This window comes from Mycobacterium spongiae (assembly GCF_018278905.1).
Lineage (GTDB): Bacteria > Actinomycetota > Actinomycetes > Mycobacteriales > Mycobacteriaceae > Mycobacterium > Mycobacterium spongiae.
Genome location: NZ_CP046600.1, coordinates 863568 through 1786313 on the forward strand (window position 1 = coordinate 863568; position 922746 = coordinate 1786313).

Here is a 922746-nt window from a genome sequence, read left to right on the forward strand (position 1 = left end):
TTCGGCGTCCCGCGCGACGAGGATAAGGACGGTTCTGGGTCGGCGGGTACGGACCATGATGGCATCCTGAACGCCGCGCTTCGCGACCTTGCCAAGGATCTTGGTGAGGCGACGGTATTGATGGCGGACACCTGTCTGGACGAGTTCACCGACCACGGGCACTGCGGGGTTCTCGATGATCGGGGCCGAGTCGACAACGATGCCACCCTGGCCCGCTATATCGAACTTGCAGTGGCTCAGGCCGAAGCTGGCGCCCATGTCGTTGGGCCGAGCGGGATGATGGATGGCCAGGTGGGCGCGATCCGTGACGGCCTGGACGCGGCCGGCTATACCGACGTAGTGATCATGGCCTATGCGGCCAAGTTTGCCTCGGCGTTCTACGGTCCATTCCGCGAGGCAGTGAGTTCGAGCCTGTCGGGTGACCGTCGTGCCTATCAGCAGGACCCAGGAAACGTCGCCGAAGCACGGCGCGAGATCGCGCTGGATCTTGAGGAAGGCGCCGACATCGTGATGGTCAAACCCGCGATGGGGTATCTCGATGTCGTCGCTGCGGCGGCCGAGATCTCGAGTGTGCCGGTCGCCGCCTATCAGGTCTCGGGGGAGTACGCGATGGTGTGCGCGGCGGCGGCGCATGACTGGATTGATGAGCGCGCGACGGTGCTCGAGTTACTCACCAGCATCCGCCGTGCCGGGGCGGACATCGTGCTTACCTATTGGGCGGTGGCTGCGGCGAATTGGCTCGGGTGATGGAGGCTTGACATGACACCGGAGAGGGATACGAGGTCCGAGACATTGTTCTATGAACCCGGCGCCAGCTGGTATTGGGTGCTGACCGGGCCGCTGGCTGCGGTGTCGATGCTTCTGATCGAGATGTCCAGCGGCGCCGGGACGGGGTTGGTGACTCCGGCGATATTTCTGGTGATGGTGTCGGCGTTCGTGGGTCTACAGGTGAAGGCGGCGCGGATCCACGCGTCGGTCGAGCTCACCGAAGATGCGCTGCGCCAGGGCACCGAGACGATCTTGGTGGCCGAAATCGTCAAAATCTATCCAGAGGCACAGAATTCGGTGGATTCCGGGATGCCGGTGGAGAAGTGGCAATCGGCGCGCGCGCTTGGCGAACTGGTCGGAGTACCGCGCGGCCGGGTCGGGATCGGCTTAAGGCTGTCGCAGGGCCGAACCGCACAGGCCTGGGCGCGCCGCCATCGCCAGCTGCGCGCGGCGCTGACCCCGCTGGTTCAAGAACGGGTCGGGCCCGCCCGATCGGATATCGCCGAGACTGACAATGACGGCGAAACCGGGTCAGACCGGTGACCGCGCGCTACCGGGCTCTCGTCGAAATCGCTCTGGCGATTGCCGCGCTGGTGTGCGTTGGGCTGAGCTGGTCGCGGACCCGTTCTACGGTGGCGGTCGCGCCCGTCGCGGACGGGGAGCCGGTCACCCTGTCGGTGGTCTACCACCCGCAGCAGCTGGTGCTGACATTGCTCCTGGCCACCGTGGCCGGGGTGTTGGCGGTGGTCGCGATGGCGCGACTGCGGCGGGCCCGGTCTGGACCGAATCCGATCGATGCTGTGCACTCAAGCGCGGACCCGACCTGAGTTGCCGCTTGCCGCAACGGGTTCAGCGGCTCAATCTTCAGCGTGCCGTTCGGTAACTCATTTGGCGTTCCTGCATAGTTCATTCGCTAAGACCTGACTTGGCTCACGTTGGAGTCTGTTCGCGTCGTTGCGGGTCGTTGCCCTGGGTTTTGTTCTCGGTCGGGGCGAAATTGGACCACTAAGATCAGGCCGTAGGCTGCCCGGGTGGCTTACGTGCGCACCGTGAAGACGTCCTCGGGGGCGACGGCGGTGCAGGTCGTGTATCCGTTGGCGCAAAGGGTCCCGCTCGATCGAGTACATCGATTCCGCCCACGATGACGTTGGGTTGGCGGCCTGAAGGCCGCCGCGGCGAGCGGTTGGCGGCTGGGCAGACCGAGTGGATCTGGGGTTGTCGCGCGGTGTCGGGTCGGGCGCGTTGCCGATCGCTTGCTCTGCGGTCGCTGAACGGCAAGCATCGCTCGGATTGCGCACAGATCTTCGCGAGCGTACGCGAGTTGCCGGCGGCGGCTGGCGGCGACGGTGTAATGATCAACTACACTGGCGAGGCGTTGGTGGCCTCAGCGCTCGCATAGGAGCCGGCGCCCGCGGTCAACGTTTTTACGAATTGCTCATGAAACCCTGCCGCCTGGGCGCAGGTTGCCTGATGGGCTTGCGCGTACTGCCCGAACAACGCCGCGATGGCCGCCGACACTTCATCGGAGCCGGCTGGCGCCACCGCTGTGGTCGGGGCCGCCGCAGCGGTGTTGGCAGCGTTGATCATCGACCCAATGCCGGCCAAATCCGAGGCAACAGCAACGAGCGCCTCCGGCGCCGCGATCACAAACGACATTGGATACCTCCCTAAACGGGGACCGAACCGATAGTCGTGGCCAAACCAAGAGGCCACCACAATCCCGTCGCATCGAGTGTGTGGCTTTGATCGGGTGAAATCCATCCGTCGGTTCGCGTATGTATGCGCCGCCGGGGGTCGTAGACTTGCGCCATAGGCGGGGTGGTGGTAGCCGCGGGCGCTGACTGGTTATTGCGGCTTCTTGCCAGCTCAGGGCGGCTATTGGTCCTGGGGGCGTACGCACCGCCGATGAATTGGAGCTGGTGCGCGTGACTGAACCGCTGACGACGGGAACGGTGACGCTTCTTCTCGCGGATGTTGACTGCTCCGCACGCCTGTGGCACACCCAACCCAGCGAGATGGCGGCCGCCAGCGCTCGTCTAGATGACGCAGTGGCCGACCTCGTCGGGGTCCATGGGGGAGTACGGCTAGTCGAACAAGGTGAACAGGACAGATTCGTGGCCGCGTTCACCCGTGCCAGCGACGCGGTGGCGTGTGCATTGGAGTTGCAGCAGGCGCCGTTGGCGCCGATCCGGTTGCGCATCGCGGTGCATACCGGCCAAGCGCGGTCACGCGACGAAGCTATCTACGCTGGTCTGGCCACCAACCGGACCGGGTGCCTGAGAGATCTGGCTCATGGTGGCCAGACACTGCTGTCAGGTACGACAGAGCAGCTAGTCGCTGACTGGCTACCGGATGATGCCTGGCTGATCGACCTGGGCAGCCATCAACTGCCCAACGTACCCCGGCCAGAACGGGTGGTGCAGCTATGCCATCCCAGCCTAGGTGACAAGTTCCCGCCCTTGCGGACCGGTAAAAGTGGTGACACGCACAATCTTCCGGTGCACCTGACCAGTTTTGTGGGCCGCGGCCCGCAAATGACTGCAGTGCGAAACCTGTTGGTCGACAACCGGCTTGTGACGCTCACAGGCGCCGGTGGTATTGGCAAGACACGCCTTGGCGCCGAGATAGCCGTGCGCACCTTGACCGAGTTTCCCGACGGTGTCTGGTTTGTCGATCTGGCGAGGACTACCGATCCCGCCCTTGTTTCGGTCGCGGTGGCGCGTGCTCTAGGCCTTCCCGATCGGCCGGGCATGACAATGATCGAGGCGCTGGTCGGGTTCGTGGGCGAGCGCCAGATGTTGCTGGTGCTGGATAACTGCGAACATCTGCTCGCCGCGGCTGCATCCCTGTCGGTCGACTTTTTGGGCGCTTGTCCTGGGTTGAAGCTGTTGGCAACCAGCCGGGAGCCCCTGAGCGTGCCCGGCGAAGCAACGTTTGTGGTGCCATCGCTATCGCTGGCCGACGAGGCCATGGAATTGTTCGCCGATCGGGTTCGCCGCGTTCGCCCCGATTTCGCAGTGACCGAGGACAACGAGGCTGCCGTGTCGGAGATCTGCCGGCGGCTCGACGGCATGCCGCTGGCGATCGAACTGGCAGCCGCGCGGGTGCGGGCGTTGTCGCTCGAGGAGATTGTCGCCAGCCTCGATGATCGGTTCCGTCTCCTGACTGGAGGTGCGCGCACCGCCTTGCGCCGCCATCAGACGTTGCGCGCCTCGGTCGATTGGTCGCATGCGTTGCTGACCGAGGACGAGCGCATCGTGATGCGTCGGCTGGCGGTGTCTGTGGGTGGGTTCGATCTGGATGCGGCGCAGGCAGTCGCCAGCGGCACCCACATCGAGGATTATCAAATTCTCGATCAGCTGGTCTTGCTCGTCGATAAGTCTTTGGTCGTTGCCGAAACCACTAGCGGCCCTACGCGCTATCGGTTCCTGGAGACGGTGCGACACTACGCATTGGAGAAACTGAGCGAGGCCGGTGAAGCCGACGAGGTGCGAAACCGTCACCGCGATTACTACACCTCTCTGGCGGGCTTACTCGTTGCCCCAGCACAAAGTGACTACGAACAACGCGTGGCGCGCGCGTGGAATGAGATGGACAACTTCCGTAGCGCATTTGGGTGGAGCCTCGAGACCGGCGCGATTGGGCGGGCGTTGGAGCTTGCGTCCTCGCTGGAGCCGCTGTGGCAGTCGCACGGCGGGATCCAGGAAGGGCTGGGCTGGCTGGACACTGCGCTCGCCGAAATGGATGCGCCTAATGTGGTCCCGGAAGTCCGTGTGCAAGCACTGGCCAGCCGGGCAACACTCCTCTCTTTGGTGGGCGTAGCGGCAAACGTTGAGGAAACCGAAGAGGCCCTGACCATCGCCCGAACCCTGGATGACAGGGTCTCGTTGGTGCGGGCGCTGATGGCCCGCGGCTGCGCCTCCATTGATGACGCCGACGCGGCCGGGCCGTACTTCGCCGAGGCGGTCAACATTGCCCGGGAAGTAGGCCATTCGTGGCTGCTCAGCCAAGCGCTCTTCCGGCAGACCACGCCAGGGGTAATCACCGGCGACTTGGCCGCAACGGTCAAGGCCGCCGAGAAAGCGCTCGATGCCGCGGAGGCGACGGGCGATCGATTCGCTGCCCGTCATTGCCGCTTGCTCGAGGGAATCGAGATGTTCCAGCAAGGTGATTTGGCAGCGGCGTTGGCGCCGCTCGGCGAGGTGATCGACGAAGCGACCGCGGCGCAAGACGAGATGTTCCGGGTTTATAGCCTGGCAGTCCAGGCCATCGTGCGGGCGTTTCAAGGCGACGCGGGCAGTGCTCGGGCTTGTGCCGACGCCGCCCTGGACGGCGGCGCCGAACTTCTCGAGTTCCACAAGGGCGCGGCGCATGCGGGTGTTGCGGTCGCGTGCCTGGCCGCCGGCGATGCGGTTGCGGCAGCGCGGGCCTGCGAAGAAGCTCGGCAGCTCACCGGGCTGGAGCCGGTGACGGTCGGACTTTACGTGTGGGCGGCCCTGGGGCCGCTGGGCTGTGGCGACCTTGCCGCGGCCCGTCGCTGGGCCAACGATGTCGTGCAGGCGACACAGGGCTCGTTTCTGGCTTTGGCGCTGTCGACCCGTTCGCGCGTCGCGATGGCCCAACGTGACCTGAAGCAAGCCGAACACGACGCCCTTGATGCGCTCGCAATCGCAGCCCGTATTCGGGGGGGTACCCTTGTCGTTCCGGACGCTCTCGAATGTCTTGCCGATTTCGCGTGCGATGTCGGCAATCACCACGACGCGGCGAGGCTGTGCGGCGCGGCCGCCACCGCCCGGCTGGGCATGGACGCGGTGCGGTTCAAGACACTTGGCGAAAGCTATGCGGCCATGGTGCGAACAGTGCGTGAGGAATTGGGAAACGACGACTTTGACATCGCGTGGGCTGAGGGCGCAGCCTTGTCGACGGAGGAAGCCATCGCCTACGCCCAGCGCGGTCGCGGCCCACGCGAACGCAACCGTCCGGCCAACGGTTGGGCGGCGCTAACTCCGACCGAAGTCCAAGTGGTGCGGCTCGTCGGTGAAGGGCTGGCCAACAAAGACATCGCCACCCGGCTCTTCGTTTCACACCGGACCGTCCAGGCGCACCTCACGCACGTATACGCAAAGCTCAAGCTGACCTCGCGTATGGGGCTCGTCCAAGAGGCAGCGCGCCACGCCTGACCGTCGGTGCAAGATTGGGTTGCTGCGGATTTGGTGGCTCGGCAGGATGGCCGCGCGGGTCGCTGCCACACAGCCGTAGCTGTCTGCCGCCACAACCGAGCCCGCCGCAATCACCGATCACGTGGCCCACATCCGACGGTCCTCGCGACTCCTGCTGGCCAGTGCGGCAATGCCGACGCCTGCTGCCGAGGCGCACTGTGATGGCCCGCGATCGTGGCCGCATCCGCAGCGCTGATCTCCTGGTAGTTGCCCTCAGCAGCTGCAATCGTCGGCGCGTTGTGCCCTAGCACATTAGACAGCTCGGACGAATCAGCTCCACTCGAGGCGGCTCTGATGTGACGGCGCGGCCAGCCAAGACCCGCTCGCGGACTAGTCGGACAAGTCGCTTCCCGACCGCACCAGCAGCCAACCTACGACCGCTCGAACCCTGCACTTGGCCCGGAAAAACGCCACGTCAGAGACCGCGACCGAGGCCAAGATAGGACAAAGGTCCTATTCAATATCGCAAATCAACGACGTAGAACTTGATGGCACAACCTGGATTACAGCAGGCTCGGCCACAGTCGACGCCGTGGCCTGCGGCACGTCCGGGCGGACAACCGCGTGGCCAAGACCCGGGACGAGCAAGACCCGGGACGAGAAGGGGTTGGGGCGTTGAATTTTTCGGTATTGCCACCCGAGATCAACTCAGCCAGGATCTTCGCGGGTGCGGGCACGGGACCGATGCTGGCGGCGGCGGCGGCCTGGGATGGGGTGGCTGTCGAATTGGCTTCGGCGGCCAGTTCCTTTAGGTCGCTGACTTCTTGGCTGGCAGGGGAGGCGTGGCAGGGTCCGGCGGCGGCGGCGATGGCGGCGGCGGCGGCCCCGTATGCGGGATGGCTGGCTGCGTCGGCGGCGCAGGCTGAGCAAACGGCCCTACAGGCCCGCACGATTACGGATGTGTTTGAGGCGGTGCGCGCGGCGACGGTGAATCCGGCGATGATCGCAGCCAACCGTTCCCAGCTGGTGTCGCTGGTGATGTCGAATCTGTTTGGGCACAACGCGCCGGCGATCGCCGCCGCCGAGGCCGCTTACGAGCAGATGTGGGCACAGGATGTGGCCGCGATGGTTGGCTATCACGCCGGGGCCTCCTCGGTCGCCTCGGCATTGACGAACGTTGCTCAGCCGCTGAAGAACCTGGCCGGTCTGCCGGCCCAGATGGCCAGCGCGATTGGCAGCGCGCCCGTGGCCGGCGCGGCCGTGAGAAGTGCGGCTGCGGCCAGCCCGATTGCGGCGCCCGCAGCGGCGGTCGCCGCCGCGGCGGCGGGCTCGTCCAGATCGCTCGGCTTCAGCCTGGGTGTGGCCAACCTCGGCGTCGCCAACGTGGGTAGCGGCAACGTCGGCGTCCTCAACTTCGGCGCCGGAAGCTTCGGTAGCAACAATGTGGGATCTGGAAACTTCGGCAGCAACAATATCGGCGCTGGAAACTTGGGCAGCGTCAACTTCGGCCCGGCAAACCTCGGCAATTCTAACCTGGGTTTTGCGAACATCGGCAGCGGGAACATCGGCTTTGCGAACACCGGCAACAACAATATTGGCATTGGGTTGACCGGCAATAACCAGGTCGGCATCGGTGGCCTGAATTTCGGTGGCGGCAATATCCTGAATTCGGGTGCCAATAATATCGGGTTGTTTAACTCGGGCACCGGGAATATCGGCTTCTTTAACTCCGGCAACGGAAACTTTGGTATCGGGAACGCGGGCAACAACAACGCGGGCTGGTGGAACACCGGATCGGCGAACAGCGGATTCTTGAACGCGGGCTCCTTCAACACGGGCACCTTCAATGTGGGTGACGCCAACACCGGAAGCATGAACACCGGTAGCTACAACACCGGTGATGTCAACCCGGGCTCCTTTAACACCGGTAGTTTCAACACCGGTGACACCAATACCGGGTTGTTGAATTCAGGCAATATCAACACCGGTGCCTTCAACGCGGGCAACATGAATAACGGGTTCTTCTGGGTTGGTAATGGCCAGGGCGGTCTCACGTTCGCACTTAATTCGCCGGCCATGACCTTGCCTGCTGTGGAGATACCGGGGATTAGTATCCCGGCCCTCGACCTGCCGGAGATTGCGATACCGTCGCTGTCTCTTCCGGCGGCAACGACGCCCGCTGATATCATTGTGGGCGGATTTGGATTTCCCGAAATAACGATACCTTCGATAACAATACCGGAAGTCAGCATACCGCCGATAGCTGTCAACGGGTTTGCGTCGCCCACAATAGTGGTGCCCGAAATAACTATTCCGTCGGCTAACATAGTTGGCAGCGGCATTGTGGATTCGTTTACGACGCCCGAAATTACGGTCCCTGCGATCAACATTCCACAATTTACGATCGGCGGAACTGGCAGCGTGGGCGGGTTTACCGGACCCGCGATTACAATCCCCGAGATAACTATGCCCCCTATATCGTTCGGCACCTTCACGACACCTACGATAACGATGCCGAAGCTCGATTTTCCCAATGCCACTTTGCCCGCAATCAATTTCCCCGGCGACCCATTCTCTGACGGCGTCCCGAACACCACCATCGGCCCCGGATCGATCTTCGTAGCGAATATGGATTTCGGGGGTGGTGCTGGTGATACCTTCATCTACATCGTGCCATTTTCTTTTGACCCAACTGTGCTTACGCTTGGCGCGATCGGCGCGGGCCCTTTGCCCCAATTCACCATCACTGACATCGAGCTGCCCAACGTCACATTCTCATCCTTTTCTATTGGCGGCATTGAGATCGGAACTTTCGGATTGCCGACAATCGTGACCCCTCAGATCTCTACGCAAGAGTTGACCATTCCCTCCATCGCTGTCAGCGACTTCCTCACGCCCCTCATGCGGACACCTGCGATTAGCACTCCCCAAGTTGTCATCGACAGCATCAATGTCGGTGCGTTTGCTTTGCCGGCAATCGGCATTCCGGAGATCACGACGCCCGAGTTGACGATTCCCTCGGTTGGTGTCGGTCAGCTTGCCTTGCCGCAAATCGGCATTCCCGAGATCACGACGCCGGAGTTGACCCTTCCGTCGGTTGGGGTTGGTGGTTTTAGCACTCCTGGGCTCACCATCCCCGGTGCCACGTTGGCCGCTACCAACATCGCGCAGTTGGTCATCCCGCCGACGCCGGGCTTTTTCAACTCGAGCGACGCACCATCGTCGGGCTTTTTCAATACGGGCACCGGCAACAGTTCGGGCTTCGGCAACAGCGGTGCCGGCCTCTCGGGTTGGTTTAACGAGAGTCCGATCGGGCTGGCCTTCGGCTCGGGATACCAAAACGTCGGCGCCGCCTTCTCGGGGTTCTCCAACCTCGGCAACAGCGTCTCGGGACTTGGTAACCTGGGCACCCTCCCGTTCGCCAATAACCTGGGTCTGGCCAACCTCGGCGTCGCCAACTTGGGCAACGGAAACGCCGGCGTCTTCAACTTCGGCAGCGGAAACCTTGGTAGCAACAACTTCGGTTTGGGAAACTTCGGCGGCAACAATGTCGGTTCCGGAAACTTGGGGAGCCTCAACTTCGGTCCGGCAAACCTCGGCGATTCCAACCTGGGTTTTGCGAACATCGGCAGCGGAAATATCGGCTTTGCGAACATCGGAAACAACAATATTGGCATTGGGTTGGCGGGCGACAATCAGGTCGGCATCGGTGGCCTGAATTTCGGCGGCGGTAATATCCTGAATTCGGGTGCCAATAATATCGGGTTGTTTAACTCGGGCAACGGGAATATCGGCTTCTTTAACTCCGGCAACGGAAACTTTGGTATCGGGAACGCGGGCAGCTTCAACACGGGTTGGTGGAACACCGGAGAAGTGAACACTGGATTCTTGAACGCGGGCTCCTTCAACACGGGCAACGTAAACCCGGGCTCCTTTAATACGGGTGACTTCAACACCGGTGACACCAACACCGGGTGGTTGAATTCGGGCAATATCAACACCGGTGCGTTCAACGCGGGCAACATGAATAACGGGTTCTTCTGGGTTGGCAATGGCCAGGGCGGCCTCACGTTCGCACTTAATTCGCCGGCCATGACCTTGCCCGCTATCAACATACCAGGGATCAGTGTCCCGGCCCTCGACCTGCCGGAGATCACGATACCGTCGCTGTCTCTTCCGGCGGCAACGACGCCCGCCGATATCATTGTGGGCGGATTTGGCTTGCCCGAAATAACGATACCTTCGATAACAACTCCGGAATTCAGCATACCACCGATAGCTGTCAACGGTTTTGGGTTGTCCACAATAGTGACGCCGCCAATAAGCATTCCGCCGACGCAAATAATTGGTGACGGCAGCATTGTGGCTCCGTTTACTGGGCCGCAAATTAGGGTCCCTGCGATTTCTATTCCGTCGTTTTCGCTCTTCGGCGGCTCTGTGAGCGAGTTTACCGGACCCGCGATTACAACGCCCGAGATAACTACGCCCGCTATATTATTCGGTAACTTCCATACACCTACGATAGCGATGGCGAAGTTCGATTTTCCCGCAATCGATTTGCCCAGAATACACTTTGTCGGCGACCCATCATTCCCAGGCGTTCCAGACGAAGGCATCCCTGCGGGCTCGGTTCGTGTATCTGCTTTCGATGGCGGCGGCGTTGTTGGTGATGGAGACATCTACCTGACCCCATTTATCTTCGCCCCAACTCAGCTTCAGTTTGGCGCGATCTCCGCGTTCACTTTCCCCGACGTCGCCATCAGTGACTTCGGGCTGCCCAGCGCCACAATCCCATCCTTTACTATTCCCGGAATTACGTTCGGATCCTTCTCCTTCCCGACCATCACGTCCCCTCCTGTCATTACGCCGGAGTTGATCATTAGCCGGTTTGGGGTTGGTGGGGTTGATGGGTTCGCGTTGCCGGATATCAGCATTCCTTCGATCACAGCGCCAGGGTTGACCATTCCCCCCATCGGTGTCGGTCCGTTCGCGTTACCGCAAATCGGCATTCCGGAGATCACGACGCCCGAGTTGACGATTCCCTCGGTTGGTGTCGGTCAGCTTGCCTTGCCGCAAATCGGCATTCCCGAGATCACGACGCCGGAGTTGACCCTTCCGTCGGTTGGGGTTGGTGGTTTTAGCACTCCTGGGCTCACCATCCCCGGTGCCACGTTGGCCGCTACCAACATCGCGCAGTTGGTCATCCCGCCGACGCCGGGCTTTTTCAACTCGAGCGACGCACCATCGTCGGGCTTTTTCAATACGGGCACCGGCAACAGTTCGGGCTTCGGCAACAGCGGTGCCGGCCTCTCGGGTTGGTTTAACGAGAGTCCGATCGGGCTGGCCTTCGGCTCGGGATACCAAAACGTCGGCGCCGCCTTCTCGGGGTTCTCCAACCTCGGCAACAGCGTCTCGGGACTTGGTAACCTGGGCACCCTCCCGTTCGCCAATAACCTGGGTCTGGCCAACCTCGGCGTCGCCAACTTGGGCAACGGAAACGCCGGCGTCTTCAACTTCGGCAGCGGAAACCTTGGTAGCAACAACTTCGGTTTGGGAAACTTCGGCGGCAACAATGTCGGTTCCGGAAACTTGGGGAGCCTCAACTTCGGTCCGGCAAACCTCGGCGATTCCAACCTGGGTTTTGCGAACATCGGCAGCGGAAATATCGGCTTTGCGAACATCGGAAACAACAATATTGGCATTGGGTTGGCGGGCGACAATCAGGTCGGCATCGGTGGCCTGAATTTCGGCGGCGGTAATATCCTGAATTCGGGTGCCAATAATATCGGGTTGTTTAACTCGGGCAACGGGAATATCGGCTTCTTTAACTCCGGCAACGGAAACTTTGGTATCGGGAACGCGGGCAGCTTCAACACGGGTTGGTGGAACACCGGAGAAGTGAACACTGGATTCTTGAACGCGGGCTCCTTCAACACGGGCAACGTAAACCCGGGCTCCTTTAATACGGGTGACTTCAACACCGGTGACACCAACACCGGGTGGTTGAATTCGGGCAATATCAACACCGGTGCGTTCAACGCGGGCAACATGAATAACGGGTTCTTCTGGGTTGGCAATGGCCAGGGCGGCCTCACGTTCGCACTTAATTCGCCGGCCATGACCTTGCCCGCTATCAACATACCAGGGATCAGTGTCCCGGCCCTCGACCTGCCGGAGATCACGATACCGTCGCTGTCTCTTCCGGCGGCAACGACGCCCGCCGATATCATTGTGGGCGGATTTGGCTTGCCCGAAATAACGATACCTTCGATAACAACTCCGGAATTCAGCATACCACCGATAGCTGTCGACGCGTTTACGTTGCCCTCAATATTGACGCCGCCAATAAGCATTCCGCCGGCTGTCATAGGTGCCGGCAGTGTGGGTTCGTTTGCGACGCCCGAAATTACGGTCCCTTCGATTTTCATTCCGTCGTTTGAGATCGCCCCAGCTAACTTTGCTGGCGCAGTGTTCGGGTTTACCGGGCCCGAGATTACAACGCCCGAGATAACTATACCCCCTATATCGGTCGGCGGCTTCACTGGACCTGCGATAACGGTGTCGGCGTTCGTTTTCCCCAATATCGATACGCCGTCTATTACTGTTAATGTCCCCCCCAATACTCCTGGGGTTAAAATAGTTGCCGCCGATGTGGGCGGTCTTGTTGGCAATTTTGACATTCTCATCCAGCAATTTACGCTGCCCGCAACTCAGCTAAGGGGGGGCGGGTTCGACGCGTTCACTCTCGGCGGCCTCAACATCGGTGACATCGCGCTGCCCAGCGCCACAATCCCATCCTTTACTATTGGCAGCATTGAGACCGGTGCATTCGGACTGCCGCTCATCACAACCCCGGTGATCCAAACGCCATCGTTCACCATTCCCTCCATCGATATCGGCGACTTCGTCACGCCCGGCATTGAGACACCTCCGATTCTCGCTCCGTCGTTTACCATCAACAACATCGGTGTCGGTGCGTTCGCGTTACCGCAAATCGGCATTCCCGCGATCACCACGCCCCAGTTGACCATTCCCTCGGTTGGGGTTGGTGGGTTCGCGTTGCCGCAAATCAGCATTCCGGAGATCACCACGCCGCCGTTGACCATGCCGTCGGTTGGGGTTGGTGGTTTCAGCACTCCTGGGCTCAGCATCCCCAGCGCCACGTTGGCCGCCACCAACATCGCGAACGTGGTCGTCCCGCCGACGCCGGGCTTTTTCAACTCGAGCGACGCACCATCGTCGGGCTTTTTCAATACGGGCACCGGCAACAGTTCGGGCTTCGGCAATAACGGCGCCGGCCTCTCGGGTTGGTTTAACGAGAGTGCGATCGGGCTGGCCTTCGGCTCGGGATACCAAAACGTCGGCGCCGGCGTCTCGGGGTTCTCCAACCTCGGCATCGGCCTTTCGGGGCTCCGCAGCATCGGCCACCGGTTCGCCGGGTGGTTCTTGTAGGCCACCGCGCCATAGCCGGTCAGGGCGTGGCGCCCGCCGTGGGCTGCTGCGGGCACGGCGGGAGCGCCCGGACCGCCACCGCAGCGTCGGTGCCGTGTGGGGCCACTGGCCCCCGGCCGGGTGTTGGCGGCCGACGGACAACGCGACCCGGATCACGATGGCGCCCGTGTGGCGGTTGCTACCCACCCCACCCGATGGGTGCCGTCGCGGCAGCGGCGCCAGCAGCACGACGGTTGCTGGAGGCAGTACACCGGGAAGAGGGCCGCAGCAGGTCCGGCCCGGGCTACCGCGAAATCCTTCGCGTCGACGTCACCACCGCGGAGGACCGCGCCGGCTGGCTGACCTTCCCAGCGGTCGGTGACCGCGCGCGGCCCGTCCGGCTTCAAGCTCGTCACCGGGGACGCCCACGCCGGGCTGATCAACGCGAGCCGCGCAGCCGTGCCCGGCGCGGCTTGGCACGGTGTCGCACCCACCACGCAACCACGTTGATGGCGACCACTCCCAACGTGGCCGGTCGGGTGCACCTTACTGAACTCGGTATTCGATCAAACATGAAGCGCAATCCGTTGCCGCCCAGCATGATCAGATCGATCGACGCACTTGCCGACATGCTACCGAAGGCGCTGCACACCTCGAGGATGCCTGCAGCGGTCTGTTGGCGTTCACGACGTTCCCCCAACAAGTCTGGCGCCAGATCTGGTCGAACAACCCTCAACAAACGGGCCTAATCGGGCCGCTACTTCGCCCTCGGCCTCCTCAGGAAATCATGCGCTGCCCCAACGCACCGACCGAACACGAGGTCAGCCCGGCGGCACGGACCGCCTGACCCAGAAAGTCGAAGAATCCCACGACGACGGGCCGACCCACTACCCGACGACCTCCGTGAAGCGCTCAGCAGAATCAGCAGCCAACGTGAACACTGATTTGACCGAAGTCCGGCCGAGGGTGCGCACTCACGTTCGGACCTGACCTGAGTTACCGCCTCCCGCAACGGGTTTAGCGGCTCAATCCTCAGCGTGCCGTTCGTAGTCCCAGCGTTCCAAGCGCGCTTGTAATTGCAGCAGGCCAAGTCCGGCGATGGGTGTGGCCGCCATCAGGACGACCAACAACATCTGGTTCATCTCAACCTCCCGGACTCTTCATTGGTAACACGTTTGGCGTTTCTTCGTGGTTCATTTGGTGATATGTCTCACCTCCACTCGCGTCATTGATCGGAACTCGACGTCATTGATCGGACAGGGCACCATCGACGAGCGCACCGATCGCTGGTGCCAGCAGCTGCGCGTATTCGGTCGTGAGGTGATTGTCATCACGGAACACCAGCGTGTCGCCGACAATGACTGGGCAGCGGTCCGGAGTGCAGAACAAGTCGGTCAGATCCGCATAGTGGCCGCCGCCGGCCGTCGTCGCCGCCTGCTCGGCGGCGATGCCGCCGCTGTCGGCCGCGGCCGATCTGGGTGCCGCGCACGCAGTGGCATCGTCGAGATGCGCGGACAAGCAGTTAGGCACCGGCATCTGTGGGTCTGCAACCGGTCCGAGGACGAGGACGTCGGATCCGATGCTGTGCAGCAATGTCACGGTACGCGAAAGAGTTTCGATCCACGCCGGGTCGTAGGACGCGAAGCTGAAGTCCGGACGGTAGCGCCGGCTCATGCTGAGCACCACTAGTCGCGGCGGTTCGGCCCGCAAATGCGCGATGATCTGGCCGCGCCATTGCTCACATTCGGTGTAGTGACGGCCCAGATACGGGCTGTCGATCGGCAGATCCTGCATAGGGCAGGTGACTTTGGCCAGCGTCTGCAGCCGCCAGTGGCGTTGCTCGGCGATCCGCTGCAATGCCGGGTCCCACATGGCGGCGTGCGAGTCGCCGATCAGGGCCACCGTCGTCGGTGAGGCGGTGTCGCCGCTCACGCACCCGTCGTGGCCGAGCTCGTGGAGCACTTGGCGAAAGGAACGCATGCACCCGTTGACGAAGACGGCCGCCTTGTCGGCCGGAGCTTCGGCAAGCGACGGCTTCAGGTTGGACGGGACGGCTCGCGGCCCCGCCGACGCGGCGACCGCCGCACGCACCTGCGCGAAGGCGCTAGGAACCGGGTCGTGACGTGGATCTGCGGTCGGGTTGGTCGGTGGCAGCGTGACCATGTTGGCGGCCTGGGCGGCAACTCCGTGTCCCCGTGGCACCGGAATCACGATGAGCAGCAGTACGCATACGCTGGCGATGGCCGCGCTCGCTGCGCCAGCCAGCGCCAGACTGGCCTTCGCGGAACGGCGCAAAGCGGTGGCAAACCGACCGGGGTTCTCGACGAGATACATGGTGAGTACCGCCAGTCCCGCCGAGACGATCGTCGCGGCGAGCCGGCTTGGCAGGCCTGCGGGCGAGCCCAACAGTGGGGGCAGGAGCAGCAGTACTGGCCAGTGCCAGAGATACCACGAGTACGACACTCGGCCGACCGCCCGCATGATGGGTCGGCACAGCAGCCGACCGGCTCCCAGGCTCCCGGTGACGCAGCCTGCGCCGATGACCAGCGCAGTGCCCAGCACCGGCAGCAGCGCTGCCGTGCTGGGGTACGGCGTGTTCGGGCCCAGCTGGGTGCTGGTCAGCAGGATCAGAACCAGGCCGCCCCAGCCGGCGATCGCCGCGGGCAGCAGCGGCAGGCGGCGCCATTGTTGGACGCTCAGGGCTACGAGACCGCCGGCGGCCAGCTCCCAGGCGCGCGTCGGCAAGGAGAAGAAAGCCCATGGCGGCGACGTGCGGGTCCATATGATGGCGGTCGCCAACGATGCCGCACCAATCAGACCGAGGACCACCACATACGGCGCCCGTTGTGGCGAGGGGTTGCTGCCGACGGGTCGACCGGCACGGCGGGCGAGCCACGCGGTGGCGATGATCAGCGCCGGCCACACCAGATAGAACTGCTCCTCTACCCCCAGTGACCAGTAGTGCTGAAACGGCGAGGGCGGCAGGTCGGAAGCTAGGTAGTCGGTGCCCTGGTTGGCGAATCGGTAGTTGCCGACATAGAGGGCGCTGGCGATACCGTCCACGAAGATGCTTCTGGCCTGCAACGGCGGCAGCACGACGGCGGAGCCGATAGCGGTTGCGACGCCGACAGCAGCCGCGGCCGGTAGCAGGCGGCGGGCCCTGGCGCCGTAGAAGCGGCCGAGTCGGACGGTAGTTGTGGTGGTGACCTCCCGCCAGAGCATCCCGGTGATGAGGAAGCCGGAGATGACGAAGAAGACGTCCACGCCGATGAAGCCGCCCGCAATCCCGGGGATGCCCGCGTGGCAGAGGACGACCGCGACCACCGCGACGGCGCGCAGGCCCTCGATGTCGGGGCGGAACGCGGTCGCCGATGTCCGTGGTTCCCGGTCGCCGGGACCGCCCTTGGTGTCGAGCTGGCGTGCGGTCATCGACGCCGTCGGCGGTACCGGGTCTGGTGAGTCCTCATGTCGCCCGGCTAGGACGCCATCCAGGTCAGCTCGCGGGGGAGCTGCTTGCGCCAATACGTCACGTCGTGACCGCCGGGGGAGAACCCGCCCGCCGGGGGTGTCTGCAGTTGGTTAACGAACTGGCGTGTGGCGAAATAGAAGCGGTCGCTGGTTCCGCAATCGACACGCAGTGGAATCGAGTTCAGCGCCGGGCGGCCCAGCACCCGGTTGCGCATCCAATCCTCGTAGCTGTCGAACGCACCAGGGGCACTCCCGGTAAACGACGTGAACAACGCCGGGCTGATCGCACAGATCCCCGCGGTCCGTGCGGGGCCCAGGCGGGCACCCAGCAGCAGTGCCCCATATCCCCCCATGGACCACCCCAGGAATCCCACCCGGGAGGTGTCCATACCCATCGCGGTCAGCATCGGCAGCAGCTCGTCGAGCACCATCGCGCCGGAGTCTGCGCCGGATGCCCTTCGGTGCCAGTAGGTATTGCCGCCGTCGACACCCACCACCGCGAACGGTTGCTTGCCGGAGCTGGCCAGCTGCGCTAGGCCGGCCTCGACTCCGAGGTCCACCATCATGCCGGCGTTGCCGTCCTTGCCGTGCAAGGCGATCACCGGTCGCAAGAATTCGGCCTTGCCGGGCGGCAAGGCGATGACCCAATTGGTCTTGATGCCGCCGCGAGCTGCCGAGACGAACGACCCGGCGAGCTTCGTTCCCAGGGTGCTGCCGGCTGTCGGGGGTTCGAACGGGGAGGGAGCCTGCGGCGCTGCCTGGGGCCTCGGCGGGTCCAGCACGCTGCTCAATGCCCACACGCCCGCGGCTCCTGCGCTCGCAGCAGCGCCCATCCGTAGCGCGGTACGGCGGTTGAGGTCTCCCACGAGCGCCATCCTGCCGCGGTGAGCGGTGTCGCTGGCACAGCCACGCCGTAGCGCTGAGCAATCGTGATTCTGAGCGCACGCCCGATGCTTATGCGACCGCGCGATGGGCTTCGCAAGGCTGCTCCCACACCCAGCTGAGGTCGCCCAATCTGTGCCGTGACCAGGTCACTTCTGACCTAGGCGCACCGTCGTGTGCGACTACCACTAAACTAGTACGACGGTGCGGGAGTAACGTCGCCGTACGGCAACCCCGTTGGGGCGTGTCTGGGCGTGACGTGTTCGAGCCCAGCCCTGGTGGCGGAGCTCTCGTGCGAGGGATGCAGCGCAGGTACGAGTTCGCCCCGGGCCCGCGGGTGAGCTGGGCGCATTCCTTGGCAATGGGTGCACCGTGCGCCTGGCGAGCTTTTTGCTCGCGTGCGGGCGAAGGGAAAGAGAGGTTATGTCGAGTCTATCGATCTCGCAGGACAATGCTGATCTTCAATTGCACGATCAAATTTATGGAGATGACCCATTGTCGGACCGTGAGACTGGTCTTTATCGCGCCGAATACGTCATGAGTTTCGTGGAGAAATGGGATGAATTGATTGATTGGGACGCCCGTACCCAGTCCGAGGGACGGTTCTTCGTTGACGTCCTGCGCGCCCGCGATAAGCAACAAATTCTCGACGTCGCCACCGGCACCGGCTTTCATTCCGTTCGGCTGACCGAGGCGGGCTTCGACGTGACGAGTGCCGATGGCTCGGCGGCAATGCTCGCCAAGGCTTTCGCCAACGGCACAAAGCGAGGCCTCATCCTGAGGACGGTGCAAGCCGATTGGCGACAGCTGAACCGCGACATTCATGGCAAGTACGACGCCATCATCTGCCTCGGCAACTCCTTCACCCACCTACATAACGAGCATGATCGCCGTCGGGCACTGGCCGAATTCTATGCCGCCTTGCGCCACGACGGAATTCTGATTCTCGACCAACGAAATTATGACGAGATACTCGATCACGGGTTCAAATCAAAGCATAAATACTATTACTGCGGTGATAAGGTAAGCGCCGAGCCGGAGTACGTTGACGACGGCCTCGCGCGTTTCAAGTACACGTTCCCGGACGGCTCCGAATACACGCTGAACATGTTTCCGTTGCGGAAGGCCTATGTTCGCCGCCTAATGCACGAAGCGGGCTTTGAAACAGTACGGACATACGGCGATTTCCAGGAAACATACGAGGAGACCGAGCCCGATTTCTTTGTCCATGTGGCGGAGAAGTCGCTGAACCGCGATGCGAGTTCTGAGGCCAGCCCCCACCAGGGCCTCGTGGCCGGAGCCGGCAGCAAAAGCGAGCCTGAAGCCTATTACGACAGCGGCGACGCGGACGCCTTCTACTCGATGATTTGGGGCGGCGAAGATATTCACGTCGGGTGCTACGAGCGCACTGATGACATCAGGGCCGCCGGCATCGAGACCGTGGACCGGATGATTCGCCAGCTCTCGACGCTCGATGGCAGCGCGGCGGTCTTGGACCTCGGGTCCGGTTACGGCGGATCCGCTCGGCGCATTGCCGAGCAATGCGGTGCCACGGTCACCTGCGTGAACATCTCCGATGTCCAAAACCAGACCAACCGCGACAAGAACCGTCGGGCCGGGCTTGACCAGAGGATCCGGGTGATCCATGGCAGTTTCGACGACGTTCCCGAGCCGGACAACTGCTACGACGTCGTGTGGTCCCAGGACGCGATCCTGCACGCGCCTGATCGGCGCAAGGTCCTTGAGGAGGCGTTCCGGGTCTTGCGGCCGGGCGGGCAACTGATCTTCACCGATCCGATGCAGGCCGACGATGCGCCAGACGGCGTGCTGCAGCCGGTCTACGATCGGCTCAACCTGCGTGACCTGGGTTCGATGCGCTTTTATCGGGAGGCGGCACAGGCGCTCGGTTTCGAGGTTCTTGATCAAAGTGACCTCGTCGGCAACCTGCGCACGCACTACAGCCGGGTGCTCGAGGCGCTTGAGGCCCGGCGCGGTGAGCTCGAGCGGAAGTCCTCGCCGGAATACCTCACCAAAATGTGCGTAGGACTGAAGAACTGGGTAGATGCTGCCGATAGCGGCTACCTGGCCTGGGGTATCCAGCACTTCAGAAAGCCCGCCTGACTCGAGTCGCGGGCTCCGGTGTCCGCGATCGGTTCGACGGGTGTTGGTTGTCGGTATCGTTGATGCCACGGCCGGCGTGATGGTCGTGGCATCAACGCCTACTCGGCGACGCCAGTACTGCCCTCGACGAACCGGAAGGCAGACGCGATAGATACCACCCCGGGACTCCGCCCTGGGCTGTCGCAGCGACAGCTCAATATGATCGCCATCGGCGGTGTCATCGGCGCTGGGCTGTTCGTGGGGTCTGGGGTGGTCATCCGGGCGACCGGTCCCGCTGCGTTTCTGACCTATGCGCTATGCGGGGGCTTGATCGTTCTCGTGATGCGGATGTTGGCGGAGATGGCCGCCGCGAACCCGTCGACCGGGGCATTCGCCGACTACGCGACAAGCGCTCTCGGTGGCTGGGCGGGGTTCTCGGTCGGCTGGCTGTATTGGTACTTCTGGGTCATTGTCGTGGGATTCGAGGCGGTTGCGGGCGCGAAGGTGCTCACGTACTGGATCCATGCGCCGCTGTGGGTGCTGTCACTGGTCCTCATGGTGATGATGACTGCGACGAACCTGGTCTCGGTGTCGTCCTTCGGCGAGTTCGAGTTCTGGTTCGCCGGGATCAAGGTCGCTACCATCGTGGTCTTCCTGGTCCTTGGGATGGCGTTCGCTGTGGGCCTGGTACCGGGCCATGGGGCGGATTTCAGCAACCTCACCTCTCATGGCGGGTTCTTTCCTCAGGGGGTGGGGGCCGTCTTCGCCGCCATCGTGGTCTCGATCTTTTCCATGACTGGCACGGAAGTCGTCACGATCGCCGCGGCGGAAACGCCCGACCCGCAGCGGGCTGTGCAGCGGGCGATGAGCACAGTCGTCATCCGCATAGCGACCTTTTTTGTCGGTTCAGTGTTTCTGCTTGCCGTGATCTTGCCGTGGAATTCGATTGAGCCGGGAACCTCGCCGTACGTCGACGCCTTCCATCACATGGGCATTTCGGGCGCGGATCAAGTCATGAATGCGGTGGTACTCACCGCGGTACTCTCCTGCCTGAACTCGGGCTTGTACACCTCGTCGCGAATGCTGTTCGTACTCGCCGCTCGACGCGAAGCGCCGGCCTACTTGGTCAAGCTCAGCGCTCGTGGGGTCCCGCACCTCGCGATCATGGTCTCCTCTGGAGTGGGTTTCCTGTGTGTGATCGTGGCCTGGCTCTCCCCGGAAATGGTGTTCATTTTCTTGCTCAACTCTTCGGGCGCCATAATTCTGTTTGTCTATCTGTTGATCGCACTGTCGCAGATCGTCTTGCGCCGGCGGACACCTCCGGAGGCCCTGCGGGTGCGGATGTGGTTATTCCCCGGACTGTCGATCCTTGCGGTCACCGGCATCGTCGCCGTGCTCGTGCGGATGGCGTTCGACGACACCGCACGCAGCCAGCTCTGGCTCAGTTTGCTGTCCTGGGCGGTGGTGATTGCGTTCTATTTCGGCGCCAAATATGCAAGGCGTAACAGCCATGGAGACAGCCGAATTGGGCCGGCGCAACCGACGTGACCACCGTCTGCGCCCGTCGATGCATTTAGCCCGTCTGGCTAGGGGTACCGCGCTCTCCGATGGCACGCGCGGTAAGACTGGCCGCCATCCCGTCGGTCGTGTCACCGGGCTGACAATTCGCATGTTGCGGCCGCCCGACATAGTGCAATATCGGAAGTGAGTTTCGAGGAGGTGGGCGAGGGTGATCCGTGCCGTGTGGAACGGGACCGTGCTGGCCGAGACGCCGCGAACCGTGAGGGTTGAGGGCAATCATTACTTCCCACCTGAATCGGTACATCGCGAGCACCTGAACGACAGCAAGACCACGTCGATATGCCTGTGGAAGGGCGTTGCGCACTACTACGGGATCGCAGTGGACGGCTGCGGGGCTCTTGCTAATCCGGATGCTGCCTGGTTCTACCCGCGGCCGAGCCCGCTGGCCCGTCGCATCAAGAACCATGTCGCTTTCGGCAACGGGGTTGTCGTCGAAGGACAGCCCGAAGGCGAACGACATGGGTGGCCGTCACGCGCGGTGTCATGGCTGGGTGCCAAGGTTGCGCGATGAACCCGAACCCGATTGCGCCCGGTCGCAGGTCGGCTGAACGCCGGCTGCCGATGTGGCGTATCGGAATCGCTGGGGGGTTCGTTGGCATCCTGTGCTGTGTCGGCCCAACGATCCTTGCTCTTCTCGGAATCATCAGCGCGACAACAGCACTCGCTTGGTCTACCGATCTCTATGACAATTACGCGTGGTGGTTCCGGCTGGGCGGGCTGGCGGTTCTCGCGCTGTTGGTATGGGTCGCGTTGCGCCGGCGCAATCAGTGCAGCATCGACGGGATCCGGCGGCTGCGGTGGCGGTTGGTTACCGTCTTGGCGATCGCGGTTGGCACTTACGCCGCGCTATATGCGTTCACGACGTGGCTCGAAAGGTTTGCTTAGGTCACGCGAGTCATCCCGCGCGAGTGCGCAACCCGCTCAATCCCGAGAATTTTCATTGGTTCTCGTTGTTCACACCGTGAGACATTGTGGGATTCACGGGTGGGTTCGCGCTGCTCCTCAACGCAGGGCGAGGCAGTGCGCGATATCGAAAATTTGTATTTATCTTGATCCATCGAATCGCTTGACAACGTTGATGAGGTATAGAAGCATTCGGGACGTGCCAGCCGATTTAGTTGTCGCACTGCTTGAACCGGAGTTCTTGGACCGCCTTCTCCTGGCCCAAGGTTGACTCTATGATGACTTCATCTAGGCGTATGGACCCCCGCGCGGTCGGGGCTATAACTGCGGCTTACGTCGTTAGGCACGGTCGCCGGAAATAGCGAGCCGCAGCCCTCATGGTCGGGCTTGGGGGGAGTGATGAATCTGGATACGACTGATCGCGACACCCTTGCTGATCTTGGGCTGGCGTCGTTGCGATGGGCTCGCAGACTTTGTGATCCGGTGCTGCGCAGAGCCGTCGGGTCCATACGCGAGCCGTTGGCCACGAGGGCCGGATATCACCTCGGTTGGTGGGGAGTCGATCGATCATCGGCGGTGGGCGGTTCGGCGGGCAAAGCGCTTCGCGGCGCCCTTGTCTTGGCGGCCGCAACGGCCTGCGCCGGTGATGATTCCGGTGATGCTGCCCGGGTTGCGGCGGCCGTCGAGTTGATGCACAACTTCACGTTGCTGCATGACGACGTGATGGATGGCGATCGGACCCGCAGGGGAAGACCGACGGTGTGGAGCGTGTGGGGCGTTGACGACGCGATCGTCTTGGGCGACGCGCTGCATGCTGCGGCGATTCAGATACTGACCGACATGCGCGACCAGTCCGTTGCGATGCAGGCGATCATGCGGTTGGAGCGGGCTTGCGTGGAGCTGTGCGTCGGTCAAAGTGAGGATTGCTCTCTTGGTGGGCGCATGCGGGTGACGGTCGATGACTACACACGCATGGCAGCAGGCGAGACCGCATCCCTGATCGGTTGTTGTTGCGCCCTAGGAGCTTTGAGTGCCCACGCGGATGATGCGATCATCGCGGCGTTGGAGCGGTTTGGCCGTGAGTTAGGTCTTGCGTTTCAATTCGTGGACGACCTGATTGGCATCTGGGGTGACCCCCGTGTGACGGGAAAACCGGTCGGCCGCGATCTTGCCCGGCGTAAGGCAACGCTGCCGGTTGTCGCCGCGCTCAATTCGGGATCTGAGGCAGCTATCGAATTGGCGGCGCTGTATGCAGGCGGCGCCGAGTTAACCCAGAGCGACATCGATCGGGCTGCCGAGCTTGTGGAGGTCGCCGGAGGCCGGCGGGCTGCGCAACGGTTTGCCGATGAACGACTCCAAGCCGCCGTGAGTGCACTGCCCGATGCGGTGGGATCCGAAGAGCTTGTGGCGCTGTCGCAACTGGTTCGCCGATGGCAGCGCTGATGGCGACGGTGCCCAGGGGAAGGCGGTCAACCCCAATGGCGATCCTTCGTGACACCGACGCCTTAGACATTGGTGTGGGCAGTGCTGTGGGAACGGCGCAGCAGCGTGGGCATAACCCTTCAGCTAGCCTCGGGCTGCGGGGTCAAAGCCAAGCCTTCTCCCCGCGAGCGATTCCTGAGGGGGCTGCTGGCAGCTACCTGGCCGACCTTCGTGGTGATGAGCCGCTCGTTCGAGAGTTGCAGCGAGTAGTGATGGCAGAAATCACCTTGTCGGAGAATGTCAACGGCTGGGTTGAGCGGTTCAGCCAGGTGAACCGCCGCGATCCCTATCTCTGGATCTGGTGCCGAGCGGCCGCCGAGATGGCCTCGCTGCCCAGCATCGACGCCGAGCTGTACGACCATGTGATCGACTCGGTGATCCTGATGGTCATCATCAATGCCGTGATCGATGACGTCGCGGATCACCATGGCCGTCAAGGATTCCTGGACGCCCTCCTTGACATCGTCGAGGGTCGCGGCGGTGCGACGGCGATCGATCCAGCCCTAACGCGCAAAGCCGTGAGCCCTTTGGAGGCAACGACTTTAGAAACGTTGTGGTTCTTCTACTCGACCTTGATGCAGCGGGCACGAAGCTATCCGCGCTGCGCGGAGTTTGCCGACATCTTCGCCTACGATTGCAGGGTCTGGGCCAACATGTACCGGCTCTCTCATCTTTTTAACGATCACCCCGATATGATGAGCATGGTCGAGCACGATCTCGTCATGCCGTACAACATGGGCATGGTGATGTATACCGACCTGCAGCTGATGTGTTCTTCTCGGTTCGAGATGACCGATCTTGGGGCAGTGCGGGCCGCCGCTATTCTCGCTCAATACATGGGCCGGATTGGCAATCTGACCACGACGTGGCGCCGTGAGATCGACGAGCACGACTACACGAGCGGGGTCTTCGCCTACGCAGTGGATAAGGGGTTTGTCGATATCGAGTGGCTCAAGCATCCCGACGCGACAGGCTGTCGCCAAAGATTATCGAGGGGATTGTCCGGGGCAACTGCGAAGAGTTCTTCTTCGGGAAATGGTTCGCGAACCGCGATGAGATCCTCCGGCTCGGCGAAACAATCAAGAGTTTCGATGTTCGCTACTGGATTGATGGCCTGTCCCGACTGATCTGCCTGCATCTGGGTAGCCGTGGCAAGAAGTAAGCGAGCGGGCGGCAGCACTGTTACGACCTAGACATGAGGCAACCATTGGCGATCACTCAGCGGAGTCGGGCTCGCTGAGTTCGTCGAGATCTGGCAACGGCCGACGGCAGATTTCTGCCGCCTCGTCGGAAGGTAGGCCGAACATGATCAACAGATCGCGAGTGGCGTGGTCGGCCGTCTCGGCGTCGTTGCGTTCAGGCTGGTCGTGCAGCAGCTGACCAAGTCCCATCAGCGCGCCGCCCGCTATGGACATTGCGAGCGCCGGATCGTCGACGGTGAACCTGCCGGCGTCTGCTGCGACGCTGATGTCGCGCAGGGCCCGTGGTGCTAGGCCGCGGTCAGCAGAGATCAACGTCAACCCGGTGTTAAGCAGTACCCGGAATATCTCGGGCCGCCGCCTGAACACCCGCCCGACCAACCGGAAACTTCGAGCGAATGTCTCTGCAGGGTCCTCGCCTTCCGCGGTGAGCTTGTCGAGGATCGTGCCGAGATCGTCGAGGACCTCGTTGACGGCCGCCTGGAACAGCTCGTCCTTGCTGCGGAAGTGGTTGTAGAACGACCCCATCCCGATGTCGGCCGCCTGGGTGATCTCGAGTACGGGCACGTTGAGTTTGCCGGCCGCGACGAAGGTCTGCGCGGCCCGGATCAGCGCGGCGCGGGTCCGCATCTTGCGTCGCTCCAAGCGGTTGTCTGCGGCTGGTTCGGCAGCGGGCATGCGCTGATGCTAGCAGAAAGCATCAATACTGAGGATTTCGTCAGAAAGTCTTGACACCGGCCCGGCGGGTAAGTGACGATATCGTCAGTCAATCGAGGAGACGCCAGTGAACACCCAGGTCGACGTCCATAGGGACCTGCACAGCGAGCAGGGTGCCAGGCGTGCAGAGCACCCCGGCCGCTCTGCGAACCCGCTGATCAAGGTTCGTGATCTCGCGTGGCTGGAATTCGAGAAGCCGGACCTGGTCCGCGCCGAAGCCTTTGCGCGAGCGTTCGGGTTCAGCACCGTGCTGCACACCGCGGACGAGTTGCACCTCCGCGGAACGGACACCGGCTCGCCCTGTGTGATCATCCGTCGCGGACCGCACTCACGGTTCGTGGGCCCCGCCTTCGCCGCAGCAGACAAAGTCGATGTCGAACGGCTAGCCAGCGCGACCGGAACCAAGACCCGTAAGCTGCCGGAGGCCATCGGCGGCGTGGCGGTGGATCTGACCGACCCCAGCGGAACTCCGGTCCGCGTCGCGGCCGATACGCACATCTTGGCCGAACTGCCCGCGCAACGGCCGCACACCTTCAACTTTGGTCACGAGGTGCGTCGCGCGAACACCACGCAGCGGCCGCCGTGCGAGCCGGCCCGCGTGCAGAGGTTGGGCCACGTCGTGCTCCAGTCCACCAAGTACATGGAGTCGCTCAACTGGTACCTCGACCACTTCGGCCTGATTGTCAGCGACTTTCTGTATTACCCGGGTCAGCGTGAGCGCGGGCCCACGATGAGCTTCATCCGCTGTGACCGCGGAGCGACGCCGGCCGACCATCACACGCTGGCCATGGTGCTGGGGCCCGCCAATCGCTATGTGCACTCGGCCTACCAGGTTTGCGACCTGGACGCGATCGCCGCGGGCGGAGAATACCTGCGCGAGTCCGGGTACGACCGGTCGTGGGGGATCGGCCGACACGTTCAGGGCAGCCAGATCTTCGACTACTGGCGTGATCCCGACGGGTTCATGGTCGAGCACTACAGCGACGGCGACATGTTCGACAACACGCTGGAGCCCGGATGGGCGCCGTTGACGGCGTCAGGCCTCGCGCAATGGGGTCCACCCGCGACAAAGGACTTCCTGGGGATGGCTCCGGGCAGAGAAGCAGTTCGCGAACTTCGGTCGATGCTGACCGCGGTCCGCGACGACAACGAATTCGGCATCACCCGCCTGCGCGGACTCCTGAAAGTGGCACGGTCATGAGCATCTCGATCTATCGCACCTCTGGCACCTGGTGGGCGGGCACCGCCGACACCGCGGCCAAAGTCGACACGTCGGCGACGACGACGGCGCAGTTGTTGGCCGACCGGGCGGTGCTGGAACGAGCCGCCGCCGGTCTAGAGACCGCAACGGTCGACGGTCTGGACCTGATCTCGCCGGTGACCGCGCCATGCCGGGTGGTCGCTCAGATGACGAACTTCGCGTCGCACATCGAGGACACAGGCGGAAACCCGAAGACGGTGCCGCTCACGTTCTTCCGCAAATCCTCGGCGTCGATCACTGGCCCGGTGGCCGACATCGTCAAACCCACACACGTTCGCCTGCTCGACTACGAGGTGGAGATCGGTCTGGTGATCGGACGCGGCATTGCAGTGGGTACAACGGTCACCGCTGACAACCTGGCCGACTACGTCTGCGGGCTGACGGTGACGAACGACGTGTCGGCTCGCGATGTGCAACTGACGAAAACCCAGTTCTACGAATCCAAGTCGTACCCGACGTTCACGCCGGCAGGCCCGGCACTGGTGCTGCTGGATGCCGACGAGTTGGGTCGCTTCGGCGACCTGCGCCTGCGGACGCGGGTCAATGGCGAACTGCGGCAGAACAGCACGGTGGACAACGACATGATCTACCGGCCAGCCGAGGCGCTCACCGCGTTGGCTCGGTTCCAGCAGCTGTCGCCCGGCGACCTGGTGATGACGGGCACGCCGGTGGGCACGGCGCTGTCGGCGCCGCCGAAGGCGGTTCACAAGGTCGTATCGCTGTTGCCTGACGACGTCAAGTGGAAGATGTTCTTCGCCGGTCAGGCCAGAAACAGCAAGTACCTGCACGACGGCGACGTCGTCGAGGCCAGCATCGCAACAGACGACGGCAAGATCGATCTCGGCGCACAGCGCAATGTGGTGAGGTACGCATGAACGTCGAATTCGACGTCGCGATCGTGGGCTACGGTCCGGTGGGCGCACTCACTGCACTGCAGTTGGCCGAGGCGGGTTTGCGGGTGGTCATCCTCGAGCGCGACACGCGGCCGGTCGTGCTGCCGCGTGCAGTCGCCCTGGACGGCGAGTCCGTGCGCGCCTTCCAGCGGCTTGGGTTCGGCGAGACGGTCGCAGCCATCCTGCAGCCGCCGCGGGAGAAGGACGAAGCCTGCTTCACCAACTCCAAGCGCGAGCGGCTTTTCGGGCTGGAGATACCCCCTGTCGGCGACAGCGGCTGGCGTGACGTCGCCTTCTTCGACCAACCGGAGCTCGAGGCGCTGCTACGCGAGCTGGTGGGCCGCCAGGAGCGCATTGAGGTGCTGCTGGGCCACGAGGTCACGGCGATTCAGCAGGACGGCGACGGCGTGCGTGTGCGAAGCGTGGTGCGGCCGGATGGCGCTGAAGTCGAGCTGCATGCCTCATGGCTGGTGGGCTGCGACGGCGCCTGCAGCTTCGTGCGCCGGACGTGCGGGATCGGCTGGGAGAGCCTCGGTTACGACCAGGACTGGCTGGTGGTGGACGTCATCGCCGGCCCGCAGGCCGAACTGCCGCTGGTCACCATGCAAGTCTGCGACCCGCAGCGCATCGCGACTTACCTCTGCGGGAAGGACCCGTACCGCCGCTGGGAGTTCCAGCTCGCCGAGGGTGAGACACGCGAGGAGATGCTGGCGCCCGAGAAGATCCGCGAGCTGCTGGATCGATGGCTTCCGCCCGAGCACTACGAGATTCGCCGCGCCGCGGTCTACCAGTTCCATGCGGCCACCGCGGACCGCTGGCGGGACGGCCGTATCTTCCTGGCCGGGGACGCGGCCCACCAGACCCCGCCCTTCCTGGGGCAGGGCCTGAACGCCGGATTCCGGGACGCGGTAAACCTCGGCTGGAAACTTCCCTTGGTCCACCGCGGCCTGTGCGAGGCGGGATTGCTCGAGACTTACGCCGGTGAGCGCGACGCGCACGCCCGCGAATTGGTGGAGTGGGCCGTGGCCATCGGAAAGCTGATCGAGACGCTGGCAGCTCGGGAAGCCGGCTTGCCCGATCCGCATCCCGCGATCGATCTGAGCGCGGGCTACGGCCAAGGTCGCGCGGCGCCGCCTTTGCGCGACGGCGTGCTGATGACGGATCAGGCCGAGCGTGGCCTGCCCGTCGGCGTTCAGCTGCTCCAGCCGACAGTGCGGGTCGCCGGCGGCGAGCCGGTGCGCCTTGACGAACTTCTCGGACCCGGATTTGCGGTGGTCGGGCGCACACAGGCCGATGTGGCGCTCGGCGCCCACGCGCGGGCCGTGCTGGAAATGCTGGATGGGCGAGCCGTCGGCCTGGAGGGACTCACTGCGGTCGAGGGCGCCTGCGATCCGGTCTTCGACACTCACGCCGCTGTCGTGCTGCGACCGGATCGCTACGTTTTCGGCGTGGTGGACGACGAGTACAACCTCGACGCGCTGCTGATCAGGCTGGCGCAACAACTCGCGCTTCGAAGAAAGGAGGGTCGAGCAGTGACCATCGAAGCGCCAGAGGGATCGACGAACCACGACGGGGAGGTGGAGCGGCTCTGGACCGGAGCGGACGTGACCCACCGCTTTGTCAAGGGCGGCGACATCACGTTCCACGTTGTGACGGCTGGGGACCCGTCCAACCCAGTCGTCGTCTTCGCCCACGGCTTTCCCGAGAGCTGGTACGCGTGGCACCACCAGATGACGGCGCTTGCCGCAGAATTCCACTGCGTGGCGTTCGACCTCAAAGGCTACGGACAGTCAGCCCACCCGACCCGTCATGACTCGAACTACGACTACGCCCACTGCGCACGTGAATGGGTCGACCTGTTCGACGCGCTTGGTCTCGACCGCTTCGTCCTCATTGCGCACGACCGTGGCGTTGTCATCGCCGACCACTTCTGTGCGATCGAGGGCATTGCCGGCCGCCTACAGGGCTATGTTCGCGTGCAGCAGTCGGGCAACCGCCCCCACAGCGAGCCACGCCCGCCCCACGAGTTCCTCCGCAGCCCAGAAGCCGTGCCCCTCCTCGAGTCGGGCCCGCTCGTCGACATGGCCTACGGGCTGATCGAACGAATCGACGGAGGTGAATCGCTCGTCCATACCCCGATCGCCGACGAAGACATCGAGCGGATGCGGACCGAGGTCCGACACCCGGGTGCAGCCGAGGGTATGTCGGCCAGCTTCGTGTCCGCCGGCTTCGATGGCGAACTCGAGGACCGCATGGATGGGCTATTCGCCGCGATGACGATGCCGGTGCTGTTCCTCCAAGGCCGCTACGACCCCGGTCAACAGCCACACGAATACGAGACGATCACCTGCGAAGTGCCTGACGGGCGACTCGAGTTCGTCGATGCCGGGCACTTCGCCCACCTCGAGAAACCAGCAGCGGTCACAGCAGCGATCCGCGGCTTCCTGGGAGCGATCGAAGTGGACACGCAGCCGCCGACGCCCGCACGCCGCAACACACGCACGCCCGGACCCAGTCCCAAGGATGGCGTGGCACCAACACACGCGCGATAGCATTTGAGCGTTGCCATTTCTTCGACGCTGCCAGTTTTGGGCTCTGCCAGTTTTTGGGCTCTGCCAGTCTTCGGCGAGGACCAGGCGATGGCCGAAGCGTGGCGGCGGCTGGCTAGCGTTCGGCAGACGACAGGCGACCAACGGCGAGCGTGATACACCCCGCCACGAAAGGGCCTCGAAAGGACCTCGAAAGGGATTGTGGTGATTAATTTTTCGGCGTTCCCGCCGGAGGTTAATTCGGCGCGGATGTTTCTCGGGGCGGGTTCGGGTTCAATCCTGGCGGCCGCGGTGGCCTGGGATGGGTTGGCTGCGGAGCTGGGTTCAGCGGCAACCTCGTTCGCCTCGGTGACCTCGGGGCTCGCCGGTGGGTCGTGGCAGGGCCCGGCATCGCTGGCGATGGTGCGGGCCGCGGCCCCTTATCTCGGTTGGCTGAACGCTGCGGTATCCCAGGCTGAGCAGGCGGCCTCACAAGCCAGGGTAGCGGCGGCCGCATTTGACGCGGCGCGAGCGGCGACCGTGCATCCGGCGATGGTCGCGGCCAACCGCGCCCAGCGGATGTCGCTGGTGTTGTCAAACCTGTTGGGCCAGAATGCCCCGGCGATCGCGGCCACCGAAGCCGCCTATGAGCAGATGTGGGCACAGGATGTGTCCGCGATGTTTGGTTATCACGCGGGGGCCTCAGCGGTCGCCTCGGCATTGGCACCGTTGGCCCGACCGCTGCAGCACCTGCCGGTGTTCGGCGCGGGCGGCGCCGGCCCAAAGGTGGCCGGTGCCGCGATGGTCCGCCCTGATGCCGGCGTGTCGTCGGTCGCCGCCGCCAGCGCGGCCGGCATTAGCCCCATTGTGTCGAGCCTGCGGAACCTCGGCTTGGCGAACTTCGGGGGTGCCAGCTTAGGGTTGCCCAGCGCGGCTTCCCTGGTGCCGTTTGGCAACATCGGATTCGCCAACACCGGCAGCAACAACGTTGGCTTCGCGAACACCGGCGACGGGAATTTCGGCCTGGCTAACACGGGCAACGGAAACATCGGTATCGGGGTGACCGGCGACAACCAAGTGGGTATCGGTGTCCTGAACACCGGCGCTGGCAATATCGGCCTGTTCAACTCGGGCAGTCAAAACATCGGCTTTTTCAACTCGGGTACGGGAAACGTCGGCATCGCGAACTCGGGCGCGATCAACACCGGCATCGCGAACCCGAATATTGGCAATTGGGGCATCGCGAACTTAGGTAGCTACAACACGGGTCTCGGCAACTTAGGCAGCGTCAACACGGGCTACTTCAACTCCGGCATAGCCAACACCGGTATTGGCAACTCCGGCAACTACAACACGGGGATGGGCAATTCGGGTAACACCAACACAGGCAGCTTCAACCCCGGCAGCTACAACACCGGCTACCTGAATTACGGCGACTACAACACCGGTCTCGCCAACTTCGGCAATGTCAACACTGGTGCATTCATCACCGGTAGCTTCAGCAATGGCCTCTTCTGGCGGGGCTTTTACCAGGGTCTATTCGGCATCGACATCGGGTTTGATGTCCCGGGCATCGGGCGCGTCACAATCATCCACGTCCCGGCGACGCCGGGCTTCTTCAACTCGACCGCAGACCCCTCGTCGGGTTTCTTCAACAGTGGGGCTGGCAGCGCCTCGGGCTTTTTCAACGTCGGAGCCAACAATTCCGGCTTCCAGAATTTCTCGCTGGGAAGCATTGGCAACTCAGGTGCCAACAACTACGGCGTGATGATTTCGGGCTGGGTCAACCGGGGCGACACCATCTCGGGCTTTTTCACCTCGGGTCCGCTGCCCTGACTCCCTCAGGCGGCCTTGGTGAGCAGCACCGCCTCGTCGAACGGGAGTCTGGCGAAGATCGGCCGCCATCGGCCGACGACGTACGGCGCGGCCTCGGCTTTCGTCAGTCGCCGGGGGTCGGTGACATCAAATGTCTTGCCGTAGCGTCGCATCCGGCCGCCATCGGCGGCGACAAGGTTCTTGAGCCAGTCGCGGTCCGGTCCATAGGTAAGCAGAATCGCGACGCCGGGCGCTCCGTCGACCTCCGCGCTGAACACGGTCAACGGGGTGCGGTACCGCTTGCCGGACTTGCGTCCCAGGTGCTCGAGAATCGCCATGGTCGGGAGCCAGCCGGCCCACAGCCGCTGAATCGGGTTGGTGACGTAGCGGTTGAATCGGGCCAGCCACTGCGGAAGTTGCATGTCGTCATCTAACTCGCAGAGCGGCTTGGCCAGCAAGCAACAACGGCGGGCCGCGCAGACTCTTACACCCTGTAGTTGGGCGGGGCGCTTGGGCTGGGACACTGGTTTCCATGGTGAGCACTGGCCAGACCGCCGCCCAGGCTAGGGGCGTGGGCACCTCGGCTCGGCTGTTCGAGGATGCCTGCGCGGTTATTCCTGGCGGGGTGAATTCGCCAGTGCGCGCATTTACGGCGGTCGGCGGAACCCCTCGTTTCATCACCGAAGCTCACGGCTGCTGGCTCACCGACGCTGACGGCAACAGATACGTCGATCTGGTCTGCTCGTGGGGGCCGATGATCCTCGGGCACGCGCACCCGGCTGTTGTCGAAGCTGTCACCCTGGCCGCGTCCCGAAGCCTGTCTTTCGGGGCGCCGACGCCGACAGAGACTCAACTGGCCACCGAGATCATCGAGCGGGTAGCGCCGGTCGAACGCATCCGGCTGGTGAACTCCGGTACCGAGGCCACGATGAGCGCTATTCGGCTGGCCCGGGGTTTCACTGGCCGGGCCAAGGTCGTCAAGTTCTCCGGTTGCTATCACGGGCATGTGGACGCGTTGCTGGCGGACGCGGGTTCGGGCGTGGCCACGCTGGGTCTGCCGTCTTCTCCCGGGGTCACAGGAGCGGCCGCGGCTGACACGATCGTGCTGCCCTACAACGACATTGATGCGGTGGTGGGGACCTTCGCCCGGTTCGGAGACCAGATCGCTGCCGTGATCACCGAGGCCAGTCCGGGGAACATGGGCGTCGTCCCGCCTGGGTCGGGTTACAACGCGGCGCTGCGTGCCATCACAGCCGACCACGGCGCGTTGCTGATCGTCGACGAGGTGATGACGGGGTTCCGGGTCAGCCGAAGTGGTTGGTACGGAATCGATCCGGTCCCCGCGGACCTATTCACGTTCGGCAAGGTCATGAGCGGCGGATTGCCCGCCGCGGCCTTTGGTGGGCGGGCCGAGGTGATGCAACGTTTGGCGCCGCTCGGCCCGGTGTATCAAGCCGGGACCCTGTCGGGCAACCCGGTGGCCATGGCCTCCGGGCTGGCGACGCTGCGAGCCGCCGACGATGAGGTCTACGCCGCGCTGGACGCCAACGCTGATCGCCTCGCCGGGCTGCTCGGTGAGGCGTTAACGGGTGCGGGTGTAGCGCATCAGATCTCGCGCGGCGGCAACATGCTGAGCGTGTTCTTTACCGACACCCCGGTGACCGATTTCGCGTCCGCGCGGGCCAGCGAAACGTGGCGTTATGCCCCGTTCTTTCATGCGCTGCTGGATGCGGGCGTCTATCCGCCGTGTAGCGCTTTCGAGGCGTGGTTCGTCTCGGCCGCCCTCGATGACACGGCGTTCGATCGCATCGCGGGGGCCGTGGGCGTTGCGGCCGCGGCAGCTGCCGCGGCCCAGGAGGGGGAATCCCGATGAGCGAGCAGACCCGGGTGCACGTGGTGCGGCACGGCGAGGTGCACAACCCCACCGGCGTGCTCTACGGGCGGATGCCCGGGTTCCATCTGTCCGAGGTCGGTCGGGGACAAGCGGTCGCGGTGGCCGCGGCGCTGGCAGAGCGCGACATCGTCGCGGTGATCGCCTCTCCACTGCAGCGGGCTCAGGAAACCGCCGCTCCCATTGCCGCGCGGCACGATCTCTCGGTGGACACCGATCCGGACCTCATCGAGTCGGCCAACTCCTTCGAGGGAAGGCGCATCGGCCCCGGCGACGGGGCCTGGCGTGACCCTCGGGTGTGGTGGCGCCTGCGTAATCCGTTCACGCCCTCGTGGGGCGAGCCGTATACCCAGATCGCGGACCGAATGACGACGGCGGTGGACAAGGCGCGCGCTCGCGCCGCCGGTCGCGAGGTCGTGTGTGTCAGCCACCAGCTGCCGGTGTGGACGCTGCGGCTGCATCTGACCGGCAGGCGGCTGTGGCACGACCCGCGCCGCCGGGACTGTGCCCTGGCGTCGGTGACCTCGCTGCTCTACGACGGTGACCGACTGGTCGACGTGGTGTATTCGCAGCCGGCGGGCGGTTGACCATGAGGGGGCTGCTGATCACCGTGGCGGTGTGTGCAACGGTCGTGACCGGACTGCTCGCCGGCTGTTCCGGTCGCGACGCCGTCGCTCAGGGTGGCACGTTTGAATTCGTCTCACCCGGTGGCAAAACCGACATCTTCTACGATCCGCCCGCGGACCGCGGGCGCCCCGGGCCACTGGCCGGCCCGGACCTGATGGATCCATCCCGCACGCTCTCGCTCGACGATTTTGGTGGCCAGGTGGTCGTCGTCAACGTGTGGGGGCAATGGTGCGGGCCATGCCGTGCCGAGGTTAGCCAACTCCAGCAGGTGTACGAAGCCACCCGCGGCCTCGGGGTTTCTTTCCTGGGGATCGATGTCCGCGACACCCGTCAGGCAGCCCAGGACTTTGTCACTGACCGCCACGTAACTTTCCCTTCGATTTTCGACCCGGCGATGCGCACCCTCATCGCGTTCGGCGGCAAGTACCCGACCACCGTCATTCCGTCCACGTTGGTGCTGGACCGCCAGCACCGAGTGGCGGCGGTGTTTTTGCGCGAATTGCTGGCCGAAGACCTGCTGCCGGTCATAGACCGGGTGGCGGCAGAGACCGGGCAACCTGAGGCGGGCCACACTCCGCCTGGACCCCAATGAGAGGGTTCACCGAGATCGCCGCCACGGGACCGTTGCTGGTGGCATTGGCAGCGTGCGCGTTGGCGGGGTTGGTGTCGTTCGCGTCGCCTTGCGTGATCCCGCTGGTGCCGGGGTACCTGTCGTATTTGGCTGCTGTTGTCGGGGTCGACGTTGTCGGCGAGGCTGGCCGCGCGCGATCCGATGCGCCATCCGATGGCCAGGCGGGGTCGGGTGCCCTCAAGGCTCCGCCGGCCGCGCGGTGGCGGGTTGCCGGATCGGCCGTTCTTTTCGTGGCGGGCTTCACCACGGTGTTCGTGCTCGGCACTGTCGCCGTGCTGGGGATGACCACCACGCTGATTACCAACCAGCTGGTGCTGCAGCGAGCCGGCGGGGTGCTGACCATCGTCATGGGGCTGGCGTTCGTGGGCCTGATACCGGCCCTGCAGCGTCAAGCGCGGTTCACCCCGCGGCAGGTGACGACGGTGGCGGGGGCGCCGCTGCTTGGTGCGGTCTTCGCGCTCGGCTGGACACCGTGCTTGGGGCCGACGCTGACGGGGGTGATCACCGTCGCTTCGGCCACCGAGGGGGCCAACGTGGCGCGGGGGATCGTGCTGGTAATCGCCTACTGCCTTGGGTTGGGGATACCGTTCGTGCTGCTCGCGTTCGGTTCGGCGACGGCGGTGACGGGCGTGGGCTGGCTGCGCCGACACACGAGGGCCATCCAGGTCTTCGGTGGTGCCTTGCTGATCGCCGTGGGCGTGGCCCTGGTCACCGGGGTGTGGAACGAGTTCGTTTCGTGGCTGCGGGACGCGTTCGTGACCGACGTGAGGTTGCCGATTTGAGCCCGCGAGAAGTGGCGCGTCTGCTCGCGCAGAGGGCGCGCAATACCTGGCGCACGTTGACGTCGATGGGCACCGCGCTCGTGCTGTTGTTTCTGCTTGCGCTCGGCGCGATACCCGGGGCGCTACTCCCGCAGCGCAGCCTCAACGCCGGCAAGGTCGCCGACTACCTCGCCGCCCATCGGCGGATCGGCCCGTGGCTGGACAGGCTGGGGTTTTTCGACGTGTTCTCCAGTTTTTGGTTCACCGCAATCTATGTACTGCTGTTCGTATCCCTTGTCGGTTGTCTGACACCACGGATGGTGGAGCACGCCCGCAGCTTGCGAACCAAACCGGTCGCAGCTCCGCGCAACCTGACCCGGCTGCCCAAGCACAGCCACACACACATCGCCGGCGAGCCCGCCGCGCTGGCGGCAACGATCGCCGGTCGACTGCGAGGTTGGCGCACGATCGTCCGGGACGACTCCGCGTCGGTGCCGCCAACCATAGAAGTGTCCGCCGAGAAGGGCTACCTGCGCGAATTCGGCAACCTGGTGTTCCACTTCTCGCTGCTGGGTCTGCTCGTCGCGGTAGCGGCCGGCAAACTCTTCGGCTACGAGGGCAATGTGATCGTCATCGCCGACGGTGGCCCCGGTTTCTGCTCGGCGTCGCCGGCCGCCTTTGACTCATTCCGCGCCGGCAACACCGTGGACGGCACGTCCCTGCGCCCGATCTGCATCCGGGTCAACGACTTTACGGCGCACTACTTGCCGTCGGGCCAGGCCACCTCGTTCGCCGCGGACATCGACTATCAGGTTGGACGCGATCTGGCCGCCAACACGTGGCGTCCGTACCGTCTGGAGGTCAACCACCCGCTGCGGCTCGGTGGTGATCGGGTGTACCTGCAAGGTCATGGTTACGCACCCACTTTCACGGTGACGTTCCCGGACGGACAGAACCGCACGTCGACCGTGCAATGGCGCCCCGACAACCCGCAGACGCTGCTGTCCTCGGGTGTGGTGCGCGTCGACCCGCCCGCCGGCAGCTACCCGGACCCCGGCGAGCGTCGAAAGCGCCAGATCGCGATCCAGGGCTTGCTGGCGCCCACCGAGCAGCTCGATGGCACCCTGCTCTCGTCGGGCTTCCCAGCGCTCAACGACCCGGCGGTGGCTGTCGATATCTACCGTGGCGACACCGGCCTCGACAGCGGGCGACCCCAGTCGCTGTTCACCCTGGATCCCCGCATGATCGAGCAGGGCCGGCTGATCAAGGAGACGCGGGTGAACCTGCGTGCCGGCGAGCAAGTGCGGCTCGAGCAGGGTCCGGCGGCAGGCACCGCGATCCGTTTCGACGGTGCCGTGCCCTTTGTCAATCTGCAGGTCTCCCACGACCCCGGGCAGGTCTGGGTGCTGGTCTTCGCCATGACGATGATGGCCGGACTGTTGGTGTCGCTGGTGGTGCGCCGCCGCCGCGTGTGGGTTCGGCTGGCGCCGGCGCCAGAATCGGCAGGTACGGTGAACGTCGAGCTGGGCGGCCTGGCGCGCACCGACAACTCTGGGTGGGGTGACGAGTTCGAGCGGTTGGCTGAACGCCTGCTGGCTGGGCTCGGCGAGTCGGATGCGACCTCAGCCGACGAGTCGGCCGCCATCAGCGTACGAAGGAGTTCTGCGGTGGACGTCACATGAACACGCTGCACATCAACGTCGGGCTAGCCCGGTACTCGGACCTGGCGTTCACGTCGGCCGTCGTGGCGCTGGTGGTCGCGCTGGTGCTGTTGGCTTTCGAGCTCGCATACGTCCGCGACCGCAAGCTGGCAGCGGTGGCGGCACCAGCCGGATCGGTGAGCAACGACAGCTCCAGACCAGGCGTCGTGGCTGATGATTCGCCGCGACCGTTCGACGAACGCGTCGGACGCGCCGGGCTGGCCGTGGCCTACCTAGGCATCGGGCTACTGCTGGCGTGCATTGTGCTGCGGGGCCTGGCCACGCTGCGGGCGCCCTGGGGCAACATGTATGAGTTCATCAACCTAACGTGCTTGTCCGGGCTGGTCGCCGGTGCCGTGGTGCTGCGCCGCCCGCAGTATCGGCCGTTGTGGGTGTTTGTTCTGGTCCCGGTGCTGGTCCTGCTCACGGTGTCCGGACGCTGGCTCTACGCCAACGCTGCACCCGTCATGCCGGCGCTGCAGTCGTACTGGCTGCCGATTCACGTATCGGTGGTGAGCCTCGGTTCGGGCGTGTTCCTGATCGCTGGTGTTGCCAGCATTCTGTTCCTGCTACGCACCTCACGGTTGGCGGATCGCGAGCAGGGCCAGGGCGCTGCGGGCGCGCTAGCACGGGTCGTCGACCGGCTGCCGGATGCCCAGACCCTGGACCGGCTCGCCTACCGGACCACGATCTTCGCGTTCCCGGTGTTCGGTTTCGGCGTGATATTCGGTGCGATCTGGGCCGAAGAGGCCTGGGGCAGGTATTGGGGCTGGGATCCCAAAGAGACGGTGTCCTTCGTCGCATGGGTGGTGTACGCGGCTTATCTGCATGCCCGGTCAACGGCGGGATGGCGGGATCGGAAGGCGGCCTGGATCAATGTTGCTGGATTCGTCGCCATGGTCTTCAACTTGTTCTTCGTTAACCTGGTGACTGTCGGCCTGCATTCCTACGCGGGGGTTGGCTGACAGTTCGCCAGCGATCGACCGGAGTAGTTGCAGCATGAGGCCGCAAAAGGGGCGTGCGCGTGTCTGAGCATCCAACGACGGGGGCGCCCCGGCGCTCCCCGGATGGCGAAGGTGCGGCGGATCATCCGACTGTGCAGTTGCCGCGTCAGCAATACTGCGCTGATCCGCCCGCAGAAACCGGTGACTCAACACCGAGCGGATCTTTTGCGGCATTTCGCACCGAGCAGCAGGCCCCTGCTCCCGGGGACGACGCGACGGGCGCGGTCCCGCAGACGGCATCCGCCGAATCGCCGCCCTGGGATTCGGAACAGGCTACCGGGCCGGTAGCCGGCCTTCCGCGAGTCGACCCGACCGCATTCGGCGCGTATTACGGCGGCCCGACCGACCCGCCCCCGCAGCCGCCACACCGCCCGGAGCCAGCGTCACATTCGCGCTACCCCGAACTGTCCACCAGCATGCTGCTCCGCCAGCCCAAACCACCCCCCTCGGAGGGGTGGCGGCGGTTGCTCTACATGCTGTCCGGACAGCTGGTCAACTTGGGCGAGGGTCCCCGCGCCACTCACTACAACGATCTGGTGGCACGCGTGAACCGGCCGTTGCGGGGTTGCTACCGCATCGCGCTGCTATCGCTGAAGGGTGGTGTTGGCAAGACCACCATCACCGCGACGCTGGGAGCCACGTTCGCGTCGCTGCGCGGTGACCGGGTAATAGCCGTGGACGCCAACCCGGAGCGTGGCAACCTGGGCGAGAAGGTCCCGGTGGAGACGCTGGCGACCGTGCGGCACCTGCTGCGCGATGCCGATGACATCGAGCGCTACAGCGATGTCCGCGGCTACACGTCGCAGGACTCGAGCGGACTGGAAGTGCTGGCTTCGGACCCCGACCCGGCTGTTTCGGAGGCTTTCAGCGCCGACGACTATACGCGGGCTCTGGAAATGCTGGAGCGGTACTACGGCCTGCTGCTCAGCGACTGCGGCACCGGGCTGCTGCATTCGGCGATGTCGGCGGTATTGGCCAAGTCCGATGTGCTTGTCGTGGTCAGTTCGGCTTCTATCGATGGCGCGCGCAGCGCCTCGGCGACGCTGGACTGGCTGGAGGAGCACGGCCACGAAGACTTGGTGCGTAACTCCGTCGCCGTCGTCAACGCGGTGCGGCCCAGCTCCGGCAAGGTCGACCTGCAAAAACTGATCGAGCACTTCTCCCGGCGTTGCCGCGCGGTCCACCTGGTGCCATTCGACCCGCACCTTGAGGAAGGCGCCGAGATCACTTTGGAGCGGCTCAAGCGAGAGACCCGACTAGCGCTCACCGAACTGGCGGCCGTGGTGGCCGAGGGCCTCCCCAGTGACTAGCAACGGTGCGGCTAACGCGGGTTGTTGTCGCCGTGCCCCAAGCGCCACAAGAACTCCGGATCGTCGTCGGGTCCGATAACGCGTGTCTTCGGGCGGGCGAGCTGGGACCGTGCAGCGCGCCAGCCAATGTAGATCAGCGTCCCCAGGACCAGGATCAGGAGCAGGTAGAGCACTCAACACCTCCTGAGATCGAATATACCCGCGCCGTAGGCTCTGACTGTGTCCGAAGCGCCCAGGGGCAAGACCGCCCGGAGCCGTGTTGTTGTCGATGTAGTGGTCTACGCGGTGGCCAGGCTGCTGCTGGTGGCGGTGCTCAGCGCCGCGATCTATGGGATTGGGCGACTCGTCGGAGTGACGGAATTCCCGCTGGTCGTTGCGGTGCTTTTCGCCCTGATCATTGCGATGCCACTGGGTATCTGGCTCTTTAGCCCCCTGCGTCGGCGCGCTACGGACGCGCTCGCGGTCGCCGGCGAGCGCCGGCGTACCGAGCGTGACCGGCTCCGGGCGCGACTGCGTGGTGAGCCGGCACCGGACGAGGGGTCCGACGAGGTCGTTGACGGGGAGTGAAACCGCTGGCTGCGCCTTTCGGCGCCACCGTCACGAGCCGGGCGGCATCCTGACGACTTGGGCGGCGTAGCTCAGGCCGGCACCGTAACCGATCAGCAGAGCCAGGTCGCCGGGTGTTGCTGTGCCGGTTTCCAGCAGTTGGGCCATCGCCAACGGGATGGAAGCCGCTGACGTGTTGCCCGTGTGCTCGATATCGTTGGCGACAACGGCATCCGGTCGTAGTTCGAGGTTCTTGGCCAGCACTTCGTTGATTCGGCTATTGGCCTGGTGGGGGATGAAGACGTCGATCTCGTCAGGCCTGACCCCTGCCGCGTCCAGGGCCGCGCGCCCGACTTTGCCCATCTCGAACGCGGCCCAGCGGAAGACGGCGGTACCTTCAAGCCGCAGAAATGGGCGCGGGCCCGTCGGGTTGTCGGTATAGGAGATCCAGTCGATGTCCTGGCGAATGGCGTCGGCCTGGCTACCGTCGCTGCCCCAGACGGCCGGCCCGATTCCTTGCGTCGGCGTGGTGCCTATCACGACGGCAGCGGCGCCGTCGGCGAAAATGAAGCAGTTGCTGCGGTCCTGCATGTCCACAGTGGGGGATAGTTTCTCGGTGCCGATCACCAGCATCGTGCCGGCGCTGCCGCCCCGGATCATGTCGGCAGCGACGCCAAGCGCGTACCCGAATCCCGCGCACCCCGCTGCCAGATCGAATGCGGGTACGGCCGTTGCGCCCAGTGCCGCTGCGACCATCGGGGCCGACGCGGGGGTCTGCAGGAAATGGGTGCTGGTGGCGACGATCACACCGTCGACGCCGGAACCATCGAGTGAGGCGCTCGCCAGCGCTCGCTGACTGGCCTCGACCGCCATCGACGTTGCGGACTCGTCGTCGGCAGCGAACCTGCGGGTCTTGATACCGGTTCTCGAGTAGATCCACTCATCGGACGAGTCGATGTTTAGGCAAATCTCGTCGTTGGTGACCACCCGCTTGGGGCGGTACGCCCCGATACTGAGCAATCCGACGCTCTTGGCGCCGCTGGTTGTGGCGATCTCCGTCATAGCCTTCCTCGGTTGGTTATTCAGGCTTGTCGGACCTGATCGACTGTAGACGCGGTCGGCGTGGCCGGTGGCCGCAGGTCGCTACCTTCAGTGTGCAATCCCGGCGCCATCCTGCCCAGGGCATACCGACGGTTGCTCTTGTCGGGTAGGTGGCCTTGTTTCCGTTAGGTGGCCGTGTTTCCGTTAGGTGGTCAGAGCCAATGCCCCCGCCACCGCGATCGCCCACACGAGCATCGCCAACCCGGTGTCGCGCAGTACCGGAATCAACTCACGCCCGCCGCGACCGGATCGAACCGGGCCGAGGGCCCGCAGCGCCAGCGGCGCCGCCAGTAATCCGGCCGCGCACCATGGCGCCGCGATCATCAGCACCCCGGTCGCGATTGTGGCGGTGGCCAGCAGTGCCTGGTACAGCACCCGGGTGCGTGCGTCGCCAAGCCGCACCGCCAGCGTGATCTTGCCCGATAGCGCGTCTGTCGGGATATCCCGCAGGTTGTTGGCCACCAGTACTGATGACGACAACGCACCGGTGGCAACCGCCAGCACCAGCCCTACCCAGTCGACGCGCAGCGCCTGGGTGTACTGGGTACCGAGGACAGCGACGAGGCCGAAGAACACGAAAACCGCGACCTCGCCAAAGCCCGAATAGCCGTAGGGTTTCGACCCGCCGGTGTACAGCCAGGCGCCGGCAATGCACACGGCTCCGACCGCGATCAGCCACGGCGCGCTGAGCAGGGCGAGCGCGCAGCCGGCCGCGGCACCGACCGCCAGTGCCACCATTGCCGCGGCCAGCACCGTTCGGGCGGGGGCCAGGCGTGAGCCCACCAACCGCGCCGGGCCAGTCCGGTCGTCGTCGGTGCCCCGGATCCCGTCGGAGTAGTCGTTGGCGTAATTGACCCCGATAGTCAGTGCGATCGCGACAGCCATGGCCAGCAGCGCCCTCCACCACACCGCCGCGTCCAGCCAGGCGGCGGCGCCGGTGCCCGCGACAACGGGTGCCACTGCGTTGGGGAGGGTCCGCGGCCGCGCGCCGGAGATCCACTGGCCGAAACTTGCCATCAGGCCATCCTGCCAGGATGGCCGCGCAGCCCCGTGCCTGCGACCAAACGTGCGGCATGAATGACAATGAGCGGATGCTCGGAGTGATCGGCGGTAGCGGCTTCTATACGTTCTTTGAGCCCTCGGGGTCGTCGGATACCGTCAATCCGCCCACGCCGTATGGTCAACCCAGCGCCCCTATCACGATGGGCACGATTGGGGAGCACGAGGTCGCGTTTCTGCCCCGGCACGGTGCACATCATCAATACTCGGCGCATACCGTCCCGTACCGGGCCAACATGTGGGCGCTGCGTGCGCTCGGGGTGCGGCGGGTTTTCGCGCCGTGCGCGGTGGGTAGCCTGACCCGCGAGCTCGGTGCCGGCGTGGTCGTGGTGCCCGACCAACTGGTCGATCGCACCAGCGGCCGGGCCGACACGTATTTCGATTCCGGCGGTGTGCACGCCACTTTTGCCGATCCCTACTGCCCCGCGCTGCGGGCAGCGGTCACCGACCTGCCCGGGGTGGTCGACGGCGGGACCATGGTGGTGATCCAGGGTCCGCGCTTTTCCACCCGCGCGGAAAGCCAGTGGTATGCCAGCGCCGGGTTCAGTCTGGTCAACATGACCGGCTATCCCGAGGCGGCGCTCGCTCGTGAGCTCGAACTATGCTATGCGGCAATCGCTTTGGTGACCGATGTGGACGCAGGTGTTGCCGCGGGAGACGGTGTGAAGGCCGCCGACGTATTCGCTGCGTTCGAGGAGAATATGAAACTGCTCAAGACGCTGGTGCGCGGCGCGATCGATCGGGTTGGGTCCGAGCCCACCTGCACGCACTGTCTGCGGCACGCGGGTGTCACGTTGCCGTTCGAGTTGCCATGAGAGTCCTCGTGACCGGAGCGGCCGGTTTCATCGGGTCGCGGGTCGGCGAGGTGCTGCGCGCCGCGGGTCATGACGTTGTTGGCGTCGATGTGTTGTTGCCTGCCGCCCACGGTCCGAACCCCGTGATGCCGCCGGGATGCCACCGGGTTGATGTCGGCGATCCCGGCGCGCTGGGTCCGATGTTGGCCGGTGTCGACGTGGTGGTTCATCAGGCGGCGATGGTGGGTGCCGGCGTGGACGCCGCAGACGCACCCGCTTACGGCGGGCATAACGACTTCGCGACCACCGTGTTGCTGGCGCAGATGTTCGCTGCGGGGGTCCGCCGGCTTGTGCTGGCGTCCTCGATGGTCGTCTACGGGCAAGGCAGGTACCGCTGCCCGGCGCACGGTCTCGTTGATCCGCTGCCGCGACGGCGCGCGGACCTTGATGCCGGGAATTTCGAGCACCGCTGTCCGCTCTGTGACGAGGCACTGCGGTGGCAGCTCGTCGATGAGGACGCCGCGCTACGGCCACGCAGCTTGTATGCGGCTAGCAAGACCGCGCAAGAGCACTACGCGCTGGCCTGGTCGGAGTCGACCGGCGGATCGGTAGTGGCGCTGCGGTACCACAACGTTTACGGTCCCGGCATGCCGCGTGACACGCCGTACTCGGGTGTGGCGGCGATCTTTCGTTCGGCGTTGGAAAAAAACGAGCCACCGAGGGTCTTCGAAGACGGCGGTCAAATGCGTGATTTCGTTCATGTCGACGACGTGGCCGCGGCTAACCTCGCCGCGGCACACCTGATTGAATCCGACCATCACGGTTTTGCCGCGGCCAACGTGTGTTCCGGCCGGCCCATCTCGATCCTGGACGTGGCGACCGCGCTCTGCGACGCGCGTGGTCGCTCGGTGTCGCCCGTCATCACCGGCCAATACCGCAGCGGCGACGTGCGTCACATTGTCGCCGATCCTGCACGCGCGACCAATCTGTTGGGGTTTCGTGCGGGCGTCGATCCGCAGGCAGGGCTCCACGAATTCGCGTTCGCGCCTCTTCGCTGACCCGAAGCCTGTCACCGAAATCGAGGTCGGTGCGGTGTCGTGTCGACCTTTGACGGGCGGCTGTCGATCTCGACGTCGCTAAGGCCGGTAGATCTTCGGGCTCACGTGTGGCGTCGGCTCGGTTGACCGAAAGATCCGTGGCGATGCGGCCGGTCCGGCGTCGGGATCGGGAGCCGTTTGGCGCTGTCGGCTCGCCGGGTGTCGTGGGCTTTCCGACGTCCGGCGAAGCCGGCCGATGATGATGGCAGCCGCGAGGACGCCGATCGCGAGGCCGCACAGCACCACGTCGAAGATGCTGGTGATCTGTTGGGCGAGATTGTTTCCATAGACCGGGTTAGCTGGCGCGCCAGGCGATGTTTCGAAGCGCGGAGCCAAGACGATGCCGACGATGATCCGCGACGCGCTGAGAGTGACGAGGAGTCCAAACAGGGATGAGATCAGCCGCGCGGGCGCCGCCTCCGCGGCCAGGTAAAAGCGCAACCATAGCGCCAGGGCCGCTGTGGCGAGATCGAACGCGACCAGCGTCATGGTGTCGTAGCGCGAGTAGGGGAAGTTCAACATCACCGCGGTGATCAGGTCGGTGACCCTCATTGCGACTGAACTCAGGCACCACACGGCGATAAGCGTCAGGGAGCTCCGCGCCGCCGCCTGCCAGACGCTCTTGGCGATCGGTGGTGCGTTGGAGGATCTGAATAATGTCAGCGGCGCGAACAACGCCGCGCCCGCCGCCCACACCAGATAACCCTCGTACCCGACCCCGGCCGTCGACGTGTTCTGGGCAATGCCGTGAAAGGCGTCGATTTCGCGGCCGATGGGAAGAACCCACACCAGGATCCCGGCGACCAGAGTCGACGCTCCGAGCCAGATCACCGCGACTCGGTTGGCCTCGGTGGCTCGAAGTAGCCAGCGGGAGGCAACCAGGACCGCGATCAGCGCTACCACACCGTAGACGACCGCGGTGCTGATGACCGCGATGTTCTGCCGGCCGAATCCGGACCCACTCGCGGAGGGCTGCAACGCGTAGCGCACTCGCCAGCACAGGTTGAAGCCGGTGTTGAGCGCGGCGGCGAACATCGAGCCGTAGCCGATAACCTGCGCCGCGCCCAGCCAACGGGTGTATTTGTCATCGCGAGCAGCTGTGTCAGTGATCACCGGTTGGGCGCTCAAGAGTGCGCCGGTGATGCCGAGCCACGCTCCTGGCCCGACGCCACCGGGTACGTGGACGGTCCCGCCGGAACGGATCGTCTGCACTGAGTCGAAGACGACGAAGGCGGCCACCAGGACGATGTAGGGCAGGTTGAGCGCGAGACGCAGCCGGCCGGCGAGGACAGGGTTCGATTGCGAGCCCGAGGGTCGCCCGGGCCCGGCGTATGTGACGACGAGAGACAGCAACGACAGCAGCGTCACCGCCAACAGAAGCCCCGACACCGACCTGCTGGTGTTCGGGATGCGGAAACCGAAGTACAGGTTCCACGGGAAAAACAACGCGGCGACGACCAAGGCGCCCGCGGTCAGGTCGCGGGCGGTGTTGCGGCGGCGCCCCGAGTCCCGAGCGGGGTCCGTATGGTGGTCCGGTCCGGTCGGGTCGGGAGGCTGCTGTTGCACCTCCTCACCCGCGATGGGGCCGGTGGGTGGGTCGTCGGTGCTCTGGCTCACGATCTCCCCGTACGCTTGGGTCGGCTTGGGTCGGCTTGGGTCGGCTTGGGTCGGCTAGGGTCGGGTACTGCTGATAGCGGTTCGCCGGGAGCGAAACTCTGCAGGAGCGACCGCGCTGCTCGTAGCGACACATTCTCCGTTCGACGCGGCTTCGTGCTGGCTATCCTGCAGTTTTTGAATCCGATTAGGCTGCGCTCGTACCGGAACCTCGTCGCGCGAACGACGAATACTGTCGACGGTATCCCAGTGTAGTGATGCCGGACATTGCTGGTTACGGGGTGGCCAGCCGAAAGTGAGCGGAAAATTGGACGTCGTTTTGGGGGTGGCGGTCGCGGGTGGGGTCGCGCGCCTGGCCCTTGTCGAGTCGGGCGCGGCGGACTCCAGCGTGATCGACCAATCCTCGGTCGACGTGGCGGAGAATCCTGTCCAGATATTGACCGAGACGGTGGTGGGCACGGATCGGTTGTTGGCGCAGGAGAGCCACCGGCTGGTCGCCACCGGGCTGTGCTGGTCGGATCAGGATAAGGCTGACGAGCTGCGCCAGGCGCTAGACAACTCCGGTGTCGCTGACGTCGAGGCACTATCGGAGGCACAGGCCGCCACAGCGCTCTTAGGGTCGGGACGTGCCGGTTCGGCCGTGCTGGTGGTCGGCGATGAGACGGCAACGCTGTCGGTACCGGGTGAACTATCGGCAGCGGGTGAGCAGCACGCGCCGCCGACCGTTTTGGCTGCCGCTCTGGTGGAGGGCGCCGACGCCGAGGCCGTTGATGAGGCGACGTTCGATACCTTGATGGCCCCGCTGCGCGACCAGCCCCCCGGTGATGTCGTACTGGTGGGCACCTCCGCCGAGCACACCGCGGTTCTTGCCGATCAACTTCGTGCGATGTCGGCCATGCGGGTGCAGATCCCCGACGATCCCACGTTCGCGCTGGCGCGCGGCGCCGCGATGGCGGCCGGCGCGGCGGCTGGTTCGGCGACGATTTCTCAGCCGGTCTCGGGTGACGACGCCACCACCTTCCTGCCCCAAGTCGAGGCCGGGCAATCCAGCGCAGAAGACGATCAGCTGGCATATTCGCAGGCCGGCGACGACGAACTGCTTCCCGTTGAGCCGATGGACGACTACGGCGATGATGGCGATGGCGATGGGGATGCTGAGACGGGGCCGGCCCGCCTCAGCACACGGTCGCTGCTCATCGGTAACGCTGTCGTCGCGTTCGCGGTGATCGGATTCGCTTCGCTGGCGGTCGCGGTGGCTGTCACCATCCGCCCGACAGCGGCGTCGGCGCCGGTGGAAGGCCACCAAAACGCCCAGCCGGGGAAGTTCTTGCCCCTGTTGCCGACACAGCAACAGGCGCCGGTACCGCCACCCCCGCTGGATGACCCCACCGCGGGATTCCAGGGCGGCACCATTCCGGTTGTCCAGGGGGTGGTTCCTCGGCCGGGAGCCGGGACGCCGCAGGCTCCGGCCCCCGCGGTTCCCGGCGTTGTGCCCGTTCCGGTGCCCCTCCCGGTTCCGGGCTTTCCGTTTCCGGGTTTGCGGCCAGGGCTACCAATACCGCCGACCGCGACAGTGACGAGGCCGACGAGGCCGACGAGGCCGACCAGGCCGACGACGCCGCCGACCACGCCGCCGACTACGGCGACGACGAAGCCCCCGACAACGACGAAGCCCCCGACGACGACGAAGCCGCCGACGACGACGAAGCCGCCGACGACGACGAAGCCGCCGACGACGACGAAGCCGCCGACGACGACGAAGCCGCCGACGACGACGAAGCCGCCGACGACGACTGCGAAGCCCGTCACACCGACGACGGTTGCGCCGACGACGGTTGCGCCGACGACGGTTGCGCCGACGACGGTTGCGCCGACGGCTGCACCGACCACGGTTGCGCCTACGGTTGCGCCGCAGCCGACACAGACTGTGGCTCCCCAGCCCATACAAACTGTGGCTCCCCAGCCAACACAGACTGTGGCTCCCCAGCCGATACAAACTGTGGCCCCGCAACCGACGCAGCCGGCTCCGCAGCCCCCCTCGGGCGGTGGTTCTGCCGGTGGTGGTTTGCCCAGTGGCGGTTCGCCCAGTGGTGGTTCGCCCGGTGGTGGGTCACTGGGTGGTGGTTCGCCCGGTGGTGGGTCACTGGGTGGCGGTTCGCCCGGTGGTGGGTCACTGGGTGGTGGTTCGTCGAGTGGCGGGTCACCGGGCGGTGGTTCGTCGAGCGGTGGTTCGCTCGGTGGTGGTTCCTCAGGCGGTAGTTCCTCGCGCGGCGGTTCGTCAGGTGGTAGTTCCTCGGGCGGCAGCTCCTCGAGAGGTGGCTCATCGGGTGGTAGTTCGTCAGGCGGTAGTTCGTCGCGCGGTAGTTCCTCTGGTGGCGGTTCGTCGCGCGGCGGTTCGTCGAGCGGCGGTGGCCACTCCTCGGGGCGCTGACACCCCCTAAGGTCGCTGTATGTCCAGCGATGCGGTGACGGTGGTCTTGCCCTGTCTGAACGAAGAAGAGTCCCTACCGGGGGTGCTGGCCGCGATTCCGGCCTGCTACCGGGCGCTGGTGGTGGACAACAGGAGCACGGACAACACCACCGCAGTAGCCGAGCGCCACGGTGCCCGGGTAGTGGCGGAACCGCGGGCCGGGTACGGCTCGGCTGTACACGCCGGCGTCGTCGCGGCGAGGACGCCCATCGTTGCGGTGATCGATGCCGATGGGTCGATGGATCCCGGTGACTTGCCCCGATTGGTCGCCGAACTCGAAAGGGGCGCGGACATGGTGACCGGCCGCCGGCGTCCGGTGCCCGGCTTGCACTGGCCGTGGGTCGCCCGCCTGGGAACCGTGGTGATGAGCTGGCGATTGCGTTCCCGTCACGGCCTGCCGGTGCACGACATCGCGCCCATGCGGGTTGCCCGCCGGGAAGCACTGCTGAATCTGGGGGTCACGGATCGACGGTCCGGGTACCCGCTGGAACTTCTAGTTCGCGCCGCAGCCTCGGGCTGGCGCGTCGTCGAGCTGGACATCGCCTACGGTCCCAGGACCGGCGGCAAGTCCAAGGTCAGCGGCTCGCTGCGCGGCAGCATCATCGCCATCCTGGACTTTTGGAAGGTGATCTCGTGAGCTGCCTGCCAGTGACCGTGCTGGTGGTCGCCAAAGCCCCGGAACCCGGCCTGGCCAAAACACGGCTCGCCGCAGCGGTTGGCGAGCAGGTCGCCGCTGATATCGCCGCCGCTGCGCTGCTCGATACGTTGGACGCGGTCGCCGCGGCGCCGGTGACCGCGCGGGTGGTCGCGCTGACGGGTGACCTGGATAGCGCCGCTTGCGCCCCCGAGATCCGCCGCCGGCTGCAATGTTTCACGGTAGTTGGCCAGCGCGGTGACAGCTTTGCCGACCGGCTTGCCAATGCGCATGCCGATGCCGCTGACGGGAATCCGGTGCTGCAAATCGGGATGGACACGCCACAGGTGACACCCGAGTTACTGGCCGAATGCGCGAGTCGCCTGCTCACTGCGCCGGCCCTGCTCGGGTTGGCCTGTGACGGCGGCTGGTGGGTACTTGGGGTACGCACTGCAGCGATGGCGGAGTGTCTGCGCACCGTCCCGATGTCGCAGCCGGACACTGGGCGACTCACGCTAAAAGCTCTGTCTGACAGAGGCATTGATGTATCTACCGTACAGATACTGGCTGATTTCGACCGCGTTGGCGACCTCGCCGGGGTCCGCGACGCCTGCCATCCCGAGAGTCGCTTCGCCCGAGCGACCTGGGCGGCCGGGCTCTGAGTCCTGCGTCGATGCCACCCTCGCGGTGAGCACGCCGCGCTACCAATTCGTGAAGATGATGCTGTTCAGGAGCAGGGCTCCGGCCGTGTTGACGGCCAGCCAGAACCGGTGCGACCGTGTCGGCAGTAGGGCTGGCGCGGCGGTCAGCCAGATGGTGAAGGGCAGCCAGATCCGCTCTGTCTCGGCTTTGCTCAGCATGCTCAAGTCGGCGAACGCAATGGCTGCCAGCATGGCCAGCAGCAGTAGGTGGAACCCGGACCGACGGCGGATAGCGGCCCGGTCGAACAGCCAACTGATGCCGGCCATGCTGCCCAACCCGATGGCGCATACGACGCACGCCAGGTTGGCCCAGACCCAGTATTGGAACGGTCGATCCTTGGCAATTCCCTGCCAATAACGCTGCTGTACCAGGGTATAGCCCTCGAACCAGACAAACCCCGCTACAGCAAACGCCACCGCCACCGCCGCTGCCGCCAGCACAGCGGGCCCGAGTGCCCGCAGAACCGGGCGCCAATCTGCCGCCGCGAACAACACGGCAACCGCAGGCAGCCCCATCAGTACCAGGCCATAGTTGAGAAAGACGGCCCAACCGAGCAGCAAGCCCGCCGCCGCGCCCGTCAGCGCCGGGAACCGGACTTTGCCATGTACCGCCAACGTGAGCAGCGCGATACCCCAGGCCGCGACCCCGGCAAAATATCCGTCGGCCGAGACGGCGACCCAAATCGCGGTCGGCGCGACGGCGACGAACGGTGCGGCCAACCGCGCGGTGTGCTCCCCAGCCAGTGCCCGGACGGCGATGATCACCGCGGCCGTCGCACTGGAGCCAACCAGCAGGCACAACAGGCCGGCCCAGGCGCCGCCCCCCAGGCCGATCCGGTCCAGCCACACGAACGTCAACAGCGCGCCGGGTGGGTGACCCGAGACGTGGGTGACCCACGAGTTGGGTTGAAAGTCGACAATCCGGCTGGAGAACGTCCGCACAGTGGCCGGGATGTCGGCGATGCCCGGTACCTGCCACAGATACTCGTCTCTGCTGGTCAGCCGGCCGACAAAGCCGCGTTGCCACCCGTCGATCATCGCCAGCGCAAACGCCCATGCCCCAGCGGTAGCCCAGGTGCCCAGGGTCAGCACTCGCCATGAGACCCGTTGCGCCACAATCGGCCCCCACAGCACCGCGGCCATGGCAATAAGGATTGCCGGTGCGGTTCCCCACCCGACGTGAGCGTCCCAATAGCCGAAGATCGGTGCTGCGCCGGCGTGCGCCCCGAAACGCTCCAGGCCGATGTCTCGCCGCGGTCTGACCCCGATATTGAGCCGCGGCAGCACGAACGCAGCTGCTACCAGGATCAGCCCGACCGCTACCCCCCAGACCTCCCGGCGCCCCGTCCTCACGATCGTCCAGCCTATTGACCGGGCCGGCTCAGGGATGGCGACGGGCCGCCTCAGCTCTCGGCGCTGGCGGTAAATCGCCGCTGCAACGCGGACCGATCGACCTTGCCGATACCGCGCAGCGGGAGCTCGGTCACGCAATGCAGTTCCCGGGGCGCCGCGGTGATATCGAGAGTCCGCGCGGCGTGTGCGCGCATGGCGTCGAGCGTCGGTGGTAGGTGGCCCGCGGCGACCACCACCGCGGCGACCACTCGCTGACCCAATCGGTCGTCGGCAAGTCCGAAGACCGCACACTCACGCACCGCCGGGTGGCTGCACAATGCGGTCTCGACGAGCTGGGGGAGGACGGTCAACCCGCCGGTGCTGATCGCGTCGTCGGCACGGCCTGCCACGGTCAGGACACCTGAATCATCGAGGTCACCGACATCGTCGGTGTGGAACCAGCCCGGGTCGGCGAACGGGTCGGGATCGACCGGGTTGCGATAGCCCTTCGCGAGTGTCACGCCGCCGATCGCGATGCGCGCGTCGGGTAGCACCCGCAACCGGACTCCGGCCAACGGGACGCCATCGTAGACGCAGCCCCCGGCGGTCTCGCTCATCCCGTAGGTGCGGACCACCGCGATTCCCGCTGACGCGGCGGCCCGCAGAACCGGGCGTGGCGCCGGTCCGCCACCGATCAATACCGCGTCCAACTCGGCCAAAGCCGCCGCCGCGGCAGAGTCGTCGAGCGCCTTGGCCAACTGGGCGGAGACGAGCGACGCGTACCGTCGCCCGGGCCCCAATCGTGCTACCGCGCTCGGCAGCTCGGTAACGTCGAAGCCACCCGAGACATCCAACTCGACGGGCGTGGAACCGGCCACCACGCTGCGCACCAGCACCTGTAGGCCGGCGATGTGATGCGGCGGCAACGCCAAGAGCCAGCTGCCCGGACCGCCGAGTCGGTCGTGGGTGGCCACCGCGCTGGCCGTCAGCGCGGCGGCGGTCAGCATCGCCCCCTTGGGCGAGCCGGTGGTTCCCGACGTCGTCACTACCAGGGCGACGTCGTCGTCGATGCTCTCTCCTACTCGCAACGCACGCAACACGGGACTGTCGCGCTCGGGGACCGGAACCACTGCCGAGTCAGCACCGTCCAGAACCCGGCGCAACGCGGGCAACAGCAACGAGGCCGCAGAACCCCCTTGGACCGCAAGCGCGCGCAGGACTGCTATGGGTGGTCCTCGCCGTCGCGCACGTCATCGAGGGGCCAGCCTTTGGCGGCCAACCGGGTGCGCACCCGCTGCATGTCCTCTGGTGACGGCAAGTTGTCGGTGACGTGGGTGATCACTACGCCAACGTCGATCCGGTCGAACTCGCCGCGCCGCATCAGTTGGGCGGCCACCGCCTTGACCTCGTCGTTGCTCAGTCGCCGGGAGAGTAGGGCCAGCACCGCGAAGTAGTCGGTCGGCGGAATCCCCTCGGGGTAGCCCGCGCGCAGCCAAGAGACGATCGAGGTAAGAAACCGGTTCACGCCATACAACTTCCCGTCAGGACTGTCTGCAGACCTCTCAAAACCTATGTCAGGGACATGTTTGACACTACGTCGGATCGGCGCCGAGAAAGGCCCAACCGGTGTGATGCGCGATGTAGTCACGGGCGATGTAGAGCACCCCCAGGATGACCACCGCGACGACCAGCGCATAGATTGCCCAGGCGAGCGCGATCAGCACTGGGTTGCGGTGGGGTGTCGCGCCGCCTGTGCCGATTTCGCCGACGCCAGCGGCATGCAGCCGCACTCCGAGCGCGAACACCCCCGGCAGCGCGGCTCCGGCAAGCAGGCTGAAGACCAAGATCTTGAGGGTGGCCTCGTAGTTGAACCACTCGCTCATCAGCTGTTCCTCGCGGTCGTCACCGCGCCGTCCGTGCCCACCTTCGGTGCGCGACCATCGGGTTGCGGCATCGGAGGTGCGGGCGGCTTTCCATTCGAAGTCGGCTCCTGAGCGTTGTCGAGACCGGCGGTCAAGCTGCCCTCCCATTCGGCGTTGACGTTCTTGTGGTCGACTTTCGCCTTGCGGGATTGCTGGTAGATGGCGGCCGCTACCGCGACCAACAGGGAAAAGCCGATGATCGCGCCGGGGTATCCGCCGATGAGGTGCACGATCCAGTAGGTGATCGCGCCGACGAGCCCAGCCAACGGAAGCGTGACCAGCCAAGCGACCGCCATCCGCCCGGCTATCCCCCAGCGCACCTCGGCGCCGGGCTTGCCCACTCCGCTGCCCAGCACCGAACCGGTGCAGACCTGCGTCGTGGACAACGCGTAGCCGAAGTGCGCGGACAGCAGAATCACCGCGGCCGATGACGACTCAGCCGCCATTCCTTGCGGGGACTGGATCTCGACGAGCCCCTTGCCCAGGGTGCGGATGATGCGCCACCCGCCCAGGTAGGTGCCGAATGCGATGGCTACCGCGCAGGACACGACAACCCATAGCGGCGGAACGCTGGCTGAAGTGCTGACTGCTCCGTAGGACATCAGCGCCAGGAAGATCACGCCCATCGTCTTTTGGGCGTCGTTGGTGCCGTGCGCGAGCGAGACCAAGGAGGCTGAACCCCACTGGCCGTACCGGAAGCCAGCGTTGGTGCGTTTCTCCGGGACACCACGGGCCAGCCGGTAGACCAGCGAGGTGGAAATCGCCGAGATGGCGACGGCCAGCACCGCGGCAATGACAGCCGGGATGAGCACTTTGGAGGTGATGCCCCTCCAGATCACCCCGTGCAAGCCCACGGCGGCGATGGTGGCCCCGACGATGCCGCCGACCAGAGCGTGCGAGGAACTCGACGGAATGCCGAGCAGCCAGGTCAACAGGTTCCAGACGATGCCGCCCACCAGGCCGGCGAAGACCAGTTCGAGTGTGACCAGGTTCGCGTCGATCAGACCCTTGGCAATCGTCGCCGCGACCGCTGTCGACAGGAACGCACCCACCAGGTTGAGTACGGCTGACAGTGTCACCGCGGCCTTGGGCGCGAGCGCGCCGCTGGCGATGGAGGTCGCCATGGCGTTGCCGGTGTCGTGGAAGCCGTTGGTGAAGTCAAACACCAATGCGGTGATGACGACAACGATCAAGAGGAACAACTGGAGGTTCACAGCGCCCAATTCTGCTGGTCGGGGTGTTCCGTTGTCGAACGCACGAGTTCGCGAATTGCAGGTCCCTGGCACTCGTTGCCAGATGTTACCTAGCAGTTAACCAGATGTTCCCCGACGTTCACCTCGGGTGTCCCGGCGCAGCGGGTGATCGGGGGGCACCTCGATGAAGATCAACGTGACGCCATCCGGGTCGGTTACGTGCATCTCGTGCAGGCCCCAAGGTTCGCGCCGCGCCTCGCGCGCGATCGACACCCCCCGAGCTATCAGCTCGGACTGGGTGGCCTCCAGGTCACGCACCTGCAGCCACAGCGCGCCGGGGAATGGCCCGCGGGAGTGATCGGGTGTCCCGAATCCGGCCAGTTCGAGGAGCGACTGGCCGGCGAAAAACACTGTGCCCGCACCGTAGTCACGAGCGATCGCCAACCCGATCTCGTCGCGGTAGAAGCTCAACGACCGCTGATAGTCAGCCGGCCGAAGCAGCATCCGACTGGCCAGAATCTCCATGACCTCGTGTTTATCACGACGGGCACCGGCGGCGCAGGGTCTCCGCACCGGGACCGGTGAGGTCGTCGCACGCCGCGCCGCGGCCGGTCATGGCCAGCAGTAGGGACAGGAGGGGGCCCTCGACTCCGGCTGTTTTGGGGTCACCCTGCCCGTGTTGCCATGCGTCGTCGGTGGCGTTCAAGGTGAGTCCGGCGACTCGGCTCTTCGAGCCGATGAGCAGGTTGGAGCCCTTGTAGAAGTCGATCACCTGCCGAACCGCTTCGGTGGGGTAGGTGTGCGAGATACCCAAGGGACGACGGATGTCCTCGCCGTGGATCATGACCTCGCCGAGCCAGGAGATCTTCGGGCCCGGAGGTGCGGAGGTGGAATGCTGCAAGCCGCCGAACGTGCTGAGGGTGACGGCAGCATCGGGGCCGCGCTGCTTCGCGATCTGTGCATTCGCGAACCGGTCGAAGTTGAACCCCGCCCTGGCCATACCGAGGAAGAACTTGGGTGGGTTCAGCGAGGCGGTCGCCGACAGATGCGCGACGACGTCGCGGACCGTCCAGCGCGTGCACAGTGACGGCGCGTCCCATTGCGATGACGTCAGGTTGGCGAGGTCTGCGGCGAGTGCGCCGCGCTCGGCAGAGATCGTGCTCCAGACATCAGACATGACAAACTCCCGTCGGTCGGATCAACTGTCCAATCGGTTGCTGCGCCGCTGCATGAGTGCGTTCACCCACCGCGGGCCAATGCTGTCCAACGCGTTGACGGCGACGGCGACCCGCGGCGCGATTCGTACCGGCCGGGTGCGCGCGGCGGTCACCATCCAACCGGCCGCTTCGGCAGGGCTGAGCGCGGGCATCCCGTCGTAGGCCTTCGTGGGTTTGATCATCGGCGTGTCCACCAGCGGGTAGTACAGCGTCGTCGAATGCACGCCCCGACCTCCCCATTCGGTTTCGACAACCCGGCTGACCGACGCCAGCGCGGCCTTCGATGCGTTGTACACCGAAAACAGCGGCGACGCCTCTGACAGCACCCCCCAGGTCGCGACGTTGATGATGTGACCGTCGCCGCGCTCGAGCATGCCCGGTGCAAGTCCGCGGATCAGCCGCAACGGAGCGTAGTAGTTGAGGATCATCGTTCGCTCGACGTCGTGCCAGCGTTCCAACGATGCGGCCAGCGGTCGACGAATGGACCGACCGGCGTTGTTGATGAGGATGTCCACCCCGCCGATGCGCTCGTCCACGTCGGCAACCAGCGCGTCGATTGCGTCCATATCCGAAAGGTCGCATGGCACCGACATTGCTCTGCCGCCTGCCCTCGTGATCCGGTCGGCCAGGGCGTCCAGCAGCTCCGGGCGCCTGGCGACCGCAACCACCGTGGCGCCGTGGCGGGCGAACTGCTCTGCCGCGGCGGCTCCGATGCCCGACGAAGCGCCCGTGAGCAGGATGCGCTTGCCGTCGAGGCCGACCGGCGTCATCGCGGGCCGATTGATCAACAGCTGCGGTGAGATCGGCGGCCGCATACCCGTCAGCGCAATGTGTTCGGTCAACCGGCGAAGCGGGCTCTTGCTCACAGGTGGGGAGTCTAGGCCGACGCCGGCGGCCACTAGAAATACCGGGGATAGTTGCTCCAGTCCGGTGCGCGCTTTTCCAGGAATGCGTCGCGGCCCTCTACGGCTTCGTCGGTCATGTAGGCCAGCCGGGTTGCCTCACCGGCGAACAACTGCTGACCTACCAGACCATCGTCCAGCAGGTTGAACGCGAACTTCAACATCCGTTGGGCCTGCGGCGATTTGGCGTTGACCTCGGCCGCCCATTCCAGTGCTACGGTTTCCAGCTGTGCGTGGTCGACAACCGCATTGACCGCGCCCATCTGGTGCATCTGCTCGGCGGTGTAGGACCGGCCCAGGAAGAAGATCTCCCGGGCGAACTTCTGCCCTACCTGACGGGCCAAGTATGCGCTGCCATACCCGCCGTCGAAGCTGCCGACATCGGCGTCGGTCTGCTTGAAGCGAGCATGCTCGCGACTGGCCAGGGTGAGGTCGCACACCACGTGCAGGCTGTGGCCGCCGCCCGCCGCCCAGCCGTTCACCAGGCAGATGACCACCTTGGGCATGAACCGAATCAGCCGTTGCACCTCCAGGATGTGCAACCGGCCTGCGCGAGCCGCATCAACGGTATCCGCGGTCTCGCCGGACGCGTACTGGTACCCGGACCGCCCGCGAATTCGCTGATCGCCGCCAGAGCAGAACGCCCACCCGCCGTCGCGCGGGCTGGGCCCGTTGCCGGTCAGCAGGACCACTCCGACGTCGGGGGACATGCGGGCGTGGTCGAGCACCCGATACAGCTCGTCGACGGTGTGCGGGCGAAAAGCGTTGCGCACCTCCGGACGGTTGAAGGCCACCCGCACCGTCGCGTCGTCGACGTGGCGGTGATAGGTGATATCGGTCAGATCGTCGAAGCCGTCAACGAGCTGCCACGCCCGTGCGTCGAATGGGTTGTTGGTCACGGCTGTTGAGCTCCATCCTGGTTGATCACCGCCGATTGTGACGCCACCGTCACGTTGGGTCGCAAATGTGGCTGTGGCGTCACGCTCGGCGGGCGGTCACCCCACGGCGCGGCCGGAGCCCTCCCAAAACCGTGCCCGGACGGCCTTCTTGTCTGGCTTGCCCAAACCGGTCAACGGTAGCGAGTCGACGACGACCACACGCTTGGGCGACTGTACCGAGCCCTTGCGTTCCTTGACCGCGGCCTGGATCTCGGCGGTCATGGCCTCAATGGACGCATCATCGCGCGCCGCGTCGGAGCGCAGCACCACCACCGCGGTGACAGCCTCGCCCCATTTCTCGTCCGGGGCACCCACCACGCACACTTGGGCAACGGCGGCATGTTCGGCGACGACGTCTTCGACTTCGCGCGGGAACACGTTGAATCCGCCAGTGACAATCATGTCCTTGACTCGGTCGACGATGTAGTAGAAGCCGTCCTCGTCTTCCCGGGCCATGTCGCCGGTGTGCAGCCATCCGTCTTTAAAGGTCTGCGACGTCTCGTCAGGTAAGTTCCAGTAACCGCCAGCCAGCAGCGGCCCACCGACACAGATTTCGCCCGGCTCGCCCAGTGGCACCGGCTGGCCATCCTCGCCGAGCAACGCGACGCGCGCGAAGAGAGTGGGCCGCCCGCATGAGGTCAGTCGTTTGTCGTCGTGGTCCGTCTTGGCGAGATAGGTGATCACCATCGGCGCTTCGGACTGCCCGTAATACTGGGCGAAGATCGGACCGAACCGGCGAATCGCCTCGGCCAGCCGCACCGGGTTGATCGCCGAGGCGCCGTAGTACACGGTCTGCAGCGATGACAGGTCCCGGGTGTGCGAATCCGGGTGGTCCATCAGCGCATACAACATCGACGGCACCAACATCGTCGCCGTAATGCGTTGATCTTCAATCACTTTGAGCACCTCGGCGGGATCAAACTTGGCCAGCACGATCATCTCGCCGCCTTTGATCAAAGTGGGGGTGAAAAACGCCGCACCGGCATGTGAGAGCGGCGTGCACATCAAGAACCGGGGGTTGGCCGGCCACTCCCACTCGGCCAGCTGGATTGAGGTCATCGTGGAGATCGATTGCGCGGTGCCCATCACCCCCTTGGGTTTGCCGGTGGTGCCGCCGGTGTAGGTCAGGCCGATGATCTGCTCCGGCGGCAGATCGGCGGCGACCAGCGGCTGTGGCTGATACTTAGCCGCTTCGGCCGCCAGATCGACAGCCACATCCTGCAGCGAATCGGGCACCGGGCCGATCGTCAGAATCTGTTTGAGCGAGTCGACCTTTTCCAACAACCCCAACGCGCGCTCGACGAACATCGGGTTGGGGTCGATAACCAAGGAACTGATGCCGGCATCGGACAGCACATACGCGTGATCGTCCAGCGAACCCAGCGGGTGCAGCGCGGTGCGTCGGAAACCCCGGGCCTGGCCGGCGCCAATGATCATCAGCACTTCGGGACGGTTGAGCGACAGCAAACCGACCGCGACCCCGGTGCCGGCGCCCAGCGCCTCGAACGCCTGGATGTACTGGCTGATCCGGTCGGCCAGCTGACCGCCGGTCAGCGTGGTGTCGCCGAGGAACAGCACCGGCTTGTTCTTGTGGCGCTTGAGGGCGCCCACCAGCAGGTGGCCGTTGTGGGTCGGATTGCGCAACAGCTCGTCAGTCATAGTGCAAGACTAGAACGTGTTGCAATTCGGTTTCTGCCGTGTCCGTGGTTTTGGGCGCTGAGCAGTTGAAATCCCCCGCGGTGGCCCGGTGATGATGTCAAGCAGCGGGCGGCCGAGACCGTGACCACCCAATCCGAATCTAGGCTTGCCAACCGGGAGCGGTTTGACATAGGAGAGACACATGGCCGATGCGCACGATGCGGACGTTGTTATCACCGGAACTGTGCTTACCGTCAACGAGGCCCGGCCAACGGCCGAAGCGATCGCCGTCGCCGACGGCAGGATCATCGCCGTCGGCGACCAAGCTGACATCGCCGGTCTCGTTGGCGAGGCTACCCGCACCATAGACCTGGGTTCCGGCTGCGTCATGCCGGGATTCGTTGAGGCGCACGGTCATCCGTTGCTGGAAGCTCTCGTGCTTTCGGACCGAATCGTGGACATTCGCCCGGTGACGATCCGCGACGCCGCTGCTGTCGTCGAAGCTATCGGTGCCGAGGCGGCCAAGCGGGGGCCCGCCGGCGCCTACGCCCTCGGCTGGGATCCACTACTGCAAAACGGGCTTCCGGAGCCGACGCTGACCTGGCTCGACACCATTGCGCCCGATGGTCCTCTGGTGATCTTCCACAACTCCGGGCACAAGGCCTACTTCAACTCGGCGGCCGCCCGACGGAGTGGTCTCGACCGCGACACACCCGATCCCAAGGGCGCCAAGTACGGCCGCGACGCCGATGGTGAACTCGACGGCACTGCCGAAGAAACTGGCGCGGTGATCCCGCTGCTGACGGAGGCAGCCGATCCCAGCGACTATCCGGCAATGTTGGTTGCCGAGTGTGCCCGGCTCAACCGCGCCGGGCTCACTACATGTTCGGAGATGGCGTTCGATCCGGGGTTTCGGCCCTTGGTCGAAGGGCTCCGCGGTGAGCTCACGGTCCGGCTGCGTACCTACGAGATTTCCAATGCGCATCTGTCCACCGACGCGACGCCGGGTGAGGGCGATGACATGCTGCGCCAGGTGGGCATCAAAATCTGGGTGGACGGCTCTCCCTGGATCGGCAACATTGATCTGACATTTCCGTACTTGGACACCGCGGCCACCCGCACTATCGGTGTGCCGCCGGGATCTTGCGGGCACGCCAACTACACGCGTGAACAGCTGGCAGAGATCGTCGGCGCGTACTTTCCATTGGGGTGGCCGATTGCCTGTCACGTGCACGGCGACGCCGGCGTCGACACCATCCTCGACGTGTACGAAGAGGCGCTGCGTCGACATCCGCGCGACGATCACCGATTGCGACTCGAACACGTCGGCGCTATCCAACCGGAGCAACTTCGGCGGGCCGCCGAGCTTGGCGTCACCTGCAGCATCTTCGTCGACCAGATTCACTACTGGGGTGACGTTGTCGTCGACGGCCTGTTCGGGCCCGAGCGCGGGTCCCGCTGGATGCCGGCAGGGTCGGCAGTCGCCGCGGGCATGCGCATTTCCTTGCACAACGACCCACCGGTCACACCGGAAGAACCACTGCGCAACATCAGTGTGGCCGCGACCCGGGTAGCACCCAGCGGGCGGGTGCTGGCCCCGGAGGAGCGGTTGACGGTCGAGCAGGCGATCCGGGCACAGACCATCGACGCCGCCTGGCAACTGTTTGCCGACGACGTGATCGGCTCGTTGGAGGTCGGCAAGTACGCCGACATGGTGGTGCTGTCGGCAGACCCGCGGACGGTGCCTCCCGAGGAGATCGCCGACCTCGAGGTGTGTGCGACGTTCTTGGCGGGTCGTCAGGTTTACTCCACGTGATACCCGAGTTGCCCACTCTCGACGACCTGCTGGACCGCTTGCATGTTGTGGCACTTCCGATGCGGGTGCGTTTCCGCGGCATCACCACCCGCGAGATTGCCCTGATTGACGGCCCGGCGGGGTGGGGCGAGTTCAGCGCGTTCGTGGAGTATGAGCCCGCGGAAGCGTCGGCGTGGTTGGCGTCGGGGATCGAAGCCGCCTACCGCGACCCGCCCCCGTTGCGACGTGACCGGGTCCCCATCAACGCCACCGTGCCGGCGGTCGGCGCCGACCGGGTGGGCGGGGTGCTGGCCCGGTTTCCTGGTGCCCGTACCGCCAAGGTAAAGGTCGCCGAGCCAGGACAGAACCTCGCTGACGACGTGGATCGGGTCAACGTCGTGCGGGAAACGGTGCCGATCGTCCGAGTGGACGCCAACGGCGGCTGGAGTGTCGAACAGGCTGTGGCCGCGACCGCCGCTCTCACTGCCGACGGTCCGCTCGAATACCTCGAACAGCCGTGTGCGACCGTCGACGAGCTTGCTGAGCTGCGCCGGCGCATTGACGTGCCGATCGCTGCCGATGAAAGCATCCGCAAGGCTGCCGACCCACTAGCCGTGGTGTGTGCCGAGGCCGCCGATATCGCGGTGCTCAAGGTCGCTCCGCTGGGTGGTGTCCGGGCTTTGCTCGAGATCGCTTCACGCATTGATATCCCGGTGGTGGTCTCCAGCGCACTCGATTCGGCCGTCGGGATCGCCGCCGGGCTCACCGCCGCCGCCGCCCTACCTGAACTCCGATACGCCTGCGGACTGGGCACCGGCGGGCTGTTCATCGACGATGTCACCTCGAACTCGGAGTCCACCGCGGCTGTGGACGGATTTCTGCCGGTCGTGCCCGCGATGCCGGACCCCGCGCGGCTGGCGGCACTGAGTGCCACCCAAGGACGGCGGCAATGGTGGATCGACCGGGTCAAGACCTGCTATCCGCTGCTTGTACCGTCGTTCGGGTGATCAACCTGGCTTACGACGACAAGGGGACCGGCGAGCCCGTTCTCTTCATCGCCGGTCGCGGTGGCGCCGGACGCACGTGGCAACCGCATCAGGTCCCGGCGTTCCTGGCGGCCGGATACCGGTGCGTTACCTTCGACAACCGCGGCATCGGCGCGACCGAAAACGCCGAAGGTTTCACGACCCAAACCATGGTCGCCGACACCGTCGCGCTGATCGAATCCCTGGGCATCGGTCCGGCTCGCATCGTCGCTGTGTCGATGGGCGCTTTCATCGCCCAGGAACTCATGGTCGTCCGGCCCGAGTTGGTCAGCTCGGCGGTGCTGATGGCTACTCGCGGTCGCTTGGACCGTGCCCGGCATTTCTTCGGTGAAGCGGAAGCCGAACTCTTTGAGTCCGACATCGAGCTGCCATCCACATATGACGCGAAAGTGCGGTTGTTGGAAAACTTCTCCCGCAAGACGCTCAACGATGACGCGGCTGTCGGTGACTGGATCGAGATGTTTCGCATGTGGCCGATCAAGCAGACCCCAGGACTGCGCTGTCAACTGGACGTAGCGCCGCGGGACAACCGCTTGCCGGCCTACCGAAACGTTGCCGCGCCGGTCCTGGTGCTCGGGTTCGCCGACGATGTTGTGACCCCGCCGTACCTGGGGCGCGAGGTCGCCGATGCGCTGCCCAACGGTCGCTACCTGCAGATCCCGGATGCCGGTCATCTGGGTTTCTTCGAGCGGCCGGAAGCCGTGAATGCGGCGATCCTGAAGTTCTTCGCCGGCACGAAGGCCTAGCGCGAAGGCCTAGGCGAACCCGAAACGGATCGCTCGCGCGGCGGCGCTGATATGGCTGATATGGCTGATATGGCAGCGCAGCCGGCCGTGATGGCCGGTTGTGACACCCTGTACTGGTGAACCCCTCGACGACACAGGCCCGAGTCGTCGTTGACGAGCTGATCCGCGGCGGCGTCCGCGACGTGGTGTTGTGCCCCGGTTCCCGGAACGCGCCGTTGGCATTCGCGCTACACGACGCCGACCGATCCGGCCGGATTCGGTTGCACGTTCGCATCGACGAACGCACCGCCGGCTACTTGGCCATCGGGCTGGCCATCGGGGCCGGCGCGCCGGTCTGCATAGCGATGACGTCGGGCACCGCGGTGGCCAACTTGGGCCCGGCCGTGGTCGAGGCGAACTACGCTCGAGTGCCGCTGATCGTGCTCTCGGCCAACCGGCCCTACGAGCTGCTGGGCACCGGGGCCAATCAGACCATGGAGCAGCTGGGCTACTTCGGCTCTCAGGTGCGCGCCACGATCAGCCTGGGCCTGGCCGAGGACGCTGGAGAGCGGATGGCCGAGCTCAACGCGACTTGGCGATCGGCGACGTGCCGAGTGTTGGTCGCAGCCACCGGTTTTCGCAGCGCCAATGCCGGCCCGGTGCATTTCGACATCCCGCTGCGCGAACCGCTGGTGCCGGATCCGCAACCCGTCGGCGCCGCTGCCCCGCCCGGTAGACCCGACGGCACACCGTGGACATACACGCCGCCGGTCACCTTCGACCAGCCCCTGGACATCGATCTCACGCCAGACACCGTCGTCATTGCCGGACACGGTGCGGGCGCGCACCCCAACCTGGCGGGCTTGCCCACGGTCGCCGAGCCGACGGCATTGTGCGGGCAGTCGCGGCCACACCCGTTACATCCACTGGCGCTGCCCTTGCTGCGGCCGCAGCAGGTCATCATGCTGGGCCGACCGACCCTGCACCGTCCGGTGTCGGCGTTGCTGGCCGATCCGAATGTGCCGGTGTACGCGCTCACGACCGGGCCACGCTGGCCGGACGTCTCGGGCAACTCGCAGGCCACCGGCACCCGGGCGGTTACCACGGGGGCGCCGAACCCCGCATGGCTGCACCGCTGCGACCAGATGAACCGCCACGCGGTCACGGCGGTGCGGGAGCAGCTCACCGAGCACCCGTTGACCACCGGCCTGCACGTCGCAGCGGCTGTGGTCGATGCGGTGCGGCCCGGCGACCAGTTGGTGCTCGGGGCCTCCAATCCGGTTCGAGACGTGGCCCTGGCCGGTTTGAACACTGCTGGCATCCGCGTGCGATCCAACCGTGGCGTCGCCGGCATCGATGGCACCGTGTCCACCGCGGTCGGTGTAGCCATGGCCCACGAGATGGCTCACGAGATGGCCCACGAGGGGGCCGCTATGGCGCCCGGTGAGGGCATCGCCCGCCCGGACGGCCCGCCCCGGACCATCGCGCTGATCGGCGACCTCACTTTCGTGCACGACAGTTCCGGGCTGCTGATCGGGCCCACCGAGCCGACGCCGCAGCGGCTGACAATCGTGGTATCCAACGACAACGGCGGCGGCATTTTTGAACTGCTCGAACAGGGCGACCCGCGGTTCTCGGACGTGTCATCGCGGGTCTTCGGTACCCCGCACGACGTCGATGTGGGAGCCCTGTGTCGTGCCTACCATGTCGATAGCCGCCAGATCGAGGTCGAGGAGCTGGAAACGGCTCTCGACGAGCCATTTACCGGCATGCGGGTGCTGGAGGTCAAAGCGGACCGATCCTCCTTGCGACAATTGCATGCCGCGATCAAGGCGGCCTTGTGAGGACCTTGATGAGGACCGCGTGATATCGCCGAAGTCGATCCTGCGAATTCTCGTCCACGGCACGACCGAAGAACTGCCGCAGACACGTGCGCGGATCGTCGTGCGGTGGGTGCGAATCACGATCCTGATTGTGACCTGTCTGGTCACCCTGCAGTCGTTATTGCTGGTAGCGGGAGCCTGGCGCAACGACCTGGCGATCCAGCACAACATGGGAGTCGCGCAGGCGCGGGTGCTCAGCGCGGGGCCGCGACGCTCAACCATCGAGTTCGTCACGCCCGAGCGCATCACCTATCGCCCCGAACTCGGTGTGCTGTATCCCTCCGAACTGGCCACCGGCATGCGGATTTACGTCGAGTACAACAAGAATGATCCCGACCTCGTCCGGGTGCAGCACCGTAATGCCGGGCTGGCCATCATCCCGGCGGGGTCCATCGCTGTGGTGGCCTGGCTGTCTGCCACCGTCGCGCTGGTCGGTCTGGCAGTCCTGGACAAACGGTTGAACAGGCGTGCCGAGTCAGTGAGCGTGACCGGCCAATCGGAGCCTGCCAGCCGCGGCTGACACCGGCCGGCTGACAGCGGTTCGCGCAGCGTTCGAGCAGGCCGGGGCGCTAGGTGAGCTCCGAGAACAGATTTCGTGTCGCGTACGTCCGCTGGCAACCTTCCCGACAGCCGCCGCTGACAGCTTGGCGAGTGTGCGGGTTGTTGTTGTCGCCGAGTCGTTTCTTCCCTATGTAAACGGCGTGAGCAACTCGGTCGTCCGGGTGCTCGAACATCTGCGTGGCAATGGTCACGAGGCGCTGGTCATCGCACCCGACACGCCGCCTGGACAACCTCGCGCGGAGCGACTGCATAACGGTATCCGGGTGCATCGCGTGCCGTCTCGAATGTTCCCGAAAGTCACCACGTTGCCACTAGGGGTCCCGTTGCCTCGATTGGTCGGCGTATTACGCGGATTCGATCCGGACGTGGTGCATCTCGCGTCACCCGCGTTGCTGGGCTACGGGGCGTTGCGGGCCGCGCGCCGGTTGCGGGTACCCACCGTCGCGGTATACCAAACCGACGTCCCGGGTTTCGCGTCGAGCTACGGCATTCCGATGGCGACGCGGGCAGCGTGGGCATGGTTCCGCCACCTGCACGGCCTCGCGGACCGCACTCTCGTGCCGTCGTCGGCGACCATGGAAGCTCTTGTTGCCCAAAATATCCCGCGAGTGCACCGATGGGCGCGCGGAGTCGACTTGTTCGGTTTCGCGCCGTCGGCGCGGGACGCGGCACTGCGGCGTCAATGGTCACCCGATGGCAAGCCGATCGTAGGCTTTGTCGGCCGGCTGGCCCCGGAGAAACACGTCGATCGCCTCGCGGTCCTCGCTGCCAACGACGCGGTACAGGTCGTGATAGTCGGGGATGGGCTGGACCAGGCGAAGCTTCAATCCGCAATGCCCACAGCGGTATTCACCGGCGCACTATACGGTAGGGAGCTCGCCGCGGCCTATTCCAGTATGGACGTTTTCGTGCATACCGGTGAACACGAGACGTTTTGTCAAGTCGTGCAGGAAGCGCTGGCGTCGGGGCTGCCGGTGATTGCCCCCGACGCCGGCGGCCCGCGCGATCTCGTGATCCCCCAACGTAGCGGGCTGCTCTTGCCGGTTGCCGAGTTCGAGGCCCGGTTGCCCGCCGCGGTCGCCCACCTGCTGGCCGAACGGCATCGCTACTCGCTCGCCGCCCGGCGCAGCGTTCTTGGCCGGCGCTGGTCTGTGATCTGCGATGAGCTGCTCGGCCACTACGAAGCGGTGCTGGGGAGTCGGCGGGTTCGAGCGGCCTGAGGCAGGTAGCGTCTGGGTCGTGAGTCGCGCGGCCCTGGACAAGGATCCCCGGGACGTCGCGGCGATGTTCGATGGCGTCGCGCGTCGCTATGACCTGACCAACACCGTGCTGTCGTTGGGCCAGGACAGGTACTGGCGGCGTGCCACCCGATCGGCGCTCCGGATTGGTCCGGGCGACAAGGTACTGGACCTTGCGGCCGGTACCGCGGTCTCCACGGTGGAGCTCGCAAGGTCCGGAGCGTGGTCTGTGGCTGTCGATTTCTCTGTCGGGATGCTCGCCGCGGGCGGTGCACGACATGTGCCCAAAGTCGCCGGCGACGCCACTCGGCTGCCGTTTGACGACGAGGTATTCGACGCGGTAACCATCAGCTTCGGGTTGCGCAACGTAGCCGACTTTCCGGCTGCCCTGCGTGAAATGGCGCGCGTCACCAGGCCCGGCGGTCGGTTGGTGGTGTGCGAGTTCGCCACGCCCACAAGCGCGTTGTTCGCCACCCTCTATAAGGAATACCTGATGCAGGCGTTGCCGCGGGTGGCGCGGGCGGTATCCAGCAATCCTGACGCTTACGTCTACCTCGCGGAGTCGATCAGGGCATGGCCGGACCAGACGACGCTGGCGCGCCAGATAGCCGGAGCCGGGTGGTCAGCAGTGCGGTGGCGCAACCTCACCGGCGGCATCGTGGCGTTGCATGCCGGCTACAAGCCCCTCAGGCGGGCCAAGTCGACGGGTTAGCGGCTACCGGCCCGTTGGAGAACCCCGATCTGGTCGGGGCAGTAGTGGTCGATCGCCGCTCCAAGGAACTGCAAGGACTGTCCCTGTGTGGTTCCCTTGGGCAGGTTGCGCTGCAAGAACGTCGCTGACTTGTGAGCGTCCCCGTCAACCCCACGGATCAGCCGTTCGCAGCTGATCTTGGCGAGCCACGCGTTGTAGTCTTGCGGGCCGTAGATCCCGTAGCCATGCAGGGTGTCGTTGAATGGGGCATCGTAGTCGTCGGCGTGTGCCGGCGCCGCCAGGCCGGCGGCGGCGATCGCCATGGCCGCGGTAATAGCCAGCTGTCGTGCCTTCATTAGCCGGACTATACGCCTCGACTGCGCGATCCCAGACCGATGGGCCGAGAGCAGCGAGCGGCCGCGGCCTGGTGCTGGGATGAAGAACGCACTGCGATCGGTCGTCGGCCTAGCTGAATGGCGGTCGGCGGTCGATCAGCCGTGACGCCCGTCCGCCGGCGCGCCACAGCCGCGCTACCCAGTCGGCGTCATCGTCGGTGACCAGGTTCGCCATCACTCGCACCGCGATCGTCATCAGCGCCGTGGAGCGCATCGCGACGGGTCCGGTCGCCGGTAGGAAACGCTGGAAGGTGAGTAGCAGCGCCAGCCTGCGCGCCACGGAAAAACCGCGGCCGTAGTGATCCCGCAACTGCGACGGCCACAGCCGCGTCAGATCACGAGAGTCCAGGAGCTCGGCGGCCAGCCGTCCGGTCTCGAGCCCGTAGTCGATGCCTTCCCCGTTGAGCGGGTTGACGCAGGCTGCGGCATCGCCGATCAGCATCCAGTTCGGCCCGGCCACCCCGGAAACCGCACCGCCCATCGGCAACAGCGCCGAGGACACCGCGCGCGGTTCGCCGGTGAAGCCCCACTCGTCGCGCCGCAGGTCGGTGTAATAGGACATCAGTGGGCGCAGCGCCAGATCCGCCCGCCGTTTCGACGTTGACAATGCCCCGATGCCGATGTTCACCTCGCCGTTGCCCAGCGGGAAGATCCAGCCATAGCCAGGCAACACCGCCCCGTCGGGGGAGCGCAGCTCCAGGTGCGACGTCAACCAGGGGTCGTCGTCGTGGGCCGTCGTCAAATATCCCCGCGCGGCGACGCCGTACACCGTTTCCTGGTGCCATCGCCGCCCGAGTTTGCGGCCCAGCGAGGAGCGGGCTCCGTCAGCCACGATCAGCCGCCGGCAGCTCACTTCGGTGCCGTCGGCCAATGTCACCGATACCACCCGCCTCGACGAGTCATGATGGACAGCAACGGCTTTTGCCCCCAGCAGCATGCGCGCGCCGCAGTCCTCGGCGACCTTGCGAATCCGGTCGTCCAACTCGAGTCGGGCGACGGCACTACCATGGGCAGGAAACGACGGGCCTGGCCAGTCCACATCGACGTGGCCGCCGTAGCCGCTCATTCGCAATCCGCGGTGCCGGATGCGGCCTGCCAGCCACTCGCCGAGGCCCAGCCTCTCCAGCTCGATGACCGCACGCGGCGTCAGCCCGTCACCACAGGCCTTGTCGCGCGGGAAGGTGGCTGAGTCGATGACCAGCACGTCGCGGCCCGCGCGGGCGGCCCAGGCGGCCGCCGCCGATCCGGCCGGTCCGGCACCCACAACTACCACGTCGGCTCTGGTCTGCACGATCACCAGTATGTTGGTCGGATGGAAACCCCGCAGACGGTGGTTGCGGGCATCGACTTCGGCGACGCCCACTTCGCCGCGACGGTGCGTGCCGATCTCGCGCGAATCGAACAGCTCATGGATGCCGAGCTGCGCAGCGCTGACGAGGTGATGACGGATTCGTTGCTGCACTTGTTCAAGGCCGGCGGCAAACGGTTCCGCCCGCTGTTCACGGTGTTGGCCGGGCATACCGGGCCACATCCGGACAATCCCGAAGTGACGCTCGCCGGCGCCGTGATCGAGCTGATCCACCTTGCGACGCTCTACCACGACGACGTGATGGACGAGGCGGAAGTCCGCCGCGGGGCACCCAGCGCCAACGCGCGCTGGGGCAACAACGTCGCGATTCTGGCCGGCGACTACCTCCTGGCCACGGCGTCCCGATTGGTATCACGGCTAGGGCCTGAAGCCGTCCGGATAGTCGCCGACACGTTCGCCGAGCTGGTAACCGGCCAGATGCGCGAGATGCGCGGCACACCCGAGGGAGCGGACGCGATCGAGCAGTATCTGAAGGTGGTCGATGAGAAGACGGGCTGCCTGATTCAAGCCGCAGGCCGGTTCGGCGGGATGTTCTCCGGCGCCGACAGCGATCAAATTGAGCGGCTAAGTCGTCTCGGCGGCATTGTAGGCACGGCGTTTCAGATCGCCGACGACATCATCGACATCGACAGCGACTCCGACGAGTCCGGCAAGCTGCCCGGCACCGATGTGCGTGAGGGGGTGCACACCCTGCCGATGCTCTATGCGCTGGCCGAACCGGGTGCGGACAGCGCGCGACTGCGCGTGTTGCTGGCCGGACCGGTCCACGACGAATCAGACGTCCATGAGGCGCTGACGCTATTGCGGGCCTCGCCCGGCATGGCCAAAGCGAAGGATGTCGTGGCGCAGTACGCGGCCGAGGCGCGCCGTGAGCTGGCGCTGTTGCCGGACGGTGCCGGCCAGCGCGCCTTAGCGGCACTGGTCGATTACACCGTCAAGCGACACGGCTAGGGCGGCCCTCGGAACCCGCAGAGCCGTGTCGTGCGTTGAATCAGCAGCTATCCCCCGAGCTGGGTGTTCCTAGGAGGACACATACTGATGACCTGGCATCCGCACGCCAACAGGCTCAAGACCTTCCTGCTGTTGGTCGGTATGTCCACGATGATCGTGGCCGTCGGCGCGTTGTTCGGCCGGACCGCCCTAGTCCTGGCGGCGCTGTTTGCCGTTGGGATGAACGTCTATGTCTACTTCAACAGCGACAAGCTGGCCTTGCGGGCGATGCGCGCGCAGCCGGTGTCCGAGCTGCAAGCACCGGTGATGTATCGGATCGTGCGCGAGTTGGCGACCAGCGCTCACCAGCCGATGCCGCGGCTATACATCAGCGACACGACCGCGCCCAACGCGTTCGCTACCGGCCGCAACCCGCGCAATGCCGCGGTGTGCTGCACCACCGGCATCCTCGGCATCCTCAGCGAGCGGGAGTTACGTGCCGTGCTGGGCCACGAACTGTCCCATGTCTACAACCGTGACATCCTGATTTCGTGTGTGGCGGGCGCGTTGGCGTCAGTGATCACCGCGCTGGCCAACATGGCTATGTTCGCCGGTCTGTTCGGGGGCAACCGGGACAACGGCAATCCCTTCGCCCTATTGCTCGTCGCGTTGCTGGGTCCGATAGCGGCGACGGTGGTGCGGATGGCCGTGTCACGGTCCCGGGAATATCAGGCCGACGAATCGGGCGCCGTCCTGACCGGCGATCCCTTGGCGCTGGCGTCGGCGTTGCGCAAGATCTCCGGCGGCGTGCAGATGGCGCCGCTGCCGCCAGAGCCGCAGCTGGCCAGCCAGGCCCACCTGATGATCGCCAACCCATTCCGTGCCGGTGAGCGGATCGGGTCGCTGTTTTCGACGCATCCGCCCATCGAGGACCGGATTCGCCGGCTGGAGGCGATGGCGCGGGGCTGAGACGGGCCGCTGGGACGGGCCGCCGTGAGGGCACTAGGCAGCTGGTTCGGGGTCGGGCTTGATACGGTCGACGGCTCCGCGACGAGACCGGTGGCCGCGCTCCAGAACACCGTGAACCCGCACTGTGCCCCCACGGGTGCGGTGCCGCCGTTGCCAGTCGGTAATCGCCTGGTGTGCGGCGTGATCGAGGTAGGTCACCGCGATATGAAGCGTGACGGTGGCGCTTTCCGGGACCGAAGCCAGCACGCGCGTAAGTCGGGGCAGGGTGAGAAAGGTGCATACCCCTTCGACGACCACGCGCCATTCGTCGTCCACGGGATGGGCCTCCACCCTGGCCCGCATGACGCGCCAGCCGGTCATCGCCACCGCCAGGGCCAACCCGATCATCACCCCATGGAGGAGACTGAGGAAGACGACGGCGAGTACGGTCACCAGGTAGATGGCGAAATCCCCGCTTCGCAGGGCGGTCTCGATGTACGCGGGCCGCAGCAGCTTCAGCCCGATGACGACGAGCAGGCCCGCGAGTGCGGCGTAGGGAATCTGGTCGATCAAGCCCGCGAAGGGGAGGGCGAACAGTAGAACCCAGAAGCCGTGCAAGATCGTTGCGGCGCGGGTTTTCGCTCCTGCCCTCAGATTCGCTGAACTGCGCACAATGACACCGGCGATGGGTAGCCCCCCGATCGCTCCCGACACGATGTTCGAAGCGCCCTGCCCGATCAACTCCCGGTTGAGTTCGGTCCGTGGTCCACTATGCATCCGGTCAGTCGCGACCGCAGTCAGCAGACTCTGGACGCTGGCGACAAGGGTGACCGTGATGACGCCGATCGCGACGGCGCCCCAATTGCCGTGCGGAATGGCCGGCAACTGCAGCGCGTCCACGACCGAACCCTCGAGCGCGATCCGTGACACCTGGAACGGAAATACCACCGAGACAACGGTCGCCACCACGATGGCAACCAACGGACCGGGAATGGGAGCCAACCTCGGCGGTGCCCAACGCCACGCGCCCATGATGGCGATGACGAGCAGGCCCAGAAAGACCCCTGGCTTGTGGGCGCCGACGATTTGTGCAGGCAGCTCGATGACGTCGGCCCACGCCGAGCTGTGGGACTCTCCACCCAGTAAGACGTGAGTTTGTTGAAGTGCGATAGTGATCCCGATGCCGGCCAGCATCGCGTGCACCACCACCGGTGACATGGCCAGCACCGCTCGCGCAACGCGACTGAGCCCCAATAGCAGCTGCACGACGCCGGCCATGACGGTGATGAAACAGGTTATTCCCCAACCGAACTCGGCGATAAGATCGGCGACGACGATCGTTAGCCCCGCCGCGGGGCCACTGACCTGCAGTGCCGATCCACCCAGTGCCCCGCCGACGATCCCGCCGACGATCGCGGCGATCAGCCCGGCGAGCACGGGCGCGTCTGAGGCGATCGCGATCCCCACCGACAGAGGTAGTGCGACGAGAAAAACGACCAGCGACGAAGGCAAGTCGTGCCGGATGAGCGATCGCAGCCGATCGGTCCGCCGCACCGCCGGGCTCTGATCGACCTGATGAGGGCTCGGTGTGCTGAGCCGGTCGGTGTCTGGCATCAATGGTTCCCCTACGAGGGTTGAGCAACGGCCTTCTTGATGATCCCGCCCCAGCTGCGCTGCGCAACGTTGGTGTAACTCGGTGGCGTTCAGGCTATTGCGTTTGTTCCCAGCCATCTTGCTCTAAGCCGGAATGCCTGACGACCCGTTCGACGGTATTGATGCGGTTCGGCAACGGCAACCGCACGCGCCGCGCACATAGCAAACACAAATATTTTCGCGGCGACACCGCCAACAACCCCGTACGCGGCGTATTACCGCACGTGGGCAGCGATAATCTAGCCTCAGCTTGAATTTCTCGTAGCCGTAGTTCGAATTCCTCGCTAACTAAGCAGCCGCTTCAGGTTCTTGCGGCTCGACGAGGTCGTCCATCGCCCGGCGAGCACGGTGGCCCGTATGGATTCCACCGTGGATGTGAACCGTCCCTCCGGTAGCGCGATAGTGCCGTTGCCAATCGGCAATCGCCTCGTGCGCAGCGTGATCGAGGTAGATGACCGACATGATGAGCGTGACCTTCTCGCCTGCGGGAATGGATGCCAACACCCGCGTCAGCTTGGGCAGCGAAAGGAAGGTACACGTTCCTTCGACGACCACGTGCCACTGGTCATCGGCATGCTCGGCGTGGATCCTGGTCCACATCACCCGCCATGCGGTGAGCGCGATGGCCAGGGCGAGTCCGATCAGTACACCCTTCATGAGATTGAGGAAGATGACGGCGACGATGGTGACCAGATAGACAGCCAAGTCCCCGTTGCGCATGGCGGTTTCCACATGGGCCGGCTGCAGCAGCCTAATGCCGACGAAAACGAGCAGGCCGGCTAGCGCCGCGGTGGGGATCTGTTCGATCAACCCTGCGAATACCAGGGTGAAGACCAGGATCCACACACCGTGCAGGATTGTTGAGGCGCGGCTCTTGGCGCCTGCCTGGATGTTGGCCGAGCTGCGAACGATCGCGGCGGCGATCGGAAGTCCGCCGATCATCCCGGATGTCATGTTGGCGACGCCCTGTCCGGCCAGCTCGCGGTCGAGGTTGGTGGGTGTCCCGTCATGCAACCTGTCGATCGAAACCGCTGACAAGAGACCCTCGACGCTAGTGATGAGAGCGACCGTGACCACGCTGATCGCGACGGCGCCCCAATCTCCGTCGGGAAGCCCCGGCAGCTGGAACGCGTCTACCAGCGACCCTTGAAGCTTGATCCGGGCCACATCGAAGGGGAACACCACCGAGATGGTGGTTGCCACGACGATGGCGACCAGGGGGCCAGGTATTCGTGCCACCCGCTTCGGGACCCACCGCCACGCGATCAGTATGGCGATCACCGTCAGGCCGAGAGCAGTGTTGCCGCCATGCGCGTTCATGATCTGTCCGGGAAGCTCAACGACGTTACGCCAGGACGTGCTCTTGGACGACCCGCCCAGCAACACGTGCGTCTGTTGCAATGCGATCGTGATGCCGATGCCGGCCAGCATCGCGTGCACGACGACGGGTGAGATCGCCAGCACCGCTCGCGCAATCCGGCTGAGCCCGAAAATCAGCTGCAAAACGCCCGCCGCGACCGTGATCAAACACGTGACTCGCCAACCGAACTGGGCGACGAGGCCGACGGTGATCACCATCATCCCGTTCGCCGGACCACTGACCGCCAGTGGCGCCCCGCCGATGAATCCAGCGACGATGCCTCCGACTGCTGCCGCGATCAGCCCGGAGAGCACCGGTGCGTCCGACGCGATCGCGATCCCCACCGATAGTGGCAGTGCCACCAGAAAAACCACGATCGACGCCGGTAGGTCGTGCTGGACGACCGATCGTAGGTGGCGAGCTAGAGACGCTGGTGGATCGTGCTCGCGGGCTTGACTGCCGCCTGGTTCGCTGCCGGGCATCGGTGATTCCCTCGCTTAGTCATCGCGGGACGGTCCGACACGCCGCCCGCATTGCCGTGGTTTGCGCTGGTAACTATTGGCGCGCAGGAAAATACCGTCGCCCCAGGTTGTGGGGTGGAGCCTGGTTACTGCCCCGACAGTATTGGTGCCGCCAAACCGGGTCAAGCCATGGGCCGCTCTCATATCCATCGCAGATTTCAGTGCTATGGGCGCCCACGCTACCGTTAGAACCCTGAGCCGTGAACCTCGTGTCCGGGTACTTCGGCGGCTAAGCCACGGTAGGCCTGTTCGACCGTCGCACCGTGATTGATTACTGCGTCGACTTCGCGTGCGATCGGCATGTTGAGCCCAAATTCGTCCGCGAACTCCATGATCACGCTAGCTGCCTTGACGCCCTCGGCGACCTGGTTCATCGACGCGATGATCTCATCGATGCGCTTGCCTGCTCCGAGCTGTTCACCCACATGACGATTGCGGCTGCGCTGGCTGGTACAGGTAACGATCAGGTCGCCGAGACCCGCCAATCCAGGGAACGTATCGGTGTTCCCACCCATTGCGACACCTAACTTGGTCATTTCACGCAGCGAGCGCGCAATCACCAGCGCGCGGGTGTTTTCGCCGATGCCTAACGAATAACCCATTCCGACCGCGATGGCGAAGACGTTCTTCAGCGCGCCGGCCATCTCGACGCCGACCACATCGTCGGTGGTATAGACGCGGAAGCGCCGGGTACGGAACAACGCTGCCAGCCGGGTTGCCAGATATTGGTCCGGCATTGCCAGCACCGCGGCTGCCGCATATCCCTCGGCCACCTCGCGGGCGATGTTCGGGCCGGCCAGGATGCCGGCCGGGTGGCCGGGGAGTATTTCCTCGATAATCTGCGACATCCGCATGTTCGTGCCTTGCTCGAGCCCCTTGACCAGGGACACCACCGGCACCCAGGGCCGCAGTTCTTTGCTCAGTTCGGTCAGCACACCCCGGAAACCGTGGGAGGGCACGCCCATGACGACAACGTCGGCGCAGTTGGCGGCTTCGGCGAAGTCGGTGGTGGCGCGCAGACTCTGACTGAGGTGAACATCCGTGCCCAGGTAGCGGCTGTTGTGATGGTTCTCGTTGATGTCGCTGGCGGTTGCCTCTGAACGCACCCATTGCAGTGTCGGCCCCCGGCGTGCGCAAATTGATGCCACGGTCGTGCCCCAGGAACCGCCGCCGAGGACAACGACCGTGGGTTCGCGTTGAGCTGCTGCCATGGGATCAGCGTATTGCCGGCACTCGACATTGAGAAGCGGTTCCGGGGGGTCGCGTCGTTGTTGGGCGCCTATCCCGCCAGTGGTGCCCGGTCGACGGCGCGGCCGAACACCATCGACTCCTCAATGCGGTCGAACCGGTAGTCGATGGCGTCGGCGAAGTAGTTCTGCCGGACATTCCAGGGCCGTTTGGTGCCCGACCTCGGTAGTGCGTGCACGGACCGCTTCACATAGCCGGCCTGGAGATCCCACGTCGGCTTCTCGACCATCGGCTCGTTGCCGCGGTGTGGGTAGGCGTGAGTATAGCCATGAGAATCCATGTGCGCCAATAACTTTGACGTTGCCCGGGCGGTCATGTCGGCGCGCAGCGTCCAGGACGCGTTCGTATAGCCGATGCACCAGAACAGGTTCGGCACGTCTTCGAGCATGTGCGCCTTGTACACGAAGCGATCCCGCGGATTGATCTGGGCGCCGTCGAGGCTGATCGTGGCGCCGCCAAGCGCCTGCAGCTGCAGGCCGGTGGCTGTCACGATGATGTCCGCATCCAGGTGACCACCGGACTCGAGGACGATACCGGTGGCGTCGAAATGGTCAATATGGTCGGTGACGACATCCGCGCGGCCCTCGGCGACGGCGCAATACAGATCGGCGTCGGGGATCAGGCACAACCTTTGATCCCACGGGTTGTACCGGGGCTTGAAGTGGGTGTCGACGTCGTAGCCAGCGGGCAGGTTGTTGATCGCCGTACGCCGCAGCAGCCGCTTCATCAGCCGCGGTAGCTTGCGGGCCACGAACCAGACGACCGCCTCGATCAACGCGTTGTACATGCGGACGACCACGTGGGCGGCCCGGCGGGGCAACACTTTACGAACGACAGCCGCGAACGTGCTGTACTTGGACGCCGAGACGAGGTAGGTCGGAGAGCGCTGCAGCATGGTTACCCTGTTCGCCCGCTCGGCCAGCGCCGGGATGAGCGTCACGGCGGTGGCACCACTGCCGATCACGACGACGTTCTTGCCACTGTGGTCGAGGTCCTCCGGCCAATGCTGCGGATGCACGACAGTACCGCCGAATTGGTCGATACCGGGCAAGTCGGGGGTGTAGCCCTCGTCGTAGTTGTAATAGCCGCTGCCGAAAAACACGAACCGGCTGCGGCAGCGCTTGCGTACACCGTCTTGCTCGAACACCACGGTCCAGGTATCGGTGGTCGAATCCCAGTCCGCCTCGCGAACGTAGCAGTGGAACCGGATGTGGCGGTCGATGCCGTACTTGTGGGCCATGTCGGTGAGGTACTCGCGGATGTGGGCGCCGTCGGCGACGCCTTCTTCGCGGGTCCACGGTTCGAACGGAAAGGACAGCGTGAAGATGCTGCTGTCGGAGCGCACGCCCGGGTACCGGAACAGATCCCACGTGCCGCCGATCCGCTCACGACGCTCCAGGATGGTGTAGGTCAGCTGGGGGTTGCGCTGGATGATCCGATAGGCGGCGCCTAGTCCCGAGATGCCGGCACCGACGATGAGGACATCCACATACTCGATGTGGGGGTCGGAGTCGGCTGGGATTTGGTCGGCGGATTGCTCGGGAGTTGCCGTCATCTGAGAACCTCGCTTGACTTCTGGGATCCGTCACCAGAGTAGGTCTGAATGCTTGCCGAGCGTGACGTCACTGCGAGAACGGACGCGCGATTTCGCAGTGACGTCACGCTGGCGCGGCTACCGGTAGTTGACGAACTGCAGCGCGACGTCAAGATCGGCCTTCTTCAGCATTGAGATGACGGCTTGCAGGTCGTCACGTTTTTTGCTGGTTACCCGCACCTCGTCGCCCTGGATCTGGGTCTTGACGTTCTTCGGGCCCTCGTCGCGGACGAGCTTGGTGATCTTCTTCGCATTTTCGCTGCTGATGCCCTGTTTCAGGGTCCCGGCGACCTTGTAGGTCTTGCCGGAGGCTTGTGGCTCGCCGACGTCGAACGCCTTCATCGAGATGTCGCGGCGGATCAATTTCTCCTTGAAGACATCGACGGCAGCCTTGACCCGCTCTTCGGTCGAGGACGTCAGCTCCACGCCCTCCTCGCCCTTCCACGCGATGCTGGTGTCGGTCCCACGGAAATCGAAGCGCGTCGCCAACTCCTTGGCAGCCTGGTTGAGCGCATTGTCGACTTCCTGCCGGTCGACCTTGCTCACAATGTCGAACGATGAGTCCGCCATTCGATCCGTCCCTTCTCATCGGTAATAGCCGTTTGTGCTCTGTCTACCCGCTCGTTGTACCCTGCTAGGCGGCAGGTTGCCCGAGCGGCCAATGGGAGCGGACTGTAAATCCGTCGGCGTATGCCTACACAGGTTCGAATCCTGTACCTGCCACCAGTATCGTGGCAGTTCAGCGGCTATTCGGCGCCTTCACAACCGTGTTGAGCGACGCCCGCCACCGTGTTGACAGGTGGCGGGCGTCGGGTCGGCGCCTACCGGCGGGGGAGTAGCCCGAGTAGCCGCGAGTCCTCCGGGGACGCGTCTTTGCCGCCAAGGCGGCCATCGTCATCGCCACGGACGTGGACGCAACACGTTTGCGAGTCCTCCCGCGATGATTGTTCAGGTGGCTGCGCCACCGCGGTCCCAGCGCCCAGGACGCCGAGGCCGGTCAGGGCGGCACCGACGGTGACAACCTTCCAGGTTGCTGGTCGTTTCACGATCTGTGGTCCTTTCGTCTAGGCAACGCGTATTTCGCGATCATTGTCAGAATGCCGCGCCGACGTGAGCGCTGGGGGAGATGAGGATGAGCGGTCCCTCACGCCGGGCTGGCTGGTTCCTATCGGCGGTGTGGACCTGAGCCGCCCAACTACACTTTCCTCGGGGGTTCCATGCGACCCATCCTTGGTGGAGGTGAGCAACCTGGTGAGTTCGCTCCCCGATACCGCCACGCTCGAGGCCGTGCTGGACATGGCCGCGGCCGCGCCGTCGGCCCGGAATTCGCAGCCCTGGCGGTGGCGGGTGGGCGGTGATGGGGTAGGTCTCTACGCCGACTGGGGTCGTCAACTCGATGACAGCGATTTCGCCCGCCGCGATGTCCTTCTTAGCTGCGGCGCCGTACTCGATCATTGCGTGGTGGCGCTGGCCGCAGCGGGTTGGTCTCCCCGGGTCCGCCGGTTGCCGGATTCTGACGACGCCAGATATCTGGCTCTGATCGAAGTGGTGGAATCGCCAGCCAGTCAGGACAGCGTCGAACTGTCGGCGGCCATCCCACGACGACGGGCCGACCGCCGCCGCTACGACACGAGAGCGATTCCGGCCGGCACGTTGGAGTGGTTCTACATCCAAGCGGCGCGCGCTGCCGTGAGGCTGGGTGTGGTTCCCAAAATTCGGTGGGTCCGAGCTGACGACGGCTCGGTCATGCTTCGGTACGGCAAGGGGCCCCGCGGTGCGGGGGGGCCGCCTGCCGACGACGCCGCGATGATGGTGCTGGGCACCGACACCGACAGCGATCTCGACCGGCTGCGCGCCGGCGAGACGCTCAGCCGACTGGTTCTGTCGGCCACGTCGGTGGGATTGGCGACATGCCCACTGACGGAGCCGCTGCAGAACACCCGTGATCGGCTGACGCTGGCCTGTGAGGTCTTCGACGGAGAGGCGTACCCGCAAACCCTCATCCGGGTGGGATGGGCACCCCGCGACGGCGACGCCCTGGCGCCGGTCGGGCGACGTCCCGCACGCGAGATCACCATCTGGGACCCAGACGTGCGCTCCGCCCACTGAGTCCTGCACACCTGCCCCGCGTCCGGCCGCCGCACCCGAGCCTGCGGCTCGGGGTCGACGCCGGCACTTTGTCCTCGGGCCGAGGCCTGCCGTACCGCTCGGAGTCTACGGCGACGGAGTCACCAGTTCGTGTTGGGCGGTACCGGTTTCCACCTGGGGCTCGACGGCGGACGGTTCGGCTTCAGGCAGCGGTTCAACACGGTAGCGGCGAAGGCGGTTGGCATTGCCCACCACCGACAGCGACGACAGCGCCATCGCGGCGGCTGCGATCATCGGCGAGAGCCGCAGCCCGATCAGCGGATACAGGACCCCGGCCGCAAGCGGGATGCCGACGGCGTTGTAGATCAAGGCAAAGAACAGGTTCTGCCGAATGTTGCGCATGGTGGCGCGGGACAAGCTGATGGCGGTGACCACTCCGGCCAGCGACCCCGAAATCAGGGTGATGTCAGCGGCTTCGATGGCCACGTCGGTGCCGGTGCCGATCGCCAGTCCGACATCGGCGTGGGCGAGGGCGGGTGCGTCGTTAATTCCGTCGCCGACCATGCCGACGCGCCGTCCCTCGGCTTGCAGCCGTCGGATCTCGTCGGCTTTGTGGTCGGGCAGGACTTCGGCGAGCACCCGCTCCACCCCGACCTGCCGGGCGATCGCGGCGGCGGTTCGGGCGTTGTCGCCGGTGATCATCACGACCTGGAGGCCCAGCTTGCGCAGGGCTGCGATCGCCGCGACCGAGTCGTCCTTGACGGTATCGGCGACGGCGAGTGCCCCCGCTGGTTCGCCGTCGACGGCGGCGAGGATCGGCGTTTTGCCAGCGCCCGCGAGATCGGCGCTGAGGTGCTCGAGTTCGGCTGTGTCGACGCCGTTTTCGGCCAACAACGTTGCGGTGCCCACCAGCACCGAGTGGCCGGAAATAGTGGCCCGGACCCCTTTGCCGGTCAGGGACTCGAACTCTGTCGCAGCGGGTATGTCGATGCCGCGATCTCGGGCGCCTGCGACCACAGCACTGGCGATGGGGTGTTCGCTGTCGGATTCGGCGGCAGCTACCAGGGTGAGCAGTTCTTTTTCCGGAAGTGTCCCGGTCACCTGGACGTCGGTGAGTGCCGGCTTGCCGGCAGTGATGGTGCCGGTCTTGTCCAGAACGATGGTGTCGAGTTTGTGTGCGGTTTCGAGGGCTTCGGCCGAGCGGATCAGGATGCCCGCGCGGGCGCCTTTGCCGGTGCCGACCATGATCGACAGGGGTGTGGCCAGACCCAGGGCGCAGGGGCAGGCGATGATCAACACCGCTACGGCCGATACCAAGGCCTGCGTCAACGCGGGTGTCGGGCCGGCGACGAACCAGATCGCGAAGCTGGCGATGGCGATGGCGATGACGACCGGCACGAAGTAGGCGGAAATCGCGTCGGCGAGCCGCTGAATCGGGGCTCGGGATGCCTGCGCCTGCTGCACCATGCGGATGATTTGGGCGAGCATGGTGTCGGCTCCGACCTTGGCGGCCCGCACCCGCAACGACCCGGTGGTGTTCACGGTCGCGCCGATGACGGTGTCGCCTGGGTATTTGGTGACCGGGATGGATTCGCCAGTCACCATGGACTCGTCGACCGCGGATTGTCCGGACATGACGGTGGCGTCGACGGGGATTTTCTCTCCTGGCCGGATCACGATTTCGTCGTCGACGGCGACCTCATCGACGGGGACTTCGACTTCGGCGCCGTCACGCAGGACTCGGGCAGTGCGGGCCTGCAAGCCGAGCAGGGCGCGGATGGCTTCGCCGGTGCCCGCCTTGGCGCGGGACTCCAGCAGCCGGCCCAGCATGATCAAAGTCAGGATCACCCCGACGGCTTCGTAATACACGTCTCGCACTTCGGGCGGCAGGGCGTCGGCGGCGACCGTAGCGAGCAGGCTGTATCCATAGGCGGCGACCGTTCCGAGGGTGATGAGGCTGTTCATGTCGGCGCTCCGATGAGCCAGGGCCAGCCAGCCGGAACGATGGATTGGCCATCCGACGTAGAGCATCACCGGGGTGATCAGGGCCAACTGCACCCAATTGTTGAGCAATAGCGCCGGCACCCACCTGGTGCCCCATGGTTCTGTCATCACCGCATACAGCACCGGGGCGGTGAGGACTGCGCCGATCACCACTCGACGGGTCAGATCGGCGATCTCGCTGCGCCGCTCGTCGGCCTGCGCAGCTTCCACATCCGCGGCGGCCGGCTCGGCGCCGACGTCGGTTGCCTCCTGCTCGGCGGCGTTGGGTCCCTCGGGTGCGGCCGACCCTGCCTCGGCGCCGTTGGGGGTCACGAGGAGCGTGCCGCTGATCATGTTCATGCTGCAGGTAAATCCGAAGGACCCCGCCTCGTGCGGGGTGAACCTTACGGTCGTGCGCTGATGGGCGGGCAGCGCCGCGGACAGCTGATGTTCCGGGAAGATCACCCGTGAGCTGCAATCACCGGATTCCTGTCGGTCGAACTCGATCTCGACGGGAATGCCCTGGCGCACTTCGACGACGCGGGGGCTGTAGCCGCCCCGGACCGTCACCTGCACCCGCTGCACCCCATGGTCGATCGCGGCGGCGTGGGCGCGGCGCGGCGCAAAGAAGTACCACGTCAACCCGGCGATCGCCAGGACCGCAGCTGTCAGGGTCGCAACCTCAACGCTCGACACGATGTACTCCTCTGACCGTCTCCGACATTGCCGCAACGTCGATGGCTCGACGCGGTCGACCCCATCGTAGCATACCCCCAGGGGGTATGGTAGTGACTCCGGACGGACCAACCTTTAGCCTACGGTCGGTAGACATCGGCACGACAGGCGTGCCGGAGCGATTCAGGGAGGTTGCCGCGATGAATCGGTTGAGTCCCGATCGAATCATGGGGATCGGTGCCGGATATTGCGCAGCAAAGGTATTGCAGAGCGCGGTTGGGCTCGGGCTATTCACCGAACTCGGCGACCGTGAGATGACAGCGGAGGCCATCGCCGAACGGTTCGGGCTGGTGCTGCGGCCGGCGACTGACTTTCTCGACGCTTTGGTGTCACTGGATTTGTTGGCGCGCAACGGGGACGGACCCGGGGCCGGCTACCGCAACACGGAAGAAACCGCGCACTTCCTCGATGAAACCAGCCCCGCGTACCAGGGCGGCCTGCTGAAGATTTGGGACCAACGCAACTATCGGTTCTGGGCGGATCTGACCGAGGCACTGCAGACAGGAAAGCCGCAAAACGAGGTCAAGCAAACCGGACGCCCGATGTTCGAGTCGCTGTACGCAGATCCGCGGCGACTCGAGGTGTTCATGTCCGCGATGGATTCGGCGTCGAGTCGCAACATTGAGCTCCTTGCCGAACGGTTTCCGTTCGAGCGCTACCGGAGCCTCTGTGATGTGGGCGGCGCCAGCGGCCTCCTGTCGCGGATCGTCGCCAGGGCGCATCCGCACCTAGAGTGTGTCAGCTGGGACCTGCCAGCAGTGACCGAGATCGCACAGCACAAGCTGGCCGAGGAGGGCTTGGGAGATCGCGTGCGCGCGGTCAGCGGTGATTTCCTCGCTGACCCGCTGCCGGTCGCGGACATCATCACGATGGGCCAGATCCTGCACGACTGGAACCTCGAGCACAAACAACGATTGATCGCGAAAGCCTACGAGGCACTCCCCGAGGACGGGGCCTTCATCGTGGTCGAGACCTTGATCGACGACGCGCGACGGGAAAACACATCCGGTCTGATGATGTCGCTCAACATGCTGATCGAGTTCGGCGATGCATTCGACTACTCGGCTGCCGACTTCCGGAAGTGGTGCAGTGCGGCCGGATTCCGGTCGTTCGACGTGATCCCGCTCGCTGCGGGTTCCAGCGCGGCCGTCGCCTACAAGTAGCCGACAGAGTCGCGATCACCCTGGAGCCGCGATCACTATGGAGCCGCCCGAATTCACCATCGCCGACGCCCAGACTGCCTTCGATCGGGGCGAGTGGACCGCCGCCGGCCTGGTTGACCGCTATCTGACGCGAATCCGGCAGATCGATCGTTCCGGTCCCACGCTGCGGTCGATGATCGAAGTGAACCCCGACGCTGTGGCCATCGCTGAAGCGCTAGACGCCGAACGCGCACGGGGACGAACCCGCGGTCCGCTCCACGGCGTCCCCATCGTCGTCAAAGACAACATCGACACCGGCGACACGATGGCCACGACCGCCGGATCATTGGCTCTGGAAGGCAACATCGCATCACGAGATGCGTTTGTGGCCAGGAAATTACGCGACACCGGCGCCGTAATCCTCGGAAAAACGAACATGAGCGAGTGGGGCTATTTGCGTTCCACCCGGCCGTGCAGTGGGTGGAGCAGTCGCGGCGGCCAGGTGCGCAACGCCTATGTGTTGGACCGAAGCCCGCTCGGCTCCAGCTCGGGGTCGGCGGTTGCGGTGGCGGCCAACCTGTGCATCGGCGCAATTGGAGCCGAGGTCGATGGCTCCATCGTGCGTCCAGCGTCGAGCAGCTCGATCGTTGGTCTCAAGCCCACGGTCGGGCTGGTAAGTCGTGCCGGCGCCATCGGGGTCGCGGCGCCGCAGGACACGTTGGGCCCGATGGCGCGCACGGTCGCCGACGTGGCGACCGTCCTGACGGCGCTGACGGGCTTCGACGAGCACGACCCGGCAACTCGCGACGGTGCCAAGCACGCAGCGCCTGACTATCGCCGATTCCTCGACCCGGTGGCCTTGCGCGGAGCCCGCCTCGGAGTGGCCCGGGAGTGCTTCGGACAGCACGAGGGAACCGACGCACTGGTCGACGATGCTGTCGCCCGGCTCGCGGAACTGGGCGCGCAGATTGTGGACCCGGTTCGGGCGAGCTCATTGCCCTTCTTCGGAGACCTCGAAGTCGAACTCTTCAGCTATGGCCTCAAGGCGAGTCTCAACGGCTATCTCGGCAGCCATCCTGGTGCCGGGGTGCGAAGCCTCGAAGAATTGATCGCGTTCAACGAGCAGAACGCCTCTCGGGTGATGCCGTACTTCGGCCAGGAGTTTCTCGAGCAGGCCCAATCCAAGGGCGATCTGACTGATGCGAACTACCTTCGGGTCGCGGCCGAGCTGCGTCGTCGCGGGCGCGACGAGGGAATCGACAAGGCGATGCGTGAACACCGACTCGACGCGATCGTCGCACCCACTGAAGGCTCGCCGGCTTTCGTCATCGACCCCGTGGTCGGTGACAATATTCTTCCGGGCGGTTGCTCGACACCGCCGGCGGTCGCCGGATACCCGCACATCTCCGTTCCCGCCGGCTATGTCCGCGGTCTGCCGGTCGGGCTGTCATTCTTCGCTGGTGCGTTCCAGGAACCGAAGATCATCGCCTACGCCTATGCCTTCGAGCAGGCAACCCAAGTTCGGAGGCCACCGGACTTTGCACCAACATTGCCCAGCTGACAGTCCGTCCGGCCCGGTGGTGACGAAAGTCGGTCAAATACCGCTTATTTGGCCTGCGGCCAGGGTGTTCCCGCCACAAACCGGGCTGCGGATAAGGGCATTCATTCTTCCCGCGGTGGCCCGCAACGGCGATCGTCGTCGTTTGTCGGAACCGGTCACAGCGCGCGATGCGGCCGTAGAATCGTTGTTATGACTAACACCGCGCCTACCACGCTGCCTCCCGGACCTCGCTGGCCTCGGTCGGTGCAGGCCGCAGCGATGTTGCGGAACGCCCCGGGTTTTCTGGCCGGCTGCAGACGCAGGTATGGGGCCGTTTTCACGATCCGCGTCGCGGGCATCGGCACGATGGTGTATCTGACTGATCCGGCCGATGTCAAGAAGGTATTCGCCGGAAACCCGAGCGTGTTTCACGCCGGCGAAGCCAACACGATGCTGAGCGGGATTCTCGGTGAGAGCTCGTTGTTGGTCGTCGACGACGACGTGCACCGGGACCGGCGACGACTCATGCTGGCGCCATTCCACCGCGATGCCGTTGCGCGCCAAGCCGAATTGATGAGCGAGATCGCCGCGGCAAACATCGCGGGTTGGCCGGTCGGAAAAAGGTTCGCGGTGGCGCCCAAGATGGCGGAGATCACGCTCGAGGTGATCCTGCGGACGGTGATCGGCGCCACCGACCCGGCTCGGCTGGCCGCACTGCGCAACGTGATGCCGCGGCTGCTCGACGTGGGTCCATGGGAGACGCTGGCCATTGCCAAGCCGGACTTGCTGAATCGGCGCCTGTGGCGGCGGCTGCGTCGCCGCCTCGCGGAGGCAGACGAATTGCTCTATGCGGAGATCGCTGATCGGCGCGCCGACCCTGACGTCGCCGCACGCACCGATGTGCTCGCCATGCTGGTCCGAGCCGCAGACGAGGACACCTCAACACCGGCGAGCACCATGACCGACCGCGAGTTGCGAGACCAGCTGATGACGTTGTTGGCCGCCGGTCACGACACCACGGCCACCGGCCTGTCCTGGGCACTGGAGCGACTGACCCGCCATCCCGCGATACTGGACAAAGCTGTGGATGCGGCCCATGCCAGTGCGGCGGGCGATCCGGCGGGCGACGAGTACCTCGACGCGCTGGCAAAGGAGACGCTGCGGATCCGTCCCGTGGTGTTCGATGTGGGCCGGATTCTCACCGAGCCGATTGAGCTGGCCGGCTATCGCCTGCCTGCCGGGATCATGGTGGCCCCGACCATCGGGCTGATCCATTCGAGCGCCGCGGTGTACCCGGATCCCGACCGGTTCGATCCGGATCGGATGCTTGGTGCGAGCCTCGGTCCGACCACCTGGTTACCGTTCGGTGGCGGGAATCGACGCTGCCTCGGCGCTACCTTTGCCATGGCCGAAATGCGGTTAGTCCTCAGGGAAATCCTGCGCCGCGTCCAATTGACCACCACAACCGCGGCCGACGAACGAACCAGGTTGCGTCACGTCACCATCGTGCCCAGCGGGGGCGCGGTGATCCACGTCCGCTCGATCACCGATGTCGCGTCAGCGGCGCAACCGGCGGCTCAGCCGGGGGGCTGCCCCGTCGCTGAACACAGCACTGCACCAACGGGCGCTCCCGCACCCCGGTAGGAGCTGGTGTGTAAGCACCGGCCCGATGAACCCTCGAATCAGAGGCAGCCGGCGCTCGCCGGTTTACGGTTGTCGGCCGAGTTCCTGCTCGACCATCGGCAACACCTCGTGCGCCAGCAGGGTGATTGTCCGACACACGACCTGCTGCTGCATGCCCATCCACTGGACCCTGGCGACCAGCCGAGTGAACCCGGTTGCCCGCGCCAGGCGTACCAGGTCCTCGGCGCAGTTCTCGGGTGACCCGATGATCACTCGGCCCGCGAGCAATTCGTCGACGCCGTTTGGCGCCGTTGGATCGCCAACGACGTCGTTGAACAACCCCCATTGGTCAAAGACTTGATAGCTGGCTTGCAGGTAGGGCGCCGCCTCGCGGATCGCGGTAGATCGATCTTCGGCGACCACGATATTGCGCAGCAACGGAAAATCGGCCGGCTGCGGCTTGCCCAGTACCCCGAGTCGGGCGCGGAAAGCTTGCGCCTGGTCGACGATGACCGACTCGGCAAGGTGCGACGAGGCTACCCAGGTGTCGCCGATGGCGGTGTCGGCGAGTTCGGCGGCTCGCTCCACAGACCGAATAGCACTGCCGCCCAACCATATCGGCGGCCGGGGACGCTGAACGGGCCGCAGCGCGAGCGCACCGTCGTCGACACGATAGTAAGTGCCGTGGAAGCTGACCCGATCCTGCGACCACAGCCGAGTAATCAAGTCCAGCGACTCGGTAAACCGCCCGACGCGTTCCCTGCGGTCGATGCCCAGCAGCGCAAACTCGTCACGGGCCCAGCCCGCCGCCACGCCGAGGGTAAACCGGCCGCCGGACACGGCATCGAGAAACGCTCCATCCGCCGCGACGTGTAAGGGGTGATGGTGAGGCAGCACGAGAACGCAGGTCGACAGTGACATCCCGGCAGCGGCCGGTGCGAGGTGGGTCAGAGTCTGAAACGGTGGGAGCCATGCCGCCGAGCCGTAGGGCAGATGCGACCCGATGGCAACGCCGTCATAGCCTGCAGCTCGAGCTGTCGTCACCTGCTCCACGTGCTCGGCCAACCGGACATCGAGAGGATCGCCAGGCCGGTGCTCGGGGTTGATGAATAGCGTCAACCGCACGACGTCAAATGCCGTAGTCGGGAAGGTCGAAGTCGTCGCGCATGCTGGGGGCGAACACGGTGGCCAGCGGCCCGAAGTTCATCATGCGAATCGCGATGTTGCGGAACCATAGGCCGAATCGGGTTTTGGTGGCGAAGAACCCGATGAACCGCGTCGCGCCGGCCTGCTTGCGCTGGATGAGTGGATGCAGCAGCTTCTCGTAGGCAGCGAAGGCCTGCTGGTGGTCGCCGCCGGCGCGGTTGAGTTCGCCGGCCAGGACGTAGGCTTCGGTCATCGCCAGGCCTGTGCCCTCTCCGCCCAGTAGGGAGATGCACCCGGCCGCGTCGCCGATCAGCAACACCCGCCCGCGCGACCACCGGTCCATCCGGATCTGGCTGACGACGTCGAAGTACAGGTCATCCACGTCGTCAAGCGTTGCCAGGATCTGCGGGCACTCCCAGCCGCTGTCGTGGAACTGGTTGCGCAACTGATCTTTTGGCGGTATGCCGGGGCTGTCATGGTCGGCCCGGAAGACGAAGAGGAACAGGGTGCGGTCGCCGCGCAGTGCAACGCGCGCCACCTGCTGGCCGGGAGTGTTGTAGGTGACGTAGGTCAGCTCGTCGCGGGGGTGGTAGCCGTCGACCACGCAGGCCGCGACCTTGCAGCCGAGGTAGTGCTCGAACTCCCCCTCTGGTCCAAAGATGAGATTGCGTACGTTCGAATGCAGCCCGTCGGCCCCGATGACCAGGTCGAATTCGCGCGGCGCGGCATTGTCGAAAGTGAGGTGGACACCGTCGGCATGCTCGTCGATGGCCGTGATGCTGTCGCCGTAGATCGTTTCGACGCGATCTTCGATGGTGGCGTAGACCGCCGCGGCCAGGTCACCGCGCGGCAAGCTGGTGAAGTCGCCGTCGATCATGCGGCGCACCACTTCGACGCCGAGCTCCGCTTTGACCTCGCCCCGCGGGCCGATGGAGCGGATGTGTTGAACCTGATACCCGTCGCCTCGGACCCGGTCCTCGATGCCCATGCGTTTGGCGACTTCGTATCCGGTTCCCCAGAAGTCGATCATGTAGCCGCCGGTACGAAACTTTGGCGCCTGCTCGATGAGGGTCGGGGTGTGCCCGGTGCGGTGCAGCCAGTGGGCGAGCGCCGCGCCGGCCACGCCGGCGCCGCTGATTGCGATTCTCACACTCCGATTCTGCCCTGAGCTCGACCCCGGAGAGGCACCGGCCGGGACTTCCGGCAACTCCTAGTGGGGCATTCCGCTGAGGGCATTGATCAATACGTTAGCAATGGCTAACGTATTGATGTGTGCTCGACATGTTGGAGGTCGCAGCTGAGCCAACCCGGCGCCGGCTGCTCCAACTTCTGGCCCTCGGCGAGCGCACCGTCACCCAGCTCGCGTCGCAATTTCCGGTTACCCGTTCGGCGATATCGCAGCACCTTGCGGTCCTGGCCGAGGTGGGGCTGGTGGCTGCCCGCAAGCAGGGGCGGGAACGGTACTACCGGCTCGACGAGCGCGGGATGCTGCAGCTGCGCGCGCACTTCGAGTCGTTCTGGAGCGACGAGCTCGACCGTCTCGTCGTCGACGCAGCCCACTACACACCCGCACAAGGAGAGTTCGTCATGCCGTTCGAAAAAACAGTCGTCCTGCCCTTGGATCCGGCCGAGACCTTCGCGCTCATCACCCGAACCGATCGGCTTCGCCGCTGGATGACCGTCGCCGGCCGCGTGGAGCTGCGAAACGGTGGCGCCTATCGGTGGACGGTGACTCCCGGGCACACGGCGGCGGGCACCGTCGTCGACATCGAACCGGGCAAGAAGGTCGTCTTCAGCTGGGGGTGGGAGGACGACGGTGATCCGCCGCCAGGCGGGTCGACGGTGACCATCACGCTGCACCCAGTCGATGGCGGCACCGAGGTGAAGCTGGTCCACGACGGATTGACCCAGGAGCAGGCCGCCCGTCACGCCGAAGGCTGGAATCACTTCCTCGACCGGTTGGTCCTTGCGGGACACCACGGTGACGCTGGCCCCGACGACTGGGGGGCGGCACCGGACCCGCTCGACGAATTATCCTGCGCTGAAGCAACATTGGCTGCTCTTCAGCATGTGTTGCGGGGGTTCGATGCCGCCGCGCTGTCGGCGCAGACACCGTGCGCCAAGTACGACGTGACGCAACTCGCCGATCACTTGATGGGATCGACGACGGCGATCGGTGCCGCCGCGGGCGCGCAGGTGCCGCCCCGCGACAAGGACGCACCCCTGGAAACTCAAGTCGCCGACGCGGCGCAGGTGGTACTGGAGGCATGGCGTCGACGCGGGTTGGACGGCACCGTCGAGCTCAACTCGAACCCCGTGCCGGCGGTCGTGCCCATTAGCATCCTAAGCCTTGAATTCCTGGTTCACGCTTGGGATTTCGCTCACAGTGCCGGGCGCCAGGTGGTCGTTTCCGATCCGGTGGCGGACTTCGTGCTGGGGGTGGCCCGCCAGTTCATCACCCCCGAAGCTCGCAGCGGTGTGGGTTTCGCCGAGCCCGTCGCGATCGGGGACGACGCCGGAGTCCTTGATCAGCTGATTGCGTTTACCGGCCGTCAAGCGATTGTCGCGCACGTATCCGCCAAGTAACGAAAGGTTAATCATGCCGAAGAGAACCGAATACTCGCAGGGCACCCCCAACTGGGTCGACCTGCAGACCACTGATCATCCTGCCGCCAAAGAGTTCTACTCGTCGTTGTTCGGCTGGAGTTACGACGACACCCCGACGCCCGACGGTGCCAGCGTGTACTCCATGGCCACGCTCAACGGAGAAACCGTGGCCGCCGTCGCGCCGATGCCTCCCGGCGCTCCCGAAGGCAGGCCACCGGCCTGGAACACCTACATCGCCGTCGACGATGTCGACGCTGCCGTAGACAAAGTGGTGCCCGCAGGTGGGCAGGTTCTGATGCCGGGCTTCGACATCGACGATGCCGGGCGGATGGCTTTCATTGCCGATCCGACTGGCGCGGTCGTCGGGTTGTGGCAGGCCAATCAGCATATCGGCGCGACTTTGGTCAACGAGGCGGGCGCGGTGATGTGGAACGAATTGATCACGGACAAACCCGATTTGGCGCTGGCCTTCTACGAATCCGTCGTTGGTCTGACCCATACAACGATGGAGATGGCTCCTGGCCAGCACTACCGCGTGCTCAAAGCCGGCGCCGCCGATGTCGGCGGCTGCATGGAACCGCCGATGCCGGGGATGCCGAACCATTGGCATGTGTACTTCGAGGTCGACGACGCCGACGCGACGGCGGCCAAGGCGGCGGCATCCGGCGGCCAGATCACCGTGGAACCATTCGACATTCCCTCGGTGGGGCGGTCCGCTGTCCTGTCGGATCCCCAGGGCGGCGTATTCAGTGTGCTGAAGCCCGCGCAGCAGCAATAGGAGCAACGGGAGCGCGGTCGCGACTGACGCCCGCGGCATCATGGCCGCGGGCGTCAGCCGTTGGGTTCGTCTCAGTGCCGCACGGTGTCGCCCAGCCGGTCGCCCCAGGCTCGGTAGGCGGCGGCGACAACCGGGTCGTCAGGGTCGCCGGGGGCGTTCTTCTCGGCAATCGACACGAGCGCATCGGCCAACTCCATCGGGGCGACGTTGTGCCGCTTGGCCGTGTGCACGATGTCGGTGAATGCCTCGTCGAGAGTGCACCCGAGCAAGGCCACCAGTACGCCTTCGGCGGCGCCGAGCCTGCGCTGCCCAGCGCGGCGCGGAATCCCCGGGTGCGCGTTCTGTCGTCGTGTCACCGTGGGCTCCCTTGCTGTGCGACGGCATCGATATTCTCCCATGACGGCACGACGCAGGCAGGGCCGTAAGTCCCATCCATCCGGGCTGAAGGGCATCCACATGAGCGGATCAACGGTGGACTGCGGGGCAACCTCCAGGAGACCGTCGGCCGAGCCCGGCTATGTCGATGTCCGCGCCTACGCAGAACTCAACGACTTCGTGGCGCCAGAGTCGCGCGGAGCGTCGGTGCGCCGGCCGTTCCGGAGTCATCAGACGGTCAAGGATGTTCTCGAGGCGATGGGTATTCCGCATACCGAGGTCGATCTCATCCTGGCCAATGGCGATCCTGTCGACATTGGCCGCCGGCCGGCCAACGGGGAGCGTTTTGCCGCCTACCCCATGTTCGAAGCGCTCGACATCGGGTCGACGGCAAGGCTGCGGCCCGTGCCGCTCCGCAATCCCCGCTTCGTCGTCGATGTGAACTTCGGCCGACTGGCGCGGCTGCTTCGGCTCCCAGCATCCGCAGGCGCAGACGATTGAGGTCATGCGGCGCCTGGAGCTGCGGCAATGGTTTGTGGGCGGATCTACTGGGCGGGGTCACACCACGCGAGGTTGATCCGGCTCGTCGAGCAATTGCGTGACCAGCTTTGATGGGCGCCCGGGGCGGCTGGCTAGGGTTTGACCACCGGAAGGCTGAAAGTCGTGACGGCGGTTGTCGGGATGCAGGACCGATCGACGTTTCGGTGCGGGTCGTCGATGAATGCGGTCATGATCGCCTGGGCGCAGGCCGAATTCGGCACCACGGGATGGCCCACCCCGGGAAACCGCAGCGCGGTGGAGTTGCTGAGTCCCGGGGTGACTGCGCGAACCCACCGCGGCGCCGTGCTCGAATCGAATGTGCCCGACAGGATGAGCGCGGGAACCCCGCTGCTGGTTGGCAACCGATCAATGGTGTCGGACCTGCCTAGGCCCCAGGCGTCGCACTCACGAAAAATCCAGCTGCCGGTCGGCATTATTCGCAGGACCGAATCGGGCAGTCCCGGCATCGCCGCCTGCGCTCGGGACAGGGAGCGTTCCGGCGTGGTCCAGTTCGCCATCTCCTGGCAGTACGTCCCCAACGCCAGTCCGGCGCCCACGAGTCCTCGCTGCGCCTGCGACGGGATACTCGCGGCAATCGCGGCGGCTGTCAGGCTGGCATCACCGTTGGCGAGCGCGAAGATCATCCGTGGAATGTCGGCGACCTTGGCAGGGTCGGCACTCCACTCGAGAACCAAAGGCACCAGCTTGAAACCGTCGATGACGACCCTTACCGCTTCCCCGCGGGGACCGGCCGTAGTGACTTCCACCGGTGACTGACTCAACTCGTTGACGGTGTGCAAGAAGACCGCGGGTAGGTTCGGGTATGCCGCCGCACAGGCGGATTGTTCGGCACACGCTCGAAAGATGGCGGCCAGGCCGCTAGCAGGGGCTTCCCACCAGCGCTCGACGATGTTCTGATTGGGCGGCACCACCGAGTCCAAGACCACCGACCGTATTCCTTCGGGATGTGTGCGTAGCAGGTGCATGGCTAGATCGGTGCCGTAGGAGACGCCATAGACGTTCCATTGATCGATGCCTAGCTGCACTCGCAGATCGGCGATATCGGCCGCGTTCTCCCTGGAGCTGTACGCCGCGAAGTCGACATCCGCCGCATCCAGCCGCTCCCGGCAAGCTGCGACCGCAGCCGCGTCAAGGTCCGCGGTGGACGGAGCCTCGAAGGCCAACCCCACTGCTCGAGTGGCGAACTCGTCGAGTTCCGGGCAGCCCAGGTGCGGATCGTTGTGCAGGGTGCCCCGCTGGTTGACGAAGATGACATCGCGATCAGCGTTCATCCCGCCGGCGACCACACCGGGCGCGCTCAGTGTGCCGGCCGTGCCGGGACCCCCGGCCAGGTAGACAATGGGGTCGGGCCGCGGCTTGTCGCTGACCGCTTTCACCCGGGCAACCAGCACCCGGATGGTGCGACTTTGGGGATCGAGGCGGTTCTCCGGAACGGAGAGATATCCGCACGTGTAGGCCGAGTCCAGATTGGCCTGCGGCAGGCCTGGGACGTTGGGTTCTGGACACGGCGCTGGGCTGTACGAGGCTGATGCTGTGGGTGCTCTGGGTCCTAGGGGGGACGCGCAACCGACCAGCGATGCGACGACCATCACCGCCGAGAGCAGGAAGGACACCGCGGCGTGCGTGTTCGAGCTACCGAATATGCTTGTGCGCAAGGAGGTTCAGCGATATCGGCGCAAAGCCTAGTCGGCCGGAGTCAACCGAATGGCTGCCAACTGGAGCCGGTCGACAGCTTCGGTGAATTCTTCCAGGGTCGGGACGCGTCCGTCGCGGAACTTCAATCCCATCATGCGTTGAGCGCGCTTCAGGTCGTAGGACTGGGCGCACCGCAGGCATAGATCGGCGACGACAGCCCGGTCGCGGATGAGCTCGCCGCGCATCGGGGTCGTTGTCCCGTTGTAGAGCACGTGCGTGGCGGCGCCGCCGGCAAAGTTGTGCTTCCAGCCAACAGCGCCGGTCAACGCGTAGAGATCGTTGTCGATCACGTGGGCGCTCAAGGGAATCGAGAACTGTCGTCCCGTCTTGCGGCCCGTGAAGCTCATCACCATCAGTTGCTTGCGAAGCGAGCCGGCCAGCGGAGTGCCGAGCAGGACCCCAAGCATCGGGTTGACCAGACGGAGGAGGGCCGATGGCGGGTGCCCGACGTCGACGGCATAGGACTGTTCTGTCATGCCAACACCGTAGGACTAATCGGAGTTCGCGGCTACGACCACATCGATGTCGACACCGCTTTCGAAGCCTGATAAGGCGGCTTTGGTCGGTGGCTGGGTAGCCCCCGACCCAGCTTTGTCGTGGTCTCGGGAGTGTTTGTCGTGCCGTCAGGGAGTGATGGTGGTCTGGTCGTCGATAATGCCGGTGGCGTCCATTAATTCGATTGTCTCGTCATCGAGAGAGTCGGCGTCGAGTTGCAGAACGTAGAGGGCGTCCGGGGTCGGAATCACCACCGTCTTCTGTGCGATCGTTCGTAACTGGCCGTTCTTCGTGTAAGAGCCACCGAGTTGCCAGGCCTCGAAGCCATCGAGCGTGGACTCGGTTCCGTCATCGCCGTCGAATCCGGGCAGATTCTGCAATTCGCCAGGGGCGAATTCGAGAATCTTCGCCGGGTCGACGTCACCGGTGAGTCTGGAGAGAATCGCAATGATGGTGGGTGGATCGTTGGGATCTGCGGCCTCGGTGTAGACGATGCCGCCATAGGGGGCGTTGGAGCTTTCGGGTAGCAGCCGCCAGTCATCCGGAACCGGCAAGTCGATGGTCGGGGAGCCGGGATCGCCGTGGTGGACGAGGGTCTCCTCGATATCGTTGTCGTTGATGTAGTCGGCGATGGTGTAGTTGGGGCCACCCTCAGCCTCGGCGGAGGTGGTTTCCGACGACGTCGTCGAGGTCGGCGAGGTCGGGGTCGAGGTCGCTGACGACGCACCCGTTGTCGTCGGGGATGATTTGCTGTCTGTCTTGAAACTGAAGCTGCAACCAGCCAGTGCCAGGCCCATCAATATCGTCGCAATTGCCGCCGTGAAGTGCTTCATTGGTCGCCTTCCCGAACATTGGGCCGGCACTTCCGGCCGGTCAAGTCGGATTGAGACTAGCCCAATTGGCACCAAGCGCGGCCAGCATGGCACGGCCCCAGCGGTCCATTTCATCTCGAATCGCCTCCGTTTTTGTCTCGAATCGACTCGAAACACCGCGGGAAGACACGGTTATGCAGTAAGAGACAGCTATGCGGTCACGGTGGCTGTTCAGAGTGCTTGCCGCAACCATCGCTGCGATAGGCCTCTTCGTTCCGTTCCTTATCGGGTCGCCGACGGCTTACGACGGGGAGCCGGTTTTCGTCACCTACCCGGTCGAGCACGTCGACACGCTTATCGGTACCGGGACCGGAGGCGAGATAGTGGGGGAGATCAACAACTTCCCCGGGGCCTCGGTTCCGTTCGGCATGGTGCAGTACTCGCCGGACACCGTCAACAACTACGCCGGCTACGACTACGACAACCCGCGGTCCACCGGGTTCAGCATGACCCATGCCTCGGTGGGCTGCCCGGCATTCGGTGACATCTCGATGCTGCCGACGACCACTCCGATCAGCTCGCAGCCGTGGAACGCCTGGGAGGAGATCGCTCACGACGACACCGAAGCGGGCGTACCCGGTTACTACACCGTGCGATTCCCCGGTACGGGAGTGGTCGCCGAGCTCACCGCCACCACGCGCACCGGCGTTGGCCGATTCCGATACCCGCACAATGACTGGCCCGCGCTGTTCCATGTGCGCTCGGGCGCATCGCTCGCGGGCAACTACGCCGCAACTCTGCACATCGAGGACACCACCACGATCACCGGTTCGGCGACCAGCGGAGGGTTTTGCGGCAGGAACAACGTGTACACCGTCTACTTCGCCATGAAGTTCAGCCAGCCGTTCAGTATGTGGGGCACCTGGGACGGCTACGCGGTCTCCCCCGGCAGGGATACCGCCGATTCCCGGTACAGCGGCGGCTACGTCGGCTTTCCGCCCGGCTCGGTGATCGAGGTCCGGACCGCGCTCTCCTACGTCAGCGTGGACGGGGCGCGCGCCAACCTCGCCGCCGAAGGAGACACGAGCTTTGATGCCATTCGCACGGCAGCGTCGGCCGAATGGAATGCCGCGCTATCGCGAATCGCGGTGGCGAGCAAGGACGACGGCGACCTGCAGACCTTCTACACGTCGCTCTACCGATCGCTGTTGCACCCCAACACATTCAACGACGCGGACGGACGCTACCCCGGCTTCGATGGCACCGTCCACCGCGTCGCGGATGGGCGCACGCAATATGCCAACTTCTCCGACTGGGACACCTACCGCAGCCTTGCGCCATTGCAAGGCCTGCTGTTCCCCGAGCGGGCCAGTGACATGGCCCAATCGTTGGTGAACGCCGCCGAGCAGAGCGGTGCCTATCCGCGCTGGGCGATCGCGAATTCCCCGACCGGGATGATGACCGGGGACAATGTGGTACCGCTCATCGTGAACCTCTACGCGTACGGGGCGAAGGACTTCGACCTCAAGACGGCGTTGCGCTACATGGTGAGCGCGGCGACCCAGGGCGGTATCGGCCGCGACGGTTATGTTGAGCGGCGCGGCGTCGAAGCCTACCTGGAACTTGGCTACCGGCCACAGACGCCGGGGTTTCGTGCGGGCGCGTCCGTCACGCTGGAATGGTCGATCGACGACTTCGCCATCTCGCGATTCGCCGAAGCGCTGGGCGACACCGCGACCGCGGCCGAATTCCAGCGCCGGTCCCAGTATTGGCAGAACCTGTTCAACCCGACGACGGGCTACATCTCGCCGCGTAGCACGGCCGGGTTCTTCCCCGAAGGCCCCGGGTTCGTGGAGTTTGGGTCGGGCTTCGGCCAAGACGGATACGACGAGGGCAACGCCGAGCAGTACCTCTGGTCGGTGCCCCACAACGTAGCCGGGCTGGTGACCGCTCTGGGCGGGCGCGAGGCCGTGATCAAACGGCTCGACCGCTTCACGAAGAAGCTCAATGTGGGCCCCAAAGAACCGTATCTCTGGGCGGGCAACGAGCCGAGTTTCGGGGTGCCGTGGCTGTACAACTACGTCGGTCAACCGTGGAAAACTCAACAGACGGTTGATCGGGTGCGGGGACTGTTTGGCCCTACACCGGACGGCGCGCCCGGCAACGACGACCTCGGTGCCCTTGCCAGCTGGTATGTCTGGGCCGCCCTCGGTTTGTATCCGAGCATCCCGGGAACATCGATCCTGACCGTGAACACGCCCATCTTCGATCGTGCGATCATCGCGCTTCCGTCCGGAAAGTCCATCCGGATCACCGCACCGGGCGCGTCGGGGCGTAACCGCCTGAAGTACATCAATGCCCTTGCTATCGACGGCCAACCGACCGATAGAACCTTCCTCCCGGGGTCGATCGTGCACACCGGCGCCGACCTCGTGTTCTCGCTCGCGGACAAACCCAACAAGGATTGGGGCACTGCGCCCTCCGCCGCACCGCCGTCCTTCGGGGTGGGCAGCACGGCGGTCACCATGAATATCGCCTTTCCCATTGTCGAAATCGCGCCTGGTGCTACCGGGACCGTCACCGTGGACGCACAACGGATGATCGAGGGCGTCAGCGACTACACCATCACGGGTGCGTCCTCCGGCGCAGGAATCACGGCCGAACCCATACATGGACAGTTCGACCGTGACGGATCCGCAACCGTTCCGGTCGCGATTACCGCAGCCCGATCGGTTCCGGTGGGTTACTACCCGATGTACCTCGCGATCACGGCCGGGGAGAGCGCACAGACGCTGATCGTGCTGGTCGTGGTTGCAGACGTCCTAGAGTGACTGCTAGATCATCTCGTTTCTGGTCAGCCAGCGCATGACCTGCCAGCCGACGAATACCGGAAGCCAGCACGTGAGTATCCGGTACAGCAGCACTGACGGCACGCCCTCGGCCGCGGGCACGCCGAAGGCGGCGAGCCCACCGATCAACGCCGCCTCCACTGCGCCGACGCCGCCCGGGGTGGGGGCGGCCGACGCGAGGGTCCCGCCGACCATTGTCACCACGGTCACGGTGACGAACGTGGTGCCACCACCAAAGGCTTCGATGCTGGCCCACAGCGCCAACGCCGCTCCGAGAGTCGTTCCAGCGCAGCCAAGGACGATCAAGGCCAGCCGCCTCGGTTCCCGGGCAAGCGCAATGAGGTCGGTCGCTACTTCCTGGAGCCTCGGGCGCACCGCCGTTGCCAGCCAGCGCCGCAATCGTGGCACAAAAAGGAATGTGCCGACGATGCCCAGCGTCACTCCGGCGATGAGATAGAGCACGTTGGCATTCGGAACGAAGTGCGACAGGTCGGTCGACGTCCCGGCCACGGCGCTGAAGGTGATCAGCAACGCGAGGTGCACGATCACCTGCACTGATTGCTGAAGCGCTACGGCGGCCGTGGCCCGCAATGCGCTGAGTCCGCCCTTCTGCAGGAACCGCGTGCTCAGCGCGAGCCCCCCGACACCGGCCGGAGTGGTCGTTGCGGCAAAGGTGTTTGCTACCTGCATGATGGTTAGTTTCCAAAAGCCCACCAGCCCGTCGGCGCAGGCCCACAACGACGCTGCGGCACCGACATACGTCAGCGCCGACACCGCCAAGCCCAGCAGTGCCCACCACCAGTTCGCGGTTCGCAGCTCGGAAAAGAAGGTCGGCACAGTGCTGATGAAGGGGTACGCGACATAGACCAGGGCACCGATCAGCACCAGTTGAATGATCTGGCTACGGCTGAAGCGGGTGATGGTTTCGGTCTTGATCTGATCCGCACCGGTCTGGCGTTTGACTTCCGCGCGTGCGCTGGAGATGACTTCGCCCGGTTCGGTAACCGATTCGCGGACTCGTTTTGGCACAGCGGACTTGGTCAGTCGCCGCGACGCGGTGAGGACTCTTTCTTTGCCGAACGCGTCGATGGCCGCACCCACGGCCGACTTGGCGTCGTACAGCGCTGCCGTCGTCACCAGGAGTTGGGCCAGGTCGGATTGGAGTTGGGCTTCGGTGGCACCGTATTCGGCGCCGCCGAAGCCGCCGAATAGCACGGTGCCGTCGTCGACCGTGATCTCGCTGCTGCACAAATCGCCGTGGGAGATCTGCTGATCGTGCAGTATCCGCAGCGAGTCCCACACCAAGGCAACCGGTGTCGTCGGCGCGGCTTCACGGATGCCAATTCCACGAGCTGGCTTGTGTGCGTAAAGAGTCCAGCCCCGGTCGAGCGGGGAAACGCCGATCACCTCTGCATTGGCGACGCCCGCGGCTGAGATGGCGATGGCCATCAGGGCCTGATGCTCGACCGCGCGGCGCATGGAGGCGTGCAACGGCGCGGTCTCCGAGCCGCGCAGTCTCAGCTTTCGCCAGAGCTGGCGTAGCACCCCTCCGCCGCGTTGATGTGGGCCGTACAACTCGATCAAAGCCCCGGCGTGGGGATCATCGGATGCGGCCGAGAGGACCAGTGGTCCACGTCCACCGGGCCGCAGCACCGTGAGCCCGGACACCGTGAATCCGCGTCTGGACAACGCGCGAACCGCGCCGTCGAGCGGCACCTCCAGCGCGGGAGTGCCGACCGCGAGGACTACTACCGCGCCGACGAGCCATCCGACCGCCAGGCCCAGTAGAGATCGGGCGGGCACGATGGCGCTGACAACGAGATGGATCGGCACGAAAGCCAGCAGCAGAGCCCACCACCGGTGTCGCCAGCGGGAGGGTAGCCACGGGCCCGAGACGGTCAGCACCGCGGCGAGCATGGCGATCCAGCGCGGGTCGTCGAGCAATTGGGCGGGCAGTGTGGTGAGCCGATCCGACAGGTCGAAGTGCCATTGCGGTGCAGCGATGCGATTGCTGGTGATGGACAGCGGCAGGATGGCCAGTACCCCTGCGGCCGCATATGCGCCGAGCAGTTTCCACTGCCGGTAGAAAATCAGGCCAACAAGGATTGCGAACGGCAATGCCACAATTGCCAGGCCGTACGCCAGGTACACCAGATCCGATTGAGCGGGGGATAGGACCCCGACGATCTGGGAGATGGATTTCTCCAGTGCCTCCCATTGCGGGCGCGTGATGAGGGAACTCGTGACGACGGCGATGAGGAAAACCACCGCGAGGACCAGCCGGATGATGTCGTTGGTGCGCCGGGCTAGCGGTTGCAGCAAGCTGCCGGACACGCTGATCTCGCGCCCGTCAACTCGCATATTCGCAGATCCTTCGGATCAGGTCAGGGCCGCGTCGGTTAGCGGCCCGCAGACAACTTAACCGGATGCCTGCGTCGCAGGTGTGGTCGCAGGGGCGATGGTTGCGACGCGAACAAGCCCCGGCTCCGACACGGTCGGGCGCCATGATGGCCTGACCACTTGACCTCTGATCATTTTGGGAGCACACTGAGCGCATGGCGCTGCAGCCAGTAATTCGCCGATCGGTGCCTGAAGAGGTTTTTGAGCAGATCGCAACGGATGTGCTCAGCGGTGAGATGCAACCCGGCGCGGCGTTGCCGAGCGAGCGCCGGTTGGCCGAGGTGTTCGGCGTATCTCGGCCCGCTGTCCGCGAGGCGATGAAGCGGCTGTCGGCCGCCGGCCTCGTCGAGGTGCGCCAGGGCGACGTCACCACTGTGCGTGATTTCCGGCGGTACGCCGGCCTGGACCTGCTGCCCCGGTTGCTGTTTCGCAATGGTGAGTTGGACAGCTCGGTTGTGCGCAGCATGTTGGAGGCGCGGCTGCGCAACGGCCCAAAGGTCGCCGAGCTGGCGGCCGAACGGCACGAGTCGACATTGGCGCAAGTCCTTGAGGATTCGCTGCGGTCAATGGAGGCCGAGGAAGATCCCGTTGAGTGGCAACGTCACGCCCTCAAGTTTTGGGACCATGTGGTCGACAGTTCTGGTTCGATCGTTTATCGGTTGATGTACAACGAATTTCGCGGCGCCTACGAGCTAGCTCTAGCCGCTCTGGCCGGCACGGTGACCGCCGACTTCAAGCGGCCGAACGACTACCGGATCGTGGCGGATGCGATCTGCTCCGGTGATCCCGCGGCAGCAAAAAAAGCTGCCCAAGATTTGCTGGAGCAAACGAACGCGTCGCTGCTAGCCGCGCTGGACAGCTCGGGAATTCGGCAATGAACTCGGCGCGCACTGTGTTGGGGCAGCGGCGCAGGGACTCTGTCGATCCTCAGGGGCTGTGCAGATGACCACCCGCACCGCGATCACGACCTATGTTCGCGGCCAGACGCAGCCGGCGATCGATGCGGTCGGCGGGTTCTACCGCACCTGCGTGCTGACCGGCAAGGCGTTGTTTCGCCGGCCGTTTCAGTGGCGTGAGGCGATCGAACAGGGTTGGTTCATCACGAGCGTCTCCTTGCTGCCGACTCTGGCCGTCTCGATTCCGTTGACCGTGCTGATCATCTTCACGCTCAACATCCTGTTAGCGGAATTCGGCGCCGCCGATATCTCCGGCGCCGGCGCGGCACTCGGCGCGGTCACCCAGCTCGGTCCGCTGACCACGGTGCTGGTGATAGCCGGTGCCGGAGCGACGGCCATCTGCGCAGACCTTGGCGCCCGCACCATTCGCGAGGAGATCGATGCGATGGAGGTTCTCGGCATCGACCCCATTCACCGGCTGGTGGTGCCGCGCGTTGTCGCCGCGACGATCGTCGCCGCGCTCCTCAATGGCGCGGTGATCACCATCGGCCTGGTCGGCGGGTTCATCTTCGGTGTCTTCATTCAGCATGTTTCCGCCGGCGCGTACGTCGGCACGCTCACGCTCGTGACGGGTCTGCCCGAGGTCCTTATCTCGATTGTCAAGTCGGCCACGTTCGGTCTGATCGCAGGCCTGGTCGGCTGCTACCGCGGGTTGACCACCAAGGGCGGTCCCAAGGGCGTCGGCACCGCCGTCAACGAAACGTTGGTCCTGTGCGTCATTGCGCTGTTCGCGGTCAACGTGGTGTTGACCACGATCGGCGTGCGGTTCGGAACGGGACGCTAGGCATGGCGAAGACATCGGCGGCAACTGTCCTGCGCGGCCGCTACCCTCGCACGGCGGCAAATATCTCCCGCTACGGCGGCGGCACGGCCCAAAGATTTGAGCAGTTAGGGATTTTCGCCAGGTTCACCCGCCTCAGCGTCATCCAGATCGGGTGGGCGCTGCGCCACTACCGCAGGGAGACGCTGCGGCTCACCGCCGAGATCGGCATGGGCACCGGCGCGATGGCTGTCATTGGGGGCACGGTGGCGATCATCGGCTTTGTGACGCTGTCCGGCGGCTCGTTGATCGCGATTCAAGGGTTCGCTTCGCTGGGCAACATCGGGGTCGAGGCCTTCACCGGTTTTTTTGCCGCACTGGCCAACACGCGCGTCGCCGCGCCGATCGTCGCCGGTGTCGCGCTGGCCGCCACCGTCGGCGCGGGCGCCACGGCCCAACTCGGCGCCATGCGGATCAGTGAGGAGATCGACGCACTGGAAGTCATGGGCATCAAGTCGATCTCGTTCCTCGTCTCCACCCGGATCCTCGGAGGGCTGGCGGTGATCTTGCCGCTCTACGCACTCGCCCTCGACATGGCATTCACGTCCGGGCAGGTGGTCACCACCGTGTTCTACGGACAGTCGAACGGAACCTATGATCACTACTTCCGCACCTTTCTACGCCCCGAAGACGTGGGCTGGTCGGTAGTCGAAGTCGTGATCATCGCGGTGGTGGTGATGATCACCCACTGCTACTACGGCTATACCGCCAGCGGTGGCCCGGTCGGCGTCGGTCAAGCCGTCGGACGGTCGATGCGGTTGTCGCTGGTCTCGGTTGTGATTGTGGTCCTGCTGGCTGAGTTGGCGCTCTACGGCGTCGACCCGAACTTCAATCTCACGGTGTAGCCGCTGTGACGACGGTGGTGACGCGCAAGCATCGACGGGTGTGGCTGTACCTCGAGGGCGTTGTTGTGCTGCTCGTCGGCGCCTTGGTTCTCGTATTGGTGTACTTACAGTTTCGCGGACACTTCACGCCGAAGACCGAGCTGACCCTGGTGGCGTCGCGGGCGGGATTGGTGATGGAACCAGGCTCCAAGGTCACGTACAACGGGGTGGACATCGGGCGGGTGGCGAGCATCTCGGAGATCGAGCGGGACGGCAGGCCGGCGGCGGAGCTGTTGCTGCATGTCAATCCGCGCTACATCGAGCTGATTCCGGTCAACGTCGCGGCAAGTATTGAGGCAGCGACCCTGTTCGGCAACAAGTATGTTTCCCTGACCTCTCCGGAAAAGCCCGACCAACAGCGGATTTCGCCCCAAGACGTGATCGACGTGCGGTCGGTGACCACGGAGTTCGATACGCTGTTCGAGACCATCACCTCGCTTGCCGAGAAGGTGGATCCGATCGAGTTGAACGTCACGTTGTCCGCGCTCGCACAGGCGCTGGACGGGCTAGGTGGCAAGTTCGGAGAGTCGATCGCCAGCGGCAATGAGATTCTGGCGCAGTTGAACCCGCGGATGCCTCAGATCCGCTACGACGTGCGAAGGCTTGCCGATCTCGGCGATGTCTATACCAGCGCGTCCCCAGATCTGTGGGCTTTCCTGCAGAACGCGGTGATCACCGCGCGCTCGCTCACCAAGCAGCAGGGCGATCTGGATGCCGCACTGTTGGCGGCGGTGGGAGCGGGCAACACCGGCGAAGATATCCTGAGCAGGGGCGGGCCGTTCCTGGCCCGCGGCGCCGCCGATCTGGTACCCACCGCTGCGTTGCTCGACACCTATAGTCCCGAACTGTTCTGCACGATCCGCAACTTCCACGATGCTGCGCCGAAAGTCGCGAACGCCGTTGGCGGGAATGGCTATTCACTAGCTGCGGCAGGCACCATCATCGGAGCTCCCAACCCCTACGTTTACCCGGACAATCTGCCGCGTATCAACGCTCATGGGGGACCGGGTGGACGCCCAGGGTGTTGGCATCCGATCACCCGGGACTTGTGGCCGGCGCCGTATCTGGTGATGGACACCGGCGCCAGTTTGGCGCCGTACAACCACTTGGAGCTGGGCCAGCCGATGTTTACCGAGTATGTGTGGGGACGCCAATTCGGGGAGAACACGATCAACCCATGAGGACCACATCAACGGCGATCAAACTCGGCATCTTCTGGTTGGTGCTGTTGATGTTCACCGTGATGATCATCGTGGTGTTCGGCCAGGTGCGTTTCAACCGCACAGCTGGGTATTCCGCGGTGTTCACCAACGTGAGCGGGCTGCGGGCCGGGCAATTCGTCCGCGCCGCCGGGGTAGAGGTCGGCAAAGTATCCGACGTGGTGCTGATCGATGGCGACACCAGGGTCTTGGTGAAGTTCACCGTCGATCGCTCGGTACAGCTGGATCTAGCGACAACGGCCTCGATCCGATACCTCAACCTGATCGGCGACCGCTACCTGGAGCTACGTCGTGGCGACAGCGGCCGCCCGCTGGCGCCGGGCGGAACTATCCCGCTCGCGCGCACCCAGCCGGCCTTGGATCTCGACGCTCTGCTCGGCGGGTTTCGTCCGCTGTTCAAGACGTTGGATCCAGATCAGGTCAACAGCATCGCGTCGTCGCTCATCACGGTGTTTCAGGGTCAAGGCGCCACCATCAACGACATCCTCGATCAGACCGCGACACTGACAGCGACGCTTGCCGACCGCGACCGGGCGATCGGCGAGGTTGTCCGCAACCTCAACACCGTGCTGGCCACCGCGGTCAAGCACGAAAAGGAGTTCGACCAGACGGTCGACCGGCTCGAGGTACTGATCACCGGATTGAAGAACCGGGCCGATCCGCTGGCAGCGGCAGCGGCGCATATCAGCAGCGCCGCAGGAACCCTGGCTGACCTGCTGGCTGCGGACCGCCCATTGCTGAGCGACAGCGTCGGACACCTCGAGCGCATTCAGGGGCCGCTGATCGAGGATTTGTCGTCTCTGGACGAGGTCTTGGAGAAGCTGCCGGACGCGTATCGCATCATCGGCCGTTCCGGTGGGATATACGGCGACTTCTTCAACTTCTATCTGTGCGACATCGAGTTGAGAGTCAACGGATTACAGCCCGGCGGACCGGTACGCACCATCAAGCTCTTCGGGCAGCCCACGGGGAGGTGTACGCCGCAATGAGGACGCTGACGGAATTCAACCGGGGGCGGATCGGCGTGATGGGAATCGTGGTCACGCTGCTGGTCGTTGGCGTGGCGCAAACCTTTACCAGCGTGCCGATGCTGTTCGCCACTCCTACGTACTACGCACAGTTCGCCGACACGGGCGGCATCAGCGCGGGTGACAAGGTGGAAATCGCCGGGGTGAATGTCGGGCGGGTTCTCTCGCTGTCGATCCGCGGCGACCGGGTCATGATCGGATTCTCGTTGGTGGGCCGAACTATCGGAATGCAAAGCCGAGCGGCGATCCGTACCGACACCATCCTGGGCCGCAAGAACATGGAGATCGAACCCCATGGTTGGAAGCCGTTGCAGCCCAACGGATTCCTGCCGCTGGCGCAGACCACAACGCCCTATCAGGTCTACGATGCATTCGTCGATGTGACAAAGGCGGCGACTGGATGGGACATCGGCGCCGTCAAACGCTCGCTCAACGTGTTGTCGGAGACATTCGATGAGACGGCTCCCCACCTCAGTGCCGCCCTCGATGGTGTCAAGGCATTCTCCGACACCGTCGGCAAGCGCGGTGAGCAGATCGAACGACTTCTGGGCAACGCCAGCAAGATAGCGCACGTCTTGGGGCACCGCAGCGAACAGGTCAACGGGTTGCTGGTCAATGCCAAGACGCTGCTGGCCGCGCTGACACAACGCAGCCAGGAGCTGAGCATTCTGCTGAGCAACGTGTCGGACGTATCGACCCAGGTGTCCGGGTTCATCAACGAGAATCCCAACGTCAATCACGTGTTGGGTCAATTGCGCACGGTCAGTGATGAGCTGGTCTTACGCAAGACAGAGTTGGGTGACGTGTTGGTGCTGCTCAGTAGATACACGGCGGCCCTGACAGAGGCAGTCGGCTCGGGACCGTACTTCAAGGCGGTGGTGGTTAATCTGCTGCCCTACCAGATTCTTCAGCCCTGGGTTGACGCGGCGTTCAAGAAGCGCGGCATCGACCCGGAAAACTTCTGGCGCAGCGCCGGGTTACCGGAAGCCCGATGGCCTGACCCCAATGGCACCCGATTGCCGAACGGTGCCCCGCCGCCGGCACCGGAGCTGATGGAGGGCACGCCCGAGCATCCGATGCCGGCAGTCCCGCCCGGTGCGCCGTGCTCCTACACGCCGGCGGCGGATTCGTCTCCGCGGCCCGACAATCCACTCCCCTGTGCCGGCGCGACCACGGGCCCGTTCGGCGGCCCCATCTTCCCGGCGCCGCTGGACGTCGCCGCCTCGCCGCCGAACCCGGATGGCCTGCCGCCGACACCGGGCATCCCGAGTGCTGGCCGACCGGGCGATCCGCCGCCGGATGTTCCCGGCATACCGGTGCCGTTGTCCCCGAACGCGCCGCGCGGTGCGCGCACCGAACCGGTAGCACCGACCGGTCCGATGCCGCCACTACCGCCCTTTGCTCCCGGGCCACCCGCGGCACCCGGCCCCGGGCCGGCGCTGCCCGCCCCGTTCGTCACGCCCGACGGGACGGGAGGTAGCAGCCAGTGAGCACGATCTTCGACATCCGCAACCTCCGACTGCCACACGTCTCCCGCAGGGCGATCATCGGCGGAGTGCTGGTGGTGGTCTTGGCCGTCGTCGGGGTCGTCGTCGGCGTGCAGCTCTACCGAAAGCTCACCACCAATACCGTAGTCGCATATTTTCCTGAGGCGCTGGCGCTGTACCCCGGCGACAAGGTCCAGATCATGGGTGTGCGGGTCGGTTCGATCGACACGATCGAGCCGGTCGGCGACAAGATGCGCGTGACTTTTCACTACAGCAATAAGTACGACGTGCCCGCCACCGCCACCGCGTCGATCCTCAACCCCAGCCTGGTGGCGTCGCGCACCGTGCAGCTGTCACCGCCCTACACGGGCGGTCCGGTGCTGAAAGACGGCGCCGTGATCCCGATCGAGCGGACCCAGGTGCCCGTCGAATGGGATGAACTGCGCGATTCGATCAACGGCATCATCCGGCAGCTCGGCCCGACGGAGGAGCAGCCTAGAGGGCCGTTCGGCGATCTCATCGAATCGGCCGCGGACAACCTGGCCGGTAAGGGCAAGCAGGTCAACGAAACACTCAACAGTCTGTCGCAAGCACTGACCGCGCTCAACGAGGGTCGCGGGGACTTCGTCGCGATCACCCGAAGCCTGGCGTTGTTCGTCAGCGCGCTGTATCAGAACGATCGACAGTTCGTGGCCCTCAACGACAACCTGGCCGAAATCACTGACTGGTTCACCAAATCCGACCATGACGTGGCCGATACGGTCAGCCACGTTGATGGCGTGCTGACCGACGTACGAAAGTTCCTCGACGACAACGGGCCTGTGCTCGCCGCTGATATCGACAACCTTTCCGAGGTGACTACCACAATCCTGCAGCCCGAGCCGCGCGACGGCCTGGAAACCGCCTTACACGTGCTGCCCACCTATGCGAGCAACTTCAACAACCTCTACTACCCGCTGCACGGCTCAATAACGAGTCTTTTGGTGGCCCCGAACTTCGCGAACCCCATCCAGTTCATCTGCAGCGCCATCCAGGCGGGCAGCAGACTCGGCTATCAGGACTCCGCCGAGTTGTGCGCCCAGTACCTGGCGCCGGTTCTGGACGCCATCAAGTTCAATTACCTGCCGTTCGGCTCCAACCCGTTCACCTCGGCGGCCACCCTGCCCAAGGAGGTGGCCTACTCAGAGGAGCGGCTGCGGCCGCCGCCCGGGTACAAGGACACCACCGTCCCCGGGATCTTCTCGCCGGACACACCGTTTTCGCACCGCAACTCTGAACCGGGCTGGGTTGTCGCGCCCGGTATGCAGGGCACGCGGGTTCAGTCGTTTACCGCCACCATGCTGACCCCGGAGTCGTTGGCCGAGCTACTCGGCGGACCTGACATCGCCCCTCCGCCACCGGGAACCAACTTGCCGGGACCGCCCAACGCCTACGACGAGGTCAATCCGTTGCCGCCGCCGTGGTATCCGCAACCCGCGCCGCCGCCAGTACCGCCGGCGAGCTTGCCTGCGGAAAGCGTTGCGGGACAGACAGGCCCGGGCCAGTGAGCGCGGTGAGCTCGAGCGGTAGCCGCCCGAACCGTCGGCCCCTGAGCGCGGGTCGTCGTGGACTGGTCTTTGCGCTGGCGCTGTTGCTAATCCCGATGGTATTGACTTCGTGCACCTGGCGTGGGATTGCCAATGTACCGCTGCCGGTCGGGAGGGGCACCGGTCCCCATCACATGACGATCTATGTGCAGATGCCGGACACGCTGGCGCTGAACACCAATAGCCGGGTCAGGGTTGCCGACGTATGGGTCGGCACGGTGCGTGACATCAGCCTGAAGAACTGGATCGCGACCCTGACGCTGGACCTCGATCCGACTGTGCAGCTACCGGCAAATGCGACCGCGAAGATTGGCCAGACCAGCCTGTTGGGTACACAGCATGTCGAGCTGGCTGCGCCGGCACATCCGTCGCGGCAGCCGTTGGAGACCGGCGACACAATCCCACTGAAGAACTCCTCGGCTTACCCCACCGTCGAACGGACGTTGGCGAGCATCGCGGTCATCCTCTCCGGCGGCGGCATCCCCAACCTCGAAGTGATCCAAGCCGAGATCCTCAACATCCTTGGCGGCCACGCGGACCAGGTGCGCGAATTCCTCGGTCGCCTAGACACATTCGTCACCGAACTCAATCGCCAGCGTGACGACCTTACTCGGGCGATCGACTCGACCAACGAGCTGGTGACGATCATCGCGAATCGCAACGACACGCTGGACCGGGTGCTCACCGAATTTCCGCCGCTGGTAGCGCATTTCGCTGATACGCGGGATCTGTTCGCCGACGCCACCGAGTCTCTGGGGCGGTTCAGTGACGTCGCCAACCGGGTTCTGTCCGACACCCGGCCCAGTCTGCACGAGAACCTGAATTCGTTGCAGCGACCGCTCTATCAGCTTGAGCGGGCCGCGCCGTATGTGGTCGGGGGGCTGAAGCTGGGCCTCACAGCGCCGTACAACATCGACGAGGTGTCCAAGGTGATCCGCGGCGACTACGTCAATGTGTCCGGCACGTTCGACGTGACGCTCTCCGCCCTTGATGGCGCGCTGCTGAGCGGAACGGGCGTGTCGGGGATGTTGCGAGCGCTGGAGCAGGCGTGGGGACGGGATCCGGACACCATGGTTCCGGACATTCGCTACACGCCGAACCCGAACAGCGTCCCTGGGGGACCGCTCGTGGAAAGGGCCGAGTGAGAGATGCTTACTCGCGCCATCAAGATACAGCTGCTGTTGTTGAGCGTGCTGGCGGTCGCCGCGGTGGTGGTCCTCGTCTGGTACTTCCTGCGGATACCCAGTTTGGTCGGGATTGGGCGATACACCCTCTATGCCGAATTGCCGCAGTCCGGCGGCCTGTACCGAACAGCCAATGTCACCTATCGGGGCATCACGATCGGGAAGGTTGCCGGCGTCGAACCAACCGATCGCGGCGCGCGAGCGCGGATGAGCATTGACGACGGCTACCAGATCCCGACCGATGCGACGGCCAATGTGCACTCGGTGTCGGCGGTTGGCGAACAGTATCTCGACTTGGTATCCGACCGCAGCGAAGGTCCGTACCTGCGCAATGGTCAGACGATCACCAAGACTACGGTTCCCAGCCGGATCGGTCCCGCGCTTGACGCCGCGAACCGCGGATTGGCGATGCTCCCCAAGGACAAGGTCGCATCCCTGCTGCATGAGACGGCGCAGGCTTTGGGGGGCATGGGGCCTTCGCTTCAGCGCTTGGTCGACGCAACCCAGGCGATCGCTCATGATTTCCGGGACAGCATCGACGACATTGACGACATCATTGAGCGTTCGGCGCCCATCATCGACAGCCAGGTCGACTCTGGGGACGAGATCGCCCGCTGGGCTACCAATCTCAACATGTTGGCCGCGCAGACCGCGCAGCAGGACGAAGCGGTGCGACGCATTCTGGCCGACGCGGCGCCAACGGTGGATCAGGTCAACGCCACGTTCGACGATGTGCGAGAGTCGTTGCCGCAGACGTTGGCCAATCTTGAGGTCGTGCTCGACATGCTCAAGCGCTACAACGCCGGGGTTGAGCAAGCGTTGGTGTTCTTGCCGCAGTCCGGCGCGATTGCCCAGACGGTTACCTCAGCATTTCCCGGAGAAGCTGGACTTGGCGTCGGCGCTATCGCGTTCAACCAACCGCCGCCCTGCTTGACCGGATTTCTGCCGGCATCGCAGTGGCGATCGCCGGCTGACACCAGCACCGCGCCGCTGCCGAAGGGCACCTACTGCAAGATCCCCATGGACGCGACGAATGTTGTTCGTGGAGCACGCAACAACCCGTGCGCGGACGTGCCCGGCAGGCGGGCCGCCACGCCACGAGAGTGCCGTAGCAAGGAGCCGTACGTGCCGCTGGGTACCAATCCCTGGTACGGGGACCCGAACCAGATTCTGACCTGCCCAGCTCCCGCAGCGAGATGTGATCAGCCGGTGAAACCCGGCCAGGTGATCCCGGCGCCGACGGTCAACAATGGTGTCAATCCGCTACCCGCCGATCGGCTGCCCGGAACGCCGCCCCCGGTCAGCGATCCGGTGCAAAGACCCGGTTCGGGCACCGTCCAGTGCAATGGGCAGCAACCCAACCCCTGCGTCTATACCCCGAGCGCGTTGCCCACAACGATTTACGATGTGCGCAGCGGCAAAGTCGTCACCCCGGACGGTGTGGTGTACTCCGTCGAGAACTCGGCCCATGTCGGATCCGATGGGTGGAAAGAAATGCTGACACCGGCGGGTTAGTCGAGAGTCCGAGCCGCCCCCAGTCCCGGCCCGGGCCCTATTCGTTGGTCCAGGTCTCGGTGAGCATCGTGGCGCGGGGAAGCAGGGACCGCGCCGACGCGCCGACGGACCATGTGCGCCACTCGGTGTCGTCGATCAGGTCGAGTCCTCGCATGATCGGTGACTGCTCGCCGATCGCGATCTGTACGTCGCGCTCAGTGACGGCATCGCCACCGGGGTGCGATCTCGGGCCGAGTCGCTCGTGCACCCGCGCCGCGAGTTCGGGGCGGGTCAAGGAACCGTGGACCGCCAGCACGCCGATCGTCAGTTCGGTGATTTCGGTGGCAAGGGTGTCGGGTTCGAATGCCGACCTAATTCGGCGTACCACCGCGAGATCATCCCCGGCCGCCCGGGTGGACGCGAGCACGCCGCGGTGTAGGCGCAGCAACCCGACGCCGCGCAGCAGCCGGTGCAGCGCCACCAGCGGCCGCAGGTCGTCCTCGATGGCCGTGGGCGAGCCCAGCGGATGCCACTGCGGACGGTGTTCCTGCATGCCGAGGACAACCGCAGTGGGCAGCCGCCCGCCCGAGGTGAGTTTTATTCCGTCGGCGGTGAAGTCAAGCAGCAGCCGCACGCTGGCGGGCACCGCGCCAACCACGCGGCGCACCCACTGGTCGGTGGCGGCATGGTTGAAGGGGTGCAACCGGTTGCCCACCCAGTCGCGCATCCGGTGGTGCTCGGGATTTGTCGGGTCGCCGAGCACGTCGAGCAATTCGGCGTAGCCAGACGGTCCACCGCAATCCTCCGGCGGGCAGGAGCCGTCGCCCCTCACACAACCCGGGGTCGCGTCACCGCGCCCGAGCACCGTGACGTCATGGATCCAGCCGTCGCCCATGTCGTAGTGATACTCAAATCCCAGCCCCAGGTCCGTTAGCCGAGCGTCGTTCTCATCGCGCTGATACTCCGGCGCTGCGTCCGCGGGCGGCTCGCTTCCGTATCTCACGTGCTGCGTCACGAACTGGTGCAGATGCGAGTCGGTCCAGCCGACCGCGGCCTGCAGTAGATCGTGCAGCTCCGGAAGTGTCGCCGACGCGGGCACATCGATCACCCGGGTGACCGCCGGCTCCACCCCGCGCAGCACGACCTGTAGTCGCGTGGTCTTCACGATTGCCGCCCGCTCTTGGTGGATGTCGGCGCCGCACAGCACTTCTTGTACTTGCGCCGCGAACCGCACCAGCACGGCTCGTTGCGGCCGGGCGGCCAGGTAACCACGCTCGGGTCGCTGTCGGCGGCCAAGCGATCGGCATAACTGGCCCGGGCGTTCGAATCGGGAGGGCGCCCCTGCTCGGCGCACCACGCGGTAAACGGCGCCACTCGCACCGGCGCGATCGCCAGCGTGGCGATTCCTCGCTCTGAGAGCTCGTGGAGCTGTCGCTGAAATGCTCTGCAGTACAACGCATGCGGCAGTGGTCCGTCCGGGCCGGCCGCCAGATCACCCTCGGCCAGCTCCGGCCACAGCGCGACCGCCTCCTCGTAGTCACCGGAGGGCACCCAGGCCAACGTCATCGTGGCCGGCGCACCCGGGTCGCAACTGTCGGCGGGTGGCGGCTGCGTTTCCTGCGGACCCGTCGGCCGGTCCTGTTGCCCGTCCAGGAACGCCCAAGCCTGCTCCTGCAGCGCGTCGGCTGGCCGGCCCACGCTGTCCATGCTGTCTTGTCGCAGTCCTGCGAGTTGCTCGACCAGCTGCTCGGGATCGCCGGTGCGCACCGCCAGCTGCAGGCCCTCGGTCAACCACTCCAGCGCCACATCATGGCGACCGGCGTAGGCGTATGCCAGCCCGGCGTTGTTGTAGAGCCACACATCCTCGGCCGTGTCGGCGCGAACCTCCGCCCAGATCCGTTCGGCCTCGGCAACTCGGTCGGCCCGCATCAGAATCTCAGCCCGCAGACACCGCGGGTCCGGCCGCATGTCGAGACCGGCATCGACGGCGGAATCCGCCGCGGCCAGCGCATCCTCGTAGCGTTCGAGCCCCTGGTATTCCGTCGCCAAATCGAGATACAGATCGGCCAGGTCGAGCGCCTCGGCCGCCTCTGGATCGTTCGTACACGTCCGCACCGCTCGCTCCAATACCGCCGCGTAGCGAACCGAATCCCGCGGGTTCGAGGTGGCTGCCGCATGCAACTCCCGCTCTAGCCGTTCGGCCAGACTCGCCATGCTCGGTATCCTCCCCCATTGCCGTGATACATCCGGGGCGGGGTGCAACCGGCCCGCTGCTGGCCGGCGTTGCCATTGTGCTGCGGGGAGCGTAGTTTGCAGATACCATCGAAATATCAAAGAAATATCATTGTTATTTGACGGTGTCCGGGCCTCCCATGAGTCGTTGGCTGGGTGCTGATACGGGAGGTATGCAGTGTCGTTGGTGGTGGCGGTGCCAGAGGTGTTGGCCTCGGCGGCAGTGCAGTTGGCGGGTGTGGGGTCGCTGGTCGGTGACGCCAATGCGGCCGCGGCGGCGTCGACGACGGCGATAGTGGCTGCAGCCGACGACGAGGTGTCGGCGGCGATCGCGGCATTGTTCTCCGCCCATGGGCAGGCCTATCAGGCCGCCAGTGCGCAGGCGGCAGCGTTTCACGCCCAGTTCGCCCAGGCGCTGACCGCCGGTGCGGATGCCTACGCCAGTGCTGAGGCGGCGAGTGCGACGTCGATCGCTGATCCGTTGTTGGCTGCGGTTAATGCGCCGGTGCTGGCGATGACGGGTCGGCCGTTGATTGGCAATGGCGCTAACGGGGCTCCGGGCACGGGGGCCGCGGGGGCGCCGGGGGGCTGGCTGCTGGGTAACGGCGGTGCGGGTGGTTCCGGCGCGCCCGGCCAGGCCGGGGGCGCTGGTGGTGCGGCGGGGTTGATCGGCGCTGGCGGTGCCGGTGGCGCCGGCGGGGCCGGTACGGCGGGTACCGCCGGTGCCGGTGGTGTTGGTGGGGCTGGTGGCTGGTTGTGGGGTACCGGCGGTGCCGGTGGTGCCGGAGGCGCTACCGGCACGGCTGCGGTTGGCGGTGTTGGCGGTGCCGGTGGGGCCGGAGGCCTGCTCGGCGGCGGCGGGGCCGGGGGGACCGGCGGAGGATCCCTCCTTCTTACGACGGTGGGTGGCACTGGTGGGGCCGGCGGATCCGGTGGGTTGCTAGCGGGCTTTGTAGGCGCTGGCGGCGGTGACGGCGGCGACGGCGGTGTCGGTGGGAGCGGGGGCGCCGGCGGGGCCGGGGGCAATGCTGGGCTGTTGGCCGGTCCCGGTGGTGCCGGTGGGTCCGGCGGTCTCGGCTTTGGCGCTGGTGGCGCTGGTGGCGCTGGCGGGGCCGGCGGCGATGGTGGTGTGTTGTTCAGCAGTGGCGGGGCCGGCGGGACCGGCGGCCCCAGCCACGGTACTGGTGCTGGCGGGGCTGGTGGGTCTGGTGGTGACGGCGGCTGGTCCGGCAGCGGTGGCGTCGGTGGGAGCGGCGGGGCCAGCCTTGGCGGTGTCGGGGGCGACGGGGGGACCGGCGGCACCGGCGGGGTGTTCGGTAACGGCGGGACCGGCGGGACCGGCGGCGCCAGCCTTGCTGACGTCGGAGGCGCTGGTGGCGCTGGGGGCCAAGGTGGGCTATTGATCGGAAATGGCGGGGCCGGCGGCGCGGGCGGGGAGGCGGAGCCCTCATTAGGGGGTACCGATGGCGGTACCGGTGGGGTCGGGGGCAATGCGGTGTTGATTGGCAACGGCGGCAATGGCGGTATCGGCGGCATCGGAATGACGTTGGGCGCCGATGGCCTCGGCGGTGTCAGTGGGCTGCTGGTGGGGTTGGATGGTTTCAACGCCCCAGCGAGCACCTCGGTGTTCCATACACTGCAGCAGCAAGTGATCGGCGCGATCAACGCACCTGTTCAGGATCTGACGGGTCGGCCGTTGATCGGTAACGGCACTCCCGGGGCGGCAGGCAGCGGGGACAACGGTGGGGCTGGGGGCTGGCTGCTCGGTGACGGCGGTGCCGGTGGTTCTGGCGCTATCGGCGCCAGCGTTGACGGTGGGACTGGTGGGGCTGCAGGGTTGTGGGGCACGGGCGGGGCCGGTGGGGCCGGTGCTGCTGCGTTGGGCTTCTCTGGTGGGGATGGCGGTGCCGGTGGGGCTGGCGGTTTTCTGGCGGGCGATGGCGGTGCCGGTGGGGCCGGCGGGGCGGCACGTGTCGGCGTCGGCGGGGATGGCGGTGCCGGTGGGGTCGGGGGATTGTTGAGCGCCGGCGGTGCGGGCGGCGTCGGCGGGATAACTTCCGACGCCGCTGCCTTGAACGTTGGCGCGGGCGGGGCTGGCGGTGCCGGCGGGTTGCTCGGCGGGCTGTTCGCTGCTGGCGGCGGTGCCGGCGGGGACGGCGGATCCGCTCTGCGCAGCGACGGCGGTGTCGGTGGGGCCGGCGGCAACGCGGGGGCGCTGGGCGGTCCTGGCGGCTCCGGCGGTTCCGGCGGCTTCAGCTTCAGTGATGCCGGTGGCGCCGGTGGGGCCGGCGGTAACGCCGGGTCGCTATTCGGTGCGGGCGGGGTCGGCGGGACCGGCGGCACTAGCGCCGGCATCGGCCATTCCGGCGGGGATGGTGGGGCTGGGGGCGGTGCGGGGCTGCTGTTCTCCAGCGGCGGTGCTGGCGGTGCCGGCGGCGCCTCCGGCCTCATCGGCCGGGTAGGCGTCAACGCTGGTGGGAATGGTGGTGCCGGGGGCAACGCGGGCTGGCTGGGCGGCGGTGGGGCCGGAGGTGCCGGCGGCGACGGCAATGGCGCCGGTGGTGGTGCCGGTGGGGTCGGCGGGCTTGGCGGGCAAGTGATCGGCAACGGCGGCGCTGGTGGCGCCGGCGGGCAAGACGACAACGGTGGGGCCGGTGGCCCCGGCGGGGCCGGGGGTAATGCGGTGGTGATCGGCACTGGCGGCAACGGCGGCAACAGCGGCATCGGCACCCCCGACGGTGCCCCGGGCTCAGGCGGCACCGGTGGGCTGTTGGTGGGCTCGGACGGAATTAACGGGTCGACCTAACCGGCGAGCGGGACCGGTTGGAGAGTTGCCGGGTTAGCGTTCAACCCGAAGCGACACAACGATGGTCGTTGCTAGGAGTGCTCACGGGTCGTCTCCGTCGTTGGTGTTGTCGCCGAGCAGGTCTTGAGGGTGGAAGTATCTGTTTGTCCGGGGTTGGCCGTGGTCGAGGTGGGGTGGTGGGATCCATTCGGTGGTGCCGTCTCGGCGTTTGCGGGTCGTCCAGTTGCCGGTGGTGATGAGTTTGTGGTGGGGGCCGCAGCCGAAGGTGAGGTCGTTGATGTTGGTGTGGTTGGTTTCGGCGTAGTCGGTGACGTGGTGGACTTCGGTGAGGTAGCCGGGAACGTCGCAGTTGGGGAAGGTGCAGCCGCGGTCTTTGGCGTGCAGCACGATTCGTTGCCCCGGTGAGGCCAGGCGCTTGGTGTGATACAGGCCGAGTTCTCGGCCCTGGTCGAAGATGCGCAGGTAATGATGGGCGTGACGGGCTAGCCGGATCACATCGCTGATTGGTAGCAGGGTGCCCCCGGCGGTCAAAGCGTTTCCGGCGCCGGATTCGAGCTCGGCCAGCGTGGTGGACACGATGATGGCCGCGGGTAGCCCATTGTGTTGTCCGAGATCGCCGGAGCAGAGTAGGGCTCGCATGGCGGCGTTGAGGCCGTCGTGGTTGCGCTGGCTGGTGCTGCGGGTGTCGGACTCGATGGCGGTTTGCGGCGGGGTGCCGCTGACACACGGGGTCGCGTCGTTGGGGTTGGACATGCCGGGGGCGGCGAGTTTGGCCAGGACTGCGTCGAGGGTGGCGCGGGCTTCGGGGGTGAGGTAGCCGGTGATGGGGGACATGCCGTCGGCGTCTTGTTTGCCGAGGGTGATGCCGCGGCGGCGGGCGCGGTCGGCGTCGGTGTAGGTGCCGTCGGGGTTGAGGCAGTCGGTGAGTTTGGCGGCAAGCTTGGACAGCTCGTCGGGGCGGTACTGGCGTCCCAGCTTTGCTAGGTCGGTTTCGGCTTGTTGTCGAGTCGTCGGGTCGACGACGCTGGGGAGTTGGTGGAAGAAGGTTCGGATGACGCGTACGTGGTCTGCTCCGATGTGCCCGGTGCGTTGGGCTTCGGCGGTGGCCGTCAACAACGGTGGCAACGGTTGGCCGGTGAGTGCGCGGCGGTGCCCGAGATCGGTTGCGTCGCCGATGCGGCGGGAGGCGTCGGCGCGGGTGATGTGTAGTCGCTGAGCCAGCGCGAAGGCCAGCTTGCCGCCTAGCTCGTTGGCATCGGCGTGGTGGGCGAGTGTGTTGATTAGCGGGTGTTCGGCGGCCGGTAGCCGGCGTCGCACTGCTTCGCTGCGTTGCAGCAGCGTCAGGCATTCCGGGGTGGTCAGCTCGTCGCACGAGAGCTCGAGCACCCGGTCAAGGGCTGCGTCGAGCGCGTCGTAAGCCGCAACGATCGCCTCCCGGATACTAGAACGCATGTTCGAATAATACTCTCGCCACCGACATTGATGCTGTTAAGGCGGCCGGTTGAGGATGGTCGTGGCAACCGCTGCCGGTAGTGACCCGGCCACCGACGGACGCCTTTTTGGGTCGTCTTCCAATTGATCTGTCCCACCGGTGCGCGGCTGCCGATCAAGAGCCCCGGCGGGGCGGACATGACTTGATCGGGAGCCTGGCAGTTTCCTCATCAATGTCTTGTCTGCCCGCTCTGGCCAGGACGTCGTCCGCTCCACCGGTTGATATCAGCAGAACAGGAGACACCACCATCGTGACAGCATCACGCGTCGTGGTCATCGCCGCCGACACCCATCTAGACACCGTCCATCTAGGAGCTGTCGTGGCTCCGGTGGGCACCGCAGGTGGCCCCGACCGGACCCACCGGCCAGGCATCTTTGGCTGGGTATTGATACGGGAGGTATGCGGTGTCGTTGGTGGTGGCGGTGCCCGGGGGTGTTGGTCTCGGCGGCCGTGCAGTTGGCTGGTGTGGGGTCGCTGGTCGGTGGGGCGAATGCGGGCGCGGCGGCGTCGACAACGGTGATTGTCGTGTCAGCCCAGGACGCCGGGGTTGATCGGCGCTGGCGTTGCTGATGGCGCCAGGGGAGCTACGGGCGCCGCTGCGGTTGGCGGGGTTGGCGGGGTTGGCGGTGTTGGGGTGGCGGGGGGCTGGCGGGGGGTCTCGGTTTGCTGGAACGTCGGGTAGTGCTGGTGATGCTGGCAGATCCGGTGGGTTGTTAGCCGGTTTGGTGGGTGTGGCTGCGATGGCGGCGCCTATGAGAGCGGGGGTGCGGGCGGAGCCGGGGGTAATGCTGGGTTGTTGGCCGGTCCGGGTTGCGCCGGTGGGTCTGCTGGTCACGGCTTCGGAACCGGCATTGGTTGGTCGGCTGGCGCCGGCGGCGATGGTGGTCTGTTGTTCGAGATCAGTGAAGTTCTCATAAGTAGTGGGTCAGATCAGCGGGGCCAGCTGCGGGTGCAGCTAAACCAACAAATGAGTTAACCCGCGGCGAAATATCTTCAGAAATAACGCACGCAACAATACTTGTGGGTATGCGTTCTTACACTGCTGCTACGCACTACCGAGGGGCTTCTCGTGTCGTTTTTCTCCATAACTCCCGACCTGCTGAACGCCTCGATCGGCGATTTGGCGCGTATCGGTTCGACCTTGGAGGCCGCGAACTCGGCGGCGGCTGCGGCGACTACGGAGGTGTTGGCTGCCGGTGCTGATGAGGTCTCGGGGCGTATTGCGGCGTTGTTCGGCATGTACGGCCAGGAGTATCAGGCGATCAGCGCCCAAGTCGCCGCCTATCACGAGCAGTTCGTGCAGACGCTGCAGGGCGGCGCGGCGTCGTATGCGGTCGCGGAGGCCACCAACGTCGAGCAGACCCTGCTCAACTTGATCAACGGCCCCACCCTGGGGTTGTTGGGGCGTCCACTGATCGGCAATGGAGCGAATGCGACCACTGCTGGTGGCGCCGGTGGTGATGGTGGGTTGCTGTGGGGCAGCGGCGGCAGTGGCGCCGCTGGGGCAGCCGGGCAGGCCGGGGGGGCCGGCGGGTCGGCCGGGTTGTTGGGCAACGGCGGCAACGGCGGTGCGGGCGGTATCGGCGCTAGCGGTGGCGCCGGTGGCTCTGGTGGGTGGCTGTATGGCAGTGGGGGTAACGGGGGGTCCGGCGGGATCGGTGGCGGCAGCGGTGGTGCGGGCGGACACGCTTGGTTGTTCGGTAATGGCGGTATCGGCGGTGCTGGGGGCACCGGTGGCACTGGCGGCCGTGGGGGCCTGGTGTTCGGCGATGGCGGCACCGGCGGTGCTGGCGGCGGACGCGGTGGTGATGGCGGCTGGGTGTTCGGTGACGGCGGTGCGGGCGGTGCCGGCGGTGGCGGTGGTGTCGGCGGCGGGGCTGGCGGTAACGGGGCCTTGTTGTTCGGCGATGGCGGGGCCGGCGGATTCGGTGGCACTGATGGTGGAGCTGGGGGTGCTGGCGGCAACAGCGGCCTGATTATTGGTGACGGCGGTCACGGCGGCGTGGGTGGTATCGGCGGCGGTACGGGCGGCAATGGTGGTCAAGCGGCACAGTTGTTCGGATTTGGCGGCACCGGCGGCGCCGGCGGCATCGGCGATCCTGGCAGCGCCGGGGGCGATGGCGGCGCCGGGGGCAACCCAGGGTGGCTGTTCGGCACCGGTGGCGCCGGCGGTGCCGGCGGCGCGGGTGGCACTGCGACCAGCATCGGTACCGCTGGCGGTGATGGCGGCGCTGGCGGCGCAGGCGCGCGTGGCGGGCTATTCATGCGCGGCGGTGATGGCGGGGCCGGCGGGGCCGGAGGCGCGGGTAAGGCCGGCAGCGACGGCATCGGGGACGGCGGCTCCGGTGGTGACGGCGGCGCAGGCGGTAGCGGCGGCGATGGCGGTGCCGGGGGTCGGGCCGCGTTGTTGTTCGGCCCGGGCGGCGCCGGCGGAGCCGGCGGTATCGGAGGCACCGGCGGGGCCGGGGGCTTGGGGGCCGACAGCCTCACCGGAATCGGCGGTGACGGTGGTGCTGGGGGTACTGGCGGCGATGCCGGTCAAGCCGGCACCGCGGGCGCCCGCCACCTGTTCAGCCAGGCCGGGTCGGCCGGTGCCATCGGTTTCGGTGGCGCTGGTGGCGAAGGTGGTCACGGTGGTACCGGCGCGGCCGGCACCGACGCCACCGTCGCTGGGGCAACGGGCGGCACTGGGTTTGCGGGCGGAGCCGGTGGGGCCGGCGGCGACGGTGGCGGCACCGGTGCCTTCCAAGGTGCGGGCGGTGACGGTGGGGCCGGTGGGATCGGTGGGACTGGCGGGCAAGGCGGCACCGGCGCTGATGGTGCGGGCTCGGGTGGCGCCGGTGATGCTGGTGGTATCGGTGGGGTCGGCGGGCAGGGCGGCGAGGCCGGTATCGGCGGCACTGGCTCGGCGATGGGGGCTGCCGGGACCGCCGGTGACGGCGGTGCGGGAGGTCTCGGTGGTGATGGTGGCAGCGGTGCGGACAACACCGATATCGCCGCGGCCGGCGCGCAAGGCGGCACCGGTGGGGCTGGTGGGGCCGGCGGTCAAGGCGGTACCGGTGGTTTGGCTGGTGCGACCAACGGTGGTACCGCGGGCACTCAAGGTGTGGGTGGCCAGGGTGGGGTCGGTGGGATCGGTGGGACTGGCGGGCAAGGCGGCACCGGCGCTGATGGTGCGGGCTCGGGTGGCGCCGGTGATGCTGGTGGTATCGGTGGGGTCGGCGGGCAGGGCGGCGAGGCCGGTATCGGCGGCACTGGCTCGGCGATGGGGGCTGCCGGGACCGCCGGTGACGGCGGTGCGGGAGGTCTCGGTGGTGATGGTGGCAGCGGTGCGGACAACACCGATATCGCCGCGGCCGGCGCGCAAGGCGGCACCGGTGGGGCTGGTGGGGCCGGCGGTCAAGGCGGTACCGGTGGTTTGGCTGGTGCGACCAACGGTGGTACCGCGGGCACTCAAGGTGTGGGTGGCCAGGGTGGGGTCGGTGGGATCGGTGGGACTGGCGGGCAAGGCGGCACCGGCGCTGATGGTGCGGGCTCGGGTGGCGCCGGTGATGCTGGTGGTATCGGTGGGGTCGGCGGGCAGGGCGGCGAGGCCGGTATCGGCGGCACTGGCTCGGCGATGGGGGCTGCCGGGACCGCCGGTGACGGCGGTGCGGGAGGTCTCGGTGGTGATGGTGGCAGCGGTGCGGACAACACCGATATCGCCGCGGCCGGCGCGCAAGGCGGCACCGGTGGGGCTGGTGGGGCCGGCGGTCAAGGCGGTACCGGTGGTTTGGCTGGTGCGACCAACGGTGGTACCGCGGGCACTCAAGGTGTGGGTGGCCAGGGTGGGGTCGGTGGGATCGGTGGGACTGGCGGGCAAGGCGGCACCGGCGCTGATGGTGCGGGCTCGGGTGGCGCCGGTGATGCTGGTGGTATCGGTGGGGTCGGCGGGCAGGGCGGCGAGGCCGGTATCGGCGGCACTGGCTCGGCGATGGGGGCTGCCGGGACCGCCGGTGACGGCGGTGCGGGAGGTCTCGGTGGTGATGGTGGCAGCGGTGCGGACAACACCGATATCGCCGCGGCCGGCGCGCAAGGCGGCACCGGTGGGGCTGGTGGGGCCGGCGGTCAAGGCGGTACCGGTGGTTTGGCTGGTGCGACCAACGGTGGTACCGCGGGCACTCAAGGTGTGGGTGGCCAGGGTGGGGTCGGTGGGATCGGTGGGACTGGCGGGCAAGGCGGCACCGGCGCTGATGGTGTGGGCTCGGGTGGCGCCGGTGATGCTGGTGGTATCGGTGGGGTCGGCGGGCAGGGCGGCGAGGCCGGTATCGGCGGCACTGGCTCGGCGATGGGGGCTGCCGGGACCGCCGGTGACGGCGGTGCGGGAGGTCTCGGTGGTGATGGTGGCAGCGGTGCGGACAACACCGATATCGCCGCGGCCGGCGCGCAAGGCGGCACCGGTGGGGCTGGTGGGGCCGGCGGTCAAGGCGGTACCGGTGGTTTGGCTGGTGCGACCAACGGTGGTACCGCGGGCACTCAAGGTGTGGGTGGCCAGGGTGGGGTCGGTGGGATCGGTGGGACTGGCGGGCAAGGCGGCACCGGCGCTGATGGTGCGGGCTCGGGTGGCGCCGGTGATGCTGGTGGTATCGGTGGGGTCGGCGGGCAGGGCGGCGAGGCCGGTATCGGCGGCACTGGCTCGGCGATGGGGGCTGCCGGGACCGCCGGTGACGGCGGTGCGGGAGGTCTCGGTGGTGATGGTGGCAGCGGTGCGGACAACACCGATATCGCCGCGGCCGGCGCGCAAGGCGGCACCGGTGGGGCTGGTGGGGCCGGCGGTCAAGGCGGTACCGGTGGTTTGGCTGGTGCGACCAACGGTGGTACCGCGGGCACTCAAGGTGTGGGTGGCCAGGGTGGGGTCGGTGGGATCGGTGGGACTGGCGGGCAAGGCGGCACCGGCGCTGATGGTGCGGGCTCGGGTGGCGCCGGTGATGCTGGTGGTATCGGTGGGGTCGGCGGGCAGGGCGGCGAGGCCGGTATCGGCGGCACTGGCTCGGCGATGGGGGCTGCCGGGACCGCCGGTGACGGCGGTGCGGGAGGTCTCGGTGGTGATGGTGGCAGCGGTGCGGACAACACCGATATCGCCGCGGCCGGCGCGCAAGGCGGCACCGGTGGGGCTGGTGGGGCCGGCGGTCAAGGCGGTACCGGTGGTTTGGCTGGTGCGACCAACGGTGGTACCGCGGGCACTCAAGGTATGGGTGGCCAGGGTGGGGTCGGTGGGATCGGTGGGACTGGCGGGCAAGGCGGCACCGGCGCTGATGGTGCGGGCTCGGGTGGCGCCGGTGATGCTGGTGGTATCGGTGGGGTCGGCGGGCAGGGCGGCGAGGCCGGTATCGGCGGCACTGGCTCGGCGATGGGGGCTGCCGGGACCGCCGGTGACGGCGGTGCGGGAGGTCTCGGTGGTGATGGTGGCAGCGGTGCGGACAACACCGATATCGCCGCGGCCGGCGCGCAAGGCGGCACCGGTGGGGCTGGTGGGGCCGGCGGTCAAGGCGGTACCGGTGGTTTGGCTGGTGCGACCAACGGTGGTACCGCGGGCACTCAAGGTGTGGGTGGCCAGGGTGGGGTCGGTGGGATCGGTGGGACTGGCGGGCAAGGCGGCACCGGCGCTGATGGTGCGGGCTCGGGTGGCGCCGGTGATGCTGGTGGTATCGGTGGGGTCGGCGGGCAGGGCGGCGAGGCCGGTATCGGCGGCACTGGCTCGGCGATGGGGGCTGCCGGGACCGCCGGTGACGGCGGTGCGGGAGGTCTCGGTGGTGATGGTGGCAGCGGTGCGGACAACACCGATATCGCCGCGGCCGGCGCGCAAGGCGGCACCGGTGGGGCTGGTGGGGCCGGCGGTCAAGGCGGTACCGGTGGTTTGGCTGGTGCGACCAACGGTGGTACCGCGGGCACTCAAGGTGTGGGTGGCCAGGGTGGGGTCGGTGGGATCGGTGGGACTGGCGGGCAAGGCGGCACCGGCGCTGATGGTGCGGGCTCGGGTGGCGCCGGTGATGCTGGTGGTATCGGTGGGGTCGGCGGGCAGGGCGGCGAGGCCGGTATCGGCGGCACTGGCTCGGCGATGGGGGCTGCCGGGACCGCCGGTGACGGCGGTGCGGGAGGTCTCGGCGGTGATGGTGGCAGCGGTGCGGACAACACCGATATCGCCGCGGCCGGCGCGCAAGGCGGCACCGGTGGGGCTGGTGGGGCCGGCGGTCAAGGCGGTACCGGTGGTTTGGCTGGTGCGACCAACGGTGGTACCGCGGGCACTCAAGGTGTGGGTGGCCAGGGTGGGGTCGGTGGGATCGGTGGGACTGGCGGGCAAGGCGGCACCGGCGCTGATGGTGCGGGCTCGGGTGGCGCCGGTGATGCTGGTGGTATCGGTGGGGTCGGCGGGCAGGGCGGCGAGGCCGGTATCGGCGGCACTGGCTCGGCGATGGGGGCTGCCGGGACCGCCGGTGACGGCGGTGCGGGAGGTCTCGGTGGTGATGGTGGCAGCGGTGCGGACAACACCGATATCGCCGCGGCCGGCGCGCAAGGCGGCACCGGTGGGGCTGGTGGGGCCGGCGGTCAAGGCGGTACCGGTGGTTTGGCTGGTGCGACCAACGGTGGTACCGCGGGCACTCAAGGTGTGGGTGGCCAGGGTGGGGTCGGTGGGATCGGTGGGACTGGCGGGCAAGGCGGCACCGGCGCTGATGGTGCGGGCTCGGGTGGCGCCGGTGATGCTGGTGGTATCGGTGGGGTCGGCGGGCAGGGCGGCGAGGCCGGTATCGGCGGCACTGGCTCGGCGATGGGGGCTGCCGGGACCGCCGGTGACGGCGGTGCGGGAGGTCTCGGTGGTGATGGTGGCAGCGGTGCGGACAACACCGATATCGCCGCGGCCGGCGCGCAAGGCGGCACCGGTGGGGCTGGTGGGGCCGGCGGTCAAGGCGGTACCGGTGGTTTGGCTGGTGCGACCAACGGTGGTACCGCGGGCACTCAAGGTATGGGTGGCCAGGGTGGGGTCGGTGGGATCGGTGGGACTGGCGGGCAAGGCGGCACCGGCGCTGATGGTGCGGGCTCGGGTGGCGCCGGTGATGCTGGTGGTATCGGTGGGGTCGGCGGGCAGGGCGGCGAGGCCGGTATCGGCGGCACTGGCTCGGCGATGGGGGCTGCCGGGACCGCCGGTGACGGCGGTGCGGGAGGTCTCGGTGGTGATGGTGGCAGCGGTGCGGACAACACCGATATCGCCGCGGCCGGCGCGCAAGGCGGCACCGGTGGGGCTGGTGGGGCCGGCGGTCAAGGCGGTACCGGTGGTTTGGCTGGTGCGACCAACGGTGGTACCGCGGGCACTCAAGGTGTGGGTGGCCAGGGTGGGGTCGGTGGGATCGGTGGGACTGGCGGGCAAGGCGGCACCGGCGCTGATGGTGCGGGCTCGGGTGGCGCCGGTGATGCTGGTGGTATCGGTGGGGTCGGCGGGCAGGGCGGCGAGGCCGGTATCGGCGGCACTGGCTCGGCGATGGGGGCTGCCGGGACCGCCGGTGACGGCGGTGCGGGAGGTCTCGGTGGTGATGGTGGCAGCGGTGCGGACAACACCGATATCGCCGCGGCCGGCGCGCAAGGCGGCACCGGTGGGGCTGGTGGGGCCGGCGGTCAAGGCGGTACCGGTGGTTTGGCTGGTGCGACCAACGGTGGTACCGCGGGCACTCAAGGTGTGGGTGGCCAGGGTGGGGTCGGTGGGATCGGTGGGACTGGCGGGCAAGGCGGCACCGGCGCTGATGGTGCGGGCTCGGGTGGCGCCGGTGATGCTGGTGGTATCGGTGGGGTCGGCGGGCAGGGCGGCGAGGCCGGTATCGGCGGCACTGGCTCGGCGATGGGGGCTGCCGGGACCGCCGGTGACGGCGGTGCGGGAGGTCTCGGTGGTGATGGTGGCAGCGGTGCGGACAACACCGATATCGCCGCGGCCGGCGCGCAAGGCGGCACCGGTGGGGCTGGTGGGGCCGGCGGTCAAGGCGGTACCGGTGGTTTGGCTGGTGCGACCAACGGTGGTACCGCGGGCACTCAAGGTGTGGGTGGCCAGGGTGGGGTCGGTGGGATCGGTGGGACTGGCGGGCAAGGCGGCACCGGCGCTGATGGTGCGGGCTCGGGTGGCGCCGGTGATGCTGGTGGTATCGGTGGGGTCGGCGGGCAGGGCGGCGAGGCCGGTATCGGCGGCACTGGCTCGGCGATGGGGGCTGCCGGGACCGCCGGTGACGGCGGTGCGGGAGGTCTCGGTGGTGATGGTGGCAGCGGTGCGGACAACACCGATATCGCCGCGGCCGGCGCGCAAGGCGGCACCGGTGGGGCTGGTGGGGCCGGCGGTCAAGGCGGTACCGGTGGTTTGGCTGGTGCGACCAACGGTGGTACCGCGGGCACTCAAGGTGTGGGTGGCCAGGGTGGGGTCGGTGGGATCGGTGGGACTGGCGGGCAAGGCGGCACCGGCGCTGATGGTGCGGGCTCGGGTGGCGCCGGTGATGCTGGTGGTATCGGTGGGGTCGGCGGGCAGGGCGGCGAGGCCGGTATCGGCGGCACTGGCTCGGCGATGGGGGCTGCCGGGACCGCCGGTGACGGCGGTGCGGGAGGTCTCGGTGGTGATGGTGGCAGCGGTGCGGACAACACCGATATCGCCGCGGCCGGCGCGCAAGGCGGCACCGGTGGGGCTGGTGGGGCCGGCGGTCAAGGCGGTACCGGTGGTTTGGCTGGTGCGACCAACGGTGGTACCGCGGGCACTCAAGGTGTGGGTGGCCAGGGTGGGGTCGGTGGGATCGGTGGGACTGGCGGGCAAGGCGGCACCGGCGCTGATGGTGCGGGCTCGGGTGGCGCCGGTGATGCTGGTGGTATCGGTGGGGTCGGCGGGCAGGGCGGCGAGGCCGGTATCGGCGGCACTGGCTCGGCGATGGGGGCTGCCGGGACCGCCGGTGACGGCGGTGCGGGAGGTCTCGGTGGTGATGGTGGCAGCGGTGCGGACAACACCGATATCGCCGCGGCCGGCGCGCAAGGCGGCACCGGTGGGGCTGGTGGGGCCGGCGGTCAAGGCGGTACCGGTGGTTTGGCTGGTGCGACCAACGGTGGTACCGCGGGCACTCAAGGTGTGGGTGGCCAGGGTGGGGTCGGTGGGATCGGTGGGACTGGCGGGCAAGGCGGCACCGGCGCTGATGGTGCGGGCTCGGGTGGCGCCGGTGATGCTGGTGGTATCGGTGGGGTCGGCGGGCAGGGCGGCGAGGCCGGTATCGGCGGCACTGGCTCGGCGATGGGGGCTGCCGGGACCGCCGGTGACGGCGGTGCGGGAGGTCTCGGCGGTGATGGTGGCAGCGGTGCGGACAACACCGATATCGCCGCGGCCGGCGCGCAAGGCGGCACCGGTGGGGCTGGTGGGGCCGGCGGTCAAGGCGGTACCGGTGGTTTGGCTGGTGCGACCAACGGTGGTACCGCGGGCACTCAAGGTGTGGGTGGCCAGGGTGGGGTCGGTGGGATCGGTGGGACTGGCGGGCAAGGCGGCACCGGCGCTGATGGTGCGGGCTCGGGTGGCGCCGGTGATGCTGGTGGTATCGGTGGGGTCGGCGGGCAGGGCGGCGAGGCCGGTATCGGCGGCACTGGCTCGGCGATGGGGGCTGCCGGGACCGCCGGTGACGGCGGTGCGGGAGGTCTCGGTGGTGATGGTGGCAGCGGTGCGGACAACACCGATATCGCCGCGGCCGGCGCGCAAGGCGGCACCGGTGGGGCTGGTGGGGCCGGCGGTCAAGGCGGTACCGGTGGTTTGGCTGGTGCGACCAACGGTGGTACCGCGGGCACTCAAGGTATGGGTGGCCAGGGTGGGGTCGGTGGGATCGGTGGGACTGGCGGGCAAGGCGGCACCGGCGCTGATGGTGCGGGCTCGGGTGGCGCCGGTGATGCTGGTGGTATCGGTGGGGTCGGCGGGCAGGGCGGCGAGGCCGGTATCGGCGGCACTGGCTCGGCGATGGGGGCTGCCGGGACCGCCGGTGACGGCGGTGCGGGAGGTCTCGGCGGTGATGGTGGCAGCGGTGCGGACAACACCGATATCGCCGCGGCCGGCGCGCAAGGCGGCACCGGTGGGGCTGGTGGGGCCGGCGGTCAAGGCGGTACCGGTGGTTTGGCTGGTGCGACCAACGGTGGTACCGCGGGCACCCAAGGTGTGGGCGGCCAGGGTGGGGCCGGCGGGATCGGCGGAACCGGCGGCGACGGCGGAAACGGCAGCACCGCCCAAAATGGCGGAATCGGCGGAACCGGCGGCGACGGCGGTGCGGGAGGCACCGCCGGTACCGGCAGCGTTAGCGGTGCCGGCGGCGATGGCGGCGCCGGCGGTGCTGGCGGCGGCGGCGGCCAAGGCGGACTCGGGGGCGTCAATCAAGACGGTGGCGACGGCGGCGCCGGAGGGACCGGCGGTGGGGGTGGCGCCGCCGGCGCCGGCAGCGTTAACGGCACCGGCGGCGACGGCGGAACCGGCGGCACCGGCGGCCAGGGTGCCGACGGCGGAGCCGCAACCGAAACGAGCACATCTGGAACAGACGGTGGAGCTGGCGGCGACGGCGGCGCCGGGGGCGCTGGCGGCGACGGCATCGGAGGAACCGGTGGGGGAACCGGCGGCCAAGGCGGCACGGCCGGCGACGGCGGTGACGGCAGACCACCAGACCCCGACTCGCCTGCTGGCGCCCTGTCCGGCACTGGCGGCAGCGGCGGTACCGGCGGCGCCGGCGGCATCGGTGGTGCTGGTGCCGGTACCGGCGGTAACGGCGGTGCCGGCGGTATTGGAGGTGTCGGCGGTAACGGTCCTAGTGGCCTCCTCCTCGGTGGCGGCCCTGGCGGCCAAGGCGGAGCTGGCGGCGACGGCGGAGCCGGCGGCACCGGCGGCACCGACGGCGGCACCGGCGGCACCGGCGGCATCGCCGGTGACGGCGGCGCCGGCGGCATAGGCGGAACGTTAGGCGGAGACGGCGGGATAGGTGGCGCGGCCGGCACCGGCGGCGACGGAGGGACCGGCGGAAGCGGCGGCGGTGACGGTGGCGACGGCGGAACGGGGGGAACCGGCGGCGCCGGCGGCCGAGGCGACGATCGAATGGGCGTCGCCGAACCCAGCGACCCCGGCGGTGCCGGAGGCGCCGGCGGTGCGGCCGGCGCTGGAGGCAAGGGCGGCGACGCCGGCGCCGGCGGCAACGGCGACGGTGGCAAGGGCGGCGACGGCGGCATCGGTGGAACCGGCGGTGACGGCGGCGACGCCGAGCAAGGTGAGACTGGCGTTGGCAGTGGTACCGGTGGCGCCGGCGGCGAAGGCGGCACTGGCGGCACCGGCGGCACCGGCGGCACTGGCACTGGTACCGGTACCGGCGGTGTGGGCGGCGATGCCGGCACCGGCGGCCAAGGCGGCACCGGCGGCACCGGCAGCTTCAGCACCACACCCGACGTAGCCGGCGGAGTGGGCGGCGCCGGCGGGGCCGGCGGGGTCGGCGGCGCGGCCGGTGCGGGCGGGTCCGGATCGACCGCGGGCGCCGACGGCAGCTCTGGTGACGGCGGCCAAGGCGGCAAGGGCGGAACCGGCGGCGCCGGCGCAGCCGGTGCGGCGGGTGCCGCCGGCGGCGGCACCGGCGGCCAGGGCGCCAGCGGCGGCGCCGGCGGGACTGGCGGCGCTGGCGGTTTGGCGGGCGCCGGTACCGGTGGCATCCAAGGCGACGGCGGCGACGGCGGAACCGGCGGTATCGGCGGCACCGGCGGCGACAGTGACTCCGGCACCGGTGGCATCGGTGGCAGCGGTGGTCGCGGCGGTGACGGCGGTGAGGGCGGTGACGGCGGCGGCGGCGGCAGCGGGGGTCGCGGCGGCACCGGCGGCGACAGTGACTCTGGCACCGGTGGCAGCGGTGGTCGCGGCGGTGACGGCGGTGACGGCGTCGACAGCATCGGCGACGGCGGCAGCGGCGGCGGCGGTGGAGGAGGCGGCGGCGGTGGCCTCGGTGGCAGCGGCCGCGGCGACGGCGGTAGCGGCGGGACCGGCGGTGGCGGCGGCCACAGCACCATGGGCAACGGCGGCAACGGCGGCGGCGGTGGTGCTGGGGGCTTGGGCGGAGGAAGCGGCGGAAACGGGGGTCACGGCGGCGGCGGCGGCAACAGCACCATGGGCAACGGCGGCAACGGCGGCGCCGGTGGGGGCGGCGCTTCCGCCTCCGGCTCCGGAGACGGCGGAGACGGCGGTGACGGCGGCGGCGGCGGCAACAGCGACATGGGCAACGGCGGCAACGGCGGCGCCGGTGGAGGCGGCGGCGCCATTGGCTTAGGCAGCACCGGTGGGGCCGGCGGCACCGGCGGCAACAGCAACGCCGGCATCGGCGGCAACGGCGGCGGCGGCGGCGGCAGCGGCGGCAGGTTGGGCCAGGGCGGCCCCGGCGGCGCGGGCGGCGACAGCACCACCGGTATCGGTGGCAACGGCGGCGGCGGCGGGGGCGCCGGCCGCCTCAGCGTCGACGTCGGCGCGGGCGGTGCGGGAGGTAGCGGCGGTGCCGGGGACGGCGGTACCGGTGGTGACGGCGGCATCGGCGACGGTAACAACGGCGGCAGCGGCGGTGCCAGCGGCGGCGGCAATGCTGGCGGCGATGGCGGTCGCGACGGCGGGGGTGGCGGCGGCGGCAACGCCGCGGGGGGCGATGGCGCCTTCGGCGGGGGTGGTGGCGGCGGCAACGCCGCGGGGGGCAATGGCGCCTCCGGCGGGGGTGGTGGCGGCGGCAACGCCGCGGGGGGCAATGGCGCCACCGGCGGGGGTGGCGGCGGCGGCAACGCCGTGGGCGAGAATGCCGTCGCGGGCGGGGGTGGCGGTTCGGGCGGTGGTGCGGCCTGAGAGAGCATGGACAGTCTGCGCGTCAACCGCGCCCAGATCAGGGCTTGGGTCGGGCGGCCCCGCACTGCCGATCAATCTGCGCGGCTGTCGGCAGCAACTCCTGACTTCGTTGCCGGGAGTGCTCACGGGTCGTCTTCGTCGTTGGTGTTGTCGCCGAGCAGGTCTTGAGGGTGGAAGTATCTGTTTGTCCGGGGTTGGCCGTGGTCGAGGTGGGGTGGTGGGATCCATTCGGTGGTGCCGTCTCGGCGTTTGCGGGTCGTCCAGTTGCCGGTGGTGATGAGTTTGTGGTGGGGGCCGCAGCCGAAGGTGAGGTCGTCGATGTTGGTGTGGTTGGTTTCGGCGTAGTCGGTGACGTGGTGGACTTCGGTGAGGTAGCCGGGAACGTCGCAGTTGGGGAAGGTGCAGCCGCGGTCTTTGGCGTGCAGCACGATTCGTTGCCCCGGTGAGGCTAGGCGCTTGGTGTGATACAGGCCGAGTTCTCGGCCCTGGTCGAAGATGCGCAGGTAATGATGGGCGTGACGGGCTAGCCGGATCACATCGCTGATTGATAGCAGGGTGCCCCCGGCGGTCAAAGCGTTTCCGGCGCCGGATTCGAGCTCGGCCAGCGTGGTGGACACGATGATCGAGGCGGGTAGCCCATTGTGTTGTCCGAGATCACCGGAGCAGAGTAGGGCTCGCATGGCGGCGTTGAGGCCGTCGTGGTTGCGCTGGCTGGTGCTGCGGGTGTCGGACTCGATGGCGGTTTGCGGCGGGGTGCCGCTGACACACGGGGTCGCGTCGTTGGGGTTGGACATGCCGGGGGCGGCGAGTTTGGCCAGGACTGCGTCGAGGGTGGCGCGGGCTTCGGGGGTGAGGTAGCCGGTGATGGGGGACATGCCGTCGGCGTCTTGTTTGCCGAGGGTGATGCCGCGGCGGCGGGCGCGGTCGGCGTCGGTGTAGGTGCCGTCGGGGTTGAGGCAGTCGGTGAGTTTGGCGGCAAGCTTGGACAGCTCGTCGGGGCGGTACTGGCGTCCCAGCTTTGCTAGGTCGGTTTCGGCTTGTTGTCGAGTCGTCGGGTCGACGACGCTGGGGAGTTGGTGGAAGAAGGTTCGGATGACGCGTACGTGGTCTGCTCCGATGTGCCCGGTGCGTTGGGCTTCGGCGGTGGCCGTCAACAACGGCGGCAACGGTTGGCCGGTGAGTGCGCGGCGGTGCCCGAGATCGGTTGCGTCGCCGATGCGGCGGGAGGCGTCGGCGCGGGTGATGTGTAGTCGCTGAGCCAGCGCGAAGGCCAGCTTGCCGCCCAGCTCGTTGGCATCGGCGTGGTGGGCGAGTGTGTTGATCAGCGGGTGTTCGGCGGCCGGTAGCCGGCGTCGCACTGCTTCGCTGCGTTGCAGCAGCGTCAGGCATTCCGGGGTGGTCAGCTCGTCGCACGAGAGCTCGAGCACCCGGTCAAGGGCTGCGTCGAGCGCGTCGTAAGCCGCAACGATCGCCTCCCGGCTACTAGAACGCATGTTCGAATAATACTCTCGCCACCGACAGGACTTCCGGGTTTGGGACGGCTGAATCCTTTGGTGCGCAAGTGAATTAGGCAATGGCAACGCCAGCAACGTCGGGGTTGTCGGCAGGGCGGCAACGGCGGCAACGGCGGTACCGGCACACCCGGCGGTGCCTCAGGCGCCGGAGGCCCCGGCGGGACGTTGCTGAGCGCAGACGGTTTGAGCGGGTTTGACCGGGTTGGGCTAACTGGACAGCGGCTTCGGTTGCAGGTGTGCCGTGTGGGGCGGGTGTCTGGCGTCCGCGGTGGTGTTCTTCGGTATCGGTGGAGCGGTGTCGACCTGGCTGCGATGTTGCTGGCGGGTCTGCGACGCATGTGGCTGGTGGTCGTTGAGCGTGCCGTCCGGGGTGATGCGGCATCTCGTGTGGGGCCGGGTGTGGGTTGGTGGAGTGGGTTCCTGCGACGGCGTTGTCATTGTGCTGCGGTAAGCGTAACTTGCGTATATCGTTGAAATATCATCGTTATAGACTAGTGTCCGGGCCTCCCAAGAGTTGCTGGCTGGGTGCTGATACGGGAGGTATGCAGTGTCGTTGGTGGTGGCGGTGCCGGAGGTGTTGGCCTCGGCGGCAGCGGATGTGGCGGGTGTGGGGTCGCTGGTCGGTGAGGCCAATGCGGCCGCGGCGGCGTCGACGACGGCGATTGTGGCTGCAGCCGAAGACGAGGTGTCGGCGGCGATCGCGGCATTGTTCTCCGCCCATGGGCGGGCCTATCAGGCCGCCAGTGCGCAGGCGGCGGCGTTTCACGCCCAGTTCGCCCAGGCGTTGACCGCCGGTGCGGATGCCTACGCCAGTGCTGAGGCTGCGAGCGCGGCCTCGATCGCTGACCCGTTGTTGGCCGCCATCAATGCGCCGGTGGTGGCGTTGACCGGGCGCCCGTTGATCGGCAATGGCGCCAACGGGGCTCCGGGCACGGGGGCCGCGGGGGCGCCGGGGGGCTGGCTGCTGGGTAATGGCGGTGCGGGTGGGTCCGGCGCGCCCGGCCAGGCCGGTGGTGCCGGCGGGGCGGCGGGGTTGATCGGCGCGGGCGGTGCCGGTGGCGCCGGCGGGACAACTGCCGGTGTCGGCGAGACCGGCGGTGCCGGTGGGGTTGGCGGTGCCGGCGGCTGGCTATGGGGTACCGGCGGAGCTGGCGGGGCCGGCGGGTCCGCTACCGCCGTTGGTGGTGTTGGTGGTGTTGGCGGTGCCGGCGGGGCCGGGGGTCTGCTCGGCGCCGGCGGAATCGGCGGGACCGGCGGAACCAGCCTCGGCGGAGGTGCGACGGCCGGTGGTGCTGGTGGTTCCGGCGGATCCGGCGGGTTGTTAGCCGGGTTGGTGGGCGCCGGCGGCGGTGACGGTGGTGACGGCGGCGCCGGCGAGAACGGGGGTGCCGGAGGGGCCGGGGGCAACGCCGGGTTGCTGGCCGGTCCCGGTGGCGCGGGTGGGGCCGGCGGCCGCGCCTTCAGCGCAGCTGGCGGAGTTGGTGGAGCCGGCGGTGATGGCGGGCTGCTGTTCGGCAACGGCGGAGTCGGCGGGACCGGCGGATTCGGCACCGACGTCGGTGGTGTTGGTGGTGGCGGCGGTGATGGCGGCTGGTTCGGTAGCGGCGGTGCCGGCGGGACCGGCGGCACCAGCCGTTTGGGCATCGGGGGTGATGGTGGGGCGGGTGGCGCCGGCGGGGTGTTCGGCAACGGCGGGGTCGGTGGCACCGGCGGCACCAGCGGTTTCACTGACGCCGGCGGCGGCGGTGTTGGAGGCCGGGGCGGGCTGCTGATCGGTAACGGCGGGGCCGGCGGCGCAGGTGGCGAGGCACGCCTTACCGGAGGCGGCGATGGTGGTGTCGGCGGCGCTGGTGGCAATGGAGTGCTGATTGGCAACGGCGGCAACGGCGGCATCGGCGGCACCGGCACAACGTTGGGCGTCGACGGCCTCGGCGGGGTCAGCGGGTTGCTGGTCGGGCTGGATGGCTTCAACGCCCCGGTGAGCACCTCGGTGTTCCACACGCTGCAGCAGCAAGTGATCGGTGCGATCAACGCGCCCATCCAGGATCTGACGGGACGTCCGCTGATCGGTAACGGCACTCCCGGAGCCGCGGGCACCGGGGCAAGCGGCGCGCCCGGGGGCTGGTTGCTCGGCGACGGCGGTGCCGGCGGATCCGGTGCAGCCGACTCGGGTCTGGCTGGTGGGGCCGGCGGCGCTGGCGGCTTGTGGGGCACCGGCGGGACCGGAGGTGCCGGCGCCGGCAATCCGGCTGCGGGTGGCGTCGGTGGGGTTGGTGGAGCCGGGGGTGCTGGCGGTTGGCTGTTCGGTGACGGCGGAGGCGGCGGGGTTGGCGGGTTCGCCGTGAACGGCGGTGGTGGCGGCATCGGCGGCACCGGGGGCTTGTTGAGCGCCGGCGGAGCTGGCGGCACCGGCGGGGCGACCTTCGGCGGCATCGGTGGTGCTGGCGGAGCGGGTGGTACTGGCGGGCTGTTCGGTGGGCTGTTCGGTGCGGGCGGCGGAACCGGTGGTGACGGCGGGTCGAGCGACGGCAGTGCTGTCGGAGGTGTCGGTGGGGCCGGGGGTGACGCGGGACTGCTGGGCGGCCCCGGCGGATCCGGCGGATCCGGCGGACCGGGCCGTGGTCTCGAAGCTGGGGCAGGTGGGGCAGGCGGTAGTGCCGGGTTGCTGTTCGGTGCGGGCGGAGTCGGCGGGACTGGCGGCATCGGCCTCAACGATTCCGGTGGGGATGGTGGGGCTGGGGGCACCGCTGGTTTGCTGTTCTCCAGCGGCGGCACCGGCGGCGCTGGTGGGTTCTCATCGCCCGGATTCGGCAATGGTGGCGTTGGTGGGGCCGGGGGCAACGCCGGCTTGCTGGGCGGCGGCGGCGCCGGTGGCGCCGGTGGCGACGGCAATGGCGTCGACGCGGGGGGCGGCGGTGCGGGTGGTCGTGGTGGGCACCTGATCGGCAACGGCGGCGCCGGTGGGGCCGGCGGCAACGGCGGCGCCGGCGGCGACGGTGGTGCCGGGGGCAACGCGATGGTGATCGGAAACGGTGGAAACGGCGGAAACGGCGGCACCGGCACACCCGACGGGGCCCCGGGCGCCGGCGGCACCGGCGGGCTGTTGGCCGGTTCGGACGGAAATAGCGGCTAGAGATTCACCTCGGTTGATGGCGCGGCGGCCCGCAGGCGTTGTCGTAGCCCCGTAGCGCGCAGCGCCCGCCGTCCAATGGCCGCTCGCACGTCGGCCTCTGAACCGACTACGCGGACCCTCTTTGTGGCTCGAGTCACCGCTGTATAGAGCAACTCCCGCGTCAGCAATCTGGAATCGTGTGGCGGCACCAGCACGGTGACCTCGTTGACTTGGCTGCCCTGGCTCTTATGGATCGTCATCGCGTACATGGTCTCCACGTCGCCGATCCGGCTGACCGAGAAGTTCAGTGGGCCGGTCGCTCCGGCAATGACGGCGCGCAGGCCGTCCGCTCCAGCGACCACCACACCGGTGTCACCGTTGTAGATACGCAGTCCATAGTCGTTGGCGGTCACCAACAATGGCCGACCGGCGTACCACGGCGACCACATTGGGTCGCCCGTCTCGGTGCCGACCCAATGCTGCATGCGCCGGTTCCAATGCCGCACGCCGTAGGGCCCCTCACGATGTGCGCAGAGCAGCCGCTGCTCGCCGAGCTCCGCCACAGCGGCCGACGCGTCGCCGAGCATCGCCGCCTCACGTACCCGCAGGGCATGGGGGAGCAGGGCCAGCCGCAAACCGTCTGTCGGGTCGTCGGTTTCGAGAAACTCGAGGTGCTCACCGCCCGCGCGAAGCAACGCGACCGCCTGATCCGCGTCGCCAACCCTGATCGCGTCGGCCAGCGCGCCGATCGATTCGCCGAACCGATGCGAAGTCCGCAATGCGGCGACCCGCACGTCGCCGCGCGCGGACAGGCCATCGACCAGATCCGCCAACACTGCTCCGGCTTCCACCGACGTCAGCTGGTCAGCGTCACCCACCAGGATCAGCCGTGTGTCGCGACGCACCGCCTCCAGCAACCGGGCCATCATTGTCAGCGACACCATCGACGTCTCATCGACGACGATCACGTCGTATGCCAGCCGATTCCCCCGATGGTGCCGAAAGCGCACCGACGTGTCGGGCCGGCTACCTAGCAACCGGTGCAGTGTCACCGCCTGCAAACCGGAAAGCCGTTCGCGGTCAACGGCCTCGAGCCTGGCGACCTCAGCGGCCACCGCTTCGGTCAACCGCGCCGCGGCCTTTCCCGTCGGTGCGGCCAACGCGATCCGCAGGCCGGCAGCGCCTGACCTATCCGCCTGCGCGGCGAGCAGCGCCAACAGCCGCGCGATCGTGGTGGTCTTGCCGGTGCCCGGCCCCCCAGTCAGCACGGTAACTCCTTGCGACAACGATATTTCCGCTGCTCTGCGCTGTTCCTGGTAGCCCGGCGGGAAGAGTCGCTGGTAGTCGGGCACGTCGACGCTGGGCGTGGGGACCGACAGCGCGAGCAACTCGGTGCACACGTGCTCTTCCTCGCGCCAGTATCGGTCGAGGTACAGCAGCCGGCCGTCGTAGAGTCGCAGCACCGGCGGCTGGCGAAACAGCGGGCTCGCCCGCAATGTGGCCAGCCACGCGACCGGGTCTGGCCATGCCAGGTCCGGGGCCCCCGTATCGGCGGCTACCGTGGTCAGGTCGACGCAGACGGAGCCGGCGCGCAATGCTCTTACTGCCAGCGCCACCGCCAGCGCAACGACGTCGCCGGCTGCGCCCTCGACCTCCCCGGCCAACGCGGTAACCCGCTGCGCCACATGGACGTCAGCGGACTCCAAGACTCCGGCTGCGTTGAACGTGCGCAGCAGTGGGCGCGCCTCGATTGCTATTCGCCGATCCAGCGGGTCTTCGAAGCCGGTGCCACTCACGTCGCACGCCGACCCTGGTCGAGCATGTCAGATAGCCTCACAACCATCTCGGCGGGCGGCAGCCAGCTGAATACTCCGCAAGGATGCCCATCGACTCGTGGGGTCGACGCCCCGCACATTCCCCGCACAAACAAGTACAACACCCCACCCAGGTGACGCCGCGGCTGGTAGTCAGGTTGCCGCCATCGTAAAAAGCGATGCAGCACAACGGTATACAGAAGTGCCTGTAATGGGTAATCGGAATGCAGCATCGCGTCGGTCAACCGTGGAAAGCTGTAATCGGCAGCAGTGTCGCCGAGCATGTTGGTCTTGTAGTCGACGACCAGATAACGCTGTTGCGGCACCCGCAGCACAACGTCGATCGACCCAGACAGATAGCCATGCAACGGCTGGGCGCCGAGATCCTCAGACATCAGCCGGCCGGCATAGCGGGCGAGCGGATCCTCGGGTGGCAGGTAATCGCGAAGCAGCGCACCCAGGTCGGCGACTCGTGGGGGCGCAATCGCCTCCGCGACGTCGCCGCCGGCCAGCGGTAGTTCAAAGGTCAACTCCCGCAGTCGATCCCGATGTCCGATCCGGCGCAACGTCAGCTCGTCGGCCAACGGGCCCAAGGGCGTGTCGTGCATGGGCACAAGTGCGGACGCGAGTGCGGTCGGTTCCACGTCGACGGGCCACAACCGCGAATGATCGAGGACCTGACGTCCCAGCTCAGCCTCCAGGTCAACGGCAAAGGGGTCGGCATGTTCAAGTACGGCATGCACCAGCGAACCGAATGTTGCACCGGCCGGTAGGTCGGCCATGGGGGAAGTGGTGTCCGGCCCGATCTCCGGCGCGGTCGAGACCGCCACCTCTTCGGCCTCGTCGTCGCGAGCAGTGATCTCCGGTTCACTGCTGACTGCCGCATCGTGCGCGCCGCGGACCAGTGCCGAATACGACGTGCGCCGCCACGTGGTGTCGATCGACCGGTGAAAATGGCGTACGGCCAGCTCGGCCGGTGGCGGCGGCCGCGGAACGGGCGCAACGGCCGCTGGCGCGGATTCTTCGATCGCTGGGCCGCCAGCCGCCTCCCACGCCCGAAACTGGTCCAACGCCTCATCGTCCGAGATCGTTCTCGGTACGCAGCTGTTCGGCACTTCGGCAGCGCCGCGGCGCCGCCCGCGTAGCAGGCGTGACAGGCCACCGGTCGGTTCGTCCTTGGCGGGCGCCCACCATGCCACGACTTGTGACTGCGCTCGCGTCAGCGCGACATATGTCAGCCGAATATCGTTGCGGGCCGCTTCGGCTCGGCTGAAGGCTTCGATGCTCTTGCGATCGGCACTACCTGGGCCGCCGATATCCAGGCACCGAACGCCGTTGCTGTCGTGGTAGAGCGGAATATCGTCGATGAAAACGTGCCGGTTGAAGGCGAACGGCAAGTACACGACCGGAAACTGCAGCCCCTTGGCGCCCCATACCGTCAGGATCTGTACCGCCGCGGCGTCACTGTCGATTCGCCGGGTGCGTTCGGGTGCTCCGCCGCGATCATCGCACTGGCGGCGCAGCCAATCGCGCAACGCCGGCAAAGTCAGCCGCTCGCGGTGGGTGATGGTGTGCAGGAGTTGGGCGATATGGGCCACGTCGGTCATCGTCCGCTCGCCGCCGCGTTCGGCAAGCACGCGTCGCCCCATTCCGGCCAATTGTGCTGCCTCGAAGACGGCGGCCGGACCGCGCTCGCGCAGTTGGGCGGCCCAGTTCCGCAGCGTGGTGGATACATCGTCGGTCAAGGCGTCGCCGCCGCAGGCAAGCTCGTTGGCCGTCTTGCCGAAGAACACGGTGGTTGCCGCGGCCCGTACCAGCCCGCTGCGGTGTGTCTGGTCGAAGGCGTTCAGCAGGCACAGCCAGTCCTTGGCGGCGTCGGCGGCAAAGACGTCGCCGTCACCGGTGTACACAGCGGGAATGCCGGCTTCGGTCAATGCGACTTGGCAGGGCCGGGCGTCTTTGCTTGATTCGACAATGACCGCGATGTCTGCCGCGCGGATCGGCTTCGCGTCAAAGGTTGCGTCGCTGGCTAGTAGCGCACCGATATCGGTCGCGAGGTCGGTCGAAATGTAGCGGCGTAGCTGGTCGATCGGGATGGTCCGGGTCTGGTCGTGGCCGAACCCGGCGCGGTTGACGACCCGCAGGCGAAACGGTGCGTTGCGCGGCGCGTTCCGCAACCGATGGCCGCCAACCCGAGCCTCGACATCGCGGACGACGATGTCGGGGTCGCCAAGCTCGGCTCCCAACAGGACCGCGTGCAGGCTGTCGACGAGCGCTTTGTCGCTACGCCAGTTCACGCCGAGCGTGCGACGGTCACCGGCGGTACGGGCCGCCCCCAGGTAGGTGTAGATGTCGCCGCCGCGAAAGCCGTAGATCGCCTGCTTGGGATCGCCGATCAGCACCAGCCTGCAGTGGCCGTTGAAGGCGCGGTCGATGACGCGCCACTGAATCGGGTCGGTGTCCTGAAACTCGTCGACCATGACCGTCGTCCAGCGCCTGCGCATGCGGCCGGCGGCGTGGGCTGCCGTCGAGTCAGTGGCGCCTTCGAGGGTCTCGGCTAGCCGGCTGAGCAGGTCGTTGTAGCTGAAGATGCCGAGCTGGCGCTTGCGCAGTTCGAGTTGTACGAGCACATCCGTGGCGAAGCGCAACCGCACCGCGGCGACCGACTGCGGGTCCGGGTGGTGCGGGCGCAACTCGGCACACGGGTCAGCGACCACCGCGCGAGCCAGGTTCAGTGCGCCCGAGCGGCTGAGCGCTACCTCGTCACGTTCCGCTCCGAAGTGAGTAAGGTACAAATCATCGACAATCTGCGCGACCACGTCGTCGAGGCTTTCGACCAGTGTCGCACCGGCATCCGTATCGCCAGCTACTCCAAGAGATTTGAGGACAAGCTGGCAGAACTGGTGCGTGGTGCAGATGGTCGCGGTATCGAAGTCGGCGAGCGCAGTGCGCAGCCGTGCGCAACGCTCGTCGCGTTCGGCAGCGGTGCCGCGTTGCAGGTGCGCAACGAGGTCATTCGGTAACCCGGGTACCGAACCATCAAGTGCGGCTACGGTGTTCACCAGCTGGGCACGGACCCGTTCCCGCAGTTCCCGGCTGGCCGCTTTGCTGAAGGTGATCAGCAACATTTCGTCGAGTGGGGTGACGCCTTCGGCGACGAACCGGGTGACCAGCCCGGCCAGGGCGAATGTCTTGCCCGTACCGGCACTGGCTTCCAACACCGTCGTGGACCCGCTTGCGGGCAACGGACCCAGGAGATCGAAGTGGTCCATCAACGCAGCTCCGAGGTCGAGAGTTCGGACCGCAGCAGCGGCAACCACAGTCGCACAGCGAGCGCGCCCAGCCGGGTATCCTCACCCGCGACGTCTTCGCCGGGGTGGGGTGCACCGAGCAGGACGTCGAGCCGAGCTCTTGGGCCCCAAACTCTTTCATGAGCCGGCTCAGCGTCCTCGCCGCGGTAGTTGTTCTGCGAGTGCCAGCGCCAGCCTGCGACTTTCACTGGATCTCTGCCGGTCTTGCGGGCGTCAGCCCACGCGTAGGACGTCCTGAGTGGAAGCGGCAACGGTTCGCGACGACCGGCGTCGTAGAGGCGCACCAAATCCTGCAGGGTTTCGCGCGGACTGGCGGGCGCGCCCAGGAGGCGTTGTTCCATAGGATGCTCGCGGTGCGCGGTTCTCCGGGAACCCTTGCTGGAGCGTCCGATGCATAACGCGGTCCAGTCGAGGTCGGGGTTTTCGGCCTTCAACGCCAGCAACGGAATCCACGACTCGAGCAGTCGTCTTCCGCCGAGCTTGGAGTAGGTGACTGACACCGTGCGGGTGCCGAATACCGGTGTCACCGTACCGGTGATTCGCCGCCCGTCGTCGAGCGCAACGTCGATATCGTAGGCCTGCGGTTCGCCGCGGCGGTGCCGCAGGGCCTCGGCGGCCAACCCAGCCGCCGCGGTGCGGATCTCTCGTGCCTTGCGCCAGCCCAGCTGTCCTGGCGGCAAGGTTCCGCGTCGCCACTCGGCCTCGGCCGCCGCACCGGCGTCCAAGCCGCGCAGCATGTCGCGCAGCATGCGGTCGCCAGCCGCCCACTGTTCCAGGTTGTCGATTTCGACAGGTATTTCGTCTTTGACCTCGTCCACCTCGGCCGGCAGCGTGAGGTCGAGCTCGCGAAAAAACCCTTTGACTGGGTCACGGAAAAAGCTGAGCAGATCGGCCACGGCGATGTCGGCGTGGGTGGGTTCGGGCAGCAGTTCGGATAGGAAGGCCTGGGCTCGGTGCCGTTCTCCCGCGGCGGCTCTGGCCGCCAGCAGTGAACTCGGGTCGAAGGTGAAGGGCCGCTCGGGCACCAGTTCGCCGGGAGTCACATTCCGAATGTCAAAGGGCTGCAGTGGATGTTCGACCACCAGGCGGGTGCGTACCGGCCGCGCCGTGGTCTTGTCCAGGGTGTCGAGCAGCTCAGCCAATGGCACTGCCGGCGGACGCGGATGCCCGGTGTGTTCGTCGGCGCCGGTATACGTGATGACCAGTGTCTCGGTGGCGGCGCACACCGCATCGAGCAGCAACTGCCGGTCTTCGGAACGGATGTCGCGGTCGCCGGTCATCGGCTGCCGAGCGAGTACGTCGTCGCCGTCGTCGAGTGCCTGCCGTGGAAATACGCCATCGTCTAGCCCAACGAGGCAAACCACTCGGTGTGGGACAGAGCGCATGGGGACCATCGTGCATACGGTCAGGGTGCCGGTGCGGAAGTTGGCGCGGGTCGGGCGCGGGGCCAGGTGCCCCGTCAGCAGTGCGCGCACGTCGGCCAGCCGCAGCGCAGTGGTCTGGCGGAAGTCGGCTTCGGCCAGGATAGTTGCGAACTCACGCCGCAGCTGGCTCGGCTGCCAGATGCCGTCGGAACTCACCTGAGTCAATTGCGCGACGCCCGCGGTCAGTGCGGTGATCCACTCGGTCAGCGATCGGACGCCGTCGAGTGAGTCGACCGCCGATTGCAGCCGGTCCAAGTACTCGGCCAATCTGCCGGCCAGCTCGACCCGATTGCTGCCAACGTCGTCGACCGGCAGCGCGGTGCCCAGCCATGCCCGCGAATCGTCGGACATCGCTACCCCGGTAAGGATTCGGTCGAGCCCGAAACGCCATGTGTTCGAGATGATGTGGTCGAGTCCGTACGGCTTGCGGTGCGGCGCGTCGAAGCCCCAGCGGACACCGGACTCGCGGACCCATGCCGTGACGATGTCGAGATCGTCGTCGGTGAAGCCGAAGCGGGCGCGTACCGGCGCAGCCGAAGCGAGGTTGAGAACCTGCGTGGCGCTGACCCGGCTGCCGGCGATCGTGAGCAGCTCGTCGGCGACGCCCAACAGCGGGTTGGTGTGCGAGAGGGCGCGATCGGCCAACCGGACTCGCAGTCGGTGGGCCGGGTGGCTGTCGCCCGGAAGCTCTCCTAGGCCGAAACCGGCGACAATCAGCGGCGCATAGGTCTCGATGTCGGGACACATCACCACGACATCTCGGGGCTGAAGCGTCGGGTCGTCGGCCAAGAGCCCGAGCAGGACTTCGCGCAACACGTCGATTTGGCGGGCCGGGCCGTGGCAAGCGTGGACCTGGACGGATCGGTCGCCGGTGGCCGGCACGCGACCGCCCGGCCGGACCGCGTTGGCAGCGATGTCGGATTGCAGCCAGCCCAGGAGGGTCGCTCGCTCCGGGGCAAGCCCCAGGCACTCGTCGGTGCTGCGGCGGACCGGCAACACCCGCTGCAGCTCGCGCAGGTCGCGGCCCAGCGTCTGGAGCAGCGGGTGTTTTGCGCCGTGTCGGGTGGTGTCCTCCCGTCGCGACACCGCACCGTAGCTGCCGGCGAGCGCGCGCCACAGGTCGTCGCTGGGGTGCGGTATCCACAGGTGCAGGTCATGGTGCGCCGCGAGGGCGTCCAACAGTTCGATATCTGCGATTGCCAGCCGGGTATGGCCGAAGAGCGACAGCCGGGCCGGCAGGTCGCTGGGAGCCTCGCGGAGCCGGGACACGGTCTTTGCATGGCGGATGTGCGGGGGATCGGCGGGGACCTTCGCGACGAGCAACCGCCAAAGGTGGGCCTGCCAGGTCAGGTCGGCGTCGAGGCGGTCGACGTCGCCGTCCGTCCAGGCGGCCAGGAGTTGGGGGCGTTGCCGGGCATACGAGGTGAACAGGCCGGCGAGCCGGCGCGCCACCGCATAGCGGCGGCCGTGACGCAGCTCTGCCTCAGCCCCATTGTGGAAGTGGCCCAGATGTTGTGCCAGCGTCTGGCACCATGGCTCGTTCAGGCTGGTGTCGATGACTTCCAGCAGTGCCCAGGTGAGGGCTTCCGGCGACCAGGGGTCGTTGTGGCCGGTGCCGGTGATCTCGGCGATCAACGAGCTTGGACTGCGGAAGGACACGCCGGCGCACACTCCATCACTGCCGGCACCGGATCCCAGCACATGCGAAAGCCGTTGGCTCAGCCAGCGTTCCATGCCGCGGGCGCCAACCAGGACCAGCTCCTCGGCGAACGGGTCGGGCAGGGGGTCGCTCAGCAGGGCACCGAGCCCATCGGCGAGCAGATCGGTGCGCTGGGCACGATGCAGATGAAGCGCCATCGCGGGTCACCCTAGACGTTCCCGGGTGGTCGCACCATGCTGTTTGAGGGGTTGGCTGGGGGTTAGTAGTGCCCTGGATGGGTACGCGTGCCACCGAAACATGGGACGCAACCTGCCCCCGGCGCCATGTACGGCGGCATCGAAGAACCGCCAGCCGTGGGGCTTACCTGCGTCACCGATCGGGCTGCGCCGCAAGACCTCTCGACGGTGTGGGTGGGCGCCGGGGGCTGACCGACTCGTACGACGGGTGATTCAGGCCTCGGGTTGGATGCGGTCGTAGTCGATGAGGAGATGTCGCGGGCCGCGGAATACCTGGCTGATGCGGTAGGGCGGTGGGTCCTCGACCAGGCGCGGGTTCTCCACGCGGCGGAGAAACGCATCGAATGCCGTATTGACTTCCAACCGGGCTAGTGGGCCACCAAAGCAGACGTGAATCCCGCGGCCCCAGCCGACGTGCTCATTGTCAGGGCGTTGGGGGTCGAACTCGTTGGGGTTTGCAAAGCGTCGCGGATCTCGGTTGGCGGCGCCGTACATGAGGTAGATGGGCGCGCCTCGCGGGATGGTAGTACCGGCAATCTCGATGTCGGCCAATGCCGATCTCGTCGGGAAGAACTGCACCGACGACTGCAGTCTCAGCACTTCCTCGATCGCGCCCGGAACCAGTTCCGGTCGGCTGCGCAGCAACTCGATCGACCAGGGGTTGCGCAGCGCCGTCAGCACACAGTGCGAGATCAGATTGACAGTCGAGTCGTGTCCTGCGACAAACAGCAAGATCGTGTTGTTGACGATCTCGCTCGCTGACATTCTCCCGTCAGGTCCGTCGTCGTGCACTAGTTGGGAAATCATTCCCGGCCCTGGTGTCTTCGCGGCTTTCTCGGCCAGCTCCACAATGTATTTGGTGAGTGCAATGTTGGCCGCTTGACCTTTTTCTTGCCGGCCGTGGCCCTCTTCGGTCTCGATCTCCGGGCCGAGGTCGAAAATGCCCGCCATAATGTCGACGATCCAGGCGTGAAACTGCGGCTCGTCCTCGATCGGCACGCCCATGATCCGGCAGATCACATTGACTGGAAGCGGATAGGCGAACTCGTCGACAACGTCGATACGGGTCTTGTGCGGGGCTTTGTCTAAGGCTCTGTCCAGCAGCCCGTTGACAATCTGCTGGCATAGCGGCTCCTGGCTGGGAATCAGGTTCGGCGAATGCGGTGGTCCAAAAAAGCGCATGCACTGCCGGCGTGCCCGGTCGTGGTCGGGCGGATCCGACGCAATAAAGCTGGGATCCCGGTCGTATGCGTCCATCATCTCGACCAGCGACTCATCGAGATTGGGAGCCTGGTACTCGGGGTCGTTGGGGGGCGCGAGCGGGCGAACTTTGCGCGTATCCGAACTCACCCGGGGATCGTGGGCCAGGGTGATCAGCTCGTCGTATCCGGTCACGGCATACACACCGTTGGCAACTCGGGCGACCGGCGTCTTGCGGAGCTCGTCGAAGAACGGATAGGGATTAGCACGGTTCTCATACCGCATCGCGGCATCGAAGGCTTCCTCGGGGGTCATGCAGGTTCCTCCGTTGCTGTGTTGGCTTCGGTTCGTTCGGTTCGTTCGGTTCGTCCGGTTCGTCCGGTTCGTTCGGTGTCAGATCATGGCCGCCGCGGCCGGAATTCGGCCTGGCGCTCGCCTGGGTTGTGCCCAGTCAGCACCACGTCCGCGGTCTCGGTGGACACACCAGCCGCGGGGAAGTCAGCGGGTAGCACACCCATGTTTTCCGGAAAGTCAAAGCCCGGCGGATGCGGCGGGAAGGGACCCGAGCGCGCGATCTGGTCGCGGTAGTGGTCGATCCACTTGCCGTGATTGAAGGTAACCGCACCCACGATGCGTCCCTGGTGACCATAGGCCGCGGCGAATCGCCGCTGCTTGACCGAGCCCTGGGTGAAGACAATCTCGTCACCGAAGGACGGCACCCCAACGGATTTGATGTTGACACCGAATTGACCGGACCAGAATTGAGGGATCAGGAGGTGTGCCCAACGATCGACTTCGTCGCAGACCATGTTGTGGGCGGCAACGCGGGCCCCCAGCACGGCGTTGTCCCAGTGTTCCATCGCCAGGAACTCGTAGTCATAGAGCACGTGCGGCGCCCTGGCGATGTCGCCGGCCACGAAGATGTGATTGGTGACCAAGCCGTTGATATCGAACGCACGGCACCCGGCGTCGCAACCGACTCCCCAAGGGCCGGCGGCCAATCCGGCTCCGTCGAGCCACTCGACGTTGCGGATCGATCCCAACGACGTCACCACCACATCCACGTCGAGCGTGCTGCCATCGGACAGCCGCGCCCGCCGCACGTGCCCGCCCGCGTCGCCCTCCAACGCCAGCACCGAGACCCCGGTGCGCAGGTCCACCCCCGCCGCGCGCTGCATTTCGGCGGCGATCGCGCCGATCACCCCGCCGAGCGGACCGGACAAGGGAGCTGGGCCCCTTTCGGCCACGGTGACGTCCAGGCCGAGCTCGCGACACACCGACGCCACCTCGGAACCGATGAACCCGGAACCGATGATCAACACCCGGCGCGGACGAGCGGCCAACGCCGTCTGCAGCCGCGCGGCGTCGGCACTCGTGCGTAGCGTATGCACGCCCGCAAGCGCGGCTTCGGCAGGGTTGGGCCATTTCCGCGACCGCACACCGGTGGCGATCAGCAGGCGATCGCCCACCACCTCGCTGCCGTCAGCCAGCCGCACCAGCTGGTTGGCGCGATCCAGTGCGGTCGCGGCGACCCCGAGTTGCCACTGGGCATCCAGCTTGCGCATCCGGGGCAATTTCGTGTGGTCGGCGGCCACCCACCCCGCCAGAACCTGCTTGGACAGCGGAGGCCGGTCATAGGGCTCGTCCGGCTCGTCGCCGATGATGGTCAGTTGGCCCCGGAAACCCTCTTCCCGCAGCCCTTCGGCGGCACGAAGCCCGGCCAGTGAGGCGCCGACGATGACGATCCGGCCCTTCTCTTTAAACCTGTCTCCGTCGATCGTCATGCCCACCCCGCCCGCCCACCGCGCTTCCGGGACCCGCTACCGGTCATCGAGCTTGGTGTCGAGCTGGGCATCCGCCTTCTCCACGATGATTGCTTGCACCGGGCATGACGCGGCCGCCCGCAACACCCGCAGACGTTCGGTGTCATCAGGGTTGGGGTCGTAGGTGAGGGCTTCCTCGCCGCTGAGTTTGAGAACGCTCGGCGCCAGGGGCACGCACTGCGCATACCCCAAGCAGCGATTCAGGTCGACGACGATCCGCATAGCACCCCGATCCCGCGGCCAATGATGCGACGCCGCGTAGCGTACATCGACCGTGGCGCCGGTGCGATAGTTGGCGCGCGGCGGCGCCGCGCTGCGTGCATGCTGGGGCCATGAACAGAAACGAGATCACCGAACAGATTGTCGTCGCCCGCCTGGCCAAGGGCCTGAGCTGGCAGGAGCTGGCTGACGCCATCGGACGGCCGGTCATGTGGACGACGTCGGCGTTGCTGGGCCAACATCCGATTCCCGCTGAACTCGGCCGGGTTCTGGTGAAGAAGCTGGGCATTGACGAGTCGGCCGTTCCCACGCTGGCGGCAGTGCCCATGCGCGGCGGGCTGCCAACCTCGGTTCCCACCGATCCCACCATCTATCGCCTCTATGAGGCCTTGCAGGTATACGGCGGCGCCATCAAGGAATTGATCCACGAGCAATTTGGTGACGGCATCATGAGCGCCATCAATTTCCACGCCGACGTGCAGAAGAAACCACATCCCTCGGGTGACCGGGTCGTGGTGACGTTCAACGGCAAGTTCCTTCCCTACCAATGGGTCTCGGCCGACGACACTCCCGACGTCGGCGTGGGTCACTGAGCCATGGAGGCGCCGCGCCAGCGGGCGGACCTGGTTCTTTCCGGTGGCGGCGTCAAGTTCATGGGCCTGGTAGGTGCGATCGCGGGCCTTCTCGACGCTGGGTATACGACCTACCGGGTATCAGGCGTCTCCGCGGGGTCGGTGGTCGCCGTGATCTCGGCCGCAGCGTCGAAGGCTGACCAACTCGCGAGCGACCAGATCAGGGAGCTTGCGCTATCAGTGCCGCTGAGCAAATGGCGCGACGCCGGGCCGGTTCCGCTGCTCGGATCCGCATTGGGGCTGATGCGGGACTCGGCCATGTATCGCGGGGATGCCGCCTATGACTGGATTCGCGGCGAACTGAAGAACCTCGGCGTCACGACATTCGGTGAGTTGGCACTCGACGATGACCAGCTGCCCGTCGAGCAGCGCTATCGGGTCGCCGTCACGGTCGCTGATCTGACGAGAGCGCAGCTGGTGAGGTTGCCTTGGGACTATCGGCGGGTCTACGGAGTTGATCCGGATGAACAACCCGTCGCCATGGCGGTTCGCGCTTCCATGGCCATACCGTTCATTTACCCCCCGGTCACGGTTACCGGTATGGATGGACTGCGGTCCACACTGGTCGATGGTGGTGTGCTTTCGAGCTTTCCGATTGATTCTCTCGACCGCATCGACCGCATTCCGCCGCGTTGGCCCACTTTTGGGATAACGGTCATACCCAAGCTCGCTGAGGGCGTAGAACAGGCATTTCCCGCGCTGCGGCCGCTGCGGTTCCTCCAGCAGTCGGCGTTACTGGAAAGCCTCTTCACGACCATGCTCGTGGGCCACGACCAGGCTCATCTGAGCCAGCCGTGGGTCAGTGCGCGCACGATCCCCGTCGCCTCGACCGACGTGGGCGTCCTCGATTTCGACATCGCCACATCGCGCCTGGAGGAACTCTATGACCGAGGCTACGCAGCGACCGAAGCGTTCCTGTCGAGCTGGGATTGGCCCCAATACCTGCAGCGTTTCCGGCAGTTCCCAGAGTGATCACAGCACCACGATGCTGCCGATCGCTGCGCCCCTTCGCTGCCCTAGCGGTCTGCGGCCGCCCTGCGGCCGCGAAGGTGAAGTGACGGCTCGCGGCCTGCCTGTCACACTTCGACCTGGAGGAGGCGACGGGGGACATGGAGGAGGCGACGGTGGGGTGTTGCGGTTGCGCCAGCTACCGCAACACCCCACCGTCCACGTCGAGACCTACAATCCGAATTCGGCTTCTATCCCGTCGATCCCGGCCCGGATGGCCTTGAGGGCTTCGGCACGGGCTCGCAGCTTGGTTGCGGCATGGGAGCGCTGGTCGAGCTCGGCGAATTCCTGTGCGGCTTCCTCTGCGCGGCTGACCACCACCTCGGGCAGTGCTATCTCGTCGATGAATCCAGCTGCGAGGGCGGTTTCGCCAAAGAACGTCTTGGCCAGCCCGGCACTTTGCTGGTATGCGGATGGTGTCAGCCTTAGCTTGATGATCTCGAGCGCCGCATACGGCACAACCATGCCGATCGCAACTTCATTGGCCCGAACGTTGTAGGCGTGCGCGGCCACCCGATGGTCGCCGGAAGACAACAGGAATGCCCCCATGGCGATGGCGTGGCCGGTGCAAGCCATGACGACGGGCTTGGGGTAGGACAACAGGCGATAGGAGAGCTCGAATCCGCCTCTGAGCATGTCGATCGCCGGCTGAACCTCGCCGGAGGTAAGGATCTTCAGGTCGAAGCCGCCACTGAACACCCGTTCATTTCCGGTGATCACCAGCGCCCCGACGTCATCCCGGTCGGCGTTGTCGATGGCTTCGTTGAGGGCCTGCTGCATGGTCGGGCCCAACGCGTTGACCTTGCCGTCGTCCATCCTGATGACCGCGATGGAATCCTTGCGGCTGTAGATGACCGGACCGCTCATGGTTACTCCTTCGATACGGGCAGTCAGTCGATTGAATCAGATCTGCGTGATGGGTCTCAGCGAGCCCAGAGTTTTTCCGGTGCGCTCCCGGCGACGCCGACCGACTCCCTCAACCGCCCATCAGCATTCGCCACTGACTGAGATCTGTGGCGCGATACACATAGTTGGAACGCTTGACCTCCGACAGCGGGGCGCTTGGCTCGGCTGAATACCAATGTCCGGGGAAGAGGGTGGGGTCACCCGGAAGCTTGGCCAGCTGCTGCAGGCTGCGATAAATCTCGTCGGAGTCTCCGCCGGGAAAGTCGGTGCGTCCGCAGCCTTCGAGGAACAACGTGTCACCAGCGATCAGCCGGCCGTCGAGCAGAAAACACTGGCTGCCGGGCGTATGCCCCGGGGTGTGCAGCAGCTCGATGTCGATGTCGCCGACGCTGACCTTGTCACCGTGCTCATGGGTCGTCAGGTCGCCGATGGGTATCTCGGTAACCCGCGAAACCCACAGCGCTTCATGGGTGTTCACGTGCACCGGTACGGATCCCCGCTCCAGTAACTCGGCAAGTCCCTTGAGTTGAAAACCCATCATCGAACCGCCGACATGGTCGGGGTGGTGGTGGGTCACCAGCACCCCCGACAGGCGCATGTCGTCTGCCTCGAGCGCGTCGACCAGATCCCCGGCCGCGTACGCCGGGTCGACGACCATGCAGTCCCCGGTTTGGCGGTCGCCGATCAGGTACGCAAAATTGCGCATCTGTGTCGCGAACATATCGCCGGGGGCGAAATCACGACCAGAAAGCAGTTGACGGAAGTACAGCCGATCCTTTGACACGTCACCAGACTAGGTCTCGTCCAGCACGCGCCCAAGACCGCCAAGCGGGACGTCTTCATGTCGGGTACGGCAGGGATCGACCGACATGCCCAATTCCTTGATCACTGGCTTGAACGCGGTGGGTATTGTTGGGCCATGCTGACCAAGGTCGAGATCGAGGTTGACGACGGCCTGATCCAAGAGGCGATACGTCGTTACCGTTTGGCAGGTGCGCGCGAGGCCGTCAATCTCGCGCTACGGACCCTCCTCGGTGAATCGAGCGAGGAGTCGCACGATGAGGAGTACGACGAGTTCAGCGATCCCAGCGCCTGGGTTCCGCGGCATGGCAGCGACACCGGGTGAACCCGGCACGCGCCCTCTGACACCGCGTAGCCTTCGCTGCCCACGCCGGATCGTGACTCGTGGTTTGGTGACGTTGCGCGACAGGCTGTACCCTCTTTTAGGCCCGCGGCCCGACTGGTCGCTACGGGTCAGCGGCCCCCTTAGCTCAGTCGGCAGAGCGTTTCCATGGTAAGGAAAAGGTCAACGGTTCGATTCCGTTAGGGGGCTCGGCAGACGCCGCAGGCGGGCGGCCCCGACCGTAAGGTGGGGTGGCCCAGAGGCGATGTAGCTCAGTCGGTTAGAGCGAACGACTCATAATCGTTAGGTCGCCGGTTCGAGTCCGGCCATCGCTACAACTCAACCACGAGACGTTCTACGGAGTTGGGAAAGAGAAGAAAGAGAAAAGGACATGGCTTCCAGTACCGACGTGCGGCCGAAGATCACATTGGCATGTGAGGTGTGTAAGCATCGCAACTACATCACCAAGAAGAACCGCCGCAACGACCCGGACCGGCTCGAGGTAAAGAAGTTCTGCCCGAATTGCGGCAAGCACGAGGCGCACCGCGAGACGCGGTAGGGCAGCCCCGCAGCTAGTTATTCGGACCGAATAGGTAGGTTGTATAGCCGTGGCGCTGACCGAAGACATCGTCGGAATGCATTATCGGTACCCCGACTATTACGAGGTTGAGCGGGAGAAAATCCGCGAGTACGCCGTCGCCGTGCAAAACGACGACGCCTCGTTCTTCGAGGAGAGTGCGTCCACCGAACTTGGATATGGGGGCCTTTTGGCCCCGCTGACGTTCATCTGCGTATTCGGCTACAAGGCTCAGTCGGCGTTCTTCAAACAGGCGAACATCGCGACCTCTGAGGCGCAGATCGTCCAGGTTGACCAAGTTCTGAAGTTCATGAAGCCGATCGTGGCGGGCGACAAGCTCTATTGCGATGTGTATGTGGATTCGATGCGTCTAGCGCACGGCACTCAGATCATCGTGACCAAGAACGTAATCACCAACGAAGCTGGTGAGATTGTGCAGGAGACCTACACGACCCTGGCGGGCCGTGCCGGCGAGGATGGGGAAGAGGGATTTTCTGATGGCGCTGCGTGAGTTCGGTTCGGTCCAGGTTGGAGACCAGCTTCCGGAGAAGACCTACCCGCTGACCCGCGCCGATCTGGTGAACTACGCCGGGGTGTCGGGTGACCTGAACCCGATCCACTGGGACGACGAGATCGCCAAGGTCGTGGGGTTGGACACCGCGATCGCCCACGGCATGCTGACGATGGGCCTCGGCGGCGGCTACGTCACATCGTGGGTCGGCGATCCGGGCGCGGTCACCGAATACAACGTGCGGTTCACCTCGATCGTGCCGGTGCCCAACGACGGTAAGGGCGCCGAGATCGTGTTCACCGGCCGGGTGAAGTCGATTGATCCGGATAGCAAGTCGGTGACCATCGCACTGACAGCCACCACTGACGGCAAGAAGATCTTCGGTCGGGCCATCGCTTCGGCGAAATTGGCGTAGGCGGGCGCAGTTTATGGCTCTCAAGACCGACATTCGCGGGATGAGTTGGAAGTACCCGGACAGTTTCGTCGTGGGTCGCGAGCAGGTTCGGGGATTTGCACGATCCATCCAGTGTGAGGACGCGGCCTGTTACGACGAGGATGCCGCTGCCCAACTTGGCTACCCGGCCATCGTGGCGCCGATGACCTTCGTGACCATTCTTGCGAAACTCGTCCAATCGGATTTCTTCCGCAATGTCGACATCGGTATGGAGACGATGCAGATCGTCCAGGTCGACCAGAGGTTCGTGTTCCACAAACCGATATTGGCCGGGGACAGGTTGTGGGCTCGGATGGACATCCACTCGGTGGACGAGCGTTTTGGTGCCGACATCGTGGTCACCAAGAACATCTGCACCAACGACGACGGTGAGCTGGTCATCGAGGCCTTCACCACCCTGATGGGCCAGCAGGGTGATGGTTCGGCCAAGCTCAAATGGGACAAGGAAACCGGACAGGTCATCAGAACCGCGTGATTGGTGTCTGACTCCTACCGCCATGTACACTCGGACCTCGGGGTTTTCCCTAGATAAGCGCGCTTTCCGTAAGTGGAACGAGCGGAGTGAGCGACGGGTGAGACAAACCATCCGCCTCATGTCTCAGTTCGCGATCGGCCGAACGGAGGGCGCGCGCGTCATGTAAGCCCCGGCACAACGAGGTTGGCTCTGGCTTGGCTTGGTCTGGTCTGGTCCTGCCTGCCAGCCGCGAAGGGGCGTAGCTCAACTGGCAGAGCAGCGGTCTCCAAAACCGCAGGTTGCAGGTTCAAGTCCTGTCGCCCCTGCTGCAGGCCACCTCCGGCGACAACTCGGGTCGGGACGGCCGAAGCAAGAACGGACCATCGGTGACCATGGGTATCGTGCCATGGTGGACACTGGGAGGTGCCCGACGAGATCGGAACGGCTCGCGGGATAGCTAGCAAGCGAAGGAGCACGCGGTGAGCGACGAGGGCGACGCTGCCGACGAAGCGGTAGCCGACGGCGCCGACAGCGAGGACAACCGCGACAGTGGTGGGCGGACGGCTCTGGTGACAAAGCCGGCGGCACGACCGCACCGACCCACAGGCAAGCGGTCGCGACAGCGCGTGGCCGATGCCGACGAGGACGTGGACGACAGCGAGTCGGCCGAGGCTTCCGACGACACCGACGCCGCCAAGGAGGACTCGGGCAAGAAGGCCACGTCGAAGGATTCCAAGAAGGATTCCCGAGCCAAGACGGCCAAGAAGGGCAAACCGGGGGCGAGGCCAGCCAACCCGATCGCATTCGTCTACAACTACCTGAAGCAGGTCGTAGGCGAGATGCGGAAGGTGATCTGGCCGAACCGCAAACAGATGGTCACCTACACCTCGGTGGTGTTGGCGTTTCTGGCCTTCATGGTGGCGCTGGTCAGCCTGGCCGATTTCGGCTTGACCAAGCTGGTCCTGTTGGTGTTCGGCTGAGGTTCGACAGGGATAGAGAGGACTGAAAACCGTGACTACCTTCGACGGTGACCCGTCCACAGATGAGGCGGTCGACCTGCAGGAGGCCAGTGCCCCCCAAGACATAGCCACTCCACCGCTAGAGGCGGAAGACGCCGAAGAGGTTGACCCGGCCGCCGCGCTCAAGGCGGACCTGCGGGGCAAGCCTGGCGACTGGTATGTCATCCACTCCTACGCTGGCTACGAGAACAAGGTCAAAGCCAACCTTGAAACCCGGGTGCAGAACCTGGACGTCGGCGACTATATCTTCCAGGTGGAGGTGCCCACCGAAGAAGTTACGGAGATCAAGAACGGCCAGCGTAAGCAGGTCAACCGCAAGGTGCTGCCCGGCTACATCCTGGTGCGCATGGATTTGACGGACGACTCGTGGGCGGCGGTGCGCAACACGCCCGGGGTGACCGGGTTCGTTGGCGCAACGTCTCGCCCGTCGGCGCTCACTCTCGACGATGTGGTGAAGTTCCTGTTGCCGCGGGGCTCGACGAAAAAGACCGCGAAAGGTGCCGCGGCGACGACCACCGCGACCGCCGAGGCGGGTGGGCTGGAACGCCCGGTTGTCGAGGTCGACTACGAGGTGGGCGAATCGGTAACCGTGATGGACGGGCCCTTTGCCACGTTGCCGGCCACCATCAGCGAGGTCAACGGCGAACAGCAGAAACTCAAGGTGCTGGTCTCCATTTTTGGCCGCGAAACGCCGGTAGAACTGACCTTTACCCAGGTCTCCAAGATCTAGCTCACGCCCGCGTGCGGGCGGCCGCATGCATAAGACAGGCATAGACCAGGCATAAATCAGGAAGGAATATCGACACGTCATGGCCCCGAAGAAGAAGGTCGCCGGGCTGATCAAGCTGCAGATCGCGGCGGGGCAGGCTAACCCTGCACCGCCGGTGGGCCCTGCGCTCGGCCAGCACGGCGTCAACATCATGGAGTTCTGCAAGGCGTACAACGCCGCAACCGAGAATCAGCGCGGCAACGTTGTCCCGGTGGAGATCACGGTCTATGAGGACCGCAGCTTCACATTCGTGCTCAAGACGCCGCCCGCTGCCAAGTTGCTACTCAAGGCCGCTGGCGTGGCCAAAGGCTCATCGGAGCCGCACAAGACCAAGGTCGCCAAGGTGACGTGGGACCAAGTTCGTGAGATCGCCGAGACCAAGAAGGCGGACCTCAACGCCAATGACATCGACGCGGCCGCCAAGATCGTCGCCGGTACCGCGCGATCAATGGGGATCACCGTCGAATAGTAAAATCACCCGTCTAAACCCGTTGGACGACGATGCGGGCCGTCCGCGGCCCGAGGAGGAGTCCGACAAATCAAGAAAACGTGGGAGGGCCAGCTTCGGCCCGCCATCCGACCACGACCCAACATCAGATTGGATATCCAATGAGCAAAACCAGCAAGGCATATCGCGCTGCGGCCGAGAAGATCGACCGCAACAACCTCTATACGCCGCTGCAGGCCGCCGAGCTTGCCAAAGAAACGTCGTCGACCAAGCAGGACGCGACCGTCGAGGTGGCCATCCGGCTTGGGGTCGACCCGCGCAAGGCAGACCAGATGGTCCGCGGCACGGTCAACCTGCCACACGGCACCGGAAAAACTGCGCGAGTTGCGGTGTTCGCCGTGGGTGAAAAGGCGGATGCGGCCGTCGCCGCTGGGGCGGATGTCGTGGGCAGCGACGACCTGATCGAGCGGATTCAGGGCGGCTGGCTCGAATTCGACGCCGCGATCGCGACACCCGACCAAATGGCGAAAGTCGGTCGTATCGCTCGAGTCCTGGGTCCGCGCGGGTTGATGCCCAACCCCAAAACCGGCACCGTGACGCCAGACGTCACCAAAGCCGTTGCCGACATCAAAGGCGGCAAGATCAACTTCCGGGTAGACAAGCAGGCCAACCTGCACTTTGTCATTGGCAAAGCCTCGTTCGACTCCACACTGCTGGCAGAGAACTACGGAGCCGCCCTCGACGAGGTGCTGCGTCTCAAGCCGTCGTCGTCGAAGGGCCGCTACCTGAAGAAGATCACCGTATCGACGACCACGGGCCCGGGGATTCCCGTTGACCCGTCGATCACCCGGAACTTCGCCGCCGAGGCCTAGTCCCGACGGCGGGCGGGCCGAGGCTCTGGCCCAGGTGACGGCCTAGGTAACGGCGCCGGGCTTGAGGTAGGTCACCAAGCTGCAATCGAGCATTTCGTCAGTGAAGTAATGCTCGCAGCCGCGCAGATACTTCATGTATCGGTCGTAGACCTCTTCAGAGGTGGTCTCGATGGCTTTGTCCCTGTTGGACTCCAACGTGTCCCCCCAGATCCGCAGCGTCTTGATGTAATGCGGGCGAAGTGAAAGTGGTTCAGGGACAACGAAACCGGCCTTCTCGCCATGTTCGACCATCATTGCGGTGGAGGGTAGGCGACCGCCGGGGAAGATCTCGGTGATGATGAATTTGATGAAGCGAGCGGTCTCGAAACTCAGCTTCTTACCGCGGGCGGCCATGTCGAAGGGGTGGTAGCTCACGCTGCTTTGAACGGTCATCCTGCCGTCCTCGGGCATGATGGTGAAGCACCGCTTGAAGAAGTCGTCATAGTTCTCGTGCCCGAAGTGCTCGAAGGCCTCGATCGACACGATCCGGTCGACGGGTTGGGTGAAATCTTCCCAGCCTTGCAACAGCACTCGGCGGGAGCGGTTGGTGTCGACCGAAGCCAGCACCTGCTCACAGCGAGCGTGTTGGTTCTTGGACAGGGTCAGGCCGATGACGTTGACATCGAACCGCTCGACGGCACGCTTCATGGTGGTGCCCCAACCGCACCCGATGTCGAGCAGGGTCATACCGGGCCGGAGATCCAACTTGTCCAAGTTCAGGTCGATCTTGGCGTACTGAGCATCTTGGAGCGTGAGCTCTGGTGGATCGAAGTAGGCGCAGCTGTAGGTCCTGGTCGGGTCCTGGAACAAGGCGAAGAAGTCGTCGGAGACGTCGTAGTGCGCCTGGATGTCCTCGGAGCGCGTCCGCGTCTTGGTCGGACCTACTGGGTTGTCAGCCATTCTCGTTGCGTTCTCCTGGATGGTGTTTCTTGCTCAGCTGCACACGAAGCGCACGTGTTCTCGCGGTGTCCTCAGGGTGTCACAAGCCGGTGTCAGGCTGTGCCCGGGTAGCCCTTCTGCGGCACGGAAGTCTACTTGGCCAGGGTGAACTGGTTGCAGTCGATGTAGCCCATCCGGAAGGCCTTGGCGCAGCCGGTGAGGTATTTGATGTACCGCTCGTAGACCTCTTCGGATTGAATCTCGATGGCCTCGTCCTTGCGCGCCTCCAGGGCCTCCGCCCACAGGTCGAGGGTCCTGGCAAAATCCGGCTGCAGCGACTGGCGACGGGTCACGGTGAAACCCACCTTTTCCGCGTGTTCTTCCACGGACTCGATCATGGGCAGCCTGCCGCCCGGGAAAATTTCGGCCAGGATGAACTTGATGAACTTGGCCCACTCCATCGTGACTGGTATCCCGCGCGCCATCACCTGCTTGGGGTGCAGACCCGTGATCGAGTGCAGCAGCATCACGCCGTCAGCAGGCATGGCCTCGTAGGCGAATTTGAAGAAGTCGTCGTAGCGGTGGAAGCCGAAGTGCTCGAGCGCCTCAATGGTGACGATGCGGTCTACCGGATCGCTGAACTCGGCCCAGTCGCGCAACAGCACCTGGTGCGTCCGATTGCTATCGACCTCGTCGAGCACCTGTTGGCAGTAGGCGTGCTGGTTCTTCGACAGCGTTAGCCCGACCACGTTGACGTCATACTTCTCGATGGCGCGCTTCATGGTGGAGCCCCAGCCGCAGCCGATGTCGAGCAGGGTCATCCCGGGCTCGAGGCCGAGCTTGCCGAGCGTCAGGTCGAGCTTGGCGAGCTGCGCTTCGTGCAGAGTCATGTCCTCGCGTTCGAAGTATGCGCAGCTATACGTGCGGGTCGGGTCCTGGAACAGCGCGAAGAACTCATTCGACAGGTCGTAGTGTGCCTGCACGTCTTCAAGATTTGACGGCGTGCACACGGTGCCCGCTGGTTTGTCAGACATGGGTCCTCCCAGATGGGTGCGGGCACCTTCATCAGGTGGCCATCCCCGGCACCTTACACGGATGCGGGCCTAACCTACCCATTTGCGATCGTGTGAATAGGCTTTTCCGATCCGGGCGCTGCGACGGTACCTACTTGGTGAGGGTGAACTGCGCCACATTGATCAAGCCCCGGCGAAAGCGTTCGGCGCAGCCGGTCAGATAGTGCATGAAATTGTTGTAGACCTCTTCGGACTGCACGGCGATCGCGCGATCCCGGGCTGCCGCCAAATTGGCGGCCCACATGTCGAGGGTCCGTGCGTAGTGCTGCGGCAGCAGCTGGATGCGGTCGAGACAGAACCCATTGATTCGCGCGTTGTCGACGATGTCGGGTTCGGAGGGAAGTTCGCCACCGGGAAAGATCGATTCGCGCAGGAATTTCAGGAACCGCAGGTCGCTCATCGTCAGCGCAATACCCTGCTGGTGCAACCACCTGCGGTCGTAGGTGAACAAGCTGTGCAACAGCATCCGACCGTCGTCCGGCAGGATGTCGTACGAGCGTTCGAAGAATGCGCCGTAGCGTTCCTTACGGAACGCATCGAATGCCTCAAAGCTGACGATCCGGTCTACTTTTTCGTCGAACTCTTCCCAGCCCTGCAGTCGGGCCTCGGCGTGGCGGCGCGTGGGAGTGGTCGCCAGCCGGTCCCGGCTGCGCTGATAGTGGTTCTTGCTCAGGGTGAGGCCGATCACGTTGACGTCGTACTTCTCCACGGCGCGGACCAGCGCTCCACCCCACCCGCACCCGACGTCGAGCAGCGTCATACCCGGTTCCAGGTTCAGTTTGTCCAGGGCCAGATCCAGCTTGGCGAGTTGGGCCTCCTCGAGGGTCATGCTCTCGCGTTCGAAGTAGGCGCAGGTATAGACCCAGGTGGGGTCTAGGAACAATGCGAAGAAGTCATCCGAGATGTCATACGCGGCTTGTGAGTCTGCGTAATACGGTGTCAGCTTGGTCATAGCCGGTACCTCCCGCGCCCACGGTAGCAACTTGGGTCGAGTCCCGGATTAGACCTCGACGTCGGATTGATGCTCGCGGCTGACTTCGACCATGAAGTTGGCGAAGTAGCCGGTCAGTTGCGGGTCGGACATCATCTGCCACTTCGGCGCCAGCAGTTTCATGTACCGCTCGACGTAGAGGAACTGCTTGCCGATCAACACCAGTTCGCGCGGCAGTTTGACGTCGTAGGCGTCGGCGAGCGCCGAGAGCTGGCGGCCGATGTCCGCATACGACATATCGCCCAGCGATTGCATGGTGAGCGGGGTGGCGAACTTCTCCAGATCCTTGGCGGCCTCGGCTTCGGGTTTCATGGTCCCCACGGCGCCCATCAGCACGACGATCTTGCCGGCCGCGGCATGGTCTTTCTTCACCAGCAGGGCATACACGAGCTCACGTAGCAGCCAGCGGGTTCGGGGATCGATGCGGCCCATGATCCCGAAGTCGAAGAACACGATGCGGCCCTCGTCGTCGACGTAGAGGTTGCCCGCGTGTAAGTCGCCGTGGAACAACCCATGCCGCAGGCCGCCTTCGAAGACCGAGAACAGCAGCGCCTTCACCAGCTCGACACCGTCGAACCCCGCCTTGCGGATGGCGGCCGCGTCGTCGATGCGGATTCCGTGCACCCGCTCCATGGTCAGCACTCGTTCGGTGGTGAAATCCCAATGCACGTGCGGTACCCGGATATTGCGACCCAACGGTGAGGCGTGCAGATGAGAGACCCAGGCTTCCATCGACTGCGCCTCGAGTCGAAAGTCCAGCTCTTCGGCCAGGTTGTCGGCGAAGTCGGCGACCACGTCTTGGGCAGACAGTCGGCGGCCCAGCTTGGCCAATTCGACGGCCTGCGCGAACCGCTTCAGGATCTGCAGGTCTGCGGTGACCCGGCGGCGGATACCGGGCCGCTGGATCTTGACAACGACGTCCTCGCCGCTGTGTAGCGTCGCGTAGTGGACCTGCGCGATGGACGCCGACGCGAACGGCTCCTCGTCGAAAGTGGCGAAAAGATTGGCCGGCTCGTCCCCGAACTCCTCGACGAAGAGCTTGTGTACCTCGTCGGTATTAGCGGGTGGCACCCGGTCGAGAAGGCCGCGGAATTCGCGGGAGAGCGACTCTCCGAACGCCCCGGGGCTCGACGCGATGATTTGCCCGAACTTCACGTACGTCGGACCGAGGTCGGCAAAGGTCTGGGGGATCTCTTTGATGACCTTGTGCTGCAACGCACCCTTGCCCGGCAGCTTCGTGGCCAGCCGAGCGGCGGTGCGGGTGACCTGCCATCCGGTGGCGGCTACCCGGGCCGCTTCAACCGGCAGCGGCACCCGGTCAAGCTTGACCACCTCGCGGTGTTTTGTAGAACTCATTCCAGCAGTGTGCCAAACCGAAGCAAGCGAGTCCCAATTTGCGTGAGCCCGCTCACGTGCTGGTAATGGTCGCCGAATGTGTCATCGTTGCGAAAATCCGGCCGGAATTTCGCACTGATTGCACATTCGGTGGCGCTCCGAAATTAGTCGGCAAGGGCGAAGTTCTCGGTGAGAGTTTCAACGATAGGACGCCACACGGGCTCGGGAAGGTCATGGCCCATTCCATCGACCACGACAAAGCGAGCACCTGGGATGGCCGCGGCCACGCCCCGCCCGTTGCGTGGCCGCAGCATCGGATCCACCGAACCGTGCAGCACCACGGTAGGCGCGGAGATCGCCTTGCTGTAGGCCAGCAGGCTGCCGGTGCCCAGCACGGCGTCGAACTGGCGCACGATGCCCGGCGGATAGTTGCAACGTTCCGCCAGCTGCTGGACGCGATTGCGTAGCGCGCCGTCGGATGGCAGGAAGTTCGGGCCGTTGAACACTGCGATATTGCGCACCTCGAAGGCCAATTTCTCCTCGACGGACGCGTCCTTGGGTGGCGAGTCGAACGCTCGCTTGATAACCCGCCAGGCCGGTGGTGCCGACAGTGGTTTGCCCGTGGTCGACATGATGATGCCCAGCGACGCCACCCGCGCCTGCTGGGTGCCGGCGAGGATCTGCGCGATCATCCCGCCGAGGGAGGCGCCCACGATGTGGGCTCGCGTAATGCGCAGATGATCCAGGAGAGCGACGACGTCCTGCGTCATGTCGATCAGGGTGTAGGGCACTGGGCTGGGTTTGCCCAGCAAGTAGCGGCCGATGCGCCGGTAGACCGAGCCGTCCGCGCGCAGTCCGTGCATCTTGGCCGACAACCCCGTGTCTCGGTGGTCGAACCGGACGACTCGGTATCCGGCGTCGACCAGTTGGGCGCAAAAGCCGTCCGGCCACATCGGCAGCTGTGCGCCCAGGCCCATGATGAGCAGCGCCGGAGGACCGGCTGGGTTGCCGAGCTCCTCGTAGTAGAGCTCGACGACGCCGTCAGGCGTCTCCCGGCGAGCTACGCCGCTTGTGGTCAGCACATCTTCTTTCTACTCAGGCCGTCGCCAGGGCGACAGCCACGGCTGCGGTTTCCAGTGCTCCTGCGCGGCGATCAGTTCATACATGGTGGCGCCGTCGATGCTCTCGCGGACGATGTCGGCGTGTCCGGCGTGGCGGGCCAGCTCGTTGATGACGTGCAGGATGACCCACCGCACCGACCAGGCTTCGATATCGGGGGGAAACCATGGAATCTCAGCCGGAACCGGCACTGCGGCGTCCAAGTCCGCAATTTCCACCAACCGCAGCGATTTCGCATTCTCTGTTTCGAATTCCCGCAGCAGCCCCGCCAGCGTGTCGTCGGAGCGCATCACGAACTCGTCGGAGAATTCCTCGGCGATCTCGTCGAACGGGCGGGGGTCTCGAGGTGGTGCTTGGGGTGCCGCGGCGACGCGTGCCATCCAATTGCGCTGCACACCGGTGGCATGCTTGACCAGCCCGCCGATCGACAGAGCGCTGACCGACGGCGTGGCCCTGGCTTGCTCGTCGGTGAGGCCATGCGACACCGCGAAGTAGGCGCTCTGGTGATACGCAAGGAACTCCCGCAGCGCGCCGCGCTCGTCGCTCACCCGGCCAGCCAGAGCCGGCATGCTCACTCCTTCTGGTCGACGCCATGACATCGAATGCTGCAGGCGTGACCGGGGCGTCAATCCGCCGGTCGGGCGCCGTATGGTGCGGTAATGCAGGTGGTTTCGGCGGAGTCTACCGAGCTTTTTGTAGGCCCGGCCGACGAGCCGCTGCAGCTGGCGCGCGTCACGGTCACCGGGTGCACGGAGCCGACGTCGATTCGCATCGATGGCCCAGGGGTGCGTGGCCAGGCGGCCGCCACGATCGGCGACTGCGTCATCGAGATTCCGGTTACGGTCGAGGCGCCGGTTGTCGGCGAACGCCGCGCCGCCCGGGTGCAGCCCGGCGACAGGCCCGGGCTGCCCTTCGAGTTCGTCGTCGCCGAGCCGGGGTGGACGATGTTCATGGTCAGCCACTTCCACTACGACCCGGTGTGGTGGAACACCCAGGGCGCCTATACCAGCCGATGGACCGAAGACCCGCCCGGACGAGCCCGCCAGGCCAACGGCTTCGCATTGGTGGCGGCGCACTTGGAAATGGCGCGCCGCGAGCCTGAGTACAAATTCGTGCTGGCCGAGGTGGACTACCTCAAGCCGTATTGGGACGCCCACCCCGAGGACCGCGCTGACCTGCGCCGATTCCTTGCGCAAGGCCGAGTCGAAGTGATGGGCGGCACCTACAACGAACCCAACACCAACCTGACAAGTCCCGAGACCACCATCCGCAACTTGGTACACGGCATCGGGTTTCAGCGCGACGTGCTCGGGGCGGACCCGGCGACCGCATGGCAGCTCGACGTGTTCGGCCACGATCCGCAGTTTCCCGGAATGGCCGCCGATGCCGGGCTGACGTCGAGTTCGTGGGCACGGGGGCCGCACCACCAATGGGGCCCGGCGCACGGCGGCTCGGAAAGTGGCGGGGTCGAGCGGATGCAGTTTTGCAGCGAGTTCGAGTGGATCGCGCCTTCCGGGCGTGGGCTGTTGACCCATTACATGCCGGCGCATTATTCGGCGGGCTGGTGGATGGACTCTTCGACGTCGCTGGCCGAGGCGCAAGACGCCACCTACGCGCTGTTCGGTCAGCTCAAGGAGGTCGCGCTGACCCGCAACGTGCTGCTGCCGGTCGGCACCGATTACACTCCGCCGAACAAGTGGGTCACCGCGATCCACCGCGACTGGGGCGCCCGCTACACCTGGCCGCGATTCGTGTGCGGGCTACCACGGGAGTTCTTCGCGGCGGTTCGCGCCGAACTGACCGAGCGCGGTGTTGAGCCGTCGCCGCAGACCCGCGACATGAACCCGATCTACACCGGCAAGGACGTGTCGTACATCGACACCAAACAAGCCAACCGGGCCGCGGAGAACGCCGTCCTGGATGCCGAGCGATTCGCCGTATTCGCTGCTTTGCTGAGCGGCGCCGAGTACCCGCAGGCGCCGTTGGCCAAGGCCTGGGTGCAGCTGGCCTACGGCGCACACCACGACGCGATCACCGGCTCGGAATCCGACCAGGTCTACCTCGATCTGCTCACCGGTTGGCGCGACGCATGGGAATTGGGCCGGGCCGCGCGGGACAACTCGCTGGCGCTGCTGTCCAGCGTCGTCGCTGGTTCGGACGACACGGTGGTCGTATGGAACCCGCTGACCCACCAGCGCAGCGATGTCGTCACTGCCAGCATTGACCCGCCGGTCGACGCCGGCGTGCGAGTCCTGGACGCCGACGGCACCGAGGTGCCCGTGCAGGTCGAGCACGACGGACGATCGGTGACCTGGCTGGCTCGCGATGTGCCGTCGCTCGGCTGGCGGGCGTACCGGCTGAGTCCCGCCGACGACGTGGCCGGTTGGCAGTCGGTTGCCGGCACGGAGATCGCCAACGAGCACTTCCGGCTGGCCGCGGACGCCGACCGCGGCGGAGCGGTGCGGTCGCTGGTTCATCAGGGCCGCCAGCTGATCGCTGACGGCGGGCTGGGAAATGAGCTCGCCGTCTACGAGGAATACCCAGCGCACCCAACGCAGGGGGAGGGCCCGTGGCATCTGCTGCCCAAGGGGCCGGTGGTCTGCTCGTCGGAATCGGTCGCTTCGGTGCGGGCCTACCACGGGCCGCTGGGGCAACGGCTGGTCGTGGCGGGCCGGATCGACACGGTACTGAGCTACACCCAGACCCTGACCTTGTGGCACGGCGTGGCTCGGGTGGACTGCCGCACGACCATCGACGGGTTCACCGGGTCAGATCGCTTGCTGCGGCTGCGCTGGCCGTGCCCGGTGCCGGGCGCGATGCCGGTCAGTGAGGTCGGCGACGCCGTTGTCGGTCGCGGATTCGCGTTGCTGCACGACGGCCCCGAATCGGTGGACACCGCACAGCATCTGTGGACGCTGGACAACCCGGCGTACGGCTGGTTCGGTCTGTCCTCGGCGATGCGGGTGCGCGTCGGCGACGCGGTGCGGGCAGTGTCAGTCGCCGAGGTCGTCTCGCCGGCGGAGGCGATGTCCGGCCCGCTCGCGCGCGACCTTATGGTCGCGTTGGTCCGCGCCAGTGTCACCGCCACGTGCAGCGGCGCGGACAAGCCGCGCTACGGCCACCTCGACGTCGACTCCAATCTGCCGGACACGCGGATTGCGCTGGGTGGGCCCGACCGCAACACCTTCACCAAGGCCGTACTGGCCAGCGCCGACCCGGAGTACACCGCGGAACTCGAAAGCCAACTCGCGAGCACCGGGCGGGCCAGAGTGTGGGTGCCCGCGGCCGCCGAATCCACGCCGTTGGCCGCGGCGTGGCTGCCCGGTGCCGACCTTCGCGCACCGCGGGCGCTGCCGGTGTTGGTGATCGACGGCTCCGATGACACGAACCTGCGGACCGAGATCGCGTCGGTGGCCGACGACCTGGCGGACGCCGAGATCGTCGTCACGCAGCGGGTCGGATCGGGGATGGAACCTTTCGAGGCCCGTACGGTTGCGTTGCTCAACCGCGGGGTGCCCAGCTTCGCCGTCGACGTCGACGGGACCTTGCATACCGCGCTGATGCGGTCCTGCACCGGGTGGCCGTCCGGCGTCTGGATCGACGAACCGCGCCGCACCGCGCCGGACGGCTCCAGCTTTCAACTCCAGCACTGGACCCATCATTTCGACTACGCATTAGTCTGCGGCGCCGGCGATTGGCGGGATGCCGGGATCCCGGCTCACAGCGCACGGTTCTCCCACCCACTGCTCGTCATGCCCGCACGCGACCGCGGAGTCAACCTGTCGCGCGTCGGTTCGTTGTTGCGTCTTGAGCCGGCCGAATCGGTGCACCTGGGAGCTCTCAAAGCGGCAGGCAACCCCTTGGCCAGCGGCAGCGGGAATCCGGTCGACCCGGCTGCGGTGGCGCTGCGGTTGGTGGAGACGAGCGGGACTGGTGCGCGCGTCGCGCTGGACTGCGACCTCGGCGCCATACAGACGGGCGAGCTGGCCGATCTGTTGGAGACCCCGGTCGGAGTGCTGGCGGGGCGCACACGGTCATCGGATCTCGACGGGTTCCAGGTCGCCACGATGCTGGCCCGGTTTGACCTACCCAAGGTGCTCGATGCCGATGGAATGGCACTGGCCCCGCACGCCGAGGCCGCCCAGCCGCTCTATGCGCGCTATTGGCTGCACAACCGCGGTCCCGCGCCGCTGGGTGGGTTGCCGGCCGTCGCCTATGTGCATCCGCAATCGGCAACCGCCACGCCGGGCAGCGACGTGGTGTTGCGCCTGACTGCCGCCAGCGATTGCACCGATTCCGCGCTGACTGGCGTGGTTGTGCTCAGGTGCGCCGACGGTTGGTCGGCGACACCACCCGAGCTGCCGTTCACGCTATCCAGCGGGCAGCATCTCGAGGCCGACGTGGTGGTGCGCATCCCGGACGAAACTTCTCCGGGCCTATACCCCATCCGGGCCGCGCTGCGCGTCACAGACACGGCTGTACCGGTGGCCTGGCGCCAAGCGGTCGAAGACGTGTGCGTGGTCGCTGTCGGTGCTCGCGAAGATGTCGGCGAGCTGCTGTACCTCGTTGACGGGCCGACCGATGTCGAACTGGCCGCCGGCGACTCGGCCCAGCTGTCCATTGCGGTGGGCACCGATGCGTGCGCCGACGTTGCGATAGAGGCCCACCTGATCAGCCCGTGGGGAACCTGGGAGTGGATCGGCCCGGCGGTGCTCGGCGCCACGCTGCGGGCCCGGGGAACTGCCCAACTCGTCTTCGACGTGACCCCGCCGCACTCGCTGGAACCCGGACAGTGGTGGGCCCTTGTCCGAGTGGGTTGCGCGGGCAGGCTCGTCTACACGCCGGCGGTTAGGGTGACCGTGACATGAGCGTCCCGGTCGGATTCCGCAGCTTCGCGCCCCCGGCGAGCATTGTCGCCGCGCGGGTGGTCGCGATGGTCGACGGCGTCGCGGTTGCCGTCGATGAGGTCGACGCCGCCGAAGCTCGGCTGCGCGCGGGTGCGCGGTCGGCCGCGCTGCCGGCCAGCGGCACCAGCGAAGGACGGCAGCTGCGGCGCTGGCTCACACAATTGATCGTGACCGAGCGGGTGGTCGCCGCCGAGGCGGTGCGGCGCGGGCTGCGCGTGACGGACGCGCCGACTCAGGCCGAGCTACTGCCCGATGCGACGGCCTGCCTCGAGGTCGGTAGTGTGGCCGCGGCGACGCTGGCCAATCCGCAGGCCCGAGCGCTTTTTGCCGACGTCACCACCGACGTCTGGGTCAGCGCCGACGAGGTAGCCGGTTACCACGCCCGCAACCCACTGCGGTTTGCCGCGCCCCGCGCCGACCGCGACGGCTGGCGCTCCCCGTCGACCGTCGGTCCGCCGTTGCAGCAGGTGCGGTCGGCGATTGCCGAGCACCTCGTGGGCGCCGCGCGGCGACGCGCTTTCCGGGTGTGGCTGGACGCGCGGCGCGCTGCGCTGGTCCAATTGGCCCCCGGCTACGAGCATCCCGGCGACCCGCGCCAGCCCGACAACACCCACCGGCACTGATCGACGCATGCATACCCTCTGCCTCGACATCGGCGGCACCAAGATCGCCGCCGGCCTGGCCGATCCCGCCGGCACACTGATACATACAGCCACCTGCGCTACCCCAGCCGCCAGCGGAGCCGAACAAGTCTGGGCCGCGGTCGCCGAGATGATCACCGATGCGCTCGGCGTGGCGGGCGGTGCCGTTGCTGCGGTCGGCATTGCCTCAGCAGGTCCCATTGACCTGCACAGCGGAACCGTTAGCCCGATCAATATCGCGTCCTGGCGTGGTTTCCCGCTGGTGGACAGGGTTGCGGGTGTGGTGCCCGGGGTGCCGGTACGACTGGGCGGCGATGGGGTCTGTATGGCGCTCGGCGAGCACTGGCGGGGAGCGGGGCGGGGCGCGCGCTTCCTGCTGGCCATGGTGGTCTCCACCGGCGTCGGCGGGGGACTGGTGCTCGACGGCGCCCCCTACGCCGGCCGCACCGGCAATGCGGGTCACGTCGGACATGTGGTGGTCGACCGAGAGGGTGAGGCCTGCTCGTGCGGCGGCCGGGGCTGCGTTGAGACGGTCGCCTCCGGACCGTCGATGGTGCGCTGGGCGCGGGCCAATGGCTGGTCGGCGCCGCCCGGCGCTGGCGCCAGGGCGCTGGCCGACGCGGCGCGCGCTGGTGATGAGGTGGCGCTGGCGGCATTTCACCGGGGCACCCGTGCTCTCGCGGCGATGATCGCCTCGGTCGGTGCGGTGTGCGACCTCGACCTGGTTATCGTCGGCGGTGGCGTCGCGAAATCGGGTCGCCTGCTGTTCGACCCGCTGCGCGAGGCCTTGGCCGACTATCTCGGTCTGGATTTTCTGTCCGCTCTGCGACTGGTACCCGCCGAGCTGGGGGGTGAAGCCGGCTTGGTCGGCGCGGTCAGGCTCGCGGGACTGGGCTGACGGGCAAGGGTGCGGACAGTGGCCGGACCTGGACCGGTCGGGCTGTCGTTTTGGCTGATCGGATGGCCACCCGCTATTGTGGTTGCCGATCCACCGAAGACCGTCGGTCACCGAGCAATCGGTTGAAGGTCCGGGAACATCCCGGCGGCCCACGCAGGAGGACGAGGCAGATACAGCCGGCGAATGCGCCGGCGTATTTCAACGCCCCGGCCACTTCCTGCGCCGGGGCGTTTCGTCGTTTCTGTCCTCGTTCGGGAGATCACAGACATCAAGTCGCCGCGCGACTTCCACTGGACTTCCACGTCAGGAGGCAGGCATGGCCAAGGCTGACAAGGCCACCGCCGTTGCGGACATCACCGAGCGCTTCAAGGCGTCGACCGCGACGTTGATCACCGAATACCGCGGTCTGACGGTGGCCAACCTGGCCGAGCTGCGTCGGTCGCTGGGTGGGTCGGGTACCTACGCGGTGGCCAAGAACACCCTCATCAAGCGGGCGGCCTCCGAAGCCGGTGTCGAGGGACTCGACGAGCTGTTCGTCGGCCCCACAGCGATCGCATTCGTCACCGGTGAACCAGTCGACGCCGCCAAGGCGCTCAAGACTTTCGCCAAGGAGCACAAGGCGCTGGTCATCAAGGGCGGCTACATGGACGGCCATCCGTTGACCGTCGCCGAGGTCGAGCGCATCGCCGACCTGGAGTCCCGCGAAGTCTTGCTGGCCAAGCTCGCCGGCGCCATGAAAGGCAATCTCGCCAAAGCGGCCGGGCTGTTCAACGCGCCGGCCTCGCAGGTGGCCAGGCTCGCGGCCGCGCTGCAGGAAAAGAAGGCATCCGAAGCGCCGGCGGAAGCACCCGCCGAGACCCCGGCTGAAGCCGAATAGCAGCAGCACCCTAAACCCAATCAATTGAGGAGGACCCCAACCATGGCAAAGCTCTCGACCGACGACCTGATGGACGCGTTCAAGGAAATGACGCTGTTGGAGCTCTCGGACTTCGTCAAGAAGTTCGAGGAGACCTTCGAGGTCACCGCCGCGGCTCCGGTCGCTGTTGCCGCCGCGGGCGCCGCTCCGGCTGGCGGTGCGGCCGAGGCCGTCGAGGAGCAGTCCGAGTTCGACGTGATCCTCGAGGCCGCCGGCGACAAGAAGATCGGCGTCATCAAGGTCGTTCGTGAGATCGTCTCGGGCCTGGGCCTGAAGGAGGCCAAGGACTTGGTCGACGGGGCGCCCAAGCCACTGCTGGAGAAGGTTGCCAAGGAGGCCGCCGAAGAGGCAAAGGGCAAGCTCGAGGCCGCCGGCGCCACCGTCTCCGTCAAGTAAGTCAACTCGCTACTAGCCCCCAGGATCGGGGGCTAGTAGCGTGCTCAGCCGACGCCGACCGCCAACCGCTGCGACTGTAATACTTGCTCAGGTGAGTCGCCCAGAGCGACTAGCTCTCGTGAGATCAGCGATCCCAGCACGGGCGTGACTGCCGAGCCGTCGGTGCCGAAAAAGCCCGCCAGTTCGAGCATCACAAACCCATGCATGAGCGACCAGAGCTGGGCGGCTGTGGCCACCACGGCAGCGTCCGCAGCGTTGGGGTCGACGGGTTCTACGCTGATCCGGCCCGCCTCGATCGACCGCAGCACCGAGCGGACGAACTGCGCGAAGGCAGGGTAGCGCTCGCCGATCTGCGGGATCGATAGCGTCAAAACATTATGAGCCGGCGCGTTGATGCCGTGCGCGCTGGTGCTGCCGAACATCAGCCGGTACATGTGGGGGCGCTCTATGGCGTAGTGCCGGTAGGCGAGCCCAGTGGCCAGCAGGTCGGCGACCGGGTCGGCCGTGTGGGGTAGCGCCAGCGCAGCGTCGAACTGGCGCATGCCCTCGTCCGCGACCTCTGCGATCAACCCGGGCATCCCGCCGAAATGGGTGTACACGGCCATCGTCGAGGTGCCGGCGGCACTGGCCACCTTGCGGGTCTGCAGTGCATCGGGACCGTGGTCGTTGAGCAGACCGACGGCGGCGTGCAGCATTTCGTCGCGCACGCTGCGTTGGGTCTGAGGAGTCATCACTGTCATCTTCTCATTGGCGGCGGTTCGTATGCCGCGTTGTCGTTGGCGCAACGCCGGTGGTTGCACAGTGGGTGGGCTACAGAACGGGATTGCCGGCATCTGCCGACGAGATCGTGGAGATCACCAGCCTGGGCTGGGCGCGGACCGCGCAAAAGGCCTGTTCCGGATGCGCCGGGAAGGCCCGCGGGCGGCAAATGAAGCAACCGGCAGAGAAATCTTCTCACCCGTCCCATCCATGACCAGATCGGTTCCGAATGGCTGTTATCGAACCCCCGACGACCGCACCACTGGCCATCCAGGAACAGGTCTCTACCAGGAACAGGGCTCTACAAGGAAGAAGATGCACCAGAACATGACAACCGCGGCGGCTCGTCGAGCGCCATTGACCCGTTCCTGACCACCCAAAAGAGGGGAATGACCGGATGAGTTTTGGCCGTTCGACCCATCGGTTGCCGCGGCTGGCGGAAGTTCCACCAGTTGGCGAGATGAGTCCCGAGATGAGCGCCGAGGTCAGCCCCGAGATCAGTTCACTGTCGATGGCGCCCGTTGCGGATTCGTCACCGACGACGCAGAGAAACCGGGCAGTCACCGTCTCCGGTGGCGCCTGGCTATCCAACCTGCGACTGGCCGTGCTGGCCAGCATTGCCGACTACGTCGCGACCCAGCGCACGGCTCTTGACGTGGCTGGCTTCGACGCGGCCGGCGACCTGCTGGAGGAGTTTGTCTCGCGGGGTAAGTGCTTGCGCTCCACCTTCATGTACCTGGGTTGGTTGTCTGGAGCCGCACCGAGTTCAGCGGCCCTGTCGGCCGCCGCCAGTTTGGAGCTGCTGCACGCCTTCGCGCTCCTGCAAGACGACGTGATGGACCAATCGTCCGAACGCCGAGGCCTTCCGGCCGCCCATGTCAAGCTGGCCCGTTGGTACCGGGAAAGTGGATTGTCGGGCTCAGCAGAACGTTTCGGCGAATCGGCCGCTACCTTGCTCGGCGACATGTGCCTGATCTGGGCCGAGCAGATGCTACGCGAAAGTGGCATCGATGCTCACCGCCTGCAACGAATATGGCCGCGCTACGACGCCATGCGCATCGAACTGGCAGTCGGCCAATTCGGCGACCTGGCAAGCGATGTGCGCGACCTTCCGTCGTTGGATGCGGTTCTTGACGTAGCGAGGCGCAAGTCGGGCAACTACACGGTGCGCCGCCCGTTGGAGATTGGGGCGGCAATGGCCGGTTGCGACGATCGCACTCTGGCGCAGCTGGGCCGCTATGGTGCCGCCGTCGGTGAGGCCTTCCAACTTCGCGATGACCTTCTGGGTGTCTTCGGCTCGCCGGCGATCACCGGCAAGCCTAGTGGGGGGGATCTGCTCGAACGCAAGGCGACCAGCGTTGTGGTAACCGCCCATCACTTGGCCGACGAGCCGGCGCGGCTCCGGCTTGTCGAACTGGTGAACAGTGACGATCTCGATGAGACACAGCTTGACTGCTTCAAGACGTTGATTGTGACAACCGGTGCTGCGCAGCGGATCGAAGACATGATTGGCCATCGGGTTGAGCTTGCTCGAAATGCCCTGGACGAGTTGGCGATTGACGATGCAGTTCAGCGGGCGCTGGACGATCTGGCGGTCGCTTGTGCGAAGCGGTCCGCGTGAGATCACACGAATTGAGAGGTAGGCCGACGATGCGGACCGTGCGGGGACTAACAGATCACGTGGTGGTGATCGGTGCGGGATTGGCCGGGCTGTCGACCGCACTGCACCTGGCCGGCCGCGGCCGCAGAGTTACGGTGGTCGAGCGCGAACCGTGGCCGGGCGGCCGTGCCGGACGAATCGACATTGGCGGTTACCGGATCGACACCGGCCCCACCGTGCTGACCATGCCCGACCTCATCGATGACGTTTTTGCCGCCGTCGGCGAAACGCGTTCTGACCGCTTGGAGCTGCTCCCGGTCGACCCGGCCTACCACGCGGTATTCGCCGATGGCAGCTCTCTGGACGTGCACACTGATCCGGATCGGATGACCGCCGCCATCGAAGCTTTCGCGGATCGCAAGCAGGCTGCGGGCTACCGCCGGCTGCGCGACTGGCTGGAGCGGTTGTACCGCATCGAGTTCGACGGCTTCATCGCCGCGAACTTCGACTCGCCACTGTCGCTGCTGACCCCGCAGCTGGCCAGGCTGGTGGCGCTCGGCGGATTCCGCAACTGGGACGCAATGGTCAAGCGCCACATCACCGATTCCCGATTGCGGCGGGTGTTCACCTTCCAGTCGTTGTATGCCGGTGTGGCACCCCAAGACGCGCTGGCGGTTTACGCCGTCATCGCCTACATGGACACCATCTCGGGCGTCTTCTTTCCGCGCGGGGGAATCCGGGCGTTACCTGACGCACTGGCGGATGCGGGATCAGACGCCGGTGTGCAGTTCCGCTACTGCTCCAGCGTCACCGAACTCGAACGCCGCGGCGAGCGAGTCACTGCCGTGCGCACTGACCAAGGTGAGCGCATCGCCTGCGACGCGGTGGTCCTGACAACGGAATTGCCCCGGACCTACGAGCTGCTGGGCCGCACGCCCCGTCGCCTCGGGCGGCTGCGAGCAGCGCCGTCGGCGGTCGTGGTGCACGCAGGCTGTGACAGCCTGGCGATGCCCGACAAGCCGACGGCTCATCATTCGATTCTCTTCGGTGAGGCCTGGGAGCAGACGTTCACCGATATCATTCGCGACGGTCGGCTGATGCGCGACCCATCTTTGCTGGTTACGCGGCCAACAGCGGGCGATCCGAGCCTCGCGCCGGCCGGTCGCGACCTGTTGTACCTACTGGCTCCGGCTCCCAACCTGGCCGGGAGTTCCGTTGACTGGTCCGGCGTCGGCGACGCCTACGCCCGAACAATCCTGAACACCGTGGCCGACCGGCTGATGCCGGGCCTCCGGGACAGCGCCGAAGTGCTCGATGTCGTCACCCCCAAAGACTGGGCGCGCCAGGGGATGGCGGCCGGTAGCCCATTCGCGCTCGCACACACCTTCGGCCAGACTGGGCCGTTTCGCCCCGCCAACACCGTCCGCGGCATCGGCAATGCGGTACTGGCTGGATCGTCGACCGTGCCCGGCGTGGGCGTGCCGACCACGCTGATCTCCGGGCGATTGGCCGCCGACCGAATAACTGGCCTCATCGACCGACCGGTAGCCCACATCGATATGAAAGCGCCACTACCATGATCCGAAGTGAACTAGACGCCGCCGGCATCGACGATGTGCGGTTGCGTCACGCATATCGCCGCTGCCGCGAAATCAACGCGGCCCACGGGCGCACCTTCTTCTTGGCCACCCGGTTGCTGGCGCCGGATCAGCGACCGGCCGTGCACGCGTTGTACGGCTTCGCGCGCCGCGCCGACGACATCCTCGACGAGCTTAATCCCGATCTAGACACGGACATTCGAGCTAAGCGTCTTCAGCAATTCTGCGACCGATTGGTCGCCGCCGCAGATCTCGGTGACGATCCCGTCCTGGTAGCGGTCAGACACACCGCGCGTCGGTACGACATCGGCGCGGACCTGTTCGACGATTTCCTCGCGTCAATGCGTATGGACCTGACCGTGACCGACTATCCCACCAGGGAAGCGCTCAACGGCTACATGCGTGGCTCAGCGGAAGCCATTGGGCTCCAACTCCTCCCGATATTGGGGACCGTAGTACCTGCCGACGAAGCCGCGCCGTATGCCGCTGGGCTCGGGCGCGCGTTCCAGCTCACCAATTTCCTCCGTGACGTCGACGAGGACCTTGAGCGGAACAGGGTCTACTTGCCGGCGGACGAACTGGCCACCTATGGCGTGGACCGCGATGTGCTGATGTGGTGTCATCGCAGTAGTCGCACTGATGCGCGAGTTCGCAGCGCATTGGCGGCCCAACACGAGGTCGCACGGGAAACTTATCGGTTTGCCGCCGACGGTATCGCGCTGCTGGCGCCGCGCTCCCGGCCTTGTGTGGCAACGGCATTGACGCTGTATTCGGAGATCCTCGACCGTATCGAAGACAGCGACTTCGCCGTGTTCGGGCGCCGCGCTACCGTCGGCACGGCCCGCCGGCTGCGGGTCGCTGGGGCTGGGCTCCTGCAAGCGTGGCGGGTGCGCACCGGTGACTCTGTGGGGGCTCCTCGACAAACGGGTGCCGCATGAGCGATCGGTGGCAATACCTCCTGGTCCTGGCCGCATGTTTGGCGATAACGGCGCCGCTGGAGTTGTTCGGCAGCGGCGTGTATCGGCATCCTCGGCGGCTGGCGAGGGCGGTGCTACCCGTTGCGGTCGTCTTCCTGATCTGGGACATGGTGGCTGTGGCCGGCAAGGTGTGGACATTCGATGCCAGCTACATCAGCGGCCTGCGTATCCCGTTTGGCGTGCCGATCGAGGAAGTGGTGTTCTTCCTCGTGATTCCGGTGTGTGGGCTATTGACCTACAACGCGGTCAGCACGATCCTCGATTGGCGCAACCACCGATGAGCGGGTTGGGCTACACGGTGCCGGTCGTGTTGGCCGTGGTGGCCGTCTGCGCGCTGGAACTGGTGGTGCTGCGCACCGGTCTGTTTCGGCGCCTGGCCTACTGGTTGTCGATGGTGATCGTGCTTGGTTTTCAGGTCCTGGTCGACGGCTGGCTGACCAAGCTCAGCTCGCCGGTCTTCCGATACAACGAGGATCAGATCACCGGCCTGCGGTTTCCGTTCGATATCCCGATCGAGGATTTCCTGCTGGGCTTTGCCGTGGTCACCGCCGTGCTGCTGCTGTGGGAACGCCAACGTCTCAGCGACGGACTACGCGACGAAGGCGCCACGGCTGGTCACCCTGCCACACGGATCGATCGACACGGCCGCAGCAGGCTAGACAGCTAACCGCGGATACGTAAGGGGAGCGCCGCATGCTATCGAGAATGGCCCGCATCTCCATTGCAGCGCCGCGACGCGTAATCACGCTCGCGATCCTGGTCATGATAGGTACGGCCATCTTCGGCATCCCCGCGGCCACGAGCCTGTCCGGCGGCGGATTCCTGGATCCGGCATCCGAATCCGCACGGGCCGCCGCGGTGCTCGCCGACAAGTTCCATCGGGGCGACATGGAGATGGTGCTGCTGGTGAGCACCCAGGACGGTGCAAACGGTGGCGGCGGCGTCCTGGAGGGTCGCGCACGTGCCGTCGGCACTGACGTCGTGCGCCAGCTCGCCGAATCACCCTTCGTCGCGCAGGTGGCCTCGCCGTGGGACACGCCACACCCGGGGCCGGGCATGCTCAGCGCCGACGGCAAATCCGCAGTGATTCTGGCTGCGCTCACCGGCGATGAGAACAGCGCTCCCAAGCATGCCCAGGCGTTGGCGGACCGGCTCACGGGTGAGCGTGATGGGGTCAGCGTGCAAGCCGGCGGTGCGGCGATGGTCTATGCGCAGGTCACCCGGCAGACCGAAAAAGACTTGTTGCGCATGGAGTTCATTGCGGTGCCGCTGAGCTTCGTCGCGTTGGTATGGGTATTCGGCGGGCTGCTCGCCGCGGCATTGCCGGTCGCCGTGGGCGGGTTCGCGATCCTGGGTTCACTCGCAGTACTGCGTGGCATCGCATTGGTCACCGACGTGTCGATTTTCGCGCTGAACGTGACGGTGGCGCTGGGGTTGGCCTTGGCCATCGACTACACCTTGCTGATCATTAGTCGGTATCGCGACGAACTGGCCGAGGGAGCGCCCGCGGACCAGGCCTTGGTGCGCACCATGACCACGGCGGGTCGCACCGTTGTGTTCTCGGCCATGACGGTGGCCTTGGCGCTCGTGGCAATGGTGCTGTTCCCGATGTACTTCCTGAAGTCTTTCGCCTATGCCGGCATCGCGGTGGTGGCGTTTGCGGCCGTGGCGGCGGTCGTGGTGGCGCCGACGGTGATCGTGTTGTTGGGCGACCGGCTGGATGCATTCAACGTCTGGGATCTGGGTCGGCGGCTGCTGCGTCGCCCCGCCCCGCCGCCACGACCGATAGACCAGACGTTCTGGTACCGGGCGGCGAAGTTGGTCATGCGTCACGCGATCCCGATCGGCCTGGCGATCATCGCGCTGTTGCTCGCGCTAGGGGCACCGTTCCTCGGCATCAAGTGGGGCTATCCCGACGACCGGGTGCTGCCGCCGTCCTCGTCGGCACGGGCAGTCAGCGATCGCATCCGCAGCGATTTCGACGCGAATTCTGAGACCAGAGTCACCGTCGTCATCCCCGATACCGCGGGTCTGACCAAACCGGACTTCAACAGGTATGCCGCAGAACTGTCGCGGGTGGCCGACGTATCGGCGGTGTCCTCGCCGACCGGCACGTTCGTCGCCGGGCAACCCACAGGGCCGCCGTCCGCACCCGCCGCAGTGGCGGGCGGCGGCGCCTATCTGACTGTGGAAAGTACCGCGCCGTTGTACTCGCCCGCCTCCGAAACCCAATTGGTCCAGCTGCATGCCGTGGAGTTGGCGGGAGGCCGGGCGGTGCTGATGACGGGAATCGCTGCGATGAATCGCGACAGCGTTGACGGGATCACGTCGCGGTTGCCCGTGGTGTTCGGGTTTATCGCGGTCGTGATGCTCGTCCTGCTCTTCCTGCTCACCGGCAGCGTGGTGTTGCCGGTCAAGGCGGTGGTGCTCAATATGCTCTCGTTGACGGCGGCGTTCGGTGCTTTGGTGTGGATCTTCCAGGACGGGCATTTGGGTGCGTTGGGCACTACACCGACCGGAACCTTGGTCGCAAACATCCCGGTCTTGTTGTTCTGCATCGCATTCGGTTTGTCCATGGACTACGAAGTGTTCCTGCTGTCCCGCATTCGCGAGTACTGGCTGGAGTCGCCACGAAGTCACGCTGACAACGACGAAAGCATCGCGCTTGGCCTCGCGCGCACGGGTCGGGTGATCACCGCCGCAGCGCTGCTGATGTCGATCTCGTTCGCCGGTCTCATTTCCGCCGAGGTGTCGTTCATGCGCATGTTCGGCGTGGGGCTGACTATTGCCGTGTTGGTCGATGCGACGTTGGTGCGGGTGGTGTTGGTGCCGGCTTTCATGCATGTGTTTGGCAGCCTGAACTGGTGGGCGCCAAGACCGCTGGCACGATTGCACCAGCGGGCTTTTGCAGGTGAATCCGAAGCCGACCGGCCCGAACCACGCGACGACTATCTGACCGCGGTGCACTGAGCCGGGGATTGGGCTGTTGGGGTCCGTCCGATCGGGCAAACGGGGTGTCGGCGAGCCAGTCAACGGCGCTTGTTGGCGCAGCGGCCCCAATAGTTGATGCGACCGCCGCGGTGTTGGCGTATCATGGTGGATAACACCGAAATAACAATGTTATAGGAGCTCCAGGCATGACGTCACCACAGACCGCCGAAACCCGGAATCCGTATCTGGAGGGCTTCCTGGCGCCGGTCGGCGCCGAGGTCACCGCCGCAGATCTACCGGTCACCGGGCACGTGCCCGAACACCTCGACGGACGCTATCTGCGCAACGGGCCTAATCCGGTCGCAGAGGTGGACCCGGCCACCTATCACTGGTTCGCCGGTGAGGGCATGGTGCATGGGGTGGCGCTGCGCGACGGGAAGGCCCGTTGGTACCGCAATCGATGGGTGCGCAGCCCGGGTGTGTGTGCCGCCCTCGGCGAGCCCGCGCCCGCTCCGCGCAGCCCGCGCGCCGGAGTGATCGACGGCGGACCCAATACCAATGTGCTGACTCATGCCGGGCGCACGCTGGCACTCGTGGAAGCCGGTGTCGTCAACTACGAGCTCACCGATGAGCTCGACACCGTCGGGCCGTGTGACTTCGACGGCACGTTGTCCGGTGGCTATACCGCCCATCCGCTGCGTGATCCCCGAAGCGGCGAACTGCACGCGGTGTCCTACTCGTTCGCCCGCGGGAGGACCGTGCAGTACTCGGTGATCGGCACCGATGGACGTGCCCGCCGTACGGTCGGTATCGCGGTGACGGGATCGCCGATGATGCACAGCTTTTCGCTGACCGACAAATATGTGGTGCTCTACGACCTACCGGTGACATTCCAGCCGGCGCCGGCGTTGCCGACGGCCGTGCCGCGCTGGTTGCAACAACCGGCCCGATTGGTAATCCAATCGGTTATCGGCCGCGTCAAGATCCCCAGCCCGATCGCGTCGATGCTCAGCCGAGGCGCGCAAGGCTCGGGGGGCTTCCCGTACTCCTGGAACCCTAACTACCCAGCACGCATCGGCGTGCTGCCGCGCGACGGCGGCAACGAAGACGTGCGGTGGTTCGAGATCGAACCCTGCTACCTCTACCACCCGCTCAACGCCTACTCGGAAATCCGCGGTGGCTCCGAGGTTCTGGTACTCGACGTCGTGCGGTACGCGCGGATGTTCGAACGGGACCGACACGGTCCCGGTGGCGACAGCCGGCCCCTGTTGGTTCGCTGGACCATCAATCTGGCGACGGGTGCGCTGACCACCGAATCGCTCGACGATCGACCCCAGGAGTTTCCCCGGATCAACGAAGCCTTGGTGGGTGGCCGGCACCGCTATGGCTACACGGTCGGCATCGAGGGCGGGTTTGTCGTCGGCGACGGATCGGGGTCGACCGAGATGTCGACTGCGTTGTACAAGCACGACTACACGAGCGGGTCGACTACGGTCGCTTCGCTCGATCCCGCGTTGCTGATCGGTGAGATGTGCTTTGTGCCGAACCCCCCGTCCGGCTCCGGGGCGAACGGGAAAGCCCGCGATGAAGATGACGGCATCCTCATGGGCTACGCCTATCACCGCGGCCACGACGAGGGGCAACTTCTCCTGCTGGATGCTCAGACGCTGGAGTCGATGGCCACCGTGCACCTGCCACAACGGATACCGATGGGCTTTCACGGCAATTGGGCTCCGAGAGCCTGATCCGGGAGCGTCCCTGCCATTTCTGAACCCGGCCCGCGGCGCGTCCGCACCCGCTGGCTCGGGAATCTCAGTGGGCAATATCCGCCAGTGGCGCCACATCAGTGATGTCTTTCCCCATGCGTGCGCTACAGTGACACATGCCACACAAACGGGCAGGTGGGGCTATGCATCGACGGAAGGATTCCCCATGGGCGTCGCTATCGAGGTGAATAACCTGACGAAGTCCTTTGGATCCTCGAGGATCTGGGAAGACGTCACGCTGGAGATCCCCCAAGGGGAGGTCAGCGTGTTGCTGGGACCGTCGGGTACCGGCAAATCAGTGTTCCTGAAGTCCCTCATCGGTCTGCTGCGGCCCGAACGCGGTTCGATCCTCATCGACGGCACCGACATCATCGAATGCTCGGCAAAAGAGCTCTATGAAATTAGGACGCTCTTCGGCGTGCTGTTCCAGGACGGTGCGCTGTTCGGGTCGATGAACCTCTACGACAACACCGCCTTCCCGCTCCGCGAGCACACCAAGAAGAAGGAAAGCCAAATCCGGGACATCGTCATGGAGAAGCTGGCCATGGTCGGCCTCACCGGGGACGAAAAGAAGTTCCCCGGCGAAATCTCCGGCGGTATGCGTAAGCGTGCCGGACTCGCCCGCGCCCTGGTTCTGGACCCACAAATCATTCTGTGTGACGAGCCGGACTCGGGCCTGGACCCGGTCCGCACCGCCTACCTGAGCCAGCTGATCATGGACATCAACGCCCAGATCGACGCGACCATCCTCATCGTGACCCACAACATCAACATCGCCCGCACGGTGCCGGACAACATGGGCATGCTGTTCCGCAAGCACCTCGTCATGTTCGGCCCGCGCGAGGTGCTGTTGACCAGCGACGAGCCAGTGGTGCGCCAGTTCCTCAATGGCCGCCGTATCGGGCCTATCGGCATGTCCGAGGAAAAGGACGAGGCCACGATGGCCGAAGAGCAAGCCCTGCTCGATGCGGGTCACCACGCCGGCGGTACCGAGGAAATCGAGGGTGTCCCGCCGCAGATTGCCGCGACGCCGGGAATGCCGGAGCGCAAGGCGGTGGCTCGGCGCCAGGCCCGCGTGCGCCAGATGCTGCACACCCTGCCCAAGGATGCCCAGGCGGCGATCCTCGAGGACCTCGAGGGTACGCACAACCTGGCGTAGCAAGCGATCCCCACGTAGGGGCGTTGATTCGTGCGGACCGTGTGCGGTGTGGTTCACGCGCCGCTCAGTTCGCTCACATTGGTTCTGGAGTGATCTGGACTGATCCCGGGCGGATTTCACCGTAACTTCGCCCAACTTGCCGTCCGTTCCTCTTGACGGCGGGGCCCAAACGGTCCACTCTGTTGGGCAGCATGTGTCGGATGTGTCCAAGAGAAGTCGAGATGCCAGCCAGCGCCGATGTCCCTTGGATCCGAAGTTGAGGAATGCGCCGTCCTGCGCTATTGTTGGACGTTGCGCTGGCTACTTCCTGCCCACCTCACCCGCCACCTGACACCCACCCGATACCGGTGTCCTAGCCTGAGCCCGGTTTGTTGCTCAGCTGTTTGGTTGTGTGCGTGAGATCCGGGCAGATCGTCCGCCGGCCGAACCGACACAACTATCTGCGGCGAACTGGCCCGGTGGGCACCGGCTCACACAGGCTCTCTCCGAGGGGCTCGTTAGTCGCACGAGGTGCTGGAAGGACGCATCTTGGCTGATTTCCGCCAGAGCAAGACAGACGCTAGTCCCGATCGGAGTCGCCCGCAAAGTTCCTCGAATGGCTCGGTAGCCGGAGCGCCAAACCGAGTTTCCTTCGCCAAGCTGCGCGAACCGCTGGAGGTTCCCGGTCTGCTTGATGTGCAGATCGATTCGTTCGAGTGGCTGGTCGGCTCCGAGGAGTGGCGCGAATCTGCGTCGGCCCGCGGCAATGCCAAACCGGTAGGTGGCCTCGAAGAGGTACTTGTCGAGCTGTCGCCGATCGAGGACTTCTCCGGGTCCATGTCGCTGTCGTTCTCCGACCCCCGGTTCGACGAGGTGAAGGCGCCCGTCGACGAGTGCAAAGACAAGGACATGACGTACGCGGCGCCGCTGTTCGTCACCGCCGAGTTCATCAACAACAACACCGGTGAGATCAAGAGCCAGACGGTGTTCATGGGCGACTTCCCGATGATGACCGAGAAGGGCACGTTCATCATCAACGGCACCGAGCGCGTGGTCGTCAGCCAGCTGGTGCGATCGCCCGGTGTGTACTTCGACGAGACCATCGACAAGTCCACCGAGAAGACGCTGCACAGCGTCAAGGTGATCCCAAGTCGCGGTGCCTGGCTCGAATTCGACGTCGATAAGCGCGACACAGTAGGCGTGCGCATCGACCGCAAGCGTCGGCAGCCGGTCACCGTGCTGCTCAAGGCGTTGGGCTGGACCAGCGAGCAGATCACCGAGCGGTTCGGGTTCTCCCCGATCATGTTGTCGACGCTGGAGAAGGACAACACCGTCGGCACCGACGAAGCGCTGCTGGACATCTACCGCAAGTTGCGGCCGGGCGAACCGCCGACCAAGGAGTCCGCGCAGACGCTGCTGGAGAACCTCTTCTTCAAGGAGAAGCGCTACGACTTGGCCCGCGTTGGCCGTTACAAGGTCAACAAGAAGCTCGGGTTGCACGCCGGTGAGCCGATCACGTCGTCCACGCTGACCGAAGAGGACGTCGTGGCGACCATCGAATACCTCGTTCGCCTGCACCACGCATCTCAAGATGGTCAGCCAGCCACGATGACTGTGCCGGGTGGTGTCGAGGTGCCAGTGGAAACCGACGACATTGACCACTTCGGCAATCGCCGGCTGCGCACGGTCGGCGAGCTGATCCAGAACCAGATCAGGGTGGGCATGTCCCGGATGGAGCGGGTGGTCCGGGAACGGATGACCACCCAGGACGTCGAGGCCATCACCCCGCAGACGCTGATCAACATTCGGCCGGTCGTCGCCGCAATCAAGGAGTTCTTCGGCACCAGCCAGCTGTCCCAATTCATGGACCAGAACAATCCGCTGTCGGGGCTGACCCACAAGCGTCGACTGTCTGCGCTGGGTCCGGGCGGCCTGTCGCGTGAGCGCGCAGGCCTGGAGGTCCGCGACGTGCACCCGTCGCACTACGGCCGGATGTGCCCGATCGAAACTCCGGAGGGTCCGAACATCGGTCTGATCGGTTCGTTGTCGGTCTATGCGCGCGTCAACCCGTTCGGGTTTATTGAGACGCCGTACCGCAAAGTGGTCGACGGTGTGGTTTCCGATGAGATCCACTACCTGACCGCTGACGAGGAAGACCGCCACGTCGTGGCACAGGCCAACTCGCCGATCGACAATGACGGCCGCTTCGTTGAGCGGCGTGTCCTGGTCCGCCGCAAGGCGGGCGAGGTGGAATACGTGCCCTCCTCCGAAGTGGATTACATGGACGTCTCACCGCGTCAGATGGTGTCGGTGGCAACCGCGATGATCCCCTTCCTCGAGCACGACGACGCCAACCGTGCGCTGATGGGCGCCAACATGCAGCGTCAGGCGGTTCCGCTGGTGCGTAGCGAGGCGCCGCTGGTCGGCACGGGCATGGAACTGCGCGCGGCGATCGACGCCGGCGACGTTGTCGTGGCAGAGGACAGCGGCGTCATTGAGGAGGTGTCGGCCGACTACATCACGGTCATGGCCGATGACGGCACCCGGCGGACCTACCGGATGCGGAAGTTCGCCCGCTCCAACCACGGAACGTGTGCCAACCAAAGCCCGATCGTCGACGCTGGCGAGCGGGTCGAGGCTGGTCAGGTGATTGCCGACGGTCCGTGTACCCAGGACGGTGAGATGGCACTGGGTAAGAACCTGCTCGTGGCGATCATGCCCTGGGAGGGTCACAACTACGAGGACGCCATCATCTTGTCCAACCGTCTCGTCGAAGAGGATGTCCTTACCTCGATCCACATCGAGGAGCACGAGATCGACGCGCGCGACACCAAGCTCGGCGCCGAGGAGATCACCCGGGACATCCCGAACGTCTCCGACGAGGTCCTGGCCGACCTGGACGAGCGCGGCATCGTGCGCATCGGCGCGGAGGTTCGCGACGGCGACATCCTGGTCGGCAAGGTCACCCCGAAGGGGGAGACGGAACTGACGCCCGAGGAGCGGCTGTTGCGCGCGATCTTCGGTGAGAAGGCCCGCGAAGTCCGCGACACCTCACTCAAGGTGCCCCACGGTGAATCCGGCAAGGTGATCGGCATTCGGGTGTTCTCGCGCGAGGACGATGACGAATTGCCGGCTGGTGTCAACGAGCTGGTGCGTGTTTACGTCGCCCAGAAGCGCAAGATCTCAGACGGTGACAAGCTGGCCGGTCGACACGGCAACAAGGGCGTCATCGGCAAGATCCTGCCGGTCGAGGACATGCCGTTCCTCCCGGACGGCACCCCCGTGGACATCATCTTGAACACCCACGGTGTGCCGCGACGGATGAACATCGGCCAGATCCTGGAAACACACCTCGGCTGGTGTGCCCACAGTGGGTGGAAGGTCGACACCGCCAGCGGGGTACCGGACTGGGCCGCACGGCTGCCCGAGGATCTGCTCGCGGCGGACCCGAACGCCATCGTGTCGACGCCGGTGTTCGACGGCGCACAGGAGACCGAGTTGCAGGGTTTGCTGTCGTGCACGTTGCCCAACCGGGACAATGACGTGTTGGTGGACGGCGACGGCAAGGCCGTATTGTTCGACGGCCGCAGCGGCGAACCGTTCCCGTACCCGGTGACGGTTGGCTTCATGTACATCATGAAGCTGCACCACTTGGTGGACGACAAGATCCATGCCCGTTCTACCGGCCCGTACTCGATGATCACTCAGCAGCCGTTGGGTGGTAAGGCCCAATTCGGTGGTCAGCGGTTCGGCGAGATGGAGTGTTGGGCGATGCAGGCCTACGGTGCCGCCTACACACTGCAGGAGCTGCTGACCATCAAGTCCGACGACACGGTTGGCCGCGTCAAGGTGTACGAGGCGATCGTCAAGGGCGAGAACATCCCGGAGCCCGGCATTCCCGAGTCGTTCAAAGTGCTCCTCAAGGAGCTGCAGTCGCTGTGCCTCAACGTTGAGGTGCTCTCGTCCGACGGCGCGGCGATTGAACTTCGCGAGGGTGAGGATGAGGACCTGGAGCGGGCCGCGGCGAACCTAGGGATCAATTTGTCCCGCAACGAATCCGCTTCTGTTGAGGACTTGGCTTAGGGCTTTGCTAGTGCAATGAGGAAGCCACAGTCCGCCTAGTTACTAAGCCCGCAAGGGGAAAGGGAGTTACGTGCTCGACGTCAACTTCTTCGATGAACTCCGTATCGGTCTGGCTACCGCGGAGGACATCAGGCAATGGTCTTACGGCGAGGTCAAGAAGCCAGAGACGATCAACTACCGCACGCTGAAGCCGGAGAAAGACGGCCTTTTCTGCGAGAAGATCTTCGGACCGACTCGTGACTGGGAGTGCTACTGCGGCAAGTACAAGCGGGTGCGCTTCAAGGGCATCATTTGTGAGCGCTGCGGCGTCGAGGTGACCCGCGCCAAGGTGCGTCGTGAGCGGATGGGCCACATCGAGCTGGCCGCACCGGTGACGCACATCTGGTACTTCAAGGGTGTGCCGAGCCGGCTTGGCTACTTGCTGGACTTGGCCCCGAAGGACCTTGAGAAGATCATCTACTTCGCGGCGTATGTGATCACGTCGGTCGACGACGAGATGCGGCACAACGAGCTGTCGACGCTTGAAGCCGAAATGGTGGTGGAACGCAAGGCCGTTGAGGATCAGCGCGACGCCGAATTGGAGGCCCGGGCGCAGAAGCTGGAGGCCGACCTGGCCGAGCTGGAGGCCGAGGGGGCCAAGGCCGACGCCAAGCGTAAGGTTCGCGACGGCGGTGAGCGTGAGATGCGCCAGATCCGCGACCGCGCGCAGCGTGAGTTGGACCGGCTGGAGGACATCTGGAGTACCTTCACCAAGTTGGCTCCCAAGCAGCTGATCGTCGATGAGAACCTCTACCGAGAGCTTGTCGACCGGTATGGCGAGTACTTCACCGGCGCTATGGGCGCGGAGTCGATCCAGAAGCTGATGGAGAACTTCGACATCGAGGCCGAGGCGGATTCGCTGCGGGAGACCATTCGAAGTGGCAAGGGACAGAAGAAGCTTCGCGCGCTGAAGCGGCTGAAGGTGGTCGCGGCCTTCCAGCAGTCGGGCAACTCGCCCATGGGTATGGTGCTCGACGCGGTGCCGGTCATCCCGCCGGAGCTACGCCCGATGGTCCAGCTCGACGGTGGCCGCTTCGCGACGAGCGACCTCAACGACCTGTACCGCCGAGTGATCAACCGCAACAACCGGCTCAAGAGACTCATTGATCTGGGTGCGCCGGAGATCATCGTCAACAACGAGAAGCGGATGCTGCAGGAGTCCGTGGACGCGCTGTTCGACAACGGCCGTCGTGGCCGGCCGGTCACCGGGCCCGGCAACCGTCCGCTGAAGTCGTTGTCGGACTTGCTCAAGGGCAAGCAGGGCCGGTTCCGCCAGAATCTGCTCGGCAAGAGAGTGGACTACTCGGGTAGGTCGGTTATTGTGGTCGGCCCGCAGCTCAAGCTGCACCAGTGTGGTCTGCCCAAACTGATGGCGCTGGAGCTGTTCAAGCCGTTCGTGATGAAGCGGCTCGTCGACCTCAATCACGCGCAGAACATCAAGAGCGCCAAACGAATGGTGGAGCGCCAGCGTCCACAGGTGTGGGACGTGCTGGAAGAGGTCATCGCCGAGCACCCGGTGCTGCTGAACCGCGCCCCCACCCTGCACCGGCTGGGTATCCAGGCGTTCGAGCCAATGCTGGTGGAAGGCAAGGCCATTCAGCTGCACCCGTTGGTGTGTGAGGCGTTCAACGCCGACTTCGACGGTGACCAGATGGCGGTGCACCTGCCACTGTCCGCCGAGGCGCAGGCCGAAGCCCGGATTCTGATGCTGTCGTCCAACAACATCCTCTCGCCGGCGTCTGGCCGCCCCCTGGCCATGCCGCGACTGGACATGGTGACCGGGCTCTACTATCTGACCACCGAGGTTGACGGCGACACCGGCGAATACCAGCCGGCCACCGACGACAGCCCGCAGTCGGGCGTGTACTTCTCGCCTGCGGAGGCGATCATGGCTGCCGACCGCGGTGTGCTCTCGGTGCGGGCCAAGATCAAGGTGCGGTTGTCGGCGCTGCGTCCACCCGCCGAGATCGAGGCCGAGCTGTTCGGCGCCACCGGCTGGCAGCCCGGTGACGCGTGGATGGCCGAAACCACGCTGGGCCGGGTGATGTTCAACGAGCTGCTGCCGCAGGGCTATCCGTTCGTGAACAAGCAGATGCACAAGAAGGTGCAAGCTGCGATCATCAACGACCTGGCCGAGCGCTACCCGATGATCGTGGTCGCGCAGACCGTCGACAAGCTCAAGGACGCGGGCTTTTATTGGGCGACGCGAAGCGGTGTCACCGTCTCGATGGCCGATGTGTTGGTGCCACCGCGGAAGAAAGAGATTCTCGACCACTACGAAGACCGGGCGGACAAGGTCGAAAAGCAGTTCCAGCGTGGCGCTTTGAACCACGATGAGCGCAACGAGGCGCTCGTGGAGATTTGGAAGGAAGCCACCGACGAGGTTGGCCAAGCGTTGCGGGAGCACTACCCCGACGACAACCCGATCATCACGATCGTGGACTCCGGTGCCACGGGTAACTTCACTCAGACACGGACGCTTGCTGGCATGAAGGGTCTGGTGACCAACCCGAAGGGTGAGTTCATCCCCCGGCCCGTCAAGTCGTCGTTCCGCGAGGGCCTGACCGTGTTGGAGTACTTCATCAACACCCACGGCGCTCGAAAAGGCCTGGCGGACACCGCGTTGCGGACCGCTGACTCTGGATACCTGACCCGGCGTCTGGTCGACGTGTCACAGGATGTGATCGTCCGCGAGCTGGACTGCCAGACCGAGCGTGGCATCGTCGTCGAGCTGGCCGAGCGTCAGCCTGACGGCAGCTTGATTCGCGACCCGTACATCGAGACCTCGGCGTACGCGCGCACGCTGGGCACCGACGCGGTCGACGGGGACGGCAACGTGGTCGTCGAGCGCGGTCGGGACTTGGGCGATCCGGAGATCGATGCGCTGCTGGCCGCGGGTATCACGCAGGTGAAGGTGCGTTCGGTGCTGACCTGCACCACGAGCACCGGCGTGTGCGCGACCTGCTATGGACGTTCCATGGCCACCGGCAAGCTGGTCGACATCGGTGAAGCGGTCGGCATCGTGGCGGCCCAGTCCATCGGTGAGCCCGGCACGCAGCTGACCATGCGTACCTTCCACCAAGGCGGTGTCGGCGAGGACATCACCGGCGGTCTGCCACGAGTGCAGGAGCTCTTCGAGGCCCGGGTGCCGCGCGGCAAGGCGCCGATCGCCGATGTCACCGGCCGGGTCCGGCTCGAGGATGGCGAGCGCTTCTACAAGATCACCGTCGTGCCCGATGACGGGGGCGAGGAAGTGGTCTACGACAAGCTCTCCAAGCGGCAGCGGCTGCGAGTGTTCAAGCACGAGGATGGTTCCGAGCGGGTGCTCTCCGACGGTGACCACGTCGAGGTGGGCCAGCAGCTGATGGAAGGCTCCGCCGACCCGCACGAGGTGCTGCGCGTGCAGGGCCCCCGCGAGGTGCAGATCCACCTCGTTCGCGAGGTCCAGGAGGTCTACCGCGCGCAGGGTGTGTCGATCCACGACAAGCACATCGAGGTGATCGTGCGCCAGATGCTGCGCCGGGTCACCATCATTGACTCGGGCTCGACGGAGTTCCTGCCCGGCTCGCTGATTGATCGTGCCGAGTTCGAGGCAGAGAACCGTCGCGGGGTGGCTGAAGGCGGCGAGCCCGCCGCCGGCCGTCCAGTGCTGATGGGCATCACGAAGGCGTCGCTGGCTACCGACTCGTGGCTGTCTGCGGCGTCGTTCCAGGAGACCACTCGGGTGCTCACCGATGCGGCGATCAACTGCCGCAGCGACAAGCTGAACGGCCTGAAGGAGAACGTGATCATCGGTAAGCTGATCCCTGCTGGGACCGGCATCAACCGTTACCGCAACATCGCTGTGCAGCCCACCGAAGAGGCGCGCGCAGCGGCGTACACGATCCCGTCCTACGAGGACCAGTACTACAGCCCGGACTTCGGTCAGGCCACCGGTGCCGCCGTCCCGCTGGACGACTACGGCTACTCGGATTATCGGTAGGCCTACCCGCTCGCTACCGCGAGCGCTCCGGGTCAGCCCACCGTGAATTCGCGGGTCGATGCAGAGAACGGCCGAAGCGTACCGTCGCGGTCCTTCGCGGCGCCGTGGTGCACGATGCGGTACTGGCCGGGCGTGGCGTCGCCGGGAATATCCCACCGGATGCTGACGCGGGACTCCGCCGGACCGTGTCGTCGCCAGCAGAAGCTGGTTGCCCAATCGCCGTCATCGGCAACCCGACCCCAGTCGTCACCGTCCAGCCGGACGACTTCGAGGTAGGTGCCGCCGCGACGCAGGTCGTTATTCGGAAGTGCGCTGACGAACACGGCTTCTACCGCCTCGCCCGGTCGGTATGCCGCCGCCGGCTCTGAGACGACCGTTCCGAACGAACCGGCATCGGCCGGCGCGCTGCGTGCCCAGCTCAGTGGCCGGGTCGGCCCCGGGCGGCAGCCGTCCGGCATGGGACGGCCGTCACGCATGGCCTCGGCAAGTTGGGCCACCGTCTGCATCAGGGCGGGCAGTTCCCAGCGGCCAAACAACGTGCTGCCGCCTTCGTAGCGCTGCTCAAGATACTCTTCGGGCGTCGTGATGTAGTGGATGTAGGCGTTGCTGTAGCCCACGCAGAGCACGTCGGCCAAGTCGGCGCCGACAATGGAGGCGACCGTTCGGCGCAGCCGAAGCCCGGAGACGATCGTCGGCTCGCCGGGGATGCCAATCAGATAGAGGCGCCCGATCCGCACGAGCTGGACTGGAACGATTTCCTGGATGAACGGATGTATGCGGTTGGGCAGCCGCGCTGGTAGCACAATGCCTTTCGGCGTTTGCGCCGCTCCGGCTGACTTGGCTAGCCGGTAGATGGCGCGGGATACTCTGTCCCAGAATGGGTTTCGTCCTTGGTGAAAACCGAGGAGCCCCTTGCCCTCGTCGGTGCCTGCCATCGCTGCGGCACCCACGATCGGCCGGCCGGTATGGTGCTCTTGACCATCGGGCGTGTACTCGCTGCGGACGCGGACCGCACCGAGATCGACATACGTGAACCGGGCATCGATTCCGGTGCCGATGGGCGTGGCGCCGCTCAGCTGTGTGAAAGCGTCCTCGAACTGGCGCATTCCGGTGCGGCGGGTGTTCTCCAGTTCGCGGGCCGGTGCCGACCCGGCAGGAAGGGGCCCATCGACGTTCGGGCTCATGTCGCCGGGGTTGGTCTGTGCGAAGGCGGCGATGAAGTCGGGCTGACCGGCAAGGTAGTCGGCGCCGTCGACGGTGCGTTCCCAGTGGTAAGCCGCAAAGCCCTTGTTATCTCCGGAGATCAAGTGGTTGCGGTTGGTCATACTGGTGCCGTGGGTGGCGAAGAAATGGATTGCGCCCACCGTGCGCTCACCCCGATTGATCCGGACGAGGGTGCTGTGGGGGTCGATGCTCTTCGGGAAGAACGCCTTGTCAGCCGATGGGTTTCGCTCGAAGGCTGAGGGAGACCGGTTGATGCTTGCGCTGTGCAACTCCCCGTGCGACAGTGCCACCTCGGCCGGCGCCACATCGCTATGTGCGTGTTCCACCGATTCCACGATTCCGTCCACAATCGCCGCGAATGTTGCTGGCCGGAAACCGTTCGTTGTCAGGTTATAGAGCAGGTGTCCGCAGTAGCCACCGGGACCGGCGTGCGTGTGCGTCGTGGTGATCATCGTGTTGCGCTCCGAGTAGGTGTCGCCGTACGAATCCGCCAGCCGGCGCAGCACTTCCTCGTTCACGTTTTGCATGGGCAACGGCAGTTCCACCACAACGAGCAACAACCGTGCGTTGTCGTCGTGGGAATCATCCTGGAAAACAAATGCCCGTGACCTCAGCCGAAGGTGAATACCTGCGGTGCGCTGCTCGGCTTTGCCGTAGCCGAGCATGCCGCAGTCGGCCGCCTCTCCGGTGATGTCGGCGATGCCGCGCCCCACACTAAGCATCGCCTAGTCCTCCGCAACCGCAGCACGGTCACCGGCGCCACACGACTCGCTGCCCGCGGAAACGTATCCCACGGGGAAATACCTTATTCGTCGGGTCCACGAACGCGTTCGTCGCGTCGGTTAGCCGTGTCGGCGGTGACGAGCGTCGTGCATCTCACTCGGTGGTGCTCGCGGACGACGTTTGGTACCGAGGTGGGATCCGGTAGCCCCCGAGGACGTCGGTGAGCAGGGCGGCGAACTCCACCGTGGTCCGGTCATCGCCAGGGCTTCCCATGACCTGGATGCCGATGGGCAGTCCGGCTGAGTTGACGGTGATCGGCATCGTCGTCGCCGGCGCACCGGCGATGTTGGCCAACGCGTTCCACTTGAGTTGGTCCCAGTAGGAGCGCGAGGTGCCGTTCACGCCGATGCGGCGGCCGAGGCGGTCGTGGTCCTTGTTGTGGTGCACCGGCGCGGCAGTGGGGGTGACCGGCAGCAGCAGCACATCGAAGTCGGCGAAGAACCGGGGCCAGCGATGGCGGATTTCGTGGCGTGCCGCATCGGCAAACAGCCACGCACGGTGGCTCTGCGATGTCGCGCGGATGATGCCGGCGGCTTCGCCTCGAGGATGGCGAATCGAGCGCAGCGCGATGGCGGCGCCAGAGAGTGGGCTGATCGTCGAACGGTCGATCGAGAAAGCCGCGGCCGCCAAGCTCGTGAAAACGTGATGCGATGCCCTCAGGTCCACCGGGACGCTGGCGGGATGCGCAGCGACCCGGGCACCGGCGTCACGCAGTGCCGCGGCGACGTCGTCGATCGCGCTGTGCACGTCGTTATCGACAGGGCAGTCTGGATCGTCCACCCAGACGGCTACCCGGAAGTCCCCCAGCGCCGTCGCCCGCGGCGGGGCCAGGGTGTAGGAAAAACCCCCGCCGGGGTCGATCGGCCCGACGGTGGCCTCGATTGCCGGGATGATGTCGCGGGCACCGCGCACCACAACGCCGGCGCACGCCATATCGGGCTCTCCCCAGCGCCCCGGGTTTCCCGGCCCATTGGGAATGTGGCCGACCAGCGGAACAGATCGCCATGTCACCTTGTGTCCGTAGAGGCCGCAGAAGTGGGCTGGGATCCGCGTAGAACCGCCGATCTCTGAGCCGTAGTCGAAACTCGTCATCCCGGCGGCGGTGGCTGCGGCGCCGCCGCCGGCGGAGCCGCCGGACGTGCGTGAAAGGTCCCACGGATTGTTGGTGCGTCCAAAGACCGGGTTGCTGGTCTGCACGTCCTGATTACCGGTCGGCATGTTCGTCTTTCCGAGAATGATCGCCCCGGCGTTGCGTAATCGGGCAACGGCCACAGCGTCCTCGGTGGGTAAGTTGCCGGCGAGGTCGGGGCGCCCGCAGACCGTCCGCATGCCGGCTGTTTCGTAGCTGTCCTTGACGGTGATCGGCAGGCCATGCAGGCGACCGAGGGGTTGGCTGCGTGCGCGGGCCGTGTCGGCGTTCTTGGCATCACGTCGCGCCGTCTCGGCGTCGAGCGTGACGATCGCATTGAGCGATGGGTTGTGGGTATCGATACGGGAAAGATAGAGCTCGACCAGTTCGGTGCTGGAGACCTCCTTTGCGGCCAACGCGGCGAGTTGTTCGGTGGCTGGAAGAAAAGCGAGATCACTTGGGGTCAACGAGGACACGATCTTGCACCTCACCGTCATCCATAGCGGAACACCTGATTTAGATATATTTATCGTAAGTCGACACTATATGATTTACAAGTGTCGTAGCCGGCCAACCGAACCCGGCGATCGGTCAGTGGCTCGAAGGCCGCCGAATCCGGAATGCGTGAAAGAACTTGGACAAGAGCTTGCGATTGCCGCCCACACGGAGCGCCCCGTTCTTGACGGCCTGGGTGGGCGACAGGCCGCCGAAAGCCAGCGCGATAAACGTCGGCAAATCCGTGTCGATGACCAGGTCGGGGCCGACACCGGCGGTGCCGCATCGCAGATCCACTCCGCCGCTGTCTGCCTTGATCCACATGAGCTCGGTGCCGGCCCGCACCTCGACGATGGCATCGAGGGCAGCGGCCTCGGCTGGATCGGCCGTGGCCAGCATCGCCTGCATCAACCACGACGCGCGCGACTCGGCGTCATCGTCGATAGGGACATCGAGTTGGAAGCCCCACACACCGAGCTGGCCGAGAATCGGGCGCAATTTTGCGCCCAGATCCGTCAATTCGTACGCGCGCGTCGAAGCCGGTTGCGGCAGCACCACGGACCGAATCACTTTCGAGCTCTCCAAGGTCTTGAGGCGAGCCGCCAGCATGTTGGTTCCGATCCCTGGAAGCGCCTCAAGGAGATCTTTGTACCTGCGCGGTCCCATGCACAGCTCCCGAACCACGAGGATGGTCCACCGCTCACCCAGCACGTCGAGAGCTCGCGCCAAGCCGCAGTTCTGCCTGTAGGTCCGCTGACCGCTCATACCAGAAATCGTAGTTCGCGCTGACAAATTCTATAGCGGATCGCCTGGCGGGTTCCGGTGCCCGGCCGCCGGGGCGCAGTTGGTGCCGTCGAACACCCAGTCGGGGCTGTTCGACCCGCTCTAGACTGGTCTGGTGCTCATTGGTTCCCATGTCAGCCCGCGTGATCCGCTGGCCGCAGCGCAGGCAGAAGGCGCTGACGTCGTACAGATTTTCCTCGGCAACCCGCAGAGCTGGAAGGCGCCCAAGCCCCGCGAGGACGCCGCCGCCCTGCGAACTGCGGCGTTGCCGATTTACGTGCATGCGCCCTATCTGATCAACGTAGCGTCGGCGAACAATCGCGTGCGGATCCCGTCGCGCAAGATCTTGCAGGAGACCTGCGACGCGGCCGCAGATATCGGTGCCGCAGCGGTGATCGTGCACGGCGGGCATGTTGCCGATCACCAGGACCTTGACGAGGGTTTCCAGCGTTGGCGCAAGGCGCTCGACCGGTTGGAAACCGAGGTTCCGGTGTATATGGAGAACACGGCGGGCGGCGACCACGCGATGGCCCGCCGGTTCGACATCATCGCCAGGCTCTGGGATGTCGTCGGCGATACCGGCATCGGCTTCTGCCTCGACACGTGTCACACCTGGGCGGCTGGTGAGGCGCTGGTCGATGCCGTGGATCGCATCAAAGCCATCACGGGCCGCATCGACCTGGTGCATTGCAACGACTCCAAGGACGAGGCGGGTTCAGGCCGCGACCGCCACGCCAATCTGGGCAGCGGGCACATCGACCCCGCGCTGTTGGTGGCCGCGGTCAAGGCCGCCGACGCACCCGTTATCTGCGAAACCGCGGACGAGGGCCGCAAAGATGACATCGCCTTTCTGCGAGAAAAGACCAGCCGCTGACCTCTCGGTCACACGTCGGCCCGCGCGCCATCGGGTCGGCGCGTCGCTCGGCGTCTTCGTAGCGTTGCTCGGTCTACTCTCTGGCGCGATTCTCGGCTGCTCGCCGCGCACTCCGCCGATGGGGTTTGGGAACGGCACGAGCATCCACACGATCAGCGTCGGTGGAGTCGACCGCACCTACCGGCTCTACAAGCCCGTGGGATTGCCACCTTCAGCCCCACTCGTCGTCATGCTGCACGGCGGTTTCGGCAACGCCGCCCAGGCCGAAAGATCCTACGGCTGGAACGAATTAGCCGACTCCGAAAAATTCGTCGTCGCCTATCCAGACGGCCTCTACCGCGCCTGGAACACCAATGGCGGAGGCTGCTGCGGACGGGCCGCACGCGAAGGTGTCGACGACCTGGGCTACTTGGTCGCCGCCGTCGCCGACATTGCCGACAACGTCAGCATCGACCCCACAAAGGTCTATGCCACGGGGATGAGCAATGGCGCGATCATGTCCTACACCCTGGCTTGCAATACCGGCATATTCGCGGGGATTGGCCCAGTCGCGGGTACCCAACTCGATCCGTGTCACGCCCCGCATTCGGTGTCGGTCATGCATATTCATGGCACAAATGATCCGCGCGTGTACTACACCGGCGAGCCCGGTTCCGGGTTCGCGCACATCGATGGTCCACCGGTGCCCGCCCTCAATGCGTTCTGGCGCAACGTCGACCGCTGTAGCCCTCCAGTGGCCACCACCGACGGTCTGGTCACCACGTCGAGGGCCACCTGCCCGGACAATCGCAGCGTCGCACTGGTCACCGTCGATGGGGCCGGTCATCAATGGCCGTCCTTTGCCACCCAGATGCTCTGGCAGTTCTTTTCGGCCAATTCCGGGTGAGATCACCCATCCCATTACAACTCTTGTCCAACTGTAGAAGAAATGTAACATTGGTGGCATGCCCGATACCCACGTCGTCACCAACCAAGTTCCTCCGCTGCGCGACCACAACCCCGCGTCCTCTGCCGTGCTCGTCGAGGCGTTGATTCGCGAGGGTGGGCAGTGGGGCCTCGAAGAGGTCAACGAGGTTGGCGCGATCTCGGCCAGCCTCCAAGCCCAGCGCTGGGGTGACCTCGCCGACCGCAACCGGCCGGTGCTGCATACCCACGACTCCCGCGGGCACCGAGTCGACGAGGTGGAATACGACCCGGCCTACCACGAGCTGATGCGCACAGCGATTGCCCACGGCATGCACGCCGCGCCGTGGGCCGACGAGCGCCCGGGTGCCCACGTGGTGCGCGCGGCGAAGACATCGGTCTGGACGGTCGAGCCGGGCCATATGTGCCCCATCTCGATGACCTATGCCGTCGTGCCGGCGCTGCGATACGCCCCCGAGCTGGCTGCAGTCTACGAACCGTTGCTGACCAGTCGGTTCTACGACCCGGAGTTGAAGCTGGCCACAACAAAGCCCGGCGTCACCGCGGGCATGTCGATGACCGAGAAGCAGGGCGGTTCCGATGTGCGAGCCGGTACTACCGCGGCGACTCCCAACGCCGACGGCACGTATTGCCTGACCGGCCACAAGTGGTTCACCTCGGCGCCCATGTGCGACATCTTTCTGGTACTCGCGCAGGCGCCCGGCGGGCTGTCGTGCTTCCTACTGCCCCGGGTATTGCCCGACGGCACCCGCAACCGGATGCTCTTGCAGCGGCTCAAGGACAAGCTGGGTAACCGTGCCAACGCGTCGAGTGAGGTGGAATACGACGGTGCCACCGCATGGCTGGTCGGCGAAGAAGGCCGTGGCGTCCCAACGATCATCGAGATGGTCAACCTCACCCGGCTGGACTGCACGCTGGGCAGCGCGACCAGCATGCGCACGGGGCTGACGCGGGCCACCCATCATGCCCAGCACCGAAAGGCTTTCGGTACGTATCTGATTGACCAGCCGCTGATGCGCAATGTGCTGGCAGACCTGGCGGTGGAGGCCGAGGCCGCCACCATCGTCGCGATGCGGATGGCCGGTGCCACCGACAATGCGGCGCGCGGCAACGAGACCGAAGCGCTGCTGCGCCGCATCGGCCTGGCTGCTAGCAAGTACTGGGTGTGTAAGCGCGCGACGCCGCACGCCGCCGAAGCACTGGAGTGCTTGGGCGGCAACGGTTATGTCGAGGAGTCCGGGATGCCGCGGCTGTACCGCGAGGCGCCGCTGATGGGCATCTGGGAGGGTTCGGGCAATGTCAGCGCGCTGGACACGTTGCGTGCCATGGCAACTCGGCCCGAATGCGTTGAAGTGCTCTTCGCGGAGTTGGCCCATAGCTCCGGTCAGGACCCCAGGCTAGACAGCTACGTCGAGTTGCTGCGTGGGCAACTGGGCGATCTGGAGACCATTGCCTACCGCGCGCGCAAGGTCGCCGAAGACATCTGCTTGGCGCTGCAGGGTTCGCTGTTGGTGCGCCACGGGCATCCTGCGGTCGCCGAAGCCTTCCTGGCGACCCGCCTCGACGGGCAATGGGGCGGGGCGTTCGGCACCATGCCGGCCGGGCTGGATCTCGCACCGATCCTCGAGCGTGCCCTGGTAAAAGGCTGAGCAGCGGGCCGCGGAACAGATGAATCACACGATCGGGCGGGTCGACGTGGACGACCTGAAGACCATGACCTACGAGGTCACCGACCGGGTCGCGCGGATCACTTTCAACCGGCCGGAGAAGGGCAACGCGATTATCGCCGATACGCCGCTGGAGCTTTCGGCGCTGGTAGAACAGGCCGATCTCGATCCTGGCGTGCATGTGATTCTGGTGTCGGGGCGGGGTGAAGGTTTCTGCGCGGGCTTCGACTTGTCCGCCTACGCCGAACAGTCGGTCTCCTCGGGGGCTAGCGACGTCTACCGAGGTACCGTGCTTGACGGCAAGACTCAGGCCGTCAATCACTTGCCGAACCAACCCTGGGACCCGATGGTCGACTACCAGATGATGAGCCGCTTCGTGCGCGGGTTTTCCAGCTTGATGCATGCCGACAAGCCCACGGTGGTCAAGATTCACGGCTATTGCGTGGCCGGTGGTACGGACATCGCTCTGCACGCCGATCAGGTGATTGCTGCCGCCGATGCCAAGATCGGCTATCCGCCGACGAGAGTGTGGGGGGTTCCGGCGGCGGGACTGTGGGCGCACCGGCTCGGCGACCAGCGCGCCAAACGTCTGTTGTTCACCGGCGATTGCATCACCGGCGCGCAGGCCGCCGAGTGGGGCCTGGCGGTCGAGGCGCCGGATCCGAAAGACCTTGACCAGCGCACCGAGCAACTGGTGGAGCGGATCGCCGCGCTGCCGGTCAACCAGCTGATCATGATCAAGCTCGCGCTCAATTCCGCCCTGCTGCAACAGGGTGTGGCCACCAGCCGGATGGTCAGCACGGTTTTCGACGGTGCCGCTCGACACACGCCGGAGGGGCACGCATTCGTCGCCGACGCCGTCCAACACGGGTTCCGGGATGCGGTGCGCCACCGCGACGAGCCGTTCGGCGACTATGGCCGCCGGGGGCAATCCGGCGTCGCAGGTTCAGGCCAGGGGTAGACCATGCCCACCATGACTGCCCGGTCGGTGGTGCTCAGCGTGTTGCTCGGCGCTCATCCGGCGTGGGCCAGGGTTAGTGAATTGATCCGCTTGACAGCCGATTTCGGCATCAGGGAGACGACCTTGCGGGTCGCGTTGACCCGCATGGTCAGTGCCGGCGACCTGATTCGATCTGCAGACGGCTACCGGCTTTCGGAGCGATTGCTAGCCCGTCAGCGTCGCCAGGACGAGGCGATGCGCCCACCGACCCGCGCGTGGGACGGTAACTGGTACATCCTGATCGTCACGAGCGTCGGCACCGATGCCCGCGCTCGGGCCGCGCTGCGAACCAGCATGCATCGCAAGCGTTTCGGCGAGCTGCGTGAGGGAGTGTGGATGCGGCCCGACAACCTTGACCTCGACCTGGAACGCGACGTTGCGACTCGGGTACGGGTACTGACCGCACGCGACAACGCACCCGCTCAACTGGCCGGGCAGCTATGGGATTTACCCGGCTGGGCCACGGTGGGCCACCAGTTGCTCGACGAGATGGCCCAGATGACCGAGGCCGACGATATTCCCGGGCGTTTCGGGGTGGCCGCGGCGATGGTGCGGCACCTACTCACCGATCCGATGCTGCCGGAGGAGCTGCTGCCCGACGCTTGGCCGGGCGCCCGAGTGCGCGCGGCATACCATGACTTCGCCACCGATCTGGCGGAACGACGACATGAGAACCAACTCCTGGAGGCGACATGAGCGATCTGGTATTGGTCGAGCGCACTGGTCGGGTGACGACGGTGATTCTCAATCGGCCAGCATCGCGTAACGCCGTCAACGGCCCGACCGCCGCGGCACTGTACGCCGCGTTCGAGGAGTTCGAGCGTGACGACGGGGCTTCGGTGGCTGTGCTCTGGGGGGCGGGCGGCACCTTTTGCGCGGGCGCTGATTTGAAAGCGTTCGGCACGCCGGAGGCCAACGCGGTGCATCGGACCGGCCCGGGCCCGATGGGTCCCAGTCGCATGGTGCTGTCCAAACCGGTGATCGCCGCGGTCAGTGGCTATGCAGTTGCCGGCGGCCTGGAGTTGGCGGTGTGGTGCGATCTGCGGGTGGCTGAGGAGGATGCCGTGTTCGGCGTCTTCTGCCGCCGATGGGGGGTGCCGCTCGTCGACGGCGGCACCGTGCGCCTGCCACGGTTGATCGGCCACAGCCGGGCGATGGACATGATTCTCACCGGCCGTGGTGTATCGGCGGCGGAAGCGCTCACCATGGGGTTGGCCAATCGCGTGGTACCCAAAGGTCAAGCGCGGCGGGCCGCCGAAGAGTTGGCGGCCGAACTGGCCGCCCTACCGCAGCAGTGCATGCGATCGGACCGGCTCTCGGCGTTGCACCAGTGGGGACTACCGGAGTCCGCGGCGCTCGACCTTGAGTTTGCCAGCATTTCGCGAGTGTCTGGCGAGGCAATGGCGGGGGCCGGACGGTTCGCCGCGGGCGCGGGCCGCCACGGCGCCCTCGCGGGCCGTGACGAACACGCCTAGCGGTTCACTGCCGCTCGATGCTGTTGCCCGCCCCGAGGTTGTCGATCGTCGGGTCGCCACTGTGGTAAGTGATGGTGTTGTTGATCCCCACCACGCTGAGGCGCTCGTCGATCTCGTCGAAAGCGATCTTGTTGTTTGTGCCGCCGATGGTCACCGTCGCGCACGTGCCGGTCACGGTGAGAGTGTTGTCCGAGCCGCCGACGTTCAGGGATTTGCCATCGGCGCAGTCGATCGTGGCGGTAGTCGCGATGGATCCGTAGTTCAGTGTGTTGCCGATCTCGATCGAAGCGGTTGTGGTTCCGCCAGTCGTGGGCGTGGGTGGGGCGGTAGCGCCGCTGGGAACCGTCGTGGTCAGCGTGGGTCCGGGCGGCGTCGTTGTTGCCGGTGGATTGGCTGTCGAGCTGCAGCCGGCCAGCCCTAGCGCGACGAAGACCAGCGCCACTGCAGCTGGCCGCGATGAGTCGGAAATCCGTTGGGCGGGCATTGATCCTCGACTTCCCGGTGTGGCGGCGGAGTAGGAAACGAACGCGGCGGGCCGGCGCTAGCTACCGACCCGCTGGAGCCGGTTGACCATGCCCAATTCGCGGCCACGGTCCCAGATGAACGGGTCACCGTTCTTGAAAAACACCGTCTCGTCCCAGCCGTAGGCCGTGATGTCATTGATGATGGTGTCGGCGATAACGGTGTTGGAGGAGCCCATCACGGTCACCGCCCAGCAGGTTCCCAGCGCGGTGACCATGTTTTCCGTGCCATTGACGAACAGGGTGGAATCGTTGCAATCCACCACTCGCTCGATGCCCTCGCCTACCACGTGGGTATCGCCGTTCTTGGCATGGGCGACCGGCGGTGGGGCAGCCAGTGTCGCCGCGATGGCGATGGCACAGATAGCTGCCGATCCGGCCAGGGTCTTCCCATTCACTGCTGGCCGCCCTTCGCCTGTGGGTCTCTACTCGATGGAGCCCTGGACAGAGCTTACGTGCATTCGGCGGTGCGACGACAGACCCAATCCGCCAAAGGCGATAGACCCGGTCGATCCCAACCACGAAAGGCAATTCGACGGCGCGCCGTACTTTCGGCCCCAACCCTTCTCATCGATTCCGATGATCGCCACCATCGGCTTCGGTTCGGCTGCCCCTGTCGACAGAGTCAGCAGGTGCGAGCCGCTTCGCCGCGAATCCAGCCGTCAGATTCAGCGGCAGGACTATCACCACCGGCCACACCGCATCGTGGTTTGCGGCCATCAGGCCCAGCGCAATACTCAAACCTATTTGGCCAGCGCTGACGACGAGCTGTCCAAAGGCGATGAGGAAGATTCGCTCGGCTGGCTCAACGTAGTGCGAAATCCATAGTTGGGCTGCCGTGAACACATTTTGATTGGCAATCGCCGCAAGTGAAATCACGAGACCGATGGCGACGAGGTTGGGCCGCGATCCGGCCAGATGGCATGCGATGGAAAGCATTCCGGCTGCGATGCTGATGAGCGCGCTGCCGACGAACAAGCCGTTCAGACCGAACCTCGCGCGAGTGCGGTTCCACAAGCCGATGCCGCCCAAGAAGTCCGACGCTGACGAAGAGGACGACAGCGACCATGCGGTCATGTTCATCGCCCGGTATCGCGGCGACGCGGATGCAATCTGGGGGGGTCACAACCTGGCGGTTTGAATACCGGAATCATTCGCGCGATGGCTGGTACTGGGGGCGTGGTGACCGCTGCCGGCATGGTTTTCGCTGTCACCATGTCCCTCGTTGTGTTCAGCGATGTGCGGATTATCGGCCAGATCGGCACACCATAGGTTTGGGACTGCTGTTCGACACGCTGATCGTGCGCGCGGTTATGACGCCGCCCATTGCCGCATTGCTCGGACGCTGGTTCTGGTGGCCGCAACGAGTGCGGCCGCGCCCATCGAGTCAGATGCTGCGCCCATTCGGTCCGCGTGGCTTAGTTCGCGCCCTCTTGGTGTCACCCGACCACAAGTCGCCCGCTATGGATCGGCCTTAGCAGTGGTCACGGGTGGTGATCACGCTGCTCTTGAGCCAGTTGGGTCGATCCTCGGGGCGACCGGTCTCATTGCAGATATCGGCTGCAAAGGCACAATCTCGAACAGCGAACTAGCTGACCCAGCTAGCGTGACACTGGCAACTAGAGTTCTTCGCTATCCCTAGAGTCCACCGAAGGGCGGTCATGGCAGCTTCGCCGGAACCACCGACAGCGGGCGGCCGTGCCCGCGCCGCGAAAGCGGGCAAGGCCATCGCCCGCCCGGCCAAGCTGAGCCGCGACAGCATCGTCGACGGCGCCCTGAATTTCCTGGACCGGGAGGGTTGGGACTCGCTAACCATCAATGCGCTGGCGACACAGCTCGGGACCAAGGGGCCGTCGCTGTACAACCATGTGGAGAGCCTGGAAGACCTGCGCCGCGCGGTGCGGATTCGCGTCATCGACGACATCATCACGATGCTGAACAGGGTTGGCGAGGGGCGCGCCCGAGACGACGCGGTATTGGTCATGGCTGGTGCCTACCGCAGCTACGCCCATCACCACCCTGGGCGGTATTCGGCGTTCACCCGGATGCCGCTTGGCGGCGAGGACCCTGAGTACACCGCCGCGACCAGGGGCGCGGCCGGACCAGTTATCGCGGTGTTGTCCTCCTATGGCCTCGATGGCGAAGAGGCTTTCTATGCTGCGCTGGAGTTTTGGTCGGCAATGCACGGGTTCGTCTTGTTGGAGATGACTGGTGTCATGGACGACGTCGACACCGATGCGGTGTTCACCGACATGGTGCTCCGCCTGGCGGCTGGAATGAGCACACGCACTGCCCACGGCGAGACCAAGCCGGTCTAGCACCAACTGCGCGCCACCGGCCTCACGAGGGCCTCACGAGGGCCCGAAAGGGCACAGAACAGGCCGACCTCCCAGGGCTCGGCGAGCATTCTGCGTGGCGACGATGGTGGATCGGGAGTGCCCGGCGACACCGCTTTGACCTGCCAGACCGACGGCGGGTATTGTAGTGGCTCGTGCCTGGCGGCCTACAGCGCCTGACGTAAAGGCGTGGATGCCGGGCCAATTCGCATGTCCACGGTGCAACGGATAAGACGGATATGTTCGGGGCACGCAAATGCGACACGCCCGGTCGCGGGGTACGGGGTTTATTCCGAGGCAGGGCACAACGAGAACGTGAACGCGCAATAGAGAAAGCCGGTAGATGCCAACCATTCAGCAGCTGGTCCGCAAGGGTCGTCGGGACAAGATCGCAAAGGTCAAGACCGCGGCTTTGAAGGGCAGCCCGCAGCGCCGTGGCGTGTGCACTCGCGTGTACACCACCACTCCGAAGAAGCCGAACTCGGCTCTTCGAAAGGTTGCTCGCGTGAAGCTGACAAGTCAGGTCGAGGTCACGGCTTACATCCCTGGTGAGGGTCACAACCTCCAAGAGCACTCGATGGTGTTGGTGCGTGGCGGTCGGGTCAAGGACCTGCCCGGTGTGCGGTACAAGATCATCCGCGGTTCGCTTGACACGCAGGGCGTGAAGAACCGCAAGCAGGCTCGCAGCCGTTACGGCGCCAAGAAGGAGAAGAGCTAATGCCGCGCAAGGGGCCCGCGCCCAAGCGTCCGCTGGTCAACGACCCCGTCTACGGGTCGCTGCTGGTCACCCAGCTGGTGAACAAGGTCCTGTTGAAGGGGAAGAAATCGCTAGCCGAGCGCATTGTGTATGGAGCGCTTGAGCACGCCCGCGACAAGACCGGCACCGACCCGGTCGTCACCCTCAAGCGCGCTCTCGACAACGTCAAGCCTGCCCTGGAAGTGCGCAGCCGTCGCGTCGGCGGCGCGACCTATCAGGTGCCGGTCGAGGTGCGCCCCGACCGGTCGACCACGTTGGCGTTGCGCTGGCTGGTCGGCTATTCGCGGCAACGGCGAGAGAAGACGATGATCGAGCGCTTGGCGAATGAGATCCTCGATGCCAGCAATGGCCTCGGGGCTTCGGTGAAACGACGCGAAGACACGCACAAGATGGCCGAGGCGAACCGCGCCTTTGCGCATTATCGCTGGTAAAAACCATCGCCGTGCCCACAGCCGCGGAAGCGGCGACATCACCGAGAAGGCCGTCACGCAACAACCGACAGCGATAGATAGCTAACTAGCAAACCGAAAGAGTGGGAAGACTTCTGTGGCACAGAAGGACGTGCTGACCGACCTGACGAAGGTCCGCAACATCGGGATCATGGCGCACATCGACGCCGGCAAGACCACGACGACGGAGCGCATCCTCTACTACACCGGGATCAGCTACAAGATCGGTGAGGTGCACGACGGTGCCGCCACCATGGACTGGATGGAGCAGGAGCAAGAGCGCGGCATCACCATCACCTCCGCAGCCACCACCTGCTTCTGGAATGACAACCAGATCAACATCATCGATACGCCCGGTCACGTCGATTTCACGGTTGAAGTCGAGCGCTCGCTGCGTGTTCTCGATGGCGCCGTCGCAGTGTTCGACGGCAAGGAAGGTGTCGAACCGCAATCCGAGCAGGTCTGGCGGCAGGCCGACAAGTATGACGTCCCGCGGATCTGCTTCGTCAACAAGATGGACAAGATCGGCGCCGATTTCTATTTCTCGGTGAAGACCATGGAGGAGCGCCTGGGCGCCAACGTCCTTCCGATCCAGCTGCCCGTGGGCTCCGAGGGGGACTTCGAAGGTGTCGTCGACCTAGTCGAGATGAACGCCAAGGTGTGGCGCGGCGAGACCAAGCTTGGCGAGACGTACGACACCGTCGAAATCCCGTCCGAACTGGCCGAGAAGGTGGACGAGTACCGCACCAAGCTGCTCGAGGCGGTTGCCGAAACCGACGAGGAACTGTTGGAGAGATACCTTGGCGGCGAGGAACTCACCGTCGCCGAGATCAAGGGCGCGATCCGCAAGCTGACGATCAGCTCGGAGGCCTACCCGGTGTTGTGCGGCAGCGCCTTCAAGAACAAGGGCGTGCAGCCGATGCTCGATGCGGTTATCGACTACCTGCCTTCGCCACTGGATGTGCCACCGGCGCTGGGCCACCCGCCCGGCAAGGAGGACCAGGAAATCCTGCGCAAGCCCTCGACCGACGAGCCGTTCTCGGCGCTGGCGTTCAAGGTCGCGACACATCCGTTCTTCGGCAAGCTGACCTACGTCCGGGTGTACTCCGGCAAGGTTGACTCTGGCAGCCAGGTCATCAACGCCACCAAAGGCAAGAAGGAACGCCTGGGCAAGCTGTTCCAGATGCACTCCAATAAGGAGAACCCGGTCGACACCGCCAGTGCCGGCCACATCTACGCGGTGATTGGCCTCAAGGACACCACCACCGGCGACACGCTGAGCGATCCGAACCAGCAGATCGTGCTGGAGTCGATGACCTTCCCCGATCCGGTGATCGAGGTGGCTATCGAGCCCAAGACGAAGAGCGACCAGGAAAAGCTGAGTCTGTCGATTCAAAAGCTCGCGGAAGAAGATCCGACCTTTAAGGTGCATCTCGATCAGGAGACCGGTCAGACCGTGATCGGTGGCATGGGTGAGCTGCACCTGGACATCTTGGTCGACCGGATGCGGCGGGAATTCAAGGTCGAGGCCAACGTCGGCAAGCCACAGGTCGCGTACAAGGAGACCATCCGCCGCGTGGTCGAGAGCGTCGAGTACACGCACAAGAAGCAGACCGGTGGTTCGGGCCAGTTCGCCAAGGTGATCATCAAACTCGAGCCGTTCACCGGCGAAGACGGCGCGACGTACGAATTCCAGAGCAAAGTCACTGGCGGTCGCGTCCCACGCGAGTACATCCCGTCGGTCGATGCCGGTGCACAGGACGCGATGCAGTACGGGGTCCTGGCGGGTTACCCGCTGGTGAACCTGAAGGTCACTCTGCTCGATGGTGCCTTTCACGAGGTCGACTCTTCGGAGATGGCCTTCAAGATCGCTGGTTCGCAGGTGATGAAGAAGGCAGCTGGGCAGGCCCAGCCGGTGATCCTGGAACCTATTATGGCTGTCGAGGTGACGACGCCCGAGGACTACATGGGCGACGTGATCGGCGACCTGAACTCCCGCCGTGGTCATATCCAGGCCATGGAGGAGCGGAGCGGGGCACGCGTCGTCCAGGCGCATGTGCCGCTGTCGGAAATGTTCGGCTACGTCGGCGACCTGCGGTCAAAGACTCAAGGCCGGGCGAACTACTCCATGGTGTTCGACTCGTACTCCGAAGTGCCGGCGAACGTGTCGAAGGAGATCATCGCGAAGGCGACGGGCGAGTGAGCGGCGAGGCGACGGCGAGTGAGCGAAGCTCACGAGTAAGGAGCCGAGCAGTCGGGACAAGCTCAGGAGTGAGGAGCCGAGCGATCGGCATCTTAGCGACAGGGAGTAACCTGGCCCGGTTACTGCCGCGGCATAACTGAAAACATCGAAACTGCTTTTTTAAGCACCAACAAGTCCAGGAGGACATAGAAGTGGCGAAGGCGAAGTTCCAGCGGACCAAGCCCCACGTCAACATCGGGACCATCGGTCACGTTGACCACGGCAAGACCACCCTGACCGCGGCTATCACCAAGGTGCTGCATGATAAGTATCCCGAGCTGAACGAGTCGAAGGCGTTCGATCAGATCGACAACGCCCCCGAGGAGCGTCAGCGCGGTATCACCATCAACATCGCGCACGTGGAGTACCAGACCGACAAGCGTCACTATGCACACGTTGACGCCCCGGGTCACGCCGACTACATCAAGAACATGATCACCGGTGCCGCCCAGATGGATGGTGCGATCCTGGTGGTCGCCGCCACTGACGGCCCGATGCCGCAGACTCGTGAGCACGTGCTTCTCGCACGTCAGGTGGGCGTGCCGTACATCCTGGTGGCCCTGAACAAGGCTGACGCCGTTGACGACGAGGAGCTCATTGAGCTCGTCGAGATGGAGGTCCGCGAGCTGCTGGCCGCCCAGGAGTTCGACGAGGAAGCCCCGGTCGTCCGCGTCTCGGCGCTCAAGGCCCTCGAGGGTGACCCGAAGTGGGTCAAGTCGGTCGAGGAACTGATGGAAGCGGTCGACGACTCGATTCCGGACCCGGTGCGCGACACCGAAAAGCCGTTCCTGATGCCAGTCGAGGACGTCTTCACGATCACCGGCCGCGGCACCGTTGTTACCGGTCGTGTCGAGCGCGGCATCATCAACATCAACGAGGAAGTCGAGATCGTCGGTATCCGCCCGGACACCACCAAGACGACCGTCACCGGCGTGGAGATGTTCCGCAAGCTGCTCGACCAGGGGCAGGCCGGCGACAACGTCGGTTTGTTGCTGCGTGGTGTGAAGCGTGAGGACGTCGAACGTGGCCAGGTCGTGACCAAGCCCGGCACCACTACCCCGCACACCGAGTTCGAAGGCCAGGTCTACATCCTGGCCAAGGACGAAGGTGGCCGGCACACGCCGTTCTTCAACAACTACCGTCCGCAGTTCTACTTCCGTACCACCGACGTAACTGGCGTGGTGACGCTGCCGGAGGGAACTGAAATGGTGATGCCTGGCGACAACACCAACATCTCGGTCAAGCTGATTCAGCCCGTCGCCATGGACGAAGGTCTGCGCTTCGCGATCCGCGAGGGGGGCCGCACGGTCGGCGCCGGCCGGGTCACCAAGATCATCAAGTAGGTTGCGCTAGCCGGATTTGTCATTGCGCCCGGATCGCCGACAGCGGCGATCCGGGCGCAATGCTATGCGCTCGTCCTCGTCGGGGCCGGATCGCCGCCGCCAGTACGTCGCTCACGCACGCCCTGCGAGCGTTACTCTGACACGAACTTCTTGGCATGAGTTTCCCGGCAAGGCGAGGAGCAGGTAGGTGTTGGCGCGCTACATCAAGATGCAGCTATTGGTGCTGTTGTGCGGAGGCCTGGTCGGGCCGATCTTCCTGGTCGTCTACTTCACCCTCGGTCTGGGCAGCCTACTGTCGTGGATGTTCTACGTCGGTCTGCTGATAACGGTCGCGGATGTAGTGATCGCCCTTGCGCTGACCAATTGGGGCGCGAAGACGTCCGCCAAGCGGGCCGAATTGGAACAGAGCGGAGTGCTGGCGCTGGCACAAATCACCGGGCTCACCGAGACGGGGACACGCATCAACGACCGGCCGCTGGTGAAGGTACACCTCCACATCTCCGGCCCCGGCATTGCGCCGTTCGATACCGAAGACCGGGTCATCGCCAGCGTGACGCGGCTCGGCAACCTCACCGCGCGCAAACTTGTGGTCCTGGTCAATCCCACCACTGGGCAGTACCACATCGACTGGGAACGAAGCGCGTTAGTCAATGGTCTGGTGCCCGCTCAGTTTACCGTCGCTGAAGACAACCAGACCTACGACTTGAGCGGGCAAGCGGGCCCGCTGATGGAGATCCTGCAGATTCTCAAGGCAAACAATATTCCGCTCAACCGAATGGTTGACATCCGCTCAAATCCTGCGTTGCGGCAGCAGATTCACGCGGTGGTACGCCGAGCGGCGCAGCAACAGACCCCGACTCCGAGCGCCCAGCCGGCGCCCGAAGGCCCACAACCGTCGATCGCCGAAAGGCTTGCCGAGTTGGACTCGCTGCGAACAAGCGGCGCCTTGACCGAGCAGGAATACCACAGCAAGCGCGCGGAGATCATCGCCGAGATCTGAGCCCCCCGGGCGCATCGTTGCTGGGGTTTAGAACGTGTTTCAGTTTCGCTGCTAGCCTGGCACCCGGCGAAAGGGGGTCCGCTGTGGCGGCACGAACGGGATCACTGCTGGGCCGGGTGGCATTTATTACCGGAGCTGCTCGTGGGCAAGGACGCGCTCACGCCGTCCGGCTCGCCCGGGAAGGTGCCGACATCATCGCGCTGGATATCTGCGCGGCAGCATCCGACTGCGTGACCTACCCGCCGGCCAGTCCCGAACAGCTCAACGAGACGGTTCGAGCTGTGGAGGCAGAAGGCCGCAAGGTGTTGGCGCGTGCGGTGGACATTCGCGATGGCGCGACGTTGCAGCAGTTGGTGGCCGACGGGGTCGAGCAGTTGGGCCGGCTCGACATTGTGGTGGCCAATGCTGGCGTGCTGGGTTGGGGCCGGCTCTGGGAACTCACCGATGAGCAGTGGGACACGGTGATCGGCGTCAACCTGACCGGCACGTGGCGGACGTTGCGCGCTACCGTGCCCGCGATGATCGAGGCTGGCAACGGCGGCTCGATTGTGGTCGTCAGCTCGTCGGCCGGTGTGAAGGCGACGCCGGGCAATGGTCACTACGCGGCGAGTAAGCACGGACTCGTGGCATTGACGAACACGCTCGCGATCGAGCTCGGCGAATTCGGCATCCGGGTCAACTCCATCCATCCCTACTCCGTCGACACCCCGATGATTGAACCGCCGGTGATGATGAAGCTGTTCGCCGCGCATCCCGGCTATGTGCATAGTTTCCCGCCAATGCCGTTGCAGCCCAAGGGGTTCATGACCCCGGATGAGGTATCCGAGGTCGTCGTGTGGTTGGCCGGTGACGGTTCGGGCACATTGTCGGGCAACCAGATCCCGGTCGACAAAGGAGCCTTGAAGTACTAGCCCGCAATCGTGTATGAACTCCTCGTGACCAGTAGCGAGGGCGTCAAGGAATTTGACAGTGGGATAGTGATCGTCGGCGGCGGACTGGCTGCGGCCCGGACCGCCGAACAACTACGCCGGGCCGGCTATGCAGGTCGCCTCACTATCGTCAGCGATGAGGTGCATCTGCCCTACGATCGGCCACCGCTGTCCAAAGAAGTGCTGCGTAGCGAGGTCGACGACGTCGCGCTCAAACCGCGCGAGTTCTACGACGAGAAAGACATCACCCTGCGCCTGGGTTCGGCTGCCACCAGCCTCGACACCAGTGCGCAGACGGTGACGCTGGCTGATGGAACGGTGCTCGGCTACGACGAGCTCGTCATCGCGACCGGTCTGGTGCCGCGGCGGATCCCCGCGTTTCCCGACCTCGACGGCATCCGGGTGTTGCGGTCGTACGACGAAAGTATGGCACTGCGCGAGCGCGCGTCCGCGGCCCAGCACGCGGTGGTGATCGGCGCCGGCTTCATCGGTTGCGAGGTGGCCGCGAGCCTGCGTGGCCTCGACGTGGGCGTGGTGTTGGTGGAGCCGCAGCCGACACCGCTGGCGTCGGTGCTCGGCGAACAGATCGGTGAACTGGTGGCGCGATTGCACCGCGATGAAGGCGTCGATGTGCGCCTCGGTCTCGGTGTGGCCGAGGTGCGTGGTGAGGGCCATGTCGACACGGTGGTGCTGACCGACGGTACGGAGTTGACGGCTGATCTGGTTGTTGTGGGCATCGGATCACACCCCGCTACCGATTGGCTAGACGGCAGTGGCATCGCCGTGGACAACGGTGTGGTCTGTGACGAAGCCGGACGTACCAGTGCACCAAGCGTGTGGGCGCTCGGTGACGTTGCTTCGTGGCGGGACCCGATGGGACACCAAGCGCGCGTTGAACATTGGAGCAATGTCGCCGACCAGGCCCGAGTCGTGGTGCCAGCGATGCTCGGTAACGACGTGCCCGCTGCGGTGGTGGTCCCGTATTTTTGGAGTGACCAGTATGACGTCAAGATTCAATGTCTGGGGGAGCCGCACGCCACCGATATCGTGCACCTTGTCGAAGACGACGGCCGCAAGTTCCTGGCCTACTACGAGCGTGACGGCGTGTTAGTCGGTGTGGTTGGTGCTGGGATGCCGGGCAAAGTCATGAAGACGCGCGCCAAGATTGCCGGTGCAACGCCCATTTCCGAAGTGCTGGAGTAGCCGAAATCCCGAGTCACCGCCCTGCGCGACATGATGGTGCTGGGCGACGCTACGCGGTTGAGCGCGGCGGATGGCGGCGGCTGCGTCGATAGGCGCTCATGGCGGCGAACGTTGCGCGTGCGGTGGATATGAACGCCAAGACTGCCAACACGATCAAGACGAGAAACATCGAGAGCCAATCGGACCTGCTGTGGTCGACGCTCCACCAGATGTAGGCGAACACCACGGCGGAGACGAACAGCAGGCCGGCGCGCCAGTTACCCCGGTAGGTGATCGCGGCATCGCGCAAGGCATGGCCGCGGTCGACACTCGCGATGAGGTCGTCAATGCGCAGGTCGATGGATCGCCGCAGTTCGGCGCGTCTTTGGGCTTGATCGGCCGGAATTCGGTCGAGCAGGTCGAGGTCATCCTTGACCGAGCCCCGCACGTCGGCTCCCTGAAAAAAATTCGCGGCAAAAACACCCAGCACTAGTCCGCCCAAGACGGGCGCAGCGCCGATCAACAGTTGGATCAAGTCATCCATCGCTGCTTTCCCTTGCTCCATCCCAGCGGGGCCTCCTGCAAGGCTCCGCGGGTTTTCACTATGCCGCGACGGCCGCGTCGACAGCAACGGGTTGCTGGTTACGCCGGCGGCGCGCGGGTCGCGCGTGGTGCCCCGCGCCAGTCATAGGCGTTGTGTCACAGGCATTCTTGAGTAGCGTTGTGCGCAGAGCCCTCTGGATTGCCGCAGCTGTTCGTTATCACGCTGCGCTGTCAAGATTAGGACCAGGTGCGCTCGGTGGTGAGCGATTTCCGGGTGCGTTCAGCTGTCCGCGCTAGCGGGCAGGCTCCAGTTCATGGTCCGGGTCAAATGCTGGGCTACGCGGGTCAGCGTCGTGATCGCCGCAGACTGGCTTTGGTGGCGCCAGATAAGATATAGGTCGAAAGTCGGTATTTCGTCGGTCAAACCGACGGCTGTGAGCTCGGAGCCAAGGTTGTCGGCCATCGACTCTGGCACCAGGGTGAAGCTGTGACCATCTTCGAGGCTGAGGTGACGCAGGCCCGGAATGGGATCCTCGCGGAAGGGGAACGTTACGTCGGCGCTGTCCAGAATCGACATGAGTATGTCGAAGTGCGCCGGAGCCCGGTTGCGGGAGTAGAAACAGAACGTTTGGCCGGCGAACTCGGCTAGCCCGACGACGGATCGGCCGGCCAACGGGTTGTGGTTGGCAACGACGGCGCAGAACTGTTCACGGCGCAGGAGTTGACGGCGGTACTCGGCCCGTTTCGGAATGGTGTGTGCGAGCACCACATCCAAGGTTCCGTCGAGTAACGCCGCATCGAGATCGAGCGCCCAGCCCTCTCGTGCGGCGATCTCGAGATTGGGATATTGCTCTGTGACTGCGGCAAGAAACCGCGGCAGGGTGTCGTAGGCGGCGGACAAGACGTAGCCGAGTTCGATGGTGGCGACGTGTCCGTGGTGGGCTTGGCGCGTTCGCTCGATGAGGAGTTCGGTATCGGCCAGGATCGCCCGCGCGCCTTCGACGAAAACTCTGCCAGACTCCGTGGGAGCGGTGGGGCGGCGCTCGAACAAAACGACCCCCAACCGGTGCTCGAGTTCGGCGATCTGGCGACTCAAAGGAGGTTGGGCGATGTGCAGTCGTTGTGCGGCACGGTCGAAGTTTCCCTCATCGGCAAGTGCGACCGCGTAGCGCATGAGCCGCAAGTCCACGTCCATACCCCGAGGGTATCTGGAGCGCACGTGATGGGTCTTGGACTTCGCGCAACGCGATCTCCAGAATCGTAGTTGAGATCCGAGTTGTCCCAAGCGACGAGCGTCATCCGGTCGGCAGTCATCGGCGGCGGATAGCCCCGAACGTTCGAACCTGCTCACGGCCGTCGCAGACACGGCTGCGATGCGGCGTTGCCTCGCTCGAACCGCCTCAGGAGTTCGTGGCTCCCAACAGCTCGGTTGGACAGCAACAGACCGTGAGGAGTTCGATCCCATGCTGGGCAATGACGTATTTGTCTTCGACAACGTCGTACACATGTACGACACCTCCGAGGACAATCTGGTCGACGCCGCGTCGATCATCGATCGCAACGGGCAGCTGAAGCGCGCCGGCAAGCGCCGGGGAACGCCGAAAACCCTTCCCCCCGCGGCGAACTCCACCGGCATCGGCGACGGCTACGACCGACGTTGGAACGTCGAGGAACTGGGTGACCTTCTCTTCGCCGACGGCTTGACCGACATGGCGATGGCTCAAGCCGTGGTGCTCTTCGATGTCTACAAGGACGGTTTCGCCCCCGTTCAGGCCCAGTACGACTTCGCCCAGGCCTTTCCCGACAAGGTCCTGTTCTGCGGCGGCGTGGACCCGATGTTCCCCGGCAAGGCGGGAGCCAAGGCCGATATGACCCGTCAGGTCGAACAGATGGGCGCCCGATCATTCAAGTTCTACAACGGCCATGTCGACGACAGCTCGTGGCGCTGCGACGACAAAGAACTCGCATACCCGATCTATGAGCATGCCCTCGAACTGGGTATCGAGGTCATCCAGTTTCACAAGGGCAATCCCATCACCCGCGCACCACTGGACACCTTGACCCCGCTCGACATCGAACGTGCTGCCCGAGACTTCCCGGAGCTGACCTTCGGGATTCATCACCTGGCGTTGCCGTATTTCGAGGAATGCGTCTATATCGCGCAACGTAATCCGAATGTGGTGCTGGTGTTGTCAGGGACCATGCATCTGCCGCTCATCGCGCCCTGGCGTTTTCAGCGGTACCTCGGCCGCCTGCTGCGCGACGTGGGCGCCGATCGCCTGCTGTGGGGATCTGAGGCGCCCCTTCTCGGGAACCCGAGGCCGGCCATCGAGTGGTTCTGGAACATGGACATGCCCGAGGAGCTTCAAGACCGCTATGGCTTCCCTCAGGTCACCGAGAGCGACAAACGCCTCATCCTGGGCCTCAACCAAGCGCGTCTGTTCGACGTCAGGCCTCCCACCGAAGCGTTCAAAGGCGTCAAGGCGCAGTTCCTCCCCGACGACATGATGCTCACCGGGACACCCACCCCGTCCCGATGACCGAGGAGATGATCGTTGTGACAACTACTGTGAAGACCCCTGACGCAGAGACGATCGAAGGCGTCGTCGCCGCGCAGATCCGCCCCCTGCTGCATGTTCATGGGGGCGATATCGATGTGTTGTCGGTGTCCGATGCCGGCCATGTCGAATTGCAGTTCCAGGGCGCATGCAAGACCTGCGTGCTCAAATCGGTGACTTATGCCATCGCGGTCAGAGAACGACTGCTGCAATACCCCGGGGTGACCAGCGTCGAGGTGCACGGCGTCAACTTGTCCGAGGCAGCGCTCGCGCGGGCCAGCATGGCGTATGCCGGGCATTCGCTGATGCTGACGGCAAAAGACACTGCCCTGGGCCCGCAGCAGACGCCGAGACTGGGGGGACTGGAGCGGCCATGACAACTACCACTATTGTGCGGCTTCGGCAGATACTGTGCGCCGACACTACCGTTTTCAGCTCGGCGGTCCTCGAGTCCACAGATCCTGCGCTTCCTGCAGTAGCCGCCGACATCGGAGTCGACTTCCTCTGGTTCAACATGGAGAACACGTCGTTCGGCCTCCGTGACATCAGAGAGTCGATCCGTATGCGCAATCACGGGTCGGTAGTGTCCGTCGTGCGGATACCGCACGTCGGCGCTACTCAATTACCTGGCAAGATAATCGATTTCGGCGCCGTCAGCGTGGCGGCGCCCGGCGTCTGCTCGGTCCGGGAGGCGCACGCTAGCGTAACGCCGGTGAGCACATGAGGATTCACAACACCCCAGTCGCGGTCACGCTCACCTTGGGGCACGCCCACACGATCGCCCAGCACGCGCTCACCCACGCACGAAGCCTCGCGGCGAAACCGATCGCCGTCGCCGTACTCGACTCGGGCGGCCACGTCCAGGTGGTGCTGCGCGAAGACGGCGCCGCCTACCTACGACCCGACATCGCCATCGCCAAGGCCTGGGGAGCCCTCGGTATGGGTGAGTCTTCACGACAGCTGACCGCCCGCGCGGTCAAGAAACCGGAATTCTTCACCAGCCTCGTCGACATCGCCGAAGGCCGAATGGGACTCTCTCCCGGAGGGGTACTGATCCAGGACGATCGCGGATCGATCATCGCAGCGATTGGGGTCTCAGGCGAACTCTCCGATGTCGACGAACAATGTGCCGTTGCCGGCATCGAAGCGGCCGGCTTCACCGCCATTCTCGGAATCGACCCGTGACGGGCCTCGGCATCGACGGTCTGCTGGCCAAGACGCTGACCAGCAGCAATCCGATCGAGTCGATGATCTCGATCGCCCGAACGACCAACCGTAACGTCACCCGCTGGCGTGACGGGCAGATGGTGCTGCACTGGACCGCCGCGGGCATGCTCAACGCCGCACGATCCTTCCGCCGGGTCAAGGGATACCAGCCAGATGCCCGAACTCGTTGCCGCCCTTCACCGAAATGCCCACCCCGAAAAAACCACCGATGCCGAACCTGTCGGAACCGCCGCATAGAATAACCGCGGGTCGCCGGCCAAAATCCACGCAACTCGGGACATGCCCTTGGGACCGACGGCGTACTCTGTCCGGCGTGCCCGAGGCCTGTGACCACGCTGATTCGGACGGGGTGGGGGCAATCTCGCGGCGATCCGCCCTGGCGGCGGCGGGGTCAGCTGTGGTCGGCGCCGCCGTCGTGGGCACGTCGGCGTGTAGCTCCGCAGAGTCCCCGCAATCCTCACCTGCTTTGCCCGACAATGCTCTGATTACGCTCGGGGTCGCATGCGGCCCACCCCCGACTCGCAATAGGACAGGAATTTCATCGGCGCTGAAAATCGGCAGCGATGTCTATGTGATCGATTGCGGCCTGGGCTCGCTAAACGCATTCACCAACGCGGGCCTGCATTTCAACGACGTGAAAACCATGTTCATCACCCACCTGCACGCCGACCACATTGTCGACTTCTACAGCTTCTTCCTGTCGGGCGGCTTCAAATCTCCATCCGGCCGCGCGCCGGTACTGGTGTACGGTCCGGGGCCGGCCGGGGGACTGCCGCCCAGCGAAGTCGGCAATCCGAACCCGGCTACGGTCGATCCTGCGAACCCGGCGCCGGGGCTCGCCGCGACTACTGCGGCGCTGCATCAGGCGTTCGCCTATACCAGCAACATCTTCATCCGTGACTGTGGTATCGACAATGTCCAAGACTTGGTCAAAGTCATCGAGATCGCGGTGCCGCCGGGGTCCGACTATCGGAACAGATCGCCGAAAATGGATCCATTCCAAGTGACTTCGGACGACAACGTAGTCGTCACCGCGACGCTGGTTTCCCACTACGACGTGTACCCAGCGTTCGCCCTCCGCTTTGACCTCAAGCAATCGGGTGTCTCCATTACCTTCTCGGGCGACACCACCAAGTCCGACAACCTGATTACCCTGGCCCAAGGCTGCGACATCCTGGTCCACGAGGCGATGTTCAGTCTCGATACGGCCTACTACGACAACGTTTTTCCGCCGAACTACTTGCCGAACTCGCACACGTCCGCCGAGCAGGTTGGTGAGGTTGCCGCAGCGGCCGACCCCAAGCAATTGATCCTGTCCCACTACGCTCCCAGTGACCTCCCTGACTCGGACTGGCTCGGAAAAATTGGGAAGAACTACTCGGGCAAGACCACCGTCGCGCAGGACGGCCAGGTCTTCGCTCTCTGATCTGGTTTGCTGGGTGCAGTCCGCTCGGCCGAAGCAGGACTTCTGCTGCCCGGATTGCTCGTCATAGCCAGTCCACAGGCACGCCATGCGGATGGCATTCGCCCAATACCTGGTCCTGGCCAGCTGGCCAGGTGCGCGCGCGCACCAGAAACCTGAGGCTATTGCCGGGCCCCTCGCGCGCGGGCTCAAACGTGAGGTACGCGAACGGGGAGCGGGCGTCGGCGCACGCTGCCAGTGCGTCGACCCGGCCGCGGACCGCGGCTTGTTCGCTGGCAGCAAGGTACTGCCAGGTGATCGAATGCCAGAGTACGGTGACCGAACCCTCGGCAAGGGTCACGGCGGCGACCGCGGCGGGCGCCGCGTGCCGCTGCAGCTGCGCGGGAACGTCGCGGGCTACCCGCACGGCACCACGCAACCGGTCCAGCCGAGCGCTCTGGTCCGGCCACACATAGCTCAACAGCGTCAATTCTCCAGCTGAGTCCCCATCCTTGCCGGTGACGTCGATGGGTGCAATGTCGTATCCGCGCCGCTCGATGATCCACATCGGATCCTGCGGGGGCAACTGACCGCGCCACGCGTCATCGATCGTCACCGGCGAGTCGGCCGGTCCCCAGGAGCCGCCGGAGTAGCGATAGTGGTATCGGTCTGCCCGCAAGTTCAATCCGGCGCTTGACCCAATCTCGAAGAGTCTTATCGGCATGCGCAGGTCCCGATTTATCCGCAACAGGCCACCGATCAACACTGCAGATCGGCCCACCTCATTGGTCTGTGGCGGTTGATCGAGGGCGGCGCGAAGCGACTCGGTGTGGTCGGACGCGGTCCGGACGATCTGAGGCCAGGCGGTGTTGGCTTGCCAGGTACCACCGGTGCTGGGGTACCAGCACCGCAACGCCGAAGCTCGACCGTCGAGCACTAACCGGTGCAGTCCACCGAGCAGCCGAAGCGGCACGGCCTGGCGCGCGGGATCGCCTTCGTGGTCGCGCAGAATCGTGGCGAAGATGCCGCCGGCGTCGACGTCGCGGGCCACCAATTCACAGAGTTCGCCGTACATTAGCGAGCCGGAAGCGGCGCAGAACCGCCCCTGCGACCGCAGGGAATGGACTAGGCGTTCAGTGTCGGTCATTGATCTCATCGATCCCGTTCAATCCGGCGCCGACGACGTCGAACGCTCTCCCCAGGGCGTCGGGCAGCGAAACCGATTCGTCGCCCAGCCAATGTTCGTAGGCGCTCAGAGCCACTCCAAGCATCGTCCAGGCTACGGTCTGGGGTTCTAGGTCGGTGGTCGTCGCGCCCAATCTCCGCGCGACGAATGCGGCGATCACCTCGCGCCAGCCTGCATACATGGTCATCGAATAAGCCTGCAGCTCAGCGGTTTGCAGGATGACTCGCATGCGCTGGCGATGTCGTGCGGTCTCGGAGTCGTCGAAGGTGTTGAAAGCCAACAGGGCCGCGCGCAGGGCCTCGCGCAGCGGAGTTCGCGGATCGACGTGATCAAGCATCTCCTTCAGCTGGGTGAGGTGCGTGTTGAAATCGCCCCAGGGTATGGCGTTCTTGGACGCGTAATAGCGGAACAGAGTCCGGCGGGCGATGCCGGCGGCCTGCGCGACGTCATCAACGCTGACATCGGCGAAACCGCGGGCGGCAAACAATTTGATGGCAACGTCGCTGATGTGGGGCTGTGTCGTCGAGCGGCGTCGGCCCGGTCGCGACTCGTACCGCATCACAGCTGGCCTTCCGTTTCGGCACTCGATGCCATATTGTGTGCAGGTCGACCAATCATTGTCGAATCCCATCGCCGAAAGGTAATCCGTATGGACCACGAGACCGATACCGACACCGAGCTCGTCACCGAGAGCCTGGTTGAAGAGGTTTCCATCGACGGAATGTGCGGGGTCTACTGACCGTGCCCACGCCCGCGCACGAGTGCCGGGCTGACTCCGGTGAATTCGACCCCGATCGTGGCTGGCGGCTGAACCCCCAAGTAGCCATTCGACCGGAGCCGTTTGGCGCGCTGCTCTACCACTTCGGCACCCGCAAGCTGTCTTTCCTCAAGAACCGCGTCGTCCTCTCGGTTGTGCAGGCGCTGGCCGATCATCCTGATGCCCGATCGGCCTGTCGCGCCGCCGGGGTCGATGACGGCGACCAGGCCCCTTATCTGCATGCGCTCGGTGTGCTGGCAGATTCGACGATGCTCCTACGTCAGGAGTCCCGATGACCGCTGCAACAACCGTGGTGCCGAAGCTCATCGAGCAGTTCGAGCATGGGCTGGACGCGCCAATCTGTCTGACCTGGGAGCTGACCTACGCCTGCAACCTGGCGTGTGTGCACTGCTTGTCGTCCTCCGGCAAACGCGACCCGGGGGAGCTATCCACTCGCCAATGTATGGACATCATCGACGAGCTGGAACGCATGCAGGTTTTCTATGTCAACATCGGCGGTGGCGAACCCACAGTGCGCCCGGACTTTTGGGAACTCGTGGACTACGCCACCGCCCACCACGTCGGTGTCAAGTTTTCCACTAACGGCGTCCGAATCACTCCCGACGTAGCCGCCCAACTGGCCGCCAGCGACTACATCGATGTTCAGATTTCGCTGGACGGCGCGACCGCCGACGTCAACGATGCCGTTCGCGGCGCCGGGTCCTTCGCCATGGCGACGCGCGCGCTGGAAAATCTGGCCCTGGCGGGCTTCGCGGACGCCAAGATCTCCGTGGTGGTCACCCGGCACAACGTCGAACAGCTCGACGAATTCGCCGCCTTGGCAAACCGTTACGGTGCAACGTTGCGGATCACGCGGCTGCGGCCCTCAGGGCGCGGCGCGGATGTCTGGGAAGAATTGCACCCGACCTCAGACCAGCAGGTTCAGCTGTACCACTGGTTGGTCGCCAACGGTGAGCGGGTGCTGACCGGTGATTCCTTCTTCCACCTCTCGCCGCTAGGCCAGTCCGGTGCGCTCGCGGGCCTGAACATGTGTGGTGCGGGCCGGGTCGTCTGCCTGATCGACCCGGTGGGCGACGTTTACGCTTGCCCGTTCGCGATCCATGACCGCTTCCTTGCCGGAAACATATTGTCTGACGGTGGGTTTGACAACATCTGGAAGAACGCTCCGCTCTTCCGCGAACTGCGCGCCCCCCAGTCTGCCGGTGCCTGTGGTGGCTGCGAGCACTATGACAGCTGTCGAGGCGGTTGCATGGCGGCAAAGTTCTTTACTGGGCTGCCAACCGATGGACCCGATCCCGAATGCGTGCAAGGTCACGGCACGCCGGCGTTGGCGCGCGAGCGCGCGACACCTCGGCCGCGCGTCGACCACTCACACGCCGGGCGTGTGCGCAAGCCGGTGCCACTGACGCTGTCCGTGCGACCACCGTCGCTACCGCCGAGCCGTCCGTGCAACGAAAGCCCGCTGTAGCAGTGGCCGACCAATGGTTTGAGACGGTCGCTATCGCGCAGCAACGCGCGAAGCGGCGTCTGCCCAAATCTGTTTATTCATCGCTGATTTCGGCAAGCGAAAAGGGAATCACGGTCGCCGATAACGTGGCCGCTTTCAGCGAACTCGGCTTTGCGCCCCATGTTGTCGGCGCGGTGGACAATCGTGATCTCTCGACCACTGTCATGGGCCAAGATATTTCGTTGCCCGTAGTTATCTCACCGACCGGCGTTCAAGCAGTCGACCCCGAGGGTGAAGTCGCCGTGGCGCGGGCCGCCGCCGCGCGAGGGACGGCGATGGGCCTGTCGTCGTTCGCCAGCAAGCCGATAGAAGAAGTCGTCGCCGCTAACCCGAAGATCTTCTTCCAGCTCTATTGGCTCGGGGATCGCGACGCCATCGCACAACGCGTCGAGCGTGCCCGGCAAGCCGGGGCTGTCGGCTTGATCGTTACCACAGACTGGACGTTCTCGCACGGGCGTGACTGGGGCAGCCCCAAGATCCCCGAGCAGATGAATTTGCGCACTATCACCAGACTCGCTCCAGAGGCCATCGCCCGGCCGCGCTGGTTGTGGAAGTTCGGCAAGACGCTACGGCCCCCGAATCTACGAGTGCCCAACCAGGGCCAGCGGGGTGAGCCCGGGCCACGGTTCTTCGCCGCTTATGGTGAGTGGATGGGAACGCCGGCGCCCACCTGGGATGACATTGCCTGGCTGCGTGACCTGTGGGGCGGACCGTTCATGCTCAAAGGTGTGATGCGTGTAGACGATGCCAAGAGAGCTGTAGATGCCGGTGTTTCGGCGATCTCGGTGTCCAACCACGGCGGCAATAACCTGGATGGCACGCCCGCGTCGATTCGCGCCTTGGCGCCGATCGCCGAAGCGGTCGGCGGCCAGATCGAGGTGTTGCTGGATGGTGGCATTCGCCGGGGAAGTGATGTCGTCAAAGCGGTAGCTCTCGGCGCGCGCGCGGTCATGATCGGCCGCGCGTACCTCTGGGGCCTGGCGGCATCCGGCCAATCGGGCGTCGAGAATGTCCTCGACATCCTGCGCGGCGGTATCGACTCAGCTCTGATGGGTCTCGGGCGTTCCGCTGTTGGTGACCTCCGCCCGGACGACCTACTGATTCCCGGTGGATTTACCCGGGAGCTGGGCATGGTACAACCGCGGAATGCTTAGTCGGTATCGAGCCAGATTCCATCCAAGACGCCGCCCGGTCGGCGTGGCAATGTAATTCCGCGCCACTTCGCCCTACCACAGAGTTCGCGGCTGTGGGATGACGGTTATGAAAAATCTGATACACGCGTGGCTGTCGGGGCGGACGAGCAGAATTTCGGGGGTTGGAGATCGGCGGGAGAGAAAAAAGTTTGATGGATGAGGCAACAATTGGTGCACGCCAGGTTAATTCGTCCTACCATCGGCGAGTGCCCGTACTCGGGGAGCTGGGGAGTGCGACGTCGAGGCAGCTGTCATTGTTCACCTCGCCGTCAATATTGATCCCACTCGGATCTACCGAGCAGCATGGTCCCCACCTGCCGCTCGACACCGATACCCGGATCGCGACCGCGGTCGCGCGGGGCGTTGCCGGGCGCCTGAACGATGAGCCGCCAGCCGGAACTCAGGCGGAATGGCTCTTGGCGCCGCCGGTCGCGTACGGCGCGAGCGGTGAGCACCAGAGCTTCGCCGGCACGATCTCCATCGGTACCGAGGCGCTGACCATGTTGCTGCTGGAGTACGGCAGGTCGGCCGCGTGCTGGGCTCCCCGCCTGGTCTTTATCAACGGCCACGGTGGCAACGTCGACGCGGTGAACCGCGCGGTAGATCAGCTGCGCTCCGAAGGTCGCGATGCCGGCTGGTGCCCCTGTGTCGACCCTGGCGCCGACGCTCATGCCGGTCATAGCGAAACATCAGTGTTGCTGCATATTTCGCCGGCCGATGTGCTCACCGACCGCTGGCTCGCAGGCAACGACTCGCCGGTGACCGAGTTGTTGCCGGCATTGCGGCGTGGCGGAGTAGCCGCGGTGAGCCCAACGGGAGTATTGGGGGATCCGACCACGGCGACCGCGGCCGAGGGAAGACGAATCCTGGCACACATGATCGAGGACTGCGTGGGCCGAGTCGCCCGGTGGGCGCCCGGACTGGGCGGGAAGCTGACATGAGCCAGGCTCGGCTACCGGACGGATTCGCGGTGCAGGTCGACCGTCGGGTGCGCGTGCTCGGTGACGGCTCGGCTCTGCTGGGCGGCTCGCCGACAAGGTTGCTGCGACTGGCTCCCGCGGCTCAGGACATGCTGTCCGATGGCCGCCTCAAAGTTTGCGACGAAGTCAGTGCCGAGCTCGCCCGCACCCTGCTGGACGCGACGGTGGCGCATCCGCGGCCGGCGACGGGCCCATCACACCGTGACGTCACCGTGGTTATACCGGTACGAGACAATGCTTCTGGCCTGCATCGCTTGGTGTCCTCGCTACGTGGACTTCGCGTCATCGTGGTTGACGACGGTTCATCGTGCCCAATCGAACAAGAAGACCTTGTCCATGCACACTGTGATATCGAGGTACTGCACCACCCGCGCAGCAAGGGGCCGGCAGCGGCCCGCAACACGGGGTTGGCGGCTTGCACCACCGACTTCGTCGCATTCCTGGACTCGGACGTCGCGCCTCGCCGTGGATGGCTAGAAGCCCTGCTCGGACACTTCTGCGATCCCGCCGTTGCGCTGGTTGCACCCCGGATTGTGGGATTGTCGCAAAGCGAGAGCCGGGTGGCTCGCTACGAAGCGGTGCGTTCGTCGTTGGACCTCGGCCAGCGAGAGGCGCCGGTGGTGCCATACAGCACGGTGTCCTATGTGCCCAGTGCGGCGATCATTTGCCGGAGCTCCGCCATCCGGGAGATTGGCGGGTTCGACGAAACGTTGCACTCCGGGGAAGATGTCGACCTATGCTGGCGGCTGGTCGAAGCCGGCGCCCGAATGAGGTATGAGCCAATCGCGCTGGTGGCCCACGATCACCGCACCGAGTTGCGGGACTGGATCACGCGCAAAGCGTTCTACGGGGGCTCAGCGGCGCCGCTATCGGTGCGGCACCCCGACAAGACCGCACCGTTGGTGATTTCCGGGTGGGCACTGATGGCCTGGATACTGATGTCGCTGGGCACCGGCATCGGTCGGCTCGGGTCACTGGTGATCGCGGTGCTGACTGGCCGCAAGATCGCCCGTACTCTCGGTACCGCTGATACCTCTGTCTGTGACGTTTTCGTGGTCGCTGCCCGCGGTTTTTGTGCGGCCGCTATGCAGCTCGCGTCGGCACTGTGCCGGCACTACTGGCCTGTGGCGTTGCTTGCCGCGATCCTGTCGCGACATTGCCGGCGGGTGTTTTTGATTGCGGCGGTCGTCGATGGCGTGGTGGATTGGGTTCGTCGCAGGGAAGGCACCGATGGTGATGCCGAACCGATTGGCTTGTTGACATATCTGCTGCTCAAGCGAGTCGACGACCTGGCCTACGGCATCGGGCTGTGGTACGGAGTGCTGCGTGAACGCAATGTCGGTCCGCTCAAGCCGCAGGTTCGTACGTAACGGCTGCCTTGACTGCGGCGGTGGAGCACAGCGATGTGCTGATCGTGGGTGCCGGTAGTGCGGGATCGGTTGTTGCCGAACGTCTATCCGCCGATTCCACTTGTTTGGTGACCGTGCTCGAAGCGGGGCCCGGACTGTCAGATCCGGAGATACTCGCCCTGACCGCCAATGGGCTGCAACTGCCGATCGGGGCTAAAAGCCCGCTCGTTCACCGCTATCTAACTACGCTCACCGAGCGACCGGCTCGGCAACTGCCAATCGTGCGCGGAGCAACCGTCGGCGGTTCCGGTGCGGTCAACGGTGGCTACTTCTGTCGGGGGTTGCCGGCGGACTTCGACCGCAACGAGATACCCGGATGGGCATGGTCTGACGTCCTAGGCCACTTCCGGGCTATCGAGACAGATCTGGATTTCGACACCGCCTGCCACGGTGACCGCGGTCCGATCCCAGTTCGCCGGACACACGACTTGACCGGTGCCACCGAAACTTTCGTCGCCGCCACCCATCAGGCCGGGTTTGGATGGATTGCCGACCTCAACGATGTTGGGCCGGCACTGCGCTCCGGTGTGGGCGCAGTTCCGCTGAATATCGTCGACGGCGAACGGACCAGTTCTGGGGTCGGATATCTGATGCCCGCGCTGCGGCGACCGAATCTGACGCTGCTACCACGGACCCGCGCGGTGCGACTGAGTTTCGCTGGCGCAACTGTTAGGGGTGTCGAGGCGATCGGACCATTCGGCCCAAGAACCTTGACGGCAGATCGAATTGTGTTGTGCTCCGGAGCAATTCAGACAGCGCATCTGCTGATGCTCTCCGGTGTCGGTGACGAGACAGTGCTACGTGCCGCCGGCATCGATATCGTGGTTGCGCTACCAGTGGGAATGGGCTGCAGCGACCACCCGGAATGGGTTATGCCGACCAGCTGGGCGGTGGCCGTGAATCGGCCGATACTGGAGGTAGTGCTGACCACCGAGGACGGCATCGAAATCCGACCTTACACAGGTGGTTTCATCGCCATGACCGGCGACGGCACTGCCGGGCATCGTGACTGGCCGCACCTCGGAGTAGCTCTGATGCGGCCGCGGTCCCGTGGCCGCATCACGGTGGTGTCGCCGAATCCCGAGGTGCCGGCTCGCATTGAGCACCGGTACGATAGCGCGCCAGCCGACGTTGAGGATCTGCGTCGAGGTACTGAATTGGCTCGCGAATTATGTGGCTCAGCAACGCATATCGGCCCAGCCGTGTGGTCGACGTCGCAACACCTATGCGGTAGTGCACCGATGGGAGCCGAGGGTGACGCGCGGGCTGTCGTTGATCAAAGGTGTCGGGTTCGTGGGATCGAGAACCTCTGGGTGATCGATGGATCCATCCTGCCCACGATCACCAGTCGCGGTCCGCACGCGACTATCGTGATGCTGGCCCATCGCGCCTCGGAATTCGTTCGATGATGGTCGGGCGTCCGTGAGCGTAAGTGCCGGTCAGCTGACAATGCTGGGCGGGGGGGGCTTCGGCTAGCCAACTGACTGTGAGATCGGTTCGGAATTCGCCGCCCCGCAGACCGCAGAGGGATTGGTCTTTGATGTCGGCCTCGGTGGAGGCGATGCTCGCCCTAGTGTGTGCCGGGCTAATGACGGACGGCACCGCTACCTCTGTGTTGCGTGTGTCGCAACTCCGCGCCTGACGTGGGCAAACTGGATGAACGCTAGCGCCTGGTGCCCCTTCAGACGCGCGTGGCCAGTGTGACGTGAGTGGTGTCCGGGTGCGGGCCGCGGTAAGTCCGCCGCGATTCCATCAAGGATTTGGACCGGGCCATGATCTGAGGCATACTGTTCAGGTTGCCTTGCGCCCGGTTCACGCCTGGCCGGGCATACGACCGGCGCCCACACGGGCGCGTCCGGTCCCATCCTTGGAACGCGACCGATTTCGGCCTTGAGATTTGGCCGCGCCAGGGCTGCGTGCGGGCGACACGCCCGACCGCGGGGGCCGGTGGGACCTACGACAGGTAAACAGCGGCGCAGTATCCGGCGCGGCGTTAGCCCGGCCCAGTTAGACGGGGTCGGTCGCCGTGCTGGGGGCAACGGGCCCGGATACGGGCCTCGAATGGGAGTGAGGTAGGAGAAGCGTGGCGGGACAAAAGATCCGCATCAGGCTGAAGGCCTACGACCATGAGGCTATTGACGCGTCGGCGCGCAAGATCGTCGAGACCGTCGTCCGCACAGGTGCTAGCGTCGTCGGTCCGGTGCCGTTGCCGACCGAGAAGAATGTGTATTGCGTCATCCGCTCTCCGCATAAGTACAAGGACTCGCGGGAGCACTTCGAGATGCGTACTCATAAGCGATTGATCGACATCATCGATCCGACGCCGAAAACCGTTGACGCCCTCATGCGCATCGATCTTCCGGCCAGTGTAGACGTCAACATCCAGTAGGGAGGCTGAGAGCGATGGCGCGAAAGGGCATTCTCGGTACCAAGCTGGGCATGACGCAGGTTTTCGACGAAAACAACAGGGTCGTGCCAGTGACCGTCGTCAAGGCCGGGCCGAACGTGGTAACCCGAATCCGTACGCCGGAACAGGACGGCTATAGCGCCGTGCAGCTGGCCTACGGCGAGGTCAGTCCGCGCAAGGTCAACAAACCGCTGACCGGTCAGTACGCCGCCGCCGGCGTCAACCCGCGGCGGTTCCTGGCCGAGCTGCGGCTCGACGACGCGGACGCGGCTACCCAGTACGAGGTCGGTCAGGAGTTGACCGCGGAGATCTTTGCCGACGGCAACTATGTCGATGTCACCGGTACCTCCAAAGGCAAAGGCTTCGCGGGAACGATGAAGCGCCACGGATTCGGTGGGCAGGGCGCCAGCCATGGTGCCCAGGCGGTTCACCGGCGTCCGGGTTCCATCGGCGGCTGCGCCACCCCCGCGCGCGTGTTCAAGGGCACCAGGATGGCCGGCCGAATGGGCAACGACCGGGTGACCGTCCAGAATCTGTTGGTGCACAAGGTCGATACCGAAAACGGCGTGTTGCTGATCAAGGGCGCGGTCCCGGGCCGCACCGGTGGACTGGTCATGGTCCGCAGTGCGATCAAGCGAGGTGAGAACTGATGGCTGCCCCGAAGGGAAAAGACCCGAAGGCGCTGACAATCGACGTCAAGACGCCGGCCGGCAACGTTGAAGGATCCATTGACCTGCCAGCCGAGCTGTTCGACGTCGTGCCGAATATCGCGCTGATGCACCAGGTAGTCACCGCGCAGCGGGCAGCGGCCCGCCAGGGTACGCATTCGACCAAGACCCGAGGCGACGTTCGTGGCGGCGGCAGGAAGCCGTATCGGCAGAAGGGGACCGGGCGCGCGCGCCAGGGTTCCACGCGGGCTCCGCAGTTCGCCGGCGGAGGTGTCGTGCACGGGCCGAAGCCGCGCGACTACAGCCAGCGCACGCCAAAGAAGATGATCGCGGCGGCGTTGCGCGGTGCGTTGTCGGACCGAGCCCGCAACGGCCGCATCCACGCGATCACCGAGTTGGTCGCCGGCCAGACGCCGTCCACCAAGAGTGCCAGGGCATTTCTGAGTACGCTCACCGACCGCAAGCAGGTGCTGGTGGTCATAGGACGTAGCGACGAGACCGGTTCCAAGAGCGTGCGGAATTTGCCCGGCGTGCACGTCCTGGCGCCCGATCAGCTCAACACCTACGACGTGCTGCGCTCTGATGACGTCGTGTTCAGCGTCGAGGCGCTCAACGCCTACATAAACCTCAGTGGTGCCGCCAACAACACGACATCCAAGGAGGTTTCGGCCTGATGGCGACCCTCGTTGATCCCCGCGACATCATCCTGGCACCCGTGATCTCGGAGAAGTCCTATGGGCTGCTCGATGACAACGTGTACACGTTCCTGGTGCACCCCGATTCGAACAAGACGCAGATCAAGATCGCAGTGGAGAAGATCTTTGCTGTGAAGGTGGCATCGGTGAACACCGCGAATCGGCAAGGCAAGCGCAAGCGCACCCGGACCGGGTACGGCAAACGCAAGAGTACTAAGCGCGCCATCGTCACCCTGGCGCCGGGCAGTAAGCCGATCGACCTGTTCGGAGCACCGGCCTAGCCCGGCGACGACAGAAAGACCTGATTAGACATGGCAATTCGCAAGTACAAGCCGACGACTCCCGGTCGTCGCGGCGCCAGCGTGTCCGACTTCGCCGAGGTAACCCGGTCGACTCCCGAGAAGTCGTTGGTGCGGCCGTTGCACGGCCACGGTGGGCGAAACGCGCACGGCCGGATCACCACCCGCCACAAGGGCGGTGGCCACAAGCGCGCCTACCGGGTGATCGACTTTCGTCGCAACGACAAAGATGGCGTGAATGCCAAGGTCGCACATATCGAGTATGACCCGAACCGCACCGCGCTGATTGCGTTGCTGCACTACCTCGACGGTGAGAAGCGCTACATCATTGCGCCGAACGGGCTCTCGCAGGGCGACATAGTGGAATCGGGTGCCAACGCCGATATCAAGCCTGGCAACAATCTCCCGCTACGCAACATCCCTGCCGGTACCTTGATCCACGCCGTCGAGCTGCGACCCGGTGGTGGCGCGAAGCTCGCCCGCTCGGCGGGCTCGAGCATCCAGTTGCTCGGCAAGGAGGGCAGTTACGCATCGCTACGTATGCCGAGCGGGGAGATCCGCCGGGTCGACGTCCGCTGCCGCGCGACGGTCGGTGAGGTGGGCAACGCCGAGCAGGCAAACATCAACTGGGGCAAGGCCGGTCGCATGCGATGGAAGGGCAAGCGGCCGTCGGTTCGTGGTGTTGTCATGAACCCTGTCGATCACCCGCACGGTGGTGGTGAGGGCAAGAGCTCCGGTGGCCGCCACCCGGTCAGCCCGTGGGGCAAGCTCGAGGGGCGCACCCGCCACCCGAACAAGGCCAGCAACAAGCTCATCGTCCGACGCCGACGCACCGGCAAGAAGCACTCGCGTTAGGCCGGTGACGATGCAGAGCGCAGCGATGAGGAGGAGCCGGGCAATCGGATTTAGGAGTAGGACATGCCACGCAGCCTGAAGAAGGGCCCGTTCGTCGACGACCATCTTCTCAAGAAGGTCGACGTACAGAACGAAAAGAACACCAAGCAGGTGATCAAGACCTGGTCGCGGCGTTCGACCATCATTCCGGACTTCATTGGTCACACCTTTGCTGTTCACGACGGCCGCAAGCATGTCCCGGTGTTCGTCACCGAGTCGATGGTGGGTCACAAACTTGGTGAGTTTGCGCCAACGCGCACGTTCAAGGGCCACATCAAGGACGACCGGAAGGCCAAACGGCGATGAGCACTACTACCGAATATCCGTCAGCGGTCGCCAAGGCACGGTTTGTGCGGGTGTCGCCGAGGAAAGCACGTCGAGTCATCGACTTGGTGCGTGGCAGGTCGGTGTCCGACGCGCTCGACATTCTGCGCTGGGCGCCTCAGGCCGCCAGTGAGCCGGTGGCCAAGGTGATCGCAAGTGCGGCGGCCAACGCGCAGAACAACAGCGGGCTGGACCCGGCCACCCTGGTGGTGGCGACCGTCTACGCAAACGAAGGTCCGACCGCCAAGCGGATCCGCCCGCGCGCCCAGGGGCGGGCGTTTAGGATCCGCCGGCGAACCAGCCACATCACGGTCGTGGTGGAGAGCCGGCCGGCCAAGGATGAACGATCGGCGAAGTCGTCGAGGGCGCGCCGTGCCGAGGGCAGCAAGGCCGCTGCGAAAGCACCTGCGAAGAAGTCTGCGGCGAAGAAGGCCCCGGCTAACAAAGCACCCGCGAAGAAGACGACGACGGCGAAGGCGCCCGCCAAGAAGGCGGCTGCCAAATCTGCAGCCAAATCAGAGACCACGAGGAAGACTTCTGAGACTTCTGAAGCGAAGGGAGGCTCAGACTAGTGGGCCAGAAGATCAATCCGCACGGCTTCCGGCTGGGCATCACCACCGACTGGAAATCGCGGTGGTACGCCGACAAGCAATACGCCGATTACGTTAAAGAGGACGTCTCAATCCGTCGACTACTGTCGAGCGGGCTGGAGCGGGCGGGCATCGCCGATGTCGAGATCGAGCGCACCCGCGACCGCGTTAGGGTCGACATCCACACCGCGCGTCCTGGCATCGTCATTGGGCGTCGTGGTACTGAGGCAGACCGGATCCGCGCCGATCTGGAGAAGCTGACCGGCAAGCAGGTCCAGCTCAACATCCTCGAAGTCAAAAACCCAGAGTCGCAAGCGCAATTGGTGGCCCAGGGGGTCGCCGAGCAGTTGAGCAACCGGGTGGCGTTCCGCCGTGCGATGCGGAAGGCTATCCAGTCGGCGATGCGTCAGCCCAATGTCAAGGGCATCCGGGTGCAGTGCTCGGGCCGCCTCGGCGGCGCGGAGATGAGCCGCTCGGAGTTCTACCGCGAGGGCCGTGTCCCGTTGCACACCTTGCGCGCGGACATTGACTACGGACTCTATGAGGCCAAGACCACCTTCGGGCGGATCGGTGTGAAGGTGTGGATTTATAAGGGCGACATCGTCGGTGGCAAACGTGAACTGGCCGCCGCCGCACCGGCCGGCTCGGATCGTCCGCGCCGCGAGCGGTCGTCGGGCGCGCGGCCACGGCGAAGCGGTGCGTCGGGGACCACGGCGACCGGCACCGACGCCGGGCGGGCCACAGGTGGTGAGGAGACTGCCCCGACGGCGGCGGCAGACAGCGCGGCCCCGGCCCCTGAAGAACAGAGCACGGAGAGCTGAATCATGTTGATTCCCCGCAAGGTTAAGCACCGCAAGCAGCACCATCCCAGGCAGCGTGGTATCGCCAGCGGCGGTACGACCGTCAACTTTGGCGACTATGGCATCCAGGCCTTGGAGCACGCTTATGTCACCAACCGGCAGATCGAGTCCGCGCGTATCGCCATCAACCGGCATATCAAACGTGGCGGCAAGGTGTGGATCAACATTTTTCCCGACCGCCCGCTGACCAAGAAGCCCGCTGAGACTCGGATGGGTTCGGGTAAGGGCTCGCCGGAGTGGTGGGTCGTCAACGTCAAACCGGGCCGAGTGCTGTTCGAACTCAGTTACCCGAATGAAGGGGTTGCTCGGGCCGCGCTGACTCGAGCGATCCACAAGTTGCCGGTTAAGGCACGCATCGTGACCCGAGAGGAGCAGTTCTGATGGCAGTGGGAATTTCCCCTGGTGAACTGCGCGAGCTCACCGACGACGAGCTGACCGAGCGGTTGCGCGAGTCCAAGGAAGAGCTGTTCAATCTGCGCTTCCAGATGGCGACCGGCCAGCTCAGTAACAATCGCCGACTCCGCACGGTGCGGCAGGAAATCGCGCGCGTCTATACCGTGCTGCGCGAGCGAGAGTTGGGCCTGGCTGCTGGTCCCGATGGTCCCGATGGTCCCGATGGTAAGGAATCGTGATGGCAGAGGCTAAGACCCCGGCGAAGACAACGTCCTCGCGGTCCACAGCGAAGAAGGCAGCGCCCAAGGCGGCTGCACCGAAGGACGTTGCGCCGAAAGAGAAGGGGCCTAAGCACACTCCGCGCACGCCGCGCCCGCGGGGTCGCCGCAAGACGCGCATCGGCTACGTTGTCAGCGACAAAATGCAGAAGACCGTCGTGGTCGAGTTGGAAGACCGCGTGCGGCATCCGCTGTACGGCAAGATCATCCGGACGACCAAGAAGGTCAAGGCACACGACGAGAACAGCGTCGCTGGCATCGGCGACCGCGTCTCGCTGATGGAGACTCGTCCGATGTCGGCGACCAAGCGCTGGCGGCTCGTCGAGATCTTAGAGAAGGCAAAGTAAGGCCAAATACAAGTAATGGTCAGGCCATTAACAGGTCATTGGCCGCATACCGACTGGAGCAGAACCGCCCGAAATTGACTAAGTTTCGGGCGGTTCTGCTATTGGCTGGCTACCCTGGCAGGCGAGCGTAGTCTGCGCGAGATGTTCAATACGTGAGTTCACTATGGGAATGAGGGTTGGCCAAATGGGGAGTGGGTCGGCGGGGTCGAGTGACTTCAACGGCAAGATCGAGCTAGATATTCGCGATTCGGAGCCGGACTGGGGTCCGTACGCAGCGCCTACCGCGCCGGAGGGCTCGCCGAACATCCTGTACGTGGTTTGGGACGATGTCGGCATCGCCACCTGGGATTGTTTCGGCGGCTTGGTCGACATGCCCGCCATGACGAGGATCGCCGAGCGTGGGGTGCGGCTGTCGCAATTTCACACCACTGCGCTGTGCTCGCCGACCCGGGCTTCGTTGCTGACCGGCCGGAACGCGACCAGCGTTGGGATGGCCACCATCGAGGAAATCACCGATGGGTTTCCCAACTGCCATGGTCGCATCCCCGCTGACAGCGCGCTGATTTCTGAGGTGCTTGCCGAGCGCGGCTACAACACCTACAGCGTCGGAAAGTGGCATCTGACACCGCTGGAGGAGGCCAACATGGCCTCGACCAAGCGGAACTGGCCCACCTCGCGAGGCTTCGAGCGCTTCTACGGCTTCATCGGTGGCGAGACCGACCAGTGGTATCCCGACCTGGTCTACGACAACCACCCGGTCAACCCGCCCAGCACGCCCGAAGACGGCTACCACCTGTCGAAGGACATCGCCGACAAGACGATCCAGTTCATTCGCGATGCCAAGGTGGTTGCGCCCGAGAAGCCTTGGTTCAGCTACGTATGCCCCGGGGCCGGTCACGCGCCGCACCACGTCTTCAAAGAATGGGCCGACAAGTACGCCGGCAAGTTCGACATGGGGTACGAGCGCTACCGCGAGATCGTGCTGGAGCAGCAGAAGGCTATGGGGATCGTGCCGCCGGACACCGAACTGTCGCCGATCAACCCCTATCTCGACGTGAAGGGCCCGTCGGGCGAACCGTGGCCACCGCAGGACACGGTGCGACCCTGGGAATCGCTCAACGACGAAGAGAAGACGCTATTCAGCCGGATGGCGGAGGTGTTCGCCGGCTTCCTCAGCTACACCGACGCGCAGATCGGCCGGATCTTGGACTACCTCGACGAATCCGGCCAACTGGACAACACGATCATCGTGGTGATCTCGGACAACGGCGCTAGCGGGGAGGGCGGGCCCAACGGCTCGGTCAACGAGGCCAAGTTCTTCAACGGCTATATCGACACCGTCGAAGAGAGCATGAAGTTGTTCGATCACCTCGGAGGCCCGCAGACTTACAACCACTACCCCATCGGTTGGGCGATGGCTTTCAACACGCCTTACAAGCTGTTCAAGCGCTATGCCTCCCATGAAGGCGGCATCGCCGACACAGCAATCATCTCGTGGCCCAACGGTATTGCGGCCCACGGCGAGGTCCGTGACAACTACGTCAACGTCTGTGACATCACTCCGACCGTCTACGACCTGTTGGACATGGCACCGCCGGAGACCGTCAAAGGTATTCCGCAAAAGCCGCTGGAAGGCGTGAGTTTTAAAGCAGCTCTTGCTGATCCGGGCGCCGATGTCGGCAAGCAAACCCAGTTTTACAGCATGCTGGGCACCCGTGGAATCTGGCATCAAGGCTGGTTCGCCAACACCTTGCATGCCGCGACACCAGCAGGCTGGTCGCACTTCGAAGCCGACCGCTGGGAGTTGTTCCACATCGCTGAAGACCGCAGTCAGTGCCACGACCTGGCCGCCGAGCGTCCGGACAAGCTCGAGGAACTCAAGTCCGTGTGGTACTCCGAGGCCGCCAAGTACAACGGGCTGCCGCTGTCGGACCTCAACCTCATGGAAGCGTTGATGCGGTCGCGACCCTCCCTCGTCGGCGATAGGTCCAGCTACGTCTACTATCCCGGGTGTGCCGACGTGGGCATGGGTGCCGCCGTGGAGATTCGTGGCCGCTCGTTCGCGGTGCTGGCCGACGTGAGTGTCGATACCACCGGTGCCGAAGGCGTGTTGTTCAAGCACGGTGGCGCCCATGGTGGCCATGTGCTCTTCATCCAGGACGGACGCCTGCACTACGTCTACAACTTCCTCGGTGAGCGCCAACAGCTGGTCTCTTCGAGCGACGCGGTGCCGCTGGGCAGACACACATTCGGTGCGAGCTATTCGCGGACGGGCACCGTGGCCAACAGCCATACGCCGCTGGGTGATCTCACATTGTTCATCGACGACACCGTGGTCGGCACACTGGAGGATGTGGTTGCGCACCCGGCGACTTTCGGGCTGGCGGGTACCGGCATCACCATCGGTCGCAACGGTGGTTCGGCGGTGTCGAGCCGCTACAAGGCGCCGTTCGCGTTCACCGGCGGCACTATTGCCCAGGTCACTGTCGACGTGTCCGGCCGGCCGTACATCGACGTGGAATCCGAGCTTGCACTTGCCTTTTCACGCGACTGAGCTGGTTGAGCTGCCCGGCGGAGAGTTCCGCATGGGCTCGACGAACTTCTACCCCGAAGAAGCGCCGAGCCATAATGTCACCGTGCCTGCCTTTGCAGTAGAGCGGCATCCGGTGACTAATGCGCAGTTCGCTGAGTTCGTTTCTGCGACAGGCTATGTGACAGTCGCAGAACAACCCCTTGACCCCGCGCTTTACCCGGGGGTGGCCTCCGAGGATCTATGCCCCGGTGCGATGGTGTTTCGCCCAACCAAGGGGCCGGTCGACTTGCGTGACTGGCGGCAGTGGTGGGATTGGGCACCCGGTGCGAGCTGGCGACGGCCCTTTGGCCCGGGCAGCGACAGCCTCGACCAAGCCGATCACCCGGTGGTTCAGGTGGCCTATCCCGACGCGTTGGCGTACGCGCAATGGGTTGGGCGGCGCCTGCCTACGGAGGCGGAGTGGGAGTACGCGGCGCGCGGCGGTACCACCACCACCTACACGTGGGGGGACGAGGAGAAGCCCGGAGGTCGGCTGATGGCTAACACCTGGCAGGGCAGGTTCCCGTATCGCAACGATGGTGCACTGGGCTGGGTGGGCACGTCGCCGGTAGGGACGTTTCCGGCCAACGAGTTCGGCTTGTTTGACATGACCGGAAACGTCTGGGAGTGGACAACCACCAAGTTCTCCGCACACCACCGGATCGATCAGCCCCCAAAGCCGTGTTGTGGGCCGTCCGAGTCCCCGCATTCCGCCGACCCGACGATCAGCCAGACCCTCAAAGGGGGCTCACACCTGTGCGCGCCGGAGTACTGCCACCGCTACCGGCCGGCGGCACGCTCGCCCCAATCGCAGGACACGGCGACCACCCACATCGGGTTCCGCTGCTTCGCCGACGTCGAGTAGGGCATCAACTAGCGCGGGGCGCCGGGCCGCTGTAGCGGCATCAGTGTCGGGGGCGTGTGGCAGTATCGAATGTATGTTCGAAGATGTGCCGTCCGGGTGTGACGAGGTGCAGTCTCGGTGTGATGAGTTGGTGGAGCGGTGCTATCCCTCGTCGACCGTGCGGTCGGGGGTGTTGGTGGATGCGATCTGCGCGGCGGCGCGCGCGGAGAATCGGGGCGCGGCCGCGCAGCTGGTGGCGATCGGTGAGTTGTTCGCCTATCGGCTGACACGCTGTTCGGACACCGAAGACTGGGCGATCGACACCATGGCGGCGGTGAGCGCGGAGGTGGCCGCAGCCCTGCGGATCAGTCAGGGGCTGGCCAGCAGCCGGCTGCGGTATGCCCGGGCGATGCGCGAGCGGCTGCCGCGGGTGGGCGCGGTCTTTGCCGCTGGTGATATCGACTATCGGGTGTTTCAGACGATCGTGTATCGCACCGATCTGATCACCGACCGTGAGGTGCTCGACGGGGTGGATGCCGAGTTGGCGGTCACGGTGAGCCGCTGGCCGTCGATGACCCAGGGTCGGCTGGCCAGCCGGATCGACACGATCGTGGGCCGCGCCGACGCGGATGCGGTGCGCCGGCGCACCCAGCGCCACACTGACCGCGAGATCTGGATCGGCGATGGCGACGACGGCATGTCGGAGATTCATGGCAGCTTGTTGCGTCCCGATGCGCGTGCTCTCGACCAGCGGTTGACCGCGCTGGCGGCCACGGTCTGTGAGCATGATCCGCGCAGCCGCGAGCAGCGTCGTGCCGATGGTTTGGGGGTGTTGGCCGCTGGGGCCGATCGGCTGGGGTGTCGCTGTGGGCGGGCCGACTGCGGGGCCGGGAAACGCCCGGCCGCAACACCGGTGGTGATTCATGTGATCGCCGAGCAGGCCACGCTCACCGGCACGGGTACGGCACCGGCATCCGAGGTCGGCGTCGACGGGCTGATCACCGCCGACGTCGTGGCTGAACTGGCCAGATCAACGACGCTGGTGGCCTTGGTGGCGCCGGGCGATGCCCCGCCCGAGCCGGGGTATGTGCCCTCGACGGCATTGGCCGATTTTGTGCGGTGTCGGGATATGACCTGCCGCTGGCCTGGCTGCGACCATCCCGCAGCCGATTGTGATCTCGACCACACGATCCCGTATGCCGACGGCGGGCCCACCCACGCCGCCAACCTGAAGTGTTATTGCCGCACCCATCACCTCGTCAAGACTTTTTGGGGTTGGCGTGATCAGCAGTTGTCCGACGGGACCGTGATCGTGACGTCACCGGCGGGACGGACCTATGTCACCACCCCCGCCAGCGCATTATTGTTTCCCAGCCTGTGCCGGGCCACCGGTGCGCTACCAGCACCCGAGGCCGACCCACCGCCCGACGACCCTGCCGGCCGCACCGCGCGGATGCCCCGCCGCCGCCGCACCCGCGCCGACGACCGCGCCCACCACATCGCGACCGAGCGCCGCCACAATCGCAACACCCGCACCCGCAACACCCGCACCGCCCAACTCGTCGAATCCGCCACCTCCACCGACCCGACTCCAACCAACAACAACGACCCCCCACCGTTCTGACGTACGTGGAGTGATCATGTGTCCGCGCCGGGGCTGCCGGCGTCATCCTGGGCGACCCGGCCCACAGCCGCCAGTTGATACCATCTGACTCCGTGTCGCAGTGCGGAGGCTGGACTTCGGCAGTGGGTAATCCGGTGGTGACCATCGATGGCTGATAGCAATCCGCCACCGGACCATTCGGCGCCGGCGCCGGACCCGGTGGCGAGTGTCGCCCAGGAACCCAAGCGCATGTCGCGGCGACAGCATCGCGTGCTTGATGTTTGCATCATCGTGGGCGTCTTCGTTGTCTACGTTTTGTCGCTGCTTGGCTATCACTGGCTGGCCAGCACACCGGGTCCGCTCCCGAAGCCGGATGTGGGCACCACCGACGACACCGTGGTCTTAGTGCGCTTCGAGGAGTTGCACACGATCGCCAATCGCCTGGACGTCAAAGTACTGGTCATGCCCGACGATTCGATGATCGACCCACGCCTCGACGTCCTCACTGTCGACACCTCGGTGCGCTTTTACCCGGATAACGAACTCGGTGATCTGCAGTACCCGGTAGGAAAATCGCCCGCGCAGGTAGCGACCACAATCGAGGCGCATGGCGACCCACGTAACTGGCCATTTGACACCTACACCACCGACACCATTCAGGCCGACGTCCTCGTCGGAGCGGGCGAGAACCGCCGATACAAACCTGCGCGGGTCGAAGTTACGGGTTCGCTGGAAGGCTGGGACATCAGCGTCGAAAGGGTCGGGGACAGCAGTCAATCCTCTGATCGTCCCGACAACGTCATCGTCACCCTGAAGAGGGCAAGGGGTCCCCTGGTGTTCGACCTGGGCATCTGTCTGGTCCTGATCACGCTGCCGACGTTGGCTCTGTTTGTGGCCATTCAGATGCTCACCGGTCGGAGACGATTCCAACCTCCGTTCGGCACGTGGTACGCCGCGATGCTGTTCGCTGTCGTGCCCCTGCGCAACATCCTCCCGGGTTCCCCACCTGCGGGTGCGTGGGTCGACCAAGCTGTGGTGATTTGGGTGCTTATAGCGCTGGTCGCGGCCATGGTGGTGTATGTCGTGGCGTGGTACCGCGAATCGGACTAGCGAGCGTCGGCCTCTGTGTTGGGGTGCTCCGAGGGATTTGGCTCTGAGCTGGTCGTCCCCTAGACTCTAGGGGTTGCCTTGGGCAGACCTCGGCCAGTGCGCGTCAGCGTTTCGGGCCCCGCGTGCCCGTCGGCAACAAGAGCGCGCACGTCAGGTTTGGCGGACTTTGCTGTGTAAAGGCCCGCTGAGAGCTCCGCGAGCTGTTCTCCTGCCGTGCACACGTCGACCAGGTCAGGAGATCGAGTGATTCAGCAGGAATCGCGGCTGAAGGTCGCCGACAACACCGGCGCCAAGGAGATCTTGTGCATCCGTGTGCTCGGCGGTTCTTCGCGACGCTACGCCGGCATCGGTGACGTCATCGTGGCTACCGTCAAGGACGCCATTCCCGGTGGCAACGTCAAAAGGGGGGACGTCGTCAAGGCCGTTGTCGTGCGCACCGTCAAAGAGCGCAGGCGTTCCGACGGCAGCTACATCAAGTTCGACGAAAACGCTGCGGTGATCATCAAACCCGACAACGACCCGCGCGGAACCCGCATCTTCGGGCCCGTCGGCCGCGAGCTGCGGGAGAAGCGCTTCATGAAGATCATTTCGCTGGCCCCGGAGGTGTTGTGATGAAAGTCCACAAAGGCGACACCGTTCTGGTTGTCTCGGGGAAAGATAAAGGGGCCAAAGGCAAAGTCTTGCAGGCCTATCCCGGTCGGAACCGGGTGTTGGTCGAGGGGGTCAACCGGATCAAGAAGCACACCGCGGTTTCGACCAATCAACGCGGGGCAAAGTCGGGTGGGATCGTTACCCAGGAAGCGCCGATCCACGTCTCCAACGTGATGGTCGTCGACTCCGACGGCAAGCCCACCCGAATCGGTTACCGCGTTGACGAGGAGACCGGCAAGCGGGTCCGCGTCTCGAAGCGCAACGGCAAGGACATCTGAAGGCATGACTACTACTGAGAGCGCCGCAAAGGTTCTGCCGCGGCTCAAGGAGCGCTACCGCAGCGAGATCCGGGATGCGCTGCACAAGCAGTTTGGCTACGGCAACGTGATGCAGATCCCGACTGTGACGAAGGTCGTGGTCAACATGGGGGTCGGCGAGGCCGCACGGGACGCCAAATTGATCAACGGGGCGGTCAACGACCTAGCGCTGATCACCGGGCAGAAACCCGAGATTCGCCGGGCCCGGAAGTCGATCGCGCAGTTCAAGCTTCGCGAGGGCATGCCGGTCGGGGCGCGCGTGACTCTGCGTGGGGACCGGATGTGGGAGTTCCTGGACCGGCTCACATCGATTGCCTTGCCGCGTATCCGTGACTTTCGCGGGTTGTCACCCAAACAGTTCGACGGTACTGGCAACTACACCTTCGGGCTGGCCGAGCAGGCGGTGTTCCACGAGATCGACGTGGACAAGATCGACCGGGTCCGCGGTATGGACATCAACGTCGTCACCTCGGCGACGAACGACGACGAAGGCCGAGCGCTGTTGCGGGCTCTCGGCTTTCCGTTCAAGGAGAACTGAGTAGATGGCGAAGAAGGCACTGATCAACAAGGCCGCACGCAAGCCCAGGTTCGCAGTGCGCGCCTACACCCGCTGCAGCAAGTGCGGCCGCCCCCGTGCGGTTTACCGCAAGTTCGGGCTGTGCAGGATCTGTCTGCGCGAGATGGCGCATGCGGGTGAGCTACCCGGCGTGCAGAAAAGCAGCTGGTGACGGCCACCGGACCTAGGAGTAGCGCTCAATGACTATGACGGACCCGATCGCAGACTTCTTGACCCGTCTGCGCAACGCCAACTCGGCGTACCACGACGAGGTGAGTTTGCCGCATTCCAAGCTCAAGGCCAACATCGCCCAGATCCTCAAGAGCGAGGGATACATCAGTGACTTCCATACCGAGGATGCTCGGGTTGGCAAATCGCTGGTCGTCCAGCTCAAGTACGGGCCTAGCCGGGAACGCAGCATCGCCGGTTTGCGGCGGGTGTCGAAACCGGGACTGCGGGTGTATGCCAAATCGACCAATCTGCCGCGGGTGCTCGGCGGCCTCGGTGTGGCGATCATTTCGACGTCCTCGGGTCTGCTCACCGACCGACAGGCAGCCAGACAGGGCGTGGGCGGCGAAGTCCTCGCGTACGTCTGGTGAGAGCCTGCTAAGAGCGTGGTGAGGAGATAGCTATGTCGCGTATTGGTAAGCAACCGATTCCGGTCCCGGCCGGAGTCGATGTGACGATCGAAGGCCAAGCCGTTTCGGTGAAGGGCCCCAAGGGCACTCTGGATATGACCGTCGCCGAGCCGATCACAGTGGCGCGCAACGACGACGGTGCGATCGTGGTCACCCGCCCCGACGACGAGCGACGCAGCCGCGCGCTGCACGGCCTGTCGCGCACCCTGGTGTCCAACCTCGTCACCGGGGTGACGCAGGGCTACACGACCAAGATGGAGATCTTCGGCGTTGGCTACCGTGTTCAGCTCAAAGGCTCCAATTTGGAGTTTGCATTGGGCTATAGCCACCCGGTGGTGATTGAAGCCCCTGAGGGCATCACCTTTGCGGTCCAAGCACCGACAAAATTCACCGTCTCCGGGATCGACAAGCAGAAGGTCGGCCAGATCTCGGCGAACATCCGCCGGTTGCGCCGCCCCGACCCTTACAAGGGCAAGGGCGTCCGCTACGAGGGCGAGCAGATCCGCCGCAAGGTCGGAAAGACAGGTAAGTAGTCATGGCGCAATCAAAGGTTGGCACTGCTTCGCGAAAGTCGACGGCGCAGAACGTATCCGAAACTCGAAGACGGTCCCGGCTGCGCAGGCACGCGCGGCTGCGCAAAAAGATCTCCGGCACCGCCCAGCGTCCTCGGCTGGTCGTCCACAGGTCAGCGCGGCATCTTCACGTGCAACTCGTGAACGACCTGAATGGCACCACGCTGGCCGCTGCTTCAACGATCGAGGCCGATGTGCGCGGCCTGGACGGTGACAAGAAGGCCCACAGCGTGCGGGTTGGGCAGTTGATCGCTGAGCGGGCCAAGGCTGCGGGCATCGAGACAGTGGTGTTCGACCGCGGCGGGTACAGCTACGGAGGACGGATCGCGGCGCTGGCCGATGCCGCGCGCGAGAACGGATTGAGGTTCTGATGAACGGGAGGACCGCATAATGGCGGAGCAACCGGCTGGAGGCGCTACCGACGGCCGCGGCGACAGCCGTGACGGGCGAGGTGATCGGGACGGCCGGGGTCGCCGCGATGGCGGTGGCCGCGGCGGTCGTGATCGCGACGGCGACAAGAGCAACTATCTAGAGCGGGTCGTCGCCATCAACCGGGTCTCCAAGGTGGTCAAGGGTGGTCGGCGATTCAGCTTCACCGCATTGGTCATCGTGGGGGACGGCAACGGGATGGTTGGCGTGGGCTACGGCAAGGCCAAGGAAGTTCCGGCCGCGATCGCCAAGGGTGTCGAGGAAGCCCGCAAAGGCTTCTTCCGGGTGCCGCTGATCGGCGGGACCATTACGCACCCCGTGCAAGGGGAAAGGGCCGCCGGCGTCGTGCTGTTGCGGCCGGCTAGCCCCGGTACCGGTGTGATCGCCGGTGGTGCGGCCCGTGCGGTCCTGGAATGCGCCGGGGTGCGCGACATCCTGGCTAAGTCGCTGGGTAGCGACAACGCGATCAACGTGGTGCACGCCACCGTCGCCGCCCTCAAGCTGCTCCAGCGTCCTGAAGAGGTGGCTGCGCGTCGCGGCCTGCCCATCGAAGACGTTGCGCCGGCAGGGATGCTGAAGGCGCGTCGGGAAAGTGAAGCGCTGGCCGCCAATCCACGGCGAGAGGGAACGGGATAGTCATGGCGGATCTGAGGATCACCCAGGTACGCAGCACCATCGGAGCACGCTGGAAGCAGCGTGAGAGCCTGCGAACGCTGGGCCTGCGAAAGATTCGCCATTCGGTGATTCGCGAGGACAACGCCGCGACTCGCGGTTTGATCGCGGTGGTGTCTCACCTTGTCGAGGTGGAGTCTGCCGAGACCGGAGGTAAGGCCAAATGACCATCAAGCTGCACAACCTTCAACCGGCGCGCGGCTCCAAGACGCCGCGCACCCGCGTCGGGCGCGGCGACGGCTCCAAAGGCAAGACGGCCGGCCGTGGTACCAAGGGCACCAAGGCTCGCAAGCAGGTTCCGGTGGCCTTTGAAGGTGGGCAGATGCCCATCCATATGCGGTTGCCCAAACTCAAAGGCTTTCGCAACCGGTTCCGTACCGAGTACGAGGTCGTCAACGTCGGCGATATCAATCGGTTGTTCCCGCAGGGCGGTGCCATCGGCGTCGACGACCTCGTAGCCAAAGGTGCGGTTCGCAAGAACTCTCTGGTCAAGGTCCTCGGCGACGGCAAACTCGCCGTCAAGGTGGACCTGACCGCCCACAAGTTCAGCGGCAGCGCACGCGAGAAGATCACCGCGGCGGGCGGTTCGGCCACCGAGCTCTAGACGTCTGCTCGCGTGAGCTGCGGAATCACCTCTGCGGCAAGGCGTTCCATTTGCTCCCGGTTCTGCGCGACGTCGGCACCGACCGGATTGAGTAGCAGCATTTGGGCACCCGCCTCGATCACCTCGTGCAGCCCGCGAGTGACGGTCTCAGGCGTGCCCGACACAGCAACGGTGTCGAGGCCGGGCTTCGTGCCATAGATGCGACCCAGCCCGGCCAGCACGCGATCGCGAGCCCGGTCGGCGTCGTCGTCGATCATCAGGTAGACCCGCTTGCCGATGGTAAAGCGCCCTGGGTCCTTGTTTTGTTCGGCCAGTTCGCGGCCCAGGATGGTGACGGCCTCGGCGAAGGCCTCCGTCGGCGACGACCCCGCGCCCAGGAACGCATCGCCGAGGCGCACCGCCCTGGCCAGGGCCTTGGGTGCCCGGCCCCCGAACCAGATCGGCGGGTGCGGCCGTTGTACCGGCTTGGGCGAAATGGGGAGGTTGTCGACGTCGCGAAACTGGCCGTGGAACGTCACGGTGGCCTCGTCGGCCCAGGCCGCCTTCATCAATGCCAGGCCCTCGGTGAAATACCGCACATGGGTGGTCGGCTCCACACCGAAGGCGGCGAACTTGCGGGTACCGCCGCCGGTCGCCACGCCCAGGTCGAGCCGACCGTGGCTGAGCCGGTCGACGGCGGTGGCCGCCGACGCCAATTGCAGCGGATCATGCAGCGATGTGACCAGGACGGCCACCCCCAGTCTCAGGCGTTGGGTGCAGGCCGCCGAATACGCCAGCAACTCCAGTGGCGCCAACAGCGGTGACTCGCCGATGACCTGTTCGAGCACCCAGCCGCCCTCGAACCCGAGTTCCTCGGCGCGCACCAGATAGGAGCGGAGCTCGGCGGTGTCGAAGCCGTTGGAATCGAGTTGGGGTATGGCAATCGAGAACCTCACATCATCACGGTACGGCGATTGGCCGCCGCAGTGACGGCTTCCGGTCGCGCGAGTCGGGTTTCTGTACGCTGCAGACATGTTCGCCTTTCTCACATCCCTACCCGGTGTCGACGACGTGCGTGCCTTGGTCAATCGGGTCGATACCGCCCGCCACCACGGCGTCCCGAACGGCTGCGTGCTCGAGCTGAACCTGCGTTCGGTGCCGCCAGAGACGACAGGGTTCGATCCGGTTGCGTTTCTGACCGGGGCAGGCCGTTCGATGGCGCTGCGCGACACTATTGCGGCAATCCACCGTGCTGCCGAGGACCCTCGGGTCGCGGGGCTGATCGCCCGGGTGCAGCTCCCGCCGGCAGCGGCGGGCGCGGTCCAGGAGCTACGCGAGGCCATAGCGGCTTTCAGTGCGGTCAAGCCCTCGCTGGCATGGGCCGAAGTCTATCCGGGCACGCTCTCGTACTACCTGGCTTCGGCATTCACTGAGGTCTGGATGCAACCGTCGGGAAGTGTCGGGCTCATCGGCTTCGCCAGTAACGCCACGTTCCTGCGCGACGCGCTGGACAAGGCGGGCATCGAAGCACAGTTCGTCGCTCGAGGTGAATACAAGTCGGCGGCCAATTTGTTCACCGAGGACGGCTTCACCGAGGCCCACCGCGAAGCGGTCACTCGGATGCTCGAAAGCGTGCAGGAGCAGGTGTGGCAGGGTGTCGCCGAATCGCGCAAGATCGATGTCGGCGCGCTTGACGAGTTGGCCGATCGGGCTCCGCTCTTGCGCGACGATGCGGTGTCCTCTGGCCTGGTCGACCGGATTGGGTTCCGCGACGAAGCCTATGCCCGCATAGCGGAACTAGTTGACACCGAGGATAGTTCGCCGACATCCGATGATGCCGAGGTGGACTCGGATGAAAAGGGTCCGCCGCGGCTGTATCTGGCGCGATACGCGGCGGCTCGGCCGCGTCTGGCACCACCGGTGCCGTCGATTCCCGGTCGCCAGCCCAAGCCGACTATTGCCGTGGTCACAGTGGAAGGGCCGATCATCAACGGACGTGGCGGGCCCCAGTTACTGCCCCTCGGTCCGTCGAATGCCGGCGGTGACACCATCGCGGCGGCGCTGCGGGAGGTAGCTGCCGACGCGTCGGTGTCCGCGATCGTATTGCGAGTGGACAGTCCTGGCGGCTCCGTCACCGCGTCCGAGACCATTTGGCGTGAGGTAAAAAGAGCGCGGGAACGTGGCAAGCCGGTTGTTGCGTCGATGGGTGCGATCGCCGCGTCCGGTGGCTACTACGTCTCGATGGGCGCCGACGCGATCGTGGCCAATCCGGCGACCATCACCGGTTCTATCGGCGTGATCACCGGAAAGTTGGTGGTTCGTGATCTGAAGGACCGTTTGGGTGTGGGGTCAGACACGGTACGGACCAACGCCAACGCCGATGCCTGGTCGATTGACAAGCCCTTTACTCCGCAGCAGCAGGCCCATCAAGAGGCGGAGGCGGACTTGTTCTACTCCGACTTCGTGGAACGGGTTGCCGCGGGCCGCAACTTGAGTACCGACGCGGTGGATGTCGTGGCGCGAGGCCGGGTCTGGACTGGGGCTGACGCCCTAGAGCACGGCTTGCTCGATGAGCTGGGCGGCTTGCGGACCGCGGTGCGCCGCGCGAAGGTGCTCGCCGGGCTGGACGAGGACATCGAGGTGCGCATCGTCACCTACCCGGGCTCGTCGTTGCTGGACATGGTGCGACCACGCATGTCATCGCAACCGGCGGCCGCTTCGATGCCGGAAGCGGTAGGTGCGCTACTTGCGCGCTCGGTTGCCGGGATCATCGACCAAGTGCAGCAGACGTTCAGCGGCGCCAGCGCGTTGTGGCTGGGGGAGTCGCGCCTATAGTGTGCTGCTCAACTCGTTAGGCCGCCGCTGATAAAGATGATTTCGCCCAGCGGGTCGTCGTCTTCCGGGGTGGGAAGTGTCAAGCCGGTGCGCTCGAACAATTCAGCGCGTGACACGCCGTCGACGTCCCACCCCTTGTCGCGCAGGTAACTGACGACATGGTTGCGTTCGCCTGAGTACACCAGCGATGCCATATCGATGTCCACGCCGTGGTCCCGAAAGGAGCTGGACAACTCGCGTGCCCGGTCGGTATCGAAATCCACAATGCCGGGCACAAATTCGGTGGCGATCGTGCTGCCCGGACAGCTCAGGGCGGTGATGTTGTCGAACAACCGGTCCTGCGCATCTGGCGGTAAATAGATCAGGAGGCCTTCGGCCAGCCATGCCGTCGGTGCGGTGGGATCCAGGCCGGCCGTTTGCAGCGCTGATGGCCAGTCGCCGCGCAGATCGATTCCGAGGGTGCGCCGGACTGCCGTGGGTTGGGCACCAATACCAGCCAACGTGGTTGTCTTGAAGCCGATCACCTGCGGCTGGTCGAGTTCGAAGACCACTGTGCCGGCCGGCCACGGCAACCGATACGCGCGGGAGTCCAACCCGGAGGCAAGGATCACCGCTTGCCGTACCCCGGCGTCGGTCGCGTTGATGAAGTAGTCATCGAAGTACTTGGTGCGCACCGCCATTCCGTCGATCATGGCCTGCAGTCGTGCGGGCGAGACGTTCTCGATCTGCTCCAGATCGAGCTCGCCGTCCATCATCTTGGTGAAGAAATCCACGCCGACCGCGCGCACCAGCGACTCGGCGAACGGATCGTCGATCAATCCGCGCGGATCCTTCGTCGCCAATGCGCGCCCCGCCGCGACCATGGTCGCGGTAGCGCCGACGCTGGACGCCAAATCCCAGTCGTCGTCGCTTGTGCGTGGCATGGCTTACCTGTTCGAGGATCTACCCGAGAGTGCTGGTGACGTAGCGCAACTCGCCGAAGACAGCCAGAACTTCATCGTCGGGCACATCAAATCCATTGTGCGCGTAAAGTTCCTGGAACGTCCGGGCGATCACGTTCCATCCGTGGGTTTCGAGGTAGTCGATCACCGTGCTGCGCTCACCGTGGTAGATCAGCTCGGGCATGTTGAGATCGAGGCCGACGCGGCTGAAGCGCTCAGCGAGTTGCTGGGCACGCTCGCCGGAGAAACCCGCCGGGTCGGCGAAGTCATCGGTCGCCAGTCGGCTACCCGCTGCGCTCAGCGCGGCAACGTTGTCGAACAACCGATCTTGGGCATCGGGCGGCAGATAAACGAGCAGGCCTTCGGCAATCCACGCGGTTGGTTGGGTGACGTCGAAACCATGCTGACGCAGGGCGGCGGGCCAATCGTCTCGCAGGTCGATGCCGATCGGCCGTCGGTCGGCGGTTGGCGCCGCGCCCAACCCGGCCAGCGTGCGTGTCTTGAAATCGATGACCTGGGGCTGGTCGATCTCGTAGACGACCATGCCAGCCGGCCAATTCAGCCGATAGGCCCTGGTGTCAAGGCCGGACGCCAGGATCACCGCCTGGCGGATGCCGGCGTCGGCGGACGCGGTGAAGAAGTCGTCGAAAAATCTGGTGCGCGCCGCCATCTGCTCGCTTAGCGACCGGCGACTCACCAATGGGTCGTCCTCGATGGTGGTCTCTCCGTCCATCATGCGAACGAATGGGGCTAGGCCCACAGCCCGAACTAATGGATCGGCCAGGTGGTCGTCGAGCAATGCGCTGGGCTGCCTGGACGCCATTGCTCGCTGAGCCGCGACCATGGTTGCGGTCGCGCCCACACTCGAAGCCGGGTCCCAGCTGTCGCCCTCGGATCGGACGGACTCGGTCTGGGTCATTCGGCCGCCTGCGGCCTTGGAGTGCGGTACAACGTGCCACTGACGTAGAGCATTTCAGCCGCCGGCAGGTCATCGTCTTCCAGCGGGGGAAGGCCGTTGGCGGCGTAAAGCTCCTTCATAGTGCTGCTCGTGACCAGCCAACCATGCTCGGAAAGGTAGGTCGAGGCCTCGTTGCGGTCGCCGAAGTACACCAGCGCGCTCATGTCGATATCAAAACCGTAGGTGCGCCAACGCTCGGAGATCGTCTTCATGCGCGCCTTGAGCCGATCCTCGTGTTCGGGATCGACGTTGTCCATGCCCTCGCTGGCGAATCGGCTGCCGGTCGCGCTGAGCTCGGTGACGTTGTCCAGCAAGCGGTCCTGGGCGTCTGGCGGCAGATAACCGAGCAGGCCCTCGGCGCTCCACGCGGTGGGTAGAGACGGGTCGAATCCGGCCGAGGTGAGTGCGGTCGGCCAGTCGTCACGAAGATCGACGGCGACCACCCGCCGGTTGGCGGTGGGAGCCGCATTCAGCTCGGCCAGGGTGCGCGTCTTGAAATCGGTGACCTGCGGCTGGTCGATTTCGTACACCGTGGTTCCCGAGGGCCAAGGCAGCCGATATGCCCGGGAATCCAGTCCCGACGCCAGAATCACGACCTGGGTGATACCGGCTCTTGTCGCATCCAGGAAGAACTCGTCGAAAAACTTCGTACGGACGGCCATGCCATCGACCATTCGCGTCATGGCCCCCAGCGAGCTTCCCGGATCGTCGTCGAGGTCGGTCGGGCTCGTTTCCCCGCTGGCCAGTCGGGAAAGCAGATCCACCCCGACGGCCTTGACGAGCGGCTCGGCAAACGGATCGTTGATCAGGGGGTTGGTCGCGCGGCTCGCTATCGCTCGTGCGGTCGCAACCATGGTCGCGGTCACGCCGACGCTGGACGCCAGGTCCCAGGTATCTCCGTCGTGCCGGCTAGAGCGGGTGGATGTCATGGTGTGCTCCATTTCGGAAGCGGGGTCAATACGCAATTAATTAGATAGCTTAACAAGATTCTACCCTGGGTTCGCGCGCAAATAGCTGTAAACGCTGGCGAAGTTCCGGTTCACCTCTTCGGGAATGGGTACAGGTCCACCGAGAGCGCGTGCACCCCAGACGATTTGAGCGGTGCGCTCGACCAGCGCGGTGACGTGCAGGACCTTGTCGGGGCGCGGTCCCACGGCCACCAGCCCGTGGTTGGCGATCAGCGCGGCGGCGCGGCCTTCGAGGGCCTTGACCGCGTTGGCGCCGACATCCGGTGTGCCTGACGCGGCGTACTCGGTGCACCGCACGTCGCCGCCGCAGTAGATCGCGAACTCGTCGACGCACGCCGGAATCGGCTCATGCGCGATAGCGAACATGGTCGCCCACACGGGATGGCTGTGGATCACGCTGCCGATGTCGTCGTATGCCCGATAGCAGGCCAGGTGCAGCTTCATCTCCGTGGAGGGGGACCGGCCTTCTTTGGCCCGCACCACGGCGCCGCCGGTGTCGACGAGCACCAGATCGTCGAGCACCATTTCCGCGTAGTCGACCGACGACGGCGTGATGACGAGGTTGCCGTCGGAGCGCCGGGCGGAGATGTTGCCGGCGGTCCCCTCGACCAGACCACGGCGCAACATATCCTTCGCCGCCGCCAACACCGCGGATTCCGGGTTGTCTACGAATCTCACGAACCCAGCACCTCCGGGTTGACGATATGGACGGGCGGCTTGCCGGACAGCAGCGCCTCCAGGTCGTCGGCAACCATGTGGGCCTGCCGGACCTCAGTGTTCCACGTTGCCCCACCGATATGCGGGGTGAGCACGACGTTGGACAGGCTGACCAACGGATGGTCGGTAGGCAGCCATTCGCCGGCAAAGTGGTCGAGGCCAGCGGCGGCCACCTTGCCGCAGCGAATCGCATCGACGAGCGCGTCACTGTCGTGGAGCTGGGCTCGCGCGGTGTTGAGGAAGACGACGCCGTCGCGCATTGCTGCGAATTGCTCGGCGCCGATCATTCCCACGGTGTCATCGGTGACGGTTGCGTGTAGCGAGACGACGTCAGCCTCGTGCAGCAGCTCGTCGAGGCTGTCGCGGGCCTCGCCCTGGTACGGCTCCTGGTACGGGTCGTGGGAGATGACTTCCAAGCCCAGCCCACGCAGCCGCCAGCGTACGGCGCGACCGACCGCGCCCAGGCCTACTAGCCCGGCGGTGAGCCCGGCAATCTCCGCGCCGCGGAACCGCTGATAGGGGATGGTGTCATCGCGAAATACGCTGCCGCTGCGAACATCCGCGTCTGCGGCTACCAGATGTCGGGTAGCGGCCAAGAGCAGGGCCACCGTCATCTCGGCTACCGCGTCGGCGTTGCGGGCCGGGGTGTTCAGCACCGGGATACCGGCCGCGGTCGCGCCGGGGACATCGACATTCGTGGGGTCGCCGCGAGTGGATGCGACCACCCGCAAGCCCAGCTCGAACACCGGGCCGCTGATCGAATCGACCTCCGCCACAACGACATCGGCGGACTCTGCGGCGATCCTTTCGGCCAGCTGCTCGGCGCTGTAGATCCGTAGGGGGGTCTGCTCGATCCACGGGTCGTACACCACGTCGGCAAGGAGCCGGAGCTTGGCGAACCCCGGTCCACGTAGGGGTGCAGTCACCAGGGCGCGCGGTCGAGACGTCACGAATCCCCATGCTGGCGTACGGTGGCGCCCGTGTCACGCGAAGCCGTCACAATCGGAATTGACATCGGAACCACGTCCGTCAAGGCGGTGACCGCTGACGGAGACGGCACGGTGACGGCCCGGGTCCGAATTCCGCACCAGCTGCGGGTGCCGGCAGCCGACCAACTGGAGCACGACGCTAGCGAGGCATGGCGGCAGGGACCATTGACGGCCCTTGATCGGTTGGCCGACCCCCGGAAGTCCGACGTTCGCGCCGTGGCCGTCTCCACCATGGTGCCGTCGCTGACTGCCGTCGATTCCTCAGGCCAGCCGATCAGCCCGGGGCTGTTATACGGCGATGGCAGGGGACGGGTACTCGGCGCCCCAGAGGGGCAGCCGCACCTACTGCCGTCGGTGGGTGAGACCGCCGAGTTTCTCCGCTGGACGGCCGCCCAAGCGCCTGATGCGGCCGGGTATTGGCCGGCGCCGGCGGTGGCAAACTACGCACTGGCCGGCGAAGCGGTGATCGACCTCGCCACCGCCGTCATGGCCAATCCCCTCTACGACGGGACTGCGTGGAACCCGAAGGCATGCGCGGACTGTGGTGCGACGGCTGACCAGATGCCGAGAGTGGAGAGATTCGGGGTTGCGGTCGGGCACGTGAGCGGCACGGATGCGGCATTGGCCGTCGGCGCTATCGATGCGTTGTGCGAGCAGATCGTGGCAGGCGCCGACCGCGCTGGTGAGGTTCTCGTGTTGTGTGGCGCCACGCTGATCGTGTGGACAACCATCTCCGAGGCCCGGCAGGTCCCGGGGCTATGGACCATTCCGCATCCGGCTGGCGGCAAGAGCCAGATCGGAGGCGCCAGCAACGCCGGCGGGTTGTTTCTCGACTGGGTGGATCGTCTCGTCGGGCCGGTGCCCGCCGCGGGTGAGCTGGAGAGGGTCGATCCGCGCCGGGTACCGGTGTGGCTGCCGTATATCCGCGGTGAGCGCACGCCGTTTCATGACTCGGGCACCCGCGCGGTGATCGACGGCCTGGATCTCACCCACGACGCCGCATCCGTGCGGCGGGCCGCCTACGAGGCGTCGGGCTTCGTCGTGCGCCACATCATCGAGCTGGGCGCGGCGCCTGTGGTGCGCATCGTGGCGGCCGGGGGTGGGACCAGGGTACAGCCGTGGATGCAGGCGATCGCCGACGCTACCGGCCGGCCGGTAGCGGTGTCCGGGGTGGCCGAAGGGGCTGCCCTGGGAGCCGCGTTCCTTGCCCGCATCGCCGCCGGCCTGGAATCCTCGATCGCCGACGCCGCAGGGTGGGCCGCGACCGAGCGCATCGTCGAACCCCGGCCGGCCTGGACGGGTCCTACCGGCGAACGCTACCGCCGGTTCCTGGAGCTCAGCGGATCGCGGCTGGCGTAGAGCAGCCGGGGAAACTTCGCCTAACGCGCTGGCGCAGTACCCGGTGAGGCGTTCTACGCTTATGGAATGACAGATCACGACCAGACCGCTGCCCGTCGAGAGATCGCAGACGCCTTGCTTGCCGCATTGGAGCGTCGGCACGAGGTCGCCGACGCCATGGTGGAGGCCAAAGACAAGGCTGCCGCGGTCGAGGCGATCGTGAAATTGCTGGGCACGTCTCATCTCGCGGCCGAAGCAGTCATGGGCATGTCCTTTGCACAGCTCACTCAGGACATGCGCAAGAAGATCATGGCCGAACTCGAAGACTTGAACAAGCAGCTGAGCTTCACGCTCCGGGAACGCCCGGCGAGCTCGGGTGAGAGCTTGGAACTACGGCCGTTCTCCCCGGGAGAGGATCGCGATATCTTCAGCGCGCGCACCTCGGACATGGGCGCCGCCGGTGATGGATCCGGTGGGCCGGCCGGCAGCCTCGACGACGAGATCCGGGCCGCGGGAACCCGCGTCGACGACGAAGAGGCGGCGTGGTTCGTGGCCATCGACGCCGGCGAAAAGGTCGGCATGGTGTTCGGGGAGCTCGTCCACGGCGAGGTGGACGTGCGGGTCTGGATTCACCCCGATCACCGGAAGAAGGGCTACGGCACCGCCGCGCTGCGCAAGTCGCGCGCGGAAATGGCGTGGGCCTTCCCGGCTGTGCCCATGGTTACCCGCGCGCCCGCGGCCCAACCCTCCTAGCCCGTCAGCTGCCAAAGTCAGCCGAGAGGTAGATCACCTCGCCCAACCGGGGGGCGACCCTGACAGGGCCTGCCCGGACCAGCTGTTAGTCTCGTACACGATTTGACGCGCTATAGATAATTCGGCCGTACGTCCTGGCCTGCGGGTGTTGGGCGCGTAACGCAGGATGGCCCCCGGCTGCGCAGGAGGAAGAGTGCTTTCGGCTTTCATCTCGTCGCTGCGTACAGTCGACCTGAGACGGAAGATCCTCTTCACGCTGGGCATCATCGTCCTCTATCGCGTGGGTGCCTCCATGCCATCGCCTGGAGTCAATTTCCCGAACGTCCAGCAGTGCATCAAAGAAGCCAGCAGCGGCGAGGCCGGACAGATCTACTCGCTGATCAACTTGTTCTCCGGCGGCGCGTTGTTGAAGCTCACGGTGTTCGCGGTCGGGGTGATGCCCTACATCACCGCCAGCATCATCGTGCAACTGCTCACTGTGGTCATCCCGAGGTTTGAAGAACTCCGGAAGGAGGGTCAAGCAGGCCAGGCCAAGATGACGCAATACACGCGCTACCTGGCGGTTGCGTTGGCCGTCCTGCAGGCCACCAGCATCGTGGCGCTGGCCGCCAATGGCGGGTTGCTGCAGGGCTGCACGCTGGACATCATCGCCGACCAGAGCATCTTCACCCTGGTCGTCATCGTGCTGGTGATGACGGCCGGCGCGGCACTGGTGATGTGGATGGGCGAGCTGATCACCGAACGCGGTATCGGCAACGGCATGTCGCTGCTGATCTTCGTCGGTATCGCCGCCCGCATTCCCTCCGAAGGTCGCTCCATCCTGGACAGCCGCGGTGGGGTGGTCTTTTCCGCCGTCTGCGTGGCCGCGCTGATCATCATCGTCGGCGTCGTCTTCGTCGAGCAGGGTCAGCGCCGGATCCCGGTGCAGTACGCGAAGCGCATGGTGGGTCGTCGGATGTACGGGGGGACCTCCACGTATCTGCCACTCAAGGTGAACCAGGCCGGCGTTATCCCGGTCATCTTCGCGTCCTCATTGATCTACATTCCGCATCTGATCACCCAGTTGGTCCGAAGCGGCAAGGGTGGTCTGGGTAGCAGTTGGTGGGACAAATTCGTCAGCACTTATCTGTCCGACCCGAGCAACCTGGTCTATATCGGTATCTACTTTGGGCTCATCATCTTCTTCACGTACTTCTACGTGTCCGTCACGTTCAATCCCGACGAGCGTGCCGACGAAATGAAGAAGTTCGGTGGGTTCATTCCGGGAATTCGGCCGGGGCGGCCGACCGCCGACTATCTGCGTTTTGTGCTGAACCGAATAACCCTGCCGGGTTCGATCTACCTCGGCGTGATCGCGGTGCTGCCCAATCTGTTCCTGCAGATCGGCGCCGGGGGAACGGTACAGAATCTGCCCTTCGGCGGTACCGCGGTTCTGATCATGATCGGTGTCGGTTTGGATACGGTCAAACAGATCGAGAGTCAGCTCATGCAGCGCAACTACGAAGGGTTCCTCAAGTGAGAGTTGTTTTGCTCGGACCGCCCGGGGCGGGCAAGGGGACGCAGGCTCAGAAGCTGGCCGAGAAGCTCGAGATCCCGCATATCTCCACCGGTGACCTGTTTCGGCAGAACATAGGCAGCGGCACCAAACTCGGTGTGGAGGCCAAGCGATACCTGGATGCCGGTGATTTGGTGCCATCCGAGCTAACCAACCAGCTCATTGACGACAGGTTGACCCACCCGGACGCGGCTGCCGGTTTCATTCTGGACGGCTACCCCCGCTCGGTGGAGCAGGCCAAGGCGCTTCACGAGATGCTCGCGCGCCGCGGGACCGACATCGATGCGGTCGTCGAGTTTCGCGTTTCGCAAGAGGAGTTGTTGGCGCGGCTCAAGGGTCGTGGCCGCGCCGACGATACCGACGATGTCATCGTCAACCGGATGAAGGTCTACCGCGACGAAACCGCTCCCCTGCTCGACTACTACCGCGAGCAGCTGAAGACCGTGGATGCCGTCGGTGCCATGGACGAAGTGTTCGCGCGCGCGCTGCGAGCGCTGGGAAAGTAGCCATGGGGGCCCTGGCGCGGCTGCGGGGTCGCAGAGTCGTTCCGCAGCGCAGTCCTGGCGAACTCGATGCGATGGCCGCGGCGGGTGCCGTCGTCGCCGCCGCACTCAAGGCCGTCCGCGAGGCCGCGGTGGCGGGAGTGTCCACACTGAGTCTCGACGAGGTAGCCGAGTCGGTGATCCGCGAGGCCGGGGCCACGCCGTCGTTCCTGGGCTATCACGGTTTCCCGGCCTCGATCTGCTCGTCGGTCAACGACCGGGTCGTCCACGGGATACCGTCCGCCGCGGAGATTCTCGCGCCCGGTGACTTGGTGTCCATCGACTGCGGGGCAATCCTCGATGGCTGGCATGGTGACTCGGCGATCACCTTCGGGGTCGACGCGCTGCGTCCGGTCGACCAGGCGCTGTCCGAAGCGACCAGGGACTCATTGGAAGCAGGAATCGCCGCAATGGTGGTCGGCAATCGGTTGACCGACGTGTCGCATGCCATCGAAACGGGCACCCGCGCCGCCGAGGTGCGGTACGGACTGTCTCTCGGGATCGTCGACGGGTACGGGGGCCATGGTATCGGCCGGCAGATGCACTTGGATCCTTTCCTGCCGAACGAGGGCGCTCCTGGGCGCGGGCCTGCATTGGCCGTGGGTTCGGTGTTGGCGATCGAGCCGATGCTGACGTTGGGGACCCGCAGGACGGTAGTGCTCGACGACAAATGGACGGTCAAGACCGCCGATGGCTCTCGTGCGGCACACTGGGAACATACGGTGGCGGTAACTGAGCACGGACCCCGTGTTCTCACGCTTGCCTAGCTCGCACTGTGGCGAATGTGGTGCCGCGCCGGCATTGAACCAAATACTTACTGGACTCGTGTCAGTAAGCAGGAGGTGGTCCAATGGCGCGTGTAGCCGGCACGGGGAGGGCGTCGGGCGCTGCCGAAGCCACGCTGATGAAGGCGCTTTACGATGAGCACGCTGCGGTTTTGTGGCGCTACGCGCTGCGGTTGACGGGCGACGCGACCCAAGCCGACGATGTGGTGCAGGAGACCTTGGTGCGGGCCTGGCAGCATCCGGAAGTGGTGGCCGACACCGAACGATCGGCGCGGGCGTGGCTATTCACCGTCGCTCGCAACCTGATCATCGACGACCGGCGCAGCGCCCGGTACCGCAATGTCGTTGGTTCGATCGACGACTCGGGCGCCCCAGAGCAGTCCACGCCGGATGAGGTCAACGCGGCGTTGGACCGGTTGCTCATCGCCGACGCGATGGCTCAGCTGTCATGCGAACATCGGGCAGTGATCAGCCGGTCATACTACTGGGGATGGACCACCGCACAGATAGCAAGCGACCTTGGGGTTGCTGAGGGAACGGTGAAGTCGCGGCTGCACTACGCGGTGCGGGCGCTGCGGCTCACCCTGCAAGAACACGGAGTTACCCGATGACGGCGTGGGACGCTAGTTCGGGACGCATTCGCGGAGCTGTGGGCTCCGCATGTGTGGGGGTGACAGGAGATGGATGACATGAGGACGCCGCTAAGGGGACTCGGCCCACCCGGCGATGACCGGGCGCACGACGCGGCCACCGGTGGCAACGACCGCTACGCGATGTGGGATGCCGCCTACGTGCTTGGGTCATTGTCGGCAGCCGACCGCCGCGAATTCGAGGCGCACATGGCCCACTGCCCGGCGTGTCGGGCCGCCGTCGGGGAACTGTCTGGTGTGCCGGCCCTGCTGTCACAGCTCAGCCGGGAAGAAGTGACTGCGATCGATGAGTCCGGCTCGGGTGTCGGGGCTGCGGAGATGTCACCGGAGCTGTTGCCGTCGTTGCTGGCAACGGTGCGCTGGCGCCGTCGCCGCAACCGCCTCGCGACCTGGACGGCGTCGGCTGCCGCTGCCGCGGTGCTCGGGGTCGGCGTGCTGGTTGGTATCCAGGGCCATCCCACGTCTGACCAGCAGGTGACCGCGTCGCCGCTGCCCATGGCGCAGACCGGGACAACCCTGCTGACCTCGACCGTGGCGATCAGTCCGGAGCACTGGGGAACGTTCATCAATCTGCGGTGCGTCTGCCTGGCGCCCCCGGATGCCCACCATGACACGCTGGCCATGGTCGTCGTGGGTCGCGACGGCAGCCAAACGCGGCTGGCGACGTGGGTGGCCGAACCCGGACACACTGCGACGCCCGCGGGAAGCATTTCCACACCCGCGAATCAGATCGCGGCAGTACAAGTGGTTGCCGCCGATACCGGTGAGGTTCTGCTGGAGCGTTCCCTCTAAGGGGGTTGAGCGGCTGTACCCGCAGGTGCGGTAAGAAAGGGCGTGGCTGTCTCACAGAAGCGCGACCCGATCGCCGCGGCCCGGACCAACTGGGAAAACGCCGGCTGGGGTGATGTCGCGCAAGGCATGGTCGCGGTGACGTCGGTAATGCGTGCCCATCAAATCCTGCTGGCCCGCGTCGAGACGGCGTTGCGTCCCTACGACCTGAGTTTTTCCCGCTTCGAGTTGTTGCGATTGTTGGCGTTCAGCCGCACCGGGGCGTTGCCGATCACCAAAGCCTCAGACCGGCTGCAGGTGCACGTCACCAGTGTCACCCACGCGATCCGGCGGCTGGAAGCCGATGGGCTGGTGCAGCGCGTGCCCCATCCCACCGATGGGCGGACGACGTTGGTGCACATCACCGAGCTGGGCCGCTCCACGGTCGAGGACGCCACGGAGACGCTGAACGAGCAGGTGTTCGCCGATATCGGCATGGCCGCCGGTGAGTCGGAGGCGCTGGTGTCGTCCATCGAAACGTTGCGCCGTAGCGCAGGGGACTTCTAGATTGAACCGGGAAGGGCGGATCGTGGACCCACTCGCAGCTCACCAGCGTGCTCAAGACGCATTCAGTCGCGTTCTCGCTGGCGTCGGTCCCGACCAGCTCGACGCCCCCAGCCCGTGCACGGAGTGGACGGTCAGCGATCTGATCGGCCACGTTCTCTACGGCAATGAGCATGTCGGGATCTGGGCGGGTGGACCCGATGAGCCTCCGGCGCGGCCGGAGAACGTCGTCGCAGCCCATCGGGCTGCCGCCACCGCAGCTCACGAGGTCTTCGCTCGACCGGACGGGATGTCCATCACCTTCAGGCTGCCGTTCGGGGACTTCCCCGCAGAAGTCTTCGTCGGGCTACGCACCATGGACGTACTCACCCATGCCTGGGACTTGGCAGCGGCCACCGGGCAGTGCACCGATCTTGATCCGGAATTGGCGACCGAGCAGCTCGCCGCCGCGCGCCGGCTTGTGGGGCCGCAGATCCGCGGGCCTGGCCAGCCGTTCGGCGACGAGCAGCCTTGCCCACCGGAACGGGCTCCTGCCGATCAGCTGGCTGCGTTCCTGGGCCGAAAGGTGTGATCTAGCCGCCGCGCAGCGTCTCGATCACCGCGCTGAAATCCAGGGCGGCATGGTCGTCGGCGAACTGGGTGAAGATCTCTGCGGCGTGGCTGCCCAATGGTGCCGTCGAACCGGTCGCGGCCACCGCATCCATCGCCAGACCCAAGTCCTTGTTCATCAGTGCGGTCGCAAACCCGGGTTCGAAGTTGTTGTTGGCCGGCGACGTTGGCACCGGGCCGGGCACCGGGCAGTTCGTGTGCACTGCCCAGCAGTTGCCCGTCGAGCCGGTGATGACGTCGAACAACGACTGCGCCGACAGCCCCAGCCTTTCGGCCAGCACGAAGGCCTCGCCGATAGCGATCTGCTGCACGGCCAGCACCATGTTGTTGCACACCTTGGCGGCTTGCCCCGCACCCGCTGCGCCGCAGTGGATGATTTTGGCCGCCATGGGTTCCAGCACTGGACGTGCCCGCTGCAGCACGTCGGCGTCGCCGCCCACCATGAACGCCAGCGTCGCGGCCACCGCTCCCTTCTGGCCGCCGGACACCGGCGCATCGAGCTGGGCCACGCCGTGTGAGCCGGCAAGTGCGTGGATGTCGCGGGCATCGCTGACCGAGATGGTGGAGCTGTCGATGAACAGTGCACCAGGTTGAGCAGCAGGCAGCACGTCGGCGTAGCAGCGTTTCACCACGTCGCCGTCGGGCAACATGGTGATAACCACATCGGCCTCGGCCACCGCGTCGGGAGCGCTGTCGAACACCGTGGCTCCGGCAGCCAGCGCGGCAGCGGCGGCTGCCGGAGCCGGGTCGAATCCGCGCACGGTGTGGCCAGCGGCAACCAGATTCGCCGACATCGGCCCGCCCATGTGTCCCAGTCCCAGGAAGGCGATCGTCTCGGTCATTGGGTCTGTCTCCTACGCGCTGGTACGCAACCGTGCGGCCTCGGCCCGACCGATCACCACCCGCATGATTTCGTTGGTGCCTTCCAAGATCCGATGTACTCGTAGATCGCGCACGATCTTTTCCAGACCATACTCGCGTAGGTACCCGTATCCGCCGTGCAGTTGCAAGGCCTTGTCGGCGACGTCAAAGCAGGTGTCGGTGACGTAGCGTTTGGCCATCGCGCACAGCTCGACTTTGTCGGCGGCATCGTCGTCGAGTGCGTTCGCCGCCCGCCACAACAACATTCGCGACGCCTCGAGCCCGGTGGCCATATCGGCCAAGGTGAACCGGATCGTCGGCTCGTCGAGCAGCGAGGCACCGAAGGCCTGGCGCTCGCGAACGTAAGCGCCCGCTTTGTCGAACGCGGCTTGCGCACCGCCCAGGGAGCACGCCGCGATGTTGAGCCGGCCGCCGTTGAGCCCGTTCATCGCGATGCCGAAACCGGAGCCCTCGCCGTCCGCTCCGCCCAGCATCGCTTCAGCGGGTACGCGCACCCCCTCCAGCACGACCTGCGCGGTGGGTTGGGCATGCCAGCCCATCTTCTGCTCCGGGGCGCCGAAGCTGATTCCCGGAGCGTCCTTTTCGATGACAAATGCCGTTATTCCGCGGGGCCCGGGGTTCTCGGGGCCCCCGGTTCGCGCCATCACCACGTAGACGTCCGACGCGCCCGCGCCGGAGATGAACTGCTTAACACCGTCGAGCACGTAGTCGCCCCCGTGTTTGACCGCGCGGGTGCTCAATGCGCTGGCATCCGAGCCGGCGCCCGGCTCGGTCAGACAGTAACTCGCGATCACATCCATCGTGGCCAGGCGTGGCACCCAGATCTTGCGCTGTTCGGCGGTGCCGAAGGTGTCGATCATCCAGGCACACATGTTGTGGATAGACAGGAATGCGGCGGTCGTCGGGTCGGCCGTGGCGAGTTGCTCGAAGATGCGCACCCCGTCGAGGCGGCGCAGTCCGCTACCGCCGACGTCGTCGCGGCAGTAGATCGCCGCCATCCCGAGATCGGCGGCTTCGCGCAACACGTCCACGGGGAAATGGTTGGTGGCATCCCATTCCAGTGCTTGGGGGGCAAGGCGTTTGGCGGCGAACGCGGCTGCTGTCTCGGTGATCACCCGCTCGTCGTCGTTGAGGGTAAACATGGCGACGTCAGCTCTAATCCATGGTGGGGATGACGAATTCGGCACCGTCCTTGATGCCGGACGGCCAGCGTGACGTGACGGTCTTGACCTTCGTGTAGAACTGGATCGATGTCGGACCGTGCTGGTTGAGGTCGCCGAATCCGGAGCGCTTCCACCCGCCGAAGGTGTGGTAGGCCACCGGAACCGGGATCGGCACGTTGACACCGACCATGCCCACCTGTACCCGCGCGGTGAAGTCGCGTGCCGTGTCGCCGTCGCGGGTGAAGATAGCGACGCCATTGCCGTACTCGTGCTCGGATGGCAAGCGCAGCGCTGCCTCGTAATCATGGGCTCGGACGATGCACAGCACGGGCCCGAAGATCTCGTCGGTGTAGATCGACATTTCTGGTGTGACGTGGTCGAACAGGGTCGGACCGATGAAAAAGCCACCTTCCAGGTTTGCGGTGCCGTCAGGCAGCCCAAACGACAGGTCATCGCTCGTCCGCTCGCGGCCGTCAACGACGATCTCGGCGCCGGCGGCCACTCCCTGGTCGATGTAGTCGTGAACCCGCGTCAACGCGGCCGCGGTGACCAGGGGGCCGTAGTCGGCCTTGGGGTCCAGGCTGTGGCCGACACGTAGGTTATTGACCCGCTCGATCAGTCTGGCGCGCAACCGATCCGCGGTTTGTTCACCGACGGGTACCGCCACGCTGATCGCCATGCAGCGTTCACCGGCACTGCCGTATCCGGCGCCGATGAGCGCGTCGACCGCCTGGTCGAGGTCTGCGTCCGGCATGACGATCATGTGGTTCTTGGCGCCGCCGAAGCATTGCGACCGCTTGCCGGTTGCCGCGGCCCCCGCGTAGATGTACTGGGCGATATCGGAGCTGCCGACGAATCCGACCGCCTGGACATCGGGATGGTTCAGCAGAGCGTCGACGGCTTCCTTGTCACCGTGGACGACCTGGAATACGCCGGGGGGCAGGCCCGCTTCGACGAACAGCTCCGCGAGCCGGACCGGGACCGATGGGTCGCGCTCACTGGGCTTGAGAATGAACGCATTTCCGCACGCCAGTGCTGGGCCAGCCTTCCACAGCGGGATCATCGCTGGAAAGTTGAATGGGGTGATGCCGGCGACGACACCCAGGGGCTGACGCAGCGAGTAGACGTCGATTCCCGGTCCGGCGCCTTCGGTGTATTCCCCTTTGAGTAAGTGCGGGATACCGATGCAGAATTCGATCACCTCAATGCCGCGCTGGACGTCGCCCTGGGCGTCGGCCAGGGTTTTGCCGTGCTCGCGGGACAGCAGTTCGGCGAGCTCGTCGATGTGGTCGTTGACCAGCTCGATGAATCGCATCAGCACCCGGGCGCGGCGCTGCGGATTCCACGCGGCCCAGCCCTTTTGCGCGTCGGCGGCCGACGCTACCGCGGCGTCGATGTCGGCTGCCGATGCCATCGGTACCGTCGCCTGGACCTGCCCGGTGTTGGGGTCGAAGACGTCGGCGGTGCGAGCGGACCGGCTGGTGCTGCGCTGGCCGTCAATGAAATGTGGAATCTGCGTGGTCATGGTTGTCCCAGATAGGTAGGAAGGGGAAAATCACGGTGATACTTGCATATCCTAGTAAATCGGCCGAGTGCCGACAACTTCGTGGCCACGCTCCGGCCGCGGTGGCGTCAGGCGTCGCGGCCGAAACGACGTAGCCGCAGCGAGTTGGTCACGACGCTGACCGAGGACAACCCCATCGCGGCGCCCGCAACAACCGGGTTGAGCAGTCCGAGCGCGGCAAGGGGGATCGCGGCGGTGTTGTAGCCGAAGGCCCAGCCAAGATTTTCGTAGATCGTGCGCAGGGTCCGCCGCGCGAGCTGGATCGCCCGCACCACGCCGTCGAGCTGGTCGGACATCAGCGTGATATCGGAGGCCTCGATGGCGACGTCGGTACCGGTGCCGATCGCGATGCCCAGATCGGCCTGCGCCAGGGCGGGGGCGTCGTTGACGCCGTCGCCAACCATCGCAACGACCTGACCCTCGTTCTGGAGGCGCCGAATCTCGGTGACCTTGTCCTGCGGCAGCACCTCGGCCAGCACGTGGTCGATGCCGACCTGTTCGGCGATCGCGGCGGCGGTGCGGGCATTGTCGCCCGTGATCATGGCGACCTCGAGCCCGAGGGCATGCAGCTGGCGAACGACGTCCACGGCGTCGTCCTTGACGGTGTCGGCCACCGCGAGCACACCGACAACCTGGTCGTTCCGGGCGACGAACACCGCGGTTCGGCCGTGGCCTTCCAGCTCCGCGGCCGTCGCGGCGAGGTGCTCGGGAAGCAGCACATCGTGCTCGTCGACGAGCGTGCGCCGCCCAACCACGACAGACTCGCCGTTGACCGCGGCGCGCACGCCGTGTCCGGCGAGGTTGGTGAACTCGGTGGCGGCGGGAATCTCCAACCCGCGCTCGCGCGCACCGGCAACGACGGCAGCGCCGATGGGGTGTTCGGAGCCGGACTCGACCGCGGCCGCGATACGCAGCACGGCATCAGGTTGGCAAGACGTGCCGGCGATCACATCGATGAGCCGCATCTGGGCGCGCGTGAGGGTGCCGGTCTTGTCGAATACCACGGTGTCGATCCTCTTCGAGGTTTCCATGACCTCGCCGCCCTTGACCAGGATGCCCAGATCCGCGCCCCGGCCGGTACCGACGGTGATCGCCGTCGGCGTGGCCAGGCCCAGTGCGCACGGGCACGCGATGATCAGCACCGCGACCGCTGCGGTGATACCGGCTGCTGGGTTAGCGGCGATCAGCGTCCACCCGGCAAAGGCTGCCACGGCGACACCGACCACGATCGGCACGAACACCGCAGAGACCCTGTCGGCCAGCCGTTGCACCGGGGCTTTGCCGCCCTGCGCCTGCTCGACCAGGCGCACAATCTGAGCCAATGCGGTGTCTGCCCCGACTGCGGTGGCGCGTAGGGTCAGCAGCCCGTCGATATTGACTGTTGCTCCGGCAACGCGGTTGCCGGCCGCCTTCTCCACCGGGACGGACTCGCCGGTGAGCATCGACTCGTCGACGGCGGCGCGGCCGTCGGTGACTTCGCCGTCGACCGGGATCTTCTCTCCGGGCCGTACCCGCACCAGGTCTCCTAAGCGGACCTGATCGACCGGCACGCGGAGCTCTTCGCCGTCGACCAGTAGCACTGCCTCTTTGGCGCCCATCTCCAGCAGCTTGCTGATCGCCTCCGATGCCTTGCCTTTGGCTTTGGCCTCGAAATAGCGGCCCAATACCACGAACGCGATAATCAGCGCCGCGGTGTCGAAGAACAGCGGTCCACCGGCAAACAACTGATAGGCGGAGTAGCCGAACGCCGTCAACGTGCCCAGCGTGATCAGCGTGTCCATGTTCGCGCTCAGGGCCCGCGCCTGCTGCGCGGCTGCGTTGAGCATGGGCCACCCGGCGACGAATTGCACCGGGACCGTCACGGCAAAGGCCAGCCAACCCGCCCACGGCGCGGCTCCGAAAAGCGTTGTCGCAGCAGCCGCTGCCAGCGCCAGCGGCCAGGTCAACCACACGCGGCGCGACCACTGACGCCGTTCGCGCCGGTTCGCTTCGGCTGGCGGTGCCGAGCACGCGGCCGGTCTGTCCGCGTTCTGAGAGTGGCCGAGGAAGCGACGGCGCAGGCCTCGCAGCGCGACCGCGGTCCCATCAGGGATGTGCTCGGCATCGGCGATCGCCGAGAGGACCGCAGCGGTGTCGCAGTGTTCGGGCGAATACCAGATCACCACCGATGACGTGCGCGGATAAGCATGCACAGTGCTTACGCCGGGCACCTTGGCGGCGGTGTCCTCGATTGCGACGGCCCGGACCGCGTCGAAACGGAACCGGGTGTGCACGCGCATCCGCCCCGCCGCGTTGGAAACCACTCGGGGAGCGACGTCGCCAGGGCTCAGGGTGTCAGCGGTCATGGTTGTGGCCCTCTCGCGCCATCGTCGGCGGTGGAACGTCCTCGGCGGCACGCTCTCTGGCCTCGGACATCACATCGGCGACAGTGAGTCGAGCCTGTTCGGCGCTCGCCTCGGCTTTGCGCTCGGCCTCGCGCACAGCCCGTAGGCCCCACGCGGTCACGCTGACGGTTGCCTTGCGCAGCGGAGCCTTCGTCACCGCGGTGCGCAGCGCCTCGTACGCGGCGACGCCCACCACGCCGGTCGCCACCGCGGGCGCCGCCTTCATAAACATTCCTTGCCATGCCATGTCGAACGCTCCCGTCTCATCGTTGCCACCGCTACCAGTGAGCTCGAACCCAGTGTTATCCTTCCAGCGCACTGGAGGGTCAAGGGAGGGCCTCGTGAAGATCGGCGAGCTTGCCAAACTGACCAATACCAGCACCAAGACCCTGCGGTTCTACGAGGAATCGGGGCTGCTACCGCCGCCTACGCGCAGCGCGTCCGGGTATCGCGACTATGGACCCGACATGGTGGATCGGCTGCGGTTCATCCATCGGGGCCAAGCGGCGGGGTTGACCTTGCAGAAGGTGCGCCAAATCCTGGCGGTTCACGATCGCGGCGAGGTGCCGTGCGGGCACGTCCGACAGGTCCTGAACGCTCGCCTCGACCAAGTTCGCACGCAGATCGCCGAGCTCGTCGCCCTCGAAGGCTACTTGGAGACTCTTCTCGACAAGGCATCGCAGCGCGAGCCCACCGAACACGACAATTCCGCCGTGTGCTGGATTTTGGAAAGCGACCTGGACGCCCCTGACTAGACCGGCAGCGCCCTAGCGAAGCTGGCCTCTTACTCGTCGCGCAGAGCGCCGACGAACTTCTGCGCCTCTTCCCATGTGGGTAGCAGGCCGGATGCGCGCACATCGTCGAAGCTGGGAGCCGCTGCGTCTCGGTCGGACAAGCTGGGAGCGACGCCGCCGACGAGTGGCCAGTCGATCGCCAGCGTCGGATCCGTAGCACGGATCGTGTGCTCGCGCTGCGGGCTGTATTCCGCCGAGCAGAGATACATCACCGTCGAATTATCTTCCAGCGCAAGGAAACCGTGTGCCAAACCTTCGGAAATGTAGATCGTCCGACGATCCCGATCGTCGAGCAGCACGGAGTCCCAGCGGCCGAATGTCGGTGACCCCAAACGGATATCGACGACAACGTCGAAGAGGGAACCGGATACACAGGTGACGTATTTGGCTTGGCTTGGCGGTAGTTCGGCGAAGTGCAGGCCACGCAGCACCCCGGCCGACGACACCGAGCAGTTGGCCTGCCGGACGTCCAGATGGTGCCCGGCGAATCCGCGGAATCCCTGGTCGGTAAGCCACTCGAAGAACACTCCACGGGAATCGCCGTGGATGGTGGGGGTGATCTCCCAGGCGCCCGGTATGGCTAGTTCGCGTACCTGCATGTCACTGACCGCGTTCTTCGTAGCGCGCTTCGGAAGCGTCCTTCAGTGGACGCCACCATGATTCGTTGGCACGGTACCAGTCGATGGTGGCGTGCAAGCCCTCGTCGAAGTCGGTGTGTTTTGGAGCCCAACATAATTCGTTGTAGAGCGCCGACGGGTCGATGGCGTAGCGCAGGTCGTGTCCAATGCGGTCGGTGACATGATCGAAGTCGTCTGGGTCACGGCCCATCATCTGCAGCAGCGTCCGCAACACGGTCAGGTTGTCGCGCTCGCCCTCGGCGCTGATGAGGTAGGTCCGGCCGATCTGGCCTTTGTCCAGGATCCGCCGTACCGCGCTGTTGTGGTCGTCGACGTGGATCCAGTCGCGGACGTTGGCGCCCGTCCCATACAGTTTGGGCCGCCGCCCGGTGAGCACATTGGTGATCTGGCGCGGGATGAATTTCTCGACATGCTGATACGGCCCATAGTTATTGGAGCAGTTGGAGATCGTCGCGCGGACGCCGTAGGACCGCACCCAGGCTCGCACCAGCATGTCCCCGCCGGCCTTGGTTGCCGAATAGGGACTCGATGGGTTGTACGCCGTGTGCTCGGTGAACCGTTGCGGGTCGTCGAGCTCCAGGTCGCCGTAGACCTCGTCGGTTGAGATGTGGTGGAGCCGCACATCGTGACGTCGTACCGCTTCCAGGATGGTGAAGGTACCGATCACATTGGTATGTAGGAACGGTTCCGGATTGTCGAGCGCGTTGTCGACGTGAGATTCGGCGGCGAAGTGCACGACCGCGTCGGACTCGGCCACCAGCTCCGAAACCAGCTCGGCGTTGGCGATGTCACCCTGCACCAGCGTGATCGCATCCTCGACGTCGGCCAGCGACTCGCGCCGGCCGGCGTAGGTCATGGCGTCGAGCACCGTGATCTGGTCGTCGGGATATTCGCGCACGGTGCTGTGCACGAAATTCGCGCCGATGAAGCCCGCGCCACCGGTGACAAGCAGCCGCATGGGACAAACCCTAGCCCAGCAGCGGGCGGGCCAGTTCGCTCAGTGTGGGTAACAGCTGTTCTCCGGGTGAGGCTCCCAGCACCTGAATCGCCACGTGGTCGGCGCCGGCGTCGAGATGTTCGTGGAGGCGTTCTGCGATGGCATCGGGGGTGCCGTAGGCCACCAGGGCATCGATCAGCCGGTCGCTACCGGGCTTGCGTACGTCGTCTGCGCTGAATCCAAGTCGCAGCCAGTTGTTCACATAGTTGCGCAGACCTAGGTAGAAGTCGACGAACTGGCGTCCGATGGCGCGGGCTTCGTCGCGATCGGCGGTGAGTACCACCTTGTGTTCCGGTGCCAGAAGTACCGAGCTCCCGACCAGCTCGCGGGAGGTGGCCGTGTGTTCCGGCGTCGTCAGATAGGGGTGGGCGCCGGCGCTGCGTTCTTTGGCGAGCCGCAACACCCTCGGACCCAGGGCGGCGAGCACGCGACGTCCGATGGGCACCCCGGCTGCGTCGAGTTCAGCGAGATACTCGACCAGTTTGTCGTAGGGCTTCTGGTACTCCTGAGTGTGTTCGCGGTGCCCCACCCCGACGCCGAGCAGAAATCGTTGTGGATATGCGCCCTCGATGCGCCGATACGACTCGGCGACGGTGTTGGCGGGCGCTGACCAGGTGTTGACAATCCCGGTGGCTAGCTGCAGCGATGTAGTTTGTGCCAAAGCCGGCTCCGCCCACGCCAGATCCGCGTCCGGCGACGCTCCGATCCAGACGGCGCCGTAGCCGAGCGATTCGATCTGGGCGGCCAGTTCCGGCGCGAGGGAACGGCTGCCTATCCATACGCCGAACTTGCCGAGGTCTGGTTTGGGTGAAACTGGTTGGGTCACCATCGTCCTCGCTTCGACCTCAGCGCCCCAGGCCCAGCGGTTCGGCCAATTCGGCCAGCGCCGGGACCAGATTGTCACTTCGGGTAAGTACCTGGATCGCTAGGTGGTCGGCTCCCGCGTCGAGATGTTCGGTCAGTCGCGCCGCGATGGCGTCGGTGCCGCCGTAGGCGACGGTGGCGTCGACCAGGCGATCGCTGCCCGGACGGGCGATGTCGTCGTCGGTGAAGCCCAGCCGTTTCCAGCTGTTGCGGTAGTTGGCCAAGTCGAGGTAGATGTCGAGCGCCTTGCGGCCCACGATGCGTGCTTTCTCGGAATCAGTGGTCAGTACTACTTTGTGCTCCGGCGCCAGGAACGCCGAAGGGCCGATCAGCTCACGGGCTTGCGCGGTGTGTTCCGGCGTCGTCAGGTATGGGTGCGCCCCGGCGCTGCGTTGCGCGGCAAGCCCCAGCACCCGCGGACCCAGTGCGGCCACCACCCGGCGGTTGGCGGGCACGTCCAGGTCGTCCAGCCTGTCCAGGTAGTCCGTCAGGGCCTGGTAGGGCTTGCGGTACTGGCTGACCGCTTCGGGATGGCCGACCCCGATGCCCAGCAGGAAACGCCCCGGGTAGGCCGCCTCGATCCGATGGAACGATTCGGCGACTGGTTCGGCGGGCGCCGACCAGATGTTGACGATGCCGGTGGCGACCTGCAGCGTGGTCGTCGCCTCGAGGATGGGCTCCACCCAGGCCAGCTCAGCGGGCGGCGAGCCGCCGACCCAGACCGCGCCGAAGCCCAGGGCCTCGATGTCCTTGGCCTGTTGGGGCGTGACGGTGCGTCCGAACGTTCCGAAGCGGCCGAGACGAGGTTTACTGGCATCGCTCATGACTGCTCCAACCCCCGGCCGGCCTGGCCCTATTCCTGGGATTCGTGAGGTTCGGCGGCGTTTTGCGCGGAGTGCGGCGATGCGGGTATTGTGGGCCAACGGTGCGGCGTCCCGTGCCGACTCTTGGCGTGCCCAGTCTTGAAATTTCTCGGAGCGTTTCGCGGAATTTCCACCACCGGCTCACGTTGTGTAGTGCGGTCACCTGCTGCGCCGAGACTGGCCGCTGCCACAAGGAAGAGAAGGATAGCCAGATAGTAATGGCCAAGAAGGACGGTGCCATCGAGGTCGAGGGTCGAGTGGTCGAGCCCCTGCCCAATGCGATGTTTCGCATAGAGCTGGAGAATGGCCACAAGGTGCTCGCCCACATCAGCGGCAAAATGCGCCAGCACTATATCCGCATCTTGCCGGAGGATCGGGTGGTGGTGGAGCTGTCGCCGTACGACCTGTCCCGGGGCCGCATCGTGTACCGGTACAAGTAACGAAATACCTCAGAGAACAGGACCGAGCTGCCGTGAAGGTGAACCCGAGCGTCAAGCCGATGTGTGACAAGTGCAGGGTGATCCGTCGGCACGGGCGGGTCATGGTGATCTGCGCCGATCCGCGCCACAAGCAAAGACAAGGCTAGGCCGGACAATCAGGTCCGCCGGAACCTGGCCAGCTTTCACCCACAACTAAATGCAGACCTCCCAGTACCAATGAGCGGCTGGCATCGATTGCGATGGGCACGCTCATCCACGCCCGGACGGAGGCCGGGCCCCGCGGAGTTCGCGGGAACGGACTGGGACAAGACCTCCGCAACGAAAGAGGGAAGCCACTGATGGCTCGACTAGTGGGCGTCGACCTGCCGCGTGATAAGCGGATGGAGGTCGCGCTGACCTATATCTTCGGCATCGGCCGTACCCGCTCGAACGAAATCCTGACAGCCACCGGCATCGATCGGGACTTGCGCACCAAAGATCTGACCGATGACCAGCTCACCCGGCTGCGTGACTACATCGAAGCCAACCTGAAGATCGAGGGTGATCTGCGCCGCGAGGTGCAGGCCGACATTCGCCGCAAGATCGAAATCGGCTGCTACCAAGGTCTGCGCCACCGCCGCGGCATGCCGGTGCGTGGCCAACGGACCAAGACCAACGCTCGGACCCGCAAAGGTCCCAAGCGCACCATCGCAGGCAAGAAGAAGGCCAGGTAACCGATGCCACCGAAGAAAGCGGCAACTGGATCGTCGAAGAAGGGGCACAAGACCCGCCGTCGGGAAAAGAAGAACGTTCCGCATGGTGCTGCCCACATCAAGAGCACGTTCAACAACACGATCGTGACGATCACCGACCCCCAGGGCAACGTGATCGCCTGGGCGTCCTCAGGTCACGTCGGGTTCAAGGGCTCCCGGAAGTCGACCCCGTTCGCGGCCCAGCTGGCCGCCGAGAACGCCGCGCGTAAGGCGCAAGAGCACGGGGTGCGCAAGGTGGACGTGTTCGTCAAGGGCCCGGGTTCGGGTCGCGAAACTGCTATCCGTTCACTGCAAGCTGCTGGCCTGGAGGTCGGCGCGATCTCCGATGTCACGCCCCAGCCGCACAACGGCGTCCGCCCGCCCAAGCGCCGCAGGGTTTAGTCGCGGTCGAGGAGGAAACCAACCCATGGCTCGTTATACCGGACCCATCACCCGCAAGTCGCGCCGGCTGCGCACCGATCTCGTCGGCGACGACCAAGCCTTCGAGAAGCGTCCGTACCCGCCCGGTCAACACGGTCGCGCACGGATCAAGGAAAGCGAGTACTTGCTGCAGCTGCAGGAGAAGCAGAAGGCCCGCTTCACCTACGGTGTGATGGAGAAGCAGTTCCGTCGCTACTACGAAGAGGCCAACCGTCATGCCGGCAAGACGGGTGAGGCGCTGCTGCAGATCCTGGAGAGCCGGCTGGACAATGTGGTGTACCGCGCAGGGATTGCGCGTACCCGCCGACAGGCCCGCCAGCTGGTCAGCCACGGGCACTTCCTGGTCAACGGGGTGAGTGTCAATGTGCCCAGCTATCGCGTGTCGCAGTACGACATCATCGACGTGCGCGACAAGTCCGTGAACACGGTGCCGTTCCAGATCGCCCGCGAGACGGCGGGTGACCGTCCAATTCCCAGCTGGCTGCAGGTGGTGGGGGAGCGGCAACGCATCCTCGTCCACCAGCTGCCCGAGCGGGCACAGATCGAGGTCCCGCTGACCGAGCAGCTGATCGTCGAGTACTACTCGAAGTAGACGTCCTGCACCGACGGTGCATGGCTGCCCTGGTCGCCGCGGCCGCGGCGACGACAACCTGAGCGGCATCAAATAGCGGGTGCCGAGAAGGAGAAGAAGAAACACCATGCTGATCTCACAGCGACCGACACTGTCGGAGGATGTGGTTTCCGAGAGCCGGTCACAGTTCGTCATCGAACCGTTGGAACCGGGCTTCGGTTATACGCTGGGCAATTCACTGCGGCGCACGTTGCTGTCGTCGATCCCCGGCGCGGCGGTTACCAGCATTCGCATCGACGGCGTACTGCACGAGTTCACCACGGTGCCCGGCGTCAAAGAAGATGTGACCGACATCATCCTGAACCTCAAGGGCTTGGTCGTGTCCTCGGAGGAGGACGAGCCGGTGACGATGTATTTGCGCAAGCAGGGTCCGGGTGAGGTGACTGCCGGTGACATCGTGCCGCCGGCCGGGGTCACGGTGCACAACCCCGGCATGCACATCGCCACGTTGAACGACAAGGGCAAGCTGGAGGTCGAGCTCGTTGTCGAGCGCGGTCGCGGTTACGTCCCCGCGGTGCAGAACCGAGCTTCCGGCGCTGAAATTGGGCGCATCCCAGTCGATTCGATCTACTCGCCGGTGCTCAAGGTGACCTACAAGGTGGACGCCACCCGTGTCGAGCAGCGCACCGACTTCGACAAGCTGATCCTCGACGTGGAGACCAAGAGTTCGATCACCCCGCGCGATGCCCTGGCCTCGGCCGGCAAGACGCTGGTCGAATTGTTCGGTCTGGCACGCGAGCTCAACGTTGAGTCGGAAGGCATCGAGATCGGGCCGTCGCCTGCTGAGGCGGACCACATCGCCTCGTTCGCGCTGCCGATCGATGACCTGGATCTCACGGTGCGCTCGTACAACTGCCTCAAGCGCGAAGGCGTGCACACGGTCGGTGAACTGGTATCGCGCACCGAATCCGACCTGCTCGACATCCGTAACTTCGGCCAAAAGTCGATCGACGAGGTCAAGGTGAAGCTGCACCAGCTCGGCCTTTCGCTCAAGGACAGCCCGCCGAGCTTCGACCCCTCTGAGGTTGCGGGCTATGACGTCGCCACTGGGACCTGGTCCTCCGAGGGTTCCTACGACGAACAGGACTACGCCGAAACCGAACAGCTCTAAGTGCGTCCGACGTCGACGCGGGCCGGTCAGCGGCCCGCCGGACTACCGGACAACTGGCCCAGAATCTAGACAGGAGCGTTGCAATGCCCAAGCCCACCAAGGGTCCTCGCCTCGGCGGGTCGTCTTCTCACCAGAAGGCGATCCTGGCCAACCTGGCTACGTCCCTTTTCGAGCACGGGCGGATCAAGACTACGGAGCCGAAGGCCCGGGCACTGCGGCCGTACGCGGAAAAGCTGATCACGCACGCCAAGAAGGGGACGTTGCACAACCGGCGCGAGGTGCTCAAGAAGATCCGCGACAAGGATGTGGTGCATACCCTCTTCGCCGAAATCGGGCCGTTTTTTGCCGACCGTGAAGGCGGCTACACCCGGATCATCAAGGTCGACGCGCGCAAGGGCGATAATGCCCCGATGGCGGTGATCGAATTGGTCCGGGAGAAGACCGCTACGGCGGAGGCGGATCGGGCGCGCAGGGTAGCTGCGTCACGGTCCAAAGCCAAGCAGGGCGCTGCCGAGGAGCCGCCGGCGGAGGCGCCGCCGACCGAGGATGCGAAGACCAGCGATTCTGACGAGGCCTCCGAGAATTAGTAGTGAGGTCCGTCTGCGGCTCGATATCGCCTATGACGGAACTGATTTCGCTGGCTGGGCGCCACAGACGGGGCAGCGTACCGTAGCCGGCGCACTCAATGAGGCCCTCACGACCGTGTTCCGTACGTCCGTGCGGCTGTACGCGGCCGGGCGTACCGACGCTGGAGTGCATGCCACTGGTCAGGTGGCGCACGTGGATGTGCCCGCCGAGGCGCTGCCAAGGGCCTATTCGCGGTCGGCCCGACCGGGCGATGCGGAATTCGTGGCCTTGGTGCGCCGGTTGGGCCGATTCCTGCCTACCGACATCCGAGTTCTCGACATCGGTCGTGCACCAGCGGATTTCGATGCGAGGTTCTCGGCGCTGTGCCGGCACTACATCTACCGGTTATCGACGGCACCCTACGGGGTGGAACCGCAGCAGGCCCGCTACATTGCCGCCTGGCCCCGGGATCTTGACGTTCACGTGATGGCTGAAGCGTCACAAGCCTTGCTGGGGCTGCACGATTTCGCGGCTTTCTGTCGCCGTCGAGACGGCGCAACCACCATCCGTGATCTGCAGCGGTTCGACTGGTCGCGGGATGGTGACATGATCACCGCGCACGTCAGCGCGGACGCCTTTTGCTGGAACATGGTGCGGTCGCTGGTTGGGGCATTGCTGGCGGTCGGCGAACACCGGCGCCCGGCGGCGTGGTGTTCTGAATTGCTCACGGCGACGCGACGGTCCAGCGATTTCGCTGCCGCGCCGGCCCGCGGTCTGACGTTGGTCCAGGTGGACTATCCGCCCGACGACCAGCTTGCGTCTCGGGTCATGACGACCCGGGGCCTGCGATCGCAGCCTGACTAGTCCGATAGGCCTAACTCGCTACGGATGCTTCCACAATGCTCAGCGGTGAGGCGGTTGGTATTACGCGGGCTAGGCGTAACCCGGCCTGAGCGAGCAACTTACGGAAATCGGCTTCGGTGCGTTCGCGGCTGCCAAAATGCAGAAGCATCTCCAGATCTACCCATTTACCGACGAATTCGCGATTGTGCTCTGGCAGCACAAATCCGATCACCAGCACCGTGGCATCGGCACGGGCTGCCACCCGCACGTTCCGCAAGATCTCCACGGCCTCCTCGTCGGGCCAATCGTGGATGACAGTTTTGAGAATATAGGCGTCACCGCCAACGGGGACACTGTCAAAGAAAGATCCACCCTCCACCCGGACCCGGTTCTCAACCCCCAGTTGCTGCAAGAGCTTCGGAGCTTCGGCCACGACCTGCGGCAAGTCGAGCAAGATACCCTGGGTATCTGGCGCCGTCGCCAAGATGTCGGCCAGCAGCTGGCCTTGCCCTCCGCCGACATCGACGATCGTGCGATAGCGGGTGAAGTCGTAGGCGGCAAGAACGGGGGCCGCCGCCAACTCTGAAATTTGCGTCATGGCGTCATCGAACAGACTCGAATATTCCGGGTCTTTGGCGAGGTAGTCGAAGAACGCCATATTGCGCAGCCCCGGAACGACGGTCGTGCCAGTTCGGATCGCGTTCGCCAGCATGGTCCAATGTTCTCGGTGTTGTCGGCACCCGAAGTAGCGGGCTACGCCGGCCACCGACCAGCGCGAGTCGGAGCGCAGCGTGTCAGCGAGCGGGCTCAGGTCATAGCGGCCATCGCGGCGTTGACGAAATATGCCCTTAGTCATCAACGCTCGCAGCAGCCGATGGAGCGCGCTGGCGTCTGCGCCCACCGTGTTCGCCAGCTCATCGATGGAGAGGGGTCCTTTTGCCAGGGCATCGGCAATGTTGAGTTGGGCCGCGGCGGTAATCGCATGGGCCGTCCAGCCGCCAAACATGAACTCCATCATCACCGCCGGTGGGGGATGCAGACGTTGGTTAAACCGATGTAGGTGGTGGCGAACCCGCTCGACGACGCGGGCCAGACGGGCGGGCGGAACCTTCATTGCGGTGGACAGAACACTCTCCTTATTCACGTGTTGTTATTAACGTTTTGTTCAGTTATTGTTTTCGTTTTGTTAACTACTTTGGTATACTGTCCCTTGCGTCAACGGCCCTTGGGTCGAGCGGCTGTCTTAGTGCGATGTGAATAGCGCACGACGAAGCCGCAGCTTTGTTGTGCTATCCCAATCCCCTAGGTTCCGCTCGACGAGCGATCATGCCAAGAAGCGCGCAATGATGTGAACGCCTTCCAGGCAACTTTCAGCTAACTTTGCTCAAATGCTCAGGTAGATCCGAGGACCGGGCCTAGCCCGCCGATGGCGGGCGCGTCATCACCGTGAGGCGCGTTCCGTAGCGGGGACCCGGTCCTGCGGCGCCTCTGCCCGATCCGCCAATCGGCATGCCTGAAACCACGTTCCCGCTGGAGCCGACTTCGGCGGGCTCGACCACGTCGTTGACGAACTTGGACACGGTGGTGGGTGCCGTCGCCGGGGTCGCTCCGGCCCAGCTTGCTGGTACCGACAGCTTGCCGACCGTGCTGGCTTGGGCTAGACCGGCGGATACTGGTCCACCGCCGGTCAGTCCGGCTGCGCCCGCGGCGGTCGCGGCGGCCCCCGGCACGGCGGCTGCCGAGCCGGCATCCCCCAAAGTACTTGCGGTCGCGGCAAAGAAGCTGGTTATGCCGGCCCCGAAGAAGGGCAAGCCAAGTGTGTCGTAGAAGAAGTTCGCGAACGGCGCATACCACTCCAAGAACCGTTCGATCGGTCCCGCTGTTGATGAAGCGGCAGAGGCCAGCGGTGACGTGAGGTCCTGCAGGACGGCCGGCAACTCCGAAATCAGCTTGGCCAGCGTGGTTTGCGTCGTTCCGGCGGTGGTGGGGCTGGTGGTTGGCGGCGGCGGCTCGAACGGCGTCACGGCAGTTGCCGTCGCCGCGGCACCCGCGTACTCATACATCGCCTCCGCATCACGCGACCACATCTGGGCGTACTGCGCTTCAGTGGCGGCGATCGCGGCGGTGTTTTGGCCCACAATGTTCGTCGAAACGAGCGCGGCCAAGTCAGTGCGGTTAGCGGCGATCTGGGGCGGGGGAACCATTGCGTCGAGCGCGGATTCGTACGCGGCGGCAGCGGCGCGGGCCTTGGCGGCGGATTGCTCGGTCGCTGCGGCGGTGTCACGCATCCACATCACATAGGGCATGACAGCATCGGCCATCGCCGCTGAGGAAGGGCCCAGCCACCCTTCGCTATGCAGCGTGGTGATCACAGTCTCGTACGCCTCTGCGGCAGAGGTTAGCTCGGCGGCCAACCCGCTCCAGACCGACGCGGCCGCCAGCATCGGCGTCGATCCTGGACCGGAATACAGGCGAGTGGAGTTGATCTCGGGAGGTAATGTTCCAAAATCCATCGCTACGAGTGCCTCATCTTGATTGTTGGAATTGCCATCTCGGTTCCTCCTGACTAGCTCTGTGCTGCGATGCTCCTTGCTGCGATGCCCGTGGGTCTATCCAGCGGCGGGCGGTCGAGACATCACGATGTGCCGTATCCCGTATCGGCGTCGGGCGAACGTTGCGGTGCGATCGTTGTCGGGCATGTTCGGGACCACAGCGGTAGGTGCATCAGGGTGAGCAGCGGTGACGATGCCGCGTGACATTCCCTCATGGGCGACGACATTCAAGGGTTGCGCCGAAGTTGTCCAGCTCCGCGGCACGGCCAACATCCCAAGCCTGTCGCCCTGTCCGATGAGTGCTGACACTGGTGCCGGTGCGACCCGTGCTACTTCTTGAATCGGGGAGATGCCAAGGGCAGCGGCTGCCGCGGCAGCCCCGTCGTCGGTGATCACTTGTTGGGCAAACAGGAAGCCCAACTGAACGATTCCCGCGCCGAAGTAGGTCAATCCCCAGGTGTTGACCAAGGTGTTCCAGTCGTTGGTTGGCAGGATGGGCTTCGGATGCCCACCGGAAGGACCTCTGGCTTTGGCGACGGTCGCAGCCTGTCCAGTACGCCCGGTGTCTGCCGTGTTTGGCGGTAATCCAAACGGGCTCAACGCCGAGGCAGTCGCCGAGGAGCTGGCGTAGGCGTACATGGCGGTGGCGTCGATGGCCCAGAACTCGAGGTACTCAGCCTCGGTGGCCGCGATCAACGGTGTGTTCTGACCGAAGAGATTGGTCGCGATGAGGGCGCGCAACAACACGCGGTTGGCTGCTATTGCCGGCGGGGGGATAGTCATCCCGAACGCCGTCTCGTACGCGCCCGCGGCCACCCTTGCCTGGATACCGGTCTGCTCGGCTTGTTCGGCCGTGTCGCTCAACCAGGTGATGTAGGGCGCGACTGCGGCGAGCATGGCCGCGGACGCAGGCCCCGACCAGGGCAAGCTCGTCAACTCCGCGAGGACCGAACCGCATCGACTCGCCGCGTCGCACAGTTCTGACGCCAGTTCGTCCCAGGCTGTCGCGGCGGCCATGAGCGGTCCCGATCCCGGGCCGGAGTACATCCGGCCGGAGTTGATCTCCGGCGGCAGTTCTGCAAAATCCGATACCACTGCGGCGGGCGGCACGCAGCCATTGGCGTCAGGCCCTGGTGGGCGGACGTCAATAGCCATCGAAGAACCCTTCCCAATAGTGATAAACGAACGCAGCAGAGAGATTCGAGACGGGCTGCCGCTACGATGCCGACGAGCTAGTCGTGGGCTGCGAGAACGTGCTCGGATCGCTTGTCGGTGGACAGGCACAGGGAACAGACGTGTGCGTCATGGCTCTGGCAAGCCGCCATGTCGGGGCGCTCAAAATCCTCAAAGCAAACATGGCAGTTCAGCTGGTCGGCCGAGGGGTTGCCGTGCGCGTCGTACATGGGTAGATCGATGCCGTCGTGCGTGCGTCGCAAGTAGTACTTGCCCTTGGTGGCGATCGCGAGAAGTGGTGGCATGACGAGCGCGACGGCGATTGCCACCAACGGTGAGTAGGGCCGCAGCGCCTCGCCCAGGCCGCCGAAGAACGCGAGGATCGACAGCCCCGCTGCCAACGACATCGACCCGAAGCCGACCGGGTTGACGGCATACAACATTCCGCGGCGGAATTCGGGCTTCTTCGGCGAGAGACCGAGGAGGTACTTGTTGAACACGATATCGGAGGCCACCGTCACGACCCATGCCATACCGCAATTGGCGTAGAATCCGAGGATCGTGTTGAGGAAGTCAAACATATTGGCTTCCATCAGAATCAAGGCGATTGTGAGATTGACACCCAGGAACACGACACGCCCGGGGTAGTGTTTGGTGACGCGGGTGAACGAATTGGTCCACGCCAGCGAACCCGAATACGCATTCGTCACGTTGATCTTGATCTGGCTGAGCACGACCAGAACCACCGCAAGTGTCAGCGCCAACCACGCCGGCATGAAGTTGCGGTATACCTGCATGAACTGATGCACCGGCAGGTTCGCGATCGCAGCGCCCCCAGCGACATTGGAAATCAGATATACGGCCAGGAACAGCCCGATGATCTGCTTGGTGGCGCCGAACACAACCCAGCCGGGACCGGCGAACAACATCCAGGTCCACCATCTGCGCGAATTCTCCGGCGTGCGCGGTGGCATGAAACGTAGGTAGTCGATTTGTTCGGCAATTTGAGCGATAAGGGCCAAGCACACGCCTGCCGCCAGCAGTACTGAGCCGAGGTGGACACCGCCGTCTCCGCTCTTGCCGGCGTAGGCGAAGAATTGCCCGACCGAGTACGGATGGTTGATCACGAGGTAGCCGAACGGGGCCACCATCAGCAACAACCACAGTGGGGTGGTCCAAAGCTGAAGCTGGGACAACACTTTCATGCCGTACATCACCAGCGGAAAGACCACCAGAGTCGAGCAGGCGTAGCCCAGCCACAGCGGGACATGGAGGCCCAGGTTGAGGCCCTGAGCCATGATCGAGCCCTCCAGCGCGAAGAAGATGAATGTGAACGTGGCGAAGATGACGTTGGTGACCACTGACCCGTAGTAGCCGAATCCGCTGCCCCGGGTGATCAGATCCAGATCGATGTTGTACCGCGCCGCATAGTAGGCCAGCGGAAGGCCTGTGATGAAGACCACTGTCGCAAATAGCCCAATTCCCCAGAGTGCGTTGGCAGTTCCCCACGCGATGCCTACATTGGCGCCGATCGCGAAGTCGGCCAGATAGGCGATTCCACCGAGGGCCGAGATTCCCACGACCGCCGGGGACCATCGTCGGTAGCTGCGTGGCGCGAACCGAAGTGTGTAGTCCTCGAGCGTTTCTCTGGTGGCCGCGACCGGCCCCTCCAAATCAGTTGGGGCTGAACGTATTGCCTCCGTGTCGCTACCCAGCATCAACCCTCCTGAGCAATGTCATCGGTCGACGGCAATCAGAATCTCCATGGCGTGCCGTGCGCCTGCCTTTGTGGAGAATGTGAAAGTTAACTCCACGTCAACGCGTTGGTGGAACGTCGCTACCGTTCAGCGTGACTGTAACCCTGGCTTTGAGGGCATGCCACCCGAAGGCCGCGGGTACAGCGATGTCGCAGACGTTGTCCAGCGGTCTCACAAGATCGGTGATTTCTGGTGAACCGTGGCGAGTCGGGCTAGATCCTGACAGCGACGAAACTGGCTGCTTGAGTGGTCATTCCGGGGACGTAGCTGGTGTGCGCTTTCCACTGGTCGCCGTTGGAGCAGATCGGGTCCCCGGGGTGGCACAGGTTGAGGATCTTGCCCGCGAAATGTGGGCTCAGAACCGTCATCAACCTGCCCGCGCGGCCAGAGGGATTTCCGAAAAGCGTGACCGCGACAACGTGCTGTGCCGCTCGGGCCGGCAAAGGATCTCGGAAACCCAGACCGGGAACTGGCGCCGCCGTGACGATATCGATCACCGCCGCACCCTGCGAGTACCCGCCGAGCACCAGTCGTGTCTCGGGACACGCGGCCGCCATTTCCTGAACATGGTCGCTGGCGTCATTCGCGCCTGCGGTGGCGGCGAGAAAGTCCTCGTCCGCGGGATAGTCCACGCCATACGCGCCGATGTTCTTGCCGGTCTGCTCGCGGAGGGAGGCGACCAACGCGGTGCCCACCCGTCCGAGACCGGGCGGCTCGTCGGTTCCACGGGCAAAGATCACCTCGGCGTCCGGGCACGACGCTCCATGCGCCGTCGGCGCCGAGACAGTCAACGAAGGGGCCAACACGATTGCGGCTGTTGCGGCGACCGGGATGAGCCTCATGAGTCCCGATTTTAGGGGCATGTGGCCGATGTTTCGGTGAACCAAGGACGATGGATCTGGGCATTTCCCCGGCCACTAGAGCCTGGAGGCGACGAAGGTCGCAGCCTGGTTGGTGTACTCGGGGATGTAGCCGTCGGTGTGCCCGCTCAACGCGTTGCCCGGGCCCGCGTGACAGATCGGGTCTGTGGGATTGCACAAGTCGATGGCCTTGGAACCCAACAACGAACTCTGGTTCGTCAGCGGTCCGCCAGTGCGACGGGCCACATTGCCGAAAACGGCGACCGCTGCGATGTTGTCGGCATATTGGGCGGGTAGCGCACTGCCCCAGGGGATGCCGGCAATCCGAACGCCACTGACGATGTCGATCACGTGGGCGCCCTGGGAGTAGCCGCCCAGAACCAGCTTGGTACTCGGGCACGACGAGGCCATGAATTTCACGTGGTCAATCACGTCGTTGGCGCCGTCGCCTCCGTGCAGCTGCAGACGGCTGGCCGGGTAGTTCACCGGGTAGACCCCGATGTTCATGTCCGCCTGTTGGCGCAGCGAGTCCACGAAAGCCTGTCCGACCCGGCCGATGCCGGGCGGCTCACTGGTGCCGCGAGCGAAGATCACTTCGGCTTCCGGGCAGTCGTTGGCCGTGGCGACGGGGGCGGTGGCTCGAAGGGTGCTGGGCGCGGCCACCAAAGCGGCTGCGGCGGCCAAGGTGGCAGCGGCGCGGCGCCAGCTGTGCTTGTCCACGTCGGAATTCTATCGGCAACCTCGGGAGATCTATCGGCCTGTGGATGAACAGCACAGACCGGACGACTCGCAGGACACTATTGCCCTACCGTATGCCGCAACGACGTGAGGTACCTCCGGGGAATCGTGGGGAGAAATTGCCGGGACCAACAAGCACTTGGCTGCACGTCAGCGGCTACCGATTCCTCGTGCGCCGTATCGAGTCTGCGCTGCAGTATCGCGACATCCCAGCGCTCGGTGCGCCTCTTCGCGCCCGGACAGCATCGTTGGCGGTCGGATGCTTGCTGGCGGCTGTTGCCGTCGTGGGGTACGGCTTCGTTGCCGTGCTGCGACCACAGGCCGCGCTCGGCGATGCCCAGATTGTGATGGGTCGAGAATCCGGAGCGCTGTACGTACGAGTGGGTGACACCTGGCACCCGGTGCTCAACCTGGCCTCCGCGCGGCTTATCGCGCCGAGTGCTGGGAGCCCGCGACGGGTGCGCGAATCCGCATTGGGCCGCACGAAACGCGGCCCAATGTTGGGTATTCCGGGTGCCCCCCAGCTCGTGTCCCGTCCGTTGTCCGGCGATGAGTCCGCGTGGACGATCTGCGATAGTCACGGCGACGGGTCGACGACGGTCATCGTGGGACTCGCCGATCGGGCGCCGATCCAGCGATTGGCTGCCGGGACGAGCATTCTGGTTGCGAGCAGTTTCTCCTCGCCCGTCTATCTGCTTTACGGTGGGCGGCGGGCCGTTGTGGATCTCGCCGATCCCGCAATTGCACGTGCACTGCGACTGGAGGGCCGAGCCCCACAGATCGTCGCGCAATCTCTGCTCACCGCAGTTCCGGAGGTACCGCCGATCGCGGTTCCGCGCATCCGCAGCGGCGGCCGGGTGAGGTCTGGGCTACCTGGGTTTCCGGTCGGCAGCGTGGTGCGCGTCGGCCGCGGTGACGGTGATGAGTACTACGTGGTGTTGCGCGACGGGGTACAGCGAATCGGCCAGTTCGCCGCGGATGTGCTCCGGTTCGCGGCTACCCGGGGCACCAGCAATGTGATCTCGGTGGCTCCCGAGCTGATAGGTGCCGCCCAGATCGTGAACACGCTGCCCGTATCCACCTTTCCGGATTCCGCTCCCGCGCCGGTGCATGGCCCGTGGACAGAAGCGCCGACCACCGTGTGCGTAACGTGGTCTGTCGCGGCGTCGGGCGACGCTGAGGTCGATTTCTTGACCGGCAGCGCTCCGCCGGTGCCGCCAGGGCAGGTGCCGGTGACCCTGGCACAAGCCGACGGCCGCGGCCCCGCGCTGGACGCGGTATACCTTCCGCCGGGACGTAGTGCGTACGTTGCTGCGCGCGGTCTTTCGGGCGATAGCTCCCGAGTCGGCACGCGCTACCTCGTCACCGACACCGGGGTGCGGTTCGGTATCCACGACGGCGATGCGGGACGCGCGCTGGGTCTACCGTCGGCGGCGATCGCGGCGCCATGGCCGATACTTGCGACGCTGCCGGCCGGGCCGGAGCTGAGCAGGGCGCAGGCTTTACTCGCGCGCGACGCTGTCGCGGTTGGACCGCCGTAGCACGCGGGTGGCGGTACTCGTCGCTAGTGCCGCCACCAGCACGACGACGCACGCTGCTGCGCCACCGATGGCGATATTCCGGGCACCGGGAGCTGGCGGGCCGGGCGTGGGGCGTTGGTCGGTCGGCTTGTGTATTCGCGAGGGCCGCGGGACTCGGGAGGGCTGCGGGTCAGGGACTGCAATGCCGGACTGTGGGTCTGTCGCCGTGCTGACCGCCGCCATCGCGTCCACGGTGCCGTTGCCGACGAGCGGATTCCATCCTGCGGGCGGATGATGGGCGGTCGCCTTGATTCGGTCCATCACTTGGCGCGCGGGCATCGTGGGGAAACGTGCACGGATCAGGGCGGCTAGCCCACTCACCACGGGCGCGGCATAGCTGGTGCCCGATAGCGGTGCCGCGTCATGGGATGCATCGATGCTGGTCATGATTCCGTCACCGATCGGGTTGAGCGACGTCACTGACTCGCCCGTGGCCGCGACATCCACCCAGGGTCCGGCGAGGGTGAACGCCGACGGCTCGCCGGCGGCATTGACCGAGCCGACGGTCAGCACATAGTCGTCGTACCAGGCCGGGCTGACGGCGACCGACACGCTGCCTTGGGTCGTATCGGACCGCTGGGGTGGACACTGCGAAGCTCCGCCGGTGTTACCGGCCGCCGCCACGACAACCGCGTTCCGAGTGTCGACGGCATAGGCGAGTGCAGCGCCCAGCGCGCGGTCGTCGAGGGCGGCCGCGGGTGACACGCATGCGACCGATGAAATGTTGATCACCGATGCACCGAGGTCGGCGGCCGTCCGGACGGCCTGTGCCATGGTGTCGACATCGCCAACGCCGCCGCCGGTTGGGTCGTTGCCTGGCCTGAACTTGGCACTGGACTGACGGATGCTGATGACGGTCGCTTCCGGCGCGACGCCGCTGAACTTGTCTAGCGTGGAATCGCTGGTGGCTCCGATAATTCCAGCCACCAGCGTGCCGTGTGCGTCACAGTCCTGAGTGCCGTCGCCGGCGGAAACGTAGTCGCCTCCGGCCACCAGCTTCGGCAACCTCCGGTGTCGAGCGACGCCGGTGTCGATCACCGCGACCCGCTGGCCCGCACCTCGGCTGAGTTGCCAGACTCGTGGCAGGTCGAGATCGGCGAGTTGCGTGGGTGCTGCGCTGGCCTCCGCGGCCCGTCCGGGTTTCGTCGTCACGACTGCGCAAACCTCGCGTTGCACGGTGGGTTGTGGGGGCGCGGGAGGCGCCGGCGCGGGCAGCCAGGTGTCGTCGATTGGGGGTGGCGAAATCGCCAGTGCCGGCGCCGCTCCAAGCTGGCTCGCTGCTGTCAGCGCGGCAACCGCGAGCACCCGTGTCACGCCCGAGGTCGCCGCGTTCATGCCAGATCAAGGCCGCGAACGGTGCTGAAGATGTCGCAGATCCAGCAAGTCAGCGGCGCCATCGCGATCAGCGCCAGACATTCCAATTGCTCTAGACGGCGCCGTATGACGGGTGACAGCGACCTGGTAGGAGCGACAAGGCTCAGATACGCTGCGGCAGCGGCGAGCATGGCAGTCGCCGCGACGATCCACGGGCCGTGCTCGGGCAGTGCGGTCGCGGTAAGGGCTAATGCTGTTGTACCAGTGATGATTCCACCGAGGGTGAACATCAGCGCTTTTGTCGGGTCGACGTCGCGGCGGGCGCGCAACAGGAGCAGCACGCCTGTGAGGGCGACCAATAGCACGCCGCCAAGACGCTGCGCGTCGGTGCCCCGGGTTGCCGCGGCGGCGCTCGTCGCGGCGATAGCCGCTGACGACGAAAAAGCGGCGAGCAAGCTGGTCAACCACTGATCGGCGCGGATCGCCCTGGTGGCCAGCGCGGTTGTAGCCGGCGCCGGATCGGCGTCGAAGTGGCCAGGTGCTGGCGCACGGTGGGGTGACAGCCCCGCCAGCACGATTGCCATCCGAGGAGATGCTTCTAGCAGGCCGAGGGAAACCACCGCGGTCAGCGAACCTACGACCGGCCATCGGATTGAGGTGATTGCCGCGGACAGCGTAGCCACCGCGATCACCAGGGCGGCGCACGCGGTGGCCGTCAATGTGACGACACCACAGCCCGTCGCGCGTAGTGCGAGCACCGATGCGACGGCTGCACTCATGGCGGCCAGCAGCACGTTGGGGACACCTGGTCCACCGGGAACCGCCAGGAGGCCGGCGACCGCGGCGAACGAGGTGGCCAGGACACTCAATGTGAGCCCGGCGATCGGGTCTCGATATGTTCGGTGCGCGATCACCGCCAGGAGCAGCGCGACCAGGCTGGACGCTGCTGCCGTCGCTACCGTTGCTCCGCCGTAGCGGGTGACGTTGGTGTTCAGTGTGTTTCGAATCAACGCCAGAGCACCGACGATGGCGACGCCGTTGGCCGCCAGCGCGCCCGTGAGTCGAGTCGCGTACCCGCAGCGTGGCGCGACATTGGCTCTGAGCGTTTCCGCCACCGCCTCCGCGACGTCGTCGTAGCGGACCGTGGGTGGCTCTGGGCGGTCATGGCTCAGCACCAGAACCGCGCCGTCACGGATTCCGTTTTGCGCTAACGTCGTCGAGGTGTCGAGGGCGGTACCGCTTGGGCAGGTCAGGTTGTAAGGTGCCGGTTCCAGATCGGCGCTGCTACCGAAGCTGTCGACGATCGACGGGATCAGGCTGGCGACCGGTACCCCGGCCGGCAGCGACAGGTCGACGACGGCCGCGCCCGCATGAATCGAGACGCGGCGCAGCCCCAGATCGTCTATAGACAATTTCGACTCCTTTGCATGCGGGTCATCGGCACGGTAGCCAGTTTCTTGCTGTGTGGCTCCCGGCTATCCACAGGCGAGTTGCGGTGAATTTCGCTGCTGCTTAACGTCGTCGGACTGTGCCGGCCGAAATCGTCGTTGAGGCGCCACCCGAAGTCCCGCGACCGACATCGGGCGACCAGCTGGTTCGCCTGGTGCCGGCCATCATGTCTGTCGCAGCGCTGGCTGTCATGGTGGTGGCCCTGGTGTCGCGCACGCCCACGACGCGACACCCGACCATCCTGGCGTTCCCCATCATGATGCTGGGCTCTTTGTTCGCTACGGCCGCCAGCGGCCGTAGCCGGCGGCGGGCCGTCGGTGTCGATACCGATCGCGCCGACTATTTCGCATACTTGAGAGTCCTGAGGCAGACCGTGGCGGAAGCCGCAGAATCGCAGCGTGTCTCCGTGTACCGGCAGCACCCGGATCCCGGTGCGCTATGGACGATGATCGGTGGCCCCAGGATGTGGGAGCGAGGTTCGGCCGATCACGAATTCTGCAGTGTCCGTGTCGGTGTTGGGCTCCGGCCACTGACCACCCGTTTGGTGACCCCGCCCGCGCCACCGATACAGCGTTCGGATCCGGTGACCGTTGATGCGCTTCGCCGGTTCCTCCGGGCGCACTCGACGATTGCGGACGTGCCCATCACGATCCGATTGCAAGCCGGTCCGATCACCATTGACGGCGAGGTCGAACGGGTGCGCGGACTGCTTCGCGCGATGATCTGCGGACTAGCTGTATCGCACCCACCGGACGAGCTGCTCATCTCCGGGGTAGTCAGTGATCGGAATCGGGTTCACTGGGACTGGCTGAAATGGCTACCGCACAATCAGCATCCGAGGGTCACCGACGGCGCTGGTCCGGCACGAATGGTGTATCCCAACCCGCAGGAGGCGCGGTCGGCGCTTGCTGGAGCGGCGCTGCCTCACCTCGTGGTGATCGTCGACTCGGATCAGCCTGTCGACGTTGGATTGTCGCACGCGACCACCCTGGAGGTCGGCGCCGGCGGTGACGGCATGCCCGCGCTGCTGCGGTATCGCGGCGAACGGGAAACTTTGGTCCGCCCGGACCACCTGGATTCCGCGGCCGCGTTGACCTGCGCTCGCCGGCTCGCGCCATATCGGGTCGGCGACGGAGGCTGGGACTCGCGGTCTGTTGTCCGCCAAGGCTGGGCGCAGCTGATCGGCATCGACGACTTCGCCGCCTTCGACCCAAAAACCCTGTGGCAGGACGAGAAAAACCAGGACCACCTCCGGGTTCCGATTGGCACCAGGCTCGATGGCGAGCCGGTGGAGCTGAACATCAAGGAGCCCGCCCAGGGGGGCATCGGACCGCATGGGCTTTGCGTTGGAGCCACCGGATCGGGCAAATCGGAGCTGCTGCGCACGGTGGCGCTGGGCATGATGGCACGCAACTCTCCCGAAGTACTCAACCTGCTGTTGGTCGACTTCAAAGGCGGTGCAACGTTTCTCGACTTCGTTTCGGCTCCACACGTTTCCGCCGTCATTACCAATCTCTCGGATGAAGCGCCGCTGGTTGCCCGGATGAGAGACGCCCTGGCTGGTGAGATCAATCGTCGGCAACAACTACTTCGGTCGGCCGGCAACTTCGTCAGCCTGGCGGCATACGATCGGGCACGCCGGGCCGGAGCTGCGTTGGCCGCGCTGCCGACGCTATTCATCGTCGTCGACGAGTTCTCCGAACTGCTAAGTCAGCATCCCGATTTCGCGGACATGTTCGTCGCGATCGGCCGGCTTGGCCGGTCGCTGGGCATGCACCTATTGCTGGCAAGTCAACGTCTCGACGATGGTCGGCTGCGTGGACTGGAAGCCCACCTGTCCTATCGCATCGGTTTGAAGACGCTGTCGGCCAGCGAGTCCCGGACCGTTGTCGGAACTCACGACGCCTACGAACTACCGAACACGCCCGGTGCAGGGTACCTGCGGTCGCCGACCGACGAGTTGACGCGTTTTCACACTGCACTCGTTTCCGAGCCGCTTCGGCTGGCGGGAGACACCGCGAGTCACCCTCCGCTCACGGCGTCGGTGCGGCCTTTCGCCACGAGCGTCGTGGGTTCGATCACGAACCGCGAACTGGTCGAGTCGGACGGGGCAGGCTTGCTCACCGTTCTGCATATGGTGCTAGAAAGGCTCTCCGGCCACGGACCAGCCGCGCACCAGGTCTGGTTGCCGCCGCTGGGAGCGCCACCCACACTAGAATCCTTGCTGCAGGACGCTGACCCGGCGCGAGGTGAATGGGCCGTACCGATCGGAGTCGTCGACCGCCCGTTCGAGCAGTCCCGAACGCCACTGACCGTCGACGTGTCCGGAGCCGCCGGCAATGTCGCAGTCGTTGGCGCACCACAAGCTGGTAAGTCCACGGCACTGTGCACCCTCATCATGGCGCTGGCGGGCACCCACGGTCCCCATCACGCACAGTTCTACTGTCTGGATTTCGGCGGCGGAGGGCTGAGTTCGGTGCGCGGCCTGCCCCATGTGGGTGCCGTTGCCAATCGGGCCGATCGGCAACTCGTCTGCCGCATGGTTGCCGAATGCGAATCCATCGTGCGGTCCAGGGAGAGCTTCTTCCGCGAACACGGTATCGACTCTGTGGTGACCTATCGCCGCGACCGAGCCCATGGGTGTCCTGGGTCATACGGCGAACCGTTCGGCGACGTGTTTCTGGTCATCGACGGCTGGACAAGCCTGCGTCAGGAGTTCGAGGCGGCTGCTGAATCGATTACCGCTCTCGCGGGTCAGGGACTCTCGTTCGGTGTCCATGTCGTACTGTCGGCTTCTCGCTGGGCGGACATCGGGCCGTCGCTGAAGGATCAGCTGGGCACCCGGATCGAGTTGCGGCTGGGGGATCCCGCGGATTCCGAACTGGACCGCAAGCGGGCGCGACAGGTACCGTGCGACGCTCCCGGTCGGGGACTGAGCCGCGATGGCAAGCAGATGCTGATCGCTCTGCCGAGGCTGGACGGTGTCGACCCGCGGCGCCGCCCCGGCGACTCCGTCGCGCCCCCGATCCCGCTGCTGCCAGAGCGGGTCGACTACGCAACCCTGATCGACCGCGTTGGAACTGAACTCGGTAGGCGGATTCTGCTCGGTATCGGGGAGAGTCGGCTGCAGCCGGTCACGGTCGATTTCAAACGCCAGCCGCATCTGCTCATCGTCGGGGACAACGAGTGCGGAAAGACCGCCGCGTTGCGCACGCTGTGCGCCGAGATCGTCCGGACCAACTGCGTCGCGGAGGCCCGACTGTTCATCATCGACTTCCGGCGAACGCTACTTGGCGTCGTCGAATCGGAACACCTGGGCGGCTACGCAATCTCGTCGGCGGCGGTGGATGTGTTGCTGCCGGGCCTGCTCGATCAGCTGAATATGCGGATGCCCACAGCCGAGGTGAACCAGCCGCAGCTGCAAGCCCGGTCCGGGTGGTCTGGCCCAGACATCTATCTGGTGGTCGACGACTACGATCTGGTGGCCACTTCGGCCGGCAATCCGCTGCTTGCTCTGCTCGAATACGTGCCACACGCACAAGATCTCGGTCTGCACCTGATCGTGGCCCGACGCAGCGGGGGCGCCGCGCGTGGCTTGTTCGAGCCGCTGGTGGCTAGTTTGCGTGACCTTGGCTGCATGGGGCTGATGATGAGCGGACGCCCCGACGACGGTGTTCTCTTGGGTTCCTGCCGTCCGATGCCGCTGCCGCCGGGCCGCGCGGTCCTCGTCACCCGCACCGACGACGAGCAGGCTATCCAGGTCGCCTGGAGTGCCCCACGATGAAGCTGCCTTGAACGCGCACCGGGTGGTGATCGAGGCGGGTCCAGCGACGATCCGCCGATTATGTTGCGGCACCACAGTGGCCGCTGGTGCCGAAGTCGCCATCGCCGCGCTCGGCGCTATTGACGACGCGGTGGCGGTGGTGGATGACCAGCCGGTGGCCGTTGATTCCCTGTGGTCGGCCGTGCTGCGGTCGCTGGCGTGCGATCGGGGCCAACCCGTGGTCGTTGTGCATCCCTCGTGGTGGCCGGCGTCGCGCGTGGGTGTGGTCAGCGCAGCGGCGCGCGCGGGAACGATAGATGTTGCCGCGATATCGCGCGTGCGGTTGCTGGTGCGGGCGTCGTCGGCGAAAACGACTGTGGTGGTGGAGATCACCGAACGGTTGGTGGTGGTCACCGGTGCTGAGGTGGTCGCCGTACCACGCCGGATGCGATCCGGGCCTACGGCCCACGAGGTTGCGGGTGTGATCACCAGCATGAGCGCCACAGGGCAACCCGGGACCCCCGCGCAGGTGCTGATCGATGTGGCCAGCGGTGTTGCCGGGGCGCCGGATTTCGCTGAATCGATTGCCGACGAAGTGCGGGCCTCGGGCATCGGGCAGCAGGTGACGATCGTCGACGACGCGTGGCTGGCGCGGCTGGCCCGGGCGATGCACTCGAACGTAGCCAAGCCACGCTCGGCGCCCGAGCCCGGCGCCAGCACTGTCATTGGTCGGAGATACCGCACGCGTATGCGTCCGGCTGCCGCTGCTGTCCTGACGGTGGTGGCCGTGGCGGTGCCGTGCGCGGTCGCGGTGATCTGGCGCCGGGCTCCGTCCGCCGAGACGCCGGCGACGTTCTTGGTGGAAGGCCGGGTCGCAGTAGCCATTCCCGACGACTGGCTCACCCAGCGGATACTCGCCGGTCCGGGTTCGGCCCGGGTCCAGGTCACATCGCCATCAGATCCCGAGGTGGCGTTGCACGTCACGCAATCGCTCGTCGCCGGCGAGACACTGGCTGGCGCGGCGGAGCGGTTGAAACGGGCAATCGATGCCGAACCGGCGGGCGTGTTCGTCGACTTCAACCCCTCGGGCAGCAGCGCGGGCCGAACCGCGGTGACCTACCGCGAAGTCCGTGCCGCGCATCACGTCCGGTGGACCGTGTTGGTCGACGGCTCGGTCCGCATCAGCATCGGGTGCCAGAGCAGGCCCGGGGCGCAGCACGCAGTTCGCGCCGTATGTGAGCAGGCCGTGCGATCCGCTCACGCCGTTGGTTAGCGCGGGTATGAGCCGGCCGATCAGTTGGAACCAACTGAGGTTGGCGGTGGTCATACCTGGTAACAGGTCTAGGGGAGGGGGACAGGTGAGCGGATCGAACACGCTGAGCGCCGACTTTGACTTGATGCGTTCGGTCGCGAGCACGACCGACGCACGCAACGAGGAGATCCGGGTGATGCTGCAGTCGTTCATCGGCCGTATGAGCAGCGTGCCGCGGTCAGTGTGGGGTGGGCTCGCGGCCGCGCGTTTCAAGGATGTCCTCGAACGCTGGGACGCCGAGTCGGCGAGGCTCTACCGCGTCCTGCACACGATCGCCGAAACGATTCGACACAACGAGGGCGCATTGCGCGAAGCCAGCCAATCCCATGCCCACAGCATTGCCGTGGCCGGCGGAGATCTGTGATCGGGGGCGATGATCCATGGACCCCGCTGTCTCCTACAACTTTGGCGAGATCGAATACTGCGTTCGCCAGGAAATCCATAGCACCTGGTCGCGTTTCAACGCTGCACTGGACGAACTGAGGTCGCAGATCGCGCCGCTGCACCAGCTCTGGACCCGAGAGGCGGCAGCCGCATATCAGGTCGAGCAACTCAAGTGGCATCAGGCAGCGCACGCGCTCAACGAGATCTTGCTCGATCTGGGAAACGCCGTCCGCGACGGGGCCGCCGACGTCGAGAGCGCGGACCGGCGAGCCGCCGGCATCTGGACGCGATAGCGACGAGCATCTGGACTCTGTGTGGGTCCCGACGGAGGAGAGCCGTCGGGACCACACAGTCATCCACATCGGTGGTGGCAGTCGGTTGGGCCAACGCCGGGGCATTTTGACCTGCGCGGATGCCCATCGGTAAGCTGCTGGGGTTGGCGTGCGGGTACGCCGGGGCTCGGGTCAATGTCGGTCGCTGAGAACAACCCCACCCTTAACGCCTGACCGGCGCCCGGGTCGCACCGGGATCCACAGCCTGACAAACAGGCCCGCAGAGAAAGAGTGGTAAGCGCTGTGCCTACATACGCGCCCAAGGCGGGTGACACCACGAGGTCGTGGTACGTCATCGACGCTACGGACGTCGTGCTTGGCCGCCTTGCCGTCGCAGCAGCCAACCTGCTGCGGGGCAAGCACAAGCCGACGTTCGCTCCCAACGTCGATGGTGGTGACTTCGTCATCGTCATCAACGCCGACAAGGTCGCCGTCAGCGGCGACAAATTGCAGAAGAAGATGGCGTATCGCCACTCCGGTTATCCCGGTGGCCTGCACAAACGCACGATTGGCGAGCTGATGCAAGACCACCCGGACCGCGTGGTGGAGAAAGCGATCGTGGGCATGCTGCCCAAGAACAAGCTCAGCCGGCAGATCCAGCGCAAGCTTCGCGTCTACGCGGGCCCGGAGCATCCACACACCGCCCAGCAGCCGGTTCCCTACGAGATCAAGCAGGTGGCGCAATGACCGGAACCGAAACCACCGAAGCCCCAGAAACCCCAGCAGACCCAGGCGCGTCGCTGGAGAGCCAGGCCGCCCAGAGCGAATCACTCGTTCTCGAAAGGCCCATCCAGACCGTTGGCCGGCGCAAGGAAGCCGTGGTCCGGGTGCGGCTGGTGCCCGGCACCGGCAAGTTCGACCTCAACGGCCGCAGCCTGGAGGACTACTTCCCCAACAAGGTCCACCAGCAGCTCATCAAGGCTCCGCTCGTCACTGTGGAGCGGGTGGAAAGCTTCGACATCTTTGCCCTCCTCAGCGGCGGCGGCCCGTCGGGTCAGGCAGGTGCATTGCGTTTGGGCATCGCGCGAGCGTTGATCCTTGCCTCGCCGCAGGACCGGCCCGCGCTGAAGAAGGCGGGCTTCCTCACCCGGGATCCGCGTGCCACGGAGCGCAAGAAGTACGGCCTGAAGAAGGCCCGGAAGGCGCCGCAGTACAGCAAACGCTGATCAGCGATCACTTTCTGGCCGCGACCGTGCATCGTCCTGGGCACCATTACGCGTCGTTGTCGGCGTGTCGGCGCGGGATCACGCGCGGTTGCGGTCAGATGCGATCAAGCTATGAAGGTGCACTCTAGGTGCACGACCGTCAATTGTGAGAGGTTTGTCCTCATGGGTCGACTATTCGGCACCGATGGTGTGCGCGGGGTCGCCAATCACGAGTTGACCGCCGAGTTGGCCCTGACGCTGGGAGCCGCGGCGGCGCGGCGCCTGGCAAGTTCGGCCGCGCCTGGCCGGCGGATTGCCGTGATTGGTCGTGATCCGCGGGCCAGCGGCGAAATGCTGGAGGCCGCCGTGATCGCGGGCCTGACGAGTGAGGGCGTCGATGCGTTGCGGGTCGGGGTGCTCCCCACGCCCGCGGTGGCCTACCTGACCGGTGCCTATGATGCCGATTTCGGGGTGATGATCTCGGCGTCGCACAATCCGATGGCGGACAATGGGATCAAGATCTTCGGGCCCGGCGGCCGCAAACTGGACGACGACACCGAGGATCAGATCGAGCGGCTCGTTGCGGCCGGCCCCGGGTCGCGCCCGGTTGGCGCCGGAATTGGCCGGGTCGTCGACGCCGAGGATGCAGCGGAACGGTACTTGCGCCATATCGGTAAGGCGGCGACACAGCCGCTCGATGGGTTGACGGTGGTCGTTGACTGTGCCCATGGCGCCGCGTCGTCGGCGGCGCCCCGCGCTTACCAGGCGGCCGGTGCGCGGGTCATCGCGATCAATGCCGATCCGAACGGCCTGAACATCAATGACGCTTGTGGATCGACGCATCTGGACTCGCTGCGGGCCGCGGTTATTGCCCACGGCGCCGACCTGGGTCTGGCGCACGACGGCGATGCCGACCGGTGCCTGGCGATCGATGCTGGCGGTGACCTTGTCGACGGCGACGCCATCATGGTGGTCCTGGCGCTGGCGATGGCCGAAGCCGGCGAGCTGGCCTCCGAGACGCTGGTCGCCACCGTGATGAGCAACCTAGGGCTGCACCTGGCCATGCGTTCGGCCGGTGTCACGGTCCGCACAACGGGTGTGGGTGACCGCTACGTCTTGGAGGAATTGCGTGCCGGTGACTACAGCCTTGGCGGCGAGCAATCGGGCCATATCGTCATGCCGGCTTTGGGCTCCACCGGCGACGGCATCGTCACCGGCCTGCGATTGATGACTCGGATGGTGCAGACCGGCTCACCGCTGGCCGCGTTGGCGTCGGCGATGCAATCGTTGCCGCAGGTGCTGATCAACGTCGAGGTCGCTGACAAGGCGACTGCCGCCGCGGCCCCCTCGGTCCAGGCGGCGGTCGACCTAGCGGCGGCCGAATTGGGTGACACCGGTCGGATCTTGTTGCGCCCCTCCGGAACTGAGCCCATGATTCGGGTGATGGTGGAGGCGGCCGATGAGGCTATCGCGAAGCGGTTGGCCGTCAGTGTTGCCGACGCGGTGAGCGCTGCACGCTGACCCCCGCGGCTGTGCCGACGGTGCCGGTGGAACCCCGTGACGTTGCGTGGCGTCGGAGTATTACGTGGGACCCGATTGCGCAAACAGCGGTAGATGTGTAGGCGTTGATGTCACGGCGGTGTACGCGGTGGCCGACCGTATGGTCGCCGCCGCCGACGTGATCGACGACGCCGTCGCGAACCACCTGGCGGGGCTGGTTTTCGGCGGGGCCTGCGCCGGTGAGGCCCACGTCGCGCGCGCCGAGGCGCTGCGCGCCGCGCTCGACCGGCTGGTGGCTGAGTTGTCGCGGTGGTCACGGGCCGCGGCCGAGATCGCTGCCGCCTTGCGGGCTGCGGCAAACCGCTATGCCGATGCCGACCTGGACGCCGCGACCCGTATCGCGTGACCGTGGCTGACTGGCTAGACGTCGCCGGGCGCCTGGAAGAGGGCCGGCCCGCCGTCGAACACACCCAACGCTACGTGCAGGCTTGCCGAGCGGTCGGCTACGAACATCCCGACCTGACCTCGCGCCCTGCCCAGATCCGCGACTGGTACGACAGTGAAGAGGGACTGGACCTGCGCGCGCTGGACCGTGACTGCGTCCACCTGGAGGCTGCGGCCATCGCGATCACCGAAGCTTCCCGGATACAGCGCGGCCAGGCTGCCGCGCTGGCGGCGGCATGGACGGGGCGGGGCGGCGACTGTGCGGTTGGCTTCGTGCACCGTCATTGCGAAGCCGGAAACGCCCTGGCCGTTGAAGTCCGCGCCGCCGCGCTGCACTGCCGATCGCTGCGCGACGACCTATGGCATCTGGTCGACGCGAAAGTGGCGGCGGCGATCGCCATCGACGATCGCACGCTGGCACAGCGACCGGCGTGGTTAGCCGCCGCGGCCGCGGTCACCACCGGCGCAACGGACGCAACCGAAGCCGACGAACTGGTTCGCCATCACATTAAGCCGTACGTAGACAACGATATTCGCGTTGACTGGCTGACAGCGATGCGTTCGACGCTGACCCGGGCGGCCGCGTCCTACGACACGGTCACCGACCGGCTGGCAAGCGCGCCGCGAGCAGACTTCGAGATTCCGGGCGATCTCTGGTTTGACCGCGAATCCCCGGACTTGCCCCTGCCGGCCGAGCCCACGACAGGGCCCACTACAGGGCCCACTACAGGGCCCACTACAGGGGTGGTGACCGCACCCGCCGCCGTCCTTCCCGCGCAGCGGTCAGACGGCGTTCCCCCCGCGCCCCCGGCGCCCCCGGATTCCGGTCCCGCGTTCGCCGTGGACTCTGCGATCCCGACCGGTGCCGGCAGCGCGAGCGGCTTTGGGAATGCTGGCGGCATCGATGCTGTCGGCGGACTTGCGGGGCTTGCCAGCCGGATCGTCGCCGCGATGGGAGACCTGCTGGGTTCGGCGGCTGGCCAGCTCACCGATCCGCTAGCGGCCGACGATCCCGTGGGCACCCTGGACGGGTCGGATGCCGCCGACGAGTCAGCGCACGCCGACGATCCGGGAGAGCCCGAGCGGAGCGAGGAACCCGATCGGGAAGACGGTCGGGCGAACGCCGAGGAACCACAACTCGGCGAGCAGGCCGTCGGCGTCGTTGGGGAAGCCGCGACGCCACCGGTTGTCGAACCGCCCCCAGCTGGCGCGCCGCCGGTCTCCCCCGCACCGGCGGCGCCGCCGCACCCACCGGCAGAAGCATCAACCCCGTGTGAGATCGCCGCCGATGAACTTCCGAACGCAGGGCAATAGCAGTTCCGAAGGACCGCAGCTCGAGAAAAAGCGCAGCTCGAGAAAAGTTGTCCGGAGCTACTTCAGTAGTGCGACGATCTTCTCTTCCGGGGTGACCGGTGGCGCCTCGAGATCGACCGGATCCGTCTTGGGCAGCGCCACATCAGGATCGGCGAAGTCGCGGTAGGTTTTGTCGCCGGCAAGGGTGGCGAGTAGATACCCGGTCAGCAAAGCCCGCACTGTGCGCTGGGTACCGCGATGCGATCCGGCTAACCCGATCGCCTTGGACAGTCGCCTGCCCTCGACCAGCCCGCGAGCCTCGGCTTTGCTGACGATACGGAGCGTGGCGGTGTCCCACGCCTGAGAAAGTCCCAGGGCGTTGGAATTCAGCGTCGTGGGATCTCCCGGCGCGCTCAGGATCAACCCCGGGACCTTCAGGGTGGCTGCTGGCTGTTCCGCCGGCGGATTGGTCACTGTGGGGAAGATCGCTGCCACGGCCGACGTCCGGGCCGGCATACCCGCGGCCGCGAACACGGCCGCCGAGCCGCCAAAGCCGTGGCCGAGTAGGCCGAGCTTTGCGGGATGCACGCCGATATTGCCGGACCCGAGGCGCACGCCCGCGACGATGTCGAGGGCAACCCCCAGGTCATAGGCAAGGTTGAGCACTGACGGCACCAGTCCGCGCTGGGTGTCGGGAGCGGCGGCCACGATGCCCCACGACGCGAGATGCTCCAGTAGAGCCTGGTAGCCGGAGGCGCCGGTGAGCCAGTCGTGACCGAACGCGACGCCTGGCAGGTTCAGTCCGGTTTCCGGGGTATACACCACGCCGGGTAGGCCGGCAAAGGCCAGGTCGCCGCGCAAAACGCGGTGCGGACCACGGCGTTGCAGGGCGGCGACGAGCTTGCGGATGCGGGCCACCCGTTGACGTTAGCGGATGATGCGACTGCGCTGCGGTGCACGTCCAAGCGTGGCGTTGGGCACCGCTACTGGTGCGGCATCCGTGAAAGCAACAAAAGCATGTAATTTCAGACTACAGTGAAACTTGTGAGTGTCGACGAGAGCACGTGTGCTGCTGAGTCCGACGCCGAGATTATGGACTTCGTCGAGCAGATGGGCGGGTACTTCGAGGCCAATGGCCTGACCCGGCTGGCTGGGCGGCTGCTGGGGTGGTTGCTGGTGTGTGAACCCGAGCGGCAGTCCTCGGAAGAGCTGGCGGCGGCCCTCGGTGCGAGCAGTGGCGGGATCAGTACGAACGCCCGAATGTTGAGCCAGTTCGGATTCATCGAGCGGCTCGCCGTGGCGGGGGACCGGCGCACGTTTTTCCGGCTGAGGCCGAACGCGTTCGCCGCCGGTGAGCGCCAGCGCATCCGCACCATGGCCGATCTGCAGGCCATGGCCGACGCCGGACTGCACGCGCTACGCGGGTCTGCGCCGGAGCGTGGACGCAGGCTGCGCGAGATGCGGGATCTGACGGCCTACATGGAATCGGTTCTGGCTACCGCCCTGGATGAGTTTCGGGGTCACTCGGCTGCAGACCCACCGTGAGCGCGCTCGAGAGGCCCACCGAGAAAGGAACACCCATGAGCGCCCCGAGTGACGAGCGCACCATCGCTCACCCCATTACCCTCGGCAGCCCGGAGTTCATGGCCGACCAGCACTTCTACTACGACTGGATGCGTCGCGAGGCCCCGGTCTACTGCGGCCGGATGACACTTCTCGGCGACCAAGACGTTTACTATGTCTCGCGCTACCGCGACTGCCTCGCCGTGGTCACCGACCCCAGAATCCAACGTGTCGTTCCTGGCGCCGAACCGTTGCCGCTTCCCGCGGCTCTGCGCATGCTCACCGACCACGCCATGATCTACAAGGACGACCCCGAGCACATGCGGCTGCGCAAGCTCGTCAGCCGCCCTTTTACCCCGAAGGCGATCGGCCGCCTCGCCGATCGGGTCGACACGGTCACCCGCGAACTACTCGACGGAATGGAATCCGGACAGCGCATCGACCTGCAACAGGACTATGCCTTGCCCGTTCCAACCACCGTGATCAACGAGATGGTCGGCGTACCCGAAACCGACCGGTACCGCTTCCGTGGCTTCATCGAGGTGATGGTCGACGGGATTGCCACCTATGGCCTGGAGATGGCTGCGCTGAAGATGGAAGGCTTTATCGACTACCTGCGCGAGCTGATCGAGCTGCGTCGTGCCGACCCCGGCGAGGACATCCTCACCGGCTTGATCCACACCTGTGAGGACGGCGACACACTGAGTGAAGACGAGATCATCGCGATGGTGTTCTTGCTGGTCGCTGCCGGGTATGAGACCACCTACAACCTCATCACCAACGGGGTCGCCGCCCTGTTGACTCACCCCGATCAACTCAGCCGACTCAAAGAGCAACCCGACTTGATCGACTCCGCGGTCGAGGAAATCTTGCGGTACACGGGCACCGCCGGCAGTACTGAGCCCACTACCTATGCAGCCGAGGACCTCACCCTGCACAACGTCACCATCCCCCGCGGCGCGCTGGTGCTGGCGCTGTTGGCCTCGGCGAACCGCGACCCCGACGAGTTCCCCGACCCCGACACCTTCGATATCGCCCGCACGCCGAATAGCCACCTTGCCTTCAGCAAAGGCAACCACTTCTGCCTTGGCGCGTCGCTGGCCCGCATGGAAACCAAAATCGCCATCGCCAACCTGATCGAACGCTTCCCCAACCTGCGCCTCGCCGTGGACCCTGAGGATCTGCGCCTGGTGCCAATCCCGCTGTTCAACCGCCTCGAGGGGCTGCCCGTCGTGCTCGGCTAAGGGGCATCGAAACCGCTGTTCTGGGCCGTGTGGCCGTGCTGGGCGGTTCCGACCTGCACTACCCTGGTCTGCTATGTGCGGAATTGTCGGCTACGTGGGGCCGCGCCCTGCCTGCGAGGTCGTCTTGGACGCGCTGCGCCGGATGGAGTACCGCGGCTACGACTCGTCGGGAATCGGACTCGTTGACGGTGCCGGCGGACTCACCGTGCGCCGTCGGGCCGGACGGCTAGCCAACCTGGAAGCGGCGGTGGCGGAAATGCCGCCGGAGACGCTGCGCGGTACTACCGGGCTGGGCCACACCCGCTGGGCCACCCATGGCCGGCCCACGGACCGCAACGCGCATCCGCACCGTGACGCTGCCGGAAAGATTGCCGTCGTCCACAACGGGATCATCGAGAACTTCGCCAGCTTGCGCCGGGAACTGGAGACTGCCGGGGTCGAGTTCGCCAGCGATACCGATACCGAGGTCGCGGTGCACCTGGTGGCACAGGCCTATCACCACGGCGAGACTGCCGGCGATTTCAGTGGTTCAGTCCTGGCCGTGTTGCGTCGGCTGGAAGGCCACTTCACTCTGGTCTTCGCCAACGCCGACGAACCCGGCACCATCGTCGCCGCCCGCCGCTCGACGCCGCTGGTTCTCGGCATCGGCGATGGCGAGATATTCGTGGGCTCCGATGTGGCCGCATTCATCCCGCACACTCGCCACGCGGTCGAACTCGGCCAAGGACAGGCGGTGGTCATCACCGCAGACGGCTACCGGATCACCGATTTCGACGGCAACGACGAGCTGCAAGCCGGTAAGGACTTCCGGGAGTTTCATATCGACTGGGACCTGGCTGCTGCCGAAAAGGGCGGCTACGAGTACTTCATGCTCAAAGAGATCGCCGAACAACCCACCGCCGTGGCCGACACCCTGCTCGGGCATTTCGTGGACGGCCGGATCGTGCTCGACGAGCAGCGGCTATCGGATCAGGAACTGCGCGAGATCGACAAGGTATTCGTGGTCGCCTGTGGCACCGCCTATCACTCCGGGCTGCTGGCCAAGTACGCGATCGAGCACTGGACGCGACTGCCAGTGGAGGTCGAGCTCGCCAGCGAATTCCGCTACCGGGACCCGGTTCTGGACCGCAGCACCTTGGTGGTGGCGATCTCGCAGTCCGGCGAGACCGCCGACACCCTGGAAGCGGTCCGCCACGCCAAGGAACAGAAGGCCAAGGTACTGGCGATTTGCAACACCAACGGATCCCAAATACCGCGGGAGTGTGACGCGGTGCTCTACACACGCGCCGGCCCGGAGATTGGCGTGGCCTCGACCAAAACCTTCCTTGCCCAGATTGCCGCGAACTACCTCCTCGGTCTGGCGTTGGCTCAGGCCCGCGGAACGAAATACCCCGACGAGGTCGAGCGCGAGTACCACGAGCTCGAAGTGATGCCTGACCGGGTGGCCCGGGTGATCGCGGCGATCGAACCGGTCGCCGATCTGGCCTATCGGTTTGCGCAGTCGTCGGCCGTGCTGTTTCTCGGGCGCCACGTCGGCTACCCGGTGGCCCTGGAAGGCGCGCTGAAGCTCAAGGAATTGGCCTATATGCACGCCGAGGGTTTCGCGGCAGGTGAGCTCAAACACGGCCCTATCGCACTGATCGAAGACGACCTGCCCGTCATCGTGGTCATGCCTTCACCCAAGGGGGCAGCGACATTACACGCAAAGCTCTTGTCCAATATCCGCGAAATTCAGACCCGTGGCGCGGTGACCATCGTGATCGCCGAGGAGGGCGACGACACCGTACGCCCCTACGCCGATCACCTGATCGAAATCCCGGCGGTGTCAACGCTACTGCAGCCGCTGTTGTCGACCATCCCGCTTCAGGTCTTCGCCGCGGCGGTAGCCCAAGCACGCGGGTACGATGTCGACAAACCGCGGAATCTGGCCAAGTCGGTCACCGTGGAGTAGACGCGCTGCATAGGGTGGACGCCGTGGCGAACGCATCGGTGTTGGCGCGACTGCGGTCATTGGCGCTGACGGTGTGGCACTTCATCACTGGAGCGCCTTTGACGTACACCTGGCTGGTCGCATTGATGGTTACGACCGCCATCCAGAACCACCTGACTGGGCGCAAGTTGCACACGGTGCTGCTGCACCGTTCCACCAACATCTACGAGCTGGGAACGGATCCGCTCGAAGTGCTGTTCTCCAGCTTGCTGTGGATCGATGGAAAGAACCTGGAACCGTATCTGCTGCTGTTCACCATATTTCTGGCGCCCGCTGAGCACTGGCTTGGTCACTTGCGTTGGCTCACAGTGGGACTGACCACCCATATCGGCGCTACCTATGTCAGCGAAGGAATGCTCTACCTGGCGATCCACCATCGCGAAGCATCGGAGAGGCTGCTGCACTCTCGCGATATCGGGGTCAGCTACTTCCTGGTCGGCGTGATGGCCGTGCTGACCTATCACATTGTGAAGCCGTGGCGCTGGGGTTATCTCGGGGTGTTGTTCGTCATCTTCGGTTTTCCGCTGATCACGATGGACAAGACCGAGCTGGACTTCAGCGCGATCGGTCACTTCGTGTCGATCTTGATTGGCTTGGCCTTTTACCCGATGGCCCGCGACCGAAGAGGCGCGCCGCTGAATCCGGCCAGAATCAAAGCGATGCTTCGGCGAGGCCGAGGCGTCGATGCGACCGACCCGCGAGCATGAAATCCTGACTCTGATGCGGCATTACTACTCCGTCGACGCCATCCGCGACGCCGAAGCGCCCTTGCTGGCCAGCTTGGCCGACGGTGCGCTGATGCGGCGCGCGGCCTACGGGCTGGCCACGGCGATCATCGCTGAGATGACCAAGCGCTTCGGTGGGGTAGCGGGCCGCCGGGTGTGCGCGGTTGTCGGCTCCGGGGACAATGGCGGTGACGCGCTGTGGGCCGCGACCTTCGTGCGCCGCCGCGGCGCGGCCGCCGACGCGGTGCTGCTCAACCCGGACCGAACCCACCGCAAGGCGCTCGCAGCGTTCACCAAATCCGGCGGCCGCGTTGTCGAGAGTATATCGGCGGCAACGGATCTCGTCATCGACGGGGTAGTGGGTATTTCCGGCTCGGGCCCCCTGCGCCCGGCCGCGGCCAAGGTGTTCGACGCCGTGGACCAAGCCGGTATCCCCGTGATTGCGGTCGACATCCCCAGCGGTATGGACGTGGCGACGGGCGCGATCACCGGTCCCGCTGTGCACGCCGCGTCCACTGTCACCTTCGGAGGCCTGAAACCCGTGCACGCGCTCGCCGACTGCGGCCGGGTCACACTGGTCGACATCGGCTTGGAATTGCCGGCTACCGACATGCTGGGGTTCGAGGCTGCCGATGTGGCTGCGCGCTGGCCGGTACCGGGTCCCCACGACGACAAATACACCCAGGGCGTGACGGGCATCATGGCCGGTTCGTCGACATATCCGGGCGCGGCGGTGCTGTGCACCGGGGCGGCTGTTGCGGCCACCTCGGGGATGGTCCGCTACGCCGGCACGGCGGGTGCCGAGGTGCTCGCGCAGTGGCCGGAAGTCATCGCCTCGCCCACCCCGGCTGCCGCCGGCCGGGTCCAGGCCTGGGTGGTGGGGCCGGGGCTGGGCACCTCGGACGCAGAGGCGGCCGGGGCCTTGTGGTTCGCGTTGGATACCGACCTGCCGGTGCTGGTCGACGCGGACGGACTGACCATGCTGGCAGCCCATCCCGATCTGGTGGCCAACCGCAACGCGCCCACGGTGCTGACGCCGCACGCCGGCGAGTTCGCCCGACTGGCGGGGGCGCCCCCCGGAGATGACCGGGTGGACTCCTGTCGTCGGCTTGCCGACACGCTGGGGGCAACCATCCTGCTCAAGGGCAATGTCACCGTCATCGCCGATCCCGGCGGCCCGGTCTACCTGAATCCGGCCGGACAGTCCTGGGCGGCGACGGCAGGCTCCGGCGACGTGCTGTCGGGGATGATCGGGGCGCTGCTAGCTTCCGGGCTGCCCGCGGTCGAGGCCGCCGCCGCGGCAGCGTTCGTGCACGCGCGCGCCGCCGCGCTGTCAGCCGCCCACCCCGGCCCTGGCGAGGCACCCACCTCGGCGTCACGAATCGTCTCCCACGTCCGGGCCGCTGTGGCGGCCCTCTAACTCCGCTAGCCCGCCCGCCACCGAAAGGATTCGTCGTGTCCCGCAGCCACCCGTCTGTGCCCGCGCATTCGATCGCCCCCGCATACACCGGCCGGATGTTCACCGCGCCGATACCGGCATTGCGTATGCCCGACGAGTCGATGGATCCGGAGGCCGCCTACCGCTTCATCCACGACGAGCTGATGCTTGACGGCAGCTCCAGGCTGAATCTGGCCACGTTCGTCACCACCTGGATGGACCCCGAGGCCGAGAAGCTGATGGCCGAGACATTCGACAAGAACATGATCGACAAGGACGAGTACCCCGCGACGGCGGCCATCGAAGCGCGCTGCGTGTCCATGGTTGCCGACCTGTTCCACGCCGAGGACCTCACCGATCACGACCCCGACAGCGCCACCGGCGTGTCCACCGTCGGCTCCAGCGAGGCGGTGATGCTCGGCGGCCTGGCACTGAAGTGGCGCTGGCGGCAGCGCGTGGGCGACAACTGGCAGCGCCGGACTCCGAACCTGGTGATGGGCTCCAATGTTCAGGTCGTGTGGGAGAAGTTCTGCCGCTACTTCGACGTCGAACCCCGCTACCTGCCGATGGAGAGGGGACGCTACGTCATCACGCCGGAGCAAGTGATTGACGCCGTCGACGAGGACACAATCGGGGTGGTAGCGATCCTGGGCACCACCTACACCGGTGAACTCGAACCCATCGCGGAAATCTGCGCCGCCCTCGACAAACTGGCAGCTAGCGGCGGCGTCGACGTCCCGGTGCACGTCGACGCTGCCAGCGGGGGTTTCGTCGTGCCGTTTCTGCATCCGGATCTGCAGTGGGACTTCCGGCTTCCGCGGGTGGTGTCGATCAACGTCAGCGGCCATAAATACGGCTTGACCTATCCAGGTGTCGGGTTCGTGGTGTGGCGCAGCCGCGAGCACCTGCCCGAGGAGTTGGTTTTCCGGGTCAACTACCTGGGCGGCGACATGCCGACCTTTACGTTGAACTTTTCCCGCCCCGGCAACCAGGTCGTGGGCCAGTACTACAACTTCCTGCGGCTGGGCCGGGACGGGTACACCAAGGTCATGGCGGCCCTGTCGCAGACCGCGCGATGGTTGGCTGAGCAGCTGCGTGCCCGGGACCACTTTGAGCTGATCTCAGACGGTTCGGCGATCCCGGTGGTCAGTTTTCGCCTCGCTGGTGACCCCGGCTACACGGAGTTCGACATCTCCCACGAGCTGCGAACCTTCGGCTGGCAGGTACCCGCCTACACGATGCCCGACAATGCCACCGACGTCTCGGTGCTCCGCGTCGTGGTGCGGGAAGGCCTTTCCGCCGACCTGGCTCGGTCGTTGCACGACGACGCCACAGCCGCCATGGCCACCCTGGACAAACTCAAGCCGGGCGGGCGTTCCGACGGCCACCACTTCGCGCACTGACTCACCTCGGCGGCCGCTCTGCCAGAATGGCGGCTGCGTACTGACATACCGAAGAAGGGGAGCACGACCTCGTGGCCGTTTCGCCGATAGCTCTTGCGCCGGGTGTTCTCGCCCAGGCCGAGGTGGATCTGGGTGCTATCGCGCACAACGTGGGGGTGTTGCGCGAGCACGCCGGCCGAGCGGGGGTGATGGCTGTCGTCAAGGCCGACGGCTACGGTCACGGTGCAACAGCGGTGGCGCGTGCCGCGCTGAGCGCCGGTGCGGCCGAACTGGGCGTCGCGACCGTCGACGAGGCGCTCGCCTTGCGCGCTGACGGCATCACCGCGCCGGTGCTGGCCTGGTTGCATGCCCCCGGGATCGACTTCGCGCCGGCCGTGCTCGCCGACGTCGAGATCGCAGTGTCCTCGGTGCGCCAGCTCGATGAGCTGCTCGCCGCGGTGGGTCGGACCGGGCGGACGGCGACGGTCACGGTCAAAGTCGACACCGGGCTGAACCGCAACGGTGTCGCTCCAGCCGACTACCCGTCAATGCTGGCTGCCCTAGGTCGAGCCGCCAGCGCGGACGCTGTCCGGCTGCGTGGCCTGATGTCGCACATGGTCTACGCCGACGAGCCGCACAAGTCAATCAACGACCTTCAGGCCCAACGGTTCAGCGAAATGCTGGCGCAGGCCCGTGATCAGGGTGTGCGGTTCGAGGTGGCGCACCTGTCGAACTCATCAGCCACCATGGCGCGTCCCGACCTGACCTTCGACCTGGTTCGACCCGGTATTGCGGTGTACGGGCTCAGCCCGGTGCCCAAGCTGGGCGACATGGGGCTCCTACCGGCGATGACGGTGAAATGCGCTGTCGCGTTGGTGAAGTCGGTTCGAGCCGGGGAGGGAGTGTCGTATGGACACACCTGGATTGCGCCCCATGACACGAATGTGGCACTGCTACCGATCGGCTACGCAGACGGCGTCTTCCGTGCACTGAGCGGTCGCGTGGATGTGCTGATCAACGGTCGGCGGCGGCCCGGTGTAGGGCGAATCTGCATGGACCAGTTCGTCGTCGACATTGGCCCCGGTCGGCCGGACGTGGCCGAGGGTGACGAGGCAATCCTCTTCGGCCCCGGCACCCATGGTGAGCCGACCGCGCAGGATTGGGCAGATCTGCTGGGCACCATTCACTACGAGGTGGTTACCAGCCCGCGCGGTCGGATCACCAGGACCTACCGCGAGGCCGAAACCGTTGAGCCGCTATAAGACCCGCAGGCGCCAGCGGGGCAAGGCCTGGCTCGCGGGAAGCGCCGGGCTGACCGCGGTCGCGACGATTGTCGGGGCATCGGCTCGCCGGTCGATGGCCGAACGCGCTGATGTCCTCGACGATCCGTATGCCAACGAGGATTTCGAGAGGTTGGACAGCGATCGCGGCCGCGTCGTGACCACGTCCGACGGTGTGTCCCTGATCGTGCGGGAGGCCGGTCCGGAGGATGCCCCGGTAACTGTCATCTTCGCCCACGGATTCTGTCTGCGCATGGGCGCCTTCCACTTTCAGCGGATGCGGCTGGGCGACCTTTGGGGTTCGCAGGTCCGGATGGTCTTTTATGACCAACGTGGACACGGTCAGTCCGGTGATGGCGCGCCTGAGTCCTACTCGCTGACGCAACTTGGCCAGGATTTGGAGGCCGTGCTGCAGGCGAGGGCGCCTCGCGGCATGGTGGTGTTGGTCGGCCATTCCATGGGCGGCATGACCGTGTTGTCACATGCTCGGCAGTTCCCCGAGCGGTATGGTCGCCGGATCATCGGCGCCGCATTGATCTCTTCGGCAGCCGAAGGGGTGACACGGTCACCGCTGGGGGAGTTCCTGAAGAATCCGGCGCTGGAAGCGATCCGGTTCACCGCGCGCTCTGCGCCGACACTGCTGCACCGCGGCCGAAATGCATCGCGATCACTGATCGGTCCCATCCTGCGGGCGGCGTCTTATAGCGACCTTCAGGTCAGCCGAAGTCTCGACGCCTTCTCGCAGCGGATGATGAACGAGACCCCGATCGCTACCTTGGTGGGCTTCCTGAACGCCCTGGAGGTGCACGACGAGACGGCGGGGCTCTGGACGTTGCTGAAGATTCCGACCCTTATCGCTTGCGGCGACCACGATCTGCTCACCCCGGATGAATATTCTCGCAAGATGGCGGCGTCGCTACCTCAGTCCGAACTGGTCATCGTCTCGGGTGCCAGTCATCTGGCGCTGCTGGACAAGCCCGATGCCATCAACGAGGGGCTCGTTCGCCTCGTCAACCGGGCTATTCCCAGCAAGATGGCGCTGCGGTACCGGCGGTTCGGGGAAGGATATCGCCGGATCGGAGAACGGCTCCGACGCCGTGGGTGAGAGGGGCGTGGATGGCGGCGACCTGCCTGCCGGTGGGACTGCGAACCTGGCGCATGCCGAAGACACCGTAGCGCTGGGGTCCCGACTGGGTGAACAGCTGCGCGCGGGCGACGTCGTCGTGCTCTCTGGTCCGCTTGGTGCTGGAAAAACCGTGCTGGCCAAAGGGATTGCGGCCGCGATGGATGTCGATGGACCGGTCACGTCGCCGACGTACGTGCTGGCCCGGGTACACCGTGCTCGACGGCCGGGTATGCCGGCGATGATTCACGTCGACGTGTACCGGTTGTTGGACCACCAGCGAGCGGATCTGCTGGGTGAACTCGACTCACTGGATCTCGACACCGATCTCGACGATGCGGTTGTCGTGGTGGAATGGGGCGAAGGACTCGCTGAACGCCTCTCCGAGCGCCACCTCGACGTCCGCCTGGAGCGAGTCCGCCACTCCGACGTGCGGGTCGCGACCTGGAAGTGGGGAAGCTGATGGGCGCCGGCGAAAGCCTGGTCTTGGCTATCGACACAGCAACCGCGGCGGTGACGGCCGGCGTTGTGCGACGAGAGGGCTCCGCTCGCACCGTGCTCGCCGAGCGGATCACGATCGACGCGCGAGCCCACGCCGAGCAGCTGACTCCGAATGTGCTGGCTGCGCTCGGCGATGCCGCGGTGACCATGGCCGATCTCGACGCCGTCGTCGTGGGGTGTGGTCCGGGACCGTTCACCGGTCTGCGGGTCGGCATGGCCACCGCCGCCGCATACGGGCATGCCCTGGATATTCCGGTGTACGGGGTGTGCAGCTTGGACGCGATCGGAGGGCGAACGACCGGCGACGTTCTGGTGGTCACCGACGCGCGTAGGCGCGAGGTCTATTGGGCGCGCTACTGCGACGGCGTGCGGACCGGCGGGCCGGACGTCAGCGCCCCGGCTGATGTCGATCCTCGCCAAGCTCAGGCAGTAGCCGGGTCGCCGGCCCACGCGGCGCTGTTCGACCTGCCGAGGTGCGATCCGGTCTACCCGGCGCCGGAGGGTTTGGTCGCCGCGGTGACGGGTTGGTCGGACCCCGCACCGTTGGTGGCGTTGTATCTGCGCCGGCCCGATGCGAAACCATTGGCGGCCCGCCGATGACCCGCCAAGGCGAGCCCGTCATCGTGGGTGCCTTGACCCGCGCGGACGCCGAGCGGTGCGCTGAGTTGGAGGCCGTATCGTTCGAGGGCGACGACCCGTGGCCGGCGATGGCGTTTGAACGCGAGCTGGCCAGCGCGGGTAACCACTATGTGGGCGCGCGCAGCGCTGGCACGCTGATCGGCTACGCCGGCATCGCCCGGTTGGGTCGCCAGCCGCCGTACGAATACGAGGTGCACACCATCTGCGTCGACGCGGCCTATCACGGCCGGGGCATCGGGCGCCGGTTGCTGAACGAGCTGCTGGACTTCGCCAACGGTGGTGTCGTGTTCCTAGAGGTCCGCACCGACAACGCCGCCGCGATCGCGCTGTACCGCAGTGTTGGGTTCGAGCAGATTGGCCTGCGTCGGCGCTACTACCGAGTCAGCGGCGCAGATGCCTTCACAATGCGCAGGGATCCAGGAGGTGCCCGCCTGTGACCGGAAAGATCATCGTGGCCATCGAAACTTCCTGCGACGAAACCGGTGTCGGGATCACGCGGCTCGATGCTGACGGCGCCGTGACTTTGCTGGCCGACGAGGTGGCTTCGAGCGTGGATGAGCACGTCCGGTTTGGCGGCGTCGTCCCCGAGATTGCCTCTCGGGCGCATCTGGAAGCGCTCGGCCCGACGATGCGGCGGGCACTGGATGCCGCCGGGGTGAAGCGACCCGATGTCCCCGATGTCGTCGCTGCCACCATCGGGCCGGGTTTGGCCGGTGCCCTCATGGTGGGAGCGGCTGCAGCCAAGGCCTATGCAGCGGCCTGGGGAGTGCCGTTCTATGCGGTGAATCACCTGGGCGGGCACTTGGCGGCGGATGTGTACGAACATGGACCGCTGCCGGAGTGTGTGGCACTGCTGGTGTCCGGGGGACACACCCACCTGTTGCACGTGCGTGCCCTCGGCGAGCCGATCGTCGAGCTAGGCAGCACTGTCGATGACGCCGCCGGCGAGGCTTACGACAAGGTGGCCAGGCTGTTGGGCTTGGGCTATCCAGGCGGCAAGGTGCTTGATGAGCTGGCGCGCACCGGTGACCGGGACGCCATCGTGTTTCCGCGCGGCATGACCGGCCCGGCCGATGACCCCTGCGCCTTCAGCTTTTCCGGCCTCAAGACCGCGGTCGCGCGCCACATCGAAAGCCATCCGGAGGCGGCCGGCGTTGCTGACGCCGACATCGCCGCCGGATTTCAGGAAGCCGTCGCCGACGTGTTGACCATGAAGGCGGTGCGGGCGGCCACCAGACGCGGGGTGTCGACTCTGCTGATCGCGGGAGGGGTGGCCGCCAACTCCCGGGTGCGCGAGCTCGCTGCACAGCGGTGCGCCGAAGCCGGCCTGACCCTGCGAATCCCCCGGCCTCGGCTGTGCACCGACAACGGCGCCATGATCGCGGCCTTCGCCGCACATCTGGTAGCCGCGGGTGCAGCACCGTCTCCCCTGGACGCGCCGAGTGACCCCGGACTGCCGGTGGTAATAGGCCAGGTCGGGTGATACAGCGCCGGTGTGCGGTGACGGCGGCGTTGCAGCCAGATTGCCCGGAAGCACCGGGGCGGCCTTGAGTGCTAGCACTCTCATGTATAGAGTGCTAGGTGGCAGTCGGACGACCCCTGCGTCGGCACCCGCGACGACGGCGCGAGGGCTCGGAAGAATGCCGAATCACCTGGTAATTCGGACGGTTCGGGGCACGCCCCGGACCGGCCGTCAACTCCGGTCCGGGCGAGACGTCCCGGACCTGATCTAAATAGTGGAGGGCTCCAATCGTGGCGAAGGTGAACATCAAGCCACTCGAGGACAAGATTCTCGTGCAGGCCAACGAGGCCGAGACCACGACCGCGTCCGGTCTGGTCATTCCTGACACCGCCAAGGAGAAGCCGCAGGAGGGCACCGTCGTCGCAGTCGGCCCAGGCCGGTGGGACGAGGACGGGGAGAAGCGAATCCCGGTGGACGTGTCGGAGGGTGACACCGTCATCTACAGCAAGTACGGCGGCACCGAGATCAAGTACGGCGGCGAGGAATACCTGATCCTGTCGGCGCGCGACGTGCTGGCTGTCGTCTCCAAGTAAGTCCGTGTACCGCCCCGGCAATCCCCGTGCTGTCAACCGCGGGCGATTTCCGGGGCGGCATGCGTTAGCAGCCAGGCACTAGGGGCGGAAACGGGAAGGAGCCTTATGAGCAAGCTGATTGAGTACGACGAGACCGCGCGTCGCGCCATGGAGGCGGGCATGGACAAGCTCGCCGAGACCGTACGGGTGACGCTGGGGCCACGCGGACGGCACGTGGTGTTGTCCAAGTCCTTCGGTGGCCCCACGGTGACCAACGACGGCGTCACGGTTGCGCGCGAGATCGATCTGGAAGACCCGTTCGAGAATCTCGGTGCACAGCTAGTGAAGTCGGTGGCCACCAAGACCAACGACGTCGCCGGCGATGGCACCACCACCGCGACCGTGCTGGCGCAAGCGCTGATCAAGGGCGGCCTGCGACTGGTCGCAGCCGGCGCCAACCCGATTGCCGTCGGCTCGGGAATCGGCAAGGCCGGCGACGCGGTGTCCGAAGCGCTGCTCGCGGCGGCGACGCCGGTATCCGGCAAGGAAGCCATTGCCCAGGTAGCGACGGTCTCCTCGCGTGACGAGCAGATCGGTGAGCTGGTCGGCGAGGCGATGAGCAAGGTCGGCCACGACGGGGTGGTCAGCGTTGAAGAATCCTCGACGCTGAGCACTGAGCTGGAGTTCACCGAGGGCGTCGGCTTCGACAAGGGTTTCTTGTCGGCCTACTTCGTGACCGATTTCGATTCTCAGGAGGCAGTGCTCGAGGACCCGCTGATCCTGCTGCACCAAGACAAGATCAGCTCGTTGCCCGACCTGTTGCCGTTGCTGGAAAAGGTGGCCGAAGCGGGCAAACCGTTGGTGATCATCGCCGAAGATGTCGAGGGCGAGGCACTGGCGACGCTGGTGGTCAACTCGATCCGAAAGACGCTGAAAGCGGTCGCGGTCAAGTCTCCCTACTTCGGCGACCGGCGCAAGGCCTTCCTGCAGGACCTTGCGGTGGTAACGGGCGGCGATGTGGTCAATCCCGACGCCGGACTGGTGCTGCGCGAGGTGGGCCTCGAAGTCATGGGGACAGCCCGCCGCGTCGTGGTCAACAAGGATGACACGATCATCGTCGACGGTGGCGGCGCCTCCGACGTGGTGGCCAACCGCATCAAGCACCTGCGCGCTGAGATCGACAACAGCGATTCCGACTGGGACCGTGAGAAGCTCGGGGAACGACTGGCCAAGCTGGCCGGCGGGGTGGCCGTCATCAAGGTTGGTGCCCCCACCGAGACCGCGCTCAACGAGCGCAAGGAAAGTGTCGAGGATGCCGTTGCCGCGGCTAAGGCGGCTGTCGAGGAGGGCATCGTCGCCGGCGGTGGCTCCGCGCTCATCCAGGCGCGCACAGCGCTGACGGAATTGAGTGCGTCGCTCTCCGGTGATGAGCGGCTCGGCGTCGATGTGTTTGCCGAGGCGCTGAGCGCACCCCTGTACTGGATCGCGACCAACGCCGGACTGGACGGCTCAGTTGCCGTCCACAAGGTCAGCGAGTTGCCCGCCGGACAGGGGCTCAACGCCAGCACCCTGAGTTATGGCGAGCTGGCCGCCAACGGCATCGTTGACCCGGTCAAGGTGACCAGGTCGGCGGTGCTCAATGCAGCGTCGGTGGCGCGGATGGTGCTCACCACGGAGACGGCCGTCGTCGACAAGCCCGCCGAGGAAGAAGACGAGCACGGCCACGGCCATCACGGGCACGCTCACTGACGTCAGGCGCGAGTGACGAAGCACCCCCGGCCTCACCACCGGGGGTGCTTCGCTATCCCGAGGAGAGCAGCTGCGGGAATGGTGTCACCGCGAGCAATTGGTCCAGAGTCTCGAGGGTGAACACCCGGCCGTCGGTGTACTGCAATACCGGCCCCAGCGTGTCGTTGACGCGTGCCCAGCCGGTGCCGCCGAGCACGGCGATCACCGGGACGCCGCCCAGCCGCGCGCCCTCGGTTTGCAACAGCCGGAAGCGAGTGGCTTTGTCGCGCGCGGTCCCGCCGTCGTTCGTTGACTTGCATTCCAGCATGGCCCGCAGCGTGTCGGTCGCATCGAAGATGACGAAATCCGGTGCGGGCGTCATAGTTACCCCGAACCGGGCCACGATCTCGCCCTGATTGTGGCTGCCCGTGCGGATGTACGGCACGCCGACACTCTTGAACAGTGCCTCGACTTCGTCTTCAAGGGAGTCACCCTTCTTGCCCGATGTCGCGTTGGTGACTTGCCCGAAGGCGCCGCCGTAATGGCGTTGATGGAGAAACCAGCGGTAGGGCACACCGTTCGTGGCAAGGTGGCGCACGCTATCCCAGCTGTCACGGGTATCGAACTTGTCCTGTTTGCTATGCAAGCCCAGCGGTGGATCGGCAAAGAGCTGTTTTCGCATCAGCAGGTCGATGGTGCGGGCCAGTACGGCGGATTGTTCGTTGGTAAGCCGCCTGCCTTTCTTTTCGGCCGCGTCGATGGTGTTTGGGGTGATCGCTGCGCTCCCGTCGCCCAGTTGCTCAACGACCATCGTTGTCGTCAGGGCGAATTCGTTCTTGAGCAGCCCGGTAATGGTGCGGAACACCAGCAGCGTCTGTGGGTTTGACTCAAACAGTTCGGCCAAGTCATCGACACCGATTCTGGTGAAGCCCTCGGTGGCTGACTCGGCGGCCGCATAGACGGTGTCGAAATGCTCCTCGTCGTAGAAGGGCGCATCGTGGACGAAGGCGAAGTCTGGAGCCAGATTCGGCACGTAAAGTTGTCGGGCGATGTCGGCGTAGACCGTCGGCTGGTCGGTCTTGCCGTGTTGTTCGGGTATCAGCCGGATGGCGTTGACACGCCGATCCCAGGTGTTGGCATCGATCACGGCCGCGACCGTGTCCTCGATTGAGCTCACTGGCCCACAGCGCGCAGGACCCCCGCCGGGTCGTCGGCCTGGCCGGCGGCGAGGCGTTCCCGCGCAACCCCTACGAAGCGTTCATGCAGCTCGAAACCGACTGATTGGCGGTCGTAGCGGCGGGCCACCACCACCGTGGTCCCGCTGCCGGCGAAGGGGTCGACGACGAGCCCGCCCTTGGGACTTGCGCATCGAATGAAGAACTCGGCGAGCCCTTCCGGCATGGCCGCGGTGTGCGCCACACCGCGGTACTGGTTGTACGTCTGGGGCACCGACACGACGTTGCCGGGGTCCGCACCACCCCGCAGGTATGTCTTGGTGCGGTCGCGACCGAATCCGGACGCGGTGTTGCGGCGCCCGTTGGCGTCGTTGTTGCGGCGTGCGATCTCGGCGGCGTCGGCCTTGTACGGAATACGGACCGCATCGAGGTCGAAGTAGGGACGCTCCCCGCGCGCGAAGTGATAGACGTACTCGAACGAGTCCTTGGTGCGTGGGCCAAACTTACCTGGGACCGCATTCGGCTTGGACCAAATGTAGGTTTCGATCCATCGCCAACCCATCTGCTGAAGCGCTAGGACCAACTGGTAGACGTAGGGGTGTCGCTGTCCTTTCAGGGTGCCTCGATTGGCGACGCGGTTCTTGATGTTGATGATCATGCTGCCGGTCTCGCTGGTTGCGGCCAGCATTTTCTCCGCGAACGGGAGGAACCACTCGACGTAGCGATCCGGATGGATTCGGCTATATGCGCGAGCATCCGCATACGGCGGCGACGTGAAGAACAAATCGACACCGCCCCCGGGCAGTAGGGGCAGGAAGTCGGCCGCGTCACCGTGCACGATGCCCTCGGCCAACATGCGATGCAGCTGCCCCCTACGCGCCATAACTGCGGATATTAGCGATCGTCACCGACAGCACCGCTCAGGCGCTCCGCGACCCCGCATCAATGGCGGGGTCGCGGTCGTTGGTCGTCGATCAAGCCGTGCGGCGGATTCCTCGGGCGCGCCCGATGGTGCCCTTGAGAAGCAGGTCGCGCTCCGATTCGGAGAGCCCGCCCCACACGCCGTAGGGTTCGGCGACCTCGAGAGCGTGCGAGCGGCATTCCTCGATCACCGGACAGCGTCGGCACATCTCCTTGGCGCGCTGCTCGCGCTGCATGCGGGCACGGCCACGCTCACCATCGGGATGAAAGAACATCGACGAGTCGGCGCCGCGGCACAGGCCCCGCAATTGCCAATTCCAGATATCGGCGTTGGGTCCGGGTAGCTGCTCCGGTTGTGGCATTGGTCCATACCTCTCTGCGTGGTGGGCCCAAGTGGAGGTCAGGCGCGGGTACGCACGAGTTGTGCAACTGATTTTCTAGTGGCGTCGACGATGACGACCCGTCAAAGATAGACGCTAGGGGCGGTGCCAAATTTCCGTCAATAGCCAACAGCTCCAGCAAAATATCGACGCGTTGTTCGAGAATTAACTCCGCGTTCATCTGTACCGCATTCGCAGTCGCGCAGCGTGCCATCCGCAGCGAACGGTAAACGAGTATCACCAGGTCGACCGCGACTGTGAGGAAGCCTAAATGGGCGTACAGATCTCGGTGAGTAATATTTGGTTAACACGGACAGCACAAACTTTTTACCACTGGGGTCTAGCTAACACGGTGATTGAAACTCGCCACACTCGGGGGATTGATCAAACGCTGGCCGAAGCCGCGTTCGGAAGCCAGCCCGGTACGTGGCCGCTACCCGCGGCGACGACGCCGCACCAACTGTGGCTGCGTGCCGTCGCCGCCGGAGGGCAGGGGCATTACGGCAGCGCCTACCACGACCTGGCGGTGCTGCGACGACGCGCGTCGGCCGGACCGCTGGCCTCGCTGGCTCACAGTACCCATGGATCATTCCTGCGGCAGCTTGGTTGGCACACACTGGCGCGGGGTTGGGACGGACGCGCGCTGGCGGTGGCCGATAGCGATCCCGAGGCGTGTGCCGACGCGCTGATCGGGCTGGCGGCCGACGCCCTGGGCGTCGGCCGTCTCGCCGGGGCGGCGACCCTGCTGAGTCGCGCGGACCAGGCGCTCGCGGCGGGCGAGATGTCGGCGCTGGCCCGCGACCGGCTAGCTGTGCGCCGGCACTGGGTGACCGCTGAGCTGGCCATGGCCGCCAACGAAGGGACCATCGCGGTCCGCCACGCCGAAGAAGCAGCAGAGCTGGCCCTGACAATGCAGACGGGGCAGACGGGAGACACGGGGACCGGTGCATCGGTGCGACATGGCGTAAAAAGTCAGATGGTGCTGGCCGCCGCATTGTGCAGTGCCGGGGCGACCAAGCGGGCCGGTCTAGTCGCTGATGACGCGCTCGATGCCTGCGGACGGCTCGGGCTCATCCCGCTGCGTTGGGCACTGGCTTGCTTGCTGATCGATATCGGAAGTGTCACGTTTTCGGCACGGGAGCTGCACGAAGTTCGCGATATCTGCGCAGGCCAGGTGCGGCGCGCCGGTGGAAGCTGGCGTTCGGCGTGAAACGCCGTTCGGCCGTTATTGTCGATCTGTGAGTTAGCCCCGGGATGTGTCCGGTTCGTGACTTTGGAGATATCGCCGTCAATGACAATCGAAGGGGAACGTCTCGATGCTGTGGTCGCGGAGGCCGTGGCAGGAGACCGAAACGCGCTTCGGGAGGTGCTGGAAACCATCCGCCCGATTGTTGTCCGATATTGCCGGGCTCGAGTTGGCAGGTTCGAGCGGAGCGGCATGTCAGCAGATGATGTGGCACAGGAGGTGTGCTTGGCCACCATAACGGCGCTACCGCGCTACCGGGACCGAGGACGGCCCTTCCTGGCCTTCCTGTACGGCATCGCAGCACACAAGGTCGCCGACGCTCACCGGGCGGCGGGCCGCGACCTTGCGTATCCCGCCGAATCGGTTCCCGAGCGTCGGTCATTCGACGCAGGGCCGGAGCAGATGGCCATCGAGGCCGATTCAGTCACCCGGATGAACGAATTACTGGAGATCTTGCCGGGCAAGCAACGCGAGATCCTCATCCTGCGTGTGGTGGTCGGGCTGTCCGCGGAGGAGACCGCGGCCGCCGTCGGCAGTACCACCGGAGCGGTGCGGGTGGCGCAGCACCGTGCACTTCAGCGGCTCAAGGACGAAATTGTTGCGGCAGGTGATTATGCGTAATTCGGGATCTGATTCTGGCTATCCCCTCGGCTCCCTCGGCGATCAGCCGGCTTTGGACGAGCTAGCCCACACGGATTTGCTTCTTGACGCCCTCGCTGAACGTGAGGACGTCGGTTTCGGCGATCCGGACGACCTCCACGATCAAGCGCTGGCCGAGCTGCTCAGTGAGTGGCGCGACGATTTGCGATGGCCGCCGGCGAGTGCCTTGGTCTCGCAGGACGAGGCCGTTGAGGCGCTGATCACCGGGGTGACGGAGCGCCGTCGCACGCGTCGTGGTCTAGCGGCGATGGGGTCAGTGGCGGCAACGTTGCTGCTGTTGAGCGGATTCGGCGCGGTCGTCGCCGATGCCCGTCCGGGAGACTTGCTCTACGGCTTGCACGCGATGATCTTCGACGACTCGCACGTCAACGACGACCAGATCGTATTGTCGGCCAAGGCCGAGTTGGCCAAGGTTGAGCAAATGATCGCCGAAGGCCAATGGGACCAGGCCGAGACTCAGCTGGCGGAGGTCAGCAGTACGGTGCAGGCCGTCAACGACGGTGGGCGTCGGCAGGACCTGATCGACGAGGTAAATCAGCTGAATACGAAGGTGGAGCAGCGCGACCCTAACGCGACCCTGCCGGAGGGCTCGCTACCCCAATCCGAGCTGCCGGATGTGCTCGCACCGAGCGATTCTCCGGGGGACTCGCTGACCCCTCCGGCTGGCGAAACAGCGTCGCCGGCTCCGGCGAGCCCGCCGCTGCAATCCGACATCCCACCATCGAGCGCACCTGAATGGTCCGCGCCCAGCCCGCCCAGCGAGGCTCCGCCGTCAGCCCAGATCACGGCGCCGACGCCCGCGGTGGAGGCGCCCGCGGTCGAACCGACCTCGCCGCCCGCGGCGACGCCAACTCGTGGCCCACGGCCCGGCCCTGATCCCGCCTCGGCGACCGACTCGTCGCTGGAACCCGCCGCCGGTGGGTCGATCAGCCGGCCGAGTCCGGAGGCACATTTATCCGGGCAAGACGCGTCGGACACGCCGGCAACGGCGAGTCCGATACCCGAGGCGGGGGTTCAGTGACGCCGGTGCAGACCGTCGGCGTCTGACGTCGCCTGATTCAGCGACGCGTCGGCGTATCCCCGGCAGTAATCCCACGTGACGTACGCGTCCGGTTCGGGGTCGAAAGCGGGCTCGTGCGGGCGAACGGTGCCGTCGATGAGCAGCTGCAGCAGGTTGGAGCGCAGCATGTCCCAATCGTGGTAGTGGTCTTGCTGACACTCGTCGCAGCACACCACCAGGCCGCGGATTCCCTTGTGCGCCAACAGAGCCTCGTACACAGCCAGATCAGCCAAGTCGGCCTCTACCGCCATCCGCTCTTGCTGATCCAGCGGCTGAGCTGGTTCGGCGGCTTCCAGCGCCGACGTCGGGTCGCAGGGATCGTCGGCAAACGGGTCGGGCGGCAAACCCGGTGGGAGGTGGTCACGCACGCCTATACACTACGCAGGCGGGCAGCGATCGCGCCAGCAGTTGACTCACCAGGTTCTTTGCGCGGTTCCTTCTCACGCCGCTACCGCGGCGCGCATCGTCACCGGGAGGGAGCGAGCCGATAGGATGGGTTTCTCACTCACGCATGCGTATGGAGGGCCTCACTGATGTCCCGCGGCATGTCCCGCCTGGAAGACAGTTCCGACCTGGTTGCCAGCACGTACGTGCGCGTCGGTGGGCTGACTGACGAGCCGGTCGCGACCGGCGGCGACGATCCGCACAAAGTGGCAATGCTGGGGTTGACGTTCGACGACGTTCTGCTGTTGCCGGCGGCCTCTGACGTGGTTCCTGCCACGGCGGATACCTCCAGCCAGCTGACCAAGAAGATCAGGCTCAAGGTGCCGTTGGTCAGCTCGGCGATGGACACCGTCACCGAGTCACGGATGGCCATCGCCATGGCGCGCGCGGGTGGCATGGGAGTGCTGCACCGCAATCTCCCTGTCGCCGAACAAGCGGGCCAGGTTGAGATGGTGAAGCGCTCCGAGGCCGGCATGGTCACCGATCCGGTCACCTGCCGTCCGGACAACACCTTGGCGCAGGTCGACGCGCTGTGCGCCCGGTTCCGGATCTCGGGCTTGCCCGTCGTCGATGACGACGGTGCGCTGGTGGGAATCATCACCAACCGCGATATGCGGTTCGAAGTGGACCAGTCCAAACAGGTCGCCGAGGTGATGACAAAAGCGCCGCTGATCACAGCCCAAGAGGGCGTGAGTGCGTCGGCGGCGCTGGGCTTGTTGCGCCGCAACAAGATTGAGAAACTGCCCATTGTCGACGGCCGTGGCCGGCTGACCGGGCTCATCACTGTCAAGGACTTCGTCAAGACCGAGCAACACCCGTTGGCCACCAAGGACAGTGATGGCCGGCTGCTGGTGGGCGCGGCCGTCGGTGTTGGGGGCGACGCCTGGGTGCGGGCAATGATGCTGATCGACGCCGGCGTCGATGTGCTCATTGTGGACACCGCACATGCGCACAACCGATCGGTGCTCGACATGGTCGGCCAACTCAAGGGCGAAGTCGGCGACCGGGTCGAGGTAGTCGGTGGCAATGTGGCCACCCGGGCGGCGGCCGCCGCGCTGGTCGATGCCGGCGCCGACGCGGTGAAGGTCGGCGTTGGGCCGGGATCGATCTGCACGACCCGCGTGGTCGCCGGTGTCGGCGCACCGCAGATCACCGCGATTCTGGAGGCCGTCGCGGCGTGCGCACCGGCGGGCGTGCCGGTGGTTGCCGACGGGGGACTGCAATACTCGGGCGACATCGCCAAGGCACTGGCCGCTGGTGCGTCAACGGCCATGCTGGGGTCGTTGCTTGCCGGTACCGCCGAGGCGCCCGGCGAGCTGATCTTCGTCAATGGCAAGCAGTTCAAGAGTTATCGCGGCATGGGGTCGCTGAGCGCCATGCAAGGCAGGGCCGGAGGCAAGTCATACTCCAAGGACCGCTACTTCGCCGATGACGCGCTGAGCGAAGACAAGCTGGTACCTGAGGGGATCGAGGGCCGGGTGCCGTTCCGCGGTCCGCTGTCGTCGGTGATCCACCAGCTGACCGGTGGCCTGCGCGCCGCGATGGGCTACACCGGCTCGCCCACCATCGAGGTGCTTCAGCAGGCGCAGTTCGTCCGGATCACAGCGGCTGGCCTCAAAGAGAGCCACCCGCACGACGTCGCCATGACCGTCGAAGCTCCCAACTACTACGCGCGCTGAGAACGACCATGATCGAGATCGGCATGGGTCGCGCCGCCCGCAGCACGTACGAACTCAGCGAGGTCAGTATCGTGCCGTCGCGGCGGACCCGCTCGTCGAAGGACGTGTCGACGGCGTGGCAACTCGATGCGTATCGATTCGACATACCCGTGGTAGCGCACCCCACGGATGCCCTCGTCTCTCCGGAGTTCGCAATCGAACTCGGCCGGCTCGGCGGGCTGGCGGTGCTCAACGGCGAAGGGCTCATCGGCCGCCACGCCGATGTGCGGGCGAAGATCGCCCAGCTCGTGGAAGCCGCCGACAAGGAGCCCGAACCGTCAGCGGCGATTCGGCTGCTCCAGGAGCTGCATGCCGCGCCGCTGGACCCCGACCTGCTCGGCGCCGCGGTCGCCAGTATCCGAGAGGCGGGCGTGACCACGGCGGTGCGGGTCAGCCCGCAAAACGCCCAAGCGCTGACGCCGGTGCTCCTTGCCGCCGGTATCGACCTCCTGGTTGTTCAGGGCACGATCGTCTCGGCCGAGCATGTCGCCACCGGTGGTGAACCGCTCAACCTCAAGACCTTCATCTCCGATCTCGACATTCCCGTCGTCGCGGGCGGGGTGCTCGACCACCGCACGGCGCTGCACCTGATGCGCACTGGTGCCGCCGGCGTCATCGTCGGCTACGGCTCGACCCAGGGGGTGACAACCTCGGACGAGGTGCTCGGGATCAGCGTGCCGATGGCCACCGCGATCGCCGATGCTGCGGCCGCCCGCCGCGACTACCTCGACGAGACCGGCGGCCGGTACGTGCATGTGCTGGCCGACGGAGACATCCACACCTCCGGGGAGTTGGCCAAGGCCATCGCCTGCGGCGCCGACGCCGTGGTGCTGGGCACGCCGCTGGCCGAATGTGCCGAGGCGCTCGGTGAAGGCTGGTTCTGGCCGACGGCGGCCGCGCACCCGTCGTTGCCGCGCGGAGCGTTGCTGCAGATTGCTGCTGGCGAGCGACCGCCGATGCAGCAGGTCCTGAACGGCCCGTCCGACGACCCATTCGGCAGCCTCAATCTGGTCGGCGGTCTGCGCCGGTCGATGGCCAAGGCCGGCTACTGCGACCTCAAGGAATTCCAAAAGGTCGGCCTGACCGTCGGGAGCTGATTGCCCCGCGGTCGGCCGCTGCCAGACTTAGGGGCTGACTAGCAGGCTGAATGTAAAGAGGTTCATACTGCAGCGATGAAGCCGCATTATGACGTCCTGATTATCGGTTCGGGTTTCGGGGGCAGCGTCACCGCGCTGCGGCTGACGGAAAAGGGCTACCGGGTCGGCGTGCTGGAGGCCGGCCGGCGGTTCTCCGACGAGGACTTCGCGAAGACATCCTGGGATCTGCGCAAGTTCCTATGGGCACCCAGGCTGGGTTGCTATGGCATCCAACGCATCCACCCGCTGCGCAACGTGATGATCCTGGCCGGGGCCGGAGTCGGTGGTGGGTCGCTGAACTACGCCAATACGTTGTATGTGCCGCCGGAGCCATTCTTCGCTGACCAGCAGTGGTCACACATCACCGACTGGCGCAGCGAGCTGATGCCGCATTACCACCAAGCCCAACGCATGCTGGGCGTGGTGCAGAACCCGACTTTCACCGACGCCGACCGCATCGTCAAGGAAGTCGCCGACGAGATGGGGTTCGGTGACACGTGGGTGCCGACGCCGGTGGGAGTGTTTTTCGGTCCCGACGGCACCAAGACTCCGGGCAAGACGGTGCCCGACCCGTATTTCGGTGGTGCGGGGCCGGCGCGCACCGGCTGCTTGGAGTGTGGCTGCTGCATGACGGGTTGTCGCCACGGCGCGAAGAACACTCTGGTGAAGAACTACCTTGGTCTTGCCGAATCCGCTGGTGCACAGGTTATTCCGATGACGACGGTGAAGGGATTCGAGCAGCGGTCCGATGGGTTGTGGGAGATCCGCACCGTTCGCACCGGTAGTTGGCTGCGCCGCGACCGGCGCACCTTCACCGCTTCCCACGTCGTACTGGCCGCGGGCACCTGGGGAACCCAGCATCTCCTGTTCAAGATGCGCGACCGCGATAGGCTGCCGCGGTTGTCGAGCCGCCTGGGCGTGTTGACTCGGACCAACTCAGAGTCGATCGTCGGTGCCGCCACCTTGAAAATCCCTACGGACCTTGATCTGACCCACGGGGTCGCGATCACCTCGTCGATTCACCCGACGCCCGACACCCACGTCGAACCTGTCCGCTACGGAAAGGGCTCGAACGCGATGGGGCTGTTGCAGACGCTGATGACCGACGGGTCCGGTCCGGAAGGCACCGATGTGCCGCGGTGGAAGCAACTGCTGCGTCAAGCCGGTGGGCAGCCGCGCCGGATGATCCGAATGCTCAATGCGCGCCAGTGGAGCGAGCGGACGGTGATTGCGCTGGTGATGCAGCATCTGGACAACTCGATCACCACGTTCACCAACCGGGGAAAGCTGGGGATCCGCTGGTACTCCAGCAAGCAAGGACATGGGGAGCCGAACCCGACGTGGATTCCCATCGGCAACCAGGTCACCCGCCGCATTGCCGCCAAGATCGACGGCGTTGCGGGCGGTACCTGGGGTGAGCTGTTCAACATCCCGTTGACCGCACACTTTCTTGGCGGCGCTGTGATCGGCGACGACCCCGAGCACGGAGTCATCGACCCTTATCACCGGGTCTACGGCTATCCGACGCTGTCGGTGGTCGACGGGGCGGCGATCTCGGCGAACTTGGGCGTTAACCCGTCGCTGTCGATCGCCGCCCAAGCCGAGCGGGCCGCGTCGCTCTGGCCGAACAAGGGCAAGAGCGATCAGCGGCCGCGGCAAGGGGAGGCCTACCGCCGGCTGGACCCGATCGAGCCCGAGCACCCGGTGGTGCCCGCGGACGCGCCGGGAGCGCTGCGATGGCTGCCGATCGATCCGGTCAGCCACGCAGGGTGACACCGGTCGGTCCGCGCTGGGTCAGCTAGGCCCCCCAGGCCCACCGTTAGCCAGCCAGGGCCAGCGGCGCCCCGCTGACCACCCGGCTGCTCTGCCCGTGGATGTTGACGGGCACATCGCCCATCAAGGTGACCCGATGCATGAGCCGATACTGGTCGTCGTAGTCGTCGATCGCCCGGTGCTGGGTTGCCCGGTTGTCCCAGATGGCGACGTCACCCGGCTCCCAGTTCCAACGGATGGTGTTCTCGGGCACAGTGATTCGCTGCTGCAGTAGGTCGAACAGCACACTGAACTCGCGGCTGTCCAGACCGACGAATCCGCGTACGAAGTTTCCTAAGACCAAGGTGCGCTCACCGGTCTCCGGATGTACCCGCACGACCGGGTGTTCGGTCCGGAAGTCGGGCTTCTCGAACGACTCCAGGAGTGCCTTTTGCCCGTCGGTCAGGGCCTCTTCAGCGATGTAGTCGAAGCGGTTGCTGTGCAGTCCCCAGAGGTTTTCGACGAGGCACTTGAGCGATTCGGGCAGCTCGGAATAGGCAGTCGCGGTATTGGCCCACAGTGTCGAGCCACCGTAAGCGGGCAAAGTGACGGCTCGCAGGACTGACGCCGACGGGTAGTTCGCGGCGAACGTGACGTCGGTGTGCCAGCGGGTGGCTTTGCCGAACTCCGAGTTGATCGGCGTGATGACCGGCGCGTCCTTGAGGGCTAATACTGCGGCCGGGTGGGCGACTGGCGTGCCCAGCAAGCCGGCGAACGCGAGCTGCTCGTCGTCATTGAGATGGTTCTGGTCACGGAAGAAGATCACCTTGTGGGCCAGTAGCGCGGCCCGGATTTCGCCGATCGTGCCGGCGTCAAGGTTCTCGCCGAGGCGCACCCCGTCGATCTGGGCGCCGATGCGGCTGCCCAGCTTCTTTATGGCAATCGAGTCAGTCATTGGTGGGTCCTTCAGGAAGAAGCGTGACTGTAGTCAGTTGACTACATCCGCTACTGTAGTCGAATGACTGCGCGTTCCGCAACCGATCGCGGGAAGATCCCCTCTGGCCGGGAAGAGGTGGCTGCCGCGGTTCTGGAAGCGGCCGCCGATCTTTTTGCCGATCGCGGTCCGGCCGCTACCTCGATCCGTGATATTGCTGCGCGATCCAAGGTCAACCATGGATTGGTATTTCGTCACTTCGGCACGAAAGAGCAGCTGGTCGGGGCGGTGTTAGATCATCTGGGCGCGGATCTGGCGGGACTGCTGCATTTCGGAGCGTCCGACGAGGTCGTCGACCGGGCGCTCGACCGGCAGATGCGCGTTTGGGCACGCACATTGCTTGACGGGTATTCGGCCGAGCAGCTGCAGACGCGTTTCCCTAATGCCGACGAAATGATCGACCATGTGCGTGCTCGTCATGACAACGACGCCAGCGCGCGGCTGGCTGTCGCGAACGCGATCGCGTTACAACTCGGGTGGCGGCTTTTCGCACCCATGCTGCGCGCGGCGACGGGCATTGACGAGCTGCCGGAAGCTGAACTGCGCGAGGCGGTCTTAGCCGAATTGACGCGGATCCTCGAACCTCACTGACTCCTGCTCATCGCCCGCCGATGTACTGGCTCACGGCCTCGCGGCTGCGGCGGCGGCGGAAGTAGCGGCTTATGGACGTGTATGGCGATGGTCGATGGCGAACGTGTGTTCAGCACGAGGTCTTTCCCGGCATGGCGGATCGTCAGCTCGGTACCGGGCCCGTCGCGCAGGGTGAAGGTGACGTCGGAGTGATTGGCGTCTACGGTGAGCCGGAAACCGCGCCACCGCAGCCGGAACCGCAGCCGCGAGATTCCGTCGGGCAGCTGGGGATCGATAGACAAGATGCCCTCGTCGTCCCGCAGGCCGCCGAAGCCCCCGACCAGGGCTGTCCACGCTCCGGCCAGTGAGGCCATGTGCAAGCCGTCGCGGGTATTGCGGTGTAGGTCGCGCAAGTCGATCAGCGCTGCCTCGTAAGCGTAGTCGTGAGCCAGCTCGAGATGGCCGACCTCGGCGCACATGACGGCCTGAGTGCAGGCCGACAGGGAGGAGTCGCGCACCATACGCCGCTCGTAGTAGTCGACGTTGCGCGCTTTTTGGTCGGGCGTGAATGCGTGACTCTGCCATTGCATCGCCAGCACCAGGTCGGCCTGCTTGATCACCTGTGTGGGGTAGAGCCGCACGTAAGCCTCGTGCAGCAGCAGCGGGTAGGTCGTTTCCGCATCGAAATCCCACTCCGCAAAAGTGGTGAACCCTTCGCACTGCTGATGAACGCCGAGCTCCTCGTCGTAGGGAATCTTGGTTGCGTCGGCCGCGTCGCGCCAAGCCGCCATCTCCTCGGTCGTGACACCCATCGCTTCGGCTGCTTCGGGGTGACGCAGGCAGGCATCGGCGGCGGTGATCAGGTTGTGTGCCGCCATCAGATTCGTGAACACATTGTCGCGGACAATTGCCGTGTACTCATCGGGACCGGTGACCCCGTCGAGGTGCCAGACCCCATGGCGATCGTGATGCCCGAGCGACAGCCACAGCCGGGCGGTCTCGATCAGCACCGTGAGGCCGCAGTCTTCCTCGAGCGAGTGGTCGCCGGTGACCGTGCGGTACCGCTCGAACGCCATGGCGATGTCGGCGTTGATGTGCCAGGCTGCCGTGCCGGCTGGCCAGTAGGCCGAGCACTCCTGTCCGCGGATGGTGCGCCAGGGAAAGGCGGCACCTTTGAGACCGAGCTCGGCGGCGCGCTCGCGGGCGAGATCCAACGTCGAGGCGCGCCAACGCAGCGCGTCGGCGACCGCGTGTGGGGCGGTGTAGGTGAGCACCGGAAGCACGAAACCTTCGGTGTCCCAGAAGGCGTGGCCATCGTAGCCCGTCCCGGTGAGCCCCTTGCTGGCAATCGCACGGCGTTCGGCGCGGGCACTGGCCTGCAACAAGTGAAACAACCCGAACCGCACTGCCTGCTGACACTCCGGATCACCCTCGACCTCGACGTCCGCGCTCTCCCAGAAGTCGTCGAGGTAGGCCCGTTGCGACTCCAGCAGACCCTGCCACCCGCTGTAGCGGGCGCCGTGCAGCGCGCCCGCGGCCTGGTCACGCAGCGCCGGGCGGGAGCGCAGGCTCGACCAGCCATACGCGAGATACTTGACGATGCGCAGCTTCTGACCCGGACGCAGTCCGCAGATCACGGTGGTCCGGGCTAGGTCGGGACGTGCATCGGTGGTGATTTCGACGCGCCCGGGCACCTCGACCTCGTGGTCCATCCCGGCGGCCATCATCAGCGCGCTACTGCGGGTTCGGTGCATCAGCAGTGCACCGCGGTCGGTGTTCTCGTGGTCAACGGCCTCTAGCGGCTTGTCCAGGATGGCCGACACCCGGGGGTCGGCCGAGGTCTGCGGTTGGTCCTCGTTGGTGACGAGCTCGGACTGCACGGTCACACGAACGAATTCGTCGATGGCTTCGACCACGTACTCGAAGGCCGCGACGCTGCGATGGGCCAGCGATACCAGGCGGGTCGAGACGATCTTGACTTGCTTGCCGGCCGGTGAGCTCCAGTGCGCACGCCGGGTCAGCGTTCCGGCGCGCAGGTCGAGAACCCGTTCGTGGGAAAACAATGTGCCGTACCGGACATCGAATGGTTCGTCTCCGACCAAGAGCCGAAAGATCTTGCCGTTGGTGACGTCGACGATCGTCTGGCCGGCCTCCGGGTAGCCATATCCAGCCTCGGCGTACGGTAGCGGCCGGATTTCGAAGAACGAATTCAGGTAGGTTCCGGGCAAGCCGTAGGGTTCGCCCTCGTCGAGGTTGCCGCGCAACCCGATGTGCCCGTTGGATAGCGCGAACAGCGATTCCGATTGCGCCAGCAGGTTCAGGTCGAGCCGGGTCTCACGGATTTGCCACGGTTCGACGGGGAATGCTTCCTCAGTGATCATGAATTTTCCTCGTGATCATGACTTTTCCTTGTGATCGTGATTTTCCTGGTGGTCATGATCGAAGCAGTTCGGCGAGATCCGTTACCACCACGTCGGCGCCGTTGCGGCGCAACTGTTCGGCCTGGCCCACTCGGTCGACACCTACCACGAACCCGAAGTTACCGGCACGGCCGGCCTGTACGCCCGAGAGGGCGTCCTCGAACACGGCCGCCGAATCCGGATCGACCTCGAGCAGCTGCGCTGCGCGCAAGTAGGAGTCGGGCGCGGGCTTGCCCGCGATGTGCTCCTCGCGCAGCGTGACCCCGTCAACCCGGTGCTGCACGAACCGTTCGAGGCCCGTGGTCGCGAGCACCACGCGGGTGTTGGCGCTCGAAGACACCACGGCCACACCGAGACCCGCGGCTGAGACCGCCTCCAGGTAGCGGCGCGACCCATCGAACACCTTGGCCCCGTCCGCAACCAGAAGCTTGCCGAACATGTCGTTCTTCTGCTTGCCCAGGCCGTAGACCGTCTCGACGCCGCCGGGGTCGTCCGGGGAGCCGTCGGGAATGTCGATTCCCCGGCTGCTCAGAAACGACCGGACCCCGTCTTCGCGCTTCTTGCCGTCCACATATTGCTGATAGTCCGCAGCTGCGTCGAACGGGACGAATCTTTGGCCCGTGCGCTGGGCACGTTCCGAGAGATAGCCGTCGAACATGGCCTTCCAGGCCTTGGTATGCAGACTCGCGGTATCGGTAAGCACGCCGTCGAGGTCGAACAGACAAGCACTTACCTTCTCTGGCAGACCCAGCACGGTGGACCTCACTCCGGGAAACTTTACTTCCTGACGTAGTTGGGCGGTACCACTTCACCATGCCCGCTGGGCATCCGCGGCGATTTGGCGCACAACAGCACCGTGTCGTCGTCGCAGGCTTTCGATTGCACGGCGTCGCGCTTCGGCTGCCAGCGGACTTGCCAGAAAACTATGAATCAACCAAACCGTGTTTGCGGGCTAGCTCCTCAAAATTGCTTCGGATAGCAAGAATTTGCTGGGAAGTCAGCGGTGGCGTAATTTTCAATAGCCTTTCGGTGACCACATGGGCAAATTCTTCGGTCGAAAACACATCGAAATATTCGTCATTCGGGGACCCCGCGTCAGTGGCGAGGGTATTCGAGGTGCGTGCCGGCTGCGTGTCGGTTGATAGGCGGACTTCCGTGGCGAACTTGCCGCGATCACCCTCTTCGACGCCGAAGGAGACCCTAGCGCCTCGCGTCGCCTGTCGCTTTTCCATTTCCAGATCATTGGCGTGGAGAAAGACGTCGTCCCCGCCCATATCGGGGGTAATAAAACCATAACCGCGTACTTCGTCGAAACGAACGATCTTTCCCGTGGCTCGTGTCACGTTGATACTCCTAATTTCAGCGATTAACGGCATCGTACCCATCGGCCAGCTGTTCCTCGACGCCGCCACTCCTGTGATGCGATCGGCGGCGCACCGAAACCACGTAGTGGCGGGGCCACTACACTCAGTGCCCGTGACATCAGCGTCGCCGCGCCCCGTGTTGGTCGTTGACTTCGGCGCGCAGTATGCGCAGTTGATCGCCCGCAGGATCCGGGAGGCCCGGGTGTTCTCCGAGGTCGTCCCCCACACCGTCGCGATCGATGAGATCAAGGCCCGCGATCCGCTGGCGCTGGTGCTGTCGGGTGGACCGGCCAGCGTCTACGCCGACGGAGCTCCCAGACTCGATCCCGCGCTGTTCGACCTTGGTCTGCCCGTATTAGGTATTTGTTACGGGTTCCAGGTCATGGCGCAGGCGCTTGGCGGGACAGTTGCCCATACCGGCACCAGCGAGTACGGCCGGACCGAACTGAAAGTCGTTGGTGGCGAGTTGCATTCTGGCCTGCCCGACGTCCAGCCGGTGTGGATGAGTCATGGTGATGCCGTGACGGCCGCGCCGGAGGGATTCCACGTGGTGGCCAGCACTGCGGGTGCCCCGGTAGCAGCTTTCGAGGCGGCCGATCGACGTTTGGCCGGGGTTCAATATCACCCCGAGGTGATGCACACGCCGCACGGACAACAGGTGCTCGGCCGGTTTCTGCACGACTTTGCCGGGCTCGGCGCCCAGTGGACGGCTGCCAACATCGCCAACGCGCTGATCGAAGAGGTGCGCGCCCAGATCGGCGACGGCCACGCGATCTGCGGACTGTCCGGCGGGGTGGATTCGGCGGTGGCCGCAGCCCTGGTGCAGCGCGCCATTGGCGACCGGTTGACCTGTGTCTTCGTCGACCACGGCCTGTTAAGAGCAGGTGAGCGAACCCAAGTGCAACGCGATTTCGTAGCCGCCACCGGTGCCAATCTCGTCACCGTCGATGCGGCAGAGACCTTCCTTGCGGCGCTGGCGGGGGTGAGCAATCCCGAGGGCAAGCGCAAGATCATCGGCCGCCAGTTCATTCGCGCGTTCGAAAGCGCAGTGCGGGATGTACTGGGCAACAACACCATTGAGTTCCTGGTCCAGGGCACGCTGTATCCGGACGTGGTGGAGTCCGGCGGTGGCAGCGGCACCGCAAACATCAAGAGTCACCACAATGTCGGCGGCCTACCCGACGACCTGAAGTTCACCCTTGTCGAGCCGCTGCGGCTGCTCTTCAAAGACGAAGTCCGAGCGGTCGGACGTGAGCTGGGTTTGCCAGAGGAAATCGTTGCACGCCAGCCCTTTCCGGGTCCAGGCCTGGGCATCCGGATCGTCGGCGAGGTCACCGCGAAGCGATTGGAGACACTGCGGCACGCGGACTCGATAGCGCGCGAGGAGCTGACCGCGGCGGGCCTGGACCATCAGATCTGGCAGTGCCCGGTGGTACTGCTGGCCGACATCCGCTCGGTCGGGGTGCAGGGCGACAACCGGACCTACGGCCACCCGATCGTACTGCGTCCGGTATCGAGCGAGGATGCCATGACCGCCGACTGGACCCGGGTTCCCTACGAGGTGCTCGAGCGCATCTCCACCCGAATTACCAATGAGGTCGCCGAGGTCAACCGCGTAGCGTTGGACATCACCAGCAAACCGCCGGGCACTATCGAGTGGGAGTAGGCCGCCGCGCCTTTCTCCTACCCGGCTAGTGGATTCCGGGCAGCTCCCCGGTGAAGTAGCGTTGCAGGCTAGGTGCAATCGTCTGTGCGACTTGTTCGGCCGGTAGCGAGGCGAAGGGCTCGATCTTGACGATGTAGCGAGCCATCACCACACCCAACATTTGTGCCACCACGAACTCGGCGCGGATCACGGCCGTCCCCGGCGGGCTGTCGACTCGAGAACCCACCCCGGCGGTGACCATTTCCTGAAGGAAGGAGCGCGTCAAACTCACATCGCCTCCTCCGGCAATCAGCGACCGTAGTGTTGCGATCCACGCGGCGCCGCGTTCGGAATCCCAGATGTCGAGCAACAGCAACGGTAGTCGCAAGCCGAGCTCGTCGATGTGCGCTTGGCGCATTGGGATGAGTATTTCCATGGGGTCGATGGGAATATGAATTGCGGCCGCGACCAGCTGCTGCTTGGTTCCGAAGTAGTGATGGACCAGCGCGGCATTGACCTCCGCTGTCCGGGCCACTGCCCGCATCGACGTTTTGTCAATACCGTTGCATGCGAACAATTCCCGAGCGCTGGCCAGAATACGCTCGCGCATATTGGACTTGCTGCCGGGTGGTCGTCCGGGTCGTCTGCGTTTGTTGGTGGTCAAGGTGATGCCGCGTCCATCACGGTTGCTGCCGGAAGTGTCATCCGGCTTGGCGCGCTGTGGTGCGTTTCGATAGTCGACAGAAACGTTTCCTCCACTCAGCGACGAGATACTCATAGGCCGACTTACCACCTCAGAAGAGAAGAAGGAGAAGAGAACGATAAGAATTCTTATTGTCGCGACATTATTGCCCCGATGCACGGTTCCGCAGCGTGTTCCCAGCAAGCTGACATCCGGTGTTCAGCCGAGCCCTCGCTGCACTACAGCAACCCGCCAACCGCTCGGTTGCGTGACCGATGATCGGACCGGGGCGCGTAGCTCCAGATGGACCCTAGTATCGTTGATATTCAACGTTATTCAACGCCGCTCAGCGGCCTAGGCGGCGCTTGGTTTCTGCGTGCAGTGACCATCAAAACTTAGTGTTGTTGATATTCAACGTAATTCAACGCTGTTCAGCGATATTGCGCACGATTACTCCCTTGTCGAAATGAGATTTCACCGGTTAGGGTAATTCCGTCGACGCCAAGCAATTTCCAAGCAGACCGGTCTGGTGAAACCCGCGGTTGAGGCGTATTAGGCCGTCTGTCAACGATATCGGGACATTCAGCAGCGCCTCAACTTTGACGTTCAGGAGATTCTTGTGCTGAGAACAATCATTCGTACCGCGATCTCGATCCGCCGCGCCCCTAGCCTGGACGAGGCGACTCGGGAACAGATGTGGGCGCTCTATGCGCCACACCACAACACGGACCGCGCGGAGTTTGATAGACGACTGGCGGTCCTCGATGAGGTCGCACTGTTCTCCCGTCGACGCGATGGGACGCTGATCGGTTTCTGCGGCATCCGGCGCCGCGTGGTGCAGCTCACCGGCGGGCGCCGGGTCGCGGCCTTCTACCTGGGGCTGTGCTACCTGCAGCCCGCGTGGCGGTCGAACGCGATTGTTCAGCGGATGGTGCTGCGCCGCGTGCTCGGCCCGTGGTTATCTCCCAGATTTGACCGGGTCTACTTCTGGAGCGATTGCCTCACTTACCGCCCCTACCTGGCCATGGCGCGCAATCTGCGCGAGTACTACCCGTCACGCACGCGCGCGGATTCCGCCGAGGTACGCGAGGTGATCGCGGCGCTCGGGAGCGCGTACTACGGAGACAGCTTCGACCAGCAACGGGGCACGGTGCGCAAGCGGAGGCCACGCATCAAAGGGCACGAGGCTTTCGTGTCCGCAACCGATCTTCACGATCCCGACATCCGGTTCTACATGGACCGCAACCGTGACTACGACCGCGGCGACGGGATGATCGCGATATGCCCGGTGTCGTTGGCAAACGTCGTGCATTTGCTTGGGCGGCAGCTGCGCAAAGAGATCGTAACGCGGCGTGCGCCGGCTCGGTCGTCGACCGCCACGATGCGCACGAGCGCGTAGCGGCCAACGATGTCGTCAATCTTCTCGCTCGTTCACGCACCGCTCGAGCTCCCGTTCCGCTCGGCCTTTGCGCATGCTAGTGCTCGTCGCAACCTGGGGGCGAGCATCTGGGTCGAGGTCAGGCGTGGTTCCCACACGGGCCTCGGCGAAGGATGCCCGAGGTCGTATGTGACAGGTGAGACCATCGACGGCTGCCGGTCGTGGATCGACCAGCACATTGCCGAGATCACCTGCACCTGCGCAGATCTCGCAGGTCTCCTACGCTGGAGCGCGGCACACGAGGCGGAGATCGACCGTGCCCCCAGCGCGTGGTGCGCGATAGAGTGCGCCCTTTTGGATCTCTTCGCCCGCGAGGATGGCGTCTCGGTCGAGGTGCTCCTGGGGCTCGGCGATCCGCGGCGCACGTATGCGTACACCGGTGTCCTCGGCGATGAATCGCCAGAGCGGTTCACCGCGCTGCTCGAGATGCACCTCGCAGCAGGGTTCTCCGACTACAAGGTCAAGCTCGGCGGGGACCTCGCCGCCGACCGCGCCAAGCTCGACCTCCTACACCGCCGATGCACAGCAACGGGACGCACCCCCCGCGTGCGGCTCGACGCGAACAACCTGTGGCGTGAGCGGCCGCTCGACGCGGGCCCGTACCTCACAGAGCTACGCGCGAAGTTCTTCGCGTTTGAAGAACCGGTCGCCCCCGGCGATGTTGCAACGCTCGCTCGCCTCGCCGTCGAGCTCGACCGCGACGTGATCCTGGACGAGAGCGTTTGCCGCATAGCTGATCTCGAGCACTACACGGAGTTCTCCCGGCCGCCGATCGTGAATGTCAAGGTGTCGAAGGCCGGCGGGATCATGCGCGCACGAGAGATTGTGCGCGCGGCCGCGGGCCGCGGACTTGGGGTCGTAGTAGGGGCTCACGTCGGCGAGACGTCGGTGCTCACCCGGGCCGGAATGCTGCTCGCACAGGCCGCCGGCGACGCGCTGGTGGGGCACGAGGGAGGATATGGTGCCCACCTTCTCACCCACGAGCCAGCCGCACCGTGCCTGACACTTGGGCGAGGCGGCCTGATCGATCTCAGCCACGCACGTGCCGTCCGCCGGCCGGGCCAAAAGCGGACTGCGTCGGGCGGGGCGTGGTCAGCCGGTTGGGGACTCACACTCGCCGAACGGCTATGAGGAGTCGGCGATGGGGTTCTTGAGGCGGGCCTGGATGCCCCTGGTGATTGCCGCTGTCCTCGCGATTGTGGGCTTCGCTGTCCACCGGATCCGCGGTGTTTTCGACTCCGAACCCGTTTCCGTCCCAAGCGCATTCGCCAACGACCCCAAGTCCTTTGACCCGAAAGTGGTGAAGTATGAAGTCTTCGGCCCCCCAGGAGCCGTGGCGGACATCAGCTACCTGGATCTCGATATCCAGCCGCAGCGGGTCAGCGGTGTGGCTCTGCCGTGGGAGCTGACCCTGAGTACCACCGCACCGGCCGCCTTCCCCAAGATCGTCGCACAGGGCAACAGCGACAGCATCGGATGCCGCATCGTCGTCGACGGGGATGTCAAGGATGAGAAGATCTCCACTAGCGTCCACGCCCAGACGTTCTGCCTGGTGAAATCGGCTTGAGGGCGCTGGTGATTCGAGCGCCAACAATAGTGTGCCGGCCTTCTGAAAGTGTTCGTCGGACGTGCATTCCGCGGACGATCCGCCGGCTAGCGGTTCCGATCATCCTCGCCTGGGTAGCCACTATCGCTGCGCTGAGCGTCTTGGTGCCGCCGCTGGAAAAGGTCGGCGCGATGCGGGCGGTGTCGATGAGCCCCCACCAGGCGCCGTCGATGATCGCGATGCGACATATCGGCGATGTGTTCGAGGAATTCAGTTTCGACAGCTCGGTCATGATCGTGCTGGAGGGCCGGCGCGAGCTTGGCGACGACACTCACCGATTTTATGCGCGGCTGGTCGACAAGCTTGAAGCGGACGCCGAACACGTCGAACACGTCCAGGACTTCTGGGGCGACCCGCTGACCGAAGTCGGCGCACAGAGCGCCGACGGTAGGGCCGCTTACGTGCAGGTGTATCTCGTTGGCAATCTGGGTGAAAACAGCGCCAACGACTCAGTGCGGGCAGTGCGGGACATCGTGGCCAGCATCCCCGCGCCGGACGGGGTACAGGCCTATGTGGCCGGGCGGGCCGCGCTTGACACAGATCGCCTCGGTGCGGGCAGCCGCAGCCTGCGGAAGATCGAGGGAGTCACCTTTGTGGTGATTACCGTCATGCTGTTGCTGGTCTACTGGTCGATCGCTACGGCGGTCGTGGTGCTTACCTTCGTCGCGTTGTCGTTGTTCGCCGCCCGCGGAGTCGTGGCGTTCCTTAGCTACCACGAGCTCTTCGGGCTTTCGATTTTCGCGACCAATCTGCTGGTGACCCTGGCGATCGCGGCATCGACGGATTACGCGATATTCCTGGTCGGTCGCTATCAAGAAGCGCGTGGAACCGGCGAGGACTCCGAATCGGCGTTCTTTACGATGTTCAGCGGAACTGCGGGGGTGGTGCTTGGCTCAGGTCTGACGATCGCCGGGGCAACATTCTGCCTGCACTTCACCCGGCTGCCGTACTTCCAGACACTCGCCATTCCGCTGGCCATCGGCATGGTTGTCGTGGTCTTTGTGGCGCTGACCCTGGGTTGCGCGATCGTGACCGTCGCCAGTCGCTTTAGCTTGCTCGAACCTAAGCGGCAGATGCGGATTCGAGGATGGCGAAAGATCGGTGCCGCAGTGGTGCGCTGGCCTGGACCCATCCTGGTCGCGACAACTGTGCTGTCGTTGGTCGGCCTGCTGGCCCTACCCGGATACCGCACCAACTACAACGATCGCAACTACATTCCGGCTGACTTGCCGGCGAACGTGGGGTATGCGGCCGCCGACCGGCACTTTCCGAAAGCCAAGATAAATCCCGAAGCGTTGATGGTTGAAGGCGATCGCGATTTGCGCAATCCGGCTGGCTTTCTGATCATCGAGCGAATCGCCAAAGCCGTATTGCGAGTTGAAGGTATCGCGCAAGTTCAGGCCATCACGCGCCCGCAGGGAATCCCCATCAAACACACCTCTATCCCGTTCCAGATGAGCATGCAAGGCACCACGCAAGTGCTGAACATGCCTTACATGCAGGACCGGATGGACGACATGCTGGTCATCGCCGACGAAATGCAGGAGGCGATAAGCATCATGGAGGTGATGCTCGACTTGTTGGGGCAGCTCACGGATACCACCGACAGCATGACCGCGAAGATGCACAAGACTGTCACCCACGTGGGCGAAGTCCGGGATCGCATCGCCGATTTCGACGACTTCTTCCGGCCGCTGCGCAGCTACTTCTATTGGGAACAACATTGTTACGACATTCCCCTTTGCTGGTCACTGCGCTCGGTATTCGAATCCCTCGATGGCGTCGATACCTTGACCGAGGACATGCAAAGCCTGCTGTCCGAGATCGATCGCCTAGATGCGCTGATGCCGCAGATGCGGGCGCTGCTGCCACCGCTGATCGCGATCATGAAGACCATTCGCCGCCTCTTCTTGACGATGCGATCCAGCATGAAAGGACTGCAGGATCAGGTGGACGCCATGCTGGTCAACGCGACAGCTATGGGGCAGGCTTTTGACAATGCCATGAACGACGACTCGTTCTACCTGCCCCCTGAGGCTTTCGAGAACGAAGAACTCAAGCGTGGCATGGAGATGTTCTTGTCACCGGACGGCCACGCGGTGCGCTTCATCATCTCCCATGAAAACGATCCGATGACCCCGCAGGGCCTTTCGCACATTGACGCGATCACGACCGCCGCGAGGGAAGCCCTCAAATCGACGCCACTGACGGGAGCCAGGATCTCCCTTGCCGGCACCGGATCGGTCTACAGGGACATTTCCTACGGAAATCGCTACGACCTGATGATCGCGGGATTAGCCGCGCTCGGGCTGATTTTCACCGTCATGCTGCTCATGACACGTGCGGTCGTCGCGGCCGTAGTCATCGTCGGCACCGTCGTGTTGTCGTTGGGTACGTCCTTCGGGCTGTCGGTGCTCGTATGGCAGTACATCCTGGGCATTGAGCTGCACTGGTTGGTGCTGGCGATGTCGGTCATCATCCTCTTGGCGGTCGGTGCCGACTACAACTTGCTCTTGGTATCTCGACTCAAGGAGGAGATCCGTGCCGGGCTAAAGACTGGGATGATTCGGGCAATGGGCGGCAGTGGTTCGGTGGTAACCGCGGCGGGTTTGGTGTTCGCTTTCACCATGATGTCGATGGTGGTGAGCGACCTGACTGTGATCGGTCAGGTCGGTACCACCATCGGTCTAGGCTTGCTGTTTGACATGCTCGTGGTCCGCGCGTTCATGACACCGTCGTGCGCGACGTTGCTAGGCCGCTGGTTCTGGTGGCCTCAGATGGACCGTACCCGCTCCCGCGCAGACAACTGACTCGTCGCTGTGGAGTAATCGAGATTGACTGTAGCACAGCAGGACCCACAACGACGAACCGTAATAACCTGGTATAACGGCTAATTCAGCAATAATCATCACACGATTCGTCGAAAACTCTGACACTGTAGGTCGCCGTCATTATCATGGGCGTGTTCGCTCCTCCGAGCGCTATTCATAGGAGTACCAATGTCTTTTGTGATCGCATCGGCTGCTGAGTTGGCGTTGGCGGCCTCCGATTTGGCTCGGATCGGTTCGACGATCGTCGAGGCTAATGCCGCTGCGGCAGCCCTGACGACGGCGCTGCTTCCCGCGGGCGCCGACGAAGTGTCGGCGGCGATTGTCGTGTTGTTCGGGGCGCACGCGAAGGCCTATCAGGCGTGTGGCGCCGACGCCGCTGCGGTTCACGAGCATTTTGTGCACGCGATGACCACCGCTGCGGGTTCATATGTCGCAGCCGAGGCCGCCAATGCTTCGCCGCTGCAGCAGGTACTGAACGTGGTGAACGCGCCCACCCAGATCCTGCTGGGACGCCCGCTGATTGGCAACGGTGCCAACGGGGCGCCGGGAACCGGCCAGCCCGGCGGGGCTGGCGGGATATTGATCGGCAACGGCGGGAACGGCGGCTCCGGTGCCGCCGGCAAGGACGGCGGGAGTGGCGGGGCCGCAGGGTTGTTCGGCAATGGTGGGGCGGGCGGTGCCGGGGCCAACGCCACGCTGTCCGACGCGACTGGGGGCGGTGCTGGCGGCGCCGGCGGACTGCTTTTCGGTACCGGAGGTCCCGGCGGGGCGGGAGGCTTCAGCTCTGCGCTTGCCGGCGGTGCCGGTGGTGCCGGCGGCCCTGGCGGGCTGTTCGGCTCCGGTGGCATCGGCGGCACCGGCGGCTTTGGCGGCGGCTCTGGCGGCGCGGGCGGGGCCGGCGGTCCCAGCGGGCTATTCACCCTGATGGGAGGTGGTGGCGCCGGCGGCGCTGGCGGGTCCGCCACGGGCGCCGGTGCCGTCGGCGGCGCCGGCGGCACCGGCGGGAGCGGCGGGCTTTTCAGCCACGGCGGTGCCGGCGGTGCCGGCGGGCTGGCCATCGGCGGTGCGGCCGGGGGGGCTGGCGGTTCCGGCGGTTCCGGCGGCATCGTCACTGGTGATGGCGGCGTTGGGGGCAGCGGTGGCCAGGGCGGCGGCGGGATGGATGGTGGACCTGGTGGTGCCGGCGGCGCGGGTGGTGTCGGTGGCTGGTTGTTCGGCGCTGGCGGCGCCGGTGGCGAAGGCGGTGCCGGCGGCCTTAGCACCGGAGAGTTCTCGGCCGGCGGCGCTGGCGGTGCTGGGGGTGGTGGCGGTGTTGGCGGGCTGTTCGGCTCCGGTGGCGCTGGTGGGTCTGGTGGAACCGGCGGAATGCCCACCGGGATCGATGCGGGTGTCGGTGCGGGTGGGACGGGTGGGGCTGGCGGCAACGCCGGGATGATCTTCGGTGCCGGCGGTACCGGCGGCACCGGAGGGGACGGCCAAACCAACGGGGCTGGTGGGGCTGGCGGCAACGCCGGCGTCGTCTTCGGTGCCGGCGGAGCCGGCGGGGCGGGCGGAACCGGCATCTCGGGCGGCACCGGGGGAACCGGTGGCACAGGCGGCAACGGCGCCATGCTGTTCGGCAACGCCGGGGCCGGCGGATCGGGTGGTTCCAGTACCGTTGGCTCCGGCGGGACCGGCGGGCAAGGCGGCAACGCCGGGGTCATTGGCAACGGCGGCAACGGCGGCGCGGGGGGAACGAGCTCAGTCGGGATCGGTGCCGGCGGCGCTGGAGGGGCCGGCGGCCACGCTCTGCTGCTTGGCAACGGCGGCAACGGCGGCAACGGGGGGATAGGCACTACGATGGGTGCCGGTGGCGCGGGCGGCACCGGAGGACCGTTGGGCTACAACGGGATCGACGGGTTGCCCTAGCTGAGGCCGGGGTCGGTTTTGGCGGTTAGGGCTGCGACAGCTTCAATAAATCGGCGGCCAGCAGATGGCGCACCGACTCGGCGACGGCGTCGATTTGTCGGTAGCTCTCAACAAAACCGGCGTAGAACGCCATGCCGCACGACACGACCATCAACGTCTCGACCAATAGTGCTGCATCGATATCGGTAGTGAGTTCGCCGTGTTCGATAGCATCGTCGACGGCCCAGGTGAGAAATCTTCGTGCAGTGCGCACGGCATCGTTGCCGGCCGGGTTCAGATCCGGATGCCGTTGTGACTCCATCGCATCCGCTGCCAGGAACGCAGCCGTGGAAGGATTCTGAGAATCAGAATCCGCGGCAACGGTGATCAACGCAGCGATACGCGCTGTCAGGGACGTCTCGCGAAGAGCCCGTTCGATGACCGCCTCGACCACAAGCCTGTTGGTTCGGTCCACCACCTCCCGGTAGAGCGCCCGCTTACTGGAAAAGTAGTAGTCGATCGCCGGCCGCGCCAGATCGGCGCAGTCGGCGATTTCCTGGAATGTCGTCCCGTCGTAGCCGCGTTGGCTGAACACGCGACGAGCAGCCCGCACAATGCTTTTCCGAGTCTCATCCGTCCGTGGTGGCTCCACAGGGGCAGCCGGCTTCTCGTTTGACGAACGGCTGCACGGTTAGAGTGTGCCATCACTGGCGCGCGGGGGCTGGGCTGGCGACACTGAAAACATTGCGGCCAGCCCAACCGACATCGCCAAGAGCCGAGGGTCTGTGCTCTAAATAAGTTGTTGCACAATAGACTTAGGAACTTGCGGGTCGAGTGTCCAAAGCTGATCGGTGCGCCACGCGCCGAGCATCGACAACCCCCGTTGTCTAAGCGTGTTCTGTTCGACAGCCCTCGATACTGTTGAAATTCAACGGTATTCATCGACATCCGCGGCCATCGCCATCTCAATACGGTTGATATTCACCGATATTCACTACTGCTGGCAATACAGCCCGGCGTATCCGCGAAAGGCCAGGATCGATCCGGCGTAACTCGGCCGTCCGGTGGACGCACGGCAGCGGTCCGCGATTGTCCCCGGCCTGCCACAAAGCAATCGAAACCAGCCATAAACCTCTCAAAACGAGCCCTAAAGCCTATTCCAAACCTATTGTTACGGCCGGCCGGGAATTGCCAACGATCCACCCGGCAGCGACCACTTGTAAAGGTTGCGGCCGATTAATTTCCACACCTTCGCTAGCGAATTTCTCATGTTCGAGTGTTTAATTATGGCTCTACCGGTGATGAATTTCGGGGCGCGGTCAGGCGGAAGCAGGCCCCAGCACCGCGGCGTCTACCTGCTACGTTGCCCAGCCAACCGCTCAGGCCAGTCCACGCCGCTGGCGAATTTCTGCGACGTCCGTGACGAATTCTGCCGGTCCGACTGATGAATAACCTGCTTAATAAATCGAGTTTCTTGGCAAATTTTTGTTTAAGCCCATTGAATGATCCGGCGGTTGGTGATATTTGTAGATCGACACAGGTCGCGAAACTGTGATTGCAATGATTTACGGAGGACGCGAGGGCATGATTGCAAAAGTTCCGTATGGCGTCCGATCGGTGGTTTGCACCCTAGACCTGTCGACTCCCGCGTTGGGCCGATGAGCATGTCGTCGCTGCGCAGAGCCAACGTATCCGTCAACTATCGAATCGCACCACAGCGGGTCGCGCCGGATCGCGCTGCTGGCGCATACCGCGAAGGACGCGGCATCACCTTGACCACCAACAAGCGCAGACGTCCCGGGCGACCGCCCGGTGGGAAGTCCAATATGCGTGAGCGCATTCTCGCGATCGCGCGGGAATTGTTTGCGCGCAACGGTATTAACCAGACATCGATGCGGGCAGTGGCGAGGACGGCGGGGGTCGATGCGGCGCTTGTCCATCACTACTTCGGAACCAAGCGGCAGCTCGTTGCGGCGGCGATTCATATTCCCATCGACCCAATGGAAATACTCGTCCCGATGCGCCAAGCTCCCATCGAAGAACTTGGACTGCGACTATCGTCGCTGTTGCTCGACATCTGGGATTCGGAACGCGGCGCCGCCTGGATCGCGACACTGCGGTCACTGATCGCTGCAGCCGATGTGAGCTTGACACGCTCCTTCCTTCAGGAAATGGTCGCCGCCGGGGTAGGTTCTCGGGTCGACAACCCGCCGGGGACGGCCGCCATCCGTGCCGAGTTCGTCGTGTCGCAAATGTTGGGTGTAGTCATGGCTCGCTACATCGTAAAAATCGAGCCTTTCGCGTCGTTACCGGCCGAACAGATCGCACAGACGATCGCGCCGAACCTGCAACGCTACTTCACCGCGGATCTGCCGGGTATTCATCCGCTGTGACTCGCGGGAAGAACGTGCGTGCGGGCTAGCCCGCTGAGACAGGCCGTGCTGTTGATATCGTGGCGCGCTCGTTGGTGACTCATTAGCCAACGCAGCGCGTAGCGGCGCGCAACTCGCGGTCTTCGTATCTGCGGCCAACCGTCAAAGTCTGACAAACGAGTCATTACCGCTTCGAGACAATTGCCTGCTGCCCAACCGGGCATGACGCTAATGATCGAGGACTTTCACGTGGTTAATTCTTGTCACGGGACTGGTGAATTACTCAGGTGCTAGCGGCGATTTTGGGAGCCGTGAGTGATGAATTTCCGCAGGCGCACGGCCGGAAAGAGGACGGGTAACACGTTGTACTCTATGCGATTTGGTGCGTGGACGCGCTGCCGATTTGGGCCGGCAAGGAATTCTTGCAACGCTCGTGATGAATTGTGCGCATGACGCTGGTCAATATTGTGCTGAATAAATCCGGATTGCCTTGTTGAACTCTTGGTAAACGCGTTGAAGAATGCGCCGATTAGTGCTAATCATGGGCACATGCACTCCGCAAAAACTGCGATTGCCATAGGTCGAGGCAGAATTGTCGTGCGGAGGTACTGGGCGTGACGCCGACGTTGGGCCAGCTCCAATCCTTCGACAGCCGCCCGAGTGGCATCGAGTAGCACATGGCGGGTACTCGGCTCACGACCAAGGTTCAGGTTAGCGGTTGGCGCTTTTTGCTGCGCCGGCTGGAGCACGCCATCGTGCTCCGGGACACCCGAATGTTCGACGATCCGCTGCAGTTCTACAGTCGGTCATTCACTCTTGGTGCGGTCGTCGCGATCCTGATCATGGCGGGCGCCGGGTTGCTGGCGTATTTCAAACCGCTGGGCAAACTTAGTGGCGACCGTCTACTGACCGAGGGCAGTCTGCTCAGCGACGACGCTACCCACCAGCTTTATGTGATCCTGTCCGGAAGGTTGTATCCCGTCTACAACCTGACGTCGGCTCGGTTGGTACTGGGCAAACCGGCCAACCCCGCAACCGTGAAATCCTCCGAGCTGGGCAAGCGGCCCATAGGCCAAACCATCGGAATCCCCGGCGCCCCCTATGCCACGCCGGTTTCGGCGGCGAACTCCTCGATCTGGACCCTGTGTGACACCGTCGCTCGGGCCGAGGCCGCTTCTCCGGTGGTGCGCACAGCGCTGCTGGCGGTTCCTTTGCAATTCGATCCGTCCGTCGATCCCCTGAAAGCCGACGAGGCGGTCCTGGTGTCCTACAAGAGCAGAACGTGGATTGTCAGGCCGCAAGGGCGACACGCCATAGATCTGACTGACCGAGCCCTCCGCTCGGCGATGGCGATACCCATGACCGCCAGGCCGACCCCGATCTCCGAGGGCATGTTCAACGCACTACCGGACCTGGGGTCCTGGCAGCTACCGCCGATACCAGGTGCTGGAGAACCCAATTCGCTGGGCCTTCCCCCGGGTCTGGTGGTCGGGTCGGTGTTCCAGAGCGAGACCTCCTATAGGTCGCAACACTTCGTCGTGCTCTCCGACGGCATCGCCCCGATCAACGCCGACACCGCCGAGGTGCTGCGCGACAAGGAATCTTATGGATTCGCAGAACCACCATGGATGTTGCCGAACCTCGTGGTCGATATCCCCCACACGGTGTATGACTCACCCCTGCCTGACGAACCACTCAAGATCGTCTCCGGGCCAGCAGATTCCACGTTGTGCTGGACGTGGACGTGGCAGTCGGGCAGCGGCGACGAGTCGCCGCAGACCGCCGTGATTTCCGGCCGGCATCTGCCGATACCGCCGTCAACAATGCGCCTGGGTGCCAAGCAGATCCATAACACAGCAACCGTTTTCATCGACGGCGGAAAGTTCGTGACCCTGCAGTCACCGGACCCCCGACACACCGAATTGATGTATTACATCGATCCACACGGCGTGCGCTACGGGGTGCCGAACGCGGAGGGGGCGAGAGCGCTGGGCCTGAACTCGCCCAATAATGCACCGTGGGAGATCATTCGTCTCCTTGTCGACGGTCCGGTGCTGGCGAGGAACTCCGCGATGCTCGAACACGACACGCTGCCCGCGGACCCGAGTCCGCGAAAAGTGCCCGTCGGAGCGTCTGGAGCCGCCAGGTGACGCCCAACAAGGTGCGCCCTGGCCACCGCCCGCAGCCAATGCCGGTCCTCGGCCGGCCGGTCAGCACAACAACAGGGAGGTACGCCGATGCGACAAATGTCATGCGACCCGGCCATTTACGGCATTGCCCTCGGAATAGTCGCCAACGCTGCCAGGGGCCGGGCGGCCTGCGCAACGGCATCAGGGTCGGTGACCGTGATAGCCCCAGCCGGTGCCGACGAGGTCTCCGTGCAATTCGCCAGTGTGTTCGCGTCGGAGGGAGCCCACATGTTGGCTTTGAACACAGCGGCGCAAGAAGAGCTCAGTCGGGCTGGCGAGGCGTTCGCCGAGATCGCCGGCATCTATTCAGTCGTCGACCACAGCTCCGCCGCCTCACTCGCTTAGCGGCCCGACCGACGAAACGGCCCAAGCAGCGCCCCGCAATCGAAAGGCTCCGATAGCCATGCTGTGGCACGCAATGCCGCCGGAGTTGAACACCGCCCGGTTGATGGCCGGAGAAGGCGCGGCGCCGGCGATTCAGGCCGCTTCGGGTTGGGAGGCCCTTTCGATCGCCCAAGAAACTCAGGCTGACGAGTTGGCAGCGAGCCTAGCTCTGCTCGGGCAAGCGTGGACCGGAACGGCCAGCGAACGCGCGCTAGCGGCTACCACGCCGATGGTGGTCTGGCTGCGCACCGCGGCAACATCGGCGCACACGCGCGCGCTGCAAGCAACCGCGCAGGCCGCGGCATACACACGCGCGCTGGCGATGACCCCTTCGCTGCTAGAGATCGCGACGAACCACATCACACACGCGGTCCTTACGGCCACGAACTTCCTCGGTATCAACACGGTACCGATTGGCGTCAACGAAGCGGACTACTTCATCCGCATGTGGAATCAGGCCGCCAGCGCCATGGACGTTTACCAGGCAGATACCGCCGCCAACACGGTTTTTGAGAAGGTCGGGCCAATGGAGGCGATCCTTGGTCCGGAGACGGGCCAGGCTGCCGCGTCCGCGGCGGGCCGACTCGCGGCGACCGCGTCGAACGCCTCCGCCTTGCCCGCTGGGGAGTTGACACTTCAGCAGTCCCCTGCGATGAGCGGCGCGCTGTTGAACCTGCTCCGGCCGTTGCAGCAAGTGACGTCGCTGTTCAGCCAGATAGGTGGCGCGAGTGGCCCGCCCGGCGCGAGTCCAGGCACCGAGCACGGAGCGCAGCTAGGCCTGCTCGGTGCCGGTGCCCTGTCCAACCATCCATTGACCGGCGGGTCGGGCCCACGCATCGGCGCGGGACTGCTGCGCGCAGACTCGCTACCTGGCTCAGGTGGATCCTCGGCGCGCACGCCGCTGATGGCGCAGCTGATCGGTCAGCACCACCAGCCGCCGGCGCCGGCCAGTCCCACCGGCGCCGGCCCCGGCTCATCTACGGCAGGTGGCGTTGCCCCGATGGGAAATCTCGGTCGCAGCGCACAATCCGGCGGTGGCTCAAAGCCAGGACTGGCGGCACCAGAGCCGCTTTCACCGGCGCAGGACGACTACGACGCAGTGGACTCCGAAGACGGTGACGACTGGTGAGCGCCCACACCGACAGACTTCCCGGCCACCTGGGCCGGAAGACTCGCCATCACGTGGCGAGGAACACGCAAAGAAAAGGTAGTCCGACATGGCAGTGATGAAGACCGATGCCGCGACCCTGGCCAGAGAAGCCCAAAGCTTCGACCGAATCGCCGGTGAGCTCAAGGCCTCCATTGGGCGGGTGGAGTCGACGGCAAGCGATTTGCAACCCGCATGGCATGGCCAGGCCGGTCTGGCCGCCCAGGCCGCGCTGCAACGTTTTCATGAAGCGGCCAACAAGCAAATACTGGAGCTCAACCAGATATCGACGAATATCTCGAGTGCCGGGATGAACTACAGCAGGGCCGATGACGACCAAAGCAGCTCGCTGGCATCGCAAATGAACTTCTAACCCAGTACCACTACCCGAAACGGAGCAACGACATGTCTGAAATGCACTACAACTTTGCCGCCATCGACGCTGGAGCATCCGCAATCCAGTCGGAAGTCCTCACCGCCCAAGGACTTCTCGATGATGGGAAACGATCACTCACCGCTCTCCAAGCGACGTGGGGCGGTAGCGGCTCAGAGTCCTACCAGGCCGTTCAGCAACGATGGGACAGCACCGCTGCCGAACTGAACGCCGCGCTGCAGAGTCTTTCGAAGGCGATCACCGAGTCCAGTCAGGCGATGCAGGGCACCGAACAGGCCGTCACCGGCATGTTCGCGTAGGTCGCCGATTCATCATGGAGAACACCAATCGAGGATCCAGCGATGCGTGACATGACCGTCGATTCCATCGAATTGGCGGCCGCAGGGGCAACGCTGCGTGAACTCATTTTTCCCGAGGCCCCGCCGCCAGTAATTTCCTTTGGATGGGATGACGCGTCGGAGGCGATCAACGAGGTCATCCCACCCATCTACGCGATGGTGACCGACGGGTTGCTCGCTGCCAAAGCCGCACTCACGACGATCGGATCCGACGTCGCCACCGCGGCCCAAGCCTATGCAGACACCGATAGGACGCTGGGCGGTCGACTCAGCGAGCAGCGATTCTAGGCAGCTGCGCACGCAGCGGAAAGCGTTGCCCCCGAATGAAAGAGACGATGCGATATGACCCAACCGCAGAATATGCGGTCGGCGAAAGAGGAATTGTTGGCCAGAGCCGCCGAGCTGGCGGCTGTGATCACAGAACCGTCCGACAACCCCGCGGCGCCGTGCGACCTTCCGATGATCATCGACGCGGCCGGCGAGATTGCGTTCTCCTACCACGCGATGCGGACGTACCTCGATGCCGGCAATCGGGTGCGCCAACAACTGGCCAAGGCCCTGAGGCAAGCGGCCAAGGCCTATAAGGCAACTGACGAGGCCGCTGCCGAAACCGTGAATGCCGGAGGTGACTCCGCGCCCGCGGCTACGCCGCCTCACCTGCTGGGTGCCGATGCTTCCGGGAACGGCGCCGGCACGGGCGCTGGCCCCCCTCGCGTCGGCCCCGTTGTCGGCTCTGGTGCACCGATCCCTCACTTCTACCCACTCAGGCAGGCCGCCGAGGAGATCGCCAGTCCCGACCAGGGCGTGGCGTTGAACAGCTTTGCCGACGGGTGGAGTGCGTACGAGCAAGAGTTGCTGGACTCAACCACGGCGTTCCGACCGTTTGTGCATTGGGAAGGCGCGGCGGCAACCGCTGTCGAGGCGAACTTCGAACGGCAGCGGCAGTGGGTGTACACGATGGCCCACCTCTGTAAACAGCTGGTTTCCCAGGCTCACGGCGTCACCTCGGCGCACAGCTGGGCTGTCTCGCAGCATCCCACGGTCGCTCAGATACATGAGCTCGACGTCGAGTGGGAAGATGTCGAGCGTCGCGGATTTGATCGACAGTATTTCGAAAAAGTGCTGCTGGTGAGATATGCGGCGCTGCAGAAGCAGTCGGAAGAGGTGCTGGGCGAATACGCCAAGAGGGCGGACTTGCCGTTGCCGCCATTGGATCCGCCGGAGCCGCCCCCCGCGTACAGCCCTACGCCCGCAGCGGCACCGGGGACCAATGCGGGCGGTCTTCCGGCGACGCCCAGGCTCCCGTTGACGGGCATTCCGTCCTTAGGCGGCATGCCGTCAACGCCGGCGCCGGGCACCGCGGCGACCACGGGCCTGCCCGGCGCCCCGGCGCCCACTCCGGCGTCCGTCGGGGGCGGCGGAATGGCGGGCGGAGCTGGCGGCAAAACGCTGCAGCCGGCGGTGGGGGCCGCTGAGCCGCGGACTACCGCGGGGGCGCGTGGTCTCACGAACCCGGATCGTGCGACGCCGGTCGCAAGGGGCGCGGCCGCAGGCCGCGGTGGCATGGGTATGGCCCCGATGGGCCATGGGGGACGCGGGGGAGGCGTGGGCGGCAACGGCAAGCGGGGACAGCCCGCCGACGAGGCGCTTTATACCGAGGACCGGCCGTGGACGCAGGCCGTCATCGGCGATCACGGTCCCGACGACGCGGACAGCAATGACGCGCCCAGGGCTGCGCATGGCGGTCCGGATGAGCCCTGATCGGGAGGTGAATAGGCAATGGGCATAATGCGGCCGCTTGGTCCCTACGCGGAGGAGATGCTCGAACCCGGGGGGTGGCCCGAGGTCGATGAGGACGAGTTGTTTGAACGCGCACAACAGTTCACCGAGGTACGAGCGCAGTTGGTCGACGTGCATTCGACGTGTCGGCAGCAGATGTCGCAGATCTTCGAAGGTGGTGTCTGGGCGGGCGGTGCCGCCGGCGCTGCCCACGCCAAGCTCCTCGACTACAGCCTTCGGTTGCAAGAACTGGTGACGGAGCTCGAGCAGCTGTCGGAATGGCACGACCAGATCGCCGCGTCGATCACGCAGACGAAGTTGGAGATCTACGACGCCGTGCTGGAGGCTCAAATTGAGATACAAGTCCTAGAGACCGACCCCGCGGAACTCCCCGCGATCGAAGGATTGGTGGCTGCGGTGAACGCAATGAACGTCATCCTGGTCACCGCTCTTGGCGAGGAGATTCAAGAAGGCTTGAGCTTGTTCCCGGAGGTCATGTTCGGCGAGATCACCCCGGATCAACCAGAGAGTTTGGTTGCCAGCCCCACCCCGAGCGACACGCCAGTCGCACCATCCCCAGCATCCTCGGAAGCCCTACCCGGCCGGATGCAACCGGTACCTGGAGAGCCAGCGCCGGCTCCGAGTGGGCCGCCGGCTGCCGCCCCGCGGCCAACGGAGTTGCCGCCACTTGCCGCCCCACAGCTGACTCCGGCAATGCACGCACCCCTGACGGCTCATCCTGCAGGCTCCACTCGGCCGGTGCCGCGCGACCCAGCCGCCGAGCCGCCCGCACCGGTGGGTCCGGTCGCGGCACCACCGCGGCCGTCGGCGGCCGGGCCAGGCAACGGCGAACCGCCAAGCGAGTTGGGGACCGGGTCGCCGAGCCATGGGCTCCCGCCCGGACGGAGTCCATTGCCACCCCAGGCTCCGGCCGCGCCAGCTGCCGCACCCGCCGCGGCGGCACGCTTATCCACCCCGCCGATGGCGTCGACGATGTCAATGGCGCCTGTCGCATCCGGCGGTGCCGCCGCTGGCCAGGGCGTAGGGTCGTCTGCTCCGATCGTACGGGCTGGCTCGGGCGGTCCGCCCGCCACGCCACCAGCGGGATCGGCCAGCAAGGCTCCGGGGCTCATGCGGCCCGATGCGGGCCCGAGTCTGGCCGCTCCGACCCCGTCGGCGAGTGCAGGTGTACTCACGTCGATCCCGGTCTCGGTGGCGCGCGCCGCCCGCGACGCCGTTGCCGTGGCCACGACCGCTCGTCGGACGGATGACCCTGATCCGCTGCGGCTGGCGCGGCGGATCGCGGCCGCTTTGAACGCTCCCGACAGTGGCGGCGTGGGCGATTTCGGGTTCTGGTGGGTCACCGCCGTGACCACCGACGACGCGATCGTGGTGGCCAACAGCTATGGGCTGGCCTACATTCCCGCCGGCGTGCAGCTGCCGAAGCCGGTTCGCATGGCCAGCGCCGACGAGGCCATCCCAGCCTCCGACCGGGCGCGCTGGGCGACCCACCCGGTGATCGCGGTGCAGGGCTGGGCGGACCATCGCAACACTTGGCTGCGCGCGGTGATCGCGACCGAGGAGCAGCTGGCCAATTCCGATCCCGGAGCGCCCAAAATGGTGCTCGAATCGGACGACATCCCGGCCACCGGCACAATGGGCGGCCGATCGCGCCTGGAGGTGGTGGCTCCTGAGGCGGCGGGCCAGCTGGCAGCGACCCCTGATGATCGTCTGATCGACCTGTTGCCGCCACCGCCGGTAGCCGTCGATCCGCCGGCGGATCAACGCCACACGTTGTGGTTCGAGGTTCTCAAACCGTTGACCAGCGACGCCGCGGGTCGCGACAGCGCACATCTGGGCGCGTTCCACCGCTACGCTGCCCACGCCCAGGAAGTCATCCTCGGGCAGGCGCATACCGCGGTCGATTTCGCCGCCCAACGCGCCGCCGTTGCCGAATGGCTGTACTGGCAGCACATCACCGGGCTGCTCGACGCCACCTCTGCCGGGGCCAAGGTTCCTGTTTGAACAAGATCACGGCGCTTGACGATTGTCGGAGGGCGGGTGTTTACTTGATTCGAACATATGTTCGAGTAAGTGGGATTCGAGTAAGTTGAAGATGTCGGTAGGAGACGGTCGTGGCTGTGGCTTTCGCCTCCGACCAGCGCCTTGAGAATCGTGATGAGCAGCTTGAATCATTACGACGGCAGATGGCTGGGATATCGGGGATATCCGGGAAGGCCTTCGCCCAATCGGATGGCCTGTTGGCGGATTCGGCCGGGCCGGAGTTGGTACCCCGGGGCGCGGTAGCGGTGCTGTCGGGTGCCCGGTCACTGCTGCTGAGGATGGTTGCCGCGGTAACCGCGGCCGGAGGCAACGTCGCTATCGTCGGCCAGCCGGATATCGGCTTGCTGGCCGCCGTGGAGTTGGGGGCGGATCTGAGTCGGCTGGCGGTGATACCGGATCCGGGCACCGATCCGGTGGAGGTGGCCGCGGTGCTCATCGACGGTATGGATCTGGTGGTGCTCGGTCTGGGTGGGCGCCGGGTGACGCGCACCCGGGCGCGGGCGGTGGTGGCCCGGGCTCGTCATAAGGGGTGCACCCTGCTGGTCATCGATGGCGACTGGCAGGGGGCGCCGAGGCGACTGCAGGCCCAGGTGTGCGGCTATGAGATCACGGCGGGCAATCGCGGCATACCCACGCCCGGATTCGGACGGATCAGTGCGGTGCGGCTACAGATCAGCGGGGTGGGTGCGGCGGGGCGAGCGATCGGTCGGGCTCGTACCGGGTGAGTTGTGGTGGTCTCTTCCCGAGTGCTGGCGATCTGGTGCATGGACTGGCCGGCGGTCGCAGCGGCCGCAGCCGCCGACCAACCCGCAACGGCTCCGGTTGCGGTCACTTTGGCAAACCGGGTGATTGCCTGCTCGGCGAGCGCGCGGGCCGCCGGAGTGCGACGGGGGCTGCGGCGCCGGGAGGCGGCGTCGCGTTGTCCGCAACTGCATATCGCAACCGCCGACGCTGACCGCGACGCCCGCTTCTTTGAAGCGGTGATCGTGGCGGTCGACGATCTGGTGCCCCGCGCCGAGGTGCTGCGGCCTGGGCTCCTGGTTTTGCCGGTGCGCGGGGCGGTGCGCTTTTTCGGGTCCGAGCAGCAGGTGGCCGAGCGGCTGATCGATGCGGTGGCCGCAGCTGGCGCCGAATGCCAAGTCGGGATCGCCGATCGGTTGTCCACCGCGGTCTTCGCTGCGCGCACGGGCCGGATTGTCGAGCCGGGAGGTGACGCACAGTTCCTGTCAGTGTTGTCTATCCGGCAGCTTGCCACTGAGCCGAGTTTGTCCGGTCCGCAGCGCGATGAGCTCACGGATCTGTTGTGGCGGATGGGGATCCGCACTATCGGGCAATTTGCAGCGCTGTCGGTTACCGACGTGGCTTCTCGGTTCGGTACCGACGCGGTGGTCGCGCATCGGTTTGCCCGCGGCGAACGGGAGCGGGGGCCGTCCGGGCGGGAGCTGGCGCCGGAACGTGATGCCGAACTGTACTGCGATCCGCCCATAGACCGGGTTGATGCGGCGGCATTCGCCGGGCGCTCGCTGGCCAGTACGTTGCATCAGACGCTGATGGCCGCCGGAGTGGGATGCACCCGGCTGGCGATTCACGCGATCACCGCCAATGGCGAAGAGCTGAGCCGGGTGTGGCGGTGTGCTGAGCCGTTGACCGAGGACGCCACCGCCGACCGGGTGCGCTGGCAACTGGACGGGTGGTTAAGTAACCGGTCCGCCCATGATGCCCCGACGGCAGCACTGACGCTCCTACGACTGCAGGCGATCGAGGTGGTGTCCGCCGAGGCGCTGCAATTGCCGTTGTGGGGCGGCTTGGGTTCCGGGGGTGAGGAGGACAGGCTTCGGGCGCATCGTGCTCTCGTGCGGGTGCAGGGCCTGCTCGGTCCGGAGGCGGTGCGGGTGCCGGTGCTCAGTGGCGGCCGCGGGCCGGCCGAACGCATCACATTTGCCCCGCTGGGTGACGAGCCGGTGCCGCAGGCCGACCCCGGTCAGCCGTGGCCGGGTCAACTGCCCGGGCCGTCGCCGGCGGTGCTGGTCGATGACCCGGTGGAATTGCTTGACGAGCAGGGAAATCCGGTAAGGGTGACCGCGCGGGGGATGTTTTCTGCCGATCCGGCGCGACTGATCTTCCGTGGCCGAGACGACCGGCTGCACTGGTGGTCTGTGCCGTGGCCGGTCGACGAGCGATGGTGGGATCCGGATCGGGCAGGCGGCCGCACCGCGCGGGCCCAGGTATTGCTGGAGGGCGACCGGGCGCTGCTGCTGTGCTACCGCCGGCGGCGGTGGTACCTCGAGGGGATCTACGAATAACTCACGCTGAGCGTGGGTTACCTATTCGTCGCGCCAACGCTGCGACTCGCTCAATGAACCGGTCGAAGAACGCTGCGGGGTCGACACCAATGCCAATGCGCACGTTGGGTTCTCGGCTACCTGACCAATCCGCGACTGTCGTGCCGCGGGTAGCTGGATCGCTCAACGTGACATCCACCGCAGCCGCTCGCGTCGATGCGAGCTGAGGATCAAGTGCGACCGCTGCGGCCAGCGGATCGTGCAGGTACGCCAGATACCCATATCCGCGGTCGCGGTGGACCTCGAAGTAGAACTGCATCGCATCCTCGATCACCCGGACCAGGGCAGACTCGCCCGCGGCCGACAACAGCCTGGCGAGGATGTCCGGCGTCATCACGACGTGACGGGTGAGGTCTAATCCGCACACGATCGGAAGTCGTTGTTGCCCAGCCCAGGCCGCGAACACCTCACTGGCTGCCTCGGGGTCCACCCTGATATTCCATTCAGCCGCCGGATCGGTGTCGCTGCCGAACTCGCCGCCCATGATCACCAGCCGGCGTAGCAGTGTCGGTAGCGCGGGTTCGGCCCGCAGCGCCAGCGCCAGGTTGGTCAATGGGCCGGTCGCCAGGCCGATCAGTTCCCCGCGGTGTCTGTGCGCCGCGCCTACCCAGGCAGCCACGGCATCGTAGCTGGTCAGCTGGCGCTCGGTGGGGGGCAGGTCGGCATAGCCTAAACCCTTGGGGCCGTGAACGTTACCGCGAGCTGGCCATCCGCCGCTTAACGGCCGGTCAGCGCCCTTGGACACCGGAATGTCGGTCGCCCGGCACAATTCGAGCAGGCCGAGGTTGTTCGCGCACACCTGATCCACCGAGATATTTCCGCCGGTCGATGCGATGCCGACAAGATCGGCGTCGGCACTGGCCAGCAGGTATATCAACGCCATCGCGTCGTCGATGCCGGTGTCGACGTCGGCAAACACGGGGTTCATCGCGGTCACGATACGCCGCGACTACGCTGTCGTAATGCCCGAGGACGGACCTGTCCGATGATTTCTTCCGGCTGTTTCTCGACCCCACCCAGCCGTACAGCTGCGCATACTTTCAACGCGACGACATGACGCTGGAAGAGGCGCAGATCGCCAAGATCGATCTGGCGCTGGGCAAGCTCGGATTGCAACCGGGCATGACACTGCTCGACGTCGGCTGCGGCTGGGGCGCCACCATGATGCGAGCGGTTGCAGGGTTGGGAGCAGTTCGAGCAAACGGGGGCGGCTGTCGACCGGATCGTCAGCATCGGCGCCTTCGAGCATTTCGGGCATGAGCGCTACGACGCGTTTTTCAGCCTGGCGCATCGCCTCCTGCCCGATGACGGGGTCATGCTGTTGCACACCATCACCGGGTTGCACCCGAAGGAAGTGCACGAACGCGGTTTGCCCATGTCGTTCACGTTCGCTCGATTCCTCAAATTCATTGTCACCGAAATCTTTCCGGGCGGACGCCTGCCCTCGATACCGATGGTGCACGAGGGTGCCAGCGCGCGTGGCTTTGCGGTTACCCGCGTCCAGTCGTTGCAGCCGCACCTGACGGGCTGCGCGGAGATGTTCCGCATCGGCTACATCGACGTCAACCAATTCACGTGCGAGAAGTGACTGTCTGGCCCTGGTGATCCGGCCCGAGTGATCAGCCCCCCGTGATCAGAAGTCGCGGATGCTGTCCCAGGTCACCAGCTTCCAGCCAGTAGTCGGATTGCCCGTGATCACTACCCGGCCGATATTGGGCAGCGGGTGGGTGGTCAGCAGGCTTTGCCTGGGATTTGTCACGTTCATCAGTGTCCAGACCATGATTGCTGTTCCTTGTGAGAACACGACCGGCTTGTTGTGGCCACTGTCGTAGATCTCGCGGACGGCCGCGCTGAAGTGGGAATTGAACTCGGTGCCGCTGATTGACCCCGGAATGGTGTTGCCGACATCGCCGACCAGCCAGTCCGCAGGGGCCAGCAAGTACGTCGAGTTGGCCATCGACTCGGGTTTGCCGTTGAACCAGCCGGCATCGATGGCTTGCAGGCCTTCGAGAATCTCGACTTGCTTGCCGAGTTCGCTGGCTAGGGGCCCTGCGGTTTGCTGCGCCGCTGCGATGGGGGAGGAATAGATGCTGTCGACGTCGTTGCGAGAAATATGACGCGCCACCTGGCGGGCTTGTCCTTTGCCTTCGGTGGTGAGGCCAGAACCGGGCATGTCGGTATCGATGATCCCGTCGGCATTGGCTTGGGTTTGCGCGTTCCGGATGAAGGTCAAGGTGATGCTGCGTGGCTGCGGCGTGCCACTGCAGGCGGCGACGACTAGTGTCGCGACGATCATGGCGAAGAATTTCGAGGCTTTCCACATCATGGTGCGCTTGGGCATGGCGATAGCCTGCCCTGCCGATGGGGTCGGTGTGAAGGGTTTGCGATGGTTGAGTGCAGAAAAGGCTTGATTTTTTTATCGAAAGGAGCCCCGCATGGCGATCGATCCTCATTCCATCGGAGCGGCCACCGAGCCGACGTTATTCGAATGGACCGAACGCGACACCCTGCTCTACGCGCTCGGTGTCGGCGCCGGCACCGAGGAGCTGGCGTTCACCACCGAGAACAGCCACGGCATCGACCAGCAGGTGTTGCCCACCTACGCGGTAATCTGTTGCCCGGCCTTCGGGGCTGCGGCGAAGATCGGCAAGTTCAACTGGGCCACGCTGTTGCACGGCTCACAGACCATCCGGTTGCATGCACCGTTGCCACCAACGGGACAGCTCTCGGTAGTCAGTGAGGTCGCCGATATTCAGGACAAAGGCGAGGGCAAGAACGCCATCGTGGTGCTGCGCGGCCGCGGCAGTGATCCGCAGACGGGTTCGCTGGTCGCCGAGACGCTCGCCACGCTCGTGCTGCGGGGCCAGGGCGGCTTCGGGGGAGCGCGGGGTGAGCGGCCGGGCGCACCGGAGATCCCCGACCGCGATCCCGACGCCCGAGTCGACTTGCCCACCCGTGAGGATCAGGCGCTCATCTATCGCCTGTCCGGTGACCGTAACCCGCTGCACAGTGACCCCTGGTTCGCTAAGGAGATGGCCGGTTTCCCCACGCCGATCCTGCACGGGCTGTGCACCTACGGGGTGGCGGGTCGCGCGCTGGTCGCTGAGCTTGGCAACGGGGTCGCTGCCAACATCACCTCGATTACGGCGCGCTTCACCAAGCCGGTGTTTCCCGGCGAGACACTGAGCACCCTCATCTGGCGTACCGAGCCGGGTCGGGCGGTGTACCGCACCGAGGTTGCCGCGGCCGACGGCACCGACGACCGAGTGGTGCTCGAAGACGGCGCCGTCGAATACGTGCAGACCTGACCGAGGCCCGGCCCCGATAGGCGTCGGTTAGGTCTCCTCCGGCGTCTTGCGACCGCCGCTGAGCTGACGGGCCAGCCGGTTGGTGAACTCAGCGACCTCTGCGGGGCTGTCCAGCGCGAACAGCGCCGCGGTCGCACGGTCGCCGTCGTCGGTGTGCCGCACGACGATCGGAATGCCGTCGTCGTGAACCGCGTCGAACGCGTCCTCATCGGTGATGTCGTCGCCGAGATAGACCGGCACGAGCCCGGCGCAGTCCGAAGACTGCAACTGGCCCATCACCCAGCGCAGTGTTTTCCCTTTGTCCCAGTTGACATCCGGACGTAGCTCGATGACTTCGCGGCCCGTCGTCACCCGCAAGGCGTGATGCTGGCCGGCCGCGCGCACTGCCGCGGACACCGCGTCCACGTGGTCGCGTGCCGCGTTGCGATAGTGCACCGCGACGCCAAACCGCTTGTGCTCCACCACAACGCCGGGGATGGATCCGAGTCGATCACGCAGCTGGGCCGCTGCTTGTTCAAGAACCGGTATCGCGGCGGCGGCGGCGTCGTTGTGGTGGTGCGTTCCGTCGGGTGCTGTCAGCTCGAAACCATGACTACCCGCATACCAAATGCCGGGCAGGCCAACTCGCGTGGACACGTCTGCAAGATCGCGGCCGCTGAGCACGGCGACCGGACACACTGCGGCCAACGCCTGCAGGGCCTCGGAAGCACCGACCGCGGGCTTGGCCGCGTTGGCATCGTCGACGATGTCCGACAGCGTGCCGTCGAAGTCGAAGAATACTGCGGGCTGGTGGGCGACGAGGCGGTTGGCCAGCCCGGCGGCGTGCAAGGCATCGGGGACCTGTGACATTCGCAGGTCCCCGGTTCGCACGCTGATCTCGTCCGGGTCGGTGATGATTGTGTCGGCGCCACAGCGGCGCAATTCGTCCCCGTCTCCGGTGTGGTCGACACCGACAACCAGGGCGAATCCGCTGTCGCGCGCAAGTGCGACGCCGGCGGCGTCAGCGGTGATGACAGCGCATCGACCCGGCCGGACGGCCAGGCCATTGGCCGCGTCAATGAGGACGTCGGGGTTGTCGGACGAGGAGAAGACGCCGGTGCCCAGCCCGGCATGGTGCAGTTGCTCCAGCAGCGCACGCGTGGACCCCAACGCGGTGTTGAGTAGCACCGCGTCGAGGCGGCGCGGGTCGATGGTGACCGGTCCCAACTTGCGCACGCCCCACTTTCTCACGGCGCGCAATGCCGCGGAGACAGCCTGGGTTAGTGACGTGCTCGCGCCGGCGCAGACGGACGTGTGCGGTGCGCGACGCCACTGAGGGAACGCGATGTGCGCGTGCGGCGCGCCTTGGTGAACAGGAGGACAGAATCCTGGCTCAGTGCCGCCAACCGTGCGATCCCCTGTTCAATGCCGGCGGCAAGCTGCTCTATCGCGGGCGCGGCGTCATAGGCTGCGGTGATGCCGAACACCAGTTCGTCGCCGTAGCTGAGCACCGCAACCCCCGTGCTGAGCTGCAGCGCGGTCGGTGGGATAGGCAGCAACTGGCTCAGCTCTTGGCCCATCAGCCGTAGCCGGTGGCGTGGCCCGGGTGCGCTGGTAGCCAGGGTTACGATGCCTTGTTGCGGCAGCCGGGCCAGGGCGTTGATCGCCTTGGTGCACAACATGAAAGGCGTATTGTCGGCCGTCAGGTCGAACAGGCTGGCGGTCTGGCGACCGAGGCACCGCGTGTTGGGGTGCGACCGCTGGTGCACCGTGCGCAGGCGCTGAATCGCGTCGTCGGACTCGACGGGGAGATACGGCAACATGGCCGAGCTGCCATCGGTCTTCTCCCACGTGCGCAGTGAGTCCGCACGCGGTTGTTCGCCGCGCTGCAGCAGAACCGTCCGGAAGCCCTCAGTGATGGCCGCCAGCGCGACATCGTTGGCGGTGACCCCGAACTTGCGGCACACACTGTCGACGGCAACGCGGGGAACACCTACGGTGCGATATCGCCGCATGGTGGTAGCCGGGCGGGCCGGTGCCGCCCAGGTCGCCGGCCAGGTGAGGGCGCGCGCGGCGGCTTTGCAGACGGCGCCGGTGATGGTGGCAGACGTCCGCAACAACGTGTCGGCCCAGTTGTGATCGTCGATACGCGGAGAACTCGGTGCGGCACCGACACCATGGGCGAACGTATCGCGGTCGGCATCGTCGCAGAGCCTGGTAAGGAGATGGGCGGCCGAGAGGCCGTCTGCCATGCGATGGTGAACCTTCATCAAGATCGCCCACCGGTCGTCCTTGAGGCCCTCGATGATCCAGCACTCCCACGGCGGGCGATCCACGTCGAGGGGACGCTCTAGGGCGTGGGCGATGGCCCGGAACAGCTCGGCTTCGTCGCCCGGCCGGGGAAGGGCCACTCGTCGCACGTGCTGGGTGAGGTCGAATGCTGGATAGTCAGTCCACTGGGCGGCCCCCAGCACCTGCGTACAGCGGGGAATCGCCGTAATCCGTTGTGCCAGAAATGCTGTGATGACCCCATAGTCAGGAGCCATGCCGTCAACAACGGCGACTGCGCCCAGCGCCATCGTTGGGTGCCGGTGCTGATCGCGCGCTGTGAAGAAGTCCGAATCCAATGTCGCCAATTGTGCCATGAGAAGTCCCGCCGTCGTTTCGACTCGTACCAGTATCGGTGGCCGGAACACCGAGTGGTAGGCCCACAAAGTTAAAAGCGTGTTTAGTAGTTGAAGACCTGTTTAACAGCGCCGATGGGCCGACGCGTTCGAGTTCATCGAACATACATTCGATACACTCGGTGCGTGGGCTGGAGTAACGGGCCGCCGAGTTGGGCGGAAATGGAGCGGGTGCTGGACGGCAAACCGCGCCATGCCGGTCCGCCGACGTGTGATGGTGCAGATGACGGCCCGCGGTCGCACAGGCGCGGGACGTACCAGCCGCCGGATTCACAGGCGGCTGGCACGTTCCGCTCGGCCTTTGCGTATGCCGAGCTGCATGCGCATTCGGCGTACAGCTTTCTCGACGGTGCCAGCACCCCGGAGGAGTTGGTCGAGGAGGCGGCCCGGCTCGATCTGCGCGCTCTCGCGCTGACCGACCACAACGGTCTGTACGGGGCGGTACGGTTCGCCGAAGCTGCGGCGGAACTCCAGGTGTCTACGGTATTCGGCGCCGAGCTGTCGCTGGGACCCGAGGCGCGCACCGAGCAACCAGATCCGCCCGGCCCGCATCTGTTGGTGCTGGCCCGCGGCCCGGAAGGGTATCGACGGTTGTCGCGACAACTGGCCGCGGCCCATCTGGCCGGCGGTGAGAAGGGTAAGCCGCGCTTCGATGTCGATACGCTGGCCGAGGCGGCCGGCGGGCACTGGCATATTTTGACAGGATGCCGTAAAGGTACTGTGCGCCAAGCGCTTTCCAATGGTGGTGCAGCAGCGGCGGAACGGGCGTTGGCCGATCTGATAGATCGGTTCACCCCCGGGCGGGTCAGCATTGAGCTGACCCACCATGGCCACCCGCTCGACGACGAACGCAACGCGGTGCTGGCCGGGTTGGCGCCGCGTTTCGGTGTCGGCGTCGTCGCCACGACCGGGGCGCATTTCGCCCATCCGTCCCGTAGCCGTCTGGCCATGGCGATGGGCGCGATCCGGGCCCGGCAGTCGCTGGACTCCGCCGCCGGGTGGCTTGCTCCGCTGGGTGGCTCGCATCTGCGCTCCGGCGAGGAGATGGCCCGGCTCTTCGCGCAGCGGCCCGAGGCGGTGACCGCCGCTGCCGAGCTTGGCGAGCAGTGCGCCTTCGGGTTGACGTTGATCGCGCCGCAGCTGCCGCCTTTCGATGTACCCGATGGGCACACCGAGGACAGCTGGTTGCGCCAGTTGGTCATGGAGGGTGCTGGCGACCGCTACGGACCTACCGACCAGTCGCCCAGGGCGCGGAAAGCTTATACCCAGATCGACCATGAGCTGAAAGTTATCGCGCAACTGAGGTTTCCGGGCTATTTCCTCGTGGTGCATGACATCACCGAGTTTTGCCGGAAGAACGATATCTTGTGTCAAGGGAGGGGATCGGCGGCAAATTCCGCGGTCTGTTATGCCCTCGGCGTCACTGCTGTCGATCCGGTGGCCAATGAGCTGTTGTTCGAACGCTTCCTATCGCCAGCCCGCGATGGCCCACCCGATATCGACATCGACATCGAGTCGGATCAGCGCGAAAAGGTCATCCAATACGTCTACGACAAATATGGCCGTGACTATGCCGCCCAGGTCGCCAATGTCATCACCTACCGCAGACGCAGCGCCGTGCGCGACATGGCCCGCGCCCTGGGCTTCTCGCAGGGGCAGCAGGACGCGTGGAGCAAGCAGCTCAGCCACTGGAACGAGCAGGTCGACGACATTGAGGGCATCCCCGACCAGGTGATTGATCTGGCAGAACAGATTCGGAATTTGCCGCGGCATATGGGCATTCATTCCGGCGGAATGGTGATCTGTGATCGCCCGATCGCCGACGTGTGCCCGGTGGAATGGGCACGCATGGAGAATCGCAGCGTCTTGCAATGGGACAAAGACGACTGTGCGGCAATCGGTTTGGTGAAGTTCGACCTACTCGGGCTGGGCATGCTCTCGGCGCTGCATTATGCGAGAGATCTGGTGGCAGAGCACAAAGGCATTGAGGTGGACCTGGCCAGGCTCGACCTCGCCGAACCGGCGGTGTACGAGATGCTGGCGCGTGCCGATTCTGTCGGTGTGTTCCAGGTGGAGTCGCGGGCGCAAATGGCGACATTGCCAAGACTCAAACCGCGGGTGTTCTACGACCTGGTAGTGGAGGTCGCGCTGATCCGTCCGGGGCCTATCCAGGGCGGGTCGGTGCACCCGTACATCCGAAGACGCAACGGCATCGATCCGGTCGTCTACGAGCATCCATCCATGGCAGCTGCGCTGCGAAAGACGCTGGGAGTGCCGCTTTTTCAAGAACAGCTGATGCAGCTCGCGGTCGACTGCGCCGGTTTCTCCGCAGCCGAGGCCGACCAACTCCGCCGTGCCATGGGGTCCAAACGGTCAACTGAACGCATGCAACGGTTGCGTGGTCGGTTCTACGACGGCATGCGCACACTCCACGGTGCGCCCGACGAGGTGATCGACCGGATCTATGAGAAGCTGGAAGCGTTCGCCAATTTTGGCTTCCCCGAGAGCCACGCGCTCAGTTTCGCGTCATTGGTGTTCTATTCCTCGTGGTTCAAGCTGCACCACCCGGCGGCGTTCTGCGCGGCGTTGCTGCGCGCGCAGCCGATGGGCTTCTATTCGCCGCAGTCACTGGTGGCCGATGCGCGCAGGCATGGCGTGGTGGTACATGGACCCGATGTCAACGCCAGTCTGGCGCATGCCACGCTCGAGAATGCCGGAACGGAGGTGCGCCTCGGTCTCGGTACCGTCCGCCATATCGGCGACGACCTCGCCGAAAAACTGGCCGAGGAACGAAAATCCCACGGCCCGTTCGCTTCCCTGCTGGACTTGACCTCCCGGCTGCAATTGAGTGTGCCGCAGACCGAAGCGCTGGCGACGGCCGGAGCGCTGGGCTGTTTGGGGATGTCTCGCCGGGGGGCGCTGTGGGCGGCCGGGGCCGCAGCCACCCAACGGCCGGACCGACTACCCGGGGTGGGCTCGTCGTCGCACATCCCAGCCTTGCCGGGAATGAGCGAGCTGGAGCTGGCCGCCGCCGACGTATGGGCCACCGGCATCTCCCCGGATAGTTATCCGACGCAGTTCCTGCGGGCAGATCTGGACGCTATGGGGGTGGTGCCCGCGGACGCACTGGGATCGGTACCCGACGGCGACCGGGTGTTGATCGCTGGTGCGGTGACCCATCGGCAGCGCCCGGGGACGGCCCGAGGGGTGACGTTTATCAACCTCGAGGACGAGACCGGGATGGTCAACGTGCTCTGTACCCCGGGAGTGTGGGTGCGGCATCGCAAGCTGGCGTACACGGCACCGGCGCTGCTGATTCGCGGCCAAGTCCAAAACGCCAGCGGCGCGGTCACCGTCGTGGCCGAGCGGATGGGCCGCATTTCCCTCGAGGTGGGCTCGCGTTCGCGTGATTTCCGCTAGCCGCTAGTGTGCGCCAACAGTGAAACGTGGAATTCACTGTCGGCCCGGCTGCTAGCCGGTGGGCGTCGTCCACACCCGGCTAGGAGTGATTTTCAGCAGTGTGCTGTATGCCGCGATCGCCTCGGTCAGACCGAATGCCGCGGCGTCGTCGCGATACTTGGCCCAGTACGGTTCGTCGTCGCGGCAGTCGACATCGGTGGCGGCTACGGCAGCAGTCCCACCCACCACGACGATCCCGCCGCCGTTGCCGTCCGAGTCCAGGTTCAGGCTGACCTCGGGATGGGAGTTGATATGGGCAATCTTGGCCGCCTTCGGCATGGAGTACACGCTCAGATTGGTCCCGTCGAAGTAGAACCAAACCAGCCGCGGAACGGGCCGGCCCGATCTGGCGACGGTGGTCAGCCACCCATAGTGATCTGAGGTGAGCCTGCTAGAGACCTCTTGTGTCAGTTCGACGCTCATGAGGCCAAATGTAGTCTCCACTCATGGCCCTCAACTTGTCCGTCGATGAAGTCCTCACCACTACCCGCTCGGTCCGCAAACGCCTCGACCTCGACAAGCCGGTGCCGCGCGCCGTGCTGATGGAATGTCTTGAATTGGCGTTACAAGCGCCCACCGGTTCCAACGCACAGGGCTGGCAGTGGGTGTTCGTCGAGGATGCCGAAAAGCGGAAGGCCATTGCCGATATCTACCTGACCAACGCCCGGGGCTACCTCAGCATGCCCGCACCGGAGTACCCCGAGGGCGACACCCGCGGTGATCGGATGGGCCCAGTCCGTGATTCCGCGACCTATCTTGCCGAGCACATGCACGAGGTGCCGGTCCTGATGATCCCCTGCCTGCAGGGCCGCGCCGACGAAGCGCCGCTGTTCAGCGCGTCGTTCTGGGCTTCGTTGTTTCCGGCGGTGTGGAGTTTCTGTCTGGCGCTGCGTTCCCGGGGACTGGGCTCTTGCTGGACGACGCTGCACCTGCTTGGCGAAGGCGAGCGACAAGCGGCCGAGGTGGTCGGCATTCCCTACGACCAATACAGCCAGGGCGGGTCGTTTCCGATCGCCTACACCAAAGGCACCGATTTTCGGCCGGCGAAGCGGCTGCCCGCCGAATCCCTGACGCATTGGAATAGCTGGTAACTAGATCGCCCCGGCATAGCCGTGCTGTCGCCAGGCTTCGTAGGCGGCTACCGCCGCGGCATTGGACAAGTTCAGCGACCGCCGACCCGCGAGCATGGGAATGCGCACCTGCTCGGTGATGTGGGAGTCGGCCAAGGTCGCCGCGTCCAGTCCGGTGGGTTCCGGCCCGAACATCAGCACATCGCCGGCCCGGTACTCGATCTCGGTGAACGCCGTGGTGGCCTTCGCGCTGAACGCGAATACGTGCGCCGGCGACAGCAGATCCCACGCGGACTGCAGCGACGCATGAACGGTGACTGACGCCAGGTCGTGATAGTCGAGTCCGGCTCGCCGGAGCTTGGGTTCGGACAGATCGAAACCCAGCGGCTCTACCAGGTGCAGCTCGCAGCCGGTCGCCGCGGCGGTCCGGATGGCGTTGCCAGTGTTGGGGGCGATGCGTGGGGAAACGAACAGCAGTTTGAACACAACTCAGTATCTTCCCGGCGCAGTGCTTCGAGGGCGCGTCGACCATGTCCACTTCGCTCGCCGGTGTCTATCATCCTCCAGGTGAGATGTCCGGCCCAATCAATTGATATTGTTATTATCGGCGCAGGCCCTGCGGGAATTTCTACAGCCTTGCACCTTCTTCGGCGGAATCCAGAGTGGGCTGAGCGCATGATTATCGTTGAAAAGGCCGTTCACCCACGTCATAAATTATGCGGAGGTGCCGTGACCAAACTGGGGACAAGAACTTTACAATCCCTGGGACTTCCGACGCCACCGCCGATACCGCATGCAATCGTTCGTGACGCGCATTTAAAGTACCGACAGCTTACTATTCACGTGCGTCGCGATCCTATGCTTTGGGTTGCGCATCGCGACGAATTTGACCATTGGTTGGTAAATGTTGCCAAAGAGCACGGTATAGTCATTTGTGAGAATCAGCTTGTTGAAAATATCGTATTTGAAAAGGGAATTGCCTTTGTGAAAACGCGCGAGGTGACCTACCGAACAAAGGTGGTTGTTGGCGCGGATGGTTCGCGAGGAATCTCACGGCGAGTCTTGTATTCGCCGACCGAAGCGCGTGGACGAGTCGCACGAGTCTTGGAGGTTGTTGGGCCGACATCGTTGTCAACACCGACTTTTGACGGGCTGTCAGCCCTATTTGATTTTACGGACGTGAGTCAAGACCTGCAGGGGTATGCTTGGGACTTCCCCTCCTTTGTGCAGGGGCAGGCGCACTTTAATCGCGGTATATATGATGCACGCGCGGCGCGCCAGCGTCCGAAAGGGCAATTGCCGAAGCTATTGGAGAAGTTTCTTCGTGAGCATCATACGAATCCCGATAGTGTAGGCATACAAGGTCATCCCATTCACTGGTTCAGTCCACGCAATCGGCTGGCCATTCCCGGAATGCTCGTGGTTGGCGATTCGGCAGGTGCGGAGCCTCTGTTCGGCGAGGGCATTGGGCCAGCTTTGGCCGGCGGCGCCATCGCTGCAAACGCCATTCAAGCTGCCTTTGAACGGAATGACTTCCGCTTCCGGGGGTATCGTTGGCAACTCTTATCGTCCAGGCTGGGCGCTTACCTGATGTGGCGTTGGTATGTGGCGTGGTGGAGCTATCGATTGAGTGGACACCCCTGGTTTATGCGCACACTGTGGGTGATTGCGGCGATCATAAATCGCACAGCACGAGGGAAATAGTCTCGGTCGCTGCGACGGTTGGGTTCGGGCAACTCGGATAGGGCAGGCCGAGGCGAGGCCGTCTGCGGGACCTCCCTGAGCGCGCGGTTGGCCGTACACACCAACGATGTGGTCTCGGCCCTTGACTGACGCGGGACACTCACGCGCGAGCTGCTATCTGGTCAATAACAATTGCGATGACCTCTGCTCTGCCTACCCTGGAGCCTGTCATACTCGTCGGATTGCCAGGCGTCTCCGTTCGCGCCCCGCTGGCTGGGGCGGACGGAATAAAGCAGGAAGTTTAATGAGCCTCTCCATTCTGCGCGTGCCACCTATCGGGGATGCGGCCGGTCGCGCGGCCGAAGCCACGTGACCATGTTCAGCCGGCCGACCACCCCGGTTGGGGCGGTTGTACCGGGTATGCCGGCAAGTCCCGTCGTCTCCGCTCCTGACGTGGCTCCCTCCAAACGTCCGCCGTCCTGGTCGTTGCGCAATTGGCCGGTTGGATGGAAGGTCGTTGCGATTGCGCTGGTTCCGCTTGTGCTGGCGGCGACCTTGGGTGGGTTGCGTGTTCACGGCGCGATTGCGAACGCCAGCGGACTGCGGCTGGCAGCCGCCCGCGCCGACGTCATCGGTGCGATCACCAAGTACATGTCGTCACTGGACGTTGCCCTGTTGGCGAGTTCCACCGGGCATGACGTCGAGGGGTCAAAGAAAAACTTCGCGGCCCGCAAGTACGAACTGCAGACACAATTGGCCAATACCGACGTGATCCCCGACGTCCGGTCGGCGGCAAACACGCTCTTGAACGGCGGTCAGACGCTCTTGGACCAGGTGCTGGCCGACAGCATCAGTTTGCCGGACCGGGTAACGACCTATGCACCGATCCTGTTGACCGCCCAGAATGCGATCAACGCCTCCGTGCGCGTCGACAGTGAGCGCATCCGGACCCAGGTAGAGGGCTTGAGCCGCGCCGTCGGAGCCCGCGGGCAGATGACGCTGCAGAAGATCCTGGTGACGCGGGGAGCAGAGGTTCCGGAGCCGCAATTGCGCACCTCGATGATCACCTTGGCCGGTACGGAACCCTCGACGCTGTTCGGCCTGAGCGAGGTGCTCGGGGCGGGCTCGCCAGACGCCAAGACATTGCAGGAGCAAATGGTGCGCCGCATGGCGATCATGGCCGATCCGGCCAGCGCGCTCGTCGGTAACCCGGAGTTGCTGCAGTCGATACAAGTCACCCAGGGCATTGCCGAGCAGGTCATCAACGACGCGGTGGCGTCGGTGATGAACTCGGTGCACGGCGAGGCCACCGCTCGGCGCGACGCCGCCATCCGCGACGCGGTGCTGGTCACCAGCGCCATCGCGATCGCGCTGGTGATCGTGTTGTTGGTGGCGCGCGCGTTGGTCGGGCCGTTGCGCATGCTGCGCGATGGCGCGCTGAAGGTCGCGCACGCCGATCTTGAGGACGGGATCGCCCGCGTCCGCGCCGGCGCCGAGCCACTCCCCGAGCCGCTTGCCGTGCATACCACGGAGGAAATCGGCCAGGTCGCGCATGCGGTCGACCAACTGCACGCCCAGGCCCTACTCCTGGCCGGTGATGAGGCCCGATTGCGGCTGCTGGTCAACGACATGTTCGAAACGATGGCCCGGCGCAGCCGTTCGCTGGTCGACCAGCAACTATCGGTGATCGACGAGCTGGAACGCAACGAGGAGGACTCCGATCGGCTCGACGGCCTGTTCCGGTTGGATCACTTGGCCGCCCGGCTGCGCCGCAACAGTGCCAACCTTCTAGTGCTGGCCGGCGCGCAGATAACGCGCGACCACCACGAGCCGGTGCCGCTGTCGACCGTCATCCAGGCCGCTGTGTCGGAGGTGGAGGACTATAGCCGTGTCGACATTGCGGTGCTGCCCGACTGCGAGGTGGGCGGTGCGGCGTCGGGCGGCGTCATACATCTGCTTGCCGAGTTGATCGACAATGCGCTGCGCTACTCGCCGCCGACCACCACGGTTCAGGTTTCGGCGGCCCGCGGCAGCGAAGGGGGCGTGCTCCTGCGGGTTGCCGACGCCGGCTTGGGCATGACCGACGGGGATCGGCGCATGGCCAACATGCGGCTGCAGGCCGGCGGTGAATTCACCGGAGACCTCAGTCCTGATCGCGCTCGGCACATGGGCCTTTTTGTGGTCGGCCGCCTGGCCGGTCGGCACGGTATTCGGGTGGGACTGCGGGGCCCGGCAGCGGGCGAAACGGGCACCGGCACAACCGCCGAGGTGTACTTGCCGCCGGCCGTACTCGGGGGTGCGGTCGTAGCCACCGCGTCGGGGCCGCACGCACGAGTATTGATGGTTTCGCCGCCGCCCGCGAAGGCCGACCAAGCGGCCGGCCCGCCGCAGGCTCCCGCTGCAGCGGATCCTGCGGGGCCGCCGGTCACCGTGTTGCCCCGCCGCAATCCTGGGTCCAGCGGCGTTACCGATGTTCCCGTCGGGCAGGTCGAGCAGCAGCAGCCAGAACCCCGTCGCGAGCTACCAACACCCTGGTGGGAGAACGGGTTCGAGCGAGAGCCAGCACCAACAGCGACCCAGGTTCCGGCGCCATCCCTACAGCAGTCCCCAGCCACATCGGTATCGGACACCGCGGCGCCATCGGGACCGGCCGATGACGACGTCATCTACCAGCGGATGCTCTCGGAGATGGTGGGCGATCCCCACGAATTGGCCAACAGCGCCGATCTGGATTGGCAATCGGTGTGGGACCACGGTTGGTCGGCGGCCGCGGAGGCCGAGGACAAGCCGGTCGGGGCGCACACCCACCAGGGACTGCCGGTGCGGGCACCGGGTGCCCGGCTGGTGCCCGGTGCCGCCCAGCCCGACCAGAAGGACCAGGGCGGCCCCGACGGGGAACAGCAGCGCCCGTCCCCGCAAGGGCGCGACCCCGAAGCGATTCGTGCCGCGATCAGCAGCCATTTCGGGGGCGTGCACGCTGGACGGTCGGCTGCCCGCGAATCGAGTCAGGAAACCGATCAGCAATGAACGCCCGTCCGCCCCAAAGCCCACTGGATTGGCTCGTGTCGAAGTTCGCCCGCGAGGTCGCTGGGGTAACGCATGCATTGCTGGTGTCGGTTGACGGCTTGACGGTCGCTGCCAGCGAACACCTGCCGCGAGAACGAGCAGACCAATTGGCCGCCGTCGCTTCGGGCCTTGCCAGCCTCGCTACCGGTGCCTCGCAGTTGTTCGAGGGTGGCCAAGTGTTGCAGTCGGTGGTCGAGATGCAGAACGGTTTCTTGCTCTTGATGCGTGTCGGCGACGGCTCGCATCTGGCGACGTTGGCGGTTGCCGGATGCGACATCGGCCAGATCGGCTACGAGATGGCCATTCTTGTCGAACGGGTGGGCGCCGTCGTGCAGTCGGCGCGGCGCCCCGAGCCGGGCTTCGTCCGCCGTTGAGCCGCGATGGACAGCCGCGAGCCCGCGCCAGCATCACCTAAGACCAGATTGGTCCGCCCCTACACGTGGACGGCCGGGCGCACCGACACCACTGTCGAGCTTCCGTTGGAAGCACCGGTGCAAGTGTTGCAGGCCGGGCTGGATCACCGATGGCCGTCGAACGACATGCGTGCCGCGATCATCGAGTTGTGCGCCCGGAATCCCGAGAATCCCCGCAATCCCTCGGTCGCGGAAATCTCGGCCCGGTTGGATTTGCCGGTCGGTGTCGCGCGCGTCTTGGTCGGCGATCTGGTTACGTCCGGCTACCTTCGGGTGCACGGGACCTTAACCGACCGATCGACCCGCGATGAGCGCCAAGAACTCATAGGGAGGACCCTGCGTGGCCTTCAAGCACTCTGAGGCGCACTCCACGGTGCCGGGTCCCGCATCGACGAAGATCATCGTCGCCGGCGGGTTCGGTGCCGGCAAGACCACCTTCGTCGGCGCGGTCTCGGAGATCATGCCACTACGCACCGAGGCGATGGTGACCGATGCCTCGGTGGGTGTCGACATGCTCGAAGCCACCCCGCATAAGGGGACCACCACGGTCGCAATGGACTTCGGTCGCATCACCCTGGGCCAGGATCTGGTGCTCTACCTGTTCGGCACTCCCGGCCAGCGTCGTTTCTGGTTCATGTGGGACGACCTGGTCCGCGGCGCGATCGGCGCGATCATTCTGGTCGATTGCCGGCGGCTGCAAGACAGCTTTGCCGCGGTCGATTTCTTCGAGCACCGCAACCTACCTTTCGTGGTCGCGGTCAACCAGTTCGACGGCGCGCGGCGATACCCGGTTGGCGAGGTGCGCGAGGCGCTGGCCCTGCCGGCGCACATTCCGGTGATCAACGTCGATGCCCGCAATCGCAGGTCGGTGACGGATGCGCTGATTGCGGTCAGCCAATACGCGCTGACCGCAATCGCCACATCTCCGGGTGGCTGAGCGCGTTGCAACATTGGACCGATTGCGAAGTGGTCGGCCAGGACTTTCGCGACGAGGACCTCGGCCGGCTGCACACCGAAAGAGCAGTATTCAGCGAATGCGATTTCAGCGGCGCCAACCTAGCCGAGTCGCGGCACCGCGGATCGGCGTTCCGCAACTGCAGATTTCTACGAACAACACTGTGGCACAGCTCATTTCAGCAATGCAGTCTGCTGGGCTCAGTGTTCGTGGAGTGCCGGCTGCGGCCGCTCGAGTTCGACGAAGTGGATTTCACGCTTGCCGTATTGGGCGGCAACGATCTTCGCGGTGTCGACTTGAGCGGTTGTCGGCTCCGGGAGACCAGCCTGGTGGAGGCTGATCTGCGCAAATGCTCGCTGCGCGGCGCCGACCTCACCGGTGCGCGGACCATCGGTACCAGGCTGGATGATGCCGATCTGCGGGGCGCGAGCCTGGATCCAACGCTGTGGCAAACCGCGTCGCTGGCGGGTGCGCGCATCGATGTTCCGCAAGCGCTGGCTTTTGCGCTGGCGCACGGGCTTCGGTTGGACGCGTGACGGCAGGGCGTGGGAACGTCGACCCGAGCCTACGTGTTCGTCGGCCGCAGCAGACTGATGATCCGCTGGTGGTGTCCGACCTCGAAGGTGACCCGCGGCCCGTCGGGCTTTCCAATGTTGAGGGTCTGGCCATCCTGGATGTCGATTTCCTGGACTCGCTGGCCATCGAGGAACATCCCATTCGGCGAATCGTTGTCGACCGCGACCCAGCGGCCACGCTCGAATCGCAACAGAATGTGTGCGCGTGCGACCAATGGGTGCGCGACGCGCAGGTCGGCGTGCAGGTCGCAGCCCACCACCACGTCGGGGCCAGCCCCGAAGCTGCCATGCGAGCTGCCTGACCGGACCGTCAGCACGGGCGCGGCGGGGCTGCTCATCAACTCAGGGTAGATGGGCGGGACCCGTCAGCGGCGCTTGAGTCGAATCTTCCACCACAGGATGGTGATATACGCGATGCAGAGGACCCCGAGCATGCTCATGTCGAACAACCACGCGCTCTTCGTATGGTCCCAATGCTGGTCTTTCGGGCTGGTCGGGCCGGGTGTTAGGCGGTGAACGTCGATCGTTGACGATGCCGCCGCATAGCCCCAGCGCGCTGGCGTGGCCCACGATAATTGGTCCAGCAAGAACCGGTTGGTCACCCAGATCATCCCGCCGGAGAAGACCAACTGCGACATGATGGCGATCACCAGCATGGGCATGATCTGATCCTGGGAGCGTGCCAGTGCCGACAGCGCCATGCCGAGGATTGCCGAGGCCACACAGGTCGCGGCCACGGTGACGAACAGCTCGAAACTGGAGTTGCCCAGCAGCACCGCATTGGCGATTGGTTGGCCCCACCCGACGACGGCGATGGTCGTGGCGATCGCTGCTTGCACCGTCGCGAACACGCAGAACACGACGATCTTGGCGGCCAGGTAGGCCCAGGTCGACAGGCCGACGGCCTGCTCCCGCCGGAAAATGGGACGTTCGCCGACGAGGTCGCGGATGGTCAGCGCGGTACCCATGAACACCGCGCCGACGTTGAGCATCACCAGGATCTGTCCGGGCTGGTTGGGTGCATTGCTGTGCGGGTCGGCGATGTCGAATCCGGTCTTGCCGCGAACGGTGAGCGTCAAGACGCCAATGAGGAACGGAAGGATCGCGAGGAACACGGTGTAGCCGCGGTCGGAGACGACCAGTCGAATCTGCCGGCGAGCGACAGTCGCGAACTGCCGAATCACGTTGGTGGGCGTCGATTCGGCCACGCTAGCCGGGCGGGACTGTCCGGGGGCCGGCGGCGGCGGCCGGTTTGCGGCAAGGAAACGGCGGTTTGCCTCGTCGGGGTCGGCGCCCACTTTGGTGAAGATGTCGGCCCAGTTGTTGGTTCCCATGGCCGCACCGATCTGGTCGGGCGGGCCCAGGAATGCCGTCTTGCCACCGGGTGCCAGCAGCAGCAGCTGATCGCACACGTCGAGGTAGGACACAGAGTGGGTAACCACCAACACCACGCGGCCGGCGTCGGCCAACTGCCGCAGCATCATCATCACCTGCCGGTCCAGCGCCGGGTCCAAGCCGGTTGTTGGCTCATCGAGGATCAGCAGGGACGGTCCGGTGAGTAGCTCGAGCGCCACCGAAGCGCGTTTGCGCTGACCGCCGGAGAGCTTGTCGACGCGGGTGTCGGCATGCTTGGTGAGGTCGAGTTCTTCGAGCACCTGGGCCACGACCTGCGCTCGGTCTTCTTTCGTGGTGTCTGGCGGCAGGCGCAGTTCGGCCGCGTAGCCGAGGGCTTGGTTGATGGTCAGCTGGCGGTGGACGACGTCGTCCTGGGGGACCATGCCGATCCTGCTGCGCATGGACGCGTACTCGGCGTGGAGGTTGTGCCCCTCGAAGGTCACCGTGCCAGAGCTGGGGCTGGTATAGCCGGCGATGAGCCGCGACAGCGTGGTCTTGCCCGCCCCGGACCCGCCGATGATGGCGGTTAGCGTTCCCGGTCGGGCGGTCAGCGAGATGTGGTCGAGCAGCTGCTTGTCATTTTCGACGGTGAAGCAGACCGAGCTGACCTCGAGACCGCCAGCGCGAGTGTCGGCCTCCGTGCGGCGGACCAGGGTGTCGCCGGTGAACACCAGGTCGACGTTGCCGATCGTGACCACATCGGCCTCGGTCAATGTCGCAGACCCGACCCGAACCCCATTGACGAAAGTTCCATTGACGCTGTGGGCGTCACGGATCTCGGTGCCCGTCGGTGTCTGAATGAGGAAGGCGTGGTGCCGCGAGGCCAGGACGTCCTGGATGACAATGTCGTTGTCGTTGGCACGGCCGATCGTGACGGAGCCGGCAGGCACCCGATGGGCCCCGGACCGCGACTGCAGGAGGGCACCGAACATCTTCGTCGCGAGGTTCGTCACCTCAGGCGGTTTGGCGCTGGGAGCGGGTGCCTGGGCTGGCGGTGTGGGATGGGCTGACGTGGGGGGCGGCTGGCCGGGCATCGGCGGGCGGGGTGCCACGGTGGAGGGCGGGGGAGCGGGGCGCGCGGGATACCTGGGCTGTCGTGGGCTGCCCGGGTGCACGGGCTGCACCGTGGTGCTTGGTGGGCGTTGGGGCGCACCGGGATATGTTGGCGGCGGTGGTGCGGACGTCCGCGGTGGCTGGCGGGTTTCCGCTGGCCCAGGCGGCGCGGCCGTCTGATTTGCCGGCGCATTGATGCGCATCGACTCGGTCTGCGGTGGGCGCCCGGCCACTCCGGCATATCGCCCGATCTCAAAGACCAGGCACGGCCCGTCGGGATTTCCGATGTTCACGCTCTGGCCGTCACGAATGTCGACTACCGGCACCCGTTGGCCGTTGCAGAACGTCCCATTCAGCGAATTGTTGTCGATCGCCAGCCAGCGCCCCTGATCGAAGCGCAGCACGAGGTGTGCCCGCGAAATCAGCGGATGGGTGATACGTATGTCGGCCCGCAGGTCGCGTCCGACCACCACGTCATGCCCCGCCGCGAACGTACGCGTAGCGCCTTCGTAGCCAACGGTAAGCGCTGGTGGCGGGGGCGGAGTCATCGCACCAACTCTAGCTCGCGGACCCACGGCAGCAGTTTCAACATTTTCCGCGCGTCGGGGTCATTCGGGACGGCATAGGCCCATTCATCCCGCGGTCACCCGGCTGGGCACAGTTTCCCGGCTCCTCCTCACGCCGCGGCGCGGCGTGTATCGTCACCTGGCTCAACCGGGCGCGCCGGTGACCACGCAGTGAGTGTGACGGTAGATCGTGGGCATGCATCGATTGCAGTGTGTGCAGGCTGATTTCACGCTGTGGCGCGTGCCGTCGGCGGCGATCCGATTGATCAGGTCGGGTTCGGCCAGCAATGCCCGCGCCATGGCGACGAACTCAAAACCCTCGGTCATCGCCAGATCCATGGACTCGCGATTGGTGATTCCGCCCAGCAGGATCAGCGGCATCGACAGCTCGGCGCGAAACAGCCGAGCATCGCGCAATAGGTAGGCATCGTGGTAGGGGTACTCCCGCATAAACTTGTTGCCGGTCATGCGGATACCCCAGCGCAGCGGCGGCTTGAAGACAGCCGCGAACTCCTTGACCGGCGCGTCGCCGCGGAACAGATACATCGGGTTGACCAGCGAACTGCCCGCGGTCAGCTCGAGGGCATCCAGGCCGCCGTCATCTTGCAGCCACCTTGCGGTGGTCAACGCCTCTTCGACGGTGATCCCACCGCGGATGCCGTCGGCCATATTGAGCTTGGCCGTTACCGCGATCCGACCGGCCCCGTCCTTCTCGACCGCGCGGCGCACGGCCATCACCACTCCTCGAGCCAATTTCGCTCGGTTCTGCAGCGACCCGCCGAACTCGTCGCTGCGCCGATTGATCAGCGGAGACAGAAAAGCACTCGCCAGATAGTTGTGCCCCAGATGAATTTCCACGGCGTCGAAACCAGAGTCGACGGCCAGGCGAGCGGCGTTGGCGTGCGCGGCCATCACGTCATCGATGTCCGCACGGGTCGCCTTCTTGGCGAACCGCATCGCAATCGGATTGAAGAACCGCACCGGCGCCAACGCCTTCGCTTTGTTCGACCGGGCATCGGCAACCGGGCCGGCGTGGCCGATCTGCGCGCTCACCGCCGCGCCCTCCGCGTGGATGGCCTCGGTGAGCCGGCGCAGCCCCGGCACCGCTTCCGGGCGCATCCAGATCTGCTCGCCGCCGGTGCGGCCGCCGGGGGAGACCGCGCAGTAGGCGACGGTGGTCATGCCGACCCCGCCGGCGGCGGGTGCTCGGTGGTAGTCGATCAGGTCGTCGGTCACCAGCGCATGCGGTGTGCGCGCCTCGAAGGTCGCGGCCTTGATGACGCGGTTGCGCAATGTCAGCGGTCCCAGCGTGGCCGGCTCCAACACGTCCGGGGCAGCGGCGAGGTCAGAGGCCATATTGGGAGCCTACCCGCGTGGGCATGCCAGACTGTCTGGCGTGGGCGCAATCACGCTGGACGGCAAGGCTACCCGCGACGAGATCTTCGTCGACTTGAAGCAACGGGTGGCGGCTCTGAGTGCGTCGGGGTCCGCGTCGCACCGTACGCCGGGATTGGGCACCATCCTCGTGGGCGACGACCCCGGGTCGCGGGCCTACGTCCGCGGCAAGCACGCCGATTGCGCCAAGGTGGGGATCACGTCCATCCGGCGTGACCTGCCCGCTGACATCAGCCAGGCCACGCTCAACGAGACCATCGACGAACTCAATGCCAACCCGGAGTGCACCGGCTACATCGTGCAACTGCCGCTGCCGAAGCATTTGGACGAGAATGCGGCCCTGGAGAGAGTCGACCCGAGCAAGGACGCCGACGGGCTGCACCCGACCAATCTCGGCCGGCTGGTCCTCAACACCCCGGCGCCGCTGCCGTGCACTCCACGCGGCATCGTGCACCTGCTGCGCCGCTACGACGTCGGGATCGCCGGCGCACACGTCGTTGTCATCGGCCGCGGGGTGACGGTCGGTCGCCCCCTGGGGCTGTTGCTCACTCGGCGATCCGAGAACGCGACCGTCACGTTGTGCCACACCGGAACCCGCGACCTGTCGGCGCTGACCAGGCAAGCTGACATCATCGTGGCCGCGGTCGGCGTGCCGCAGCTGCTGACCGCCGACATGGTGCGCGCCGGCGCCGCGGTCGTCGACGTCGGTGTCAGCCGCACCGAGGACGGGCTGGTCGGCGACGTGCATCCCGACGTCTGGGAGGTTGCCGGTCACGTGTCGCCCAACCCCGGCGGCGTCGGCCCGCTGACCCGAGCGTTCCTGCTGGCCAATGTCGTCGGGCTGGCCGAGCAGCGATGAGCTTGCCGGCCGCTATGACGCGCGCGGTGCGCGCCCAATGGCCTGTCATGCTGGTTGGGCTCATTTTCGCCGCGGCATTCGCGTTGGCGGGGGCCAATTTCTGGCGTCGCGGTTCCCTGCTGATCGGCATCGGTGTCGGAGTTGCAGCCACGCTCCGGCTGGTGTTGTCGGATGACCGGGCCGGTCTGTTGGCGGTGCGTAGCAGGGGAATCGACGTCATGACCATGACCTCGGTCGGCGCCGCGATGGTCTACATCGCGTGGACAATCGACCCGCTGGGCACGGGGTAACCGCCTAGAACCCCGGCAGCCCCGGTACTTGTTGCAGTGCCGACAGGCCGCCGTCGGCGAGGTTGGACATCACCGATGGGCAAAACATCGTGATGGCGAAGCCCGTGAAGGCTTCTGACATCTCCGGCGACAGGTGGTCGATGGCGGCGACGGTCGACGCGGCTGAGGCGAACGATCCGCCCTGCTCGGACAGCATGGGGCACAACACGTGGCCCAGCGCAAGGGCGGCTGCCGGGTCGCCGTAGTCGACGCCTGCGGTGTTCAGCGCAGTGATGAAGGCGTCGTCGGTCGTGTCGGCGTCGGCGGGGTTCGCGAATGCCGCCATCGCGGCGAAGACGCCCGCGGCGGCCGCCAGCAAACGAATAGTTATCGGCCGGTGACGCGCGACCCACACCCGCCGATGGCTGTTGTCCTGTGCCTTCATAGCTGCTCCTCGGTTTGTCTCGGAGTGCACTTTGGGCACTCAGGTAACTTTAAGAACTGTGGTGTATAACAGTCACATTTGAAACACGACGGGATAAAAGTTTGCGCACTATGCGTGTCGCCGGAGAATCCGGTCCGGCCTCGCCGTAGGGACTGCCAACAATGCAGCTCAAGGATCTCGCGTGATCTCGCGTCACATGTTTCTTCGCGGCGCTGCCGGAGCACTGGTCACCACGGCGCTGTCCGCGGCCGTGCCGGCACGGGCAAATCCCGGCGGCTGGAGCTCGCTGGACTCCTCGATCGGTGGTCGGGTGCTGCTTCCGAACGGCGGCGCCTCGTTCACTCGAGCTAAACGGGTCTTCAACTCGCTCTACGACACCTCGACCCCAGCCGCGGTCGTCACGGTCACGTCGCTTGCAGACGTCCAGCGGGCGGTCACATTCGCAGCCGCGAACAAGCTCACGATCGCCCCGCGCGGCGGCGGGCACTCCTACATTGGCGCGTCGACGGCGGACGGCGCCATGGTTCTCGATCTACGCGGATTGCCCGGCGGGGTGCGGTTCGACAGTGCGACCGGCGACGTCACGGTGCCGGCCGCTACCGGCCTTTATGCGGTCCACCAGGCACTAGCTGGTCCGGGACGGGCGATTCCCACGGGGAGCTGCCCAACGGTGGGTACCGCCGGTTTGGCCCTCGGCGGCGGGTTGGGAGCCGACTCCCGTCATGCAGGCCTGACGTGCGACGCGCTCACGTCGGCCACGGTCGTGCTGCCCAACGGTGACGCGATTACCGCGTCGGCCGACGACCACCCCGATCTGTTCTGGGCACTCCGCGGCGGCGGGGGCGGCAACTTCGGCGTGACGACGTCGATGACTTTCGCGACGTTCCCCACCGCCGACTCCGATGTTGTCCGGGTCGATTTCCCGGCGCAGGCGGCAGCACACGTGCTCACCGGATGGCAGACATGGCTGGCCGCGGCCGACCGCAACACCTGGGGCCTCGTCGATTTCTCCACCGGCTCCGGACGCGCCAACTGCCATGTGCTTGCGACGTGCCCGGCGGGCTCGGGGCCTGACGCGGCCGCCGCGATCAAGGCCGCAGTCGGACTGCGCCCGAACGATATTGAGCGCAGAACCTTGCGTTTCATGGACTTGGTCACGTATCTGGCGGGCGGCAGCGCGACAAGTACGCCGCGCGGCTTTGTCGCCGGGTCCGACGTCATCGGTGTGGTAGACGCGAGCGCGGCTGACGCGATCGTTGCTGCGATGCGACAGTGGCCGCCCGGCGCGGGACGGGCGTCGGTAATCGTCGATACCCTCACCGGCGCGGTCGGTGACGTGGACCCGGGTGGTTCGGCATTCCCATGGCGGCGGCAAGCCGCAGTCGCTCAGTGGTATGTCGAGACTCCCAGTGGCGAGCGAGTGTCGACTGCCACCACTTGGCTGAAAGCCGCACATCGCGAGGTGCAACCGTTCTCGGTAGGCCGCTACGTCAACTATCGGGAAGCCAACACCCCAGTGGAGCGCTACTTCGGCCCGAACCTCCCACGGCTGGCCGCCGTCCAGCGGAAATACGACCCCGATCGGGTAATTTGCTCTGGGCTCGACCTGTGATCCTCAGTGGCCCGCATGAACGATGTGTGGCCTCAGTAGATGTGCACTTTGCACCGTCTGATCCAGCTTTCTGGACAACTTGCCCTCTAGCAGCCGTATTTCGGGCGGAATCGTAGTCCGGATCGTAAGTTGGACGCCACATTGCCGGGCACTGGCGGTCCTCTGCGAATACGCCAACGCGTCGTGCGCCGTCGCGATGTCCATGCGAACCCATCGGAGATCGCGATCGGTTGAGAAGGGAATGAGGCGATGGACCTTCCGGGTGTGACCGACCAGGACGGCGTTGACCTCCGGATACCCACCGTTCAGGCTAAGAGTGCCGGTCCGATGATGAGCGAACGATGAATTTTCAGGTGCTGCCCCCGGAGATCAATTCCGTATTGCTGTATGGGGGTGCGGGGTCGGGTCCGTTGTTGGCTGCGGCGGCGGGGTGGGAGGGGTTGGCCGCGGAGTTGGGGTTGGCGGCGGAGTCGTTTGGGTCGGTGACGTCGGGGTTGGCGGCGGGACCGGGTGGGTTGTGGCAGGGTGCGGCGGCGGCGGCGATGACGGCGGCGGCGGCTCCGTATGTGGGGTGGTTGGACGCGGCGGCGGTGGCGGCGTTGACGGCGGCGGGGCAGGCGCGGGTGGCGGCGGGGGCTTTTGAGGCGGCGTTGGCGGCGTCGGTGGATCCGGTGGTGGTGGCGGCCAATCGGGCGGTGGTGCGGTCGTTGGCGTTGTCGAATGTGTTGGGGCAGAACACCGCGTTGATCGCGGCGGTTGAGGCTGAGTATGAGGTGATGTGGGCCCAGGATGTGGCCGCGATGGTGGGGTATCACGGCGGCGCGTCGTCAGCGGCGGCGTTGCCGGCGTTTGGTCAGCCGTTGGCGGGGTTGGCGGGCCTGGCGAAGGTGTTTCGGCTGAATGCGGGGTCGGCCAATGTGGGCAATTACAACTTCGGTCTGGGCAACGTGGGGGCGTTCAACGTTGGTGGGTCCAACGTCGGTGGGCGCAATGTGGGTGGGGCCAACGTGGGGAGCGGCAACCTGGGTTTCGGCAATGTCGGTAGCGGCAATGTCGGTTTCGGAAATTCCGGTCTGGGGCTGGTGCCGGGCCTTGGCAATATTGGTTCGGGCAATGCCGGGAGCAATAATGTTGGTCTTGCGAACTTGGGTGTGGGCAATATCGGTTTCGCGAACACCGGCAACAATAACATCGGTATTGGGCTCACCGGTAACAACCTGACCGGTGTCGGTGGGCTGAACTCGGGTAGCGGGAACATTGGGCTGTTCAACTCGGGGACCGGGAACGTCGGTTTTTTTAATTCCGGGACCGGGAATTTCGGGTTGTTCAACTCGGGGAGTTACAACACGGGTGTCGGTAATTCGGGGGTGGCCAGTAGTGGGTTTTTCAACACCGGAAGCTTCAATACGGGCGTGGCGAATGCTGGTGGTTACAACACGGGTAGTTTCAACGCGGGGAGCACCAATACCGGTGATTTCAATCCGGGCAGCGTCAACACGGGCTGGTTGAACACCGGGGACACCAACACCGGGATCGGCAACTCTGGCGATGTCAACACCGGTGTGTTCATCTCGGGTAACTACAGCAACGGCGCCTTGTGGGTGGGCGATTACCAGGGCCTGTTTGGCCTCTTCGCCGGATCTTCGATATCGGAGATCCCGATCGGGCTGGGCCTCGACGGCGGTATTGGTCCGATCACTCTTGAGCCGATCCAGATCCTTCCGGACATCCCGCTGAATATTCAGCACACCTTTAACTTGGGTCCGCTGGTGGTTCCCGATATTGTGATTCCGGCATTCGATGGGGGCACTGCCATACCCATCAGCATCGGCCCACTGACCCTCTCGCCCATCACTCTCTTCGCCGCCCAGGTCTTCAACACGACTTTTAACGTTGGTCCGCTGAATGTGTTGGGGGTCGTCAACGTACCCGCGATCACTGATTCAGCTGGTACTGTGATCGGCCCCATCAGTATCGACACCAGAATAAACCAATCATTACCCTTTACTATCGACTGGAATACCCCCGCCATCACGGTGTTGCCGAATGGCATCAGTGTTCCGGATAATCCGCTGGCGTTGCTGGCCAGTGCGTCGATCGGTACCGCTGGCGTTACTATCCCCGGGTTTAGTATTCCGGCGCAGCCGTTGCCGTTGACGATCGATATCGCGGGCCAGATCGATGGCTTTAGCACCCCGGCGATCACGATTGACCGCATCCCGCTGAACCTGGGGATCGGGGTCAACATCGGTCCGATCCCGATCGAGGGTCTGAATATTCCGGCGACGCCGGGGGTGGGGAACTCGACGATTGCGCCGTCGTCGGGATTCTTTAACTCCGGTGCCGGTGGGACCTCGGGTTTCGGGAACTTCGGAGCGGGTAGTTCGGGGTGGTGGAACCAGGCACCCAGTGCGGTGGCCGGTGCCGGTTCGGGTGTGCTCAACGCCGCCACGCTGGGCTCGGGTGTGCTCAACGTCGGCTCGGGACTTTCGGGGCTCTACAACACCAGCGCGCTGGGTGCCGGAGTCCCGGCGGTGCTCTCGGGTGCCGGCAACATCGGCCAGCAGCTGTCGGGGTTGTCGGCGGCGGGGACCGCGCTCAATCAGACGGTGATCGCCAACCTGGGGTTGGCCAACGTCGGCAACCTCAACGTCGGGCTGGGCAATGTCGGGGAGTTCAATGTCGGCGGCGCCAACATCGGTGACATCAACCTGGGCAACGCCAATATCGGCGACGGCAATATCGGGTTCGCCAACGTGGGGCACGGCAACGTTGGCGCCGGTAATGCTGGGCTGGCCGTGGGGTTACCAGGGCTGGGCAATGTGGGTTTCGGTAACACCGGTAGCGGCAACTGGGGTTTGGCGAATCTGGGTGTGGGCAATATTGGTTTTGCTAATAGCGGTAGCAACAACATCGGGATCGGGCTGGTCGGGGACAACCTGACCGGTATCGGGGGTCTCAACTCGGGTAGCGGCAATATCGGGTTGTTCAACGCCGGCACCGGCAACATCGGGTTCTTCAATTCGGGGACCGGCAACGTCGGCATCGGCAACTCCGGGTCCTACAACACCGGCGTCGGGAACTCCGGTATGGCCAGTACCGGGTTGTTCAACTCCGGGAGCTTCAACACCGGGGTCGCTAACCCGGGTAGTTACAACACCGGCAGCTTCAATGCCGGCGACACCAACACCGGCGATGGCAACCCGGGCAGCGTCAATACGGGCTGGTTCAACACTGGGCAAGCCAACACTGGTATCGCGAATGCGGGCACCGTGGGTACCGGCGCGTTCATGTCGGGTGATTTCAGCAACGGCATCCTGTGGCGCGGCGAGTATGAGGGCTTGGTAGGGGCACGGTTGGGGCCCACGATTTCCCAATTCCCGGTCACGGTGCAGGCGGGTGCGGGGGTGGGGCCGGTGACTGTGGCGCCGGTGCCGATCCCGGCCCTGCACTTCGACATCACCAACGCCTCGGTGGGTCTAGGCCCGTTCACCCTCCCAGAGATCACCATTCCCGCGATCCCCATCGACGCCGTGGGATCCGTAAACCTCGGGGAAGCCACCATCGCGCCAATTCGTGCGATTGAGGCCCTCACCGCCTCTCTGGGGATTGGTCTCGGATCCTTCAGCTTCAACGAGCCGTTCGCCACTATTGGCCAGTTGGGCGATCCCAATGGGTTCTTCTTGTCGAACTTGTCACTCAGTGGCGTCACGCTCAGCGGTTCTACGGTTGGCAGTGCCGTCCCCGCAAGCATCAGCTTCAGCAGTAACGCGTTGACGCTGTTCCCGAATGGCTGGACGATTCCTGCACAGACGCCGGTGACGGTGAACCTGTCCGGCGGTAATGACGCGATCACGTTCTTCCCGGGTGGTCTGGTGTTCCCGCAGGCGTCTGCGGGGGTCACCAACCTGTCCGGTGGTCTGGACGCGTTCACGTTGCTGCCCAACGGGCTCACGATCGACACCATTGCGGCCGGGGTGGATGGGACCGCGTTGATCGGGCCGATCCAGATCCCAGTTATCGATATTCCGGCGGTCCCGGGTATCGGCAACACCACCACGGCACCGTCGTCGGGGTTCTTCAACGCCGGTGGCGGTGGGGGATCGGGTTTCGGCAATGTGGGTGCGGGCATGTCGGGCTGGTGGAACCAGGCCCACGACGTGCTGGCCGGAGCGAGCTCGGGTTTGGCCAACGCCACCACCCTGGGCTCGGGGGTGCTCAACGTCGGCTCGGGACTCTCGGGGCTCTACAACACCAGCACCCTGGGGATCGGGGCGCCGGCGATGCTGTCGGGCATCGGCAATGTGGGCCATCAGCTGGCGGGGTTGTTGGCCGCGGGCACGGTGCTTAGCCAGGGCAGCAGCATCACCAACGTCGGTCTGGCCGATATCGGCGTATTCAACCTCGGGGTGGGCAACCTCGGCGACGTCAACGTGGGTGCGGCCAACTTCGGCGAAGGCAATCTGGGGTGGGGCAACCTCGGCGCCACCAATATCGGGTTCGCCAACATCGGTACCGACAACCTGGGGTGGGCCAACACCGGCGTCGCCGCCGGTCTGGCTGGTGTGGGCAATATCGGGTTCGCCAACGCCGGGGACAGCAACTGGGGGTTGGCGAATCTGGGTGTGGGCAATGTCGGGTGGGCCAACACCGGCACGGGCAATATCGGGATCGGGCTGGTCGGGGACAACCTGACCGGGATCGGCGGCGTGAACTCCGGGGCCGGCAATATCGGGTTGTTCAACTCCGGCACCGGCAATATCGGGTTCTTCAACACCGGCACCGGCAATTTCGGATTGTTCAACTCCGGCGACTACAACACCGGGATCGCCAACTCCGGTATCGCCAGTACCGGGGTGTTCAACGCCGGGAACTTCAACACCGGTCTGGCCAATCCCGGCAGCTACAACACGGGTAGCTTCAACGTCGGCGACACCAACACCGGCGATTTCAACACCGGCAGCCTCAACACCGGCTGGCTCAACACCGGTGACGCCAACACCGGGGTGCTCAATACCGGCACGTTCAACACCGGGGCGTTGATGTCGGGCAACGCCAACAACGGCCTGCTGTGGCGCGGCGACTACGAGGGCCTGTTCGGCGTGTCCTTTGGCATCACGATTCCCGAGTTCCCGATCCATATCACCACCACCGGCGGGGTGGACCCCATCGTCATCCCCGACATCGAGCTGCTTCCCCCACTGCACTTGGACCTGACCGGAGACGCGAGCTACCAGTTCGCGGTGCCCGATATCCCCATCCCGGGAATCACCATCGGCATCGACGGCGTCGTCAACGTCGACTTCACCGCCCCCGCCACCACCTTGCTATCGGCGTTGAACGCTACCGGAGTTTTTACCGCGGGCCCCGCTACCCTCTCGAACGTCCGAATTAATGACTTCGACCTCAATGTGACCCTTCCGCAGGCCATCGTGGACTTTTTCCGGGTCTTTGATCCGAACTTCGCTAATCCCGTCGTGATTGAATTGAACTCCCCGGTATCCCTCAATTCCGTAGCGCTTGGCGCAATATCTGTGCCGCTGGAGATATCTCCGGATCCCATTATGCTGGAAGCAATTTCAGAGAGCAGTTCGACACTCATCGACGAAGCGTTTGATATTCCGGCGTCGATCATTGATGGGCTTTCGATGTCTGAGGTGTTGCCGATTGATTTGTCGGTGGACATCCCGGCGGTCACCATTCCGGGTGTCAGGATTGACCCGATCCCGCTGGATTTCGACATCCTCACCAGTGCGGGGCCGATCACCATCCCGATTATCGATATCCCGGCGGTCCCGGGCTTCGGGAACTCGACCGAGCTGGCGTCATCGGGTTTCTTCAACTCCGGCGGTGGCGGCGGTTCGGGATTCGGCAATGTCGGGGCGGCGGTGTCGGGCCTGCTGCACCAGGCCGCCCCGAACGCGATGCTGGGGACGTTGTCCGGGCTGGGCAATGCCGGCACCCTGGCCTCGGGCCTGCTGAACTCGGGCACCGACATCTCGGGGCTGTTCAACGTCAGCACGCTCAACGTCGGCGAACCCGCGGTGATCTCGGGTTTCGGCAACCTCGGCAACCAGCTGTCGGGGCTGTCCCTTGATGGCCTGATCGCAATGCTGACCAGCGGGGGTTCGGGCGGGTCGGGCGAGCCGAGCATCATCGACTTGGCCCTGGCCGAGCTGCAGCACTTGAACATCCAGAACCTGTTTGACCTAGGCAACGTCGGTGGGATCAACCTCGGCTTCGCCAATATCGGCGAACTCAATGTGGGTGCGGGCAACCTCGGCACCACCAATGTGGGTGGCGGCAACCTCGGTGCGCAGAACTTTGGGTTGGGCAATATCGGCGACGGCAATGTTGGGTTCGGCAACGTTGGCCACGGCAACGTTGGGTTCGGCAATTCGGGCCTGGCGGCCGGCCTGGCGGGTGTGGCCAATGTCGGGTGGGCCAATGCCGGCAGCGACAACTGGGGCTTGGCGAACCTGGGAGTGGGCAATATTGGGTTCGCCAATACCGGTGACAACAACATCGGGATCGGGCTGGTCGGGGACAATCTGACCGGGTTCGGTGGTTGGAACTCCGGGACCGGCAATCTGGGGTTGTTCAACTCCGGTACCGGCAATATCGGGTTCTTCAATACCGGGACCGGGAACTTCGGTATCGGGAATTCGGGTAGCTACAACACCGGTATCGGTAACTCGGGTGTGGCCTCGACCGGGCTATTCAATGCCGGGAGTTTCAACACCGGGGTGGCCAATGCCGGTGGCTACAACACGGGCAGCCTTAACGTGGGCAGCTTCAACACCGGTGACGTCAATCCCGGCGATATCAACACCGGTTGGTTCAACGTCGGTGACATCAACACCGGCTGGTTCAACACCGGCAATGTCAACACCGGGGCGTTCAACGCCGGCAGCTTCAACAACGGGGCGTTGTGGACCGGTGACTGGCACGGTGTCTACGGCTTCTCGTTCAGCATCGATATCGCTGGTAGCACCCTTCTCGACATCAACGAAACCCTAAACTTCGGCCCCGTCACGATCGATCAGATCGACATCCCCGGCATGTCACTGTTCGACATCGACGAACTCATCGAGATCGGGCCGTTCACCATCCCACAAATCGACGTGCCCGCAATAGATCTCGACATCCACGATCTGATCCCGGACCTCCCAACGGAGATCCCGCCGATCGTCTTCTTCCCCGGCGTGGACTTCCCCGGCGAGACTATTGTGACTCCCGTCATCAACCCGGCCACTCCAGCCCCGCCGCCATTCACACTCCCCGTGATCACCGTGGACATCTCACAGCCGGGGATACTCGCCGGCACGTGGACCATCGGGCAGCCCAACGGCCTCAACGCCAACGGCCATGCCAACCAACCCGTGACGGGCATCACCATTACCACCGGCGCCGGTAACGCATCGACCGGTAGCACGTCGATCACGATCCCACCCATCGTCATCCCGGAGATCGCGACGTCGAGTATTCCGCTGAACATTGATGGGGCGTTGCGGTTGCCGGCGTTCACCTTGTTCCCGGGTGGGTTGTCGATTCCGGAGAACCCGATTCCGTTGATGGTCCAGGCGGCCGGTGTGTTGGACCCGATCACGATTTTCCCGGGTGGGTTCACGATCGACCCGCTGCCGCTGAACCTGGCGTTGAACCTCAGCGTGCCCGACAGCAGCATCCCGATCATCGATATCCCGGCGACACCGGGCTTCGGCAACACCACACCGACGCCGTCGTCGGGGTTCTTCAATTCCGGGACCGGCGGCACATCGGGGTTCGGTAACTTCGGTGCGGGTATCTCGGGGTGGTGGAACCAAGCACACGAGCTGCTGGCGGGGTCGGGCTCGGGGGTGCTCAACGTCGGCTCGCTGGGCTCGGGGGTGCTCAACGTCGGCTCGGGTGTCTCGGGGCTCTACAACACCAGCACCCTAGACCTAGGAACCCCGGCGTTGCTCTCGGGCATCGGCACCCTGGGCCAGCAGCTGGCGGGGATCTCGGCGGCCGGGACCGCGCTGCACCAGACCCTGATTGTGAATCTGGGGTTGGCCAATGTGGGCAACGTCAACGTGGGGTTGGGCAATGTCGGGCAGTTCAACCTCGGGGGCGCCAACCTCGGCGATCTCAACCTGGGCCTGGGCAATATCGGTGGCGGCAACCTCGGGTTCGCCAACGTCGGTGACGGCAACTTCGGGTGGGCTAACAAGGGGCTGGCCGCGTTGGCGGGGGTGGGCAATGTTGGGTTCGCCAACGCGGGCAGTGACAACTGGGGGCTGGCGAATCTGGGTGTGGGCAATATCGGGTTGGCCAACACTGGGAGCAACAACATCGGGATCGGGCTGGTCGGGGACAACCTGACCGGTATCGGGGGGCTGAACTCCGGGGCCGGCAATCTGGGGTTGTTCAACTCCGGCACTGGCAATGTCGGGTTCTTCAACACCGGTACCGGCAACGTTGGGTTGTTCAATTCCGGGGACTACAACACCGGTATCGCCAACTCGGGCGTCGCCAACACCGGGTTGTTCAATGCCGGGAGTTTCAACACCGGGGTGGCTAACCCCGGGAGCTACAACACGGGCAGTTTCAATGCCGGGGACACCAACAGTGGCGATGTCAATCCCGGTGATGTCAACACCGGCTGGTTCAACACCGGCCACGCCAACACCGGCATCGCCAACTCGGGGGCGGTTGGCACCGGGGCGTTCCTGTCGGGCAATTTCAGCAACGGCATCTTGTGGCGTGGTGACTACGAGGGCTTGTTGGGCTTGTCCTATCACCTTGATGTGCCCAAGATCTCGATCCTGGACGCGGAGTTCACGGGCAGTTTCGGTCCGGTGGTCATCCCGCCGATCCCGGTCCCGGAGATCAATGCCCACCTGGGTGGCAACGTCGCGATGGGCGCGTTCACCCTCCCGCAGATCGACATCCCCGCCCTTGACCCCGACATCACCGGAAACATCGCCCTGGGCCCCATCACCCTCCCGTCCGTCACCATCCCCGCTATCGACTCCATCACCTTCATCAGCTCGTCGGACGGGGTAACCGCGCCGTTCACATCGTTCAGCCCATTCATCATCTGGACGTCCGCCGGCGTCGGTGCCCCGACGTACTACACGATCGGCAGGGAATACATCCCCACCCCAATCCTTGACCCCCCAACCCCGTTCGCGACCGGCAATGTCGGTGCCAACGGTGGCATGTCCGGCCCCAGTAACACCATCATCAGTCTGGCCACCCAGGCTTTTAGCACTCCCGCGCTCAGTATTCAGCCGCTGTCGGCGGGTTTCGGTGTGCCGGGCAGTCTGGATGCGATCACCGTGTTCCCGGGTGGTTTGACATTCGACGGCGCTTCGCTGCTCAACCTCGATGTGATCGCTGGTGCCGGCGGGGTGGACATTCCGGCGATCACGTTCCCGCAAATCCCGGCCAGCGCCGTCGGGTCGCTGTTCGTTGCTCCCAGCAGCATCCCGCTGATCGACATCCCGCCGACCCCGGGCATCGGCAACACGACCACCCTGCCGTCGTCGGGGTTCTTCAACACCGGTGCCGGTGGCGGATCGGGGTGGGGCAACGTCGGTGCCGGGATGTCGGGCTGGTGGAACCAGGCCCACGACGTGGTGGCCGGGGCCGGCTCGGGCTATTTCAATGTCGGCTCGCTGTCCTCGGGCATTCTCAACGTCGGTTCGGCGGTATCGGGCTTCTACAACACCGCCACGGTGGCGTTCGGGACCCCGGCGGTGGTCTCGGGCATCGGCAACGTCGGCGATCACCTCGCCGGGGTGTTGGCCGCCAACGCCGGTGGGCACAACCCCATCACTGTCTTCAACGCCGGGTTGGCCAACGTCGGCAACGGCGACGTCGGGTTCGCCAACGTCGGCAACCTCAACTGGGGTGCGGCCAATATCGGCGACCTCAACCTGGGCCTGGGCAATATCGGTGGCGGCAACCTCGGGTTCGCCAACGTCGGTGAGGGCAACCTCGGGTTCGCCAACTCGGGTCTGGCCGCGGGCCTGGCGGGGGTGGGCAATGTCGGGTGGGGTAATGCCGGTAGCGGCAACTGGGGATTGGCCAACCTCGGTGTGGGCAATATCGGGTTGGCCAACACCGGGAGCAACAACATCGGGATCGGGCTGGTCGGGGACAACCTGACCGGGATCGGCGGGCTGAACTCCGGGGCCGGCAACATCGGGTTGTTCAACTCCGGCACCGGCAACGTCGGGTTCTTCAACACCGGTACCGGCAACTTCGGATTGTTCAATTCCGGCAGTTACAACACCGGGATCGGCAATTCCGGGATCGCCAGCACGGGGTTGTTCAACGCCGGCAGCTTCAACACAGGCATGGCCAATACCGGTAGTTACAACACGGGCACCTTCAACGCCGGGGACACCAACACCGGTGATCTCAACCCGGGCAACACCAACACCGGCTGGTTGAACACCGGGCATTCCAACACCGGTATCGCCAACGCCGGCAATGTCAACACCGGTGCCTTCATCGAGGGCAACTTCAGCAACGGCATGCTGTGGCGGGGCAACTACCAGGGCCTGCCTGGTTTCGAACTGGGTTACACCATTCCGCAGTTCCCCGCGGTCGGCGTCGAGGTCACCGGTGGGGTGGGTCCGATCACCGTGCTGCCGTCCATCCAGATCCCGTCGATTCCGTGGGGCGTCACCGCGATCGGCGACATCGGCGCACTGGCCATCCCGGACATCCCGATCCCATCGTTCACCGTGGGCATCGACCCCAGCCTTGCGGTGGGCCCGATCAGCGTCGCGGACATCATCCTCACCACCCCCGGCGCTACGCTCTCCGTGCTCCAATCGGAAGTCACCACGATTTCCGGATCGAGCGATTCGTTTGTCTTGCTCGCCAGCTTCGCTCTACGCCTTCCGGGACCGGTCATGTTCATGGGCAATCCTGGCGGAGAAACCGTCATTACCCCCGGATTCAGCGTGGATCCCATAGCCTTCGACCCCACGCCAGTGAGCTTCCCGGGATTCACCATCCCCACCGACCCCATCCAGATCGGCCTGCCGCTGTCGCTGACCATCCCGGGCTTCACCATCCCCGGCGGCACGCTCATACCCCAACTACCCCTGGGCCTGGCGCTCTCCGACGGCACCCCCGCCTTCGACATCCCGTCGCTGATCACCATCGACCGGATCGCGCTGGACCTGACCGGCGACTCCACCATCGGCCCCATCAACATCCCCATCTTCGGCTTCGGCGGAACCCCGGGCTTCGGCAACATGACCACACTGCCGTCGTCGGGCTTCTTCAACACCGGCGGCGGCGGGGGCTCAGGCTTCTACAACGTCGGCTCGGCCATGTCGGGCTGGCTCAACGCCATCTCCGATCCGCTGCTGGGATCCGCCTCCGGCTTCGCCAACTTCGGCACCGAACTCTCCGGCATCCTCAACCGCGGCGCCGACCTCTCCGGCGTGTACAACCGCAGCACGCTCGACCTCATCACCTCGGCCGTGGTCTCCGGCTTCGCCAACGTCGGGCAAAACCTCTCCGGCTTGTTCTACACCGGAACCGGACCGTAGAGCCTTGCTCAGGCCAGTGTCGCTCGCACACACACCGTGACGTAAGGGAGCGCCAGACCTGCCGAGTTGGCCAGCGCGGGATGGGTCGCCAGCAGCTGGCGTACCTGGTCGAGTGTCTTGGTGCGGACCTCGGCCGGCGAGTTGATGCAGTAGGTCCGAGAAGCAACCAGGTCGATCAGTGCCTGCGGCGTCAGGTAATTCGTCCACTCGACCTGATGGCGGGCCATGTCGGCAAACGGTTGTGGCAGTGTCACCTTGTCGCGGACCGGATCGCCGTCGCGGCCAATGATGTCACCCAGCTCGCGCACCCAGCCGAGCCGTTCGTCGCGGGTGTTCCACACCAGGCCGAGCCGCCCACCCGGTCGCAGCACGCGGGCCACCTCGGGAATTGCGCGAGCGGGATCGACCCAATGCCACGCCTGCGCGACCAGCACTGCATCAACGCTGTTGTCCTCCAACGGAATTTCTTCCGCGGTACCGAGCAGCGCACGCGTCTTCGGCAGCGAGGTGCACAACACCTCCAGCATTTCGGCGATCGGGTCAACCGCCACCACGTCCAGGCCACGCTCGACCAGCCTGGTGGTCAGCTTGCCCGTACCCGCCCCCAGGTCGAGCACATCGCGCGCGCCCGCGGGCAGCAGCCAGTCGATCGCTTCCGGTGGGTACGACGGGCGGCCCCGTTCGTAGGCGGCCGCCGCGGACCCAAACGACAGGGACCGGTCCCGCCGGGAGCGAGTCACCGCGGACCCGCGCCTTGGCCGTCGGCCAATTCGAGGGTCTTGCGGATCAGGTCGCCGACGGCCTCGGATTCCAAGAGGAAGCCGTCGTGCCCGTAGATGGACTCCACAACATGTAGCCCCGTGCAGCCCGGCAGCAGCTCGGCAAGCTCCTCCTGCAAGCGCAGCGGGTAGAGCCGGTCGGATGTGATACCACCGACCACCACCGGAACCGGGCACCCGCGCAGCGCCGCGGCGACCCCGCCGCGGCCGCGGCCGACATCGTGACTATTCAGTGCCTCGGTCAGGGTGACGTAGGTGCCGGCATCAAAGCGAGACAACAGCTTGTCGCCCTGATGCTCCAGGTAGCTCTGCACCGCGTAGCGGCCGCCGGCCGCCGGGTTCTCGAAGCCTTGATTGTTGTTGGCGAACCGGGTGTCGAGTTCGACCTCGCCGCGGTAGGTCAGGTGCGCGAAGCGGCGGGCGATCGTCAGACCGCCACTCGGCGTGCGTCCCGTCTCGTGGTAGTCGCCGCCTTGCCAGTTGGGGTCGACCTTGATGGCCGCGATTTGGGTGGTCTGGGTGCCGACCTGGTCGGCAGTCGCACGCGCGCCCACCGCCAGCAGTAATGCAGCCCGGACCCGGTCCGGATATCCCACGGCCCACTCCAGGGCTCGAGCGCCGCCCATCGAGCCGCCAACGACGGCGGCGACCTCGGTGATGCCGAGCGCACCCAGCGCCGCGATATCGGCCGTCACCTGATCACGCACCGTTGTCCTCGGGAATCGCGAGCCCCAGGGCTTTCCATCGCGCGCCAGCGAGCTGGGTCCGGTGGAGCCACGGCAACCGCCCAGCACGTTGGTGGCCACTGCGCACCAGCGGTTGGTGTCGATCGGCGCACCCGGCCCAGCGACCCCATCCCACCAGCCTGCGGTGGGGTGCCCAGGTCCGGCGGGGCCGGTGATGTGCGAGTCGCCGGTCAGGGCGTGCAGTACCACCACGACGTTGTCCCGTGCTGGCGACAATTCGCCCCATCGCTGCACCGCGATGCAGACATCGTCGATCACGGCGCCGCTCTCCAGCCGCAGCGGGCCGATGTCGACCATGCCGACCTCGCCCTCGGCGGGCAACGTCTGGGCAGGCACGTCGGAGATCGTCACGCCAGACCCGCTCAGAATGCCGCCACCGACTGCGGATCGCCGCTGAATTTCTGGGCCGCGGCAAAACCGAGCTCGAGGTCGGCCAGGATGTCATCGATCCCCTCGATACCGACGGCCAACCGCACCAGGCCCGGGCTCACGCCAGTCGCTAGCTGTTCGGTGGGGCTCAGCTGGGCATGGGTCGTCGATGCGGGATGAATCACCAGCGAGCGAACGTCACCAATGTTGGCGACATGGCTGTGCAGCTTCAGCGCGTTGACGAACGCCTTTCCGGCCTCGATGCCGCCGGCCAGCTCGAACGAGAGGACGGCTCCGGTTCCCTTGGGCGCCAGCTTCTTTGCTCGCTCATGCCACGGGGAACTGGGCAGCCCCGCATAGTTGACCGATAGCACCCCGTCGTGGGCTTGCAGGTGCTCGGCGACCCGCTGCGCGTTCGCGACGTGCCGCTCCACCCGCAGGCTCAGCGTTTCCAGACCCTGGGCCACCAGAAACGCGTTGAACGGTGACGCCGCCGACCCGTAGTCACGCAGCAGTTGCACCCGCGCCTTGAGCGCGTACGCCGGCGGCCCCAGCTCCGCATAGACGACTCCGTGGTAGCTGGGGTCGGGGGTGGTGAACCCGGGAAAGCGGCCCTGTGTCCAGTCGAAGGTGCCGCCGTCGACGATCACGCCGGCGATCGCCGCGCCGTGGCCACCCAAGTACTTGGTGGCCGAGTGCACGACGATGTCGGCGCCCTGGGCGAAGGGCCGGATCAAGTACGGCGTGGCAATGGTGTTGTCGACGATCAGCGGTACCCCGTTGCGGTGGGCGACCTCGGCAACGAACGGCGTATCCAGCACGTCGATTTGCGGGTTGGAGATGGTTTCAGCGAAGAACGCTTTGGTGTTCGGGCGCACCGCGGCCTGCCATGAGTCCGGGTCGTCGGGATCGTCGACGAAGCCGACTTCGATGCCGATCTTCGCCAGCGAATAGTGAAACAGGTTGTAGGTGCCGCCGTAGAGCCGCGGGCTAGACACGATGTGATCTCCAGCACCCGCGACGTTCAGGATCGCGAACGTCTCCGCAGCCTGCCCCGAGGACAGGAACAGCGCCGCCACCCCGCCCTCGAGCGCGGCGATGCGCTGTTCGACCACATCGGTGGTCGGATTGCCGATCCGGGTGTAGATGTTGCCGGGAACCTCCAGCCCGAAGAGCGCGGCAGCGTGCGCGGTGTCGTCGAAGGTGTACGACGTGGTCTGGTAGATCGGCAGCGCCCGGGCGTTGGTGGTCGGGTCAGGCTGCTGGCCAGCGTGAATCTGTTTGGTTTCGAACGACCAAGACGCGGTCGGATCGGCTTCTGTGCTGCTGCTATCGGCGCTCATCAGGGATCTTTCTGCTCACAATGGGGATTTCTGCTCACAATGGGGAGTAGGCGACATCGGCCGGGCAAGGCCCAACATGCTGTGGTGAATGTGTGCGCATCACGTTTCCCTGTCTGGTCAGGGGCCCGTCACGGCGGACCCGCGCTTGCCGCGCAGCCGGTGGTGGCTACTCAACCTGGTCATCACCCGGGGCACCCCACCGCGGTTGGAGGGTTGCCGGCCAGCAAGCCGGGGCTTGACGCTGGCGCTCATGACCGATCTGAAGCCTATCGCATGCCAACTACTCAGTGCCAACTCCGGGCGAACCCGGACTCTGAGTACTCTGGCGTGACGAGCAACCGCTCGGGGCACGCCCGCACGGCTGGAGGACTCGGAGCTAGATGTCCAGCGAACCCAAGATCAAGGTCAAAGGTCCGGTAGTAGAGCTCGATGGCGACGAGATGACCCGGGTCATCTGGAAGCTCATCAAGGACATGCTCATCCTGCCGCATCTCGATATCCAACTGGACTACTACGACTTGGGCATTGAGCACCGCGACGCGACGAACGACCAGGTGACCATTGATGCCGCCTATGCGATCAAGAAACACGGCGTGGGCGTTAAATGCGCGACCATCACTCCCGACGAAGCTCGAGTGCAGGAATTCAACCTGAAGAAGATGTGGCTGTCTCCCAACGGGACGATCCGAAACATCCTGGGCGGCACGATTTTCCGTGAACCGATCGTGATTTCGAACGTCCCGCGGCTGGTTCCGGGCTGGACCAAGCCGATCGTCATCGGCCGCCACGCATTCGGTGATCAGTACCGAGCGACGAATTTCAAGGTCGACCAGCCAGGCACCGTCACACTGACTTTCAGGCCCGCCGACGGCAGCGAGCCGATCGTGCACGAGATGGTGTCCATCCCCGAGGATGGCGGTGTCGTAATGGGGATGTACAACTTCAAGGAATCCATTCGAGACTTCGCGCGGGCGTCATTCTCCTACGGCCTCAACGCAAAATGGCCCGTCTACCTGTCCACCAAGAACACCATCCTCAAGGCCTATGACGGCATGTTCAAAGACGAGTTCCAGCGCATCTACGACGAAGAGTTCAAGGACAAATTCGAGGCGCACGGACTCACCTACGAGCATCGCCTGATCGATGACATGGTGGCCGCGTGCCTCAAGTGGGAAGGTGGCTACGTGTGGGCGTGCAAGAACTATGACGGCGACGTGCAGTCGGACACCGTCGCGCAGGGCTACGGTTCGCTGGGCCTGATGACGTCGGTGTTGATGACGGCCGACGGCCGGACCGTCGAGGCCGAAGCCGCCCACGGCACCGTCACCCGCCATTACCGGCAGTATCAGGCCGGCAAACCGACGTCGACGAACCCGATCGCGTCCATCTTTGCCTGGACCCGCGGGCTGCAACATCGCGGCAAACTGGACAACACACCCGAGGTCATCAAGTTCGCTGAGCAACTGGAAGAGGTCGTTATCGCCACTGTCGAGAGCGGCAAGATGACCAAGGATCTTGCCATCCTGATCGGTCCGGAGCAGAACTGGTTACTCAGCGAAGAATTCCTCGCGGCGATCGCCGACAACCTCGAACGGGCACTCAGCTAGCTGGTGGTTCCGAGTAGTCGGAGGCCCGGATATGCGGGCAGCACTCTTCGATGAAGCCGGTGATCAGATCGGTGATGCGGCCCGGCGCCTCGAACATCGGAACGTGGCCCACGTCGTCGAGCACGGTGATCCGGTGGTCGTCGGGAAGATTGCGGGTGAAATGCTTGCTGAACCTCGGCGAGGGGACAATCCGATCTTTGCCGCAGATCACCAGATGCGCCGGGACCGCGTTCTCGGCGAGTTCCCGCAGGCCGTGCAGCAGCGCCGCCTTGACGAGCAGCTGGAAGTAGGCGGGGCAGTGCGCGACATCGTCGACGATGCCGACCAGCTGGTCGTCGGTCACCCCGTCTGGCGATGCGCTGATGGCGTAGCTGGCTAACCGGCGGGTGAATGGCAGGCGCAGGCGCAACACCCGCGGCCCGAACAACCACGCGAGCCCCAACAGTGGCATACCCATGACGAACTTGGTGATCACCTCGAATTTGGCCGGGCTCCAGCGCGTCCACCCGCCGGCCGGCGCGATGCCGGTCACACTGCGTGCCCGTCCGCGTCGTTCGAGTTCGAATGCGACCCAGCCGCCCAGGGAGTTGCCGACGATGTGCGCCGTATCCCAGCCGAGGTCGTCCATTTGACGCTCGACGTGGTCGGCCAACACCGCCGACGACAGAAACCACGTGCCGGCACGCGGCCCACCGTTGTGCCCGGCCAATGTCGGGGCGAAAACCTCGTAGCGGCCGGTATCGGCCAACTGCTGGGCCACCACGTCCCACACTGTCTGCGACATCAGGAACGGGTGCAGCAGCAGGACCGGTTCTCCTGAGCCCAGATGGATTGGCGGGCGGCTCATCGTCATACTCTCGACACTACAAGGCCGGGTGATACCGCCGGTACCGGCGGCGCCCGCAGACCGCTCATCGAGGCGGCGTGCGGCCACGTGACAAGATCGGGTCATCATGAGCACCGCTACCGGATCCCGCCGGATATTCTCCGGCGTGCAGCCCACTTCTGATTCGCTTCATCTCGGCAACGCGCTGGGCGCCGTCGCCCAGTGGGTCACGCTGCAGGACGACCACGACGCGTATTTCTGCGTGGTGGACCTGCACGCGATCACCATCCCGCAAGACCCCGACGCGTTACGGCGTCGGACACTGATCACCGCCGCGCAATATCTGGCGCTGGGCATCGATCCCGCGCGGGCCACCGTCTTCGTGCAAAGCCACGTACCCGCCCACACCCAACTCGCCTGGGCACTGGGCTGTTTCACCGGCTTTGGCCAGGCGTCGCGGATGACTCAGTTCAAAGACAAGTCGACCCGTCAGGGCAGCGACGCAACCACCGTGGGCTTGTTTACCTATCCGGTGTTGCAAGCCGCTGATGTGTTGGCCTACGACACCGAGCTGGTGCCTGTCGGTGAGGACCAGCGACAGCACCTGGAGCTGGCCCGCGACATCGCACAACGGTTCAACAGCCGGTTCCCGGACACATTGGTGGTGCCCGATGTGCTCATTCCCAAGGTGACCGCCAAGATCTACGACCTGGGTGACCCGACGTCGAAGATGAGCAAGTCGGCGTCGACGGATGCCGGGCTGATCAATCTGCTCGACGATCCTGCGTTGTCCGCCAAGAAGATTCGCTCGGCGGTGACCGACAGTGAACGTGATATTCGCTACGACCCGGCTGCCAAACCGGGGGTGTCGAACCTGCTGGGCATCCAGTCGGCGGTCACCGGAGTTGAGATGGACTCCCTCGTTGCGGGATACGCCGGGCGCGGCTACGGCGACCTCAAGAAGGACACCGCCGAGGCCGTTGTCGACTTCGTCGGCCCCATCAAAGCTCGGGTCGACGAATTGATGGGTGATCTCACCGAGTTGGAGAACACGCTGGCCACCGGGGCACAACACGCCGAGGATGTCGCCGGCAAAACGGTTCAGCGTGTCTATGACCGGCTGGGTTTTCTTCCGCGGCTCCGGTAAACATGACCGAGCCAGCCAAGCCGCCGGTCCTCGATCGGGTGCGTGCCCGCTACGCGTGGTTCGACCACGTCATGCGTGCCTACCAGCGCTTCAACGACCACAACGGCAGCTTCTTGGCAGCGGGCATGACCTACTACACGATCTTCGCGATATTTCCCCTGTTGATGGTCGGCTTCGCGGTGGTGGGGTTCGCGTTGTCCCGCCAGCCGCGGCTGATCACGGCGATCGACGACCGGATCAGGGAGTCGGTGTCCGGCGAACTGGGGCAGCAGCTCGTCGACCTGGCGAATTCGGCGATCGCAGCGCGCGCTTCCGTCGGCCTCATCGGTTTGGCCACCGCGACCTGGGCGGGCCTGAGCTGGATGTCACACCTGCGGAAAGCGCTCGGAGCGATGTGGGACCAACCGAGTGGTTCAGCGGGTTTCGTGCGGAACAAGTTATCCGACCTGGGAGCCATGCTGGGGATGTTCGCAGTGGTCCTGGCTACCATCGGACTCACTGCGCTCGGCCATGCCACGCCGACCGTTCTGAGATGGCTTCACATACCACAGTTTTCGGGGTTCGACGGAATACTGCGTGGTGTTTCGGTTCTGGTGTCGGTGTTGGTGTCGTGGGTGTTGTTCACCTGGCTGATCGGCCGGCTGCCACGGTCGCCGGTGAGTCTGGTCGCCTCGATGAGGGCGGGTTTGATGGCCGCTATCGGATTTGAGCTGTTCAAGCAGCTAGGGTCGATTTATCTGCGGATCGTCTTGCGTAGTCCCGCGGGCGTCGCGTTCGGTCCCGTCTTGGGCTTGATGGTCTTCGGATTCATCACCGCGTTTCTGATCTTGTTCGCCACCGCGTGGGCCGCGACGGCGTCCGAGGATCCCCGTGCCCAAAGAGTCGAGCCCCCGGGGCCGGCGATGATCAGGCCGCGGATACAGGTGGACGAGGGCCTGAGTACGCGCCAGACGCTGACCGCGGTGGCCGTCGGAGCCGTTGGTGCGCTGACGTTTTCGCGTCTAGCCCGCTCTCGTCGGCACCAGCGTTAGCTTTGGGCGCGGGCCGGTCCCGAGCATTGGGCCGGCACCGATGCTCACCGATTTCACCTGTGTGACAGTGGATTTGCGCTCAGGAGCGGTGATTCTTGTCAGTGCCCGGCCATAGAATTGGAACATGCTTTCGAGTAGGCGTGAGGAGATCGTCGAGGTCTTTGACGCGCTCGATGCTGACCTGGATTGCGCATGCGAGTTGTCGTTTGATGGGCTTACCACTCCAGAGCGGTTGACGTTGCTGGAACGCTTGGAGACCGTGCGCCGCCGGCTGCCCGCAATCGAGCATGGGTTGATCAATCAGATCGCTGAGCAGGCCGGCGAGACCGAGCTCGGCGGCACCCTAGCCAGAACATTGGCCGATCGGCTGCACATCACCCGCGGCGAGGCCGGTCGGCGGGTGGCTGAGGCCACTGAGCTCGGCGAGCGGCGGGCACTGACTGGACAACCCCTGCCTCCGCTGCTGACCGAGACCGCCCGCCTCCAGTGCGACGGACGTATCGGCGGCGGTCATGTTCGGATCATCCGCGACTTCTTACGCCGGCTGCCCGTCAGCGTCGATGTTGAGACTCGGGATCACGCCGAGGCCCACCTGGCTGAGTTGGCCACCCAGTTTCGCCCCGACGAAGTAGCCAAGCTGGCCCAGCGGTTGATGGATTACCTGCACCCCGATGGCGACTACACCGATGATGACCGTGCCCGCCGACGCGGGCTCACGCTAGGCAAACAAGACGTCGACGGCATGTCGAAGTTGACCGGCTGGCTGACGCCGCAGACCCGCGCCGCTGTCGAGGCGGTCCTGGCCAAACTGGCCACACCTGGGATGTGTAATCCTGACGACCAAACGCCAGTAATCGACGGTCCGGCCGGTGACGAGGCGATCAAGCGTGACACCCGCGGCAGTGCCCAGCGCAACCATGACGGCCTCAATGCCGCGTTGCACGCGCTATTGGCCAGCGGAGAACTAGGTCAGCACAATGGGCTACCCGCGGCCATCGTCGTGTCCACGACGTTGAAGGACCTGGAATCCGGTGTGGGTAGGGCGCTTACCGGTGGGGGCACCCTGCTACCGATGTCGGATGTGATCCGGCTGGCCCGTCATGCTCATCATTACTTGGCGATCTTTGACGAGGGCAAGGCGATCGGGTTGTATCACACGAAGCGGCTGGCATCGCCCGGACAGCGAATAGTGTTGTACGCCAAAGACCGTGGTTGCACTCGTCCGGGATGTGACGTGCCCGGCTACCAATGCGAAGTCCACCATCTCACTCCTTATGCGACCTGCCGCACCACCGACGTCAACGACCTAGCCTTCGCTTGCGGCAAGGACCACTCGTTGGTCGAAAAGGGCTGGACCACAAGAAAGCGCGCCAACGGTGATACGGAGTGGATACCACCGCCGCACCTGGATCGTGGGCAACCCCGCACCAACGGGTACCACCATCCGGAGAAGCTACTTTCAGACCGCGAAGACGGCGGACCATAGGTGGTTGCGCCCGCAAGAGGGACAGATATGCCTCTTAGCCGTCTGATTTGGACGGTCCTATTCCTGAACCACGCCTAGCCGCCGGCCGGTGCCCGCCAATCGCCGTTGGCCATCACCGCCGTCACCTGCAAATCCGGTTCCAAAACAACAAGATTGGCATCGTAGCCGGTCGCCAGCTGGCCCACTCGGTCGAGACCGAGCGCCCGGGCCGGGTTCGTCGACGTCATCTGCACCGCTGCGGCCAACGCCGCATCGCGCTCCGGTCCCCGTGCGGCCACGGCCCGGAAGAGCTGATCCATGGTGGCGAGGCTGCCGGCGACCGTCGGCGTCCCCCGCACCCGCGCCACACCGGACTCGACGTCGAAGTGCACCGAACCGAGTTGAAACGCACCGTCGCCGCATCCCGCCGCGGTGGTGGCGTCGGTGACCACGGCCACCCGATCGGCACCGACGGCCCCGATCACTGCGTGCACCACCGCGGGGTGGAGGTGCACGCCGTCCGCGATGAGTTCTACGGTCACCCGCGAGTCCTGGAGCAGCGCGAGAGCGGGTCCGGGCTCGCGATGGTGCAGCGGTGGCATCGCGTTGAACAAGTGGGTGGCAACGGTGGCGCCCCTGGCGATGGCTGTCTTGGTCTGCTCATAGGTCGCATCCGTGTGACCCACTGCCACAACAGCTCCCGCGTCCAGAAATCGACCGATCGCGGCGTCGCTCCCGGCCAGCTCGGGCGCCAGCGTGACCATTCTGATGGTGCCGCCCGCAGCGGCAAGCACAGCGTCGATTTCGGCGAGGTCCGGGACGCGCAGCTGCGAGCGGTCGTGCGCCCCGCACCGTGCCGCGGCGAGCCAGGGACCCTCCAGATGGATGCCTGCCACGGTGTCCAGCCGGCTCAGTCCGATGGCCTCGGCAAGCACGCTCACGGCCGAGACCAGTTCTGCGGGTGCGGCGGTCACTAGACTGGCCAGCATCGTCGTGGTGCCGTGTCGCAGATGGAATGCGGCCACCCGCGCGGCTTCCGCGGCGTCCCCCGCGGCAAACGATGCGCCGCCGCCGCCGTGCACATGCATGTCGACGAAACCGGGAACCACAAGGGAATTCCCGAGATCGAGGCAATCCCCAATACCGGCACCGGCGTGCTGAGGCGGCGTCCCGACGCCGCACGCGACAATCCGCCGCCCCGCGGTCTGCACCCAGCCCGGTCGGCGGATCTGACCGTCGATCGCGACCGCACCCGCGCGGATCAGGGTCATTTAGGCCTCCCAGCGGCCGCCGTTCTCCCAGAAGTGCCGGATCTCCTCCAGCTGGCGGCCTTTGGTCTCCGGAGCAAACCAGTACACCACGGCGAACGCGATGAGCGCGAAGAACCCAAACACCGCGAAAACGGCTGCGCCGCCGAGTGAACGCAGCATCGTGAGGGAGAACGCGGCAACGATCGCGTTGGCCGTCAGGCTCGACGTCAGCATCAGGCTTGACCCCAGCGACCGCAGGCGCGACGGGAAGCTCTCGCCCGCGTAGACCCAGACCAGAGAGCCGAACCCGAAGCTGAACCCAATGATGAATAACAGCACGCCGCCGAATCCCACTATCAATGCCGGGCCTCCTTGCTGGCCCGGGTCCCTGGCGAAGACGGCGACCAGCACGATATCGGCGGCGATCATCATCGCGATGCCGGACAACAGGATCGGACGCCGTCCCAGCCGGTCGACGAGAATCAGCGACGTGCACACCGCGGCCAAACCGGCGACCTGCACTAGCGCGGGCAGCCCCAGCAGGGCGAAATGACCTTCGAAACCCATGGCTGCGAACAGACGGGGGCTGTAGTAGATGATCGCGTTGATGCCGGTGATCTGCAGGAGAAAGCCCAGCGTGACGACAAACAGGGTGGCCCGCAGATACGGCCGCCGCACCATTTCGGCGATGCTGCTGGTGCTGGCCTGGTCTTCGGCTACGGCGCCCGCGATCTCGGCCAGCTCCACGTCGACATCGGCGTCGGCCACGACCCGACGTAGCGCGGCGCGTGCTTCGGCGGCTCGGCCCTTGAGGAGCAACCACCGAGCGGTGTCGGGCATGCGCAGCAACAGCGGTAGTAGCAGCGCGGCGGGTACGGCAGCCAGCCCGAGCATCCATCGCCAGCTATGCGAACCGGCCAGCAGGTAGCCGACCGAGTAGCCGACGATGAGGCCGCTGACCACCGCCACCTGATAGGCCGCCAGCAGCGACCCGCGCACCGCGGCCGGTGCCGACTCGGCCACGTAGACCGGGATGACGACCACCGATACGCCGATGCACACGCCGAGCAGCAGGCGTGCGGTCAGCAGCATCGGTAACGAGATTGAGAGCGCGCCCATCAGTGCGAACAGCACGTAGCCGGCGGTGATCAGCACCGTCGATGTCTTGCGCCCGATCGCGTTGGCGAGTACCCCGGCTCCGAGCGCCCCCGCGATCTGGCCGATCACCACCGTGGTCGTGACCAGTTCCTGTTGCCGTGTGGTGAGGTCGAATTCGTCGCTCATGAACAGCAGCGCTCCCGCGATGCTGGAGAGGTCGTAGCCGTAGATGAGGCCGACGCTCGCGGCGGTGAGCCCGACCGAAAGTCGCCGCAGCGCCGGCCCGCGTCCCACCGCTGCCAACGTCCCTAGTGCTGGGCTCGCCGGTTCATCGAGCGGGCGACCATGATCAGGCCGAACACGATGATGGTGCCGATCAAGGCCACTCCCACTCGCACCGGAAGGGTGTCTTGGGACGCCATCAGCCCCGCGGCCTGGTTACTGTCGGCCAGTTGGTCGGCGGTGCCGTCTTGGCTCGTGGTTATCAGCGAGGGGTCGGGCTCGACCAGCGATCCGATCTGGGTGCCCTCAGGTGTGGCAAACCCGTAATCCAGCAGGCGTGCCGCCTGTTCCCAGGGCTGGATCGGTCGTCGCGTCCCGTGCAGCAGCACCGCCACCAGCCGCCGGCCATTGCGGTTGGCCGCCCCGACGAAAGTCTGGCCGGCGTCGTCGGTGTAGCCGGTCTTACCCCCGAGTGCGCCCGGGTAGTGATAGAGCAGCTTGTTGTCGTTTTCCAGTTCGTAGCCTGGATGGTCGCCGTGGCCGGGGAAGTCGAAGGTGCGCGTCGCCACAATGTCGGCAAACGTGGGATTCTGCCAGGCGTACCGATAGAACAGGGCGATGTCATAGGCCGAGGTGCTCATCCCAGGCCCATCGAGTCCGGATGGCGTAGCGACCCTGGTATCGCGACCGCCGAGCTTGGCGGCCAGCACATTGATTTTCTGCAGGGCGGCCTCCATGCCACCGAACTGCATGGCCAGCGAGTTAGCGGCATCGTTGCCGGAATGCATCAACAGCCCGTGCAGCAGCTGGTTGACGGTGTAGGTGCCGCCGGGGGCCACGCCGACCTTGGTTCCCTCCGTGGCGGCATCCGCCTCGGTACCGGCGACCGCCTTGTTGAGACTGAACGCGTCGATGGACGTCATCGCGACGAGCACCTTGATCACGCTGGCCGGGCGGTGCCGGCCGTGGGGATCCCGGGCTGCGATGACGGCGCCACTGTCCAGATCGGCTACCAGCCACGCTTCCGCGGAGACGTCACCGGGCACCGGTGGGGTATCGGGGGCTGTGACCACACCGCAGCTGCCCAGCGCATTGCCGCCGACCGGCGTGTGCGGCACCGGCAGCGGCAGCGGCGGCTCACCGGCCCGCGGAACCTCCGACGAGTCCACCGCCTGCGGGGTGGACACCTTGTATGGGCAGATGCTGGGCGCGCTGTTGGGCTCGGCGGTCGCGACGGGCACTGCGAGCATCGCAGGTCCGGTGATCGCGAATGCCGCCGCAGCCAGGCATGTCGCGGCGCGGAGTGCGGACCGTAGGAAGGGCATCGCTGTGCAGAGTAGGTGATCGCCGCCCGGATCGCCGGGTGCCGCGCTGTGACTGATGAGACAGAAGTTATTTGACACTGTCAGAAATCTAGATGACACTGTTAATAGCGATGACGTCACTTCTCACCTTGTCCGAGTTCGCCGCAGCGGCCGCCCGTGCCGTGCAGGCCTCCGGCGCCGTGCCCGACAATCGCCAGGCCAAGCCGATCCCGGCCGAGCGGATGATCCGCTACTACACCGCCAGGGGGTTGCTACCGCGGCCGGGTACCCGGGGACGCGCGTTGACCTACGGGCGCACTCACCTGCTCCGTCTGGTCGCGATCAAACGGCTCCAAGGGCAGGGGTTGTCGCTCGAGGAGATCGGTCAGCGCCTCGACCGCCTGCCGCCAGCCGAGCTGGAATCGCTGGCCGCGATCCCGCCGAGCGCAATGCCCGCGGACCTGGGTGATCCCGAGGCTGATTCCGGACCGTCGCGCGCCGCCGGCCGTTTCTGGCAGACCGCACCCGAGACGTCTCCCGCCCCGGCACCCGATCCTCCATCGGTCGCCGCCATGACGGCCGTGCGGCTCTCCGACAACGTCACCGTGCTCATCGACGGACCGGCAGGCGCGCTTCCCGCGCCCGAAACCCTGCGCAGCGCCGCCGCTCCGCTCCTCGACCTTCTCGCACGAAAGGACTCCCCATGAGGACCCAGTTGCTTCCCCTGATAGCCGCCGAACCCGTACCCGCAAGGACGGCGGCCGAGCCCACATGTGGCGAGCTGAAATCCGCCGACGGGCGCTTGCTGCCCCTCAAGGCGTGCAGCGTCGACACCGTCGTCGTCGGCATGACCGCTACCTCTACCGTGCGGCAGCTCTTCGCGAATACTGGCGATTCGACCATCGAGGCCACCTATGTGTTTCCGTTGCCGCCGCGCGCGGGTGTAACCGATTTCGTCGCCGACATGGCGGGACGTCGAGTGGTTGGTGTGCTCAAAGAGCGTGGCCAGGCCCGCACCGACTATGAGCAGGCGGTGGCCGATGGGCAGCGCGCCGCCATCGTGGAGGAGGACCGCTCCGATGTGTTCTCGGTGCGGGTGGGCAACCTCGGGCCCGGTGAACAGGCCACTGTCGAAATGCGACTGACAGGTCCGCTGGAGTTCCAGGATGGCGAGGCCACCTTCCGCTTTCCTCTGGTGGTCGCGCCGCGGTACACCACCGGCAGCCCGCTACTCGGCGATCAGACGGGATCCGGCGTGGCCTGCGACACCGCTGCCGTGCCGGACGCGTCGAGGGTGACTCCGCCTCGTCTAGAGGACGTCGACGACCGCCCCGACCTGCAGATATCGCTGTCGTTGCACGACGGTGGCCTGCCGGTCTCCGACCTGCGGGCCTCCCTGGCCACCGCGGTGCTGGACTCCTCCCCGGAGGGTCTCACCCGGCTGCGGGTCGAGCCCGGTGCGCGGGCCGACCGGGATTTCGTGCTGCGCTTTCGCCTCGACCGCAGCGAATGGTCGTCATCGGCGCTGCTCGTCCCGGATGCCGAACGCGACTCAGCGGATGGCGAAGGCACTTGGTCAGTCACGCTGGTGCCACCAGCCGAAACGTCGACCGCGCCGCGCGACGTCGTAGTGGTGCTCGACCGTTCCGGCTCGATGGGCGGCTGGAAGATGGTCGCCGCGCGGCGCGCCGCCGGCCGGATCGTGGACATGCTCGACACCGTCGACCGATTCTGCGTGCTGGCATTTGATCACCAGATCGACACGCCTGCGGCCATGCCCGCCGGACTCGTCGAGGGTTCGGACCGAAACCGGTTCGCTGCGGCGTCATGGCTGGGCACGTTGACCAGTCGAGGCGGTACCGAGATGGCCGCACCGCTGCGCACAGCGGTCGAGATGCTTACCGCGTCCGGCGAAGACCGGCAGGCCAGCGTGGTCCTGGTAACCGACGGCCAGATCACCGGCGAAGACCACCTGTTGGCGACGCTGGCGCCGGCCATCGGGCGAACCCACGTGTATTGCGTCGGCATCGACCGTGCCGTCAACGCCGGTTTCCTGGACCGGCTGGCGCGACTGGGCACCGGACGGGCCGAGTTGGTCGACTCGGAAGACCGCCTCGACGAGGCGATGGCCAGGCTGGCCCGCACCATCGGGCGTCCGTCGCTGACCGCGGTCCGGGTCACCCCAGACGCAATGGCAGGAGTCGAGTGCATCGACGGCACCGTGACACCGAGCCTGTCGCCCGACGCTTTCGCGGGTGTGCCGTGCGTGATCTCGGGGCGGTATCGCGGCCCCGCCACTTCCGTCACGCTGCATGTCGAAGCCGACGCGGCGAACGGCCCGTTCGCGACGGCGCTGCCCGCCCGGGTGGTGCCCGAAGCTATAGCCGTACGGACGATCTGGGCGCGTAGCGTGGTCCGCGACCTCGAGGACGAATACGCGTCGTGGCGAAGCTCGGATGCATCCGACGATCTGGCCGCGCGGCTGATCGCGCACTCCATCCGGTTCGGTGTGCTATCCAGGTTCACCGCATTCGTGGCCATTGATCCGGATCGCCCGGAATCGAGTGAGGCCGGCCCGCTGACCGAGATCGTCCAGCCGGTCGAGGCGCCCTCAGGATGGGCAGCCCCCCGCCTCATGGCGGCCGCCGCACCCATGGCGGCCCGGGCCATGACCCCGCCGCCGAGTGCCGCTGCTGTTCCCGCTGCGAAGCGGGTCCGCAAGCGATCCCTGGCGGATCTGCTCAAGAGGGTGCGGCAGGCCGTCCCGAAGGACGACTCTGGACTCGATGACGTGTGGGCGGAGTTGACCGTACACCGCGACACCTCAGCCGATCCCGACCTTCGTTCCGCGCTCACGAAGCTCTGCGATGCGCTCAATAGGTACCTGTGCAACCCCACCGAGAAACAGGCTCGGACGGTGATGGAAGCTCTCGACGAGGTCCAGCGGGTACTCGCCACGGCCAAGCGCCGCCGACGCGTGCGCAGGCCCCGTTTCTGGGTGTAGCCGGCTCGAGCCGGCCCCGCGCTGGCGCGTGAAGTGACACAATCAGCCCAACCCTCTAGTGGCGACATCAGCTCAAGGCGCGAGGCGATGGATTACCCGAGGCTGCGGCCCGAGATCAACTCCGTTCGAATGTATCGCGGCCCGGGACCGGGCTCGCTGCTCGCCGCCGCGGTGGCGTGGGATGGGCTGGTGGCCGACCTAGACTGCGCGGCTGAGGCTTGCGAATCGGTGATCGCGGGCCTGACCGACCGGTGCTGGCTGGGCTCGTCATCGGCGTCGATGGCCGCCGCCGTCGCACCGTACCTGGGCTGGTTGCGTGCGGCGGCCACCGAGGCCGGGCACGCAGCCGCCCAGGCCCGGGAGGTGGCGAGCTCTTATGAAGCCGCCTTTGCCGCCACGGTGGATCCGGTGATGGTTGCGGCGAACCGGGCTCACATCGTCGCGCTGGCGAGATCGAATCTGTTGGGGCAGAACGCCGCTGCAATCGCGGCCGTTGAGGCGGCGTATGAGCAGATGTGGGCCCAAGATGTCGCTGCAATGGTGGCCTATCAGGTGGGCGCCCTGGCGGCCAGCGCGCAGCTGATGCCCTGGCAGCAACCACTACCCAGCATGGGGTCGGGCGCATTCACCGGGACGCGGATCACCGTCCCGGGTGCCTCACCGTTGTTTCAGCCGAGGATCTTTCAGGAGATCATCGGCCTGACACCGCCGCAATATGCTGCGCTCAATGTCGCGATCGGCGAGAACTGGTTCCCGGACACGATGGCGCAGGTGGTCAACTACCCCGCCACGTTTGGTTTCCTCAGCGGCTCCCTTGCGGCCCCCGACGTCAACCAATCCGTCGCCATTGGTCAGCAGTTGCTGCACGCCGAAATTCTTCGCGCCGCCACTACCGGCGAACCGGTCGCGGTATCCGGACTGTCGCTGGGCACCGTCGTCATCGACCGCGAGCTGGCCTTTTTGGCCACGGATCCGACGGCACCAGCACCCGATCTGTTGACATTCCTTCACCTGGCCGGTCCTGAGCGCGGGCTGGCCCACACCTATCTCCCGAACGGCGTCACCGTCCCGCTCATCAACTACACGGTGGGGGCCGTGCCGGAGAGTCAGTACGACATGAATGTCGTCTACCGCCAGTACGATTTCGCCGCTAATCCGCCGGATCGGCCGTGGAATCTGGCTGCCACTCTCAATTCGCTGCTCGCCTTCAACTCTGTGCACACCCCAACCGCGTTCGCGTCACCGGACCAGGGGGTAGTGGTTTCCACCGCCACGAGCGTGCTGGGCGGAACGACAACCACGTACATGATTCCCACGCCCCTCCTTCCGCTGCTCATGCCACTTCAACAGCTTGGTGTCCCGGCACCGATTATCGGCGCGCTGGATAACCTCATGAGACCGATCGTCAACCAGGGCTACTCCCAGTACGACCCCACTGGTGGCCCCTACCTCAGCCACGGAAATCTGGTGTGGTCGCTTTGAGCACGCTGCGCAGAATGGATTCGATGGTGTCGAACTCGGCCTGACCGCTGATCAGCGGCGGGGCCACCTGAACTACGGGATCGGCGCGGTCGTCGGTGCGGCAATACAGCCCGGCGTCGAACAGGGCAGCCGACACCTGGCGGAGCAGCCGTCCACGTTCCTCGCCCGAGAAGGTCTGTCTGGTCGTCTGGTCCTTGACCAACTCGATGCTGAAGAAGTACCCCTCGCCGCGAACATCGCCCACCACGGGCAGGTCGTACAGCTTCTCCAAGGTGGCCCGCAGTGCGGGCGAGCGCTGCTTAACCTGATCGTTGAGGCCTTCGCGCTCAAAGATGTCGAGGTTGGCCAGGGCGACCGCGGCCGACACCGGATGGCCACCGAAGGTGTAGCCGTGCGGGAACATCGTCGTTCCGTCGTTGAACGGTTCGAACAGCCGATCGCTGGCGAGCATCGCCCCGAGCGGTGAGTAGCCCGACGTCAGGCCTTTGCCGCAGGTGATCATGTCGGGAACGTAGCCGAAGTCGTCGCAGGCAAACATCGACCCGATTCGGCCGAACGCACAGATCACCTCGTCGGACACCAACAGCACGTCGTACTCGTCGCAGATCGCGCGGACCCGATCGAAATAGCCGGGGGGAGGCGGGATGGAACCGCCCGCGTTCTGCACCGGCTCCAAGAACACCGCGGCGACGGTCTCGGGTCCTTCGAACTCGATCGCCTCGGCGATCCGGTCGGCGGCCCACAGCCCGAACGCCTTGGCGTCGGTATCGAACGGCGCGCGGTAGAAGTTCGTATTCGGCACTCGGAACCCGCCGGGCGTCACCGGCTCGAACGGCGCTTTGAATGGCGGTAAGCCGGTGAGCGCCAGGGCTCCCTGAGTGGTTCCGTGGTAGGCCGCCGCCCGCGAGATGACCTTGTGCTTGCCGGGTTTGCCGATGAGCTTGAAGTACTGTTTGGCCACCTTCCATGCGGTCTCGACCGCCTCGGTGCCACCTGATGTGAAGAACACTCGGTTCAGGTCCCCGGGGGCGTAGTGCGCCAGGCGCGCGGCCAGCTCGATCGCCGGTGGGGTGGCGTACCCCCACAGTGGGAAGAATCCCAGCGTGCCGGCTTGTCGGGCTGCGGCCTCGGCGATTTCGGCGCGTCCATGACCGACCTGCACGACGAACAGGCCGGACAGGGCGTCCAGGTAGCTCTTTCCCCGGTCGTCAAAGATGGTGACGCCCTCGCCGCGGGCGATGATCGGATGTGCGATACCCGCGCCGTGCCGGGTGAAATGTAACCAGAGATTCCCAGACATGGCCGCGAGCGTAGCGCCAGTGCGCGATTCGGCGCGCAGCGTCACCGTGGCGCTACGCTCGCGGTATGCCCGCGACCACGCAGGTCAACGAGTTTGAGGCGCTGCGACCGCATCTGATGTCCGTCGCCTACCGGCTGACGGGAACCGTCGCGGACGCCGAAGACATCGTCCAAGAAGCCTGGCTGCGCTGGGACGCGGCCGCAAGCCGGGACCAGGTGGTCGACGTGCGGGCCTGGCTCACGACCGTGGTGAGCCGGCTGGGCCTGGACAGGTTGCGGTCGGCGGCGCACCGGCGAGAGACCTACACCGGCCACTGGCTGCCCGAGCCGGTGGTTACCGGCTTGGACGGCGCCGATCCACTGTCTGCCGTGGTCGCCCACGAGGACGCCCGGTTCGCGGCGATGGTCGTGCTGGAGCGCCTGCGCCCGGATCAACGCGTTGCATTCGTGCTGCACGACGGCTTCGCCGTGCCGTTCGCCGAAGTAGCCGACATCCTCGGAATCACCGAAGCGGCCGCCCGGCAACTGGCGTCGCGGGCACGGAAGGCCGTTGCTTCCGGACCCACGCCCGATACCGCCCATAACGAGGTCGTCGGGCAGCTGATGGCCGCGATGGCCGCGGGCGACCTGGACGCCGTCGTGTCGCTGCTGCATCCCGACGTGACCCTCACCGGCGACGCCAATGGCCGGGCGCCCACCGCCGTCCAGGTGATCCGCGGGGCGGACAAGGTGGCCCGGTTCCTGTTCGGGTTGGCGCGACGATACGGCCCGGCGTTCTACTCGGCGAATCAGTTGGCGATGGTCAACGGCGAACTCGGTGCCTACACACTCGGCACGGCGGGCGACGACGAACATTGGGCGATGCTGCCGCGCATCACCGCGATGACGGTGCGCGACGGAAAGGTCTGCGCCCTCTGGGATATCGCAAACCCGGACAAGTTCACCGGTTCCCCGCTGCGCGAGCTTGCTCGGCAGCCCAGGGCACTCGGCACGCATCACCGGAACTAAATCCCTGCTCGGTGATGCCCAGTGCCGAGTTCATCCGGGCACGCATGTTTTCCAGACCGATCTGGTACGTCAGCTCGAATACGCCGGCGTCACCGAAGCGGACTCGGAGGTCAGCGACCTGCTCGTCGGTCACCGAATGCGGGTCGGTGGTCATCGCGTCGGCGTAGGCGATGGCGGCCCGTTCGTCCTCGGTGAACGCCGGAGACGTTGCATAGCTGTCTATCTGGGCAAGTCGCGCAACGTCGAGTCCGTCGAGGCGCTGCAGCATGGATCCGAAATCGACACACCACGAGCAACCGATGCGGCGCGCAGTCCACAACACCGCGAGCTCGCGCACGCTGACAGGTAGCGTTCGCGATGCCCGCTGCTGCATCGTTTCGTGAACGGCACCGGCGACCAGCAGTCGCGGGTGATGGGCGGCGACAGTGAACGGCTCGGGGACCGCGCCGTAGCGCCGCCGTGCGACGCGGTACATGGCGCGGGTCAGCAGGCCAACGCGCCTCGGGGGCAGGGGTTCGATGCGGGTTTTCTGTGTCATACCCCTTCAGACGAGACAGCCCGCCAGATTGTGACGTCCGCTTCCAAGAATCCGCCAAGAATTCGCTGAGGATTGCGGCGGATTCTGTGGGGCATGTCGTACTCGTACTTCGCCGACCTGCCCCGGCTCGAGGACATCGAACCGACTGCCCACACCGACGTTCTCGTTGCCAACCCGCGAGTAGACCAGGGGCGCATCCGAGTCGCGGTTGACGCCGTCTTCGACGCCCATCCGGCCCTGGGCGCCGTGTTCGAACCGTGGTTTGACAGCTGGACATCTCGCCCGGGCGGCGGGTGGAGCTGGGGAGTGGAGCCCCCGGGAGGCGCGGTCGCGGAGGTGGTGGGGCGGCATCAGGCCAGTTTCGACATGCGTACCGGCAGATTGTTCGCGGTGTCGCTGATTCCTGGAACTCCGGACCGGCTGGTACTCACCGCCAGCCGCCTCTGCATGGACGGCGCATCATGGCGGACCGTGGTCGACAACCTGGTGACGGAATACGACGGGGGTGTGCTGGCTCCGGAGGATGAGCTCAGCGCGAGAACATCAGCGCCCGCTTGACCTCCTGAATCGCCTGGGTCACCTCGATGCCCCGCGGGCAGGCTTCGGTGCAATTGAACGTCGTCCGGCAGCGCCAGACCCCGTCGACCTCGTTGAGGATGTCCAGGCGCTCGCCGGCCGCCTCATCGCGACTGTCGAAGATGAAGCGGTGGGCGTTGACGATCGCCGCGGGACCGAAGTAGCTGCCCTCGTTCCAGAACACCGGGCAGCTGGTGGTGCAGGCCGCGCACAGGATGCACTTCGTGGTGTCGTCGTAGCGGGCGCGGTCGGTCCGGCTCTGGATACGCTCTCGTGTGGGCGGGTTACCGCTGGTGATCAGGTAGGGCTTGATCGCGCGGTACGCGTCGAAGAACGGCTCCATGTCGACGACGAGGTCCTTTTCCACCGGCAGCCCGCGGATCGGCTCGACCGTGATGGTGAGCTGCTTGCCAGGTTTCTTGGGTAGCAGATCACTCATCAGCACCTTGCAGGCAAGCCGGTTGACACCGTTGATTCGCATGGCGTCGGAACCGCACACTCCGTGGGCGCACGACCGCCGGAATGTCAGGGTCCCGTCGAGGTAGCCCTTGATGTAGATCAGCAGGTTGAGCAGCCGGTCGCTCGGCAACGTGGGCACCCGGAAGCTCTGCCAGCCGCCGGTTGCCGCGTACAAGTCCGGGTCGTCGGGGTTGAACCGGGCGATCTTCAGGGTCACCATCACTGCGCCCTCGGGAACGGGCGGCAAGGGCGGATCCAGTCCTGGTTCGACGCTGTCGCCGACGGGCGTTCCCTGCGTTTCCAAAGACATCAGTATTTCCGTTCCTTGGGTTCATAGCGGGTCTGCACAACGGGTTTGAAGTCGAGGCGGATGTCGCTGAGCAGCTCGGTGCCCTGCTTGTAGGCCATGGTGTGTCGCATGTAGTTCACATCGTCGCGGTTGGGATAGTCCTCGCGGGCGTGACCACCGCGAGACTCCTTGCGGTTGAGTGCACCGACCACGGTGACTTCGGCGAGCTCCAGCAAGAAGCCGAGCTCGATAGCTTCCAGTAGATCGCTGTTGAAGCGTTTCCCCTTGTCGTGCACGGTGATTCGGGAATACCGCTCTTTGAGAGCGTGGATGTCGGTGAGGGCCTGTTTCAGGGTCTCCTCGGTGCGGAACACGGCAGCGTTGTTGTCCATGGACCGCTGCAGCGCGTTCCGGATGTCGGCGACGCGCTCGTTTCCGTGCTCGGAGAGGATGTCGGCGACCCAGCCGATGACCATCGCAGCCGGGTCCGGCGGCATGTCCACGAAGTCGTGGCCTTGTGCATAGTTGGCCGCGGCGATGCCGGCCCGGCGACCGAAGACGTTGATGTCCAGGAGCGAGTTGGTGCCCAGCCGGTTGGCCCCGTGCACCGACACGCAAGCGCACTCACCTGCCGCGTAGAGGCCGGGGACGGTGTAGTTGTTGTCCCGCAGCACCTTCCCGGTGACGGTTGTTGGGATGCCCCCCATCACGTAGTGGCACGTCGGGTAGACCGGGACCAGCTCGTGGACTGGATCCACTCCCAGGTAGGTGCGCGCGAACTCGGTGATGTCGGGCAGTTTCGCTTCCAGCACCTCTTCGCCGAGGTGGCGGACGTCGATGTAGACGTAGTCCTTGTGCGGACCGGCACCGCGGCCCTCCAGCACTTCGAGCACCATCGAGCGGGCGACGATGTCACGGGGTGCCAGGTCGACGATCGTCGGGGCATAGCGTTCCATGAAGCGCTCGCCGTCGCCGTTGAGCAGCCGGCCGCCCTCGCCGCGCACGGCCTCGGAGATCAGGATCCCCAGGCCGGCCAGTCCGGTCGGGTGGAACTGGTGAAACTCCATGTCCTCCAATGGAAGTCCCTTGCGGAAGACGATGCCGATGCCGTCGCCGGTCAGCGTGTGCGCGTTGGAGGTCGTCTTGTACATTCGCCCGGAACCGCCGGTTGCGATCACGATGGCCTTGGCGTGGAATACGTGAACCTCGCCGGTGGCGAGTTCATAGGCGATCACCCCGGTAGCGACGGGACCGCCCGGGGTTTGAGTAAGCGCCAGGTCGAGCGCGTAGAACTCGTTGAAGAACTCCACGTCGTGTTTGACGCAGTTCTGGTAGAGCGTTTGCAGGATCATGTGGCCGGTGCGGTCGGCCGCATAGCAGGCGCGGCGCACCGGGGCCTTGCCGTGATCGCGGGTGTGCCCGCCGAAGCGGCGCTGGTCGATGCGGCCCTCGGGGGTGCGATTGAACGGCATCCCCATCTTCTCCAGATCGAGCACCGCGTCGATGGCTTCCTTGCACATGATCTCCACGGCGTCTTGGTCGGCGAGGTAGTCGCCGCCCTTGACGGTGTCGAACGTGTGCCACTCCCAGTTGTCGTCTTCGACATTGGCCAGTGCGGCGCACATGCCGCCTTGCGCTGCACCCGTGTGGCTGCGGGTGGGGTAGAGCTTGGTGAGCACTGCCGTACGTACCCGGGGACCCGCCTCGACCGCGGCGCGCATGCCGGCCCCGCCCGCGCCGACGATCACCACGTCGTATCGGTGTTGCTGGATCACCGGTCCCCTTTCAGGAGATGTTCGCGTCGAACGTCAGCAGCACATAGGTTCCCAGCACCAGCGTGAACGCCATCGACAGCGCCAGCAGTGCGTTGAGCCAGAAGCGCGTGGTGTCTTTGCGGCTGTAGTCGTCGATGATGGTGCGCAAGCCGTTGCCCCCATGCAGCTGCGCCAGCCACAACAACAGCAGGTCCCAGATCTGCCAAAACGGCGACGCCCAGCGCTGGGCCACGTAGTTGAAGTCGATGCGGTAGACCCCGTTCTCCCACATCAGCATCACGAACAGGTGTCCGATCGCCAGGAACACCAGCACGATGCCGGACAGGCGCATGAACAGCCATGCGAATTTCTCGAAGTTGGGGATGCCGGCGCGTCTACGCGGCGAGCGTGGGTTATCCAGGCTGGCGGGGCGATCGTGGCTGCGTTGCTTGACCGGCGCGCTCATCCGACGTGCTCCAGCATGTGGATCCCCACCACCACCGCCGCGGGAACGATGAGCAGCAGCCAGATGATTCCGACCACCCAGAGCATGAGCCGTTGATAGCGCGGGCCTTGCGACCAGAAGTCGATCAAGATGATCCGGACGCCGTTGAGGGCGTGATAGGACACCGCAACCACGAGGCCAAGTTCCATCACGCCGACGATCGGCGTCTTGTACGTCTCGATCACCGAGTTGTAGGCCTGCGGACTCACCCGGACCAGGGCGGTGTCCAAGACATGCACGAACAGGAAGAAGAAAATCGTCGCACCGGTGATTCGGTGCAGCACCCACGACCACATACCGGGATCTCCCCGATACAGCGTCCGAGGTGGTCGCCGCTTACGGGATACGCTTGTCGGCGTCGTCGTCACCTCTGCTCAACCCTTTCGAAACCCGGGCTATCGAGCTTAGCTTGGGCGCGGTTGCTGGCGGTACCCAACAGTGCTTTCCACCCCCTTGTGGCGTGTCGGGGTTAGGGTGACTTTCTGGGTCGCCCAACGGTGGATGAGGTTGCGCAATGCCGGCTGTTGATTGGAACATGCTGCGGGACAAAGCAATTTGTGCGGCAGCTGGAGCTTATGCGCCCTATTCGCGGTTCCATGTCGGCGCGGCCGCGCTGGTGGACGACGGCCGCGTGGTCACCGGATGCAACGTGGAGAACGTCTCCTACGGGCTGGGTTTGTGCGCCGAATGTGGCGTGGTGTGTGCCCTGCATGCCTCGGGCGGCGGCCAGCTGCTGGCACTGGCCTGCGTCGACGGCCTTGGGTCTGCGCTGATGCCGTGCGGGCGGTGTCGCCAGGTGCTGCTGGAGCACGGCGGCGCCGAGTTGCTGATCGACCATCCGGCCGGACCGCGACGGCTCGGCGACCTGCTGCCTGATGCTTTCGGCGTCGATGATCTCCTCCGGGAACGCTCTTGACCGATGTCGCGCTCGACGCACCGGCGGTGATCCGGACCAAACGGGACGGCGGCACGTTGTCGGACGCCGCCATCGATTGGATCATCGGCGCCTACACCGACGGCCGGGTCGCCGACGAGCAGATGTCGGCGCTGTTGATGGCCATCGTGTGGCGCGGCCTGGATCCGGGCGAGATCGCCAGGTGGACGGCGGCGATGCTGGCCTCTGGCGAGCGGATGGACTTCGGCGATCTGCCGACCGTCGACAAACACTCCACCGGCGGCGTCGGAGACAAAATCACCCTGCCGTTGCTCCCCGTTGTCGTCGCCTGCGGCGGTGTAGTGCCGCAGGCGTCCGGCCGCGGGCTCGGACATACCGGCGGCACCCTGGACAAGCTGGAATCCATCGTCGGGTTTACGGCGAACCTGTCCAATCAGCGAGTGCGCGCCCAACTTGGCGACGTCGGCGCGGCGATCTTCGCCGCCGGCGAGCTGGCGCCGGCGGATGCCAAGCTGTACGCGCTGCGCGATATCACCGCCACCGTCGAGTCGCTGCCGTTGATCGCCAGCTCGGTGATGAGCAAGAAGCTGGCCGAAGGCGCGGGCGCGCTCGTGCTCGATGTGAAGGTTGGTTCCGGCGCATTCATGAAGTCCGAGGAGCAGTCTCGCGAACTGGCCCACACGATGGTCGAGCTGGGGTTCGCGCACGGCGTGCCTACTCGTGCGCTGCTGACCGACATGAACTGTCCGCTCGGCGGGACCGTCGGCAACGCGCTCGAAGTGGCCGAGTCGCTCGAGGTGCTGGCTGGAGGCGGGCCAGCCGACGTGGTCGAGCTGACGGTGCGGTTGGCCGCCGAGATGTTGGAACTCGCCGGAATCAACGGCCGCGATCCAGAACAAGCACTGCGTGACGGCACCGCGATGGACCGATTTCGCCGGCTGGTCGCCGCGCAAGGCGGTGATTTGTCGCAACCGTTGCCCGCCGGTCGGCATTCGGACACCGTGGCCGCGGGCCGGGGCGGCACAATGGGCAACATCGACGCGAAGGCAGTGGGGATGGCAGCATGGCGGCTCGGTGCCGGCAGATCACGACGGGGTGAGCGAGTGCAACCCGGTGCGGGCATCAGGATTCATCGGCGGCCCGGTGACCTTGTGACGGCCGGTGAGGTCTTGTTCACGCTGTATACCGACACCCCGGAACGTTTCACCGCCGCGCGCGCCGAGCTGGAGGGCGCGTGGAGTGTCGGCGACACACCGCCGCCGACGCGGCCGCTGATCATCGATCGGATAGCCCCGTGACCACGCCGCTGGACCTAGAAGCGATTAGGCAAGCACCGAAAGCGCTGCTCCACGATCACCTCGACGGCGGTCTGCGTCCGGCCACTGTGTTGGACATCGCCGGCCAGATCGGTTATGACGGGCTGCCCGCCACCGACATCGACGAGCTGGCGACCTGGTTTCATACCGCCTCACACAGCGGCTCGCTGGAGCGCTACCTCGAGCCGTTCTCGCACACGGTGGCTGTCATGCAAACCCCGGAGGGGCTGTACCGCGTCGCCCATGAGTGCGTGGAAGACCTGGCCGCCGATTCGGTGGTGTACGCGGAGATCAGGTTCGCTCCCGAACTACATATCGACCGCGGGTTGTCCTTTGACGAGATCGTCGACGTCGTGCTGGCTGGATTCGCCGAAGGCGAAAAGACCTGCGCCGCCGCGGGTCGTCCGATCACGGTGCGCCTGTTGGTCACCGCTATGCGGCACGCCGCGATGTCCCGAGAGATCGCCGAGTTGGCGATTCGGTTCCGGGACAAGGGCGTTGTCGGCTTTGACATCGCGGGCGCGGAGGCCGGTTACCCGCCGACGCGGCATCTGGGTGCTTTCGCGTACATGCGTGAGCACAACGCGCGCTTCACGATCCATGCCGGGGAGGCGTTCGGGTTGCCGTCTATTCACGCCGCGCTCGCGTTCTGTGGTGCGGATCGGCTGGGGCACGGCGTCCGGATCGCCGACGATATTGAAGTTGATGCTGGCGGTGGTTACCGGCTGGGTCGGCTGGCATCGATCCTGCGAGACAAGCGCATCCCGCTGGAGTTGTGCCCCAGCTCGAACGTTCAGACCGGTGCGGTCGCCAGCATCGCCGAACATCCGTTTGACCTGCTGGCGCGTACGCGGTTTCGGGTGACGGTCAACACCGACAACCGGCTGATGAGCGACACCTCGATGAGCTTGGAGATGCACCGCTTGGTGGAGGCATTCGGCTACGGCTGGAGCGACCTCGAGCGGTTCACGATCAACGCCATGAAATCGGCGTTCATTCCGTTCGACCAGCGGCTGGAAATCATCGATGACGTGATCAAGCCGCGGTTCGCGGTGCTGATCGGATAGCGGGGGTCCGAATCCCCGGCGTTTTCCCCTGCGTTGCCCTACAGCAGCCCGGCGGCGCCGCTGGCGCCGGCGGATCCGTCGAACCCGTCGTTTCCGGCAGGGGTGGTCGGGGGATCGCTAGGCCCACCGGCACCGCCGGCCCCAGCCGCCGCGCCGGTGCCGCCGGCGCCGATCACCTGGGCGCCGCCCCCGTTGCCACCGTTACCGCCATTGCCCCCGGAGATACCCGGGGAATTGGTAGCGGCGCCAATGCCGCCGGCACCGCCGTTGCCGCCGGCGCCGAAGAGCCAGCCGGCCCCGCCGCCAGTGCCGCCGGAACCGCCAGCCCCGGCGATAGCATCGCTCATCGGATCTGTGATTCCGCCCATCCCGCCTTGCCCACCGGCGCCGCCGCCGCCGATCAGCCATCCGCCGGCGCCACCGGAGCCGCCGCTGCCGCCATCGCCACTGTTTTGCATCGAGGAGCTTCCGCCGGTGCCCCCGGCTCCGCCGGCCGCGCCGTCGCCGAACAGCGTGGCGGCACCGCCGGTTCCCCCGGCGCCTCCGGCTCCGCCGGCAATGGTGGTCCCGACTCCGCCGGTCCCACCTTGACCTGCGGCCCCAGCGTTGCCGCCCAGCCAGCCGGCGTCGGCGCCGTCGCCGCCGGCACCACCGACACCGCCGGCGATGAATCCTGACCCGCCGGCTCCGCCGACCGCGCCCGCTCCACCGGCACCGAACAGCCCTGCCGCACCACCGCTGCCACCGGCTCCGCCGCTCCCGCCGAAGAAACCGAGTGCGCTGGTGCCGTCATTCGCGTTGCCGCCAACCCCGCCTCGGCCGCCGGCCCCAGCGTCGCCGAACAGCAAGCCGCCGCCCCCGCCATCACCGCCGCTGCCGCCGTTGCCTCCATGGGTGCCAAATAGATCAGGGATATCGGGGTTCGTGCCGCCGCCAGCTCCACCGGTCCCACCGTGCCCGCCGGCCCCGCCGGTGCCCCACCAACGGGCCGCTCCACCGGCGCCACCGTTGCCGCCGTTGCCGCCGTTGAGACCGGGCAGGCCCGCCACGGCGTCCCCACCGGCTCCGCCGGCCCCGCCGTTGCCGAAGAACCACCCGCCGACTCCGCCGCTCCCGCCGGCGGCACCCGCACCCCCGACGCCACCGGCTCCGCCATTGCCGATCAACCCGGCTGCGCCACCGGCACCACCGGTCTGGCCGGGCGCACCGGAACCGCCGGCCCCGCCGTTGCCGTACAGCCACCCACCGTCCCCGCCGGCCTGCCCGGTGCCGGCCGCCCCGTCGGCGCCATCACCGATCAGCGGGCGCCCCAGAATGTCGGGGACCGCACCCCCGCCGTAGAGTCGGCCGCCGGCGCCTGCGGCACCGCCGGTCCCAACCAATCCTCCGGCTCCACCTGGTCCGGCGGTTCCGCCCGCACCACCGATGCCGCCGGCGCCGATCAGCTGCGCCGAGCCGCCGTTACCGCCATTGCCGCCATTGCCGCTGGTAAAACCCGCCTCGGCGGTAGCGGCACCAGCGCCACCGGCGCCGCCGTTGCCGCCGTTGCCGTAGAGCCACCCGCTGATGCCGCCATTGCCGCCATTGCCGCCACTGCCCCCTAACCCGATGGAGCCGACGGCGGCAGGCCCGCCGGCCCCGCCCTGCCCCCCGGCGCCGCCGTTGCCGATCAGCAGGCCGCCGGCACCACCAACTCCTCCGGTGCCGCCGTTGCCGGCGTAGACATCGGTCGCCCCGCCGGCACCGCCGGCCCCGCCGGCGGCGCCGTTGCCGAACCAACCGGCGGCACCACCATTGCCACCGGTCCCGCCGGAGCCGGGTAATACGCCGTGCATATCGCTGTCGTCGACCGAGCCGCCGTCTCCGCCCTGCCCGCCGGTGCCCGCGGTGCCATTCAGCCACCCGCCGCGGCCGCCATCCCCGCCATCACCACCGTTGCCGGCGGCCAGCTCCCCGGTGACCCCGCCGGCCCCTCCCGCGCCTCCCGCTCCGCCGTCACCGAACAGCCCAGCGGAGCCGCCGAAGCCGCCGGTCCCACCGCGGCCACCAGTGAACCCGATATCGGGCTGGTTGCCGTTCCCGCCCATCCCGCCTTGCCCGCCGGCGCCGGCGTTGCCAGCCAGCCACCCGCCGTGGCCGCCATTGCCGCCATTGCCGCCGACACCGCCGTTGGAACCAATTCCGTCTGTGGCCGCGGGGTCGCCGCCCGCAGCTCCACCGGTCCCGCCTTCGCCGCCGGCCCCGCCGAAACCCCACCACCCGGCGCCGCCGCCATTGCCGCCGTTGCCACCGTTGCCGCCGTTGAAGCCGGCGAGGAGCGTCGGGCCGGCACCACCAGCTCCGCCGTTGCCGCCGTTGCCGTACAACCACCCGCCGCGTCCGCCGGACCCGCCCGCAGCGCCGGCCCCGCCGGAGCCGCCGATTCCGCCGTTGCCGATAAGCCCGGCCGCGCCGCCGGAGCCGCCGGCGATCCCGGCGTTCATCCCTGGCGCGCCGTCGCCACCATTGCCGTACAGCAGCCCGCCGGCCCCACCGGCCTGCCCCGGTGCTGTCCCGTCGGCGCCGTCGCCGATCAGGGGACGTCCCCATAGCGCTTGGGTGGGAGCGTTGATGGCATTCAGCACCTCGGGCGGCACCGCTGCCAAGGGCGAGGCGTTGGCGGCCTCAGCGCTGGCGTAGAACGCCTCACCAGCCTTCAAGGCCGCCACGAACCGGTTGTGGAACGCCGCCAGCCGTGCGCCGAGCGCCTGATAGTCCAGGGCGTGGTCGGAAAACAGCGACGCGATGGTCGCCGACACCTCGTCGGCACCGGCGGCCAGCAAACCCGCTGTTGGCGCCGCGGCCGCTGCATTGGCCGCGCTGATCGCCGAGCCGACGCCCGCCAAATCCGACGCCGCCGCAGTAAGAATCTCCGGAGCTACTACCACGTAGGCCATCGCTGATCTCCAGGTCAGATGTCAACCAATTGTCGCCAGTGTCAAAGGTATCGGCGACGCAATGCGCCGTCTACAGTGGTGCGCACCTGCCTGGCGGTGAGTCTGATCCCACCGCTCTTGACTCACGAGGCCTCCTAGAAGGGCGGCGGCTCGCTATCGTCGGATGCCGATGGATCGTGAGTGCCGAAATAGCACTCTTCCCAACGTCGTTGGCCGGCTTCGCGTTTCCTGCGGTTGTGGTTGCGCTCCGCGGCGATGCGCGCAGCCTGGTTCTGGGTGCGGGAACGGGCGCGTTTGGGCATCATCGCGTCGCGGCTGCCGCAGCGATCGTCGGGTGCCGGGCCGCTGGCTGGCAGGTCGGGGCCAGGCCTGCAGAGTCCGGGGAATAGCAATGCGCTGCCCGGTGTGGTGACATAAGTCTGCCCGTCGGGCACCGACCAGATCACGGTACCGTCTGGCAGCTGCTTGTCGCGCCATCCCCAAAACGTCTTGAGCAAATGGTGTTTTCGGCAGAGGCATTTGAGATTCGCCGGATGGGTGGCACCACCCTCCCGGTACGGGATGGTGTGATCGACGTCGCATTGGGTTGCCGGCCGATCGCAGCCCGGCGCTCGGCAGGTCAGATCCCGGGCACGGACAAAGTCCGTCAACGCCCGAGACGGTGCGTATCCGGACTCGGGGCGCACGGGCATTGAGATCGGTCGCAACTCGGCCGATTTGGCCAACTCACGCACCATCTCCGCGGGGATGATGCCGTCGCCTGGAAGAAGCCCCGGAGACTCGCCGGACCCGTCCACCGTGGCGCGATCGGCCACTATGTGGATCATGATCGAGCTGGGCTGCCGTGGTGTGGACGCGGCCGGGCAATGCGCGTTGTCGCAGCCGCATGCCAGCCGGTCTTGGCTGGCGGCCAGCGCGCCGAGCGCGTCTGCACGCCGCTGCCCGGCCGTGCGCGGATCGTCCGGGCAGACCGTGTCGGCGAGGGCGTCGAGCCTACGATCGAGCGCCTCCGCCGTCGTCGCAAAAACCTGGCCATTGACCAACGCCATCCCTGAGTCGACCGGAGAGCAGTCCACATAACGGTCCGCGGCGTCGCGCCGCGAGCGCCGCACCGCGTCTCGGTCGATCTTGGCTACGACCCGATCGACCTCGGTGGCGAGTTTCCAACTAGTCATCGACGGCCAACGGGGGGCCTTCAGCGCCAATTGTGCGTCGACCTCTGCCAAGGCATCCGCGTCGGTGATCAGTTCGGTGCGAAATACGATCGTCCGGAATAGCCGGAAGTCGATGTCGCCGTTGCGGAAGGCGGCGGCTACTTCGGGTAGGCGTTCGTGCATCGCTCGGGCGTAGCGCAGGTTGCTGTGACCCATCGCCACACTGGTACGCAGCGCCGCCGCGACTTCAGCGGCCACCGCATCGCACGTGTCGACGGCCCATTCTTCCCGGTTACCATGCTGGGCTAACCGCAGCCTCAGTAGATCGCCGATAGCGATCAGGCGTGCTGCCGCGGCCTGGGCTTCGGCGCGCGCGGCCGTGGTGATTCGGGCGAGGTGCGCGGGAGCATCCATATCGAACACATGTTCGATTATAGATGGAGGCGGCGACATCGGTTGGGGGAGCGCGCACCACAGACGAGAAGCGTCCCGCCATAACATCGCTGGTGTGCTGCTCAACCGCGCCACTGCCGAGGCCATCGCAGCCGGCCGCATCAGCCTGGTGCTGCGGCGTTGGGACCGATCCCGTGTTAAACCGGGTGGTACACAGCGCACGGCGGCAGGCACGATCCGCATCGAGGATGTCGCGGAGCACCCGCGCGATTATCGGGTGACCGAAAAGCAGGCGCGGGCGGCCGGATATCGCGATGCGGCCACGGCGCAGGCTGAGCTGGATCAGCGGACCGCCAGGCACACCTATCTGATCACGGTGTCGTTCGCGGGCCCCGACGAGCGTTCGGAGCTCGCCGCGGACAGCGCCCTGACCGCCGCCGACATCGCGGCGATCGTGGTTCGCCTCGACCGTTTGGACGCCGCCAGCAAATCTGGCCCCTGGACCAGGAGTTACCTGCGGCTGATCGCTGATAACGAGGCGGTGCGCGCCCCGAACTTGGCGGCTGGCGAACGAATCGACGTGCCGCGGTTCAAGCGGCGGGTGCGGCGACTCAAAGAGCTGGGCCTGACCATCAGCCTTGACGTCGGCTACCGTCTGTCTCCGCGCGGAAAGGCACTCATCGAAGCCATCGGCTAACGCGGTCGCCGGCTGGCGGCGCTATTCGCGCCTTAGCCGCGACACGGGTGTCCGATGTCGTCGCCGGCTGGCGGCGCTATTCGCGCCTTAGCCGCGACACGGGTGTCCGATGTCGTCGCCGGCTGGCGGCGCTATTCGCGCCTTAGCCGCGACACGGGTGTCCGATGTCGTCGCCGGCTGGCGGCGCTATTCGCGCCTTAGCCGCGATTCCACGAAGGTTTCTAGCTTCTCCCACTCGCGTACCGCTTTGGCGTAGGGGCCTGTGGGCTTGGCGACCGAGCCGGGCTCTAGCGCGTAGGCCACAAGCTTGCCCAGCGGCTTGGCTGTGTCCAGTGCCTTGTCGACCGCGCTCTCCTCGGAGTAGTCGCCGATATCGCGGAGCAATTCAACCGCCAACTCGAGTTGGTCGACGTCCACGGCCTCAGGCCCGTCGGCAAAATCGTCAGCAAGCCCGGTCAACACATAAACATTGTCGTCGGTGACATCCACCTCAAGGGAGCCGTCCGTGGCGGCGGTCCGAATGTCGTCGTAGGTACTCAGGTCAGACAAGTCATGGTCATGTTCGTCGGCAAGGTAGCGGGCGAGCGCTCGTTCGGAAGTGAACACGCTAATTCGACCATTGCGGCCCAGGAAGATAGGACGATCATCGAGGTAGCAGCGCAGAGTGTAGAGAGTGCCGCTACCGGTCATGATCCGGACCGGGTCGATGCCCACCTTCAACCAGAAGTCCTCGTCGCTGCCCAACACGACGGTGTCGTCGGCAGCGCGGGGCTCTTCATCGACTTCTTCGGCGTCGTCGACCGCATCCGCGCTCGTCTCGGCGACGGCCTCGTCGTCTTCGCCGTCGGTCTCGTGTTCGTCGGTTTCGTCGGGTTCTTCGGGTTCTTCCGGCTCCTCCGCCAACTCGTCAGCAGCCTGGCTTGACAGCTCGGCATCGACCTCGGGCGTGCTCACGATCTCGTCGATAGCCGTGAGCACGTCGTCCCAGCTTCGGCCGATTACCTCGGCGATGGAATTCCAACGCTTGTGGCCGGCCTTCCCGGTGAAGTGGTCGATTCCGCCGGAAACCGTGCCCAAGATGGGATTTCCGTTGAAGAACTTCGATACCGCGGCTAACTCGCACACCGATCCTATGGACGACACGATCGCGAGCGTGGCGGCCAACGCCGTCACCGACTCCTCGGTCGGCTTCTCGGCGACCAGTTCCTCGACAACCACCAAGTCGAACTGTTTGTCCGTGGCTGGATCCAACTGGTGTGCGTGGGCGCTCGTCAACTCATTCCAGGCCGGGTGATCGACCAGGTCGCTGTCGCTATCTGCGCGCACGAATGCGACCAACTCGGGCACGGTCGCGAAGGCGTACAGGTCCTCGTCCTTACCTAGGAATGCCTCCCATTCGTCGCCCGAGTCGCGCCAGCGCGGTGCCCATAGCGTGTAGCGGTCACCGGCGGACAGGCTCAGTCGGATCGGCACAAGGTCAGCAACCATGCGGCACACAATAGCGACGGCGCGCGACGCCGCGTCCACGGGTAGCGGCCTCGATTGCGGCTACCCGGCCCAAATGCCGGTGATCACCCCAGCGTTCTTGGCGTACCCGGTCTTAGGCAGCCCATACATCTGCTCCAGCGTGGAAAGCACGTTGTAATGGTTGATCCTGTCGTTGTAGGTTCCCGGCTGTACGTGCGCGCCATAGAACACAGTCGGGATCTGATTGCGACTACCGCCATCGTCTTCGTCCCAGGTCACGATGAGCAGGCTGTTGTTGGCCTTGGCCCAGTTGGCATACGCGGACAAGTTGCTCTTCAACCAGGCGTCGCCCTGGGCGATGGATCCGTCGTGCATGTCGTTGTTGCCGTTGGGGATCACGAAGGCCACGGTCGGCAGCCTGGCAAAATTGTCCGGGTTGTCCGGCTTCGGAAAAGCCGAGAACGGCATCGACAGCGTCGCCGGGACGTTGCTGAAGTTGACCCACGGCGCGTGTTTGCGGCCGTATCCACCCGCACTGCACACGGTTGAGCCGACCATCGGCAGGCTCTCGGCGAAGCCGACGAAGGTCAATCCGGCAGCCAACAGCTCGGAGCCTAGGTTCGGAAGGTTGCCACCGTTGACCGGGCACGTGTTCTTCTTCAGCCCGAATGTGTCGCCGGCGAAGAGCGCCAGATAGTTGGGTTCGCTTGGGTGGGTTTCGGCAAATGACTGGGCCATCATCGCCCCCCTGGCTGCCAGCGCGTTGACGAAGGGAGCCGACTTGTTGCCGATGATCGCGGATTGAGACCGGTTTTCCTCCACCACGACCACCACGTGCGCGAAGGTTGGCAAGGTGGCTGCGGCAAGGTCCACGCGCTTACCGACCCAAGGGGCCGGCAGCGACATCGCCAACGCGCCTAACACTGTCAGGGCGAGGGCCATTCCGCGGGGCATGGCGGGAGTATATGGGCGGTTTTGCCCGGCTCGCGGCATGGACGGGAGCTTGTTAGCGAGGCTAGTTCTGATTGTTACGTAGTCTCTAAGCCATGCAGGTGTGTGTTGTCGATCACCCGCTGGCCGCAGCCGGGCTGACCACGCTGCGCGATGAACGCACCGACAACGCCGCTTTCCGGGCCGCGCTCGGCGAGCTGACGCGGGTGCTGGTCTACGAGGCCACCAGAGACGCGGTGCGCGAGCCGGTCCCGATCCACACACCACTTGCTGCGACGGTCGGCTCCCGACTGGCCAACCCCGTGCTGCTGGTTCCCGTGCTGCGGGCCGGGCTTGGGATGGTGGATAGGGCGCTTGCTGCGATCCCGCAGGCCCAGGTTGGCTTCGTGGGGATTCGCCGTGACGAGGAAACCCACCAGCCAGTCCCGTATCTCGAGGCGCTGCCCGACGACCTGAGCGGTTGGCCGGTAATGGTCCTCGACCCCATGCTTGCCACCGGTGGGTCGATGACATACACCGTCGACCTGCTGCAAGGCCGGGGCGCGACGGATATCACCGTGCTCTGCGTGGTGGCGGCACCGGAGGGCCTCGCCGCGCTGGAGAAAGCGGCTCCGAACCTACGGTTGTTCACCGCAGCCATCGATGACGGGCTCAACGAGGCCGCGTACATCGTCCCGGGCCTCGGCGACGCCGGCGACCGTCAATTCGGTCTCAACCCGATCACCAGCCCCGCACCGCGGCGACCAGCTCATGCCGCAGTCCACCAGCCCGCTCCCGGGCAAGATGCAGGTCACGGGCCACCGCGCAGCGAACCTCCACATAGCACTTCAACTTCGGCTCGGTCCCCGAAGGCCGCACCACTATCCTGATCGACGTTTCGTCATCGCCGCCGGCAAAGATCAGCGCATCGGTGATATCGGTGGTCGCAACGGCAAATCCGACAAGCCGATCCGGCGGGGTCTTGCGTAGCCGTCGAATCAGGTCAGCGGCTTCGCGGGCATCCGCGACGCGACGCGGCACGGCCGCAACCTCGTGCACCCCGTGTCGTCGGGCAAGCGCATCGAGCAGGTCGGGCACCAAAAGGCCGTCCGCCTTCAGCGCGGCCACCAGATCACACGCCAACACCGCGGCGCTGATCCCGTCTTTGTCGCGCACGGCGGCGGGGTCGACGCAGTGCCCGATCGCTTCCTCATAGGCGTAGACCAGGGTGCAGTTGGGCAGGTTCGCATCGGCGCGGGCCAGCCATTTGAAGCCGGTAAGGGTCTCGACGTGGATGGCGCCGTAGTGCGCAGCGATTGCCGCCAGCATCCGCGATGACACCACGCTGCTGGCCACGACCGCCGCCCGCGGCTCAGTGAGGTGCGACAAGATGTAATCGCCGAGCAGCCAACCGGTTTCGTCGCCGGACAACATTCGCCACCCCGACGCGGTGGGTATCCCCACCGCGCAGCGATCGGCATCTGGATCAAGAGCTATCGCGACGTCCGCGTCGACCTCCGCGGCCAGGGCGAGCAGTGCGTCGGTGGCGCCGGCTTCCTCCGGGTTCGGGAAGGTGACGGTCGGAAAGTCGGGGTCGGGTGCGAACTGCGCCGCGACCGTGTGGATTTCGTCGAAGCCCGCGCGCTCGAGCGTCTCGACGGCCACCTTCCCGCCGACGCCGTGCAACGGGGTCAGGGCCACCCGAACCGAACCCGCGCCTCGGCGAACCCCGGCCGCGCGGCGGATGTAGCGCCCGATGAGGTCGGTGTCAGCGAATTCGACTGGTCTCCTGGGGATCTGATCGGCTGGGGGAGCGGTGGAGATCGCGGCTTCGATCTGGCGGTCAACAGGGGAGACGATCTGGATGCCGCCGTCGAGAAACACCTTGTACCCGTTGTCGGTTGCCGGATTGTGTGACGCCGTGATCTGTATCCCTGCGGCGGCGCCGGTAGCGCGAACGGCGAAAGCGACGAGCGGCGTTGGCGCCGCAATGGGGAGCTGTAGTACCGAAAAGCCCTCGGCAGCAAGCACTTCAGCTGTCGCAACAGCGAACGCCTCCGAGCCATGCCGGGCGTCGCGCCCCACGACCACCAGCGCACCAGCTCGATTCCGCAGTACCTGGGCCACCGCCCAGGTAGCGCGCAACACGACTGCGATGTTCATCGCGTCCGGACCGCCGCGAATCGGCCCACGCAACCCTGCCGTCCCGAAGGTGAGGGGGCGGGCGAACCGTGCGGCCAGCTCGGCTGGACCGCAGGAGGCCAGTTCGGCGGCCGTCTCCGGGTCCGGATCGTGGGCGATCCACTCCTCAGGTGTCACGATCAGAACCCGTGGAACCGCACTCGCTAGAACCTGGCGATGATGTCAGCGAGCAGCGAACCCATTCTGGTCGCGGAATCGGCTCCAGCGGCGAGCACCTCGGCGTGGCTGAGCGGCTCTCCGGCGATCCCGGCCGCGAGGTTTGTTACCAGGGAGACGCCCAGTACCTCCGCACCCGCCGCCCGCGCGGCGATGGTTTCATGCACCGTCGACATGCCGACGAGGTCGGCGCCCAACGTCTGCAGCATCCGGATCTCCGCGGGGGTCTCGTAGTTCGGTCCAGGCAAGCCCGCGTACACGCATTCGGCCAGTGCGGGGTCCGCTTGGCGGGCGAGTGCGCGCAGCCGGGGTGCGTACGCATCGGTCAGGTCCACGAATCTCGCGCCGACCAGAGGCGACCGCCCGGTCAGGTTCAAGTGATCGCTGATCAGCACTGGCTGGCCGACCTGCAAGCCTGGACGCAGCCCGCCGGCGGCATTGGTCAACACGACGATCTGGGCACCAGCGGCGCAGGCCGTCCGCACCGGGTGCACGACGTGGCGCAGGTCATACCCCTCATAGGGGTGGATACGACCGACCAGGACCAGCACCCGGTGCTCCGCGATCTGCATCGACAGCAGTTCACCGACGTGACCGGCTGCGCTTGGCGGCCTGAATCCCGGCAGCTGGGCATGGGGCAGCACCGTGGTGGCGGAGCCCAGGGCCGCAACCGCCGGCGACCATCCCGAGCCGAGCACAATCGCGACGTCGTGCTCGGCGGTGCCGGTGCGCTCAGCGACGACGCGCGCCGCCCGCTGGGCGAGCTCGTCGGGTTCGGGCTGACCGTCAGTCACATCGATCGAGCCTAGCGGTGGGCGGCCGAGCCCTAGCTGAAGATGCCCGAGCTGTTGGTGGCGGAGTTCAACAAGCCCGACGTAAAGCCGAAGAGGTTGTTGCTTGCCGAGTTGAGGATGCCCACGTTGCCAAAGCCGTCCGTGTTGAAGATCCCTACGTTGAATTCGCCACTGTTGAAGATTCCGATGTTGCCACGGCTCAGTATGCTGCCCGGGCTCGTGTTCAAAATGCCCGCGTTGCTACTGCCGTTGTTGAAGAAGCCCGAATTTCCAATGCCGTTGTTGAAGAAGCCCGAGCTCGGCAGCGAGTTGTCAGGTGTGTTGCCGAAGCCCGAGTTGCCGGTATTGACGGCCGAACTGAAGAGGCCTGTGTTGCTGTTGCCGGTGTTAAAGAGGCCAGTGTTGTTGTTGCCCGAGTTGAACCAGCCTGTGTTGTTGGTACCCCCGTTGAAGTCGCCGGTGTTGTTGTTGCCCGCGTTGAGGTTGCCGAAGTTGTCTTGGCCGGTGTTTCCGATGCCCATGTTGCCCAAGCCTGAGTTGGCGAAGCCCATGTTTGAGTTGCTGGCGTTTGCCAGGCCGAAGTTCCCGGCACCCGAGTTTCCGGTACCGGTGTTGAACTTGCCGGTGTTGGCAAAGCCGGTGTTGGTGTCGCCGGAGTTGCCGATGCCGAAGTTTCCGTCTCCGGAGTTGAAGAAGCCGACGTTGTTGTCGCCCGAGTTGAACAACCCGAAGTTTCCGGTGCCTGTGTTGAGGAAGCCGATCCCCATCTGGTCGTTGCCTTGGAGTCCGATACCGACGTTGTTGCTACCGGAGTTGCCGAAACCAAGATTGCCGGCCCCTTCGTTTCCGAGACCAACGTTGTCGAACCCGAAGTTTCCGAGGCCGATGTTCCCGCGGCCGAAGTTCCCGAGGCCGATGTTTCCATCACCAAGTAACCCTATGTTTCCAAAGCCCCAGTTATTGTCGCCGAAGTTTCCGGCGCCGATGTTCCCGTTGCCGATGTTCCCGAAGCCCAGGTTGCCGCTGCCCATGTTGCCGATGAAGTCGCCGGCCGCCGCGGTCGCGGCCGCCGACAGCGCCCCCTGCTCGACGTGCAGCGGACCGATTCCGATTAAGTGATCGCCGGTGAGCCCGATCCCGATGTTGTGGTTGCCGGTGTTGAACAGGCCCTGGTTGAAGGTGCCCTCATTGCCTACACCGAGCAACGTCAGAGGACCCAGCGCAAAACCGGTGTTACCGGTACCGGTGTTGAACAGGCCCGCGTTCTCGAGGCCGTTGTTGCCGATGCCAAACCCGCCAAAGGTGGTGAGGTTATTGGGGTCCACCGGGAACGTCGGGCTCAGGTTGCCGAAGCCGATGTTGGCCGAGCCGGTGTTGCCGAAGCCGATGTTGAAGATGCCGCTGTTGCCGGCACCCACGTTGTTCATGCCGGTGTTCCAGCCACCGAGGTTTTCGAGGCCGTTGTTGCCGATACCAAACCCACCGAACGTGGTGATGTTGTCGGGATCGACCGGGAAGTTCGGGCTCAGGTTGCTGATGCCGAAGTTCAGCGAGCCGACATTGTCGATGCCGACGTTGTAGTCACCGGTGTTGAAGAACCCGATGTTGCCGATGCCGACATTGCCATAACCCCAGTTCCCCGCGTCCGACACCGCCTGCGCCGGCGCGGCCGCCAACTGCGCCGCGGCCGCCGACAGCGCCCCGGAATTGATGTGCAGTGGGCCGATCCCGATCAGGTTGTCGCCAGTGAGACCGATGCCGATGTTGTGGTTGCCGGTGTTGAACAGGCCCTGGTTGAAGGTGCCCTCATTTCCCGCACCCAGGTACCCCAAAGGGCCCAGCGCAAACCCGGTGTTACCGGTACCTGTGTTGAACAAGCCCACGTTTTGGACGCCGTTGTTGCCGATGCCAATCCCACCGAAGGTGGTGACGTCGAAGGGATCGACCGGGATGGTCGGGCTCATGTTGCCCAACCCGATGTTTAACGAGCCGGTGTTGAACGCGCCGATGTTGAACTCACCGGTGTTGAAGAACCCGACGTTGCCGCCGCCAACGTTGCCGTAGCCCACGTTCGGCCACTCCGACATCGCCGGTGCCGGCCCTGCCGCCAGCGCCTGCGGCCACGACGTCAACGCGGCCGCTGCCGCCGCGGCTCCACCGTGGTACCCCACCATCGCGGCCACATCTTGGGCCCACATCTGTTCATAGATGCTCTCAGCGGCCGCAATCGCCGGCGCGTTCTGCCCAAACACATTCGATAGCACCAGCGCTACGAACTCGTTGCGGTTGGCCGCGACCGCCAACGGATGCACTGTGGCAGCCCGTGCTGCCTCGAACGCACTGGCCACTGCCTTGGCCTGACGAGAAGCGCCGATAGCCTGCGCGGCCGCCTCGCTCAACCAGCCGGCATACGGCGCTGCCGCCGCTGCCATCGCCGCCGCGGCGGCGCCCTGCCATGCCTGGTCGGCCAACCCGGAGGTCACGGAGGTAAACGACTGCGCCGCCGATCCCAGCTCGGCGGCCAAGCCATCCCAGCCCGCCGCGGCCTCCAACATGGGCGCGGAGCCAGCACCCGAGAACATCCGCAATGAATTGATCTCAGGCGGCAGTACCGAAAAATTCACGACAATCCCTTCCCCGTGGTTGCTTCCCCGACCGGCACGTCGTCCGGCCGGGACAATCTACAACGAGGTCCCGAAATATGTATTCAATATCTGGGGAAACGCGGGTTGTTGAGAAACGTCACCGCGCTGCCTGCCCGGGGTGCGCGTCTCAACCGCGCCCGCGGGGAGCACTGATCGGGATTGCCGACACGCGTGCTAGGTGGCCCGATACATCTGAGATTTTCCGTTGTGGCACAGCAGATTATGTCTGAGTGTCCTGACGACAGGACTGCGTTACTGTTGACCGTCCATCGTCGCTCTGCGGCCAAGATCGTGAGCTAGGGACTGTCTCGCGTTGAGACACCAGAATGGATTCATATCAATCCTATCGCATCGCGGAACGGCCCGACAAGCGCCGCGGCGGTCGTCGGTGGCCGGATCGAGTCCTGGCTGGACGCGTCGATGAGATACTGCGAGGATGCCCCAAGCCAGCGCATCAGACCGTGTCGAGGAAGTGGTGCGCTGTCGTGCTGCCGACCTAGTCGCCTTGTCCCATGCGATCCACGCCGAGCCGGAGCTGGCGTTCGCCGAGCACAAGAGCTGCACGAAGACGCAGGCGCTGGTCGCCGAACGGGGCTTCGAGATCACGAAGGCCGCTGCTGGGTTGGAGACAGCGTTCCGCGCCGATTTCGGCAGCGGACCGCTGGTTGTCGGAGTGTGCGCCGAGTATGACGCGCTTCCGGGACTCGGACACGCGTGCGGGCACAACATCATCGCGGCCGCCGCGGTAGGCACCGCGCTGGCTCTGGCTGAGGTCGCCGACGACCTCGGCCTCACCGTAGCCTTGCTGGGAACTCCGGCCGAGGAGTCCGGCGGGGGAAAAGCGCTGATGTTGCAGGCCGGGACGTTTGACGATGTCGCGGTGGCCGTGATGGCGCATCCCGGGCCATCCGACATCGCCGGGGCCAGGTCATTAGCGTTGTCCGAGGTGACAGTGCACTATGAGGGTAAGGAATCGCACGCCGCGGTGGCGCCGCACCTCGGGGTCAATGCGGCCGACGCGGTGACCGTTGCGCAGGTTGCGATTGGTCTACTGCGGCAGCAACTGGCGCCAGGCCAGCTGGTGCACGGCATCGTCACCGATGGCGGGCAAGCGGTCAACGTGATCCCCGGGCGCGCGGCAGTGACCTATGCGATGCGCGCGCGGGAGTCGACGTCATTGCGTGAGCTGGAGGCCAGGATGTACGCGTGCTTTGCCGCGGGCGCGTTGGCCACGGGGTGCGAATATGCGATCGATCAAGCCGCTCCGGCCTACGCGGAGCTGAAACCCGACCAGTGGCTCGCCGACGCGTGTCGGCAGGAGATGTTTCGGCTAGGACGTGAGCCGCTACCGCCCGCAATCGAGGCCGAGCTTCCCCTGGGCAGCACCGACATGGGCAATGTCACGCAAGTGCTGCCGGGGATCCATCCCGTCATCGGCGTCGACGCCGGAGGGGCCACGGTGCACCAGCGCGCATTCGCTGCCGCTGCGGCAGGCCCGAGCGCCGACCGTGCGGTCGTTGACGGCGCGATCGTCTTGGCCCGCTCGATTGTCCAGCTCGCCGAGACACCCACTGAGCGGGATCGGGTACTGGCTGCGCAGCAGTGCCGACTGAGCGGGGCGCGGGTATGAGCCTGGTCGACGCCGCCGAATCGTGGCTGGCTACCCATTACGAGGACCTGGTCGCCTGGCGCAGACACATCCATCGCTACCCGGAGTTGGGCCGCCAGGAATACGCGACCACGCAGTTCGTCGCCGAGCGGTTGGCCGGCGCGGGACTAAATCCGAAAACGCTGCCGGGTGGGACCGGACTGACCTGCGACTTCGGTCCTGAACACCGGCCTCGGATCGCATTGCGCGCCGATATGGACGCGCTGCCGATGGCCGAGCGTACCGGCGCCGCATACGCCTCGACGATGCCCAACGTCGCCCACGCCTGCGGGCATGATGCGCACACCGCGATCCTGCTCGGTACCGCGCTGGCATTGGCGTCGGAACCCGAGTTGCCGGTCGGGGTGCGGCTGATCTTCCAGGCCGCCGAAGAGCTGATGCCCGGTGGCGCTATCGACGCGATCGCTGCCGGTGCATTGATCGGGGTGTCGCGGATCTTCGCCTTGCACTGCGATCCCCGGCTCGAGGTCGGCAAGGTCGCGGTCAGACAGGGCCCCATCACTTCGGCGGCCGACCAGATTGCCATCACGCTGTATTCGCCGGGTGGACACACGTCGCGTCCCCACCTGACCGCTGACCTGGTCTACGGGCTCGGGACACTGATCACCGGTCTGCCGGGTGTGCTCTCGCGCCGTATCGACCCACGTAATAGCACTGTCTTGGTGTGGGGTGCGGTCAATGCGGGGGTGGCCCCGAACGCTATTCCACTTACCGGCGTGCTGGCCGGCACCGTGCGCACCGCCAGCCGGCAGACCTGGGTCGACCTTGAGGAGTTGATCCGCGAGGCCGTCGCCGGTTTGCTGTCACCACTGGCCATCGAACACACGCTGCAATACCACCGGGGCGTGCCGCCGGTGGTGAATGAGGACGTCTCGACGCGCATCCTGACCCATGCCATCGAAGCCGTTGGCCCCGATGCGCTGGCCGACACTCGCCAGTCCGGCGGCGGCGAAGACTTCTCGTGGTATCTGGAAGAAGTTCCCGGCGCGATGGCGCGGCTGGGCGTATGGCCCGGGCGGGGGCCGCAGCTGGATCTGCATCAGCCGACATTCGACCTCGACGAGCGAGCCCTCGGTATCGGGCTGAAGGTGATGGTCAGCATCATCGAACAAGCGGCTAGACCCTAATTTAGGCCCTGATTCAGGTCGTAGTCCCAGGACCGATGTTGCGGGCCGGACGGGTGCGCAGATCGTGCACGTAATGGTTTGGCGCGCCGGCGATCTCGGCCGCATCGGCCATCACGCCCAGATAGCGCGCCGACGGCAATCCGCCCTCCCAGGCGTCCAGGACGTACAGCCACGCCAGCACAGGATCTATTGAGGTGTCCGACGAGATCCGTTCCACCCGGCATCGGATCTTCTTGTGAATGCCGAACTCGGATCCTTCCCACTGGTCAAGGTTCATCTCATCTGCGGGCGTCATGTCGTAGAGCACGACGAACACACTGGAATCCGGATCCTCGACGACCGTCGCCAGTGCCCCTTCCCAGCCGATGTCCTCGCCGCCGAATGTCAGCCGCCAGCCGGGCAACCAGCCGGTTCCGGTCATCGGAGAGTGAGGTGCGCGCTCGAGCATCTGCTCTGGATGCATGTTCGATCCGTACGCGGCGTAGAGCGGCACGGGGAAAGCTTAGACGGCTCCTGCCTGCGTGGCGTGCACGATTGGGCCGCGGTTGCCCGCCACGCTGCCGCGCGCTCGTATCTTTCGGCGTCGTCAAGCTAGGTTATGGGCTGTGGCGACCCGCATCGTGATCCTCGGTGGAGGCCCGGCTGGCTACGAAGCCGCCCTGGTAGCCGCCACCTCACACCCCGAATCAGCCCACGTCACCGTGATTGACAGTGACGGCATGGGCGGCGCCGCTGTTCTGGACGACTGTGTGCCGTCCAAGACGTTCATCGCCTCTACCGGCTTGCGCACCGAACTGCGACGGGCTCCTCGCCTGGGATTCGATGTCGACTTCGACGACGTAGAAATCTCGTTGCCCCAGATCCATGCCCGCGTCAAGAGACTGGCCGCCGAACAGTCGGCCGACATCACTGAGCAGCTGCTGGGTGTGGGAGTCCATGTGATCGCGGGTCGGGGCGAGCTGGTCGACCCCAGCCCCGGCCTGGCGCGGCACCGCATCAAGGCCACCGCCGCCGATGGCACCTGCAGCGAGCATGAGGCAGACGTCGTGCTGATCGCCACCGGGGCGAGCCCGCGCATCCTGCCGTCAGCTCAGCCGGACGGTGAACGCATCCTGACCTGGCGGCAGCTCTACGAACTGGACGAATTGCCGGAGCACCTCATTGTGGTGGGGTCTGGGGTCACCGGTGCGGAGTTTGTCCATGCTTACACCGAATTGGGGGTCCGGGTTTCGGTGGCGGCCAGCCGGGACCGGGTGCTGCCATACGAAGACGCCGACGCCGCGTTGGTCCTGGAAGAGGTGTTTGCCGAGCGCGGCGTGCAGCTGTTCAAGAATGCCCGCGCCGAGTCTGTCACTCGGACCGCCGCCGGGGTCCTGGTCACCATGACCGACGGGCGCACGGTCGAGGGCAGCCACGCCTTGATGACGATCGGCTCGGTTCCCAACACCAGCGGCCTTGGCCTGGAACGGGTCGGCATCGAACTGGGCCCCGGTAACTATCTGCCCGTGGACCGAGTGTCGCGGACAGCGGTGCCCGGTATCTACGCCGCCGGAGACTGCACCGGTCTGCTGCTGCTGGCCTCGGTGGCCGCGATGCAGGGCCGGATCGCGATGTATCACGCGCTCGGCGAAGGCGTCACCCCGATCCGGTTGCGCACAGTCGCCGGGACAGTGTTCACCAGACCCGAGATCGCCGCGGTCGGCGTGCCGCAATCGGCGATCGACGACGGGACGGTGAATGCGCGGACCATCATGCTGCCGTTGCGGACCAACGCGCGGGCAAAGATGTCTGGGTTGCGGCAGGGGTTCGTCAAGGTGTTCTGTCGCCAATCCACCGGTGTGGTGATTGGCGGTGTGGTGGTGGCGCCTATTGCGTCGGAGTTGATCCTTCCCATCGCCGTAGCTGTACAAAACCGCATCACCGTTAACGAACTCGCGCAGACACTCGCCGTTTACCCGTCGTTGTCGGGCTCGATCACTGAGGCCGCTCGCCGGCTGATGGCACACGACGATCTGGACTGAAGGGCAACTCACGCGCCGCCGGAAGAACTAGCCTTAGCTCTGCACCACTGACCGACGACTAGCTGACAGGAGTGCCCACTGTCGTGAGCAACCCGATCCATCCCTCAGAGAGTCAGGACACCGGGCCGGCTTCAGCGCTAGGGCCTGCGCAACGGGCCGCGGCCTGGGAGCGACTCGGAGCTGAACAGTTCGACGTGGTGGTTATCGGCGGCGGCGTGGTGGGCGCGGGGTGTGCGCTCGATGCTGCCACCCGCGGGCTCAAGGTGGCGCTGGTCGAAGCGCGGGACTTGGCATCCGGCACGTCGAGCCGGTCGTCGAAGATGTTCCATGGTGGGCTGCGCTACCTCGAACAACTGGAGTTCGGGCTGGTACGCGAAGCGCTCTACGAGCGCGAGTTGTCACTGACAACCTTGGCGCCCCATCTGGTCAAGCCGTTGCCCTTCTTGTTCCCGCTGACCAAGCGCTGGTGGGAACGCCCGTATATGGCCGCGGGAATATTCCTGTATGACCGCCTGGGCGGCGCGAAATCAGTTCCGGCGCAGAAGCATTTGACGCGTGCGGGTGCGCTGCGGTTGAGCCCGGGCCTCAAGCGGAGCTCGCTGATTGGCGGCATCCGCTACTACGACACCGTGGTGGACGACGCCCGGCACACGATGACGGTCGCGCGGACCGCGGCGCACTACGGTGCGGTCCTGCGGTGCTCTACCCAGGTGGTCGCGCTGCTCCGCGACGGGGACCGAGTGATCGGCGTGCGCGTGCGCGACTCCGAGGACGGCTCGATCACCGAGGTTCGTGGCCATGTCGTGGTCAACGCGACTGGGGTCTGGACCGACGAGATCCAGGCATTGTCCAAGCAGCGTGGGCGGTTCCAGGTGCGCGCGTCGAAGGGTGTTCACGTGGTGGTGCCCCGCGACCGGATTGTCAGCGACGTCGCGATGATCCTGCGCACCGAGAAGTCGGTGATGTTCATCATCCCCTGGGGGAGTCACTGGATCATCGGGACCACAGACACCGACTGGAATCTCGACCTCGCTCACCCTGCGGCAACCAAAGCGGACATCGACTACATCCTCGAGACCGTCAACACCGTCTTGGCGACACCGTTGACCCATTCGGACATCGACGGAGTCTACGCGGGGCTGCGCCCACTGCTCGCCGGGGAAAGCGACGAAACCTCCAAGCTTTCCCGGGAACACGCGGTGGCGGTGCCCGCGGCCGGCCTCATTGCCATCGCCGGCGGCAAGTACACCACCTACCGGGTGATGGCGGCCGACGCAATCGATGCCGCGGTCCAGTTCATTCCGGCCCGGGTGGCACCGTCGATCACCCAGAAGGTGCGGCTGCTGGGCGCCGACGGCTACTTCGCGCTGATCAATCAGGCCGAGCACGTGGGTGAGATGCAGGGTCTGCCCCCATATCGCGTCCGTCATCTGCTGGACCGCTATGGCTCGTTGATCTTCGATGTGCTGGCGTTGGCGGCCGGCGACGCCGAACTCCTCAGCCCCATCACAGAGGCGCCAGGCTACTTGAAAGTGGAAGCTCTCTATGCCGTCACGGCCGAGGGTGCCCTGCATCTCGAGGATATCCTGGCTCGCCGGATGCGGGTCTCCATCGAGTATCCGCATCGCGGTGTCGAATGCGCCCGGGAGGTGGCTGATGTGATCGCTCCCGCGCTGGGCTGGACCGACGATGACATCGAACGCGAGGTTGCGAATTACACCGCCCGAGTGGAGGCCGAAGTGCTGTCACAGGCGCAGCCCGACGACGTCTCGGCCGATATGTTGCGTGCCAGTGCACCCGAGGCGCGTGCCGAGATCCTCGAGCCGGTTCCCCTGAATTGAAGGCTGCACCACTTCCCGTCCGCGACGGATTGGGGCCAGCTCGGGTGCGGCTGGATGGTGGACCGGTGCTCGCCGAGCTGACCGCCCGGTTTGGCGCGCCGGCGCGCGCCAAGGTGCTCGCCGGAGAGGTTGTCGACGGCGACGGCGCGACGATCGATACCGGTACCGTCCTGCCGCCCGGGTCCTTCGTGTACCTGTATCGCGAGCTGCCGCACGAGGTTCCCGTACCCTTTGAGATCCCGGTGTTGCATCGCGACGACGACATTGTTGTCGTCGACAAGCCGCACTTCTTGGCGACCATGCCCCGGGGCCGGCATGTCGCCCAAACAGCGCTGGTGCGGTTGCGTTGCGCGCTGCGCCTACCCGAACTGAGCCCGGCCCACCGGCTGGATCGGTTGACCGCCGGAGTCTTGCTATTCACTGCCCGCCGCGAGGTCCGTGGGACGTATCAAACGCTGTTTGCCCGAGGCATGGTGAGCAAGACCTACCTGGCGCGGGCTGAGGTCGATCCGGCCCTGGTGCTTCCGCGCGTTGTCCGCAGCCGGATTGTCAAGCGCCGCGGCCACCTGCAGGCGGTCTGCGAGCCCGGTGTGCCCAACGCGGAGACAAGGGTGGAGTTGGCATCGCCGGAGGGGCGCTACCGGCTCACGCCGCGGACCGGACGCACCCACCAGCTGCGGGTGCACATGGCATCGCTGGGGATACCGATTCTGGGAGATCCGTTGTATCCCGACGTTGTCGATGTGGCCGCCGATGACTTCAGCGTGCCGCTGCAATTGCTCGCCCAGTGCATCGAGTTCGATGACCCCATCACCGGGACACCCCGTAGGTTCGTGAGCCGCCGGGAACTGTGACTCAGCTACTCGTGAACGTGATGTCGCGGGCAGTACGCGGCGATGCTCACACCGACGAAGTACCCCGCGCGATAGCCGTCCAGATTGCTGCTGCCGGACACGTCAGTGGCGATTTCGGACTTGGGCCTTCCGGTGTCGAGTTCGTCGCAGACCTGATGACCGGCAAGTATCGCCGTCTGCGGGGACGCGAAGTTGATGCCCTTGGACTGCACGGCATTCAGGAACGCGTCATCGACCCGGTCGGCGCGCGCAGATGGGGTCCCCATTGCCGAGAGGCCAAGCACGACGATGGTCAAGGACAGGCCGACTGACAGTGATCGCACCGACCCGGGCGAGCGCGCTTGGCTGGTGGCCATTGCTGAAACCTCCCCGCTGACGAGCGCTGGCGGCAAGCCAAGTCGCTGACATTGCGATCATCGCACGCCATGATGGGAAGGGCGAAGCCCTCGGCGCCGACGAGCCTGGCCCGGCGACTACGACGACAAGGTTTAATGAGCCATATGGGCGCCACGATGTCGGAAGTCTTTCGAGACCGTGTACCGACCGAAAACGGTAACTGAATTCGTGCACGTCGCTGCTGCCAGTGGCGAGCGTAGCTTCCCGCCACAACGGGACTACTTGCTAGGATGCCGCATGACTGCGTCGGCGGCGATTGTTCGTCTGTACCGCTCGAGGAATTGAATTGAAATCGAATCGATTTGGCGCGGCGCTGAGCGTACTAGTCGCTGGCGCGGTCACGCTGTCGGCGTGCGGTCGTGACGACAACGCCGCTAGCCAAAGTCCGACATCGGACACTGTGCCGGTGGTGGTGAGCTGCGGCGGCAAGCCGTCTGTGAAGGCCAGCGGTTCCACCGCCCAGGAAAATGCCATGACCCTTTTTGCTCGGGCCTTCGAACAAGCCTGCCCGGGGCAGTCATTGACGTACACGGCTAACAGTTCCGCGGAAGGAATCAGCGAATTTATTGACGACAAAACGGATTTCGGGGGCTCGGACTCGCCGCTGAGCCAAGACGAGCACGCCAAGGCCGAGCAGCGATGTGGCTCACCCGTGTGGAACCTGCCGATGGTCTTCGGGCCCGTCGCCATCGCCTTCAATGTCCCGGGTCTGACCACGTTGAACCTGGACGCTCCGACCGCGGCGAGGATTTTCAACGGCACCATCACGAGCTGGCACGACCCGGCGATCCACGCGCTGAACCCAGGTGCCAGCTTGCCCATTGAGCCGATTCGGGTGGTTTATCGCAGGGATCGTTCTGGCACCACGGAGAATTTTCAGAGATATCTCGATAGCGCTTCCAACGGTGCCTGGGGTAGGGGCGCCGGTAAGGAATTTAACGGCGGTGTCGGCGAGGGCGTCGAGAGCAACGAAGAGGCGGCCGCCCTCGTTCATCGCACCGAAGGGGCGATTAGCTATGTCGAATGGTCGTACGCCCTTGAAGAGCACTTGAGCATGGCCAGTGTCTTCACCTCGGCCGGTCCGCGGCCGGTACCGATCAGCACCGAGTCGGTGGGGAAGACGATTTCGGCCGCCTGGTTCATCGGTGAGGGTAACGATCTTGCCTTCGACACGATCTCGTTCTTTCGGCCGAATCAGCCGGGTTCCTACCCGATCGTGTTGGTGTCGTACCAGATCGTGTGTTCGAAGTATCGCGATGCTCAGGTCGGCACGGCCGTAAAGGCGTTGTTGCAAAGCGCTGTCGACGTGAGCCAGAAAGATCTGGCACACAACGGATATGTCCCCGTTCCAGACGCATTCATGCCGAGATTGTTGGCCTCGATCGATGCCATATCCTGACCTGTGGTTGGATGCGGTACCGGCAGCCCCGGGCCGCATACAAGCCGATGACACCCAATGTTCCAGCGGTATTTTCGCATTAGTCAACTCTTTGTTCCGAGAGGTTTCCTCGCGTAGGTTTGGTCAGTGTCATGGACTTCATTTCGTTGCCGCCTGAGATCACCTCGGCGCTCATTCACTCTGGTCCTGGGGCGCAATCGCTGATAGAAGCCTCCGTTGCCTGGCAACGGCTGGGCACCGATTTGGAGGACACGATCCGCATCTATGTCCCCGTGTTGTCCTCGGCGGCAGAGGCCTGGAACGGTCGCTCGTCGACGGTGATGATCGACGCGGTTGCGCCCTACCTCACCTGGCTGCGCACGACTGCGCAACAGTGCCAGCAGTTGGCCTCCTCGGCGCAGCTAGCGGTCGGGGCGTTCGGCTCCACGGTGTCGGCGGTGGTTCATCCCTCGGAGGTCACCGCCAACAGGGTCCAGCTCGCGCGGTTGGTGGCGACAAACCGATTGGGTGGAAACCTTGCGGCTATCGCCGATACCGAAGCACAGTACGACCGCATGTGGGTGGACAATTCGGCAGCGTTGTATCGCTATCAAGCAAACACGGCACAAGCACTCGCGTTGCCCGAATTCTTCTCACCGCCTTCGATTGTCAATCCGACGGGGGCCGCTGCGCAAGCCAGTGCGGTGTCTTCCGCGTCCGCGGCTCCCGCGGCAGCTACCTCTCCGGTGGATTCGATACTGCAGGCGGTAGGCGTTACCTTCGACCCCAACGCAGGCTGGTTTGGGCTGGGCAACACCTACCTAAACCAGTGGATATCGTCCGGATGGCCCGTCAACCTCCTCGAATTCCTCGCACAGAACACGTCGGCTCAGGCGCTGCGGTCCGTGGCCCCCGACATTGCTGCCGGCCTCTCGGAAGGCGAAGCCGCCCTGGAAGAATCAGCGGCGGGTTTGGCCAGCGCAAGCAGAGCCTTGAGTGCGGCAGGGACGCCGACGGCCGCTGCAGGCGTCGCGGTTCCGATGGGCAAAATCAGCGCGCCCCCTGCCGTGGTGGGGTTGTTACCTGCCACGCAAACACCGGTGCAGCTCGCTTCGGCCGCGTCGCCGCTTCCGGCTGGCGCACAAGGGTTCCCCATGCTTCCACCGCTCATGCCGCCACCGATCGCCGCAGGCAGCGGTTGGCGCAAGAGGAAGCAGCCCAAGTACGAAGACCTCGAAGTGGGCCTGGAACTCAAAGGCACGATCATGCCCCGGCCGCCGTCAGCCGGTTGACTGTTCAACGCTGGCACGCCCGACACCAGAACCGCACCCGCTCGCCGGTCCCGTCATAGTCGATGGCGGTTCCGCAGCGGCGGCAGCCTTGGCCGGCTCGTCCGTAGACCCACAGGCGCCGACCTGCGCGGGTGTCGCCGGTAGTGCAGCGGTGCCAACGCACGCGGTTAGCCCACAACATGTCGCGAGCCCGAGTGACCAAGCGCAGCGGGTCACCGACAGCGCCGACCGGTGCGGTCGGCAGATGTCCACTGAGGAAACACAATTCGTTGCAATAGACGTTGCCGATCCCGGCCATCACCCGCTGGTCGAGTAGCACCTCGGCGACGGGCCGGCCCGGATCGGCGACCAGGTTGTCGGCGGCACGCTGCGCATCCCAGTCGTCGCCCAACAAATCGGGTCCCAGATGCGAGACAACGGAGAAGTCTCTCTCCCGATCGAGAAGCTCCAGCACACCCAGATCGACGCCGACTGCTCGGATGGTGCCGCATTCCAGAATGATTCGCGAGCGGTGATCCACCCGCACGGGCCGATCTCCGACTCGCCAGCTGCCGTCCATCTTCAAATGGGAGTGGATGCTGGCCGCCCCGATTCTGATGAACAGATGCTTGCCTCGGCTGAGTACCTCGTCCACCACCTGACCGGTCAGGTCGACGGTCGCCAAGCGTGGCACCCGGATATCGCACCGCGTCACCACACGACCGGCCAGATGCTGGCGCAGCGTTGTCGCGGTGCGCCAGATGGTATCTCCCTCGGGCATCGCTTACCGCAGCCGCAACCCGCGGGGCGTGCGGACGAAGCCGGCTTGAATGAGGCTCGCCGCCGTGTCGGTCACCGAGGCTGTCGTGTCGGGCGCAAGCACCGGCGTCCCATCTATCCGCTCGACGACGATTGACGCGACGCGGCGAGCGGCGACGAGGTCAGCCAGCCCGATGGCAGCCGCGTGCCCCGCGCCAGGGTCTTCGGTGAATGTCAGCAAGGAACGCCCTCCTCGCTCGAGAAACCAGGCCAGCTCGCCATCCACCAGGACGACGAGTGCTCCGGCTTTGCGACCGGGTCGGGCGGTGCCGCCACCACGCGACGCCGGCCAGGGCAGCGCCGCACCGTACGGGTTGGCCGGGTCGGCGGCTGCGAGAGTAACCGCCTGGTACTCGGGCCGTTCCGGGTCCTTGAACGAACCCGGGCCGTCGAGATAGCTGCGGAGCCGGTCGACGGTCGACGCGACGGCGAACTGGGCGCCTCCCAGCGATTCGACGAAGTAGCCGCGCTGGCACCTGCCGGCTTCCTCGAACGCGCCCAGCACCTTGTAGAGCGTGGCGAACCCGCCCGGGACGCCCTCGGCGGCCACCGCGCCTTTGGTCAGCACACCGTGGCGATTCAACAGCACCTCGGCGTGGTGATGTGCCCGCAGCGTGGAATCGGGCTCGGCGAGTGGCAACGCCGACCAGCGACCGGCCACCATCGGGTCAGTCCTGCGGGTCTGTGCGTGTGCGACGCTGTACCGGCTCAACCGCGGGCGGCGGGGTCCCCGGTGCGCCGGGGCGGAGCGGGTACGAGAACCTGTGCCGCCCAGTAGCGCGCGCACTGGTGCAAACGTGTCGCCGGTGATCAAGCCGGCCCAGATCAGTTCCCACAGAGCTGCTTTGAGCTCCGCCTCGGCGACGTCGTGCTGTGTCAGCTGACGGAAGAAGTACGCGCCGCCGCCGGCCAGCGTGTCCACGATCGTCCGGTGGACATCGGTGAACTCGATCTCCGCCGGAGCGGTCAAGGTCACCGGCGCCGCATCGGCGGGGTGCAGCGCGATCCAACCATCGCTGCCCGAGATCGATCCGGCGCCCGACCACGTGACCTCTCCGCTCGCGAGCAGCTCGTCCAGCATCGCCGGAGAGTAGTCGCGGACCCGTGGGGCGAGCACCAGCGGCTCAATAGCCGAGGCTGGCATCCGGACGCCCGCGAGCTGTTCGATGGCGGCGGCCAGGCCATCGATGCCTGTGTTGCCCGTGTTGGCAGTATGCGCTGACGAGGTGGCGGCGGCGACCCCGTGCCAGGCCGGCAGGAATCGGCCGTAGGCCGCGGTGCTGACCGGTTCAACCTGCGCCCGGAGCGCGGCCAGCGAGCGGCGGCGCAGAATGCGCAATACCTCCGCATCGCACCACTGTTCACCGCCGGCGGCGCTCGGTGTCTCGGGCACGGCGACAAAGTCGCCGCGCACCAGTCGGCCGTCGTTGGCCAAGCGCCCGAGCACGTCCGCGGTGACCCGTAGGCCCAGACCGAACCGGCCGGCGGCCTCGGCGGTAGTGAACGGGGTACGGGTGCGCGCGTAGCGGCCCAGCAGCTCGCCCAGTGGATCGGCCACCGCCTCCGTGAAGCTGGTCGGGACGCCGACCGGCACCGCGCTCCCGACTCCGTCGCGGAGGCGGCCGATATCTTCGACGGCCACCCACCAGATGTGATCGGCGAAGGACACGGTCAGTGCCCGTCTGGCGGCACGCAGTCCCTCCAACCACCCCGTGACGTCGCCGCCATCGGACACCGCTGTCCGAGCGGCGACCTCATCCTCGGTGAGGGGACCCAGCAGTCGCAATAGGTCGGCAACTCCTTCGGCATCGGGAGCGAGCCGATCAGCCGACAGATGCTGCAACTGGCGGCCGGTTGTCGCGATCACCTCGGGATCGAGCAGTTCGCGCAGCTCCACACGGCCAAGCAGCTCGGCCAGCAGCGTGCTGTCGAGCGAGAGCGCGGCGGCGCGGCGTTCGGCCAGCGGGATATCACCTTCGTAGATGAACGCACCCACGTAGCCGAACAACAGTGACGCCGCGAACGGTGAGGGTGTCGCGGTCTCGGCTTCGGTGACCCGCACCCGGCGCTGGGCGATGTCGGTCATCAGCGCCACCAGCGTGGGGACATCGTAGACGTCCTGGAGGCACTCGCGGACAGTCTCCAGCACGATGGGGAAGTCGGGGTACTTGCGGGCCACGTCGAGCAATTGGGCGGCGCGCTGGCGCTGGTGCCACAGCGGCGAGCGGCGGCCAGGGTGTCGGCGTGGCAGCAGCAAGGCGCGCGCCGCCGATTCACGGAACCGCGAGGCGAACAACGCCGAGCCGCCCACTTCCGCGGTGACGATCGGATCGATCTCGTCGGCCTCGAAGATGAACAACTCCGCGCCAGGCGGGGGCTGCCCGGAGTCGGGCAAGCGCACCACGATCCCGTCGTCGGAGGCGGTCGGTTTCTCGTCGATGTCGTAGCGCTCGCGCAGCCGCCTGCTGACCGCCAGTGCCAGTGGTCCGTGCACCCGAAGCCCGTACGGCGAGTGCAAGATCACCCGCCAATCGCCGAGCTCGTCGCGGAACCGTTCTACGAGCAAGCTGGTGTCAGTGGGTACCACCCGGGTGGCGGTCCGTTGTTCAGCCAGCAGCTCCCACAGGTTGGCGGTCGCGTTGTCGTCGAAACCCAAATCCGCGCAACGCTTGCCGAATCTCCCGCGGTCCAAACGGGCCAGCTCACCGGTAAAGGCGCCGAGGGCGGCACCGAGTTCGGCGGGCCGGCCGACATCGTCGCCGCGCCAGAACGGCAACCGTGCTGGCTGCCCTGGCGCGGGGATCACCAGCACCCGGTCGTGGGTGATCTCGGTAATCCGCCAGCTCGTGGCACCCAGCGAGATCACGTCGCCCGGGCGGGACTCATAGACCATCTCTTCGTCGAGTTCGCCTACCCGCGAAGGTTTTTCGGAGTCGTTAGCGGTGGAAGCCAGATAGACTGTGAACAGTCCCCGGTCGGGGATGGCACCGCCGGAAGTGACGGCAAGCCGCTGCGCACCCGGTCGCGCGGTGAGCGTTCCCCCGAGGTCACCGTCGCGGTCGTAAACCAGCCGCGGCCGCAGCTCGGCGAATTCGGTGGACGGGTATTTGCCGGACAGCAGATCGAGGGTGGCTTCGAATGCGCTGCGCGGCAGTGTGGCGAACGGGGCGCTGCGGCGCACGGTGTCGAACCACCGATCGGCGTCCAGCGGTTCCAGCGCGGCCGCGGCCACCGTGTGTTGCGCGAGGATATCGAGCGGGTTCGCGGGGACCTGCATGGTTTCGATCTGGCCCGAGAGCATCCGTTGCACACTCACCGCACAACCGAGAAGGTCGGTGCGGTGCTTGGGGAACAGCACCCCACGCGAGATCTCCCCGACCTGGTGTCCGGCCCGGCCGATGCGCTGCAGGCCGCTGGCCACCGATGGCGGTGCCTCCACCTGGATCACGAGATCGACGGCGCCCATATCGATGCCGAGCTCGAGGCTGGACGTCGCGACGACCGCCTTGAGCTGGCCGCGTTTGAGGTCCTCTTCGACCAGGGCGCGCTGCTCTTTGCTGACCGAGCCGTGGTGGGCACGCGCCAGCACGGGCGGCGCGCCGAGAGCCTGGCTGTCCTGGATGGAGCCGATGATGTGCGCCGGCGCTCCGCCGGCCACCTGCCCGTTGGGCTCGCCAGTGGGCTCGATTCCGCAACGTTCCGCATGGATTTCGTTGAGCCGGGAGGTCAGCCGCTCGGCCAGCCGCCGGGAATTGGCGAACACGATGGTCGAATTGTGCGATTCGATCAGGTCGGCAAGCCGCGCCTCGACATCGGGCCAGATGGTGTTGTTGGCCAAGTTGGCCATGTCGGGCACCGGCACCTGCACGGTCAGCTCGACGGTCTTGGACGAGGGGGGAGCCACGATGGTCGTCGGGGCTTGGCCCGACAAGAACCGCGCCAGCTCCTCGGGCGGACGCACCGTTGCCGACAGCCCGATGCGCTGGGCGGGCCGCCGTTGAGACTGGTCCTGGTTGAGGTCATCGAGCCGCTCCAGCGACAGCGCCAGGTGTGCGCCGCGTTTGGTGGCCGCGATCGCGTGAATCTCATCGACGATGACTGTCCGCACGGTAGCCAAGGTCTCGCGCGCCGCGGAGGTCAGCATCAGAAATAACGACTCCGGGGTGGTTATCAATACGTCAGGTGGCCGAGCGATGAGCTGGCGCCGCAGTGCTGGCGGGGTATCGCCCGAGCGCACGCCCACGCGAATGTCGGGTGCCGGCAGGCCCTGGCGCTCGGCGAGCCGGGTGAGCCCCGCTAGCGGGGTGCGTAGGTTGCGCTCGATATCGACGGCCAGCGCTTTGAGCGGCGACACGTACAGCACGTGGGTGCCCGAGTTCGGTTCGGCCGATCTGGCCAGGCCGTCGAGAGCCCAAAGGAATGCGGCCAGCGTCTTGCCCGAACCGGTCGGCGCGATAACCAGTGTGTTGTCGCCCTCGGCGATGGCCGCCCACGCGCTGGCCTGCGCGGTGGTCGGCGCGGCGAAGGTGCTTTCGAACCAGGCGCGGGTGACTGCGCTGAAGCGATCCAACGGATCCGCGGCGGTAGCCCTCGGGGTGCCCACCCAACCATGGTGCCAAGGGGCACCGACAAATCCGAGCCGAGTTGGGGCAGAATCGGTCCAGCCTTCTTCTCACAAAATGCAGGCCGACACGCCCATTCGGTGGGTCCGCATTGATCTGCGGAAATCGATATACGGTAATAAAAACTGCGCCAGGAGGCTTTTTGGGGAAGAGCGAATACCCGGTCGACGGAATGACCCGTCGACAATTTTTTTCCAAAGTCGCTGCCGCCAGCAGCGCCGGGGCCTTTATGTCCCTGGCCGCTCCCGTGGTCGAAAAGGCCTACGGCGCGGGTCCCTGCGGCGGTCAATTGACCGACATCGAACACATCGTGTTGTTTATGCAGGAAAACCGATCGTTCGATCACTATTACGGCACGTTATCCGATGTCAATGGGTTTGACACCCCATCGCCGTCCTACCAGCAACCGGGTTGGAATCCGATGACACAGCGGCTTGACCCCGCCGGCATCGTTTCGCCATTCCGCCTTGACACCACCCGGGGCCCGTTGAAGGGCGGCGAGTGCGTTAACGATCCCGTTGAGGGCTGGATCGCTATGCACCAGGCATGGAACAACGGCGCGAACGACGGTTGGATCGCCTCGCAGTCGACCCAACCGCTGCAGGGCAACGTCGCCGCGACGATGGGTCATTACACGCGCGCGGACCTGCCCATTCACTACCTGCTGGCCGATGCGTTCACCATTTGCGACGCCTACCATTGTTCGCTTCTGGGTCAAACGTCACCCAATCGGCTGTACTGGATCAGCGCCAACATCGATCCTGAAGGCGTCAATGGAGGGCCGCTGCTGGAGACGCCCCGCGTAATGCCGCTAAACCAATTCACGTGGACCACCATGCCGGAGAATCTCAGTGCCGGCGGGGTCAGTTGGAAGATGTACCAGAACAAGCTTCTCGGTCCCATCAACGACACCGAGCTGAGTATCAGCGGCTTGCTGAACACTTTCAAGCAAGCTGGAAATCCGAGGTCGGATTTGGCCCGTTACGGTCTCGCGCCGGTCTACCCACGGGACTTCGTGGCCGACGTCAAGGCAAACAGGTTGCCGTCGGTTTCCTGGGTGGTTCCGGCAGTTACCGCCTCGGAGCATCCCGCGTTCCCGGTGTCCGTCGGTGCCGTCGCGATTGTGAGCCTGCTGCGGATCTTGCTGTCCAATCCGGCGGTGTGGGAAAAGACCGCGCTGATCGTGAGCTATGACGAAAACGGTTCTTTCTTCGACCACGTCACTCCACCCACGGCGCCGCCGGGCACGCCCGGTGAATTCGTCACCGTTCCCGACATCAACGCAGTGCCGGGCTCCGGTGGGATTCGCGGGCCAATCGGGTTGGGCTTTCGAGTGCCCTGCACGATTATCTCTCCGTACAGCCGGGGGCCGCTCAAGAGCAGCGACATCTTCGATCACACGTCGCAGTTGAAGTTCATCTCGAGGCGATTTGGGGTGCCGGTGCCAAACCTCACCGCGTGGCGTGACGCGACGGTCGGCGATATGACTTCGGCGTTCAACTTCGCCGCCCCTGCCAACCCGTCGAGACCCAATTTGGATCATCCCTTGCTGGCCTCGCTCCCAAAACTGCCTCAGTGCGTTCCCAACGTGGTGGGAGGATCGACGGTAAAAATATCGATCCCGTATCAGGTGCCATATCCGCAGGTCATGCCCACGCAGGAAGCCGGGCCCACGCGTGGCACTCCCAGCGGGCTGTGCTGAATCCCAGATCGGCGAACGTTGACTACCGCTGGGGTTCGGTCCGCGCGGCTTCCACGGCATCGGCGAGTTGGGCTTGAATCTCAGGCACCCGGGCGATCGCGTCCAACAGCGTGTGCGCGCAGACATCGGCGAGCCGGTCGGCGTCGTTGTCGGGGTTCATGATCCGCTGACGGCACACCTCGAATGTGAACGAGATCCAGCCGCAAATGATGACCCAAAGCTCCCGCTCGGCCTCTGGTCCTAAGGCTTTGCCCGGCATGGCACCCACGAACTCGCGGATTCGGGACATGATGTGTTCGGCTTGGCGGTTCTTGGCTTCGTCGTCGATGCCGAGCAGAACCGGGTCGGACCTGCCGAGCCCAACATACGCGGCCCACGCTGCCTCGGGGTGCTGTTCGTGGTAGGCCATGTAGGCCAACACGCCGGCCCGGAGCTCCTCCAACATCGTCAGGCCGGGCAACGGTGGCTGTTGGGTGGCCGCGTACAACCGATCGGCCTCGTCCTTGACGACCGCGGCGAAGAACGTCCTCTTGTCCGGGAAGTAGTGATACATCAGCGCTCGCGACACCCCGGCACGCTCGGCGATTTCGTCGATGCGCACCTCATCGTAGGGTCGTTCGCCGAAGACTTCGGCCCCCAGGGCGAGTAGTTCGGCGCGGCGGTCGGCTGGGGATAGCCGTCGCCTGGCTGTTGTCATGGGACAGATCCTACCCACGCAGGTCAGGAACTCCTGGTAGTTGGGCTATCCGAATTCCACGCCCTGAGCCAGTGGCAGCTCGCTCGAGTAGTTGATGGTGTTGGTGGCGCGACGCATATAGGACTTCCAGGCATCCGAGCCGGACTCGCGGCCGCCGCCCGTGTGCTTCTCGCCGCCGAAAGCGCCGCCGATCTCGGCGCCGGAAGTGCCGATATTCACGTTGCTGATACCGCAGTCGGACTCGGCCAGGAACCGCTCGGCCTCGCGTAAGTCGGTGGTAAAGATCGACGATGAAAGACCTTGTGGCACAGCGTTATTCAGAGAAATGGCGGTATCGAGGTCCTCGTAGGTCAATACGTAGAGGATCGGTGCGAACGTTTCCGTCGCCACGATGTCCGTCTGCGACGGCATCCTTACTACCGCAGGAGCGACGTAGTAGGCGCCCGCGTAGGCACTGTGGGGACCGGCCGCTCGGCGCTGCCCGTCGATGACCTCGCCTCCGTCCGCGCGGGCTTGTTCCAGCGCTCCGACCATGTCGCGGTAGGCGGTCTCGTGGATGAGTGGGCCGACCAAGGTGTCGGGCTCCGACGGATCGCCGATGGGTAGCTGCCGATACGCGGCGACGACGCGAGCCACAACATGGTCGGCCACCGAACGGTGCACGATCAGCCGACGTAGGCTTGTGCAGCGCTGGCCGGCGGTGCCCGCGGCGGCGAAGACGATAGCCCGCACCGCGAGCTCGAGGTCCGCCGACGGCGTCACGATGGCCGCGTTGTTGCCGCCCAATTCCAGCAAGGTGCGACCGAAGCGCTGGGCGACGCGAGGACCGACCTGCTGGCCCATTCGCACCGAGCCGGTGGCCGACAACAACGCGATGCGCGGATCGTCGACGAGTTGTTCACCCAGCTCGGCACCGCCCAGCAACAGGCCGCTCAGTGACGGTGGCGCACCAACGTCGACCGCGGCCCGGTTCAGCAACGCCTGGCAGGCCAGGGCCGTCAGCGGTGTCAGCTCGGAGGGCTTCCACACCACCGTGTCTCCGCAGACCAGTGCCACTGCGGTGTTCCATGCCCAGACCGCAACCGGGAAGTTGAACGCGGTGATGACGCCGACCACCCCGAGCGGGTGCCAGGTTTCCAGAAGCCGATGCCCGGGGCGCTCCGAGGCGATGGTGCGGCCGTACAGCTGACGTGACAGACCCACCGCGAACTGGCAGACGTCAATCATTTCCTGAACCTCGCCCAGCGCCTCGGAGGTGATCTTGCCTACTTCGACCGTCACCAGGGTCGCCAGGTCGTCCTTGTGTGCGGTGAGTAGCTCGCCCAGCCGGTCGACGAGGGCTCCACGCACTGGCGCCGGTGTCGTGCGCCACGTCGCGAACGCTCCGGTGGCCTTCGCGATCGTGTGATCAGCCTGTTCGGCCGTGGTCGGCATGACGGTGAACAGCGTCTCCCCGGTAATCGGTGTGCTCGCCGGCAGTCCGTGGCCCCCGGGCTCACCGAGCTCGACCCCGGATCCGTTCGAGTTGCCGATCGCTTCAAAGGCGCCGAGCACCCGGGTGCGTAATTCGGCTGTGGTCGCGTCACCGGCGCGGGTCATGCGGGTGCCTCCTGAGAGATCGCTTCGTAGAGCTCATATGGGTCATGGATGTGACGGCCGATCGCTCCGGCCAGCCACTCGACGTCGTATCCGTAGTCCTCGCTGCCGGCCATGTCGGCGGCCACCGGGTCGCGATCGAGGTTGGAGCGGAAGATGCCGGCGGCGGAGGCAGGCAGGAAGTCTTCGTAGACGATGGGTGCCGACGGGTCGCCACCGCGGTAGTAGGCCAGCTGGTCGGCGGCCATCTCCTCGTCGGTTGCCGGGAAGTGCTCACCCCATGCGTCGGCGGGATTGGCAGCGCTCATCGCGGCGTCGTAGCGTGCTCGGCCCTTGCGGGTCAGCGCTACACCCCGCGCCTCGACTTCGCCGAACCGCACTCGCAGCGTCCCTTCGGCAATACCGTCGTCGGCCAACCGGAACCGGCGCGGCTCAGCGAGTGCCCGAAAAGAGGTCTGGCGCAAGAGCACATCGGGTCCGTCGGCGCGAGGGGGACCCTGGATCTTGTCGATCATCGAGATGCCCCGTTCGGTCATCCGACGGTACAGATCGTCGATGTCGAGAACTCGCGGCGTCAGGTGGTTGATGTGGGTGGAGCTGACCCCGGCTATGTCGGCGGCCACGTCCGATACCCGGCGCAGCTCGTCGTACCAGGACTTGTCGATCGGTTCGGCCGACAGCGCGAATGCGGCAACCGCCGCCGCGATGAAACCGTTGGCGTCGTCGGCATAGCAGCCGCCTTCGGCCGCAATCTTTCGAGCCTGGGCCAGCAATGCGGGATCGAATAGCTGGCGGCGCCCGAGAAAAGCCTGCACCCGGGCGCGCAGCTCGGGTTCGAAGTACCGTGGATCTTCGACGGCCAGCATTGACGTGAAGATCCTAAATGGGTTGCGTGCCAGCTCGTTCGGATCGATAGGGCGAAACGCCGTTGACACCACCGGAATCGGTGACTCGGCGCAGCGCAGGTCATAGTAGCCGACCGGCCGCATTCCGAACGCGGCGAACAGATCGGCGACGTCGGCAAGTTCTGCCGCGTTGCCCACCCGGATGGCGCCGTGTCGCTCGGCGGTGACTCGCGCCAACGAGCCAAACCGCTCGGCATTTCGATGCTGCGCCGCAAAGTCCTTGTTCACCTGCGCGGCTACCGCGACCAGCGTGCTGTACGCAGGCACCTCGGTGGCGTACATGGCGGACAGTCCGGCGGCGAAGCGTGCACGCAGCTGCCAGGCCACCAGCCAGTCCTGCCGTTTCACGCCGCTCATGCCGGGCCGCCGCTGCGATAGTCTCCGGCCATGGGTGACACGCTCGACGATATCGACCGGATCCTGGTGCGCGAGCTGGTCGCCGACGGACGCGCGACGCTGTCGGAGCTGGCCGCGACTGCAGGCCTATCCGTCTCCGCGGTCCAGTCGCGGGTGCGCAGGCTCGAGTCGCGTGGGGTGGTGGCCGGATATTCGGCGCGGGTCAACCCGGAGGCGGTTGGGCACATGCTGTCGGCGTTCGTGGCCATCACTCCTCTTGATCCTTCACAGCCCGATGATGCGCCCGCGCGTCTGGAGCACATCGCCGAGATCGAGTCGTGCCACTCGGTCGCCGGTGCGGAGAGCTACGTGCTGCTCGTCCGCGTCGAGTCCGCGCGAGTACTGGAGGACCTGCTACGACGGATCCGGGCAACCGCCAACGTTCAGACTCGAAGCACCATCATACTGAACACGTTTTACACCGATCGGCAGTACATACCATAAATTTTTCGGCACATAGATGGGTAATCCGGAAAATTAGCACGCTACTCTGGTGGCATGACTGCCCTAGCGAACGCCCGTGTGTCCGCCGGTACCCCAGCAACTTCTCCGGCCAGCCGGCAAACAGAGCCCGATCAGGTTCACGAGGTGCTGGGGCACAGCATTCTGGTCGACGGTTTCGACATGGTGCTCGATCTGGCCCGATCAAGCGGTTCCTATCTGGTCGACGCCCGCAGCGGCCGGCGGTACCTGGACATGTTCACATTCGTCGCCTCGTCGGCACTGGGAATGAATCACCCGGCCCTGGCCGACGACCCGGAGTTCCGTGCCGAACTTACTGCGGCCGCCCTGAACAAGCCCAGCAACTCCGACATCTACTCGGTGGCGATGGCCCGTTTCGTGGAGACCTTTGCCCGCGTCCTTGGCGACCCCGTCCTGCCGCATCTGTTCTTCGTCGAGGGCGGCGCCCTGGCGGTGGAGAACGCACTCAAGGTGGCCTTCGACTGGAAGAGCCGGCACAACCAGGCACGCGGCATCGACTCGGCGCTGGGAACCCAGGTACTGCACTTACGCGGCGCTTTCCACGGGCGCAGCGGCTACGCCCTGTCACTGACTAACACCAAGCCGGCCGTTACCGACCGGTTCCCAAAGTTCGCGTGGCCCCGCATCGACGCCCCGTACCGCAGGCCGGACCTCGACGGGCCGGCGATGGCCGCGCTGGAAGCCGAATCGCTGCGGCAGGCCCGCGCGGCCTTCGAGGCTCACCCGCACGACATCGCATGTTTCCTCGCCGAACCCATTCAGGGTGAAGGCGGCGACCGCCACTTTCGGCCCGAATTCTTCGCGGCGATGCGCGAGCTGTGCGACGAATACGACGCCCTCATGATCTTCGACGAAGTGCAGACCGGTTGTGGGCTGACCGGCACCGCGTGGGCCTACCAGCAATTGGGCGCTCAACCCGACGCGGTGGCGTTCGGCAAGAAGACACAGGTGTGCGGAGTGATGGCTGGCCGCCGAGTCGAAGAGATCGCCGACAACGTGTTCGCCGTCGCGTCGCGAATCAACTCGACCTGGGGCGGAAATCTCACTGACATGGTGCGTGCCCGTCGCATCTTGGAGGTGATCGAGGCCGACGGCCTCTTCGAGCGGGCCGCGGAGCTGGGCCGCCATCTGCGCGCACAGCTCGATGAACTCGCCGCCGACTTTCCGGACGTCGTTCTCGACCCCCGGGGCCGCGGCCTCATGTGTGCGTTCAGCCTGCCGACCAGCGCCGCCCGCGACGAGTTGATACACCGGTTGTGGCAGCGTCGCGTAATTGTGCTGCCGGCAGGCGACCACGGCGTGCGATTCCGCCCCGCCCTGACGGTTGCGCGTACCGATATTGATGCCGCGATAGCCGCCGTGCGCGCCGCGTTGACCTAGCGTGGACCAAGAACAGCCGAAACACAGGATCGAGGTTCGCGGATGCAGACGATGGGTGAGCGACCGCCCGACGATCGCTTGGGGCAGGACGACAGCGAGGTCCGCGCCGCGATCCGCTTCGCGCTGGCGGGTGCTGTCGCTGGGATTGGTTTTGTCATCGTGGCTGCTTTGTGGATCAGCACCTGTGGTCCTGCGGCCGTCGACACGGCTGCCTGTGGCCCGCCGCAGCGGACCCTGCTGGCGATGGGCGGGCCGGCGATCTTGTTTGCCGCCGGACTCTGGGCTTTCGTGCGGACCTATCGCGTTTGGCGTGACCGGGGAACCTGGTGGGGATGGCACGGTGCCGGGTGGTTCCTGTTGACGCTGATGGTCCTGGCGCTGTCGATGGCGGTCCCGCCGATGGTGGGCCCGGTCATGGCAGTATGAGCGCCAGCCGATGCCCCAGAACGGTAGAGTGTCGGTCGAAAGTTGCCAGGAGGCCACATGACCGATGCGGATCTGAGCACTACCAGGCACCAACGCAGCACTCGCGCGGTTGAACTCAACGTTGCTGCGCGCTTGGATAACCTGGCGATGCTGCGCACTCTGGTCGGTGCGATCGGAGCATTCGAGGACTTGGATCTCGATGCCGTGGCGAACTTGAGGCTAGCCGTCGACGAGGTGTGCACCCGGTTGATCCGGTCGGCGGCCGCGGGAGCCACCCTGAGCTTGGTCGTCGATCCGCGAGACGACGAAGTTGTGGTGGAAGCATCCGCCGCCTGCTCAACACACGACGTGGTGGCTCCGGGCAGCTTCAGCTGGCACGTCCTGACGTCGCTCGCCGACGACGTCCAGACTTTTCATAACGGTCGTCGGCCCGATGCCGCCGGTAGCGTCTTCGGCATTGCGTTGACCGCCCGACGTACGGCCTCGCACCGGTGACACCGCACGGCTTGCTGCCCCGCCGCGCTATTTGATCTCGGCCAGCACCGTACCTTGGGTGATGGCCGCGCCGGCCTCGACCGCCAGTCCGCTGATAGTGCCGTCCTTGTGGGCGGTGACCGGGTTTTCCATCTTCATCGCCTCAAGGACCACCACCAGGTCGCCGGCGGTGACTTCCTGTCCTTCTTCGACCGCCACTTTCACCACGGTGCCCTGCATGGGTGCCGTCACGGCGTCGCCTGATGCTGCCGCACCGCCATGCGCACCCCGCTTGCGCGGCTTGGGCTTGCGTCGAATAACCCCGGCTGGGTCGCCACCGTCGTTGGACAGTGCCAAGTCGGCGGGCAGCGAGACTTCGACACGGCGGCCGTCGACTTCCACGACCACCTTCTGTCGTGGCCGGGCGTCCTCTTCGTCCACGGGTTCGCCGCCGGCGAAGGGTTCGACGGTGTTGTTCCACTCGGTTTCGATCCAGCGGGTGTGGACCGAGAAGCCGTCATCGTCCCCGATGAAGGCCGGGTCGGACACCACCGCGCGGTGGAACGGAATGACGGTGGCGAGGCCTTCGACCGTGAACTCGTCGAGGGCGCGGCGGGCCCGTGCCAGCGCCTCCTGGCGGTCGGCGCCGTGCACGATCAGCTTTGCCAGCATCGAGTCGAACTGACCGCCGATCACCGACCCTGACTCCACACCGGAGTCCAACCGAACGCCTGGGCCAGCCGGGGGGTGGAACGTCGTGACCGGTCCGGGTGCGGGCAGGAAGCCTCGGCCCGCATCCTCGCCGTTGATCCGGAATTCGATCGCGTGGCCGCGCGGCGTGGGGTCCTCAGTCAAGTCGAGCTTCTCGCCATTGGCGATCTTGAACTGCTGCAGGACCAAGTCGACGCCCGCCGTTTCCTCGGTGACTGGGTGTTCGACCTGGAGGCGGGTGTTGACTTCCAGGAACGAGATCAGCCCGTCTTGGCCAACGAGGTATTCGACGGTTCCGGCGCCGTAGTAGTGGGCTTCTTTGCAAATTCGCTTCGCCGACTCGTGGATTTCCTTGCGCTGGGCGTCGGTCAGGAACGGTGCGGGCGCCTCCTCGACCAGCTTCTGAAAGCGGCGCTGCAGTGAGCAGTCCCGGGTGCCGGCGACCACGACATTGCCGTGCTGATCGGCAATCACCTGCGCCTCCACGTGGCGGGGCTTGTCCAGGTAGCGCTCGACGAAGCACTCGCCGCGGCCGAACGCGGCCACCGCCTCGCGCACCGCCGACTCGTACAGTTCGGGGATCTCTTCGATGGTGCGGGCGACCTTCATGCCCTTGCCGCCGCCACCGAAGGCCGCTTTGATCGCGATCGGCACGCCGTGCTCGTTGGCGAACGCGACCACCTCGTCGGCGTTGTTGACCGGGTCGGGGGTGCCAGGTACCAACGGGGCCTGGGCGCGGGCGGCGATGTGACGGGCGGTGACCTTGTCACCGAGGTCGCGAATCGATTGCGGACTGGGACCAATCCAGATCAGGCCGGCGTCGATGACAGCTTGGGCGAAGTCGGCGTTCTCCGACAAGAAGCCGTAGCCGGGGTGGACGGCGTTGGCGCCGGACTTCGCCGCCGCATCGAGCAGCTTCTCGAAGTCCAGATAGGACTCAGCCGAGGTCTGACCGCCCAGTGCGAACGCCTCGTCCGCCAGGCTGACGTGCGGAGCCTCGGCGTCGGGTTCGGCGTAAACCGCCACGCTGGGCAGGCCGGCATCGCGGGCTGCCCGGATCACCCGGACTGCGATCTCGCCGCGGTTGGCGACGAGAACCTTAGAGATACTAGCGGTCCTCGAGCTGGCGTGACTAGGCACTGCGCCTCCTGTATGACTGGCCGGTCTGCGTCTCTAAGAGAATTTCTTACAAGTGTGTCGGGGGGAAGTTTATGCGGAGCGAAGACGGGCCGGTCACGCGGTTCCTCGATTCAGGCGGCCTCGCGGACCCGTCGCTTGATCCGGGCCAGCATGGCCGACATGCCGCGTAACCGAAGTGGGCTGATCAGAGCCGCCAAACCCAGGTCGCTGTAGAAATCCTCGGGCACCGCCAAGATGTCGGCGGCCGGTTGTTCGTCCAGGCCGGCAGCCAGGATCGAGGCGAACCCGCGGGTGGTTGGTGCTTCGGCCGGCGCGCTGAAGTGCAGCCGTACCCGGTTGGGATCGCACGCGTCGACATGCAAGAAAAGGGGGGACTGGCACTCGGGCACCGGCTCCATCGCGGACTCAGCCAGATGCGCAGGAAGCGCCGGAAGCTCGTTGGCGAATTCCAGGAGCAGGTTCAGCTTGTCTTGTCCTTCGACTTCCGAGAAGTCGGCGACGACCTCCGCTAGCGGCGCGGGCAGGCTCGCAGGCTTCGTCATCGGTCGGACACCGTGCCCGGGCTTTCACCGGCGACGATCGGGACCCGTACGGTGTTGCCCCACTCCGTCCACGAACCGTCGTAGTTACGCACCTCCGGCTTCCCCAGCAAGTGGGTGAGCACGAACCAGGTATGGCTGGACCGCTCGCCGATGCGGCAATAGACGATGGTCTCGTCGTCGGGTTCGAGAAATCCGTAGAGCTCCTCTAGCTCGCCGCGGCTACGGAACCGCCCGTTTTCGTCGGCCGCCATCCCCCATGGGATCGATCGTGCGGTCGGGATGTGACCTGCGCGCAGCGCCCCTTCCTCAGGGTAGTCGGGCATGTGGGTCCGCTTGCCGGTGTACTCGTCGGGGGAGCGCACGTCGATGAGCGGCTGGGAACCGAGGATGGCCAGCACGTCGTCCTTGAACGCGCGGATCGGGGCATCGTTGCGCTCGACAACGGGATAGCCGGTGGACGTCTTGGACGGGACCGTCAGCGTGGTCTCGCGGCCTTCCGCAAGCCAAAGGTCTCGTCCGCCATTGAGCAGCCGCACATCGGGGTGGCCGAACAACGTGAACACCCACAGTGCGTAGGCCGCCCACCAATTGCTCTTGTCGCCATAGATCACCACGGTGTCATCGCGGGCGATGCCCTTGCGGTCCATCAATTCCGCGAACTGCTCGCCGGTGATGTAGTCGCGCACGCGCGGATCGTTGAGGTCGGTATGCCAGTCGATCTTGACTGCCCCGGAAATGTGGCCGACGTCGTAGAGCAGAACGTCCTCGTCGGATTCGACGATCGCCAGACCGGGCGCGCCCATGTTGGCAGACAGCCAATCCGCGGTCACGAGCCGTTCGGGGTGGGCGTAGGCGGACAAGGTCGGGTGTGGATCTGGGGGCAGCGGCACGCCTTCGAGCCTACCGCCGGCCGGAATATCGCTTGGCGGTGCGGCCCGCGCGACGGTGATTGCGCTTGTCGCTCGCGGGTTCAGCCCGCCCACAGTGTCGCGACAGACAGCCCCGCTCGCTCTAGCAGTTCCCTTAGAAGCGGCAGGCTCAAGCCGATGACATTCGATGGATCGCCGTCGACACCATTGATGAACCAGCTGCTCAGGCCGTCGAGCGTGAATCCTCCTGCGACCCGCAACGATTCGCCACTGGCCAGGTAGGCTTCCAGGTCTTGCGGCGGGGGCGATCCGAAATGCACTGTGGTAACAGCGTTTTCAACTTCAGTGGAGGCCACTTCGTTGTCCAGAAGTCGGACAACGCAATGACCGGTATAGAGCTGGCCGGCGCACCCAGCCATGGCATGCCACTGTCGGCGTGCGTCCGCGACAGACCGCGGCTTGCCGCATAGCGTGCCATTGAGGTACAGCATCGAATCACCGCCAACGACAACACAATCGGCGGAAATGGCGTCGTCGACATGGGGTAGCACCTGCTGGGCCTTTGCCTGGGCGAGGGCGCACACCACGTCCGCGGGTGCGGCATCCGAGCCTAGGGTCGCGGTGACCGCGTCCTCGTCGACGCCAGACACTATGACCAACGGGTCGATGCCAGCCTGGCGAAGCACTTTGAGCCGACCAGGGGATGCCGACGCCAGCACCAGCCGGGTCATCGGCGCATATGCGTCATTTCCTGCAGCGTGATGCGCTGCCAACTGAACACCGGATACCGCAGCTTGTCGACTGGCAGGCCCCACCGGGCAGGCTCGGGCGCAGCCGCTGGGGCAGCAGGGGTGATGCTTCCCAGTACCGCCACCAACGCGGCCAATTGCTGCTCTGTGGGGTGTCCCTTGAGGATTTCGATATGCGGTTCATGCGGATGCGGCGTCTCGACGGTCGGCGCGGAAGTGCCCGACTCACCGTTCACCGGGGTCTGATCGTTCATCTCACTCCCGTCGGTTATAGGGGGATATTCCCGTGCTTCTTCGGCGGCAGCTGTGCGATCTTGCGCTCCAGCAGGCGCAGCGCGGTACCGATGTAGCCGCGGGTGTGGGACGGCGGGATCACCATGTCGACGTAGCCACGCTCGGCGGCGACATAAGGATTGACCAACGTGTCCTCGTACTCCTGCTGCAACTGCAATCGCAGCGCGTCAACGTCCTCGCCGTTCTTAGCCGCCTCGGCCAGCTGCTGGCGGTAAACGAAGCCGACCGCGCCGGAGGCTCCCATTACTGCGATCTGTGCGGTCGGCCACGCCAGATTGACATCGCAGCCCATGTCTTTGGATCCCATCACGCAGTAGGCGCCGCCGTAGGCTTTGCGGGTGATGACGGTGATCTTCGGGACGGTGGCCTCGCCGTAGGCGTAGAGCAGCTTGGCGCCGCGGCGAATGATGCCGTTGTATTCCTGGTCGGTGCCCGGTAGAAAGCCGGGAACGTCCACCAGCATGACGATCGGGATGTTGAAGCAGTCGCAGGTCCGGACAAACCTGGCCGCCTTCTCGGAGGCGTTGATGTCGAGGCAGCCGGCGAAGTGGGTCGGCTGATTGGCCACTATCCCGACGGGTCGCCCGTCGATGCGGCCAAACCCGACCACGATGTTCTGGGCGTAGCCGGCTTGTATTTCCAGGAATTCGTCCTCGTCGAGGATGCGGGTGATCACCTCGTGTATGTCATAGGGCTGGTTCGGCGAGTCCGGGATCAAGGTGTCCAGCTCGAGGTCCTCGTCGTTGAGGTTGTCTTCGATGGCCGCTGCCGGCGTCGCGGCTTGGTAGCGCGGAGCGTCGGTGGAGTTATTGGGTGGTAGGTAGCCCAGCAGCTCGCGAACGTAGTCGAAGGCGTCCTGCTCGCCCGATGCGACGTAGTGCGCCGTGCCGGACTTGGCCATATGGGTGTGCGCGCCGCCGAGTTCCTCCATGGTGACGTCCTCGCCGGTGACGGTCTTGATGACGTCCGGTCCGGTGATGAACATCTGGCTGGTCTGGTCGACCATGACGACGAAGTCGGTCAACGCGGGGGAGTAGACGTGCCCACCGGCCGCGGCACCCATAATCAGCGAAATCTGCGGGATGACGCCCGAGGCCAGGATGTTGTTGCGGAAGATGCGGCTGTAGAGGCCCAGCGAGACCACGCCCTCCTGGATGCGCGCGCCTGCGCCGTCGTTGATCCCGATGAGTGGGCGCCCGGTCTTGATCGCCAGCTCCTGGACCTTGACGATCTTTTCCCCGTACACCTCGCCGAGGCTGCCGCCGAACACCGTGGCGTCCTGGCTGAAGACGCACACGTCACGGCCGTCGATGGTGCCGTAGCCAGTGACCACACCATCGCCCAATGGGCGGTTCTCGCCGAGATTGAAGTTGGTGCTGCGGTGCTTGGCCAGCGCGTCGAGCTCGACGAACGAGTCCTCGTCCAACAGGGCATAGATGCGCTCGCGAGCGGTGAGTTTGCCCTTGGCGTGGACCTTGTCGACGGCGGCCTCACCGACCGGGTGCAGCGACTCTTCCCGGCGTCGTTCCAGCTCGGCCAGCTTGCCCGCAGTGGTGTGGATGTCGATGGTGTGCTCGGCCGCGGGCTCAGCAGTGTGGTCGGTAACCCTAGTCATGGGAGTCGATGCTATCGGCAACGGCGGCGGGCTCTTGAACGGCGCTCTTAAGCTGGGCGCGTGACAGACCGCGATTGGCTCCGGTTGCCGCTGGACGCCCGCTCATTGCGTGACGAGTTGATCGACGCAGGCTTGGGGTGGCGACACCTCGATGTTGTCGATGAAACCGGTTCGACAAATGCCGACCTGCTGGCGCGCGCCGCGACCGGCGTCGATATCGACGGCGCGGTGCTCATCGCTGAGCATCAGACCGCCGGGCGCGGGCGGCGCGGCCGTGAATGGTTTGCCGATCCGCGGGCGCAGATCGCGATGTCGGTGGGTGTGCGCGTCGCGGATCCCATCCGGGTTCCGGTCTCGGCGTGGGGCTGGTTGTCACTGGCGACCGGTTTGGCCGTCGTGGACGCGGTGGCTCCCCTCATTGCCGACACCGCGGTGGAAGCCGGCCTCAAGTGGCCCAACGACGTCCTGGCCGGCCCTGCTGGATCGCTCGGCAAACTGGCGGGCATCCTGACCGAGGTTGCGCGGCCGTTCGCGGTAATCGGTGTGGGACTCAACGTCACGCAGGCACCTGCCGAGGTCGAAGGTTCCGGGGCAACCTCGCTGTGTGATCTGGGCGCGCCGGCACCCGATCGGGACCAACTGGCCCGCAGCTTGTTGCGCCAGCTCGCGGCGCGGCTGGTGCAGTGGCGAGCCGGGGACCCGCAGCTGATGGCCGACTATCGGGCGTACAGCTTGACCATCGGGTCGCGGGTGCGCGCGGTGCTGCCGGCCGGTGCAGAGGTCGTTGGATTCGCGCGGGACATCGACGACGACGGTCGGCTGTGCCTGGAACCGGACGCTTCGACGAGCGCAGCGGGCGACGGCCCCGGGGGACAAACGATCGTGATTTCTGCCGGTGACGTCGTGCATGTGCGCTAGCAGGCGCGAGCTGGAGCACCGCGGCGGCCCGGAGAGATAGGGTCGCCAGGGTGAGCTATCCCGATAATGCCCTGGCCAGTGGCGAGCTTGTTGTTCTGCACCGCCATCCACACTGGAAGCGGTTGATCTGGCCGGTTGTCGTTCTCGTCCTGATCACTGGCCTCGCAGCGTTCGGGTCCGGGTTCGTCAACTCGACGCAGTGGCATCAGACGGCCAAGAACGTCATCCACGGGGTCATCTGGGGGATCTGGCTGGTGATCGTGGGTTGGCTGACATTGTGGCCATTCCTCAGCTGGCTGACCACCCATTTCGTGGTGACCAACCGGAGGGTGATGTTTCGGCAAGGAGTGCTGACCCGCAGCGGTCTCGACATTCCGTTGGCACGGATCAACAGCGTGGAGTTCCGGGACCAGATTCTCGAACGCATGCTGCGCACCGGGACGCTGATTATCGAGTCCGCCTCACAAGATCCGCTCGAGTTCTACGACATTCCGCGCCTGCGAGACGTGCACGCGCTGCTCTATCACGAAGTCTTCGACACCCTGGGTTCCGACGAATCACCCAGCTGAGGCACTCGCCTCGCAGGCTTCGACTCCGCGCGGCTGGCCTTGTTGCGCCAGGTACGCAGCAGGGTGACATTGCCGCTCTCGAGGCTGTCTTCGAAGACCTCGGCGATGCCGCCCGCCGTGAGGGCGGATTCCAGCGCCGTCTCGGGGGCTCTCTCGGGGTTCCGGGCGAATTCGTCGGGAAATACCCAGCGGCGGAACGCCCAGAAGCGGAACGCCATTTGGAGCAGGTTGCCGATGATGTAGGCGGAGATGAAGTCGGCGATGTTTTCCACCGTCAGTGACACGGTCGGCACTCGCAGCTGCAGAACGTAGCTGGAGAACCACAGTGGTGCCATGCTCAACACCACACCCACTCCGCTGAACGCGAAGAACAGCAGCGCTTCGTGATGGCGCTCCCGGCCGCCACGGTCACGGAAACTCCACTCCCGATTGAGGATGTAGGAGGCAATGACCGCGACAATTCCGGCGATCACCTTCGCCGTCACCGGCTTGGGTTCGAGAATCGTGAGCTTGAGTGTGTAGAAAATTGCCGAGTCGATGATGAATGTGGTGCCGCCGACGATGGCAAACTTGATCAGCTCATGGTGGCGCTGCGCATAGGGCTGGACTACCCCCGGAAGGCGCGCGATCGTGGCATCGGCAAAGGACACAGCACGTCAGTGTACGGTTGGACGCAAAATTGACGCAAAATGGTAGCTGACGATTGGGTGCCACGGCCGACAAATACGCCGGTCAAGACGCCGGTCAGGTCCCATGACACCATGATGGCCGTGCCGAGTTCACGCACCCCACAGATCGCACCGGTCGTTGCCCCAGTAGTTGCCATGGTCGGCGGCGGTCAGCTTGCCCGGATGACCCATCAGGCCGCCATCGCGCTCGGGCAGAATCTCCGCGTACTGGCCAGTTCGACCGATGATCCGGCCGCGCAGGTCACCCCTAACGTGGTGATTGGCTCGCACACCGAACTTGACGATCTGCGCCGGGTTGCCCTCGGAGCCACCGCCCTGACGTTCGACCATGAGCACGTCCCCAACGAGCTGCTGGACAAGCTGGTCGCCGACGGTGTGAATGTCGCGCCGCCTCCGCAGGCGCTGATATACGCCCAGGACAAACTCGCCATGCGGCAGCGGCTGGATGCTCTGGGTGTCGCCGTGCCGCGGTACGCGGGGGTTGCGAGCCTCGACGACCTGGATCACCTCGACGCGTTCGCTGCGCAAGTCGGCGGCGCGGTGGTCGTCAAAGCGGTCCGCGGGGGGTACGACGGCCGCGGCGTTGCGATGGCCCGTGATCTGGCGCATGCTCGCGACATCGCCCTCGGGTACCTCGCCGACGGGGTGCCGGTGCTCGTCGAGGAGCGAGTCGAGCTGCGCCGGGAACTGTCCGCGCTAGTGGCGCGCTCACCGTTCGGCCAAGGTGCGGCGTGGCCGATAGTAGAGACGGTGCAGCGGGACGGCATTTGCGTGGAGGTGCTCGCGCCAGCGCCGGCCCTGCCCGACCATGTGGCCGCCGCGGCGCAGCAGTTGGCGTTGCAGCTGGCGGCCGAGCTGGGTGTGGTCGGTGTGCTTGCGGTGGAGCTCTTCGAGACAACAGCCGGTGCGCTGGTGGTCAACGAGCTCGCGATGCGGCCGCACAACTCCGGGCACTGGACCATGGACGGGGCTCGCACCAGCCAGTTCGAGCAGCACTTGCGCGCGGTGTTGGACTACCCGCTCGGCGATACCGAGGCCATCGCGCCGGTGACCGTGATGGCCAATGTCCTCGGTGCCGCCCAACAGCCGGCGATGATCGTGGATGAGCGATTGCACCACCTGTTCGCGCGGATGCCTGATGCGCGGGTGCATCTCTACGGCAAGGCGGAGCGTCCGGGCCGCAAAGTGGGGCACGTCAACTTCTGTGGCTCCGACCTGGGTGCGTTGCGCGAACGCGCCGAGCTGGCCGCGCACTGGTTGTCACACGGGCAGTGGAAAGACGGATGGGAGGCACATGACCCAACGGTCCCGAAGGCTTGAACAGCCCCGAGTCGGGGTGATCATGGGCAGCGACAGCGACTGGTCGGTGATGTCCGAGGCCGCGCAGGCGCTCACCGAGTTCGACATCGCGACCGAGGTTCGGGTCGTGTCGGCCCATCGCACCCCGACCGTCATGTTCGACTACGCCCGTGGCGCGGCCGAGCGCGGCATCGAGGTGATTATTGCTGGGGCGGGCGGCGCCGCTCACCTGCCCGGTATGGTTGCCTCAGCGACGTCGCTGCCGGTGATCGGGGTGCCAGTGCCGCTGGCCCGGCTGGACGGGCTGGATTCGCTACTGTCGATCGTGCAGATGCCGGCCGGTGTTCCGGTGGCCACGGTGTCCATCGGCGGCGCCCGCAACGCGGGCCTGCTCGCGGTGCGCATCCTGGGATCGTCCGACGCGGAGCTGCGAGCCCGGATCGTCGAATTCCAGGATCGGCTGGCCGACAGCGTGCGCGCGAAGGACGCCGCGCTACAAGAGCGTTGGGGTACGTTAACCGGCGAGTTACAAGGAGACTAGGAGGGCTCACACGATGGTTGCATGGGCCGGAAATCCGTCGTTCGATGTGTTCAAGCTCCCCGAGGAGCACGACGAATTGCGGGCAGCGATTCGCGCGTTGGCGGAAAAAGAGATCGCGCCGCATGCCGCCGACGTCGACGAGCAGGCTCGGTTCCCGGACGAGGCGCTCGCGGCGCTGAATGGGTCCGGTTTCAACGCTGTCCATGTTCCGGAGGAGTACGGCGGTCAGGGCGCTGACTCGGTAGCGGCCTGCATTGTTATCGAAGAAGTCGCGCGCGTGGACGCGTCCGCCTCGTTGATCCCCGCTGTCAACAAGCTCGGCACCATGGGCCTGATCCTGCGAGGGTCGGAGGAGTTGAAGAAGCAGGTGCTGCCCGCACTGGCTGCCGACGGGGCGTTGGCATCGTATGCGTTGAGTGAACGCGAAGCCGGCAGTGACGCCGCGTCACTGAAAACTCGGGCCAGGGCCGACGGGGATCACTGGGTTCTCAACGGCGCCAAGTCGTGGATCACCAACGGTGGCAAGTCGACCTGGTACACGGTGATGGTGGTGACCGATCCCGACCGCGGCGCCAATGGCATCTCGGCGTTCATGGTGCACAAGGACGACGAGGGGTTCAGCGTCGGTCCCAAAGAAAAGAAGCTTGGGATCAAGGGCTCGCCGACGACCGAGCTGTATTTCGAGGACTGCCGAATCCCCGGCGATCGCATGATCGGCGAACCCGGGACCGGTTTCAAGACCGCGCTGGCCACGTTGGACCACACGCGGCCCACGATCGGTGCGCAAGCCGTGGGCATTGCCCAGGGCGCGCTGGACGCCGCGATTGCCTACACCAAGGACCGCAAGCAATTCGGCGAGTCGATCAGCACCTTCCAAGCAGTGCAGTTCATGCTGGCCGACATGGCGATGAAGGTCGAGGCGGCGCGGCTGATGGTCTACACCGCCGCCGCCCGGGCCGAACGCGGTGAGTCCAATCTGGGCTTCATCTCGGCGGCCTCGAAGTGCTTTGCCGCGGACACCGCGATGGAGGTCACCACCGACGCCGTGCAACTGTTCGGCGGCGCCGGCTACACCACAGACTTCCCCGTCGAGCGGATGATGCGCGACGCCAAGATCACCCAGATCTACGAGGGCACCAATCAGATTCAGCGCGTCGTGATGTCGCGGGCATTGCTGCGCTGATACGTGGTCTATCGGATGACTACCGGCGCCTCAGGGCACACGATGCCGTTCTGATTCACCTCGTAGACGCGGGCGGTCGAGATGTCGAAGAACGCACCGACGAGTTGTACGTCACCGGTCGCGACCCGGGTGGCCACGATGGGGTGGCGGGTAAGCCTTTCCAGCTGAACGGCGATGTTCACAATGCTCAATTGTTCACGTTCCGGGTACCCGGCGGATGCGGCGCTGCGGCGTGCCGGATGGTGATTGTGGAATGCGACCAGACTGTCGCGGGCGAATTCGAGCCAATGGCCCATGGGCGTCGTAGCGTCTGTCGCAGTGCCTTCGAGCAAGGTCGCCATCGCGCCGCATGACGAATGCCCGCAGACCACAACCGAACTCACGCCGAGCTGGTTGACAGCGAAGTCGAGGGGGGCGTCGACGGAGGCGTCGGTGGGATCGTTGGGTACCAGGTTGCCGAAGTTGCGAACCGTGTACAGGTCTCCGGGGCCGCTGGCGGTGATGACGTGCGGGAGAATCCGTGAGTCGGCACAGGTCAGGAACAACGCATAGGGGTTCTGCGAATCGGTGAGCCCAGCGATGTAGGGGTGCAGTGCGGCGGCACCGTTGCGGTGGTAGTCGTCGATGCCGTCGAGAATCGATGCGCTGCCGCCATTGTGGCTGTTGCCGCGCGCTGACCGGCGCGGACCCAGTCCTATCGCATCGTGGGTGAATTGCCGCTTCGGCGGGTCGGTGTGGGCGCGGTCCAGCCTTCCCGGCGCGGTTTCGACGATCGCTACCGCTCCGCCCATCGCCTCGTGGGCGCGTTGCCAATCGGAAATGGCGTCGGACACGGAGTCGTCGATGTAGTCCGCGTTCAGATTCAGCGTCACCGCGGACCCCTGCGGCAGCGTGGAGAGGACCTTCGTCAGGCGAGGCAGAAGGAGGAAGCTCGCCGTGCCATCGATATAGACCCGCCACTGTGTGGGCCCCTCGCCTCCGACCGGCCTGACTTCCACTGGCGCACGGATGACCCGGAACAGAAGGAAGAGGATTGCGACGGTAAGTCCGATCAGGACGCCCTCGAGAAGATTGAGAAACACCACACACGCGATGGTGATGGCGTAGATCACGAAATTCCCGGTGCGCCAGGCAATTTTGATGTGAGCTAGTCTGACCAGCCGGCCACCGACCACGATGAGCAGGCCTGCCAGCGCGGCCTTGGGAATGAGTTCGACCAGGCCGGTAAGAAGCGACGCAAACAGCAGGACCCACACGCCGTGCAGCACCGCCGACATCCGGGTGCGGGCACCGGCGGCCACATTGGCCGAGCTGCGGACGATGACGCCGGTGATGGGTAGCCCGCCGAGCAACCCGGACACCACGTTCGCGCTGCCCTGACCGATCATTTCCCTGTTGAAGTTGGTGCGTGGACCCCGGTGGAGCTTGTCGACACCGACCGCGCACAGCAGTGATTCCACACTGGCAATGAGGGCGATGGTGAGAACACCGATGGCGATGGCGCCGATGTGGTGAGCCCACGGCTGTCCGGAGGGGGACAGGGCGGGCAGTTGGGGTAGACCAATCGCTTCGAAGAAGTTGCCGGAGAGTTGGATGCGCTCCACGTGCAGGTCGACAATCAGCGAGAACGCGGTGGCTCCTGCGATGGCCACCAGTGGGCCGGGAATGATGCGCACCGCGGCGGGAAGCTTTGACCACACCAGCAAGATGGCGATGACTATCCCGCCAATGATCACCTCATGCAGTTCGTGATGAAGGATGCCGTCCGGCAGCGCCGCGATGTTTCGCCACGCCGTGCTGTGCGACGAACCGCCCAGCAGGACATGCACCTGCTGCAACATGATGGTGACGCCGATGCCGGCGAGCATGGCGTGTACCACGACCGGCGCGATGGCGAGCGCAGCGCGAGCTATCCGGCTCACGCCGAACAGGATCTGTAGAGCACCCGCGCCAATCGTCATCAGGCACAACATGGGCCAACCCAGCTCGTCGATCAGCCCGGCGACCACCACGGTGAGACCCGCAGCGGGGCCGCTGACCTGAACCGACGATCCGCCCAGTGACCCGGCGACGATCCCGCCGACAACTGCGGCGATCAACCCCGCCATCAGCGGAGCCCCCGAGGCGATGGCGATCCCTAGAGAGAGGGGGAGCGCAACGAGGAAGACGACGAGCGATGCCGGGAAATCGTGCCGCAGATTCTGCGGGATTGACCGGGACCCGAGAGCATCGATTAACCGCTGCCCGCCACGAATGCCCGCACAACAATTCACGTCGATCGTCCTCGCTGGCCATTGCCTTAGGCCGACCTCGAATGGATCCACCGACAATTCTAAAGAACGCCGTGCGGTGAACAGCGCAACGACGGACTAATTCAGTACCCCTTCAGAAAAACGTCGTTGTGTTGGCCCGCGACCGGTGGGGGATCGGTGGCCGCCGGGGTGAAGCTTGAGTAGCGCGCCGGCGTGCGGATCACGGTGACGGCCCCAACCTCCGGGTCACCGCTGCCGACGTCAAGGGCGAGGTCGTTCTCGGCGAACAGCGGGGTGTCGACGACCTGCTTCCAGGTGTAGGCGAGGCAGGCCATGAGCCCGTTGTCCTGAAGCAGCTCGACCCATTCGGCGGCGGTCTTGGCGCTCAGCGCCGTTTCGAGTTCGTCGGTCAGCTCGGGGTAGTTGATCGCCCGCAAGCGCTGGTCGGTGAATCGCTCGTCGTCCAGCAGCTCGGGCCGGCCGATGAGGTGGCACAGTTTCTCCCAGTGCTTTGGCACATATGCGCTAATGACGATGTAGCCGTCGGCGGTGCGGAATGCGTCCGATGGCTGGGTGGCGAATCCAACTCCCTTGCGCCGCCTGGTCTTCGGTGTGGGTTCGGGTTTCGATTGGTCACCAGCCGTGCGGTTCAAATGCATAGTCAGCTGGTTGGCTTGCAGCCCTACCGCCACGTCGTACATGGCGACCCGGACCGTGTCGGCTACCCCGTGGCGTTCGCGGTTGAGCAGCGCGGCCAGCACGGCTTGTGCCAGCACGTGACCGCTGGCGTTGTCGACGAGTTGGAATGGAATGATCTGCGGTTTGCCGTCCGGCGTGGCCATCCCGGTAGTCATGCCCGCCTCTGCGGCGACCATCAGGTCGATCCCCGGGCGGCTGCCATTGGGGCCATTGCCCCCGTACGCCGTCAGGCGGGCATAGATCAGCTTGGCGTTGCGCGATCGTAGGTCGTCGGGACCCAGACCCAGCCTTTCCATGGTGCCGGGTCGAAACGCCTCGAGGACGACGTCTGCGGTGTCTGCCAGCCGCAGGATCTGTTGCCGGGCCTCGTTGGTGGTCAGGTCCACCGACACCGATTTCTTGCCGCGGTTGTTGGGCAGAAAATAGGTGGCTAGCGGCGGCCGGCCGGGAAGCACCGCGGTGATCTGCCGGGCCGCCTCACCGCCGGGCGCTTCGATCTTGATGACCTCGGCACCGAGGTCGGCGAGCACCTGTCCGGCCAGCGGTCCGGCGACGTTCTGCGTGAAGTCGAGCACCCGGAACCCGTCGAGCGGTTTGGCGGGATTGTCGTTTGGCATCGGCGCCCCTTCCGAGTGTCCCTAGCGTGCGGGCGTCTTGCTCCGCAGGACGGCTGTGCAGTAGTAGGCCTCGGCGAAAGCGGACGCTGCGGCGCTGCCCGGGGATGGCGTCGGTAATCCGTTGTGAGCCAACAATTGTTCTAATGGCGTGCTCTGGGTGTACCAGCCATTGGCTTCCAGGTACGCGGCGACGTCGCTGCGCTCACCCGGGTATCCCAAGTCGTCGAGTTCGACGTCGAGGCCATGCTCGTACCATTTCTTGTTTGCATTTTCCATGACCTGGATGGTTTCTGGGGAGAACCTGAAGACCTCGGCGAGCAGGCGGCTGCCTTCGACGCTGAGCGCGGTGATCTCGTCTACCAAACGGTCCTGAGCTTCTGGCGGCAGAAACGCGAGCAGTCCCTCAGCACTCCACGCGGTCGGCCGTTCAGGCTTGAAGCCGGCCTGTCGCAGCGCGGCCGGCCAGTCGTGCCGCAGGTCGCTCCGTACGCCGCGCAGGTCGGCGGTGGGCTCGGCGTCCAGGGCGGCCAGGGTAGCCGCTTTGAAGTCGATGATTGCTGGTTGGTCGATCTCGAAAACCGCTGTTCCCGGCGGCCAGGGCAGCCGATAGCCGCGGGCGTCGAGTCCGGAGGCAAGGATGACGGCCTGTCGGATGCCCGCGTTCGACGCTTCGGTGAAGAAGCTATCGATGTGGCGGGTGCGCGCGGTCAGAAGGTCGGTGATGGGCTGCACGCCCCAGGGGGAGTCGGGGATGTCGACATCGGCGGGGTCGAGTTCGCTGCTGGCCCATCGGTTGAAAAAGTCGACGCCGACCGCACGCACCAGCGGCTCGGCGAATGGGTCGTCGATCAGTGCGGCCTTCGTGGCACGGGCGCGGGCCGCCGCCACTATCGTCGCGGTGGCTCCCACACTGGAGGCCAGATCCCAGCTGTCGTTGTCGCTGCGCGCCATCGGGTGGTCCTTGTCTGTCAGGCGACCTACTGGTTAGCCAGATTAACCATAGAGCCTGACAGTATTGCCAGCTTTCGGCGCCGCATTGGCCGACGGCGTGGGCCACACTGTCGAACTGCCGAAACCGATATGCACGGCATTTGCGGCATTCACCGCCACCATCGTCCTCTACCATCGTCGGGGTGGAGATGGTGACCGGCCACCACGATGGCCATCCGCATGCGATGGTTACGGCCGACGCCGAGTGGCGGCAGAACGTCCAGTGGGCGCGCCTGCTGGCGTGGGCCAGCCTCATCGTGTTGCTCACCGAAGGTGCCGTCGGGGTGTGGGAGGGCCTGGCGGTCGGATCCATTGCGTTGACCGGGTGGGCACTGGGAGGTGGATCCGAGGGCCTGGCCAGCGCGATGGTGCTGTGGCGCTTCACCGGCGACCGCACGCTGTCGCAGACCGCCGAGCGGTTCGCGCAGCGCGGAGTTGCCGTGTCGTTTTGGCTGATTGCACCGTATGTCGCCATCGAATCGATCGGTGGCCTCCTTGGCCGCCACCATGCTGAGACCTCGGTGATCGGCATTGGGTTGACGGCCGTCGCCCTGCTGCTGATGCCGGTTCTTGGTTGGGCCAACCGCAGGGTGGGGGCGCGGCTGAAGTCGGGAGCCACCCGCGGCGAAGGCACCCAGAACTATCTGTGCGCTGCCCAAGCCGCGGGGGTTCTGCTGGGGCTGGCAATCACTGCGGCCTGGCCCGGTGGGTGGTGGCTTGATCCGGTCGTCGGGCTTGCCATCGCTGGCATTGCGGTCTGGCAAGGCATCCGGGTCTGGAACGGCCACAACTGCGGCTGCTAGGCCGTCATACCGGCTCAGGTGAGGCGGTATCGGATCAACCGAGAGCTGTTGGCCACCACCGCGACTGACGATGCGTTGTGCAAGATCGCGGCCAGCACCGGTGACAACGCACCGCCGGCTCCGATAAGCAGGCCGGAGGCGTTCACCGCGATGGCCATACCGTAGTTCTGCCGGATCACATCTACTGCCCGGGCACCCAGGTCACGCACGTCGATCAGGCGGTTCAGATCATCGTTAGCCAGCGCTACGTCCGCGGTTTCGACGGCGACATCAGTTCCGGCCAGGCCCATCGCGATCCCGATATCGGCGGCCGCGAGCGCCGGGGCGTCGTTGACGCCGTCGCCAACCATTCCAACGATGTAGCCCTCGTCCTGGAGCTCGCGCACCACCTCGAGCTTGTCCTCCGGCATCACTTCGGCGCGCCATTCGTCGATCCCCAGCTCACCAGCGACGACCTTGGCGATATCTGGGTGATCCCCGGTGAGCATGACGACACGGCGGATGCCGCTGGTGCGCAACTTGGTCAGCACCTCGGCTGCCTCGGGCCGTACTTCGTCGCGAAGGCTGATGAGCCCTACCAGCGTGCCGTCGACGGCAAGCAGCAGCGGTGTCTCCGCCTGGCGACGAAGTTTGTCGACCCAATTGGATGCCTCCTCGGACACCTTCACGTTCTCGGCGCCCAGCAGCGACGGGCTGCCCAGCAGCAGGGTCCGGCCGTCCGCCCAGGTTCGCATGCCGAGGCCGACCAACACCTCGCACTCTTCGTGCGGCGGAATGCTGATTCGGCGTTCCTCGGTCGAACGGATGACGGCTTCGGCCAACGGGTGGCGCGAGTGGATCTCCGAGCTCGCGGCGTACGCCAGAACCTGCTCGGGCTCCCAATCTTCGTGCATAGCAACGATATTGGTAACTATCGGGCGACCCATCGTCAGCGTTCCGGTCTTGTCGAACACGATCGCGTCCACGCGTCCGGCCTGTTCGAGATGGGATCCACCCTTGATCAGAATGCCGCGGCGCGCACCGTTGCCAATCGCGGCGCTGATCGCGGTCGGTGTGGACAGGCCCACCGCACACGGGCATGCGATCAAGAGCATGGTCATTGCGCGGCGTACGTCGCCGGTGATCAGCAACGTGATGGCCGACAGGATGAACGAGGTGGGAACGAAGCGCCGGGAGAAGTTCTCCCCGACAGTCTGGATGGGTGCCCGGTCGAGCTGAGCTTCCTCGACGCGCGAGATGATGCGTCCGATGGTGGTTTGACTGCCGACGGCGTGGGCGCGCACCACCAAGCGTCCGCGCTCCACGACTGAACCGGCGTGCACGCGCGTCCCGGCAACGACGCTGACCGGAAGGTTCTCCCCGGTGATGGCCGACTGATTGACGACGGCCTCGCCTTCGACGACCTCCCCGTCGACCGGTATCGCGACGTGATCGTGGACCACCACCTCGTCACCGATCTGCACGGTGTCCATCGGCACCTGCACCTCGGTGCCGGCGTCGGGGCCTTCGGTGAGGCGCACCCAGGCCGTGTCTTGGTTGCCGCGCAGCAGCTCGGAGATCGCCCGGCGGGTCCGGCGCAGGGTCAGATCCTGCAGATACTCACCGATATTGAGCAGCCACAGTACGGTGAGCGAGACGACGTTCTCGCGCAGGATGAGGCTGGCCAGGGTCGCGGCCGAGACCAAGGCGTCGGTCCCGGCCTTCCCGGAGCGCAGCGATCCTAGAGCGCCCCGCAGGAACGGGTAGCCGGTAAAGATGGTGACGCCGGTGGCCACCAGGCTGCTGGTGGGTCCAAGTAGCGGCGGCCGCTTGAACACATACCGGCGCACACCGAGCAGGGCCAGCGCGACGCCGCCGACGACCATCCGGAGCACGTCGGTGTTGCGGATCTCAGACGAATGCGGCTGCCGTGCCGGGATCAGCTCCGCGGGCACGGCTGCCGCATCGCGGATGGCCGCCAGAACCGAGGAGCGCTCGCAGCGTTGCGGCGAGTACCACACAACGACAGATCCGGTACGCGGGTAGGCATGGACCACCCGCACCCCGTGCTGCTTGGCAACCGCCTCTTCGACCGCCACCGCCCGACGGGGATTGCTGCGGACCCAGGCGACGTGGACTCGCATCCGTCCGGCCGCGTCTGACACGACTTCGAGAGCGGGATCCGCCGCGGTGTCGTCCGATTCGGCCAGGTCTGGTCCGTGCGCGAGAGCCATGTCGGCGGATCAGTGGTCGTGGTCGTGGGTGTCGCCGATCGCCGGTGTCGGCACTTCCTCGCCAATGCGCTCGCGGGCTTCTGCCATCACGTCGGCAAGCTTCAGCCTGGCCGATTCCGCGGCTTCCTCGGCCTTGCGGGTTCCGCGCAGGCCCAGCTCCGCTGCCGATACCGCGGATTCCCGAAGCGGTGCTTTGGCCGCGGCTTTGCGCACAAGGTCATAGGTGGCCGCCCCGACCACCCCGTGGACTACCAAGGTGGCCGTCTTTGCCAATAGTCCGTATGCCGCCATTGCCTGAACCTTCCTTCCGACCTGTCCGTCAAACCAGCGTTGGCACGACGTTAACATCTAAATATCGCGATATCAACATGTATTGTCCACTGTGTGGTGCACGGCGGTTAGCGCGACTGGCCCCCTCAGAGGACGCGGGTGACCTTCTCGGTGTCGATTCTGCGTTGCAGCACGTCGGGATCGGGAGCGGAATCTGGATTGGCCACCTGTACCAAGGACGCGCCCACGGCCAAGATCGCCAGCAGGCCATCCACCACCTCACTAGGTCCGGCCCACGACTCGCTGGAAAGCACCCGATCCGCTGATGTCAAACCCCTTACCGCCGCCGAGCTCGCACAGTCGGCCAGGACTTGTTGAACTGATCGGCCGGCCAGCGCCGGACCGGGGTGCTTCTCCGAGATTATCTGATCGCCATGCGCCCGCACCGCGGTCGCGTAGTCGGTGACGCCTACCGGCAGCCCCGGTGCCGGCCGGCCGAACGGATCCAGCGATAGCACCGCGACCTCGCCGGCCCCGACGATCCGGTCGGCCTGGTCCAGGCGTTCGCTCGTGCACAGCGCAATGTCGGCTTCGACATCAGCCGGCATATCGCCGAGCACCACTTCGGCGCCGATCCACCACACCCCGAATAACGCCGCCGCGGTCTGCCAATGGGCCGGCAGGAGGATCGCGACTCGGCTTGTCGGACTGGCGGCGAGTTCGTCGCGCAAGAGGTTGCCGGTCTTGGCTGCCCAGTTGGCCAGTGTCGCCGCCGATAGTTCGATGCGTTCGCCGATGGCATCGTCGTAGTACGTGATGCGGGGACCGACGGGGTCGGCCCGCAGCATCGGGTCCAGGATTGCCGCACTCAGGGTAGTCAGTTGACACACTCGGGCTTGTCGGATCCAGCGGTGAGGATCTGCGACGGCAGCGGCTCGCTGTCACCGGACTCGAAGTCGGACGCGCTGGTGAGCGTCATCGATCCGCCATCGAGCCCCGAGCCCGGACCGCTGTAGTCGTCGGCCAGCACCACCTCGACCGAACCTGGTTGCACGGACGTATCGGCGACGACCGGCAGCCCTCCCAGTTCCCTGGAGACCTCCTGTGCGCCCAGGTCGTCGATCGTGGCGGCCCGCACCTGGCTGCTCTCCACCGGGCCGTCGTCGTAGTTGGCAACAGATCCGGTGGTGAATCCTTTGGTTGTCAACACGTCCGACACCGCGGCCGCCAGTCCGTTGATGTCGGTGCCGTTGGCCACATTGGCTGTGGTCTTCGCGGGCGTGTATGCCAACTGCTCGGTCTTGCCCTCGTCCTGATCATGCAGCAGGCTCGCGACCCAGTCCTGCACCTGTTGCGGATTTACCCGCACGACACTTTGCATACCGTCGTCGCTCCAGCCGGCTCCGTCGAGCACCGGAATGGTGGCGAACGCGACATTGCCGCCGGTCAGTTCTTGCAGCTCCTGAATGAAGTCCATGATGTCCCAGCCCGATGACAGCACCACCGAGCGCTGGACGGCCTGCTCCAGCCGCCTCAGTGTGGCCGGGCTGGACAGCGTCCGCCCGGAGATGACCCGGTGGGCCAACGAGGCCATCACTGCCTGTTGCCGCACCACGCGGTCCAGGTCGCCGCGTGGCAATTCGTGACGCTGGCGGACGAAGCTGAGCGCCTGCGGACCGTTGAGAACTTGCCGGCCTGCCGGGAAGTCGGCACCAGAGAGCGGTTCGTAGACGGGTTCTTGCAGACAGACGTCGACCCCGCCGAGCGCGTCGGTGATCAACGCGAAGCCAAGCAGCCCGATCTCGGCGTAGTGGTCGACGGTGACGCCGGTCAGGTCGGAGACCGTCTTGATGAGCGCTTCCCGCCCGGCTTCGGTGCCGCGAGCGGCGGCGTCGGCCGCCGAACCGCCGGCTTCGACGAGCCCGGCGCGTATTTCCTCCCTGGTTTGGCCATAGACGCCGTTGATCTTCGTCTTCCCCAGACCGGGAGCCTGGACGTAGGAGTCGCGGGGAATGGAGATCGCCGTCGCGGACTTTCCGTTGTTGGGCAACCGGATCAAGATGATCGTGTCGGTGTTGGTCGCTTCCTCGTCGCCGGCGCGCAACGTCGCGAGCTCCTCGGGGGACAGTGGGTTGCCGTGTGCATCAGTGCGGCTGTCCAGGCCCACCAGCAATATGTCGATTGCGCCGTCATCGCCGCCATGGCCCAGCGAGGGGGCCGACATATGGAAAATGCCGTCCTCGAAGGACCGGACGGTGCTCCAGGCCAACCCCGTGCCGCAGATGATCGCAAAAGCGAGCGCCCCGGAAAGGGCACGAATCGGACTAAAGCCACGAAGCCCGCTAAAAGGACGAATCGCGCGAACACCACGAACCACATGTTGCTCAAGCATCACATTAGGTTACTTGCGACACAGTCGCTTGCCGGGTAGCCAGCCCCGGCGTGCCAGACTCGAACCATGTCGGGCAGGTCGGGCAGGATTGTCATCTCCGGTGCGGGCGGCCAGCTTGGCAGTTTTGTGGCGGCGCGAGCCACGGCTGCGGGCCGCGAGTTTGCGGCGCTGACCTCGGCGCAATGGAACATCACCGACCCGCCGGCAGCCGATCGGATCGTTGCTAGCGGCGATCTGGTTGTGAATTGTGCCGCCTACACGAACGTTGACGGAGCCGAAAGCGATGAGTCGGCCGCATATGCGGTCAATGCCAGCGGGCCGGAAAACATCGCGCGCGCGTGCGCGCGGGTCGGCGCGCAATTGATCCACGTGTCCACTGATTTTGTCTTTAGTGGCGATTTCGGGGGAGCCGCGCCTCGCCTCTACGAGCCTGATGATGAAACCCAACCGCAGGGGGTGTATGCGCGCAGCAAGCTCGCCGGCGAGGTGGCCGCGCTGGCGGCGTTGCCGAACACGGTCGTGGTGCGGACCGCGTGGGTCTACACCGGCGGGACCGGCAACGATTTCGTCGCTGTCATGCGCAGGCTTGCCGCCGGGGACGGTCCGGTGGACGTGGTCGACGACCAGGTCGGCTCGCCCACCTACGTTGGCGATTTGGCTGCTGCGTTGTTGGAGCTGGCAGACGCTGATGTGCGGGGGTGTGTGCTGCATGCCGCCAACGAAGGTGCCGTCTCCCGGTTCGGGCTGGCGCGTGCGGTGTTCGAAGAATGTGGAGCAGACCCCCAGCGGGTGCGGCCGGTCAGCAGTGCACATTTTCCGCGGCCCGCGCCACGACCGTCCTACTCCGCGCTGTCGGGCCGACGGTGGGCTGAGTTGGGCCTGACGCCGTTACGTCCCTGGCGCAGTGCACTTGTCGCCGCGTTGGCAGCGGGATCGCGCGATGCTCACGCCGATCGACCGCTACCCTCGACGCGTGACTGACGTTCTGCCCGTCGTGGCGGTGACCTACTCGCCCGGCTCGCATTTGGAGCGTTTCCTGGCTTCGCTGTCGCTGGCCACGGAGCGACCCGTGAGCGTGGTGCTGGCTGACAATGGGTCCACCGACGGAACGCCAGAGGACGCAGTGCAGCGCTATCCGAATGTGCGGGTGTTCGCCACCGGGGCCAACCTCGGGTATGGAACCGCGGTCAATCGTGCGTTCGCCCAGCTCTCGGCGACGCGCGCCGCGGACGGTGGCGCGGACCGTCAACCCCGCGTCGACGATTGGGTGATCGTCGCCAACCCGGACGTGCAATGGGGTCCGGGCAGCATCGACGCCCTGCTGGACGCCGCGGCTCGGTGGCCTCGTGCAGGGGCGCTGGGCCCGCTCATTCGAGATCCCGACGGGTCGGTGTACCCGTCGGCACGCCACCTGCCCAGCCTGATCCGCGGCGGCATGCATGCCGTGTTTGGGCCGTTCTGGCCTGGGAATCCGTGGACGACGGCCTACCGTCAAGAGCGGCTGGAGCCCACGGAGCGACCGGTGGGCTGGTTATCCGGGTCGTGTCTCTTGGTGCGCCGGTCGGCCTTTCGTGAAGTTGGCGGATTCGACGAGCGCTACTTCCTCTATATGGAGGACGTCGACCTCGGTGACCGGCTCGGCAAGGCTGGCTGGTTGAGCGTCTACGTACCGTCGGCCGAAGTCCTCCACCACAAGGGACACTCGACCGGGCGTGATCCGGCCAGTCACCTCGCGGCTCATCACGAGAGCACCTACATATTCCTGGCAGATCGCCATTCTGGCTGGTGGCGCGCCCCATTGCGCTGGACGTTGCGGGGATCGTTGGCAGTGCGTTCGCGTCTGATGGTGCGCAGTTCTCGGCGCGGTTCTCGACGAAAGAATCTGGCAGAAGGGCGGCACTGAGGTGGCTAACCCGCACGTAGGCCCTCAAGTCGACGCGGTGATCCTCGTGGGAGGGAAGGGCACTCGCCTGCGGCCGCTGACGCTGTCAGCGCCCAAACCCATGCTGCCGACTGCCGGACTGCCCTTTCTGACCCACCTGCTGTCTCGGATCGCCGCGGCGGGCATCGAGCACGTCGTTTTGGGCACCTCGTACCAGGCGGCGTTGTTCGAAGCCGAGTTCGGGGACGGGTCCAAGTTGGGCCTGCAAATCGATTATGTGACCGAGGAGAGCGCCCTGGGTACCGGTGGCGCGATCGCCAATGTCTCCGCCCAGCTTCGACACGACACGGTGATGGTGTTCAACGGCGATGTGCTCTCCGGCGCGGATTTGGGCCAACTACTGGACTTCCACCAGAGGAACTCCGCTGACGTCACTCTGCATTTGGTGCGGGTTGGCGATCCGCGGGCCTTCGGGTGTGTGCCCACCGACGCCGAGGATCGCGTCGTCGGTTTTCTGGAAAAAACGCAGGACCCGCCGACCGACCAGATCAACGCCGGCTGCTATGTGTTCGAACGCGGGATCATCGACAGGATTCCCCAGGGTCGTGAGGTCTCGGTTGAGCGTGAAGTGTTTCCGGCTCTGCTCTCCGACTCCGACGTGGAGGTCTACGGATACGTCGACGCTACCTACTGGCGCGACATGGGTACGCCAGAGGACTTCGTTCGGGGCTCGGCCGATCTGGTGCGTGGAATCGCCCCGTCGCCGGCGCTCCATGGGCACCGTGGTGAGCAGCTCGTGCACGACGGCGCGGCAGTGTCTCCGGGCGCGGTACTGATCGGTGGCACGGTCGTCGGCCGGGGTGCCGAGATTGGTCCGGGTGTCCGGTTGGACGGTGCGGTCATCTTCGATGGTGTCAAGGTTGAGGCAGGTAGCGTGATCGAACGCTCGATAGTCGGCTTCGGTGCCCGGATCGGTCCGCGGGCGCTGATCCGTGACGGTGTGATCGGCGATGGTGCCGACATTGGCGCGCGGTGCGAGTTGCTGCGTGGCGCTCGGGTGTGGCCCGGCGTCTATCTTCCTGACGGCGGCATCCGCTACTCCAGCGACGTGTGACTCCGCCTCGAATGTGACTCTGGCGTCGCGCCCGATGTCGACTGTCGCACTAGCGCCACGCTCGGCGTGTGGCCGCGGCGACCAGGTACGCCAGCGCGGTGTCGGTTCCGGCCGGGAGGGCATCCACTGGCCACCACTGCAAGTCGTGCGATTCGTCGCTGATCGCGATCTGCGCCCCGGCGGGAGCGCGCGCCATGAATTGCAGGTCGAGATGACGGGTCGGGATGCCCAGCGAGCAGGTGACCGGGTGAACGTGCACAGCTAACAGGTCGGGCGCCAGCTGCAGACCAGCGGTGCCGGATTCCTCGGTAGCCTCACGCAGGGCGGCTGCCGCAATATCGTCGTCGTCTTCTTCGCAGTGCCCTCCCAGCTGTACCCAGCGCCCTAGGCGCGGATGAAGGGTGAGCAGCGCCCGGTCGCCGCTGGCGTCGAGCACCAGCGCGGAGGCGGTGACGTGGCCCGACACGCACTCGCGAACGCACGCATCGGTCCGCCCGTGGACGAAAGCCAGGATGGCGTGCCGCAACGAATCCTGGGCCGGATTGGGAGCCTGCCAGGCGGTCAGGGTCGCGATCACCGACTGGCGAAGATTTGTCGGCTGGGTACTCATCGCGACCCTCGCTTGGTCCTGCGATCCCGCAGCGCGACCCATGCCGCGCGGCAACCCGCGACGACGTCGGGCGGCAGGCCCAGCCCGTCGATGAGGACATATCGATCGACGACGTCAAGTGCCTTGTCGACGTCGTTGGCCTTCAAGAGCCGGTCGACGTCGTGGGCGAGGTCGGCGCTGGCGTATGCCGGTGGGGGAATCGGTAGGTGATCGGCTTCGCTGGGTTCCAGCTCCAAGATGCCGCCGCCGTAGCTGCGGCCCATGATCTCGGCGAACGCGAAGGTTGCGCTGTTGTGGAAGACCGCGGCAAGCGCCCCGGGGTCAATATCGGCGGTAAGCCGGACCCGGTGCACCGTGTCGGTGCTCGTTGCGGCGGCGGCGTTGACAGTCAGGCGCGGGGCCCGGTGGATCTGGCGCAACATGAACAGGTCGGGCATCCAGAGTGACGGCGTGGTCCACCACGGCTTGCGCAGCGAGCACTTGTAGCCCGTGTGCACACCGGCGGACTCGCCGGCACGCAGGTGAGCGACCAGTGCGTCATCGAGCGGGTCCACGGGGGCATCGAGCAGCCAGGTCCGGTGGTTGGCGGCGATATCGCTTGCCCGGCAGTCCATGTCGTAGACGAGACCGGACAGTTGGCAGCTGCGCGAGACCAGCGGGACACAGTGCGCGGTCAGTTCGAGTTCCTGGGCTCGGGCGTCGGTGAAGGTGAAGAAGCTGTTGCGACCGGTCACGATGCCGACGTCGACGTCGGCGATGCGGCCAAGCCGAATGAGGTTGTCCGATCGCTCTAACCAGCGCAGCAGCTGGATCTGCGCCGGAGTCAGGAAGTACTTGGTCCACTTCTCTCTTTCGACCACGACGGCGGGCTCGGGATGGCCATGCTCGATGTCGAGATCAAGGCAGGACAGACCGTCGGCGTCGCGGAGCGCGACGGTGCGTACCCGGGCAGGGCCTTGCCCAGGGCCACCCACAACGCCGCAGAACAACACGACCTCTTGCAGGATGCCGTCGAACACTAGGTGTTCGAAGGTCACCAGCGTGATCTCCGAGAATCGGCTCAGGAGAAAGGCGCGCAACTCTGCGGCGTAGGTGACTTGGAGCAACTCGGCGGGAAGCACCAGGCCGACGCGTCCGCCCACGCGCACCAGGATGGTGCTCGCTACCACGAATGGGACCCAGGCGTTGGTCAATCTGGTGGCCCGCAGGCCCACGCGCTTCATCAGTGCCAAGGCGGGCTCGCGCTCTTCGGCGGCCCAGTTCCCGAAGCGGATGTACGGAGGGTTCCCGGCAACCCCATCCCAGCTGTCAGCATCGGATTCGGTCAGCCAGGTGAACAGGTTGTCGGTGTCGACGGGTGCGAACTCCCGCGACTTCGCGGCCTCCTGTGCGACCAGTTCCACGCCGTGCGCCTGGGTCGTTAATGCGGCGAGCTCGCGCAGGATCCGACCGTCGCCGCAGGCGGGCTCGAGGATCTTTTGCCCCGCCCGACCAACCCAGCTTGCGAGAAATCGAGCAACTGGTGCGGGCGTGTAATAGCCGCCGCGAAGCTTGTCGTCCGACGCAGCGGCCTTGCCTGCGAACGTCGCTATCGGATCAACCATCTGCATGGGTTCACTTGCGGATCAGCAAGTCGGCGACGGGCACCGGTTCTCGCAGGCCGGCCGGCGTTTCGGGGTAGCCGATCGCGATGGCACCCAGCGGATCCCACGTGGGCGGCAGGCCCAGCTCTTCGCGGGCGAGGTCGGCAGCGAAGATTGTCGAGCCGATCCAGCAACTGCCTAGCCCGCGGACGGCGAGCGCGACCAGCAGGGCTTGTACCGCCGCGCCGACCGCGACGGTGAACATGGTGTGTTCGGCGTCGGTGCGGGCGGCATCCGGGTAGCTGTGTGCGCCGTCGGGCACCAACATCGGGATGACGACTTCGGGGGCATCGTAGAGGATCTGGCCGCGCGCGACCCGTCGTTCGATCGCGTCGGCGGGCCGGCCGTCACCGGCGAGGTCGGAGCGCCACTTGGCTTTCATCCGGTCCAGTAGCCGCGTCCTGGTGGCGTGAGTCTGTAGCCACACGAACCGAACCGGCCGAGTGTGGTGGGGAGCGGGCGCGGTGAGCGCCTCGGCCACGGCGGCTTCGATGAGGTCCGCGGGCACCTGCTGGTCGCTGTAGTGGCGTACCGACCGGCGCGCCAGCTGGGCCTGTTGCCGACCCAGCTCGAGGGCTTCTGCGGTGCCGAGCCAGAAAAGATCCTCATCGCCGGGGCGCACCAGGTGCCGGGCTGTTGAGCCGTCTTCGGCCGCTACGTTGGCCGAGAGCCCGCGTACGACGGCGACCGGCAGGTTGGTCAGTTTTCCCTTGACCAGATCGGCGGCTGCCGCGATCTCGTCGGCGATGGCGATCTCGGTGACGACCAACTCATTGCCGTACTGGTCGACAGCGCCCGAGTAGTTGTGCAGCACCGCGATACCGGCCGCGCCGACGGCTGCGTCGGTCTGGCCGTTGCGCCAGGCGCGGCCCATGGTGTCGGTGATGATGACTCCAACGGTGACCCCGAGCCGTTCGCGCAGCCCGGTGCGTAGGGCACTGGCGCTGGCGTCGGGATCGACCGGCAGCAGCGCGAGTTCTGTCCGGCCGACGTTGGATCCGTCCACCCCGGCGGCCGCCTGAACCAACCCGAGGCGGCTTTCGGTGATCAGGGTCCGACCTTTGCGCGCAAGCACGCGGACCGCCTCATCGTCGACCAGCTTGCGGCGCAACTGGTCCCTTTCCTCCGCCTCCTCGGGCGCGGCGACCAGGCGACCCTCGCACTTGGAGACCACCTTGCTGGTTACTACCACGACGTCGCCGTGGCGCAGCCACGGCGCGGCTGCGGCGACCGCGGCGCACAGATCATCGCCGGGACGGAATTCGGGAAGGCCGTCAACGGGCAAGATCTCAATCTTCGAGGCGGTGCCATGCTCGGGGCCGGTCACGCGGCAACGCCCGCAAGCGCAAGCCCGGCGGTCACCATCTGTGCCGTTGCTTCCGGATCGGTCATCAATAGTGGGATCGACCGCACAACGACGTCGTCGATCTCAGCGTGGTCGCCATCGTGTACCAGCCAACAGTCGAGTATTCCGGTGGAGCGCCGGGCACCGTAGTGTCGGCCAACGGCCTCTGCGGTGGATTCCACGCCGACCACGGTAAGGCATGCATCGGCCATGCCGCGCAACGGCTTTCCGCCGATGATTGGTGAGTAACCCACGATCGGGGCTTTGCTGGCCCGCAGCGCGCCGCGAATACCGGGTATGGCGAGGATGGCGCCGATGCTGACCACAGGGTTGGACGGCGCCAGCAAGATGACGTCGGCCCCGGCGATGGCTGCGACTACTTCCGTTGCTGCACTGGCCTTTTCAGACCCGACGAAAGCGAAGCTGTGTGTTGGCACTTGGGCGCGGTAGCGAACCCACCACTCCTGGAAATGGATCGCTCGCTGGCTATCGTCGGCGGGATCGGTAATGACTACGTGAGTCTCGCAGCGGTCGTCACTGCTGGGCAGCAACCGCGCGCCCGGTTGCCAGCGATCGCACAGCGCCGTCGTGATCTGTGACAATGGGTAGCCCGCGCGCAGCATCTGGGTGCGCACCAAATGGGTGGCCAGATCTCGGTCACCGAGTTCGAACCAGTCGGGAGTTGCGCCGTAGCGCAACAGTTCCTCTTTGGCGTGCCAGGTTTCGTCGCGATGTCCCCAGCCGCGTTGCGGGTCGACGCCACCGCCGAGGGTGTACATGCAGGTGTCCAGATCCGGACAGACACGTAGTCCGTGGATCCAGGCGTCGTCGCCGATGTTGACGACCGCGGTCAGTTCGTGGTCGGACTCCCGACGTTGTAGTGTTGCGAACTGGCCTAGCCCGAGCAGATGCTGCACCCCCAGCAGGAAGCGGGCACCGCCGACCCCACCGACCAACACGGTGATCTTCACAGCGCTTGACAGTACTGCCCGACGACGATGCGCGCCGGTACGGCGGGTTGAGGAGGAGGGCGATTGGGTTCGTGCCCGACGACGATGCGCGCCGGTACGGCGGGTTGAGGAGGAGGGCGATTGGGTTCGTGCCCGACGACGATGCGCGCCGGTACGGCGGGTTGAGGAGGAGGGCGATTGGGTTCGTGCCCGACGACGATGCGCGCCGGTACGGCGGGTTGAGGAGGAGGGCGATTGGGTTCGTGCCCGACGACGATGCGCGCCGGTACGGCGGGTTGAGGAGGAGGGCGATTGAGTTCGTGCCCGACGACGATGCGCGCGGGGGGAGCGGGGCGGCGGTCGGGGGCCCTCGCGTGCGGTGGTTCGACCGGCCGGGGTCCCTGGCGGCCGACGACGCATCGATACCGGGGCCGGAATAACGAGAGTCGGGGCGATTTCGGCCCCCGCGCGACAACGACGGAGGAACGAGTTAATGTCAGTGACTGAAGTGGCCAATGTGGCGAATACTGCGGGTATTTGGCGCAAAGATGTGAGTAGTTGCACTCGACACGCCGCGGGCCACGCGTGACAGAACCGCAGAAATTTGATCACGAGATGGTACGGAAATGCGCCAAGACGCTTGACCCGACCGGCCAACCCGTGTCTAATCACATCAGTGTCATTCCCGGTTGGCCGGCCGGTTTCGGTGTCGCAGACCGAGATTCGATCACTTGTTCGAGTTGGCGGTACATCATAAAAGCGGGAAGCATTCACTCTCTAGGAGAAAGTGAGGAGGCGGAGGCATGCCCTACGAGCACCTTCGGGGCGTAATGGGAAGCACACCGCACATCACGACCGGCTGGGCGCAGGAGGAAATTGCCCGACCACATTTAAGTTTGGTTCCCGAGGCGCCTGGCGCATTCGAGCCCGAACCTGAGCCGGCGACCCCTGATCAATGGCAGGACCGCGCACTATGCGCGCAAACAGATCCGGAAGCGTTTTTTCCGGAAAAGGGTGGCTCCACCCGTGAGGCCAAGAAGATTTGCATGGGGTGCGAGGTCCGTCACGAGTGCCTCGAGTATGCCCTGGCTCATGACGAGCGCTTCGGCATCTGGGGTGGGCTCTCCGAGCGCGAGCGCCGTCGCCTCAAACGCGGCATTATCTGATCGCGGTCTAGATCCAACCGCGGTCCGGGCGGTCCGATCGCGGGGCTCTCAGCCGGATCCAACGCGCGCCAGCCGAGGCGTTCAGTCGTCGTCGATCGTCGGGTCGATTGCCGAGGGCTCGATGTCCAGATAGCTGGCCACCTGGGCCACCAGGATTTCGTGCAACAGCTCGCCGAGCTCCGCGGTATCTTTTGCCCGCCGCTCAATTGGCTTGCGGAACAACATGATTCGTGCTCGCGTGGCGTTGCCGCGAACGTCCACCCCGGCCGGGATGAGCCGGGCCAGCGGGATCGGGCCGTCGGCGATGACTTCCGGCGGCCACTGCACACTGTGCGGGTCCTTGGCTGCGATCCGCGGGATCTCATCGACTGCGACGTCGAGGTCCGACAGCCGCGTTTGCCATCGCCGCTCGATGGGTTCGTAGGCCTCCAACACAGCCATGTCGAACCGCTCGGCCCGGCTTCGCCACCCCGGGACCGTCGGGGGAAGCAGCGGACCCCGAATATCACGGCTTCGCCGCGTGGCTCGCCGCGGCGCCGACGCACCCCTGGACCGACCGCTTCGCGGCGAGCCGTGGGAATCGCTCACGCGCCGATGGTAACGGTTGAACATCGCGCCGCGAGCGGATGCGCGTGTCCGGCGCTTCCGCGGCGTTTCGTCACGATAGCCTTTCGGTCGTGAACGTACCCCGTCGCTGTTGCCGGCCCGGGTGTCCGCACCATGCAGTGGCCACCTTGACGTTCGTCTACTCGGACTCGACAGCGGTGATCGGCCCGCTTGCGACCGCGCGGGAACCCCATTCGTGGGATCTGTGTGTCGGCCATGCCGGCCGAATTACCGCACCACGTGGGTGGGAACTCGTGCGTCATGCCGGGCCCCTGCCCACCCACCCGGATGAGGACGATTTGGTGGCGCTCGCAGACGCCGTGCGTGAGGGCAGTTCGACCGGTATGGGGTTGTCGTACGCGGCAGGGACCGGCGCGTCACTGGACGAGGTGCCCCGACACCCAGGTGGTGATATGTCCACGCGTGCCGGCGGCGGCACCTCCCCCTGGGGACATGGCTCTACCGACACCCGGTTTCAGCCTGCGGGGGCACAAGCCACCGCGACGACCGGCGGCGTGCTCGCGCCATCCGAGCATCGATCGGGACGCCGGCGCGGACATCTTCGGGTTCTGCCCGACCCGGCGGACTAGGGCTAGACCACACTGGCGAAGGCGGATCAAGACCGTTCGATACCGATTCGGTCGGCACCTTTGGCAGGCCGATAGGCTGGCGGCCAAGAGTCGAACGTTCCCAGGTCGTCAGGAGCCCACGCGCATGTCTTGGCCCGCCGCGGCTGTCAATCGTGTCATCAAAGCGTACGACGTGCGCGGGTTGGTCGGCGACGAGCTCGACGAGTCGCTGGCAACCGACCTCGGCGCCGCATTTGCGAGGTTGATGCGAGGTGAGAACGCCCGACAGGTGGTGATCGGCCACGACATGCGGGACAGTTCGCCGTCGCTCGCGTCCGCTTTCGCAACCGGGGTCACCAGCCAGGGCCTCGACGTCGTGCGAATCGGTTTGGCATCAACCGATCAGCTCTACTTCGCCTCCGGGTTCTTGGATTGCCCCGGTGCGATGTTTACTGCCAGCCACAACCCGGCGGCATACAACGGCATCAAGCTCTGCCGGGCCGCCGCCAAACCTGTCGGTGCCGATACCGGATTGGCCGCGATCCGCGACAACCTGGTCGACGGGATCGGACACGATGACCGGCCGCCCGGTGGGCCAGGGAGCATCGCCGACGAGGACTTGCTGGTTCGCTACGGGGAGTTCCTGCGATCGCTGGTCGACACCGCCGGGTTACGTCCCTTGCGGGTCGCGGTCGATGCCGGCAACGGCATGGCCGGCCACACAGCACCGGCCGTTCTCGGTGTGATCGATTCGATCACGTTGTTGCCCTTGTACTTCGAGCTGGACGGATCGTTTCCCAATCATGAGGCCAACCCCCTGGATCCGACGAACCTGGTAGATCTGCAGGCTTACGTGCGCGACACCGGCGCCGATATCGGGCTGGCCTTCGACGGTGACGCCGATCGCTGCTTTGTGGTCGACGAACGAGGAGAGCCGGTCTCGCCGTCCACGGTGACCAGCTTGGTGGCGTTGCGCGAGCTCAACCGCGAGACCGGGGCAACCGTGATTCACAACGTGATCACGTCACGAGCAGTGCCCGAGTTGGTTCTCGAGCGCGGCGGCACGCCGCTGCGCTCACGGGTCGGGCACTCCTATATCAAGGCGCTCATGGCGGACACCGGCGCGATTTTCGGTGGTGAACATTCCGCGCACTACTATTTTCGCGACTTCTGGGGCGCTGATTCCGGAATGCTGGCCGCTCTGTACGTGCTGGCCGCTCTCGGCGAGCAAGATAGACCGTTGTCCGAGTTGACCGCCGACTACCAACGCTACGAGTCCTCCGGCGAGATCAACTTCACCGTTTCCGACGCGTCGGGTTGTATGGAGGCCGTGCTGAAGTCGTTCGGCAGCCGCATCCAGTCGCTCGATCATCTGGACGGGGTGACCGTGGATCTGGGTGAGGGCAGCTGGTTCAACCTGCGTAGCTCTAACACCGAACCGTTGCTACGACTCAATGTCGAGGGACGCAGTGCCGGGGACGTCGACGCGGTCGTCGACAAAGTCAGCGCTGCAATCGCGGCCCACAAGGTGCGCGACGGGGCGGGACTGTGAACGCCATTCGGGCGATCGATCTCGAAGACGCCGATGGCCTGATGGCTGCCGACCGGGATGGCTTGTTGCGCACCGCGTCGACGGCCGGCGCGCAGGTGCGGGCAATCGTGGCTGCCATGGACGAAGGTGAGCTGGCCTCGCTGCGCGGCGCGGACCGACCGCGCACGCTGATCTGGGTGGCCGGCCGCGGTACTGCCGAGACTGCCGGCGCGATCCTGGCCGCGACGTTGGGTGCTAACGCCGCCGAGCCGATTGTGGTCGTCACCGAGGCGCCGCCGTGGGTCGGGCCACTTGATGTGCTGGTCGTCGCCGGCGACGATCCTGGCGATCCGGTGTTGGTCGGCGCCGCAGCGACCGGGGTACGTCGGGGAGCACGGGTCGTCGTGGTGGCCCCATACGAGGGTCCGCTGCGGGACGCCACAGCCGGCCGTGTCGCGGTTCTGGCGCCACGGTTGCCAATCCCCGATGAGTTCGGTCTGTGCCGCTACTTGGCCGCGGGCTTGGCCGCACTGCACATTGTGGACTCCAAGCTGCCGATCGATCTTGGGCTGATGGCAGACGAACTGGATGCTGAGGTGCTCCGCAACAGTGCCGGCCGCGAGCTGTTCACCAATCCGGCCAAGACTGTCGCTGCTCGCATGTCCAATCGAGGAATCGCACTGGCAGGCGACAACGCCGCCACTTTGGCGCTGGCTCGCCATGGCAGTTCGATATTGCTGCGGATCGCGCAGCAGGTGGCGGCGGCCACTGGACTGGCGGATGCGGTCGTGGGGCTCCGCACCGCACGAGCCAACGGCCGACGAAACTCGCCTGACTCCTTGTTCCATGACGAGGACATCGACGGGCCGCTCCCCGACCGCCTTCGCGTGCTGGCGTTGGCCCTGGCCGGGGAGCGGACGGTGGTGAGTGCGCGGGTTGCTGGGCTTGACGACGTTGATGTGATCGTGGCCCAGGACGTGCCCGAAATCCCTGATGCACCTGGCGGCACCGTTGGGCCTGGCGGTGCACTCGTGCCAGCAGGCCCGACTGTCTCGGAACGCGCTGAACAGCAACTGGCAGTATTGGCGGTCCGGCTAGAGATGGCCGCGGTTTACTTGCGACTGGTGCAAGGATAGTGCGGGGATAGATAGACGGTGGAACTGCTACGCGGAGCGTTACGGACCTACGCCTGGGGGTCGCGCACCGCCATCGCCGAATTCACCGGGCGGCCGATGCCGGCCGCTCATCCCGAGGCCGAACTCTGGTTTGGAGCGCATCCGGGTGACCCGGCCAGGCTGGAAACCGCGAATGGCGAAGTCTCCTTGCTCGATGCGCTGGTCGCCGATCCGGAAGGACAGCTCGGCCCGGCATCGCGTGCCCGGTTCGGTGACGTGCTGCCTTTCCTCGTTAAAGTGCTCGCGGCCGACGAGCCGCTGTCACTGCAGGCCCATCCCAGCTCCGCGCAGGCGGTCGAGGGTTTTCGCCGCGAAGAACGACGGGGCATTCCGGTGTCGTCGCCGGTCCGCAACTACCGTGACACCAGTCATAAGCCCGAGTTGTTGGTGGCGCTGCAGCCGTTCGAGGCACTGGCCGGATTTCGGCAGGCGGCCGGCACCAGCGAGTTGTTGCAGGCGTTGGCCGTCTCCGATCTCGACCCGTTCATCGACTTGCTGAGCGATCAGTCCGACGCCGACGGTCTGCGTGCGCTGTTCACCACCTGGATCACTGCACCCCAGCCCGACATCGACGTGTTGGTGCCCGCCGTGCTCGATGGCGCCATTCAATACGTCAGTTCCGGCGCCACGGAATTTGCGTCCGAAGCCAAAACGGTGCTGGAACTCGGAGAACGCTATCCGGGCGACGCTGGCGTGTTGGCGGCGTTGTTGCTCAACCGAGTCAGCCTGGCGCCCGGCGAAGCGATCTTCCTGCCGGCCGGCAATCTGCACACCTATTTGCGTGGTTTTGCGCTGGAGGTTATGGCCAACTCCGACAACGTGTTACGGGGGGGCCTCACCCCCAAGCACGTCGATGTGCCCGAGCTACTGCGGGTCCTGGACTTCACTCCCACCGGGGAGGAGCAGCTGCGGCCACCACTTCGCCGCGAGGGAATCGCGTTGGTCTACGAAACCCCGACTGACGAGTTCGCGGTGTCGCTCATAGTGCTCGACGGTGATCATCTCGGCCATGAGGTCGACGCGTCCTGCCGTCACGACGGTCCCCAGATCTTGTTGTGTGCGGAAGGTTCGGCGACGGTTCACGCGAAGGGCGGCGCACTCACGCTGGAACGCGGCGCGGCTGCCTGGTTCGCTGCCGACGACGGCCCGATCCGGCTTGCTGCCGCGCAGCCGACCAAGGTGTTCAGGGCGACGGTTGGGTTGTAGCGAACTGTCGTCGTGTCCGACGCTCGCGCAGCCACAGCCGCAAATTGTGACCGATAGCGCGTCCGATGATCGGCGCCGACGGCACCATGTAGAGGCTGTCCAGTAGTGAGAACCGCCGCAGAAACCATTCGGCGAGAACGGGATCCGTTTCGGCGGCGCCGAGGAATTGGTCGAACAGCGAGCCGGCCGGTCGCCACCACCGAGGTACGTGCTCGGCGACGGCATGGTGGAAACTGATGTCGGCGATCGCGTTCATCATCCACACCGGATATGTAGTCTTCGCGGTAGCGTGATTGAGGAAGCTAGCCAGTTCGGCGCCCGATTCCAGAGCCCGTCGCAGATGGCCGGCCTGTAGCACCGTCATCGTCATGCCCTGCCCGAAGGTGGGATTGAAGCTAGCCACCGCATCGCCCAGCGGGATGATGCCGACAGGGAAGCGGTCGACCTTGTCGTACCGGCGCCATCTGCAGGTCGGAAAAGCGTGAAATGCCGTTTCGCCGAGGGGCTCGGCCTGCGTTAGCGCGGCGGTGAATCGAGCTGGCAGCAGCTTGTCCGCGAGCGCACGCATCTCGTCGAAGGTCGGCGGCGGTTTCGCATGGGCCACACCGAATGTGGTCAGGACCCAGGTGCCGTCCTCGTAGCACAGCATGCCCAGCCCGAGCGACTGATCGTGCGAAGCGCCGGCGACGACAACCTTCTCCCGGATCAGGCCATCGGGGATGCGGAACTGGTGGGTGGCATAGCTGATCCCGATGTCCACCGTCTCTTCGGCCGGCCGCTGATACCCCCACTGTGCTAACCACACCGGCAGCCGGGTACCACGGCCCGCGGCGTCGACAACGAGGTCGGTGGCGACGAATTCCCCGTCAGCTAGGTCTTCCCGGTCGGCCCCGGCGTCTTCGGCTGGACCGGCGGGATCCAGGAGCACGCCGGTAACTCGCTGGTGTGTGCGCTCGAATGTCGGCTCGGTGACCCGGCGGCGCACGATCTCAACGTTGTCGATGTCGAGAACGCGGCGTCTCAGCTGCCATTCCAAGTGCGGCCTGCTGGGCACATAGGCCGTGAACTCTTTGCGTAGCGTGTGGCCCGTCCCGAGGACGTGACCGGCGGCGCCCAGGTAGATGCAGTCCGGACGGTTCTCCAACATCGCCACGCCAGCAGCCACCATGTCGTTCAGCAGGCCCGGGAAGTGGCTGTCGAGTTCTTGTGCCCCGCGGGCCATTAACAGGTGTAGATGTCGGTCCTGCGGGACCGTGGCCCGGGTGGCCGGTGCGCCCGGCAGCTCGTCGCGTTCGAAAACAGTAACTTTGGAGTAGAAGTCCGACAGCACCCGCGCTGCACACAACCCGGCGACGCTGGCCCCGATGACCACAGCGTGGTCTGCCCCGTGGCCATTCGGGTTTCGTGGCCGCCTGGGCAAGCTCTTGGCCAAGCTCCCCCGCATTCCCGCAGATTACCCAAGTACTGTGCGGTCACAAATAGCGCGAGAGGAAGCATCGGATGGCCGGTCGACGGCGCATGAAGTCGGTGGAGCAATCGATCGCTGACACTGACGAGCCCAGCACTCGCCTCCGCAAGGATCTCACCTGGCGGGACCTTGTTGTTTTCGGTGTATCGGTGGTGATCGGCGCCGGCATCTTTACGGTGACCGCATCGACTGCCGGCGACATCACCGGCCCGGCCATCTGGATATCGTTCCTGATCGCGGCGGGCACGTGTGCGTTGGCGGCGCTGTGCTACGCGGAATTCGCATCGACGCTGCCGGTGGCGGGTAGCGCGTATACCTTCTCCTACGCCACCTTCGGCGAGTTTCTCGCCTGGGTGATCGGCTGGAACCTGCTGTTGGAATTGGCCGTTGCCGCCGCCGTGGTCGCCAAGGGGTGGTCCAGCTACCTAGGCGCAGTATTGAGATTTGGCGGTGGCATCGCCCATCTCGGATCCTTCAATTTCGACTGGGGTGCGCTGCTGATCGTGTCGGTGGTCGCGTCCTTGTGTGCATGGGGCACCAAACTGTCGTCTCGGTTTTCGGCGGTGGTCACAGCGATCAAGGTGTCGGTGGTGATCCTGGTTGTGATCGTCGGTGCCTTTTACATCAAGCCTGCCAATTACTCACCGCTCATCCCTGAGCCCAAAAGCGGACACGGTGGATACGGTGCCCACCAATCGATGCTGTCGCTGCTGAGCGGAGCGCACGGAAGCAATTACGGCTGGTTTGGCGTGTTGGCAGGGGCATCGATCGTGTTCTTTGCCTTTATCGGGTTCGACATCGTGGCCACCATGGCAGAGGAGACCAAGCGTCCCCAGCGAGATATCCCCCGCGGGATTCTGGCGTCGCTGGGGGTCGTCACCGTGCTCTACGTAGCGGTGTCGGTGGTGCTTGTGGGCATGGTTCCTTATTCCGGCCTCAAGACGGGACCAGGCGGCCATTCGGCGAACCTGGCCACCGCGTTCGAAGCCAACGGGGTGCACTGGGCCAGCGGCATCATTTCCGTCGGCGCGCTTGCGGGACTTACCACCGTCATCATGGTGCTGGTCCTGGGGCAGTGTCGGGTGTTGTTTGCGATGGCGCGCGACGGCCTGTTGCCGCGGCAGTTGGCGAAGACTGGTTCACGCGGCACGCCGGTGCGGATCACGGCGTTGGTCGCGGTGGTGGTGGCCGCGACAGCCTCGGTGTTTCCGATAGTCAAGCTGGAAGAGATGGTCAACGTCGGCACACTTTTCGCCTTCATCCTGGTGTCGGCGGGGGTGATCGTGCTGCGCCGTACCCGGCCGGACCTGCAGCGCGGGTTCCGGGCGCCCTGGGTGCCGCTGCTCCCGATCGCCTCGATCTGTGCCTGCGTGTGGCTGATGCTGAACCTGACGGTCCTGACCTGGGTCAGATTCGCCGTCTGGTTGTTGGTCGGAACCGCGATCTATCTGGGCTACGGGCGCCGGCACTCGGTACAGGGCCGTCGGGAGGCCGCGGTTGTCAAATAGGGCATGTTTGGACAGTTTGTTTACAAACTAGCTTCTAATGTCTAGACAGAAGACTCAAACGGGCGTATTGTCCATCCTCACGTGGTGTGACTCACAAGGAGGTTTGGCATATGACCACAAGATTCGGCTCCGAACTGTCGGAGGTGCCCGAGACGCAGTGGCGTGACAAGAAGCGCTACTTGTGGCTTATGGGATTGATCGCCCCGACCGCGTTGTTCGTGATGCTGCCGATCATCTGGGGGATGAACCAGCTCGGGTGGCATGCCGCCGCGCAGGTGCCCCTGTGGATCGGGCCGATTCTGGTGTACGTCCTGTTGCCGCTTCTCGACCTGCGGTTCGGGCCTGACGGCCAGAACCCGCCGGACGAGGTGATGGAGCGGCTGGAGAACGACAAGTACTACCGCTACTGCACCTACATCTACGTTCCGTTCCAGTACCTCAGCGTGGTCTTGGGCGCGTATTTGTTCACCGCCTCGAACCTCGATTGGCTGGGTTTTGACGGGTCGTTGAGCTGGGCGGGCAAGATCGGCGTCGCGCTCACGGTCGGTGTGCTGGGCGGCGTCGGCATCAACACCGCCCACGAGATGGGGCACAAGAAGGAATCGTTGGAGCGATGGCTGTCCAAGATCACCCTCGCGCAGACCTGCTATGGGCACTTCTACATCGAGCACAACCGAGGTCACCACGTGCGTGTCTCCACGCCGGAGGACCCGGCATCGGCACGCTTCGGCGAAACCTTCTGGGAGTTCCTGCCGCGCAGCGTTATCGGCAGCATGCGGTCCGCGGTTTCGCTGGAGGCGCAGCGGGTGCGCCGCCAGGGTCGTAGCCCCTGGAATCCCACGACCTATCTGTCCAACGACGTGCTCAACGCCTGGGCGATGTCAGTGGTGTTGTGGGGTGTGATGATCGCGGTGTTCGGCCCCGGTCTGATTCCGTTTGTGATCATCCAGGCAGTTTTCGGCTTCAGCCTCCTAGAAGCCGTCAACTACCTCGAGCACTATGGGCTGTTGCGGCAGAAGAAGGCCAACGGCCGCTACGAGCGTTGTGCGCCCGTGCACAGCTGGAATTCCGACCACATCGTCACCAACCTCTTCCTGTACCACCTGCAACGACACAGCGACCACCACGCCAACCCCACGCGCCGCTACCAGACGCTGCGCAGCATGGCCGACGCGCCCAACCTGCCCAGTGGGTATGCGTCGATGATCTCGCTGACCTACTTCCCGCCGCTGTGGCGGAAGGTCATGGACCACCGGGTGTTGGAGCACTACGGCGGCGACATCACCAAGGTGAACGTGCAGCCCCGGCTCCGGGAGAAGCTGCTGGCCCGCCACGGAGTTCGAGACGGCGTCTGCCAAGGGGCTTCGCTGTGACCCGCGTCACGGCGAAGGCCTATCGGTGTCCGGTTTGCGACTACGTCTACGACGAGGCAAAAGGTGAGGCCAGGGAGGGTTTTCCAGCCGGCACTGCCTGGGAGCAGATTCCCGACGACTGGTGCTGTCCCGACTGCGCAGTGCGTGAGAAACCAGATTTCGACGAGATCCGACAGGAGTGAAAGCAGCAGATGAGTGACTACAAGCTGTTCCAGTGCGTTCAATGCGGTTTCGAGTACGACGAGGCGCTGGGCTGGCCGGACGACGGCATCGCGCCCGGTACCCGATGGGCCGACATCCCCGAGGACTGGAGCTGCCCGGACTGCGGCGCAGCCAAGTCGGACTTCGTGATGGTGGAGGTGGCTCGCCCGTGATCACCACCAAGACCGCTGCGAAAACAGCTATTGTCGCGCCTGTGAAGCGGGTTCCCTACGCCGAGGCGTCACGTGCCCTGCTGCGCGATTCGGTCCTCGATGCGATGCGGGATCTGCTGTTGACCCGGGACTGGTCTGCGATCACGCTGTCCGACGTGGCGCGCGCCGCGGGGATCAGCCGCCAGACCATCTACAACGAGTTCGGGTCGCGGCAGGGCTTGGCGCAGGGCTACGCGCTGCGCCTGGCCGATCGGCTGGTCGACACGGTCCATGCGGCGCTGGACGCCAATGTTGGCGATATCTACGCGGCCCTGCTGCAGGGCTTCCGGACGTTCTTCTCCGAGTCGGCGTCGGATCCATTGGTCATCTCGCTGCTCACCGGTGTCGCCAAGCCCGATCTGCTGCAATTGATTACCACCGAGAGCGCGCCCATCATCACCCGCGCGTCGGCGCGGTTGGCGACGGCATTCACCCACAGCTGGGTGGCTACCAGCGACGACGACGCCAATGTGTTGTCGCGGGCGATCGTACGGTTGGCATTGAGCTACGTGTCCATGCCGCCCGAGGCCGACCACGACGTGGCTGCGGATCTGGCCCGGTTGATGACACCGTTCGCGGAGCGCCACGGGGTCATCAACGTCCCCTGAACCGTGGGGCTGACGGTCGGCGGCTACAGTGGGTTAAAGAGCGTATGTAGGCGAAGCAGCCCGCTCGGATCCCCGTAGACCCCAAAACAAGGATGAAACACGCTATGACGACGACCGAAACCTCGCTGACCCCCGACGTTCGCAATGGCATCGACTTCAAAGTCGCCGACCTGTCACTCGCGGATTTTGGGCGCAAGGAACTCCGGATCGCCGAGCATGAGATGCCGGGTCTAATGTCGCTGCGCCGGGAGTACGCCGAGGCGCAGCCGCTGAAGGGTGCCCGGATCTCGGGTTCGCTGCACATGACCGTCCAGACAGCAGTGCTGATCGAAACCCTGACCTCGCTGGGCGCCGAGGTCCGATGGGCATCGTGCAACATCTTCTCCACTCAGGACCATGCGGCGGCGGCCGTTGTCGTCGGCCCGCACGGCACGCCCGAGGAGCCCAAGGGTGTCCCGGTGTTCGCCTGGAAGGGCGAGACGCTCGAGGAGTACTGGTGGTGCGCCGAGGAGATGCTGACCTGGCCCGGCGAGCCCGCCAACATGATCCTCGACGACGGTGGTGACGCCACCATGCTGGTGCTGCGCGGCATGCAGTACGAAAAGGCCGGCGTGGTGCCGCCCGCTGAGGAGGACGACCCCGCCGAGTGGAAGGTCTTCTTGAACCTGCTGCGGAATCGCTTCGAGACGGACAAGGACAAGTGGACGAAGATCGCCGACTCGGTCAAGGGGGTCACCGAGGAGACCACCACCGGCGTGCTGCGGCTGTACCAGTTCGCCGCGGCCGGAGATTTGGCCTTCCCGGCGATCAACGTCAACGACTCGGTGACCAAGTCCAAGTTCGACAACAAGTACGGCTGCCGGCACTCCCTGATCGACGGGATCAACCGCGGAACCGATGCGTTGATCGGCGGTAAGAGGGTGCTGATCTGCGGTTTCGGTGACGTCGGGAAGGGTTGCGCGGATTCAGTGAAAGGCCAGGGGGCTCGGGTTGTCGTTACCGAGGTCGACCCGATCAACGCGCTGCAAGCCCTGATGGAGGGCTACGACGTCCAGCGAGTCGAGGACGTCATCAGCGACGCCGACATCATCGTTACCGCCACGGGCAACAAGGACATCATCACGCTCGAGCACATGAAGGCGATGAAAGACCAGGCGATCCTCGGCAACATCGGCCACTTCGACAACGAGATCCAGATGGCCGAACTGGAGCGGTCGGGTGCGACGAAGCTGAACATCAAGCCGCAGGTCGACCAGTGGACTTTCGGTGACACCGGCAAGTCGATCATCGTGCTCTCCGAAGGCCGGCTGCTCAACCTTGGCAACGCCACCGGACACCCGTCGTTCGTCATGAGCAACAGCTTCGCCAACCAGGTGATCGCCCAGATTGAGCTATGGACCAAGAACGACGAGTACGACAACGAGGTATATCGGCTGCCCAAGCACCTTGACGAGAAGGTGGCCCGCATCCACGTCGAGGCTCTGGGCGGCCAGCTGACCAAGTTGACCAAGGACCAGGCCGAATACCTCGGGGTTGACGTCGAGGGTCCCTACAAGCCGGACCACTACCGCTACTGAGTATCGGCGGTTGTTCGCGCCGTGCTGATCGCGATCGAAGGCGTTGACGGCGCCGGCAAGCGCACGTTGGCTGAAGGCCTACGAAAGGCTTTCGAGCAAGCCGGGAAATCGGTGGCCACGCTGGCGTTCCCGCGCTACGGGCAATCGCTGACCGCCGATATCGCAGCCGAGGCTCTTCATGGCGGGCACGGTGATCTCGCGTCGTCGGTCTACGCCATGGCGTTGCTGTTCGCGCTCGACCGAGCCAGCGCGATCGACGACATCCAGGGGTTGTGTCGTGAGCATGACGTGGTGATCCTGGACCGCTACGTGGCCTCGAATGCGGCCTACAGTGCGGCGCGCCTGCATGAGACTGCCGCTGGCGAGGCGGTCGCGTGGGTGCAGCGGATCGAGTACCAGCGGTTGGGCCTTCCCTCTCCGGACTGGCAAGTTCTGCTCGCGGTGTCACCAGAGGTGGCCGGGGAACGAGCCCGCAGCCGGGCCGTAACCGATCCCGACCGGGCGCGCGACAGCTATGAACGCGACCACGCACTGCAGCAGCGCACCGGTGCGGCGTACGCCGACCTGGCCGCCTCCGGGTGGGGTGGACGTTGGCTGGTCGTTGATTCGCACGTCGATCCGGGCCGGCTCGCCGCCAGTTTGACCGGCTCACAACCGCCAGCGGAGGCAATCACCTAGGGGAATTGGCGGGTATTTCGCGATATCTGGCCCGAATTTGCCCTTATCGACCAAGAAACGCCCGTGTGGTGCCCTAGCTTTGTCGCGATGTGGTGACACCATGGAGACCATGAGGCAAAGGATTTTGGTCGTTGATGACGACGCTTCGCTGGCCGAGATGCTGACCATCGTGTTGCGCGGGGAGGGTTTCGACACCGCGGTCATCGGCGACGGCACGCAGGCCCTTACCGCGGTGCGCGAGCTGCGCCCCGACCTGGTGCTGTTGGATTTGATGCTGCCCGGCATGAACGGCATCGATGTGTGCCGGGTGTTGCGTGCCGACTCCGGCGTCCCGATTGTGATGTTGACCGCAAAAACCGACACCGTTGATGTGGTCTTGGGTCTCGAGTCGGGTGCTGACGACTACATCATGAAGCCCTTCAAACCCAAGGAGTTGGTCGCGCGCGTGCGGGCGCGGCTCCGGCGCAACGATGACGAACCCGCCGAGATGCTGTCCATCGCCGACGTCGACATCGATGTGCCGGCACACAAGGTCACCCGCAACGGCGAACAGATCTCACTAACACCGCTGGAATTCGACTTGCTGGTTGCGCTGGCACGCAAACCGCGCCAGGTGTTTACTCGTGATGTGCTGCTCGAACAGGTGTGGGGCTACCGTCATCCGGCTGACACTCGCTTAGTGAATGTGCATGTCCAGCGTCTGCGGGCCAAGGTCGAGAAGGACCCGGAGAACCCGACCGTGGTGTTGACCGTTCGAGGAGTGGGATACAAGGCCGGACCTCCGTGATCCGCACCGGCGACGACGCAGCGCGTCGCAATGCTGAGGAGCGGCGCCAATGATCCGCGCCAGCGACGATGCAGCGCACCGCAATGCTGAGGAGCGGCGCCAATGATATGGGGCTCGCGGCGACGCATCCGGAGTCGGTGGGGTCGCTCCGGGCTCATGACACGCGGCTTGAGCGCTTTGCGTCGCGCAGTCGGTGCCGCCTGGCGCCGGTCGTTGCAATTGCGAGTCGTGGCCCTGACTCTTGGGCTCTCGTTGGCAGTGATCCTGGCGCTCGGTTTTGTACTCACCAGCCAGGTCACCAACCGGGTACTCGACGTCAAGGTCAGAGCCGCAATTGACCAGATTGAGCGGGCACGCACCACCGTCAACGGGATCGTCAAAGGCGAGGAGACGCGCTCCCTGGACAGCAGCCTCCAACTTGCCCGCACCACCCTGACGTCGAAAACCGACCCCGCCTCGGGTGCGGGCCTCGCAGGAGCGTTCGATGCAGTGCTGATGGTGCCGGGTGACGGGCCTCGGGCAGCGTCTGCTGCCGGACCCGTCGATCAGGTGCCCGAAGCGTTGCGCGGTTTCGTCACGGCAGGGCAGGCGGCCTATCAGTACGCGACGGTGCACACCGATGGTTTCTCCGGGCCGGCGCTGATCGTCGGTACTCCCACGTCGTCACGCGTGGCCAACCTGGAGCTGTACCTGATCTTTCCCTTGGCGAGTGAGCAGGCCACGATCACGCTGGTACGCGGCACGATGGCCACCGGCGGGCTGGTGCTGTTGGTGCTGCTCGCCGGCATCGCGTTGCTGGTCTCCCGCCAGGTCGTGGTACCGGTGCGTTCGGCGTCGCGGATCGCCGAACGGTTCGCCGAGGGGCATCTTTCCGAACGGATGCCGGTTCGTGGTGAAGACGACATGGCGCGGCTGGCGGTGTCGTTCAATGACATGGCCGAGAGTTTGTCCAGGCAGATCACCCAGCTTGAAGAATTCGGCAACCTGCAGCGACGATTCACCTCCGATGTGAGCCACGAACTGCGCACGCCGCTGACCACCGTGCGGATGGCCGCTGACTTGATCTACGACCACAGCTCCGACCTGGACCCGACGTTGCGGCGCTCCACTGAGTTGCTGGTCAGCGAGCTGGACCGATTCGAGACACTGCTCAACGAACTGCTGGAGATCTCGCGGCACGACGCCGGCGTGGCTGAATTGTCCGTCGAGGCGGTTGACCTGCGCGCGATGGTGAACAACGCGCTCGGCAATGTGGGTCACCTGGCTGAGGAGGCCGGTATCGAGTTGCTGGTGAATTTGCCTGCCGAAGAGGTGATCGCCGAGGTGGATGCCCGGCGGGTAGAACGGATCCTGCGCAACCTGATTGCCAACGCCATCGACCACGCCGAGCATCACCCAGTGCGGATTCGGATGGCCGCCGACGAGGATACGGTCGCCGTCACCGTTCGCGACTACGGAGTGGGGTTGCGGCCAGGCGAAGAGAAGCTAGTGTTCAGCCGCTTCTGGCGTTCGGACCCGTCACGGGTGCGTCGGTCCGGTGGCACCGGGTTGGGCCTGGCGATCAGCATCGAGGATGCACGCTTGCACCAGGGGCGGCTTGAGGCATGGGGCGAACCCGGCCAGGGGGCCTGCTTCCGATTGACACTTCCGCTGGTTCGGGGCCATAAGGTCACCACCAGCCCGCTGCCCATGAAACCAGTCCCGCAGCAAGTCCAGCAGCAGCTGCCGCAACCCGCGCCGCAGCCGACGCTGCCGCCGATGCCCCAACCGCTCGGCCTGGAACAGAAGCCTGAGCACAAACCTGAGCACAAGGAGGGCCAGCGCCCGCCTGAGCATGCCGACTGGATCGGCTGATGCGGCTCTTGGCGTCTTGGTCCTCGTTGTTCCTTGCCTTGCTGCTCGCCGTACTGCCGCTCGCTGGCTGCGCGAGCGTCCCCAGCACCTCTGCCCCGCAAGCCATCGGCACGGTGGAGCAACCGGCGCCGTCGAATCTGCCCATGCCGACCCCCGGTATGGATCCGGACGTACTGCTGCGCGAATTCCTCAAGGCCACAGCAGATCCGGCTAACAGGCATCTGGCGGCGCGCCAGTTCCTCACCGAATCGGCTTCCAAGGACTGGGACGACGCGGGTAGCGCATTGTTGATCGACCACGTGGTGTTTGTCGAGACCCGCAGTGATGAGAAGGTTTCGGTGAACATGCGGGCGGATATTCTTGGCTCGCTCTCCGATATGGGCGTGTTCGAGACAGCCGAGGGGCAGCTGCCCGACCCGGGACCGATCGAGTTGGTCAAGACTTCCGGCGGCTGGCGTATCGATCGCCTGCCCAACGGAGTCTTCCTGGACTGGCAGCAGTTTCAGGCGACATACAAACGCCACACGCTGTACTTTGCTGATCCGACCGGCCAGACCGTGGTTCCCGATCCGCGCTACGTCGCGGTGTCTGACAGCGATCAGTTGGCCACCGAGCTTGTCTCCAAGCTGCTGGCGGGCCCACGTCCTGAGATGGTGCACACGGTGCGTAATCTGCTCGCTCCGCCGCTCCGGCTACGTGGGCCGGTGACGCGCGCCGATGGCGGCAAGAGCGGGGTTGGCCGCGGATACGGAGGTGCACGCGTCGATTTGGAGAAACTCTCCACCACCGATCCTCACAGTCGGCAACTGCTCGCCGCACAGATCATTTGGACGCTGGCGAGGGCCGATGTGGGAGGGCCGTATGTGATCAACGCCGACGGTGCCCCGCTCGAGGACAAGTTCGCCGAGGGCTGGACGACCTCCGATGTCGCCACCACCGACCCGGGTGTGGCCGACGGCGCGAGCGTCGGGTTGCACGCGTTGGTGGACGGGTCGTTGGTAGCGCTGGACGGTCAGACTGTCAGCACCGTCCCGGGAGCCTTTGGACAGATGCCGGGCCAAACGGGCGCCACTCTGTCGCGTAGCGGGCGTCGGGTGGCGTCGGTGGTTGCCCTGCGGCCTGATGCCCCGGACATGGCGTCATTCCTGTGGATCGGTGATCTTGGCGGCGAGGCGGTGCAGTCCGCCGACGCGCGCCGCCTGTCGCGGCCCAGCTGGTCGCTGGACGAGGCGGTCTGGGTGGTGGTTGATGAAAACATCGTGCTCCGGGTTATCCAGGATCCCGCCTCGGGGCAGCCAGCGCAGATTCCCGTGGATGCCACCGCGGTGACCAGCCAGTTTCCTGGGCCGATCACCGACCTTGAGCTGTCCCGTGGCGGGACGCGTGCGGCGATGGTGATCGGTGGGCAGGTGATCCTCGCCGGCGTCGAGCAGACGCAGGCCGGCCAGTTCGCCCTGACCTATCCCCGGCGCCTGGGATTCGGGCTGGGTTCGTCGGTGGTGTCGCTGTCCTGGCGAACCGGCGACGACATCGTGGTGACCCGCACCGATGCCTCCCATCCAGTGTCGTATGTAAACCTCGACGGGGTGAACTCCGACGCGCCGGCTCGCGGACTACGCCCTCCGCTGTCGGCCATCGCGGCCAACCCCTCCACGGTGTATGTCACGGGCCAGCAAGGCCTTCTGATGTACTCGGCGTCGGTCGCCGAAAGCCAGCAAGCCTGGTCGGCGGTGCCAGGACTGTCGATGCCCGGAGCGGCGCCGGTACTGCCGGGATGACCGACTGAGCCTCTTATCGAGGGTTGACCGCAACGGTTACTCTCGCAGTGAGGAGGCGCGTGCCGATGTCGCCCAGTATTCCCCGCCTACGTTGGGAAGATTCCTTTCGTGCGCTGGACATGCTGTCCGGGTTGTGGTCGTCGACCGGCATATCGGCGGTGGGTGTCGGAGCTGCCCAGGCGGTCGCGACGCCCTACCGGACGGTATTCCTCACGCTGCAGCAACTCCTGGTCGGCAAGACGGTCACGGTTCGTATGGGTAGCCATGATGTCGTGCTGACTGTCACTGAGCTGGACTCCGAACTGGAGCCGCAGGGGCTGGCTGTTGGACAGCTCGGGGACGTCCGGGTGGCCGCCCGCGACATCACCTGGGACCAATACCACCTCCATAGCGCCGTTGCGGTCCTGCGCAACATGCACGTTCGCCCGGGCGTGCCGCCGCTGGTCGTGGCCGCTCCGGTGGAGTTGACCTCCGCATTGCCGGCCGCGTCGTTCGATGATCTGCTGCAGCAACGGGTGCCCCAATTACGTAGCGAGGTGTCCGAGGAAGGCAGAGCCCGGCTTCGCTGGGCACGCCGGCCTGGCTGGGGGGCGCTCGAGGTAGACGTCGACGTGATGGAGAAGACCTCGGGAACGGCACTGTGGCTACAGCCGCGAGCCGTGATACTCGGTCAACGGCGTCGGACCCTGCCGGCGTGGGCTCCGGCTTTTCAGGTGCCACTACCCGGCGTGCCGCACGGTCTGTTGATCACCGGCGCCAGCCTGAGCTCGGATTCGTTGCAGCTGTCGGCTCTCCTGCCGGAGCGGCGAACGGAGTTGCCGCTGCGATATCTCGAAGACCTCATCACCAGATTGAGCCAAGGCGCACTGAGCTTCACCTGGCCATCGCTGTTGCGAAGCTCTGACTGATCCGCCAAGCCGTGCGACCGGGTGTCACCGCCGGGCGGCACACTGTCGCTGTGTTCGACGTCATCCTGCCGTTGGAGTGCGGCGGCTGCGGGGCGTCATCCACGCGCTGGTGTTCCGTGTGCGCGAGCGCGCTTGTGGTGGCTGAGGGTGAACCGCACGTGGTGAGTCCCCGCATTGACCCCGGGGTTCCGGTATTCGCCCTGGGCCGGTACGCCGGTGCCCGCCGCCGGGCGATACTCGCGGTCAAAGAGCAGGGCCGCCGCGACATGGTCAACCCGCTGGCGCGCGCACTGGCCGTCGGTATCCGCCGGTTGTTGGCCTGGGGCATGCTCGAGACTCCGTTGACGATCGTGCCTGCGCCAACGCGGGCATGGGCGGCCCGGGGTCGCGGTGGTGACCCTGTTACCCGGATTACGAAGACTGCGGTTGCCGCTCACCCGGACATCGCTGTGGTTCCAGCTTTGCGAATGCGTGCGTTGGTTCGCGACTCGGTGGGCCTTGGCTCGTCGGCACGCGAGCGTAACATCGCGGGTGGAGTAGTGCTGCGGGGTCAGCGGTTTGCCGCCGAAGTTCGCACTGAGGTACTGGTCGTTGATGACATCGTCACCACCGGGGCGACGGCCCGCGAGTCAGTTCGGACGCTGCATGCCGCCGGAATCGGGGTAGCTGGGGTGTTGGCGCTCGCGGCTGTCTGACGGAACCCCGTAGTTCCATTCGAACCCCGTAGTTCCATTCGAACCCCGTAGTTCCATTCGAACCCCGTAGTTCCATTCGAACCCCGTAGTTCCATTCGAACCCCGTAGTTCCATTTGAAGTTGCCAAGAGAAGGCTGTGACACGCAAGAGGTCTGCGAAATTGGTGGCACTGTGGGACGAACACCGGCTAACGTCGATGCCAACATCTAGCGACTCACGGTCGCGATTCGCCAGGTTGACTAGTCCGCGGTGGGAGGTGAGTACTCGACATCTTGCTCCGGCGGGCAGCCTGCAGCGGTGAGGTTGCTAGCACCGCTCCCACCCCGTCGGCGCGTAACTGAAAGCCGGGCACGCAGGGCGCGTGTGACGTGGAAAGAGAAACGAGTTGTCACGTATGTCAAGGCAAGCCGTGGATTCCGGTGAGATTCTGGACCGATCGTTGGGCACAAAGGAGCAGGTCGAAGCCGCGCCAGGCGCCGAGATCGTGTTCAAGGGCCGCAACGTCGAGATCCCTGACCACTTCCGCACCTATGTGTCGCAGAAACTCGCTCGGTTGGAGCGTTTCGACCGAACCATCTACCTGTTCGACGTCGAACTCGACCATGAACGTAACCGTCGCCAGCGCAAGGCATGTCAACGCGTCGAGATTACCGCCCGCGGTCGGGGGCCAGTGGTCCGCGGTGAGGCCTGTGCCGATAGCTTCTATGCCGCCCTCGAGTCGGCGGTCGTCAAGTTGGAGAGCCGGTTGCGTCGCGGCAAGGATCGCCGCAAGGTGCACTATGGCGACAAGACTCCCGTTTCGTTGGCCAAGGCCACGGCGTTGGTGTCGCCGCCGGAAAAGGCTTTCGACGATGAACCCGCGCAGCCACACCAGCACGATGGCGCGCTCCCGGACAAGCAACCACGCCAGCCGGGGCGGATCGTCCGCACCAAAGAACACCCGGCAAAGCCGATGTCCGTCGATGACGCCCTCTACGAGATGGAGCTCGTCGGACACGACTTCTTTTTGTTCTTCGACGAACAGACCGAACGCCCGTCCGTGGTCTACCGTCGGCACGGCTACGACTATGGCTTGATTCGGCTGGCTTGATTCGGCTTGCCTGATCCGGCTGGCTTGATCCGGCCGGGTCGATTCGTCGCTTCGGCGATCGGCGGTCTTTGCTTGGTCGTCACCTACCATGGGAGTCGCTTTACCGAATAAGACTCCTACCCATAGGGGACATTGCCGTGTTGTCGAAGTTGCTGCGCCTTGGCGAAGGTCGCATGGTCAAGCGCCTGAAGAAGGTGGCCGACTATGTGAACACATTGTCGGACGACGTCGAGTCGCTGACCGACGCCGAGTTGAGGGCCAAGACCGACGAGTTCAAGACGCGCCTGCGCGAGGGTGAAGACCTCGATGATCTGCTGCCCGAAGCGTTCGCGGTGGCGCGCGAGGCGGCCTGGCGCGTGCTCGATCAGCGCCCGTTCGAGGTGCAGGTGATGGGCGCGGCCGCTCTGCACCTGGGCAACGTCGCCGAGATGAAAACCGGTGAAGGCAAGACGCTGACCTCGGTGTTGCCGGCCTACCTCAACGCCCTGGGCGGCAAGGGCGTGCACATCGTCACCGTCAATGACTACCTGGCCAAACGTGACAGCGAATGGATGGGCCGCGTCCATCGCTTCCTCGGCCTGGATGTCGGCGTAATCCTGGCACAAATGTCACCTGAAGAGCGGCGCGTCGCCTATAACGCCGACATCACCTACGGCACCAACAACGAGTTCGGCTTCGACTACCTGCGCGACAACATGGGCCATTCGCAAGAAGAGTGCGTCCAGCGTGGACACAACTTCGCGATCGTCGACGAGGTCGACTCGATTCTGATCGACGAGGCCCGGACCCCTCTGATCATCTCCGGTCCGGCCGACGGCGCGACAAACTGGTACACGGAATTTGCCCGGTTGGCGCCGCTGATGGAGAAGGACGTTCACTACGAGGTCGACCTGCGCAAGCGCACCGTCGGCGTGCACGAAAAGGGCGTGGAGTTCGTCGAAGACCAGCTCGGCATCGACAATCTGTACGAGGCCGCCAACTCGCCGCTGGTCAGCTACCTCAACAACGCGCTGAAGGCCAAGGAGCTGTTCAGCCGTGATAAGGACTACATCGTCCGAGACGGTGAGGTGCTCATCGTCGATGAGTTCACCGGGCGCGTACTGATCGGCCGCCGCTACAACGAAGGCATGCACCAGGCCATTGAGGCCAAGGAACACGTCGAGATCAAGGCCGAGAACCAAACGCTGGCCACCATTACGCTGCAGAACTACTTCCGGCTCTATACCAAGCTCGCCGGCATGACAGGTACCGCCCAGACGGAGGCGGCCGAACTGCACGAGATCTACAAGCTCGGCGTAGTCACCATCCCGACCAACAAGCCGATGATTCGCGGGGACCAGTCTGACCTCATTTACAAGACCGAAGAAGCGAAATACATCGCGGTGGTCGACGACGTCGCCGAGCGTTACGAGCGAGGCCAGCCGGTCCTGATCGGCACCACCAGCGTCGAGAGGTCGGAGTACCTTTCGCGGCAGTTCACCAAACGACGCATTCCGCACAATGTGCTTAACGCCAAATATCATGAGCAAGAGGCGGCCATTATCGCCGAAGCTGGCCGCCGGGGCGCGATCACTGTCGCCACGAACATGGCGGGGCGCGGCACCGACATCGTGCTGGGTGGCAACGTCGACTTTCTGACCGACCTGCGGCTGCGCGCCCGCGGCCTAGATCCAGTGGAGACCAACGACGAATACGAACAGGCCTGGCACGAGGAGCTGCCCTTGGTCAAGGAGGAGGTCAGCAAGGAGGCCACCGACGTGATCGAGGCCGGTGGCCTCTATGTGCTGGGCACCGAGCGCCACGAGTCGCGCCGTATCGACAACCAGTTGCGCGGCCGTTCCGGTCGTCAGGGCGACCCGGGGGAGTCGCGCTTCTACCTGTCCTTGGGAGACGAGCTCATGCGCCGGTTCAATGGTGCCGCGCTGGAGACACTGTTGACCCGGCTGAACCTGCCCGATGACGTGCCGATCGAAGCCAAGATGGTTACTCGGGCCATCAAGAGCGCGCAGACGCAGGTCGAGCAGCAGAACTTCGAAGTTCGCAAGAACGTGCTGAAGTACGACGAAGTGATGAACCAGCAGCGCAAGGTCGTATACGCCGAACGTCACCGGATCCTTGAGGGTGAGAACTTGGCGCAGCAGGCCAAAGACATGCTCGCAGACGTCATCACCGCCTATGTCGACGGAGCGACCAGCGAGGGCTATGCCGAGGATTGGGATCTGGACGCACTGTGGACGGCGTTGAAGACGCTCTATCCGGTCGAGATCAAGGCGGAGGCGCTCAAGCGCCAAGACGAGGACTCCGAGCGCGACGAGCTGACTCGTGAAGAGTTACTGGATGAGCTGCTTGCCGATGCCGAACGTGCTTATGCGGCACGGGAAGCCGAGCTCGAAGAGATCGCCGGCGAGGGCGCCATGCGCCAGCTGGAGCGCAACGTGTTGCTTAACGTCGTCGACCGCAAGTGGCGTGAGCACCTCTATGAGATGGACTACCTCAAGGAGGGGATCGGGCTGCGAGCGATGGCGCAGCGCGATCCGCTGGTGGAGTATCAGCGCGAGGGCTACGACATGTTCATGGCCATGCTCGACGGGATGAAGGAAGAATCGGTCGGGTTCTTGTTCAACGTCGTTGTGGAGGCTGTGCCCGCCCCGGAGGTTGCCCCCGTCGCTGAACCCGAAGAGCTCGCGGAGTTCGCAACGGTGGCCGCGGCCACCGCGCAGCAGGGGGATTCGGTCGCCGCTCCGGTGCGCGAAGCCGCTCCGAGTGCCGTGCGTGCCAAGGGTATTGCGAATGAGTCGCCCGCCCTGACCTATTCCGGGCCGGCAGAGGATGGTTCGGCGCAAGTGCAGCGCAACGGCGGTGCAACAGCGAAGACGCCGGCCGGTTTACCGGCGGGTGCCAGCCGGCGCGAGCGGCGTGAGGCCGCGCGTCGTCAAGGTCGCGGCCCCAAGCCACCGAAATCGGGGAAGAAGCGCTAGCCTGCCAGGCTGTCGGGGGCGGCCGGCTTCTCTATCGGCGGCATTTCGTCAAGGATTGGCGGTATGGACGTCAACGAGGTGCTACTGCCCGGGGTCGGTTTGCGGTACGAATTCACCAGTCACAGGGGTCAGCGGATCGGCATTATTGCGCATCGCGGCGGTGATTTCGAGGTTTGCTTGTATGCCCGCGACGATCCGGACATGGCCCGGCCGATCTTTCATCTCGCCGGTGACGAAGCTGAGACGGTGGCCCAGATTCTTGGTGCGCCAAGGATCGCTGAGCGGTTCACCGAACTGACTCGTGAAGTGCCTGGGCTCGAAGCCGGTCAAATCCGGATTCGGCCGGGCAGCCCGTTTGTGGACCGACCGCTGGGTGATACCCGCGCCCGTACCCGCACCGGCTCCTCGATCGTCGCCATTGTGCGCAACGAGGATGTGCTCGCCTCACCGAGCCCGGATGAAACCCTGCGGGCGCACGATGTCCTGATCGTCATCGGTACCGAGGAAGGCAACGCCGGAGTCCAACAGATCGTCGACAAAGGCTGATCCGGTGCAAGTTTCAGAGGCGCTGCTATTCCAACTTGGCGCTCTCTTGGTCACGCTCGCTGTTCTGGGCGCGATCGCCCGCCGTTTCGCGTTGTCCCCCATACCCGTGTACCTGATGGTGGGTCTTGCGCTCGGCAACGGTGGCATCTTGCCGGTAGCCGCTGCCGATGGCTTCATCATTACGGGCGCGCCCATCGGTGTCGTCTTGCTGCTTCTGATCTTGGGTCTGGAATTCTCCGTGACCGAGTTCGCCACCAGCATGCGGCACCACCTGCCTTCCGCCGGTGCCGACATCATCCTCAATGCCACGCCCGGCGCAGCGGTCGGCTTGCTGTTGGGATTAGACGGCGTCGCCATACTGGGCCTCGCCGGCGTCACCTACATCTCGTCGTCGGGGGTCATCGCGCGTCTGCTGGAGGACTTGGGCCGGCTCGGCAACCGGGAAACGCCGGCTGTGCTGTCGGTCCTGGTGCTGGAAGACTTCGCGATGGCCGCCTACCTGCCGCTGTTTTCGGTGCTGGCATCGGGCGGCACCTGGATAGATGCCGTCGCGGGCACGGTGGCCGCTGTGGGGGCACTCGTCGCGGCGTTTGCCGCGTCGTACTACTGGGGTCACCATGTCGGCCGACTGGTGTGGCACCCAGATTCCGAGCAACTGCTGCTGAGGGTCCTGGGGGGAACCTTGATTGTGGCCGCGATGGCCGAATTACTGCATGCCTCGGCTGCGGTCGGCGCGTTTCTGGTCGGGCTCACCTTGACCGGGGAGACGGCGAACCGTGCGCGCAAGGTGCTTAGCCCGCTGCGCGACCTTTTCGCCGCAATCTTCTTTCTGGCAATCGGATTGTCCGTTGCGCCCAAAGAGCTGCTGTCGGCCTTTCCGATCGCCCTGGCGTTGGCGGTTGTCACCGCCGCGACAAAGGTGGCTACCGGGATGTACGCCGCGCGGCGCGATGGGGTCGCCCGGCGGGGCCAATTGCGTGCCGGCACCGCGCTCATCGCCCGCGGGGAGTTCTCCCTCATCATCGTTGGCTTGATTGGCACGTCGATCCCAGAGGTGGCAGCGCTGGGTACGTCGTACATCTTCATTGTGGCCATCGCGGGTCCGGTCTTGGCCCGCTACGTCGGCGAGCCGCTGGCCAGCGCAACATCGCCTGGTTAGCCCGCGCCCGTCGGCCGCGGTGAACCCGATCATCACCCTATGTGCAGGGCGACCACTTGCCATCGGGTTTCGTTCTGGCTGGACTGCCGTTCGACACGACAGGCGATGGCGTGGACCCGGTCTCCCCGGCCGTAGGTTCCGAAAACCTCGGCGGCGCTGTCCGGCGCACCGGCTGGCTGAAGCCGCGTACGGCGCAGCACGGCAGCGCCCCGGCAGCCGGACGGGTGTGCGCCCACCGCTCGGCTGATCGAGACCACCGAGTCGACGAGGCTGGGCGCCAGCAGGGAGCTTAGCTGGGCGGCCGGACGGCGGCGGTCGATGACTTCTAGCACCCGACGCAAGGTGGCATCGGCGAACATGGCCGCCTGCCGCATGGGCGCCGATACGACCTCGATGGCGTTGGTGGCCAGCTGACTGCTGCTTGGCGCGCTGCCGCGCGGCCGTCGGGTACGCGAGGTGCCGGGCGGCAGCGGGGCCTGCGGCGGTGACTGGCGCCGGGCAACACTGCGCAACGGGGGCTCGTAGTCGACCAGCGGCACGACGGCCGCGGCGCCACGGTCGGGTGGGCTGACAAGGGGACTGACGGTCAAACGGGCACTCTCCAACTCAACGATGGGAACCAACACAGCGATTGGCACCAAACTCAGTGATTCGAACGATGAGCCTGCTGGAGAGTGGCAGACCGTGGTTTTCTGTTGCCGGTCATCATTGCACAACCAGGGCTGGCGTGTACCCGCGCCGAAATCTGCGTCGGGGGAGCGGCTAGCGTTGGCGACAACCTCGGCCGACGTGGCCGATTGACAAGGAGGACAGGGCCATAATGGTGACCCGGTTGTCCACAGCAGATGCGTCTTTCTATCGGTTGGAGAATACGGCCACCCCGATGTACGTCGGGTCGTTGTCGATTCTGCGCAACCCGCGCGCCGGCCTGAGCTATGAAACCCTGTTGGCCACCGTGGAGCAGCGGTTGCCGCAGATACCGCGCTACCGGCAGAAGGTCCGTGAAGTGAAGTTGGGCCTGGCCAGGCCAGTGTGGATCGACGATCGCGACTTCGACATCACCTACCACGTCCGGCGGTCGGCGCTGCCCTCGCCGGGAAGTGACGAGCAGTTGCACGAGCTGATCGCGCGGCTGGCCGCTCGACCGTTGGACAAGTCGCGGCCCTTGTGGGAGATGTATCTCGTCGAAGGCCTGGCCAAGAATCGCATTGCCATCTACACGAAGTCGCACCAAGCGCTGATCAATGGCATGGCTGCGCTGGAGATCGGCCACGTCATCGCCGATCGGACCCGGCGTCCGCCGCCGTTTCCCGAAGACATCTGGATCCCCGAACGCGACCCTGGCACGACCAGACTGGTGCTGGGAGCGGTCGCAGACTGGGTAATGGGCCCGGGCACGCAGGCGCAGGCTGTTGGATCGGCGATCGCCGGGCTGGCGACGAGCTCGGTTCAGCTCGCCGAGGCGGGCCGTCGCGTGCTTGACGTGGCTCGCACGGTGGCGCGTGGCACCGCGCCCAGCAGCCCGCTCAATGCGACCGTCTCGCGCAACCGACGGTTCACCGTTGCCCGGGGGCGGCTCGAGGATTACCGGGCCGTGCGTGCACGCTACGACTGCGACATCAATGATGTTGTCTTAGCGGTGGTAACGGGAGCCCTGGGTGATTGGCTGATGTCGCGTGGCGTGGCGGTGTCATCCACCGCCACGGTCCGGGCTATGGCGCCGTTGCCCGTCTACGCCGAGGACCAGCTCGCCTCGGCTGGCCCTGGCCAGGCGATCAGCCAGGTCACGCCGTTTCTGGTCGACTTGCCCGTGGGAGAAGGCAATGCCGTGGTGCGGCTTTCTCAGATCGCGCACGCCACCGAGTCGAACCCGACGGCTGCTAGCTTGGTCGACGCCCGGACGATCGTCACGCTATCGGGTTTTGCGCCACCCACACTGCACGCCATGGGAATTCGGGTTGCTACCAGCTTTTCGGCGCGCCTGTTCAACCTCTTGATCACCAATGCACCGGGAGCCCAGTCGCAGATGTACATCGCCGGCACGAAGCTGCTGGAGACGTACTCGGTGCCACCGTTGCTGCACAACCAGGCGCTAGCCATCAGTGTGACGTCCTACAACGGGATGCTGTATTACGGAATCAATGCCGACCGTGATGCAATGAGCGACGTTGACTTGCTGCCGAGTTTGTTAAGCCAATCGCTCGACGAACTTCTCCAAGCTCCCCGGTAGCCAGAGAAGGTCAAGCGCCCGCATGGTTATAGCATCCGATGATGTGAGCACCGCGACCAACGACGGCGCACCGCCGAAGGTGACGAAGAGCAAATCGAGCGCGCGAGCCAAGAGTAAGATCCCTGCCGGTATCTACCGTGACGAATTGTTCCGGCTGCAAACAGAGTTCGTCAAGCTGCAGGAGTGGGTTCGCCATTCCGGATCGCGCATAGTGGTCCTCTTCGAAGGCCGCGACGGAGCGGGCAAGGGCGGGACCATCAAAAGGATCACCGAGTACCTCAACCCGCGGGTCGCTCGCATCGCGGCGTTGCCCGCTCCTACCGATCGCGAGCGTGGGCAGTGGTATTTCCAGCGGTACATCGCCCATTTGCCTGCCGAGGGGGAAATCGTGTTCTTCGACCGGTCGTGGTACAACCGCGCCGGCGTGGAAAAAGTAATGGGCTTCTGCACGCCGCAAGAGCATGCGCTGTTCCTGCGGCAAACGCCGATCTTCGAGCAGATGTTGATCGACGACGGGATTCTGCTGCGCAAGTATTGGTTCTCGGTCTCTGACGAGGAACAGTTGCGCCGATTCAAGGCGCGGCGGAGTGACCCGGTCCGGCAATGGAAACTTAGTCCCATGGACCTGGAATCGCTGTATCGGTGGGAGGACTATTCGCGCGCCAAGGACGAGATGATGGTGCACACCGATATACCGGCCAGTCCGTGGTATGTCGTGGAGTCCGATATCAAGAAGCACGCGCGCCTGAACATGATGGCCCACTTGCTGTCCACGATCGACTACCGCGACGTCGCAAGGCCAAAGGTCAAGTTGCCCAAACATCCCCTCGTGAGTGGCAACTACGAGCGCCCGCCGCGTGAGTTGTCGACCTACGTCGAGGACTACGCCGCTACCTTGGTCGAGGGCTAGGTGGTGATCGCAAGGGCGGCGAAGCCGCGGGCAGCGGGTCACCGCCGGAGGGTTGCCGTGGTGATCGCAAGGGCGGCGAAGCCGCGGGCAGCGGGTCACCGCCGGAGGGTTGCCGTGGTGATCGCAAGCGCGGCGAAGCCGCGGGCAGCGGGTCACCGCGGAGTAGGGCGGGCACGGGTCCAGTGATTCAGGTTTACATCCCGGCGACCTTGGCCATGCTGCAACGCCTCGTCGCGTCGGGTTCGTTGTGGCCGGTCAACGGCACTGCCTTCGCGGTCACGCCGACCCTGCGCGAGTCGTATGCGGAGGGCGACGAAGACGAACTCGCCGAGGTGGCACTACGTGAAGCAGCGCTGGCGTCGCTGCGATTGTTGGCAGCTGACGACGGCGACACGGCCGCCGCGGAGACTCTGCCACCGCGGCGCGCGGTGTTGGCCGCCGAAGTTGACGACGCCAGGTTCCGCCCCGATCTTGATGACGCGGTGGTCAGGTTGGGAGAACCTGTTGCGTTCGATCACGTGGTTGCCGCATACGTGGACACGTCAACCGCCGAGCCGGATGTGAGAGCCGCGATCGCGGTCATCGATGCCGCAGACCTGGGCGACGAGGACGCCGACTTGGTCGTCGGTGACGCCCAAGACCATGATCTGGCCTGGTACGCCAGCCAGGAATTGCCATTCTTGCTTGACCTGCTCTGAGACGGGCGACGATGGCGAATCTGTGGGCTGCTTCAACCCTGATTTCCGCCGAGCGCGAAGTGTGACGCATTCTGCGCGTCCAGGCGTAGATACGGAACCGTAGGTTACGCTACCGTAGGTTGACGGAGGGGCGTGAAACCGCCCTACAACCTGGGCGGAAGCTAACGACCGCACCGTGAGCAGGAGCTTCCTATGAGCAAGAAATACGCGCCGATTACTGCCAAGGTCGTCGATACCAAGCGTCCTACCGTCGCCGGCGTAGACAAACACCCCGGCTGGCACGCGTTGCGCAAGATGGCCGCTCGGATTACTACGCCGCTGCTACCCGACGACTACCTTCACCTGGCCAACCCGCTGTGGTCCGCGCGTGAACTGCGAGGGCGTGTCTTGGAGGTCCGCCGGGAGACCGAGGACTCTGCGACCCTGGTCATCCAACCTGGCTGGGGTTTCAGCTTCGACTACGAACCGGGCCAGTACATGGGGATCGGGTTGCTGATTGACGGACGCTGGCGCTGGCGGTCGTATTCGCTGACGTCGAGCCCGGCTGCGACGTCACGGTCCGGGTCACCGCGTACGGTGACAATCACCGTCAAGGCGATGCCCGAAGGGTTCTTGTCGACTCACTTGGTAGCCGGCGTCGAGCCGGGCACGATTGTGCGGCTGGCAGCGCCCAAAGGCAATTTTGTGCTACCCAACCCCGCACCTTCGTCGATCCTGTTCCTTACCGCCGGATCCGGCATCACGCCGGTGATGTCGATGTTGCGGACGTTGGTGCGCCGCAACCAAATCGCGGACATAGTGCACCTTCATTCGGCGCCCGCGATGTCTGATGTGATGTTTGCCGCAGAGTTGGATGCGCTGGCAACCGACCACGCGGGCTATCAGTTGCGGGTGCGAGAGACGCGCACTGAAGGTCGGCTCGATCTCGCGCGGCTCGATGTTGAAGTGCCGGATTGGCGGGAGCGTCAGGCCTGGGCCTGCGGGCCCGAGGGCATGCTCAGTCAGGCCGAGAAGGTTTGGTCGTCAGAAGGCATCAGCGACCGCCTGCACTTGGAACGGTTCGCGGTGTCCAAGGTGGCGCCTGCGGGAGCTGGTGGGACGGTCACGTTCGTCCGTAGCGGCCGAAGCGCGACTGCCGATGCCGCGACATCAGTGATGGACGCCGGTGAAGGTGCCGGTGTGCAGATGCCGTTCGGCTGTCGGATGGGTATTTGTCAATCGTGCGTCGTTGAGTTGGTGGAGGGTCATGTCCGTGATCTCCGGACGGGCCAGGAGCAGGACCCGGGCACTCGGATCCAGACCTGCGTGTCCGCCGCATCGGGCGACTGCTCGGTAGACATCTAGGTTACCCGTTGGTAACCTACGGATACGTAGGTTACGATAGCGTAGGTCACCGCCGCTACGACCGCAGGGAGAGAACACGATGGCGATCACTGACGTCGACGTATTCGCGCATCTGACGGACGAAGATATCGAAAACTTGGCCGTCGAGCTGGATGCCATCCGCCAGGACGTTGAAGACTCGCGCGGCGAGCAGGACGCTCGCTACATCCGACGCACCATCGCGGCGCAGCGAGCCCTGGAGGTGACGGGCCGGCTGCTGCTGGCCGCCAGCTCGCGCCGCTCGGCATGGTGGGCAGGCACCGCAACACTGGGCGTGGCAAAGATCGTCGAGAACATGGAGATCGGCCACAACGTCATGCACGGCCAGTGGGATTGGATGAACGACCCGGAAATTCACTCCTCGACATGGGAGTGGGACATGAGCGGGTCGGCCAAGCACTGGCGTTACACCCACAACTTCGTGCACCACAAGTACACCAACATCCTCGGTATGGACGACGATGTCGGCTACGGCATGCTGCGCGTCACGCGCGATCAGCGCTGGAAGCGCTACAACATCTTGAATCTCGTGTGGAATACCATCCTCGCAATCAGCTTTGAGTGGGGAGTTGCGTTGCAGCACTTGGAGATCGGCAAGATCTTCAAAGGCCGCGCCGACCGCGACGCTGCCAAGATTAGGCTGCGTGAGTTTTCCGCCAAAGCCGGCCGCCAGGTGTTCAAGGACTACGTCGCATTCCCGGCGCTGACTTCGCTGTCACCTGGAGCGACGTACAAGTCCACCTTGACGGCCAACGCGGTTGCCAATGTGATGCGCAATGTGTGGTCCAACGCCGTGATCTTCTGCGGGCACTTCCCTGACGGCGCAGAGAAGTTCACCAAGACTGACATGATCGGCGAAACAAAGGGGCAATGGTATCTGCGGCAGATGCTGGGCAGCGCCAACTTCGAGGCCGGCCCCACGCTGCGGTTTATGAGCGGCAACTTGTGCCACCAGATCGAGCATCATCTGTATCCGGACTTGCCGAGCAACCGGCTCGCCGAGATCTCCGTGCGGGTTCGCGAATTATGCGACAAGTACGACCTGCCTTACACCACAGGCTCTTTCTTGGTGCAGTACGGCAAGACGTGGCGCACCCTTGCCAAGTTGTCGCTGCCGAACAAGTACTTGATCGACGACGCCCACGATGCGCCGGAAACCCGAAGCGAGCACATGTTCGCCGATCTGGAGCCAGGTTTCGCGGGTGCGGATCCGGAAACCGGACGCCGGCGTGGCCTGAAGACCGCGATCGCGACCGTGCGCGGCTGGCGTCGCGGCAAGCGTGGCCGCGGATCCAACGGCACCATCAAGGGCTTGGCCGCCTAGCATCCCGCTGCGCGAGAAGGATCGCCAGGGCTCTGATCAGCTCGGCGTGCGGTGGATCAAGGTTCCCTGAGCGTTGCCAGCAGCCGTCGGGCGGCGGCGACGCGGCGTACCGCCGGTCCGCGGAGGGTGTCCAGCGCGCATTCCGGGTCGGCGGGCGCGCCCATGTGCCCGCAGCCGCGCGGGCAATCCTGGGTTGCTTCGGCCAAGTCGGAGAACGCCAACAACACGTCGTCGGGCCGGATATGGGCCAACCCAAACGAGCGGATGCCCGGAGTGTCGATCACCCAGCCGCAACCGGGCGATGAGTCGCCCAAGGGCAGGGCCACCGACTGCGTGGAGGTGTGGCGGCCCCGACCGATGTCGGTGACCTCGCCGACTGCCCTATCGGCTTCCGGCACCAGACGGTTCACCAGCGTCGATTTGCCGACCCCAGAATGTCCGAGCAGCACCGTGATCTTGCCGTCGAGCAAGTCCGCGACCGCGAGCAGCGGATCGTCGCGGCCCGCGGCGATGACCGTGAGGTTGAGATCGACGAACTGGTCGCAGAACGGTTCCGGTGAGGCAAGGTCAGTCTTGGTGAGGCACAGAATCGGTGTCAGCCCACCGGCGTAGGCGGCGATGAGCGCCCGGTCGACGAGGCCGGTGCGTGGTGGTGGGTCGGCCAGCGCCACCACGATCAGCAGTTGGTCAGCGTTGGCGACCACTACTCGTTCGGTCGGGTCGGTGTCATCGGCGGTGCGCCGCAACACCGTTCGGCGTGGCCCTCGCCGCACAATGCGGGCCAGGGTGTCAGGCTGCCCGGAAAGGTCGCCGACCAAGTCGACATTGTCGCCGACGACGATCGGGGTGCGCCCGAGTTCACGTGCTCGCATAGCGGTGACCCGCCGATCCGGGGCGCCGCCGAGGACGCATCCCCAGCGCCCGCGGTCGACGCTGACCACTTTGGCCGCCTCCGCGTCGGCGTGCTCCGGACGGGTCTTGGTCCTCGGTCGCGAGCGCTTGCTAGAGCGGACCTTGACGTCGGACTCGTCGTAGTCGCCGGGTCTCAACCGCCGGACCCCTGACCGGCCAACATGCCTGCCCATAGGTGCGGGAATTCCGGCAACGTCTTCGTGGTGGCGGCGATGTCGTCAACCTTGATGCCGGCAACCCGGATCCCGATAATTGCGCCGGCCATGGCCATTCGGTGATCGGCATAGGCTCGCCAGACGCCGGGGCGCAGGGGTGTCGCGGTGATCGCAAGTCCGTCGGCTGTTTCCTGACAGTCTCCTCCCAGGCGGTTGATCTCAGTGCTCAACGCCGCAAGCCGGTCGGTTTCGTGGCCGCGAAGATGGGCAATGCCCGTCAGGCGGGACACCGAACCTGGCGTTGCGACTGCCGCGAGTGCGGCGACGGACGGCGTGAGTTCACCGACGGCGCGAAGGTCCACGTCGAACCCGCCGTAGGTCTCTGCGCCCTGCACCGTTAGCAACGAATCGGCATGGGTGACAACGGCATTCATTCGTTTGAGAACGCCGAGTATGTGGTCTGCGGGCTGCACGCTTTCTGCGGGCCAGCCGGTAATGCGTACGTTTCCGCCGCTGACCACGGCCGCAGCCAGGAACGCAACCGCGTTGGTCAAATCCGGTTCGATGTCCCAATGCCGGGCCTTGACCGTGCCGGGGTGTACCTGCCACTGGTTCGGCACCGAGTCGTCGATGTCGACGCTGGCCTGGCGCAGCATCGCGACGGTCATCGCAATGTGGGGTGCCGACGGCAGTGTCGACCCGGTGTGCTGCACAGTCAGGCCCTCGGTGAACGATGCCCCAGACAGCAACAGGCCCGAGACGAACTGCGATGACGCTGATGCGTCGATTACCACCGTGCCGCCAGCGACCGATCCGCTGCCCTGAACGCGGAAGGGCAGCCCGCTACCGTCGATGGGCACGCCGAGATTGCGCAGCGCATCAAGCAGGGGTGCGATGGGCCTGGCCCGGGCTTGCTCGTCGCCGTCGAAGTCCACCGGCGAATCGGCCAGCGCGGCTAGGGGCGGGACGAAACGCAAGACTGTGCCCGCCAGCCCGCAATCCACGCTGGCGTTGGGACCGGGTTCGATGCGGCCGCTTACCGCTAGGTCGGACGCGGAATCGTCGATGCACAGACCCAGAGCCCGCAACGCCGAGATCATCAGGGCGGTGTCGCGGCTGCGAAGGCCACCGGCGATGGTCGACGTGCTTTGTGTGGTCGAACCCGGGCGCCCCGGGTTCTGTGCGGCCGCCAGCGCCGCCAGCACCAGCGCGCGGTTGGTCTGAGATTTTGAGCCTGGAACGGTCACGGTCGCGTGCACCGGCGTTTGCGCGAAGGGAGCCGGCCAAGGCTCGGTGCTGCTCACGTGTTCATCCTGCCGTGTCGGCGGGTGTCGTGGGTACCGGGCACCATGGGAGGCATGTGCGGACGGTTTGCGATCACCACCGACCCGGCCCTGCTGGCCGAGAAAATCACGGCGATCAATGAAGTGCCGGCGGCCACTGGCGGCGTGCCATCAGAAGCCATGGCGCCCAATTACAACGTGGCGCCGACGGCGAGCATCGCGGCCGTGGTGTGTCGCCATGCGGAGCCCGATGACGAGGCCAGTCGTCGCGTCCGGCTCATGCGCTGGGGTCTGATCCCGCCCTGGGTCAAGGCCGGTCCGGACAGCGCACCCGTTACCACAGGCCCACTGCTGATCAACGCCCGTGCCGACAATGTCACCACCTCGCCGGCTTTTCGGTCGAGCGCTCGGTCCAAACGGTGCCTTGTTCCGATGGACGGCTACTACGAATGGCGCGTCGACCCGGACGCTAGTGCCGGTCGGAGGGCTCGCAAGACCCCGTTCTACCTGTCTCGCAGCGACGGCGAGCTGCTGTTCGCGGCCGGCCTGTGGTCGGTGTGGAAGCCCGCCAAAGATGGTGCGCCGTTATTGAGCTGCACGATTATCACCACGGATGCGGCCGGCGGACCGGCCCAGATCCATGACCGGATGCCGCTGACGCTGGCCGAGGACGACTGGGATGCCTGGCTGGACCCCGATGCCCCGTTGGATCCCGAGTTGTTGACCCGTCCGCGAGCTGTCGCCGACATCGAGTTGCGTGAGGTGTCGACGCTGGTCAACAGTGTGCGCAATAACGGTCCTGAGCTGCTCGAGCCGGCCGAGCCGCAGCCGGAGCAGATCACGTTGCTCTAAAGCGGTGGGCGGGCGAGATGCAGCCACGAGTCATCGTTCTCGGCGCCGCGCTGGCGGAGAACCCCACGCGAGCGTCTTGGAAGGCTCAACGACCGGCGAAGTCCTCGCCGTCTGGCCGCTCGGGAGCGCAGGCGTCCTCGACCTTGTCGAGGCCGTCGCAAGGATCTTCGTGCCACTCACCGAACGGGTCGTCATAGTCCGTCCAGGCCTCAGGATGTGACAACTCTTCGTCGGTGAGCAGCGCACCCGACAACACGCGGGTGATCCGGTCCGGGTCCGCGCCGCACACCAGGGCCGTAAGTGAGACATGGCGGTCGCCGAATTCTTCATCCCACCGCAGGCTGGCGAGCGCAACCCGGTCGGGATCTGCCTCCCGCTGCTCATCTGGTGACGAGCCCGCGAGCCACCTGCCAGCATCGCCCACGCGCAGACCGCCGCCGGCTGATTCGATCCATACGACGGTGTCCGGCTGGCTCGCCAGCCAAACGCGTCCCTTGATGCGTACGACGCCGTCGAGCAGCTCGTCGATTGCCAGGTGCAGGCGCATCGGGTGAAACGGGCGGTTCGCCTCGAACTCGATGATCTGCACGTCGCCGTCGGCAGCGAGTGGCGGCTCGCCAGCAAGCAAGGGTGCGTGTGGGTCGTAATCATGGTCGCGCCGCGGGTTGGATTTCATGGCATCGAGCGTTGCGGGCAGCAGACCGACGCCCACGACGATCGATGCTCGCGGCGTCAGCCGCCGCAGCACTGCGTGCGTTCGATACTCACGCTCTGACAACACGAGGACGTCGGCGAACTCGGCCTGGCCTACCACGACCTGGGCGACCGTCCGATCGTCGTCGAGCTCGTCGGCGCTCAGCGCGTCGATCAACCATTGCGACGTGGCCACGGTGCTGACCACGGCCTGGATAGCGACGTCTCGGGCGGCGGGCCCATCGACGTACCCGGGTCCGACGTGGACGTCGACGTTGTTGATCGCCCAGCAGACCGGTTCTGGCTCGAGCCACGGCGCCAGATGGACGACGATGCGACTCACATCGTCGCGGCGGTGCAGACGGCGCAGCAAGATAAGCAGGTCATCGCGGATGGTGCAGTCGACGCAACAGTTGGCCAACTCCAGTGGCCATTCCGATGTGTGTGGCTCGTCCCCGGAACGAATGCGCACCGAGCGAACCACGACCTGCCCGTCGTAGCGGTGCGTGACGACGATGGTGCCGGAATCCCGCAGCAGACGTTCGCACACCTCGTCCGTCAGTTCCTGGCCGGCCACTACGAGCACCGGAGTCCGCTCCACAATCCACCTCAAACGAGAATCATTTTCATTAAGGGACGGGTTCACCGTAGCGGCAGCTGCTGGTGCTGTCGAAATCGCCAGCCGATCCGCGCCGGTGCCCCAGCGTCGATGCTGCATTCGGCGGTGGCGAGCACTACCGCTAGTCTTAATGATAATCATTTTCATTTCTACAAACGGCGGTGCGTCGCCAGCCTTGGAGGTTCCGATGCCGGATACCACTGCCGACTCGTGGGTGCTTTGACGCGGCGTTGAACAAGTCGCGTCCAACTACCACGTGTCGGCCGCCTGATTCGACGGCCGTCGGCCACAGACGGTGGGTCTTGAACCCTCAGCACCGATGCGGGGTGGTCACGTCCGCATTGCGGCGGTCTGTCGAACGTCAAGGAGGCTCATGATCGTCTTTCCCTTCACCGCCGTACTCGGCCAGGAAGAGCTGAAGCACTGCTTGGTGGTATGTGCCATCGACCCGGGTGTCTCAGGGGTGCTCGCGGTCGGTGACCGCGGCACGGCGAAAACCACCACCGTGCGGGCGCTGGGGGCACTGCTTGAGCGCGCCGGTGCGCAGATGCCAGTCGCCGAATTACCCTTGGGAGCGAGCGAAGATCGTGTTCTTGGCTCGCTCGACATCGACCGGGCGCTGCGCGGGGAGGTGGCCTTCGCGCCGGGTATCCTCAGTGATGCACACGGCGGGTTCCTGTACATCGACGAAGTGAACCTGCTCGATGACTACCTGGTCGACATCCTTCTCGACGTCGCGGCGTCCGGCGTGAACCGTGTGGAGCGCGACGGCATCGGCTACACACACCCGGCTCGCTTTGTGCTGGTTGGCAGTGGCAATCCCGAGGAGGGCGAGCTGCGGCCGCAGTTGGAGGACCGGTTCGGCTTGGCCACCTTCGTGCGCACGATCGCCGATGCGCAGACACGCCTGGCTATTGTGCGTCGACGATTGAGTTTCGAGTCCGACCCCGAGAAGTTCGAGCGTGAGTGGCTCGACGTCGAGCATCGACTGGCCGATCGGCTACTCGCAGCACGCGACGGCCTGGAGAATGTGCAGATTCCGGAGGTTGTTCTGCGCCAGATCGTCGACATTTGCGTGGAGTCAGGGGCGGTCGGCCACCGCGCCGAGCTGGTGCTCACCCGGGCCGCTCGCGCGACCGCGGCATTCGGAGGCCGCCATCAGGTGACGCACACCGATGTTGCGTTGGCTGCGATCCCGGCCTTGCGTCACCGCACCCCGCGGCAACTAGCTGAGACACCCACGGCTCCGGCCGCTCGGGTGAAGCTGGCCACGGCGCGCGTGCTTGGCCTGGCGGGATGAGTCTGAACACCCCACTACCGGTAGACCCAGTTTCGGACGTGGTCGCACGATGGCGTGCCGGTGACCACTTCGGTGTCTTGTGCACGGGAGATCCACTGTTTGCCGAGAACGTGTTCCGAGCGCTGGCCCCGACCGCGGATCGCGCCTTCGGAAATGCGGAGTCCGTCGGTGCCGAGGACTTGGCGGGTCTGGACGGTGAGCGCGTGGTCGCTTTGGCATGGGATCCCGCGGACATCCATCCGGCCTTGCTGCGGCGCTGTACGGCCGTCCTGAACTGCGGTCACGTAGCCAGCCGCCGCCGACACATAGTGCGCTCGCCTGCGGACCTGGTGGCTGCGACCGTGCACGTGTTGGATTCCGCGGGAGTGCGCGATCACGGTGTCGAAATGGCCGCAACGCGTCTGGTGATTGGCCTGCACGCCGGTGGATGCAGCGACCCGCTCTGGGTGGTGCGCGCAGTCGTTGCAGATCCTCGGCGTTCGAAGACCGCGGGCGATGATCCGAACGGGACTTCTGGGGTGACCGAAGAAGAGGCGCAGGCTGGTGCCGAACTGGCGGCGAGCGACGACGGCAGCCAAGAGTCGCCAATGCCGGTAGAGCCCGACCTCGACACATCCTCAGCTGCGAACGACGACCCCGATACTGGTCGCGATCCGTCGGGCGAAGACGAGATTCGCCACGAGAACCGCGCAGGCGAACAGCAAATGCCAGCAACCGAGCAGGACCCGTCGGCGGCGTCATCGGACGGAAAGGGCGATTCTCCCGAACCCGCTGCCGAGACGGATACCGCAGCGCACGAGATCCCAAGCGAGGCGGGTGCCGAACGTGGCGGGGCGGGGCTGCCCGTGGCTCCTCAGCGCGGGGCAATTTCCGGGCTGGAGGCGAACGGCGAGGATCCAGTCGCTCGTCAGGCCGGAGGCGAGGGCCAAGGGCTGGGTCAGGCCTACGAACATACCGACATCCGGGTCCAGCGAGCACTGGACGCGATGCCATCGCGCCGGATGCGAGACGCCACAACGCATATGCGCGGCAGTCGCGGTGCGCGTAGTCAGTCCCCGGAACGGGGACCGATCCTGAGGGTGGTACCGCCCGAACGCGTCGGTGGTCGTGTCGCGGTGATACCGACGCTGCGCCGCGCGGCGTGGCGCAGGGCGCTGAGCGCAGAGGATGACGCCGAATCGGTCACATTGATTCGCGATGACCTGCGGGGCGCAATCCGGCGCCGGCCGGGCGGCTACCACACAGCCATCATCGTTGACGGTAGCTCTTCTCTTGGCCGCTCCGGACTGCTTCGCGCTGGCGCTGCCGTGGATCAGGCGGTGGCGGCGATCGCCGCCCGACGCGGAGTTGTCTCCGTGATCGTCGCGGCTGGAAAACGCGCCCGTGTCGTCGCCGAACGCTCGACAAGCCTTGCGCGAACCAGGCAAGCACTTGTCACAGCGCAGACAGGCGGTGGCACACCATTGGCTCACGCATTAAGTTGTGCGATCGATCTACTCGCCAAAGATGAGTTGCCGAGGCGCAGGCTGCTTCTCCTGACTGATGGGCGAGCCACCGTCGGGCTCCGCGGCAGTTACTTGCCGCCAGCAGCTGCGGTGGAAGAGCTCGCCAAAGTTCTCGCGGAGGCGACCCGCCTAATACCAGATGTAGCGATGCTGCCGATCGGGTTCGCGGAGTCGCGGGACAAGGCGACATTCATCGCGGCAGGCGTCCGCATCAGCGGCTAGCGGGGTGGCCCAGCGAAATCGGGGCCTGGTTAGGAGCCGGGTAGTGGCGTCGGCCATCGCTGCAACTCCTCTTGGCGCACCTAGACCGAACACCACATCGGCCCGACGGCAAGAGACTTGACTGGCCACGGAGAGAGTTGCCATCTGGAAACCGGTGAAAACGAAGCGACACGAATGATTTTGGGCCGAATGGCCCGCGGGCCAACCCGCTCTAGGGTTGGACGTATCCCGGCGGGTTGACGTCTTCGACCCACAGATCGACGCCGAGCTGTGCTCCGGGCACGCAGTCGTAGACCGACAAATCGGCGACACCGGACTCGACGAGCACGTCCTCGCACAGCAGCGTGTTACCGGTGTAGTCGGTCGCCGGCTTGTTGAGGATGACGTACGCCGCGTCCGCGTAGACCTCGGGCCTGCGCGACCGCGCCATCGCTTCGTCGCCACCCAGCAGATTCTGTACCGCCGCTGTCGCCACCATCGTGCGTGGCCACAATGTGTTCGACGCGATGCCGTGGGCGCGCATCTCCTCAGCGATCCCCAATGCGCACAGCGTCATGCCGTACTTCGCCATCATGTAGGCGGTCGGCTTCAGCCACTTGCTGCCCAGCAGGATCGGCGGGGACAGCGTCAGGATATGCGGATTCTCCCGACCCTTCAGATGCGGAATGCACGCTTGCGACACCGCATACGTGCCGCGCACCTGAATGCTGTTCATCAGGTCGAAGCGCTTCAGCGGTACATCGGTGATGGCGCCCAGGTTGATCGCCGAGGCGTTGTTGACGCACATGTCGATACCGCCGAATTGCTCGACGGTCTTGGCTACCGCGGACTCCACCGAATCTCCATCACGAATGTCGCCGACGATCGGCAGCGCCTGTCCGCCGGCGTCCTCAAGTTCCTTGGCCGCGGTGTATACGGTGCCTGGCAACTTTGGGTGCGGCTCGGCCGTCTTGGCGATCAGGGCGATGTTTGCCCCGTCGCGGGCGGCTCGTGTGGCGATCGCCAGGCCGATACCACGACTGGCGCCGGAGATGAACATGGTCTTGCCGTTGAGGGACATGGCGCCACACTAGCGCCCGGCCCGATGTGGCGGGCCCTGGGCACCGCCATGCTATCGAGGATGCGGTTCGACCTGGCAAACGCGCGGTACGGGCAGTGCGGGAAATAGCACGACGGCGATCGCTGTTGATTGATGCGGCAACTATGGCGTCTGCGGCAGCCGGCAGGCGGCGGCAGACGCCAGCGGAACCCAGCGGAGAAGGCCGAGCGGAGAAGACCGGGAGAGACACTGTCGGTCGCAGCATTTAGATTTGGAGGAGGGGAGTCTGGTGTCAGCGGCGATGAGCCTGACTGCCGAGGAGTTGCCTGCGCGTATCCTCGTGAGTCCGGTGTCGCTACCGATGTCCGACGACATCGCCGACGAAGGGACCGTGCTAATCAAGATGGCCGACATCGATGGCGTGACAGGTTCCGAGGTTGCCGCGTCCGGACCACCCGAGGAGACCGACGAGCAGTTAACGGCGCGCTTCGAGCGTGACGCGATCCCGCTGTTGGACCAGCTGTATGGCGGCGCGCTGCGCATGACGCGCAATCCTGCCGACGCAGAGGACCTGGTCCAGGAGACGATGGTGAAGGCCTACGCGGGATTCCGCTCATTCCGCGCAGGCACCAATCTCAAGGCTTGGCTGTATCGGATCCTGACCAACACCTATATCAACAGCTATCGCAAGAAACAGCGGCAACCGGCGGAGTATCCGACCGACGAGATCACCGACTGGCAACTGGCCTCCAGCGCCGCGCATTCCTCGACTGGACTGCGCTCTGCTGAGGTCGAGGCGCTTGAGGCGTTGCCGGACTCCGAAATCAAAGAGGCGTTGCAGGCTTTGCCCGAGGAGTTCCGGATGGCCGTCTACTACGCCGACGTCGAGGGCTTCCCGTACAAAGAGATCGCCGAGATCATGGATACTCCGATCGGGACCGTGATGTCGCGGCTGCATCGCGGTCGACGTCAGTTGCGTGGGCTCCTCGCCGGCGTGGCCAAGGAGCGGGGCTTTAGCCGAGGTGAGCAGGCGCAGCAGGAGGTGTCTTCATGAGCGAGTTTTCCCGCTCATCGGGCCCGTGCGGCGGCGGTGGCGATTCCCATGACCCGGCGGGTTGTGCAGAAGTGATAGCCGAGGTATGGACTCTGCTTGATGGTGAATGCACGCCGGAGACGCGGCGCAAGCTGCGTCAGCATCTTGAGGCGTGCCCGGAATGCCTGCGACATTACGGGCTCGAGGAGCGGATCAAGGCCTTGATCGCGACCAAGTGCAAAGGCGAAAAGGCTCCTGAAGGTCTACGCGAGCGCCTCCGGCTGGAGATTCGCCGGACCACCATCATCCGCGGTGGGTTCTAGCGCCTGAGTCTGGAAGCTCCTAGGAATTCGGCCGCTTACCGTGGTTAGCTTTGCTGTGCTTGCGGTCACGCTTCTTACGGCCACGCTTGGCCATGGAGAACCTCCGTAGTTCGGTAGATATCCGTAGTTCGGTAGATATGCGACAGGCGACGTCTCTGCCCGGTTGTTGCCCAGTGTCTCACGGGGTCGCATATTCGGTGTTGGTGGTCCGCGCGCCGCGGCCCCAAGGGGTCTTGTGGTTCGATATACATTCGACATACAGGAGCCTGGTGAAGGCAGATGGAACAGCGGTCGGCACGGTGGATGGCCGAAAACGAGTGGGGTGAAGATGGCCGAGGATGTCCGCGCCGAAATCGTTGCGAGCGTGCTCGAAGTCGCTGTCAGTGAAGGCGACCGAATCGGGAAGGGCGACGTCGTCGTCCTGCTTGAGTCGATGAAGATGGAAATCCCCGTCTTGGCCGAGGTCGCCGGAACCGTCAGCACGGTGAGTGTGTCGGTGGGTGACGTCATTCAGGCCGGCGACCTCATCGCGGTGATCAGCTAGCAGTTGGACGCTACATACCTGGAATTCGGGAGACGTGGGAGTTTCTTGTGTCGACTCTCGGTGATCTGCTTGCCGAACACACGGTGCTGCCAGGCAACGCCGTCGACCACCTCCATGCGGTGGTCGGGGAGTGGCAGCTGCTAGCCGATCTGTCGTTCGCCGACTACCTCATGTGGGTCTGTCGCGATGACGGTGTGCTGGTGTGTGTTGCCCAGTGCCGGCCGAATACCGCGCCGACGGTGATGCAGTCCGACGCGGTGGGCGCCGTTGTCGGCGCTGACAGCTTGCCCATGGTCGCCGCCACCTTCGACTCGGGTGTGGCACAGCAGGAAAACGATGCGGGCCAACGAGACTCACTCCAAGAGGGCGTGACGAACATGGCGGCATCCCCGGTACGGTATGGCGACCAGGTGGTGGCGGTGCTGACGCAGCACCAAGCCGCGCTGACGGCGCTTCGCAAATCAGGTCAGTTGGAGAGCGCTTACCTGGATTGCGCCGGCGATCTTGTGCACATGTTGGCGGAGGGCACTTTTCCCGACGCGGGGGACGTGGCGTTGTCGCGTTCTACGGCGCGGGTAGGTGACGGTTTTATCCGCATCAATGTCGACGGCGTGGTCTGCTATGCCAGCCCCAACGCGTTGTCCGCTTACCACCGGATGGGTCTAGCGACCGAGTTGGAGGGGCACAACCTGATCAAAGTCACCCGTCCCCTGATCTCGGACCCGTTTGAGGCGCAGGAGGTAGCCGAGCACGTGCAGGACTTGCTGGCCGGCGGGCGCAGCATGCGGATGGAAGTTGACGCAGGTGGCGCCACGGTGCTGCTGCGCACGCTGCCGCTGGTGGTTCATGGGTGCAATGTCGGTGCGGCGATATTGATCCGGGACGTCACCGAAGTGAAACGTCGGGACCGCGCCCTGATTTCCAAGGACGCAACGATCCGGGAAATCCACCACCGGGTGAAGAACAACCTGCAAACGGTGGCGGCGTTGCTGCGGTTGCAGGCCAGACGGACTGCTAACGCCGAGGGGCGGGAGGCCTTGATCGAATCGGTACGCCGAGTTTCGTCGATCGCCTTGGTCCACGACGCGCTGTCAATGTCAGTGGACGAGCAGGTGAATCTTGACGAGGTCATCGACCGGATCCTGCCGATCATGAACGACGTGGCGTCGGTGGACAGGCCAATCCGGATAAACCGCGTCGGCGACCTTGGTGTCCTGGACTCCGACCGAGCGACCGCGCTGATCATGGTGATTACCGAACTCGTGCAGAACGCGATTGAGCACGGGTTCGACCCGGCCGCCGAAGAAGGGTCCGTCACGATTCGCGCCGAGCGCTCGGCGCGCTGGCTCGACGTCGTGGTCCACGACAACGGGCGGGGTCTGCCGGACGGATTCAGTCTTGAGAAGTCGGACAGCCTGGGCCTGCAGATCGTGCGGACTCTTGTGTCTGCGGAGCTGGATGGGCGGATGGGCATGCGCGAAGCCGCCCAACGTGGCACCGACGTGGTGCTGCGGGTACCGATCGGTCGCCGCAGGTTAGTCCTATAACACCGCACGCAACAGTGCGGCCCCGACGATCGTCGGGGCCGCACTGTTGCCGAGACTGTGTCGTCAGACTCCGGTGCGGGCCTTTGTCCGGGCGTTGCGGCGCTTTAGCGCGCGCCGTTCGTCTTCGCTCATGCCGCCCCAAACTCCGGAGTCCTGGCCGGTATTCAGTGCCCAGCCGAGGCATTCTGTGGTGACGGGGCACCGATTGCAGACCAGTTTCGCGTCAGCGATCTGCGCGAGTGCCGGACCGCTGTTCCCTACCGGGAAGAACAGCTCCGGATCCTCGTCACGGCAGACCGCCCGATGGCGCCAATCCATTAGTCGTTACTCCTCACTATGTGCGCAGCAGCGCGCACAGGCGATTCTTCTTGGCTGGTAACGCGTGCTCAAGAAAGGTTTCCGTACCCTTACATATCTCTGCATGCAACCTTTTGATCGTTTCACAGGCTCAACAGATGTCAATAGTGTTACGTAAGCCCGTGGGCTATCTCACTTCGACGCTCTGTCACCAAAGCCTTAACCCAGTTGTACTACACTGCGGCGCGATTTGCGCGTGACATTTCGTCACTAGTCCACCGTGTCTGTGATTATCGCAGCTCAGGCGCGGTTTTTTGCGGGCGGAGCTACCACCGCTAGGGCATCTGGAACTGCCCGGAACGTCATAGTTTTGCGCAAACCTAGGTAGTCCCCGTCGAACTGAGTGGCGATCGGCGGCCCCATGGAGGTGACGCGCAGGCTACCAACGTCATCTTCGTTGATCAGGTGGTTGAACTCGAACTTCGGCCGCTTGGCGAGCATTTGCCGTACCACCTTCAGGGTAGGAACCAGCTTCATGGTGGTGACGGCGAATACGCCTACCCCCGTCTCGAACGTGCAATCGGGATTGGTCCATACCGGCCGATCGTTTGCGTACGTCCACGGGCTGGAGTTGGATACGAAGACGAAGTGCACCCCGGTAACCGGCTCGCGGCCTGGAAGTTGCAGCGTAAGAAGCGGTTCGCGGCGTGTGCAGGCGAGTGCCGTTCGCACCGCTGCCCGGATATAACGACTGGCCGTGACTTTGCCACCTTTGTCGCGTTCTGCCTCGACCGCGGCCACGACCTCGGCGTCAACGCCCATTCCGGCGTTGAACACAGCCCACTGGTCCCCGCAGTCGATCAGGCCGATCCGACGCCACTGCTGGCGGCGGCGGTAGTCGTCCAGCAGCTGGATGAGTTGGTTGGTCGCCGCGATCGGATCCCGGGAAATCCCCAGAGCCCGAGCCAGCACGTTCGCCGAACCGCCCGGAACCACCGCGACAGCGGGCACCGGTCCGACCGGGGTCGTGTTGGGGCTTCCCAGTAACCCGTTGACCACAGCGCTTACCGTGCCGTCGCCGCCATGCACCACGACTAGGTCCACCGCATCTGAGACCGCGGCCTGCCCTAGTTCCGCACCGTGACCAGGATGTTTGGTGTGCTCGACAGTGAGTTCGAGGCGGCTTTCGAGCGCGTGTGCGAGCAGATCGCGGCCAGCCGGCGTGGTGGAGGTGGCGGTCGGGTTGACGATCAGCACGGCACGCATCACGCATGAGCCTAGGCCGTGCGACGATGCGGGCCGGTACGGCCCGTTGAGGAGCACGGCAATCCGGCCAGGCTGTACGACGATGCGGGCCGGTACGGCCCGTTGAGGAGGACGGCAATCCGGCCAGGCCGTGCGACGATGCGGGCCGGTACGGCCCGTTGAGGAGGACGGCAGTCAGGCTAGGCGCGGCGACGATGCAGGCCGCAGGGCGGCGTGAGGAGGAGCTGCGCGATTGGGGTAGGAGCGGCCGTACAACGCCGCTTAGTGCTTGCGTGTCGTGGTGCGCTGGCTCATCGGGTGGCGGGATGTGGTGACTACGCTGAAGCCATGATCGTCCCCCGCCTGGCTCCTCGGGGAGTGCCGCCGGCGCCGAGCGTGGTGCGCGCGGCGGGCCTGCTTGTCGTCGCACAAGGCGTAGCAGGGCTGGTGGTGGCCGCGATTCTGATGGTGCGTGGCGTGGGCGGCGCGGACCAGAGTGTCGTGAACGGCTTGGGCACGGCAATCTGGTTTGTGGTGGTCGGGAGCGGGGTGTTCGCGGCCGGGTGGGCGTTGATGACCGGCAGGCGCTGGGGACGCGGGTTGGCTATATTCGCCCAGCTGATGCTGCTGCCGGTGGCGTGGTACGTGGCTGTGGGCTCGCATCAGCTCCTCTTCGGGATCCCGGTAGGAATCATGGCTCTGTGCGCTTTGGGGTTGCTGTTCAGCCCCGGGGCTTTGCGATGGGCCGCGGGCGGTGATCAGCCCGGCCCCGCCAACGCGGCCAGTGGCGGACCAGAGAGCCGATAGCCGATGCACTCAGGCTGCGGTTGAGCGCCGACGCCGTCGTAGAGCGCGATGGCATCGGAATTCCAGTTGAGTACTGACCACGACAGCCGCGTGTAGCCTTTCTCGACGCATTCACCCGCCAGGCTCGTCAGCAACCGGCGGGCCAGACCGCGGCGGCGAAACCGCGGCCGCACGAACAGGTCCTCGATGTAGATGCCGGCAACGCCATCCCAGGTGGAGAAGTTAAGAAACCACAGCGCCATCGCGGCAACCTCGCCATCAACCGTGGCAACGTGACCTCGAACGATCGGGGCGTCACTGAAAAGTGCTGCAGCTACTTGGTTTTCGGTCACAGTGCATTGAGCGGCAGCGCGTACGAATTCGGCCAATGCATGGATCATGGCCACAATGTCGGCGGTGTCTTCCGGAATGGCGGGGCGGATTTTCTCAGTCATTGCTCGACTCCCAGCGCGGACAATATCGTGGCGAATTTCGTTGTGGTCTCGTCAACTTCGTCGTCGGGATCGGATTCGGCGACGATCCCGCCGCCTGCATGCGCGCGGGCGGTGAGACGATCGGCCGACAATTGGGCACCGCGGATCGACACCACCCAATCGCCGTCCCCCCGGGAGTCGCACCAACCCACGGCGCCGGCGTAGAAACCGCGGTCGCCTTCCAACTCGGCGATGAATTCGGCGGCGGTCGTTGTTGGCACGCCCCCGACGGCCGGGGTGGGATGCAGGGCCAACGCTAGATCGATTGCCGTCGTTGAGGTATCGCGGAGTCGGCCCTTGATCGGGGTGCACAGGTGCCATACCGCCGCGGTGCTGCTCAAATGTGGCTCGGATGCGATTACCAGTTCGTCACACAGCGGCTCCAGGGCGGCACGCATCGTGTCGATGACCAGTTGGTGCTCGTGTCGGTTCTTGGCCGAATCGGCCAGCGCCGCTCCGTTGGCGGCGTCGAGCACCGGGTCGGCGGCACGGGGTGCGGAGCCGGCAAACGGCTGGCAGAAGACCTGATCGCCCGAGCGTGCGACCAGGAGTTCTGGACTGGCACCGACCAGAGCGGTCCCCGTATAGCTGGTGCCGGCCGCCGTCAGGTCGACCAGATAGCCGTACGCTGCATGGTCGGCGGCAACCAGCTGGCGCAGTACGGTCCGTGCGTCTATCGGAGCCTCGGCGACCAGGTGCAACGCGCGGGCCAGCACCACCTTGTGCAGTCCGCCATCGGGTGCTGCCAGCCGATCGCGGGCACGAGCGATCCTGGCGCGGTACTCCGCGGGCGGGGGGACAGCCGCGGCGATGCGCACTTTCGGCGGCGTTCCGGTCGGCCAATCCGGCACGGTGTCGGTGCGCCGAACGGCGCTCGGCGCCATCAACGCGGCCGGTCTGGCAGGGTCGAAAGGCAGCGCGCCCAACAGGATCGGCGCGGCTCCAGAGCGCAGCGCCGCCTGCGCGGCGGCCACGTCGCAGTAGTGCGTCTGCACCCCGTCGGCAACCAGCGTCCCTCGTGGCCCGCATAGCGCGAACGGCGGCTCGGTGAACGTCTTCACCTGGCTGCAACCGGTTGCAGTTGGCCGCCCAGTCCGAGCGCGGTGAGCTGCCGCACGCCATGCTCGAACCCGCAGATCGCGATCGAACCGGCGAGCATGTAGAAGCGGCTGCCCTCAACGAGCGGTAGCTCGAGCCAACGAGCAATGACCGCGCGGGAAAAGTGGCTGTGGCCGACGAACACCACGTCGCGCGATGTCATCGTCCCCAATGCCGATGCGATGGCCCGATCAGCGCGGTCGCTGACCTGCGCCACACTCTCGCCACCGGGACATCCGTGTGTCCAGACCAGCCAATCAGGAACTGACTCCCGGATCTGCGGCGTCGTCAGGCCTTCGTACGACCCGTAGTCCCATTCGGCGAGCAAGGGAGATACCTCGTTAATGGCGAGTCCGGCCAGCTTGGCGGTGGCCAGGGCACGATGGCGCGGGCTGCTGATCACCATCGGGTCAGCGAGTTCGAGTCCACTCAAGACCCGCCCCGTGAGCTCGGCCTCCACCTTGCCGACATCGGTGAGGTCAAGATCGGTCCTGCCGGTGTGTTGGCCGGATTTGGACCAGGCCGTTTCGCCGTGGCGCAGAAGTAGCAGTCGATGGTTGTACACGCCCATGCCGACCGATTCTGCCGGACACGTCGTGGGCCGGTCGGAGGGCGCGTTCGGGAGTGCCCATGCCAGGATGGCACTGTGACTGCGCGCCGACGATGCAGAGCGATGCGATGAGGAGGAGCGGCGTTTGTGAGTGAGACCCGGGTGCTGGCGGTGGCCAACCAGAAGGGTGGAGTGGCCAAGACGACGACGGTCGCTTCGCTCGGTGCGGCGATGGTGGATAAGGGACGGCGGGTGCTGCTTGTCGATCTGGATCCGCAAGGATGTTTGACTTTCTCGCTTGGCCAGGATCCCGACAAACTGCCGGTCTCGGTGCATGAGGTGTTGCTTGCGGAAGTCGAGCCCAGCGCGGCGCTGGTCTCGACGATGGAGGGAATGACGTTGTTGCCGGCCAACATTGACCTGGCTGGCGCCGAGGCGATGCTGTTGATGCGGGCCGGCCGTGAGTATGCGCTCAAACGAGCGCTTGCCAAGCTTTCCGATCAATTTGACGTGGTGATCATCGACTGTCCGCCCTCGCTGGGGGTGTTGACCCTCAACGGATTGACGGCCGCAGATGAGGTCATGGTGCCGCTGCAGTGCGAGACGTTGGCGCACCGCGGTGTTGGCCAGTTTTTGCGCACGGTCGCCGATGTTCAGCAGATCACTAATCCGAATCTGCGCCTGATAGGCGCGCTGCCGACGCTGTACGACTCGCGAACCACCCACACCCGTGATGTGCTGCTCGATGTCGCCGACCGCTACGACCTGCCGGTGTTGGCGCCGCCGATTCCCCGCACGGTGCGCTTCGCCGAGGCCAGCGCCTCGGGTTCGTCTGTGATGGCCGGGCGCAAGAACAAGGGCGTCATTGCCTACCGCGAGCTGGCGCAGGCGTTGCTCAAGCACTGGAAGACCGGCAAGCCGTTGCCGACGTTTGCAGTAGAGATCAAGTCGTAGCACAAACCGAGGGTTGCGGATATCAGCCAAGAACCACCACGGTTCCGCCGCGCTGCTCGATAACTTTGGAGCCAGACACCGCCGGGACTACCGCCGAGGTGCTCGGTGATCGCGTCACCTGCAGGTAGCGAATGTTCGCGCCGCTAACCGGATCGTAGACGCCGATTCCGCCAGTGACCGGCACCAGGAGTTGCCCTGCCATCATTACCCCGGGCCCCAGCGGGGCCATCGTCTCGCCGGCCGCGATGGTATAGCGCTGGGTCAGGGTGCTCGCATCGAAGACCAACAGCGCATCGCCGGTCCACCACGTCACCAGGCTTCCGGTCTGCGAGGCAGCCGCCGCGGCCGATGGCTGGGTAGCCAGCAGCGTGCTCGCCACCGTGACGCCGGTCTCGTCGATGACTTCGATCCGCGGCTGCGGGGAGGGCAGGTAGACCGCGGTGTTGTTGTGCGCGACGACCAAGACCCGAGCGCCCGAACCCGGCTTGATTCCGGGTTCGGGCACGAAGCGCTGTTCGGGCTCATCGTCTTCTTTGCCCGGGCGCAGCAGGACCAGCCGCACGTCGGCCTGATCCGCGCACGCCTCGAGCACCGAGACCGCCGACGAACTCGCTGCGGCCGACTCCAGTGTGCATCCGGAATGGAGCCCTCGGTTCGAGGGTTTCACGCGGGCATCGATCTCGCCGTAGGACAGCATCCGGACCATGTCCGAACGCCACAGTTCCAACCGAGTGGTGCCGGCCGACAACACGGTCGTGCCGTCGGACGACAGATGCACCCGTGGATCGGCGTAGCTGCTGCGGGCCGGCCCGCGGCGACCGGTCGAACCGTTGATGGTGCTGACCTGGCCGCAACCGCGGCCATCGCGGTAGACCGCGACGACATAGTGGTAGACCCAGGTCGCGCCGCAGAGATCGCTGTCACGGGTGTAGCTCCAGACCGATTCCCCGGTGGCGGGGTCGTGCCCTTCGAGCGTGCGCCCGTCGCCGGTGGTCACCGTTCCGCCCACGACTACCGGGGCGCGGGTCGCGGGGCTGGCAGCGGACCAGAGCTCGGTCAGCGAAGCCGGGACTTCTCGGGCGGGCGTCGGCGTGGGCGCTGGAACGGAGGCCGGGCGACTGATGGTGGCGCGGGCATCGCTGGTCCACCAGATCAGGGCGGCTGCGATCGAGACGACCACCACGATCGCGGCGGCGGCCGCAAGATCGGCCTTGGTGCGGCGCTCGGGTCTTACCACGGCAAGACCGCGGGATTAATTGGTCGGTGTGGCGAGGTTATCTCCGGCGCCGGTCTTGCGTCCGCGACGGCGACGGCGCCGACGGGTGGTCTCGGAGCTACCAGTGCTGGAACTCGCCGCGGGAGCGGGACCGGAGCCAGCGTCCGAAGCGTCCTCGCCGTTGGCAGCTGGGTTGCTGGCAGGGTGTCCGGTGACCGGTTTACCGCCGCGCGTGCGGCGTCGGCGGGAGCCGTTTCTGTTGTTCGGCGGGCTTTTGGCGGTGCCGCTTTTCTGCCCGCCAGAGTCGGTGGAGCGCTTGCCGCGCGACGCGCGCGGCGTGCCGACCCTGCCGTCGGCATCGGTCGGGATCGCTAGCTCCGTATACAGGTGCGGCGAGCTGGAGTAGGTCTCGGCTGGATCAGGAGATCCGAGGCCAAGAGCATTGTCGATCATCGCCCAGCGGGGCAGCTCGTCCCAATCCACGAGCGTGACCGCGACTCCGGTGCGGCCGGCACGACCCGTCCGCCCGATGCGGTGGACGTACATCTTCTCGTCTTCGGGGCATTGGTAATTGATGACATGCGTGACGTCGTCGACGTCGATGCCGCGCGCAGCCACGTCAGTGGCGACCAGTACATCGATGTGGCTGGAGCGGAAGGCTTTGAGAGCCTTTTCGCGCGCTATCTGTCCGAGATCGCCATGGACTGCGCCCACAGCGAAACCGCGCTCGGTCAGCTCGTCGGCGACCTTTTGGGCCGTGCGCTTGGTGCGGGCGAAGATCATCGTCGCACCGCGATCTCGCGCCTGCAGGACACGGCTGACCAGCTCAACCTTGTCGAGCGCGTGGGCGCGATAGACAAACTGCTCGGTGGCGTCGTGCACCGCGGAGGAATGCGGTGCTTCCGCTCGGATGTGCGTGGGCTGCGCCATGAACGTGCGGGCCAGGGTGATGATGGGGTCTGGCATGGTCGCCGAGAACAGCATCGACTGCCGATCGGTGGGAATTTGGCGAAGAATGCGCTCGATGTCGGGTAGGAATCCCAGGTCGAGCATCTCATCGGCCTCGTCGAGCACCAGCACGCACAATCCGCCCAACTGCAGGTGGCCCTGCTGACAGAGGTCCAGCAGGCGGCCGGGGGTGCCCACCACGACGTCGGCGCCGACGCGTAGCGCCTCGATCTGGGGCTCGTAGGCGCGTCCGCCGTAGATGGACACGACCGACAGCGGGCGCTCGCCGTTGGTATCGCTGTCTGCGGCCGCTCCCGCGGTCAGATATCTTGCGGCAACGGCGAGGTCATCGGTCACCTGCAGACACAGCTCGCGAGTGGGCACGACAATCAAGGCACGGGGAGTGCCGTTGAGAGGCCTGACCCCATCTCCGGAGGTGATGCGCTGCAGCAGCGGCACGCCGAACGCGAAGGTCTTGCCCATACCGGTTCGGGCCTGGCCGATCACGTCATCGCCATCGAGCGCTAGCGGCAGGGTGAGTTCTTGGATAGCAAAGGGGGACTCGATGCCGTTTTCGGCTAATGCGCGGACTATCTCGTCGCGGACTCCGAGTGTGGCAAATGTTGGTTGAGGGCTTAGTTCAGTTGTGCTCTTCAATGCGGTCATCAGTTGGGTCAGGCGCCTTTCGGTGACGGTATCGGTCTTATGCCGGTGTTTCTCTGTCGCGGCTCACGCGCGCACGAGTTCCGACTCCGATCACGTCGCCGAGTCGCCGACCCACGCACATTCTCCAGTGGGTCCGCTACGTGCACGCACATATTCATTGGTAGTGGTGGTACAGACAAACCACTACCAATGAGCATCATAGCTGGTCGGCCGGCAGGCTCCCATTTTCCGATACGGCTGCCGACTAGAGTGTTGCCATGACTTCGCCCTCGTCCGCTGACCAGGTGGCGGATTCGTCCAGGCCCCAGCTGCCGGCGGAGCATCCCGGCGTCAACGAACTGTTTGCCTTGCTGGCTTACGGCGAAGTCGCTGCTTTCTACCGCTTGACAGAGGAAGCACGCATGGCGCCGGATCTGCGCGGCCGGATCTCGATGGCGACTATGGCCGCCGCTGAGATGGGGCACTACGAGTTGCTGCGCGATGCGTTGGAACGTCGTGGTATCGACGTCGTGCCGGCGATGTCAAAGTACGCGTCGGCGCTCGAGAATTACCACCGGCTGACGATGCCGAGCACGTGGCTGGAAGCCCTGGTCAAGGCCTATGTCGCTGACGCCTTGGCAGCCGATTTGTATCTGGAGATCGCCGACGGGTTGCCCGACGAGGTTGCCGACGTCGTGCGGGGGGCGTTGTCGGAGACGGGGCACTCGCAGTTTGTCGTCTCCGAAGTGCGCGCGGCGGTGACTACGAGTGCCAAACAACGGAGTCGGCTGGCACTGTGGTCGCGTCGGCTGCTCGGCGAAGCAATCACTCAGGCGCAACTCGTGCTGGCCGACCACGACGAGCTGGTCGACTTGGTGGTATCCGGTACTGGTGGGCTGGCCCAGCTCGCCTCGTTCTTCGACCGCCTTCAGCAGACACACGATCAACGGATGCGCGAACTGGGTCTTGGTTAGCGCCGAGATGAGGCGCACCGATCTAGCGCGTGCAGGTCGTGATGATCGAGTTGCTGGCCGAGGCTACAACCGGCTGGCCTGCGGCGTTCACGATCGAACAATTGAGACGACTGTAGATGCTCGTCGCGACCACCGATTGGGTCTGCACGCCTGGGTTCAAGACCACCATCTTTGTCCATGGCAGTGACACGTTGAATTCGGTTTTAGGGAAGCCCTGCTCGTCGGTGTAGACGACGTTCACGAGGTCGAGGAGCTGTTTGGCTCCCGTCACGCGGTACACGACGGCGCGCGGGTTGAGGGCGGCACCCGGGGGTGCAGGGGTCGGTGGTACCGCAGCAGTTGGCGTTGGGATTGCCCCGATACCAGGCCCCAGGCTCGGGCTGGGACTGGCGGACGGTGGTGTCAAGGTGGTGACCGTCTCCGGGGAAAGTGGTGATGTCCGGGATGGAGTGGGCGATGTACGTGGCGTGGTCTTCGGTGAGCTAGTGGGCGCGGCCGTCGTCCGCGGCGAGGCGGAGGTCGCTGTTCGGGGGGCTGGGGCTCCGACCGTGGCTTTTGTCGACGCGCTGTCTCCGCTATTGATGATGACCGCGGTCGCTATGGCACCGACGGCGACAACACCGCCGATGGTTGCTGCGAGCGGCCGCCACCGGCGATCGGCCGGCCACACCCACTCGCCGTCCGAGTCGGCCGAGCTGGACTCGAAATCATCAAGGTCGATTTCGCTGGTCACGTAGTCTTCGGCGGTCGGGTAGTCCTCGACGTTCCGAACGCCTTCGTGGAGCGGGTTAGCTGTGTTACTGATGGTGCTGATGTTATTGGCGGCGGAATCCGCGACCGAGTGTCGCGCGGCGTGTCGGACTGGCCTAGACCTAACCGTTATGCACCTGCTTGCTTGCCGTGAACTCTCTCCTGAGGCGGGGAACATCCAGGCGGCCAGCTGAGGCCATTGGGTTCGTGATTGGGGATGCGGTGAAAGTTGTGACCAGGAACACGGATGTTTTCCCGATGGCGACGCGTCGATGAAGGTGCTGCGTGGCGACGCGCAGCATCTCGAGCCGCAAGGGGTAACTCCGGTAGCGGAATGCCGACATGGCTGATAGCGCTAGCGGCACTAAACAGACACTGCTCCGGTCTTAATTCCATTGCACTAGAACATGATTCGAAGTCGCGCTATCCCTGCTTGCTTCGAAACCGTGACTCGCTCTGCGCGGCGCCACGCTAGCTTGTTTGCCGGGTGACTGTTTTACGTTGTTCCCCTTGAACTTTCCATCGCGTCGATATCCGCTCGCTGGGTTTTCGTCCTGTGGCAGTACGGGATTTTGGCATTGGTCGCTTCCGGAGTTGTGGACCAAGTAGCGGCGCGCCGCGACCCGCACTCCGCCCACAGGGCCACTACGATCGCCGCGTGGTGGATCGCTATGGAACCGATGTGCTGGCTGGGGGGCGGCGTCGGAAGCCCCAATCGGTCCAGCACACAGTCGAGCTCGGAATGGTTGTCGAGGATGCTCAAACGGGTTATGTCGGTGCCGTAGTCCGGGTGGAATACGGCCGCGTTGACCTCGAAGACCGACATGGCAAGACCCGCGGCTTTCCGCTAGGCCCCGGCTATCTCCTCGACGGACAACCGGTAATCCTCACGGCGCCGCGTCGTCCCGCGCCTGACCGAGCGAAACGAACAGCATCCGGTTCGATCCCGGCTCCGGCTAGGCGGGCTCGAGCCGCGCGCGCCAGTCGGATCTATGTTGAGGGCCGTCACGACGCCGAACTGATCGCGCAGGTCTGGGGCGACGACTTGCGAGTCGAAGGTGTCGTAGTCGAGCACCTCGGTGGCGTCGACGACCTAGTCCGGATCGTCGCCGACTTCCGCCCCGGACCCAGCCGCCGGCTAGGCGTCCTCGTGGACCACCTCGTCCCCGGATCCAAAGAAGCCCGGATTGCCGAAGCGGTGCGCCGCGGGCCAGGTGGCCCTGACGCCTTGGTTGTCGGTCATCCCTATGTCGACATATGGCAGGCAGTGAAGCCGCAGCGGCTCGGGCTGACCAAGTGGCCAAGCGTGCCTAGGGACATCGAGTGGAAGCACGGAGTTTGTGAAGCGCTCGGGTGGCCGCACGCCGACCAGACGGACATCAGCAGCGCATGGCGACGCATCCGCTCGACGGTGCGCAACTGGAACGATCTGGAGTCAGCCCTAATAGGTCGAATCGAAGAGCTCATCGACTTCGTGACAGAGCCCGCGGCCTAAATCGGGGGATCCGTCACGGGCGGATCCAGGGACATGGCTTGCCTTGGTTCGGTGTAGTAGCCGCTCGGAAGTTGCCCGAACGCGCTCAGAGCACAAGGCTCTTGGCGAGGATTTCTCCGGCTGCGGAGAGCGGGAGAGCCCCGACCGCCCGGCATGGATCGATTCACCCCCGAGGATTATCAGCAAAGTGGCGCATCTGGCCTCCGACGAGCACGCGAGCTTCCAATAGCGAGTTAAGGCGCCATACGTTTCGCAGCTTGTCGGGTATGCGGCCCCGTCGAACGACTCCAGGTGTTCTGCTACCTCCGATCAAGTATGGAGGCGGCGATCATCTGTGGTCGGGCCAGGCCCACCGGTGAAAGCATCGATGACATTCACCCCGTCCGGCTGCAGCCAATCGGAAGTCGCGTGAAACTGGGAGTTGTTGGCCCAGAAGATGTTCCGATGCATCGGCGACGTTACGCCAATGGCGACACCCGTTGCTACTCAAACACTCGTCGTGTGGTGCTGGGGCCTGGGTGGGCTGGTCGGGGTGTGGGTGGGGTGGCTCTTATAGGTCGTGGAGTACATCGGCTGGGGTCTAAGCCACCCTGATTGCGAAACCGCCAGCTGACCAACCGCGGTGACGCATAGCTTCGCTCGCTAACGGTCGCGGTCGGTGTGCGGTTGCGGTCGCTAACTGCCGCTACAACTGTTCAGGAGCCCTCCGGTGTCTTTTGTTTCGTTTACTCCCGATGTTTTCACTGGTGTTGTTGGTGATTTGGCCAGTATTGGTTCGGCGTTGGAGGCGGCGAACGCGGCGGCGGCTGCGGCGACGACGGAGGTGTTGGCTGCGGGTGGTGATGAGGTGTCGGCGCAGATTGCGGCGTTGTTCGGCATGTTCGGTCAGGAGTATCAGGCGATCGGTGCCCAGGTTGGGGCGTATCACGAGCAGTTCGTGGTGACGTTGCACAGTGGCGCGGTGTCGTATGCGGCTGCTGAGGCCGCCAATGTGGAGCAGACGGTGCTCAATGTGGTGAACGGTCCGACTCAGGTGTTGTTGGGGCGCCCGTTGGTGGGCAATGGTGCGAATGCCACCACGCCGGGTGGTGCGGGTGGGAATGGTGGGTTGTTGTGGGGTAGCGGCGGTAGTGGTGCGGCGGGGGCGGCTGGGCAGGCTGGGGGGGCCGGTGGGTCGGCGGGGTTGTTGGGCAACGGCGGCAACGGCGGAGCGGGCGGAACGGGTGGTGCCGCGGGTGGGGCCGGTGGCTCCGGCGGCTGGCTGTACGGCAATGGCGGCACCGGCGGCGCTGGCGGGATCGGCGGTGGCGCGGGCGGTGCCGGTGGCCGGGCTTGGCTGGTGGGCCATGCAGGTATGGGTGGGGCCGGGGGCACGGGCGGCGTTCCCGGTGCCCTCGCTGGCGGCTCCGGCGGCGCCGGCGGCAGCGGTGGGTTGCTTTACGGCGACGGCGGCAACGGCGGCAACGGCAGTGCTGGGGCCGACAATGCCGCCGGCGATGGCGGTGCGGGCGGCGCCGGCGGCGATGGCGGCAGCGCTGGGCTGTTCGGGCATGGGGGCGTTGGCGGTGTGGGCGCTGATGGAGGCAGCGGCGGGCCGACTGTCGGCGGGGCTGACGGCGGGGCTGGCGGGGCCGGCGGTGACGGCGGTCGCGGCGGGTGGCTTTACGGCAATGGCGGCGCCAGTGGTGTCGGCGGCAACGGCGGCACCGGGCCCGGCAACGGCGGGGCTGGCGGTGCCGGCGGCAATGGCGGTGCCACTGGGCTGTTCGGACATGGTGGCACCGGAAGCGCCGGCGGCACCGGCGGGGCCGGCGGTGGTTTCAGCGGCGACGGCGGTGACGGCGGCACCGGCGGCCGGGGCGGATGGATTTACGGTGACGGCGCCAGCGGCGGCGCGGGCGGGCACGGCGCCAATACCGGTGCTGGTGGTGCTGGTGGTGACGGCGGTGCTGGTGGGGCCGGCGGACTGATCGGGGCCGGCGGGGCTGGCGGGGCTGGCGGGGCCGGACAGGGCGGCTCGTCCGGTGGAGCTGGCGGGGCCGGCGGCCATGGCGGCCATGGCGGTTGGCTGACCGGTGGCGGCGGCAACGGCGGGCACGGCGGGCAAGGCGGTAACGGTGTCACCGGCGGAGGGCCCGGCGGTGACGGCGGCAGCGGCGGCAACGCCGGTTGGCTCGCCGGTAGCGGCGGTAACGCCGGCAACGGCGGCAACGCCGGCAACGGCCCCACCAACGGCGGCCGCGGCGGCGCCGGCGGCAGCGCCGGGCTCGTCGGCCGCGGTGGCAACGGTGGGGCCGGCGGCAACGGCGCTGGCGGCGGCTTAGCCGGGCCGGACGGTGGGGCCGGCGGCGCCGGTGGGGCCGGCGGCAACGGTGGTGGACTGATCGGCGACGCTGGCCATGGCGGTGACGGCGGTAATGGGGGTATCGCCACCAACGGAGGCGACGGTGGCGCCGGTGGCGCCGGCGGGTCGGCGGGGCTGTTCGGTAACGGCGGTAACGGCGGCATCGGCGGTGCCGGCGCCACCAGCACTTCCGATGGCAGCGACGGCGCTGGCGGTAACGGCGCGGCCGCCGGCCATGGTGGCTGGCTGTACGGCAGCGGCGGTAACGGTGGGGCCGGCGGCATCGGCGGCGGTGCCGGTGGGGCCGGCGGTAACGGCGGCTTCTTCGTTGGCAATGGCGGTAATGGCGGCGCTGGGAGTATGGGCTCTGCCGGCGGGGCTGGCGGTGCCGGTGGCGCGGGCGGTAATCCTGGCTGGCTGTTCGGGGCTGGCGGCACGGGCGGGGCCGGAGGCGCCGGCGCGAATGCGATAACGCCGGGTGCTGCCGGTGGCGCCGGTGGTGACGGCGGTGCCGCCGGGCGCGGCGGGCTGTTTATGCGCGGTGGTGACGGCGGGCGCGGCGGTGCCGGCGGAACCGGTGCTGACGGCAGCCCTGCCGTTGGTGACGGTGATCCCGGCGGTGTCGGCGGCGCTGGTGGTGTGGGTGGTGCTGGCGGCGCCGGCGGCAGGGCCCCGCTGGTCTTCGGCAACGGTGGGGCCGGCGGACTTGGTGGTGACGGTGGTGGCGGCGGCGCGGGCGCCGCGGGCGCCGCTAGCGCCACCGGGATCGGTGGTGACGGCGGTAGGGGTGGCGCCGGTGGCGCCGCCGGCGCGGGCGGGCTTGGTGGCGCTGCCCAGATCTTCAGCCAAGCCGGCAGCACCGGCATCAGCGGCGATGGAGGTGACGGCGGGACCGGTGGTGCGGGTGGCGCCGGCGGTGACGGCACCGACGCCACCGCGGGCAGCGGCGCGACCGGCGGTACCGGTTTCGCGGGCGGGACCGGCGGTGTGGGTGGGGCCGGCGGTGACTCCGGCGCCGGCGGCACCAACGGCTCCGGCGGTGTCGGCGGTATCGGCGGTATAGGCGGCACCGGCGGCGCTGGCGGCAGCGGCGCCGACGGTGGAGCTGGGGTCGCCGGCGCCGATGGCGGCCAAGGCGGTACTGGCGGCATCGGCGGATCAGCAGGTGCGGGTGGCGCGGCCGGCGCCGGCGGCACCGGCGGCACGACCGGCGCCGACGGCAGCGCCGGGGATGGCGGTACCGGCGGTCAGGGTGGCCTTGGTGGTGATGGTGGCAGCGGCATCGCCGGTGCGGCGGATGGCGGGGCCGGCGCCACCGGTGCGGCGGGCGGGGCCGGTGGTCAGGGTGGCACCGGTGGTGCGGCCGGTGCGGGCACCGGCGGTGTCCAGGGCGCCGGCGGTGCTGGTGGTGACGGCGGTGTCGGGGGTCAGGGCGGTACCGGGGGTGCCGGTACCGATCACAGCGCTACCCCGGGCACCGATGGTGGCGCTGGTGGCGCTGGCGGTATCGGCGGTACTGGTGGCGACGCCGGGGCCGGTGGCAAGGGTTCTGTGGCGGGTGCTGATGGTTCCGCGGGCGATGGTGGTGTTGGTGGTACTGGTGGCACGGGTGGCCAGGGTGGTATTGGTACCACCGGAGCCGCTGATGGCGGTGACGGTGGCCAGGGTGCGGCCGGCGGTCAAGGCGGCGCTGGCGGTAAGGGCGGTGCGGCCGGTTCCGGGGTCGGTGGTAGTCAGGGTGCGGGCGGTGCCGGTGGTGACGGCGGTGTCGGGGGTCAGGGCGGTACCGGGGGTGCCGGTACCGATCACAGCGCTACCCCGGGCACCGATGGTGGCGCTGGTGGCACTGGCGGTATCGGCGGTACTGGTGGCGACGCCGGGGCCGGTGGCAAGGGTTCTGTGGCGGGTGCTGATGGTTCCGCGGGCGATGGTGGTGTTGGTGGTACTGGTGGCACGGGTGGCCAGGGTGGTATTGGTACCACCGGAGCCGCTGATGGCGGTGACGGTGGCCAGGGTGCGGCCGGCGGTCAAGGCGGCGCTGGCGGTAAGGGCGGTGCGGCCGGTTCCGGGGTCGGTGGTAGTCAGGGTGCGGGCGGTGCCGGTGGTGACGGCGGTGTCGGGGGTCAGGGCGGCACGGGGGGTGCCGGTACCGATCACAGCGCTACCCCGGGCACCGATGGTGGTGCTGGTGGCACTGGCGGTATCGGCGGTACTGGTGGCGACGCCGGGGCCGGTGGCAAGGGTTCTGTGGCGGGTGCTGATGGTTCCGCGGGCGATGGTGGTGTTGGTGGTACTGGTGGCACGGGTGGCCAGGGTGGTATCGGTACCACCGGAGCCGCTGATGGCGGTGACGGTGGCCAGGGTGCGGCCGGCGGTCAAGGCGGCGCTGGCGGTAAGGGCGGTGCGGCCGGTACTGGGGTCGGGGGTAGTCAGGGTGCGGGCGGTGCCGGTGGTGACGGCGGTGTCGGGGGTCAGGGCGGCATCGGCGGAGCTGGCACGGATCACAGCGCTACCCCGGGCACCGATGGTGGTGCTGGTGGCACTGGCGGTATCGGCGGTACTGGTGGCGACGCCGGGGCCGGTGGCAAGGGTTCTGTGGCGGGTGCTGATGGCTCTGCGGGCGATGGTGGTGTTGGTGGTACTGGTGGCACGGGTGGCCAGGGTGGTATCGGTACCACCGGAGCCGCTGATGGCGGTGACGGTGGCCAGGGTGCGGCTGGCGGCCAAGGTGGCGCTGGCGGTAAGGGCGGTGCGGCCGGTTCCGGGGTCGGGGGTAGTCAGGGTGCGGGCGGTGCCGGTGGTGACGGCGGTGTCGGGGGTCAGGGCGGCATCGGCGGAGCTGGCACGGATCACAGCGCTACCCCGGGCACCGATGGTGGCGCTGGTGGCACTGGCGGTATCGGCGGTACTGGTGGCGACGCTGGCGCCGGGGGTACCGGGTCCAGCACGGGTGCTGATGGCTCCTCTGGTGACGGCGGCCAAGGCGGTACCGGTGGCGCCGGTGGTGACGGTGGTATCGGCGCCACCGGAGCCGCCGGTGGCGGGACCGGCGGCCAGGGCGCGGCCGGCGGTCAAGGTGGCGCTGGCGGTAAGGGCGGTGCGGCCGGTTCCGGGGTCGGTGGTAGTCAGGGTGCGGGCGGTGCCGGTGGTGACGGCGGTGTCGGGGGTCAGGGCGGCATCGGCGGAGCTGGCACGGATCACAGCGCTACCCCGGGCACCGATGGTGGCGCTGGTGGCACTGGCGGTATCGGCGGTACTGGTGGCGACGCTGGCGCCGGGGGTACCGGGTCCAGCACGGGTGCTGATGGCTCCTCTGGTGACGGCGGCCAAGGCGGTACCGGTGGCGCCGGTGGTGACGGTGGTATCGGCGCCACCGGAGCCGCCGGTGGCGGGACCGGCGGCCAAGGCGCCGCGGGCGGTTCCGGCGGTGCCGGTGGTGACGGCGGCGCGGCCGGTGCCGGCACCGGCGGTGTCCAGGGCGCCGGCGGTGCCGGTGGTGACGGCGGCGCTGGTGGCCAGGGCGGTACCGGGGGTGCCGGTACCGATCACAGTGCCAATACCGGTGTCGATGGTGGCGTCGGTGGCGAGGGCGGTATCGGCGGCACTGGTGGCGACGCCGGCGTCGGCGGCAAGGGTTCTGCGACGGGTGCAGATGGTTCCGCGGGCGACGGCGGTATTGGTGGCACCGGTGGCACTGGTGGCCAGGGTGGTATCGGCACCACCGGGGCGGCCGGTGGCGGGACTGGCGACCAGGGTGCGGCCGGCGGTGACGGCGGCGCCGGCGGTAAGGGCGGCGCGGCCGGTGCAGGAACCGGCGGCAGCCAGGGTGCCGGTGGTGACGGTGGTGACGGCGGTACCGGTGGTCAGGGCGGCACCGGTGGTGCCGGTACGGATCACAGCGCCAGTACCGGGGTCGATGGTGGCGCCGGCGGTCAGGGCGGCATCGGCGGTACCGGTGGGGACGCCGGTGCGGGCGGCAACGGATCCACCACCGGCGCTGACGGCTCTGCCGGTGACGGTGGCACCGGCGGTGCCGGTGGCACCGGGGGCCAGGGTGGCAGCGGCACCCTGGGGGCGGCCGGTAGCGGTACCGGTGGCCAAGGCGCCGCGGGCGGTGATGGCGGCGCCGGCGGTGAGGGCGGTGCGGCCGGTGCCGGTAGCGGCGGCAGCCAGGGCGCCGGCGGCGCCGGTGGTGATGGTGGCACCGGTGGCCAAGGCGGAACCGGCGGGGCCGGCAAGGCCGGGGCGGCCGGCGGCGGTAACGGCGGCGATGGCGGTGACGGTGGCACCGGCGGCACCGGCGGAGCGGCCGGTCAAGGCGGCACCGGGTCAACGACCGGCGCCCACGGCGCCGGCGGTATCGGCGGAGCCGGTGGCGACGGCGGCGACGGCGGCAAAGGCCTCTTCGGCGACGGCGGCACCGGCTCGACCGAGAACGGCGGCTTCGGAGGCAAGGGCGGTGCCGGCGGCAACGGCGGCGCGGGCGGCGACGCCGTCGACTTCGAGCTCGACAAAGGAGGCGACGGCGGCGCCGGCGGAAATGGCGGCGCCGGCGGCGCCGGCGGTGGTGGGGGCGGCGGAATTATTACTCCCTTCGGCGACGGTGGCAACGGTGGTGACGGTGGCGCCGGTGGTGTCGGCGGTATCGGCGGCCAGGGCGGCCTCGGAGGAGGTGATGGCGGCGCCGGTGGCACTGGTGGTGATGGCGGTACCGCCGGTAACGCTGGTAACGGCCACGACGGCGGTCCTTCCTTCGGCGGTAACGGCGGTGACGGCGGCACCGGTGGCGCGGCAGGCGCCGGCGGCGCGGGTGGCCAAGCCGGCTTTGGAACCATCGGTAGCAGCGGTACCGGTGGCGTCGGCGGGACAGGTGGCACCGGGGGCGCCGGCGGTAACGGCGGTATCGGCGTCACCGACAGTGCCCTCGGAGGGGGTGGCACTGGGGGCGCCGGAGGCGCCGGAGGCGCCGGCGGTGAGGGTGGTGTCGGCGGTGACCTTCCCGTTGTCGGCGGCGGTGCCGCCGGTGCGGGCGGCGACGGTGGCGCCGGCGGTGAGGGCGGCGCAGGCGGTGCCTCCGACGTCACCGGCACCGCCGAAGCCTTGGGCGGTGAAGGCGGCGAGGGCGGCGCCGCCGGGAACGGTGGCCATGGTGGCGGAGTTCTTGGTCCCTTCGGTGGCGGCGCCGACGGCGGCGTAGGTGGCAATGGCGGTGCGGGTGGCACCGGCGGTGCGGGCAACTCGACCACCGGTACAGGCACGGGTGGTGCGGGTGGCGCCGGTGGAGCCGCCGGTGATGGCGGCAACGGTAGCAATGCTGGCGGCGACGGTAGCCCCGGCGACGCCGGCGCTGGTGGCACGGGCGGTCAGGGCGGCACGGGCGGCGACGGCACGGGTGGTGCAGGCACATCCGGCGGCGCTGGTGGCAACGGCGGTGCCGCCGGTAGCGGCGGCACTGGCGGCAATACTGGTGCCGACAACGGGGACGGCGGCGCCGGCGGGTCCGGCGGCACCGGCGGCGCCGGGGGCGGCGGCGGCAACGGAGGCGTCGACGACACGGGTGGTATCGGCGGTGCCGGCGCCACCGGCGGCGCTGGCGGCGACGGCGGCAACGGCAGCGGCAGCGGCAACGGCGGCATGGGTGGTGGCGGTGGTACCGGCGGTGGCGGCGGCACCGGCGGCACCGGCGACGGTGGCGCCAATCCCGGCAACCCCGGCACCGGAGGCGGCCTCGGTAATCCAGGCGGTGGCCCGGTCGGAACTGGTGGGGGCAACGGTGGCACCGGTGGCACCGCCGGCACCGGCGGCGCCGGCGGCCCCGCATGACCGCAAAAACCCGCTGCTCCAAAGCCAGTCGACAAGCTAGGCGTTGACCAGCACGTCGGGTGGCCGGCGTTGAATGAGGCGGGGCGTTGCCATGGCGAGCATCTGTCGGCCCGGACCCTCTCGCCTTTCGGTTCGGGCGAGCTGGCTTGGTAATCGCTGAGGTCGGTATCGGTGGTCACGTCGTTTTCGGCGGTCTGGTAGTCCTCGACGTTCCGAACGCGTTCGTGTAGCGGGTTTGCTGATGTTGCTGATGATGTCGGCGGGGGAATCCGAGAGCGGGCGTCGCGTGGCGTGTCGGACTGGCTTAGGCCTAAACCGTTATGAGCCGGCGTCTGGGCGATCTGTCGTGAACTGTCTTTGGAGACTGGTAGCCCCCAGGCGCTTCGCGCAGGGCGATGGCGTTGCGGCGCTTGAGGTTTAGGGCCAGAAGCTCCTCCACCTGATGTCTGTTTGAGCGTGTCACTGTCGGGGGCCTGATTCGCCACCGGCTTGTTCGGCCGCGCATTTCTGCTTGGCGTCTTGTTCGCCGGGTGGGTGTGAGAACACAGTCGCATTGCGACGCGACTATTGCGACGGCTTTAGCTGGGCCTGTTTGGGGGCGGGGGGCGGGGTGGTTCTTATAGGTCGTGGAGCACGCCGTCTGGGGTCCTAAGGCAACAGATAGCGAAACCGCTAGCCGACTGACCGCGGTAACGCATAGCTTGGCTAGCTAACGATCGCGGTCGGTAATCGGCCGCGGTCTTTCACTGTTACTGCGACCGTTCAGGAGCCTTCCGGTGTCTTTTGTTTCGTTTACTCCCGATGTTTTCACTGGTGTTGTTGGTGATTTGGCCAATATTGGTGCGGCGTTGGAGGCGGCGAACGCGGCGGCGGCTGCGGCGACGACGGAGGTGTTGGCCGCGGGTGCTGATGAGGTGTCGGCGCAGATTGCGGCGTTGTTCGGCATGTTCGGTCAGGAGTATCAGGCGATCAGTGCCCAGGTCGCGGCGTATCACGAGCAGTTCGTGGTGACGCTGCACAGTGGTGCGGTGTCGTATGCGGCTGCTGAGGCCGCCAATGTAGAGCAGACGGTGCTCAATGTGGTGAACAGTCCGACGCAGGTGTTGTTGGGGCGCCCGCTGGTCGGCAACGGCGCGAATGCGACCACGCCGGGTGGTGCGGGTGGGAATGGTGGGTTGCTGTGGGGTAGCGGCGGCAACGGCGCGGCGGGGGCGGCCGGGCAGGCTGGGGGGGCCGGCGGGTCGGCGGGGTTGTTGGGCAACGGCGGCAATGGTGGTGCCGGTGGCATCGGCGCCGCGGGTGGTACTGGTGGCACTGGTGGGTGGCTGTATGGGCGCGGCGGTAACGGGGGTGCCGGCGGGATCGGTGGCGGTACCGGTGGTGCGGGCGGACACGCGTGGTTGTTCGGCAACGGTGGTCTTGGCGGTGCTGGGGGTAGCGGGGGCAGCGGGGGCGGCACCGGTGGCGCTGGTGGCAATGGTGGGGTGTTCTACGGCAGTGGTGGTGCTGGTGGGGCGGGTAGTTCTGGTCAGGCCGGTGGGGCTGGTGGGGATGCGGGGTTGTGGGGTCGTGGTGGTGCTGGCGGTGCCGGTGGTGATGGTGGCAGCTTCGCCGGTGGTACTGGTGGGCGTGGGGGCCTGGTGTTCGGTGATGGCGGCGCCGGCGGCATCGGCGGCGGCGACGGCGGTGATAGTGGGGGGTTGTTCGGTGCCGGTGGTGCCGGCGGTGCCGGCGGTGATGGTGGGTTCGCTGGCGGGTCCGGTGGTGATGGTGGCTTGGTGATGGGTGCTGGCGGTGCCGGCGGGGTCGGTGGTGTTGGTGGTGGGGCCGGCGGTGCTGGCGGCAACGGTGGTTTGTTGCTCGGTGACGGCGGTGCCGGTGGTGTGGGTGGTGTCGGCGGCGGGACCGGTGGTAACGGGGGTCAGGCCGCCCAACTGTTCGGTTTCGGCGGGTCCGGTGGGGTCGGGGGTGTCGGCGATGCCGGTAGTACGGGCGGTGATGGTGGTGCTGGCGGCACCCCGGGGTGGTTGTTCGGCGTCGGTGGCGCCGGTGGGGCCGGTGGTGCTGGGGGTGTGGCGACCTCGATCGGTACCGCTGGCGGTGACGGCGGTACCGGGGGCGCTGGTGCGCGCGGGGGATTGTTCATGGGTGGTGGTGACGGCGGGGCCGGCGGTGCTGGGGGTGCGGGTAAGGCCGGTGTCGACGGGGTCGGTGATGGCGGGTCCGGTGGTGATGGCGGCGGTGGCGGTCTCGGCGGTAACGGCGGGGCCGGGGGTCAGGGCGCGGTGTTGTTCGGCTCTGCCGGGGCGGGCGGGGCCGGCGGGATCGGCGGCGCTGGTGGTGCTGGGGGTGCGGGTGCTGACGGCATCACCGGTGTCGGTGGTGACGGTGGTAATGGCGGCACCGGTGGTCAGGCTGGCCAAGCTGGTGCCGGTGGTGCGGGCAACGTGTTCAGCGAGGCCGGGACGGCGGGGACCGTGGGTTTTGGTGGTGATGGTGGTGCCGGTGGTCATGGTGGCGCCGGGGCTGCTGGTGCTGATGCCACCGGCGCCGGCAACACCGGTGACACGGGGTTTGCTGGTGGGTCCGGTGGTGTTGGTGGTGATGGTGGCGGCAGCGGTGTGTTGCAGGGTGCTGGTGGTGTTGGTGGTGACGGCGGGGTCGGGGGTATCGGCGGTGCTGGTAGCGCCGGCAGCGCCAGTGTTGATCCACAAACGGCTGGGGGTGTCGGCGGCCACGGCGGTGACGGTGGTGTTGGTGGTGATGCCGGCCTGGGGGGTGCTGGTTCGGTCGCTGGGGCTGGGGGTAGTGCTGGTGATGGCGGCGCTGGTGGTGCCGGCGGGGCCGGTGGTGCGGGTGCCGATAACACCAGCGTGGCTGGTGCGGGCGCTGATGGCGCCGCTGGTGGTGACGGTGGCGCTGGTGGTGGCGGCGGCAAGGGCGGTGCGGCCGGTAACGCTCATGGCGGTACCGAGGGCAGCCGGGGTGTCGGGGGTGCCGGTGGTGATGGTGGTACCGGTGGTCAGGGCGGTACCGGTGGTGTGGGTACGGATAACAGCGCTAACGCGGGGGTCGATGGCGGTGCCGGCGGCCAAGGCGGTACCGGTGGTGCCGGTGGCGACGCCGGGGCTGGCGGTGCTGGGTCGGTGACCGGTGTTGATGGCTCCTCCGGTGATGGCGGGGCCGGCGGCGCCGGTGGCGATGGTGGTGATGGCGGTGTCGGCACCGCCGGGGCGGCCGATGGCGGTGACGGCGGCCAAGGCGCGGCCGGCGGCCAGGGTGGCGCTGGTGGTGATGGTGGTGCGGTCGGTGCCGGTACCGGTGGCAGCCAGGGCGCCGGGGGTACCGGTGGTGACGGCGGTGCCGGTGGTCAGGGCGGTACCGGTGGTGTGGGTATCGATAACAGTGCTAACGCGGGGGTCGATGGGGGTGCGGGCGGTGCTGGCGGTGCCGGTGGTGCTGGTGGCGACGCCGGGGTTGGGGGCGCCGGGTCCACCACGGGTGCTGCTGGTTCGGCCGGTGACGGTGGTACCGGCGGCGCCGGTGGCGATGGTGGTGATGGTGGTATCGGCACCGCCGGGGACGCTGGTGGCGGTACCGGTGGTCAAGGTGCGGCTGGTGGGGCGGGCGGCGCTGGTGGTGATGGTGGCGCGGCCGGCGCCGGGGACGGTGGCAGCCAGGGCGCCGGGGGTACCGGTGGTGATGGTGGCCTCGGTGGTCAGGGCGGCACCGGTGGAGCCGGTACCGACAACAGCGCCAACGCCGGTCTAGATGGTGGCGCCGGCGGTGATGGCGGTGCCGGCGGTGCTGGTGGGGAGGCCGGCGCCGGGGGCAGCGGGTCCACCGCGGGTGCTGATGGCTCCGCTGGCGACGGTGGTGTTGGTGGTACCGGTGGCACCGGGGGCCAGGGCGGTATCGGTACCACCGGGGCCGCTGGTGGCGGTACTGGCGGCCAAGGCGCGGCCGGCGGGGCTGGCGGCGCCGGCGGTGAGGGTGGTGCGGCTGGTGCCGGGGTCGGCGGCAGCCAGGGTGCCGGCGGCAGCGGTGGTGACGGCGGTATCGGTGGCCAGGGCGGCACCGGTGGAGCCGGTACGGATCACAGCGCCAACGCCGGGTTAGATGGTGGCGCCGGCGGCGCCGGCGGGATCGGTGGTACTGGTGGGGAGGCCGGCGCCGGGGGCAGCGGGTCCACGACGGGTGCTGACGGCTCCGCCGGCGATGGCGGTGTTGGTGGTACCGGTGGCACCGGTGGCCAGGGCGGTATCGGCACCACCGGGGCGGATGGTGGCGGCACCGGTGGCCAAGGTGCGGCCGGCGGTGACGGTGGCGCCGGTGGTAACGGTGGCGCGGCTGGTGCCGGGGTCGGCGGCAGTCAGGGTGCCGGTGGTGCTGGTGGTGACGGCGGTATCGGCGGTCAGGGCGGCACCGGCGGAGCCGGCACCGACCACAGCGCCAACGCTGGGCTCGATGGTGGCGCGGGCGGTCAGGGCGGTATCGGCGGTACCGGTGGGGACGCCGGTGCCGGCGGCAACGGATCCGCCAAGGGTGCTGATGGCTCCTCCGGTGACGGTGGCACCGGTGGCACCGGTGGCACCGGCGGCCAGGGTGGCAGCGGCACAACCGGGGCCGCTGGTGGCAGCACTGGTGGAACCGGTGGTGACGGCGGTGCCGGCGGAGCTGGTGGTGACGGTGGTGCCGCCGGTACCGGTACCGGCGGCGTCCAAGGTGCCGGTGGCACCGGCGGTGACGGCGGGTTCGGCGGTCAAGGCGGCACCGGTGGAGCCGGCACCGACAACAGCGCCAACCCAGGTCTCGACGGCGGCGCCGGCGGCACCGGCGGCACCGGCGGCACCGGCGGAGCGGCCGGTCAAGGCGGCACTGGGTCAACGACGGGCGCCAACGGCGTCGCCGGCGACGGCGGAGCTGGCGGCGACGGCGGCACCGGAGGCGCCGGCGGCAAAGGCGTCGCCGAAGTCGGCGGAGCTGGCGGCCACGGCGGCGACGGTGGAGCTGGTGGTGACGGCGGAGCCGGCGGTCGCGCTGTCGACATCAGCGAAGTCGGCGGCGCCGGCGGCGCCGGCGGCAATGGCGGCGGCGGCGGTACCGGCGGTGACGGCGGCTCCGGTCTCGGCATAGGCGGTGTCGACGGCGGTGACGGCGGTAACGGCGGCGCAGCCGGCCACGGCGGCAACGGGGGCGACGGCGGCTTCGGCGCCGGTACCGGCGGTGTCGGCGGTGTTGGCGGTGACGGCGGTGCGGCCGGAACCGGCGGCTTCACCCAGAACCCAGGTCTCAACGGCGGCACCCCGGGTGCTGGCGGCACAGGCGGCGCCGCCGGCAACGGCGGCACAGGCGGAAAAGCCGGCGACGGCGCCGGAGGCGTCGGCGGTGACGGTGGCTCGGCCGGTACCGGCGGCGACGGCGGCAAGGGCGGCGAAGGCTCCGCCGGTGTGAGCGACACCTTTCCTTCCGTCGGCGGTGACGGCGGTGCTGGCGGTGCTGGCGGTATCGGCGGCGACGGCGGTGCCAGCAATGGGATCAGCGGCACCGCCGGTAACGGCGGTGCGGGTGGCACCGGCGGTGCCGGCGGTGACGGCGGCCGGGGCGACATCATCGGCGACAATACTGCTACGGGCGGCGCGGGCGGCGCGGGCGGCGCGGCCGGTAGCGGCGGCAACGGCGGCGATGCCCGCGTGGGCGGCGACGCCGGTGACGGCGGCGTGGGTGGCGACGGCGGTGCGGGCGGCACAGGCGGTGAAGGCGAGGCCGACAGGTCCGGTACCGGCCTGGGTGGCGCGGGCGGCGCAGGTGGTGCCGCCGGTGACGGCGGCCAGGGTGGCACTGCCGACGCCGGCCACGGCGGCGACGGCGGCGACGCCGGAACCGGCGGTCAAGGCGGCACCGGCGGGGCCGCCAAGGGTCCTGATGCATCCAGCGGCGGTAGTGGCGGCAAAGGCGGCGCCGCCGGTAACGGCGGCGTAGGAGGCGATTCCGGCGGCCAGAACGGCGACGGCGGTGCCGGCGGATCCGGAGGCGGCGGCGGCGACGGCGGCGGCGGCGGTGCCGCCGGCACCGGCGGCACGGGTGGTCCTGGTGGTTTCGGTGCCACCGGTGGCACCGGAGGCGACGGCGGCAATGGCAGCGGCACCGGCACCGGTGGCAGCGGTGGTGGCGGCGGCGACGGCGGCGGCGGCGGCACCGGCGGCGCTGGCAACGGCGGCGTCAATCCCGGCAACCCCGGCACCAGCGGCGGCCTCGGTAATCCGGGCGGTGGCCCGATCGGAACCAGCGGCGGTAGCGGTGGCACCGGCGGCACTGCGGGTATACCTGGCACAGGCGGAAGCCGGCTTTGAATGACCGCGAATACCCGCAGCCGAGACAGTTACACCGCAGCCGCCGGGTGACTACCCCGAGGAGGACCCCTCTATGTGGTCAGGCCGCCTCGGGGGCGACGTTGGCGTTGTCGTCACAGCGCTGGTCCCGGTGACCACGCGCGATTTGAGCAGCCAGTCGAAAGCCACGCGTTGAGCAGTTCGTCTGGTGGCTGGCGTTGAATGACTCGGGGCGTTCTTCTGCCACGGCGAGTGTCTGTCGGCCAAACTCTCTCGCTGTCCGGGTCGGCCGAGCTGGCTTCGTAATCAGCGAGGTCGGTTTCGGTAGTCACGTCGTCTTCGGCGGTCGGGTAGTGCTCGACGTTCCGAACGCGTTCGTGTAGCGGGTTAGCTGATGTCGTCGGCGGAGGAATCCGAGAGCGGGCGTCGCGCGGCGTGTCGGACTGGCTTAGGCCAAACCGCTATGAGCCGGCCGCTGAGCGATCTGCCGTGAACTGTCTTTGGAGACTGGGAGCCCGCCTGGCGCTTCGCGCAGGGCGTGTCGTTCCATCTGTGTGAATCTGGTCTTGTCGATCGTTGGGGCCGCTCTTCGGGCGGGCGGGACAAGTGTCTTGTCCGAGGCCCTGGAGGCGCCAGTTAAGGGCGGGGTCGCCCGCCGCGCAGGGCGATGGCGGTGCGGCGCTTGAGGTTTAGGGCCAGAAGCTCCTCCACCTGATGTCTGTTTGAGCGTGTCACTGTCGGGGGCCTGATTCGCCACCGGCTTGTTCGGCCGCGCATTTCTGCTTGGCGTCTTGTTCGCCGGGTGGGTGTGAGAACACAGTCGCGTAGCGACGCGACTATTGCGACGGCCGTAGCTCGACCTGTTCGGGGGGGGGGGGGGGGGGGTCTTATAGGTCGTGGAGCACGTCTCCTGGGGTCGATGGCGCCGTGATTGCGAAACCGCGTGCAATCAACCGCGGTGGTGATTAGCTTCGCTAGCTAACGATCGCGGTCGGTGTCCGGCCGCGGTCTTTCACTGTTACTGCAACTGTTCAGGAGCCTTCCGGTGTCTTTTGTTTCGTTTACTCCCGATGTTTTCACTGGTGTTGTTGGTGATTTGGCCAGTATTGGTGCGGCGTTGGAGGCGGCGAACGCGGCGGCGGCTGCGGCGACGACGGAGGTGTTGGCCGCGGGTGCTGATGAGGTGTCGGCGCAGATTGCGGCGTTGTTCGGCATGTTTGGTCAGGAGTATCAGGCGATCAGTGCCCAGGTTGCGGCGTATCACGAGCAGTTCGTGGTGACGCTGCACAGTGGTGCGGTGTCGTATGCGGCTGCTGAGGCCGCCAATGTGGAGCAGGCGGTGCTCAATGTGGTGAACGGTCCGACGCAGGTGTTGTTGGGGCGCCCGTTGGTGGGCCATGGTGCGGATGCGACCACGCCGGGTGGTGCTGGTGGGAATGGTGGGTTGTTGTGGGGTAGCGGTGGTAGTGGTGCGGCGGGGGCGGCCGGGCAGGCTGGGGGGGCCGGCGGGTCGGCGGGGTTGTTGGGCAACGGCGGCAATGGTGGTGCCGGTGGCATCGGCGCTGCGGGTGGTGCTGGTGGCACTGGTGGGTGGCTGTATGGGCGTGGCGGTAATGGGGGTGCTGGCGGGATCGGTGGCGGTGCCGGGGGTGCGGGCGGACACGCGTGGTTGTTCGGCAACGGTGGTCTTGGTGGTGCTGGGGGTAGTGGGGGCAGCGGGGGCGGCACCGGTGGCGCTGGTGGCGATGGTGGGGTGTTCTACGGCAGTGGTGGTGCTGGTGGGGCGGGTAGTTCTGGTCAGGCCGGCGGGGCTGGTGGGGACGCGGGGTTGTGGGGCCGTGGTGGTGCTGGTGGTGCTGGGGGTGATGGTGGGTTCGCTGGTGGGGCTGGTGGTGATGGTGGGTTGGTGATGGGTGCTGGCGGTGCCGGCGGGGTCGGTGGTGTTGGTGGTGGGGCCGGCGGTGTGGGCGGCAACGGTGGTTTGTTGATTGGTGATGGTGGTGTGGGTGGTGTGGGTGGTGTCGGCGGCGGGGCTGGTGGTAACGGGGGTCAGGCCGCCCAACTGTTCGGTTTCGGCGGGTCCGGTGGGGCTGGGGGTGTCGGCGATGCTGGTAGTACGGGCGGTGATGGTGGTGCTGGCGGCACCCCGGGGTGGTTGTTCGGCGTCGGTGGCGCCGGTGGGGCCGGTGGTGCTGGGGGTGTGGCGACCTCGATCGGTACCGCTGGCGGTGACGGCGGTACCGGGGGCGCTGGTGCGCGTGGGGGATTGTTCATGGGTGGTGGTGACGGCGGGGCCGGCGGTGCTGGGGGTGCGGGTAAGGCCGGTGCTGATGGGGTCGGTGATGGCGGGTCCGGTGGTGATGGTGGCGGTGGTGGTCTCGGCGGTAACGGTGGGGCCGGGGGTCAGGGCGCGGTGTTGTTCGGCTCTGCCGGGGCGGGCGGGGCCGGCGGGATCGGCGGTGCTGGTGGTGCTGGTGGTGCGGGTGCTGACGGCATCACCGGTGTCGGTGGTGACGGTGGTAATGGCGGCACCGGTGGTCAGGCTGGCCAAGCTGGTGCTGGTGGTGCGGGCAACGTGTTCAGCGAGGCCGGGACGGCGGGGACCGTGGGTTTTGGTGGTGATGGTGGTGCCGGTGGTCATGGTGGCGCCGGGGCTGCTGGTGCTGATGCCACCGGCGCCGGCAACACCGGTGACACGGGGTTTGCTGGTGGGTCCGGTGGTGTTGGTGGTGATGGTGGCGGCAGCGGTGTGTTGCAGGGTGCTGGTGGTGTTGGTGGTGACGGCGGGGTCGGGGGTATCGGCGGTGCCGGTAGCGCCGGTAGCGCCGGTGTTGATCCACAAACGGCTGGGGGTGTCGGCGGCCACGGCGGCCAGGGCGGTGTTGGTGGTGATGCCGGCCTGGGGGGTGCTGGTTCGGTCGCTGGGGCTGGGGGTAGTGCTGGTGATGGCGGCGCTGGTGGTGCCGGCGGGGCCGGTGGTGCGGGTGCCGATAACACCAGCGTGGCTGGTGCGGGCGCTGATGGCGCCGCTGGTGGTGACGGTGGCGCTGGTGGTGGCGGCGGCAAGGGCGGTGCGGCCGGTAACGCTCATGGCGGTACCGAGGGCAGCCGGGGTGTCGGGGGTGCCGGTGGTGATGGTGGTACCGGTGGTCAGGGCGGTACCGGTGGTGTGGGTACGGATAACAGTGCTAACGCGGGGGTCGATGGCGGTGCCGGCGGCAAAGGCGGTATCGGTGGTGCCGGTGGCGACGCCGGTGCTGGCGGTGCTGGGTCGGTGACCGGTGTTGATGGCTCTGCGGGTGATGGCGGTGTTGGTGGTCAGGGTGGCGATGGTGGTGATGGTGGTGTCGGTACCGCCGGGGCGGCCGATGGCGGTGACGGCGGTCAAGGCGCGGCCGGTGGGGCTGGCGGCGCTGGTGGTCAGGGTGGTGCGGTCGGTGCTGGTACCGGCGGCAGCCAGGGCGCCGGTGGTGCTGGTGGTGATGGTGGTACCGGTGGTCAGGGCGGTACCGGGGGTGCCGGTACCGATCACAGTGCTAACGCGGGGGTCGATGGGGGTGCTGGCGGTGCCGGCGGTGCCGGTGGTGCTGGTGGCGACGCCGGGGCTGGGGGTGCTGGGTCCAGCACGGGTGCTGCTGGTTCGGCCGGTGACGGCGGTACCGGCGGCGCCGGTGGCGATGGTGGTGATGGTGGTATCGGCAGCACCGGGGCCGCTGGTGGCGGTACCGGTGGTCAAGGGGCGGCTGGTGGGGCTGGCGGCGCTGGTGGTCAGGGTGGTGCGGTCGGTGCTGGTACCGGTGGCAGCCAGGGTGCCGGTGGTGCTGGTGGTGACGGCGGCCTCGGTGGCCAGGGCGGTGCCGGTGGTGCCGGTACCGACAGCAGCGGCAATACCGGGGTTGATGGTGGTGTCGGTGGCACTGGCGGTATCGGCGGGACCGGTGGCGAGGCTGGGGCTGGGGGCGCCGGGTCCACCACGGGTGCTGATGGCTCCGCCGGAGACGGTGGTGTTGGTGGTACCGGTGGCACCGGTGGCCAGGGCGGTATCGGCACCACCGGGGCCGCTGATGGCGGTACCGGCGGTCAAGGCGCGTCCGGCGGGGCCGGCGGCGCCGGCGGTGAGGGTGGTGCGGCCGGTGCCGGGGTCGGCGGCAGCCAGGGTGCCGGCGGTACCGGTGGTGACGGCGGGGTCGGTGGCCAAGGCGGCACCGGTGGAGCCGGTACGGATCACAGCGCCAGTACCGGGGTTGATGGTGGTGTCGGCGGCGCTGGCGGTATCGGCGGGACCGGTGGCGAGGCCGGCGCCGGGGGCAGCGGGTCCACCATGGGTGCTGACGGCTCTGCCGGCGATGGCGGTGTTGGTGGTACCGGTGGCACCGGTGGACAGGGCGGTATCGGCACGGCCGGGGCGGACGGTGGCGGCACCGGTGGCCAAGGCGCGGCCGGCGGTGATGGCGGCGCCGGCGGTAAGGGCGGCGCGGCCGGTGCCGGGGTCGGCGGCAGCCAGGGCGCCGGCGGTACCGGTGGTGACGGCGGTATCGGCGGCCAAGGCGGCACCGGCGGAACCGGCACCGACAACAGCGCCAGTACCGGGGTCGATGGTGGCGCCGGCGGTCAGGGCGGCATCGGCGGTACCGGTGGGGACGCCGGTGCGGGCGGCAACGGATCCACCACCGGCGCTGACGGCTCTGCCGGTGACGGTGGCACCGGCGGTGACGGTGGCACCGGTGGCCAGGGTGGCAGCGGCACCCTGGGAGCGGCCGGTGGCGGTACCGGTGGCCAAGGCGCCGCCGGCGGTGATGGCGGCGCCGGCGGTAAGGGCGGTGCGGCCGGTGCCGGTAGCGGCGGCAGCCAGGGCGCCGGCGGCGCCGGTGGTGACGGTGGCACCGGTGGCCAAGGCGGCACCGGCGGGGCCGGCACCGACAACAGTGCCAACCCAGGTCTCGGCGGCGGCGATGGCGGTGACGGTGGCACCGGCGGCACCGGCGGAGCGGCCGGTCAAGGCGGCACCGGGTCAACGACCGGCGCCCACGGAACCGCCGGCGACGGCGGCAGGGGCGGCGACGGCGCCAGCGGTGGTCAGGGCGGTATCGGCACGACCGGGGCGGCCGGTGGTGGTGCTGGCGGCCAAGGTGCGGCCGGCGGTGATGGCGGAGCCGGCGGTGATGGCGGTGCGGCCGGTGCCGGTAGCGGCGGCATCCAGGGTGATGGTGGCACCGGTGGTGATGGTGGCACCGGTGGTCAGGGCGGCACCGGCGGGGCCGGCACGGACAACAGCGCTAACCCAGGTCTCGACGGCGGCGCCGGGGGTGCCGGCGGTATCGGCGGCGTCGGCGGCGGGGCCGGTCAAGGCGGCACCGGGTTAACGACGGGCGTCAACGGCACCGCCGGGACAGGCGGAGCGGGTGGAGCAGGCGGTACCGGCGGGGCCGGCGGCCACGCCGTGGCCGGCGGCGACGCCGGGGGTGACGGCGGCGTAGGCGGCGTAGGCGGCAAGGGCGGCGTCGCCGGCGCTGGCGTCGGCGGAGCAGGCGGCGTCGGCGGTATCGGCGGCGACGGCGGTATCGGCGGCGACGGTGGCACAAGCGTCAACGGCTCAACCGTCGGCGGTGACGGCGGCAATGGCGGTGCAGCCGGCAATGGAGGCTCCGGCGGCGTGGGCAGCTTGGATGGCGACGGCATCGGCGGTACGGGCGGCGTCGGCGGTAACGGCGGTAACGGCGGTAACGGCGGTGACGGCGGCGAGGGTTTCGGCGGTAACGGCGGTGACGGCGGCCGAGCCGGCGACGGAGGCTTAGGCGGGGCGCCTGGTAAGGGAATCCATGCCGGTGACGGCGGGGCGGCCGGTATCGGCGGTAACGGCGGTGACGGTGGCAACGGCCTACCCGGCGCCACAACCAGCGTGGCCGAGGGCGGCGCCGGCGGCAATGGCGGCGCCGGCGGCAACGGCGGCATGGGCTTCCCGGTTGCCACCGGCTTCGGTGGCAACGGCGGTGCGGCCGGTGACGGAGGTCAGGGCGGCGCTGGCGGCGATGGCTTCTCCGCTGCAGGAATAGGCATCGGCGGCGCAGGCGGTGCCGGCGGTGCCGCCGGGAACGGCGGCGCGGGCGGTCAAGGCGGCACTGGGCTATCGACACCGTCACCCTCCGACGGCGCTGGCGGGGCCGGCGGAGGGGGTGCCGCCGGCGGTGCGGGCGGTGCCGGCGGCGACGGCACCTCCTTCGCTGGTATCGGCATAGGCGGTGCGGGCGGCGCCGCCGGTAGCGGAGGTTCCGGCGGTAACGGCGGCGAGGGCTTCCGCGTCCCCACCGGCGCCGGCGGCAACGGTGGCACCGGCGGTCAGGGCGGCGCCGGCGGCACCGCTGCGGGTGCATCCCCCTTCGGCGGCGGCGGCGACGGCGGCGCGGGCGGCGCCGGCGGTACCGGCGGCCGAGGCGGCGATGAGCTCAGCACCATCGAGCCCGGCGACGGCGGCAGGGGCGGATCCGGTGGTGGCGGCGGGTCCGGCGGCGACGGCGGCGGAAGCACTGGTGGTCCGGGCGGGTCCGGCGGCGGCGGCGGGTCCGGCGGTGATGGCGGCGACGGCGGCAACGGCAGCCGGACCGACAGCGGCAACGGCAGCGGCGGCACGGGTGGCGACGGCGGCACCGGCGGTGGCGGCGGCACCGGCGGCGCTGGCGACGGCGGCGCCAATCCCGGTGACCCCGGCACCGGCGGGGGCCTCGGTAATCCAGGCGATGGCCCGGTCGGAACTGGCGGCGGTACCGGTGGCATGGGCGGCACCGCGGGCACCGGCGGCGCAGGCGGCGCCGCATGACCGCGAAAACCCCTGCCCCAGAGCGGGCAGGGGGCAGGCCCTGGGTGACTCACCCGGGAGGAAGACCCCTATATATGGTCAGGCCGCCTCGGGGGCGACGTTGGCGTTGTCGTCACAGCACTGGTCTCCGCGACCACACGAGGTTTGAGCAGTCAGTCGACAAGCTACGCGTTGAGCAGCAGTTAGTGCGGCTGACTGGCACCAATGCCCGGTCGCCGTCGAGGAGCGCCGGGCACGTCTACTAGCCTGCTGCTGACACTCTTGCGAGCGAATACCAACGGAAGGGGCCACGGGTGGAGGTCAAGATCGGTATCACTGATAATCCGCGCGAGCTGGTGTTCTCCAGTGAGCAGACGCCCGATGAGGTCGAAGAGCTCGTGCGCGATGCGCTGCGCGATGACTCGGGTCTGCTGACCCTGACCGACGAGCGGGGTCGGCGCTATCTGATTCACGCCGCTAAGGTCGCCTATGTGGAAATCGGTGCCGCCGATAGCCGTCGCGTCGGATTTGGCATCGGGGCCGATGTTGCCGGTGGCTCCGCCGGAAAGGCCGCTAAGAGCGGGTAAGCGGCACGTGGGACAACCCACCCCAGGCGAATTGCACGGTGCCCTCGACGGCGTCTGACTTCGAGATCGGGCGGTCGGAGTCCAGCCAGTATCTGGCGGAATCGACGCTCATGCCGACCAAGCCCACGGCAATCATCCGAGCGCGGTGCGGGTCGAGCCCGGAATCGGCGCTGATGAGCGCGAATACCGCGTCGATGCATGACTCGGTGGCGACGCGCACCTGCGCGGCGACCTCGGGCTCGGTGACGATGTCGTTCTCGAAGATCAGGCGGTATCCCTGGCCGTCGTGCTCGATGAAGTCGAAGAAAGCCTGGACGGCCACACGCAACCGCTGCTGGTTGTCGGTGGTCGTGCTCAGTGCCTGCTGCACGCCGGCCACCAGGTTGTTCACGTGTCGACGTAGTACTGCCAGGTAAAGTTCCAGCTTGCTGGAAAAATGCTGGTACAGAACGGGCTTACTGACTCCCGCGCGATCGGCGATCTCGTCCATGCCTGCAGCGTGGTAACCGCGGTCGACAAACACGTCGCTGGCGACGACAAGCAGTTGCCCGCGACGTTCATCGCGGGGCAAGCGGTTGCCGCGTCGGCCGGTGGCCGGAACACCTTCGACCGGCCGACCGTTGTCGGACGATCTGGCGGCACGTCGTTGCGCCGCTCTGGCGAGATCGCTCATCGGTCCCAATCTGATCGCGCTAAATTCCAGGCCATACGCCTTCCCCACGGCCGCAGGTTTGTCGCAACGACATTACTCCCTGTCGACTCACAGTAGCGTCGGACTGACCTGAACTGGCGCTATAGGTGCCGGCGGATGTCGGCTAGCGAGGCGTCTTCGGGCGTGCCAGAGGTCCGCCTTGGGGCCAGCTGTGTAATCCTGGGAGAATGACGTTTCCGGGGCCTGCCGGCAGCACAGGTCAGGTGCCCGTGCTGCATGACGAGTGGCGCGAGCCGCTGCGGGCTCAGCGCGACCCGACCGCCGGTACCGACGGACGCCCCCGTGTTGACCGCGACCGGAAGCGCCAATGGCGCAGACAAACCTGGTTAGGGCGGTTCGTGTCGGCCTACGGCTGGCGCGCCTACGCACTACCTTTCCTGGTGGCACTCACCGCCGTGGTGGTGTACCAGACAGTGACGGGGACGAGTGCGCCAAGGCCGGCCGCCGCGCAGACCGTCCATGATTCGCCTGCCATCGGCGTGGTGGGCACCGCGATCCTCGACGCACCGCCACGCGGCCTGGCGGCCTTCGATGCCAATCTGCCGGCCGGGACGCTGCCCGACGGCGGCCCATTTACCCAAGCGGGGGACAAATCGTGGCGTGTTGTGCCAGGCACCACCCCGCGCGTTGGCCAAGGCACCGCCAAGGTGTTCACGTACACCGTCGAGATCGAGAACGGTCTCGACCTCACGATGTACGGCGGTGATGACGCATTCGCTCACATGGTGGATCAGACGCTCGCCAATCCCAAGGGCTGGACTCACAACCCGCAGTTCGCGTTCATCCGGGCCGATAGCGGGCAACCCGACTTTCGGATTTCACTGGTGTCACCGGTGACGGTGCGCGAAGGATGTGGCTACGAATTCCCCTTGGAGACGTCGTGCTACAACCCGGCGTTCGGGCCCGACCGCCAGGCGCGTGTGTTCATCAACGAGGCGCGCTGGGTACGTGGAGCGGTTCCGTTCGAAGGTGATATCGGTTCCTACCGGCAGTATGTGATCAATCATGAGGTCGGCCATGCCATTGGCTATCTGGGCCACGAGCCATGCGAGACCGAGGGTGGCCTGGCTCCGGTGATGATGCAGCAGACTTTCTCCACCTCCAATGACGACGCGGCCAAGTTCGATCCCGACTGGGTCAAGGCGGATGGCAAAACCTGCCGGTTCAATCCCTGGCCCTACCCGATCGCCTAGCCAACCCGCCGCGAGCCACAACCTCCGAGCGGCTTGGGGAAGCAATGTGGCCCGTCTTGGTGTTGTGTCTGGTACGCGTCGTTGCCGTCGCTGCGGACAACTGCTGTGATGGTTCCGACGCGGGTCGAAGTTGATTCGCGAACACACTGAGGAGACATTCGGTGCCGACATCGTTGCCGCCACTGGTTGAGCCCGCGCCCGCGCTGAGTCGCGACGAGGTGGCCCGCTACAGCCGCCATTTGATCATTCCCGACCTTGGTGTCGACGGGCAGCAGCGGTTGAAGAACGCACGGGTGCTGGTGATCGGCGCCGGCGGGCTTGGAGCTCCGACATTGTTTTACCTAGCCGCCGCCGGTGTTGGCACGATCGGCATCGTCGACTTCGACGTCGTCGATGAGTCAAACCTGCAACGTCAGATCATCCACGGTGTGGCTGACATCGGACGGTCCAAGGCGCAATCGGCCCGCGACTCCATCGTCGCTATCAATCCCCTGATCGAGGTGCGACTACACGAGGTTAGGCTCGAAGCTGCTAACGCGGTGGACCTGTTCAAACAGTACGACCTGATCGTGGACGGCACCGACAACTTCGCGACTCGGTACCTGGTCAACGATGCCGCGGTGCTGGCCGGGAAGCCTTACGTGTGGGGGTCGATCTACCGCTTCGAGGGTCAGGTGTCGGTGTTCTGGGAGGACGCTCCAGACGGTCTCGGCCTCAACTATCGCGACCTTTATCCGGAGCCGCCGCCACCGGGCATGGTGCCGTCGTGCGCCGAGGGGGGCGTGCTGGGCATCATCTGTGCCTCGATTGCCTCGGTGATGGGCACCGAGGCAATCAAACTGATCACCGGGATCGGTGAAACTCTGCTGGGCCGGTTGATGGTGTACGACGCGCTGGAGATGAGCTACCGCACAATCACCATCCGCAAGGATCCATCGACACCGCGGATCACGGGGTTGATCGATTACGAGCAGTTCTGTGGCGTGGTGTCCGACGCCGCCCATCAAGCGGCCAGCGGCTCCACCATCACCCCGCTGGAGTTGCGCGATTTGATGGATTCCGGCAAGAAGATGGCGCTGATCGACGTTCGTGAGCCGGTCGAGTGGGACATCGTGCATATCGACGGAGCCCAGCTCATTCCGAAGTCACTGATCAACTCCGGGGAGGGCCTGGCCAAGATGCCCCAGGACCGCACACCGGTGCTGTACTGCAAGACAGGTGTGCGCTCGGCCGAGGCGCTGGCTGCGGTGAAGAAGGCCGGTTTCTCCGACGCGGTCCACCTGCAGGGCGGCATCGTGGCCTGGGCCAAGCAGATGCAGCCCGACATGGTGATGTACTAGAGGCGATGCCGGCCCGACCGTCGCCGAGTCCAGGCTGGGTTGGCTGGGTCGGATTGTCGCGCTCCTCAGCGGGCCTTTCTGGCCCGCATCGTCGCACGACTAGACATCCCAGGGTTTTAAGGTGTCAAGCGGCAGTTGGGGTGCGGTGTGCCCAGGCGGTGTGTTCGTCGTATCGGTTGTGGTGTCGTAGGCAGCCGTGCAGGATGGCGACGAGACGGTTGGCTAGGGCGCGTAAGGCTTGGTGGTGGGTGTCGCCGGCGCCGCGGTGTTGGTCGTAGAACGCGCGGGCGCCGGGGCTGGCCACCAGGGCGCAGAAGGCCCATTGGTCGATGGCGTCGTAGAGACGGCGGTTGCGTGCGTGGCGGGCCAGCACGGCGCGTTTCTTGCCCGACGCAACAGTCAAAGGTGAGGTTCCGGCGTAGTTTTTGCGAGACTTGGCATCGGTGTAGCGATTCGGGTCGTCCCCGAACTCACCGAGCACCCGGGCGCCGAGTACAGCACCGAGTCCTGGCAGGGAGAGGTAGATGTCGGCGTCCGGGTGTGTCTCAAAATGGTCGGCGAGGCTGGCCTCGAGCTCGTTAATCTGGCGGTTGAGCTCTGCGATGATGCTGACCGCGGCGCGGGTGCTGGCCGCGAACGCGGCGCTGACCGCTGCGGGTGCCGATAGCTGCTCGGTGCGCAGCGCGGCGAGGATTTCGCGGGCGCGGGCGGCGATATAGCGCTGGCGCCCGCCGCGTTTGAGCGCAGACTGGATCGCTGGCAGGCTCAGCCGGGTGGCCTGTTCTGGGGTAGGGGCGCGCCTGAGCACCTCCAGGGTGTCGCCGTGGGCGAGGTCCTCGAAAGCCGCCAGTGCGCTCGGGTAGTACTCCCGCAACGTGCTGCGCAGCGCGTTGGTGTGGCGGGTGCGTGCCCAAATCAGGTTCTGATGTGCGCGGGCCAGAACTTTGATGGCTTCAGCGGTGGAGCTGTCGCCGGCGAGCGAGCGATGGTTGTGTCGATCAGTGCGCACCAAGTCAGCCAGCAGTTTGGCATCGCTGGCATCGGATTTGGCTCCCGAGACGTGGTGGCGATCGCGGTAGCGGGCCACCGCCAGGGGATTGATCGCAAACACCTGATAGCCGGCCGCCGCCAGGGCGCCCACCCACAAGCCCCGGTCGGTTTCGATGCCGATCACCACCTGACCCGGCTCCTCGGCGTGCGCCGCGATCAGCTCGTGGAGCTGGCGAACGCCGGTCAAGCCTTCAGAGAGCCGCCGTGACGCCAACCGCGTACCGGCCTGGTCCATCACATGCACGTCGTGATGGTCTTCGGCCCAGTCGTCTCCGATGAAAATCACCCGATGTCCTCCTCCGATTTCCGGTTGTGAGATGAGCCGAGGGCGCCCGGGCGGCAACCTAATGGATCAGTGCTCCACACCGGCACGACATCCCATCAGCGCTACGGGCAACCCCACCATCCGACCGGGGCACGATCTAGTCGTAGAAGTCCACACTCGCTTCAGGCTGCAGAAGTGCTCACCGGCCGGTGGCTCTCAGACCAGCCTCTCCCAACCGAACCCTTACCGATGGAAGCCCCGCCGATCCATTCCCATTAGGCTGACTGGTGTGAGTGTCGAGCCACCGCCGGAGCACGCATTGGCGGCATTCGGCTTGTCCGGTGTGAATCCCGATCCGTTGGGTCCCAGCTGGGAAGGTGGCTGGCGGTGCGGTGAAGTCGTGTTGTCGACGGTTTCCGATCACGCCCGCGCGGCGTGGTCGGCCCGGGTGCGCGAGACGTTGTTTGTCGACGGCGTCCGCCTGGCCAGGCCGGTGCGTTCGACTGACGGGCGGTACGTGGTGTCCAGTTGGCGGGCAGACACATTCGTCGCCGGCACGCCGGAACCCAGGCATGACGAAGTCGTTTCGGCGGCGGTGCGACTGCACGAAGCCAGCGGAAAACTGGACCGGCCTCGATTCCTGACCCAAAGTCCCACCTTGCCGTGGACGGACATCGATGTGTTCATTGCCGCTGACCGGGCCGCGTGGGAGGAACGACCATTGCAATCGGTCCCGCCGGGAGCGCAGACTGCCCCTGCGACAGCTGAACCGCAGGCATCGGTCGATCTGATCAATCAGCTTGCGGGGCTGCGCAAGCCAACCAAGAGCCCCAACCAGCTGGTGCACGGAGATCTCTACGGAACAGTGCTTTTCGCCGGCACTGCTGCTCCCGGGATTACCGACATCGCGCCTTACTGGAGGCCTGCGTCCTGGGCCGCCGGGGTAGCCGTCGTCGACGCGCTGTCGTGGGGCGAGGCCGACGAAGGACTTGTCGAGCGGTGGAATGCATTGCCAGAGTGGCCGCAAATGCTGTTGCGCGCAATCATGTTCCGTCTGGCGGTGCACGCGCTTCACCCGCGCTCCACCGCCGACGCGTTTCCGGGCTTGGCCCGCACTGCGGCGCTAGTGCGGTTGATGCTCTAACGCTCCCGGGATGCGATGGGTACGTCAGCCTGGCAACACGACGAAACGAGGCTGGCGGATGTCGATTTCGATGAGCAGGCAATCTCTCAGCTGGGCGGAAATTCGTGACGGACTCCGCGCAGCGCGACCTTGCCGTCGACGCTGAGGATGCCTTCGGCGCGCAACAGCTCCAGTTGCCGGGTCACCAAATGACGCGCTGGGCGCCCGGAAGCGGTGATCACCCGGTGCCACGGCAGGTCCGAGGAATCGGTGCGCATGATCCAGCCGACGATGCGTGGACTGGAAAGGCCAGCGACGGCAGCGATATCGCCGTAGGTGGCGACCCTGCCGGGGGGAATGGCCGCGACCAGCGAGCGCACGCGTTCGACTTGATCGTCCGTCACGGGCGCCACGGCTAGCCCGCCTTGAGCCGATCGCGGATCACGGTGGCGACCTCGGTTGGCCTTGCCTGCGGCACCATGTGCCCACACTCGAAATCCAGCAGCTGGAAATCGGCTCCTAGTCGGCCGTGAAGCGCGGAGATGAGTTGGTCGCTCACGTATTGCGGGTCAGCCTTTGTTGCACGCACCACGGTGGTCGCCGTCCCAGCCGGTGGCAGCTTGATGCCGCGGGCGAGTTCACTCCAGTAGCACACCATCGCTGGCAGGCTGATTCGCCAGCCATAGCGTCCGTTTGGCAATGAGATGAGGTGTTCGGCGAGTTCGGCGTCCAGCACGACGGGGTCCACGTCCGCCCACGCGCCGGTCGCCTTCTCGGCACGCGCCTCGGCTGCGTCTGGGTAGTCGGGGAAGGCCACCATAGCGTCGACTACTTCGCGCACACGCGATCCGTCCAAACCGACGGCAGGATCGAGCAGGATCAGCGCCGCCACCAGGTCCGGGTGAGCCGCGGCCAGCTGCAGCGCGATAGCGCCCCCGAACGAGTGCCCAACCACGACCACCGGCTGGTCGGACTCTTCGCTGACCAGTGCGGCGAGTGCCGAAACATTTGCATCGATGGTCCAGGGCGCCGCCCACGACGACCTGCCGTGACCCAGCAGATCAGGTGCGGCGATGCTGATTTCGGGCAAGTGGTCGGCCAGGAGTTCCCAAGCCTGGCCGTGCTCGGTCACCCCGTGAATCGCCACCACCTGCACCGGGCCGGGCGGTCCATAGCGATGCACGTGAAGGTCTGCGGTCACTCGTCGATGGTGCCAGTGTGGATCGCGGCTGGCCCCGGCGGGCTGCCGGCCGACGCGATTATCGGCCAGGTCGGTGGTCGGGATTGGTGGTCAATCCCGATAGTCGTCAGAGACCGGGACGACCATTGCCTGGTCGATCAGGTCGGCTTCGTTGGCATCGAGGTTCCGCGCGTCGCCGCTCAGGTAGGTGGTGTCCAAGCCCGCTTCGTCGTCGAAGTTGGCACCACGATGCTGTTCCACCGCGTCGGCTTCGGGTATTTCGCTATCCGGACCGATGCCCGCTCGGTCGCTCATGCTCGAATTCCTAACCTCGCTTCGGGTTTCGTATCGGCCGCTAAGGTCAGCCAGCATCGATCTTATCCAATCGGGAGGCGGAATAGCTGCTCGTGCGCTCAGATCCCTGTCGTGCTTGAGCGGTCAACGCAACAGGCAATGGGCACGCCGGCGAGCGATGCGGTGCTGACTTGTCGGACCCGCGTGGTGTCATGCCGCCATGCCATACACGTGGGACGCACAGGCGCGGGTTGTTCTGACGCCAGGCTTTCGCGGGGTGATACGGATCCTCGGCGGCCCCGGGACGGGAAAGAGCAGCCTGCTGGTTGATGCCGCAGCCGCTCACATCGCGGCCGGCGTCGATCCGGAATCGGTTCTCTTGCTGACAGGCTCCGGTCGCATCGGGACCCGCGCGCGCAGCAAGCTGACGACGACCTTGCTCCAATCCCGCACGTCTGGTCCCTGCCGTACCGCGGTTCGCGAACCTTTGGTTCGTACCGTCCACGGCTACGCTCATTCGGTATTGCGCCGGGCTGCCGACCGCGCGGGCGGCGCGCCCCCGCGGCTGGTCACCTCCGCCGAGCAGGACGCCATCATCCGCGATCTGCTGGCTGGTGACCTCGATGACGGGCCGGCTGCTGCCACCACCTGGCCGGCGCATCTGCTGCCCGCCCTGAGTACGGCCGGATTTGCCACCGAGTTGCGAAACCTTATGGCGCGCTGCGCTGAACGTGGCGTGGAACCGGGCGAGCTGGAGCGGCTGGGACGCCGGTGCGGGCGCCCGGAATGGTCTGCGGCCGGCCAATTCGCCCGGCAGTACGAGCAGGTCATGTTGTTGCGAGCGGCAGTCGGGACAACTACGCCGCAGGCGACGGTGCCGGCGTTGGGTGCCGCCGAACTGGTCGGGGCGGCTCTGGAAGCCCTCGCGGCCGATCCCGAGTTGCTGGCCGCCGAGCGAGCGCGGGTTCGGTTCCTCTTGGTGGACGATGCTCAGCAACTCGACCCGCAGGCAGCTCGTTTGGTCGGTGTGCTGGCTGCGGGCGCTGAGCTAGCTCTGGTCGCCGGTGACGCCGACCAGGCTGTGTTTGGGTTCCGCGGCGGCGGGTCGGCCGGATTGTCCGCCGCCAGCGGGTGGCCGCGTCAGGCCGACGAAGGTCTGGCGGTGAGGTTGACGGTGTCGCATCGGTGTGCCCCTGCCGTGGCACGCGCCATCACTGGAATCGTCAGTCGGCTACCTGGCGGCCACGTGGGGCGGCGGATCGAAGGCACCGGGACCGATGATGGGTCGGTGACGGCGCGCCTGGCGGCGTCAGCGCACGCGGAGGCCGCCATGATCGCCGACGCGTTGCGGCGTGCGCACTTGATGGACGGAGTGCCGTGGTCGCAGATGGTCGTCATTGTGCGATCGGTACCGCGCGCCGCGGCACGTTTGCCCCGCGCCTTGGTTGCTGCCGGGGTTCCCGTAGCCGTCCCCGGAATTGGCGGGCCGCTGGCGCAGGAGCCCGCGGCGAGAACGCTGCTCACGGTCCTCTCGGCGACCGCTGACGGGCTCGATGGCGACCACGCTCTGGAGCTGCTGACGGGGCCGATCGGTCGCGTCGACCCAGTCTCGCTTCGCCAGCTGCGCCGGACGCTGCAGCGTGTCCAGGGTGACGACGGCTCCGCCAAACTCGGCGATCTGCTGGTTGCGGCTCTCACCTGCGAGGCGCCCCTCTCGGGGCCGCAACTTCGGCCGTTGCGACGGGTGCGTGCCGTGCTGGCGGCGGCGTCGCGGTGTCACGGCTCGGGTCATCTCGGGGCACACGATCCGCGGTACACACTGTGGGCGGCGTGGCGAAGATCCGGTCTGCAACGTCGTTGGTTGGCGGCCAGTGAACGCGGGGGCTCTATCGGCGCCCAGGCCGTCAGGGACCTGGAAGTAGTAACCGCGTTGTTCGACGTTGCCGAGCGCTATGTTTCACGCACGTCTGGAGCGTCATTGCGCGGACTTGTCGAGCACGTAGCGGCACTGCAGCTGCCGCGGGTCAGTCCAGAACCGGTATCCCAGACCGAGCAGGTCAGCGTGCTCAGCGCCCACGCCGCCCTCGGCCATGAGTGGGATCTAGTGGTCATTGCTGGTTTGCAGGACGGCTTGTGGCCCAACACTATTCCGCGCGGCGGCGTGCTCGGCACCCAGCGGCTTCTCGATATGCTCGATGGTGTCGGCGAATATGCTTCGGCGCGGGCCCCGCTGTTGGCCGAGGAGCGCCGGCTACTGGCGGCTGCCATGGGTCGTGCACGGCGTCGGTTGCTGGTGACGGCTGTGGATGGCGATGCGGGAGCCAATGGCCGAGAAGCCGCGTTGCCGTCGCCGTTCTTCTTCGAGATCGCTCGATGCACCGACGGCGACGGCGATTCCAATGCAGTCCAGCCGATCTCGGCGCCGCGGCTATTGTCGGCCACTGCGGTCGTGGGTCGCCTGCGTGGCGTGGTGTGTGCTCCCGCGGGCGCGGTGGACGACGCTGCTCGCGCCTGTGCGGCAACGCAATTGGCTCGGCTGGCCACAGCGGGGGTACCGGGTGCCGCTCCCGACGGGTGGCACGGTCTGATCCCGATCAGTACCCGCGAACCGCTATGCGACAACGGTGATGTGGTCACGTTGGCACCGTCGGCATTGCAGGCCCTCATGGACTGTCCGCTCCGCTGGCTGGTTGAGCGTCATGGCGGTACCAACGCGCGTGAACTGCGCTCCACGGTCGGCTCGGTGCTGCACGCGCTCATCGCCGAACCCGCCAAGAGTGAAGCTCAGCTGCTAGCCGAATTGGACCGCGTATGGACGCTGCTCCCGTTTGCGGCTGGGTGGTATTCGGCCAATGAGCTTGCCCGGCATCGTGGGATGATCCAGGCGTTCGCCGCATGGCGGGAACAAACCCGAGGTGAGTTTCGCGAACTCGGCGTCGAGGTCGACGTGGATGGAACCCTGGTGGCACCAGCTGATGGCGGCGAGCGACGTGGAGAAATCCGGATACGCGGCCGAGTGGATCGGCTGGAACGCGACGCGGCGGGCCGGCCGGTCGTCGTCGACATCAAGACCGGCAAGACACCGGTCAGCAAAGACGACGCCCAGCGCCACGCCCAGCTGGCCATGTATCAGCTTGCGGTGGCCGAAGGATTCGTACCCGGCGGCGACGAGCCGGGCGGTGCGCGGTTGGTCTATCTCGGCAAGAGCGGCACCACCGGCGCCACCGAACGCCAACAGGATCCACTCACTCCGGCGGCCCGCCAGGAATGGCTCAACCTCATCGGCCATGCGGCCGCCGCTACCTCGGGACCGCAGTTCGTCGCCCGGCGCAACGACGGTTGCGCCCACTGCCCGATGCGACGGTGCTGTCCGGCCCACGCCGCGGGATCAGCGCCGTGACCTGCATAGCGGCACGCTACAGTCCGGATGAATTAGCTTGTGCATTAGGACTTTTCCCGCCCACCGACGAGCAGGCCGCCGTCATTTCCGCGCCGCCTGGCCCGCTGGTCGTCATTGCGGGTGCCGGTGCCGGCAAGACCGAGACGATGGCTGCGCGGGTGGTGTGGCTGATCGCCAACGGCTACGCGGAACCCGGCCAGGTGCTGGGACTGACATTTACCCGCAAGGCCGCCGGCCAGCTGCTGCGCCGCGTCCGGTCCCGGCTGGCCCGGTTGGCTGGCATCGGCCTTACCCCGGGTGTCGCGGCAGCACCGGATCCGATGGCCGAACCGACGGGCACGCCGGTGGTCAGCACCTACCACGGCTTCGCAGGTGCGCTGCTCCGGGACCATGGGCTGCTGTTGCCAATCGAGCCGGATACCAGGTTGCTCAGCGAAACCGAACTGTGGCAGTTGGCTTTCGACGTCGTCAATAGCTATGGCGGTGAGCTCAGCACCACCAAGACACCGGCCGCGGTCACGTCGATGGTGCTTCGGTTGTCGGGTCAGCTCGCTGAACACCTGGTTGACACCGGGCAGCTTCGCGACACCCACGTCGAGCTGGAGAGGCTGGTGCACGTCCTGCCCGAGGGTTCGCACCGTCGCGATCGCGGCCCCAGTCAGTCGCTGTTGCGGATGTTGGCTACCCAGACCGAGCGCGCCGAGCTGGTGCCGTTGCTGGACGCGCTGCATCGGCGGATGCGCGAGAGGCGGGTGATGGACTTCGGTATGCAGATGGCGGCGGCCGCGCGCTTGGCAATCGGGTTCAGCCAGGTGGGTCTCGACCTGCGCAGTCGTTTCCGGGTAGTGCTGCTCGACGAGTACCAGGACACCGGGCATGCGCAGCGGGTCGCGTTGTCGGCGCTCTTCGGCGGCGGTGTTGATGACGGATTGGCGTTGACGGCCGTGGGGGACCCGATTCAGTCGATCTACGGCTGGCGCGGCGCCTCGGCGACAAACCTGCCGCGGTTCAGCACCGATTTTCCCCTATCCGACGGCACCCCCGCGCCGGTTCTGGAGCTGAGGACCAGTTGGCGCAACCCGCCGCGGGCGCTGCGCGTGGCCAACGCGATTTCGACTGAGGCGCGACGGCGGTCGGTTGCGGTGCGCGCGCTGCGTGCGCGTCCAGACGCCTCGCCGGGTACCGTGCGCTGCGCGCTGTTGTCCGACATTCAGGCCGAACGTGAGTGGATCGCAGACCACGTTCAGCGGCTATACCGACGAGCCCAGTCCGACGGTGTCGACCCGCCGACCGCCGCGGTATTGGTACGCCGGAACGCCGATGCCGCGCCGATCGCCGATGCGTTGCGCGACCGCGGCATTCCGGTTGAGGTGGTCGGGCTGGCTGGCCTGCTGTCCATCCCCGAGGTTGCCGACGTCGTGGATATGTTGCGACTGGTTGCCGATCCGACGGCCGGGGCCGCGGCGATGCGGGTGTTGACCGGTCCACGATGGCGGCTGGGTGGCCGCGACCTCGCGGTGCTGTGGCGTCGTGCGCTGGCTCTTAGTACCGGACCCGGGGCACCATCTGCTTCCCGGGCAGGCGCGAGCGAATCGCTTTCGCCCGGGTTGGTCGCTGCGGCGGCTAGTCCGGACGTTGACGCGGCGTGTCTGGGCGACGCCATCTGTGACCCGGGTCCAGCCAGCTGGTATTCGGTGGCAGGGTACGAGCGCATCGCAGCGCTGGCGGCTGAGTTGACCGCGTTGCGCGGACATCTGAGTCATCCGCTGCCCGACCTGGTTGGCGAGGTGCGTCGCGTGATTGGCGTCGATGGTGAGGTTCGCGCGGCGTCAGCGAGCCTGGGGGCGGCCGCCTGTGCCTGGTCTGGCGCCGAGCATCTCGACGCCTTCGTCGATGTGGTCGCCAGTTACTGCGATCGCACGATCGGTCTCTCAGGCACCGTTTCGGTAGCGGGTCTGTTGGCCTATCTGGACGTGGCCGCGGTGGTGGAGGGTGGTTTGGCACCCGCGCAGTCCCCCGCAAGTGGCTGGTGCCCCCAGGGCGTTGCCTCTGATCGGGTCCAGGTGCTCACTGTGCATGCCGCGAAGGGTTTGGAGTGGCGGGTGGTGGCCGTGGCGCACTTGTCGGGGGGGACCTTCCCGTCGACGGTGTCGAGAAGCACCTGGCTGACCGACGCGACCGAGCTGCCGCCGCTGCTTCGAGGTGACCGCGCCTCGGGCGCCGCGCTCGGCATCCCGATTATGGACCTCTCGGATGTCGTCAATCGAAAGCAGCTGTCGGACAAGATCTCCGAGCATCGTGGTCAGCTCGACCAGCGGCGTCTGGACGAAGAGCGCCGGCTGTTGTATGTGGCGGTGACTCGGGCTGAAGACACGCTGCTCGTATCCGGTCACCATTGGGGTGCCACCGGAATCAAGCCGCGTGGGCCGTCGGATTTCTTGTGTGAACTCAGAGATGTCATCGAATGTTCGGCTGCGGCTGGCGATCCGTGCGGAGTCGTCGAACTGTGGGAGCCGGAGCCCGCCGACGGGGAGAAGAACCCGTTGCGTGGCAATGTTGTCGAAGCTGCGTGGCCTGCTGATCCGCTGGGATCCCGCCGCGGGGATGTGGAACGCGGTGCGGCTTTGGTGGCTGCCGCGATGGCCGGCGACGTGGGCGGCGGCAACGCTGACGTCGACGGTTGGGCCGCTGACGTCGATGCGCTGTTGGCTGAGCGTGCGCGTGCTGCGGGGGCACCACCTGCCTGCGGAGGAGCACCCGGGCGCGCCCTGCCCAGTCAGTTGTCGGTCACCGGACTGGTCGAGCTGGCGCGTGACCCCACCGGAGCGCCGCGGCGGCTGATGCATCGTTTGCCGACGCGCCCGGACCCGCATGCATTGCTGGGCAACGCTTTTCATAGCTGGGTTCAGCAGTTTTACGGCGTCGAGCTGCTGTTCGATCTGGGGGACCTTCCGGGTGCGGCCGACTCCCATGTGGGCGATACCGCGGAGCTAGCCACGTTGCAGGCGTCCTTTGCCGCGTCGGCCTGGGCGGCGCGAACTCCGGTCGCGGTTGAGGTGCCGTTCGACATGCCAATTGGCGATACCGTCGTGCGCGGCCGCATCGATGCGGTGTTCGCCGATGTCGATGGCGGCGCCACGGTGGTGGACTGGAAGACCGGTGAGCAACCGCACGGGCCGGATGCTATGCGGCGGGCGGCTGTCCAGCTTGCCGTTTACCGGCTGGCGTGGGCCGCGTTGAGCGGATGCCCGCAATCTTTGGTTCGCGCCGCCTTCTACTACGTGCGCACCGGAACCACGGTGATCCCCGATCGGTTGCCTGATCCCGTCGAGCTGGAGGCCCTGCTGGCCGACTCCGGTCGCCCGTGAGATGTCGGACCGTGGTTACATGTTTGTCGTGCGTGTGTCATGCGCCGGGCAAGGCCGATGATGGATTTCCGTGGCAAAAGGTAGTTGGCGGCGGCTGCGGCGTCTTGACGAGACGTTGACCGCCCAGCCCAGCTACGCGCTTGTCGGGGTGCTGCGCATTCCGGCGCGACTGACCAGTCCAGCTCGCGTTATTTCGCGGCGGGTGGCCATCGCTGTGGTGGCGCTGTTGGTCGTCGCATTAGTGGTCTACTTTGATCGCGACGGGTACCGGGACTCGCAAGGTGATGCGCTGGGCTTTCTGGATTGCCTTTACTATTCGGCGGTCACGCTGTCGACGACCGGGTACGGCGACATCACCCCGATTTCGAACTTTTCGCGCGCGGTCAACATCTTCGTCATCACGCCGCTGCGCATCGCGTTCCTGATTTTGCTGGTCGGGACGACCCTCGAAGTCCTCACCGAAACATCGCGGCAAGCACTGAAGATCCAGCGTTGGAGGAGCAGAGTGCGCAACCACACCGTCGTCATCGGCTACGGAACCAAGGGCAAGACGGCCGTCGCCGCGATGCTTGGCGACGAGGTCGTCCCGGGTGAAATCGTCGTTGTCGACACCGATCATTCGGGCCTCGAGCGCGCCGCGGCCGCCGGCCTGGTTACCGTGCACGGCGACGCCACCAAGTCCGACGTGCTGCGATTGGCTGGTGCTCAGCACGCCTCGGCGATCATTGTGGCCACCAATCGAGACGACACTGCGGTGCTGGTCACCTTGACGGCCCGGGAGATTGCGCCCAAGGCCAAAATCGTGGCGTCCATCCGGGAGGCCGAGAACCAGCACCTGCTGCTGCAATCAGGTGCGAACTCGGTCGTGGTTTCCTCGGAGACGGCTGGTCGACTGCTGGGCATTGCGACCAACACGCCCAGCGTCGTGGAGATGATTGAGGATCTGCTGACGCCGGACGCCGGCTTGGCCATCGCCGAACGCGAGGTCGAACCGGCCGAAGTGGGCGGGTCGCCTCGGCATCTGCGCGACCTCGTGCTGGGCGTGGTGCGCGATGGCCGTCTGCTCCGCATCGGTGCGCCGGAAGTGGATGCTATCGAGGCGGCCGACCGGTTGCTTTATGTCCGCACCCCGGGGCACTAGTGGTGATCGCAAGCGCGGCGGGTCGTCACGGAGGTACTTAGCGTGGATTTCCGGTTGCGAAACGTTCCGCTCTTGTCACGCGTCGGCGCCGACCGGGCCGACCATCTGCGTACTGACCTCGACGCGGCGATCGCCGGATGGGCAGATGCCGCATTGTTGCGTGTGGATTCACGTAATCGAGTTCTCTTAGCCAACGGTCGGGTGGTGCTTGGCGCGGCAATCACGCTGGCGGACAAGCCACCGCCAGAAGCGGTCTTCCTGGGCCGCATCGAGGGCGGACGCCATGTTTGGGCAATCCGTGCGGCGCTGGAACCGCCCGACGATGATGAGCCGGACGCCAAGGTCGTTGACCTTCGTGGGCTGGGCTTGATCATCGACGACACGAGTAGCCAGTTGGTGTCGTCGGCGACCGCATTGCTGAACTGGCATGACGGCTCCCGATTCAGCGCCTTGGATGGGACGCCGACCAAACCGGCCAGGGGTGGCTGGGCACGAGTTAACCCGATTACCGGTCACGAGGAGTTCCCACGTATTGACCCGGCGGTGATCTGCCTTATTCACGATGGTGGCGATCGTGCGGTGCTGGCTCGTCAGGCGGTGTGGCCGGAACGAATGTTCTCGCTGCTGGCTGGATTCGTTGAGGCCGGCGAGTCGTTCGAAGTCTGCGTCGCCCGGGAGATCCGTGAGGAAATCGGACTAGACGTTCGCGACGTGCGTTATCTGGGCAGCCAGCCATGGCCGTTTCCGCGCTCGCTCATGGTCGGCTTCCATGCCCTGGGCGACCCGGATCAAGACTTTTCATTCCACGATGGCGAAATCGCCGAAGCTGGGTGGTTCACCCGCGATGAGGTGCGCACCGCGCTTGAGGCCGGCGACTGGACCAGCAGCTCACGGTCTAAATTGCTGCTGCCCGGTTCGATCTCGATTGCCCGCGTGATTATCGAGTCGTGGGCGGCTCGCGAGTGAAGCAGCGTGCTACTGGTCGTGGTGCGGCATGACGTTGGTGGCAACGAAGAACGCCAGGCGACACAGCTGTGCCAGCTGTCGCCGAAGCAGCCACCGACGAATGCGTCCAGTGGCTTGACCGCTGGGCAGACCGCTGTGCCGGGCCTTGTAGTGGCTGGTTAGATCGGACCCGCTGACCACATTCGCTACAGCATCGCTGCGCTGCGGGAAGTTTGGAGGATATCGGCATGACTGACAAAGAGACTCAGACAACAGGCGGCCCGAGCGTTGCCCGATATGACGCCCTTCGCAAGTATTTGACCGAGCTGATCGGGATGTTCGTCTTCATGTTCGCCGTACTCGGCATCGTCGCGTCCGGGGCCAGTCCCGCCGCGAGTGCCATTGGCGTCGGCTCGGTGCTGATGGTCATGGTTTACGCAGGCGGGCATGTTTCTGGCGGCCACTTCAACCCGGCGGTATCGATCGCTGCCACTCTGCGTGGCGCTCTGCCGCCGCGCGACCTCGCTGGCTATATCGTGGCGCAGCTGGCCGGGGCTGTTCTGGCCTACCTCGTGGGCTTCGGAGTGTGGCACGAGAAGTACTCGGTCGGCGGCGGCGACCTTACCGGCCATGTTTGGGCCGCCCTCCTCGTGGAGCTGGTTTTTACCTTTGCGCTCTGCTATGTGGTCCTGCATACCGCCACCAGTGAAGATCACGCGGGCAACAGTTTCTACGGCCTCGCCATCGGCTTCACCGTGGCCGCCGGAGTGGTTGCGGTTGGCGACATTTCCGGTGCCGCGTTCAACCCGGCCATCACGTCAGGCTTGATGCTCTCCGGGTTTTTCTCGTGGAAGTTCATCTGGGTCTATCTGGTAGCGCAGGTCACCGGTGCAATCGTTGCCGCCTATGCCTACCGGACAGTCAGCCCCGACCCGAGAGGCGCCGAGGAGCAGTAGATCAGTGCGATCACGCGCAGCGCACGCACCCAGCCCACAACCGGAGGTACGTTGATGGATTCCCGCTAGGATAACCCGTTGAGCCCGTTCTGGCCCAACAGGAGCCCGCCGACCCCTCCGGTGCCGGGGCTGCCCGCGGCGTTGCCGGTGCCGCCGTTGCCGCCGTTGCCGCCGGTGCCGATCAGCCCGGCGTTGCCGCCGACGCCTCCGGCCCCGCCCAAGCCGCCGCCGGTGTCACCATTGCCGCCGGCGCCGCCGGCCCCACCGCCGCCCTGCAACTGACCGCCGGTGCCGCCAGCACCCCCGGCCCCCCCGCCAGCGGTCCGGCTGATCCCTCCGGCGCCGCCGGCCCCGCCGTTGCCGAGCCAGCCGGCGCTGCCGCCGATCCCGCCGTCCCCTCCGTTGCCGGCACTTCCGGTTCCGCCGAATCCGCCGGCCCCGCCGCTGCCGAACAGCAGGCCGGCGGTGCCGCCGGCGCCGCCGGTCCCACCGACCGCACTGCCGGCTCCACCGGCCCCGCCGGCCCCGCCGTCGCCGAACAGCCCGCCGCCGGTCCCACCGGTTCCGCCGGCCCCGCCAAGTCCGAATCCGAATCCACCGGTGCCGCCCGCACCACCGGTGCCGGCGAGCGGCCCCGCGCTGCCGCCGGCACCGCCGGCTCCGCCGGGTCCGCCGGTTCCGCCTGTTCCGCCGTCGCCGCCGCCGGCGCCGAGAAGCCCAGCCAGCAGGCCGCCGGCCCCGCCGGTCCCACCGGCCCCACCGGCGGCCGCACCGGGCTCGCCGGTCCCGCCGGTCCCGCCGGCCCCGCCCGCGCCCCACAGTCCACCGGCTCCGCCGCCGCCACCTGCTCCACCGACCCCGCCGCCGAAGCTGCTGAACCCGCCGGTCCCGCCGGCGCCGCCGTCGCCGAACAGCCAACCGCCAGCGCCACCGTCGCCGCCGGCCCCCCCGTCGCCGATCGATGAGCTGGCGCCGGCCCCGCCGGTGCCGCCTGCGCCCCACAGGCCGGCGGCACCGCCGGCCCCGCCGGACTCGCCCATGCCCGCTGAGCCGGATCCGCCGGCCCCGCCATCGCCGAGCAGCCACCCGCCGGGTGTGCCGTTGGCCCCGCTGCCGGCAGCTCCGGGGGTGCCGTTGCCGATCAGCGGGCGCCCGGTCAGCTCCTGAATGGGGGCGTTGATCGCGCCCAGTGCTTGCTGCTGCAGGGTATGCAGCGGCGAGGTGCTCGCCGGGGCGTTGAATCCGTCCAGCCCCAGCAGCAGCCCGCTGATCCCACCAGCGCCGGTGCCGCCGGCGGTCGCGCCAGTGCCGCCGATACCGGCGTTACCGCCGTTGCCGATCAGCACCCCGTTGCCACCGGTACCCCCGGCACCGCCGGTCATGGTGCCCTCCCCGCCGGCACCGCCGGCACCGCCGTTGCCGATCAGCTGGCCGCCGGCGCCGCCGGCCCCGCCGGCACCCCCGTCGTTGGTGTCGCCGAATCCTCCGGCCCCGCCGACCCCGCCGTTGCCCAGCCAGCCGGCGTTTCCGCCGGCCCCGCCGGCACCGCCGGTTTCGCCGGCCCCGCCGGCCCCGCCGAGCCCGCCGGCCCCGAACGCCCCGCCGGTGCCGCCGACCCCACCGGAACCCCCGTCGCCACCAATCCCGAATCCGCCGGTACCGCCGGCCCCGCCGGCACCGAACAGTAGCCCGGCATTGCCGCCGGCCCCGCCGGCCCCGCCGCCGCTATTGCCGGCCCCGCCGACCCCGCCGGCCCCGCCAGGGCCGCCCAACAGGCCAGCATCGCCGCCGGCACCACCGGCGCCCCCAGTGAAAGAGGCTGCCCCGCCGGTGCCGCCGTTGCCGCCGCCAGCGCCGAGGAGCCCGGCCAGCAGTCCACTTGTCCCGCCGCCCCCACCGGCCCCGCCGGACCCGCCGAACGATGCTCCGCCGGACCCGCCGAGTCCGCCGGCGCCCCACAGCCCGCCGGCCCCGCCGACCCCACCGGCACCCCCATCACCGGCTTGGCCGAATCCGCCGGCGCCGCCGGTCCCGCCGGCGCCCAACAACCAGCCACCGGCCCCGCCAGCTCCACCAGCCCCACCGTGACCCGCGGCGGCGGTACCGCCAGCCCCGCCGGCGCCGCCGGTGCCCCACAGCCCGGCCGCTCCGCCGGCCCCACCGGGCAGCCCTGCCGCACCGGAGCCCCCGGCCCCACCGTCACCGATCAACCAGCCGCCCGGGGCCCCATTGGCGCCGGTCCCCGGGGCGCCGTTGGCGCCGTTGCCGATCAGCGGGCGCCCCGTCAGCGCCACACTTTGCGCGTTGACCGCAGCCAGCAGGTCCTGTGTCACCGACTGGGCAGGGGCCGCCATCGACGCGGCGGCGGCGGCCTCGGCGCCCGCGTAGGCGCCCGCACCGGCGGTCAACGTCTGCACGAACTGTTGGTGAAACCCCGCCGCCTGGGCGCTGAACGCCTGATAGGCCTGGCCGTGGCCGGAAAACAACGCCGCAACTGCCGCCGACACCTCATCCTGGGCTGCGGCCGCGATCTGTGTGGTCGAGGCCGCCGCCCCGGCATTAGCCGCACTCAAAACCGAGCCGATCCCGGCCAAGTTCGTTGCCGCTGAGCCCACTATCTCAGGCATCGCGATCACAAACGACACGTGCCACCTCCCGACAGCGCTTGTTGCTAGGGAGGTTGTACGTTGGCGATTCGCACCCGATCAATACGACGTTCGTCGTATTCGTATCGCACGAAATTCTGAAACTGATACGACAAACATCGTATTGCTCACGGATATCAATAGCCTGTACAAACTCATAGCAACAAACCGGATTTGAGCAACATTCCGGTCGTGGTCCACGTGAGATATTCCCGCCACGTGTCGGGCAGACCATTACGTGGGTCGCAAACATCGGGCGAGAAGGGGTTTGGCGCGTTGAATTTTCTGTCATTGCCACCCGAGATCAACTCGGCCAGGATCTTCGGGGGTGCAGGCGCTGAACCGATGTTGGCAGCGGCGGTGGCCTGGGATGGGTTGGCCGCCGAGTTGGCTTCGGCGGCGAGTTCCTTTGGGTCGCTGACGTCTTTGCTCGCAGAGCAGGCGTGGCAGGGTCCGGCTGCGGCGGCCATGCTGGCGGCGGCCGGCCCGTACGCGGGATGGCTGAGCGCGACGGCGGCGCAGGCCGACCAGACGGCCCTTCAGGCCCGCGCGATTACCGCCGCATTTGAGGCGGTGCGGGCGGCCACCGTGGATCCGGCGATGGTCGTGGCCAACCGGGGTCAGCTGGTGTCTCTGGTGATGTCGAATCTGTTTGGCCAAAACGCCCCGGCGATCGCGGCGACCGAGGCCGCCTACGAGGCGATGTGGGCACAGGATGTCGCCGCGATGGTTGGCTATCACGCGGGGGCTTCGGGGGTCCTCTCGGCGTTGACCCCGTTTGCTCAGCCGCTGCAAAACCTGGCCGGCCTGCCGGCTCAGTTGGCTGTAGCTGCACTGCCCGCTGCCGGCCCTACTTCGGTGGGCGCCCCGGCTGCAGCCGCCGCGGCGAGCAGGATGATTGCCGTTAACCTGGGTCTGGGCAATCTCGGCCTTACCAACGTCGGCAACGGCAATGCCGGTTTTCTCAATCTTGGCAGCGGAAACCTTGGTAGTAGCAATGTCGGTTCCGGAAACTTCGGCAGCAGCAATCTCGGCTTCGGAAACTTGGGCAGCCTGAATATCGGCCCGGCAAACCGCGGTAGTTCCAACCTGGGCTTTGCGAACATCGGCAACGGTAACATCGGCTTCGCGAATGCCGGCAACAACAATATTGGTATTGGGTTGATCGGCAACAATCAGGTCGGCATCGGCGGCCTAAACTCGGGTTCTAACAATTTGGGATTATTTAACTCGGGCAACGGGAATATCGGATTCTTTAACTCCGGCACCGGAAACTTCGGTATCGGGAACTCGGGCAACTACAACACGGGCTGGTGGAACTCTGGACAGGCGAACACGGGCTTCTTTAACGTGGGCTCCTTCAACACCGGTAGCCTCAATGTGGGCGACGCCAATACAGGAAGCGTGAACACGGGTAGCTACAACACGGGCGATGCCAACCCGGGCGTCTCTAACACGGGTAGCTTCAACACCGGCGACGCCAACACCGGCTTTTTGAACTCGGGCGATATCAATACCGGCGCCTTCAACGTTGGCAACATGAATAGCGGATTCTTTCTGACGGGTAATGGCACCCAGGACAGTCTCACGTTCGGAATCGGTACGCCCGAGATGACCCTGCCCCCGATCAACCTCCCGGCGATCAGTGTCCCCGCCTTCGACCTGCCCGAGATAACGATACCTTCGATGTCTCTTCCCGCGGTGACCACGCCGGCGGATATCACCGTGGGCGGGTTTAGCTTGCCCGATATCACGATACCGTCGATGTCGCTTCCGGCGTTTAATCCCCCCGAGATCACTGTGAGCGGGTTCACCACACCCGAAATAACGACTGCCGCATTCGCAATTCCGCCGGGCGTCATAGGCTCGGCAACAGTGGGAACGTTTACAACGCCCGAAATCAATATACCGTCGATGACCATTCCCTCCATAGACCTCGCCGGCGGAAATGTGGGCGGGTTTGTCCTGCCCGAGGTAGAGGTACCCACCCTCGGCACGCCCAGAATACAACTCAACGGGTTGTCAACACCTACGATAACCATGGCTGGGTTCGAACTTCCCGGTATCATCACCCCCACGGTTATCGGCGGCGGCGCGATTCCTGGTGGCCCTCTTCAGATACTTTCTATAGTCGGTGGTCTTATGGGGGGGTCAAACTTCTTCCTTGAAGAAATATCCTTGGACACGTTCTTCATAGGAGACCCCACTGGCGCTGGCCCACCCCTTACAAATGGCTTTATTTCCGGGTTCACCTTCCCCGCTATCGAGATAGGCGCATTCGAGTTCCCCAGCATCAGTACGGTCGAACCGTTTACCATCCCAGGCATCAACATCGGCGGTTTCGATTTGCCGACTATCGCAACTCCTGAGATTAACACCCCTACTATTTCCCTTCCCAGCATCGTTGTCGGTGATCTCTTTGGCGGTGGGTTCCAGACGCCGCTAATTCTCCTCGGTCAAATTGTCGTTCCATCGATCACCATCCCCCCCTTCAATGTGGGCGGGTTCACCTTGCCGGATATCAGCATCCCTGCGACTACCACCAATCCGCTTACCATCCCGGGCATCGATGTCGGTGGGTTCACCCTGCCCCAAGTCGACATCCCGGCGATTACCACTGCTCCGCTCAGCATCGGCGGCATCGGTGTCGGCGGGTTCACCACCCCGGAGCTCGCCATCCCCAGCATCAACCTGCCCAGCACCGTCGTGGCGCGGTTGGACATCCCGCCGGGGCCAGGCTTTTTTAACTCGAGTACCACTCCATCGTCGGGCTTCTTCAACAGCGGCGCCGGGAGCAGCTCAGGCTTCGGCAACACCGGCGCCGGTCTGTCGGGCTTGTTTAACGAGGTTCCCGCCGGGCTTTCCTTCGGCTCGGGTTACCTCAACTTCGGCGCCATATCCTCAGGGTTGTCGAACCTCGGCAGCGGCATATCGGGGCTGGGCAACCTTGGCGGCCTCCCCCTCGCGGACAACAGCCTGGTGTCGGGCCTCAGCAACTTCGGTTTCAGGCTCGCGGGTTTGGTATTCCAGGGCACCACGCCATAGTGCGTGAGGCCTGCCCTGGGTTTGTGCGACCGCGGGTGGTGCTACTGGCATGCGCTGACTATTAGATCGCGGCTTTCGTATTAGCTCGGGCCGGTTACGATACCTAAATCCGGATGTGCCGCTGCTGAATCGGAGCTATCGCGGGCGTGACTGAATCGCTGCCATTGGGAACGGTGACATTTCTTGTGGGCGGTGTTGACTGTGCAATTCGCCTGTCGCACACCCATCCCGACAAGATGGCAACGGCCAGCGCCGCGCTCGCTCAGGCGGTGGACGAGCTGGTTGCGGTCCATGAGGGACAGCGGCTGACTGAACACGGAGACGGTAATAGCTTCGTGGCCGCGTTCACCCGCGCCAGTGATGCTGTGGGGTGCGCGTTGCAGCTACAGCAGATGCCGTTGACGCCGATCCGGTTGCGTATCGGGGTTCATACCGGCCAAGTGCAGCAGCGCGACGAAGCTCACGATGCGAGTCCAACGATCAGCAGAACCGCGGCCGTGCGGGATCTGGCTCACGGTGGCCAGACGCTTCTGTCGGATGCCACCCAGCAGCTCGTCGTCGATTCGCTACCGGCGGACGCCTGGCTGACCGACCTGGGCACCTGTCGGGTGCGTGATCTGGCCGAACGATTGGTGCAGCTGTGCCATCCCAGCGTGGACAACATGTTCCCGCCCTTGAGGACTGCTAAAAGTGTTGATACGCATCACGTTCCGGTGCACTTGACCAGTTTTGTGGGCCGCGGCCCACAACTGACCCAGCTGCGAAAGCTGTTGATCGACAACCGGCTGGTGACGCTGACCGGCGCCGGCGGTATCGGCAAAACTCGTCTGGGTGCTGAGCTGGCCGTGCGCGTTGCGCCGGAGCTGGGCGACGGTGCCTGGTATGTCGACCTCGCGGCGATCACCGATCCCACACTCGTTGCGGTCGCGGTGGCCCGTGCCATTGGACTTCACGATCGGCCCGGCTTGGCAACGATGGAAGCGCTGGTCCAGTACGTAGGCGAGCGCCAGATGCTGATAATGCTGGACAACTGCGAACATCTGCTGGCTGCTGTTGCGTCTTTGGCGGTTGACCTGTTGGGTGCCTGCCCCGCGTCGACGCTGCTGGCAACCAGCCGGGAGCCTCTCGGCGTGCTCGGGGAAGTCGCGTTTGTGGTGCCCTCCTTGTCGCTGGCCGATGAGGCCGTGGAGTTGTTCGCCGATCGGGCTCGTCGGGTTCGGCAGGATTTCGCGGTGACCGCGGAGAACGAGGCCGCCGTGGCTGAGATCTGCCGGCGGCTTGACGGCATGCCGCTGGCCATCGAGCTGGCGGCAGCGCGGGTGCGGGCGTTGTCGCTGGAGGAGATCGTCACCAGCCTCGATGACCGGTTTCGTCTTCTGACCGGTGGTTTGCGTACCGTGGTGGCCCGCCAGCAGACGTTGCGCGCCTCGGTCGATTGGTCGCATGCGTTGCTGACCGAGGACGAACGCGTCGTGTTGCGTCGGCTCTCGGTGTTCGTGGGTGGGTTCGATCTAGACGCGGCCCGCGCTGTGGCCGGCAGCAGCCCGATCGAGAGCCATCAAATCCGCGACCAGCTCGCGCTGCTCGTCGACAAGTCTCTGGTCGTAGCCGAACACACCGCTGGCCTCACACGCTATCGCCTCTTAGAGACGGTGCGTCACTACGCGTTGGAGAAACTGGGAGAATCCGGCGAAGCCGACGAACTCGCTAACCGTCACAGCGACTACTACACGTCACTGGCGAGTTCCCTGATCGACCCTGCAGCAAGTGACTTCCTGCAACGCCTCGAGTCCGCATACGACGAGATGGACAATTTTCAAAGCGCATTCGGGCGCAGCCTCGAAAGCGGAGCCATTGGCCGGGCGTTGGAGCTTGCGTCTTCGCTCGAGCTGCTCTGGGGATCGCACGACGCGATCCAGGAAGGTCTCGCCTGGCTTGAGACCGGGCTCGCCAAAATCGATGCGCCCAACGTGGCACCCGAAGTCCGTGTGCAAGCAATCGCCAGCCGGGCGGCGCTTCTGGCCTGGGTCGGCGTCGCGGCAGGCGATGAGGAAACCGAAGAAGCCCTGACCATCGCCCGAACCCTCGATGACAGGGAATTATTGGTGCGCGCGCTGATGACCCGTGGCTGCGCCTTTCTTTATGACGCCGAGGCCGCCGAACCCTATTTCGACGAGGCGGTCAACACTGTCCGAGAAATGGGCGATTCGTGGCTGCTGAGCCAGGTTCTGGCCCGGCAGACCATGCCGGCGGTAATCGCCGGTGATTTCGCCGGGATAGTTGCGACTGCGGCGAAGGCGCTCGAGGCTGCCGAGGCCACAGGTGACCGATTCACCGCCCGTCATTGCCGCTTGCTTGAGGGATTGGCGACATTCATGCAAGGCGATCTGGTGCTGGCGGCGGCGCAGCTCGGTGACGTGATCGAGGAAGCGGCCGCGGAGCATGACGCGATGTTTCGGGTCTATGCCTTGGTCATCGATGGCATCGTACGGGTGTTCCAAGGCGACGTGGTTGGTGCCCGATCCCGTGCCGACGCAGCCCTCGAAGGCTGCGCCGAACTTCCTGGGTTTCACACGGGCAAGGCATACATCTGTATTGCGCTTGCGTGCCTCGCCGCTGGTGATGCGGTCGCGGCCTGGCGGGCCAGCGAAGAAGCTCGCCAGCGCGCCGGCCTAGAACCACTGACGGTTGGATTTCACGGGTGGGCGGCCTTGGGGCCGCTGGGTTGTGGCGACCTTGCCGCGGCCCGTCGCTGGGCCGACGACGTGATCTCGGCGACGAAGGGCTCGTTTCGAGGTGCGGCGCTGTCGACCCGTTCGCGGGTCGCGATCGCCCAGCGTGATTTCAAACAAGCCGAACACGACGCCTACGATGCGCTTACGCTTGCCGCCAATATCCGCAGCTCGCTCATCGTTGCGGACACTTTCGAATGTCTCGCCGATCTCGGGTACGAGGCAGGTAACCACCGCGACGCGGCGAGGTTGTGCGGCGCGGCCGACACCGCTCGGCGGGGCATCGGCGCCGTGCGTTTCAAGGTCTTCGACGAAGGCTATGAGGCGACGGTGCGAGGCCTGCGCGAGGCCTTAGGAAACAACGACTTTGACAGCGCTTGGGCTGAGGGCGCGGCGTTGTCGACCGCGGAAGCCATCGCCTACGCCCGCCGCGGTCGCGGCGAACGCAAACGTTCGGCCACGGGTTGGGCGTCGCTGACTCTGACCGAGGTCCAGATCGTGCGGCTCGTGGGTGAAGGGCTGGCCAACAAAGACATCGCCACGCGGCTATTCGTTTCATACCGGACTGTCCAGACCCACCTCACCCACATCTACGCCAAGCTCGGGCTGACCTCGCGCCTGCAGCTCGCTCAAGAGGCAGCGCGCCACATCTAATCGTCGGTGCCAGCTAGATCGCGCGGCTTGCAGCTAGTTGATGCGATCGGTGACAGTTTGAAGGACGTTGTTGGCGATCTGGTCGGTCCGTTCCAGACCAACCACGCCGACGGATATCAACACCGAAGATTTCTCGCGGTACAGGTGGCTCCAGTCGGCAGCACTGAGCTTCAAGGTGGAGTCGTCCGGCCTTTCCAGGGTGAAGTCGTAGTCGGGGTCACGCAGAGCAGCGCACGCTCGTAGTGACGACTCCAGCCGATCGAGCACTTGACGCGCGGTATCCGAATTCGCGTACATGGCGACGGCCTGGCTGACTTCGGCGACCATCGAGACCCCCTCACCCGGCGCAAGGGCATCGGTCGCCGCGATATACCCAACCCGCCGAAACGCCGTCCAGCGGCTGCCGAAAGTGAGATCGCTATTGCTTGCCGCGCGGCAGGGACCCGGAGCGTTCGGGTCTCCCCGCGACGGTTTGCGTGTATCCGCGTGCGCGTCCGGAGTGAGGTCTTCGAAACTGGCTATCCGCCGCGCATCTTCGACGCTGACGATCAACGAGTCGACGTCAGGTGCCGCCGTGGTGGTCGGCATGGTCGTTGTGTGGTGATGCGAGCATGCGGCGATCGCCAGCACAACGCAGCAGCCAAGTAGGCTCTGGCGGCCAGCCCTGGCAACGTTGGTGGCGTTCACCCTGGGCGCCCTATAGGCCATTTCGCCCGAGACCTCTCGTTCTTGCTGCTGGAGTCGTTTGGCCTCATCGTCGCTAAGCCGTTTTCCGCGTACTCTTGTCCGCTGTCGATGTGGGCGCGATGTCGTTGGTGGGATCGCCGGGGCGTGGACCCCGCAGTCCTATCTTACGGCGGCCAGACTCTTTGCTGCGCATCAACTATGCGAGCCAGCGCTTGCCGCTACCCAGTCCACAGGGCGTAAGACCGAACTGGCTAGCCCGCGGCCTCGGCAAGCTTCGCTTGCACTTCACCCGCGCTCGGGTTGGTCATTGTCGACCCGTCGGCAAACCGCACTGTGGGGACCGTCCTATTGCCATGGTTGACGGACGCGACGAACTCCGCGGCTGCTGCGTTTAGTTCTATGTCGACCTCGTCGTACGAGATTCTGTTGGCCTCGAGTGCTGTCTTGAGGCGGAAACAGTAGCCGCACCATTCCGTGGTGTAGATGGTGACTGCAGCGCTCGTCATAAGTCGCTAACCTAACCCGGCGACGATGCGGACCGCGAAGTGGGCTGGGGAGGAGCCGGGCCGGCGGCCGAAATCCCGGCGACCCCGGAATTCCGAGCGGATTTCGAGCGTGTCGCGCGGCGGGTCGGGGACCCGCGGAACCCGATCTACCGGGTTTGTCGGCGACCGCTGCCAAGATGGACGCCATGCTGATGGTCGCAGATCCGTGGACTGCCGGGCTGGACGACGAGCAGCGCGAAGCGGTGCTGGCTCCTCGCGGACCTGTTTGTGTGCTTGCGGGCGCCGGAACAGGCAAAACCCGCACCATTACGCACCGCATCGCCCAGCTCGTCGCGAGCGGTCATGTCGCCGCCGGGCAAATACTCGCGGTGACCTTCACCCAGCGTGCGGCGGGGGAGATGCGCACCAGGTTGCGGGCGCTCGACACCGCAGCGGGGGCCGGCTCTGGCGTCGGCGCCGTGCAGGCGCTGACCTTTCACGCCGCCGCGCACCGCCAACTGCGTTACTTCTGGCCGCGGGTGATCGCAGACACCGGGTGGCAGTTGCTAGACAGCAAGTTCGCGATCGTCGCCCGCGCGGCCGGCCGCGCCAGGCTCAATGCCAGTACGGACGACATCCGCGACCTCGCCGGCGAGATCGAGTGGGCCAAAGCATCGCTGATCGGCCCGGAGGAGTATGCGAACGCCGTCGCGGCGGCGCGGCGCGATATCCCGCTGGATGCTGCGCAGATCGCCGCCGCTTACACGGAGTATGAGGCCCTCAAAGTCCAGGCCGAAGGTGTCACCCTGCTCGACTTCGACGACCTACTGCTGCACACCGCGGCCGCGATTGAAAACGACGCCGGTGTGGCCGAGGAATTTCGGGACCGCTACCGCTGTTTCGTCGTTGACGAGTACCAAGACGTCACCCCTCTGCAGCAGCGAGTGCTTTCGGCCTGGCTGGGTGAGCGAGACGACGTTACTGTCGTCGGCGACGCCAATCAGACCATTTACTCGTTCACCGGGGCCTCGCCTCGCTTCCTGCTTGACTTCTCGCGGCGTTTCCCGGACGCCACGGTGGTGCGCCTCGAGCGTGACTACCGGTCCACGCCGCAGGTGGTCTCGCTCGCCAATCAAGTGATCGCGGGCGCCCGGGGCCGGGTTGCGGGCAGCAAGTTGCAGCTGTCCGGCCAGCGTGAAGCAGGTCCGGTCCCCTCCTTTAGCGAGTATCCCGATGAACCTGCCGAGGCCGCCGCCGTAGCGGAGTCGATCGCGCGGCTCATCGAATCTGGCACCCCAGCGTCCGAGATAGCCATCCTCTACCGGGTCAATGCGCAGTCCGAGGTCTACGAAGAGGCGTTGACCGAGGCGGGCATCGCCTATCAAGTCCGTGGTGGCGAGGGATTTTTCAATCGTCAGGAGATCAAGCAGGCGTTGCTCGCCTTACAGCGTGCCGCCGAACGGGTCGCTGTGGGTGGTATCGAGGGGTCGCTGTCGGATGTGGTTCGCGAGGTCCTGGAACCGCTCGGGCTGACGACCGAGCCTCCTGTCGGCACCCGTGCCCGGGAGCGGTGGGAGGCCCTTACTGCGCTGGCTGAATTGGTCGACGACGAGGTCGCGCAGCGTCCGCAGCTGCAGTTTTCTGAGTTGTTGGCTGAGCTTCGGATGCGCGCCGACGCGCGGCACCCACCGGTGGTTCAAGGCGTCACGCTGGCTTCACTGCACGCGGCGAAGGGACTCGAGTGGGATGCAGTGTTCCTGGTAGGGCTGGTCGATGGCACCCTGCCTATCTCGCACGCCGTGGCGCACGGCCCGGAGAGCGAGCGTGTCGAAGAAGAGCGTCGCTTGCTCTATGTTGGGATCACGAGAGCCCGAGTGCATTTGGCACTCAGCTGGGCACTATCGCGTGCCGCGGGCGGGCGCCAGAGCCGCAAGCCGTCGCGGTTCCTCAACGGCATCGCGCCGCAGACACGGCAAGATCCAGCACCGACCAAATCGCGGCGCAACCGCGCAGCCGCGACCCGGTGCCGGATCTGCAACAACGAGCTGGCCACGCCTTCAGCCGTCATGCTGCGTCGTTGTGACACCTGTGCCGCCGACGTCGACGAAGAATTGTTGTTGCAACTCAAATCTTGGCGTCTCGCCACCGCCAAGGAGCAAAATGTGCCCGCATATGTCGTCTTCAGCGACAACACACTGATCGCGATCGCCGAGTTGCTGCCGGTCGACGACGCGGCGCTGATCGCCATCCCGGGCATCGGTGCACGCAAGCTCGAGCAGTACGGACCGGACGTCTTGGACTTGGTTCGCGGCCGTGCCTAACCGACGCGCCGGCACAAGCAAATGCGCAGGTCAAAAATCGGTTGTGATTCGCCACGGCTCCGTTTACCCTCGAAATCGCTGGCACGGAGGGCTGGCATTCGCGCGCGACATGAGAGGAGGGCGGCCACGATGATCACCACCAACGCGATCGGTGGGGGCGTGGCTGCCGCGATGCCGACCGCAGGAATCGCTCATAGCGCCCGCACCGCCGCACCCACGGCGGCGGGCAAGCACCGCGTTGCCGCCGCGACCACCGAGTCCGTGAAGATCGGGACCCCGCCCTAGGGCTCCCTAACCAGCCCGGTTTCACCGGATGGCCACGGACCCGCAATCGCCAGGATCCGTGGCCATAGTTTTTGGGGCAGCACTTCCCCACCTGGTCCGGATCGCTCCGAAGAACAGCCCCCAGGACCAGGAAGCAGGTTTATCAGGACATGTCGGCACCGACAGTCTCGAGACGGACCCCCAGCCAGCCCACCGGACAGACCCCTAAACAGACACTGCCGGCGGTGCCGTGTCGCGTCGGCGATCCCGACCTGTGGTTCGCTGATACCCCGGCCGATCTCGAGCGGGCCAAGACGCTCTGCGCGAGCTGCCCGGTGCGGCGTCAGTGCCTGGCCGCGGCGCTGGAACGCGCCGAACCGTGGGGCGTGTGGGGCGGCGAGATCTTCGAACGCGGCTCGATTGTCAGTCGCAAGCGTCCGCGCGGGCGTCCGCGCAAAGACGTTGTTGCCGCCTGAGCCGCTGGTGCACTCGCCGGGTATTTACACGACAGCGTTATCGGGCTCGGCGAAGCCGGGAACCAGCTCTTCTGTGAGCGCTTTGACCGGCACATGAGCATCCAGTTGGCAGAGGATCGCACTTACCGACGCGATCACTCGCATCGGGATGGCGAGCTTGGCCGGCAGGTCCATTTGCCGTGCCGTCTTGATCTGCTCAACCGAGCGGTCCATCTGCCTCACGGTCATTTTCTGCAGCCACTTGCGCGTGTAGTGGAACACCTCGACCCGGATCGGCTCGACGTGCTGGCGCAACATCTCGTCGATCTCACGCACGGATACCTGGTGGCCCGGCTGGATTAGCCCGGCTTTCTCCATCGTCGGCAGCAGCAGGTCGTAGTTGGTGTCCCGGGCCAAACGAATGGTCATACCGAGCTCGATCGGGTAGCCCCCGGGCAACGGCGCAACGGCGCCGAAATCGATGACGCCCATTCGTCCGTCGGGCAGCAGCATGAAGTTCCCGGGATGGGCGTCGCCGTGCAGCATCTCCAACCGGCGCGGAGCATCGAAGGTGAGTTCGAGTAGCAGCGTGCCCATCAGGTCGCGCTGCTCGACGGTTCCATCGCGGATAATCTCGGCCATCGGCACGCCGTCGATCCACTCCTGGATCACCACCTTTGGTGCGCTCGCCACGATGTGGGGCACCGCGAAGCGTGGGTGGCCGGCGTAGGCCTTGGCGAATGCGCGCTGGTTGTCGGCCTCGAGCCGGTAGTCGAGTTCCATCTCGGTGCGTTCAACCAGCTCATCGACGACGCCCTGGACGTCGGCGCCGGGGGAGAGCTGTTTGAGCACCCCAACCAATCGCTGCATGGTCTTGAGGTCGGCCCGTAAGGCCTCGTCGGCACCCGGGTATTGGATCTTGACCGCCACTTCGCGGCCGTCGGACCAGAGCGCTTTATGCACCTGGCCAATGCTGGCCGACGCCACGGGGGTGTCGTCGAAAGAACGGAACCGTTCTCGCCACTTGGTGCCCAGCTGTCCGTCGAGTACCCGATGTACTTTGGCGGCAGGCAGCGGTGGCGCGTCCTTTTGCAGCTTGGTCAGCGCTTCTCGGTAGGGCTCGCCGAACTGCTCGGGAATGGCGGCCTCCATGACAGACAGCGCTTGGCCAACCTTCATCGCCCCGCCCTTGAGCTCGCCCAGGACGGCAAAAAGCTGATTGGCTGCCTTCTCCATCAGCTCGGTGGTGACTTCGTCCTTCGACTTGCCGGTCAGTCGTTTCCCGAAGCCGAGGGCCGCCCGGCCAGCCATGCCGACGGGCAGGCTGGCCAGCTTGGCGTTGCGCGCTGCGCGGCCACGTTTGATCTCTGACACACACCCATCATCCATCACGGCCAGCCGGTCGGGGTGTCGATCGCGCAACAACTGTCCCAACGGTAAAAAATTCCGCCGTGCCGGGAGCCGCTAGACCAGGTATGAGCAGCACAAACACCAAGTAATTAGGTTGTCGAAGGGTTGTCGAAGGGGGGTGTCGAAGGGCTGTTGAGCCGCGATCGCCGGGACCGCAGCCGGCACCTGGTATGTGTCGATGGCCACACCATCGAGGTTCGCTGTCGCCTATGTAGGCTGAGACCGCACACGTGTGACTCATCGAACCGACGTCCGGAAAGTGAACCGCGACAAGCCATGTCAGCAAAACAAGCGCAGCACGACGTTGCCGATGCCCTGTTCAGGGCCATCATTGAAACGCTGGAGAAGCACCGCAAAGAACGCACCCTGACCGAGGGGGTGCTTGAAGACCTGGCCAGAGCCTATGCATCAATCTCCACGAACGTCCCGGAGCAGGGACGACTGGGCTAGCACGCCTGCCGCAGGATTCTGGTGACAGGCGCCGTCAGCACGAGCACAACGGATGTCGGGTCCAGTGACGTGCCACGATGGATCCGGCATTGAGATCGAACTCCAACGTGGCATCGAGTGCCGACGGCGGGTCGGTCGCACCGTGGCACCCACGCACCGCGGCGATCACCCGGTTTACTTGGCTGAGCGCGAGCGCGGCGGTTGCCAGCAAGGTGGCCCGATCGGCTATTCCGACGGTGTCCCGCAATTGGGCAGCGATGGCCGGCCAGGCGGCGTCGCGGTCCCTGCGATGCAGGTCCGCGCAGTCCAGACAGCTGGTCACGCCGGGGATCACCAACGGCCCGACGAGGCCGGTGCCATCGCGAACTCGAACCAGAAGGTGCGGGACACCTTCGCTGCGCAGCGCGCGCACCATGCGCGGATCGGCCACTAGGTAGTCCGACAGCACCACCAGATCTACGGCTGCAGGAGTCACGGCCGCGTGCGGTTGGCTGCTGTGTCCAACCCGAGCCCCGGAGCACCGCAGCGCCTGCAGCAGCAAGTCGGACAGTGGCCCGCGACCATGGACGCGAATCGATGCCGCGCGGCCGTGGGCGGCCCGGTCGCCAGGGTCGTCGTGCGTGGTCGCTACGCCGGCGCGAACCAGCTGCGCGACGAGGTTCGCCAGGTCATTGCCGTCGACCAGCCCATGGTTGACGGCTTGGCGGCGCAGCTCGGCCATCGATGTCGGGGACCTCATGGATTCCAACAGCGCGGCCAGATCCGCCGCGGTGAGGTCCGACGGCGGTCTGACCAACACCGCTCGTCGCGGATCCCAGCCCACCTGCACGGCGCCGTCTGGTCGCAACAGCACCGGCATCGCTGGATCCAGCGAATATGAGGAGGACGGCACTGCCCTGGGCATGACCAAAGACTGTGCCAGGCCGCGACCGGACGCTCCGATCAGTTATCCACAGAACCGCCACTGCGACCGGTCTCGCCGCTATCGGAGTCGCTACCGTCGATGTCGCGGTTCCGCCCGAGTTCGGCGATTGCCTCGTCGATACCGCTGGTGTCGCCACCGATGATGCGGTCGATGAACGCCGCTGGGTCATCGAGATCCTCAGCCGCAGGCAACAGGTCTGGATGCTGCCAAATCGCGTCGCGAGCGTCCATGCCGGCGGCTTGAGTAAGCCGTTCCCACAGCGTTGCGGCCTCTCGCAGCTTGCGCGGCCGTAGTTCCAGACCGACCAAAGTTGCAAATGTTTGTTCGGCTGGGCCGCCACTGGCGCGGCGCCGGCGCAGCGTTTCGCTGAGCGCGGCTTCACCCGGAATCCGCTCGCCCAGTGCTGCGGTGACCACGGTCTGTACCCACCCCTCGATCAAGGCAAGCAGTGTCTCGAGGCGCTCCAGCGCCTGGGTCTGGCTGGGCGTGGCCTTCGGCTCGAACACTCCTTGGCTCAGCAGCTGTTCCATGGCCGCCGGATCGGCCAGCGTCGCGGGATTGAATTCGCGGGCGAGTTCCTCGATTCCCGTCATGTCGATCTTCATCCCCATGGCGTAGGCCTCGACGGCTCCTAGCAGTTGGCTCGCCAGCCAGGGGACGTGGCTGAACAGCCGATGATGCGCGGCCTCACGGGCGGCCAGGAACGTCAAGATCTCGCTGCGCGGCTCCTCCAGACCCGCGGCGAAATTTTCAACGGCATCCGGCAGTATCGCCGCCACACCAGGGGGGCCTAGCGGCAGACCGATGTCGGTCGATGTCAACACCTCGCGCGATAAGTGACCCAGCGCCTGCCCTAGCTGCGAACCGAACGCTAGGCCGCCCATCTGCGACATCATCGACAGCAGGGGGCCAGCCATCGTCTTGGCTTCCTCCGGCAGCGACGAGACCCACACTGAAGAAATCTGCTGGGCCATGGGGTCGCACAGCCGCTTCCATGTCTCCAGGGTGTTGTCGACCCAGTCGGTGGGGCTCCAGCCGACCGCGTTTGTGGTGCCGGCGGGCAACGCGGTGGTCCCGTTGAGCCACGTGTCGGCCAGGTGAACCGCGTCGCCGATGGCCGACTTCGTCGTGTCCGCGATGGGAGCGGTGGCACCGATCGAGCTGGACGCGACCTGTCGGGCCAACGCGTAGTTGACCGGACCGGAGTCTTTTCCGGCTGCCATCGCAGTGCCGAAGCCGCCGAACATCTCGCCCAGGCGGGTGAAGAGTTGTCCCAGGTCGGCCATATCGAAGTCGCCGCTGATCCCGAATGAGCCCAACGGATTGGCGCCCGAGCCGGAGCCGGAATCGTCGTCGCGGCGTTTGTCGCGCTCGGGGTCGTCTCCGGAAGAGAAGCCGAAGGGCAGGTCAGCCATACCCCTAACCGTACCCACCCTGGGAATAGAAAGTGCGATTCGCGATCACGCTTGCAGCTAAACGAGCCTTGACGGGTCCGTCTATTCTATGCGGCGTGAACAGGCGGATTTTGACTTTGATGGTCGCGCTGGTGCCGATCGTGACGTTTGGTGTGCTGCTCGCGGTGGTGACGGTGCCGTTTGTGTCACTGGGGCCAGGTCCCACTTTCAATACGCTCGGCGAGGTCGACGGCAAACAAGTGGTTCAGATCGAAGGAACCCAGACCTACCCCACTTCGGGGCACCTCAACATGACGACGGTGTCCCAGCGGGACGACCTGACCTTGGGCCAAGCATTGACACTGTGGCTCTCTGGTCAAGAACAGCTGGTACCGCGCGACCTCGTCTACCCACCTGGCAAGTCGCGGGAGCAGATCGACAAGGAGAACAGCGCCGACTTCGCGCAGTCCGAGGACAGTGCCGAGTACGCCGCTTTGGGGTACCTGAAGTATCCGTCGGCAGTAACCGTGGCAAAGGTCAACGATCCAGGTCCCTCGGTGGGCAAGCTGAAGTCCGGTGATGCCATCGACGCCGTTGATGGCACCCCGGTGGCCAACATCGAGGAATTCACCACGATGTTGCGTAACACCACGCCCGGTCAGGTCGTGACGATCGACTACCGCCGGAAGAACGAGCCCGCCGGCGTCGCGCAAATCACACTCGGCGAAAACGAAGATCGTGACCACGGCTTCATGGGTGTCGCGGTCCTGGACGCGCCGTGGGCGCCGTTTGTCGTTGATTTTCACCTCGCCAACATTGGCGGGCCGTCGGCCGGGCTGATGTTCAGCCTGGCGGTGGTCGACAAACTCACCACCGGCGATCTGGTCGGCTCTACCTTCGTCGCAGGCACCGGCACAATCTCGCTGGACGGCAAGGTCGGACCGATCGGCGGCATTACTCACAAGATGTCTGCCGCCCACGAGGCCGGTGCGACCGTCTTCTTGGTGCCGGCGAAGAACTGCTTCGAGGCGTCCGCTGACAACCCACCTGGCCTGCGCCTGGTGAAAGTCGAAACTCTAGGCCAAGCGGTGGACGCGTTGCACGCGATGACGGCGGGAGCGCCGACGCCGAGTTGCTAGCCATCCGGCGACGATGCACACCACAACCTGCGCGCGGCGATGCGTACAGTTGTGACCGTCTAGAGAAATCCCTAGACATGGGCAGCGACCGGCCCGGAGACGCCCGGGAGAAGGTCGCCAGTCCGATGAGCGTCAGCCAAGACGAGCAGGGAGCGTAGCTAGTGGGGATGCGGCCCGCTGCAAGGATGCCGAAACTGACACGGCGTAGCCGGATTCTGATCGCGATCGCACTGGGTGTGATCGTGTTGCTGCTCGCGGGACCCCGCCTGATCGACGCTTACGTCGATTGGCTGTGGTTCGGCGAGCTGGGTTACCGCTCGGTGTTCACCACCGTGCTGGTTACTCGCATCGTGGTGTTCCTCGTCACCGGGCTGGTCGTCGGCGCCATCGTGTTCGCCGGACTCGCCCTGGGCTACCGCACCCGTCCGGTTTTCGTCCCGAACAACGACAACGACCCCGTGGCCCGGTATCGCACCCTGGTGTTGGCGCGGCTGCGGCTAGTGGGCATCGGTGTCCCCGCGTTCATCGGCTTGCTGGCCGGCATCGTCGCCCAGAGCTACTGGGTTCGGATCCAGCTGTTCCTGCACGGTGGTGACTTTGGGGTCACCGATCCCCAGTTCGGCAGGGATCTAGGCTTTTACGCATTCGAGTTGCCGTTCTACCGCCTAGTGCTCAGCTACCTTTTCGTTGCGGTGTTCTTGGCCTTCTTGGCGAACCTGGCAGCGCATTACATCTTCGGGGGCATTCGGCTGTCCGGGCGGACCGGCGCGCTGAGCCGCTCTGCTCGCATCCAGCTGGTCAGTCTGGTCGGGATCCTGGTGCTACTCAAAGCCGTTGCCTACTGGCTGGATCGGTATGAGCTGCTTTCACACACACGGGGCGGTAAGCCGTTCACCGGTGCGGGGTACACCGATATCAACGCGGTGCTACCGGCCAAGCTGATCCTCGTGGCCATCGCAGTCATTTGCGCGGCCGCAGTGTTCTCCGCGATCGTCCTGCGGGACTTGCGGATTCCGGCCATCGGGTTGGTCCTATTGCTGCTGTCGTCGTTGATCATTGGCGCCGGTTGGCCGTTGATTGTCGAGCAGATCAGCGTCAAACCCAATGCTGCGCAAAAGGAAAGCGAATACATCAGCCGAAGCATCACTGCGACGCGGCAAGCGTACGGCCTCACGTCGGACGTCGTGACGTATCGCAACTACCCCGGCGACAGCCCCGCGACGGCGCAGCAGGTCGCCGCCGATCGGGCAACCACGTCGAACATCCGGCTACTCGACCCGACCATCGTCAGCCCGGCGTTCACCCAGTTCGAGCAGGGGAAGAACTTTTACTACTTTCCGGATCAGCTATCGATCGACCGCTACGTCGACGGTGGCGGTAACCTGCGCGACTATGTCGTTGCCGCCCGCGAACTCAACCCGGACCGGTTGATCGACAACCAGCGGGACTGGATCAACCGCCATACGGTGTATACCCACGGAAACGGGTTCATCGCCTCACCCGCGAATACGGTACGCGGCATTGCCAATGACCCGAATCAGAACGGGGGCTATCCGGAATTCCTGGTCAATGTCGTTGGTGCCAAGGGCACCGTGGTGTCCGACGGTCCGGCACAGCTCGACCAGCCGCGGATCTACTACGGACCGGTGATCTCCGACACGTCCGCCGATTATGCGATCGTCGGAAAGAACGGCGACGACCGGGAATACGACTACGAGACCAACGTCGACACCAAGCGCTACACCTACACCGGCAGCGGTGGGGTCGCGGTCGGCGGTTGGCTATCCCGGAGTGTGTTCGCAGCGAAGTTCGCGGAACGAAATTTCTTGTTCTCCAATGTGATTGGCTCAAACAGCAAGATCTTATTCAACCGGGACCCGGCGCAGCGGGTGGAGGCGGTGGCTCCGTGGCTGACCACGGACAGTGCCGTGTATCCCGCGATCGTCAGCAAGCGGCTGGTGTGGATCATCGACGCATACACCACATTGGACAACTATCCGTATTCCGAGCTGACCTCGTTGTCCTCGGCAACGGCGGATTCCAACGAAGTGGCGTTTAACCGGCTTGCGCCCGACAAGAAAGTTTCCTATATCCGCAATTCGGTGAAGGCGACGGTGGATGCCTACGACGGCACCGTCACGCTCTACCAGCAGGATGAACAAGATCCGGTGCTCAAGGCCTGGATGCAGGTGTTTCCCGGCACGGTCAAGCCCAAGAGCGATATCACGCCGGAGCTCGCCGAGCACCTTCGCTATCCCGAAGACCTGTTCAAGGTGCAGCGGATGCTGTTGGCGAAGTACCACGTCAACGATCCGGTGACGTTCTTCTCGACGTCGGATTTCTGGGACGTTCCGCTGGATCCGAATCCGACGGCCAGCAGCTATCAGCCGCCGTACTACATCGTCGCGAAAAACATTGCCAAGAACGATAGTTCGGCGGCGTTCCAGCTGATCAGCGCCATGAACCGATTCAAGCGCGACTATTTGGCCGCCTACATCAGCGCCAGTTCCGACCCGGCAACGTACGGCAAGATCACGGTGTTGACCATCCCCGGACAGGTCAACGGACCGAAGCTGGCCAATAACGCGATTACCACCGACACGGCGGTGTCTCAGGACCTCGGCGTAATTGGGCGCGACAACCAAAACCGGATCAAGTGGGGCAATCTGCTAACGCTGCCGTTGGCCGAGGGCGGCTTGCTGTACGTCGAGCCCGTGTACGCGTCGCCGGGGTCCAGTGACGCCGCATCATCGTATCCGCGGCTGATCCGCGTGGCGATGATGTACAACGACAAGATCGGCTACGGTCCCACCGTCCGCGACGCGCTGACCGAGTTGTTCGGGCCCGGTGCCGGTGCGACGGCTACCGGGATCGCGCCCGCCGAGGGCGCTGCCTCGCCGAAGCCGCCAGCGAGTCCGCCCCCGCCGCCGGCGGGTGCGCCGGCTACCCAGTCGCCGCCGACGGCGGTGCCTCCGGCTCCTGACGGGTCGGCGACTTCGGCCACTTTGTCTCCCGCCAAAGCCGCTGCGCTACAGGAGATTCAGGCTGCGATCAGCGCGGCGCGGGCCGCGCAGAAGAAGGGCGATTTTGCTGCCTACGGGTCGGCTCTGCAGCAACTCGACGACGCCATCACCAAGTTCAACGACTCGAACTAGGGGTGCGTGCGGCAGCGCGGTAGTCGGCCGGCGTAGCTATCGTTGCTGCATCCGGCGGGCGACCTCGCCATAGCGCTCGAAGCGCTCGCCGTCGCCGAGGGCGTTGTACAGCACCAGGCGCGTCGCGATTTGGCCGTACTTGGCGGACAGCGCGTCCGCCAACCCGTCCCAGGTCGACTCCGTGGCAAAGGCGGCGATGTGCTCGTCGGTGATCTGGGCCGCCATGCCGGCGAAGTCACCGGCCTTCTGCCGCTCCCGAATACGCGCGGTTGTCCCCTCAAACCCGGCCTCATCCCAGATGAACGCATAGTTGGGCGTGCTTCCGTAGAAGGCCAAACTCGCTCGGACAACCTCGCGTTCGCGATCGCGCTCCTCGTCGCTGTCGCCCGTGATGGTCATCGCCGGCACGATGACGGCGACGTCTGCCGGTGAACGGCCCGCTTTCGCCGCGCCTGCGGCGACGTTGGGTACGACGTGGCGGGTGAGATAGCCGGGCTCGCCGATGGGATGGACGTGCACTCCGTCGGCCACTTCGCCGGCCATCCGCAGCATCCAGGGGTTCACCGCGGCAATATCGACCTTGGGATCGGGTGTGGCAATGGGTCCGGGGCTCCACTGTGGAGTCATGAAGTCGAGGTCATAGAACTCACCATGGTGGTCGAGCGCCCCCGTTCGGAAAGCGCTGAAGCACGCCTTCACGGCGAGCACGTAGTCGCGCAGCCGCGGACCGGGGCGGTCGAAGGCCACACCGTATCGGCGCACCACGTGGGTGCGTACCTGGGTGCCGAGGCCGAGCCGAAACCTCCCGCCGGTCGCTTCCTGGAGCTCCCACGCGGTAGCCGCCGTCACGAAGGGACTGCGTGGGAATGCCACGGCGACCCCGGTGGACAGATCGAGGTTCGGCGCGGCTTGCGATGCTACGGCGGCATTCAGATATGCCGTACGCCCGGCTTCGGTGAACAGCAGGCCCGAGAACCCCGCGGTCTGGGTGCGCCTGGCCAGGTCACCCATCTGACCTAGCGGTTGCGGAATGATCATGACGTCGCTGTCCACGGCGGCCAGTATGCCGGAAGTCAGCCTCAGGGACGCCGCTGATCTGGCTTGTTCTGGCCGTGAGACCCGCGATTTGGCGAGCTTCGCCGCTGTTCGGTAACCTGGCATTCACCGACGCGGGGTGGAGCAGCTCGGTAGCTCGCTGGGCTCATAACCCAGAGGTCGCAGGTTCGAATCCTGTCCCCGCTACTAGCGGAAATGGCTCTCAGGCGCAAGCCTGGGGGCCATTTTCTATGGCTGTGGGAACACCCTTGGGAATATTTGCAAAGCTAACGATAGTGGAGCACCCATGTGGCCTGGTCCGTGGGAGCGCGACCATCGGGTTTTTCATTCTGGCGGCATACATCGTCCACTGGACCGTCAAGACATCCGGCGTCGCCGCTATTGGTCGCGCGAGCGATGCGTTGGTTGCTAACAGGCTTGCGCACGATGCCCCGCCTCGCGGTGAGTTGTTCCCCCGATCCTCGTCGTTAGAATCGCGAGGATGCGACCGTGTCAGTCGCGGGTCGATGTCGACAAACTGCAAGCCGTGGCCAGCCAATTGAGTCAGCCAAGCGCCGCCCCGGCGGCCTTAACCCCACCCTCGCCAGGCGCGCCGTTTCAGCCCACCACATCCGCGATGGGCACTGCCGGCTCCGCGACGAACTGCTCAACTCGTGGCGCTTCGACTCGAGGCTCGAAGCCTGGGTGATCATCGAAGATTGGCGCCACGACTACAACGCCAACAGGCCCCACACCGCCCACGGTGAACTCACACCAACCGAGTTCGCCCGACAATGGGCCACGGCCCACCCAACCCAAGCCGCATAGCGGCACCACCAAACGAGTCCCTCTCCCGTACGCCCGTCTGGATTACCCACTGACAGTGAAGATTTGAGATCGGCGGTGTGAGACAGGTGTGATCCGCGGCGACCTGGGATGATAGGCGCGGGGAAGGGTCGCGCGTGGGCGTCTCTAGTTGTTGGTCGAGGACCGATGAGGCGGCACGCTCCACACGCCATCCAGTTCGTGCCTACATTACTTCTGTTGGGTCGGCGATCCAGCTGACGCCGTATTGGGGCAGTTCCAATGTATCGCCATTGCCACGGCTATCGGGTGGTAGGGGTAGGACCGCGAAATGCCCTGGGATGCTGAGTGCTTCGCAGCCAGTTTCCCAGTTCGCACACCAGATTCCCAGTGCCACAGGCGCATAGAACCGCGACGTGGTGGTGGTATAGAAGTCGAATCGCGCTACCTTCTGCCTGGTTCCATCCGGTTCTGCCACAGCCGCGGATCGGGTGGTTTGGGCGTTGTACGACGAGGGCGACCACTGGCAGACCTCATAGCAACGACCAAATGACGAAAACGGTGCGATGTCGACCGCAAGCGGCACCTGAAGCTGTGGATCGGCGAAGAAGAGCGACTCCAGCGGCAAACGGCGATGCCCTACCCACTCCGCCACGCGGATCGATAGGGGCTTGAAGCGTGACCGGTATCCCACTGCACAAATGCAGACCACGTGATCCTGATCGGGATCGAATCGGTCACCCAGGTGTTTGATGACGCTGCTCTGGTCGGCGCCGGGGCCGATCCAACAAGTGGCTACCCCAATTCGGGTGGCGTCTAGCACCACCTTTTGGAGATTGCGGCCGACGTCGATGAGCGCTAGGCGGTCGTAGCTTCGCGGTGCTATCGCGACGAGGAACTCGTGCGCGCCGACCCCTGGCCATACCGTCAACGGAGCTGCGACGTACTCGAAACGAATCGGGCTGGTACCGATCAGACTGTCGTGCCTCGTGTACTTGCTAACCGCGGCCATCAATTCGGCGCGGTCGGTCACTGTGAGATCACGGCTCTGGAAGGAGTGGCAAGAGCGTCGCGAGCGGATCAGGTCAAAGGTGTCGAGGTCATCCATGCGGTTTGGCAGCCGCTCGCGGGGGCGTAATCCCCATTTCACGGTGATGACGTCGAAGGCCGCGATGGTCAGTAACAGCAGACCTATCGCTAGCGGCAGCCAGAACAGAAACACCGGCCAGGCTCCGACCAGCCATCCAACAGCGGCGACAACCAAGAACGCGACCGCGACGTTTGCTGTGACGAGGTACTGAAGCCAGCCCGTGAACTGCAGCCTGAGCTTCACACTCCACAACACCGAGCGCCGCGACTTCTCGGTCGGGTATGCGTCGTGTTCGCTTGGTTGCAGTTCTGGCTGAGTCATCGTCAACCTCCCATTCTGGTTCCGGAGAGCTAGCATCTAGCCTATCACCTAGTGCAAGTAGCTACTTGCATTAAGTGGTAGGCTAGGTGCTAGTTAATGCGGACACGAGGTCCGGAGGGGCATGCCCAGACAATTGCGCCAGTCATGTTGCACGGCCTGTGGACCCGCACCGCAGCCACAAAGCTCGTATCAGAACTTGACCCAAAAGCCCTTGTCGCCGCCTTCCTTAATGGCCATCACGCCAGCTGACGACACCGACACCCGGTGATCATCCGAGACGGGAAGTGATACGTCTCGGAATGTCTAGTAATGAGATCTGGCGCAGGATGTCAGCGACGGTGGCTCCTTGGCGAGGGGGCGGGGGGATGTGGCGTGCCGGGCCGGCGGCGGTTGGCTTCGAACACATTGGCGAACAGGCCTGCTGGCGTAGGCTGGATCCCTGCACACGGGGCTCGTTCCGCGAGAGAGGACAAGCCCGGCCTCACAGCCTGAGCACCCGCCCAGCGATGACCAGGTGTACCTCGTCGCAGACAGCTGCCACGCGTTGGTTGATGGTGCCGAGCAAATCCCGAAACAGCACGCCCGAACGATGAGCGGGTACCACACCGAAGCCGACCTCATTTGTCACCACGATCGCATCGGACAGCCCGGTCAGCGCCTCGCACAGCCTTTCGAGCTGACCGTCCACAGCGGCATAGACGTCAGCGGTGCCAGCATCCCACAATGCCTCGCGGTCCATCAGGGCCGTCAGCCAGGTGCCCAGGCAGTCCACCAGGACCGGACCCTGCCTCGCCGACAAAACCGCTGCGACGTCTGCGGTTTCAATCGTCAGCCAGGTCGATGGGCGACGGGCGCGATGCCGTGCGACGCGGGAATCCCAGTCGGGATCGCTGCCATCGGCGGGACGGCCCGCAGCGATGTACGCAACTTCGGTGGCGTCGGCCAACAGTGCTTCAGCGTGCGTGGACTTTCCGGAGCGGACGCCGCCGGTGACCAGTATCCGCATCGCGTCATCGTAAGCAGGGCGTTCTCGGGTACCGGCAACTGCCCGGGCGGCCGTTCGGCGACATCGACGAGCCCGGGCCCGGTCGGAACATCCGCGGCATTCCGGGTTTCGTTGCCGGGCAATCGATGAGGTCAACGCGGGTAGGATCTGCACCACCAGAGTCCGGCCATGTCACAGACGCTGAGGTCAGCGCCGAAGGAGAAATCCCATGCCCCATCAGAGCCAAGCAGAGCGCATGACATCGGGCAGAGGATTTGTTGCAGCGCTGGATCAGAGCGGCGGTTCCACCCCAAAGGCGCTGCGCCTGTACGGCATCGGGGATGGTGCCTACTCGTCTGAGAAGGAGATGTTCGACCTCATTCACCAGATGCGGTCGCGAATCGTCACCTCCCCGGCGTTCACCGGGGATCGGATCGTGGCGGCGATCCTCTTCGAGCAGACCATGGACCGCCACATCGATGGCAGACCGGCTACGGCATATTTGTGGGACACCAAGGGCGTGGTGCCGATCCTCAAGATCGACAAGGGCCTTGCCGAGGCATCCAACGAGGTGCAACTGATGAAGCCGATACCAGGCCTGGACGACCTGCTGCGGCGCGCGGTGAGCAACGGGGTCTTCGGAACCAAGGAGCGCTCGGTCATCGGTGGTGCCAACGCCGAGGGCATCGCAGCGGTGGTCGCCCAGCAATTCGAGGTGGCGCGTCAGGTGCTGTCGCACGACCTGGTGCCCATCCTCGAACCCGAGGTCAGCATTTCGATCTCCGACAAAGCGCAGGCCGAAGATATCTTGCGTGAGGAAATCACCACGCAGCTCGAGACTGTGCCGGAGGGCCAGCGGGTGATGCTCAAGCTGAGTCTGCCGACCAAGGCTAATCACTACCAGCCCCTGGTTGCCCATCCGAAGGTTATGCGGGTGCTGGCGCTCTCGGGAGGCTACTCCCGCGAACAGGCTGTCGAGCTGCTGGCCGAAAACACCGGGGTGATCGCCAGCTTCAGCCGAGCCCTGACCGAAGGGCTTGCGGTCGACCAGTCCGACGAGCAGTTCAACGCCACATTGGACAATGCCATCCAGTCGATCTTCGACGCCTCGGTCGCCGGATGACGGCTTGGCAGACCACCGACGAGATGCTGGATCCGTCGGCGGCAACGACCTTCATCGCGCCGCCGCCGGCATAGGATTGCCTGGTGTCGGTTGCGCTGCTTCGTGAGATGTTCGATCGGATGGTTGTCGCGAAGGATGCCGAGCTGATCGAGCACTACTACGACCCCGACTTGGTGATGTGTTCCAACGGGCTCAGCCAGACTTTCGGCGAATTCCGCGACGCGCACCGCGAGCTCTACGCCACGCCGATCGCTTACGCGGTCGAGTATGACGAGGACGCGTGGGTGGAGGCACCGGACAAGGTCGCTGGTCGGGTGTGGATCACGACATCTCGACCCGACGAGCAGCCGACTCGGATCGAGGTCGTGCTCATCGCGAGCTACCGTAACGGCCGAATACACCGGATCTGGGAGACGACCTGGCCAAGTTGGCGAGACATCGCCGCATTGGAAGATTACTGATCAGAATCGGTCTAATACTGCTTTCTCACAGCGAGTTTCGCGGCGAGCGAACCCTTTGATCTGCGTTAATGCTGGCGCGAGAGCGGGGACGTGGCTAACTGGACGGCCGCGGCTGCGGCGAACCACGTCGGCGTGTGGTGGCGTTATGGTTCTGTAATCCGCAGATTCGGCGAATCACCGTTATCAGTACTTCACTTCGGGCTAAACTCGGCAGTATCCGGAATGCGGCAGCGTAGCCGCGTCGAAGGGGGAGCGGCGATGAGTGCTCGAAGGCCCACTCGGGACAGTGAGCCAGGCCAATTGCCCCATGACTTGCCGCCGAGCCGCACCCTGACCGTCCGTGCGCCGGACGGCGTTCCGCTGCACACGCAAGTGTTTGGGCCACCCGACGGCTATCCGATTGTGCTGACACACGGGATTACCTGTGCCATCCGGGCCTGGGCCTACCAGATCGCCCACCTCGCCCATGATTTCCGGGTGATCGCCTTCGACCATCGCGGCCACGGGCTCAGCGGTGTTCCGCGGCGCGGCGGCTACAGCCTCAAGCACCTTGCGTCCGACCTGGATTCGGTGCTCGACGCAACGCTGGCCCCCCATGAGCGCGCCGTGGTGGCCGGACATTCTATGGGCGGAATCACCATCGCCGCGTGGTCGGCACGCCATCGCCACAAAGTTCACCGGCGCGCGGACGCCGTTGCGTTGATCAACACCACGACCGGGGACCTGGTGCGCAAAGTCAAGCTGTTGCCGGTTCCTCGGGAGTTGTCGGCGGTGCGGGTCCTCGCTGGCCGAGGTCTGGTCAACGCGTTTGGCGGGTTCCCGATCCCGGGTGCAGCCCACCTGCCGAGCCGGCGCATGATCTCGATGCTGGCCGTCGGAGACGATGCGCACCCGAGCGCCGTCAGGTTGGTATGGGAGCTGTTTGCCCAGACATCACCGGCCGGACGCGGGGGTTGCGCGAGGATGCTCGTCGACGAACTGGGATCGCGCCACCTCAGCCTGGACGGTCTGACGGTGCCCACCCTGGTCATTGGTGGTGAACGTGATCGGCTCACACCACTGAGCCAGTCCCGCCGGATTGCCGACGCCGCGCCCAACGTCGTCGGCCTGGTAGAGCTGCCTGGCGGGCACTGCTCGATGCTGGAACAGCACCACGAGGTGAACCGTCACCTGCGCGCGCTGGCCGAAGCGGTGACTCGACGCGATCCGGTGCGGCGGATCAGCTCATAGCAGCGCGGCGATTTCCGTGGCGGCGCGTTGACCGGATCTGACGGCGCCGTCGAAATACCCGGTCCACTCGTCTGCGGTTTCGGTTCCGGCCCAATGGATGGGTCCGACCGGCTCGCGCAGCCACCGCCCGTATTTGGTCCACGACCCCGGAGGCACTGCGGCTGTCGGGCCTCCAGGGGCGAACTGCTCTGTACCCCAACGATAATCAATATAGTCAAGGGGTTTGAGCGCGGGATTGCCGAATAGCGCTGCGAAGCAGCGCAACACCTGGTGGCGGCGCTGCTCAGTGGGCAGCGAGTCGAACGTGCGAGCGTCGACGAACCCCATCAGCACGCCTGGTCCGTCGGCGTTCGCGCTCACGTCAAAGGTGATGAATACCGGCCCCCCGTCAGACAGTGCCTGACCGGAGAATCCATTGGCGCGCCAAAACGGGGTGGAGTAGACCGCATAGGCCTTGCTGAGCCGGCCTTGCGGCCAGTGCGTGGCAAGCTGTTCGTACTCGGCGGGCAGCGGTGGATTGAACGCGATGGCAGCCCGATGGGCCGGTGGGATCGCAACGATCACGAACCCTGCCTCGGTTTGGCCCTGATCAGAAAGAACTGTCACGCCGGCACCATGTCGGTCGATGCGACGCACCGGTGCGCTAAGGACCACCCGCTCTCCGAGTTCGGCCGCGACTGCGAGGGCGATTCGCTGGGTCCCTCCTGGAACGAGGTCCTGCTGGGCACCATCTGCGACGTCAAGCAGCCGGTCCAGGCCTCCGGCAGCTCGCACGTAGCGGGTCGCGTGCAGCATCGAAACATCGTCGGGCTCGCAACCCCACGTCACCCGGGCCATGACGGCCATCAGGTCTCGCGAAGAGGCTGTGGCTCGCGTCGAACGCAACCACTCCCCGAGGGACACGTCGTCGAGTTCGTGGGCGCGCCGGGCCGTCCAGGGAGCGGCCACGGGGACGCTGCGGGCAAGGCGTTCAAATTGCCAACGCAACCGACCGATGTCGATGAGCCCGGTCAGCGACAGTCTGGGGATGGTGCCGCGATAGCTGCGCGCACTGCCGCGCCACCAGATCACGCTCTTTCCGTCGTTGTGGGTCGGGCGTGTCGGGATCGCGAGCTCGGCCGCTAGCTTGAGCACCGCGTCTTGGGTGGGGCCAAGGAAAGACCCGCCCATATCCGCAGGTAGTCCCGCTACGCTGGCAGTCAACGAACGGCCGCCCACTCGGTCGCGGCCCTCGAAAACCACCACGTCGTGACCTTGTCGCGTCAGCTCGCGGGCTGCGGCCAGCCCCGCGAAACCGGCGCCCACCACGACAACATCGACGCTCGACGGCGGGTTCGTCACTCCTACAGTCAACCGCATTTTGGCGGTTGACTGTAGGACAAATCGCCCCGCTCGCGCGGCTGGGGCTAGGGCTAGGGCGCCATGGTCAACCAGTCGGTGAACCCGGACGGGTCGTGGCGGCCCAGCGCCCCATGCTCGTAGAGGCCCCAGCCCTCCACCGGATCTCCGCTCCCGTCGCGGCACACCGCGCGGCCGACGTGGTCGATGACGCCGAAACCCGACCGGGCAATGATCGCTGGGTCGGTCATGTCATAGGTGAGTCGTTCGACGAATTTCTCGCCTTTCCACATGCCGTGTAACCAGTCCGAATCGCCGCCGTAGCCGCCACCGACGTGGGTCGGCACGGCCAGTTTGGACTCCACGTCGAAGTGCACCGGGGCGCCATCGCCGCTGGTCGCCTCGATGGTCGCCCCAGTCGGGATCCGGGTGCCGGAGCGGTAGTGGATCCTGACCCGCGGCCACCCCAATTGTTCGACAGTTCCGTCGCGCCATATCCGCGTGCAGTCGTTGAGCGAGCGGAACCCGCTCGGTTCCTCCTGGATGATCAACACGACGGCGAAATCGTCGAATGCCATCGGCAGGTACAGCCACCACATCCCCTCGAAGGGCGGGTCGGCGGGCCGGCCCGCCGGCTCGGCCTCGCCTACCGGTCGGATGCCCCAGGACCGGTCCCGGCTGCCGAGCCACGTCGCCGGATCGACAACGATCTCTTCGCCGTCGACAACAATGTGCCCACTCCACGCGCCGAGCTGGGCGAAGCGCTGCGCATCCAGCGTCACCCGGTTTCCGGAACGCAGGATGTGTGGCTGTTCCTGGACGACGTCGAACAGCCCGTCCCAGGTGAGATCGGCAGCGATGCCCTCTGTTTCGTCAAGGAGGAGCCGCAGTTTATGCAACGGCTCGATGACCTCGACGCGGTAGCCGTTGACGTGCTGGTGTAGTCGATCGGAGTCAATGGCGTCGGATAGGTGCACCGCGGTCTGTGTGTCCCCGCGACGGATCAGCACGAATGCGTCCTTCACACCCAGGTTGGGGTAGTAGCCAATGCCGCTGATCAGGAAGATGTTCCCGGTGCGGTCGTGGGCGTTGAAGTAGGAGCGGTCGTAGAAGTTGCGGTCGGAGGAGCCCGGCCACGCGATCGGCTGGGGAAGCTGATGTACCGGGTACTCGTCGAGCGGTCCGAGCATTACTGATCCTCTCCAATAAGGCGCTTCATCAATCCGGCATGATAGAAAAGGGATTCGCAATCGTCGGGTTTCTCGATCTCGCCGAAGTGCACCCGGCGCGCGCCCGTACGCATGAACACGCAGGCCCACATGGCCCCGGCATACACATAAAACCAGTGCAGGTCACCAAGTGTCACGCCGGTGAGCTGCTGGTAGGTGGCGCGCACGTCCTCTTCGCGCATCAACTCCGGTAACCCCGGCAGCGTCGCCTGAGTAGCGATTTCCTGAAATACCATGTGCGCAAATGTCATCCACGCAACGTCGAGCTCGCGTGGGCCGAGCGTCACCATTTCCCAATCCAGCACCGCCACTGGCTGAAAGTCGCGGTACAAGACGTTGCCCATTCGCGCGTCGCCCCAGAGCAACACCGACTCTCCCGCCGCCACATCATCCGGCCAATGGGCTTGTAGCCAGCTGAAAGTTCGTTCCAGTAGGGGAGATCGACCAAGCGCCGACACGGCGAAGTCGTACCAGGTCGTTACCCAGTTGAAGTGTTGGTGTAGTGCAGTGCCGCTACCGCGCCCCTCGGTTAGGAAACCAAAGGTCTTCTGGGCATTAGGGATTGAATGCAACGTTGCCAACACTGTGACGGTGGCATCCTGTAGCTGGCGCTGGCGCTCGGCGGGAGCGTCGGCAAACCAGTTGTTGCCGAACGTGTACGGCAAGACATCGGGAGGTACGACTCCCTCCACATAGTCCATCAGGAAGAAGGGCTTCCCTAGGACATTTCCGGTGGGCTCGATCCAGCGCACCCGCGGCACGGGAACGTCGGTCATTTCGCCGACACGGCGGATCACCTCGAACTGGTGATCAAGGTGATATGTCGGGAACACGGGCACGTCGTCGGCGGCCGGCGCCACCCGCGCAACCAGTTTCTGCTCTATCGAGCGCCCATCCTCCTGCCACCGCGCGGTCAAGATGATGGTTTCCGACGACATTCCCGTGGCGTCCACGCCACTTTCCACGGTCACCTCGGGCGTCGGCCCGCCGGGCAAGACGCTCGAGAGCCAGCGCGACATCACCGCCGGCAGGGTGGTGACGTCGCGGCTCGAGCGCTGGACGCGGTCGATACTTCCGATCACCGGTTCGTTGGTCACACGCGCCCCTTCGGTGAGGCAATTACGATACGGTAGGTAGCGTTATGAAAGCAGACCTATCCTCCGTTGACAAGGCCCCCGGGGCCGGGCGGCCACGCGATCCGCGCATCGACGCGGCGATATTGTCGGCGACGGCTGATCTGCTGGTGCAGGTGGGCTACTCGAACCTGAGCCTGGCTGCCGCGGCCGAACGCGCCGGGACCACCAAGTCCGCGCTGTATCGCAGGTGGTCGAGCAAGGCCGAGTTGGTGCATGAGGCGGCGTTCCCGGCGGCGCCGTCGGCGCTGGCGGCTCCGGCAGGCGATATCGCGGGGGATATCCGGATGATGATCGCCGCCACCCGCGACGTGTTCAGCACGCCGGTGGTGCGGGCCGCGTTGCCGGGCCTTCTGGCCGACATGACCGCCGATGCGGAGCTCAACGCCCGGGTCATGGCGCGCTTCGCTGGTCTTTTTGCCGCGGTGCGGATGCGGTTGGGCGATGCCATCGACCGTGGCGAAGCCCATCCTGATGTCGATCCGGACCGGTTGATCGAGCTGATCGGGGGCGCGACGATGATGCGGATGCTGTTGTATCCGGGAGAATCGCTGGACGACTCCTGGGTGGACCAGACCACCGCGATCGTCGTTCACGGGGTCACCCGATGACGGGGCAGGCCGCCGTGTTCCTGGCGGCAGGCTCAACCGACGTGCAAGTATGAAGCGAGCTCGGTGCAACCCAAGCTCGGGCCGCAAATGGCGGCAGGCAACTGGTCGAGTGGTGTTTACATGCCCGGTACTAAGCCCGGAGTCGATACGCCGACGGGGCGCGTTGTCGCGGTCATCGTCTCCTTGATCCTTGCCGGCGTGGCCCTGCGCGGTTATCTTCCGGATCCCGACGGCGGACCGCTCGCGCGGGCGGGTGGCGGTCGGGCGGCACTGATCGTCGTTGTTGTGGCACTTGCTGGGGCGCTGGCGGTGATGGCGGTTGCGGTCGTGGGTCGGTTGCGTGATCCGCGCGCGGTAGCGCCCAACGCGGGGGAACTGTCCGACGCGCTGGGCCGGGGCAAGAGGCGTCCTAGTTGGCGTGTGGTGCTGATCGGGCTCGGGGTGATCCTGGCCTGGCTGGCGATCGCTGCGCTGCTGGCTCACTGGTTTGCGCCAGGCGAGGTAAGCCCTCCCGCGCCGCCGGATTCGGAGATGGCGCCGTCGGCGCCCGGCACCGGGTCGCCACCCACGCCGAACCAGCAAGACGACTCCGGGGATGTGCTCTCAATCTTGCTTGCCAGCATGGTGCCACTGTTCCTCATGTTCGTCGCGAGCGCGCTCATCGTTTCCCGGCGTCGACGCGTGTCGGCATCTGGTCCTCTCGGCGACGATCTGGCCGATCCTGAGGCGCGTCCCACCCGTCCGGAATCGCTGGCGCGGGCAGCCGAGGTCGGGCTAGCCGAGATGGCCGATCTCGATCGTGACCCGCGGCAGGCGATCATCGCCTGCTATGCGGCGATGGAACGTGAGCTGGCGAATGTCCCCGGAGTCGCCCCGCAAGATTTTGACACTCCGTCTGAGGTGCTGGCCCGAGCCGTCCAGCACCGTGCGCTGCAGGCTGATAACGCCATCCAGTTGGTGAACCTCTTCACCGAGGCCCGGTTCAGCCGGCATGTGATGAACGAGGGACATCGCACGGTGGCGGTTCGTACGCTGCGATTGGTTCTCGACGAGCTGAGCGCTGGGAGCGCGGCATGAAACGGCTTATCGCCCTGGGTATTTGCCTCATCGTCGGGATCGAGGTATTGGCGCTGATATTGCAAGATCGCCGCTACGTGCTGGTTGCCTCCGGGCTTGCGCTGGCGCTGGTGCTTCTCAATGTCCGCCGGGTGCTGGGGCACCGGAACGAACCCGCGGCCGAGCCCGACCACGACGATCTGGGTGATGGGCTGCGCCGCTGGTTGTCCAAAACGGAGACGACGATCCGGTGGTCGGAATCCAGCCGGGCAGACTGGGATCGGCATCTGCGTCCGATGCTTGCGCGACGGTTCGAGATCGCTTCCGGCCAACGGCGCGCCAAAGATCCCGCCGCGTTCTCCACCACCGGCGAAATGCTATTCGGCGCCGAATTGTGGGAATGGGTCAATCCGAACAACGTGACGCGCGCGGGAGGGCATCAACCCGGTCCCGGCCGTGCCGCACTGGAGGAGATTCTGCAACGGTTGGAGCAGGTATGACGGAGTTTCTGGTGCGCACTGGTGGGGAAACGACCTGGCGATGACACTACCGGCGGCGACGACCACCGCCCATTGCGAGGCGGTGCTCGACGAGATGGAACGCGTTGTGGTGGGCAAGCGTTCCGCGCTCACACTGATCCTCACCGCCGTCCTCGCGCGTGGTCACGTACTCATTGAAGACTTGCCGGGTCTCGGCAAGACGCTGATCGCACGATCCTTTGCCGCCGCCCTCGGCCTTGGGTTCACCCGGGTTCAGTTCACGCCCGACCTGCTGCCGGCGGACTTGCTCGGCTCGACCATCTACGACATGCAGTCCGGACGTTTCGAGTTCCGCCCCGGCCCCATCTTCACCAACCTGTTGATGGCGGACGAGATCAACCGCACGCCGCCGAAGACGCAGGCGGCGTTGCTGGAGGCGATGGCCGAGGGGCAGGTCAGCATCGATGGGCATACCCACAAGCTGCCGATGCCGTTCATCGTGCTCGCTACCGACAACCCGATTGAGTACGAGGGCACCTATCCGCTGCCAGAGGCGCAGCTGGATCGGTTCGCCCTGCGGCTGGAATTGCGCTACCTCTCCGAAAGCGACGAGACGTCGATGCTGCGCCGCCGTCTGGAACGGGGTTCGGTGGAGCCAACAGTCAATCAGGTTGTCGACTCGCACGACTTGCTGGCTATGCGCGAATCGGTTGAGCAAGTGACCGTCCACGAAGACGTTTTGCACTATGTGGTGTCGCTGGCTACCGCAACCCGAAACCATCCGCAGGTTGCCGTTGGCGCCAGCCCGCGCGCCGAGCTCGACTTAGTGCAGCTCTCCCGGGCACGAGCGTTGCTACTCGGACGTGACTATGTCATCCCGGAAGATGTCAAGGCACTCGCTACGTCGGCAATTGCGCATCGGATTACCTTGCGACCTGAGATGTGGGTGCGCAAGATCCAGGGTTCCGATGTTATTGGAGAATTGTTGCGCCGCTTGCCTGTTCCGCGAACACCGCCGGGCGCCCGATGACGGGCGCCCCGTTGTGATCACCTCCCGGGAAGTTGAGCTGCACTGGCGTGCATCACAATTGACACGCGCCATCGCGACGTGTGTGGGAATCACGCTGGTGGTGGCAGCCATTGGCGGTCGCTGGCAGCTCATTGCATTTGTGGCGCCGTTGGTTGGCGTGCTGTGCTCGGTCAGCTGGCAGAGCCCGGTTCCGAAGGTTCACGTCCACGGAGAGCCCGATTCCCAGCGGTGTTTCGAAAACGAGGACGCACGACTGACCGTCTGGGCCACAACCGAATCGGGCGAGTCGGCCGTTGAACTTACCGTATCGGCTGTTGCGGGAATGCAGTTGGAGGTTCACGAATCCGATTCGGGTCTAAAGACAACGGTTGCGGCACAGGCGCCACGTTGGGGACGCTATCCGATCCGAGCCCGCGTGGACGTCGTCGCACGCGGGGGCTTGTTGACGGGAACCGGAACCGTAGACGCAGCCGAGGTCATCGTTTTTCCGCTGACTCCACCACAATCAACACCGATTCCGCAGACCGAATTGCTGGACCGCTTGGGCGCGCACCTCACCAGGTACACCGGACCGGGCGTTGAATACGCCGACATCCGACCGTATATCCCCGGCGACCAGCTGCGTGCCGTGAACTGGGCGGTGAGTGCGCGCCGAGGCCGATTGCATGTGACGCAGCGGCTGACCGACCGCGCCGCCGACGTGGTGGTACTGATCGACATGTATCGCCAGCCTGCGGGCCCGGCGACTGCGGCCACCGAGAGAGTCGTACGCGGCGCGGCTCAGGTGGTACAGACGGCGCTGCGAAACGGTGACCGCGCCGGGATCGTCGCGCTCGGTGGCAACCGTCCCCGATGGCTTGGCGCCGATATCGGGCAGCGGCAGTTCTATCGGGTGCTCGATACGGTTCTCAGCGCCGGAGGCAACTTCGAGAACACGACCGGGACGCTGGCACCGCGCGCCGCCGTGCCCGCCGGCGCTATCGTCATCGCGTTCTCGACGCTGCTCGACACCGAATTCGCGCTGGCGTTGATCGACTTGCGCAAACGTGGCCATGTTGTGCTCGCGGTCGACGTTCTCGACGGCTCGCCCTTCGAGGGTGAGCTGGATTCTCTGGTGGTTCGACTGTGGGCATTGCAGCGCTCCGCTATGTACCGCGATATGGCCACTGTGGGTGTCGACGTTCTGTCGTGGCCGGAGGAGCGATCACTGGAGCAGTCGATGGCGGCGCTGCCGGACCGCCGTCGTCGGACTCGCGTGTAGGGGCAGACGCCACATGGCATCAATCGCGCAACCGGTAGCCCGTGGCTTCTCGTCGGTGTTCGGCCTCTTGATGGTGGGCACGGCGATCGTGGGCGCCGACGGGCTCGCGGTCGTTGTCGGCATCGTCGGCGCGGGTGCTGTGGCGGTGGGGATAGTGGTTCGCCCCGCCGCAACGGTTGCCGTGCTGGTGTCGGTGTCCGCCATCGTGGTGTCGGATCAGTCGTACGTGTTCGCCGCTCTGTCGGGTCTTTGCGCCGCCGGTTATCTGGTGAGCCGCTACGCGGTCGTGCACGGGGGATTCGTGCTCGATCACTGGCCGACAATCGTTGCTGCCGTTGGGTTCACGTTTGCCGGCGTGGTTGCGACGTCGTTTCCGCTGCAGGTGCCCTGGCTGCCCTTGCTCGCGCCGCTGGCGGTGTTGGCGATTTACGTTTTGGCCACCCGCCCGTTCTTGAGCTGAGTCCGACAGCGCCCGCTGATGCTCGTGCAGCTTGACAATTGGTTATCGGATGATAACCTGAGTGTTATGTTATCACTTGATAACCGAGCCGAGCTCGATGACCTCCTCGACGACATACGGGACTACCGCAGCGACCATCCGCCGGCGTTGAGCTTGCCGCCGTCGGCCTACACCTCCCCGGAGCTGTGGCAGCTGGAGCGGGAGCGGATCTTTTCTCGGTCCTGGATGCTCGTCGCACACGTGGACCAGATCGCTGAAACCGGTGACTACGTCGCGGTGTCCATCGCGGGCGAGCGGATCGTGGTGGTGCGTGGCGACGACGGTGAACTGCGCGCCATCTCGCCGATCTGCCGGCATCGGCTGATGCCCCTTGTGGAAATGGGCGCCGGCCGCATCGATTCGTTGACGTGTGAGTACCACCTGTGGCGATATGGGCTGGACGGCCGGCTGCGCGGCGCGCCACACATGGCGGGCAACAAGGACTTCAATGCCAGCGATTGTCGGCTTCCGCAAGTGGCGGTGGCCACCTGGAACGGACTGGTGTGGGTCAACCTCGACCGAGACGCTGAACCGATCGGGGCACATCTCGACCTTGCCCACCACGAGTTCGTCAACTATCGGCTCGCTGACATGGTGCAAGTTGAGTCGTGGTCGGATGAGTGGAATGTCAACTGGAAGTTGGTATCGGAAAACGGCCACGAGAACTATCACGTGCTGGGCTTGCATCGAAAATCGTTGGAGCCGTTCGTCCCCGGTGGCGGGGACCTGGATATTCGTGAGTATTCGCCGTGGGCGTTGCGTCTGTCCGTCCCGTTCGCCACTCCGCTCGAAGCCATGTCGTTGCGGCTCAACGACGCTCAGAAGGCCAACCTGTCGGTGCTGTGGACGTTTCCGAGCAGCGCGTTGGTCGCGGCGGGTGAGCGGGTCGCGTGGTTTGGCTTCATTCCCCTGGCCATCGACCGAGTGCAGGTCCTGGGTGGCGTGCTCACCACGCCAGAGCTGGCCGCCGACTCGGGCGCGACGGCCCAGACGGCGCAATTCACGACGGAGATGGTCAACACCGAGGACCGGCTCGGGTTGGAGGCGGTGCAGCGCGGGACGAGTTCGCGATTCGCCGAACGCGGTCACCTCAGTCCGAAGGAACAACCCGGCCTGCTCGCCTTCTACCGGAACCTGGCAAGAGCGTTGGTTGGCGACCAGCAGGGTGGTCGTTAGCCTGTCGGGCATGCCGATCGAGGCCGGGCGGTGGAGCCCAGCAGCGGTGCGCATTCTGCGAGCCGCCGCCGAGCTGATCGCCCTGCGGGGCTATGCGGCCACCTCAACGCGTGATATCGCCGCAGCCGTGGGAGTCGAACAACCAGCCATCTACAAGCACTTCTCGGCCAAGCGTGACATTCTCGCGGCGCTGGTTCGGCTCGCGGTGGAATGGCCGCTCGAGCTGTTCGGTCACCTCACCGCGATGCCCGCCCCCGCGGTCGTGAAACTGCACCGCTGGCTGCAGGAATCCCTCGATTACCTGCATGCCTCACCCTACGTGTTGGTTTCCATCCTGATCACCCCTGACCTGCAACAGGATCCCTTCGCAGGGGAACGTGAGCTGGTCGCGGAAATGGAACGCGCGCTCGTTGGACTGATCGAGACCGGTCAGGGCGAAGGCGATGTGCGGGCACTGCATCCACTATCGGCTGCCCGTATGGTCCAAGCGCTTTTTGACGCTTTGGCGTTGCCGGAAATGGCGGTGAGCCCGAACGAAATCGTCGAGTTCGCGATGACTGCGCTACTGACCGAGCCCGATCGGCTAACCGAGATCCGCCGCGCAGCGGATGCTCTGGAGATCCCTACGACACGGCCCAACATCAGCCCGGAGGGCGCAGCGCACAGTCGCGCATCCAAGTCGAGGTGACAGCGTCGGCACACGCGGCAGCAAGGCCCGTCCACCCGGAATGTAGCCAAATTTGACGGAACCGCCAATATTGGCGCCGAGATTTCCTACAGTGTGTTCTTGTGGGCGCTGTGACGTGTGGTAGCTGCCTGAATCGTGGGTGGCGCGCGTCCGCCCGAGGATGACTGCCATGACCAGGGCACAGGGGACGACCTGATGAACTTTGTGGTGTTGCCGCCGGAGATCAACTCGTTGCGGATGTTCTCCGGTCTCGGGTCGGCGCCGATGGTGGAGGCTGCGGTGGCTTGGGATGGGCTGGCCGCGGAACTGGGGGCGGCGGCGGCGTCATTTGAGTCAGTGACCTTGGGGTTAGCAGACCAGGCATGGCAGGGTGCGGCTGCGGCGGCGATGGCCGCGACGGCGGCACCCTATGCGGGTTGGTTGAGCGCGGCGGCGGCGCGGGCGGCGGGGGCCACTACCCAGGCCAAAGCCGTCGCTAGCGCGTTTGAGGCGGCACGGGCTGCCACGGTGCATCCGTTGATGGTGGCGGCCAATCGCACTGCGTTGGTGCAGTTGGTGTTGTCGAATGTGTTCGGTCAGAATGCGCCGGCGATTGCCGCGACCGAGGGCGTCTACGAGGAGATGTGGGCCGCCGATGTGGCCGCGATGGTGAGTTATCACGGTGGGGCATCGGCGGCGGTGTCGGGGTTGGTGCCCTGGCAGCAGGCGTTGCGGGGGCTGTCGGGCCTGGCTGCGGCTCCAGCGGCGGCCGCGGCAACGCTGGTCAACGTTCCGGCGCTGAACACCGGTCTGGGCAACATGGGCAGCTGGAACCTGGGCGGCGGCAACATCGGCATCCTGAACTTGGGCAGCGGGAACTTCGGCAGCCTGAACCTGGGTGGGGGCAACACGGGCAACGCCAACGTCGGCAGCGGCAATTTCGGCTTCGCGAATCTGGGCAGCGGCAACACCGGTGACACCAACTTCGGCTGGGGAAACTTCGGCGGCGATCTCAACTTCGGCGGTGGAAACTCTGTCGGCACCGGCAACTTCGGTTTCGGAAACGTCTTTGGCGACGGAAACCTGGGCAGCGGAAACGTCGGCGGCTCCAACTTCGGCAGCGGAAATATCGGCTCGGCCAACGTGGGTAGCGGGAACAACGGTGACAGCAACATCGGGTTCGGAAACTTCGGCACCAACAACTTGGGGTTCGGGAACAACGGCTCCAACAACATCGGCTTTGGGCTCACCGGCGACAACTTGGTGGGTATCGGGGCGTTGAACTCGGGGATCGGCAACATCGGTTTCGGGAACTCGGGTAACAACAACATCGGCTTCTTCAACTCCGGCGACGGAAACGTGGGTTTCTTCAATTCCGGTGACAACAACACCGGCTTCGGCAACGGGGGGTCGGTCAATACTGGCTTCTGGAATGGCGGAAGCACCAATACCGGTGCCGGCAATGGTGGTGACCAGAACTTCGGTTTCAGCAACGCGGGGTTCCAGAATTTTGGCAACGGCAACTCGGGTTTTTCCAATGTGGGTTCTGGAAATGCGGGGGTGAACAACACCGGTGACTTCAACTCCGGAGGCGTGGTTGGTACGGGCGGTAACACCGGCTTCTTCAACTCGGGCGCCCTGAACACTGGCTTCGGGAACGCCGGTGACACCAACACCGGCCTGTTCAACTCGGGCAACGTGAATACGGGCATTGGCAGCGCCATCGACCAGCCTGGGACGGTCTCGGGTTTCGGCAACACCGGCACCAACGTGTCGGGCTTCAATAACGCTGGTGGCAGCAATGTTTCTGGCTTCCAGAACCTGGACGCCAGTGTCTTCGCAACCTCGGGCTTTCTCAACACGGGCTTGGGGCAAGTCGGTTTCAATAACACGGGCGGTCTCAACGCTGGGTTCGGCAATACGGGCATGTCCAACGCCGGCATCAACATCTCGGGCTCGAGCGGCTCGGGCATCGGACACTCCGGTGATGGCGACTCGGGTATCTCAAACTCGGGCAACTTCAGTTCGGGTGGCTTCAACCAAGGCGACAACCAGGCGGGTTTCTTCGGTCAGCCTTAGTGGCCAATGGAGCGGTGCCCCGGGCGGAGAGGACGGGAGTGGAAAGAATGGTTATCCATTTCGATGAAACTACTTTCGTAGAAACCCGGAGATTGGGCCACAATTGGCATAGAGTTTTTTTGTTGCCGGGTTGGTTGCGTTGGCGATCGCCCAAGCATTGTTGGTGGAGGCGCCGCATGTTGTTTGTGGCTACCCAAGCGGAAATGGCGGCCAGCGCTGCGCGTCGGGGATCGCGGTGCCATTAGGCGTGCGCCCGCAGCTAAATCGAACGGTCGCGGACGTGTGGGTAATCGCTCGGGTAGCCGCTGTGGAGGCGGCACGTCGGGCATGGCCGGCCAGGAAGGGATGGGCCTGATGAATTTCTCGGTATTGCCGCCGGAGATCAACTCGTTGCGGATGTTTTCCGGCGCGGGGTCTGCGTCGATGCTCGAGGCGGCGCTGGCCTGGGATTCGTTGGCTGCGGAGTTGGGTGCGGCGGCGGAGTCGTTTGGCTCGGTGACGTCGAGGTTGGCCGGTCAGGCATGGCAGGGACCCGCGGCAGCGGCGATGGAGGCTGCAGCGGGTCCGTATGTGGGGTGGTTGGGTGCCGCGGCGGCGCGGGCCGTCGGCGCGAGTGGTCAGGCCAAGACGGTCGCCAGCTTGTTTGAGGCGGCGCGGGCAGCGACGGTGCATCCGTTGCTGGTAGCCGCCAACCGCAATGCGTTCATGCAGTTGGTGCTATCGAATGTGTTCGGCCAGAATGCACCGGCGATTGCGGCAACTGAGGGTCTCTATGAGGAAATGTGGGCCGCGGATGTGGCGGCGATGGTGGGATATCACCACGGCGCCTCGGCGGTATTGGCTCAGTTGGCGCCCTTCCAGCAGGTTGCGCAAAGTCTGCGGGTCCCGGCTGCAGCGGCGGGGCTGCCTAGCCCGGCAGAGCTGGGGCTGCCGCCGTTGAACACCGGCCTCGGCAACATCGGCAACTACAACTTGGGCGACGGGAACACCGGCGACTACAACCTGGGCAGCGGAAACACCGGCAACACCAACCTGGGCAGCGGAAATATCGGCAATGACAACGTGGGTAGCGGAAATACCGGCAGTACGAATCTGGGTGGCGGAAACATCGGCAACTTCAACCTGGGCAGCGGAAACGGCGCTCTGTCATCCGGCGTGGCTAGCGATCAGAACATCGGTAATGGAAACATCGGCAGTCAGAACTTCGGCAGCGGCAACACCGGCGATGCGAACATCGGAAGCGGCAACACAGGAAGCAACAATTGGGGCTTCGGAAACGTTGGCAACGGGAACGTAGGCTTAGGGAACCTGGGCGGCAGCAACATCGGATTGGCCAACCTGGGTAGCAACAATTTCGGCTTCGGTAATAACGGCAACAACAACATCGGCTTTGGGTTGACCGGCGACAATCAGGTAGGCATTGGTGCGCTGAACACGGGCATCGGGAACTTCGGTTTCGGGAACTCCGGTAACAACAACATCGGTTTCTTCAACTCGGGTAGCAACAACGTGGGATTCTTTAACTCGGGCGATGGGAACTTCGGTCTTGCGAATTCCGGCGACACCAACACCGGTTTCTGGAACTCCGGTGCTGCCAACACCGGCTACGAGAATGCGGGCCAAGGAAACTTCGGTTTCGGCAACGGGGGCAACACGAACTTTGGTTTTGGAAACGCGGGGACCCAGAATATGGGCGTCGAAAACTCGGGCTTGCGCAATGTCGGTGGTTTCAACTCGGGCGGCAGCATTCTCACGACCTCGGCCGGCAACACCGGTTTCTTCAACTCGGGCGCCACCAACACGGGGTGGGCGAATTCGGGGGATACCAACACGGGACTGTTCAATGCCGGCAGTCTGAACACCGGTATCGGTAGCTCGACCACTCAGCTCGGTCCGAACTCAGGCTTCGGGAACACCGGCGTAGGGAACTCGGGCTTCTTTAACTCCGGCGACGGTAATTCTGGCTTCCAGAACACCCAGTTTCCTGTCACCCTGATTATAGAAATTGAAGGCGTTGGCCCCGTTCCCGTCCCCCTCTCTAACGGAAACGCGGGATTCCTGAACATGGGCCAAGGCAACGTGGGCATCAATAATTCGGGTAGCGGTTTCAACGCCGGGGCATTCAACACGGGGACCATTGACGCCGGCATTGGAATCTCTGCCAACAACACCATCACCGTCCCCGCCGCGGGTGGTTCCACCTTCACCGCCACGTCGGGTCTCTTCAACGCGGGGATCAATAGTTCCGGTGCGTTCAACACCGGTGATAACCAGTCGGGTTTCTTTGGCGGCTACGGTCCGCTGGGGGTGCTGGCGAGCGCGGCAGCGGCTCCCGTGGGTGCGGCGGCCGTTGGCGGGCCTGCGGCGGCGGGGCTTCCCAGCCCGGCAGAGCTGGGCCTGCCGCCGTTGAATACCGGCCTCGGAAACATCGGCGACTACAACCTGGGCGGCGGCAACATCGGCGACTTCAACCTGGGCAGCGGAAACATCGGCGACACCAACCTTGGCAGCGGGAATACCGGCGACACCAACGTCGGCAGCGGAAACATCGGCAACTCCAACTTCGGCAATGGCAATATCGGCAACTTCAACCTGGGCAGCGGGAACGGAAACCCGTCGATTGGTGTGCCTAGCGAACAAAACATCGGTAACGGAAATGTCGGCAGTCAGAACGTCGGCAGCGGCAACACCGGCGACGCGAACATCGGAAGCGGCAACACCGGCAGCAACAACAGAGGCTTCGGAAACGCCGGTAACGGGAATATAGGCTTAGGAAACCTGGGCGACAATAACACAGGATTCGGGAACTTAGGTAGCAATAATTTCGGCTTTGGTAACACCGGCAACAACAACATCGGCTTTGGGTTGACCGGCGACAACCAGGTTGGTATTGGCGCGCTGAACACGGGCGTCGGCAACTTTGGTTTCGGCAACTCCGGTGATAACAACATCGGGTTCTTCAACTCGGGTAGTAACAACGTGGGCTTCTTCAACTCCGGGGATGGCAACTTCGGCTTCGCGAACTCCGGTGACATCAACACGGGATGGTGGAATTCGGGTGCCGTCAACACCGGCTTCGACAACGCGGGCGACGGGAACGTCGGTTTCGGAAACGGCGGGGGCGGCAACGTCGGTTTCGGGAACTCTGGCGGTCTGAATATGGGCTTCGGAAACGCGGGAGTCAGCAACACAGGCAGCTTCAACTCGGGTGACACCAACACCGGTTTCGCCAACGCGGGCGCCACCAACACGGGGTGGGCGAACTCGGGGGACACCAACACTGGACTCCTCAACGCGGGTGGCTTGAACACCGGTATCGGCAGCTCGACCACTCAGATCGGTTCGAACTCGGGCTTCGGGAACACCGGCGTGGGCAACTCGGGTTTCTTCAACTCGGGCACCGGTAGTTCCGGCTTCCAGAACACCCAGTTCACGGTCACTGTGACCATCGAAATCGAAGGCGTTGGCCCCATTCCAATCCCGTTCACCAACGGTAATTCGGGGTTCCTCAACGTCGGTCAAGGCAACGCGGGAATCAACAACGCGGGCGACGGTCTCAATGCGGGGTTACTCAACACGGGCTTTCTTGGCGCCGGCATCGGAAACTCGGGCAACAACACCATTACCGTCCCCGCTGGAGGCGGTGCCGTCTTCACCAGAACGTCGGGTCTCTTCAACGCAGGTGTCAATAGCTCCGGTGCGTTCAACACCGGCGACAACCAGTCTGGTTTCTTCGACGTGTGAGGCCGCGCCCGCCCCGGCCACTAGTCGTGGCCGGCGAAGTCCTCAGCTGTCGGTGCGGCCAACCGCGTTGGCGTGCCGCGGCCCCGCAGCACGACCTCCTCACCCAGCTGCCAACGTGAGCGCTCGTCGTGACCGGCGGCGGTCACCGCGGCCTCTGAGGCCAGCAGCCGGGCGGGCGTGGATTTGGCCAGGTCGCTCAGCCGTGCTGCCTCGTTGACGGGATCACCGATGACGGTGTACTCGAAACGCTCCCGGGTGCCCAAGTTGCCGGCCACGACGGTGCCCGCGGCAACGCCCAAGCCGGCCGCGCACTCTGGCACCTCCTCGCCGAGTCGCCGCGCGATTGCGCGGGCCGCCGCAAGTGCGTTGTCCTCGGGCCGGTTCAGGCGCATGGGTGCCCCGAACACCGCAAGCGTCGCGTCGCCGACGAACTTATTGAGATGTCCATGATGTTGATCGACTTCGTCGACGATGACCCTGAAGAACCGGTTCAACAGGTTCACCACCTCCATCGGCGGCTGGCTGGCGGCGATCTGGGTCGAACCCTCCACGTCCACGAACAGCACGGCCGCGTGGCGTTCCTCGCCGCCCAGCTCGATCTGATGTTGCTCAGCGTAGGCGGCTACCCTGCGCCCGACATGCCGCCCGAACAGATCGCGCACCCGCTCTCGCTCCCGCAACCCGTGCGCCATCGCGTTGAACCCGCGCTGCAACTCGCCGAACTCTGTGCCATCGAATACCACCAGAGTGGTGTCCAGGTGCCCGTCCTGCACACGTTCGAGTGCCGCTCGAACCACCCGAACTGGTGTCGCCGTGAGCCATGCGACGATCCACATCATCGCGAACCCGACAATCAGCACAATGGTGGCCAAAATCAGCTCACCAACCACAAATTGGGCGCGTGTTTCGATGCGTCGCCACAGGCTGAAAACGCTGGAGAGCATGATCCCAAGAACTGGCAGCCCCGATCCCAGAATCCACACCATCATGATTCGGCCCATGAGCCCCGCCGCTAGCCCTCTGGGTGGGCGCCCGGCCTCCAGCGCCCGCGCCGCGGCGGGCCGCAAGGCGAACTCGGTAACCAGGTAGCAGTTCGTGGCCGCCACTATTCCGCTAAACCCGATGCCGAACAGGAACTTTGGAATGAAATCGGCATTCACTAACCCGTACAGCGTGGTAAGGAGCGCTGTTCCGACACCCCACAGGACGAGATGAATTCCAGCCAGGCGCCAGGGCGCCTGCAGGGTGTTGCGCTGATCTGCGCGCGTCGGTGCATGCCCCTCGATCGACCAGCCCACGGCGCTCGATAGCCGACGTCTGACCCACAAACTCCCGACCAGCAGCGCAATCGTTGCGTACGCCGGGGCAATTCCCCAGGTCAGCCACCCGGGTGCGTCGCTGAAGATACTTGGCTCTGGCACAGCCACTATCACGATCACTGCAACCACGGCGATGCCGATCAAGTCGGCGACCGCGACGAAGACAATGATGAGAAACCGCATACGTCTGCGTCGACTGCGTTGACTCTCGACCGAGGAGCCCAACAACCGTGACCCAAAATCCGGGGTGGAGGGCGGAAGCCGACCGCTCTGCCGAGTGATTCGCTCTAACACCCAGCCCAACTGACGCGAGACCGATCTCCGCCTAGCCATGGTGGATCGAGCCTATAGGGCCGTGGCATCCACGCTCGTCGGCACGCGCAACAAGGGGCCGCCGTCAGACTTCGTGCCGGACCAGCGCGCGGACTCAGTGCAACAACTGGGCGGCCTGATCGGCCAGATCGAGCACCGGCTGCGGGAAAATCCCCAGCACCACAGTGACTGCAGCGCACACGGCGATCGCGGCCTTGCTCAGCACTCCGGGCGCCACGACATGCGGTGTCTCGTCGGATTCTTCGGTGAAGAACATCAGCACGATCACCCGCACGTAGAAGTAAGCGGCCACCCCGCTCGAGATCACCCCGATGACCACCAGCGGCACCGCGCCGCCCGATGCGGCGGCGTTGAACACCGCGAACTTGCTCACGAAACCACTAGTCAGTGGAATGCCGGCGAAGGCCAGCAGAAACATCGACAGCATCACACCCACGATCGGTGAACGCTGTCCGAGCCCGGCCCAGTGGGACAGGTCGGCATCCTCGACACCGTCGGTGTTACGGACCAGCCCCACGATGGCAAACGCGCCCACTGTGCTGAAGCTATAGGCGACCAGGTAGAACAACGTCGCGGACAGCCCCGCGGGGTTATCGGCAATCACGCCGGTGAGGATGAAACCGACGTGGGCGACCGAGGAATAGGCCAGCATCCGCTTGACATTGGTCTGGTTTACCGCGGTGATGGTTCCTACGGCCATGGTCAGGATGGCAATCGCCCACAACACCGGCCGCCACTGATCATGCAGCGGGGACAGCGCAACGAAAACCACGCGCAGCAGCGCTCCGAAGGCGGCGACCTTGGTGGCCGCCGCCATGAACCCGGTAACCGGGGTGGGGGCGCCCTGATAGACGTCGGGAATCCAGGAGTGGAACGGGACCGCACCGACTTTGAACAACAGACCCACTGATAGCAGTGCGACGCCGACCAATGCCATGGAGTTGTCGCCGCGCATGATCAGCTCAGCCCGGATACCCGGCAGGGTCAGCGTGCCGGTGGCACCGTAGAGCAGCGCGACCCCGTACAGGAAGAATGCCGACGAGAACGCGCCCAGCAGGAAGTACTTCATCGCGGCCTCTTGTGACAGCAGGCGACGGTGCCGCGCTAGCCCGCACATCAGGTACAGCGGCAGTGAAAGGACCTCCAGGGCGACGAACATCGTCAACAGGTCGTTGGCGGCGGGGAACACCATCATGCCGCCGACGGCCAGCATCGCCAGCGGGAACAGTTCGGTTTGGGCGGCTCCGGCCCGCTCGGCTTCATACTCGGTGTCGCTGCCCGGTACCGCGGATGCCTGTGGTGTAAAGGAATCCAAGCCGGGGAACCGCCCCGCGGCGACCTCGCCTTTGACTGGAACCGCGTCGACGCTGCGCTCTGCCATGAACACCAGCGCCATGATCGCGACCAACAGCACGGTGCCTTGCAGGAACAGTGTCGGGCGATCCACCGCTATCGCTCCGAGCACCGCGGCCTGCCCCGACCTCGGAATCGACAGCGCCACCTCGATGACCGCGACGAGTGCTACCACCGACCCTCCCAGAGCCAGGATCACCTGGGCGGGGTATCGCCAGTGGCGCGGCAGGAAGGCTTCGGCGAGCACACCGGAAACAGCGGCGCCGAAGACGATGAGCATCGGGCTGAGCAGGAAGTACTCGACGTGGGGGGTGGGCAGCGTCATGGGCGCGGTCCTTCGGCGGTTGGGCGGATGCACGCACCTCTTGGCACACTGGGCGCGGGATCATGCTGGCCGATGGTGGTCATCGTGTACTCGACCGCGGGATTGATCCGATCGAGCACCGGTTTGGGATAGACCCCCAAAACGAGGAGCAGCGCGATCAGCGGCGCCACGACGACCATTTCGCGGCCCACCAGATCACCGATTCGTTCGTTGCCCTTGGCCACCGGCCCGGTCATCACACGCTGGTAAAGCCACAGCATGTAGATGGCCGAGAGCACCAGCGCGGTCACGCCGAACGTTGCGGCCAGCCAATAGCGGTTGAACGTTCCTAGCAGAACCAGGAATTCGCTGATGAACGGGGCCAGACCAGGCAGCGACAGGGTGGCCATGGCCGAGACCATGAACGTGCCGGCCAGGATGGGCGCCACCTTCTGCACGCCGCCGTAGTCGGCGATCGAGCGGCTGCCGTGCCGCGCTACCAGGAAGCCGGCGATCAGGAACACCGCCGCGGTGGAAATACCGTGGTTGAGCATGTAGAGCGTCGAGCCGCTCTGTCCCTGGGTGGTCATCACGAAAATGCCGGCGATGATGAAGCCGAAGTGTGAGATCGAGGTGTAGGCGATCAACCGCATCATGTCGGTTTGGCCGATGGCCACGATCGCGCCGTAGATCACTCCGATGATGGCCAGCGTCACGATCAGCGGGCGGAAATAGGTTGAGGCCTCCGGAAACAGCTGCAGGCAGTAGCGCAGCATGCCGAAGGTGCCGACCTTGTCCATCACGGCCATCATCAGCACCGCGGTCGCGGGAGTGGATTCCACCGCGGCGTCGGGCAGCCACCGGTGGAATGGCCACAGCGGCGCCTTGATCGCGAAGGCGAACATGAAGCCCAAGAACAGTGCCTTGAACACCGCGGGGTCGGTGCCGTAGCGGCCCGACATCACGCCGGCCACAATCTCGCGGAAATCGAAGGTTCCCGCGCCGTGCTGCGTGGTCACCACATACAGCCCGATCACCGCCGCCAGCATGATCAGCCCGCCGAACAGGTTGTACAGCAAGAACTTCACCGCGGCACGCGAGCGCCCGGGACCCTGGCCGAAGCCGCCGATGAGGAAGTACATCGGGATCAGCATGGCTTCGAAGAACACGTAAAACAGCAGCACGTCTAGTGCGATCACCGAGATCAGCACCATCGACTCGATGGCCAGTGTCAAAGCCACATACGCCTGCACGCCTCGAGTCCGTTGGCCGCCGTCATTCCAACCAGCCACCAGCAGCAGCGGAACCAGCACGGTGGTCAATAGCACCAGCACCAGGGCGATACCGTCCACGCCGAGCGTGTAGCTGGCACCGAATGATGGAATCCACGAACGGTTTTCGACGAACTGATACCGCTGGCCGCCGGGCTTGAATCCGGCAGCGATGACGATGGACACGGCCAGCGTCGCGACGCTGACTACCAGGCCGCTCCATTTGGCGAGCTGGCGCCACGCGGGAGGCAGCAGAATGATGAGCACGGCGCCGGCCAACGGCACCAGCCACAGCACACTCAGCCATGCAATGTGGGTCACCACAGCTGCACCGCCAGGATCAGCGCGGCCACCACAACCGCGCCCGCCAGCATTGACAACGCGTAGTTGCGGGCAAATCCAGTTTGCAGGCGCCGCAGGCGATTCGACGTTCGGCTCACCAGCGCGGCCAGCGCATTGACCGAGCCATCCACCCCCGCGTCGTCGACCGCGACCATTGCGTCGGTGAGTTGTGCGCCAGGGCGCATGAAAACCTCCTCGTTGAAGGCATCGCCGTAGAGGTCGGCACGCGCGGCCGTGGTCAGTACCGAGACTTCGACGGGGGCCACCCGCGGAACGGGCGCGGTGGCGTACATGCGGTAGGCGACGGCGATGCCGACCGCGACGACACCGAGCGCCAGGCTGGTGCTGACCCAGGTCGGGAGCGCGTGGGTGGCCTCTTCATGAGCTCCGACCACCGGCTCTAGCCAGTGCTGCAGAGTGCCGCCGATGGCAAACAACCCGCCCGAGAACACCGAGCCGACGGCGAGCAGGATCATCGGCCAGGTCATCAGGCCGGGCGCTTCGTGCGGATGAGAGCCCGGCGCCCAGCGGCGTTTACCGAAAAAGGTCATCAGCATCACCCGCGTCATATAGAACGCCGTGACGCCCGCACCGAGCAGTGCGGCACCGCCCAGCAGTAACCCTCGGGCTCCGCCCGCGCCCAACGCCGCTTCGATGATCGCGTCTTTGGAGAAGTAGCCGGCGAACGGTGGCACACCGATGATCGCCAGATACGCCAGGCCGAACGTCACGAAGGTGACCGGGAGGGCGGCGCGCAGGCCGCCGTAGCGGCGCATGTCTTGCTCCTCGTCCATGGCGTGGATCACCGCGCCGGATCCGAGGAACAGGCCGGCTTTGAAGAACCCATGGGTGAGCAGATGCATGATCGCGAACGCGTAGCCGGCCGGGCCGAGACCGGCGGCCAGCACCATGTAACCGATCTGGCTCATCGTCGAAGCCGCCAGGGCCCGTTTTATGTCGTCTTTGGCGCAGCCGATGATCGCTCCGAGGAGCAACGTGACGGCGCCGACGATGACAACCGCCAGCTGGGCGTCGGGCGCCAGGTTATACAGCGGATCGGAGCGCACGATCAGGTACACGCCGGCGGTCACCATGGTGGCCGCGTGGATGAGCGCGGACACCGGGGTGGGGCCTTCCATCGCGTCACCCAGCCAGGCTTGCAGCGGAACCTGCGCGGACTTGGCGCACGCGCCCAGCAGGAGCAGCAATCCCATCGCGGTAAGCGCGCCTCGCCCGGCGCCGGGGGCACCCGCGAACACACCGGCAAAGGAAAGGGTGCCGAACGTGGCGAACATCAGAAACATGCCCAGCGCCAGCCCGGCGTCCCCGACCCGGTTCATCACGAATGCCTTCTTGGCCGCTGTGGCTGCCGATGGCTTGTGGTACCAGAAACCGATCAGCAGGTACGACGCCAGGCCAACGCCTTCCCATCCGACATAGAGCAGCACATAGTTGTCGGCGACCACGAGCAGCAGCATCGACGCCAAGAACAGATTGAGATAGCCGAAAAACCGCCGCCGGTCTGGGTCTTCGGCCATGTAGGCCACCGAATAGATGTGGATCAGCGAACCGACCCCGGTGATCAGCAGCACGAAACACATCGACAACTGGTCGATCTGCAACCCGAAGTCGACCTGGAGCCCGTCGACCGGAATCCAAGTGAACACCGTCTGGTGGATGACCCGGTCGGCCTCGTCCCGGCCGAGGAGCTCGGAGAGCAACCTTGCGCCGACGCCGAACGCCGCAACGGCCGTGGCGCACCCCAGCCAGTGACCCCAGGTGTCTGTTCGCCGTCCGCCGAACAGCAAGATCGCCGCACCCGCCAGCGGCAGGAGCACGAGCAGCCAGGTGTAGTCAGTCATCGTGGCGTTCTTCAGCCTTTGAGTAGGTTCGCGTCGTCGACCGACGCCGATTTACGGGCCCGGAAAATCGTCATGATGATGGCCAGGCCGACAACGACTTCGCAGGCGGCCACCACCATCGTGAAAAACGCGATCATCTGTCCGTCGAGACGGCCGTGCATGCGTGCGAACGTGACAAACGCCAGATTGACGGCATTGAGCATGAGCTCGACGCACATGAACATCACGATCGCGTTGCGCCGCAACAGCACACCCGCGGCCCCGATCGTGAACAGTAGGGCCGACAAGTAGAGGTAGTTGGCCGGATTCATGAGGCGCCGCCCTGGGATTGAGAGGTACCCTCGCCAGTGGCTGCCAGACGACCGTCCGCACCGCGGGTCGCCAACATCGAGGGGACCGACAATTCCGAGTAGGAGCCGTCCGGGAGCATGGCGGCCACGTCGACCGCATTGTGGCGCGCGTAGACGCCCGGGTTGGGCAGCGGGGTCGGGTGCCCGCCCGGGCGGAAGCGGTCTTGGGACAGCTCCCGCTGGGTTCTGCGGCGGACCAGACGCTCCCGATGGGCGAGCACCATTGCTCCGACCGCCGCGGTGATCAACAGTGCGCTGGTCAACTCGAATGCCCACAGAAAGCGGGAGAAGATCAGTGCCGCCAAGCCCTCCACGTTGCCGTTGGCGTTGGCGGCGGTCAGGCCGGAGAAACCTTGGGTCGACACGTTGCCGATCGCCCCAATCAGCAGAATGCCGAATCCCACACCGGTGACCACCCCGGCGACTCGTTGTCCTTGCAGGGTCTCCTTCAGTGATTCCGCGGAATCCACGCCAATCAGCATCAGCACGAACAAGAACAGCATCATCACCGCGCCGGTGTAGACCACGACCTGAACGACACCGAGGAACAATGCGTCCTGCGCCATGTAGAACACCGCCAGGATGATCATCGTCATTGCCAGAAACATGGCCGAGTACACGGCGTTGACGGCCAGGACCACCCCGAGTGCGCCGATCAGTGCCAGGGTCCCGAGCACCCAGAACATCACCGCTTCGCCCGTGGAGGTTCGCACTATGACTTCTTGGGCCAAGATGACGTCGTGGGCCACGTTTGCGATCACCGGGAATCCCCGGCATTCTCGTTCTCCCGCAACCCATCAGCGGTCACGTTGCCCTCGTAGTAATCCTTGTCGGTGGCTCCCGGCGCCCTCGGATGCGGTGGCGCGGTCATGTCGGGCAACAACGGGGCCAGCAGCCGGTCTTTTTCGTAGATCAGGTCCGCCCGGTTGTCGTCGGCCATCTCGTAGTCGTTGGTCATCGTCAGCGCCCGTGTTGGGCAGGCCTCGATGCACAGACCGCAACCAATGCACCGCAGGTAGTTGATCTGGTACACGCGGCCGTAGCGTTCTCCCGGCGAAAACCGTTGCTCATCAGTGTTGTCGGCGCCCTCGACGTAGATCGCATCGGCCGGACAAGCCCACGCGCACAATTCGCAGCCGATGCATTTTTCCAGGCCGTCCGGGTACCGGTTGAGTTGGTGGCGACCGTGATAACGCGGGGCTACCGGACCGGGCTCTTCGGGATACTCCTCGGTGACGGTCTTTTTGAACATCGACCCGAACGTCACGCCGAACCCGGCAACTGCATCGAGCGAACGGGAAAAGAAGTTAGCCACGGGCGTTCTCCTTGCTGGCGCCGACTGGCAGGGGCGGTGTCGGGAAGGCCGATTGCGCGCCGCCAGGTTTCTCGGCGCGCAGCCCTCGAGCCTGCCGCGCTTCCGCGCGAGCACCCGGCGAGCTGAACGGCTTTCGCAGCGTTGCCACTAACATCGCGGCAACGACGAGGCTGCTGATCACCAGGGCCGCTGTCCAATGCGGGTAACCCTGATTGCGCAGTGTGCGGATGATCGCCGCGATCATCACCCACACCAGGGAGACCGGGATGAGCAACTTCCAGCCCAGCGCCATGAACTGGTCGTAGCGCAGCCGGGGCAGCGTGGCGCGGAGCCAGAAATAGATGAACAGAAAGCCCCATACCTTGGCGGTGAACCAGATCAGCGGCCACCAGCCCGTGTTGGCCCCGGCCCACATGTTCAGCGGCCACGGGGCGTGCCAGCCGCCAAGGAACATCGTTGCCGCGAGCGCCGAGACCGTCGTCATGTTGACGTATTCGGCAAGCATGAACATCGCGAACTTCAGCGACGAGTACTCGGTGTGGAAGCCGGCGACCAGCTCGCCTTCGGCCTCGGGCAAATCGAATGGCGCCCGGTTGGTCTCACCGACCATGGAGATGAGGTAGATCATGAACGACGGCAGCAACAGGAAGATGTACCAAACCCGGTCCTGTGCGGCCACGATCTGTGACGTCGACATGGTCCCGGCGTAGAGAAACACCCCGGCGAACGAGAGCCCCATGGCGACCTCGTACGAGATGACCTGCGCCGTCGAGCGGACCCCGCCCAACAGCGGGTATGTCGAGCCCGACGCCCACCCGCCCAGCACGATGCCGTAGACCCCGATCGCCGACATCGCCAGGATGAACAGGACCGCCACTGGCAGATCGGTGAGCTGCAGTGGCGTCTGGTGGCCGAACACCGACACTTCGGGGCCGAACGGGATGACTGCGAACGCCGTAAACGCGGGAATCACCGAGATGATCGGTGCCACAAAGTAAACGACACGATCGATGCCGCCGGGCGTGATGCTTTCTTTGAGTGCCAGCTTGATGCCATCAGCCAAACTCTGCAGGGCGCCTTTGGGTCCCACGCGGTTGGGGCCGGGCCGCAGCTGCATCCGGCCCAGCAGCTTGCGCTCGGCCAGGATCGCCACCAACACCGTCAGCATGAGAAACACGAATACGGCCAGTACCTTGGCCACCACGAGCCACCAGGGGTCGTGACCGAAGGCGGTGAGGGTCATGTTCCTACTCCGATCCGCACAATGCTGCCGAGGGTGACGCCCAATTGCTGGTGCACCGCCGAACCCGGCGAGTTCAGTGGGAGCCACACCACGCGATCCGGCATGTCGGTGACGGTCAGCGGCAGCGTAATCGATCCGCGTGACGTGCTGACCGTGACCGAATCGCCGCCGGCGGCGCCGATCTCGGCCGCCGTGTCGGCAGACAAGCGCACCACGGGTGTGCGCGCCGTACCGGCTAGATGCGGTTCACCGTCCTGCAGCCGGCCGGCGTCGAGCAACATTCGCCAGCCGGTCAACACGGCTTCGCCCGACCCCGGTTGGGTGGACTGGCTTTTCGATTCGGTGGTGCTGACGTGCGGGCTGGCGGCGTGCTTGCCGTCCCAGATACCCAGCCCGACCAGCTCCTCCCGCGCGGCTTCGACGGTCGGCACTCCCAGATGGACGCCCATTTCGTCGGCTAGCGCGTCGAGCACCCGATGGTCCGCCTGTCCGGCTTGCTGGGTAGTGCCGTGCAGCGCGGGTTCGAACGCTCGGTAGCGGCCCTCCCAGTTGACGAAGGCGCCGGACTTCTGCGTCGTTGGTGCGACAGGGAACACCACGTCGGCACGTTCGGTGACGGCGCTGTGGCGCAGCTCGAGGCTGACGACGAAGCCGGCGGCGTCCACCGCGGCCAGCACCGCGTTCGGGTCGGCGAAGTCGGCGGGCTCGACACCGCCGACGACCAGCGCGCCCAGTGTCCCGGCGGTGGCGGCGGCCAGCATGCCGTCCGCGTCTCGTCCGGCCGCGCCCGGCAGTTCGGTGACGTGCCACGCCGCGCAGACCTGCGAGCGCGCCGCCTCATCGGCGAGTGGTCGACCACCGGGCAACAGCGTGGGCAGGGCTCCGGCTTCCAACGCCGCGCGCTCTCCAGCGCGCCGTGGCACCCAGGCCAGCCGGGCACCGGTGGTGTCGGCGAGCCGGGCGGCGGCGGACAAGCCTCCCGTGACGGTGGCCAAGCGTTCACCGACCATGATCACCGCTCCCGGCGTGGCCAGCAGATCGCCTAGCTCACCGGTGGCCAGCCCGTCCAGCGCCGAAGCCTCATGGCCGGGAGTGGTTTTGAGTAACCGGCCGGACATCTTCTCCAAGGCGCGCGTGGCGAACGGCGCGATCGCGTACACCGGAACACCGTGTTTGCGGGCGGCCTTGCGCAGTCGCAGGAACACAATCGGCGACTCGTCTTCGGGCTCGAACCCGACCAGCAACACGACCGGCGCCGACTCCAGGTCGGCGTAGCTGACAGTCACTGGCCGCCCCGCGACGCGGGACGCCAGAAAGTCGGTTTCCTCGGCCGAGTGTGGACGGGCTCGGAAGTCGATATCGTTGGTGTCCAGGGCGATTCGCGCAAACTTGGTGTAGGCGTAGGCGTCTTCCACGGTGGCGCGCCCGCCCACCAGCACTCCCGTGTTGCCGCGGGCCGCCTCGAGGCCCTGGGCGGCCGCGACCATCGCGTGCGACCACGACGCCGGCATAAGAGAACCGTCCTCATCGCGGATGAGGGGAGTGGTGATCACGTCGGGAGCGGTGGCGTAGGTGAAGGCCCACCGGCCCTTATCGCAGTTCCATTCTTCGTTGACTTCCGGATCGTCGCCGGCCAGCCGGCGCAGCACCTTGCCGCGGCGGTGGTCGGTGCGCTGGGCACACCCCGACGCACAGTGCTCGCACACGCTGGGGCTGGAGACGAGATCGAATGGGCGGGCTCGGAATCGGTAGGCGGTTCCGGTCAGTGCGCCTACCGGGCAGATCTGCACCGTGTTGCCGGAGAAGTAGGAGTCGAACGGTTCGGTCGCGTAAATGCCGACCTGTTGGAGGGCGCCGCGCTCCTGCATGTCGATGAAGGGATCGCCAGCGATCTGCTCGGAGAACCGCGTGCAGCGGGCGCACAGGATGCAACGTTCGCGGTCGAGCAGCACCTGTGACGAGATATTGATCGGTTTGGCAAACGTGCGTTTGACGTCGGTAAAGCGGGAATCGGCCCGGCCGTTGGACATTGCCTGGTTTTGCAGCGGGCATTCGCCGCCCTTGTCGCACATGGGGCAGTCCAGCGGATGATTGATCAGCAGCAATTCCATCACGCCGTGCTGGGCTTTGTCCGCGGCCTCGGAGGTCAACTGGGTACGCACCACCATGTCGTCGGTGGCGACGGTGGTGCACGATGCCAGCGGTTTGCGTTGTCCCTCCACCTCGACCAGACATTGCCGGCATGCCCCGACCGGGTCGAGCAGCGGGTGGTCACAGAACCGCGGGATCTGGATGCCCATCAGCTCGGCCGCGCGAATCACCAATGTTCCCTTCGGAACACTGATCTGGCTACCGTCGATCGACAGCGTCACCATTTCGGGTGGGCTCACTTCGTCGCCGGTGTGGGTGTTGGCCGCACCAGAAAGGCTTGTCATCTGGGGGTCACACCCTTTCCGTCGGGTTTCTGTTGGTTCCGCTGGGCTTCAGCATGGAGTCTCGTGGGTCGAACGGGCACCCGCCACCGTCGATGTGAGCCAGATACTCGTCGCGGAAGTATTCGAGCGACGACATCACCGGGCTCGCGGCTCCATCACCCAACGCGCAGAACGACTTTCCCAAGATGGAGTCGGAAATGTCGGACAATTTGTCGAGATCCTCGGGCGTGCCCGCTCCGGTTTCCAGCCGCTCGTAGATCTTGTCCAGCCAGAAGGTGCCTTCCCGGCACGGGGTGCACTTGCCGCATGATTCGTGCTTGTAGAACTCGGTCCAGCGCCGTACCGCGCGGACGACGCAGGTGGTGTCGTCGAAGATCTCCAGCGCCTTGGTCCCCAGCATCGAGCCGGCCGCACCGACACCCTCGTAGTCCAGCGGTACGTCCAAATGTTCGGCGGTAAGCAGTGGTGTTGAGGACCCGCCGGGCGTCCAAAACTTCAGCCGTTGCCCCGCTCGCACCCCGCCGGCGTAGTCGAGCAACTCCCGCAACGTGATTCCCAGCGGCGCCTCGTATTGGCCGGGGCGGGTCACGTGCCCGGACAGCGAGTAGAGGGTGAATCCAGGCGATTTCTCGCTGCCCATCGAGCGGAACCAGTCGATGCCGTTGAGCACGATCGACGGGACGCTGGCGATCGTTTCGACGTTGTTGATCACCGTGGGGCAGCCGTAGAGGCCCGACACCGCGGGAAACGGTGGGCGCAGCCGTGGCTGGCCGCGCCGGCCTTCCAGCGAATCGAGCAGTGCGGTCTCTTCGCCACAGATGTAGGCGCCGGCGCCGGCATGTACGACAAGCTCCAGGCTGAAGCCGGAACCGGCGACATCGCGGCCGAGGAAGCCAGCGGCGTAGGCCTCGGCCACCGCGTTCTGCAGCCGCCGCAGCACCGGCAGCACTTCACCACGCACGTAGATAAACGCATGGTTGGCCCGGATTGCGTAGGCGGCAATGATGATGCCCTCGATGAGCACATGCGGCGTCGCCAACATCAGCGGGATGTCTTTGCACGTACCGGGTTCGGATTCGTCGGCGTTGACCACGAGATAGTGCGGCTTCGCGGCGGCCCCAGTGGCGCCTTGCGGGATGAACGACCACTTGGTTCCGGTGGAGAAGCCGGCGCCACCGCGTCCGCGCAGTCCCGAGTCCTTGACGGTTCCGATGACGTCGTCGGGATCCATGGCCAGGGCCTTCGTCATGGCCTGATAGCCGCCGTGGCGTTGGTAGGTCGCCAGTGTCCACGATTCGGGATCGTCCCAGTAGCGGCTGATCACCGGTGTCAGCGGCGTTGCCTGGGCGCTGGACGTTGTGGTCCCCGACGTTGTGGTCATGGACGGCCTTCCGGCCCTGGGGGGGCTTGCATGTCGTTTTCTTGCGCCACCCGCAAACCGGCCAGCGTGGCCGCACCGGCTCCGCCTTGGCCTTCGTCACGACGCTGGTCGGGTTGGCCCGCCAGAATGCGGGACGTTTCCCGGAAGGCGCACAGCGGAGCGCCCCGGGTAGGCGCTTGCGGTGTGCCGGAGCGCAAGGAGTCGACCAGCTCCCGGGCCGACTCGGGGGTCTGGTTGTCGAAGAACTCCCAGTTGACCATCACCACCGGCGCGAAATCGCAGGCAGCGTTGCATTCAATATGTTGTAAGGTGATCGCCCTGTCGGCCGTGGTCTCGTCGTGCCCGACGCCCAGGTGGTCTTTGAGCGCCTCGAATATGGCATCGCCGCCCATCACCGCGCACAGCGTGTTGGTGCACACACCGACCAGGTACTCACCGGTGGGTTCGCGGCGGTACATGGTGTAGAAGCTGGCCACCGCGGACACCTCGGCGCCGGTCAGGCCCAACTGGTCAGCGCAGAATGTCAGGCCCGCCGGGGTCAGGTAGGAGTCCTCGGCCTGAACCAGGTGCAACAACGGCAAGAGTGCTGAACGCTCGTTGGGATACCGGGCGATGATCTCCTTGGCGTCGACTTCCAGCCGCGCCTGCACGTCTGCTGAATACGACTGCGGGGCACCGTCGACCTGGAATTGCCCGGGCTCTTCGGGTGGCGGCCCGAGCTGGAGGAATACCGGCTGACCGTCGGGCGCCTGCGTCATCGGTCCACCCCGCCCATCACCGGGTCGATGCTGGCGACCGCGGCGATCAAATCGGCGACCATCGAGCCTTCGCACATCGCGGCAACCGACTGCAGGTTGGTGAAGGACGGGTCCCGGTAGTGCACCCGGTAGGGGCGGGTACCGCCGTCGCTGACCATGTGCACGCCGAGCTCACCTCGTGGTGATTCCACCGACACGTAGACCTGGCCCGGCGGAACGCGAATTCCCTCGGTAACCAACTTGAAGTGGTGAATCAACGCTTCCATCGAGCCGCCCATGATTTTCGCGATGTGCTCCGGGGAGTTGCCCATTCCGTCGGGGCCGACTTCGAGATCGGCGGGCCAAGCGATTTTGCGGTCGGAGACCATGACCGGTCCCGGACGCAACTTGTCCAGGCACTGCTCCACAATCTTCACCGATTCCCACATCTCCTTGACGCGAATCATGTAGCGCCCGTAAGCATCACAACGATCATCGGTGATCACGTCGAACTCGTAGTTCTCGTATCCGCAATAGGGCTCGCTCTTGCGCAGGTCGTGGGGCAATCCGGTGGACCGCAGAATCGGGCCGGTGATGCCCAGGGCCATGCATCCGGTCAAGTCCAGGTAGCCCACACCCTCGGTGCGGGCCTTCCAGATGGCGTTTTCGTTGAGGAGGTCGCCCATCTCGCGCAGCGGTTGGCGCAACTGCTTGAGTGCTTCGGCGATCTCGCTGGCCGCATTGTCGGGTAGGTCTTGAGCCACCCCGCCGGGTCGGATGTAGGCGCTGTTCATCCGCAAACCGGTGATGGATTCGAACAGCTTCAGGATGATCTCTCGTGCCCGGAACCCAACGAACATCGGGGTCATGGCACCCAGCTCCATGCCGCCGGTCGCTAATGCCACCAGATGCGATGAGATCCGGTTGAGCTCCATCATCATCACCCGGATCACGTTGACCCGTTCGGGTATCTCGTCGGTGATCCCGAGCAGTTTTTCCACGCCCAGGCAGTAGGCAGTTTCGTTGAAGAACGGGGACAGGTAATCCATCCGGGTCACGAAGGTGACGCCCTGTGCCCAGTAGCGGTATTCGAGATTCTTCTCAATGCCGGTGTGTAGATAGCCGATTCCGCATCGAGCCTCGATGACCGTTTCACCCTCGATCTCGAGGATCAGCCGGAGTACCCCGTGGGTGGAGGGGTGCTGGGGTCCCATGTTGACCACGATGCGTTCACCGGGGTCCGCATCGCGCGCGGCCGCAACGATCTCATCCCAGTCTTGGCCGCCGGCAACCACAAGGGTCTCGGCGGCGCCGCTCCCGTCCTGCGTCGTCGCGGTGGATTTGCCCATCACTGGTAGCCCCTCCGCTCGTCGGGCGGGGGTATCTGCGCGCCCTTGTATTCCACTGGAACGCCGCCCAGTGGGTAGTCCTTGCGTTGCGGATGCCCCTGCCAATCGTCGGGCATCTCGATTCGGGTCAGCGACGGATGGCCGTCGAAAATGATCCCGAAGAAGTCGTAGGTCTCGCGCTCGTGCCAGTCGTTGGTCGGGTAGACGGCAAACAGCGACGGAATGTGCGGATCACTGTCGGGCGCCGAGACTTCCAGTCGCAGGCGGCGGCCATGGGTGATCGACTGCAATGGGTAGACGGCGTGCAGTTCCCGCTCGGTCTCGTGCGGGTAGTGCACCCCGTTGACGCCGAGGCACAGTTCGAAACGCAGTTCCGGTTCGTCGCGCAGATGCTGGGCCACCTGCGGCAGCAGATCCCGACGGACGTGCAGGGTCAGCTCGTCGCGGTCCACCACGACTTTCTCAATCGCGCTGTCGGCGTCGATATCGCTGCGCCGGAGGGCCTCGGCGAGCTGATCGACCACGTCGTCGAAGTAGCTGCCGTACGGCCGCGGACTACTGCCCGGGAGCACGACTTCGCGCACCAACCGTCCGTATCCCGAGGTATCGCCGGTGCCGCTGATTCCGAACATGCCGCGGCGAACGTCGACTATTTCGCCACCGCCGGCCGCTGGTACCTCGGGGCCGGAACCGCCGGCAGCCTCGCGTGGATCCTGGTCCGGCGGGCTCATCGCAGCAGTCCGCGCATCTCGATCGTGGGCCTGGCCCCCAGCGCCGCCTCTTCCGCTTCGGCGATGGCGCGTTCCCGGTTGACGCCGAGCGGCATTTCCTGAATCTTCTCGTGCAGCTTCAGAATTGCGTACAGCAGCATCTCGGGACGCGGCGGGCAGCCGGGCAGGTAGATGTCGACCGGTACGACGTGGTCCACGCCCTGGACGATCGCGTAGTTGTTGAACATGCCGCCGGACGATGCGCACACGCCCATGGCCAGAACCCATTTCGGCTCGGCCATCTGGTCGTAGATCTGGCGCAGCACCGGCGCCATCTTCTGACTGACCCGGCCGGCCACGATCATCAGATCGGCTTGTCGCGGCGTCGCCGAGAACCGCTCCATTCCGAACCGCGCGAGGTCGAATCTCGGCCCGGCGGTCGCCATCATTTCGATTGCGCAGCAGGCGAGCCCGAAGGTCGCCGGCCACAGTGAGTTCTTCCGGACGTAGCCGGCTACCTTTTCGACTGTCGACAGCAGGATCCCGCCGGGCAGCTGTTCTTCCAGGCCCACGACCTACCTCAATCCCATTTCGGCCCTCAATCCCACGTCAGGCCTCCGCGGCGCCACACATAGGCATAAGCTACGAACACCGTCAGCATGAATATCGCCATTTCGACCAGCGCGAACGTGCCCAACGAGTCGTAGCTGACGGCCCATGGGTAGAGGAACACGATTTCGATGTCGAACACGATGAACAACATTGCGGTCAGGTAGTACTTGATCGGGAAGCGCTGCCCGCTTGACGCAGGGGCGCCGCTGGCCCCGGTACTGGCTGGAGTGTCGGTGGGTTCGATCCCGCATTCGTAGGCGGCCAGTTTTGAGCGGTTGAACCGCGACGGTCCGACGAGGCTCGCGATCACGACCGACACCACCGCGAAAGCGGCCGCCACCGCCGCCAGTACCAGGATGGGTATGTAGACGTTCAACTCGCTCCATGGTGCGTCGTACGTGCCGCCGGCACGTGGCCGGGCGGTTGACTGGGCTGCTGTGATGGACCGGGCTTGTGGGCCGTCACCGTGACCTTAAACATAGTCGCGGGGCGGCCGGCGCACATGTCCGGGGTCGGCCTTGCGGCGCCCGCAGTATTCGATGACGACCGCACGATTCGATACCGGCCCGAGTCGTGGGTGCCGCCGGGACAGCACAACGAAGCGCAGTTCAGCGCAGGTCAACGCCGTTCAACGGCGCCCGGGGCCACATCGATGAATGTTTCGTTAATCGCAGGAGAAGCCAAGGGTGTCTCGCTACTGTCGGCACCATCGGCTAATCCACGTATTTCGCGAACTCCGCTTGAAATCGACAAACGATCTGGGAGGATTCGAGCTGTGAGTTTTGTATCGCTGCCGCCGGAGATTAACTCCCTGCGAATGTTCATTGGCGCGGGCACCGCGCCCATGTTGTCGGCGGCTGCGGCCTGGGATGGCCTTGCCGAAGAGTTGGGAATTGCGGCGCAATCGTTCTCATCGGTGACGTCCGGGTTGGCGGGTCAGGCATGGCAAGGCGCGGCAGCCATGGCGATGGCGGCCGCGGCCGCTCCCTACGCGGGCTGGCTCACCGCGGCGGCAGCTCAGTCCGCCGGAGCGGCGGGGCAGGCGCGCTCGGTGGCCAGCATCTTTGAGGCGGCCCAAGCCGCGACGGTGCTCCCGGAGGCGGTGTCGGCCAACCGCAACGCCTTCGTGCAGCTGGTGATGTCGAACCTGTTCGGTCAGAATGCGCCGGCGATAGCGGCGGCCGAGGCACTGTACGAAGAGATGTGGGCTGCGGATGTGGCCGCGATGTCGGGGTACTACGCCGGAGCGTCGGCGGTAGCCCAGCAGGTGGTGCCGTGGTCGAGCGTACTGCAGAAATTCCCGGGTCTGGCCGGTGCCGGCGCCGGCGCCACTGGCGACTCTGCAGCCGTCGGCGGTGCTCAGGGCGCCACCGGCGGCGCCGTCGGTGGCGGCGCGGTCGTGGGCGCCGGAGGTGCCGGCCTTGTGGGCGGAGTCGGTGCCGCCAGCGCCGGCGCAAGCAGCGGAGGTGCCGCCAGCTACGCCACCACTGCGGGCGGCGAGAGCGCTGGCGCGGGGGTTGCGCCGGCAAGTTCGACCTCGGCCAATGCAGGCGTGGGCGATGCCGGCATGGGCGGTGCCCATTTGGGCGGTGGTGCCATGATGGCGCCTATGGGCGCCGCAATGTTGGCGGCCAATGCCGCTCGTAGCGGTTCCGGGGGTGGTGGTCAGCCTGGCAACGGTGAGGCGAACGCTGGGGCCGCGAGTGCCGAGGCTTCAACTCAGCAAGCCGAAACACCGGACTCCATGGCTCAGGAAGTGGAAGCGCCGGAATCTGAGGCGCAGGAAGTCGCGCCATCGGCTCCACAGATAGCGGTACTGTCAACGTCGACTCCGGAAGTGGCGGCGGAGGGAGCCCCAGTGCTCAATGTCCAGGCGAGTCGCGGAAAGGGATCTGGAATCCCGCAGTCGACACTGCGCTCCGCGCGAGCTGGTACTAGCCCAGAGAGTGAAGCGCAGGAAGCTTCCGAGACCCCCGCGGAGGCGGAGGCAGCAGCGCCGACCTTGCGGCCGGAAGCGGCAACGGGGGAGTTGCGGCCCCGGGACACGCAAGAAGAGCGAATTCAGGTTCGCGGCGGCTGATCTTCGAGGATTACAGCGCCGGGGCGCGCAAGAGGCCGAGCACCGTCTGTCCCAGCACAATGGGGTCGATGGGATGGGGTACCGCGGCTTCGGCTCGTGACCAGCTGGCCAGCCAAGCATCGTCAGGGCGCCCGGTTAGCACCACAATCGGCGGGCACGTCTCCAGTTCGTCTTTGAGCTGCTTGGCGATTCCCATGCCTCCGGTCGGGGTCGCCTCGCCGTCGAGGATGGCAAGGTCAATGCCTCCTTCATCCATCCGACGCACGACCATCGGACCGGTTGCGACTTCGACGTAGGTCAACGCCGGCAGGTCCGGGTGTAGCCGCTTGCCCAACGCCTGCATCACCTCGTCGCGGGTCTGGACGTTGTCGCTGTAGACGAGGATCCGCAGGGCAGGTGTGGAGGCGGTCACGCTGCAGATGGTACTGGTGGCGTCGCTACCCTACTGGGGCGCCCGCACGAAGACGACGTCGGCTGACGCGGTTGCCGTCGCGCCGATTGCGCCGAGCTTGTTCCAACCCAGGCCGAACCTGGACCGATCGAGTTGCGCTTCCCCAGATATGCGCACCGCACCGTCACCGAGGTCGGTGATTGTCACGGGCAAGGGTACTGGCGCGCTCTGTCCTTTGACGGTGAAGTCGGCCCGCAGGTCGGCGGCCTTGCCGGAGGTGGGCGCCAATGCGGTCACGACAACACTCATCTGCGGAAATCGGTCGGCATCGAAGAAATCGGCGGCAAGTAGGTGCTGGTCGCGGCGGTTGATGCCGGTGCGCAGCGACGCGACCATGATGTCGACTCTGCCGAACACCGCGCCCTTGGCGGTGAGCTGGCCGTCGCCACTGAAGTCGGTGAACGCGCCCTTGACGGTGAGCAAGCCCCACATGTTCTTGACCTTGAACGTCACGCTCGAGCGATCTGGGACCAGATTCCACACCCCTGCCGAATCGGGATCACCCAGCAGCGTCTCCAACGTTGTCATCGTCACCTCGTCTGTTGTGGTCGTTCGAGCAGTGGTGCGAGCTCGGCCGGGTCGAAGTATTCGTCGATGCGATTGATCAGGCCCACGGCGTTGATCTTGATCACGATACAAACTCGGATCGAGATCGGTCGGCCGGTGCGCCCGGTCGCGCGTAACACGTGTTGTTGTACGAAGCCCCTACTGGCGCCGTCGTCGAAGACCCGGCGGTCGAGAAGCTGATAGCGGCGCGCGGTGGTCGCGGAGGTGAACCATGCGATGACCCGCAGTGCGCGGGCCTTGTCGTCATCTTTGCCGGCGCCGACCCGCCACACCGCGATGTCGTCGCTCCACAATCGGTCGACCGCCGCGATGTCGCCGTTCTCGATGGCCGTGAACAGTGTGTCGGCCACCTCCACGATGGCTTCGGCCGCGGTTGCGGGGGTAGGGGGCACGAGACTGGCTCCTATTCGTCGTCGTATCCGGGATGAGCAACCGCCAACCGATGGCGTACCAGAGCGCGCATACAGGAGACGAGCTCGTCGTCGCGGCCGTCGAGTTCGCCAGCCCGGATAGCGGCGGCGAGGCCGGCCTCGTCGGCGAAGCCCAGGCCGGCCAGGCCCGCTCGCACCCCGGATTCGACGGGAGCGAGGAGTTCGCGCTCGACAATGCGCAGCGCGTTGGCCGCCACCCTGGCATGAAAGTTGACCTGTCCGCCGGTCGCCTCCCGCACATCGCCTTCCAGGAACTCGGCGGCAGCGGCTACGAGTTCGGCCGCGGTTGGACGCCCGTATTCGGCATTCACGACGCGCCCCTATCGAGTAGTTGCAGCAGATCCCATTCGGTCTCGCATACCCGGCGGCCGATCGTTGCCAACTCCACCGAGCGGACCTGCCCGCTTAAGTGGCGCTGTGCCTGGTAGCGGCAGATGACACCCCAGCGCAAGGTGGCCAGTACCAGCCACCAATGAAACGCCGCCCGATCAACGTCGGTGGCGCTGGCTTCTTCGTACGCGTGCAGGAAACTGTCGATACTGCCCAGACCCCCGGCGCCACGGCTCGCCGGAGCACCGAATCGCCAGGCTCGGATGCAGAACCAGGCTAGGTCTTCGTACGCCTCGCCCACATGGACGAGTTCCCAGTCCAGAACGGCGGCCAGAACGGGGGCACTGCCGGATCCGTCGATGATGAGGTTTCCCATGCGGTAGTCGCCGTGAACGAGAACCGCCGGTGACGACGGTGGGCGATGTCTAGCCAGCCAGCGGAATGCCCACTCGAAGGTCGCGGTGGTGTCTTCCATGGCATCTAGGCGTTCCCGCCAGACGGCGAGCTGGTCCCCCTGGGCCAAGCCCGGATCGTTCGACTCGGCCCGGTGGATGGCAGCCAGGGCCTGCGCGCAGCGGCGCACCAACCGCTCGCGACCTGGTTCGTCCAGTTGGCGCTGGATTCGCCGGACGATTGTTTCGCCAGCGATGTGTTCGCAGATCAAGAACGGATTTCCGAGTGCTGCATCCGAATCGTCGGCGATCAGGATGGGCGGCACCGGCGCTCCGGCCGCTGCGGCGGCCGCTTGCACCCGCGCCTCCAGTTCCATGCCGGCGTGTACGTCGTCGGGCGGTCCGATGCGCAGGATCAGCGCCCGGCGCCCTTCGCCGGTGATGGCGTCGAACGCCCACGTGCTGCGGCTGGCTCCGCCGGTGAGGATGCGCATGTTGTCGATTGCTACCTGGGTACCGAGACGGGGAGCCAGCACGGCGGCCACGCCGTCGGGTAGCTGGGTCACTTCTTGCCGAACTTGAACAGCCGCTGCGCAACCCGGCGAATCTGAATCTCCTCCGCTCCTTCGGTGATCCGGTAGCGGCGGTGATGGCGGTAGATGTGCTCGAACGGTTCGTGACGGCTGTATCCCACGCCGCCGAATACCTGCATGGCGCGGTCGGCCGCCTCGCACACCAGCCGATTCGCGCGGTAATTCGCCATCGACACCTTGTCCGACACTTCCATGTGGTGGTCGCGGTCCAGGTGCGACGCCGCGTAGTACACCAACAGCCGCACCATCTGAGCCTCCGTCTGAAGTTCGACAAGCGGCCACTGCACGGCTTGGTTCACCGCCAGCGGCTTGCCGAACACCGTGCGTTCGGTGGCGTAGGCGACAGCCCGGTCGATGCAGTGCTGTGCGGCACCCAGGCTGCTGGCGGCTTGGCGAATCCTGTTTTCGTGGAGGAAGGTCTGACCCACCTCGAGGCCACGGTCGACCTCGCCGAGCACCGCGTCCGCGGGTACGGCGACGTTGGTGAGTTCCACTTCGCCGTGGTCGGTCGGCATGTTGAACGTCCACCAGTAGTAGGGCACTGTGAAGCCGGGAGTGTTGGTGGGTACCAGGAACGCCGTGATGCCCCGAGCTTGACCGGGCTCACCTGATGTGCGGGCGAACACCAGGTCATGCGTGGCGCGATGCACGCCAGTGTTGAACCGTTTGGCGCCGTTGATGATCCAGCCTTCTCCGGATTCCTCGGCGCGGGTTTCGAGCCAGGTGGCGTCCGACCCGTGATGCGGCTCGGTCAATCCGAAAGCCATCGACCGCTCGCCGGTGATGAGGGCCTCGGTCCATTCCTTCTTCTGCGCTTCGGTGCCGAACCGGTCCATCATGATGACCTGCGGGAAGTTGCCGACGATCGACGACTCGTTCTGCAGGTCGTTGTGCAGCCCGAGCCCCTTGTGGGCCAGGTGTTCGCGGATGACGGCCATGTCGATATTGGTTCCATCGCGGCCGCCGAACTGTGCGGGGAGCCCATAGCGCAGCCAGCCGGCTTTGTCGGCGCGCCTGCGCATCTCGCCGAGCAGATCCTCCCATTCTCGGCATGGAATGCCGCCGTTCTCCCAGTCGGTGCGGGCATGCTCTCGCCGATGGTCGAAGTATTGGATGTTTTCTCGCTCCAGCGGCGCAATCTCGGCCTCGATGAACTCGTCCATCGCGGTCAGTAGTCTCGGAAGGTGTTCTGGGAGAGTGAAATCCACGTTTGATCTCCTTACTGGTCTCCTTGCTCGCCGTACAGGGTTTTCTTCCAGACCGTTGCCAGGGTCTTGATGGCGTCCTCGTCGCTGATCTCGATCCCGAGACTCTCGATGCCTGACGCTCCCCCGAACACTGTTGTGAAGTTCTCGAATAGCAAGGCGATTGCGGCGGCAGTGTGAGCCGGATCGAGTCGTGACCCGAAGCCCTGCTCTTGCGCACGCCGCACGGATGCGGCGACGATTTCGATGCCGAAACGCCGAAACTCGTTCTGGACGTCGGCGAAACGTCGCTGGGTTGCGGCCAGCTGGGCGACAGCGATCATGATGCCGATGTTTTGTTTGAAGATGTTCCAGTAGCCGGTGACCACCGAGGTGAAGAACGCATCGTCGTCCGGCGAGTCCGGCAGGGAGAGGCTCAATCCGGACGGCGTGACCACATCGTGCAGAAACGATTCGGCCAGCACGGCCAGCAGATCTTCTTTGTCGGTGAAGTACCGATAGAACACTGCTGACGACTTGCCCGCGGCCGACGTGATATCGGCCAAGGTGGTCCCGTGAAATCCGTGCTCGGCGAACAGCCTGCGCGCAGCTTGCTCGATGGCCTCGCGGGTTTGGCGGCCTTTGGAACTGAGCACTTGCGGCGCTCCTGCGGCGGGCATCAGTTGCGGATCCGGTCCCCCGCGCGGAGCAGGGCGCCCGGCAAGTCGTGGCCGACGACGGATCGCGCTACTTCGGCTGCGGCGGTCGTGGCCTGCAGGTCGATGCCGACGTCAAAACCGCTGTCGGTCAACAGATACACCAGATCCTCGGTAGCGATGTTGCCCGTCGCGCCCGGCGCAAAGGGGCAACCGCCGAGTCCGCCGACCGATGCGTCAAGCCGGGTAACGCCGGAGCCGACGGCGGCGTAGGCGCTGGCCAAGCCGGTCCCGCGGGTGTTGTGGAAGTGTCCGCCCAGCGGCATGTCTCCGATTACCGGGCGCAGTTGTGCGATCAGCGAAGTCACTCGCCCGGGGGCGGCGGTGCCGATAGTGTCGGCGATCGAGAATCGGTCCACGCCCTCATCGACGGCGGCGCCCGCGAGGTCGAGGACCAGCTGTGGGGGGGTGGGCCCCGCGAAGGGGCAGTCCCATGCGGTGGCGACGATGACCTCGACCGTCGTGTCGCTGTCGTGGGCGATGGCGACGATCTCACCGATGTGGTTGGTGGCTGCGGCGGTGCTGCGCCCAACGTTGGCCATACTGAATTCGTCGCTGGCCGCCACGACGTATTCGATCGACCTCAATCCCGCGGCGACCGCGCGTCGTGCGCCATTCGGGCTGGCGATCAACGCGGAGAATTCGATGTCCGGGTAGCAGTTGAGTTCCGCGGCGAGTTCGGCGGCGTCGGCCATCGACGGGACCTTCGATGGTGACACGAAAGCCGTGGCTTCCACCTCGCGGACTCCGGTGGCGGCGATTGCCGCCAACAGTTCGAGTTTGGCCTTCAGTGGGATGGGTTTCTCAATCTGCAGGCCGTCGCGCAGCGCCACCTCGCGGATCGTGACCCATGGCAAGGGCTGATTCACAGCACCTCCTCAGTGCGCAACTCGTTGAGTTCCGCCGGTGTCTTGCCCAGCAGACCCCGATAGATCTCGTCGTTGTGCTGGCCCGGGTGCGCTGGGCCGGCATTGCGAACGCGGCCTGGGGATTCGGAGAGCACTGGCACGATTCCGGGTCCTAGAACGTCGCGCTGGACTCGTTCGTCGTAGTGGTCGACGAGCATGCCGCGGGCCCGCAACTGTGCGTCGTTGACCACCTCGGCGACGGTGTTGATTGGTCCGGCGATCACGCCAGCGGCGGAAAGCGATTCGATGATGTCGCCCGATTGCCGCTCGACGGCCCACGTGCCGATGATCTTGTCGAGTTCGTCTTGATTGCGGCCGCGGGCACCGTGGGTGGCGAACCGGTCATCGGTGGCCAGCTCCGGGCGCCCGATCGCATGACACAGTCGGACGAACACGGTGTCCTGGTTGGCCGCGATGACGACCCAAGACCCGTCCGCGCTGCGGTAGATATTCGATGGCGCAATGCCCTCCAGCCGGGTTCCGGACGGTCCGCGCACTACGCCGCCGACGTCGTAGTCCGGGATCGTGGATTCTTGTACCGCCAGGCACGATTCGGTGAGCGCGACGTCGACAACTTGGCCCCGGCCGGTGATGCCGCGACGGTACAGCGCCGCCAAGGCGCCCTGAGCGCCGAACATGCCGGCGAGACTGTCTCCCAACGACAACGCGAGTCGCGGCGGCGGCCCGCCGGGGAATCCATTGAGGTGACGTAGTCCGCTGGCCGCTTCGGCGACCGAGGCGTACCCGGCCTTGTGCGAGTCAGGTCCAGTTTGTCCGTAGCCCGAGACCCGGACCAGAATGATGCCCGGGTTGCGTTCGCTGAGTACGTCGTAGCCCAGGTCCCACTTCTCCAGCGTGCCCGGGCGGAAATTCTCCACCACGATGTCGGACCGATCGACGAGATCCAGGAACAGATCCCGCCCGCGGGGCCGACGCAGGTCGAGCGTGATGGCCCGTTTGTTGCGGGCATGCACCGTCCAGAAGACGTGGTGCCCGTCGAGTTCGGCCTGCCCCCAGTTTCGCAATGGGTCCGGCGCACCAGGCGGCTCCACCTTGATGACGTCGGCGCCCATATCAGCCAACAGCCGGCCGGCGAACGGTCCGGCGATCAGGGTTCCGAGCTCGAGCACGCGGATTCCATCGAGCGGTCCGGCACACTCGGTAGTCATTCGGCCCTCGCGAAGTCGTGGCGGATCAGCCAGTCGGTGACAATGTCGACAGCCTGCCGCAGCTTGTCGCGCTGGTCGCTGCCAGCGTAATAGTGTGTGGCACCGGGGATTTCGTACATCTCCTTGTCAGGATGACCAATGGCCTGGAAAAGCCGTCGGGTATGGCTGGGCGTGCAGGCGTTGTCGGCTAGGTTACCGATGACCAGCGCCGGGATCACCAGATCTCGCCCGCAGACCACGCCGTCGCCGTGAGCGTCGTCGTAACTCCATTGCGACAGCCAGCTGCGCAGCGTGCAGAAGCGGGCCAGCCCAACTGGGCTCATGTTGACCAGTTGGGGTTCACCGAGGTAGCAGGTGCCGGGGGTGCGTTCGTTGGGATCGATTGCCGGATCGAGCCAGCGGGGGTCGGCCATGGTCCCGTGGACGACGAATCCGAACTCGTCATCCGGGCGTCCTTGAGCAGACAGTTCGGCGAGTTTCTTCTTGACCCACGCCGTGATTCTGCGGTTGCGGTCGACTTGGGCCTGCCGGTAGCGGGTCACAAATTCGGGGCTGTACGGCGGTTGGTTGGGGTTGTCGGGATGGTAAAGATCGAGCTCCGGATCGCGCTTGGTGGGGTCGGACTCGTCGAGGATGGACGCGTCCAGCCATTCGGTCAGCGTGCCATGCCGGCTGATGTGGGCGGCGAGCAGCATGATGCCGTCAGCAGCTGGCAAGTCCAGCGCGGTGAGGTCAGGGCCGTCGCCGGATGGGCTCGACGTGACGGTCGGATGCTGGGCCTGCTGCTGGTAGAACACCGACAGCGAGCCGCCACCGCTCCAGCCGCCGAGGACCACCCGTTGGTAACCCAGGCGGGTTTTGGCGTCTTTGATGCACTCACCCAGATCCTCGACGACCTTCTCCATCAAGAGCGCTGTGTCGGTGCCGCGGAATCTGCTGTTGCAATAGATGACATGGTGGCCGGCCCGCGCCAGCGCATTGATCATCGGCAGATAAGCGCCCCCGCCGATCGGGTGCATGAATACCACAACGGTGTCTGACGGCCTATCTGTCGGCTTGAGCAGAAAGCTTTCCAGCACCGTAATTTCGGCAAGCCCGCCGTAGACATCGCGGACACCGGAATGGTTCTGGAAGGCAACGAGATAGGGGATCCGCTCGTATTCGTGCCGTACAACCTGGGCGTCTCCCATGGCTAGTGATGTCCCAGCTGGTGTGCGAGCACCTCGGCCGATGGCGTCAGTCTTCGGCGGGTATCGATGGCGATGACTTGCCAGTCCACCCGCGCATACTCATCGAACTTGCGGCGGGCACGCTCCCGTGCCTTCTCGGGTGCGCCATGATGAACCCCTTGCGGCGCATGGGAGATCAAACCCGGCGGCATCGGAATGCCGTACAGCGAACCGCCATGGAAGAACGCGATCTCGTCGTAGTCGACATTGCGGTGATACCAGGGAGTGCGTTCGGTGCCGGGCACGCCCTCGGCGGGTTTGGGCAGAAAGTTCATCACGTAGACACCGGCTGCCTGCATGAACAGATGCACGGTGGGGGGCAGGTGAACACTATCGGAGGTGATGACGTTGTAGTCGTCGATGTTGAAGCTGAACGCGAAGTTGTCGCCGCGCCAGCCTTCGACATCCATTGGATTGTGTTGATAGAAGAGCGTTGTCGGGCCACCTTCGTGGACGAGTCGGACTTCGTATTCGTCGAGACCTGGTTGGAGCGGGTCGTCCGCCATGGGGGCGGGTTCGGGGATGGTCGCTTGCGAGGGATCGAAGGGAAAGTGGCGCCCCAGCGAGCCCGGTGGCGGTATCCGAAACTCGTCGCTGGCCTCGATCATCAGCAATGTCGTCTCGCGCTCCGGCACCTGACGCCAGGTGCAGGCTTTCGGGATGTAGAGCCAGTCACCCTCCCGGTAGCTCAGCTCTCCGAACTCGGTTTGGGCCAGACCGGCGCCTCGGTGGACGAAGCACAACAGGTCACCGTCGACATGGCGGGTGTAGAAGGGCATCGGGTCGCTGCGGCGGCTGAGCATGATGCGGCAGTCGGCGTTGCTGAACATTCGCAGCGGGCCGCCGTTGGCGTCGGTGGCGTCGGTGGGCTCTAGCTCGCTGGATAGCACGTCGATCGGGCGCAGTGGACCGATCGCACGGTAGGCGGTGGGATCGTGGCGGCGGTAGATGTTCGCGGTCCGTCCCGTGAAGCCGCCTCGCCCCAGCTCATCGTCCATGAGCCCGTTGAGGTCGGCATGCAGGCGCCGTGGCGTTTTGCCTTTTCGCAGGTGGACGAAGGATTCCATGGCTTGCTCCCGGGCAGTCTCACAAAACTAAAAGTGACATTACTTTTTCTTTCGGGCGGCCGCAAGGTACTGCCGATGGCGCGCTGCCTAGTCGCGGATGCGCAGTACGACCTTTCCCTTGGCGGCGCGATTCTCCAGAGATGCGACCGCGGCCGCGGCTTGGTCCAACGGATAGACGATGGGCTCCGGAGGGGGCAGCTGGCCTGAGCTGAGCAGTTCCTCGAGTGCGACCCATTGTTCGGTCAGCGCGCCGGGGTGAACTCCGGCCCAGGCCCCCCAGCCAACGCCGATCACGTCAATATTGTTGAGCAGCAGCCGGTTTACCTTCACGGTAGGAATTTCGCCGCCGGTGAAGCCGACAACCAACAACCGGCCCGCGGGGGCAAGTGAGCGCAGGGAGTCGGTGAACCGGTCGCCGCCCACCGGGTCGACGACGATGTCAACGCCGCGGCCGTCTGTTAACTCTTTGACCGCGTCCTTGAAGCCATCGGTCAACACCACATCGGTTGCGCCGGCCGCCGTCGCGATCTCACCCTTCTGTGCGGTGCTGACCACCGCGATGGTGCGCGACGCCCCGAGGGCGGGAGCCAGGCGCAGTGCCGACGTTCCGATTCCGCCGGCGGCCCCATGCACGAGCACTGTCTCGCCGGGCTGGAGCCGGCCGCGGACGGTGAGCGCGAAATACACGGTCAGGTCGTTGAACAGCACGCCGGCGCCCGCTTCGAAGCTGACGTTGTCGGGCAGCGTGAACACTCGGTCGGGCGACAGTACCGCTACTTCGGCCATGCCGCCGGTGAGCATGGTCAGTCCGGCAACACGGTCGCCGGGACCCACGTGTGCGTCGGCTGGCGCCGATCGAACGACGCCCGCGATCTCAGCCCCCAACACGAAGGGCGGTTTCGGTCGGTACTGGTAGAGGCCGCGCGTGAGGAGAGCGTCCGGGAAGGCCACTCCGGCCGCGTGCACGTCGACCACCACGCCGTCACCGGCGGGTTCGTCGACTTCCGTCACTTCGATTGCGTCGGGACCTTCTAGTCGAGTCACCATTGCTGCGCGCATGCCACCTCCGTTGTCAGCCGGGGGCCGGGTAGTTCGGTATGGCCCCGGACATCCCTTAGGGCCTCAATCTAGAACGCGCCGCCGACGCCCATGTCGGCGCGGTTGCGCCGTTGGCGCGGCCGGAGTTGGTCGCGCGCGCTGAACAGGTGTTGGTTTGTGGATCAGGCGATCTTGATGCGCCTGTCGCCAAGGTCGACTTCAACGCGCAGGCGCCCGCCGAGCGCTTCGATGTACCGGCGCAATGTGTCGATTTGGGCGCGTTCGACCTGGCCGCGCTCGAAGGCGCTTATCCGGTTCTGGCTGACCTGCAATATGTCCGCGAGTTGGGTCTGGGTTAGGTTCTGGTCCTCTCGCAGCTCTTTGAGGGCGAGCGCACGCAGCTCGCCACGCGTGGGGGTCTTGTGCGTCTCGACTGCGGCCCGAACTACAGGTCGCTGCGCGAGCCAGTCCCGAAGCGTGGTCATTGCTTCCTACGTCCTTTCCTGCCTCTAGGGAGTGTCGGAAGGTCCGAATTCTATCCAGCTTGGGCGATCACGATGTCGTCGTTCTGGCGTTTCTAATGTTCTTGTTTGTCGCCGTCGGCGATCACCATAGGCTGCGGAGCGAAGGTGTACAAGACAACGGGCGCACCAGCTGGGGATGCGCCCACGGATCCGGTTCGATGGCCTTTCATGTCCTTCCGGGATCAACTCGTTATATGTGCGCCAACATACGTCACCGTAGATCGCTGTAGCTCTTTATCCTACGGCGCCGTAGGTTTTATCGGCGATTCGTGACCACAACTCGAGAGGTGCGATCACCGGCTCGGGACTGCGATCGCGAGAGCGGCCAAAGGGTGGTCGCGTGCTCCAGATTGGCCGAACGGCCAACGGAGAGAGTGGAATACAATGCCAGGGTTGTAGAGCGCTGTCGGTTTATGCCGTCGTAGGGTGCGTACGGGAAAACTCACATACCCCAGCTTATTGAAAGCCCGAAGATTTTGTGGCAACGTACGGTCGTGATGAGCCTGTGATGTTTTTGTTATACGTCAGTGAATGACCGTTGGTGTAGGGAAATTGTAAGTCCGTTATCTGGTTGTGATCGAAGGGATGGGGCATGTCATATGTGGTTGCCGCACCGGGTTCGCTAGTCGCGGCGGCGATGGATATCGCCGGGATCGGCTCGATTGTTAACGCAGCGAACGCTGCGGTGGCGAGTCAGACGACAGGGGTGATGGCAGCCGCGGCGGACGAGGTGTCGGCGGCCATCGCGGCGTTGTTCCGCACGCAGGCGCAGGAATATCAAGCCTTGAGTTCCCAGGTCGCAGCCTTCCAAGCCCGCTTGGTGCGGACCTTGGCGGCGAGCTCGGAGTCGTACGCGCTCGCGGAAGCCGCCAACGCATCGCCGCTGTTGGGGGCCGCGCGGGAAGCGCTCGGCGGAGCGCCTGCGGCCACCGCCGGCGGCGGTGGAGGTGCCACGACCAGTGGCGAAGCCGCGAGCGCCGGTGCCACTAGCGGCGGTGCCGCCAGCGCTGGTGTTACCGGCGGCGGTGCAACCGGCAGTGCTGGTTCTAGTAGCGGCGGTGCGGCCGCCACCGCCGGTGCCAGTGGCGCCGGTGTCGTCGCCACCGCCAACCCCACCAGCAGCGGCGCCGTCGCCAGCGCTAATCCCACTAACAGCGGCGCCGTCGCCAGCGCCAATCCCACTAACAGCGGTGTTGTCGCCAGCGCCGTTGCCGCTGGCGACGGCGCCGTAACCGGCGCCGCCACTGGCGCGGGGGGCAGCGGGGTAGTGGGTGAGTTTGTGGTGGGTTCGCAGTGGGATGGCGGGTTCGTGGGTAGTTACACGATCACGAATTCTGGTGATACCGCTGTGTCTGGTTGGCAGTTGGAGTTCGATGTGCCGGCCAACGAATCCATCACCAGTTTGTGGAACGGGCAGATTGTTGAGTCGGATACCGGTTATGTGGTGACTCCGCAGTCGTGGACGCAAACAATTGAACCCGGTGGTTCGGTCACCGTTGGGTTCCAGGGCACGCAGGGTGGCGCCGCGTGGGAGCCGACGAATGTGGTGATCAACGGAGAGCCCGTCACCGGTGGTGGTGACGGCGGCGGCTCGGGTAGCGGTTCTGGTGGTGGTGACGGTGGTGGTTCGGGTAGTGGTTCTGGTGGCGGTGATGGTGGTGGTCCTGGGTCTGGTTCTGGTGGTGGTGAGGTTCCGGTTGGGGAGTTTTCTCCCTACATTGATGTGACGTTGTGGCCGCCGCCGAACTATGCGGATCTGGCTGCGGCGGGGATCGATGACGCTACGCTGGCGTTCATTGTCAGCGGTGCCGGTGGCGACCCGGCCTGGGGTGGGGTGTATTCGCTGAATGATCCGTTTATCGCGTCGCAGATCGCTGAGATGCAAAGCGTGGGTATCGATCCCACGATCTCGTTCGGTGGTGCCAATGGTGTGGATCTGGCGTTTACCGCGGCCGATGCGACGGTGTTAGCGGCGCAGTTGCGGTCGGTGGTCAATAGCTTTGGGATCTACAAACTCGACTTTGATGTCGAGGGTGGGATGCAGGCCAATGAGCCGGTGTTGACCAGGCAGGCGCAGGCGATTGCGTTGTTGCAGGCCGAGATGGCTGCTGCGGGTACTCCGGTGGAGGTGTCCTACACGTTGCCGGTGTTGCCGACGGGGTTGACTCCGGATGGGTTGGGGGTGTTGGAGATCGCTAGTGAGGCCGGTGTGGAGGTGACGCGGGTCAACATCATGGCGATGAACTACGGCGAGTTTTTCTCTGGCGCCAATCCTGACATCGGTGGTTTGGCGATTCAGGCCGCGGAGTCGGTGCATGGTCAGTTGATGGCGATGGATCCGTCGCTGTCGGCTGAGGAGGCGTGGGCCAAGGTCGGGGTGACGCCGATGATTGGTATCAATGATGTTCAAAGTGAGGTGTTTACGGCCGAGGATGCCCAGCAGTTGGTGACGTTCGCTCAGCAGAAGGGTGTTGGTGAGCTGTCGATGTGGTCGGTGGCTCGTGACGCGACGGGGCAGTTGGGTTCGGTGACTCCCCATGGCAGCGGTATCGCACAAGACCCCTTTGAGTTCTCCCGGATCTTCGATCTGTACGACGAAGGCATTGTTGGCGGTGACGGCGGCGGTTCCGGTGGTGGTGACGGCGGCGGCTCGGGTTCTGGTGGTGGTGACGGCGGTTCGGGTTCTGGTGGTGGTGACGGCGGTGGCTCGGGTAGCGGTGGCTCGGGTAGCGGTGGTTCTGGTGGTGGTGACGGTGGTGGCTCAGGTTCTGGTGGTGGTGACGGTGGTAGCGGTTCTGGTGGTGGTGACGGCGGTGGCTCGGGTTCTGGTTCCGGTGGTGGTGAGGTTCCGGTTGGGGAGTTTTCTCCCTACATTGATGTGACGTTGTGGCCGCCGCCGAACTATGCGGATCTGGCTGCTGCGGGGATCGATGACGCTACGCTGGCGTTCATTGTCAGCGGTGCCGGTGGCGACCCGGCCTGGGGTGGGGTGTATTCGCTGAATGATCCGTTTATCACCTCGCAGATCGCTGAGATGCAAAGCGTGGGTATCGATCCCACGATCTCGTTCGGTGGTGCCAATGGTGTGGATCTGGCGTTTACCGCGGCCGATGCGACCGTGTTAGCGGCGCAGTTGCGGTCGGTGGTCAATAGCTTTGGGATCTACAAACTCGACTTTGATGTCGAGGGTGGGATGCAGGCCAATGAGCCGGTGTTGACCAGGCAGGCGGAGGCGATTGCGTTGTTGCAGGCCGAGATGGCTGCTGCGGGTACTCCGGTGGAGGTGTCCTACACGTTGCCGGTGTTGCCGACGGGGTTGACTCCGGATGGGTTGGGGGTGTTGGAGATCGCTAGTGAGGCCGGTGTGGAGGTCACGCGGGTCAACATCATGGCGATGAACTACGGCGAGTTTTTCTCTGGCGCCAATCCTGACATCGGGGGTTTGGCGATTCAGGCGGCCGAGTCGGTGCATGGTCAGTTGATGGCGATGGATCCGTCGCTGTCGGCTGAGGAGGCGTGGGCCAAGCTTGGGGTGACGCCGATGATTGGTATCAATGATGTTCAAAGTGAGGTGTTTACCGCCGAGGATGCCCAGCAGTTGGTGACGTTCGCTCAGCAGAAGGGTGTTGGTGAGCTGTCGATGTGGTCGGTGGCTCGTGACGCGACGGGGCAGTTGGGTTCGGTGACTCCCCATGGCAGCGGTATCGCACAAGACCCCTTTGAGTTCTCCCGGATCTTCGATCTGTACGACGAAGGCATTGTTGGCGGTGACGGCGGCGGTTCCGGTGGTGGTGACGGCGGCGGTTCGGGTTCTGGTGGTGGTGACGGCGGCGGTTCGGGTTCTGGTGGTGGTGACGGCGGCGGTTCGGGTAGTGGTTCTGGTGGTGGTTCCGGCGGTGGTTCGGGTTCCGGTGGTGGTGACGCCAGCGGTGTAGTGGGTGAGTTTGTGGTGGGTTCGCAGTGGGATGGCGGGTTCGTGGGTAGTTACACGATCACGAATTCCGGTGATACCGCTGTGTCTGGTTGGCAGTTGGAGTTCGATGTGCCGGCAAACGAATTCATCACCAGTTTGTGGAACGGGCAGATTGTTGAGTCGGATACCGGTTATGTGGTGACTCCGCAGTCGTGGACGCAAACGATTGAACCCGGTGGCTCGGTCACCGTTGGGTTCCAGGGCACGCAGGGTGGCGCCGCGTGGGAGCCGACGAATGTGGTGATCAACGGAGAGCCCGTCACCGGTGGTGGTGACGGCGGTGGCTCGGGTTCTGGTGGTGGTGACGGTGGTAGCGGTTCTGGTGGTGGTGACGGTGGTAGCGGTTCTGGTGGTGGTGACGGCGGCGGTTCGGGTTCCGGTGGTGGTGATGGTGGTGGTTCTGGTGGTGGTGATGGTGGTGGTTCTGGTTCCGGTTCCGGTGGTGGTGAGGTTCCGGTTGGGGAGTTTTCTCCCTACATTGATGTGACGTTGTGGCCGCCGCCGAACTATGCGGATCTGGCTGCTGCGGGGATCGATGACGCTACGCTGGCGTTCATTGTCAGCGGTGCCGGTGGCGACCCGGCCTGGGGTGGGGTGTATTCGCTGAATGATCCGTTTATCACCTCGCAGATCGCTGAGATGCAAAGCGTGGGTATCGATCCCACGATCTCGTTCGGTGGTGCCAATGGTGTGGATCTGGCGTTTACCGCGGCCGATGCGACGGTGTTAGCGGCGCAGTTGCGGTCGGTGGTCAATAGCTTTGGGATCTACAAACTCGACTTTGATGTCGAGGGTGGGATGCAGGCCAATGAGCCGGTGTTGACCAGGCAGGCGGAGGCGATTGCGTTGTTGCAGGCCGAGATGGCTGCTGCGGGTACTCCGGTGGAGGTGTCCTACACGTTGCCGGTGTTGCCGACGGGGTTGACTCCGGATGGGTTGGGGGTGTTGGAGATCGCTAGTGAGGCCGGTGTGGAGGTGACGCGGGTCAACATCATGGCGATGAACTACGGCGAGTTTTTCTCTGGCGCCAATCCTGACATCGGGGGTTTGGCGATTCAGGCCGCGGAGTCGGTGCATGGTCAGTTGATGGCGATGGATCCGTCGCTGTCGGCTGAGGAGGCGTGGGCCAAGGTCGGGGTGACGCCGATGATTGGTATCAATGATGTTCAAAGTGAGGTGTTTACCGCCGAGGATGCCCAGCAGTTGGTGACGTTCGCTCAGCAGAAGGGTGTTGGTGAGCTGTCGATGTGGTCGGTGGCTCGTGACGCGACGGGGCAGTTGGGTTCGGTGACTCCCCATGGCAGCGGTATCGCACAAGACCCCTTTGAGTTCTCCCGGATCTTCGATCTGTACGACGAAGGCATTGTTGGCGGTGACGGCGGCGGTTCCGGTGGTGGTGACGGCGGCGGTTCGGGTTCTGGTGGTGGTGACGGCGGCGGCTCGGGTTCTGGTGGTGGTGACGGCGGCGGTTCGGGTAGTGGTTCTGGTGGTGGTTCCGGCGGTGGTTCGGGTTCCGGTGGTGGTGACGCCAGCGGTGTAGTGGGTGAGTTTGTGGTGGGTTCGCAGTGGGATGGCGGGTTCGTGGGTAGTTACACGATCACGAATTCCGGTGATACCGCTGTGTCTGGTTGGCAGTTGGAGTTCGATGTGCCGGCAAGCGAATCCATCACCAGTTTGTGGAACGGGCAGATTGTTGAGTCGGATACCGGTTATGTGGTGACTCCGCAGTCGTGGACGCAAACGATTGAGCCCGGTGGCTCGGTCACCGTTGGGTTCCAGGGCACGCAGGGTGGCGCCGCGTGGGAGCCGACGAATGTGGTGATCAACGGAGAGCCGGTCACCGGTGGTGGTGACGGCGGTGGTTCGGGTTCTGGTGGTGGTGACGGCGGTGGTTCGGGTTCTGGTGGTGGTGACGGCGGCGGTTCGGGTAGTGGTTCGGGTAGTGGTTCTGGTGGTGGTGACGGTGGTGGCTCGGGTAGCGGTTCTGGTGGTGGTGCTGGTGAGGTTCCGGTTGGGGAGTTTTCTCCCTACATTGATGTGACGTTGTGGCCGCCGCCGAACTATGCGGACTTGGCTGCGGCGGGGATCGATGACGCTACGCTGGCGTTCATTGTCAGCGGTGCCGGTGGCGACCCGGCCTGGGGTGGGGTGTATTCGCTGAATGATCCGTTTATCACCTCGCAGATCGCAGAGATGCAAAGCCTGGGTATCGATCCCACGATCTCGTTCGGTGGTGCCAATGGTGTGGATCTGGCCTATACCGCGGCCGATGCCACGGTCTTGGCGGCGCAGTTGAGGTTGATAGTGGACACCTTCGGGATTCACAAGTTCGACTTTGATGTCGAGGGTGGGATGCAGGCCAATGAGCCGGTGTTGACCAGGCAGGCGGAGGCGATCGCGATATTGCAGGTCGAGCAGGCCGCTGCGGGTGGCCCGCCGATAGAGGTGTCGTACACGTTGCCGGTGTTGCCGACGGGGTTGACCCCGCATGGGTTGGGGGTGCTTGAGATCGCTAACGATGCCGGTGTGGACGTCACCCGGGTCAACATCATGGCGATGAACTACGGCGACTATTTCTCCGGTTCTAACCCGGATATCGGGGGTTTGGCGATCCAGGCCGCGGAGTCGCTGCATGGTCAGTTGATGGCGATGGATCCGTCGCTGTCGGCTGAGGAGGCATGGGCCAAGGTCGGGGTGACGCCGATGATCGGCATCAACGATGTCCAAAGTGAGGTGTTTACCGCCGAGGATGCCCAGCAGTTGGTGACGTTCGCTCAGCAGAAGGGTATTGGTGAGCTGTCGATGTGGTCGGTGGCTCGTGACGCGACGGGGCAGTTGGGCTCGGTGACACCGCATGGCAGCGGTATCGAACAAGATCCGTTTGACTTCGCTCGGATCTTCGACCAGTTCGATGAAAGCACCGGTGGTGGTCCCATGACCGACGGCCCGCCCGGACGGTGGTGACAGCGGCGGCACCGACACCGGTGGCAGTAGTGGTGGCGGTGGTATCCGTCCCGGCGATGGTAGTAGCGGTGGGGTGCCGGTTGGGGAGTTTTCTCCCTACATTGATGTGACGTTGTGGCCGCCGCCGAACTATGCGGACTTGGCTGCTGCGGGTATCGATGACGGCACGCTGGCGTTCATTGTCAGTGGTGCTGGTGGTGAGCCCGCTGCCGATGCCACGGTGCTGGCGGCGCAGTTGAGGTTGATAGTGGACACCTTCGGGATTCACAAGTTCGACTTTGATGTCGAGGGCGGGATGCAGGCCAATAAGCCGGTGTTGACCAGGCAGGCGCAGGCGATCGCTGCATGGTCAGTTGATGATGCCCAGCAGTTGGTGACGTTCGCTCAGGAGAAGGGTGTTGGTGAGCTGTCGATGTGGTCGGTGGCTCGTGACGCGACGGGGCAGTTGGGTTCGGTGACTCCCCATGGCAGCGGTATCGCTAATCCCGCGGCGATGGCCCGCCCGGTTACGACAACCCGTCAAGCCCGCTCACGCCCAGCAGCCCGCCCGTGCCGCCGGTGCCGCCAGCACCGTTCACGTCCCCACTACCGCCGTTGCCGCCGTTGCCGCCGTTGCCGATGAACACAGCGTTGCCGCCGTCCCCACCGTCACCGCCCGGCCCTACGCCGGCCCCCCCGGCGCCCCCGGCGCCGCCGTTGCCGATAAGCCCGGCGGCTCCACCGCCGCCGCCGGCTCCGCCGAAAACGGGTAACCCGCTCCCGCCAAACCCGCCGGTACCGCCGGTACCGCCGTTGCCGTAGAGCAGGCCGGCGTTGCCACCGGCCCCACCGTCTCCGCTGGAGCCGCCCATGCCGGTGGTGGAGCCGCTGCCGCCGTCGCCGCCGTCGCCGCCGTTGCCGAGCAACCAGCCAGCCCCGCCTGCGCCTCCGTTCCCGCCGGCGCCGACCTGAGTCGCGGACCCGCCGTTGCCGCCGTCGCCGCCCGAGCCGAACAGCCCGCCGGCCCCGCCTATTCCCCCGTCGCCGGCAGGCTCGTCGCCGATGCCGAACCCGCCAGTGCCGCCGGACCCGCCCGAGCTGAAGAGCCCGCCGGCCCCACCGGTGCCACCAGCCCCACCTCCGGCGCCGCCGGCCCCGCCAATGCCGCCAGCGCCCCACAGCAGCCCGCCGGCACCACCGGCACCGCCGGACCCGCCCTGAAGATTTCCGGAGTCGCCGCCGGCACCGCCAGCCCCGCCCGTGCCGAACAGCCCCGCAGCCCCGCCAGCGCCCCCGGCTTGGCCGGTTGCGCCGGACCCGCCGGCCCCGCCGTTGCCGAACAAGAGCCCGCCGGCCCCGCCTGCTTGCCCGGTCCCCGGGGCTCCGTTCGCGCCGTTGCCGATGAGCGGGCGTCCCAATAGCTGCTGAGTGGGCGCATTGATCAGATCCAGCAAGCCCTGCAATGGTGCCGCGGCGGCGGCCTCGGCGCTGGCATAGGAGCCCGCACCGGCGGTCAGGGCTTGCATGAATTGCTCATGAAACGTCGCCGCTTGGGCGCCGGCCGCCTGATAGGCCTGCGCGTATTCCCCGAACAGCGCCGCTATAGCTGCCGACACCTCGTCGGTACCGGCCGCCAACAGCCCCGTGGTCTGGCCCGCCGCTGCCGAATTTGCGGCACTCAGCGACGAGCCAATGCGGGCCAGATCGGAGGCTGCTGCGGCTATCGGTTCCGGTGCCGCACTGACAAACGACATTGAACACCTCGCTCTAGGTCATCACCGAAGCCATGTGCTGCGCGCCCGGAGGCGGCGCTATATGACTATGGGATCCAGTCGGGTGAACTACATCGGCCGAAACGCGTATTCTGCGCGGCAACTCACCCCGGCAGAACCCCTACCGGTTGACCTCGCCGATGCTCTCCCACCTTCAGGAAGTGCTCCGGTGCACCCTGACGCTACTTGAGCTCGGACGACGACAATCCAAGCAATCGGCGGGCGACCACCAGCTGCTGGATCTGCTGGGTGCCTTCGAAGATGTCCAGGATCTTGGAGTCGCGGCCCCACTTCTCCAAGAGCGTCTGCTCGGAATAGCCCGTTGTTCCTGCCAATTCGACGCTCTTCAGAGTTACGTCGCTGGCCATCCGGCCGGCCTTGGCCTTGCTCATCGACGCCTCTTTCGAGTTGGGGATGCTGTTGTCGGCCTGCCAAGCCGCGCGCAAGGAGAGCAGGTAGCTGGCCTCCCAATCGGCTTCCATGCGCAGGAACTCGGCGGCGGCGGCACTCTGGGCGTGCGACGGTTTGTCGTAATCGATCTCCACCCCGGCGTGGGTGAGGATCTTGCGAATTTCCTCCAGCGCGGCGCGGCCAATCCCGACGGCCATGGCGGCAACGATAGGCCGGGTGTTGTCGAAGGTCTCCATTACCCCCGAAAAGCCCTTTCCGACTTCAATTTCCGGGTTGCCCAGCAGGTTGCCCTTGGGGATGCGGGCATTGTCGAAGCGGATCACCGCGGTGTCGGAACCCTTGATACCGAGCTTGTGTTCGAGCCGCTCGACCGTCACGCCGGGGTGCTCGCGCGGCACGATGAACGACTTGATCGCGGGGCGGCCGAGAGACTTGTCGAGCGTGGCCCACACGACGATGTGAGTGGCACGCGAACCAGCGGTGACAAAGATTTTTTCGCCGTTGATCACGTACTCGTCGCCGTCCAAGGTGGCGGTCGTTGACACCGCGGCCGAGTCCGACCCGAAGTCCGGTTCGGTGATGGCCATGGCGGCCCACACCTTGCCCAGACGCTCCAACTGTTCGTCGGTGGCGACCGCGGAGATGGCCGCGTTGCCCAGGCCTTGGTAGGGCAGTGACAGCATCATTGCGACGTCGCCCCAGCTGGCTTCCATCGTCTGTACCAGTGCGGCCATGTTGGCGCCGTTGTGGTTCTCGTCCTTGCGTTCGTCCTCGTCACGCAGCGAATCCGCTCCGGCGAAGTGGAACGAATCGGAAGCACCCTCGAACAGATTGATCAGGGTATCGAGTTCGACGGGGTACGCGTGCTCTTTCAGGTCGTACTTGCGGGCGATCGGGCGCATCATCTCCGCGGCGCCCTGATGCGTCTTGACTATTACCGCCTGCAACTTGCGGGGGAGCTCCAGATTGATTGCCATGATTGATCTTTCGGTTCTCAGGTATGGATTCAGATGACGACGACGCCCTCGGCCACGCCGATAGCACGCAGATCGCGATACCAGCGTTCGACGGGGTGCTCCTTGGTGAAGCCGTGGCCGCCAAGCAGCTGTACGCCGTCGAGGCCTATTTGCATGCCTTTTTCGGCGCCGAGGCGTTTCGCCAACGCGGCTTCACGGGCGAATGGAAGGCCCTGCTCGGCTCGTGATGCGCCGCGCCAAGCGATCAGCCGCAGGCCGTCCAACTCAATGGCGATGTTTGCGCACATGAACGCCACCGCTTGCCTATTGGCGATGGGTTCGCCGAAGGCGTGGCGCTCTTTGACATAGGGGATGACATAGTCGAGCACCGCGTGCGAGGTACCGACCGCCAGCGCCGCCCAGCCCAGCCGAGCCATGGCGATCGCCTCCGAGTAGGCGGTTGCATAGTCGGTGTCGGGCGCATCTTGTTCCCCAAGCCGGGCGCTCAGCGGCACGGACACGCCGGACAGCTCGACCTGGCCCAGGGCTGCGGCGCGAATCCCCATGCTTGGGTTGGGCTTTACTGTCAGGCCCTCGGTGGATGACTCGACGATGAACAGTGTTGGCTTGCCGTTGAGTTGCGCGCCGACGATGAAGAGTTCGGCCTCGGCCGCTGCCGGCACCAACGACTTCAGCCCGTCGATGCGGTACCCGGATGGGGTGCGCACCGCCGTAGTCTTCAGTCGGGTGGGGTCGAACAGGGGCTGAGGCTCGGCGATGGCCACGCAGGCCTGCGGGACATTGTCGCCGGCGAACTCTTTCAGGAAGGTGGCCTGCTGATCGGCGCTGCCCCAATGTGTTAGCGCAGACGCGACGCCTCCGGGCGCCAGAATTGGCAGTGCAAGCCCCATGTCGCCGTATGCCAGGGCCTCGGCGACCAGCACGGTGGTCATGCTGGAGCGGTGTTCGGCGATGCCGTCGAATTCCTCGGGGATGCTGATGGCGGTGATGCCCAGCTCTGCGGCCTTGGCGATCAGGTCTGGCGGGTACGTCGTCGCTTCGTCAGCGTCATGGGCAGCGGGTCGAATAATTTGCTCGGCGAATTCGTCGACGGTCTCGACGATCAGTTTCTGGTCGTCGTCGGGTGCTAGGTCGAAGTAGTCGCGGCCGCTGGACTTGAGCCGGGTCGGTCCGCCGCGCAGGCTCTGGATCCGCTTGAACTGGCGGGTGGTGGCGCCGGCGGTGGAGAACATCGTCTTGACGCCGTAGCGCAGGGCTCGGTTGAGCGGATCGCGTATTTGGTATCTGTCCAAGAAGTCCTGACCGACGATCGGCGTAAGCAGCCCAAGTGCGACATCAATTCCGGTCCTTTTGTGCCGCGACAGCCCGACCCCAGTCTTGCGGCCACGTCGTCGGGCGCGCAAGGGCGACCGGTCTGACGACGAATCAGCAGTGGGAGTTGGAGTAGGAAGTGTGTTGGTCATCTCAGCAGCCTCGGCTTGTTGGGGCGATGCGGATAACTCTATCTTACTCCGGAGTAAGATAGGTAGGGCCGTGTTAACTAATTCACACCCCAGACGGGCTGGTCAGTGCCGGTAACCGCCGGGCTGGCGGCGCTGGCGAGGGTGTCGATCTCGCTCGACTTGGCGATGTCCCAGTCTTGGCACGCTACCCGGCGTTAAGCCTCGTGAGCACGTCTTCGTGGAGTAGGCCGTTGGTTGCCACCGCGCTTCCGCCGTGGGGTCCGGCAGCGCCCTCCAGGCTGGTGAATTGCCCGCCTGCCTCACGCACGAGGATGTCCAACGCCGCCAGATCCCATACCGACACCTCCGGCTCGGCGGCAATGTCGACTGCTCCCTCGGCCACCAAGCAGTAAGACAGGAAGTCGCCGTAGCCGCGCACGCGCCACACGGCATCGGTCAGTCCGATGAAGTTTTCGCGCACCCCGCGGTGCGCCCAACCCGACAGACTGGAGAACGACAGGCTCGCCGAATCCAGATTCGCCACCGCCGAGACCGACAATCGCCGCGGCTGCCCGCCGGCGACTGCTGCGAACGTGCCCTGACCGCGTGCGGCCCACCACCGTCGTTGCAACGCCGGCGCACTTACCACGCCAACTGCCGGGACACCGTCGTCGAGCAGCGCAATCAAGCTGGCCCACACCGGCACTCCGCGCACGAAGTTCTTGGTGCCATCGATCGGGTCGATGATCCACTGCCGACCGGTGAACGTAGGCGTCCCGCCGAATTCCTCGCCGACGACATCGTCTCCCGGCCGGTCGCGCGTGAGCGCCTCGCGCAAGTCGGATTCAACCGACTGGTCGGCGTCGGTCACCGGGGTCAGATCGGGCTTGGTGTCGATGCGCAAGTCGAGTGCGCCGAATCGGGCGCGTGTCAGCGCGTCCGCGCGGTCGGCCAGCGCCAAGCCGAGGTGGAGATCGTCGTGGATCATCGGGGCCGCCTCCCCCACCAGTGGGTGGTACCCCCACTGCAGCGGGCGGGCGGTGGCCCTACTGCGTCGCCGGCGCGGTTCATGTCAGAAGTCCTACCATGGCGACGTGGGATGGGAATTTGGCGTGCTGCTCATCTTGGTGGCGGTGCTGGTAGTACTTGTTGCCCCGCGGTTGTTTCCGCGCGGCCCACGCGGTGCCGTGGCCAGCGGCACGCTGTTGGTGACCGGCGTGAGTCAGCCCCCCGACGCCGGCGAGGAGCAGTACGTGACCATTGCCGGAATCATCAACGGACCGACGGTCAGTGAACACGCCGTGTATCGGCGCATGGCCGTCGGTGCCGACCAATGGCCGACCGTTGGTCAGATGCTTCCGGTCGTCTATTCGCCAAAGAATCCCGATAACTGGAATTTTGCACCGCCTGAGCCGCCGGCCGGCTAGGCAGCGGGTCACCCGGCTGCTGGTGGGTGTGCCATGACCGTGAGGCGGACTCCGTATCGGGGCAGCACGCCCGAGGCGCGGTTGGCTGTCGCGATAGGCATTCCGGCGATGGGGGTGCCGTGGCCGGCGACCTCGGTCCCCGGCAGGGTTGTAAGGCCGGCCGGCGACAATGCCGCGACGGTGCGCGTTGAGGGTGCGGCCCAGCTGGCCGGCACCGAGAGCTGCCCAATCGAGCCCGCCCGGCCGGCGCTGGCCAGCACCGCACCGCGCGCGCCCACGCCCGACAACTCGGCAGCCGGACCGCTCGCGGGCAACGAGGCGAGATTCGCTGCATTCAGGCTGGCGGCAGCCGGCAAGATGCCCAAGTCCTTCTCACTCGAAATGAGTCCGCTGACGAAGCTCTGCACATTCTTGACCATGGCGACCGCGGCGAAACTAGCGAATATCTCGTCAAAGAAGCCAAGGAGCAAATCTTCAGGGGGTGTGCCGGGGAAGATGCCGAGGGACGTCGGCAGTGCTTGGAGCGTTTGGGATACTGCCTCAATAAACTGCAACAGCGCGTCGGTGGCGGCTGCGCTGGCGGAAGCCTGGTTGACGGCGGCGGCCTGAGCGGCCTGCCCGGCCGGGTTGGCGGTCTGCTGTGGGGAGGAGAACGGCGTCAACTGTGTCGCCGCCGCCGAGCTGGTGGCGTAGCCGTACATCGCGACGGCGTCTTGGGCCCACATCTCGGCGTACTGTGCCTCGGTGGCCGCGATCGCTGCGGTGTTCTGACCGAAAAAGTTCGTCGCGATCAGCGTGAGCAGCTGCGCGCGGTTTGCCGCGATCACCGGTGGTGGCACCGTCATCGCATAGGCTTGCTCAAAGGCGGTCGCTGCCGCCGTGGCCCGGATAGCGGTCTGTCGTGTCTGTTCGGCGGTCGCGTAGAGCCAACCCACATAGGGAGCCGCCGTGGCCGCCATCGACTCGGATGCTGGTCCACGCCAGTTCAAGGTGGTGAGGCCAGAGAGAATCGATCCGTAGGTCTCGGCGGTTGTGCTCAACTCGGCGGCGAGGGCGTCCCAGGTGCCCGCAGCGGCCAGCATTGACGTCGATCCCGGTCCCGTATACATCCGAGCGGAATTGACCTCCGGCGGTAAGAGCGCGAAATCCATTGTGTTGCATCTCCTTAACTAGCATGGTTTGTGTGATCAGGGTTCTGCACAACGCCGATCTTCAGGCGTGCGATGGTCGATCAAGTTTGTCTTCCAGTAATTTTCGCTATCTAGGTAATCGTGTAGTGGGTCCTCCTGGCTGTCGCGCTGCTGCTGGATTGTGGCGCGGCGCTTAGCGGCGGGGCTGCTTCTCGGAGACCCCGCGCATCGCATTGCGAGGTCAAAATTGCTGCAGCCCAAGTCATATGGCGGCTTTCGGCTAGCGTCTCGTGAGAAGTGCCGTTGCCCGGCGGCCCCGCGGGAGTGTGGCGTGGCGCGCGTGAACGCGGGATCCACTTGGACACCAAAGGAATTCGTACCCAGGCGTGCGCAAAGGACATGTTGGACTACCTTCGTTTGCAGCGTGTATCTAAGCTCGCAAACGGTCGTGGCGCGCCGCGTCCGGGTACTAGTGAATTCCTAGCGGATGTTAGCCGAACCACTGGCGGATGGTAAGCGAACTGCCCGAATTCGAGGTATCGCCCCGTTGACTCATTTCTCATGCCCGCGTGGGCGATTCGTTGCCTCATCTGGGTATGCCCGCGGGCGACGATCGGGGACGGAGTTGTCGTTGGCGGTCCGTCGGCAGGGGACCGGGCGGTTGGTGGGTCGCTAGGAGAAGGTTTTTCGGACTCGAGTCAGCCGGCAGGGCGCTACGGCGGACGGCCGCCGCAAGATCCCCCCGCGCCAAGAACTGGGCATCCTCGGATGAGGCAACGGGCAACCGAAGTGAGCATCGTGATGCGATCAAGCATCAGGATCGTCAAAGCCGCCCACGCTATGGTGATGGCGCACGCGATTGGGCTGAATTTGCGTTTGGCTCCTCGTCGTCAGCGGCGCAACGCGATCTATGCGGTTTGCGTCCGTTGTTCCCAACGCGAGCCACCTCGAGGAATCGCGACAGCGAGTTGAGAACCCCGATAGCGGGAGAATCGCGCCACCGGAGCCGCCTTCCGGCTACCCGGCCGCTGGCGGGTGTGCCATCACCGTCAGCCGGACACCGTATCGGGGCAGGACGCCCGAGGCGCGGTTGGCTTGCCCGATTGGCATCCCGGCTATGGGCGTACCGTGTCCGGCTACTTCTGTCCCCGGCAGTGTCGTGAGGCCGGCCGGCGATAGTGCCGCGACGGTGCGCGTCGACGGTGCGGCCCAGCTGGCCGGGACCGAGAGCTGACCGATCGTGCCGGCCCGGCCGGCGCTGGCCAGCACTGCACCGCGCGCGCCCGACATGCCGGCTTGGTTGGCCGCCGATACAAGCCCCGCGTCGGCCGAAATAGCGCTCGCGAACACGTGGTCGGGAATTATGCCCAAGGTGTTCTCGGTCCCAATGATTCCACTGATCATCGACTGGATGTCCTGGCTCGCGCTGGCCGTAGCGAACACGGCGAACATTTCGTCAAGGATGGTGAAGTCTTCGGGGACGAGGTTGGGAAGCCCGGGTATGAACTGGTTCAGGTTGGAGACTATCTGCGACAACGGGTCCATAGCGGCTGCACTGGAGGCAGCGTGGTTGACTGCGGCGTTCTGGGCCGCCAGCCCGGCAGGATTGGTGGTCTGTTGCGGCGAGGCGAACGGCGTCAACTGCGTCGCCGCCGCCGAGCTCGTGGCGTATCCGTACATCGCGACGGCGTCCTGGGCCCACATCTCGGCGTACTCCGCCTCGGCGGCTGCAATCGCTGCGGTGTTCTGGCCAAAAAAGTTCGTCGCGATCAACGTGAGCAGCAGCGCTCGGTTTGCCGCGACAGCTGGTGGCGGGACAGTCATCGCATAAGCTTGTTCGAACGCCGCCGCCGCAGCAGTAGCCTGGATGGCCGTCTGCCGCGTCTGTTCAGCGGTCGCGTAGAGCCAACCCACATACGGAGCCGCCGTCGCTGCCATCGACTCGGATGCTGGCCCACGCCAGTTCAGAGTGGCGAGACCCGCAAGAATCGATCCGTAGGCCTCGGCAGTCGTGCTCAACTCGGCGGCGAGGACGTCCCAGGTGCCGGCGGCGGCCAACATTGACGCCGAGCCTGGCCCGGTATACATCCGGGCCGAATTGACCTCCGGCGGTAAGAGCGCGAAATCCATTGTTTTACATCTCCTTAACTAGATTTGATGTGCGATGAGGGTCGGTACTGCGTCGAGCCTTGGTATGTGATGGTCGATCAACCGGTTCCCCACGTTCGGAGGTTCGGGTGGTGGATTTGGTTAGTCCTCCTGACTATTGCGTGGCCGCTGGCGGTTGGAGTCGCTTATCAAGGTGGGAGTCCGGCGTCGAGGCGCGGCCCAACCGCGTTCACCACGACGAGAGGGCCACGATGGCCTCGCGGGCCAAGTTGACCAGTCAAAATTGCTGTGGCCCAGGTCATATGGCGATGTGTGGCGACCGAACGACGGTGGCTCGCGCCCTGATCGCACGGTCGGGGTTGCGGTCGTGTGATGGCATTCTGGCTGCGTGTTCAGTGGGTTGACGAGGGACCTCATCGGCGGGCGGCGGGATGGGGCGGCATGGCGTGCGCACATGCGGGTTCGTGTTGGACGCTAACGGGATTGGTATCCAGGCGTGCGCAAAGGGCATCGTGGACTACCTTCGGTTGCAGCGTGTATCTAAACTTGCAAACGGTCGCGGTGCGCCGCATCCGGAAGCGGTGAACTCCTCGCGGATGTTCGGTGAACTCCTGGGGTTTAACGATTTATCACATCGCCGAATCACACGACGTCGGTAGCGCGCGTCGATTGAGTTGGTAGATTCCCCGGATCAGTTCGCTGCACATTGGGTGCGACGTTGTCGTCGCGTAATAGTCGCAGCGCGAACTGTGCCTTTTCGTCCATTGCTGCCGATGCAGGAAATTACCCGGCGGCGGGAGGACGCGACATCACCGTCAGCCGGACCCCGTAGCGGGGCACAACGCTCGAGGCGCGCTTCATCGTTCCCACTGGAATCCCAGGAGCCGCTGCCGAGCCGGGCTCGCCCGCGTCAGTGCCGGGGAGGGTGGTCAAGCCGCTGCCCGACAATGCCGTGACCGGGCCGGTCGACGGCGCGGTCCACGACGCTGGCACGGACAACGGCCCGATCGAGCCCGCCCGGCCCATACCTGCGGAAACCGCGTTGACGAGCTGTGCACCACCCCCAGTTTCGGCTGCTGAGAAGACCGGACCGAGCCCGCCCGGCACCAGCTCCGCCGGATTGTCTGCGCCGCCCAAGAGTCCGAGGCTGTTCTCGGCCCCGATGATTCCCGCGCAAAACGACTCAATGTCTTGCGACACGCCGATCGTCGCGTAAACACCGAATATCGCGTCCAAAATGGTGAAGTCGTCGGGAAGGACGTGTGGCCAGGACTGGACCGCCTGCAGCGCCTGAGACAGTGTTGAAGCCAGCTTTGACAAAGCCGTTGGCGTAGCCGCAGCGGAGTTGGCGGCCTGATTGACCGCCGTGCTCCCAGCCGCCAACCCGGCAGCGTTAGTCGTTTGCTGTGGAGGGGAGAACGGCGTCAGCTGGGTGGCAGCCACCGAGTTGGTGGCGTAACCGGACATCGCGGCAGCGTCCTGAGCCCACATCTCGGCATACTCCGCCTCCGTCGCCGCGATAGCTGCGGTGTTCTGCCCCAAGATATTTGACGAGATCAATAATTTCAGCGCGGCGCGGTTGGCCGCGACCACCGTCGGGGGCACCGTCATCGCGTAGGCCTGCTCGAACGCCGCCGCTGCCGCTCTGGCCTGGTTGGCGGTTTGCTTGGTCTGGGTGGCGGTCACCTCCAGCCACCCCACGAACGGAGCCGTTGTGGCCAGCATCGATTGGGACGCCGGACCCCACCAATGAATGCCGGTGAGGCTTGCAGTCACCGAGTTGTAGTTCTCGGCTGCGGAAGCCAATTCGGCGGCAAGCTGATCCCAGTTTCCCGCGGCAGCCAACATCGAACTCGAACCCGGACCGGCGTACATGCGCGCAGAATTGACCTCCGGCGGCAAGAACGCATAATTCATTACTTCACAGCACCTAACTGGCCGGATTAGGCCGTGCTACCGGCCTAAGTGAGTGAGAAGAGCCGGCGCTGGCTCCTTTTATAGTGACGATCGGTTCCACGAAATTGGCGCGCTTCGACCACGGGCCACTCGATACCTGTTGATATTCAAGGTAAGTCGGGCAGCAGTCAGTGTACAAGTGGATAACGGGTGCCGCATCGCGAAAGTTGGGAATGGGATCAGCTGGAATTGGGAAATGGAGGCTCAGAGACTTTCAATCACGGCGAATTTAAATGAGTTCTGAGCATCAGCTGTGAAATTGCGGACAAAATGGTTGAAATGCGCAACACTCCGACGCCAGGCGCCGCAGCAGCTGGAGGCCATCGGGCCGATAGCAGGACCTACAATCGGACCTACGACGCAACGCGTTGCGCGTTCGCGATACGTTCTACCAACATGTAGTGCTCGTCGGATCTCGGAGATGGTGCGGTGGTAAAGGTCTTCTTGGTCGACGACCACGAGGTCGTTCGGCGCGGCCTCATCGACTTGCTCGGGGCAGATGCAGAACTCGACGTTGTCGGTGAGGCGGGATCGGTAGCGGAGGCAATGGCGAGGATTCCCGCCGCCCGCCCCGATGTCGCGGTTCTTGACGTCCGATTGCCGGACGGCAACGGCATCGAACTGTGCCGTGATCTGTTGTCCCGCATGCCCGAGCTGCGTTGTCTGATCTTGACGTCGTACACGTCCGACGAGGCAATGCTGGACGCCATCCTCGCCGGAGCCAGTGGATATGTCGTCAAAGACATCAAGGGAATGGAATTGGCGAACGCCGTGAAAGAGGTCGGCGCCGGGCGGTCGCTGCTCGACAATCGGGCTGCGGCGGCATTGATGGCGAAATTGCGGGGCGCCACCGAGAAGCACGACCCGTTGTCCGGCCTCACCGACCAGGAACGCACGTTGCTCGGTTTGCTCAGTGAGGGGTTGACGAACAAGCAGATCGCCAACCGGATGTTCCTGGCCGAAAAGACGGTCAAGAACTATGTGTCCCGCCTGTTGGCCAAACTGGGTATGGAACGCCGGACGCAAGCTGCGGTCTTTGCCGCGGAACTCAAGCGCTCCCAACCATCCGGCAACGAATAGGCACCTACGCGGTCGCCTCGGCGGGCCATTCGACGACCTGAGAAAGTCCGCGCCGTGGAGTCGATGGCAACGGATCGGCATTGATCGGCGCCCAGCCCACGCGGAGCAGCATCTGCGGGTACCCGCCAGCCCCGAACACGTCGGCGCGGACCGCGTCACGCGTTTGTTGGATCTCCAGGGGTTCGGTGATCGGGCAGCAGGCCAGCCCCATCGCTGTCGCCGTGAGTAAGACGACACTGGTGGCCTCCCCGGCGCGCAAACGCGCCAGCCTGTCGTCGTTCTCGGTACCTAGTGCCAGGAGCGCGGCGCTGTCTTCGGTCGGTGCTACGCCGGACGGCTGAGCCAGACCGGGTCCAGCGAACACGCGACCGGGGATGGGCGCAGCCGGTTCGGAGCGGGGCGCGCTACGGGCCGGAACTCCAGCCACCGAACTGTATCGCCCACTCCACGCAGTGAGCTCGCGGACGTAGTCGTCGTTGGCTGCGTGGTCCCCGACAGCCTGCGCGACAATCCTGCGCATGGCGTCGAGCGAGTCGACTTGACGCAGCATCACGCCACTGCGAGCTGCCCGGGCAGCAAGTAAGGCGATGTCGCCGCCGGCCACCGGCCAGGAACTGTAGGTCCGCCGATCGGTTCGCCGTCGCGGTATGGCCGCCGCCAACGCGATGTCGGATTGGTCGGGGATCTGTGGGGCAACCTCGACGGTGGCCAGGTGGCGCGGGTCTTCGGAATCGGGGAGCCGATGCACCTTCGCGTGCCAGCCCATCGCCGCCAGTGCGACGACACAGTGATGTAGAGCCGCACCGCAGCTGATGATCAAGTCCCGTCCATCGGGATCGGTGTTGAGCAGCTGCATTTCCGGTTCTGAGTACAAGTCAAGGCTGCTGGCCCGCACTCGCCACAGCCACGGTTGCGTGTTGTGGATCGACGGTGCCCGAATGGCCAGCGTGAGGACGGTGCTGAGGGTGTCAGTGGCCGGGAATTGGGCGTTCATGGATGGCGCCTCTTTCCTGTCGGCAAGTTCGTGCACTCAAGCATCAGGTGATGGCAACGGCAGCGGCAGAGCCCGAAGCCCTCGGGGACGAGGGACTTCCGGCCCTGCCGTCGCATGCGTCATCGACGGATAGTGCTACTGAGGGTTCTCGATGTCCCTAGATGTCCCGGGGAGGCCGCCAGCAATGAGTCACTTGAGCACACTCGATGCGGGTTTCCTTCAGGCAGAAGACGCGGATCGGCACGTGAGTCTCGCCATCGGGGGACTGGCGGTCATTCAGGGGCCGACTCCCGACTACGACGCCGTGTTGTCGTCGCTTGCCGGACGGATTCGTGGCTGCCCTCGGTTTGGGCAGCGGTTGCTGTTGCACCCCCTCGACCTCGGTGCACCCGAATGGGTCGACGACCCAGACTTTGACCTGGGCCGGCACATACGGCGCACCGCGCTGCCGCGGCCCGGGGACGACCACGAGCTGTTCGGGCTGATCGCCGATTTGATGTCTCGGCGTTTGGACAGAGATCGACCCCTGTGGGAGATCTGGGTCATCGAAGGCCTGGCGGAGGGCAAGTGGGCGATCCTGACGAAACTCCACCATTGCATGGCTGACGGAATCGCGGCGACCCACGTCCTCGCGGGGTTGTCCGATAGCGGCATCAGCGAGAGCTTTGCCACCGACCTCCACCCCAGTGGACCGGAATCCGCGAGTGCGGCGCAGGGCGGAAGCGGTAGGAATCCGCTAAGCCCGGTGGTCATGATGGGCGGGCTATGGAAGGCGTCGACGGCTGCTACGGCAGGCTTCGCCCGTGTGGCCCAGGGTGCCGCCGAGATCGCCGCTGGATTGTTACGCCCGGGGACTTCGTCGTTGAACGGACCAATAGGCGATCTGCGTCGCTACAGCGGGGCACGGGTTTCCCGCGCCGACATCGACCAAGTGTGTCGAAAGTTTGACGTCACCATCAATGACGTTGCACTTGCTGCGATTACGGAAAGTTACCGCACGATGTTGATCCGGCGTGGTGAGCGGCCCCGCCCCGATTCCCTTCGCACCCTGGTGCCGGTTTCGGTGCGATCCACCCGTGCGTTGAGCAAGACCGATAACCGGGTGTCGTTGATGCTGCCGTACCTCCCGGTGCACCAGGCGGACCCGATTCAGCGACTGCGCATGGTGCACTCCCGGCTGAAGCAGACCAAGGCAGGCGGGCAGACTCAAGCAGGGAATCTGTTCATGTCGATCACCAACCTGATTCCCTTCCCGCTGACGGCATGGGCCTTCAGGCTCTTGATGCGGCTGCCGCAGCGCGGTGTCGTCACAGTGGCAACCAATGTGCCAGGTCCGCGCCAACCGATGGAGATCATGGGCAGGCGGGTGGTTGGTCTGTACCCGGTGCCGCCGATCGCGATGCAATTGCGAACTGCCGTTGCGATGCTCAGCTACGCCGATGACTTCTTCTTCGGAGTCTTGGCCGACTACGACGTGGTAGCCGATGCCGACCAGCTTGCCCGGGGAATCGAAGTCGCGATCGCCCGATTGGTCGAGATCAGCAAGGGGCGCCGGAAACCGCGCCGACGCGGCGCTCTCACTCTGGTTGTGTAGTAGCTAATCTGGGGAAGCTCGGTGGTCCTAGGTAAAATCCTAGGCAAAACTCGAGAGCCGATCCGGCTCGGGACCGAACTCGAAATGGCGGCCGGTAATTTCGGTGGGCATCACCCGCACATAGTGAAGTTTGAGAGTCGGGATCCACGGTTGTAGTGGTGCCCGATCGGCTTTTTCGATCTCGGCGCTGGTCGCGAGCATGCGGCAGCGACCCTTGACGATCACACTCCAGCCCTCAGTGACGTTGTAGTGGTCGGCCTCGAACGCGACGTGGCTACTGGCCACGGCGCCGAACAATTTGGAACCTTCGGCGGTGCGAAAGAGGACAGTCCGCTCTTGGACCACGAAGTTGACCGGAAAGATCTCGGGCTGACCGGCAATGCAAGTGACAAGTCGGCCCAAAGTGACGCTGGCCAGCCGATCCCAGCTCTCGTCTTGCGACAGAATGGTGATTGGCTCATCGGTCATGGACTTGGCCTTTCTGGAGTGCTTGTATTCGTCGGTGGGGCGGAGTTTGGCTGCGTCAAGCCGCTGGTCACTACAGGCTGTCGCAGCGCCAGCAGGCGTCGATAGAGACAAAAGACCCTCACGTCCGGGTCCAGTTGCTCTGCGATGCCTAGCGGATCTCCACCACGTCGGCCAGCGGTCGCCGAGGCGTCGGAGGGGGAAGGTGTTCCATGGCGGGGGATGTCCCTACGCGGAGCAGCACTTGCGGTTCGCCGCGGTGGCCGATGAGGCCGCGCAGGATATCTCGGCCGTCGTCCGATTCGATGAGATGGGTTAGCGTGCAGGTGGCCATGCCGGCTGTGGTGCAGTCGAGCAGGACTGTCGACAATGCTTCGCCACACCTCAGTACATCGGCCGCCGTGTCCTCGGGCGTCGACAGCACAAGGATTTTCGACTGGTCCGCCGTGACCTCCGCGCGCCGGTTCTGGTGACCCCGTACCGGGAACTCGCGGCGCACGTCGACCCGGAGGCGCTCGGTATCCGATGCCAGAGCGCTCGCCGGCACGCCCTCGTCCAATGTGAATGGTGAAGTCCACCATTGGATTTCGGCACAATAGGACGCGTCTTCGCGCCGAAGGGCTTCGGAGACCCGCGATGCCTCCGCCAGGAGCGGTCGTTGCTCATCGGACAAGACGTCGATGTTGAGGGCTCCATCGTCAAACGTACTGACCAGCGAGGGCGCGAATAGCTGCCAGTTGCGCGGCCGGTCGAACGGAAGTCGATCCGTTCTGCGATGCAGGATCGCGTGTGCACGGTCTCGCTCTGCCCGGGTGAGGTGATCGGCGGGTTCGAAATCGACTACAGCTAGCTGGTCTGGTTCGTTGGGAACGGGGAACCGGGCGATGTTCGCTTGCCACCGCGCGGCCGCCATGGCGATGCGGAAGTGATCGAGTACGGCGCCACAACTGATGAGCGTTTGCCGGCCGGAACGGTCGGTGGCCGGGACCATCCGATGGCGATCGACGAACAGCCGAATGGTGATGTCGGTGGGGCCGGGCTCGACTACCCACCGCCAGGGCTGGGAATTGTGCACAGACGGGGCCCGGCAGGCCAGCAGGACCGCCTTCTGGAGAAGATCAATGTCCACCGGTTCAACGCTAGGACGAATCAGGTTGGGCTAGTAGAGCCATACGTCCTCTCGGCGCAAATTTCCTGCGTTACTTGAGTTTCAAGGGCTCGCGCCGGACCTCTCGCCGCTGGGCGGACGAAATGCCCCATCGGGTTTGTTGGCGGTTGCGACGAGATCGCTGCGGCTGCTGCCGAGGGCAAGGGCGCTACCTGCGCTGTGGTCTGGCATCCTGAACCGATGGCAGGCAAGGAAATCGATCGGGTCCGGGCGACGAGCGCGTTCGAAGTGATCAAGCAGCATCCCGTGTTGGTGTTGTTCGCGTTGTCCCCGGTGCTGGCGTTGTTGTGTCTGGTCTGGTGGTTCGCGGGTGCCGGCTGGGCTATCGCGGCAGCCGTCGTGTTCTTCGTCGTGGGCGGAGCCCTCGTCATCCGCACACGGTGACCCGGTCAGCATGCGTTCGTGGTGGGGTTGGGGTGCGGTAGAAGAGGCGTTGTCCGAGCAGGAGACGCACGCCCTCGTGTCGCGGCTTGCTGCGCTGATGCCGGGCCATGACCTGACCGATCACCAGCCACCCGATCCCGCAGCGCTCGGATTGGCGGCTCCACGGATCAACCCACCGACGTCGCTGGCCGCGCTTTGCTCCGCTGACCCCGTCGATCGTGCCGGTCACGCGCGTGGCAAGGCGTTTCGTGACGTCGCACGCAACTTGACGGGTCGACTTGACCACGTGCCGGACCTGATCGCACGACCGCGCCGTGAGCAGGACGTGGTGGACCTGCTCGATTGGTGTGCGCGGGAGCAAATCCCGGTCATCCCCTATGGCGGTGGCAGCTCGGTTGTCGGTGGTGTCGAGCCGCGCTTTGACGGGCCAGTGGTCACTGTGGACCTCACCGCGATGAGTGCGGTGCTCGAGATCGATGAGGTTAGCCGGGCTGCGCGAATCCAGGCAGGCGTCCTCGGACCGTCGGTCGAGGACCAGTTGCGTCCATCCGGTCTGACGCTGCGGCATTTTCCGCAGTCCTTCGGCTTCTCGACTCTCGGAGGGTGGCTGGCGACCCGGTCGGGCGGGCACTACGCAACGCTCTACACCCATATCGACGAATTGACGGAATCGTTGCGGGTGGTCACTCCTGCCGGGGTGAGCGAGTCCCGGCGGCTGCCCGGCTCGGGTGCCGGGCCGTCCCCGGACCGCCTATTCCTGGGTTCGGAGGGGACGCTCGGCATCATCACCGAGGCGTGGATGCGGTTACAGCACCGTCCGCGTTGGCAAGTCACGGTGTCGATCGCGTTCGAGGACTGGCCAGCGGCAGTTGTCGCGACTCGAACGATCGCCCAAGCCGGCCTGTATCCGGCAAACTGCCGGCTGCTGGATCCTGCCGAGGCATTCCTCAATGCCGGCGCGTCGGTCGGTGGCGGGCTGCTGGTGCTGGCATTCGAATCAGCGGACCACCCGGTCGACGCGTGGCTCAACCGGGCGGTGGAGATCGCTTCCGATCACGGTGGTGTCGTGACATCGCGGCGCGAGCGGGAGACCGAGGCCAGTGGACGGAAGGACGATGCCGCTGATCCTGCGGGAAATTGGCGCTCAGCGTTCTTGCGCATGCCGTACCAGCGGGACGCGTTGGTCCGCCGCGGCGTGATCGCCGAGACGTTCGAGACGGCGTGCACCTGGGACGGATTCGACGCGTTGCACACCGCAGTGACCGAGGCCGCCCGGGCGGCGATCGAACGGATCTGCGGAACCGGCGCAGTGACCTGTCGGTTCACCCACGTCTATCCCGATGGCCCGGCCCCCTACTACGGGATCTACGGCGGCGGGCGCTGGGGATCGCTGGACACGCAGTGGGATGAGATCAAGGCCGCTGTGTCCGATGCGATCAGCGCCACCGGGGGCACCATCACCCACCATCATGCTGTCGGCCGCGACCACCGTCCGTGGTACGACCGCCAGCGCCCCGATGCGTTCGCGGCGGCGTTGCGCGCGGCCAAGTCCGCGCTCGACCCGGCTGGGGTCCTCAACCCCGGGGTGTTGTTGGGATAGCTGATCAGGCGTGCCCGATGCGTAGCAGCTCGGCCAGGCTCGGCAATTTGACGCGGGGACGTCCATGCGGTTCGCCGGCTGCGCGCTCAAAGCGATCGATGATCTCCCAGTGTTCGGACGTGACCAGTTTCGGCTGTCGTGTGGCCAGCCATTCGGCCAGCTTGTCGCCATGGTCTTCAGGGAAATCCGGTCCGTCCGCTGGGGGGTTCGCCGTGGCGCGCGCAAGATCATGAAGCAGGGTGTCGACCGTGTCCTGGGAGTCCTTCTTGTTGGTTCCGATCACCCCGGTCGGTCCGCGCTTGATCCAGCCGACCACGTACTCATTGCGGCTGCCGTCGACCCGGCCGCCGGTGTTGGGGATCGTGCCGCTCCGGTCGTCGAACGGTAGCCCAGGCGTGGGCAGCCCGCGGTAGCCGACGGAGCGCACCACCAGCTGCACCGGCAGTTCCTCGCGTTCGCCGGTGTCCTTGGCTGATACCCGCCCAGTGGCGTCGGTGACCAGCTCGTTGCGGCCCAAAACGATGCTCTCGACACGTTCGTCGCCCTTGATTTCGATCGGGGATGTCATGAACCGGAACACCATACGGCGGTGTCCGGGTCGGAGCTCGCCGCCGGCATAGCCCCGCAGCACCTTGATGTTCTGCCGGCAGGTCTTGCCCACCGCGGCCGCGTCCTCGTCGGTAATGCCCTCCATCTGCGCCGGGTCGATCACGACGTCAACCCCTTCGAGGTCGGCCAGCTCGCGCAGCTCCAGAGTGGTGAATGCGGCCTGCAGCGGTCCCCGTCGACCGAGGATCACGACCTCTTCCACACTGCACGGTCGCAGCAAGTCCAACGCGTGATCGGCGATATCGGTACCTGCCAGCACGCCTGGGTCGGTGATCAGAATGCGGGCGACGTCGAGTGCGACGTTGCCGTTGCCGATAACGACAGCGCGCGCCCCGGACAGATCGGGGGATACCTGCTCGAAGTTGGGATGCGCGTTGTACCAGCCGACGAAATCGACCGCGGCAATGCTTCCCGGCAGGTTCTCACCGGGAATGTTCAAAGCGCGATCGGACTGGGCGCCGACGGCGTAGATCACCGCGTGGTAGCGCTCGGCGAGCTCGGCGGCCTGGACGTGGTCACCGACGATCACGTTGCCGAAGAAGCGGAAGCGGGGGTCCTCGGCGGTTCGTTCGAATTGTTTGCTGATGGACTTGATTTTGGGATGGTCGGGGGCGACGCCCGACCGCACCAACCCCCACGGAGTCGGCAACATCTCCAACATGTCGACGGCCACGTCGATCTCGCCGGACGCGTCGGCCGCTTTGAGCAACGATGCCGCGGCGAAGAACCCTGACGGCCCGGAGCCGACGACAGCGACGTGATAAGGGTGGTGCGAACGCATACTCGAGCCTTCTGTTCGTGCCCGGCTGCGCGCAAAGGGCTGTCACGTCGCAGTCGCGCGATGCACATGATGGTCTCCTGATGCTAGACGCTGATGCCGGTAACGTTGGCGCTTGTGGAACCTGATCGCCAAGCCGACATCGCGGCACTCGACTCCACCCTCACCACGGTGGAGCGGGTGCTCGACATCGACGGGTTGCGCGGCCGCATCGAGAAGCTCGAGCACGAGGCGTCCGATCCGCATCTGTGGGATGACCAGGCCCGCGCGCAGCGGGTGACCAGTGAGCTGTCGCACACTCAGGGGGAACTGCGGCGCGTTGAGGAGCTGCGGCGACGGCTGGACGACTTGCCGGTCCTCTACGAGCTTGCTGATGAGGAGGAAGGCCCGGCCGCGGCCGATGCGCTGGCCGAGGCGGACGCGGAACTGACCGAGCTGCGTGCCGAGATTGAGGCCGCTGAGGTGCGCACGCTGCTGTCCGGCGACTACGACGAACGTGAGGCGTTGGTCACAATCCGCTCCGGCGCCGGCGGGGTGGATGCCGCCGATTGGGCCGAAATGCTGCTGCGGATGTACGTCCGCTGGGCTGAGCAGCACAAGTACCAGGTCGAAGTGTTCGACACGTCCTACGCAGAAGAAGCCGGGATCAAGAGTGCGACATTCGCGGTGCACGCGCCCTTCGCCTACGGCACATTGTCGGTCGAACAGGGCACTCACCGGTTGGTGCGGATCAGCCCGTTCGACAACCAGAGCCGTCGTCAGACGTCGTTTGCCGAAGTCGAGGTGCTTCCCGTAGTGGAGACCACCGACCACATCGACATCCCAGAAGGTGACGTTCGCGTCGACGTCTACCGGTCCAGCGGACCCGGCGGGCAGTCCGTCAACACCACCGACTCCGCGGTGCGGCTTACCCATGTCCCGACCGGCATCGTGGTCACCTGCCAGAACGAGAAGTCGCAGTTGCAGAACAAGGTTGCAGCGATGCGCGTGCTTCAAGCAAAGTTGTTGGAACGTAAGCGTTTAGAGGAACGCGCCGAGCTGGACGCGTTGAAGGGGGATGGCGGCAGCTCCTGGGGTAACCAGATGCGCTCCTACGTCTTGCACCCCTATCAGATGGTCAAGGATCTGCGCACCGAGCACGAAGTGGGCAATCCGGCGGCCGTCTTGGACGGAGACCTCGACGGATTCCTGGAAGCGGGGATCCGGTGGCGCAACCAACGAGATGACGACTAGCACCTTCATCCTTGCGATGGCTACAGCCTCGCCGACGCAGCGCTGGCACGAGTTCTGGACCGGCGAGATTGGCGCATGGATCCTGAACAAGGGTCTGCGGATCGTCATGCTGCTGATCGTGGCCGTGCTAGCGGCACGTTTCGTAACCTGGGTCGCCACCCAGGTGACCCAGCGCCTCGATCTGGGGTTCGCCGCCAGTGACTCGTTGGTGCGCTCCGAGGAGACCAAGCACCGCCAAGCAGTGGCGTCGGTGATCTCCTGGGTGTCGATCGTCCTCATTTATGTCGTCGTCGCCTACGAGATCATCGACATCTTGCCGGTTCCGGTGGGCTCGCTGGTGGGGCCGGCGGCGGTGCTGGGCGCCGCGCTCGGCTTCGGTGGCCAGCGGCTGGTCCAGGACCTGCTTGCCGGGTTCTTCATCATTGTCGAGAGGCAGTACGGGTTCGGGGATCTCGTCGAACTCAGCATGCTGGGGTCGCCGGAAAACGCGGCCGGCACGGTCGAGGAGGTCACGCTGCGGGTGACCAAGCTGCGCTCGAGCGACGGCGAGGTTTTCACCGTCCCTAACGGCAACATCGTCAAGTCGATCAACCTGTCGAAGGACTGGGCGCGCGCGGTTGTGGACATCCCCGTTCCGACCAGCGCCGACCTCGGCCAGGTCAACGAAGTCCTGCATCAGGAGTGCGAGCTCGTGCGCGACGACGACGTCCTGGGGAAGTTGCTGCTGGATGCGCCCACCGTGATGGGGGTGGAGAGCATCGCGGTCGACACCGTCACCCTCCGGCTGGTGGCCCACACGTTGCCCGGCAAACAGTTCGAGGCGGGTCGGCAATTGCGCGTACATGTGCTTCGGGCGCTCGCTCGCGCGGGTCTCGTTGCCGCCACCGACGCACCGCCTAAGGACGGGGCGCTCGTCGTTCGGGCGCCGGCGAGCGCCGGAAGCGACGAAACCCGGGATCCGGAGCGGCAGCGATGAAACTGCGGTTCAGTCGCGGCTTCTGGCAGCGGGGTGATGACCAGACGACGCGCCGGCCCGGCCACGTGTTCGGCGGCCGGGTTCGGGTGTCGACGCTGGTGTTGATCGGGGCGTTTCTTGCCGTCTGGTGGGTCTACGACACCTATGGGCCGCAAGACCCGGCCGATGGTGGCGCGCCGACCCAGGTGGTGCCGCCGGGATTTGTCCCCGACCCCAACTACACCTGGGTGCCGCGCACCAGAGTCCAGCCGCGACCACCCACGACCACGGTGCCGCCGACCAGCGAGCCGAGCACGCCCCCGGAAACTCCGACGCTCCCGCCGTTGCCGTTTGAGTTGCCCCCGCCGTTCGGCCCGGACACCCCGAGTCCACCAGCGCCGGCACCACCCCCCGAGCCGGGGCCGCCACCAAGCGCCACCCCTTAATCCGAGCCGCCTGCGGGTTGAATCTCACCCGCTGGCGACACTCACGGCTACACTGGCGAGCCGTGATGATCACCCTGGACCATGTCAGCAAGCAGTACAAAGCGTCGGCGCGTCCAGCGTTGGATGACGTCAACGTGAAGATCGACAAGGGTGAGTTCGTCTTCCTCATCGGGCCGTCGGGCTCGGGCAAGTCGACGTTCATGCGGCTGCTGCTCGCGGCAGAGAGCCCGTCAGCAGGCGATATCCGGGTGTCGAAGTTTCATGTCAACAAACTGCGCGGTCGGCATGTACCTCGTCTGCGTCAGGTGATCGGCTGCGTTTTCCAGGATTTCCGGTTGCTGCAGCAAAAGACGGTGTACGAGAACGTCGCCTTCGCTCTGGAGGTCATCGGAAGACGCAGGGATGCGATCAATCGGGTTGTCCCCGATGTGCTGGAAACCGTGGGGCTGTCCGGCAAGGCCAACCGGCTGCCGCACGAGCTATCGGGCGGCGAGCAGCAGCGAGTCGCGATCGCCCGCGCGTTCGTCAACCGGCCCCTGGTTCTGCTGGCCGACGAGCCCACCGGCAATCTTGACCCAGATACCAGTAAGGACATCATGGATTTGTTGGAGCGGATCAACCGCACCGGGACCACGGTGCTGATGGCCACTCACGACCACCACATCGTCGACGCGATGCGGCAGCGGGTGGTCGAACTGTCACTTGGCCGGCTGGTTCGAGACGAACAGCGTGGCGTCTACGGGATGGATCGCTAAGTGCGCTTTGGCTTTCTCCTCAACGAGGTCCTGACCGGCCTGCGTCGCAACGTCACCATGACGATTGCGATGGTCCTGACGACGGCGATCTCTATCGGCCTATTCGGTGGTGGTCTGTTGGTCGTCCGGTTGGCCGACAATTCCCGCGACATCTACCTGGACCGGGTCGAGACGCAGGTTTTCCTTACCGACGACATTTCGGCGAACGACGTCTCGTGTGACGCCAATCCGTGCAAGGCGCTTCGAGACAAGATCGAGGCGCGACAAGACGTCAAGTCGGTGCGCTTCGTCAATCGCGAGGACGCCTACCAAGACGCGATCCGCAAGTTCCCGGAGTTCAAGGACGTCGCCGGTAAGGATTCTTTCCCGGCGTCGTTCATTGTGAAGCTGAACAACCCCGAGCAGCACACGGAATTCGACGACGCCATGCGCGGCCAGCCCGGGGTGCGCAGCCTGCTCAACGAGAAAGACCTGATCGACCGCCTCTTCGCCATACTGAACGGCCTGAGTAATGCCGCGTTCGCGGTCGCTTTGGTTCAAGCGGTTGGGGCGGTCCTGCTTATTGCCAACATGGTCCAAGTTGCGGCGTACACGCGGCGCACCGAGATCGGCATTATGCGCTTGGTCGGCGCCAGCCGCTGGTATACCCAGCTGCCCTTCCTCGTGGAGGCGATGCTGGCCGCGGCTGTCGGTGTCGGCATCGCCGTTCTCGGCTTGATTGCGGTGCGGGCGATGTTCCTGGAAAACGCGTTGAACCAGTTCTACCAAGCTCACCTGATCGCCAAAGTTGACTACGCCGACATCCTTTACATCGCGCCGTGGCTGCTGTTGTTGGGTGTGGCGATGGCCGGGTTGACGGCCTACGGAACGTTGCGCATCTACGTGCGGCGATAGCCATGTCCAAGAAACCGCCGTCGCGCGGCGGGGCAGCTGCGGTCGGCGGCAAAGGCGGCAGAAAGATCGTCGCAACCAATCGCAAAGCCCGGCACAATTATTCGATCATCGAAGTGTTCGAAGCCGGGGTAGCGCTGCAAGGCACCGAGGTGAAGAGCCTGCGCGAGGGGCATGCGTCGTTGGCTGATTCCTTCGCCACCGTCGACGACGGTGAAGTGTGGTTGCGCAACGTGCACATCCCCGAATATCAGCACGGCAGCTGGACCAACCATGAACCTCGACGCAATCGGAAACTGCTGTTGCACCGTCGCCAGATCGACACCCTGATTGGCAAGATCCGCGACGGAAACTTCGCCCTGGTGCCGTTGTCGCTGTATTTCGCTAACGGCCGGGTCAAAGTTGAACTCGCGCTGGCACGAGGCAAACAGGCACGCGACAAGCGCCAGGACATGGCTCGCCGCGATGCCCAGCGTGAAGTGCTGCGCGAGCTGGGGCGGCGCGCCAAGGGCATGACCTGATCTCGTCCCAGGGTCGCCCACGGCTGCGCGCGCCGACGGGCCTAGGATCCCACCATGGCCAATCGTCCCCTCACCGTGCTGGACAAATCCGACGTACTAGCGGGGCTTTTTGCTGTGTGGGACGCCCTCGATGCGTTGCTTGCTGAGCTATCGGCGACGGACTGGCAGGCCCCCAGTCCGCTGCCCGGGTGGAACGTTCAGGCCCTGGTGTCGCACATCGTCGGTACTGAGTCGTTTCTGCTGGGCATCGCCGCACCCGAGCCAGACATCGACGTCTCGGCGCTCGCGCATGTGCGTAACCCGATCGGCGTGATGAACGAGATCTGGGTGCGTCGTTTGAGTGAGGAAGCGGGCGGCGAGGTCTTCCAGCGGTTCCGTGAAGTCACCGCCAAAAGGCGCAAGGCGCTCGCGAGCCTTACTGATGACGAATGGAACGCGGCGACCACGACGCCGTCGGGTCCCGACACCTATGGGCGGTTCATGCGGATACGCGCCTTCGACTGTTGGATGCACGAGCAGGACATTCGTGCGGCGCTATCGCGCCCGTCGTCCGACGATGAGCTCGCGGGACCGGCGTCGCGTCTGGCGCTCGACGAGATCTCGTCCAGCATGGGTTTCGTCGTCGGCAAGCTGGCCAAAGCGCCCGATGGTTCGCGCGTGCTGTTCGAACTGACCGGCCCGGTGGCGTGTGATATCCGGGTTAGCGTCGATGGTCGGGCTCAGGTTGTCGACGACTTCGGCGGACAAGAACCGACGGCGACGATTCGCCTGGACGGGCTTCAGTTCACGAGGCTCACCGGTGGACGCCCAATGAGCCCGGCCCGCCCCCAGGACATCGACCTTGACGGCGACAACGACGTGGCCGCCAACATCGTCGAGCGGCTGAAATTCGTGATCTGATCGGGAAGATAATTCCGTTGCCGCTGGTTGGTAGCGGCGTACCATAGATTGTCCCGCCGAAGGTCGGCGGGAACGCGCAGACAATCAAGACAGGGGCTGAACGGTTTCGACTTCGCGCATCGAATCAAGGGAAGCGTGCCGGTGCAGGCAAGAGACCACCGTAAGCGTCGCTGCAACCATATAAGCGCCGATTCACATCAGCGCGACTACGCTCTCGCTGCCTAAGCGACGGCTAGTCTGTCAGACCGGGAACTCCCTCGACCCGGACCCTGGCATCAGCTAGAGGGATCCACCGATGAGTTCGGTCGCGGGGCTCATCGGGACACCAACAGCGACTGGGATCGTCATCTCGGCTAGTTCGCGTGACCGGGAGATCCGAGTAGAGGCATAGCGAACTGCGCACGGAGAAGTCTTGAGGGAATGCCGTAGGACCCGGGTTCGATTCCCGGCAGCTCCACCGAGCGATCAACCGCCCGCACCGACGACATCAAGATCGGTGACGGGCCACATTGAAGGCGAGAATGGCGTGCAACTCGCCGCGTGCGCGGTCGGCGTAGATCCTGGCGTGTCGCGATCGCCGGCCGCCCCGACATGCCGTGGGGTAGGTGAGGGGGACCGCTTGGCCACGCGTGTCGCCGCCGTGGCTGTCTCGGGTGCGACAACTGCCCTGCGCAGACCGCCTCGTGGAAAGTCGAACCGCCAGCTGAGCACTTAGCAGCGTGGGTCCGCCCACACCCTCGGGGCGGCCAGCTCCGATGCCCAGCGAACGCTTTTCCGGGGTGCGGCGTTGTTGGACCTGGGCGAGTCCATCACGGCCGGACATTCCTTCCATACTGTGTTGTCAATGGCGGCTGCCCGCGTCGGTCGCGGGTGGCGGCGTCGCCACAGGGACTGCAATCGGTGCGGTCGATCCTGGCTCGGTCAGGACCGATGAATGCGTCGTGGTTGGGGTTGGGCGGCTCGGTCCCACGCGGCTCGGATCGATCGTGTTGGCCCGCGCGGGTGGCCATGCGTGTCTGGGTGGCCTACCAGTCAGCGGCGGGCGCGCACCGGCTTCGACGCGGTCCGATATTGGGCGCGGGCTTGTTATACACGTGCATTGCCACGGGGCTATCCGCTTGCTTTCAGCAAACATCAATGCAACGAATTTTGGTTAGGGTGGGCCGCGCATTGTTGCTTGCTAGATGAGTATTATCAAATGTCAACAAGCTATTGGCATTCGCTGTATACTCTGCTGACGTCTCTTGAGGAGCGTATAGAGATCAAACCAGCAAAGGAAAACTGATGATCATTGGGGCCGTCAGTGACGGTGCCGACGGGGCCAGCGGGACTTCGATTTGTTGCCGCGGACGGCTGTGTCGTGGGGCTTCTCGGTTTTCCCCGCAGGCCGGGTCCAAGCGAAGAGTCTTGGGATTCCCCGTGCTGCGACAACTATGTGTAGGAGGACCGGAATGTCTCTTGTAGTGGCGTCCCCGCAGGCGTTGGCGGCGGCGGTGGCCGATCTTGAGGGTATTGGTTCGGCATTGGGTGTAGCCCATGTGGCCGCTTCGGCTCCGACAACGGCGGTGCTAGCGGCTGGTGGCGATGAGGTGTCGGCGGCCATCGCGGCGCTGTTTTCTGGGCATGGACTGGACTATCAGGTGCTTAGCGCGCAGGTGGCGGGGTTTCATCAGCAGTTCGTGCAGACGTTGAACGGTGCTGGGGGTGCGTACGCGACGGCTGAGGCTGCTAATGCTTCGCCGTTGCAGAGTCTTGAGCAATCCGTGCTTGGGGTGATCAACGCACCCACTCAGTTCTTGTTAGGACGCGCGTTGATCGGTGACGGCGCCAATGGAACGGCGGTGGGGCAGGCCGGCGGCGATGGCGGGTTGCTGTACGGCAATGGTGGGACCGGCGGGGCGGGCGGGCGCGGTGGTGATGCCGGGTTGATAGGTAACGGCGGGGCCGGCGGCAGCGGGGTGGGTTTTGGCTTGTCGGGCGGCGCTGGCGGCAATGGCGGGTTGTGGTACGGCAACGGCGGGGCCGGCGGAGTCGCCGGGACCGGCGCCACCGGGGCCGGTTTGGCTGGTGGGGCTGGCGGCGGCGCCTGGTTGTTCGGTGCTGGTGGCGCTGGCGGTGTTGGTGGGGCTGGGGGCGCTGCGGCGATGGCTGGTGGTGTTGGTGGTGCTGGCGGGTTCGGTGGGTGGTTGGTCGGCAACGGTGGCGCTGGCGGTTCAGGTGGCAGCGGCGGTGTCGGTGGCGTTGGCGGTAGCGGTGGTGTCGGTGGTGGTATCGGGATGTTTGGCCCGGGGTTGTTTGGTGCCGGTGGGGCTGGTGGGCACGGCGGCAGCGGCGGCGCTGGCACTGGTGGTGGTGTCGATGGTGGCGATGGTGGGGCCGGGGCTGTTGGTGGGCCCGGCGGGTCGTTGTTTGGTTTTGGTGGGACTGGCGGTGGTGGTGGGCATGGTGGCATCGGCGGCGATGGCATCGCGGGCGGCAGCGGCATCGCTGGTGGCGCTGGTGGCGCTGGTGGCGCTGGTGGCGCTGGTGGAACTGGTGGCGCTGGTGGGTTGGTCGGGGCCGGCGGTGTTGGTGGTGCTGGTGGTTCTGGTGCTTTGGGTGGCGTTGGCGGGGTGGGTGGCGATGGGGCCGCCGGGGTGACCGGTGTCGCCGATGGTGCCGGCCAGGCCGGTAGTGCGGGTGGTGCTGGTGGCGCGGGTGGCGCTGGTGGGGTCGGTGGGGGCGGCGGATCTGCCGTTGTGGGCCCTGTAGGCGGCCAAGGTGCGGGGGGCACTGGCGGGGGCGGGGGTAATGGTGGGGCCGCCGGTGCTGGTGGGGCGGGCGCTGTCGGCGACATCACGATCAACGGTGGAGCCGGCGGGGCCGGCGGCAACGGCGGCAATTCCGGTGCTGGCGGCGCGGGCGGGGCCGGTGGTGCCGGTTCGACGCAGGGTAGCGAGGGCGCCAGCGGCGTAGCTGGCGGTGGCGGTCACGGTGGCGCTGGCGGGGCCGGCGCGGATGCCGCGGTGGCTGGTCAGGCCGGCGGGGCCGGTGGTAGGGGCGGCGACGGCGGGTTGTTCGGCAACGGCGGCAACGGCGGCCGAGGCGGCAACGGTGTCGCTGGCGCCGCGGGTACCACTGCCGCCGATGGCAACGGCACCACCGGCCGGAACGGCGGGGCCGGCGGGGCCGGCGGTGCTGGCGGTGCTGGTGGCGCCAACGCCGGTGACGGCGGTGACGGCGGGGCCGGCGGGCACGGCGCCGACGGCGGTGCCGGTGGTGCCGGAGCCGCCGGAACCGCCGGGAACATCACCGTCAACGAGGGTGCCGGTCAGGCCGGCGGTCATGGTGGTAACGGCGGGGCCGGTGGTAACGGCGGAGCTGGAGGTGCCGGTGGGGCCGCGTTAGCCGCAACTGGTCAGGCCGGTAGCCAAGGCGCCGGCGGCAACGGTGGGGCCGGCGGCAACGGTGCGGCCCCCGGTGCCGGTGGTGCGGGCGCTAACGGCGACATCACCATGAACAGCGGTGCCGGCGGGGCCGGCGGCAACGGTGGCAATCCCGGCACCGGCGGCGCGGGCGGTCTCGGTGGTGCCGGTTCGACCGCGGGTAGCGACGGTGCTAGCGGCATCGCCTCCACCGGCACCGCCGACGGTGGAGCCGGTGGAGCCGGCGCGGACGCGACGGTGGCGGGTCAGGCCGGCGGGGCCGGTGGCCAGGGCGGCGATGGCGGGTTGTTCGGCAACGGCGGAAAGGGCGGCGCCGGCGGGGCCGGCGCCGCCGGCGCCGCCGGTGGTACCGCGGCTGATGGCAACGGCACCACCGGCGAGATCGGCGGGGCCGGTGGAGTCGGCGGTGCTGGCGGTGCTGGCGGTGCCAACGCCGGTGACGGCGGTGCCGGCGGGGCCGGCGGGCACGGCGGCAAGGGCGGTGTCGGCGGGGCGGGCGCCACCGGAGCCCCCGGCGACATCGCCGTCAACGAGGGTGCCGGTGGGGCCGGCGGTCATGGCGGTGACGGCGGGGCCGGCGGCAACGGCGGAGCTGGCGGGGCCGGTGGGGCCGCGGTAGCGGCATCTGGTCAGGCCGGCAACCAAGGCGCCGGTGGCAACGGCGGGGCCGGTGGGCGCGGTGGGGCCCCCGGTGACGGCGGGGACGGTGCTAACGGCGGCATCACCATGAACAACGGTGCCGGCGGTAACGGCGGCAACGGCGGTAACCCCGGTGCCGGCGGCGTTGGCGGGACCGGAGGTGGCGGCTCGACCCCAGGCACCCAAGGCGCGACCGGCACAAGCCCCAGCACAGGCGGAGACGGCGGGGCCGGCGGGGCCGGCGCAGCCGGCGTCGCAGCCATCGGTACCGGCCCGCTGCAAGGTAAAGGTGGCGCCGGCGGCGACGGCGGCAACGGCGGGATGGTCGGAAACGGGGGAGCCGGGGGTGCCGGTGGTGTCGGCGCATCCAACATCACCAACCCCTTCGGCTTCGCAACGGCGGGTGTCGGTGGCGACGGTGGTGCCGGCGGCAACAGCACCAGCGGGACTGGTGGTGCCGGTGGTGCCGGCGGCGATGGCGGTCACGCCGCGACGCCCTTCGCCGGCCTGCCCACTATCGGCGGTGACGGCGGTCGCGGCGGTGTCGGCGGTAGCAGCGACACCGGGACTGGTGGTGCTGGTGGTGTTGGCGGTAACGGCGGCCACGGGGGTGGCGACACCCTTTCGCCCAGTGCCGGTGGTGCTGGTGGTGGCGGTGGTGTCGGCGGCAACAGCAACACCGGGACTGGCGGCGTCGGTGGTGGCGGCGGTGTCGGTGGTAATGGCGGCAACAACGCCGGCAATAGTGTCGGCGGTGACGGCGGCTTCGGCGCCACCGGCGGCACCAGCGTCACCGGGGCTGGCGGTGACGGCGGCGTCGGTGGTGCCGGTGGTGTCGGCGGCAACTCCGCTAACGTCGACAGTTCCGGTGGTAACGGCGGCAACGGCGGTCTCGGCGGTGCCGGCGCCACCTTCGGCGGTGACAGTGGTGACGGCGGTGCCGGCGGTAACGGCGGCAACAACGCCGGCCGCGACAGTTTCGGCGGCGCCGGCGGTCGCAGCGCCACCGCCGGCACCGGCGCCACTGGGGCTGGCGGTGACGGTGGTGACGGCGGTGGCGGCGGTCGCGGTGGCGACCAAGCCGGGCGAAACAGTGTCGGTGGCGGCGGCGGTAACGGCGGTCTCGGCGGCGCCGGCTTCGTCAAGGGTGGTGACGGTGGTGCCGGCGGTAGCGGCGGTAACGGCGGCAACGGCGCCATGGAAAGCAGTCGGGGTGGCGTCGGTGGTGCCGGCGTGGCCGGTGGTGTCGGCTCCGTGATCGGTGGTGCCGGCGGTGACGGTGGTGCCGGCGGTAACGGCGGTGATGGCGCTGGCGTTGTCAGTCACGGCGGCGGCGGCGGTAGCGGTGGTGTCGGTGCCGCTGGCTCCGCGATCGGTGGTGCCGGTGGTGGCGGCGGTGCCGGCGGTAACGGCGGCAGCACCGCCGGCCTCGACAGTCTCGGTGGGCGCGGCGGTGACGGCGCCACGGGCGGTGACAGCGCCGCTGGGGCTGGCGGTACCGGCGGTGCCGGCGGTGCCGGCGGCCACGGCGGCAATGACAGCCGTGGAAGCAGTAGCGGCGGCGTCGGTGGTGACGGTGCCGTCGGCGGCAGCGGCGCCGAGATCGCCGCTGCCGGCGGTGACGGTGGTGCCGGTGGTAACGGCGGTGATGGCGCCAGCCTCTTCAGTGTTGGCGCGGCCGGCGGTAGCGGCGGTGCCGGCGCCAATGGCACCAGCGGTCCTGGTGGCGCCGGTGGTGGCGGCGGTGTCGGTGGCAACGGCGGCAACGACGCCGGCTCTTTCAGCGTCGGCGGTAAAGGCGGTGTCGGCGGCACCGGCGGCACCAGCCTCACCGCGGCGGGCGGTGGCGGCGGTGTCGGCGGTGCCGGTGGTGTCGGCGGCAACTCCGCCACTGCCGACAGTTTCGGTGGTAACGGCGGCAACGGCGGTCTCGGCGGTGCCGGCGCCACCATCGGCGGGGACAGTGGTGACGGCGGTGCCGGAGGTAATGGCGGCAACAACGCCGGCCGCGACAGTGTCGGCGGCGCCGGCGGTCGCAGCTCCACCGCGGGCGCCGGCACCGGCGACACTGGGGCTGGCGGTGACGGTGGTGACGGTGGTCGTGGCGGTCGCGGTGGCGACCAAGCCGGGCGAAACAGTGTCGGTGGCGGCGGCGGTAACGGCGGTCTCGGCGGCGCTGGCGTCACCAACGGTGGTGACGGTGGCGCCGGCGGCAATGGTGGTAACGGCGGCAACGGCGCCATGGAAAGCAGTCGGGGTGGCGTCGGCGGTACCGGCGTGGCCGGTGGTGCCGGCTCCGTGATCGGTGGCGCCGGCGGTGACGGTGGTGCCGGCGGTAACGGCGGTGATGGCGCCGGCGTTGTCAGTCACGGTGGCGACGGCGGTAGCGGTGGTGTCGGTGCCGCTAGCTCCGCGATCGGTGGTGCCGGTGGCGCCGGCGGTGCCGGCGGTAACGGCGGCAGCACCGCCGGGCTTGACAGTCTCGGTGGGCGCGGCGGTGACGGCGCGGCGGGCGGTCACAGCGACGCTGGGGCTGGCGGTGCCGGCGGTGCCGGCGGTGCTGGTGGCCACGGCGGCAATGACAGCCGTGGAAGCAGTGGCGGTGGCGTCGGTGGTGACGGCGGCGTCGGCGGCACCGCCGTCGAGATCGGTGGTGCCGGTGGTAACGGTGGTGCCGGTGGTAACGGTGGTGATGGCGCCACCACCTTCAGTGTCGGCGCGGCCGGCGGTAGCGGCGGTGCCGGCGCCAATGGCACCAGCGGTCCTGGTGGTGCCGGTGGTGGCGGCGGTGTCGGCGGTAATGGCGGCAACGACGCCGGCTCTTTCAGTGTCGGCGGTAAAGGCGGTGTCGGCGGCACCGGTGGCACCAGCCTCACCGGGGCTGGCGGTGGCGGCGGTGTCGGTGGTGCCGGTGGTGTCGGCGGCAACTCCGCGACCACCGACAGTTTCGGTGGCTTCGGCGGCAACGGCGGTCTCGGCGGTGCCGGCTCCACCATCGGCGGTGACAGTGGTGACGGCGGTGCGGGAGGTAATGGCGGCAACAACGCCGGCCGCGACAGTGTCGGCGGCGCCGGCGGTCGCAGCTCCACGGCCGGCACCGGCATCGCCGGGGCTGGTGGTACCGGTGGTACCGGTGGTGACGGCGGTCTCGGCGGCGACCAAGCCGGGCGAAACAGTGTCGGTGGCCGCGGCGGTAACGGCGGTCTCGGCGGCGCCGGCGTCACCAACGGTGGTGCCGGTGGCGCTGGCGGTGGCGGTGGCGCCGGCAACAATGCAGCCCAAGACAGTCTCGGGGGTAAAGGCGGTAACGGCGCAGCCGGCGGTGCCGGCCTCGGCGGGTCCGGTGGTGGCGGAGGTACCGGCGGTAGCGGCGGCAACGCCGGCGCCGGCACCAGGAGCGTCGGTGGCAATGGCGGCAACGGCGCCAACGGCGCCAACGGCGGCACAGTCGGCGGTCAAGGGGGTCTCGGTGGTGCCGGGGGTACCGCCCCGCCCCCCGGCGGAATCCCGGGTGTCGCCGGTTTCTCCGGTAAGGCTGGGTCACCTGCGCCATAGGCTCACCGTGGGTTCCGCGGACGTTTACGTATCACCAAACTCTGTCGTTGTCGCGGCGATCGTCGCCCTCATCGTCCCAGAAGGCCCATTCAGGAAGCGGTGTAGTAGGCATTGCGCCGCAAGCGGATGCTTCGTGGCCGGGTTGGCCGCCGCGCCGGGTCCACCTATGGTCCGATCTATTTGCGCGTGAGCGCCTAACGCCGCGGGTGATCAGAGCGATGGTGCCTGCGAGGATGAAGCCGATCAACGCAATCTTGAGGGCCAGCACCAAAGGTGACATTTTCGTTGGCCTCCTATGACTGGTGGCCGCGGGATTCCAACGGCCGCGGCGCGTGGCCTGCGGTCGGTCTGTGGGGCCGACAGACTGCTCCGCGATTATTTCTTGACGTACGGCTCGGCTCCAACTCTGGTATCGACCTCTTGAGTCACAAATCGTCGCGCTAGTAGGGGATTCAGTCAGTTGGTGGCCTGTGAGGCATGTTTGGGCACGCCTCAAGCAGGGCTTGCGTGGCCTCGTGTGTCATCACGGCTGCGCGGTAGTAGTTCGCATCCTCGACTGCTGAAGGGTTGGATGGCGTCGGTCGGTTGGCAGAGTCCCGCTGTATGTCTGCCAACAGCGCGGTGCCTTGTGCCCATTTCCCCAACTGATCCTGCAATGCCGGAGTGGAAACCGACCTTGCTGCCGCTTGGATATCGTTGCTCATGGCAGCTTCCTTGTCGGCAATGGCAATGAGGTCTTGGTGTTCTCCACTCCCGTTCTCCAAGGCAGTCACTGATTGCGACATCGCGATCCACTGACGTCCGAGCTGTTCAACTGCTGCGCAATCGTCGTGCGAATCGCGCTGCCGCAGCACCCAGACGGCTGTCACGCTACAGACGATCAGCAACACGCCAGTAGACGCCCAAATCAAGCGCTTCCTTAGGGGCCAACTCGCCAGCATTGTCACGCCCTCATGCCTGCTTTCTTGATGAACAGCACCATTGTGTCCCGAACTCCTGTAAAGCGTATTGCTGCAATCTAATTCGTCCTATGACGGTAATGGATATGGCCTCGGTCGCTGTTGCGCCCTCAGGGTCCTGCAATCATGATCGGGGGCATCGGTGGCGGTTGGGTTCCACCCACGGGAATACCGCCGCGGAAAGTGAATTGACCACCACAACCATTCGGTATGTAGTAGGTAACATCGGGGTTTGCTGCCGATAGCGACCCCATTTGGGGAGGTGTGATCGGCTGCCAAGGGCTAATCTTTGGTGGCGGGTTTATCCCGGCGAGGCCACCGGTCGTCACACCACCGGGCACACCAGCAATCTCATTGGGACCCTTGGGCGCCCACAGCGAGCCGCCGAACGAGACCTGCGTGTACCGCTGAGCCTCATAGGTGTATTGAACCCATTGCTGCTGCTGACCGTCGACCATGCGGGTGTAGCTGGTGTAGTCCACTCCCGAGATGCGGAAGCGGTATTGCTCTTGCAGGTCTGCAAACGGCGGAGCGTTGTCGTCGGCCCACGTCCTACCGCCGGGAATGTAGAAGCCTGATGGCCCGGCCGGACCCTTTCCGGGGAGACCTTCCATCGAGCGGTGGCCCGTCCGTGGCGGAGGTGGGTTCTTTCCCACGTAGGGCGGCGGGACTACGTTTTCCCAATAACCAAACCGCTCGTCGCCGACCAAGGGGTTTCTCGGGTCAATAGGCATCTGGGGACTGGGGCTGGCCGGAGGGTCACCGCCCTGATTATTGAAGTCGACGAGCTGAACTCCACGATTATCCGCGTCCGAGTCTGGGGAAAATTCGGCGTTGCCTAGACCGGCGGTAGTGGCATTTAGTTGGCCCGCAACGTTGTGCTCTGCCCCCTCGAGTTGTGCGGCGCGTAGGCGTATGTCAGCGGCGAATGCTTGAGCTTGGGTTTGGCGGGCAGCTCGTTCTGCCGCTGTCCGGCTGGTGTGGGTATCGGTGACCGAGAGGTCTTCTCCGACGTTGAAGCCTTCATTCTCGGCGTCTTCTATGGCGTAAAGCACCCGCCGCTGCGCTGCGGCGATGTCGCTGGCGCCGTGGCGCGCAATCCCGGCTGCATGACGCAGCTGGTCGGCTTTGCCGCTAACGATGGACAGGTCGGTGCTGGTTCGCTGCCTCAGCCCGTCACCTCCAGCGCCCTTCCACGCGATGGTGTGGGACTTATTCCGCATTCGGAGGAACACGTCCTCCCACTGATCGGCGGTCTTGTTCCAATAGCTCGCTGCATTGACCAGGTGCTCGGTGCCCCATGCTCGAATCTGCGACAGGGTTAGTGGCATCTAGACCACCCTCATCGGCTTCGCCCGGTGGATTGAGACGGCTGGCCCGACGCCGGTGCCGCTCCTGTGGTGAGTTGGGCGCTGAGTCCCTGCCACTGACGTGCCGCAACTCCGAGCTCGCCAAGGTCGACCTGCAGTTCATCTGATCCCACCTGGGCGAGTTTAAGCCGAGACCCGAAAGGGTGGTATTCGCCCTGGAAGGGTCGCTTGATACTTCAGGCGGTGCGCCAGCAGGCCGGCAAGCCCTCGATATTCAAGCCTGGATCGAGACTTTCAGCACAGGCCGCTCTCTGCCCCGGCTGGCCCGCCACACCCTTGTGGGGACCTTCCGAGGCAGACGTCCGTCAGCGGACACCAGCACCGCTGAACCGACTTATATGCCGACAAAGTCGCCAGTAATGAACTTCGACATCAGCTGGGGACAGTAGATCGATATTGCGGTGCGGGTGAACAACCGGGCCATCAGCGGCGACATGCCGCTGTTGCTCATGTTTACCGCAATGGCAGACATATCTGCGCCCTGCTTGGCCATCATCGGGCAGACCGACTTCCCCAGTGATGTGGCCGCCAGCGGATCTGAAAACGGAATGCCGGCAAGACCCAGGGCGCCCAGGAATAGCCGGTCGCTGGTATCGGCGTTCGCCGGCGCAACGGACAGCGCGGCAGCACCAATCAGGCTGGCCAACAGCATCACTGCTTGACGGGTCACGCGCGATTTTCGCCTGTTGTACGTCATTTGCGTGGTCATTTTCCCTTCTTCGAGTTAGGTGAAGCGGCTGCGTGTATCACGTCAGCCGTGCAAACCGTCCTACACAACGGTCACGGTGACAGCACGCCGAAGTAACGGTCTGGCGCTCGGCCAACCTTGGCCTGGTAGAGGGCGTTTTGGCGGCGGGGTGGTGCTGCCTGTTCCCTGCCAACCAGACCAGGAGTTTTGTGAGTCCGGTAAGCTCGGCCGCTGACCTAGACTCCGTGGTTGGTGAGCGCAGACTGGGAGAGTCGATGAGTACCAAATCGAAGCTCACTGTGGATCCGCGGGATCAATTCTGGTGGCCGCGCACCCATGTCCGGTCAGACGTCGAAACCAAGCCCTGAGCCGTGCGCGCGTTCAGGTGCCCAGAGTGCAGGCAGCCGGTCGGCTTCGAGGTGCAACGCTGCCTGGCGTGTGGGACGGCGGTGGGTTACCACTACCCATCACGCCAGATGCTCTCCGTCTCGGGGCGAGCGGGCGTGGTTGTCGACGAGCGTCAATGGGTGCGGTGTTCGCATTGGGAGCGCGGCTGTAACTGGCTCACCGCCGGTGACTGCGGAGGGGGACGGTGTTTTCCCGACAGCTTCGTCCGGCGGAGTCCGGCACCCGACGACAGTGAGGCGCTGGGTGAGCTCGACAACACGTTGAAGGCGTTGCGACGGTTGATTTTCCAGCTGATGGACCTGGGACTGCCGGTCCGGCCGTACTACCAAGCCGAGGACGGACTGGCGTTCGATCTGCTGTCGAGTAAATCGTTGGGCGGCCCAGTGATGATCGGACACGCAAACGGAGTGATCACCATCGATCTGGACGAGTCGGTCGAGCTCTACCGGGAGCGACTCCGAATCCGCCTCAAAGAGCCGTACCGCACCATGCTGGGTCACTTCCGACACGAGGTCGGTCACTATTACGAGATGATTCTCGTCCAAGACACGCCACTGGCCGAGCACGCGCGAGCGATGTTCGGCGATGAGCGCGAGGACTACCAGGCCGCGCTGCAACGCCACTACAGCGGCGTTGTCCCGCCAGACTGGCAATCGACCTATATCTCGGAGTATGCGACCGCGCACCCGTGGGAGGACTTCGCTGAGACCTTCGCACACTATTTGCACATCACGGGAACCCTTGCCACAATTGCAGATTCGGGCCTCGTGTTGCAGGCCAACAGGGTCACGTGGGACCTGAAGGCAGAGATAGATGCCCGAGTGTCTTATGCCGATGCCACGATTGCCGACATCATCGGGGACTGGATGCCACTGTCGAGTGTGCTGAACCGCGTCAACCACTCCATGGGCCGCGATGATCTGTACCCGTTCTCGCTGCCGCCGCGAGTGGTCGACAAGCTCGGCTTCATCCATCAGGTGGTCACGACGACCGCCGTTGATCATGCTGCCGCTAGACAAGGTTGAACCATGGCTCCTAGTGCTATCTCCACCGATCGGATCAAGAAGGCTGTTGTCGACGCGCACAAGAAGCACAAGAGCAAGAGGGGCGGCAAGAACGCCAGCTACATCCCGATCCTGGGCCAGGTGCCCTCGAAACTGTTCGGTGTCTGCGTCGCGACCGTGGACGGACAGATATTCACCGCCGGTGACGCACGGTACGAATTTGCGCTGGAATCGATCTCGAAGGTGTTCACGCTCGGGTTGGTGATCGAACAGCGTGGCCCCGAGCAGTTCCGCGGCAAGGTCGGCGTGGACCCGACCGGTCATCCCTTCAACTCGGTGTTGGCCCTGGAGCTCCACAATGACAAACCGATGTCGCCACTGGTCAACGCCGGCGCCATATCGACTATCAGCCTGGTGGAGGCCATCGACGCCGAGGACCGCTGGCGCCAGATCCTAGGAGTGCAAGGCGATTTCGCCGGGCGTCCGATCTCGATGAGCGAAGCAATCAATGCCTCGGAGCAAGCCACCAACTTCCGGAATCGCGCAATCGCCTGGCTGCTGCGCGACGGGGGATACATCTACTGCGATCCGATGGAAGCCTGCGACATTTACACGCGGCAGTGCTCGACGTTGGTCACGACAGTGGATCTGGCGGTGATGGGGGCGACGCTGGCAAACGGCGGGTCCAACCCGCTCACCGGTACGAAGGTCATCGCGCGCGCCAACGTTGCCCACGTGCTGGCCCAGATGGCGATGGAAGGCGTGTACACGCGCTCCGGCGACTGGGCCTACACCGTGGGATTGCCGGCCAAGAGCGGCGTCGGAGGTGGGCTGGTCGCCGTGGCGCCGGGTCAGCTGGCGATCGCAGCGTTCTCGCCGCCGTTGGACGAGGCAGGTAACAGCGTGCGGGCGCAGGCCGCGGTGGCGCAGATCGCGCACACTCTGCAACTCGGGCTGTTCAACGTCCCGCCCCGCAACGAATAGCAGCGCGCCGCTAGCCGCCAAGCCAACAATCATGTACCATTTGGTACATGATTGTTGAGAGCCACGTCACCATAGACGCGCCGCCGACCCTGGTGTGGGAGGTGTTCACCGATGTTGAGCGCTGGCCCGAATGGACCGCCTCAGTCACCCGGCTGGTAGCCCTCGACGGAGCCGGCATCGCGGTGGGGAGACGCTTCCGGATCAAACAGCCCAAGATGCCCCCGCTTATTTGGGAGGTGACGGACCTCGTCCCCGAAGGGTCGTGGACCTGGGCGCAACGTTCCCCCGGCGGCACGACCCTGGCTCATCACACGCTGACGCCAATGGCCGATGGTCGGACGCTCGTGCGACAGGAGCTCCACCAGCGGGGACCCGTCGGCGCAGTGATCGGCCGACTCATGCGCCGCACCACACGCCGCTACCTCGACATGGAGGCCCAAGGCCTCAAAGACCGAAGCGAGCAACTGCGGCACGCCCTTGGCCCGCACACCTGACGTCACGCGACGCCGGCAGCTACTCGACGCACTCATCGAGGAGTTTGCGGCTGGCGGCGTCGGCGACCGGTCGCTGCGTGCCGTGGCGGCTGCGGTCGGCACCAGTCACCGCATGGTGCTGCACCACTTCGGGTCCCGTGACGAATTGCTGCTCGCAATCGTCGAGGAAGTCGAGCGCCGCCAAATGGCCATCCTGTCCGACGTGCCGACTGATCCGGCCGAGGGTTTCGCTGCAATGTGGGCTACCTTGCGCCAGCCTGATTTGCGGCCCTTCGAGCGCCTCTTCTTCGAGTGCTACTCCCGTGGAGTGCAGGGCGAGGAGCCCTTCGCGCGCATGGTGCCCGGTGCCGTGGATTTGTGGCTGTCCCAGGTGCACGCGGCGGCAGGCGGGACGAGCGACCCCGCGTTGGTGCGTCTGGGACTCGCCGTCACCCGCGGACTGTTGCTTGACCTGGTTGCCACCGACGACGACGCGGGCGTGACGTCGGCGGCGCAGGCCTTTGTGGATCTGGTTCGACGAACACGCTGACTGGCTGCTACGCGGGCTCAGCGGCCTCGATCAACAGCGTCGGCACGCCGCACGTACCGCTTTTTACGGTGGCCACGCGGGTGCCGGGCTTGTGTCCTGGGCGGACCTCGGAGACGTCGAGCCCGGCTGCCGCTAGCCGTGTTCGCGCGGCATCGGCGCTCGGAACGTTCCAGGAGAGCCCCCAGATCTGATCGGTTCGGGCCGGGAGCTGGGCGTCGCGCAGTGGCTGCGCGATCTCGACCGTGACTGCGCCCACCCGCAGGAACACGAGTCGCATGGCCCAGTCCGGAAAGTTGCGGTCGAGCGCGAGACGCAGACCGAGCCCCTCGTGGTAGAGCGCGATTGCGGCATCCGCGTCAGACGTGTGAACCACCACGTGATCGATGCCGCTAACAATCGCGTCCTTGGATCCGACTGGTTGCGCCTCGGGCAGGCGATCCGGCGACTCGTGCTCAATCGCGATCATCAGCACCCCGCGGGTGCGAGTATCCGGTAGCAGCACACTGCGCCAGCGCCGGACCTGCCCTGTGTCGGTGTCGCGGCCCAGACCGGGTGCCACGGGCGACGGCTCAAGGCCGTTCGCGGCCAGTTGGGCGTGCGCAGTGTCGAGATCGGAGGTGGCGAACGCCAGCCCCATGGGGCCTTCGCCTCGTCGATCCAACTGCGTAGCGACCGTGCGCCCCAGGGGGCCATCGCCATACGGTGTGATCAGTTCGATGTAGGTGTTGTTCAGCCGGAACAGTACGTTCGCCGTGCCCCAGCCGGGATGATCCCCGCGCCACGAGGGGCTCCGGGATAGCAGCGTGGCGTAGTGGCGGGTGGCGTCCTCGAGGTCGCGCACGGCGAGAATCACGTGGTCGAGTGCGTCGAACACGTACTCAGCATGGCTGATGCTCTACGCCAACTCGCTGAGACCCGGATGATGATGGTGCATCCGTCTGAAATCTCAGATCTCGGAGATTTGAGGAAAATTGCTGTACGAGCCGGCGGTGGGGGCTTAAGCTCCGGCTACTCGGCGATGGGTAGTGGCCGGGCAACTCGAGGGGTTGCCCCGAGCTGGTGGGAGCTGTGCGGTGTCTTATGTTGTTGCGCTGCCGGAGATGATGTCCGCCGCGGTTACGGACGTGGCCTCAATTGGTTCGCTGGTCGCGACCGCAAACCAGGGCATTGCAGGTGCGACCACGGGGGTGGTGGCTGCTGCCGAGGACGAGGTGTCAGCGGCGATCGCGGCCTTTTTTTCCGCCCACGGCCAGGGCTATCAAGCCGTTAGCGCGCAGGCGGCGGTTTTTCACGGGCAGTTCGTGCAGGCATTGACCCGCGCGTCTGGGGCCTATGCCGCAGCCGAGGTAGCCAACGCATCGCTTCTGCAGGCCGAGTTCGCCACGACCATGGGGACCGGTGTCGCCGTCGTTCAACAGGAGATTCAGCAGACTTCCACGGCGCTGGCCTCCGGCTTCACCCGGGCGTTCGGCACCGTCTTCACCGAAATCTTCGGGGCGCCGGCGGCTCCGGCGTTCCCGGCAACGCAGACAGGGACCTTCACCGGCCTACCGTCACTGCCCACCAGACTTGAAATCGCTGCACTGTGGCCGGTGAAATCCCTGTTGGGTGTGTCCGGACTCGAATCTCAACTTTCGATTCCAAGTTCGCCACTCTTGGCGCTGCTTGCTAGCGACGTCCCGCCGCTGTCATGGTTTCTCGGCAACTCCCCGCCGCCGTTGTTGAATTTGCTGCTGGGACAAACGGTCCAGTACACGAGTCATGACGGGATGAGTGTCGTCCACATCACGCCGGCCAATCCAACCGGCGAACAGGTGGTCGCCATTCACGGTGGCGCGTTCGTCTTGCCGCCCTCAATCGTGCACTGGCTCAACTACTCGGTGATGGCCCATCAGACCGGCGCGACCGTGCAAGTGCCGATTTACCCGTTGCTGCAGGAAGGCGGAACCGCCGCAACGGTGGTCCCGGCAATGGCTGACCTCATCTCCACGCAGATCGGTCTACACGGGGCCTCGAACGTCAGCGTGACCGGTGACTCCGCGGGCGGCAACCTTGCACTGGCTTCCGTCCAATACATCGTTGACCAGGCTGCCCCGGTGCCGTCGTCGGTGGTTCTGGTGTCTCCGTGGCTAGATCTCGGAATGACCAATCCAAATATTGCGTTCGTCCAGGATCCGCTGCTCCCGTTTGGTCCTGCGGTACAGATCGGCAAGGTGTGGGCAGGCAATCTGCCGGTCAACGACCCGGTGGTGAGTCCGCTGTTCGGCACCCTCAGCGGGCTCCCGCCGACGTATGTTTACTCGGGCAACCTCGACATACTCTCGCCCGACGTATTCGTCCTCCAGCAAGCGGCTGCGCTCGCCGGGGCCCCGGTCAACTTCGTTCTGGCTAACGGCCAAATACACGTCTGGATCCTGCTCACCCTCGACGGCTTCCGATACCTCCCGCAGATCTACCAGCAACTCGGCATTTGACCGCGTTCTGAGACGGGGAACCCGCGATCCGCGCGCGTCAATTCGCGGCAATCGGCGCCCAGCCAGCGAAGATAGGGGCGGAACCCAAGCCGGAGCCGACGGTGTCGGCCCGCACACCGTATCGCTGAGGTGGAGCCTATGGACGAGACAGACAACGTCGTTGGCGACGGGGTAGGGATGCCGAAGGCGGACCGCACCCGGCCGAGGTACGGTGTCGCGCACCGAACCTGCGTGCTGCGGTGGGCTACGACTGTGACCGCCGCGATCACGTTGGGACTGGTCGCCTTCGGGGGACCGAGCAGGTTATGGACCGCCACAACGTCGGGCACGGTGCCCTCTGCAACGTGGGCGGTGACGCTGTCTCCGGTCGCCACCACGTACCCGGCACGGCCGATGCTGGCGGCGGACCCCGCCCGCCTGGCCGCCGACTTGAGCGCCGACGAGCAGGCGCTGCGCAATCCGTCGTCGTCGGGGGCCGTGCTGTTGGCGGCTGCGCGCCGCCAGCAGGTCGCCTACCGCGCCATCGGACGCCACCCCGAGTGGGATTCGATCGTGCGACCGAGAATTCCGCAACCGCTGCGCGAAACCTACGATCGCAACGTCAGCGCGCGTCGGCATCTCACCGCACTAAGCAAGGCAGATGTGCAGGACACGTTGCCCGCATGGCGCATCGTCCCGCCGACGCGCGGCGACGCGTTGCTGGGTTACTACCGCAAGGCCGAGGCGGCGACTGGCGTCGGCTGGAACTATCTGGCTGCGATCAACATGGTCGAAACCGGCTTCGGCCGCATCGCTGGGGTGAGTACCGCCGGCGCGCAGGGTCCCATGCAGTTCTTGCCGTCGACGTTCGCCGAATACGGCGCCGGTGGCGACATTCGCTCGCCGCACGATGCCATCATGGCCGCCGGCCGCTACCTTGCCGCCAACGGTTTCGCCAACGATCATGACCATGCCATCTTCCGCTACAACAACTCGAGCCATTACGTTGCGGCGGTCAATGACTACGCGGCGGTGATGGCCAGCGATCCGGCAGCTTTGGCTGGCTACTACCGGTGGGACATCTACTACCTCACCAGCTCGGGTGATGTGCTTCTGCCGACCGGCTACGTCGCGACCCATCGGATCCCCGTCGCCGACTATGTGGCAACGCACCCGCAGTAGGTGAGAGGGGCTAGCTAGCCGGGCGTTCCGGGAGCGCCGAACAGCCCGCCGTTGCCGCCGTTGCCGCCGTTCCCGTTAGCGACGCCGGTGCCTCCGGGACCGCCGTTGCCGCCGTTGCCGATCAGCTGGGCGTTGCCGCCGTTGCCGCCATTGCCGCCATTGCCGCCAACGCCGTTGGTAGCGCCGGTGCCGGCAGCGCCGCCTTGGCCGCCGGTACCGCCGGTGCCGCCGTCGCCGTACAACAACCCACCGCCCCCGCCGGCAGCCCCCGTGCCCCCGTTGCCACCGCTTCCGCCCGTGCCACCCACGCCGGTGCTGATGCCGCCGGCGCCGCCTAGCCCGCCGCTGCCGCCAGCGCCGCCGTTGCCGAACAGCAACGCGCCGGCACCGCCGCCGGCGCCGGCGCCGCCTTGTGCTCCTGCCCCGCCTTTGCCGCCGAGGAACCTTTCGCCACCGTCGCCGCCGAGCCCGCCGTCCCCCCCGGCGCCGCCATTGCCGAACAGCCACCCGCCATGCCCGCCCGCCGCGCCCGTGCCGCCGTTGCCGCCGTTGCCGCCGTCGACGACGGTGCCGCCGGAGGAGCCCATGCCGCCGGTGCCGCCGGTGCCACCGGTGCCACCGTCGCCGAAAAGCCACCCGCCGTGCCCGCCGACGGCCCCGTTCCCGCCGGCGCCGCCGGGGAAGCCGAAGGTACCGGCGAGGCCTCCCTGCCCGCCGTTGCCGCCGGCCCCGCCGGCACCGAACAGGCCGGCGCCACCGCCGATGCCACCGATCCCGCCCATACCACCCGCCGTGCCGGAAGGGCCGCTGCCGCCGGCCCCGCCGAAGCCACCGGCGCCGCCGTTGCCGAACAGCCAGCCGCCGTGCCCGCCGGCGCCGCCGGCCCCACCGTTGGCCCCGGTGCCGGCGAGGGCGCCAAAGCCGGCCCCGCCGACCCCACCGTTGCCAACCAGCCCGGCATCCCCACCAGCGCCGCCGGCGGGGTTGGCGGCGTCACCAGCTCCGCCGGCCCCTCCGTTGCCAAACAACAACCCGCCAGCCCCACCGTTTTGCCCCGGACCTCCGGCGGCGCCGTCGCCGATCAGCGGGCGTCCGAGCAGCGCCAGGGTTGGCGCGTTGATCACCGCGAGCACGTTGTGCTCGATGCTTTGCAGCGAGGCGTTGGCCGTCGCCTCAGCGGCGGTGTAGGAGCCCCCGGCAGCGCTCAAGGACTGGACGAACTGCTGGTGAAAGTCCGCCATCTGGGTGCTGAGTGCCTGATAGCTATCCGCGTATCCCGAAAACACCGCAGTGAGAGCTGTGGACACTTCATCGGCACCGGCAGCCACTATCTCCGCGGTCGGGCCCGCGGCAGTCGCATTCGCGGCAGCCAGCGCCGAGCCGATGCCCGCCAGATTCGTTGCTGCGGCCGCCAGTGATTCCGGGGCAGCGATGAGATAGGACATCGTGTCCTCCCAGGAGCACTGGCCGGTGGTGGGCTCAGTCTATCGTCGTGCGGCACGACACCTGGCAGTTTCCGGAGACGTTCGGGCCGTAGGTTCCCGAGGTGCGCCGGCACGCTACTGGCATGATTAGCTATATCATCTAACTATCTGGTGTCCTGTCGGTGCGCAGGGGTCAGTGTGAGATTCAGCGTCAATCGGACTGGTGTATCACGATTTCTGAGAGGGGTACCTGCGGATGGTGCGAGCATCTCGTTTCGAAGGAACGATCGGTCGTACTGTTGCCGATTCACAGCCGTGGTATGACGAGCCCCCGCATCCGGGCGCCGATGCCCCCAATGTGGTGGTGGTGTTGCTCGACGACACCGGCTTCGCGCAGTTCGGGTGCTACGGCTCGGACATCGACACGCCGAATGTCGATGCGTTGGCGGCCAACGGGTTACAGTTCACGAACTTTCACGTGACGCCGCTGTGTTCACCCACGCGCGCGGCGTTGCTGACCGGTCGCTCCCAGCACGCCGTGGGCATGCGGACCGTCGCGAATATGCTCACCGGATTTCCGAACCAGCTCGGCCACATCAGCAATCACGCGACAACGATCGCCGAGGTGCTGCGCGAAGAGGGCTACGCCACATTCTGCGCGGGCAAGTGGCATCTCGCGCCGACGGAGCAGTGTTCGGCGGCTGGCCCGGTCGATCAGTGGCCCCTGGCCCGCGGTTTCGATCGTTTTTATGGTTTTCTCGATGGCGAGACGGACCAGTTCCACCCGCAATTGGTGTGCGATAACCATCCCATCGACCCGCCGGGTCGCCCCGAAGACGGCTACCACCTCTCCGAAGACCTGGTCGATCAGGCTCTCAAGATGGTGGCGGACTCAAAAGGTGTCCGTCCCGACCGCCCGTTTTTCCTCTACGTGCCCTTCGGCGCCACACACGCACCGCACCAGGCGCCCGAGAGCTACCTGGCCAAGTACGCCGGCAAGTATGACGACGGGTGGGATGCGGCTCGGCAGCGGTGCTATGAACGTCAGCTCGAAACCGGTGTGATCCCGCAGGGAACCCAACTGGCCCCACGCAATCCCGGCGTCGACCCCTGGGACGGCCTCGGAGAGAACCAACGCAAGCTGGCCAGCCGTCTGCAGGAAGCGTTCGCCGCGTTCCTCGATCACACCGACGATCAGATTGGCCGCCTGATCGAGGGCCTGCGCGAGCTGGGTCAATTAGACAACACAATCGTGATCGTGCTCGCCGACAACGGCGCCTCTCAAGAAGGAGGCCCATTTGGTGTCCTGCACGAGATGCAGTTCTTCAACAGCATCCTTAATGGCGCCCTGGACACCCCCGATGACCTCATCGATCGTCTCGACGACATCGGTGGCCCGCACAGCCACACCAACTATCCGTGGGGCTGGGCACAGTGCGGCAACACCCCGTTCAAGTGGTACAAGCAGAACACCCACGAGGGCGGAGTCCACGTGCCGCTCATCGTGCACTACCCAGACCGGATCGCCGCGGATCAACGGGGAACGATGCGCAATCAGTTCGTCTACGTCTCCGATATCGCACCAACGATCTATGACCTCCTCGGCATCACGCCGCCACAGACCTACCGCGGTATCGAGCAGCTGCCGGTGACGGGCCACTCGTTCGCTGGTGTCATCGACGATCCCGGTGCGTCGGCAACGAACTCGGTGCAGTACTTCGAGATGATGGGCAGCCGTGCGATCGTCGCTGACGAGTGGAAAGCCGTCTGCAAACACGTACCCGGCGCCGACTTCGACACCGAGCCTTGGGAGCTGTACCACCTGGCCACCGATTGGTCGGAGTGCGTCGACCTGGCCGGCGAACAACCCGAACGGCTCAAGGAACTCATCGAACTCTGGTGGAGCGAGGCCGAACAAAACGGGGTGCTGCCACTCGATGACCGCACGATGGAATTGTTCGGGCCCCGATTTCGCCCCAACTCACCACACCCGCCCGACGAGCACTACGTCTATCGGCCGCCGATGTCGCCGCTGCCGATGCAGGCCGGCCCGGCTATCGCTGGTCGCGGCTTTCGTCTCACGGCGCACATCACGCGCAGCGCCGGCCAGGACGGCGTGCTGTTCTCCACCGGCAACGAGAACGCAGGTATCTCGGTGTTCGTGCAGAACGACAGGCTGGTGGTGGATTACAACGCATTCGACACGCACTCGATCGTCGAATCCAACATGGCAATCCCCGACGGAGACGCCACTCTGGTCGCAGACGTGCGGCGCGGCCAGGACGGCTCGGGCGCGATCGGCATCGAGGTCAACGGGCAAGCGGCCGGCTCAGTCACCTCGGCGACATTCATGCGGATTATCTCGACGATCGGCGCCAGCATCGGCTTCAACCACGGGTCGGCCGTCTCTTCGCGTTACGACGCGCCGTTCACGTTCGCCGGAAAGCTCCACAAACTCGAAATCCAGCTTGTCGATGACGAGGATCCGGACACCAGGCGCACCGAAGCCGCGGCAGAAATGCGCCGGCAGTAAGCCACCAGCAGCCAGCGCTACGGCGATGCGACCCGATCGCGGAAGCCCGGCCCGGCTTCGGGAGTCACATTTCGCGCGGTGATCAGCTCGCCACAGTGGGCGCACATCAAGCGCGGATCGACGTGCTGGCCGCACGGGTGGTGGCGCAACACAATCGGTGGTCCGTCGGGGTTCGGCAGGTGCTGGTCTCCCCATCGCATGAGGACGACGATCGCGGCAAACAAGTCGCGGCCGGACGACGTGAGCCGGTACTCGTGGCGCTCGGGCTCCCGGGAGTATGGCACCCGGTCAAGCAGGCCCACGTCGACGAGCATCCGCAGCCGCGATGACAGTGTCGGCCGCGGAATGTTGAGGTTGCGCGCGAGCTGACCGAAGCGCTGCACCCCGAAGAACGCCTCCCGCAGGATGAGCAGCGTCCAGCGCTCGCCCACCAATTCGAGGGCGCGCCCGACCGACTCACCTGCGAAGCGGTGGGACAGGTCGGCAGCGGCCATGGTCTACCAACTGTACCTGGTTCAATCACTGAACCGAGGTGGTAACTTGGCTGCATCAGCCCAGTCATCAGGAGCCGGCGATGAACCAAAGCGACACTGAGATCGAGCTACTTGCCGAGAAGATCGCGCTGTCAGCACAGGAGATGTCGGCGGAAATCGACCGCGACCGGAGACTCCCCAACGAGCTGGTGACCGGTCTGAGCGAGGCCGGCCTGCTGCGCGCCACCATGCCAGGCGAGGTTCACGCACTCGAACTGGCGCCGGCGCCGGCGCTGCGGTGCGCCGAAGCGGTGGCCCGCGGCGACGCATCGGCGGGGTGGTGCGTGTCGATCGCGATCACCAGCGCCTTGCTGGTCGCCTACCTGCCGGAGTCCAGCCGCGAGCAGATGTTCGGCGGCGGGCGGGGTATCGCGGCGGGGGTGTGGGCGCCGCGCGGCATCGCGAAAACGGTCGATGGTGGTGTCGTGGTGTCCGGGCGCTGGCCGTTTTGCAGCGGGATCAACCACGCCGACATGATGTTCGCCGGCTGCTTCGTCGACGAGCGGCGGGTGCCCTCCGTCGTCGCACTGGACAAAGCCGACCTGGTCGTCCTCGACACTTGGCACACGCTGGGCCTGCGTGGCACGGGCAGCCACGACAGCGTGGCTGAGGACGTCTTCGTGCCCGCCGATCGGGTGTGCTCGGTGTTTGACGGACCAACCCTGGACCGGCCGCTGTATCGCTTTCCTATATTCGGGTTCTTTGCCCTGTCGATCGGCGCGGCGGCGTTGGGCAATGCGCGCGCCGCAATCGACGATCTCGTCGAGCTTGCCTGCGGCAAGAAAGGGTTGGGGGCGACGCGCACCCTGGGCGAACGTTCGACGACCCAAGCGGCGGTGGCCACGGCCGAGTCGGCGCTGGGTGCGGCTCGCGCGCTGTTCTACGAGGCGATCGAGGCGGCCTGGCAGGCCAGCCAGGATCCGGAGGCAGTGCCGGTGGCGACGCGCAACCGGCTGCGCCTGGCTGCCACACATGCGGTACGTACCTCGGCCGACGTGGTGCGCACCATGTACGACCTGGCAGGCGGCAGCGCGATCTACGACAGCTCACCGCTGCAACGCCGGTTCCGCGACGCACACACCGCCACCGCCCACTTCCAGGTCAACGCGGCGTCCCGCGAGCTGCCGGGCCGGTTGCTGCTCGGCCAGCCTGGCGACGTGTCGATGCTGTGACCGGGGTGGAAGTGCCGCCAGTCAACCGGGTGTGCCGTCTGGCGGCCCGCCCGATCGGCCTGCCGAAGTCCTCGGATTGGGAGGTCACCGACGAACCCGTCGCGAGCCCGGGGGCCGGCGAGTTCCTGGTGCGGGTCGAGTACTTGTCCATCGATCCGGCGATGCGGACGTGGATGAACGCGGGGCGGTCGTATGTGCCCGCGGTAGAGATCGGCGAGGTGATGCGCGCGGGCGGCATTGGGCGCGTCATCGATTCGCGGCACCCGGATTTCGCGGCCGGTGACCACGTGTATGGCGTCTTCGGGGTGCAGCGCTACGCGCTTTCCGACGGTAGCGGCGTGACTGCGGTCGACACGACCGTTGCGCCCGCCCCGGCACATCTCGGCGTCCTGGGGGTCAGCGGACTGACAGCCTATTTCGGGCTGCTCGACGTTGGCCGCCCACAACCCGGACAGACCGTGGTCGTCTCCGGAGCCGCCGGCTCGGTGGGCAGCATCGTCGGCCAGATTGCGCGGATCCACGGGTGCCGGGTGATCGGTATCGCCGGCGGCGAAGAGAAGTGTCGATGGCTCCTAGCCGAGCTGGGATTCGATGCCGCCATCGACTACCAGGCAACCGATCTGCGCAAGCAGCTGAAGACGCACGCCCCCAACGGTATTGACGTCTTTTTCGACAACGTCGGGGGAACGGCGCTGGAGGCTGCTCTCTCGCGGCTGGCCCGTGGCGCCCGCGTCGTCCTGTGCGGCGCCATCTCGCAGTACAACACTAGCGGCGAACTGCGTGGGCCGGCCAACTACATGCAGCTGCTGGTCGCCCGCGCATCGATGGCCGGCTTCGTCGTCTTCGACTACGCCGACCAATACAGCGAAGCCGTTGTGCAGCTGGCGAATTGGCTGCGCAGCGGCGAGCTGCGCTCGCGGGAACAGGTTGTGAACGGCGACGTCGCCGATTTTCCTGAGGTCCTGTTATCGCTATTTCGTGGTCACAACACCGGCAAGTTGATTCTGGAAATCGACGCGGAGACGCAATGAGTGGGGGCCTGTTCGGCCTTCTCGATGATGTCGCAGTTCTTGCACGACTGGCAGCGGCCTCGATCGACGACATCGGCGGTGCTGCCGCTCGCGCGACTGCAAAAGCCGCCGGCGTGGTCATCGACGACACGGCCGTGACGCCGCAGTATGTCCACGGGATCACCGCAGAGCGCGAGTTGCCCATCATCAAACGCATCGCGATGGGTTCACTGCGCAACAAACTCCTGTTTATCCTGCCCGGAGCAATGCTCCTCAGTCAGTTCGTGCCGTGGCTGTTGGGCCCCGTCCTGATGCTGGGCGCCACTTACCTGTGCTACGAAGGCGCCGAGAAGGCATGGCACGCCCTCCGCGGTCGTACCGGCGCGGGTGCGGCACCCCGCGATGAGGACCGACTCGTCAAGGGCGCGATTCGGACGGATTTCATCCTGTCGGCGGAGATCATGGTGATCGCTCTGAGCGAGGTCGCCGACGAAGCCTTCTTGCGGCGGCTCATCGTCCTGGTCATCGTCGCAGTGGTCATCACCGCTGCGGTCTACGGTGTCGTCGCTGCCATCGTGAAGATGGACGACATTGGGTTGCGCCTCACGCAATCCACACTCGGCTTCGCGCAGATCGTCGGCCGGGCGCTGGTCGCCGGCATGCCAACCCTGCTCTCGGCGCTCTCGGCGATCGGGACCGTGGCGATGCTCTGGGTCGGCGGCCACATCCTGCTCGTCCAGAGTGACCACCTCGGTTGGCGCACCCCATCCGCTCTGGTTCACCACGCCGAAGACCAGCTTCGCCATAGCGTGGAGTCCGTCGGTAGCGTGCTGGCCTGGTTGGTCAACACCGGGATCTCCGCAATGATCGGCGTTACAGTCGGTGCTCTCGCGGTTCTCGTTGTCGCACTGCTTCGGCTGTCGCCCTACGGCCGGCGAGATCGTCTCACGTGCCGCAGAAGGTTCGGTAGCTGCCGAAATCCGCGGGGGCAGGGCTGGCGTAGCGCTCAAAACCGGCCCGTTCGTTGTAGGGGTCAGTGACGGCCTCCAGGAGCTTGTTGACCGGATCAAGATCGCCGGCGGTCGCTGCCGTCAGCGCCTCTTCGACGAGATGGTTGCGCGGAATGTAGATCGGGTTGACGCGGTCCATCGATTCGGCGTCGGGACCCAGCGCTAGCCAGCGCGACAACCACTCATCGAATCGCGCGAGGTCAACGAACATTCCGCGTGCCGGCTCGGCCCCGCCGCGGGCAGCCTGGCCAAGGTGGCGAAAGAACGAGGTGTAGTCGACGCGGCTTTCGGTCAGCAGGAGCTGCAATTCGTCGAACAACGACGTGACGACGTCGGTCTCGACGTCTTCTGACAAGCCAAGCTTGGCTCGTAGGCCTGAGGACCAGTCGGCTCGGTATTGCTGGAATCCACCAAATGCCTGCTCTGCCAGCGTGATTGCCTCGTCAGGGTCGCCAGACGCGGGGTCCGCGAGCAGGGGGAGGAGCGCCTCAGCGAACCGGGCGAGATTCCATTCGGCGATGGCAGGCTGATTGCCGTAGGCATAGCGTCCCCAGAAATCGATTGAGCTGAAGACCGTTTCACGGTCGTAGGCTTCCATGAATGCGCAGGGTCCATAGTCGATCGTTTCGCCGCTGATCGTCATGTTGTCGGTGTTCATCACCCCGTGGACGAAGCCGACCAGCATCCACCGGGCCACCAGTGACGCCTGGGCTTCGACCACCGCTTTGAACAGAGCCAGGTAGGGGCGCTGCGACTCCGCGGCGCGGGGATAGTGGCGGGCGATCGCATGATTGGCAAGGCGCCGCAACGGCTTCAGATCACCTGTCGCCGAGGTGAGTTGGAAGGCATAGTGGAAACTCCCGACGCGCAAGTGACTGCTGGCGACGCGCACCAGCAAGGCGCCCGGCAGCAGTTGCCCGTCGCGCTCTACCCGGCGCCCCGTGCCCAACACGGCCAAGGCGCGCCCCGTTGGGACGCCCAGAGCGTGCATCGCTTCGCTAACGACGTACTCGCGCAGCATCGGGCCCACCACGGCAAGGCCGTCACCGCCGCGCGCGAACGGCGTAGGTCCGGAACCTTTGAGGTGGATGTCGCGCAGGCATCCATGCCGGTCGACGCACTCGCCCAGCAGCAGTGCGCGCCCGTCGCCCAATCGCGGGACGAAGCCACCGAATTGATGCCCGCTGTAGGCCTGGGCCACCGGAACTGCGCCGGCGGGAACCAGATTTCCCGCCAAGAATCGCAGCCCGTCGGCACTGCGCAACCAGGCGGCGTCCAAGCCAAGATCCGCCGCGAGCGGCTCGTTGAGCACGAGCAGCTGTGGATCCGGCGGCACCTCCGCTTGCCATCGGACGGCCATCTCTGGCAACTCGCGCCAGAACCGGTCCTGCAGGGTCAGAGTCTTATCCGGGGCAACGCTCACGTCACCGAGACTACGGGGAGTCGGCGGCCGGGGGTTCCGTGTCAGGCCCGCCCACGGCGTTGGCGTACTGCGGGCAGTACGCGCGAACGGAGATGGCGACAAAGTCGTCGGCGTTGTCACTGAATGCCGGGCTGCTCGCACGAAATGCCGAGATCACCTGTTGCACTGTCATCCCTTGGCCGATGTTCTGGCATACCGTCTTGCCGTTGAAAGTGGCGGCGCCGGGGTTGGCGAACGAGATGCCCCGATCGTTGAGGGCTTGAATGTACCTGCTGTCCTGCTCGGGGGTGGATGCGATCGATTCAGCGCGCGGCGGTGGCGTTGTCGTCGATGGGGTTGGCGTGGAGGCCTGCACCGCTCTTGTCGGAGACGGCTCGCGTGTCACCGCCCAATGCCCTAAGACGATTGCCCCCGCCACACCGAGACCGACCAGAAGTAGCGCGGCAGCTCGTCCCCACGTAGAGCGCCAGGACTCTGGCACGGTGACTTGTTCGTTCGAGATGCTCGCGATGTCCGCGATATCACTGCCATCGCCCAGATCGCCCAGATCGCCCAGATCGCCCAGATCGCTGCCGCCGTCGTCGCGTTCATCGGTGTTCGACCACGCGACGCTCGCGGAGTCGGCAATGGGGGAATTGGGCACCGCCACGGTGTCGCCACCGTCGAGTGCGGTTGTGTCGTCGGCAGCCGGGCTCGGCTCGGCCATGACGGTCATGGTAGCGAGGGTGCGACGATTCTCCCACGTTGGGAATGTGACCCGCGTCGGGATGCGAACCCGTCAGGTGAGGTGACGGTCTCGCCACCGCCGGAACCGGCTCGTTGGCACCTGAATGGCCCCCATCACGGCATTCATCGACGACGCGACGGATTTCTCGGGTGCCGTGGGCTTGGCGGCTGGCGGGGTGTCGCCTTCCCACCACGTTGGCTGCAACAGCGCCGATGTCACCGGAATCGCTGGCTCGATGCTGCGGCGCCCCCACCTGCACGCGCGATCGATGGCCGGCCCGGTGGGCGCCAGGTTCACCGGCGACAATGTCGGCTCGAATCGGACGAGGTGATCGGCGTAGGGCAGATTCCGCACCATCTGCAGCTGGATCGCCTGGGTGATCGGGACCAACCACAAGTGCCGGGGGTCCCAGTGGGGATGGAAGCAATCAAAAGCCAGATAACACGCGTTGCGGGTGCCAAGGCGCCCGTCGCGGACCCGTTCCCACGCCAATTCGACTGGGACGTTGCTTGCCGCGCCACCGTCGACCATCGCCGCGATGTCCTCTCTGGCGCAGAGCTCGTCGAGCAGGGGGATCATTCGCGGGTCGCTCGTTTCGTGGTGCAGCACGCCGGGGATGGCCGACGAGAACGAGGCAGCGTCAGCGACGTTGAAGTCGCGCGTCTCGTCGTGGTCGCTGATGACGATCGGTTTGACCACCCGCACATCGATGAAGGCAGCGACCTGCCACATGCGCGCTCCCACCCACGGACCCATGCCGATGGGCAGAAACGGAAGCGACCGCAGCTTCAGCGCGGCCATTTCGGTCCGGCGGAACCGGGACGGCAGTGCTGCGTACGGCTGTCTTCGCACCCCGGCGACGACGACATCGAGCGGGATTGCCAGATCTGACATTCGCAGGTGTTCGCCGTCGGCACGGCTGAGCAGGGTATGGGCGAATTGGTCGAAACGCAGCGCGAACATGCCGGCCAGGCCGTGGCGGCGGCGGCGCCGTTCGGGGCCGAGGATGGCGCGGTAGGACACCGTCTTGGCCCAATCCATGTACTCGTCGATCGGCACCGGCAGGGCGCGGGCCACGAGGCTGCCGATGATCGATCCGAACGACGAGCTGACCATGTAGTCGGGAACCTGCCCGGCCTCGAGCAGCCGCTGCATACCGCCGATGTAGACGAAACCCGCACCACCGCCGCCGCCGAGGACGGTGACGAGCTTCTTGTAGCCGACCTCGGCGTCGAGTTCGGCGGGCGCAAAGTCATTTGCGTGGCGTTCGATGAGGACGCGCCGTTGATCGTCCTGGTCGTCGACGAGACTCGCCAGCACGTCTCTGGCCGCTCGCAGAGCTGTCGCCGGATCTGCTTCTTCGCGCAGCGGACCGTAGAGGGCGTCGGCGACCCTGGACCGCCACGGCGCGACCTGGGCGCCCAGCGAGATGTCGCCGCGTCCGCGGCTGCCGCCCGGGCCAGCGGCCCCCGGCTCGAAGTCGGCCAGTCTGGCGAAGTTGAGGATGTACCGCAATTTGCGCAGCTGTTCATCGCTCAACACGTCCGGATTGGACAGGTGATGGCGGACCAGCCGGTTTTCCATCTTTTGCAGCAGCAGGGCCGGCTCGGCGGCCAGTAGCTCGGCAGCGCTGAGGGATGCACCGGGTTGCTGTGACTCGTCCTCGATCTCCTCGATCAGGTCCAGTGCCGCCGCGCGCCGCCCTAGGCGATCGAACATCCCGTCGGCGAAGGGGATCTGCATGAGGATCAACCCTCTCACGTCGCCTGTGCTTGCCCTGGACCGGAAGGACTAGACATCCCAGGGTTTTAAGGTGTCAAGCGGCAGTTGGGGTGCGGTGTGCCCAGGCGGTGTGTTCGTTGTATCGGGTGTGGTGTCGTAGGCAGCCGTGCAGGATGGCGACGAGACGGTTGGCTAGGGCGCGTAAGGCTTGGTGGTGGGTGTCGCCGGCGCCGCGGTGTTGGTCGTAGAACGCGCGGGCGCCGGGGCTGGCCACCAGGGCGCAGAAGGCCCATTGGTCGATGGCGTCGTAGAGACGGCGGTTGCGTGCGTGGCGGGCCAGCACGGCGCGTTTCTTGCCCGACGCGACAGTCAAAGGTGAGGTTCCGGCGTAGTTTTTGCGAGACTTGGCATCGGTGTAGCGATTCGGGTCGTCCCCGAACTCACCGAGCACCCGGGCGCCGAGTACAGCGCCGAGTCCTGGCAGGGAGAGGTAGATGTCGGCGTCCGGGTGTGTCTCAAAATGGTCGGCGAGGCTGGCCTCGAGCTCGTTAATCTGGCGGTTGAGCTCTGCGATGATGCTGACCGCGGCGCGGGTGCTGGCCGCGAACGCGGCGCTGACCGCTGCGGGTGCCGATAGCTGCTCGGTGCGCAGCGCGGCGAGGATTTCGCGGGCGCGGGCGGCGATATAGCGCTGGCGCCCGCCGCGTTTGAGCGCAGACTGGATCGCTGGCAGGCTCAGCCGGGTGGCCTGTTCTGGGGTAGGGGCGCGCCTGAGCACCTCCAGGGTGTCGCCGTGGGCGAGGTCCTCGAAAGCCGCCAGTGCGCTCGGGTAGTACTCCCGCAACGTGCTGCGCAGCGCGTTGGTGTGGCGGGTGCGTGCCCAAATCAGGTTCTGATGTGCGCGGGCCAGAACTTTGATGGCTTCAGCGGTGGAGCTGTCGCCGGCGAGCGAGCGATGGTTGTGTCGATCAGTGCGCACCAAGTCAGCCAGCAGTTTGGCATCGCTGGCATCGGATTTGGCTCCCGAGACGTGGTGGCGATCGCGGTAGCGGGCCACCGCCAGGGGATTGATCGCAAACACCTGATAGCCGGCCGCCGCCAGGGCGCCCACCCACAAGCCCCGGTCGGTTTCGATGCCGATCACCACCTGACCTGGCTCCTCGGCGTGCGCCGCGATCAGCTCGTGGAGCTGGCGAACGCCGGTCAGGCCTTCAGAGAGCCGCCGTGACGCCAACCGCGTACCGGCCTGGTCCATCACATGCACGTCGTGATGGTCTTCGGCCCAGTCGTCTCCGATGAAAATCACCCGATGTCCTCCTCCGATTTCCGGTTGTGGGATGAGCCGAGGGCGCCCGGGCGGCAACCTAATGGATCAGTGCTCCACACCGGCACGACATCCCATCAGCGCTACGGGCAACCCCACCATCCGACCGGGGCACGATCTAGTCGTAGAAGTCCACACTCGCTTCAGGCTGCAGAAGTGCTCACCGGCCGGTGGCTCTCAGACCAGCCTCTCCCAACCGAACCCTTACCGATGGAAGCCCCGCCGATCCATTCCCATTAGGCTGCGGGCCATGCCCATCGATCGTGCCGCCTTGGTTGCGGGCAGCATCCGATTCGCCTCAGGCCTTTCGTTCCTCGCCGACCCGGTCCGGGCCAATCGGCTCTGGGGCGGAGATCCTGACGAGTCGTCAGCGACAGCGCGACTGCTATTGCGATCCATGGGCTACCGCGACGCCCTCATCGGCGGGCTCCTGGCGACGGCGGCGTTGCGGGGTAAGAACACCCGAGGCTGGTTTCTTGCGTCTGCCGGCGCCGACGCTGCGGATCTGCTCGGCGGGCTCAGCGTTCACCACGAAATGAAGCGTTTCCAGGCGCTCGTCGGCCTCGGCGGCGCCGTCGCCGGTATCGGTGTGGGCGTGTGGGGCGCGGTGCGGCGCAGCGAGTTCGCGGGCAGTCACGCGAATGACGTTCAGAGTCAGGAGCTTATGTGCGGATTGACTTCCAGGTAGCAGCGGAACTCGCCACGTTGCGGGGTGACCCCCCCGCGGAGCTTCCTCGGGTCGGTGACGTGGCAACCCGACGGCTGAACTCGCGTCACATGCTCGAGGAGTTGTGGGCGCCGCCGCCCGCGGCCGATGGGGTTGAGATCGAGAAGTTCGCGCTGACAACGGCCGACGGCGCCACCTTGCCGGCATACTGGTATCGGCGTGCCGGGTCCACGCAGCCGGGTAGCGCGGCGCTCTATGTGCATGGCGGCGGCATGATTTGCGGCCTCTCTGTCCTGAGTAGGCTGTACGACTGGCTGGTGCGCGGCTATGTTGCCGCCTCGGGGGTGCCGATGCTGGTGGTGGACTACCGTGTGGCGCCGGAGTTTCCCGATCCGATTCCCTTTCAGGACTGCTGCGCCGGTTTGCTGTGGCTAGCCGAGCATGCCGAAGCGCTGGGAGTCGATCCCGATCGCCTGGCAGTGATGGGTGACAGCGCCGGCGGGGGCCTGGCAGCGGGTCTGTGTATGTGGGCCCGTGATCGTGGCGGTCCGTCGATCGCCGCTCAGTTGCTGGTCTATCCGATGCTTGACGACCGCCCGCCGGTGCGTGACCCGGAGGTGGCGCCCTTCTTGACATGGACGTACGACGACAACGTCACCGGCTGGACCGCGCTACTAGGTGAGCGTGTCGGTTCAGACGACGTCTCGCCTTACGCCGCACCAGCCCGTGCGACGGATCTGGCCGGCATGCCGCCGACTTATATCGACGTGGGCGACCTCGACATCTTTCGCGACGAAGACCTCATGTTCGCCCACCGGCTGGCGGTCGCCGGCACCCCCACCGAAATGCATCTGCACCCCGGATGTCCGCATGCTTTCGATGCGATGGCTGCCACTGCCGACGTGTCGCGGCGCGCTATCGCCGATCGGGTCCGCCGACTGCGCGCGCTGTAGTCGCGATAGTCAGCGCATGCGATGGATCAGGCGAAAGGAGCAAGAATGCATTTCGGTGTCCTGACGTCTGTGACCGACCAGGGGATTGGTCCAGTGGAGCTGGGTGTGGCACTGGAAGAACGCGGGTTTGAATCGGTCTTCCTCGCCGAGCACACGCACATCCCGGTAGAGCACGTGAGCTCCTACCCGGGTGGCGGCCCAATCCCGGATAGGTATTACCGCTCACTCGATCCGTTCGTGGCGTTGACGGCGGCGGCGGTCGCGACGCAGAGGCTCGTCGTGGGCACCGGCATCGCTCTCATCCCGGAGCGGGATCCCATTATCACCGCGAAGGAGGTTGCGTCACTGGATCTGTTGTCCCAGGGACGGTTTCGCTTCGGTGTCGGCGTTGGGTGGCTCCGCGAGGAAGTCGCCAATCATGGTGTCGATCCCGCGGTGCGCGGGCGTGTGGCAGACGAGCGGCTGCGCGCGATGATTGAGATCTGGACTCAGGAAAAGCCGGCATTCCATGGGCAATTCGCCGATTTCGACCCGATCTATTGCTGGCCCAAGCCGATGACGACGCCGTATCCGCCGCTCTATGTGGGTGGGGGACCGGCGAGCTTTCGGCGCATTGCCCGGCTGAAGGCCGGGTGGATCGCGATCAGCCCATCACCGGAGTTATTGGCGGGTCCGCTGGAGGAGCTGCGCGCCATTGCCGGCGACGTTCCGGTGACTGTGTGTCAGTGGGGCGAAGCCACGGCGAAAGTACTCGAGGGATACCTGCCGCTGGGGGTGGAGCGGGTATTACTGGAGTTGCCGACCGAACCGCGCGACCAGACGCTTCGGTACCTCGATCGCCTGGCCGCCGAGGTCGCGCTATCAGGCTAGCGGCACGCTAAAGGTGAAGGTAGTGCCCGTCCCGATGCCGCGGCTGCTGGCGGCGATGTGGCCACCGTGGGCTTCCACCAACGCCTTGGCGATCGCCAGGCCGATGCCCGCACCCCCGTGCTGACGGTCTCGCGCGGTGTCGACCCGGTAGAAGCGCTCAAACAGGTGCGCAAGCTGGTCGGCGGGCACACCTTCGCCGCTGTCGGTGACAGTCAACGTGAGTTCACGGTGATGGACGTGGGCCGCGACGTCGACGCTCCCACCGGTCGGTGTGTAGCGCAGCGCATTGTCCAGCAGGTTTGCCAGTACTTGCCCAATTCGGTGGGGATCGGCCCACATCGGGGGTAGGTCGTCGCCGACATCGGCGCGAAGCGCGACACCTTTGTCGGCGAACCGGCTTTCGGCGGCCGCCAACGCGGCTCCGACCAGATCTTTCGGGGCTACCCAGGTGGGTGTGACGCTTCCCGGGTTCTCCTCGGCTTGGGAGAGTGCGGCGAAATCGGCGGACAGTCGAACTAGTCGTTGTGACTGATCGTGCAATACAGCAATGCTCTCCGCGTTCAGTGTCCTGACGCCGTCTTGCAAGGCCTCAGTGTACGCCTCGAGGACCGACACCGGCGTCCTGATTTCGTGGGCGAGGTCGCTGAACAACCTGCGACGCGTCTGCTCTACCGATTCCAGTTTGGTCGCCATCTGGTTGAACGCAGTTGCCAGGGCGGCGAAGTCGTCGCCGAGGTGCGGTGTCTCAACACGGTGGTCGTAGCGTCCGGTGGCGACCGCGGCTGCCGCGGACGCCAGGTCGGTGACCGAACGGCCCAGCCTGCGACTGAGGTACCAACTCACGACCAGTGCCGTCACCAGGGCAACCGCCACCGCCACCGCCGAGATAAACGCGCCGTATTCATAAGCTTCCTCGACGAGGTGCTGCTGGTGGGATCCGGCGGTCACTCCGGCGCGACGCAGGTGCTCACGGAACAGCGGCGGCCCGGCCACTGCGGCGACGATGGCGGCCGCGGAGGTGCCGACGACCATCACCATGATTTGGGCGAGCAGCAATCGAACACCGAAGCCGCTGCGGCGCCTGCCGCGGCTAGGGGAGTCGTCCGACTCGGTCATCGTCCGGTGCCCATCCGGTAGCCGACCCCACGGACGGTGACCACGTAGCGAGGCTTTCCCGCGTCGTCGCCGAGCTTGCGGCGCAAATTTCCGACGTGAACGTCGACGAGGTGCTCGTCGCCTACCCACTGCTCGTCCCACACGGTCTCGATCAGTTGCCGGCGGCTCAACACCACCCCGGGTCGGGCTGATAGGGCCGCCAGCAGGTCGAACTCGGTGCGGGTCAACAGGATCGGCAGATCGTGGATGAACACCTGCCGTCCCAGCACATCAATCCGCATTGCCCCGAACACGCGTGCGGGAGCATCCTCGGTGGCGCCGGCGCCACTTGGCGTTCTCGGCCGGCGCAGCATCGCTTGGATGCGTGCCAATAGCTCTCGAGGGCTAAAGGGTTTGGTCAGGTAGTCGTCCGCGCCGATGGACAACCCAACGATGGTGTCAGTTTCGGTGTCCCGCGCCGTCAGCATCACCACGTACGCGTCGGAAAACGTGCGTAGCTGGCGGCACACCTCCAGCCCGTCGATGCCCGGCAAGGCAAGGTCCAGCACGACGACGTCAGGGTCGTACTCGCGAGCCATGGCCAGCGCGTCCGGCCCGTTGTGGGCGACACGGACCTCGTAATGCTCCCGCTCGAGGTAGCTGGCGATGATGCCGGTCAACACCACCTCGTCGTCGACAATCAGCGCTCGACAAACCGCCGCGTGGTCCGATGAAGCTTCCGGCCTGGGGTCCATCGCCATATAGTGCCTGACCGCGAATTCGAGCGTGACACGAACGTCTTGATGGGTTCTTTACCCAAGCTATAGCGATTCACCAAGGGCCAGTGGGCACCGTGGGGATGTGCAACGGTACCCACCGAATGAACCCGACGCTGCAGCCGCCGCCGGCATGGCAGTGTCGACTCCGGTTGTCCACCGGCACACGTCCGGCCGGTATCGGTCGGCGCAACGCGGCTTCCGTGGCGCGCCCCCTGGCGCGTCGATGGTCGGCCACACACCGGTGGTGTGGGTATCGGCACCGCTGAGCGCAACCAACCGTGGTTTCTGGGCCAAGCTGGAGGGATGCAACCCCGGGGGTATGAAAGACCGTCCAGCGGTGCATATGGTCGAGCGTGGTCGGGCCCGCGGCGATTTGCAGCCTGGCGCCCGAATCGTGGAATCGACAAGTGGCACCTTGGGATTGGGTCTTGCCCTGGCCGGAAGCGTGTACCGGCATCCGGTCACCGTGGTAACCGATCCCGGAATGGAGCTGATCATCCATCGGATGCTGGCCGCATACGGCGTCGATGTTGACGTGGTCACCGAGCCCCATCCGATCGGTGGTTGGCAGCAGGCGCGTTGCGATCGAGTGGCCGCGCTCCTGGCCGCCGAGGCTGGCGCCTGGTGCCCCGATCAATACAACAACCCGGACAACGTTGATGCCTACCGGTCGTTGGCTCGCGAGCTGATCGCCCAGCTGGGGGAGGTCGACGTCGTCGTGTGCTCGGTGGGAACTGGCGGTCATTCAGCGGGCATCGCCCGAGCGCTGCGTCGATCAAATCCTGAAGTGGAGCTGATCGGCGTGGATACGATCGGTTCCACCATCTTCGGGCAGCCACCGAGCGCTCGCCTGATGCGTGGATTGGGGTCGAGCATCTACCCCGGCAATGTCGACTACGCAGCCTTCAACGAGGTGCACTGGGTCGCACCGCACGAGGCGGTGTGGGCGTGCCGCGCTCTGGCCGCCACCCACTACGCCACCGGCGGGTGGAGTGTGGGCGCGGTCAGCCTGGTTGCCGGGTGGGCAGCAAACACCTATCCGCGCGGCACGTCGATTGTCGCGGTGTTTCCCGACGGACCACAGCGGTACTTCGACACGATCTACAACGACGAGTACTGCCGCGACCACAACCTGCTGGATCGCGGTCAGCCGATCGAGCCAGACCTCATCGCCCAGCCCAGGGATCACGTGGTGCAGTCCTGGACGCGGACCAGGACGGTGGTGGATCCTGCCAAGGCGGCCACGTGAGGGACTTCATCGCTTCGTTCCGGAGTTTCGACGGTCCCAGCCGAATCCTGATGGTCAATCAGTTCGGCATCAACCTGGGCTTCTACATGCTGATGCCGTACCTGGCCAGTTATCTTGGGGGCCCGCTGGGTATGTCGGCGTGGGCCATCGGCCTCGTATTGGGCGTGCGCAGCTTTTCGCAACAAGGCATGTTCATCGTCGGCGGAACTCTGGCCGATCGGCTTGGCTACAAGCCGTTGATCCTCGCGGGTTGCCTGTTGCGCACCGCCGGGTTCGCGCTGCTTGTGTTCGCCCAGTCGCTGCCCGCAGTGCTGTTCGCGGCAGCTGCTACCGGATTCGCTGGTGCCCTGTTCAACCCGGCTGTTCGCGCATACCTGGCCGCTGACGCCCGCGAGCGCCGCGTTGACGCGTTCGCCTTGTTCAACGTCTTCTACCAGGCGGGCATTCTGATAGGCCCGTTGGCCGGGCTTGCGCTCGCGACGGTCGATTTCCGAGTCAGCGCTGCCGGTGCCGCGCTCGTCTTCGCGGCACTGACCGCCCTGCAACTGTTCGCGCTACCGCAACATGGAGTAAAACGGGCCGAGCCGACGGCGCTGCGTAGCGACTGGCGAACAGTCGCGGCGAATCGATCGTTGCTGCTGTTCGCCGTGGCGATGATCGGGTCGTATGTGTTGTCGTTCCAGATCTATCTCGCGTTGCCGCTGCAGGCGGCTGTGCTGGCACCGGGTTCCGAGGCGATGCTCGTCGCCGCCCTCTTCGTGGTCTCGGGATTGGTCGCAGTGCTCGGTCAGCTCCGTATCACCCGCTGGTTCGCTGGTCGCTGGGGATCAGGACGTTGCCTGATCATCGGCATGACGATTCTGGCGGCAGCTTTCGTGCCGCTGATCGCTGTGCCCGATGCGCAAGGGCTCCCGGCGGTCGCCGCGATGGGTGCGGTGGTGGTGTCCGCGGCGGTGCTCGCCGTGGGCTCGGCGGCAGTGTTTCCGTTCGAGATGGACCTGTTGGTGTCGCTGTCGCGCCAGCGTTTGGTTGCCACCCACTACGGCTTCTACAACACCATCGTCGGAGTCGGGATCCTCGTCGGGAACCTCGCGACCGGTTCGATCTTTCAGGCCGCGCGCGACGCGGGCAACGGCGCTCTGGTCTGGGTGGGTCTGTTCTCGATCGGCATCGTGTCTGCTTGTGCCCTCTACCGGCTCGACCGGGGTGGCCATCTGCAGACGAGATCGGCCGAGTCCAGTGACTCGGGTGATTCGGGCCGCGGCGAAGTGGTCGGGGCTGGGCGGTAGCGGGGCTCTAGTTTTCTGACCTCGCGAAACGTCGCCACACTCGACGCACCGGCCCGGTGGAACCGCCGGCCGGCGGGTGCCGGTCGGCGTACGGCCACGGCCGATTGCGCTCCGGCACCGACGATGCCCGCTGGTGTTTGAGCTGCATCCGCAGAAACTGGCGCAGGTCATGCAGTTCGCGGTCGGTCCATCGGTTGTCAGCCTCGATGGGATCGGCCGTCAGGTCGTAGAGCTCCCATTGGTCGTCGAGCGGATCGGTGCGGTACACCTCGCCGCCAATACCGTTGGTGGCCAAGTGACGCACACCCGGTTCGGTCCACGTGCCAGGGTCGTCGAAGGTGCGCACTAGCTTCCACAGGTGTCCGGCACCTCCAACGGCGTCGGCGTTATCGACCCGCACGACCAACCCCTCGAAGTTGGCTGCTACGTGCGCGGGCACCTTGATGCGCAGCGGCGCCGGCGGATTCACGGTGCGGCCCAATTGCCGGGCTAGCCCAGATGCGCCGGTATCGCCTTCGAGCACATTGTCGCGCGTGATGAGGTAGACGGCCCGCCCCTCGTCGGGCGACGCCCCATCCACCACGGGCATCAGGTCGCGGCCGGGAAGCGGGTGCACCTCGGAGAACGACTCGGCGAGACTCGCGGCCACGACGTCTACGTCGATGCCGGCCGCGCCGAGCAGTGTCGGCACCACGTCGATGTGTGAGGTTGGCGCCGAGATCGAGCGGGGCTCAGTGGCATTGTCACCGATGCGAGCGACCACAAAAGGCACCCGGGTGGCCTCGTCATACAGGTTGAACCACTTCTGGTGCAATCCGCCGTGTGCGCCGAGCAGCTCGCCATGATCGGCGGTGCGCACCAGCACGGCATTCTCGGATCCGCCTTCGGTGACTGCCCGTCGCACCCGCTCGATCGGTCCGTCGACCTCGGCATGCAGGCGGTAATACAGATCGCGGTAGCGTTGCGCGTTGCGTTTGTAGACGCGCCTGATCGCGCGGGCCGGACCGTATCCGGAGTAGTACGCCTCGCGGAATGCGATCTGTGCGGCGGGTTTCTGCGACAAATCCTCACCGGCAGTAGGTGGCGCCGGCACACGGGGCGGCTCCAGCGTGGTTGCCGGAAGCGGGTTGCGCCGCAGCCAAGCCGGGAACAGGACGATGTCATGCGGGTTGACGAAGCTGGCGACCAGTAAGAACGGTTGCCTCGCAGCCGCATCACCGGCGCGACGCCGGTCATAGCGGTCCCGCAGCCACGCCACGACGCGATCGGCGATGAGCGGGTCGCGTCGAAAACCGCTGTTGGCCAACCCCGCCCCGTGAGGCTCAGGACCCACCCAACCGGAGAAGCCATAGGGGCCGAGCGGGTCGGCATCGAGATAGCGCTGCACGGCCGCCGCGTCGACGACGCCGTCGCCATCATTAGTGGCCAGCGATTCGCCCGTCGCCGGGTTCTCCAGGTCGGCGTGGGAGATGTGCCACTTGCCGTCGTAGTGGGTGTCGTACCCGGCCGCGCGAAACCAGTTACCCAGCGTTGGAACTTCGCCGGCTCGCAGCCACCGCAGCCTCGAATCGTCGAATCGCTTGCCGAGACCATCGGTCTGGGTGACGCCATGCAGGTCCGGATACTGGCCGGTGAAGATCGTCGGCCGGCTGGGCACGCACGCCAGCGAACCCGTGTAGTGCCGAGCAAACCTCACCCCATGTTCGTCGAACCAGCGATGGCTAGCCAGGGCACGTTGCCGCCAGGCGAGCAGCTCGGGCGACTCATACGGCGGCGCCGCGCGCTCTTCGTCGGTCATCAGGATGATGATGTCGGGACGGTCAGGCATGCGTTGTCTCCAATCGGTGGGCCAGCCCGGCGAGCATCGCGTCGGACTGCTTGGCCAATAGACGCAGCACTACGTGTTCGGCGAGGCGAGCGGGTAGGCCCGACCCGATCCTTACCGTGCTGGCCACTGTCACGACGGTCGCATCGCCGCTGGTCAGCAACGTCCAGCGATTCGTGACGGTGCGCAACCGGGTCGGCAGGCCCTCGATGGCGTAGACCAGCGTCGTGGGTGGATCGACCGAGATGATGCGCTCTAGCAGCGCGTTTGGACCGACCTGTACGCGGCGAGTGGTGGCCACTGGCCCGCCGTCGGGACCGCGACTCAGCACACAGGAGTGGTCGATGTTGTCCGCCCACGAGCTCAGCGAACCGAAATCGGCCAGTAGGTCCCAGACCGCCTGCTGTCGTGCCGCGATCGTTCTGCGGCGACTAATTTCTGCCACTGCGTCCATGAAACACCATGGCGGGTTTGCGCATAAGTGCGCAGCACCCCACGCCCATCACCAACATGACGATGGGGAATACCAGCGACGCTTGGGTCGCGGTCGTGGTAGTGGGACCGATACCAGCTTGCAGCAGGACGCCGGTCGCCGCGCTGCCGAGGGCGCCGCCGAGCTGTCGGGTGGTGTTGAACACCCCCGAGGCAGCGCCCACCAGTTCCGTCGGCACCGTGCGGGTGGCGATGCCGGCCAGCGGCGCCGACACCCCACCCAGACCCACACCGGCGACCAGCATCGGTGCCATCAACAGCCACAACGACACACCGGGATCCAGCACCCACACCAGTGCGGCGATGCCCACGGCCAACACCGCGAACCCCGCGCCGGAGATGAGCGCGGGATTCCATCGATCCGAGGCCCGTCCGGCAGCATGCGCGCACCATGACGACAACACAAACATCGGTACCGTGGCTGCCCCGGCTACCAGCGGCGAGTACCCCAGCGTGGTCTGCAGGTAAATCATCAGCGGCAGAAACAACCCCCCCATGGCAGCACCCATGGCAAGGCCCGCGGTGCTCGCCGTCGAGAAGTTACGGTTGGTGAACAGGCGCAGCGGCAGCAGCGGCTCGCGGGAATTCACGTTCTGCCACAGTACAAACACCAACAAACAGATGACTCCGGTGATGGCCACCGAGGCGATAGAGATCGGCCCGGCGATGATGCCCCAGTCGTAGTGCTCACCGCTTTGGATGGCGAACACCACCGCGAACAGGCCGGTCCCGCTCAAGGCGACCCCCAGCAGATCGAACCGATGCTGATGATGTGGACGGTAATCGGGAACGAATCGCAGGGCGGCGATCCAGCCGGCGATCCCGATCGGGACGTTGATCAAGAAAATCCATCGCCATCCGACCGATGCCACCAACACCCCACCCATCAGCGGGCCGGCCGCCATCGCCGCCGCGCCAACGGCGCTCCATATCCCCAGCGCCGCGCCACGCCGCTCGGCGGGAAAGATGTGCACGATCAGGCTCATCGTCTGTGGGATGACCAGTGCCGCCGCCAGCCCCTGCGCCGCGCGCGCGGCGATCAGTATCTCCGGTTCCGGCGCCAGCGCGCAGGCCAGCGAGGCGGCGGTAAATCCGGCCAACCCGACAAGAAACAACCGTTTGGGCCCAAATCGATCACCCAGGCGACCAGCCATGATCAACGGCACCGACAAACACAAGGCATAGATGCTGTTGACCCACACCATGTCGTTGAGGGTCGCGTCCAGGGCGGTCTGCATCGCCGGAATCGCGACGTTGACGATCGAGGCGTCGACCCCGACCATGAAGAAACTGACGCACAGCGCGTACAACGCTGCTTGTCCGCTCCTCTCGCGACCTTGACGCAGAGCGGCCTCGTTGGAGTCCATGTCGATGGATGTCCTTAACTCAGGCCGCTCGTCGGTCTTGAACTTAGCCGCGCTGATCATACCGGCGAGCCAGCGGCGCGCATCGGCTATTGACTGGCTCGACGGAGTTCCGTGGGCTCGCGGCGCCGTGACGCGGGGCGTGCGAGGCGCCGCGTTGCGGTACCGCTACGGTTTAGGAAACACGCCGCGGTTTAGGAAAGACCACACAGACAGAGCAACAACGATGACGGCAGAGCGCACAATGCACGAACAACTCAACAGCCACGTGATGGATCCCGATGACATTGGCTCACGCATCGACCCGGTGCTTGCGCGCAGTTGGCTATTGGTCAACGGTGCGCACGCCGACCGATTCCAGGCCGCCGCACACTCTCGCGCCGACATTGTGGTCCTGGACATCGAGGATGCGGTCGCGCCGAAGGATAAGGACGAAGCGCGCGGCAACGTCGTAACTTGGCTCGGCGCCGGAAACTCCGACTGGGTCCGCATCAACGGCTTTGGCACCCCGTGGTGGGCGGAAGACGTAGCCACGCTGGCCGGCAGCTCTGTCGGCGGAGTGATGCTGGCGATGGTCGAGTCCGTGGACCACGTTACCGAGACCGCGAAACGTCTACCCAATGTGCCGATCGTGGCGCTGGTTGAAACGGCCCGGGGCCTCGAACGTGTCACCGAGATCGCTCTAGCCAAGGGCACGTTCCGGCTTGCCTTCGGCATCGGCGATTTCCGCCGGGACACGGGTTTTGGCGAAGAGCCGGCCACCCTGGCCTATGCCCGATCGCGTTTTACCATCGCAGCGAAGGCGGCGAGCTTGCCGAGTGCGATAGACGGCCCGACCATTGGCTCCAATGCGCTGAAGCTCATTGAGGCGACGGCGGTGTCTGTTGAGTTCGGGATGACCGGCAAGATCTGCCTTTCACCAGACCAGTGCTCAGTTGTCAATGAGGGCCTCTCCCCGTCACAGGACGAAATCGGTTGGGCAAAGGAGTTTTTCGCCGAGTTCGAGCGCGACGGCGGCGAGATACGCAACGGGTCCGACCTGCCGCGTGTTGCCCGTGCAACCAAGATCCTAGAACTGGCTCGTTCCTACGGTATCGAAGCGTCCGACTTCGACGACGAATCGGTTCACATGCCGGCTCCGTCGGACACCTATCACTACTGAGCCTTAGCGCTGGGTGCGTGCGGTGCTCGGCTAGGCGGCGTGTCGAGCGAGCGCAATGCCCACCTTGACCTCGACTCCGCTGATCGCGATCGGCATCACGCGCGGCGGCGCCCCAGACCGGTAACTTCGGCCGGTTGGAGTAGTGAATTTCGCTGTGTGAGTGTGGTTTTCGTGGAAATCCGTGACAACTTCCCAGCCAGCCGCTTCCTTGGCGTAGTTGCAGCGCTCACACGTGCCGAGGCCGTTGTCCGAGGTGGTGGAGCCACCCTTGGCCCACGGTTGCGCGTGGTCGCGGTGTCGGATCGGTGCGTCACAGTAGGGAGTCCGGCAGCATCGATCTCGCAGGTCGATGAACGCCGCCAGGCCCCGGGGAAAGCGTCGGGCCCGGGACTCCATGGCGACGAGCGCGCCCGCACGCGGATGCGCGTAGAGCCTACGGAGCGTCGCGCGGGAGCGTTTGTCGGCGACGGCGCCGAAAACCATGGTGCGGGCGACCGCTGCGGGTATCGGCCCGTATCCGCAGACGTCAGCGGGCGCGCTGTCGCCGCTCAGGAGTGTTTCATCCGACAACACCAGGTTGACCGCGATCCGAGTCGGGACCGTCGCATCGCGGCCGGTGACCCGTTCGACGAGGGTATCTGCCATCACTTGTCCGCGGGAGCGCCCGTCACACCGGATGTCTGCCTCGCGTTTTAGCGCCGCGTATACCGATACACCCGCCGCTACCGGCAAGAGAGCGGTCAGATATGTCATGGTGTCGGGCGCCGGTCGAATGGTGACCGTGCGTTCGCCCTCGGCCTTGGCTGCGCGGTCGACGACAGCATGGGGATCCAACCGGTAGGCGATCGCCTTGGCTGCCGCGGCTACCCGAGCATCGCCCATCCCATCGAGACCGCGCGGCTCACCACACAATTCGGCATCTAACGTGCGCCTGTCCGCGACATCCAGGCAGGCGCTTTCTCGGACGATGAGCGTGGCACGCCACTCCGACAGCACTCCGGATTCCAACGCCGCAAGCGTGTGCGGCATCTCGTTGATCAGGGCCTTGGCGAAGCCGAGATGTCGGCTGCCCCGGGCGGGTGAGTCTCGTCGCGCCAGCGCGATCTCACTCGCGACGCCGCGTCCACGTCGCGCGGCGGGCACACCGGTGACCTCTTCGGCGGCACGGCGTGCCGCATCCAGAGCGGCCGCGGCCCGCGCTTGGCCGGCCGCGGCCGCGGATTTCACTCTCTCTAGTGCGGCGATTCGCTCGATCAACGCCGCTTCGTCGGAGGGGTCGACCGCTACGCTAGTATCGAACATATGTTCGATACTAGCACATCATGCTGTCGCCGTGGGCCACCATAGCGCCCCGGGGCATTGTCGCGTCGCCGATACGCTCGACCTGTGAGCCGTAACAGCCGGGTCCGGGCGGCTCGGATCTATGAAGACGTTCATCCCGACGATGGTCAGCGAGTCCTCGTCGATCGCATCTGGCCGCGCGGAATCCGCAAGGACGACCCGAGGGTGGGCATCTGGTGCAAGGACGCTGCACCGTCGAGGGAACTGCGCGAGTGGTACCACGGCCACCCCGAGCGTTTCGACGAATTTGCGTTGCGTTACGAGAAGGAATTGGCCGACAACATCGCGTTGGAGGAGTTGCGCAAGCTAGTCACGCACAGTGTCGTAACACTGGTAAGTGCCACCCGCAACGTGGACGGCAGTCACGCGGCCGTCCTCGCAAGGATCCTCAACAGCCGCTGAGGGGTGACCGCGTAGGCAATCAGTAGTCGTACTCCGCCAGCGGGGTTTCACTGCTCGGGCGCGACCCCGGTTCCGCCTCACTCAGTGACATTGCGGCGGGTACCATCTCGCTGGTCACGAGCCCGTGGCGCGCAGTCAGCTCGTCGATGATGTCGAAGCTGCGCGCTATGGACTCCGGTGTGTCAACGACGATGGTGGTCACCGGAACTCTACGAGTGAGCGCAAAGAGCTTGTCCCCGTGCGGCTTATGGTTGCCGTGAAACCCCCAGATGCCGCGCAGTGCGGTGGCTCCCCGGGCAGTCTCTGATTGCAGCAGGCGGTGGACAACTGCCCGGTGGATCGGTAGTCCGTCATGCAAGGTCGCCTCGGCGGTGTGCACCATCAGCTTCTGCCACAGGTTGCGCCCGTGGTCGTCGGTCGTTGGTAGCTCCGGTGGGCGCGCGAACAGTTCCCCGTCGCGTTTGCAGATCCGCACGCGCTCGATGGTTAGCACTCGGTTGGGTAGCACCTCGGTCAGTTCGGCGACGGCGGCCGAAACCCGCGCGGGTGTCCCGATGGCGATGATCATCAGGGGAACGTTGACGTTGCGACTGAAGAAACGTGCCCGGTAGCGCTCGCCATGGGCGGTGCCGTCGACACCGAGAAGCACCGAGGCACCGGCGAATCCGTGGCGGTACAACAACTCGCACACGACGTTGTGGGGTGGCCGGCCGCGGACTCGCTCCTGGCGACCGACATAGACCGTCAGTTTGGCGGATTCCGTGGCTCGGCTCTCGACGTCGCCAAGGTCCTCGATGCCATCGTCCCGCGTGATGAGCCGGGCGCGTTCCAGCGTGAGCAGTCCACGGTCGGTCATCGCGGTGACGTCGTCGACCAAGGCCCGGATCTTCGGCTCGACATCGACGGCCGCGATGGTCACCGGTGGGTCCTCGGACAGGCTCAGCGATTGGTCGGAGCGCAGGTCATGGCTCCGCCCGTAACTTGTGATGCCGCGCAGCATCACGCTGGTCGCGATATCTCGGCTGCCGAACAAATCCAGCATCGCATCGGCGAGAAACCCCTCGGCTTTGCCGACGGCGCGTTGGCGCTCGCCGAAATACGCGGTCAACTTCAGACACTGCTGGTTCACCATTGCTCCGCGACCCATTGTCCGCCTAGTGCTGCGGCCACGCCGAGCACGACGCTGATGGCGATGTTCGCGAACGCGGCGAGTAGCTGGCGCTCTTCGCTAAGCCGCTGGGTTTCGAGCATCCAGGTGGAGAACGTTGTGTAGGCGCCAACCAGCGCCGTGCCGGCCAGCAGTGCGGCTGCCTTGGACAACGTCAGGCCGGCGAGAAACCCCAGGACCGCGGCGCCAGTGACGTTCACGGTCAGGGTGCCGAACGGAAACGCCGGGGCCATCCGGCGAGCTACCGTTCGATCCACCAGAAACCGCAACACCGACCCGACGCCGCCCAAGAGCATGACGCCCACCCACATCGCGGCCGTCATCCGCGCACCCGCACTCGGCGCACGAAAACCGTAGCCACGTATACCGCCACCAAACCCAGCACGATGCTGGTCGCGGTGTAGCTGGCGGCGAGCACCCAATGCCCGTGTTCGATCATCTCTAGTGTCTCCACCTGCATTGTCGAAAAGGTGGTTAGCCCGCCACACAACCCGGTGCCCAGTAGCGGACGCCGGTAGCTCGACACCGGCAATCGCTCAAGCAGCCGTGTGGTGACGTAGCCCAAGACGAAGGCACCCACGATGTTGACCGTGAACGTGGGCCATGGCCACCTCGCGGGATCCGGGACCGAGAGGGTACCCAGGACCGCGCGGGCTAGCGCGCCCAGTGCTCCGCCAGCGAAAATCGCAGCCAATTCTCGATAGTCGTGATTCGCCACCAGTCGATTACCTCCCGAGTACCGTTGCCGCGCTTCGCAGCGTAGGGCCAGACTGGCGCGACGGAAAACCCTGGAACATCGGGAAGCCTGCCAGCGGGCAGAATTGGTAGTCATGGTGGCCAACCCACGGGCCGGCAAGCCGGCCCAGCCGCAGGACCTCGTCGATCTGCCGCACCTGGTGACGGCCTATTACTCGGTTCGACCTGACCCCGACGATGTGGCGCAACAGGTGGCCTTCGGTACCTCGGGTCACCGTGGCTCCGCCCTGGACGGAGTCTTCAACGAGGACCATATTCTCGCCATCACCCAGGCCATCGTCGAGCACCGTGCCACCCACGGCATCACCGGTCCGCTGTTCATCGGCCGTGACACGCATGGGCTTTCAGAACCCGCATGGGTATCAGCGCTCGAGGTGCTCGTCGGCAACGACGTATTAGCGGTCGTGGACTCCCGCGACCGCTACACGCCCACACCGGCGATTAGCCGCGCCATTCTTGAGTACAACCGTGGCCGTACCGATGCGCTGGCAGACGGAATCGTCGTCACTCCGTCGCACAACCCACCACGCGACGGCGGCTTCAAGTACAACCCACCCAGCGGCGGCCCCGCGGACACGGCCGTAACCAACGCAATCGCACAGCGGGCCAACGAGATTCTGCGTACAGGGTCGGCCGTGAAGCGAGTCGCGTTTGCCCGAGCTCGCCGGACCGCGCAGCGCTACGACTATATGGGTGATTACGTCGACGACCTACCTAGTGTGGTCGATCTCGCCGCGATCGGCGCAGCCGACGTGCGGATCGGCGCCGACCCACTTGGCGGCGCCAGTGTGGACTACTGGGCCGAGATCGCCGACCGACACGATCTGCAGTTGACCGTGGTCAATCCGCTGGTCGACGCGACGTGGCGGTTCATGACGCTCGACACCGACGGCAAGATTCGGATGGACTGCAGCTCGCCCGACGCGATGGCCTCACTGATCGCCAACCGCGAGCGCTACCAGATCGCCACGGGCAACGACGCCGACGCGGACCGCCACGGCATCGTTACCCCCGACGAGGGACTGCTGAATCCCAACCATTACTTGGCCGCCGCTATCGACTATCTCTATACCCACCGGTTGTTGTGGCCCCGCAACGTCGCCGTCGGCAAAACTGTGGTCAGCTCGTCGATCATCGATCGCGTGGTGGCTGGTATCGGTCGCTCGCTGGTTGAGGTGCCCGTCGGCTTCAAATGGTTCGTCGACGGCCTGATCGGCGGCCGCATTGGCTTCGGCGGCGAGGAGTCAGCCGGAGCGTCGTTTCTGCGACGCGACGGATCGGTCTGGACCACCGACAAAGACGGCATCATCATGGCGCTGCTGGCCGCCGAGATCTTGGCCGTCACGGGTAGCACGCCCTCGCAGCGCTACCGCGCGCTGGCCGGCAAATACGGAGCGCCGACGTATGCACGGCTGAACGCACCCGCTGACCGCGAGCAGAAAGCCCGGCTGGCCAAGCTGTCGCCCGACCAGGTCAGGGCCACCGAGCTCGCGGGTGAGCCGATCACCGCGAAGCTCACCGCCGCTCCCGGTAATGGTGCCCCCCTCGGCGGACTCAAGGTGACGACGGCCAACGCGTGGTTCGCCGCCCGACCTTCGGGCACCGAGGACGTCTACAAGATCTACGCCGAGTCCTTCCGCGGACCCGAGCATCTCGCGGAGGTGCAAAACACCGCGCGGGAGGTGGTGAACCAAGTCATCGGCTAGGGGAGCGGCCTGATCAGGGACTTTGAACGCCTCGTGGTCGTGGTGTAGCTTCGATGGGCATCACTTCACGGGGCTATGGCGCAGCTGGTAGCGCACCACACTGGCAGTGTGGGGGTCAGGGGTTCGAGTCCCCTTAGCTCCACTCTTTGACCTGCGTATATAGTACAAATCTAACCCGCGTCAGTGCGTTTGTCAGTGGAGCCCCGCTGATGGCGTTCATTCCGCCGGCGTCCCAATCACCACGGTCTCGCGGCACCTCAGACGAACCCTACGACGTTGGCGAGGTCCGTTGCTAGCTCCACCGCGTAGTGTTGCTGGGCGGTCGATCTTGGGTTGCTGCCGTGGCTACCAAACGAAGATATGCTCCCGCAACGGCAGTCAGCGAGCTCTGTGGTCGGACCGACAGTGATGGGATCGGCGAATCCGAACGCGCGATGCGGCGGCCGCCAAGTTTCGTTGCTTCCAGGTTGTTGCAGGTCCGTGACGCGCGCGCGACTGACGCAAGCCCACAAGCCCCTAAAATCACCGAATGGGGTTTTTCCCGATCAAGCCTCGCCGGGTCGCCGAGAACGCGGCGGCCGCATTGTTGATTGCGACCGCATTGTTGATTACGCCCGGACTGGCACCGCCGGCATCGGCGACGGCGTGCCCGAGTGCCGAGGTCTTGTTTGCCCGGGGAACGGACGAGCCGCCCGGTGTCGGGCAGGTTGGCCAAGCCTTCATCAGTTCCTTACGCCGGCAGTCCCTCTTCAAGACCATTGGGGCATACGCGGTGAAGTACCCGGCCAACAGGGACTTCATGGCCTCCACGCAAGGAGCGAACGACGCTAGTGACCACATTCAGCGAATGGCCAAGGTGTGCCCGCGGACCAAACTGGTGCTGGGCGGGTACTCCCAGGGGGCCGCGGTGATGGACATCGTCGCTGCCGCACCGATGGCGGGCCTGGGCTTCACTAGGCCGCTACCGGCCCAAGCGGCTCGGCACGTGGCCGCCGTCGCCCTTTTCGGAAATCCGACCAACCGAACGCCTCGACTCATCGGCGCCATAAACCCGGATTTCAAGTCCAAGATCATCGACGTGTGCAATCCTGGCGACCCGATCTGCTCGGGCGGCATTGAGTGGAACGCGCATGTGAGCTACGTGCCGGACTGGACCACCCGGGCAGCGCGTGTGGTCGCGCGCAGGATCTAACCCCTAGAGCGGCCGCTCGGCGCCCGGCGATCGCAGCCCACGGGTGACCAAATGCGGGCCATGTTGTGGTTCCCTCCCTTCGCCGTTCGCTCGACCGACGGCAGACTGCAGCGACCGAGTCTCTGTGTTTCCTTCAGGACATCCTCGGGCAGTATATGCTCGAAAACCTCTGCCAATTAACGCATTTCGACCCGCGGTAAGAGCTGAATGGTCACGCCCACCTCGCGTCACAGGCCTCGATCCAGCCGGTTGTGGACGGGTGAGTAGCGGACGTCGTTGCCGTCACCTGTTGCAGGTGTAACCCGATCACAAAACGGGTCGCCGCAAAACTGGACAATTCCGAAACGTATGGTTGGATGGGCTGCATTTCGGCCTGCCCGAGCGGTCACTGATGATCCGGTTGGAGGACAACGATGTCATATGTGGCGGTGGTTCCGGGGTTGCTGGCCTCGGCGGCGGCGGATTTGGCGGGTGTCGGCTCGGCGCTAGGTTCGGCGAATGCGGCGGCGGCCGCGGCGACGACGGGGATCGCCACCGCCGCCGGTGATGAGGTGTCGGCGGCGATTGCGGCGTTGTTGTCGGCGCATGGTCAGGCCTATCAGGTAGCGGGTGCGCAACTGGGGGTGTTTCACGAGGAGTTTGTCCGGGCGTTGGCCGCCGCTGGGGGTTCTTATGCGGCTGCTGAGGCGGTCAATACCGGGCCGTTGGCGCAGTTGTTGGATGCGGTCAATGCCCAAAGTGTGGCGTTGACGGGGCGTCCGGTGATCGGCAACGGCGCCAATGGGGCTCCGGGGACCGGTGCCAATGGTGCCCCGGGTGGGTGGTTGCTGGGTGATGGGGGGGCCGGCGGGTCGGGTGCGGCCGGGCAGAACGGCGGTGCCGGCGGGGCGGCGGGATTGTTCGGGACCGGCGGTGCTGGTGGGGCCGGGGGCAGCTCCAACTTGGGGGCCGGCGGTGCGGGTGGGGTTGGCGGTGCGGGGGGTTGGTTGTGGGGTGATGGCGGGGCCGGCGGGGCCGGCGGCGCCACCGGCCCGGGTGGTGGTGCAGGTGGGGCTGGTGGGCTTGGTGGGGCTGGGGGGTTGTTCGGTGCGGGCGGGCTCGGTGGGGCCGGCGGCGAGACCGTTGGTGGCGCCGACGGTGGGGCTGGTGGTGCTGGCGGGGCCGGAGGGTTGCTGGCTGGGTTGGTGGGCGCCGGCGGAGGCGACGGCGGCACCGGCGGATTCGGATCGACCGGGGGTGCTGGTGGGGCCGGCGGTAGCGCCGGGGTGTTGGGCGGTCCGGGTGGGGCCGGTGGCAGCGGCGCATCCGGGATGACCACCGGGGGGGCTGGGGGGGCTGGTGGCCACGCCGGCGGGCTATTCGGCACTGGTGGGTTGTTCGGTGCCGGTGGGGCCGGCGGCACCGGCGGACTAGGCATCACCACTGGTGGGGCTGGTGGGGCCGGTGGCAACGGCGGGTTGCTGTTTTCTGACGGCGGGCCCGGCGGGACAGGCGGTTCTGCTGACGCAGGGGGTGATGGTGGGGCCGGTGGCGCCGGCGGGTTGGTGTTCTCCAATGGCGGTGTCGGCGGGACCGGTGGCTTTGGTGGTGGTGGTGGTGGTGTCGGGGGTATTGGGGGGGCCGGGGGCCCGGCGGGGCTGCTGATCGGTAACGGCGGCGCCGGCGGGGCCGGCGGTGAGGGAGTGACCGGTGGGGGCGGCGGGGCCGGGGGCAACGCGGTGTTGATCGGCAACGGCGGCAACGCCGGCATCGGCGGGGCCGGCCCCACCGCGGGTGGCACCGGTGTCGGCGGGACCAGCGGGCAGCTGTTGGGGCTGGACGGTTTCAACGCCCCGGCGCCCACCTCGCCACTACATGCCCTGCAGCAACAAGTGTTGGGCGCGATCAACGCGCCGATCCAGGACCTGACCGGGCGACCGCTGATCGGCAACGGCATTCCCGGCGCGGCAGGTAGCGGCGCCGACGGCGCCGCGGGTGGGTGGCTGCTCGGTGATGGCGGGGCCGGCGGCTCGGGCGCGGCCGCTAGCGGTAGCGGCGGTGGGGCCGGTGGGTCGGCCGGATTGGTGGGTGCTGGCGGGTCCGGCGGCACCGGCGCGTTCTCGTTGGCCGCTGATGGTGGAGCCGGCGGGGTCGGTGGGACCGGTGGCTGGTTATTCGGCACTGGCGGGGTCGGCGGCGTCGGCGGGATCACAAACGGCGGGAATGGTGGGGCCGGTGGCGCGGGTGGTGCTGGGGGGTTGTGGGGTGCGGGCGGGCTCGGCGGGGTAGGCGGAGCCAGCTTCGGAGGCGGCGGTAGACCTGGCGGGGATGGAGGGGCTGGAGGGGCTGGAGGGTTGCTGGCTGGGTTGGTGGGCGCCGGCGGCGGCGACGGCGGTGACGGCGCGAGCGGAGATACCGGGGGGGCTGGCGGGGCTGGCGGTGATGCCGGGCTGCTGGGTGGCCCGGGTGGGGCCGGCGGCGCCGGCGGACCCGGTGAGACTGCGGGGGCTGGTGGGGCTGGCGGTGATGCTGGGTTGCTGGGCGGCGCGGGTGGGGCCGGCGGCACCGGCGGAATCGGCACCAGTGGGGGTGCTGGCGGGGCCGGCGGGAGCGCTGGGCTGCTGTGGGGCAACGGCGGGGCCGGCGGCACCGGCGGGACCGGCTTTTTTGGCGACGGGGGTGCTGGTGGCTCCGGCGGGCTCGGCGGGTGGCTGGGCTTTGGTGGGGCCGGCGGCGCCGGTGGGGCCGGCGGCCTCGCCGGCAATGGCGCCGGGGGTGCTGGCGGGGTCGGCGGCACCGGCGGACAACTGTGGGGTGGCGGTGGGGCCGGCGGCGCCGGCGGCGAGGGCGACGTGAACGGCGGGAACGGCGGGGCCGGCGGAACCGGCGGTGCCGCCGTGCTGATTGGGACCGGCGGCAACGGCGGCAACAGCGGCATCGGAGCCACCAACGGCGGTCCCGGCACTGGCGGCGCCGGCGGGCTGCTGCTGGGCCAAGACGGGCTCAATGGGCTGTCGTAGCCAGTCACCAGGCTTCAGCGATGCCCAATCGATGCGTCTCTCCCGTGGCGCCTCAGTGCACTACCGTGAAACCTGTGGGCATTCCATAGCACTCGATCTCTGAAATCGCTTTGTCGGTACATCATTTGGCGCTTGAGGAGGTACCCATGAGCCAAGCCCCGGAATCGTTCGACCATATGCTCGCCGCATGGAACGAGAAGGATCCGACACGGGTGCGGAGTCATCTCGAGAAGGCCTTGGCGCCCGATGTGCACTTCGTCGACCCATCGGTCGACATCGTCGGTATCGACGCCTTCGAGGCCAACGTTCACGAGGTCCACACGCGGGTCCCCGGAGCGGTCTACTCGCGTGCCAGCGATGTCGATGGACATCACGGCTACTACCGCTACCACTGGGCGATCCATCTCGACGGTGAGCTGGTCCTGGCTGGCTTCGACGTCGCGGTCACCGATGCCGCCGGTCGTGTCAAAGAAGTCATCGGGTTCTTCGGGCCGCTCGAGCCGAGCTGACTCGCACGAGCCAACCTCCGCCTACTGGCGCGACATGATCCGGTGGTATTTGTTGTCCTCCGGTTCTTGGTGGCTGAGGTCGTCGTCGTCCAGGTCGATGCGGACCCACCCGAGCGTGCCTTGGAACGCGTTGGCATGGCCTTCGGGGTAGTCGCTCGTGACGGGCAGGGCCAGATCGCGACCGATGTCCAAGGTTTCGTCCGCGGAGAACACATAGGGCACGGTCCGCTCGATCCGCCCCTCACCGACAAGGCGATCGGTGATGTAGAGGCGCCCGACCCCGCCCGCGCCTGGCTGGCCGCCGTCGAAGGCGAAGTGGTACCTGACGTGGACGACCCCGCGCGGCAGCGGCTCGGTGGATTCGATCGTGGTGTATTGGCTATCGAACCAGTTATAGGCGTACCTCAGCCGGGACTCTTTGACATAGAGGCTCCATCCGGCGAATCGGCCACCCTGGGCGATGAGCACCCCGTCGGTGGCGCCGTCGGTCACTTCGATCTCGGCGGTGATTGTGTGCGAACGGTTCTTCACGTTCAGCACGGTGTTTTCCATCAGGTGATCCATGCCGGGGTAGAAGGTCATCGTCGTTCGGTCCCCGGGCAGGTCCGGCCGTCCAGCTATCGAGGCGTTGAAGCGTTCGTAGCTGCGGTCGTCGAGCGGGAAGACGTCGTACTTCGACGCTTCGATGAGAAAGAGCTCCTGCAACCGACGTAGCTTGTCGGGCATTTCCGCGGACAGGTCTCGGGCCTGGCTCCAGTCATTAGCCGTGTCATAAAGCTCCCACTCGTCGGCGTCGAATGATGGCCGCTGCCGGGTGATCCAGGGCAGGCTGTGCCGAGTGACGGCGGTCCATCCTTCGTGATAGATGCCGCGATTGCCGAACATCTCGAAGTACTGGGTGAGGTGTCGGTCGGCGGCGTTGGAATCGTCGAAGGTGTAGACCATCGATGTTCCCTGGATCGGCTTCTGGGCCACGCCGTTGACCGTGCTCGGCTCGGGCAGCCCGGCGGCCTCCAGGATCGTGGGGACGACGTCGATCACGTGGGTGAACTGCGGACGAACGCCGCCCGCATCACGAATCTTGGCGGGCCACGCCAGGGCCATCGAGTTGCGGGTGCCGCCGAAATGCGAGGCGACCTGCTTCGTGTACTGATACGGGCAGTTCATCGCGTGCGCCCACCCGACCGGGTAGTGGTTGAAGGCCATCGGGCCGCCAACATCGTCGATGCGGCTGCGCACATCGTCGAGACTCTGCGGGATCGCGTTCAGCGCCATCAGCTCATTGAAGGTGCCGTCCAGACCGCCTTCGGCGCTGGCTCCGTTGTCGCCGGCGATGTAGACGAACAGGGTGTCGTCGCCGCCCCCGATCTCCTCGAGCGCATCGACAAGGCGCCCGACCTGAGCGTCGGTGTGCTCGGCGAAGCCGGCATAAGTCTCCATCAGCCGCGCGTAGACGGCACGTTGGGTGTCGTCGAGGTCTTCCCAGGCCACCACACCTTCGGGGCGGGCGGTCAGCTCGGTGTCCTCGGGCACGATGCCGCACTGCTTCATGGCCGCCAAGGTTTCGTCGCGCACGGCATCCCAGCCCCGGTCGAAGCGACCGCGGTAGCGCTCGATGTAGTCGGCCGGGACATGGTGCGGCGCATGGGTTGCGCCGAACGACACGTAAAGAAAAAACGGCTTGTCCGGCGTCATCGTGTGCAGATTGCGCACGTGGGCGATCGCCTTGTCGACCATGTCCTCGGAGAAGTGATACCCGTCCGCGGCGGTGCCCCACGGCTCGACCGGGGACGTACCTTCGTACAGGGTGGGCGCCCACTGGTTCGTCTCGCCGCCGACGAACCCGAAGAAGCGCTCAAAACCGTCGCCGGTGGGCCATCGGTCGAACGGACCCGACGCGCTGACCTCCCACGTCGGCGTTTGATGCATCTTGCCGAACGCTGCCGTGCTGTAGCCGTTGAGCCGCAATATCTCTGCCACGGTCGCCACCGTGTTTGGGCGCACGCTGTCGTTGCCGGGCGCACCGGTCGCGACCTCACACACCGAACCCATGCCGGCCGAATGGTGGTTGCGCCCCGTCAGCAGCGCTTGTCTGGTGGGCGAACACAGCGCCGTGGTGTGGAATCGGTTGTAGGTCAGACCCCGTTGGGCGATGCGCTCCATGGCAGGCATGCGACACGGCCCTCCGACAGCGCTGGGCGCCCCCGCGCCCATATCGTCGATCAACACGATCACGACGTTCGGCGCTCCGGCGGGTGGGCGAAGCGGCTGGTAGGCGGGGAACTCGGCCTCCCGCGCGTCCAGTGCGATCTTGCCCTTGGCGGGCACGTCCGGAATCGGTAGCACATGACGGCCGGAATGCTCTGGTAGCTGGGGCATGGCGACCCTCCCTTTCACTTATTGACGCAACCGTCTAATACAATCAGGTTTAGTCGCTTCGGGGAGTCGAAAGGTTGTGCCTCGTTTGTGGGCGAGGGCAGACTCCAGGATGCGTGCGGTGCGCGTGTTCGACAGCCGTAGCAAGCAGCGCAGATCGAGGGGTTCTCGTGACACAACCCAGCAATCCCTACGGCCGACGTCCTGGTGGCGGAATCAGCCTGCCGGACTACTACCGGCCGTGGCCCGCATTGTTGAACCGCAACTTCTACTCGCCGGGTGTGGAGATATTGCCGGCGGGGGAGATGCGAATTTCGATCCTGGGGAGCACGCCCTGGCCGCCGACCGACCTGCAGTCGGGTACGTGCATCTTGGTCGAATGCGGCAATGGCAGTTCGCAGCCGCGGCGCTTTTTCTTCGACATGGGCAACGGGAGTGTGAAAAACGCTCTCGCCATGCAGATTCCGCCGAAGTTCATCAACGATATCTTCATCTCACACCTGCACGGTGACCATTTCGCCGACCTGCCCTACATGTACCCGTTCACGGCATGGTCGGGTCGCTGGGAGCCGCTGCGGTTGTATGGCCCGTCCGGGGCCACTCCGGAGCTGGGTATCAAACACATGGCCAAGCACATGCGCGAGATGCTGCGCTGGCATGAAGAGAACTTTCTGCACGCCACGATCGCGGACGGCTTCGAGATGGACGTCACCGAGTTCGATTGGCAGGAAGAAAACGGCGTCTGCTACGACAAGGACGGCATCGTGGTCAGACACTGGCCGCGCTCGCACGTCAAAGATGGCGCTTCGGCGTACCGCCTCGACTGGGAAGACGCCGGGCTTTCCGTGGTGTGGACCGGCGACGGCCGACCCGACGATAAGACCGAGAAGTACGCGGCGGGCTGCGATGTCTTCATCACCGAGGGTCAGATCGACACACCGATGCTGTCCTCGCTGAAATTCGGTGTGCCCGAGGACCTCATGAAGTACACGATCGACTCGTGGCACACGATGTACTACGCGGCCGGCTATCTGATGAACAAGGTGCAGCCGCGCCTCGGCATGATCGTGCACTACGAGGACAACGGGATCGCGCTCGACGTCGAGTCGGTTGCCCAGGTCCGCTCGAATTACAGCGGCCTGTTCATGTTTGGCGGGCCCGACGTGCAAGTCGTCAACGTGAACAAGGACTACATCTGGGCGCGTGAGGCTGCGTTACCCAAGGGCGCGGCGATCACACCGCTGGATCCCCGCTGGATGCTTCCGCCGGGCATGTCCCTGCCCTCGGAGATGGAGTTGCCGCGGCCGCAACTGCCCCGCGAAGAACAGCAGCAGCAATTCCTGCGCGATATGGAGATCGATCCGCATGCCTACTACCCGCCCGACACCGATCGCGATCCGGTAAATACCTGGCCCACAGAGGGATTCACGATCGACCCGCGCGAGATGCTCGAGGCGCGCGGCATCGACCCAGACTCCCCGGTGTAATACGTGCTGGCTGCTTCCGATGTCGGCGTGGTGCCGATCACGATCCTGACCGGCTTTCTCGGTGCGGGCAAGACGACCCTGCTCAACAGGATCCTCAACGGCGATCACGGTCTGCGGGTTGGTGTGCTGGTCAACGACTTCGGCGCGATCAACATCGACGCCGATCTGGTCGTCGGCGTGCAGGACGAGATGATCAGCCTCGCCAACGGCTGCGTCTGCTGCCAGATTCGCGACGACCTGATCGAGGCCGTCGACCGGCTGCTATCCGGTGAGCACGCGCCCAAGTACATCGTGCTCGAGGCGAGTGGCATCGCCGATCCGCTCGGTATCTGGGTGACGTTCAACGACGCCACCCATGCCGACCGGATCCGCCTCGACAGCGTGACCTGCGTTGTCGACGCCGACCAGGCCTTCGCCCATATCGAGGATGCACCCGGTCTGGCGATGCTCAAGCTGCATCAGGTCGGCACCGCCGATCTCGTGATCCTGAACAAAGTGGATCTTGCGGGTCCCGCCCAGACGGCGCTCGTGCGGGCCTGGATCGACCACAACATGCGCCGGGTGCGAATCGTCGAGGCCAACTACTGTGACGTGCCCAACGAGGTGTTGCTCGGTGTGGGTCGCTTCGACGGATCTGAGGCTGTCGACACCGCGGTCGCGGGCGATGGCCCCGTTGACGGTGCTAACTTCGAGACTTGTTCCTACGAGTCAGACCGGCCGTTTTCCGTGCAAGCACTCGAGGAGATGGTCCGCCGCAACCTTCCCGGCACCGTCTACCGCTGCAAGGGCATTGTCTATGCCGCCGACCATCCGGACACTCGCTTGTCGCTGCAGACTGTGGGGCGGCGCACGGAGATAACCATGCTTGACGCCTGGGGGGCACGCCCGGCGCGCACTCGCATCGTCGCGATCGGCAGCCGTGGAGGCATCGACGCCGAAGGGATGCGGACGGCGTTCGATGCGTGCCACGCCGACGCCTGAGCTATCGCGCGCGCTCCGTGGGGTCGTTCGCGGTCAACCTGGCAATGGCGTCGGCGAGGGCATCGGTGCCCAGGGGGGTGCCGGTGATGAGTGAGTGCAGCATGGCGCCGTCGAGATACACCGTGACCGCGGCGGCGGCTCGTGGTCCGATGCGCGGTTCGAGCAACGCAACCAGCCCCTCGGGCCATAGCCGGGCTAGCCGCTGCAGCTCCGGTCGATAGGTTGCCGCGCAGTACAGCTCGTTGAGCGTGCGGTTGCGCTCGCGGTCGGCGAGGTAGTCGGCGGTGGACCGGGCCAGGGTGGTGGGAAGGTCGGTGGCCTCGTCGAGCTCATGGCGCCACTGCGCCAGATAGCGAGTCGTAGCGGTCGCAGCGTCCCCGAGCGCGGCGTCACGCAACGCGTCGAGGTCACGGAAATAGTAGGTCGTCGACCCGACCGGGACATCCGCTTCCGCCGCTACTCGGCGGTGGGTCAACTTGGGAAGCCCGTGCCGGGCGATCACCCGCCCGGCCGCCTCGACGATCGCTTGACGGCGCGCGGCGGGGTCCCGTGGGCGTCGGTCGGGCGCGTCGGTCAATGGGCACCAGACAGGTTCAACGCGACCACCCCGGTGACAATCAGTCCGACGCCGCCGACCTTCGCCACCGACAGCGGAGAGCCTAAGAACAGCACGGCGATGAACACGATGGCCGCCGTGCCGATCGCCGACCACAAAGCGTAGGCGACGTCGGTCCGCATACCGCGCGAGATCGACAGTGCCAGCAACGCAAAAGAGACGCCGTAACCGCTGAGGCAGACCACTGTCGGCCACAGCCGAGTGAAGCCTTCGGTGCTCTTGAGCAGGCTGGTTGCCACCACCTCGGTGAAGATGGCGCACAAGAGGAACAGGTATGCCACGACGACTCCTTTGTGTACAAACGTACATGTACAAAAGAACATGTACAAATGTACACAATGCTAGGCGTGCTGAGTGCGCTCGGTGCAGTAGGTCCGTTTCGGCTCCGGATAGGTGACGGCACGGGTGCCCATAGGGCAACCGGACGCGCTGGCGACGCCATCGATTCTTCTGACGATTCTGATTGTTCCTGCCGTGGTGCAGCTCGCGTGCTTCACGGTTCTCTCGTCGCGTTCGGCGATGTAGCACTGGCCTTCGACAAGGTTGGGGGCAAAACACAGTCGAACCCCGTGGCGTTCCAGCGAAAGGTATGCGCTCTCGTTTCGCTTACCGTCCGGGCAGTTTCCCGACGAATCGGCCGTAGCGGCGTATTGAAGCACCGCGTCACGCTGTGAGCAGGGACTGGGACGCCAGTCGGCTCTGCTGTTCAAGATCGCGTTGGTAAAGCAGTCTCCGACGATGGGGTTGCGGGCGCGCTGACCGGCGGCAACCATCGAGCCAACCAGACCCAGCGCGCCTATCACCAGGAAGGTGATGCCGGCTCCGATGAACCCGGCGCCGGCCGACTTCGGCGGGCGCGGCACAGGAGCGTGATAGCCCCCACCGGGCGGATAGGCGGCGTAATTGGGCTGCCCGGCAGGCGGATAGCCCGGCGGCTGACCGGTTGCGGGTGGGTACCCCGGTGGTGGTGGGTAACCCGGTGGTGGATGCCCTGGTGCAGGATAGCCGGGCCAATATCCGATCGATGCCTGTTTGCGTGCCGTCGAGCGCTTCTGCAAGCCAAGGATGAGCAGAATCAGACCCAGGATGCCGAATCCGAACGTAGCTATGAGTCGGCCCGCCACGTATCCGCCACTGGTGGGGTCGGCGAGATGGACGACAGTCATAGCGCTCCCTGGACCGGTAAGGACTGCTGATCGGATGACATTCGGGGCATCAGGCCTGCCCCCGATCACCCGGTGGGGAAGCCGACGCAGGTAGTGCGTCCCATTCCTTTTGCAGCCTTCGTTCTGCGGCTGTGGAAATCAACCCCCCGGGCGCAAACAATGTCGACGGCACCGGATCATCCTCGCTCAGTGGTCGACCGTCACCACGAATTGCCTGGACCGCCACGATAGCTCCGACGGCGACCGTAATCACGACGACCGTGGCGAAGACGATGGACAGAGTGCCCTGGACAAAGGTATTCCTGATGACATCGTTGAGTTGATCGGCGTTTTCCGCGGAGCCGAATGCCGTCTTGCCGGCTTCTCTGGCCGCTAGGTACCGGGAATGCTGAGCCCAATAGCCGATGGCGGGATCCGCGGAGAAGATCTTCTGCCACGACGCTGTCAGTGTCACCGCGAGATCCCAGATCAGCGGAATGCCGGGAATCCACGCCCACTTCAGTAGACCCTTCTTGATGACAACAACGGTGATGACCGTCAACGCAATCGCGGCGAGGAGTTGGTTGGCGATCCCGAACAGCGGGAACAGCGTGTTGATGCCGCCCAAGGGGTCGGTCACGCCGAGCAGCAGAATACTGCCCCATCCAGTAACCGCTGCCAGGCTGCATATCCAAGCGCCGGGGCGCCAGCTGGGATTTCGCAGCTTGACAAGCGGGCCACCCACGTTGCCCAGCCCGTCGGAGAGCATGAAACGTGCGACGCGAGTGCCTGCGTCAACGGTGGTCAGGATGAACAGCGCCTCGAACATGATCGCGAAGTGGTACCAGAATCCCCGCAGTCCGCCGGCGCCCAGCGCCCGGTCCAGCACGTCGGACATTCCCAGCGCCAGTGTGGGCGCTCCGCCGGTCCGCGACACGATCGATTGTTCGCCCACGCTGGCTGCGGTTTGCCGCAGCTGCTCGGCGGTGATCGGGGTCCCGGACAGGCCGAGGCCGTTGACGTACTGCGCGGCGGTGCTGGCGGTTCCACCGGTCAGCGCGGCGGGCGCGTTAAGGGTGAAGTACACCCGCTGGTTGAGGATCGAGGCGGTGATCAGCGCCATGACCGCGACGAACGATTCGGTGATCATGCCGCCGTAACCGATCACCCGCATCTGGCTTTCCTTCTCCAGCAGCTTCGGTGTGGTCCCCGATGAGATCAGCGCGTGGAACCCCGACAGCGCACCGCACGCGATGGTGATGAACAGGAAAGGGAACAGGGAGCCGGCGAACACCGGCCCGTTGCCGGCAGAGGCGAACTGGGAGATTGCGGGCGCCTGCAGGATCGGGCGGGCGATGCAGATCGCTATCGCCAGCAAGACGATGGTGCCGACCTTCATGAACGTTGACAGGTAGTCGCGTGGCGCCAGCAGCAACCACACCGGCAGCGCCGACGCCGCGAAGCCGTAGCCGATGATGAGCCACGACAACGTGACCGGCGACAGGTTCAACCAGGTTGTGCCCCAGTTTGTTTCGGCGACCCAACCGCCGGAAGCCACGGCGAGCAGCAGCAGCCCAATGCCGATCAGCGATACTTCCGCTACTCGTCCGGGACGCAGAAAGCGCAGGTAAGCGCCCATGAAGAGGGCAATGGGAATGGTCATCGCGATGGAGAACACACCCCAGGGACTTTGCGCCAACGCCCGGACGACGACCAGCGCCAGCACCGCGATGATGATCACCATGATCGTGAAAACTCCGATCAGGGCGGCGGCGCCTCCGACGGCGCCAAGTTCGTCACGGACCATTTGCCCCAACGACCGGCCACGCCTGCGGGTGGAAATCCACAACACCAGGTAGTCCTGCACACAACCGCCGAGCACGGCGCCGGCCACAATCCAAATGCTGCAGGGCAAGTAGCCCATCTGGGTGGCCAGCACCGGACCGACCAGCGGTCCGGCGCCAGCAATCGCGGCGAAGTGGTGGCCGAAGAGCACGCGCCGGTCAGTCGGCACGTAGTCAGTGCCGTTGTCGAAGACTTCGGCCGGGGTGGCACGGTCATCGCGTGGCCGAACGATTTTCATTTCGACCAACCGCGCATAGAAGCGGTATCCGATGATGTAGGTGCAGATTGCCGCCACCACGAGCCAGACCGCGTTCACCGTCTCGCCGCGCAGGAAGGCGATCACCGCCCACGCCATGGCACCGATCACCGCGATCGCGCCGAAGAAGATCTTGTGGGTGGCGGTGATCGGAGAGCGGTCGATAATCGCCACAGGAGGCAGGTCGGTGGCCGTGCGAATGTAGCTGACGTCGCCGTCGCGCTCCTCCACGGCGAAAACCATACGTGCCCGGTCAGTACAGGGCGCGCACGGTGTCGATCGTGTCGGCCCCGGCGGGTCCCTTGTCGTCTCGATAGCGCACCACTCGCGCAAACCGCAAGGCCAACCCGCCCGGGTAGCGTGACGATCCTTGCACCCCGTCGAACGCGATCTCGACCACCTGCTCCGGTCGTAGCGCGACCACGTAACCGTCTGTCGGACCAGCGGCGAGTTCGAGAAACCGGGTGGTCTGCCAGTCCAGCATCGCGTCGGTCATGCCTTTGAAGGTCTTGCCCAGCATCACGAATCCGCCCGTGGCCGGATCTCGAGCGCCCAGGTGGATGTTGGACAGTTTTCCGCGACGCCGTCCAGAACCCCACTCCACAGCCAGCACCACCAGGTCGAGCGTGTGTACGGGCTTGACCTTGAGCCAGCCCGCTCCGCGGCGACCCGCGAGGTACGGTGCAGCCGGTGACTTCGCCATCACTCCTTCGTGACCGGCGGCCAACGTGGCGCTCAGGAAGGCCGCCGCAGCCTCCCGGTCGGACGTGGTCAGCCGGTCCACCCGGTGCCGCGCGGGTACCAGTGCGTCTAGCGCCGCTTGACGCTCGCTGGTAGGCGCGTCCAGCAGGTCGACACCGTCACGATGCAAGATATCGAAAAAGAACACCGAAAGTGGTTGTGCTGCAAGGGCGGCCGATATGTCTACGGATCTGCCGAAGCGCGACGCCGTGACCTGGAAGCGATGCGGACGGTTGTCCGGTTGCAGCGCGATCGCTTCGCCGTCGGCGACCAGATCGCGCACGGGTAGTGCCCGGGTCGCCGCCACCACTTCGGGTAGCCGGGCGGTGACGTCGTCCAGACTTCGGGTGTAGACCGTCACCTCGTCGCCGGACCGGTGGATCTGGACGCGCGCACCATCGAGTTTCGCCTCGAATATCGTGGTACCGCCGTGGCGCTCCAGGGCATCGGCCACGTCGGTCGCGGTCTGTGCCAGCATCGGACCTACCGGCTGTCCCACCCGGAGGGTGAATGAGTCGAGTGCGGCCTCCCCGCCGGACATGCCGGCCACAGCGACCGCCGGCAGATCCCCGCCCAACATCGCGGCGCGCCGTACCGCGGCGAGCGGTATTCCGGCGGCCTTGGCTACGGCGTCCGCCATGACCCCGGACAGCGCCCCCTGCCGCAGCTCACCACCCAGTAGGCGCAACAGAAAGGTCTGTTCGGATTCTGTTGCAGCAGAAAATAATTCCGCAATGAGTTCGGCGCGACGCGATTGCGACCCCTTGCCCGACGTTGCACCGATCTCGGTGAATGTGGCGTCGACGCCCGTCACGGTCAGCATCGGGTGGGGTGCCGCCGCCGGAAGCGACCGCAACGTCGCCCAGCCGACGCCGATCTGGCGCTGCGTCAGCTCGCCGGCGAGCCACGACACGATGATCGCGACCAGCTTGTCGTCGGACGCGGCGCGCCGCAACAACTCGGCGATCCTCGTGACCTTGGTCAGCCGCGACGAGGTACCCGCCACATCCAGCGACGTGGCGACTACGTCGGCCAGTAGCACGGTCGCCAGCTTGGCACAGCTCGCCTCGTTTCAGACGCTGGCGAGCTCACCGAGGGACTCGGGTGATTGCCGCGGCGGCCGTGGCGAGGGCCACCGCGCGGGCTTGGGTCGTTGCCGGACAACCTGAGGCCACCAGAACCACTTGCCCATCAGGGCCGCGATCGCCGGCGTCATAAAGGAGCGAACGATCAGGGTGTCGAAAAGCAGGCCCATCCCAATGGTGGTGCCGACCTGCGCCATCACGGTCAGCTCACTGACCGCAAACGACATCATGGTGAAGGCGAACACCAGGCCGGCGGCGGTCACCACCGACCCGCTGCCGCCCATCGCCCGGATGATGCCCGTGTTGATTCCGGCGTGGATCTCCTCCTTGAGCCGCGCCACCAGCAACAGGTTGTAGTCCGCGCCGACGGCCAACAGGATGATGACCGCCATCGCAATCACCAACCAGTGCAGTTCGACGCCGAGGATGTGCTGCCAGATCAGCACCGACAGCCCGAACGAGGCACCCAGCGACAACACCACCGTGCCGACGATGACGGCGGCCGCGACGACACTGCGGGTGATGATCAGCATGATGATGAAGATCAGGCAGAGCGCCGAGATTCCCGCGATCATCAAGTCGTAGGTGTTGCCGTCGGCCATGTCCTTGAACATGGACGCCGTACCGGCCAAGTAAATGGTGGATCCCTCTAGTGGGGTGCCCTTGATGGCTTCCTTGGCGGCGGTCTTGATCTTGTCGATGTGATCGATGCCGTCCTGGCTCATCGGCTCGCCTTCGTGGCTGATGATGAACCGCACCGCATGCCCGTCCGGCGAAAAGAACTGTTTCAGGCCGCGTTTGAAGTCCGCGTTGTCGAACACCTCGGGCGGCAGGTAGAACGAGTCGTCGTTGCGCGAGGCATCGAACGCCTCGCCCATCGCGGACGAATCCTCTTGCAGCGCCGCCATCTGATCCTGCATTCCTTTCTGGGTGGAATACATGGTCATCATCTCGGTCTGCATCGTCTTGAGGGTCGTAATCATCTTGGGCATCAAGGCCGTCATCTGGGGCATGAGGGTGTCCAGGCGCTCCATGAGCGGGAGCAGGTCCTCGATGTCCTCAGTCATGACGTCGATGCCGTCGAGGGTGTCGAACACCGACCGGATTGACCAGCACAGCGGGATGTCGAAGCAGTGCCGTTCCCAATAGAAATAGCTGCGGATGGGTCGGAAGAAGTCGTCGAAGTTGGCGATGCTGTCACGCAACGCCTCGACGTCGACCACCGTCTTGTCCATCTGGAGCACCATGCCGTGGGTGACCGCGGCCATCTGCTCGGTGAGATGATGCATTTCCTCCATCTGGTCGATGTTGGTCTGGATGTCGTTGACCTGCCTCAGCATGGTGTCCGTCAGTTCCTGGTTGTATTTCTCAGTCAGCTTCTGGCTGGTGCCCTGCATGCTGATCAGGAAGGGAATCGACGTGTGCTCAATGGGTTTGCCGTCCGGTCGGGTAATGGCCTGCACCCGAGATATCCCCTCGACGCGGAAAATCGCCTTGGCGATCTTGTTGATCACGAGGAAGTCGGCCGAGTTGCGTAGATCGTGGTCGCTTTCGACCATCAGCACTTCGGGGTTCATGCGCGCCGACGAGAAATGGCGCTCGGCGGCGGCAAATCCCTCGTTGGCCGGCAGGTCGGCGGGCAGGTAGGCGCGGTCGTTGTAGTTGCTCTGATAGCCCGGCAGGGCCAGCAGCCCGACCAGCGCCAGGGCCACAGTCCCGACTAGGATGGGGCCGGGCCACCGGACTATGACGGCCCCAATCTTGCGCCAGCCGGCGACCCGTGCCAGTCGTTTGGGCTCGAGCAGCTTGCCGAACCGGCTCGCCACGGTGATCACGGCCGGGCCCAGGGTCAACGCGGCGAGGACGACGACGAGCATGCCGATGGCTAACGGCACCCCGAGGGTCTGAAAGTACGGAAGCCGGGTGAAGCTCAGACAGAAGGTCGCACCAGCGATAGTCAGACCTGAGCCCAGCACCACATGGGCCGTACCCCGGTACATCGTGTAGTACGCCGATTCGCGGTCCTCACCAGCTCCGCGCGCTTCCTGATAGCGGCCAATCAGGAAGATGGCGTAGTCCGTGGCCGCGGCGATCGCCAGCACCACGAGCAGGTTGGTCGCGAAGGTCGACAGCCCAATGATGTTGTAGTAACCCAGGAACGCCACCCACCCGCGGGTGGCGCCCAATCCGAGTACCACCATCGACAGCATGATCGCCGCCGTCATGATCGACCGATAGACCAGCAGCAGCATCACGATGATCACGGTGAACGTGACCACCTCGATCACCTGCAGGCTGCGGTCGCCGGCCTGCTGCTGATCGGCCGTCAGTGCCGCGAAGCCGGTGATGTACACCTTGACACCTGGCGGCGGCTTGAGGCTGTCGACGATGTTCTGGACCGCTTCAACAGACTCGTTGGCCAGCGACTCGCCCATATTGCCCGCCAGCTTCACCTGAACGTAGGCGGCCTTGCCGTCGCTGCTCTGGGCGCCGGTGGCGGTCAGCGGGTCGCCCCAGAAGTCTTGCAAGGACTGGACGTGCTTGGTGTCGGCTTCCAGCTTGTCGATCATCTGGTCGTAGAACTTGTGGGCATCGTCGCGGAGGGGTTGCTGGCCCTCCAGCACGATCATCGCCGAGCTGTCGGAGTTGCCTTCCTCGAATACTTTGCCCATCCGCTTCATCGAGATCATCGACGGCGCTGCGTCGGGGCTCATCGACACCGCTTGCATCTGCCCGACCGTTTCCAGCTGCGGCACGGCAACGTTGAGGGCCACGATAACGGCGACCCACGCCAGGATCACCGGTAACGCGAAGGTGCGGATGGTCCGCGCGATAAAGGGGCGCGCGGCGTGTTTTGCCGGCGGAAAGGCGTCCGTCGGTGCGTCTGTTGTTGGGGCGCTCATGCGGATTTCACAAAACAGTAGGTCAACGGGTGCATACCGGTTGTGGTTCTCTCGTCCTTTACTTCGTCATCGACGATGATCCGGCACGTGATTGAGTCACCGTCGCCTTGCGCGAGGATATTGGGCGCCGCGGACGGCGCGGTGGTCTCCAAGGTGATTGACCAGGGCAACGGAGCGCGGTCGGTACGCTGCGGCTTCGCTTCGAGGTCCAAGTAGTTGATATTGGCATAGCTACCGGACCCCGAGATTTCGTACCGCACTACTTTCGGGTCATACGGCTCTGGGTCATTGGCGAAGACCTTCGGCGTCACCAGGATGCCGTCGGAACCGAAGAAGGTGCGGATCCGCGAGACCGTGAAACCACCGATGACCACGACAATCAGGATGAGCAGCGGTATCCACGTGCGTTTGAGAACCTTGATCATCGCCGCCGCCGGATCAGTCGGGTGGGCCTGCCAATGCAGATGCTCATGAAGCCGAAACGATCGGCTCGGAGCGGTTGGGTCCAACCCGCCCGTCGGTTGTCGCGACCCGGGTCACGCTCATCGGTGGCTTCCCCCTCGTCCGATCGAGTCCATGCCTGTCCGGCGGAGGCAGGCCCGACCGGCATGGTTTCAGAGTACAGTGAAACTTGTGAGCATCAAATGCCGCTCATTCCGGGTGGATCAAAGCGGGCATGCCTCGTCGATACCGGTGCTGAACGGCCACGCTAGCCTGTCTAACTAAACCTGTCTAACCAAATACGGGCAAGCTCGGGACCAGGAGGTCCACATGGAGATCAGCGGGAAGAAGGTTGTCGCCATCGGGGGCGCCTCCGGGATGGGGCGTGCTACCGCAGAACTGCTGGCCGGACGTGGTGCACAGGTCGCCGTCATGGATCGGGAGAATTCGGACGGCAAGGCCGTTGCCGCAGGGCTCGGCGGGGCGTTCTACCCCGTCGACGTGACGGACTTCACTGGCACCGAAGAAGCCTTGCAAGCCGCGGTCGACAATCTCGGCGGCCTGCATGTCGCGGTGACCACCGCCGGCGGCGGGATCGCCAAGCGCACCATGACCAAATCCGGTCCGCACGACCTCGAATCCTTTCGCGCCGTCGTGGATCTCAACCTCATCGCCACCTTCAACATCAGCCGGTTGGCCGCCGCGCACATGAGCAACAACGAGCCCGAAGATCCCGAAACGACCGGAGAGCGCGGCGTCATCATCAACACCGCCTCCATCGCGGCCTTCGAGGGCCAGATCGGGCAGGTCGCCTACACCGCGGCCAAGGCCGGGATTGCGGGCATGTGTCTGACCATGGCGCGTGACCTCGGTTCGTTGGGAATCCGGGTGCTGGCGATCGCGCCGAGCCTGTTCCTGACGGGATTGACGGCGATGGTTCCGGACGAAATGGCGGCCGCGCTGGTCAAAGACGCGGCCTTCCCCAAGCGGATGGGCCGGCCCGAGGAATACGCCAAGTTGGTCGCGGCAATCATCGACAACCCGATGCTCAATGGCCAGTGCCTGCGGCTGGATGCCGGACAGCGGTTCGCCCCTAAGTAGCTACTTCGGCTGGCGCGCATTGAGTACACTCTTTCCACAGGCATTGAGTACACTCTTTTGGCCGCGAGGAGGCCCCTCATGGGTATCGCACTAACCGACGACCATCGCGAACTCGCCGAGGTGGCTCGCGCATTCCTGACAGCGCAGAAGGCGCGCTGGGCGGCGCGGTCCCTGCTCGACGCGGTCGACGAGGCGCGACCACCCTTCTGGCAGGACATCGTTGAGCTCGGCTGGCTCGGTCTGCACATCGACGAAGACCACGGCGGCTCCGGCTACGGGCTGCCGGAACTCGTGGTGGTGGTCGAGGAACTGGGCCGCGCGGTGGCACCCGGGCCTTTCGTGCCCACCGTCATCGCCTCGGCGGTGGTTGCCAACGACGGCGACACCGACCACAAGGCGCGGCTGCTGCCCGGCCTCGTGGACGGAACCGTGACCGCGGGCGTCGGTCTTGATAGTCGGGTGCAGGTAGCCGGTGGGGTTGCCAATGGCGACGCCGGGATCGTGTTGGGGGCCGGACTCGCCGAACTGCTGCTGGTCACCGCCGGTGACGACGTCTTGGTGCTGGACCGGGGCCGCGCGGGCGTCGTGGTTGACGTGTCGCAGAACTTCGACCCGACCCGACGGTGCGGGCGGGTTCGCCTGGACAACGTGAGTGTGACCGCCGCGGACATCCTTCCCGGGGCGCGCGCATCGGCGCTGGCCCGCGCACGGACCTTGCTGGCGGCTGAGGCGGTCGGCGGCGCGGCCGACTGCGTCGACGCCGCGGTTGCCTACGCCAAGGTCCGCGAGCAGTTCGGTCGAACCATTGCCACGTTCCAGGCGGTCAAACATCATTGCGCGAACATGTTGGTGGCCTCCGAGTCGGCGATCGCCGCGGTGTGGGACGCGGCCCGGGCGGCGGCCGAAGACTCATCGGAACACGAGACGCAGTTCCGCCTCGGCGCGGCGGTGGCGGCCGCGTTGGCCTTCCCGGCCTACGCGCGCAACGCCGAACTCAACATTCAGGTGCACGGCGGCATCGGCTTCACGTGGGAGCACGACGCGCATTTGCACCTGCGACGGGCGCTGGTGATCGCGGGCTTGTTCGGTGGTGACTTGCCGGCCGAGGATGTCTTCGAGCAGACCGCGGCCGGCGCTACTCGGGAGAACAGCCTCGACCTTCCGCCGGAGGCCGAGGAATTGCGTACTCAGATCCGCGCGGATGCCGCCGAGATCGCCCGCCTGGACTCCGCGCCCCAGCTCGACAAGCTGATCGAGACCGGCTATGTCATGCCGCACTGGCCCAAACCGTGGGGTCGCGCCGCCGACGCGGTAGAGCAACTGGTGATCGAGGAAGAGTTTCGTGAGGCCGGGATCAAGCGGCCCGACTATTCGATCACGGGATGGGTGATACTCACCCTGATTCAGCACGGAACACCGTGGCAAATTGAGAGATTCGTGGAAAAGGCGCTTCGTCAGGAAGAGATTTGGTGCCAGTTGTTCTCCGAACCCGAGGCCGGATCGGATGCGGCGTCGGTCAAAACCCGCGCGACCCGGGTGGACGGCGGCTGGAAGATCAACGGGCAGAAGGTGTGGACCAGCGGGGCGCAGTACTGCGCCCGTGGCCTGGCCACGGTGCGCACCGACCCCGATGCCCCCAAACACGCGGGCATCACCACGGTCATCATCGACATGAAGTCGCCCGACGTCGAGGTGCGGCCGCTGCGGCAGATCACCGGGGGCTCGGAATTCAACGAGGTGTTCTTCAATGACCTATTCGTTCCCGACGAGGACGTCGTCGGGGCGCCCAACTCCGGATGGACGGTCGCGCGGGCGACGTTGGGCAACGAGCGGGTCAGCATCGGCGGCGGCACCGGGTACTACGAGGGTATGGCGGCCAAATTGGTCCAGCTCACGCAAAAGCGGTCAGACCGGTTGGCGGGCGCGCGAGTTCGGGTCGGGACCTATCTGGCAGACGATCATGCGCTGCGGCTGCTGAACCTGCGCCGCGCCGCACGCAGTGTCGAGGGGGCGGGGCCGGGGCCGGAAGGCAACGTCACCAAGCTCAAGCTCGCCGAGCACATGATCGAGGGCGCCGCCATCTCAGCGGCATTGCTGGGGCCCGAGATCGCGCTGATCGACGGGCCCGGAGCGATCGTTGGCCGGATGGTGATGGGTGCCCGGGGCATGGCGATCGCCGGTGGCACGTCGGAGGTGACCCGCAACCAAATTGCGGAGCGCATCTTGGGTATGCCGCGCGACCCGCTGATCAACTAGAGGCGTCTGCTCGCGTACTCAGGCTGGGCGAGGGACGGAAGCCAGTCGCGACTGACCTAGCCAGCCCGGTACTGCCCGGCGAGTTGCGGCGGCTCCGTGGATGGTCACGGCCCCGTCGAGGATGGTGCGTGACCAGGACAGATCTCCGCGCCACAGCCGCGTCAGCGTGAGCAGGCTGGTCTCGACCGTGGCGGCCACTTCGTAGCCGGGGTCGACATCGCAGACGTCGACTTCTCCTTCGGACACCGTCAGCCACCAGCGGGCGGCTTTGGGGTCGGCCCCGGACAGGGTGAATCCCACCACGGTGCGGGCCCGGGGCCAGGCTTCCACGGAAATGGAACGACGGATATCCCACATCAGCAGATGCGGGTCCAGGTCGTCGTCGCCGATCTCGGGGATCCAGCGAACCCCCCATTCGCCCAGCGCGTCGACCACACTCGTGAGTTCGCGGCCGCACGTGGTCAGTGCGTACGAAGTGCGGCCGCCCATTTCGGTGCGCTCGATGACGCCGGCTTTGCTCAACGACTTGAGCCGCTTCGACAGCAAGGCCGGCGACATCTTGGGCACGCCACGCCGCAGGTCGTTGAAATGAGCACTGCCGCGCAGCAACTCCCGCACGACAAGCAGCGTCCAGCGTTCGTCGAGCAGCTCCATCGCCTTGGCGACGGGGCAGAACTGGCTATATGTCGACATCGCGGCACCCCTCACTAGTACAGATCCTGAACTTCCGCTAGTTCACATCTACCACTGGAATTGGTCCAACGGGCGGCCGACGATTGTGGCCAACGATCAGGAAGGACATACGCATATGGCGACCACGACCGGCGTCACGACCACCGATCGCGCATACGAAACCACGCATCGCGCCCTATGGGCGCTGGGCGACTACCCGATGGTGGCAACCGAACTGGTGGCGCCGCTGGGCCCCATGCTGGTGGCGGCCAGCGGAATCGGTGCGGGTGATCGGGTGCTTGACATCGCGGCTGGAGCCGGCAACGTGGCGATACCCGCCGCGCTTGCCGGCGCCGCGGTGATCGCGAGCGACCTGTGTCCCGATCTGCTGGAGCGGGGCCAAGAGATCGCAGAGCGTCACGGCGCCAACCTGGTCTGGCGCGAAGCCAATGCCGAAGCATTGCCGTTCGCCCATGGCGAGTTCGACGCGGTGCTCTCGTGCGTTGGCGTCATGTTCGTGCCGCACCACCAGGAGGCCGCCGACGAGCTCGTTCGAGTCTGCCGGCCCGGCGGCGTGATCGGACTGATCAGCTGGACGCCAGAGGGCTTCGTGGGCCAGATGTTCGCGGCCATGAAGCCGTACGTCGGGCCGCCGCCACCGGGTGCGCAGCCGCCGCCACTGTGGGGCGACCCAGATTACGTCCGAGACCTGCTGGGGGATCGGGTCACCGACTTCACCGCGCAGCGCCACGCGCTACGGGTGGACCGGTTCGCCGATGGAGCGGGCTTCCGCGATTTTTTCAAAGCCAACTACGGTCCGACGATTGCCGCGTACCGGGGTATCGCAGACGAGCCGGAACGAGTCGCTGAGTTGGACGCGCAGTTGGCCGAACTCGGCGACCGGTATTTGGCCGGGTCCTCGGCAATGGAGTGGGAGTACCTTCTGGTCACTGCTCGCATGCGTTGATCAGCGCACGGCCGGCGCGAACAGCGGGGCGCCGCCGCTGCCCCGCTGCGGCAACAGGTCGACGGGCATTCCGCAGGTCACTGAATCAGGTTCGCAGTCAATGATATTGGCCGCGACCCGCAGCCCGTTCTGCTCATCGAGTTCGACGATGGCGATCACGTAGGGGGTGACGATGTCCGGGTTGTACGGGTGGTAGTTGACCGTATAGGTGAACACGGTGCCGTGTCCCGACACCGGCCGCGCGATCAGCCTGCCGCCGCAGCCGGGGCAGTCGCCCGCAGCGGGATGCACCCAGCGCGCGCACGCGGCGCAGTTCTCGATGAGCAGCTGCGACATGGACTGCGTCGGCTCAAGTCGCACGACCAATACAGTACACTCTATTAATTGGGTACACGCGACACGGTGGTCCTACGGACGGTGCGGATGAGGTACTTCGAGAAAGACGCGATCCTGTCGGGTATCGGGATTTCGCGAATCGGCCGGCGCACCGGCATTCCGGGTCTGGAGCTGACGCTGGAAGCGGTGCGCGCCGCCATCGATGATGCCGGCTTGGTCGTGGCCGATGTCGACGGCATCGCGACGTTGGGCGACACTCCGGCTGCCGAGGTCAACGCCGCACTGCAGATCGATGCCGCGGACTGCGGAACCGGATTCGGCACGGGTGGCCTGCTCAGTCCCGTCATGGCGGCGTGTCGCGCCGTCGCGGAGCGACGCGCCCGGCATGTGGTGGTTTACCGAACCATCCAGATGCTGGGCGGTACGGTGCCGGTCAATCCGCAAGAGAATGCACCCCAAACGCCGCTAGCCCGCATGATGGAGGTGCCTGCAGGTGCCTCGCGTCCGGCCGTGGGGCCCATGGACGACATCGCCGATCTGATTGCGGCCCAGGCTTACTCCGCCGCGAATTGGTTGGCGCTGAATTGTCGTTGCCATATGCAGCTGTACGGGACCACCAAGGAGCAGTTGGGCTGGCTGGCCATCAATAGCCGCCGCAACGCCGGGTTGAATCCGCTTGCCGTATACCGCGAGCCGATGTCGATGGACGACTATCTTGGGGCGCGGTTGGTGTCAACGCCGTTTGGGCTGCTGGACTGCGACGTGCCGATCGACGGCGCGATCGCGGTCGTGGTGTCGGCTTCGGAGTATGCGCGCGATTGTCCGCATCGGCCGGTGGCGGTAGAGGCGATAGGCGGTTCCGACGGTGCTGGTGGTTGGTTCCATCGCGACGACTACCCGAAGATGGCGTCATCGGATGCCGCCGCACAGATGTGGTCGCGGACCGAGTTGCAGCCCGCCGATCTCGATGTCGCGCAGTTGTACGACGGTTTCACGTTCTTGACCATCGCGTGGTTGGAGGCCCTTGGTATCTGCGGCGACGGCGAGGCCGGCTCGTTCGTGGAGGGTGGCGCACGGATCGCCCTCGACGGCGAGCTACCGCTGAACACCTATGGTGGCCAGCTCTCGGCCGGGCGTATGCATGGCTACTGGGCCCTGCATGAGGGGTGTCTGCAGCTACGCGGAGAGGCGGGGGAGCGGCAGGTATCGCGGCGTCCGGAGGTCGCCGTGGTGTCCGTGGGTGGCGGCCCGGTCGCCGGATGCATGTTACTGACGTGCTGAGGCAGGACACTGCGCGGGGCGACAAACGAGCCTCGAAGGTTGCCCGCCGTATCGAGGCGGACATCGTTCGCCGCGGCTGGCCGGTCGGAGAATCGCTGGGCTCGGAAAGCGCATTGCAACAACGGTTTTGCGTCAGCAGATCGGTGCTGCGTGAGGCCGTTCGCCTGGTCGAACACCATCAGGTCGCCCGGATGCGACGTGGACCCAACGGTGGGCTGCTCATTTGCGAACCGGATGCCGGCCCCGCCACCCGCGCCGTGGTCATCTATCTCGACTACCTGGGCACGACGATCGACGACCTGCTCGATGCGCGCGTAGTGCTCGAGCCGCTGGCGGCCGCTCTTGCCGCGGAGCACATCGACGAGGCCGGCATCGGCGGGCTGCGCGGGGTCTTGCGCGCCGAGCAACAATGGAAGCCCGGTCTCCCCGCGCCGCGCGACGAGTTCCACGTGGCGCTCGCGCAGCAGTCGAAAAACCCGGTTCTGCAACTGTTTATCGACGTCTTGATGAGGCTGACCAGACGGTACGTCCGAGAGACGCACACCGGGTCAGAAACGGAGGCCATCGAGGCGGCCGACCGGATGCGGAGAGACCATTCCGACATCGTGGCCGCCGTTACCGCGGGTGACTCAGCGCGGGCGAAGACGCTCAGCGAGCGCCACGTGGAAGCCGTGACTGCCTGGCTTCACGAGCACCAGGCCCCGCTGCGGGTTCGGGCTCGCGGACGCGGCTCGGTAGGCGGGTGGCGGCGGGTGCCGCGGCTCAATGCTGATGCGCCCCGCGGCAAGCTGGCCGAGGTGCTGGCGGCGGCCATCGGCGACGATATCGCGGCCAATGGGTGGCAGGTCGGATCAGTCTTCGGGACCGAGGCCGAGCTGCTCGGTCGCTACCGGGTCAGCCGCGCGGTGCTTCGGGAAGCGGTGCGGCTGCTCGAGTATCACGCGATCGCACACATGCGTCGGGGGCCAGGCGGCGGGCTGATCGTCACCAAGCCCCAGGCGCAGGCCAGCATTGACACCATCGCGCTCTACCTTCAGTACCGAAAGCCCAGCCGGGAAGATCTACGGTCCGTGCGGGATGCCATCGAGGTGGACAATGTCGCCAAGGTCGTCAAACGGCGCGCCGAACCTGAGGTAGCGGCCTGTCTTGACGCGCTTGGTCGACCGCACGATGTCGCGTTCGGCAACGATGCCAGGGCCGCCGACGACCCACGGCAGGCCGCCATTGAAGAGTTTCGGTTCCACGTCGGGCTGGCCGAGCTGGCCGGCAACGCACTGCTTGATCTGTTCTTGCGGATCATCGTCGAGTTGTTCGGACGTCATTGGTCGAGCTCCGAGCAGGCGCCGCCGACCCCCGGTGACGTCGTCGCCGTCGAGCACGCTCACCTGCGAATCCTGGAGGCGATCGGGGCGGGCGACGATAGCTTGGCCCGCTACCGCATCCGTCGGCACCTGGATGCCGCGGCAGCGTGGTGGTTGTAGCAGCCCCGGTGCGAGGCCGCATCTGCGCCGGTTGCGTACCGGGCCCGCTGCGTCTACTGTCTGCGTTCGTGCGTCTTCATCTGCGTGCCGTAGTAGCCAGTACCCGCAGCGGGGTCTGATCCAGACCGACCCCCCGCCTGTGGGTCGCTAGCTACTACCGTCGGTCGCTCCTGATGACCAGAGAAGACCGACACGATGCCTTCCCCGCCTTCACCCGCTCGGATTCGCCCCTCAAACCCGGACGTTCCTGACCGTTCGGTACCACAGCGCGTCGCCAACGCGTGGTTTTCTGCCCGCTTCGGCGCCGCATTGCCACGGGGCCTGCGCGAGCAAGCGGACACCATGTCCTGGGAGAGCTTCGCGGCCATCTACGGTCATACCGCTGGCCCCCTTCGACTCGGACAGTGGGCCTGTGCGGACGCGGAGCGCCCCGCCGGGCGGTTGGGTCCGCAAGCCCGCAGCTTTCGGGCCATGATCGCCGTCGGCGATCGCATCAGCACCTCGACCGCCGTCGCCAGCGGACCAATTGCCGCCCTCACCGCGATGTTGCACGACCACGGGATCAGGGTTGAGACGTTGCGGTTTCATCAGATGCGATCGCGCGGGTGCACTGCCACCTTCGTCTGCGGCACTGACGGATCCCGTGCGCAGTGGGCAATGGGCTTGTCGGACGACCCCACCCAATCCGAATTGCGTGCGATGATCGCGTGCGCCAACCGTCTGATCGCCGGATAGGTCGCCCCGGTTGCTTAACCGGCGAAACGTCCCTCGGCGAGCCCGCGAACCCCAAGTCCATAGATGGCGAAGAGACTTCCGGACTGCGGGTATTTCTTGAGCTCGTTGTCGGTCAGGAAAAGCCGTTGCGACGTCACGTACAGGACGTCGTAGTTGTCGCCACCGAACGTCGGACAGGTCGGACGCGGAATGGGCATGGTGATCTCAGAAACGAGGCGGCCGTTCGGATCGATGCGAAGGATCTGACCACCCGCAACCAGAGCGCACCAGTAGTAGCCCTCCTCGTCGACCGTGCCCCCGTCGACCATTCCGGGTCGCGCATGGGTCGAAAAGAACTCACGTCGATTGGAGATCGTGCCCGAGTCGGCATCGAAGTCGAAGACGTACACCGTATTGCCGAGGGTGTCGGCGAAGTACATCCGCGTGCTTTCCGGGTCGAAGGCCGTCCCATTGCTGACCTTGAAGCGAAAGTCGGGCGCGAGCTTGTGCACGCTCCAATCTGAATCGAGACGGTAGATGGACCCGGTCTCGTCCTCGATGTTCTTGTTCATGCTGCCGCACCAGAACCGTCCTTGCCGGTCGCACTTGCCATCGTTGAAACGGTTGTGCGGCATGTCGGCCTCCGGGTCCACGACTGCTTGATAGCGGTCGCCGCTGAGGTCGATCGCGAGGAATCCGGCATCGGAAGCGCCGACCATTCCCCCTTGCTGGCGAAGTGCGAACGCTCCGACCGGACCCGGCGTATCCCAGATGGTTGCCTCACCGGTGGTGGGATTCCACCGCTTTATCGTGCACCCGACGTGGTCGGACCAGTACAGGGATCGTTCTTCGGCAACCCACAGTGGAGATTCCCCGAGCCCATCGTGGCCCTCATACACGCACTCGATCTCCGCGGGCATCATGGATACCTTCCGGTAGCGCCGTTGCAATCTCAGCGTAGATGGCTGTCGGGTCGGCCTAGCTCGAGGCGCTCGATCGAGCGGGGCTGACGCACAGTGCGCGCGGATCGGTCGGTAATTTTACGCTCTTGGCAATTTATGCGAATACCTCGAGAACCTTGTCAACCACATGATCTTCTTGACGATGGTCGACCACCTGGGCGCGCACCCGCAGTGGCGAGAGCGGACGCACCGAGACTATCGTCGGCACGCGCCCAGCGGCGAAATAGCATGTCTACCAAGGTTTTTAGCTGAGATGTTCGTCAACGACACAGCCACCACGCGTGCGGTGAACTGCGGCAGATGGAAGCGAGCGCCCATACAGATGAGAATTTTTTCTCATCTAGATGAAAGCGTTCTAGCGCCCGCATACCACGTGGTATGGTGCCGACATTCGGATACGCTAACTCGCTACCGACGGCGCTGATGGGAGGCCGAGTCTTATGAGCTTTGCGGTGTTGCCCCCAGAGATCAACTCGCTCAGAATTTTTTCTGGTGCGGGTCCAGAACCGATGTTGGCGGCCTCGGCGGCGTGGGATGGGTTGGCCGCCGAGTTGGCTTCGGCGGCGGGTTCGTTTGACTCGCTGACTTCTTCGCTGGCGGCAGAGGCATGGCAAGGTCCGGCAGCGGCGGCGATGGCGGCGGCGGCGGCCCCCTATGTGGGATGGCTGGGCGCGACTGCCGCCCAAGCCGAGCAAACCGCCTTGCAGGCCCGGACCATGACGGCCGCGTTTGAGGCGGTGCGGGCTGCGACGGTGAATCCGCTGATGATCGCGGCCAACCGTTCTCAGCTGGTGTCGTTGGTGATGTCGAATCTGTTCGGCCAAAACGCGCCGGCGATCGCGGCCGCCGAGGCTGTCTACGAGCAGATGTGGGCACAGGATGTAGCCGCGATGGTTGGCTATCACGCGGGGGCGTCATCGGTCGTCTCGGCGTTGACCCCGTTTGCCCGGCCGCTGCAGAGCTTGGCGGGCGTGCCAGCCCAGTTGGCTGCGACCGTACCCGCGTTGGGCAGCGGCGGCGCGGCCCCGGCCGCGGCCACGGCCGCCACCGTCAGGACTATTCGCGTTAACCTTGGCTTCGGCAACCTCGGCAGCTCCAACGTGGGCAACGGCAATTTCGGCCGGCTCAACTTTGGCGATGGAAACGTTGGCAGTAGCAATTTCGGTTTCGGCAACAGCGGCAACTCCAACATCGGTCCCGGCAACTTCGGCAACACCAACTTTGGGTTCGGGAACATGGGCAACGCCAATGTGGGCTTTGCGAATATTGGGTTTGGGAACTTCGGCTTTGCGAACAACGGCGTCAATAATATCGGTATTGGGCTCATCGGCAACAACCAGATCGGCATTGGCGGCCTGAACTCGGGTATCAATAATATCGGTTTGTTCAACTCGGGCAACGGAAATATCGGCTTCTTCAACTCTGGCACCGGAAACTTCGGCATCGGCAACTCGGGTGACTACAACACAGGTTTAGGAAATGCCGGGGTGGCCAACTCGGGTTTCTTCAACGTCGGATCCTACAATACGGGCATCTCGAATGTCGGTGACGCCAACACGGGCAGCGTGAACCCCGGCAGCTACAATACGGGAGACGGCAATGTGGGCAGCTCCAACTCCGGTAGCTACAACCTGGGTGACACTAACACGGGCTTTGTCAATAGCGGCAACATCAACACCGGTGCTTTCAATATCGGCAACATGAATAACGGGTTTTTTTGGGCGGGCGATGAGCAGGGGGGTATCACGCTCGGAATCAACACACCTGACTTAACGTTGCCACCCATTAACATACCGTCGATCCCTATTCCAGGATTCGACCTGCCCGCGATAACGCTACCGTCGTTGACGATTCCGGCGGCGACCACGCCTCCGGATATTACGGTGGGTCCGTTTAGTTTGCCGGAGATTACGTTGCCGTCGTTGACGATTCCGGCGGCGACGACGCCTCCGGATATTACGGTGGGTCCGTTTAGTTTGCCGGAGATTACGTTGCCGTCGTTGACGATTCCGGCGGCGACGACGCCTGCGGATATTACGGTGGGTCCGTTTAGTTTGCCGGAGATTACGTTGCCGTCGTTGACGATTCCGGCGGCGACGACGCCTGCGGATATTACGGTGGGTCCGTTTAGTTTGCCGGAGATTACGTTGCCGTCGTTGACGATTCCGGCGGCGTCGACGCCTGCGGATATCGTTGTGGGTGCGTTTAGTTTGCCGGAGATTACGTTGCCGTCGTTGACGATTCCGGCGGCGTCGACGCCAGCAGATATTGTTGTGGGCGGATTTACCCTGCCGGCGGTAACGGTACCCGCGCTCACTACGCCCTCCCTAAGGTTCGACGGGTTTACCGGGCCGGAGATATTTATACGTGGTTTCGAATTTCCGTCGATAATAATCCCGTCAGTTTTCGGCGGTGGCAGTATTTTGACGCCCGGCCTACCGGTGCCTGTGGCCGTCATAACTGGCGGTATTCTCGGGGGATCGACGATCTCCATACCGCTAATCGGCATCGGCCCATTTTCTGTAGGAGTTACATCGATATTGCCACCCTCAGTCCCTGGTACTAACGGCTCTATTTCAGACTTCGTTATTCCCCCGTTCAGTATCACCCCGTTCAGCACTCCGACTATCAGTTTGGAGGGGCCGTTTTTCATCCCCGGCATTGGAATCGGTGGTTTTACGTTGCCGCAGGTGGGGATTCCGGAGATTACGACCGCGCCGCTGACTATTCCGGCGGTTGATGTGGGTGGGTTTACGTTGCCGCAGGTGGGGATTCCGGAGATCACCACGCCGCCGTTCACGATTCCGCCGCTTGATCTGGGTGGTTTCACGTTGCCGCAGGTGGGGATTCCGGAGATCACGACGCCGCCGTTCACGATTCCGCCGGTTGATCTGGGTGGTTTCACGTTGCCGCAGGTGGGGATTCCGGAGATTACGACGCCGCCGTTCACGATTCCGCCGCTTGACGTGGGTGGTTTCACGTTGCCGCAGGTGGGGATTCCGGAGATCACCACGCCGCCGTTCACGATTCCACCGGTGGATCTGGGTGGTTTCACGCTCCCGCAGGTTTCGATACCAGAGATCACCACCCCGCCGTTCACCCTGCCCTCCATCGGGATCGGGGGATTCGACACTCCTGAGGTCAACGTTCCCAGCATCACCTTGCCCGCCACCGATATCGCCCAGTTCGTCATTCCCCCGGGCCCCGGCTTCTTCAACACCAGCGACGGACCATCGTCGGGCTTCTTCAACACCGGTACTGGTAGCAGTTCGGGCTTTGGCAACAACGGCGCCGGCCTCTCGGGCTGGTTCAACGCCAGTGTCGATGGCCTTCCGTTCGGCTCGGGTTTTCTCAATGTCGGCGCACTTACCTCCGGGCTACGGAACTTCGGCAGCGCGGTTTCGGGCCTCGGTAACGTGGGTACGCTCCCGTTCATCCTCAACAGCCAGGTCTCCGGCTTCGGAAACATCGGTTTCGACGTCAGCGGGTTCTTGTTCGAGGGCACCACGCCGTAACGGCCCCTCGCGCTGTTCTATGCCGACAGGCAGGTGCGACAGCGGCTGGCGGAGGGATCAGAGCGGACGCAGGACGATCGGCATTCCGTCCAGGGGGATCGGCATGCCGCCGTAGTCCCAGCGTGGTTGATAGTCGGGTCGGGCGAGCTCGAGCCGATAGCGGCGCAGCAGCCGGTGCAGGACGGTCTTGACCTCCAGCTGGCCGAACACCATTCCAATGCACTTGTGCGCGCCACCGCCGAACGGCGCGAAGGCATACCGATGCCGCTTGTGCTCCGCGCGGGGCTCGGCAAAGCGGTCCGGGTCGAACTTGTCTGGCTCGGTCCACAATTCAGGTAGCCGGTGGTTCATGCCGGGCCAGATCGTGATGTTCGTTCCGGCTGGTATGTAGTAGCCCAGCAGTTCGGTGTCCCGAACGGCCTGGCGCATGTTGAACGGCAGCGGGGTGACCATCCGCAGCGACTCGTTCATGACCAGCTCAAGTGTCTCGAGCTTCTCCAGCGACTCGATGTCCAGCGGACCGTCGCCGAGCCGGGCCGACTCGTCGCGCGCCCGCGCTTGCCACTCCGGGTGTGCGGCTAGGTGGTAGGCCATCGTGGTCGTCGTCGAGGTGGAGGTGTCGTGGGCGGCCATCATCAAGAAGATCATGTGGTTGACGATGTCCTGGTCGGTGAACCTGTTGCCGTCCTCGTCTTCGGTTTGGCACAACACCGTGAGCATGTCGGTGCCGACGGCGTTGCGCCGCTCTTCGACGCGGGCGATGAAGTACTCCTCGAGCAGCGCTCGGGCGCGCAGGCCGCGCCACCATTTGAATGGCGGGACGCCACGGCGAATGACGGCGCCGCCGGAACGGGTGGTCGTTGTGAAGGCCCGATTCACGGTGGTGACCAGGTCGTGGTCGGCACCGGGCGGATGCCCCATGAACACCAGTGACGCGATGTCGAGGGTGAGCTCCTTCATCGCGGGATGAAAGAGGAACCGGGCGTCGTTGGTCGGCCACTGCGCCACGAGAGACGTCGCGACGTGGTCGATGTGTTCGACGTAGCCGCTCAACCGAGTGCGGGTGAAGGCCTCTTGCATGATGCGGCGGTGGTACATGTGCTCTTCAAAGTCCAGCAGCATCAGACCGCGTCTGAAGAATGGGCCGATGACATCGCGCCACCCCCGCTGGGAAAAGTCCTTGTTTTTGTTCGTGAACACGGCCTGGGTGGCGTCGGGTCCCAGGGCCGCCACCGACGACAGGACCTTTGACTCGGCATAAACCAGCGGACCCTGCGTTCGATACAAGAACAGCGGATAGTCGGGTCCCTCGCGAAACAACTCGATGAGGTGACCGATGACGGGCAGGCCGGAATCGCCGAGGACCGGCTTGAGGCCGCTGCCGACCGGTGGTTCGGCCAGCGCCTTGGTCTTCCACTCGTGGGCGAGCAGCCACTTTTCCACCGATCCCATGCCGGGGATGGTGTTGAGAGTTGGGGTGTATCGGCGCCGCGCCTGATCGAGCAGGTAGCGCGAGGTGCTAATCGTTTCCAACGGACGCTCCCTTGCGTTCCCGGTACTGGAGACATCGCTTCTGGGTAACAATACTTCGGACTGACCTGACGCCTGTCAAGTTTCTTTTCGGCTAGCCTGCTGCAATGGTGGGGAGAGTGAGTACGTCCGCCACGTACAGAGATCAAGCGGCGCCGGTAACGCGACGAGGCACGAGGCAGCGACGGGCGATTCTGCAGGCGCTACACGAGTTGTTGCGGGAACAGCCGTTCGCGGAGATCGCGGTGAGCACCATCAGCGAGCGCGCCGGGGTGGGCCGATCCGCCTTCTACTTTTACTTCGACTCCAAATATTCGGTGCTCGCGCAGCTCTTGGCCGACGTCACCGACGCGTTGGATGAGCGCACCCAGGCATTGGCCCCGCGCAGCCGTGACGAGTCGCCCGCGGACGCCGCGAAGCGACTAGTCGGCGGTGCGGCCGCCGCGTTCGGAGGCAACGACCCGGTGATTACGGCCTGTGTTCTGGCCCGCCATACCGACAGCAAGATCCAAGAACTCCTGACCCAGCAATCCGACCGGGTGGTCGACCGGATCGTCGCCGCCGTCAACGACGAGATCAAGGCCGGGACCGCACACCCGATCAGTGATGACATTCCCGCGCTGGTCCGCACGTTGGCGACCACCACTGCGCTCATGCTCTCCGGCGAGACCTTCTTTCTTGACCGTGACCGTGACCTACAGCGTGGTCTGCGAGTCCTCGAGCGGCTCTGGCTGAGCGCTGTGTGGGGCGAGCGGGGTGGCGAGCAGGGTTAGGCACAGCGGCGAGCTACCGCCGGTAGGGTCGCCCCATGGCGGCAGCCGAACTGTACTTCGCGGGGAAGCGGTGTCTTGTCACCGGCGCCGCCAGCGGCATTGGCCGAGCCACCGCGTTGCGGCTGGCCACCCAGGGCGCCGAGCTGTATCTGACTGACCGGGACTCGGATGGATTGGCGCGGACCGTGTCCGACGCCCGCGCGCTGGGCGCGCGGGTCGCTGAGCATCGGGCTCTTGACATCGCCGACTATCACGAGGTGGCCGCGTTCGCGGCCGACATCCACGCGCGGCATCCCAGCATGGATGTCGTGATGAATATCGCCGGGATAGCGGCCTGGGGCACTATCGATCAGCTCACGCACGAGCAGTGGAGCAAGATCGTCGCGACCAACCTGATGGGGCCGATCCACGTCATCGAGGCGTTCGTTCCGGCCATGGTGGCGGCTGGGCGGGGCGGCCATTTGGTCAATGTGTCCTCGGCGGCCGGGCTGGTCGCGCTGCCATGGCATGCGGCATACAGCGCCAGCAAGTACGGGTTGCGTGGGTTGTCCGAGGTGTTGAGATTCGACTTGGACCGGCATCGCATTGGGGTGTCGGTCGTGGTGCCGGGGGCGGTGCGGACGCCGCTGGTCGACACGGTGGAGATCGCCGGCGTCGACCGCGATCACCCCAGAGTGAGCCGTTGGGTCGAGCGTTTCGGCAGTCATGCCATCACTCCGGAAAAGGCCGCCGAGAAGCTTCTGGTGGGGGTCGCGAAAAACCGGTACCTGATCTACACATCGGCCGACATCTGGGCGCTGTATGCCTTCAAGCGGTTGGCTTGGTGGCCTTACAGCCAGGCCATGCGTCGGATCAACGTGGTCTTCACTCGCGCGCTTCGGCCCAGCCCGCCCTGAGTCTGGGAGGCCCGTCACCGCCCGGCGAGCTTGCGCGCCAGACTCTCCCAGGCGTCGCCCAGCGTTTCGAGGGTCTGGCCGCCGTCATTGAGTTGATGCTCGACGTAGTCGGCGTCGAGGAGGGCCAACAGGGCGTCGGTCTGGGCATCAAGATCGCCGCTGGTCTGCGCCGAGGCCAGCAGCACCCGGACGTGCGTGCGCAGCACTGCAACGGGCGGGCCGTAGCGTGTGCGCGGATCGCGATTGGCCGCTGACAGCAGCTCGTGGTGGGCGTGGACGAAGCGCAATCGCTCGCGGCCGAAGGCCAGCAGCCGATCCATCGGTGGCGCATCCGGGCCCAAGGGGGGCGGTCCAAAGAGGAATGCCTGTTGACTTGCGCGTTCATCCTCGTCGAGTAGCACCATCATCAAACCGGCCCGGCTGCCGAACCGCCGGAACAGCGTGCCTTTGCCGACCCGGGCGGCTGCGGCAACGTCGTCCATGGTGACGGCGCCGGCGCCGTTCTTGGCGACCAGGCTGCGCGCGGCGTCCAGGAGTAGTGCACGGTTGCGCGCCGCGTCGCTGCGCTCGTGTGCGGGCTCGGTGTTCGGTTCGGGTACGACAGCCATGGGCAATCCGCCTGGCCGCTCGGTACCGCTCACACCCGAACTGTAGCGCGGTGGGAATAAAACGGACCACAGTCCGTTTTTGTCATGCAAAGATAGAGCTCGACGAGCGAAGGGTAAGGGAACTGTGTCTGCGTCCAAATCCGACATCACCATCGTGGCGCTAGTGGGAAGCTTGCGCGCCTCATCGATCAACCGCCAGATCGCGGAGCTGGCCGCAACGCTCGCTCCGGACGGTGTGACCATCGCCGTCTTTGAGGGCCTGGGAGATCTGCCGTTCTACAACGAGGACATCGACGACGCGGTCAACAGCGCGGTCGAGCAGGTACCTGGACCGGTTGCCGCGCTGCGAACTGCGGCGGGCGCCGCGGATGCCGCGCTGGTGGTCACCCCCGAGTACAACGGCAGCATTCCCGCGGTCATCAAGAACGCGATCGACTGGCTATCGCGGCCTTTCGGCAACGGCGCGTTGAAGAACAAGCCGCTGGCGGTCATCGGCGGGGCAATGGGCCGCTACGGCGGGGTCTGGGCGCATGACGAGACCCGCAAGTCGTTCGGAATTGCCGGTAGCAGGGTGATCGACACGATCAAACTCTCGGTACCGTTTCAGACTCTCGATGGTAAGGCCCCGGCGGACGACGCCGAACTCGCGGCGAATGTGCGCGACGTGGTCGGCAAGCTCGTCGCCGAGGTCAGCTGAGCGGCTGCCCGCAATCTTCAGACTTTGCTGGCTGGGGTCGCATGGGCGCCGCTGCGCTGGTGGCGCCGGCTGATCAAGGCGGTGTCGGTGGTGGCTGATATACCGGTGCCCATGGGTACCTGCAGCGGATGTTGTGATCTGCGACACGCCGAGGCTGCATCCACGAGAGGCTTACGACCAGGGAATTTCAGAAATGTTATTCGGAACATTTTGTATCTCTTCTCGTTGTCACCCCCTAGGTGTAGTGTTTTGGGCACCGGCAGATCCCAGGTTCACCAGGTCCCACCACGCGCTCGGGGCTCGATGAGGTTCTCGGAATCGGTATCGCCAGGTCGCCAGACCGGGTGTGCCGAACGATGGGATTCGGGGTTTGACGGTCCGCTGAACTTAGCGCAGATGCACGACCCGAATAGTTGCCAGTCCTCGTCGAGTTCCCTACCTTCCGCAAAGGAGCGGTACACCCATGACCATCACCGTCTACACCAAGCCCGCATGTGTGCAGTGCAGTGCGACCTACAAGGCCCTGGACAAGCATGGGCTGAGCTATCAGAAGGTCGACATCAGCCTGGATTCCGAGGCGCGGGATTACGTGATGGCGCTGGGCTATCTGCAGGCTCCCGTCGTGGTGGCCGATCACGACCACTGGTCGGGCTTCCGGCCGGACCGCATCAGCGCGCTCGCCGGATCCGCCCTGAGCGCCTAGCTCGACGGACGGCAGGGTAAGCAAGGAGGTTGCGGTGCCCAGGGATATCAGGGACATCAGGGATGGCAGGGGCCCCAACCTGGTCTATTTCTCCAGCGTGTCGGAGAACACCCATCGCTTCGTGCAGAAGCTGGGTGTTCCCGCCACGCGGATACCGCTGCGTGGTCGTATCGAGGTAGACCAGCCGTACGTGCTGATCCTGCCCACGTACGGGGGTGGCCGGGCAACCTCCAACCTCTCGACTGTTCACACCGGCGGCTATGTCCCTAAGCAGGTCATCGCCTTCTTGAATCACGAGCACAACCGGTCGCTGATCCGTGGCGTCATCGCTGCGGGCGACAACAACTTTGGTGTCGAATTCGCCTACGCGGGCAACGTGGTCTCCCGTAAGTGCGGGGTTCCCTACCTCTACCGCTTCGAACTATGGGGTACTGAGGACGACGTCGCCGCGGTCCGCGCGGGCTTAGGAAATTTCTGGGCTGAATCTTGGAAGGAACAAACGTGCCACCAACCGTCACTACAGAGCCTGTAAACACGGGCGCGCACGCCCATCTTTCCGGAGGCTCGGCAGAGCTCGATTACCATGCGCTCAACGCCATGCTGAATCTGTACGACGCGGACGGCAAGATTCAGTTCGACAAGGACCGCGAAGCCGCCCACGAGTACTTCCTGCAGCACGTCAACCAGAACACGGTCTTCTTCCACAACCAAGACGAGAAGCTTGACTACCTGATCCGCGAGAACTACTACGAGCGTGAAGTCCTCGACCAATACTCGCGTAACTTTGTCAAATCGTTGCTGGATCGTGCCTACGCCAAGAAGTTTCGGTTCCCGACCTTCTTGGGCGCGTTCAAGTACTACACCTCGTACACGTTGAAGACCTTCGACGGGAAGCGTTATCTGGAGCGCTTCGAGGACCGGGTCGTCATGGTGGCGCTCACGTTGGCGGCCGGCGACACCGGACTGGCCGAGAAGCTGGTCGACGAAATCATCGAAGGTCGGTTCCAGCCGGCCACCCCGACGTTCTTGAACTCGGGCAAGAAGCAGCGGGGTGAGCCGGTGAGCTGCTTTCTCCTGCGCATCGAGGACAACATGGAGTCGATCGGGCGCTCGATCAATTCCGCGTTGCAGCTGTCCAAACGCGGTGGGGGAGTCGCGCTGCTGCTGACCAACATCCGTGAGCATGGTGCGCCGATCAAGAACATCGAGAACCAATCATCGGGTGTGATCCCGATCATGAAGCTGCTCGAGGATTCGTTCTCCTACGCCAACCAGCTGGGTGCGCGCCAGGGTGCCGGGGCGGTGTATCTGCACGCCCATCACCCCGACATCTACCGCTTCCTGGACACCAAGCGGGAGAACGCGGACGAGAAGATCCGGATCAAGACGCTGAGCCTGGGGGTCGTGATCCCCGACATCACCTTCGAGCTGGCCAAGCGTAATGACGACATGTACTTGTTCTCGCCTTACGACGTCGAACGCGTCTACGGACTGCCGTTCGCCGACATCTCGGTGACCGAAAAGTATTACGAGATGGTCGATGACGCGCGTATCCGCAAGACGAAGATCAAGGCGCGGGAGTTTTTCCAGACGTTGGCCGAATTGCAGTTCGAATCCGGCTACCCCTACATCATGTTCGAGGACACGGTCCAGCGGGCCAATCCTATTGAAGGCAAGATCACGCACTCGAACCTGTGCTCGGAGATCCTGCAGGTGTCCACGGCCTCGTTGTTCAACGACGATCTGTCGTATGCCAAAGTAGGCAAGGACATTTCGTGCAACCTCGGATCGCTGAACATCGCCAAGACGATGGATTCCCCAGACTTCGCGCAGACGATCGAGGTGGCGATCCGTGCGCTGACGTCAGTGAGCGACCACACTCACATCACCTCGGTGCCCTCGATTGAGCAGGGTAACAACGACTCTCACGCCATCGGCCTGGGGCAGATGAACCTGCACGGCTACCTGGCCCGCGAGAGTATCTTCTACGGTTCCGAAGAAGGCATCGACTTCACCAACATCTACTTCTATACCGTGCTCTACCACGCGCTGCGGGCCTCCAACCGCATCGCGCTCGAACGCGGTTCGCACTTCTTGGGTTTCGAGCGGTCCAAGTACGCGTCGGGGGAGTTCTTCGACAAATACACCGAGCAGATCTGGGAGCCGAAAACTGCGAAGGTGCGCCAGCTTTTCGCCGACGCTGACATCCGCATCCCAACGCAGGACGATTGGCGGCGGCTGAAGGAGTCGGTCGCCGCGCACGGCATCTACAACCAGAACCTGCAGGCGGTGCCGCCGACCGGCTCGATCTCCTATATCAACCATTCGACGTCGTCGATCCACCCGATCGTGTCGAAAGTCGAGATCCGCAAGGAAGGCAAGATCGGCCGGGTCTACTACCCGGCGCCGTTCATGACCAACGACAACCTGGAGTACTACCAGGACGCCTACGAGATTGGCTACGAGAAGATCATCGACACCTATGCGGCGGCCACTCAGCATGTGGATCAAGGGCTTTCGCTGACGTTGTTCTTCAAAGACACGGCCACCACCCGTGAGGTCAACAAGGCGCAGATCTACGCGTGGCGCAAGGGGATCAAGACGCTGTACTACATCCGGCTGCGGCAGATGGCGCTGGAGGGCACCGAGGTCGACGGCTGCGTGTCCTGCATGCTGTAGCACCAGCCTTCGGCTCCGGCTACGGCAACGATGGCCCGGTCTTCGCAGGTCAGCGGCCGCTACGCGGTAAGGTGTTGGGCGTGGGGAGAGTTGCCGTGAACGAACCCAGCGCAGATGCGGAAGTGAAGGTCGACGCCCGCAGCGAACGGTGGCGCGAACACCGCAAGAAGGTGCGCAGCGAAATCGTCGATGCCGCTTTCCGCGCGATCGACCGCCTCGGCCCGGAAGTGAGTGTGCGCGAAATCGCCGAGGAGGCCGGCACCGCCAAGCCGAAGATCTACCGGCACTTCACCGACAAGTCGGATCTGTTCCAGGCGATTGGGGAGCGGCTGCGCGACATGCTGTGGGCGGCGATCTTCCCGTCGATCAACTTGGCTACCGACTCGGCCAGCGAGGTTATCCAGCGCAGCGTCGAGGAGTACGTCAGCCTCGTTGACCGGCACCCCAACGTGCTGCGATTTTTCATCCAGGGCGGCTCCGCAAAGCAGTCGGAGGCCACGGTGCGGACCTTCAACGAAGGCCGCGAGATCACGGTGACGATGGCCGAGATGTTCAACAACGAGCTGCGCGAGATGGACCTGAATCGCGACGCGTTCGAACTCGCCGGCTTCGCCGCTTTTGGCTCGGCTGCCTCAGCCACGGAATGGTGGTTGGGCCCCGAACCGGACAGCCCGCGACGCATGTCGCACGAGCAGTTCGTTGCGCAGCTGACCACCATCATGATGGGGCTCATAGTCGGCACCGCGGAGTCGCTCGGCATCACGGTGGACCCCCACCAACCGATTCACGACGCCGTACCGACTCCACGATGAGGCCAGAGCCGGCGGCGTCGACCTAGCACTGGGGATCGATAGCCCGCTGTGTTCTCCGATACTCTGGGTACCGGGTACTTGCGTTCAGCTTGCGCGAGCTTCATGGGCTCGGGCATACAGGCTCAACAGGAAAGATCTACGCATCATGACCAACGTCGTCACCCCGGCCGTCGAGGCTCAGGAATCGCGCGCTCAGCAGCCACCCGTGCATACCCGCACGGTCATCATCGGGACCGGATTCTCCGGCCTCGGCATGGCCATCGCCTTGCAACGGCAGGGTGTGGACTTCGTGATCTTGGAGAAGGCCGACGATGTCGGCGGAACCTGGCGCGACAACACCTACCCCGGCTGCGCGTGCGATATCCCGTCGCACCTGTATTCCTACTCCTTCGAGCCCAAGCCAGACTGGAAGCACCTGTTCTCCTACTGGGACGAAATCTTGGACTACCTCAAAGGGGTCGCCGAGAAATACGGACTGAGCCGCCACATCGTCTTCAATTCCCTGGTCGATCGCGGGTACTGGGACGACGACGAGTGTCGATGGCATGTCTTTACCGCCGACGGGCGCGAGTACGTTGCCCAGTTCCTCGTCACCGGGGCCGGCGCGCTGCATATCCCGTCTTTTCCCGACATCGACGGACGCGACCAATTCGGCGGCCCCGCTTTCCATTCCGCGCAGTGGGACCACAGCGTGGACCTGACCGGCAAGCGGGTGGCCGTGATCGGGACCGGCGCCAGCGCGATCCAGATTGTGCCGGAGATCGTTAGCCAGGTTGCCGAGCTTCAGCTCTACCAACGCACCCCGCCATGGGTGGCGCCGCGCACCAACGAAGAGCTTCCGGCGCGGCTGCGTCGGGCGCTCGAGAACATCCCCGGGCTGCGGGCACTGCTGCGCCTCGGCATCTATTGGGCACAAGAGGCCTTGGCCTACGGCATGACCAAGCGGCCGAACACGCTCAAAGTCCTTGAGGCCCTGGCCAAGTGGAACATTCGTCGCTCGGTGAAGGATCGTGAGCTAAGGCGCAAGCTGATCCCGCGCTACCGCATGGGTTGTAAGCGGATCCTGAACTCCTCCACCTACTACCGCGCTGTCGCGAACCCCAAGACCGAGCTGATCACCGAACCCATCACCGGCATCACCACCGGTGGGATCGTCACCGCCGACGGCACCGAGCGCCCGGTGGACGTGATTGTGTACGCCACCGGCTTCCACGTCACTGACTCGTTCACCTATGTTCAGATCAAAGGGCGACACGGTGAGGACCTGGTCGACCGCTGGAAGCGCGAGGGGATCGCCGCCCACCGCGGGATCACCGTCGCCGACATGCCCAACCTGTTCTTCCTGCTCGGGCCCAATACCGGGCTGGGGCACAACTCCGTGGTGTTCATGATCGAATCCCAGATCCGCTACGTGGCGGACGCGATCGCCACGTGCGACCGGATGGGCGCGCAGGCCCTGGCTCCGACCCGGGCGGCCCAGGACCGCTTCAACGATGAGCTGCAGCGCAAACTGGCCGGTTCGGTGTGGAACAGCGGCGGCTGCCGTAGCTGGTATCTCGACGAGCATGGCAAGAACACCGTGCTCTGGGGCGGCTACACCTGGCAGTACTGGCGAGCCACCCGCTCGATCAAGCCCGAGGAGTACCAGTTCTTCGGGGCACGCAACGGCTCGCAGGACGCAATGCTCGGTTAGGGGATCTGGCGATCAGACGACCGCGACCTCGCGACACGCAGACACAACGTGTTGTGTTGCACAAGCTTGTCGGACCCCAGGGGTAGTGTTTGAGGCCTACGCATGGCAGACAGAATCGGCAGCTAGCGAGCGCGCCGGCGGGTTCTGGGGAGGCGGAACAATGAAGCTCATCGATCGGGTGTCGGCGATCAATTGGAACCGGGTCCAAGACGAGAAGGACGCCGAGGTCTGGGATCGGTTGACCGGTAATTTCTGGCTGCCCGAGAAGGTGCCGGTGTCCAACGACCTCCCGTCGTGGGACACGCTGACCGCCGGTGAGAAACAGCTGACCATGCGGGTCTTTACCGGTCTGACATTGCTGGACACCATCCAGAGCACCGTGGGTTCGGTCAGCATGATGCCCGATGCGCTCACCCCGCATGAGGAGGCCGTTCTGGCCAACATCACGTTCATGGAGTCGGTGCACGCCAAGAGCTACAGCCAGATCTTCTCCACACTGTGCTCCACCGCCGAGATCGACGAGGCCTTCCGCTGGTCGGAGGAAAACCGAAACTTGCAGCGCAAAGCCGAGATCGTGCTCGAGTACTACCGCGGCGATGAACCGCTGAAGAAGAAGGTGGCTTCCACGCTGTTGGAAAGCTTCCTGTTCTACTCCGGGTTCTACCTGCCGATGTACTGGTCAAGCCGGGCCAAGCTGACCAACACCGCCGACATGATCCGGCTGATCATCCGCGACGAAGCCGTCCACGGCTACTACATCGGCTACAAATTCCAGCGTGGTCTGGAGCTGGTCGATGACGCCAAGCGTGCCGAGCTCAAGGACTACACCTACGAATTGCTTTTCGACTTGTACGACAACGAAGTTGAGTACACCCAGGACCTCTACGACGAGGTTGGGCTGACCGAAGACGTCAAGAAATTCGTCCGCTACAACGCCAACAAGGCGCTGATGAACCTTGGTTACGAAGCGCTGTTCCCCCGCGACGAGACCGAGGTCAACCCAGCCATCCTTTCGGCGCTGTCCCCCAACGCCGATGAGAACCACGACTTCTTCTCCGGCTCGGGTTCGTCGTACGTGATCGGCAAGGCCGTCGTCACCGAGGACGAAGACTGGGAGTTCTAGAACCTCTAGAACCGAAACCCTTGGGCGGCTGCAATCACGAGCCGACACTGAAGACGATCGAGTGCCAGCCGGTAGCCCCGTCGGGCGTCGGGCCCGGGGTCAGCGCAGCGAGCCGCTCTTCGGCCTGCATGACGCCGGCGCCATCGACGGCGCGACACGTCACTGTGTGCTGGCCGTCGGGGACCTGCTTGGTTAGCCGGAACATCCGCCACGTATTCGGATTCACCTCAGCGGACAATTCGGCCGGTTCCCATCCGCCATCGTCGATTCGGACGTCGACCCTGGAAATTCCGCGGCCCGGCGCCCAGGCAGTGCCCGCTATCGTGACACGTCCTGCGGACACCCGCTGGAACGACTCCGGCGCGTCGATTCGCGACGCGATCTTGATCGGTGCCAGGCCGGGAGGCTTGCCGTCCCAGCCGCGCGCGACCCAGTAGGGCTGCACGTCGTAGGTTGCGAGCTCCAGTTCCTTGACCCATTTGGTCGCGCTGACGTAGCCGTACAACCCGGCAACCACCGTGCGCATGGGGAAACCGTGCGCGGGCAGGAGCGGCTCCCGGTTCATTCCGATGACCAGGAGCGCGTCGTCGCCAGCGTCGCGGATCATCTGCAGCGGAGTGCCCAGGGTGAATCCGTCAACCGAATGCCCCACCACCTGGGTAGCGCCCGGCTGCACGCCGGCCTTCTCCAGCAGATCCATCAATGGCACACCAAGAAAATTGGACGTTGACACATAGGGGCCGCCCACGGGATTCGATACGCACGCCATCGTGATTGTCTTCTCGACCAGGGGCATGCGACGGATCTCATCGAACGTGAATTCCACTACCTGATCCACCATCCCGGTGATGCGCAGCACGGCGTCGTCGGCCCGAACCCGTGGCACCGCAATGTTGATGTCGACGCGATAGAAGTCGGGGCTGGGCGTGATGAACGTGGGCGTGCCCAACTCGGGAAACGCCGCGTTCGGCGGAATTCGCGGCGCGGGCTTCGTGGGGACCAGAGCGCCGATCCCGCGACGCGACTCTTCGACATCGACGCGTCGGAACAATGCGACACCGCCGAGAGCGGCCAGGGCCGCAGCCACGCCAGTCGCCAACGAGCCCAGCAGAAACCGCCGCCGCTCGACAGGGGGGCTGCCCTGCGAGGCAGTAGCCGCTTCCCCCTCGCTGTGCGGCGATTGGGGTGACGCCCACTGGTGCAACCACCAGAACACTGCCATGCCAACCAATACCGACGTGGCGGGCGCGAGCAGGCCAACAATGGGTCCCGACTGCGAAAGCACGGCCGCAACGCCGACCGCGCCAAGTACGCCGACCGCTGCCAGGCCCGGCCAGCGACGGCGGCGCGACATCAATCCGATCGCCGCCCCGGCCACGGCGAGTACCACGGCCATACCCACCAGGAGGGCTCGTTTGTCGTTCGTCCCGAACCGCTCGATCGCGAATTCTTTGACCGCGGCGGGTGTGAGGTCGATAGCGGTGTCGGCTACCGCAACGAACGGCGACGAGCTTGGAGTCAGCAACAGGCCAGCAACGAAATGGCCAGCGCCCAGCGCGGCAGCTACGGCAAGGAGACCGATCGCTGCTGCCTGGTTCTGAAGCCTGCGGGAATGGCTGGGCATAGTTGGTATTCGTTGGCGCTGTCCGTATGGATGGGCGTCAGGCTACGCGCTCTGGCCATGTGTTCAGGCCATGAACGACCTATGAACAGTGGGGATCGGATGAAGCCGGGGTGGCGCCGGCCAGGCACCTGGCATGAGACTGGTGGCGTGACGAAAGCCTCCCCCTCCCACCACCATCACCACCACTTCCTCCGCTCGGTGCTGCACTGGCTTCAAGTTGGCTACCCCGAGGGAGTCCCGGGGCCGGACCGGGTGGCGCTGCTGTCGCTCCTGCGCGGCACCCCATTGACCGAGGAGCAGGTCCGGGAGGTGGTATGCCACCTCACCGAGAATGGATCGCCGGCCCTCGCCGACGGCGTGATCAACCGCGACGAGATCGCCGAGTTCATCGCCGACGTGACCCACCACGACGCCGGACCGGAGAACATCCAACGGGTAGCGGCAACCCTGGCCGCCGCGGGATGGCCGCTGGCCGGTGTCGAGATCAACGATGCTGAACCCGGTGGTGATAGGCCTGCGGCCTCAGAGGAGTGAGGTGTCGATGACGAAGCGGTAGCGCACGTCACTGGCGAGTACGCGCTCGTAGGCTTCGTTGATGTAATCCGGTTCGATGAGCTCGATTTCGGGCTGCACGCCGTGTTCCGCGCAGAAATCCAGCATCTCTTGCGTCTCGGCGATGCCGCCGATATTGGACCCCGAAAGACTGCGGCGCATCAGCGCCAGCGCGAACGCCGGCACCTCCATTGGGTGCTCCGGTATCCCCAGTTCGACCATCGTTCCGTCGACGTCCAGCAGGTTCAGGTACTTGCCCAGGTCCAGGTTCGCCGACACGGTGTTGAGGATCAGGTCGAAGCTGCCCCGCAGCTTGCGGAAGGTGTCGGGATCGGCGGTGGCGTAGTAATTGCTGGCGCCCAAGCGCAGGCCGTCCTCCATCTTCTTGAGCGACTGCGACAGCACCGTCACCTCCGCACCCATCGCCGCGCCGAGCTTGACGCCCATGTGCCCGAGCCCGCCGAGGCCGATCACGGCGATCCGCTTGGCGGGCCCGGCATTCCAGTGCCGCAGCGGCGAGTAGAGGGTGATTCCGGCGCAGAGCAGCGGGGCCGCCGCATCCAGCGGCAGCGAGTCGGGGATGCGCATGACGTAGTTCTCGTCGACGACGATCGCTTTGCTGTAGCCCCCCTGCGTCGGCTGGCCGTCTTTGCCGATCGAGTTGTAGGTGAAGTTGGCGCCCGGTTTGCAGTACTGCTCGATCCCGCGCGCACAGCTGCTGCAATCCCGGCAGGAATCGACGAAACAGCCCACGCCGACGCGGTCGCCTTCTTTGTACTTGGTCACCGCCGAGCCCACTGCGGTCACCACGCCTGCGATTTCGTGGCCGGGGACCACGGGGTAATTCGGTTGCCCCCACTCAGCTTTGACGGTGTGGATGTCCGAGTGACAGATTCCGGCGAACTTAATGTCGATCGACACGTCGCCCGGGCCCGGCTCGCGGCGGGTGATCGTGGTCTTGGTCAGCGGTTCGTTCGCCGAAGTGGCGGCGTATGCGGCAACAGTGCTCATAGCAACCTTCTTCGTTTGTTTGGGTAACTTTTTAGCTGTGGCTTCTGCCGTAAGCCTAGCGCCACGTTCGAACTAGTTGATCGGGGCGTTCACCCAGCGCAGATCATCGACGATGCCCCGGGCCGCGACTAGGCCCTCGCCAGTCTGCCAGATCTCGTCGTTGACGACGAAGACTCGGTTGTCGCGATTGGCCGACAGCTCCCGCCACGGAGCGCTGTCCAAGACGACGGCCGCGCGCTTGGCAGCCGCCGCAGACGCGCACGAGACGTAGACGATGTCGGCGTCAGCCGCGGAAAAGTCCGGGTTCTGGGCGAGGTCGGAGTCGGTGGTGCCGAACTCGATGTACGCCTTGTCGGTGAACCGCTGCGCCGCCGGCCGGTCCACCCCGACCGCCTTGAGCACGCTGGCAGGGAAGTTCTTGGCCCCGTATATCCGCATGGTGTCGGTAGTCAGCTGCACGACCGACGCCTGGAAGTGGGTTGCGTCGTGCCTCGTCCCGACATCTCGGGCGCGCTGGACAAATCCCGCGATCAGGTCCTCGGCGGCGGCGCTGCGGGCTGTCGCGGCGCCGACGCTACGCAGATTGTCCTCCCAGGCTGCCCCCGGCGCCCCGGTGAACACCGTCGGAGCGATGGCCGCCAGCTGCGAATACAACGTCGGCGTCAACGCCGCTGAACCCAGGATCAGATCCGGGTGGGCCGCGGCGATGGCCTCGAGGTCAGGAGAACTGCGGGTGCCCGCACCGGGCACGTCGTGTACCGCCTCGCCGAGGTAAGCAGGCTGACTCGAGGAATCGTCCGGCAAGGCCGCGGCGACGACACGGGATTGCAGGCCCAGTGCGCACAGCCCATCGAGCTGATCCCCGGAGAGCGCCACGATGCGCTGCGGGTCGGCCGGTACCTCGGCCACATCGGGATCGACTCCCGCCGCGTTGTGCACCGGCCGGGTTGGCGGCCCCGGATCGTCGACCGCGGGCTCGGGCGCGCATGACCTATCCGGTTTTCGATCGTTGCCCAGCACCCCGGCGCCGGCGATCTGGGTGGTGGAGGTGATCACCGACAGGGTCGGTGATGCCGCCGTACCTGGACGTGACCCGCACCCGCTGCATGTGACTAGCAGCGCCACCTGCGCGGTCGCCAGCATGGCGGTCGCGGCTTGCGGGGTAGGCGAAACCGGTCGCTTCCCGCCGAAGAGCACGCGTTCGACGGTAACACTGACCAGTTCGGACTCGTCTTCACACGTTGGCTCGCGGCCACCGATGAGCTTGCCCGCGACCAATTACGACAGTTTGTAGGACCAGACCTACCGCCGGCCCGCTGGCGGGCTAAGATTCGTGTCAGTAGTGCTAGGGCCCCTATCCGGTTGGATGTTTGGAGGAGCTGTTGACAGCCGAAGCGCCCCCCGTGGCAGAACTCGAGGCCATTCGTCCGTACCCGGCGCGCACCGGTCCCAAAGGCAACTTTGTCTACCGGCTGCTCACCACGACCGATCACAAGATGATCGGCATCATGTACTGCGTCGCCTGCTTCATGTTCTTTTTCATTGGCGGTCTGATGGCGCTGCTGATGCGGGCCGAATTGGCCGCGCCGGGCCTGCAGTTCCTGTCCAATGAGCAGTACAACCAGTTGTTCACCATGCATGGCACCGCCATGCTGCTGTTCTACGCGACCCCGATCGTGTTCGGCTTCGCGAATCTGGTGTTGCCGCTGCAGATCGGTGCTCCCGACGTGGCGTTCCCGCGGCTGAACGCCCTTTCTTTCTGGTTGTTCCTCTTCGGGGCCACAATTGGGACGGCCGGCTTCATTACGCCGGGCGGGGCCGCCGACTTCGGCTGGACCGCCTACACCCCGCTGAGCGACGCGATCCACTCACCCGGCGTGGGCGGGGACCTCTGGATCCTGGCCATCGCGGTGGGCGGTCTCGGGACCATCCTGGGCGCGGTCAACATGATCACCACGGTGGTGTGCATGCGGGCACCCGGGATGACGATGTTCCGGATGCCGATCTTCACCTGGAACATCCTGGTGGCATCCATCCTGGTGTTGCTCGCGTTCCCATTGCTCACCGCGGCGATGTTCGGTCTAGCCGCCGACCGGCACCTCGGGGCGCATGTCTATGACGCGGCCAACGGTGGTGTCTTGTTGTGGCAGCACCTGTTCTGGTTCTTCGGCCATCCCGAGGTCTACATCCTGGCGCTGCCGTTCTTCGGGATCGTGTCCGAGATCTTCCCGGTGTTTTCCCGCAAGCCGCTCTTCGGTTACACCACGCTGGTCTACGCGACGTTGTCGATCGCGGCGCTGTCTGTTGCGGTGTGGGCGCACCACATGTACGCGACGGGTGCGATTCTCCTTCCGTTCTTTTCCTTCATGACGTTCTTGATCGCGGTGCCGACCGGGATCAAGTTCTTCAACTGGATAGGCACCATGTGGAAGGGCCAGTTGACCTTTGAGACGCCCATGCTGTTTTCGGTGGGCTTCTTGATCACCTTCTTGCTGGGCGGTTTGACGGGTGTATTGCTGGCCAGCCCGCCGCTGGACTTCCACGTCACGGATAGCTACTTCGTAGTCGCGCACTTCCACTACGTGCTGTTCGGCACCATCGTGTTCGCCTCGTTCGCCGGGGTCTACTTCTGGTTCCCGAAGATGACCGGCCGGTTACTGGACGAGCGGCTGGGCAAGCTGCACTTCTGGTTGACGATGATCGGTTTTCACACCACGTTCTTGGTGCAGCACTGGCTGGGCGACGAGGGCATGCCGCGCCGCTACGCCGACTACCTGCCTAGTGACGGCTTCACGGCGCTCAACACCGTTTCCACCATTGGAGCCTTCACTCTGGGTGTGTCGATGATTCCGTTCATGTGGAACGTGTTCAAGAGTTGGCGGTACGGCGAAGTGGTTACCGTCGACGACCCCTGGGGCTATGGCAACTCGCTGGAGTGGGCGACCAGTTGCCCGCCGCCGCGGCACAACTTCACCGAGCTGCCCCGCATCCGCTCGGAGCGTCCGGCGTTCGAATTGCACTATCCCCACATGGTGGAGCGACTTCGCGCGGAAGCTCACATCGGGCGCCATCACGAAGAACCTGCAGAGCTCACTGCGAGCTGATGCGGCCCTCCCGGTTGGGCGGCACCTGCCGGTGAGCACACCGCCTAAAACGACGGCGCTGATCACCGTCACCGGAGTGGATCAGCCAGGTGTCACGTCCGCGCTCTTCGAGGTGCTGTCGCGCCACAGTGTCGAGCTGCTCAACGTCGAACAGGTGGTCATTCGCGGCAGGCTGACCCTCGGCGTGCTGGTGTCTGGTGCTCCGACCGTTGCTGACCCTGCGGCGCTGCGGGATGATGTCGAGGCCGCCATCCACGACTTCGGTCTTGAGGTCACCATCCAGCGCAGCGACGATCTGCCGGTCGTCCGGGAACCATCGACCCACACCATTTTTGTGCTGGGCCGGCCCATCACCGCCCGTGCGTTCGGCGCGGTGGCCCGCGAGGTGGCCGCCCTGGGTGTGAACATCGATTTCATTCGGGGTATCTCCGACTACCCGGTCACCGGCCTGGAGCTGCGGGTCTGCGTGCCGCCCGGTGCCGGTGGTGCGCTGCAGACCGCTTTGACGAAGGTAGCTGGCGACCAGCATGTCGATGTGGCCGTCGAAGACTACGGCCTAGCGTGGCGTACCAAACGACTCATCGTGTTCGACGTCGACTCGACGCTGGTGCAGGGTGAGGTCATCGAGATGCTGGCTGCCCGAGCGGGCGCCCAGGGAACTGTCGCGGCGATCACCGAGGCCGCGATGCGCGGAGAGCTGGATTTTGCCCAGTCGCTGCAGCAGCGGGTGGCCACCTTGGCTGGCTTGCCTGCCACGGTGATCGACGACGTCGCCGCGCAGCTCGAACTCATGCCCGGCGCCCGGACCACGATACGCACGTTGCGCCGCTTGGGTTTTCGATGCGGAGTGGTCTCCGGCGGTTTTCAGCGGATCATCGAACCCCTGGCTCGCGAATTGATGCTGGACTATGTCGCCGCCAACGAGCTGGAAATCGTCGACGGCATTCTCACCGGGCGGGTTGTCGGACCGATCGTGGATCGGCCGGGCAAGGCCAAGGCGCTTCGGGACTTCGCCGACCAGTACGGGGTGCCGATGGAGCAAACCGTCGCGGTCGGCGACGGTGCGAACGATATCGACATGTTGAGTGCGGCGGGTCTGGGAGTCGCGTTCAACGCCAAGCCGGCGTTGCGTGAGGTTGCCGACGCGTCGCTGAGTCATCCGTACCTGGACACGGTGTTGTTCCTGTTAGGGGTGACCCGTGGGGAAATCGAAGCGGCCGACGCCGGCGACTGCGGGGTCCGTCGCGTTGAGATCCCACCGGAATAGGGCGCGCGACGGGTGACCCGGCAGCCGTCACAGCCTGGCGGTACGGCACGATGGGCGGGTGCCCGAAACTGGAAGCGACGCGGCCGATCCCGATTTGCTGATCGATTTCCGGACCGTTTCGCTGCGCCGCAATGGGCGCACCCTGGTTGGGCCGCTGGACTGGGCGGTCGAGCTCGACGAACGGTGGGTCATCATCGGCCCCAACGGTGCCGGTAAGACGTCGCTGTTGCGCATTGCCGCGGCGGCCGAGCATCCGTCGGCGGGCATCGCCTATGTACTTGGTGAACGGCTCGGTCGAGTCGACGTTTCGGAGCTGCGCGCCCGGATCGGGCTGAGTTCCTCGGCGCTGGCGCAGCGGGTGCCCGACGACGAACTCGTCGGCGACCTGGTCGTCTCGGCCGGCTACGCGGTGCTGGGACGGTGGCGGGAGCGCTACGAGGAGGTCGACTACCGCCGCGCGACCGACATGCTGGAGAGCTTGGGTGCTGAGCATCTCCTCGACCGTTCCTACGGCACGCTGTCAGAAGGCGAGCGCAAGCGGGTCTTGATCGCTCGCGCTCTGATGACCGATCCGGAACTGCTGTTGCTCGATGAACCGGCCGCCGGCCTGGACCTGGGCGGCCGCGAGGAGCTGGTAGCCCGGCTGGCCGACCTCGCCGCCGACCCGGACGCGCCCGCGCTGGTGCTGGTCACCCACCACGTGGAGGAGATTCCGCCGGGCTTTAGCCACGCCATGTTGATGTCCGAGGCCCAGGTGGTCGCGTCGGGTTTGTTGCCCGACGTGCTTAACGGCGAGAATTTGTCCGCCGCCTTCGGGCAGCGGATCGCGGTGGACGTCGTTGATGGGAGATACTTCGCCCGTCGGATTCGCACTCGCGCGGCCCACCGGAGGCAGCCATGAATTCACCCCGTGAGCCGTCAAAGCCCCCTGCAAAGCCCCCCCTGACCCCGAGACCGGCGGCGACGGTCATGTTGATCCGCGACTCGGCAGACACGGCGCCCGGCCTGTCTGTGTTCCTGATGCGAAGACACTCGGCGATGGATTTCGCGGCCGGGGTAATGGTGTTTCCCGGTGGCGGCGTGGACGACCGCGACCGCAACGCCGACTTGGGCGGGTTGCGGGCCTGGGCCGGCCCACCGCCACGGTGGTGGGCGCAGCGGTTCGGCATCGAAACCGACCTGGCGGAGGCGCTGGTTTGCGCGGCGGCCCGCGAAACGTTCGAGGAATCGGGGGTGCTGTTCGCCGGGCCGGTTGACGATCCAGACGGCATCGTTGGCGATGCCTCGGTATATGGCGACGCCCGGCTAGCGTTAGCCGACCGTTCGTTGTCGTTCGCGGATTTCCTGCGACGGGAAAACCTGGTGCTGAGATCTGATCTGCTGCGGCCATGGGCTAACTGGGTCACCCCCGAGGCCGAGCTCACCCGCCGTTACGACACCTATTTCTTCGTGGGAGCGCTCCCGGAGGGACAGCGTGCCGACGGTGAGAACACCGAGTCCGATCGTGCGGACTGGGCGTTGCCGCAGGACGCGATTGACGACTTCGCGGCCGGCCGCAGTTTTCTGTTGCCGCCGACGTGGACGCAGCTGGATGCGCTGGCCGGTCATAGCGTCGCCGATGTGCTGGCCGTGGAGCGCCAGATCGTTCCGGTGCAGCCGCATCTAGCGCAAAAGGGTGACAACTGGGAGATCGAATTCTTCGATTCCGACCGCTACAACCAGGCCCGACTCTCCGGCGGATCCACCGGATGGCCAGGACAAGGGCCTCTGTGAGCGAGTTCGTCAGCGTCGTGGTCAGCGACGGCTCCCAGGATGCCGGTCTCGCGATGCTGCTCCTCTCGCGACCGCCGACCAACGCGATGACTCGTCAGGTCTACCGCGAGATCGCCGCGGCGGCCACCGAGCTGGGCCACCGTGACGACGTCGCCGCGGTAATTCTGTTCGGTGGCCGCGAGATCTTCTCCGCGGGCGACGACATGCCCGAGTTGCGGACACTGACCGCGCCCGAGGCGGACACCGCGGACCGGGCTCGACGCGAGGCCCTCGATGCCGTCGCGGCGATCCCGAAGCCGACCGTGGCTGCGATCACCGGATACGCGCTGGGCGCCGGCCTCACGCTGGCCATGGCCGCGGACTGGCGCGTCGGCGGCGACAACGTGAAGTTCGGCGCGACGGAGATCCTGGCCGGCCTGATCCCGGGCGGGGACGGCATGGCGCGGCTCACCCGTGTCGTAGGCGCGGGCAGAGCCAAGGAGCTGGTGTTCAGCGGGCGCTTCTTCGACGCCGAAGAGGCCCTCCAGCTGGGGCTGATCGAGGAGATGGTGGCGCCCGACCAGGTGTACGACGCCGCCGCCGCGTGGGCGCGGCGCTTCCTCGATGGCCCGCCGGGTGCGCTTGCCGCGGCCAAGGCCGCAATCAATGATGTCTGCGACCTGGGACCGGCTGAGCGCCACGCCGCGCAACGCCGTCGCTATCGCGAGGTGTTCACCGCTGGTCACGCAGCTGCCGATAGAGCTGCTGCCAGCGGTGGGCTGGGCGACGGTTAGGCTGCCCTTCATGACGAGGAGTACGAACATCCCCGCGGACTCAGCGGCACCGGCTTCGACGCACCATCCAACCGCGGAGCAAGTCGAAGCGGCCCGCCACGACAGCAAGCTCGCCCAAGTGCTCTACCACGACTGGGAGGCCGAGAGCTACGACGACAAGTGGTCGATCTCGTACGATCAGCGCTGCGTTGACTACGCCCGAGGCCGGTTCGATGCCATCGTGCCCGCCAACGTTATCCGCGAGCTGCCCTACGACCGGGCTCTGGAACTAGGCTGCGGAACCGGGTTCTTCCTGCTCAACCTGATCCAGGCCGGAGTCGCCCGGCGCGGGTCGGTCACCGATCTATCACCCGGCATGGTCAAGGTCGCCAGCCGCAACGGGACGTCGTTGGGGCTCGACATCGACGGGCGCGTCGCCGATGCCGAGGGCATCCCCTACGACGACAACACCTTCGACCTCGTGGTCGGACACGCCGTCTTGCACCACATTCCCGACGTCGAGCAGTCGCTGCGCGAGGTACTGCGGGTCCTGCGCCCCGGGGGCCGGTTTGTGTTCGCCGGTGAGCCGACCACCGTCGGCGACGGCTACGCTCGCACCCTGTCCACCCTGACCTGGCGTGTGGTCACCAACGTCACCAAGCTGCCCGGCTTGCGTGGCTGGCGCCGGCCCCAGGGCGAGCTGGATGAATCCTCGCGGCTAGCGGCGCTCGAGGCCCTGGTCGATCTGCACACCTTCACACCACAGGATCTCGAGCGGATGGCCACCGACGCCGGGGCCAGCGAAGTCCAGACCGCCAGCGAGGAGTTCACCGCAGCGATGCTGGGCTGGCCGATGCGCACATTGGAGTGCGCGGTGCCGACCGAACGGCTGGGCTGGACCTGGGCAAAGTTCGCGTTTACCAGCTGGAAGACACTCGGCTGGGGCGACGCCAACGTATGGCGTCACGTGGTGCCGAAGAGCTGGTTCTACAATGTCATGATCACGGGGGTCAAGCCGTCCTGAGCGGTGACGGCACCGGCTTTGCCTTCACCGTCGACGACGTCAGCTACCTGCGGTCGGAAAGGGGTGCCGCGGCGCTCGCAGCGGTCGCAGAATTCGAGCTGACAGCCAGCTCACGCCTTGCCGACATCGCCGCGGTGCGCGCCCGGTACGGCAGTCTGGCCCCGGTCCTGGTGGAGACAACGCTGCTACGCCGTCGGGCGGCCGTGAAGCTGGGCGCGCTGGGTGGGCCCAGCGTTGGGGTATCCCAGTGGCTGTTCACCGACGAAGCGTTGCAACAAGCCACCGCGGCGCCCGTTGCGTTGCACCGGGCCAAACGGCTCGCCGCTGGCGCTCGCGTCGTTCACGACGCGACCTGCTCCATCGGTACTGAGCTAGCCGCGCTGCGTGAGCTGTCCGTGCCAGCGGTGGGCAGTGACACCGACCCGGTCCGATTGGCCATGGCGCGGCACAACGTGGGCACGACGGCATTCCTGTGTCGTGCCGACGCGTTGCGCCCGGTGACCCGAGAAACGGTCGTCCTCATCGACCCGGCGCGTCGCCGCGGTGGGCGGCGCCGGTTCAGCCCGGGTGACTACACGCCCGGCCTGGGCGCGGTGCTCGATTGCTACCGCGGCCGAGATCTGGCCGTCAAGTGCGCTCCCGGAATCGTTTTCGACCAACTCAACCGATTCGGTTTCGACGGCGAGATCGAGGTGACCTCATACCGCGGCTCCGTCCGGGAGGCCTGCTTGTGGTCGGCGGGATTGGCCCAGCCCGGAGTGCGCCGGCGAGCCAGCATCCTCGATACCGGCGAAGAGATCAGCGACGCCGAACCGAGTGACTGCCCCGTGGGGCCCGCGGGGCGATGGATCGTCGACCCCGACGGCGCAGTCGTTCGCGCCGGCTTGGTCCGTCACTACGGTGCCCGGCATGGGCTGTGGCAGCTCGATCCGGACATCGCCTATCTGTCGGGCGATCGACTGCCACCGGCAGTGCGCGGATTCGAAGTGCTCGAGCAGCTGACGTTCGACGAGCGTCGGCTGCGTGCGGCGCTGTCTGCGCTGGACTGCGGCGCCCTGGAAATCTTGGTCCGTGGTGTTCAGGTCGATCCGGACGCGCTGCGTCGACGACTACGGCCGCGGGGGAACCGGCCACTGTCGGTGATCATCACCCGCGTCGGTCGCGACGCCTCCGGGCGCGCGGCGGCGTATGTGTGCCGTCCTTCTTACTAGTGCCCGGTACGCTTGCGGCGGTCAGCTGAAGCGACTGGCTTTTGGTCGCGCGAGGTTTTGGTCTGCGAGGACGATTCGACAATGCGCTATCTGATAGCGGCGGCACTGCTGATTCCTGCCCTCTTGGTGGGCTGGCCGGCGGCCGCCGAGCCGCCGTCGTGCTCCAGCCTCGGCGGAACGATCGAGGGTGCCCAAATCTGTCACCTGCACGACTCCGGCGCGAAGTACACGCTCGACATGAGATTCCCCGTCGACTATCCGGACCAACAGGCGCTGACCGACTACGTCACGCAGAACCGGGACGGGTTCGTCAACGTCGCGAAGGGTTCCCCGGGGCGCGACCAGCCCTACCAAATGGAAGCGACCAGCGAACAGTACAGCTCGGGCCAGCCGCCTGAGGGCACCCGGAGCGTGGTGCTCAAGTTCTTTCAGGACCTGGGTGGGGCGCGCCCGTTCACGTGGTACCAGGCCTTCAACTACGACCTCGCAGGCAAACGGCCCATCACGTTCGACACGCTGTTCGCACCCAGCACTGGGCAGCCAAAGCCATTGGACGCCATCTTCCCCATCGTCCAGCGGGACCTGGAGCGGCAGACCGGGCTGGGCATCACCATATTGCCGTCGACCGGCCTTGATCCGGCCCACTACGAGAACTTCGCCATCACCGACAGCGACGTCATCTTTTACTTCGCCGAGGGGGAGCTGCTGCCGTTCTTCGCCGGTGCGCGCCAAGCCCGGGTACCGCGTACCGACATCCCGCCGCTGGCTATCGACGGCGACCGCGGTTAGCACGCCGGGCCAGTCAGCGACTGGATCGCCGCGGCGTTATCCGGTCACGATGGCGACGGTGCGAAGCTGTAGACCTGGCCGTCGCTGGTGGCGGTGGTCACCCGGCGATCCTTGCCGACCGACACACCGACCGGATATCCCGTCGCTTCGGGTAGCGGATAGCTATGGATCGTGTGGCCGTCGGCCGGATCGAAGATCAACAACGACAGACCGGGCGCTCCCGCATGGGGTGGACCGCTGACCACGGTGTAGCCAACATCAGCGCCGGCCAGACTCGAGCTGGATAGGGCAGTGAGGTCGTCGCGCCGCCAGGCCTGGTCGGCGTGATCGCCGGCATCGACAAACGCGGCCAGCCGCGTGTCGGGTCCACCGCCGGACACGATCAGGCCCGCAGGGGTGACCGCGGGCGGCGTCTGGGCCAGGAAACCCAGCGGCACCGACCATTTGGCTTTCCCGTCCGCGGTGGTGAGCGCCCACAGCCGTTGGTCGCGGCCGTTGACATAGACGGTCGAACCGTCCGCGGACAGGACCGGGCTGCCCAGGACGCCGGCCCCAACAGCGTCGCTGGTCCACTCCCGGACGAGCTCGTTGGACTTGTACTTCAGTCCGACCAGTGCGGCGGCCGGCGCGTCGGGTTCCCACACGCCGATCACGACGATCCCGTTGACGCTCGAGAACGCCGGCGCGGCGGCGACCGGGCAACCCGGCCGCGCCGGTGCGCAATCGGCCAGCCCACGCGTCGCGTCGGTGGGATCGACACCGTCCACCAGGTCTATCGGACTGCCGATCACCCGGCCGCGGCGGGTGTCGAACACGAGCACCTGCCCTAGGTGGGTGCTCACCAGCAGGTGGCCGTGACCCACAAAGCGCGGGGTGGACGGCATCCCGATCACAGGTTGCCGCCAGCGCGTCCACTGGGTGGGCGGGAACGAGAGGATCGCTCCTGGCTGGCCGACGTAGAGGTTGTCGAAGCCGTCGAACAACGGGCCGGCAAAGCCGCCGCCCTGGGCCAGCCGCACACACCAACGCTGCCGGCCATTGTCGTTGCTTTCCCACTCCATGAGCGAACAGCCGGCTGGGGTCTGCGCGTTGAGTGCGAGGTAACCGCGCGAACTCAGGGCCGGTCCAGCCGCCAAGGTCCCTTTGACCGAACGTGTCCACTGCAGCGTGAGTTCGGTGGCACCGGTGGTTGTCGTATAGCTGCTGTTGGCGGCGTCGCCGTACGGCGCGGGCCAACCTTGCGCGGGTGCGGCGTCAACCCAGGAGTCCGTGTTTGCGCAACCGTTGAGTCCGAACGTCACCACAGCAGCGAAAACTGGAGCCAGAAAACGTCGCGCTAGCACCTGATTTCTTCGCAGGTTCCCAAATCCTTCCGCTACGCGGGTCGGTCATCGGCGAGTCGGGCCGTACGGCACCAGCAGCGATTGAGTACAGGTGAGGGTAACCCGTCATCGGCAGGCTCGGTGGCAGGCTAGGCTGGCGGGCCATGACGACCATGTGGGGCGCTCCGCTCCATCGCCGGTGGCGCGGATCGCGATTGCGCGATCCGCGCCAGGCCAAGTTCCTCACGGTGGCCTCGCTGAGATGGGTGCTGGCCAACCGTGCCTACACGCCGTGGTACTTGGTGCGGTACTGGCGCCTGCTCAAGTTCAAGCTGGCCAACCCTCACATCATCACCCGCGGCATGGTATTTCTGGGCAAGGGTGTGGAAATTCACTCCACCCCGGAGCTGGCGCAGCTCGAGATCGGTCGCTGGGTGCACATTGGCGACAAGAACACGATCCGGGCTCATGAAGGTTCGCTCCGGTTCGGCGACAAGGTGGTGCTCGGCCGGGACAACGTCATCAACTGCTACCTCGACATCGAGCTCGGCGACTCGATGCTGATGGCTGATTGGTGCTACATCTGCGACTTCGACCACCGGATGGACGACATCACGCTGCCGATCAAGGACCAGGGCATCGTCAAGAGCCCGGTGCGGATCGGACCGGACACGTGGGTCGGAGTGAAGGTGTCGGTGCTGCGTGGCACCTCGATTGGGCGGGGCTGCGTGCTGGGTTCGCATGCGGTGGTGCGCGGCGTCATCCCCGACTATTCGATCGCGGTCGGCGCTCCGGCCAAGGTGATCAAGAATCGGCAGGTGTCCTGGGAGACCTCGGCCGCCCAGCGCGCGGAACTCGCTGCAGCGCTAGCCGACATCGAACGCAAAAAGGCGACCCACTAGAGCTAGCCGGATGCGGCCTAGTTCGGTTTGGGGTGGTCGTCGACCTTGAAATCGAAGTTGACATCGCCGCCGTCCACGCTGCCGACGATGACCGAGATGCCGTATATCTTGCTGCCGTCGTGGAGTTCGCACCGCAGTGTCGCGCCCTCGACGCCTTTCAAGTTTTCGGGGCATGTCACCGAGTCGGGGCGCTCACCGACCTGTTGATAGAGCCTGTTGCTGATGATGGCGGCGACTTGGTCTTTGCCGACCGTCTCCACCATGTCGAACTTCACGTTTTTTCCTTCGATGGCGGTGACGGTGACGTTGACGTCAAAGCTTCGGTCGTTGACCATCATCTCGCAGTTGATCTCGGCTCCGACCGTTGCCGGTAGGTCAGTGGGGCAGGTCACCGAGTCAGGTTCGTCGCCGGCGGCGTCTGTCATCTTCTCGGTGATCTGTTTTTCGACGTCGGACTTGCTCACCGAGTTCGCTGATCCGATCGAAAACGAACACGCTGTGGCACTAGCCACCAGGCCAGCGGCAGCGCCCGAGACCAACAACGTCCTAACCATCGAGTGAGTCATCTGGCCTCCCTGACATCGACAACTGTGAATTAGCTGATGATTCTATGCTGACCAGGTTCTGAAACGGCGAGTCGGTAGCGGCGCAATGCTTCGATGCGCTCGCAATTGTGGTCGACGATGGGTGCCGGATATCCCTGCGGCAGATTTCCGGTGGGCCGATGGACATCGTCGGCAGCGGCGAGTTCAGGAACCCAGCGGCGAATGTAATCCCCACTGGGGTCGAACTTTTCGCCCTGCTTGATCGGGTTGAACACCCGGAAGTAGGGCGCGGCGTCGGTGCCCGATCCCGCGCACCACTGCCACCCATGCTGATTACTGGCCAGGTCGCCGTCGACGAGTTGATCGAGGAACCAGCGCGCCCCCCACTGCCATGGCAGATGGAGGTCTTTGACCAAGAACGATGCGGCGATCATCCGCACGCGGTTGTGCATGAATCCGGTCTGACGAAGTTGCCGCATCCCGGCATCGACCACCGGGAACCCGGTTTCACCGGCCTTCCAGCACTCGAAGAGGCGTTGTGCGTCCGCACCGGTATCGGTCTGGATCCGGTCGAAGTCACGGTTCCAGTTGCGCCAGGCGCTGTCCGGCCAGTGGTGTAGCACCGCAGCGTAGAAATCCCGGAATGCCAACTCCCGCAGGTAGCTTTGCGCTCCGACGTCGCTTCGGTCGAGGCTGGCGACCATGGTTCTGGGGTGGATCGTGCCGAACTTCAGGTGCGCCGACATCCGGCTGGTGCCCGCGAGGTCTGGTCTGTCGCGATCGACCGCATAGCGGCCCAGCCCGCTGTCGACGAACGCTGCCCATTGCGAGAGCGCCGCGGCTTCCCCGGCAGCGAGGTCGAGTGTGGCGCCGGGGTCGGGGATCTCGCATTGCTCGACAGCCACCTGCGTCGGATCGAGCCAGCGTGCTGAATCGGCGTTGGATGCCGCCGGTGCCCGCCAGGGCCTATCGCACCATCTGCGATAGAACGGCGTGAACACCTTGTAGGGGACCCCGCCGTCTTTGGTGACACGACCTGGCGAGGCCAGATAGGGAGACCCCGTTGGCACCAGCGGCACCGAATCCAGCGCTGCGGCTACGCGTTCGTCGCGGCGCCGTCCGAACGGCGCGAAGTCTTCGGAGATGTGCACCGACGACGCGCCGACCTCCCGGGCGATCCGGGGAATCCGTGCTTCGGGTGCCCCGTGGGTCACCAGGAGCCGGCCATCGAGGCTGTCTCGCAGTTCGCGCAGCGAGTTGGCCAAGAACTGCAGCCGTCGCACGCCCGCGGACTCGACCAGCCGTGGATCGTAGACAAAGCAGGCCAGCACCTCGTCGCTGGCCGCCGCAGCCGCCAAGGCGGGATGATCGCGCAACCGCAGGTCGCGACGAAACCACAGCAATGCGGGCATTGTTGGCGCTCAGCGATTGAGCCGCCAGATGTGGGTGGCGAGCGCGGTGGCAAACGCGCACCACAGGGGGTAGGGGAGCAGTGCCCATCCGGCGCGCCGATCGGCGTCCGCGGTCCGTCGGGCCAGGTCGGCGCTGCTGGCCGTCAACGCCGCCGCGCCCAGCGCCGATGCTCCCAGCTTGTGGTAGCGGAAGAACAGCCAGCTCCAGCCCGCGTTGAGTAGCAGGTTGAGACTCAACGCGGCGATGTAGCGGCGCGCCTTGTCGCGCTGTCCCGTGACGCGAAACCGGTCGATGGCCACCGCGGACGTCGTGGCAATGTCTCCGTAGAGGGCGGTCCAGGCCACGGGGAACGCCGCGTTGGGCGGTTGGTAGGGCGGCTTGCGCAGCTGCGAATACCAGTCCTGGTTGGATTGTGGATTGGCAAAGATACCGCTGCTGGATGCCGCCGCTACGGCTGTCGTGGTCGCCGCCAATGTCGACCTATTCATCGGATCCTCCTTTGGTGAGTTGTTGGCCCTCAACCGGTTTGGGTTCGCTCGGCCACCAGATGCGATCGCCGATCAGGGTGAACAAGGCCGGGATCACCAGAGTGCGCACCACAAAGGTGTCGAGCAAGATGCCCAGGCCGACGATGATGCCCAGCTGGGTGAGCACGATCAGCGGTAGCACGCCCAGCACACAGAATACGGCGGCCAAAACCACTCCGGCGCTGGTGATCACGCCGCCGGTGGCCGACACCGCGCGGATCATGCCCGCAGACGTGCTGCGGGCGCCATCGCACGCCGTCTCTTCTCGAGCCCGGGTGACCAGGAAGATGGTGTAATCCACCCCGAGTGCGGCCAGAAACAGGAAAGCGAACAGCGGGGTGCTGTTGTCCAGCGCTGGAAAGCCGAATAGGTGGATGCTGGCCCAGCCGCCCAGGCCAAGTGCTGCGAGCGCGCCGAGGATCGTTGTGGCCAGCAGGATTAGCGGCGCTAGCGCGGACCTGAGGAGCACATATAGGACGCCCAGGATGACGGCCAGGATCGCCGGAATGAGCACCACCCGGTCATGCGCGGCCGCGTCGCGAACGTCGAGCGCCTGGGCGTCCGCCCCACCGACCAGCGCTTCGGGCGCCGCCATCGTGGTTGACTTGCGCAGTGCTGCAACGGTATTAAACGCTTGATCCGATGACGGCGCGGCGTCGATCACCACCGACCACTTCGTCAGCCCGGTGGTCGACGTTCCTGTTGGTGGCGCCGAGATCACTCCGGGAGTCGCGGTGATCGCTCGCTGAACTTGTGGCGCCTGCGCAGTGGGGGCGATGACCTGCGTCGGGCTGGCGAGGCCGGCCGGAAAATGCTGGGCGAGAATGTCGAACCCGGACACCGAATCTGCCTTGACGCGGAACTGTTCGGTCTGCGACAAACCGATTCGGGTGCCCAGCAACCCGGTCGCCAGCCCTGCGAGAAGCCCAATCGTGACTACCGCGACCAACGCCGGTCGACGGGCCACCCGTTCGGCGACCCCATGCCACAGTCCCGAATCGAGGTCGGCGCCGTCATTCGGCTGCGGGATGAACGGCCAGAACAACCGCCGGCCACACATCGCCAGCAGCGGCGGCAGCACCAAGAGCACTGACGCTGCCGCGACGACCAGCGCACACGCTGCCAGCGCGCCCAGGCTGCGGGTGCTCGGTGTTGCGGCGAAAATCAGGGTGAGCAGCGCCAGCACGACGGTGGCGTTGCTGGCGACGATCGTCGGTCCGGCCATGCGCACCGCGCGCCGCAGCGCTTCACGATGGTGACGGTGTCGCCGAAGTTCTTGGCGGTACCGCGAAATCAGCAGCAGCGCATAGTTGGTTCCCGCGCCGAACACCAGCACACTGGTGATTCCTGCGGTGGAACCATCGAAGCTGAGGCCGGTCAGCGTCGCCACCGCGGTGCCGACGGAGGACGCAACCCGATCGGCGAATCCAATCACGAGCAGGGGCACCAACCACAGCACCGGGGAGCGGTAGGTGGCGATCAGCAACAGGGCCACGACCGACGCTGTCACCGCCAAGAGGGTGATGTTGGCTCCGGTGAATGCGTTGGCGATGTCGGCGCCGAACGCGGGTCCGCCGGTCACATGCGCTTCGAGGCCGCCCGGCAGGCCGGCGGTGGCGGCCGAGCGCAGTGCGGCTACGGCGTCGTTGAGGTCCAGACCCGACAAGTCGGCGTTGATCGGCACCACCCCGATGGCCGCCTGGCCGTCGGCCGACACCATGGGCGGCGTGGCCGGCGGGTCGGTTCCGGGGTGGGCGACCGCCCGCATCCGGTGACTGGCATCCACGGCGGCCTGGATGTCTGCCCGGTCCAGCGTCGCGCCGTCGGTTCGGGTGACCACCAGGATCAGCGGGGCCTGGTCGCCACCCGGGAACTGGCGGTCCAGCGCTTCGACCTTCGCTGACTCCGAATCTGTGGGAACTGATTGCGGTGCCTGACCTGCGTCGGCGTTTCCTCCGATCAGCACCATCAAGGCGGTCGCCAGCAGGACGAAGCCCAAGCCCGGGCCCCATCCCCGCAGCCGCGACCGCCGGTCCGTGACGGCGGCGGCGAGTGATTCCCACGTCACAAAACCATATTACTTCAGTGAGTTAATTATTGAGCAAGTGAAACTAAAAGCCAGACGGCATATGATGGACGCGGGTATGAACGCTGATGAGCAGACCTGGACACGCGCTCAACTGGAATTGTCGATCGCGGCGGACGTGCGTCGGTTATCGGCCGAATCCGACCAGATCGGCCGGCTTTTCGCGGCATCACACGACGTGCGGCCCACCGACTTCCGCGCGTTGCTGCACATCTATGTCGCCGAAACCGCCGGGCAGCCGGTCACGGCCGGCGATCTCAGCCACCGGATGGGCCTGACCGGTGCCGCCATCACCTACATGGTGGACCGCCTTATCGACTCGGGTCACATCCGACGCGACTCGCACCCCAACGACCGGCGCAAAGTCGTCCTACGCTACGCCGAAACCGGTCTCGACACCGCCCGCGCGTTCTTCAACCCGTTAGGGGTGCACACCCATACCGCCTTGAGCGACCTGACCGACGCCGACCTCGCGGCCGCGCAACGAGTGCTCGCCGCGCTTGTCACCGCGATGCGTCGTTTCCAGGTCGAATTGGATGTCGCCGAGCACTGATCCCGTGCGAACTGGCCAGTGACACCGCTCTTGTGGTGACCTATGCCCGGTGTTGCAGCGCCGCGAGGAGCCCTTCGGTGTCCGCGACGGTGACGGTCAGGGCGGAGTGATCGCGCAGGCCTAGGACACGAGGGATCCGTGGCTCGAAATGGATACAGACTCCGGCGAGTGCGTTGGTGCCGAACGTCAGTCCGTCATCGACGAACGACAGCCTCGGGCCGACGGCAGTCCACCATCGGTACGGCCCGGTGATGTGTGCGTCGGAAATGGTGGCTAGTGGCGCTTCGGCGCGAAAGGGTCCGTAGCGGGCGATGAAGTGTCCGTCTTCGGTCAATGTCACGCCTTGGTTGCCCGGCCACCGAAACGGTAGCCACAGTGGTGCCAGCCGTAGATCGTAGCGATAGGGGAAGTAGTGGCGCGTGTGTCGGGGTTTCATTGCACAGCTCCGATCTTCGGCGCGATCTCAGGTGCGTCGCCCGGTTGGTCCCAGGAAAAGGCTACTGGTCTGCGGCTGGCATCCGCAGCTCGCGGCGAGGTCGTCGCGGGCGCGGGGTTTTCGCTACCTTGAAGACGTAAGGGGGCCGAATGCCTCGCGCAGAGCGGCTCGATGACAACCGAAAGCTCAGTGACAACCGAAAGCTCGATGACAACCGAAAGCTCAATGACAACCGAAAGGCGGATCCTCGAATGCTGGGACGTATCGCGGCGCTGCTGACCCAACTCGGCGAAGCCGCCGGATTTGTCGTCGGGCTGCGGCTCGGGATCGAAGAACCGCCGCACACGGTCGAGACCACGCTCGACGGCCTGCAGATCCGTCGCTATGGACCGCGTATCGCGGCCGAGACCCTGGTCGAGGACACCGAGGAAGGTTCCCGCAACCGTGGGTTCCGCACCCTGGCCGGCTACATTTTTGGCGGCAACCACGCCGACTCGAAGATCGCAATGACGGCTCCGGTCAGTCAAAACCAGGCCAATGGTGGCCAGCGCATCGCTATGACGGCGCCGGTGGCTCAGGAGGCCGGGCCCGACGATGGGTGGGTGATCCGGTTTTTTATGCCTGCCACGTGGACGTTGGATACCCTGCCGGCGCCCAACGACGACGCCGTCAAACTCGTCGAGCTACCGGCAGAGGACTTCGCGGTCCTGCGTTTCACCGGCGCCCGCGGGCCGCGCGCCGTCAAATCGCGCACCGAAGAATTGCTCCGTCGACTCCGCGACACCGATTTCCGGCAGGCTGGTCCCGCGGTAGCGTGGTTTTACGACCCGCCCTTCACTATTCCCTGCTTGCGCCGTAACGAGGTTGCCGTTCCGGTGACCCGGCGATAAGCGAGCTGCTCAGGCAGTGCGCCCGAGGAGGTGCCGCAAGGCCGATTCCAGGTCCGCGTGGCGAAACCGGTGTTGCGCCCGGGTGAGTCGGTCGGGTGAAACCCGCTGACTGGCGCAGGCAAGTTCTCGTGCGCCCTGCTCGCCGAGCAGTAACCGCGGACCCAGCGCCGGTACCGGCAACATCGCGGGCCTGCCTAAGACGTGGGCGAGGGTGTTCGTGTAGTCGATATTGCGAACCGGTTGCGGGGCTACCGCATTCACGGGTCCAGACAGTGTGGCATCCCACAGGGCGCGGTGATAGACGTCGATCTGGTCATCAATCCCAATCCAGGACAACCATTGTCGGCCGTCGCCGAGCCGGCCGCCGAGTCCCACGGTGAACAGTGGGCGCAGGAGCCGAAGGGTGCCGCCGCGCGGGGATTGCACGATTCCGGTGCGTATCCGAACCACCCGCACGCCGTCGCGCTCGGCGGGGGTTGTCGCGTCTTCCCAGTCGGCCACGACGTCGGCGAGGTAGCCGTCGCCACGGTCACTGTCCTCGGTGAGGATCTCATCGCCGCGGTCGTATCCGTAGTACCCGATCGCCGAAGCGCAGATGAAGACGGCCGGCCCGCCAGCGGTGCGCGCAGCGAGTTCGGCCAACCTGCGTGTTGGGCCAATTCGACTGTTGCGGATGGTGTCCCGATGATCTGCGGTGAATCGTCCCGCGATCGAGGCGCCTGCCAAGTGCACCACGGCGTCAATTCCGGTGAGCAGCCCCGGATCGGGGTCATCGGGGTTGTATCTTCGCTCGGATATGTCGCGTGGGGTGCCGCGGACCAGCCGGATGACACGATGGCCCCCGGTGCTCAGAAACGCGGCCAGCGCAGAACCGATCAACCCCGACGACCCCGTGATGGCGACGGTCTTCGGCGTCAGACCGCTGGCCGCTGCGACTCGGTGCGCGGCCAAGTCATCGGCCAGCTGACGGTGCCGGTAGCTGAACGTCGCCCGCAACGCCCACCCGGGCACCGGAGTCTGCAGCCGGTCGATGACTCGGGTACGGCCGTCTCCAAGATCCTCGAACTCGTGGGTATGGCGCCATCGGCCGACCAGCCGCGGCGGTAGGGACATCAGCCCGGCGCTGCTGATGGTATCGACGAACCGCTGCGGGGGATCGAAGGAATCGGGCTGGTGCGCAGCGACCCAGCGCAGGCCGCCCGGCAGCGCGAGCGTAGCGCGCCCATCCTTCAGCGATGCCGCTTCGCTGACCAGCTGCATGGGCTGCCACGGGGGAGACAGGCGATGAAACGCGCCCGGTCTACCGTGCCACGCGAACACCTCGTCGCGGGGCGCATCGATGACGCTCGAATACTCCAGGCCCATCACTTGACGTTACCGGTGACCGAGCGTGGATGCTGGCGCCACTGCGGGGGGAATGCATTCGGGGATAGTGGTGGGTGTGGATGCTCCCGAAGGAATGCGGTCTCTTCTCGACGCCGCTCTCGATCGCGCCGTCGTACCCGGCTACACCAACATTGGCTATCGCCTCCGGCGGTTGGGCCGCTCGCAGGATCCCCCGCCACACGCACTGCGTGGCCGCACCGCGTTGATCACCGGGGCCAATCGTGGCCTCGGCAGGGCAATTGCCGAGGGCTTGGCCCGGCTGGACGCAACCGTCTTGCTGACCGTGCGCGATCGGAAGAGCGGGGAGCGAGCGCGCGACGAGATCGCCGCCGAGACCGGCGCCGACGTGCGGGTCGAAGTGTGCGACATGTCGGACCTGTCCACCGTCCGCGCGTTCGCCGCCGACCTGACCGGCCGAGTGTCCCGGTTGGACGTGTTGATCCACAATGCCGGACTCCTGCCGGCCAACCGGTTCGAGACCGCCGATGGCCACGAGGTCACGTTGGCCACCCATGTGCTCGGGCCGGTGTTGTTGACGGAACTGCTGGTCCCGATCCTCGCCCAATCGCCGGACCCGCGCGTCATCCTGATGGCGTCAGGCGGGATGTATACGCAGTCGCTGCCCAGCGACGACCCGGAATACCGAGTCGGCCGATACCGTGGCGCCGTCGCCTACGCGCGCACCAAACGCATGCAGGTGGCGTTCACCCCGATCCTGGCCCGCCGCTGGGCCGGCCACCATATCGGCGTGCACTGCATGCATCCTGGTTGGGCGGACACCCCCGGGGTAGCCGCCTCGTTGCCCGGATTCCGTGCCATCACCGGCCCCCTGCTGCGTACGGCGGCCGAAGGCGCCGACACCGCCCTGTGGCTGGCAGCGACCCAACCTGCACCGCCGACCGGGCTTTTCTGGCACGACCGGCGGCCCCGCCCCGAGCACTACGTGCCCTGGACTCGATACCGCGACGACGAGTGCGAGCGGCTGTGGCGGTATTGCGCAGACGCGATCGGTATCGATCCGCTGGGGAGCTAGCGATCGGGCAACGCATGCTCAACGATGGGCAGGCGTGGTTGCGGTTGCCGTTCACGGCGCTTGGCCGCCAGGTACACCTGCGTGGTCTCCTCGGCCACCGTGTGCCAATCGAAGTCTGAGGTCAGCCGCTCCCGGGCGGCTCGGGCGCGTCGCTGGGCGGCGACCGGATCATCGAGAACCGTGCATACCGCGGCGGCAAGGCCGGCCACATGGCGGGGCACGCAGGAAATCCCGGTCTGTCCGTTGATCACTGCTTCGCCCAGACCGCCGATGTTTGACGTCACCAACGGGGTGCCGGCCGCGGCGGCCTCGAGGGCGACCAAGCCGAACGGCTCGTAGTGGCTGGGTAGGACCGCAGCGTCGGCTCGATGCAGCATTGCGAGCAGCTCGGTGTGGTCGAGGTGCCCGACGAAGTTGGTTGCCTTGAGCACCCGGTGTTTGCGTGCTTGATCGACGAGCCAATCCTGCTGGGTGCCTTCGCCGGCGATGGTGAGGGTGGTGCCCGGATGGGTGCGTCTGATCCGCGGCAGCGCCGCGATGGCGTCGTGAACGCCCTTCTCATACTCCAACCGGCCCACGTAGAGCAGTTCGGCCGGCCCGGTGCGTGGGTCGCGGGGCGCGAACGGCCAGCGGGCCGCATCAATGCCGTTTCGGATCACGGTGATCTCGGTCAGCCCGGGACCAAACAGCTCGGTGATCTCGTCGCTCATTGACACCGAACACGTGATCAGTGAATCGGATTCACGCACCAGCCACGATTCGACGGCATGGACCTGACGGCTCAGTTCGCCGGAAACCCAACCGGAATGGCGGCCGGCTTCGGTCGCGTGGATCGTGGAAACGATGGGCACGTCATAGAACTGGGCGAGGGCAATAGCGGGATGGGCGACCAACCAGTCGTGCGCGTGGACGATGTCGGGACGCCATGCGCGGTCGGTGCCGTGTCTCTTCAGGCACAGACCGGCGCGGATCATCGCGTGGCCCATCGCCAGAGTCCAGGCCATCATGTCGTCGCCGAATGTGAACTCGTGGGGATCCTGGGCCGCCGCGATAACCCGGACACCCTCGCTGACCTCATCCGAGGACGGATGCGTGCTGGGATCGGTGCCGGTGGGCCGCCGAGACAAGACGACCACATCGTGACCGGCCGCCGCGAGCGCTGTCGACAAGTGGTGCACATGTCGGCCGAGCCCACCGATCACGACCGGCGGGTATTCCCACGACACCATAAGGATCTTCATGAGAGGGGCCCATTACGCCGGGGGACGGATGCGCTCACCTGGGCAGCCTACGGGCATCGAGGGCGCCGAACAGACCGTCGGCGCGGTTCCATCCTTCGGCTAGCCGCTGCGCGGTCTCGCGGCGCCCAGAGGCCAGCGCTTCGGCGATCTCCCGGGTGGCGTGTGCGTGCAGATGGGCGCGGTAGCGGGCGTAATCGGCCGCAGAGTCCTTGCTCACCATGAAGGGCCAGTCGCTGGACACCGTCAACAGCGTCTCACGCAAGATCTGGTCGGCGACGCGATCGCGGGGAATCGGTCCGTCCAGCGAGCGGGTCTGTTCCAGCGCCTTGTCGACGGCGGTCAGGGCAGTGTCGACAACTTCGGTGTTGAGCTGTACCAGATCGGCCACTTTGTCACCGTCCCACACCTGCCAGTTCTTGCCGGACCCCCAGGAGCTCGGTGGCAACTCGACCGCGTCTCCGACAAACCCGTCGGTGATCGCATCGCTGAGCGTGCCGACCCGGACGCCGGCGGCGGGCAGCGCCCGCATTACTCGCTCTAGCCAGGTCGGCCCTTCATACCACCAGTGGCCGAACAACTCGGTGTCGAACGCGGCCACCACGTGGGCGGGCCGCCCAATGCGTTCCGACTCAGCGAGCAGCCGGTTGCGCACCACGTCGACGAAGTCCGCGACGTGGACATCGACCGCGTGGTCAGCGCGGTCGGGGTCGTAGACCGCCTTGTTCTCAGGTGGCACATTGCGGCCGGTCACCCGGGCCGGCTTGAGGCCGGTGAGATGGTCGTAGGTGTGGAAATCGCGGTACGCGGAATGCCCGGGGTAGCCGGACTTCGGTGACCACACCCGGTAGCTGACCTGCAAGTCGCGTCCGAATGCGACGACGTCCGTGTCGCCCACCGGCCGACCCAATGCGGTATCGCCGCGCAGCGATGGGCCATCGACCATGAAGTGGCTGACCCCTGCGGCGGCATAGTCGTATTCCATACCTGGGGCGTAGGCGCACTCCGGAGCCCAGATGCCCCTCGGGCGGTGCGCCAGCCGCAGCTCGGTGTCGGCGAGCCCTTCGCGCAACGCGAACTCACGCAGCCGCGGGTTGAGCAACGGCTGGAACGGGTGCGCCAGCGGTCCGCCGAGCAGCTCCAGGGTGCCCGCGTCGATCAGGTGGCGCAGCGCCGGGCTGACGCCGTGGCGCCACGTTGTCGTGAAATCGCCGAGCGCGCGATCCGCCTCGCCGCCCTCGCGGGCACCGAGCGACCGCAGTGCTTGCGGCGTACACGACACATATGAGGCCGATTTCGATTGTGGTGTCGACCGCACACTGGCGGCCTCTGCGGCGCGCAGGCGCCAGTTCGCCAGCCAGTGGTGCATTCCGTCCAAGCAATACGGGTCGTCGAGCTGGGCGGCGACCACCGGCGTCATCCCGAGCGTGACCACTGAACGACGGTCCTCGTCGGCGAGCGTGCGCAGCACCCGAAAGAGCGGCAAGTAGGCCGCCGACCACGACTGGTAGAGCCACTCCTCGCCGACTGGCCAGCGTCCGTGGTGGGCTAGCCATGGCAGATGGGTGTGCAGCACCAGCGTGAACAGCCCAGGTACCCGGCCTGTGGGCGCACTCAAGGGCGCACCGCAATCGCAACGAGGTCGAGGCTGTCGTCAATGTGGCGTAGGTCACGGTCGTTTCGCCGCGTGTGGCCCGCGCCGACCAGGTCGAAGTCCGCGGTGGTCACCGCGGCCACGTCGGCGGCCAGCTCGGGTGGCCACGGTGCGTCGGCGATCGCTCGCGCGATCTGCGCGTCGATGATGGACCCACCATGGCGGGCATCCATCTCCCGCAACGTGGGCCCATGGAAGAGGCCGGCCACCGACACATCGACGAAACCAGCCGTGACGAGCAGTTCGGTGAGTTCGTCGGCGTTGAGTTCGCGGGTGTGAAACGGGTTGATCGGGGTGTCTCGGCCTGGCGAGAAGGTGATCCGGTTGGGCGTGGACACCATCAAGAGCCCAGCGGGACGCAGCACCCGGGCGCATTCGCGGACGAACTGGGCTTGGTCCCACAGATGCTCGATGACTTGGAAGTTGACCACCACGTCCACTGACGCGTCTGCCAGGGGTAGATCGGTGAGGTTGGCCTGCGTGGCTTCCACCCTGCTGTATCGGCGCCGGACGTGGGCGACTGCGGCCTCGTCGTAGTCCACCGCGATGACCCGGCGGGCGACGCCGGCGATGAGGTCGGCGCCATAGCCCTCGCCGCAGCCGGCTTCGAGCACGTCGAGACCAGCGCAGCGCGGTGCCAGCCGCTCGTAGGCCACCTCGTGCCGCCGAAACCAGTAGTTCTCGATGTCCAGGCCGGGAATGGTGCGTTCGCCCGTCAGTGCCAGTACCCCATCCGCCGCGGGTGACTCGTCACCGCGGATGTGGTCGGAAACGCCGGGTACGTCAGGAACGAATGCGCTCATTGCTAAGGCAGGCTAACCCGAACCGCTCGATTCGCGAACCGGGTACCTGGGGTGGGGGTGCTCCGCTAACGGGGGAGAGCGGGCAATCAGGCCAGCGTGACCCGCTATGGTGTGAGAGCGGACCGCGCGAAGTTACCGTTTAGTAACATGCGTGTGCGGTTGCGAATCGCTTGACCGAGGTCCCGCAGTCCACCGCTGCAGGACGCCTTCGAGGAGGACAAACCAGACTCATGACTAACATCGTGGTCCTGATCAAGCAGGTTCCAGACACCTGGTCGGAGCGCAAACTGACCGACGGCGACTGGACGCTCGACCGAGAGGCCGCCGACGCGGTACTGGACGAGATCAACGAACGCGCTGTCGAAGAGGCGCTGCAAATCCGGGAGCGTGAGGCAGCTGACGGTGTCGAGGGGTCGGTGACCGTGCTGACCGCAGGCCCAGAACGCGCCAGCGAGGCGATCCGCAAGGCGCTGTCGATGGGCGCCGACAAGGCGGTCCACCTGAAGGACGACGGTATGCACGGCTCGGATGTGATCCAGACTGGGTGGGCACTGGCACGTGCGCTGGGCGCTATCGAAGGCACCGAGCTGGTCATTGCCGGCAACGAATCCACCGATGGGGTGGGCGGCGCGGTGCCGGCCATCATCGCCGAGTACCTGGGTCTGCCGCAGCTCACGCACCTGCGCAAGGTGTCGGTGGAGGGCGACAAGATCACCGGCGAGCGCGAGACCGACGACGGCGTCTTTACCCTCGAGGCCACTTTGCCCGCGGTCATCAGCGTCAACGAGAAGATCAACGAGCCGCGTTTCCCGTCCTTCAAGGGCATCATGGCCGCCAAGAAGAAGGAGGTCGCCGTGCTCACCCTGGCCGAGATCGGCGTCGAGGCCGACGAGGTCGGGTTGGCCAACGCGGGTTCGACCGTGCTGACTTCGACGCCGAAGCCTCCCAAGACCGCAGGTGAAAAGGTCACCGACGAGGGCGAAGGCGGCAACCAGGTCGCGCAGTACTTGGTTGGCCAAAAGATCATCTAAGGCAGCTACATCCAACTCAGGTCCATCGCACTAGGCCCGCAAACGACGAGAAGAGCGAAATACCCATGGCTGAAGCACTCGTGCTCGTTGAGCACGCAGAAGGTGCGCTGAAGAAGGTCAGCGCCGAATTGATCACTGCCGCCCGCGCGCTGGGCGAGCCGGCCGCCGTCGTGGTGGGTGCGCCGGGGACGGCGGCGCCGCTGGTGGATGGGCTCAAGGCGGCCGGTGCGGCGAAGATCTATGTCGCCGAGTCCGACGCCGTGGACAACTACCTGATCACGCCCGCGGTCGACGTGCTGGCCGGGCTGGCCGAGTCGTCAGCGCCAGCGGCGGTGCTGGTGGCTGCCAGCGCCGACGGCAAGGAGGTCGCCGGCCGGCTGGCGGCCCGGATCGGTTCCGGAATGCTGGTTGACACCGTGGAACTGAAAGACGGCGGCAAGGCCCTGCACTCCATCTTCGGCGGCGCGTTCACCGTTGAGGCACAAGCCAACGGCGACACGCCGGTGATCACCGTACGGCCCGGTTCCGTCGAGGCCGAGCCGGCCGACGGCGCGGGAGAACAGGTCAGCCTGGAGGTGCCAGCGCCGGCGGAAAACGCCACCAAGGTCACCGCCCGCGAGCCGGCAGTCGCCGGCGACCGGCCGGAGCTGACAGAGGCCACGGTCGTGGTCGCCGGTGGCCGCGGCGTGGGCAGCGCGGAGAACTTCACTGTGGTCGAGGCGCTGGCCGACTCGCTGGGTGCCGCCGTCGGGGCGTCGCGTGCCGCGGTCGACTCGGGCTACTACCCCGGCCAGTTCCAGGTGGGCCAGACCGGCAAGACGGTGTCACCCCAGCTCTACATTGCGCTGGGAATCTCCGGGGCGATTCAGCACCGCGCGGGTATGCAGACTTCCAAGACCATCGTCGCGGTGAACAAGGACGAAGAGGCGCCCATCTTCGAGATCGCTGACTACGGTGTGGTCGGTGACCTGTTCAAGGTCGCACCGCAATTGACCGAGGCGATCAAGTCGCGCAAGGGCTGACGGTCGGCCTGATCAAGGCAGTGTCGTGCCGCGGATAAGGTCCGCAGCCTTCTCCGCCATGGCCATCACCGTGATGTTCGGATTCACGGCGGGCAGTTTCGGCATGGCAGACGCGTCAACGACGCGCAGCCCTGGGACGCCCTTGACACGCAGCAAAGGGTCGAGCACGGCCATCGGATCGTCGGGAGAACCCATGCGAGCGGTAGCCGCGGGGTGGTAGACGGTGTTGTGTGTCTTGTGGATGTAGTCGATCAGGTCATCGTCGCCGATGGCGTCCGGGCCTGGTGCGAGTTCCCTGGCGATCCATGATCGCAGCGGCTGCTGCTCGGCGATCCTGCGCGCCAATCGGATTCCGGCCACCATCACACGCTCATCGTGGCCTTCGGGATCGGTGAAGTAGCGCGGGTCGACCTTGGCACGATCCCGGAAGTCTCGGGAGCGCAGCCGCACGGTGCCACGGGATAGGCCCTGGGTGACGTTGGGTGTCAGGCAGAATCCGTTGTCGGTGGTGGGATAGCCCCACCTCAGGGTGTTCATGTCGAACGGCACGCTGCCGTAGTGCATCATCAGGTCGGGCTGAGCTAGACCCTCGACGGTGGTGGCGAACAACCCGATCTCCCACCATTGGGTCGATGTTGTGACCATCGGCTGCGATGCCTCCCAGAAGACCAGCCCCTCGACGTGGTCGTCGAGGTTGGCTCCGACTCCCGGCGCATCGACCCGCACCGGTATTCCGAGCTCGCGGAGGTGGGCGCCGGGTCCGATGCCCGAGAGCATCAACAGTTTTGGGGTGTCGATCGCGCCGGCTGCCAGCACCACCTCGCGGCGTGCCGTGACGACGTCGTAGCCGGTGAGGTCGGGCCGTTGGTGGCGCACCCCGCAGGCCGCACCCGTCTCATCGAACAGCACCTCGGCGACCCAGGAGTTGGTCCGCACCTCAAGATTGCCGCGGGTTCCCAGGATCGGATGCAGGTAGGCGTGTGATGTCGACATGCGGGTGCCGTCTTCGGCAGCGTTGATCTGAAACCAGCCAGCGCCATTGCGCACCGTGGCGCCACGGTTGAACGCGACGGTCGGCAGGCCCACCTGCGCTGCGGCCGCTAGTACCGCGGCGCCGCAGGGATCGGTGGGCGGTACGTCCCTGAGCCGCACGGGTCCGCTGCGGCCGTGGTGCTCACCTTCGGCGTCGTTGCGCTCCAGCCGGGTCAGGTAGGGAAGAACACCGGGTGCTCCCCACCCCGTGGCCCCCAGGGCCTCCCATTCATCAAGCCCCTCGGCGGGCGGCCAGAAGGCGATGCACGAGTTGTGTGACGAGCATCCGCCGAGGACCTTGGCCCGCGCATGGCGCATGAAACTGTTGCCTTTTTCCTGCGGCTCCACTGGGTAGTCCCAGTCGTAGCCGGAGTCGAGGAGGTGCATCCACGCCGACAATTGCAGGACGCGCGGATCGCCGACATCGGAGGGGCCGGCCTCGATCAGGCAGACGGTGACCGATGGATCCTCACTGAGGCGGGCGGCCAGTACGCAACCCGCGGTGCCACCCCCGGCGATGACGTAGTCAAAGATTGCGTCCACGAGGATGCTCACCGCGCTTTCGGCGCCGACGGGATCTCTGGCGTTGCCGACATCGCGGGCTCTGCCGCATGGGAGGCCAGCGTGCCGAGCTGGTGGCGGCCCTTGACCTGGAACCACAGCATCCCGAGGCCGAGGATCATTCCGATGTAGATGAACGCGCCCCAGGTGTTGTACCAGGGTGTGCCGTGGACGGCGACCCTGGGCCAGGCCAGATTCAGGGCCATCCCGACGCCCCAGAGCACCGCCAGCAGGTTGACGGCCAGGCCCCACCTGCCCAGGGTGAAGTAGCCACCCCGCTGGAGATCGGCCGGTGGCCACTGGCCTTGCAGCCGTTTCCTCAGCAGCGGTCCGGTGACCATGAGGTAGGCGAGGTAGATCATGATCACTGCTATCGAGGTCAGGACGGTGAAGATCTTCGGCTCACCGACATTGATGATCAAGATCGCTGAAGCAATCGCCCCGATGACAACCGCGGGCACGATCGGCGTCTGGGTCCTGGGGTGCACCCGGGCGAGCTTTTCCCCGAACGGCAGGGCGTTGTCCCGCGCCATGGCGAAGGTCAGCCGGATCGCGGCGGTGTGTACGGCGAGCGCGCACACAACCACCGCGACGACAATGCAGGCTAAGAAGATGGTGCCCAATGGTCCCCACATCACCTGTTGGACGATGTACTGCAGACCGCCGCTTTCCTGACCGATCTTCGGGTCTTTGATGTTGGGGACGGACATGACGGCGAAGACGAGGATGGCGCCGCCGATAACGAACGAGGCCAGGATGGCGCGCAGGATCGCATGCGGGGCGGTGCGCCGCGGGTCTACCGTTTCCTCACCCAGGGAACTGGCGGTGTCGAACCCGTACATCACATACCCCGAGGCCAGTGAGGCAACCAGGAAGGCGCCCAAATACCCGCCGTGCTTGCCCGCGCCGTGGCCTTGGGTCGAGAAGAACACGGCGGGTCCCCGGGTGATGTTGGCAGCAAGGATCACCGCGATCAAGACCGCGGCGATGAGTTCGATGAACACCCCGGCACTGTTGATCAGCGCCATCAATCGGACGCCGAGGGCGTTCACCAATGTCGTGAACACGATGAGGCCGGTGCCGAGGACCACCGCGTTGGCCGCGAAATCGTAGGTGCCGCCACCATCTCCGATGATCTGGAATCCGCTCCACAACCGCGGCAGGTTGAGCTGCAGCGCCAGCACCACCGCCGACAGGGTAACGACCGACGCCGTGAGCATGAGCCAGCCCGCACACCAGCCCACGACGCGACTGCCCAACGCCTTGGCCCAGTTGTACACCGATCCGGCAACGGGAAACTTGGCGGCTAGCTCCATGAAACACAGGGCGACGGCGATCTGGCCGACGAAAACCATGCTCCACGACCACAAATAGGCCGGGCCCGCCGTGCCGAAACCGAAGTAGAACAGCTGAAATGTGCCGGTCAGAATGGAGATGTAGCTGACACCGGCAGCGAAGCTGGCGAATTTGCCGATGCTGCGGTCCAGGCATTCCTTATACCCAAAATGCTCCAATCCGTGCGCATCTGCATGATGTCGGGTGTGCTGCATGTCTGTGGTTCTTCTCTTCACTGGAGGTGGTCTGCGTGGACGGCCTGTTGTTGGTGCCTCGTTGCACACGGTGACTAATCCGCGAACCAGCCCACCTCCTGCGGCGAGGTGTTGGTCCAGACATGTTTGGTTTCCTGGTATTCGGCGAGCCCGGCCGGTCCGAGCTCGCGGCCGTTGCCAGACCTGCCGAACCCGCCCCACTCGGCAGCGGGAGTGTAGATACCGAAGTCGTTGATCCACACGGTGCCGTGGCGCAACGCACGCGCGACCCGCTCGGCGCGCGCCGGGTCCGCGGTTCGCACGCCGGCGGCAAGTCCGTAGGACGTGTCGTTACCCATATCGATGGCTTGGCGCTCAGTGGTGAACCGCTCAACGGTGAGTATCGGGCCGAACGTCTCCTCCTGAACGATCCGCATCGACCGATCGCAGTGGTCGAAAATGGTGGGAGGAAAATAGCTGCCGGCCCCAAATTGCGGGTCGGTGGGTCGCTGGCCCCCGGTCACCAGGACTGCGCCCTCGGAAATCGCTAGCCGCACATAGCTTTCGACCTTCTCGCGATGTGCGGTCGAGACCAGCGGGCCGGTTTGGCTACGGGGGTCCAGACCGTCGCCGAACCGAATGGCTTCGGCGCGGGTCTTGAGCTCCGCCACGAATGCGTCGGCGATACTGCGTTCGACGATAAGGCGGGTACCGGCCGAACAGACCTGTCCGGAGTGCAGGAACACCCCGGTGATCACGGCGTCGATGGCGCTGTTCCAGTCGGCGTCGGCGAACACGAGGTGCGGGTTCTTGCCGCCGAGTTCCAGTGCCACCCTGGTGATGTGGGGGGCCGCCGCGCGGGAGACCGCGACACCCGTTGCCGCCCCACCGGTGAAGGAGATCAGGTCAACGTCGGCGGTGTCGGTGAGCGCGGCGCCAACCGCGGCGCCGCTGCCCTGGATGAGGTTGAGCACCCCGGCGGGTACGCCGGCCTCGTCGATGAGCCGGACCAGGGCGACTGTGCTCAGCGGGGTGACCTCACTGGGCTTGACCACCATGGTGCACCCGGCGGCCAACGCCGGCGCGATTTTCCAGCAGATCTGCAGCAGCGGGTAGTTCCATGGCGCAATCAGCACACACACCCCGATCGGCTCGCTGATGACTCGGCTGACGATCGTGGGATCGCCGGTGTCGACGAGGCGGTCGGACGAGATGGTGGCCAGCCGGGCGTAGTACCGGAACACCGCGACGACGTCGTCGACATCGATGTAGCTCTCTCGCAGCGTCTTTCCGGTGTCGAGTGTTTCGATTCGGGCGATCTCCTCGCGATCACGCACGAGCAGCTCGGCGATGCGATCCAGCAGCGCCGCTCGCTGGTTCACGGGGGTCTGTGGCCATGACGAGGAGTCGAACGCGGTGCGGGCGGCAGCGACCGCTTCGGTCGCATCGGTGGGCTGCGCTTCGTCGACGATGGTGAGGATCGTGCCGTCGGCCGGGTTGATGATGTCGCGGGTGGCTCCGTTGGCGGCGTGACGCCATGTGCCGCCGATGTAGAGGCCGGGCTCGCGGCCCATTGCGTTGTGGGAACTTATGGTGTGTGAGGTCGTGCTGGCTGGTTGAGGTTCGCTCATCGTCCACTCATGGAATTCGGCAATTGGGCGCTCCGAGACTAGCAACACCGTTCAATCGCATTCTGCTGGCGGTGCTTACTGCCAGAAATGCTCTACACCAATAAGTTAGATATTCGGCACCGGACGTCAGCAAGCGGGCGATTGTGGAATCTCAACAGGCAGACCCAATTTCTTGCAATACCGACCACTGATCGCGCCGCGAACAGCGAACCGTCGATCGGTGTTCACAACCTGGCAACCTTCGTGGCCATAGCGCGAGGGCGCGGATTCGCGTTGCGACATTTCGTCATCTGACGTGCACCGACCTGTCACAGCACCGATGCCAATTAGCTGACCGATTGCGTCACGTTGGTGACATGAGCATCGCTTCTGTACTCATAGCCAGCGAAAAACCGCATGGCGCGGTGACGAGATCGTCGCACGGACCGCGCTACTCCCTGTTGCTATCTACCGATCCGACACTCATCGAGGCTGCCCAGAGGCTCAGGTACGACGTCTTCAGCACCACTCCCGGATTCGCTCTCCCTGCGGCCATCGGCGGCCGCGATGTCGATCGGTTCGACGAGCACTGTGACCATCTGTTGGTTCGTGACGACGACACCGGCGAGCTGGTGGGGTGCTACCGGATGCTCCCGCCGTCAGGCGCGATCGCCGCGGGCGGCCTTTACACCGCTACCGAATTCGACGTCAGCGCGCTCGATCCGCTTCGGCCGTCGCTGGTGGAGATGGGGCGCGCGGTGGTACGCGACGGTCATCGCAACGGTGGGGTGGTGCTGCTGATGTGGGCCGGGATCCTCGCGTATCTGGACAGGTGCGACTACGAATATGTGACCGGTTGCGTGTCGGTACCGATCGAGGGTGACGGCCAGGCACCGGGCAGCCAGGTCCGCGGGGTACGCGACTTCGTGCTGAACCGCCACGCAGCGGACTACCACGTGCGTCCCTACCGGCCGGTGTGCATCGACGGCAAGGGACTTGATGACATTGCCCCACCCCGGCGACCCGCGATCCCGCCCCTGATGCGCGGCTATCTGCGGCTGGGTGCCCGAGCCTGTGGGGAGCCCGCACACGACCCGGACTTCGGGGTGGCCGATTTCTGTGTGCTGCTCGGTAAACGTCACGCCGACATGCGGTACCTGAAACGGTTGCGATCGGTGGCCGCGGCCGCGGAGATAGCGGGTGAGATCGGCGACGGAGCCTCCCGATGAACAATCACGTCGGACATGCGTGGCTGCCCCGCACATCGTGCGATGTCAGTTGTGTCGCAGACGGCGACATCGCCGATTCGCGGCGATTGCGGGTAATGCTGCGCCTGGCGGTGGTCGTGCTGCTGGCACCGGGCGCACCGCTGCTCTGCGCGCCGCTGCCCGGCCGCACCCACGTCCAGCGTGCCTACTGCCGGTTGGTGCTGCGCTGTCTGGGTATCCGAATCACCGTGTCGGGCAGTCCCATTCGCAATCTCCGTGGGGTTCTTGTCGTCAGCAACCACATGTCGTGGCTGGACGTCTTCGCGATCGGTGCGGTCATGCCCGGCTCATTCGTTGCCCGCGCCGACATGTTCACCGGACCCGCGGTCGGAATTGTGGCCCGCCTGCTGCGAATCATCCCGATCGAGCGGGCCAACCTGCGCCGACTGCCCGCAGTGGTGAACACCGTCGCCCGCAGGCTGCGCGCCGGCCAGACCGTGGTGGCCTTCCCCGAGGGCACCACCTGGTGTGGATTGGCATCCGGAAGCTTCTATCCGGCAATGTTTCAGGCCGCCATCGATGCCGGCCGACCGGTGCAGCCTCTGCGGCTGACATATCGGCGCGCCGACGGCAGCGTGTCGACCACTCCGGCCTACGTCGGTGACGACAAGTTGGCGCGCTCGGTGTGTCGGGTGCTTGCCACGCCACGCACGACGGCCTGTGTGCACGTCGAATCTCTACAGCTGCCGGGTGATGATCGGCGCGTCTTGGCCGGTCGCTGTCAGTCTGCGGTGCAGTTGGGATCGCCAGCTCTGCGTGCGAGACGCGCAGGTCACGGGCACGCGGTGGCCGCCTAAAGGGTTGACGCTCTGCCGGAGTTGCCCCGATGCCCGCACGTCGGCGGAGAATGGGTGTTAGCCGACCGCGGAGGAACTGTCATGAATCCTTGGCCAAAGCCCGACACTCCTGGCCCAGGACAGGAATCGGTGTGGGATTACCCACGACCGCCGCGGTTGGAAGAATTCGCCGGTTCGATCACCATCGAGTTCGGTGGCGACACGATCGCATCGACAGACCGCGCATGGCGGGTGCTCGAGACCAGCCACCCCCCGACCTACTATCTGCCCCGCGACGCCTTCGCCGACGGCGTGCTGCGCCGGACTGTCGGCTCGTCCTGGTGTGAATGGAAAGGCCAAGCGACGTACTTCGATCTGGTCACCGCCACACGTGAGGCCGCGCGCGCGGCATGGACCTACGAACGCCCGGCGGCCCCTTTCGAGGCGATCGCCGGCGATATCGCGGTGATGGCCACCCAGGTGGACCGCTGCACCGTCAATGGCGAGGACGTGATTGCGCAACCCGGTGGCTTCTACGGCGGCTGGATTACGAGCTGGATTGTCGGGCCGTTCAAGGGAATTCCGGGCTCAACCGGTTGGTAAGCGCGTGCACTACCGAAGTGTTCTGAGTGTGCAGCGGGTCGTTGCGGCACCACCGCACGCGGTGTGGGAATTGCTGGTTGACCTAGATACCTGGCCACAGTGGGGACCATCAGTCAAGCAGGCTCGACTTGATCCGCCCTTTGACGAGCTGACAGCACACGCGACTGGTGTCGTCGACACCGTGCTCGGGGTTAGCGTGCCATTCGTCGTCAGCGACTTCGATCCCGGCAGATACTGGGCGTGGCGGGTGGCCGGCATTCCCGCTACCTGGCACCGCGTGGACCCGATAGCCGATGGTGCGCGTGTCACGATCGGCGTCCCATGGTGGGAAGTGCCGTATCTGACGGTGTGCTCACTCGGATTGCGCCGAATAGAAAAGCTGCTTCTGCGACCGGCCTGACATCGGCTTATTGCCACTGGGGTGGGTGCGGCCCGCGCAAAGGTTCGGGGCAGACGGACGGGCCGGTATCGTTGTGCGGGTCATGGCCTACCTCGATCACGCCGCCACCACCCCGATGCACCCTGCTGCCGTCGAGGCGATGACGGCCGCGTTAGGCCTGGTCGGCAACGCGTCGTCGCTGCATTCCAGCGGCCGCACCGCGCGTCGGCGCATCGAGGAATCCCGCGAGTTGATTGCGGACAAACTGGGCGCGCGTCCGTCCGAGGTGATCTTTACCGCGGGTGGCACCGAGAGCGACAACCTGGCCGTCAAGGGGATCTACTGGGCGCGCCGCGACGAGGAGCCGAGGCGCCGCCGCATCGTCACCACGCAGGTGGAACATCACGCGGTGCTGGACTCGGTGGATTGGCTGGTCCAACACGAGGGTGCGGAGGTGACGTGGCTGCCTACGGGCTCCGACGGCTCGGTCGCCGCCGGCGCGCTGCGCGAGGTGTTACAGCACCACGATGACGTCGCACTGGTGTCGGTGATGTGGGCCAACAACGAGGTTGGCACTGTGATGCCCATCACCGAACTGGCTGGCGTCGCCGCCGAATGCGGTGTCCCCATCCACAGCGACGCCGTACAGGCGGTGGGCCAGCTGCCCGTCGACTTCAGCGCCAGCGGGCTGTCTGCGATGAGCGTGGCCGCGCACAAGTTCGGGGGTCCGCCGGCCGTGGGCGCATTGCTGTTGCGCCGCGACGTGACCTGTATGCCGCTGTCTCATGGCGGTGGGCAGGAGCGCGATGTTCGTTCCGGCACACCCGACGTTGCGGGCGCTGTCGGGATGGCGGCCGCGGCACAGATCGCCGTGGACGGGTTGGAGGCCAACAGTGCGCGGCTGCGCGTGCTGCGGGATCGTCTCGTCGAGGGTGTGCTGGCCGAGATCGACGACGTCCGTCTCAACGGTGCCCTCGACCCGTTGCGACTTCCGGGCAATGCGCACTTCACCTTCCGCGGCTGCGAAGGCGATGCGCTATTGATGCTCTTGGACGCCAACGGAATCGAGTGTTCAACCGGGTCTGCCTGTACTGCCGGTGTCGCTCAACCCTCGCACGTGTTGCTTGCGATGGGTGCCGACCCGGCGAGTGCCCGCGGATCGCTGCGACTTTCCCTGGGACACAACAGTGTTGACGCCGATGTCGATGCGGCGCTGGCAGTGCTGCCCGGTGCTGTGGCGCGGGCCCGCCGGGCCGCCTTGGCCGTAGCGGGAGTTTCAAAGTGAAGATTCTCGCCGCGATGAGCGGTGGCGTGGACTCGTCGGTCGCGGCCGCCCGCATGGTCGACGCCGGCCACGACGTGACCGGTGTGCACCTTGCGCTGTCGAACGCACCCGGTGCGCTGCGCGTCGGCTCGCGCGGATGTTGCTCCAAGGAGGACGCGCTCGACGCCCGGCGCGTCGCCGACGCGCTCGGAATTCCTTTCTATGTATGGGATTTCGCGGAGAAGTTCGAACGTGACGTGATCGAAGACTTCGTCTCTTCGTACGCGCGCGGGGAAACCCCGAACCCCTGCGTGCGGTGCAACCAGCAAATCAAGTTCTCCGCCCTGTCCGCGCGAGCCGTCGCATTGGGCTTCGATGCGGTGGCCACCGGCCACTACGCTCGGCTGTGCGATGGGCGGCTGCGCCGCGCGGTCGACCGGGACAAAGATCAGTCCTACGTGCTGGCCGTCCTGACCGCCGAGCAGCTGCGCCACGCCGTATTCCCCATTGGGGATACCCCCAAGTCGCAGATCCGCGCCGAAGCGGCCCATCGGGGTCTCGCTGTCGCCGACAAGCCAGACAGTCACGACATCTGCTTCATTCCCTCCGGGAACACCCGGGCCTTTCTGGGCGCGCGCATCGGTGTTCGCCCGGGGACCGTCGTGAATGCCGACGGTGTTGTGCTGGCCGGGCATGACGGGGTGCACGGTTTCACGATCGGTCAGCGTAAGGGCCTGGGCATCGCCGGGCCGGGGCCAGACGGTCGCCCGCGCTACGTGACGGCGATCGACGCCGACACGGCGACCGTTCACGTCGGCGATGTGGCCGACCTGGACGTGCATGCGCTGACCGGTCGGGCGCCGGTCTTCACCGGCGGAGCAGCGCTGTCGGGTCCCGTCGAGTGCGCGGTTCAAGTGCGGGCGCACGGCGAAATAGCCAGTGCGGTAGCCGAATTAATCGGCGACGAGCTCTCGGTACGATTGGATACGCCACTGCAAGGCGTGGCGACTGGGCAAACCGTCGTGTTGTACCGGCCGGATCCCGACGGCGACGAAGTTCTTGCCAGTGCCACCATCGCCGGCACGTCGCGGCTGGCTGGGGCATCAGGATCGCGGCGGCCCGGGGTCTAGCCCGGACCGGCCCGGACCTGCCCGGACCTAGCGTCCGGGTACGTTCGCGACGATGTTGGTCATCACGATGTCGGACACCGACTCCGGAAAGCCGCAGAAGGTGACTTCCAGCAGAGCTACCGAACGGACCCGATAATCGCGGCCGCAGTCGCCCGGCCGGATGTGCAGGGAGTCGGCATCGGCATTCCAGTCGCTGACCAACACCCAGCCGACCGAACTGTCCGCGCAGTCGCTCACCGCGGCCACCAGGCTGTCGAAGGCGCGCCGCGCCGCACCAGCATCCCGATAGACCGCCGCACCCTCGGAGATCAGACTGCCGTCGGGCGGGTCCTGGAAGGTCGTCTTGTGGAACTCTTCGACATCCGGGCCGAACGTTGCGGAATCCGCGTAGATGAACCGGCATGCTCGCGGCACCGCTTCGGCCAGGTCCTCGATGTCGACCGGGTAGGTGTTGTCCATCGTGGGGATGATCGTTAGATCGTCGCCGGCGCCGGTGATCGAGCGCATTCGCGACTGATCCAGCAAGACCTGACTCACATCGACGTCAAGGCCACCGAGCGCGCTGCTGGGGGTAGCACCGAATGCCGGCATCGCGGTGCCGCCCACCTCGCGCATACACGCCGCTGTCAGCACCATCGCGCAACACAACAGCAGCGGCCATGTCTTTCTTGCCATCTGCCACCCTTCTGGGCTCGAACCTACCCGTGCCACCCGATGGCAAGTACCCCTGGCGGGTGGGGCGCAATGGGAGGTCGAATACGGTTGCCGGGTGAGTGTTTTCGCTCCGTCGTTCGCTCCGCCATTCGTGAAGGCCACCGGTATCGGGTCGTGGCCCGGCACCGCTGCGCGGCAGGCGGCCGAGGTTGTCGTCGGCGAACTGGCTGATGGGATGGCCCACCTCGTGGAACTGCCCGCGAGGGGAGTCGGTGCCGACATGCTCGGGCGCGCCGGAGCCCTGTTGGTTGACCTGGCGATCGACACGGTGCCCCGCGGCTATCGCGTCATTGCCCGGCCGGGGGCGGTGACACGCAGGGCCGTCAGCATGCTCGGCGAGGACATGGATGCCCTCGAGGAGGCCTGGGACACGGCGGGCTTGCGGGGTGGCGGGCGGGTGGTCAAAGTGCAGGCGCCGGGGCCGATCACCCTGGCCGCGGGGTTGGAGCTGGCCAACGGCCACCGGGCCATTACTGACATGGGGGCGCTGCGGGACTTGGCCGCGTCCCTGGCCGAGGGCGTTGCGGCGCATCGTGCGGCGTTGGCCCGTCGACTCGACACACCGGTGGTGGTGCAGTTCGACGAGCCGTCGCTGCCGGCGGCTCTGGGCGGCATGCTGTCGGGTGTGACGGCGCTCAACCCTGTCGCCGCCCTCGACGAGGCGGTGGCCGAAGCGCTGCTCGACACCTGCGTCGCCGCTGCTGGGGCCGACGTGCTGCTGCATAGTTGTGGCCCGCAGTTGCCGTGGGACATCGTGCAGCGCAGCGGTGTTAGCGCGGTCTTGGTGGATGTCACGACATTGCGGGCCGCGGACCTGGACGGTATGGCCGCGTTCGTCGACGAAGGTCGGACCATCATGTTGGGCGTGGTCGCCGCGACGGCGCCGGAACCGCGGCCGTCACCCGACGAGGTGGCCGCCGCGGTGGTCGCTGTCACCGATCGGCTCGGTTTTGGCCGCGCGGCCCTGCGTGATCGGGTGGGCGTGACCCCAGCGTGCGGTCTGGCGGGCGCGTCTGAGCAGTGGGCTCGCGCCGCAATCGAGCTCGCCCGCCGCGCCGGCGAAGCTTTCGCGGCAGACCCGGACGCCATTTAGCCTGGGAGCGTATGGCATCCTCAGCTAGCCTGCCAGGGTGAGTGTGGCTGACGCTGACCCCACCCCGCCCGCGGTGTTGCGGCAGTGGCGGGACTTGGCCGAGCAAGTGCGCGAACACCAGTTCCGCTACTACGTGCGCGACGCCCCGATCATCACTGATGCGGAGTTCGATGTCCTTCTGCGCGGCCTGCAAGAACTCGAGGAGCAGCACCCCGAGCTGCGCACGCCCGACTCGCCCACCCAGTTGGTCGGCGGCGCCGGCTTCGCCACCGATTTCGAGCAGGTCGACCATCTCGAAAGAATGCTCAGCCTCGACAACGCGTTCAGCACGGATGAACTCGTCGCCTGGGCCGCCCGAGTTCACGGCGAGATCGGGGAGACCAGCGCCGCGGCCGTGCACTACTTGTGCGAGCTGAAGATTGACGGTGTCGCACTGTCGTTGGTCTACCGTGGTGGACGGCTGACCCGCGCGTCGACGCGGGGTGATGGTCGCACGGGCGAGGATGTGACCCTCAATGCCCGGACCATTGATGACGTTCCCGAACGGCTCACCGCCAGCGACGGCTACCCGATACCCGACGTCCTCGAAGTTCGCGGCGAGGTGTTCTTCCGGCTCGCCGACTTTCAGGCCCTTAACGCCAGCCTCGTCGAGGCCGGTAAGCCGCCGTTCGCCAATCCTCGCAACAGCGCGGCCGGATCGTTGCGCCAAAAGGATCCGGCGGTCACTGCCCGCCGCAAGCTGCGGATGATCTGCCACGGGCTGGGGTATACGGAGGGGTTTCACCCAGAAACCCAGCACGACGCCTATCTGGCGTTGCGGGCTTGGGGGCTGCCCGTTTCCGAGCACACCACCGTTGTGCCCGACATGAGTGGTGTGCAGGAGCGGGTCGACTACTGGGGTGAGCACCGCCACGAGGTGGACCACGAAATCGACGGGGTAGTGGTCAAGGTTGACGAAGTGGCGCTGCAGCGCAGGCTGGGGGCCACGTCGCGAGCTCCCCGCTGGGCGATCGCCTACAAGTACCCGCCCGAGGAAGCGCAGACCACGCTGCTCGACATCCGGGTGAACGTGGGTCGCACCGGACGTATTACCCCGTACGCGTTGATGACACCGGTAAGAGTCGCGGGGTCGACGGTGGGACAGGCCACGCTGCACAACGCGTCGGAGGTCAAGCGCAAAGGCGTGTTGGTCGGCGACACGGTGGTGATTCGCAAAGCCGGTGACGTGATCCCCGAGGTGCTCGGGCCCGTGGTCGACCTGCGCGATGGGTCGCAACGCGAATTCGTCATGCCCACAACATGTCCCGAGTGCGGTACGAGTCTGGCGCCGGAAAAAGAGGGCGATGCCGACATCCGGTGCCCGAACGCGCGCAGTTGTCCGGGGCAACTGCGGGAGCGGGTATTTCATGTAGCCAGCCGCAACGCCCTGGACATCGAGGTGCTGGGCTACGAGGCCGGCGTCGCGCTGCTGGAAGCGCAGGCTATCGCTGATGAAGGCGATCTGTTCGGTCTTGGGAAAGAAGACCTATTGCGCACCGATCTTTTTCGGACCAAGGCCGCGACATTGTCCGCCAATGGCCAGCGGTTGCTGGCCAACCTCGACAAGGCCAAGGAGGCTCCGCTGTGGCGAGTGCTGGTGGCGTTGTCGATCCGACACGTCGGGCCGACGGCGGCGCGAGCCCTGGCGACCGAATTCGGCGGCATCGACGCCATTTTTTCCGCCTCCACCGAACAGCTGGCCGCGGTCGAGGGCGTGGGATCCACCATCGCCGCCGCTGTCACGGAGTGGTTCACCGTTGACTGGCACCGCGAGATCGTGGACAAGTGGCGGGCGGCCGGGGTGCGGATGGCCGACGAGCGAGACGAGAGCGTGCCGCGCACCCTGACCGGGCTGACCATCGTGGTTACCGGGTCGTTGGCGGGTTTCTCCCGCGACGATGCCAAGGAAGCGATCCTTGCCCGCGGTGGCAAGGCCGCTGGCTCAGTGTCGAAGAAGACCAGCTACGTCGTCGCCGGCGATGCGCCCGGATCGAAATACGACAAAGCCGTTGAGCTCGGGGTGCCGATCCTTGATGAAGAAGGGTTCCGCGCGCTGTTGGCCGACGGACCGGACACCGAGCAGGCCAGCGTGACATAGTGAAGGATGCCCCTATACCAATGCGTTGTCCCGACAGGATCGCTCAGCGCAGATACCCGCACCGAGCTGGCCGAAGCGATCACCGAAATCCATTCTTCCATCACGGGTGCGCCACGGGGATTCGTCAATGTGCTGTTCGTCGAGTACGAACCGGGGGCCTACTTCACTGCCGGTAAACCCAACAGCTGCGCGGTGATCAACGGCAATATTCGCGCCGGTCGCGATCGCGAGACGCGCGCTCGACTGCTCACCGAGCTATCGCGATCCTGGGTGTCGATCACTGGCCAGGACGCTCGCTCGCTCCTGATCGGCCTCAACGAGGTCGACCCGACCTCGATCATGGAAGCCGGGCTGATCATGCCGGCTCCGGGCGAGGAGACCGAGTGGCTGGAGAAAAACCAGCACGTGCTCGGCGAGCTGCTTGCCAGCCAGTAAGGGGCAGGCGCGGCGGGTGCCGAGATAGTGGCGGTCTGACGTGCAGGCCACCGCGCGGTCAACGCAGCATCGTCGCCACAATGCCGGCGAGATAGCCCAGCCGAGCCACCTCCGAGGGCCGGAATTCCGGGCCCGGGCGGCCCAGCACCACCGCGGTGTTCGGATCGCCCAACGGCGCCGCGGCCATGGTGGTGTCCATGTCGCGCAGCGCCCGTGGCACCCAATCGGCGGCGCCGTCCAAGGACGTGGCCCGCTGGATCGGCAGCCACGGGGCCGAGTCGGCCCGAGTTTCGGGTGCGCCCGGGCTACCTGCGAGCCGGTGCAGTTGTCCGTGTGCACTGCGGAGCACGGTGCACCAGCTGACTCGCAGGACCCGAGGGGCTTCGTCGGCGAGAACCTGCAGCCGAGACGCCGTGTCACCGGCCGCAGCGACATGGTCGAGAAGTTCCAACTCGCGGTGCGCCTCCAACAGGCCAGTGTGCGGGCGCACGCTGTCGACCCGGACCCCGGCCAGCGATTCGGCGGCGGTGATCAAGGTGTCGGGCATCGCCCCCGGAGGCAATTCGATCACCAGATCGTCGATCGCGTAGCCCGGGCCGCGGTCGATCACATCCAACGACAGGATGTCGGCGCCCACCGAACCCAGCGCGACCGCCAGCGACCCCAGGCTGCCTGGCTGGTCGACCAACTGGATGCGCAACAGATAGGAAGGCACGGCCAACACTGTCGCACAGGGTTGCCCGCGGGGCATTTCGGCAGGCTGGAGGTGCCGGTAGGGCAGCCCTGGGTCGGGCCGCTCGGAAGCTATTGGGTCGCCGGGGGTTAGGCTTTTCGCTCGTGTCCCAGATCTCCCGCGACGAGGTGGCCCATCTGGCCCGGTTGGCCCGTCTTGCGCTGACCGACACCGAGCTCGACAGCTTCGCTGGCCAACTGGACGCCATCCTGACCCACGTCAGCCAGATCCAGGCCGTCGACGTCACCGGTGTGGAAGCCACCGACAATCCGCTCAAAGACGTCAACGTCATGCGCCCGGACGAGACCGTGGCGTGCCTGACCCAGCAGCAAGCGCTCGCCGAGGCCCCGGCAGTTGCTGACGGCCGGTTTGCGGTCCCGCAAATCCTCGGGGAGAGCCAGTGACGGACGTCATCCGATCCGACGCTGCGACGTTGGCGGCCATGATCGCCAACAAAGAGCTGTCCGCCGTTGAGCTCACCCAGGCTTGCCTGGACCAGATCGCGGCGACCGACGACACCTACCGGTCCTTCCTGCACGTGGCCGCGGAGGAGGCGTTGTCGGCGGCGACCGCCGTGGACGCGGCGCTGGCGGCCGGCGAACCCGCGCCCTCGGCGCTGGCCGGGGTTCCGCTTGCGCTCAAGGACGTCTTCACCACGGTCGACATGCCGACCACGTGCGGGTCGAAGATCCTCGAGGGCTGGCGCTCCCCGTATGACGCCACCGTGACCGCGAGGCTGCGGGCAGCGGGGATTCCGATCCTGGGCAAGACCAACATGGACGAGTTCGCCATGGGCTCGTCAACGGAGAACTCGGCATTCGGCCCGACCCGCAACCCCTGGAATATCGACCGGGTACCGGGGGGCTCGGGCGGCGGCAGCGCAGCAGCCCTGGCCGCTTTCCAGGCACCGCTGGCCATCGGATCCGACACCGGCGGTTCCATCCGCCAACCGGCCGCGCTGACCGCTACCGTCGGTGTCAAACCCACCTACGGCACGGTGTCGCGCTACGGTCTGGTGGCGTGCGCGTCGTCATTGGATCAAGGGGGCCCTTGTGGGCGCACGGTCCTGGACACCGCACTGCTGCACCACGTGATCGCTGGTCACGATCCGCGCGACTCCACGTCCGTGGAGGTCGCGGTGCCCGACGTGGTCGGGGCCGCCAAAGCCGGTGCGGCCGGGAATCTGCGCGGTGTGCGCATCGGGGTGGTGAAGCAGCTGCGGGGTGAGGGGTACCAGCCCGGCGTGCTGGCGTCGTTTGAGGCCGCCGTCGAACAGCTGACCGCGTTGGGTGCTGACGTGAGCGAAGTCGACTGCCCGCATTTCGACCACGCGCTGGCCGCCTACTACCTCATTCTCCCTTCGGAGGTGTCGAGCAACCTGGCGCGCTTCGATGCGATGCGCTACGGCCTGCGGGTCGGCGACGACGGCACACACAGCGCCGAAGAAGTGATGGCCATGACCCGGGCTGCCGGGTTTGGTCCCGAGGTCAAGCGGCGCATCATGATCGGCACGTACGCGTTGTCGGCGGGCTACTACGACGCCTACTACAACCAGGCGCAGAAGGTCCGCACGCTGATTGCCCGCGATCTCGACGAGGCCTACCGATCCGTCGACGTGTTGGTGTCGCCGGCGACCCCGACGACCGCGTTCGCGCTGGGGGAGAAGGTCGACGATCCGCTGGCGATGTATCTATTCGACCTGTGCACGCTGCCGCTCAATCTTGCCGGCCACTGCGGGATGTCGGTGCCGTCGGGGCTGTCGCCGGACGACAACCTGCCCGTGGGCATGCAGATCATGGCGCCTGCGCTGGCCGATGACCGGCTCTACCGGGTGGGAGCCGCCTACGAGGCCGCCCGGGGCCCTTTGCCGAGCGCCATCTAGCGCCGGCACCGCACGCGGCCGGAGGACGCGATTCTGTGTCTGCTCGCGTCATCGACCGGGGCACAGGGCAAGATGAAGGCATGCGGATCGGAGTTCTCACCGGAGGTGGCGACTGCCCAGGGCTCAATGCGGTTATCCGGGCGGTGGTGCGCACCTGTGACGCCCGGTATGGCTCGTCGGTGGTGGGATTCCAAGACGGATGGCGCGGGTTGCTGGAAAACCGGCGCCTGCAGCTGCGCAACGACGACCGCAACGACCGGCTGCTGGCCAAAGGCGGAACGATGCTGGGCACTGCCCGGGTACATCCCGACAAGCTGAAGGCCGGTTTGCCGCACATCAAGCAGACCCTGGACGACAACGGCATCGACGTGCTCATCCCGATTGGCGGCGAGGGCACGTTGACGGCCGCGCATTGGCTGTCGGAGGAGAACGTTCCCGTGGTCGGCGTGCCGAAGACCATCGACAACGACATCGACTGCACCGACGTGACTTTCGGCCATGACACCGCCCTGACCGTGGCCACCGACGCGATCGATCGGCTGCACAGCACCGCTGAATCCCATCAACGGGTGATGCTGGTGGAGGTGATGGGCCGTCACTCCGGCTGGATCGCCCTGAACGCGGGGTTGGCGTCTGGCGCTCACATGACCCTGATTCCGGAACAGCCCTACGATATCGAGGAGGTGTGCCGGCTCGTCAAACGGCGTTTTCAGCGCGGTGATTCCCACTTCATTTGCGTGGTCGCGGAGGGCGCCAAGCCGATCGCGGGGTCAATGCAGTTGCGCGAAGGCGGGATTGACGAGTTCGGCCATGAGCGTTTCACCGGTGTCGCGGCCCAGCTGGGCTTTGAGGTGGAAAAGCGCATCAACAAGGACGTCCGGGTGACTGTGCTCGGCCATGTCCAGCGGGGCGGCACCCCGACGGCCTTCGACAGGGTGCTAGCCACACGATTTGGGGTCAACGCCGCCGACGCCGCGCACGCGGGTGAGTACGGGCAGATGGTCTCGCTACGCGGCCAGGACATCGGGCGGGTTGCGTTGGCCGATGCAGTGCGCCAGCTCAAACTGGTGCCCGAAAGCCGCTATGACGACGCCGCGGCCTTCTTCGGATAGGTCGCTTGCCTTCGGCTCTCGCCCGCACCACGTCGAGAGCACCGCCCCTACTACGATCGAGCCCATGACTGTTGCGACCGGGGTGCCCAGAGCTTTCGGGGCTGACCTTTTGCAGTACGACGACGTCGTCGCGCGTTTTGATCCAGTGCTGGGGCTAGAGGTACACGTTGAACTATCCACCGCGACGAAGATGTTCTGCGGCTGCGCGACGACCTTCGGCGCTGAGCCCAACACTCAGGTATGCCCAGTATGTCTGGGGCTGCCGGGGTCGCTGCCGGTCGTCAACCGGGCCGCGGTGGAGTCGGCGATCCGTATCGGGCTGGCGTTGAATTGCGAGATCGTGCCGTGGTGCCGGTTCGCCCGGAAGAACTACTACTACCCGGACATGCCCAAGAACTACCAGATTTCGCAGTACGACGAGCCGATCGCGATCAACGGTTACCTTGACGCGCCGCTCGAAGACGGCACCACGTGGCGGGTGGAGATCGAGCGTGCGCACATGGAGGAGGACACCGGCAAGCTCACGCATATCGGCAGCGAGACCGGTCGCATCCACGGTGCGACGACGTCACTGATCGATTACAACCGCGCCGGTGTGCCCCTGATCGAGATCGTCACCAAGCCCATTGAGGGGGCTGGTGCTGCCGCACCCCAGATCGCGCGGGCTTACGTGACGGCGTTGCGAGACCTGTTGCGCGCGCTGGATGTGTCCGACGTGCGGATGGACCAGGGCTCGATGCGCTGCGACGCGAACGTCTCACTGAAGCCAACCGGGACAGCCGAATTCGGCACGCGCACCGAGACGAAGAACGTTAACTCGCTGAAAAGCGTTGAAGTCGCCGTTCGTTACGAAATGCAGCGGCAGGGCGCAACCCTGGTGGCCGGTGGCGAGATAACCCAGGAGACCAGGCACTTTCACGAGTCCGGGTACACCAGCGCAGGACGGGCCAAGGAAACCGCGCAGGATTATCGGTATTTCCCCGAGCCGGATCTGGAGCCCATTGCTCCCGCACGGGAGCTGGTCGAGCAGCTGCGCCAGACCATTCCCGAGCTACCGTGGTTGAGCCGCAAGAAGATTCAGCAAGAATGGGGCATTTCCGACGAGGTGATGCGCGATCTCGTCAACGCCGGCGCCGTCGAGTTGGTCGCTGCCACGATCGAGCACGGTGCGGCCAGCAAGGACGCCCGTTCCTGGTGGGGAAACTACCTGGTGCAGAAGGCCAACGAGGCCGGTGTGCCCCTCGGCGAACTGGCCATCACCCCTGCCCAGGTCGCCGCGGTCGTGGCATTGGTCGACGAGGGCAAGCTGTCCAACAAATTGGCCCGCCAGGTCGTAGAGGGGGTGTTGGCCGGCGAAGGCGAACCCGAGCAGGTGATGACCACGCGCGGGTTGGCGTTGGTCCGCGACGACTCGCTGACCCAGGCTGCCGTTGACGAGGCCCTGGCGGCTAATCCCGATGTGGCGGAAAAGATTCGCGGTGGCAAGGTGGCCGCGGCGGGCGCAATCGTGGGCGCGGTGATGAAAGCCACTCGCGGCCAGGCCGACGCGGCGCGGGTTCGTGAACTTGTCCTGGCGGCCTGCGGGCAGGGCTAGCGAGTCGTGGCCGCGCGTCCCCGCTGACGGTGTACGGCACCGTCTTGTTGCCGGTGGCGCAGCTCGCCGATCGATAGCTCGGAAATAGTTTCCGAATCCGTCGCGCGCATCCATGATGGTGGTGTGGACGACGAATCGTTCGATCAGTGGATGGGGATGCTCGACTATCCGGTGTTCGTGGTAACAACTCAGGCCGACGGGCGCCCATCGGGTTGTCTGGTCAGCTTGACGAGTCAAACCAGTGTGCAACCACCAAGTTTTCTGGTCAGTATCCCCAGGAGCAACCCAACCTGCGAAGTAGTGATCGCATGCGAATACGTCGCGGTGCATGTACTGGCGCGGAGCAATCAGGTCCTCGCCAAACTGTTCCTCAGTCAGACCAGTGATGAGGATGAGCGGGATAAATTCGAGCGTTGCTCATGGCGCAGCGGACCAGCAGGTATGCCGATTCTCGATGATGCGGTCGCGTGGTTCGTCGGCCGGATGGCGAGTTGGACCGAAGTCGGCGATCATGTGGCTTACCTGCTGGAGCCGGTTGCGGTGTGGGCTCCCGAGTGCACCGAAGACCTGCTTTATCTCTCCGATATCGACGACCTCGAACCCGGCCAGGAGTCCGACAGTGCGGTTTCGCCTTTCCGGCCACGCGATGAGCCCCGCCGATACGGTGTCCCGCGCTTTACGCTCGACGGCTTCTGACCTGCTCGTCAGCCAGTGGGATCGGCGTTCGCGCCCGCGCCCCGCCTAGGTCTTGTCGTCGTTGTTGCGTGGGAAACCGCCACCTTGCGGGAACAACGGGAACACCACATCGTCGAGTTTCTCCGCGTCACCAGCGGTCCTGTTGACGGTCGCGCCCCAGACGTTGCCGTCGGGCGACATCCGCAGTGCCCACGCATGGGCATGGGTGTCCTTCCGGACGACGTCGGGCTCGCCGGTGACCGCACCGGTTGACGCCGCCAGCCGCACCGCCACCGTCAGTTTGGTGTTGATCAGGTTGACCAGCACGGTGCCGTCCATGGCCGCGCACCCGGCCACGCCGGGCTTATCCGGCCAGGTCCAGACCGTGGATACCTCGGACTTGCGGGTGATGCGCTGCAACCGGTCCGCGGTGGGAGTGCGGTCGGCGACATACAGCGAGCCGTCGACGGGATCGATGCACATGCCGCCACCTGAGCCGATGCCGCTGAGCGCGGTGGTCGGCGGTGCCTGACCGATGGTGGTGGGCTGTTCGATTCGCAGCACCTTGCCGGCCAGCGAATTGGGATCGGCCGCCAGCGCCGGGTCACCGGCATCCCCGGTGAGCACGACGAGGGTCGTGGGACTGGTGAAGATCAGCGCTCCGGTGTTCCCGGTAGCACCTTTGGGGATTCCCGTCAGAATGTCCTTGGGGATGTCGCCGTCGGCAACGCGGACGATCCGGTTGTCCGTGGGCGTGCTGATGTAGGCATACATCAGCCGGTCTTGCGAGTAGGTGGGCGACAACACGATATCCATCAGGCCACCGTCACCGGCCGGGTCGACCGGGATGACCATCTTCACCTTCGGCTCGGCATTGATTGCGATTTCTTTGACCGCACCGGTGAGCCGTTCAGCGACCAAAGCGGTTTTGCTGTCGATGCCCATGATCAAGCCGCTGGTGCTCTCCAGACAGCCCTGCATGACCCCCGGCGCCGGGCACTCCTTGGGGAACGGTGTCGGCGGCAGCGGTGGTGGTGGGGGAGGCGTCGAGCTCGGCAGGGGCCGAAGGTCGGGGTTGGTGGTGAACGGCTGGGACTGCGCGTCGTTGAACCGTGCGCAGCCGCTGGCCAACAGCACCGCTGCGCACAGCGCCGCGAGCCCGCACCGAACCGACTGCCGCATCCGCATGATCGACAGGCTACGGACACCGCAGGCACCGCCGCCACATGCCCGCCCCGCGGGTCGCCCCACCCGAGCGGGGAGTGGTCGCGGGTCAACTGCGGATTTGCCCGGCGAAAGCGCCGCTCAAATCCCCAATTCAGATGCAAATGCCCTTACCCTGGCAGGCGTGACCAGTCAAACGCATGACTCACATTGGCGACGCCCGGACGATTCCTCCCAGCCAGCGCCCGGGCGGCCCGTCTCGGCAAGCCTGGTCGACCCCGAAGACGACCTGCCCCCCGCCACGTACTCGGGCGACTTTGGCAGCGGTACCACCACCGTCATCCCGCCGTACGACACCGGAACCCAGGGGCTCACCAACTCGGGATACAACCTGATGGAGTCCCCGGACGCGTTGCCCTACGTTCAGCCGGAGCCGGCGCGGCAATTGGCGGTCGGTCCCACCGAGGTCGACATGGACGAGGACAGCGAGCGGGTGCGCGCCGCGCGACGCCGCGGTACGCAGAATCTTGGCCTGCTGATATTGCGTGCCGGACTGGGGGCCGTGCTGGTCGCCCACGGGCTGCAAAAACTGTTCGGCTGGTGGAGCGGCCAGGGCTTGACCGGGTTCAAGAATTCGTTGTCGGACGTTGGCTACCAGCACGCCGACATCCTCGCCTACGTGAGCGCCGGCGGCGAGATCGTCGCGGGGGTGCTCCTTGTCCTGGGGTTGTTCACTCCGCTGGCCGCCGCGGGTGCGCTGGCCTTCCTGATCAACGGGCTGCTCGCCACGCTGTCGGCACAGCAGTCGCAGGCCTTCTCATACTTCTTGCCCGACGGGCACGAATACCAGATCACCCTCGTCGTCATGGCGATCGCGATTATCCTGACCGGTCCTGGCCGCTACGGCCTCGATGCGGGCCGGGGCTGGTCGCATCGACCGTTCATCGGATCGTTCGTCGCACTGCTCAGCGGCATCGCCGTCGGTGTTGGCGTATGGGTGCTACTCAACGGCGTTAATCCGCTCGCATGACGTTCTTCGGCGGTATGGGTTTTTCAGCGATATGGATTAGGAACACGCCCACGGCTGGCTTCGGTCAGCTGCGGCAGCGTCGCGAAGGTCACTGCGGGTAGGCGCAGTTCCACACCGCTCTTGAGCTGGGCACGCGCCCAGGACCCTCTGCTGAACCTCAGCCCGTCGATGTCATCCCAGCGCACCGCTCGGCTGCTTAGCAGGGTTCGGACGGTCACGCCGCGGTCGTCGGCGACCGTGCGTAGCCGCACGATCAATGTCGACAACATCACCGGAATGATCAGCAGCAGGGCGCTTACCGGCCAGATCAGCACCGGCACCATCAGGCCCAGGACAACGAAGCCGACCGCGAAGTGCGCCATCGGTGACACCTTGATCACGACCGGCGACTCGGCAGGTCTGGGAGCAGCGGAACCAGTAGCCACTCCGTCATCATTTCATCCGTGGGTCAATCTCAGCTTCCGCCGGTGCCACCGGATTTGACGGTTCAGCAGTGCGAAGACTACCGTCGTACGCTATGGATACCGCCGGAAAGCCCGGAGTGCTTGTAGTAATTAGTCGGCGCGTTGGTGCCTGACTAGCCCAATCAAGCATCAACGCGACCCTCGTGCAGCAGCAGAGCTGACGGGGGTTTTTTCTTGCTCACAAGACGCGTTGAGACACTTCCAAGCAAAACAGGACCAACAGGACCCAAGAGGACACAGTGAGCGCACCCGCCAAGCCACACCGCCAGCCGCACGGGCCGGACGCAAAGCCGGAGCCGCAGCAGCCGGCGAACGGCGCGCCCGACACAACGAAACCCGCCGGAAAACCCTCGGTGGCCCGACCGAAAAAGATTGCACCGCAGCAACTTACCGGCGCGCAGTCGGTCATCCGGTCGCTGGAAGAACTTGACGTTGACGTCATCTTCGGGATCCCGGGTGGTGCCGTGCTCCCGGTGTATGACCCACTGTTCGATTCTGAAAAGCTGCGGCATGTCCTGGTCCGACACGAGCAAGGCGCTGGTCACGCGGCCAGTGGCTACGCCCACGTCACCGGCAGAGTCGGGGTATGCATGGCGACCTCCGGGCCCGGCGCCACCAATCTGGTGACGCCGCTGGCCGATGCTCAGATGGACTCGATACCGGTGGTGGCTGTCACCGGGCAGGTCGGGCGCGGACTCATCGGGACCGATGCGTTCCAGGAGGCCGACATTTCGGGCATCACGATGCCGATCACCAAACACAACTTCCTCGTGCGCTCCGGCGACGACATACCCCGGGTGCTGGCCGAAGCCTTCCACATCGCGGCTTCGGGACGGCCCGGCGCCGTGCTCGTCGACATCCCCAAGGACGTGCTGCAGGGGCAGTGCACCTTCAGTTGGCCGCCGCAGATGGACCTGCCTGGCTACAAGCCGAACACCAAACCGCACAACCGACAGGTCAGCGAGGCAGCCAAGCTGATCGCGGCCGCACGCAAACCGGTGCTGTACGTGGGGGGTGGTGTGATCCGCGGCGAGGCGACCGAGCAGTTGCGGGAGCTGGCCGAGCTGACGGGTATCCCCGTTGTCACCACGCTCATGGCCCGCGGCGCGTTTCCCGACAGCCACCACCAGAACCTGGGCATGCCAGGCATGCACGGCACCGTGGCCGCGGTCGCGGGGCTGCAGCGTAGCGACTTGCTGATCGCGCTGGGCACCCGCTTTGACGATCGGGTGACCGGCAAGCTCGACTCATTCGCGCCCGAAGCCAAGGTGATCCATGCCGATATCGACCCGGCCGAGATTGGCAAGAACCGACATGCCGACGTGCCGATCGTCGGTGACGTCAAGGCTGTCATCATCGAACTCATTGCGATGTTGCGGCACCGCGAGATTCCGAGCAACCTGGATCTCGGCGAGTGGTGGACCTACCTTGAGGATGTCCGCAAGACGTATCCGCTGAGCTACGGGCCGCAAAGCGACGGCAGCCTGAGCCCCGAGTTCGTCATCGAGAAGCTGGGCGAACTCGCCGGTCCGGAGGCCATCTACGTGGCTGGTGTGGGCCAGCACCAGATGTGGGCGGCACAGTTCATCAGTTACGAAAAGCCCCGGACGTGGCTCAACTCCGGTGGGCTGGGCACCATGGGGTTTGCCATACCCGCTGCGATGGGTGCTCAGATCGCCCGTCCGGACGCCGAGGTTTGGGCGATCGACGGCGACGGATGCTTCCAGATGACCAACCAGGAGCTCGCGACCTGTGCGATCGAGGGCGTGCCGATCAAGGTCGCGTTGATCAACAACGGCAACCTGGGCATGGTGCGCCAGTGGCAGAGCCTCTTCTACGGGGAGCGCTACTCGCAGACCGACCTCGCCACCCACTCACACCGCATCCCCGACTTCGTGCAACTCGCTGAGGCCCTGGGATGTGTCGGACTGCGTTGCGAGAGCGCAGATGACGTTGTCGACGTGATCAATCAGGCGCGGGCGATCAACGACCGTCCGGTTGTGATCGACTTCATCGTCGGCGCCGACGCCCAAGTGTGGCCCATGGTCGCCGCCGGCACCAGCAACGACGAGATCCAGGCTGCCCGCGGGATCCGCCCGCTGTTCGACGACGAAAGCGAAGGGCACGCCTAATGGGCGCTAAGACGCATACGTTGTCGGTGTTGGTCGAAGACAAGCCCGGTGTGCTCGCGCGCGTCGCGGCGCTTTTCTCCCGGCGCGGTTTCAACATCGAGTCGTTGGCAGTTGGTGCCACCGAGCAGAAAGATATGTCGCGGATGACCATCGTGGTTTCCGCCGAGGAGACTCCGCTCGAACAGATCACCAAGCAACTGAACAAGTTGATCAACGTCATCAAGATCCTCGAGCACGAAGACGACAGCTCCGTTTCCCGGGAGTTGGCGCTGATCAAAGTGCGGGCCGACGCCGGTACCCGAAGCCAGGTGATTGAAGCGGTGAATCTGTTTCGTGCCAACGTCATTGATGTATCAACGGAGTCGCTGACCGTCGAAGCCACCGGCAATCGGGGCAAGCTGGAGGCACTGCTGCGGTTGCTGGAGCCTTTCGGTATCCGCGAAATCGCGCAGTCGGGAATGGTGTCGTTGTCCCGCGGCCCCCGCGGTATCCGCACCTCCAAGTAAGTTTGCAGGGTTTACAACAAGCTCAACAAAGAAGCACAAGCTCAACAATGAATAGCGAAGGAGATACCTACGTGTCAGGGCAATCGTTGGAGATGTTCTACGACGACGATGCAGACCTGTCCATCATCCAGGGTCGCAAGGTCGGGGTGATCGGGTACGGCAGCCAGGGTCACGCGCACTCGCTGAGTCTGCGCGACTCGGGCGTGCAGGTGCGTGTCGGGTTGAAGGAGGGTTCGAGGTCCCGAGTCAAGGTCGAAGAACAGGGCTTGCAGGTTGATACACCAAGCAAAGTGGCCGAGTGGGCTGATGTGATTGTTCTTCTAGCCCCCGACACCGCTCAGGCAGAGATCTTCGCAGGAGACATCGAGCCCAACCTCAAGTCCGGCGACGCCTTGTTCTTCGGTCATGGGCTCAACATCCATTTCGATCTGATCAAGCCGCCTGCCGACGTGACCGTCGCGATGGTCGCCCCGAAAGGACCTGGCCACCTGGTGCGTCGCCAGTTCGTCGACGGCAAGGGTGTGCCATGCCTGATCGCCGTCGATCAGGACCCGACCGGCACGGGCGAGGCGCTGGCGCTGTCCTACGCCAAAGCGATCGGCGGCACCCGGGCCGGCGTGATCAAGACCACCTTCAAAGACGAGACCGAAACCGATCTGTTCGGTGAGCAGGCCGTCTTGTGCGGCGGCACAGAAGAATTGGTGAAGACGGGTTTCGACGTGATGGTCGAGGCCGGCTACCCGCCGGAGATGGCGTACTTCGAAGTGCTGCATGAACTCAAACTGATCGTTGATCTGATGTACGAGGGTGGCATCGCGCGGATGAACTATTCGGTGTCTGATACCGCCGAGTTCGGTGGATACCTGTCGGGGCCGCGAGTGATCGATGCCGATACCAAGGAGCGGATGCGCGCGATCCTGCGCGACATCCAGGACGGCACCTTCGTCAAGCGGCTGGTGGCCAACGTCGAGGGCGGCAACAAACAGCTGGAGGGGTTGCGCAAGGAGAACGCCGAGCACCCCATCGAGATCACCGGCAAGAAGCTGCGTGACTTGATGAGTTGGGTCGACCGCCCGATCACCGAGACGACATAGCTCGTGCGGGCGCCGTCCACTCCGCGATCAACGCCGACTACGCTGGCCGCGTGAACCTGCCTGTTGTACTAATCGCCGACAAACTCGCCCAATCGACGGTCGCTGCCCTGGGAGACCAGGTCGAGGTGCGCTGGGTCGACGGTCCAGACCGAGAAAAGCTGCTGGCCGCGGTGCCGGAGGCCGACGCGTTGTTGGTGCGGTCGGCCACCACTGTCGATGCCGAGGTGTTGGCCGCGGCACCCAGGCTAAAGATCGTCGCCCGTGCTGGCGTCGGGCTGGACAACGTCGATGTGGACGCCGCTACAGCACGTGGAGTGCTGGTGGTCAACGCCCCGACCTCGAACATCCATAGCGCTGCTGAGCACGCCTTGGCGCTGCTGCTGGCCGCGTCTCGTCAGATTCCGGCCGCCGACGCTTCCCTGCGCGAGCACGCGTGGAAGCGGTCGTCTTTCTCCGGCACGGAGATCTTCGGCAAGACTGTCGGCGTGGTGGGCTTGGGCCGGATCGGTCAGCTCGTAGCCCAACGGATCGCCGCCTTCGGCGCGCGCGTCGTCGCCTATGACCCGTACGTATCGTCGGCCCGGGCAGCGCAGCTGGGCATCGAGCTGCTTTCGCTGGACGATCTGCTTGCTCGCGCGGACTTCATCTCAATACACCTGCCGAAGACGCCGGAGACGGCCGGACTGATCGACAAGGAGGCGCTGGCCAAGACTAAGCCCGGTGTCATCGTCGTCAACGCCGCGCGCGGCGGCCTAGTGGACGAGGCAGCCCTGGCCGATGCGATCACCAGCGGCCATGTGCGTGGGGCCGGCCTAGACGTGTTTGCCACCGAACCGTGCACCGACAGTCCGCTGTTCGACCTGGCTCAGGTGGTCGTCACGCCGCATTTGGGGGCATCCACGGCTGAGGCGCAAGACCGGGCCGGCACTGATGTCGCCGCCAGTGTGCGGTTGGCGCTGGCCGGAGAATTCGTGCCCGACGCGGTCAATATTGGCGGCGGAGTGGTCAACGAGGAGGTCGCCCCCTGGCTTGAAGTTGCTGGCAAGCTCGGGGTGCTCGCCGCAGCGCTGTCCGACCAACCGCCCGTGTCGTTGTCGGTCGAGGTGCGCGGTGAGCTGGCTGCCGAAGACGTAGAGGTGCTGAAGCTTTCGGCGCTGCGGGGTTTGTTCTCGGCGGTGATCGAGGATCCGGTGACCTTCGTCAACGCCCCGGCGGTGGCGGCCGAACGCGGGGTTTCCGCGGAGATCACCAAAGCCTCGGAGAGCGCCAATCACCGCAGTGTGGTCGATGTTCGCGTCGTTGGTTCGGACGGCTCAGTCGCCACGGTCTCGGGCACGCTGTATGGTCCGCAGCTAACGCAGAAGATCGTGCAGATCAACGGTCGCCATTTTGACATGCGGGCCGAAGGCACCAACCTGATGGTCAACTATGCCGATCAGCCGGGTGCACTGGGCAAAATCGGCACCGTGCTCGGTGCCGCGGGCGTGAACATCAAGGCCGCCCAGCTCTCCGAGGATGTCGAAGGCCCAGCCGCGACCGTCCTGCTCAGGCTCGACCAAGATGTGCCCGAGGATGTGCGGTCGGCGATCGCAACAGCGGTGGGCGCCAACAAGCTTGAGGTGGTTGATCTGTCGTGAATCCCGCCGGCGATGATGCAGAGCGGCGCGATGAGGAGGAGCGGCGCCAATGATGCTGGCGATTCTCGCTGGCGACGGGATTGGTCCAGAGGTGGTGGCCGAGGCGGTCAAGATCCTGGACGCCGTGTTGCCCGGCGTCCAGAAAACCACCTACGACCTGGGTGCGCGACACTTTCACGCTACCGGCGAGGTGCTGCCGGACTCGGTGGTTACCGAACTGCGGGAGCACGACGCCATCTTGCTGGGGGCGATCGGTGATCCGTCGGTCCCCAGCGGTGTCCTCGAACGAGGTCTGTTGCTGCGACTGCGTTTCGAGCTCGACCACCACATCAATCTGCGACCGGCTCGGCTGTATCGCGGGGTGAGCAGCCCGCTCGCTGGCAGCCCCGATATCGACTTCGTGGTGGTGCGTGAGGGAACCGAGGGTCCCTATACCGGCACCGGTGGGGCGATTCGGGTCGGGACGCCCAACGAAGTGGCCACTGAGGTGAGCGTGAACACGGCGTTCGGCGTGCGTCGAGTGGTGGTCAATGCGTTCGAACGCGCGCTGCAGCGCCGCAAGCACCTCACGCTGGTGCACAAGAACAATGTCTTGACCTACGCAGGCGCGCTGTGGTGGCGGACCGTGCAGGAGGTCGGCGCCAACTATCCCGACGTCGACGTCGCGTATCAACATGTCGACGCGGCGACCATCCATATGGTCACTGATCCGGGTCGGTTCGACGTGATCGTCACGGACAACCTCTTCGGTGACATCATCACCGACTTGGCTGCGGCGGTGTGCGGCGGGATCGGCTTGGCCGCCAGCGGCAATATCGATGCCACCCGGACCAACCCGTCGATGTTCGAACCGGTGCATGGCAGCGCGCCAGATATCGCCGGTCGGGGGATCGCCGATCCGACCGCGGCGATCATGTCGGTGGCGATGCTGCTCTCCCACCTCGGCGAGGACGACGCCGCTGCCCGGGTGGACCGGGCCGTCGAGGAGCATTTGGCAACTCGCGGGAACGAACAGCTTGCCACCGCCGATGTCGGCGAACGGATTGCCTCCGCGCTCTGATCTCCAAACCCGGCGGGAGTAAACGCGCGGGCACCAGCGGCACCGCCGCCAGCGGGAACAAACCGCACAGAAACCATGCCGTCGGGTATGCCGACGCGGTGATGAGCGCACCGAATAACGGGGGTCCGGCGGCGGCCGTTAGCCGTTGTGTGGTGTTTTGGGTGCCCAGTGCTCGTCCGCTCCAATACGGCCCAGCGAATTCGGTGATCGCGGTGGCCTCCAAACCGTTGTCGAGAACGGCAATCACCGCAATGGCGATCATGAGCGGCACCTCGAAGCTCGAACCACGGTTATCGATGAGCGCCAGCAGGAACAGGCTCACGGCGGAAGCGACGGCGATGAGGCGGACCGGCCGCGTGCGTGATCCGACATGGTCGGACCAGCGGCCGACCGCGATGCGACCCAGGGCTCCGAGGAGCTGCGAGACGGTAACCAGAAGTCCGGCTGCCGCTAGTGGCCAGCCATGGTGGCTAATCAACCAGACCAGCATGAACGTCACCGTGACCGTTTGCGGCATCATGAGCAGCCCCGATGCCATGTGGATTCGCCACAGCACAGTCGAACCGCGATACGGATTGGCTAATTCGTCAACGGTGGCCGCTTTGCGTGACTTGCGGGGCGGATCGACGATACCGATGAGACTGGCCGCGGCCGCTAGCGAGCACATCACTGCGGGAAACATCAATCCGGCGCCGGAGCCCCGCTCGGCGAGCTCGGGTATCACCAACGCACCCAACGCAATTCCCAGTGGTTGTGCGGTCTGGCGGATTCCCATTGCCAGGCCGCGTTGGTGTGGTGGAAACCAGCCCGATACCAGACGCCCGCCGGCGCTGTTGGAGCTGGCAGCCGCCATTCCACCGAGGAACAAGAAAATGCCGGTCAACAGTAGCGAGTGCGCCGATGCCGCGGCATAAGCCGCGGCTGCGGTGAGGGCCGAGCCCACGGTCATCACGATGCGTTCGCCGACGTGGTCGAGCACGAAGCCCCACGCGACCAGCGTGACCACCATGCCCCAGCTGGGCATGGACGCGAGCAGACCCGCTTGTGCCAGCGGGATTTCACGTGAGGCCTGCAGCCGGGGGATCAAGAAGGCAATGCCGTTAATGAAGAGGAAGGAGCTTGCCGTCACACCCAGCGAGATGATCACGATGGCCCAACGCGCATGCGGGCTCAGCGTGCCCGTGGCCGCCGGGTCCCCTGCCATTTGCCTATGCTCGCACATGCACACGGCAAGCGGTTGCGATGTTCGCTGGTCACGCCCGCCCGCGGCGCCCGGCTGCGCCGGGCTCGCAACCCTCACGAGGCCGGATCGCCGTGCTCCTCCTCGGGCCGTGCCGGCCCGAATCGTCGCCCGGCTAGACCGGATGGTGACGGTCTGCAGCGCCCGGCTGCGCCGGGCTCGCAACCCTCATGGGGCCGGATCGCCGTGCTCCTCCTCGGGCCGTGCCGGCCCGAATCGTCGCCCGGCTAGGCTCATCCGAATGCGCCTAGGTCGGATCGCCAGCCCAGACGGTGTCGCCTTTGTCAGCATCGACGGTGAGCCGGACGATTCTGCGGGGATGGCAGTCAGAGAGATAGACCAGCACCCGTTCGGCACGCCCACCTTCACCGGCCGCTCCTGGCCGCTGGCCGACGTTCGGCTACTTGCTCCGATGCTGGCTAGCAAGGTGGTCTGTATAGGTAAGAACTATGCCGACCACATCGCGGAGATGGGAGGTTTCGGCAAAGGAGAAGCGCCGGAGGATCCGGTGATATTCCTCAAGCCGAACACTGCGATCATCGGACCCAATGTGCCGATTCGGTTGCCGGCGAACGCAACGCCCGTGCACTTCGAGGGGGAGCTCGCGATCGTGATCGGCCGTCCCTGCAAGGATGTCCCCGCTGCACAGGCCGCCGAAAATATCCTTGGCTACACCGTGGCCAACGACGTGTCGGCTCGCGATCAGCAACTGTCCGATGGCCAATGGACGCGCGCCAAGGGGCACGACACCTTCTGTCCAGTGGGGCCGTGGATTGTCACTGATCTAGATCCCCTCGACCCAGGAGATCTCGAACTGCGCACCGAAGTCAATGGTGTAGTCAAGCAGCACAGCCGCACTTCCCAGATGATCCACGACATCGGTGCCATCGTGGAATGGATTTCGGCCGTGATGACGCTGCTGCCCGGCGATCTCATCCTTACCGGAACACCCGCGGGTGTCGGTCCTATCGAGGACGGCGACAGCGTCTCCATCACCGTCGAGGGGATCGGCACCCTCACCAATCCCGTAGTCCGTAAAGGAAAGTCGTGACATCAGCAGCTCGTGAAGCAGCTCCTGCAGCAGCACCCGACGCCACCGGAGTCCGAGTCCGTTTCTGTCCGTCGCCCACCGGCCTACCCCATGTCGGGTTGGTCCGCACCGCGCTGTTCAACTGGGCCTATGCCCGCCACACCGGAGGCACCTTCGTCTTTCGTATCGAGGACACCGATGCCCAGCGTGACAGCGAAGAAAGTTATTTGGCGCTGCTTGACGCCCTGCGCTGGCTCGGGCTCAACTGGGATGAGGGGCCTGAGGTGGGTGGCCCCTACGGTCCGTACCGACAGTCGCAGCGCACCGAGATCTATCGCGACGTCGTCGCTCGGTTGCTCGAGGCGGGCGAGGCCTACCACGCGTTCTCGACTCCTGCGGAGGTCGAAGCACGCCACATCGCCGCGGGCCGCAATCCCAAGTTGGGCTACGACAACTTCGACCGTGATCTGACCGAGGAGCAGCGTTCGTCCTACCTGGCGCAAGGCCGCCAGCCGGTGGTGCGGCTGCGGATGCCCGACCGAGATCTCAGTTGGGACGACCTGGTCCGTGGACCCACGACGTTTGCGGCCGGCAGCGTGCCGGATTTCGCGCTGACCCGCGCGAGCGGAGACCCGTTGTACACCTTGGTCAACCCGTGTGATGACGCGCTGATGAAGATCACGCACGTGCTGCGCGGCGAAGATCTGCTGTCGTCGACCCCACGCCAGCTCGCGTTACATCAGGCGCTGATCCGAATCGGGGTAGGAGAGCGGATCCCGGAATTTGCCCACCTTCCAACGGTATTGGGGGAGGGGACCAAGAAGCTCTCCAAACGAGACCCGCAGTCGAATCTTTTCGCCCACCGCGATCGCGGCTTCATCCCCGAAGGGCTGCTCAACTATCTTGCCTTGCTGGGATGGGCCATCGCCGATGATCACGACCTCTTCAGCCTCGACGAAATGGTGGCTGCTTTCGATGTTGTCGACGTCAATTCCAATCCGGCGCGATTCGATCAAAAGAAGGCTGACGCGATCAACGCCGAGCACATCCGGATGCTCGACAGCGACGACTTCACCGCTCGGCTGCGCGACTACCTGCGCGAACACGACCATCAGATCGAGTTGGATGTGGCCGACTCCGACGTAGGATTCGCCGCGGCTGCGCACCTGGTTCAGACCCGCATCGTCGTGCTGGGTGACGCCTGGAACATGCTGAAGTTCCTCAACGACGACGAATATGTGATCGACCCGAAAGCCGCTGCCAAGGAGCTCGGCCCCGCCGGGGCGCCAGTGCTCGACGCGGCGATAGCGGCGTTGGGTGCACTGGTGGACTGGAACGCAGCGAATATCGGGGACGCGCTCAAGGCGGCACTGGTCGAAGACCTCGGGCTCAAACCACGCAAGGCATTCGGACCGATCCGAGTCGCCGCAACGGGGACGTCGGTCAGCCCCCCGCTGTTCGAGTCACTTGAACTGCTTGGCCGCGAACGTAGCGAGCGACGACTGCGCGCGGCGCGGGATGGACGGGATGGAATCGACAACGGATCCAGCGCTACCGGCGGACCCTAGAGCCAGGCGTGCGGATTGCTGGGCCAGTGTTTGGTAGTCTGCACGTCGGCCGAGAACGGCTGGCCGATGGGTTCCCAGGATGGTTGTCATACCTGGTAGTTTCTGGGGAATCCGCTCTGACCAGCTGTTTTAGGTAGCCAATGGGGTATGGTGTAATTGGCAACACAGCTGATTCTGGTTCAGCCATTCTAGGTTCGAGTCCTGGTACCCCAGCAGATATCTTCCTCGCAAGCTGATTAGGTGGGCTTCCCGGTGTGAGCTATGCTGTCAGCTCGGATCGGTTCTGGCCCCGTCGTCTAGCGGCCTAGGACGCCGCCCTCTCACGGCGGTAGCGTGGGTTCGAATCCCATCGGGGCTACTCTTTGCGTTTGCTCGGCCGGCTACTACCCGGTCGGGCCGTTGCCCAGGGCAGCCGGTGCGGTCGAGCCACCGACGGGCATTGGTGGCAGCCCGAGTTTGCGGTGATCCCACGAGCGTGTGCGGCGGCTGATGATGCGTACGCCGACGCGCTTGTTCATCATCTGGTCGACCATGGGCTTCATTTCGTCGGTGTAGGGCCCGGTGTAGCGCTCCCACACGCTGACCCCGATCCGGAACAGCATCTCGGGATCGTCGACAATCTCGGCGACTCCCTCGAACGACACCCCGCGCAGCGTGTCGTAGGTGTTACCGCCTTCCAGCAGGAAACTCACCCGCGGGTCTCGTCGCAGGTTGACGGTCTTCTGGGATTTGCCCTTGGTCTCTAGCCAAATTTCGCCGTCGACCACCGCGTACCACATCGCCGTCAGGTGTGGCTGACCGTCAGGACCGACCGTGGCCAGCGTGCCGGTACGACTGCATGCGACGAAGTCGGCGATTTCAGCCTCGGACATGACGATATGCGCGCGTTGGTTGGTTCCCATGGCGTTAGTCTGTCAGGCCAGGTTTTCGGGTTGACGATCGGAATTGAATCGACCGTCTTCCGGTCAGGGGGAGACGCGCTTGCCGATCGTGGGGACTAGAGCCGCCGAGCAAGCTCATCGGCGGCGGCCAGCAGGTCGGTGGCCCAACGCGCTCCCGGGCGGCGACCGATCCGGTCGATCGGACCCGATACCGAGATGGCAGCGACCACGACCCCGCGGCTATCGCGCACCGGCGCCGACACGCTCGCCACCCCCGGCTCCCGCTCGGCGACGCTCTGTGCCCAACCGCGCCGGCGCACCTCGCCGAGCACGCGGTCGGAGAACTTCGCGTTCGGTAGCACAGCCGCCTGGGTGGCCGGGTCGCTGTGGGCCAGCAGTACTTTGGCCCCCGAACCTGCGGTCATGGGCAACCGCGACCCGACGGGGACGGTATCGCGAAGCCCGGCGGGCGGCTCCAGGGCGGCCACACAGACCCGCGAGGTGCCCTCGCGGCGATAGAGTTGCACGCTTTCGCCGGTGGCCGCGCGCAACGCAGGCAGCACGGTTGCACTCGCAGCCAGCAGCGGGTCGCTGACATTGGCCGCGAGTTCGGTGACTGCAGGACCGAGCCGCCAGCGCCCTTGATCGTCGCGGCCTAGCAAGCGATGAACTTCTAAAGCGGCGGCGAGCCGGTAGGCAGTAGCCCTGGGCAAGCCGGTTCGGTCGCACAGTTCGGCCAGTCCGCATGGCGAGTCCCCGATGGTGTGCAGCACGAACACGGCTTTGTCGAGTACGCCGATGCCGCTATGCTGTCTCACAAGAAGATACTAGCGTCTCGCATTCTGAGAACACAGCCCTGGTCCGGTCCGCGAGCCGCGAATGAGCGAAATCGAGGCGACTTCGAATGGACGAGACAACGGCGGCATGTGGGCCGCGCACGATGGCCGAGAAGATTTGGGACGACCACGTCGTGGTGTCCGGCGAGGGCGCTGCGCAAGGCGGGGCGCCAGACTTGATCTACATCGATCTGCACTTGGTGCACGAGGTCACCAGTCCACAAGCTTTCGACGGCCTGCGCCTTGCCGGGCGCCCAGTGCGACGGCCCGACTTGACCCTCGCTACCGAGGATCACAACGTGCCCACCGTTGACATCGACAAGCCGATCGCTGACCCGGTGTCACGCATCCAAGTCGAGACCTTGCGGAGGAACTGCGCAGAATTCGGCATCCGCCTGCATCCGATGGGTGATATGGAGCAGGGCATCGTCCACGTGGTCGGACCTCAGTTGGGTCTCACGCAGCCGGGCATGACGATTGTCTGCGGCGACAGCCACACTTCTACCCACGGGGCGTTCGGGGCGCTGGCTATGGGAATTGGCACGTCAGAGGTCGAGCATGTGCTTGCTACCCAGACGCTGCCGCTGCGACCGTTCAAGACGATGGCGGTCAATGTCGACGGACAGTTGCCGGCCGGAGTGACCGCCAAGGACATCATTCTCGCCTTGATCGCCAAGATCGGCACCGGCGGCGGACAGGGTCATGTCATCGAATATCGGGGTGCCGCCATCGAATCGTTGTCGATGGAAGGCCGGATGACGATGTGCAACATGAGCATCGAAGCAGGCGCGCGAGCGGGCATGGTAGCCCCGGATCAGACAACCTACGAGTACTTGCGCAACCGGCGGCACGCGCCGACCGATGCACAATGGGACGCGGCGATCGCATACTGGCAACAACTGCGTACCGACGCTGGTGCCGAATTCGACACCGAGGTGTACCTTGATGCGTCCTCCTTGAGTCCGTTCGTCACGTGGGGTACCAACCCCGGCCAGGGCGTGCCGTTGTCGGCCACCGTGCCGGATCCCGAGCTGGTGACCGACGAGGCCGAGCGCCAGGCCGCTGAGAAAGCCTTGGCGTACATGGACCTTCGCCCCGGAACCCCGATGCGCGACATCAGCGTCGATGCCGTTTTCGTCGGGTCATGCACTAACGGCCGGATTGAAGATCTGCGGGTGGTGGCCGAGGTGTTGCGCGGTCGCCGGCTTGCGCGGGGCGTGCGGATGCTGGTCGTTCCGGGGTCGATGCGGGTGCGTGCTCAGGCCGAAGCCGAAGGACTCGGCGAGGTCTTCACGGCTGCTGGCGCCGAATGGCGGCACGCGGGATGTTCAATGTGCCTGGGCATGAATCCCGATCAGCTGTCGCCCGGCGAGCGGTGTGCCGCGACTTCCAACCGCAACTTCGAAGGGCGCCAGGGCAAGGGTGGGCGCACGCATTTGGTGTCCCCAGCGGTGGCGGCTGCCACCGCGGTCCGCGGCACGCTATCCGCACCAACTGACTTGAACTGAGCAAGAGAACAGGGGAAGAGCATGGAAGCCATTCGCGCCCACACGGGGATCGGGGTGCCGCTGCGGCGGTCGAATGTCGATACCGATCAGATCATTCCGGCCGTTTTCTTGAAGCGCGTCACCCGAACCGGATTTGCGGACGGTCTGTTCGCACGGTGGCGGTCGGATCCATCATTCGTGCTAAATCTCACCCCCTTTGACCGAGGCTCAGTCCTGGTTGCCGGACCCGATTTCGGTACCGGATCGTCGCGCGAGCACGCGGTGTGGGCGCTCATGGACTACGGATTCCGGGTGGTTATCTCATCGAGGTTCGGTGACATTTTCCGCGGCAACGCCGGCAAGGCGGGGCTGCTCGCCGCCGAACTCGACCAAGACGGCGTGGAACTTCTCTGGAAGCTCATCGAGCAGAGTCCAGGCTTGGAAATCACTGCCAATCTTCAAGATCGAAATATCACCGCTGGAACAGCGGTGCTGCCGTTCAGGATTGACGACCACACGGCGTGGCGATTGCTCGAAGGCCTCGACGATATAGCCCTTACGCTGCGGAAACTCGACGAGATCGAGTCCTTTGAGAAGGCTCATCGCGAGTGGAAACCGCGCACGCTACCCACCTCCTGAACAGACTCCTCGAGGGAGAATTCGGCCCCGCGATGCCGCCAAAACGGGCCAATTTTCCCCACGCGCCACCGGTCAAGGGCGGCAACCGGATTGCGAGAATATCGGTCGCGGGGTCAGTGAAATTGCGCGTGGCTCTTGGAAATCAGTGGGGTAAGGGTTTACCGTGTCCACTAGTCGGTTCCAAAACGAGGACCACTGGCTTCGGAGGGTTTGGATGAACAAAGCAGAGCTCATTGACGTGCTCACACAGAAATTGGGCTCGGACCGTCGGCAGGCGACCGCCGCTGTCGAGAATGTCGTCGACACGATTGTGCGTGCGGTACACAAGGGCGACAGCGTCACCATTACCGGGTTCGGTGTGTTCGAACAACGTCGCCGTGCCGCCCGCGTGGCCCGCAATCCCCGTACGGGCGAGACGGTGAAAGTGAAGCCGACCTCGGTGCCGGCGTTCCGTCCGGGCGCGCAGTTCAAAGCGGTTGTTTCTGGTGCACAGCGCCTCCCGTCGGACGGACCTGCGGTAAAGCGTGGTGTGGTGGCGAGCCCAACCAGGAGGAAAGCGGCGGCGAAGAAGGCCACCACGTCCAAAGCGAAGAAGGCGGCCAAGGCCACGACTTCGCGCGCCAAGAAGGCTGCCACAAAGGCGCCCGCCAAGAAGGCGGCGACCAAGAGGGCACCGGCCACCAAGGCGGCCAAGGCACCTGCCAAGAAGCGGAGCACGGCAGCTGCCAAGAAGGCGACCAAAGCGGTGAAGAAGACGGCGAAGAAGACACCCGTCCGCAAGGCAGCCACCAAGGCGCCGGCTAAGAAAACAGCGGCGAAGCGGCCAGCGACCAAGGCTGCTGCCAAGAAGACGACAAGCAGGCGGGGCCGCAAGTAGTACGAGACGCAGATACCCTGAGGGTGGCCGTGGCCGCCCCAGGGTATCTGCGCGTTAGGCCCTGACGTTGGCCGCCAAGGCGCCGCCGATGTGGTCGGCGATGAGGAGCCGACCGGCTGACAGTGACAGCACCCACGTACTGCCTTTGTGATTGCGGGATTTGTCGGGCTTCGCGCCGTCGCGCTCACACCACCATGCGATGAGGTCGGGAATCACCTTGCCTTGGGTGCAGATCACCGGTGTGCCGGGCTGCTCGGCGATCCGCAGCACCCGGTGCCGGCCGCGTTTGGGGTTCTTGGTGTAGGACTCCTCGGTCAAGGCGGGCTCGTTGCCAACGGGCACCCCCAGTTCCGCGGCAAGCGGTTCCATCGTCTGATGGCAGCGCACCCGATCCGCGGCATAGACGTTGGTGGCACCGAAAGCCAGCAGCTGTGGCACCAATGCCTCGGCCTGTGCACGCCCCTTCTTGTCCAAGGGACGCTTGTTGTCGTCCCCGGAGAAGCGTGACCGGCTGCCGGCGGCGCCGTGGCGCACCACCAGCACGGTCTTCGTGTCCGCCGGGTGTTTGGCGAACCGGCGCAAGACTTTTCGATCCTGTGCGTAGTCGAGTTTCGTCATGGCGTCGGAAACCGGTAACCAGAGCATGTCATCGACCTCATTGCCCGGGGTGAATTCCCCGCCGGCGCTGCGTGCCGCCCAGTAGCGGACCTTCTTGGTGCCCTGCTGGATTGGGTAGGTCACCGTGAGGAGTCGCCTGCCAAGGATGGCGTGGTGGCCGGTTTCCTCAAGTATCTCGCGCGTAGCGCCCGCCGGTGCGGTCTCGCCGGGATCGACCTTGCCCTTCGGCAGCGACCAATCGTTGTAGCGGGGGCGGTGGATCACGGCGATCTCGACGACGTTCGCCGAGTCGGAGCGGTCGGGGCGCCACAACACCGCACCGGCCGCATGGACGATCCGCCGCCCGGAAGGCCCGCGGGCCGACGAGTTCTGGTTCGACACCTTAACTCCTGCAGCTCAATTCGGTGGGGTCCGCTCGCGGCCGGTAGGTGTGGCCCACAAGTGAGGGAATCACCGCATGTCAGGGGTTACGGTGCCGCTCCATCAGCGATACCTGGTGGTCGCGCACGCTGTGTCCTTCCTGCGGCAGCGCGGTCCACTGCCCGTCGGGTCCGAGCTCCCAACATCTGGTGGCGGGGTCCATCGCGGACTCCAGCAATCCGTCCAGCTGCGCGGTCAGCCGCGGGTCCTTGACTTGCGTCATGACTTCGACGCGCCGGTCGAGATTGCGGTGCATCATGTCGGCGCTGCCGATCCACACCTCGTCGATAGCGCGGAAATGCAGGATCCGGGAGTGCTCGAGGAAGCGGCCGAGAATCGAGCGCACGGTGATGTTTTCGGAGAATCCCGCTGCACCCGGGCGCAGCGCGCAGATGCCGCGTACCACAACCTCCACCCGCACACCTGCCTGGGAGGCGCGGTAGAGCGCGTCGATGACCTGTTCGTCGACCAGGGCGTTCATCTTCATTCGGATGCGTCCGGGCTTGCCCGCTTGATGCGCAGCGACCTCGCGCTCGACGCGTTCGATGATGCCGGTGCGAATTCCGTGTGGGGCTACCAACAGGTTGCGATAGGACAGCTTGCGTGAGTAACCGGTCAGCGAATTGAACAAGTCGGTGAGGTCCGCGCCGATATCGGGCGAGGCCGTGAGCAGACCGACGTCTTCGTAGAGTCGGGCCGTCTTGCTGTTGTAATTACCGGTCCCGATGTGGCAGTAGCGCCGCAGCGCAGCACCTTCCCGGCGCACCACAAGTGCGGTCTTGCAGTGCGTCTTCAACCCGACGAGTCCGTACGCCACATGCACGCCCGCTTGCTCGAGGGCGCGCGCCCAGCGGATATTGGCTTGTTCATCGAAGCGCGCCTTGATCTCGACCAGCGCCACCACCTGCTTTCCGGCCGCCGCGGCGTCGATCAGTGCCCTGACTATCGGCGAATCGCCCGAGGTGCGGTACAGCGTCTGTTTGATGGTGAGCACGTCAGGGTCGGCGGCGGCTTGCTCGATGAATCGCTGCACACTGGTGGAGAACGAGTCGTACGGATGGTGCACCAACACATCGCCTTCGCGCAGCGTGGCGAAAATACTCTTGGGCGTTTCCCGCTCGGCGAACGCGGGATGGGTGGCCGGAACAAATGTCCGGTCTTTGAGCGCGGGACGATCGACGCCGTAGATCTGCCACAACGACGACAAGTCGAGAAGCCCGGCCACTTCGATGACATCGCGAGGGTGCACGTCGAGTTCGCGCAGCAGCAACTCCAGCATGCTCTCAGTCATGTCGTCGGCGATCTCGAGCCGTACCGGCGAACCGAACCGCCGGCGCGCCAGTTCCCGCTCCAGAGCCTGCAGCAAGTCCTCGTCGCGGTCCTCTTCAACCTCGAAGTCGGCGTTTCGGGTGATGCGGAAGGCGTGGTGCTCGACGATGTCCATGCCCGGGAACAGAACCGGTAGGAACGCGGCGATCAGCTCCTCCATCGGCAGGAATCGGAGCACTGTTCGCGTCTCGGTACCCGTCGATTCGTCGGTGACCTCAGTTGGCGCGAGTTCGACGAAGCGGTCGACGTTGTCGGGCACCTTGACCCGCGCGAAGTGTTGCGTGCCGTCCTCCGGCTGCTTCACCGTGACCGCTAGGTTCAGGCTCAACCCGCTGACAAATGGGAAGGGGTGGGCGGGATCGACAGCCAGCGGGGTCAGGACGGGAAAGACCTGCTCGTTGAAGTAGGTCGACAATTGGTCGCGCTCAGTCTGATCCAGATCCGACCATGTCGCGATGTAGATGCCTTCCGCGCCGAGCGCGGGGAGCACCGAATCGAGGAACACCCGAGCGTGGCGGCTGGCGATCTGCTGGGTCTGCTCGCCGATACGGCCCAGCTGCTCGCGCGGCGTCAGACCGTCGGCAGAACGGACCGACAATCCCATCTCGTCACGGCGCTTGAGTCCGGCCACCCGAACCATATAGAACTCATCAAGATTCGACGCGAAGATCGCCAGAAACTTCGCTCGCTCCAGCAGTGGCAGCGAGTTGTCGGCGGCGAGGGCGAGCACCCGGGCGTTGAAGTCCAGCCAACTGAGCTCCCTATTCAGATAGCGGTCTTCAGGTAGCTGGTTGTTGATTGCTGCGCTACTGCCATCGAGGGTCGCGGCGGGCGGCGCCACGAGGGCCGAGTCGTCCGGGTGCCACGCCTTCTCATCGGGCCGCGCATCGGTACCTGGGCTGGCTTCGATTTCGGTCACCATACGATCATTGCTTATCACCTGGTGGCGTTGCCAGCGCGGTGCGGACATCCGTTCGCTGTTGTGCGGCCGTTTACCCTCCGGATGCCCGGCGGTGGGTGCCTGCGCTAGCGCGGCGCGACGGCGCGCGCGGTCGCGAGTCCCACCCCGAGCTGGCGGGCCGCCGCCAAGTCGGCGGGCGTGTCGACATCGCATCGCAGGCCAGGCCATGCGCCCGTCAGCTCGACGGCACCCGAACGGCGGTGCCGCGCGGATGAATCCGGTCCAAACTGCGGGTCGAGCGGGGTGCCGAAGGCGCACAGTGCCGCTGTTCCGGTCCCCGGTCGGTCAGCGACGAAACTGCGTTTGTGTTCGCGGGCCGCGGCGATGGCCTCGGCGAGTTCTTGTGTCTGAAGGGCAGGTAAATCGCCTTGCAGCACAACAATATTGGGGAATGATTTCCCAACCTCACGTTCGGCGGCGATGATGGCGTTGTTCAGTGGGTCTGGATCGCCGCTGGGCGTCGGGTCGGCCAGCACGTCGGCTCCGAGCTCGGCGGCCGCCGCAGCCGCGGCGTGATCGGGCGTGATGACGGTGATCACGCGCAACGAACTGACCTGCGCTGCGGCGGTCAAGGTATCGACGAGCATCGCCAGCACGACGCGTTCTCGGGTTGGCGCCGAGAACACCGGGGCCAACCTGGTCTTGGCTGCTGCCAACCGTTTGACGGCGACGATCAAGCCGACATCGCCGGTGCCGTCGGCCTGCGTGCCGCTCATGAGGGCCATCCTGCCAGCGCCGGCTTGCGCCCGATCCGCGAGTGCGGCGTTGCCGGGAACGATCCGACCAAGTGTCACGGTGTCACGCCAGCATGACGATGAGCCGTCGCTGGGTCTAGTGTGTAGCGGCTACAGATGTCTTGACGGACTGCATCCGGGAAAACAGGGGTGGGTGGATGGTGAGCACGGGAACCGTCGCGGTCATGGGCGCGGGCGCATGGGGCACGGCGTTGGCCAAAGTGCTTGCCGACGCGGGCGGCGAGGTCACGCTGTGGTCCCGGCGACCCGAGGTCGCCGACCAAGTCAACCGAACCCGCTACAACCCCGACTATCTACCCGGGACGTTGCTGCCTGCCGGCATTCGCGCTACCGCCGACGCCGCAGAGGCGCTCGGCGGCGCCACGACGGTACTCCTGGGAGTGCCTGCGCAGACCATGCGAGCCAATCTCGAACACTGGGGCGGCCTCCTGGTCGATGGCGCGACCCTGGTCAGTTTGGCCAAGGGCATCGAGCTGGGCACGCTGATGCGAATGAGTCAGGTCATTGTGTCAGTGACCGGAGTCGATGCGGCACAGGTCGCGGTCATTTCGGGACCCAATCTGGCCAGTGAGATCGCCGACTGCCAACCTGCTGCCACCGTCGTGGCGTGTAGCGACTCCGGTCGTGCGGTGGCCCTGCAGCGCGCACTGAACAGCGGCTACTTCCGTCCGTACACGAATGCCGATGTGGTCGGGACCGAGGTCGGCGGCGCCTGCAAGAACGTCATCGCGCTTGCCTGCGGGATGGCGGTTGGTGTCGGACTGGGTGAAAACACCGCCGCGGCGATCATTACCCGGGGCCTTGCAGAGATCATTCGGCTGGGGATCGCGCTCGGCGGCAAGGGCGCGACGCTGGCGGGCCTGGCGGGGGTGGGCGACCTCGTGGCCACCTGCACCTCGCCGCGCTCGCGTAACCGGTCGTTTGGCGAGCGCCTGGGCCGGGGCGAGACCATGGCGGCGGCGTTGAGCGCCAGGGATGGCCACGTCGTCGAGGGGGTGACATCGTGCGAGTCGGTGCTTGCGCTGGCGTCCAGCTACGACATCGAAATGCCGCTGACCGACGCCGTGCACCGTGTCTGTCACAAAGGGCTCTCGGTGGACGAGGCGATAGCTCTGCTGTTGGGTCGCAGCACCAAGCCTGAATGAGCCGCTGCTGGGAAGGTGAAGCACGATCCCCGCGCCCGCCACCCGGTAGCCTCTCCAGGTTGTGAATGCCAGCGACCGGCCCGTGGGGCCGCGGCCGACGCGGCCGGCAGGTGGCGACCGGGTCCGCGTTGCCGTGGTGTTCGGGGGGCGTAGCAACGAGCACGCGATCTCATGCGTGTCCGCGGGCAGCATCCTGCGCAATCTCGATCCGCGACGCTTCGATGTGACCGCCATCGGGATTACCGCCAAAGGTTCGTGGGTGCTCACCGACGGCAATCCCGATGCACTTGCGATCGCCGATCGGCAGTTACCCGAGGTGACCTCTGAGTCGGGTAAGGAGTTGGTCCTGCCGGTCGACCCGGCGCGGGCCGGCCAGCTCGTGTCACTATCCCCGGCAGCGCCCCCCACCGCCGGCGAGGTGTTGGGCTCGGTTGATGTGGTGTTTCCGGTGCTGCACGGCCCCTACGGCGAGGACGGAACGATCCAGGGCCTGCTCGAACTCGCTGGTGTGCCCTACGTGGGCGCCGGCGTGCTGGCGAGTGCCACCGGCATGGACAAGGAATTCACCAAGAAGCTGTTGGCTGCCGAGGGGCTTCCGGTCGGCGCGCACGTCGTGCTGCGCCCGTCGCGGCCGACGCTGAATGCCGAGGAACGCGCGCGGCTGGGATTGCCCGCATTTGTCAAACCGGCGCGCGGCGGCTCGTCCATTGGCGTCAACCGGGTGTCGAGTTGGGACCAGCTGCCTGCCGCGATTGCCGATGCCCGTTCTCACGATCCGAAAGTGATCGTCGAGGCCGCGGTGACCGGCCGCGAACTCGAATGCGGTGTGCTGGAACTGCCCGATGGCACGGTCCAAGCCAGCACACTGGGGGAGATCCGGGTGGCCGGGGTGCGCGGGCGCGAGGATCCCTTCTACGATTTCGCCACCAAATATCTCGATGACGCAGCCGAATTGGACGTGCCGGCCAAAGTGGACGACGATGTCGCCGACCTGACGCGGCAGCTGGCGATCAAGGCGTTCCGGGCGATCGACTGCCAAGGCCTGGCCAGGGTCGACTTCTTCCTCACCGACGATGGGCCGGTGATCAACGAGATCAACACGATGCCGGGTTTCACGACGACCTCGATGTACCCGCGGATGTGGGCGGCCAGCGGCGTCGACTACCCCACGCTGCTGGCGACCATGGTGGATACAGCCCTTGCCCGGGGCGTGGGCCTGCGCTAGCCCACCTGAGCAGGGTTGATTGGCACGGCCGCCATTACGTGGTCGATGACCGCGGAGAGTTCCTGGATCGGTGTGGGCCCCGATCCCGGCGGAAGTGTGAGGGCCACGTACACCGGCCGGTCCACGGTGTACCAGGTGGACCGACCGGCATCTGCCGGCCTCGAGCCGGCGGACCCCGGATCTTCGGTCACCTGGAACCACTGCACTTGGTCGACGATCTGGATGGGCGCACCGACCACGAATTCGGCCGGTCGGGCGAGCCCGCAGCGCAGGATCACCGGCGTGCTCTGCGGCCCGGCGCGCCAGGCGGTGGCGCCCTCCGGCGTCGGTTCCGCAACGGCCGCTCGCCGGTAGTCGCCGAGTCGTTGCGGCAGCTCTGCCAGCAGGTCATGGCAGGCGGCGCTGGTGGCCTGCGGAGCTGGAACCGCCGCAATGGCCACCGGTTTCTCCGGTGCCTGGTGATTGGCGGCGACGACCAGGACGACCGCGATCGCCGCCACTGCCAGCGCCAGCGCTGCGATGATCCAGGCTCGGGGCGGGCCGTCCGAATCGGCATCCCTGTCGGATGTCACGTCCGTGGCCACCTCCGACTCGTACACTTGCCCGGTCCGCTCGTGCGGATAGCGACCCAACGGTCCCCGCAGGCAGGGTATCGGTTCGGGCTCGTCACATGGCCGGGATGCGCCGAGGAGGTGGCATGCGCGATGACACATCGGGGAAGTCCCCGACCCTGGAGCAGCTCGGTGAGTTCGCGGTCATCGACCGGTTGGTGCGGGGGCGCCGACTGCCCGGCGCGGTTGTGGTCGGACCCGGCGACGACGCCGCCGTGGTGTCTGCTGGCGACGGCCGCACGCTGGTATCCACGGACATGTTGGTGCAGGATCGGCACTTCCGCCTCGACTGGTCTACACCTCACGAGGTGGGGCGCAAGGCGATCGCTGCGAACGCGGCCGACATCGCGGCGATGGGTGGGCGGGCCACCGCGTTCGTGGTGGGGTTCGGAGCGCCCGCTGGGACCCCAGTGGACCAGGTCGGCGCTTTGGTCGATGGAATGTGGGAGGAGGCTGGGCAGATCGGCGCCGGAATCGTCGGCGGAGATGTGGTCAGGTGCCCGCAGTGGGTGGTGTCGGTGGCGGTCCTGGGCGATCTCGACGGCCGTGCTCCGGTGTTGCGCTCCGGGGCGAAGGCCGGCTCCGTAGTCGCCGTCGCCGGTGAGCTGGGCCGATCGGCTGCGGGGTTTGCGCTATGGCGTAGCGCGATGGCGGGATTTGACGATCTGCGGCGGCGCCATCTGGTGCCGCAACCGCCATACGGGCAAGGAGTGGCGGCCGCGGCCGCGGGGGCTGAGGCGATGATCGACATTTCCGATGGTCTCATTGCCGATCTGCGCCACATCGCCGACGCATCGGGTGTGGGAATCGACCTGTCCACCGCGGCGCTGGCCGCCGACTACACCGCGCTGACCGAAGCCGCCGCGGCCGTCGACGCCGACGCATGGACGTGGGTGCTGGGCGGCGGCGAGGATCACGCCCTGGCTGCCTGTTTCGCCGGTCCGGTGCCCGTCGGATGGCGCGTCATCGGCAAGACGGTCGAAGGACCGGCCCGGGTTGTCGTCGACGGCCACCCGTGGCGGGGATATGCCGGCTGGCAGTCGTTCGACCGTCCAGGCGATTGACCCGGTTCGCTAGGGTGACGCGGTGACCGTCTCCGCAATCGCCCTTGACACGGCGGTGCCACTGGCGAAGGGGCTGGGGTGACCGCGCGTCCGCTGAATGAACTCGTCGAGCAGGGGTGGGCAGCCGCGTTGGCGCCCGTGGCCGACCAGGTGACTCAACTCGGGCAGTTCCTGCGCGACGAGATCGCCGCCGGCCGCAGGTACCTACCCGCAGGGGCGAATGTGTTGCGCGCCTTCACTTTCCCGTTCGACCAAGTGCGGGTGTTGATCGTCGGGCAAGATCCATACCCGACACCTGGACACGCGGTCGGCCTCAGCTTCTCGGTCGCCCCCGAGGTGAGTCCGCTGCCGCGCAGCCTTGCCAACATTTTCGACGAATACACCGCCGACCTCGGCTATCCGTCGCCCTCCTGCGGCGACTTGACGCCCTGGGCACGCCGCGGAGTGATGCTGCTCAACAGGGTGCTCACGGTGCGACCCAACAACCCCGCGTCGCACCGGGGCAAGGGCTGGGAACCGGTCACGGAGTGCGCGATCCGCGCGTTGGTCGCACGGTCACAGCCCCTGGTGGCGATCCTGTGGGGGCGCGACGCGTCGACGCTGAAGCCATTGCTGGCCGCCGGCGACTGCGTCGCGATCGAATCGCCACACCCGTCGCCGCTCTCGGCGTCGCGCGGGTTCTTCGGTTCGCGGCCGTTCAGCCGCACCAATGAGCTGCTCGCGGAGATGGGCGCCGATCCTGTGGACTGGCGGTTGCCCTGAGTCGGCTAGCCGCGGGTGACTTTGCCGGCCTTGATGCAGGACGTGCAGACGTTGAGCCGCTGCTTGTTGCCGCCGGGGCGGCTCACGGCGTGCACGATCTGGACGTTGGGGTTCCACCGGCGGCTGGTGCGGCGGTGGGAGTGCGACACCGACTTGCCAAAGCCGGGGCCTTTCCCGCAGATATCGCACACAGCGGCCATCTTTCAAGCTCCTCAAATCATGTTTGCTAGGGTCCGGCGACCTCGCTAGACCCCGCAGCCGGGACGGCCGGGGTGAGCCCCGGCCTCGCTCAGGATAGTCCAGGATAGCTGCGTTGGTCCGTCAGCACCAAAACGAGCTCATACCGCTGGACACCCGTGGCTAACCCTGGCTAACCCTGGACACTCCGGGACGTGGGACACGGCGGCTGTCGCCGTGCCTGGCTAGGCTCGACGCGCCGGCCTTGCCCAGCCGGTGCGCCGGGCTACGCTGGCGCCCACCGGGCCGGCGCGAAGGAGGTGGGTGTCAGGGTGGGCACGTGGGATCGTCAGCTGGACGCCGCGGCCCTACGCGACTGGGCACATACCGCCGTCAGCGACCTGATCGTCCACATCGACGAAATCAACCGGCTCAATGTGTTCCCGGTTGCCGATTCCGACACCGGTGCCAACATGTTGTTCACCATGCGATCGGCGCTTGCCGAGGCCGATTCGGCAGCTAGCGCGGCCGCTGACGCAGCAGCCAGGTCCGACATCGCCCGGGTCGCGGCGGCGTTGTCGATCGGTGCCCTCAACGGTGCGCGCGGCAATTCAGGGGTGATCCTTTCCCAGATCCTGCGCGGCATCGCCGACGTGACCGGACGCGCAGCCGCCGATTCCGGAGAAGCGTTGCGCGAAATCGATGCCTCCGTGCTCGCCGCGGCCTTATGGCGTGGTGTGGAGCTGGTGGTTGCCTCGATGGGCGGCCAGGAGGTCCCCGGAACCATTGTCTCGGTGCTTCGGGCCGCGGCCGGTGCCGTTGACCAGTGCGCCCGCGGCGGTGAGGCGCTGACCCAGGCGGTCGCCGCCGCCGGTGACGCAGCGGTCGTGGCATTGGAGAAGACTCCCGAGCAGCTGGACGTGCTCGCTGACGCCGGGGTGGTGGACGCCGGTGGACGCGGGCTCTTGGTGTTGCTGGACGCGTTGTGCTCGACAATCAGCGGGCACGCGCCCAACCGGTCGGTGTACGAACCGTCACCGCGTGTGCCGGCCCCGGACGCGACCGCTGAACACGGTGTCCCCTACTTCGAGGTGATGTACCTGCTGGCCGGCTGTGATGCCGCCGGGGTCGATGAGCTGCGAGGGCGTCTTGAGGAACTGGGTGACTCGGTGGCCATCGCGGCCGCCGGGTCCGGCAGCTACTCCGTGCACGTCCATAGCGACGATCCGGGTGCCGCCGTCGAGGCGGGAATCGCCGCCGGGCGGCCGAGCCGGATCGCGATCTCGGCGCTGATATCCGGTGCCAGTGGTCTACCAGCGGGCAGCTGGACTCGGGAACGGGCCGTGCTGGCCGTCGTCGACGGCGACGGGGCCGCTGACTTGTTCGCTGGAGAGGGTGCCTGCCTGCTGCGACGGGATTGCGATGCTCCCACGCCCGGCGCGGCATCCGTCGCCGACGTCAGTGCCCGCCAGCTGGTGCGGGCCGTGGTGGACACCGGGGCCGCACAGGTCATGGTGCTGCCCAACGGCTATGTCGCTGCCGAGGAATTGGTCGCAGGTTGCACCGCGGCCATTGGCTGGGGCGTCGATGTGGTGCCCGTGCCGACCGGGTCCATGGTGCAGGGGCTCGCCGCCCTGGCCGTGCATGACCCGGGGCGCCAGGCTGTGGACGACGGCTACACGATGGCCCGCGCCGCTGGCGGCGCCCGACACGGGTCGGTGCGCATCGCTACCGAGCACGCGTTGACCTGGGCTGGCAGCTGTGAGCCGGGCGACGGCCTGGGGATCGCGGGCGACGAAGTGCTGATCGTCGCCGATAGTGTTGCCGCGGCGGCCACGGGTCTGCTCGATCTGCTGTTGGCATCCGGCGGCGACCTGGTGACGGTGCTGGTCGGTGCCGGTGTTACCGACTGCACCGGCGATGCCGGCGACGATCCCGCCGCCCTGAATGGCATTCTGGAAACCCATGTGCACGACCATCATCCGGGCACTGAATTGGTCACCTACCTCACGGGTCATCGCGGTGACGTGCTGCTGATCGGGGTTGAGTAGCCGTGGTCGCACACAACGACCGATTGGATTACGTCGTAGGCGCCAAGGCGGCGGCCAACCTCGACGAAGTCTTCGGCATCCGCACCGTGGACGACCTTCTGCGGCATTACCCGCGCAGCTACACCGAGGGCGCGACCGCCGTGGCTGCCGATGGAGAGCGACCACTAGCCGGTGAACACATCACCGTCGTCGACACCATCACGGGCGCGTTCGCCCGGCCCATGAAAAAGGTCCCCAAGAAGAAGTTCCTGCGGCTGACCGTCGGTACCGGGCGCAACAGGGTGAACGCCACGTTCTTCAACGCGAACTACATCATGAAGGACCTCACCAAGGGCACCAAGGTGATGCTGTCCGGGGAGGTCGAATACTTTCGGGAAGCGCTGCATCTGACCCACCCCGCGTTTCTCATCCTCGACTCGCCAGATGGAAAGAACCGGGGCACAAAGTCGCTGAAAAGCATCGCCGACGCTTCCCACGCCACCAGCAGCGAGCAGGTGCTGTCGGCGCTCGAGCGCCGATTTTTTCCGATCTATCCGGCCAGCACGAAAATGCAGAGTTGGGACATCTTCGCGTGTGTGCGCCAGGTGCTCGACGTCCTCGACCCGATACCCGATCCGATACCCGCCGACCTGCTCGCCAGGCATGGCTTGATCTCCGAGGACCGGGCGCTGCGCGCCATCCATCTGGCCGAGAGCGAGCCCGAACGGGAGCTGGCACGGCAGCGGCTGACATTCGACGAAGCCGTCGGCCTGCAGTGGGCACTGGTAACCCGGCGTCATGGTGAGTCTTCGGAATCCGGACCCCCAGCGCCGTCGCGACCGGACGGCCTGGCCGCCGAGCTGTCGCGGCGCTTACCTTTCGAGCTGACCGTGGGACAGCGCGAGGTGCTCGCGGTACTTTCCGACGAGCTCGCGGCGACCCGCCCGATAAACCGCCTGCTGCAGGGTGAAGTCGGGTCGGGCAAGACGATCGTCGCAGTGCTGGCGATGCTGCAGATGGTCGACGCGGGCTACCAGTGTGCGCTTCTTGCGCCGACGGAGGTCCTCGCCGCTCAACACCTGCAGTCGATCCGCGATGTGCTGGGCCCGCTGGCAATGGGCGGCCAGCTGGGCGGGGCCGACAACGCGACTCGCATCGCCTTGCTGTCCGGCTCGATGACGGCCGCTCAGAAGAAGCAGGTCCGCGCCGAGATCGCCAGCGGTGAGGCGGGGATCGTCATCGGCACCCATGCCCTTCTTCAGGATGCGGTGGACTTTCACAAGCTTGGCATGGTGGTGGTCGACGAGCAGCACCGATTCGGTGTCGAGCAGCGAGATCGGTTGCGCGCCAAGGCTCCCACCGGAATCACACCGCACTTGTTGGTGATGACCGCGACACCCATACCGCGCACCGTGGCGCTCACCGTCTACGGGGATCTGGAAACCTCGACGTTGCGTGAACTCCCGCGTGGCCGCCAGCCAATCACCACCAACGTCATCTTCGTCAAGGACAAGCCGGCCTGGCTCGAACGTGCATGGCAACGCATCGTCGAGGAGGTCGCCGAGGGACGCCAAGCCTATGTGGTGGCGCCCCGCATCGACGAGACGGACGAGTCCGGAGATGGCCAAGCCGGCTCTCGGCCCACCGAGACCGCCGAAGGGCTGTTTGCCCGGCTTCGCTGTGGTGAGCTGGCCAACCTTCGGCTGGCGCTCATGCACGGGGGACTGGCAGCCGACGAGAAAGATGCCGCGATGACGGCCTTTAGGGCGGGTGAGGTCGATGTGCTGGTGTGCACCACCGTCATTGAGGTGGGCGTCGATGTCGCCAACGCCACTGTGATGCTGGTGATGGACGCCGACCGGTTCGGAATCAGCCAGCTCCATCAGCTGCGCGGCCGCATCGGCCGCGGTGCGCACCCGAGTCTGTGTCTGCTCGCCAGCGCGGTGGCACCGGGCTCGTCCGCCGGTCGGCGGCTGCGCGCCGTCGCCGAGACGATGGACGGATTCGCGCTTGCCGACCTGGATCTCAAAGAACGTCGGGAAGGAGATGTCTTGGGCAGCAACCAATCCGGCAAAGCAATCACCTTGCGGTTGCTGTCGCTGGCCGATCACCGCGTTTTCATCGAGAGCGCTCGCGACTTCTGCACGCACGCCTACGAAGAGGCCCAGCGGGACGGTAGTGGTGGCGCCCATCCCGGCTTGGCGGTGCTGGCAGCGCGATTCACCGATACCGACCGCATCGAATACCTGGACAAGTCGTGACCCACAGAATGCTGCTGTGGTTGGCGGCCGCCGCTGTGGTTGCAGTGGTGGTCGCCTATCAGGTGCTGGGGTCATCGATGGCTCAGCACGCGGAGCAATCCGCGGCGCGGGCTGACGTCCCAACCGTGCAACCCGGTACCGATGTGCTCGCCGGTATCCCAGTAGTGCCGCGGCGGATGCACCGCTATGACTACCGCCGGGCGGCGTTCGGCGACGCGTGGCACGACAACAACGACGCGCCTGGCGGCCACAATGGCTGCGATACCCGCAACGACATCCTCGACCGCGATCTGGTGAACAAGGAGTATGTGTCAATCAAGCGTTGCCCGCATGCGGTGGCCACCGGCACGTTGCGCGACCCGTACACCAATGCCACTATCGCTTTCCAGCGAGGCGCCAAGGTCGGCCAATCGGTGCAAATCGATCACATCGTCCCCCTCTCGTACGCCTGGGACATGGGGGCATACGAGTGGGAGGATCCGGAGCGCCTGCGGTTTGCCAACGACCCAGCCAACTTGCTGGCGGTCCAGGGGCGGGCTAACCAGGACAAGGGCGATTCGCCGCCCGGGGAGTGGATGCCGCCGAATTCTGCCTTCGCTTGCCAGTACGCGATGCAGTTCATCGCTGTGCTGCGGGGATACTCATTGCCGGTGGACGCAGCGTCGACCGGCGTGTTGCGGCGGGCCGCGGGCACGTGCCCGACCGCAGACGGTTAGGTGCCGGTATAGGTCAGCGGATCTCCATGAATACGGGTGCCGTCGTTGAGCCCGTTCAACGCCTCCGCGTGCTCGGCGGCTAGTTCAAAGTCGAACACGTCGAAGTTGCTGGCGATGTGCTCGGCTTGTGCTGAGCGGAAGACGACGGCATTGCCCAATTGCAAGTTCCACCGGAGCAGGACCTGTGCCGGAGTCTTGCCGTATTCACCCGCAATCGCCGTCACCGTCGGGTTATCGATCAGTCGACCCTGCGCTAGCGGCGTGGAGGACTGGGTGGCGACGGTGTGCTGTGCGTTTGCTTTGCGCAGCTCATCTTGGTTGAGCAGCGGGTGCAGCTCGATCTGATTGACGGCGGGGGTGACGAACGTCAGGTCGATCAGGTTCGAAATGTGCTCCTCGGTGAAGTTGCACACCCCGATGGTGCGGGCGTGGCCTTCACCACGGGACTGGATCATGCCGCCCCAGGCGTCCACATACTTGCCCACCGGCGGCGCCGGCCAGTGGATCAAATAGAGATCGACGTAGTCCAAGCCGAGTCGCTCCAGGCTGGCCTTGCACGCCTCCGGCGTCGCAGTGAACCCCTGATCAGCTGTGGCGACCTTGGTCGTGACGAACAGCTCGGCACGCGGAATGCCGGAGGCCGCGATCGCCCGGCCCACGGCGGCCTCATTGCCGTAGCCCGAGGCAGTGTCGATGAGTCGGCAGCCGATCTCCAGCGCGGCCGACACCGCGCGTTCGGTCTCGTTGTCCGACAACTCGGCGACCCCGAGGCCCAGCACGGGCATCGTGTTCTCATCGTTCAGGGCTATCGAGGGGGGGATAGAGGGGCTGGTGGCGCCCGGCATCATCTCACCTTCCTGTGAAATTGAAGGTTCTTGGATTTTGGCCAAGACGGGTTTCCGGCATGGAGCCAGGAGGTATCGAACACGTCGAAGTTGCTCGCAATCCGGATAGGGTTCATCGACTTGGGGATCACGATATTACCGAGTTGAATATGCCACCTAATCAACACGGGGGCGGGTGGCCGCCATTGCGCTGTCAGACCCTCGTCATGGACCTGGTCGTCAACCCGCCGTGTGGTCACCACGTACAGTTGGTCGCGGGGCACGTCGGAACCGGCGCTCGCATGCCCAGCCTCCACCGTTGCGGCAGGCCGACGCGGCGTCGCCGCGCCCCGCGACGGGGATCACGTTTCCGTCGGCTAGCGTGACGGAACTTGTGAGGGAGCAGCCATGACGAAGAGTCTGCCTGGGGCGGCAGACCTCCACCCCGGGGCAAACGGAACACCCATCGGTTGGATTCGCCGCATGCAAAGCGCCGTCACCCTCGCAGGAGCCAGGGTCACACCGTGGATCCCGACCAAGGCCAAACGGGCGTTGCTGGGTGGGCGTTCGGTCGTTGTCGACGGCAATACCCTGGATCCGACGGTGCAATGGATGCTGTCGGGTCAGCGGCTCGTCGGTGTCCGCGGATTGGCCGTCGACGACGATCCGATCGCCTCCCGCGCGCAGATGCGCGACACCTGCCTCGCAATGCCGGGCCCGCAGATTCACGTATCGACCAGCGACATTTCACTGCCCGGACCCGCGGGTACGATTCCGGCCCGGCACTACCGCCCGCCCAGTGGTGCGGCCGCGCCGTTGCTGGTCTTCTACCACGGCGGGGGCTGGACGATCGGCGACCTGGACACCCACGACGCGCTGTGCCGATTGACCTGCCGCGACGCAGACATCCACGTGTTGTCGATCGACTACCGATTGGCCCCCGAACATCCCGCTCCCGCCGCGGTCGAGGACGCCTATGCGGCATTCGAGTGGGCCTACGATCATGCCGAGGATTTGGGCGCGCTCCGCGGTCAGGTCGCCGTCGGTGGGGACAGTGCGGGCGGCAATTTGTCGGCGGTGGTGTGCCAGTTGGCGCGTGACAACGCCGGCTCCACCGGCGGACCCGCCCCGATTCTGCAGTGGTTGCTGTATCCGAGGACGGACTTCACCTCCCAGACGCGGTCAATGGGGTTGTTCGCCGACGGCTTCTTGCTCACCAAGCGGGATATGGATTGGTTCCATGCGCAGTACTTGCGCGGCTCCGGGATGGATCCCTCGGATCCGCGCCTTTCGCCGGCGCTGGCCACATCGCTGTCCGGGCTGCCACCAGCACTGATCGCGGTCGCGGGTTTCGACCCATTGCGCGACGAAGGTGAGAGCTATGCAAAGGCGCTGCAGGCAGCCGGTGTCGATGTCGACCTGCGCTACATGGGCTCGCTGACACATGGCTTCGTCAATCTGTTTCAGCTCGGGGGAGCCAGTGCCGTGGCGACCAATGAACTGATCTCGGCGCTGCGCGCGCACTTGAGCCGGGTTTGAAACTCGATTCGCCCGCCTTGTCCGAGCCGGACGCAGTGATGCCGCCGGTACTCTAGAGGCGCCGTCGCCGGGCTGCGGTGGCGACATGCCGACAAAATCGAACAGGTGAGGATCAGCGAAACTGTGGCAGACAAATCCAAACGCCCCCCGCGTTTCGACGTGAAGTCCACCACCGGAAACTCCGGCCGCCTCGTACAAATCGCTGGTACCGCGTTCATCGTGATCTTCGCGGTCGCCTTGGTCGCCTACATTGTGATCTCCCACAAAGACAAGAACGGCGGCGCGGCGAGCACGGGCGATGCGGTGCGGGTGACGTCGAGCAAACTGGTCACCAAGCCCGGAACCAGCGACCCCAAGGCAGTGGTGTCCTTTTACGAGGATTTTCTATGTCCGGCGTGCGGCATGTTCGAACGCGCCTTCGGACCGACCGTTTCCAAGCTCATCGACATCGGTGCTGTCGCGGCCGACTACTACATGGTGGCTATTCTTGACAGTCCGCGGAATCAGCATTACTCGTCGCGAGCTGCCGCAGCGGCGTATTGCGTCGCCGACGAGTCCATCGAGGCGTTCCGGCGCTTCCACACCGCGTTGTTTAGCAAGGACATTCAGCCGCCCGAGATCGGCAAGGACTTTCCCGACAACGGACGGTTGATTGAACTCGCCCGCCTAGCCGGCGCGGCGGGCACGGTGCCGGATTGCGTCAACAGCGAGAAGTACATTCCCCTCGTCGACGGGCTGGCCGCTGCCGCAGATGTGCACGCGACCCCGACAATCATGATCAACGGCACCGAATATGAATGGTCAACACCGGAAGCCTTTGTCGCCAAGATCAAAGAGATCGTTGGCGACGTTGACGGCATTGACTCAGCTGCGGCCACCGCGACATCCTGACCACTGTGGTGTCCGCGCACGCTGCCGAGCTACCCGCGGCCAAAGCGCCCGTCGTTCGGGTGCCGATGCTCAGCGCGTGGTGGGTGCTGGTCGGCGGGGTGATCGGGTTGGTCGCCTCGCTCGCGCTGACAGTGGAAAAGATCAGGATTCTGCTCGACCCGACCTATGCGCCGTTATGCAACATCAACCCGATCGTGTCGTGCGGTTCGGTGATGACGACGCCACAGGCGTCGCTGTTGGGATTTCCCAACCCGCTGGTCGGCATCGCCGGTTTCACCGTGATGGTGGTCACCGGCGTGCTGGCAGTGGCGAAAGTGCCTCTGCCGCGATGGTATTGGATAGGGCTCACGGCCGGAATCCTGACCGGTGCGACGTTCATGCACTGGTTAATCTTCCAGAGCCTGTACCGTATCGGTGCCTTGTGTCCCTACTGCATGGTGGTCTGGGCGGTGACCATCACGTTGCTGGTGGTGGTGGCCTCCATCGCTGTCAGTCCGGTGCTTGACAACGGGAACAGCGTCGTCGCGCGGCTGCTCTATCACTGGCGATGGTCTATTGCGACGCTCTGGTTTACGGCGATATTTCTGCTGATCATGGTCCGTTTCTGGGACTATTGGTCGACGCTTGTCTGAATTCTGAATTGCCCGGATTAGGGGGGCCCTGCGTGTTTTCCAAAGTGCTCGTCGCCAATCGCGGTGAGATCGCGATCCGCGCTTTTCGCGCGGCCTACGAACTGGGTATCGGCACTGTGGCCGTCTACCCGTACGAGGATCGCAACTCGCAACATCGGCTCAAGGCCGATGAGTCCTACCAGATCGGCGACATTGGTCATCCGGTACGCGCATACCTGTCGGTTGATGAGATCGTCGACACGGCCCGCCGCGCCGGCGCCGATGCCGTCTACCCCGGCTACGGGTTCTTGTCGGAAAACCCGGACTTGGCTGCCGCGTGCGCGGCTGCCGGCATCACCTTCGTCGGACCCGGCGCCGGAGTGCTTGAGCTGACGGGGAATAAGTCCCGCGCGATCGCTGCAGCCCGCGACGCGGGGCTGCCCGTGTTGACCTCGTCGGCACCGTCGGCATCCGTCGATGAGTTGGTGTCCGCCGCGGCCGCCATGCGTTTTCCGTTGTTCGTCAAGGCGGTTGCCGGCGGCGGGGGCCGCGGGATGCGGCGGGTCAGTGATACCGCGGCGCTTCCCGAGGCGATCGAAGCCGCGAGCCGGGAAGCCGAGTCGGCATTCGGGGATCCGATGGTCTATCTCGAACAGGCGGTGCTGCGCCCCCGCCATATCGAGGTCCAGATCCTGGCAGACACCCAGGGAGACGTGATCCACCTCTATGAGCGTGATTGCAGCGTGCAACGTCGCCATCAGAAGGTCGTCGAACTGGCGCCCGCGCCGGCGCTGGCCCCCGAGTTACGCGACAAGATGTGCGCCGACGCGGTCGCCTTCGCCCGCCATATCGGGTATAGCTGCGCGGGTACGGTGGAGTTTCTGCTCGACGAGCGTGGCCAATACGTCTTCATCGAGATGAATCCGCGAATTCAGGTGGAGCACACGGTGACCGAGGAGATCACCGACGTCGATCTGGTTGCCAGCCAGCTGCGCATCGCCGCCGGTGAAACGCTCGGCGACCTCGGTTTGCGCCAGGATGCCATCGTCCCCCATGGCGCCGCCCTTCAATGCCGCATCACCACTGAGGATCCGGCCAACGGATTTCGGCCGGACACGGGCCGGATCAGCGCCCTGCGCGCCCCGGGCGGTGCCGGTATCCGGCTGGACGGCAGCACCAACCTCGGGGCAGAGATCAGCGCGCACTTCGATTCGATGCTGGTCAAGCTGAGCTGCCGGGGCCGGGACTTTTCGACGGCGGTGAGTCGTGCCCGCCGGGCGATCGCGGAGTTCCGGATTCGTGGGGTGTCGACGAATATCCCTTTCCTACAGGCGGTTCTGGATGACCCGGAGTTCCAGGCCGGTCGGATCACGACGTCGTTCATCGATGAGCGGCCGCAGCTGCTGACCGCGCGTGTCTCGGCCGACCGGGGCACCAAGATTCTCAACTATCTGGCGGATGTCACCGTCAACAAGCCGCACGGCTCGCGCCCGTCAACGGTCTACGCGCAGGACAAGCTGCCTGACATCGATCTGGCGGTAGCGCCCCCGGACGGGTCCAAGCAGCGACTGGTCGAGTTGGGGCCGGAGGGTTTCGCACGATGGTTGCGAGAATCGCCGGTTGTTGCGGTGACGGAGACGACGTTCCGCGACGCGCACCAATCGCTGCTGGCCACCCGGCTTCGCACCACCGGACTGCTGATGGTGGCGCCTTACATCGCGCGGCTTACCCCGCAGCTGTTGTCCATGGAGTGCTGGGGTGGCGCGACCTATGACGTGGCGCTGCGTTTCCTCAAAGAGGACCCATGGGAGCGGCTGGCGGGGATCCGTGCGGCGATGCCAAACATCTGTCTGCAGATGTTACTGCGGGGCCGCAATACCGTGGGCTATACGCCGTACCCGGAAACTGTCACGTCGGCCTTTGTAGCCGAGGCGACGGCTACCGGCGTTGACATCTTCCGGATCTTCGATGCGCTCAACAATATCGAAGCCATGCGTCCCGCGATTGACGCGGTGCGTGAAACAGGTTCTGCCGTAGCTGAAGTCGCGATGTGCTACACCGGTGATCTGACGGATCCCGGTGAGCAGTTGTACACCCTGGACTACTACCTGAAGCTCGCCGAGCAGATCGTGGATGCCGGCGCGCATGTGCTGGCCATCAAGGACATGGCTGGCCTGCTGCGCCCACTGGCTGCGAAGCGGTTGGTCGGCGCTCTGCGCAGCCGTTTCGATTTGCCAGTTCACGTGCACACCCACGACACCCCGGGCGGTCAACTGGCCAGTTATGTGGCGGCCTGGCATTCCGGGGCCAATGCCGTCGACGGTGCCGCCGCACCCTTGGCGGGAACTACGAGCCAACCCGCGCTGAGTTCGATCGTTGCTGCGGCGGCACATACCGAGTTCGATACCGGACTGTCGCTGTCGGCCGTATGCGCGTTGGAGCCGTTCTGGGAGGCGTTGCGGAAAGTGTATGCGCCCTTCGAGTCCGGGCTGCCAGGCCCGACGGGCCGGGTCTATAGCCATGAGATTCCCGGCGGTCAGCTGTCCAATCTGCGCCAGCAGGCGATCGCGCTGGGTCTGGGAGACAGATTCGAAGAGGTCGAAGAGGCCTACGCCGGAGCGGACCGAGTGTTGGGCAGGCTGGTCAAGGTCACGCCCACATCAAAAGTAGTCGGTGATCTTGCTTTGGCGCTGGTCGGCTCGGGCGTTAGTGCTGACGAATTCGCCTCCGAGCCAGCACGATTCGACATTCCAGAATCGGTGCTCGGGTTCCTACGGGGTGAGCTGGGCGATCCGCCGGGCGGTTGGCCCGAACCCTTGCGTACGGCGGCGTTGGCCGGCCGTAGCGCCGTCGCGCCTGTCGAGCAGGTGGCGCCTGCGGATCAGCTGGCGCTGTCGTCGTCGGGGACGCAGCGTCAGGGAACCCTCAACCGGTTGCTATTCCCCGGCCCGACAAAGGAATTCGAGGAACATCGGGAGGCCTACGGCGACACATCGCAGTTGTCGGCGAACCAGTTCTTCTACGGGCTACGGCAGGGCGAAGAGCACCGGGTGAAGCTGGAGCCCGGGGTGGAGCTGCTGATCGGCCTCGAGGCCATCTCCGAACCCGACGAGCGGGGTATGCGGACCGTGATGTGCATCATCAACGGCCAGCTGCGCCCGGTGTTGGTTCGCGACCGCAGCATCGCCGGCGCTGTTCCGGCTGCGGAGAAGGCGGATCGGGGCAACCCGAGCCATATCGCGGCGCCGTTCGCCGGTGTTGTCACGGTGGCAGTGTCGGTTGGCGAGTCAGTGTCCGCCGGCCAAACCATCGCCACCATTGAAGCGATGAAGATGGAAGCCCCCATCACCGCCCCCGACGACGGCACCGTGGAGCGGGTCGCGGTGTCGAGCACGGCGCAGGTGGAAGGCGGAGACCTGTTGGTAGTGGTCGAGCGGCGCCATTGACCCGTATCATCGGCGGCGCCGCCCGTGGTCGGCGCATCGCTGTCCCGCCACGGGGCACTCGACCGACCAGCGACCGGGTGCGCGAGTCGTTGTTCAACATTCTGTGCGCCCGCCGGGATCTCTCCGGCTTGGCGGTGCTGGACCTCTACGCCGGTTCGGGAGCCCTGGGCCTCGAGGCGTTATCGCGCGGCGCCGCATCGGCACTGTTCGTTGAGTCCAACCAGCGCGCCGCGGCCATCATTGCCCGCAACATCGAGGTGCTGAGCCTCCCGGGCGCCTCGGTGCGCCGGGGCGCGGTGGCAGCGGTGCTGGCAGCGGGGGCACCGGCCCCGGTGGACGTGGTGTTGGCCGACCCGCCCTACGACATCGACGCCGCTGATGTTGACGCCGTTCTCGCGGCACTGACCACCTACGGTTGGGTGCGGGAGGGAACGGTTGCGGCGGTGGAGCGTCCGGCGGTCGGGGCGCCGCTCGCCTGGCCAGCCGGTTGGCGCCCATGGCAGCCCCGCGAGTACGGCGACACCCGGTTGGAGCTGGCCGAGCGACCAGAAGTCACGGTGTAGCGTCAGCGGTCATGACCCGAGTGGACCGGCGCAGATGACCGGCGCGGTGTGCCCCGGGTCGTTTGACCCGGTCACGTTGGGCCACGTCGACGTCTTCGAACGCGCGGCGGCCCAATTCGACGAGGTGGTGGTCGCGATCCTGATGAACCCGTCGAAGAAGGGCATGTTCGACCTTGACGAACGGATCGCGATGATCGAGGAGTCGACGACGCACCTGCCGAACGTGCGAGCGCAGGCCGGGCAGGGGCTGGTTGTGGACTTCGTCAAGTCCTGCGGGATGACCGCGATTGTGAAGGGTTTGCGTACCGGCACCGACTTTGAATACGAGCTGCAGATGGCGCAGATGAACAAGCACATCGCGGGGGTGGATACCTTTTTCGTCGCTACCGCGCCGCGGTATTCGTTCGTGTCGTCGTCATTGGCCAAAGAAGTCGCCATGCTGGGCGGCGACGTGTCGGGCCTGTTGCCCGACCCGGTGAACCGGCGGTTGCACGAGAGGTTACAAGCCAGATCGTCCAACGGCGGATAGGTTCCTGCTGCGGGCGAACCGTCGCTGCACGTTGTCAGCGTCGCACCCATAGGGCACCGTATGTGTATGTCCGACGGCGACCCCTGCTATGCCTCCGTCGCAGATCTGTGCCGAGACTTCGGGAGCCGGGCGCTATCGCCGGTGGACGTGGCCCGAGCCCACCTGGAGCGCATCGATCGGCTCAACCCCATGCTCCATGCCTATCTTGCGGTTCTGGCCGACACCGCCATGGCCGAAGCGAGGCACGCCGAGGAAGAGATTGGGCGCGGCGAGCACCGAGGCCCTTTGCATGGCGTACCGGTCGCTGTGAAGGACCTTTGCTTCACGCGAGGGATCCCCACCACCGCCGGCATGGCGATTCGCCGAGACTGTCGACCCGACTATGACGCAACGGTGGTTTCCCGGTTGCGTCAGGCCGGCGCGGTTTTGCTGGGGAAGCTGCACTTGTGCGAGGCCGCCGGCCCCGAGTATCACCGTGACTTTCCGGCTGTGGTGAACCCGTGGAGCGCCAGTCATTGGTCCGGAGCGTCCTCCAGCGGCTCGGCCGTCGCTGCCGTGGCCGGGTTGTGCACGGCCAGCCTCGGCACCGATACCGGCGGGTCGATTCGGACCCCGTGCACCATGAACGGGGCGACCGGCCTCAAGCCGACCTGGGGACGTGTCAGCGTCCATGGGGTGTTCGCGATGGCACCGTCGCTGGACACGGTCGGCCCGATTGCGCGCAGCGCGCAGGACGCGGGCCACGTATTGCGGGCTATAGCCGGTGCCGACGCCAACGATCCGACTGCGCTGCAAGCCGAGGTGCCCGACTATGTAGCTGATCCTCCGTCAGTGCACGCAGTTCGGGTTGGGTTCGATCCCGAGGGCGCGCTCGGTGGGGTTGAGGCCGATGTAGCCCAGGTCGTCCGCGAGGCGCTGGCCACGGTTGCCCACCTGGGTGCGGATGTGCGCGAGGTGTCGCTGCCGCCGACGATGCCGCTGGCGGCTGACTGGGGCACTTATGTGGGCACCGAAGCCGCCGTCGTCCACGAACAGACCTTTCCGTCCCATGCTGCTGAGTACGGCCAGTTCATGCGAGAGATTCTTCAGGGCGGTCACGCGGTGTCCGGCATCCAGATGGCTCGCATTGAGCGTGAGCGCAGAGTCTTCGCCGGCAAGCTCGCGGCGCTTTTCGACGACGTCGACCTGCTTGTCATCCCTGTCCTGCCGCTGGCAAATCTGACGCTCGATCGCCTGAAGCAGCTGTTGTTCAATCCCGAAACGCTCCCGGACCTGCTTCGGTTCACCGGTCCGTTCAACTTCTCGGGCAACCCAACGATCACCCTGCCGGGTGGCTTCGACTCCTACGGCGCGCCAATCGGTTTCCAATTCGTGGGGCGACACCTTGCCGAACCGTTGCTGATCACGGCCGGTCGGGCGTTCCAGGGCGCGACCGACTGGCACCGGCGTCGCCCTCCTATCTGACCAGGCGACGCACCGGGGTCAATTCAGTTGGACCGTTCCCAAGGACACCCCCGCGGCCGGCAGACGCGCCAGCAATGCATCGCCCATTGCCGCGGCGGGGGTGAGCACGCCGCGCAGCTCAGAGAGCCGATCACGGTCGAGCGCCAATGCCAGACAGCTTTCGCCGAGCATCACCGCGGTCCCGTTGTATCCATCGGCTTGCTGCGCGAACGTCGCCTTGTAGCGGGCACCAGCTGTGGTGGTGGTGTACGTCTCGACTCTGTAGTGGCCTCGCTTTCGGGCCTTCGCGCTGGGCCCCGTGCCTGGCTTGGGGGCGATGCGTTCCATGAGGTGTTGCGGTACTCGCCGAGCGAATCTGTCGCCCAAACCAAAGCCGCCCGCCAGCGAGGCGCTGAGCGCTGCGGAGGCGACTGGCGCCGCGAACGATTTACCCAGACTCATCGACTCGGAGTAGCGGAACGAACGGCCATAAGCCCAGTCCTGTAATGCATTGCTACGTCGGACAATTCGAGCATTGAAGGGGCTGAACATAAACCCGCCGACCCAGAAACCGGCAAGCTCGGGTGCGACGTTGCGTCCGCGACGACAGGGGAAGTCTGACTGCGGGCCGAGGTCAGGTTCGGCGCTTCGATCGGTCGTCAATGTGTACGGATCGTGGAGGAGTCGACGAAGCTCGGGGTCGGTGGATGCCGCGCGCATCACTCCCAACAGCGACGCTATTGTGCCGCCGGAGGCTCTGCCCTGAAAAAACGAACGCATCACAAAGGTGGTGTCGCGAAGCTCACCCGCGTCGTCCTCGGTTGCCCGGCGGTACAGCTGATAGACATTCAGATCCGAAGGGATCGAATCGAATCCGCACGAGTGCACGATCCGGGCGCCGGTGTCGACGGCCTGTTTGTGGTAGAGGTCGATACAGCTTCGCGCGAACGTCACCTCACCCGTCAAGTCGGCATAGTCAGTACCCGACTTGGCGCAGGCCGCCACCACGGGTAGCCCGTACCGAGCGTAAGGACCGACCGTCGTCGCCACCACGCGGGTGCGGGCCGCCATCGCGTCCACGGTTGAAGGTTGCGACACATCGGCAATCACCAGGGGCCAGTTCTGTGCGGCAGGGCCGAGTGTGCGCCGCATGGTCAGCAACCGTTCGCTCGAGCGGCCGGCCAGCGCGATGCGCGCGTCGTGCCCTGCCCGTGCGAGGTACTCGGCCGTCAACGTGCCCGAGAACCCGGTGGCGCCGTACAAAATCACATCGAACTCGCGCTCGGTGGGGCTCATAGCCCCGACGCTACCCTAGGCGATCTGCCTGTTTCGGCCTCGTGACGTGGGGAAAGGCGCTTCGTCCAGCGCGCACCGACCGCTACCGGAATACGATGGTCTGGTTGTGATGCACGATGACGCGGTCTTGGCAGTGCCAGAGGACGGCACGGGAAAGCACTGCGCGCTCGACATCGGCGCCAACGCGCACCAGATCGTCGACGCTGTGATTGTGGTCAACACGCACGACGTCTTGTTCGATGATCGGCCCCTCGTCGAGAACTTCGGTGACGTAGTGGGCGGTCGCGCCGATCAGTTTGACGCCGCGTTCCCGCGCGCGCTTGTAGGGAGCCGCACCGGTGAAGGCGGGAAGAAACGAGTGATGAATGTTAATCAGCGGGCACCCGATTGCTTCGAGGAACGCCGGGCTCAGTATCTGCATGTAGCGGGCGAGTATCACCAGGTCGACATTGCCGCTGAGCAACTGAAGCTGACGCTGTTCGGCCTCCGCGCGAGTATCGCGGGTAACAGGAATGTGGATGAATGGTACCCCGAAGGGACGGACATGTTCAGCGATCTGCGGGTGGTTGCCGACCACCATGACAATGGATATGTCAAGTTCGCCGCGGCGGTTGCGCCACAACAAATCTAACAAGCAATGGTCCTCGGCGGAGGTCATGATCGCGACCCTTTTGGGCCGGGCGGCCTCGCTGAATCTGTAGTCGATCTCGAATTTATCGGCCACGGCGCTGCCGAATTCACGTCCCAGCTCGTCGATGGCAGCGGTGAGGCCGGGCAGGTGAAAGATCGCGCGCTGCAGGAATGTTCCGGCCTCCGGTGCCGTGGAGTGTTGGTCTAGCGAAATGATGTTGGCGCCCGCCTGAGCCAGGAAGGCACTCACTGCAGCGATAATCCCGGGGCGGTCGTTGCAGCGAAGAAGTAGCCGACCGATATCGTCAGGCGGTGGGTCGACGGACCGGCGCGGAAAGTTGTCAGGCTCGGCCGGCTGTGGCGTCGTGGATTGCGCGATCATGGCCCCAAATTTTTCCCGGGATCGAGTTTTCGCAGGCCAGAATACCGCCGCCAGGAGTCGGCACCGACGTTCGCCGTCCAGGTTGTCCAACCAGCATCGAAGCGATGGCAACCCCGCCGACGTCAGGAGCTAGGCTTGGCTGTTCGTGCAACGGGAGCGACGTCGACACTCTTGGAGGTGGCAAGTCATGAGTGATCGGCGACCCGCGGTGATCTCTGCGGTGACGGTGTTGCTGGGTATCTGCCTAGCGCTGTGGCTATCCGGATGTTCATCGTCAGCAACGGATTCCGAGGAACCCAGCGTTGCAACGACGCCGTCGGACCCGGCCCTCGTCGCCGAGATCCAGCAGGCAGCGGATGCGACAAAGGCTTTGACCAGCGCTCACCTGTCGATCAGTTCAACCGGGCGCGTCGAAAGCCTGCTGGGCATCAGTAGCGCCGACGTCGATGTCCGGGCCAATCCACTCGCTGCGAAAGGGGTGTGTACCTACAACGACGAGGCGGGCGTCCCCTTCCGGGTGGCAGACGACCAAATCTCGGTGAAACTGTTCGACGACTGGACTACTCTCGGCTCCCTATCGGAGCTGGCATCCGCTCGTCTGGTCGACCCCACCAATGGCGTGGCGAAAATGCTGTCGGGCGTCACCAATCTGCGGGCCGACGGCACGGAGGTGATCGACGGCGTTCCCACTAACCAGATCACCGGGATGCTCTCAACGGACACGGTCAAGATGCTGGATCCGGGCGCCAGGCAGCCGAGGCCGGCGACAGTGTGGATTGCGAATGACGGTTCGCACCGCCTCGTCCGCGCTCAAGTGGACCTCGGTTCCGGCACCGTTGCGGTCACGCTGTCCAAATGGAACGAACCGGTCAACATCGAATAGCACACCGCTAGCTTGCTGGTCGCTCGGTCGGGTCGGTTGACGTCGCGGCCGGAAGGCACACGTGTGCCACCGCGGCCACTGCGGCCAGCCCGATCAGCAGAACGCTACCGACCTGACTGAGTGCGCCCAACGACGTGCCCGACAGCAGCAACAGTCCACCGCCGAACACCGCGCCGAGTGCCGTGAGCGATGCAACTGCGCCCCGAACTGGCATGGTGGCGGCCTCCGGGCTGGCGACAAGCCTAGCGATAAGGTGCGGGACGCCGAATGCCGCGAGGACGGCGAACGACACCAGCGCCGCCGAGGCCTGCAACTCACGACCGAGCAGGTGTTGGAAGAGCAGGACCGAAATCCCCAGTGCGGCCAGGAAAGATGCCAGGGTCCCCAGCCCGATCGCCAGACCGCCGGCGACGCCGCGCCACATTGTGACCAGGGCGACTACCGCGAGCGTCGCCAGCCCCAAGAGCACGACATCGTGGGTGAGGGCGTCGCGCAGCGACGCGGCGACCTGGGAAGCCCCGCTCACCGTGATCCGGCTGTCGAGAAGGCTTCCGTACTTTGTCGTGCTCGCCACGGCGCTGTCCAGCTGTCGCACTCGTGCCGCGGCGTTCAGGCCTAGCGTATCGACGTCGGAATAGATGAACAGTCGGGTGGCCGTTCCGTCGGCGGAAAACATCGTGTGGCGCACGTGCCGGTATGACGCATCGGCAAGCGCCTTCCGTGGCAGGTAGAAGCCGCCCTCGCCGGTATCGGCGAAGTCGGTGCTGAGATTTCTCAGGAACGCCGATAGCTGCACGACCTGCGGGAGCGTGTCTTCCACTGTTGTTTCGAGGGTGGGTACCAAGGAGCTCAACTGCGCCAGCGCCGAACGCATTTGCGCCACCGTATGCGGAGTGGAAGCGATCGCGCCCACTGCGGTCGTCGATCCCGCGGCGATCTGGTCAGCGCCATCGGACAGTACGGCCACGTCGGCGATCACGCTATCGAAGGGATCAACGACCTTCCGAATGGCTGAGCACAGCGCGTCGGCGGCGCAATTCTGGATGCTGCCCATCCAGCCGCGCACCGGATCCAGGTATTCCGACACCTCGGCGGTCGTGTCCTTGATGTTGCGCGTTCCAGAGATCACTACATCGATAGACCGCTGCATTTCGGTGAGCCCGGCGACCCCGGCGGTCACGCTCTTGTCCAGCTCGTTGACCGCGCCGGTCACCTGGTCGACTACCGACGCGAGTGTCTTGATCGAATTCACTTGCGGCACAAACGTCGCGGCCTGGCGGTCCAGCTGATCGCTGAGCCGTCCCGCGGTGGCCGTGAGCGAGGCATCGGTCCAGGGGACACCGCCGGGCCATGCCGCCGACTGCACCTTGCGGACACCGGGAATCTCCATCAAACGGCGGCTGACGTGGTCGATCGCGATGAGCCCCGCCGGATCCCGAAGGTCGGCGTCGGCTTCGAGCAGCACTACATCGGGCAGCTGATTCGCCGGGAAGAACCGTGCGGCGGGTGTTGCTGCCGAATCTTCGTCGATTCCCCAGCGCATGCCGATGACGGGTGCTGCGCAGACCGCCAGCACCACCGCGATGACGCCAATCCGACGAGAGAAGCCGGGGATCGGGGGCGGGCGTGTCCCGGTGGGGCTCGCGATTCGCGACGATGCCTGCTGCGGCACGGCGGGTGGTCCTGCCGATCCGACCAATCCGATCAGGCTAGGCAGCAACGTCAGCGAAGCCCCCAGCGCCACGACCACACCGAGTGCGGCGACCCCGACGCTGTGCAGGGACGGTGTTCGGGCAAGCAGCAGCGGGCCAGTGAGCATCGCGATGCCCAACCCAGGCAGCGCCAATGCCGGCAGGGCGTCGCGGTATCGGCCCCGATGCATCGCCGAGCCGCTCTCGTCGAGCCCACGGCGCACCAGCAGGGTGGAGGTGGTGATGGTACCGATCGTCAGGACCGCGGCCACGGTCACGGAGAAGGCCGACAGTTCGGCGAGGTGTAGTCGCAGGACCACAGCAAGTGGCCACGCCAGCGCGAGTGACAACGCGGCCGTAAGCAGCGCTACCGCAGCCGTCCCCACGGCAGCCCTGGACGTCCGTGGTCGCAGCAGGAGCAGAATGGCGACGACGGCCGCGACGGCTACGATCGCGGCGCCCTGCCACACCGACATGCGCAGGGGCATGTCTGTGGTGGTCGCCGGGACCGCAATGCGTGCGCGAAGCCCCGCACCATGCGGCAACGTGTGCACCACCGACCTGGCGGACGCGAGCGATTCGCGGGCGCGGTCGGTCCCCGCCTCGCCCCGCAGCCAGACCACCGCGATTCCGCGGCGACCGTCGGCACTTGTTCCCAGCGGGGCGGTGAGGGGATCTGACCACCAGTCGAGTACCGATCCCACGTGCTCGGAGTCGGCGCGTAGGGCGCGGACGGCAGCGTCATAGAAGCGCTCATCCGCCGGCCCCAGCGGGTCGCGACCCTCCAGCACCAGGTACGCGATGGCGTTGGTGCCGGTGCCCGGGAATGCCTGGGCAATCCGGCTGTTGGCCGCGGCTGTCGTCGCGTCTTGGGGCAGCAGCGCCGAGCCGGCATCCTGGGCTTTCGGCTCAGTCAGCGCCAGAATCAGATTCGCGGTCACCGTGACGGCGATCCAGGCGGCCACGATAAGGATCTTGGCGAGCCGGGACGACCTGGGGTTCCGGTCGGATGACACGCTCGCGATCGTACTGACTCCTCGAGCGTGCGCGCTGGCGAAGCTAGACGTCTATGCGGGCGAACTGATCCTGCCGGTACTGCTCAGCACACACCCCTCGTCTGACCTTGCCGCTCGTGGTGATCGGGATCGCGCCGGGGGGCACCAGAACCAGATCTGCCACGTTCAGCCCGTGCGAGGTGGATATCGCCGAGGTGACTTCACGTTTGATGGCGCCCAGCCTGCGGAGCGCGTCCTCGTCGGTCTCGCCGCGCTTCTTGAGTTCGATAATGGCGACGAGGGTCTCGATGCCGTCTTTTGGAACCGATATGGCCGCGCAGCGGCCCTTGGTTATTTCCTGGATCGTCGCCTCGATGTCGTCGGGAGAGTGGTTACGCCCATACACGATCAGCAGGTCCTTGATCCGGCCGATGATAAACAGGTCGCCGTCACTGATGAAGCCCAAATCCCCGGTCTTGAGCCAGGGCTGTTCGGGCGTGTCAGCCGAGGCGCCGATCAACTTGCCGCCGAATGTACGTTGGGTCTCGTCCGGGTTTTGCCAATAGCCTTCGGTGACGTTGTCTCCGTGAACCCAGATTTCACCGACGGTTCCGCCGGGACACTCGGTACTGGTGTCGGGATCGACGATCCGCACGACCGGTGATTTCGGCATCCCGTACCTGACCAGAGGTGTGCCCGCGCCCGTTGCGCACCGCTGGGCGTGGCCGGCCGATAATTTCTCGGACTCGAAGTCGACGAGAGCTGGTGGTTCGCCGGCAGGGCTGCTCGCCACATACACGGTTGCTTCCGCGAGTCCATACGAGGGCCTGATCGCATTTTCCGGGAGATTGAATTGGGCGAATCGCTTGGCGAAGCGCTGCAGCGTGGCGGGATGTACCCGTTCGCTACCGCTGAGGATGACCTTATGGCCGTCGAGATCGAGCCCGGCCATGTCTTCGTCCGATGTTTTTCGCGCGGCCAGCTCAAAGGCGAAGTTCGGTGCTGCCGACAGTGTGGTCTTTTTGCGTGCCACTAACTGCATCCATCGAGCTGGGCGCTGCAAAAAGGCGACCGGACTCGTCAGCACGGCGGGAACACCCGACAGAATCGGTGCACAAACTCCCAGCACCAAGCCCATATCGTGATAGAAGGGCAGCCAGGATACGAGTTGGCCGCCCTCGGGGTGAACCCCTCCGGTTTCCGCAAAGTAGCCGGCCATGAGCTGCTCATAATTGCTCACCACGTTCTGGTGCGAAATTATGACGCCGGCCGGCGTGCGGGTCGATCCGGACGTGTATTGCAGATACGCGGTGCCTTGGTGGGTTTCGTTCCCGGCATCTCGTTTCGGGGCGTCGAGGTCGAGCCGGTCAACCTCGATGATCGATGGAGCGGGGTCACCCAGCGGCGACACAACGTGAGCCATGACATCGCCAACGACCGACGATGTCGTGAGAATCAGCGTGGGGGACGCGTCACGCATCACTGCATTGACACGCTCATCAATGACACCGCCCATTGGCACCGACAGCGGAACCGCGATGATTCCGGCCTGCAAGGCACCGAGAAACGCGGCGATGTAGTCAAGCCCCTGCGGCGCCAGAATCACCGCGCGGTCGCCAGCGGACGCGTGAAGTTTGAGCTCGTGGGCAACGTTGAGGGCGCGCCGGTACAGCTGCAACCACGTGAGGCTCTCGGGGGTGCCGTCCCAGTCCTGGTCGTAGTTGACATACGTAAACGCAGTGTCGTTAGGCTGCAACCGAGCGCACATGCGGAGCACGGAGGGAACAGAACGCGCATTCATGGCCATCACGGTACCGGCCGCGTTCTTCAGACGCGCTCGGTCCGCCTCCGACCTGCACTCACGTCACTTTTGCCGGTTCACCCACCGGCTGGCGGTAGCGGCCAAATCAGCTCTTATGTCGTCGGTGTTCAATCAGTACGTCTAGGCTTGGGCGTCGGTGACCCGCTGTTCGGTCGACGCCCCGGCTACCTCGGTAGTCTGTGGGCGGGCCATGGGGGGTTCGGTTTTGCGTACCAAAATCCGGTGGTGAGATCGCGGAGCACCGGTTGACTTGAGACGAGGTTGGACAGCGATGGAAACAGGCGTCACTCCCATTGCGGTCATCGGAATGGGATGCCGGCTCCCTGGGGGCATCGACTCGCCCGACTCGCTGTGGGACGCAGTGCTGGGCGCAGAGGACCTGGTCACCGAGATACCGGCAGACCGCTGGGACCTTGACGAATTCTATGACCCGGAGCCCGGGGTGCCCGGACGGTCGGTGTCGCGCTGGGGCGGGTTCCTCGACGACGTCGCGGGCTTCGACACCGAGTTCTTCGGGATCGGCAAGCGCGAAGCGACCGTAATCGATCCGCAGCACCGATTGCTGCTGGAAACTTCGTGGGAGGCGATCGAGCACGCCGGGCTGGATCCAGCGCGGTTGTCGGGGTCGTCGACAGCTGTGTTCACCGGACTGGCGCACGAGGACTACCTGGTCCTCAGCAAGGGTTCGGGCCGGTTGGCCGATCCCTACGTGGTTACCGGCCTTGTCAACAGCGTGGCGTCCGGGCGGATCGCCCACATACTCGGTCTGCGGGGTCCCGCAGTGACGTGTGACACCGCGTGTTCGTCGGGTCTGATGGCGGTGCACTTGGCCTGCCGTAGCCTCCACGTGGGTGAAAGCGACCTTGCTCTAGCGGGTGGCTGTGCGTTGCTTCTCGAGCCGGACGGGAGCGTGGCGCTGTCCGGACAGGGCATGCTGTCGCCAACCGGTCGCTGCCATTCGTTCGATGTCGCGGCGGACGGGTTCGTGCGGTCCGAGGGCGCTGCGATGGTGCTACTCAAGCGACTGCCCGATGCGCTGGCCGACGGTAACCGGATCCTGGCGGTGTTGCGCGGGACGGCAACCAACCAGGACGGTCGCACCGAGACGCTCATGATGCCGTCGGAAGATGCCCAGGTCGATGTGTACCGTGCGGCGTTGGCCGCGGCCGGCGTGGAGCCCGAAACGGTCGGTGCGGTGGAAGCTCACGGCACCGGTACGCCGATCGGTGACCCGATCGAGTATCGGAGCCTCGCGCGGGTTTATGGCGTCGCCGGCAACCGTTGCGCGCTCGGATCGGCCAAGAGCAACATGGGACACAACGAGTCAGCGGCCGGGGCGGTGGCGCTGATCAAGGCCATACTTTCCCTGCGGCACGGGGTCGTGCCGCCGCTGCTGCACTTCACCCGGCTGCCCGACGAACTCGCCGAGATCGAGACGGGACTTTTTGTGCCACAGGAGGTTACGCCGTGGCCTGAGAATGCCGACCAACCAGCGAAGCGGATCGCGGTGTCCTCGTTTGGGTTGTCGGGAACGAACGTCCACGCCATCGTGGAAGAACCTCCGGCGCAAGCACCGCCGCACGCTAACGAGCAAGCGTCCGAGACTCCGGCAGGCCCGTTGTTGTTCGCATTGTCATCCACGTCTTCCGACGGACTTCGGCAGACTGCGCGCCGGCTCGGCTCGTGGGTGCAGCAGCACCTGGACACGCTGGTGCCATCGGACCTGGCGTACACGCTGGCGCGGCGACGTGCGCACCGGCCGGTGCGCACCGCGCTGGTGGCCGCCGACCTGGCGGAGCTGACTAGCGGGTTGCGGGAACTAGCCGAGGGTGACGCCTTGTACGAGCCCGCCGTGGGACGCGGCGATCGAGCACCGGTGTGGGTGTTTTCCGGCCAGGGTTCGCAGTGGGCCGGGATGGGCGCTGACTTGATCGCGGCCGAACCGGTGTTCGCCGCCACCATTGCTGAGCTGGAGCCGCTGATCGCCGAAGAGTCGGGGTTTTCGGTGACCGAGGCGCTGACGTCAGCGCAGACCGCAACCGAGATTGATCGGGTGCAACCGACCCTGTTTGCGATGCAGGTCGCGCTGGCGGCCACCATGGAGCGCACGTACGGGGTGCGTCCGGGCGCGGTCGTCGGACACTCGCTGGGCGAAGCGGCCGCCGCCGTTGTCGCGGGCGCGCTGTCGCTGGAAGACGGCGCGCGCGTCATCTGCCGCCGCTCCCGGCTCATGTCCCGAGTCTCGGGTAGCGGCGCGATGGCATCGGTGGAGCTGCCCGCCCTACGGGTCAACTCCGAACTGATGACCCGCGGCATCGACGACGTCGTCGTCTCGGTCGTGGCCTCGCCGGAGTCCACGGTCATCGGCGGCACCACGTCGACGGTCCGCGATCTCGTCGCGTCGTGGGAGGAGCGTGACGTGATGGCACGGGAGGTGGCCGTCGACGTGGCGTCCCACTCACCCCAAGTCGACCCAATACTCGACGAGTTGGCGGCGGCGCTGGCGGAGATCACCCCCATGCCGCCCACGTTGCCGTACTACTCGGCGACCCTCTTCGACCCACGTGAGCAGCCGGTGTGTGATGCCGGTTACTGGGTGGACAACCTGCGGCACACGGTGCAATTCGCCGGGGCGGTTCAGGCCGCGTTGGAGGACGGATACCGCGTCTTCGCCGAGCTGGCCCCACACCCGCTGCTGACCTACTCGGTCGAGCAGACCGCCCGGAGTTTGGACATGTCCGTGGCGGCTTTGGCCGGGATGCGGCGGGAACAGGCGCTGCCGCACGGGCTGCGCGGCTTGCTGGGCGATCTGCACAGCGCGGGCGCCGCGATCGACTTTTCGGCGATCTGTCCCGAGGGGCGGATGGTGGATGCGCCGCTGCCGGCGTGGTCGCATCTGCGGTTATTCATCGACGGTGACGGTCGAGAACAGGGTGCCCACTCAGCGCGCACGATTGACGTGCATCCTCTACTGGGATCGCACGTGCGCCTGAACGAAGAGCCGCGGCGCGACGTGTGGCAGGCCGATATCGGCACTGCGGCACTGCCCTGGCTGGACGACCACCAGATCCATAACGTGGCCGCGCTTCCGGGTGCTGCCTATTGTGAGATGGCGTTGGGCGCGGCCGCGTCGGTCTTCGGTGACGCGTGCGAGGTCCGCGACGTCGTCTTTCAGCAGATGCTGCTGCTCAACGAGCAGACTCCGGTCAGCGCTGTCGCTTCGGTGCGGGCGCCGGGTGTCGTGGACTTCGTGGTGGAGACCGACCAGGACGGTGAAACGGCAAAGCACGCCACGGCGGTGCTGCATGCCAGCCAGGATGATTCGCCGCCTCCGTCCTACGATGTGGCCGAATTGCTGGCGGCGCATCCGGCGCTTGTCAATGGGTCCGAACTACGCGAGTCGTTGATCGAGCGTGGCATCAAGCTGGGTCCGGCCTTCGGTGGCCTGGCTAGCGTGCGCACGGCCGAGTCGGGCGGAAGCACCGTGCTGGCCGAGGTCGGGCTGCCCGGTTCGATCCGCTTTCAGGGCGCTGCCTACGGTGTACACCCCGCGCTGTTGGACGCCTGTTTTCAGTCGGTAGCCGCGCACCCAGGCGTGGAGACCGCCGGGGGTGGCGGATTGCTGCTGCCGTTGGGTGTGGGTCTCGTGCGTGCCTACGGCTCGACTCGCAGCGCCCGCTACTGCTACACGCGGATGACCAGCGCCCCCAAGGCCGGGGCGACGGGGGGCGTCGCCGACCTCGATGTCCTCGATGAGCAGGGGACGGTCCTGCTGACCGTGCGCGGGTTGCGGCTGGGAACCGGGCTCTCCGAGGAGGCGAACCGGAATCGGGTGCTCAGCGAACGGCTGCTGACCATCGAATGGCAGCAACGAGCGCTGCCGGATGTCGACCGCGGTGACGCGGGGTCGTGGCTGTTGATCGACACGTCCGACTCGGCGGATCTGCTGGTCAGCACGCTGAGTGATGCGTTGAAATCCCACGGCGACCAAGGCACCGAATGTACGACCCTGCGCTGGTCCGACGGGGTTGACCCCGCGACCAACATCGAACTGCTCGGCAACCACCTGCGCGCCCGCCCGGTGGGGGGCGTGGTAGTCATCTGCCAGCCACCCGCCGGTAGCCAGGGCGAGCACAGTTCGGTGCGCGGTCGGGAGCAGGTGCGTCAGCTCGTTCGGATCGCCCGCGAGTTGGCTGAATTGGAAGGCGAGGTTCCTCGCCTGTACCTCGTGACCAGGCAGGCCGAGGTTGTTCGGCCCGACGACGAGGTGAATCTGGAGCAAGCTGGGCTGCGTGGCCTGCTGCGGGTGATCGGCAGCGAACATCCGTTCTTGCGGGCTACCCAAATCGACGTGGACGAGCAGTCGGATGTGGAGCAGGTGGCCAGGCAACTGCTGGCCGGAACGGAGGAAGACGAGACGGCTTGGCGCGACGGCGAATGGCATCGGGCGCGGTTGTGTCCCACGCCGCTCGGCCCCGAAGAACGGCGAACCACCACCGTCAGCCAAGAAACTGAGGGGATGCGTCTGCAGATTCGCACACCCGGTGACTTGCAAACGATGGAATTCGTTGCGTTCGAAAGGGTTCCGCCGGGGCCGGGACAGATCGAGGTCGCCGTCAGCGCATCGAGTATCAACTTCGCCGACGTCCTCGTGACATTTGGCCGATACCCCAGCTTCGAGGGGCGGCTGCCTGCGTTGGGCACCGATTTCACCGGCGTGGTGACCGCGGTCGGGCCCGGCGTGACCGATCACCGGGTCGGTGATCGTGTCGGCGGAATGTCCCCCGACGGATGCTGGGCCACGTTTGTCACCTGTGACGCCCGCCTGGCCGCAGCTCTGCCGCCAGGCCTCACCGACGGCCAGGCCGCCGCGGTGACGACAGCGCACGCCACCGCCTGGTACGGCCTTAACGATCTGGCCCGCATCAAGGCTGGCGACCGGGTGCTGATCCACTCCGCGACCGGGGGAGTGGGGCAGGCGGCGATCGCGATCGCCCGCGCCGCGGGAGCCGAGATCTTTGCCACCGCGGGCAGCGAAGCGCGTCGAGAACTATTGCACAACATGGGTATTGAGCATGTCTATGACTCGCGGAGCGTGGAGTTCGCCGAGCAGATACGCCGTGACACCGACGGGTACGGCGTCGACATCGTGCTCAACTCCGTGACCGGAGCCGCGCAACTCGCCGGGCTGAAACTGCTGGCGCTGGGTGGACGGTTCGTTGAGATCGGCAAGCGTGACATCTACGGCGACACCAAGCTGGGGCTCTTCCCGTTCCGTCGCAACCTGACGTTCTACGCCGTCGATCTGGGGTTGATGTCGGTCAGCCATCCCGATCAGGCCAAAGAACTCTTGAACACGGTGTACCGGCTCACCGCCGAGGGCACGCTGCCGATCCCGGAAAGCACGCATTACCCGCTTGCCGAGGCTGCGACCGCTATCCGGGTGATGAGCGCCGCCGAACACACGGGCAAACTCGTTCTTGACATCCCGCGGACCGGGCGTAGCAGCGTGGTGATGCCTCCGGCGCAAGTTCCTGTGTTTCGCGCCGACGGCGCCTACATCGTTACTGGCGGCTTGGGAGGTCTCGGACTGTTCCTGGCCTCAAAGATGGCCGCTGCGGGCTGTGGCCGGATCGTGCTGACCGCACGCTCGCAGCCCAACCCCAAAGCCCGCCAAGCCATCGATCGGCTACGCGCGACCGGGGCGGACATCGTGGTGGAATGCGGCAACATCGCCGAAGCCGACACCGCTGATCGCCTCGTGAGCGCAGCAACCGCCACCGGGCTGCCGGTGCGCGGAGTGCTGCACGCGGCGGCGGTGGTGGAGGATGCCACGCTGAGCAATATCACCGACGAGCTCATCGACCGCGATTGGGCGCCTAAGGTTTTCGGGGCCTGGCACCTGCACCGAGCCACCGACGGACAGCCAGTGGACTGGTTCTGCCTGTTCTCCTCGGGAGCAGCACTCTTGGGCTCGCCCGGTCAGGGTGCCTACGCGGCGCCCAACAGCTGGTTGGACGCTTTCGCCCACTGGCGGCGCGCTGCGGGCCTGCCGGCTACCGCGATCGCCTGGGGTGCCTGGGCAGAGGTCGGGCGCGCCACGTTCTTGGCTGAGGGCGGCGAGGTCATGATCAGCCCCGATGAGGGTGCCTACGCCTTCGAGACGCTGCTGCGCCATGACCGCACTTACACCGGCTATGTGCCGATCATCGGAGCCCCGTGGCTGAGCGCCCTCGTCCAACGCGGTCCGTTCGCCGAAATGTTCAAGTCCACGGGACTAGGCGCGGCAGGCCCGAGCAAATTCCGTAGCGAGCTGATCGCGCTGCCGCCCGAAGAGTGGCCCGGCCGGCTGCGGCGCCTGCTCGTGGAGCAAGCCAGTCTGATCCTTCGCCGCACCGTCGACGCCGACCGTCCATTCGTCGAGTACGGCCTCGACTCGCTGGGCATGCTGGAGCTGCGCACCCGTGTTGAAACCGAAATCGGGATACGGCTCACCCCGAATATGGTTGCCACCCACAACACAGTGCGCGCCTTGGCTCAGTACCTGGCCGACACGCTGCTGGCCGAAGAGGCGCAACCAGCCGAATGCTGACTAGCGGATGCTGCGGTTCGCACGCTGTTGGGTCACTCCATGACCCAGCCATACTCCGACGGTATGGAGCACAGCAGCGACCGAACGGCTTCGACGGACTCTCCCGAGGCTTCTTTTGCTCCGTGATGCTCGATCGAAAGCCGCCCCGCGGCGATTGAGCAGGCGTAGAAGTCAATGGGAATGTCAATAGAACAGTAGACCTCGCTGTAAAAGTCTTCCAGTTCAACACCTTCGGGCATCGGCAAGGAAGGCAGCGAGCTGACGTTGGTGCAGCAGACTGCTGGTGGCAGACCTGGAGGGGTGCCGCGGAATTCCATGCCCGAGTGAAACACCGATTGCTGAATCAGACCGTCGGCCAGGTCGGCTCGCAGTGTTTCCACGATATCGGTTGCCAGCTCGACAATGTCGGTATAGGGCTCGATCTCGGCGAGGTAGGTTGCCACCCCCAAGGGGTTGGTGCCTTCAGTCGCGCCCACGGGCGGGCTGAGCAGATACCGCAAATCTACGGAGTACAGGTAGGGAATCGGAATGTGGGGGGTATCGCGGAGCTGCCACTCGGCCAGCAGGATGGCTGCCGCCAACACGGCGTTGAGGCTCAGGCCGTTGTCACGGCTGAACTGCTCGAGATCGGCTGTTTCCTGCTCGGTAAGCCGGCACCTGTTGGCTGGAACAGCTTGGGGTGAAGCAGTACTCGGCGTGACCGGGGGCTGTGGTGCGGCCGGCAGATCGTAAGCGAACATCACCGGAAGGAAACGTTCTAAGCCCGATCGTCCCCGCTGTTCGATCCCGCGCTCCTGCAGCACGACCTCCACCGCCTTGGGTGCCGGCTCGGGTATTACCGGACCAGGGTCACCGGTAGCCACCACCGCGGTGTAGCGCAGGAACAGCTCCCCAAGCAGGGCGGCGATGTGGTGGCCGTCGGCCAGGCTGTGGTGGACATACGCGGTGAGCCGGGTCCCGCCGTCGCACGGCATTAATCGCAGATTGAACAGCGACACGCTCTGGTCGAGCCGCACCCCCGGGTCTTCGATCGGTGTTCCGTTGCTGCCGTCGACGACCCATATTCCCGGGTGGAGCAGGTCGTCGGCAACGATGGAGTGGTTCCCATCGGGTCCCTGTTCCAGGTGAGCGGTGAATACTGGGTGCGCCTCGAGGAGCGCGTCGAATGCGTCGGACAGCGCATCGACATCGACGGGAGCGCCTACTTGCACCGTGAACGAGGTGAAGGTCTGGTATTGCGCAAAAAACTCTTCGCTGTGCGCCAGCTTTCGGATCACGGATCCGGGAAACACCTTAAGACTCCCGTCTTTTCATGTGCGCGTCACTGTCCTGGGTCAATGCATGCAGGCCCGTCGATACCCCAGTGCCAAGGGGATGGCGCACGCCGCGGCGATGCCCGCGGTCCACAGCAGAGTTGCGATCATCGGTGCCGCGACCGGCCCGCCCAACGACAATCCGCGCATGGTCTCGACGGCATAGCTCACTGGCTGATGCGCGACGATGGGCTGAATCCAGCCCGGATATTGGTCCACCGGAAGGAGCCCGGTGGAAAAGAAAATCGCGACCACTTGCACAACCTCAACCGCCTCAACGATGATGATATTCGTCGTGTACAACGCGACGGTCGTGACCAGTGTGGCGAATGCCATGCTCAGGATCACCGGAACAGCAACCCACACGATGCTGGGGACGAGGCCCTGCTGAAACCGGAAACCCAACATGATTCCAGCGCCCAGCATCAGCAGTGTGGTGATCAATATCCGTATCGCCTCGGCGACGACTCGGGCGAGCAAGCTCGATGCCCGGTGCACGGGCAGCACCCAAAGCCGGGAAAGCAGGCCGCTGGAGCGTTCGCGGATCAGGTCGATCGCGACGAACGCCGATCCACTGATCCCACCGCCGAGAGCGATCAACGGCACGATGCTGTATATCGCACTCTGCCCGGTCGCGACGTAGGCGATCCGCGAGAACACGATATTCATCGTCAGTAGGAACAGAATCGGTAGCACAAGGGATTCGACGACGGTAACGACGTCACGCCCCCACCGAGTCAGGATGCGCCTGGTGAGCACGAGAGTTTGCGGAACCAGCAGTCGTAGCGAATTCTCCGGGTGTTGCCAGCGCACCTGACGAAGCCCGGCTTCTTGAATCGTCGCAGTCATCGTTGCCGTTTCGACAACACGAGAATGGCTAGCGGCACCAGAAACACGACAAACCCCAGCCCCCACGCCACTGTGGGGGCAACGGTGGACCACGTCACGGACCCGATGCGCGGGTTGGTATCTCCGGCCAGGGCACGCAGTACCTCCACGATCTGGGAGATCGGCTGATTGCGGACCACGGGCTGGATCCACCGAGGAAACAATTTGATCGGTTGGACGCCCACGGATAGCAGCCCGAAGATCAGGACGGGCAGACTCAGCAGCGGCAGCATGGCGTCGGGATTACCGCTTGCGGTGCCGATCAGGTCTGCCCCGAACGACAGTAGTGCCCCCACCAGGATCACCAATAGGCAAAAGCCGGCGATGTAGCCGGCTCCGTGGTAGAAGCGGAATCCGATCACGTGACCGCAGATCAGCGACACCGCCAGGGCGATGCAGCATCGGTACACGCTCGCCGACGTACGCGCAAGCACCGGGGTCAGCGGCGCGATCGGCATGGACCCGAAGCGGCGGTTGACGCCGTCGAGGGTATCGGTCGCGGCCCGGAATGCGGCGGAGATGGCGGCGAGCGCGACGGCCTGCATTGCGATGAGCGGCGTGATGTATTGGCCGAGGCTGCTGGCGATGCCGCTGTTGGCACCGACGACGTAGTGGCTCCACGGTTTGGAGAACGGGATATAGAAGGCCGCCGTGAAGCCCACCGCCCCGCCGATCAGGGTGATGAGCTCGCCGTTGCGCAGAGCCGGAGTGATGACACGCACGGTGAGTACCCACCATTGTCCGAACATCGACGTGCGGGGCCTCTCGTCGGTGTTGCCCAGGGCCGGCGCCAATGCTTGAGGGCTCATTGCATCACCCCGGAAAGGTGGCCCGGCGCCCGGGACCCGCTGGGATCGGCCGTCATGGAAAGGAATACGTCGTCGAGCGACGGCCTGCGGAGCGCGATGTCGGCGAGTTCGATGTTCGCGGTGTTGAGCTGCCGCGCCGCTTCGATCAGCGTGCTCGTGCCATCGGGTGCCGGCATGATGATCCGGTCTGACTCGGGCGTCAGCATGGCCCTATGTTGTTCGGGCAAGAGCGAACCCAGTGCCTCGACAACAGCGTGGAGGTCGTTGACATCGCGCGGCACTATTTCGCAGAAGGTGTCGCCTGCGCTGTGCTTGAGTTCATCCGCGGTGCCTTCGGCGATGACCGTGCCGCGATCGATCAAGATGATCCGGTCACTGAGCGCATCGGCCTCCTCGAGGTATTGGGTGGTCAGCAGCGTGGCGATGCCGAACTTCTTGAAATTGCCGACCAGATCCCAAATCGCCTGCCTACTGCGGGGGTCCAGGCCCGTTGTGGGCTCATCCAGGAACGCGACCTGGGGCCGGACCACCAATCCGCAGGCGATGTCTATTTTTCGGCGCATGCCTCCCGAATATGTGCTCACGCGCCGCTTCGCGGCATCCGCAAGGTCGAACTGCGCCAGCAGTTCCCGCGCCCGGCGGCGCGCATCTGCTTTGCTCAGCCCGTACAGGCGACCGAACATCACCAGGTTCTGTTCGCCGGAGAGCATGTCGTCGACGGCCACGTGCTGCCCGGTGACCATGATCGCGCGGCGCACACCGGCCGGTTGGGAAACGACGTCATGGCCGGCGACGGTCGCGAAGCCGTGATCCGGTTTGGTCAGCGTGGACAGGATGTCGACCATGGTCGTTTTCCCCGCGCCATTCGGGCCAAGCAGACCGATCACCTCACCGGCGCCGACGTCGAAATTGACGTCATCCAAAGCCACAACATCGCCGAATCTCTTGCGAATTCCACGAACTACTACAGCGTTGTCGCCCTCGCGCATCAGCTTCTCCTCGGCCGGGATCACGACGCGTCGAGGGTCGACAGGTCCACCAGAGCGCCAGCTTCGGTGGCGCCGACGTCGTCGCTGTCGTCCTGCTGCGCCGCGATGCCGTCCTGGATCAACTCGCTCAGCGCGAGCGGGAAGCTATCCATGAGCGCTTGTGCGGTCTCGCCCGCGATCCGCCGGGTGTCGTACCACCAGTCGAGATGCAGCACGCCGCCACACCGATAAGCCCGCAGTTCGATGGCATGTCCCAGCCCGGGGATCGCTTCGCGCACCGGCATGGCGATGTCGGACGCCAACTGTGCCGGCGCGGCCGCACCCGCATCAGCGGATGGCAGCTCCGGGATCATGCCGGCATACCGGAAGTGGATGTCGGGTGGGCGTTGCGCACCGAAAACCCGACCCGTCGCGGCGTAGACATACCGCAGCAGCCCGTATCCGGCGCCATAGTGCGGAACGGACTTGACGGTGTCATGAACCGCCGTGAGCTGTTCAATCGCAGCGGCGCCTCGCTGTTTCGAGCACGCGAGCGGAACCGGGTAGTACGTCGTGAACCAGCCGACAGTTCTGCGCACGTCGACATCCGGTCGCAGCACCGAGCGCCCCTCGCCCTCGAGTTCCACAGCGATCACGCCCTCGCCGACCGTCCGGGCGATCGTTCGTCCCAGCGCGGCAAGCAGGATCTCTTGAATCGACCGTCGGAATCTGCGCCGAGCGTCGTCGAGCTCGGATGTCTGATCAACGCCCAGGGCGCTCGACAGCCGAGTCAGATCGTCGGCGGCGGGGGATGGGGACCTCTCTGCGTTGGGAGCGGCCTCGGCCAGCCAGAGACTTGTCTTGCTTGCGTTGTCGACCCAGAACTTGCGAGTATCCAGAGCCGCCGGATGTGTCGCGAGGGTCGCGTATCGCAGTGACCAGTCTCGCCATCCGGTGGCGACCGATTCCAGTGTGATTTCCTGGCCCGCCAGCTGTTGCCCGAACGCGGTGATGATGTCTGTCGCCACGATCTGGCTCGATGAGCTGTCGGCGACCGTTTCGTGCAGGCCAAGACCCAGGTAGTGCGCACCGCCAGGAGCGGCCGTGATGTGCACGGCAGTCAGCGCCGCGTTCGAGGCACCGTGCTCGGCAATAAACTCAGCCAGGGTGTCTGATGCCGCAGCCTGTTCGTCGGTTGCTTCCTCGGGAAGCGACCGGGTCACCAGCTGGGTGAATTCCGCTGGTGGTCCGATGTGCTGCTCCCATATTCCCTCGCGCTCGACGAGGTTGAGGCGCAATGCGTCGTGGTGGTTTATCACCGCGGTCAGCACCGCCCGAATGTCTTCGGCGCCCACGGTGGGCTCCAGGCGAAAGATCAACGGGACGCGCCAGCGGCCCGTCTCGCGCAACCCTCGTTCAAGGAAGTACGAGACGTTCGGTCCAACGACCGGGTTAGCCTGCGCCTCAGGAGGTTTTGTCAATCCACTCGCGGCGAACGCGGCATCGACGGCGGTGGTCAGCGAGGCTAAGGTCGGGTATTCGTACAGATCCTGCGGTGTGATGATCAGGCCCTCGTTGGCGGCGGTCATGGCGATGCTGATGGCTATCAGGGAATCGCCACCGAGTTCAAAGAAATTTGCGTTCCGATCGACCGCGGTGACACCCAGGCACTGCTGCCAGATGCGCTGCAACGTGGCCTCGGTTTGTGACCTACCGTTGCGCACCGCCTCGACGTTGGAGACCCCTGTCGGTGAGCCAGCGCCGGAACCCGACCCTGCGGCTACCGGCGAGCCGTTGGTTCCGGCCGGCAGGTGCGCCACCAGGTTGAGATTGGGTTCGACCCAATGCCGCTGGCGCTCAAATGGATACCCGGGTAGCGAAACGACGCGCGGCTGTTCGGGTCGCAGCGGCGACCAGTCAACGTCGATTCCGGCTGACCAGAGTTCGCCGAGGCCGCGAAGGAAAGTGTCGCGGTCGTCGACGTTCTGAACGGGGTGGCGCATGAGACGAACCGCGCGGTGCCCGGTCGACCACTTGGGGTGGCGGATCGCCGAGCCAGTCAGGCTCCCGCCCGGACCGACCTCGACCAGGATCCGAGCCGGATCGCTCAGCAGCACATCGAGTTCATCGGAGAACCTGATCGTCGATTTGATTTGACGCGTCCAGCTGTCCGGGTCTGTTGCCTGCTCGGCGGACATCCACGTTCCGGTGAGGTTGCTCAGCAACGGTTTGTGCGGAGCGCGCAGCTCCTGACGCGACAGGAACTCGTGGAATTCTGCCAGCATCGGATCCATCGAGCTCGTGTGAAACGCATGGGTCGCACGCACCCGTCGAACCGGTATCTCATGGTGGCGAAGGTGTTTGGTGAATGCGCGTAGTCCGTCGTCGGGTCCGGCGACCACGCAGTTACCGGGATCGTTCACTGCTGAGAGTTCGACTCCCTCAAAGACGTGCTCGGCCAAGTGCGCGGCGATCTCGTCGGGGCTCACCGCCACTGCAACCATGGCGCCCGCGGGCGACTCGTGCATCAGACGGGCGCGCAACGATACTGTTTTGATTGCTGTCGCAAGATCGAAGATTCCCGCCAACGTGGCCGCGATGTATTCGCCGGTGCTGTAGCCGATGTACGCCCCGGGTTGCACACCAAAGGTTTCCACCAACTTCGCGAGCGCGTACTCCACCGTGAACAGGGCGGGCTGCGAACGGTCAATACGCTCCAAATCGCCAGCGGTACCGCTGAACACGGCGGCATGCAGATCGAGATCCAGCTCTTCACGGAATCCCTCGGCGCAGGCGTCGAAGTGCTCGGCGAAAACCGGCTCGGTGTCGTAAAGCCCTTTGGCCATGCCGACGTGTTGAGCGCCCTGACCGGGAAACAAGAAAACGGCGCCGCCGGAGTCAGGGGCAGCGTCGTCCGCGCTATCCGGGCCTTTGCCGACGAAAACGTTGTCGTGCTCGGGCTCCCGCAAAATCGCAGCTGCCTGCTCGGTGTCGCCGACGACGGCCGCCATCCGGACGGTGTGCTGGCGGCGCCCGGCGAGAGTGTAGGCAACGTTGGACAGATCCAGCTCCGGCGCGCCGGACAGTGCAGTAGCCAACGCGGCTCGCGATTCGGCCAGCGCCGCAGGTGTTCTTGCTGACAACAGGAGAACCTGGCGTTCGATCCGACGTGCTGGAGCTTCGGATTCTTCTTGAGGTGCTTCTAGTGGGGCTTCCTCTAAGACGACGTGGGCGTTGGTACCGCCGACCCCGAACGAGCTGACTCCGGCGCGACGGACTCCGTCGCATTCCCATGGTCCGTACTTGTTTCTCACGGTGAACGGACTTTGATCGAGACGCAGTTCGGGGTTGGGACTGGTGAAGTGCAGCGTGGCCGGAATGGCCTTGTTCTTCAGGCACAAGATCGTCTTGACCAGAGCTGCGATTCCCGCGGCGACTTCCAGGTGGCCGATGTTCGACTTGACCGAGCCGAGCACACAGGGAGCCGTGCGGGTCTTCTGTGACACGCCGAATGCCGTACGGAGCCCTTCGATTTCGATCGGGTCACCCAGCGGGGTGCCGGTTCCGTGGGTCTCGACATAGCTCACGGTCGACGAGTCGATGCCCGCGACGGCCTGTGCCTCGGCGATGACATCGGCCTGAGCGGCCGCACTTGGCGCCGCATATCCCATCTTGGCCGAGCCGTCGTTGTTGATCGCCGACCCGCGGATGACGGCGTGGATGCGGTCCCCGGCGTCGACGGCCGCCTGCAGGGTCTTGAGGGCCACCATCGCGACGCCGCTGCCGAAGACGGTACCGTCGGCTCGCACGTCGAAGGGCCGGCAGTGCCCGACTGCCGAGACCATGGATCCCGGCGAGTTCCAGTAACCAACGCGGTGGGGGACGTTCAACGACACCCCGCCTGCCAGCGCCATGTCGCATTCGCCGCTGAGCAGGCTCAGGCAGGCGAGGTGGACCGCGACCAGCGACGACGAGCACGCGGTTTGGACCGCGATGCTCGGACCCCGCAGATTGAGCTGGTGAGATACCCGCGTCGCCAGGAAATCCTTGTCGTTCTGCAGAAACAAGTTGAACTGTTCGAAGGTGAGTCCCTCGGCCAGGACGGCGTTGGGGTCGCGGTGCGACAGCAGGTTGTGCAAGAGATAGCCGCTGGGAGAGCTGGTTCCATAGACGCCGATGGAGCCGTCGAACCGCGCGGGGTCAGCGCCCGCGTCCTCCAACGTATGCCACGCGCACTGCAGGAATAGCCGATGTTGCGGATCGAGCATCCGAGCGGCCTGCGGAGAAAAGCCGAAAAAGTCCGCGTCAAACTCCTCGATGCCGTCGACAACCGGTGCTCGCCGCACGTAGGCGGGGTTCGCCAGCGTTTTCTCGCCGACCCCGGCATCGATCAGCTCGGGTTCCGACAGGGTGACGATCGACTCCTTGCCGCGCCGGAGATTGTCCCACAGCGCCGATACGGAGTTGGCGCCCGGGAATCGGCCGGCCATGCCGACAACGGCGATTGCGTTGTCAGGCAACGAATCTGGGTTGGTGTTCACGTGGATTGCCCCGCCTTTCGCCGCATCGCGGCTTGCTGTCGCGCTGCCGCGCGCTGCTGGGCGCGGTCGCGAACTACGTCAACGTGCTCGTTCACCTGTTGTTCGTCGGTCAGGTTGAGCTGCCGAAGGAGATCGGTGGCGAGATCCTGCGCCGACGCGCCCTGCAAGAGCAACGCGACGGGCGGCTCCACGCCGAAGTCCGCGCGCGAAGTGTTGCGGATCCGCACTGCCATGAGGGAATCCATCCCCAGTTCGGTCAACGGCATGGTCGAGTCGACAGCCGAATGGTCGGCGTAGCCCATGATCGCCGCGATGCGCACGCACAATCGTTCGGTCACGATTCCGGCGGCCTCAACAGGATCGAGGCCGGACAGCGCATCGGGACCGGGCCAGTCACCCGCGTCGCCCGCACTATCGAGCTCTTCGACTACGAGGGCGAAGTAGCCGATTCGGTGGATCTCAGGGAATGCGACCGCCGCCCGATCGGGACGTAGCCGGGCGACGCCGGTATGGCCGCGGTCGCTAGCCAGCAGCGACTCCAGCGCCTCGATCCCTTCGGCCGGCGTAATCGGATCGAGGACACCGACATTCAACGAGCGCGCGACGCCCACTTCCGACCACTGTCCCCAATTGATCACGGCCGCCGGCAGGCCGGACGCCCTGCGCCACGCGACGAGGGCATCGAGCCAGGCACTCGCGCACGCGTAGGCCGTCTGCCCGGGAAACCCTAGCAGCGAAGCGACTGAAGAGAATCCCAGCCACCAGTCCAGCTCCCGGGTGGCGCTCGCTTGGTGCATCCGCAGCGCCCCCGCCGCTTTGGGAGCCCACACCCGTTCCAGACTCTCCTTGCTCATGGAGAACAACAGGTTGTCGTCGATCACGGCCGCCGCGTGCACGATTCCGCGCAACTCGCGGTCGTTGTCTTCCGCGGCCAGAATGAGGCTTTCGGCCACTGGCGCCGAGGCCACATCGCCGCGAACAACGACGATCTCAGCTTTGGTTTCCAGCTCGGTCACGATAGCGCGCTGTTCGTCGGACAGATCGCTGCGGCCGTTGAGGACGACGCGGCCGGCGCCACGGTCGACGATCCATCGTGCGATGACGAGGCCGAGGCCGCCGAGGCCCCCGGTGACGACGTACGACGCTCCGGGACGGACGACCGGGGCGCCCGTAGGTGCGCCCAGGGTGGCCCGGGTAAGCCGCTCGACGTGGCGGATGGTGCCTCGCCAGGCGACCACGTCGTCGTTATCTGCCGACTGCAGTTCGGCATCCAGCGCGGCGAGCGTCTCGTCGGCGGGATCCAGATCGACCAGTGTGGTGCGCAGGTCGGGATGCTCGTAGGTGAGCACTCGTATCAGGCCTCTCAACGCGCCGACGGCGGGAGCTCCCGGCTCCTTGTCGCCAACCGCGAGACCACCGCGGCTGACCAACCAGAGCCTCGGAGACCGGCCGTGCCAGCCGCCGACGATTCCGCGAATGGCCGCTGAGACCGACCAGACTGTGTCGCGGGCCCGCGTCAGCCCGTCTTCTGGCCCTGTGGACCCGCCTGCGAGGAAGACCACCACACCGGCGGGTGGGCGCTCGGGATCGCCGGCCGTTTCTGCGAAAGCGGCGAGTACCGCGGGTTCGTCGTCGAGGTTGGCGACGCTCACTCGCTGGGTCGCTGACTGCCACCGGGAGACGAACGGCTCCGCCGCCGCCTTGGCGTCGGCCTCGGTGAGTACCAGCCAACTCCCCGGCGCGCTGCTTTCCGCGGCAGTGCCTGGCTCGGGCGGACTTTCCACCCAACTGGTGTCAAAAATCTTCTGCGAGAGCGGCAACGGCACCGCGCGGTGTTCGACGCGCCGCAGATAGATGCCATCGATTTCCGCAGTCACGGTTCCGGCCCCATCAGCGATCACGAGCCTGCCGAGCTTGCCCGCCCCGCCCTCGGCGAGGCTGGTCAGCTCAGCACGACAGCTGGCGCGCCGGCCGGGGTCGCCGAATACCCGGATTTTCTCGAACGACACCGGCAGGTATGTGCCGGATTCTGCGGCCTGTCCTTCCGGCATCGCGGCGCCCAAACTCTGCAGAGCGGCATCCAAGAGGACAGGGTGGATTCGATACCCGGAATGGCGGGGAGCATCCTGCGGGATTTCGATCTCGGTTTCCGCTGTGCCGTCGGGCAACCGACTGATTCGAGTCAGCGCCGCGAAGGCCGGCCCGTGGTGCTGTCCGGTCTGGCGTAGCGCGCCGTAGAAGTCAGCGGGGGACACCGAAGTGGCGGCGTGGCCAGTGGCCGGTGGGTGCTGGTCGGGGACGAGGTCTGACGGCGATGCTTCCACCTTGGCAAGGGCATGCCGGCACCAGCCGCCCGTGGCCGTGCGGGAGTAGACCTCGATCCGCGTCTTGTCGTCCGAGCCCCGCGTCAACTGAGTCGTCATCTCCGTGGAGCTGTCGATGGGGAGCATCTGCTCGACCTCGAGTTGGCGGACGGATATGGCGTCGACGGGCAATCCGAGCGCTTCGCTACTGGCGGCAAGGGCGATTTCGGCGAACGCGGCGGCCGGCATGATCGGTTGGCCGTGCACCTTGTGATCGGCCAGCCAGGGCTGCACCGAGGTCCCCACGTTCGCCTGCCACACATGGTCGCGGCCGGAGGGGATTTCGGTATGAGTCCCAAGCAGCGGGTGGGTGGCCGCCACGTGGAGCATGCCCGATCGGTCGGGGACCCAGAACTTCTCGTGGTGCCAGGGTGTGGGTGGAAGATCGGCACGTCGCCCGTTCGCGGTTTCCGGCGTGCCCACCACACCGAGTTGGGCGTGGAAGAACAGGGTTTCGTCGGTGTCCCTGCTCATCGTCGGGGTGACCACACGACCGTGGCTATCGCCCAGGGCGTCGGTGATCGTGTGGGTAAGCAGCGGATGCGGGCTGATCTCGATGAAGGTGTGGTGTCCGGCGCCAGCCCGAGTGATGGCCTGGTGAAACCGCACGGGGTTGCGCAGGTTGGTGGCCCAGTAGTCGGCATCCATCACCGGTTGGGCCTGCTCGCTGGCGGTGGAGATCATCGGAATCTCGGGCTGCCGAGGCGCCAAATCACCGAGCGCCGAACGCAACTGTGGCAACACCGGGTCGATGATGGGGTTATGCGAGGCGACGTCGACGTCGATGCGCCGGGCCAGCCGGTTATCGGCGGCCACCGTCGCGATCACCGTGTCCACCGACGCGGGCGGTCCGGCGATCACCGTGTGACTCGGCGAGGCATATACCGCCACCGTTAGCTGCGGAACGTCGGCAATCAACGTCTGCGTCGCGTCGGCGTCAAGCTCCAACAGTGCCATCGCGCCCTGACCGGCCAACTGCGCCATCAACCGCGAGCGGGTCGCGATCACCCGCAATCCCTCGGCCGGGGTCAGTGCGCCGGCCACCACGGCGGCGGCCACTTCGCCCATCGAGTGCCCAATCACTGCGTCCGGGGTCACCCCGTAGGAGCGCCACAACGCTGTGAGCGCCAGCTGCACGCCCACCAGGACCGGCTGGATGCGGTCAATGCCGACCACTTCCGCACCGTCGGAGATCAACTCCTGCAGTGAAAAGCCTACCTGCGCAACGAATTCTGGTTCCAATTCGGCGATGGCGGCGGCGAACGTGGGCTCGTCGGCCAGCAACTGCCGGCCCATCCCGGCCCATTGCGATCCTTGACCCGAGTACACGAACACGGTGCCTGGGCCGCTCGGGAGCTGATGGCTGGACACGATGCCCGGACCGGGCTGGCCGGCGGCCAGTGCCCGCAGCCCGGTCACGGCCTGCGCGCGGTCTCTTGCGGCCACCAGGGCACGCCGGCCGTGACGGGTCCGGTGATGACTCAGCGTGTACGCCACATCGGCCAGCGGGACCGACGCACCCGAACCTTGCAACCAGTCGGCCACCATTTCGGCCAGTGAAGCGACCCGCTGGGGCGTCTTACCCGACAGCACCAACCGCGCAATCCCCGGAGCCCCCGAATCCGGTTTACCGGCGGATGGCGAGTTCGGCGGCGAACCTTGCTCGATCAGTACGTGCGCATTCGTCCCACTGAGCCCGAACGAGGACACCGCTGCCCGACGCGGACCGGTGGCGTCCGGCCAGGCAGCGCCCTGGGTCGGCACGAACAGGCGGGTCGTTGACGCGTCAATGGCCGGGTTCCACCGGGTGAAGTGCAAGTTGGGGGGAATGTACCCGCGTCGTACAGCCAGCACCGCCTTGATGAACCCGGCGATCCCGGCCGCTGCCTCCAGGTGACCGAAGTTGGTCTTGACGGCGCCCAGCGCGCACTCGCCGTCACCGCGGCCGTAGGTGGCCGCCAATGACTCGAATTCGATGGGATCCCCCAACACCGTTCCGGTGCCGTGGGTCTCGACATAGTTCACGCTGTCGGCAGCGACGTCGGCCATCCGCAGCGCGGAGTTGATCACGTCCCGCTGAGCCAACGCGTTCGGGGCGGTCATGCCGTTGGATCGGCCGTCCTGGTTGATCGCGGAACCGCGGACCACCGCCAGCACCTGATCCCCGTCACGGGTGGCGTCGGCCAATCGCTTGAGCACCACCACCCCGGCGCCCTCGCCGCGGACGAAGCCGTCCGCGCCGGCATCGAAGGCCTTGCATCGACCCGTCGGTGAGAGGGCCGAGAACTTGGACAGCGCGATGCTGGTATACGGCGACAAACTGAGCTGGACACCGCCGGCCAGTGCCAAGTCACTCTCGCGCAGGCGCAGGCTCTGACATGCCAAGTGCACCGCCACCAACGACGATGAACACGCGGTGTCTACGGCTACTGCTGGACCGCGCAGCCCCAGCAGATACGAAATCCGGCCCACCGCCATGCAGTGCGGGACTCCGGTGCTCATGTACGCGTCGATCTCGGCGAACCGCTCCATGTTTACCGTGGAGTAGTCCCAGGACCACAAGCCCATCATGACGCCGGTCCTGGTGCCGTTCAGGGAATCTGGCGGGATGCCGGCATGTTCGAGCGCTTCCCAGGTGACCTCGAGCAGCATTCGTTGTTGCGGGTCGATCGCCGTTGCTTCGCGTGGGGTGATCCCGAAGAAGTCGGCGTCGAACCCGGCGACATCGGAGAGGAAACCACCCCATTTCGTGGTCATCCGCCCCGGTGCCTCCGGATCGGGATCGTAGTACGCGTCGGCATCCCAGCGGTCGTCCGGCACCATGGACACGGCGTCGCGGCCGTTGACCAGTAGTTCCCAAAAACTTTGCGGCCCAGACACATCGCCGGGAAAGCGGCACCCGATGCCGACTACTGCGATCGGCTCGGCGACGTCGGTCGGGAACGTCGTGCCCGCGCGAACTAGCTCGCGGGCGAGTACATCTCGCGCTTTCGGAGACAGTTGGGCCGCGCGCTCGGCGAGGCTTGTCATAAGTCGGCGCCTTCTGCCGCAGCCTCCAGCTCGGTGCGCTCGACCAGCTCGGACAGCAGTTCCATCTCCTCGTCGGACAGGGAGGTCTCCTCGTCGGAGGTCGCCGACTCATCGGACGGCGCCGTGTAGCCCATCCGCTCGCACAACGCACCCGCCAGATCGGTGATGGTCGGGTATGCCCAGACCAACGCGACCGGCAATGTCATGTCCAAGCTCGCCTCTAGTCTGTTCCGCAATTCGAGGCCCATCAGTGAGTCGAGACCCAGCGATTCCATCGGCTGGTTGTGGTCAATGGGCTCGCTGGAGCGCAGCACTCCCTGGATCTCGTCGGCGATCGCGGATGCCAGCTGGGCGGGACGCTCGCTTGGGTCAGTCGCTTCCAATTCCGCACGGATCTTGCCGCCGCCGCGCCGCTCGATGGTGGTGGTGTCGCGCAGGGTGGCGAAGAGGGAGGATGCGGCTAGGGCGGGGAAGGATTGGAAGTATTGGCGGGCGTCGAGGGTGAACACGCCGGTGTGGGCGCGGTCGGCGGTCAGGACTGCTTGTAGGGCGGAGAGGCCTTGTTCGGTGGTGAGCATGGTGACGCCGAGGTCGGCGAGGAATTGGGCGCGGCCGACTTCGGCCCAGGGTCCCCAGTTGATGCCGATGGCGGGTAGTCCGTGGCTGCGGCGGTGGGAGACGAGGGCATCGACCCAGGAGTTGGCGGCGGCGTAGGCGCCTTGGCCGGGTGAGCCGATCAGGGAGGCGACCGAGGAGAAGGTCAGCCACCAGTCGAGGTCGAGGTGGGTGGTGGCCTCGTGCAGGCGCCAGTTGCCGGTGACTTTGGGGGTGAATACCGTGGTGGCGGCCGATTCGGACATGTTCAACACGATCTCGTCGGCGAGCACCATGGCGCTGTGCACGACGCCGGCCACGCGGAAACCGGCGTCTTCGACCGCGGTGACGAGTCGGGTGGCGGTGTCGGCGTCGGTGATGTCGCCGGTGATGACCTCGATGCGGTGGCCGGCGGCGGTGAGCTCGGCGATGGTGGCGCTGGCGTCGTCGTTGGGTGCGCAACGTCCGTTGAGGACAATCAATCCCGCGCCGTGGTTGGCCAGCCATTCGGCGACGACGAGACCTAGTCCGCCCATGCCGCCGACGACGATGTAGCCGCCGTCGGAGGTGACCAGCGGTGGCGGGGACGCGGCCGCGTCGATGCGGCCGGTGGCCGGTATCGAGATGACGATCTTGCCGGTGTGTTTACCGGAGGCCATCAGTCGAAACGCGTCGAAGGCGTGGTCGAGGCTGAACTCGGTGACCGGAGGTGCCTGCAGGGTGCCGTCGGAGACATGCTGGAGGATTTCGTGGAGTAACCGGCGATACCGGGCTGGTTGCAGCCGCAGGTTCAAGTCGAGGTCGACGACGGTGAAGGAGGCGCTTTTGGCCAGCGCGGCCAACCCTAGGTTGGCGTCGGCGTGGACGTCTTTCTTGCCGATTTCGACGAACCGGCCACCGGGAGCAAGGATGCGCACTCCGCGTTGAATCGCTTCGCCGGGCAGTGAATTAAGAATGAGATCCACCCCGTAGCCCTCGGTGGTCTCGAGGATCTCGTCGGCGAAATCCACGCTGCGTGAGTCGCCGATGTAGTCCACACCGAGCTCGGCGAGCATGGCGCGTTTGTCGTCGGAGCCGGCCGTGGTGTAGATGCGGGCCCCGATCATCTTGGCGATCGAAATCGCCGCCAACCCGACACCGCCGGTGGCCGAATGGATGAGCACGCGTTCACCGGGGGCCAGCCGCCCGACCACACACAGTGACTCCCAGGCGGTCAGATACGCGATACCGAACGCGGCGGCTTGGCCGTCGGCGAGCTCGTCGGAGATGGGCACCACCAAGTCGGCAAGGGTCGTCATATGCGAGCCGAACGTTCCCGGACCGAACGCGATGACACGCTGGCCAATCGCCACGGAGTCGACATCGGCACCCACCGCGGTCACCACACCGACGCACTCGCCACCGATGACCGGGGGACCGTCGGTGCCCGGGTAGATCCCCATGGCCTTGAGCACGTCAGCGAAGTTGAGTCCCGCCGCGGCGATGCGCACCTCAACCTGGCCGGGTTGCGGGGCGATCCGCTTGACCGCGTGCACCGTGAGCGCATCGAGGCGCCCGGGTTGATCGATCTGCAACCGCACCGCCGCGCCGGCATCGAGGTCGGCCACCGTCGTTCGCGATTCCACCACCAACTCACCACCGGCGGTGGTGGGTGCGGGCACCAGCCTGTTCACCCAGCGGTGTCCCGCGCGCAGGGCGACCTCGTCATCGTCGCTACCGGCGAGCAACTCCTCGGTCAGGGCCGCGACCGAGTCCTCACCGTCGGCCTCGACGTCGACCATCGTGGTCTTGAGTTCGGGATGCTCGAAGGCCAGCACCCGCGCGATACCCCGCAGCTGGGCCGAAGAGAGCGTGACGTGTTCGCCGGCGTCGAGTTGGGCCGCCCCCCGGGTGACGATCCACAACCGCGGACTATTACGCGCACCCACCCGCGAGATCGTCTTGACCAACTCAGCGATAAACAACGTCCGTTGCTGCGCTAGGTCCAGTTGCGCCTGCTGTGGCAGGGCCTCATCAACGGCCCGGGGTGGACACACCACCATCACCGCGTCGAAGCCGCGATCACTCTCGGAGATCACCTGCTGCAGCCGTTGCTGATCATCGGCACCGACGACTTCGCACCGCCCGACCTGGTCACCAACACCGCCGACCAACCCCGCAACCAACCCATCGGCAGGCTCACCGACCACCAACAGATCCCCCACCGACCCCGCCGGCTTACCCAGCGCCGCGGGCTCCCACTCCAACGTGAACAACCGACCCGCGCCCTCACCAGCCCCACCCGGCGACTGCAACACCGCCATAGCGACTTCATCGATCGCCAACAGTGGTTGACCATCGTGGCCGGTCACCAACACCTGACCAACCAGCTGGCCGTCGGTCACGGCCAGGGAGCCAAATGCGTAGGCCCCTTCGGTGACATCGCCGTAGACGTGGATGCCGGCGAAACGAACCGGAAGCACCATGGCCTGCTGATCGGTTTGCCCGCCGGCGAACTCGGTTGCCAACTGGGTGGCACCCAGGGTCTGCAACGCGACGTCCATCACGACCGGGTGCAGCAGCAGCTTGCGCGCACCCGCCTTGGCTGACGCGGGCAGCTGGACCTCAGCGCGGGCTACACCAGACGAGGAGATCGTCAGGCCTACGATCCCGCGGAACGCCTGTCCGTGTTGCTGGCCCGCGGCGCGCAGCCGGCGATACAGCTCGTCGGGGTCCAGTTCCGTCGCGCCGTCGTCGGCTGTAAATTCCGGCGCCTCGCGAGGCGGCTGGGGGGCACGTGCGAGTGTGGCCGTCGCGTGCTTGGTCCATCTGGATGCGCCGCTGCGAGTGCGTATTTCGACCCGGCACATCTGGTCGTCGCCGGTGAGCGTGGTGACCAGCATCGTGCCGTTGGTCACGTGCAGCACCTGATCGAGGGACAGCTCGCGGATCGTCCAGGGTTGATCTGCGGAATCTGCGGAATCTGGGGTGTCTGGGGTGTCTGCGGAGGCCCCGAATGCGTCGGTGACCGCCGCCAGCGCGATCTCGGCGTAGGCCGCGCCTGGCAGCACGCACAGCTCATCGATGCGATGGTCGCCCAGCCACAGCAGATCCGGACTGAGCTCGTTCTCCCAGACCCGGGTGCCGTTGGTGGGATCAATGACTCCCATGCCGAGTAGCGGATGAGTGCCTGCCGCATGGGAGGTGGTGGTACTGGAGAGCCAGTGGTGGGTGTGGTGCCAGGGGGTGGTGGGGATGCGGGGGTGCGGTCCGGGGGGATGGGGTGTCTGTGGTGGGTGAGTGGTGTGGGTGGTGTTGAGGTTGGTGTGGAAGGTGATGGTGTCGTCGGCGTCGCGTTGCAGGGTGCCGATGCTGCGGTGTGCGGCGCTGCCGAGGATGTCGGTGACGGCATGGGTGAGCAGCGGGTGCGCGCTGATCTCGATGAAGGTGTGGTGCTCGGCGCCGGCCGCAGTGATGGCCTGCTGAAATCGCACCGGGTTGCGCATGTTGGTGGCCCAATGCTCGGCGTCGAACACCGGGGTGCGATCCAGGTCTTCGTAGGTGGTGGAAATGATCGGAATCGTCGGCGATTTCGGTCTGAGATCAGCCAATTCCGACCGCATCGAGGGTTGCAGCGCGTCCATGGCCTGGTTATGCGGGGCCACCTCGATATTGACCCGGCTCGCGAACTGGTCTTGGGCGCGCACCGTCTCGATGAGAGCCTCGATCTGCTGGGTCGGTCCGGCGATCACGGTTTGGCGCGGTGAGTTGTAGATCGCCAACGTCACGTCGGGGTGATCGGCGATCAGCGCCTCGGTCTGCTCGGCGTCGAGCTCGAGCAGCGCCATGCCGCCTTGCCCCGATAGCGGCGCCATGAGCCGGGAGCGGGTGGCGGTGATCCGCAGTCCCTCGGCCGGGGTCAGTGCGCCGGCGACCACGGCGGCGGTCACCTCGCCCATGGAATGTCCGATCACCGCGTCCGGGGTCACCCCGTAGGAGCGCCATAACGCGGTCAGCGCCAATTGCATGCCGATCAGACCCAGCTGGATCTGTTCGATCCCGACGAGTTCTTTGCCTTGGGCGATCACGTCGTGCAGCGAGAACCCGGCTTGGGCAAGGAAGTCGGGCTCGAGTTCGGCGATCGCGGCGGCGAACGCGGGCTCGTCGGCCAGCAAGTGTCGACCCATTCCGGCCCACTGCCAGCCGCGACCCGAATACACGAACACCGTGCCCGGCGCGGCTGGGCCGGCCTGGCAGCCGACTACTCCATCGGCGGATTGGCCGGCGGCCAGGGCGCGCAGCCCCGTCACCGCCTGGGTGTGATCGCGTGCGACCACGGTGGCAAAGGTCGCTTGTCGGGCTCGGTGGTGGTTGAGCGTGTGTGCGACATCGGCGAGGGCTACCTCGGCGCCGGGTCCGGCCATCCACTCGGCCAACACCGATGCCGTGGTGCCCACTCGCTGTGCGGTCTTGCCTGGCACCACCAAGGTCGACACCGTCGGCGCCGGCGCGTCAGCGGCGACCGGCGTCGTATCCGGACCCTGCTCGATCACCACATGAGCATTCGTCCCGCTGACACCGAACGAAGACACCCCCGCCCTGCGAGGACGACCGGTGACTGGCCAGTCCATTGCCTCGGCCGCGATGGCCAGGCGCGCGGCGCCTTCGCTGGCATGCGGCGTCAACTCATGGAAATTGAGGTGCCGGGGAATGTAGCCGTGGTTGAGGGAGAGCACCGCCTTGATGAACCCGGCGATGCCGGCCGAGGACTCCAGATGACCGATATTGGTCTTCACCGATCCGATTACCAGCGGCTGGGCGCTTTCCCGATCGCTGAAAACCTTGCTCAGCGCGTCGAGTTCGATCGGGTCGCCGAGCGGGGTACCTGTTCCATGAGCCTCGATGTAATCGATGTCGGCGGGCTTCAACTTCGCCGATTCCAGCGCCCGGCGGATCAACGCCTGTTGCGCCGGGCCGTTCGGAACGGTCAATCCGCTGCTAGCACCGTCTTGGTTGACGGCCGAACCGCGCACTACTGCCAGGATTCGGTTGCCGTCGCGTTCGGCGTCGGCCAACCGCTTGAGTACCACCACTCCGCTGCCTTCGCTGCGCACATACCCATCGGCGGATGCGTCGAAGGTCTTGCACTGCCCCTCCGGCGACAACATCCCAAACCGTGAACAGCTGATGCTCGGCGCGGAGCTGAGCAACAGGTGGGTGCCACCGACCAGTGCTGTGTTGCATTCTCGAGTGCGCAGGCTGTGACATGCCAGGTGCAGTGCGACGAGCGATGACGAGCAGGCCGTGTCGACAGCCACCGCAGGGCCCCGAGCTCCGAAGAAATACGCCAACCGTCCGGCCGCGAGGTATCCCCCGTTTCCGGTGAGCAGGTAGGCATCGAGGTCTTCGGGCCCCAATTGGCCTGCGAGCGTGAGCATGTAGTCATATCCGGAGAGCCCGACGAAGACGCCTGTCTGGCTGCCACGAATGGTGTGCGGCGGCACACCCGCGTCCTCCAAAGCCTCCCAGGCAACCTCGAGTAGCAACCGTTGTTGTGGGTCCATGCCCGCTGCCTCGCGGGGGGTGATGGAGAAAAACTCTGCGTCGAACTCGTCCGGCGCCCAGCTGGTGAGGAAGCCGCCTTCCCGATTGCATATCGTTCCCGGCACCGTGTAGTCGTCGGTGTACAAGGCGTCGGCATCCCACCGTTCGGCGGGAACCTTGATGATGCCGCTGCGGCCGTCCCGCAACAGGTTCCAGAACTGCTCGGGGTTGTCTACGCCACCGGGGAGCCGACATCCAATTCCGACCACGGCGATTGGTTCGGTAGTCGCCTTCTCGGCGATTTCCAGGCGCGCGCTGAGGTCATCGATCTTGTGCAACGCCTCGGTGATGATCGCGCGGCGGTCGGGTGACGTGGTGGTCATTGCGCTATTTCAGCCTCTCCAATAACTGCTGCAAACACTCGTCTTCGGTGAGCTCGTCGTACCCGTTGTCGGCCGGCTGGTCTTCCGCTTCGACGAGCTCGGGAAGGATACCGGCCAGATAGTCAGTCAGCGCGTCGACGGTCGGGTAGTCAAAAACGGCCGACGGTGGAAGGAATTCACCGAGGCTCTCCGACAGTGCCCGCGCTAGTGCCAAACTCATCAACGAATCCATGCCGAGTTGGAAGAAACCGGTCCATGGGTCGAGGGGTTTCGTGGGCGGCAGTGCCATCACGGTGGTTGCCAGCGCATTGACGTGGTCGAACAACAGATTGCGGCGTCGTTCCGGTTGGCACGTGCGCAGAGACTTTCGGAACGCGCTTTCCGGCGGCGTGATTGGGGTCGGTACCCACGCTCCCCAGTCGCCGTTGGTGGTGGTGTCGCGCAGGGTGGCGAAGAGGGAGGATGCGGCTAGGGCGGGGAAGGATTGGAAGTATTGGCGGGCGTCGAGGGTGAACACGCCGGTGTGGGCGCGGTCGGCGGTCAGGACTGCTTGTAGGGCGGAGAGGCCTTGTTCGGTGGTGAGCATGGTGACGCCGAGGTCGGCGAGGAATTGGGCGCGGCCGACTTCGGCCCAGGGTCCCCAGTTGATGCCGATGGCGGGTAGTCCGTGGCTGCGGCGGTGGGAGACGAGGGCATCGACCCAGGAGTTGGCGGCGGCGTAGGCGCCTTGGCCGGGTGAGCCGATCAGGGAGGCGACCGAGGAGAAGGTCAGCCACCAGTCGAGGTCGAGGTGGGTGGTGGCCTCGTGCAGGCGCCAGTTGCCGGTGACTTTGGGGGTGAATACCGTGGTGGCGGCCGATTCGGACATGTTCAACACGATCTCGTCGGCGAGCACCATGGCGCTGTGCACGACGCCGGCCACGCGGAAACCGGCGTCTTCGACCGCGGTGACGAGTCGGGTGGCGGTGTCGGCGTCGGTGATGTCGCCGGTGATGACCTCGATGCGGTGGCCGGCGGCGGTGAGCTCGGCGATGGTGGCGCTGGCGTCGTCGTTGGGTGCGCAACGTCCGTTGAGGACAATCAATCCCGCGCCGTGGTTGGCCAGCCATTCGGCGACGACGAGACCTAGTCCGCCCATGCCGCCGACGACGATGTAGCCGCCGTCGGAGGTGACCAGCGGTGGCGGGGACGCGGCCGCGTCGATGCGGCCGGTGGCCGGTATCGAGATGACGATCTTGCCGGTGTGTTTACCGGAGGCCATCAGTCGAAACGCGTCGAAGGCGTGGTCGAGGCTGAACTCGGTGACCGGAGGTGCCTGCAGGGTGCCGTCGGAGACATGCTGGAGGATTTCGTGGAGTAACCGGCGATACCGGGCTGGTTGCAGCCGCAGGTTCAAGTCGAGGTCGACGACGGTGAAGGAGGCGCTTTTGGCCAGCGCGGCCAACCCTAGGTTGGCGTCGGCGTGGACGTCTTTCTTGCCGATTTCGACGAACCGGCCACCGGGAGCAAGGATGCGCACTCCGCGTTGAATCGCTTCGCCGGGCAGTGAATTAAGAATGAGATCCACCCCGTAGCCCTCGGTGGTCTCGAGGATCTCGTCGGCGAAATCCACGCTGCGTGAGTCGCCGATGTAGTCCACACCGAGCTCGGCGAGCATGGCGCGTTTGTCGTCGGAGCCGGCCGTGGTGTAGATGCGGGCCCCGATCATCTTGGCGATCGAAATCGCCGCCAACCCGACACCGCCGGTGGCCGAATGGATGAGCACGCGTTCACCGGGGGCCAGCCGCCCGACCACACACAGTGACTCCCAGGCGGTCAGATACGCGATACCGAACGCGGCGGCTTGGCCGTCGGCGAGCTCGTCGGAGATGGGCACCACCAAGTCGGCAAGGGTCGTCATATGCGAGCCGAACGTTCCCGGACCGAACGCGATGACACGCTGGCCAATCGCCACGGAGTCGACATCGGCACCCACCGCGGTCACCACACCGACGCACTCGCCACCGATGACCGGGGGACCGTCGGTGCCCGGGTAGATCCCCATGGCCTTGAGCACGTCAGCGAAGTTGAGTCCCGCCGCGGCGATGCGCACCTCAACCTGGCCGGGTTGCGGGGCGATCCGCTTGACCGCGTGCACCGTGAGCGCATCGAGGCGCCCGGGTTGATCGATCTGCAACCGCACCGCCGCGCCGGCATCGAGGTCGGCCACCGTCGTTCGCGATTCCACCACCAACTCACCACCGGCGGTGGTGGGTGCGGGCACCAGCCTGTTCACCCAGCGGTGTCCCGCGCGCAGGGCGACCTCGTCATCGTCGCTACCGGCGAGCAACTCCTCGGTCAGGGCCGCGACCGAGTCCTCACCGTCGGCCTCGACGTCGACCATCGTGGTCTTGAGTTCGGGATGCTCGAAGGCCAGCACCCGCGCGATACCCCGCAGCTGGGCCGAAGAGAGCGTGACGTGTTCGCCGGCGTCGAGTTGGGCCGCCCCCCGGGTGACGATCCACAACCGCGGACTATTACGCGCACCCACCCGCGAGATCGTCTTGACCAACTCAGCGATAAACAACGTCCGTTGCTGCGCTAGGTCCAGTTGCGCCTGCTGTGGCAGGGCCTCATCAACGGCCCGGGGTGGACACACCACCATCACCGCGTCGAAGCCGCGATCACTCTCGGAGATCACCTGCTGCAGCCGTTGCTGATCATCGGCACCGACGACTTCGCACCGCCCGACCTGGTCACCAACACCGCCGACCAACCCCGCAACCAACCCATCGGCAGGCTCACCGACCACCAACAGATCCCCCACCGACCCCGCCGGCTTACCCAGCGCCGCGGGCTCCCACTCCAACGTGAACAACCGACCCGCGCCCTCACCAGCCCCACCCGGCGACTGCAACACCGCCATAGCAACTTCATCATCGCTGTCCTCGACCTGCGACACCGGCTGGGTGTGTGTCGTGTGGTGCTCGGGGGCCGTGTCGGTGAACCAGTGGTGGGTGTGGTGCCAGGGGGTGGTGGGGATGCGGGGGTGCGGTCCGGGGGGATGGGGTGTCTGTGGTGGGTGAGTGGTGTGGGTGGTGTTGAGGTTGGTGTGGAAGGTGATGGTGTCGTCGGCGTCGCGTTGCAGGGTGCCGATGCTGCGGTGTGCGGCGCTGCCGAGGATGTCGGTGACGGCATGGGTGAGCAGCGGGTGCGCGCTGATCTCGATGAAGGTGTGGTGCTCGGCGCCGGCCGCAGTGATGGCCTGCTGAAATCGCACCGGGTTGCGCATGTTGGTGGCCCAATGCTCGGCGTCGAACACCGGGGTGCGATCCAGGTCTTCGTAGGTGGTGGAAATGATCGGAATCGTCGGCGATTTCGGTCTGAGATCAGCCAATTCCGACCGCATCGGGGGTTGCAGCGCGTCCATGGCCTGGTTATGCGGGGCCACCTCGATATTGACCCGGCTCGCGAACTGGTTCTGGGCGCGCACCGTCTCGATGAGAGCCTCGATCTGCTGGGTCGGTCCGGCGATCACGGTTTGGCGCGGTGAGTTGTAGATCGCCAACGTCACGTCGGGGTGATCGGCGATCAGCGCCTCGGTCTGCTCGGCGTCGAGCTCGAGCAGCGCCATGCCGCCTTGCCCCGATAGCGGCGCCATGAGCCGGGAGCGGGTGGCGGTGATCCGCAGTCCCTCGGCCGGGGTCAGTGCGCCGGCGACCACGGCGGCGGTCACCTCGCCCATGGAATGTCCGATCACCGCGTCCGGGGTCACCCCGTAGGAGCGCCATAACGCGGTCAGCGCCAATTGCATGCCGATCAGACCCAGCTGGATCTGTTCGATCCCGACGAGTTCTTTGCCTTGGGCGATCACGTCGTGCAGCGAGAACCCGGCTTGGGCAAGGAAGTCGGGCTCGAGTTCGGCGATCGCGGCGGCGAACGCGGGCTCGTCGGCCAGCAAGTGTCGACCCATCCCGGCCCATCGCCAGCCGCGACCCGAATACACGAACACCGTGCCCGGCGCAGCTGGGCCGGCCTGGCAGCCGACTACTCCATCGGCGGATTGGCCGGCGGCCAGGGCGCGCAGCCCCGTCACCGCCTGGGTGTGATCGCGTGCGACCACGGTGGCAAAGGTCGCTTGTCGGGCTCGGTGGTGGTTGAGCGTGTGTGCGACATCGGCGAGGGCTACCTCGGCGCCGGGTCCGGCCATCCACTCGGCCAACACCGATGCCGTGGTGCCCACTCGCTGTGCGGTCTTGCCTGGCACCACCAAGGTCGACACCGCCGGCGCCGGCGCGTCAGCAGCGACCGGCGTCGCATCCGGACCCTGCTCGATCACCACATGAGCATTCGTCCCACCAAGGCCGAATGAGGACACCGCGGCCCGGCGAGGACTCGACGTTGATGGCCACGCAACGTTGTCGGTTGGCACAAAGAAGCGGGTCGACGACGCGTCGATCGCCGGATTCCACTGCGAGAAATGCAGATTCGGTGGAATTTGGCGGTGCTGCAACGCCAGCACGGCCTTGATGAAGCCGGCGATGCCGGCAGCCGCCTCCAGGTGACCGAGGTTGGTTTTCACCGCTCCCAGTGCGCACTCGCCGTCGCCGCGGCCGTATGTGGCTGCCAGCGCTTCAAACTCAATGGGATCGCCTAATGCCGTTCCGGTCCCATGAGCCTCTACATAGTCGACGCTGTCGGGTGCTACGTCGCCGAACCGCAACGCATCGGTGATCACGCCGCACTGGGCTTCAGTGTTCGGTGCGGTGATGCCATTGGAGCGCCCGTCTTGGTTGATCGCCGATCCGCGCACCACGGCCAGTACCTGATCTCCGTCGCGCACGGCGTCGGTCAGGCGTTTGAGCACGACCACTCCGGCGCCTTCGCCCCGCACAAACCCGTCGGCCGCCGCGTCGAATGTGGCACATCGGCCATGTGGCGAGAGCAGTCCCCATGCCGAGATGGCAATTTGGGTCTCGGGGCGAAGGATCAGACTGACCCCGCCTGCCAGCGCCACATCGCTTTCCCGTAGCCGCAGGCTCTGGCAGGCCAGGTGCACCGCCGCCAACGACGACGAACACGCCGTGTCAACGGCCATGGCCGGACCGCGGAGCCCCAGCAGGTACGAAATCCGTCCCGCGGTGATGCTGTGGGCATTGCCGGTCCCGGTGTAGGCGTCGACGCGCTCCGGGCCGGTGGCCACCATCGATTGGTACTCGTTGAAGTAGACCCCCATCATGACGCCGGTTCGGGTGCCGGCCAGTGAGTCCGTCGGAATGCCAGCGTTTTCCAGGGCTTCCCAGGCAACCTCGAGCAGCATCCGCTGTTGCGGGTCCATCGCCGTTGCTTCGCGTGGGGTGATTCCGAAGAAGTCTGCGTCGAACCCGGCGATGTCGGGCACGAAACCGCCCCACTTCGTGGTCATCCGTCCCGGGGTCAACGGGTCCGGGTCGTACAGGGCGTCCGCGTCCCAGCGGTCCGCCGGCACTCTGGATACCGCATTTCGACCATCGACCAACAGTTTCCAGAAACTGTCCGGCCCGGTCACATCTCCGGGAAAGCGGCAACCCATCCCGACCACCGCTACCGGCTCAGCCGCGGCGGTGCGCGAGGCCTGGGAGAAAGCATCGTCAACCGCAGCGCGCTGGTCCGCATTCATGCCCGCGACCCGGCTGAAAGCAGTTCGCATCACGCCGGTCTCTCGGGGGCCAGTGGCGTCGACTCGATCGTGTCGAACAAGCTGTCCAACACGCTTCCTGCCGAGGCCGATAGCACGGCGATCTCGTCGACACCCGAATCCGCCTGCGGCGCCAGAAGTTGCGTGAGGTAGTCCGCGAGTCGTGCGACGGTGGGATAGTTGAACAGCATGGTAGCCGACAACTCCAGGCCCACGAGCTGCTCAGTCTCGCGCCGAATCGCCATTGCCATGAGGGAATTGAGTCCCAGTTCGGCCAGCGGTCGGTCGTTGTCCAGTTCCGGCTCGGGCACTCGCAGTTCGTGGGCGGCGATTGTCCGTAGCGCTTTTTCGAGCTCGTCGCGCACGTCCGTCGGCGACATCTGCGACCAATCGCGCGCGGGGCGCAGGGGCATTGCGATGTCGCCGGGCTCCGCGGCCAGCAGGTGGTCAATGATGCGCAGCGATCCTCGGGTCCGGTAGGCGGCGGCAAGCAAAGGCCAATCCGCGGCGGCAACAACGGAATGCACTCCCGCAGCGGGGCTCGTCACCCGTGGCAGCGCGCTGATGGCCACCTCGTCCGGCATGGGTTGCAGTCCGGATTCGACGCTGACCTGACTCGCCTCTTGCTGGGCGCGAGCCAAAGATTCCCACAATCCCCAGTTCACGGTGGTCGCCGGCAGCCCCATCACCCGGCGCGCGTAGGCCAGAGTGTCCAGGAATGTGCTAGTCGCGGTGTAGTGGGCTAGCCATCGCGAACCGGTCAGACCTGAGATCGAGGAGAACACAACGAACTGCCGCACTGGTGTTTTCAGCGACAAGCGGTGCAAGAGCGCGGCCGCATCGAGCTTGGGTCGGAACATGGCGGCTACATCATCGTCGGCCATGTCGCTGAGCAGGACTGGCTGGCCGGCGAATGCGGCTAGGTAGATTCCCTCGAGCGGGGGCAGGTCCCCGCCAAAACGGTCGAAGAGCGTCGCCATCGCTGCTTCGTCGGCCGCATCCGCTGCGACCTCGACGAGCTTTGTCCCCGTCGGAGCGAGGTCTTGGGCCAGCTTCTTAAGTCGTGAGCCGGGATTGCGGGACACCGCGACGATCGTGGTGGACCCCATGGTTGCGAGTTGTCGGATCAAGGCCGGCCCGATGTTGCCGGTAGCTCCAATGACCAGCTGGCTGGTGCCTTTTCGGCTCTCCAGTTGGCTTTCTGGGCGCGGATCCAGCGGCGACGGGGTGGGTAGAGTTCGCCGCTGCAGCCGGGGCACGTGGCGTTGGGCGCACCGGTACACGACTTGGTCGTCTCCGTCGGCGGTGCGCGCTTCGTCGCGCAGATACTCGACGGCGAGCTCGGCGGGCACCGACGCGTCAAGGTCGATAATGCCGCCCCAGATTTCGGGATGTTCCAGAGCCAATGTGCGCCCCAAGCCCCACAGCACCGCGTGTTCGGGATTGGCTTGGTCGCCTTCGGAAATGGGTTGGGCATTACGCGTCATGACGAACAACCGTTGCGGTGAGTCGACCCCAGACATCCCCGCCATCCCCGCGGCCAGCCGGCGCACCTGGTTAAACAACTGGTATGCCGAGGTGACATCGAGTGCTTGGTTAGGCGCGGCCGGCGCGTACAGCACGTTGTCGACGCCGGTGAGCGCAGCGTGAAGTGCCGCCTGACCGCCGTCTTCGGTGAGTACCTCCGGCGCCAGCACCTGGACCCGAGATTCCGGAGCCAGGGCTGCGGCCAGTCCATGACCTGGATCGGCGTTGGCCACCACGAGCCAGCTGGCATCGCTGAAGGCCTCGCCGTTCGGTAATGGGCTGGCGGGCCAAGCCAGTTGGTAGCACCAGTCGGCGGGTAGGCCGTCACCGCCCTCGGAGCCCTCGGAGCCCTCGGATGGGGTTCGCCCGTTCGCCGAAACACTGTGTTGGCCCACTGCTTCTGGCATCTGCGATGCCATGGCCTTGGCTGCGAGCCAGTGATGAGTGTGGTGCCACGGGGTAGTCGGAATCTTGGGGTGTGGTCCCGGCGGGTGCGGGGTGTTTGGTGGGTGGGTGGTGTGGGCGGTGTTGAGGTTGGTGTGGAAGGTGATGGTGTCGTCGGCGTCGCGTTGCAGGGTGCCGATGCTGACGTACTTGGTTCCGTGCTGGGCGCTGTGCAGGGTCTCGTTGATGGCCTGGGTCAGCAGTGGGTGGGCGCTGATCTCGATGAATGTGTGGTGGTCGGCTCCGGCGGCAGCGATAGCCTGCTGGAAGTGCACGGGGTTGCGCATGTTGGTGGCCCAGTGCTCGGCGTCGAATTCCGAGCGGCGGCCGAGGTCTTCGTAGGTGGTGGAGATGATGGGAATGAGCGGTGGTCGTGGTGTGAGATCGGCTAGCTCCGAACGCATCTGGGGTTGCAGGGCATCCATTGCTGGGTTGTGCGGAGCCACCTCGATGTTGACTCGGCTGGCAAAGCGGTCCTGCGCGCGCACCGTGTCGATCAGGGCGTCGATCGTTGGTGGCGGTCCGGCGATCACGGTCTGGCGCGGCGAGGCATAGATCCCCACGGTCACGTCCGGGAAATCGGCGATCAACGCCTCGGTGGCGATGGCATCGAGTTCGACCAACGCCATGGCACCCTGCCCGGACAGCGGCTCCATCAGCCGTGCCCGGGTTGCGGTGACGCGTAACCCCTCGGCGGGTGTGAGCGCACCGGCGACCACTGCGGCGGCCACTTCGCCCATCGAGTGGCCGATCACCACGTCGGGGGTCACTCCGTAGGAACGCCATAGCGCGGTGAGCGCCAGCTGCATTCCGATCAGCCCGAGCTGGATCTGTTCGATGCCGACGAGCTCTTGGCCGGTGGTCAGCACCTCATGCAAGGAGAATCCGGCCTGCTCGACAAAGACTGGTTCGAGCTCAGCGACGGCCTCGGCGAACGCAGGCTCATCGGCCAGCAGTTGTCGGCCCATCCCGCCCCACTGTGATCCGCGGCCCGAGTAGACGAACACCGTGCCAGGCCCCGAGCCCTCGTGGCAGCCGGCGACCCCCGCGGCAGGCTGCCCCTCTGCCAGTGCGCGCAATCCCGCGATCGCCTGTTTGCTTTCCCGCGCGACTACCGTGGCGAATTGTCCCTGACGTGCTCGGTGATGGTTGAGCGTGTGGGCCACATCGGCCAGGGGCACCGCAGCGCCGGGGCCTTCCATCCAATCGGCCAGCACCTGGGCTGTGGCGGCCACCCGTGACGCCGTCTTCCCGGCCACCACCAGCGTCGACGTCGCGCCGTCGGGATCGCGGCGCGGCGGTGGTGGCTGATTCTGGCCCTGCTCGATCACGACGTGCGCGTTCGTGCCACCAAATCCGAACGACGACACACCCGCCCGGCGCGTATGTGCAGTGTCCGGCCAATCAGTTTGTGTATCAACAACTTTCATCCGCAACTCGGAAAAAGGAATATGCGGGTTGGGGCTGTCGAAGTGCTGGTTGGGTGGAATCTGGCCATATTGCAGCCCCAGCACGGTCTTGATGAATCCGGCGATTCCGGCCGCTGCCTCGGTGTGGCCGAGGTTGGTCTTCACGGCGCCGATGAGCAGGGGAGAGTCTTCGGCACGTCCGCGACCCAGGACCGTGCCCAGGGCGCGTGCTTCGATCGGATCGCCCAACAGCGTTCCGGTCCCGTGCGCTTCAACGTAGTCGACCTCGTTTGGTTGCACCCCAGCGTTGGTGTAGGCGGCGCGCAGCACTGCCATCTGGGCCGCCGGGTTGGGGGCCATCAGCCCGTTGGACCGGCCGTCCTGGTTGATCGCGGAACCGCGGATGACCGCAAGCACTCGATCCTCGTCGCGCTGCGCGTCGGTCAACCGCTTGAGCACCACCACCCCGGCACCCTCACCGCGCACGAACCCGTCGGCGGCGGCATCGAAGGCGCGGCAGTTGCCTGTCGGCGATAACGCACCGACCTGGTCGAATCCCCGAAAAACCGCGGGCGACAACAACAGATTCACGCCCGCCGCTATTGCCAGGTGGGAGTCCTGTGTCCGCAGGCTCTGGCAAGCCAGGTGGATCGCCACCAACGACGACGAGCACGCGGTATCCACCGCAACGGAGGGGCCACGCAGATCAAGGAAGTACGACAGTCGGTTCGCGATGATGCTCATCGCGCCACCGGTGTTACTCCAACCGTCGACCCCCAGCAGATCGGTGGACGCGATCGCGCCGTACTCGCTCACGCATGCCCCGGCGAACACTCCCGTCTGCGAACGGCGCAGCGTGGTCGGTGGAATTCCGGCGTGCTCCAACGCTTCCCAGGCCACTTCCAGCAGCAGGCGTTGCTGTGGGTCCATCTTGTCGGCTTCGCTGGGGGAGATCTCGAAGAACTCCGCGTCGAAGGCGTCGATGTCGGGCAGGAATGAGCCCCACTGCGTGGTGTGGGCCAGTGCCGCCGCTACCTCGGGCGACTCGCCTTCGAACGGCTGCCAACGCTCCGGCGGTACTTGCCCAATCGACGAGCGGCGTTCACAGAGAAACTCCCACAGCGTTTCTGGGTCCGAGATCCCACCAGGAAAACGACAGCCCAGGCCGATAACCGCGATCGGCTCGTCAAGTGCGTTCCGGGCCGGACGCTTATGTGCGGCTTCCGATTCGGGGTCTGGCGCGGGCGCGGTGAGGTATGAGGCCAGCGCATCGATCGTCGGGTGCTCCCAGAAGTCGATTGGCGATACGGTCCTGCCTAGCAACTCGGTCAATTCGCCGGAGAGCACTACCGCGTCGCGGGAAGACACGCCCAGGTCGGCCAGCGGCAGTTCCGGGTCAACCTCGTCCGGCGTGCAGCCGATGTTGGTCACGAGGTAGTCGACTAGCCAGTGGCAAAGGTCGGCTTCGCCACTGATGCTGGCCGTCATACCACCACGTCCAACCGTTTGAATCCGTCGCTGCGGTACTGGTCGACACAGGCTGAGCGCCGGATTTTGCCGCTAGTGGTGATGGGAATCGAGCCAGGTGACACCAGAACGAGATCGGCGACGCGCAGACTGTGGGACCGCGATATCGCGGAGGTGACTTCACGCTTGACCGAGCGGAGCCGAAGCATCGCTTCCTCGGCGGAAGCTCCGCGCTTCTTCAGTTCAACGATCGCGACCAGTTGCTCGGTGCTGTCGTCGGGTATCGCTATCGCCGCGACACGGCCTCCGGTGATTTCCTGGATGGTTGCCTCGATGTCGTCGGGATAGTGGTTGCGGCCATCCACGATGAGGAGGTCTTTGATGCGGCCCATGATGAAGAGCTCGTCGTCGCACATCACGCCCAGGTCTCCGGTGCGCAGCCATGGCCCTTCTGGGGTTCCGGGCGACAAAGCGATGAGCTGTGCGCCAAACGTCCGCGCGCTCTGCTCCGGCTTGCGCCAATATCCCATGGCTACGTTCTCGCCGTGCAACCAGATCTCACCGACCACTCCAGGCGGATTCTCGGTCTTGGTGTTCGGGTCGACGATTCGGACGGTGGAGTCGCGGGGCGCGCCGTAACTGATCAGCTCGGTACCGAGTGTCCTTTCAGTGCCGCACGGCCTGGCCTGACCGGCCGCCAAGTGCTCGTAGTCGAAACGCACCGTCTTCGGGGCGCGACCGGGCTCGGGAGCCGCGACGTAGAGGGTCGCCTCCGCGAGCCCGTAGGAGGGTCGTATCGCTGTCGCGCTCAGATTGAACGGAGCAAAACGCTCGGTGAAACGTTTCAGCGTCGCGACGTGGATTCGTTCGCTCCCGCTGATGATTCCGACCACGTCGCCGAGGTCGAGGCCGGCCATGTCGTCGTCGGTTGTTCTCCGGACGGCCAATTCGAACGCGAAGTTTGGCGCGGCGGAAAAGGCTTGATCGCTTTTCGCCAGCAGTTGCATCCAGCGGGCCGGCCGGCGCAAGAATGACATCGGGCTCAGTAACACCGCGCTTCGATTGGTGAAGATTGGTGCGCAAATTCCCAGAATCAGGCCCATGTCGTGGTATAGCGGTAGCCACGACACCAGAGTTATCGACGGCATATCCGCGGGCTGCCCGAAGTAGCCGCACATAATTTGCGTACCGTTGGCGAGGACGTTCTTGTGAGAAACAACCACGCCGGCCGGGGTACGCGTCGATCCGGACGTGTATTGCAGATAAGCGGCGCTGGACGACAGCTGCGGAGCGCTTGGTAACTGACGCGACGAATCCAAGTCGAGCAGATCAACCTCGATGACGACCGGGGCGGGTTGTCCGTCTTGCGCCCGTGCGTATTTGGTGACGTCTGCCACCGCGACGGAGGTCGTCAGAATGACGACGGGCATTGAGTCCCGCAGCACGGACGAAATTCGGTCGTCGTGAATTCCGTATTGCGGTACAGACAATGGAACAGCGATGAAACCAGCTTGCAGCGCCGCCAAGAAAGCGACAACGTACTCTAGCCCCTGCGGTGCCAGTATTGCGGCGCGATCGCCGGGGGATCCGTACAGTGCGAGTTCTTCTGCAAGGATGCGTGCGCGTCGATAGACCTGCGACCAGGTCAGGCTCTCAGCAAAACCCGCAGGGTCGGAACCGTAGTCGATGAAGGTGTACGCGGTGGCATCCGGTTGCTGGTCGGCCCGCTCCTCTAGCAAAGCGGGTATCGACGAGTGAGTCACCGCCATGGAGTATCTCTCCCTCGATTGTCGACGCTAACCATGTGTGCACACCTGATAAACGGCTTGTCGGACTTGCGCAACGGGCCATCCCGGTGACTTGAAACCGGCCGTCCTTCGTTGACGACGCGGTCGTGGCGACAACGTCGCGCGCGACACTCCTCCTAGCGGAGCATGCCCGTGCGGCGCCAGATGATCAGCACGTACTACCCTATCCCCTACAAAATACCTGCCGCCAACAAAGTAGTACCTCGATGCAGGGTAAGCATTTTTTGACGGGTGTGGAGGTTGATCCAGAAAATCCATGGGCTTCCTGCGCCGTTCGCGTCGGTGATCGTTTCGCGGCTCGGCGGTTTCACCTGAATCTGATGTCATTGACGTGCAGTTTACTGTGAGACCGTGTGGTCACTGTGGCTCGTGATTCGCCGGTGACGGCTGGTGAATGCTGTACGACTTGGTCGTCCCTTCTCGGCGCTGAGGCGAGCGTCCTTGTGTGACGAGACTCACACGTTCGGCCCGCGTACCTCGGCTTCCGTATGGTGTGGCTGATTAGTGGGCTGGCCTGCGGTCGGTGCTCTGAGTCCTGGCTGTGAGACGGGACCGGGTATCCGGGCGGGCTCGGCAACCGAGCACCTCGCGGGCGGGGAGGTCGGTGCGGAAACCTGCCACCCGCGTGGAGCGGAATTCATAGCAAACTCATAGATGCAGACTGGCTAGAGCTCGGCACTCCACTGCAGCGTTCGATCTTCGATGTCTTTTACCAGTTCTGGCAAATTATTGTTGAGATAAAAATGATCGCCTTTGAAGGAGCGGAGTTCGAACTCAGTGGTCGTGCGTTCGCGCCATGGCTCCATGTCTGCGGCGCTCACAATCCAATCGTTATCCCCGATAAACGCATAGATGGGGCATGACACCGATGTCCCCTGCGGGCAAGTATAGCCAGCGATGGCGCGGAGTGCCTGCAACGTCGGTAGCAACCCGACGACGAATTCTTCATCGGCAAGAAAATCTGGATTCTGGCCTGTTACTTGACGGACCATATTCAGCATGTCGTCATCAGAAAAGCCTTGAATTTGCTTGTACTTGATGTGGCCTGGAGCTGCAGCGGATGAGATGAATAGGGCGGCGAGCGGATGCCCTGCCGATTGAAATCGCAACGCGACTTCAAAGGCCAACATCCCTCCCATGGAGTGCCCAAAGAAGGCTATGGGACCTTCGGTTTGCGATGCTGGCTTCATCATCTGGAAGATATCGTCGGCCAACGCGGGAATGCTTGCAAGCGACGGCAATCCGGACCGATCCCGCTGTCCTGGGTACTGGACGGCGATCCGTTTCATGCCGGAAGAAAACTCTTTGGAAAATGGTACGTAAAACGTTGCGTTTCCACCTGCATGCGGAAAAATATAGAGCGTCGGTGCGGCTAGCTTATTGTCGTTTTTAATGTAGTCCGAGCGGCCGCCGTTCACCGAGCCAGCATAGCGTCTGACTTAAGGTGCCTGCGCCGATGCCTCGTTGGGCGCCCGGCTCGCGCGGACTCGGTGATCGAGCCATCTCGCTGAAATACCGCCCGACACACCGACGCCACCAGCACCATCACAGACGCAACACCAGGCACACTGGTAACACCAAACGATGCTTGGAGGGTATGGCCGTGTACCGAGTCTTTGAAGCGCTGGACGAGTTGGGCGCCATTGTCGAAGAAGCCCGTGGCGTGCCGATGACAGCCGGATGCGTCGTGCCCCGCGGTGACGTCCTTGAGCTGGTCGACGATATTAAGGATGCGATCCCCGGCGAACTGGACGACGCGCAGGATGTGCTCGACGCGCGCGACTCTATGTTGCACGACGCAAAAACACACGCCGACTCCATGGTGTCCTCCGCGACCACCGAATCGGAGTCGATGCTCAACCACGCTCGCGCGGAGGCTGACCGGATCTTGTCGGACGCCAAAGCCCAGGCCGATCGGATGGTCGGGGAGGCGCGTCAGCACAGTGAGCAGATGGTCTCCGATGCCCGCGAGGAGGCGATTCGCATCGCCGCCGCGGCAAAACGTGAGTATGAGGCCAGCGTTGGCCGCGCCCAAGCCGAATGCGACCGGCTGATGGAAAATGGCAACGTTGCCTATGAGAAGGCAGTGCAAGAGGGCATCAAGGAACAGCAGCGCCTGGTGTCGCAGAACGAAGTGGTGCAGGCGGCCAACGCGGAATCCACCCGTCTCATCGACACCGCTCATGCGGAGGCGGACCGCCTGCGCGGTGAATGCGACGTTTACGTCGACAGCAAGCTGGCCGAGTTCGAGGAATTCCTCAACGGCACCCTGCGTTCCGTGGGCCGTGGTCGCCACCAGCTCCGCACCGCGGCCGGCACACACGATTACGCGGTGCGCTAGCGCCATTCCCTGCCCGAGGATCGGGCGCCGGCTAACCGCCTACATGGGATGGATCTAGGCTGCGCGGGCCGTAGGATTCCCCCTATGGCTAGCCAGCAGAGTCCAACGGCGCGACGCCGGCCGACTTCGCCGACCACGGTCGATGTTGCACGGCTTGGGCGGCGCCCAGGAGCCATGTTCACCCTACGTAACACCGTGGACAGTCCCTCGCGCATCGGGCTTGAGATGATCGCTATTGCGCCGGGTGCCCCGCTTGATCTCAACCTGCGAGTGGAGTCGGTATCCGAAGGCGTGTTGGTGACCGGGACCGTAGCAGCGCCCACCGCCGGCGAGTGCGCCCGTTGCCTAACTGACGTGGCGGGACACATCCAGGTTGAGTTGACCGAACTGTTCGCCTATCCCGAGAGCGCGACCGAGGCCACCACCGAGGAAGACGAGGTTGGACACATCGTCGATGACACCATCGACCTGGAGCAATCGATCATCGATGCCGTCGGGCTCCAACTGCCACTGGCGCCGCTGTGTCGGCCGGACTGCCCCGGGCTGTGTCCGCAGTGCGGCGTTGCCCTGACTACAGCGCCGGGTCATCACCATGAACAGATCGATCCGCGATGGGCGAAGCTTGCCGGGATGTTGGAGTCGAAGGTCCCACAGTCAGATGCGGCGGATCACCCCGCACCGCGAGGTGAGCGGTGACTCGATCGCGGCAATCTCTGCTCGACGCGCTCGGCGTCGAGTTGCCCGATGACCTCGTCACTTTGGCGCTGACGCATCGCAGCTACGCCTACGAAAAAGGGGGTCTGCCGACCAACGAGCGGTTGGAGTTTCTCGGCGACGCGGTCCTAGGTCTGACCATTACCGACGAGCTCTTTCATCGTCACCCCGATCGTTCGGAAGGGGATCTAGCCAAACTGCGAGCCAGCGTGGTCAACACCCAGGCGTTGGCCGATGTCGCGCGCAACCTCTCCCAGGAGGGTCTTGGCGTACACATGCTGTTGGGGCGCGGTGAGGTCAACACCGGTGGAGCCGACAAGTCCAGCATCCTGGCCGACGGGATGGAATCGTTGCTGGGCGCCATTTACCTGCACCGCGGCATTGAGCAGGCCCGTGAGGTGATCCTGCGACTATTCGGCCCTTTGCTAGACGCCGCACCGACGCTCGGTGCGGGATTGGATTGGAAGACGAGCTTGCAGGAACTCACCGCGTCGCGCGGGCTGGGCGTGCCGTCGTACTTGGTGACATCGACCGGACCGGACCACGACAAGGAATTCACCGCGGCTGTTGTCGTTCTGGACGTTAAGCGTGGGACGGGTGTCGGCCGCTCCAAGAAGGAAGCCGAACAAAAGGCTGCGGCTGCGGCTTATCGGGCGCTCGAGGCCCACGACGAACTGGACGGCGCAATGCCAGGCAAATCGTCGGCATAAGCTGATCGTGATGACCCGCTGCGCCCGGCTTCGCCGCGCTTGCGATCATCACGGGGTCCGATGGTGATGACCCGCTGCGCCCGGCTTCGCCGCGCTTGCGATCATCACGGGGTCCGATGGTGATGACCCGCTGCGCCCGGCTTCGCCGCGCTTGCGATCATCACGGGGTCCGATGGTGATGACCCGCTGCGCCCGGCTTCGCCGCGCTTGCGATCATCACTGAATGCCGGAACTACCCGAGGTCGAGGTGGTGCGGCGCGGCCTAGCGGCTCACGTGGTAGGCCGAACGATCACCACGGTTCGAGTCCACCATCCTCGCGCGGTGCGCCGCCATGAAGCCGGAGCCGCAGATCTGACGGCGCGGCTGCAGGGAGCCAGGATCAGCGGAACCGATCGGCGTGGCAAATATCTCTGGTTGACGCTTGCGCCGCAAGCAGGCGATGAACAGGAAGCGGACACCGCACTGGTGGTGCACCTGGGCATGAGCGGACAGATGTTGCTCGGGACAGTCCCGCGTACCCAGCATCTCCGGATCTCCGCGCTGCTCGACGACGGGACGGAAATGAGCTTCGTCGACCAGCGGACTTTTGGCGGTTGGCTGCTCGCCGATCTGGTCACGGTCGACGGCAGCGTAGTGCCGGTACCGGTCGCCCATCTGGCACGCGACCCCCTTGACCCGCGGTTCGATGTCGACGCGGTGGTCACGTTGGTGCGGCGCAAGCACTCCGAGCTCAAGCGGCAGTTGCTGAACCAGCAGGTTGTTTCGGGCATCGGCAACATCTACGCCGACGAGGCGCTGTGGCGGGCGAAAGTGAACGGCGCGCGGGTCGCCGCCACGCTGGCCCGCCGGCAGCTGGTCGCGGTTCTAGATGCCGCGGCAGACGTCATGCGCGAGGCGCTGGCCAATGGCGGAACCTCGTTCGACTCGCTCTATGTGAATGTCAACGGTGAGTCGGGCTACTTCGATCGATCGCTGGACGCCTATGGCCGTGAAGGTGAGAACTGTCGGCGCTGCGGCGCGGTCATGCGCCGGGAGAAGTTCATGAACCGCTCCTCTTTCTACTGCCCGAGATGCCAACCGCGACCGCGTGGTTGAGTCTTGTTCATGTCACGATTGAGTGTGCGTGCGAGGCGTTGAGTGTGACTGTAGGGCGGGAGAACTAGGAAATTCCCGCCCTCACCTCACACTCGACTGTGCCGATGCACACTCAATGGTGGTGCTTGGTCTGCCGCCTCCCGGCTAGTGCAAGAGAAGTGCAGTAGAAAGAAGCCATGACTGAACTTTGGGTCGAACGTACCGGTGTGCGCCGCTACACCGGACACAGCTCGCGGGGTGCGCGGGTACTTGTCGGCTCCGAGGACGTTGACGGCGTTTTTACCCCGGGTGAGTTGCTCAAGATTGCCCTCGCTGCGTGCAGCGGGATGTCCAGCGATCGACCGCTGGCCCGTCGTCTCGGCGACGAATACCCCGCGGTGGTCAAGGTGTGCGGTGCCGCCGACCGTGAACAGGAGCGGTATCCGCTGATTGAGGAGACCCTCGAACTCGACCTTTCAGGTCTCACAGAGGACGAGAAGGCGCGCGTGTTGGTGGTCGTCAACCGCGCGGTCGACTTGGTGTGCACCGTCGGTCGAACCGTGAAGTCGGGCACGACCGTCACCTTCGAGGTCGCCGACGTCGGCCCCTCCGATGGACCCATGCGGCTGACCGCTTGGGTGCACGGCTGGGTCCAGGGCGTCGGCTTCCGCTGGTGGACCCGCTGCCGGGCGTTGGAGCTGGGTCTGACCGGGTATGCGGCCAACCAGGCCGATGGCCGCGTGTTGGTGGTAGCTCAGGGGCCCCGCCAGGCAGGGGAGCAATTGCTGGCGCTGCTGCAACGTGGCACCTCGTCGCCTTCGAGGCCCGGCCGGGTAGACAAGGTTGTCGCCGATTGGTCGCACCCGGCAGAGCCGATTGCGGGGTTCACCGAGCGCTAGCTCGGCGACGATACGCGCCGGAACGGCGGGTTGAGGAGCCGAGCAATCGAGCCCCAGCTCGGCGACGATACGCGCCGGAACGGCGGGTTGAGGAGCCGAGCAATCGAGCCCCAGCTCGGCGACCCCCCACGTATCCGAGCGCGCCGGAACGGCGGGTTGGGGAGCCGAGCAATCGAGCCCCAGCTCGGCGAGCGGTAGTCTGGCAGGCCGTGTACCTCAAGAGTCTGACGCTGAAGGGCTTCAAGTCCTTTGCTGCGTCCACGACTCTGCGTTTTGAGCCGGGTATTACCGCCGTCGTGGGGCCGAACGGCTCCGGCAAGTCCAATGTGGTCGATGCCCTGGCGTGGGTGATGGGGGAGCAGGGGGCAAAATCGCTGCGCGGCGGCAAGATGGAAGATGTCATCTTCGGCGGTACCTCGTCGCGCGCACCGCTGGGTCGCGCGGAGGTCACCGTCACGATCGACAACTCTGACAATGCGCTGCCGATCGAGTATGCGGAGGTGTCGATCACCCGCAGGATGTTCCGTGACGGTGCCAGCGAGTACGAGATCAACGGCAACACCTGCAGATTGATGGATGTTCAGGAGCTGTTGAGCGACTCTGGCATCGGACGCGAGATGCATGTGATCGTCGGGCAGGGCAAGTTGGAAGAGATCCTGCAGTCGCGGCCCGAGGACCGCCGGGCTTTCATCGAGGAAGCCGCAGGCGTGCTCAAGCACCGCAAGCGCAAAGAGAAAGCGCTGCGAAAGCTTGACTCCATGTCGGCGAACTTGGCCCGCCTCACCGACCTCACCACCGAGCTCCGGCGCCAACTCAAGCCGTTGGGCCGCCAAGCTGAGGTTGCCCGACGTGCGGCGACCATCCAGGCGGATCTGCGCGACGCCCGGCTTCGGCTGGCCGCCGACGACATCGTGAGCCGCCGGGCGGAGCGGGAAGCGATTTTCGACGCCGAAGCGGCGATGCGCCGCCAGCATGACGAGGCCGCCGCGAGGCTGACGGTGGCATCGCAGGAGTTGACAGCCCATGAGTCGGCACTCGCCGAACTGGCCGGTCGGGCCGACTCCGCGCAACACACGTGGTTCGGGCTGTCCGCGCTCGCCGAACGGGTGGGCGCCACGGTGCGTATCGCCAGCGAACGCGCCCACCATCTCGACAGCGAGCCGATGCCGATCAGCGACACCGACCCCGATGCGCTGGAAGCCGAGGCCGAGCAGGTGACCATTGCCGAACGCCAGCTGCTGGCGGAAGTGGCCGGGGCCAGAACCCGGCTCGATGCCGCCCGCACCGAATTGGCCGACTGCGAGCACCGAGCCGCCGAGGCTGACCGAGCACATATGGCTGCCGTCCGGGCGGAGGCAGACCGCCGTGAGGACCTGGCACGGCTCGCCGGTCAGGTTGAGACCGTGCGCGCGCGGATCGAATCGATCGATGACAGCGTCGCGCGCTTGTCCGAGCGCATCGACGAGGCAGCGTCGCGGGCACAGTTGACCCGGACTGAGTTTGAAACGGTGCAGGGCCGCGTCGGAGAACTGGATCAAGGCGAGATCGGCCTGGATGAGCAGCACGAGCGCGCGGTGGCGGCGTTGCGACTGGCCGACGAGCGCGTTGCCGAACTGCAATCCGCCGAACGTGGCGCCGAACGGGAGGTGGCTTCGTTGCGAGCCCGCATCGACGCGCTGTCGGTGGGGTTGGCGCGCAAGGACGGCACGGCGTGGCTCACACGGAATCACAGCGGTGCAGGGCTTTTTGGGTCGGTCGCCCAGCTGGTCAAAGTTCGTTCGGGCTACGAGGCGGCGTTGGCCGCGGCGCTGGGGCCGGCCGCTGATGCGCTGGCGGTGGACAGTCTTGGCACGGCCAGTACCGCGGTCAGCGCGCTCAAGGCAGCGGACGGTGGCCGGGCGGCACTCGTGCTGAGTGACTGGCCCGTCTCTGCAGAGTCTGACGCTGAGGTGGCGGTTGCGCCTCCCGGTGGCGCCATCTGGGCGCTGGATTTGGTTGAGGCAGCGCCCCGGTGGCGTGGTGCGCTGATCGCGATGCTGTCGGGCGTCGCGGTGGTGAACGACCTGACCGAAGCACTTGGTCTAGTGGCGATTCGCCCGCGGCTGCGGGTGGTCACGTTGGACGGCGATCTGGTGGGCTCGGGCTGGGTGAGCGGCGGTTCTGATCGCACGCTGTCCACGCTGGAAATCACCTCGGAGATCGACGAGGCCAGCCGGGAGTTGGCCGCGGCCGAGGCCCAGGTGGGTCAGTTGACCGCAGCACTGTCGGGCGCGCTGTCGGAGCAGGCCAGCCGCCAGGACGCGGCCGAGCAGGCTTTGGCGGCGCTCAACGAGTCCGACACTGCGATCTCGGCGATGTACGAGCGGCTGGGTCGCCTCGGGCAGGAAGCGCGTAGCGCCGATGAAGAGTGGAGCAGACTGCTGCGGCAGCGTGACGAGTTGGAGGCCGGTCGCGCGCAGACCCTCGAGGAGGTTGCAGAACTCGAAACGCGGCTGCGCACCGCCCAGGAGACGCAGCATGTGCACACATCCGAGCCCAGCTCGGCTGAGGCCCGGCAGGTGATTGCGGCCGCGGCCGAAAGCGCGCGTGGTGTCGAGGTGGAGGCGCGGTTGGCGGTGCGGACAGCCGAGGAGCGGGCCAACGCAGTACGAGGGCGGGCGGACTCGCTGCGCCGCGCCGCCGCGGCTGAACGCGAGGCACGACAGCGCGCCGAGCAGGCGCGCGCCGCGCGGCTGCGGGCGGCCGCGGTGGCCGCTGCGGTAGCCGACGGTGGTCAGCTCCTCGCCCGCCGGTTGAACGGCGTCGTCGATGCCGCATCGCGCGTCCGCGAGGCGCTAGCCGGCGAACGCGAGGAGCGGTCGACTGCGATGACGAAGGTGCGCGAAGAAGTGAACACGCTGGGCGCCCAGGTGGCGGCGCTGACCGATTCGCTGCACCGCGACGAGGTGGCAAACGCCCAGGTCGCGCTACGCATTGAGCAGCTCGAACAGATGGTGCTCGAGCAGTTCGGCATGGCACCAGTCGATCTGGTCGCCGAATACGGCCCGCATGTTGCACTTCCCCCGACCGAGCTCGAAATGACCGAGTTCGAGCAGGCCCGTGAGCGTGGCGAGCAGGTGACCACGCCCGCGCCGATGCCGTTTGATCGGGCCACCCAAGAGCGCCGGGCCAAACGCGCCGAGCGCCAGCTGGCCGAGCTGGGCAGGGTCAACCCACTGGCCCTAGAGGAGTTTGCTGCGCTGGAAGAGCGCTACAACTTTCTATCCACTCAACTCGAGGATGTCAAAGCCGCTCGCAAGGATCTGCTGGATGTCGTGGCCGATGTCGACGCCCGAATCCTGCAGGTGTTCAGTGATGCGTTCGTCGATGTCGAGAGGGAATTCCGGAGCGTGTTCGCCGCGCTGTTCCCCGGTGGGGAAGGGCGACTCCGGCTGACTGAGCCTGCCGACATGCTGACCACTGGCATTGAGGTCCAGGCGCGGCCGCCCGGCAAGAAGGTCACTCGGTTGTCTTTGCTGTCGGGTGGCGAGAAGGCGCTGACGGCTGTGGCGATGTTGGTTGCGATATTCCGGGCACGCCCGTCGCCGTTCTACATCATGGACGAGGTTGAGGCCGCACTTGACGATGCCAACTTGCGCCGTCTGCTGGGGTTGTTCGAGCAGCTGCGGGACCGCTCCCAGATCATCATCATCACCCATCAAAAACCCACGATGGAAGTGGCGGATGCGCTTTATGGCGTGACCATGCAAGACGACGGCATCACCGCGGTCATCTCGCAGCGGATACGGGGCCAGCAGGTGGAGCGGCTGGCCTCGACCTCGCCCTGAGCGCGGTACACCGACTGGCTCCATCGACGAAAAACCTTGCCAGCCTTAACCCCCCGAGCAGCCCTGGAAGGATGTCAGCGTGTCGGAAGGTCTGTGGATCGCTATCGCGGTCATCGCCGCCGTGCTCATCATTGCCGCCCTCGCCCTGGGTCTGGTCCGGTACCGCCGTCGCCGGATCAGTCTGTCGCCCAAGCCTCAAACCGACGCGGTCGACCGTTCGGGCGGCTACGCCGCGTCGTCGGGCATCACATTCAGCCAGACCACGCCCGCGGCAGACCGGATTGACACTGGCGGTCTGCCTGCAGTCGGCGACGATGCCACAGTTCCTCGTGACGCGCCCAAGCGTGCGATCGCGGACGTGCATCTCCCGGATGTGGTTCCAGAAGACGCGGTTGCAGAAGTGGTCCCCGAACTGGCCCCAGAAGTGGTCCCCGAAGCCCCAGAGATCGAGGCCATCGCGCCGCCGGACGGCCGTTTGGAACGCCTGCGCGGGCGCCTCGCCAAATCGCAGAATGCGCTGGGGCGCAGCATGTTGGGATTGATCGGCGGCGGGGACCTCGACGAGGAGTCCTGGCAAGACGTCGAGGACACCCTGCTCGTCGCGGACCTGGGGCCAGTCGTCACCGCCTCGGTCATGTCGCGCTTGCGCAGTCGGTTGGCAAGTAGCAACGTCCGCACCGAGGCCGATGCCCGGGCCGTGCTCCGCGACGTCCTCACCGAAGAACTGCATCTCGACATGGACCGCTCGATTCGTGCCCTACCGCATGCCGATCATCCGTCGGTGCTGTTGGTCGTCGGCGTCAATGGGACCGGCAAAACCACCACGGTCGGCAAGTTGGCACGGGTGTTGGTGGCCGACGGCCGGCGGGTAGTGCTCGGTGCGGCCGACACCTTCCGCGCCGCCGCCGCTGACCAGCTACAAACCTGGGCGGCTCGGGTGGGTGCCGAGGTAGTCTGCGGCGCCGAAGGCGCCGACCCAGCTTCGGTGGCGTTCGACGCCGTCGACAAGGGCATCGCCGCGGGCGCGGACGTTGTACTCATCGATACCGCGGGCCGGCTGCATACCAAGGTGGGCTTGATGGACGAACTGGGCAAGGTCAAGCGGGTGGTGACCCGTCGGGCCGCGGTCGACGAGGTGTTGTTGGTGCTCGACGCGACGATCGGACAAAACGGATTAGCGCAGGCCAGAGTGTTCGCCGAGGTGGTCGACATCACCGGTGCGGTGCTCACCAAGCTGGATGGGACGGCCAAGGGCGGCATCGTCTTCCGAGTCCAACAAGAGCTTGGGGTGCCCGTGAAGCTGGTCGGTCTTGGTGAAGGCCCCGACGACCTGGCGCCATTTGAACCGGCCGCCTTCGTCGATGCTCTGCTCGGCTAATGTGCGTTCACAGCAAGTTTTACGTTAATCCTTATGAAACACTGCGGCACTATTGCCGCAACAACTACTGCGCATCGTTCTGGATCAGGTCCGTCAGACTTCCATCTGGGGGCCAGCCGGTGCTGACTTGGAGGTGATAGCGAGTGGACCAATTTCCCATCATGGGCGTTCCTGATACTGGCGATACGGCCTGGATGCTGGCGAGCGCCGCGCTTGTCCTGTTGATGACGCCTGGTCTGGCGTTTTTCTACGGCGGCATGGTGCGCGCCAAGAGCGTCCTGAACATGATCATGATGAGCATCAGCGCGATGGGCGTCGTGACGGTGCTCTGGGCGCTCTACGGATTCTCCATCGCATTTGGTGACGATGTCGGCAACATCGCTGGCAGCCCGACCCAATACTGGGGCCTCAAGGGCCTGATCGGTGTCAACGGCGCCGCTGCCGATCCGGCCACCGGTACCGACGCAGTCAATATTCCGCTGGTGGGAACCGTGCCGGCGACCGTCTTTGTGGCCTTCCAGCTGATGTTCGCCATCATCACAGTCGCACTGATCTCCGGCGCCGTGGCCGACCGGATGAAGTTCGGGGCGTGGCTGTTATTCGCGGGATTGTGGGCGACGTTCGTCTATTTCCCGGTCGCGCACTGGGTGTTCGCTTTCGATGATTCTGTTGCCGAGCACGGCGGCTGGATCGCAAACAAGCTGCACGCGATCGACTTCGCCGGAGGCACCGCCGTCCACATCAATGCCGGTATGGCCGGCCTGGTGCTGGCGGTCGTGCTGGGTAAGCGCCGCGGCTGGCCGGCGACGCTGGTGCGGCCGCACAACCTGCCGTTCGTGATGCTTGGTGCCGGTCTGCTCTGGTTCGGCTGGTACGGATTCAACGCGGGTTCGGCGATCAGTGCCAACGGCGTTGCCGGGTCGACCTTCGTCACCACGACGGTCGCCACCGCCGCGGCCATGCTCGGCTGGTTGGTTACCGAGCGCATCCGGGATGGCAAGGCTACGACGTTGGGCGCGGCATCGGGCATCGTCGCGGGGCTGGTCGCCATCACACCCTCCTGCTCATCGGTCAACGTCCTGGGCGCGCTGGTGGTCGGCGTGTCGGCGGGCGTGCTGTGTGCGCTCGCGGTGGGGCTGAAGTTCCGGCTTGGCTACGACGACTCGCTGGACGTGGTCGGGGTGCACTTGGTCGGCGGTCTGGTGGGCACGTTGCTGGTGGGTCTGCTTGCGGCCCCGGAGAGCTCCGCTATCGATGGCGTTGACGGAGTATCAAAGGGGCTGTTCTACGGCGGCGGGTTCGCCCAACTGGAACGGCAAGCGATCGGTGCCTTCAGTGTTCTGCTCTATTGTGGAGTCGTCACCCTGATCCTGGCTTTGCTCCTGAAGTACACCTTCGGGCTCAGGCTTGACGCCGAGAAGGAAAGTACGGGCGTCGACGAGGCTGAGCACGCGGAGAGCGGCTACGATTTCGCAGTCGCGAGTGGTTCGGTCCTGCCCCCGCGGGGCAGCGTGGCGGATGCTCGCAACGGCCTGGATGAGCGAGTGGGCGCGAGAGTGGAGGTGGAGCCAAAATGAAGCTGATCACCGCGATTGTGAAACCGTTCACGCTCGACGACGTCAAGACGAGCCTCGAGGACGCCGGGGTCTTGGGCATGACGGTCAGCGAAATCCAGGGCTACGGGCGGCAGAAGGGCCACACCGAGGTCTATCGGGGTGCCGAATACTCGGTCGATTTCGTCCCGAAGGTTCGGATCGAGATCGTTGTCGATGATTCGGTTGTCGACAAGGTCGTGGACAGCATCGTGAGGGCTGCCCGCACCGGCAAGATCGGCGATGGGAAAGTGTGGGTCAGCCCGGTAGACACCATTGTGCGGGTCCGCACGGGTGAACGCGGACACGATGCGCTATGAAGGTAGCTGCACTGTATTGAACTAGTCCGGAACGGCCGGGCAGTCGCGAAACCAAGCATGGGGCTGCGCTGCCCGGAACCGTCCGCGACGCAGCTAGCGGGGGTCCTGAAAGTAGAACAGGCGGAGACTTTTTCTACGGCAGCCGATTTGGTTGCCGCACGCGGTGAGCTGTTGTCCAGCGACCATCGTCACTTGGCTCCGGCCGAGCTGCGGCTGGCGTGGCTGGATCTTCACGAGTCCTGGCTGAGCGCCAAGGCGGCCGAGACCGGCATCACCGACACCAGTGGCTTCGCGATAGTCGGAGTCGGCGGGCTCGGCCGCCGTGAGCTACTCCCGTATTCCGACCTGGACCTGCTGTTGTTGCATGACAACATGCCCGATGATGTGCTGGGACAGGTTGCCGATCAGTTGTGGTACCCGTTATGGGACGCCAATATCCGGCTCGACCACAGCGTGCGAACGGTCAGCGGGGCGCTGCGCATCGCCAATTCCGACATCATGGCCGCACTGGGCATGCTGGAAGCACGTCACATCGCGGGAGAGGAGCGGCTGTCGACGGAGCTCATCGATGGAGCCCGGCGGCAGTGGCGCAGCGGAATTCGTTCCAGAATAAGCGAACTCGTCGGCATGACGTATTCGCGTTGGCAGCGTTGCGGTCGAATAGCGCAGCGCGCAGAGCCCGATCTCAAATCGGGTCGCGGCGGCCTTCGTGACGTTCAGTTGCTTGATGCCCTGGCCTTCGTCCAGCTCATCGACCGCTACGGCATTAGCCAGCCCGACATGCCTGCGGGATCGCTGGACAGCTCCTACCTCACTTTGCTCGACGTGCGCACTGAACTGCACCGGGTATCCGGCCGGGAACGCGACCAGCTGTTGGCCCAGTTCGCCGACGAGATCAGCGCTGCCTTGGATATCGGTGACAGGTTCGACTTGGCCCGACTACTGTCGAACGCCGGCCGCACGATCAGCTACCACGCTGAGACCGGACTGCGGACCGCTGAGAACGCATTGCAGCGGCGCGGCCTCTCGGCGTTGGTGCGGCGGCCAAAGCGGCGGCCGCTGCACGAGGGCGTGGTCGAATATGGCCGGGAAGTGGTGCTCGCTCGCGAGGCTCAACCCGAACACGATCCGGGCCTGGTGCTTCGAGTGGCTGCCGCATCCGCCGTCAACGGGATCCCCATCGGTGCGGCCACATTGAAGCGTCTGGCCGACAGCGCACCCCAGCTACCGACCCCGTGGCCGCGTGAAGCACTAGACGACCTGTTGGTCGTGCTGAGCGCTGGCCCCACCACGGTAGAAACGATCGAAGCACTCGACCGGACCGGCCTCTGGGGCCGGCTATTGCCGGAATGGGGACCGATCCGCGACCTTCCCCCACGCGATATTGCCCACAAATGGACCGTTGACCGACACCTGATCGAGACCGCGGTTCATGCGGCGCCACTGGCCACCCGCGTGGCACGTCCAGACTTGCTTGCCCTCGGCGCCCTGCTGCACGACATCGGCAAGGGGCGAGGCACAGATCACAGTGTGCTCGGTGCAGAGTTGGCGGTTTCGATCTGCACCAGGCTGGGGTTGTCGGCCGAGGACACCGAGATGGTCTCCAAGCTGGTGCGACACCATCTACTGCTGCCGATTACCGCGACCCGAAGCGATTTGAACGATCCCGCGACCATCGAGGCGGTATCCGATGCGTTGGGCGGTGACCCGCAATTGCTCGATGTGCTGCGCACTCTGTCAGAGGCCGATTCGAATGCCACCGGTCCCGGAGTATGGAGCGACTGGAAGGCGTTGCTCATCGATGACCTGGTGCGTCGTTGCCGGATGGTCATGGCCGGTGAGCCACTACCCAGAGCCGAACCGACCCCACCCGACTATCTTGCGCTGGCAGCCGACCAACAGGTGCATGTGGAGATCAGACCAAGCGACAGCGAACGCATCGATGCGGTGATGGTTGCGCCGGACGAACCAGGCCTGGTGTCGAAAGCCGCCGCCGTGTTGGCGCTGAACTCGCTTCGGGTCCATTCGGCGTCGGTCAACGTTCACCCCGGTGGCGCGATCACCGAATTCGTTGTGTCCCCGCTCTTTGGTCCGCCTCCGGCGCCCGAACTGCTGCGTCAGCAGTTCGTCGGGGCACTCAACGGTGACGCCGACGTTCTCGACGCCCTGGAGAAGCGCGACAGCGATGTCGCGGGCGCGGCTTCGGTTCGAGCCGGACACGTGGAGGCCGGGGTGCCGGTGACGCGGTCGACCGCTCCGCCCCGCATCCTATGGCTGGACACCGCCGCCCCGAGCCAGCTTGTTGTGGAGGTCCGTGCGACGGACCGCACCGGTCTGCTTGCCCTCCTGGCCAGGGCACTGGAGCAAGCCGGAGCCGACATTGTCTGGGCGAAGGTCAACACCTTCGGGTCGACCGCGGCCGAT

Annotated in this window: 735 protein-coding genes, 8 tRNA genes, 1 other RNA gene, 19 pseudogenes and 1 riboswitch (2 of these 764 running past the window's edge); of the genes and pseudogenes, 459 read left to right on the plus strand and 304 right to left on the minus strand. The window is 65.6% G+C overall.

Features of this window, described 5'->3' with window-relative positions; genetic code table 11:
• The 3 genes in view from hemB to F6B93_RS03425 are tightly spaced (at most 12 nt apart) and all read left to right on the plus strand, a layout consistent with a single transcriptional unit that may run on beyond the window.
• Nucleotides 1-747, plus strand: the 3' portion of a protein-coding gene (gene hemB / locus F6B93_RS03415; RefSeq protein ID WP_211697744.1) for a porphobilinogen synthase. It extends 243 nt beyond the left edge of the window; only the last 747 of its 990 coding nucleotides appear in the window; its start codon lies off the left edge, out of view; the stop codon is at nt 745-747.
• 12 nt (nt 748-759) lie between these two features.
• On the plus strand, nt 760-1311 hold the full coding sequence (locus tag F6B93_RS03420) for a DUF3093 domain-containing protein (RefSeq protein ID WP_211697745.1): 552 nt from the start codon (nt 760-762) through the stop codon (nt 1309-1311).
• Nucleotides 1308-1595, plus strand: coding sequence for a hypothetical protein (locus F6B93_RS03425; RefSeq protein WP_211697746.1), 288 nt, complete (start codon nt 1308-1310; stop codon nt 1593-1595). Before F6B93_RS03420 ends, F6B93_RS03425 begins: the two co-directional genes overlap by 4 nt.
• Nucleotides 1596-2130: 535 nt before the next feature.
• On the opposite strand, the pseudogene F6B93_RS03430 reads toward F6B93_RS03425, so the two are convergent.
• Nucleotides 2131-2424 (minus strand): annotated as a pseudogene (locus F6B93_RS03430) (PE family protein); the annotation flags it as partial.
• Between the two features lie 269 nt (nt 2425-2693).
• Between F6B93_RS03430 and F6B93_RS03435 the strand changes: the two are divergent.
• Nucleotides 2694-5948, plus strand: a complete 3255-nt coding sequence (locus tag F6B93_RS03435) for a helix-turn-helix transcriptional regulator (RefSeq protein ID WP_211697748.1) — start codon at nt 2694-2696, stop codon at nt 5946-5948.
• A 110-nt stretch (nt 5949-6058) separates the two neighbouring features.
• Here the strand turns inward: F6B93_RS03435 and F6B93_RS23680 are convergent, their stop codons facing one another.
• On the minus strand, nt 6059-6238 hold the full coding sequence (locus tag F6B93_RS23680; protein ID WP_425518490.1) for a hypothetical protein: 180 nt from the start codon (nt 6236-6238) through the stop codon (nt 6059-6061).
• A gap of 364 nt (nt 6239-6602) precedes the next feature.
• Here F6B93_RS23680 and F6B93_RS03440 point away from each other — a divergent pair, with 364 nt between their 5' ends.
• Nucleotides 6603-13379, plus strand: coding sequence for a PPE domain-containing protein (locus tag F6B93_RS03440; RefSeq protein WP_425518525.1), 6777 nt, complete (start codon nt 6603-6605; stop codon nt 13377-13379).
• 586 nt (nt 13380-13965) lie between these two features.
• Nucleotides 13966-14034, plus strand: a pseudogene (locus F6B93_RS23685) (hypothetical protein); the annotation flags it as partial.
• Between the two features lie 569 nt (nt 14035-14603).
• On the opposite strand, the gene F6B93_RS03450 reads toward F6B93_RS23685, so the two are convergent.
• Nucleotides 14604-16787: an acyltransferase family protein gene (locus F6B93_RS03450; protein WP_211697750.1), complete on the minus strand. Its 2184-nt coding sequence runs from the start codon at nt 16785-16787 to the stop codon at nt 14604-14606.
• Nucleotides 16788-16834: 47 nt separating this feature from the next.
• Nucleotides 16835-17701, minus strand: coding sequence for an alpha/beta hydrolase (locus F6B93_RS03455; RefSeq protein WP_211697751.1), 867 nt, complete (start codon nt 17699-17701; stop codon nt 16835-16837).
• Between the two features lie 430 nt (nt 17702-18131).
• Between F6B93_RS03455 and F6B93_RS23880 the strand changes: the two genes are divergently transcribed.
• The 6 genes from F6B93_RS23880 to F6B93_RS03485 all read left to right on the plus strand — a co-directional run bounded on the left by F6B93_RS23880 (nt 18132) and on the right by F6B93_RS03485 (nt 24901).
• Nucleotides 18132-19829, plus strand: a complete 1698-nt coding sequence (locus F6B93_RS23880) for a glycine/sarcosine N-methyltransferase (RefSeq protein WP_211697752.1) — start codon at nt 18132-18134, stop codon at nt 19827-19829.
• A 117-nt stretch (nt 19830-19946) separates the two neighbouring features.
• Entirely contained in the window at nt 19947-21356 is a 1410-nt protein-coding gene (locus F6B93_RS03465; RefSeq protein ID WP_211699248.1) for an amino acid permease, read from the plus strand.
• Between the two features lie 181 nt (nt 21357-21537).
• Nucleotides 21538-21900 (plus strand): DUF427 domain-containing protein, encoded by a 363-nt coding sequence (locus tag F6B93_RS03470; protein WP_211697753.1) that lies wholly within the window; start codon nt 21538-21540, stop codon nt 21898-21900.
• Complete coding sequence (locus F6B93_RS03475; protein WP_211697754.1) at nt 21897-22274, plus strand: hypothetical protein; 378 nt, start codon at nt 21897-21899, stop codon at nt 22272-22274. Before F6B93_RS03470 ends, F6B93_RS03475 begins: the two co-directional genes overlap by 4 nt.
• A 405-nt stretch (nt 22275-22679) precedes the next feature.
• On the plus strand, nt 22680-23735 hold the full coding sequence (idsB, locus tag F6B93_RS03480; RefSeq protein ID WP_246540987.1) for a geranylgeranyl diphosphate synthase IdsB: 1056 nt from the start codon (nt 22680-22682) through the stop codon (nt 23733-23735).
• Nucleotides 23723-24901, plus strand: a complete 1179-nt coding sequence (locus tag F6B93_RS03485) for a hypothetical protein (protein ID WP_211697756.1) — start codon at nt 23723-23725, stop codon at nt 24899-24901. Before idsB ends, F6B93_RS03485 begins: the two co-directional genes overlap by 13 nt.
• An 87-nt stretch (nt 24902-24988) precedes the next feature.
• Here F6B93_RS03485 and F6B93_RS03490 read toward each other — a convergent pair whose 3' ends face one another.
• On the minus strand, nt 24989-25651 hold the full coding sequence (locus F6B93_RS03490) for a TetR/AcrR family transcriptional regulator (protein WP_211697757.1): 663 nt from the start codon (nt 25649-25651) through the stop codon (nt 24989-24991).
• Nucleotides 25652-25757: 106 nt separating this feature from the next.
• Here F6B93_RS03490 and F6B93_RS03495 point away from each other — a divergent pair, with 106 nt between their 5' ends.
• The 4 genes from F6B93_RS03495 to F6B93_RS03510 all read left to right on the plus strand — a co-directional run bounded on the left by F6B93_RS03495 (nt 25758) and on the right by F6B93_RS03510 (nt 32208).
• On the plus strand, nt 25758-26891 hold the full coding sequence (locus tag F6B93_RS03495) for a VOC family protein (protein ID WP_211697758.1): 1134 nt from the start codon (nt 25758-25760) through the stop codon (nt 26889-26891).
• Nucleotides 26888-27826, plus strand: coding sequence for a fumarylacetoacetate hydrolase family protein (locus tag F6B93_RS03500; protein WP_211697759.1), 939 nt, complete (start codon nt 26888-26890; stop codon nt 27824-27826). Before F6B93_RS03495 ends, F6B93_RS03500 begins: the two co-directional genes overlap by 4 nt.
• Nucleotides 27823-30396: a bifunctional 3-(3-hydroxy-phenyl)propionate/3-hydroxycinnamic acid hydroxylase gene (locus tag F6B93_RS03505; RefSeq protein ID WP_211697760.1), complete on the plus strand. Its 2574-nt coding sequence runs from the start codon at nt 27823-27825 to the stop codon at nt 30394-30396. The genes F6B93_RS03500 and F6B93_RS03505 overlap by 4 nt, the downstream gene beginning before the upstream one ends.
• 204 nt (nt 30397-30600) lie before the next feature.
• A complete protein-coding gene (locus F6B93_RS03510; protein ID WP_211699249.1) occupies nt 30601-32208 on the plus strand; it encodes a PPE family protein in 1608 nt (535 codons plus the stop codon).
• A gap of 5 nt (nt 32209-32213) precedes the next feature.
• On the opposite strand, the gene F6B93_RS03515 is transcribed toward F6B93_RS03510, so the two are convergent.
• Nucleotides 32214-32609 carry a nitroreductase family deazaflavin-dependent oxidoreductase gene (locus tag F6B93_RS03515; RefSeq protein WP_211697761.1) on the minus strand — a complete coding sequence of 132 codons (396 nt, stop codon included), beginning with the start codon at nt 32607-32609 and terminating at the stop codon, nt 32214-32216.
• A gap of 110 nt (nt 32610-32719) precedes the next feature.
• Between F6B93_RS03515 and hemL the strand changes: the two genes are divergently transcribed.
• From hemL to F6B93_RS03550, 7 genes are all read left to right on the plus strand, one after another.
• The gene (gene hemL / locus F6B93_RS03520; protein WP_211697762.1) at nt 32720-34060 is read left to right on the plus strand and encodes a glutamate-1-semialdehyde 2,1-aminomutase; all 1341 of its coding nucleotides are present in this window, start codon (nt 32720-32722) and stop codon (nt 34058-34060) included.
• Nucleotides 34057-34665 carry a histidine phosphatase family protein gene (locus tag F6B93_RS03525; protein ID WP_211697763.1) on the plus strand — a complete coding sequence of 203 codons (609 nt, stop codon included), beginning with the start codon at nt 34057-34059 and terminating at the stop codon, nt 34663-34665. Before hemL ends, F6B93_RS03525 begins: the two co-directional genes overlap by 4 nt.
• 2 nt (nt 34666-34667) lie before the next feature.
• Entirely contained in the window at nt 34668-35297 is a 630-nt protein-coding gene (locus F6B93_RS03530) for a TlpA family protein disulfide reductase (RefSeq protein WP_211697764.1), read from the plus strand.
• Nucleotides 35294-36118 (plus strand): cytochrome c biogenesis CcdA family protein, encoded by an 825-nt coding sequence (locus tag F6B93_RS03535; protein ID WP_211697765.1) that lies wholly within the window; start codon nt 35294-35296, stop codon nt 36116-36118. The genes F6B93_RS03530 and F6B93_RS03535 overlap by 4 nt, the downstream gene beginning before the upstream one ends.
• 65 nt (nt 36119-36183) lie before the next feature.
• Complete coding sequence (locus F6B93_RS03540; RefSeq protein WP_211699250.1) at nt 36184-37779, plus strand: cytochrome c biogenesis protein ResB; 1596 nt, start codon at nt 36184-36186, stop codon at nt 37777-37779.
• Nucleotides 37776-38762 (plus strand): c-type cytochrome biogenesis protein CcsB, encoded by a 987-nt coding sequence (ccsB, locus tag F6B93_RS03545; protein ID WP_211697766.1) that lies wholly within the window; start codon nt 37776-37778, stop codon nt 38760-38762. Before F6B93_RS03540 ends, ccsB begins: the two co-directional genes overlap by 4 nt.
• Nucleotides 38763-38821: 59 nt before the next feature.
• Nucleotides 38822-40111, plus strand: a complete 1290-nt coding sequence (locus tag F6B93_RS03550) for a MinD/ParA family ATP-binding protein (RefSeq protein WP_425518491.1) — start codon at nt 38822-38824, stop codon at nt 40109-40111.
• Between the two features lie 11 nt (nt 40112-40122).
• Here F6B93_RS03550 and F6B93_RS03555 read toward each other — a convergent pair whose 3' ends face one another.
• A complete protein-coding gene (locus F6B93_RS03555; protein ID WP_211697768.1) occupies nt 40123-40284 on the minus strand; it encodes a hypothetical protein in 162 nt (53 codons plus the stop codon).
• Nucleotides 40285-40330: 46 nt separating this feature from the next.
• On the opposite strand from F6B93_RS03555, the gene F6B93_RS03560 reads away from it, so the two are divergent.
• Nucleotides 40331-40678, plus strand: coding sequence for a DUF4229 domain-containing protein (locus tag F6B93_RS03560; RefSeq protein WP_211697769.1), 348 nt, complete (start codon nt 40331-40333; stop codon nt 40676-40678).
• A gap of 30 nt (nt 40679-40708) precedes the next feature.
• Here the strand turns inward: F6B93_RS03560 and fabH are convergent, their stop codons facing one another.
• The gene (gene fabH / locus F6B93_RS03565; protein ID WP_211697770.1) at nt 40709-41719 is read right to left on the minus strand and encodes a beta-ketoacyl-ACP synthase III; all 1011 of its coding nucleotides are present in this window, start codon (nt 41717-41719) and stop codon (nt 40709-40711) included.
• Nucleotides 41720-41902: 183 nt separating this feature from the next.
• Entirely contained in the window at nt 41903-42775 is an 873-nt protein-coding gene (locus F6B93_RS03570; protein WP_211697771.1) for a 1,4-dihydroxy-2-naphthoate polyprenyltransferase, read from the minus strand.
• 74 nt (nt 42776-42849) lie between these two features.
• Here F6B93_RS03570 and F6B93_RS03575 point away from each other — a divergent pair, with 74 nt between their 5' ends.
• Together F6B93_RS03575 and F6B93_RS03580 are read left to right on the plus strand one after the other, a co-directional pair.
• Complete coding sequence (locus tag F6B93_RS03575) at nt 42850-43632, plus strand: S-methyl-5'-thioadenosine phosphorylase (protein WP_211699251.1); 783 nt, start codon at nt 42850-42852, stop codon at nt 43630-43632.
• On the plus strand, nt 43629-44669 hold the full coding sequence (locus F6B93_RS03580) for an NAD-dependent epimerase/dehydratase family protein (protein ID WP_211697772.1): 1041 nt from the start codon (nt 43629-43631) through the stop codon (nt 44667-44669). The genes F6B93_RS03575 and F6B93_RS03580 overlap by 4 nt, the downstream gene beginning before the upstream one ends.
• A gap of 78 nt (nt 44670-44747) precedes the next feature.
• Here the strand turns inward: F6B93_RS03580 and F6B93_RS03585 are convergent, their stop codons facing one another.
• Nucleotides 44748-46274 carry a DUF7937 domain-containing protein gene (locus F6B93_RS03585; protein ID WP_425518526.1) on the minus strand — a complete coding sequence of 509 codons (1527 nt, stop codon included), beginning with the start codon at nt 46272-46274 and terminating at the stop codon, nt 44748-44750.
• A gap of 355 nt (nt 46275-46629) precedes the next feature.
• Here F6B93_RS03585 and F6B93_RS03590 point away from each other — a divergent pair.
• From F6B93_RS03590 to F6B93_RS03600, 3 genes and pseudogenes are all read left to right on the plus strand, one after another.
• Nucleotides 46630-48402, plus strand: a pseudogene (locus F6B93_RS03590) (DUF7159 family protein); the annotation flags it as partial.
• 370 nt (nt 48403-48772) lie between these two features.
• Nucleotides 48773-49429, plus strand: a complete 657-nt coding sequence (locus F6B93_RS03595) for a glycosyltransferase family 2 protein (protein WP_211697773.1) — start codon at nt 48773-48775, stop codon at nt 49427-49429.
• Nucleotides 49426-50088 carry a TIGR04282 family arsenosugar biosynthesis glycosyltransferase gene (locus F6B93_RS03600; RefSeq protein ID WP_211697774.1) on the plus strand — a complete coding sequence of 221 codons (663 nt, stop codon included), beginning with the start codon at nt 49426-49428 and terminating at the stop codon, nt 50086-50088. The genes F6B93_RS03595 and F6B93_RS03600 overlap by 4 nt, the downstream gene beginning before the upstream one ends.
• A gap of 39 nt (nt 50089-50127) precedes the next feature.
• Here F6B93_RS03600 and F6B93_RS03605 read toward each other — a convergent pair whose 3' ends face one another.
• The 10 genes from F6B93_RS03605 to fadD8 form a co-directional block, all read right to left on the minus strand.
• Nucleotides 50128-51480, minus strand: a complete 1353-nt coding sequence (locus tag F6B93_RS03605; RefSeq protein WP_211697775.1) for a hypothetical protein — start codon at nt 51478-51480, stop codon at nt 50128-50130.
• Between the two features lie 50 nt (nt 51481-51530).
• Entirely contained in the window at nt 51531-52622 is a 1092-nt protein-coding gene (menE, locus tag F6B93_RS03610) for an o-succinylbenzoate--CoA ligase (protein WP_246540989.1), read from the minus strand.
• A gap of 59 nt (nt 52623-52681) precedes the next feature.
• Entirely contained in the window at nt 52682-52984 is a 303-nt protein-coding gene (locus F6B93_RS03615; protein ID WP_211697777.1) for a DUF3349 domain-containing protein, read from the minus strand.
• 67 nt (nt 52985-53051) lie between these two features.
• Nucleotides 53052-53342 (minus strand): hypothetical protein, encoded by a 291-nt coding sequence (locus F6B93_RS03620; protein WP_211697778.1) that lies wholly within the window; start codon nt 53340-53342, stop codon nt 53052-53054.
• Nucleotides 53342-54595, minus strand: coding sequence for an inorganic phosphate transporter (locus F6B93_RS03625; protein WP_211697779.1), 1254 nt, complete (start codon nt 54593-54595; stop codon nt 53342-53344). The genes F6B93_RS03620 and F6B93_RS03625 overlap by 1 nt, the downstream gene beginning before the upstream one ends.
• A 96-nt stretch (nt 54596-54691) precedes the next feature.
• On the minus strand, nt 54692-55099 hold the full coding sequence (locus F6B93_RS03630; RefSeq protein WP_211697780.1) for a VOC family protein: 408 nt from the start codon (nt 55097-55099) through the stop codon (nt 54692-54694).
• A 13-nt stretch (nt 55100-55112) separates the two neighbouring features.
• A complete protein-coding gene (locus tag F6B93_RS03635) occupies nt 55113-55751 on the minus strand; it encodes a maleylpyruvate isomerase family mycothiol-dependent enzyme (RefSeq protein ID WP_211697781.1) in 639 nt (212 codons plus the stop codon).
• A 21-nt stretch (nt 55752-55772) separates the two neighbouring features.
• Nucleotides 55773-56657 carry an SDR family oxidoreductase gene (locus F6B93_RS03640; protein ID WP_211697782.1) on the minus strand — a complete coding sequence of 295 codons (885 nt, stop codon included), beginning with the start codon at nt 56655-56657 and terminating at the stop codon, nt 55773-55775.
• Nucleotides 56658-56689: 32 nt separating this feature from the next.
• Nucleotides 56690-57592 (minus strand): 1,4-dihydroxy-2-naphthoyl-CoA synthase, encoded by a 903-nt coding sequence (locus tag F6B93_RS03645; protein ID WP_211697783.1) that lies wholly within the window; start codon nt 57590-57592, stop codon nt 56690-56692.
• Nucleotides 57593-57688: 96 nt separating this feature from the next.
• Nucleotides 57689-59290, minus strand: coding sequence for a fatty-acid--CoA ligase FadD8 (gene fadD8 / locus F6B93_RS03650; RefSeq protein WP_211697784.1), 1602 nt, complete (start codon nt 59288-59290; stop codon nt 57689-57691).
• A gap of 181 nt (nt 59291-59471) precedes the next feature.
• Here fadD8 and F6B93_RS03655 point away from each other — a divergent pair, with 181 nt between their 5' ends.
• The 7 genes from F6B93_RS03655 to F6B93_RS03685 all read left to right on the plus strand — a co-directional run bounded on the left by F6B93_RS03655 (nt 59472) and on the right by F6B93_RS03685 (nt 67229).
• Nucleotides 59472-61085, plus strand: a complete 1614-nt coding sequence (locus F6B93_RS03655; protein WP_211697785.1) for an amidohydrolase — start codon at nt 59472-59474, stop codon at nt 61083-61085.
• Nucleotides 61082-62071, plus strand: a complete 990-nt coding sequence (locus F6B93_RS03660) for an o-succinylbenzoate synthase (RefSeq protein ID WP_211697786.1) — start codon at nt 61082-61084, stop codon at nt 62069-62071. The genes F6B93_RS03655 and F6B93_RS03660 overlap by 4 nt, the downstream gene beginning before the upstream one ends.
• Nucleotides 62068-62856 carry an alpha/beta fold hydrolase gene (locus tag F6B93_RS03665; protein WP_211697787.1) on the plus strand — a complete coding sequence of 263 codons (789 nt, stop codon included), beginning with the start codon at nt 62068-62070 and terminating at the stop codon, nt 62854-62856. Before F6B93_RS03660 ends, F6B93_RS03665 begins: the two co-directional genes overlap by 4 nt.
• A 116-nt stretch (nt 62857-62972) precedes the next feature.
• Nucleotides 62973-64679: a 2-succinyl-5-enolpyruvyl-6-hydroxy-3-cyclohexene-1-carboxylic-acid synthase gene (gene menD, locus F6B93_RS03670; RefSeq protein ID WP_211697788.1), complete on the plus strand. Its 1707-nt coding sequence runs from the start codon at nt 62973-62975 to the stop codon at nt 64677-64679.
• A 19-nt stretch (nt 64680-64698) separates the two neighbouring features.
• On the plus strand, nt 64699-65238 hold the full coding sequence (locus tag F6B93_RS03675; protein WP_211697789.1) for a DUF3592 domain-containing protein: 540 nt from the start codon (nt 64699-64701) through the stop codon (nt 65236-65238).
• 133 nt (nt 65239-65371) lie between these two features.
• The gene (locus F6B93_RS03680) at nt 65372-66499 is read left to right on the plus strand and encodes a glycosyltransferase family 4 protein (protein WP_211697790.1); all 1128 of its coding nucleotides are present in this window, start codon (nt 65372-65374) and stop codon (nt 66497-66499) included.
• A 19-nt stretch (nt 66500-66518) separates the two neighbouring features.
• Nucleotides 66519-67229 (plus strand): demethylmenaquinone methyltransferase, encoded by a 711-nt coding sequence (locus F6B93_RS03685; RefSeq protein WP_211697791.1) that lies wholly within the window; start codon nt 66519-66521, stop codon nt 67227-67229.
• Here F6B93_RS03685 and F6B93_RS03690 read toward each other — a convergent pair.
• Together F6B93_RS03690 and menJ are read right to left on the minus strand one after the other, a co-directional pair.
• Complete coding sequence (locus F6B93_RS03690) at nt 67226-67564, minus strand: DUF732 domain-containing protein (protein WP_211697792.1); 339 nt, start codon at nt 67562-67564, stop codon at nt 67226-67228. The genes F6B93_RS03685 and F6B93_RS03690 overlap by 4 nt on opposite strands.
• 109 nt (nt 67565-67673) lie before the next feature.
• Nucleotides 67674-68894: a menaquinone reductase gene (gene menJ, locus F6B93_RS03695; protein WP_211697793.1), complete on the minus strand. Its 1221-nt coding sequence runs from the start codon at nt 68892-68894 to the stop codon at nt 67674-67676.
• A gap of 21 nt (nt 68895-68915) precedes the next feature.
• Here menJ and grcC1 point away from each other — a divergent pair, with 21 nt between their 5' ends.
• Entirely contained in the window at nt 68916-69923 is a 1008-nt protein-coding gene (gene grcC1, locus F6B93_RS03700) for a nonaprenyl/(2E,6E)-farnesyl/geranylgeranyl diphosphat synthase (RefSeq protein WP_211697794.1), read from the plus strand.
• Between the two features lie 87 nt (nt 69924-70010).
• Nucleotides 70011-70871 (plus strand): zinc metalloprotease HtpX, encoded by an 861-nt coding sequence (gene htpX / locus F6B93_RS03705; RefSeq protein ID WP_211697795.1) that lies wholly within the window; start codon nt 70011-70013, stop codon nt 70869-70871.
• A 33-nt stretch (nt 70872-70904) separates the two neighbouring features.
• Here the strand turns inward: htpX and F6B93_RS03710 are convergent, their stop codons facing one another.
• The 5 genes from F6B93_RS03710 to F6B93_RS03730 form a co-directional block, all read right to left on the minus strand.
• A complete protein-coding gene (locus F6B93_RS03710) occupies nt 70905-72464 on the minus strand; it encodes a SulP family inorganic anion transporter (protein WP_211697796.1) in 1560 nt (519 codons plus the stop codon).
• Nucleotides 72465-72791: 327 nt separating this feature from the next.
• A complete protein-coding gene (locus F6B93_RS03715) occupies nt 72792-74345 on the minus strand; it encodes a SulP family inorganic anion transporter (protein WP_211697797.1) in 1554 nt (517 codons plus the stop codon).
• A gap of 224 nt (nt 74346-74569) precedes the next feature.
• Nucleotides 74570-75595 carry an NAD(P)H-dependent glycerol-3-phosphate dehydrogenase gene (locus F6B93_RS03720; protein WP_211697798.1) on the minus strand — a complete coding sequence of 342 codons (1026 nt, stop codon included), beginning with the start codon at nt 75593-75595 and terminating at the stop codon, nt 74570-74572.
• A gap of 68 nt (nt 75596-75663) precedes the next feature.
• Nucleotides 75664-77187, minus strand: a complete 1524-nt coding sequence (locus F6B93_RS03725) for a flavin-containing monooxygenase (RefSeq protein WP_211697799.1) — start codon at nt 77185-77187, stop codon at nt 75664-75666.
• A gap of 117 nt (nt 77188-77304) precedes the next feature.
• Nucleotides 77305-77796 carry a YajQ family cyclic di-GMP-binding protein gene (locus F6B93_RS03730; RefSeq protein WP_211697800.1) on the minus strand — a complete coding sequence of 164 codons (492 nt, stop codon included), beginning with the start codon at nt 77794-77796 and terminating at the stop codon, nt 77305-77307.
• Nucleotides 77797-77866: 70 nt separating this feature from the next.
• Here F6B93_RS03730 and F6B93_RS03735 point away from each other — a divergent pair.
• Nucleotides 77867-77952: transfer RNA gene (locus F6B93_RS03735), tRNA-Tyr, on the plus strand.
• 95 nt (nt 77953-78047) lie between these two features.
• Here F6B93_RS03735 and F6B93_RS03740 read toward each other — a convergent pair.
• A complete protein-coding gene (locus F6B93_RS03740) occupies nt 78048-78272 on the minus strand; it encodes a hypothetical protein (RefSeq protein WP_211697801.1) in 225 nt (74 codons plus the stop codon).
• A gap of 193 nt (nt 78273-78465) precedes the next feature.
• On the opposite strand from F6B93_RS03740, the gene F6B93_RS03745 reads away from it, so the two are divergent.
• Nucleotides 78466-79335: a nitroreductase family protein gene (locus F6B93_RS03745; RefSeq protein ID WP_246540991.1), complete on the plus strand. Its 870-nt coding sequence runs from the start codon at nt 78466-78468 to the stop codon at nt 79333-79335.
• A 105-nt stretch (nt 79336-79440) separates the two neighbouring features.
• On the opposite strand, the gene F6B93_RS03750 is transcribed toward F6B93_RS03745, so the two are convergent.
• The gene (locus F6B93_RS03750; protein ID WP_211697802.1) at nt 79441-81993 is read right to left on the minus strand and encodes a heavy metal translocating P-type ATPase; all 2553 of its coding nucleotides are present in this window, start codon (nt 81991-81993) and stop codon (nt 79441-79443) included.
• A 179-nt stretch (nt 81994-82172) separates the two neighbouring features.
• Here F6B93_RS03750 and F6B93_RS03755 point away from each other — a divergent pair, with 179 nt between their 5' ends.
• The 3 genes from F6B93_RS03755 to F6B93_RS03765 all read left to right on the plus strand — a co-directional run bounded on the left by F6B93_RS03755 (nt 82173) and on the right by F6B93_RS03765 (nt 86358).
• Entirely contained in the window at nt 82173-83195 is a 1023-nt protein-coding gene (locus F6B93_RS03755) for a methyltransferase (RefSeq protein WP_211697803.1), read from the plus strand.
• Nucleotides 83161-84735 (plus strand): amidase, encoded by a 1575-nt coding sequence (locus tag F6B93_RS03760; RefSeq protein ID WP_281426154.1) that lies wholly within the window; start codon nt 83161-83163, stop codon nt 84733-84735. The genes F6B93_RS03755 and F6B93_RS03760 overlap by 35 nt, the downstream gene beginning before the upstream one ends.
• 189 nt (nt 84736-84924) lie before the next feature.
• Nucleotides 84925-86358 carry a cytochrome P450 gene (locus tag F6B93_RS03765; RefSeq protein ID WP_211697805.1) on the plus strand — a complete coding sequence of 478 codons (1434 nt, stop codon included), beginning with the start codon at nt 84925-84927 and terminating at the stop codon, nt 86356-86358.
• A 63-nt stretch (nt 86359-86421) separates the two neighbouring features.
• Here the strand turns inward: F6B93_RS03765 and F6B93_RS03770 are convergent, their stop codons facing one another.
• Nucleotides 86422-87456 (minus strand): LLM class flavin-dependent oxidoreductase, encoded by a 1035-nt coding sequence (locus tag F6B93_RS03770; protein WP_211697806.1) that lies wholly within the window; start codon nt 87454-87456, stop codon nt 86422-86424.
• Nucleotides 87457-87466: 10 nt separating this feature from the next.
• On the minus strand, nt 87467-88633 hold the full coding sequence (locus F6B93_RS03775; protein ID WP_211697807.1) for an FAD-binding domain: 1167 nt from the start codon (nt 88631-88633) through the stop codon (nt 87467-87469).
• Nucleotides 88634-88764: 131 nt separating this feature from the next.
• Between F6B93_RS03775 and F6B93_RS03780 the strand changes: the two genes are divergently transcribed.
• Together F6B93_RS03780 and F6B93_RS03785 are read left to right on the plus strand one after the other, a co-directional pair.
• Nucleotides 88765-90069 carry a TIGR03086 family metal-binding protein gene (locus F6B93_RS03780; RefSeq protein WP_211699255.1) on the plus strand — a complete coding sequence of 435 codons (1305 nt, stop codon included), beginning with the start codon at nt 88765-88767 and terminating at the stop codon, nt 90067-90069.
• 13 nt (nt 90070-90082) lie between these two features.
• Nucleotides 90083-90868, plus strand: a complete 786-nt coding sequence (locus tag F6B93_RS03785) for a VOC family protein (protein ID WP_211697808.1) — start codon at nt 90083-90085, stop codon at nt 90866-90868.
• Nucleotides 90869-90939: 71 nt separating this feature from the next.
• On the opposite strand, the gene F6B93_RS03790 is transcribed toward F6B93_RS03785, so the two are convergent.
• A complete protein-coding gene (locus F6B93_RS03790) occupies nt 90940-91224 on the minus strand; it encodes an ANTAR domain-containing protein (protein WP_246540992.1) in 285 nt (94 codons plus the stop codon).
• Nucleotides 91225-91324: 100 nt separating this feature from the next.
• Here F6B93_RS03790 and F6B93_RS03795 point away from each other — a divergent pair.
• Nucleotides 91325-91855, plus strand: a pseudogene (locus F6B93_RS03795) (hypothetical protein).
• A gap of 20 nt (nt 91856-91875) precedes the next feature.
• Here the strand turns inward: F6B93_RS03795 and F6B93_RS03800 are convergent.
• The 3 genes from F6B93_RS03800 to lpqN form a co-directional block, all read right to left on the minus strand.
• On the minus strand, nt 91876-93417 hold the full coding sequence (locus F6B93_RS03800; protein WP_211697810.1) for an alpha/beta hydrolase: 1542 nt from the start codon (nt 93415-93417) through the stop codon (nt 91876-91878).
• 69 nt (nt 93418-93486) lie between these two features.
• Entirely contained in the window at nt 93487-93975 is a 489-nt protein-coding gene (locus F6B93_RS03805) for a hypothetical protein (protein WP_211697811.1), read from the minus strand.
• 147 nt (nt 93976-94122) lie between these two features.
• Complete coding sequence (gene lpqN, locus F6B93_RS03810; protein WP_211697812.1) at nt 94123-94827, minus strand: envelope biogenesis lipoprotein LpqN; 705 nt, start codon at nt 94825-94827, stop codon at nt 94123-94125.
• A gap of 191 nt (nt 94828-95018) precedes the next feature.
• Here lpqN and F6B93_RS03815 point away from each other — a divergent pair, with 191 nt between their 5' ends.
• Nucleotides 95019-97637 carry a GH92 family glycosyl hydrolase gene (locus tag F6B93_RS03815; protein ID WP_211697813.1) on the plus strand — a complete coding sequence of 873 codons (2619 nt, stop codon included), beginning with the start codon at nt 95019-95021 and terminating at the stop codon, nt 97635-97637.
• A 3-nt stretch (nt 97638-97640) separates the two neighbouring features.
• Here the strand turns inward: F6B93_RS03815 and F6B93_RS03820 are convergent, their stop codons facing one another.
• On the minus strand, nt 97641-100016 hold the full coding sequence (locus F6B93_RS03820; protein WP_211697814.1) for a lysylphosphatidylglycerol synthase transmembrane domain-containing protein: 2376 nt from the start codon (nt 100014-100016) through the stop codon (nt 97641-97643).
• A gap of 194 nt (nt 100017-100210) precedes the next feature.
• On the opposite strand from F6B93_RS03820, the gene F6B93_RS03825 reads away from it, so the two are divergent.
• The 9 genes from F6B93_RS03825 to F6B93_RS03865 all read left to right on the plus strand — a co-directional run bounded on the left by F6B93_RS03825 (nt 100211) and on the right by F6B93_RS03865 (nt 110735).
• Nucleotides 100211-100933, plus strand: a complete 723-nt coding sequence (locus F6B93_RS03825; RefSeq protein WP_211697815.1) for a FadR/GntR family transcriptional regulator — start codon at nt 100211-100213, stop codon at nt 100931-100933.
• Nucleotides 100934-100997: 64 nt separating this feature from the next.
• Nucleotides 100998-101795 (plus strand): MlaE family ABC transporter permease, encoded by a 798-nt coding sequence (locus F6B93_RS03830; RefSeq protein ID WP_211697816.1) that lies wholly within the window; start codon nt 100998-101000, stop codon nt 101793-101795.
• A 2-nt stretch (nt 101796-101797) separates the two neighbouring features.
• A complete protein-coding gene (locus tag F6B93_RS03835; RefSeq protein ID WP_211697817.1) occupies nt 101798-102676 on the plus strand; it encodes an ABC transporter permease in 879 nt (292 codons plus the stop codon).
• A gap of 5 nt (nt 102677-102681) precedes the next feature.
• Nucleotides 102682-103896 (plus strand): MCE family protein, encoded by a 1215-nt coding sequence (locus F6B93_RS03840; RefSeq protein WP_211697818.1) that lies wholly within the window; start codon nt 102682-102684, stop codon nt 103894-103896.
• The gene (locus F6B93_RS03845; RefSeq protein ID WP_211697819.1) at nt 103893-104924 is read left to right on the plus strand and encodes an MCE family protein; all 1032 of its coding nucleotides are present in this window, start codon (nt 103893-103895) and stop codon (nt 104922-104924) included. Before F6B93_RS03840 ends, F6B93_RS03845 begins: the two co-directional genes overlap by 4 nt.
• Nucleotides 104921-106453: a virulence factor Mce family protein gene (locus tag F6B93_RS03850; RefSeq protein WP_211697820.1), complete on the plus strand. Its 1533-nt coding sequence runs from the start codon at nt 104921-104923 to the stop codon at nt 106451-106453. Before F6B93_RS03845 ends, F6B93_RS03850 begins: the two co-directional genes overlap by 4 nt.
• Nucleotides 106450-107997, plus strand: a complete 1548-nt coding sequence (locus F6B93_RS03855) for a virulence factor Mce family protein (protein WP_211697821.1) — start codon at nt 106450-106452, stop codon at nt 107995-107997. Before F6B93_RS03850 ends, F6B93_RS03855 begins: the two co-directional genes overlap by 4 nt.
• Before the next feature lie 41 nt (nt 107998-108038).
• On the plus strand, nt 108039-109181 hold the full coding sequence (locus F6B93_RS03860; protein WP_211699256.1) for a virulence factor Mce family protein: 1143 nt from the start codon (nt 108039-108041) through the stop codon (nt 109179-109181).
• A 3-nt stretch (nt 109182-109184) separates the two neighbouring features.
• Nucleotides 109185-110735 (plus strand): MCE family protein, encoded by a 1551-nt coding sequence (locus F6B93_RS03865; protein WP_211697822.1) that lies wholly within the window; start codon nt 109185-109187, stop codon nt 110733-110735.
• A gap of 37 nt (nt 110736-110772) precedes the next feature.
• Here F6B93_RS03865 and F6B93_RS03870 read toward each other — a convergent pair whose 3' ends face one another.
• Both F6B93_RS03870 and F6B93_RS22690 read right to left on the minus strand, forming a co-directional pair.
• Complete coding sequence (locus tag F6B93_RS03870; RefSeq protein ID WP_211697823.1) at nt 110773-111879, minus strand: plasmid pRiA4b ORF-3 family protein; 1107 nt, start codon at nt 111877-111879, stop codon at nt 110773-110775.
• Entirely contained in the window at nt 111876-112928 is a 1053-nt protein-coding gene (locus F6B93_RS22690; protein ID WP_246540993.1) for an SEC-C domain-containing protein, read from the minus strand. The genes F6B93_RS03870 and F6B93_RS22690 overlap by 4 nt, the downstream gene beginning before the upstream one ends.
• Nucleotides 112929-113124: 196 nt before the next feature.
• On the opposite strand from F6B93_RS22690, the gene F6B93_RS03880 reads away from it, so the two are divergent.
• Complete coding sequence (locus F6B93_RS03880; protein ID WP_211697824.1) at nt 113125-115752, plus strand: PE family protein; 2628 nt, start codon at nt 113125-113127, stop codon at nt 115750-115752.
• Nucleotides 115753-115833: 81 nt separating this feature from the next.
• Here F6B93_RS03880 and F6B93_RS03885 read toward each other — a convergent pair whose 3' ends face one another.
• Entirely contained in the window at nt 115834-117204 is a 1371-nt protein-coding gene (locus F6B93_RS03885; protein WP_211697825.1) for an HNH endonuclease signature motif containing protein, read from the minus strand.
• Between the two features lie 472 nt (nt 117205-117676).
• Between F6B93_RS03885 and F6B93_RS03890 the strand changes: the two genes are divergently transcribed.
• The 3 genes from F6B93_RS03890 to F6B93_RS03900 all read left to right on the plus strand — a co-directional run bounded on the left by F6B93_RS03890 (nt 117677) and on the right by F6B93_RS03900 (nt 130118).
• The gene (locus F6B93_RS03890; RefSeq protein WP_211697826.1) at nt 117677-117814 is read left to right on the plus strand and encodes a hypothetical protein; all 138 of its coding nucleotides are present in this window, start codon (nt 117677-117679) and stop codon (nt 117812-117814) included.
• Entirely contained in the window at nt 117814-118161 is a 348-nt protein-coding gene (locus F6B93_RS03895; protein WP_211697827.1) for a hypothetical protein, read from the plus strand. The genes F6B93_RS03890 and F6B93_RS03895 overlap by 1 nt, the downstream gene beginning before the upstream one ends.
• Before the next feature lie 152 nt (nt 118162-118313).
• On the plus strand, nt 118314-130118 hold the full coding sequence (locus F6B93_RS03900; protein ID WP_211699680.1) for a PE family protein: 11805 nt from the start codon (nt 118314-118316) through the stop codon (nt 130116-130118).
• Nucleotides 130119-130240: 122 nt separating this feature from the next.
• Here the strand turns inward: F6B93_RS03900 and F6B93_RS03905 are convergent, their stop codons facing one another.
• Nucleotides 130241-131611 carry an HNH endonuclease signature motif containing protein gene (locus F6B93_RS03905; RefSeq protein ID WP_211697828.1) on the minus strand — a complete coding sequence of 457 codons (1371 nt, stop codon included), beginning with the start codon at nt 131609-131611 and terminating at the stop codon, nt 130241-130243.
• Between the two features lie 568 nt (nt 131612-132179).
• Here F6B93_RS03905 and F6B93_RS03910 point away from each other — a divergent pair.
• The gene (locus F6B93_RS03910) at nt 132180-134765 is read left to right on the plus strand and encodes a PE family protein (RefSeq protein WP_211697829.1); all 2586 of its coding nucleotides are present in this window, start codon (nt 132180-132182) and stop codon (nt 134763-134765) included.
• Here F6B93_RS03910 and recD read toward each other — a convergent pair.
• From recD to recC, 3 genes are read right to left on the minus strand one after another with little or no spacing between them, the layout of a single operon-like run.
• On the minus strand, nt 134762-136513 hold the full coding sequence (recD, locus tag F6B93_RS03915; protein WP_425518527.1) for an exodeoxyribonuclease V subunit alpha: 1752 nt from the start codon (nt 136511-136513) through the stop codon (nt 134762-134764). The genes F6B93_RS03910 and recD overlap by 4 nt on opposite strands.
• Before the next feature lie 23 nt (nt 136514-136536).
• Nucleotides 136537-139830 (minus strand): exodeoxyribonuclease V subunit beta, encoded by a 3294-nt coding sequence (gene recB, locus F6B93_RS03920; protein WP_211697830.1) that lies wholly within the window; start codon nt 139828-139830, stop codon nt 136537-136539.
• Entirely contained in the window at nt 139830-143150 is a 3321-nt protein-coding gene (recC, locus tag F6B93_RS03925) for an exodeoxyribonuclease V subunit gamma (protein ID WP_211697831.1), read from the minus strand. The genes recB and recC overlap by 1 nt, the downstream gene beginning before the upstream one ends.
• 87 nt (nt 143151-143237) lie before the next feature.
• Here recC and F6B93_RS03930 point away from each other — a divergent pair, with 87 nt between their 5' ends.
• Nucleotides 143238-143381, plus strand: a complete 144-nt coding sequence (locus tag F6B93_RS03930; protein WP_211697832.1) for a hypothetical protein — start codon at nt 143238-143240, stop codon at nt 143379-143381.
• A gap of 21 nt (nt 143382-143402) precedes the next feature.
• Here F6B93_RS03930 and F6B93_RS03935 read toward each other — a convergent pair whose 3' ends face one another.
• The 3 genes from F6B93_RS03935 to F6B93_RS03945 all read right to left on the minus strand — a co-directional run bounded on the left by F6B93_RS03935 (nt 143403) and on the right by F6B93_RS03945 (nt 146434).
• The gene (locus F6B93_RS03935; protein ID WP_211697833.1) at nt 143403-144704 is read right to left on the minus strand and encodes a cytochrome P450; all 1302 of its coding nucleotides are present in this window, start codon (nt 144702-144704) and stop codon (nt 143403-143405) included.
• An 83-nt stretch (nt 144705-144787) separates the two neighbouring features.
• Entirely contained in the window at nt 144788-146173 is a 1386-nt protein-coding gene (locus F6B93_RS03940) for an NAD(P)/FAD-dependent oxidoreductase (protein WP_211697834.1), read from the minus strand.
• A 36-nt stretch (nt 146174-146209) separates the two neighbouring features.
• Nucleotides 146210-146434: a ferredoxin gene (locus tag F6B93_RS03945; RefSeq protein ID WP_211697835.1), complete on the minus strand. Its 225-nt coding sequence runs from the start codon at nt 146432-146434 to the stop codon at nt 146210-146212.
• 110 nt (nt 146435-146544) lie between these two features.
• Between F6B93_RS03945 and cynS the strand changes: the two genes are divergently transcribed.
• Complete coding sequence (gene cynS, locus F6B93_RS03950) at nt 146545-147024, plus strand: cyanase (protein WP_211697836.1); 480 nt, start codon at nt 146545-146547, stop codon at nt 147022-147024.
• A gap of 3 nt (nt 147025-147027) precedes the next feature.
• Complete coding sequence (locus F6B93_RS03955) at nt 147028-148035, plus strand: patatin-like phospholipase family protein (RefSeq protein ID WP_211697837.1); 1008 nt, start codon at nt 147028-147030, stop codon at nt 148033-148035.
• A 207-nt stretch (nt 148036-148242) separates the two neighbouring features.
• On the opposite strand, the gene F6B93_RS03960 is transcribed toward F6B93_RS03955, so the two are convergent.
• A complete protein-coding gene (locus F6B93_RS03960) occupies nt 148243-148938 on the minus strand; it encodes a crotonase/enoyl-CoA hydratase family protein (RefSeq protein ID WP_211697838.1) in 696 nt (231 codons plus the stop codon).
• 109 nt (nt 148939-149047) lie between these two features.
• Complete coding sequence (locus tag F6B93_RS03965) at nt 149048-149761, minus strand: MBL fold metallo-hydrolase (RefSeq protein WP_211697839.1); 714 nt, start codon at nt 149759-149761, stop codon at nt 149048-149050.
• Between the two features lie 135 nt (nt 149762-149896).
• On the opposite strand from F6B93_RS03965, the gene F6B93_RS03970 reads away from it, so the two are divergent.
• The 12 genes from F6B93_RS03970 (at nt 149897) to rplA (ending at nt 155204) form a co-directional block, all read left to right on the plus strand.
• Nucleotides 149897-150103 carry a type II toxin-antitoxin system VapB family antitoxin gene (locus F6B93_RS03970; RefSeq protein ID WP_211697840.1) on the plus strand — a complete coding sequence of 69 codons (207 nt, stop codon included), beginning with the start codon at nt 149897-149899 and terminating at the stop codon, nt 150101-150103.
• 134 nt (nt 150104-150237) lie between these two features.
• Nucleotides 150238-150310: transfer RNA gene (locus F6B93_RS03975), tRNA-Thr, on the plus strand.
• 51 nt (nt 150311-150361) lie between these two features.
• Nucleotides 150362-150435 (plus strand) — tRNA-Met (locus F6B93_RS03980).
• A gap of 56 nt (nt 150436-150491) precedes the next feature.
• Nucleotides 150492-150659 carry a 50S ribosomal protein L33 gene (gene rpmG, locus F6B93_RS03985; protein WP_211697841.1) on the plus strand — a complete coding sequence of 56 codons (168 nt, stop codon included), beginning with the start codon at nt 150492-150494 and terminating at the stop codon, nt 150657-150659.
• A gap of 49 nt (nt 150660-150708) precedes the next feature.
• A complete protein-coding gene (hadA, locus tag F6B93_RS03990; protein WP_211697842.1) occupies nt 150709-151188 on the plus strand; it encodes a (3R)-hydroxyacyl-ACP dehydratase subunit HadA in 480 nt (159 codons plus the stop codon).
• Entirely contained in the window at nt 151175-151603 is a 429-nt protein-coding gene (hadB, locus tag F6B93_RS03995) for a (3R)-hydroxyacyl-ACP dehydratase subunit HadB (RefSeq protein ID WP_211697843.1), read from the plus strand. The genes hadA and hadB overlap by 14 nt, the downstream gene beginning before the upstream one ends.
• A 13-nt stretch (nt 151604-151616) precedes the next feature.
• Nucleotides 151617-152117 (plus strand): (3R)-hydroxyacyl-ACP dehydratase subunit HadC, encoded by a 501-nt coding sequence (gene hadC / locus F6B93_RS04000; protein ID WP_211697844.1) that lies wholly within the window; start codon nt 151617-151619, stop codon nt 152115-152117.
• 232 nt (nt 152118-152349) lie between these two features.
• Nucleotides 152350-152422 (plus strand) — tRNA-Trp (locus F6B93_RS04005).
• A 153-nt stretch (nt 152423-152575) separates the two neighbouring features.
• Nucleotides 152576-153076: a preprotein translocase subunit SecE gene (gene secE / locus F6B93_RS04010; RefSeq protein ID WP_211697845.1), complete on the plus strand. Its 501-nt coding sequence runs from the start codon at nt 152576-152578 to the stop codon at nt 153074-153076.
• A 31-nt stretch (nt 153077-153107) separates the two neighbouring features.
• Nucleotides 153108-153845, plus strand: coding sequence for a transcription termination/antitermination protein NusG (nusG, locus tag F6B93_RS04015; protein WP_211697846.1), 738 nt, complete (start codon nt 153108-153110; stop codon nt 153843-153845).
• 79 nt (nt 153846-153924) lie between these two features.
• The gene (gene rplK, locus F6B93_RS04020) at nt 153925-154353 is read left to right on the plus strand and encodes a 50S ribosomal protein L11 (RefSeq protein ID WP_211697847.1); all 429 of its coding nucleotides are present in this window, start codon (nt 153925-153927) and stop codon (nt 154351-154353) included.
• 140 nt (nt 154354-154493) lie between these two features.
• Nucleotides 154494-155204, plus strand: a complete 711-nt coding sequence (rplA, locus tag F6B93_RS04025; protein ID WP_211697848.1) for a 50S ribosomal protein L1 — start codon at nt 154494-154496, stop codon at nt 155202-155204.
• 42 nt (nt 155205-155246) lie between these two features.
• Here rplA and mmaA4 read toward each other — a convergent pair whose 3' ends face one another.
• From mmaA4 to F6B93_RS04055, 6 genes are all read right to left on the minus strand, one after another.
• Nucleotides 155247-156143 (minus strand): hydroxymycolate synthase MmaA4, encoded by an 897-nt coding sequence (gene mmaA4 / locus F6B93_RS04030; protein WP_211697849.1) that lies wholly within the window; start codon nt 156141-156143, stop codon nt 155247-155249.
• Between the two features lie 131 nt (nt 156144-156274).
• Nucleotides 156275-157156 (minus strand): methoxy mycolic acid synthase MmaA3, encoded by an 882-nt coding sequence (gene mmaA3 / locus F6B93_RS04035; protein WP_211697850.1) that lies wholly within the window; start codon nt 157154-157156, stop codon nt 156275-156277.
• 130 nt (nt 157157-157286) lie between these two features.
• Entirely contained in the window at nt 157287-158147 is an 861-nt protein-coding gene (gene mmaA1, locus F6B93_RS04040; RefSeq protein WP_211697851.1) for a mycolic acid methyltransferase MmaA1, read from the minus strand.
• A gap of 48 nt (nt 158148-158195) precedes the next feature.
• On the minus strand, nt 158196-159542 hold the full coding sequence (locus F6B93_RS04045; RefSeq protein WP_211697852.1) for an ABC1 kinase family protein: 1347 nt from the start codon (nt 159540-159542) through the stop codon (nt 158196-158198).
• A gap of 143 nt (nt 159543-159685) precedes the next feature.
• On the minus strand, nt 159686-160603 hold the full coding sequence (locus tag F6B93_RS04050) for an alpha/beta fold hydrolase (protein WP_211697853.1): 918 nt from the start codon (nt 160601-160603) through the stop codon (nt 159686-159688).
• 9 nt (nt 160604-160612) lie between these two features.
• On the minus strand, nt 160613-161188 hold the full coding sequence (locus tag F6B93_RS04055) for a DinB family protein (protein ID WP_211699259.1): 576 nt from the start codon (nt 161186-161188) through the stop codon (nt 160613-160615).
• Between the two features lie 111 nt (nt 161189-161299).
• Between F6B93_RS04055 and F6B93_RS04060 the strand changes: the two genes are divergently transcribed.
• From F6B93_RS04060 to rplL, 5 genes are all read left to right on the plus strand, one after another.
• Entirely contained in the window at nt 161300-165508 is a 4209-nt protein-coding gene (locus F6B93_RS04060) for a glycoside hydrolase family 38 N-terminal domain-containing protein (RefSeq protein WP_211697854.1), read from the plus strand.
• Nucleotides 165505-166170, plus strand: a complete 666-nt coding sequence (locus F6B93_RS04065; RefSeq protein WP_211697855.1) for a DUF7158 domain-containing protein — start codon at nt 165505-165507, stop codon at nt 166168-166170. Before F6B93_RS04060 ends, F6B93_RS04065 begins: the two co-directional genes overlap by 4 nt.
• 7 nt (nt 166171-166177) lie before the next feature.
• Entirely contained in the window at nt 166178-167086 is a 909-nt protein-coding gene (locus F6B93_RS04070; RefSeq protein ID WP_211697856.1) for an ROK family protein, read from the plus strand.
• A gap of 316 nt (nt 167087-167402) precedes the next feature.
• The gene (gene rplJ, locus F6B93_RS04075; RefSeq protein ID WP_211697857.1) at nt 167403-167963 is read left to right on the plus strand and encodes a 50S ribosomal protein L10; all 561 of its coding nucleotides are present in this window, start codon (nt 167403-167405) and stop codon (nt 167961-167963) included.
• Nucleotides 167964-168005: 42 nt separating this feature from the next.
• A complete protein-coding gene (gene rplL / locus F6B93_RS04080) occupies nt 168006-168398 on the plus strand; it encodes a 50S ribosomal protein L7/L12 (protein WP_211697858.1) in 393 nt (130 codons plus the stop codon).
• Nucleotides 168399-168442: 44 nt separating this feature from the next.
• Here the strand turns inward: rplL and F6B93_RS04085 are convergent, their stop codons facing one another.
• Complete coding sequence (locus tag F6B93_RS04085; protein WP_211697859.1) at nt 168443-169138, minus strand: TetR/AcrR family transcriptional regulator; 696 nt, start codon at nt 169136-169138, stop codon at nt 168443-168445.
• Nucleotides 169139-169554: 416 nt separating this feature from the next.
• Between F6B93_RS04085 and F6B93_RS04090 the strand changes: the two genes are divergently transcribed.
• The 10 genes from F6B93_RS04090 to F6B93_RS04135 all read left to right on the plus strand — a co-directional run bounded on the left by F6B93_RS04090 (nt 169555) and on the right by F6B93_RS04135 (nt 187271).
• Nucleotides 169555-170778 (plus strand): polyprenyl synthetase family protein, encoded by a 1224-nt coding sequence (locus F6B93_RS04090; protein WP_425518492.1) that lies wholly within the window; start codon nt 169555-169557, stop codon nt 170776-170778.
• A 29-nt stretch (nt 170779-170807) separates the two neighbouring features.
• Nucleotides 170808-172337 carry a phytoene desaturase family protein gene (gene crtI / locus F6B93_RS04095; RefSeq protein WP_211697860.1) on the plus strand — a complete coding sequence of 510 codons (1530 nt, stop codon included), beginning with the start codon at nt 170808-170810 and terminating at the stop codon, nt 172335-172337.
• Nucleotides 172334-173293, plus strand: coding sequence for a phytoene/squalene synthase family protein (locus tag F6B93_RS04100; protein ID WP_211697861.1), 960 nt, complete (start codon nt 172334-172336; stop codon nt 173291-173293). Before crtI ends, F6B93_RS04100 begins: the two co-directional genes overlap by 4 nt.
• A complete protein-coding gene (locus F6B93_RS04105) occupies nt 173290-173613 on the plus strand; it encodes a lycopene cyclase domain-containing protein (RefSeq protein ID WP_211697862.1) in 324 nt (107 codons plus the stop codon). Before F6B93_RS04100 ends, F6B93_RS04105 begins: the two co-directional genes overlap by 4 nt.
• Nucleotides 173610-173999, plus strand: coding sequence for a lycopene cyclase domain-containing protein (locus F6B93_RS04110; RefSeq protein WP_211699261.1), 390 nt, complete (start codon nt 173610-173612; stop codon nt 173997-173999). Before F6B93_RS04105 ends, F6B93_RS04110 begins: the two co-directional genes overlap by 4 nt.
• Nucleotides 174000-174025: 26 nt before the next feature.
• Nucleotides 174026-176302, plus strand: coding sequence for an MMPL family transporter (locus F6B93_RS04115; protein WP_211697863.1), 2277 nt, complete (start codon nt 174026-174028; stop codon nt 176300-176302).
• Between the two features lie 167 nt (nt 176303-176469).
• A complete protein-coding gene (locus tag F6B93_RS04120; RefSeq protein WP_211697864.1) occupies nt 176470-178008 on the plus strand; it encodes a carotenoid oxygenase family protein in 1539 nt (512 codons plus the stop codon).
• A 187-nt stretch (nt 178009-178195) separates the two neighbouring features.
• Nucleotides 178196-179188 (plus strand): ABC transporter ATP-binding protein, encoded by a 993-nt coding sequence (locus tag F6B93_RS04125; protein WP_211697865.1) that lies wholly within the window; start codon nt 178196-178198, stop codon nt 179186-179188.
• 528 nt (nt 179189-179716) lie between these two features.
• A complete protein-coding gene (gene rpoB, locus F6B93_RS04130; protein WP_211697866.1) occupies nt 179717-183250 on the plus strand; it encodes a DNA-directed RNA polymerase subunit beta in 3534 nt (1177 codons plus the stop codon).
• Between the two features lie 70 nt (nt 183251-183320).
• Nucleotides 183321-187271, plus strand: coding sequence for a DNA-directed RNA polymerase subunit beta' (locus tag F6B93_RS04135; RefSeq protein WP_211697867.1), 3951 nt, complete (start codon nt 183321-183323; stop codon nt 187269-187271).
• Nucleotides 187272-187303: 32 nt separating this feature from the next.
• On the opposite strand, the gene F6B93_RS04140 is transcribed toward F6B93_RS04135, so the two are convergent.
• The 3 genes from F6B93_RS04140 to F6B93_RS04150 form a co-directional block, all read right to left on the minus strand.
• Entirely contained in the window at nt 187304-189217 is a 1914-nt protein-coding gene (locus tag F6B93_RS04140) for a neutral ceramidase (RefSeq protein WP_211697868.1), read from the minus strand.
• Between the two features lie 154 nt (nt 189218-189371).
• The gene (locus tag F6B93_RS04145) at nt 189372-190883 is read right to left on the minus strand and encodes an amidase (RefSeq protein WP_246540996.1); all 1512 of its coding nucleotides are present in this window, start codon (nt 190881-190883) and stop codon (nt 189372-189374) included.
• Nucleotides 190884-190998: 115 nt separating this feature from the next.
• The gene (locus tag F6B93_RS04150; protein WP_211697870.1) at nt 190999-191667 is read right to left on the minus strand and encodes a winged helix-turn-helix transcriptional regulator; all 669 of its coding nucleotides are present in this window, start codon (nt 191665-191667) and stop codon (nt 190999-191001) included.
• A 133-nt stretch (nt 191668-191800) separates the two neighbouring features.
• Between F6B93_RS04150 and F6B93_RS04155 the strand changes: the two genes are divergently transcribed.
• From F6B93_RS04155 to F6B93_RS04180, 6 genes are read left to right on the plus strand one after another with little or no spacing between them, the layout of a single operon-like run.
• Nucleotides 191801-192559 (plus strand): deoxyribonuclease IV, encoded by a 759-nt coding sequence (locus tag F6B93_RS04155; RefSeq protein ID WP_211697871.1) that lies wholly within the window; start codon nt 191801-191803, stop codon nt 192557-192559.
• A complete protein-coding gene (locus F6B93_RS04160; RefSeq protein ID WP_211697872.1) occupies nt 192522-193445 on the plus strand; it encodes an extracellular catalytic domain type 1 short-chain-length polyhydroxyalkanoate depolymerase in 924 nt (307 codons plus the stop codon). The genes F6B93_RS04155 and F6B93_RS04160 overlap by 38 nt, the downstream gene beginning before the upstream one ends.
• Before the next feature lie 58 nt (nt 193446-193503).
• The gene (locus F6B93_RS04165; protein ID WP_211697873.1) at nt 193504-195132 is read left to right on the plus strand and encodes an acyl-CoA dehydrogenase family protein; all 1629 of its coding nucleotides are present in this window, start codon (nt 193504-193506) and stop codon (nt 195130-195132) included.
• A 19-nt stretch (nt 195133-195151) separates the two neighbouring features.
• A complete protein-coding gene (locus tag F6B93_RS04170; RefSeq protein ID WP_211697874.1) occupies nt 195152-196111 on the plus strand; it encodes a crotonase/enoyl-CoA hydratase family protein in 960 nt (319 codons plus the stop codon).
• Nucleotides 196112-196114: 3 nt separating this feature from the next.
• Entirely contained in the window at nt 196115-196846 is a 732-nt protein-coding gene (locus tag F6B93_RS04175; protein WP_211697875.1) for a PaaX family transcriptional regulator C-terminal domain-containing protein, read from the plus strand.
• Entirely contained in the window at nt 196843-197625 is a 783-nt protein-coding gene (locus tag F6B93_RS04180; RefSeq protein ID WP_211697876.1) for a crotonase/enoyl-CoA hydratase family protein, read from the plus strand. Before F6B93_RS04175 ends, F6B93_RS04180 begins: the two co-directional genes overlap by 4 nt.
• Before the next feature lie 4 nt (nt 197626-197629).
• Here F6B93_RS04180 and F6B93_RS04185 read toward each other — a convergent pair whose 3' ends face one another.
• The 3 genes and pseudogenes from F6B93_RS04185 to F6B93_RS04195 all read right to left on the minus strand — a co-directional run.
• Complete coding sequence (locus F6B93_RS04185) at nt 197630-198109, minus strand: DUF3060 domain-containing protein (RefSeq protein ID WP_211697877.1); 480 nt, start codon at nt 198107-198109, stop codon at nt 197630-197632.
• Between the two features lie 57 nt (nt 198110-198166).
• Nucleotides 198167-198544, minus strand: a complete 378-nt coding sequence (locus F6B93_RS04190; RefSeq protein ID WP_211697878.1) for a DUF3060 domain-containing protein — start codon at nt 198542-198544, stop codon at nt 198167-198169.
• A 169-nt stretch (nt 198545-198713) separates the two neighbouring features.
• Nucleotides 198714-199254 (minus strand): annotated as a pseudogene (locus F6B93_RS04195) (hypothetical protein); the annotation flags it as partial.
• A 26-nt stretch (nt 199255-199280) separates the two neighbouring features.
• Here F6B93_RS04195 and F6B93_RS04205 point away from each other — a divergent pair.
• The 9 genes and pseudogenes from F6B93_RS04205 to F6B93_RS04245 form a co-directional block, all read left to right on the plus strand.
• Nucleotides 199281-199624 (plus strand): annotated as a pseudogene (locus F6B93_RS04205) (MMPL family transporter); the annotation flags it as partial.
• Between the two features lie 249 nt (nt 199625-199873).
• Nucleotides 199874-200464: a TetR/AcrR family transcriptional regulator gene (locus F6B93_RS04210; RefSeq protein WP_211699262.1), complete on the plus strand. Its 591-nt coding sequence runs from the start codon at nt 199874-199876 to the stop codon at nt 200462-200464.
• Between the two features lie 361 nt (nt 200465-200825).
• Nucleotides 200826-201200, plus strand: coding sequence for a 30S ribosomal protein S12 (rpsL, locus tag F6B93_RS04215; RefSeq protein WP_007167812.1), 375 nt, complete (start codon nt 200826-200828; stop codon nt 201198-201200).
• On the plus strand, nt 201200-201670 hold the full coding sequence (gene rpsG / locus F6B93_RS04220; RefSeq protein WP_211697881.1) for a 30S ribosomal protein S7: 471 nt from the start codon (nt 201200-201202) through the stop codon (nt 201668-201670). Before rpsL ends, rpsG begins: the two co-directional genes overlap by 1 nt.
• Before the next feature lie 115 nt (nt 201671-201785).
• Nucleotides 201786-203891: an elongation factor G gene (gene fusA, locus F6B93_RS04225; protein ID WP_211697883.1), complete on the plus strand. Its 2106-nt coding sequence runs from the start codon at nt 201786-201788 to the stop codon at nt 203889-203891.
• Between the two features lie 191 nt (nt 203892-204082).
• Nucleotides 204083-205273, plus strand: a complete 1191-nt coding sequence (tuf, locus tag F6B93_RS04230) for an elongation factor Tu (RefSeq protein WP_211697885.1) — start codon at nt 204083-204085, stop codon at nt 205271-205273.
• 187 nt (nt 205274-205460) lie between these two features.
• The gene (locus tag F6B93_RS04235; protein ID WP_211697886.1) at nt 205461-206273 is read left to right on the plus strand and encodes an SHOCT domain-containing protein; all 813 of its coding nucleotides are present in this window, start codon (nt 205461-205463) and stop codon (nt 206271-206273) included.
• 83 nt (nt 206274-206356) lie between these two features.
• Complete coding sequence (locus F6B93_RS04240; protein ID WP_211697887.1) at nt 206357-207184, plus strand: mycofactocin-coupled SDR family oxidoreductase; 828 nt, start codon at nt 206357-206359, stop codon at nt 207182-207184.
• A gap of 24 nt (nt 207185-207208) precedes the next feature.
• The gene (locus F6B93_RS04245; RefSeq protein ID WP_246540998.1) at nt 207209-208405 is read left to right on the plus strand and encodes an NAD(P)/FAD-dependent oxidoreductase; all 1197 of its coding nucleotides are present in this window, start codon (nt 207209-207211) and stop codon (nt 208403-208405) included.
• A gap of 49 nt (nt 208406-208454) precedes the next feature.
• On the opposite strand, the gene F6B93_RS04250 is transcribed toward F6B93_RS04245, so the two are convergent.
• Both F6B93_RS04250 and F6B93_RS04255 read right to left on the minus strand, forming a co-directional pair.
• Nucleotides 208455-208928, minus strand: coding sequence for a hypothetical protein (locus F6B93_RS04250; RefSeq protein ID WP_246540999.1), 474 nt, complete (start codon nt 208926-208928; stop codon nt 208455-208457).
• A gap of 279 nt (nt 208929-209207) precedes the next feature.
• Nucleotides 209208-210122, minus strand: coding sequence for a LysR family transcriptional regulator (locus F6B93_RS04255; RefSeq protein ID WP_211697889.1), 915 nt, complete (start codon nt 210120-210122; stop codon nt 209208-209210).
• Between the two features lie 268 nt (nt 210123-210390).
• Between F6B93_RS04255 and F6B93_RS04260 the strand changes: the two genes are divergently transcribed.
• The 6 genes and pseudogenes from F6B93_RS04260 to F6B93_RS04285 all read left to right on the plus strand — a co-directional run bounded on the left by F6B93_RS04260 (nt 210391) and on the right by F6B93_RS04285 (nt 214138).
• Nucleotides 210391-211467 (plus strand): amidohydrolase family protein, encoded by a 1077-nt coding sequence (locus F6B93_RS04260; protein ID WP_211697890.1) that lies wholly within the window; start codon nt 210391-210393, stop codon nt 211465-211467.
• On the plus strand, nt 211464-211862 hold the full coding sequence (locus tag F6B93_RS04265) for a NifU family protein (RefSeq protein WP_211697892.1): 399 nt from the start codon (nt 211464-211466) through the stop codon (nt 211860-211862). Before F6B93_RS04260 ends, F6B93_RS04265 begins: the two co-directional genes overlap by 4 nt.
• Complete coding sequence (locus F6B93_RS04270; protein WP_211697893.1) at nt 211859-212209, plus strand: HpcH/HpaI aldolase family protein; 351 nt, start codon at nt 211859-211861, stop codon at nt 212207-212209. Before F6B93_RS04265 ends, F6B93_RS04270 begins: the two co-directional genes overlap by 4 nt.
• Nucleotides 212206-212670: a GlcG/HbpS family heme-binding protein gene (locus F6B93_RS04275; protein WP_211697895.1), complete on the plus strand. Its 465-nt coding sequence runs from the start codon at nt 212206-212208 to the stop codon at nt 212668-212670. The genes F6B93_RS04270 and F6B93_RS04275 overlap by 4 nt, the downstream gene beginning before the upstream one ends.
• Nucleotides 212667-212949 (plus strand): annotated as a pseudogene (locus tag F6B93_RS04280) (IS256 family transposase); the annotation flags it as partial. The gene F6B93_RS04275 and the pseudogene F6B93_RS04280, both read left to right, overlap by 4 nt.
• A gap of 67 nt (nt 212950-213016) precedes the next feature.
• Nucleotides 213017-214138: an MBL fold metallo-hydrolase gene (locus F6B93_RS04285; RefSeq protein WP_246541083.1), complete on the plus strand. Its 1122-nt coding sequence runs from the start codon at nt 213017-213019 to the stop codon at nt 214136-214138.
• Nucleotides 214139-214199: 61 nt separating this feature from the next.
• On the opposite strand, the gene F6B93_RS04290 is transcribed toward F6B93_RS04285, so the two are convergent.
• Nucleotides 214200-215261, minus strand: a complete 1062-nt coding sequence (locus F6B93_RS04290; protein WP_211697899.1) for a DUF2332 domain-containing protein — start codon at nt 215259-215261, stop codon at nt 214200-214202.
• Nucleotides 215248-215859, minus strand: a complete 612-nt coding sequence (gene mftR / locus F6B93_RS04295; RefSeq protein ID WP_211697900.1) for a mycofactocin system transcriptional regulator — start codon at nt 215857-215859, stop codon at nt 215248-215250. The genes F6B93_RS04290 and mftR overlap by 14 nt, the downstream gene beginning before the upstream one ends.
• Before the next feature lie 90 nt (nt 215860-215949).
• On the opposite strand from mftR, the gene mftA reads away from it, so the two are divergent.
• The 32 genes from mftA to rplO all read left to right on the plus strand — a co-directional run bounded on the left by mftA (nt 215950) and on the right by rplO (nt 239490).
• Nucleotides 215950-216039, plus strand: coding sequence for a mycofactocin precursor MftA (mftA, locus tag F6B93_RS04300; RefSeq protein WP_211697902.1), 90 nt, complete (start codon nt 215950-215952; stop codon nt 216037-216039).
• The gene (mftB, locus tag F6B93_RS04305) at nt 216024-216353 is read left to right on the plus strand and encodes a mycofactocin biosynthesis chaperone MftB (RefSeq protein WP_211697904.1); all 330 of its coding nucleotides are present in this window, start codon (nt 216024-216026) and stop codon (nt 216351-216353) included. Before mftA ends, mftB begins: the two co-directional genes overlap by 16 nt.
• Nucleotides 216350-217546: a mycofactocin radical SAM maturase gene (mftC, locus tag F6B93_RS04310; RefSeq protein ID WP_211697905.1), complete on the plus strand. Its 1197-nt coding sequence runs from the start codon at nt 216350-216352 to the stop codon at nt 217544-217546. The genes mftB and mftC overlap by 4 nt, the downstream gene beginning before the upstream one ends.
• A 2-nt stretch (nt 217547-217548) precedes the next feature.
• Nucleotides 217549-218739 carry a pre-mycofactocin synthase MftD gene (mftD, locus tag F6B93_RS04315; protein ID WP_211697907.1) on the plus strand — a complete coding sequence of 397 codons (1191 nt, stop codon included), beginning with the start codon at nt 217549-217551 and terminating at the stop codon, nt 218737-218739.
• A gap of 191 nt (nt 218740-218930) precedes the next feature.
• A complete protein-coding gene (mftE, locus tag F6B93_RS04320) occupies nt 218931-219719 on the plus strand; it encodes a mycofactocin biosynthesis peptidyl-dipeptidase MftE (RefSeq protein WP_211697909.1) in 789 nt (262 codons plus the stop codon).
• On the plus strand, nt 219716-221128 hold the full coding sequence (mftF, locus tag F6B93_RS04325; protein WP_211697910.1) for a mycofactocin biosynthesis glycosyltransferase MftF: 1413 nt from the start codon (nt 219716-219718) through the stop codon (nt 221126-221128). Before mftE ends, mftF begins: the two co-directional genes overlap by 4 nt.
• Before the next feature lie 8 nt (nt 221129-221136).
• Nucleotides 221137-222576 carry a mycofactocin dehydrogenase MftG gene (gene mftG / locus F6B93_RS04330; RefSeq protein ID WP_211697911.1) on the plus strand — a complete coding sequence of 480 codons (1440 nt, stop codon included), beginning with the start codon at nt 221137-221139 and terminating at the stop codon, nt 222574-222576.
• 674 nt (nt 222577-223250) lie between these two features.
• Complete coding sequence (gene rpsJ / locus F6B93_RS04335; protein ID WP_003403578.1) at nt 223251-223556, plus strand: 30S ribosomal protein S10; 306 nt, start codon at nt 223251-223253, stop codon at nt 223554-223556.
• A 14-nt stretch (nt 223557-223570) separates the two neighbouring features.
• Nucleotides 223571-224224: a 50S ribosomal protein L3 gene (gene rplC / locus F6B93_RS04340; RefSeq protein ID WP_211697913.1), complete on the plus strand. Its 654-nt coding sequence runs from the start codon at nt 223571-223573 to the stop codon at nt 224222-224224.
• A complete protein-coding gene (rplD, locus tag F6B93_RS04345) occupies nt 224224-224916 on the plus strand; it encodes a 50S ribosomal protein L4 (protein ID WP_211697915.1) in 693 nt (230 codons plus the stop codon). The genes rplC and rplD overlap by 1 nt, the downstream gene beginning before the upstream one ends.
• Complete coding sequence (gene rplW / locus F6B93_RS04350; RefSeq protein WP_211697917.1) at nt 224916-225218, plus strand: 50S ribosomal protein L23; 303 nt, start codon at nt 224916-224918, stop codon at nt 225216-225218. Before rplD ends, rplW begins: the two co-directional genes overlap by 1 nt.
• A gap of 30 nt (nt 225219-225248) precedes the next feature.
• A complete protein-coding gene (gene rplB / locus F6B93_RS04355; RefSeq protein WP_211697919.1) occupies nt 225249-226091 on the plus strand; it encodes a 50S ribosomal protein L2 in 843 nt (280 codons plus the stop codon).
• Between the two features lie 63 nt (nt 226092-226154).
• The gene (gene rpsS, locus F6B93_RS04360; RefSeq protein WP_006245110.1) at nt 226155-226436 is read left to right on the plus strand and encodes a 30S ribosomal protein S19; all 282 of its coding nucleotides are present in this window, start codon (nt 226155-226157) and stop codon (nt 226434-226436) included.
• Nucleotides 226433-227026 carry a 50S ribosomal protein L22 gene (gene rplV / locus F6B93_RS04365; RefSeq protein ID WP_211697924.1) on the plus strand — a complete coding sequence of 198 codons (594 nt, stop codon included), beginning with the start codon at nt 226433-226435 and terminating at the stop codon, nt 227024-227026. The genes rpsS and rplV overlap by 4 nt, the downstream gene beginning before the upstream one ends.
• Nucleotides 227026-227865 carry a 30S ribosomal protein S3 gene (gene rpsC / locus F6B93_RS04370; protein ID WP_211697926.1) on the plus strand — a complete coding sequence of 280 codons (840 nt, stop codon included), beginning with the start codon at nt 227026-227028 and terminating at the stop codon, nt 227863-227865. The genes rplV and rpsC overlap by 1 nt, the downstream gene beginning before the upstream one ends.
• Before the next feature lie 3 nt (nt 227866-227868).
• Entirely contained in the window at nt 227869-228285 is a 417-nt protein-coding gene (gene rplP, locus F6B93_RS04375; protein WP_211697927.1) for a 50S ribosomal protein L16, read from the plus strand.
• Nucleotides 228285-228536, plus strand: coding sequence for a 50S ribosomal protein L29 (gene rpmC, locus F6B93_RS04380; RefSeq protein WP_211697929.1), 252 nt, complete (start codon nt 228285-228287; stop codon nt 228534-228536). The genes rplP and rpmC overlap by 1 nt, the downstream gene beginning before the upstream one ends.
• Nucleotides 228533-228922, plus strand: coding sequence for a 30S ribosomal protein S17 (rpsQ, locus tag F6B93_RS04385; RefSeq protein ID WP_211697943.1), 390 nt, complete (start codon nt 228533-228535; stop codon nt 228920-228922). Before rpmC ends, rpsQ begins: the two co-directional genes overlap by 4 nt.
• Nucleotides 228923-229106: 184 nt before the next feature.
• Complete coding sequence (locus F6B93_RS04390) at nt 229107-231476, plus strand: arylsulfatase (RefSeq protein WP_211697946.1); 2370 nt, start codon at nt 229107-229109, stop codon at nt 231474-231476.
• Nucleotides 231477-231507: 31 nt separating this feature from the next.
• A complete protein-coding gene (locus F6B93_RS04395; protein WP_211699264.1) occupies nt 231508-232359 on the plus strand; it encodes a formylglycine-generating enzyme family protein in 852 nt (283 codons plus the stop codon).
• Nucleotides 232360-232432: 73 nt separating this feature from the next.
• Nucleotides 232433-233962 carry an HNH endonuclease signature motif containing protein gene (locus F6B93_RS04400; RefSeq protein WP_211697947.1) on the plus strand — a complete coding sequence of 510 codons (1530 nt, stop codon included), beginning with the start codon at nt 232433-232435 and terminating at the stop codon, nt 233960-233962.
• A gap of 147 nt (nt 233963-234109) precedes the next feature.
• Nucleotides 234110-235051: a DUF4436 domain-containing protein gene (locus tag F6B93_RS04405; protein ID WP_211697948.1), complete on the plus strand. Its 942-nt coding sequence runs from the start codon at nt 234110-234112 to the stop codon at nt 235049-235051.
• Nucleotides 235052-235294: 243 nt separating this feature from the next.
• A complete protein-coding gene (gene rplN, locus F6B93_RS04410) occupies nt 235295-235663 on the plus strand; it encodes a 50S ribosomal protein L14 (RefSeq protein WP_085233453.1) in 369 nt (122 codons plus the stop codon).
• Nucleotides 235663-235980, plus strand: a complete 318-nt coding sequence (rplX, locus tag F6B93_RS04415) for a 50S ribosomal protein L24 (RefSeq protein WP_211697951.1) — start codon at nt 235663-235665, stop codon at nt 235978-235980. The genes rplN and rplX overlap by 1 nt, the downstream gene beginning before the upstream one ends.
• A gap of 4 nt (nt 235981-235984) precedes the next feature.
• Nucleotides 235985-236557, plus strand: a complete 573-nt coding sequence (gene rplE, locus F6B93_RS04420; RefSeq protein WP_211697954.1) for a 50S ribosomal protein L5 — start codon at nt 235985-235987, stop codon at nt 236555-236557.
• A gap of 4 nt (nt 236558-236561) precedes the next feature.
• The gene (locus F6B93_RS04425) at nt 236562-236747 is read left to right on the plus strand and encodes a type Z 30S ribosomal protein S14 (protein ID WP_211697956.1); all 186 of its coding nucleotides are present in this window, start codon (nt 236562-236564) and stop codon (nt 236745-236747) included.
• 28 nt (nt 236748-236775) lie between these two features.
• Nucleotides 236776-237174, plus strand: a complete 399-nt coding sequence (rpsH, locus tag F6B93_RS04430) for a 30S ribosomal protein S8 (RefSeq protein WP_211697958.1) — start codon at nt 236776-236778, stop codon at nt 237172-237174.
• Nucleotides 237175-237206: 32 nt separating this feature from the next.
• Nucleotides 237207-237746 carry a 50S ribosomal protein L6 gene (gene rplF, locus F6B93_RS04435; RefSeq protein ID WP_211697960.1) on the plus strand — a complete coding sequence of 180 codons (540 nt, stop codon included), beginning with the start codon at nt 237207-237209 and terminating at the stop codon, nt 237744-237746.
• Nucleotides 237747-237748: 2 nt separating this feature from the next.
• Nucleotides 237749-238156, plus strand: coding sequence for a 50S ribosomal protein L18 (gene rplR / locus F6B93_RS04440; protein ID WP_211697962.1), 408 nt, complete (start codon nt 237749-237751; stop codon nt 238154-238156).
• Nucleotides 238157-238175: 19 nt separating this feature from the next.
• The gene (gene rpsE, locus F6B93_RS04445) at nt 238176-238850 is read left to right on the plus strand and encodes a 30S ribosomal protein S5 (protein ID WP_211697964.1); all 675 of its coding nucleotides are present in this window, start codon (nt 238176-238178) and stop codon (nt 238848-238850) included.
• A gap of 2 nt (nt 238851-238852) precedes the next feature.
• Nucleotides 238853-239053 (plus strand): 50S ribosomal protein L30, encoded by a 201-nt coding sequence (gene rpmD, locus F6B93_RS04450; protein ID WP_211697966.1) that lies wholly within the window; start codon nt 238853-238855, stop codon nt 239051-239053.
• Complete coding sequence (gene rplO / locus F6B93_RS04455) at nt 239050-239490, plus strand: 50S ribosomal protein L15 (protein ID WP_211697968.1); 441 nt, start codon at nt 239050-239052, stop codon at nt 239488-239490. Before rpmD ends, rplO begins: the two co-directional genes overlap by 4 nt.
• Here rplO and F6B93_RS04460 read toward each other — a convergent pair.
• Entirely contained in the window at nt 239487-240425 is a 939-nt protein-coding gene (locus F6B93_RS04460) for an LLM class flavin-dependent oxidoreductase (RefSeq protein WP_211697970.1), read from the minus strand. The genes rplO and F6B93_RS04460 overlap by 4 nt on opposite strands.
• 76 nt (nt 240426-240501) lie before the next feature.
• Between F6B93_RS04460 and sppA the strand changes: the two genes are divergently transcribed.
• Nucleotides 240502-242304 (plus strand): signal peptide peptidase SppA, encoded by a 1803-nt coding sequence (gene sppA / locus F6B93_RS04465; RefSeq protein WP_211697972.1) that lies wholly within the window; start codon nt 240502-240504, stop codon nt 242302-242304.
• 8 nt (nt 242305-242312) lie between these two features.
• Here the strand turns inward: sppA and F6B93_RS04470 are convergent, their stop codons facing one another.
• From F6B93_RS04470 to F6B93_RS04490, 5 genes are read right to left on the minus strand one after another with little or no spacing between them, the layout of a single operon-like run.
• Nucleotides 242313-243227, minus strand: a complete 915-nt coding sequence (locus tag F6B93_RS04470; RefSeq protein WP_211697975.1) for a class I SAM-dependent methyltransferase — start codon at nt 243225-243227, stop codon at nt 242313-242315.
• A gap of 19 nt (nt 243228-243246) precedes the next feature.
• Nucleotides 243247-244164, minus strand: a complete 918-nt coding sequence (locus F6B93_RS04475; RefSeq protein WP_211697977.1) for a class I SAM-dependent methyltransferase — start codon at nt 244162-244164, stop codon at nt 243247-243249.
• Nucleotides 244161-245132 carry a class I SAM-dependent methyltransferase gene (locus tag F6B93_RS04480; RefSeq protein WP_211697979.1) on the minus strand — a complete coding sequence of 324 codons (972 nt, stop codon included), beginning with the start codon at nt 245130-245132 and terminating at the stop codon, nt 244161-244163. The genes F6B93_RS04475 and F6B93_RS04480 overlap by 4 nt, the downstream gene beginning before the upstream one ends.
• 60 nt (nt 245133-245192) lie before the next feature.
• Nucleotides 245193-245849, minus strand: a complete 657-nt coding sequence (locus F6B93_RS04485; RefSeq protein WP_211697981.1) for an L-fuculose-phosphate aldolase — start codon at nt 245847-245849, stop codon at nt 245193-245195.
• Nucleotides 245846-246838 (minus strand): NAD(P)-dependent oxidoreductase, encoded by a 993-nt coding sequence (locus tag F6B93_RS04490; RefSeq protein WP_211697984.1) that lies wholly within the window; start codon nt 246836-246838, stop codon nt 245846-245848. Before F6B93_RS04490 ends, F6B93_RS04485 begins: the two co-directional genes overlap by 4 nt.
• A 30-nt stretch (nt 246839-246868) precedes the next feature.
• On the opposite strand from F6B93_RS04490, the gene F6B93_RS04495 reads away from it, so the two are divergent.
• The 9 genes from F6B93_RS04495 (at nt 246869) to F6B93_RS04535 (ending at nt 254403) form a co-directional block, all read left to right on the plus strand.
• Nucleotides 246869-248236 carry a xylulokinase gene (locus F6B93_RS04495; protein ID WP_211697986.1) on the plus strand — a complete coding sequence of 456 codons (1368 nt, stop codon included), beginning with the start codon at nt 246869-246871 and terminating at the stop codon, nt 248234-248236.
• Between the two features lie 66 nt (nt 248237-248302).
• Entirely contained in the window at nt 248303-248968 is a 666-nt protein-coding gene (locus tag F6B93_RS04500; protein ID WP_211697988.1) for a GNAT family N-acetyltransferase, read from the plus strand.
• Between the two features lie 193 nt (nt 248969-249161).
• Nucleotides 249162-250487: a preprotein translocase subunit SecY gene (gene secY / locus F6B93_RS04505; protein ID WP_211697990.1), complete on the plus strand. Its 1326-nt coding sequence runs from the start codon at nt 249162-249164 to the stop codon at nt 250485-250487.
• A complete protein-coding gene (locus tag F6B93_RS04510; protein ID WP_211697992.1) occupies nt 250484-251029 on the plus strand; it encodes an adenylate kinase in 546 nt (181 codons plus the stop codon). Before secY ends, F6B93_RS04510 begins: the two co-directional genes overlap by 4 nt.
• Before the next feature lie 2 nt (nt 251030-251031).
• Nucleotides 251032-251832 carry a type I methionyl aminopeptidase gene (gene map / locus F6B93_RS04515; RefSeq protein WP_211697995.1) on the plus strand — a complete coding sequence of 267 codons (801 nt, stop codon included), beginning with the start codon at nt 251032-251034 and terminating at the stop codon, nt 251830-251832.
• 83 nt (nt 251833-251915) lie between these two features.
• The gene (locus F6B93_RS04520) at nt 251916-252461 is read left to right on the plus strand and encodes a sigma-70 family RNA polymerase sigma factor (RefSeq protein ID WP_211697997.1); all 546 of its coding nucleotides are present in this window, start codon (nt 251916-251918) and stop codon (nt 252459-252461) included.
• A gap of 69 nt (nt 252462-252530) precedes the next feature.
• Nucleotides 252531-253292 (plus strand): anti-sigma factor family protein, encoded by a 762-nt coding sequence (locus tag F6B93_RS04525; protein WP_281426133.1) that lies wholly within the window; start codon nt 252531-252533, stop codon nt 253290-253292.
• A 42-nt stretch (nt 253293-253334) separates the two neighbouring features.
• Complete coding sequence (locus F6B93_RS04530; protein ID WP_211697999.1) at nt 253335-253835, plus strand: MarR family transcriptional regulator; 501 nt, start codon at nt 253335-253337, stop codon at nt 253833-253835.
• A 22-nt stretch (nt 253836-253857) separates the two neighbouring features.
• The gene (locus F6B93_RS04535; RefSeq protein WP_211698002.1) at nt 253858-254403 is read left to right on the plus strand and encodes a TIGR03086 family metal-binding protein; all 546 of its coding nucleotides are present in this window, start codon (nt 253858-253860) and stop codon (nt 254401-254403) included.
• Nucleotide 254404: 1 nt separating this feature from the next.
• On the opposite strand, the gene mmsB is transcribed toward F6B93_RS04535, so the two are convergent.
• The 5 genes from mmsB to F6B93_RS04560 all read right to left on the minus strand — a co-directional run bounded on the left by mmsB (nt 254405) and on the right by F6B93_RS04560 (nt 260681).
• On the minus strand, nt 254405-255283 hold the full coding sequence (mmsB, locus tag F6B93_RS04540; RefSeq protein WP_211698003.1) for a 3-hydroxyisobutyrate dehydrogenase: 879 nt from the start codon (nt 255281-255283) through the stop codon (nt 254405-254407).
• Between the two features lie 12 nt (nt 255284-255295).
• Nucleotides 255296-256465 (minus strand): acyl-CoA dehydrogenase family protein, encoded by a 1170-nt coding sequence (locus F6B93_RS04545; protein ID WP_211698006.1) that lies wholly within the window; start codon nt 256463-256465, stop codon nt 255296-255298.
• 13 nt (nt 256466-256478) lie between these two features.
• On the minus strand, nt 256479-258011 hold the full coding sequence (locus F6B93_RS04550) for a CoA-acylating methylmalonate-semialdehyde dehydrogenase (RefSeq protein ID WP_211698008.1): 1533 nt from the start codon (nt 258009-258011) through the stop codon (nt 256479-256481).
• A 107-nt stretch (nt 258012-258118) separates the two neighbouring features.
• Nucleotides 258119-260329 (minus strand): copper-translocating P-type ATPase, encoded by a 2211-nt coding sequence (locus tag F6B93_RS04555; protein WP_211699266.1) that lies wholly within the window; start codon nt 260327-260329, stop codon nt 258119-258121.
• 55 nt (nt 260330-260384) lie between these two features.
• Nucleotides 260385-260681 carry a DUF1490 family protein gene (locus tag F6B93_RS04560; protein WP_211699267.1) on the minus strand — a complete coding sequence of 99 codons (297 nt, stop codon included), beginning with the start codon at nt 260679-260681 and terminating at the stop codon, nt 260385-260387.
• A 94-nt stretch (nt 260682-260775) separates the two neighbouring features.
• On the opposite strand from F6B93_RS04560, the gene F6B93_RS04565 reads away from it, so the two are divergent.
• Nucleotides 260776-261189: a heavy metal-responsive transcriptional regulator gene (locus F6B93_RS04565; protein WP_211698010.1), complete on the plus strand. Its 414-nt coding sequence runs from the start codon at nt 260776-260778 to the stop codon at nt 261187-261189.
• A 29-nt stretch (nt 261190-261218) separates the two neighbouring features.
• Here the strand turns inward: F6B93_RS04565 and rfbC are convergent, their stop codons facing one another.
• Genes rfbC through F6B93_RS04585 form a run of 4 tightly spaced genes read right to left on the minus strand, consistent with a single transcriptional unit; the run spans nt 261219 to nt 264551 of the window.
• Nucleotides 261219-261827 (minus strand): dTDP-4-dehydrorhamnose 3,5-epimerase, encoded by a 609-nt coding sequence (gene rfbC, locus F6B93_RS04570; RefSeq protein ID WP_211698012.1) that lies wholly within the window; start codon nt 261825-261827, stop codon nt 261219-261221.
• Nucleotide 261828: 1 nt separating this feature from the next.
• The gene (gene rfbB / locus F6B93_RS04575; protein ID WP_211698014.1) at nt 261829-262824 is read right to left on the minus strand and encodes a dTDP-glucose 4,6-dehydratase; all 996 of its coding nucleotides are present in this window, start codon (nt 262822-262824) and stop codon (nt 261829-261831) included.
• A gap of 10 nt (nt 262825-262834) precedes the next feature.
• On the minus strand, nt 262835-263689 hold the full coding sequence (locus F6B93_RS04580) for an LLM class F420-dependent oxidoreductase (protein ID WP_211698015.1): 855 nt from the start codon (nt 263687-263689) through the stop codon (nt 262835-262837).
• Nucleotides 263690-263708: 19 nt separating this feature from the next.
• Complete coding sequence (locus F6B93_RS04585; RefSeq protein WP_211698016.1) at nt 263709-264551, minus strand: LLM class F420-dependent oxidoreductase; 843 nt, start codon at nt 264549-264551, stop codon at nt 263709-263711.
• 257 nt (nt 264552-264808) lie between these two features.
• Here F6B93_RS04585 and infA point away from each other — a divergent pair, with 257 nt between their 5' ends.
• From infA to truA, 8 genes are all read left to right on the plus strand, one after another.
• Nucleotides 264809-265030, plus strand: a complete 222-nt coding sequence (gene infA, locus F6B93_RS04590; protein ID WP_003418601.1) for a translation initiation factor IF-1 — start codon at nt 264809-264811, stop codon at nt 265028-265030.
• A 32-nt stretch (nt 265031-265062) separates the two neighbouring features.
• Nucleotides 265063-265176: a 50S ribosomal protein L36 gene (gene rpmJ / locus F6B93_RS04595; protein WP_116540246.1), complete on the plus strand. Its 114-nt coding sequence runs from the start codon at nt 265063-265065 to the stop codon at nt 265174-265176.
• 192 nt (nt 265177-265368) lie between these two features.
• A complete protein-coding gene (gene rpsM, locus F6B93_RS04600) occupies nt 265369-265743 on the plus strand; it encodes a 30S ribosomal protein S13 (protein ID WP_211699268.1) in 375 nt (124 codons plus the stop codon).
• Between the two features lie 3 nt (nt 265744-265746).
• A complete protein-coding gene (gene rpsK, locus F6B93_RS04605) occupies nt 265747-266163 on the plus strand; it encodes a 30S ribosomal protein S11 (protein ID WP_211698017.1) in 417 nt (138 codons plus the stop codon).
• A 25-nt stretch (nt 266164-266188) separates the two neighbouring features.
• The gene (gene rpsD / locus F6B93_RS04610) at nt 266189-266794 is read left to right on the plus strand and encodes a 30S ribosomal protein S4 (protein ID WP_211698018.1); all 606 of its coding nucleotides are present in this window, start codon (nt 266189-266191) and stop codon (nt 266792-266794) included.
• 106 nt (nt 266795-266900) lie between these two features.
• Nucleotides 266901-267944: a DNA-directed RNA polymerase subunit alpha gene (locus tag F6B93_RS04615; RefSeq protein WP_211698019.1), complete on the plus strand. Its 1044-nt coding sequence runs from the start codon at nt 266901-266903 to the stop codon at nt 267942-267944.
• 83 nt (nt 267945-268027) lie between these two features.
• Nucleotides 268028-268531: a 50S ribosomal protein L17 gene (gene rplQ / locus F6B93_RS04620; RefSeq protein ID WP_211698020.1), complete on the plus strand. Its 504-nt coding sequence runs from the start codon at nt 268028-268030 to the stop codon at nt 268529-268531.
• On the plus strand, nt 268491-269375 hold the full coding sequence (truA, locus tag F6B93_RS04625) for a tRNA pseudouridine(38-40) synthase TruA (RefSeq protein ID WP_211698022.1): 885 nt from the start codon (nt 268491-268493) through the stop codon (nt 269373-269375). Before rplQ ends, truA begins: the two co-directional genes overlap by 41 nt.
• A gap of 10 nt (nt 269376-269385) precedes the next feature.
• On the opposite strand, the gene F6B93_RS04630 is transcribed toward truA, so the two are convergent.
• The 6 genes and pseudogenes from F6B93_RS04630 to F6B93_RS04655 form a co-directional block, all read right to left on the minus strand.
• Entirely contained in the window at nt 269386-270498 is a 1113-nt protein-coding gene (locus tag F6B93_RS04630; RefSeq protein WP_343232718.1) for a methyltransferase, read from the minus strand.
• A 271-nt stretch (nt 270499-270769) separates the two neighbouring features.
• On the minus strand, nt 270770-271867 hold the full coding sequence (locus tag F6B93_RS04635; protein WP_211698024.1) for a PPE family protein: 1098 nt from the start codon (nt 271865-271867) through the stop codon (nt 270770-270772).
• A 96-nt stretch (nt 271868-271963) separates the two neighbouring features.
• Nucleotides 271964-273061, minus strand: coding sequence for a PPE family protein (locus F6B93_RS04640; protein WP_211698026.1), 1098 nt, complete (start codon nt 273059-273061; stop codon nt 271964-271966).
• 77 nt (nt 273062-273138) lie between these two features.
• Nucleotides 273139-274797: a purine-cytosine permease family protein gene (locus F6B93_RS04645; protein ID WP_211698029.1), complete on the minus strand. Its 1659-nt coding sequence runs from the start codon at nt 274795-274797 to the stop codon at nt 273139-273141.
• Nucleotides 274798-275048: 251 nt separating this feature from the next.
• Nucleotides 275049-275678 (minus strand): cutinase family protein, encoded by a 630-nt coding sequence (locus tag F6B93_RS04650; protein WP_281426134.1) that lies wholly within the window; start codon nt 275676-275678, stop codon nt 275049-275051.
• A 78-nt stretch (nt 275679-275756) separates the two neighbouring features.
• Nucleotides 275757-276380, minus strand: a pseudogene (locus F6B93_RS04655) (cutinase family protein); the annotation flags it as partial.
• A gap of 128 nt (nt 276381-276508) precedes the next feature.
• Between F6B93_RS04655 and eccB (F6B93_RS04660) the strand changes: the two are divergent.
• Nucleotides 276509-277975, plus strand: a complete 1467-nt coding sequence (gene eccB, locus F6B93_RS04660) for a type VII secretion protein EccB (RefSeq protein ID WP_211699270.1) — start codon at nt 276509-276511, stop codon at nt 277973-277975.
• Here eccB (F6B93_RS04660) and mycP read toward each other — a convergent pair.
• Nucleotides 277937-279349, minus strand: coding sequence for a type VII secretion-associated serine protease mycosin (gene mycP, locus F6B93_RS04665; RefSeq protein WP_211698036.1), 1413 nt, complete (start codon nt 279347-279349; stop codon nt 277937-277939). The two genes, eccB (F6B93_RS04660) and mycP, sit on opposite strands and share 39 nt — an antisense overlap.
• Entirely contained in the window at nt 279346-280740 is a 1395-nt protein-coding gene (gene eccD / locus F6B93_RS04670; protein ID WP_211698043.1) for a type VII secretion integral membrane protein EccD, read from the minus strand. Before eccD ends, mycP begins: the two co-directional genes overlap by 4 nt.
• A 116-nt stretch (nt 280741-280856) precedes the next feature.
• Here eccD and eccCa point away from each other — a divergent pair, with 116 nt between their 5' ends.
• The 9 genes from eccCa (at nt 280857) to F6B93_RS04715 (ending at nt 290971) form a co-directional block, all read left to right on the plus strand.
• Entirely contained in the window at nt 280857-284561 is a 3705-nt protein-coding gene (gene eccCa, locus F6B93_RS04675) for a type VII secretion protein EccCa (protein WP_211698049.1), read from the plus strand.
• 7 nt (nt 284562-284568) lie between these two features.
• On the plus strand, nt 284569-285813 hold the full coding sequence (locus F6B93_RS04680) for a type VII secretion-associated protein (RefSeq protein WP_211699271.1): 1245 nt from the start codon (nt 284569-284571) through the stop codon (nt 285811-285813).
• Between the two features lie 85 nt (nt 285814-285898).
• Nucleotides 285899-286216 carry a WXG100 family type VII secretion target gene (locus tag F6B93_RS04685; RefSeq protein WP_211698050.1) on the plus strand — a complete coding sequence of 106 codons (318 nt, stop codon included), beginning with the start codon at nt 285899-285901 and terminating at the stop codon, nt 286214-286216.
• A gap of 16 nt (nt 286217-286232) precedes the next feature.
• Nucleotides 286233-286529: a WXG100 family type VII secretion target gene (locus F6B93_RS04690; protein ID WP_211698051.1), complete on the plus strand. Its 297-nt coding sequence runs from the start codon at nt 286233-286235 to the stop codon at nt 286527-286529.
• 282 nt (nt 286530-286811) lie between these two features.
• The gene (gene rplM / locus F6B93_RS04695; protein ID WP_211698052.1) at nt 286812-287255 is read left to right on the plus strand and encodes a 50S ribosomal protein L13; all 444 of its coding nucleotides are present in this window, start codon (nt 286812-286814) and stop codon (nt 287253-287255) included.
• Entirely contained in the window at nt 287252-287734 is a 483-nt protein-coding gene (gene rpsI / locus F6B93_RS04700) for a 30S ribosomal protein S9 (protein WP_211698053.1), read from the plus strand. The genes rplM and rpsI overlap by 4 nt, the downstream gene beginning before the upstream one ends.
• Nucleotides 287735-287896: 162 nt before the next feature.
• Complete coding sequence (gene glmM, locus F6B93_RS04705; protein ID WP_211698054.1) at nt 287897-289234, plus strand: phosphoglucosamine mutase; 1338 nt, start codon at nt 287897-287899, stop codon at nt 289232-289234.
• 64 nt (nt 289235-289298) lie between these two features.
• Nucleotides 289299-289619, plus strand: coding sequence for a type VII secretion target (locus F6B93_RS04710; protein ID WP_211698055.1), 321 nt, complete (start codon nt 289299-289301; stop codon nt 289617-289619).
• Nucleotides 289620-289621: 2 nt separating this feature from the next.
• The gene (locus F6B93_RS04715) at nt 289622-290971 is read left to right on the plus strand and encodes a hypothetical protein (RefSeq protein ID WP_211699272.1); all 1350 of its coding nucleotides are present in this window, start codon (nt 289622-289624) and stop codon (nt 290969-290971) included.
• A 57-nt stretch (nt 290972-291028) separates the two neighbouring features.
• Here the strand turns inward: F6B93_RS04715 and F6B93_RS04720 are convergent, their stop codons facing one another.
• Nucleotides 291029-291868 (minus strand): dienelactone hydrolase family protein, encoded by an 840-nt coding sequence (locus tag F6B93_RS04720; RefSeq protein WP_211698056.1) that lies wholly within the window; start codon nt 291866-291868, stop codon nt 291029-291031.
• A 117-nt stretch (nt 291869-291985) separates the two neighbouring features.
• On the opposite strand from F6B93_RS04720, the gene F6B93_RS04725 reads away from it, so the two are divergent.
• The 14 genes from F6B93_RS04725 to groL all read left to right on the plus strand — a co-directional run bounded on the left by F6B93_RS04725 (nt 291986) and on the right by groL (nt 306618).
• Nucleotides 291986-292495 (plus strand): GbsR/MarR family transcriptional regulator, encoded by a 510-nt coding sequence (locus tag F6B93_RS04725; RefSeq protein ID WP_425518493.1) that lies wholly within the window; start codon nt 291986-291988, stop codon nt 292493-292495.
• Nucleotides 292492-293757 (plus strand): cytochrome P450 family protein, encoded by a 1266-nt coding sequence (locus F6B93_RS04730; protein ID WP_211698057.1) that lies wholly within the window; start codon nt 292492-292494, stop codon nt 293755-293757. The genes F6B93_RS04725 and F6B93_RS04730 overlap by 4 nt, the downstream gene beginning before the upstream one ends.
• 73 nt (nt 293758-293830) lie before the next feature.
• Nucleotides 293831-295708, plus strand: a complete 1878-nt coding sequence (gene glmS, locus F6B93_RS04735) for a glutamine--fructose-6-phosphate transaminase (isomerizing) (protein WP_211698058.1) — start codon at nt 293831-293833, stop codon at nt 295706-295708.
• Between the two features lie 23 nt (nt 295709-295731).
• On the plus strand, nt 295732-296454 hold the full coding sequence (locus F6B93_RS04740) for a rhomboid-like protein (protein WP_211698059.1): 723 nt from the start codon (nt 295732-295734) through the stop codon (nt 296452-296454).
• 13 nt (nt 296455-296467) lie between these two features.
• The gene (locus F6B93_RS04745) at nt 296468-297892 is read left to right on the plus strand and encodes an NAD(P)H-hydrate dehydratase (RefSeq protein WP_211699274.1); all 1425 of its coding nucleotides are present in this window, start codon (nt 296468-296470) and stop codon (nt 297890-297892) included.
• Between the two features lie 35 nt (nt 297893-297927).
• The gene (gad, locus tag F6B93_RS04750; protein WP_211698060.1) at nt 297928-299313 is read left to right on the plus strand and encodes a glutamate decarboxylase; all 1386 of its coding nucleotides are present in this window, start codon (nt 297928-297930) and stop codon (nt 299311-299313) included.
• A gap of 71 nt (nt 299314-299384) precedes the next feature.
• On the plus strand, nt 299385-300554 hold the full coding sequence (gene alr / locus F6B93_RS04755) for an alanine racemase (protein ID WP_211698061.1): 1170 nt from the start codon (nt 299385-299387) through the stop codon (nt 300552-300554).
• A complete protein-coding gene (locus F6B93_RS04760) occupies nt 300541-301677 on the plus strand; it encodes an alpha/beta fold hydrolase (RefSeq protein ID WP_211698062.1) in 1137 nt (378 codons plus the stop codon). Before alr ends, F6B93_RS04760 begins: the two co-directional genes overlap by 14 nt.
• 22 nt (nt 301678-301699) lie before the next feature.
• The gene (gene tsaE, locus F6B93_RS04765) at nt 301700-302158 is read left to right on the plus strand and encodes a tRNA (adenosine(37)-N6)-threonylcarbamoyltransferase complex ATPase subunit type 1 TsaE (RefSeq protein ID WP_211699275.1); all 459 of its coding nucleotides are present in this window, start codon (nt 301700-301702) and stop codon (nt 302156-302158) included.
• The gene (tsaB, locus tag F6B93_RS04770; RefSeq protein WP_211698063.1) at nt 302158-302796 is read left to right on the plus strand and encodes a tRNA (adenosine(37)-N6)-threonylcarbamoyltransferase complex dimerization subunit type 1 TsaB; all 639 of its coding nucleotides are present in this window, start codon (nt 302158-302160) and stop codon (nt 302794-302796) included. Before tsaE ends, tsaB begins: the two co-directional genes overlap by 1 nt.
• Nucleotides 302793-303272, plus strand: a complete 480-nt coding sequence (gene rimI, locus F6B93_RS04775) for a ribosomal protein S18-alanine N-acetyltransferase (RefSeq protein ID WP_211698064.1) — start codon at nt 302793-302795, stop codon at nt 303270-303272. Before tsaB ends, rimI begins: the two co-directional genes overlap by 4 nt.
• Nucleotides 303269-304318: a tRNA (adenosine(37)-N6)-threonylcarbamoyltransferase complex transferase subunit TsaD gene (gene tsaD / locus F6B93_RS04780; RefSeq protein ID WP_211698065.1), complete on the plus strand. Its 1050-nt coding sequence runs from the start codon at nt 303269-303271 to the stop codon at nt 304316-304318. The genes rimI and tsaD overlap by 4 nt, the downstream gene beginning before the upstream one ends.
• Before the next feature lie 269 nt (nt 304319-304587).
• The gene (groES, locus tag F6B93_RS04785; RefSeq protein ID WP_211698066.1) at nt 304588-304890 is read left to right on the plus strand and encodes a co-chaperone GroES; all 303 of its coding nucleotides are present in this window, start codon (nt 304588-304590) and stop codon (nt 304888-304890) included.
• Between the two features lie 105 nt (nt 304891-304995).
• On the plus strand, nt 304996-306618 hold the full coding sequence (gene groL / locus F6B93_RS04790; protein WP_211698067.1) for a chaperonin GroEL: 1623 nt from the start codon (nt 304996-304998) through the stop codon (nt 306616-306618).
• Between the two features lie 52 nt (nt 306619-306670).
• Here groL and F6B93_RS04795 read toward each other — a convergent pair whose 3' ends face one another.
• From F6B93_RS04795 to F6B93_RS04805, 3 genes are all read right to left on the minus strand, one after another.
• Nucleotides 306671-307774 (minus strand): hypothetical protein, encoded by a 1104-nt coding sequence (locus F6B93_RS04795; RefSeq protein WP_211698068.1) that lies wholly within the window; start codon nt 307772-307774, stop codon nt 306671-306673.
• Nucleotides 307771-308655 (minus strand): DNA-methyltransferase, encoded by an 885-nt coding sequence (locus F6B93_RS04800; protein ID WP_246541000.1) that lies wholly within the window; start codon nt 308653-308655, stop codon nt 307771-307773. The genes F6B93_RS04795 and F6B93_RS04800 overlap by 4 nt, the downstream gene beginning before the upstream one ends.
• Before the next feature lie 91 nt (nt 308656-308746).
• Complete coding sequence (locus tag F6B93_RS04805; protein ID WP_211698069.1) at nt 308747-309055, minus strand: WhiB family transcriptional regulator; 309 nt, start codon at nt 309053-309055, stop codon at nt 308747-308749.
• Between the two features lie 370 nt (nt 309056-309425).
• On the opposite strand from F6B93_RS04805, the gene F6B93_RS04810 reads away from it, so the two are divergent.
• The 3 genes from F6B93_RS04810 to F6B93_RS04820 all read left to right on the plus strand — a co-directional run bounded on the left by F6B93_RS04810 (nt 309426) and on the right by F6B93_RS04820 (nt 312000).
• Nucleotides 309426-310283, plus strand: a complete 858-nt coding sequence (locus F6B93_RS04810) for a hypothetical protein (RefSeq protein ID WP_211698070.1) — start codon at nt 309426-309428, stop codon at nt 310281-310283.
• 81 nt (nt 310284-310364) lie between these two features.
• Entirely contained in the window at nt 310365-310940 is a 576-nt protein-coding gene (gene sigD / locus F6B93_RS04815) for an ECF RNA polymerase sigma factor SigD (RefSeq protein WP_211698071.1), read from the plus strand.
• Nucleotides 310933-312000, plus strand: a complete 1068-nt coding sequence (locus tag F6B93_RS04820; RefSeq protein ID WP_211699277.1) for an anti-sigma-D factor RsdA — start codon at nt 310933-310935, stop codon at nt 311998-312000. The genes sigD and F6B93_RS04820 overlap by 8 nt, the downstream gene beginning before the upstream one ends.
• Here the strand turns inward: F6B93_RS04820 and F6B93_RS04825 are convergent.
• Nucleotides 311994-312407, minus strand: a complete 414-nt coding sequence (locus F6B93_RS04825; RefSeq protein WP_211698072.1) for a DUF5319 domain-containing protein — start codon at nt 312405-312407, stop codon at nt 311994-311996. The genes F6B93_RS04820 and F6B93_RS04825 overlap by 7 nt on opposite strands.
• A 165-nt stretch (nt 312408-312572) precedes the next feature.
• Between F6B93_RS04825 and guaB the strand changes: the two genes are divergently transcribed.
• From guaB to F6B93_RS04840, 3 genes are all read left to right on the plus strand, one after another.
• Nucleotides 312573-314162, plus strand: coding sequence for an IMP dehydrogenase (gene guaB, locus F6B93_RS04830; protein ID WP_211698073.1), 1590 nt, complete (start codon nt 312573-312575; stop codon nt 314160-314162).
• An 8-nt stretch (nt 314163-314170) separates the two neighbouring features.
• Nucleotides 314171-315298: a GuaB3 family IMP dehydrogenase-related protein gene (locus F6B93_RS04835; RefSeq protein ID WP_211698074.1), complete on the plus strand. Its 1128-nt coding sequence runs from the start codon at nt 314171-314173 to the stop codon at nt 315296-315298.
• A 75-nt stretch (nt 315299-315373) separates the two neighbouring features.
• Nucleotides 315374-317110: a GMC oxidoreductase gene (locus F6B93_RS04840; RefSeq protein ID WP_211698075.1), complete on the plus strand. Its 1737-nt coding sequence runs from the start codon at nt 315374-315376 to the stop codon at nt 317108-317110.
• 46 nt (nt 317111-317156) lie between these two features.
• On the opposite strand, the gene F6B93_RS04845 is transcribed toward F6B93_RS04840, so the two are convergent.
• Complete coding sequence (locus tag F6B93_RS04845; RefSeq protein WP_211698076.1) at nt 317157-318044, minus strand: TauD/TfdA dioxygenase family protein; 888 nt, start codon at nt 318042-318044, stop codon at nt 317157-317159.
• Between the two features lie 63 nt (nt 318045-318107).
• Here F6B93_RS04845 and F6B93_RS04850 point away from each other — a divergent pair, with 63 nt between their 5' ends.
• Nucleotides 318108-318674 carry a TetR/AcrR family transcriptional regulator gene (locus F6B93_RS04850; RefSeq protein WP_211698077.1) on the plus strand — a complete coding sequence of 189 codons (567 nt, stop codon included), beginning with the start codon at nt 318108-318110 and terminating at the stop codon, nt 318672-318674.
• Here F6B93_RS04850 and F6B93_RS04855 read toward each other — a convergent pair.
• The 3 genes from F6B93_RS04855 to F6B93_RS04865 all read right to left on the minus strand — a co-directional run bounded on the left by F6B93_RS04855 (nt 318668) and on the right by F6B93_RS04865 (nt 322416).
• Nucleotides 318668-321034, minus strand: a complete 2367-nt coding sequence (locus F6B93_RS04855; RefSeq protein WP_211698078.1) for a glycoside hydrolase family 65 protein — start codon at nt 321032-321034, stop codon at nt 318668-318670. The genes F6B93_RS04850 and F6B93_RS04855 overlap by 7 nt on opposite strands.
• Nucleotides 321035-321086: 52 nt before the next feature.
• Complete coding sequence (locus F6B93_RS04860; protein ID WP_246541001.1) at nt 321087-321839, minus strand: beta-phosphoglucomutase family hydrolase; 753 nt, start codon at nt 321837-321839, stop codon at nt 321087-321089.
• 157 nt (nt 321840-321996) lie between these two features.
• Nucleotides 321997-322416: a cold-shock protein gene (locus tag F6B93_RS04865; protein WP_246541002.1), complete on the minus strand. Its 420-nt coding sequence runs from the start codon at nt 322414-322416 to the stop codon at nt 321997-321999.
• Between the two features lie 76 nt (nt 322417-322492).
• On the opposite strand from F6B93_RS04865, the gene guaA reads away from it, so the two are divergent.
• Nucleotides 322493-324103 (plus strand): glutamine-hydrolyzing GMP synthase, encoded by a 1611-nt coding sequence (guaA, locus tag F6B93_RS04870; RefSeq protein WP_211698079.1) that lies wholly within the window; start codon nt 322493-322495, stop codon nt 324101-324103.
• Nucleotides 324104-324128: 25 nt separating this feature from the next.
• Here the strand turns inward: guaA and F6B93_RS04875 are convergent, their stop codons facing one another.
• Nucleotides 324129-324692 (minus strand): TetR/AcrR family transcriptional regulator, encoded by a 564-nt coding sequence (locus F6B93_RS04875; RefSeq protein ID WP_246541003.1) that lies wholly within the window; start codon nt 324690-324692, stop codon nt 324129-324131.
• A 691-nt stretch (nt 324693-325383) separates the two neighbouring features.
• Between F6B93_RS04875 and F6B93_RS04880 the strand changes: the two genes are divergently transcribed.
• The 5 genes from F6B93_RS04880 to F6B93_RS04900 all read left to right on the plus strand — a co-directional run bounded on the left by F6B93_RS04880 (nt 325384) and on the right by F6B93_RS04900 (nt 332547).
• Nucleotides 325384-326163: a hypothetical protein gene (locus F6B93_RS04880; protein WP_211698081.1), complete on the plus strand. Its 780-nt coding sequence runs from the start codon at nt 325384-325386 to the stop codon at nt 326161-326163.
• Between the two features lie 333 nt (nt 326164-326496).
• A complete protein-coding gene (locus tag F6B93_RS04885) occupies nt 326497-327333 on the plus strand; it encodes an enolase C-terminal domain-like protein (protein WP_211698082.1) in 837 nt (278 codons plus the stop codon).
• Between the two features lie 10 nt (nt 327334-327343).
• A complete protein-coding gene (locus tag F6B93_RS04890; protein ID WP_211698083.1) occupies nt 327344-327769 on the plus strand; it encodes an MmpS family transport accessory protein in 426 nt (141 codons plus the stop codon).
• Nucleotides 327766-330618, plus strand: coding sequence for an MMPL/RND family transporter (locus F6B93_RS04895; RefSeq protein WP_425518494.1), 2853 nt, complete (start codon nt 327766-327768; stop codon nt 330616-330618). Before F6B93_RS04890 ends, F6B93_RS04895 begins: the two co-directional genes overlap by 4 nt.
• 189 nt (nt 330619-330807) lie before the next feature.
• Complete coding sequence (locus tag F6B93_RS04900) at nt 330808-332547, plus strand: PE family protein (RefSeq protein ID WP_211698084.1); 1740 nt, start codon at nt 330808-330810, stop codon at nt 332545-332547.
• Nucleotides 332548-332572: 25 nt separating this feature from the next.
• Here F6B93_RS04900 and F6B93_RS04905 read toward each other — a convergent pair whose 3' ends face one another.
• A complete protein-coding gene (locus F6B93_RS04905; protein ID WP_211698085.1) occupies nt 332573-333178 on the minus strand; it encodes a TetR/AcrR family transcriptional regulator in 606 nt (201 codons plus the stop codon).
• A 1174-nt stretch (nt 333179-334352) separates the two neighbouring features.
• On the opposite strand from F6B93_RS04905, the gene F6B93_RS04910 reads away from it, so the two are divergent.
• The 11 genes from F6B93_RS04910 (at nt 334353) to F6B93_RS04960 (ending at nt 345496) form a co-directional block, all read left to right on the plus strand.
• On the plus strand, nt 334353-334919 hold the full coding sequence (locus F6B93_RS04910; RefSeq protein ID WP_246541005.1) for a TetR/AcrR family transcriptional regulator: 567 nt from the start codon (nt 334353-334355) through the stop codon (nt 334917-334919).
• A 656-nt stretch (nt 334920-335575) separates the two neighbouring features.
• Nucleotides 335576-337048: a type VII secretion protein EccB gene (gene eccB, locus F6B93_RS04915; protein WP_211698086.1), complete on the plus strand. Its 1473-nt coding sequence runs from the start codon at nt 335576-335578 to the stop codon at nt 337046-337048.
• Between the two features lie 87 nt (nt 337049-337135).
• Nucleotides 337136-337432, plus strand: a complete 297-nt coding sequence (locus F6B93_RS04920; RefSeq protein ID WP_211698087.1) for a PE family protein — start codon at nt 337136-337138, stop codon at nt 337430-337432.
• 58 nt (nt 337433-337490) lie between these two features.
• Entirely contained in the window at nt 337491-338600 is a 1110-nt protein-coding gene (locus F6B93_RS04925) for a PPE family protein (protein WP_211698088.1), read from the plus strand.
• Between the two features lie 88 nt (nt 338601-338688).
• Nucleotides 338689-338991 (plus strand): WXG100 family type VII secretion target, encoded by a 303-nt coding sequence (locus F6B93_RS04930; protein WP_211698089.1) that lies wholly within the window; start codon nt 338689-338691, stop codon nt 338989-338991.
• A 32-nt stretch (nt 338992-339023) separates the two neighbouring features.
• The gene (locus F6B93_RS04935) at nt 339024-339311 is read left to right on the plus strand and encodes a WXG100 family type VII secretion target (RefSeq protein WP_211698090.1); all 288 of its coding nucleotides are present in this window, start codon (nt 339024-339026) and stop codon (nt 339309-339311) included.
• A 42-nt stretch (nt 339312-339353) separates the two neighbouring features.
• The gene (locus tag F6B93_RS04940) at nt 339354-339638 is read left to right on the plus strand and encodes a hypothetical protein (RefSeq protein ID WP_211698091.1); all 285 of its coding nucleotides are present in this window, start codon (nt 339354-339356) and stop codon (nt 339636-339638) included.
• A gap of 54 nt (nt 339639-339692) precedes the next feature.
• Nucleotides 339693-341111: an EspB family ESX-1 secretion system-associated protein gene (gene espB / locus F6B93_RS04945; RefSeq protein ID WP_211698092.1), complete on the plus strand. Its 1419-nt coding sequence runs from the start codon at nt 339693-339695 to the stop codon at nt 341109-341111.
• Nucleotides 341112-341129: 18 nt separating this feature from the next.
• On the plus strand, nt 341130-343154 hold the full coding sequence (locus F6B93_RS04950) for a WXG100-like domain-containing protein (protein WP_211698093.1): 2025 nt from the start codon (nt 341130-341132) through the stop codon (nt 343152-343154).
• Nucleotides 343155-343264: 110 nt separating this feature from the next.
• Entirely contained in the window at nt 343265-343918 is a 654-nt protein-coding gene (locus F6B93_RS04955; RefSeq protein ID WP_211698094.1) for a hypothetical protein, read from the plus strand.
• A 3-nt stretch (nt 343919-343921) separates the two neighbouring features.
• A complete protein-coding gene (locus F6B93_RS04960; protein WP_211698095.1) occupies nt 343922-345496 on the plus strand; it encodes a DNA polymerase Y family protein in 1575 nt (524 codons plus the stop codon).
• A gap of 1 nt (nt 345497) precedes the next feature.
• Here the strand turns inward: F6B93_RS04960 and F6B93_RS04965 are convergent, their stop codons facing one another.
• Complete coding sequence (locus tag F6B93_RS04965; protein WP_211698096.1) at nt 345498-346463, minus strand: nucleoside hydrolase; 966 nt, start codon at nt 346461-346463, stop codon at nt 345498-345500.
• A gap of 50 nt (nt 346464-346513) precedes the next feature.
• Between F6B93_RS04965 and F6B93_RS04970 the strand changes: the two are divergent.
• Nucleotides 346514-347123 (plus strand): annotated as a pseudogene (locus F6B93_RS04970) (class I SAM-dependent methyltransferase).
• A 45-nt stretch (nt 347124-347168) separates the two neighbouring features.
• Here the strand turns inward: F6B93_RS04970 and F6B93_RS04975 are convergent.
• The gene (locus tag F6B93_RS04975; RefSeq protein ID WP_211698097.1) at nt 347169-347876 is read right to left on the minus strand and encodes a histidine phosphatase family protein; all 708 of its coding nucleotides are present in this window, start codon (nt 347874-347876) and stop codon (nt 347169-347171) included.
• A gap of 94 nt (nt 347877-347970) precedes the next feature.
• Between F6B93_RS04975 and F6B93_RS04980 the strand changes: the two genes are divergently transcribed.
• Complete coding sequence (locus tag F6B93_RS04980; protein WP_211698098.1) at nt 347971-348843, plus strand: MaoC family dehydratase; 873 nt, start codon at nt 347971-347973, stop codon at nt 348841-348843.
• 27 nt (nt 348844-348870) lie between these two features.
• On the opposite strand, the gene otsB is transcribed toward F6B93_RS04980, so the two are convergent.
• Nucleotides 348871-350058, minus strand: coding sequence for a trehalose-phosphatase (gene otsB, locus F6B93_RS04985; protein ID WP_211698099.1), 1188 nt, complete (start codon nt 350056-350058; stop codon nt 348871-348873).
• Between the two features lie 44 nt (nt 350059-350102).
• Nucleotides 350103-351467 carry a wax ester/triacylglycerol synthase family O-acyltransferase gene (locus F6B93_RS04990; RefSeq protein ID WP_211698100.1) on the minus strand — a complete coding sequence of 455 codons (1365 nt, stop codon included), beginning with the start codon at nt 351465-351467 and terminating at the stop codon, nt 350103-350105.
• Between the two features lie 165 nt (nt 351468-351632).
• Between F6B93_RS04990 and F6B93_RS04995 the strand changes: the two genes are divergently transcribed.
• A complete protein-coding gene (locus F6B93_RS04995) occupies nt 351633-354926 on the plus strand; it encodes an error-prone DNA polymerase (protein WP_211698101.1) in 3294 nt (1097 codons plus the stop codon).
• A gap of 51 nt (nt 354927-354977) precedes the next feature.
• On the opposite strand, the gene F6B93_RS05000 is transcribed toward F6B93_RS04995, so the two are convergent.
• Entirely contained in the window at nt 354978-355388 is a 411-nt protein-coding gene (locus F6B93_RS05000) for a TIGR03667 family PPOX class F420-dependent oxidoreductase (protein WP_211698102.1), read from the minus strand.
• Between the two features lie 23 nt (nt 355389-355411).
• On the opposite strand from F6B93_RS05000, the gene F6B93_RS05005 reads away from it, so the two are divergent.
• Nucleotides 355412-356056: a nitroreductase family protein gene (locus tag F6B93_RS05005; RefSeq protein ID WP_211698103.1), complete on the plus strand. Its 645-nt coding sequence runs from the start codon at nt 355412-355414 to the stop codon at nt 356054-356056.
• Here the strand turns inward: F6B93_RS05005 and F6B93_RS05010 are convergent, their stop codons facing one another.
• A complete protein-coding gene (locus tag F6B93_RS05010; RefSeq protein WP_211698104.1) occupies nt 356057-356521 on the minus strand; it encodes a tRNA (cytidine(34)-2'-O)-methyltransferase in 465 nt (154 codons plus the stop codon). It lies immediately after the preceding gene.
• An 81-nt stretch (nt 356522-356602) separates the two neighbouring features.
• Here F6B93_RS05010 and F6B93_RS05015 point away from each other — a divergent pair, with 81 nt between their 5' ends.
• From F6B93_RS05015 to F6B93_RS05040, 6 genes are all read left to right on the plus strand, one after another.
• Nucleotides 356603-357739: an FAD-dependent monooxygenase gene (locus F6B93_RS05015; RefSeq protein ID WP_211698105.1), complete on the plus strand. Its 1137-nt coding sequence runs from the start codon at nt 356603-356605 to the stop codon at nt 357737-357739.
• A gap of 348 nt (nt 357740-358087) precedes the next feature.
• On the plus strand, nt 358088-360745 hold the full coding sequence (locus F6B93_RS05020) for a sensor histidine kinase (RefSeq protein WP_425518495.1): 2658 nt from the start codon (nt 358088-358090) through the stop codon (nt 360743-360745).
• Nucleotides 360742-361158, plus strand: a complete 417-nt coding sequence (locus F6B93_RS05025; RefSeq protein ID WP_211698107.1) for a serine protease inhibitor — start codon at nt 360742-360744, stop codon at nt 361156-361158. Before F6B93_RS05020 ends, F6B93_RS05025 begins: the two co-directional genes overlap by 4 nt.
• A 6-nt stretch (nt 361159-361164) precedes the next feature.
• Nucleotides 361165-361557: a DUF742 domain-containing protein gene (locus tag F6B93_RS05030; RefSeq protein WP_211698108.1), complete on the plus strand. Its 393-nt coding sequence runs from the start codon at nt 361165-361167 to the stop codon at nt 361555-361557.
• Entirely contained in the window at nt 361538-362134 is a 597-nt protein-coding gene (locus tag F6B93_RS05035) for a GTP-binding protein (protein WP_211698109.1), read from the plus strand. Before F6B93_RS05030 ends, F6B93_RS05035 begins: the two co-directional genes overlap by 20 nt.
• A gap of 5 nt (nt 362135-362139) precedes the next feature.
• Nucleotides 362140-362688, plus strand: a complete 549-nt coding sequence (locus F6B93_RS05040; protein ID WP_211698110.1) for a pentapeptide repeat-containing protein — start codon at nt 362140-362142, stop codon at nt 362686-362688.
• Between the two features lie 29 nt (nt 362689-362717).
• Here F6B93_RS05040 and F6B93_RS05045 read toward each other — a convergent pair whose 3' ends face one another.
• From F6B93_RS05045 to F6B93_RS05055, 3 genes are all read right to left on the minus strand, one after another.
• Nucleotides 362718-363065, minus strand: coding sequence for an FHA domain-containing protein (locus F6B93_RS05045; protein ID WP_211698111.1), 348 nt, complete (start codon nt 363063-363065; stop codon nt 362718-362720).
• A gap of 27 nt (nt 363066-363092) precedes the next feature.
• Nucleotides 363093-365723, minus strand: a complete 2631-nt coding sequence (locus F6B93_RS05050) for an ATP-binding cassette domain-containing protein (RefSeq protein WP_211698112.1) — start codon at nt 365721-365723, stop codon at nt 363093-363095.
• 162 nt (nt 365724-365885) lie between these two features.
• The gene (locus tag F6B93_RS05055; RefSeq protein WP_211698113.1) at nt 365886-367097 is read right to left on the minus strand and encodes an NADH:flavin oxidoreductase; all 1212 of its coding nucleotides are present in this window, start codon (nt 367095-367097) and stop codon (nt 365886-365888) included.
• Between the two features lie 40 nt (nt 367098-367137).
• On the opposite strand from F6B93_RS05055, the gene F6B93_RS05060 reads away from it, so the two are divergent.
• Nucleotides 367138-367995 (plus strand): bifunctional methylenetetrahydrofolate dehydrogenase/methenyltetrahydrofolate cyclohydrolase, encoded by an 858-nt coding sequence (locus F6B93_RS05060; protein WP_211698114.1) that lies wholly within the window; start codon nt 367138-367140, stop codon nt 367993-367995.
• On the plus strand, nt 367992-368285 hold the full coding sequence (locus tag F6B93_RS05065; RefSeq protein ID WP_246541007.1) for a DUF3017 domain-containing protein: 294 nt from the start codon (nt 367992-367994) through the stop codon (nt 368283-368285). Before F6B93_RS05060 ends, F6B93_RS05065 begins: the two co-directional genes overlap by 4 nt.
• 4 nt (nt 368286-368289) lie before the next feature.
• On the opposite strand, the gene F6B93_RS05070 is transcribed toward F6B93_RS05065, so the two are convergent.
• A complete protein-coding gene (locus F6B93_RS05070; protein WP_246541008.1) occupies nt 368290-368709 on the minus strand; it encodes a DUF732 domain-containing protein in 420 nt (139 codons plus the stop codon).
• Nucleotides 368710-368905: 196 nt separating this feature from the next.
• Here F6B93_RS05070 and F6B93_RS05075 point away from each other — a divergent pair, with 196 nt between their 5' ends.
• On the plus strand, nt 368906-370321 hold the full coding sequence (locus F6B93_RS05075; protein WP_211699284.1) for an FAD-dependent oxidoreductase: 1416 nt from the start codon (nt 368906-368908) through the stop codon (nt 370319-370321).
• Nucleotides 370322-370662: 341 nt separating this feature from the next.
• Nucleotides 370663-381879 carry a PPE family protein gene (locus F6B93_RS05080; protein ID WP_211698115.1) on the plus strand — a complete coding sequence of 3739 codons (11217 nt, stop codon included), beginning with the start codon at nt 370663-370665 and terminating at the stop codon, nt 381877-381879.
• 8 nt (nt 381880-381887) lie between these two features.
• Here F6B93_RS05080 and F6B93_RS05085 read toward each other — a convergent pair whose 3' ends face one another.
• Genes F6B93_RS05085 through F6B93_RS05095 form a run of 3 tightly spaced genes read right to left on the minus strand, consistent with a single transcriptional unit; the run spans nt 381888 to nt 385116 of the window.
• Nucleotides 381888-382619 carry a class I SAM-dependent methyltransferase gene (locus tag F6B93_RS05085; RefSeq protein WP_211698116.1) on the minus strand — a complete coding sequence of 244 codons (732 nt, stop codon included), beginning with the start codon at nt 382617-382619 and terminating at the stop codon, nt 381888-381890.
• Nucleotides 382616-383755 carry a homoserine O-acetyltransferase MetX gene (gene metX, locus F6B93_RS05090; protein ID WP_211698117.1) on the minus strand — a complete coding sequence of 380 codons (1140 nt, stop codon included), beginning with the start codon at nt 383753-383755 and terminating at the stop codon, nt 382616-382618. Before metX ends, F6B93_RS05085 begins: the two co-directional genes overlap by 4 nt.
• 11 nt (nt 383756-383766) lie before the next feature.
• On the minus strand, nt 383767-385116 hold the full coding sequence (locus F6B93_RS05095) for a bifunctional o-acetylhomoserine/o-acetylserine sulfhydrylase (protein ID WP_211698118.1): 1350 nt from the start codon (nt 385114-385116) through the stop codon (nt 383767-383769).
• 136 nt (nt 385117-385252) lie between these two features.
• A riboswitch (SAM riboswitch) is annotated at nt 385253-385372 on the minus strand.
• A gap of 124 nt (nt 385373-385496) precedes the next feature.
• Between F6B93_RS05095 and F6B93_RS05100 the strand changes: the two genes are divergently transcribed.
• Nucleotides 385497-386723: an NADP-dependent isocitrate dehydrogenase gene (locus F6B93_RS05100; protein ID WP_211698119.1), complete on the plus strand. Its 1227-nt coding sequence runs from the start codon at nt 385497-385499 to the stop codon at nt 386721-386723.
• Here F6B93_RS05100 and F6B93_RS05105 read toward each other — a convergent pair.
• Nucleotides 386716-387576, minus strand: a complete 861-nt coding sequence (locus F6B93_RS05105) for an alpha/beta fold hydrolase (protein WP_211698120.1) — start codon at nt 387574-387576, stop codon at nt 386716-386718. The two genes, F6B93_RS05100 and F6B93_RS05105, sit on opposite strands and share 8 nt — an antisense overlap.
• Nucleotides 387577-387676: 100 nt before the next feature.
• On the opposite strand from F6B93_RS05105, the gene trpS reads away from it, so the two are divergent.
• The 3 genes from trpS (at nt 387677) to F6B93_RS05120 (ending at nt 391213) form a co-directional block, all read left to right on the plus strand.
• Entirely contained in the window at nt 387677-388696 is a 1020-nt protein-coding gene (gene trpS / locus F6B93_RS05110; protein ID WP_211698121.1) for a tryptophan--tRNA ligase, read from the plus strand.
• 2 nt (nt 388697-388698) lie between these two features.
• On the plus strand, nt 388699-389727 hold the full coding sequence (yhjD, locus tag F6B93_RS05115; protein WP_211698122.1) for an inner membrane protein YhjD: 1029 nt from the start codon (nt 388699-388701) through the stop codon (nt 389725-389727).
• Nucleotides 389728-389851: 124 nt separating this feature from the next.
• Nucleotides 389852-391213, plus strand: coding sequence for an HNH endonuclease signature motif containing protein (locus F6B93_RS05120; RefSeq protein WP_211698123.1), 1362 nt, complete (start codon nt 389852-389854; stop codon nt 391211-391213).
• A gap of 74 nt (nt 391214-391287) precedes the next feature.
• On the opposite strand, the gene nagA is transcribed toward F6B93_RS05120, so the two are convergent.
• Genes nagA through dacB1 form a run of 3 tightly spaced genes read right to left on the minus strand, consistent with a single transcriptional unit; the run spans nt 391288 to nt 395087 of the window.
• Entirely contained in the window at nt 391288-392463 is a 1176-nt protein-coding gene (gene nagA, locus F6B93_RS05125; protein ID WP_211698124.1) for an N-acetylglucosamine-6-phosphate deacetylase, read from the minus strand.
• Entirely contained in the window at nt 392464-393816 is a 1353-nt protein-coding gene (locus tag F6B93_RS05130; RefSeq protein WP_425518528.1) for a sugar porter family MFS transporter, read from the minus strand.
• A 32-nt stretch (nt 393817-393848) separates the two neighbouring features.
• A complete protein-coding gene (dacB1, locus tag F6B93_RS05135) occupies nt 393849-395087 on the minus strand; it encodes a D-alanyl-D-alanine carboxypeptidase DacB1 (protein WP_211698126.1) in 1239 nt (412 codons plus the stop codon).
• Between the two features lie 110 nt (nt 395088-395197).
• On the opposite strand from dacB1, the gene F6B93_RS05140 reads away from it, so the two are divergent.
• The 3 genes from F6B93_RS05140 (at nt 395198) to F6B93_RS05150 (ending at nt 399552) form a co-directional block, all read left to right on the plus strand.
• Entirely contained in the window at nt 395198-395773 is a 576-nt protein-coding gene (locus F6B93_RS05140; RefSeq protein ID WP_211698127.1) for a helix-turn-helix domain-containing protein, read from the plus strand.
• On the plus strand, nt 395770-398070 hold the full coding sequence (locus F6B93_RS05145) for a VIT domain-containing protein (RefSeq protein ID WP_211698128.1): 2301 nt from the start codon (nt 395770-395772) through the stop codon (nt 398068-398070). The genes F6B93_RS05140 and F6B93_RS05145 overlap by 4 nt, the downstream gene beginning before the upstream one ends.
• Before the next feature lie 87 nt (nt 398071-398157).
• The gene (locus tag F6B93_RS05150) at nt 398158-399552 is read left to right on the plus strand and encodes a PPE family protein (protein ID WP_211698129.1); all 1395 of its coding nucleotides are present in this window, start codon (nt 398158-398160) and stop codon (nt 399550-399552) included.
• On the opposite strand, the gene F6B93_RS05155 is transcribed toward F6B93_RS05150, so the two are convergent.
• Nucleotides 399521-400852, minus strand: a complete 1332-nt coding sequence (locus F6B93_RS05155) for an aspartate aminotransferase family protein (RefSeq protein WP_211698130.1) — start codon at nt 400850-400852, stop codon at nt 399521-399523. The genes F6B93_RS05150 and F6B93_RS05155 overlap by 32 nt on opposite strands.
• A 65-nt stretch (nt 400853-400917) precedes the next feature.
• On the opposite strand from F6B93_RS05155, the gene F6B93_RS05160 reads away from it, so the two are divergent.
• Nucleotides 400918-401859, plus strand: coding sequence for a sigma-70 family RNA polymerase sigma factor (locus tag F6B93_RS05160; protein WP_211698131.1), 942 nt, complete (start codon nt 400918-400920; stop codon nt 401857-401859).
• Here F6B93_RS05160 and F6B93_RS05165 read toward each other — a convergent pair.
• Nucleotides 401792-402397 (minus strand): annotated as a pseudogene (locus tag F6B93_RS05165) (carboxymuconolactone decarboxylase family protein); the annotation flags it as partial. The gene F6B93_RS05160 and the pseudogene F6B93_RS05165 overlap by 68 nt on opposite strands.
• A 93-nt stretch (nt 402398-402490) precedes the next feature.
• Between F6B93_RS05165 and F6B93_RS05170 the strand changes: the two are divergent.
• Complete coding sequence (locus F6B93_RS05170) at nt 402491-402955, plus strand: condensation domain-containing protein (RefSeq protein ID WP_211698133.1); 465 nt, start codon at nt 402491-402493, stop codon at nt 402953-402955.
• Here F6B93_RS05170 and F6B93_RS05175 read toward each other — a convergent pair.
• Genes F6B93_RS05175 through sdhC form a run of 4 tightly spaced genes read right to left on the minus strand, consistent with a single transcriptional unit; the run spans nt 402927 to nt 406276 of the window.
• On the minus strand, nt 402927-403742 hold the full coding sequence (locus tag F6B93_RS05175) for a succinate dehydrogenase iron-sulfur subunit (RefSeq protein WP_211698134.1): 816 nt from the start codon (nt 403740-403742) through the stop codon (nt 402927-402929). The two genes, F6B93_RS05170 and F6B93_RS05175, sit on opposite strands and share 29 nt — an antisense overlap.
• Complete coding sequence (gene sdhA, locus F6B93_RS05180; protein WP_211698135.1) at nt 403742-405496, minus strand: succinate dehydrogenase flavoprotein subunit; 1755 nt, start codon at nt 405494-405496, stop codon at nt 403742-403744. Before sdhA ends, F6B93_RS05175 begins: the two co-directional genes overlap by 1 nt.
• A gap of 10 nt (nt 405497-405506) precedes the next feature.
• Nucleotides 405507-405941 carry a succinate dehydrogenase hydrophobic membrane anchor subunit gene (locus F6B93_RS05185; protein WP_211698136.1) on the minus strand — a complete coding sequence of 145 codons (435 nt, stop codon included), beginning with the start codon at nt 405939-405941 and terminating at the stop codon, nt 405507-405509.
• Nucleotides 405938-406276, minus strand: a complete 339-nt coding sequence (sdhC, locus tag F6B93_RS05190) for a succinate dehydrogenase, cytochrome b556 subunit (RefSeq protein WP_246541009.1) — start codon at nt 406274-406276, stop codon at nt 405938-405940. The genes F6B93_RS05185 and sdhC overlap by 4 nt, the downstream gene beginning before the upstream one ends.
• Nucleotides 406277-406494: 218 nt before the next feature.
• Between sdhC and F6B93_RS05195 the strand changes: the two genes are divergently transcribed.
• From F6B93_RS05195 to F6B93_RS05205, 3 genes are read left to right on the plus strand one after another with little or no spacing between them, the layout of a single operon-like run.
• Nucleotides 406495-406896 carry a cytidine deaminase gene (locus tag F6B93_RS05195; RefSeq protein WP_211698138.1) on the plus strand — a complete coding sequence of 134 codons (402 nt, stop codon included), beginning with the start codon at nt 406495-406497 and terminating at the stop codon, nt 406894-406896.
• Nucleotides 406893-408173: a thymidine phosphorylase gene (locus F6B93_RS05200; protein WP_211698139.1), complete on the plus strand. Its 1281-nt coding sequence runs from the start codon at nt 406893-406895 to the stop codon at nt 408171-408173. The genes F6B93_RS05195 and F6B93_RS05200 overlap by 4 nt, the downstream gene beginning before the upstream one ends.
• Nucleotides 408170-409258 (plus strand): adenosine deaminase, encoded by a 1089-nt coding sequence (locus F6B93_RS05205; protein WP_211698140.1) that lies wholly within the window; start codon nt 408170-408172, stop codon nt 409256-409258. Before F6B93_RS05200 ends, F6B93_RS05205 begins: the two co-directional genes overlap by 4 nt.
• 1112 nt (nt 409259-410370) lie before the next feature.
• Here F6B93_RS05205 and F6B93_RS22695 read toward each other — a convergent pair.
• The 3 genes and pseudogenes from F6B93_RS22695 to F6B93_RS05215 form a co-directional block, all read right to left on the minus strand.
• Nucleotides 410371-410571 (minus strand): annotated as a pseudogene (locus F6B93_RS22695) (PGRS repeat-containing protein); the annotation flags it as partial.
• A gap of 1110 nt (nt 410572-411681) precedes the next feature.
• Nucleotides 411682-412194: pseudogene (locus F6B93_RS23550) on the minus strand (PE family protein); the annotation flags it as partial.
• A 134-nt stretch (nt 412195-412328) separates the two neighbouring features.
• Nucleotides 412329-413762, minus strand: coding sequence for an HNH endonuclease signature motif containing protein (locus tag F6B93_RS05215; RefSeq protein ID WP_246541088.1), 1434 nt, complete (start codon nt 413760-413762; stop codon nt 412329-412331).
• 94 nt (nt 413763-413856) lie between these two features.
• On the opposite strand from F6B93_RS05215, the gene F6B93_RS05220 reads away from it, so the two are divergent.
• Nucleotides 413857-414438, plus strand: a complete 582-nt coding sequence (locus F6B93_RS05220; protein WP_211698143.1) for a hypothetical protein — start codon at nt 413857-413859, stop codon at nt 414436-414438.
• Nucleotides 414439-414624: 186 nt separating this feature from the next.
• On the opposite strand, the gene satS is transcribed toward F6B93_RS05220, so the two are convergent.
• A complete protein-coding gene (gene satS, locus F6B93_RS05225) occupies nt 414625-415926 on the minus strand; it encodes a protein export chaperone SatS (protein ID WP_211698144.1) in 1302 nt (433 codons plus the stop codon).
• 60 nt (nt 415927-415986) lie between these two features.
• Entirely contained in the window at nt 415987-416859 is an 873-nt protein-coding gene (locus F6B93_RS05230; protein ID WP_211698145.1) for an alkaline phosphatase family protein, read from the minus strand.
• Between the two features lie 92 nt (nt 416860-416951).
• Between F6B93_RS05230 and upp the strand changes: the two are divergent.
• Nucleotides 416952-417566, plus strand: a pseudogene (gene upp / locus F6B93_RS05235) (uracil phosphoribosyltransferase); the annotation flags it as partial.
• Nucleotides 417567-417576: 10 nt separating this feature from the next.
• Here upp and F6B93_RS05240 read toward each other — a convergent pair.
• Genes F6B93_RS05240 through F6B93_RS05250 form a run of 3 tightly spaced genes read right to left on the minus strand, consistent with a single transcriptional unit; the run spans nt 417577 to nt 422611 of the window.
• Nucleotides 417577-419154 (minus strand): phospho-sugar mutase, encoded by a 1578-nt coding sequence (locus tag F6B93_RS05240; RefSeq protein ID WP_246541010.1) that lies wholly within the window; start codon nt 419152-419154, stop codon nt 417577-417579.
• 26 nt (nt 419155-419180) lie between these two features.
• Complete coding sequence (locus tag F6B93_RS05245) at nt 419181-419987, minus strand: purine-nucleoside phosphorylase (protein ID WP_211698147.1); 807 nt, start codon at nt 419985-419987, stop codon at nt 419181-419183.
• 32 nt (nt 419988-420019) lie between these two features.
• Nucleotides 420020-422611, minus strand: a complete 2592-nt coding sequence (locus F6B93_RS05250; protein WP_211698148.1) for a PPE family protein — start codon at nt 422609-422611, stop codon at nt 420020-420022.
• 457 nt (nt 422612-423068) lie between these two features.
• Here F6B93_RS05250 and F6B93_RS05255 point away from each other — a divergent pair, with 457 nt between their 5' ends.
• Nucleotides 423069-424262, plus strand: coding sequence for a M20 family metallopeptidase (locus tag F6B93_RS05255; RefSeq protein WP_211698149.1), 1194 nt, complete (start codon nt 423069-423071; stop codon nt 424260-424262).
• Entirely contained in the window at nt 424259-425428 is a 1170-nt protein-coding gene (locus tag F6B93_RS05260) for a M20 family metallopeptidase (RefSeq protein WP_211698150.1), read from the plus strand. The genes F6B93_RS05255 and F6B93_RS05260 overlap by 4 nt, the downstream gene beginning before the upstream one ends.
• Before the next feature lie 13 nt (nt 425429-425441).
• Here the strand turns inward: F6B93_RS05260 and F6B93_RS05265 are convergent, their stop codons facing one another.
• A complete protein-coding gene (locus F6B93_RS05265; RefSeq protein WP_211698151.1) occupies nt 425442-425921 on the minus strand; it encodes a gamma-glutamylcyclotransferase family protein in 480 nt (159 codons plus the stop codon).
• A 112-nt stretch (nt 425922-426033) separates the two neighbouring features.
• Here F6B93_RS05265 and F6B93_RS05270 point away from each other — a divergent pair, with 112 nt between their 5' ends.
• From F6B93_RS05270 to F6B93_RS05280, 3 genes are all read left to right on the plus strand, one after another.
• The gene (locus F6B93_RS05270) at nt 426034-427449 is read left to right on the plus strand and encodes an NAD(P)H-quinone dehydrogenase (RefSeq protein ID WP_211698152.1); all 1416 of its coding nucleotides are present in this window, start codon (nt 426034-426036) and stop codon (nt 427447-427449) included.
• 83 nt (nt 427450-427532) lie between these two features.
• Entirely contained in the window at nt 427533-429290 is a 1758-nt protein-coding gene (locus F6B93_RS05275; RefSeq protein WP_211698153.1) for a glycerol-3-phosphate dehydrogenase/oxidase, read from the plus strand.
• Nucleotides 429287-430144, plus strand: a complete 858-nt coding sequence (locus F6B93_RS05280; RefSeq protein WP_211698154.1) for a pseudouridine synthase — start codon at nt 429287-429289, stop codon at nt 430142-430144. Before F6B93_RS05275 ends, F6B93_RS05280 begins: the two co-directional genes overlap by 4 nt.
• A 5-nt stretch (nt 430145-430149) precedes the next feature.
• Here F6B93_RS05280 and F6B93_RS05285 read toward each other — a convergent pair whose 3' ends face one another.
• Nucleotides 430150-430500, minus strand: a complete 351-nt coding sequence (locus F6B93_RS05285; RefSeq protein ID WP_211698155.1) for a DUF732 domain-containing protein — start codon at nt 430498-430500, stop codon at nt 430150-430152.
• A gap of 326 nt (nt 430501-430826) precedes the next feature.
• Between F6B93_RS05285 and pstS the strand changes: the two genes are divergently transcribed.
• On the plus strand, nt 430827-431939 hold the full coding sequence (pstS, locus tag F6B93_RS05290; RefSeq protein WP_211698156.1) for a phosphate ABC transporter substrate-binding protein PstS: 1113 nt from the start codon (nt 430827-430829) through the stop codon (nt 431937-431939).
• A 131-nt stretch (nt 431940-432070) separates the two neighbouring features.
• Nucleotides 432071-433210, plus strand: coding sequence for a PPE family protein (locus F6B93_RS05295; protein WP_211698157.1), 1140 nt, complete (start codon nt 432071-432073; stop codon nt 433208-433210).
• A 4-nt stretch (nt 433211-433214) separates the two neighbouring features.
• Here F6B93_RS05295 and nei2 read toward each other — a convergent pair whose 3' ends face one another.
• Nucleotides 433215-433970: an endonuclease VIII Nei2 gene (nei2, locus tag F6B93_RS05300; protein WP_211698158.1), complete on the minus strand. Its 756-nt coding sequence runs from the start codon at nt 433968-433970 to the stop codon at nt 433215-433217.
• A gap of 3 nt (nt 433971-433973) precedes the next feature.
• Nucleotides 433974-438578 carry an ATP-dependent helicase gene (locus F6B93_RS05305; protein WP_211699285.1) on the minus strand — a complete coding sequence of 1535 codons (4605 nt, stop codon included), beginning with the start codon at nt 438576-438578 and terminating at the stop codon, nt 433974-433976.
• A 224-nt stretch (nt 438579-438802) separates the two neighbouring features.
• Here F6B93_RS05305 and F6B93_RS05310 point away from each other — a divergent pair, with 224 nt between their 5' ends.
• Nucleotides 438803-440332, plus strand: a complete 1530-nt coding sequence (locus F6B93_RS05310; RefSeq protein ID WP_211699286.1) for a phospholipase C — start codon at nt 438803-438805, stop codon at nt 440330-440332.
• A 22-nt stretch (nt 440333-440354) separates the two neighbouring features.
• On the opposite strand, the gene F6B93_RS05315 is transcribed toward F6B93_RS05310, so the two are convergent.
• From F6B93_RS05315 to hglS, 3 genes are read right to left on the minus strand one after another with little or no spacing between them, the layout of a single operon-like run.
• The gene (locus tag F6B93_RS05315; protein WP_211698159.1) at nt 440355-441029 is read right to left on the minus strand and encodes a TetR/AcrR family transcriptional regulator; all 675 of its coding nucleotides are present in this window, start codon (nt 441027-441029) and stop codon (nt 440355-440357) included.
• Nucleotides 441030-441074: 45 nt separating this feature from the next.
• Nucleotides 441075-442628, minus strand: a complete 1554-nt coding sequence (amaB, locus tag F6B93_RS05320) for an L-piperidine-6-carboxylate dehydrogenase (RefSeq protein ID WP_211698160.1) — start codon at nt 442626-442628, stop codon at nt 441075-441077.
• The gene (hglS, locus tag F6B93_RS05325) at nt 442625-443878 is read right to left on the minus strand and encodes a 2-oxoadipate dioxygenase/decarboxylase (RefSeq protein WP_425518529.1); all 1254 of its coding nucleotides are present in this window, start codon (nt 443876-443878) and stop codon (nt 442625-442627) included. Before hglS ends, amaB begins: the two co-directional genes overlap by 4 nt.
• Nucleotides 443879-443917: 39 nt before the next feature.
• Between hglS and F6B93_RS05330 the strand changes: the two genes are divergently transcribed.
• From F6B93_RS05330 to F6B93_RS05345, 4 genes are read left to right on the plus strand one after another with little or no spacing between them, the layout of a single operon-like run.
• Nucleotides 443918-444370 (plus strand): Lrp/AsnC family transcriptional regulator, encoded by a 453-nt coding sequence (locus F6B93_RS05330; protein ID WP_211698162.1) that lies wholly within the window; start codon nt 443918-443920, stop codon nt 444368-444370.
• Between the two features lie 54 nt (nt 444371-444424).
• Entirely contained in the window at nt 444425-445789 is a 1365-nt protein-coding gene (gene lat, locus F6B93_RS05335) for an L-lysine 6-transaminase (protein WP_211698163.1), read from the plus strand.
• 42 nt (nt 445790-445831) lie between these two features.
• Nucleotides 445832-446215 (plus strand): hypothetical protein, encoded by a 384-nt coding sequence (locus tag F6B93_RS05340; RefSeq protein ID WP_211698164.1) that lies wholly within the window; start codon nt 445832-445834, stop codon nt 446213-446215.
• Between the two features lie 57 nt (nt 446216-446272).
• The gene (locus F6B93_RS05345) at nt 446273-446710 is read left to right on the plus strand and encodes an anti-sigma factor (RefSeq protein ID WP_211698165.1); all 438 of its coding nucleotides are present in this window, start codon (nt 446273-446275) and stop codon (nt 446708-446710) included.
• 27 nt (nt 446711-446737) lie between these two features.
• Here the strand turns inward: F6B93_RS05345 and F6B93_RS05350 are convergent, their stop codons facing one another.
• From F6B93_RS05350 to F6B93_RS05375, 6 genes and pseudogenes are all read right to left on the minus strand, one after another.
• Nucleotides 446738-448540 (minus strand): acetyl/propionyl/methylcrotonyl-CoA carboxylase subunit alpha, encoded by a 1803-nt coding sequence (locus F6B93_RS05350; protein ID WP_211698166.1) that lies wholly within the window; start codon nt 448538-448540, stop codon nt 446738-446740.
• 110 nt (nt 448541-448650) lie between these two features.
• Nucleotides 448651-449082, minus strand: coding sequence for a SufE family protein (locus tag F6B93_RS05355; protein ID WP_211698167.1), 432 nt, complete (start codon nt 449080-449082; stop codon nt 448651-448653).
• The gene (locus F6B93_RS05360) at nt 449079-449972 is read right to left on the minus strand and encodes a sulfurtransferase (protein ID WP_211698168.1); all 894 of its coding nucleotides are present in this window, start codon (nt 449970-449972) and stop codon (nt 449079-449081) included. The genes F6B93_RS05355 and F6B93_RS05360 overlap by 4 nt, the downstream gene beginning before the upstream one ends.
• 80 nt (nt 449973-450052) lie before the next feature.
• Complete coding sequence (locus F6B93_RS05365) at nt 450053-450682, minus strand: Maf family protein (RefSeq protein ID WP_211698169.1); 630 nt, start codon at nt 450680-450682, stop codon at nt 450053-450055.
• Nucleotides 450679-450972: pseudogene (locus F6B93_RS05370) on the minus strand (acyl-CoA carboxylase subunit epsilon); the annotation flags it as partial. The pseudogene F6B93_RS05370 and the gene F6B93_RS05365, both read right to left, overlap by 4 nt.
• Complete coding sequence (locus F6B93_RS05375; RefSeq protein ID WP_211698171.1) at nt 450969-452609, minus strand: acyl-CoA carboxylase subunit beta; 1641 nt, start codon at nt 452607-452609, stop codon at nt 450969-450971. The pseudogene F6B93_RS05370 and the gene F6B93_RS05375, both read right to left, overlap by 4 nt.
• Nucleotides 452610-452669: 60 nt before the next feature.
• Between F6B93_RS05375 and F6B93_RS05380 the strand changes: the two genes are divergently transcribed.
• Nucleotides 452670-453527, plus strand: coding sequence for a biotin--[acetyl-CoA-carboxylase] ligase (locus tag F6B93_RS05380; RefSeq protein ID WP_211698172.1), 858 nt, complete (start codon nt 452670-452672; stop codon nt 453525-453527).
• Between the two features lie 50 nt (nt 453528-453577).
• On the plus strand, nt 453578-454096 hold the full coding sequence (locus F6B93_RS05385; protein ID WP_211698173.1) for a PH domain-containing protein: 519 nt from the start codon (nt 453578-453580) through the stop codon (nt 454094-454096).
• Here the strand turns inward: F6B93_RS05385 and F6B93_RS05390 are convergent.
• Nucleotides 454051-454746 (minus strand): GtrA family protein, encoded by a 696-nt coding sequence (locus F6B93_RS05390; protein ID WP_211698174.1) that lies wholly within the window; start codon nt 454744-454746, stop codon nt 454051-454053. The genes F6B93_RS05385 and F6B93_RS05390 overlap by 46 nt on opposite strands.
• Before the next feature lie 111 nt (nt 454747-454857).
• Between F6B93_RS05390 and F6B93_RS05395 the strand changes: the two genes are divergently transcribed.
• From F6B93_RS05395 to F6B93_RS05405, 3 genes are read left to right on the plus strand one after another with little or no spacing between them, the layout of a single operon-like run.
• Nucleotides 454858-456105: a 5-(carboxyamino)imidazole ribonucleotide synthase gene (locus F6B93_RS05395; protein ID WP_211699287.1), complete on the plus strand. Its 1248-nt coding sequence runs from the start codon at nt 454858-454860 to the stop codon at nt 456103-456105.
• A complete protein-coding gene (gene purE / locus F6B93_RS05400; protein WP_211698175.1) occupies nt 456080-456625 on the plus strand; it encodes a 5-(carboxyamino)imidazole ribonucleotide mutase in 546 nt (181 codons plus the stop codon). Before F6B93_RS05395 ends, purE begins: the two co-directional genes overlap by 26 nt.
• Before the next feature lie 13 nt (nt 456626-456638).
• Entirely contained in the window at nt 456639-457808 is a 1170-nt protein-coding gene (locus F6B93_RS05405) for an acyl-CoA dehydrogenase (protein WP_211698176.1), read from the plus strand.
• 8 nt (nt 457809-457816) lie between these two features.
• Here F6B93_RS05405 and F6B93_RS05410 read toward each other — a convergent pair whose 3' ends face one another.
• The 3 genes from F6B93_RS05410 to F6B93_RS05420 all read right to left on the minus strand — a co-directional run bounded on the left by F6B93_RS05410 (nt 457817) and on the right by F6B93_RS05420 (nt 462327).
• Nucleotides 457817-460042: a SulP family inorganic anion transporter gene (locus tag F6B93_RS05410; protein WP_246541089.1), complete on the minus strand. Its 2226-nt coding sequence runs from the start codon at nt 460040-460042 to the stop codon at nt 457817-457819.
• Between the two features lie 140 nt (nt 460043-460182).
• Nucleotides 460183-461376 carry a CoA transferase gene (locus F6B93_RS05415; protein ID WP_211698177.1) on the minus strand — a complete coding sequence of 398 codons (1194 nt, stop codon included), beginning with the start codon at nt 461374-461376 and terminating at the stop codon, nt 460183-460185.
• Between the two features lie 21 nt (nt 461377-461397).
• Nucleotides 461398-462327 carry a class I SAM-dependent methyltransferase gene (locus tag F6B93_RS05420; RefSeq protein ID WP_211698178.1) on the minus strand — a complete coding sequence of 310 codons (930 nt, stop codon included), beginning with the start codon at nt 462325-462327 and terminating at the stop codon, nt 461398-461400.
• A gap of 182 nt (nt 462328-462509) precedes the next feature.
• On the opposite strand from F6B93_RS05420, the gene F6B93_RS05425 reads away from it, so the two are divergent.
• Complete coding sequence (locus F6B93_RS05425; RefSeq protein WP_425518496.1) at nt 462510-463169, plus strand: cation efflux transmembrane domain-containing protein; 660 nt, start codon at nt 462510-462512, stop codon at nt 463167-463169.
• A 14-nt stretch (nt 463170-463183) separates the two neighbouring features.
• Here the strand turns inward: F6B93_RS05425 and ctpC are convergent, their stop codons facing one another.
• From ctpC to F6B93_RS05445, 4 genes are all read right to left on the minus strand, one after another.
• Nucleotides 463184-465382 (minus strand): manganese-exporting P-type ATPase CtpC, encoded by a 2199-nt coding sequence (ctpC, locus tag F6B93_RS05430; RefSeq protein ID WP_211698179.1) that lies wholly within the window; start codon nt 465380-465382, stop codon nt 463184-463186.
• A 9-nt stretch (nt 465383-465391) separates the two neighbouring features.
• Entirely contained in the window at nt 465392-465673 is a 282-nt protein-coding gene (locus tag F6B93_RS05435) for a DUF1490 family protein (protein WP_211698180.1), read from the minus strand.
• Between the two features lie 125 nt (nt 465674-465798).
• Nucleotides 465799-466542 carry a TIGR03089 family protein gene (locus tag F6B93_RS05440; RefSeq protein WP_211698181.1) on the minus strand — a complete coding sequence of 248 codons (744 nt, stop codon included), beginning with the start codon at nt 466540-466542 and terminating at the stop codon, nt 465799-465801.
• Nucleotides 466530-468047, minus strand: a complete 1518-nt coding sequence (locus F6B93_RS05445; RefSeq protein ID WP_425518497.1) for an LCP family protein — start codon at nt 468045-468047, stop codon at nt 466530-466532. The genes F6B93_RS05440 and F6B93_RS05445 overlap by 13 nt, the downstream gene beginning before the upstream one ends.
• 63 nt (nt 468048-468110) lie before the next feature.
• Between F6B93_RS05445 and rfbD the strand changes: the two genes are divergently transcribed.
• The 3 genes from rfbD to manB are packed head-to-tail and all read left to right on the plus strand — an operon-like array spanning nt 468111 to nt 471040.
• Nucleotides 468111-469025, plus strand: coding sequence for a dTDP-4-dehydrorhamnose reductase (gene rfbD / locus F6B93_RS05450; RefSeq protein ID WP_211698183.1), 915 nt, complete (start codon nt 468111-468113; stop codon nt 469023-469025).
• Nucleotides 468985-469947 (plus strand): glycosyltransferase family 2 protein, encoded by a 963-nt coding sequence (locus F6B93_RS05455; protein WP_211698184.1) that lies wholly within the window; start codon nt 468985-468987, stop codon nt 469945-469947. Before rfbD ends, F6B93_RS05455 begins: the two co-directional genes overlap by 41 nt.
• 1 nt (nt 469948) lies before the next feature.
• Nucleotides 469949-471040, plus strand: a complete 1092-nt coding sequence (gene manB / locus F6B93_RS05460) for a mannose-1-phosphate guanylyltransferase (protein ID WP_211698185.1) — start codon at nt 469949-469951, stop codon at nt 471038-471040.
• A 49-nt stretch (nt 471041-471089) separates the two neighbouring features.
• On the opposite strand, the gene F6B93_RS05465 is transcribed toward manB, so the two are convergent.
• From F6B93_RS05465 to cofD, 4 genes are read right to left on the minus strand one after another with little or no spacing between them, the layout of a single operon-like run.
• Nucleotides 471090-471650 carry an NUDIX hydrolase gene (locus tag F6B93_RS05465; protein ID WP_246541011.1) on the minus strand — a complete coding sequence of 187 codons (561 nt, stop codon included), beginning with the start codon at nt 471648-471650 and terminating at the stop codon, nt 471090-471092.
• A complete protein-coding gene (locus tag F6B93_RS05470; RefSeq protein WP_246541012.1) occupies nt 471647-473260 on the minus strand; it encodes an Eco57I restriction-modification methylase domain-containing protein in 1614 nt (537 codons plus the stop codon). Before F6B93_RS05470 ends, F6B93_RS05465 begins: the two co-directional genes overlap by 4 nt.
• 4 nt (nt 473261-473264) lie before the next feature.
• Nucleotides 473265-474620, minus strand: coding sequence for a coenzyme F420-0:L-glutamate ligase (locus F6B93_RS05475; protein WP_211698187.1), 1356 nt, complete (start codon nt 474618-474620; stop codon nt 473265-473267).
• Nucleotides 474617-475609 (minus strand): 2-phospho-L-lactate transferase, encoded by a 993-nt coding sequence (gene cofD, locus F6B93_RS05480; RefSeq protein ID WP_211698188.1) that lies wholly within the window; start codon nt 475607-475609, stop codon nt 474617-474619. Before cofD ends, F6B93_RS05475 begins: the two co-directional genes overlap by 4 nt.
• Nucleotides 475610-475614: 5 nt before the next feature.
• On the opposite strand from cofD, the gene F6B93_RS05485 reads away from it, so the two are divergent.
• Both F6B93_RS05485 and F6B93_RS05490 read left to right on the plus strand, forming a co-directional pair.
• Nucleotides 475615-476028: a hypothetical protein gene (locus F6B93_RS05485; RefSeq protein WP_211698189.1), complete on the plus strand. Its 414-nt coding sequence runs from the start codon at nt 475615-475617 to the stop codon at nt 476026-476028.
• Between the two features lie 390 nt (nt 476029-476418).
• Complete coding sequence (locus tag F6B93_RS05490; RefSeq protein ID WP_343232734.1) at nt 476419-476754, plus strand: WhiB family transcriptional regulator; 336 nt, start codon at nt 476419-476421, stop codon at nt 476752-476754.
• Between the two features lie 81 nt (nt 476755-476835).
• Here F6B93_RS05490 and F6B93_RS05495 read toward each other — a convergent pair whose 3' ends face one another.
• On the minus strand, nt 476836-477258 hold the full coding sequence (locus tag F6B93_RS05495) for a metallopeptidase family protein (RefSeq protein WP_211699292.1): 423 nt from the start codon (nt 477256-477258) through the stop codon (nt 476836-476838).
• Between the two features lie 173 nt (nt 477259-477431).
• Here F6B93_RS05495 and F6B93_RS05500 point away from each other — a divergent pair, with 173 nt between their 5' ends.
• The 4 genes from F6B93_RS05500 (at nt 477432) to manA (ending at nt 481841) form a co-directional block, all read left to right on the plus strand.
• On the plus strand, nt 477432-477950 hold the full coding sequence (locus F6B93_RS05500) for a DUF3499 domain-containing protein (RefSeq protein ID WP_211698190.1): 519 nt from the start codon (nt 477432-477434) through the stop codon (nt 477948-477950).
• Between the two features lie 124 nt (nt 477951-478074).
• Nucleotides 478075-479481, plus strand: a complete 1407-nt coding sequence (locus F6B93_RS05505; RefSeq protein ID WP_211698191.1) for a phosphomannomutase/phosphoglucomutase — start codon at nt 478075-478077, stop codon at nt 479479-479481.
• On the plus strand, nt 479478-480596 hold the full coding sequence (locus F6B93_RS05510) for a TobH protein (protein WP_211698192.1): 1119 nt from the start codon (nt 479478-479480) through the stop codon (nt 480594-480596). The genes F6B93_RS05505 and F6B93_RS05510 overlap by 4 nt, the downstream gene beginning before the upstream one ends.
• Before the next feature lie 18 nt (nt 480597-480614).
• Nucleotides 480615-481841: a mannose-6-phosphate isomerase, class I gene (gene manA / locus F6B93_RS05515; protein ID WP_211698193.1), complete on the plus strand. Its 1227-nt coding sequence runs from the start codon at nt 480615-480617 to the stop codon at nt 481839-481841.
• On the opposite strand, the gene F6B93_RS05520 is transcribed toward manA, so the two are convergent.
• Nucleotides 481819-483213, minus strand: coding sequence for an FAD-dependent oxidoreductase (locus tag F6B93_RS05520; protein WP_211699293.1), 1395 nt, complete (start codon nt 483211-483213; stop codon nt 481819-481821). The genes manA and F6B93_RS05520 overlap by 23 nt on opposite strands.
• A gap of 128 nt (nt 483214-483341) precedes the next feature.
• Between F6B93_RS05520 and F6B93_RS05525 the strand changes: the two genes are divergently transcribed.
• The 16 genes from F6B93_RS05525 to F6B93_RS05600 all read left to right on the plus strand — a co-directional run bounded on the left by F6B93_RS05525 (nt 483342) and on the right by F6B93_RS05600 (nt 501261).
• Entirely contained in the window at nt 483342-484817 is a 1476-nt protein-coding gene (locus F6B93_RS05525) for an APC family permease (protein WP_211698194.1), read from the plus strand.
• Nucleotides 484818-484927: 110 nt separating this feature from the next.
• Nucleotides 484928-486190, plus strand: coding sequence for an alkane 1-monooxygenase (locus F6B93_RS05530; RefSeq protein WP_211698195.1), 1263 nt, complete (start codon nt 484928-484930; stop codon nt 486188-486190).
• Nucleotides 486187-486372 carry a rubredoxin gene (locus F6B93_RS05535; protein WP_211698196.1) on the plus strand — a complete coding sequence of 62 codons (186 nt, stop codon included), beginning with the start codon at nt 486187-486189 and terminating at the stop codon, nt 486370-486372. Before F6B93_RS05530 ends, F6B93_RS05535 begins: the two co-directional genes overlap by 4 nt.
• 9 nt (nt 486373-486381) lie before the next feature.
• Nucleotides 486382-486564, plus strand: coding sequence for a rubredoxin (locus F6B93_RS05540; RefSeq protein WP_211698197.1), 183 nt, complete (start codon nt 486382-486384; stop codon nt 486562-486564).
• A 41-nt stretch (nt 486565-486605) separates the two neighbouring features.
• Nucleotides 486606-487211: a TetR family transcriptional regulator AlkX gene (gene alkX / locus F6B93_RS05545; RefSeq protein ID WP_246541013.1), complete on the plus strand. Its 606-nt coding sequence runs from the start codon at nt 486606-486608 to the stop codon at nt 487209-487211.
• Between the two features lie 104 nt (nt 487212-487315).
• Nucleotides 487316-488788, plus strand: coding sequence for an adenosylhomocysteinase (ahcY, locus tag F6B93_RS05550; protein ID WP_211698199.1), 1473 nt, complete (start codon nt 487316-487318; stop codon nt 488786-488788).
• Between the two features lie 21 nt (nt 488789-488809).
• A complete protein-coding gene (locus tag F6B93_RS05555) occupies nt 488810-489466 on the plus strand; it encodes a dTMP kinase (RefSeq protein ID WP_211698200.1) in 657 nt (218 codons plus the stop codon).
• Nucleotides 489467-489566: 100 nt separating this feature from the next.
• Nucleotides 489567-490253, plus strand: coding sequence for a two-component system response regulator MtrA (gene mtrA / locus F6B93_RS05560; RefSeq protein ID WP_065048905.1), 687 nt, complete (start codon nt 489567-489569; stop codon nt 490251-490253).
• Between the two features lie 102 nt (nt 490254-490355).
• The gene (gene mtrB / locus F6B93_RS05565) at nt 490356-492107 is read left to right on the plus strand and encodes an MtrAB system histidine kinase MtrB (RefSeq protein WP_211698201.1); all 1752 of its coding nucleotides are present in this window, start codon (nt 490356-490358) and stop codon (nt 492105-492107) included.
• Complete coding sequence (lpqB, locus tag F6B93_RS05570) at nt 492107-493885, plus strand: MtrAB system accessory lipoprotein LpqB (protein ID WP_211698202.1); 1779 nt, start codon at nt 492107-492109, stop codon at nt 493883-493885. The genes mtrB and lpqB overlap by 1 nt, the downstream gene beginning before the upstream one ends.
• Nucleotides 493886-493950: 65 nt before the next feature.
• Complete coding sequence (locus tag F6B93_RS05575) at nt 493951-494793, plus strand: LmeA family phospholipid-binding protein (protein ID WP_211698203.1); 843 nt, start codon at nt 493951-493953, stop codon at nt 494791-494793.
• A 50-nt stretch (nt 494794-494843) separates the two neighbouring features.
• Entirely contained in the window at nt 494844-495488 is a 645-nt protein-coding gene (locus F6B93_RS05580) for a ComF family protein (RefSeq protein WP_211698204.1), read from the plus strand.
• Between the two features lie 394 nt (nt 495489-495882).
• Nucleotides 495883-496578, plus strand: a complete 696-nt coding sequence (hpf, locus tag F6B93_RS05585) for a ribosome hibernation-promoting factor, HPF/YfiA family (protein ID WP_211698205.1) — start codon at nt 495883-495885, stop codon at nt 496576-496578.
• A gap of 137 nt (nt 496579-496715) precedes the next feature.
• Nucleotides 496716-499556 carry a preprotein translocase subunit SecA gene (secA, locus tag F6B93_RS05590; RefSeq protein WP_211698206.1) on the plus strand — a complete coding sequence of 947 codons (2841 nt, stop codon included), beginning with the start codon at nt 496716-496718 and terminating at the stop codon, nt 499554-499556.
• A gap of 63 nt (nt 499557-499619) precedes the next feature.
• Entirely contained in the window at nt 499620-500102 is a 483-nt protein-coding gene (locus tag F6B93_RS05595; protein WP_211698207.1) for a cation:proton antiporter regulatory subunit, read from the plus strand.
• Nucleotides 500103-500106: 4 nt separating this feature from the next.
• Nucleotides 500107-501261 (plus strand): cation:proton antiporter, encoded by a 1155-nt coding sequence (locus tag F6B93_RS05600; RefSeq protein ID WP_211698208.1) that lies wholly within the window; start codon nt 500107-500109, stop codon nt 501259-501261.
• 32 nt (nt 501262-501293) lie between these two features.
• Here the strand turns inward: F6B93_RS05600 and F6B93_RS05605 are convergent, their stop codons facing one another.
• Nucleotides 501294-501851 carry an Rv3235 family protein gene (locus F6B93_RS05605; protein ID WP_211698209.1) on the minus strand — a complete coding sequence of 186 codons (558 nt, stop codon included), beginning with the start codon at nt 501849-501851 and terminating at the stop codon, nt 501294-501296.
• Between the two features lie 230 nt (nt 501852-502081).
• On the opposite strand from F6B93_RS05605, the gene F6B93_RS05610 reads away from it, so the two are divergent.
• The 5 genes from F6B93_RS05610 to F6B93_RS05630 all read left to right on the plus strand — a co-directional run bounded on the left by F6B93_RS05610 (nt 502082) and on the right by F6B93_RS05630 (nt 507806).
• On the plus strand, nt 502082-503491 hold the full coding sequence (locus F6B93_RS05610) for a WS/DGAT/MGAT family O-acyltransferase (RefSeq protein ID WP_211698210.1): 1410 nt from the start codon (nt 502082-502084) through the stop codon (nt 503489-503491).
• Between the two features lie 43 nt (nt 503492-503534).
• Nucleotides 503535-504401 (plus strand): polyphosphate kinase 2, encoded by an 867-nt coding sequence (gene ppk2, locus F6B93_RS05615; protein WP_211698211.1) that lies wholly within the window; start codon nt 503535-503537, stop codon nt 504399-504401.
• A 182-nt stretch (nt 504402-504583) separates the two neighbouring features.
• Nucleotides 504584-505099 carry a DUF6912 family protein gene (locus F6B93_RS05620; protein WP_211698212.1) on the plus strand — a complete coding sequence of 172 codons (516 nt, stop codon included), beginning with the start codon at nt 504584-504586 and terminating at the stop codon, nt 505097-505099.
• A gap of 192 nt (nt 505100-505291) precedes the next feature.
• The gene (locus F6B93_RS05625) at nt 505292-506443 is read left to right on the plus strand and encodes a ferredoxin reductase (RefSeq protein WP_211698213.1); all 1152 of its coding nucleotides are present in this window, start codon (nt 505292-505294) and stop codon (nt 506441-506443) included.
• Between the two features lie 79 nt (nt 506444-506522).
• A complete protein-coding gene (locus F6B93_RS05630; RefSeq protein ID WP_211698214.1) occupies nt 506523-507806 on the plus strand; it encodes a fatty acid desaturase family protein in 1284 nt (427 codons plus the stop codon).
• Between the two features lie 56 nt (nt 507807-507862).
• Here the strand turns inward: F6B93_RS05630 and rsgA are convergent, their stop codons facing one another.
• Together rsgA and aroA are read right to left on the minus strand one after the other, a co-directional pair.
• Complete coding sequence (rsgA, locus tag F6B93_RS05635; RefSeq protein WP_211698215.1) at nt 507863-508855, minus strand: ribosome small subunit-dependent GTPase A; 993 nt, start codon at nt 508853-508855, stop codon at nt 507863-507865.
• On the minus strand, nt 508852-510177 hold the full coding sequence (aroA, locus tag F6B93_RS05640) for a 3-phosphoshikimate 1-carboxyvinyltransferase (RefSeq protein ID WP_211698216.1): 1326 nt from the start codon (nt 510175-510177) through the stop codon (nt 508852-508854). The genes rsgA and aroA overlap by 4 nt, the downstream gene beginning before the upstream one ends.
• 54 nt (nt 510178-510231) lie before the next feature.
• Between aroA and F6B93_RS05645 the strand changes: the two genes are divergently transcribed.
• The gene (locus tag F6B93_RS05645) at nt 510232-511008 is read left to right on the plus strand and encodes an SOS response-associated peptidase (RefSeq protein WP_211698217.1); all 777 of its coding nucleotides are present in this window, start codon (nt 510232-510234) and stop codon (nt 511006-511008) included.
• 85 nt (nt 511009-511093) lie between these two features.
• Here F6B93_RS05645 and mrf read toward each other — a convergent pair whose 3' ends face one another.
• On the minus strand, nt 511094-512305 hold the full coding sequence (gene mrf, locus F6B93_RS05650; RefSeq protein ID WP_246541090.1) for a ribosome hibernation factor-recruiting GTPase MRF: 1212 nt from the start codon (nt 512303-512305) through the stop codon (nt 511094-511096).
• A gap of 388 nt (nt 512306-512693) precedes the next feature.
• Here mrf and F6B93_RS05655 point away from each other — a divergent pair, with 388 nt between their 5' ends.
• The gene (locus F6B93_RS05655) at nt 512694-513620 is read left to right on the plus strand and encodes a magnesium chelatase ATPase subunit I (RefSeq protein ID WP_211698218.1); all 927 of its coding nucleotides are present in this window, start codon (nt 512694-512696) and stop codon (nt 513618-513620) included.
• On the plus strand, nt 513617-515347 hold the full coding sequence (locus F6B93_RS05660; protein ID WP_211698219.1) for a VWA domain-containing protein: 1731 nt from the start codon (nt 513617-513619) through the stop codon (nt 515345-515347). The genes F6B93_RS05655 and F6B93_RS05660 overlap by 4 nt, the downstream gene beginning before the upstream one ends.
• A gap of 211 nt (nt 515348-515558) precedes the next feature.
• On the opposite strand, the gene F6B93_RS05665 is transcribed toward F6B93_RS05660, so the two are convergent.
• The gene (locus F6B93_RS05665; protein ID WP_211698220.1) at nt 515559-516407 is read right to left on the minus strand and encodes an SDR family oxidoreductase; all 849 of its coding nucleotides are present in this window, start codon (nt 516405-516407) and stop codon (nt 515559-515561) included.
• 382 nt (nt 516408-516789) lie between these two features.
• Between F6B93_RS05665 and F6B93_RS05670 the strand changes: the two genes are divergently transcribed.
• The gene (locus F6B93_RS05670) at nt 516790-517440 is read left to right on the plus strand and encodes a sigma-70 family RNA polymerase sigma factor (protein ID WP_211699295.1); all 651 of its coding nucleotides are present in this window, start codon (nt 516790-516792) and stop codon (nt 517438-517440) included.
• The gene (gene rsrA / locus F6B93_RS05675) at nt 517437-517742 is read left to right on the plus strand and encodes a mycothiol system anti-sigma-R factor (RefSeq protein WP_211698221.1); all 306 of its coding nucleotides are present in this window, start codon (nt 517437-517439) and stop codon (nt 517740-517742) included. Before F6B93_RS05670 ends, rsrA begins: the two co-directional genes overlap by 4 nt.
• A gap of 19 nt (nt 517743-517761) precedes the next feature.
• Here rsrA and F6B93_RS23690 read toward each other — a convergent pair whose 3' ends face one another.
• Nucleotides 517762-517836 carry a 50S ribosomal protein bL37 gene (locus F6B93_RS23690; RefSeq protein ID WP_085976515.1) on the minus strand — a complete coding sequence of 25 codons (75 nt, stop codon included), beginning with the start codon at nt 517834-517836 and terminating at the stop codon, nt 517762-517764.
• A gap of 234 nt (nt 517837-518070) precedes the next feature.
• Between F6B93_RS23690 and F6B93_RS05680 the strand changes: the two genes are divergently transcribed.
• Entirely contained in the window at nt 518071-518286 is a 216-nt protein-coding gene (locus F6B93_RS05680; RefSeq protein WP_211699296.1) for a biotin/lipoyl-binding carrier protein, read from the plus strand.
• Between the two features lie 47 nt (nt 518287-518333).
• Nucleotides 518334-519833 carry a sensor histidine kinase gene (locus F6B93_RS05685; RefSeq protein ID WP_211698222.1) on the plus strand — a complete coding sequence of 500 codons (1500 nt, stop codon included), beginning with the start codon at nt 518334-518336 and terminating at the stop codon, nt 519831-519833.
• Between the two features lie 63 nt (nt 519834-519896).
• Here the strand turns inward: F6B93_RS05685 and whiB1 are convergent, their stop codons facing one another.
• On the minus strand, nt 519897-520151 hold the full coding sequence (gene whiB1 / locus F6B93_RS05690; protein WP_211698223.1) for a transcriptional regulator WhiB1: 255 nt from the start codon (nt 520149-520151) through the stop codon (nt 519897-519899).
• 279 nt (nt 520152-520430) lie between these two features.
• Nucleotides 520431-521396, minus strand: coding sequence for a diacylglycerol/lipid kinase family protein (locus tag F6B93_RS05695; protein ID WP_211698224.1), 966 nt, complete (start codon nt 521394-521396; stop codon nt 520431-520433).
• A gap of 327 nt (nt 521397-521723) precedes the next feature.
• Here F6B93_RS05695 and F6B93_RS05700 point away from each other — a divergent pair, with 327 nt between their 5' ends.
• On the plus strand, nt 521724-522182 hold the full coding sequence (locus F6B93_RS05700; RefSeq protein WP_211698225.1) for a hypothetical protein: 459 nt from the start codon (nt 521724-521726) through the stop codon (nt 522180-522182).
• Here F6B93_RS05700 and F6B93_RS05705 read toward each other — a convergent pair.
• The 3 genes from F6B93_RS05705 to F6B93_RS05715 are packed head-to-tail and all read right to left on the minus strand — an operon-like array spanning nt 522134 to nt 524324.
• Nucleotides 522134-522616 carry a GNAT family N-acetyltransferase gene (locus F6B93_RS05705; protein WP_211698226.1) on the minus strand — a complete coding sequence of 161 codons (483 nt, stop codon included), beginning with the start codon at nt 522614-522616 and terminating at the stop codon, nt 522134-522136. The genes F6B93_RS05700 and F6B93_RS05705 overlap by 49 nt on opposite strands.
• A complete protein-coding gene (locus F6B93_RS05710; RefSeq protein WP_211698227.1) occupies nt 522613-523716 on the minus strand; it encodes an isochorismate synthase in 1104 nt (367 codons plus the stop codon). Before F6B93_RS05710 ends, F6B93_RS05705 begins: the two co-directional genes overlap by 4 nt.
• On the minus strand, nt 523713-524324 hold the full coding sequence (locus tag F6B93_RS05715; RefSeq protein WP_211698228.1) for an acid phosphatase: 612 nt from the start codon (nt 524322-524324) through the stop codon (nt 523713-523715). The genes F6B93_RS05710 and F6B93_RS05715 overlap by 4 nt, the downstream gene beginning before the upstream one ends.
• 126 nt (nt 524325-524450) lie before the next feature.
• Between F6B93_RS05715 and F6B93_RS05720 the strand changes: the two genes are divergently transcribed.
• Nucleotides 524451-525257 (plus strand): ParA family protein, encoded by an 807-nt coding sequence (locus F6B93_RS05720; protein WP_211698229.1) that lies wholly within the window; start codon nt 524451-524453, stop codon nt 525255-525257.
• Nucleotides 525258-525279: 22 nt separating this feature from the next.
• Here F6B93_RS05720 and F6B93_RS05725 read toward each other — a convergent pair whose 3' ends face one another.
• Nucleotides 525280-526494, minus strand: a complete 1215-nt coding sequence (locus F6B93_RS05725) for an Rv3212 family protein (RefSeq protein WP_211698230.1) — start codon at nt 526492-526494, stop codon at nt 525280-525282.
• Between the two features lie 15 nt (nt 526495-526509).
• The gene (locus F6B93_RS05730) at nt 526510-528087 is read right to left on the minus strand and encodes a DEAD/DEAH box helicase (RefSeq protein ID WP_211698231.1); all 1578 of its coding nucleotides are present in this window, start codon (nt 528085-528087) and stop codon (nt 526510-526512) included.
• Between the two features lie 257 nt (nt 528088-528344).
• Between F6B93_RS05730 and F6B93_RS05735 the strand changes: the two genes are divergently transcribed.
• Nucleotides 528345-529040, plus strand: a complete 696-nt coding sequence (locus F6B93_RS05735; protein WP_211698232.1) for a ferritin-like fold-containing protein — start codon at nt 528345-528347, stop codon at nt 529038-529040.
• 22 nt (nt 529041-529062) lie between these two features.
• Here F6B93_RS05735 and F6B93_RS05740 read toward each other — a convergent pair whose 3' ends face one another.
• Nucleotides 529063-529968 carry an MmpS family transport accessory protein gene (locus F6B93_RS05740; protein WP_211698233.1) on the minus strand — a complete coding sequence of 302 codons (906 nt, stop codon included), beginning with the start codon at nt 529966-529968 and terminating at the stop codon, nt 529063-529065.
• 480 nt (nt 529969-530448) lie between these two features.
• Here F6B93_RS05740 and F6B93_RS05745 point away from each other — a divergent pair, with 480 nt between their 5' ends.
• The 5 genes from F6B93_RS05745 (at nt 530449) to F6B93_RS05765 (ending at nt 553164) form a co-directional block, all read left to right on the plus strand.
• Nucleotides 530449-531285 carry a DUF3097 domain-containing protein gene (locus F6B93_RS05745; protein WP_211698234.1) on the plus strand — a complete coding sequence of 279 codons (837 nt, stop codon included), beginning with the start codon at nt 530449-530451 and terminating at the stop codon, nt 531283-531285.
• Between the two features lie 709 nt (nt 531286-531994).
• On the plus strand, nt 531995-539452 hold the full coding sequence (locus F6B93_RS05750; RefSeq protein ID WP_211698235.1) for a PE family protein: 7458 nt from the start codon (nt 531995-531997) through the stop codon (nt 539450-539452).
• 776 nt (nt 539453-540228) lie between these two features.
• Entirely contained in the window at nt 540229-545805 is a 5577-nt protein-coding gene (locus F6B93_RS05755) for a PE family protein (RefSeq protein WP_211698236.1), read from the plus strand.
• Nucleotides 545806-546829: 1024 nt separating this feature from the next.
• Nucleotides 546830-552598 (plus strand): PE family protein, encoded by a 5769-nt coding sequence (locus F6B93_RS05760; RefSeq protein ID WP_211698237.1) that lies wholly within the window; start codon nt 546830-546832, stop codon nt 552596-552598.
• A 293-nt stretch (nt 552599-552891) separates the two neighbouring features.
• On the plus strand, nt 552892-553164 hold the full coding sequence (locus F6B93_RS05765; protein WP_211698238.1) for a DUF3107 domain-containing protein: 273 nt from the start codon (nt 552892-552894) through the stop codon (nt 553162-553164).
• Here F6B93_RS05765 and fasR read toward each other — a convergent pair.
• Nucleotides 553151-553837, minus strand: a complete 687-nt coding sequence (gene fasR, locus F6B93_RS05770) for an HTH-type transcriptional activator FasR (protein WP_211698239.1) — start codon at nt 553835-553837, stop codon at nt 553151-553153. The two genes, F6B93_RS05765 and fasR, sit on opposite strands and share 14 nt — an antisense overlap.
• A gap of 206 nt (nt 553838-554043) precedes the next feature.
• Between fasR and F6B93_RS05775 the strand changes: the two genes are divergently transcribed.
• Both F6B93_RS05775 and moeZ read left to right on the plus strand, forming a co-directional pair.
• Nucleotides 554044-555069, plus strand: coding sequence for a DUF3152 domain-containing protein (locus F6B93_RS05775; RefSeq protein WP_211698240.1), 1026 nt, complete (start codon nt 554044-554046; stop codon nt 555067-555069).
• Nucleotides 555070-555230: 161 nt separating this feature from the next.
• Nucleotides 555231-556409, plus strand: coding sequence for an adenylyltransferase/sulfurtransferase MoeZ (gene moeZ / locus F6B93_RS05780; RefSeq protein WP_211698241.1), 1179 nt, complete (start codon nt 555231-555233; stop codon nt 556407-556409).
• A 124-nt stretch (nt 556410-556533) separates the two neighbouring features.
• Here the strand turns inward: moeZ and F6B93_RS05785 are convergent, their stop codons facing one another.
• Nucleotides 556534-557745: an IS110 family RNA-guided transposase gene (locus F6B93_RS05785; RefSeq protein WP_211695250.1), complete on the minus strand. Its 1212-nt coding sequence runs from the start codon at nt 557743-557745 to the stop codon at nt 556534-556536.
• A gap of 268 nt (nt 557746-558013) precedes the next feature.
• Here F6B93_RS05785 and F6B93_RS05790 point away from each other — a divergent pair, with 268 nt between their 5' ends.
• A complete protein-coding gene (locus tag F6B93_RS05790) occupies nt 558014-558868 on the plus strand; it encodes a TIGR02569 family protein (RefSeq protein ID WP_211698242.1) in 855 nt (284 codons plus the stop codon).
• Nucleotides 558869-558954: 86 nt separating this feature from the next.
• Here the strand turns inward: F6B93_RS05790 and F6B93_RS05795 are convergent, their stop codons facing one another.
• The 3 genes from F6B93_RS05795 to F6B93_RS05805 all read right to left on the minus strand — a co-directional run bounded on the left by F6B93_RS05795 (nt 558955) and on the right by F6B93_RS05805 (nt 560342).
• Nucleotides 558955-559260: an MGMT family protein gene (locus F6B93_RS05795; protein WP_211698243.1), complete on the minus strand. Its 306-nt coding sequence runs from the start codon at nt 559258-559260 to the stop codon at nt 558955-558957.
• 2 nt (nt 559261-559262) lie between these two features.
• A complete protein-coding gene (locus F6B93_RS05800; RefSeq protein ID WP_211698244.1) occupies nt 559263-560048 on the minus strand; it encodes an alpha/beta fold hydrolase in 786 nt (261 codons plus the stop codon).
• A gap of 90 nt (nt 560049-560138) precedes the next feature.
• Nucleotides 560139-560342 carry a hypothetical protein gene (locus tag F6B93_RS05805; protein WP_211698245.1) on the minus strand — a complete coding sequence of 68 codons (204 nt, stop codon included), beginning with the start codon at nt 560340-560342 and terminating at the stop codon, nt 560139-560141.
• Nucleotides 560343-560541: 199 nt separating this feature from the next.
• Here F6B93_RS05805 and F6B93_RS05810 point away from each other — a divergent pair, with 199 nt between their 5' ends.
• The 5 genes from F6B93_RS05810 (at nt 560542) to F6B93_RS05830 (ending at nt 570131) form a co-directional block, all read left to right on the plus strand.
• A complete protein-coding gene (locus F6B93_RS05810) occupies nt 560542-563721 on the plus strand; it encodes an ATP-dependent helicase (RefSeq protein ID WP_246541014.1) in 3180 nt (1059 codons plus the stop codon).
• Nucleotides 563718-567089 (plus strand): ATP-dependent helicase, encoded by a 3372-nt coding sequence (locus tag F6B93_RS05815; RefSeq protein ID WP_425518498.1) that lies wholly within the window; start codon nt 563718-563720, stop codon nt 567087-567089. The genes F6B93_RS05810 and F6B93_RS05815 overlap by 4 nt, the downstream gene beginning before the upstream one ends.
• 70 nt (nt 567090-567159) lie before the next feature.
• The gene (locus tag F6B93_RS05820) at nt 567160-568230 is read left to right on the plus strand and encodes a potassium channel family protein (protein ID WP_211698247.1); all 1071 of its coding nucleotides are present in this window, start codon (nt 567160-567162) and stop codon (nt 568228-568230) included.
• 42 nt (nt 568231-568272) lie between these two features.
• Complete coding sequence (nudC, locus tag F6B93_RS05825; protein ID WP_211698248.1) at nt 568273-569196, plus strand: NAD(+) diphosphatase; 924 nt, start codon at nt 568273-568275, stop codon at nt 569194-569196.
• Nucleotides 569197-569423: 227 nt separating this feature from the next.
• Nucleotides 569424-570131: an MIP/aquaporin family protein gene (locus F6B93_RS05830; protein ID WP_211698249.1), complete on the plus strand. Its 708-nt coding sequence runs from the start codon at nt 569424-569426 to the stop codon at nt 570129-570131.
• 65 nt (nt 570132-570196) lie between these two features.
• On the opposite strand, the gene F6B93_RS05835 is transcribed toward F6B93_RS05830, so the two are convergent.
• On the minus strand, nt 570197-572776 hold the full coding sequence (locus F6B93_RS05835; protein ID WP_211698250.1) for a PE family protein: 2580 nt from the start codon (nt 572774-572776) through the stop codon (nt 570197-570199).
• 276 nt (nt 572777-573052) lie between these two features.
• On the opposite strand from F6B93_RS05835, the gene F6B93_RS05840 reads away from it, so the two are divergent.
• Together F6B93_RS05840 and F6B93_RS05845 are read left to right on the plus strand one after the other, a co-directional pair.
• On the plus strand, nt 573053-575821 hold the full coding sequence (locus F6B93_RS05840) for a PPE family protein (protein ID WP_211698251.1): 2769 nt from the start codon (nt 573053-573055) through the stop codon (nt 575819-575821).
• Nucleotides 575822-575994: 173 nt separating this feature from the next.
• Nucleotides 575995-579207 carry a LuxR C-terminal-related transcriptional regulator gene (locus tag F6B93_RS05845; protein ID WP_246541015.1) on the plus strand — a complete coding sequence of 1071 codons (3213 nt, stop codon included), beginning with the start codon at nt 575995-575997 and terminating at the stop codon, nt 579205-579207.
• 33 nt (nt 579208-579240) lie between these two features.
• Here F6B93_RS05845 and F6B93_RS05850 read toward each other — a convergent pair whose 3' ends face one another.
• On the minus strand, nt 579241-579795 hold the full coding sequence (locus F6B93_RS05850) for a sensor domain-containing protein (RefSeq protein ID WP_246541016.1): 555 nt from the start codon (nt 579793-579795) through the stop codon (nt 579241-579243).
• 350 nt (nt 579796-580145) lie between these two features.
• A complete protein-coding gene (mrx1, locus tag F6B93_RS05855) occupies nt 580146-580400 on the minus strand; it encodes a mycoredoxin Mrx1 (protein ID WP_211698254.1) in 255 nt (84 codons plus the stop codon).
• Between the two features lie 185 nt (nt 580401-580585).
• Between mrx1 and F6B93_RS05860 the strand changes: the two genes are divergently transcribed.
• The 3 genes from F6B93_RS05860 to F6B93_RS05870 all read left to right on the plus strand — a co-directional run bounded on the left by F6B93_RS05860 (nt 580586) and on the right by F6B93_RS05870 (nt 583440).
• A complete protein-coding gene (locus F6B93_RS05860) occupies nt 580586-582700 on the plus strand; it encodes an ATP-dependent DNA helicase UvrD2 (protein WP_211698255.1) in 2115 nt (704 codons plus the stop codon).
• A gap of 129 nt (nt 582701-582829) precedes the next feature.
• Nucleotides 582830-582985: a hypothetical protein gene (locus tag F6B93_RS05865; protein ID WP_211698256.1), complete on the plus strand. Its 156-nt coding sequence runs from the start codon at nt 582830-582832 to the stop codon at nt 582983-582985.
• A 149-nt stretch (nt 582986-583134) separates the two neighbouring features.
• The gene (locus F6B93_RS05870; protein WP_211698257.1) at nt 583135-583440 is read left to right on the plus strand and encodes a WhiB family transcriptional regulator; all 306 of its coding nucleotides are present in this window, start codon (nt 583135-583137) and stop codon (nt 583438-583440) included.
• A 24-nt stretch (nt 583441-583464) separates the two neighbouring features.
• Here F6B93_RS05870 and F6B93_RS05875 read toward each other — a convergent pair whose 3' ends face one another.
• Nucleotides 583465-584808: a macrolide-binding ATPase MABP-1 gene (locus F6B93_RS05875; RefSeq protein WP_211699297.1), complete on the minus strand. Its 1344-nt coding sequence runs from the start codon at nt 584806-584808 to the stop codon at nt 583465-583467.
• Nucleotides 584809-585105: 297 nt separating this feature from the next.
• Here F6B93_RS05875 and F6B93_RS05880 point away from each other — a divergent pair, with 297 nt between their 5' ends.
• Nucleotides 585106-585279 carry a hypothetical protein gene (locus F6B93_RS05880; protein WP_211698258.1) on the plus strand — a complete coding sequence of 58 codons (174 nt, stop codon included), beginning with the start codon at nt 585106-585108 and terminating at the stop codon, nt 585277-585279.
• 34 nt (nt 585280-585313) lie between these two features.
• Here the strand turns inward: F6B93_RS05880 and F6B93_RS05885 are convergent, their stop codons facing one another.
• Together F6B93_RS05885 and F6B93_RS05890 are read right to left on the minus strand one after the other, a co-directional pair.
• Nucleotides 585314-586183, minus strand: coding sequence for a TOMM precursor leader peptide-binding protein (locus F6B93_RS05885; protein WP_211698259.1), 870 nt, complete (start codon nt 586181-586183; stop codon nt 585314-585316).
• 38 nt (nt 586184-586221) lie between these two features.
• Nucleotides 586222-587619 (minus strand): zinc-dependent metalloprotease, encoded by a 1398-nt coding sequence (locus F6B93_RS05890; RefSeq protein ID WP_211698260.1) that lies wholly within the window; start codon nt 587617-587619, stop codon nt 586222-586224.
• A gap of 95 nt (nt 587620-587714) precedes the next feature.
• Between F6B93_RS05890 and F6B93_RS05895 the strand changes: the two genes are divergently transcribed.
• The gene (locus tag F6B93_RS05895) at nt 587715-588737 is read left to right on the plus strand and encodes a YlbL family protein (RefSeq protein ID WP_211698261.1); all 1023 of its coding nucleotides are present in this window, start codon (nt 587715-587717) and stop codon (nt 588735-588737) included.
• A gap of 161 nt (nt 588738-588898) precedes the next feature.
• Nucleotides 588899-591892 carry a UPF0182 family protein gene (locus F6B93_RS05900; RefSeq protein WP_211698262.1) on the plus strand — a complete coding sequence of 998 codons (2994 nt, stop codon included), beginning with the start codon at nt 588899-588901 and terminating at the stop codon, nt 591890-591892.
• A 36-nt stretch (nt 591893-591928) separates the two neighbouring features.
• Here F6B93_RS05900 and F6B93_RS05905 read toward each other — a convergent pair whose 3' ends face one another.
• Entirely contained in the window at nt 591929-592945 is a 1017-nt protein-coding gene (locus F6B93_RS05905; protein ID WP_485020625.1) for a TIGR03617 family F420-dependent LLM class oxidoreductase, read from the minus strand.
• 115 nt (nt 592946-593060) lie between these two features.
• Between F6B93_RS05905 and F6B93_RS05910 the strand changes: the two genes are divergently transcribed.
• Together F6B93_RS05910 and F6B93_RS05915 are read left to right on the plus strand one after the other, a co-directional pair.
• Nucleotides 593061-593134, plus strand: a tRNA-Met gene (locus F6B93_RS05910).
• Between the two features lie 441 nt (nt 593135-593575).
• A pseudogene (locus F6B93_RS05915) lies at nt 593576-593755 on the plus strand (integrase core domain-containing protein); the annotation flags it as partial.
• Between the two features lie 202 nt (nt 593756-593957).
• Here F6B93_RS05915 and F6B93_RS05920 read toward each other — a convergent pair.
• Nucleotides 593958-595142, minus strand: a complete 1185-nt coding sequence (locus F6B93_RS05920) for a nitroreductase family protein (protein WP_211698264.1) — start codon at nt 595140-595142, stop codon at nt 593958-593960.
• 481 nt (nt 595143-595623) lie between these two features.
• A complete protein-coding gene (locus tag F6B93_RS05925) occupies nt 595624-596148 on the minus strand; it encodes a bifunctional adenosylcobinamide kinase/adenosylcobinamide-phosphate guanylyltransferase (protein ID WP_211698265.1) in 525 nt (174 codons plus the stop codon).
• Nucleotides 596149-596356: 208 nt separating this feature from the next.
• On the opposite strand from F6B93_RS05925, the gene F6B93_RS05930 reads away from it, so the two are divergent.
• The 3 genes from F6B93_RS05930 to F6B93_RS05940 all read left to right on the plus strand — a co-directional run bounded on the left by F6B93_RS05930 (nt 596357) and on the right by F6B93_RS05940 (nt 598941).
• On the plus strand, nt 596357-597250 hold the full coding sequence (locus tag F6B93_RS05930) for a fructose bisphosphate aldolase (RefSeq protein WP_211698266.1): 894 nt from the start codon (nt 596357-596359) through the stop codon (nt 597248-597250).
• Between the two features lie 83 nt (nt 597251-597333).
• A complete protein-coding gene (locus F6B93_RS05935; protein ID WP_211699681.1) occupies nt 597334-597711 on the plus strand; it encodes a nuclear transport factor 2 family protein in 378 nt (125 codons plus the stop codon).
• A 258-nt stretch (nt 597712-597969) separates the two neighbouring features.
• Nucleotides 597970-598941 (plus strand): alpha/beta fold hydrolase, encoded by a 972-nt coding sequence (locus F6B93_RS05940; protein WP_211698267.1) that lies wholly within the window; start codon nt 597970-597972, stop codon nt 598939-598941.
• On the opposite strand, the gene F6B93_RS05945 is transcribed toward F6B93_RS05940, so the two are convergent.
• From F6B93_RS05945 to F6B93_RS05955, 3 genes are all read right to left on the minus strand, one after another.
• A complete protein-coding gene (locus F6B93_RS05945) occupies nt 598936-600282 on the minus strand; it encodes a flavin monoamine oxidase family protein (protein ID WP_211698268.1) in 1347 nt (448 codons plus the stop codon). The two genes, F6B93_RS05940 and F6B93_RS05945, sit on opposite strands and share 6 nt — an antisense overlap.
• A gap of 71 nt (nt 600283-600353) precedes the next feature.
• Entirely contained in the window at nt 600354-601469 is a 1116-nt protein-coding gene (locus F6B93_RS05950; RefSeq protein WP_211698269.1) for an Rv3169 family protein, read from the minus strand.
• Nucleotides 601469-602605, minus strand: coding sequence for a phosphotransferase family protein (locus F6B93_RS05955; protein ID WP_211698270.1), 1137 nt, complete (start codon nt 602603-602605; stop codon nt 601469-601471). Before F6B93_RS05955 ends, F6B93_RS05950 begins: the two co-directional genes overlap by 1 nt.
• Before the next feature lie 44 nt (nt 602606-602649).
• On the opposite strand from F6B93_RS05955, the gene F6B93_RS05960 reads away from it, so the two are divergent.
• The 10 genes from F6B93_RS05960 to F6B93_RS06005 all read left to right on the plus strand — a co-directional run bounded on the left by F6B93_RS05960 (nt 602650) and on the right by F6B93_RS06005 (nt 615243).
• Nucleotides 602650-603252, plus strand: coding sequence for a TetR/AcrR family transcriptional regulator (locus F6B93_RS05960; protein WP_211698271.1), 603 nt, complete (start codon nt 602650-602652; stop codon nt 603250-603252).
• A gap of 120 nt (nt 603253-603372) precedes the next feature.
• Nucleotides 603373-604329, plus strand: coding sequence for a DUF4129 domain-containing protein (locus tag F6B93_RS05965; protein ID WP_211698272.1), 957 nt, complete (start codon nt 603373-603375; stop codon nt 604327-604329).
• Nucleotides 604326-604808 (plus strand): hypothetical protein, encoded by a 483-nt coding sequence (locus F6B93_RS05970; protein ID WP_211698273.1) that lies wholly within the window; start codon nt 604326-604328, stop codon nt 604806-604808. The genes F6B93_RS05965 and F6B93_RS05970 overlap by 4 nt, the downstream gene beginning before the upstream one ends.
• Before the next feature lie 40 nt (nt 604809-604848).
• Entirely contained in the window at nt 604849-605817 is a 969-nt protein-coding gene (locus F6B93_RS05975; protein ID WP_211698274.1) for an AAA family ATPase, read from the plus strand.
• Nucleotides 605818-605830: 13 nt separating this feature from the next.
• The gene (locus F6B93_RS05980) at nt 605831-607078 is read left to right on the plus strand and encodes a DUF58 domain-containing protein (RefSeq protein WP_211698275.1); all 1248 of its coding nucleotides are present in this window, start codon (nt 605831-605833) and stop codon (nt 607076-607078) included.
• Nucleotides 607079-607091: 13 nt separating this feature from the next.
• The gene (locus F6B93_RS05985; RefSeq protein WP_211698276.1) at nt 607092-607538 is read left to right on the plus strand and encodes a hypothetical protein; all 447 of its coding nucleotides are present in this window, start codon (nt 607092-607094) and stop codon (nt 607536-607538) included.
• A 66-nt stretch (nt 607539-607604) separates the two neighbouring features.
• Nucleotides 607605-608753: an aromatic ring-hydroxylating oxygenase subunit alpha gene (locus F6B93_RS05990; protein WP_211698277.1), complete on the plus strand. Its 1149-nt coding sequence runs from the start codon at nt 607605-607607 to the stop codon at nt 608751-608753.
• 10 nt (nt 608754-608763) lie between these two features.
• Entirely contained in the window at nt 608764-609441 is a 678-nt protein-coding gene (locus tag F6B93_RS05995; RefSeq protein ID WP_211698278.1) for a TetR/AcrR family transcriptional regulator, read from the plus strand.
• Nucleotides 609442-609636: 195 nt separating this feature from the next.
• Nucleotides 609637-611499: a PPE family protein gene (locus F6B93_RS06000; protein WP_211698279.1), complete on the plus strand. Its 1863-nt coding sequence runs from the start codon at nt 609637-609639 to the stop codon at nt 611497-611499.
• Between the two features lie 354 nt (nt 611500-611853).
• Nucleotides 611854-615243 carry a PPE family protein gene (locus tag F6B93_RS06005; protein WP_211698280.1) on the plus strand — a complete coding sequence of 1130 codons (3390 nt, stop codon included), beginning with the start codon at nt 611854-611856 and terminating at the stop codon, nt 615241-615243.
• Between the two features lie 20 nt (nt 615244-615263).
• Here the strand turns inward: F6B93_RS06005 and F6B93_RS06010 are convergent, their stop codons facing one another.
• The 15 genes from F6B93_RS06010 to F6B93_RS06080 form a co-directional block, all read right to left on the minus strand.
• Nucleotides 615264-616895, minus strand: coding sequence for an adenylate/guanylate cyclase domain-containing protein (locus tag F6B93_RS06010; protein ID WP_211698281.1), 1632 nt, complete (start codon nt 616893-616895; stop codon nt 615264-615266).
• A gap of 94 nt (nt 616896-616989) precedes the next feature.
• Nucleotides 616990-618573 (minus strand): NADH-quinone oxidoreductase subunit NuoN, encoded by a 1584-nt coding sequence (gene nuoN, locus F6B93_RS06015; protein ID WP_211698282.1) that lies wholly within the window; start codon nt 618571-618573, stop codon nt 616990-616992.
• Entirely contained in the window at nt 618570-620144 is a 1575-nt protein-coding gene (locus F6B93_RS06020) for an NADH-quinone oxidoreductase subunit M (RefSeq protein WP_211698283.1), read from the minus strand. Before F6B93_RS06020 ends, nuoN begins: the two co-directional genes overlap by 4 nt.
• Nucleotides 620141-622027, minus strand: coding sequence for an NADH-quinone oxidoreductase subunit L (nuoL, locus tag F6B93_RS06025; RefSeq protein WP_211698284.1), 1887 nt, complete (start codon nt 622025-622027; stop codon nt 620141-620143). The genes F6B93_RS06020 and nuoL overlap by 4 nt, the downstream gene beginning before the upstream one ends.
• Before the next feature lie 11 nt (nt 622028-622038).
• Nucleotides 622039-622338, minus strand: a complete 300-nt coding sequence (nuoK, locus tag F6B93_RS06030; RefSeq protein WP_211698285.1) for an NADH-quinone oxidoreductase subunit NuoK — start codon at nt 622336-622338, stop codon at nt 622039-622041.
• Nucleotides 622335-623063, minus strand: coding sequence for an NADH-quinone oxidoreductase subunit J (locus F6B93_RS06035; protein ID WP_246541095.1), 729 nt, complete (start codon nt 623061-623063; stop codon nt 622335-622337). Before F6B93_RS06035 ends, nuoK begins: the two co-directional genes overlap by 4 nt.
• 71 nt (nt 623064-623134) lie before the next feature.
• Complete coding sequence (gene nuoI / locus F6B93_RS06040) at nt 623135-623692, minus strand: NADH-quinone oxidoreductase subunit NuoI (RefSeq protein WP_281426138.1); 558 nt, start codon at nt 623690-623692, stop codon at nt 623135-623137.
• A complete protein-coding gene (gene nuoH / locus F6B93_RS06045) occupies nt 623685-624935 on the minus strand; it encodes an NADH-quinone oxidoreductase subunit NuoH (RefSeq protein ID WP_211698286.1) in 1251 nt (416 codons plus the stop codon). The genes nuoI and nuoH overlap by 8 nt, the downstream gene beginning before the upstream one ends.
• Nucleotides 624932-627370, minus strand: coding sequence for an NADH-quinone oxidoreductase subunit G (locus F6B93_RS06050; protein WP_211698287.1), 2439 nt, complete (start codon nt 627368-627370; stop codon nt 624932-624934). The genes nuoH and F6B93_RS06050 overlap by 4 nt, the downstream gene beginning before the upstream one ends.
• A 7-nt stretch (nt 627371-627377) precedes the next feature.
• A complete protein-coding gene (nuoF, locus tag F6B93_RS06055) occupies nt 627378-628751 on the minus strand; it encodes an NADH-quinone oxidoreductase subunit NuoF (RefSeq protein ID WP_211698288.1) in 1374 nt (457 codons plus the stop codon).
• Nucleotides 628748-629509, minus strand: a complete 762-nt coding sequence (gene nuoE / locus F6B93_RS06060) for an NADH-quinone oxidoreductase subunit NuoE (RefSeq protein WP_211698289.1) — start codon at nt 629507-629509, stop codon at nt 628748-628750. The genes nuoF and nuoE overlap by 4 nt, the downstream gene beginning before the upstream one ends.
• Nucleotides 629506-630837 (minus strand): NADH dehydrogenase (quinone) subunit D, encoded by a 1332-nt coding sequence (gene nuoD / locus F6B93_RS06065; RefSeq protein WP_211699300.1) that lies wholly within the window; start codon nt 630835-630837, stop codon nt 629506-629508. Before nuoD ends, nuoE begins: the two co-directional genes overlap by 4 nt.
• Nucleotides 630837-631568, minus strand: coding sequence for an NADH-quinone oxidoreductase subunit C (locus F6B93_RS06070; RefSeq protein WP_211698290.1), 732 nt, complete (start codon nt 631566-631568; stop codon nt 630837-630839). Before F6B93_RS06070 ends, nuoD begins: the two co-directional genes overlap by 1 nt.
• Complete coding sequence (locus F6B93_RS06075) at nt 631565-632119, minus strand: NuoB/complex I 20 kDa subunit family protein (RefSeq protein WP_211698291.1); 555 nt, start codon at nt 632117-632119, stop codon at nt 631565-631567. The genes F6B93_RS06070 and F6B93_RS06075 overlap by 4 nt, the downstream gene beginning before the upstream one ends.
• Before the next feature lie 26 nt (nt 632120-632145).
• Nucleotides 632146-632535, minus strand: coding sequence for an NADH-quinone oxidoreductase subunit A (locus tag F6B93_RS06080; RefSeq protein ID WP_211698292.1), 390 nt, complete (start codon nt 632533-632535; stop codon nt 632146-632148).
• A 399-nt stretch (nt 632536-632934) separates the two neighbouring features.
• On the opposite strand from F6B93_RS06080, the gene F6B93_RS06085 reads away from it, so the two are divergent.
• Nucleotides 632935-634239: a PPE family protein gene (locus F6B93_RS06085; RefSeq protein ID WP_211698293.1), complete on the plus strand. Its 1305-nt coding sequence runs from the start codon at nt 632935-632937 to the stop codon at nt 634237-634239.
• 10 nt (nt 634240-634249) lie between these two features.
• On the opposite strand, the gene F6B93_RS06090 is transcribed toward F6B93_RS06085, so the two are convergent.
• The 13 genes from F6B93_RS06090 to F6B93_RS06150 form a co-directional block, all read right to left on the minus strand.
• The gene (locus F6B93_RS06090; RefSeq protein WP_211698294.1) at nt 634250-634651 is read right to left on the minus strand and encodes an Rv3143 family two-component system response regulator; all 402 of its coding nucleotides are present in this window, start codon (nt 634649-634651) and stop codon (nt 634250-634252) included.
• 30 nt (nt 634652-634681) lie between these two features.
• Complete coding sequence (locus tag F6B93_RS06095; protein WP_211698295.1) at nt 634682-635218, minus strand: YceI family protein; 537 nt, start codon at nt 635216-635218, stop codon at nt 634682-634684.
• A 2-nt stretch (nt 635219-635220) separates the two neighbouring features.
• On the minus strand, nt 635221-635649 hold the full coding sequence (locus F6B93_RS06100) for a nuclear transport factor 2 family protein (RefSeq protein ID WP_211698296.1): 429 nt from the start codon (nt 635647-635649) through the stop codon (nt 635221-635223).
• 11 nt (nt 635650-635660) lie between these two features.
• The gene (locus F6B93_RS06105; RefSeq protein WP_211698297.1) at nt 635661-635999 is read right to left on the minus strand and encodes a DUF6285 domain-containing protein; all 339 of its coding nucleotides are present in this window, start codon (nt 635997-635999) and stop codon (nt 635661-635663) included.
• Nucleotides 635996-636976 carry a phosphotransferase family protein gene (locus F6B93_RS06110; protein ID WP_246541017.1) on the minus strand — a complete coding sequence of 327 codons (981 nt, stop codon included), beginning with the start codon at nt 636974-636976 and terminating at the stop codon, nt 635996-635998. Before F6B93_RS06110 ends, F6B93_RS06105 begins: the two co-directional genes overlap by 4 nt.
• Nucleotides 636973-638211, minus strand: coding sequence for an acyl-CoA dehydrogenase family protein (locus tag F6B93_RS06115; RefSeq protein ID WP_211698298.1), 1239 nt, complete (start codon nt 638209-638211; stop codon nt 636973-636975). The genes F6B93_RS06110 and F6B93_RS06115 overlap by 4 nt, the downstream gene beginning before the upstream one ends.
• A gap of 11 nt (nt 638212-638222) precedes the next feature.
• Complete coding sequence (locus F6B93_RS06120; RefSeq protein WP_211698299.1) at nt 638223-638867, minus strand: TetR/AcrR family transcriptional regulator; 645 nt, start codon at nt 638865-638867, stop codon at nt 638223-638225.
• Entirely contained in the window at nt 638867-639760 is an 894-nt protein-coding gene (locus F6B93_RS06125; RefSeq protein WP_211699302.1) for a hydroxymethylglutaryl-CoA lyase, read from the minus strand. Before F6B93_RS06125 ends, F6B93_RS06120 begins: the two co-directional genes overlap by 1 nt.
• 8 nt (nt 639761-639768) lie before the next feature.
• Entirely contained in the window at nt 639769-640980 is a 1212-nt protein-coding gene (locus F6B93_RS06130) for a CaiB/BaiF CoA transferase family protein (RefSeq protein WP_211698300.1), read from the minus strand.
• On the minus strand, nt 640977-642170 hold the full coding sequence (locus tag F6B93_RS06135; protein ID WP_211698301.1) for an alpha/beta hydrolase: 1194 nt from the start codon (nt 642168-642170) through the stop codon (nt 640977-640979). The genes F6B93_RS06130 and F6B93_RS06135 overlap by 4 nt, the downstream gene beginning before the upstream one ends.
• Nucleotides 642171-642172: 2 nt before the next feature.
• Nucleotides 642173-643276, minus strand: coding sequence for a homogentisate 1,2-dioxygenase (locus tag F6B93_RS06140; protein WP_211698302.1), 1104 nt, complete (start codon nt 643274-643276; stop codon nt 642173-642175).
• An 87-nt stretch (nt 643277-643363) separates the two neighbouring features.
• On the minus strand, nt 643364-644335 hold the full coding sequence (locus tag F6B93_RS06145; RefSeq protein WP_211698303.1) for an NADPH:quinone oxidoreductase family protein: 972 nt from the start codon (nt 644333-644335) through the stop codon (nt 643364-643366).
• 161 nt (nt 644336-644496) lie between these two features.
• On the minus strand, nt 644497-644799 hold the full coding sequence (locus tag F6B93_RS06150; protein ID WP_211698304.1) for a helix-turn-helix domain-containing protein: 303 nt from the start codon (nt 644797-644799) through the stop codon (nt 644497-644499).
• 631 nt (nt 644800-645430) lie between these two features.
• On the opposite strand from F6B93_RS06150, the gene F6B93_RS23370 reads away from it, so the two are divergent.
• Together F6B93_RS23370 and F6B93_RS06170 are read left to right on the plus strand one after the other, a co-directional pair.
• Nucleotides 645431-651775: a cellulose binding domain-containing protein gene (locus F6B93_RS23370; protein WP_281426139.1), complete on the plus strand. Its 6345-nt coding sequence runs from the start codon at nt 645431-645433 to the stop codon at nt 651773-651775.
• A 73-nt stretch (nt 651776-651848) separates the two neighbouring features.
• Entirely contained in the window at nt 651849-652397 is a 549-nt protein-coding gene (locus F6B93_RS06170; RefSeq protein ID WP_211698305.1) for a glycoside hydrolase family 18 protein, read from the plus strand.
• Here the strand turns inward: F6B93_RS06170 and F6B93_RS06175 are convergent.
• The 4 genes from F6B93_RS06175 to hisN all read right to left on the minus strand — a co-directional run bounded on the left by F6B93_RS06175 (nt 652282) and on the right by hisN (nt 657344).
• Nucleotides 652282-653508 (minus strand): PE family protein, encoded by a 1227-nt coding sequence (locus F6B93_RS06175; RefSeq protein ID WP_211698306.1) that lies wholly within the window; start codon nt 653506-653508, stop codon nt 652282-652284. The two genes, F6B93_RS06170 and F6B93_RS06175, sit on opposite strands and share 116 nt — an antisense overlap.
• A 200-nt stretch (nt 653509-653708) precedes the next feature.
• On the minus strand, nt 653709-654914 hold the full coding sequence (locus F6B93_RS06180; RefSeq protein WP_211698307.1) for an acyl-CoA dehydrogenase family protein: 1206 nt from the start codon (nt 654912-654914) through the stop codon (nt 653709-653711).
• A gap of 29 nt (nt 654915-654943) precedes the next feature.
• The gene (locus F6B93_RS06185; RefSeq protein WP_211698308.1) at nt 654944-656377 is read right to left on the minus strand and encodes an acyl-CoA dehydrogenase family protein; all 1434 of its coding nucleotides are present in this window, start codon (nt 656375-656377) and stop codon (nt 654944-654946) included.
• A gap of 184 nt (nt 656378-656561) precedes the next feature.
• Nucleotides 656562-657344, minus strand: coding sequence for a histidinol-phosphatase (gene hisN / locus F6B93_RS06190; protein WP_211698309.1), 783 nt, complete (start codon nt 657342-657344; stop codon nt 656562-656564).
• Nucleotides 657345-657450: 106 nt separating this feature from the next.
• Between hisN and F6B93_RS06195 the strand changes: the two genes are divergently transcribed.
• Nucleotides 657451-657783, plus strand: a complete 333-nt coding sequence (locus tag F6B93_RS06195; protein WP_211698310.1) for a hypothetical protein — start codon at nt 657451-657453, stop codon at nt 657781-657783.
• 8 nt (nt 657784-657791) lie between these two features.
• Here F6B93_RS06195 and F6B93_RS06200 read toward each other — a convergent pair whose 3' ends face one another.
• From F6B93_RS06200 to F6B93_RS06210, 3 genes are all read right to left on the minus strand, one after another.
• Nucleotides 657792-658934, minus strand: a complete 1143-nt coding sequence (locus F6B93_RS06200) for a PPE family protein (RefSeq protein ID WP_211698311.1) — start codon at nt 658932-658934, stop codon at nt 657792-657794.
• A 996-nt stretch (nt 658935-659930) separates the two neighbouring features.
• Nucleotides 659931-661043, minus strand: a complete 1113-nt coding sequence (locus F6B93_RS06205) for a PPE family protein (RefSeq protein WP_211698312.1) — start codon at nt 661041-661043, stop codon at nt 659931-659933.
• Between the two features lie 762 nt (nt 661044-661805).
• The gene (locus F6B93_RS06210; protein ID WP_211698313.1) at nt 661806-662939 is read right to left on the minus strand and encodes a PPE family protein; all 1134 of its coding nucleotides are present in this window, start codon (nt 662937-662939) and stop codon (nt 661806-661808) included.
• Between the two features lie 468 nt (nt 662940-663407).
• Between F6B93_RS06210 and dosR the strand changes: the two genes are divergently transcribed.
• Complete coding sequence (dosR, locus tag F6B93_RS06215; protein WP_211698314.1) at nt 663408-664058, plus strand: hypoxia response regulator transcription factor DosR/DevR; 651 nt, start codon at nt 663408-663410, stop codon at nt 664056-664058.
• Nucleotides 664059-664062: 4 nt separating this feature from the next.
• On the opposite strand, the gene F6B93_RS06220 is transcribed toward dosR, so the two are convergent.
• A complete protein-coding gene (locus F6B93_RS06220) occupies nt 664063-665052 on the minus strand; it encodes an Acg family FMN-binding oxidoreductase (RefSeq protein WP_211698315.1) in 990 nt (329 codons plus the stop codon).
• Nucleotides 665053-665236: 184 nt separating this feature from the next.
• On the opposite strand from F6B93_RS06220, the gene F6B93_RS06225 reads away from it, so the two are divergent.
• Nucleotides 665237-666646, plus strand: a complete 1410-nt coding sequence (locus F6B93_RS06225) for a WS/DGAT/MGAT family O-acyltransferase (protein ID WP_211698316.1) — start codon at nt 665237-665239, stop codon at nt 666644-666646.
• Nucleotides 666647-666685: 39 nt separating this feature from the next.
• On the opposite strand, the gene F6B93_RS06230 is transcribed toward F6B93_RS06225, so the two are convergent.
• Together F6B93_RS06230 and F6B93_RS06235 are read right to left on the minus strand one after the other, a co-directional pair.
• Nucleotides 666686-667114: a pyridoxamine 5'-phosphate oxidase family protein gene (locus F6B93_RS06230; protein WP_211698317.1), complete on the minus strand. Its 429-nt coding sequence runs from the start codon at nt 667112-667114 to the stop codon at nt 666686-666688.
• 148 nt (nt 667115-667262) lie between these two features.
• Nucleotides 667263-668240: an Acg family FMN-binding oxidoreductase gene (locus tag F6B93_RS06235; protein WP_246541018.1), complete on the minus strand. Its 978-nt coding sequence runs from the start codon at nt 668238-668240 to the stop codon at nt 667263-667265.
• Between the two features lie 219 nt (nt 668241-668459).
• Between F6B93_RS06235 and F6B93_RS06240 the strand changes: the two genes are divergently transcribed.
• Complete coding sequence (locus F6B93_RS06240; RefSeq protein ID WP_211698318.1) at nt 668460-668663, plus strand: hypothetical protein; 204 nt, start codon at nt 668460-668462, stop codon at nt 668661-668663.
• Between the two features lie 10 nt (nt 668664-668673).
• A complete protein-coding gene (locus F6B93_RS06245) occupies nt 668674-670263 on the plus strand; it encodes an FAD-binding oxidoreductase (protein ID WP_211698319.1) in 1590 nt (529 codons plus the stop codon).
• Between the two features lie 4 nt (nt 670264-670267).
• Here F6B93_RS06245 and F6B93_RS06250 read toward each other — a convergent pair whose 3' ends face one another.
• Entirely contained in the window at nt 670268-671653 is a 1386-nt protein-coding gene (locus tag F6B93_RS06250; RefSeq protein ID WP_211698320.1) for an FAD-dependent oxidoreductase, read from the minus strand.
• 114 nt (nt 671654-671767) lie between these two features.
• Between F6B93_RS06250 and prfB the strand changes: the two genes are divergently transcribed.
• The 9 genes from prfB to F6B93_RS06295 all read left to right on the plus strand — a co-directional run bounded on the left by prfB (nt 671768) and on the right by F6B93_RS06295 (nt 684970).
• Entirely contained in the window at nt 671768-672883 is a 1116-nt protein-coding gene (prfB, locus tag F6B93_RS06255) for a peptide chain release factor 2 (RefSeq protein WP_211698321.1), read from the plus strand.
• Nucleotides 672873-673859 carry a mechanosensitive ion channel family protein gene (locus F6B93_RS06260; RefSeq protein WP_211698322.1) on the plus strand — a complete coding sequence of 329 codons (987 nt, stop codon included), beginning with the start codon at nt 672873-672875 and terminating at the stop codon, nt 673857-673859. Before prfB ends, F6B93_RS06260 begins: the two co-directional genes overlap by 11 nt.
• Entirely contained in the window at nt 673856-674284 is a 429-nt protein-coding gene (locus F6B93_RS22730; protein ID WP_246541019.1) for an Rv3103c family proline-rich protein, read from the plus strand. The genes F6B93_RS06260 and F6B93_RS22730 overlap by 4 nt, the downstream gene beginning before the upstream one ends.
• 65 nt (nt 674285-674349) lie before the next feature.
• A complete protein-coding gene (gene ftsE, locus F6B93_RS06270) occupies nt 674350-675039 on the plus strand; it encodes a cell division ATP-binding protein FtsE (RefSeq protein WP_211699304.1) in 690 nt (229 codons plus the stop codon).
• The gene (ftsX, locus tag F6B93_RS06275) at nt 675040-675933 is read left to right on the plus strand and encodes a permease-like cell division protein FtsX (protein WP_211698324.1); all 894 of its coding nucleotides are present in this window, start codon (nt 675040-675042) and stop codon (nt 675931-675933) included.
• Between the two features lie 2 nt (nt 675934-675935).
• Nucleotides 675936-676451 carry an SsrA-binding protein SmpB gene (gene smpB, locus F6B93_RS06280; RefSeq protein ID WP_211698325.1) on the plus strand — a complete coding sequence of 172 codons (516 nt, stop codon included), beginning with the start codon at nt 675936-675938 and terminating at the stop codon, nt 676449-676451.
• A gap of 54 nt (nt 676452-676505) precedes the next feature.
• On the plus strand, nt 676506-677351 hold the full coding sequence (locus F6B93_RS06285; protein ID WP_211698326.1) for a maleylpyruvate isomerase family mycothiol-dependent enzyme: 846 nt from the start codon (nt 676506-676508) through the stop codon (nt 677349-677351).
• Nucleotides 677352-677443: 92 nt separating this feature from the next.
• Nucleotides 677444-677811: a transfer-messenger RNA gene (gene ssrA, locus F6B93_RS06290) on the plus strand.
• A gap of 991 nt (nt 677812-678802) precedes the next feature.
• Nucleotides 678803-684970 (plus strand): PE family protein, encoded by a 6168-nt coding sequence (locus F6B93_RS06295; protein WP_211698327.1) that lies wholly within the window; start codon nt 678803-678805, stop codon nt 684968-684970.
• 452 nt (nt 684971-685422) lie between these two features.
• On the opposite strand, the gene F6B93_RS06300 is transcribed toward F6B93_RS06295, so the two are convergent.
• The 3 genes and pseudogenes from F6B93_RS06300 to F6B93_RS06310 form a co-directional block, all read right to left on the minus strand.
• Nucleotides 685423-685839 carry a hypothetical protein gene (locus F6B93_RS06300; protein WP_211698328.1) on the minus strand — a complete coding sequence of 139 codons (417 nt, stop codon included), beginning with the start codon at nt 685837-685839 and terminating at the stop codon, nt 685423-685425.
• Between the two features lie 1262 nt (nt 685840-687101).
• A pseudogene (locus F6B93_RS23695) lies at nt 687102-687260 on the minus strand (hypothetical protein); the annotation flags it as partial.
• Nucleotides 687261-687633: 373 nt separating this feature from the next.
• Entirely contained in the window at nt 687634-688008 is a 375-nt protein-coding gene (locus F6B93_RS06310) for a DUF732 domain-containing protein (protein WP_211698329.1), read from the minus strand.
• 350 nt (nt 688009-688358) lie between these two features.
• Here F6B93_RS06310 and F6B93_RS06315 point away from each other — a divergent pair, with 350 nt between their 5' ends.
• The 4 genes from F6B93_RS06315 to F6B93_RS06330 are packed head-to-tail and all read left to right on the plus strand — an operon-like array spanning nt 688359 to nt 691406.
• Nucleotides 688359-689420: a zinc-binding metallopeptidase family protein gene (locus tag F6B93_RS06315; protein WP_281426140.1), complete on the plus strand. Its 1062-nt coding sequence runs from the start codon at nt 688359-688361 to the stop codon at nt 689418-689420.
• Between the two features lie 3 nt (nt 689421-689423).
• Nucleotides 689424-690383, plus strand: coding sequence for a glutaminase A (gene glsA / locus F6B93_RS06320; RefSeq protein WP_211698330.1), 960 nt, complete (start codon nt 689424-689426; stop codon nt 690381-690383).
• Nucleotides 690384-690430: 47 nt separating this feature from the next.
• Nucleotides 690431-690877: an SRPBCC family protein gene (locus F6B93_RS06325; RefSeq protein WP_211698331.1), complete on the plus strand. Its 447-nt coding sequence runs from the start codon at nt 690431-690433 to the stop codon at nt 690875-690877.
• Nucleotides 690861-691406 carry a TetR/AcrR family transcriptional regulator gene (locus F6B93_RS06330; RefSeq protein WP_211698332.1) on the plus strand — a complete coding sequence of 182 codons (546 nt, stop codon included), beginning with the start codon at nt 690861-690863 and terminating at the stop codon, nt 691404-691406. The genes F6B93_RS06325 and F6B93_RS06330 overlap by 17 nt, the downstream gene beginning before the upstream one ends.
• Before the next feature lie 7 nt (nt 691407-691413).
• Here F6B93_RS06330 and F6B93_RS06335 read toward each other — a convergent pair whose 3' ends face one another.
• Nucleotides 691414-692280, minus strand: a complete 867-nt coding sequence (locus F6B93_RS06335; RefSeq protein ID WP_211698333.1) for a VOC family protein — start codon at nt 692278-692280, stop codon at nt 691414-691416.
• A 199-nt stretch (nt 692281-692479) separates the two neighbouring features.
• Between F6B93_RS06335 and lipY the strand changes: the two genes are divergently transcribed.
• Together lipY and F6B93_RS06345 are read left to right on the plus strand one after the other, a co-directional pair.
• Entirely contained in the window at nt 692480-693880 is a 1401-nt protein-coding gene (gene lipY, locus F6B93_RS06340; protein ID WP_211698334.1) for a triacylglycerol lipase LipY, read from the plus strand.
• Nucleotides 693881-694057: 177 nt separating this feature from the next.
• Complete coding sequence (locus F6B93_RS06345) at nt 694058-695041, plus strand: lytic transglycosylase domain-containing protein (RefSeq protein WP_211699305.1); 984 nt, start codon at nt 694058-694060, stop codon at nt 695039-695041.
• Nucleotides 695042-695055: 14 nt separating this feature from the next.
• On the opposite strand, the gene F6B93_RS06350 is transcribed toward F6B93_RS06345, so the two are convergent.
• Nucleotides 695056-696486 (minus strand): PE family protein, encoded by a 1431-nt coding sequence (locus tag F6B93_RS06350; RefSeq protein ID WP_211698335.1) that lies wholly within the window; start codon nt 696484-696486, stop codon nt 695056-695058.
• A gap of 235 nt (nt 696487-696721) precedes the next feature.
• Here F6B93_RS06350 and F6B93_RS06355 point away from each other — a divergent pair, with 235 nt between their 5' ends.
• Nucleotides 696722-698998 carry an arylsulfatase gene (locus tag F6B93_RS06355; protein ID WP_211698336.1) on the plus strand — a complete coding sequence of 759 codons (2277 nt, stop codon included), beginning with the start codon at nt 696722-696724 and terminating at the stop codon, nt 698996-698998.
• 17 nt (nt 698999-699015) lie between these two features.
• Here F6B93_RS06355 and F6B93_RS06360 read toward each other — a convergent pair whose 3' ends face one another.
• The gene (locus F6B93_RS06360; RefSeq protein WP_211698337.1) at nt 699016-699492 is read right to left on the minus strand and encodes a winged helix-turn-helix transcriptional regulator; all 477 of its coding nucleotides are present in this window, start codon (nt 699490-699492) and stop codon (nt 699016-699018) included.
• Between the two features lie 80 nt (nt 699493-699572).
• Between F6B93_RS06360 and F6B93_RS06365 the strand changes: the two genes are divergently transcribed.
• From F6B93_RS06365 to F6B93_RS06375, 3 genes are read left to right on the plus strand one after another with little or no spacing between them, the layout of a single operon-like run.
• Nucleotides 699573-700703 carry an acyl-CoA dehydrogenase family protein gene (locus F6B93_RS06365; RefSeq protein WP_211698338.1) on the plus strand — a complete coding sequence of 377 codons (1131 nt, stop codon included), beginning with the start codon at nt 699573-699575 and terminating at the stop codon, nt 700701-700703.
• Between the two features lie 11 nt (nt 700704-700714).
• Complete coding sequence (locus F6B93_RS06370) at nt 700715-701734, plus strand: NADP-dependent oxidoreductase (protein WP_211699306.1); 1020 nt, start codon at nt 700715-700717, stop codon at nt 701732-701734.
• A complete protein-coding gene (locus F6B93_RS06375) occupies nt 701731-702753 on the plus strand; it encodes a DUF808 domain-containing protein (protein WP_211698339.1) in 1023 nt (340 codons plus the stop codon). Before F6B93_RS06370 ends, F6B93_RS06375 begins: the two co-directional genes overlap by 4 nt.
• On the opposite strand, the gene F6B93_RS06380 is transcribed toward F6B93_RS06375, so the two are convergent.
• The 4 genes from F6B93_RS06380 to F6B93_RS06395 form a co-directional block, all read right to left on the minus strand.
• Nucleotides 702659-704146, minus strand: coding sequence for a protein adenylyltransferase SelO (locus tag F6B93_RS06380; protein ID WP_211698340.1), 1488 nt, complete (start codon nt 704144-704146; stop codon nt 702659-702661). The genes F6B93_RS06375 and F6B93_RS06380 overlap by 95 nt on opposite strands.
• Before the next feature lie 10 nt (nt 704147-704156).
• Nucleotides 704157-704852, minus strand: coding sequence for a DUF732 domain-containing protein (locus tag F6B93_RS06385; protein WP_246541023.1), 696 nt, complete (start codon nt 704850-704852; stop codon nt 704157-704159).
• A 72-nt stretch (nt 704853-704924) separates the two neighbouring features.
• Nucleotides 704925-706616 (minus strand): patatin-like phospholipase family protein, encoded by a 1692-nt coding sequence (locus F6B93_RS06390; RefSeq protein WP_211699307.1) that lies wholly within the window; start codon nt 706614-706616, stop codon nt 704925-704927.
• A 73-nt stretch (nt 706617-706689) separates the two neighbouring features.
• Nucleotides 706690-707901, minus strand: a complete 1212-nt coding sequence (locus F6B93_RS06395) for an IS110 family RNA-guided transposase (protein ID WP_211697462.1) — start codon at nt 707899-707901, stop codon at nt 706690-706692.
• Between the two features lie 268 nt (nt 707902-708169).
• Between F6B93_RS06395 and F6B93_RS06400 the strand changes: the two genes are divergently transcribed.
• Genes F6B93_RS06400 through F6B93_RS06410 form a run of 3 tightly spaced genes read left to right on the plus strand, consistent with a single transcriptional unit; the run spans nt 708170 to nt 710409 of the window.
• On the plus strand, nt 708170-708607 hold the full coding sequence (locus F6B93_RS06400) for a DUF4267 domain-containing protein (RefSeq protein ID WP_211698342.1): 438 nt from the start codon (nt 708170-708172) through the stop codon (nt 708605-708607).
• Nucleotides 708586-709539 carry an alpha/beta hydrolase gene (locus F6B93_RS06405; RefSeq protein WP_246541024.1) on the plus strand — a complete coding sequence of 318 codons (954 nt, stop codon included), beginning with the start codon at nt 708586-708588 and terminating at the stop codon, nt 709537-709539. The genes F6B93_RS06400 and F6B93_RS06405 overlap by 22 nt, the downstream gene beginning before the upstream one ends.
• A gap of 45 nt (nt 709540-709584) precedes the next feature.
• Nucleotides 709585-710409, plus strand: a complete 825-nt coding sequence (locus F6B93_RS06410) for an LLM class F420-dependent oxidoreductase (RefSeq protein WP_211698343.1) — start codon at nt 709585-709587, stop codon at nt 710407-710409.
• On the opposite strand, the gene F6B93_RS06415 is transcribed toward F6B93_RS06410, so the two are convergent.
• Together F6B93_RS06415 and F6B93_RS06420 are read right to left on the minus strand one after the other, a co-directional pair.
• Nucleotides 710401-711525 carry a sensor histidine kinase gene (locus tag F6B93_RS06415; RefSeq protein WP_211698344.1) on the minus strand — a complete coding sequence of 375 codons (1125 nt, stop codon included), beginning with the start codon at nt 711523-711525 and terminating at the stop codon, nt 710401-710403. The two genes, F6B93_RS06410 and F6B93_RS06415, sit on opposite strands and share 9 nt — an antisense overlap.
• Nucleotides 711522-712259, minus strand: coding sequence for a response regulator transcription factor (locus tag F6B93_RS06420; RefSeq protein WP_211698345.1), 738 nt, complete (start codon nt 712257-712259; stop codon nt 711522-711524). The genes F6B93_RS06415 and F6B93_RS06420 overlap by 4 nt, the downstream gene beginning before the upstream one ends.
• Nucleotides 712260-712506: 247 nt before the next feature.
• Between F6B93_RS06420 and F6B93_RS06425 the strand changes: the two genes are divergently transcribed.
• A complete protein-coding gene (locus F6B93_RS06425; protein WP_246541098.1) occupies nt 712507-713532 on the plus strand; it encodes a PLP-dependent cysteine synthase family protein in 1026 nt (341 codons plus the stop codon).
• On the plus strand, nt 713529-714821 hold the full coding sequence (locus F6B93_RS06430; protein WP_425518499.1) for an MFS transporter: 1293 nt from the start codon (nt 713529-713531) through the stop codon (nt 714819-714821). Before F6B93_RS06425 ends, F6B93_RS06430 begins: the two co-directional genes overlap by 4 nt.
• Before the next feature lie 7 nt (nt 714822-714828).
• Here F6B93_RS06430 and F6B93_RS06435 read toward each other — a convergent pair whose 3' ends face one another.
• From F6B93_RS06435 to F6B93_RS06445, 3 genes are read right to left on the minus strand one after another with little or no spacing between them, the layout of a single operon-like run.
• Nucleotides 714829-716649 carry a sulfatase-like hydrolase/transferase gene (locus F6B93_RS06435; protein ID WP_211698346.1) on the minus strand — a complete coding sequence of 607 codons (1821 nt, stop codon included), beginning with the start codon at nt 716647-716649 and terminating at the stop codon, nt 714829-714831.
• Entirely contained in the window at nt 716642-717091 is a 450-nt protein-coding gene (locus F6B93_RS06440; RefSeq protein ID WP_211698347.1) for an SRPBCC family protein, read from the minus strand. The genes F6B93_RS06435 and F6B93_RS06440 overlap by 8 nt, the downstream gene beginning before the upstream one ends.
• Nucleotides 717078-718505, minus strand: a complete 1428-nt coding sequence (locus tag F6B93_RS06445) for a DHA2 family efflux MFS transporter permease subunit (RefSeq protein ID WP_211698348.1) — start codon at nt 718503-718505, stop codon at nt 717078-717080. Before F6B93_RS06445 ends, F6B93_RS06440 begins: the two co-directional genes overlap by 14 nt.
• Nucleotides 718506-718746: 241 nt before the next feature.
• On the opposite strand from F6B93_RS06445, the gene F6B93_RS06450 reads away from it, so the two are divergent.
• Entirely contained in the window at nt 718747-719664 is a 918-nt protein-coding gene (locus F6B93_RS06450) for an HpcH/HpaI aldolase/citrate lyase family protein (protein WP_211699311.1), read from the plus strand.
• Between the two features lie 30 nt (nt 719665-719694).
• Here F6B93_RS06450 and F6B93_RS06455 read toward each other — a convergent pair whose 3' ends face one another.
• The gene (locus F6B93_RS06455; RefSeq protein WP_211698349.1) at nt 719695-720966 is read right to left on the minus strand and encodes an HNH endonuclease; all 1272 of its coding nucleotides are present in this window, start codon (nt 720964-720966) and stop codon (nt 719695-719697) included.
• Nucleotides 720967-721050: 84 nt separating this feature from the next.
• Between F6B93_RS06455 and F6B93_RS06460 the strand changes: the two genes are divergently transcribed.
• Nucleotides 721051-721407, plus strand: coding sequence for a DUF488 domain-containing protein (locus F6B93_RS06460; RefSeq protein WP_211698350.1), 357 nt, complete (start codon nt 721051-721053; stop codon nt 721405-721407).
• Nucleotides 721408-721426: 19 nt separating this feature from the next.
• On the opposite strand, the gene F6B93_RS06465 is transcribed toward F6B93_RS06460, so the two are convergent.
• Genes F6B93_RS06465 through crcB (F6B93_RS06475) form a run of 3 tightly spaced genes read right to left on the minus strand, consistent with a single transcriptional unit; the run spans nt 721427 to nt 723293 of the window.
• The gene (locus tag F6B93_RS06465) at nt 721427-722536 is read right to left on the minus strand and encodes a DUF190 domain-containing protein (protein WP_211698351.1); all 1110 of its coding nucleotides are present in this window, start codon (nt 722534-722536) and stop codon (nt 721427-721429) included.
• Nucleotides 722533-722898: a fluoride efflux transporter CrcB gene (gene crcB, locus F6B93_RS06470; protein ID WP_211698352.1), complete on the minus strand. Its 366-nt coding sequence runs from the start codon at nt 722896-722898 to the stop codon at nt 722533-722535. The genes F6B93_RS06465 and crcB (F6B93_RS06470) overlap by 4 nt, the downstream gene beginning before the upstream one ends.
• On the minus strand, nt 722895-723293 hold the full coding sequence (gene crcB, locus F6B93_RS06475) for a fluoride efflux transporter CrcB (RefSeq protein WP_211698353.1): 399 nt from the start codon (nt 723291-723293) through the stop codon (nt 722895-722897). The genes crcB (F6B93_RS06470) and crcB (F6B93_RS06475) overlap by 4 nt, the downstream gene beginning before the upstream one ends.
• 112 nt (nt 723294-723405) lie before the next feature.
• Here crcB (F6B93_RS06475) and pgm point away from each other — a divergent pair, with 112 nt between their 5' ends.
• From pgm to F6B93_RS06500, 5 genes are all read left to right on the plus strand, one after another.
• Complete coding sequence (gene pgm, locus F6B93_RS06480) at nt 723406-725037, plus strand: phosphoglucomutase (alpha-D-glucose-1,6-bisphosphate-dependent) (RefSeq protein WP_211698354.1); 1632 nt, start codon at nt 723406-723408, stop codon at nt 725035-725037.
• 69 nt (nt 725038-725106) lie between these two features.
• A tRNA-Ala gene (locus tag F6B93_RS06485) sits at nt 725107-725179 on the plus strand.
• A 387-nt stretch (nt 725180-725566) separates the two neighbouring features.
• The gene (locus tag F6B93_RS06490) at nt 725567-726229 is read left to right on the plus strand and encodes a cutinase family protein (RefSeq protein WP_211698355.1); all 663 of its coding nucleotides are present in this window, start codon (nt 725567-725569) and stop codon (nt 726227-726229) included.
• A gap of 413 nt (nt 726230-726642) precedes the next feature.
• Nucleotides 726643-729228 (plus strand): PE domain-containing protein, encoded by a 2586-nt coding sequence (locus F6B93_RS06495; RefSeq protein WP_211698356.1) that lies wholly within the window; start codon nt 726643-726645, stop codon nt 729226-729228.
• 146 nt (nt 729229-729374) lie between these two features.
• A complete protein-coding gene (locus F6B93_RS06500; protein ID WP_211698357.1) occupies nt 729375-729737 on the plus strand; it encodes a nuclear transport factor 2 family protein in 363 nt (120 codons plus the stop codon).
• A 21-nt stretch (nt 729738-729758) separates the two neighbouring features.
• Here F6B93_RS06500 and F6B93_RS06505 read toward each other — a convergent pair whose 3' ends face one another.
• Entirely contained in the window at nt 729759-732116 is a 2358-nt protein-coding gene (locus F6B93_RS06505) for an arylsulfatase (RefSeq protein ID WP_211698358.1), read from the minus strand.
• Between the two features lie 278 nt (nt 732117-732394).
• Between F6B93_RS06505 and gntH the strand changes: the two genes are divergently transcribed.
• Together gntH and F6B93_RS06515 are read left to right on the plus strand one after the other, a co-directional pair.
• A complete protein-coding gene (gene gntH / locus F6B93_RS06510) occupies nt 732395-733600 on the plus strand; it encodes a guanitoxin biosynthesis MBL fold metallo-hydrolase GntH (RefSeq protein ID WP_281426156.1) in 1206 nt (401 codons plus the stop codon).
• Nucleotides 733601-733630: 30 nt separating this feature from the next.
• Nucleotides 733631-734581: a CobW family GTP-binding protein gene (locus tag F6B93_RS06515; RefSeq protein ID WP_246541099.1), complete on the plus strand. Its 951-nt coding sequence runs from the start codon at nt 733631-733633 to the stop codon at nt 734579-734581.
• A 1-nt stretch (nt 734582) separates the two neighbouring features.
• On the opposite strand, the gene F6B93_RS06520 is transcribed toward F6B93_RS06515, so the two are convergent.
• Genes F6B93_RS06520 through F6B93_RS06550 form a run of 7 tightly spaced genes read right to left on the minus strand, consistent with a single transcriptional unit; the run spans nt 734583 to nt 743597 of the window.
• On the minus strand, nt 734583-735158 hold the full coding sequence (locus F6B93_RS06520; RefSeq protein WP_211698360.1) for a TetR/AcrR family transcriptional regulator: 576 nt from the start codon (nt 735156-735158) through the stop codon (nt 734583-734585).
• The gene (locus F6B93_RS06525) at nt 735155-735478 is read right to left on the minus strand and encodes a DMT family transporter (protein WP_211698361.1); all 324 of its coding nucleotides are present in this window, start codon (nt 735476-735478) and stop codon (nt 735155-735157) included. The genes F6B93_RS06520 and F6B93_RS06525 overlap by 4 nt, the downstream gene beginning before the upstream one ends.
• A gap of 60 nt (nt 735479-735538) precedes the next feature.
• A complete protein-coding gene (locus tag F6B93_RS06530; RefSeq protein ID WP_211698362.1) occupies nt 735539-736363 on the minus strand; it encodes an LppU/SCO3897 family protein in 825 nt (274 codons plus the stop codon).
• 49 nt (nt 736364-736412) lie between these two features.
• The gene (locus F6B93_RS06535; RefSeq protein WP_211698363.1) at nt 736413-738686 is read right to left on the minus strand and encodes a carbon starvation CstA family protein; all 2274 of its coding nucleotides are present in this window, start codon (nt 738684-738686) and stop codon (nt 736413-736415) included.
• Nucleotides 738687-738696: 10 nt separating this feature from the next.
• Nucleotides 738697-740226 carry an ATP-dependent DNA ligase gene (locus F6B93_RS06540; protein ID WP_211698364.1) on the minus strand — a complete coding sequence of 510 codons (1530 nt, stop codon included), beginning with the start codon at nt 740224-740226 and terminating at the stop codon, nt 738697-738699.
• A gap of 30 nt (nt 740227-740256) precedes the next feature.
• Complete coding sequence (locus F6B93_RS06545; RefSeq protein WP_211698365.1) at nt 740257-743172, minus strand: MMPL/RND family transporter; 2916 nt, start codon at nt 743170-743172, stop codon at nt 740257-740259.
• The gene (locus F6B93_RS06550; RefSeq protein WP_211698366.1) at nt 743169-743597 is read right to left on the minus strand and encodes an MmpS family transport accessory protein; all 429 of its coding nucleotides are present in this window, start codon (nt 743595-743597) and stop codon (nt 743169-743171) included. The genes F6B93_RS06545 and F6B93_RS06550 overlap by 4 nt, the downstream gene beginning before the upstream one ends.
• Before the next feature lie 346 nt (nt 743598-743943).
• Here F6B93_RS06550 and F6B93_RS06555 point away from each other — a divergent pair, with 346 nt between their 5' ends.
• Together F6B93_RS06555 and F6B93_RS06560 are read left to right on the plus strand one after the other, a co-directional pair.
• Complete coding sequence (locus F6B93_RS06555; RefSeq protein WP_211698367.1) at nt 743944-744714, plus strand: SDR family NAD(P)-dependent oxidoreductase; 771 nt, start codon at nt 743944-743946, stop codon at nt 744712-744714.
• 78 nt (nt 744715-744792) lie between these two features.
• Nucleotides 744793-746970 (plus strand): acyl-CoA dehydrogenase family protein, encoded by a 2178-nt coding sequence (locus F6B93_RS06560; protein WP_211698368.1) that lies wholly within the window; start codon nt 744793-744795, stop codon nt 746968-746970.
• Between the two features lie 18 nt (nt 746971-746988).
• On the opposite strand, the gene F6B93_RS06565 is transcribed toward F6B93_RS06560, so the two are convergent.
• Nucleotides 746989-747663: a winged helix-turn-helix transcriptional regulator gene (locus tag F6B93_RS06565; RefSeq protein ID WP_211698369.1), complete on the minus strand. Its 675-nt coding sequence runs from the start codon at nt 747661-747663 to the stop codon at nt 746989-746991.
• Between the two features lie 115 nt (nt 747664-747778).
• Between F6B93_RS06565 and F6B93_RS06570 the strand changes: the two genes are divergently transcribed.
• Nucleotides 747779-748609, plus strand: a complete 831-nt coding sequence (locus F6B93_RS06570; RefSeq protein WP_211698370.1) for a class I SAM-dependent methyltransferase — start codon at nt 747779-747781, stop codon at nt 748607-748609.
• Here F6B93_RS06570 and F6B93_RS06575 read toward each other — a convergent pair whose 3' ends face one another.
• Nucleotides 748610-748945, minus strand: a complete 336-nt coding sequence (locus tag F6B93_RS06575; RefSeq protein WP_211699313.1) for a Zn-ribbon domain-containing OB-fold protein — start codon at nt 748943-748945, stop codon at nt 748610-748612.
• A gap of 87 nt (nt 748946-749032) precedes the next feature.
• Between F6B93_RS06575 and F6B93_RS06580 the strand changes: the two genes are divergently transcribed.
• The 3 genes from F6B93_RS06580 (at nt 749033) to F6B93_RS06590 (ending at nt 752442) form a co-directional block, all read left to right on the plus strand.
• The gene (locus F6B93_RS06580) at nt 749033-750226 is read left to right on the plus strand and encodes a thiolase family protein (protein ID WP_211699314.1); all 1194 of its coding nucleotides are present in this window, start codon (nt 749033-749035) and stop codon (nt 750224-750226) included.
• Nucleotides 750223-751707 (plus strand): FadR/GntR family transcriptional regulator, encoded by a 1485-nt coding sequence (locus tag F6B93_RS06585; protein WP_425518530.1) that lies wholly within the window; start codon nt 750223-750225, stop codon nt 751705-751707. Before F6B93_RS06580 ends, F6B93_RS06585 begins: the two co-directional genes overlap by 4 nt.
• Nucleotides 751708-751902: 195 nt before the next feature.
• Nucleotides 751903-752442: a 2-isopropylmalate synthase gene (locus F6B93_RS06590; RefSeq protein WP_246541025.1), complete on the plus strand. Its 540-nt coding sequence runs from the start codon at nt 751903-751905 to the stop codon at nt 752440-752442.
• Between the two features lie 14 nt (nt 752443-752456).
• Here F6B93_RS06590 and F6B93_RS06595 read toward each other — a convergent pair whose 3' ends face one another.
• Nucleotides 752457-753341: an SMP-30/gluconolactonase/LRE family protein gene (locus F6B93_RS06595; RefSeq protein ID WP_211698372.1), complete on the minus strand. Its 885-nt coding sequence runs from the start codon at nt 753339-753341 to the stop codon at nt 752457-752459.
• A gap of 482 nt (nt 753342-753823) precedes the next feature.
• On the opposite strand from F6B93_RS06595, the gene F6B93_RS06600 reads away from it, so the two are divergent.
• On the plus strand, nt 753824-756898 hold the full coding sequence (locus F6B93_RS06600) for a PPE family protein (protein ID WP_211698373.1): 3075 nt from the start codon (nt 753824-753826) through the stop codon (nt 756896-756898).
• Between the two features lie 57 nt (nt 756899-756955).
• Here the strand turns inward: F6B93_RS06600 and F6B93_RS06605 are convergent, their stop codons facing one another.
• A complete protein-coding gene (locus tag F6B93_RS06605; RefSeq protein ID WP_211698374.1) occupies nt 756956-758431 on the minus strand; it encodes a cytochrome P450 in 1476 nt (491 codons plus the stop codon).
• Between the two features lie 104 nt (nt 758432-758535).
• Here F6B93_RS06605 and F6B93_RS06610 point away from each other — a divergent pair, with 104 nt between their 5' ends.
• On the plus strand, nt 758536-759201 hold the full coding sequence (locus tag F6B93_RS06610; RefSeq protein WP_211698375.1) for a TetR/AcrR family transcriptional regulator: 666 nt from the start codon (nt 758536-758538) through the stop codon (nt 759199-759201).
• Nucleotides 759202-759236: 35 nt separating this feature from the next.
• Nucleotides 759237-760097: an SDR family oxidoreductase gene (locus F6B93_RS06615; protein ID WP_211698376.1), complete on the plus strand. Its 861-nt coding sequence runs from the start codon at nt 759237-759239 to the stop codon at nt 760095-760097.
• Nucleotides 760098-760111: 14 nt separating this feature from the next.
• Here F6B93_RS06615 and F6B93_RS06620 read toward each other — a convergent pair whose 3' ends face one another.
• Nucleotides 760112-760738 carry a TetR/AcrR family transcriptional regulator gene (locus F6B93_RS06620; protein WP_425518501.1) on the minus strand — a complete coding sequence of 209 codons (627 nt, stop codon included), beginning with the start codon at nt 760736-760738 and terminating at the stop codon, nt 760112-760114.
• Nucleotides 760739-760829: 91 nt separating this feature from the next.
• Between F6B93_RS06620 and F6B93_RS06625 the strand changes: the two genes are divergently transcribed.
• From F6B93_RS06625 to nrdF, 7 genes are all read left to right on the plus strand, one after another.
• Nucleotides 760830-761402, plus strand: coding sequence for an NAD(P)H-dependent oxidoreductase (locus F6B93_RS06625; RefSeq protein ID WP_211698377.1), 573 nt, complete (start codon nt 760830-760832; stop codon nt 761400-761402).
• Nucleotides 761403-761865: 463 nt separating this feature from the next.
• Nucleotides 761866-762105, plus strand: a complete 240-nt coding sequence (locus tag F6B93_RS06630) for a redoxin NrdH (RefSeq protein ID WP_211698378.1) — start codon at nt 761866-761868, stop codon at nt 762103-762105.
• A 55-nt stretch (nt 762106-762160) separates the two neighbouring features.
• A complete protein-coding gene (nrdI, locus tag F6B93_RS06635) occupies nt 762161-762637 on the plus strand; it encodes a class Ib ribonucleoside-diphosphate reductase assembly flavoprotein NrdI (protein WP_211699317.1) in 477 nt (158 codons plus the stop codon).
• Nucleotides 762607-764784, plus strand: coding sequence for a class 1b ribonucleoside-diphosphate reductase subunit alpha (nrdE, locus tag F6B93_RS06640; protein WP_211698379.1), 2178 nt, complete (start codon nt 762607-762609; stop codon nt 764782-764784). The genes nrdI and nrdE overlap by 31 nt, the downstream gene beginning before the upstream one ends.
• Before the next feature lie 95 nt (nt 764785-764879).
• Nucleotides 764880-765596, plus strand: coding sequence for a TetR/AcrR family transcriptional regulator (locus F6B93_RS06645; protein WP_425518502.1), 717 nt, complete (start codon nt 764880-764882; stop codon nt 765594-765596).
• 145 nt (nt 765597-765741) lie between these two features.
• The gene (locus tag F6B93_RS06650) at nt 765742-767289 is read left to right on the plus strand and encodes a flavin-containing monooxygenase (RefSeq protein ID WP_211698381.1); all 1548 of its coding nucleotides are present in this window, start codon (nt 765742-765744) and stop codon (nt 767287-767289) included.
• Between the two features lie 160 nt (nt 767290-767449).
• Nucleotides 767450-768412 carry a class 1b ribonucleoside-diphosphate reductase subunit beta gene (gene nrdF / locus F6B93_RS06655; protein ID WP_211698382.1) on the plus strand — a complete coding sequence of 321 codons (963 nt, stop codon included), beginning with the start codon at nt 767450-767452 and terminating at the stop codon, nt 768410-768412.
• Between the two features lie 34 nt (nt 768413-768446).
• Here the strand turns inward: nrdF and F6B93_RS06660 are convergent, their stop codons facing one another.
• On the minus strand, nt 768447-770036 hold the full coding sequence (locus F6B93_RS06660) for a molybdopterin-dependent oxidoreductase (protein WP_211698383.1): 1590 nt from the start codon (nt 770034-770036) through the stop codon (nt 768447-768449).
• Between the two features lie 147 nt (nt 770037-770183).
• Here F6B93_RS06660 and F6B93_RS06665 point away from each other — a divergent pair, with 147 nt between their 5' ends.
• Nucleotides 770184-770570 (plus strand): DUF3349 domain-containing protein, encoded by a 387-nt coding sequence (locus F6B93_RS06665; RefSeq protein ID WP_281426141.1) that lies wholly within the window; start codon nt 770184-770186, stop codon nt 770568-770570.
• Here the strand turns inward: F6B93_RS06665 and F6B93_RS06670 are convergent.
• Nucleotides 770559-771599, minus strand: a complete 1041-nt coding sequence (locus F6B93_RS06670) for an NAD(P)-dependent alcohol dehydrogenase (protein WP_211698384.1) — start codon at nt 771597-771599, stop codon at nt 770559-770561. The two genes, F6B93_RS06665 and F6B93_RS06670, sit on opposite strands and share 12 nt — an antisense overlap.
• Before the next feature lie 72 nt (nt 771600-771671).
• Nucleotides 771672-772742 carry an iron-siderophore ABC transporter substrate-binding protein gene (locus F6B93_RS06675; protein ID WP_211699319.1) on the minus strand — a complete coding sequence of 357 codons (1071 nt, stop codon included), beginning with the start codon at nt 772740-772742 and terminating at the stop codon, nt 771672-771674.
• 239 nt (nt 772743-772981) lie between these two features.
• On the opposite strand from F6B93_RS06675, the gene ctaD reads away from it, so the two are divergent.
• From ctaD to F6B93_RS06715, 8 genes are all read left to right on the plus strand, one after another.
• Nucleotides 772982-774703 (plus strand): aa3-type cytochrome oxidase subunit I, encoded by a 1722-nt coding sequence (gene ctaD / locus F6B93_RS06680; protein ID WP_211698385.1) that lies wholly within the window; start codon nt 772982-772984, stop codon nt 774701-774703.
• Nucleotides 774704-774734: 31 nt separating this feature from the next.
• Nucleotides 774735-775970 (plus strand): phosphoserine phosphatase SerB, encoded by a 1236-nt coding sequence (serB, locus tag F6B93_RS06685; RefSeq protein WP_211698386.1) that lies wholly within the window; start codon nt 774735-774737, stop codon nt 775968-775970.
• Between the two features lie 34 nt (nt 775971-776004).
• Complete coding sequence (locus tag F6B93_RS06690; protein ID WP_246541101.1) at nt 776005-776871, plus strand: ABC transporter ATP-binding protein; 867 nt, start codon at nt 776005-776007, stop codon at nt 776869-776871.
• Nucleotides 776868-777743: an NUDIX hydrolase gene (locus F6B93_RS06695; RefSeq protein WP_211698388.1), complete on the plus strand. Its 876-nt coding sequence runs from the start codon at nt 776868-776870 to the stop codon at nt 777741-777743. The genes F6B93_RS06690 and F6B93_RS06695 overlap by 4 nt, the downstream gene beginning before the upstream one ends.
• Nucleotides 777740-778516 carry an enoyl-CoA hydratase gene (locus F6B93_RS06700; RefSeq protein ID WP_211698389.1) on the plus strand — a complete coding sequence of 259 codons (777 nt, stop codon included), beginning with the start codon at nt 777740-777742 and terminating at the stop codon, nt 778514-778516. The genes F6B93_RS06695 and F6B93_RS06700 overlap by 4 nt, the downstream gene beginning before the upstream one ends.
• A 10-nt stretch (nt 778517-778526) precedes the next feature.
• Nucleotides 778527-779519, plus strand: coding sequence for a class I SAM-dependent methyltransferase (locus F6B93_RS06705; protein ID WP_211698390.1), 993 nt, complete (start codon nt 778527-778529; stop codon nt 779517-779519).
• Entirely contained in the window at nt 779453-780730 is a 1278-nt protein-coding gene (locus F6B93_RS06710; RefSeq protein WP_211698391.1) for a THUMP-like domain-containing protein, read from the plus strand. The genes F6B93_RS06705 and F6B93_RS06710 overlap by 67 nt, the downstream gene beginning before the upstream one ends.
• Nucleotides 780731-780811: 81 nt before the next feature.
• Complete coding sequence (locus F6B93_RS06715) at nt 780812-781519, plus strand: esterase (protein WP_211698392.1); 708 nt, start codon at nt 780812-780814, stop codon at nt 781517-781519.
• A gap of 44 nt (nt 781520-781563) precedes the next feature.
• On the opposite strand, the gene F6B93_RS06720 is transcribed toward F6B93_RS06715, so the two are convergent.
• Complete coding sequence (locus F6B93_RS06720) at nt 781564-782862, minus strand: outer membrane protein assembly factor BamB (RefSeq protein ID WP_211698393.1); 1299 nt, start codon at nt 782860-782862, stop codon at nt 781564-781566.
• 143 nt (nt 782863-783005) lie between these two features.
• Here F6B93_RS06720 and F6B93_RS06725 point away from each other — a divergent pair, with 143 nt between their 5' ends.
• Entirely contained in the window at nt 783006-783743 is a 738-nt protein-coding gene (locus F6B93_RS06725; protein ID WP_211698394.1) for an acyltransferase, read from the plus strand.
• A 17-nt stretch (nt 783744-783760) separates the two neighbouring features.
• Here the strand turns inward: F6B93_RS06725 and F6B93_RS06730 are convergent, their stop codons facing one another.
• From F6B93_RS06730 to F6B93_RS06745, 4 genes are read right to left on the minus strand one after another with little or no spacing between them, the layout of a single operon-like run.
• A complete protein-coding gene (locus tag F6B93_RS06730) occupies nt 783761-784309 on the minus strand; it encodes an anti-apoptotic protein (RefSeq protein ID WP_211698395.1) in 549 nt (182 codons plus the stop codon).
• 29 nt (nt 784310-784338) lie between these two features.
• Nucleotides 784339-785700, minus strand: coding sequence for a cryptochrome/photolyase family protein (locus F6B93_RS06735; protein ID WP_211698396.1), 1362 nt, complete (start codon nt 785698-785700; stop codon nt 784339-784341).
• 9 nt (nt 785701-785709) lie between these two features.
• Entirely contained in the window at nt 785710-786189 is a 480-nt protein-coding gene (locus F6B93_RS06740) for a TspO/MBR family protein (RefSeq protein WP_211698397.1), read from the minus strand.
• Nucleotides 786182-788296: an MMPL family transporter gene (locus F6B93_RS06745; RefSeq protein ID WP_211698398.1), complete on the minus strand. Its 2115-nt coding sequence runs from the start codon at nt 788294-788296 to the stop codon at nt 786182-786184. Before F6B93_RS06745 ends, F6B93_RS06740 begins: the two co-directional genes overlap by 8 nt.
• A 76-nt stretch (nt 788297-788372) precedes the next feature.
• On the opposite strand from F6B93_RS06745, the gene F6B93_RS06750 reads away from it, so the two are divergent.
• Nucleotides 788373-788867 carry a MarR family winged helix-turn-helix transcriptional regulator gene (locus tag F6B93_RS06750; RefSeq protein WP_425518531.1) on the plus strand — a complete coding sequence of 165 codons (495 nt, stop codon included), beginning with the start codon at nt 788373-788375 and terminating at the stop codon, nt 788865-788867.
• Nucleotides 788868-788907: 40 nt separating this feature from the next.
• Here the strand turns inward: F6B93_RS06750 and F6B93_RS06755 are convergent, their stop codons facing one another.
• Nucleotides 788908-789303, minus strand: coding sequence for a hypothetical protein (locus F6B93_RS06755; RefSeq protein WP_211698399.1), 396 nt, complete (start codon nt 789301-789303; stop codon nt 788908-788910).
• A gap of 251 nt (nt 789304-789554) precedes the next feature.
• On the opposite strand from F6B93_RS06755, the gene F6B93_RS06760 reads away from it, so the two are divergent.
• Complete coding sequence (locus F6B93_RS06760; RefSeq protein WP_211698400.1) at nt 789555-790193, plus strand: SOUL family heme-binding protein; 639 nt, start codon at nt 789555-789557, stop codon at nt 790191-790193.
• 9 nt (nt 790194-790202) lie between these two features.
• Here the strand turns inward: F6B93_RS06760 and F6B93_RS06765 are convergent, their stop codons facing one another.
• On the minus strand, nt 790203-791558 hold the full coding sequence (locus tag F6B93_RS06765; protein WP_211698401.1) for a TIGR01777 family oxidoreductase: 1356 nt from the start codon (nt 791556-791558) through the stop codon (nt 790203-790205).
• A gap of 94 nt (nt 791559-791652) precedes the next feature.
• Between F6B93_RS06765 and F6B93_RS06770 the strand changes: the two genes are divergently transcribed.
• Complete coding sequence (locus tag F6B93_RS06770) at nt 791653-792612, plus strand: SDR family NAD(P)-dependent oxidoreductase (protein ID WP_425518532.1); 960 nt, start codon at nt 791653-791655, stop codon at nt 792610-792612.
• Here F6B93_RS06770 and F6B93_RS06775 read toward each other — a convergent pair.
• From F6B93_RS06775 to F6B93_RS06785, 3 genes are read right to left on the minus strand one after another with little or no spacing between them, the layout of a single operon-like run.
• Nucleotides 792609-793853: a glycosyltransferase family 4 protein gene (locus F6B93_RS06775; RefSeq protein WP_211698403.1), complete on the minus strand. Its 1245-nt coding sequence runs from the start codon at nt 793851-793853 to the stop codon at nt 792609-792611. The genes F6B93_RS06770 and F6B93_RS06775 overlap by 4 nt on opposite strands.
• Nucleotides 793854-793887: 34 nt before the next feature.
• A complete protein-coding gene (locus F6B93_RS06780) occupies nt 793888-795468 on the minus strand; it encodes a 1,4-alpha-glucan branching protein domain-containing protein (protein ID WP_211698404.1) in 1581 nt (526 codons plus the stop codon).
• Nucleotides 795465-796307: a class I SAM-dependent methyltransferase gene (locus F6B93_RS06785; RefSeq protein ID WP_211698405.1), complete on the minus strand. Its 843-nt coding sequence runs from the start codon at nt 796305-796307 to the stop codon at nt 795465-795467. Before F6B93_RS06785 ends, F6B93_RS06780 begins: the two co-directional genes overlap by 4 nt.
• A gap of 230 nt (nt 796308-796537) precedes the next feature.
• On the opposite strand from F6B93_RS06785, the gene F6B93_RS06790 reads away from it, so the two are divergent.
• Both F6B93_RS06790 and F6B93_RS06795 read left to right on the plus strand, forming a co-directional pair.
• Nucleotides 796538-797338, plus strand: coding sequence for an electron transfer flavoprotein subunit beta/FixA family protein (locus F6B93_RS06790; protein ID WP_211699321.1), 801 nt, complete (start codon nt 796538-796540; stop codon nt 797336-797338).
• 65 nt (nt 797339-797403) lie between these two features.
• Entirely contained in the window at nt 797404-798360 is a 957-nt protein-coding gene (locus F6B93_RS06795) for an electron transfer flavoprotein subunit alpha/FixB family protein (RefSeq protein WP_211698406.1), read from the plus strand.
• Between the two features lie 12 nt (nt 798361-798372).
• Here the strand turns inward: F6B93_RS06795 and F6B93_RS06800 are convergent, their stop codons facing one another.
• The 3 genes from F6B93_RS06800 to F6B93_RS06810 form a co-directional block, all read right to left on the minus strand.
• Complete coding sequence (locus F6B93_RS06800) at nt 798373-799947, minus strand: GMC family oxidoreductase (RefSeq protein ID WP_246541026.1); 1575 nt, start codon at nt 799945-799947, stop codon at nt 798373-798375.
• Nucleotides 799944-801503: an APC family permease gene (locus tag F6B93_RS06805; protein WP_211698407.1), complete on the minus strand. Its 1560-nt coding sequence runs from the start codon at nt 801501-801503 to the stop codon at nt 799944-799946. Before F6B93_RS06805 ends, F6B93_RS06800 begins: the two co-directional genes overlap by 4 nt.
• A gap of 74 nt (nt 801504-801577) precedes the next feature.
• Nucleotides 801578-803056: an aldehyde dehydrogenase family protein gene (locus F6B93_RS06810; RefSeq protein ID WP_211699323.1), complete on the minus strand. Its 1479-nt coding sequence runs from the start codon at nt 803054-803056 to the stop codon at nt 801578-801580.
• A gap of 413 nt (nt 803057-803469) precedes the next feature.
• On the opposite strand from F6B93_RS06810, the gene F6B93_RS06815 reads away from it, so the two are divergent.
• From F6B93_RS06815 to mnmA, 6 genes are all read left to right on the plus strand, one after another.
• Complete coding sequence (locus F6B93_RS06815) at nt 803470-804321, plus strand: GNAT family N-acetyltransferase (RefSeq protein ID WP_211698408.1); 852 nt, start codon at nt 803470-803472, stop codon at nt 804319-804321.
• Entirely contained in the window at nt 804318-805157 is an 840-nt protein-coding gene (locus F6B93_RS06820; protein WP_211698409.1) for a lysophospholipid acyltransferase family protein, read from the plus strand. Before F6B93_RS06815 ends, F6B93_RS06820 begins: the two co-directional genes overlap by 4 nt.
• Nucleotides 805158-805238: 81 nt before the next feature.
• Entirely contained in the window at nt 805239-805739 is a 501-nt protein-coding gene (locus tag F6B93_RS06825; protein ID WP_211698410.1) for a DUF427 domain-containing protein, read from the plus strand.
• Nucleotides 805740-805767: 28 nt separating this feature from the next.
• Nucleotides 805768-806139: an SRPBCC family protein gene (locus F6B93_RS06830; protein ID WP_246541027.1), complete on the plus strand. Its 372-nt coding sequence runs from the start codon at nt 805768-805770 to the stop codon at nt 806137-806139.
• A gap of 82 nt (nt 806140-806221) precedes the next feature.
• Entirely contained in the window at nt 806222-807403 is a 1182-nt protein-coding gene (locus F6B93_RS06835) for a cysteine desulfurase family protein (protein ID WP_211698412.1), read from the plus strand.
• The gene (gene mnmA, locus F6B93_RS06840) at nt 807400-808512 is read left to right on the plus strand and encodes a tRNA 2-thiouridine(34) synthase MnmA (protein WP_211698413.1); all 1113 of its coding nucleotides are present in this window, start codon (nt 807400-807402) and stop codon (nt 808510-808512) included. The genes F6B93_RS06835 and mnmA overlap by 4 nt, the downstream gene beginning before the upstream one ends.
• Nucleotides 808513-808539: 27 nt before the next feature.
• Here mnmA and F6B93_RS06845 read toward each other — a convergent pair whose 3' ends face one another.
• Nucleotides 808540-809187 carry a sensor domain-containing protein gene (locus F6B93_RS06845; RefSeq protein WP_211698414.1) on the minus strand — a complete coding sequence of 216 codons (648 nt, stop codon included), beginning with the start codon at nt 809185-809187 and terminating at the stop codon, nt 808540-808542.
• 94 nt (nt 809188-809281) lie between these two features.
• Between F6B93_RS06845 and F6B93_RS06850 the strand changes: the two genes are divergently transcribed.
• Genes F6B93_RS06850 through F6B93_RS06860 form a run of 3 tightly spaced genes read left to right on the plus strand, consistent with a single transcriptional unit; the run spans nt 809282 to nt 812891 of the window.
• Nucleotides 809282-810319: a uroporphyrinogen decarboxylase/cobalamine-independent methonine synthase family protein gene (locus F6B93_RS06850; RefSeq protein WP_425518503.1), complete on the plus strand. Its 1038-nt coding sequence runs from the start codon at nt 809282-809284 to the stop codon at nt 810317-810319.
• Between the two features lie 37 nt (nt 810320-810356).
• Nucleotides 810357-812456: an NAD-dependent DNA ligase LigA gene (gene ligA, locus F6B93_RS06855; protein WP_211698415.1), complete on the plus strand. Its 2100-nt coding sequence runs from the start codon at nt 810357-810359 to the stop codon at nt 812454-812456.
• 6 nt (nt 812457-812462) lie between these two features.
• A complete protein-coding gene (locus F6B93_RS06860) occupies nt 812463-812891 on the plus strand; it encodes a tautomerase family protein (RefSeq protein WP_211698416.1) in 429 nt (142 codons plus the stop codon).
• Nucleotides 812892-812949: 58 nt separating this feature from the next.
• Here F6B93_RS06860 and F6B93_RS06865 read toward each other — a convergent pair whose 3' ends face one another.
• Nucleotides 812950-813606 carry an ACT domain-containing protein gene (locus F6B93_RS06865; protein WP_211698417.1) on the minus strand — a complete coding sequence of 219 codons (657 nt, stop codon included), beginning with the start codon at nt 813604-813606 and terminating at the stop codon, nt 812950-812952.
• A gap of 122 nt (nt 813607-813728) precedes the next feature.
• Between F6B93_RS06865 and gatC the strand changes: the two genes are divergently transcribed.
• The 5 genes from gatC to F6B93_RS06890 all read left to right on the plus strand — a co-directional run bounded on the left by gatC (nt 813729) and on the right by F6B93_RS06890 (nt 818908).
• On the plus strand, nt 813729-814028 hold the full coding sequence (gene gatC, locus F6B93_RS06870; protein WP_211698418.1) for an Asp-tRNA(Asn)/Glu-tRNA(Gln) amidotransferase subunit GatC: 300 nt from the start codon (nt 813729-813731) through the stop codon (nt 814026-814028).
• On the plus strand, nt 814025-815506 hold the full coding sequence (gatA, locus tag F6B93_RS06875) for an Asp-tRNA(Asn)/Glu-tRNA(Gln) amidotransferase subunit GatA (protein ID WP_211698419.1): 1482 nt from the start codon (nt 814025-814027) through the stop codon (nt 815504-815506). The genes gatC and gatA overlap by 4 nt, the downstream gene beginning before the upstream one ends.
• Nucleotides 815507-815586: 80 nt before the next feature.
• Nucleotides 815587-816618 carry an ATP-dependent 6-phosphofructokinase gene (locus F6B93_RS06880; RefSeq protein WP_211698420.1) on the plus strand — a complete coding sequence of 344 codons (1032 nt, stop codon included), beginning with the start codon at nt 815587-815589 and terminating at the stop codon, nt 816616-816618.
• 64 nt (nt 816619-816682) lie between these two features.
• Nucleotides 816683-818212, plus strand: coding sequence for an Asp-tRNA(Asn)/Glu-tRNA(Gln) amidotransferase subunit GatB (gatB, locus tag F6B93_RS06885; protein WP_211698421.1), 1530 nt, complete (start codon nt 816683-816685; stop codon nt 818210-818212).
• Nucleotides 818213-818335: 123 nt separating this feature from the next.
• Nucleotides 818336-818908 (plus strand): flavin reductase family protein, encoded by a 573-nt coding sequence (locus F6B93_RS06890; RefSeq protein WP_246541028.1) that lies wholly within the window; start codon nt 818336-818338, stop codon nt 818906-818908.
• A 45-nt stretch (nt 818909-818953) separates the two neighbouring features.
• On the opposite strand, the gene F6B93_RS06895 is transcribed toward F6B93_RS06890, so the two are convergent.
• The gene (locus F6B93_RS06895; RefSeq protein WP_211698422.1) at nt 818954-820075 is read right to left on the minus strand and encodes a PQQ-dependent sugar dehydrogenase; all 1122 of its coding nucleotides are present in this window, start codon (nt 820073-820075) and stop codon (nt 818954-818956) included.
• A 160-nt stretch (nt 820076-820235) separates the two neighbouring features.
• Between F6B93_RS06895 and F6B93_RS06900 the strand changes: the two genes are divergently transcribed.
• Nucleotides 820236-821081, plus strand: a complete 846-nt coding sequence (locus F6B93_RS06900; protein WP_246541029.1) for a DoxX family protein — start codon at nt 820236-820238, stop codon at nt 821079-821081.
• A gap of 23 nt (nt 821082-821104) precedes the next feature.
• Here the strand turns inward: F6B93_RS06900 and F6B93_RS06905 are convergent, their stop codons facing one another.
• Entirely contained in the window at nt 821105-821443 is a 339-nt protein-coding gene (locus F6B93_RS06905) for a PH domain-containing protein (protein WP_211698424.1), read from the minus strand.
• 341 nt (nt 821444-821784) lie between these two features.
• On the opposite strand from F6B93_RS06905, the gene F6B93_RS06910 reads away from it, so the two are divergent.
• The 5 genes from F6B93_RS06910 (at nt 821785) to F6B93_RS06930 (ending at nt 827974) form a co-directional block, all read left to right on the plus strand.
• Nucleotides 821785-823677, plus strand: coding sequence for an acetolactate synthase large subunit (locus F6B93_RS06910; protein WP_211698425.1), 1893 nt, complete (start codon nt 821785-821787; stop codon nt 823675-823677).
• Nucleotides 823677-824183, plus strand: coding sequence for an acetolactate synthase small subunit (gene ilvN / locus F6B93_RS06915; protein ID WP_211698426.1), 507 nt, complete (start codon nt 823677-823679; stop codon nt 824181-824183). Before F6B93_RS06910 ends, ilvN begins: the two co-directional genes overlap by 1 nt.
• A 92-nt stretch (nt 824184-824275) precedes the next feature.
• On the plus strand, nt 824276-825277 hold the full coding sequence (ilvC, locus tag F6B93_RS06920; protein WP_211699326.1) for a ketol-acid reductoisomerase: 1002 nt from the start codon (nt 824276-824278) through the stop codon (nt 825275-825277).
• Between the two features lie 50 nt (nt 825278-825327).
• Nucleotides 825328-826914 carry a phosphoglycerate dehydrogenase gene (gene serA / locus F6B93_RS06925; RefSeq protein WP_211698427.1) on the plus strand — a complete coding sequence of 529 codons (1587 nt, stop codon included), beginning with the start codon at nt 825328-825330 and terminating at the stop codon, nt 826912-826914.
• A gap of 49 nt (nt 826915-826963) precedes the next feature.
• Nucleotides 826964-827974 carry a 3-isopropylmalate dehydrogenase gene (locus F6B93_RS06930; protein ID WP_211698428.1) on the plus strand — a complete coding sequence of 337 codons (1011 nt, stop codon included), beginning with the start codon at nt 826964-826966 and terminating at the stop codon, nt 827972-827974.
• 133 nt (nt 827975-828107) lie between these two features.
• Here the strand turns inward: F6B93_RS06930 and F6B93_RS06935 are convergent.
• Nucleotides 828108-829196: pseudogene (locus F6B93_RS06935) on the minus strand (MFS transporter); the annotation flags it as partial.
• A 259-nt stretch (nt 829197-829455) separates the two neighbouring features.
• On the opposite strand from F6B93_RS06935, the gene F6B93_RS06940 reads away from it, so the two are divergent.
• The 4 genes from F6B93_RS06940 to F6B93_RS06955 all read left to right on the plus strand — a co-directional run bounded on the left by F6B93_RS06940 (nt 829456) and on the right by F6B93_RS06955 (nt 832170).
• Nucleotides 829456-830265: a fumarylacetoacetate hydrolase family protein gene (locus tag F6B93_RS06940; protein ID WP_211698429.1), complete on the plus strand. Its 810-nt coding sequence runs from the start codon at nt 829456-829458 to the stop codon at nt 830263-830265.
• Nucleotides 830262-831812, plus strand: coding sequence for a glutamate--tRNA ligase (gene gltX / locus F6B93_RS06945; protein WP_211698430.1), 1551 nt, complete (start codon nt 830262-830264; stop codon nt 831810-831812). Before F6B93_RS06940 ends, gltX begins: the two co-directional genes overlap by 4 nt.
• Before the next feature lie 141 nt (nt 831813-831953).
• Nucleotides 831954-832025 (plus strand) — tRNA-Gln (locus tag F6B93_RS06950).
• Between the two features lie 72 nt (nt 832026-832097).
• Nucleotides 832098-832170 (plus strand) — tRNA-Glu (locus tag F6B93_RS06955).
• Between the two features lie 25 nt (nt 832171-832195).
• Here F6B93_RS06955 and F6B93_RS06960 read toward each other — a convergent pair.
• Together F6B93_RS06960 and F6B93_RS06965 are read right to left on the minus strand one after the other, a co-directional pair.
• The gene (locus tag F6B93_RS06960) at nt 832196-832714 is read right to left on the minus strand and encodes a PPOX class F420-dependent oxidoreductase (RefSeq protein WP_211698431.1); all 519 of its coding nucleotides are present in this window, start codon (nt 832712-832714) and stop codon (nt 832196-832198) included.
• Between the two features lie 95 nt (nt 832715-832809).
• Nucleotides 832810-833511, minus strand: coding sequence for an IclR family transcriptional regulator (locus F6B93_RS06965; protein WP_211698432.1), 702 nt, complete (start codon nt 833509-833511; stop codon nt 832810-832812).
• Between the two features lie 86 nt (nt 833512-833597).
• Between F6B93_RS06965 and leuC the strand changes: the two genes are divergently transcribed.
• From leuC to F6B93_RS06980, 3 genes are all read left to right on the plus strand, one after another.
• Nucleotides 833598-835037 carry a 3-isopropylmalate dehydratase large subunit gene (leuC, locus tag F6B93_RS06970; protein WP_211698433.1) on the plus strand — a complete coding sequence of 480 codons (1440 nt, stop codon included), beginning with the start codon at nt 833598-833600 and terminating at the stop codon, nt 835035-835037.
• Between the two features lie 21 nt (nt 835038-835058).
• Nucleotides 835059-835655, plus strand: a complete 597-nt coding sequence (gene leuD / locus F6B93_RS06975; protein WP_211698434.1) for a 3-isopropylmalate dehydratase small subunit — start codon at nt 835059-835061, stop codon at nt 835653-835655.
• A gap of 214 nt (nt 835656-835869) precedes the next feature.
• A complete protein-coding gene (locus F6B93_RS06980; protein WP_211698435.1) occupies nt 835870-836532 on the plus strand; it encodes an HU family DNA-binding protein in 663 nt (220 codons plus the stop codon).
• Between the two features lie 54 nt (nt 836533-836586).
• On the opposite strand, the gene mutT1 is transcribed toward F6B93_RS06980, so the two are convergent.
• The 3 genes from mutT1 to cofC all read right to left on the minus strand — a co-directional run bounded on the left by mutT1 (nt 836587) and on the right by cofC (nt 840576).
• Complete coding sequence (mutT1, locus tag F6B93_RS06985; protein WP_211698436.1) at nt 836587-837531, minus strand: 8-oxo-(d)GTP phosphatase MutT1; 945 nt, start codon at nt 837529-837531, stop codon at nt 836587-836589.
• Nucleotides 837532-837610: 79 nt separating this feature from the next.
• On the minus strand, nt 837611-839839 hold the full coding sequence (locus tag F6B93_RS06990) for an RNA degradosome polyphosphate kinase (RefSeq protein ID WP_211698437.1): 2229 nt from the start codon (nt 839837-839839) through the stop codon (nt 837611-837613).
• A gap of 86 nt (nt 839840-839925) precedes the next feature.
• Nucleotides 839926-840576, minus strand: a complete 651-nt coding sequence (cofC, locus tag F6B93_RS06995; protein ID WP_211699327.1) for a 2-phospho-L-lactate guanylyltransferase — start codon at nt 840574-840576, stop codon at nt 839926-839928.
• A gap of 176 nt (nt 840577-840752) precedes the next feature.
• Here cofC and F6B93_RS07000 point away from each other — a divergent pair, with 176 nt between their 5' ends.
• Both F6B93_RS07000 and F6B93_RS07005 read left to right on the plus strand, forming a co-directional pair.
• A complete protein-coding gene (locus tag F6B93_RS07000) occupies nt 840753-841760 on the plus strand; it encodes an NAD(P)H-dependent glycerol-3-phosphate dehydrogenase (RefSeq protein WP_211698438.1) in 1008 nt (335 codons plus the stop codon).
• 82 nt (nt 841761-841842) lie between these two features.
• Nucleotides 841843-842985, plus strand: a complete 1143-nt coding sequence (locus tag F6B93_RS07005) for a D-alanine--D-alanine ligase family protein (protein WP_211699328.1) — start codon at nt 841843-841845, stop codon at nt 842983-842985.
• Here F6B93_RS07005 and F6B93_RS07010 read toward each other — a convergent pair.
• A complete protein-coding gene (locus F6B93_RS07010; protein ID WP_246541030.1) occupies nt 842982-843557 on the minus strand; it encodes a DUF3515 domain-containing protein in 576 nt (191 codons plus the stop codon). The genes F6B93_RS07005 and F6B93_RS07010 overlap by 4 nt on opposite strands.
• Nucleotides 843558-843682: 125 nt before the next feature.
• Here F6B93_RS07010 and F6B93_RS07015 point away from each other — a divergent pair, with 125 nt between their 5' ends.
• Together F6B93_RS07015 and F6B93_RS07020 are read left to right on the plus strand one after the other, a co-directional pair.
• Nucleotides 843683-844660: a thiamine-phosphate kinase gene (locus F6B93_RS07015; protein ID WP_211698440.1), complete on the plus strand. Its 978-nt coding sequence runs from the start codon at nt 843683-843685 to the stop codon at nt 844658-844660.
• Between the two features lie 78 nt (nt 844661-844738).
• Entirely contained in the window at nt 844739-845422 is a 684-nt protein-coding gene (locus F6B93_RS07020; RefSeq protein ID WP_211698441.1) for a uracil-DNA glycosylase, read from the plus strand.
• A 5-nt stretch (nt 845423-845427) separates the two neighbouring features.
• On the opposite strand, the gene rpmB is transcribed toward F6B93_RS07020, so the two are convergent.
• Nucleotides 845428-845622, minus strand: a complete 195-nt coding sequence (rpmB, locus tag F6B93_RS07025) for a 50S ribosomal protein L28 (RefSeq protein WP_211698442.1) — start codon at nt 845620-845622, stop codon at nt 845428-845430.
• 309 nt (nt 845623-845931) lie between these two features.
• Here rpmB and F6B93_RS07030 point away from each other — a divergent pair, with 309 nt between their 5' ends.
• Genes F6B93_RS07030 through F6B93_RS07040 form a run of 3 tightly spaced genes read left to right on the plus strand, consistent with a single transcriptional unit; the run spans nt 845932 to nt 850606 of the window.
• Nucleotides 845932-847650 carry a DAK2 domain-containing protein gene (locus F6B93_RS07030; RefSeq protein WP_211698443.1) on the plus strand — a complete coding sequence of 573 codons (1719 nt, stop codon included), beginning with the start codon at nt 845932-845934 and terminating at the stop codon, nt 847648-847650.
• Nucleotides 847651-847652: 2 nt separating this feature from the next.
• Nucleotides 847653-849890 (plus strand): ATP-dependent DNA helicase RecG, encoded by a 2238-nt coding sequence (gene recG, locus F6B93_RS07035; protein ID WP_211698444.1) that lies wholly within the window; start codon nt 847653-847655, stop codon nt 849888-849890.
• Nucleotides 849887-850606 (plus strand): HNH endonuclease family protein, encoded by a 720-nt coding sequence (locus tag F6B93_RS07040; RefSeq protein ID WP_211698445.1) that lies wholly within the window; start codon nt 849887-849889, stop codon nt 850604-850606. Before recG ends, F6B93_RS07040 begins: the two co-directional genes overlap by 4 nt.
• Here the strand turns inward: F6B93_RS07040 and F6B93_RS07045 are convergent.
• Nucleotides 850603-851451, minus strand: a complete 849-nt coding sequence (locus F6B93_RS07045; RefSeq protein WP_246541031.1) for an aldo/keto reductase — start codon at nt 851449-851451, stop codon at nt 850603-850605. The two genes, F6B93_RS07040 and F6B93_RS07045, sit on opposite strands and share 4 nt — an antisense overlap.
• Nucleotides 851452-851455: 4 nt before the next feature.
• Nucleotides 851456-851633, minus strand: a pseudogene (locus tag F6B93_RS23560) (aldo/keto reductase); the annotation flags it as partial.
• Nucleotides 851634-851838: 205 nt separating this feature from the next.
• On the opposite strand from F6B93_RS23560, the gene F6B93_RS07055 reads away from it, so the two are divergent.
• From F6B93_RS07055 to F6B93_RS07085, 7 genes are all read left to right on the plus strand, one after another.
• Nucleotides 851839-852969, plus strand: a complete 1131-nt coding sequence (locus F6B93_RS07055) for an alpha/beta hydrolase (protein ID WP_211698447.1) — start codon at nt 851839-851841, stop codon at nt 852967-852969.
• 123 nt (nt 852970-853092) lie between these two features.
• Nucleotides 853093-853860 (plus strand): DsbA family protein, encoded by a 768-nt coding sequence (locus F6B93_RS07060; protein ID WP_211699329.1) that lies wholly within the window; start codon nt 853093-853095, stop codon nt 853858-853860.
• Between the two features lie 5 nt (nt 853861-853865).
• A complete protein-coding gene (locus tag F6B93_RS07065; RefSeq protein WP_425518504.1) occupies nt 853866-854492 on the plus strand; it encodes a vitamin K epoxide reductase family protein in 627 nt (208 codons plus the stop codon).
• Between the two features lie 32 nt (nt 854493-854524).
• Nucleotides 854525-857917: a pyruvate carboxylase gene (locus F6B93_RS07070; protein WP_211698448.1), complete on the plus strand. Its 3393-nt coding sequence runs from the start codon at nt 854525-854527 to the stop codon at nt 857915-857917.
• On the plus strand, nt 857914-858480 hold the full coding sequence (rsmD, locus tag F6B93_RS07075) for a 16S rRNA (guanine(966)-N(2))-methyltransferase RsmD (RefSeq protein WP_211698449.1): 567 nt from the start codon (nt 857914-857916) through the stop codon (nt 858478-858480). Before F6B93_RS07070 ends, rsmD begins: the two co-directional genes overlap by 4 nt.
• Before the next feature lie 34 nt (nt 858481-858514).
• A complete protein-coding gene (gene coaD, locus F6B93_RS07080; protein ID WP_211698450.1) occupies nt 858515-859009 on the plus strand; it encodes a pantetheine-phosphate adenylyltransferase in 495 nt (164 codons plus the stop codon).
• A 66-nt stretch (nt 859010-859075) separates the two neighbouring features.
• Nucleotides 859076-860473, plus strand: a complete 1398-nt coding sequence (locus F6B93_RS07085) for an amidase (protein WP_211698451.1) — start codon at nt 859076-859078, stop codon at nt 860471-860473.
• An 18-nt stretch (nt 860474-860491) separates the two neighbouring features.
• Here F6B93_RS07085 and F6B93_RS07090 read toward each other — a convergent pair whose 3' ends face one another.
• Nucleotides 860492-861748: a saccharopine dehydrogenase family protein gene (locus F6B93_RS07090; RefSeq protein WP_211698452.1), complete on the minus strand. Its 1257-nt coding sequence runs from the start codon at nt 861746-861748 to the stop codon at nt 860492-860494.
• 82 nt (nt 861749-861830) lie between these two features.
• Entirely contained in the window at nt 861831-862760 is a 930-nt protein-coding gene (gene purU / locus F6B93_RS07095; protein ID WP_211698453.1) for a formyltetrahydrofolate deformylase, read from the minus strand.
• Nucleotides 862761-862947: 187 nt separating this feature from the next.
• On the opposite strand from purU, the gene F6B93_RS07100 reads away from it, so the two are divergent.
• Complete coding sequence (locus F6B93_RS07100; RefSeq protein ID WP_211698454.1) at nt 862948-863643, plus strand: LppX_LprAFG lipoprotein; 696 nt, start codon at nt 862948-862950, stop codon at nt 863641-863643.
• 7 nt (nt 863644-863650) lie between these two features.
• On the opposite strand, the gene F6B93_RS07105 is transcribed toward F6B93_RS07100, so the two are convergent.
• Nucleotides 863651-866350, minus strand: coding sequence for an MMPL family transporter (locus tag F6B93_RS07105; protein WP_211698455.1), 2700 nt, complete (start codon nt 866348-866350; stop codon nt 863651-863653).
• Between the two features lie 43 nt (nt 866351-866393).
• Nucleotides 866394-868130: an AMP-binding protein gene (locus tag F6B93_RS07110; RefSeq protein WP_211698456.1), complete on the minus strand. Its 1737-nt coding sequence runs from the start codon at nt 868128-868130 to the stop codon at nt 866394-866396.
• 292 nt (nt 868131-868422) lie between these two features.
• Here F6B93_RS07110 and pks2 point away from each other — a divergent pair, with 292 nt between their 5' ends.
• Nucleotides 868423-874743 carry a sulfolipid-1 biosynthesis phthioceranic/hydroxyphthioceranic acid synthase gene (pks2, locus tag F6B93_RS07115; protein WP_211698457.1) on the plus strand — a complete coding sequence of 2107 codons (6321 nt, stop codon included), beginning with the start codon at nt 868423-868425 and terminating at the stop codon, nt 874741-874743.
• Nucleotides 874744-874775: 32 nt separating this feature from the next.
• Here the strand turns inward: pks2 and F6B93_RS07120 are convergent, their stop codons facing one another.
• From F6B93_RS07120 to F6B93_RS07170, 11 genes are all read right to left on the minus strand, one after another.
• Nucleotides 874776-876035, minus strand: a complete 1260-nt coding sequence (locus tag F6B93_RS07120) for a phthiocerol/phthiodiolone dimycocerosyl transferase (RefSeq protein WP_211698458.1) — start codon at nt 876033-876035, stop codon at nt 874776-874778.
• A 42-nt stretch (nt 876036-876077) separates the two neighbouring features.
• On the minus strand, nt 876078-876905 hold the full coding sequence (locus F6B93_RS07125; RefSeq protein ID WP_211698459.1) for an ABC transporter permease: 828 nt from the start codon (nt 876903-876905) through the stop codon (nt 876078-876080).
• A complete protein-coding gene (locus F6B93_RS07130; RefSeq protein WP_211698460.1) occupies nt 876902-877753 on the minus strand; it encodes an ABC-2 transporter permease in 852 nt (283 codons plus the stop codon). Before F6B93_RS07130 ends, F6B93_RS07125 begins: the two co-directional genes overlap by 4 nt.
• Nucleotides 877750-878742, minus strand: a complete 993-nt coding sequence (locus tag F6B93_RS07135; protein ID WP_211698461.1) for an ATP-binding cassette domain-containing protein — start codon at nt 878740-878742, stop codon at nt 877750-877752. Before F6B93_RS07135 ends, F6B93_RS07130 begins: the two co-directional genes overlap by 4 nt.
• Nucleotides 878743-878762: 20 nt before the next feature.
• On the minus strand, nt 878763-883262 hold the full coding sequence (locus tag F6B93_RS07140; protein WP_211698462.1) for a type I polyketide synthase: 4500 nt from the start codon (nt 883260-883262) through the stop codon (nt 878763-878765).
• Nucleotides 883259-888655, minus strand: coding sequence for a type I polyketide synthase (locus F6B93_RS07145; RefSeq protein ID WP_211698463.1), 5397 nt, complete (start codon nt 888653-888655; stop codon nt 883259-883261). Before F6B93_RS07145 ends, F6B93_RS07140 begins: the two co-directional genes overlap by 4 nt.
• A complete protein-coding gene (locus tag F6B93_RS07150; protein ID WP_211698464.1) occupies nt 888652-895155 on the minus strand; it encodes a type I polyketide synthase in 6504 nt (2167 codons plus the stop codon). The genes F6B93_RS07145 and F6B93_RS07150 overlap by 4 nt, the downstream gene beginning before the upstream one ends.
• 4 nt (nt 895156-895159) lie before the next feature.
• Nucleotides 895160-900826, minus strand: coding sequence for a type I polyketide synthase (locus F6B93_RS07155; RefSeq protein WP_425518505.1), 5667 nt, complete (start codon nt 900824-900826; stop codon nt 895160-895162).
• Nucleotides 900823-905679 (minus strand): type I polyketide synthase, encoded by a 4857-nt coding sequence (locus tag F6B93_RS07160; RefSeq protein WP_211698466.1) that lies wholly within the window; start codon nt 905677-905679, stop codon nt 900823-900825. Before F6B93_RS07160 ends, F6B93_RS07155 begins: the two co-directional genes overlap by 4 nt.
• Nucleotides 905676-907427: a long-chain-fatty-acid--AMP ligase FAAL26/FadD26 gene (gene fadD26, locus F6B93_RS07165; RefSeq protein WP_211698467.1), complete on the minus strand. Its 1752-nt coding sequence runs from the start codon at nt 907425-907427 to the stop codon at nt 905676-905678. Before fadD26 ends, F6B93_RS07160 begins: the two co-directional genes overlap by 4 nt.
• A gap of 704 nt (nt 907428-908131) precedes the next feature.
• A complete protein-coding gene (locus tag F6B93_RS07170) occupies nt 908132-908884 on the minus strand; it encodes a thioesterase II family protein (protein ID WP_211698468.1) in 753 nt (250 codons plus the stop codon).
• A 185-nt stretch (nt 908885-909069) separates the two neighbouring features.
• Between F6B93_RS07170 and sepIVA the strand changes: the two genes are divergently transcribed.
• From sepIVA to F6B93_RS07225, 11 genes and pseudogenes are all read left to right on the plus strand, one after another.
• Nucleotides 909070-909807 carry a cell division protein SepIVA gene (gene sepIVA, locus F6B93_RS07175; RefSeq protein WP_211699331.1) on the plus strand — a complete coding sequence of 246 codons (738 nt, stop codon included), beginning with the start codon at nt 909070-909072 and terminating at the stop codon, nt 909805-909807.
• Nucleotides 909808-909891: 84 nt separating this feature from the next.
• Nucleotides 909892-910503, plus strand: a complete 612-nt coding sequence (locus F6B93_RS07180) for a YceD family protein (RefSeq protein ID WP_211698469.1) — start codon at nt 909892-909894, stop codon at nt 910501-910503.
• The gene (gene rnc, locus F6B93_RS07185) at nt 910500-911231 is read left to right on the plus strand and encodes a ribonuclease III (protein WP_211698470.1); all 732 of its coding nucleotides are present in this window, start codon (nt 910500-910502) and stop codon (nt 911229-911231) included. The genes F6B93_RS07180 and rnc overlap by 4 nt, the downstream gene beginning before the upstream one ends.
• Nucleotides 911232-911454: 223 nt before the next feature.
• Complete coding sequence (gene mutM, locus F6B93_RS07195) at nt 911455-912327, plus strand: bifunctional DNA-formamidopyrimidine glycosylase/DNA-(apurinic or apyrimidinic site) lyase (RefSeq protein WP_211698471.1); 873 nt, start codon at nt 911455-911457, stop codon at nt 912325-912327.
• Nucleotides 912328-912503: 176 nt separating this feature from the next.
• Nucleotides 912504-912911 (plus strand): annotated as a pseudogene (locus F6B93_RS22745) (OsmC family protein); the annotation flags it as partial.
• A 15-nt stretch (nt 912912-912926) separates the two neighbouring features.
• Nucleotides 912927-913205, plus strand: coding sequence for an acylphosphatase (locus F6B93_RS22750; protein ID WP_246541104.1), 279 nt, complete (start codon nt 912927-912929; stop codon nt 913203-913205).
• A gap of 209 nt (nt 913206-913414) precedes the next feature.
• Nucleotides 913415-917032, plus strand: coding sequence for a chromosome segregation protein SMC (smc, locus tag F6B93_RS07205; protein WP_211698473.1), 3618 nt, complete (start codon nt 913415-913417; stop codon nt 917030-917032).
• Nucleotides 917033-917111: 79 nt separating this feature from the next.
• Entirely contained in the window at nt 917112-918410 is a 1299-nt protein-coding gene (gene ftsY, locus F6B93_RS07210) for a signal recognition particle-docking protein FtsY (protein ID WP_211698474.1), read from the plus strand.
• Nucleotides 918411-918553: 143 nt separating this feature from the next.
• Complete coding sequence (locus F6B93_RS07215; protein WP_211698475.1) at nt 918554-919987, plus strand: ammonium transporter; 1434 nt, start codon at nt 918554-918556, stop codon at nt 919985-919987.
• A complete protein-coding gene (glnB, locus tag F6B93_RS07220; RefSeq protein WP_211698476.1) occupies nt 919984-920322 on the plus strand; it encodes a nitrogen regulatory protein P-II in 339 nt (112 codons plus the stop codon). The genes F6B93_RS07215 and glnB overlap by 4 nt, the downstream gene beginning before the upstream one ends.
• Before the next feature lie 57 nt (nt 920323-920379).
• A protein-coding gene (locus F6B93_RS07225; protein WP_211698477.1) for a [protein-PII] uridylyltransferase crosses the window boundary here: on the plus strand, nt 920380-922746 show its 5' portion. The gene runs 120 nt beyond the window's last position; 2367 of the gene's 2487 nt are visible here — the first part of the coding sequence; the start codon lies at nt 920380-920382; its stop codon lies beyond the right edge, outside the window.

What these genes read in the sequence shown, in the direction of transcription:
- F6B93_RS04140 (WP_211697868.1), bottom strand. Translation starts at nt 189,217, where the DNA reads ATGCTTAGTGTGGGGCGCGGCATCGCCGACATCACCGGAGAGGCGGCC.
- F6B93_RS05465 (WP_246541011.1), bottom strand. Translation starts at nt 471,650, where the DNA reads ATGAGTACCCAGCCGACAAATCTTCGCCAGTCGGTGATCGCGACCCTG.
- coaD (WP_211698450.1), top strand. Translation starts at nt 858,515, where the DNA reads ATGACCGGCGCGGTGTGCCCCGGGTCGTTTGACCCGGTCACGTTGGGC.
- rplC (WP_211697913.1), top strand. Translation starts at nt 223,571, where the DNA reads ATGGCGCGAAAGGGCATTCTCGGTACCAAGCTGGGCATGACGCAGGTT.
- mftE (WP_211697909.1), top strand. Translation starts at nt 218,931, where the DNA reads ATGGATGAGGCAACAATTGGTGCACGCCAGGTTAATTCGTCCTACCAT.
- F6B93_RS04615 (WP_211698019.1), top strand. Translation starts at nt 266,901, where the DNA reads ATGCTGATCTCACAGCGACCGACACTGTCGGAGGATGTGGTTTCCGAG.
- F6B93_RS04925 (WP_211698088.1), top strand. Translation starts at nt 337,491, where the DNA reads ATGCTGTGGCACGCAATGCCGCCGGAGTTGAACACCGCCCGGTTGATG.
- nagA (WP_211698124.1), bottom strand. Translation starts at nt 392,463, where the DNA reads ATGACCCTGATCCGCGCGGGTGCGGTCGCGATCGACGGTCAGATCCGC.
- F6B93_RS22690 (WP_246540993.1), bottom strand. Translation starts at nt 112,928, where the DNA reads ATGGCGAGTCTGGCCGAACGGCTAGAGCGGGAGTTGCATGCGGCAGCC.
- F6B93_RS05030 (WP_211698108.1), top strand. Translation starts at nt 361,165, where the DNA reads ATGGACAGCCGCGAGCCCGCGCCAGCATCACCTAAGACCAGATTGGTC.
- satS (WP_211698144.1), bottom strand. Translation starts at nt 415,926, where the DNA reads ATGGTTGCTGACCTTGTGCCGATCCGACTGAGCCTGTCCGCCGGTGAC.
- F6B93_RS03865 (WP_211697822.1), top strand. Translation starts at nt 109,185, where the DNA reads ATGCTTACTCGCGCCATCAAGATACAGCTGCTGTTGTTGAGCGTGCTG.
- F6B93_RS06795 (WP_211698406.1), top strand. Translation starts at nt 797,404, where the DNA reads ATGGCTGAAGCACTCGTGCTCGTTGAGCACGCAGAAGGTGCGCTGAAG.
- F6B93_RS03455 (WP_211697751.1), bottom strand. Translation starts at nt 17,701, where the DNA reads ATGGCGCTCGTGGGAGACCTCAACCGCCGTACCGCGCTACGGATGGGC.
- F6B93_RS05950 (WP_211698269.1), bottom strand. Translation starts at nt 601,469, where the DNA reads ATGCTCGGACCGCTCGACGAGTACCCGGTACATCAGCTTCCCCAGCCG.
- glmS (WP_211698058.1), top strand. Translation starts at nt 293,831, where the DNA reads ATGTGCGGAATTGTCGGCTACGTGGGGCCGCGCCCTGCCTGCGAGGTC.
- glnB (WP_211698476.1), top strand. Translation starts at nt 919,984, where the DNA reads ATGAAGCTGATCACCGCGATTGTGAAACCGTTCACGCTCGACGACGTC.
- F6B93_RS06230 (WP_211698317.1), bottom strand. Translation starts at nt 667,114, where the DNA reads ATGACCGATGAGCCAATCACCATTCTGTCGCAAGACGAGAGCTGGGAT.
- F6B93_RS05055 (WP_211698113.1), bottom strand. Translation starts at nt 367,097, where the DNA reads ATGGCCTCTGACCTCGCCGCTGCCCCGGACGTGTTGGAGCCGGCCACG.
- F6B93_RS05145 (WP_211698128.1), top strand. Translation starts at nt 395,770, where the DNA reads ATGAGGACCCAGTTGCTTCCCCTGATAGCCGCCGAACCCGTACCCGCA.
- F6B93_RS04255 (WP_211697889.1), bottom strand. Translation starts at nt 210,122, where the DNA reads ATGGACGTGGACTTGCGGCTCATGCGCTACGCGGTCGCACTTGCCGAT.
- purU (WP_211698453.1), bottom strand. Translation starts at nt 862,760, where the DNA reads ATGATCGCGCAATCCACGACGCCACAGCCGGCCGAGCCTGACAACTTT.
- F6B93_RS06350 (WP_211698335.1), bottom strand. Translation starts at nt 696,486, where the DNA reads ATGTCCTATCTCATCGCTGCCCCGGAATCACTGGCGGCCGCAGCAACG.
- F6B93_RS06425 (WP_246541098.1), top strand. Translation starts at nt 712,507, where the DNA reads ATGGTCGGCCACACACCGGTGGTGTGGGTATCGGCACCGCTGAGCGCA.
- F6B93_RS03710 (WP_211697796.1), bottom strand. Translation starts at nt 72,464, where the DNA reads ATGCCAGACACCGACCGGCTCAGCACACCGAGCCCTCATCAGGTCGAT.
- mftA (WP_211697902.1), top strand. Translation starts at nt 215,950, where the DNA reads ATGGACCACGAGACCGATACCGACACCGAGCTCGTCACCGAGAGCCTG.
- F6B93_RS04160 (WP_211697872.1), top strand. Translation starts at nt 192,522, where the DNA reads ATGACATCGCCTTTCTGCGAGAAAAGACCAGCCGCTGACCTCTCGGTC.
- F6B93_RS06695 (WP_211698388.1), top strand. Translation starts at nt 776,868, where the DNA reads ATGAATTCACCCCGTGAGCCGTCAAAGCCCCCTGCAAAGCCCCCCCTG.
- F6B93_RS06225 (WP_211698316.1), top strand. Translation starts at nt 665,237, where the DNA reads ATGAGTCACTTGAGCACACTCGATGCGGGTTTCCTTCAGGCAGAAGAC.
- F6B93_RS03805 (WP_211697811.1), bottom strand. Translation starts at nt 93,975, where the DNA reads ATGACAGAACAGTCCTATGCCGTCGACGTCGGGCACCCGCCATCGGCC.
- F6B93_RS06845 (WP_211698414.1), bottom strand. Translation starts at nt 809,187, where the DNA reads ATGGCAAGAAAGACATGGCCGCTGCTGTTGTGTTGCGCGATGGTGCTG.
- F6B93_RS06775 (WP_211698403.1), bottom strand. Translation starts at nt 793,853, where the DNA reads ATGAAGATCCTTATGGTGTCGTGGGAATACCCGCCGGTCGTGATCGGT.
- grcC1 (WP_211697794.1), top strand. Translation starts at nt 68,916, where the DNA reads ATGGAAACCCCGCAGACGGTGGTTGCGGGCATCGACTTCGGCGACGCC.
- F6B93_RS05715 (WP_211698228.1), bottom strand. Translation starts at nt 524,324, where the DNA reads ATGGGCGTGTACAACCATCGACTGCTACTTCTGCGCCACGGCGAAACG.
- F6B93_RS07145 (WP_211698463.1), bottom strand. Translation starts at nt 888,655, where the DNA reads ATGACAAGCCTCGCCGAGCGCGCGGCCCAACTGTCTCCGAAAGCGCGA.
- F6B93_RS05865 (WP_211698256.1), top strand. Translation starts at nt 582,830, where the DNA reads ATGATCACCACCAACGCGATCGGTGGGGGCGTGGCTGCCGCGATGCCG.
- F6B93_RS05940 (WP_211698267.1), top strand. Translation starts at nt 597,970, where the DNA reads ATGAGTGCTCGAAGGCCCACTCGGGACAGTGAGCCAGGCCAATTGCCC.
- F6B93_RS05080 (WP_211698115.1), top strand. Translation starts at nt 370,663, where the DNA reads ATGAATTTTCAGGTGCTGCCCCCGGAGATCAATTCCGTATTGCTGTAT.
- ilvN (WP_211698426.1), top strand. Translation starts at nt 823,677, where the DNA reads ATGGGCGCTAAGACGCATACGTTGTCGGTGTTGGTCGAAGACAAGCCC.
- sppA (WP_211697972.1), top strand. Translation starts at nt 240,502, where the DNA reads ATGTTCGCCTTTCTCACATCCCTACCCGGTGTCGACGACGTGCGTGCC.
- F6B93_RS04890 (WP_211698083.1), top strand. Translation starts at nt 327,344, where the DNA reads ATGGGGTTCTTGAGGCGGGCCTGGATGCCCCTGGTGATTGCCGCTGTC.
- F6B93_RS05885 (WP_211698259.1), bottom strand. Translation starts at nt 586,183, where the DNA reads ATGCCCAGGGCAGTGCCGTCCTCCTCATATTCGCTGGATCCAGCGATG.
- cynS (WP_211697836.1), top strand. Translation starts at nt 146,545, where the DNA reads ATGAACAGAAACGAGATCACCGAACAGATTGTCGTCGCCCGCCTGGCC.
- rplA (WP_211697848.1), top strand. Translation starts at nt 154,494, where the DNA reads ATGAGCAAAACCAGCAAGGCATATCGCGCTGCGGCCGAGAAGATCGAC.
- rplF (WP_211697960.1), top strand. Translation starts at nt 237,207, where the DNA reads ATGTCGCGTATTGGTAAGCAACCGATTCCGGTCCCGGCCGGAGTCGAT.
- F6B93_RS22730 (WP_246541019.1), top strand. Translation starts at nt 673,856, where the DNA reads ATGAAACTGCGGTTCAGTCGCGGCTTCTGGCAGCGGGGTGATGACCAG.
- smpB (WP_211698325.1), top strand. Translation starts at nt 675,936, where the DNA reads ATGTCCAAGAAACCGCCGTCGCGCGGCGGGGCAGCTGCGGTCGGCGGC.
- F6B93_RS05415 (WP_211698177.1), bottom strand. Translation starts at nt 461,376, where the DNA reads ATGCCAAACGACAATCCCGCCAAACCGCTCGACGGGTTCCGGGTGCTC.
- F6B93_RS05345 (WP_211698165.1), top strand. Translation starts at nt 446,273, where the DNA reads ATGACCGATGCGGATCTGAGCACTACCAGGCACCAACGCAGCACTCGC.
- leuD (WP_211698434.1), top strand. Translation starts at nt 835,059, where the DNA reads ATGGAAGCCATTCGCGCCCACACGGGGATCGGGGTGCCGCTGCGGCGG.
- F6B93_RS04100 (WP_211697861.1), top strand. Translation starts at nt 172,334, where the DNA reads ATGATCCGAAGTGAACTAGACGCCGCCGGCATCGACGATGTGCGGTTG.
- F6B93_RS03535 (WP_211697765.1), top strand. Translation starts at nt 35,294, where the DNA reads ATGAGAGGGTTCACCGAGATCGCCGCCACGGGACCGTTGCTGGTGGCA.
- F6B93_RS03530 (WP_211697764.1), top strand. Translation starts at nt 34,668, where the DNA reads ATGAGGGGGCTGCTGATCACCGTGGCGGTGTGTGCAACGGTCGTGACC.
- lpqB (WP_211698202.1), top strand. Translation starts at nt 492,107, where the DNA reads ATGCGGCTCTTGGCGTCTTGGTCCTCGTTGTTCCTTGCCTTGCTGCTC.
- F6B93_RS05775 (WP_211698240.1), top strand. Translation starts at nt 554,044, where the DNA reads ATGACGTTTCCGGGGCCTGCCGGCAGCACAGGTCAGGTGCCCGTGCTG.
- rplX (WP_211697951.1), top strand. Translation starts at nt 235,663, where the DNA reads ATGAAAGTCCACAAAGGCGACACCGTTCTGGTTGTCTCGGGGAAAGAT.
- F6B93_RS04520 (WP_211697997.1), top strand. Translation starts at nt 251,916, where the DNA reads ATGGCGCGTGTAGCCGGCACGGGGAGGGCGTCGGGCGCTGCCGAAGCC.
- F6B93_RS04525 (WP_281426133.1), top strand. Translation starts at nt 252,531, where the DNA reads ATGGATGACATGAGGACGCCGCTAAGGGGACTCGGCCCACCCGGCGAT.
- F6B93_RS03540 (WP_211699250.1), top strand. Translation starts at nt 36,184, where the DNA reads ATGGGCACCGCGCTCGTGCTGTTGTTTCTGCTTGCGCTCGGCGCGATA.
- F6B93_RS03505 (WP_211697760.1), top strand. Translation starts at nt 27,823, where the DNA reads ATGAACGTCGAATTCGACGTCGCGATCGTGGGCTACGGTCCGGTGGGC.
- F6B93_RS04105 (WP_211697862.1), top strand. Translation starts at nt 173,290, where the DNA reads ATGAGCGATCGGTGGCAATACCTCCTGGTCCTGGCCGCATGTTTGGCG.
- F6B93_RS04475 (WP_211697977.1), bottom strand. Translation starts at nt 244,164, where the DNA reads ATGACCCAGACCGAGTCCGTCCGATCCGAGGGCGACAGCTGGGACCCG.
- F6B93_RS06120 (WP_211698299.1), bottom strand. Translation starts at nt 638,867, where the DNA reads ATGCCCGCCGCAGGAGCGCCGCAAGTGCTCAGTTCCAAAGGCCGCCAA.
- gatB (WP_211698421.1), top strand. Translation starts at nt 816,683, where the DNA reads ATGACTGTTGCGACCGGGGTGCCCAGAGCTTTCGGGGCTGACCTTTTG.
- F6B93_RS04250 (WP_246540999.1), bottom strand. Translation starts at nt 208,928, where the DNA reads ATGGATGACTTGATCCAACTGTTGATCGGCGCTGCGCCCGTCTTGGGC.
- F6B93_RS04180 (WP_211697876.1), top strand. Translation starts at nt 196,843, where the DNA reads ATGAGCGATCTGGTATTGGTCGAGCGCACTGGTCGGGTGACGACGGTG.
- F6B93_RS03620 (WP_211697778.1), bottom strand. Translation starts at nt 53,342, where the DNA reads ATGAGCGAGTGGTTCAACTACGAGGCCACCCTCAAGATCTTGGTCTTC.
- F6B93_RS05805 (WP_211698245.1), bottom strand. Translation starts at nt 560,342, where the DNA reads ATGAGCGACCGAGCGGGCATCGGTCCGGATAGCGAAATACCCGAAGCC.
- F6B93_RS06385 (WP_246541023.1), bottom strand. Translation starts at nt 704,852, where the DNA reads ATGGCCGAGCCGAGCCCGGCTGCCGACGACACAACCGCACTCGACGGT.
- F6B93_RS03970 (WP_211697840.1), top strand. Translation starts at nt 149,897, where the DNA reads ATGCTGACCAAGGTCGAGATCGAGGTTGACGACGGCCTGATCCAAGAG.
- F6B93_RS06785 (WP_211698405.1), bottom strand. Translation starts at nt 796,307, where the DNA reads ATGAGCGCATTCGTTCCTGACGTACCCGGCGTTTCCGACCACATCCGC.
- F6B93_RS04260 (WP_211697890.1), top strand. Translation starts at nt 210,391, where the DNA reads ATGCTGGGCAATGACGTATTTGTCTTCGACAACGTCGTACACATGTAC.
- F6B93_RS06630 (WP_211698378.1), top strand. Translation starts at nt 761,866, where the DNA reads ATGACCATCACCGTCTACACCAAGCCCGCATGTGTGCAGTGCAGTGCG.
- rplO (WP_211697968.1), top strand. Translation starts at nt 239,050, where the DNA reads ATGACCATCAAGCTGCACAACCTTCAACCGGCGCGCGGCTCCAAGACG.
- F6B93_RS05230 (WP_211698145.1), bottom strand. Translation starts at nt 416,859, where the DNA reads ATGCCCCGCGGAATGGCCCTCGCCCTGACAGTGTTAGGCGCGTTGGCG.
- rplD (WP_211697915.1), top strand. Translation starts at nt 224,224, where the DNA reads ATGGCTGCCCCGAAGGGAAAAGACCCGAAGGCGCTGACAATCGACGTC.
- F6B93_RS04425 (WP_211697956.1), top strand. Translation starts at nt 236,562, where the DNA reads ATGGCGAAGAAGGCACTGATCAACAAGGCCGCACGCAAGCCCAGGTTC.
- F6B93_RS04400 (WP_211697947.1), top strand. Translation starts at nt 232,433, where the DNA reads ATGTTCGAAGATGTGCCGTCCGGGTGTGACGAGGTGCAGTCTCGGTGT.
- fabH (WP_211697770.1), bottom strand. Translation starts at nt 41,719, where the DNA reads ATGACGGAGATCGCCACAACCAGCGGCGCCAAGAGCGTCGGATTGCTC.
- F6B93_RS06600 (WP_211698373.1), top strand. Translation starts at nt 753,824, where the DNA reads ATGAGCTTTGCGGTGTTGCCCCCAGAGATCAACTCGCTCAGAATTTTT.
- F6B93_RS07135 (WP_211698461.1), bottom strand. Translation starts at nt 878,742, where the DNA reads ATGCGCGAGGGCGACAACGCTGTAGTAGTTCGTGGAATTCGCAAGAGA.
- F6B93_RS05530 (WP_211698195.1), top strand. Translation starts at nt 484,928, where the DNA reads ATGACCACAAGATTCGGCTCCGAACTGTCGGAGGTGCCCGAGACGCAG.
- F6B93_RS04980 (WP_211698098.1), top strand. Translation starts at nt 347,971, where the DNA reads ATGGCGATCGATCCTCATTCCATCGGAGCGGCCACCGAGCCGACGTTA.
- F6B93_RS06360 (WP_211698337.1), bottom strand. Translation starts at nt 699,492, where the DNA reads ATGGCCGCTGCCGACCTGTCCCACCGCTTCGCAGGTGAGTCGGTCGGG.
- F6B93_RS06500 (WP_211698357.1), top strand. Translation starts at nt 729,375, where the DNA reads ATGAGCCAAGCCCCGGAATCGTTCGACCATATGCTCGCCGCATGGAAC.
- F6B93_RS06365 (WP_211698338.1), top strand. Translation starts at nt 699,573, where the DNA reads ATGAACCAAAGCGACACTGAGATCGAGCTACTTGCCGAGAAGATCGCG.
- F6B93_RS06960 (WP_211698431.1), bottom strand. Translation starts at nt 832,714, where the DNA reads ATGGGAACCAACCAACGCGCGCATATCGTCATGTCCGAGGCTGAAATC.
- F6B93_RS05050 (WP_211698112.1), bottom strand. Translation starts at nt 365,723, where the DNA reads ATGACTCCGCCCCCGCCACCAGCGCTTACCGTTGGCTACGAAGGCGCT.
- F6B93_RS06325 (WP_211698331.1), top strand. Translation starts at nt 690,431, where the DNA reads ATGATTGTTGAGAGCCACGTCACCATAGACGCGCCGCCGACCCTGGTG.
- F6B93_RS05525 (WP_211698194.1), top strand. Translation starts at nt 483,342, where the DNA reads ATGGCCGGTCGACGGCGCATGAAGTCGGTGGAGCAATCGATCGCTGAC.
- mmsB (WP_211698003.1), bottom strand. Translation starts at nt 255,283, where the DNA reads ATGACCGAGACGATCGCCTTCCTGGGACTGGGACACATGGGCGGGCCG.
- F6B93_RS04480 (WP_211697979.1), bottom strand. Translation starts at nt 245,132, where the DNA reads ATGACATCCACCCGCTCTAGCCGGCACGACGGAGATACCTGGGACCTG.
- fadD26 (WP_211698467.1), bottom strand. Translation starts at nt 907,427, where the DNA reads ATGGCGGTGACTCACTCGTCGATACCCGCTTTGCTAGAGGAGCGGGCC.
- F6B93_RS05405 (WP_211698176.1), top strand. Translation starts at nt 456,639, where the DNA reads ATGGTTGCATGGGCCGGAAATCCGTCGTTCGATGTGTTCAAGCTCCCC.
- hisN (WP_211698309.1), bottom strand. Translation starts at nt 657,344, where the DNA reads ATGATCCACGACGATCTCCACCTCGGCTTGGCGCTGGCCGACCGCGCG.
- leuC (WP_211698433.1), top strand. Translation starts at nt 833,598, where the DNA reads ATGGACGAGACAACGGCGGCATGTGGGCCGCGCACGATGGCCGAGAAG.
- F6B93_RS04290 (WP_211697899.1), bottom strand. Translation starts at nt 215,261, where the DNA reads ATGACCGACACTGAACGCCTAGTCCATTCCCTGCGGTCGCAGGGGCGG.
- F6B93_RS04935 (WP_211698090.1), top strand. Translation starts at nt 339,024, where the DNA reads ATGTCTGAAATGCACTACAACTTTGCCGCCATCGACGCTGGAGCATCC.
- F6B93_RS03720 (WP_211697798.1), bottom strand. Translation starts at nt 75,595, where the DNA reads ATGGCAGCAGCTCAACGCGAACCCACGGTCGTTGTCCTCGGCGGCGGT.
- rplE (WP_211697954.1), top strand. Translation starts at nt 235,985, where the DNA reads ATGACTACTACTGAGAGCGCCGCAAAGGTTCTGCCGCGGCTCAAGGAG.
- hadB (WP_211697843.1), top strand. Translation starts at nt 151,175, where the DNA reads ATGGCGCTGCGTGAGTTCGGTTCGGTCCAGGTTGGAGACCAGCTTCCG.
- F6B93_RS05255 (WP_211698149.1), top strand. Translation starts at nt 423,069, where the DNA reads ATGCCCCAAGCCAGCGCATCAGACCGTGTCGAGGAAGTGGTGCGCTGT.
- F6B93_RS03850 (WP_211697820.1), top strand. Translation starts at nt 104,921, where the DNA reads ATGAGGACGCTGACGGAATTCAACCGGGGGCGGATCGGCGTGATGGGA.
- F6B93_RS04175 (WP_211697875.1), top strand. Translation starts at nt 196,115, where the DNA reads ATGCCCACCATGACTGCCCGGTCGGTGGTGCTCAGCGTGTTGCTCGGC.
- nuoN (WP_211698282.1), bottom strand. Translation starts at nt 618,573, where the DNA reads ATGACGCTGCCCACCCCCCACGTCGAGTACTTCCTGCTCAGCCCGATG.
- F6B93_RS03420 (WP_211697745.1), top strand. Translation starts at nt 760, where the DNA reads ATGACACCGGAGAGGGATACGAGGTCCGAGACATTGTTCTATGAACCC.
- F6B93_RS03945 (WP_211697835.1), bottom strand. Translation starts at nt 146,434, where the DNA reads ATGCGGATCGTCGTCGACCTGAATCGCTGCTTGGGGTATGCGCAGTGC.
- nuoH (WP_211698286.1), bottom strand. Translation starts at nt 624,935, where the DNA reads ATGACCCTCACCGCCTTCGGTCACGACCCCTGGTGGCTCGTGGTGGCC.
- F6B93_RS06505 (WP_211698358.1), bottom strand. Translation starts at nt 732,116, where the DNA reads ATGCCCCAGCTACCAGAGCATTCCGGCCGTCATGTGCTACCGATTCCG.
- F6B93_RS06095 (WP_211698295.1), bottom strand. Translation starts at nt 635,218, where the DNA reads ATGACAACGTTGGAGACGCTGCTGGGTGATCCCGATTCGGCAGGGGTG.
- ctpC (WP_211698179.1), bottom strand. Translation starts at nt 465,382, where the DNA reads ATGGCTCTCGCGCACGGACCAGACCTGGCCGAATCGGACGACACCGCG.
- rpsM (WP_211699268.1), top strand. Translation starts at nt 265,369, where the DNA reads ATGGCTCGACTAGTGGGCGTCGACCTGCCGCGTGATAAGCGGATGGAG.
- F6B93_RS04745 (WP_211699274.1), top strand. Translation starts at nt 296,468, where the DNA reads ATGCGGCATTACTACTCCGTCGACGCCATCCGCGACGCCGAAGCGCCC.
- F6B93_RS04930 (WP_211698089.1), top strand. Translation starts at nt 338,689, where the DNA reads ATGGCAGTGATGAAGACCGATGCCGCGACCCTGGCCAGAGAAGCCCAA.
- F6B93_RS07000 (WP_211698438.1), top strand. Translation starts at nt 840,753, where the DNA reads ATGGTGAGCACGGGAACCGTCGCGGTCATGGGCGCGGGCGCATGGGGC.
- F6B93_RS05870 (WP_211698257.1), top strand. Translation starts at nt 583,135, where the DNA reads ATGTCGGCACCGACAGTCTCGAGACGGACCCCCAGCCAGCCCACCGGA.
- F6B93_RS04910 (WP_246541005.1), top strand. Translation starts at nt 334,353, where the DNA reads ATGCGTGAGCGCATTCTCGCGATCGCGCGGGAATTGTTTGCGCGCAAC.
- F6B93_RS04845 (WP_211698076.1), bottom strand. Translation starts at nt 318,044, where the DNA reads ATGACTGACTCGATTGCCATAAAGAAGCTGGGCAGCCGCATCGGCGCC.
- F6B93_RS05965 (WP_211698272.1), top strand. Translation starts at nt 603,373, where the DNA reads ATGCCCGGTACTAAGCCCGGAGTCGATACGCCGACGGGGCGCGTTGTC.
- F6B93_RS06815 (WP_211698408.1), top strand. Translation starts at nt 803,470, where the DNA reads ATGAGCATCGCTTCTGTACTCATAGCCAGCGAAAAACCGCATGGCGCG.
- F6B93_RS03485 (WP_211697756.1), top strand. Translation starts at nt 23,723, where the DNA reads ATGGCAGCGCTGATGGCGACGGTGCCCAGGGGAAGGCGGTCAACCCCA.
- rpmB (WP_211698442.1), bottom strand. Translation starts at nt 845,622, where the DNA reads ATGGCCGCTGTGTGCGATATCTGCGGGAAAGGCCCCGGCTTTGGCAAG.
- F6B93_RS05880 (WP_211698258.1), top strand. Translation starts at nt 585,106, where the DNA reads ATGTCAGCAAAACAAGCGCAGCACGACGTTGCCGATGCCCTGTTCAGG.
- F6B93_RS05260 (WP_211698150.1), top strand. Translation starts at nt 424,259, where the DNA reads ATGAGCCTGGTCGACGCCGCCGAATCGTGGCTGGCTACCCATTACGAG.
- rpsI (WP_211698053.1), top strand. Translation starts at nt 287,252, where the DNA reads ATGACCGGAACCGAAACCACCGAAGCCCCAGAAACCCCAGCAGACCCA.
- lpqN (WP_211697812.1), bottom strand. Translation starts at nt 94,827, where the DNA reads ATGAAGCACTTCACGGCGGCAATTGCGACGATATTGATGGGCCTGGCA.
- F6B93_RS06725 (WP_211698394.1), top strand. Translation starts at nt 783,006, where the DNA reads ATGACGACCATGTGGGGCGCTCCGCTCCATCGCCGGTGGCGCGGATCG.
- F6B93_RS03730 (WP_211697800.1), bottom strand. Translation starts at nt 77,796, where the DNA reads ATGGCGGACTCATCGTTCGACATTGTGAGCAAGGTCGACCGGCAGGAA.
- F6B93_RS04560 (WP_211699267.1), bottom strand. Translation starts at nt 260,681, where the DNA reads ATGGCATGGCAAGGAATGTTTATGAAGGCGGCGCCCGCGGTGGCGACC.
- F6B93_RS06575 (WP_211699313.1), bottom strand. Translation starts at nt 748,945, where the DNA reads ATGTCGCAGCTGCTCATCGAGAACTGCGCCGCGTGCGCGCGCTGGGTG.
- F6B93_RS05505 (WP_211698191.1), top strand. Translation starts at nt 478,075, where the DNA reads ATGTCTTGGCCCGCCGCGGCTGTCAATCGTGTCATCAAAGCGTACGAC.
- groL (WP_211698067.1), top strand. Translation starts at nt 304,996, where the DNA reads ATGAGCAAGCTGATTGAGTACGACGAGACCGCGCGTCGCGCCATGGAG.
- F6B93_RS03845 (WP_211697819.1), top strand. Translation starts at nt 103,893, where the DNA reads ATGAGGACCACATCAACGGCGATCAAACTCGGCATCTTCTGGTTGGTG.
- F6B93_RS04120 (WP_211697864.1), top strand. Translation starts at nt 176,470, where the DNA reads ATGACGTCACCACAGACCGCCGAAACCCGGAATCCGTATCTGGAGGGC.
- crcB (WP_211698352.1), bottom strand. Translation starts at nt 722,898, where the DNA reads ATGACGGCCGCGATGTGGGTGGGCGTCATGCTCTTGGGCGGCGTCGGG.
- ahcY (WP_211698199.1), top strand. Translation starts at nt 487,316, where the DNA reads ATGACGACGACCGAAACCTCGCTGACCCCCGACGTTCGCAATGGCATC.
- mrx1 (WP_211698254.1), bottom strand. Translation starts at nt 580,400, where the DNA reads ATGACGAGCGCTGCAGTCACCATCTACACCACGGAATGGTGCGGCTAC.
- F6B93_RS04950 (WP_211698093.1), top strand. Translation starts at nt 341,130, where the DNA reads ATGGGCATAATGCGGCCGCTTGGTCCCTACGCGGAGGAGATGCTCGAA.
- F6B93_RS05705 (WP_211698226.1), bottom strand. Translation starts at nt 522,616, where the DNA reads ATGACTGAGAAAATCCGCCCCGCCATTCCGGAAGACACCGCCGACATT.
- F6B93_RS06770 (WP_425518532.1), top strand. Translation starts at nt 791,653, where the DNA reads ATGCGGTCTCTTCTCGACGCCGCTCTCGATCGCGCCGTCGTACCCGGC.
- espB (WP_211698092.1), top strand. Translation starts at nt 339,693, where the DNA reads ATGACCCAACCGCAGAATATGCGGTCGGCGAAAGAGGAATTGTTGGCC.
- F6B93_RS05310 (WP_211699286.1), top strand. Translation starts at nt 438,803, where the DNA reads ATGACCCGTCGACAATTTTTTTCCAAAGTCGCTGCCGCCAGCAGCGCC.
- F6B93_RS06705 (WP_211698390.1), top strand. Translation starts at nt 778,527, where the DNA reads ATGACGAGGAGTACGAACATCCCCGCGGACTCAGCGGCACCGGCTTCG.
- rimI (WP_211698064.1), top strand. Translation starts at nt 302,793, where the DNA reads ATGACCCGCCAAGGCGAGCCCGTCATCGTGGGTGCCTTGACCCGCGCG.
- F6B93_RS03450 (WP_211697750.1), bottom strand. Translation starts at nt 16,787, where the DNA reads ATGACCGCACGCCAGCTCGACACCAAGGGCGGTCCCGGCGACCGGGAA.
- F6B93_RS06240 (WP_211698318.1), top strand. Translation starts at nt 668,460, where the DNA reads ATGGCAGGCAAGGAAATCGATCGGGTCCGGGCGACGAGCGCGTTCGAA.
- mtrB (WP_211698201.1), top strand. Translation starts at nt 490,356, where the DNA reads ATGATATGGGGCTCGCGGCGACGCATCCGGAGTCGGTGGGGTCGCTCC.
- rpmD (WP_211697966.1), top strand. Translation starts at nt 238,853, where the DNA reads ATGGCGGATCTGAGGATCACCCAGGTACGCAGCACCATCGGAGCACGC.
- F6B93_RS03885 (WP_211697825.1), bottom strand. Translation starts at nt 117,204, where the DNA reads ATGCGTTCTAGTATCCGGGAGGCGATCGTTGCGGCTTACGACGCGCTC.
- mmaA1 (WP_211697851.1), bottom strand. Translation starts at nt 158,147, where the DNA reads ATGACCAAGCTGACACCGTATTACGCAGACTCACAAGCCGCGTATGAC.
- F6B93_RS05645 (WP_211698217.1), top strand. Translation starts at nt 510,232, where the DNA reads ATGTGCGGACGGTTTGCGATCACCACCGACCCGGCCCTGCTGGCCGAG.
- F6B93_RS04390 (WP_211697946.1), top strand. Translation starts at nt 229,107, where the DNA reads ATGGGGAGTGGGTCGGCGGGGTCGAGTGACTTCAACGGCAAGATCGAG.
- F6B93_RS05810 (WP_246541014.1), top strand. Translation starts at nt 560,542, where the DNA reads ATGCCATACACGTGGGACGCACAGGCGCGGGTTGTTCTGACGCCAGGC.
- F6B93_RS05655 (WP_211698218.1), top strand. Translation starts at nt 512,694, where the DNA reads ATGATCGTCTTTCCCTTCACCGCCGTACTCGGCCAGGAAGAGCTGAAG.
- rplV (WP_211697924.1), top strand. Translation starts at nt 226,433, where the DNA reads ATGAGCACTACTACCGAATATCCGTCAGCGGTCGCCAAGGCACGGTTT.
- F6B93_RS05150 (WP_211698129.1), top strand. Translation starts at nt 398,158, where the DNA reads ATGGATTACCCGAGGCTGCGGCCCGAGATCAACTCCGTTCGAATGTAT.
- F6B93_RS04990 (WP_211698100.1), bottom strand. Translation starts at nt 351,467, where the DNA reads ATGGCACAATTGGCGACATTGGATTCGGACTTCTTCACAGCGCGCGAT.
- F6B93_RS06410 (WP_211698343.1), top strand. Translation starts at nt 709,585, where the DNA reads ATGCATTTCGGTGTCCTGACGTCTGTGACCGACCAGGGGATTGGTCCA.
- pgm (WP_211698354.1), top strand. Translation starts at nt 723,406, where the DNA reads ATGGTGGCCAACCCACGGGCCGGCAAGCCGGCCCAGCCGCAGGACCTC.
- F6B93_RS03765 (WP_211697805.1), top strand. Translation starts at nt 84,925, where the DNA reads ATGACTAACACCGCGCCTACCACGCTGCCTCCCGGACCTCGCTGGCCT.
- rfbB (WP_211698014.1), bottom strand. Translation starts at nt 262,824, where the DNA reads ATGCGGCTGCTTGTCACCGGTGGCGCGGGCTTCATCGGCGCGAATTTC.
- F6B93_RS04965 (WP_211698096.1), bottom strand. Translation starts at nt 346,463, where the DNA reads ATGAACCCCGTGTTTGCCGACGTCGACACCGGCATCGACGACGCGATG.
- F6B93_RS03955 (WP_211697837.1), top strand. Translation starts at nt 147,028, where the DNA reads ATGGAGGCGCCGCGCCAGCGGGCGGACCTGGTTCTTTCCGGTGGCGGC.
- F6B93_RS05735 (WP_211698232.1), top strand. Translation starts at nt 528,345, where the DNA reads ATGACTTCGCCCTCGTCCGCTGACCAGGTGGCGGATTCGTCCAGGCCC.
- F6B93_RS05985 (WP_211698276.1), top strand. Translation starts at nt 607,092, where the DNA reads ATGGCATCAATCGCGCAACCGGTAGCCCGTGGCTTCTCGTCGGTGTTC.
- F6B93_RS05160 (WP_211698131.1), top strand. Translation starts at nt 400,918, where the DNA reads ATGCCCGCGACCACGCAGGTCAACGAGTTTGAGGCGCTGCGACCGCAT.
- F6B93_RS04550 (WP_211698008.1), bottom strand. Translation starts at nt 258,011, where the DNA reads ATGACCACGCAGATTCCACATTTCATTGACGGCCAGCGCAGCACCAGC.
- rpmG (WP_211697841.1), top strand. Translation starts at nt 150,492, where the DNA reads ATGGCTTCCAGTACCGACGTGCGGCCGAAGATCACATTGGCATGTGAG.
- F6B93_RS07090 (WP_211698452.1), bottom strand. Translation starts at nt 861,748, where the DNA reads ATGAGCCCCACCGAGCGCGAGTTCGATGTGATTTTGTACGGCGCCACC.
- F6B93_RS06810 (WP_211699323.1), bottom strand. Translation starts at nt 803,056, where the DNA reads ATGGGCCGCGAGCCCGGCCTCTACATCGGCGGCACATGGCGTCACGCC.
- F6B93_RS03895 (WP_211697827.1), top strand. Translation starts at nt 117,814, where the DNA reads ATGGCGCCAGGGGAGCTACGGGCGCCGCTGCGGTTGGCGGGGTTGGCG.
- crtI (WP_211697860.1), top strand. Translation starts at nt 170,808, where the DNA reads ATGCGGACCGTGCGGGGACTAACAGATCACGTGGTGGTGATCGGTGCG.
- F6B93_RS07180 (WP_211698469.1), top strand. Translation starts at nt 909,892, where the DNA reads ATGGCTAGCCAGCAGAGTCCAACGGCGCGACGCCGGCCGACTTCGCCG.
- F6B93_RS05470 (WP_246541012.1), bottom strand. Translation starts at nt 473,260, where the DNA reads ATGCAGATGGTTGATCCGATAGCGACGTTCGCAGGCAAGGCCGCTGCG.
- F6B93_RS03905 (WP_211697828.1), bottom strand. Translation starts at nt 131,611, where the DNA reads ATGCGTTCTAGTAGCCGGGAGGCGATCGTTGCGGCTTACGACGCGCTC.
- F6B93_RS06805 (WP_211698407.1), bottom strand. Translation starts at nt 801,503, where the DNA reads ATGCAGCACACCCGACATCATGCAGATGCGCACGGATTGGAGCATTTT.
- recC (WP_211697831.1), bottom strand. Translation starts at nt 143,150, where the DNA reads ATGGCGCTTCATCTGCATCGTGCCCAGCGCACCGATCTGCTCGCCGAT.
- F6B93_RS03785 (WP_211697808.1), top strand. Translation starts at nt 90,083, where the DNA reads ATGCCGAAGAGAACCGAATACTCGCAGGGCACCCCCAACTGGGTCGAC.
- F6B93_RS06210 (WP_211698313.1), bottom strand. Translation starts at nt 662,939, where the DNA reads ATGAATTATGCGTTCTTGCCGCCGGAGGTCAATTCTGCGCGCATGTAC.
- F6B93_RS05340 (WP_211698164.1), top strand. Translation starts at nt 445,832, where the DNA reads ATGCAGACGATGGGTGAGCGACCGCCCGACGATCGCTTGGGGCAGGAC.
- F6B93_RS04875 (WP_246541003.1), bottom strand. Translation starts at nt 324,692, where the DNA reads ATGCGCGAGCGTATTCTGGCCAGCGCTCGGGAATTGTTCGCATGCAAC.
- F6B93_RS05660 (WP_211698219.1), top strand. Translation starts at nt 513,617, where the DNA reads ATGAGTCTGAACACCCCACTACCGGTAGACCCAGTTTCGGACGTGGTC.
- F6B93_RS03715 (WP_211697797.1), bottom strand. Translation starts at nt 74,345, where the DNA reads ATGCCCGGCAGCGAACCAGGCGGCAGTCAAGCCCGCGAGCACGATCCA.
- F6B93_RS05105 (WP_211698120.1), bottom strand. Translation starts at nt 387,576, where the DNA reads ATGACGATGAGCCGCCCGCCAATCCATCTGGGCTCAGGAGAACCGGTC.
- F6B93_RS05990 (WP_211698277.1), top strand. Translation starts at nt 607,605, where the DNA reads ATGTTATCACTTGATAACCGAGCCGAGCTCGATGACCTCCTCGACGAC.
- F6B93_RS06670 (WP_211698384.1), bottom strand. Translation starts at nt 771,599, where the DNA reads ATGAGCACTGTTGCCGCATACGCCGCCACTTCGGCGAACGAACCGCTG.
- F6B93_RS05065 (WP_246541007.1), top strand. Translation starts at nt 367,992, where the DNA reads ATGAGCTTGCCGGCCGCTATGACGCGCGCGGTGCGCGCCCAATGGCCT.
- glsA (WP_211698330.1), top strand. Translation starts at nt 689,424, where the DNA reads ATGGCTCCTAGTGCTATCTCCACCGATCGGATCAAGAAGGCTGTTGTC.
- F6B93_RS07085 (WP_211698451.1), top strand. Translation starts at nt 859,076, where the DNA reads ATGTCCGACGGCGACCCCTGCTATGCCTCCGTCGCAGATCTGTGCCGA.
- F6B93_RS06980 (WP_211698435.1), top strand. Translation starts at nt 835,870, where the DNA reads ATGAACAAAGCAGAGCTCATTGACGTGCTCACACAGAAATTGGGCTCG.
- mmaA4 (WP_211697849.1), bottom strand. Translation starts at nt 156,143, where the DNA reads ATGGCTGACAACCCAGTAGGTCCGACCAAGACGCGGACGCGCTCCGAG.
- nuoK (WP_211698285.1), bottom strand. Translation starts at nt 622,338, where the DNA reads ATGAATCCGGCCAACTACCTCTACTTGTCGGCCCTACTGTTCACGATC.
- F6B93_RS05890 (WP_211698260.1), bottom strand. Translation starts at nt 587,619, where the DNA reads ATGGCTGACCTGCCCTTCGGCTTCTCTTCCGGAGACGACCCCGAGCGC.
- F6B93_RS06905 (WP_211698424.1), bottom strand. Translation starts at nt 821,443, where the DNA reads ATGGCGCACTTCGCGGTCGGCTTCGTTGTCCTGGGCCTGATGGTGCCG.
- F6B93_RS07045 (WP_246541031.1), bottom strand. Translation starts at nt 851,451, where the DNA reads ATGCCGGGCGCCACCAGCCCCTCTATCCCCCCCTCGATAGCCCTGAAC.
- rplK (WP_211697847.1), top strand. Translation starts at nt 153,925, where the DNA reads ATGGCCCCGAAGAAGAAGGTCGCCGGGCTGATCAAGCTGCAGATCGCG.
- pks2 (WP_211698457.1), top strand. Translation starts at nt 868,423, where the DNA reads ATGGAAACAGGCGTCACTCCCATTGCGGTCATCGGAATGGGATGCCGG.
- F6B93_RS06595 (WP_211698372.1), bottom strand. Translation starts at nt 753,341, where the DNA reads ATGCCCGCGGAGATCGAGTGCGTGTATGAGGGCCACGATGGGCTCGGG.
- rfbD (WP_211698183.1), top strand. Translation starts at nt 468,111, where the DNA reads ATGTCGGGCAGGTCGGGCAGGATTGTCATCTCCGGTGCGGGCGGCCAG.
- dacB1 (WP_211698126.1), bottom strand. Translation starts at nt 395,087, where the DNA reads ATGCCCTTCCTACGGTCCGCACTCCGCGCCGCGACATGCCTGGCTGCG.
- rpsL (WP_007167812.1), top strand. Translation starts at nt 200,826, where the DNA reads ATGCCAACCATTCAGCAGCTGGTCCGCAAGGGTCGTCGGGACAAGATC.
- F6B93_RS04800 (WP_246541000.1), bottom strand. Translation starts at nt 308,655, where the DNA reads ATGGCGCGTAGGGGGCAGCTGCATCGCATGTTGGCCGAGGGCATCGTG.
- F6B93_RS05185 (WP_211698136.1), bottom strand. Translation starts at nt 405,941, where the DNA reads ATGAGCGCGCCGGTCAAGCAACGCAGCCACGATCGCCCCGCCAGCCTG.
- F6B93_RS06005 (WP_211698280.1), top strand. Translation starts at nt 611,854, where the DNA reads ATGAATTTCTCGGTATTGCCGCCGGAGATCAACTCGTTGCGGATGTTT.
- F6B93_RS04265 (WP_211697892.1), top strand. Translation starts at nt 211,464, where the DNA reads ATGACCGAGGAGATGATCGTTGTGACAACTACTGTGAAGACCCCTGAC.
- F6B93_RS04500 (WP_211697988.1), top strand. Translation starts at nt 248,303, where the DNA reads ATGACAGATCACGACCAGACCGCTGCCCGTCGAGAGATCGCAGACGCC.
- F6B93_RS06580 (WP_211699314.1), top strand. Translation starts at nt 749,033, where the DNA reads ATGAGGTACTTCGAGAAAGACGCGATCCTGTCGGGTATCGGGATTTCG.
- F6B93_RS06260 (WP_211698322.1), top strand. Translation starts at nt 672,873, where the DNA reads ATGACGACTAGCACCTTCATCCTTGCGATGGCTACAGCCTCGCCGACG.
- F6B93_RS06130 (WP_211698300.1), bottom strand. Translation starts at nt 640,980, where the DNA reads ATGACTACCGAGTGTGCCGGACCGCTCGATGGAATCCGCGTGCTCGAG.
- F6B93_RS05100 (WP_211698119.1), top strand. Translation starts at nt 385,497, where the DNA reads ATGTCCAGCGAACCCAAGATCAAGGTCAAAGGTCCGGTAGTAGAGCTC.
- F6B93_RS06940 (WP_211698429.1), top strand. Translation starts at nt 829,456, where the DNA reads ATGCGCCTAGGTCGGATCGCCAGCCCAGACGGTGTCGCCTTTGTCAGC.
- mmaA3 (WP_211697850.1), bottom strand. Translation starts at nt 157,156, where the DNA reads ATGTCTGACAAACCAGCGGGCACCGTGTGCACGCCGTCAAATCTTGAA.
- F6B93_RS03635 (WP_211697781.1), bottom strand. Translation starts at nt 55,751, where the DNA reads ATGTCTGATGTCTGGAGCACGATCTCTGCCGAGCGCGGCGCACTCGCC.
- F6B93_RS06615 (WP_211698376.1), top strand. Translation starts at nt 759,237, where the DNA reads ATGGCGGCAGCCGAACTGTACTTCGCGGGGAAGCGGTGTCTTGTCACC.
- truA (WP_211698022.1), top strand. Translation starts at nt 268,491, where the DNA reads ATGCGAAGACCAGCGATTCTGACGAGGCCTCCGAGAATTAGTAGTGAG.
- ilvC (WP_211699326.1), top strand. Translation starts at nt 824,276, where the DNA reads ATGTTCTACGACGACGATGCAGACCTGTCCATCATCCAGGGTCGCAAG.
- rpsH (WP_211697958.1), top strand. Translation starts at nt 236,776, where the DNA reads ATGACTATGACGGACCCGATCGCAGACTTCTTGACCCGTCTGCGCAAC.
- mycP (WP_211698036.1), bottom strand. Translation starts at nt 279,349, where the DNA reads ATGAACGCGGCGACCTCGGGCGTGACACGGGTGCTCGCGGTTGCCGCG.
- F6B93_RS04835 (WP_211698074.1), top strand. Translation starts at nt 314,171, where the DNA reads ATGATCGAGATCGGCATGGGTCGCGCCGCCCGCAGCACGTACGAACTC.
- F6B93_RS05995 (WP_211698278.1), top strand. Translation starts at nt 608,764, where the DNA reads ATGCCGATCGAGGCCGGGCGGTGGAGCCCAGCAGCGGTGCGCATTCTG.
- F6B93_RS06535 (WP_211698363.1), bottom strand. Translation starts at nt 738,686, where the DNA reads ATGGTTTTCGCCGTGGAGGAGCGCGACGGCGACGTCAGCTACATTCGC.
- F6B93_RS06220 (WP_211698315.1), bottom strand. Translation starts at nt 665,052, where the DNA reads ATGAACGCCCAATTCCCGGCCACTGACACCCTCAGCACCGTCCTCACG.
- F6B93_RS05170 (WP_211698133.1), top strand. Translation starts at nt 402,491, where the DNA reads ATGTCGTACTCGTACTTCGCCGACCTGCCCCGGCTCGAGGACATCGAA.
- F6B93_RS06135 (WP_211698301.1), bottom strand. Translation starts at nt 642,170, where the DNA reads ATGGGAGACGCCCAGGTTGTACGGCACGAATACGAGCGGATCCCCTAT.
- F6B93_RS05970 (WP_211698273.1), top strand. Translation starts at nt 604,326, where the DNA reads ATGAAACGGCTTATCGCCCTGGGTATTTGCCTCATCGTCGGGATCGAG.
- F6B93_RS04090 (WP_425518492.1), top strand. Translation starts at nt 169,555, where the DNA reads ATGAGTTTTGGCCGTTCGACCCATCGGTTGCCGCGGCTGGCGGAAGTT.
- F6B93_RS06650 (WP_211698381.1), top strand. Translation starts at nt 765,742, where the DNA reads ATGACCAACGTCGTCACCCCGGCCGTCGAGGCTCAGGAATCGCGCGCT.
- F6B93_RS06000 (WP_211698279.1), top strand. Translation starts at nt 609,637, where the DNA reads ATGAACTTTGTGGTGTTGCCGCCGGAGATCAACTCGTTGCGGATGTTC.
- htpX (WP_211697795.1), top strand. Translation starts at nt 70,011, where the DNA reads ATGACCTGGCATCCGCACGCCAACAGGCTCAAGACCTTCCTGCTGTTG.
- map (WP_211697995.1), top strand. Translation starts at nt 251,032, where the DNA reads ATGGGGGCCCTGGCGCGGCTGCGGGGTCGCAGAGTCGTTCCGCAGCGC.
- F6B93_RS04165 (WP_211697873.1), top strand. Translation starts at nt 193,504, where the DNA reads ATGCCCGATACCCACGTCGTCACCAACCAAGTTCCTCCGCTGCGCGAC.
- F6B93_RS06570 (WP_211698370.1), top strand. Translation starts at nt 747,779, where the DNA reads ATGGCGACCACGACCGGCGTCACGACCACCGATCGCGCATACGAAACC.
- F6B93_RS04170 (WP_211697874.1), top strand. Translation starts at nt 195,152, where the DNA reads ATGAATCACACGATCGGGCGGGTCGACGTGGACGACCTGAAGACCATG.
- F6B93_RS06565 (WP_211698369.1), bottom strand. Translation starts at nt 747,663, where the DNA reads ATGTCGACATATAGCCAGTTCTGCCCCGTCGCCAAGGCGATGGAGCTG.
- tsaB (WP_211698063.1), top strand. Translation starts at nt 302,158, where the DNA reads ATGGGCGCCGGCGAAAGCCTGGTCTTGGCTATCGACACAGCAACCGCG.
- F6B93_RS06205 (WP_211698312.1), bottom strand. Translation starts at nt 661,043, where the DNA reads ATGGATTTCGCGCTCTTACCGCCGGAGGTCAATTCGGCCCGGATGTAT.
- F6B93_RS23370 (WP_281426139.1), top strand. Translation starts at nt 645,431, where the DNA reads ATGTCATATGTGGTTGCCGCACCGGGTTCGCTAGTCGCGGCGGCGATG.
- F6B93_RS06790 (WP_211699321.1), top strand. Translation starts at nt 796,538, where the DNA reads ATGACTAACATCGTGGTCCTGATCAAGCAGGTTCCAGACACCTGGTCG.
- F6B93_RS06930 (WP_211698428.1), top strand. Translation starts at nt 826,964, where the DNA reads ATGATGCTGGCGATTCTCGCTGGCGACGGGATTGGTCCAGAGGTGGTG.
- F6B93_RS06200 (WP_211698311.1), bottom strand. Translation starts at nt 658,934, where the DNA reads ATGGATTTCGCGCTCTTACCGCCGGAGGTCAATTCCGCTCGGATGTAT.
- F6B93_RS06835 (WP_211698412.1), top strand. Translation starts at nt 806,222, where the DNA reads ATGGCCTACCTCGATCACGCCGCCACCACCCCGATGCACCCTGCTGCC.
- F6B93_RS04070 (WP_211697856.1), top strand. Translation starts at nt 166,178, where the DNA reads ATGCATACCCTCTGCCTCGACATCGGCGGCACCAAGATCGCCGCCGGC.
- F6B93_RS04545 (WP_211698006.1), bottom strand. Translation starts at nt 256,465, where the DNA reads ATGTTTACCCTCAACGACGACGAGCGGGTGATCACCGAGACAGCAGCC.
- F6B93_RS06285 (WP_211698326.1), top strand. Translation starts at nt 676,506, where the DNA reads ATGGCCAATCGTCCCCTCACCGTGCTGGACAAATCCGACGTACTAGCG.
- infA (WP_003418601.1), top strand. Translation starts at nt 264,809, where the DNA reads ATGGCCAAGAAGGACGGTGCCATCGAGGTCGAGGGTCGAGTGGTCGAG.
- F6B93_RS03835 (WP_211697817.1), top strand. Translation starts at nt 101,798, where the DNA reads ATGGCGAAGACATCGGCGGCAACTGTCCTGCGCGGCCGCTACCCTCGC.
- yhjD (WP_211698122.1), top strand. Translation starts at nt 388,699, where the DNA reads ATGACCGAGCCAGCCAAGCCGCCGGTCCTCGATCGGGTGCGTGCCCGC.
- F6B93_RS07015 (WP_211698440.1), top strand. Translation starts at nt 843,683, where the DNA reads ATGCGCGATGACACATCGGGGAAGTCCCCGACCCTGGAGCAGCTCGGT.
- F6B93_RS03815 (WP_211697813.1), top strand. Translation starts at nt 95,019, where the DNA reads ATGCGGTCACGGTGGCTGTTCAGAGTGCTTGCCGCAACCATCGCTGCG.
- F6B93_RS06050 (WP_211698287.1), bottom strand. Translation starts at nt 627,370, where the DNA reads ATGACAAGCCTTTCTGGTGCGGCCAACACCCACACCGGCGACGAAGTG.
- F6B93_RS05365 (WP_211698169.1), bottom strand. Translation starts at nt 450,682, where the DNA reads ATGACCCGGCTGGTGCTGGCGTCGGCATCCCCTGGTCGGCTCAAAGTG.
- F6B93_RS03830 (WP_211697816.1), top strand. Translation starts at nt 100,998, where the DNA reads ATGACCACCCGCACCGCGATCACGACCTATGTTCGCGGCCAGACGCAG.
- F6B93_RS07110 (WP_211698456.1), bottom strand. Translation starts at nt 868,130, where the DNA reads ATGAATGCGCGTTCTGTTCCCTCCGTGCTCCGCATGTGCGCTCGGTTG.
- F6B93_RS06495 (WP_211698356.1), top strand. Translation starts at nt 726,643, where the DNA reads ATGTCATATGTGGCGGTGGTTCCGGGGTTGCTGGCCTCGGCGGCGGCG.
- rplQ (WP_211698020.1), top strand. Translation starts at nt 268,028, where the DNA reads ATGCCCAAGCCCACCAAGGGTCCTCGCCTCGGCGGGTCGTCTTCTCAC.
- F6B93_RS05000 (WP_211698102.1), bottom strand. Translation starts at nt 355,388, where the DNA reads ATGAGCGTCGAACTGACACAAGAGGTCTCTAGCAGGCTCACCTCAGAT.
- F6B93_RS05680 (WP_211699296.1), top strand. Translation starts at nt 518,071, where the DNA reads ATGGCCGAGGATGTCCGCGCCGAAATCGTTGCGAGCGTGCTCGAAGTC.
- F6B93_RS04115 (WP_211697863.1), top strand. Translation starts at nt 174,026, where the DNA reads ATGCTATCGAGAATGGCCCGCATCTCCATTGCAGCGCCGCGACGCGTA.
- F6B93_RS06185 (WP_211698308.1), bottom strand. Translation starts at nt 656,377, where the DNA reads ATGACCAACACACTTCCTACTCCAACTCCCACTGCTGATTCGTCGTCA.
- F6B93_RS04920 (WP_211698087.1), top strand. Translation starts at nt 337,136, where the DNA reads ATGCGACAAATGTCATGCGACCCGGCCATTTACGGCATTGCCCTCGGA.
- F6B93_RS05625 (WP_211698213.1), top strand. Translation starts at nt 505,292, where the DNA reads ATGAGCAAGAAATACGCGCCGATTACTGCCAAGGTCGTCGATACCAAG.
- rpsK (WP_211698017.1), top strand. Translation starts at nt 265,747, where the DNA reads ATGCCACCGAAGAAAGCGGCAACTGGATCGTCGAAGAAGGGGCACAAG.
- F6B93_RS07150 (WP_211698464.1), bottom strand. Translation starts at nt 895,155, where the DNA reads ATGACCACCACGTCACCCGACCGCCGCGCGATCATCACCGAGGCGTTG.
- F6B93_RS06825 (WP_211698410.1), top strand. Translation starts at nt 805,239, where the DNA reads ATGAATCCTTGGCCAAAGCCCGACACTCCTGGCCCAGGACAGGAATCG.
- F6B93_RS03825 (WP_211697815.1), top strand. Translation starts at nt 100,211, where the DNA reads ATGGCGCTGCAGCCAGTAATTCGCCGATCGGTGCCTGAAGAGGTTTTT.
- F6B93_RS06560 (WP_211698368.1), top strand. Translation starts at nt 744,793, where the DNA reads ATGGGTATCGCACTAACCGACGACCATCGCGAACTCGCCGAGGTGGCT.
- F6B93_RS05875 (WP_211699297.1), bottom strand. Translation starts at nt 584,808, where the DNA reads ATGGATGATGGGTGTGTGTCAGAGATCAAACGTGGCCGCGCAGCGCGC.
- F6B93_RS04110 (WP_211699261.1), top strand. Translation starts at nt 173,610, where the DNA reads ATGAGCGGGTTGGGCTACACGGTGCCGGTCGTGTTGGCCGTGGTGGCC.
- F6B93_RS06590 (WP_246541025.1), top strand. Translation starts at nt 751,903, where the DNA reads ATGCCTTCCCCGCCTTCACCCGCTCGGATTCGCCCCTCAAACCCGGAC.
- hadC (WP_211697844.1), top strand. Translation starts at nt 151,617, where the DNA reads ATGGCTCTCAAGACCGACATTCGCGGGATGAGTTGGAAGTACCCGGAC.
- F6B93_RS05575 (WP_211698203.1), top strand. Translation starts at nt 493,951, where the DNA reads ATGTCGCCCAGTATTCCCCGCCTACGTTGGGAAGATTCCTTTCGTGCG.
- F6B93_RS06555 (WP_211698367.1), top strand. Translation starts at nt 743,944, where the DNA reads ATGGAGATCAGCGGGAAGAAGGTTGTCGCCATCGGGGGCGCCTCCGGG.
- F6B93_RS06820 (WP_211698409.1), top strand. Translation starts at nt 804,318, where the DNA reads ATGAACAATCACGTCGGACATGCGTGGCTGCCCCGCACATCGTGCGAT.
- F6B93_RS04940 (WP_211698091.1), top strand. Translation starts at nt 339,354, where the DNA reads ATGCGTGACATGACCGTCGATTCCATCGAATTGGCGGCCGCAGGGGCA.
- F6B93_RS07130 (WP_211698460.1), bottom strand. Translation starts at nt 877,753, where the DNA reads ATGAGCCCTCAAGCATTGGCGCCGGCCCTGGGCAACACCGACGAGAGG.
- F6B93_RS04690 (WP_211698051.1), top strand. Translation starts at nt 286,233, where the DNA reads ATGGACCCCGCTGTCTCCTACAACTTTGGCGAGATCGAATACTGCGTT.
- F6B93_RS06660 (WP_211698383.1), bottom strand. Translation starts at nt 770,036, where the DNA reads ATGCCCAGCCATTCCCGCAGGCTTCAGAACCAGGCAGCAGCGATCGGT.
- amaB (WP_211698160.1), bottom strand. Translation starts at nt 442,628, where the DNA reads ATGACCCGCGCCGGTGACGCGACCACAGCCGAATTACGCACCCGGGTG.
- F6B93_RS06880 (WP_211698420.1), top strand. Translation starts at nt 815,587, where the DNA reads ATGCGGATCGGAGTTCTCACCGGAGGTGGCGACTGCCCAGGGCTCAAT.
- F6B93_RS04900 (WP_211698084.1), top strand. Translation starts at nt 330,808, where the DNA reads ATGTCTTTTGTGATCGCATCGGCTGCTGAGTTGGCGTTGGCGGCCTCC.
- F6B93_RS05630 (WP_211698214.1), top strand. Translation starts at nt 506,523, where the DNA reads ATGGCGATCACTGACGTCGACGTATTCGCGCATCTGACGGACGAAGAT.
- F6B93_RS04405 (WP_211697948.1), top strand. Translation starts at nt 234,110, where the DNA reads ATGGCTGATAGCAATCCGCCACCGGACCATTCGGCGCCGGCGCCGGAC.
- F6B93_RS06345 (WP_211699305.1), top strand. Translation starts at nt 694,058, where the DNA reads ATGCCGAAGGCGGACCGCACCCGGCCGAGGTACGGTGTCGCGCACCGA.
- F6B93_RS06760 (WP_211698400.1), top strand. Translation starts at nt 789,555, where the DNA reads ATGCTGGGACGTATCGCGGCGCTGCTGACCCAACTCGGCGAAGCCGCC.
- F6B93_RS05375 (WP_211698171.1), bottom strand. Translation starts at nt 452,609, where the DNA reads ATGACTAGGGTTACCGACCACACTGCTGAGCCCGCGGCCGAGCACACC.
- rplR (WP_211697962.1), top strand. Translation starts at nt 237,749, where the DNA reads ATGGCGCAATCAAAGGTTGGCACTGCTTCGCGAAAGTCGACGGCGCAG.
- F6B93_RS22750 (WP_246541104.1), top strand. Translation starts at nt 912,927, where the DNA reads ATGCGGCTGACCGCTTGGGTGCACGGCTGGGTCCAGGGCGTCGGCTTC.
- rplL (WP_211697858.1), top strand. Translation starts at nt 168,006, where the DNA reads ATGGCAAAGCTCTCGACCGACGACCTGATGGACGCGTTCAAGGAAATG.
- ftsE (WP_211699304.1), top strand. Translation starts at nt 674,350, where the DNA reads ATGATCACCCTGGACCATGTCAGCAAGCAGTACAAAGCGTCGGCGCGT.
- F6B93_RS06550 (WP_211698366.1), bottom strand. Translation starts at nt 743,597, where the DNA reads ATGATCAAGGTTCTCAAACGCACGTGGATACCGCTGCTCATCCTGATT.
- nrdF (WP_211698382.1), top strand. Translation starts at nt 767,450, where the DNA reads ATGAAGCTCATCGATCGGGTGTCGGCGATCAATTGGAACCGGGTCCAA.
- F6B93_RS04045 (WP_211697852.1), bottom strand. Translation starts at nt 159,542, where the DNA reads ATGAGTTCTACAAAACACCGCGAGGTGGTCAAGCTTGACCGGGTGCCG.
- eccB (WP_211699270.1), top strand. Translation starts at nt 276,509, where the DNA reads ATGCCGCAACGACGTGAGGTACCTCCGGGGAATCGTGGGGAGAAATTG.
- F6B93_RS06375 (WP_211698339.1), top strand. Translation starts at nt 701,731, where the DNA reads ATGAGTGGGGGCCTGTTCGGCCTTCTCGATGATGTCGCAGTTCTTGCA.
- rpsG (WP_211697881.1), top strand. Translation starts at nt 201,200, where the DNA reads ATGCCGCGCAAGGGGCCCGCGCCCAAGCGTCCGCTGGTCAACGACCCC.
- F6B93_RS05975 (WP_211698274.1), top strand. Translation starts at nt 604,849, where the DNA reads ATGACACTACCGGCGGCGACGACCACCGCCCATTGCGAGGCGGTGCTC.
- F6B93_RS04125 (WP_211697865.1), top strand. Translation starts at nt 178,196, where the DNA reads ATGGGCGTCGCTATCGAGGTGAATAACCTGACGAAGTCCTTTGGATCC.
- F6B93_RS07160 (WP_211698466.1), bottom strand. Translation starts at nt 905,679, where the DNA reads ATGACGGCCAGCATCAGTGGCGAAGCCGACCTTTGCCACTGGCTAGTC.
- F6B93_RS06675 (WP_211699319.1), bottom strand. Translation starts at nt 772,742, where the DNA reads ATGCTGGCGACCGCGCAGGTGGCGCTGCTAGTCACATGCAGCGGGTGC.
- F6B93_RS05595 (WP_211698207.1), top strand. Translation starts at nt 499,620, where the DNA reads ATGGACGTCAACGAGGTGCTACTGCCCGGGGTCGGTTTGCGGTACGAA.
- fadD8 (WP_211697784.1), bottom strand. Translation starts at nt 59,290, where the DNA reads ATGACTGACGAGCTGTTGCGCAATCCGACCCACAACGGCCACCTGCTG.
- F6B93_RS04555 (WP_211699266.1), bottom strand. Translation starts at nt 260,329, where the DNA reads ATGCGCGTGCACACCCGGTTCCGTTTCGACGCGGTCCGGGCCGTCGCA.
- F6B93_RS04085 (WP_211697859.1), bottom strand. Translation starts at nt 169,138, where the DNA reads ATGACAGTGATGACTCCTCAGACCCAACGCAGCGTGCGCGACGAAATG.
- guaB (WP_211698073.1), top strand. Translation starts at nt 312,573, where the DNA reads ATGTCCCGCGGCATGTCCCGCCTGGAAGACAGTTCCGACCTGGTTGCC.
- rfbC (WP_211698012.1), bottom strand. Translation starts at nt 261,827, where the DNA reads ATGCAGGTACGCGAACTAGCCATACCGGGCGCCTGGGAGATCACCCCC.
- F6B93_RS05540 (WP_211698197.1), top strand. Translation starts at nt 486,382, where the DNA reads ATGAGTGACTACAAGCTGTTCCAGTGCGTTCAATGCGGTTTCGAGTAC.
- F6B93_RS04820 (WP_211699277.1), top strand. Translation starts at nt 310,933, where the DNA reads ATGCGTAATTCGGGATCTGATTCTGGCTATCCCCTCGGCTCCCTCGGC.
- F6B93_RS06145 (WP_211698303.1), bottom strand. Translation starts at nt 644,335, where the DNA reads ATGCGCGCAGCAATGGTGACTCGACTAGAAGGTCCCGACGCAATCGAA.
- F6B93_RS06530 (WP_211698362.1), bottom strand. Translation starts at nt 736,363, where the DNA reads ATGACTGTCGTCCATCTCGCCGACCCCACCAGTGGCGGATACGTGGCG.
- F6B93_RS05330 (WP_211698162.1), top strand. Translation starts at nt 443,918, where the DNA reads ATGGGTGACACGCTCGACGATATCGACCGGATCCTGGTGCGCGAGCTG.
- F6B93_RS04395 (WP_211699264.1), top strand. Translation starts at nt 231,508, where the DNA reads ATGGGCTCGACGAACTTCTACCCCGAAGAAGCGCCGAGCCATAATGTC.
- F6B93_RS06390 (WP_211699307.1), bottom strand. Translation starts at nt 706,616, where the DNA reads ATGCAGATCCCCTTCGCCGACGGGATGTTCGATCGCCTAGGGCGGCGC.
- guaA (WP_211698079.1), top strand. Translation starts at nt 322,493, where the DNA reads ATGCGATCGGCGGCGCACCGAAACCACGTAGTGGCGGGGCCACTACAC.
- F6B93_RS05095 (WP_211698118.1), bottom strand. Translation starts at nt 385,116, where the DNA reads ATGAGCGCCGATAGCAGCAGCACAGAAGCCGATCCGACCGCGTCTTGG.
- F6B93_RS05740 (WP_211698233.1), bottom strand. Translation starts at nt 529,968, where the DNA reads ATGTTCCCCGCCTCAGGAGAGAGTTCACGGCAAGCAAGCAGGTGCATA.
- F6B93_RS03475 (WP_211697754.1), top strand. Translation starts at nt 21,897, where the DNA reads ATGAACCCGAACCCGATTGCGCCCGGTCGCAGGTCGGCTGAACGCCGG.
- rplB (WP_211697919.1), top strand. Translation starts at nt 225,249, where the DNA reads ATGGCAATTCGCAAGTACAAGCCGACGACTCCCGGTCGTCGCGGCGCC.
- nuoL (WP_211698284.1), bottom strand. Translation starts at nt 622,027, where the DNA reads ATGACTGACTACACCTGGCTGCTCGTGCTCCTGCCGCTGGCGGGTGCG.
- F6B93_RS06310 (WP_211698329.1), bottom strand. Translation starts at nt 688,008, where the DNA reads ATGACCACGCAAATGACGTACAACAGGCGAAAATCGCGCGTGACCCGT.
- F6B93_RS04840 (WP_211698075.1), top strand. Translation starts at nt 315,374, where the DNA reads ATGAAGCCGCATTATGACGTCCTGATTATCGGTTCGGGTTTCGGGGGC.
- F6B93_RS05175 (WP_211698134.1), bottom strand. Translation starts at nt 403,742, where the DNA reads ATGTCTTTGGAAACGCAGGGAACGCCCGTCGGCGACAGCGTCGAACCA.
- F6B93_RS03525 (WP_211697763.1), top strand. Translation starts at nt 34,057, where the DNA reads ATGAGCGAGCAGACCCGGGTGCACGTGGTGCGGCACGGCGAGGTGCAC.
- F6B93_RS03960 (WP_211697838.1), bottom strand. Translation starts at nt 148,938, where the DNA reads ATGAGCGGTCCGGTCATCTACAGCCGCAAGGATTCCATCGCGGTCATC.
- F6B93_RS03515 (WP_211697761.1), bottom strand. Translation starts at nt 32,609, where the DNA reads ATGCAACTTCCGCAGTGGCTGGCCCGATTCAACCGCTACGTCACCAAC.
- rplP (WP_211697927.1), top strand. Translation starts at nt 227,869, where the DNA reads ATGTTGATTCCCCGCAAGGTTAAGCACCGCAAGCAGCACCATCCCAGG.
- mftF (WP_211697910.1), top strand. Translation starts at nt 219,716, where the DNA reads ATGAGCCAGGCTCGGCTACCGGACGGATTCGCGGTGCAGGTCGACCGT.
- F6B93_RS04640 (WP_211698026.1), bottom strand. Translation starts at nt 273,061, where the DNA reads ATGGCTATTGACGTCCGCCCACCAGGGCCTGACGCCAATGGCTGCGTG.
- rpmC (WP_211697929.1), top strand. Translation starts at nt 228,285, where the DNA reads ATGGCAGTGGGAATTTCCCCTGGTGAACTGCGCGAGCTCACCGACGAC.
- sdhC (WP_246541009.1), bottom strand. Translation starts at nt 406,276, where the DNA reads ATGTGGTCGTGGGTGCTGCACCGAATCACCGGTGCGACGATTTTCTTC.
- F6B93_RS06750 (WP_425518531.1), top strand. Translation starts at nt 788,373, where the DNA reads ATGAACGCTGATGAGCAGACCTGGACACGCGCTCAACTGGAATTGTCG.
- F6B93_RS06420 (WP_211698345.1), bottom strand. Translation starts at nt 712,259, where the DNA reads ATGGACCCCAGGCCGGAAGCTTCATCGGACCACGCGGCGGTTTGTCGA.
- F6B93_RS05195 (WP_211698138.1), top strand. Translation starts at nt 406,495, where the DNA reads ATGCCGGCTGTTGATTGGAACATGCTGCGGGACAAAGCAATTTGTGCG.
- F6B93_RS04275 (WP_211697895.1), top strand. Translation starts at nt 212,206, where the DNA reads ATGAGGATTCACAACACCCCAGTCGCGGTCACGCTCACCTTGGGGCAC.
- F6B93_RS04060 (WP_211697854.1), top strand. Translation starts at nt 161,300, where the DNA reads ATGCAGGTGGTTTCGGCGGAGTCTACCGAGCTTTTTGTAGGCCCGGCC.
- nuoF (WP_211698288.1), bottom strand. Translation starts at nt 628,751, where the DNA reads ATGACCACAACGTCGGGGACCACAACGTCCAGCGCCCAGGCAACGCCG.
- F6B93_RS03580 (WP_211697772.1), top strand. Translation starts at nt 43,629, where the DNA reads ATGAGAGTCCTCGTGACCGGAGCGGCCGGTTTCATCGGGTCGCGGGTC.
- F6B93_RS06710 (WP_211698391.1), top strand. Translation starts at nt 779,453, where the DNA reads ATGGCGTCACGTGGTGCCGAAGAGCTGGTTCTACAATGTCATGATCAC.
- recB (WP_211697830.1), bottom strand. Translation starts at nt 139,830, where the DNA reads ATGGACCACTTCGATCTCCTGGGTCCGTTGCCCGCAAGCGGGTCCACG.
- F6B93_RS05670 (WP_211699295.1), top strand. Translation starts at nt 516,790, where the DNA reads ATGGCCGACATCGATGGCGTGACAGGTTCCGAGGTTGCCGCGTCCGGA.
- mftR (WP_211697900.1), bottom strand. Translation starts at nt 215,859, where the DNA reads ATGCGGTACGAGTCGCGACCGGGCCGACGCCGCTCGACGACACAGCCC.
- F6B93_RS06860 (WP_211698416.1), top strand. Translation starts at nt 812,463, where the DNA reads ATGCCCCTATACCAATGCGTTGTCCCGACAGGATCGCTCAGCGCAGAT.
- F6B93_RS05730 (WP_211698231.1), bottom strand. Translation starts at nt 528,087, where the DNA reads ATGACCGCATTGAAGAGCACAACTGAACTAAGCCCTCAACCAACATTT.
- F6B93_RS05315 (WP_211698159.1), bottom strand. Translation starts at nt 441,029, where the DNA reads ATGACAACAGCCAGGCGACGGCTATCCCCAGCCGACCGCCGCGCCGAA.
- F6B93_RS06150 (WP_211698304.1), bottom strand. Translation starts at nt 644,799, where the DNA reads ATGACCACGCTTCGGGACTGGCTCGCGCAGCGACCTGTAGTTCGGGCC.
- F6B93_RS05395 (WP_211699287.1), top strand. Translation starts at nt 454,858, where the DNA reads ATGATGGCCGTGCCGAGTTCACGCACCCCACAGATCGCACCGGTCGTT.
- F6B93_RS04185 (WP_211697877.1), bottom strand. Translation starts at nt 198,109, where the DNA reads ATGCCCGCCCAACGGATTTCCGACTCATCGCGGCCAGCTGCAGTGGCG.
- F6B93_RS05295 (WP_211698157.1), top strand. Translation starts at nt 432,071, where the DNA reads ATGGACTTCATTTCGTTGCCGCCTGAGATCACCTCGGCGCTCATTCAC.
- rpsD (WP_211698018.1), top strand. Translation starts at nt 266,189, where the DNA reads ATGGCTCGTTATACCGGACCCATCACCCGCAAGTCGCGCCGGCTGCGC.
- F6B93_RS03820 (WP_211697814.1), bottom strand. Translation starts at nt 100,016, where the DNA reads ATGCGAGTTGACGGGCGCGAGATCAGCGTGTCCGGCAGCTTGCTGCAA.
- F6B93_RS05355 (WP_211698167.1), bottom strand. Translation starts at nt 449,082, where the DNA reads ATGACGAAGCCTGCGAGCCTGCCCGCGCCGCTAGCGGAGGTCGTCGCC.
- trpS (WP_211698121.1), top strand. Translation starts at nt 387,677, where the DNA reads ATGAGCACCGCTACCGGATCCCGCCGGATATTCTCCGGCGTGCAGCCC.
- F6B93_RS05960 (WP_211698271.1), top strand. Translation starts at nt 602,650, where the DNA reads ATGAAAGCAGACCTATCCTCCGTTGACAAGGCCCCCGGGGCCGGGCGG.
- rplJ (WP_211697857.1), top strand. Translation starts at nt 167,403, where the DNA reads ATGGCCAAGGCTGACAAGGCCACCGCCGTTGCGGACATCACCGAGCGC.
- F6B93_RS05215 (WP_246541088.1), bottom strand. Translation starts at nt 413,762, where the DNA reads ATGGATGCTCCCGCGCACCTCGCCCGAATCACCACGGCCGCGCGCGCC.
- F6B93_RS04150 (WP_211697870.1), bottom strand. Translation starts at nt 191,667, where the DNA reads ATGAGCGGTCAGCGGACCTACAGGCAGAACTGCGGCTTGGCGCGAGCT.
- F6B93_RS03630 (WP_211697780.1), bottom strand. Translation starts at nt 55,099, where the DNA reads ATGGAGATTCTGGCCAGTCGGATGCTGCTTCGGCCGGCTGACTATCAG.
- F6B93_RS05830 (WP_211698249.1), top strand. Translation starts at nt 569,424, where the DNA reads ATGACTGACAAAGAGACTCAGACAACAGGCGGCCCGAGCGTTGCCCGA.
- hemL (WP_211697762.1), top strand. Translation starts at nt 32,720, where the DNA reads ATGGTGAGCACTGGCCAGACCGCCGCCCAGGCTAGGGGCGTGGGCACC.
- F6B93_RS06010 (WP_211698281.1), bottom strand. Translation starts at nt 616,895, where the DNA reads ATGGCTAGGCGGAGATCGGTCTCGCGTCAGTTGGGCTGGGTGTTAGAG.
- F6B93_RS05420 (WP_211698178.1), bottom strand. Translation starts at nt 462,327, where the DNA reads ATGGCGCGCAGCGACAACGACAGCTGGGATCTGGCCTCCAGTGTGGGA.
- F6B93_RS06245 (WP_211698319.1), top strand. Translation starts at nt 668,674, where the DNA reads ATGCGTTCGTGGTGGGGTTGGGGTGCGGTAGAAGAGGCGTTGTCCGAG.
- F6B93_RS04270 (WP_211697893.1), top strand. Translation starts at nt 211,859, where the DNA reads ATGACAACTACCACTATTGTGCGGCTTCGGCAGATACTGTGCGCCGAC.
- F6B93_RS06715 (WP_211698392.1), top strand. Translation starts at nt 780,812, where the DNA reads ATGCGCTATCTGATAGCGGCGGCACTGCTGATTCCTGCCCTCTTGGTG.
- F6B93_RS06070 (WP_211698290.1), bottom strand. Translation starts at nt 631,568, where the DNA reads ATGAGCCCGCCGGACCAGGATCCACGCGAGGCTGCCGGCGGTTCCGGC.
- rpsS (WP_006245110.1), top strand. Translation starts at nt 226,155, where the DNA reads ATGCCACGCAGCCTGAAGAAGGGCCCGTTCGTCGACGACCATCTTCTC.
- cofC (WP_211699327.1), bottom strand. Translation starts at nt 840,576, where the DNA reads ATGAGCGGCACGCAGGCCGACGGCACCGGCGATGTCGGCTTGATCGTC.
- F6B93_RS07055 (WP_211698447.1), top strand. Translation starts at nt 851,839, where the DNA reads ATGACGAAGAGTCTGCCTGGGGCGGCAGACCTCCACCCCGGGGCAAAC.
- F6B93_RS05005 (WP_211698103.1), top strand. Translation starts at nt 355,412, where the DNA reads ATGGCCCTCAACTTGTCCGTCGATGAAGTCCTCACCACTACCCGCTCG.
- F6B93_RS03940 (WP_211697834.1), bottom strand. Translation starts at nt 146,173, where the DNA reads ATGACGATCGACGGAGACAGGTTTAAAGAGAAGGGCCGGATCGTCATC.
- F6B93_RS06490 (WP_211698355.1), top strand. Translation starts at nt 725,567, where the DNA reads ATGGGGTTTTTCCCGATCAAGCCTCGCCGGGTCGCCGAGAACGCGGCG.
- F6B93_RS06740 (WP_211698397.1), bottom strand. Translation starts at nt 786,189, where the DNA reads ATGAATAGGTCGACATTGGCGGCGACCACGACAGCCGTAGCGGCGGCA.
- F6B93_RS06610 (WP_211698375.1), top strand. Translation starts at nt 758,536, where the DNA reads ATGGTGGGGAGAGTGAGTACGTCCGCCACGTACAGAGATCAAGCGGCG.
- F6B93_RS04065 (WP_211697855.1), top strand. Translation starts at nt 165,505, where the DNA reads ATGAGCGTCCCGGTCGGATTCCGCAGCTTCGCGCCCCCGGCGAGCATT.
- F6B93_RS06035 (WP_246541095.1), bottom strand. Translation starts at nt 623,063, where the DNA reads ATGTTCTGGGTGCTCGGGACCCTGGCACTGATCGGCGCACTCGGGGTG.
- F6B93_RS04635 (WP_211698024.1), bottom strand. Translation starts at nt 271,867, where the DNA reads ATGGATTTTGGAACATTACCTCCCGAGATCAACTCCACTCGCCTGTAT.
- F6B93_RS06895 (WP_211698422.1), bottom strand. Translation starts at nt 820,075, where the DNA reads ATGCGGATGCGGCAGTCGGTTCGGTGCGGGCTCGCGGCGCTGTGCGCA.
- F6B93_RS04850 (WP_211698077.1), top strand. Translation starts at nt 318,108, where the DNA reads ATGACTGCGCGTTCCGCAACCGATCGCGGGAAGATCCCCTCTGGCCGG.
- mutM (WP_211698471.1), top strand. Translation starts at nt 911,455, where the DNA reads ATGCCGGAACTACCCGAGGTCGAGGTGGTGCGGCGCGGCCTAGCGGCT.
- F6B93_RS04585 (WP_211698016.1), bottom strand. Translation starts at nt 264,551, where the DNA reads ATGAGCGATGCCAGTAAACCTCGTCTCGGCCGCTTCGGAACGTTCGGA.
- F6B93_RS05860 (WP_211698255.1), top strand. Translation starts at nt 580,586, where the DNA reads ATGCTGATGGTCGCAGATCCGTGGACTGCCGGGCTGGACGACGAGCAG.
- F6B93_RS05700 (WP_211698225.1), top strand. Translation starts at nt 521,724, where the DNA reads ATGATCGTCCCCCGCCTGGCTCCTCGGGGAGTGCCGCCGGCGCCGAGC.
- F6B93_RS06175 (WP_211698306.1), bottom strand. Translation starts at nt 653,508, where the DNA reads ATGTCGTTTGTCAGTGCGGCACCGGAACCGATAGCCGCAGCAGCCTCC.
- F6B93_RS05025 (WP_211698107.1), top strand. Translation starts at nt 360,742, where the DNA reads ATGAACGCCCGTCCGCCCCAAAGCCCACTGGATTGGCTCGTGTCGAAG.
- F6B93_RS23880 (WP_211697752.1), top strand. Translation starts at nt 18,132, where the DNA reads ATGTCGAGTCTATCGATCTCGCAGGACAATGCTGATCTTCAATTGCAC.
- rplW (WP_211697917.1), top strand. Translation starts at nt 224,916, where the DNA reads ATGGCGACCCTCGTTGATCCCCGCGACATCATCCTGGCACCCGTGATC.
- fasR (WP_211698239.1), bottom strand. Translation starts at nt 553,837, where the DNA reads ATGAGCGATCTCGCCAGAGCGGCGCAACGACGTGCCGCCAGATCGTCC.
- rsrA (WP_211698221.1), top strand. Translation starts at nt 517,437, where the DNA reads ATGAGCGAGTTTTCCCGCTCATCGGGCCCGTGCGGCGGCGGTGGCGAT.
- F6B93_RS04645 (WP_211698029.1), bottom strand. Translation starts at nt 274,797, where the DNA reads ATGCTGGGTAGCGACACGGAGGCAATACGTTCAGCCCCAACTGATTTG.
- eccB (WP_211698086.1), top strand. Translation starts at nt 335,576, where the DNA reads ATGGCGGGTACTCGGCTCACGACCAAGGTTCAGGTTAGCGGTTGGCGC.
- F6B93_RS03690 (WP_211697792.1), bottom strand. Translation starts at nt 67,564, where the DNA reads ATGAAGGCACGACAGCTGGCTATTACCGCGGCCATGGCGATCGCCGCC.
- purE (WP_211698175.1), top strand. Translation starts at nt 456,080, where the DNA reads ATGACCCAACGGTCCCGAAGGCTTGAACAGCCCCGAGTCGGGGTGATC.
- F6B93_RS07100 (WP_211698454.1), top strand. Translation starts at nt 862,948, where the DNA reads ATGAGTGATCGGCGACCCGCGGTGATCTCTGCGGTGACGGTGTTGCTG.
- F6B93_RS05920 (WP_211698264.1), bottom strand. Translation starts at nt 595,142, where the DNA reads ATGACTCAGCCAGAACTGCAACCAAGCGAACACGACGCATACCCGACC.
- F6B93_RS06140 (WP_211698302.1), bottom strand. Translation starts at nt 643,276, where the DNA reads ATGGAATCCTTCGTCCACCTGCGAAAAGGCAAAACGCCACGGCGCCTG.
- F6B93_RS03575 (WP_211699251.1), top strand. Translation starts at nt 42,850, where the DNA reads ATGCTCGGAGTGATCGGCGGTAGCGGCTTCTATACGTTCTTTGAGCCC.
- F6B93_RS05285 (WP_211698155.1), bottom strand. Translation starts at nt 430,500, where the DNA reads ATGGCCACCAGCCAAGCGCGCTCGCCCGGGTCGGTGCGATCACTGTCA.
- F6B93_RS05045 (WP_211698111.1), bottom strand. Translation starts at nt 363,065, where the DNA reads ATGAGCAGCCCCGCCGCGCCCGTGCTGACGGTCCGGTCAGGCAGCTCG.
- F6B93_RS06445 (WP_211698348.1), bottom strand. Translation starts at nt 718,505, where the DNA reads ATGGACTCCAACGAGGCCGCTCTGCGTCAAGGTCGCGAGAGGAGCGGA.
- F6B93_RS05925 (WP_211698265.1), bottom strand. Translation starts at nt 596,148, where the DNA reads ATGCGGATACTGGTCACCGGCGGCGTCCGCTCCGGAAAGTCCACGCAC.
- F6B93_RS05435 (WP_211698180.1), bottom strand. Translation starts at nt 465,673, where the DNA reads ATGGCGGCATACGGACTATTGGCAAAGACGGCCACCTTGGTAGTCCAC.
- F6B93_RS03755 (WP_211697803.1), top strand. Translation starts at nt 82,173, where the DNA reads ATGAATCGGTTGAGTCCCGATCGAATCATGGGGATCGGTGCCGGATAT.
- F6B93_RS03500 (WP_211697759.1), top strand. Translation starts at nt 26,888, where the DNA reads ATGAGCATCTCGATCTATCGCACCTCTGGCACCTGGTGGGCGGGCACC.
- F6B93_RS06355 (WP_211698336.1), top strand. Translation starts at nt 696,722, where the DNA reads ATGGTGCGAGCATCTCGTTTCGAAGGAACGATCGGTCGTACTGTTGCC.
- nuoE (WP_211698289.1), bottom strand. Translation starts at nt 629,509, where the DNA reads ATGACGCAGGCGCCCGACGGTCAGCCGGTATTCCTCCAGCTCGGGCCG.
- rpsE (WP_211697964.1), top strand. Translation starts at nt 238,176, where the DNA reads ATGGCGGAGCAACCGGCTGGAGGCGCTACCGACGGCCGCGGCGACAGC.
- F6B93_RS06295 (WP_211698327.1), top strand. Translation starts at nt 678,803, where the DNA reads ATGTCTCTTGTAGTGGCGTCCCCGCAGGCGTTGGCGGCGGCGGTGGCC.
- glmM (WP_211698054.1), top strand. Translation starts at nt 287,897, where the DNA reads ATGGGTCGACTATTCGGCACCGATGGTGTGCGCGGGGTCGCCAATCAC.
- F6B93_RS07125 (WP_211698459.1), bottom strand. Translation starts at nt 876,905, where the DNA reads ATGACTGCGACGATTCAAGAAGCCGGGCTTCGTCAGGTGCGCTGGCAA.
- F6B93_RS05930 (WP_211698266.1), top strand. Translation starts at nt 596,357, where the DNA reads ATGCCCCATCAGAGCCAAGCAGAGCGCATGACATCGGGCAGAGGATTT.
- F6B93_RS05140 (WP_211698127.1), top strand. Translation starts at nt 395,198, where the DNA reads ATGACGTCACTTCTCACCTTGTCCGAGTTCGCCGCAGCGGCCGCCCGT.
- F6B93_RS03725 (WP_211697799.1), bottom strand. Translation starts at nt 77,187, where the DNA reads ATGACGGCAACTCCCGAGCAATCCGCCGACCAAATCCCAGCCGACTCC.
- ccsB (WP_211697766.1), top strand. Translation starts at nt 37,776, where the DNA reads ATGAACACGCTGCACATCAACGTCGGGCTAGCCCGGTACTCGGACCTG.
- mftC (WP_211697905.1), top strand. Translation starts at nt 216,350, where the DNA reads ATGACCGCTGCAACAACCGTGGTGCCGAAGCTCATCGAGCAGTTCGAG.
- mtrA (WP_065048905.1), top strand. Translation starts at nt 489,567, where the DNA reads ATGGAGACCATGAGGCAAAGGATTTTGGTCGTTGATGACGACGCTTCG.
- sigD (WP_211698071.1), top strand. Translation starts at nt 310,365, where the DNA reads ATGACAATCGAAGGGGAACGTCTCGATGCTGTGGTCGCGGAGGCCGTG.
- F6B93_RS05075 (WP_211699284.1), top strand. Translation starts at nt 368,906, where the DNA reads ATGTTTCTTCGCGGCGCTGCCGGAGCACTGGTCACCACGGCGCTGTCC.
- F6B93_RS06765 (WP_211698401.1), bottom strand. Translation starts at nt 791,558, where the DNA reads ATGGGCCTGGAGTATTCGAGCGTCATCGATGCGCCCCGCGACGAGGTG.
- F6B93_RS04470 (WP_211697975.1), bottom strand. Translation starts at nt 243,227, where the DNA reads ATGCCACGCACAAGCGACGACGACTGGGATTTGGCGTCCAGCGTCGGC.
- F6B93_RS06455 (WP_211698349.1), bottom strand. Translation starts at nt 720,966, where the DNA reads ATGTTCGATACTAGCGTAGCGGTCGACCCCTCCGACGAAGCGGCGTTG.
- F6B93_RS05610 (WP_211698210.1), top strand. Translation starts at nt 502,082, where the DNA reads ATGGTGACCCGGTTGTCCACAGCAGATGCGTCTTTCTATCGGTTGGAG.
- nei2 (WP_211698158.1), bottom strand. Translation starts at nt 433,970, where the DNA reads ATGCCCGAGGGAGATACCATCTGGCGCACCGCGACAACGCTGCGCCAG.
- F6B93_RS06545 (WP_211698365.1), bottom strand. Translation starts at nt 743,172, where the DNA reads ATGAGCGCCCCAACAACAGACGCACCGACGGACGCCTTTCCGCCGGCA.
- F6B93_RS06435 (WP_211698346.1), bottom strand. Translation starts at nt 716,649, where the DNA reads ATGCCTGACCGTCCCGACATCATCATCCTGATGACCGACGAAGAGCGC.
- F6B93_RS04805 (WP_211698069.1), bottom strand. Translation starts at nt 309,055, where the DNA reads ATGCCACAACCGGAGCAGCTACCCGGACCCAACGCCGATATCTGGAAT.
- F6B93_RS06250 (WP_211698320.1), bottom strand. Translation starts at nt 671,653, where the DNA reads ATGCGTTCGCACCACCCTTATCACGTCGCTGTCGTCGGCTCCGGGCCG.
- F6B93_RS04650 (WP_281426134.1), bottom strand. Translation starts at nt 275,678, where the DNA reads ATGAGGCTCATCCCGGTCGCCGCAACAGCCGCAATCGTGTTGGCCCCT.
- F6B93_RS06735 (WP_211698396.1), bottom strand. Translation starts at nt 785,700, where the DNA reads ATGCCCGCATTGCTGTGGTTTCGTCGCGACCTGCGGTTGCGCGATCAT.
- F6B93_RS06730 (WP_211698395.1), bottom strand. Translation starts at nt 784,309, where the DNA reads ATGACTCACTCGATGGTTAGGACGTTGTTGGTCTCGGGCGCTGCCGCT.
- F6B93_RS03655 (WP_211697785.1), top strand. Translation starts at nt 59,472, where the DNA reads ATGGCCGATGCGCACGATGCGGACGTTGTTATCACCGGAACTGTGCTT.
- nuoD (WP_211699300.1), bottom strand. Translation starts at nt 630,837, where the DNA reads ATGGGCAAATCCACCGCGACGACGCAGGACGGGAGCGGCGCCGCCGAG.
- F6B93_RS05695 (WP_211698224.1), bottom strand. Translation starts at nt 521,396, where the DNA reads ATGCGTGCCGTGCTGATCGTCAACCCGACCGCCACCTCCACCACGCCG.
- F6B93_RS04855 (WP_211698078.1), bottom strand. Translation starts at nt 321,034, where the DNA reads ATGATCACTGAGGAAGCATTCCCCGTCGAACCGTGGCAAATCCGTGAG.
- F6B93_RS04975 (WP_211698097.1), bottom strand. Translation starts at nt 347,876, where the DNA reads ATGCCCAAGCGCACCATGATGTGGAAAGCCTCGAAATTCTTCGCCATG.
- hpf (WP_211698205.1), top strand. Translation starts at nt 495,883, where the DNA reads ATGTCAAGGCAAGCCGTGGATTCCGGTGAGATTCTGGACCGATCGTTG.
- F6B93_RS06180 (WP_211698307.1), bottom strand. Translation starts at nt 654,914, where the DNA reads ATGGCAATCAATCTGGAGCTCCCCCGCAAGTTGCAGGCGGTAATAGTC.
- F6B93_RS03780 (WP_211699255.1), top strand. Translation starts at nt 88,765, where the DNA reads ATGTTGGAGGTCGCAGCTGAGCCAACCCGGCGCCGGCTGCTCCAACTT.
- F6B93_RS06450 (WP_211699311.1), top strand. Translation starts at nt 718,747, where the DNA reads ATGCACGAACAACTCAACAGCCACGTGATGGATCCCGATGACATTGGC.
- F6B93_RS05490 (WP_343232734.1), top strand. Translation starts at nt 476,419, where the DNA reads ATGGGAAGCACACCGCACATCACGACCGGCTGGGCGCAGGAGGAAATT.
- F6B93_RS05120 (WP_211698123.1), top strand. Translation starts at nt 389,852, where the DNA reads ATGCTTTCGAGTAGGCGTGAGGAGATCGTCGAGGTCTTTGACGCGCTC.
- F6B93_RS03570 (WP_211697771.1), bottom strand. Translation starts at nt 42,775, where the DNA reads ATGGCAAGTTTCGGCCAGTGGATCTCCGGCGCGCGGCCGCGGACCCTC.
- F6B93_RS05070 (WP_246541008.1), bottom strand. Translation starts at nt 368,709, where the DNA reads ATGAAGGCACAGGACAACAGCCATCGGCGGGTGTGGGTCGCGCGTCAC.
- F6B93_RS03490 (WP_211697757.1), bottom strand. Translation starts at nt 25,651, where the DNA reads ATGCCCGCTGCCGAACCAGCCGCAGACAACCGCTTGGAGCGACGCAAG.
- F6B93_RS03935 (WP_211697833.1), bottom strand. Translation starts at nt 144,704, where the DNA reads ATGACCCCCGAGGAAGCCTTCGATGCCGCGATGCGGTATGAGAACCGT.
- F6B93_RS05155 (WP_211698130.1), bottom strand. Translation starts at nt 400,852, where the DNA reads ATGTCTGGGAATCTCTGGTTACATTTCACCCGGCACGGCGCGGGTATC.
- F6B93_RS05455 (WP_211698184.1), top strand. Translation starts at nt 468,985, where the DNA reads ATGCTCACGCCGATCGACCGCTACCCTCGACGCGTGACTGACGTTCTG.
- F6B93_RS03595 (WP_211697773.1), top strand. Translation starts at nt 48,773, where the DNA reads ATGTCCAGCGATGCGGTGACGGTGGTCTTGCCCTGTCTGAACGAAGAA.
- F6B93_RS05850 (WP_246541016.1), bottom strand. Translation starts at nt 579,795, where the DNA reads ATGCCGACCACCACGGCGGCACCTGACGTCGACTCGTTGATCGTCAGC.
- F6B93_RS06755 (WP_211698399.1), bottom strand. Translation starts at nt 789,303, where the DNA reads ATGAAACCCCGACACACGCGCCACTACTTCCCCTATCGCTACGATCTA.
- F6B93_RS05665 (WP_211698220.1), bottom strand. Translation starts at nt 516,407, where the DNA reads ATGTCCCTCAACGGCAAGACCATGTTCATCTCCGGCGCCAGTCGTGGT.
- whiB1 (WP_211698223.1), bottom strand. Translation starts at nt 520,151, where the DNA reads ATGGATTGGCGCCATCGGGCGGTCTGCCGTGACGAGGATCCGGAGCTG.
- F6B93_RS06415 (WP_211698344.1), bottom strand. Translation starts at nt 711,525, where the DNA reads ATGACCGAGTCGGACGACTCCCCTAGCCGCGGCAGGCGCCGCAGCGGC.
- F6B93_RS06400 (WP_211698342.1), top strand. Translation starts at nt 708,170, where the DNA reads ATGCCCATCGATCGTGCCGCCTTGGTTGCGGGCAGCATCCGATTCGCC.
- lat (WP_211698163.1), top strand. Translation starts at nt 444,425, where the DNA reads ATGACTGCCCTAGCGAACGCCCGTGTGTCCGCCGGTACCCCAGCAACT.